The sequence below is a fragment of the Candidatus Tisiphia endosymbiont of Oplodontha viridula genome (assembly GCF_964264865.1).
Classification (GTDB): domain Bacteria; phylum Pseudomonadota; class Alphaproteobacteria; order Rickettsiales; family Rickettsiaceae; genus Tisiphia.
The window spans coordinates 115,343-1,038,088 of the sequence record NZ_OZ183486.1; the positions used below are offsets into that span (position 1 = coordinate 115,343).

821 protein-coding genes, 19 tRNA genes, 1 rRNA gene, 1 other RNA gene and 32 pseudogenes (1 of these 874 running past the window's edge) are annotated in these 922,746 nt (G+C 32.9%); 365 read left to right on the plus strand and 509 right to left on the minus strand.

From position 1 onward, the window contains the following. The 4 genes from bamA to recN form a co-directional block, all read left to right on the plus strand. Positions 1 to 1,279, plus strand: partial view of an outer membrane protein assembly factor BamA gene (gene bamA, locus ACFEL1_RS00575; RefSeq protein WP_375331116.1) — the 3' portion only. 1,037 nt of this gene lie to the left of the window's left edge; 1,279 of the gene's 2,316 nt are visible here — the last part of the coding sequence; the start codon falls outside the window, past its left edge; the stop codon is at positions 1,277 to 1,279. A gap of 224 nt (positions 1,280 to 1,503) precedes the next feature. After that, positions 1,504 to 2,283 (plus strand): outer membrane protein assembly factor BamD, encoded by a 780-nt coding sequence (locus tag ACFEL1_RS00580; RefSeq protein ID WP_375331117.1) that lies wholly within the window; start codon positions 1,504 to 1,506, stop codon positions 2,281 to 2,283. 233 nt (positions 2,284 to 2,516) lie between these two features. Next, positions 2,517 to 3,584 carry a hypothetical protein gene (locus ACFEL1_RS00585; RefSeq protein WP_375331118.1) on the plus strand — a complete coding sequence of 356 codons (1,068 nt, stop codon included), beginning with the start codon at positions 2,517 to 2,519 and terminating at the stop codon, positions 3,582 to 3,584. Between the two features lie 74 nt (positions 3,585 to 3,658). Continuing rightward, positions 3,659 to 5,371: a DNA repair protein RecN gene (recN, locus tag ACFEL1_RS00590; RefSeq protein WP_375331119.1), complete on the plus strand. Its 1,713-nt coding sequence runs from the start codon at positions 3,659 to 3,661 to the stop codon at positions 5,369 to 5,371. An 11-nt stretch (positions 5,372 to 5,382) separates the two neighbouring features. Here recN and rplS read toward each other — a convergent pair whose 3' ends face one another. After that, a complete protein-coding gene (gene rplS / locus ACFEL1_RS00595) occupies positions 5,383 to 5,808 on the minus strand; it encodes a 50S ribosomal protein L19 (protein ID WP_341747533.1) in 426 nt (141 codons plus the stop codon). Next, a complete protein-coding gene (gene trmD, locus ACFEL1_RS00600; RefSeq protein WP_375331120.1) occupies positions 5,808 to 6,524 on the minus strand; it encodes a tRNA (guanosine(37)-N1)-methyltransferase TrmD in 717 nt (238 codons plus the stop codon). The genes rplS and trmD overlap by 1 nt, the downstream gene beginning before the upstream one ends. A gap of 130 nt (positions 6,525 to 6,654) precedes the next feature. On the opposite strand from trmD, the gene ACFEL1_RS00605 reads away from it, so the two are divergent. From ACFEL1_RS00605 to obgE, 4 genes and pseudogenes are all read left to right on the plus strand, one after another. Further along, positions 6,655 to 6,731: transfer RNA gene (locus ACFEL1_RS00605), tRNA-Pro, on the plus strand. Between the two features lie 27 nt (positions 6,732 to 6,758). Next, positions 6,759 to 7,129, plus strand: a pseudogene (locus ACFEL1_RS00610) (transposase); the annotation flags it as partial. A 191-nt stretch (positions 7,130 to 7,320) separates the two neighbouring features. Beyond that, positions 7,321 to 7,608 carry a hypothetical protein gene (locus ACFEL1_RS00615; protein WP_341763351.1) on the plus strand — a complete coding sequence of 96 codons (288 nt, stop codon included), beginning with the start codon at positions 7,321 to 7,323 and terminating at the stop codon, positions 7,606 to 7,608. A gap of 247 nt (positions 7,609 to 7,855) precedes the next feature. Further along, positions 7,856 to 8,863: a GTPase ObgE gene (gene obgE, locus ACFEL1_RS00620; protein ID WP_375331121.1), complete on the plus strand. Its 1,008-nt coding sequence runs from the start codon at positions 7,856 to 7,858 to the stop codon at positions 8,861 to 8,863. Between the two features lie 34 nt (positions 8,864 to 8,897). Here obgE and fdxA read toward each other — a convergent pair whose 3' ends face one another. From fdxA to ACFEL1_RS00680, 12 genes are all read right to left on the minus strand, one after another. Continuing rightward, complete coding sequence (gene fdxA, locus ACFEL1_RS00625) at positions 8,898 to 9,218, minus strand: ferredoxin FdxA (RefSeq protein ID WP_341763349.1); 321 nt, start codon at positions 9,216 to 9,218, stop codon at positions 8,898 to 8,900. Next, on the minus strand, positions 9,215 to 9,916 hold the full coding sequence (locus tag ACFEL1_RS00630; RefSeq protein ID WP_342278501.1) for a heme ABC transporter permease: 702 nt from the start codon (positions 9,914 to 9,916) through the stop codon (positions 9,215 to 9,217). The genes fdxA and ACFEL1_RS00630 overlap by 4 nt, the downstream gene beginning before the upstream one ends. Beyond that, positions 9,901 to 10,911 carry a metal ABC transporter solute-binding protein, Zn/Mn family gene (locus ACFEL1_RS00635; RefSeq protein WP_375331122.1) on the minus strand — a complete coding sequence of 337 codons (1,011 nt, stop codon included), beginning with the start codon at positions 10,909 to 10,911 and terminating at the stop codon, positions 9,901 to 9,903. Before ACFEL1_RS00635 ends, ACFEL1_RS00630 begins: the two co-directional genes overlap by 16 nt. Beyond that, complete coding sequence (locus ACFEL1_RS00640; RefSeq protein ID WP_342278502.1) at positions 10,895 to 12,091, minus strand: CCA tRNA nucleotidyltransferase; 1,197 nt, start codon at positions 12,089 to 12,091, stop codon at positions 10,895 to 10,897. The genes ACFEL1_RS00635 and ACFEL1_RS00640 overlap by 17 nt, the downstream gene beginning before the upstream one ends. Before the next feature lie 273 nt (positions 12,092 to 12,364). Further along, complete coding sequence (locus ACFEL1_RS00645; RefSeq protein WP_375331123.1) at positions 12,365 to 13,357, minus strand: Fic family protein; 993 nt, start codon at positions 13,355 to 13,357, stop codon at positions 12,365 to 12,367. Between the two features lie 216 nt (positions 13,358 to 13,573). After that, complete coding sequence (gene ftsY / locus ACFEL1_RS00650) at positions 13,574 to 14,485, minus strand: signal recognition particle-docking protein FtsY (RefSeq protein ID WP_375331124.1); 912 nt, start codon at positions 14,483 to 14,485, stop codon at positions 13,574 to 13,576. Beyond that, positions 14,482 to 15,432 (minus strand): L-threonylcarbamoyladenylate synthase, encoded by a 951-nt coding sequence (locus ACFEL1_RS00655; RefSeq protein ID WP_375331125.1) that lies wholly within the window; start codon positions 15,430 to 15,432, stop codon positions 14,482 to 14,484. Before ACFEL1_RS00655 ends, ftsY begins: the two co-directional genes overlap by 4 nt. Beyond that, positions 15,429 to 17,594: a glycine--tRNA ligase subunit beta gene (gene glyS / locus ACFEL1_RS00660; protein ID WP_375331126.1), complete on the minus strand. Its 2,166-nt coding sequence runs from the start codon at positions 17,592 to 17,594 to the stop codon at positions 15,429 to 15,431. The genes ACFEL1_RS00655 and glyS overlap by 4 nt, the downstream gene beginning before the upstream one ends. 259 nt (positions 17,595 to 17,853) lie before the next feature. Beyond that, positions 17,854 to 18,735: a glycine--tRNA ligase subunit alpha gene (locus ACFEL1_RS00665; protein ID WP_341763341.1), complete on the minus strand. Its 882-nt coding sequence runs from the start codon at positions 18,733 to 18,735 to the stop codon at positions 17,854 to 17,856. A gap of 114 nt (positions 18,736 to 18,849) precedes the next feature. Then, positions 18,850 to 19,311 carry a DNA polymerase III subunit chi gene (locus ACFEL1_RS00670; protein WP_342278507.1) on the minus strand — a complete coding sequence of 154 codons (462 nt, stop codon included), beginning with the start codon at positions 19,309 to 19,311 and terminating at the stop codon, positions 18,850 to 18,852. A 258-nt stretch (positions 19,312 to 19,569) separates the two neighbouring features. Further along, complete coding sequence (gene prmC / locus ACFEL1_RS00675; protein WP_375331127.1) at positions 19,570 to 20,409, minus strand: peptide chain release factor N(5)-glutamine methyltransferase; 840 nt, start codon at positions 20,407 to 20,409, stop codon at positions 19,570 to 19,572. Continuing rightward, a complete protein-coding gene (locus ACFEL1_RS00680; protein ID WP_375331128.1) occupies positions 20,375 to 21,349 on the minus strand; it encodes an RluA family pseudouridine synthase in 975 nt (324 codons plus the stop codon). Before ACFEL1_RS00680 ends, prmC begins: the two co-directional genes overlap by 35 nt. 30 nt (positions 21,350 to 21,379) lie before the next feature. Here ACFEL1_RS00680 and ACFEL1_RS00685 point away from each other — a divergent pair, with 30 nt between their 5' ends. Then, positions 21,380 to 22,288 carry a uracil-DNA glycosylase family protein gene (locus ACFEL1_RS00685; protein WP_375331129.1) on the plus strand — a complete coding sequence of 303 codons (909 nt, stop codon included), beginning with the start codon at positions 21,380 to 21,382 and terminating at the stop codon, positions 22,286 to 22,288. Between the two features lie 275 nt (positions 22,289 to 22,563). Here the strand turns inward: ACFEL1_RS00685 and ACFEL1_RS00690 are convergent, their stop codons facing one another. From ACFEL1_RS00690 to ACFEL1_RS00720, 7 genes are all read right to left on the minus strand, one after another. Next, complete coding sequence (locus ACFEL1_RS00690; RefSeq protein WP_375331130.1) at positions 22,564 to 23,205, minus strand: hypothetical protein; 642 nt, start codon at positions 23,203 to 23,205, stop codon at positions 22,564 to 22,566. A 219-nt stretch (positions 23,206 to 23,424) separates the two neighbouring features. Next, positions 23,425 to 24,093 (minus strand): glutathione S-transferase family protein, encoded by a 669-nt coding sequence (locus tag ACFEL1_RS00695; RefSeq protein WP_375331131.1) that lies wholly within the window; start codon positions 24,091 to 24,093, stop codon positions 23,425 to 23,427. Positions 24,094 to 24,102: 9 nt separating this feature from the next. Continuing rightward, on the minus strand, positions 24,103 to 25,200 hold the full coding sequence (ychF, locus tag ACFEL1_RS00700) for a redox-regulated ATPase YchF (RefSeq protein ID WP_375331132.1): 1,098 nt from the start codon (positions 25,198 to 25,200) through the stop codon (positions 24,103 to 24,105). Continuing rightward, on the minus strand, positions 25,197 to 25,622 hold the full coding sequence (locus ACFEL1_RS00705) for a GNAT family N-acetyltransferase (RefSeq protein ID WP_375331133.1): 426 nt from the start codon (positions 25,620 to 25,622) through the stop codon (positions 25,197 to 25,199). Before ACFEL1_RS00705 ends, ychF begins: the two co-directional genes overlap by 4 nt. A gap of 81 nt (positions 25,623 to 25,703) precedes the next feature. Further along, positions 25,704 to 26,129, minus strand: a complete 426-nt coding sequence (locus ACFEL1_RS00710) for a GNAT family N-acetyltransferase (protein WP_375331134.1) — start codon at positions 26,127 to 26,129, stop codon at positions 25,704 to 25,706. 2 nt (positions 26,130 to 26,131) lie between these two features. Next, positions 26,132 to 26,713: an aminoacyl-tRNA hydrolase gene (gene pth / locus ACFEL1_RS00715; RefSeq protein ID WP_375331135.1), complete on the minus strand. Its 582-nt coding sequence runs from the start codon at positions 26,711 to 26,713 to the stop codon at positions 26,132 to 26,134. A 409-nt stretch (positions 26,714 to 27,122) separates the two neighbouring features. After that, positions 27,123 to 27,737 carry a 50S ribosomal protein L25/general stress protein Ctc gene (locus ACFEL1_RS00720; protein WP_341763331.1) on the minus strand — a complete coding sequence of 205 codons (615 nt, stop codon included), beginning with the start codon at positions 27,735 to 27,737 and terminating at the stop codon, positions 27,123 to 27,125. A 280-nt stretch (positions 27,738 to 28,017) separates the two neighbouring features. Between ACFEL1_RS00720 and ACFEL1_RS00725 the strand changes: the two genes are divergently transcribed. The 8 genes from ACFEL1_RS00725 to ACFEL1_RS00760 all read left to right on the plus strand — a co-directional run bounded on the left by ACFEL1_RS00725 (position 28,018) and on the right by ACFEL1_RS00760 (position 37,455). Then, positions 28,018 to 30,396 carry a WH2 domain-containing protein gene (locus ACFEL1_RS00725; protein WP_375331136.1) on the plus strand — a complete coding sequence of 793 codons (2,379 nt, stop codon included), beginning with the start codon at positions 28,018 to 28,020 and terminating at the stop codon, positions 30,394 to 30,396. 486 nt (positions 30,397 to 30,882) lie between these two features. Further along, on the plus strand, positions 30,883 to 31,773 hold the full coding sequence (locus ACFEL1_RS00730) for a HEPN domain-containing protein (RefSeq protein WP_375331137.1): 891 nt from the start codon (positions 30,883 to 30,885) through the stop codon (positions 31,771 to 31,773). Positions 31,774 to 32,156: 383 nt separating this feature from the next. Beyond that, positions 32,157 to 32,747, plus strand: coding sequence for a signal peptidase II (gene lspA / locus ACFEL1_RS00735; protein WP_342279207.1), 591 nt, complete (start codon positions 32,157 to 32,159; stop codon positions 32,745 to 32,747). An 11-nt stretch (positions 32,748 to 32,758) separates the two neighbouring features. Beyond that, a complete protein-coding gene (locus ACFEL1_RS00740; protein WP_375331138.1) occupies positions 32,759 to 33,241 on the plus strand; it encodes a hypothetical protein in 483 nt (160 codons plus the stop codon). 97 nt (positions 33,242 to 33,338) lie between these two features. After that, complete coding sequence (gene nuoD, locus ACFEL1_RS00745) at positions 33,339 to 34,514, plus strand: NADH dehydrogenase (quinone) subunit D (protein WP_375331139.1); 1,176 nt, start codon at positions 33,339 to 33,341, stop codon at positions 34,512 to 34,514. Next, complete coding sequence (nuoE, locus tag ACFEL1_RS00750) at positions 34,511 to 35,008, plus strand: NADH-quinone oxidoreductase subunit NuoE (RefSeq protein ID WP_342278518.1); 498 nt, start codon at positions 34,511 to 34,513, stop codon at positions 35,006 to 35,008. The genes nuoD and nuoE overlap by 4 nt, the downstream gene beginning before the upstream one ends. 426 nt (positions 35,009 to 35,434) lie before the next feature. Then, positions 35,435 to 35,695 (plus strand): hypothetical protein, encoded by a 261-nt coding sequence (locus tag ACFEL1_RS00755; protein WP_375331140.1) that lies wholly within the window; start codon positions 35,435 to 35,437, stop codon positions 35,693 to 35,695. A 494-nt stretch (positions 35,696 to 36,189) separates the two neighbouring features. Continuing rightward, positions 36,190 to 37,455, plus strand: coding sequence for an MFS transporter (locus ACFEL1_RS00760; RefSeq protein WP_375331141.1), 1,266 nt, complete (start codon positions 36,190 to 36,192; stop codon positions 37,453 to 37,455). On the opposite strand, the gene ACFEL1_RS00765 is transcribed toward ACFEL1_RS00760, so the two are convergent. The 4 genes from ACFEL1_RS00765 to ubiE all read right to left on the minus strand — a co-directional run bounded on the left by ACFEL1_RS00765 (position 37,367) and on the right by ubiE (position 40,920). Then, complete coding sequence (locus ACFEL1_RS00765) at positions 37,367 to 38,101, minus strand: HD domain-containing protein (RefSeq protein ID WP_341763326.1); 735 nt, start codon at positions 38,099 to 38,101, stop codon at positions 37,367 to 37,369. The two genes, ACFEL1_RS00760 and ACFEL1_RS00765, sit on opposite strands and share 89 nt — an antisense overlap. 123 nt (positions 38,102 to 38,224) lie before the next feature. Continuing rightward, complete coding sequence (locus ACFEL1_RS00770; protein ID WP_342278522.1) at positions 38,225 to 38,884, minus strand: hypothetical protein; 660 nt, start codon at positions 38,882 to 38,884, stop codon at positions 38,225 to 38,227. A 47-nt stretch (positions 38,885 to 38,931) separates the two neighbouring features. After that, positions 38,932 to 40,041: a hypothetical protein gene (locus tag ACFEL1_RS00775; RefSeq protein ID WP_375331142.1), complete on the minus strand. Its 1,110-nt coding sequence runs from the start codon at positions 40,039 to 40,041 to the stop codon at positions 38,932 to 38,934. A 114-nt stretch (positions 40,042 to 40,155) separates the two neighbouring features. Next, positions 40,156 to 40,920, minus strand: coding sequence for a bifunctional demethylmenaquinone methyltransferase/2-methoxy-6-polyprenyl-1,4-benzoquinol methylase UbiE (gene ubiE / locus ACFEL1_RS00780; RefSeq protein WP_375331143.1), 765 nt, complete (start codon positions 40,918 to 40,920; stop codon positions 40,156 to 40,158). Between the two features lie 77 nt (positions 40,921 to 40,997). Between ubiE and mutM the strand changes: the two genes are divergently transcribed. The 5 genes from mutM to ACFEL1_RS00805 all read left to right on the plus strand — a co-directional run bounded on the left by mutM (position 40,998) and on the right by ACFEL1_RS00805 (position 44,439). Then, positions 40,998 to 41,816, plus strand: coding sequence for a bifunctional DNA-formamidopyrimidine glycosylase/DNA-(apurinic or apyrimidinic site) lyase (mutM, locus tag ACFEL1_RS00785; RefSeq protein WP_341763322.1), 819 nt, complete (start codon positions 40,998 to 41,000; stop codon positions 41,814 to 41,816). Positions 41,817 to 42,155: 339 nt separating this feature from the next. Then, positions 42,156 to 42,764, plus strand: coding sequence for an IS110 family transposase (locus tag ACFEL1_RS00790; RefSeq protein WP_375331144.1), 609 nt, complete (start codon positions 42,156 to 42,158; stop codon positions 42,762 to 42,764). A 160-nt stretch (positions 42,765 to 42,924) separates the two neighbouring features. Continuing rightward, positions 42,925 to 43,095: a hypothetical protein gene (locus ACFEL1_RS00795; protein WP_341762807.1), complete on the plus strand. Its 171-nt coding sequence runs from the start codon at positions 42,925 to 42,927 to the stop codon at positions 43,093 to 43,095. Positions 43,096 to 43,367: 272 nt separating this feature from the next. Next, positions 43,368 to 43,787 carry a hypothetical protein gene (locus ACFEL1_RS00800; RefSeq protein WP_375331145.1) on the plus strand — a complete coding sequence of 140 codons (420 nt, stop codon included), beginning with the start codon at positions 43,368 to 43,370 and terminating at the stop codon, positions 43,785 to 43,787. After that, positions 43,756 to 44,439: an SGNH/GDSL hydrolase family protein gene (locus tag ACFEL1_RS00805; protein ID WP_375331146.1), complete on the plus strand. Its 684-nt coding sequence runs from the start codon at positions 43,756 to 43,758 to the stop codon at positions 44,437 to 44,439. Before ACFEL1_RS00800 ends, ACFEL1_RS00805 begins: the two co-directional genes overlap by 32 nt. 338 nt (positions 44,440 to 44,777) lie before the next feature. Here the strand turns inward: ACFEL1_RS00805 and ACFEL1_RS00810 are convergent, their stop codons facing one another. Next, a complete protein-coding gene (locus ACFEL1_RS00810) occupies positions 44,778 to 45,563 on the minus strand; it encodes a metal ABC transporter permease (RefSeq protein ID WP_341763320.1) in 786 nt (261 codons plus the stop codon). 96 nt (positions 45,564 to 45,659) lie between these two features. Here ACFEL1_RS00810 and ubiG point away from each other — a divergent pair, with 96 nt between their 5' ends. From ubiG to ACFEL1_RS00830, 4 genes are all read left to right on the plus strand, one after another. Next, positions 45,660 to 46,418, plus strand: a complete 759-nt coding sequence (gene ubiG / locus ACFEL1_RS00815; protein ID WP_342278530.1) for a bifunctional 2-polyprenyl-6-hydroxyphenol methylase/3-demethylubiquinol 3-O-methyltransferase UbiG — start codon at positions 45,660 to 45,662, stop codon at positions 46,416 to 46,418. A gap of 282 nt (positions 46,419 to 46,700) precedes the next feature. Continuing rightward, positions 46,701 to 48,107 carry a glutamate--tRNA ligase gene (gene gltX, locus ACFEL1_RS00820; protein ID WP_375331147.1) on the plus strand — a complete coding sequence of 469 codons (1,407 nt, stop codon included), beginning with the start codon at positions 46,701 to 46,703 and terminating at the stop codon, positions 48,105 to 48,107. After that, positions 48,089 to 48,685, plus strand: coding sequence for a DUF6314 family protein (locus tag ACFEL1_RS00825; protein WP_342278532.1), 597 nt, complete (start codon positions 48,089 to 48,091; stop codon positions 48,683 to 48,685). Before gltX (ACFEL1_RS00820) ends, ACFEL1_RS00825 begins: the two co-directional genes overlap by 19 nt. A gap of 347 nt (positions 48,686 to 49,032) precedes the next feature. Beyond that, positions 49,033 to 49,977, plus strand: coding sequence for an IS110 family transposase (locus ACFEL1_RS00830; RefSeq protein ID WP_375331148.1), 945 nt, complete (start codon positions 49,033 to 49,035; stop codon positions 49,975 to 49,977). A gap of 183 nt (positions 49,978 to 50,160) precedes the next feature. Here ACFEL1_RS00830 and ACFEL1_RS00835 read toward each other — a convergent pair whose 3' ends face one another. The 3 genes from ACFEL1_RS00835 to ACFEL1_RS00845 form a co-directional block, all read right to left on the minus strand. Continuing rightward, positions 50,161 to 50,895: a Bax inhibitor-1/YccA family protein gene (locus ACFEL1_RS00835; RefSeq protein WP_375331149.1), complete on the minus strand. Its 735-nt coding sequence runs from the start codon at positions 50,893 to 50,895 to the stop codon at positions 50,161 to 50,163. Positions 50,896 to 51,023: 128 nt separating this feature from the next. Next, positions 51,024 to 51,251 (minus strand): hypothetical protein, encoded by a 228-nt coding sequence (locus ACFEL1_RS00840; RefSeq protein ID WP_342278533.1) that lies wholly within the window; start codon positions 51,249 to 51,251, stop codon positions 51,024 to 51,026. Positions 51,252 to 51,323: 72 nt separating this feature from the next. Continuing rightward, the gene (locus ACFEL1_RS00845) at positions 51,324 to 52,838 is read right to left on the minus strand and encodes a hypothetical protein (RefSeq protein ID WP_375331150.1); all 1,515 of its coding nucleotides are present in this window, start codon (positions 52,836 to 52,838) and stop codon (positions 51,324 to 51,326) included. A 406-nt stretch (positions 52,839 to 53,244) separates the two neighbouring features. Between ACFEL1_RS00845 and ACFEL1_RS00855 the strand changes: the two genes are divergently transcribed. The 4 genes from ACFEL1_RS00855 to ACFEL1_RS00870 all read left to right on the plus strand — a co-directional run bounded on the left by ACFEL1_RS00855 (position 53,245) and on the right by ACFEL1_RS00870 (position 55,606). Then, positions 53,245 to 53,329 (plus strand) — tRNA-Leu (locus ACFEL1_RS00855). Between the two features lie 252 nt (positions 53,330 to 53,581). Next, the gene (tolQ, locus tag ACFEL1_RS00860) at positions 53,582 to 54,307 is read left to right on the plus strand and encodes a protein TolQ (RefSeq protein ID WP_341760935.1); all 726 of its coding nucleotides are present in this window, start codon (positions 53,582 to 53,584) and stop codon (positions 54,305 to 54,307) included. Further along, on the plus strand, positions 54,307 to 54,741 hold the full coding sequence (gene tolR / locus ACFEL1_RS00865; protein WP_375331151.1) for a protein TolR: 435 nt from the start codon (positions 54,307 to 54,309) through the stop codon (positions 54,739 to 54,741). The genes tolQ and tolR overlap by 1 nt, the downstream gene beginning before the upstream one ends. After that, on the plus strand, positions 54,731 to 55,606 hold the full coding sequence (locus tag ACFEL1_RS00870) for an energy transducer TonB (protein ID WP_375331152.1): 876 nt from the start codon (positions 54,731 to 54,733) through the stop codon (positions 55,604 to 55,606). Before tolR ends, ACFEL1_RS00870 begins: the two co-directional genes overlap by 11 nt. Before the next feature lie 265 nt (positions 55,607 to 55,871). On the opposite strand, the gene ACFEL1_RS00875 is transcribed toward ACFEL1_RS00870, so the two are convergent. Continuing rightward, on the minus strand, positions 55,872 to 56,396 hold the full coding sequence (locus tag ACFEL1_RS00875) for a disulfide bond formation protein B (protein WP_341763314.1): 525 nt from the start codon (positions 56,394 to 56,396) through the stop codon (positions 55,872 to 55,874). 80 nt (positions 56,397 to 56,476) lie between these two features. Between ACFEL1_RS00875 and ACFEL1_RS00880 the strand changes: the two genes are divergently transcribed. After that, positions 56,477 to 58,066: a lysine--tRNA ligase gene (locus ACFEL1_RS00880; protein WP_375331153.1), complete on the plus strand. Its 1,590-nt coding sequence runs from the start codon at positions 56,477 to 56,479 to the stop codon at positions 58,064 to 58,066. A 266-nt stretch (positions 58,067 to 58,332) separates the two neighbouring features. Here the strand turns inward: ACFEL1_RS00880 and ACFEL1_RS00885 are convergent, their stop codons facing one another. Next, entirely contained in the window at positions 58,333 to 59,289 is a 957-nt protein-coding gene (locus ACFEL1_RS00885; protein ID WP_375331154.1) for an IS110 family transposase, read from the minus strand. 327 nt (positions 59,290 to 59,616) lie between these two features. Here ACFEL1_RS00885 and ACFEL1_RS00890 point away from each other — a divergent pair, with 327 nt between their 5' ends. Both ACFEL1_RS00890 and ACFEL1_RS00895 read left to right on the plus strand, forming a co-directional pair. Further along, positions 59,617 to 60,360 carry a hypothetical protein gene (locus ACFEL1_RS00890; RefSeq protein ID WP_375331155.1) on the plus strand — a complete coding sequence of 248 codons (744 nt, stop codon included), beginning with the start codon at positions 59,617 to 59,619 and terminating at the stop codon, positions 60,358 to 60,360. Continuing rightward, on the plus strand, positions 60,353 to 60,715 hold the full coding sequence (locus ACFEL1_RS00895; RefSeq protein WP_341761694.1) for a hypothetical protein: 363 nt from the start codon (positions 60,353 to 60,355) through the stop codon (positions 60,713 to 60,715). Before ACFEL1_RS00890 ends, ACFEL1_RS00895 begins: the two co-directional genes overlap by 8 nt. Here ACFEL1_RS00895 and ACFEL1_RS00900 read toward each other — a convergent pair. The 4 genes and pseudogenes from ACFEL1_RS00900 to ACFEL1_RS00915 all read right to left on the minus strand — a co-directional run bounded on the left by ACFEL1_RS00900 (position 60,689) and on the right by ACFEL1_RS00915 (position 62,014). Beyond that, on the minus strand, positions 60,689 to 60,943 hold the full coding sequence (locus ACFEL1_RS00900; RefSeq protein WP_375331156.1) for a hypothetical protein: 255 nt from the start codon (positions 60,941 to 60,943) through the stop codon (positions 60,689 to 60,691). The genes ACFEL1_RS00895 and ACFEL1_RS00900 overlap by 27 nt on opposite strands. 33 nt (positions 60,944 to 60,976) lie before the next feature. Further along, positions 60,977 to 61,051 (minus strand): annotated as a pseudogene (locus tag ACFEL1_RS00905) (hypothetical protein); the annotation flags it as partial. Continuing rightward, positions 61,041 to 61,802: a hypothetical protein gene (locus ACFEL1_RS00910; protein ID WP_375331157.1), complete on the minus strand. Its 762-nt coding sequence runs from the start codon at positions 61,800 to 61,802 to the stop codon at positions 61,041 to 61,043. The pseudogene ACFEL1_RS00905 and the gene ACFEL1_RS00910, both read right to left, overlap by 11 nt. Positions 61,803 to 61,855: 53 nt before the next feature. Then, the gene (locus ACFEL1_RS00915) at positions 61,856 to 62,014 is read right to left on the minus strand and encodes a hypothetical protein (protein WP_375331158.1); all 159 of its coding nucleotides are present in this window, start codon (positions 62,012 to 62,014) and stop codon (positions 61,856 to 61,858) included. A 47-nt stretch (positions 62,015 to 62,061) separates the two neighbouring features. Between ACFEL1_RS00915 and ACFEL1_RS00920 the strand changes: the two genes are divergently transcribed. The 3 genes from ACFEL1_RS00920 (at position 62,062) to ACFEL1_RS00930 (ending at position 63,673) form a co-directional block, all read left to right on the plus strand. Next, positions 62,062 to 63,123, plus strand: coding sequence for a zinc-dependent alcohol dehydrogenase family protein (locus ACFEL1_RS00920; RefSeq protein ID WP_375331159.1), 1,062 nt, complete (start codon positions 62,062 to 62,064; stop codon positions 63,121 to 63,123). 5 nt (positions 63,124 to 63,128) lie between these two features. Then, positions 63,129 to 63,287, plus strand: coding sequence for a hypothetical protein (locus tag ACFEL1_RS00925; protein ID WP_375331160.1), 159 nt, complete (start codon positions 63,129 to 63,131; stop codon positions 63,285 to 63,287). A gap of 107 nt (positions 63,288 to 63,394) precedes the next feature. Continuing rightward, positions 63,395 to 63,673, plus strand: coding sequence for a hypothetical protein (locus ACFEL1_RS00930; RefSeq protein ID WP_375331161.1), 279 nt, complete (start codon positions 63,395 to 63,397; stop codon positions 63,671 to 63,673). 26 nt (positions 63,674 to 63,699) lie between these two features. Here the strand turns inward: ACFEL1_RS00930 and ACFEL1_RS00935 are convergent, their stop codons facing one another. The 3 genes and pseudogenes from ACFEL1_RS00935 to ACFEL1_RS00945 all read right to left on the minus strand — a co-directional run. Further along, positions 63,700 to 64,209: a GNAT family N-acetyltransferase gene (locus tag ACFEL1_RS00935; RefSeq protein ID WP_375331162.1), complete on the minus strand. Its 510-nt coding sequence runs from the start codon at positions 64,207 to 64,209 to the stop codon at positions 63,700 to 63,702. 3 nt (positions 64,210 to 64,212) lie between these two features. Continuing rightward, positions 64,213 to 64,509: a DUF1778 domain-containing protein gene (locus ACFEL1_RS00940; RefSeq protein WP_375331163.1), complete on the minus strand. Its 297-nt coding sequence runs from the start codon at positions 64,507 to 64,509 to the stop codon at positions 64,213 to 64,215. 81 nt (positions 64,510 to 64,590) lie between these two features. Next, a pseudogene (locus ACFEL1_RS00945) lies at positions 64,591 to 64,731 on the minus strand (transposase); the annotation flags it as partial. 201 nt (positions 64,732 to 64,932) lie between these two features. Between ACFEL1_RS00945 and ACFEL1_RS00950 the strand changes: the two are divergent. The 7 genes from ACFEL1_RS00950 (at position 64,933) to ACFEL1_RS00980 (ending at position 72,697) form a co-directional block, all read left to right on the plus strand. Continuing rightward, positions 64,933 to 65,301, plus strand: coding sequence for a hypothetical protein (locus ACFEL1_RS00950; RefSeq protein ID WP_410521692.1), 369 nt, complete (start codon positions 64,933 to 64,935; stop codon positions 65,299 to 65,301). Between the two features lie 879 nt (positions 65,302 to 66,180). Beyond that, entirely contained in the window at positions 66,181 to 67,278 is a 1,098-nt protein-coding gene (locus tag ACFEL1_RS00955) for a recombinase family protein (RefSeq protein ID WP_375331164.1), read from the plus strand. After that, positions 67,241 to 67,573, plus strand: coding sequence for a hypothetical protein (locus ACFEL1_RS00960; RefSeq protein WP_375331165.1), 333 nt, complete (start codon positions 67,241 to 67,243; stop codon positions 67,571 to 67,573). Before ACFEL1_RS00955 ends, ACFEL1_RS00960 begins: the two co-directional genes overlap by 38 nt. 122 nt (positions 67,574 to 67,695) lie before the next feature. Then, the gene (locus ACFEL1_RS00965) at positions 67,696 to 68,613 is read left to right on the plus strand and encodes an IS1634 family transposase (protein ID WP_375331166.1); all 918 of its coding nucleotides are present in this window, start codon (positions 67,696 to 67,698) and stop codon (positions 68,611 to 68,613) included. Between the two features lie 105 nt (positions 68,614 to 68,718). Then, a complete protein-coding gene (locus ACFEL1_RS00970; protein ID WP_375331167.1) occupies positions 68,719 to 70,326 on the plus strand; it encodes an IS1634 family transposase in 1,608 nt (535 codons plus the stop codon). Positions 70,327 to 70,425: 99 nt separating this feature from the next. Next, the gene (locus ACFEL1_RS00975) at positions 70,426 to 71,487 is read left to right on the plus strand and encodes an IS110 family transposase (RefSeq protein WP_375331168.1); all 1,062 of its coding nucleotides are present in this window, start codon (positions 70,426 to 70,428) and stop codon (positions 71,485 to 71,487) included. 418 nt (positions 71,488 to 71,905) lie between these two features. Continuing rightward, entirely contained in the window at positions 71,906 to 72,697 is a 792-nt protein-coding gene (locus ACFEL1_RS00980) for a hypothetical protein (protein ID WP_375331169.1), read from the plus strand. 55 nt (positions 72,698 to 72,752) lie between these two features. Here the strand turns inward: ACFEL1_RS00980 and ACFEL1_RS00985 are convergent, their stop codons facing one another. From ACFEL1_RS00985 to ACFEL1_RS01010, 6 genes are all read right to left on the minus strand, one after another. Beyond that, a complete protein-coding gene (locus ACFEL1_RS00985; RefSeq protein ID WP_375331170.1) occupies positions 72,753 to 73,709 on the minus strand; it encodes an IS1634 family transposase in 957 nt (318 codons plus the stop codon). Between the two features lie 301 nt (positions 73,710 to 74,010). Beyond that, on the minus strand, positions 74,011 to 75,630 hold the full coding sequence (gene ltrA / locus ACFEL1_RS00990; RefSeq protein WP_410521693.1) for a group II intron reverse transcriptase/maturase: 1,620 nt from the start codon (positions 75,628 to 75,630) through the stop codon (positions 74,011 to 74,013). 6 nt (positions 75,631 to 75,636) lie between these two features. Further along, positions 75,637 to 75,801, minus strand: coding sequence for a hypothetical protein (locus ACFEL1_RS00995; RefSeq protein WP_375330763.1), 165 nt, complete (start codon positions 75,799 to 75,801; stop codon positions 75,637 to 75,639). A gap of 453 nt (positions 75,802 to 76,254) precedes the next feature. Continuing rightward, a complete protein-coding gene (locus ACFEL1_RS01000; protein ID WP_375331172.1) occupies positions 76,255 to 77,265 on the minus strand; it encodes a PD-(D/E)XK nuclease domain-containing protein in 1,011 nt (336 codons plus the stop codon). A 23-nt stretch (positions 77,266 to 77,288) separates the two neighbouring features. Then, a complete protein-coding gene (locus ACFEL1_RS01005; protein WP_375331173.1) occupies positions 77,289 to 78,128 on the minus strand; it encodes an AAA family ATPase in 840 nt (279 codons plus the stop codon). Positions 78,129 to 78,450: 322 nt separating this feature from the next. Further along, a complete protein-coding gene (locus ACFEL1_RS01010; RefSeq protein ID WP_375331174.1) occupies positions 78,451 to 80,979 on the minus strand; it encodes a hypothetical protein in 2,529 nt (842 codons plus the stop codon). A gap of 581 nt (positions 80,980 to 81,560) precedes the next feature. Here ACFEL1_RS01010 and ACFEL1_RS01015 point away from each other — a divergent pair. From ACFEL1_RS01015 to ACFEL1_RS01050, 8 genes are all read left to right on the plus strand, one after another. After that, positions 81,561 to 84,455 (plus strand): hypothetical protein, encoded by a 2,895-nt coding sequence (locus ACFEL1_RS01015; protein WP_375331175.1) that lies wholly within the window; start codon positions 81,561 to 81,563, stop codon positions 84,453 to 84,455. A 330-nt stretch (positions 84,456 to 84,785) separates the two neighbouring features. Further along, the gene (locus ACFEL1_RS01020; protein WP_375331176.1) at positions 84,786 to 85,010 is read left to right on the plus strand and encodes a hypothetical protein; all 225 of its coding nucleotides are present in this window, start codon (positions 84,786 to 84,788) and stop codon (positions 85,008 to 85,010) included. Positions 85,011 to 85,277: 267 nt separating this feature from the next. Then, the gene (locus ACFEL1_RS01025; protein ID WP_375331177.1) at positions 85,278 to 86,003 is read left to right on the plus strand and encodes a hypothetical protein; all 726 of its coding nucleotides are present in this window, start codon (positions 85,278 to 85,280) and stop codon (positions 86,001 to 86,003) included. A 398-nt stretch (positions 86,004 to 86,401) separates the two neighbouring features. Next, on the plus strand, positions 86,402 to 87,292 hold the full coding sequence (locus ACFEL1_RS01030) for a hypothetical protein (RefSeq protein ID WP_375331178.1): 891 nt from the start codon (positions 86,402 to 86,404) through the stop codon (positions 87,290 to 87,292). Then, positions 87,279 to 87,620 carry a hypothetical protein gene (locus ACFEL1_RS01035; protein ID WP_375331179.1) on the plus strand — a complete coding sequence of 114 codons (342 nt, stop codon included), beginning with the start codon at positions 87,279 to 87,281 and terminating at the stop codon, positions 87,618 to 87,620. Before ACFEL1_RS01030 ends, ACFEL1_RS01035 begins: the two co-directional genes overlap by 14 nt. A 683-nt stretch (positions 87,621 to 88,303) precedes the next feature. Continuing rightward, positions 88,304 to 95,773: a MobA/MobL family protein gene (locus ACFEL1_RS01040; protein WP_375331180.1), complete on the plus strand. Its 7,470-nt coding sequence runs from the start codon at positions 88,304 to 88,306 to the stop codon at positions 95,771 to 95,773. 430 nt (positions 95,774 to 96,203) lie between these two features. Beyond that, a complete protein-coding gene (locus ACFEL1_RS01045) occupies positions 96,204 to 98,432 on the plus strand; it encodes a tetratricopeptide repeat protein (RefSeq protein WP_375331181.1) in 2,229 nt (742 codons plus the stop codon). A gap of 283 nt (positions 98,433 to 98,715) precedes the next feature. Continuing rightward, a complete protein-coding gene (locus ACFEL1_RS01050; protein WP_375331515.1) occupies positions 98,716 to 99,102 on the plus strand; it encodes a helix-turn-helix domain-containing protein in 387 nt (128 codons plus the stop codon). Positions 99,103 to 99,242: 140 nt separating this feature from the next. On the opposite strand, the gene ACFEL1_RS01055 is transcribed toward ACFEL1_RS01050, so the two are convergent. The 6 genes from ACFEL1_RS01055 to ACFEL1_RS01080 all read right to left on the minus strand — a co-directional run bounded on the left by ACFEL1_RS01055 (position 99,243) and on the right by ACFEL1_RS01080 (position 104,405). Beyond that, complete coding sequence (locus tag ACFEL1_RS01055) at positions 99,243 to 99,764, minus strand: pyrimidine dimer DNA glycosylase/endonuclease V (RefSeq protein WP_375331182.1); 522 nt, start codon at positions 99,762 to 99,764, stop codon at positions 99,243 to 99,245. Between the two features lie 85 nt (positions 99,765 to 99,849). Beyond that, positions 99,850 to 100,458 (minus strand): hypothetical protein, encoded by a 609-nt coding sequence (locus ACFEL1_RS01060; protein ID WP_375331183.1) that lies wholly within the window; start codon positions 100,456 to 100,458, stop codon positions 99,850 to 99,852. Continuing rightward, complete coding sequence (locus ACFEL1_RS01065; protein ID WP_375331184.1) at positions 100,455 to 102,476, minus strand: type IV secretion system DNA-binding domain-containing protein; 2,022 nt, start codon at positions 102,474 to 102,476, stop codon at positions 100,455 to 100,457. The genes ACFEL1_RS01060 and ACFEL1_RS01065 overlap by 4 nt, the downstream gene beginning before the upstream one ends. A gap of 152 nt (positions 102,477 to 102,628) precedes the next feature. Continuing rightward, complete coding sequence (locus ACFEL1_RS01070) at positions 102,629 to 103,210, minus strand: mobile mystery protein B (protein ID WP_375331185.1); 582 nt, start codon at positions 103,208 to 103,210, stop codon at positions 102,629 to 102,631. Beyond that, complete coding sequence (locus ACFEL1_RS01075) at positions 103,207 to 103,659, minus strand: mobile mystery protein A (protein ID WP_375331186.1); 453 nt, start codon at positions 103,657 to 103,659, stop codon at positions 103,207 to 103,209. The genes ACFEL1_RS01070 and ACFEL1_RS01075 overlap by 4 nt, the downstream gene beginning before the upstream one ends. A gap of 185 nt (positions 103,660 to 103,844) precedes the next feature. Continuing rightward, positions 103,845 to 104,405, minus strand: coding sequence for a lytic transglycosylase domain-containing protein (locus ACFEL1_RS01080; RefSeq protein WP_375331187.1), 561 nt, complete (start codon positions 104,403 to 104,405; stop codon positions 103,845 to 103,847). On the opposite strand from ACFEL1_RS01080, the gene ACFEL1_RS01085 reads away from it, so the two are divergent. After that, positions 104,392 to 104,970 (plus strand): hypothetical protein, encoded by a 579-nt coding sequence (locus tag ACFEL1_RS01085; protein ID WP_375331188.1) that lies wholly within the window; start codon positions 104,392 to 104,394, stop codon positions 104,968 to 104,970. The genes ACFEL1_RS01080 and ACFEL1_RS01085 overlap by 14 nt on opposite strands. Positions 104,971 to 104,974: 4 nt before the next feature. Here ACFEL1_RS01085 and ACFEL1_RS01090 read toward each other — a convergent pair whose 3' ends face one another. The 4 genes from ACFEL1_RS01090 to traF all read right to left on the minus strand — a co-directional run bounded on the left by ACFEL1_RS01090 (position 104,975) and on the right by traF (position 110,126). Further along, on the minus strand, positions 104,975 to 106,780 hold the full coding sequence (locus ACFEL1_RS01090; protein WP_375331189.1) for a hypothetical protein: 1,806 nt from the start codon (positions 106,778 to 106,780) through the stop codon (positions 104,975 to 104,977). 18 nt (positions 106,781 to 106,798) lie between these two features. Further along, positions 106,799 to 107,860 (minus strand): conjugal transfer protein TraG N-terminal domain-containing protein, encoded by a 1,062-nt coding sequence (locus tag ACFEL1_RS01095; RefSeq protein WP_375331190.1) that lies wholly within the window; start codon positions 107,858 to 107,860, stop codon positions 106,799 to 106,801. 44 nt (positions 107,861 to 107,904) lie between these two features. Beyond that, positions 107,905 to 109,332, minus strand: coding sequence for a conjugal transfer protein TraH (locus tag ACFEL1_RS01100; protein ID WP_375331191.1), 1,428 nt, complete (start codon positions 109,330 to 109,332; stop codon positions 107,905 to 107,907). A gap of 203 nt (positions 109,333 to 109,535) precedes the next feature. Next, a complete protein-coding gene (gene traF, locus ACFEL1_RS01105) occupies positions 109,536 to 110,126 on the minus strand; it encodes a conjugal transfer protein TraF (protein ID WP_375331192.1) in 591 nt (196 codons plus the stop codon). Between the two features lie 15 nt (positions 110,127 to 110,141). Here traF and ACFEL1_RS01110 point away from each other — a divergent pair, with 15 nt between their 5' ends. Continuing rightward, entirely contained in the window at positions 110,142 to 110,303 is a 162-nt protein-coding gene (locus ACFEL1_RS01110; RefSeq protein ID WP_375330734.1) for a hypothetical protein, read from the plus strand. Between the two features lie 132 nt (positions 110,304 to 110,435). Here the strand turns inward: ACFEL1_RS01110 and ACFEL1_RS01115 are convergent, their stop codons facing one another. The 18 genes from ACFEL1_RS01115 to ACFEL1_RS01200 form a co-directional block, all read right to left on the minus strand. After that, positions 110,436 to 110,660, minus strand: coding sequence for a hypothetical protein (locus tag ACFEL1_RS01115; RefSeq protein WP_375331193.1), 225 nt, complete (start codon positions 110,658 to 110,660; stop codon positions 110,436 to 110,438). Between the two features lie 16 nt (positions 110,661 to 110,676). Next, positions 110,677 to 111,687: a RhuM family protein gene (gene rhuM, locus ACFEL1_RS01120; protein ID WP_375331194.1), complete on the minus strand. Its 1,011-nt coding sequence runs from the start codon at positions 111,685 to 111,687 to the stop codon at positions 110,677 to 110,679. A gap of 66 nt (positions 111,688 to 111,753) precedes the next feature. Beyond that, positions 111,754 to 111,891, minus strand: coding sequence for a hypothetical protein (locus tag ACFEL1_RS01125; RefSeq protein WP_375331195.1), 138 nt, complete (start codon positions 111,889 to 111,891; stop codon positions 111,754 to 111,756). A gap of 36 nt (positions 111,892 to 111,927) precedes the next feature. After that, on the minus strand, positions 111,928 to 112,329 hold the full coding sequence (locus tag ACFEL1_RS01130; protein ID WP_375331196.1) for a hypothetical protein: 402 nt from the start codon (positions 112,327 to 112,329) through the stop codon (positions 111,928 to 111,930). Between the two features lie 23 nt (positions 112,330 to 112,352). Further along, entirely contained in the window at positions 112,353 to 113,027 is a 675-nt protein-coding gene (trbC, locus tag ACFEL1_RS01135; RefSeq protein WP_375331197.1) for a type-F conjugative transfer system pilin assembly protein TrbC, read from the minus strand. Beyond that, positions 112,997 to 113,983, minus strand: coding sequence for a conjugal transfer pilus assembly protein TraU (traU, locus tag ACFEL1_RS01140; protein WP_375331198.1), 987 nt, complete (start codon positions 113,981 to 113,983; stop codon positions 112,997 to 112,999). Before traU ends, trbC begins: the two co-directional genes overlap by 31 nt. A gap of 116 nt (positions 113,984 to 114,099) precedes the next feature. After that, on the minus strand, positions 114,100 to 114,516 hold the full coding sequence (locus tag ACFEL1_RS01145; protein ID WP_375331199.1) for a type II toxin-antitoxin system VapC family toxin: 417 nt from the start codon (positions 114,514 to 114,516) through the stop codon (positions 114,100 to 114,102). Beyond that, on the minus strand, positions 114,513 to 114,779 hold the full coding sequence (locus tag ACFEL1_RS01150; protein ID WP_375331200.1) for a type II toxin-antitoxin system prevent-host-death family antitoxin: 267 nt from the start codon (positions 114,777 to 114,779) through the stop codon (positions 114,513 to 114,515). The genes ACFEL1_RS01145 and ACFEL1_RS01150 overlap by 4 nt, the downstream gene beginning before the upstream one ends. Before the next feature lie 53 nt (positions 114,780 to 114,832). After that, positions 114,833 to 115,447, minus strand: a complete 615-nt coding sequence (gene traW / locus ACFEL1_RS01155; protein WP_375331201.1) for a type-F conjugative transfer system protein TraW — start codon at positions 115,445 to 115,447, stop codon at positions 114,833 to 114,835. Then, positions 115,448 to 115,666, minus strand: coding sequence for a conjugal transfer protein TraD (locus ACFEL1_RS01160; RefSeq protein WP_341751215.1), 219 nt, complete (start codon positions 115,664 to 115,666; stop codon positions 115,448 to 115,450). Between the two features lie 97 nt (positions 115,667 to 115,763). After that, positions 115,764 to 116,273, minus strand: coding sequence for a hypothetical protein (locus ACFEL1_RS01165; protein ID WP_375331202.1), 510 nt, complete (start codon positions 116,271 to 116,273; stop codon positions 115,764 to 115,766). A 17-nt stretch (positions 116,274 to 116,290) separates the two neighbouring features. Further along, on the minus strand, positions 116,291 to 119,032 hold the full coding sequence (locus ACFEL1_RS01170; protein ID WP_375331203.1) for a TraC family protein: 2,742 nt from the start codon (positions 119,030 to 119,032) through the stop codon (positions 116,291 to 116,293). Between the two features lie 17 nt (positions 119,033 to 119,049). Then, on the minus strand, positions 119,050 to 119,367 hold the full coding sequence (locus ACFEL1_RS01175) for a hypothetical protein (RefSeq protein WP_341761819.1): 318 nt from the start codon (positions 119,365 to 119,367) through the stop codon (positions 119,050 to 119,052). Then, positions 119,367 to 120,710, minus strand: a complete 1,344-nt coding sequence (locus tag ACFEL1_RS01180; RefSeq protein ID WP_375331204.1) for a TraB/VirB10 family protein — start codon at positions 120,708 to 120,710, stop codon at positions 119,367 to 119,369. The genes ACFEL1_RS01175 and ACFEL1_RS01180 overlap by 1 nt, the downstream gene beginning before the upstream one ends. 1 nt (position 120,711) lies before the next feature. Beyond that, complete coding sequence (locus ACFEL1_RS01185; RefSeq protein WP_375331205.1) at positions 120,712 to 121,452, minus strand: type-F conjugative transfer system secretin TraK; 741 nt, start codon at positions 121,450 to 121,452, stop codon at positions 120,712 to 120,714. Positions 121,453 to 121,479: 27 nt separating this feature from the next. Further along, positions 121,480 to 122,085 carry a TraE/TraK family type IV conjugative transfer system protein gene (locus tag ACFEL1_RS01190; protein ID WP_341762966.1) on the minus strand — a complete coding sequence of 202 codons (606 nt, stop codon included), beginning with the start codon at positions 122,083 to 122,085 and terminating at the stop codon, positions 121,480 to 121,482. A gap of 46 nt (positions 122,086 to 122,131) precedes the next feature. Then, positions 122,132 to 122,416, minus strand: a complete 285-nt coding sequence (locus ACFEL1_RS01195) for a hypothetical protein (RefSeq protein ID WP_341762967.1) — start codon at positions 122,414 to 122,416, stop codon at positions 122,132 to 122,134. A 50-nt stretch (positions 122,417 to 122,466) separates the two neighbouring features. After that, positions 122,467 to 122,820 carry a hypothetical protein gene (locus ACFEL1_RS01200; protein WP_375331206.1) on the minus strand — a complete coding sequence of 118 codons (354 nt, stop codon included), beginning with the start codon at positions 122,818 to 122,820 and terminating at the stop codon, positions 122,467 to 122,469. A gap of 262 nt (positions 122,821 to 123,082) precedes the next feature. On the opposite strand from ACFEL1_RS01200, the pseudogene ACFEL1_RS01205 reads away from it, so the two are divergent. Next, positions 123,083 to 123,202 (plus strand): annotated as a pseudogene (locus ACFEL1_RS01205) (IS5/IS1182 family transposase); the annotation flags it as partial. Between the two features lie 27 nt (positions 123,203 to 123,229). Here ACFEL1_RS01205 and ACFEL1_RS01210 read toward each other — a convergent pair. The 5 genes from ACFEL1_RS01210 to ACFEL1_RS01230 all read right to left on the minus strand — a co-directional run bounded on the left by ACFEL1_RS01210 (position 123,230) and on the right by ACFEL1_RS01230 (position 127,769). Next, the gene (locus ACFEL1_RS01210) at positions 123,230 to 123,874 is read right to left on the minus strand and encodes an HD domain-containing protein (protein ID WP_375331207.1); all 645 of its coding nucleotides are present in this window, start codon (positions 123,872 to 123,874) and stop codon (positions 123,230 to 123,232) included. Positions 123,875 to 124,196: 322 nt separating this feature from the next. Continuing rightward, positions 124,197 to 124,745 (minus strand): hypothetical protein, encoded by a 549-nt coding sequence (locus ACFEL1_RS01215; RefSeq protein ID WP_375331208.1) that lies wholly within the window; start codon positions 124,743 to 124,745, stop codon positions 124,197 to 124,199. Between the two features lie 79 nt (positions 124,746 to 124,824). Further along, positions 124,825 to 125,322 (minus strand): IS630 family transposase, encoded by a 498-nt coding sequence (locus ACFEL1_RS01220; protein ID WP_375331209.1) that lies wholly within the window; start codon positions 125,320 to 125,322, stop codon positions 124,825 to 124,827. Positions 125,323 to 125,342: 20 nt separating this feature from the next. Next, the gene (locus ACFEL1_RS01225; RefSeq protein WP_375330797.1) at positions 125,343 to 125,828 is read right to left on the minus strand and encodes a helix-turn-helix domain-containing protein; all 486 of its coding nucleotides are present in this window, start codon (positions 125,826 to 125,828) and stop codon (positions 125,343 to 125,345) included. Positions 125,829 to 125,972: 144 nt separating this feature from the next. After that, positions 125,973 to 127,769, minus strand: a complete 1,797-nt coding sequence (locus ACFEL1_RS01230; protein WP_375331210.1) for a Sca4 family protein — start codon at positions 127,767 to 127,769, stop codon at positions 125,973 to 125,975. 650 nt (positions 127,770 to 128,419) lie between these two features. On the opposite strand from ACFEL1_RS01230, the gene ACFEL1_RS01235 reads away from it, so the two are divergent. The 3 genes from ACFEL1_RS01235 (at position 128,420) to ACFEL1_RS01245 (ending at position 130,107) form a co-directional block, all read left to right on the plus strand. Beyond that, positions 128,420 to 128,959 (plus strand): helix-turn-helix domain-containing protein, encoded by a 540-nt coding sequence (locus ACFEL1_RS01235; RefSeq protein ID WP_375331211.1) that lies wholly within the window; start codon positions 128,420 to 128,422, stop codon positions 128,957 to 128,959. A 147-nt stretch (positions 128,960 to 129,106) separates the two neighbouring features. Continuing rightward, the gene (locus ACFEL1_RS01240; protein WP_375331212.1) at positions 129,107 to 129,985 is read left to right on the plus strand and encodes an Rpn family recombination-promoting nuclease/putative transposase; all 879 of its coding nucleotides are present in this window, start codon (positions 129,107 to 129,109) and stop codon (positions 129,983 to 129,985) included. Continuing rightward, the gene (locus tag ACFEL1_RS01245) at positions 129,982 to 130,107 is read left to right on the plus strand and encodes a hypothetical protein (protein ID WP_342278585.1); all 126 of its coding nucleotides are present in this window, start codon (positions 129,982 to 129,984) and stop codon (positions 130,105 to 130,107) included. The genes ACFEL1_RS01240 and ACFEL1_RS01245 overlap by 4 nt, the downstream gene beginning before the upstream one ends. A 164-nt stretch (positions 130,108 to 130,271) precedes the next feature. Here the strand turns inward: ACFEL1_RS01245 and ACFEL1_RS01250 are convergent, their stop codons facing one another. Next, a complete protein-coding gene (locus ACFEL1_RS01250) occupies positions 130,272 to 131,942 on the minus strand; it encodes an IS1634 family transposase (RefSeq protein WP_375331213.1) in 1,671 nt (556 codons plus the stop codon). Between the two features lie 125 nt (positions 131,943 to 132,067). Between ACFEL1_RS01250 and ACFEL1_RS01255 the strand changes: the two genes are divergently transcribed. After that, positions 132,068 to 132,493: a helix-turn-helix domain-containing protein gene (locus ACFEL1_RS01255; protein WP_342278583.1), complete on the plus strand. Its 426-nt coding sequence runs from the start codon at positions 132,068 to 132,070 to the stop codon at positions 132,491 to 132,493. A gap of 98 nt (positions 132,494 to 132,591) precedes the next feature. On the opposite strand, the gene ACFEL1_RS01260 is transcribed toward ACFEL1_RS01255, so the two are convergent. From ACFEL1_RS01260 to ACFEL1_RS01285, 6 genes are all read right to left on the minus strand, one after another. After that, complete coding sequence (locus ACFEL1_RS01260; protein WP_375331214.1) at positions 132,592 to 134,832, minus strand: tetratricopeptide repeat protein; 2,241 nt, start codon at positions 134,830 to 134,832, stop codon at positions 132,592 to 132,594. Beyond that, complete coding sequence (locus ACFEL1_RS01265) at positions 134,825 to 136,171, minus strand: hypothetical protein (protein WP_375331215.1); 1,347 nt, start codon at positions 136,169 to 136,171, stop codon at positions 134,825 to 134,827. The genes ACFEL1_RS01260 and ACFEL1_RS01265 overlap by 8 nt, the downstream gene beginning before the upstream one ends. 133 nt (positions 136,172 to 136,304) lie before the next feature. Beyond that, positions 136,305 to 136,529 carry a hypothetical protein gene (locus ACFEL1_RS01270; RefSeq protein WP_341762356.1) on the minus strand — a complete coding sequence of 75 codons (225 nt, stop codon included), beginning with the start codon at positions 136,527 to 136,529 and terminating at the stop codon, positions 136,305 to 136,307. Positions 136,530 to 136,565: 36 nt separating this feature from the next. After that, on the minus strand, positions 136,566 to 137,177 hold the full coding sequence (locus ACFEL1_RS01275; RefSeq protein WP_375331216.1) for a helix-turn-helix domain-containing protein: 612 nt from the start codon (positions 137,175 to 137,177) through the stop codon (positions 136,566 to 136,568). 196 nt (positions 137,178 to 137,373) lie between these two features. After that, complete coding sequence (locus ACFEL1_RS01280; protein ID WP_375331217.1) at positions 137,374 to 138,099, minus strand: hypothetical protein; 726 nt, start codon at positions 138,097 to 138,099, stop codon at positions 137,374 to 137,376. Positions 138,100 to 138,194: 95 nt separating this feature from the next. Then, positions 138,195 to 140,147, minus strand: coding sequence for an ankyrin repeat domain-containing protein (locus tag ACFEL1_RS01285; RefSeq protein ID WP_375331218.1), 1,953 nt, complete (start codon positions 140,145 to 140,147; stop codon positions 138,195 to 138,197). Between the two features lie 226 nt (positions 140,148 to 140,373). On the opposite strand from ACFEL1_RS01285, the gene ACFEL1_RS01290 reads away from it, so the two are divergent. The 3 genes from ACFEL1_RS01290 to ACFEL1_RS01300 are packed head-to-tail and all read left to right on the plus strand — an operon-like array spanning position 140,374 to position 141,174. Next, complete coding sequence (locus tag ACFEL1_RS01290; protein ID WP_375331219.1) at positions 140,374 to 140,631, plus strand: AbrB/MazE/SpoVT family DNA-binding domain-containing protein; 258 nt, start codon at positions 140,374 to 140,376, stop codon at positions 140,629 to 140,631. Then, positions 140,618 to 140,998, plus strand: coding sequence for a PIN domain-containing protein (locus ACFEL1_RS01295; RefSeq protein WP_341762359.1), 381 nt, complete (start codon positions 140,618 to 140,620; stop codon positions 140,996 to 140,998). The genes ACFEL1_RS01290 and ACFEL1_RS01295 overlap by 14 nt, the downstream gene beginning before the upstream one ends. Before the next feature lie 29 nt (positions 140,999 to 141,027). Further along, a complete protein-coding gene (locus tag ACFEL1_RS01300; RefSeq protein ID WP_410521694.1) occupies positions 141,028 to 141,174 on the plus strand; it encodes a helix-turn-helix domain-containing protein in 147 nt (48 codons plus the stop codon). Between the two features lie 80 nt (positions 141,175 to 141,254). Here ACFEL1_RS01300 and ACFEL1_RS01305 read toward each other — a convergent pair whose 3' ends face one another. Next, entirely contained in the window at positions 141,255 to 141,776 is a 522-nt protein-coding gene (locus ACFEL1_RS01305; protein ID WP_341762361.1) for a helix-turn-helix domain-containing protein, read from the minus strand. A gap of 378 nt (positions 141,777 to 142,154) precedes the next feature. Here ACFEL1_RS01305 and ACFEL1_RS01310 point away from each other — a divergent pair, with 378 nt between their 5' ends. Then, positions 142,155 to 142,451, plus strand: coding sequence for a hypothetical protein (locus ACFEL1_RS01310; RefSeq protein WP_341762362.1), 297 nt, complete (start codon positions 142,155 to 142,157; stop codon positions 142,449 to 142,451). Between the two features lie 42 nt (positions 142,452 to 142,493). On the opposite strand, the gene ACFEL1_RS01315 is transcribed toward ACFEL1_RS01310, so the two are convergent. Next, the gene (locus ACFEL1_RS01315; RefSeq protein WP_375331220.1) at positions 142,494 to 142,670 is read right to left on the minus strand and encodes a hypothetical protein; all 177 of its coding nucleotides are present in this window, start codon (positions 142,668 to 142,670) and stop codon (positions 142,494 to 142,496) included. Positions 142,671 to 142,869: 199 nt separating this feature from the next. On the opposite strand from ACFEL1_RS01315, the pseudogene ACFEL1_RS01320 reads away from it, so the two are divergent. The 4 genes and pseudogenes from ACFEL1_RS01320 to ACFEL1_RS01335 form a co-directional block, all read left to right on the plus strand. Continuing rightward, positions 142,870 to 143,031, plus strand: a pseudogene (locus tag ACFEL1_RS01320) (ATP-binding protein); the annotation flags it as partial. A 405-nt stretch (positions 143,032 to 143,436) separates the two neighbouring features. Continuing rightward, positions 143,437 to 143,715, plus strand: coding sequence for a type II toxin-antitoxin system RelE/ParE family toxin (locus ACFEL1_RS01325; protein WP_341760887.1), 279 nt, complete (start codon positions 143,437 to 143,439; stop codon positions 143,713 to 143,715). 20 nt (positions 143,716 to 143,735) lie between these two features. After that, a complete protein-coding gene (locus ACFEL1_RS01330) occupies positions 143,736 to 144,038 on the plus strand; it encodes a HigA family addiction module antitoxin (protein WP_341762363.1) in 303 nt (100 codons plus the stop codon). Positions 144,039 to 144,297: 259 nt separating this feature from the next. Beyond that, on the plus strand, positions 144,298 to 145,086 hold the full coding sequence (locus tag ACFEL1_RS01335; RefSeq protein WP_341762364.1) for a 2-phosphosulfolactate phosphatase: 789 nt from the start codon (positions 144,298 to 144,300) through the stop codon (positions 145,084 to 145,086). Here the strand turns inward: ACFEL1_RS01335 and ACFEL1_RS01340 are convergent. From ACFEL1_RS01340 to ACFEL1_RS01380, 9 genes are all read right to left on the minus strand, one after another. Next, entirely contained in the window at positions 145,069 to 145,773 is a 705-nt protein-coding gene (locus tag ACFEL1_RS01340) for a hypothetical protein (RefSeq protein ID WP_341757692.1), read from the minus strand. The genes ACFEL1_RS01335 and ACFEL1_RS01340 overlap by 18 nt on opposite strands. Next, complete coding sequence (locus ACFEL1_RS01345; RefSeq protein WP_341760883.1) at positions 145,770 to 146,693, minus strand: radical SAM protein; 924 nt, start codon at positions 146,691 to 146,693, stop codon at positions 145,770 to 145,772. Before ACFEL1_RS01345 ends, ACFEL1_RS01340 begins: the two co-directional genes overlap by 4 nt. Before the next feature lie 78 nt (positions 146,694 to 146,771). Then, entirely contained in the window at positions 146,772 to 148,415 is a 1,644-nt protein-coding gene (locus ACFEL1_RS01350) for a glycosyltransferase (protein ID WP_341760882.1), read from the minus strand. Positions 148,416 to 148,533: 118 nt separating this feature from the next. Continuing rightward, on the minus strand, positions 148,534 to 149,640 hold the full coding sequence (locus ACFEL1_RS01355) for a glycosyltransferase family 4 protein (protein WP_341751241.1): 1,107 nt from the start codon (positions 149,638 to 149,640) through the stop codon (positions 148,534 to 148,536). Further along, on the minus strand, positions 149,628 to 150,728 hold the full coding sequence (wecB, locus tag ACFEL1_RS01360) for a non-hydrolyzing UDP-N-acetylglucosamine 2-epimerase (RefSeq protein ID WP_341762365.1): 1,101 nt from the start codon (positions 150,726 to 150,728) through the stop codon (positions 149,628 to 149,630). The genes ACFEL1_RS01355 and wecB overlap by 13 nt, the downstream gene beginning before the upstream one ends. Before the next feature lie 8 nt (positions 150,729 to 150,736). After that, positions 150,737 to 151,912, minus strand: a complete 1,176-nt coding sequence (locus ACFEL1_RS01365) for a nucleotide sugar dehydrogenase (RefSeq protein WP_341760880.1) — start codon at positions 151,910 to 151,912, stop codon at positions 150,737 to 150,739. 801 nt (positions 151,913 to 152,713) lie between these two features. Then, positions 152,714 to 153,555 (minus strand): IS5 family transposase gene (locus tag ACFEL1_RS01370; protein ID WP_375331221.1). Its coding sequence is split into 2 segments (ribosomal slippage): positions 152,714 to 153,183 and positions 153,183 to 153,555, totalling 843 coding nucleotides; the frame shifts between segments, so codons are not numbered across the junction. A gap of 131 nt (positions 153,556 to 153,686) precedes the next feature. Continuing rightward, positions 153,687 to 161,174 carry a DnaJ domain-containing protein gene (locus tag ACFEL1_RS01375; protein WP_375331222.1) on the minus strand — a complete coding sequence of 2,496 codons (7,488 nt, stop codon included), beginning with the start codon at positions 161,172 to 161,174 and terminating at the stop codon, positions 153,687 to 153,689. Positions 161,175 to 161,249: 75 nt separating this feature from the next. Further along, the gene (locus ACFEL1_RS01380) at positions 161,250 to 163,832 is read right to left on the minus strand and encodes a hypothetical protein (RefSeq protein ID WP_375331223.1); all 2,583 of its coding nucleotides are present in this window, start codon (positions 163,830 to 163,832) and stop codon (positions 161,250 to 161,252) included. A 209-nt stretch (positions 163,833 to 164,041) separates the two neighbouring features. On the opposite strand from ACFEL1_RS01380, the gene ACFEL1_RS01385 reads away from it, so the two are divergent. After that, positions 164,042 to 167,413, plus strand: a complete 3,372-nt coding sequence (locus ACFEL1_RS01385) for a tetratricopeptide repeat protein (RefSeq protein ID WP_375331224.1) — start codon at positions 164,042 to 164,044, stop codon at positions 167,411 to 167,413. Positions 167,414 to 167,635: 222 nt separating this feature from the next. Here ACFEL1_RS01385 and ACFEL1_RS01390 read toward each other — a convergent pair whose 3' ends face one another. Continuing rightward, the gene (locus tag ACFEL1_RS01390; RefSeq protein WP_341760874.1) at positions 167,636 to 167,914 is read right to left on the minus strand and encodes a hypothetical protein; all 279 of its coding nucleotides are present in this window, start codon (positions 167,912 to 167,914) and stop codon (positions 167,636 to 167,638) included. Positions 167,915 to 168,104: 190 nt separating this feature from the next. Between ACFEL1_RS01390 and ACFEL1_RS01395 the strand changes: the two genes are divergently transcribed. Further along, complete coding sequence (locus tag ACFEL1_RS01395; protein WP_375331225.1) at positions 168,105 to 168,440, plus strand: hypothetical protein; 336 nt, start codon at positions 168,105 to 168,107, stop codon at positions 168,438 to 168,440. Between the two features lie 275 nt (positions 168,441 to 168,715). Here ACFEL1_RS01395 and ACFEL1_RS01400 read toward each other — a convergent pair whose 3' ends face one another. Beyond that, positions 168,716 to 169,000, minus strand: a complete 285-nt coding sequence (locus ACFEL1_RS01400; RefSeq protein ID WP_375331226.1) for a hypothetical protein — start codon at positions 168,998 to 169,000, stop codon at positions 168,716 to 168,718. Positions 169,001 to 169,444: 444 nt separating this feature from the next. Between ACFEL1_RS01400 and ACFEL1_RS01405 the strand changes: the two genes are divergently transcribed. The 3 genes from ACFEL1_RS01405 to ACFEL1_RS01415 all read left to right on the plus strand — a co-directional run bounded on the left by ACFEL1_RS01405 (position 169,445) and on the right by ACFEL1_RS01415 (position 172,370). Next, complete coding sequence (locus tag ACFEL1_RS01405) at positions 169,445 to 170,467, plus strand: hypothetical protein (protein ID WP_341760872.1); 1,023 nt, start codon at positions 169,445 to 169,447, stop codon at positions 170,465 to 170,467. Positions 170,468 to 170,762: 295 nt separating this feature from the next. After that, complete coding sequence (locus tag ACFEL1_RS01410; protein ID WP_341760870.1) at positions 170,763 to 171,116, plus strand: helix-turn-helix domain-containing protein; 354 nt, start codon at positions 170,763 to 170,765, stop codon at positions 171,114 to 171,116. Between the two features lie 63 nt (positions 171,117 to 171,179). Beyond that, positions 171,180 to 172,370 carry an IS1634 family transposase gene (locus ACFEL1_RS01415; protein ID WP_342278560.1) on the plus strand — a complete coding sequence of 397 codons (1,191 nt, stop codon included), beginning with the start codon at positions 171,180 to 171,182 and terminating at the stop codon, positions 172,368 to 172,370. Positions 172,371 to 172,945: 575 nt separating this feature from the next. Here the strand turns inward: ACFEL1_RS01415 and ACFEL1_RS01420 are convergent. Next, positions 172,946 to 173,254 carry an HU family DNA-binding protein gene (locus ACFEL1_RS01420; protein WP_341751282.1) on the minus strand — a complete coding sequence of 103 codons (309 nt, stop codon included), beginning with the start codon at positions 173,252 to 173,254 and terminating at the stop codon, positions 172,946 to 172,948. A gap of 191 nt (positions 173,255 to 173,445) precedes the next feature. Here ACFEL1_RS01420 and ACFEL1_RS01425 point away from each other — a divergent pair, with 191 nt between their 5' ends. The 3 genes from ACFEL1_RS01425 (at position 173,446) to ACFEL1_RS01435 (ending at position 174,408) form a co-directional block, all read left to right on the plus strand. Next, positions 173,446 to 173,667 (plus strand): protein-L-isoaspartate O-methyltransferase family protein, encoded by a 222-nt coding sequence (locus ACFEL1_RS01425; protein WP_341762374.1) that lies wholly within the window; start codon positions 173,446 to 173,448, stop codon positions 173,665 to 173,667. Positions 173,668 to 173,916: 249 nt separating this feature from the next. Next, on the plus strand, positions 173,917 to 174,168 hold the full coding sequence (locus ACFEL1_RS01430; RefSeq protein WP_341762375.1) for a ribbon-helix-helix domain-containing protein: 252 nt from the start codon (positions 173,917 to 173,919) through the stop codon (positions 174,166 to 174,168). Positions 174,169 to 174,258: 90 nt separating this feature from the next. Then, positions 174,259 to 174,408: a type II toxin-antitoxin system RelE family toxin gene (locus tag ACFEL1_RS01435; RefSeq protein WP_375331227.1), complete on the plus strand. Its 150-nt coding sequence runs from the start codon at positions 174,259 to 174,261 to the stop codon at positions 174,406 to 174,408. Positions 174,409 to 174,457: 49 nt separating this feature from the next. Here ACFEL1_RS01435 and ACFEL1_RS01440 read toward each other — a convergent pair whose 3' ends face one another. The 4 genes from ACFEL1_RS01440 to ACFEL1_RS01455 all read right to left on the minus strand — a co-directional run bounded on the left by ACFEL1_RS01440 (position 174,458) and on the right by ACFEL1_RS01455 (position 177,462). After that, complete coding sequence (locus ACFEL1_RS01440) at positions 174,458 to 174,691, minus strand: helix-turn-helix transcriptional regulator (protein WP_341751283.1); 234 nt, start codon at positions 174,689 to 174,691, stop codon at positions 174,458 to 174,460. Between the two features lie 16 nt (positions 174,692 to 174,707). After that, complete coding sequence (locus ACFEL1_RS01445) at positions 174,708 to 175,532, minus strand: hypothetical protein (RefSeq protein ID WP_341762377.1); 825 nt, start codon at positions 175,530 to 175,532, stop codon at positions 174,708 to 174,710. A gap of 414 nt (positions 175,533 to 175,946) precedes the next feature. Next, positions 175,947 to 176,699 carry a DUF1376 domain-containing protein gene (locus ACFEL1_RS01450; RefSeq protein WP_375331228.1) on the minus strand — a complete coding sequence of 251 codons (753 nt, stop codon included), beginning with the start codon at positions 176,697 to 176,699 and terminating at the stop codon, positions 175,947 to 175,949. A gap of 520 nt (positions 176,700 to 177,219) precedes the next feature. Further along, positions 177,220 to 177,462 carry a hypothetical protein gene (locus ACFEL1_RS01455; protein ID WP_375331229.1) on the minus strand — a complete coding sequence of 81 codons (243 nt, stop codon included), beginning with the start codon at positions 177,460 to 177,462 and terminating at the stop codon, positions 177,220 to 177,222. Positions 177,463 to 177,738: 276 nt separating this feature from the next. On the opposite strand from ACFEL1_RS01455, the gene ACFEL1_RS01460 reads away from it, so the two are divergent. Together ACFEL1_RS01460 and ACFEL1_RS01465 are read left to right on the plus strand one after the other, a co-directional pair. Beyond that, complete coding sequence (locus ACFEL1_RS01460; RefSeq protein WP_341762380.1) at positions 177,739 to 177,960, plus strand: hypothetical protein; 222 nt, start codon at positions 177,739 to 177,741, stop codon at positions 177,958 to 177,960. Positions 177,961 to 178,126: 166 nt separating this feature from the next. Continuing rightward, complete coding sequence (locus ACFEL1_RS01465; protein WP_375331230.1) at positions 178,127 to 179,482, plus strand: recombinase family protein; 1,356 nt, start codon at positions 178,127 to 178,129, stop codon at positions 179,480 to 179,482. Positions 179,483 to 179,810: 328 nt separating this feature from the next. Here ACFEL1_RS01465 and ACFEL1_RS01470 read toward each other — a convergent pair whose 3' ends face one another. Both ACFEL1_RS01470 and ACFEL1_RS01475 read right to left on the minus strand, forming a co-directional pair. Next, complete coding sequence (locus tag ACFEL1_RS01470; protein WP_375331231.1) at positions 179,811 to 181,655, minus strand: AAA family ATPase; 1,845 nt, start codon at positions 181,653 to 181,655, stop codon at positions 179,811 to 179,813. Positions 181,656 to 181,978: 323 nt separating this feature from the next. Continuing rightward, positions 181,979 to 182,113, minus strand: a complete 135-nt coding sequence (locus ACFEL1_RS01475; RefSeq protein WP_375331232.1) for a hypothetical protein — start codon at positions 182,111 to 182,113, stop codon at positions 181,979 to 181,981. A gap of 185 nt (positions 182,114 to 182,298) precedes the next feature. On the opposite strand from ACFEL1_RS01475, the gene ACFEL1_RS01480 reads away from it, so the two are divergent. After that, the gene (locus tag ACFEL1_RS01480; RefSeq protein WP_375330716.1) at positions 182,299 to 183,906 is read left to right on the plus strand and encodes an IS1634 family transposase; all 1,608 of its coding nucleotides are present in this window, start codon (positions 182,299 to 182,301) and stop codon (positions 183,904 to 183,906) included. A 99-nt stretch (positions 183,907 to 184,005) separates the two neighbouring features. Beyond that, a complete protein-coding gene (locus ACFEL1_RS01485) occupies positions 184,006 to 185,067 on the plus strand; it encodes an IS110 family transposase (protein WP_375331233.1) in 1,062 nt (353 codons plus the stop codon). A gap of 393 nt (positions 185,068 to 185,460) precedes the next feature. Here ACFEL1_RS01485 and ACFEL1_RS01490 read toward each other — a convergent pair whose 3' ends face one another. Together ACFEL1_RS01490 and ACFEL1_RS01495 are read right to left on the minus strand one after the other, a co-directional pair. Then, positions 185,461 to 187,995 (minus strand): hypothetical protein, encoded by a 2,535-nt coding sequence (locus tag ACFEL1_RS01490; protein ID WP_375331234.1) that lies wholly within the window; start codon positions 187,993 to 187,995, stop codon positions 185,461 to 185,463. Positions 187,996 to 188,544: 549 nt separating this feature from the next. Continuing rightward, a complete protein-coding gene (locus ACFEL1_RS01495) occupies positions 188,545 to 188,775 on the minus strand; it encodes a hypothetical protein (RefSeq protein WP_375331235.1) in 231 nt (76 codons plus the stop codon). Between the two features lie 466 nt (positions 188,776 to 189,241). Between ACFEL1_RS01495 and ACFEL1_RS01500 the strand changes: the two genes are divergently transcribed. From ACFEL1_RS01500 to ACFEL1_RS01515, 4 genes are all read left to right on the plus strand, one after another. Continuing rightward, positions 189,242 to 189,748, plus strand: coding sequence for a hypothetical protein (locus ACFEL1_RS01500; RefSeq protein WP_375331236.1), 507 nt, complete (start codon positions 189,242 to 189,244; stop codon positions 189,746 to 189,748). 16 nt (positions 189,749 to 189,764) lie between these two features. Next, entirely contained in the window at positions 189,765 to 190,379 is a 615-nt protein-coding gene (locus tag ACFEL1_RS01505; protein WP_375331237.1) for a hypothetical protein, read from the plus strand. A 259-nt stretch (positions 190,380 to 190,638) separates the two neighbouring features. Further along, a complete protein-coding gene (locus ACFEL1_RS01510) occupies positions 190,639 to 190,917 on the plus strand; it encodes a type II toxin-antitoxin system RelE/ParE family toxin (RefSeq protein WP_342278420.1) in 279 nt (92 codons plus the stop codon). Between the two features lie 12 nt (positions 190,918 to 190,929). Continuing rightward, positions 190,930 to 191,220: a HigA family addiction module antitoxin gene (locus ACFEL1_RS01515; protein WP_341757470.1), complete on the plus strand. Its 291-nt coding sequence runs from the start codon at positions 190,930 to 190,932 to the stop codon at positions 191,218 to 191,220. 151 nt (positions 191,221 to 191,371) lie between these two features. Here ACFEL1_RS01515 and ACFEL1_RS01520 read toward each other — a convergent pair whose 3' ends face one another. The 11 genes from ACFEL1_RS01520 to ACFEL1_RS01570 all read right to left on the minus strand — a co-directional run bounded on the left by ACFEL1_RS01520 (position 191,372) and on the right by ACFEL1_RS01570 (position 200,345). Next, positions 191,372 to 191,767 carry a D-Ala-D-Ala carboxypeptidase family metallohydrolase gene (locus ACFEL1_RS01520; RefSeq protein WP_342278421.1) on the minus strand — a complete coding sequence of 132 codons (396 nt, stop codon included), beginning with the start codon at positions 191,765 to 191,767 and terminating at the stop codon, positions 191,372 to 191,374. Positions 191,768 to 191,778: 11 nt separating this feature from the next. Then, positions 191,779 to 192,069 (minus strand): hypothetical protein, encoded by a 291-nt coding sequence (locus ACFEL1_RS01525; RefSeq protein WP_342278422.1) that lies wholly within the window; start codon positions 192,067 to 192,069, stop codon positions 191,779 to 191,781. Positions 192,070 to 192,076: 7 nt separating this feature from the next. Next, on the minus strand, positions 192,077 to 192,280 hold the full coding sequence (locus ACFEL1_RS01530; protein WP_342278423.1) for a hypothetical protein: 204 nt from the start codon (positions 192,278 to 192,280) through the stop codon (positions 192,077 to 192,079). A 12-nt stretch (positions 192,281 to 192,292) separates the two neighbouring features. Then, on the minus strand, positions 192,293 to 192,517 hold the full coding sequence (locus ACFEL1_RS01535; protein ID WP_342278424.1) for a palindromic element RPE1 domain-containing protein: 225 nt from the start codon (positions 192,515 to 192,517) through the stop codon (positions 192,293 to 192,295). After that, complete coding sequence (locus ACFEL1_RS01540; protein ID WP_342278425.1) at positions 192,502 to 192,837, minus strand: DUF2793 domain-containing protein; 336 nt, start codon at positions 192,835 to 192,837, stop codon at positions 192,502 to 192,504. Before ACFEL1_RS01540 ends, ACFEL1_RS01535 begins: the two co-directional genes overlap by 16 nt. 8 nt (positions 192,838 to 192,845) lie before the next feature. After that, complete coding sequence (locus ACFEL1_RS01545; RefSeq protein ID WP_375331238.1) at positions 192,846 to 196,628, minus strand: glycoside hydrolase TIM-barrel-like domain-containing protein; 3,783 nt, start codon at positions 196,626 to 196,628, stop codon at positions 192,846 to 192,848. Further along, on the minus strand, positions 196,625 to 197,086 hold the full coding sequence (locus ACFEL1_RS01550; RefSeq protein ID WP_342278613.1) for an NlpC/P60 family protein: 462 nt from the start codon (positions 197,084 to 197,086) through the stop codon (positions 196,625 to 196,627). Before ACFEL1_RS01550 ends, ACFEL1_RS01545 begins: the two co-directional genes overlap by 4 nt. Before the next feature lie 6 nt (positions 197,087 to 197,092). Next, a complete protein-coding gene (locus ACFEL1_RS01555; RefSeq protein WP_375331239.1) occupies positions 197,093 to 197,950 on the minus strand; it encodes a DUF2163 domain-containing protein in 858 nt (285 codons plus the stop codon). Next, the gene (locus ACFEL1_RS01560) at positions 197,947 to 198,555 is read right to left on the minus strand and encodes a DUF2460 domain-containing protein (protein ID WP_342278611.1); all 609 of its coding nucleotides are present in this window, start codon (positions 198,553 to 198,555) and stop codon (positions 197,947 to 197,949) included. Before ACFEL1_RS01560 ends, ACFEL1_RS01555 begins: the two co-directional genes overlap by 4 nt. Before the next feature lie 55 nt (positions 198,556 to 198,610). Next, positions 198,611 to 198,865: a type II toxin-antitoxin system Phd/YefM family antitoxin gene (locus ACFEL1_RS01565; RefSeq protein WP_341761051.1), complete on the minus strand. Its 255-nt coding sequence runs from the start codon at positions 198,863 to 198,865 to the stop codon at positions 198,611 to 198,613. Between the two features lie 70 nt (positions 198,866 to 198,935). Then, the gene (locus ACFEL1_RS01570; protein WP_375331240.1) at positions 198,936 to 200,345 is read right to left on the minus strand and encodes a hypothetical protein; all 1,410 of its coding nucleotides are present in this window, start codon (positions 200,343 to 200,345) and stop codon (positions 198,936 to 198,938) included. 92 nt (positions 200,346 to 200,437) lie between these two features. Between ACFEL1_RS01570 and ACFEL1_RS01575 the strand changes: the two genes are divergently transcribed. Beyond that, on the plus strand, positions 200,438 to 200,923 hold the full coding sequence (locus ACFEL1_RS01575) for a helix-turn-helix domain-containing protein (protein ID WP_375330797.1): 486 nt from the start codon (positions 200,438 to 200,440) through the stop codon (positions 200,921 to 200,923). A 20-nt stretch (positions 200,924 to 200,943) separates the two neighbouring features. Then, positions 200,944 to 201,441: an IS630 family transposase gene (locus tag ACFEL1_RS01580; protein WP_375331209.1), complete on the plus strand. Its 498-nt coding sequence runs from the start codon at positions 200,944 to 200,946 to the stop codon at positions 201,439 to 201,441. 9 nt (positions 201,442 to 201,450) lie between these two features. On the opposite strand, the gene ACFEL1_RS01585 is transcribed toward ACFEL1_RS01580, so the two are convergent. The 12 genes and pseudogenes from ACFEL1_RS01585 to ACFEL1_RS01640 all read right to left on the minus strand — a co-directional run bounded on the left by ACFEL1_RS01585 (position 201,451) and on the right by ACFEL1_RS01640 (position 208,485). After that, positions 201,451 to 201,792 carry a hypothetical protein gene (locus ACFEL1_RS01585; protein WP_375331241.1) on the minus strand — a complete coding sequence of 114 codons (342 nt, stop codon included), beginning with the start codon at positions 201,790 to 201,792 and terminating at the stop codon, positions 201,451 to 201,453. After that, complete coding sequence (locus tag ACFEL1_RS01590; RefSeq protein WP_375331242.1) at positions 201,793 to 201,924, minus strand: hypothetical protein; 132 nt, start codon at positions 201,922 to 201,924, stop codon at positions 201,793 to 201,795. It abuts the gene before it with no gap. A gap of 23 nt (positions 201,925 to 201,947) precedes the next feature. Then, on the minus strand, positions 201,948 to 202,289 hold the full coding sequence (locus ACFEL1_RS01595) for a hypothetical protein (protein WP_342278606.1): 342 nt from the start codon (positions 202,287 to 202,289) through the stop codon (positions 201,948 to 201,950). A gap of 38 nt (positions 202,290 to 202,327) precedes the next feature. Beyond that, positions 202,328 to 202,717 carry a phage tail tube protein gene (locus ACFEL1_RS01600; RefSeq protein ID WP_342278605.1) on the minus strand — a complete coding sequence of 130 codons (390 nt, stop codon included), beginning with the start codon at positions 202,715 to 202,717 and terminating at the stop codon, positions 202,328 to 202,330. Positions 202,718 to 202,738: 21 nt separating this feature from the next. Beyond that, positions 202,739 to 203,182: a hypothetical protein gene (locus ACFEL1_RS01605; RefSeq protein WP_375331243.1), complete on the minus strand. Its 444-nt coding sequence runs from the start codon at positions 203,180 to 203,182 to the stop codon at positions 202,739 to 202,741. 1 nt (position 203,183) lies between these two features. Further along, on the minus strand, positions 203,184 to 203,492 hold the full coding sequence (locus ACFEL1_RS01610; protein WP_342278603.1) for a hypothetical protein: 309 nt from the start codon (positions 203,490 to 203,492) through the stop codon (positions 203,184 to 203,186). A 21-nt stretch (positions 203,493 to 203,513) separates the two neighbouring features. Next, on the minus strand, positions 203,514 to 204,140 hold the full coding sequence (locus tag ACFEL1_RS01615; RefSeq protein WP_410521695.1) for a phage major capsid protein: 627 nt from the start codon (positions 204,138 to 204,140) through the stop codon (positions 203,514 to 203,516). Positions 204,141 to 204,148: 8 nt separating this feature from the next. After that, positions 204,149 to 204,646, minus strand: coding sequence for an IS630 family transposase (locus ACFEL1_RS01620; protein ID WP_375330791.1), 498 nt, complete (start codon positions 204,644 to 204,646; stop codon positions 204,149 to 204,151). A 20-nt stretch (positions 204,647 to 204,666) separates the two neighbouring features. Beyond that, positions 204,667 to 205,152, minus strand: coding sequence for a helix-turn-helix domain-containing protein (locus ACFEL1_RS01625; RefSeq protein WP_375330797.1), 486 nt, complete (start codon positions 205,150 to 205,152; stop codon positions 204,667 to 204,669). Between the two features lie 84 nt (positions 205,153 to 205,236). Beyond that, positions 205,237 to 206,484: an HK97 family phage prohead protease gene (locus ACFEL1_RS01630; RefSeq protein WP_375331245.1), complete on the minus strand. Its 1,248-nt coding sequence runs from the start codon at positions 206,482 to 206,484 to the stop codon at positions 205,237 to 205,239. Then, positions 206,474 to 207,940 (minus strand): annotated as a pseudogene (locus ACFEL1_RS01635) (phage portal protein). The gene ACFEL1_RS01630 and the pseudogene ACFEL1_RS01635 overlap by 11 nt, the downstream one beginning before the upstream one ends. Further along, a complete protein-coding gene (locus ACFEL1_RS01640; RefSeq protein ID WP_375331246.1) occupies positions 207,937 to 208,485 on the minus strand; it encodes a hypothetical protein in 549 nt (182 codons plus the stop codon). The pseudogene ACFEL1_RS01635 and the gene ACFEL1_RS01640 overlap by 4 nt, the downstream one beginning before the upstream one ends. 347 nt (positions 208,486 to 208,832) lie before the next feature. Between ACFEL1_RS01640 and ACFEL1_RS01645 the strand changes: the two genes are divergently transcribed. Beyond that, a complete protein-coding gene (locus ACFEL1_RS01645; protein WP_341763221.1) occupies positions 208,833 to 209,324 on the plus strand; it encodes a hypothetical protein in 492 nt (163 codons plus the stop codon). 17 nt (positions 209,325 to 209,341) lie between these two features. Here ACFEL1_RS01645 and ACFEL1_RS01650 read toward each other — a convergent pair whose 3' ends face one another. From ACFEL1_RS01650 to ACFEL1_RS01695, 10 genes are all read right to left on the minus strand, one after another. Continuing rightward, complete coding sequence (locus ACFEL1_RS01650; protein WP_375331247.1) at positions 209,342 to 211,189, minus strand: phage terminase large subunit family protein; 1,848 nt, start codon at positions 211,187 to 211,189, stop codon at positions 209,342 to 209,344. A 33-nt stretch (positions 211,190 to 211,222) separates the two neighbouring features. Continuing rightward, positions 211,223 to 211,687: a hypothetical protein gene (locus ACFEL1_RS01655; RefSeq protein ID WP_375331248.1), complete on the minus strand. Its 465-nt coding sequence runs from the start codon at positions 211,685 to 211,687 to the stop codon at positions 211,223 to 211,225. A 42-nt stretch (positions 211,688 to 211,729) separates the two neighbouring features. Further along, positions 211,730 to 212,107, minus strand: coding sequence for a type II toxin-antitoxin system VapC family toxin (locus tag ACFEL1_RS01660; RefSeq protein ID WP_341760855.1), 378 nt, complete (start codon positions 212,105 to 212,107; stop codon positions 211,730 to 211,732). Next, positions 212,107 to 212,343, minus strand: a complete 237-nt coding sequence (locus tag ACFEL1_RS01665) for a type II toxin-antitoxin system prevent-host-death family antitoxin (RefSeq protein ID WP_341760854.1) — start codon at positions 212,341 to 212,343, stop codon at positions 212,107 to 212,109. The genes ACFEL1_RS01660 and ACFEL1_RS01665 overlap by 1 nt, the downstream gene beginning before the upstream one ends. Before the next feature lie 314 nt (positions 212,344 to 212,657). Beyond that, positions 212,658 to 213,242 carry a hypothetical protein gene (locus ACFEL1_RS01670; RefSeq protein ID WP_375331249.1) on the minus strand — a complete coding sequence of 195 codons (585 nt, stop codon included), beginning with the start codon at positions 213,240 to 213,242 and terminating at the stop codon, positions 212,658 to 212,660. A 20-nt stretch (positions 213,243 to 213,262) separates the two neighbouring features. After that, on the minus strand, positions 213,263 to 213,706 hold the full coding sequence (locus ACFEL1_RS01675; protein WP_375331250.1) for a hypothetical protein: 444 nt from the start codon (positions 213,704 to 213,706) through the stop codon (positions 213,263 to 213,265). 395 nt (positions 213,707 to 214,101) lie between these two features. Next, positions 214,102 to 214,590 (minus strand): DUF6456 domain-containing protein, encoded by a 489-nt coding sequence (locus ACFEL1_RS01680; protein ID WP_375331251.1) that lies wholly within the window; start codon positions 214,588 to 214,590, stop codon positions 214,102 to 214,104. 769 nt (positions 214,591 to 215,359) lie between these two features. Further along, the gene (locus tag ACFEL1_RS01685; protein WP_375331252.1) at positions 215,360 to 216,520 is read right to left on the minus strand and encodes an AAA family ATPase; all 1,161 of its coding nucleotides are present in this window, start codon (positions 216,518 to 216,520) and stop codon (positions 215,360 to 215,362) included. A gap of 29 nt (positions 216,521 to 216,549) precedes the next feature. Beyond that, positions 216,550 to 217,599 (minus strand): hypothetical protein, encoded by a 1,050-nt coding sequence (locus ACFEL1_RS01690; protein ID WP_375331253.1) that lies wholly within the window; start codon positions 217,597 to 217,599, stop codon positions 216,550 to 216,552. Positions 217,600 to 217,607: 8 nt separating this feature from the next. Continuing rightward, the gene (locus tag ACFEL1_RS01695; protein ID WP_375331254.1) at positions 217,608 to 217,736 is read right to left on the minus strand and encodes a hypothetical protein; all 129 of its coding nucleotides are present in this window, start codon (positions 217,734 to 217,736) and stop codon (positions 217,608 to 217,610) included. 86 nt (positions 217,737 to 217,822) lie between these two features. Between ACFEL1_RS01695 and ACFEL1_RS01700 the strand changes: the two genes are divergently transcribed. Together ACFEL1_RS01700 and ACFEL1_RS01705 are read left to right on the plus strand one after the other, a co-directional pair. Then, complete coding sequence (locus ACFEL1_RS01700) at positions 217,823 to 217,984, plus strand: hypothetical protein (protein ID WP_341761540.1); 162 nt, start codon at positions 217,823 to 217,825, stop codon at positions 217,982 to 217,984. Between the two features lie 145 nt (positions 217,985 to 218,129). Further along, entirely contained in the window at positions 218,130 to 219,191 is a 1,062-nt protein-coding gene (locus ACFEL1_RS01705) for an IS110 family transposase (protein ID WP_375330705.1), read from the plus strand. 403 nt (positions 219,192 to 219,594) lie between these two features. Here the strand turns inward: ACFEL1_RS01705 and ACFEL1_RS01710 are convergent, their stop codons facing one another. From ACFEL1_RS01710 to ACFEL1_RS01725, 4 genes and pseudogenes are all read right to left on the minus strand, one after another. After that, on the minus strand, positions 219,595 to 220,191 hold the full coding sequence (locus tag ACFEL1_RS01710; RefSeq protein WP_375331255.1) for a hypothetical protein: 597 nt from the start codon (positions 220,189 to 220,191) through the stop codon (positions 219,595 to 219,597). A 2-nt stretch (positions 220,192 to 220,193) separates the two neighbouring features. Then, positions 220,194 to 220,730, minus strand: coding sequence for a hypothetical protein (locus ACFEL1_RS01715; protein WP_375331256.1), 537 nt, complete (start codon positions 220,728 to 220,730; stop codon positions 220,194 to 220,196). Positions 220,731 to 220,732: 2 nt separating this feature from the next. Next, positions 220,733 to 221,552, minus strand: a pseudogene (locus tag ACFEL1_RS01720) (ATP-binding protein). After that, positions 221,549 to 222,022, minus strand: a complete 474-nt coding sequence (locus ACFEL1_RS01725) for a hypothetical protein (protein ID WP_375331257.1) — start codon at positions 222,020 to 222,022, stop codon at positions 221,549 to 221,551. Before ACFEL1_RS01725 ends, ACFEL1_RS01720 begins: the two are co-directional and overlap by 4 nt. 324 nt (positions 222,023 to 222,346) lie before the next feature. Here ACFEL1_RS01725 and ACFEL1_RS01730 point away from each other — a divergent pair, with 324 nt between their 5' ends. The 4 genes from ACFEL1_RS01730 to ACFEL1_RS01745 all read left to right on the plus strand — a co-directional run bounded on the left by ACFEL1_RS01730 (position 222,347) and on the right by ACFEL1_RS01745 (position 224,847). After that, positions 222,347 to 222,586: a hypothetical protein gene (locus tag ACFEL1_RS01730; RefSeq protein WP_375331258.1), complete on the plus strand. Its 240-nt coding sequence runs from the start codon at positions 222,347 to 222,349 to the stop codon at positions 222,584 to 222,586. Then, on the plus strand, positions 222,579 to 222,890 hold the full coding sequence (locus ACFEL1_RS01735) for a hypothetical protein (protein WP_375331259.1): 312 nt from the start codon (positions 222,579 to 222,581) through the stop codon (positions 222,888 to 222,890). The genes ACFEL1_RS01730 and ACFEL1_RS01735 overlap by 8 nt, the downstream gene beginning before the upstream one ends. Further along, positions 222,887 to 223,138: a hypothetical protein gene (locus tag ACFEL1_RS01740; RefSeq protein WP_375331260.1), complete on the plus strand. Its 252-nt coding sequence runs from the start codon at positions 222,887 to 222,889 to the stop codon at positions 223,136 to 223,138. Before ACFEL1_RS01735 ends, ACFEL1_RS01740 begins: the two co-directional genes overlap by 4 nt. Positions 223,139 to 223,260: 122 nt before the next feature. Continuing rightward, a complete protein-coding gene (locus ACFEL1_RS01745) occupies positions 223,261 to 224,847 on the plus strand; it encodes a recombinase family protein (RefSeq protein ID WP_375331261.1) in 1,587 nt (528 codons plus the stop codon). Here ACFEL1_RS01745 and ACFEL1_RS01750 read toward each other — a convergent pair. From ACFEL1_RS01750 to ACFEL1_RS01775, 6 genes are all read right to left on the minus strand, one after another. Next, positions 224,844 to 226,649 carry an AAA family ATPase gene (locus tag ACFEL1_RS01750; protein WP_375331262.1) on the minus strand — a complete coding sequence of 602 codons (1,806 nt, stop codon included), beginning with the start codon at positions 226,647 to 226,649 and terminating at the stop codon, positions 224,844 to 224,846. The genes ACFEL1_RS01745 and ACFEL1_RS01750 overlap by 4 nt on opposite strands. Positions 226,650 to 226,680: 31 nt before the next feature. After that, positions 226,681 to 228,924 carry a 2OG-Fe(II) oxygenase gene (locus ACFEL1_RS01755; protein ID WP_375331263.1) on the minus strand — a complete coding sequence of 748 codons (2,244 nt, stop codon included), beginning with the start codon at positions 228,922 to 228,924 and terminating at the stop codon, positions 226,681 to 226,683. A 2-nt stretch (positions 228,925 to 228,926) separates the two neighbouring features. Beyond that, positions 228,927 to 229,496: a hypothetical protein gene (locus ACFEL1_RS01760; RefSeq protein ID WP_375331264.1), complete on the minus strand. Its 570-nt coding sequence runs from the start codon at positions 229,494 to 229,496 to the stop codon at positions 228,927 to 228,929. Positions 229,497 to 229,809: 313 nt separating this feature from the next. Continuing rightward, positions 229,810 to 230,910, minus strand: coding sequence for a Fic family protein (locus tag ACFEL1_RS01765; RefSeq protein WP_375331265.1), 1,101 nt, complete (start codon positions 230,908 to 230,910; stop codon positions 229,810 to 229,812). 292 nt (positions 230,911 to 231,202) lie between these two features. Beyond that, positions 231,203 to 231,700 (minus strand): IS630 family transposase, encoded by a 498-nt coding sequence (locus tag ACFEL1_RS01770; RefSeq protein WP_375331209.1) that lies wholly within the window; start codon positions 231,698 to 231,700, stop codon positions 231,203 to 231,205. A gap of 20 nt (positions 231,701 to 231,720) precedes the next feature. Beyond that, the gene (locus ACFEL1_RS01775; RefSeq protein WP_375330797.1) at positions 231,721 to 232,206 is read right to left on the minus strand and encodes a helix-turn-helix domain-containing protein; all 486 of its coding nucleotides are present in this window, start codon (positions 232,204 to 232,206) and stop codon (positions 231,721 to 231,723) included. 336 nt (positions 232,207 to 232,542) lie between these two features. Here ACFEL1_RS01775 and ACFEL1_RS01780 point away from each other — a divergent pair, with 336 nt between their 5' ends. Continuing rightward, positions 232,543 to 233,259, plus strand: coding sequence for an HD domain-containing protein (locus ACFEL1_RS01780; RefSeq protein ID WP_375331266.1), 717 nt, complete (start codon positions 232,543 to 232,545; stop codon positions 233,257 to 233,259). On the opposite strand, the gene ACFEL1_RS01785 is transcribed toward ACFEL1_RS01780, so the two are convergent. The 4 genes from ACFEL1_RS01785 to ACFEL1_RS01800 all read right to left on the minus strand — a co-directional run bounded on the left by ACFEL1_RS01785 (position 233,235) and on the right by ACFEL1_RS01800 (position 240,316). Beyond that, positions 233,235 to 234,545 carry an MFS transporter gene (locus ACFEL1_RS01785; RefSeq protein WP_375331267.1) on the minus strand — a complete coding sequence of 437 codons (1,311 nt, stop codon included), beginning with the start codon at positions 234,543 to 234,545 and terminating at the stop codon, positions 233,235 to 233,237. The two genes, ACFEL1_RS01780 and ACFEL1_RS01785, sit on opposite strands and share 25 nt — an antisense overlap. An 88-nt stretch (positions 234,546 to 234,633) precedes the next feature. Further along, positions 234,634 to 236,784 (minus strand): type I secretion system permease/ATPase, encoded by a 2,151-nt coding sequence (locus ACFEL1_RS01790; protein WP_375331268.1) that lies wholly within the window; start codon positions 236,782 to 236,784, stop codon positions 234,634 to 234,636. Continuing rightward, positions 236,781 to 238,259: an HlyD family type I secretion periplasmic adaptor subunit gene (locus tag ACFEL1_RS01795; RefSeq protein WP_375331269.1), complete on the minus strand. Its 1,479-nt coding sequence runs from the start codon at positions 238,257 to 238,259 to the stop codon at positions 236,781 to 236,783. Before ACFEL1_RS01795 ends, ACFEL1_RS01790 begins: the two co-directional genes overlap by 4 nt. Beyond that, positions 238,220 to 240,316 carry a peptidase domain-containing ABC transporter gene (locus tag ACFEL1_RS01800; RefSeq protein ID WP_375331270.1) on the minus strand — a complete coding sequence of 699 codons (2,097 nt, stop codon included), beginning with the start codon at positions 240,314 to 240,316 and terminating at the stop codon, positions 238,220 to 238,222. The genes ACFEL1_RS01795 and ACFEL1_RS01800 overlap by 40 nt, the downstream gene beginning before the upstream one ends. Before the next feature lie 300 nt (positions 240,317 to 240,616). Between ACFEL1_RS01800 and ACFEL1_RS01805 the strand changes: the two genes are divergently transcribed. The 6 genes from ACFEL1_RS01805 to ACFEL1_RS01830 all read left to right on the plus strand — a co-directional run bounded on the left by ACFEL1_RS01805 (position 240,617) and on the right by ACFEL1_RS01830 (position 245,854). Next, positions 240,617 to 241,375, plus strand: a complete 759-nt coding sequence (locus tag ACFEL1_RS01805; protein ID WP_375331271.1) for an ester cyclase — start codon at positions 240,617 to 240,619, stop codon at positions 241,373 to 241,375. 201 nt (positions 241,376 to 241,576) lie between these two features. Next, positions 241,577 to 242,371 carry a hypothetical protein gene (locus ACFEL1_RS01810; protein ID WP_375331272.1) on the plus strand — a complete coding sequence of 265 codons (795 nt, stop codon included), beginning with the start codon at positions 241,577 to 241,579 and terminating at the stop codon, positions 242,369 to 242,371. A 27-nt stretch (positions 242,372 to 242,398) separates the two neighbouring features. Beyond that, positions 242,399 to 244,186, plus strand: a complete 1,788-nt coding sequence (locus ACFEL1_RS01815; RefSeq protein ID WP_375331273.1) for a hypothetical protein — start codon at positions 242,399 to 242,401, stop codon at positions 244,184 to 244,186. Positions 244,187 to 244,351: 165 nt separating this feature from the next. Then, positions 244,352 to 244,837 (plus strand): helix-turn-helix domain-containing protein, encoded by a 486-nt coding sequence (locus tag ACFEL1_RS01820; protein ID WP_375330732.1) that lies wholly within the window; start codon positions 244,352 to 244,354, stop codon positions 244,835 to 244,837. A gap of 20 nt (positions 244,838 to 244,857) precedes the next feature. After that, positions 244,858 to 245,355 (plus strand): IS630 family transposase, encoded by a 498-nt coding sequence (locus ACFEL1_RS01825; RefSeq protein ID WP_375330791.1) that lies wholly within the window; start codon positions 244,858 to 244,860, stop codon positions 245,353 to 245,355. Between the two features lie 37 nt (positions 245,356 to 245,392). Further along, the gene (locus tag ACFEL1_RS01830; RefSeq protein ID WP_375331274.1) at positions 245,393 to 245,854 is read left to right on the plus strand and encodes a hypothetical protein; all 462 of its coding nucleotides are present in this window, start codon (positions 245,393 to 245,395) and stop codon (positions 245,852 to 245,854) included. On the opposite strand, the gene ACFEL1_RS01835 is transcribed toward ACFEL1_RS01830, so the two are convergent. Together ACFEL1_RS01835 and ACFEL1_RS01840 are read right to left on the minus strand one after the other, a co-directional pair. Continuing rightward, positions 245,851 to 246,348 (minus strand): IS630 family transposase, encoded by a 498-nt coding sequence (locus tag ACFEL1_RS01835; protein WP_375330791.1) that lies wholly within the window; start codon positions 246,346 to 246,348, stop codon positions 245,851 to 245,853. The genes ACFEL1_RS01830 and ACFEL1_RS01835 overlap by 4 nt on opposite strands. Before the next feature lie 20 nt (positions 246,349 to 246,368). Further along, on the minus strand, positions 246,369 to 246,854 hold the full coding sequence (locus tag ACFEL1_RS01840; RefSeq protein ID WP_375330732.1) for a helix-turn-helix domain-containing protein: 486 nt from the start codon (positions 246,852 to 246,854) through the stop codon (positions 246,369 to 246,371). 383 nt (positions 246,855 to 247,237) lie between these two features. On the opposite strand from ACFEL1_RS01840, the gene ACFEL1_RS01845 reads away from it, so the two are divergent. The 5 genes from ACFEL1_RS01845 to ACFEL1_RS01865 all read left to right on the plus strand — a co-directional run bounded on the left by ACFEL1_RS01845 (position 247,238) and on the right by ACFEL1_RS01865 (position 262,920). Then, a complete protein-coding gene (locus ACFEL1_RS01845) occupies positions 247,238 to 259,477 on the plus strand; it encodes an RHS repeat-associated core domain-containing protein (RefSeq protein WP_375331275.1) in 12,240 nt (4,079 codons plus the stop codon). Positions 259,478 to 259,515: 38 nt separating this feature from the next. Then, complete coding sequence (locus ACFEL1_RS01850; protein ID WP_410521696.1) at positions 259,516 to 259,749, plus strand: transposase domain-containing protein; 234 nt, start codon at positions 259,516 to 259,518, stop codon at positions 259,747 to 259,749. A 445-nt stretch (positions 259,750 to 260,194) separates the two neighbouring features. Then, positions 260,195 to 260,572, plus strand: coding sequence for a hypothetical protein (locus ACFEL1_RS01855; RefSeq protein ID WP_375331277.1), 378 nt, complete (start codon positions 260,195 to 260,197; stop codon positions 260,570 to 260,572). A 568-nt stretch (positions 260,573 to 261,140) separates the two neighbouring features. Next, positions 261,141 to 261,728, plus strand: a complete 588-nt coding sequence (locus ACFEL1_RS01860; protein WP_375331278.1) for a reverse transcriptase N-terminal domain-containing protein — start codon at positions 261,141 to 261,143, stop codon at positions 261,726 to 261,728. Positions 261,729 to 261,837: 109 nt separating this feature from the next. After that, entirely contained in the window at positions 261,838 to 262,920 is a 1,083-nt protein-coding gene (locus tag ACFEL1_RS01865; RefSeq protein WP_375331279.1) for an IS481 family transposase, read from the plus strand. A 182-nt stretch (positions 262,921 to 263,102) separates the two neighbouring features. Here ACFEL1_RS01865 and ACFEL1_RS01870 read toward each other — a convergent pair whose 3' ends face one another. After that, complete coding sequence (locus ACFEL1_RS01870; RefSeq protein ID WP_375331280.1) at positions 263,103 to 263,411, minus strand: transposase; 309 nt, start codon at positions 263,409 to 263,411, stop codon at positions 263,103 to 263,105. Between the two features lie 311 nt (positions 263,412 to 263,722). Next, on the minus strand, positions 263,723 to 264,715 hold the full coding sequence (locus tag ACFEL1_RS01875; protein WP_375331281.1) for a hypothetical protein: 993 nt from the start codon (positions 264,713 to 264,715) through the stop codon (positions 263,723 to 263,725). A 460-nt stretch (positions 264,716 to 265,175) separates the two neighbouring features. Between ACFEL1_RS01875 and ACFEL1_RS01880 the strand changes: the two genes are divergently transcribed. From ACFEL1_RS01880 to ACFEL1_RS01900, 5 genes are all read left to right on the plus strand, one after another. Next, positions 265,176 to 266,006 carry a hypothetical protein gene (locus ACFEL1_RS01880; RefSeq protein ID WP_375331282.1) on the plus strand — a complete coding sequence of 277 codons (831 nt, stop codon included), beginning with the start codon at positions 265,176 to 265,178 and terminating at the stop codon, positions 266,004 to 266,006. Positions 266,007 to 266,069: 63 nt separating this feature from the next. Beyond that, a complete protein-coding gene (locus ACFEL1_RS01885) occupies positions 266,070 to 267,131 on the plus strand; it encodes a zinc-dependent alcohol dehydrogenase family protein (RefSeq protein ID WP_375331283.1) in 1,062 nt (353 codons plus the stop codon). A gap of 270 nt (positions 267,132 to 267,401) precedes the next feature. Beyond that, positions 267,402 to 268,289 (plus strand): HEPN domain-containing protein, encoded by an 888-nt coding sequence (locus ACFEL1_RS01890; protein WP_375331284.1) that lies wholly within the window; start codon positions 267,402 to 267,404, stop codon positions 268,287 to 268,289. A 292-nt stretch (positions 268,290 to 268,581) separates the two neighbouring features. Beyond that, positions 268,582 to 268,710: a hypothetical protein gene (locus ACFEL1_RS01895; protein WP_375331285.1), complete on the plus strand. Its 129-nt coding sequence runs from the start codon at positions 268,582 to 268,584 to the stop codon at positions 268,708 to 268,710. A 269-nt stretch (positions 268,711 to 268,979) separates the two neighbouring features. Continuing rightward, positions 268,980 to 271,214 (plus strand): tetratricopeptide repeat protein, encoded by a 2,235-nt coding sequence (locus ACFEL1_RS01900; RefSeq protein ID WP_375331286.1) that lies wholly within the window; start codon positions 268,980 to 268,982, stop codon positions 271,212 to 271,214. 170 nt (positions 271,215 to 271,384) lie between these two features. On the opposite strand, the gene ACFEL1_RS01905 is transcribed toward ACFEL1_RS01900, so the two are convergent. Beyond that, positions 271,385 to 271,600: a hypothetical protein gene (locus ACFEL1_RS01905; protein WP_375331287.1), complete on the minus strand. Its 216-nt coding sequence runs from the start codon at positions 271,598 to 271,600 to the stop codon at positions 271,385 to 271,387. A 481-nt stretch (positions 271,601 to 272,081) separates the two neighbouring features. On the opposite strand from ACFEL1_RS01905, the gene ACFEL1_RS01910 reads away from it, so the two are divergent. After that, positions 272,082 to 273,659 carry a recombinase family protein gene (locus ACFEL1_RS01910; RefSeq protein WP_375331288.1) on the plus strand — a complete coding sequence of 526 codons (1,578 nt, stop codon included), beginning with the start codon at positions 272,082 to 272,084 and terminating at the stop codon, positions 273,657 to 273,659. On the opposite strand, the gene ACFEL1_RS01915 is transcribed toward ACFEL1_RS01910, so the two are convergent. From ACFEL1_RS01915 to ACFEL1_RS01940, 6 genes are all read right to left on the minus strand, one after another. Next, positions 273,656 to 273,793, minus strand: a complete 138-nt coding sequence (locus ACFEL1_RS01915) for a hypothetical protein (RefSeq protein ID WP_342169807.1) — start codon at positions 273,791 to 273,793, stop codon at positions 273,656 to 273,658. The genes ACFEL1_RS01910 and ACFEL1_RS01915 overlap by 4 nt on opposite strands. A 9-nt stretch (positions 273,794 to 273,802) precedes the next feature. Next, positions 273,803 to 275,476, minus strand: coding sequence for an AAA family ATPase (locus ACFEL1_RS01920; protein ID WP_375331289.1), 1,674 nt, complete (start codon positions 275,474 to 275,476; stop codon positions 273,803 to 273,805). A 176-nt stretch (positions 275,477 to 275,652) separates the two neighbouring features. After that, entirely contained in the window at positions 275,653 to 278,574 is a 2,922-nt protein-coding gene (locus tag ACFEL1_RS01925; protein WP_375331290.1) for a helicase-related protein, read from the minus strand. Positions 278,575 to 279,088: 514 nt separating this feature from the next. Next, positions 279,089 to 279,625, minus strand: coding sequence for a hypothetical protein (locus ACFEL1_RS01930; protein ID WP_375331291.1), 537 nt, complete (start codon positions 279,623 to 279,625; stop codon positions 279,089 to 279,091). Between the two features lie 69 nt (positions 279,626 to 279,694). Beyond that, a complete protein-coding gene (locus ACFEL1_RS01935) occupies positions 279,695 to 281,749 on the minus strand; it encodes a hypothetical protein (RefSeq protein WP_341788001.1) in 2,055 nt (684 codons plus the stop codon). A 54-nt stretch (positions 281,750 to 281,803) separates the two neighbouring features. Further along, complete coding sequence (locus tag ACFEL1_RS01940; protein ID WP_375331292.1) at positions 281,804 to 284,035, minus strand: hypothetical protein; 2,232 nt, start codon at positions 284,033 to 284,035, stop codon at positions 281,804 to 281,806. Positions 284,036 to 285,148: 1,113 nt separating this feature from the next. On the opposite strand from ACFEL1_RS01940, the gene ACFEL1_RS01945 reads away from it, so the two are divergent. From ACFEL1_RS01945 to ACFEL1_RS01965, 5 genes are all read left to right on the plus strand, one after another. Continuing rightward, complete coding sequence (locus ACFEL1_RS01945) at positions 285,149 to 286,078, plus strand: Rpn family recombination-promoting nuclease/putative transposase (RefSeq protein ID WP_375331293.1); 930 nt, start codon at positions 285,149 to 285,151, stop codon at positions 286,076 to 286,078. Next, a complete protein-coding gene (locus tag ACFEL1_RS01950; protein WP_375331294.1) occupies positions 286,075 to 286,515 on the plus strand; it encodes a hypothetical protein in 441 nt (146 codons plus the stop codon). Before ACFEL1_RS01945 ends, ACFEL1_RS01950 begins: the two co-directional genes overlap by 4 nt. Positions 286,516 to 287,120: 605 nt before the next feature. Continuing rightward, positions 287,121 to 287,936, plus strand: a complete 816-nt coding sequence (locus ACFEL1_RS01955) for a hypothetical protein (protein ID WP_375331295.1) — start codon at positions 287,121 to 287,123, stop codon at positions 287,934 to 287,936. Between the two features lie 192 nt (positions 287,937 to 288,128). Beyond that, positions 288,129 to 288,413: a hypothetical protein gene (locus ACFEL1_RS01960; RefSeq protein ID WP_375331296.1), complete on the plus strand. Its 285-nt coding sequence runs from the start codon at positions 288,129 to 288,131 to the stop codon at positions 288,411 to 288,413. 29 nt (positions 288,414 to 288,442) lie between these two features. Further along, a complete protein-coding gene (locus tag ACFEL1_RS01965) occupies positions 288,443 to 289,015 on the plus strand; it encodes a HEPN domain-containing protein (protein WP_375331297.1) in 573 nt (190 codons plus the stop codon). 115 nt (positions 289,016 to 289,130) lie between these two features. On the opposite strand, the gene ACFEL1_RS01970 is transcribed toward ACFEL1_RS01965, so the two are convergent. Then, on the minus strand, positions 289,131 to 289,349 hold the full coding sequence (locus ACFEL1_RS01970; RefSeq protein ID WP_375331298.1) for a type II toxin-antitoxin system RelE family toxin: 219 nt from the start codon (positions 289,347 to 289,349) through the stop codon (positions 289,131 to 289,133). Positions 289,350 to 290,022: 673 nt separating this feature from the next. On the opposite strand from ACFEL1_RS01970, the gene ACFEL1_RS01975 reads away from it, so the two are divergent. Continuing rightward, positions 290,023 to 291,147, plus strand: a complete 1,125-nt coding sequence (locus ACFEL1_RS01975) for a recombinase family protein (RefSeq protein ID WP_375331299.1) — start codon at positions 290,023 to 290,025, stop codon at positions 291,145 to 291,147. 63 nt (positions 291,148 to 291,210) lie between these two features. Beyond that, positions 291,211 to 291,558 carry a hypothetical protein gene (locus tag ACFEL1_RS01980; protein WP_375331300.1) on the plus strand — a complete coding sequence of 116 codons (348 nt, stop codon included), beginning with the start codon at positions 291,211 to 291,213 and terminating at the stop codon, positions 291,556 to 291,558. Here the strand turns inward: ACFEL1_RS01980 and ACFEL1_RS01985 are convergent. Further along, positions 291,520 to 291,610: transfer RNA gene (locus ACFEL1_RS01985), tRNA-Ser, on the minus strand. The genes ACFEL1_RS01980 and ACFEL1_RS01985 overlap by 39 nt on opposite strands. Positions 291,611 to 291,756: 146 nt before the next feature. Beyond that, a complete protein-coding gene (locus ACFEL1_RS01990; RefSeq protein WP_375331516.1) occupies positions 291,757 to 291,996 on the minus strand; it encodes a transposase in 240 nt (79 codons plus the stop codon). A gap of 90 nt (positions 291,997 to 292,086) precedes the next feature. On the opposite strand from ACFEL1_RS01990, the pseudogene ACFEL1_RS01995 reads away from it, so the two are divergent. Both ACFEL1_RS01995 and ACFEL1_RS02000 read left to right on the plus strand, forming a co-directional pair. Continuing rightward, positions 292,087 to 292,726 (plus strand): annotated as a pseudogene (locus tag ACFEL1_RS01995) (IS5 family transposase); the annotation flags it as partial. A gap of 225 nt (positions 292,727 to 292,951) precedes the next feature. Next, positions 292,952 to 294,034 (plus strand): annotated as a pseudogene (locus ACFEL1_RS02000) (IS481 family transposase). Positions 294,035 to 294,047: 13 nt separating this feature from the next. On the opposite strand, the gene ACFEL1_RS02005 reads toward ACFEL1_RS02000, so the two are convergent. After that, positions 294,048 to 295,022: a transposase gene (locus ACFEL1_RS02005; RefSeq protein WP_375331301.1), complete on the minus strand. Its 975-nt coding sequence runs from the start codon at positions 295,020 to 295,022 to the stop codon at positions 294,048 to 294,050. 130 nt (positions 295,023 to 295,152) lie between these two features. Between ACFEL1_RS02005 and ACFEL1_RS02010 the strand changes: the two are divergent. The 3 genes and pseudogenes from ACFEL1_RS02010 to ACFEL1_RS02020 form a co-directional block, all read left to right on the plus strand. Further along, positions 295,153 to 295,320, plus strand: a pseudogene (locus ACFEL1_RS02010) (transposase); the annotation flags it as partial. 257 nt (positions 295,321 to 295,577) lie between these two features. After that, positions 295,578 to 296,939 (plus strand): ankyrin repeat domain-containing protein, encoded by a 1,362-nt coding sequence (locus ACFEL1_RS02015; protein ID WP_375331302.1) that lies wholly within the window; start codon positions 295,578 to 295,580, stop codon positions 296,937 to 296,939. A gap of 118 nt (positions 296,940 to 297,057) precedes the next feature. Beyond that, positions 297,058 to 297,634: pseudogene (locus ACFEL1_RS02020) on the plus strand (DDE-type integrase/transposase/recombinase); the annotation flags it as partial. A 364-nt stretch (positions 297,635 to 297,998) separates the two neighbouring features. Here ACFEL1_RS02020 and ACFEL1_RS02030 read toward each other — a convergent pair. Beyond that, entirely contained in the window at positions 297,999 to 299,726 is a 1,728-nt protein-coding gene (locus tag ACFEL1_RS02030; protein ID WP_375331303.1) for a M24 family metallopeptidase, read from the minus strand. Positions 299,727 to 299,750: 24 nt separating this feature from the next. After that, positions 299,751 to 300,422: a helix-turn-helix domain-containing protein gene (locus tag ACFEL1_RS02035; protein ID WP_375331304.1), complete on the minus strand. Its 672-nt coding sequence runs from the start codon at positions 300,420 to 300,422 to the stop codon at positions 299,751 to 299,753. 386 nt (positions 300,423 to 300,808) lie between these two features. Between ACFEL1_RS02035 and ACFEL1_RS02040 the strand changes: the two genes are divergently transcribed. Continuing rightward, positions 300,809 to 301,036, plus strand: a complete 228-nt coding sequence (locus ACFEL1_RS02040) for a hypothetical protein (protein ID WP_341761095.1) — start codon at positions 300,809 to 300,811, stop codon at positions 301,034 to 301,036. Positions 301,037 to 301,217: 181 nt separating this feature from the next. Here ACFEL1_RS02040 and ACFEL1_RS02045 read toward each other — a convergent pair whose 3' ends face one another. From ACFEL1_RS02045 to ACFEL1_RS02075, 7 genes are all read right to left on the minus strand, one after another. Next, positions 301,218 to 302,150, minus strand: a complete 933-nt coding sequence (locus tag ACFEL1_RS02045) for a lipid A biosynthesis lauroyl acyltransferase (RefSeq protein WP_375331305.1) — start codon at positions 302,148 to 302,150, stop codon at positions 301,218 to 301,220. Continuing rightward, positions 302,134 to 303,243 (minus strand): tetraacyldisaccharide 4'-kinase, encoded by a 1,110-nt coding sequence (gene lpxK, locus ACFEL1_RS02050; protein WP_375331306.1) that lies wholly within the window; start codon positions 303,241 to 303,243, stop codon positions 302,134 to 302,136. Before lpxK ends, ACFEL1_RS02045 begins: the two co-directional genes overlap by 17 nt. Before the next feature lie 4 nt (positions 303,244 to 303,247). Next, positions 303,248 to 303,565 (minus strand): DMT family transporter, encoded by a 318-nt coding sequence (locus tag ACFEL1_RS02055; protein ID WP_341747281.1) that lies wholly within the window; start codon positions 303,563 to 303,565, stop codon positions 303,248 to 303,250. A 4-nt stretch (positions 303,566 to 303,569) separates the two neighbouring features. Beyond that, the gene (locus tag ACFEL1_RS02060; RefSeq protein WP_375331307.1) at positions 303,570 to 304,595 is read right to left on the minus strand and encodes an RP853 family protein; all 1,026 of its coding nucleotides are present in this window, start codon (positions 304,593 to 304,595) and stop codon (positions 303,570 to 303,572) included. Between the two features lie 14 nt (positions 304,596 to 304,609). After that, the gene (locus tag ACFEL1_RS02065; RefSeq protein ID WP_375331308.1) at positions 304,610 to 306,100 is read right to left on the minus strand and encodes a hypothetical protein; all 1,491 of its coding nucleotides are present in this window, start codon (positions 306,098 to 306,100) and stop codon (positions 304,610 to 304,612) included. A 66-nt stretch (positions 306,101 to 306,166) separates the two neighbouring features. Continuing rightward, positions 306,167 to 306,808, minus strand: coding sequence for a hypothetical protein (locus ACFEL1_RS02070; RefSeq protein WP_341762392.1), 642 nt, complete (start codon positions 306,806 to 306,808; stop codon positions 306,167 to 306,169). 3 nt (positions 306,809 to 306,811) lie between these two features. Then, the gene (locus ACFEL1_RS02075; protein ID WP_375331309.1) at positions 306,812 to 308,350 is read right to left on the minus strand and encodes a hypothetical protein; all 1,539 of its coding nucleotides are present in this window, start codon (positions 308,348 to 308,350) and stop codon (positions 306,812 to 306,814) included. 445 nt (positions 308,351 to 308,795) lie between these two features. On the opposite strand from ACFEL1_RS02075, the gene ACFEL1_RS02080 reads away from it, so the two are divergent. The 3 genes from ACFEL1_RS02080 (at position 308,796) to pal (ending at position 313,271) form a co-directional block, all read left to right on the plus strand. After that, positions 308,796 to 309,512 (plus strand): hypothetical protein, encoded by a 717-nt coding sequence (locus ACFEL1_RS02080; RefSeq protein ID WP_375331310.1) that lies wholly within the window; start codon positions 308,796 to 308,798, stop codon positions 309,510 to 309,512. Between the two features lie 217 nt (positions 309,513 to 309,729). Then, the gene (gene alaS, locus ACFEL1_RS02085; protein WP_375331311.1) at positions 309,730 to 312,372 is read left to right on the plus strand and encodes an alanine--tRNA ligase; all 2,643 of its coding nucleotides are present in this window, start codon (positions 309,730 to 309,732) and stop codon (positions 312,370 to 312,372) included. A 434-nt stretch (positions 312,373 to 312,806) separates the two neighbouring features. After that, on the plus strand, positions 312,807 to 313,271 hold the full coding sequence (gene pal / locus ACFEL1_RS02090) for a peptidoglycan-associated lipoprotein Pal (protein ID WP_375331312.1): 465 nt from the start codon (positions 312,807 to 312,809) through the stop codon (positions 313,269 to 313,271). Positions 313,272 to 313,720: 449 nt separating this feature from the next. Here the strand turns inward: pal and ACFEL1_RS02095 are convergent, their stop codons facing one another. The 9 genes from ACFEL1_RS02095 to ACFEL1_RS02135 form a co-directional block, all read right to left on the minus strand. Continuing rightward, positions 313,721 to 314,818 carry a glycoside hydrolase family 3 N-terminal domain-containing protein gene (locus ACFEL1_RS02095; RefSeq protein WP_375331313.1) on the minus strand — a complete coding sequence of 366 codons (1,098 nt, stop codon included), beginning with the start codon at positions 314,816 to 314,818 and terminating at the stop codon, positions 313,721 to 313,723. 9 nt (positions 314,819 to 314,827) lie between these two features. Beyond that, a complete protein-coding gene (locus ACFEL1_RS02100; protein ID WP_375331314.1) occupies positions 314,828 to 316,318 on the minus strand; it encodes a replicative DNA helicase in 1,491 nt (496 codons plus the stop codon). A 10-nt stretch (positions 316,319 to 316,328) separates the two neighbouring features. After that, a complete protein-coding gene (gene trxB, locus ACFEL1_RS02105; RefSeq protein WP_375331315.1) occupies positions 316,329 to 317,258 on the minus strand; it encodes a thioredoxin-disulfide reductase in 930 nt (309 codons plus the stop codon). A gap of 14 nt (positions 317,259 to 317,272) precedes the next feature. Further along, positions 317,273 to 318,151, minus strand: coding sequence for an alpha/beta fold hydrolase (locus ACFEL1_RS02110; RefSeq protein WP_375331316.1), 879 nt, complete (start codon positions 318,149 to 318,151; stop codon positions 317,273 to 317,275). A gap of 132 nt (positions 318,152 to 318,283) precedes the next feature. Further along, positions 318,284 to 319,213: an AEC family transporter gene (locus tag ACFEL1_RS02115; protein WP_341747269.1), complete on the minus strand. Its 930-nt coding sequence runs from the start codon at positions 319,211 to 319,213 to the stop codon at positions 318,284 to 318,286. 91 nt (positions 319,214 to 319,304) lie between these two features. Then, positions 319,305 to 320,165, minus strand: coding sequence for a ribonuclease D (locus ACFEL1_RS02120; protein ID WP_375331518.1), 861 nt, complete (start codon positions 320,163 to 320,165; stop codon positions 319,305 to 319,307). A gap of 598 nt (positions 320,166 to 320,763) precedes the next feature. After that, complete coding sequence (gene radA / locus ACFEL1_RS02125; protein WP_375331317.1) at positions 320,764 to 322,101, minus strand: DNA repair protein RadA; 1,338 nt, start codon at positions 322,099 to 322,101, stop codon at positions 320,764 to 320,766. A 308-nt stretch (positions 322,102 to 322,409) separates the two neighbouring features. Further along, on the minus strand, positions 322,410 to 325,802 hold the full coding sequence (mfd, locus tag ACFEL1_RS02130) for a transcription-repair coupling factor (RefSeq protein ID WP_375331318.1): 3,393 nt from the start codon (positions 325,800 to 325,802) through the stop codon (positions 322,410 to 322,412). A gap of 12 nt (positions 325,803 to 325,814) precedes the next feature. Continuing rightward, complete coding sequence (locus ACFEL1_RS02135; protein ID WP_341762402.1) at positions 325,815 to 326,111, minus strand: succinate dehydrogenase assembly factor 2; 297 nt, start codon at positions 326,109 to 326,111, stop codon at positions 325,815 to 325,817. Between the two features lie 135 nt (positions 326,112 to 326,246). On the opposite strand from ACFEL1_RS02135, the gene ACFEL1_RS02140 reads away from it, so the two are divergent. The 5 genes from ACFEL1_RS02140 to ACFEL1_RS02160 all read left to right on the plus strand — a co-directional run bounded on the left by ACFEL1_RS02140 (position 326,247) and on the right by ACFEL1_RS02160 (position 331,483). After that, entirely contained in the window at positions 326,247 to 326,630 is a 384-nt protein-coding gene (locus ACFEL1_RS02140; protein ID WP_375331519.1) for a rhodanese-like domain-containing protein, read from the plus strand. Then, positions 326,615 to 328,024: a chromosomal replication initiator protein DnaA gene (gene dnaA / locus ACFEL1_RS02145; protein ID WP_375331319.1), complete on the plus strand. Its 1,410-nt coding sequence runs from the start codon at positions 326,615 to 326,617 to the stop codon at positions 328,022 to 328,024. The genes ACFEL1_RS02140 and dnaA overlap by 16 nt, the downstream gene beginning before the upstream one ends. Positions 328,025 to 328,182: 158 nt before the next feature. Then, positions 328,183 to 329,445 carry an ATP-dependent Clp protease ATP-binding subunit ClpX gene (gene clpX, locus ACFEL1_RS02150; protein WP_375331320.1) on the plus strand — a complete coding sequence of 421 codons (1,263 nt, stop codon included), beginning with the start codon at positions 328,183 to 328,185 and terminating at the stop codon, positions 329,443 to 329,445. An 851-nt stretch (positions 329,446 to 330,296) separates the two neighbouring features. Continuing rightward, positions 330,297 to 330,944: a heme exporter protein CcmB gene (locus ACFEL1_RS02155; RefSeq protein ID WP_341762406.1), complete on the plus strand. Its 648-nt coding sequence runs from the start codon at positions 330,297 to 330,299 to the stop codon at positions 330,942 to 330,944. Positions 330,945 to 331,051: 107 nt separating this feature from the next. Further along, positions 331,052 to 331,483, plus strand: a complete 432-nt coding sequence (locus ACFEL1_RS02160) for a DUF2670 domain-containing protein (RefSeq protein WP_341762407.1) — start codon at positions 331,052 to 331,054, stop codon at positions 331,481 to 331,483. A 525-nt stretch (positions 331,484 to 332,008) separates the two neighbouring features. On the opposite strand, the gene ACFEL1_RS02165 is transcribed toward ACFEL1_RS02160, so the two are convergent. The 5 genes from ACFEL1_RS02165 to ACFEL1_RS02185 form a co-directional block, all read right to left on the minus strand. After that, positions 332,009 to 332,203 (minus strand): hypothetical protein, encoded by a 195-nt coding sequence (locus tag ACFEL1_RS02165; RefSeq protein ID WP_375331321.1) that lies wholly within the window; start codon positions 332,201 to 332,203, stop codon positions 332,009 to 332,011. 279 nt (positions 332,204 to 332,482) lie between these two features. Then, entirely contained in the window at positions 332,483 to 333,886 is a 1,404-nt protein-coding gene (lpdA, locus tag ACFEL1_RS02170; RefSeq protein WP_375331322.1) for a dihydrolipoyl dehydrogenase, read from the minus strand. Positions 333,887 to 333,943: 57 nt separating this feature from the next. After that, the gene (locus ACFEL1_RS02175; protein ID WP_375331323.1) at positions 333,944 to 334,915 is read right to left on the minus strand and encodes a Fic family protein; all 972 of its coding nucleotides are present in this window, start codon (positions 334,913 to 334,915) and stop codon (positions 333,944 to 333,946) included. A 78-nt stretch (positions 334,916 to 334,993) separates the two neighbouring features. Then, positions 334,994 to 335,254, minus strand: coding sequence for a type II toxin-antitoxin system RelE family toxin (locus ACFEL1_RS02180; RefSeq protein ID WP_367363691.1), 261 nt, complete (start codon positions 335,252 to 335,254; stop codon positions 334,994 to 334,996). After that, on the minus strand, positions 335,244 to 335,468 hold the full coding sequence (locus tag ACFEL1_RS02185) for a DUF6290 family protein (protein ID WP_375331324.1): 225 nt from the start codon (positions 335,466 to 335,468) through the stop codon (positions 335,244 to 335,246). The genes ACFEL1_RS02180 and ACFEL1_RS02185 overlap by 11 nt, the downstream gene beginning before the upstream one ends. 83 nt (positions 335,469 to 335,551) lie before the next feature. Between ACFEL1_RS02185 and ACFEL1_RS02190 the strand changes: the two genes are divergently transcribed. Beyond that, the gene (locus tag ACFEL1_RS02190) at positions 335,552 to 336,241 is read left to right on the plus strand and encodes a M48 family metallopeptidase (protein ID WP_375331325.1); all 690 of its coding nucleotides are present in this window, start codon (positions 335,552 to 335,554) and stop codon (positions 336,239 to 336,241) included. Between the two features lie 34 nt (positions 336,242 to 336,275). Here ACFEL1_RS02190 and ACFEL1_RS02195 read toward each other — a convergent pair whose 3' ends face one another. From ACFEL1_RS02195 to ACFEL1_RS02210, 4 genes are all read right to left on the minus strand, one after another. After that, entirely contained in the window at positions 336,276 to 337,592 is a 1,317-nt protein-coding gene (locus ACFEL1_RS02195) for a palindromic element RPE1 domain-containing protein (RefSeq protein ID WP_375331326.1), read from the minus strand. Positions 337,593 to 337,714: 122 nt separating this feature from the next. Continuing rightward, complete coding sequence (rpe, locus tag ACFEL1_RS02200; RefSeq protein WP_375331327.1) at positions 337,715 to 338,365, minus strand: ribulose-phosphate 3-epimerase; 651 nt, start codon at positions 338,363 to 338,365, stop codon at positions 337,715 to 337,717. Then, complete coding sequence (locus tag ACFEL1_RS02205; protein ID WP_341762415.1) at positions 338,352 to 338,564, minus strand: hypothetical protein; 213 nt, start codon at positions 338,562 to 338,564, stop codon at positions 338,352 to 338,354. The genes rpe and ACFEL1_RS02205 overlap by 14 nt, the downstream gene beginning before the upstream one ends. A 195-nt stretch (positions 338,565 to 338,759) precedes the next feature. Further along, positions 338,760 to 339,179 carry a carboxymuconolactone decarboxylase family protein gene (locus tag ACFEL1_RS02210; RefSeq protein ID WP_375331328.1) on the minus strand — a complete coding sequence of 140 codons (420 nt, stop codon included), beginning with the start codon at positions 339,177 to 339,179 and terminating at the stop codon, positions 338,760 to 338,762. A 203-nt stretch (positions 339,180 to 339,382) separates the two neighbouring features. Here ACFEL1_RS02210 and ACFEL1_RS02215 point away from each other — a divergent pair, with 203 nt between their 5' ends. The 3 genes from ACFEL1_RS02215 to ACFEL1_RS02225 are packed head-to-tail and all read left to right on the plus strand — an operon-like array spanning position 339,383 to position 344,852. Then, on the plus strand, positions 339,383 to 340,927 hold the full coding sequence (locus ACFEL1_RS02215) for an acyl-CoA carboxylase subunit beta (RefSeq protein ID WP_375331329.1): 1,545 nt from the start codon (positions 339,383 to 339,385) through the stop codon (positions 340,925 to 340,927). Between the two features lie 21 nt (positions 340,928 to 340,948). Then, a complete protein-coding gene (locus ACFEL1_RS02220) occupies positions 340,949 to 342,946 on the plus strand; it encodes an acetyl-CoA carboxylase biotin carboxylase subunit (RefSeq protein WP_375331330.1) in 1,998 nt (665 codons plus the stop codon). Between the two features lie 58 nt (positions 342,947 to 343,004). Further along, a complete protein-coding gene (locus tag ACFEL1_RS02225; protein ID WP_375331331.1) occupies positions 343,005 to 344,852 on the plus strand; it encodes a sensor histidine kinase NtrY-like in 1,848 nt (615 codons plus the stop codon). Positions 344,853 to 345,106: 254 nt separating this feature from the next. Here ACFEL1_RS02225 and ACFEL1_RS02230 read toward each other — a convergent pair whose 3' ends face one another. Together ACFEL1_RS02230 and ACFEL1_RS02235 are read right to left on the minus strand one after the other, a co-directional pair. Beyond that, positions 345,107 to 345,604 carry an IS630 family transposase gene (locus ACFEL1_RS02230; RefSeq protein ID WP_375330791.1) on the minus strand — a complete coding sequence of 166 codons (498 nt, stop codon included), beginning with the start codon at positions 345,602 to 345,604 and terminating at the stop codon, positions 345,107 to 345,109. A 20-nt stretch (positions 345,605 to 345,624) separates the two neighbouring features. Then, a complete protein-coding gene (locus ACFEL1_RS02235) occupies positions 345,625 to 346,110 on the minus strand; it encodes a helix-turn-helix domain-containing protein (RefSeq protein ID WP_375330732.1) in 486 nt (161 codons plus the stop codon). Between the two features lie 171 nt (positions 346,111 to 346,281). On the opposite strand from ACFEL1_RS02235, the gene ACFEL1_RS02240 reads away from it, so the two are divergent. After that, complete coding sequence (locus ACFEL1_RS02240) at positions 346,282 to 349,278, plus strand: hypothetical protein (RefSeq protein ID WP_375331332.1); 2,997 nt, start codon at positions 346,282 to 346,284, stop codon at positions 349,276 to 349,278. Then, on the plus strand, positions 349,247 to 350,263 hold the full coding sequence (locus tag ACFEL1_RS02245) for an autotransporter outer membrane beta-barrel domain-containing protein (protein ID WP_375331333.1): 1,017 nt from the start codon (positions 349,247 to 349,249) through the stop codon (positions 350,261 to 350,263). The genes ACFEL1_RS02240 and ACFEL1_RS02245 overlap by 32 nt, the downstream gene beginning before the upstream one ends. Before the next feature lie 37 nt (positions 350,264 to 350,300). On the opposite strand, the gene ACFEL1_RS02250 is transcribed toward ACFEL1_RS02245, so the two are convergent. The 3 genes from ACFEL1_RS02250 to rpsU all read right to left on the minus strand — a co-directional run bounded on the left by ACFEL1_RS02250 (position 350,301) and on the right by rpsU (position 356,469). After that, complete coding sequence (locus ACFEL1_RS02250) at positions 350,301 to 354,230, minus strand: hypothetical protein (RefSeq protein ID WP_375331334.1); 3,930 nt, start codon at positions 354,228 to 354,230, stop codon at positions 350,301 to 350,303. Between the two features lie 359 nt (positions 354,231 to 354,589). Then, positions 354,590 to 355,795: a hypothetical protein gene (locus ACFEL1_RS02255; RefSeq protein WP_375331335.1), complete on the minus strand. Its 1,206-nt coding sequence runs from the start codon at positions 355,793 to 355,795 to the stop codon at positions 354,590 to 354,592. 473 nt (positions 355,796 to 356,268) lie between these two features. Further along, positions 356,269 to 356,469, minus strand: a complete 201-nt coding sequence (rpsU, locus tag ACFEL1_RS02260; RefSeq protein ID WP_341748434.1) for a 30S ribosomal protein S21 — start codon at positions 356,467 to 356,469, stop codon at positions 356,269 to 356,271. 110 nt (positions 356,470 to 356,579) lie between these two features. Between rpsU and ACFEL1_RS02265 the strand changes: the two genes are divergently transcribed. Then, a complete protein-coding gene (locus ACFEL1_RS02265; protein ID WP_375331336.1) occupies positions 356,580 to 357,335 on the plus strand; it encodes a COQ9 family protein in 756 nt (251 codons plus the stop codon). Positions 357,336 to 357,351: 16 nt separating this feature from the next. After that, positions 357,352 to 360,534, plus strand: coding sequence for an isoleucine--tRNA ligase (ileS, locus tag ACFEL1_RS02270; protein WP_375331337.1), 3,183 nt, complete (start codon positions 357,352 to 357,354; stop codon positions 360,532 to 360,534). 249 nt (positions 360,535 to 360,783) lie between these two features. On the opposite strand, the gene ACFEL1_RS02275 is transcribed toward ileS, so the two are convergent. From ACFEL1_RS02275 to ACFEL1_RS02305, 7 genes are all read right to left on the minus strand, one after another. Then, complete coding sequence (locus ACFEL1_RS02275; protein WP_375331338.1) at positions 360,784 to 363,015, minus strand: tetratricopeptide repeat protein; 2,232 nt, start codon at positions 363,013 to 363,015, stop codon at positions 360,784 to 360,786. A gap of 135 nt (positions 363,016 to 363,150) precedes the next feature. Further along, positions 363,151 to 364,905 carry a PHA/PHB synthase family protein gene (locus ACFEL1_RS02280; RefSeq protein WP_375331339.1) on the minus strand — a complete coding sequence of 585 codons (1,755 nt, stop codon included), beginning with the start codon at positions 364,903 to 364,905 and terminating at the stop codon, positions 363,151 to 363,153. Positions 364,906 to 365,264: 359 nt separating this feature from the next. Further along, positions 365,265 to 366,755 carry a UbiD family decarboxylase gene (locus ACFEL1_RS02285; RefSeq protein ID WP_375331340.1) on the minus strand — a complete coding sequence of 497 codons (1,491 nt, stop codon included), beginning with the start codon at positions 366,753 to 366,755 and terminating at the stop codon, positions 365,265 to 365,267. After that, positions 366,752 to 367,834 (minus strand): LptF/LptG family permease, encoded by a 1,083-nt coding sequence (locus ACFEL1_RS02290; RefSeq protein WP_375331341.1) that lies wholly within the window; start codon positions 367,832 to 367,834, stop codon positions 366,752 to 366,754. Before ACFEL1_RS02290 ends, ACFEL1_RS02285 begins: the two co-directional genes overlap by 4 nt. A 115-nt stretch (positions 367,835 to 367,949) precedes the next feature. Beyond that, a complete protein-coding gene (tgt, locus tag ACFEL1_RS02295) occupies positions 367,950 to 369,035 on the minus strand; it encodes a tRNA guanosine(34) transglycosylase Tgt (RefSeq protein WP_341760811.1) in 1,086 nt (361 codons plus the stop codon). Between the two features lie 2 nt (positions 369,036 to 369,037). Next, positions 369,038 to 370,222, minus strand: a complete 1,185-nt coding sequence (locus tag ACFEL1_RS02300) for an acetyl-CoA C-acetyltransferase (protein WP_375331342.1) — start codon at positions 370,220 to 370,222, stop codon at positions 369,038 to 369,040. Continuing rightward, positions 370,219 to 371,220, minus strand: a complete 1,002-nt coding sequence (locus tag ACFEL1_RS02305; RefSeq protein ID WP_375331343.1) for an alpha/beta fold hydrolase — start codon at positions 371,218 to 371,220, stop codon at positions 370,219 to 370,221. The genes ACFEL1_RS02300 and ACFEL1_RS02305 overlap by 4 nt, the downstream gene beginning before the upstream one ends. Positions 371,221 to 371,408: 188 nt before the next feature. Between ACFEL1_RS02305 and ACFEL1_RS02310 the strand changes: the two genes are divergently transcribed. From ACFEL1_RS02310 to ACFEL1_RS02340, 7 genes are all read left to right on the plus strand, one after another. Beyond that, the gene (locus ACFEL1_RS02310; RefSeq protein ID WP_375331344.1) at positions 371,409 to 372,908 is read left to right on the plus strand and encodes an Npt1/Npt2 family nucleotide transporter; all 1,500 of its coding nucleotides are present in this window, start codon (positions 371,409 to 371,411) and stop codon (positions 372,906 to 372,908) included. Between the two features lie 252 nt (positions 372,909 to 373,160). Further along, on the plus strand, positions 373,161 to 373,412 hold the full coding sequence (locus ACFEL1_RS02315; protein WP_341760806.1) for a CopG family antitoxin: 252 nt from the start codon (positions 373,161 to 373,163) through the stop codon (positions 373,410 to 373,412). A gap of 17 nt (positions 373,413 to 373,429) precedes the next feature. Continuing rightward, positions 373,430 to 373,702, plus strand: coding sequence for a hypothetical protein (locus ACFEL1_RS02320; RefSeq protein WP_375331345.1), 273 nt, complete (start codon positions 373,430 to 373,432; stop codon positions 373,700 to 373,702). Positions 373,703 to 373,869: 167 nt separating this feature from the next. Then, positions 373,870 to 374,031, plus strand: coding sequence for a hypothetical protein (locus ACFEL1_RS02325; RefSeq protein WP_375330734.1), 162 nt, complete (start codon positions 373,870 to 373,872; stop codon positions 374,029 to 374,031). A 609-nt stretch (positions 374,032 to 374,640) separates the two neighbouring features. Next, positions 374,641 to 376,152, plus strand: a complete 1,512-nt coding sequence (locus ACFEL1_RS02330; protein ID WP_375331346.1) for a leucyl aminopeptidase — start codon at positions 374,641 to 374,643, stop codon at positions 376,150 to 376,152. Beyond that, positions 376,142 to 376,951: a division plane positioning ATPase MipZ gene (locus tag ACFEL1_RS02335; protein ID WP_375331347.1), complete on the plus strand. Its 810-nt coding sequence runs from the start codon at positions 376,142 to 376,144 to the stop codon at positions 376,949 to 376,951. The genes ACFEL1_RS02330 and ACFEL1_RS02335 overlap by 11 nt, the downstream gene beginning before the upstream one ends. Before the next feature lie 86 nt (positions 376,952 to 377,037). After that, complete coding sequence (locus ACFEL1_RS02340; RefSeq protein ID WP_375331348.1) at positions 377,038 to 379,263, plus strand: Sca4 family protein; 2,226 nt, start codon at positions 377,038 to 377,040, stop codon at positions 379,261 to 379,263. Here the strand turns inward: ACFEL1_RS02340 and ACFEL1_RS02345 are convergent. From ACFEL1_RS02345 to ACFEL1_RS02355, 3 genes and pseudogenes are all read right to left on the minus strand, one after another. Further along, positions 379,260 to 379,415, minus strand: a pseudogene (locus ACFEL1_RS02345) (AmpG family muropeptide MFS transporter); the annotation flags it as partial. The gene ACFEL1_RS02340 and the pseudogene ACFEL1_RS02345 sit on opposite strands and share 4 nt — an antisense overlap. Before the next feature lie 86 nt (positions 379,416 to 379,501). Next, positions 379,502 to 381,172: an IS1634 family transposase gene (locus ACFEL1_RS02350; protein WP_375331349.1), complete on the minus strand. Its 1,671-nt coding sequence runs from the start codon at positions 381,170 to 381,172 to the stop codon at positions 379,502 to 379,504. 217 nt (positions 381,173 to 381,389) lie between these two features. After that, positions 381,390 to 382,634 (minus strand): AmpG family muropeptide MFS transporter, encoded by a 1,245-nt coding sequence (locus ACFEL1_RS02355; RefSeq protein WP_341762435.1) that lies wholly within the window; start codon positions 382,632 to 382,634, stop codon positions 381,390 to 381,392. 463 nt (positions 382,635 to 383,097) lie between these two features. Between ACFEL1_RS02355 and ykgO the strand changes: the two genes are divergently transcribed. After that, the gene (gene ykgO / locus ACFEL1_RS02360) at positions 383,098 to 383,223 is read left to right on the plus strand and encodes a type B 50S ribosomal protein L36 (protein ID WP_094648811.1); all 126 of its coding nucleotides are present in this window, start codon (positions 383,098 to 383,100) and stop codon (positions 383,221 to 383,223) included. Between the two features lie 181 nt (positions 383,224 to 383,404). On the opposite strand, the gene ACFEL1_RS02365 is transcribed toward ykgO, so the two are convergent. Together ACFEL1_RS02365 and rph are read right to left on the minus strand one after the other, a co-directional pair. Then, positions 383,405 to 384,004 carry a hypothetical protein gene (locus ACFEL1_RS02365; RefSeq protein ID WP_375331350.1) on the minus strand — a complete coding sequence of 200 codons (600 nt, stop codon included), beginning with the start codon at positions 384,002 to 384,004 and terminating at the stop codon, positions 383,405 to 383,407. 88 nt (positions 384,005 to 384,092) lie between these two features. Further along, positions 384,093 to 384,818: a ribonuclease PH gene (gene rph / locus ACFEL1_RS02370; RefSeq protein WP_375331351.1), complete on the minus strand. Its 726-nt coding sequence runs from the start codon at positions 384,816 to 384,818 to the stop codon at positions 384,093 to 384,095. Positions 384,819 to 384,910: 92 nt separating this feature from the next. Between rph and grpE the strand changes: the two genes are divergently transcribed. From grpE to ACFEL1_RS02410, 7 genes are all read left to right on the plus strand, one after another. Next, positions 384,911 to 385,492 (plus strand): nucleotide exchange factor GrpE, encoded by a 582-nt coding sequence (grpE, locus tag ACFEL1_RS02375; RefSeq protein ID WP_375331352.1) that lies wholly within the window; start codon positions 384,911 to 384,913, stop codon positions 385,490 to 385,492. A 346-nt stretch (positions 385,493 to 385,838) separates the two neighbouring features. Beyond that, a complete protein-coding gene (locus ACFEL1_RS02380; RefSeq protein WP_375331520.1) occupies positions 385,839 to 386,888 on the plus strand; it encodes an AI-2E family transporter in 1,050 nt (349 codons plus the stop codon). A gap of 156 nt (positions 386,889 to 387,044) precedes the next feature. Beyond that, entirely contained in the window at positions 387,045 to 387,707 is a 663-nt protein-coding gene (locus ACFEL1_RS02390; protein ID WP_375331353.1) for an HdaA/DnaA family protein, read from the plus strand. A gap of 147 nt (positions 387,708 to 387,854) precedes the next feature. Continuing rightward, complete coding sequence (locus ACFEL1_RS02395; RefSeq protein WP_375331354.1) at positions 387,855 to 389,273, plus strand: sigma-54-dependent transcriptional regulator; 1,419 nt, start codon at positions 387,855 to 387,857, stop codon at positions 389,271 to 389,273. Beyond that, on the plus strand, positions 389,257 to 389,835 hold the full coding sequence (locus tag ACFEL1_RS02400; protein WP_341761337.1) for a biotin transporter BioY: 579 nt from the start codon (positions 389,257 to 389,259) through the stop codon (positions 389,833 to 389,835). Before ACFEL1_RS02395 ends, ACFEL1_RS02400 begins: the two co-directional genes overlap by 17 nt. A gap of 149 nt (positions 389,836 to 389,984) precedes the next feature. Further along, positions 389,985 to 391,832, plus strand: coding sequence for a pentapeptide repeat-containing protein (locus ACFEL1_RS02405; protein WP_375331355.1), 1,848 nt, complete (start codon positions 389,985 to 389,987; stop codon positions 391,830 to 391,832). 295 nt (positions 391,833 to 392,127) lie between these two features. Next, positions 392,128 to 393,255, plus strand: a complete 1,128-nt coding sequence (locus ACFEL1_RS02410; RefSeq protein ID WP_375331356.1) for a patatin-like phospholipase family protein — start codon at positions 392,128 to 392,130, stop codon at positions 393,253 to 393,255. 136 nt (positions 393,256 to 393,391) lie between these two features. Here the strand turns inward: ACFEL1_RS02410 and ACFEL1_RS02415 are convergent, their stop codons facing one another. From ACFEL1_RS02415 to ACFEL1_RS02460, 10 genes and pseudogenes are all read right to left on the minus strand, one after another. Then, a complete protein-coding gene (locus ACFEL1_RS02415) occupies positions 393,392 to 394,372 on the minus strand; it encodes a pyruvate dehydrogenase complex E1 component subunit beta (protein ID WP_375331357.1) in 981 nt (326 codons plus the stop codon). Positions 394,373 to 394,380: 8 nt separating this feature from the next. Next, positions 394,381 to 395,361, minus strand: a complete 981-nt coding sequence (gene pdhA / locus ACFEL1_RS02420) for a pyruvate dehydrogenase (acetyl-transferring) E1 component subunit alpha (protein ID WP_375331358.1) — start codon at positions 395,359 to 395,361, stop codon at positions 394,381 to 394,383. Between the two features lie 67 nt (positions 395,362 to 395,428). Next, positions 395,429 to 396,043 (minus strand): annotated as a pseudogene (locus tag ACFEL1_RS02425) (septal ring lytic transglycosylase RlpA family protein); the annotation flags it as partial. A 72-nt stretch (positions 396,044 to 396,115) separates the two neighbouring features. Beyond that, positions 396,116 to 396,718 carry a BON domain-containing protein gene (locus tag ACFEL1_RS02430; protein ID WP_341762445.1) on the minus strand — a complete coding sequence of 201 codons (603 nt, stop codon included), beginning with the start codon at positions 396,716 to 396,718 and terminating at the stop codon, positions 396,116 to 396,118. Positions 396,719 to 397,491: 773 nt separating this feature from the next. Next, a complete protein-coding gene (locus tag ACFEL1_RS02435) occupies positions 397,492 to 398,019 on the minus strand; it encodes a GNAT family N-acetyltransferase (protein ID WP_341762446.1) in 528 nt (175 codons plus the stop codon). Between the two features lie 3 nt (positions 398,020 to 398,022). Further along, positions 398,023 to 398,574 carry a GNAT family N-acetyltransferase gene (locus ACFEL1_RS02440; RefSeq protein WP_375331359.1) on the minus strand — a complete coding sequence of 184 codons (552 nt, stop codon included), beginning with the start codon at positions 398,572 to 398,574 and terminating at the stop codon, positions 398,023 to 398,025. Positions 398,575 to 398,599: 25 nt separating this feature from the next. Further along, positions 398,600 to 399,238 (minus strand): class I SAM-dependent methyltransferase, encoded by a 639-nt coding sequence (locus ACFEL1_RS02445; RefSeq protein ID WP_375331360.1) that lies wholly within the window; start codon positions 399,236 to 399,238, stop codon positions 398,600 to 398,602. Beyond that, a pseudogene (locus ACFEL1_RS02450) lies at positions 399,235 to 399,585 on the minus strand (GNAT family N-acetyltransferase); the annotation flags it as partial. The gene ACFEL1_RS02445 and the pseudogene ACFEL1_RS02450, both read right to left, overlap by 4 nt. Before the next feature lie 257 nt (positions 399,586 to 399,842). Further along, positions 399,843 to 400,400, minus strand: a complete 558-nt coding sequence (locus ACFEL1_RS02455; RefSeq protein ID WP_342278410.1) for a histidine phosphatase family protein — start codon at positions 400,398 to 400,400, stop codon at positions 399,843 to 399,845. Further along, a complete protein-coding gene (locus ACFEL1_RS02460; RefSeq protein ID WP_375331361.1) occupies positions 400,397 to 401,014 on the minus strand; it encodes a chloramphenicol phosphotransferase CPT family protein in 618 nt (205 codons plus the stop codon). The genes ACFEL1_RS02455 and ACFEL1_RS02460 overlap by 4 nt, the downstream gene beginning before the upstream one ends. A gap of 244 nt (positions 401,015 to 401,258) precedes the next feature. On the opposite strand from ACFEL1_RS02460, the gene ACFEL1_RS02465 reads away from it, so the two are divergent. Continuing rightward, the gene (locus ACFEL1_RS02465; protein WP_375331362.1) at positions 401,259 to 402,605 is read left to right on the plus strand and encodes a YhcG family protein; all 1,347 of its coding nucleotides are present in this window, start codon (positions 401,259 to 401,261) and stop codon (positions 402,603 to 402,605) included. Between the two features lie 80 nt (positions 402,606 to 402,685). On the opposite strand, the gene ACFEL1_RS02470 is transcribed toward ACFEL1_RS02465, so the two are convergent. Further along, positions 402,686 to 403,513, minus strand: a complete 828-nt coding sequence (locus tag ACFEL1_RS02470) for a YgfZ/GcvT domain-containing protein (protein ID WP_375331363.1) — start codon at positions 403,511 to 403,513, stop codon at positions 402,686 to 402,688. 133 nt (positions 403,514 to 403,646) lie between these two features. On the opposite strand from ACFEL1_RS02470, the gene ACFEL1_RS02475 reads away from it, so the two are divergent. Further along, entirely contained in the window at positions 403,647 to 404,450 is an 804-nt protein-coding gene (locus tag ACFEL1_RS02475; protein WP_341762453.1) for an RMD1 family protein, read from the plus strand. 522 nt (positions 404,451 to 404,972) lie between these two features. On the opposite strand, the gene der is transcribed toward ACFEL1_RS02475, so the two are convergent. Beyond that, positions 404,973 to 406,322 carry a ribosome biogenesis GTPase Der gene (gene der, locus ACFEL1_RS02480; RefSeq protein ID WP_375331522.1) on the minus strand — a complete coding sequence of 450 codons (1,350 nt, stop codon included), beginning with the start codon at positions 406,320 to 406,322 and terminating at the stop codon, positions 404,973 to 404,975. A gap of 132 nt (positions 406,323 to 406,454) precedes the next feature. Between der and phaZ the strand changes: the two genes are divergently transcribed. Continuing rightward, positions 406,455 to 407,699, plus strand: coding sequence for a polyhydroxyalkanoate depolymerase (gene phaZ, locus ACFEL1_RS02485; RefSeq protein ID WP_342278406.1), 1,245 nt, complete (start codon positions 406,455 to 406,457; stop codon positions 407,697 to 407,699). Positions 407,700 to 407,751: 52 nt separating this feature from the next. Here phaZ and ACFEL1_RS02490 read toward each other — a convergent pair whose 3' ends face one another. After that, positions 407,752 to 408,303 carry a helix-turn-helix domain-containing protein gene (locus tag ACFEL1_RS02490; RefSeq protein WP_342278405.1) on the minus strand — a complete coding sequence of 184 codons (552 nt, stop codon included), beginning with the start codon at positions 408,301 to 408,303 and terminating at the stop codon, positions 407,752 to 407,754. Between the two features lie 650 nt (positions 408,304 to 408,953). On the opposite strand from ACFEL1_RS02490, the gene ACFEL1_RS02495 reads away from it, so the two are divergent. After that, positions 408,954 to 409,304, plus strand: a complete 351-nt coding sequence (locus ACFEL1_RS02495) for a hypothetical protein (protein ID WP_342278404.1) — start codon at positions 408,954 to 408,956, stop codon at positions 409,302 to 409,304. 58 nt (positions 409,305 to 409,362) lie between these two features. Here ACFEL1_RS02495 and ACFEL1_RS02500 read toward each other — a convergent pair whose 3' ends face one another. The 5 genes from ACFEL1_RS02500 to ACFEL1_RS02520 all read right to left on the minus strand — a co-directional run bounded on the left by ACFEL1_RS02500 (position 409,363) and on the right by ACFEL1_RS02520 (position 413,846). Further along, the gene (locus ACFEL1_RS02500; RefSeq protein WP_341754920.1) at positions 409,363 to 409,965 is read right to left on the minus strand and encodes an ATP-dependent Clp protease proteolytic subunit; all 603 of its coding nucleotides are present in this window, start codon (positions 409,963 to 409,965) and stop codon (positions 409,363 to 409,365) included. Between the two features lie 312 nt (positions 409,966 to 410,277). Then, complete coding sequence (locus ACFEL1_RS02505; protein ID WP_341748025.1) at positions 410,278 to 411,249, minus strand: SPFH domain-containing protein; 972 nt, start codon at positions 411,247 to 411,249, stop codon at positions 410,278 to 410,280. 85 nt (positions 411,250 to 411,334) lie between these two features. Then, positions 411,335 to 412,348, minus strand: a complete 1,014-nt coding sequence (locus ACFEL1_RS02510) for an efflux RND transporter periplasmic adaptor subunit (protein ID WP_375331364.1) — start codon at positions 412,346 to 412,348, stop codon at positions 411,335 to 411,337. After that, complete coding sequence (locus tag ACFEL1_RS02515) at positions 412,324 to 413,085, minus strand: DUF2608 domain-containing protein (protein ID WP_341762459.1); 762 nt, start codon at positions 413,083 to 413,085, stop codon at positions 412,324 to 412,326. The genes ACFEL1_RS02510 and ACFEL1_RS02515 overlap by 25 nt, the downstream gene beginning before the upstream one ends. After that, entirely contained in the window at positions 413,082 to 413,846 is a 765-nt protein-coding gene (locus ACFEL1_RS02520) for an alpha/beta hydrolase (protein WP_342278402.1), read from the minus strand. The genes ACFEL1_RS02515 and ACFEL1_RS02520 overlap by 4 nt, the downstream gene beginning before the upstream one ends. 24 nt (positions 413,847 to 413,870) lie before the next feature. Here ACFEL1_RS02520 and ACFEL1_RS02525 point away from each other — a divergent pair, with 24 nt between their 5' ends. The 3 genes from ACFEL1_RS02525 (at position 413,871) to acpS (ending at position 415,997) form a co-directional block, all read left to right on the plus strand. Next, positions 413,871 to 415,058, plus strand: a complete 1,188-nt coding sequence (locus ACFEL1_RS02525; RefSeq protein ID WP_375331365.1) for a glycosyltransferase family 4 protein — start codon at positions 413,871 to 413,873, stop codon at positions 415,056 to 415,058. Between the two features lie 166 nt (positions 415,059 to 415,224). Next, complete coding sequence (rpoZ, locus tag ACFEL1_RS02530) at positions 415,225 to 415,617, plus strand: DNA-directed RNA polymerase subunit omega (protein ID WP_341762462.1); 393 nt, start codon at positions 415,225 to 415,227, stop codon at positions 415,615 to 415,617. Continuing rightward, positions 415,614 to 415,997, plus strand: coding sequence for a holo-ACP synthase (acpS, locus tag ACFEL1_RS02535; protein ID WP_341762463.1), 384 nt, complete (start codon positions 415,614 to 415,616; stop codon positions 415,995 to 415,997). The genes rpoZ and acpS overlap by 4 nt, the downstream gene beginning before the upstream one ends. Here the strand turns inward: acpS and sucD are convergent. The 6 genes from sucD to ctrA all read right to left on the minus strand — a co-directional run bounded on the left by sucD (position 415,994) and on the right by ctrA (position 421,080). Beyond that, positions 415,994 to 416,872 carry a succinate--CoA ligase subunit alpha gene (gene sucD, locus ACFEL1_RS02540; RefSeq protein ID WP_375331366.1) on the minus strand — a complete coding sequence of 293 codons (879 nt, stop codon included), beginning with the start codon at positions 416,870 to 416,872 and terminating at the stop codon, positions 415,994 to 415,996. The genes acpS and sucD overlap by 4 nt on opposite strands. A gap of 28 nt (positions 416,873 to 416,900) precedes the next feature. Continuing rightward, the gene (gene sucC, locus ACFEL1_RS02545) at positions 416,901 to 418,061 is read right to left on the minus strand and encodes an ADP-forming succinate--CoA ligase subunit beta (protein WP_375331367.1); all 1,161 of its coding nucleotides are present in this window, start codon (positions 418,059 to 418,061) and stop codon (positions 416,901 to 416,903) included. A gap of 178 nt (positions 418,062 to 418,239) precedes the next feature. Then, entirely contained in the window at positions 418,240 to 419,073 is an 834-nt protein-coding gene (locus ACFEL1_RS02550; protein WP_375331368.1) for a DMT family transporter, read from the minus strand. Between the two features lie 109 nt (positions 419,074 to 419,182). Then, on the minus strand, positions 419,183 to 419,857 hold the full coding sequence (locus ACFEL1_RS02555) for a DUF5394 family protein (protein ID WP_375331369.1): 675 nt from the start codon (positions 419,855 to 419,857) through the stop codon (positions 419,183 to 419,185). A gap of 24 nt (positions 419,858 to 419,881) precedes the next feature. Then, positions 419,882 to 420,232 carry a hypothetical protein gene (locus ACFEL1_RS02560; RefSeq protein WP_342278395.1) on the minus strand — a complete coding sequence of 117 codons (351 nt, stop codon included), beginning with the start codon at positions 420,230 to 420,232 and terminating at the stop codon, positions 419,882 to 419,884. 89 nt (positions 420,233 to 420,321) lie between these two features. Further along, positions 420,322 to 421,080, minus strand: a complete 759-nt coding sequence (ctrA, locus tag ACFEL1_RS02565) for a response regulator transcription factor CtrA (RefSeq protein WP_375331370.1) — start codon at positions 421,078 to 421,080, stop codon at positions 420,322 to 420,324. 590 nt (positions 421,081 to 421,670) lie between these two features. Here ctrA and ACFEL1_RS08360 point away from each other — a divergent pair. Continuing rightward, positions 421,671 to 422,456, plus strand: coding sequence for an IS110 family transposase (locus ACFEL1_RS08360; RefSeq protein WP_410521690.1), 786 nt, complete (start codon positions 421,671 to 421,673; stop codon positions 422,454 to 422,456). 75 nt (positions 422,457 to 422,531) lie between these two features. After that, positions 422,532 to 422,753, plus strand: a pseudogene (locus ACFEL1_RS02580) (hypothetical protein); the annotation flags it as partial. Positions 422,754 to 422,901: 148 nt separating this feature from the next. Here ACFEL1_RS02580 and ACFEL1_RS02585 read toward each other — a convergent pair. Then, positions 422,902 to 424,671: an ABC transporter ATP-binding protein gene (locus ACFEL1_RS02585; protein ID WP_375331371.1), complete on the minus strand. Its 1,770-nt coding sequence runs from the start codon at positions 424,669 to 424,671 to the stop codon at positions 422,902 to 422,904. A gap of 125 nt (positions 424,672 to 424,796) precedes the next feature. Here ACFEL1_RS02585 and ACFEL1_RS02590 point away from each other — a divergent pair, with 125 nt between their 5' ends. The 4 genes from ACFEL1_RS02590 (at position 424,797) to secB (ending at position 427,123) form a co-directional block, all read left to right on the plus strand. After that, positions 424,797 to 425,054, plus strand: coding sequence for a DUF2671 domain-containing protein (locus ACFEL1_RS02590; RefSeq protein ID WP_341761368.1), 258 nt, complete (start codon positions 424,797 to 424,799; stop codon positions 425,052 to 425,054). 112 nt (positions 425,055 to 425,166) lie between these two features. Continuing rightward, complete coding sequence (locus ACFEL1_RS02595; protein WP_375331372.1) at positions 425,167 to 425,673, plus strand: copper chaperone PCu(A)C; 507 nt, start codon at positions 425,167 to 425,169, stop codon at positions 425,671 to 425,673. A gap of 402 nt (positions 425,674 to 426,075) precedes the next feature. Continuing rightward, complete coding sequence (gene dcd / locus ACFEL1_RS02600; RefSeq protein ID WP_341761370.1) at positions 426,076 to 426,642, plus strand: dCTP deaminase; 567 nt, start codon at positions 426,076 to 426,078, stop codon at positions 426,640 to 426,642. Positions 426,643 to 426,673: 31 nt separating this feature from the next. Next, on the plus strand, positions 426,674 to 427,123 hold the full coding sequence (gene secB / locus ACFEL1_RS02605) for a protein-export chaperone SecB (RefSeq protein WP_341747230.1): 450 nt from the start codon (positions 426,674 to 426,676) through the stop codon (positions 427,121 to 427,123). Positions 427,124 to 427,405: 282 nt separating this feature from the next. Here the strand turns inward: secB and ACFEL1_RS02615 are convergent, their stop codons facing one another. From ACFEL1_RS02615 to ACFEL1_RS02635, 4 genes and pseudogenes are all read right to left on the minus strand, one after another. After that, positions 427,406 to 427,591: a hypothetical protein gene (locus tag ACFEL1_RS02615; protein ID WP_375331373.1), complete on the minus strand. Its 186-nt coding sequence runs from the start codon at positions 427,589 to 427,591 to the stop codon at positions 427,406 to 427,408. 125 nt (positions 427,592 to 427,716) lie between these two features. Then, complete coding sequence (locus ACFEL1_RS08365) at positions 427,717 to 428,502, minus strand: IS110 family transposase (RefSeq protein WP_410521328.1); 786 nt, start codon at positions 428,500 to 428,502, stop codon at positions 427,717 to 427,719. 422 nt (positions 428,503 to 428,924) lie between these two features. Further along, positions 428,925 to 430,484: pseudogene (locus ACFEL1_RS02630) on the minus strand (methyltransferase regulatory domain-containing protein); the annotation flags it as partial. A gap of 143 nt (positions 430,485 to 430,627) precedes the next feature. Continuing rightward, positions 430,628 to 431,359 (minus strand): outer membrane protein, encoded by a 732-nt coding sequence (locus ACFEL1_RS02635; protein ID WP_375331374.1) that lies wholly within the window; start codon positions 431,357 to 431,359, stop codon positions 430,628 to 430,630. A 189-nt stretch (positions 431,360 to 431,548) separates the two neighbouring features. Here ACFEL1_RS02635 and ACFEL1_RS02640 point away from each other — a divergent pair, with 189 nt between their 5' ends. Further along, positions 431,549 to 432,253 carry an HD domain-containing protein gene (locus ACFEL1_RS02640; RefSeq protein ID WP_342278387.1) on the plus strand — a complete coding sequence of 235 codons (705 nt, stop codon included), beginning with the start codon at positions 431,549 to 431,551 and terminating at the stop codon, positions 432,251 to 432,253. Here the strand turns inward: ACFEL1_RS02640 and ACFEL1_RS02645 are convergent. From ACFEL1_RS02645 to ACFEL1_RS02680, 7 genes and pseudogenes are all read right to left on the minus strand, one after another. Next, positions 432,156 to 433,530 (minus strand): annotated as a pseudogene (locus ACFEL1_RS02645) (MFS transporter). The gene ACFEL1_RS02640 and the pseudogene ACFEL1_RS02645 overlap by 98 nt on opposite strands. Positions 433,531 to 433,685: 155 nt before the next feature. Further along, on the minus strand, positions 433,686 to 434,975 hold the full coding sequence (gene hisS / locus ACFEL1_RS02650; protein ID WP_375331375.1) for a histidine--tRNA ligase: 1,290 nt from the start codon (positions 434,973 to 434,975) through the stop codon (positions 433,686 to 433,688). A 5-nt stretch (positions 434,976 to 434,980) separates the two neighbouring features. Further along, the gene (locus ACFEL1_RS02655) at positions 434,981 to 436,375 is read right to left on the minus strand and encodes an amino acid permease (RefSeq protein ID WP_342278384.1); all 1,395 of its coding nucleotides are present in this window, start codon (positions 436,373 to 436,375) and stop codon (positions 434,981 to 434,983) included. A 376-nt stretch (positions 436,376 to 436,751) separates the two neighbouring features. After that, positions 436,752 to 437,849, minus strand: a complete 1,098-nt coding sequence (gene mnmA, locus ACFEL1_RS02660) for a tRNA 2-thiouridine(34) synthase MnmA (RefSeq protein WP_375331376.1) — start codon at positions 437,847 to 437,849, stop codon at positions 436,752 to 436,754. 455 nt (positions 437,850 to 438,304) lie between these two features. Next, on the minus strand, positions 438,305 to 439,936 hold the full coding sequence (locus tag ACFEL1_RS02665) for an ABC transporter permease (RefSeq protein WP_375331377.1): 1,632 nt from the start codon (positions 439,934 to 439,936) through the stop codon (positions 438,305 to 438,307). 518 nt (positions 439,937 to 440,454) lie between these two features. After that, positions 440,455 to 440,730, minus strand: a complete 276-nt coding sequence (locus ACFEL1_RS02675; protein ID WP_342278381.1) for an AbrB/MazE/SpoVT family DNA-binding domain-containing protein — start codon at positions 440,728 to 440,730, stop codon at positions 440,455 to 440,457. A 98-nt stretch (positions 440,731 to 440,828) separates the two neighbouring features. After that, complete coding sequence (locus ACFEL1_RS02680; protein ID WP_375331378.1) at positions 440,829 to 442,103, minus strand: penicillin-binding protein activator; 1,275 nt, start codon at positions 442,101 to 442,103, stop codon at positions 440,829 to 440,831. A gap of 24 nt (positions 442,104 to 442,127) precedes the next feature. Here ACFEL1_RS02680 and rsmI point away from each other — a divergent pair, with 24 nt between their 5' ends. From rsmI to ACFEL1_RS08370, 3 genes are all read left to right on the plus strand, one after another. Further along, positions 442,128 to 442,979, plus strand: a complete 852-nt coding sequence (gene rsmI / locus ACFEL1_RS02685; protein ID WP_375331379.1) for a 16S rRNA (cytidine(1402)-2'-O)-methyltransferase — start codon at positions 442,128 to 442,130, stop codon at positions 442,977 to 442,979. Between the two features lie 354 nt (positions 442,980 to 443,333). Next, positions 443,334 to 443,612: a CopG family ribbon-helix-helix protein gene (locus tag ACFEL1_RS02690; RefSeq protein WP_342278378.1), complete on the plus strand. Its 279-nt coding sequence runs from the start codon at positions 443,334 to 443,336 to the stop codon at positions 443,610 to 443,612. Then, positions 443,612 to 444,049, plus strand: a complete 438-nt coding sequence (locus ACFEL1_RS08370) for a type II toxin-antitoxin system RelE/ParE family toxin (RefSeq protein ID WP_410521691.1) — start codon at positions 443,612 to 443,614, stop codon at positions 444,047 to 444,049. The genes ACFEL1_RS02690 and ACFEL1_RS08370 overlap by 1 nt, the downstream gene beginning before the upstream one ends. Positions 444,050 to 444,579: 530 nt before the next feature. On the opposite strand, the gene ACFEL1_RS02705 is transcribed toward ACFEL1_RS08370, so the two are convergent. From ACFEL1_RS02705 to ACFEL1_RS02715, 3 genes are all read right to left on the minus strand, one after another. Then, the gene (locus tag ACFEL1_RS02705) at positions 444,580 to 445,050 is read right to left on the minus strand and encodes a hypothetical protein (RefSeq protein WP_375331381.1); all 471 of its coding nucleotides are present in this window, start codon (positions 445,048 to 445,050) and stop codon (positions 444,580 to 444,582) included. Between the two features lie 2 nt (positions 445,051 to 445,052). Beyond that, on the minus strand, positions 445,053 to 445,307 hold the full coding sequence (locus tag ACFEL1_RS02710; protein ID WP_375331382.1) for a hypothetical protein: 255 nt from the start codon (positions 445,305 to 445,307) through the stop codon (positions 445,053 to 445,055). Positions 445,308 to 445,368: 61 nt separating this feature from the next. Beyond that, positions 445,369 to 446,067 carry a M15 family metallopeptidase gene (locus ACFEL1_RS02715; RefSeq protein ID WP_375331383.1) on the minus strand — a complete coding sequence of 233 codons (699 nt, stop codon included), beginning with the start codon at positions 446,065 to 446,067 and terminating at the stop codon, positions 445,369 to 445,371. A gap of 325 nt (positions 446,068 to 446,392) precedes the next feature. On the opposite strand from ACFEL1_RS02715, the gene ACFEL1_RS02720 reads away from it, so the two are divergent. The 7 genes and pseudogenes from ACFEL1_RS02720 to ACFEL1_RS02750 all read left to right on the plus strand — a co-directional run bounded on the left by ACFEL1_RS02720 (position 446,393) and on the right by ACFEL1_RS02750 (position 452,341). Beyond that, positions 446,393 to 447,028, plus strand: a complete 636-nt coding sequence (locus tag ACFEL1_RS02720) for an epoxyqueuosine reductase QueH (RefSeq protein WP_342278374.1) — start codon at positions 446,393 to 446,395, stop codon at positions 447,026 to 447,028. A 569-nt stretch (positions 447,029 to 447,597) separates the two neighbouring features. Further along, a complete protein-coding gene (locus tag ACFEL1_RS02725; protein ID WP_341762493.1) occupies positions 447,598 to 448,533 on the plus strand; it encodes a TAXI family TRAP transporter solute-binding subunit in 936 nt (311 codons plus the stop codon). A 30-nt stretch (positions 448,534 to 448,563) separates the two neighbouring features. Then, the gene (locus tag ACFEL1_RS02730) at positions 448,564 to 448,992 is read left to right on the plus strand and encodes a universal stress protein (protein ID WP_341747208.1); all 429 of its coding nucleotides are present in this window, start codon (positions 448,564 to 448,566) and stop codon (positions 448,990 to 448,992) included. Between the two features lie 65 nt (positions 448,993 to 449,057). Continuing rightward, the gene (gene dapE / locus ACFEL1_RS02735; RefSeq protein WP_375331526.1) at positions 449,058 to 450,212 is read left to right on the plus strand and encodes a succinyl-diaminopimelate desuccinylase; all 1,155 of its coding nucleotides are present in this window, start codon (positions 449,058 to 449,060) and stop codon (positions 450,210 to 450,212) included. Positions 450,213 to 450,259: 47 nt separating this feature from the next. After that, positions 450,260 to 450,344 (plus strand) — tRNA-Leu (locus ACFEL1_RS02740). Positions 450,345 to 450,437: 93 nt separating this feature from the next. Beyond that, positions 450,438 to 451,771 (plus strand): annotated as a pseudogene (gene tig / locus ACFEL1_RS02745) (trigger factor). A gap of 171 nt (positions 451,772 to 451,942) precedes the next feature. Beyond that, complete coding sequence (locus tag ACFEL1_RS02750; RefSeq protein WP_341761387.1) at positions 451,943 to 452,341, plus strand: DUF2660 domain-containing protein; 399 nt, start codon at positions 451,943 to 451,945, stop codon at positions 452,339 to 452,341. A 252-nt stretch (positions 452,342 to 452,593) separates the two neighbouring features. Here ACFEL1_RS02750 and ACFEL1_RS02755 read toward each other — a convergent pair whose 3' ends face one another. The 6 genes from ACFEL1_RS02755 to ACFEL1_RS02780 all read right to left on the minus strand — a co-directional run bounded on the left by ACFEL1_RS02755 (position 452,594) and on the right by ACFEL1_RS02780 (position 459,649). Continuing rightward, positions 452,594 to 453,808 carry a DEAD/DEAH box helicase gene (locus tag ACFEL1_RS02755; protein WP_341761388.1) on the minus strand — a complete coding sequence of 405 codons (1,215 nt, stop codon included), beginning with the start codon at positions 453,806 to 453,808 and terminating at the stop codon, positions 452,594 to 452,596. A 432-nt stretch (positions 453,809 to 454,240) separates the two neighbouring features. Next, positions 454,241 to 454,450: a cold-shock protein gene (locus tag ACFEL1_RS02760; protein ID WP_341751689.1), complete on the minus strand. Its 210-nt coding sequence runs from the start codon at positions 454,448 to 454,450 to the stop codon at positions 454,241 to 454,243. A gap of 239 nt (positions 454,451 to 454,689) precedes the next feature. Further along, positions 454,690 to 455,394, minus strand: a complete 705-nt coding sequence (locus ACFEL1_RS02765) for a TraX family protein (protein ID WP_342278370.1) — start codon at positions 455,392 to 455,394, stop codon at positions 454,690 to 454,692. 363 nt (positions 455,395 to 455,757) lie between these two features. Continuing rightward, entirely contained in the window at positions 455,758 to 457,281 is a 1,524-nt protein-coding gene (gene murJ, locus ACFEL1_RS02770; protein ID WP_342278369.1) for a murein biosynthesis integral membrane protein MurJ, read from the minus strand. 195 nt (positions 457,282 to 457,476) lie between these two features. Then, the gene (gene ppa / locus ACFEL1_RS02775; protein ID WP_341761391.1) at positions 457,477 to 458,019 is read right to left on the minus strand and encodes an inorganic diphosphatase; all 543 of its coding nucleotides are present in this window, start codon (positions 458,017 to 458,019) and stop codon (positions 457,477 to 457,479) included. A 4-nt stretch (positions 458,020 to 458,023) separates the two neighbouring features. Next, complete coding sequence (locus tag ACFEL1_RS02780; protein ID WP_375331384.1) at positions 458,024 to 459,649, minus strand: methyltransferase regulatory domain-containing protein; 1,626 nt, start codon at positions 459,647 to 459,649, stop codon at positions 458,024 to 458,026. A gap of 614 nt (positions 459,650 to 460,263) precedes the next feature. Between ACFEL1_RS02780 and ACFEL1_RS02785 the strand changes: the two genes are divergently transcribed. From ACFEL1_RS02785 to ACFEL1_RS02795, 3 genes are all read left to right on the plus strand, one after another. Beyond that, positions 460,264 to 460,338, plus strand: a tRNA-Gly gene (locus ACFEL1_RS02785). A 54-nt stretch (positions 460,339 to 460,392) separates the two neighbouring features. Further along, positions 460,393 to 460,920, plus strand: coding sequence for a c-type cytochrome (locus ACFEL1_RS02790; protein WP_375331385.1), 528 nt, complete (start codon positions 460,393 to 460,395; stop codon positions 460,918 to 460,920). Between the two features lie 124 nt (positions 460,921 to 461,044). Continuing rightward, complete coding sequence (locus ACFEL1_RS02795) at positions 461,045 to 461,518, plus strand: NfeD family protein (RefSeq protein ID WP_375331386.1); 474 nt, start codon at positions 461,045 to 461,047, stop codon at positions 461,516 to 461,518. A 376-nt stretch (positions 461,519 to 461,894) separates the two neighbouring features. Here the strand turns inward: ACFEL1_RS02795 and ACFEL1_RS02800 are convergent, their stop codons facing one another. Further along, on the minus strand, positions 461,895 to 462,896 hold the full coding sequence (locus ACFEL1_RS02800; protein ID WP_341761395.1) for a serine/threonine dehydratase: 1,002 nt from the start codon (positions 462,894 to 462,896) through the stop codon (positions 461,895 to 461,897). An 89-nt stretch (positions 462,897 to 462,985) separates the two neighbouring features. Between ACFEL1_RS02800 and lon the strand changes: the two genes are divergently transcribed. The 4 genes from lon to ACFEL1_RS02820 all read left to right on the plus strand — a co-directional run bounded on the left by lon (position 462,986) and on the right by ACFEL1_RS02820 (position 469,240). Further along, positions 462,986 to 465,325, plus strand: a complete 2,340-nt coding sequence (gene lon, locus ACFEL1_RS02805) for an endopeptidase La (RefSeq protein WP_375331387.1) — start codon at positions 462,986 to 462,988, stop codon at positions 465,323 to 465,325. A 69-nt stretch (positions 465,326 to 465,394) separates the two neighbouring features. Continuing rightward, positions 465,395 to 465,946, plus strand: coding sequence for a cytochrome b (locus ACFEL1_RS02810; protein WP_375331388.1), 552 nt, complete (start codon positions 465,395 to 465,397; stop codon positions 465,944 to 465,946). A gap of 368 nt (positions 465,947 to 466,314) precedes the next feature. After that, positions 466,315 to 467,283 carry an LD-carboxypeptidase gene (locus tag ACFEL1_RS02815; protein WP_375331527.1) on the plus strand — a complete coding sequence of 323 codons (969 nt, stop codon included), beginning with the start codon at positions 466,315 to 466,317 and terminating at the stop codon, positions 467,281 to 467,283. A 286-nt stretch (positions 467,284 to 467,569) separates the two neighbouring features. Then, the gene (locus tag ACFEL1_RS02820) at positions 467,570 to 469,240 is read left to right on the plus strand and encodes an IS1634 family transposase (protein WP_375331389.1); all 1,671 of its coding nucleotides are present in this window, start codon (positions 467,570 to 467,572) and stop codon (positions 469,238 to 469,240) included. A gap of 399 nt (positions 469,241 to 469,639) precedes the next feature. On the opposite strand, the gene hemC is transcribed toward ACFEL1_RS02820, so the two are convergent. From hemC to secA, 3 genes and pseudogenes are all read right to left on the minus strand, one after another. Continuing rightward, on the minus strand, positions 469,640 to 470,542 hold the full coding sequence (gene hemC, locus ACFEL1_RS02825; RefSeq protein WP_375331390.1) for a hydroxymethylbilane synthase: 903 nt from the start codon (positions 470,540 to 470,542) through the stop codon (positions 469,640 to 469,642). A gap of 156 nt (positions 470,543 to 470,698) precedes the next feature. Continuing rightward, positions 470,699 to 471,667 (minus strand): annotated as a pseudogene (locus ACFEL1_RS02835) (aminoglycoside phosphotransferase family protein). After that, a complete protein-coding gene (gene secA / locus ACFEL1_RS02840) occupies positions 471,606 to 474,338 on the minus strand; it encodes a preprotein translocase subunit SecA (protein ID WP_375331391.1) in 2,733 nt (910 codons plus the stop codon). The pseudogene ACFEL1_RS02835 and the gene secA overlap by 62 nt, the downstream one beginning before the upstream one ends. Positions 474,339 to 474,484: 146 nt before the next feature. Between secA and ACFEL1_RS02845 the strand changes: the two genes are divergently transcribed. After that, positions 474,485 to 475,330, plus strand: a complete 846-nt coding sequence (locus tag ACFEL1_RS02845; RefSeq protein WP_341761402.1) for a peptidylprolyl isomerase — start codon at positions 474,485 to 474,487, stop codon at positions 475,328 to 475,330. A 227-nt stretch (positions 475,331 to 475,557) separates the two neighbouring features. Here ACFEL1_RS02845 and ACFEL1_RS02850 read toward each other — a convergent pair whose 3' ends face one another. Both ACFEL1_RS02850 and ACFEL1_RS02855 read right to left on the minus strand, forming a co-directional pair. Next, a complete protein-coding gene (locus tag ACFEL1_RS02850; RefSeq protein WP_341761403.1) occupies positions 475,558 to 476,028 on the minus strand; it encodes a hypothetical protein in 471 nt (156 codons plus the stop codon). Between the two features lie 125 nt (positions 476,029 to 476,153). After that, positions 476,154 to 476,729, minus strand: a complete 576-nt coding sequence (locus ACFEL1_RS02855; RefSeq protein WP_375331392.1) for a disulfide bond formation protein B — start codon at positions 476,727 to 476,729, stop codon at positions 476,154 to 476,156. 367 nt (positions 476,730 to 477,096) lie between these two features. On the opposite strand from ACFEL1_RS02855, the gene ACFEL1_RS02860 reads away from it, so the two are divergent. Both ACFEL1_RS02860 and ACFEL1_RS02865 read left to right on the plus strand, forming a co-directional pair. Beyond that, positions 477,097 to 479,244: a Sca4 family protein gene (locus tag ACFEL1_RS02860; RefSeq protein ID WP_375331393.1), complete on the plus strand. Its 2,148-nt coding sequence runs from the start codon at positions 477,097 to 477,099 to the stop codon at positions 479,242 to 479,244. Positions 479,245 to 479,669: 425 nt separating this feature from the next. Next, positions 479,670 to 480,014: a hypothetical protein gene (locus ACFEL1_RS02865; protein WP_375331394.1), complete on the plus strand. Its 345-nt coding sequence runs from the start codon at positions 479,670 to 479,672 to the stop codon at positions 480,012 to 480,014. Between the two features lie 151 nt (positions 480,015 to 480,165). Here ACFEL1_RS02865 and gltX (ACFEL1_RS02870) read toward each other — a convergent pair whose 3' ends face one another. The 9 genes and pseudogenes from gltX (ACFEL1_RS02870) to ACFEL1_RS02910 form a co-directional block, all read right to left on the minus strand. Next, a complete protein-coding gene (gene gltX / locus ACFEL1_RS02870) occupies positions 480,166 to 481,518 on the minus strand; it encodes a glutamate--tRNA ligase (protein WP_375331395.1) in 1,353 nt (450 codons plus the stop codon). Between the two features lie 20 nt (positions 481,519 to 481,538). Further along, positions 481,539 to 483,950 carry a type I DNA topoisomerase gene (gene topA / locus ACFEL1_RS02875; protein WP_375331396.1) on the minus strand — a complete coding sequence of 804 codons (2,412 nt, stop codon included), beginning with the start codon at positions 483,948 to 483,950 and terminating at the stop codon, positions 481,539 to 481,541. A gap of 2 nt (positions 483,951 to 483,952) precedes the next feature. Next, positions 483,953 to 485,152 (minus strand): DNA-processing protein DprA, encoded by a 1,200-nt coding sequence (gene dprA / locus ACFEL1_RS02880; RefSeq protein ID WP_375331397.1) that lies wholly within the window; start codon positions 485,150 to 485,152, stop codon positions 483,953 to 483,955. 285 nt (positions 485,153 to 485,437) lie between these two features. Then, positions 485,438 to 486,040, minus strand: coding sequence for a peroxiredoxin (locus ACFEL1_RS02885; protein ID WP_375331398.1), 603 nt, complete (start codon positions 486,038 to 486,040; stop codon positions 485,438 to 485,440). 578 nt (positions 486,041 to 486,618) lie between these two features. Then, on the minus strand, positions 486,619 to 488,895 hold the full coding sequence (locus ACFEL1_RS02890; protein WP_375331399.1) for an ATP-binding cassette domain-containing protein: 2,277 nt from the start codon (positions 488,893 to 488,895) through the stop codon (positions 486,619 to 486,621). A 440-nt stretch (positions 488,896 to 489,335) separates the two neighbouring features. Further along, positions 489,336 to 489,494 (minus strand): annotated as a pseudogene (locus tag ACFEL1_RS02895) (IS6 family transposase); the annotation flags it as partial. Between the two features lie 219 nt (positions 489,495 to 489,713). Then, positions 489,714 to 490,004: pseudogene (locus tag ACFEL1_RS02900) on the minus strand (transposase); the annotation flags it as partial. An 814-nt stretch (positions 490,005 to 490,818) separates the two neighbouring features. Then, positions 490,819 to 495,570, minus strand: a complete 4,752-nt coding sequence (locus tag ACFEL1_RS02905; RefSeq protein WP_375331400.1) for an autotransporter domain-containing protein — start codon at positions 495,568 to 495,570, stop codon at positions 490,819 to 490,821. A 1,390-nt stretch (positions 495,571 to 496,960) separates the two neighbouring features. Beyond that, a complete protein-coding gene (locus ACFEL1_RS02910; protein ID WP_375331401.1) occupies positions 496,961 to 498,778 on the minus strand; it encodes an AAA family ATPase in 1,818 nt (605 codons plus the stop codon). Positions 498,779 to 499,179: 401 nt separating this feature from the next. Between ACFEL1_RS02910 and ACFEL1_RS02915 the strand changes: the two genes are divergently transcribed. Next, positions 499,180 to 500,451, plus strand: coding sequence for an HlyC/CorC family transporter (locus ACFEL1_RS02915; protein WP_342278344.1), 1,272 nt, complete (start codon positions 499,180 to 499,182; stop codon positions 500,449 to 500,451). A 9-nt stretch (positions 500,452 to 500,460) separates the two neighbouring features. Here the strand turns inward: ACFEL1_RS02915 and ACFEL1_RS02920 are convergent, their stop codons facing one another. After that, the gene (locus tag ACFEL1_RS02920) at positions 500,461 to 500,604 is read right to left on the minus strand and encodes a hypothetical protein (RefSeq protein ID WP_375331584.1); all 144 of its coding nucleotides are present in this window, start codon (positions 500,602 to 500,604) and stop codon (positions 500,461 to 500,463) included. Between ACFEL1_RS02920 and ACFEL1_RS02925 the strand changes: the two genes are divergently transcribed. The 3 genes from ACFEL1_RS02925 (at position 500,558) to ACFEL1_RS02940 (ending at position 504,100) form a co-directional block, all read left to right on the plus strand. After that, positions 500,558 to 502,408, plus strand: a complete 1,851-nt coding sequence (locus ACFEL1_RS02925) for a heme lyase CcmF/NrfE family subunit (RefSeq protein WP_375331528.1) — start codon at positions 500,558 to 500,560, stop codon at positions 502,406 to 502,408. The genes ACFEL1_RS02920 and ACFEL1_RS02925 overlap by 47 nt on opposite strands. 147 nt (positions 502,409 to 502,555) lie before the next feature. Next, positions 502,556 to 503,083 (plus strand): histidine phosphatase family protein, encoded by a 528-nt coding sequence (locus ACFEL1_RS02935; protein WP_342278343.1) that lies wholly within the window; start codon positions 502,556 to 502,558, stop codon positions 503,081 to 503,083. Positions 503,084 to 503,209: 126 nt separating this feature from the next. Next, a complete protein-coding gene (locus tag ACFEL1_RS02940) occupies positions 503,210 to 504,100 on the plus strand; it encodes a HEPN domain-containing protein (protein ID WP_342278342.1) in 891 nt (296 codons plus the stop codon). Between the two features lie 210 nt (positions 504,101 to 504,310). Here the strand turns inward: ACFEL1_RS02940 and prfB are convergent. Next, a protein-coding gene (gene prfB, locus ACFEL1_RS02945; RefSeq protein ID WP_375331402.1) for a peptide chain release factor 2 occupies positions 504,311 to 505,421 on the minus strand; the annotation gives its coding sequence in 2 pieces (ribosomal slippage) (positions 504,311 to 505,351 and positions 505,353 to 505,421; 1,110 coding nt in all). Between the two features lie 83 nt (positions 505,422 to 505,504). Between prfB and lepA the strand changes: the two genes are divergently transcribed. The 6 genes and pseudogenes from lepA (at position 505,505) to recO (ending at position 511,325) form a co-directional block, all read left to right on the plus strand. Further along, positions 505,505 to 507,307, plus strand: coding sequence for a translation elongation factor 4 (gene lepA / locus ACFEL1_RS02950; RefSeq protein ID WP_341761419.1), 1,803 nt, complete (start codon positions 505,505 to 505,507; stop codon positions 507,305 to 507,307). Between the two features lie 236 nt (positions 507,308 to 507,543). Continuing rightward, positions 507,544 to 508,152: pseudogene (locus ACFEL1_RS02955) on the plus strand (IS110 family transposase); the annotation flags it as partial. Between the two features lie 61 nt (positions 508,153 to 508,213). Next, positions 508,214 to 509,002, plus strand: a complete 789-nt coding sequence (lepB, locus tag ACFEL1_RS02960) for a signal peptidase I (protein WP_375331403.1) — start codon at positions 508,214 to 508,216, stop codon at positions 509,000 to 509,002. A gap of 1 nt (position 509,003) precedes the next feature. Continuing rightward, positions 509,004 to 509,714 (plus strand): ribonuclease III, encoded by a 711-nt coding sequence (rnc, locus tag ACFEL1_RS02965; RefSeq protein WP_341761424.1) that lies wholly within the window; start codon positions 509,004 to 509,006, stop codon positions 509,712 to 509,714. 10 nt (positions 509,715 to 509,724) lie between these two features. Beyond that, entirely contained in the window at positions 509,725 to 510,624 is a 900-nt protein-coding gene (gene era, locus ACFEL1_RS02970; RefSeq protein ID WP_375331404.1) for a GTPase Era, read from the plus strand. Beyond that, the gene (gene recO / locus ACFEL1_RS02975) at positions 510,621 to 511,325 is read left to right on the plus strand and encodes a DNA repair protein RecO (protein WP_375331405.1); all 705 of its coding nucleotides are present in this window, start codon (positions 510,621 to 510,623) and stop codon (positions 511,323 to 511,325) included. The genes era and recO overlap by 4 nt, the downstream gene beginning before the upstream one ends. Before the next feature lie 40 nt (positions 511,326 to 511,365). On the opposite strand, the gene rpoD is transcribed toward recO, so the two are convergent. The 3 genes from rpoD to ACFEL1_RS02990 are packed head-to-tail and all read right to left on the minus strand — an operon-like array spanning position 511,366 to position 515,701. Beyond that, positions 511,366 to 513,294 (minus strand): RNA polymerase sigma factor RpoD, encoded by a 1,929-nt coding sequence (gene rpoD / locus ACFEL1_RS02980; protein WP_341761427.1) that lies wholly within the window; start codon positions 513,292 to 513,294, stop codon positions 511,366 to 511,368. A 17-nt stretch (positions 513,295 to 513,311) separates the two neighbouring features. Further along, the gene (dnaG, locus tag ACFEL1_RS02985; protein WP_375331406.1) at positions 513,312 to 515,084 is read right to left on the minus strand and encodes a DNA primase; all 1,773 of its coding nucleotides are present in this window, start codon (positions 515,082 to 515,084) and stop codon (positions 513,312 to 513,314) included. Next, positions 515,081 to 515,701, minus strand: a complete 621-nt coding sequence (locus ACFEL1_RS02990; protein ID WP_341761429.1) for a diacylglycerol/polyprenol kinase family protein — start codon at positions 515,699 to 515,701, stop codon at positions 515,081 to 515,083. Before ACFEL1_RS02990 ends, dnaG begins: the two co-directional genes overlap by 4 nt. Positions 515,702 to 515,777: 76 nt before the next feature. On the opposite strand from ACFEL1_RS02990, the gene greA reads away from it, so the two are divergent. The 3 genes from greA to ACFEL1_RS03005 all read left to right on the plus strand — a co-directional run bounded on the left by greA (position 515,778) and on the right by ACFEL1_RS03005 (position 517,552). After that, complete coding sequence (greA, locus tag ACFEL1_RS02995) at positions 515,778 to 516,269, plus strand: transcription elongation factor GreA (protein ID WP_341752303.1); 492 nt, start codon at positions 515,778 to 515,780, stop codon at positions 516,267 to 516,269. A 76-nt stretch (positions 516,270 to 516,345) separates the two neighbouring features. Further along, positions 516,346 to 516,492 carry a hypothetical protein gene (locus ACFEL1_RS03000; RefSeq protein WP_342278334.1) on the plus strand — a complete coding sequence of 49 codons (147 nt, stop codon included), beginning with the start codon at positions 516,346 to 516,348 and terminating at the stop codon, positions 516,490 to 516,492. Further along, a complete protein-coding gene (locus ACFEL1_RS03005) occupies positions 516,485 to 517,552 on the plus strand; it encodes a transposase (protein WP_375331407.1) in 1,068 nt (355 codons plus the stop codon). Before ACFEL1_RS03000 ends, ACFEL1_RS03005 begins: the two co-directional genes overlap by 8 nt. 74 nt (positions 517,553 to 517,626) lie before the next feature. Here the strand turns inward: ACFEL1_RS03005 and ACFEL1_RS03010 are convergent, their stop codons facing one another. Genes ACFEL1_RS03010 through ACFEL1_RS03020 form a run of 3 tightly spaced genes read right to left on the minus strand, consistent with a single transcriptional unit; the run spans position 517,627 to position 522,350 of the window. Then, entirely contained in the window at positions 517,627 to 519,447 is a 1,821-nt protein-coding gene (locus ACFEL1_RS03010; protein ID WP_375331408.1) for an AAA family ATPase, read from the minus strand. Between the two features lie 33 nt (positions 519,448 to 519,480). Further along, positions 519,481 to 519,714: a hypothetical protein gene (locus tag ACFEL1_RS03015; RefSeq protein ID WP_341761433.1), complete on the minus strand. Its 234-nt coding sequence runs from the start codon at positions 519,712 to 519,714 to the stop codon at positions 519,481 to 519,483. Beyond that, positions 519,714 to 522,350, minus strand: a complete 2,637-nt coding sequence (locus ACFEL1_RS03020; protein WP_375331409.1) for a hypothetical protein — start codon at positions 522,348 to 522,350, stop codon at positions 519,714 to 519,716. Before ACFEL1_RS03020 ends, ACFEL1_RS03015 begins: the two co-directional genes overlap by 1 nt. Positions 522,351 to 522,815: 465 nt before the next feature. Between ACFEL1_RS03020 and ACFEL1_RS03025 the strand changes: the two genes are divergently transcribed. From ACFEL1_RS03025 to ACFEL1_RS03035, 3 genes are all read left to right on the plus strand, one after another. Further along, positions 522,816 to 523,052 (plus strand): hypothetical protein, encoded by a 237-nt coding sequence (locus ACFEL1_RS03025; RefSeq protein WP_375331410.1) that lies wholly within the window; start codon positions 522,816 to 522,818, stop codon positions 523,050 to 523,052. A 272-nt stretch (positions 523,053 to 523,324) separates the two neighbouring features. Further along, positions 523,325 to 523,687, plus strand: coding sequence for a hypothetical protein (locus ACFEL1_RS03030; RefSeq protein WP_375331411.1), 363 nt, complete (start codon positions 523,325 to 523,327; stop codon positions 523,685 to 523,687). Positions 523,688 to 523,919: 232 nt separating this feature from the next. Further along, positions 523,920 to 524,807, plus strand: coding sequence for a HEPN domain-containing protein (locus ACFEL1_RS03035; protein WP_375331412.1), 888 nt, complete (start codon positions 523,920 to 523,922; stop codon positions 524,805 to 524,807). A gap of 79 nt (positions 524,808 to 524,886) precedes the next feature. Here ACFEL1_RS03035 and ACFEL1_RS03040 read toward each other — a convergent pair whose 3' ends face one another. Then, positions 524,887 to 525,066, minus strand: coding sequence for a type II toxin-antitoxin system RelE family toxin (locus ACFEL1_RS03040; protein WP_375331530.1), 180 nt, complete (start codon positions 525,064 to 525,066; stop codon positions 524,887 to 524,889). A gap of 35 nt (positions 525,067 to 525,101) precedes the next feature. Here ACFEL1_RS03040 and ACFEL1_RS03045 point away from each other — a divergent pair, with 35 nt between their 5' ends. Both ACFEL1_RS03045 and ACFEL1_RS03050 read left to right on the plus strand, forming a co-directional pair. Further along, the gene (locus tag ACFEL1_RS03045; RefSeq protein ID WP_375331413.1) at positions 525,102 to 525,227 is read left to right on the plus strand and encodes a hypothetical protein; all 126 of its coding nucleotides are present in this window, start codon (positions 525,102 to 525,104) and stop codon (positions 525,225 to 525,227) included. 269 nt (positions 525,228 to 525,496) lie between these two features. Further along, complete coding sequence (locus tag ACFEL1_RS03050) at positions 525,497 to 527,731, plus strand: tetratricopeptide repeat protein (RefSeq protein WP_375331414.1); 2,235 nt, start codon at positions 525,497 to 525,499, stop codon at positions 527,729 to 527,731. Between the two features lie 170 nt (positions 527,732 to 527,901). Here ACFEL1_RS03050 and ACFEL1_RS03055 read toward each other — a convergent pair whose 3' ends face one another. Beyond that, complete coding sequence (locus ACFEL1_RS03055) at positions 527,902 to 528,117, minus strand: hypothetical protein (protein ID WP_375331415.1); 216 nt, start codon at positions 528,115 to 528,117, stop codon at positions 527,902 to 527,904. Positions 528,118 to 528,596: 479 nt separating this feature from the next. Between ACFEL1_RS03055 and ACFEL1_RS03060 the strand changes: the two genes are divergently transcribed. After that, a complete protein-coding gene (locus ACFEL1_RS03060; RefSeq protein WP_341761440.1) occupies positions 528,597 to 529,067 on the plus strand; it encodes a recombinase family protein in 471 nt (156 codons plus the stop codon). 83 nt (positions 529,068 to 529,150) lie between these two features. Here ACFEL1_RS03060 and ACFEL1_RS03065 read toward each other — a convergent pair. Continuing rightward, positions 529,151 to 529,240 (minus strand) — tRNA-Ser (locus ACFEL1_RS03065). A gap of 217 nt (positions 529,241 to 529,457) precedes the next feature. Between ACFEL1_RS03065 and ACFEL1_RS03070 the strand changes: the two genes are divergently transcribed. After that, positions 529,458 to 529,871 carry a helix-turn-helix domain-containing protein gene (locus tag ACFEL1_RS03070; RefSeq protein ID WP_375331416.1) on the plus strand — a complete coding sequence of 138 codons (414 nt, stop codon included), beginning with the start codon at positions 529,458 to 529,460 and terminating at the stop codon, positions 529,869 to 529,871. Here the strand turns inward: ACFEL1_RS03070 and ACFEL1_RS03075 are convergent. The 5 genes from ACFEL1_RS03075 to ACFEL1_RS03095 all read right to left on the minus strand — a co-directional run bounded on the left by ACFEL1_RS03075 (position 529,868) and on the right by ACFEL1_RS03095 (position 538,679). After that, the gene (locus ACFEL1_RS03075; RefSeq protein ID WP_375331417.1) at positions 529,868 to 532,105 is read right to left on the minus strand and encodes a tetratricopeptide repeat protein; all 2,238 of its coding nucleotides are present in this window, start codon (positions 532,103 to 532,105) and stop codon (positions 529,868 to 529,870) included. The genes ACFEL1_RS03070 and ACFEL1_RS03075 overlap by 4 nt on opposite strands. Then, on the minus strand, positions 532,098 to 533,531 hold the full coding sequence (locus ACFEL1_RS03080) for a hypothetical protein (protein WP_341762527.1): 1,434 nt from the start codon (positions 533,529 to 533,531) through the stop codon (positions 532,098 to 532,100). The genes ACFEL1_RS03075 and ACFEL1_RS03080 overlap by 8 nt, the downstream gene beginning before the upstream one ends. A 255-nt stretch (positions 533,532 to 533,786) precedes the next feature. Beyond that, a complete protein-coding gene (gene pgsA / locus ACFEL1_RS03085) occupies positions 533,787 to 534,335 on the minus strand; it encodes a CDP-diacylglycerol--glycerol-3-phosphate 3-phosphatidyltransferase (protein WP_341761443.1) in 549 nt (182 codons plus the stop codon). A 103-nt stretch (positions 534,336 to 534,438) separates the two neighbouring features. Continuing rightward, on the minus strand, positions 534,439 to 535,806 hold the full coding sequence (locus tag ACFEL1_RS03090) for an ankyrin repeat domain-containing protein (RefSeq protein WP_375331418.1): 1,368 nt from the start codon (positions 535,804 to 535,806) through the stop codon (positions 534,439 to 534,441). 257 nt (positions 535,807 to 536,063) lie between these two features. Beyond that, positions 536,064 to 538,679, minus strand: a complete 2,616-nt coding sequence (locus ACFEL1_RS03095; protein WP_375331419.1) for an AsmA family protein — start codon at positions 538,677 to 538,679, stop codon at positions 536,064 to 536,066. Between the two features lie 243 nt (positions 538,680 to 538,922). Between ACFEL1_RS03095 and ACFEL1_RS03100 the strand changes: the two genes are divergently transcribed. Further along, a complete protein-coding gene (locus ACFEL1_RS03100) occupies positions 538,923 to 540,614 on the plus strand; it encodes an ABC transporter ATP-binding protein (RefSeq protein ID WP_410521697.1) in 1,692 nt (563 codons plus the stop codon). Between the two features lie 29 nt (positions 540,615 to 540,643). Here ACFEL1_RS03100 and ACFEL1_RS03105 read toward each other — a convergent pair whose 3' ends face one another. Both ACFEL1_RS03105 and ACFEL1_RS03110 read right to left on the minus strand, forming a co-directional pair. After that, positions 540,644 to 541,321 (minus strand): hypothetical protein, encoded by a 678-nt coding sequence (locus tag ACFEL1_RS03105; RefSeq protein ID WP_375331421.1) that lies wholly within the window; start codon positions 541,319 to 541,321, stop codon positions 540,644 to 540,646. 311 nt (positions 541,322 to 541,632) lie between these two features. Then, the gene (locus tag ACFEL1_RS03110) at positions 541,633 to 542,553 is read right to left on the minus strand and encodes a murein hydrolase activator EnvC family protein (RefSeq protein ID WP_375331422.1); all 921 of its coding nucleotides are present in this window, start codon (positions 542,551 to 542,553) and stop codon (positions 541,633 to 541,635) included. Between the two features lie 91 nt (positions 542,554 to 542,644). Between ACFEL1_RS03110 and rpiB the strand changes: the two genes are divergently transcribed. Next, entirely contained in the window at positions 542,645 to 543,079 is a 435-nt protein-coding gene (gene rpiB / locus ACFEL1_RS03115; RefSeq protein WP_375331423.1) for a ribose 5-phosphate isomerase B, read from the plus strand. Here the strand turns inward: rpiB and ACFEL1_RS03120 are convergent. The 3 genes from ACFEL1_RS03120 to ACFEL1_RS03130 form a co-directional block, all read right to left on the minus strand. Beyond that, on the minus strand, positions 543,076 to 544,674 hold the full coding sequence (locus tag ACFEL1_RS03120; RefSeq protein WP_375331424.1) for a palindromic element RPE1 domain-containing protein: 1,599 nt from the start codon (positions 544,672 to 544,674) through the stop codon (positions 543,076 to 543,078). The two genes, rpiB and ACFEL1_RS03120, sit on opposite strands and share 4 nt — an antisense overlap. Positions 544,675 to 545,054: 380 nt before the next feature. Then, positions 545,055 to 545,594, minus strand: a complete 540-nt coding sequence (locus ACFEL1_RS03125) for a DUF2497 domain-containing protein (RefSeq protein WP_342278312.1) — start codon at positions 545,592 to 545,594, stop codon at positions 545,055 to 545,057. Next, entirely contained in the window at positions 545,594 to 546,943 is a 1,350-nt protein-coding gene (locus ACFEL1_RS03130) for a TolC family outer membrane protein (protein WP_375331425.1), read from the minus strand. Before ACFEL1_RS03130 ends, ACFEL1_RS03125 begins: the two co-directional genes overlap by 1 nt. 261 nt (positions 546,944 to 547,204) lie before the next feature. Here ACFEL1_RS03130 and ACFEL1_RS03135 point away from each other — a divergent pair, with 261 nt between their 5' ends. From ACFEL1_RS03135 to ACFEL1_RS03145, 3 genes are all read left to right on the plus strand, one after another. Then, positions 547,205 to 548,458 carry a hypothetical protein gene (locus tag ACFEL1_RS03135; protein ID WP_375331426.1) on the plus strand — a complete coding sequence of 418 codons (1,254 nt, stop codon included), beginning with the start codon at positions 547,205 to 547,207 and terminating at the stop codon, positions 548,456 to 548,458. Between the two features lie 288 nt (positions 548,459 to 548,746). Beyond that, positions 548,747 to 551,173 carry a DNA topoisomerase (ATP-hydrolyzing) subunit B gene (gene gyrB, locus ACFEL1_RS03140; RefSeq protein ID WP_375331427.1) on the plus strand — a complete coding sequence of 809 codons (2,427 nt, stop codon included), beginning with the start codon at positions 548,747 to 548,749 and terminating at the stop codon, positions 551,171 to 551,173. A 308-nt stretch (positions 551,174 to 551,481) separates the two neighbouring features. Beyond that, on the plus strand, positions 551,482 to 552,309 hold the full coding sequence (locus ACFEL1_RS03145) for a DUF2608 domain-containing protein (protein ID WP_375331428.1): 828 nt from the start codon (positions 551,482 to 551,484) through the stop codon (positions 552,307 to 552,309). A 192-nt stretch (positions 552,310 to 552,501) separates the two neighbouring features. On the opposite strand, the gene ACFEL1_RS03150 is transcribed toward ACFEL1_RS03145, so the two are convergent. After that, positions 552,502 to 553,326 carry a DUF2608 domain-containing protein gene (locus ACFEL1_RS03150; protein ID WP_375331429.1) on the minus strand — a complete coding sequence of 275 codons (825 nt, stop codon included), beginning with the start codon at positions 553,324 to 553,326 and terminating at the stop codon, positions 552,502 to 552,504. A 149-nt stretch (positions 553,327 to 553,475) separates the two neighbouring features. On the opposite strand from ACFEL1_RS03150, the gene ACFEL1_RS03155 reads away from it, so the two are divergent. Continuing rightward, positions 553,476 to 555,725 (plus strand): tetratricopeptide repeat protein, encoded by a 2,250-nt coding sequence (locus ACFEL1_RS03155; RefSeq protein ID WP_375331430.1) that lies wholly within the window; start codon positions 553,476 to 553,478, stop codon positions 555,723 to 555,725. A gap of 192 nt (positions 555,726 to 555,917) precedes the next feature. Here the strand turns inward: ACFEL1_RS03155 and ACFEL1_RS03160 are convergent, their stop codons facing one another. Further along, a complete protein-coding gene (locus tag ACFEL1_RS03160; protein ID WP_342278304.1) occupies positions 555,918 to 556,472 on the minus strand; it encodes a helix-turn-helix domain-containing protein in 555 nt (184 codons plus the stop codon). Between the two features lie 296 nt (positions 556,473 to 556,768). Here ACFEL1_RS03160 and ACFEL1_RS03165 point away from each other — a divergent pair. Continuing rightward, positions 556,769 to 557,610 (plus strand): IS5 family transposase gene (locus ACFEL1_RS03165; RefSeq protein ID WP_342278303.1). Its coding sequence is split into 2 segments (ribosomal slippage): positions 556,769 to 557,141 and positions 557,141 to 557,610, totalling 843 coding nucleotides; the frame shifts between segments, so codons are not numbered across the junction. 25 nt (positions 557,611 to 557,635) lie between these two features. On the opposite strand, the gene ACFEL1_RS03170 is transcribed toward ACFEL1_RS03165, so the two are convergent. The 5 genes from ACFEL1_RS03170 to ACFEL1_RS03190 form a co-directional block, all read right to left on the minus strand. After that, on the minus strand, positions 557,636 to 558,295 hold the full coding sequence (locus ACFEL1_RS03170) for a 7-carboxy-7-deazaguanine synthase QueE (protein WP_342279188.1): 660 nt from the start codon (positions 558,293 to 558,295) through the stop codon (positions 557,636 to 557,638). A 165-nt stretch (positions 558,296 to 558,460) separates the two neighbouring features. Beyond that, positions 558,461 to 559,297: a rod shape-determining protein MreC gene (gene mreC, locus ACFEL1_RS03175; RefSeq protein WP_375331431.1), complete on the minus strand. Its 837-nt coding sequence runs from the start codon at positions 559,295 to 559,297 to the stop codon at positions 558,461 to 558,463. Positions 559,298 to 559,300: 3 nt separating this feature from the next. Next, a complete protein-coding gene (locus ACFEL1_RS03180; RefSeq protein ID WP_341751642.1) occupies positions 559,301 to 560,341 on the minus strand; it encodes a rod shape-determining protein in 1,041 nt (346 codons plus the stop codon). Positions 560,342 to 560,375: 34 nt separating this feature from the next. Then, the gene (locus tag ACFEL1_RS03185; protein ID WP_375331432.1) at positions 560,376 to 561,464 is read right to left on the minus strand and encodes an LptF/LptG family permease; all 1,089 of its coding nucleotides are present in this window, start codon (positions 561,462 to 561,464) and stop codon (positions 560,376 to 560,378) included. 1,187 nt (positions 561,465 to 562,651) lie between these two features. Beyond that, positions 562,652 to 563,245 carry an ankyrin repeat domain-containing protein gene (locus tag ACFEL1_RS03190; protein WP_342278300.1) on the minus strand — a complete coding sequence of 198 codons (594 nt, stop codon included), beginning with the start codon at positions 563,243 to 563,245 and terminating at the stop codon, positions 562,652 to 562,654. Positions 563,246 to 563,268: 23 nt separating this feature from the next. Between ACFEL1_RS03190 and ACFEL1_RS03195 the strand changes: the two genes are divergently transcribed. From ACFEL1_RS03195 to pheT, 4 genes are all read left to right on the plus strand, one after another. Further along, a complete protein-coding gene (locus ACFEL1_RS03195) occupies positions 563,269 to 563,415 on the plus strand; it encodes a hypothetical protein (RefSeq protein WP_341761463.1) in 147 nt (48 codons plus the stop codon). After that, positions 563,409 to 563,573, plus strand: a complete 165-nt coding sequence (locus ACFEL1_RS03200) for a palindromic element RPE1 domain-containing protein (protein WP_342278299.1) — start codon at positions 563,409 to 563,411, stop codon at positions 563,571 to 563,573. The genes ACFEL1_RS03195 and ACFEL1_RS03200 overlap by 7 nt, the downstream gene beginning before the upstream one ends. Positions 563,574 to 563,691: 118 nt before the next feature. Continuing rightward, entirely contained in the window at positions 563,692 to 564,741 is a 1,050-nt protein-coding gene (gene pheS, locus ACFEL1_RS03205) for a phenylalanine--tRNA ligase subunit alpha (protein WP_342278298.1), read from the plus strand. After that, positions 564,738 to 567,131, plus strand: coding sequence for a phenylalanine--tRNA ligase subunit beta (gene pheT, locus ACFEL1_RS03210; protein WP_375331433.1), 2,394 nt, complete (start codon positions 564,738 to 564,740; stop codon positions 567,129 to 567,131). The genes pheS and pheT overlap by 4 nt, the downstream gene beginning before the upstream one ends. A gap of 85 nt (positions 567,132 to 567,216) precedes the next feature. Here the strand turns inward: pheT and ACFEL1_RS03215 are convergent, their stop codons facing one another. Further along, positions 567,217 to 567,510: a hypothetical protein gene (locus ACFEL1_RS03215; protein WP_341761466.1), complete on the minus strand. Its 294-nt coding sequence runs from the start codon at positions 567,508 to 567,510 to the stop codon at positions 567,217 to 567,219. Positions 567,511 to 567,671: 161 nt separating this feature from the next. Between ACFEL1_RS03215 and ACFEL1_RS03220 the strand changes: the two genes are divergently transcribed. The 4 genes from ACFEL1_RS03220 (at position 567,672) to ACFEL1_RS03235 (ending at position 571,162) form a co-directional block, all read left to right on the plus strand. Further along, positions 567,672 to 567,833 (plus strand): hypothetical protein, encoded by a 162-nt coding sequence (locus tag ACFEL1_RS03220; RefSeq protein ID WP_341761148.1) that lies wholly within the window; start codon positions 567,672 to 567,674, stop codon positions 567,831 to 567,833. Between the two features lie 145 nt (positions 567,834 to 567,978). Next, positions 567,979 to 569,037, plus strand: a complete 1,059-nt coding sequence (locus tag ACFEL1_RS03225) for an IS110 family transposase (RefSeq protein WP_375331434.1) — start codon at positions 567,979 to 567,981, stop codon at positions 569,035 to 569,037. A gap of 620 nt (positions 569,038 to 569,657) precedes the next feature. Further along, the gene (locus ACFEL1_RS03230) at positions 569,658 to 570,350 is read left to right on the plus strand and encodes a recombinase family protein (protein WP_342278296.1); all 693 of its coding nucleotides are present in this window, start codon (positions 569,658 to 569,660) and stop codon (positions 570,348 to 570,350) included. Beyond that, on the plus strand, positions 570,350 to 571,162 hold the full coding sequence (locus tag ACFEL1_RS03235; RefSeq protein WP_375331435.1) for a hypothetical protein: 813 nt from the start codon (positions 570,350 to 570,352) through the stop codon (positions 571,160 to 571,162). The genes ACFEL1_RS03230 and ACFEL1_RS03235 overlap by 1 nt, the downstream gene beginning before the upstream one ends. Here ACFEL1_RS03235 and ACFEL1_RS03240 read toward each other — a convergent pair. The 3 genes from ACFEL1_RS03240 to ACFEL1_RS03250 form a co-directional block, all read right to left on the minus strand. Continuing rightward, a tRNA-Arg gene (locus ACFEL1_RS03240) sits at positions 571,133 to 571,209 on the minus strand. The two genes, ACFEL1_RS03235 and ACFEL1_RS03240, sit on opposite strands and share 30 nt — an antisense overlap. Positions 571,210 to 571,831: 622 nt before the next feature. After that, a complete protein-coding gene (lpxB, locus tag ACFEL1_RS03245) occupies positions 571,832 to 572,995 on the minus strand; it encodes a lipid-A-disaccharide synthase (RefSeq protein ID WP_341761468.1) in 1,164 nt (387 codons plus the stop codon). Further along, positions 572,988 to 574,562, minus strand: a complete 1,575-nt coding sequence (locus ACFEL1_RS03250; protein ID WP_341763048.1) for a phosphoethanolamine transferase — start codon at positions 574,560 to 574,562, stop codon at positions 572,988 to 572,990. The genes lpxB and ACFEL1_RS03250 overlap by 8 nt, the downstream gene beginning before the upstream one ends. A gap of 39 nt (positions 574,563 to 574,601) precedes the next feature. Here ACFEL1_RS03250 and ruvX point away from each other — a divergent pair, with 39 nt between their 5' ends. Further along, the gene (gene ruvX, locus ACFEL1_RS03255) at positions 574,602 to 575,075 is read left to right on the plus strand and encodes a Holliday junction resolvase RuvX (protein ID WP_342278292.1); all 474 of its coding nucleotides are present in this window, start codon (positions 574,602 to 574,604) and stop codon (positions 575,073 to 575,075) included. A gap of 246 nt (positions 575,076 to 575,321) precedes the next feature. Here the strand turns inward: ruvX and ACFEL1_RS03260 are convergent. The 4 genes from ACFEL1_RS03260 to ACFEL1_RS03275 form a co-directional block, all read right to left on the minus strand. Further along, positions 575,322 to 575,398, minus strand: a tRNA-Met gene (locus ACFEL1_RS03260). 263 nt (positions 575,399 to 575,661) lie between these two features. Then, positions 575,662 to 575,889: a 50S ribosomal protein L31 gene (rpmE, locus tag ACFEL1_RS03265; RefSeq protein WP_341748295.1), complete on the minus strand. Its 228-nt coding sequence runs from the start codon at positions 575,887 to 575,889 to the stop codon at positions 575,662 to 575,664. Next, positions 575,886 to 576,179, minus strand: a complete 294-nt coding sequence (gene rpmB / locus ACFEL1_RS03270; RefSeq protein WP_341761471.1) for a 50S ribosomal protein L28 — start codon at positions 576,177 to 576,179, stop codon at positions 575,886 to 575,888. Before rpmB ends, rpmE begins: the two co-directional genes overlap by 4 nt. 546 nt (positions 576,180 to 576,725) lie before the next feature. Further along, a complete protein-coding gene (locus tag ACFEL1_RS03275; protein ID WP_375331436.1) occupies positions 576,726 to 577,787 on the minus strand; it encodes an IS110 family transposase in 1,062 nt (353 codons plus the stop codon). Positions 577,788 to 578,321: 534 nt separating this feature from the next. On the opposite strand from ACFEL1_RS03275, the gene ACFEL1_RS03280 reads away from it, so the two are divergent. The 5 genes from ACFEL1_RS03280 (at position 578,322) to ACFEL1_RS03300 (ending at position 583,507) form a co-directional block, all read left to right on the plus strand. Then, on the plus strand, positions 578,322 to 579,584 hold the full coding sequence (locus ACFEL1_RS03280) for a hypothetical protein (RefSeq protein WP_375331437.1): 1,263 nt from the start codon (positions 578,322 to 578,324) through the stop codon (positions 579,582 to 579,584). Between the two features lie 203 nt (positions 579,585 to 579,787). After that, on the plus strand, positions 579,788 to 580,414 hold the full coding sequence (locus tag ACFEL1_RS03285) for a superoxide dismutase (RefSeq protein ID WP_342278289.1): 627 nt from the start codon (positions 579,788 to 579,790) through the stop codon (positions 580,412 to 580,414). Between the two features lie 46 nt (positions 580,415 to 580,460). Next, a complete protein-coding gene (locus ACFEL1_RS03290) occupies positions 580,461 to 580,808 on the plus strand; it encodes a hypothetical protein (protein ID WP_341761476.1) in 348 nt (115 codons plus the stop codon). Positions 580,809 to 581,041: 233 nt separating this feature from the next. Continuing rightward, positions 581,042 to 582,346 (plus strand): IS1634 family transposase, encoded by a 1,305-nt coding sequence (locus ACFEL1_RS03295; protein WP_375331438.1) that lies wholly within the window; start codon positions 581,042 to 581,044, stop codon positions 582,344 to 582,346. Positions 582,347 to 582,445: 99 nt separating this feature from the next. Further along, positions 582,446 to 583,507, plus strand: a complete 1,062-nt coding sequence (locus ACFEL1_RS03300) for an IS110 family transposase (RefSeq protein ID WP_375331439.1) — start codon at positions 582,446 to 582,448, stop codon at positions 583,505 to 583,507. A 331-nt stretch (positions 583,508 to 583,838) separates the two neighbouring features. On the opposite strand, the gene ACFEL1_RS03305 is transcribed toward ACFEL1_RS03300, so the two are convergent. The 3 genes from ACFEL1_RS03305 to ACFEL1_RS03315 all read right to left on the minus strand — a co-directional run bounded on the left by ACFEL1_RS03305 (position 583,839) and on the right by ACFEL1_RS03315 (position 585,337). Further along, on the minus strand, positions 583,839 to 584,840 hold the full coding sequence (locus ACFEL1_RS03305; RefSeq protein ID WP_375331440.1) for a hypothetical protein: 1,002 nt from the start codon (positions 584,838 to 584,840) through the stop codon (positions 583,839 to 583,841). A 138-nt stretch (positions 584,841 to 584,978) separates the two neighbouring features. Further along, a tRNA-Ala gene (locus ACFEL1_RS03310) sits at positions 584,979 to 585,053 on the minus strand. 80 nt (positions 585,054 to 585,133) lie between these two features. Continuing rightward, positions 585,134 to 585,337, minus strand: coding sequence for a hypothetical protein (locus ACFEL1_RS03315; protein WP_341748342.1), 204 nt, complete (start codon positions 585,335 to 585,337; stop codon positions 585,134 to 585,136). A 153-nt stretch (positions 585,338 to 585,490) separates the two neighbouring features. On the opposite strand from ACFEL1_RS03315, the gene ACFEL1_RS03320 reads away from it, so the two are divergent. The 13 genes from ACFEL1_RS03320 to ACFEL1_RS03380 all read left to right on the plus strand — a co-directional run bounded on the left by ACFEL1_RS03320 (position 585,491) and on the right by ACFEL1_RS03380 (position 598,611). Next, the gene (locus tag ACFEL1_RS03320; RefSeq protein ID WP_342278265.1) at positions 585,491 to 585,997 is read left to right on the plus strand and encodes a DNA-3-methyladenine glycosylase; all 507 of its coding nucleotides are present in this window, start codon (positions 585,491 to 585,493) and stop codon (positions 585,995 to 585,997) included. 66 nt (positions 585,998 to 586,063) lie between these two features. Next, positions 586,064 to 586,672, plus strand: coding sequence for a ribonuclease HI (locus ACFEL1_RS03325; protein WP_342278266.1), 609 nt, complete (start codon positions 586,064 to 586,066; stop codon positions 586,670 to 586,672). Beyond that, positions 586,660 to 587,001 carry a complex I NDUFA12 subunit family protein gene (locus ACFEL1_RS03330; protein ID WP_342278267.1) on the plus strand — a complete coding sequence of 114 codons (342 nt, stop codon included), beginning with the start codon at positions 586,660 to 586,662 and terminating at the stop codon, positions 586,999 to 587,001. Before ACFEL1_RS03325 ends, ACFEL1_RS03330 begins: the two co-directional genes overlap by 13 nt. Beyond that, positions 587,001 to 587,456, plus strand: coding sequence for an outer membrane lipid asymmetry maintenance protein MlaD (gene mlaD / locus ACFEL1_RS03335; protein ID WP_375331441.1), 456 nt, complete (start codon positions 587,001 to 587,003; stop codon positions 587,454 to 587,456). Before ACFEL1_RS03330 ends, mlaD begins: the two co-directional genes overlap by 1 nt. Positions 587,457 to 588,095: 639 nt before the next feature. Continuing rightward, positions 588,096 to 588,815, plus strand: a complete 720-nt coding sequence (locus ACFEL1_RS03340; RefSeq protein ID WP_341763040.1) for a virB8 family protein — start codon at positions 588,096 to 588,098, stop codon at positions 588,813 to 588,815. Next, entirely contained in the window at positions 588,802 to 589,254 is a 453-nt protein-coding gene (locus tag ACFEL1_RS03345; protein WP_341751373.1) for a TrbG/VirB9 family P-type conjugative transfer protein, read from the plus strand. Before ACFEL1_RS03340 ends, ACFEL1_RS03345 begins: the two co-directional genes overlap by 14 nt. A gap of 69 nt (positions 589,255 to 589,323) precedes the next feature. Then, positions 589,324 to 590,793, plus strand: a complete 1,470-nt coding sequence (locus tag ACFEL1_RS03350) for a TrbI/VirB10 family protein (RefSeq protein ID WP_375331442.1) — start codon at positions 589,324 to 589,326, stop codon at positions 590,791 to 590,793. Beyond that, positions 590,790 to 591,782, plus strand: a complete 993-nt coding sequence (gene virB11, locus ACFEL1_RS03355) for a P-type DNA transfer ATPase VirB11 (RefSeq protein WP_375331443.1) — start codon at positions 590,790 to 590,792, stop codon at positions 591,780 to 591,782. The genes ACFEL1_RS03350 and virB11 overlap by 4 nt, the downstream gene beginning before the upstream one ends. Positions 591,783 to 591,784: 2 nt before the next feature. Continuing rightward, positions 591,785 to 593,554 carry a type IV secretory system conjugative DNA transfer family protein gene (locus ACFEL1_RS03360; protein WP_375331444.1) on the plus strand — a complete coding sequence of 590 codons (1,770 nt, stop codon included), beginning with the start codon at positions 591,785 to 591,787 and terminating at the stop codon, positions 593,552 to 593,554. Positions 593,555 to 593,584: 30 nt separating this feature from the next. Beyond that, positions 593,585 to 595,027, plus strand: coding sequence for a Ppx/GppA family phosphatase (locus tag ACFEL1_RS03365; RefSeq protein WP_341761489.1), 1,443 nt, complete (start codon positions 593,585 to 593,587; stop codon positions 595,025 to 595,027). A gap of 137 nt (positions 595,028 to 595,164) precedes the next feature. Next, positions 595,165 to 595,569: a preprotein translocase subunit YajC gene (yajC, locus tag ACFEL1_RS03370; RefSeq protein WP_375331445.1), complete on the plus strand. Its 405-nt coding sequence runs from the start codon at positions 595,165 to 595,167 to the stop codon at positions 595,567 to 595,569. A gap of 3 nt (positions 595,570 to 595,572) precedes the next feature. Then, positions 595,573 to 597,126, plus strand: coding sequence for a protein translocase subunit SecD (secD, locus tag ACFEL1_RS03375; RefSeq protein WP_341748331.1), 1,554 nt, complete (start codon positions 595,573 to 595,575; stop codon positions 597,124 to 597,126). Between the two features lie 21 nt (positions 597,127 to 597,147). Beyond that, positions 597,148 to 598,611: a hypothetical protein gene (locus ACFEL1_RS03380; RefSeq protein ID WP_375331446.1), complete on the plus strand. Its 1,464-nt coding sequence runs from the start codon at positions 597,148 to 597,150 to the stop codon at positions 598,609 to 598,611. Positions 598,612 to 599,699: 1,088 nt separating this feature from the next. On the opposite strand, the gene ACFEL1_RS03390 is transcribed toward ACFEL1_RS03380, so the two are convergent. The 5 genes from ACFEL1_RS03390 to ACFEL1_RS03410 form a co-directional block, all read right to left on the minus strand. Further along, positions 599,700 to 599,776, minus strand: a tRNA-Arg gene (locus ACFEL1_RS03390). 58 nt (positions 599,777 to 599,834) lie between these two features. Continuing rightward, on the minus strand, positions 599,835 to 600,680 hold the full coding sequence (locus tag ACFEL1_RS03395) for a M23 family metallopeptidase (RefSeq protein WP_375331447.1): 846 nt from the start codon (positions 600,678 to 600,680) through the stop codon (positions 599,835 to 599,837). Continuing rightward, complete coding sequence (locus tag ACFEL1_RS03400; protein ID WP_375331532.1) at positions 600,681 to 601,958, minus strand: APC family permease; 1,278 nt, start codon at positions 601,956 to 601,958, stop codon at positions 600,681 to 600,683. Between the two features lie 329 nt (positions 601,959 to 602,287). Then, positions 602,288 to 602,362, minus strand: a tRNA-Glu gene (locus ACFEL1_RS03405). 274 nt (positions 602,363 to 602,636) lie between these two features. Then, positions 602,637 to 603,098, minus strand: a complete 462-nt coding sequence (locus ACFEL1_RS03410) for an outer membrane protein assembly factor BamE (RefSeq protein ID WP_375331448.1) — start codon at positions 603,096 to 603,098, stop codon at positions 602,637 to 602,639. Positions 603,099 to 603,206: 108 nt separating this feature from the next. On the opposite strand from ACFEL1_RS03410, the gene rpmF reads away from it, so the two are divergent. The 4 genes from rpmF (at position 603,207) to ACFEL1_RS03430 (ending at position 605,268) form a co-directional block, all read left to right on the plus strand. Further along, positions 603,207 to 603,407, plus strand: coding sequence for a 50S ribosomal protein L32 (rpmF, locus tag ACFEL1_RS03415; protein ID WP_375331449.1), 201 nt, complete (start codon positions 603,207 to 603,209; stop codon positions 603,405 to 603,407). 6 nt (positions 603,408 to 603,413) lie between these two features. Beyond that, positions 603,414 to 604,367, plus strand: a complete 954-nt coding sequence (locus ACFEL1_RS03420; RefSeq protein WP_342278276.1) for a beta-ketoacyl-ACP synthase III — start codon at positions 603,414 to 603,416, stop codon at positions 604,365 to 604,367. Continuing rightward, positions 604,361 to 604,648: an HU family DNA-binding protein gene (locus ACFEL1_RS03425; protein WP_341762560.1), complete on the plus strand. Its 288-nt coding sequence runs from the start codon at positions 604,361 to 604,363 to the stop codon at positions 604,646 to 604,648. Before ACFEL1_RS03420 ends, ACFEL1_RS03425 begins: the two co-directional genes overlap by 7 nt. A 317-nt stretch (positions 604,649 to 604,965) precedes the next feature. Then, on the plus strand, positions 604,966 to 605,268 hold the full coding sequence (locus ACFEL1_RS03430) for a MerR family transcriptional regulator (RefSeq protein ID WP_342278277.1): 303 nt from the start codon (positions 604,966 to 604,968) through the stop codon (positions 605,266 to 605,268). A gap of 534 nt (positions 605,269 to 605,802) precedes the next feature. On the opposite strand, the gene ACFEL1_RS03440 is transcribed toward ACFEL1_RS03430, so the two are convergent. The 9 genes from ACFEL1_RS03440 to mnmE all read right to left on the minus strand — a co-directional run bounded on the left by ACFEL1_RS03440 (position 605,803) and on the right by mnmE (position 612,393). Then, on the minus strand, positions 605,803 to 605,961 hold the full coding sequence (locus tag ACFEL1_RS03440) for a hypothetical protein (protein WP_341762562.1): 159 nt from the start codon (positions 605,959 to 605,961) through the stop codon (positions 605,803 to 605,805). 134 nt (positions 605,962 to 606,095) lie between these two features. Then, positions 606,096 to 607,841: an ABC transporter ATP-binding protein gene (locus ACFEL1_RS03445; RefSeq protein WP_375331534.1), complete on the minus strand. Its 1,746-nt coding sequence runs from the start codon at positions 607,839 to 607,841 to the stop codon at positions 606,096 to 606,098. A 23-nt stretch (positions 607,842 to 607,864) separates the two neighbouring features. Further along, positions 607,865 to 607,939 (minus strand) — tRNA-Thr (locus tag ACFEL1_RS03450). Between the two features lie 425 nt (positions 607,940 to 608,364). Beyond that, entirely contained in the window at positions 608,365 to 608,700 is a 336-nt protein-coding gene (gene rpsP / locus ACFEL1_RS03455; RefSeq protein ID WP_342278279.1) for a 30S ribosomal protein S16, read from the minus strand. Positions 608,701 to 608,714: 14 nt separating this feature from the next. Then, positions 608,715 to 608,885 (minus strand): 50S ribosomal protein L33, encoded by a 171-nt coding sequence (rpmG, locus tag ACFEL1_RS03460; protein ID WP_341747615.1) that lies wholly within the window; start codon positions 608,883 to 608,885, stop codon positions 608,715 to 608,717. Positions 608,886 to 609,017: 132 nt separating this feature from the next. After that, positions 609,018 to 609,308 (minus strand): SemiSWEET family sugar transporter, encoded by a 291-nt coding sequence (locus tag ACFEL1_RS03465; RefSeq protein WP_341762564.1) that lies wholly within the window; start codon positions 609,306 to 609,308, stop codon positions 609,018 to 609,020. A gap of 232 nt (positions 609,309 to 609,540) precedes the next feature. Beyond that, positions 609,541 to 609,960 carry an RNA polymerase-binding protein DksA gene (dksA, locus tag ACFEL1_RS03470; protein WP_375331450.1) on the minus strand — a complete coding sequence of 140 codons (420 nt, stop codon included), beginning with the start codon at positions 609,958 to 609,960 and terminating at the stop codon, positions 609,541 to 609,543. 63 nt (positions 609,961 to 610,023) lie between these two features. Continuing rightward, positions 610,024 to 610,968 (minus strand): tyrosine recombinase XerC, encoded by a 945-nt coding sequence (locus ACFEL1_RS03475; RefSeq protein ID WP_342278280.1) that lies wholly within the window; start codon positions 610,966 to 610,968, stop codon positions 610,024 to 610,026. Positions 610,969 to 610,971: 3 nt separating this feature from the next. Next, positions 610,972 to 612,393, minus strand: a complete 1,422-nt coding sequence (gene mnmE, locus ACFEL1_RS03480) for a tRNA uridine-5-carboxymethylaminomethyl(34) synthesis GTPase MnmE (RefSeq protein ID WP_342278281.1) — start codon at positions 612,391 to 612,393, stop codon at positions 610,972 to 610,974. A 207-nt stretch (positions 612,394 to 612,600) separates the two neighbouring features. On the opposite strand from mnmE, the pseudogene ACFEL1_RS08375 reads away from it, so the two are divergent. The 6 genes and pseudogenes from ACFEL1_RS08375 to ACFEL1_RS03510 form a co-directional block, all read left to right on the plus strand. Then, positions 612,601 to 614,055: pseudogene (locus tag ACFEL1_RS08375) on the plus strand (glutamate dehydrogenase); the annotation flags it as partial. A gap of 201 nt (positions 614,056 to 614,256) precedes the next feature. Next, positions 614,257 to 617,658 (plus strand): annotated as a pseudogene (locus ACFEL1_RS03485) (NAD-glutamate dehydrogenase domain-containing protein); the annotation flags it as partial. A gap of 6 nt (positions 617,659 to 617,664) precedes the next feature. Then, positions 617,665 to 618,018, plus strand: a complete 354-nt coding sequence (locus tag ACFEL1_RS03490) for a helix-turn-helix domain-containing protein (RefSeq protein ID WP_342278283.1) — start codon at positions 617,665 to 617,667, stop codon at positions 618,016 to 618,018. After that, the gene (locus tag ACFEL1_RS03495; RefSeq protein WP_341762569.1) at positions 618,015 to 618,224 is read left to right on the plus strand and encodes a hypothetical protein; all 210 of its coding nucleotides are present in this window, start codon (positions 618,015 to 618,017) and stop codon (positions 618,222 to 618,224) included. The genes ACFEL1_RS03490 and ACFEL1_RS03495 overlap by 4 nt, the downstream gene beginning before the upstream one ends. Before the next feature lie 7 nt (positions 618,225 to 618,231). Then, positions 618,232 to 618,549 (plus strand): cell division protein ZapA, encoded by a 318-nt coding sequence (locus ACFEL1_RS03500; RefSeq protein ID WP_342278284.1) that lies wholly within the window; start codon positions 618,232 to 618,234, stop codon positions 618,547 to 618,549. Between the two features lie 358 nt (positions 618,550 to 618,907). Further along, positions 618,908 to 621,133 (plus strand): DNA translocase FtsK, encoded by a 2,226-nt coding sequence (locus ACFEL1_RS03510; protein WP_375331452.1) that lies wholly within the window; start codon positions 618,908 to 618,910, stop codon positions 621,131 to 621,133. Between the two features lie 2 nt (positions 621,134 to 621,135). Here the strand turns inward: ACFEL1_RS03510 and ACFEL1_RS03515 are convergent, their stop codons facing one another. Further along, entirely contained in the window at positions 621,136 to 621,921 is a 786-nt protein-coding gene (locus ACFEL1_RS03515) for an ATP-binding protein (RefSeq protein WP_410521698.1), read from the minus strand. Then, positions 621,904 to 622,308: pseudogene (locus ACFEL1_RS03520) on the minus strand (AAA family ATPase); the annotation flags it as partial. The pseudogene ACFEL1_RS03520 and the gene ACFEL1_RS03515, both read right to left, overlap by 18 nt. Before the next feature lie 1,234 nt (positions 622,309 to 623,542). Here ACFEL1_RS03520 and ACFEL1_RS03530 point away from each other — a divergent pair. Next, positions 623,543 to 624,064 carry a helix-turn-helix domain-containing protein gene (locus ACFEL1_RS03530; RefSeq protein WP_341762573.1) on the plus strand — a complete coding sequence of 174 codons (522 nt, stop codon included), beginning with the start codon at positions 623,543 to 623,545 and terminating at the stop codon, positions 624,062 to 624,064. A 191-nt stretch (positions 624,065 to 624,255) separates the two neighbouring features. Here ACFEL1_RS03530 and ACFEL1_RS03535 read toward each other — a convergent pair whose 3' ends face one another. Then, a complete protein-coding gene (locus tag ACFEL1_RS03535) occupies positions 624,256 to 624,669 on the minus strand; it encodes a helix-turn-helix domain-containing protein (RefSeq protein WP_375331453.1) in 414 nt (137 codons plus the stop codon). A gap of 658 nt (positions 624,670 to 625,327) precedes the next feature. Then, positions 625,328 to 625,969 (minus strand): ankyrin repeat domain-containing protein, encoded by a 642-nt coding sequence (locus tag ACFEL1_RS03540; RefSeq protein ID WP_375331454.1) that lies wholly within the window; start codon positions 625,967 to 625,969, stop codon positions 625,328 to 625,330. Positions 625,970 to 626,517: 548 nt separating this feature from the next. Here ACFEL1_RS03540 and ACFEL1_RS03545 point away from each other — a divergent pair. Further along, a complete protein-coding gene (locus ACFEL1_RS03545) occupies positions 626,518 to 627,867 on the plus strand; it encodes a cytochrome ubiquinol oxidase subunit I (RefSeq protein WP_375331455.1) in 1,350 nt (449 codons plus the stop codon). 295 nt (positions 627,868 to 628,162) lie between these two features. Next, positions 628,163 to 629,182: a cytochrome d ubiquinol oxidase subunit II gene (gene cydB, locus ACFEL1_RS03550; RefSeq protein ID WP_375331456.1), complete on the plus strand. Its 1,020-nt coding sequence runs from the start codon at positions 628,163 to 628,165 to the stop codon at positions 629,180 to 629,182. 142 nt (positions 629,183 to 629,324) lie between these two features. Here cydB and ACFEL1_RS03555 read toward each other — a convergent pair whose 3' ends face one another. The 36 genes from ACFEL1_RS03555 to ACFEL1_RS03735 form a co-directional block, all read right to left on the minus strand. Continuing rightward, entirely contained in the window at positions 629,325 to 632,333 is a 3,009-nt protein-coding gene (locus ACFEL1_RS03555; protein ID WP_375331457.1) for an efflux RND transporter permease subunit, read from the minus strand. Between the two features lie 15 nt (positions 632,334 to 632,348). After that, on the minus strand, positions 632,349 to 639,800 hold the full coding sequence (locus ACFEL1_RS03560) for a hypothetical protein (protein ID WP_375331458.1): 7,452 nt from the start codon (positions 639,798 to 639,800) through the stop codon (positions 632,349 to 632,351). A gap of 121 nt (positions 639,801 to 639,921) precedes the next feature. Next, a complete protein-coding gene (locus ACFEL1_RS03565; protein WP_375331459.1) occupies positions 639,922 to 640,962 on the minus strand; it encodes an efflux RND transporter periplasmic adaptor subunit in 1,041 nt (346 codons plus the stop codon). 745 nt (positions 640,963 to 641,707) lie between these two features. Then, complete coding sequence (locus tag ACFEL1_RS03575) at positions 641,708 to 642,514, minus strand: glycosyltransferase family 2 protein (RefSeq protein ID WP_375331460.1); 807 nt, start codon at positions 642,512 to 642,514, stop codon at positions 641,708 to 641,710. Between the two features lie 32 nt (positions 642,515 to 642,546). After that, positions 642,547 to 642,762 (minus strand): palindromic element RPE1 domain-containing protein, encoded by a 216-nt coding sequence (locus ACFEL1_RS03580; RefSeq protein ID WP_342278257.1) that lies wholly within the window; start codon positions 642,760 to 642,762, stop codon positions 642,547 to 642,549. A gap of 341 nt (positions 642,763 to 643,103) precedes the next feature. Continuing rightward, on the minus strand, positions 643,104 to 643,367 hold the full coding sequence (gene rpsT, locus ACFEL1_RS03585; protein ID WP_375331461.1) for a 30S ribosomal protein S20: 264 nt from the start codon (positions 643,365 to 643,367) through the stop codon (positions 643,104 to 643,106). 24 nt (positions 643,368 to 643,391) lie between these two features. Then, positions 643,392 to 643,811, minus strand: coding sequence for a 50S ribosomal protein L17 (rplQ, locus tag ACFEL1_RS03590; RefSeq protein ID WP_375331462.1), 420 nt, complete (start codon positions 643,809 to 643,811; stop codon positions 643,392 to 643,394). A gap of 269 nt (positions 643,812 to 644,080) precedes the next feature. Beyond that, positions 644,081 to 645,100, minus strand: a complete 1,020-nt coding sequence (locus ACFEL1_RS03595; protein WP_341761523.1) for a DNA-directed RNA polymerase subunit alpha — start codon at positions 645,098 to 645,100, stop codon at positions 644,081 to 644,083. 15 nt (positions 645,101 to 645,115) lie between these two features. Then, positions 645,116 to 645,502, minus strand: a complete 387-nt coding sequence (rpsK, locus tag ACFEL1_RS03600; protein ID WP_375331538.1) for a 30S ribosomal protein S11 — start codon at positions 645,500 to 645,502, stop codon at positions 645,116 to 645,118. A gap of 12 nt (positions 645,503 to 645,514) precedes the next feature. Beyond that, on the minus strand, positions 645,515 to 645,892 hold the full coding sequence (gene rpsM / locus ACFEL1_RS03605; RefSeq protein ID WP_341761524.1) for a 30S ribosomal protein S13: 378 nt from the start codon (positions 645,890 to 645,892) through the stop codon (positions 645,515 to 645,517). A 61-nt stretch (positions 645,893 to 645,953) separates the two neighbouring features. Beyond that, the gene (locus tag ACFEL1_RS03610) at positions 645,954 to 646,592 is read right to left on the minus strand and encodes an adenylate kinase (protein ID WP_341762257.1); all 639 of its coding nucleotides are present in this window, start codon (positions 646,590 to 646,592) and stop codon (positions 645,954 to 645,956) included. A 96-nt stretch (positions 646,593 to 646,688) separates the two neighbouring features. After that, positions 646,689 to 647,990: a preprotein translocase subunit SecY gene (gene secY / locus ACFEL1_RS03615; RefSeq protein WP_342278255.1), complete on the minus strand. Its 1,302-nt coding sequence runs from the start codon at positions 647,988 to 647,990 to the stop codon at positions 646,689 to 646,691. A 3-nt stretch (positions 647,991 to 647,993) separates the two neighbouring features. After that, on the minus strand, positions 647,994 to 648,449 hold the full coding sequence (gene rplO / locus ACFEL1_RS03620; protein WP_341761526.1) for a 50S ribosomal protein L15: 456 nt from the start codon (positions 648,447 to 648,449) through the stop codon (positions 647,994 to 647,996). Between the two features lie 10 nt (positions 648,450 to 648,459). Then, the gene (gene rpmD, locus ACFEL1_RS03625; RefSeq protein ID WP_341761527.1) at positions 648,460 to 648,669 is read right to left on the minus strand and encodes a 50S ribosomal protein L30; all 210 of its coding nucleotides are present in this window, start codon (positions 648,667 to 648,669) and stop codon (positions 648,460 to 648,462) included. 235 nt (positions 648,670 to 648,904) lie between these two features. Further along, the gene (rpsE, locus tag ACFEL1_RS03630; RefSeq protein WP_342278254.1) at positions 648,905 to 649,459 is read right to left on the minus strand and encodes a 30S ribosomal protein S5; all 555 of its coding nucleotides are present in this window, start codon (positions 649,457 to 649,459) and stop codon (positions 648,905 to 648,907) included. 15 nt (positions 649,460 to 649,474) lie between these two features. Continuing rightward, on the minus strand, positions 649,475 to 649,831 hold the full coding sequence (rplR, locus tag ACFEL1_RS03635) for a 50S ribosomal protein L18 (protein WP_341751354.1): 357 nt from the start codon (positions 649,829 to 649,831) through the stop codon (positions 649,475 to 649,477). Positions 649,832 to 649,847: 16 nt separating this feature from the next. Continuing rightward, complete coding sequence (gene rplF / locus ACFEL1_RS03640; RefSeq protein ID WP_341748187.1) at positions 649,848 to 650,381, minus strand: 50S ribosomal protein L6; 534 nt, start codon at positions 650,379 to 650,381, stop codon at positions 649,848 to 649,850. Positions 650,382 to 650,390: 9 nt separating this feature from the next. After that, positions 650,391 to 650,789 (minus strand): 30S ribosomal protein S8, encoded by a 399-nt coding sequence (gene rpsH, locus ACFEL1_RS03645; protein WP_341748186.1) that lies wholly within the window; start codon positions 650,787 to 650,789, stop codon positions 650,391 to 650,393. Between the two features lie 272 nt (positions 650,790 to 651,061). Continuing rightward, complete coding sequence (rpsN, locus tag ACFEL1_RS03650) at positions 651,062 to 651,367, minus strand: 30S ribosomal protein S14 (protein ID WP_341748185.1); 306 nt, start codon at positions 651,365 to 651,367, stop codon at positions 651,062 to 651,064. An 18-nt stretch (positions 651,368 to 651,385) separates the two neighbouring features. Further along, positions 651,386 to 651,925 (minus strand): 50S ribosomal protein L5, encoded by a 540-nt coding sequence (gene rplE / locus ACFEL1_RS03655; protein ID WP_375331539.1) that lies wholly within the window; start codon positions 651,923 to 651,925, stop codon positions 651,386 to 651,388. Positions 651,926 to 651,927: 2 nt separating this feature from the next. After that, a complete protein-coding gene (rplX, locus tag ACFEL1_RS03660; RefSeq protein WP_341754669.1) occupies positions 651,928 to 652,260 on the minus strand; it encodes a 50S ribosomal protein L24 in 333 nt (110 codons plus the stop codon). Further along, a complete protein-coding gene (gene rplN, locus ACFEL1_RS03665; protein ID WP_341748182.1) occupies positions 652,260 to 652,628 on the minus strand; it encodes a 50S ribosomal protein L14 in 369 nt (122 codons plus the stop codon). Before rplN ends, rplX begins: the two co-directional genes overlap by 1 nt. A gap of 102 nt (positions 652,629 to 652,730) precedes the next feature. Then, entirely contained in the window at positions 652,731 to 652,976 is a 246-nt protein-coding gene (rpsQ, locus tag ACFEL1_RS03670) for a 30S ribosomal protein S17 (RefSeq protein WP_341761530.1), read from the minus strand. A 4-nt stretch (positions 652,977 to 652,980) separates the two neighbouring features. Further along, positions 652,981 to 653,193, minus strand: a complete 213-nt coding sequence (rpmC, locus tag ACFEL1_RS03675) for a 50S ribosomal protein L29 (RefSeq protein WP_341761531.1) — start codon at positions 653,191 to 653,193, stop codon at positions 652,981 to 652,983. Then, positions 653,186 to 653,596 (minus strand): 50S ribosomal protein L16, encoded by a 411-nt coding sequence (gene rplP / locus ACFEL1_RS03680; RefSeq protein WP_341761532.1) that lies wholly within the window; start codon positions 653,594 to 653,596, stop codon positions 653,186 to 653,188. Before rplP ends, rpmC begins: the two co-directional genes overlap by 8 nt. A 15-nt stretch (positions 653,597 to 653,611) precedes the next feature. After that, positions 653,612 to 654,271, minus strand: coding sequence for a 30S ribosomal protein S3 (gene rpsC, locus ACFEL1_RS03685; RefSeq protein ID WP_341762587.1), 660 nt, complete (start codon positions 654,269 to 654,271; stop codon positions 653,612 to 653,614). 3 nt (positions 654,272 to 654,274) lie between these two features. After that, positions 654,275 to 654,634, minus strand: coding sequence for a 50S ribosomal protein L22 (rplV, locus tag ACFEL1_RS03690; protein ID WP_375331463.1), 360 nt, complete (start codon positions 654,632 to 654,634; stop codon positions 654,275 to 654,277). Positions 654,635 to 654,636: 2 nt separating this feature from the next. Then, a complete protein-coding gene (gene rpsS / locus ACFEL1_RS03695; RefSeq protein WP_341748176.1) occupies positions 654,637 to 654,915 on the minus strand; it encodes a 30S ribosomal protein S19 in 279 nt (92 codons plus the stop codon). A gap of 13 nt (positions 654,916 to 654,928) precedes the next feature. Beyond that, a complete protein-coding gene (gene rplB, locus ACFEL1_RS03700) occupies positions 654,929 to 655,750 on the minus strand; it encodes a 50S ribosomal protein L2 (protein ID WP_341762588.1) in 822 nt (273 codons plus the stop codon). Beyond that, the gene (rplW, locus tag ACFEL1_RS03705; RefSeq protein WP_375331464.1) at positions 655,751 to 656,050 is read right to left on the minus strand and encodes a 50S ribosomal protein L23; all 300 of its coding nucleotides are present in this window, start codon (positions 656,048 to 656,050) and stop codon (positions 655,751 to 655,753) included. Then, positions 656,047 to 656,670, minus strand: a complete 624-nt coding sequence (rplD, locus tag ACFEL1_RS03710; RefSeq protein ID WP_341748173.1) for a 50S ribosomal protein L4 — start codon at positions 656,668 to 656,670, stop codon at positions 656,047 to 656,049. The genes rplW and rplD overlap by 4 nt, the downstream gene beginning before the upstream one ends. Positions 656,671 to 656,675: 5 nt before the next feature. Further along, positions 656,676 to 657,326: a 50S ribosomal protein L3 gene (gene rplC / locus ACFEL1_RS03715; protein WP_341761536.1), complete on the minus strand. Its 651-nt coding sequence runs from the start codon at positions 657,324 to 657,326 to the stop codon at positions 656,676 to 656,678. Then, positions 657,326 to 657,649: a 30S ribosomal protein S10 gene (gene rpsJ, locus ACFEL1_RS03720; protein WP_341748171.1), complete on the minus strand. Its 324-nt coding sequence runs from the start codon at positions 657,647 to 657,649 to the stop codon at positions 657,326 to 657,328. The genes rplC and rpsJ overlap by 1 nt, the downstream gene beginning before the upstream one ends. A gap of 131 nt (positions 657,650 to 657,780) precedes the next feature. Further along, entirely contained in the window at positions 657,781 to 658,965 is a 1,185-nt protein-coding gene (gene tuf / locus ACFEL1_RS03725) for an elongation factor Tu (protein WP_375331465.1), read from the minus strand. A gap of 84 nt (positions 658,966 to 659,049) precedes the next feature. Next, positions 659,050 to 659,123: transfer RNA gene (locus ACFEL1_RS03730), tRNA-Gly, on the minus strand. 20 nt (positions 659,124 to 659,143) lie between these two features. Then, a tRNA-Tyr gene (locus ACFEL1_RS03735) sits at positions 659,144 to 659,229 on the minus strand. A 449-nt stretch (positions 659,230 to 659,678) separates the two neighbouring features. Here ACFEL1_RS03735 and rlmB point away from each other — a divergent pair. From rlmB to ACFEL1_RS03750, 3 genes are all read left to right on the plus strand, one after another. After that, positions 659,679 to 660,413, plus strand: a complete 735-nt coding sequence (rlmB, locus tag ACFEL1_RS03740) for a 23S rRNA (guanosine(2251)-2'-O)-methyltransferase RlmB (RefSeq protein ID WP_341762591.1) — start codon at positions 659,679 to 659,681, stop codon at positions 660,411 to 660,413. Positions 660,414 to 660,540: 127 nt separating this feature from the next. Continuing rightward, positions 660,541 to 661,095, plus strand: a complete 555-nt coding sequence (locus ACFEL1_RS03745; protein ID WP_342278251.1) for a hypothetical protein — start codon at positions 660,541 to 660,543, stop codon at positions 661,093 to 661,095. After that, the gene (locus tag ACFEL1_RS03750; RefSeq protein WP_375331466.1) at positions 661,061 to 662,107 is read left to right on the plus strand and encodes a hypothetical protein; all 1,047 of its coding nucleotides are present in this window, start codon (positions 661,061 to 661,063) and stop codon (positions 662,105 to 662,107) included. Before ACFEL1_RS03745 ends, ACFEL1_RS03750 begins: the two co-directional genes overlap by 35 nt. Before the next feature lie 278 nt (positions 662,108 to 662,385). Here ACFEL1_RS03750 and ACFEL1_RS03755 read toward each other — a convergent pair whose 3' ends face one another. From ACFEL1_RS03755 to ACFEL1_RS03770, 4 genes are all read right to left on the minus strand, one after another. Then, a complete protein-coding gene (locus ACFEL1_RS03755; RefSeq protein WP_341761540.1) occupies positions 662,386 to 662,547 on the minus strand; it encodes a hypothetical protein in 162 nt (53 codons plus the stop codon). Positions 662,548 to 662,848: 301 nt separating this feature from the next. Continuing rightward, positions 662,849 to 664,351: ribosomal RNA gene (locus ACFEL1_RS03760) — 16S ribosomal RNA — on the minus strand. 214 nt (positions 664,352 to 664,565) lie between these two features. Next, entirely contained in the window at positions 664,566 to 665,714 is a 1,149-nt protein-coding gene (locus ACFEL1_RS03765) for an FAD-dependent monooxygenase (RefSeq protein WP_342278248.1), read from the minus strand. Continuing rightward, positions 665,714 to 665,974 carry a monovalent cation/H+ antiporter complex subunit F gene (locus ACFEL1_RS03770; RefSeq protein ID WP_341762595.1) on the minus strand — a complete coding sequence of 87 codons (261 nt, stop codon included), beginning with the start codon at positions 665,972 to 665,974 and terminating at the stop codon, positions 665,714 to 665,716. The genes ACFEL1_RS03765 and ACFEL1_RS03770 overlap by 1 nt, the downstream gene beginning before the upstream one ends. A gap of 372 nt (positions 665,975 to 666,346) precedes the next feature. On the opposite strand from ACFEL1_RS03770, the gene ACFEL1_RS03775 reads away from it, so the two are divergent. The 6 genes from ACFEL1_RS03775 to ACFEL1_RS03805 all read left to right on the plus strand — a co-directional run bounded on the left by ACFEL1_RS03775 (position 666,347) and on the right by ACFEL1_RS03805 (position 671,493). Further along, positions 666,347 to 667,348: an NAD(P)/FAD-dependent oxidoreductase gene (locus ACFEL1_RS03775; protein WP_375331467.1), complete on the plus strand. Its 1,002-nt coding sequence runs from the start codon at positions 666,347 to 666,349 to the stop codon at positions 667,346 to 667,348. Continuing rightward, positions 667,348 to 668,232, plus strand: a complete 885-nt coding sequence (locus ACFEL1_RS03780; protein ID WP_342278246.1) for a bifunctional 5,10-methylenetetrahydrofolate dehydrogenase/5,10-methenyltetrahydrofolate cyclohydrolase — start codon at positions 667,348 to 667,350, stop codon at positions 668,230 to 668,232. Before ACFEL1_RS03775 ends, ACFEL1_RS03780 begins: the two co-directional genes overlap by 1 nt. A 262-nt stretch (positions 668,233 to 668,494) precedes the next feature. Then, a complete protein-coding gene (locus ACFEL1_RS03790; protein WP_410521323.1) occupies positions 668,495 to 669,298 on the plus strand; it encodes an outer-membrane lipoprotein carrier protein LolA in 804 nt (267 codons plus the stop codon). 36 nt (positions 669,299 to 669,334) lie between these two features. After that, an RNA gene (gene ffs / locus ACFEL1_RS03795) (signal recognition particle sRNA small type) lies at positions 669,335 to 669,430 on the plus strand. A gap of 29 nt (positions 669,431 to 669,459) precedes the next feature. Next, positions 669,460 to 671,157 (plus strand): DNA polymerase III subunit gamma/tau, encoded by a 1,698-nt coding sequence (gene dnaX / locus ACFEL1_RS03800; protein WP_375331468.1) that lies wholly within the window; start codon positions 669,460 to 669,462, stop codon positions 671,155 to 671,157. Between the two features lie 12 nt (positions 671,158 to 671,169). Continuing rightward, on the plus strand, positions 671,170 to 671,493 hold the full coding sequence (locus tag ACFEL1_RS03805; RefSeq protein WP_341761546.1) for a YbaB/EbfC family nucleoid-associated protein: 324 nt from the start codon (positions 671,170 to 671,172) through the stop codon (positions 671,491 to 671,493). A 142-nt stretch (positions 671,494 to 671,635) separates the two neighbouring features. On the opposite strand, the gene ACFEL1_RS03810 is transcribed toward ACFEL1_RS03805, so the two are convergent. Continuing rightward, the gene (locus tag ACFEL1_RS03810) at positions 671,636 to 672,202 is read right to left on the minus strand and encodes a cell cycle transcriptional regulator TrcR (protein WP_341761547.1); all 567 of its coding nucleotides are present in this window, start codon (positions 672,200 to 672,202) and stop codon (positions 671,636 to 671,638) included. Positions 672,203 to 672,300: 98 nt separating this feature from the next. Then, positions 672,301 to 673,017 carry an OmpW family outer membrane protein gene (locus tag ACFEL1_RS03815; RefSeq protein ID WP_375331469.1) on the minus strand — a complete coding sequence of 239 codons (717 nt, stop codon included), beginning with the start codon at positions 673,015 to 673,017 and terminating at the stop codon, positions 672,301 to 672,303. 178 nt (positions 673,018 to 673,195) lie between these two features. Between ACFEL1_RS03815 and ACFEL1_RS03820 the strand changes: the two genes are divergently transcribed. The 7 genes from ACFEL1_RS03820 (at position 673,196) to tyrS (ending at position 679,276) form a co-directional block, all read left to right on the plus strand. Next, the gene (locus ACFEL1_RS03820) at positions 673,196 to 674,083 is read left to right on the plus strand and encodes a DMT family transporter (RefSeq protein ID WP_341762598.1); all 888 of its coding nucleotides are present in this window, start codon (positions 673,196 to 673,198) and stop codon (positions 674,081 to 674,083) included. Positions 674,084 to 674,287: 204 nt separating this feature from the next. Then, positions 674,288 to 674,533, plus strand: a complete 246-nt coding sequence (locus ACFEL1_RS03825) for a type II toxin-antitoxin system Phd/YefM family antitoxin (protein WP_375331470.1) — start codon at positions 674,288 to 674,290, stop codon at positions 674,531 to 674,533. After that, positions 674,533 to 674,823, plus strand: coding sequence for a type II toxin-antitoxin system YoeB family toxin (locus tag ACFEL1_RS03830; RefSeq protein WP_375331471.1), 291 nt, complete (start codon positions 674,533 to 674,535; stop codon positions 674,821 to 674,823). Before ACFEL1_RS03825 ends, ACFEL1_RS03830 begins: the two co-directional genes overlap by 1 nt. A 295-nt stretch (positions 674,824 to 675,118) precedes the next feature. Then, positions 675,119 to 676,369: an MFS transporter gene (locus ACFEL1_RS03835; RefSeq protein WP_375331472.1), complete on the plus strand. Its 1,251-nt coding sequence runs from the start codon at positions 675,119 to 675,121 to the stop codon at positions 676,367 to 676,369. 389 nt (positions 676,370 to 676,758) lie between these two features. Continuing rightward, complete coding sequence (locus ACFEL1_RS03840) at positions 676,759 to 676,995, plus strand: DUF2312 domain-containing protein (RefSeq protein WP_341751598.1); 237 nt, start codon at positions 676,759 to 676,761, stop codon at positions 676,993 to 676,995. A gap of 16 nt (positions 676,996 to 677,011) precedes the next feature. Beyond that, positions 677,012 to 677,917, plus strand: a complete 906-nt coding sequence (secF, locus tag ACFEL1_RS03845) for a protein translocase subunit SecF (RefSeq protein WP_375331473.1) — start codon at positions 677,012 to 677,014, stop codon at positions 677,915 to 677,917. A gap of 123 nt (positions 677,918 to 678,040) precedes the next feature. Continuing rightward, on the plus strand, positions 678,041 to 679,276 hold the full coding sequence (tyrS, locus tag ACFEL1_RS03850; protein ID WP_375331474.1) for a tyrosine--tRNA ligase: 1,236 nt from the start codon (positions 678,041 to 678,043) through the stop codon (positions 679,274 to 679,276). A 340-nt stretch (positions 679,277 to 679,616) separates the two neighbouring features. Here tyrS and lptB read toward each other — a convergent pair whose 3' ends face one another. From lptB to ACFEL1_RS03905, 11 genes are all read right to left on the minus strand, one after another. Beyond that, entirely contained in the window at positions 679,617 to 680,354 is a 738-nt protein-coding gene (lptB, locus tag ACFEL1_RS03855) for an LPS export ABC transporter ATP-binding protein (RefSeq protein ID WP_375331475.1), read from the minus strand. A 23-nt stretch (positions 680,355 to 680,377) separates the two neighbouring features. Then, entirely contained in the window at positions 680,378 to 680,749 is a 372-nt protein-coding gene (locus ACFEL1_RS03860) for an LptA/OstA family protein (RefSeq protein WP_375331476.1), read from the minus strand. A gap of 76 nt (positions 680,750 to 680,825) precedes the next feature. Further along, entirely contained in the window at positions 680,826 to 681,488 is a 663-nt protein-coding gene (lptC, locus tag ACFEL1_RS03865; RefSeq protein ID WP_375331477.1) for an LPS export ABC transporter periplasmic protein LptC, read from the minus strand. Continuing rightward, positions 681,488 to 682,444, minus strand: coding sequence for an SIS domain-containing protein (locus tag ACFEL1_RS03870; RefSeq protein WP_375331478.1), 957 nt, complete (start codon positions 682,442 to 682,444; stop codon positions 681,488 to 681,490). The genes lptC and ACFEL1_RS03870 overlap by 1 nt, the downstream gene beginning before the upstream one ends. A 63-nt stretch (positions 682,445 to 682,507) precedes the next feature. Then, positions 682,508 to 683,116, minus strand: a complete 609-nt coding sequence (locus ACFEL1_RS03875) for an outer membrane protein (RefSeq protein ID WP_375331479.1) — start codon at positions 683,114 to 683,116, stop codon at positions 682,508 to 682,510. A 150-nt stretch (positions 683,117 to 683,266) separates the two neighbouring features. Continuing rightward, positions 683,267 to 683,971, minus strand: coding sequence for an outer membrane beta-barrel protein (locus ACFEL1_RS03880; protein WP_375331480.1), 705 nt, complete (start codon positions 683,969 to 683,971; stop codon positions 683,267 to 683,269). Positions 683,972 to 684,297: 326 nt separating this feature from the next. Continuing rightward, positions 684,298 to 684,603 (minus strand): RNHCP domain-containing protein, encoded by a 306-nt coding sequence (locus tag ACFEL1_RS03885; RefSeq protein ID WP_341761560.1) that lies wholly within the window; start codon positions 684,601 to 684,603, stop codon positions 684,298 to 684,300. 312 nt (positions 684,604 to 684,915) lie between these two features. Then, positions 684,916 to 685,695 carry an exodeoxyribonuclease III gene (gene xth / locus ACFEL1_RS03890; protein ID WP_341761691.1) on the minus strand — a complete coding sequence of 260 codons (780 nt, stop codon included), beginning with the start codon at positions 685,693 to 685,695 and terminating at the stop codon, positions 684,916 to 684,918. Positions 685,696 to 685,899: 204 nt separating this feature from the next. Beyond that, a complete protein-coding gene (locus tag ACFEL1_RS03895; protein ID WP_375331481.1) occupies positions 685,900 to 686,061 on the minus strand; it encodes a transposase in 162 nt (53 codons plus the stop codon). 362 nt (positions 686,062 to 686,423) lie between these two features. Beyond that, entirely contained in the window at positions 686,424 to 686,891 is a 468-nt protein-coding gene (locus ACFEL1_RS03900) for a DUF2269 family protein (RefSeq protein ID WP_375331482.1), read from the minus strand. Further along, on the minus strand, positions 686,891 to 688,183 hold the full coding sequence (locus tag ACFEL1_RS03905; protein ID WP_341762613.1) for an NAD(P)H-binding protein: 1,293 nt from the start codon (positions 688,181 to 688,183) through the stop codon (positions 686,891 to 686,893). The genes ACFEL1_RS03900 and ACFEL1_RS03905 overlap by 1 nt, the downstream gene beginning before the upstream one ends. 545 nt (positions 688,184 to 688,728) lie before the next feature. On the opposite strand from ACFEL1_RS03905, the gene ACFEL1_RS03910 reads away from it, so the two are divergent. Then, a complete protein-coding gene (locus ACFEL1_RS03910) occupies positions 688,729 to 689,403 on the plus strand; it encodes a bifunctional (p)ppGpp synthetase/guanosine-3',5'-bis(diphosphate) 3'-pyrophosphohydrolase (RefSeq protein ID WP_375331483.1) in 675 nt (224 codons plus the stop codon). A gap of 373 nt (positions 689,404 to 689,776) precedes the next feature. Here the strand turns inward: ACFEL1_RS03910 and gmk are convergent, their stop codons facing one another. Together gmk and ACFEL1_RS03925 are read right to left on the minus strand one after the other, a co-directional pair. Beyond that, positions 689,777 to 690,406, minus strand: coding sequence for a guanylate kinase (gene gmk, locus ACFEL1_RS03920; protein ID WP_375331485.1), 630 nt, complete (start codon positions 690,404 to 690,406; stop codon positions 689,777 to 689,779). Beyond that, on the minus strand, positions 690,384 to 690,584 hold the full coding sequence (locus ACFEL1_RS03925; RefSeq protein WP_375331486.1) for a DUF465 domain-containing protein: 201 nt from the start codon (positions 690,582 to 690,584) through the stop codon (positions 690,384 to 690,386). Before ACFEL1_RS03925 ends, gmk begins: the two co-directional genes overlap by 23 nt. Positions 690,585 to 690,673: 89 nt before the next feature. Here ACFEL1_RS03925 and ACFEL1_RS03930 point away from each other — a divergent pair, with 89 nt between their 5' ends. Next, positions 690,674 to 691,261 (plus strand): UbiX family flavin prenyltransferase, encoded by a 588-nt coding sequence (locus tag ACFEL1_RS03930; protein ID WP_342279177.1) that lies wholly within the window; start codon positions 690,674 to 690,676, stop codon positions 691,259 to 691,261. 59 nt (positions 691,262 to 691,320) lie between these two features. Next, the gene (locus tag ACFEL1_RS03935) at positions 691,321 to 691,926 is read left to right on the plus strand and encodes a carbonic anhydrase (protein ID WP_375331487.1); all 606 of its coding nucleotides are present in this window, start codon (positions 691,321 to 691,323) and stop codon (positions 691,924 to 691,926) included. A gap of 347 nt (positions 691,927 to 692,273) precedes the next feature. Here ACFEL1_RS03935 and groL read toward each other — a convergent pair whose 3' ends face one another. Continuing rightward, a complete protein-coding gene (groL, locus tag ACFEL1_RS03945; RefSeq protein ID WP_375331488.1) occupies positions 692,274 to 693,929 on the minus strand; it encodes a chaperonin GroEL in 1,656 nt (551 codons plus the stop codon). Positions 693,930 to 693,959: 30 nt separating this feature from the next. After that, positions 693,960 to 694,247 (minus strand): co-chaperone GroES, encoded by a 288-nt coding sequence (locus ACFEL1_RS03950; RefSeq protein WP_341762618.1) that lies wholly within the window; start codon positions 694,245 to 694,247, stop codon positions 693,960 to 693,962. Positions 694,248 to 694,897: 650 nt separating this feature from the next. Here ACFEL1_RS03950 and ACFEL1_RS03955 point away from each other — a divergent pair. Then, entirely contained in the window at positions 694,898 to 695,341 is a 444-nt protein-coding gene (locus ACFEL1_RS03955) for a hypothetical protein (protein ID WP_375331489.1), read from the plus strand. Positions 695,342 to 695,930: 589 nt separating this feature from the next. On the opposite strand, the gene ACFEL1_RS03965 is transcribed toward ACFEL1_RS03955, so the two are convergent. Then, positions 695,931 to 696,773, minus strand: coding sequence for a hypothetical protein (locus ACFEL1_RS03965; protein ID WP_375331490.1), 843 nt, complete (start codon positions 696,771 to 696,773; stop codon positions 695,931 to 695,933). Positions 696,774 to 697,194: 421 nt separating this feature from the next. Next, positions 697,195 to 698,883, minus strand: coding sequence for a peptidylprolyl isomerase (locus ACFEL1_RS03970; RefSeq protein WP_375331491.1), 1,689 nt, complete (start codon positions 698,881 to 698,883; stop codon positions 697,195 to 697,197). A 90-nt stretch (positions 698,884 to 698,973) separates the two neighbouring features. On the opposite strand from ACFEL1_RS03970, the gene ACFEL1_RS03975 reads away from it, so the two are divergent. The 4 genes from ACFEL1_RS03975 (at position 698,974) to ACFEL1_RS03990 (ending at position 702,292) form a co-directional block, all read left to right on the plus strand. Continuing rightward, entirely contained in the window at positions 698,974 to 699,714 is a 741-nt protein-coding gene (locus ACFEL1_RS03975; protein WP_375331492.1) for a triose-phosphate isomerase family protein, read from the plus strand. Further along, on the plus strand, positions 699,711 to 700,016 hold the full coding sequence (gene secG, locus ACFEL1_RS03980; protein ID WP_341755495.1) for a preprotein translocase subunit SecG: 306 nt from the start codon (positions 699,711 to 699,713) through the stop codon (positions 700,014 to 700,016). The genes ACFEL1_RS03975 and secG overlap by 4 nt, the downstream gene beginning before the upstream one ends. A 17-nt stretch (positions 700,017 to 700,033) precedes the next feature. After that, positions 700,034 to 700,867, plus strand: coding sequence for a 3-deoxy-8-phosphooctulonate synthase (kdsA, locus tag ACFEL1_RS03985; protein ID WP_342278226.1), 834 nt, complete (start codon positions 700,034 to 700,036; stop codon positions 700,865 to 700,867). Positions 700,868 to 701,551: 684 nt separating this feature from the next. Beyond that, positions 701,552 to 702,292: an HD domain-containing protein gene (locus tag ACFEL1_RS03990; RefSeq protein WP_375331493.1), complete on the plus strand. Its 741-nt coding sequence runs from the start codon at positions 701,552 to 701,554 to the stop codon at positions 702,290 to 702,292. Here ACFEL1_RS03990 and ACFEL1_RS03995 read toward each other — a convergent pair. Next, on the minus strand, positions 702,183 to 703,529 hold the full coding sequence (locus ACFEL1_RS03995; protein WP_375331494.1) for an MFS transporter: 1,347 nt from the start codon (positions 703,527 to 703,529) through the stop codon (positions 702,183 to 702,185). The genes ACFEL1_RS03990 and ACFEL1_RS03995 overlap by 110 nt on opposite strands. A 58-nt stretch (positions 703,530 to 703,587) precedes the next feature. Next, positions 703,588 to 704,397 carry a class I SAM-dependent methyltransferase gene (locus tag ACFEL1_RS04000; RefSeq protein ID WP_375331495.1) on the minus strand — a complete coding sequence of 270 codons (810 nt, stop codon included), beginning with the start codon at positions 704,395 to 704,397 and terminating at the stop codon, positions 703,588 to 703,590. Between the two features lie 237 nt (positions 704,398 to 704,634). Here ACFEL1_RS04000 and ffh point away from each other — a divergent pair, with 237 nt between their 5' ends. Together ffh and ACFEL1_RS04010 are read left to right on the plus strand one after the other, a co-directional pair. Beyond that, complete coding sequence (ffh, locus tag ACFEL1_RS04005; protein ID WP_375331496.1) at positions 704,635 to 705,987, plus strand: signal recognition particle protein; 1,353 nt, start codon at positions 704,635 to 704,637, stop codon at positions 705,985 to 705,987. 29 nt (positions 705,988 to 706,016) lie between these two features. Beyond that, a complete protein-coding gene (locus tag ACFEL1_RS04010; protein ID WP_341762628.1) occupies positions 706,017 to 707,081 on the plus strand; it encodes a hypothetical protein in 1,065 nt (354 codons plus the stop codon). Positions 707,082 to 707,086: 5 nt separating this feature from the next. On the opposite strand, the gene ACFEL1_RS04015 is transcribed toward ACFEL1_RS04010, so the two are convergent. From ACFEL1_RS04015 to rpmI, 4 genes are all read right to left on the minus strand, one after another. Beyond that, positions 707,087 to 707,839 carry a hypothetical protein gene (locus ACFEL1_RS04015; protein ID WP_341762629.1) on the minus strand — a complete coding sequence of 251 codons (753 nt, stop codon included), beginning with the start codon at positions 707,837 to 707,839 and terminating at the stop codon, positions 707,087 to 707,089. Positions 707,840 to 707,855: 16 nt separating this feature from the next. Further along, positions 707,856 to 708,407: a hypothetical protein gene (locus ACFEL1_RS04020; protein ID WP_341761670.1), complete on the minus strand. Its 552-nt coding sequence runs from the start codon at positions 708,405 to 708,407 to the stop codon at positions 707,856 to 707,858. 578 nt (positions 708,408 to 708,985) lie between these two features. After that, on the minus strand, positions 708,986 to 709,342 hold the full coding sequence (rplT, locus tag ACFEL1_RS04025; protein WP_341747957.1) for a 50S ribosomal protein L20: 357 nt from the start codon (positions 709,340 to 709,342) through the stop codon (positions 708,986 to 708,988). A gap of 27 nt (positions 709,343 to 709,369) precedes the next feature. Then, positions 709,370 to 709,573 (minus strand): 50S ribosomal protein L35, encoded by a 204-nt coding sequence (gene rpmI / locus ACFEL1_RS04030; protein ID WP_341747956.1) that lies wholly within the window; start codon positions 709,571 to 709,573, stop codon positions 709,370 to 709,372. 528 nt (positions 709,574 to 710,101) lie between these two features. On the opposite strand from rpmI, the gene ACFEL1_RS04035 reads away from it, so the two are divergent. From ACFEL1_RS04035 to ACFEL1_RS04060, 6 genes are all read left to right on the plus strand, one after another. Further along, entirely contained in the window at positions 710,102 to 711,343 is a 1,242-nt protein-coding gene (locus ACFEL1_RS04035) for an MFS transporter (protein ID WP_342279175.1), read from the plus strand. 87 nt (positions 711,344 to 711,430) lie between these two features. Beyond that, positions 711,431 to 711,931 (plus strand): Fe-S protein assembly co-chaperone HscB, encoded by a 501-nt coding sequence (gene hscB / locus ACFEL1_RS04040; protein WP_375331497.1) that lies wholly within the window; start codon positions 711,431 to 711,433, stop codon positions 711,929 to 711,931. Then, positions 711,922 to 713,727 carry a Fe-S protein assembly chaperone HscA gene (gene hscA / locus ACFEL1_RS04045; RefSeq protein ID WP_375331498.1) on the plus strand — a complete coding sequence of 602 codons (1,806 nt, stop codon included), beginning with the start codon at positions 711,922 to 711,924 and terminating at the stop codon, positions 713,725 to 713,727. The genes hscB and hscA overlap by 10 nt, the downstream gene beginning before the upstream one ends. Before the next feature lie 28 nt (positions 713,728 to 713,755). Next, the gene (locus tag ACFEL1_RS04050) at positions 713,756 to 714,088 is read left to right on the plus strand and encodes a ferredoxin family 2Fe-2S iron-sulfur cluster binding protein (RefSeq protein ID WP_341751628.1); all 333 of its coding nucleotides are present in this window, start codon (positions 713,756 to 713,758) and stop codon (positions 714,086 to 714,088) included. Positions 714,089 to 714,101: 13 nt separating this feature from the next. Beyond that, positions 714,102 to 715,172 carry a hypothetical protein gene (locus tag ACFEL1_RS04055; RefSeq protein WP_342278213.1) on the plus strand — a complete coding sequence of 357 codons (1,071 nt, stop codon included), beginning with the start codon at positions 714,102 to 714,104 and terminating at the stop codon, positions 715,170 to 715,172. Between the two features lie 560 nt (positions 715,173 to 715,732). Next, on the plus strand, positions 715,733 to 716,305 hold the full coding sequence (locus ACFEL1_RS04060; protein WP_375331499.1) for a malonic semialdehyde reductase: 573 nt from the start codon (positions 715,733 to 715,735) through the stop codon (positions 716,303 to 716,305). Positions 716,306 to 716,969: 664 nt separating this feature from the next. Here ACFEL1_RS04060 and ACFEL1_RS04065 read toward each other — a convergent pair. The 3 genes from ACFEL1_RS04065 to ACFEL1_RS04080 form a co-directional block, all read right to left on the minus strand. Beyond that, a complete protein-coding gene (locus ACFEL1_RS04065; protein ID WP_375331500.1) occupies positions 716,970 to 719,219 on the minus strand; it encodes a hypothetical protein in 2,250 nt (749 codons plus the stop codon). A 394-nt stretch (positions 719,220 to 719,613) separates the two neighbouring features. After that, on the minus strand, positions 719,614 to 719,736 hold the full coding sequence (locus ACFEL1_RS04075) for a hypothetical protein (RefSeq protein ID WP_341761661.1): 123 nt from the start codon (positions 719,734 to 719,736) through the stop codon (positions 719,614 to 719,616). After that, on the minus strand, positions 719,729 to 720,421 hold the full coding sequence (locus tag ACFEL1_RS04080; RefSeq protein ID WP_342279009.1) for a CvpA family protein: 693 nt from the start codon (positions 720,419 to 720,421) through the stop codon (positions 719,729 to 719,731). Before ACFEL1_RS04080 ends, ACFEL1_RS04075 begins: the two co-directional genes overlap by 8 nt. A 183-nt stretch (positions 720,422 to 720,604) precedes the next feature. On the opposite strand from ACFEL1_RS04080, the gene ACFEL1_RS04085 reads away from it, so the two are divergent. From ACFEL1_RS04085 to fabF, 4 genes are all read left to right on the plus strand, one after another. Next, positions 720,605 to 721,177, plus strand: coding sequence for a YqgE/AlgH family protein (locus tag ACFEL1_RS04085; protein ID WP_341761659.1), 573 nt, complete (start codon positions 720,605 to 720,607; stop codon positions 721,175 to 721,177). Positions 721,178 to 721,241: 64 nt separating this feature from the next. Then, positions 721,242 to 722,150, plus strand: coding sequence for a TerC/Alx family metal homeostasis membrane protein (locus ACFEL1_RS04090; RefSeq protein ID WP_375331501.1), 909 nt, complete (start codon positions 721,242 to 721,244; stop codon positions 722,148 to 722,150). Positions 722,151 to 722,353: 203 nt separating this feature from the next. Next, on the plus strand, positions 722,354 to 722,623 hold the full coding sequence (gene acpP / locus ACFEL1_RS04095; RefSeq protein WP_341761657.1) for an acyl carrier protein: 270 nt from the start codon (positions 722,354 to 722,356) through the stop codon (positions 722,621 to 722,623). Positions 722,624 to 722,640: 17 nt separating this feature from the next. Then, a complete protein-coding gene (fabF, locus tag ACFEL1_RS04100; RefSeq protein WP_375331502.1) occupies positions 722,641 to 723,900 on the plus strand; it encodes a beta-ketoacyl-ACP synthase II in 1,260 nt (419 codons plus the stop codon). A 3-nt stretch (positions 723,901 to 723,903) separates the two neighbouring features. Here fabF and ACFEL1_RS04105 read toward each other — a convergent pair whose 3' ends face one another. The 7 genes from ACFEL1_RS04105 to rpsF all read right to left on the minus strand — a co-directional run bounded on the left by ACFEL1_RS04105 (position 723,904) and on the right by rpsF (position 728,419). Continuing rightward, positions 723,904 to 724,515, minus strand: coding sequence for an HD domain-containing protein (locus tag ACFEL1_RS04105; RefSeq protein ID WP_342279012.1), 612 nt, complete (start codon positions 724,513 to 724,515; stop codon positions 723,904 to 723,906). A gap of 650 nt (positions 724,516 to 725,165) precedes the next feature. After that, complete coding sequence (locus ACFEL1_RS04110) at positions 725,166 to 726,227, minus strand: IS110 family transposase (protein ID WP_375331503.1); 1,062 nt, start codon at positions 726,225 to 726,227, stop codon at positions 725,166 to 725,168. 92 nt (positions 726,228 to 726,319) lie between these two features. Then, a complete protein-coding gene (locus ACFEL1_RS04115) occupies positions 726,320 to 726,769 on the minus strand; it encodes a hypothetical protein (protein ID WP_375331504.1) in 450 nt (149 codons plus the stop codon). Beyond that, positions 726,732 to 727,046 carry a hypothetical protein gene (locus tag ACFEL1_RS04120; RefSeq protein WP_375331505.1) on the minus strand — a complete coding sequence of 105 codons (315 nt, stop codon included), beginning with the start codon at positions 727,044 to 727,046 and terminating at the stop codon, positions 726,732 to 726,734. The genes ACFEL1_RS04115 and ACFEL1_RS04120 overlap by 38 nt, the downstream gene beginning before the upstream one ends. 124 nt (positions 727,047 to 727,170) lie before the next feature. Next, positions 727,171 to 727,725: a 50S ribosomal protein L9 gene (rplI, locus tag ACFEL1_RS04125; RefSeq protein WP_375331506.1), complete on the minus strand. Its 555-nt coding sequence runs from the start codon at positions 727,723 to 727,725 to the stop codon at positions 727,171 to 727,173. 13 nt (positions 727,726 to 727,738) lie between these two features. Then, positions 727,739 to 728,023 (minus strand): 30S ribosomal protein S18, encoded by a 285-nt coding sequence (gene rpsR, locus ACFEL1_RS04130; protein WP_341762193.1) that lies wholly within the window; start codon positions 728,021 to 728,023, stop codon positions 727,739 to 727,741. A 27-nt stretch (positions 728,024 to 728,050) separates the two neighbouring features. Then, positions 728,051 to 728,419, minus strand: coding sequence for a 30S ribosomal protein S6 (gene rpsF / locus ACFEL1_RS04135; RefSeq protein ID WP_341748149.1), 369 nt, complete (start codon positions 728,417 to 728,419; stop codon positions 728,051 to 728,053). A 471-nt stretch (positions 728,420 to 728,890) separates the two neighbouring features. Between rpsF and ACFEL1_RS04140 the strand changes: the two genes are divergently transcribed. Then, on the plus strand, positions 728,891 to 729,595 hold the full coding sequence (locus tag ACFEL1_RS04140) for a winged helix-turn-helix domain-containing protein (RefSeq protein WP_375331507.1): 705 nt from the start codon (positions 728,891 to 728,893) through the stop codon (positions 729,593 to 729,595). Between the two features lie 67 nt (positions 729,596 to 729,662). On the opposite strand, the gene ACFEL1_RS04145 is transcribed toward ACFEL1_RS04140, so the two are convergent. The 6 genes from ACFEL1_RS04145 to ACFEL1_RS04170 all read right to left on the minus strand — a co-directional run bounded on the left by ACFEL1_RS04145 (position 729,663) and on the right by ACFEL1_RS04170 (position 734,985). Next, positions 729,663 to 730,151, minus strand: a complete 489-nt coding sequence (locus ACFEL1_RS04145; protein ID WP_375331508.1) for an IS110 family transposase — start codon at positions 730,149 to 730,151, stop codon at positions 729,663 to 729,665. A 22-nt stretch (positions 730,152 to 730,173) separates the two neighbouring features. Next, positions 730,174 to 730,638 (minus strand): dUTP diphosphatase, encoded by a 465-nt coding sequence (gene dut, locus ACFEL1_RS04150; protein ID WP_375331509.1) that lies wholly within the window; start codon positions 730,636 to 730,638, stop codon positions 730,174 to 730,176. A 42-nt stretch (positions 730,639 to 730,680) separates the two neighbouring features. Further along, positions 730,681 to 731,118 (minus strand): hypothetical protein, encoded by a 438-nt coding sequence (locus ACFEL1_RS04155; protein WP_375331510.1) that lies wholly within the window; start codon positions 731,116 to 731,118, stop codon positions 730,681 to 730,683. Positions 731,119 to 731,283: 165 nt separating this feature from the next. After that, complete coding sequence (locus ACFEL1_RS04160) at positions 731,284 to 732,072, minus strand: SPOR domain-containing protein (protein WP_375331511.1); 789 nt, start codon at positions 732,070 to 732,072, stop codon at positions 731,284 to 731,286. A 24-nt stretch (positions 732,073 to 732,096) separates the two neighbouring features. Further along, positions 732,097 to 733,830, minus strand: a complete 1,734-nt coding sequence (gene argS / locus ACFEL1_RS04165; RefSeq protein WP_375331512.1) for an arginine--tRNA ligase — start codon at positions 733,828 to 733,830, stop codon at positions 732,097 to 732,099. A 3-nt stretch (positions 733,831 to 733,833) separates the two neighbouring features. Further along, positions 733,834 to 734,985: a deoxyguanosinetriphosphate triphosphohydrolase gene (locus tag ACFEL1_RS04170; RefSeq protein WP_341761873.1), complete on the minus strand. Its 1,152-nt coding sequence runs from the start codon at positions 734,983 to 734,985 to the stop codon at positions 733,834 to 733,836. 215 nt (positions 734,986 to 735,200) lie between these two features. On the opposite strand from ACFEL1_RS04170, the gene ACFEL1_RS04175 reads away from it, so the two are divergent. Then, positions 735,201 to 735,533, plus strand: coding sequence for a HesB/IscA family protein (locus ACFEL1_RS04175; protein WP_341761872.1), 333 nt, complete (start codon positions 735,201 to 735,203; stop codon positions 735,531 to 735,533). 67 nt (positions 735,534 to 735,600) lie between these two features. On the opposite strand, the pseudogene ACFEL1_RS04180 reads toward ACFEL1_RS04175, so the two are convergent. Both ACFEL1_RS04180 and dusB read right to left on the minus strand, forming a co-directional pair. Further along, positions 735,601 to 735,783 (minus strand): annotated as a pseudogene (locus ACFEL1_RS04180) (transposase); the annotation flags it as partial. A gap of 688 nt (positions 735,784 to 736,471) precedes the next feature. Continuing rightward, complete coding sequence (dusB, locus tag ACFEL1_RS04185) at positions 736,472 to 737,443, minus strand: tRNA dihydrouridine synthase DusB (RefSeq protein ID WP_341761871.1); 972 nt, start codon at positions 737,441 to 737,443, stop codon at positions 736,472 to 736,474. A gap of 177 nt (positions 737,444 to 737,620) precedes the next feature. On the opposite strand from dusB, the gene ybeY reads away from it, so the two are divergent. The 6 genes from ybeY (at position 737,621) to ACFEL1_RS04215 (ending at position 743,589) form a co-directional block, all read left to right on the plus strand. Then, complete coding sequence (ybeY, locus tag ACFEL1_RS04190; protein WP_342279158.1) at positions 737,621 to 738,118, plus strand: rRNA maturation RNase YbeY; 498 nt, start codon at positions 737,621 to 737,623, stop codon at positions 738,116 to 738,118. Between the two features lie 3 nt (positions 738,119 to 738,121). Further along, positions 738,122 to 739,057 (plus strand): hemolysin family protein, encoded by a 936-nt coding sequence (locus ACFEL1_RS04195; protein WP_375331542.1) that lies wholly within the window; start codon positions 738,122 to 738,124, stop codon positions 739,055 to 739,057. Continuing rightward, positions 739,054 to 740,688 (plus strand): ABC-F family ATP-binding cassette domain-containing protein, encoded by a 1,635-nt coding sequence (locus ACFEL1_RS04200; RefSeq protein ID WP_342278995.1) that lies wholly within the window; start codon positions 739,054 to 739,056, stop codon positions 740,686 to 740,688. Before ACFEL1_RS04195 ends, ACFEL1_RS04200 begins: the two co-directional genes overlap by 4 nt. A 260-nt stretch (positions 740,689 to 740,948) precedes the next feature. Then, positions 740,949 to 741,278: a ribosome silencing factor gene (gene rsfS / locus ACFEL1_RS04205; protein WP_342278996.1), complete on the plus strand. Its 330-nt coding sequence runs from the start codon at positions 740,949 to 740,951 to the stop codon at positions 741,276 to 741,278. Positions 741,279 to 741,361: 83 nt separating this feature from the next. Continuing rightward, complete coding sequence (locus tag ACFEL1_RS04210; protein WP_341761868.1) at positions 741,362 to 743,089, plus strand: cation:proton antiporter; 1,728 nt, start codon at positions 741,362 to 741,364, stop codon at positions 743,087 to 743,089. An 8-nt stretch (positions 743,090 to 743,097) separates the two neighbouring features. Continuing rightward, entirely contained in the window at positions 743,098 to 743,589 is a 492-nt protein-coding gene (locus tag ACFEL1_RS04215) for an SH3 domain-containing protein (protein WP_341761867.1), read from the plus strand. A 339-nt stretch (positions 743,590 to 743,928) separates the two neighbouring features. Here ACFEL1_RS04215 and ACFEL1_RS04220 read toward each other — a convergent pair whose 3' ends face one another. From ACFEL1_RS04220 to ACFEL1_RS04230, 3 genes are all read right to left on the minus strand, one after another. Further along, positions 743,929 to 744,132 (minus strand): palindromic element RPE1 domain-containing protein, encoded by a 204-nt coding sequence (locus ACFEL1_RS04220; RefSeq protein ID WP_342278999.1) that lies wholly within the window; start codon positions 744,130 to 744,132, stop codon positions 743,929 to 743,931. A gap of 65 nt (positions 744,133 to 744,197) precedes the next feature. Next, positions 744,198 to 745,124, minus strand: a complete 927-nt coding sequence (locus tag ACFEL1_RS04225; protein WP_341761865.1) for a hypothetical protein — start codon at positions 745,122 to 745,124, stop codon at positions 744,198 to 744,200. Beyond that, on the minus strand, positions 745,103 to 745,333 hold the full coding sequence (locus ACFEL1_RS04230) for a hypothetical protein (protein WP_375331513.1): 231 nt from the start codon (positions 745,331 to 745,333) through the stop codon (positions 745,103 to 745,105). Before ACFEL1_RS04230 ends, ACFEL1_RS04225 begins: the two co-directional genes overlap by 22 nt. 218 nt (positions 745,334 to 745,551) lie before the next feature. Between ACFEL1_RS04230 and ACFEL1_RS04235 the strand changes: the two genes are divergently transcribed. The 3 genes from ACFEL1_RS04235 to ACFEL1_RS04245 all read left to right on the plus strand — a co-directional run bounded on the left by ACFEL1_RS04235 (position 745,552) and on the right by ACFEL1_RS04245 (position 748,187). Next, positions 745,552 to 745,839, plus strand: a complete 288-nt coding sequence (locus ACFEL1_RS04235) for a hypothetical protein (protein ID WP_341761864.1) — start codon at positions 745,552 to 745,554, stop codon at positions 745,837 to 745,839. 132 nt (positions 745,840 to 745,971) lie between these two features. After that, complete coding sequence (locus ACFEL1_RS04240; protein ID WP_375331514.1) at positions 745,972 to 747,657, plus strand: hypothetical protein; 1,686 nt, start codon at positions 745,972 to 745,974, stop codon at positions 747,655 to 747,657. Continuing rightward, the gene (locus ACFEL1_RS04245) at positions 747,657 to 748,187 is read left to right on the plus strand and encodes a hypothetical protein (protein ID WP_375330634.1); all 531 of its coding nucleotides are present in this window, start codon (positions 747,657 to 747,659) and stop codon (positions 748,185 to 748,187) included. The genes ACFEL1_RS04240 and ACFEL1_RS04245 overlap by 1 nt, the downstream gene beginning before the upstream one ends. 657 nt (positions 748,188 to 748,844) lie before the next feature. Here the strand turns inward: ACFEL1_RS04245 and ACFEL1_RS04250 are convergent. From ACFEL1_RS04250 to ACFEL1_RS04285, 8 genes are all read right to left on the minus strand, one after another. Then, positions 748,845 to 749,135 (minus strand): hypothetical protein, encoded by a 291-nt coding sequence (locus ACFEL1_RS04250; protein WP_342279002.1) that lies wholly within the window; start codon positions 749,133 to 749,135, stop codon positions 748,845 to 748,847. Between the two features lie 154 nt (positions 749,136 to 749,289). Beyond that, positions 749,290 to 750,801, minus strand: a complete 1,512-nt coding sequence (locus tag ACFEL1_RS04255) for an NADH-quinone oxidoreductase subunit M (protein ID WP_375330635.1) — start codon at positions 750,799 to 750,801, stop codon at positions 749,290 to 749,292. A 300-nt stretch (positions 750,802 to 751,101) separates the two neighbouring features. Next, a complete protein-coding gene (gatA, locus tag ACFEL1_RS04260; protein WP_375330636.1) occupies positions 751,102 to 752,589 on the minus strand; it encodes an Asp-tRNA(Asn)/Glu-tRNA(Gln) amidotransferase subunit GatA in 1,488 nt (495 codons plus the stop codon). 3 nt (positions 752,590 to 752,592) lie between these two features. Then, the gene (gene gatC / locus ACFEL1_RS04265) at positions 752,593 to 752,895 is read right to left on the minus strand and encodes an Asp-tRNA(Asn)/Glu-tRNA(Gln) amidotransferase subunit GatC (protein ID WP_341751542.1); all 303 of its coding nucleotides are present in this window, start codon (positions 752,893 to 752,895) and stop codon (positions 752,593 to 752,595) included. Positions 752,896 to 753,028: 133 nt separating this feature from the next. Continuing rightward, complete coding sequence (frr, locus tag ACFEL1_RS04270; RefSeq protein ID WP_341762670.1) at positions 753,029 to 753,589, minus strand: ribosome recycling factor; 561 nt, start codon at positions 753,587 to 753,589, stop codon at positions 753,029 to 753,031. 3 nt (positions 753,590 to 753,592) lie between these two features. Beyond that, positions 753,593 to 754,312, minus strand: a complete 720-nt coding sequence (gene pyrH / locus ACFEL1_RS04275) for a UMP kinase (protein WP_341751544.1) — start codon at positions 754,310 to 754,312, stop codon at positions 753,593 to 753,595. A gap of 174 nt (positions 754,313 to 754,486) precedes the next feature. Continuing rightward, positions 754,487 to 754,954 carry a type II toxin-antitoxin system RatA family toxin gene (locus tag ACFEL1_RS04280; protein WP_375330637.1) on the minus strand — a complete coding sequence of 156 codons (468 nt, stop codon included), beginning with the start codon at positions 754,952 to 754,954 and terminating at the stop codon, positions 754,487 to 754,489. Positions 754,955 to 754,961: 7 nt separating this feature from the next. Further along, positions 754,962 to 755,366, minus strand: coding sequence for a DUF1674 domain-containing protein (locus ACFEL1_RS04285; protein WP_375330638.1), 405 nt, complete (start codon positions 755,364 to 755,366; stop codon positions 754,962 to 754,964). A 16-nt stretch (positions 755,367 to 755,382) separates the two neighbouring features. Here ACFEL1_RS04285 and ACFEL1_RS04290 point away from each other — a divergent pair, with 16 nt between their 5' ends. Further along, complete coding sequence (locus ACFEL1_RS04290; RefSeq protein WP_375330639.1) at positions 755,383 to 756,156, plus strand: 16S rRNA (uracil(1498)-N(3))-methyltransferase; 774 nt, start codon at positions 755,383 to 755,385, stop codon at positions 756,154 to 756,156. Between the two features lie 43 nt (positions 756,157 to 756,199). Here ACFEL1_RS04290 and ACFEL1_RS04295 read toward each other — a convergent pair whose 3' ends face one another. The 5 genes and pseudogenes from ACFEL1_RS04295 to ACFEL1_RS04315 all read right to left on the minus strand — a co-directional run bounded on the left by ACFEL1_RS04295 (position 756,200) and on the right by ACFEL1_RS04315 (position 765,622). Further along, positions 756,200 to 759,715 (minus strand): hypothetical protein, encoded by a 3,516-nt coding sequence (locus tag ACFEL1_RS04295; protein WP_375330640.1) that lies wholly within the window; start codon positions 759,713 to 759,715, stop codon positions 756,200 to 756,202. Positions 759,716 to 759,731: 16 nt separating this feature from the next. Then, positions 759,732 to 762,170: a VirB4 family type IV secretion/conjugal transfer ATPase gene (locus tag ACFEL1_RS04300; RefSeq protein ID WP_375331543.1), complete on the minus strand. Its 2,439-nt coding sequence runs from the start codon at positions 762,168 to 762,170 to the stop codon at positions 759,732 to 759,734. A gap of 41 nt (positions 762,171 to 762,211) precedes the next feature. Next, on the minus strand, positions 762,212 to 763,495 hold the full coding sequence (serS, locus tag ACFEL1_RS04305) for a serine--tRNA ligase (protein ID WP_342278197.1): 1,284 nt from the start codon (positions 763,493 to 763,495) through the stop codon (positions 762,212 to 762,214). Continuing rightward, positions 763,473 to 764,227 (minus strand): annotated as a pseudogene (gene tatC, locus ACFEL1_RS04310) (twin-arginine translocase subunit TatC). The gene serS and the pseudogene tatC overlap by 23 nt, the downstream one beginning before the upstream one ends. 636 nt (positions 764,228 to 764,863) lie before the next feature. Further along, positions 764,864 to 765,622 carry a hypothetical protein gene (locus ACFEL1_RS04315; RefSeq protein ID WP_342278198.1) on the minus strand — a complete coding sequence of 253 codons (759 nt, stop codon included), beginning with the start codon at positions 765,620 to 765,622 and terminating at the stop codon, positions 764,864 to 764,866. A 202-nt stretch (positions 765,623 to 765,824) separates the two neighbouring features. On the opposite strand from ACFEL1_RS04315, the gene ACFEL1_RS04320 reads away from it, so the two are divergent. The 4 genes from ACFEL1_RS04320 (at position 765,825) to typA (ending at position 770,450) form a co-directional block, all read left to right on the plus strand. Continuing rightward, the gene (locus ACFEL1_RS04320) at positions 765,825 to 766,067 is read left to right on the plus strand and encodes a type II toxin-antitoxin system Phd/YefM family antitoxin (RefSeq protein WP_342278199.1); all 243 of its coding nucleotides are present in this window, start codon (positions 765,825 to 765,827) and stop codon (positions 766,065 to 766,067) included. Next, positions 766,064 to 766,483 carry a type II toxin-antitoxin system VapC family toxin gene (locus tag ACFEL1_RS04325; RefSeq protein WP_342278200.1) on the plus strand — a complete coding sequence of 140 codons (420 nt, stop codon included), beginning with the start codon at positions 766,064 to 766,066 and terminating at the stop codon, positions 766,481 to 766,483. The genes ACFEL1_RS04320 and ACFEL1_RS04325 overlap by 4 nt, the downstream gene beginning before the upstream one ends. A gap of 208 nt (positions 766,484 to 766,691) precedes the next feature. Continuing rightward, on the plus strand, positions 766,692 to 768,038 hold the full coding sequence (locus ACFEL1_RS04330) for an MFS transporter (protein WP_375330641.1): 1,347 nt from the start codon (positions 766,692 to 766,694) through the stop codon (positions 768,036 to 768,038). 591 nt (positions 768,039 to 768,629) lie between these two features. Next, a complete protein-coding gene (typA, locus tag ACFEL1_RS04335) occupies positions 768,630 to 770,450 on the plus strand; it encodes a translational GTPase TypA (protein ID WP_342278202.1) in 1,821 nt (606 codons plus the stop codon). 9 nt (positions 770,451 to 770,459) lie between these two features. Here typA and rimM read toward each other — a convergent pair whose 3' ends face one another. The 8 genes from rimM to iscX form a co-directional block, all read right to left on the minus strand. Next, the gene (rimM, locus tag ACFEL1_RS04340) at positions 770,460 to 770,951 is read right to left on the minus strand and encodes a ribosome maturation factor RimM (protein ID WP_341761628.1); all 492 of its coding nucleotides are present in this window, start codon (positions 770,949 to 770,951) and stop codon (positions 770,460 to 770,462) included. Between the two features lie 3 nt (positions 770,952 to 770,954). Next, positions 770,955 to 772,307 carry an MFS transporter gene (locus tag ACFEL1_RS04345; RefSeq protein WP_375330642.1) on the minus strand — a complete coding sequence of 451 codons (1,353 nt, stop codon included), beginning with the start codon at positions 772,305 to 772,307 and terminating at the stop codon, positions 770,955 to 770,957. Between the two features lie 57 nt (positions 772,308 to 772,364). Further along, a complete protein-coding gene (elbB, locus tag ACFEL1_RS04350; RefSeq protein ID WP_375330643.1) occupies positions 772,365 to 773,021 on the minus strand; it encodes an isoprenoid biosynthesis glyoxalase ElbB in 657 nt (218 codons plus the stop codon). A gap of 7 nt (positions 773,022 to 773,028) precedes the next feature. Continuing rightward, on the minus strand, positions 773,029 to 773,973 hold the full coding sequence (locus tag ACFEL1_RS04355; RefSeq protein ID WP_375330644.1) for a D-alanyl-D-alanine carboxypeptidase family protein: 945 nt from the start codon (positions 773,971 to 773,973) through the stop codon (positions 773,029 to 773,031). A gap of 4 nt (positions 773,974 to 773,977) precedes the next feature. Continuing rightward, positions 773,978 to 775,222, minus strand: coding sequence for an AmpG family muropeptide MFS transporter (locus ACFEL1_RS04360; protein WP_342278206.1), 1,245 nt, complete (start codon positions 775,220 to 775,222; stop codon positions 773,978 to 773,980). Next, on the minus strand, positions 775,223 to 777,838 hold the full coding sequence (locus ACFEL1_RS04365) for an AsmA-like C-terminal region-containing protein (protein ID WP_375330645.1): 2,616 nt from the start codon (positions 777,836 to 777,838) through the stop codon (positions 775,223 to 775,225). A gap of 293 nt (positions 777,839 to 778,131) precedes the next feature. Further along, a tRNA-Val gene (locus ACFEL1_RS04370) sits at positions 778,132 to 778,207 on the minus strand. A 224-nt stretch (positions 778,208 to 778,431) separates the two neighbouring features. Then, on the minus strand, positions 778,432 to 778,641 hold the full coding sequence (iscX, locus tag ACFEL1_RS04375; RefSeq protein WP_341747867.1) for a Fe-S cluster assembly protein IscX: 210 nt from the start codon (positions 778,639 to 778,641) through the stop codon (positions 778,432 to 778,434). Positions 778,642 to 778,861: 220 nt separating this feature from the next. On the opposite strand from iscX, the gene ACFEL1_RS04380 reads away from it, so the two are divergent. After that, positions 778,862 to 780,661: a Ulp1 family isopeptidase gene (locus tag ACFEL1_RS04380; RefSeq protein ID WP_375330646.1), complete on the plus strand. Its 1,800-nt coding sequence runs from the start codon at positions 778,862 to 778,864 to the stop codon at positions 780,659 to 780,661. Between the two features lie 658 nt (positions 780,662 to 781,319). Here the strand turns inward: ACFEL1_RS04380 and ACFEL1_RS04385 are convergent. From ACFEL1_RS04385 to ACFEL1_RS04415, 7 genes and pseudogenes are all read right to left on the minus strand, one after another. After that, positions 781,320 to 782,380: pseudogene (locus ACFEL1_RS04385) on the minus strand (IS110 family transposase). Positions 782,381 to 782,479: 99 nt separating this feature from the next. Continuing rightward, positions 782,480 to 784,102 (minus strand): IS1634 family transposase, encoded by a 1,623-nt coding sequence (locus ACFEL1_RS04390; protein ID WP_375330647.1) that lies wholly within the window; start codon positions 784,100 to 784,102, stop codon positions 782,480 to 782,482. Between the two features lie 183 nt (positions 784,103 to 784,285). Continuing rightward, entirely contained in the window at positions 784,286 to 784,867 is a 582-nt protein-coding gene (locus tag ACFEL1_RS04395; protein WP_341761619.1) for an integrase core domain-containing protein, read from the minus strand. A gap of 26 nt (positions 784,868 to 784,893) precedes the next feature. Then, on the minus strand, positions 784,894 to 785,082 hold the full coding sequence (locus ACFEL1_RS04400; RefSeq protein ID WP_341762652.1) for a helix-turn-helix domain-containing protein: 189 nt from the start codon (positions 785,080 to 785,082) through the stop codon (positions 784,894 to 784,896). Positions 785,083 to 785,240: 158 nt separating this feature from the next. Continuing rightward, the gene (locus tag ACFEL1_RS04405) at positions 785,241 to 786,005 is read right to left on the minus strand and encodes a CDP-alcohol phosphatidyltransferase family protein (protein ID WP_341761617.1); all 765 of its coding nucleotides are present in this window, start codon (positions 786,003 to 786,005) and stop codon (positions 785,241 to 785,243) included. A 37-nt stretch (positions 786,006 to 786,042) separates the two neighbouring features. Continuing rightward, a complete protein-coding gene (locus ACFEL1_RS04410) occupies positions 786,043 to 786,738 on the minus strand; it encodes a phosphatidylserine decarboxylase (protein ID WP_341751576.1) in 696 nt (231 codons plus the stop codon). 152 nt (positions 786,739 to 786,890) lie between these two features. Beyond that, positions 786,891 to 787,361, minus strand: a complete 471-nt coding sequence (locus ACFEL1_RS04415) for an RT0821/Lpp0805 family surface protein (protein ID WP_341761616.1) — start codon at positions 787,359 to 787,361, stop codon at positions 786,891 to 786,893. A gap of 114 nt (positions 787,362 to 787,475) precedes the next feature. On the opposite strand from ACFEL1_RS04415, the gene ACFEL1_RS04420 reads away from it, so the two are divergent. The 3 genes from ACFEL1_RS04420 (at position 787,476) to ACFEL1_RS04430 (ending at position 790,454) form a co-directional block, all read left to right on the plus strand. Continuing rightward, positions 787,476 to 788,384, plus strand: a complete 909-nt coding sequence (locus ACFEL1_RS04420) for a cation diffusion facilitator family transporter (RefSeq protein ID WP_375330648.1) — start codon at positions 787,476 to 787,478, stop codon at positions 788,382 to 788,384. Between the two features lie 10 nt (positions 788,385 to 788,394). Beyond that, positions 788,395 to 788,838 carry a nucleoside deaminase gene (locus ACFEL1_RS04425; protein WP_342279159.1) on the plus strand — a complete coding sequence of 148 codons (444 nt, stop codon included), beginning with the start codon at positions 788,395 to 788,397 and terminating at the stop codon, positions 788,836 to 788,838. Positions 788,839 to 789,218: 380 nt separating this feature from the next. Continuing rightward, a complete protein-coding gene (locus ACFEL1_RS04430; RefSeq protein ID WP_375330649.1) occupies positions 789,219 to 790,454 on the plus strand; it encodes a multidrug effflux MFS transporter in 1,236 nt (411 codons plus the stop codon). Between the two features lie 271 nt (positions 790,455 to 790,725). Here the strand turns inward: ACFEL1_RS04430 and tsaD are convergent, their stop codons facing one another. Together tsaD and gatB are read right to left on the minus strand one after the other, a co-directional pair. Beyond that, entirely contained in the window at positions 790,726 to 791,760 is a 1,035-nt protein-coding gene (tsaD, locus tag ACFEL1_RS04435) for a tRNA (adenosine(37)-N6)-threonylcarbamoyltransferase complex transferase subunit TsaD (protein ID WP_375331544.1), read from the minus strand. After that, positions 791,757 to 793,205, minus strand: a complete 1,449-nt coding sequence (gatB, locus tag ACFEL1_RS04440) for an Asp-tRNA(Asn)/Glu-tRNA(Gln) amidotransferase subunit GatB (RefSeq protein ID WP_375330650.1) — start codon at positions 793,203 to 793,205, stop codon at positions 791,757 to 791,759. Before gatB ends, tsaD begins: the two co-directional genes overlap by 4 nt. Before the next feature lie 284 nt (positions 793,206 to 793,489). On the opposite strand from gatB, the gene infA reads away from it, so the two are divergent. The 3 genes from infA to ACFEL1_RS04455 all read left to right on the plus strand — a co-directional run bounded on the left by infA (position 793,490) and on the right by ACFEL1_RS04455 (position 795,335). Continuing rightward, a complete protein-coding gene (infA, locus tag ACFEL1_RS04445; protein WP_341748261.1) occupies positions 793,490 to 793,705 on the plus strand; it encodes a translation initiation factor IF-1 in 216 nt (71 codons plus the stop codon). A gap of 15 nt (positions 793,706 to 793,720) precedes the next feature. Then, a complete protein-coding gene (locus ACFEL1_RS04450) occupies positions 793,721 to 794,353 on the plus strand; it encodes a Maf family protein (RefSeq protein ID WP_342279147.1) in 633 nt (210 codons plus the stop codon). Positions 794,354 to 795,140: 787 nt separating this feature from the next. Next, on the plus strand, positions 795,141 to 795,335 hold the full coding sequence (locus tag ACFEL1_RS04455; RefSeq protein WP_375330651.1) for a palindromic element RPE1 domain-containing protein: 195 nt from the start codon (positions 795,141 to 795,143) through the stop codon (positions 795,333 to 795,335). A gap of 54 nt (positions 795,336 to 795,389) precedes the next feature. Here the strand turns inward: ACFEL1_RS04455 and mraY are convergent, their stop codons facing one another. From mraY to cysS, 6 genes are all read right to left on the minus strand, one after another. Further along, entirely contained in the window at positions 795,390 to 796,475 is a 1,086-nt protein-coding gene (mraY, locus tag ACFEL1_RS04460) for a phospho-N-acetylmuramoyl-pentapeptide-transferase (RefSeq protein ID WP_341761607.1), read from the minus strand. After that, a complete protein-coding gene (locus ACFEL1_RS04465; protein WP_375330652.1) occupies positions 796,472 to 797,842 on the minus strand; it encodes a UDP-N-acetylmuramoyl-tripeptide--D-alanyl-D-alanine ligase in 1,371 nt (456 codons plus the stop codon). The genes mraY and ACFEL1_RS04465 overlap by 4 nt, the downstream gene beginning before the upstream one ends. A 27-nt stretch (positions 797,843 to 797,869) precedes the next feature. Then, positions 797,870 to 798,787, minus strand: a complete 918-nt coding sequence (gene tsf / locus ACFEL1_RS04470) for a translation elongation factor Ts (protein ID WP_375330653.1) — start codon at positions 798,785 to 798,787, stop codon at positions 797,870 to 797,872. A 390-nt stretch (positions 798,788 to 799,177) separates the two neighbouring features. Then, complete coding sequence (gene rpsB / locus ACFEL1_RS04475) at positions 799,178 to 800,065, minus strand: 30S ribosomal protein S2 (RefSeq protein ID WP_342279142.1); 888 nt, start codon at positions 800,063 to 800,065, stop codon at positions 799,178 to 799,180. A 190-nt stretch (positions 800,066 to 800,255) separates the two neighbouring features. After that, positions 800,256 to 801,329: a hypothetical protein gene (locus tag ACFEL1_RS04480; protein WP_375330654.1), complete on the minus strand. Its 1,074-nt coding sequence runs from the start codon at positions 801,327 to 801,329 to the stop codon at positions 800,256 to 800,258. A gap of 143 nt (positions 801,330 to 801,472) precedes the next feature. Next, a complete protein-coding gene (cysS, locus tag ACFEL1_RS04485; protein WP_375330655.1) occupies positions 801,473 to 802,855 on the minus strand; it encodes a cysteine--tRNA ligase in 1,383 nt (460 codons plus the stop codon). A 67-nt stretch (positions 802,856 to 802,922) separates the two neighbouring features. Here cysS and rodA point away from each other — a divergent pair, with 67 nt between their 5' ends. The 5 genes and pseudogenes from rodA to ACFEL1_RS04515 all read left to right on the plus strand — a co-directional run. Then, positions 802,923 to 804,026, plus strand: coding sequence for a rod shape-determining protein RodA (gene rodA / locus ACFEL1_RS04490; RefSeq protein ID WP_375331545.1), 1,104 nt, complete (start codon positions 802,923 to 802,925; stop codon positions 804,024 to 804,026). A gap of 230 nt (positions 804,027 to 804,256) precedes the next feature. Then, positions 804,257 to 804,331 (plus strand) — tRNA-Asn (locus tag ACFEL1_RS04500). A gap of 100 nt (positions 804,332 to 804,431) precedes the next feature. Beyond that, a complete protein-coding gene (locus ACFEL1_RS04505; RefSeq protein WP_375330657.1) occupies positions 804,432 to 806,183 on the plus strand; it encodes an ABC transporter ATP-binding protein in 1,752 nt (583 codons plus the stop codon). 123 nt (positions 806,184 to 806,306) lie between these two features. Beyond that, positions 806,307 to 806,435: pseudogene (locus tag ACFEL1_RS08380) on the plus strand (2-oxoglutarate dehydrogenase E1 subunit family protein); the annotation flags it as partial. A gap of 522 nt (positions 806,436 to 806,957) precedes the next feature. Next, positions 806,958 to 809,264: pseudogene (locus ACFEL1_RS04515) on the plus strand (2-oxoglutarate dehydrogenase E1 component); the annotation flags it as partial. A gap of 527 nt (positions 809,265 to 809,791) precedes the next feature. Here ACFEL1_RS04515 and ubiA read toward each other — a convergent pair. Together ubiA and ACFEL1_RS04535 are read right to left on the minus strand one after the other, a co-directional pair. After that, positions 809,792 to 810,649, minus strand: coding sequence for a 4-hydroxybenzoate octaprenyltransferase (ubiA, locus tag ACFEL1_RS04530; protein WP_341763445.1), 858 nt, complete (start codon positions 810,647 to 810,649; stop codon positions 809,792 to 809,794). A gap of 194 nt (positions 810,650 to 810,843) precedes the next feature. Continuing rightward, complete coding sequence (locus ACFEL1_RS04535; protein WP_375330658.1) at positions 810,844 to 811,068, minus strand: palindromic element RPE1 domain-containing protein; 225 nt, start codon at positions 811,066 to 811,068, stop codon at positions 810,844 to 810,846. A gap of 69 nt (positions 811,069 to 811,137) precedes the next feature. Here ACFEL1_RS04535 and ACFEL1_RS04540 point away from each other — a divergent pair, with 69 nt between their 5' ends. The 5 genes from ACFEL1_RS04540 to ACFEL1_RS04560 all read left to right on the plus strand — a co-directional run bounded on the left by ACFEL1_RS04540 (position 811,138) and on the right by ACFEL1_RS04560 (position 816,403). Then, complete coding sequence (locus ACFEL1_RS04540; RefSeq protein ID WP_375330659.1) at positions 811,138 to 813,627, plus strand: valine--tRNA ligase; 2,490 nt, start codon at positions 811,138 to 811,140, stop codon at positions 813,625 to 813,627. Positions 813,628 to 813,710: 83 nt separating this feature from the next. Beyond that, positions 813,711 to 814,262 (plus strand): hypothetical protein, encoded by a 552-nt coding sequence (locus ACFEL1_RS04545; protein ID WP_375330660.1) that lies wholly within the window; start codon positions 813,711 to 813,713, stop codon positions 814,260 to 814,262. A 228-nt stretch (positions 814,263 to 814,490) separates the two neighbouring features. Then, on the plus strand, positions 814,491 to 815,204 hold the full coding sequence (locus ACFEL1_RS04550; protein WP_375330661.1) for a patatin-like phospholipase family protein: 714 nt from the start codon (positions 814,491 to 814,493) through the stop codon (positions 815,202 to 815,204). A gap of 78 nt (positions 815,205 to 815,282) precedes the next feature. Further along, a complete protein-coding gene (locus ACFEL1_RS04555; protein ID WP_375330662.1) occupies positions 815,283 to 816,047 on the plus strand; it encodes a hypothetical protein in 765 nt (254 codons plus the stop codon). Between the two features lie 104 nt (positions 816,048 to 816,151). Then, entirely contained in the window at positions 816,152 to 816,403 is a 252-nt protein-coding gene (locus ACFEL1_RS04560) for a BolA/IbaG family iron-sulfur metabolism protein (RefSeq protein ID WP_341761597.1), read from the plus strand. A gap of 31 nt (positions 816,404 to 816,434) precedes the next feature. On the opposite strand, the gene ACFEL1_RS04565 is transcribed toward ACFEL1_RS04560, so the two are convergent. From ACFEL1_RS04565 to ACFEL1_RS04590, 6 genes are all read right to left on the minus strand, one after another. Then, entirely contained in the window at positions 816,435 to 817,925 is a 1,491-nt protein-coding gene (locus tag ACFEL1_RS04565; RefSeq protein WP_342279134.1) for a sensor histidine kinase, read from the minus strand. Positions 817,926 to 818,383: 458 nt separating this feature from the next. Then, positions 818,384 to 819,763, minus strand: coding sequence for a S41 family peptidase (locus ACFEL1_RS04570; protein WP_375330663.1), 1,380 nt, complete (start codon positions 819,761 to 819,763; stop codon positions 818,384 to 818,386). Between the two features lie 42 nt (positions 819,764 to 819,805). Further along, entirely contained in the window at positions 819,806 to 821,788 is a 1,983-nt protein-coding gene (parE, locus tag ACFEL1_RS04575) for a DNA topoisomerase IV subunit B (RefSeq protein ID WP_342279132.1), read from the minus strand. Positions 821,789 to 822,104: 316 nt separating this feature from the next. Continuing rightward, positions 822,105 to 822,281, minus strand: a complete 177-nt coding sequence (locus tag ACFEL1_RS04580) for an HIG1 domain-containing protein (RefSeq protein WP_341762705.1) — start codon at positions 822,279 to 822,281, stop codon at positions 822,105 to 822,107. A gap of 61 nt (positions 822,282 to 822,342) precedes the next feature. Then, complete coding sequence (locus ACFEL1_RS04585) at positions 822,343 to 824,622, minus strand: NADP-dependent malic enzyme (RefSeq protein ID WP_342279131.1); 2,280 nt, start codon at positions 824,620 to 824,622, stop codon at positions 822,343 to 822,345. A 294-nt stretch (positions 824,623 to 824,916) separates the two neighbouring features. Continuing rightward, the gene (locus tag ACFEL1_RS04590; RefSeq protein ID WP_341747908.1) at positions 824,917 to 825,846 is read right to left on the minus strand and encodes an AEC family transporter; all 930 of its coding nucleotides are present in this window, start codon (positions 825,844 to 825,846) and stop codon (positions 824,917 to 824,919) included. Between the two features lie 718 nt (positions 825,847 to 826,564). Here ACFEL1_RS04590 and yidC point away from each other — a divergent pair. From yidC to ACFEL1_RS04650, 12 genes are all read left to right on the plus strand, one after another. Then, entirely contained in the window at positions 826,565 to 828,253 is a 1,689-nt protein-coding gene (yidC, locus tag ACFEL1_RS04595; RefSeq protein WP_375330664.1) for a membrane protein insertase YidC, read from the plus strand. Continuing rightward, on the plus strand, positions 828,243 to 828,851 hold the full coding sequence (yihA, locus tag ACFEL1_RS04600; RefSeq protein ID WP_341761591.1) for a ribosome biogenesis GTP-binding protein YihA/YsxC: 609 nt from the start codon (positions 828,243 to 828,245) through the stop codon (positions 828,849 to 828,851). Before yidC ends, yihA begins: the two co-directional genes overlap by 11 nt. Next, entirely contained in the window at positions 828,805 to 829,731 is a 927-nt protein-coding gene (locus tag ACFEL1_RS04605; RefSeq protein ID WP_375330665.1) for an acetylglutamate kinase, read from the plus strand. The genes yihA and ACFEL1_RS04605 overlap by 47 nt, the downstream gene beginning before the upstream one ends. Before the next feature lie 246 nt (positions 829,732 to 829,977). Continuing rightward, entirely contained in the window at positions 829,978 to 830,265 is a 288-nt protein-coding gene (locus tag ACFEL1_RS04610) for a VirB3 family type IV secretion system protein (RefSeq protein ID WP_341753466.1), read from the plus strand. Between the two features lie 32 nt (positions 830,266 to 830,297). After that, positions 830,298 to 832,712, plus strand: a complete 2,415-nt coding sequence (locus ACFEL1_RS04615; RefSeq protein WP_341762164.1) for a VirB4 family type IV secretion/conjugal transfer ATPase — start codon at positions 830,298 to 830,300, stop codon at positions 832,710 to 832,712. 7 nt (positions 832,713 to 832,719) lie between these two features. Then, positions 832,720 to 835,674: a type IV secretion system protein gene (locus ACFEL1_RS04620; RefSeq protein WP_375330666.1), complete on the plus strand. Its 2,955-nt coding sequence runs from the start codon at positions 832,720 to 832,722 to the stop codon at positions 835,672 to 835,674. Then, complete coding sequence (locus ACFEL1_RS04625; RefSeq protein WP_375330667.1) at positions 835,661 to 838,006, plus strand: type IV secretion system protein; 2,346 nt, start codon at positions 835,661 to 835,663, stop codon at positions 838,004 to 838,006. The genes ACFEL1_RS04620 and ACFEL1_RS04625 overlap by 14 nt, the downstream gene beginning before the upstream one ends. A gap of 15 nt (positions 838,007 to 838,021) precedes the next feature. Further along, entirely contained in the window at positions 838,022 to 840,958 is a 2,937-nt protein-coding gene (locus ACFEL1_RS04630) for a type IV secretion system protein (RefSeq protein WP_375330668.1), read from the plus strand. A gap of 23 nt (positions 840,959 to 840,981) precedes the next feature. Then, positions 840,982 to 843,696, plus strand: a complete 2,715-nt coding sequence (locus ACFEL1_RS04635; RefSeq protein WP_341762712.1) for a type IV secretion system protein — start codon at positions 840,982 to 840,984, stop codon at positions 843,694 to 843,696. A gap of 337 nt (positions 843,697 to 844,033) precedes the next feature. Beyond that, positions 844,034 to 847,240, plus strand: a complete 3,207-nt coding sequence (locus tag ACFEL1_RS04640; RefSeq protein ID WP_375330669.1) for a type IV secretion system protein — start codon at positions 844,034 to 844,036, stop codon at positions 847,238 to 847,240. 258 nt (positions 847,241 to 847,498) lie between these two features. After that, positions 847,499 to 848,416, plus strand: coding sequence for a hypothetical protein (locus tag ACFEL1_RS04645; protein WP_375330670.1), 918 nt, complete (start codon positions 847,499 to 847,501; stop codon positions 848,414 to 848,416). After that, complete coding sequence (locus ACFEL1_RS04650) at positions 848,401 to 850,200, plus strand: glycosyltransferase family 2 protein (RefSeq protein ID WP_375330671.1); 1,800 nt, start codon at positions 848,401 to 848,403, stop codon at positions 850,198 to 850,200. Before ACFEL1_RS04645 ends, ACFEL1_RS04650 begins: the two co-directional genes overlap by 16 nt. Before the next feature lie 165 nt (positions 850,201 to 850,365). Here the strand turns inward: ACFEL1_RS04650 and nuoH are convergent, their stop codons facing one another. From nuoH to hemW, 10 genes are all read right to left on the minus strand, one after another. Then, positions 850,366 to 851,397, minus strand: coding sequence for an NADH-quinone oxidoreductase subunit NuoH (nuoH, locus tag ACFEL1_RS04655; RefSeq protein ID WP_342279121.1), 1,032 nt, complete (start codon positions 851,395 to 851,397; stop codon positions 850,366 to 850,368). Continuing rightward, entirely contained in the window at positions 851,394 to 853,454 is a 2,061-nt protein-coding gene (nuoG, locus tag ACFEL1_RS04660) for an NADH-quinone oxidoreductase subunit NuoG (protein ID WP_375330672.1), read from the minus strand. The genes nuoH and nuoG overlap by 4 nt, the downstream gene beginning before the upstream one ends. A 199-nt stretch (positions 853,455 to 853,653) precedes the next feature. Further along, positions 853,654 to 854,004 carry a TrbC/VirB2 family protein gene (locus tag ACFEL1_RS04665; RefSeq protein ID WP_341761580.1) on the minus strand — a complete coding sequence of 117 codons (351 nt, stop codon included), beginning with the start codon at positions 854,002 to 854,004 and terminating at the stop codon, positions 853,654 to 853,656. A 244-nt stretch (positions 854,005 to 854,248) separates the two neighbouring features. After that, positions 854,249 to 855,574: an MFS transporter gene (locus ACFEL1_RS04670; protein WP_341761579.1), complete on the minus strand. Its 1,326-nt coding sequence runs from the start codon at positions 855,572 to 855,574 to the stop codon at positions 854,249 to 854,251. A gap of 306 nt (positions 855,575 to 855,880) precedes the next feature. Beyond that, complete coding sequence (locus tag ACFEL1_RS04675; protein ID WP_375330673.1) at positions 855,881 to 856,372, minus strand: ATP F0F1 synthase subunit B; 492 nt, start codon at positions 856,370 to 856,372, stop codon at positions 855,881 to 855,883. Continuing rightward, positions 856,372 to 856,851: an ATP F0F1 synthase subunit B' gene (locus ACFEL1_RS04680; RefSeq protein WP_342279118.1), complete on the minus strand. Its 480-nt coding sequence runs from the start codon at positions 856,849 to 856,851 to the stop codon at positions 856,372 to 856,374. The genes ACFEL1_RS04675 and ACFEL1_RS04680 overlap by 1 nt, the downstream gene beginning before the upstream one ends. 6 nt (positions 856,852 to 856,857) lie before the next feature. After that, a complete protein-coding gene (locus ACFEL1_RS04685; RefSeq protein WP_341748043.1) occupies positions 856,858 to 857,082 on the minus strand; it encodes a F0F1 ATP synthase subunit C in 225 nt (74 codons plus the stop codon). Positions 857,083 to 857,172: 90 nt separating this feature from the next. Further along, positions 857,173 to 857,901: a F0F1 ATP synthase subunit A gene (locus ACFEL1_RS04690; protein WP_375330674.1), complete on the minus strand. Its 729-nt coding sequence runs from the start codon at positions 857,899 to 857,901 to the stop codon at positions 857,173 to 857,175. After that, complete coding sequence (locus tag ACFEL1_RS04695) at positions 857,901 to 858,182, minus strand: AtpZ/AtpI family protein (protein ID WP_342279117.1); 282 nt, start codon at positions 858,180 to 858,182, stop codon at positions 857,901 to 857,903. Before ACFEL1_RS04695 ends, ACFEL1_RS04690 begins: the two co-directional genes overlap by 1 nt. Positions 858,183 to 858,453: 271 nt before the next feature. Next, positions 858,454 to 859,650 carry a radical SAM family heme chaperone HemW gene (hemW, locus tag ACFEL1_RS04700; RefSeq protein WP_375330675.1) on the minus strand — a complete coding sequence of 399 codons (1,197 nt, stop codon included), beginning with the start codon at positions 859,648 to 859,650 and terminating at the stop codon, positions 858,454 to 858,456. 12 nt (positions 859,651 to 859,662) lie between these two features. Between hemW and ACFEL1_RS04705 the strand changes: the two genes are divergently transcribed. After that, positions 859,663 to 859,824, plus strand: a complete 162-nt coding sequence (locus ACFEL1_RS04705) for a palindromic element RPE1 domain-containing protein (RefSeq protein WP_342279115.1) — start codon at positions 859,663 to 859,665, stop codon at positions 859,822 to 859,824. 152 nt (positions 859,825 to 859,976) lie between these two features. Then, positions 859,977 to 860,141, plus strand: coding sequence for a palindromic element RPE1 domain-containing protein (locus tag ACFEL1_RS04710; protein ID WP_341761753.1), 165 nt, complete (start codon positions 859,977 to 859,979; stop codon positions 860,139 to 860,141). Here the strand turns inward: ACFEL1_RS04710 and ACFEL1_RS04715 are convergent. The 6 genes from ACFEL1_RS04715 to ACFEL1_RS04740 form a co-directional block, all read right to left on the minus strand. Then, positions 860,113 to 860,448: a nucleotidyltransferase family protein gene (locus ACFEL1_RS04715; RefSeq protein ID WP_375330676.1), complete on the minus strand. Its 336-nt coding sequence runs from the start codon at positions 860,446 to 860,448 to the stop codon at positions 860,113 to 860,115. The genes ACFEL1_RS04710 and ACFEL1_RS04715 overlap by 29 nt on opposite strands. After that, positions 860,429 to 860,899 carry a nucleotidyltransferase substrate binding protein gene (locus ACFEL1_RS04720; RefSeq protein ID WP_342279113.1) on the minus strand — a complete coding sequence of 157 codons (471 nt, stop codon included), beginning with the start codon at positions 860,897 to 860,899 and terminating at the stop codon, positions 860,429 to 860,431. The genes ACFEL1_RS04715 and ACFEL1_RS04720 overlap by 20 nt, the downstream gene beginning before the upstream one ends. 325 nt (positions 860,900 to 861,224) lie before the next feature. Next, entirely contained in the window at positions 861,225 to 862,469 is a 1,245-nt protein-coding gene (hemA, locus tag ACFEL1_RS04725) for a 5-aminolevulinate synthase (RefSeq protein ID WP_375330677.1), read from the minus strand. 354 nt (positions 862,470 to 862,823) lie between these two features. Beyond that, positions 862,824 to 864,977, minus strand: a complete 2,154-nt coding sequence (gene mutL, locus ACFEL1_RS04730; protein WP_375330678.1) for a DNA mismatch repair endonuclease MutL — start codon at positions 864,975 to 864,977, stop codon at positions 862,824 to 862,826. Then, a complete protein-coding gene (locus ACFEL1_RS04735) occupies positions 864,952 to 865,125 on the minus strand; it encodes a zinc-finger domain-containing protein (protein ID WP_341748418.1) in 174 nt (57 codons plus the stop codon). Before ACFEL1_RS04735 ends, mutL begins: the two co-directional genes overlap by 26 nt. Before the next feature lie 98 nt (positions 865,126 to 865,223). After that, the gene (locus ACFEL1_RS04740; protein ID WP_342279110.1) at positions 865,224 to 865,895 is read right to left on the minus strand and encodes a phosphatase PAP2 family protein; all 672 of its coding nucleotides are present in this window, start codon (positions 865,893 to 865,895) and stop codon (positions 865,224 to 865,226) included. Positions 865,896 to 865,967: 72 nt separating this feature from the next. On the opposite strand from ACFEL1_RS04740, the gene ACFEL1_RS04745 reads away from it, so the two are divergent. From ACFEL1_RS04745 to ACFEL1_RS04755, 3 genes are all read left to right on the plus strand, one after another. Continuing rightward, positions 865,968 to 866,672: an MBL fold metallo-hydrolase gene (locus tag ACFEL1_RS04745; RefSeq protein WP_375331547.1), complete on the plus strand. Its 705-nt coding sequence runs from the start codon at positions 865,968 to 865,970 to the stop codon at positions 866,670 to 866,672. 93 nt (positions 866,673 to 866,765) lie between these two features. Next, on the plus strand, positions 866,766 to 867,488 hold the full coding sequence (locus ACFEL1_RS04750; RefSeq protein WP_375330679.1) for an amino acid ABC transporter ATP-binding protein: 723 nt from the start codon (positions 866,766 to 866,768) through the stop codon (positions 867,486 to 867,488). Continuing rightward, positions 867,485 to 868,189, plus strand: a complete 705-nt coding sequence (locus tag ACFEL1_RS04755) for a TIGR02281 family clan AA aspartic protease (protein ID WP_341761744.1) — start codon at positions 867,485 to 867,487, stop codon at positions 868,187 to 868,189. The genes ACFEL1_RS04750 and ACFEL1_RS04755 overlap by 4 nt, the downstream gene beginning before the upstream one ends. Before the next feature lie 93 nt (positions 868,190 to 868,282). On the opposite strand, the pseudogene ACFEL1_RS08385 reads toward ACFEL1_RS04755, so the two are convergent. From ACFEL1_RS08385 to uvrB, 11 genes and pseudogenes are all read right to left on the minus strand, one after another. After that, positions 868,283 to 868,372, minus strand: a pseudogene (locus tag ACFEL1_RS08385) (type II toxin-antitoxin system YafQ family toxin); the annotation flags it as partial. Positions 868,373 to 868,384: 12 nt separating this feature from the next. Beyond that, positions 868,385 to 868,582, minus strand: coding sequence for a hypothetical protein (locus ACFEL1_RS04765; RefSeq protein ID WP_375330680.1), 198 nt, complete (start codon positions 868,580 to 868,582; stop codon positions 868,385 to 868,387). After that, on the minus strand, positions 868,572 to 868,886 hold the full coding sequence (locus tag ACFEL1_RS04770) for a hypothetical protein (protein WP_375330681.1): 315 nt from the start codon (positions 868,884 to 868,886) through the stop codon (positions 868,572 to 868,574). The genes ACFEL1_RS04765 and ACFEL1_RS04770 overlap by 11 nt, the downstream gene beginning before the upstream one ends. A 350-nt stretch (positions 868,887 to 869,236) precedes the next feature. Next, the gene (locus ACFEL1_RS04775; protein ID WP_375330682.1) at positions 869,237 to 870,040 is read right to left on the minus strand and encodes a DsbA family protein; all 804 of its coding nucleotides are present in this window, start codon (positions 870,038 to 870,040) and stop codon (positions 869,237 to 869,239) included. Between the two features lie 913 nt (positions 870,041 to 870,953). Continuing rightward, positions 870,954 to 873,914: pseudogene (locus ACFEL1_RS04785) on the minus strand (acyl-[ACP]--phospholipid O-acyltransferase); the annotation flags it as partial. A 258-nt stretch (positions 873,915 to 874,172) separates the two neighbouring features. After that, positions 874,173 to 874,316 carry a hypothetical protein gene (locus tag ACFEL1_RS04790; RefSeq protein ID WP_342279106.1) on the minus strand — a complete coding sequence of 48 codons (144 nt, stop codon included), beginning with the start codon at positions 874,314 to 874,316 and terminating at the stop codon, positions 874,173 to 874,175. Positions 874,317 to 874,363: 47 nt separating this feature from the next. After that, positions 874,364 to 874,744 carry a hypothetical protein gene (locus ACFEL1_RS04795; protein WP_341762580.1) on the minus strand — a complete coding sequence of 127 codons (381 nt, stop codon included), beginning with the start codon at positions 874,742 to 874,744 and terminating at the stop codon, positions 874,364 to 874,366. Between the two features lie 135 nt (positions 874,745 to 874,879). After that, on the minus strand, positions 874,880 to 875,140 hold the full coding sequence (locus ACFEL1_RS04800) for a HigA family addiction module antitoxin (protein WP_341762794.1): 261 nt from the start codon (positions 875,138 to 875,140) through the stop codon (positions 874,880 to 874,882). Positions 875,141 to 875,225: 85 nt separating this feature from the next. Next, a complete protein-coding gene (locus ACFEL1_RS04805) occupies positions 875,226 to 875,426 on the minus strand; it encodes a type II toxin-antitoxin system RelE/ParE family toxin (protein WP_341762793.1) in 201 nt (66 codons plus the stop codon). A 32-nt stretch (positions 875,427 to 875,458) separates the two neighbouring features. Continuing rightward, positions 875,459 to 877,744, minus strand: coding sequence for an N-6 DNA methylase (locus ACFEL1_RS04810; protein ID WP_375330683.1), 2,286 nt, complete (start codon positions 877,742 to 877,744; stop codon positions 875,459 to 875,461). 345 nt (positions 877,745 to 878,089) lie between these two features. Continuing rightward, positions 878,090 to 880,078: an excinuclease ABC subunit UvrB gene (gene uvrB, locus ACFEL1_RS04815; RefSeq protein ID WP_375331548.1), complete on the minus strand. Its 1,989-nt coding sequence runs from the start codon at positions 880,076 to 880,078 to the stop codon at positions 878,090 to 878,092. Positions 880,079 to 880,153: 75 nt separating this feature from the next. Here uvrB and grxC point away from each other — a divergent pair, with 75 nt between their 5' ends. From grxC to ACFEL1_RS04830, 3 genes are all read left to right on the plus strand, one after another. After that, positions 880,154 to 880,426, plus strand: a complete 273-nt coding sequence (gene grxC, locus ACFEL1_RS04820) for a glutaredoxin 3 (RefSeq protein WP_341762791.1) — start codon at positions 880,154 to 880,156, stop codon at positions 880,424 to 880,426. 116 nt (positions 880,427 to 880,542) lie between these two features. Next, positions 880,543 to 880,619: transfer RNA gene (locus ACFEL1_RS04825), tRNA-His, on the plus strand. A gap of 127 nt (positions 880,620 to 880,746) precedes the next feature. Beyond that, positions 880,747 to 880,823 (plus strand) — tRNA-Arg (locus ACFEL1_RS04830). A gap of 27 nt (positions 880,824 to 880,850) precedes the next feature. Here ACFEL1_RS04830 and hemF read toward each other — a convergent pair. Together hemF and ACFEL1_RS04840 are read right to left on the minus strand one after the other, a co-directional pair. Further along, entirely contained in the window at positions 880,851 to 881,684 is an 834-nt protein-coding gene (gene hemF / locus ACFEL1_RS04835) for an oxygen-dependent coproporphyrinogen oxidase (RefSeq protein ID WP_342279102.1), read from the minus strand. Between the two features lie 44 nt (positions 881,685 to 881,728). Continuing rightward, positions 881,729 to 883,009: an MFS transporter gene (locus ACFEL1_RS04840; RefSeq protein ID WP_342279101.1), complete on the minus strand. Its 1,281-nt coding sequence runs from the start codon at positions 883,007 to 883,009 to the stop codon at positions 881,729 to 881,731. 261 nt (positions 883,010 to 883,270) lie between these two features. Between ACFEL1_RS04840 and ACFEL1_RS04845 the strand changes: the two genes are divergently transcribed. Further along, positions 883,271 to 884,824, plus strand: a complete 1,554-nt coding sequence (locus ACFEL1_RS04845; RefSeq protein WP_375330684.1) for a patatin-like phospholipase family protein — start codon at positions 883,271 to 883,273, stop codon at positions 884,822 to 884,824. A 130-nt stretch (positions 884,825 to 884,954) separates the two neighbouring features. Next, entirely contained in the window at positions 884,955 to 885,809 is an 855-nt protein-coding gene (locus tag ACFEL1_RS04850; RefSeq protein ID WP_375330685.1) for a cytochrome c oxidase subunit 3, read from the plus strand. Positions 885,810 to 885,830: 21 nt separating this feature from the next. On the opposite strand, the gene bcp is transcribed toward ACFEL1_RS04850, so the two are convergent. Genes bcp through ACFEL1_RS04865 form a run of 3 tightly spaced genes read right to left on the minus strand, consistent with a single transcriptional unit; the run spans position 885,831 to position 887,930 of the window. Beyond that, positions 885,831 to 886,298 carry a thioredoxin-dependent thiol peroxidase gene (bcp, locus tag ACFEL1_RS04855; RefSeq protein WP_375330686.1) on the minus strand — a complete coding sequence of 156 codons (468 nt, stop codon included), beginning with the start codon at positions 886,296 to 886,298 and terminating at the stop codon, positions 885,831 to 885,833. Between the two features lie 28 nt (positions 886,299 to 886,326). Then, positions 886,327 to 887,052, minus strand: a complete 726-nt coding sequence (locus ACFEL1_RS04860; RefSeq protein ID WP_342279097.1) for an SURF1 family protein — start codon at positions 887,050 to 887,052, stop codon at positions 886,327 to 886,329. Continuing rightward, entirely contained in the window at positions 887,052 to 887,930 is an 879-nt protein-coding gene (locus tag ACFEL1_RS04865) for a glutamine synthetase (protein WP_375330687.1), read from the minus strand. Before ACFEL1_RS04865 ends, ACFEL1_RS04860 begins: the two co-directional genes overlap by 1 nt. Between ACFEL1_RS04865 and pgeF the strand changes: the two genes are divergently transcribed. The 5 genes from pgeF to ACFEL1_RS04890 all read left to right on the plus strand — a co-directional run bounded on the left by pgeF (position 887,931) and on the right by ACFEL1_RS04890 (position 891,399). Then, positions 887,931 to 888,665 carry a peptidoglycan editing factor PgeF gene (gene pgeF / locus ACFEL1_RS04870; protein ID WP_341761730.1) on the plus strand — a complete coding sequence of 245 codons (735 nt, stop codon included), beginning with the start codon at positions 887,931 to 887,933 and terminating at the stop codon, positions 888,663 to 888,665. A gap of 13 nt (positions 888,666 to 888,678) precedes the next feature. Further along, positions 888,679 to 889,842, plus strand: coding sequence for a DNA polymerase III subunit beta (gene dnaN, locus ACFEL1_RS04875; protein WP_341762782.1), 1,164 nt, complete (start codon positions 888,679 to 888,681; stop codon positions 889,840 to 889,842). 133 nt (positions 889,843 to 889,975) lie between these two features. Further along, positions 889,976 to 890,061: transfer RNA gene (locus tag ACFEL1_RS04880), tRNA-Leu, on the plus strand. 43 nt (positions 890,062 to 890,104) lie between these two features. Next, on the plus strand, positions 890,105 to 890,668 hold the full coding sequence (locus ACFEL1_RS04885) for a NifU family protein (RefSeq protein WP_342279094.1): 564 nt from the start codon (positions 890,105 to 890,107) through the stop codon (positions 890,666 to 890,668). A gap of 5 nt (positions 890,669 to 890,673) precedes the next feature. Further along, a complete protein-coding gene (locus tag ACFEL1_RS04890; protein WP_375330688.1) occupies positions 890,674 to 891,399 on the plus strand; it encodes an SDR family oxidoreductase in 726 nt (241 codons plus the stop codon). A gap of 224 nt (positions 891,400 to 891,623) precedes the next feature. On the opposite strand, the gene ACFEL1_RS04895 is transcribed toward ACFEL1_RS04890, so the two are convergent. The 10 genes from ACFEL1_RS04895 to ACFEL1_RS04940 all read right to left on the minus strand — a co-directional run bounded on the left by ACFEL1_RS04895 (position 891,624) and on the right by ACFEL1_RS04940 (position 901,297). Further along, positions 891,624 to 892,319, minus strand: a complete 696-nt coding sequence (locus ACFEL1_RS04895) for a metal ABC transporter ATP-binding protein (protein ID WP_341762183.1) — start codon at positions 892,317 to 892,319, stop codon at positions 891,624 to 891,626. 244 nt (positions 892,320 to 892,563) lie between these two features. After that, on the minus strand, positions 892,564 to 892,899 hold the full coding sequence (locus ACFEL1_RS04900; protein WP_341751470.1) for a DUF2610 domain-containing protein: 336 nt from the start codon (positions 892,897 to 892,899) through the stop codon (positions 892,564 to 892,566). Positions 892,900 to 893,024: 125 nt separating this feature from the next. Further along, entirely contained in the window at positions 893,025 to 893,783 is a 759-nt protein-coding gene (locus ACFEL1_RS04905; RefSeq protein ID WP_341761726.1) for an inositol monophosphatase family protein, read from the minus strand. Between the two features lie 6 nt (positions 893,784 to 893,789). Further along, the gene (gene efp / locus ACFEL1_RS04910) at positions 893,790 to 894,356 is read right to left on the minus strand and encodes an elongation factor P (protein ID WP_341761725.1); all 567 of its coding nucleotides are present in this window, start codon (positions 894,354 to 894,356) and stop codon (positions 893,790 to 893,792) included. Positions 894,357 to 894,449: 93 nt separating this feature from the next. After that, positions 894,450 to 894,974, minus strand: a complete 525-nt coding sequence (locus ACFEL1_RS04915; protein ID WP_342279090.1) for a methylated-DNA--[protein]-cysteine S-methyltransferase — start codon at positions 894,972 to 894,974, stop codon at positions 894,450 to 894,452. Position 894,975: 1 nt separating this feature from the next. Next, entirely contained in the window at positions 894,976 to 898,269 is a 3,294-nt protein-coding gene (locus tag ACFEL1_RS04920; RefSeq protein ID WP_375330689.1) for an FAD-dependent oxidoreductase, read from the minus strand. 25 nt (positions 898,270 to 898,294) lie between these two features. Continuing rightward, positions 898,295 to 899,071: an ABC transporter permease gene (locus ACFEL1_RS04925; protein ID WP_342279089.1), complete on the minus strand. Its 777-nt coding sequence runs from the start codon at positions 899,069 to 899,071 to the stop codon at positions 898,295 to 898,297. Continuing rightward, the gene (locus ACFEL1_RS04930; RefSeq protein ID WP_342279088.1) at positions 899,071 to 899,808 is read right to left on the minus strand and encodes an ABC transporter ATP-binding protein; all 738 of its coding nucleotides are present in this window, start codon (positions 899,806 to 899,808) and stop codon (positions 899,071 to 899,073) included. The genes ACFEL1_RS04925 and ACFEL1_RS04930 overlap by 1 nt, the downstream gene beginning before the upstream one ends. Before the next feature lie 16 nt (positions 899,809 to 899,824). After that, positions 899,825 to 900,148, minus strand: coding sequence for a thioredoxin (gene trxA, locus ACFEL1_RS04935; protein ID WP_342279087.1), 324 nt, complete (start codon positions 900,146 to 900,148; stop codon positions 899,825 to 899,827). Positions 900,149 to 900,463: 315 nt separating this feature from the next. After that, positions 900,464 to 901,297 carry a pyruvate, water dikinase regulatory protein gene (locus ACFEL1_RS04940; RefSeq protein ID WP_375330690.1) on the minus strand — a complete coding sequence of 278 codons (834 nt, stop codon included), beginning with the start codon at positions 901,295 to 901,297 and terminating at the stop codon, positions 900,464 to 900,466. A gap of 392 nt (positions 901,298 to 901,689) precedes the next feature. Here ACFEL1_RS04940 and hemE point away from each other — a divergent pair, with 392 nt between their 5' ends. The 4 genes from hemE to ACFEL1_RS04960 all read left to right on the plus strand — a co-directional run bounded on the left by hemE (position 901,690) and on the right by ACFEL1_RS04960 (position 905,805). Beyond that, complete coding sequence (gene hemE, locus ACFEL1_RS04945) at positions 901,690 to 902,709, plus strand: uroporphyrinogen decarboxylase (protein ID WP_342279085.1); 1,020 nt, start codon at positions 901,690 to 901,692, stop codon at positions 902,707 to 902,709. Further along, entirely contained in the window at positions 902,687 to 903,775 is a 1,089-nt protein-coding gene (gene hemH / locus ACFEL1_RS04950) for a ferrochelatase (RefSeq protein ID WP_375330691.1), read from the plus strand. The genes hemE and hemH overlap by 23 nt, the downstream gene beginning before the upstream one ends. 17 nt (positions 903,776 to 903,792) lie before the next feature. Then, positions 903,793 to 904,230: a protoporphyrinogen oxidase HemJ gene (hemJ, locus tag ACFEL1_RS04955; RefSeq protein ID WP_341761717.1), complete on the plus strand. Its 438-nt coding sequence runs from the start codon at positions 903,793 to 903,795 to the stop codon at positions 904,228 to 904,230. A 186-nt stretch (positions 904,231 to 904,416) separates the two neighbouring features. Then, positions 904,417 to 905,805, plus strand: a complete 1,389-nt coding sequence (locus ACFEL1_RS04960; protein WP_375330692.1) for an MFS transporter — start codon at positions 904,417 to 904,419, stop codon at positions 905,803 to 905,805. On the opposite strand, the gene ACFEL1_RS04965 is transcribed toward ACFEL1_RS04960, so the two are convergent. Then, positions 905,732 to 906,445, minus strand: coding sequence for an HD domain-containing protein (locus ACFEL1_RS04965; protein WP_375330693.1), 714 nt, complete (start codon positions 906,443 to 906,445; stop codon positions 905,732 to 905,734). The genes ACFEL1_RS04960 and ACFEL1_RS04965 overlap by 74 nt on opposite strands. Positions 906,446 to 906,630: 185 nt before the next feature. Here ACFEL1_RS04965 and ACFEL1_RS04970 point away from each other — a divergent pair, with 185 nt between their 5' ends. Next, entirely contained in the window at positions 906,631 to 908,583 is a 1,953-nt protein-coding gene (locus ACFEL1_RS04970; RefSeq protein WP_375330694.1) for a primosomal protein N', read from the plus strand. Between the two features lie 275 nt (positions 908,584 to 908,858). On the opposite strand, the gene ACFEL1_RS04975 is transcribed toward ACFEL1_RS04970, so the two are convergent. Continuing rightward, positions 908,859 to 910,346 carry a carboxypeptidase M32 gene (locus tag ACFEL1_RS04975; RefSeq protein ID WP_375330695.1) on the minus strand — a complete coding sequence of 496 codons (1,488 nt, stop codon included), beginning with the start codon at positions 910,344 to 910,346 and terminating at the stop codon, positions 908,859 to 908,861. A gap of 111 nt (positions 910,347 to 910,457) precedes the next feature. Beyond that, positions 910,458 to 910,835 (minus strand): hypothetical protein, encoded by a 378-nt coding sequence (locus ACFEL1_RS04980; protein ID WP_341761712.1) that lies wholly within the window; start codon positions 910,833 to 910,835, stop codon positions 910,458 to 910,460. 492 nt (positions 910,836 to 911,327) lie between these two features. Between ACFEL1_RS04980 and ACFEL1_RS04985 the strand changes: the two genes are divergently transcribed. The 6 genes from ACFEL1_RS04985 to metG all read left to right on the plus strand — a co-directional run bounded on the left by ACFEL1_RS04985 (position 911,328) and on the right by metG (position 915,194). Further along, the gene (locus ACFEL1_RS04985; protein ID WP_341761711.1) at positions 911,328 to 911,594 is read left to right on the plus strand and encodes a type II toxin-antitoxin system Phd/YefM family antitoxin; all 267 of its coding nucleotides are present in this window, start codon (positions 911,328 to 911,330) and stop codon (positions 911,592 to 911,594) included. Beyond that, positions 911,575 to 911,829 (plus strand): Txe/YoeB family addiction module toxin, encoded by a 255-nt coding sequence (locus ACFEL1_RS04990; RefSeq protein ID WP_341761710.1) that lies wholly within the window; start codon positions 911,575 to 911,577, stop codon positions 911,827 to 911,829. Before ACFEL1_RS04985 ends, ACFEL1_RS04990 begins: the two co-directional genes overlap by 20 nt. 143 nt (positions 911,830 to 911,972) lie before the next feature. Continuing rightward, the gene (locus tag ACFEL1_RS04995; RefSeq protein WP_375330696.1) at positions 911,973 to 912,740 is read left to right on the plus strand and encodes an SIMPL domain-containing protein; all 768 of its coding nucleotides are present in this window, start codon (positions 911,973 to 911,975) and stop codon (positions 912,738 to 912,740) included. Positions 912,741 to 912,865: 125 nt separating this feature from the next. Beyond that, positions 912,866 to 913,090, plus strand: a complete 225-nt coding sequence (locus ACFEL1_RS05000) for an AbrB/MazE/SpoVT family DNA-binding domain-containing protein (RefSeq protein ID WP_342279075.1) — start codon at positions 912,866 to 912,868, stop codon at positions 913,088 to 913,090. Next, positions 913,090 to 913,485: a type II toxin-antitoxin system VapC family toxin gene (locus ACFEL1_RS05005; protein WP_410521699.1), complete on the plus strand. Its 396-nt coding sequence runs from the start codon at positions 913,090 to 913,092 to the stop codon at positions 913,483 to 913,485. Before ACFEL1_RS05000 ends, ACFEL1_RS05005 begins: the two co-directional genes overlap by 1 nt. Positions 913,486 to 913,655: 170 nt before the next feature. Continuing rightward, on the plus strand, positions 913,656 to 915,194 hold the full coding sequence (metG, locus tag ACFEL1_RS05010) for a methionine--tRNA ligase (protein WP_375330697.1): 1,539 nt from the start codon (positions 913,656 to 913,658) through the stop codon (positions 915,192 to 915,194). A 15-nt stretch (positions 915,195 to 915,209) separates the two neighbouring features. Here the strand turns inward: metG and ACFEL1_RS05015 are convergent, their stop codons facing one another. The 5 genes from ACFEL1_RS05015 to ACFEL1_RS05035 form a co-directional block, all read right to left on the minus strand. After that, on the minus strand, positions 915,210 to 915,530 hold the full coding sequence (locus tag ACFEL1_RS05015) for a DciA family protein (RefSeq protein ID WP_375331550.1): 321 nt from the start codon (positions 915,528 to 915,530) through the stop codon (positions 915,210 to 915,212). Further along, the gene (locus ACFEL1_RS05020; RefSeq protein WP_342279073.1) at positions 915,511 to 916,530 is read right to left on the minus strand and encodes a UDP-phosphate alpha-N-acetylglucosaminyltransferase; all 1,020 of its coding nucleotides are present in this window, start codon (positions 916,528 to 916,530) and stop codon (positions 915,511 to 915,513) included. The genes ACFEL1_RS05015 and ACFEL1_RS05020 overlap by 20 nt, the downstream gene beginning before the upstream one ends. Then, positions 916,527 to 917,207 (minus strand): RadC family protein, encoded by a 681-nt coding sequence (gene radC, locus ACFEL1_RS05025; RefSeq protein ID WP_342279072.1) that lies wholly within the window; start codon positions 917,205 to 917,207, stop codon positions 916,527 to 916,529. Before radC ends, ACFEL1_RS05020 begins: the two co-directional genes overlap by 4 nt. 8 nt (positions 917,208 to 917,215) lie before the next feature. Next, positions 917,216 to 918,010: a type I methionyl aminopeptidase gene (gene map / locus ACFEL1_RS05030; RefSeq protein ID WP_375330698.1), complete on the minus strand. Its 795-nt coding sequence runs from the start codon at positions 918,008 to 918,010 to the stop codon at positions 917,216 to 917,218. A gap of 280 nt (positions 918,011 to 918,290) precedes the next feature. Further along, complete coding sequence (locus ACFEL1_RS05035) at positions 918,291 to 918,851, minus strand: cytochrome c oxidase assembly protein (RefSeq protein ID WP_341748108.1); 561 nt, start codon at positions 918,849 to 918,851, stop codon at positions 918,291 to 918,293. 136 nt (positions 918,852 to 918,987) lie between these two features. Between ACFEL1_RS05035 and rpoH the strand changes: the two genes are divergently transcribed. From rpoH to ACFEL1_RS05055, 4 genes are all read left to right on the plus strand, one after another. Further along, positions 918,988 to 919,872, plus strand: a complete 885-nt coding sequence (gene rpoH, locus ACFEL1_RS05040; RefSeq protein WP_375330699.1) for an RNA polymerase sigma factor RpoH — start codon at positions 918,988 to 918,990, stop codon at positions 919,870 to 919,872. A gap of 67 nt (positions 919,873 to 919,939) precedes the next feature. Further along, on the plus strand, positions 919,940 to 920,692 hold the full coding sequence (gene ybgF / locus ACFEL1_RS05045; protein ID WP_375330700.1) for a tol-pal system protein YbgF: 753 nt from the start codon (positions 919,940 to 919,942) through the stop codon (positions 920,690 to 920,692). A 28-nt stretch (positions 920,693 to 920,720) separates the two neighbouring features. Then, on the plus strand, positions 920,721 to 921,374 hold the full coding sequence (locus ACFEL1_RS05050; protein WP_375330701.1) for a DUF2659 family protein: 654 nt from the start codon (positions 920,721 to 920,723) through the stop codon (positions 921,372 to 921,374). A gap of 70 nt (positions 921,375 to 921,444) precedes the next feature. Beyond that, positions 921,445 to 922,686, plus strand: coding sequence for a PQQ-binding-like beta-propeller repeat protein (locus tag ACFEL1_RS05055; RefSeq protein WP_375331551.1), 1,242 nt, complete (start codon positions 921,445 to 921,447; stop codon positions 922,684 to 922,686). The last annotated feature ends 60 nt before the right edge of the window (positions 922,687 to 922,746 follow it).

Genomic DNA, 922,746 nt, shown 5'->3' on the forward strand with positions numbered 1-922,746 from the left:
GGCAGAAAAAGTATTTATTAATCAAATTAATATTACGAATAATCTAAAAACTGAAGATAAAGTTATTAGACGAGAATTTAAAATTTCTGAAGGAGATATATTTAACCGTTCTTATATAGAAAAAGGTCATCAGAATCTACGCAATTTGGATTATTTTGAAAAAGTACTTATTAGCGTTACACCAACAACACGAAAAGACAAATATGATATTAATATTGACGTTGAGGAAAAATCAACATCTTCAATTAGTTTTGATGCTGGCTATAACACAGCAGGAGGACCATTTGGACGTATATCATTTTTGGAACGTAATTTAATTGGTACTGGAAAAGTGTTAAATGCTGGAGTACAAGTAGGAAAAAAGAGTATTAGTTACTATGGTGGCATAACCGAACCTCATTTTCTTGATAAAGATGTATCGCTAGGTTTTAATGTTTTCAATAATTATAGCGGTCGTGGGACTTCATTTCTTTCACAAGGAGATCAAAATTATACGTTAAAATCTATAGGACTCAAACCTTCTCTTGGTTATGATATTGCGGAAGACTTAAGTCATGAAATTGACTATACTCTTAAGAGAGATGTATTAAGCTCTCTAGGCAATTCAAGTTCTATATTCTTAACTGAACAGATGGGAAAATTCATCACATCAGCCATCGGACATACTATCACTTATGATCAGCTTGATAGTAGGATTATTCCTAAAAATGGTTATGTTATTAGTGGCACTCAGGAATTTGCTGGTGTTGGGGGTAATAATAAATATTTAAAACATGAACTAGACGGTAAATATTTTAAATCTTTTATCAATAATAAATTCACTTTAAAACTTTCAAGTAGTGTCGGTGGTATTATGGGTGTAGGAGGTAAAACTGTAAGAATTTCTGATCGGTTTAATTTGGGTGATTATAGCCTTAGAGGATTTGCTGCTAGTGGAATAGGTCCTAGAGAAAAAACAACAAATGAAGGTCTTGGCGGAGAAAAATATTATACATTTTCAACAGAACTCAACTTTCCGACTGGTTTGCCAGAAGATTTTAATTTAACTGGAGCTGTTTTTATGGATGCTGGTAGTCTTTGGGGTGTAGGATTAAATTCTAAAAGTATTTATAAATCTGATAGTTTTTATAATGATAAGTCACTTCGTGCTTCTGTTGGGGTAGGTTTTATATGGGTCACTCGCTTTGCCCCTATCAGAATGGATTGGGCTTGGCCAATTAAAAAGAGACCTTATGATGAAAAGCAAATTTTTCATCTAAAGTTTTCTACCCATTTTTAATATTGTAACCTGAGTTCTAAAATTAATGAAAAAGAAGTTGAAATGTTGCCAAAAGCCCCAGCTTTGGTAGAAGTTAACTCAAAATTAGTAAGAATTGCAAAAAATTTTATACGACAACAACACAAGGTCAAAAACAATAATTTTCAAAATAATCTTGTATAATCCTCGGTGTTTCGTGTATAAATTAAGTTTTAAAATAAGTTCTAAAAATTTGTAAGCTCTATATGAAATTAGCAAAATTATTATTTTATACCATCACTACCTGCTTAGCTTTATCTAGCTGTAAAACTAAGAAGATAGATGAAGATTTAATTGTTCCAGCTCCTGAATTATACAATGATGGTCTTGTGTTATTGGAAAAACAAAAATATTTGAAAGCTGCCGAAGAATTTTCTAGAATTTTTTATCAAGACCCTGGTAATAAAATGACTCCTCAAGCTGAGTTAATGCAAGCCTATTCTTTATTTTTAGCATGTCAGTATGAGGAAACGGTAGATGTAGTTGATACTTTTATTAAGCTTCATCCAATGCATGAAGATATTGCATATGCGTATTACCTAAAGGCATTATCGTATTATATGCAAATCTCAAATGTACAGCTTGATCAATCAAGAACCTTTTTAGCTAAAGAAAGTTTTGAAGATGTTATAAAACTTTTCCCTAAAACAAAATATTCAATTGATGCATCTTTAAAAATTGATTTAGTAAATGATCATTTAGCCGGTAAGGAAATGGACGTAGGTCGTTATTATCTCAGTAGAAATAACCCGATAGCTGCTATCAATAGATTTCAGCTTATTGTGGATAATTACCAAACTACATCACATATACCAGAAGCACTTTATCGTTTAGTGGAAAGTTATTTAATGCTGGGACTTAGCGTTGAAGCGAAGAAATATGCTGCAGTACTTGGTCACAACTACCCAAACAGTAACTGGTATAAATATTGTCAACCGTTTATTAACAACTTTCCAAAGGGACCAAATAAAACGCCATCTCAATAATAGAATTTTTTTACAATTCTACTTTTGCTGGTAAATTTTACGTCGCTCTTGGACTCAAGTCCGTAATGCATATTTCATGCCACTTACGGTTTTTTGCTTTTCTTGCCTCTTCTACAAATTCTCTAGCATAAGTACCTTATTTAGGCTCTATATATCTTATGGGATTGTTGCAACAGTTTCATTATATAGAATAAAGCCTTTATCATTTATTATTTAACAATCTAGGTATTTTTATGAAGAAAAAAGCTTACTTTTTATTTTTTTTCTATATTTCATTTTGTTTCTCTGCTTATGCTAAGAAAGAATTATATACTATATGGCAGGATACTGTAGTAGTTAACGATCCACTGATAGAGAAAATAATTGACAGTAAAGCAATGCAAAGATTAAAATTAATTGATCAATCTGGGCCCGCACCTTATATAGGGTTACTTCCATATTTTAGTAGATATGATCATAGTATAGGGGTATTTGTATTACTTCAAAAAGCACAAGTATCAAAAATTGAGCAAATAGCTGGGCTATTACATGATACTTCCCACACTGTTTTTTCTCATTTAGGAGACAATTTATTTTATCATGAGCAGCAAGAAAAGTCCTATCAAGATACGATTCATTTATGTTTTTTACGTTCTATGAAAATAGATGAAATTATAAGTAGATATAATATTACGATAAAAGATCTTGATCCAGATGATCCAAAATATACGGCTCTTGAAAGACCACTACCTGATCTTTGTGCTGATAGAATACAATATAATATTCATACAGCAGTAATACTTAATAAAATATCTAAATTAGAAGCAAAGGAAATAGTAGATGATCTGAAATTCCATAATGGAGTTTGGTTTTTTACTAATAAAAATACTGCCAAGAAATTTGCAATGATTCCTTTATATTTAATTAAAGAATTATGGGGAGCCCCATTTAATACTGTAGTTTATGATTATTTTCATAAAATCTTAAAACGTGCTATAGAAATAAAACTAGTTTCTAAAGATGAGTTACATTTTAGCGTAGATCAAAATGTAATGCAAAAAATAGAAAATAGTAATGATAAAATTATAAAAAATTTATTAAATAAATGCAAAGAAGATGCAGAATCTTTTAGACTAGCTAAATATGGTAATGGTCAAATAAATATAAAACCAAAATTCAGAGGTATTGATCCTTTAATTCTTGATAACAACCAATATAAAAAATTATCTCAATTAGATGAAGACTTTTCAAAAAAATTTAAAGAAGTGCAAAATTGGTGTAAAAATGGTTATGGAATTAACCTTCCTAATTCAGAGGATTAAATTTATTAAACGGCATTGAATCTAGCCTAGATGCCTAAATCACCAACAGAACTAGAGTTATGCAAGAGGTTCTAATGTTACAAAGTCTTTCGGTGAAGAATTTTATTTTGATAGACGAACTGGAGATAGAGTTTGAGAAAGGACTATGTGTGATTACCGGTGAAACTGGAGCTGGTAAGTCTATTTTGCTAGATGCAATTTTGTTCTCTTTAGGTAACAAATTCTCTGATAATGTAATAAAACATGGATGCGATTATTGTACGGTTGCTACAACATTTACTCTCAATAATGATTTAAAAAAGCTTTTGGAACAATTTAATATTGAGTGTGACCAAGAATTACTGATAAAACGTATCCAAAAATCTGGTAACCGCAAAAAATTTCTTATAAATGATCAAGCGGTGACAGTAAATACCTTGCAACAAGTAGCAGATTATTTATTTGAACTTCATGGACAAAATAGCCCTACTACCCTTCTTACCCCCTCCTCCCATATTAATATTTTAGACGATTATGGAAACCTTCTAGGTTTAAGAGCTGAATTATCCAAGCATTTCAATATTTTACAAGCAACTACTAAAGAAATCAATAAAGTCACAAAAGATAAAGATACTATAGAACGAGAGATAGATTATTTAAATTTTGTAACCAAGGAATTAAAAACTCTTGACTATCAAGTGGGAGAAGAAGAAAAACTTACCACTATAAGACATAGTTTACAAAATCGTGATAAAGAAATACAAACAACTCAAGATATATTATCACATCTTGAAACTCCTGAAATTAATAAGGTCATTGCTAATGTTCAACGTTTAATAGCCCGTAACTTACAGGGAAATGAGGAATTTGCCTCTATTTCATTAAATTTGGATGATTGTTATAATAGTCTAGAAGAAGCACGTATAAAATTACAAAACATTATTAATAACTTCGATACAAATGAATTTAACTTAGATGAAGTGGAAGAAAGACTGTTTAAAATCCGTGACATAGCACGAAAATATAATATCTCTTGCGATAAAATACCTGAATTTGTTGACAATTCTAACCAACAATTAAATGCCCTGAAGGATAAAATTAATAATGTTAAAATCCTAGATACTAATAAGCTAGCTGACCATAAAAAATATTTTGAACTAGCTGAAGCTTTATCGCATCAGCGTTCTAAAATAGCCAGAAACCTAGAGTTAGCTATGCAAAAAGAGCTTGAACAACTTAAAATGGAAAAGGCAATTTTTAAAGTAGAAATAGTATCTAAGGATAATATTGCAAACCAAACTGACAATAAACATTTTTTGGAAGACAGGGATACTTCTCAAGTAATATTATCTAAGGTATCAGATAATGGTATCGATAATGTGCGTTTCGTTGCTTCAACTAACCCTGGTATGCAACTTGCTCCTATTGATAAAATTGCTTCTAGTGGTGAATTATCAAGATTTATGTTAGCACTAAAAATTTGTCTTTTTGATAAACTACTTAAGGACACTATTATTTTTGATGAAATAGATACAGGAATTGGTGGTATCGTAGCCGATAAAGTAGGAGAAAAACTAAAAAAGCTTAGCTCTATTGCCCAAGTTATCGCAATTACTCACCAACCGCAAGTAGCAGGTAAGGCAGATCAGCATATTATCGTTAACAAGCTACAATTGAATGAAAGCACTAAAATTACTGTAAAAAATCTAAATCTTCAAGAGAGGCAAGCTGAACTTGCTCGCATGATCTCAGGCAAATCTATTACCGATGCAAGCTTGAAGGCAGCTAAAGAGCTTCTACATCCTTAGCCCCCTTCCCCTTAAGCAACCACCTTTTTCTTAATCACTTTATTAGGATTTACTTGAAGTTTTTCTTTAATTCTAGCTGCTTTACCACTTAGATTTCTTAAGTAATATAGTTTAGCACGACGTACTACACCATATTTAACAACTTCAATCGAATGTACAATTGGTGAGAAAATCATAAATCGTCTTTCCACACCTTCACCATGACTGACCTTACGAACTACAAAAGAAGATGCAACACCACTATTCCTTCTAGCAATTACTACGCCTTCATACATTTGAAATCTTTCTAGTAATTTTTCCTTACCATCTTTCTCAACTGTTCGGTCAATTATCTTTACAGTAACCTTTACAGTATCTCCTGCTTTAAAGTCAGGAATCTTTTTATTTTCCGTTAGTTTCAGAATTTGCTGTTGTTCAAACTCTTCAATAATATTCATTACCTTAAACTCCTATAAATATTTAATAAATCCGGCCTACGTTTTTTAGTAATCTCTAAAGATTGCTTGCTTTTCCAATCTTTAATTAATTGATGATTACCAGACAACAAAATACTCGGAACTTCTCTATTTTTCCATTTTGCCGGTCTCGTATACAGAGGACATTCAAGCAATCCAGCAAACTCTCCATTTTTCTCAAAAGATTCTGATTGCAATGTGTCTTGATTCAGTAATACATTCGGAAGTAATCTAATCAAGCAATCAAGAATAGCAAGAGCTGCCACCTCACCACCAGATAAAATATAATCCCCTATACTAATTTCCGTTACATTATACTCTTCAATTATACGTTCGTCAACCCCTTCAAAGCGACCACATAAAATTATTATTTGCTTTTCTTGTATAATTTCACGAGCAATATTTTGGTTAAATAGCTTTCCTCTTGGTGAGGGATAATATATTTTGGCATTAGGATTTGAAGACAAAACATGATCTATACAACTACCCACCACATCTGGACGCATTATCAGTCCGTTACCACCACCATAAGGCTCATCATCAACATTTTTATGCCTAGTTAATCCAAAATCTTTTATATTAACCACATTATAAGACCAAATACCCTTTTCTAAGGCTTGCCCTGCAAGGGAATATTGCAAAAATCCAGGGAACATTTCTGGAAATATGGTTAATATTGATGCATGTAATGAAGACATGTAATAAATAATTAAATAAATATGATGAAATTTTAAAATAAAAAAATTGATTTGACTTATATTATAGTTTATATAATTAGGCAATATGAATCCACTAACACTTTATTGTTAATCTTCATCATTTATTTTTCGGAGCATGGCGCAGCCTGGTAGCGCATCTGGTTTGGGACCAGAGGGTCGGGAGTTCAAATCTCTCTGCTCCGACCACAAATTTCATTGTATTTAACATTTAATACCTCCTTTACTATTAAACAAATGTGGGCTGATATGGGGTATCAGTCTAAAGATTTAAAGGGTCTCATTAGGAAAAGTATAACATAGATTTAGAAATTGTTAAACGACCAGCGTGCAGATTTTGGATACCAGAAAGTACACCATTAGAACTATTGCCAACAAGAGAAGTTGGGTTTAAAGTACAGCCAAGGCGATGGGTTGTTGAGAGAACCTTTGCTTGGATAAATAGAAATAGAAGGCTCTCCAAGGAATATGATTTTCTTACTGATTCTAGTGAAAATATAATTTTTTTGGCTATGAGTCGATTACTTCTTCGTAGGATATTTACTAATTCACATTACCATAGTACACAAACATTTAATAAAATATAGGCAGAAGGTCAGGAAATTAAGAGTTTTGCAGAGAATATAGATTTACAGCATGGGAGAATAGAAAGAAGAAAAATCGAGATAATTGATATGCCATTTGGATATTTAAATGGCATATCAATTAAATATGCAAAATTACCCGAAAAAGAGAAAAGAAGCACAAGGCTAATAGCTGTGAGACAGAGAATGTATTAATGATTACTAGCTTAGAGAAAAAGTTTAGTATAGAAGAATTGTTAAAATTTAACAGAAGTCATTGGTCATGCGAAAATAATTTAAACTGGATAAAAGATAAGGTTTTTGAAGAAAACAAGTCAACTATTAGTACTGGAGAAGCTCCGTTAATAATGTCATTATTGAGGACAATAACTCTTTCTATAATAGCTCTATTTTCAAACAAAATTACTGAAACTAGAGAAAACTTTAACAATTATAGACATAACTTAAAGTTGGAATTTTTAAACTGCCCTGATTGGATATAGACAAAGGAGTGTTTTACATGATAACAATATTATGGTATACTGATGCCAAAGTGTACTCATACCATTTCCGAAAACTAATCATCACGTCGTCGTACTTCATGATCTCCGCTCCTCACGTACTAGTTGTACGCGAAGGTAGCCGACACTCGTACTCCGAGTAGCAATTTAGTTTTGAGAAATGGTATTAGTCACCAAATTTTCATCAATTGACTATAAATATCAAGTTTATAACTTACAATAATATATTATGAATTTTATCGATGAAGCTAAAATATGCTTAAAAGCCGGTAATGGTGGTGATGGGGCGATTAGTTTTCATCGAGAAAAATATATTGATATGGGTGGACCTGATGGTGGCGATGGTGGTCGTGGTGGTAGCATTATTTTTAAGTGCAATTCTCATCTTAATACTTTAGTAAATTTTAGGCATAAACTGCATTTTAAAGCAGAAAATGGTGAGAATGGTAAAGGCTCAAACCGTAGTGGGAAGTCTAAACCTGCTTTACTTTTAGAAGTACCAGTAGGAACACAAATATTCTCAGAACATGGCGATGTTCTACTATATGATTTCACTTCCGATGAACAAACTTTTGAAATTCTTAAGGGAGGCAAAGGCGGGCTTGGTAATAGCCATTTTAAGTCATCTACCAATCAAGCTCCGCGACGTAGGACTGAAGGTGTTGTTGGAGAAGAGATGTGGGTAAATTTACAACTCAAACTACTTTCAGATGTTGGTCTTATAGGTCTACCTAATGCAGGGAAATCAACTTTCCTTGCAGCCACGACATCAGCAAAACCTAAAATTGCTGATTATCCATTTACCACACTAAGCCCTAATCTTGGTGTGGTTTATGTAGATGATGAAGAATTTGTGATAGCTGATATCCCAGGTTTAATAGAAGGGGCTCACTTAGGACATGGACTAGGTGATAAGTTCCTAAAACATATTGAGAGATGTAATTTATTGATTCATTTGATATCAGCAACAAGTGATAATTTGATTGCTGATTATAGAACTATTAGGAACGAGCTTGAATCATATTCGAGCTTATTAAAAAATAAGTTTGAAATAATTTGTTTGAATAAGTGCGATGTTTTGTTAGAAGAAGAAATTAAAGACAAAATTACAGAATTGCAAAAAATTACTAGTGAGGAAATTTTTATAGTGTCTAGCTATACAAGAACTGGATTAAATAGGGTAATTAAAAAAGCTCTTGAAAACGTAAAAAACACAAATCACCCCAATTTAGGATAAGAATTAACTAATTCTTATCCCAAATTGAGGTAAATTAAATCCCTCCCATATATTTTTCAAACTTATTTTCCTCGTCTTGATATTTATCTGCATCCGCTAGAGCTGGTTTTTTAATAGTAATATTAGGCCACATGCTTGAGAAAAATTTAGCTCTCTCTATCCAATCAATCAGCTGTTCTGACTCTGGCTTAATAGCTTTAACCGGACACTCAAGCTCGCACACTCCACAATCAATACATTCATCGGGATTAATCACCAACATTAACTCCCCTTCATAGAAACAATCAACAGGACATACTTCTACACAATCGGTATATTTACATTTTATGCACTCATCGGTAACAACATAAGTCATGAATTATCATATTCCTTGAATTTGGCTATTAAAACACAAGATCTCAAACCTAAAACTAATAAAAAATATAGTATACTAGTTATAAACATTAGCACTAAGGGCAATAACATAGAATTATGAATTGTCGGACTGCCTAGCCGTAAAACACTTGCTGGCTGGTGTAAACTATACCAAATATTTACCGAAAATTTTACTATGGGGATATTGATAAAACCAATCAATGCAATCACCGAAGCTGGTTTTTCAGCACGCCTTATATTATCACCACTATTAACAACTACTATATAACTTAAATATAGTAAGAATAATACTAACATTGAGGTAAGTCTAGCATCCCAAACCCACCAAGTCCCCCAAATAGGCTTTCCCCATAACGAACCTGTAACCATGCTAATCAGGCAAAAAACTGCACCAATAGGGCTACTGGCCACTGCCATTAAAAAGGACATTTTAGTCTTCCACACTAGATTACACAAGCTACAAATAGCCATAAATGTATAAATCCCTAGTGCCATCCAAGAAGCTGGCACATGAACATACATAATCCTGACCATCTCACCCTGCTGGTAATCTTGTGGTGAGACTATCAAAGCTTGGTATAATCCCAGTCCCATTAGTATCAACATGGAAACTAGCAATAATGGTATAATGGTTTGTATTAACTTACTAAAAAAATAAGGGTTTAGTAATTTAAACATTTAGCTACTTGGTTAATTATTTTTAAATATTGATTATAGTATAAATCATCGTTAATGTCAGTTATTCTCCAATTCTCGCTTTCAACTTCTACTATCTCTGCTTTAAAATTTTTATAAATTCGAACATCTTGATCGAGACTTAATAATAAACATTTACTGTTGGACATAGCTAATAAATGCTCAAGATTACTAATATATTTAAGGCTTTTTTGATCAGAATTATATAATTTTGCAACGCTGATTCGTTCAAATTTTCGGCTATTATCAAAAAAATATTCTAGACTATCACTAAGTAAAATAACATCTGTCAAAGGTCCTAATTTTTCATTTTTGATTTTCGTAAGTCTCTCTATTTGTTTTTTTGCCTTATCAAGATTTTGGTAAATATCTGAACTAATCTCAGGAAATCGTCCCGCTAATATCTTAGATAATTGTTCTAATACTACTTTTACATTATCTAAATCAAGCCAAATATGCCAATTACTATATGAGTCATTACTAATAATTTTTAGCCCCGTAAAATTACTAATTTTAATAACATTTTTACTATGACCATTCATTAACTTCCCAGCAAAACCATCAAATTGCTCATCTATATAAAATACAATATCTGCATCTTTGACTTTTTTAAGGTCACTAGGTTTTAAATTATAATGGTGCGGGCAATCATCATTATTGGCAATAGCTACAATCTCTGCTTGATCTTTAACTAGCATAGCTATAATAGCTGCTAGCGGAGTTATACTAGTAACAATATATCTCTTTCGAAACTCTACTTCTGCTGGTAATTTGTACGTCGAGCCTAGACTCAAATCCTCACGTACGCTTGCCGTACTGCTTGCGGTTTTGCGTTCCGTGACTCCTTCAAATTCCTCAGCACAAGCGAGTTTCGAAAGAGATATAATATTCATTTTATCTATACTGGCAAAAGCTGCATAATTAAATAATGTTATAATCATAGCAATAAAAATGCTAGCACTAATAGTAATTTTCATTATTTTCCAATAATTTAAATAATTGATTCTTATTAAGCGTAAAATCACTTTCTATCCAAGCTTTTTCTAATTTGTCTAGCAATATGCCAATAGCTTTACCATGAATATTTAATTTTTGCAAGTCATGACCCTTTATAGGAAATATTGGACGGGGAATGGAGCTATATCTATCTAGAAATTTCTTGGCTACCGTTCTATCTAGTTTGCCTAATGATACTAGAACACTTATATACTGTAAATAATCATCATTTTTCCACCAAATTTCTCTTAATACAAATTCGTTTATTTCTCTATTAATAACTTTAAGTATCGTAGTGATTTTTACGGCGATTTGTCGGGAAAATTTTAAATTTAGTAAATCACTTAGTGATAAGTTCTTTATGTGATAAAATAAGAGTGAATACCTAGTGTAAGGCTCTAAAAAACCAAAATTAATTGCTTCTGACAAAAATCTTTTATCAAACTGGCTAACTGGCAATATTATTTGCAATATGCCATTATCAAACATTTGCTGCAAAATATCAGGACTATTATCTGAGATAATCAATTTGTCCATTTCCCATTTTATCCGTTCTTTTGATAGTAATTTTAGATTTTCCTTCAATTTAATACAAGCATTTAGCCCATCTAGATCCAGCTGTGCAGCATAATAGCAGGAAAACCGAAAAAACCGTAAAATACGCAAAAAATCTTCTTGGATTCGTTCAAATGCCTGTCCTATAAATATTACTTTCGATTGTCGCAAATCATCTATTCCACTAAAATAATCATAAATTTTATGTTCAAATGGGCAATAACTAAGGGCATTAATAGTAAAATCTCTTCTAGCAGCATCCTCCATAAAATCATCAGTAAAGATAACTTCTGCACTCCTACCATCACATTTTATATCTTTTCTAAGTGTAGTAATCTCAAATTTTTCATTCTTGAATAAAGCTGTAACTGTACCATGTTTTATGCCAGTTGGTATGACCGTAATGTTGGCTTTTGATAAAATATCTGTTACTTGTTTTGGTAATAAATTTGTTGCTATATCAACGTCATAGTTAACTACACCAATAATAGCATCCCGAACAGCCCCCCCAACAATTCTAGCCACTCCTCCATTTAGTTTTAGTATTGACAGAATCTCTTTGTAATAACATGACTGAATAGATAATTCTTTTGTTACAACGTGCATTATAGAAACACCTTATTTTTATTTTGTGTCATTATTTACAAGCTTCAGTTTTGGATTAAAATTAAAAATTTTAATCCAAAAGTGGCTAGAATATCAGAAAAGTGCATTCTTGAAGCGGCTGGTACGAATGCATTTTAATCTATTATCGCTAATAATCTTATTTTTATACCAATAAAAATAAGATTATTAGCAAATGAAATATTTAACAATCAGGCGTCAAACCGCTTTAAGCCTGATTGTTTACATTCTCATTCCAATTTCGGATTAATGAAATTAATCCGAAATTGAGGTTACAAGCATATCCTTGATTTCATTCAGTGTTAGCTTTTGTTTCTTTAATCGTTGAATTTCTATACATTGTTCAATCATTTCAGGTGAGTAAAGCTGATAGCGTGATTTAGTAACATCAGCAATTTCAAGCAAACCTTCCTTAGTCCAAAAACGAATTGTTGACACAGTCTCATTGACAGCTTTTGCAAGCTTACCAATTCTTAATAATTTCTCTGATAATACTATATCTGAAGAGTTTACAGAGTTTGCTGCTTTAAGATAAATATCAAGAGAACGATTGACTGCATTAAAGATAATCTTTTCATAGGCTTCTTTTGAACCACCAAGTTGTGCAGTTTCTAGAGATGTTATATAAGGTAACCTCTCTTGTAGTCTAATAATAGCCGGTGGATAACCTGCCATTATTAGAATTAAATTCATCAATAATCGTGCAGTTCGACCATTCCCGTCTGAGAAAGGATGAATAGTTACTAGTCGATAATGTGCTTCTCCTGCAAGTGCTGCAGGATGCATATCTTTAGATGAGTTTAGCCATGCAATAAAATCTACCATCAAGTTTGGTACTTTTACTGGATTTGGCATTATTACCCTTGAACCTGAAATACGTACTGCTACTCGTCTATAACATCCAGCATTATAATCATCGATACCCTTTAGGATAAGAGCATGAATTGATAAAATATCGTTTTCAGTAATTTCACAAGTTTTCTTTTGCTGTATTTCATGGATTAAGTCCAAAGCTTGTGCATGATTTTTTGCCTCAAGATGTTCTACTAACGATTTTCCACCAACTGTTAAGCCTTTTTCAATTACCACAGCAGTTTCCAAACGCGAAAGAGTATTCCCTTCAATAGCATTGCTGGTATAAGTCAACTCTACCTTAAACCACTGCTCCAAGTTTTTAACCAATTCTGGAGTTAATGGTCTGATTCTATCCAGTTGCTTTTTTTTGTTGTTTAGTAGGTCATATTTCATATAGCAAAATATAAAGTATCACTTAATGCTTTTCAACAATTATTTTTCTATAATCGTCATTGCAAGGCTCTTTAGATGCCACAACTGTTGAAAGTTAAAAAACTGTGAACACTCACAAAAAAACCGTCATTGCGAGCGAACGTACGTGAGCGTGGCAATCCATGAATCTTGTCATATAATTGACCTATGGTCTCCTCGCAATGACACTTCCCCTAATTAATTTCCTACTAAACTACTGGCAAATAAAACCGGATCAAACGATTTTAAATCATCTATTTTCTCTCCTATCCCTATAAAATATACCGGTAAGGTGAATTGCTGTACAACACCAACTATTACGCCAGCTTTTGCTGTACCGTCTAATTTAGTAACTATAAGACCTTTTATGTTAGCAATAGCCGAAAATTGTTCGACTTGGTTATATACATTTTGCCCAGTGGTAGCATCAATTACCAATATACTATGGTGAGGTGCTGTATCATCAATCTTCTTGATCACTCGAACAATTTTTCCAAGCTCTTCCATCAGATTTTTTTGGTTATGTAATCTGCCAGCTGTATCAATAAATAATATATCCACATCGTTGTTTATTGAGTACTGCATAGAAGTGTAAGCAACACTAGCAGGATCAGCTGATTCTTTTCCTGTAATAAACATAGAACCACTTCTATCAGCCCAACTAGATAATTGGCTAACAGCACCAGCTCTAAATGTATCACAAGCTGCAATAGCCACTTTTTTACCTTGCCCACTATAAATGGCGGCAAGCTTTCCTATCGTAGTAGTTTTACCTGAACCATTAACCCCGCAAACTAGTATGACATTAAGCTTTTTATCGTACAATTCAAAATTTTTACTAGTTTTTATCAATAATTGCCCGATAATATTGGCAAGTTGTTCTTTGATTACTAGACTAGTTACTTCTTTATCAAATTTGATAGCTCTTAGTTTATTGACAAGTTCTATTGCCACAGAGGCAGTTATATCTGCAGATATTAATAACTCCTCTAATTCATTTAAAGTTTGCTCATCTAGCTTTTTCTTATACAATATTTGATCAATGCCCGAAGATATTTTATCCGAGCTATTGATTAATGCCTGTTTTAATTTAGTAAATATAGAAGTCATTTTATAGCCGCCCTTTTAAGCCTATCATTAATTGCAACGCCGATACCAATTTCTGGGATGGAGGCAACGGCAATTGCTAATCCATTTAATTCCGCATAATTGTCCAATATTCTAAGGTTGGCAAATAGGTTACTAGCTGCTTCAATTAAATCACCAGTTAAACTTAAGTTAAGCAAAAATTTGCCCTCAAGCTTACTATTAGCAAAATTCAGCCCTACCTCATTAGCTTCTAAACTCTCTGCATTCAACCTTACTCTAACTTTTGGAGAGTAGTGTTTATTCATCATACCTGGAGCTTTAATTTGCATCAAGCTAGGTGTTTTATCTAATTTCTTACCTAGAACTTCCTCTATTGCTTCCTTCGTTATAAAGCCATCTCGCAAAATAGTTAAATTATTAGTAGTAGTGTCCACTATGGTGGACTCTATACCATACTGACACTTACAATCATTCAAATTATCGCCTAAAATAAAAACATCTTTCTCATCTGAAAAATGTTCTTTTACATGTTCTAAAGCCGTGCTACTAATATAACCTGATGGGTTAGCACTAGGTGCTGCTATAGCCGTACCAGATTTTCTTATTAGCTCCAAAGCAATATTATGTGATGGTATACGGAGTGCAACCGAGGTCAGTCCAGCTAATACTGACCTCGTTATATTTGCACCGCTTTTTAATGGTACAACAATAGATAAAGGTCCTGGCCAAAAGATATTACTTAACTTAAGAGCATCTGCATTAAATTCCCCTATAGTTTTAGCTTGCCTCATAGTTGCCACATGGACAATCAGAGGATTTATACTTGGACGCTTTTTTATCTTAAAAATCTTTTGACAAGCTTGTTCGTTACTAGCATCTGCACCAAGTCCATATACTGTTTCTGTTGGAAAAGCTACTACATTACCAAGTTGTATGAATTTGGCAGCCTGCTTTAATGTATCAGTCATAAGAAACTAAATTTTGCTAATTTATCAAATAATTGTGTAACCATTCTGAGCAACAATAAACGATTATTGGCAATGTTATGATTTTGATCTTTGACCATAACATTATCAAAGAACTCATTGACAGGGTTTAATATTTCTAGTAATAGACTAAGAGTCTTAGTAAAATCTTTTTCTACAATATAACTATCAATTTGCTTAGAAATAACTCCTAATGATAAAAATAATTCTTGTTCATATTTGGAAATAAAAGCATCTTGGTTAACCTCTCCTTCTATATTACTACCTTCTAGTATATTGTTTGCTCTTTTGTAAATAGTTAATAAATTCTCACCATCAGCCTTAGTCAGAAAGTCCTGTAAGGAGGCAAGCTTTATTTCACTAACAACTAGGTCTTCTTCAATATCAAAATCAAGCACAGCATTAATTAACGATAGATCATAGTGATTTTTAAAATAATATTTGGCTCTTTCTTCTAAAAAATCTAGAATTATCTGCCTAGTTTTACTTAGTCCACTATCATTCCCTCCTCCCTTTACGTCTTCAAACATAGTTTGATATAAGTGAACTACATAAGCAACTAATTGCTTAATATTTATACTCAGTTTATTACCTAAAATTATCCTAATAATACCTAGTGCTTGCCGCCTAAGTGAGTAGGGGTCTCTTGAACCACTTGGCTCTTTTCCTATTAATATCAAACCTACTAAACTATCCAATTTATCAGCAATAGCCAATATTGCCGCATCTCCTACTGGTAAACTATCCGATGGACCTTGGGGTTTATAATGATCCCTGATTGCTGCTGCGATTTCTTCCCCTAGCCGATCTTCTTTAGCATAATAATATCCCATAATTCCTTGCAACTCAGGAAATTCTCCAACCATTTCACTAGTGAGATCACTTTTACAAAGTCTAGCTGCTAGTTGCAAATCCTTATTTCCTAGTATACTCTTCTGCTTTGAAGAATTGGTTTCGCAAAACTGCGGGGTATTCGCGTACTCACGTACTTCATGTACGCTCCGTTCGCTCACCCCTTGTTTTACGTTCCAATTCTCCAAATCATTTGAGTATATGATATAATTACAAGTATCAGCAATCCTTTCAGTTTTTTGTTTTACACTACCAAGCTTGGCATGAAATGTTATCCTTTCAAGTTTTGGCAATTTTGATTGTAAACTATTAGATAAATCCTGCTGATAAAAATACAAGGCATCAGAGAGTCTAGCAGATAATACTTTCTCGTTGCCACTTACTATGATATTTTGATCATTAGGCATATTACTGACGAAAAGAAAATAAGGGGCAAAATTACCAGTCTCATCAAAAGTACTAAAATATTTTTGATGGTTACGCATTGAGCTAACCAGCACCTCACTAGGTAACTTCAAAAAATGAGTGGGTATTTTACCCACCATAACAACTGGCAATTCTACTAATCCTGTTACTTCTTCTAATAATTTTTCATCCTCTTTTATCACTAAATTAAGTGACTTTGCTATTATTAATAATTGGCTTTTAATTATCTCCTTGCGACCCTCTTGATCAATAATGACATTACTTTCCCGCAGCTTAATCTGGTACTCAGAAAAACTGTCTATAGTAATCGATTCAGGACTGATAAATCTATGCCCAAAGGTAATATTATTAGCCGTCAAATGACCATATTTAATTGCTAATATTTCTCCATCAAATATACATAAAATATTCCTAATAGGTCTAATCCAACTTATATCATAATTCCCCCAATACATAGATTTTGGCCAAATATACTTACTAATTGCTTTAGGAATCATATCTTCCAATAGCACTCGTATATCGGTTTCTTTAGTATTTTTTACTATTATATAATATGATTGCCCTTGCACTAATAGTGTAGACAAATTTTTTTGCTCAATATTATTTGAGCGACAAAATCCTTCTATAACCTGCGATGTACTCGAAACTTTTGGTCCTCTTATGGTAATTTCTTTTGGCGGTATAGATTTCGGTAAATTGGTAATATACACGGCAATTCGCCTAGGTCCAATAAATACCTGAACATCCCCTGTTATCCTACTATCTTGCAAGATTGTAGTAAATATGGTTTTATAGCTTTCCGCTGCATTTTTCTGCATTAAAGCTGGTATTTCTTCACTAAACAGTTCTAACAATAACTCACTCATATTAACTCTTCTTCTCTTCTAATTACACGAATTCGGGATAAGAATTTGTCAATTCTTATCCCAAATTCGGTAAAATTATCGAAACAATCAGATTTGAGACGGCTCTGCATCTGATTGTTAAATTAATATTTTGCTAAAAACATGATTTTAAAAGATTAAAATCATGTTTTTAGCTTTAGAAAGGTTTAAAATGCATTCGCAAAACCGCTTTAAGAATGCATTTTTCTTTATATTAAAGCCAATTAGGGATAAGAATTAACTAATTCTTATCCCTAATTGAGGTTAATTCTAACCACTTATTACAGCATAGCTTCGCCAAATTTCGTACCCTGAGTATGTAAGATGCTCTCTCTGTTACGCTAATTACCCCCCGAGCATTTAACAGGTTAAAAAGATGGCTAGCTTGAATACAATAATCATAAGCTGGCAACGGCAAATCTGCAGCAATTAAATCATTACATTGTTTTTCACTATCAATAAAATGTTGAGATAATATTGCTATGTCAGCCAATTCTAAATTAAACTTTGAAAATTGTTTTTCAGCTTCAAAATCTACTTCACCATATGTTAAAGCCTTCTCTCCAGTTTGACCATTCCAGTCAAGATTTTTGACCTCATCGACCCCTTGTATATAGAGTGCTAGACGTTCTAAACCATAGGTAATTTCACCAGCAACCGGGCGACACTCGATACCACCAATTTGTTGCATATAAGTAAATTGCGATACTTCCATACCATCACACCATACTTCCCAACCAAGTCCAGTCGCCCCAAGAGTAGGAGATTCCCAATCATCTTTAACAAACCTAATATCATGTTTTTTCAAATCTATACCAAGACATTCAAGGCTCTTTAAATATAGCTCTTGTATATCATCAGGAGATGGTTTTAGTATAACTTGCAATTGATAATAATGCTGCATTCTATTGGGATGCTGAGCGTATCTACTATCATTAGGTCGCCTAGATGGCTGAACATAAGCTACAAACCAAGGCTTTTTGCCAAGACTTCGTAGTACAGTGGCAGGATGAAAAGTACCAGCTCCAACATGCGAATCATATGGTTGTAAAATCGCACAACCATATGATGCCCAATAATTCTGCAAGGTTAATATAATTTGCTGAAATGATAATTTTTGCATATTTATAAATTTGCTTGTTTATTTTTTAGACGAACACTCCCTATTTTACAATTAGAGAACTTCCTGCACCGAAGCTGTTTAAGTTAACAAAACTTGTACACTTGGTAAAAATGGTTAAATCTTACTCCATGTTCCTACTGGACTCTGTTTATAACAGTCAATCACCGGTGTCGCAATAGTTAGTTCATTTATTGCTTTAACTATTAGACTTAAATTATCCAAACCATCATATATTATAATTATTCTTTGAAAATGTGCAACATACTGTTTGTTATTAAGAATTTCTTCAATATCAAATGGGGCAATGATTATTAAAATGCTAGCTTGGTTAGGATTTTCTAACTGATGAGTAATATAAACTGGTTGTTTTTCTGGTAATGGATCAAGTTTACTGCCATGCGGAATAAATTGTTTCCTAGAATATGTCCATATCATCTTGTTTAGTGATTCTTGTACCTCAAGATCTGGAGTTAAAACTACAATCCTTAAATTACTATGATAAGATTTTTCTACTAAAAGGCAGGTTGTCTTATGAAGTAATCCTTCAGCAGTATGGTAAAGACTAAATTGTTGCATGATAATTCTCTTAAATTTAAAACTTATACTCGATAATCAAGTTTTTTAGAATTATTAAAAAATACGTCTATTAGCGAGAAGCCGCGAAAAAGCGGCGACGCGGCAATCCAGTATACGCGAAGCGTTACTCTAAAAAAACAGCTTCGTTGTTTACCTGGATCGCCACGGCATCTAAAGAGCCTTGCTATGACGGTTAAGGAAAAACTTGATTATCGAGTAATAGACGTATATGTCATTGCGAACGATGTTACATCGAATTTAGGCTATTAGTAGCCCTCTATCTCTACCTTCCAAATCCTTATAAACTTGCTTAACCGTATAACCATAACTAACAAAAATTTCTGTAACAGCTGCCAATTGATTAAAACCAATCTCTAAAAATAATTTACCATTTTGTTTTAAAAATCCCTTGGCTTCTTTAGCGATTATGTAATATGAGGCCAATCCATTATCTTCGGCAAATAAGGCTAAGTGGGGTTCATATTGCAGGGTCTCAGGAGACATATAAATAGTATCATCAAAAGAAATATATGGTGGATTACTTACGATAATATCAAATTTTTGCTTTTCCAAATTTTCAAACCAGTTACTATTAATTATTTTAAATCTATCAGAAACTTTATGTTTTATAGCATTTTGACGAGCTATAGCAATTGCTTCGTTACTTATATCAGTTGCAATTACATTGCTATTTGGCATTTCTAGTAACAAGCTCAAAGCTATACAACCACTACCTGTGCCAAGTTCCAATATTGCTAGCTCTGCATTTGTTTTTATATCGCTTAAAATTGCATCTACAAGTACCTCAGTATCTTGCCTAGGAATAAGCACTTTATTATCTATGATAAATTGGTAACCATAAAACTCTTTATACCCTATAATGTAGGCTATTGGTTCTAATAATATACGTCTATTAACTAAATTTTTAAAAATAATTTGTTTTGCCTCGGTCAATCTTTCTTCTGATCTTGCTAATAAATATTCAATAGATTTACCAGTTACATGCTGCATCAATATGCGTGATTCTAGGTTTGCTGATTTAATACCTACTGTTTGTAATTTGCTAGTAGCATAAATTAATAATTCTTTTATATTCATCTTGTATAATTATCTCCATAATATCCTGCGGCAAAGGTGATTGAAATTCCAACAATTTACCACTCACTGGGTGGGAAAAACTTATATACCAAGAATGTAATGCTTGCCTCTTGAAATTTACTAGTTTTTGTGGTACTATGCTATAATTATGGCTAACTTTCCTGCTATTCTTACCATAAGTTTGGTCTCCTACCACAGAATGTTTTAAATGACTCAGCTGCACTCTGATTTGATGAGTTCGACCAGTAGTAAGTTTACATTCTAACATACTGATTAGACCATTAAAAAATATTTCTTCTGTTTTATAATGAGTAATTGCCTCTTTACCACCAAATTTCAAAATAGTCATTTTTTGCCGTAAGATACGGCTTCTTCCGATATTATTTCTTATAACTCCTTCTTGTGGATTGATAATACCCCAAACTAATGCTTTATATTTGCGTATAAGATTACGACTTTCTATCTGACTGGCAAGATGTTGATGGGCAAAATTATTTTTGGCAACAACCATCAGACCTGATGTATCTTTATCTAAACGATGAACTATACCAGGTCTTTCTAACCCTCCTATGCTAGATAAAGATTTTGCATGGTGTAACAAAGCATTTACCAAAGTATCATGATGGTTTCCACTACCAGGATGTACTGTCATACCAGCTGCTTTATTGATCACCATTAAATCTTCATCTTCATAGAAAATATCAAGCTTAATATCAGCTTCCTGCATTGTTAAAGGCTCAGTATCTTTAAAAACTACTAAAATAAGATCATTCTCCTTGACCTTAAAGTCGGAATCAGAAATAATCAAACCATTAACTTGTACTTGCAAGCCATTTATGAGCTTCTGAATTTGGCTTCTAGATGTTTTACTGATAAGACCTACCAAAGCCTTATCAAGTCTAAACCCATCTAAATTTTTTGGTACGTTATATTCTTCCATCTACTACAAAATATTTTTTAAATGAATAAAATGACGCATTTTACAAAAAAAATCAACCAACTAAAATGGTTGCAAGCAATTGGTATAGATTATTATTTTTCACAATCAACTATTAATCAGCAAGAAATACCCTGCACTCCTCGTCATTCCCGCAATTCTTCATGTCATATATGGATTGCTTCGTCGGCTACGCCTCCTCGCAATGACGACAGTACTTTTATCCACACGTCATTGCGAGAAGGCACTTTAGTGGCGACGAAGCAATCCATTTCTAATCATTCCCGCACAGGCAGGAATCCATATCCTGCACAGAAACAGGATGACAGTATTTCCTTGTCTAGAACTTTGGCTGACTCAGCTAACAGCCTAGAAGAACTAAAAAAACTACTAATGAATTTTAACGGTTGTGGTTTAAAGAAATTAGCCAATAAAACCGTATTTGCTGATGGGAATCCACAAAGTTCTATAATGTTTATTGGGGAAGCACCGGGTAGTAACGAAGATGCACAAGGGATACCATTTTGCGGGGAAAGTGGTAAGTTACTCGATAATGTATTAGCCTCTATCAATATTTCAAGAGAACATAACGCTTATATTACTAACACTGTATTTTGGCGGCCACCAGCTAACCGCCAACCGACGCAAGAAGAAATAGATATTTGTAGACCTTTTGTTGAGAAACATATTGCTTTAATAAACCCAAAACTAATTGTTTTAGTGGGAAATGTTGCAGCAACTAGCTTACTTGGCAAAAATGCTGGTATAAGTAAAATCAGACAAGAATATTATTTATACACAAATCAGTATCTTAGCAAACCAATTCAAACCACTTCTATCTTCCATCCTGCCTATTTGCTTAGACAACCAATGCAGAAAAAAACCACTTGGTATGATTTACTAAAAATCCATGAATATATCAATACAAATATCGGGATATAGAGCTAACTAGACTAGCATTACTCTCAATTCACAAACGTCTATTAGCGAGGAAACCGTAGCACAACTGTTGAAAGTTAAAAATCGTCATCGCGAGGCGTCGACAGACGCCGTGGCGATCTCATGAGGCAAGCTCTCCTTCACAAGATTGCCACGAAGCCGCTATAAGCGGCTTCTCGCAATGACGGTTTAGGGCTTGCAAAGCTCATCACAATGACGGTTTAAGCCTTACAACAGCACTTCGCTAATAGACGATTTTTTAACTTTCAACAGTTGTGCTAAACACCCCTAGTTGCTTGTTTCACTCCTTTTCCTACAATGCTATCTTTTATTGCTACACCTAGATTAACAACACTTTTGGCAAGTTCTCCAGTAACTATCGCATTGTTTAAAGTACCTTTAGCTATAGTACCAACCGCATGACATGCAGATTTTATCACATTCCCTACTGCATTTAAAATTGGATTGTTTTTAACCGCATTAGTTGGTCTTTCAAATATTTTTTCAACTTTCTTTAATTGTTCTTTGGCGAAATCTTTTAAGCGACCGGTAAAAGTTAATGAATCTCCCAAGCTGTCTAGGGGTTTTTTATGATCTACACTATCAGCAAATGTCCTCAGTTTCTCAAATGAACTCATAAATTTCTCAAAAACCTCTCCAGCTTTTTCAAATTCTAATTTCTCTACCCCAGAAAGAGCCTTACTAGTAGTACCAGCAAAAAGCCCACGGGCTTTTTCAAGATTCTTTTGTACATCCTCTAGTTGTTGCAAAGCTAGAAAAGTGTTAGGCATTTCTCCTATATGACTCTTTAAATCTTCTTCAGGCAAACGTTCTTGGACTGCTTCTGCTTTTTGAGCTATAGCTTCCTTATAAGACGGTAGAGAACCCACTTTTGGATTATTATCGTCATCTTTACTCATAATATCCTCTATTTTAATTATATACTGCTCGTAAATGAAGAGTTGATAGACGATAGAATCAAAATCATGATAGTAGCAGGAGTCAAAAGGTCGAGGTGCGAGGCGTACATATTAGTACGTGGCTACCTACGATACCTGAAGACAACAACGCAATTCTTGATTTTCATCGAGTATACTATTCACCTAGAAGCTATCATAAAAATAACTATATCGCAACCACTAAAAATCTAAATCAGCATAACAGGTGGGTGGAGTAAAACCTGGTATTTGGTCGTGTAATAGGAAGCGGAAGCTAGGTCTAGATTTTATGATTGCATACCAATGACGAATAGACAGACATTTGTCCCAATTAATTTCGCCAAAATAATCTAGAACTGATATATGACAGGCAGCAGCTATATCTGCACAACTTAAAGAATTTGATGCAATAAAGCTACGCTTTTCAAATAAATTTGACATATAGCTTAAATGATGTGATAGATTATTTTTTGCTGCCCTAAGAAAATCGGTTCTAGGACCACCTAATTGGCAGAAGGACCTTACTATTTTTTCATCGATAATAATTTTTGTTACTTCGCGGTAAAATTTTTCATTAAACCAACTGAGCAACCTACGAATTTCACATCTAATATCAATATCTTCATCGATAAAATTAAAATTTGGATATTTTTCATGTAAATACTCAGTGATGGGATAAATTCCTGCTATAATTAGAGTGGACGCCTCTTGTAAGACAGGTGTTGCCCCCGCCTGATTTAAAGACAAAAATTCCTTATCCCGAAGCCAATAATCCTCCTTAACCATAGTAAACTGCACATCTAGCTCTTTTAAATACACCCGAACTTGACGTGATAACGGACAAATAGGATAATGGTATAATTTTCTCATATCCCTTATTTAAACATTAAATCTAAAATGCACTACATCTCCATCCTGCATTTTATACTCCTTGCCCTCTAAACGCATTTTACCCATTTCTTTAGCTTTCACTTCACCATTAAAATTTATATAATCCTCATAACTAATAACCTCAGCCCGGATAAAACCTTTCTCAAAATCAGTATGAATAATACCGGCTGCTTGAGGGGCTAGCGTACCATTACGAAAAGTCCAGCCATGTGTTTCTTTTGGACCTACAGTAAAAAAGCTTCTTAGGTCTAATAAGTTATACATTTCTTTGATAATTTTACTTAGACCCGTTTCCACAAGACCCATACTATTTAAGAATTCAGATTTCTCTTCGTCATTTTCTAAAATTGCAATATCCGCTTCAATTTTTGATGAAATAATAACATGTTTTGCACCTTCTTCCCCAGCTTTTTTGGCTACAAGTTCCGTAAATTTATTACCAGTAACCGCATCTTCTTCCAGTACATTGCAAGCATACAAAACCGGCTTAGAAGTTAATAATTGTAATTGATCTAAAGCCTCTTTACTATAAGTTCCAATCATGCTACGCACCGGTTTACCTACCGCTAGAGTTGCTTGAATTTCTTTTAATAACTCTATTTGGTCTTTTAAAGTTTTATCACCTGTTTTTAAACGTTTCTCAACATTTATTAAGCGTTTCTCCACCGACTCAATATCTGCTAAAATTAATTCTGTCTCTATTATTTCAGCATCATATATTGGATCAATTTTATTATGTACGTGAGTAACATCTATATCCTCAAAACAACGTAGTACGTGCAAAATAGCATCAACTTCTCGTATGTGAGATAAGAATTTATTACCCAGCCCCTCCCCTTTACTAGCACCTTTTACCAAACCTGCAATATCGACAACTTCTATGTAAGTAGGAATAATTTTACTAGAACCAGCAATAATGGATAGCTCATTTAGCCTAACATCTGGTACTGATACTATAGCAGAATTTGGTTCTATAGTACAAAAAGGATAATTAGCCGCTTCTGCTGCAATACTTGAAGTTAAGGCATTAAATAGGGTTGATTTTCCTACATTTGGCAAGCCAACAATACCACATTTTAATGTCATAAATCTTTCTTTAAAAAATACAATTCTGAATCTTTATCATAGCCACTTCTTACAAACTCTAATTTAAACCCTAATTTTTCATAAAATGGTCTAGCCTGCCAATCGGTAGTAGACAAATTCATAAATCTACAATTACGCTCTCGTGCTAGATTTTCTGCCTTGGACATTAGTAAAGTACCGTAATTCTGACCTCGAAAATCTTCAGAAACCCATAACGTACCAACGTATAAACAACCATAAAAAAGTACACCTTTTATACCAGCAACAAAGTTTTTATCATTATCAAAACACGAGAAGGAAAATGATTGGACAGCATCAAGACCCTTCTTGTTTTTAGCAAGTTCATCTAATCCATCCTGCATTATCTTCGAATATTGTGCATCCATGTCATCTGCATAGACACAAGTTAATTGTTGTGTCATAAAACTATCCCCCTTTTAAACTCTTCCACTTTGCCAAAAATGACATCGTTGGCAAGGTAGTATCATATCGAATTCAGATTATTACAAATCTTTCTTTAAAAAATATAATTCTGAATCTTTATCATATCCCCTTCTTGTAAACTCTAATTTAAACCCTAATTTCTCATAAAATGGTCTAGCTTGCCAATCGGTAGTACATAAACTCATAAATCTACAATTACGCTCTCGTGCTAGATTTTCTGCCTTGGACATTAGTAAAATACCGTAATTCTGACCTCGAAAATCTCCAGAAACCCATAACGTATCAACGTATAAACAACCATAAATAAGTACACCTTTTATACCAGCAACAAAGTTTTTATCATTATCAAAACACGAGAAGGAAAATGATTGGACAGCATCAAGACCCTTCTTGTTTTTGGCAAGTTCATCTAATCCATCCTGCATTATCTTCGAATATTGTGCATCCATGTCATCTGCATAAACACAAGTTAATTGTTGTTTCATATTTAAACGATGCTCCTTTTAAACTCTTCCATTTCACCTGAAAGCAATAAACGGAAATTATTAATTATTACCTCAATGGAATTAACAATAATTTTATATTCCTCTTTAGAAAAAGAAGCTAAAACGTAATCCGACACATCATCATACGCCGCTGGTCTTCCTACCCCTATTCTTATACGATGATAATCATTTCCTATACACTGATCCAATGATTTTAAACCATTATGCCCACCACTACCACCAGTCAATTTATATTTTATTCTACCAGTTTCTAAATCTATATCATCATGCACTACAAAAATATTTTGTAATTTGACATTATAGTAAGAACATATTGCTTGTACTGCTTTTCCAGACAGATTCATATAAGTCAGAGGCTTTGCTAATAGTAATTTATGTCCGCCTATTATCCCTTGTGCAAGTTCTGCATGAAATTTAGCTTTGGTATTCCAAGAAAATTTATAGTATTCTGATAAACGTTCCACAGCTGTAAAGCCAACATTATGGCGAGTATTTTGGTACTCTTTGCCTATATTGCCCAAACCTACAACAACTATATACCCTTTGTCTTCAGATTTAAGCATATTATAATATCATTAGAGAGCGATTTGCACTTATATTTAATCTCATGTAAGACATCGGTTTAATAGCCTAGAGTATCCCTGTACCGATGTCATCCATGCGAAGGCACATAGGCGTCATATATGGACGAAGTCCATGCCATCAACTTAAGAGCGTAGTGATTGAAAATGTATAAATAAATTAAACTCAATGTCATTGCGAGGAGCTGTGCAAAGCACAGCGACGCGGCAATCTAGGATACGCGAAGCGTTACTCTAAAAAAACAGCTTCGCTGTTTACCTAGATCGCCACGGCATCTACAGAGCCTTGCTATGACGGTTTAGGGCTTACAAAGCTCATCGCAATGACGATTTTTTAACTTTCAACAGTTGTGGGTGACAAGACATAGTACCCTTGTAGCTTCAAAAACAACTACTTTGTCGGCTTCACTTCCTCAGTTACAGCTTCTTCATCTTCTGACTTACTACCCTTACGACCAATTATAGTAGCCATAATAAAATCATTTTTACTAGCTAGCTGGACTCCTTCAGGGAGTTTAATGCTTTTTGCTTTTAAAGACTGACCGATATGCATGTTGGTAACATCAATATTAATATTTTTAGGTATATTATTGACATCACATAAAAGAGTTATAGTTCTTTTTATTATATTAAAGAATCCTCCTCTTTTAACTCCCAAAGCTCTTTCTTTACCCTCATAGACTACCGGTACTTCCATTCTTTGGGTCTTTTCCTCTAAATGTACAAAGTCAACATGCCTTACTATGTCAGTAATAGGATGCAATTCTACAGCCTTTGGTAACACTTTATGCGTTTTACTACCCACTTTAATTTGAATAACTGTAGAGATAAAACTAGGTTTTCTATAATGCTTAGTTATCTCTTTTTCTTCGATAGAAACGGCTAGCACTTCTTTACCTGCTCCATAAACCATGGCTGGAACCATACCTTTCCTACGTAGTTCTCTTGCGACTCCCGTACCAAATTTCTCTCGCATTTCTGCTGCAAGTTCTAATAGTTCACTCATCTTTCTCTCCTAAGAGCTTTTAAAACATAGATGATAGTATTAAATGCTAAAAAATTCAAGTATTAATTTGACAAGCTGCTTTAAAGCTGCTTACATAATGCCACAGGGTAATTTCAAAGTTGTAATCAATGCAAAAAAGATGTCATTCCTGCCCGCGTAGGCGGAAATCCATAATCATTTAATAGCCTTTCAGGCTATTTTGTAGATTCCGCTAGCTACGCGGGAATGACATCTTTTTTGCTTACCCTAGATTTAGTAGAGTTAATAAGGAGGTATTTACATGTCGAAAGATAAAGATCAACAAATAGAAAGCGTGTTATCACAGGAAAAAGGTAAATTACTGGATACAATAAATTCTGTAGAGAATCTTTTAAAGGCTAATAAACAACTAGACGATAGTAGACATCTACAACAGAAAGTAGAAGATTTAAAGAAAGAATACCCTTCTTTACCTTGGTTTGAAAGGTTTGTACATACTGTTGCACAAGTAAAATATCTGTTTATAAAAAATGATGAGGAAATTGCTGAAGAAAAGAGAAGAACCAATAGAGCTGTACTCAAAGATGTTGACAATACATTAAGAGATGTAGGTAAAAAAAACTTATCTTTACAGAGAATTATAGATACAGAGTTACAAGCAGGATTTGATAAGATCATAACCAAAAAACTATCAGAGGAACAACTAAAACGGGTACAACGATTAACAGAATCCTTAGTAAATTTGGGTATATCTCATGAAAATTTTAGCCAAATTGTATCACAAGTTTATAATACTGATGAAGCGAAGGCACTACATCAAGAAAGAATAAGACTGGTACACGTACAACAAGATCTAGTTAAGTTGGTAAAGGCTAATGATAATATTAAAGAACTTCTTTCAATAAAGCAAGAATTAGCAGAATTGCGGGAAGAATTACCATCAACATGGCTAGACGGTCTTAAAAAAATTACTGCAAAAATCAAGCATATTTTTGTAAATACTCCAGAACAAATTTTAAAAGATAACATAACCCACAATAATGAAATATTAAAAAAGGTTGATCAGGGATTAGAGATCGCTGGTAAAAACATAGAAGATTCAACAGTAGCTAGAAAAAATAGGTTGCAGAAAGAATTAGAAAAGCTTAAAGGAAGAGATCCAATAAACCTTAGGTTAAACAAAGTAGAAGCTTTAAGCAGTGAGCTTGAGTCCACTTTTACAGCTGCAGTTACTGCTTCACAGCCATTGTCTACAAGCCAAGATTTGGCTCAATCTCAAGCCCTGTCATCATCAATGCCTGAACGGATACCTACACGCCAAGCACCACCTCCGCCACTTATGGGTACTACGTCGATGCCAGATCTAGCTATTCATCAAGCAGCGGAAAACACTATAACAAGATCTCTTTCATCTTCATCCCTTCCCCATACATCATTGCAGGATTCACAAAATATTCAGCATAGAGAGGAAACTAAACGGAAAGCACATACAGCTGGTAAAGGTAAAGCACCATCTCCTCCACCGTTGCAAAATCAAGAGGTTCAGCAAGCAACAGAATTTGCTATACCTCCAGCTCCTCCGTTGCCGGATCAACTGCGTCCAGCACCACCGACTCCTACACATTCTGTGCCGTTGCAGAACCAAGATGTTCAGCAAGCAGTGGGAACTATACCAGTACCACCACCGTTGCCACCTACAACTAATATACCTCTAGCTCCTCCGATAGAAGCTTTACATGCCACTCAACGAGCAGCAGGAAATGCTATGGCAGTACCTACTCCACCACCGCCTCCACCGTTACCACCTGTAAGTAATATACCTCCACCTCCTCCATTGCCACAAGCTACTCAGCAAACAAAGGGAAGTGTGCCACCGCCGCCCCCTCTACCGCCAGCTCCACCACCAGCTGTAAAACCTACGGCAGGTCAATATCAGAAGCAAGCAGCAGTAGCAACACCGAAAGGACAAGGGGAAGAGAGGGGAGACTTATTTGCTCAAATTAAGACGGGGATACAACTTAAAAAGGTAACAGCCTCAACAACGAAAGGACAAGGGGAAGGAGGGGGAAACTTCTTAGATGAAATTAAGCTGGTAGGCAAGATTAGGGAAGAAAAAAAGCTATATGAATCAGGGGAAGTGCTAGAAGAACTAGAGAAAAAACAAAAAACACCCCCTACTCGATCTTCTAGCCCAATGGGGGAGAACTTTGATAAGGCTATGGAAGAGAGGCGTAAGGCACTTGCTGATGATGATGATGATGAACCTGCACATGCTGATCTTGTGAAGCTTATTGAAGAGAAGATTGTTGATGAGAATACTCTTAAAACTCTTATTAAGAAGGCTGGTGTTAAAAATAATCAGGAGCTAATTGAACTTATTAATGATAACGACATTTGGGATGATGACGATAGGGAGAAAAAACGAGACGAAGTCATCGAACAGCTAGAGAAGATTAAGGAAAATCTTGATAGAGGAGAATTGGCTGAGTTACTGTCTAACCCTGTTGCTAACGTTGATACGACAAAAGGACAATTCCCTCCAAAGTTACAGTCAGCAGCAAAAGCTATTGGAGAAAATCTCCCCATGACCCCAAAAGATGGATACAAAACCCTTCCTCCTACTCCATCCCCCAAACTAGTTGTTGGTATCAAAAAAGAGCCTAGTTCTAGGGAAGTGTAGCGATTTATGCAAATTTGGGATGACATCTAGGCTGCCTCATGTCTTGTATACTACTCCCGCGAATTCGGGATAAGAATTAACTAATTCTTATCCCAAATTCGGTGAAATTATAGATTGCTTCGTCGACCTACGGTCTCCTCGCTAATAGACGTATATGTCTATTAGCGAGCGAACGTACGTGAGCGTGGCAATCCATTTTGCTAAAAACATGATTTTAATCTTTTAAAATCATGTTTTTAGCTTTAGAAAGGTTTAAAATGCATTCGCAAAACCGCTTTAAGAATGCATCTTTCCTTATATTAAAGCCAATTCGGGATAAGAATTAGTTAATTCTTATCCCGAATGCTGGGGTTTATTGTTACTGATTATGATACAGATAACAACTATTGATTATAATCATAAATTATTTTTATAATTTATGATTAAATTGTTGTTGATTATTTAAATATTTGGTATATAGTTGTTCTAGGATAAAAAAATAGCTTTATGAAAACTACCTTACCTGACCGCTCACTAGTGATTAAAGAAAAGCTAGATAATATTATTAAAGAAATCTTATATGTAGGCAAATCAAAAATAGCAATGATTATCTTATTTGGCTCTTATGCTAGAGGAGATTGGGTAGAGGATATAGAGAAGTTAGGAGATATTAGTTATTATAAGTATCAAAGTGATTTTGATCTTTTGTTGATTTTAAAGAATGGAGAATATGCTGGCTATCCAGCTATCAAACTACTCTATAAGATAGAGAACAGGCTAGGTAAAAAATTCTCATTAGATGAAAAACCACCAATTACTCTGATACTTGAACCTATTAGGTTGGTAAATAAGCAACTGGAAAAAGGTCAGTATTTCTTTAGTGATATCAAGAAAGAGGGAATTCTTTTATATGATAGTGGTGAATTTATACTGTCTGAAGCTAAGGAACTATCATGGCAGGAACGCAGGCCAATAGCTGAGAAAGATTTTAAATATTGGTTTAAAAAAGCTAAGGACTTTCTGTCGCTCGCTCATTTGTGTTTGGATATAGAACAATTGAATAATGCAGCCTTTATGCTTCACCAAGCTACCGAGAGCTTTTATAATGCTATCCTGTTAGTTTTTACTGGTTACAAGGCCAAGTCACATGATATACTGGGACTTGGCGATAGGGCTAGAAATCATCATTACGATCTCTATAAGATATTTCCACATGAGACTCAGGAGCAAAAAGATTGCTTTACGTTACTGCGAAATGCTTATGTTGACGCAAGGTATGATCAAGATTATACAATTAGTAAAGAACAATTACTTTACCTTATTAACCGGGTAGAGGAATTAAAGATAGTGACTGAAAAGATATGTCTAGAAAGGATTAATAAAGAAGACTTAATGTGATTATTTTTCCTGAGGTATTTTTTCAATAAAAACTTTATCAAATAGGAATATATACTCTTCTGTTTTGAAGAATTGGATTTGAAAATGAATGGTGAGCATGCTAGACCACAACTGTCGAAAGTTCAACAAACGTCATTGCGAGGAGACCGTAGGTCGACGAAGCAATCCATATGACAAGCTTCATGGATTGCCGCGCTCACGTACGTTCGCTTGCAATGACGGTTTAGGGCTAACAACGCTCATCGCAATGACGTTTATTGAACTTTCGACAGTTGTGCATGCTAGGCGTACATGTAGTATAGTTACGCATGCGAATCCATGATATTTTCAAAAAACAATTCTTCAAAGAAGAGTATAATCAAAAATTAAATTCTAATATGCGTATACCATCAATATTTAAGAAAATATTACTAATTATTCGCCAAAGTAGTCGTATAATTGTTAAATTAGTAATTATAGATCAACTAGTAAAATGGTATTTTATAAATTATCTAAGAGGTAAAGTTGGTCTAACACTAGAAGTAACCAGCTTTTTAGATATGGTTTATGTTTGGAATTATGGAATTAGTTTTGGGATACTTCGAAATTATTATCAGTATAGTAATATGCTTTTTATAGTTGTTAACTCTGCCCTTATAGCATATTTGTGGTATATCTTATTAAAATGTAAGACTATGCCAAGCTTTGTTGGTTGTAGTTTTTTCATTGGTGGTGCTATTGGTAATTTGATCGACCGTTTTGTTCATGGGGCGGTATTTGATTTTATTTATTTTCACTATAAAGATTTTAGTTTTCCGGTATTTAATCTAGCAGATAGTTTCATTTCATTAGGTGCAATATTCTTATTGCATGATTATTATAAGACCAAGAAAATTGTTGAACAACAACAAGATGTTGAATATAATCACGCTCGATTGCAAGCTGAAGCGGATAGGATTCGTGAACTTGATTTTAAGAAAAATATAAATTTATAAAGAGGATTGATATGTACCCAAATGATTTGAAGCATGGGGATAATAAACAAGGGGTGAACGAACTAGGCATACATGAAGTACGTGAGCACGCGAATTCCCCGATAATATTTACAGAAACCAATTCTTTAAAGCAAAAGAGTATACAAGATGAATTTCAAGAGTTGGCTAGGCGTAGTCAAACCATTGTTCCTACGCGAAATTCCATCGTGCCACAACGCCAACACTTGAAAGGCGAAGGGTATATGCGTATAATTTTTTTGTTATTTACTACCTTAGTAACACTGTCTGCCTGCAATAAAAAAGTAAAAGAAACAATAGGTATAGTGACACCTGGTCCTGATGAGTATAGGGTACAACGCAATAAAACCTTAGAAGTTCCCCCTCACTATGAATTGCCTTCTATCGAAAAAAAAGATACAAAGAGCCACAAAGTTTATTCTCCAAAAAATCTCAATGATGGAGAGCAAGCTTTAATAGAGGACATGGAAAAATAATACTATTATTTTAATATTATATAATTTTTTTACTTAGTGGACAAAAATTTTGGTATATACTCGATTAAAATTAACAATTGCCGGGGTCTAAAACAAGGTGGGTGATAATAATAAAAGTGTTGTATTAAATTTTGGTCCACAACATCCAGCTACCCATGGGGTATTAAGATTAATTTTAGAAATGGATGGTGAAGTTATCAATAAAGCAGACCCGCATATTGGATTGCTGCATCGTGGTACTGAAAAATTAATTGAGCATAAAACATACCTACAAGCTATACCATATTTTGATAGGTTAGATTACGTATCGCCAATGTGCCAAGAACACGCTTTTGCTTTAGCAGTTGAAGGATTGCTTGGCTGCAATGTGCCAAGACGAGCGGGGTTTATTCGAGTGATGTTTTCTGAGCTTACTCGTATCCTTAACCACATACTGAATATAACAACACAAGCCCTAGATGTTGGTGCTACTACCCCTCTATTATGGTTATTTGAGGAACGCGAAAAAATTATGGAATTTTATGAGCGTGTCTCCGGCTCTAGAATGCATGCAAATTATTTTAGACCTGGTGGTGTTGCTCAAGACTTACCAAATGGTATACTAGAAGATATAAATATTTTTGTTCAGCAATTCTCAAAAAAATTAGAAGACGTCGAGACTCTGTTAAATGACAATAGAATTTGGAAACAACGCTTAGTAGATATCGGAGTAGTAAGTCAAAAAGAAGCTATGGATTGGGGGTTTTCTGGTCCAATGCTTAGAGGCTCAGGCATCGCATGGGATCTTAGAAAAGCTACCCCGTATGATGTATATGATGAGCTAGATTTTGATATACCAATTGGCAAATCTGGTGATTGTTATGATAGGTATTTGGTTCGTATTGAAGAAATGTACCAATCACTTAAAATTATACAGCAATGTCTTGAAAAAATGCCAAAGGGTGCTATTAAAACTGATGATCCTAGAATTGCACCACCCTCAAGAGAAAAAATGAAAGAATCAATGGAAGCCATGATTAATCATTTTAAACTTTACACTGAAGGATATGATGTGCCAAAAGGCGAAATATATAAATTTGTTGAAGCACCAAAAGGCGAGTTTGGTGTGTATTTATACTCTGATGGAACAAACAGACCTTATAGATGTCGGATTAAAGCCCCTGGGTTTGCCCATCTCCAAGGTATAGATTTCATGTCAAAAGGACATTTGATGGCAGATGTGGTAACTATTATTGCCAGTCTTGATATTGTTTTTGGAGAAATTGATCGATGAATGATGAACCACTAAATTTCAGTTTTAATGATGAGAACTTAAAAAAAGCCCAAAATATCATTAAGAAATATCCTGAAAACAAACAAAAGAGTGCTATTCTGCCATTACTTGACCTTGCACAACGCCAAATGAATGGTTGGTTACCAAGAGGCTGCATAGAGTATGTAGCAAATTTTCTAAATTTACCTTTCATCCGAGCATATGAAGTTGCAACATTTTATACCATGTTTAATCTAAAGCCAGTAGGACGATATCATATACAAATTTGTGGGACTACTCCTTGTTGGCTAAGGGGTAGCGATAAAATTGTAACTATTTGTAAAAAAAAACTTGGTATTAACTTTGGTGAACTAACAAGTGATAAAAAATTTAGCCTTACAGAAGTTGAATGTTTGGGAGCTTGTGTCAATGCACCAGTTGTACAAATTAATGATGATTTCTTTGAGGACTTAGATGAAAAAAAAATGGCTGATTTAATTGATAGCCTCACCTGACTTCTGCTGGTAATTTATTCGTGCTACCTCTGCTCCTCACATACATTTGAGTACGCTGTGGGTCAAGATTCCGTGGCTTCTTTAAATCCTTGCGCATAAGCAAGTTTGCCAAAGATATCTAGTGTTGTAGATATTAATTTGAAGAATTGTTTTTTGAAAATATCATGGATTCGCATGCGTAATTATACTATATGTATACCTAGCATGCTTACCATTCATTTTCAAATCCAATTCTTCAAATCATTTGAGTATATCAAAAAAAATAATATCGAAAATTGAAATAATGAATTCTTGAACAATATCACTACTGGTTTAAACTTTCACTCTTTAAAGATAATTATTTATTACAATAGAAATTAAATTGTTGACATCTAAACTACTTAGCATAGCATAAGAAATATGATATATAATTAAAGAGGTGTATTTATGCTACGCAATGTGATTCTGAAGGAGCTAATGAAATTGGATGTTTTAGGTACATTACAGCAACTAGTAGAATCAGCCAAATTACATCTTAAACAGGGCGATAAGAATAGCTGTATGACTGAGCTTGATAAACTAGAAGAGTATCTAGAAAATTTTCAAGATATTAGTATGATGCAATCAATGTTTGAAAAACATGCAATAGAACAAGGGCTAGAAAATGATGATATCCTAGAGATTGATAAACATAAACGAGATTTATAGCGGTAGATATATCTATAATAAGTATAATCTCAATTCTTATATCGAATTCAAGGGCAAATATACTCGAAGATTTGAAGAATAGGGACAATAAAAACAGTGGGTGAGCGACCAAGTGTAGATCAACTTACGTGAATACGCAAATTCCTCGCAAGTATTTGCGAAGCCAATTCTTTAAATCATTCGATCCACATAACAACAATGTTAGTATTTTATTTTAATAATTTACTAACATGTCATGCACTTTTGACAGCCAATATCTCTTTAACCTCAGATGGTTAGCAATATCTCTTTTTCCCTTCTAATTTGTTTATAGAACCGTGATATTGTTACAACCAAGACTTATTATTTCAATTTTCTGCATTATTTTTTCTTGCTATTAATTAACCAAATCTTCAGTATTTATAAATACTAATAAATATATTTAAAGTGAATAAATGATAGGATACCAGCAAGAATAAAGAAGCCTAACGAAAGAACAAAAAGAAGCGGTAGGATTGCTTTCAATTGGGACATTCCTAGAATATTTTGATCTGATGCTTTATGTACATATGGCGGTATTGTTGAATGAATTGTTTTTTCAATCTTCTAACTCCTTGACAGCTTCTTTGAATACTGCCTTAGCTTTTTGTTCTACTTACGTTTTAAGACCATTAGGAGCTTTAATATTTGGTTGGATAGGGGATAATATTGGTCGTAAGGTTACCGTAGTCGTAACAACTACTATGATGTCTATTTCTTGTGTTGTAATGGCTACTCTTCCAACGTATGCAGAAATTGGTATTACCGCTTCTATACTGGTTACTATATGCCGTATGGTTCAAGGTATGTCTTCAATGGGTGAAGTAATAGGAGCTGAAATATACGTTACTGAAATAACAAAACCACCAGTACAATATCCTGCTGTATCTATGATCACTATATTTTCTAGTTTAGGAGGGTTTGCTGCCTTAGGAGTTGCATCTCTTGCTATTAAACAAAATTTTAATTGGCGTTATGCTTTTTGGGCTGGAGCAGGAATTGCATTAGTAGGTTCTATTGCTAGAACTAAACTTAGAGAAACACCTGATTTTGCAAATGCAAAAAGTAGAGTAAAAAATATTATTAAAAAAGCTGGGTTTAACCATGACTCAATAGAGTCCAATCCAATTGTACAAGAAAAGGTTAAAATAAAATCTTCCATTTCTTTGTTTTTAATTCAATGTGCATGGCCAGTATGTTTTTATTTTATTTACTTTCATTGTAGCAATATTCTTAAAAGTTCTTTTGGTTATAGTGGTGAACAAATAGTAGATCATAATTTCATTATCTCTATAGTACAAGTTTTGAGCTTTATAATATGGACTTATTTAAGTTGTTACATATATCCATTAATTCTTCTGAAAGTTAAATTAATAATATTTTCTATTATCGTCTTAATATTTCCTTATTTATTAAATAATTTAAATTCTCCATCTGATTTACTTATACTTCAACTAGTAACTATTATGTTTTCACTTTCATACTCTTCTGCTATGCCTATTTTCTATAAACATTTCCCAGTATTTAAGCGTTTTACTTATGCAAGTTTCTTATATGCCTTGTCTCGGGCTTTTATATATGTGATAACATCATTCGGACTTGTTTATTTAACAAATTATTTTGGAAATTATGGTATATTAATTGTAATAGTTCCTACAATTTTAGGTTTTGCATTTGGGTTAAATCATTTTGGAAACCTAGAGAAAGAAGTAGGGAATTATCCTCAAAAAGATCTAAATTAAGTAAGTTATTACTGATTAAAGCCGTTAAACATAATCTCTCTAACTCCTCTGTTATTTTATTGACTCCAAGGTATATAGAAAGAGGTATGAAGTGAGCCAAAGTCTCTTCTACTATCTTTTTAATTTTCTCGAGAGACTTAGCACTAATAGTTCTCAAATTATGTAATCTATCAAATAATTTGATATGTAATACATCCTTTTTATATTGAGAGAATAGTAAGTTTACAGTCTCTACTGCACTAATTTTTCTATCTATTTTAATTCTTGTCAAGTCTTGCACTTGACTAGCCACTTGCCTACCAAAAATATAGGCAATCATCTTTTCGGTAAGTGTTGTATCTTCAATGGTGTCGTGTAGTAATGCAGTAACAATCATGTCTGTTCTGAAATATTGTGGAAGCTCTAGGGCTGTGTACTGGGCAACCATATAAGCCACTTCAATCGGATGCGAGTAATACGGTTCACCGGACTGCCTCATTTGACTGCCATGATATTTTTTAGCATAGTAGATGCCTTTTTTGACTTCATACATGTTTATTGGTTGCTTTACTTTTTCATTGAGCGAAATTAATTCATTAAGCAACCTCTCAGCATATGCACAAGACTGGTATCTTGAATTATACCAATAATTATTAACATATTCCATAATAAACCATAATATTTTAGTTCTAAAGTTATTTTAAACTAAAATTTTGACTATTTAAAGCATTTAATATTTTTTATTTTTAAAAAGGTGCGTATTTTTTAATCCTGTTGTAAAATTACATATTTATGATATAATGCAACCAATTCTAGATGAAGATTTAGTAGCCTTTCTAGGTACATGGTTCATAGTAGTTGTGATTGGTTTATTCTGATTTGACAGATTCTTTGTTAATTCTAATGCTTTGGACTTTAAATCTTTTTCTTTAGAAGTAGTTTTAGCACTTTTCTCAATAAAACAACTCTGTAGTGACTTGCCGGATGGTAGTTTGATGGCGTGGTTGAACTTAGTTAGTTGCTCATTAAATACTTTTACATCCACTCCCTCAACTGGCAACTGATCACGAGTTTGTTTTACTAATTTTACTAGTGCATCGATTTTAGGTTGCATAGATTTAGCAATTATTGGTTTATTTTCAGGTTTGACCTTATCAGCACAGTCCTGAGGTGTAAGTTGTAATGCTGCACCATACATGAGATCTCTCATATAAGGATCTTTCTCTACACCAACACCTTGTCTAAAACATTTAAACAAGGAGAGAGGAGCTTTTTCACTACCTAAAGTTAATGCAAACCAAAATTCCATAGCAGCCATTTTCCAACTTGCATCTATTTTGCTTTGTGGTGCATCCTGATCTTCCATGTCAGCAGCTAATCCATAATAATACTCTCCCCAACGGTGATGATGTTCAGACGTGAGTTTATTTTGTGATGGTGATTTTGCCATAATACTACCTATTATTTATCTTTAAATATTTTAATTCTGCTATAATATTACCAATCTCTTCCACCTATACCTTTGCTAGGATCTTTAGTCTTTGGGGTATTAAGATTTATAGAATTCATTCTTTGTAATTGAGTGTCCTTATTTTCTTTAGCACTTAATATTCCCATATGTTTCTCTAACTTATAATCAGAAATTATTTGTTTTGTATCTAACTCTTGTTGAGATGCTAGAACGGCTAGGTTTTCTGACGATAATGCACTTCTAGCTTTCGAAGGTAGCAAAGTAATAAAAGTTTGGGGCTGTTTTTCCGTTGGAGTTAACTTTTTAGCCATTTCCTCTGGAGTAACATCGTATATCTTATGAAATACTTCTTCCCAAAATTGTGCTGTATTTTCGTTACATCTATTGTTCTCAGCTAACTCTTTATTAAGACAAATATTGTAAGCATGTTGTTTTATTCCTTGCTTGTATGCTTTGTACTGATCTATTTTCTTATTAACTAAATTACGGTAACCTTCATGATGTTTTTTCTGATTAGCCAACAAGACTCTTTCCGGGTGATCCTCTGATAAATGCTTAACTTGTTCCTCACATTCCTCAATTTTCTTTATTTCATTAGAATGATGTTCTCGTTCTATTTTAGCTAGCTTTTTAGTTAGCCGCATGTGTTTACTACGAGCGTTTTCTTCTTTTATTTGTTCAGGTGTTTTACTAAATTTCTGCTTTTCTTCCTCAGTAAGTTCTCGACCTGCTTTTATAGCTTCAAAGATTTCGTGTAAACTTTCATTATCTTTCCTTTGCCTATTAAGAGAATCCTCATAAAAAGAATCAAAAGCTTTATAAATGCCTTGAACTTTATACTCTCTATCAATTCTTTCTTGTTCTTTTGCTAATCTTATGCCTTCATTGAAATCCACAACTTGGATTTGCTCAGTTGTTTCATAATAAAGAGTTTTACTTACTGCAGTTGCTATTAATTCCAGTATTCCAATATCTATCCCTAACTGACTAGCCATTAAAGCTAAACTACCAGAGTCAGCTATAATCAAAGCTAACTGCGTCCTTGAAGTGGCATTACGTACCCTCCCCTCAAGTTTTTCATACTCTTTTTTAATGAAATCCCTCTTAGAAGCATCATTATCTAAATCATTGGTCATTTTATATTTCACCATGTTATGGTTTGGTTAACTACTTATATTATTAAAACTAATACTAAATTATTAGTCAAGCATTCTTAAATTGTAACTATTATTAATTTTCTACTATTGTTTTTATTTATAAGCACTATGAATAGCAGCAACACCTAAAGTAAGATTCTTATAACTAACATCAGTAAAGCCGACATCCTTTAGCATAATTGCAAAGCTCTCCTGATCTGGGAATACATTAATACTTTCCACCAAATATTGATAAGCTGATTCATTGTTTGCTATAATTTTACCAATCTTAGGAATAATATTAAACGAATAAAATTGGTATAATTGCTTCAGACAATCGTATTCCATTTTAGAAAATTCTAAACATAAAAATTTACCCCCAGGCTTTAGTACTCGATATGCTTCTTTTAGGGCATTGTCAATTTTTGCCACATTCCTAATACCAAATGCTATAGTATAATAATCAAAACTATTATCAGGAAAAGGTAAGCTTTCTGCACCAGCAACGACATACTCTAATCCCTGTAATATATTACTATCAATAGCTTTGTGACGTGCTACCTCCAGCATATCATGATTTATATCACACATCGTCAGCTGCACTAATACATTTTTTACCGATGCTCGCTTTATTATTTTAAAAGCTATGTCACCTGTACCACTTGCCACATCCAATATATTTGATTTTAAATTGGGGATTTGCCTAACAAATTCATCTTTCCACAAACGATGTACTCCCAAACTCATTAAGTCATTCATTACATCATATTTATTAGCAACACTAGAAAAGATACCTTTAACTAAATCTCTTTTTTGATCAAAGCTCACTTTTGAGAAGCCAAAATTTACTTGATCAGATTGGTTATCATTATTTTGCATATTATTACTTAGTGCTAAGTTGCTTATGTGTTATATTATGTTATATTATGAATTATTAATAGTATTAAAATGTAAAAATGCCAGAACTTCCTGAGGTTGAAACATTAAAACGTTGCCTAGAACAGCGAATAGTAGGGGCTACCATCAATAAACTCGATAAGAGACGAGATGATATACGCTATAAATTAAGCGATCAGTTAGAGTCAAATGTAGAGTCAGCAAGAATTGTAGCTTTAAGGCGTAGGGCAAAATATTTGCTAATAGATTTGGATAATTATTATTCCATTATTGTACATCTTGGCATGACTGGTAGGCTGACCTTACAACCTAGTGATTATAGGCTACAAACGCATGATCACGTGGTTATATCTTTGACAAGTTGCGAGAAATTAGTTTTTAATGATCCACGACGTTTCGGGATGATTTATAGTACGCCAACAAACCTCGCCCAAGAAAAATTTTTACTAAATTTAGGTGTAGAACCTTTGTCAAATGATATGTCTGATGAGTATCTAAAAACAAAATTATTGAATCGCTCTGTTCCGATAAAAAATTTATTAATGGATAATCGGATTATTGTCGGTGTTGGTAATATATATGCTTCTGAAAGCCTTTTTATTGCTAAAATACACCCAAGCAGACTGGGTAGTAGTTTGTCAAACAAGGAAATAACTAATTTGGTATTAGCCATTAAAAATGTTTTAACAAAGGCAATATCAGCAGGAGGTACTACTCTCAAAGATTTTGTTAGCGGTGATAGTAAACCTGGTTACTTTCAACAAGAATTACAGGTCTATGCACGAGAAAATCAAAAATGCCTAAACTGCGAGGGAATAATAAGAAAAATAAAACAATCCGGCAGAACTAGTTTCTATTGTTCTATTTGCCAAGAATGAGAGCTATACCACTCGTAAATGAAGAGTTGATACAGGGCAGTTTAGAAGTTCCAACTAATGATAGAAAAGTTTGTTTTTTAAAATGCATAAATGTCTATTAGCGAGGAGCCGTAAAGCGGCGACGTGGCAATCCAAAAGTTGCAGTGGCAAAAAATAAAACAGCAAGCTTATATCTTAAAAACATGTTATAAGTAGTTGTAAGAGGGTGACTTGAAGCAATCTAGACTGAAATAGTCGTGAACAGAATAAGTACCCTCTATCGTTAAGTTTGCTTTGAACAAATTGCAGAAGGTACTGCAGTACAGTAGCCTTGCACAATAAGATGAAGGAGATTATACTATGAAAAAAATAATAGGTCTAGATGTAAGTAAAAAATGGCTTGATGTATGTATATATATTTCAAACAGTAAACCGAAATATCATCGTTTTGCAAATGATAATTTAGGTCATGAAGAGCTTATAAAATTAACAAAAGAGCAAAAAATTGAGCTAATAGTTTGCGAACCCACAGGAGGCTACGAGGATGAAATTTGCCAAAAATTATATAGTAATGAGCAACGGATTCATAAGGTAAATACCTATAGTTTTAATTCATTTAGTAAGTCAGTAAATTTTTGTAAAACGGACAAGCAAGATGCTTTTAAATTAGCGTATTACGGTGATAAGATGCAACTTACAGCAAATTATATACATCAAATTGAATCAGAAAATTTGAAGAGATATCAGCAAAGACGGGAAGATTTAGTATTGATGCTTAGTAATGAAAAAAAGAGGTTGCATAATAGTGTCGATGGTATTGACAAAGAAAGCATAGAAACATTGATGGGATGCTTACAAAAGGAAATATCTAAAATTGATGATAAATTAAATGAGATAATAGATGGATCAGAAGATCTACAAGAAAAAACAAAAATATTAGAAACTGTACCTGGCATTGGAAATGTCTAGCTAGTAAATTAATTAGTTTTTTACCTGAGTTGGGAAATAAAAATTATAGCGGCAACGAATTATCAGCTATGGTTGGAATAGCGCCATATGCTCGAGATAGTGGTAATAAACACGAAGATTCATTAGAGAAGGCAGAAAGATACCACGAGATGCACTATATATGGCAGTACTAACAGGTAAAAATGGCTTTCAATATTTAAAAGCTTTATATGACAGACTTATTAATAATTTTAAACCTAAAAAAGTTGCGACAGTAGCTTGTATGCGTAAATTACTGGAAGTTTGCCATAAGCTTATTCAACAAAAACGTGTATTTGTTGTTAATCAATAATATTTTTTATTTATATAAAATACAGATAAAAAATATTTAATTTTTTTAAAAAGATAATTGCTGTTTATTTGGATCGCCACGCCACTTTGTGGCTCGTGATGACAACTATTTATTTCTATAATTTAGTATTTTATATCATTAGTTGGGACTTTTAAACTGCCCTGAAAATCATAGAACAATAATTTTTTTTGTGCATGGTCGGAAAATATGTTAGACTAATAAATTAGTTAACCAGTGAATCAATTTATAAGTGGTTATAATGTAATATTAACATGAATAAAGAGGCATTTATGTATAAAAATTTTTATGTTGTAGGAGATAGTTTATCTGATAATGGAGCATTTGTTGGATCTTTGAATAGTATATTAAATGTAATAAAGGAAGAATTTCATTTTCTCAAGTGGGTTGACAAGATTTATTTTGCCCCTCCATTTTATCAATCCCGATCTTTTAGCAATGGTCCAATGGCAGTAGAATATGTAGCTGATAAGTTAGGAACAACAATGAAACCAGGGTGGAGTTTTAATATTACTCCAGCATTAAAACATTGGATCTTAGAGAAAAAATCTATAGAATTGGGTAGACCATTTGACGATTTAATAAAGCAAGGGGGAATAAAAGCTACAAATTATGATTTTAGTGAACAAATTGGTACTAATTATGCTGTTTCCAATGCTAGATGCTGTGCCTGATTTTTTATTATTTAATTACTTTCAGTTAAAAAACCAAGTCCGTACTTTAGTTAGACACCATCCCGATATTAGCACAGAAGATTTACTATTTGTTATGATTGGTGGCAATGATATTATGGCTGCTCTTTTTAATAAGAATCCGACTGCATTAGTTGATGAAAGTATAACAGAAATATGCAATGCTATTGAATTTTTAGCTACAAACAGTAGTCTACAATACATAGTAATAGCTAACGTTCTAGATATTGGCTTAATCCCAAGGTTTGTTAACACAGATTTACAAAAGCTAGCTACTAATTTATCACAAGATTTTAATCAAAAGTTAGTAGAGGCAATTAAAGACTTCAATAGGAAATTTCCTAAGATTAAAATAAAATTATTTGATATTGAAAGTATATTTAAGAGCTTAATTAGTGATTATGTAAAGAAAGGATACAATACTGAGCAGACTTGTGTTACAGATATTGCTGATCATCAAAATTTTATAGATTTGCTAGAATTATTATTGAAAGGTCGATTAGATGCTGCATATAACTGTGGCTGTAATGAAGAAAAAATTCTACAATATTTATTTTTTGATTTTTTTCATCCAACTAAGCTTCCACATCAAACTGTAGGAGATAGGTTATATAATTTTATTGTCTCAAGATGATTTTGTTATACTGCTCGTAAATGAAGGGTTGATAGACGATAGTATAACTTCAAGAAGAGCTAGGCAGTAGCAAAGTCGCACGGCGTAGCGTACATGAGTAGCAGAGCAGATTCGATCTTTGGTCACGGGAATCTTAATTCTTGAAGTTCTACCTAATTGTCATCGCGAGCCACAAAGTGGCGTGGCGATCCAAATAAACAGCTTACTGTTTTATTTTTTGCCACTGCAACTTTTGGATTGCCACGTCGCCGCTTTGCGGCTCCTCGCTAATAGACATTTATGCATTTTAAAAAACAAACCTTTCTATCATTAGTTGGGACTTTATAAATTACCCTGGACTATAATCTAAAAAATCCTGTTTTATTTGCCCGTGAAATTATATAGAATACACAATAAACTATGGTGTTTATTACCGTAATTATTGGGGTAATTGGTATGTCAAGATATAATGACACTACTAAGCCAAGGAAGTCTACAATTAAAGCTACGATAACTGAATTGATAATCATTTGTGCTGGATTACTAGAAATCATCCTAGCGGTCATAGCTGGAATCAGCAAAATACTAGTAACGAGTAATGCCCCAACAATCTTAATAGTCGAGAATACTGATAAAGATAACAGTAACAAAAATGCCAATTCAATCGTTCTTACTTTCACCCCCTTAATTTGTGCAATATCTCTATTAATGACAATTAGAATAATCTGGTTATAGAAATACCAAACGAAAGAAATAACGAATATAAGTATAATTGATAAGGTTAATATATCATTTAAAGAGGCAGATAAAATATCGCCAAATAATAGGTTAGTGATCTTAATCTGTAGTGGGTACATATAACCTACTACTAAGGCTAAAGATAACATAAAACTTGATATTAACATTACCACGCTACTACCACCTGACCTATGTTTTAACGTAAACACCAAGATAGCAAATATAATGGCAACAACTAGTCCTGAATAAACAACAGGCAAATGGACAAGGATACTAATACTTCCAGCAAGTAAACTTGCGTGCGAAAGACCATCACCAAAATAAATATATTTTTTCCATAAGCTTATACAACCAAGAGGAGCAAAAATTAGACTGATTAGAATTATAGTTAATATTATTATAGTCATTTTATACGATTTTTGGTAGATAATTTGAGAATAGCACTTAGCGCTTCATGATTTTTGTGGTATATTAGGAATGGATTCTATAACCAGTGAAGAAATATGTCTACAAAATCTTCTATTAATCAAATAGAACTAGAAAAGTTTAGTAAAATTTCTAGCAGGTGGTGGGAGGAAGATGGAGAATTTAAAATTCTTCATCAAATAAATCCTATTCGCCTTGGTTACATAATAGATAAGATAAAAGAGCATTTTAATATAGATGATGATGTAGTACTACCTTCAAAATTAGATATTTTAGACGTAGGATGTGGCGGGGGATTAATTACCTCTGCTCTCTATAAACTAAATGGCACAGTCACTGGCATAGATGCACTACAAAGTAATATAGATATTGCGATGAAGCATGCTGAAGAAGAAAATTTGAATATACAATATCTTAAATCAACTGCTGAGGAATTAGTATACTCAAATAGCAAACAGTATGATGTGGTACTATGTTTAGAAGTCATGGAACATATAGACAATCCTAGTGATTTTGTAAAAAACCTAGCTAGTTTAGTAAAACCAAATGGCATGATTATAATTTCAACAATTAACCGTACTGTCAAAGCTTATATGTTAGCTATTTTGATGGCAGAATACGTGCTTAGCTGGATACCAAAAAAAACCCATGACCATAGTAAATTTCTTAAACCATCTGAAATTTATTCTATGTTTAGTAAAAATAACATAGAGCTTAAAGAGCTTAAGGGCTTAACCTATAATATCGTCAATAGAAGTTGGCAGTTGAGTGATGATATAGAGGTAAATTATTTTGCTTATTTAACTAGACCTCTTGCAGAACTCGCTCTGAATTAACTTTAAACCTCAATTTCGGATTAATTTCATTAATCCGAAATTGGAATGAGAATGTAAACAATCAGGTTTAAAGCGGTTTGATGCCTGATTGTTAAATATTTCATTTGCTAATAATCTTATTTTTATATCAATAAAAATAAGATTATTAGCGATAATAGATTAAAATGCATTCGTAGCAGCCGCTTCAAGAATGCATTTTTCTGAAGAACTTAAATTATTCTAGCCAGTTTTGGATTAAAATTTTTAATTTTAATCCAAAACTGAGGTTATAAAGGAAATACTATGACTACAATTACTAGATTCGCCCCCTCCCCTACTGGCTTCTTGCATATTGGTGGGGCAAGGACAGCATTGTTTAATTATTTATTTGCCAAACACCATAATGGCAAATTTTTACTGCGAATTGAAGATACTGATAAAACAAGATCAACCGAAGATGCAGTAGATGCTATATTTTCCGGTTTGAAATGGCTTGGTTTAGACTGGGACGGTGAAGTGGTTTTTCAGTCTAAAAGAAATGATTTATACAAAAAAGCAGCTCTGAAATTACTAGATGAAGGAAAAGCTTATTATTGTTTTACGCCTCAAGAAGAAATAGATCGACAGCGAGATAATGCTATAGCTAATAAACAACATTTTTTATTTCAAAGCCCTTGGCGAGATGCTGATCCTTCTAACTTTTCAAAAGGTTACCAATCCACAGAACCAGTGATTAGGCTGAAAGCTCCAAGAACTGGCTATACAACTATCCATGATGCTTTACAAGGGGATGTTACTATTGAAAACTCCCACCTAGATGATATGGTGCTGTTACGTAGTGATGGAAGTAGCACCTATATGTTGGCGGTAGTAGTGGACGACCACGATATGCAGATTACCCATATTATCAGGGGGGATGACCATTTAACTAACGCTGCTCGCCAAATCCTACTTTATCAAGCCTTTGGTTGGCATGTACCACATATGGTACATATACCGTTAATACATGGTGATGACGGGGCAAAATTATCTAAAAGACATGGAGCTCTTGGAATAAAAGCATACCAAGATATGGGATATTTACCCGAGAGCTTGTGTAATTATTTACTAAGGTTAGGATGGAGTCACAAAGATGATGAGATTATTTCAAGACAACAAGCTATAGAATGGTTTGACCTTGAAGGACTTGGCAAATCACCTGCTCGTCTTGATTTTGCCAAAATGGATAATTTAAACGCTCATTATCTACGTCAGCTTGATACTACGCTATTAACAAAAATGATTTGTGAGAGTTTGCAAAAAACTTATAAAATTACCACGAAAGAAACGGACTATATTAAGCAAGCAATGCCAAACTTGAAGATAAGAAGCACAAATTTAGTCGAATTAGCTAAACTAGCCAAGATTTACTTGATTAACGTTCCTATTATCTACTCTGAGGAAGCCAAAGAGATAATCAAGAATTGTGATAAAAATTTGCTAGAGCAAGTTATTGAGGAATTAGAGAATTTACAAAATTTTGATAAAGAGTCAATTCAAATAAAATTTAAAGAAATAGCCAAGAATAATAATATTAAACTTGCAGATATCATGCAATCCATTAGATCTCTAATAACAGGCATGACTGCTTCCCCAAGTATTTTTGAAATTATCGCCATAATTGGTAAAGAAAATGCTATTGCTAGGTTGAAATGTACTCAAATGATTTAATAGATTTAAATGATCCTATGAATGAGAACAATAAACAAGCGATGAGCAGGCTAGGCGTACATGAAGTGCGTGAGTACGCGAATTCCCAGCAAGCATTTGCGAGAACTAATTTAGAGAATCACTTAAATATATTTCACAACCTAGTTGGAACATATGCTATTACAAGAATTTTAGGCAATTATGGTACAGCTAAAGGAATCGCTTACTTTATAGAAGATAAAGAACATATATATTTACCTCATTCACGTATATTATATAGAGAGGAGCTTGATGTTGAATATTATGGTAATACCAATAGGGTGAAAGCTTTTAAGGAGTATCTATACTCTCTAGAGCAAAACAAAATTGTTAAATATTTTGTTAATGAAAATAACAATGCTTTATTTTACCAATTACATTTTATCTCTAATACTCCTTTTCAGGATAAAGTTCAGGCTAAAGGTACACATCAATGCAACTTGGATTTTTATCAAGCTAATTACACATTCTTGAATAAGAATTCTTTTGAACTGAGTTATAAAGTTTTAGGTCCTAACAAAAACTATACGATAAAAACTAGTTTTACTAGAATATCCTGAATTCGATATAACATTGCCGTACCTTCGATGCCCCCACCCCACAACTGTTGAAAGTTAAAAAATCGTCATTGCGAAGCAGCACTGTTGTAAGGCTTAAATCGTCATTGCGAGAAGCCGCTGCAAGCGGCGACGCGGCAATCCAAAAGTTGCAGTGGCAAAAAATAAAACAGCAAGCTTATATCTTAAAAACATGTTATAAGTAGTTGTAAGAGGGTGACTTGAAGCAAGCTAGACTGAAATAGTCGTGAACAGAATAAGTACCCTCTATCGTTAAGTTTGCTTTGAACAAATTGCAGAAGGTACTGCAGTACAGTAGCCTTGCACAATAAGATGAAGGAGATTATACTATGAAAAAAATAATAGGTCTAGATGTAAGTAAAAAATGGCTTGATGTATGTATATATATTTCAAACAGTAAACCGGAATATCATCGTTTTGCAAATGATAATTTAGGTCATGAAGAGCTTATAAAATTAACAAAAGAGCAAAAAATTGAGCTAATAGTGTGCGAACCCACAGGAGGCTACGAGGATGAAATTTGCCAAAAATTATATAGTAATGAGCAACGGATTCATAAGGTAAATACCTATAGTTTTAATTCATTTAGTAAGTCAGTAAATTTTTGTAAAACGGACAAGCAAGATGCTTTTAAATTAGCGTATTACGGTGATAAGATGCAACTTACAGCAAATTATATACATCAAATTGAATCAGAAAATTTGAAGAGATATCAGCAAAGACGGGAAGATTTAGTATTGATGCTTAGTAATGAAAAAAAGAGGTTGCATAATAGTGTCGATGGTATTGACAAAGAAAGCATAGAAACATTGATGGGATGCTTACAAAAGGAAATATCTAAAATTGATGATAAATTAAATGAGATAATAGATGGATCAGAAGAACTACAAGAAAAAACAAAAATATTAGAAACTGTACCTGGCATTGGCAAATATCTAGCTAGTAAATTAATTAGTTTTTTACCTGAGTTGGGAAATAAAAATTATAGCGGCAACGAATTATCAGCTATGGTTGGAATAATGCCATATGCTCGAGATAGTGGTAATAAACAAGGTCGAAGATTCATTAGAGGAGGCAGAAAGATACCACGAGATGCACTATATATGGCAGTACTAACAGGTAAAAATGGCTTTCAATATTTAAAAGCTTTATATGACAGACTTATTAATAATTTTAAACCTAAACAAGTTGCGACAGTAGCTTGTATGCGTAAATTACTGGAAGTTTGCCATAAGCTTATTCAACAAAAACGTGTATTTGTTGTTAATCAATAATATTTTTTATTTATATAAAATACAGATAAAAAATATTTAATTTTTTTAAAAAGATAATTGCTGTTTATTTGGATCGCCACGCCACTTTGTGGCTCGCGATGACAACTATTTATTTCTATAATTTAGTATTTTCTATCATTAGTTGGGATTTTTAAACTGCCCTGAGTAACTACAACTGTAATACTAGTTTCTTCTATCACCAAAGAATCTTAGAAGATGTAAGAACAAATTAATAAAGTCTAAATACAAATTAAAAGCGGCCATTATGGACATTTTTTGTCCTAACTCTCCACCTCCAGACATAAAATACATAGACTTAATTTTTTGAGTATCCCATGCAATAATACCCATAAATATACCAACCCCAATGAGAGACGTTGCAAAATATATAGCTGAGCTTTGTAAAAACATGTTGACTAGCGACACAATGATAAGACCAAATAACCCCATGATAAGAAATGAACCCATTGATGTCAAATCCCTATTGGTAGTATACCCATAAAGGCTCATTGCACCAAAAACAGATGAACAAATAAAGAAAGTTCGAGCAATTGACTCTCCTGTATAGATAAACCCAAGAGATGCCAAAGACATACCAGTTAAAGCAGCATAAACCCAAAACAATACTTTAGTAGTATCTAGACTCATCCTACCAAATCCCATAAAAAAGTACAAAGCAATTCCCACGGGAGAAATCATTACCAACGTTCCCAAACCGGTATAGCCCATGAACTGTCCATTTGCTTCAACTTGAAATAAAAGCCTAGTTAATGGCTCAAATGATATAGTAGCAAAAGCCATTACTCCAGTTAGCACAAGAGCTAAAGCCATATAATTATAGACTTTCAGCATGTATTCTCTCAGTCCGACATCATATGTTTTCTGAGTAGCAGTAAAAGTCTTTGTGTAATCAATCATAAGAAACCCCATGAATCATGTTATTATTTATACTATAATAGTATAAGCTTCATACCTTTTCTTTTCAAGAAGAAAATTGTGAAATATTTATTTAAATTTTATAATTTAGTTTCCTAGATTAATATTTATTATTCACTAACACTATCAGAATTATTAGCATTACCAGCAAGTTTCAGCTCATGTATCTTGCCATCCGCTGCATTCATTTCGTTCCAAATAGAAATATTATAAATTTTAGTACTTTCAGCATTATTATTAGTACTTCTATTTTTAGGTAAATTATCTTCATTATCTTCCAAGTCAGCTAGATAACCCTTGTCTATATCATCTTTTATCTTTTTAGTTTTTTTGGGCATACAATACTCTTATGTCAAATGTAAGATTTATAAAATTAAAAGTAGATATCGATCCTATGAGTTTTTATTAAGTTATCTTTTAAAACCACTAGATTGCCCATGTTTTTTGCCTGTATTGGGTGTATTGGGTGTAGCATTACTTTGAGATGGGGAAGCCATATGTGGAAACATAGTTTTTCCCAGCTTTTTTGCCTCTGCTTGCATTTTTGGGTTATCTTTATGTTCTAGTGTAGCTTTTTTAGGAGTAACGGACGATAATCTAGCTGTTGTTGGTACATCTTGATCATGAACAATTGTCCTAGTTAGTAGGGGGTCATCATTACCTAAAATTGTCATCGTTAGTGGGTCAAAATGATCTCCAGTTATTGTACGCATTTCTGCCCCTTCTTCTAGACTAGGAGTAAGTGTGTCTACGAGATTATACTCTCGTAGATTTCTTTCCTGCATTCTCTGTGCTAGATTAGGCGAATTTGGAATATCATTAAGCTGTGCATACGCTCCTTTCACGCCTTCATTACCTGCTACTGATGTCAAAAATGATTCTGTTACATTCTGAGCAGTAGCATTCTCTAATGACAGAGCGTCTACTCCTACTGTTGTGTTGAACCATTTCTCATCTAGTGGAGGTAGCTCGCCTTGTTGCACTGCTTTTGATTCTTTTGCTGATTTATGATTGGAAAGAAAAGTTTTTAGATCAGGATTATAAACCTGGTCTTGCATTGGCTTTCCGTTTGCATCAAGAGTATTCAGGTCAAATAAGTAAGGTTTATTAGAGTTTGTCACTAAGTCCTTAAAAAGATCTTTCCACTTGGGATGTGGTACAATACATTCCCAAACTAGTTTATTAAATTCTTTCTGACTTTCTTTATCAAAACCATTGGAATCTCTAATTTTAATTATAGTATCAAATAATTTTTGAGCATACACTTCTATCTCATTTGAATCTTTCTCCTTTGTATCCTTATCCACACAGTTAATTGAGTGTACGTTGTCGCTGTATTGTAACGCTCTTGCAAAACGTGCAACAGCTTCTTCTGGAATATAAGCAGAAGCTAAAGAAATATTAGTAGTGTTTCGATTAAGAAGAGATGATGGTAAATGTAACAGACCGTCTGTTCCAATTTTGTTACTATCTAAATTTATATCAATAATAGTAGAATTATTAGCAAGAAGTGTTGCAACTTTTTTAGCTCCTTCATTTCCTAGATCATTATTCGATAGATCAAGATCAGTAACAGTTTTATTATGATCAAAAGCGGATGACAAAGCTCTCATGCCCTCACTTCCAATTTGGTTATTACTTAAATCTAGATGCCTAAGCTCAGTACTATTCTGAATAATGCCTGCAACTACCTTGGCTCCGTTATCTCCCAAATTGTTACTAGATAAATCAAGCTCGGAAATTGGATTTTCTATAATAGCCTCTAATATCTCTTTGTCCAATTGAACCTTACTATTAGATAAATCAAGAGCATCGACATTCTTTTTTCTTAGCTGTGTCATTAATTTTGCTTTTTCTTTAGGATTTGTAAGGTCTATGTTCTTGTAACTAACAGAAACTGGTTTTGGTTTGAATATATTTTTCATAAGAAACTTTAATTAATTAAAATTAACTATAATTCACTATGCTTCTTATCACTTTGTCAAGATTAAAGTAACAAATACGACAAGGATAATTTAGGTTGTGTGAACATTTCTATCTAATGGTCTTATAGATCGTTATTTCCGTTCTCGAATTCATAACGGAATTTAATCCAAGGCAATTTAGTTATTTACATGATACAAAGATATTGCTATTTTGTCTACAAAACTTAAAAAAATATGATTTAATTTTTAGGGATTTAATAGACTTCCTGCAAAATTCGCTTTTGCTGAGGAATTTGTAGGAGACACGGAACCTCGACCCACAGCGTACTCAAATGTACGTGAGGATTTGAGTACCGGATCGACGTACAAATTACCAGCAAAAGTAGAATTCTGCAGGAAGTCTAATGCCTCTGTGGTGGAATGGTAGACACGGTAGACTCAAAATCTACAGCTCAAAAGGCGTGCTGGTTCAAGTCCGGCCAGAGGTACCATCGTATAATACCATTTCCCAAAACTAAATTGCTACTCGGAGTACGAGTGTCGAGTACCGGAGCGGAGATCATGAAGTACGATGACGTGATGATTAGTTTTCAGAAATGGTATAACTTCAAGAAGAGCTAGCTGTGCGTACATGAGTAACGAAGCAGCTGAAATTTTTAGGTCGCGGAAACCTTAATTCTTGAAGGTCTAGCTGAGTATATATACAGAAACAATATTTAGGCAATGAAGGTTAGTTACATCCAATGAGTACACATAACAATATTAATGACGTTGTAGAAATTACAGCACAAAGTGGTTCATCAATTTTCTCTATGATATCATCCACTGATATTATAGGAAAATCTGTTATGATAATTTTGGTAATTGCTTCAATTTGGGCATGGACAATAATTATAGATAAAATAGTTCATTTAGTTCAAATAAGAAAGAGAATTGCAGCTTTTGAAGCTACTTTTTGGTCTGGAGCAGTTTTAGATCAGTTATATGAAACTATTAAAAGAACAATGAATAATCCTCTTGCCGCAGTTTTTGTAGCAGCTATGAACGAATGTAAACGCCAAAATCCTAACAACCTCACTGATGCACTTAAAATTAGCCATAAAGAGCGAATAATACAATCTATGTACTTGATAAGGAATCGTGAACTTGAAAGATTAGAGCAAAATTTAGGTTTTTTGGCAACTGTTGCTTCTAGTACACCATTTATAGGGTTATTTGGTACTGTTTGGGGGATTATGCATAGTTTTCAATCTATTGCAGCATCAAAAAATACCTCACTTGCTATCGTAGCTCCTGGCATTGCAGAAGCTCTACTTGCCACGGCAATAGGTCTATTTGCAGCAATTCCGGCGGTAATTTTTTATAACTACCTTTCTTCACAAATAATTAAGATTAATAACAAAATTGATGATTTCATTAATGAGCTTAGTTCTATACTATCAAGAGCCATAGATGAAGGAAAAATGTAATGGCTATACAATTACCAAATTCAAACAATCAAAGATCTAGACGTAATTTAGTCAGTGAGATCAACGTTACACCACTCGTTGACGTCATGTTAGTGCTATTGATCATCTTTATGATAACCTCTCCAATGCTAGTGTCCGGTATTAATGTTGATTTACCAGAAACAACTTCTAGCCCACTGTCAGGACAAGATGAACCGTTAGTGATTAGTATTAACAATAAAGGAGAATTATATTTATTGGAATCTAAAATAGAGAGACAAAATTTAGCTACTAAGCTAACTAATATTACAAAAGAAAAAAAAGATATTAGAATCTTTGTAAGAGGCGACAAAAATGTGCCATATGGCAAGGTAGTTAGCGTTGTATCTGAAATCCATGCAGCAGGCTTTTCTAAGGTAGCACTAGTTTCAAATATTAAATATAATGAAAAATAATAATATAAATAATAATATTTTTTCTATTTCTTTTATTTGCTCCGCAGTACTTCATTTACTAATAATATATTTCTTCTTATTTGGTCTTCCATCATTATTTAAAAAATCTCCTGAAGAACAAGTAATAGTTTTTGAAATGTTACCAATTAATAGTAAATCTAATGTACCCAATAAGATAAAACAGTCTGAAAAAGCTATAGAAAATCAAGATACAAAAAAAGTAGAACAAAGCAAACCTAATGATACAGAAGAGCAGAAACCTTTAGAGAAACTTCTAGAAGAAAAGAAACCTCTTGAAGACAAGCTTTCTATCGAGGAAAAGAAGGTTATAGATACAAAACCTATAGAAGAGAAGAAACCTATAGAAGATAAAAAGCCTGTAGAAACAAAGAAGCCACTCGAGAAAAAAAAGAAAATTCCTAATAAAAGTGACTTAGATTCTTTGCTTAAAAATTTAGAACAATCATCTGAAGGGTCGAGTGCAAAATCAAATAAACAAGCTAGGTCCAAAGAAAATAAAGAAACCCAAGAATCAAAAGGTCCTTACGATGAAACATTGCCTCTTTCCATCAGTGAAATATCTTTAATTAAACAACAAATAGAGAGAGTATGGAGCAAACCTATTGGGATACAAAACCTTGAGCAGCTACGGGTAACTTTGTATATAGCTTTAAATCAAGATGGTAGTGTCAAAGAAGTAAAAGTTAAAGAAACAATATGCCCAAACATAACAAAAATAGCTTGTGACGCTCTATCTGACAGTGCAATGAGGGCAGTATGGCAAGCAAGTCCTATTAATAATCTAGACCCTAAGCGTTACAATAGCTGGAAAGAATTTAATTTTCTTTTTGATCCAAGTATGTAAAATATTATAGTACATTTTTTGTGTAATCGTCATCGCGAGGCACCTTTAGGTGCCGTGGCGATCTAGTGAAGTGAAGCGTAATATTGCATAAAGATTGCCACGTCGCTGCTGTCGCAGCTCCTCGCAATGACGATTGTGGTGTCTATAGGTGCATCGCGATGACGATTACACAAAAAATGTAGGGTATTATGGTAAAATATTTGCATAATTATTATATTTTTCAAGATTTATACTTAGTGCTAGTCAAATTTCCTCTATATTAGTATTAATTTTCGGATTTGGGATTAGGATAAAACCAAATAAAGAGTACGGTAAATAATAAAGATAGGTTTAGTAGTAAATTCCATTCTGTCATAGATATATCAAATAATTTAACTGCCGGTTTTGTACAAGTTGCAATAGGTTGGCTATAAAATATTTCTTTAATATCTTGGATGGATAAGTGCTTTGGAATATGGATTAAAGTTGAACAAAGACTACTTGGTTCAAATATCCCTCTTTCCACTCCACTATGATAGCCTGCTAATATGCAAGCACCTAATAAGTTTAGAACGATAAAAAATAAAGTATATTTGCTTATTTTCTTGATAAGAATCGCTACAACTGAAATCTTGATTATAAATAAATATGGAAATCTTTGATAAATACACAAAGGACAAGGTGAAAAATGTAATATATATTCGACAAAATAAGCCAAAGATAAGGCAAAGATGCACGTACACACTAGGGTTATATGTAAAACTCTAAAACTATCTTTGCGAAGAAAATGTACAATAGAAGAAACTAGCATAAGTAAATATTATTTTTTTAAGTCGCTATTGTCTAGGAATATTACCAAAAACTCAAGAGATAATTTATAAGGATATGTAGATGTCAGAATTAGAAATTTTAGAAAATGTTTTAGAAAATGCCGTTAAATCAAACGCTTGGCCTTTTTTAGAAGCAAAAAAAATATTAGATCAACTGGGTAGCAAAACTCCAGCTAAAGGTTATGTATTATTTGAAACTGGTTATGGACCGTCAGGGATACCACATATAGGTACATTTGCAGAAGTTGCTAGATCTATAATGGTGCAAGAAGCATTTAAACAACTATCCAATATCCCAACTAAGATTATCTGTTTTTCTGATGATATGGATGGTTTGCGTAAAGTCCCAAATAATATCCCAAATCCTGATATGGTAGCATCACATATTGGCAAACCTTTAACATCTATTCCCGATCCTTTTGGTGAATGTGAAAGTTATGGACATTATATGAACGCTAAGCTTCGCTCATTTTTAGATAGGTTTGGCTTTAAATATGAATTTTTTAGTAGTACAGAATGTTATAAATCCGGTTTATTTGATCAGATGATGCTTAAAGTCATAGACAAATATGATGAAATAATGGCTCTAATGTTACCAACTTTTCGAGAAGAACGACAGGCAACTTATTCACCTTTTATGCCAATTTGTCCAAAAACCGGTATTGTACTACAAGTACCTATTGCAAAGATCGATCGCTTAGCCGCTACTATTACCTATAAAGACGATGAAGGAAAGTTTGTGGAAGTTCCTGTGACAAAGGGACATTGTAAGCTACAATGGAAACCTGATTTTGGTATGCGCTGGACCGGTTTGCAAGTTAACTATGAAATGTATGGCAAGGAGCATATGCCTAATGCTGGGTTATATTCTGGGATTTGTCGAATCTTAGAGGGAATCCCACCAGTACAATTTTTTTATGAATTATTTCTTAATGAAAGCGGAGAGAAAATCTCTAAATCTACAGGCAATGGCATTACTGTTGATCAATGGCTGCAATATGCACCGGTGGAAAGTATGTCGTTATTTATGTACCAAAATCCAACAAGAGCCAAACGTTTACATTTTGATGTGATACCTAAAAATGTTGATGAATATATTACCTTCAATAAAAAATATCATTTAGAACTAGATCAAGTAAAGCGTTTTGCGAATCCAGTACATCATATTCATCACGGGAATGTGCCTAATATCGAAACTTTTGGCATTAGTTTTAGCTTATTGCTAAACCTTGCATCGGTTTGCAATCCTGAAGATAAATCGGTACTTTGGGGATTTATCAGTAAGTACGCCCCGAGTGCAACGAAACAAAATGCCCCATACCTTGATCATTTGACAGATTTTGCCACTCGTTATTATAATGACTTTATTAAAGCTAATAAGTGCTATTTAGTTCCTAATGATCAGCAAAAAATTATCTTACAAGAAATTATTGCTATGTTAAATGTTTTGCCGGGAGATATTACTTCCGAGCAAATCCAAGAAAAAATTTATGATATTGGTAATAAGCATGGTTATAATAATTTAAGAGATTATTTTAAAGAATTATATCAAATATTACTTGGGCAAACTGAAGGACCAAGGCTGGGGTCTTTTATTAAACTTTTTGGTATTAAGGACACTATAAATTTGATTCAACAGAAACTAATTTAATCTTAAGTATTGATGTAAGACTCGATAATCAAGTTTTTTAGAATTATTAAAAGATACGTCTATTAGCGAGGAGTCTCGAAAAAGCGGCGACGCGGCAATCTTTTGAAGTAATGCTTGTCCCTACTTCATAACAAGATTGCCGCGTTGGCGATTCCATCGCCTCCTCGCAATGACGGTTGGAAGCCATATTAATAGTGGTTATACAAAAAATGTAGATACCGTCTTGAGTGTCAACAATTTTTTAGGAATTTTATAAAAATTTATTATTAAATAATATTTTCATTAAAAACTGTCTCATTTTTCAATACACCATAAATAATATGTAACAACTTACGCATAGCAGCTACAACTGTAACCATTTTAGATTTTCCTGCACTACTTAAACGTTGGCTAAAATCTTTTATAATTGGATTAAATCTCATAGAAACTACAGCAGGCATATAAAAAGCTTTCCGTAAATCTGCATCTCCTGTCTTAGATATTCTACTAACTCCACGTACGGAAGAACCAAATTGTCTTGGTTTAGGGTTAAGACCAACAAAAGCAACAATTTGTTTTGCAGAATCAAAAGCTTCTATGTTACCTAAAAAAGCTAGTACTATAGCTATTGTTTTGTCTCCTACTCCAGGAATTGATTCAAGAAGCTTACTTTTATCACTTAAGTCTTTATGTTGTTCAATATGTCTACTAATTGCTTGCTCTACTTCTTTGATCTGTTTATCTAAAAAATCAATATGAACTTGGATATTTGCTTTAACAAGATCACTGACACTTTCCAACCTATTAGTTTCTTGATTCTTATGAGCAATTAGAGCATCTAAACGATTTACCCATTGTTGTAATTCTCTGATATAAACCGCTGTTGGTTGCCAAAAATCAGGTTGCATAACTTTACAAAATTGGGCAATTAACTGACAATCTGCTTTGTCAGTTTTAACTCTAGATAACGTACTGGTTGCAAAACCTTTGATTCGTGCTGGATTAACTATACTCACCTTGAAGTTATTATCATAAAGATATTGTGCTAATTTTTCTCCATAACAACCTGTGGCTTCCATACAAGCATGCACGGTATCAATTTTATTGGTTAATAACCATTGTTTTAATGTACCAAATCCTTGTAAATTATTGTCAAATTTTTCAGTTTTTGTTTTATTATTATGAAGTAATGCTACATCAAATGTTGCTTTAGAGATATCTATACCTAAAATTGTACTATTCATTAGTTACCTTTTATATTAATAGTTAATAGAATACTCAAGGATCAACCTTGTGAATACAGGCTCTATTGAATACAAAGTTTCATGGCCTAAGAATACCGTCCGATCTCTTATGAGTATTTAGAAAGCTAGTTACTTATCTACAATGCAGGATCTTTGTCCTAAGGGTACTATCTGTATACTAGCTTTCTTACTTAAGTTTTCTTAAGTATCTTATAGTTATTCACTAAAGACAATATTTAAGATACAAGGGTACTATGTAGGTGAGGCTGGAGAATAATTCTCATCATGCTTAGTTAATAACTCACGACTCATCTTCTAGACGAAAAAGTGCTTAAAACACCTAAAGAATCAGGTTTGCAGTGGTTTTGGCATGAAGTTTGTAGTCATGTAAATGATATTTTTTATTTGACAATGCTAGAATTTAGAGATATAATCTCTTTCATGTATATTACAACTGTTCCAAATAGAAATTCTCGTCCTGCAATATTGCTTCGTACCTCTTATCGCGAAGACGGAAAAGTATTAAATAAAACCATAGCTAATCTAACTAATTGGGATGAGTTACGTATTGAAGCTTTTAAGAAGATGCTTAAAGGTGAATTTGATGGTTTAGATGGAGTGCCTGAAGTTGGCGAAAGTTTTGGGACTATTTTTCTACTAAAAAGAATTGCTGATGAAATTGGTATTACTAAGGCTCTTGGTACTAGAAGCAAAGAAGCTTTATTGAGTCTATTTTTGGTTTTAGCACGCTTTGCTCACCAAGGGTCTAGACTTTCCAGCGTGAAATGGGCGAAATCGCATGCGATATCTGATGTATTATCTGTCGATTCATTTGATGAAAACCATTTATATCAGGCTCTAGAATGGTTAGAAGAGAACCAAGAAAAGATCGAATTAAAATTATTTAAAACTTATCAAAAGAAAAATAATAAGCCGCCTGTTATGCTTTTATATGACGTCACTTCCAGCTATTTCGAAGGAACAGAGAATGAACTTGCGGAATATGGGTACAATCGGGATAAAAAGAAGGGTAAAAAGCAAATAGTGATTGGTCTATTAACTGATGAGTAAAGAATTGGTTGATAAAGCTTACCATAATTTACATGAAGTAGAATCGAATTTTAGCAGTATGAAGACAGGATTACTCGAAGTAAGACCGATCTTTTTAAGGAAAAGCAACAGAACGAAGGGACATGTATTTGTTTGTATGTTGGCATTAAAAATATGGCACTATATGAAAAATAAGTTGAAACAGGGTTGTGGAGTAACTAAGGATGGTAAATATAATGTGACCATTGAGGAAGCATTAAGAGAGCTGGATAAAGTATGTTTTTTATATTACACAATCAAGGGTTGCAAAGTTGCAAGATTACCAAAATTAAGCGAGTTTCAACAAAATTTACTCAGTACAGGACAAAGAGATTAACAAGGTGATAATCGAAGTAAAGTATGGTGTTATGGGCTTAATAAATTTTGTTATAACTTCCATCATTTCTTCAATATTCAAAAATATTCTCTGCAAGTAATCTAAGCCATACCTGAATAAGGAGATAGACTTTCTACCGTGTTTTTTAAGCTTTATGGGTCTGATAGAATTTTGCCATTGACCCACAACATAAGCAAAAGTAAATGCTATAGCAAGTAAACCAAGCAATTTACTAATTCTATCTAAATGTATTATATGGGTGTTTTCAAAGTTAAATCCTCGTGTTTTAAGGCAAGCAAAAAGATTTTCTATTTCCCATCTTTTTTTATATATTATTTAGTGCTATATTAGGGTTATCATTGGTAGCTATGATTACTAATTCTCCTTGATCATTACGCAATGCCGCTACAGATACTTTAGGTTCTTTATAATTCTTACCCAAATATCTTTTTCCTTTAAACAACATATATTCACCATTCTGTAACCTCTTAATTAAATGATTAGCAGTAACTAATTCATCTTCTGCTCTACCAATGGTAAGATTGGCTTTGATTCTAATATAAAATGGTATCATTTTATCAGCTAAAAACTTTAGCCATAAATCACCAATAAACTCCCGTTCCCCAAGCAATGCTGACATCTTCTCTATGCCAAATACAGTAATAAACCTTTCCATTAATTGCTGACGTTCAACGTTATTAGAAGTTCCTGCTTTTGGCAACATATCCCACATAATTAGTATAGCAATGCCTTTATGGCAAATAGATAATACTAAAATATTGATGTCAAGCTTACCAAATTTCCAATTTGTCCGATCAAGCACTAATAACCATTGTTCAGCATCAATTCCAGCCAACCTAACCAGTAACTTGGCTAAGGATGTGTATGATAATTCACATTTGGCAAAAAATCTCTGTAATTTCTTATAGCGTGATTCTTGCTTGTCTCCTTTTATCGTTAAGGCAAGTTGTGTAAGATTTACATCTCTCACTTGCAGTAATCCTAATATTATTTGTTCTATTAATTTTATACTTGCAAAACTATTAAAAAAGTAGTCTCCTATTAATTGTGATAACGCTGTAATCATTCTCTTGCCTCTTAAGTCTTTAACAACCTAAGTAATAGAGCTTTGTCTACGCATTATCTACTATTTTTTATTCTCTCCTTAATCTCTTTGTCCTGTACTGAGATAAAATACAGATAAAAAATATTTAATTTTTTTAAAAAGATAATTGCTGTTAACTGAGACTCTAGAAAGCCACAACAAAAAACAGGGGGTATAATTTTAAAAATATTCATCTTTTAAAATTTAGAGATTAAATAGAAAATAGAGTAAGAAATTGACTATGAAGAATTTTAACCTACCCCAAACCTATAAAGCAGTCATGTATAATTTGTTTGGTAATCCGTCTGAGGTATTAAAAATTGTTAGATTAGAAATACCAACACTTCAGGATAATGAAATATTAGTTCAAATGCATGCATGTGCTATTAATCCTTCGGACTTACTAACTATTAGAGGAAGATATCCTGACAGAGTAGAGTTCCCTAAAATAGCTGGTTTTGAAGGAGTTGGAACTGTTTGTGTTGCTAGTAATGCTAATAATAATCACCTAATTAGTAAAAGGGTACTGGCGTTAAAAGGAAAAGGTACTTGGCAAGAATATAACATTATTCCAGCTCAAGAAGCTATTTTAATACCTGATGAAATTGATAATCGAACAGCAGCACAATTATATATTAACCCTCTTACTTGCTGGTTAATGTTAGTTGATAAATTAAAAATTGATAAAAGTAACACTCTTGTAATAAATGCTGGAAATTCAATTTGTGGACATATTATTGCTGGTTTTTCTAAAAGCTTGGGTTTTGATTTGATTTCAATTGTAAGGAGTGTTGAGAATAAAGTTAAACTGGAACAACTTGGTTTGAAGAAAGTGATTAACTCAAACGAAGAAGATATCACTAAGGCTATTTTAAAATTTACAAATAACAAAGGGGTTGATTATGCTTTAGATGCAATTGGTGGTGATGCAGGAGCAACACTGTTAAAAGCAGTTAATCCTGGTGGTAAATTTTTGCAATATGGTTTAATGTCTGGGCAACAACTTCCAGCCTCTTTCTTTACTGACGCAATGGAGAAAAATGTACAATTTGAATTTTATCATTTACGAGATTGGGTGTATAGTGAACCAGTAAGCTATAGACAGCAAATATTTAAACAAATGATAGAGAGTTTTATTATGGCAGATATAAAAATGCCTATAGATACTGAGTACAATATAGATCAAATTGCAGAAGCTGTTACTATGGCAGAATCCGAGGGAAGAAATGGTAAAATCCTACTTAATTTTGAGCTTAATACAAGTAGCGATACCGCAGAAAAATGCATGTACTATTGTTGGTGAGAACTATGAAGTATATGATTCTTAAGGGAGTTTGGGCTTGTGTAATTCATAGACCTTGTTACAAAATAGTAAATAATATTGATGCAATTAAAAAGGCATCTATTGCACCAAAAAAGATCATGTTTTGCTTGCAACAATATTACGGTACTCAAATGAAATCTTAAATGTTATAGAAAAGATTTCTTGTATATAGGTGAATTTGCAAAATTCTTTTTGCAATATCTATGCCGATTGTAGTAATCTACATTATAGATAGCTGCATTACAAATATATGAAAACTGTTTTACCTGAACGATCCCTGATAATTCAAGAAAGACTTGATAATATCGTCAAAGAAATTCTCGCTGTATCAAAGCATAAGATTGCGATGATTATTTTATTTGGCTCTTATGCTAGAGGAGATTGGGTACAAGATGAGTATAAAAAAGGTCACATTACCTATAGCTATCAAAGTGATCTCGTAAAGAAATTTAATTTTCTATCCCATACACCGCATACTAAGCCTGTTTTATGGCACAATTTTGATCCTATCCATCTTGAAGATAAGTAGCTATAACTATAAATACCCGTATTACCTCAACTAAAAATCTTTGTTATAACAGTCATTGGTAAAAACAATTTATTAGGAGTATCTATAAACTGAATGAATCCATAATTTTTGTAAAAACTTGCTGCTTTGGAATCTTTAGCATCAGCTATAGCGGCAAAAGCCGCTATTTCTGATTTGAATACTTTATAAAGACTATCCATTAATAAATATTCACCTATTTTTTTACCTTGATAATTTCTATCTATAGCAAATCTTCCAATAAGTACTGCTGGAAGATATGGATAATGTGGTAGCTTTTTTATATAATTTTTGTCTAACTTAGTGATATCAATGTAACTTGAAGATAATGTATAATAACCAATTACTTTTTTATCGTTATCATCATTAGACACACATACAAATACTGAAGCTAAATGTCTTTTGATATCTTGGATAGCATAATTAGTTAAATACTTGTTTAAATACTCTACCCCACAATCAAAGTTGAGTAGAGTGTATGATCTATCAAAAGAGGTAACATAAAACTGATTTTTCATGTGCTAGCTGGTAATAGATAATTTAAACCTTCCTGCTGCAGTTTTTAGCTTATCATTGGGTTCAATATTGTTGATAATTTCTTGGGCAAATAACGTCATATCTTTTAAAGTTAGATTAATCAGAACATGCTCTTTGATGATAGATTCCGCTTCTTTTTTGCTACTAGAGACAATGAAATTAGTTAAATTTGTCCCTTGAATTTCTGCTGCCTTAATAAATAATTGTTTTAGCTCAGGGGCAATTCTTGCTTCTAATCTTACATATTCTTGTTTAACAGTTTTAGAATTATTTTTTGCCATATAGCCCTATCAATATGATAATTAGATGGTACGGCAAAACGCCGTATTAGTCAAGAGTTATTTTTTAATTTGTCAATAACATTAAAAAATAATTACAGGGTAAAAGTAAGGATTTAAATCTAGTGAATACGGTGGTAAGAAAATAATGGTACAATCAACTGATTCTATCAACTCCTTTGTCTTTTAGGACTTGTGGAAACTAGCATTATCCATAACTACAACCTATCCTGCCTTCAACTATTTAATTAAAAACACATAATTATAACCAAAGTCAATAAAAAACTTTCATTGACTTTAGTCTAGTATCTTCTAAAATTACTAATAGAATAATTGCAAAGTTATTCTAATATGGGACTTTGTTATCCACTCTTTTTTCTTTTGATGAGGTAAATATATGAAATTTATTAAAGTTATCAAAAAACTATAAGTAGAAAAAATGTTGAGAAAATAAATTTGGGGAATAACAACATAGGAGATGAAGGAGCTAAATATATAGCACAAGTCTTACAACACAATAACACTGTCACTACAATATATTTAGATGATGACAACATAGGAGATGAATTACTAAAAGGTATAAATAAACTGTTAAAGAAAAACAAATTACAAGCCACAGAAGCATTAAAGATCGACCAAACAATAGACTCTAGTTTTCATGATCATCTAGACAGTATAAAATGTTTGTTAAAAAGCAAGGATGTTAGCTCAACAACTAAGCTAGAAATGATACAAGAAATTCACCAGTTATATAATGAAGAATCATTGCCTTTACTTGGTATTAGTGAGTTGTAGTTGTGTAGGTTGGATTTTGGGGTTCAAGACACAAATCCACAACTATCGAAAGTTCGAAGGTATAGCGGGTTTTAGAGGATTTGCATAAGTAAAAAAGTAGATATAATCAAGTATTAGTTAAAAGATACACCGACTATAGTAAAATACATTGAATTAGGTGACAAAAACATAGAAATAGCTTCGAATAATTTACTAGTTTCTTATATCTTGGAATCCAAAGCACAAATCCCCGCCGATAAACTAGGATGATAGTGTAACTTGGTAATATGTAAATTGTAACGAACTATTGACCCGCCAAACCAAACTAAAAAATTAAATGAATTATAGTTTTTTGATCAGATTTTAACCATTATTAAAATATTTTTTCGTCTAAAGACACTAATAATCGTTTAGCTGCCATAAGATCACTACAATTTATTTGTTATGACTCAATTGTATCATATCTGATACAGAATATCAATAAGGGGATCGATGTAAACAGTGGTATTCGGTTAAGTTTTTAACTTATCTATTATTTTAAAGCAAACCCATATAAATAAAAAAGCCCATATTTAGACTTGGAGAGTAATAATCAAAAGTACTCCAAAAATACGCAAGAATACTAAAATGCGTTGTGCGAGGCTTAAAATAGCTAAATAGGGGTATCTATGACAAAGCACTTGATAAAGTTACTCCTGATACGAGTTAAAACAATTATTTTTACAATAACCTAAAATTATTAATGCTAAAAAAATGTTACACTTGGCTCTAATACTGGGGTTACTTGGATAATTTAATGCAAACTCAACTTGACTTATCCAGTATTTGATCTATCTCTGAATGCATAATACTTATTAATTTAAACTCTAATTTATTATTACTATTATCAAAGGGAAAAATATGACAAACTCAGCACAAAAAGCCATAATTTTAGTTCGTGTTTCAACAAAAGAACAAGAAGAAGGACACTCTATCGAAGCACAAAAACACAGATTGTTGGAATATTGCCAACGCAAAAACCTAGAAATTATCCAAATCTTTGAAATTATCGAATCTTCCAGCAGAGGTGATCGCAAACAATTTAAAGAGATGATCAAATTTGCTAAAAGCCATAGAGAAACAATTGCTATAGTTGCTGATAAAGTAGATCGAGTACAAAGAAGAATCTCAGAAATTTCATTATTGGAAGAACCAATAAAAGCTGGTAAAATAGAATTACACTTTAGAACAGAAGGTTATGTAATAAACAAAGATTCTCAATCCCATGCAAGGCTAATGTGGGGGATGAACGTATTAATGGCACAATCTTACGTTGATAGTTTAAGTGATAACGTTAAAAGGAGTCTAGATCATAAATTACGTAAAGGACAATGGATAGGTCCAGCACCCCTTGGGTATCTAAATAGCAGAGACGCAAGTGGCAATAGTATAATAATTCTTGATCAGTCTAGAGCTTTTATTATCACAAAACTATTTGAAGAATATGCGAGCGGGATCTATACTCTTAGGTCTATGGTAAACATGGCTAAAGAATTAGGCTTAAGAAGTAAAAAGAATTGTCACCTAAATAAAACTGTTATACATCGTTTAATACAACAACCATTTTATTACGGTGAAATGAGAGTAAAAGGAGAGATGTGGTCACATGGTTATCAACCTATTATAACAAGAGAGATTTTTATGGCATGTAAAGATGTACGTTTAGGCTGGAAGAAGAAGCCATTCAAATATGGTGGGAAAGATTTTCTCTTTAGAGGATTAATCACCTGTGCTGTAACTGGCAAAATGGTAACATCTGAAATTCATAGTAAAACATATCCAAACGGTAAAGTGGATGAATGGATATATTTAGCTACTTGGGATCCACAGAACTTAGACAAGAAAATATATATAAGGGAAGATGAGGTTTTAAAGCAAATAGAAGAGGTTTTTAAAAGAATAGGTATAAGAAGACCCGGAAATGCTAAAAGAGACCCTTGCATACCTAAGAAACACTAATGAGCTAAAAAAAACTGAGCATGACCAAGCAACCTCTATGTTAAAGAAAGAACATACCGAAAATGAGAATAGATTAAATTCATTAATAGATTTGCGACTCAATGGAGAACTTAGCACAGAAGAATTTCAAAGAAAAAAACAACAATTAAAAGATCGTCAATATGAAATTGATCGTTTACTAAAAACTTATGATGAAGCAGACGATAAATTTACTGATACCGCTACAACGCTAATAACTCTAGCATCTCCTGACTTCCGCAGATTTTTTGATATTAGTTGTTATAAGTGGCATTAGTAAGGAGGTGAAGTGGTACTCTCGTTCTGTTGTGCCTAGTAGATATTTTATTATTGACTTTAACTGCGATGTTGTTTATTATTTAATTAATTGAATATAGCCCCATATTTTATAGCCCTAATATGTACATACGTCGTAAAAAAAGTCCTAATAGTCCAAGGCAATCTATTCAAATAGTGGAAGGTTATCGTGATAGTAAAGGTAACGTCAAACAGCGTATAGTACGTCATTTAGGAGTCTTCGTAGATGAAGTAGAAGAAGCTAAATTAGTTGCCCTAGCACAAGATTTGATTGCCAAGATTAAAGCTGAGAGAGAAGCTGCAACTGGGCAGGGGAATTTGTTTACTGATGATACTAACAAGGTTAAAAGAGGTCGTCCAACTAACAAGCAGTTAAAAGATATTCTACCTGTTAATGAAGTAAAACTAAATGAGGTTGTAGAAGTCAAGCGAGTTGTTGAAGGAGTGCATCAAATAGGAGGGCATGTTTATGATCAAATGCATTTTAACCAGTTACTAGCAAGGAAACGTGACGCTGGGATGCTAAAGGATTTAGTGTTAGCCCGCATGGTAAGGCCAGATAGTAAAAAAGGGATAGTTGAGTATTTAAGCGATCAATTTGACCAGCATCATGATCTAGATGCTACTTATTGGATGATGGACAAATTACATGAGCAAATACCTAAAATTAAAGAATTATGCTTTAAAAACACCCTAACCCTGATTCCTAATAAAGAGATTAGCCTAGTATTTTTTGATGTTACTACACTATACTTTGAATCAGTAGAAATAGATGAGCTAAGAGCCTTTGGCTATAGTAAAGATCATCGCTTTAATACTACCCAACTAGTTCTTGCCCTAGCAACTAATGAGGATGGATTACCACTTGGCTATGAGCTGTTTAGTGGTAATACCGCAGAAGTTAGCACCTTAATTAAATCAATTAACAGCTGGCAAGCGTATCTTAAAGTTAAAGATGTCTGTTTTATTGCTGATCGTGCAATGTTTAGTAACTTATCTTCGAGAGGGAGAAGTGTTTGAAGAGGTAGGAAAGTAAGGTTTACAAGAATCCTGCGATAAATTTGTAGTCATGTAAATGATATTTTTTATTTAACAATGCTGGAATTTAGAGATATAATCTCTTTCATGTATATTACAACTGTTCCAAATAGAAATTCTCGTCCTGCAATATTGCTTCGTACCTCTTATCGCGAAGACAGGAAAGTATTAAATAAAACCCTAGCTAACTTAACTAACTGGGATGATTTACGCATTGAGGCTTTTAAGAAGATGCTGAAAGGTGAATTTGATGGTTTAGATGGTGTTCCTGAGGTTGGTGAAAGTTTTGGGACTATTTTTCTACTAAAAAGAATTGCTGATGAAATTGGTATTACTAAGGCTCTTGGTACTAGAAGCAAAGAAGCTTTATTGAGTCTATTTTTGGTTTTAGCACGCTTTGCTCACCAAGGGTCTAGACTTTCCAGCGTGAAATGGGCGAAATCGCATGCGATATCTGATGTATTATCTGTCGATTCATTTGATGAAAACCATTTATATCAGGCTCTAGAATGGTTAGAAGAGAACCAAGAAAAGATCGAATTAAAATTATTTAAAACTTATCAAAAGAAAAATAACAAGCCGCCTGTTATGCTTTTATATGACGTCACTTCCAGCTATTTCGAAGGAACAGAGAATGAACTTGCGGAATATGGGTACAATCGGGATAAAAAGAAGGGTAAAAAGCAAATAGTGATTGGTCTATTAACTGATGATCATGGCGAACCTTTGGCTGTTAGAGTTTTTAAGGGTAATAGTGCTGATCCTTCTACCATTTATGAGCAGATTGAGCTAGTAAAATCTAATTTTGGTATTAAGAATATAGTCTTTGTTGGTGATAAAGGAATGATTAAGGGGACAGGCAAAGAAGCCCTGACCAAAGAAGGGTGGGACTATATTACAACCTTAAGTAAAGTTGAGATTGAAAGCTTAGAGAAAAGCGGAGTTTTGCAATATAGTTTTTTTGAAGAACAGCTATGCGAAGTAACCAGTAATGGTAAAAGATATATTTTAAGGAAAAATGGTTCTATAGCCCGAAAAGTTGAGTTTGATAGGAATACCCGAGTTGAAAAATTGGTTGCAAAGATTGAAGAGCGTAATATATATGTATCAACCCATAAGAAAGCAAAGCCAGAACTTGGTTTAAATAATATTCAAAAAATTGCCAAAGAATGGCGGATAGATAAATTTATCAACCTAAAATTAGATGGCAACCAAATAGTGGTTGAAATTGATCAAGATAAGAAAAAAGAGTTGTTTACTCTTGATGGTTGTTATGCGATTGAAACACAGATTGAAATTAAACTGATGAGTAAAGAATTGGTTGATAAAGCTTACCATAATTTACATGAAGTAGAATCGAATTTTAGCAGTATGAAGACAGGATTACTCGAAGTAAGACCGATCTTTTTAAGGAAAAGCAACAGAACGAAGGGACATGTATTTGTTTGTATGTTGGCATTAAAAATATGGCACTATATGAAAAATAAGTTGAAACAAGGTTGCGGCGTAACCAAGGATGGTAAATATAATGTGACCATTGAGGAAGCATTAAGAGAGCTGGATAAAGTATGTTTTTTATATTACACAATCAAGGGTTGCAAAGTTATAAGATTACCAAAATTAAGCGAGTTTCAACAAAATTTATTCAATTTATTTGATTTAACGATGCCCCAAATGACAAAATCTGCAAAATGATAAAATAATGGTATGGACCTCCTGATATACAGAATGAAAAGCAGTTGCTAATCTTCTAAAGTTAATATTAAATATTAAAATAACAATCAGGAGGCTAAGATGGAAGTTACCACAATTGGTATAGATATTGCAAAAAGAATTTTCCAAATTCATGGTGTAGATAAAAATGGTAAGACGGTATTAAAGAAAAAATTAATGAGAGATCAAGTTTTAACATTTATGGCTAATTTACCAAAATGTTTGGTAGGGATGGAAGCTTGCGGCGGAGCTAGTTACTGGGCAAGAGAAATAACTAAATTGGGGCATATAGTAAAACTAATGGCTCCACAATTTGTCAAACCGTATGTTAAAACTAATAAAAACGATCAAGCTGACGCTGAAGCTATATGTGAAGCAGTAACAAGACCAAATATGAGGTTTGTACCAATTAAAACTGTAGAACAACAAGATATTTTGTCAATTCATCGGGTAAGAAAGAGATTGGTAAAAAACCGTACGGCACTTGCGAATGAAATTAGAGGATTATTACATGAATTTGGTTTTATTATTCCTCAAGGGATCAATAAGGTTGTAACAAAATTAACTGAGATTTTAGATGAAGGAAATTTGAGTCAGCTAGGTTACCAAACATTTAGTGAACTGAAAGAGGAATTTTTGGATAATGACAAAAAAATAAAAGAGATAGAAAAAAGATTAAAAATAATAGCTAGCAACTTAACTCAATATCAACGATTAACAGCTATACCTGGTCTTGGTTTAATTACTGCTACTGCTTTAATAGCATCAATAGGTAATGCTACAAGTTTTGAGAATGGTAGGCAATTATCGGCATGGCTTGGATTAGTGCCAAGGCAGCATTCCAGTGGAGGGAAAGATAAGTTGCTTGGAATTAGCAAGCGAGGTGATGTTTACTTGCGTACTCTATTGATCCAAGGAGCTAGAGCTGTACTAACTGCCAAGATAAGATTTACATCGGAAGAACAAAAATCTAAAAAAGATTTTAGCAAATTTACGCAGTGGATGTTTAATTTATCTGAGCGAAATGGACATAATAAAACAGTAGTTGCTGTAGCTAATAAACTGGCAAGAGTGGTGTTTGCAGTACTAAGGTCAGGGGATGATTATGTAGAGAGTAAAGTTTGTAGCACAGAGCTATTATAATTAACATAAAATAAAATAAATAGTGGTTTATTAATTAATAGGTAAACAAAGAATATGTAAGAGATTCCAACCCGGAATATGCGTGAGATAATAATATTGATGGTAAATAAGACAAACCTTAGCTTACAAAAAAACTGATGACTACAATGGCTCTTTGAAGCCGATAAAATGATAAGTATATAGTAAATTTGTAAGCCAGCGAATTCCATCAGGGCTGTAGGATAAATTACACATAATTTATTAACTATAAGCCGGATACATGTATGCATTTGCATTTTTGCTATTAGATGTTATTTTTTTCTTGCATTTTACAGGAGGTTCATACATGTAGTCAGTAACGAGAATTTAATTCTACACTCCACTCGTCGCATAATACTCACGTTCTATAGCATAATTTCTGCTCATATTTATCTCGAAGATGAGTAGTAAAGCTAACTTGCAAGCTCTCGATGAAGGTGGTTATCGTTATATTGTGGCAGCAAAGCTTAAAACACTCAAGAAAGAAAAGAAAGAAGAAATATTATCAGAGGAAAACTATAAGCCTACTGTTATAGGCAATGATCTTACTTGGATTGCCGATCTAGAGCATGATGGTAAACGTCTAATTACCAGTTATAAATCTAAAAGGGCTATTAATGATGCACAGGAGCGACAAAAAATTTTAGATAAAATTAATAAGACTATTGGTGAGTCTGGTAGTACTAAAAAACTTATATCTAATAGTGGAGTAAAAAAATATACTTCTAGTGAAAATGGCAAGAGCTATATTGACGCAGAGAAGATAGAGCAGGATGCGTTGTGGGATGGCATACATGGGGTAATCACCAATGACCAAACTATAACTCCACATGAAGCAATAGCAAAATATGCTAGATTATGGGTAATTGAAGAGCAATTTAGAATCAATAAACATAATTTACAAATGCGTCCAATTTTTCACTGGACTAAACAAAGGATAGAAGCACACATAGCGATGTGTTATATGAGTTTTGCAGTGCTTAAGACTATAGAATACAAGGTTGCTCTGACCCAAAAGATCAGTGTAACTAACATCGTTGAATTATTAATATCAGTACAGGCTTCAATCTTAAGACATACAAAGACTGGTGATCTTTATAGACTACCAAGTGCAATAAAAAACGAAGCTAGAAAAATCTATAAAACCTTTAACATCAAGCGTTCAGACCATGCTGAAATATATTTAAAATAACAAAATAATGTTGTGCCTAAATTTTAAAAATCCTAGCACTATGAGCCTTCTAAGCTTATGCCTTATTAAAAAATGCGGAAGTCGGGCGATAACCACCTTCATCGAGAGCTTGCAAGTTAGCTTTACTAAACATTGCACGCTCAGCAATAAAACAGACATCTTTAACTTTAAGATACGCTTGCCAGCTGTTAATTGATTTAATTAAGGTGCTAACTTCTGCGGTATTACCACTAAACAGCTCATAGCCAAGTGGTAATCCATCCTCATTAGTTGCTAGGGCAAGAACTAGTTGGGTAGTATTAAAGCGATGATCTTTACTATAGCCAAAGGCTCTTAGCTCATCTATTTCTACTGATTCAAAGTATAGTGTAGTAACATCAAAAAATACTAGGCTAATCTCTTTATTAGGAATCAGGGTTAGGGTGTTTTTAAAGCATAATTCTTTAATTTTAGGTATTTGCTCATGTAATTTGTCCATCATCCGATAAGTAGCATCTAGATCATGATGCTGGTCAAATTGATCGCTTAAATACTCAACTATCCCTTTTTTACTATTTGGTCTTACCATACGGGCTAACACTAAATCCTTCAGCATCCCAGCGTCACGTTTCCTTGCTAGTAACTGGTTAAAATGCATTTGATCATAAACATGCCCCCCTATTTGATGCACTCCTTCAACAACTCGCTTGACTTCTACAACCTCATTTAGTTTTACTTCATTAACAGGTAGAATATCTTTTAACTGCTTGTTAGTTGGACGACCTCTTTTAACCTTGTTAGTATCATCAGTAAACAAATTCCCCTGCCCAGTTGCAGCTTCTCTCTCAGCTTTAATCTTGGCAATCAAATCTTGTGCTAGGGCAACTAATTTAGCTTCTTCTACTTCATCTACGAAGACTCCTAAATGACGTACTATACGCTGTTTGACGTTACCTTTACTATCACGATAACCTTCTACTATTTGGATAGATTGCCTTGGACTATTAGGACTTTTTTTACGACGTATGTACATATTAGGGCTATAAAATATGGGGCTATATTCAATTAATTAAATAATAAACAACATCGCAGTTAAAGTCAATAATAAAATATCTACTAGGCACAACAAAACGAGAGTACCACTTCACCTCCTTACTAATGCCACTTATAACAACTAATATCAAAAAATCTGCGGAAGTCAGGGGTAATAGAGAAAATGTTGCCATTTTCTCTGTCCCCTAAGAACCGTACATGACAGTTTCCCGTCATACGGCTCAAGCCTCTTTAAGCCCAATTTCTTTAGAACCAGCTTCAACATCTGTGCATAAAGAATTTTATTTGAATCTCGGATTATGAACTTGTTTATGACAATTAATGTGAAGCATCATTAAATTAGAATTCCTATTATCTCCACCTTTAGACTTTGGAATGATATGATGTATATCCCAGTCAGTTTCTAGAGTTATTACTTGCTTACAATTCGGACATTTACCTTCTTGCTTATTCCATAATTTTTGCAATGTCTGGTCTCCTGCTAAAGAGTTATACATTTTATGTCCTAATCTTTTCTCAAAATAACCATCCCATTCTTTATCATATGGATTAGCTTCAGATAAAATCTTTACATGTCGCTTAATAGGAAGTTTAGCTGGGTCAACTAACTTATAGATTACTGGTTTTTCACCTGATTTTGGTTTGACACCTTCACAAGCAAACCTCCAAGTATCGCCATTTATAAGTTTAAAATATTTATGTTTAACCCAACTACTACTCTTATTTGGATGCCTACGTTTAGCCCATCGCCATAAAATCTTAAATATCTCATGCCTTAATTTACTAAAACTCTCTTTAGCAACTATATGTCTATGGTACAATGTCCAACCTCTGATAATGGGATTGAGCATAGTAATCAATAGAACTTGTTTAATCATCTTGTTATCTTTAGCCACTTTTCTTATTTTTCTTATGACAGTTTGTAAGCTAGTTTTAGATGGCTTAGTAAGGAATTTGCCATTATATTTGCGTACATTCTGCCCCAAAAAATCAAAGCCTTGATCAATATGAGTAATTCTAGTTTTAGCTTTTGATAGTTCAAGTCCTCGCTCTTGCAAGAATTGTTCAACTATCGGCAAAACAAGATTTTCTAATTGCTCTTTAGATCTGCCTGTGATAACAAAATCATCTGCGTATCTTATATAGTTAATCTTATGAGTTGGCTTTCTTGAGGATATTTTTATCGGAAACTTTTTAGCTAATAATTTACCTAACCCATCCAGTGCCATGTTTGCAAGTAATGGCGATGCTATGCCCCCTTGCGGAGTGCCAGTTTCAGTAGGATAGATATTACCAGCTTCCATATATCCAGCTTTTAGCCACTTCTTTAATATAGTTTTGTCCATTGGGATGTTATCAAGAAGCCATTGATGACTAATATTATCAAAGCACCCCTTAATATCAGCTTCCAATATCCATTGAGCAGATTTTCCTGTAGATAGTACAATATAACATTGATGTATTGCATCTGCAGTTGAGCGCTCCGGTCTAAAACCATAAGAATGCCTATCGGCTGTTATCTCCGCAACTGGTTCTAACGCCAACTTATATAAAGCTTGCATGGCTCTATCTTTCATAGTAGGTATACTTAAAGGTCTACGTTGTCCATTTGCTTTAGGTATATAAATCCTTCTAAGAGAAGCTGGGTTATAACCATGTTGCCTCAAGTTAGTAATTGCTTGAGATTTAAGTTCTAGAGTGTTCCAGATTTCTCCGTCTACCCCAGCAGTTCTTTTTCCTCGATTCTCAATCACTCTTCTCACAGCAATAGCTTTCCCGCTAAAAGAGTGGGTTAGTAAGCGTTGTAAGGCTTTAACCTTACCCCATCTACCTTCCTTCGTTGCCTTTACGATACGCATTTGATGACTTTTAACAACTTTATTGCATTGACACCAATTAATATTGTGTCAATTCCTATCATTATCAGTAGACGCACTAGCTGTAATTTGACTTACAACCACCATTTGCTTTCCTCCTTTAAAAGTTTCATCAAATTCTCTCGTAATAAGAGACCACAACGGAAGTCTGCCCGCTTTCGCGTGGAATAATGTTTCAATCCCTATCTGCTTCATTACAAAACAGCATTTGCTTTCTCCGTCTTTCCTCTACCTGCACCTCTATCAGCTCCTCTTACGATTCACCTTCCCTAAAGGGAAGAGATACAGGCTTACTGTGTTTTGCTTATGTAACAGTAAATGGGTTAGGTTCTACCTGTCTGCCGGTGATCGTTTAGTCTACGTATTGCGATTTTGTAACACAATAACCAAATCACTTCCCCTTTTGGGCAGAGCCTGTCAGCATCTTTGGCTCTTTGATGGTCACGACATTTATCAGTAGTTCATATACATTAACCATACCACTTAAGCCTAGCCTCTAACCGCTTGATGCTAGCAGTCTAGTTATTCCCTCACGGTTTTAACTCTCTTACGAGCCAAGTACATTGTCCTGATAGCTTCAAACAGTGAATCACTTCAATGCTTGTATCAGTAGGCTACTGTTGGTAGAACAACAGGTTAAATCTATTTTCATAGTTCAACAATTTCATAAGCAACCTCACATCGCCCGCAAAAAGCTATAGAAATTTTGAGTATTTGCTTAACATATTGATATTGCCTTATTTTTACATCATATTGTTTATCTATAATCTGATTCAATCCTATTTTAGCTACTGAGGCTAAATCTTCTATATTTTTAGCTATCTTATACTCAATAATAATTGCTTTATCTCCTTTACCAGCTTTTGGGATCATGATCACATCAGCTCTGCCACTTCCTGACTCCTGTTCACTTGCTATTATGTAACTAGGTGCTAACATATTAATTAAACCAAGCATAAAGCCGCTATAAAATAATTCTGCCTTTTTCTCTCCTGTTTGATGAAAACTAGTAGAATTTAGCAACAATTCTTGTAAACGCTCTTTAAATTCCTCTACTTTACCTGTTGACAATAAACTAATAAACGAATAATATCTAGAGCTATCAATTTTTAATTGATCAGTAACCCATTGCAGCACTCTTGTTTCATAGATATATTTTAGTTCATAATTAGGGATAGATAGCTCATAGATATTTTTTTCTGATATTTTGGCAGTAGGATTTAAATAACCGCTGAACAGTAATAAACTGAGCAATCCTACTGGTTTATTGATATCAGCAAAACTTATTTGTTTGGTAATAGGTGAGATAATAATTTTTCCAGCAGCTAAGCTCTGTAAATCTTCTTGCATTTCGTCTGACAATAATGCTTTATCAACAAGACCTGTGCCTCCACTATCTAGCCAATAATAATCAAGCTTACCTTTGTGTGCTAAACATTGCATTAGTGACCACGGATTGTAAATGACCTCTCCACCAAATGTATAACCATTATACCAATCCTTAATTTGTTCAGTATTAGTGTCGAGCGGTACTTTTGTAAGCAAATCATCTACCTCTGCTTGAGTGAAGCCATAGAACTTAGAGAAATCATCATCAAGTAAGGTATATTCACTAACATTATTTAAATCAGAAAATAAATTAGCTTTAGCAATTCTCAATATGCCAGTTATTACTCCTTTTTCTACATGCCAGTTATTACTCCTTTTTCTACATAAGGGTTGCTCTTTAAGCCGCTGCCAAACATCCCACGGAATATCTTTAGTACATCATCAAACTCTTTTAATTTATCGCCAAATTCAATGTACGAACTATTAATTGGTGTATCATATTCATCGATTAATATATAAGCTTTTTGGTTAAAATGTTTGTAAAGTATTTCACTTAAAAACCTTAAACTATACTTTAAATCTTCTTTCGTCAACTCTTCTGTAAAATATCGTTCTAATTTTGCTTTTTGTACACTATCTAATAGTCCTATATCTTGAGTTAGATAATGTTTTAAATAATAATGATTGGCAAATAGTTGTATAACCTGATTCCGTATACTGCTTTCAATTTCTTGGTAACTGCTGCCCTTAACATCCTTGAAATTTATAGAAATAACCGGATAATTACCTTGTTGAACCATAGCGTATTCATTACTATTAATCTTTAAAGGTTTTAGAGTCCTTTTACCTTTAATACCTAAATCTACTATGCCTCCAGTAAAGAGTTTATGATTTACTCTCTTTTCTTGTGCTAAAGGCTTGCCGTCCTGATCCACTTCTATTTCAAAAAACTTCTTGAGCATGTCCATATTAAGGCTTTTACCCCAACGTCTTGGTCGAGTGATTAGGATAACCTTACCGCTATCTTCTAATAATTCTTTGATCATTAGACTTTTATCAACAAATACATCACTATTAACTACTAAGTCATAGAATTCATCCGTACCTACTAGCATTTTAGGCAGCTTATTACTCTCCTTAACAGTGTCAGCCCCCTTGAGATGTGTGTTAGTGTTTGAAAGTTCAACTATCATATTATTCAATTATATTTATATTCTGATACCAAAGTTTTTAGTTAAATTTTAATAAATTATTTTACCGATTAAGTTTTAATAAAATGTGGTAATATGCTGTTTCGATAAAAATATGATATAGTATAGATAAGTTTGATTCAATATAGAATTACATCTCGTGACAACATCGTCTAATTATCATAATTGTGTCCATTTAAAAAAATATTGGATAACTAATTAAGGTCTTTTTCTAAACTAGGGTTTTAACAAATATTAATTAAAAAACCCAACGGACTTGGTAAAACGTATAATTGCAGAAAAACTGCTTTGCAATCTTTTAGCATTACAAATCACATTCTGAACCTGAGTCGCCAAGTAATTTGCTGGTAAATGCTGCATCTACTAAGTCATAATTGTAAAAATCATGCTCATCTGCTCTAGTGATAAAATCCTGCCCCTGAGCAGCAACATTAGCCATAATATTACCAATTTTCTTAAGAGCTGCAGCCTTAAAATTTTCATCCTGACTTAGGCTGAATGCGTGGTGATAATATGTTTTAGCTTTCTCAAATAAACCTATAGACTCAAAATACTCAGCTTGCTTTAGCTTTATATCGGGATTGTCTTGATCTTGTTTTAGCCATGCTTTAAAACATGCTTCTATCCTAAATTCATTATTAACTACTTTATAGCAATCAATTGCTTTAGCATATTCACCTTTGTTAAAAAATAGCTGACCAAGTTTCTCATATATTTTTGGTAGATGACTATTCGCCTCTATAGCTTTTACATAGTAATCCAATGCCCCATTTTCACCATTCTGCTCAGCGATACTAGCTACACAACTATAGGCTATAGCCTTAAGATTCTTGCAGGCAGGAGAATCCTGATAATCCTCTAGATACTTTATAGCTTTATGATAATAAACTTGGTCAAGTTTTTCCTCATCAATATGCAAACTGCTAACTTGGTACTCAAGATTTTCTGCTACCTTATTATGGCAAGCCGTTATTAACTCTGCTGCAATCTTTGCATGATCAGGTAACTCAACTCCACAGACACTGGCAAAGAATTTTACATATTCATATTGCTGCTGTAAGCAATAACCATAGCCTTGTATTTGATGCTGAAGCTGAACATTACCCGGTTCAGCATATTCAGCAAAAATCTCCAATGCTTGTTGCAAGATTATTATGGCATCTAGTATGCTTCCCATTTGCTTACAGTTAAGTATTTTCTGTAACTTTGATAATAAGTCCAGCTCTGAAAAATATTCATCTTTATTATGCCTTGGTAGTAGGTTATTGTAATGAATTGATGATGGAATCCAATCTTTGACAAGATGATAATTCTCAGAAAATGCATTGAGTGAATTAGCATCTGAACATTTAGTTGCATTACTAATAGCCTTAACTATCACCTCTAATAGTTGATTAAAATTATTACTGGCAGTATTTAACAGATGAGATGAACAGTCCTGAGCTTTCTTAGAAATAGTTATATTGACCATATCACCTTTAGCGTCAGAATATTTGGATGACGTGTTTATTGCCGCAAGTAAGTCAGGTACAGCTAACTCACCTTCTTCATTTGGTCTATGGAATAGATGTATTGAACCATCGTCTTTAAGCTTATTAATCAGTGCTTTGTGTTCATCTTTTGCTCCTTGATTATCTCTTAATATTTTATCTATAGAGTTTTTGATATGCTGAATATTTTTGTGTGGTGATACATGGGTAACTACTAAAGATATGCTACCCTCTATAGACCCAATATCCTTAAAACTTTTTATAAAATTAGATAATGTTTCAAGGAAATCATTACCTCTTTTACTCTTTAAATCTGATTCAGCTATTACCAACACAAATTTTAGCTGATCTGTAGTCTCAAAGAGCCTTTTAATATAGAAGCTGTTAGCAATTTCCTGAACAGGATCAGTATCATTAAAGCCAGGGCAATCCCAAATGATTAGGTCTTTAGCAAAACATTTATTAGGAATCTTAGTCTCGGAAGCCAGTTTATGACCAATGACAATATCATCAAGTGGCTGTATCGCGTCAATAACAAATTCTTCAGTTTCATTATCAAAAATCGCCTGCAACTTGCTGCCAGTAAGCACGTGAGCAAGTGTACTCTTGCCACTTCCGGTATCACCAAGCAGCAATATCCCTTGCTTGCCATTTTCCTGCAGGCGGTCGTTACCATCTCGGATTAGATTCGATACTTGCTTGATAGTAGCCTGATCATCATTAGCAAACTGATTATCCCCCTCTGCTACCTCAAATAATTTCACAACCTGTATCTCTGGGACATATTCTTTTACTTTTGCCTCTTCTATGGCTTTTAATTTAGCTGCTTCTTCTATTGCCTTAGCTTCCTCTTGCTCTCTAAGCTTTGCCTCTTGCTCAAGTCTCTCAGCTTCTTGTCTAGCTTTTTCATCTGCCTCTGCTTGTTGTTGCTGTTTTAGTATCTTAGCGGCTTTTTTAGTAGGATCTCTATTAATCTGTAATTCTGTTTCTATCTCCCTTGCTACAACATTTCCTATTTGGTTATGATCAAGGCAAAGATGAGTAATATAGGGATTAATCTTTAAGGCTTCTGCTAGACCTTCCGCTCCTGCCTCTCCTATCTTGTTATAATGAAGGGTAAGAGTAGTAATAGATTTATTATCCTTTAAGGCTTCAGCTAGTGTCTGCACTCCAGCATCTCCTATCTGGTTATTATAAAGCTCAAGAGTAGTAATAGATTTATTATTCTTTAAGGCTTCGGCTAGCTCCTTTACTTCTTCATCTCCTATCTGTTTATAACTAAGGTCAAGGGTAGTAATAGAGTTATTTCTTATTTGTTGTATAATAGCTTTGTCTAATGGCATTTTTTCCTCTCTTTTATTTTGGTCAAAAGTGATAAGTACTTAGTAGTTATCAATAAAGTACTGTTATTCGATCTGTATCGCCGACGTTAAATTTGACAACAATTTTTCGCATATAATCCCCTGTAGTATCTGTATTGTAGGGGAGTTATTATATCATAAAACATCACAATTTACATCATATTTTATTCCCACCAAATTTTATATTCCCACAAATTTTTTATAAATATACTTTACATATTAAAATATGTCATATATTTTATATAAAGCATATAACTTTAATAATAGAATAGGACTGTGTAAGTCTAAAAAAATATCATTGAGAGAAGATGAGGCAATCCTGTTTTGTGTCATTACCTGCGAAAGCAGATATCTAGATTCCCGCCGTTGCTAAGAATGACAACTTACAATTGCTTCGTTGTCACAAAGCGGCTTCTTGCTAATAGACGGAGTAATATTAGTTGGGTTAGCTATATGACATAAAAGGCTATGCTAATGTCGGCGATACAGATCGAATAACAGTACTTTATTGATAACTACTAAGTACTTATCACTTTTGACCAAAATATTAAAGAGAGGAAAAAATGCCCTTAGAAGAAATTATTATACGACAAATAACTACTAACTCTATTACTAGTCTTAGCCTTCAGAATAAACAAATAGGAGATGCTGAAGCACAGACACTAGCCGAAGCCTTAAAGATTAATCAATCTATTACTTCTCTTAGCCTTGGTTATAACTCGATAGGAGATACTGGAGTAAAATATATAGCAGAAGCATTAAAGTTTAATCAATCTATTACTTCTCTTAATTTATGTAATAATCAGCAAATAGGAGATATTGGAGCAAAGGATATAGCAGAAACATTAAAGATTAATCAATCTATTACTAACTTCACCATTTGGTGTGATCAGATAGGAGATGCTGGAGTGAAAGATATAGCAGAAGCATTAAAGTCTAATCAATCTATTACTGTTTTTTACTTTTGGAGTTACAAAATGAGAGATGCTGGGGCGAGGTATCTAGCAGAAGCATTAACATTTAATCACACTATTACTAGTTTTTCCATGGGGCAAGTGAGCGATGCTGGTGCAATGAATTTAATAGAAGCCTTAAAGATTAATCACACTATTACTCATGTTGATACTTCTTACTTAGGAGCTAATATAGTGAGTGCTATAAATAATGCTCTACAGATTAATAAAAACTTTAATGCAAGCGAAGAAGAAACTAAGAAACTAAAATACCAACAACAAGCAGTGGCAGCTGAAAAAATTAGACAAGAGGCTGAGAGAGTAAAACAGCTAGAAGAAAACCTCAAAGCAGCTGAAGCGAACCTTGAAGCAATAGTTAAAGCAAAGCAGGCTAAGCGTGAGCCTAAAAAGACCAAACAAGAAGCTGAGAGACTTGAGCAAGAGGCAAAGCTTAGAGAGCAAGAGGAAGCTAAGGCACTAAGAGAAGCAGCTAAATTAAAAGCCATAGAGGAGGCAAAAGTGAAAGAATATATACCAGATATACCGGTTGTAAAATTATTTGAAGTAGTAGGAGCAGGCGAAGATAATCAGTTTGATAATGATGATCAGGCTACTATCAAGCAAGTATCGAACCTAATCCGAGATGGTAACGACCGCCTGCAGGAACATGGTAATAAGGGGATATTGCTGCTTGGTAATACCGGAGCTGGCAAGAGTACACTTGCTCATTTGCTTAGTGGCAAGAAGCTGCAGGCAATTATGGATGATGAAATTAACGAGCTGGTTATTGATGCAATGCAGCCACTTCCCGATATTATCATTGGTCATAAACTGGCTTCCGAGACTAAGATTCCTAATAAATGTCTTGCTAAAGATGCTAAAGATCTAATCATTTGGGATTGCCCTGGCTTTAATGACACTGATCCTGTTCAAGAAATTGCTAACAGTTTCTATATTAAAAGACTCTTTGAAACTACAGAACAGCTAAAATTTGTGTTGGTAATAACTGAGTCAGATTTAAGGAGTAAGAGAGGCAATGATTTCCTTGAAATACTATCTAATTTTATGAAAAGTTTTAAGGATGTTGGCTCTATAGCAGGTAGCATATCTTTAGTAGTTACCCAAGTATCGCAAGACAAGAATATTCAGCATATCAGAAAATCTATAGAGAAAATATTAACAGATAATCAAAGGGCAACAGATGAACACCGAGTACTGATTAATAAGCTCAAAGATTGCTCGATACATCTATTCCATAGACCAAATGCAGAAGGTGAGTTAGCTGTACCTGATTTACTTGCGGCAATAGATTCATCATCCGAATATTCTGACGCTAAAGGTGATATGGTCAATATAGTTATTTCTAAGAAAGCTATGGAGTGTTCATCTCATCTGTTAAATACTGCCAGTAATAATTTTAATCAACTATTAGAGGTGATAGTTAAATCTATTGGTAATGCAACTAAATGCTCAGATGCTAATTCACTCAATGCATTTTCTGAGAACTATCATCTTGTCAAAGATTGGATACCATCATCAATTCGTTACAACAACCTCCTGCCAAAGCATGATAAAGATGAATATTTTCTAGAACTGGACTTATTATCAAAGTTGCAAAAAGTACTTAGTGATAAAATAGTAAGCATACCAAATGCCATAATGATCTTGCAGCAAGCATTGGAGATTTTTGCTGAATATGCTGAACCGGGTAATGTTCATCTTCAGCATCAGATACAAAGCTATGGTTATTGTTTACAGCAGCAATATGAATATGTGAAATTCTTTGCTAGTGTCTGTAAAGCTGAATTACCTGATCATGCCAAAATTGCAGAGTTAATAACGGCTTGCCATACTAAGGTAGCAGAAAATCTTGAGTACCAAGTTAGCAATTTGCCTATTGATGAAGACAAACTTGACCAAGTTTATTATCATAAAGCTATAAAGTATCTAGAGGATTATCCGGACTCTCCTGCCTGCAAGAATCTTAAGGCTATAGCCTATAGTTGCTTAGCTAATATCGTTGAGCAGAATGCTGAAGAAGGAGCATTGGCTTACTATGTAAAAGCTATCGAAGCCAATAGCCATTTACCAAAGATATATGAAAAACTTGGTCAGCTATTTTTTAATAAAGGTGAATATGCTAAGGCGATTAACTGCTATAAAGTAATTAATAATGCGGTTAGGATAAAAGAATGTTTTAAAGCATGGCTAAAACAAGATGCAGAGAATCCTGATATAATGCTAAAGCAGGCTGAGTATTTTGAATCTGTAGGGTTATTTGAGCAAGCTAAAAAATATTATTTCAACGCATCTAGCATAAGTCAGGATGATAATTTTAAAGCTGCGGCTTACAATAAAATTAGTAATATTATGGTTAATGCTGCTGCTCAAGGGCAAGATTTTGCCACCAAAGCACAGGAACACAATTTTTACAATTATGAGCTGGTAAATGAAGAATTTACCAACAATTTACTTGGCGACTCAGGTTTAGAATGTGATTTGTAATGCTAAAAGATTGCAAAGCAGTTTTGCTGCAATTATACGTTTTACCAAGTCCGTTGGGTTTTTTAATTAATATCTATTAAATTGAAACTATAAAATTCAATTTAGTAATTCACCTTACGCAGGAAAAAGAAAAGCTGGATAAAAATAATGCTGTAAATATAGTTAGTTGTATCAAATAAAGATTAATTAAATTATAGCCTTTTGCAAGCTTGAGATACTTCAATTAAAAACTTGTATGAATCATTTTGCACTTAAGTATAAATTAACGAGCAAATCAGGCTACCATGCTGGAACTACAAAAATTATGCAAATTATTACCAACTGCGTAAGGTGAGTAAATATAATAACCTAATTGAGGAAATAGCTGATGATGGAACAAAAATGTTTTTTTATTTAATTTATTCTGACGCTTATTTTAGCAATGGAGATTACAATAAAGCCTTGAATTATTGCAACAAGGTAAGACAACAAGCAGAAAAACTACATCTTGAACAAGAACTAAATCACATTCATCATAAGGAAAAAATCATTAAAACTTTATTACAGAAAAATTAACTAAATTTTATTATAACTATTTTTCTCCTAACTATAACAATAATTTTACCCACTGTCTCCGTTTTACCGCTGATCTATCAAATTTCAAAAAAAAATACCTTAGGTGCTAAAACTTCTCTGGACTCTATCAGTGATGAGGGTAATATATTAGTAGTGACCCACGTGGTGTGGTGTCAATCACCGAGGTTAGAAGCAAAGAATCGGAAAATTTTTAGAATCTAACCTCAGTGTCTACTTTTCGAAACCCAAAAAATAGGAGTTAATTCTATGTTGAGTGATATTGAAAATCAACAAAATAATAATAAACAAGTTAAATTAACAAGTGATATTTCTTTTGCACTAAAACAAGCTAAGAAAAAACTACAAGCTGATGAAAAATTAACCTACCTAAATCTTAGCAACCATAATATTGGTAGTAGTGGTGGTATCAAGCTACTTAGCAAAGCTTTAGAAAATAATAAAACGCTAACCCACATAAATCTTCGTAATAGTAATATTGACGATGAGGGAGCAAAGATAGTTGCGAAGTTTTTGCAAAACAACAATATAGTAACCAAAATAGATTTAAGCAACAACAATATTAGCTGTGAAGGAGTAAGTCACCTTGTCCCAGTGTTAAAGATTAATAATACTTTGGACGAAATGAACCTTGCACATAATGATATTAACGATCAAGGAGCAGACATACTAGCCAAATTTTTAGCAAATAATAGGACTCTCAAGCGAATACATCTCGATAATAATCATATTGGTCCTAATGGGGGTTTTAAACTTTGTAAAGCTTTAGAACTTAATAGGACTCTAACCGAAATAACGCTTAATGGCACTTTGTTGTATCATAATGAGGCAGAGGAGCTTGTAAAAAGTTTAAAGAATAAAAAGATTGTCAGCAAAATAATGTTAAGTTTTTATGACCACGAAAAATATGATATGAATTCTAATTATCATAAACTATTAGAGTTATTAACCGAGACTTATAACTACATAGAATAAATATAAACTAGATATAGATTCCACTACTTTTTCAGTTAGTCTTGTATTGTTATTTTCCTGAAGACTAACTGAAAATTTGATTTCTTGGTATTATTAACGTCATTGCCAATTCTACTTACTTAACAAAGTTCAGATAAAAAATCTAAAATAATTAGCCCCTAACTATAACAATAATTTTACCCACTGTCTCCGTTTTACCGCAGACTTATCGAATTTTATAAAAAAACACCATAGGTGCTAAAACTTCTCTAGACTCTATTAGTGATGAGGGTAATATATTAGTAGTGACCCACGTGGTGTGGTGTTCAAGCACTGAGGTTAGAGCAAAGAATAGCAAATTTTTAAAATCTAACCCCCGTGCCACTATTTTCTAAAAGAAAAAAACAGGAGCTAATTGTATGGTGACCAATATTAAAAATCAACAAAAAAATAACAAACAAATTAAATTAACAAGTGATATTTCTTTTGCACTAAAACAAGCTGATGAAAAATTAACTTACTTAAATCTTAGCAACCATAATATTGGTAGTAGTGGTGGTATCAAGCTACTGAGCAAAGCTTTAGAAAATAATAAAACGCTAACCCACATAAATCTTCGTAATAGTAATATTGACGATGAGGAAGTCAATATAGTTGCGAAGTTTTTGCAAAACAACAACACAGTAACCCGAGTGGATTTAAGCAACAACAAAATTGGTGATATAGGTATGCATAGGCTTGCTGAAGGTCTAGAAAACAATAATACTGTAAGTCACATAGATCTGTGCCACAACGAGATTACTAGTAGGGGGGCTATTCGATTTGCCAAAGTTCTAAAAATAAATAAAAATTTATGTCAAATACAGCTAGCAGCAAATCATATTGCCCAAAATGGAGGATTTAGGCTTGCGGAAAGTTTGGAGAACAATAATAATATAACGGCAATAAACCTTAGTGAGAATCATATTGGAAATTGGGGAGCTGAGGAACTTGCTAGAGTTCTAAGACATAATAACTCTGTAAAATACCTAGATCTTAGAGATATTGATATTGGGGATTGTGGGATAGAGTCGTTAAGTAGTATGTTACGGTATAACGATACTATAACCCATATTAACCTTGCTGGAAACTATATTTGGTCAAAAGGAGCTGAGATACTTAGTAAAGATTTAGAGTATAATGAGACTGTAACCAACATAAATCTTGGTGAAAGCAATATTGGCTATAAAGGAGTAAAGTACCTTGTTAAAGCGTTAGAGTATAATAATACTTTGGATGAAATAGACCTTGAACATAATGATATTGGCTGAATTTTTAGCAAATAATAGAACCCTTAAGCGATTACATATTAATGGTAATAATATTGGTAATGAGGGGGCTTTACAACTTTTCAAGGCTTTAGAAATTAATAGGACTCTAAGAGAAATAACACTAGGTCACAATATTTTTAGTCGTAAAGTAGCAAAGAAACTTGTAAAAATTCTAAATAATAAAAATATTGTCAGCAAAATAATGGTGAGTTTTGGCGGCAATGAAAATTATGATGTTAATCTTAATAATATTGATCCTAAACTAGAGTTATTAATTGAAAATCTAGAGAACAACTATATAGAAACTGATGGTATAACTATAAACTAGAAAAAATTCCACCACTTTTTCAGTTAGTCTTGTATTGTTATTTTCCTGAAGACTAACTGAAATCTAAATTTATTGGTTTTATTACCGATCTTACTTACCTTAGCAAATTTCAGATAAGAAATCTAAAATAACTAACTCAAAAAGAATATTGTACGAGTTCAATCTACCTATGTCAAACAGTTTTATATTATTACAAAAATATTAAATATTCTCAATATATCTGTAATAAGTATCTTTATTAAAGTTCCTAACTCATTTTCACGCTTGCAGTTATTATTACAAAAAGCTTATTTTTAATAAAGTAATTTGCAATACGTTTAACTTACTACCAGTTCAATAAAATTATAGCTACTTTTTCTTAAATTTATACAGTTCGTTTATTTTACAATCAATTAATATTTTCTACCTATAACTATTTTTTAGATAAACCATTTTCTTTTTTTTACCTCTCTTTTCTTCACCCCCCTACCCTACCTAAACAACCCACTTAAGGAGCATTCTGCTGCCTATATAAAGCTTGCCAATAAAATAAACTAGGTAGTTACAAGTTAGGTTTTAGCATTTGCTTTTGGAATCCCTCTACCCGCACTTGGGCAAACTAGGTAAACCTAGTTTGCCTGCGCTCAAAGATTCATTGGTGATTGCTATTACCCAAAAACTTACAGCTTATAGCGGTAATAGCAATGGCAATATATCACTGTAATAAATCAGAAGTACGAAGAAGCAAAGGACAAAATGCAGTTGCAGCAAGTAGCTATATTTCAAGAAGTAAATTGCAGTTTTTTACAACTGACCGTAAAACAGAAGAAAAACGTACTGTTACCTATAATTTTAGCAGCAAGAAAGGACTTGTTCATAGCGTAATTTTAGCTCCGGAGGGTTCTCCTAGTTGGGTGTATGATAGACAAGAATTATGGAATAGAGCAGAAAGTAGTGAAACAAGAGAAAATGCTGAGACCGCTAGAAAGCTGACCATAGCCTTACCAAAAGAATTAACTCAACAACAGAATACTGAACTTACCGAACACTTTGCTTCTGAGTGCCTAGTTAGCCATGGCATGATAGCAGATATAAACATTCATTATGACAATCCAAATAATCCTCATGCCCACATTCAGATGACTACTAGAAAACTACTACGTTTAGAAAATGGCGAAGTAATTTTTGGTGAGAAAGGACGTGATTGGGGAAGAAGAAATTTTTTATATTATTATCGGGAAAATGTAGCCTATTTCATCAATCAATATTTAGAAAAATATGGTCATTTAGCTAAGGTATCACATTTATCGCATAAAGCAAGAGGAATTGATTTAATACCGACTATCCATGAAGGAACAGCACATTATATACAAGACTCAAAATTAAGGTTAATAAATGAACAAATACTAAAAGAAAATGCTGCCAAGATTAGAGAAGATATAGAATTAGTTTTTCAGAAATTATCAATTAACAAGCCAGTTTTTACTAAGGAAGAAATTGCTATAGCATTAGCCGATACGTTAGCTATAGATTTGGAGTTAGGTCAAGCAGAAAAACAAATGGGAAATAGTGCAGATGGTAGTATTGATAAGCAAAAATTTCAGCAAAATTTAAGAGAGCTAAGCAAGCAATTAGTACAAGAGAATATTCAGGAAGATATTGCTATAGATACAACTATTGTAACAGAGCCTAGTAGTAAGCAAGATAGCGGCGTACCTAGTACGGAAGATACTATTAATATTGCTACTATTAGTAGCGTTGACAATAGCAGTGATAATAGTGTTACTGATAATAATAGTCCAGTATTATCAGATATAGAACTATTGAATCAAGAATATTCTACTGAATTTATGTTGCTCTATAGTAAATTGCTGGCGTCTGATAAGATTAGTTTAATAAATCCTAGTGATTTAAAAGGTCGTACCTTATACGCATTAACCAAAAGGGTAGAGTTAGAGCAAAGATTTATTGGGATAGTAGAGGAGTTACAGCATAGTGAGAAACATAATCTGTCTATTGATGATAGAGCAATAGATAAGCTTTCTATAGGGAAGAAATTAATTGCCACTATTCGGCAAGTTGGTATTGCTGTGCAGGAAATAGTAAACAACAAAACAGGGCTAAAGATAGAGTTAATTGATAAACAATGCGAGCCTTTAACAAATGAGCAACGTAAGGCAGTAAGAGAAATTGTCAATGGTAAAGATATAAGCGTATTAGAAGGATATCCTGGAACTGGTAAGACTTTTGTCATGCGGGAGATAGTAGGTCAATATAACAAGGCGGGTTACAGGGTAATAGGAACAGCCCCAAGTAGTACTGCTGCACAAGTTCTAGCAAGTAGTACGGGTATTGAATCAAAGAATACAGCACTACTGCGTAAAGAATGGCAAGAAGCTAAGGGGCAAACGTTTGAGTTAATGCTGCGTTCTGATTATTATAAGGAAATAGAATATCAACCTCAAGGCAGAATAGAGACTAGTTTGAGTTTGTATCAAAATATTAGTAGAGAGTTAGATGATAAGACCATATTAATCATAGATGAAGCTAGTATGGTCGAGTTGGCAAATATGGACTATTTATTAAGTACAGTATTAAAGTCAGGGTCAAAAGCGATAATAGTGGGTGATAATAATCAGTTTGCTGCAGTTGGTATGGCTGGGGCTTTTAAGAAGATTTGTACTGTTGCAAAGGTAAGTACATTAACTGAAGTGATGCGTCATAAACACCAAGACGACTGGACTATGAGACTACAAAGGCAAGCTACCAAGCTAATGGGTCTTTATAAGATAGAAAAAGCATTAGAGATTTATCAAGGGCTTGGAGTATTTAATATTTATGACAATGTACAAGTAACTAAAGAAGCGTTAGTAACAGATTATATTAATGAGTATTTAGAGCAAGCCAAGAATTTAGCTAGAGATGATTTAGTATCGATTAGGTCGATAGTAATAGGTGCTTATACTAATGTGGCTGTGAATTATTTTAACATACAAGTTAGAGAGAAGTTAAAACAGGCTGGTATTTTAAAGGGACTGAGTGGTAATTTTAAATCTGGCTATGAGATGATAGAATTGTTGCGAGGTGAGCAAATAGTTTTTACCAGTAACAAGGCAGAATACAAGGGGTTTAATGGAGTGCTAAATGGCGAGGTAGCAACAGTTATAGATTTTAATAATCCCAATAAGTTTGGTCATGGCTGCGTGCAGTTGCTAGTACATAAAGCTGATGGCAGTAAGAAGATAGTCAAGATTGATACATCTGACCCACTATATCCTGTTCAATTTCAATATGGTTATGCAGTTACTGGATATAAGCTAGAAGGTGAGACAGTGGACTATATGAAAATATACCATGAAGCTATTATGGGTTATGAAGCATTTAATGTGTTGATGAGTAGGTTTAGATATGAGGTAAAACTGTATGGAGCTAGAGATGTATTAGAAGATATAGTTTATAGAAGAGTGCAAGAGGATGCGGCAAAAGGACGGGAACGGTTTAGTATAGAATCATATACCTATAAGGTATCAGGTGGAAAAGATTCAAAGTTAGTTAGGGAAGAAATACCTACTTGGTATATTGGTTTAATGTTAGGGGTCAGTAGAAGAGTAGATAATAATTTAGCAATTGATTGTAAGCTTGATAATTTAACCCCTAATCAACAAGTAATTAAGAATTATTTAGACTCTAGACGAGAAGTATTTGATTTACGTGGTAAGATGCAAGAATGGCGAGAGCGTCAAGAAATGCCTATTAAACTAGTTGGACTATGTGTGCTATTTAAGCAAAGTGCTAATGTCGAGATACAGAATGTTAGAGAAATTATTATAGACCCGTATGATTTAATGTTTAATAGAGAGGTTGATGAAAAGATTGATAGTAAAGATATTAGTAGTAAAAAAATATTATGGGCAACATTATCAAAAGAGAAGCGTAATCAGCTTATTTGGCAATATCTGTCAGAGTATGATAGGGAGGAACTAGAAACTATCTATAAGGAACTACAAGAAGCAAAGGCAAAGTTGCAAGAACATGCTAAAATTATTTGTGATAATTATCATGGTAGTGTCAGTATTAAAGACGCAGGAGGTAGCGATGTTAAGGATCAAGTAAGGATGGGTGATAGACTTATCCAGCTTAATTTAAATTATCAGACAATCCAAAAACATGCCGGCTATTCAACTTATAAATACTTCTTGAACAACATCAATCAAGGAGCAACATTAATTACAAATAATCATTGGGGACAAATGATGGAGATTTGTCATGGTTTGCATTCCAACCAAAATGATAGTACCGACTCCTTAAATAATACAAACTTAATAAATATCTTTACCACTAATTTGGCTAATCTCAATGAATTTATTACTGAAACCAAGCTGTTACTAACAGAGAGAACTGAACTATTAGAAAAGACTAGTATAGAGCATCAAGAGATAAAAAAAGAACTAGCAGAAATAATTACTTATCGGGAAAAATTATTCCCTGAATTCTTAAGTCGTATATATAAAACTCCTGTATCAAAAATACTGCAGAAATGGCAAGATTTGTTAGTAGAATGCCGGTATGAGCAATTAGCAGATACCATTTCTAAAGTAAAGAAAAATCCTAAATTACTGGGTAATTTTAGAGGTATTGGCTTTGGTAACATTTTGGGTATTAGCCAGCGTCGGAAAGATGCTATTAACAATTTTGAGGTCATAGCTAAAAGGTTCAGAAATTATGAGCAAGGTGCAATTAAAGCACAAGAACTACAAAATAAACTAACAGCAGGAAACTATCTGAAGTTACTTGAGAGCTTATCAGCAGAAATAACGTCGTTAACTGATGGTTTGCCTAATAAATATGAACAGAGCTTTTTGGATCAGCTTTACCTTTTACAAAAGGAGGGAAAACTAACTATAGAAAATTTGGCAGCACTAGCAAAAGAAGATGATCTACAAGGGCTTATTTATGAATATTATAACTATATTAATGATGCAGAACTAGCTAAATTAGCCATATCCATCTCGGCTGATATTCAAGGTGAAGATCAGAAAGAAATAACTAGCAACAAAATAGAGGAAGTAAGAGACGGTAAAGTTAGACTAGAAACTAACAAATATGATAGCATTAATGCAGCTAGGAATGAGAGATTAGACTTCAATGAAGTTATCCAAAGTTTGAGTGAATATAATTATCGTAATATTTTTGAAAGCTATGCTAGAAGGATTAATAGTGATGGCAAAAATTTTAAAAGGAGTGGTGCTGAGATTAGCCTTGGCAGTTTGAGTATGAATTTAAGGAAAGGATTATGGATTCGTCATAGTACTGGAGAGGGAGGCAATATATTTTCTTTTGTTCAGAAGGCTCTTAACTGCAGCAAATTAGAAGCATTAGAGCAAGTAGCCTCGATATCTAGTATTAGGGCTAGAGCAAATAATTATCATAATGATAACTACAGCAGCAATAAGCAACTACAAGAAAGTGATGGATATGAAAAGATAGTGACACAACCAATCAATGAATGGTATGCACAGCCTTACGTCCCTGAATCTGCACCTAAATTCGATCCTAATATTCACTTGGCTGGTATACTGAAAAGTAATACTATTGCAGGCATCTATTATTACAGAAATGATAAGAGCCAGCTAATAGGTTTAACGGTTAGACTGATAAGTAACCAAGATGGAACGAAGCAAGTACTACCAGTGAGCTATTGCCAAAATGAATCATTAAATAAAGAAGCTTGGCGGTTAAAGGGTTTTAGTGATAATGGTTATAAACCGATCTATCATATAGAGAAAATAACAGATGAGCAGAAGAGTAAATTAAATACTACTATATTAATAGTGGAAGGTGAGAGAACCTGTGATAAAGCCCAAGAATTACTGCCCGAATATATTGTACTATCTTGGTTGGGTGGTAGTAATTCGGCAGATAAAGCAAATTGGCAGCAATTGCGAGGTAGAAGAGTAGTTATTTGGCCTGATCATGATCAAGCCGGCATCAAAGCGGCTAGAACAATATGCCACATGATTAATGAGGCTAATGGTCATATTGGCAATGTAACTATCATTGACCCAAGTCAACTAGAGTTTAATGGTACTATCCATACCGACATCTTACTAGAGAAATGGGATTTGGCTGACCAATTACCAGTAGGTTGCAATATAGACAATATCAGGGAAGCTATTATAAATTGTCAGCAGCAAAATAGTTTCTTATCTTATAGTTACTCTATGGCTGCAAGACTACAACAATTACTACCACAGAAAGCACTAGCGATAGGGGAAAGAATATTGTGGCAAGCTAGAAGTAGCGGTACTATCCTAGCCATAGAACACATAAGACAAGAAGCTGCAAAAGAAGTCAGCTGGCAAGAGAAGCTTACCTCATCAGAAGCTAACTATTACATGAAATATGCTGAAACTACCAAAAAAGATGGGAGTAAACATGAGTTTTTAGGATTACAAGATAGCTTATACCGAGATACACTAGTTGCTATAGCCATGAATAGCAAAATCAAAGATAAAGAGTGTCTAGAATTACCGAAATTAATAGCAGAACTGCAACATGAATACGAGCAAAAACAAAGAACTTTAAGTTATGACAGTAGTGGTCATAGTTTCGGTGATGACGATCATTATCAATCTCACATTGCAAGTTTAGAATCTTATGGTGCTGATAGGGTAGAACTATATCATATTATGGTCAGGGATGTAAGCTTGCTACATCAAGAACAATTAAGTGGGATAAAGGGTAAAATAATTAAAGCTCACCAAAGAGCTATAGAGCAAACAGTATATCAGCAAATTAAAACTTATCAAATAAGGCAAGCGAGAAATCAAATAAGTAATAAATTAGATTACGATGATAAAGTAAAAATATCTAGTAAAATATATGATAGTCTTTGTAGTAGTAAATGGTGGCAAAGTTTAGTAGTAAAAGATCTAACCTACGTACAAAAACTACAGCAAAAAGTTCAAACAAAACTGGCTAAGAATAATAGTTATGAGAGAAGAATAGATGAGATAGTAGAGAAACATAAAGGACAAAACCCTGAATTAGTAAATAAATGGACTTCAAAGTTAGAAGAACTAAAAACATATAGTGCAGATAGTTTAAGTGACATTATTAAGATAGGGGAGGAAAAAGGCATAGAACAAGCATTTAAAGAAACTGTTGGCATTAATGATAATAAAAATAGAGAGTTAAAAATAGTACTTGAAGTGTATAAGGATAGGATAGATGAAATACAAAAATTTAATGATAAGTTCAATGTAGAGAATCTAAAGCATCAAATAAAGCCATTAAAATATAACGATATGGTAAAGGTGGTAGATAAAATACGGGTCGATAGTTTTAGAGATTGGATAATTCCACAATTTAATAGAATAGAGAAGGAACGGCAAGAATTACAACAAGTTAATGGATTACTGAATAGCCTCGAGCAAGAGAGGGACTTAAGTTTAAAGATGGGTAAGGACTATCAAAGTTTAACTTATCGTATATCAGAAGAAATGGAAGAAGAGAGCATCAATGATAAAAGGAGAGTGTACGATAGTCAGCCTGATCTATTAGAGAATATTAAAAGGGATAGTTTATATATAGCAAAGCATAATATATGGGAAGAAGAATTATTAATTAAGGAATTAAAGCGAGATATTTCAGAGCTAAAAGATAGAGTAGCACCATTAATGTTTAAATTTAGTCAACAACATTGTAAGAAGCAAATTGAACAAGATATAAAAATAATAAAAGAACAGGGGATATTAATTAAAGAAAATAAACAACAATTTAAGACCATACAAAGTTATTTAAATGACTTAATGAATAATCAGGAAATAAAGCCTTATATAAGAGGGGCTGATTTTGAAATAATGCTAGTGGAAGGAATAAAAGATACAAAGCAAGTAGCTGTGCTAACAAGGCAATTATATAAAGAACGCCAAGCACATGTACTAAAAGAATTGAGTCCTGAAATACAAGAGCTTAAAGAACACGGGATGATAAAAATTAACAATAATACTTATGATGCAAAATCTTATTTAGAATATAGGATGAATGATAAGCTAATTGCTCCTTATTTGAAGAATACAGAAATAGAAAAAAGATTAACAGAGATATATAGACAAAAACAACAGCTAGATCAGCAAAAACAATCAGAGCTAACACGGGAAAAAATAATATAATGAAGATGTAAATAACTCCTACTTCAAGAGTTGTAAACACAACTCTTGAAGTAGGAGAAGTATACTACATTAACCTGAGTTCGATGCAAGACATTGGTTTAATAGTTTCAATGTCGTCCCTACTAGGGTTCATGTCATTCCTGCGTAGGCAGGAATCTAAAGAAATAGACCAAGAGGGTTTGTTAGACTTCTTTAGACCCCTGCTTTCGCAGGGGGGACATCACCCTTAACAGGGATAATGCTGAATCTAGTATTAACCTGTTTCATCGAACTCAGGTTACATTACTAAAAGATAAGACGTTTTATTATCTTATTTGAAGCATTGAAAATGTTTACTAAATCGATGTCTTGGGGGATGCTATCGCATCTGTTGTAAATGGTAGAAAAATTAGGTATAGTCAAATAAAAGATATATGCAGAAGTTCAGTGTATGAAAAAATTTTTAACATTATCTATATTACTAATTATTTATAGTAATAGTTTTGCTCAAGAACAAGTATCTAATTTAATTACCCCTGTTAGTTATTTTGTCAATCATGAGCAACAACTTAAAATCCTTGATGAGCATTTAAATAAATATAGACAAGCAAGTATAGTTGGTACTAGTGGTATAGGTAAAACTCAACTGATTAGGATGTATGTTTATGAAAATAAAAATAATTATGATTTAATTTGGTTTTTTGATTGTAACTTAGACCTTAATGAACAGTTTGTTAAATTAGCCCAACAACTCAATATAGTCAAACAAACTAATATATCTGAAGAAGTTGCTTTAGCAAAAAAAGAAGTAATATCATATTTAACTACTACTAATAAATGGTTATTAGTGTTTGATAATTTAAAAGTTGGTGAAAATAAGAAAGTACAAGATTTAATTGATTGGGAGCATAATGGTAATGTGGTATTCTCTTCCCAAGATATAGAACTTTTGCCTTATGTGATAGAAATGAGTTTATTTGATAAAAAGACTACTATAGCTTTAGTTAGTGATTTATTGGATAATAAAGATGAACATACTATAGAATTTTTAATCAAATCTTTTGAGGGGTATCCAATACTTATTGTTCAAAGTGTCCAGTTACTTAATAAAATCAAAGGATTAGATCAAGAGGAGTATAAAAAGAAAATCTATCAATCAACTGATAAAATAGCAACAAATATTAATATGGTTATTAAGGAGCTAAAACCTAGTGTGGTAGAGTTACTTAACAAAATAGCCTTATTAAACAATCAAAGTTTTTCAAAACAATTACTTACTGCCATCACTGATGATCCGGATACAATTAATGACGATATATATCAATTATCCAAATTCATGCTAATTAGCAATATTGACTCTAACGAAGATAACCCTGTTTTTGAGATGCATGATATAATTAGTAATAAAATAATGGAACTAAATGGTGATAATAATAAAATATATTTAGAAAATATTATTGCTAAGCTTCCCAAATCAAAAACTACACATTTACAATACGCTTGGATGACGGCAAATACTATACTCGATAATTTAACTATTCTTTTAAATAATTCTGAAAAATACAATATAGATTTATATGCAATGCTTGATTTGAGATTTATATTATCTACTGTATATATAAATTCTCATAATTTCTATAAAGCAAAACAAATGGTCGATTGGTTTGAACAGAAAGATAAGAATAAAGAATTTAAACTGCATAATATGTCTGAATATCAAAAATATCGTTATGTTAAGTATTTGAATGCCATAGCGGTATATAATGCTTTACTGACAAATTATGAAGAGACTATTTCGTATAGTACTAGAGCATTAAATATTTTAGATAAACTTAATGAGGATGATAGTTTTTTAAAATTTACTCTTATCTCAAACATAGCAGGATCTCAGGCATCTTTAGGTAATATTGAAATTACTGAACAATACATAAGGCAAATGGATCAACTAGGAGTGAATGAGTCGAGTATATCGACTATGTGTAATTTAAAAGGCTATTTATCTTTTTTGCAAGGTAAATATCATGAAGCTTTAGATTATTATAATAAAAATATTGAATTTCATATAAAAAATGGGACACCTCCTAATAGCTCATATCTTACTAGTAGTTATTTAAGTAAAGCAGTAATACTCAATTTTCTTGGTAGATATCAAGAAGCTTATGATCAAATTAGACAATTATATGACATACATAAATCTATACAAAAAGGGAGCTATGTGTTTAGCCGTATTTATACACAAATGGCAAAAAGTGAGCTAGGTCTAGGAAAGATAGATAAAGCATTCAAGCATATTAATAAAGCTATGGCAATATTTTCAACAAATGAATATAAAAAAGCTGAGACAGTAAATTATTTGCAAGATTTAAATTTAGCAAAAAGCTATGTAGTACAAGGGGACATTTTGTTTGCTCAAAATAATATTAAACAAGCAATCGAATCCTACAAGCAAGCCTTTACAATATATCATTACTTATATAAAGACAAAAGTAAAAATATTGCCCAAGTAAGTCATTTGTATAATCATGGGGCAAAAGCCGCCTGTAAAAGCAAAGATTTATATAATTATAAATTTTTTGGCAAGCCACAAATTAATGAGTTTGGCATACACCATCCTAACACAGTTGATATGTTTGAATATTGCAAACAATATAATATGGATTTATGGAGCAAAAATCATTAAGGATATCTAAGCTGTGATTTATATAGGACTAAGGATTAGATTTTAAACAACTTACTAAAGATGGGTTGCTATTTTTAGCCTTACCCCAATTACGATTATAAATTTGGAAAAATTGTGACAAACAACAAATTAGTTATATATTAAAGAAAAAAAATAAGGTTACTTTTTATAATAATAAATTAAGTTATTGACACGTTAAGTAACTTATCGTAGCATAACCTAGAAAACTTGAAGAGTATAATGAAGACTTTTAAGATATGATACCATCAATGTTAAAAAAATGATATTAAGAAAAAATGGTTGTTTACAAAAGATCGATCAACTTATTGGAGAAAAGATTTATTCTCTAAGACTTGCTAAAGGATTGTCACGACAACAACTGGCGGATATAGTAGAAGTAACGGGACAGCAGTTACAAAAATACGAAAGAGGCATTAATAGAATATCAATAGGTAGATTAGTTCTTATTGCTAAAGCATTAGATAAAAATATAGAGTATTTTTATAAAGATTTAGAAGATGCTAATACTGTACAGCCAGTATTTTTTGAAAATCAGCATATGTACACAGAGGTTTCAAAGAATTTTATGAAAATTCGTAGTTCAGAGCAGCAGCAAGCGGTTAATGCATTGATACGTTCTTTAATTACTAAAGAAGTTGAAACATCATAAATTTATAATTAGTGATAGTGCTTGAAAAACAAGATATGGAAGAGGTGATAACAATAAACAGACACAAGATTTACAACAACTAAGTATTTTTATAAAATTAGGCAGTGTAAAGGCGAAAATGGTTAGCTGCGTAACATCAGTTAATAATTTTGAATATATTTCTGAGTATACCACTTTGGAATAGAACGATTTGTCCATTTTGGTTTTATTATATCGTTATTCCATTTTACAGTTAAGTATTGCTGATATGCTTTAAAAGTATTAGAGTGATTAGAAAAATCAATTTGTAAATAGTCTGATTTAGTGCAATTGACGAATGGTGTCATATTATTATCGTCGATTAAATGCGGAGAATATTTAAGTAAGTTGCTGATTAATTGTTGAGTTTTATGTTTCTTATGATAACGATGTGTATATTCATGACAAAGAGCTATAAGATGTTCAGAAAGCCAAAACCAGTTATTTCTATTTGAAGATGCCCAAATAGTACAAGGGTGTTTTAAATGGGTAGGTTTATAAATATCAGGATATACAATTTGACTATTGCAGAAAATAGCAGTACTAAGTAATTGAGCAGACTCAACTATCATTTTTAGGACTCGTTTATTATCAAGTGCCTGTGCTGATAATATTGGACAAATATTAGTAACAAAAATGTTCATATATATAATAATGTGAATTATATGTACTCAATTTCTTTAATTTGATCTACCGTTTTCATATCGAATTTGGTCTTTATTTGCATATTTAATCCTTGATTATTTTTGCTTTATTACAGAATTTACCTTGTATATCAAATATTTGTACTACTCCTTCTGTATGAATGTTGTGAGCTTTATCAACTAAATATTTTTGCTGTGGTGGAAACCATTGTAATACAAAATAAAGGACAGTGGTTGTAGTAATAGTTGATAAGCTAAGACTAATCGCTACCACAGAGAAAAAATTCTTGCTACGATTAATCCTAAGAAACTCAATATCATCTTTAATTTTGTTGAGATTTTGACTACAGCTATTAATTGCTATAGTCATTTCATCTATTTTAAGTTGGTTGTGACTTTGAATTTCCTCAGCAACTTTAGGGGCTATAGCTATTATGCTTTTATCTAACTTTTCTGGTATTTTGCTTAAGATATAGCACTCCTCACTAAGCTTAGAAAGATTTTTTTTAAAATCTTCCAACTGAATATTAATATTATTACTATATTGCTTAGTGGAATCACTAAAAGATGCTAAAATATCTTGAACCTCCCGTTTAATATATGGCAGTTCTTTAACTAGTTCCATGCACGTAGTAAAGTGCTTGTCTACTTTGTCATAAACTGTAGTAAAGTCAGTAGTTATTTTTTTACTCATTTTTTACCATGAATATTCGTTAATGTATTATACTCGTTAGTTATAGCAACATATTCTTGCCTAGCTTCTTGCCACCAAGGTTGATCCTTGCGTGGATATTGTGGTACTACTTGCTCAACATCTGTTATACTTGCTTGGTCATTTGAAATATCAGAAACACTAGCTTCCTGAACATTATAACTATCAATGGAATTATTATAATGCTCAGGAAACTTGCTTGCAGCAACAAAATATGGGTGTTTTTTAGGAACATCCACAGCTAAAGGCACTTTAATTCTAGCTATTCTAGCTTTTGGCTCAGGTAGTCCAACAAAACACTCTAAATCTGCTAAAGTAGCAAGATCATCGGTAGTGATTAAAGCTTTATGTTTAGTATTTTCACTATAGCTAATACCATCTCGAAACTCATGAGCTCCATAAGAAGTATTTTTTTGACTAGTAGCATATTCCAGTTGCCCAAATATCTCAGTGATAATTTTAGCTGTAGCTGGCTCATCACTTCTAAAGAGAAACTTAGTAGCAAATTGACCAAAGATACTACTACCTTGCAACATACCAAAATTATCGAATATTTGATTAATTGATTGAGTAGCACAAAGAACGCACCCACCATATTTTCGTGATTCTGATATTAAAGTAGGAAAGCTAGGCAAATTACCTAAAGAAGCTAGTTCATCGATAATAAACCACATATGTCTTTTCTCATTGATCCCTATGCCAATTAGACATGAAATTGCTAGTTCGAATAAACAGCTAGTTAGCGGCATTGTAACGTTTCGCATATCTGGTCTGTTACTCAAGAATAACCAAGCGGGATTGCCTTGTACCACTTCAGTAAAATATTTGGTCAGGGAAAACTTTTTCTCAGAGTCAAATAAGAGATTTAGAGGAGCAGTACTAGTTGCCAACACTGATAAAATAGAACTAGCAGTAGTCTTATTACTGGCTGTTAAATATCTAGCGGCTACTGTATTAGCTAACTTTTTCTCAAGTGATTGCCTAGAAGATAGCTGTAACATTTTCTGCAGTTCAGTAATTGATTTATTGCCTTCTTTTATTAAGGATTGAACACAAGCACAAAAAATAGCTGCACTACTATTATTCCAAAATGGATCAAAGCCGCTACTAGTCTTCTTGTTAAACTTAAACAGTACTTTAGCAAATTTATCTAACTTTGGATCAATATATTCTGCTTGTTCATGATCATTACTATTATTAGAACTAGTATCAGTCCAAAAATCCCAACTGTGAGATCTAGCATCTAATGGATTAAAGATAATATCTCCTCTATCCGGGTTATAATATCTTTCTATCATCTCCCCTGTTTGATCAACAACCAATGCTGGTTGTTGAAAGTTCCTGATTTGCGGAATTAAATTATTAAACAAATTAGTCTTACCAGAACCAGTAGTGCCAGTAGCTATAATATGCCTAGTTTCACTATCTTTAACAAGTCGCATGCTACCTACAATGAATTTACTTGCTTTATTAGCTTTATTTAAATAGTTAGTTATTTCTTTTGCTGACTTGATAGTACTACCGCTAATTTGTTTTTCTAGTGATACCGACTTACCAAATTTTGCCCACAGCAGAAAGATGCTAACAAAAATAGCAAACATCAAACCAAGGCAGAGTAGTAACTTAGCTTTGATAAAATTAACCAGCTGATAATAATTCTTACTAAATTTAGAGGAAGTCAAGATCAGTTGTGGATCAATATTACTCCTATATAAACCAGCATGATTATAGGCATTAATTAGGGTAACATATTCTTTGCCTTTAGGATTGATCATTACCTTAATAGGACGCACGCTATTATCAAAGTTACTGGCTAGTAAGGCTTTCTGATAAGTTACAGCAGCAGATAAATCATACAGTTTTAGCTTAGGGTAAGCTAAAACTATGGTAATTATCACACTTACAATACACGAAATAGCAATAGAGTGATTAAATACCTGCAAAAACATCCTAATCTTATGCAAGAATATCTGACCACCACCTATAAAATTACTTAGCATACAATTTGACTAAATTTAAAGTAATAAGTTTATAAAATATATCTTATTTTAAAGACCAACCATTGGTATGTATATTCTATTAATTTATTATCTATTATAATACATTTTCGATTAACCACTAAGTTCATGATGCTACTTTTCTTGAATATTGTTTAACTATCAGCAAATATTATTAATTTACTATAATCATTATTATCAGCAGCTCTTAGAGCTTCTAAATATTGTTTTCTAGTAGCATTATCACAAATTAAATTGCTTCTACCCCAACTAAATCTATGCTCATTATGACTTACTAATATAAGGTCAGCGAAGAGCCTAGAAAACCTTCCATTACCGTTTGGGAATGGGTGGATAAATACCAGCCTATGGTGAAATCTTATTGCAGTTTCTCGTAAATGGTAAATTTTATGTGTTAACTGGTAAATAGTATCATCAAATAATAATTTGAGTTCCTGCCCTATATAAATACTATTTACTCCTATATTGGTTTGAGTTTTTCTAAACTTACCTGCCCAACTCCAAGTGTTATCAAACATTTTATTATGTAATTTTTGTGCAAAACTTATTGATAAAATATCTTGCCTTTTCCTCTGTAATACCCATTCCTCTGCTTTTAAAATATTATATTGCTCCCATTCATTTAGCTCACTTTGAGTGGTTAAATGTTTTGGTAATAAATTATTAATTTCATCTTGGTTTAAAGGAGTAGCACCTTCAGCGTAAATAAATCTCATTGCCAAATAGTTTTTATATTATTTTTCATTAATTCTTCTTTTAGAATTTCAATTTGCTCTTGCTGTTTTTTATCAATTACTTTTTGATCTTCCAATATCATCGAATGTGATATTTCCTTTAGCCTATCTATAGCCGTTCTTTCTGCTTGCTCTTCTATAATATTTAGTAAGTTTTTTTCTGGAACTATAGCATAAACTAACTTGCAACCTAGTTGACTTGCGACTTTTTCTAAAGTTGCAAGGGTTGTCTTCATCAATACCTCATCATTTTCTATACGTAAGATTCTTTGTTTGCTAACCCCACACCGACGAGCTAGCTGCTGACTTGTCATACCTATTGCAGTTCTTATGGTTTTTAACCATCCGTTACTTGGTATTATCATATTTTGTAATGGGCTTAATTGATTCATTAGCTGTTTGCAGGTTAATTTTCTTAAAGACCAATTCATAATTACAAACTCATAAGTAAACTTATATATTACTATAATATCATATAAAAACAATATACATATTGTTTTTATATGGATTCAGTACTACTAATAATCTACAAATGCAAATTATTAGTAGTAATAATAATTAAGAAAATACTACTACAAATAAACTAATGTAAATTTATAGTACCGTCTTATACCAATTAGCTCCCCAGCCAAGACAATAGTACCTTTCTTGAATATTGCTTATGATGATATGGCTTGGCAGAATGATAAAGTCTTACGGCCTTTTGCCAATCACCATGTTGCAGATATAAATCAGTTAGTAGTTTGGCTGCATACTTAACATTATTTTTAGGAGTAAGCATTTCATCAAGACTAGAAAATTGTCTTTTATGCCAGTACCAATTGATCTGCATTACGCCAATATCAATATTTGTATGTCCTTTTCTCAGATAAGAACGTATATTTTTAGACGCTTCCGCCTTAGATTTGGCAATGAAAGCTTTACCACCTAAATTTACTGCATAAACTTTCATTTCAGACTCTACTTCAGCAATAGCTTTCAATAAACCGCTTGGAATGTTATGTTCTTTTTCAACTGTGCTAATTAATCCCGCTAAATCTTGTGCAAACACCATATTTTGTGAAAAACCAACTATTATAATAACCAAAATCTTGATTATTTCTTTACTTAAAATATCAAACCATGATATTATTGATTTAGGTGTGCTAAACTTGAGGCTTGTTATGAATTGGATCAAATCACGGCTAAATAAAGATAATTTTTGGAATTTAATGTTTTGGTGGGGTATGAGCTTGGGTTTGTTTTTAAGTGTGCTTTTAGATGAGTATAAATATGTTAGTAATGCTTTATTTTGGATAACTATACTATTAGTTCCATATTTGGTAGCCAAATATAGTAAGGTAGAATATACAGAAGATAAAATATTTCTAAATAGTGAAGGGCAAAATTTAATGAATAGGTTACCTAAACAATTATTTTGGGTAATCGTTTTGATGTTTGTTGTTACTGTATGGGTTGGCTCAATACTTGATACATACTGGGAAAAGGCAAGTGATTTTATTGCATTTCCTTTGCTATTTTCTATATTCATTTTGATTCCTACTTTATATTTCATATGTAAAAATTGTCCCATTTCTATTTTATTTAACAAAAATGCTTGGCAACAAGAAATTATTGGTATGAAAGCAGGGACATATAATGCTAATGTTCATTCTGCTTCTACCTTTAGTTCCAATAACATATATTACACAGGCATTGAACATCGTAATCTACCGGGTAATATGTATTATCATAGAAAATAATCTTCTACTTAGAATCTTTTGGTGTACCTTGCCTTGCACTTTGATAAGCTCCTTTATTAAAGTGCCAGCCTTTTGGAGTTCCTTTCGCTGGTCCTCCTATAGTTTCACCAGCATTTACTTTATTCAAGAACCATGCTGCTCCTCTTGCAGTTTTCCCTTGCCCAATCCTATCTTTCTCATACTTATCAACTTCTGCCTGTAAATCTTTTCGCTCAAGTTCATTAACTTGTCGGATATTATTATATTGTTCAGTATTTTTACCTGTTACTTCTTCAAACTTATTTTTAAATTTTCCCTCTTTGCCTTTAATATTTGCCATAAATTCTTCATTATTAGTATTAATACCGCTTTTTATTGCTATTTCTTTAACTTGCGATTCAGGATTTCTATTAATTCGCTTATCATGTTCATTGCTAAAATCATTTAATGCTTTTTTTGCATGTTGACCCGATACTTGGTGCTTACCACTATTTATTTCAGGTATTAAATTTTGCAAATTTTCAGTGACCATTTTATTCCATACTTTCATTACGTCAGGATGCTGCTTGTCTACTAGCTTCCTAACGGAGTTTGCATCCATACCAAACTCTATTACGCAGCGGTCTAACACTTCTTGATACATATCCTTGTTAACTGTTGCTGATTCTGATTCAAGTCTGCTTTTTGTTTTGTACCAATTATCTACTGTTTCTTGACGCATTGATACTTGTTCTTCTAATCTTTGTTGCTCTTCATAACTGTTCCTTACTGCATCACTATAATGTTTCTCAGCACTATTATCTTTTCCCCATACTTCACTTGATGCTGCTTTGACTATATTGTTGTAATCTTCATGAGTATTATTTTGTGTTGATGTATCACTATCCTCCATAAAAGACTGATCACTTACATTTCTAGCAGTGAGTGAACCTTCTACACTACCAAAGATACCAATACCAGTAAGTCCTTTTAGCGGAGTAGACGCAGTCATAGATGCTTTTAACGCTGCATCTGTTGCTTGTTGCCAACTATATCCATATTGTTCTTTAAGAGTTCTGACTTTGTTTACTGCCCGCTGAAGTGACTTGCCTTGCTCTCCCATTGTATCATAATTAAAGCTTTCCCCACTATGTTCACGCTGTGCTAAGTTGGAAACAAAATCGGCTGTTTTGCTCAAGGTGTTACTCTTTGCATCTGATAGTGCCCTTTGATCTGACTTCAATAAACTTTCAGACGTGTGTATGCCTTGAGTTACATGATTTTGGGCTGTTTGTTCTAGATTAAATTTGGTGATACCAACCGAAGTGTTAATACCTTGACCACCACTATAAATTACGCTACCATCAGGATTATTGCGAGCTATACTACCATCAGCTTGTTGCCAGCTATTGCCACCTTCAACATATTGCATATTATAGTCCGTCTTATATCCTGACTTCATATAGTGTTGGCTATTTCCTTCTGAAACATTATCAATACTTCTGTTACCACTTGCTATCTCTGCTCCTATACTACCCGATGTTGCTTGCAGTCCACCAATAATTGATCCAGCTAAGTGACCAAGACTGCTAACGCCCGATTGCATAATAGCAAATGCCAAAAATGGTATTACCATTTGCAAACCTGCTGCTACTGTTACTATTGTATCAACGTGATTTAGGATTGTGCTGCTACTACTGAAACTTAACATTAAACTTGAGCCAGTTTTTAAATTACTATAAGTACCCATGATCATATTAATAATAGCATTTAATGACGGCCATAATTGTAGTGAAGCAACTAAAGTCAGATAAGAAGTATATTTTGCTATGCCACCACTAAAGATTAACATTGGTACTAAAAACATAAACTAGGCATAGACTATGCATTTTATTACTACTAGTAACATTGGTAAATACAATGTCGCCATATCACTTGATAATAACCAACCACTTTCTTGGCTGGTTCGAGAACGTGCTACTGCATAGTTACTTGCGGTATAATCAGATATACTGTTAATCATCATTTGCTGCCTTAGTATGTCACCTGCTTTTTGACCACCTCCATAAAGACTACTAATATTTTTCTCGAGAATATTTGATAGGATGCTTGATGAACTGCTTGATGATCTAGCTGAAGGGACATAATCTGATCCACCTCTTGCTTTAGCAAATTCTGTATTGGCATTTTTTGATACTACCCTTTTGATCTCTCCATCAAAATAATTCTCAAAGAGATTTGCTGCATCTTGGCAAGTAACATTACGCAGATTCTTACCGTCTCTAATGTAAAGACGGGTCAATGTGCCAGCCTTGCTACTCACTAATTTCCAAATATCAGGAGTATCTATTAATTGTTTAGGAGTAAACTGATAACCTATCATTGCTGGTAGTACAACACATTGCTTGATAAAAGAACGCATATTTTCTACAAACTCTGGGTCTTTAATACGAACCTGACGTAATTCCTTTTTTAGTCTTGCACCAAATAACATACCATAATTATAATAAGAAAATATAGGTGACGTAGAATTAACAAGAGCTTCTATCGGTGCATATACTTGTTCAAAACCAATAGTGACCAAATGACCAAATTCTTCTAATATGCCAACTGGCAGGGCAAAAGCTATAGGAATATTATCAACCTTACCTATTATTTTACTTACATGATCTTTAATAATCATTTCTGTTTTAGGCAGTAATAATGCGTTAATTAGTACAATCATACCAAGTACTTTAAGTACATATGCCCGCCACACCATAGAATTATTACTATACGACATTTTTACTGCATAATAACATCCGGTAATTATACATAAACTATTGACTATATCTGTATAAAACTCACTATTGCGTAGCATTGCAAGGCCATTTAATATATAATACAAAGCATCGTAATAACCGTAAGTATGAATTGTTAAATCAAGTTCCATATTTCTTTACCTATTTACCTTATTATCCTTTTCCTACCTAGCTTTTATCCATCCATTTGATTAGTGGACATAAACTCCTGAAATTTCATTTCAAAGTATTTTTCCTCTTGTAACATTCTCATCTTGGTTTGCTCAATAATATTATAACGCCTAAAGGCATTTTCTCTGTTACTTATCAAAAAGCTAATAGTGTTATTGACTTCCTGCTCAAAGTTGGTAAATACTCCTATATCTGCAAGCTGCAAGTAAGAAAGCTCTGATACTGCTTCAGAAGTTTGTTGTAATAATTTAGTAAGGTAGTTGGTTACTACGTCATAGCATAAGCTTTCAACAAATTCAGCTATCCGTACTGTTAAGTAAGCATTATCAGTATTAGTAGCAAGTTCTCTCTGAATCTTGTTAGTTAGTGGAATGGATGATAAAGCAATTAGATTTTCTTCATCCTCAGTAAAATTACCGTTATTATTCTTTATTTTCTTAACCATAGAAAATAGCATCTGATCAATGCTACCATATAGTGTATCTTTATCGGATAACCTAGTTTTGGCTTTTTGGGGGAGTAAGCATAAGTTTGTTTCATCACACTTATACAACTCTACATCTACATTACCACTACGAACTCCAATAAACTCTCCTATTAATTCCTTATTAACCAATGATTTTTTATGAGTTATTGAACGACGTCCTTCAGCATCTTTTTTGCCAATAATAGTCCCTGATATGCTCATGAGTAATTCTTTAAAAGTAGTAGCGTCTCCTGAGCTACTTATTTTCTTATCAAGAGCCTTCCATACCAAATTAAAATTATCACCAAGTAAACTCTCAAGTTCTTTATTGCTTTTGGTTGGATCACCAGTATCATGTTTTGCCTTGTCTCTAATATCTGCCATATCACTTCCTCTGCCTGTCATTACCAAGTCACTTTGGCGGGTAAGTTCTGCTCCTTTATCCATTTTACTTGCTAGACCATTACTGATCTGAGTAGCCATGTCACAAGAATTAATATTGAATTGGTTGATATTTCTTTGCATTTGCTCTAAGTAAGTCATAATATTCTCACATTGCGGACAGATGGTTTTAATTGCCATAATTGCCGCATAGCCGCCAACATTTTGTACCATTTCTTTAAGGAATCGTTCCATAGCAGCACTTTTCAAGAACGATAACGCTCCACCTCTAAGATCTAACTGTGCTCCACAAGGCAATCCTCCAAGCTTACAACTAGGAGCTTGAAAATTAAAAAGCTGTAAATCTTCTATAGGTGGCGACTTAATTAGCACTGATCCGCCAATTATATGACCTGCTAATTGATCTTGTACGATCGCTGATCTAGTTACATTACTCATAGTACCACTTGGCATAACGCTTTTAATTAACTTCTCTATGCCTGCATAACTATTGCTGCTCACTAGTAAGCATATTGCTAATAAGCAATGAATAGATAATCTCCGTATTAACTTTCTAATCATCATTTTCTGCTACCTTAGTTTTTTCTTCAGTTATAGTTAACCCGTTAATGTTCTAGATAGTTTTTCTGTCATTGCGAGGAGCTACTTTAGTAGCGACGAAGCAATCCATAAAAGTAACCAAAAATGGATTGCTTCGTTCGGGCTTCGCACCTCCTCGCAATGACGTTTAGGAACTTATAATAATATCAATAACCTATTCGGGTTAGCTATATTCCCTCCGTTCCTTCCATCTTATTTAAATACTCACTTGCCAGTAACCCAGCTTCCTCAAGCTCTGACATCGATGCTGTACCTCTAATGAGTTCGAAATGAATCTTACTATCATTTGTAACAGCTACAATTGTTGGAGTTCTTTGTAAGTTTAGTTTCCCAGCAAGTTCCTGATTTTGGTAAGTCTTAAAAAATTTGCTTTTGCTACCATCTAGACTAACTGCTTCTACTTTAAATCCATATTTTTTAGCAAAGTCATTTAGTACTGGCTCTAGAGCTATGCAATAAGGACAATTTGACGAAAAGAATACAAAGAGTTCTATCTGAGTAGCAAGTAGCTTAAGCTTGCTAGCTAGCTCTTGTTGATCAATATCTTCTTTTATTCTTCTACCATATAGATTAATTGGATTCTCAATTAAATTGATAGTCTCAGGATACAGGAAATTCACCATCCTAAAGGTATGAGCAAGTTTTAAACTATTATCTAACATCGAGGCTTCCTTTTCTTTATATCTTCTTACATGTTCGATATTTTCTGGGTATCTAATCATCATAAACTTTAGCTCCTCTAACTCTTTGCTACTCATCTTCGAGACGAAAAAGTGCTTGAAACGTCTAAAGAATCAGGTTCGCAGTGGTTTTGGTATGAAGTTTGTAGTCATGTAAACATCACTTTTCTACTTGACATACTAAAAATTAGTCAACATAATGCTTCTTATGTGTATTACCATTGTTTTGTTTCAAATAAAAACTCTTGTCATTAAAGTACACTTTTATCAGTATTTCTTTATTATAAAATTCCACAGGTGAAAAAATGTAGTCAGTAACGAGAATTTAATTCTACACTCCACTCGTCGCATAATACTCACGTTCTATAGCATAATTTCTGCTCATATTTATCTCGAAGATGAGTTGCTAAATTGTTCCACTTCCTGCCTTGCTTTGGCGTATTCTTGTTCTCTTTGTTGCTCTATGACTAATGTCTCTTGTTGCTTCTCTAATTCTTTTGCCAACTCCCTCTCCTCAAACCATAACCAACCACGATATCTCTGTTCAAAGAAACCTTGGGCATAGCTAGTAGACAAATAGGATATTAATGATAAAAACAATATTAATCTCATAACTTGCTATACTCATTTAATCATTGCTAATTAAATTAATTATTAACTTGATCATTAACTCTTTTTGTTTAGGATCACTTTCAGCAATAAGTAGTGCTAAAGCAGTTAAACTATTTGGGTTAATCTTTCTTAGATCACAATTAAATTTTTTTAAATATAATAGAAATAACAAACTGCCAATCCTCTTATTACCGTCACTAAATGGATGATCCTTAATAATAAAATAAATCAAATGAGCTGCTTTCTCTTCTAAAGAACCATATAAACTAACTCCACCAAAGCTTTGTTCTAAATTAGCTAAAATACTTTGAAGTCCATTTTCTTTCTCAAAACCAAATAGTTGACTTGTTAAACCTTGCTTTATTAATTCTTGTCTTAAAGACTCTACAGCCAATAGTGCTTCCTGATAGGAAATCATTACCGTATCTGAGTTATGGAGATTCTTAGGAATATCTAAACTTTTTTCGTCATACTTAATAAGAATATCCCAAGTTTTAGAGTATGTAGTAATTAAGTTTAATAATTCTCGTCCTTCATCAGTCACAAGATTTTGCTTTACTAAAGTAGTTGATAATAGTGCCATTGTTTGTTTTAACTGCTCCAGTTTCTCATCAATCATTTGTTGTTGATTGATACTATAGCCATTAATTAGGTATTCCTTTAACACACTAGATGCCCATTTTCTAAACTGCACCCCCGATTTGGAATTAACTCGGTAACCTACTGATAAAATTGCATCCAAATTATAATATTCAATTTGATATATCTTACCATCAGCAGCAGTTGTTGCATTTTTTGCAACAACTGCTAATTCTTCTAATTCACCTTCTTTAAATATATTTTTTAGGTGTCTTGAGATTACTGATTTATCTCGCTGAAAAACCTCAGCTATTTGATTTAAAGATAACCAAACCGTTTCATTGTATATCTGAACATTTACGGTCACTTTTCCATCTTTGCTTTGATAAATAGCTATTTTATTCCCTTGCTTCGTCTTAATTTGGCTTTCTTGTCCTATATTAGTCATATTTTGTTCCTGATTTACTGTTAACTCTTTGTTAAATTATTATTCTACTAAACTTTTTAATCACCACTAATAGTTCCCATTAATTAAATCTTGTTCTAGAATTTTTATCCTTTGTAATAACTGATCTTTAGTAGGACAATTCTGACAAGAACTATGTCCAGTATTTGACTGTCTCTTCAGCTCAGCTAACTCTTGTTCTTTCACTTTCCTTTGTGAAGTTTTTGCTTCATCTTGTTTCTTCTATTCTGCTTGCCTTATAGCCTCTGCTTTACGTTCCTCTTCTGTTCCTATATTCCAACCAGCTTGATTATTTGCCTGGATAAACGGGTCTTTAGCTGCTTCCCTCCGTCCTTTGTTACTTAAATCTCCTGCTTCTATACTACTTAACCTATCTGCTTTCGACTCCGCTTTATCATGACCTACTAAATCACCTACCCCTTGACTATTCTCTACTCCTCTAGCAAAGCCTGCTTTACTATCTTCTATTTGTCTACTCCAACTTTGATAATTGTCTATATTCTTTTCAAACAATGGATCTACCTCATTAATATTGGTCTTATTTACTGGATCTAAATACTGTGCTTCTGCACAAGCAATAGTTACCATTAAAATTATTAGAACTATCTGCCTCATCCTTCTCATCTTTATATCCTTACACCTGCTTTTTATCTTTGTAACAACTCTTGTGCTTCTTGTGATAAATCACCATTAATCGCAAATTTCTCTAAAGCTACTTTTATACCTATACTGCCAGTAATCTTATCGTAGGTAACTTTGCAAGATTGTGCTGCCAAGCAATCTTCTTCCTTAACCAGTAAAATAGCTGGCACAACATTAATACCAAACTGATCAAAAGCTTCGTCATCTATTTGCATACTGCCTACTTCACCATTTTCTGATATTGACATAACTAGTTTGCTAAGTTCTTTAAAACTACCATTGGGTAATCCCTTAAATACCAATGTTCCACCATATTTTACTGCTTGCTGATGATAGGTCTTCAGTAAATTACTTGGCATTCCGCTACTTATAAATATCTTAAGCACTGCTGGATTAATAAGTTCTTTGTCTATTAATTCTTTATCACTGCAATTTCGTCCTTGCTTTAAACAATGCTGCTTATCTAACTCACACAGCTTTTGTAAAATAGCTTCTCTTGTTAGTATTTGTCCTGCATGTCCTAATTTTTTAGCCCAATCTTGCTGCTGATCAGTTGCCTCAATATTTTTTATGTTATTTAGCAATTCACTATTAGTGTTGCTGATGTTTTGTGCTATAGTTAAGTGACTACTGTTAAATAGTAATGTAACTAAAAAGCACAGCAATTCGCCTTTCGCCATACTAAATACCCCCAATCTTGTCCGTCATACGGATATTCTTTAAATGTTGAATACATCATGTCACTTAAACCTAATGGCCAACAACCAATGCTATCTGATGTTGACTTTGGATTTACCATTTGTAGTTTATACTGGCTCTTCTTAATCTTTAATGCCTTAGACTTACGGCACAATTTACCTCCACCTGCCAACCGAGTGTTTTCATCAGTTGATGTCTCCTCCGCAAGCCCTATTCGGTGCATCTTGGCAATTATTCGAATAGCTAATAAACTACTTGATTGTACTCCACCAACATGATCAGCATTTGCTCCACTAAATGGGTACATATTACCTAAGCAACCAGCACACCAAAACATACTATCTAGTGGCATCCTAGCTGTGCTACTTGCACAATCCAAACCACAAGCTGCTTGGGCTATAGGGTTGGCAAATAAAAAAGCTTCAGGATTTAACAGGTTCTGCAATTTTTCATCATTCCAAGTAACGTCAAACTCACTCATATAAGCCACGTCAAAGGTACTCTGCTCTAAACAAATAAAATCAGTAATAAGTTCAAGCCAATAAATTAGTGGATAAATATAATAATGAACGTGATAGAAACTATCGTGAACATGCCTGCCATCATAGCTTCTATTAAAACTACTAGTCCTTTTGCTATCAGAACCAAGAGAGATACCACCAAGGTTAGTCATACAATAAGGAGTTCTTGTAACATCAATAAGTCTTACTGGTTCCCAAAATCCTATTGCTATCTCTGGTACAGGAATATTTGCTTTAATACATAGACAAACTGGTGATGTGGGATTTTTGGTATCTCTTTTTTTAGGCGTTACACCACTACCAATATTAATTAAGTTGCCTATGCTTATTGGCAATATGCAACTCCAACAAATATCAGTAATTGGATTGACAAAATGCCCCTGACATGTAATACTTGCAGATACTGAAAATGGCATAAAAATAGCCACTAACAGTAGGATACTTAACCGTGTCTTTGTGCCTTGAGCTGGGTCGCCAAACTTTTTGCTCAAGACCGTATTATTGATATTTGTCAATGTTTTTACCTCTTACATTATTCAAATTCCTCAAAAGGATTTAGTAATTTTACTGCAAATTTAGTAAAATGCTTGGTATTACGAGTAACTAAAACCATATCATGAACTATTGCTTGGGCAGCAATTAGGCTATCCACCTGATTTGTAGAATCAATAGCAAGTAATTCACCCCAACATTTACATACATTATTATCTATACCAATGGTTCTAGCGGTATATTTTTTAATTAAAATATCTTGCCACCTTTCTAAACTTAATGAGGCTATTAAATCTGTTTGTCTCTTTTTAGCAATCCCTTTTTGAATCTCACCAATTGTTAAGTAACTTATATATAATGATTCTATAGGTACTTGATATAACCAAGATATTACTTGGCTATTTGGACTTTTCTTACGAAACTCTGACAATATATTAGTATCAAGTAAATATCTCATATATCAATATCTTCCCTAGCTTTACTTGGTTTTCTTTCAAATAAATCCTCTTCATCATCATTATCAACTTTTGGTATGGATAATAAAAATTCTTTAAATGACATAGGGGGATTTATTTTATCACCCATATAATCTTCCACTGAGATAATATAGACTGCTTTATGTCTCTTCTTATCATTTACTAATTGAGGTTGCCCGTTTTCAGCTAGTTCAATAATTTCTTCAAAATATTCCTTTGCCTCTTGTAATTGCCATTTTTGCATAAATTACCTCTAATGTTGTTTATTTGTATATTATAACTGTTTTTTTACGACCACTAATCAATTTCTACTTCTTTTATTCTTAAAACTTTTCCTTCCTGCTGAATTATTGCTGGTACTTGCTTAATTTTAAATTTTGTTGTTAAAACTCCTGCTTGATCAAAATATACTTCTCTATCAAGTTCTTTCTGTAAATCAAGTGGTCTACCAGCTACTAATATCAATTTGTCTTCTGCCTTTATTACTGAGCTGCTTTGTTGCTGCTTAAACCACTCGACTTGCTCTTTATCTCTGCTATCAATAAATATCAACTTCTTGTCCAAGTTTATATGATCTAGCGGATTAACTTTTGTACCTAGCTTGTGAAGTAGCTTGCCATTTGGCAAAATAATATCCTCTTTTATTATATAGCTTGGATCATAAGTAAAATCTTGTGCTTTTTGAGTACGTTTGATATTGGTAACTGCTACTGGCTGCTCTATTCGAGTTTTAGCGATTTCTAACATCTTGCTTTTCTCCTGTTCTATATCAACTAATTTTAGTTTTCTTTCGATCATTGCTAAAAATCCTTCTTCTTTAACCTCAAAAATTGTTCCATATATGCCAAAATCCTTAGCAATAGTTATTTGTGGTAGTAGAATTACTAAAATCATTGTTAGTATTAGTTTCATTTATATTTTCTTTAAATCTTTCCCTATTTCTCTCCATTGCTCAAGCATCTCTGGTTTGCTAACGAGTAGCATTTTACTGACTAGCAACATACCATACAGAGCTTGGTCATCTTGTGGATGCAAGTAATCTAATCCTGCTTTTATTATCAGTCCACCCAGCATAATCTTTTTTCTAGCATCTTGTTTGCGTTCTAAATAATTAGTACTTTGATTATTCATACTATACCTGTAATTATTATATGTATTCATATTGTCTCTGTTTGCTTTGTTATAAAACGGATACTGCATTTTTTTGTACATTTAAATTCTCTATCTATTATTTGTTATTATTTAATTGCTCTAGATCATTCTGATTTAGGTTACTGATTAGTTTTGCTAAATTCTCTATTACATTCTGATGTACTTGCCTGCTTATTGATATCACTCCTTCTCCTGTAATAAATTCATCAGCTGCAAATATTACTTTAGTTCTTTTATCTTTATATTTTTGGGTTTCCTCGTTTATTAGTTCTATTGCCTGATTAATTTGACCAAAAAATAAATTGCTTTCTTTTGGTTGTTGTTTCTCTTTTTGTTGGTTTATTTTTGCTTCTTCTAATTCCTTACTTACCCTTTCTTTTTCTAGCTTTAATATTTCTTTTTGTGATACATACATAATCTTGCATTGATTACCAATATCACCAAATAACAAAAACCCAAGCCAACCAATTCCAACTCCAAGTAGGATAGACACTAGTAAAACAGCAATTTGTTTCTTGCTAAATTCGTTATCACTACTTATATTTATGTTCTTATTCATCTCCATACACTTACTTGTATTTTTCATCTTCTTTTTTCGTATTATTACTTATCCATTTTTTCTATAGTTGGCAGAATAGCTAGCTCACCATATTTTTTTGCCAAGGCTTTTACTGCTTCATCTTTACTAAGACCACTGCGTCTTGCTTCTAATAAATATTTAAAATCAGCTGCTTCTGTTGAGTATAATACTTGCGAGTATGGATCTAGACTAAGACGTCCAACAACTTTTAAGCCAGTAGATATCAGCAGCATCTCAGCATATTTACTTGGTATCAAACTAATAGACTCAATCAACGGCACAATATCTTTAAAGGCTTCTGAAGTACTAAATGAGTTTAGTCCTTTCTCATCTTGCTTTAATATTACCGTCCAAGCACTATTTTCTAAAATGCTCCTACGCTCATCACTTTTTTGAAAATCAGTAAAATTTTGTACACAAATCACTAATGAACCCCCATATTTTCTAACAGTTCTACCAAAGCTTTCTAAGAACTTGGCTGAATAATCTAAAATCATCCAAGCTTCATCAACAATAAGTAAAAATTGCTTCGACCTATCACCACATAAGAACTGCATAGTTACTTGCATCAATACTACCTGTAATATTACCGCCAGTAATATTGGATCATTCTTGACCTCCTCAAACTCAAAAATGGTTAGTATTTCTTTAAATGATGCAGCTTTACCTTGCTCAAAAAATTTACCATGTACTCCTTTTTCACTATAAGGGTATAAAGTTTCAGCAAGAGCTTTTGCTGTAGTTGCCCCCTCTAATTCTTCTAATACTTTAGTAAGTTTGGTAATATCTAGCGTAGTACCATGTTTTTCTATACCCTCATTTATTGCTCGTTCAATGATAGCTTCTTTATGAGCATCCTTGCTAACACCACACATAGCACCAATAATGCTTTTTGCGTATATGATACTATCCTTAGTGACAAAATGATTGCCTATCTGTAATATCTCTATTCTTTGATCTAGGTCTAGGTTTTGGTCTTGATCCTTAGCAGTAAGCATTTCAATTTGTTCTAAGGACAAACCAGTAACTGATCCTATTTCCACTAAATTATAATTTCTAGCAAGCATAGAAAGAGCCTTAGCATGTTTTGTTCCACTACCTGCTATTTGAGCAAAAGGATTTAAAGAAATATTACTATGCTGATTAAATCTAATTGTTTCCCCACCGATTAACTCACAGATATTTTGATAACTACCACCTATATCTAAGATAAATACTGAAGCGTTTTGTGCTAGCATTGAAGTAGCTAGTTCTTGCAAAAATACTGACTTACCTGAACCAGATGGTGCCATAACAGCTACATTGTAATTACCGCTATTGATTCTTACAAATGGATTCCAATTAAATAACTCACCTCTGCGTCCTATTAATAGAACTCCACTTTGGTTTATTCCTTTCCACTCACCATGGATCGGCAACTTGGCTATCACTTCTTTAGCCTGAGCAATTTTAACTAGCTGGAAATGCTGTAAAAACTTCCAACTAAGTGCCTGATGCATTGGTAACTGAGATAACATTGCTGGTAATTGGAGATGCTTATTAACTTGTAATTGGAAGTCGTGTGCATTATATAGGCTAATTAAAAATTCCTCCGCTATTTCTATTTCTGACTGAGGTGCAGTAATCATTATTTGCAGTGATTCTGTCAAAAACTGCTCACCATTTTTAGCTTTAGCAATTATCTCCCGCCACTCTAAAGCTTCTTTCTTCAAGTTAGTATCATGCCTTGCATACCATTGTTCAGAAGCATGTATGCTCCTATGTCCTCTTGCTAGAATTTTTGAGCTTTGTGTTTTACTTACATTATTTGCCACTGTGTAACTAATTATTAGTCTTGCTGGTAAACTATGATCACTGGCTGAACCAAGTAAATTAATCATCTCCAGTAATGACCACTGCTCTGGTAGCATACTTGGGTAAAAACATTTAGAGACTAACTTGTTAGAAGCTAGGTTATTAGATGTTAATTTGTTTGGTTTTAATCCATTATCATTATAAATACTATCTAGATGAATTAGGCAGTCTTCTTTAACAATGGTTCTTGAAAGTGGTGTTAAGATTTGATTAGCTAAAGGGTTTATTGGATCATATTTACGGCTTAATCTTTCTTGCATTTGCATTTGTGCCATATCGCCTGCTACAAACATTAAATTTTGTGCATCACATATACGGGGAGATAATTTTATTGCTTGCAGCTTTTTTACTAATTTGCTTTGGAACACTACTACTTCTTCAATAGATTTTACACTATTATTACCTTCACTTTTTTTGCTAAAAGAAACATATATCCGAAAATCTTTAGCCATCCTTCCATCTGAACTTGTAAAATCTTTAGCACACTTACTAATAAATTCTCTACGGAATTCTGTTAATTGCTGTAACATCTGATTAGGATTACTTCTAGCATTACTCCATAATTTTAGTTTTTGCTCTATATTATGACTAGCAATCAGTAAAAATTGTAAATAGCAATTTACTGGTAATTCATTGTTAAAAAATAAGCTTAAGTTTTTTTCCAAATTAATATCTGTTCCAACTATCGGAGCTATTTCTAGCATGAAGCCTATTACATTATTTTCATTAAAGAAGATATTACATTTAGGATCAAAATATCGATAACTTAGATATCCTGCTAAAGATTTTGCTCCTTTAGTATTTTGTTCGGTATGTTCTTTCAACAGTTGTGTACTGTCGTAATTTACTTCGGCAGGACTAGTCAAACCACAAATATTGCCTATATTTTGTAAGAAATTAGCTATGTTCATATAATCATCTCATTGTCTTATTTGATATATAACAAGTTGCCATCTTTAAGTATTTTCTGATTAGTTTCTTGTTGCAACTTTATTTTATGAACCTTATTAGCTTTAATGTCAGGTTTGTCCAAGTGTCTAGCATAGCAATTTTTTCCTTGACACTTTGCCCTTTCCTTTAATTCTACTTCGACAATTTCTCCGCTATTAATTTTTTGATCAACTATGCTCAAAGGCACACAATTAAAACCACTTGCGTCTTTACAACTAAACGATGAACCATATCCACCACAGGCAGATAAACTAAATAATGTAATAATCAGTAAAATCTTTGATATTCCTTGCATTACTGTTCTCCGTATTGTTTATTTGTTGGTTTTTTGGTTCTTTCCTTGGTTATCTTTTTATGGGTGGTTAATTCTCCGACAAAAAAGCCTTTCATGAAGACAACATCTACCTTTACTCCACTAGGTATAGTAAGAACAGGCGACATGTTTTCTGCCATTCTTAAGTAATAGTCAGCTATTTTCTCAGCAGCATTCGATGTTCCTGATAAAATACCATCTGTTACCATATCCTTAAAACCTTTCTTTTGGCTAGCAATTGCTCCAAGGCTAGTGATAGTCATACTATCTAGACCTTTACTACTTTGGCTAAGCCCGCTAATAACTCCACCTATTAGGGCATTTTTTATATGCTTACTGCTCGTAGCTACTACTTTCCCCTTAATGCCATTCATACCATCTGGTCCATGCACTATTCCAGCTATGTTACTGGTAATTACTAACTCTGTGATTGGATCAATACAAACCATTTTCTCCAAGCGGATAATTACTCTTTCGCTGGATAAGTCACCATAACTACTACCTAAAATACGGCAGGTAGTAATATCAAGATTAAAGTTCTTGGGTAAGTTGCCTCTTTCTGTTAATCTAATTACTATTGGAGTAGCATGTTCATTTGGGGTATTTAATGCGGTAGATACTGCAAGACCACCAAGTAAATAGCCACTAACATAAGAAGTTTCAGGGATATAAATCTTAGCATCTTTTGGTTTATCAAATTCTATTTCACCATTTAAGTCTATAACACCAATATTTACATCACTGCCAAAATCCTTACCTTTTGTATTTTGCTCTGCTTCTTGGTGAATTTGACGCATTCTTTTTAATTCTTCTGTGCTACTGATCAGCTCATTTTTAGCAAAATTCAGTTGAATCTGCATTTTAGTTAGTTCTAATTTTATCTCTTCTTGTAGCTTTTGTTCTTTTTCTTTAAAGTTTGTTTCTGCTAACTGTAAGCGTTCATCAAATTTACGCCTATTATCGTTTAACAAATCTTCAAAGTGGTTGTGCCACATTTTCTCCGGGTCTAACGCTTCACTTGCTACTTCTAATTTAGGTTTAGTATTATCATTAATAACTGCTTTGTGCTTAATTTTTCCTTGCATTATGTTGATTAGAACAAGTACAGCAATGATGCTCCCACCCAAAAGCAGTAACAAGAAATTATACTGTTTACGTCTAATCTCCTTATTATTAGTTGTATCTAACGACTGTTTTTGACTGTCAGCTATAAATGAACTATCCACTGGAACTGTATCTGAAGCCTTAAGCTGCATATTCTCTACTATTTTGCTTTTCCCTAATAAAAAAGAGAGTCTTTCTTTAAGCTTTGCAAATATTGTCATATCAGTCCCTATCTTGCTCCTTTGCTACTATCCAAACAAATCCTTTATCTTTAGGAAGAAGTATGGTTTTGTCGATAGTGGTAGCTAAACAAAAATCAAATAGATTACTAAAATCTACTTCTTTAAGATGAACTAAGCCTTGAGCTTTCCTGTTGATTGCTACTAATCTTGCTCCAATAAGCTTACCAAAACGATAAATCCTATCTTGCTCTATGGAAAGTCCTATGTTATGTAAGCGGTCAATTTTTCTTTTTACATGAGTAACGTAATATTTACCTTCCTTGTCAGCAATCATGTTCCTTATCATTCCAGCAATTTCTTGTTCTTGGGTGTTTACTGAGCATTTATTGTTAACAGCTGAATTATTTAGAAAACCATTGGATGGCTTATTATAAAAACTATCCATGGAAATCTTGATAATTTGCCCTTCCATGTCTTCTACTTTAAGTATTAAATCAGCAACATTCCCAGAAAAGTTGACTAAGGCTAGCTCCAAAGTCTGAGCAGTTGGAATTTTCGGTAATAAAAATATGTTTTGTGCCTTGCTATCCACTATTATTTTATACTTGCTTTCATCACCAATAATTTGTGCTATGCCTATTTTGCCAAACTCTATTCTATTAACGTTACTTGCACTTATTTTAGCCTTGATTTTATTGCCAGCTATATATTCAAATTCTTGTGCTGCAAGTGCTGCATTACTCGTTAGTATCATGGCAATTATTAGTATTATTTTGATCATTATTTATTCTCTTATTTTTCTTATCCTTTATTTTTTATCTTTATCATTTTCTTTGTTATGTTGTGCCGTTTCTTGACCTTCTTTGATTCTTACAAATTCTTTAAGTCTTAGCTGTCTACCTGCCCATTCATAAGATAATTGATAAGAAGCAGGACTAACCTCAAAGCCCTTATCACCAAACCTTGAGGTTAGCATGCCAGCAGCTATTACCTGCAAATTCTTACTATCAACTTCCAAGCTTTTGATGGAAAAGTAGGTTGATAAGGCAAATTTTTTGTACTTCTCTTTGCTATCTGCAAAATAACTTTGAATATTTCTCATATAGGTAGCATCACTTTGCGAAATATATTTAAATATGATACCTGCTTTATAGTCTATTATTTCTGGATTTAAATCTAGTAACAATGGTAAGTACATTAAACTTGTTTCTTCCAAATATCCTTTGGAGACTCCATTATTACTAATCCATACTTCTTGGCTAAGACTTGGCATCAATATTACTTTCTCATTGTTTGTCAATAATTTAACTGATAGTCCTAAAGCAGTTAGGCAAAGCAGCAACGTCAGTATTAAAAACAAATTTCGCTGTCTTGCTACTTGCTCGATGTTACCTATTGCTATTATCTTCTCCATTTTTATCTCGGCTTATTCATATCTATTTACATTTAAGTTAGTATTACTACATAAGCAGCCTTATATGAGACTCTGGTAAATTAGCTGATATAATCAGCCTAGTCAGTGGTAGATGCCAATAGAGCCAACGCTGGATTATTCCAAGCCACCATTGATGCATAAACCAACCACCTATAGCAAAACCAATAGCACCACCAGCAAAAGACCATAGCACGCCTTTAAAACATAAAATGATTAACCCAAAGCTAATGCCTCCTACTATTGAACCAATAGATATGTTCCAAAATCTAACGTGTTTGTTTAAGCAATTATTAAATCGTACTCTTTCCATAATTGAATCTCACAAGTAAAAAACCAATATTGTTACAATTTACACTTGATTTAAGCCATAGCAGCAAGTATGCCCATACAAATAGCACTGCTACCTATAAAAACTGTACCGCCACGAAATACCCGAACACGACAATCACCTTCAGACATAATGGCTGTGGTAATACCACCAATACCAGCTCCATAAACCCAGTAATCTGCGGCAAATTTTACCAGTGGTTCAGTTACACCTTTACCAAATTTACCTAAATCTACTGCTAAACTTTCTGATGTAATAAGGGTAAGTAAAATGCCAATTATTCCATAACTAAGATATAAGAAACTCTTATTCCAGTTGTCATCTAGACAATTTTGTTTGCTAGTTATTTTCTGACTTGTGCCTAGTATTTTCTTTGAATAGACCATAATTCTCCTCTTTTGTTATTTCTTGTTACTTTCCCCGTTGTAGAGGCATAACTAAACTTAAAATGATAAATTACGTGATTCTCTTTAAAATAAATAGGTGTCATTATCACCCATATTTTTGAAGACTACACAGTTAGAAAACAATACCCTTCAACTGCCAAGCATTGGTGTTTGATGTTGTCGTATTTTTAAAGATAGTAGACTCTTTCGAAACTAGACTTTAAGGAAGAGAGGTGTTATAAGTATCTGATTTGGAGTAATAATGAAATTCGATCAGGTTAAAGATTTGGAGGATGAACAGTTTCGTCGATTAACAGGAGTAAAGAAGGTGACATTCTCAAGGATGGTAGATATTTTGAGGCAAAGAGACAATTTGACTAAACTCTTAATAAAAAATAAATAAATTGTATTAATTATCCTCTAATATTTTGATAGCTAATGTGTATAGTTCTTGTTCTATCCATTCTACACGAGCTAGTTTTGCCAACGGTATAAAGTTCTTTAAAGTATCAAAAGCGATTCTTTTCTGTTTTGCTTTTGACTTAATGTAATGAAGAGTTTGCATATTATGTAACCTATCAGCAAGCTTGATATACCATGCATCTATATCTTCTGACTCACGTAATTTCTGCAAGGCATGTTCTCCTTCAATTTTTACTTTTTTTATTACAATATCATCAAGCTTCGTCAGTTTGTCAACTAATTCTGCTATTTTTGTGCCAAATGAAAACTGTATCTGACTAATAGTCAGTTCTGTATCTTCTACAATATCATGCAATAAGGACGCTGCTATTATTTCAGTTTTACATGAAATTCCGGATGCTATTAATGCAACCTGTATTGGATGATGGTAAAACGGCTCTCCAGAGTGTCGTTTCTGATCTGCCTGATGTTTGATAACGTATTTTAATGCTCTTGTTACAACAGGGACATCTATTATGGTACTGTGCCTTTCACTACATACTTTAATTTTATCTAAAAACTCCGTTATCAAAGATTCTTGTAGTTGCTGGCTATGAGGATTTAACAGGATAATGACTTTTTCATCGGTCATAAACGACTCCCTATTGAATGTTTACTCTGAAGCTTGCTTAGTTATTACTCCGTCATTGCGAGACCACGTAGTGGTCGAAGCAATTGTAAGTAATTAACCTAAGTTCAATGTAAGGCATCGGGTTAATAGCTCCGATGTCCCTGCGTAGGTAGCGGGATCTTAAAAAATAGCCAAGAAAACTATTTAGACTTTTCTAGACCCCTACTTTTGCAGGGGTGACATCAAACCTGTTACATCGCATTCAGGTTAATTAGAAATTGCTTCGTAGTGCTTACGCACTTCTCGCAATGACGATATCATTCTTGATCATGTAATGCCCCTGCTATTGAACTTCTTCTGTAGTTTCAGATAAACAATAATATGCTGGTTCAACAAAATTACTCCAGTATTTTATTCCGGCTGTTCCAGAGTCTTGGATAGTTTGATAATAGGAATGACCTGATAATTCCTCAACAAAATAAGCAAATGCTTTACCTCTAGACATCATCTCATCACATAATATTTCTCTACCTTCTATCCCTAATTTATGTTGGATGATTTCTACTAAACATTCTTTGGCTACATTTTGTATTTGAGATGATATTGATATTTTTTCCGTTAGTTTAATTGAGTCCTGATCTCCCAACTCAGCTCCTATGCTCAGAGTTAAATCAGCAAGGAACTCATCTTTAACAGTACCATAACCTTTTCTTAAATATTCTGACAAATATGAAGCAACCTCTTGTTTCCCTGCCACTAAATGTAAATATAAATCCCAAGCGGTATTTTTTTGGCTATTATTAAATATTTCTTGGAATTCTGAAAGTTCAATATTTTTGACTGTCTCCAACATAGACATGTCTGAGTCATAATTTTTTAAAACTTTGGTCAAATCAATTTGATAATGATTATCTAAATAAGTGTCTATTTTTTCTTGCTCCCGCCTTGATGTATTATACTAATTCCCTAATTTAATTTAGCAAATAATTCATACAACAAATCGATTTAATTAGTGAGGCATTTAAATTTTTAAGGCAGGAACATACTACTATTTCTAGTTGTTCGATTGTGTCATATACTTTATTCTTTATAGTATTAGACTTTAAATATTGCCACAATTTCTCTGTCGGATTCAATTCAGGAGAATATGGGGGTAAATAAAGAATTTCTATATTTATTGCAATAATTAGCTCTTTAGCTTTGTGCCATCCAGCACAATCCATAACAATAATCGCTTTTTGTTCTCCTATCTGTTTAGACATCTCTGCCAAAAATATATTTAAACAAACGGTATTGACATTTGGCATCATTAAAGTAAAATCATCACCTGTGATTGGGTTAACCGCACTATAAACATAGAAATTTTGAAAGCCCATTTTGGCTTTAACTTGAGTTCTGCTACCTTTACGAAACCAACCATAACCTAATTTAGAATGAGTCCCAAAACGTGATTCATCAAAGAAATACAAGTAACTGCTAGGGTTATTTGTTATTGTTTCTTGAAGTTTTTTTTAAACCCTTCATGAGTTTCTTTATTCTGTTTGTAATGCACTGGTCTTGGGGTAATGTATGCAAATTTAAGTTTCTGTAATACTCTATGTACAGCCGATTTACTAGCATCAATCTCCAAATTTTCTTTAAGTTTTATGATGATATTTTTTATTGTCATGTTACAATCGTCTTGTAACCATTTATTTATTGCTTCACAACAATTTTTTGTTAATTTACTTTTTCGTCCTCTACCTTGTTTATATTCAAGGCTTTTATCATTACCTTGAGCAAAGCTTTTTACCCAGTTCCTAAGCGTATTGGTTGTTATATTAAATACCTTACATACTATACCAACACCATTTTCTTTAGCAGCAATTATAGCCATAAGTCTAATAGCAACTCTATTATCTCGGTTCATGCTTGCAAGCTGCTCAATAGCACGTTGGTATAACTCTTCTGTTATTAATCTTTGATGACATCCCATTATATTCCTTTCCTTAATTTATTCATAAACTTGGAATATTATAACATAATCTCATCTTTTTTCTACTATTTATACTAATTTAAATTAGGGAATTGGTATTAGACATCCGTACTCTACTATATAAAAATTGCTTGCCTGGCATAGTTACCTCCCTTTAGTGTTATTTAATTGTAGTTTTGATCTATTTAATGGTGGTGGTGTATTAGATGGAGAATATCTACTTATAAATCTTCCTATCATACGATCTACTTTTTTAGTTGTCTCAGTTTCCATTTTTAAAGACTCATCTCTTTCTTTGCTTTTTAGTAGCGGTTTACTGGTGTTAATTGACTCTTGTGCTTCTAGCTTTAGTTTTACAAAAATATTCAATTTTTCTTTATCAGGATTAGATTCTGGTAATGCATCAGCCGATAGTTGTATTTTCTTCAGTTTTTCATAAAAAGATTTATCAGCTGCTTCTATCTTGGTCATTACTTTGTCTACATCTTTCTCTCCTTGTCGTCGTATTTTATTAAGTTCAGCTAATTGTTTCTCTACCGGAGTTAAGCCTAATTTCTTATAACCACCACATATTTTTACAAGGTTCTCTAACTCTTCTAATGCCGTACTACTTGCATCTGCTGTTTTTTCTTTGTGATATACTACTGCATGAATATCATAATGTCTTGCTACTAACTTACCTGCTAGATCAGGACATAGCTCAGCAACTTTGTATAATGCTTTTCTTTCTTTTTCTCGTGAGCTAGTTAATGGTTGTAATTCATTTAAGATTACTTGATATTTGCTAATTGCCTGCTCAGGAGACATATCGTGGATACACTGAGAATCTTCTGACATTTTTTCAAATAATTGTCGATTAGCAACATTATCACTCTTTGCTGCTAACTGTAGTTCCCGTGATATCGATTCTGCTTGTCGTTTTGCTAACTCATGATGCTCAGTTGTTTTCTCTAATGTTTCTTCGGCTAATTTTTGTTTATCATGATGATATTGCTTTTTTTCTTGTTGCACTGGTAAATCACTATTGACAGTATTAGCAATAACTATCCTATCCTGAGCAGTAGTGATATTTTGAGAGAGGTCAATTTCTTGCCCTTTATTCTTCTCCAAAGCTAACATCATTTCTCGATATTTACCTTGGGTTACTGGCAAACTATAGACATGTCCTAGATGTTCTATATAGCCTATTGCCTCATCTCCTTCACCATTAAATCTTACTGGCTTTGGGCTGCTGATCTCTGACAATTTACCTCGACTATCATAATGAGCAGTAAAATATACTGCTCGGTCTAAGGAAATATTTCGACCATTTTCATCTTTTACAGCTAATGACAAATGCATAGGACCGCTTTTATTTTCCAATTCTGTTGGTAAATCTATGGTTCGATAGCTATTGATTTGTTTAAAAGTGCCATCTGACAAAAAGACTAGAGTATTAATTTTATGAGTTATTTCCTTGATAGTAGCTAACTCATCACCTAAATCATTTCTTACTATTTGGCTTCTGATATTGTCTTGCCTATCACCATCTTGCCAACTTATTGTATGAAATCGATCAGCAAAATTATGGTGAACTTTCTTATATCCTGCTATCTCTGTTCTTTCTAGCTCAGCTTTAACTTTACTATTTAGAAATGCTTGATTAATTATTGCACTATTATTAACATTTCTGAGATATTTGACAAATTCCTGATCGTCATGGTAATGTACTGTTACATCAAGATTCGCAGCGATATAATCTTTTAAGATATTCCGCTGTTTTTTCAGGATTTCTTGCCTTATGGCTTCAGTGATAGGATCTAATTCTTCTTTTATACCAAAGAAGCTGCTACTACTGACTGAATTAGTTAAAGTAACTAAGTCTTGTGCTTCTTCTGTTGGTTCTATAACTTCAGTAATATTCTCTTCAAGAATATTACTGAGTTGTGGGTTATCTTTCATAATCCTGCTCTATTAATGACGTATGTGTTTATAACTCGTCATCAATGGACTTTGTCCATATATGACGTTAGTATTGGGCTAGCTATACTACGGTATTGCTGATACTTACGTTATAAAACTGCAAAAATAATAGAGTTTGACTAGTGGAAGGAATTTGTGTATGATCATAGTTAACACCTCAATTAATGTGTTGTAATTTAATAGCAGTGCTATTGGATTAATTTTGCTAGTAAGTACTTTTAGCGTCTGAAACTTTTCAGTACTTACCAGTTAACTGTAATATTCAATATAGTACTTGAACTTTATCTAAGGATAGAGCTTAAGTATTATATTGGGTTTTTTAGTTTGAGATTTATAGCTAACCCGATTAGCATTACTCCGTCATTGCGAGACCACGTAGTGGTCGTGGCAATCTAGAAAAATTAAATTAGATTGCTTCGTCGCTACTAAAGTAGCTTCTCGCAATGACGTCAAACTAATCGGATAGCTAATCCAAAATGTGTATTTTGGTTTTAAAAAAATAGTCAGTAGTTACTGACCTCTTTTTTTTGGTCTCATCCTATTTTTGGGAGTTTATTATAGTTATTTTGAGTTGTCAAGAAAATAAACTATCGTAATTGATTTATTGGAGATATTAAATTATTTAAAGTATGGCTCTTGTTCATCAAATACAAATATTTTTAACAAATAAATTAAAAGATAATAATTTAAAACGTAAAACTTTTGCACAAGAGAGTAATATTTTATATCAAACCGTATGTAATATCATCAATTCTATAGGGGCTAATCCTGAGTTGGAAACTATATTGAAAATTGCTAATTATTTTAAATGTTCTATGAACGAAGTAATTGGTAGAAATGAATATGTTTCTATAAATCAAAAAAATTGTAACTTTCAAATAATTAGTTCAGAAGACATAAATACTAATTTAAGACACTTTCTTAATAAAAAACTTAAAGAGAGAAATATTAATCCATATCAATTAGGTATAACTATGGGTTTTAGTCAATATGTTATCCCCAAATTTTTAAAAGAAAGTAATTCTCTTAGTAGTGCAGTCACCGTAGCCCTAGCCGATTATTTTCAAGTGTCACTAGATGAAATGGTTGGTAGAATTGTTTCTACTAAAGATACTGACAAATCTTCTGAACAAAGCTTTAGTAGTGATCCTGATCTGAATAATTCATAGCAATTACTTTCCTATAGTGAATACCAAACGGCTAAAAGACACTTGGTAATTCACATTTTACGATTTTTTTTACATTATATTACTTAGTGCTTTATAATTTCTGTGCTATACTAGTGTTATAATTGATGACTACTAATAGCAACATATATGGATAAAATAACTCCTCGAGTTGATTTGGCATTTAAGAAAATCTTTGGCGTAGAAGAGAATAAGGACTTGCTGATATCCTTGATTAATTCAATTGTATCTAAGGAAGATCAAGTGGCAGAACTAACGCTACTTAATCCATATAATCCAAAGAACTTTAAGAATGATAAACTCTCAATATTAGACGTGAAAGCCAAATCCGTTGATGGCAAAAGGTTCAATATTGAAATTCAAATTAGCGACGAAGCTGATTATGATAAGCGAGCTTTATATTATTGGGCTAAATTATATACTGAACAATTAAAGGTAGCTCAGGACTATTCTACCCTAAGCAAAGCCATTGGTATTCATATTCTAAACTTTACTTCTATTCCGAATGTAACTAAATATCACAATGTTTTCCATATAGTAGAAAAAGATAGTGGCTTGTTATATTTCAAAGACCTCGAATTACATACTATTGAGCTTAATAAGTTTACTGATAATTCTTATGAGGAATTACCTGATATACTGAAAAAAGTAAAAAACTCTCTAGACATGTGGACAGCTTTTCTAACAAGACATGACCTACTTAACAAAGATAATTTACCTAAAGAATTAGACAATGTTGCCTTAAAAAAAGCTCTAACAGTGCTAGATGTTATGAACTTTACTGACGAAGAAAGAGAGGCCTATGAAGACCATCTTAAATGGCTGCGTATCGAAGCTAACACTCTAAAAAAACAACTGGAAAAAGGTAGAGAGGAAGGTAGAGAGGAAGGTAGAGAGGAAGAAAGAATATCTATGGCAAAAGAAATGCTATTAAACAATGAGCCGATGGAAAAAATTATTAAATACACTAAGTTAAGTAAATCTCAAATAGAAAATCTAAAATCATGACTTACGATCCTCAAACTGTTACTGCTCTAAAATTATTGGCAGAAAATGCCACGTGTGAATATATTGCCAAAGTTACTGGTTTAAGTATTGAAGAAATCCAAAAACTAAAATCTTCTAGATAATTCCATCTATATCGCTTACCAATGATAAGATATATTATGTATAATAGACCCATATTAAGATTAAAGACAAATATAACTCCCGACTTCCGCATTTTTTAATAAGGCATAAGCTTAGAAGGGTCATAGTGCTGGGGTTTTTAAATTTTAGGCACAACATTATTTTGTTATTTTAAATATATTGCAGCATGGTCTGAACGTTTGATGTTAAAGGTTTTATAGATTTTTCTAGCTTCGTTTTTTATTGCACTTGGTAGTCTATAAAGATCACCAGTCTTTGTATGTCTTGAGATTGAAGCCTGTACTGATATTAATAATTCAACGATGTTAGTGACACTGATCTTTTGGGTCAGAGCAACCTTGTATTCTATAGTTTTAAGCACTGCAAAACTCATATAACACACAGCTATGTGTGCTTCTATCCTTTGTTTAGTCCAGTGAAAAATTGGACGCATTTGTAAATTATGTTTATTGATTCTAAATTGCTCTTCAATTACCCATAATCTAGCATATTTTGCTATTGCTTCATGTGGAGTTATAGTCTGGTCATTGGTGATTACCCCATGCATGCCATCCCACAACGCATCCTGCTCTATCTTCTCTGCGTCAATATAGCTCTTGCCATTTTCACTAGAAGTATATTTTTTTACTCCACTATTAGATATAAGTTTTTTAGTACTACCAGACTCACCAATAGTCTTATTAATTTTATCTAAAATTTTTTGTCGCTCCTGTGCATCATTAATAGCCCTTTTAGATTTATAACTGGTAATTAGACGTTTACCATCATGCTCTAGATCGGCAATCCAAGTAAGATCATTGCCTATAACAGTAGGCTTATAGTTTTCCTCTGATAATATTTCTTCTTTCTTTTCTTTCTTGAGTGTTTTAAGCTTTGCTGCCACAATATAACGATAACCACCTTCATCGAGAGCTTGCAAGTTAGCTTTACTAAACATTGCACGATCAGCAATAAAACAGACATCTTTAACTTTAAGATACGCTTGCCAGCTGTTAATTGATTTAATTAAGGTGCTAACTTCTGCGGTATTACCACTAAACAGCTCATAGCCAAGTGGTAATCCATCCTCATTAGTTGCTAGGGCAAGAACTAGTTGGGTAGTATTAAAGCGATGATCTTTACTATAGCCAAAGGCTCTTAGCTCATCTATTTCTACTGATTCAAAGTATAGTGTAGTAACATCAAAAAATACTAGGCTAATCTCTTTATTAGGAATCAGGGTTAGGGTGTTTTTAAAGCATAATTCTTTAATTTTAGGTATTTGCTCATGTAATTTGTCCATCATCCAATAAGTAGCATCTAGATCATGATGCTGGTCAAATTGATCGCTTAAATACTCAACTATCCCTTTTTTACTATTTGGTCTTACCATACGGGCTAACACTAAATCCTTCAGCATCCCAGCGTCACGTTTCCTTGCTAGTAACTGGTTAAAATGCATTTGATCATAAACATGCCCCCCTATTTGATACACTCCTTCAACAACTCGCTTGACTTCTACAACCTCATTTAGTTTTACTTCATTAACAGGTAGAATATCTTTTAACTGCTTGTTAGTTGGACGACCTCTTTTAACCTTGTTAGTATCATCAGTAAACAAATTCCCCTGCCCAGTTGCAGCTTCTCTCTCAGCTTTAATCTTGGCAATCAAATCTTGTGCTAGGGCAACTAATTTAGCTTCTTCTACTTCATCTACAAAGACTCCTAAATGACGTACTATACGCTGTTTGACGTTACCTTTACTATCACGATAACCTTCTACTATTTGGATAGATTGCCTTGGACTATTAGGACTTTTTTTACGACGTATGTACATATTAGGGCTATAAAATATGGGGCTATATTCAATTAATTAAATAATAAACAACATCGCAGTTAAAGTCAATAATAAAATATCTACTAGGCACAACAGAACGAGAGTACCACTTCACCTCCTTACTAATGCCACTTATAACAACTAATATCAAAAAATCTGCGGAAGTCAGGAAGAACATCAGTCCTACTGATATAGAAAAGAAAACTGGATTAAGCAGAAATACAATATATGGAATAGTAGCAGGTAATTCTAAAAATCCTACGGCTCATAATCTACAATTAATAGCAAAAGGGTTAGATGTATCATTAGAATCAATACTTATTGATGAAAAAGCAATACCACTTGAGTTACTAAGTCATGCTCAAATAAACGTCTTTTTTGAAGCAACTGAAGTGACAATTAAAACTATACTTGAAAAAAATATAAACTTTTCACTTACAAACCTTATAAATTTAATAAAAGAAGTATATCACTACTCTCTAAAAAAACAGCCTGAGCCTATTAATAAATCATTTGTTGATTGGTTAATAGATAAATACTACGAACCATAAATATTCTATTACAGATGCTTGCGTTATTATACAAAGCTAAGGTTAACTTGACCATTGTCTTATAAATTAGATACATCAAATTGAAATGCTAATGCACTTCACCTCTCTAAATTCATACCATACTGTTTACAATATTCAAACATAGCGATAGTGTTAGGGTGATCTACTCCAAATTCTTCAACTTGTGATTTACCAAAATCCTTATAAATACGAAAATCTTGTTTTTTACATGCAGCTTTAGCACCTTGAAGGTACAAGTAACTTGTATAAGCAACATTCTTTCTTCTATCCTTATATAGATAAAAATATATACCATAAGCTTGTCTATAAGATGTTATAGCTTCCTCCAACTTATTTAAAGCAAATAAAATATCACCTTGAACTACATAACTAGCTGCTAAATCAGGATCAATGAGATAGGTAGTATTTTTAGGATTTCTTTTCTCATCAGCAAGAAAAATTATTATAGCTTTTTTTGCGTGTTCTAAGGCTTTATTGATTTCTCCTAATCCAAGTTCAGATCTTGCCATTTGAGTAAAAATGCGACCAAATACTTCACAATGCTCTTTTGTTACTAGTTTATGAGTATCATATAACTGTTGTATTTGTACATAGGCTTCTTGATATCTACCAAGTGAGTTTAATATTTCAGCTTTTAATATGTAATTATTAGAAAAATACAACACATCATTGAGTCGAGTACCACTTCTAGAGATTTGCATTATCTCTTTATCACATTCCTCTAACGCTTGTTGCTCATTACCAATATAATGATATAACTTTGATTTCATTATACGCGTTACTTGCCCTAAACCTATAAAATTAGTATTCTTTTCTATTGCATTAATCTCACTTTGAGCTTCGTTAATTTGACCTAATGAAATACGAGTACTTGCTATATTGTAAAGAACGTTACACTTAATAGCTTGATAACCTTCTACTTTTTCTAACACTTGATTAGCTCTTAAGGAGTATTCTAAAGCTTTATACCAATTCGCCAGTCTAATTTTATAATACCCTCCGATCACTCCTAGATATCTAGCATAAAATAATTTTTCTTCATTATTCATTAACCATAATTTCAATATCTCTTTTTTATCTAATTCATCAAACCAATTAAATAATTTTTCTGCCTCATAAAACTGAAACATATTAATATAATTTATAAATAATTGTAAATTGAGTGGCAGTAACTTGTATATGCTAAGATTATAACTTTGCTGATAGTCTGTAATGATTTTCAAATTTTCATTTATTGTTTTACCACTACGAAAAGTATGTTCCGGAGGCTGTTTACCATTATTAGGTATAGCTTTAGTGATTTTATCAATAATATATTCTAAATAAACTTTATTATCCTGATAACCATTAATCTTTATTGTTTTCTGAGCTATAACATCATGCATCTCAAAAACAGGATTATCTTGATCTGAGTCAATATTAGAAATTAATACAAATTTTGATAACTGGAAAATATCGTCATCTATGGTATTTGGATGATCGGTAATAATAACAAGTAATTGCTTGGAAAAAGCTTGATTATTTATTAAAGCTATTTTTTTAAGTAATTGAACAGCTGAAGGTGTTAACTCTTGCATTGCTAATTCGATATTCAGCTTGATCTTGTCAGCCGATTGGTAAATCTTTTTCTTATATTCTTCTCTACCTAAACCCTTAACTTGATTTAACAATTGAGTTTCTTGAACTATTAGTATTGGATACCCATTAAAAGCTTCTACTAAAAACTTAATATCTTTCTTATCTGGATTATTTAATAAATTAGTTGTTAAAGTAATAGCATCACTATTAACAAATAAAGTCATCTCTATGGTATTTGGTAATATCTTACCATCTTGAGAGCAAAATATAATATTGCCATTATGTTCCCAATCGATTAAATCTTGAATTTTTTTATTTTCTCCAATTTTTAAATTATCAAAAACTAATAACCATTTATCTTGAGTTACTAAATAATCCATTACATCTCTCTTAGCTAGATCAGCATCTTCTGATATATTAGCTTGTAGATTCTTATTAAGCTGTTTAGCTAATTTAGTAAATTCTATATTAATATCTTGATTACAATCAAAAAACCAAATGATGTTGTAAGTGGTCTTATTGTCATAAGCGTATGTTCTAACAAGTTGTGTTTTACCTATGCCACTAGTACCAATAATACTAGCTTGTCGGTATTTATTTAGATTATCTTTAAGTTCTTCTAGCTGTCTAACATGATTAACAAAATAACTTACTGGTATTACAAGATTAGATATTCGTTCTACTGCTAGAGATGTACTATGCATGATTAATAATATTGTTAATGTTAAATATTTATTCATTTTTTTCTTTCTTAAAAGAGGTAATGTGAACTATATTATCATTTTTCTTGTCTACAATTCGTGTACTTTTTTGAAATTTCTCTGCTATTTCTATCACGTTTATCTTATCATAACTAACTTTACAATAAAAATCATTCGACCTTAGCATATTAAATATTTGATTTATATTTAATAAAAATGGATTTGCATGAGTTTTAAAGAAATTACTAGACATATTCAATAATTCTTCTTCATTCTTAATAGGGATACCATCATATTCTAGATTCAACTTGAATTTTGTATCTTTTTGGTTCAAAGACAAGTTAATTTGGCGTTTAACCACAGGAAATTGTTTTTTTAATAAAAATAGTATGTAATTAATTAAACTATATATTATCTGATATAAAGCTGCCTGAGATACAAACTTTATTACTTCTAATGAGCTTGATATTTTAATTGATATATTTTCATCTTCTTTCTTAAATCTATTTGTAAAAAACTCGATTAGTTTACTAGTACTTACTTCCTCTACCATATGGTTTTGATATAATACTATAGAACACGGCATACGATTACTAATATTCTGCACTCCGTAATTTTTAATCATTTCGTCATAATTACTATGTTGTTCATTCATAAATACTAACTTATTTGCTGCTTGAGAGAATAAGCAATTGATTTCTAAGTCTTTTTGTTTTGCAAACTCAATATCCCATATCTTTTTCATTAAAGATGTTTCACGATCTGACAGTTCTTTTTTATGTTCTGCCTTTAGTTGTTTTAAATAAACACTATTTTCATTTTTATAATAAGATTTATATTCTTTTTTACAATGACTGAGCATTGTTTTATATAAAAGATATAATAGTAAGAAATTAACTAATATAAATAAAGATAATAAATAAAATGGTTTCTTAATCTTATGCTCTGTTTTATTCCAAAATGCTTTGTCAATTAAAATACTTATATTAAGTTGCGTATGATCGTTAATGCGATAAGCCTTTGTAATTGTATATTTTGACTTATTGGTATTTGCACAAAGCATGTCATTGTTTAATTTAATCTTATAATAAATGAACTTAGGAATAAATTTATCTAGTAATGTACTAAATTTAAATTTGTTATAACTGATACATTTATTATAACAAATTTGGATGTAGTTATTTGTATCTATTGTAACAGTACTTTTTTCAAGATTTGTAGGAACTTTTAATGCTAAATAATTTAGATGGTTTAAAGTAAGTTCTAATATTCTATTATAATACTCTTGTAAAATATGAAACTTTTCTTGGCTAGCTTGTTTTTGATAATACTGATGTATGTATATACTAAATATAGTGTACATTATAAAGATTAACAAAAATATTCCGTATATAATTTTTGTTAATCTATTTAAGCAATGCAATGATTGTTCACGCATAATTTATAATTAATATTAATTAATGCATTTTGTTGTACCTACATAATAAGCAGAAAACCTTGCTTATAGCCAGCTAAAATATGCAACTTGACACCATAGTAATGTAGTTTTTAGTTGCACAATAACCATTAGCTGTGGCAATTTCTAGAGCTACTTTTGCATTAAATCTTCTTCCACGATGTGCTAAAATTACCGGCATAGAATTGATCAATTGGCATGTTTTTTGACTTTCATGTACTGGAATTTGTTCATGCAAAATCTCAGTAATTACAATAAATGCATCAGCCAATTTATTCAACCTCTGAACAAAGACTGTATAGCTTGGTATACTCAATTAACCTGAAGAGTTGCAGAAATGGTTAACGGTAATAGTTTGGAAATTATCGTTTATGAAGGTACGTAACCTATCTTTATAATCACCAATGTTGCTAAAAAATTTGTTTATTGCTTCCGAAAATTGTTCAAAATTATGATAAATTAGTAAACTGTAGTTTAACTTAAATAATTCTTGCTTGTCAAAATCCAGCTTAGCCGGTACTATTTTCAGCTTCTTGTAAACAAAACCCAATTTGTATAGTAATTTTGTTACTCCCGTTATCGTATATGTTACCCCATATTTGTTCTCAATGTGATGCATGATATCTTTAGCATAAACATAATTATTTGCTTCTAGGTGACTCGCTAATTCTTCCCTCTCACCATCACTTAATTTGCTTGTGCTACCTCCATTGTTGCTATCAAGCTTATTGGCTTTTTGATAATCAACAATATATTTTCTTATCGATTCGTGGCTCAAGAGTAGTACCTTAGCAATCTCTACATTACTATACCCATCGTCATACATCAAAACTGCCTTAATACGATCACGTATGCGTCCGTCTCGTTCTGTCTTATGACGTTCCTTCAACTTTTCTCTTTGTTCTTCTGTCAATACATTCTTACTCATAATCTCCTAAACTCTACAATATCTCTCCTATCTTTGCAACCCTTCATTTACGAGCAGTATACATATCCTCGCCGATAAACTGATATATTCTCAAAGTCTTTTATGATACGAGTTTCAGAGTATTTTTTGGTTATTAATTAAACCTTCTAAAAGTTCTCATTTTTGTTTCCATTCAATCCATGTACTATTTTTCATCTCAATCTGCATAATATTTGTTATATCCAGATAATTCAACTGTCCCTTCTTCTTCACTAATGCTTACATGTTCTATCTCTCTAGTGATATGTTGAAGTGAATAGGATGTTTCTGTTTTCTTAGTCTCCTGAGGAATATTAGGAATATAAGATATCTCGCATTCAGTAGTTTCCAAAGGACCTGCGTTTATTGCTGCTGTTACTTCTTGATGTCCTCCCCAATTATCAAAATCAATTAAAAACTTACCTTGCTTTGTGTATACATGCTTGGTATATAATCGATCATCACCGGTAATTTTGAGTTCGTAGGTTGTAGAGAGAAATTTTATCCCATTACTACCCTGCTCCCTGCCAGTGAAACCTTTTAATAAAGCATCAGTAAATTTAGTTAATAACTCCTCTTTTTCTAATTTCTTAACTAATTTGCGATTAATTACTGCATAAAAATTTTCTTTACCTGTTACAGGATAAACATCTTCTTGATCAGAACTGTAAACAACTCCTGTGTGTGTATTCCACACGCATGGTGGTTCTTTTACTGTTGCCTCTATTGGCTTTTGTAATAACCCCTTCTTTTTTTGTTGAAAATAAGCATGTATTGCTTTGGGATATAAGGTATTAACAAGTTCATTTAATTCATCAGGATTTTCGGTTGATTCAATGGCAACAATTTCCTCTGTAAAACTAGTTTTTTCTGTGGCAACAGATGGAGTTTGTTCTGTTGTCAAACTACCTATTTTTTGTAGTTTTTCTAGCAATAACCGTAATTTTGTAGCTTCTTTGGTTGCCTCATCTAACCTTGGAGACTGTATGCCAGTTTGTTTTATGTCCCAAACAAGAGGTGAATTAAATACTCAGACGCTTTAGTAAAATCATTCTTTTCTATAGCTATATACAAGGCAAAATCTTTAGCATAAGAGAACAATCTAGAAGCTATATCGCCTGACTTAGCATGGGTTTCTAGAAAATCCCAACAATCTTTAGATTGTTGTTGACAGTCATTTGCTTCATAAAAAATAAACTCTAAATATTTTAGAGGAAGCATAGTATGATTTGATAAGATATCACTATATTGCTCGTACATAGTTGTAAGATGCTCTAACCCTTCTCTCCAAGAGTTGGAGTATTTGCAAAGCTCTAATATTTTAAATAAGTATGTTGGTATGATATATCGTTCTGTATGGGTACTAAGTTCTTGGTAACAATTAATGGCTTTAATAGGTTGTTCTTGGGAAAATTTTTCAGCCCAAGTTTCTACACATAGAACATATTTTAAGTTTTCAGGCTTTCCAAGTTTTGGAAATGTAAAACCATGTTTTTCGCATAATTTTGCAATAGTAGAATCTGTTTGATCTACAAATTCCAACATGATAGTGTATAATTTTCTAAGTTCTGCATCTTCTGTACTTTGTGCATGTTCCTTTAATTCATCAATAATATGACCATCATGTTGGAAATAGGACTTCCGTTTTATTGAGTATAGTGTTTTAAGATCAGGATCGGTTATTTTGTTTATTTGCTCTAAGGATTTCTCAACATTATGGCAAATAATGTAATAGTTTAATAATTCTTTCACTGTATCCTGATCACCTGCTATTAATTCTTCTGCCTTAATAAAATATTGAATAGATATTTCTTTATCAAAATATTTCCACACTTTCCCAAGATTATAAAAAATATTATACAATAATTCCTGCAAAGAGTTATCTTGAGCTTTTGTACAACGATTTATATTATCATAAGCTAGTTCAGCACATCTTCTAGCATTGTAATAATCTGCATTGTCTAAATACTCTACACATATTGTATTATATAACATAGCTAGCACAACAAATGCTTCCCAATATTTTGCTTTCTCTATTATATAGTCCTTTAGTTCAGCACTATTATTATTCTCTTTATAACATTCATATACTGCTGCTAATGTACGTAATGTTTTTTCGATAGGTACACTCACCGGCAGTTCTTTGGCAGGTGATACATTTGCTGAAGGTTTGGTTAATGGGTTTAGAAACTCTTCTAAACTATCAATAGTAGTTAGAATATATTCCTCTCTGTTTTTGTCCAATAACATGGCTTTATAAAAACTTACTATTCCTTTGTATAAATTTAAATATTCAAGTGATTCAATTGACGGTAACTTAGGGGGAGGAAATTCATTCTTTTGTTTTATTACATCTTCGCGAAGCTTTTTATAATTATATCCACGCTTATCTTTGATTGTAGTATCAGCTCTTAGGTCTTCTAATTTCTTTGCCATCGCACGATGTTTATACAATGCTGTCAAGTGAAGTGCAGTATAACCGTTACTATCTTGAATATTTAGGTTAGCTTGATGATTATGGAGCAAATTGACAAAAGGTTTTTTGTCATAAATTACCGCGTAATGTAAGGCAGTTTGCTTCGTTATATCTTGATGGTTAGAATCAAAGTTACGATTGAGCAAGAAATTACCAATTTCTACACTCCCATAACAAGCCGCTAGAGTAAGTAAAGTGCCTCCAGTATCCGGAAATGTTTGTTTACTTAAATCAATCTCTAAACCATCAATTACTAATTCTACTAAGTTGAGATTTTTATCATTGTAGACTACGTAAGTTAATGCATCAAATAATGCTTTTTTGTCTATATGAGACTTTATTGGTGTAAGTTCACATAATAATTTAATAGCCTCAACATCCTCAGCCCAAATAGCATACATAAAAATCTCCTGTAACGCTTTTGGATTTTCTTTGAATCTAGTAACCTCTTCTTCTTTTATTGTAATTTTTGCCATAATTCAATTTCTCCGTGTTATAGATTCATTTTGTAATATATTTTTATAAAAAGCTGGGTACATTTTTTAGCAAAATTTAGCTTTGCCCCTGCTTTTGAATGGTCTCAATTAGTCCGCCTTGGCTCACATGGTGAACTTGGTTTATAATTTTTAACATGTTGACAATCTAAAGTAAGTTATGTTAACTTACTTTAGATACATTTTATTCATTTAAGTGTTTATATTTATGAGTGCGAGAGCAATTTTATCTTCAAAAGGTCAATTAGTAATCCCTAAGACATTAAGAACAAAGTTAGGGTTACATTCTGGCTCAGAACTACTAATTAATATAAAAAACAATGATAGCTTAGAAATTTTTTCTGTAAAGAAAAGTATTACCAGCTTTTTTGGTATGGGTAAAAGTAAATCTCAAGAGAAACCGATGTCTATTGAAGACATAGATGATGCAATTAGTAAAGCGATAGCTGAAAATGATAGGAGTTGACACCAATGTACTAGTTAGAGCTTACTTACAGGATGATCCGGAGCAGGCAAAAGAAGCTCAAGAGTTTCTTTTAAAAATTACTCAGGAAAACTCATTGTTTATTTCTTCTTACGCTATTTTAGAATTTGCATGGGTTTTGAAAGTAAAAGGATTCTCTAGGGATGAGATATATCAAGCAATAATAACACTAACTGATTCAACAGGTATCGTTATAGGTCAAAGGGAAGTAGTACTAGAAGCTCTAGAAAAATATGTAACTGGCAAAGCTGATTTTGGAGATTATATGATTTTAGTAGAAGGTAAAAAAAACAAAAGTCACAAAATAAAAACCTTTGATAAAAAGCTTCAAAAAGAATTAAGTTATTAGAATCATATTAACTGACTTTCACTTTCAAAATTCAAAGCAAGGTAGCAGAAAAAATGAATACTACCCAGTCTGTAATTGCTCGTTTAGAAAGTGGCAAGCATTTTCCAAGTCTACAAACAATTTATAGATATGCTATTGCAGTAGATAAGCCAATTGATTTGCATGTGCAACCATAATAGTAATTAAAATCAGTTCCTTTACTTCTGATACTGGGATTCTAAGCGTGAACCTTAGATTTTTAATTTTTAACATAACTTTAGTGGCTATTAATATCTTTAGGAATTTTATTAAGAGACTCAATGGAAATTCTGCCAATCATTTCATCTATTGACAGCTGAAAATAATTGGCTAGTGCTACCATAACAGGACTACCAAGAGTTTTTTGCTCTCTTTTATCGTCTAGAAAATTAAAAATAGTATTTTGGCTACATCCTATACGAATAGCTAATTGAAAGGCACTGAGTCCAGTTTCTTGAATTTTATCTTTAATTAGTTTTTTGAGATTAGTATTAATTTCATCTTCTGTTAGTTTCTTATAGTTGTTAGTAAAAACAGTATAATACTTTTTATCTCTGCCAATCACTTCATCTAAGTGACAATTAAAGTAATTAGCCAATTTTAATAGAGTTTTCAGGCTGGGATTACGGAAATTACCACCAATAATTTTGTTTGTTGTAGTTGGATTTATCCCACTTTGAGATATAAAATCTTTTCTTTTAAGTTTTTTTTCCTGAAATTTTATCCTTAAAAAATTTTGTAAGTTAATACTAAGTGACATTCTATAAAAAAAATAAGATGAATTAAAAAATAAATACTGCTAAGCAGTATTTATTATTGACGCTCCTAAAACCTTATATTAAACTCAATTAAGCAAAAAGCGAAGAATAAGCGTAACAAGTATAAAAGTTTATCTCTGCTTAGAGTGCTAATGTCCTGTACTAAATCTTCATATTTCAAAGTTTGACCACCGAAAAATATCTGAAGACTTAGTACAAACTGATTAACACAAAATGTGTTAATCAGTCTCAACCATAGTTAACAAGGTTAAACAATATGATAAATAAACTTACCCGTTAAATCAACTTCATTCTTTATAGAAACTTCTTATACTTTCACTTTGTGTTTTATTTTAACAAAGATTATAGAGGTAATTAATATGTTGTACCAAATAATTACGATATCACTTATCCTTATTGAAGGATTATCTATATTAGTTTCTTTGAAATTCCTGAAACATATCTACCTTAGTCTTAGTACTAATAATACCTCTATTGTCTTTAATGATGAAAAAAAAGAGGTTTTATCCTTATTTGAAAAGCTACAAGAATTGATAAACCTTAGTATTAAAAGAGAAGAACATATGTTACATACAACTTTTCATTTAGAGCAAATAGAAATGTACGTAAAAATGGTTTTGAGTAAGCTTGAAACACTAGAAAGAGAGCGTTCTTAAAAACATTAATTAAAAAATATGTAATACTAGGTTCTTATATCTTTAAATTATGATATAAGAACCTAGTGTATTTTTATTAATTATAGCTATTGGTTTTAGAAAATTTTTATCCTGTTTTATTTTTTGATTCACCCCTTGCTTAGTATAGTTCCATCTTTTAGCTAAGTCTATTATTCCCAATAACTTCATAAGTTTTTGTATTCGATTTGTACACATCATTATTTAAACGCACCCATTGACGAAAGTCAATGTATAAGCACGCAGTTAGCAAAAACTAAATGAACTGACTATATCTATTATTTCACCACCTTATATAAATCTTTACCATCTTTTTTATTATAAAGGGGTTTAAGAAGGGGGCATACCGCCCCCTCATACTACCCCCTATTCTACACCTAGGTAGGGGTGGGTTACTCGGCTATTTGCTAAATTATATGAGCAGTCTTCGCTTATCATCACTAGCCATTTGAGATTTGAAGAATGGGGTGATATATTTGGTAATGCTAAAGCAACAAAAGTAATTATCGATAGACTGACACATCATTATCACATCATAGAAACCGGTAATAAAAGTTTTAGAGGTGGAAAAGATGTAAATTAGCAAAAACTATAATTGAAAATCACTAATTGAGTGTAACTAAATATTATCTAAATTTTAATTTAGATTCGATTAGAATTTAAATTAAAAAGTGCTTAAATTAACTAATTTTTAATGCGGTTAGGGGGGGCAATAGTTCATTACAATAGGGGGGCAAAACCTGATTACAATTTACAAGAAATCCAAGAAGCTTTAAGAGTTGGCAAAACCAAAGCTTCTATCTGTAGAAACTTTGGCATTAAACGTTCTACTTTGTATGATACTTTAAATCGCCTAACCACAAATAATTAAGATACGAATGCTAACGTGTACCGGCATGAAAATTAATGTAAATGTTACTGATAGTAAATGTTATAATGCTTGAAGTTAAACTGATAATGTTATAAAATGATTGTAAGTTTTAAATGTAAACATACTGAGAAATTACATAATAGAGAACTAGTTAAACGTTTTGAGGCTTTTGGCGAGCAGGCACGCAAAAAATTATATATGTTGCATACAACCATTAATTTAGAAGATTTACGTGTTCCGCCTTCAAATCGTCTAGAAGCTCTTAAAGGTGTACGTAAAACCCAATATAGTATTCGTATCAATAAGCAATGGCGTGTGTGTTTTGTTTGGTATGACGGAAATGCTTACGATGTAGAAATTGTTGATTATCACTAATTTATTAAGAGGTATTAGCTATGACAAAGAAATTATCCCTTATTTCACCTGGTCAAATTCTTCTTGAAGAATTTATAGAGCCTATGGGAATAAGTCAAAGCCAACTAGCTCGTGATATTGGTGTACCTGTTAGCCGTATAAATAATATAATTAAACACCATCGTTCTATCACAGCTGATACTGCTCTAAGGCTTGGGAAATACTTTAATGTGAATCCTCGCTGGTGGATGAACATGCAGAATCAATACGATTTGGAATTTGCCGAAGATAACGATTGGAAGACCACAGAACAAAAAATACGTACTTTATCTGTAGCAAGTTAAACATTCATTCTAAAAATCTAATCATAGAGCAAGTTGTGATTAGGTCAAATTGCTTTTATATGTCTGACAATACTAAGATTTACCAATTTAAAGTACATCTTAAAGATATAAGTCCAATGATTTGATGTAGATTTCTAATTCAAATTTAGCTTTGCCTCTGCTTTTGAATGGTCTTGAATAGACTTATTAGTGTTAAGATACATGCAAGTACAACATATATAATTAGGATTTAAAAACTAAATAAAATTAAATTTTTCTTATGAAACAATATCATTACTTAGTGATTATTATATTATTTATATTTAGTGGTTGTACACAAAAAAAAAAGATGACCTCACTATGTGACTCAGGTTGCCAAAAAATATATATAATAGCACCAACACAATTAAGGTTTAATAAAAAGCACCAAATTCAGGTGGTAGTAATTATTGATGTATTTCGTGCTTTTACTACAGCGGCTTATGTCCTAGACCGTAATCCAACAATATATATGCTGGCAAAAGAAAGTACTATCATTTCTCGTTTGGCAACAAATTTCAATAACCCTTTATTAATTGGGAAATCAGAAAAAGGAGTAGATCTCATTTATGATATTCCAAATTCTCCAACAAGAGTTAGAGCTGTTACTATAGCTGGTAGAAGTGTATTACATAGGACAGAAGCAGGGGCTTGGGGAGTTCTTCTTGCTAAGGAAGCAGATATAATACTTGCCGCAGGTTTTGTTAATGCAGGTGCAACTGCCGAATATATTAAAACACTATCAAATGCAAAAGTTATAATAATTCCTATGGGACATGAGGGTACAACTCCTTCCCTAGAAGATAATGTTTGTGCTGAATATATTAAAGATCTCATTAATGGAAAAAAGACAAATTTGACTAAATTTTTGTCTATACTTCGAGAAAGTTCAGGCAAATACTTTTTTTCTCAAGACCAGTGGCAATATCCTAAAGAAGATTTTTTTCGGTGTCTTAAAATAGACCACTTCAATTTTATAATCAAGGCAACTATTATGGATAATTATGCAATCCTAACTCGTGGTAATTAACGTTCTTAAAGGTAAGGTTTCCGGTACTATTCCTAATAGTTCAATAATTAGATTTCTAATCCCATATCCTTGCCACTTAAGCTTATTAAGGGTAGATTTAGTCATATTTTTCCATTCTTCCCGACTTACTGATTGTTTAATATCATACATGTAAGCAAAATAGGGAGTATTTATAGCAAAATGCATAGGGTGAATAGTAATAACTTTTGTTGCTTGATTCAAAACAATATTCCGCAACCTTTCATCCAGTTGCATTGGGTGATTACGCCACAAATATCCACCATCTTCCAAAGAAATAGGGACTTCAAGAAAACCAAACCGATCTTTAAAAGGAGTAATTATTTCTAGATCCGTACATACATTTGATGATATTAACATACCTGCCTCAAACATAGCTTGCTTAGATAAATTACATGTGGCAAACCGATGACAACGGAAAGCTGCCAAATTATGAGGCAAATCCATAACGTGCTTTACTACCTCTGAAATTGTAGTACCATGTGATGAATTTGTACCAAAATACGGATGGAGTCCTATTTCAATTTTATTTATAACGGCTTCTACTATAGATGAATTATGGGTACTAAAAATAGTAGGAGTAATCTTTTTATCTTCTAAAAAAGCTAAGATTCCTTCTATAGCAGGTTCACATGCCCAATCAAGGTCAACAGTTACTATAACACTCATAAGCACATCTCATGAAATTTACGAAAACGTTCTTCGTTAATATCATGCTTTGCAAATAATTCTGACATTGAACCATAAGAACGCAAGTCTTCGGTACGTTTACTAGTTGACCATGTATCATCATCTCTCATATATTGTGCATTACCATAAGACAAGATATTAAATAATGAAGCATCCATTTCTTTATTATCCTTAAAATGCAAACTTATTCTTCTTCCTGATAAGGCTTCCATACTACTATCCTTAAACTGTTCATACATTTTAGTTGAGATTGCATGGGCATTATCTTTTTCAGGGTTGTCGTATGACATATACTGATAAAATTTCCAGCATGATAAGTTACCACCTGCACTTTTTAGAGAATTAAGAATATCTTTAACTTGACTCGGTAATGTTAAATAATTTTTAGTACTAATAACACTGTGAAACTTTAATTCAATACCAGCCTTTGAAATTAAGCTACATTTATTCATAATATTTTTATAATACTCCTTATATCCACCAAAATTTCTACCAATTTCTGTCAAAAAACTATCTTCAGTACTATCAATCGTAACAGCAACAATATCGACTACTCCCTGCATTTCATTAACAACATTTTCATCTAAGTAAGTACCATTGGTATAAAGCTCTATAGTTAAGTTTTTAGCTGGATCTTCTGAACGAAATTTTCGAATATGACGAAGTAACTCAATGAACTCCTTTGGTGGATGTTTACCAAAAATAATTACTTCTCCACCTGATAATGTAAGACGGCGAAAGTTAAGTTTGTGATACAAATGGCTCACTAATTCTTTCTTGGCTTCTAGATTAAGTTCTGCCTTGAGCTGATGCGGTGCATCTTCAAGTACACAATAACTGCATCTTAAATTACAACGATTTGTTATCATCCAATAGCCTTTGTAATATGAATCACTCATACATTCCTCCGTTTTTATTAAGCTACTAATTTTTTTGATACCTTAATAGAGTTCTTGTGTAATTAAGCGATCGTTTAATTACACAAGAACTCTATTAATAGTTTTAACAAACTTTCCACCAAAGTAAGTTAAAAATTCTTTATCGTATTCACTATCTCCAAATGCTTCAACTGTTCCAGACCAACTAATATGATTTAAAAGTCTATGAATTGCACGTAATTTTGAGGACTGCCAATTAGCTACAAAAGCTATTTCTTGATAAATTTCAACATGCAAATCAAAAATATCTAGTAATAAACTTATTGGCATAGACATTTGCACAACTTGTTTTGACACAGTTATCTTCCTTGCTTTTGGAACTAAGGATTGTAACTTTTTAATATCTTTCAAATCAATTGGGGTAATAAATAGTATATTACCTTCACCGTCAGCAATTACAGCACCGCTATAGGCTATAATCCAATCTACTTTTAGATTGTTCTGTCTAATCTCTTTAAGCAAATCATTAAGTGAACGTGCACTACATATAATTTTTGTTGAAAATTGCTGGAATTTTGACATGCATTTTTTTGTTCTTTCATAATCATTTTTATGAAAAAGTGTACCGTCAAAATCACTTATAGCTACAGCTTTTTTATTATGAATTTTTGCTACAAGTAACCTCTCAAGTATTTTATCACTATAAAGTTTACCAATTTCAAGCGACATTTCTGATAGTTTAGGTAGATTATTAAGCACTTCTTCAATAGCATCTAGTGCTTCATTATTATTACTTACGAACTTAGCATAAGGTAAATCTGATAAGAATTCAGCGGCAGCATTATTTTGTATTCTTGCTATATTCGGTATACCAGAAGCAAGAGTTTCAAAGATTGAGCGACCAAAGGTTTCACAAGCTGAGGTAGAGATATGAATGTGTGAATCTTCAATAGCCGATGCAAGTTTAGCTGGAGGTATATAGCCGGTTAATTCTATAATGTTATCAAGTCCCAATTTTTTAATTTTATTCTTAACCGCATTATAATATTCCTGATTTTGAACTGGGCCAATGATACGGAGTGTTGCCTCAGAGAATCTGTTTTTCACTTTAGCAAATAAATCTATTAATCCAAGAGTATTTTTTTGAGGCTTGATGCTACCTAAACTACAAAATACCGGTAGTTTATTAAAAAAACGAATTTTAGGTATAAGTAAACTTGTATCTACACCTCTTGGAACTACTTGAATCTTTCGTTTCGAAACTGCATAAAATTCTATTAATTGCTTTTTTTCCAAGTAACTTGGTGTTAAGACATTTTGAGTATTAGCTAGAGTCAAAAACTCCATTTCTGTATATTTGGATGGTACGTTTTCGCCAGATGCTTGGTAAGAAGGCGTCAAAAACATAGGGAATGTCCATGTTTTTATCTCTTCCCGTAATTTAATATCAATAAACCCAAATTGCATTGATATATGGATAAAAATTATATGAGTAAATTGCTGTTCAACAGATTTTACTTTTTTTGCAATAAACTCAGCATTAGCAAGCCTTTTTTCAAACCGATTATCCAAATTCACAGGATAATCAAAACTCCAAGTTGCTGACGAATTGGTTTGTCCACCAAATTGCATTATGCTTAAGCAATTTTTAAAACCTCGTTTTAGGGTATCTACCAACCTAGCTCCACCATCACGTTGAGTTTTATCAGGACTAAATTTTTCTGTAACTAATAATATTTTCATGTTTAGATACACCTTTACTTTTAGGATTTGGTAACAAAAGATTTACTTTATTCTGTATGTAAATACTTACAAAAATCATTGATTAAACAAAATATGTTGGTAAAAGAAATTTTTATATCTAAACCCTTATCGGGTTAGATATATCCTTAAATAATTCTTCATAACCTTTAAAAATTTTTAACCAACAAAATTTATCGTCCAAAGGCTTTCTAACTTGAGGATATTTTAAAATCTGTTCAACCTGATTAACTATTTGTTGAAAATCATTGAAGTTAACCAGTAATCCACGATCGGCTGTAATAACCTCTGGCAAAGCACCACTGTTACCAGCTATTATAAAAGTTCCTGCTGTTAAAGCCTCTAAAATAGAACGTCCCATTCCTTCTGAATGAATATATGAACCACCGGGAACTTCTGTTACTTTATCACAACTTAATTGCATGTAAATATCTGCATTGATAATCTCTTCACATATTTTTTCATTTTCGAGTACTCCAAGAAATTCTACAACTGAACTCAGATCATTCTTATCTACTAGTCCTTTTATTTGTTCAAGTAAAGGACCTTCCCCGGCTAACCTCAACTTAAAGCTATAGCCTCTTAACACTAACTCATGAACCAAAGATATCATTAATGAATGATTTTTATATGGAACAAAACGAGCGGCACAGAAGATAGTAAAAGGTTTATTATCTAAAATCCTTGCTGCCTTTAATGCAGATATATTTACTCCACCTACAAAACGTTTAAAAGGACATTTTATACCAATTTTACTTAAACGATTTTCCGTGTAAGTAGAATTGGTTATTAATAAATCTACAGTATCATTTAAAATATCAACCCAATATGATCGCCGCATAATATATTCTGACATTTTTCCACTAATCAAAGAAGCTTTCAAAATTTCATTACCACCTGTACGGTATATAAATTTAGTTTTTGGAAATATATTACGAAGTTGTTTAAGATCTTCTATCCATCGCCCACTATTAAAAAATATAATAACTGGATTAAATACATTATCTAATTTATTTAAATTTATTGGTTTAGTTTCTTTGTTTAATATAATACAATCTTGCCCTTCAGCATTTTTTGTAATTATACTCAAAATAGGAAACCTAGAATGAGTAGTGAAATATTCTGTAAAATATTTGGCATGCATTTCCATGCCACCGATTAATGGAGGAAGACGATCAGCAAAAAATAGAATACCTAACTTTTGCATATAGTTTCTTTTTTAAATTCTTGTTCCAAGATATTAACTATCTTCTCTGCTGCGTAACCATCCCCATAAGGAAAATGCACTCTTGACATTGCAGCCAGCAAATTCGGATTTTTTAATAAATTATTGCAATTCTTTATAATATTAACTGATTTTGTTCCTACTAATATACCTGTATTAGCTTCAATTACTTCTAATCTTTCAGTTGTATCTCTAATAATGAGTACAGGCTTTCCAATAAATGTTACTTCTTCTTGTATCCCTCCAGAATCAGTTATTACAAAAAGACATTCTTTTAGCAATTTAATAAATAGAACATGATCTATTGGTGAAACTAAATCAATATTATCTATATCTGATAATAACTTCTTCACAGCCTTACTTATAGAAGGATTAGGATGTAAACAAAATATTATTTTTATATCTAAAAACCGTTTAGAAATATTATGTAAAGCATTACAAACTTCCTTTAGCACTTCACCATGATTTTCTCTTCTATGAATTGTAACTAAGATAAATTTTGATTTATAATCTGTTTCCAATCTATATAATTTGTTATTAACAAGTCTTACTGCATCTATGGATGTATTACCTACTACCCAAATTTTATCAACTTGTACCCCTTCTTTGATAAGATTGATTTTTGCTTGATTGGTTGGCGTAAAAAAATAAGTACTAAGTTTATCTATAAAACATCTATGTACTTCCTCAGGCCATGGTGAATATATATTACCTGTCCTCAAACCTGCTTCAATATGTGCTAATGGTATACGCAAATAGAAACTAGCAAGGGCTGCTACAAAAGCTGTTGTAGTATCTCCTTGAACAATAATTAAATTTGGTCTTGATTTTTCTAATATATTACTAAATTGTGATAACATATGCACTGTGCTTTGGCAAAGAGAACCATTACTTTCTATAGGTTCAAATTGATAACTGACTTTAATGTTCATATCTAAAAGCAAAGAATCAAGTAAAGATGTATGTTGTCCAGTTATACATATCTCATTCTTAAAATACTTATTATCCTTAAAAGCTGTAATAACAGGGGCAAGTTTTATCGCCTCAGGTCGTGTCCCTATTACTGTCATTACTGTTTTCATTTTATAAATACTCCGGTAAAATCAAGAAAAATTTTTTCATGAAACAAATGGTTAGATATATCCAAAAATTCATTGTGAGCAACTAACACAACCACCATATCTGCTTTTATTAGTAAATAATTTATTGATTTTATATTTTTAACATATGGATCAAAAGCAATAACATCAAATTCTTGTTTAAGAGTCTCAGTTATTATGATAGCCGGTGATTGTCTAGTGTCAGGTACATTAGGTTTATAAGTTAGACCTAAACAAGCTATGGTTCTAACATTATTTTCTTTTGCTACTTTATTTATTTTCTGAATTACCCAATTAGTTTTATTGATATTAACTTCCCTTGCTTTTAGTGTTAATTGGGCAAATCTAGGTGCTGCATTTGCTAAAAAGTACGGGTCTATAGCTATACAATGACCACCCACACCTGGACTTGGTTGTAAAATATTTACACGAGGATGCTTGTTCGCTAACCAAATCAATTCATTTATGTTTATATTAATATGATCAGCAATCATAGATAACTCATTAGCATAAGCAATGTTAATATCACGATAGGTATTTTCTGCAAGCTTAACTGCTTCTGCTGTTTTTGAATCAGTAACTTCTATCCCACCATGAATAAATGATCTATAAAAATCAGATGCTCGTATCCCAGATTGTCTGTCTATTCCCCCTACAACCCTATCATTATGTATTAATTCATTAAGAATATTACTAGGTAATATTCTTTCTGGACAATAAGCTACAAATATATTAGCACAAACAGCTCGAAGTTGTTTAGCCATTATCTCGGTTGTTCCTATCGGACATGTTGATTCAATAATAACCAAATTATCAGTTCTAAGATAAGGTGTAATAGATTCAATTGCTGCATTTACATAAGAGATATCTGGTTTGTTTTCTAAATTTAAAGGAGTTTGTACAGTAATTATATAAATATCGGAATGTTCAATCTTTGTAGATATTTTGATATTCCCATCATGCATTCCTTTTATAAATAAATCTTTTACTTTTGCTTCAAAAGTAATATGATTAGTTGTATTTATTCTCAATATTACCTTTTCATCAATATCTACCCCGAGAACTGAATAACCTGAATTTGCTAAAACACAAGCAATAGGAAAACCTATATATCCTAACCCTATAATACAAACTTTTTTATCCATTTTACTCATAATTTTGGCTTAAACTGTCATTTGCAAAATTATTTTACACTATTTATGCAACATTAAATTGCACTTATTAAACTCTCTAGGTTCTATGAACAAAATGTATGATAATATTCGTTTTCCAAAGACAAAAGGACTACCAAGAATGAGTACTGGTATAAGATACTTTTCTTTTTGAAAACTTTATATTACACCGTCAAGTTAAATGATAAGTAGTTTATATTAAAATTAATTAATAATTTTACTAGTGATAATAAGAAAAATAATATAGAAAATTGTAAGAATAAGTTTTTAGTTGTAACAATATCACACTACTTGTATAAGTAGGCGTTCTGACATAGAACCCCAGATTTTTTTGATTACGAGCAGAATTGAAATTACTAATTGACAGTCATGAGAATAAGATATAGTCTTCATAATCCTAGGTTAATATCTTAGCTTAGCCTTTGTATGCCTTCTCCCACGATGGAAGATTTAGTTGTTTGACAAGTTTATATTTACTTTTTATCTCTGCTGTTGGTCGTTGCAGCACAAATCAATAAATGGTTATTTACTAGCATTTAATTTACAAAGCAAGTAGATTGCCAAATGTATTAATAAGTTAATTCGATATCTTTCATTATTTCACCTATATTTATAGAATTACCTTTATTGTAAAACGTATATTGACCGAGAAAATGAATATGATGATGCCAAGTAACTGGCGATATTTTCTTTAGTATTGTCAAAAATTTTTTATTATTGGCAAGGTTTCCATATTTATCTAGCACTCTAGATAAAATAACGGAGTTAGAGCTTGTCCGCAAACTAAGTAATAGAAGTAATCCTACGAAGAAGTAATCGACTCATAGCCAAAAAAATTATATTTTCACTAGAATCAGTAAGAAAATCATACTCCTTGGAGAGCCTTCTATTTCTATTTATCCAAGCAAAGCTTCTCTCAACAACCCATCGCCTTGGCTGTACTTTAAACCCAACTTCCCTTGTTGGCAATAGTTCTAGTGGTGTATTTTTTGGTATCCAAAATCTGCACACTGGTCGTTTAACAATTTCTAAATCTATGTTATACTTTTCCTTAATGAGATCCTTTAAATCTTTAGACTGATACCCCATATCAGACCACATTTGTTTAATAGTAGTGTACTCTTTTTGCATGTTACTGAGTAGCACTGTAGCTCCGTATCGATCATTCTCATTCGCAGAACCGACATAACAACCTAACACAAAGCCTTGTGTATCGGTAATAATATGCCTCTTTCTGACCTTAATTTTCTTAGCTCCATCATAACCTTTAGCTCCCCTTTTTCTGTTGTCTTGACAGACTGACTATCTATTATGCAAGCACTAGGATACTCATTTCTACCTAATTTTCTTCTAACATCCTTGATAAGTTCATGGTTCATACGTTCAAATACACCTTGCTTCTTCCATCTTCTAAATTGTTCATATACTGTCTTCCAAATTGGAAAGTCATGCGGCATATATCTCCACTGACACCCAGTACGTAATACATAAAAAATTGCATTCAAAATCTCTCTTTTGCTATGTTTTAAAGGTCTACCTCCCTTTACATACGATACTTGAAACAACCCCTCTATCCTTAACCATTCTTCATCTGTTAAATCTGTTGGATAATTTTTTCTGCTCATTCTTTTATACTTCTTACTAATAATACTTTGTTCACTTCATCATACCTTAATTTTAGTTTGCGGACAAGCTCTTAGACAAAATTTATTGGAATTAAAAAATACAACTACAAATTAAATGATTGACTTATTCGTCACGACAGCTCCATTAGTAATAAATCTTCTAGTAATAATGAATGTCCTAAAACTGTACATTCTTGTGGTAAGCGATCACCATGGGTTAAATAACTGAGTAAATTCTCGATTACTTCTGGTCCGCAATTATTATATTTTTGTGGTTCTAGCTCTGTTTCTACCAAATTGACCCTATAACCGGGGTATGTGGTTGACATTTGGTGAGTTAATTGCACTTTCAATAAACTTGGTATAGTGTTTTGTTCTGAATCCATGTAAATAATGTTGATATCACTAGCAGTCTTTTCTATTACAATCCCTACCCAGTGTTTACCATATAAATTTAGTGGTACTAATAATCTATCTTTAGTTGCCTTTAAATTAGAGATAATTTCATTAATTAATTTTTCCCCTTCATCCTCAAAACCTTCCCATACATAATTTGGACTGATTATTTTATATTTATCCAAGTTAGCACTTTCAAGCCTGAGTTGTAATAATGCTTCCATAGCTACTTTGCTATATTCATTCCAGTAATTCAAGTAATCGTAATCATTTAAACCATTACCAGTTGCATTACTTTGATCTTCCCTCGCTAGAAAGCCTTCTAGATTTAAATCATAAATTATTTGCCAATATTGTTCTTCATTAATCAGGCGTCCTCTAGGTATTCCAACAATATTTGGAGCATTTGGAACATCTGTATTTTTTATATAGTTAAGCATCTCTACGATTGATGATGCGTAATAATCTCGAACTACTCCTTTAGTTCCTTTAGGAGTATTTAATACATCGTTGCAATCTACTTTTAGAGCCTCCCAAAATTTTCCCTGTATCAAATACTTCTTAAGCATATCTCTATATGGTTCTGATCCAGTTGAGGAAGCTGCACCAAGAGAGCCTGCTTCATTACGATGGTGTACTAGCTCCATTGCTATAGCTGGCATATGTTGTGATTTAATTTCCGAATATGGGGTGTCTTGGTATGAAGCTTGTGGTGGCACGTGATTAATTTCAGTATGTCCTTGCCGTATACCACCAAACTCTTTGTTCAATTGTCCATAAGAACCACCAAAAATGGAAAATTCTAGGTCTAGTCCATTTTCAAGGCGATCAGCATTTGTTGCTCCTCCCATTAACCAAATAGACTGACCTTTTTCATACAGATATTGTGGAACTCCATGATCAATTGACTCTAGAAATGCCATAACTTTCCTAAAAACTTTATGTTTAAAGCTATTCTTTGCTTTATCAGCTATTTTAATTAATTCACCACTACTATAATTGCTTTCCAACGAACCAAGATGATCTAGTTGAACAGCTAGGGAATCAAATAAACAATTATTCGCACCAGTTGACTGTATCTTAGTCTTATCCTCTACTTTATGTGGTGTATAATGAGCATCCTTATAATCAAGCTCTACCACTTTATTGCCTGATCCGTTACTGTGCTTTTCACCAATAACCACTGGTTTACAATTAGGTTTATCCTTAAAATGTACAGTGATAGTTACTTTCAAGGCTTTACTTATTGCATTCAAATCAAAATAATTACCTTGTCGATGTGTACTGACATCAGCTTCATTTGTTATTTGCTTAAGAGGCCATAACATTTCGTACATGTCACATGCTTTGTTAAAGTCAGTAGTACTGTCTTTATCACGACGAAGGTTTATGATTACTTTTTGGTAAGTTTTCTTTAGCTCCGCTTCACTATTCCCAAAGACCTTGTTAAAATGATTAACTTCTAAGAAATCATATGCTTCCCTAATGTGTTGAAATCTTATACTAGCTTCCTCATTTGGATTCTTGTCAGGATGATTTCTAAGTGCATTTGTTTTATAAGCTTTACGTATCTCTACCCAAGAAGCTCCTTCATCAAGTCCTAATAATTTTAGGGCTTCTTGGCATTTATTTTTATGTGCATCACTTTCCTCACTTTTCCTCTGCCGGTTTTGTTCACTATCAATTGAATCACTAGCTTTACTCTTACTTGCTGATGAAAAAACCTCTTGGCTTACTTTACTTAAAGTCGGTTCTACTACACAAGTATGAGCAAATTTACCACTAAGATGGATAATTAAACTGTATATTTTTTCTGTTACTTGCTTGCTAAGTTGCTCTATTAGTAGATCAACATTGTCGTTCTTTAGGATATTACTCCTCTGCTCTTGCAACTTTTTATCCATTCGATAGTTTAATTTCTTACAGAAATCTTGCGGATACTGATTGATTCTATCTGCTGTAACTATACTATCAATTACCAAAGAAGTTGCTTTTATTTTCCAATTATTCCCGTGCCTTGCTACTCCAAGTGCTATTTCCTTTGCTATCTCCGCTGCTATTTGTCCGTTGCTACCGGTAATTATTTCTGAGGCTAACTCGAATATCTTAATTTGTTCTACTAACTGTATCTTCATTCTATCTATTTTCTGAGATAATGTACCACTAATTTTTTTTTGAATTTGTGGTTTTAAGCTAGTGAGTAACTCCTCTAACCCCTTTGTTACTATTTTTTCCATTATTACAGATCCGGCAACATCCATAATAGTTTCCTTTCCTATACTCTTTGTTACTACAGAAAGCTTTTCAAGTCGGGATAATTCACCAAGTTGTTGTGCTTTTAATGATTTTTCAAGCTTTATTTTTGTTAAGGATTTCTCTAGCATTTTTTCTATATCGTCTATTTTATCAGCGACTTTATTGCATATAGTCTTCATAGTTTTACTATTCTTAAATGCTTTGGATAAACCTCTACAAGCTTTTATTGAGTTATTTAATATCTTCATAGAACTTGCTACCGCCCCAATACCCATGGTTGCTATACTTATTCCATAACTAATTAGTTTTCCCTTAATATATTCGGCTTCATTAAATTCTGTTTCGCCGCTGCTGATTAGCTCCATTACAATATCGCATATCCCTTCAGAAATCAGTACCCCAGCAGCTGGACCTGTTACTATTAGCAAGGGCGGGAATACTAACCCAGCTGCTAAAGCTGCTAAACCTGAACCAATTTGGGCTTGTGCCCTTGTAATTACATTATCAGGAACATCATGTACTTCTCTTGTTGAATAGATTGCGTTTAGCCCTACAAAATTTAATTCTGAGATTTCAGCTTCAGTAATTGCCTGCTTCAGTTGTTGATCTGCATTATCATTAGTATCTAAGGTTTTTAAGTAATCAGGAATCTTTTTATGGATGGTTACCCCATCTTTAAATTCCTCTTTAATTTGATATAGTAGACCTCCAATTACCTTACCATCTTTGTCTAGGCACTCTATGATATTGCGGTAAGTATTTAGACATACCATTCTTGACTCTAAATGCTTTAAGAAAATATTTTCTTTGTCATGTACTTCAGGTACTATTAATATATTTTGAAAATCTTGAATTTGACTCTCGTCAGTTTGAGGATTAGCAAAGAAATATTTCTGAATATAGCTAACCTCTAGGTCTAGAGCCTCTTTTGCTTTTTCTAAAGCCGATATGGCTTTGGTTTTGTATGTTTCATCTTTTTCAACATTTATAGAAATTACCTTTGCTAGAGCTTTTTTAAATCTTTCCATCATTTGCCCACCACGTTCCATGGCAATTTCAAAAAGTTTGATGTAAGCCGAGTGTAATATCTCAGGAGTTTTAGTTAATGCAATGGCGTGATTTAAAGCATTCTCTGCGTCCTGCAATTGTTCATTTAATAAGAAAGCGTCTGCCTGTCTTATGCTATAATAAGGATTATGTAAAATCTTCCCACCCATTATAGATTTAGTATTGGGAAGTGAGATAAAAGCTTCAAACTCTTCTTTAGCTTTTGTTTCTGTTAGCTCTTTGCCTTTAAAGTTCTTTGCCTCAAGCCAAAAAGCCCAAAATTCTTTAATATCTTCTAATACATAATGAAAGCCTAATATACCTTGATTCTTACCCTGCAAATCTTGATATTTTTCTGAAAATTGACTAAATAATAAATCTTGGAAATTTAACTCTAATATTTTACTTTCTTGAAGCTCCTTTATTCTCTCCCGTTCTTTCTGATTTCTCGCTTCTTTTATGTTTTTAAAAGTAAAATCACTATCATTTAGTCGTTCAATATCAATACCTAAATTTTTCACCTCGCTTACTTTGATTATTAATTGTGCAGTACCTTTCTTACCCTGACGTGCAGTTCTACCAAAAGCCTGATCTTCTACTCTTTGGTTGCACGGAAGGAAAACAACGCACACATGCAACCCACCGTTTTCTTCCAACTCTTTAGTAGTTTGAAAATCTGTTCCTCTGCCCGCTATGTTAGTAGCAACAATTATAGTACCAGCTTTCAGCTCTTTTGGGATAATGTCACTATCATCTCCATAAGGCTTGATAGAGAAAATTGTTTTTGTTAATTTCTGTAGAACCTTTAATGCTTTCTCTATATTTTTTAAATCTTCAATCGTCTCACAAATAATTAAACAAGCCCTGCCACCTTCGATCTTTTCTAAAGCATCTAAAGCAACAACAGTAACAAAGTGATCATCTGCTACGACTATACCACCTAATTCATTAAACTTTTTTGCTTTGTATGTAGGGATTTTGGCGTAATCTACATTATAGATAGATGATAATAATTCTTGCTCTGCTATTGAACCTAAAGTACCTGTAAGACCAAATATTTTATTGCCGTATTTTTTGATATATCCAAGATTAGAGATAAAACTACTAGTTAGGCTTTCACTGGTAAGATGTAAATTATGCTTCAATTGTACAAATTGGTGTAACCCATGCGACCACACTGTATTTTTTAGTGTGACTCCAGTATTTGCATAATCAACTGGGATTATAACGTTCTCATCTTCCTTTTCCTTGATAATATATTGTCTATTTTCATGACAACCATATTTTGCATAAATAGCGTTATCAATCCACTGCTCTAATTTTGCTTTTTTATAAACCTGAAGATGCTCAGGTATTAGAGTATCTATTTGGCTAAAATCACTTGCCTTTATTTGAGCTTTAATTGTTTCTCTTGCGGATTTTGTTAATTCATGTTGGAAGCTTATATATTCTGTTTCCTTGTCTTTTTCAGATTTACTGCTTACTTGTAACTCTTGTGCCTTTTCTCTTAGTTTTTTATCAATTTCTTTTTCTAAACTTTTCTCTGCTTTGAGTAACTCTTGCCATATTTTAATATAAACATATCTTAAACTTTCCATACTAGGGAAAGGAGTTGACAATTTCGCAATACTGCCAGCATTATCTATAATCATGCTATCTACTTCATCTAGAATAACAGTAGCAAATTCTCTACCTGCACGGATACCCAAGCCCAAAAAAGTGTCTTTGAGATAATCAAATTGAAAATTACCTATACTACCGTATAAAACATTTGCTTTATAACATTCCTTATTTTCATCAGTATTATTATGGGCAACGCTTATACCAAAAGCGTTGTAGAAATTTTCTCTCTGTTCTACCCCCTCTCCTGCAAGAACATGGTTGCTGGTAATAATATCTACAGTTTCTCCTTGAAGTACTTTAATAACTGCCAATAATGATACTATAGTAGTTTTACCTTCACCTGTATGAATTTGACATAATTTCCCTTGGTTATTTTTTGTTTGTAAAAATACCAAAATAGATAATATTTGAGTGTCTCTTAAACGATGTCCGTCAGTGGTGATTAATTCATTAACTCTATCCATTATGGCTATAGCTTCGTATATATCAATAGCAGTGAGCTTTACCTTTTTTGAATCAGCCCAACTCCTAATATCTGTTAGACTCTTACTATTCCATAACAGAGAAGAACTTTTTACTTGGTTAAATTGTTCTCTTAATTTGTCTTTTAATGTTTGACTTTCTAACGAATTATCACCATCTTCTCCTAAGACTATTTCGCTTAATAATTGTTCTAAATCCTTAACGTTTGGCTCTGTAGACTTATTATTAGTACTAAGTGGAGGCTCTGTTCTTTTTTCTAGATGATTAGTTTCTTCAGCATTAGCATTATCTATTTGTAAACTACCATTATTTTGCTGCGAACTATTTTCTTGTCGAACCTTTATTAAATCAAAAAATGGTTTTACTTTGTCATAGTCTAAATTTAGTTTTTGGCAAGTATCTTTAAGTAGGTTTTCTAATTCCTCGTTTACTTTATATCTTGCTAACAAATCAAATATTTGAGTAAATTTCCTTAGCTCTTCAGAGTATTGTGATTCTATTATATCGTTAGCTTTGCGTATAAACAGACTAGCTATCGACTTAGTAGTATTTGCTGCAAGTGTCGAGCTTTTATCTACCACTAATTCTTGTAGGGTATCAATAGTTTCTATTGTTTTTTCTTTGACACTACTCGCGACATTTACCATCACCTCACTAACTTTATTTACTCCTTTTTGTACTGTGTCTTCCACTGCTCCTTGTATTTTATTAGTGACTTGATGTGCAACAAATCTTCCCCCTACTTTAATTGGTTCTGCTAACAGAGTTGGTAAGTAATCTGCTATTACAACTACACCTGCTTCAATTATCCCATTTGTAACCGGTGTTACCAAAGGCAGTATTACCTTAGATACCTCTGTTGGTAATGTTCTTTTTAATTTATCCACATCCTCTGCAGTTTTAATCCCTTCTGGCAGTATGGTTTTAACGTACTCCATTAATTTTGGTAAATTTTCTAATGCTTCTTTACGCAGTTGCTTTAACCTTGCTCTTGCTTCTTCTCGGGCTTTCTCTAGCACTTCTTTTTGCAGATGATCTACTATTTCAGAGCATACTTCTTTTGGTTGCTTTTCAAAGTACTGTTGTAAAGCTTGACCATAAGAATTAATCTTGTCAAAAGCTTCGTAGGGTATTTTTTCTACAAAGTTCTTTATCGCTACCTTAAACGCCACATTTTCTGATAACTCTAGGATATATTTATTTATAGTAACTCGTATGTATTGACCTAGTTCTGATTTAAAATATTCTTTAACTTGTTGTACTTGTCTATGTTGACAAAATTGTGTAGTCTCAAAGTGTTCGATAAAGTCTAATTGGTTACCTTTTATGGAAGACATTATTATTTCCATATTCTTTAAAGACATAGGACCACAACTAGTGGAATCTTGTTGTTCTTTGTTCGCGTGTACTTTCAGTCTTGTACCTAGCCCAAACTTTTTAAATAAAACATCATGAATATCGCCGGGAATTTCTCTGCCAAAAGAATCTTTATATAAAATGGTGGTAGACTGCCCAATATGCATAATGCACAAAGTAACCCAGTGATTAGCCTCTTTGTTATATATAATAAATCTAGGCTCTGAATCAGCTTCTTCGTACTTTTCAAGAAATTTACCTAATTGATCTATACTACCTGCAACTTCACATTGTTTTACAAAATCATATCCGTATTTCCGAGTAAGATGTTCCATGACTTTTGCAATATCTTCCTGACTGTACCACTTATCTGAATTAAGGTTAGTTAATATTTCTGACGTTATTTCTATGCCAAGCTCAGTATTGCGATTAATTCTTTTTGCTTCAGACCTTTTCATTTTTACTTCCATTTTCTATGTAAAAAATCAGTATTTAGCTTATGTGATTCCCTCTATTATCAATTAACTTGTATACTAATAATCAACATCAACTACTCCCATCACAGTAACAACATGCTCGTAAGATGTGAGTGGATTATCTGATAAATTATTGGGATTATGAGTATCGGGATTAGGTATGTATTCTTCTAGATTTCCATAATGTTGTTGCTGACCTATTTCTTCAATTTTTGTATTACATATTGTGATAGATTCTTTAACTAAGTCTATACAATCTTGAAATCTTGCGTCATGCTTAAGACCATTTTGAAACTTTTGCATAGCAGTTGTATACTTCTTTAAAGCTTGTTCGTATTTTCCTTGATCTCTTAGGTTATTAGCTTCATATTGTAATTTAACTCCTTCATTAAAGTTAGAATTACCTTCTATCTTTAAACTAATCATATGAAAGTTTCGTGTATATTCAGTATTGTCAGGTACAAGTTTATGTGCTTGTTTGAACTTAACTTTTGTTTCCTTAAACTTTTCTTTCGCTTCTGCAAGATATTGCTCTACTGTTTCTTCAATTTCTTCCAAGCTAGCTGTTTCTTCTGCTGTCCAAGCATCGTTCCATAATTTTTTACCTTGTTCATTAAGAACTGTAGCCTTGTTCTTTTGATAAATCTCATTGTTTGGTTGTAGTACTATAGCTTCATTAAATTTTATAAGGGCTTCTTCATAATTTTGAGCATTAGAATCTACCTTGGCCAACTCATTCAAGGCAAAAGCTTTTTGTTCTTTTGCTTGTTTATAGTTTAGGTCTATATGTAATGCCTTATCTGCAGCTTCTATGGCTTCATCATATTTAGTTAGTTTGATAAGAGTCGCAGCCTTGTTTTTGTGATAAATCTTATTGTTTGGTTGTAGTGCTGTAGCTTTATTAAACTTTACAAGAGCCTCTTCATATTGACCTTCTCTATGATGTTTTGTCGCTTCCACGTTTAACTTCTTTGCTTTCTCCGCATCACATGAATTGGAATAGCACCTTACACCTTGATTAACTCCATAACTTAAAGCAGCCGTTGCTGACGCAGCAAGCACAGGTACTGCTACTATTGCTATAGTTGAACCTACGATAGCTCCTACAGGCACTGCTATCGCTGCAGAAATCGTCCTAGTTGCTATGCTGCTACCAAGACCTTTAGCTACATTTGTAAACGTTATATCAATACTTCCGTGCTTATAATAGTTTACAGCCTGCTGAGTGCCATAGCTTAATACCCCTAATGCTGTTGGTGAGTTATCTATAAATGGTATAGACCTAGCCACTGCCATTGCTGCCATTGGTATGCTTGTACTAGCTGTATCTATTACATTATTAAAGGTAGAGCTTTGTGGATTATTTGCAGTCTTACAGAAAGCAGAGGTTGCTATTCCTACCCCTCCTACCACCACAGCTCCGACTAATGGTGGTAAGGTCGTCCCTACTGTGTCTATTCCTCCTATCTTTACTATTTCAGTAGCAATGGCTTGACTTACTGAGCCTCCCAATGCTCCTCCAATATTTCCACCAATTGCTGCTCCGGCGATACTACCAAAACATTTTCCTGTCTTCTCACCAGCCCCTTGATATCCAAAACTTTTCCCTATTTTTCCTCCTACTGCTTTTCCTATATAATTGCCTATCTCTCCACCAGTAGACCCACCGTATATTCCTCCTACTGTTTCTCCCCATTCATGGGCTGTTTTAGTTATTGCTTCTTCCTTCTCCTTAACTTCAGCCTCTTCTTTGGCTTTTCGTTGTTTGTCCTGTTCCTCTTTAGCTTTTTGTTGTTTGTCCTGCTCCTCTTTGACTTTTTGTTGTTTGTCCTGTTCCTCTTTGACTTTTTGTTGTTTGTCCTGTTCCTCTTTGGCTTTTTGTTGTTTGTCCTGTTCCTCTTTGACTTTTTGTTGTTTGTCCTGTTCCTCTTTGGCTTTTTGTTGTTTGTCCTGTTCTTCTTTGGCTTTTTGTTGTTTGTCCTGTTCCTCTTTGGCTTTTCGTTGTTTGTCCTGTTCCTCTTTGGCTTTTTGTTGTTTGTCCTGTTCCTCTTTGGCTTTTCGTTGTTTGTCCTGTTCCTCTTTGGCTTTTCGTTGTTTGTCCTGTTCCTCTTTGACTTTTTGTTGTTTGTCCTGTTCTTCTTTGGCTTTTTGTTGTTTGTCCTGTTCCTCTTTGACTTTTTGTTGTTTGTCCTGTTCCTCTTTGGCTTTTTGTTGTTTGTCCTGTTCCTCTTTGGCTTTTTGTTGTTTGTCCTGTTCTTCTTTGGCTTTTTGTTGTTTGTCCTGTTCCTCTTTGGCTTTTTGTTTATTAGCTTCTTGCTGCTTTCTTTCTTCTGCTTCTTTTGCTTTTTGCTGTTCTGCTATATACTGATTCCGAAGTTTCTGTGCTTCTACTTCTCTTATTTCATTATCATTAGAATCAATATATTTTTTATCATGACGTACAAGTTTATGAAATATATTAGCAGAACCTACGCTAGCTGCTGCATAGTCTCCTTGCCTTTCCATAACGTCATATTCGATTACGGTAAAACCACGTTCTTCATATTTATTATAATTAGCTAAATATTCTCGATGATCTTCCCACCTATTACCCTTAAGTCTTGCTGTTATAACTTCTGGGGAATAATGTTCTTTTGCCATATATTTCTCCTACAATTTTAATTTTTTAAAGTATTTTCTTTCACTTTGTTAGGAAAATTAGATTATTTGCAATTTATCAAACTGTAATCAGTAAAATACCCTTAATTTTTCCCCTTAAGTACAAAATGAGTAGGTTTAAAAGTACCTAGGAATCAAATTATAAGTCTGCTAAACTGTAGGAGAGTTCTGAACTAGACTTGGTATTTAAGGTGAGCTATATCGATAGGGAAGAGATATTCTCAAAAAAGTTAAATGAAATAGGTGGCATAAAATTTACACCTAGAGAAATAGATATTATAGCTTGTATAATTCATAATAGAGGTGATAAGAAAATAGCGACTTTATTAGTAATTTCGCCTAGAACTGTAGAGACTCATATTCGCAGCATAATGCAAAAGCTAGGCAATAACTCACGTGAATACATCATTGATCTTGTGAGAAAATCTAGGAAATTACAATGTATAACTAAATATTATTTGCACTTATTAGCTCAGAATTTGTTTGAAAGACAATTGCAAAAAATAAGAAAGATTATAAATAGGCAAGATTGTAGTTGCCTACTTCATTATACAAAAATCAATAAAAATGAAGAAGATTTACTAAAGAGGTTAAAAGAACACTTAAAAACAGCTAATATAACTCTGATAAATAGGGAAGATAAAGACCAAGCTACTACAGGAGTTACTCATAACTTGTGTATCTTCGAAAAAGAACTAGTAAATGACAACAAGTTAAATGCCAGTATTGTTTTAATAGTTGATAAAAATTTAAACCCTTTAGATATTAATGCTGTTGAATATATAGATTTTAGACAAGAAGAAGATTATTACCTTTCTACCCTGAGATTAATAAAGAAAATTTTAAATAAAACTGACTTAGATCAAATTATTAAGGAGTTTAAAGCAGAATATCAAAATATGCTGAATTCTCATTTAGAAGAGGAAGATTTAAAAGATAAAATTATACCTACATCTCAATCTATCGTACTTAAAGAAAAGTTATTAAGCAGAAAATTTATTATTTTATTGATGTGTATTAGTTGTTTTTCTATTTTAGTAGTATGGATTATTTCTAATAATTTTTTTGTTTCAGATAAAATAATAACTCAAAATATAAGATCAGATTTTATTATTCCCCACAAGAGTACGCTTTTAGAACGTTCTTCTATAATTGCAGAAATTAAGGAGAAATTAAACGACAAAGACAATATGCAAACCGTTGTCCTAATTGGAACAGGTGGGGCAGGAAAAACAACTTTGGCTCGTTTGTATGCAAGTAAACAAAATGCTAATGTTACTTGGGAAATAAATGCAGAAACCAAAGATAGTATTATGAATTCTTTTGAGAATCTAGGTTATGCTTTATCTCAAACTGCAGAACAGAAGCAAGAGTTAAAGATCATACAAGAAATACAGGACTTTGATAAAAAACAAGCTAGGCTTGTGTTATTTATTAGAAATAAACTCAAAATACATCCTAATTGGTTACTAATTTACGATAATGTAGAAACTTTCTCAGATATTAAAGACTATTTCCCTTATGATCAAAAAGCTTGGGGATCAGGACAAATTATCATCACAACACGTAATAGCACTATTGCAAATAACAGTTACGTTAGTGGAGGACAAGTAATTTTCCTAGAAGAACTAAGTCATTCAGAACAATTTGATCTTTTTACTAAGATTTTGAATTCAGAAGACAGATACAATTACTCTACTTCAGAACAAGAGAGAACATTACAGTTTTTACAAAACATCCCACCTCTTCCTTTAGATGTAACAACAGCAGCTTACTATATTAAGGAAATAGGCATTACATATGAGGAGTACTTGAACCGTAAAGAACAGTGTAGTGAGGAATTTGCTGTTACTCAAGGAGAGATTATAAAAGAAAAAAGTAGCTACATTAAAAACCGTTATGGTATTATAACATTATCGTTAAAACATCTTATGGAACAAGAACCTAGTTTTAGCTCTCTTTTATTACTGATAAGTATGGTGGATTCACAAAATATTCCAAGAAGTTTATTAGATTCTTATAAAGGTAAAATCTCTGTTGATAATTTTCTGCATAATCTAAGTAAATATACAATTATTAATAAGAATTGTTATAAAAACAACACTAACTCTACATTTTCCCTTCATCGTAGTACGCAAGCTATCATTTTACATTACCTCACTAAGGTATTAAATTTAAACAAAAACTCCCAACTAATTAAATCGATAGCTACAACTTTAGAAACATATATAGATCGAATATTAGAAGTTGAGGATATTATTATTATAAAACAACTTTTTCCTCATCTTACTTCATTTTTAGAAAAAAATTTGGTTAATGAACTTACTAAATCTCATTTAACAAGTAAGCTTGGACATATCTATTGGTCTACATATCTTAATGGTGCAAAGGCAGTAGACAGCCTTAAACAAGCCTTAAGATTTTATAAAAGTTATTATAAGACTCCTAATCCTAGAAAAGCATATACTTTGGGACAGCTGGGAATAGCATATAAAATGCTTGGTAATAGAAAAAAAGAACAAGAGTACCTTGAAAAAAGCCTTGCACTATACCAACGCTATTATGGTGAGGAAAAACATATTGAAATAGCTTGGTTATTGGTAAATTTAGCATCTTTTTATAGAAAAGTAGATTACCAAAAGACTCAAGAGTATTTTGAGAGGGGGCTTGCTATTTATAAAGATTATTATGGAGAAAATGATATAAAAACATCATGGGTACTTGGAAATTTAGGGCGTTTCTATAGAAGTTTTGGCAATTATAAGAAGGCTAAAGATTTACTTGAACAAACTATTACTATTCAACAAAATAATGAAGCAAAGAATCAGATAGAATATGCTTGGTTGGTTATTAATTTAGGTATTGTTCACCAAAACTTAGGAAACAATGAAAAGGCAAAAAAATTAATCAAAAAAGGGTTATCATTTTACAAGGAAACCTTAGAAGATGAACATATAGAATTAGCTTGGTCACGGATACATCTAGCTATAGTTTATGGTAACCTTGGTAACTGGTCAAGAGCAAAGCAGCTCATACAAAAGAGCCTTGGATATTATATACAACATTATGGCAAGGATCATGATGAAATAGCTTGGGCATTAGAAAAGTTAGGAGTTACCTATCGAGAACTGGGGGATTTTATAAGTGCTAATAATATATTCAACCAAAGTCTTATTCTTTGTAAAAAATACTATGGTATTAATTCCGCTCAAGTTGCTTTTCTGTTATATAATATAGGAAAAACAAAGATTCTTGAAGGTGATCTGACAATAGCTGAGGAATATTTAAATCAATCTTTGGCAATACTACAAAATAAAAGGCATCCCAAGGCATATAGAGTATTGGAAAGCTTAATAGACCTATATAAAAAAAGGACAATTTATGAAGAGCAGCAAGGCGATATTAAGCAAAGTCAAATTTATTACACTAAAGCTAAATACCTAATTAACAAGCTCCTTAGTATTCTAAAAGATAATTTTCCTGAAGATTCCTCGTACATTAAAAAAATTAATTTAGAACATGGAGAGCATTCAAAAGCAGGGGCAAAACTAAATTTGAATTAGAAAACTACGCCAAATCATTGGAGTTATATCTTTAAGATGTACTTTGAATTGGTAAATCTTAGTATTATCAGACATATAAAAGCAATTTATCAGTTACATCAAATAGGGTAAAATATGTTTCAGGTGTTATAGATTCATATTGTAATATATTTTTATAAAAAGCTAGGCATATTTTTTAGCAAAATTTAGTTCTGCCCCTGCTTTTGAATGGTCTCCATTTTTCTACCATTTACAACAGATGCGACAGAACCCCACTTTTCCTTGAGGAATATAATTTCTCATAAACTTATAATAATCGTCAATATTGATATTGTCTTCTTGCAGAAATCTATATACCGCTTTTATTTTTGAATCTAATAATTTATCTCCTTCTATTCCTTCTGCCATATTTTTATATTTGCTTCCTCGACACAATATTAATGATTTTATTATGCCCTTGAACGTATTTAGTCTTGAATCTTTCATCTCAAAATGATTATATAGTAATTCAGCTAGTAACATAGAGTACCACTGATTTTTTTCTATTCAATCTAAAATACTCTACTTACTAGCTCTTGCAACCCCTTCATCTCTTTTGTCCAGTAGTGTGACTAAGATGTACGTGAGGATTCGAAAATTAACGCGACGCCAAAATGATCAAAAAAGATTATCTTGCAATAGTTCCATTAACTAATATTATAGAGAGTATTTTATGTCAAAGGATAGTTCAAAAAACACAACTACTACTACAAATAGTACTACTACTTCAAGCAGCATAACCACTTCAAACAGTACAACCACTTCATCTGATTCATCATCTAGTAACCGACACGCAGACTCTTATTATTGTGATCCTAAACGACCTTGGTTAAATGATACTATTGGTAAAAGAGGCGGTCCTGCACCTTATTTTGATCGCCCTGATTCTACTAATTTATACTATAATCCTGATGATTTTTTACAGAGCAGTAATATGAATTCTAGAAATGAACAAGATGCTAATGTTGATACATTGGGAAAAACACCAATAGAAGATGTTACTCCTTAATCAGGTTCTGTCGTATCTGTTGTAAATGGTAGAAAAATTAGGTATAGCCAAAAAAAAGATATAGCTATGCCATTTCATATTTCTAACAAACTGGTTCTAAAGAAGGTTTTATTCTTACCATAGCTCACCACCAACAGTTTGTATAAAATGTAATCAACTTTTGCCCCTTTTTGAGTAAAAATTGTAATGTAAGTTGACCCCTAACCTAATCATGCTAAAACCTAGTTAAGATATAACTTCTAGAGTTTTAATTTTCAATTCTTATGGGGTCAGTTTTAATTACAAACGGATATTATCATGTCCAAATTATAATATTTCGTGTCATATTTCTTACCATCTGATGCAGTATGTGCAAAAATTGCACATACTGTGTTATTAAGCTCCTCTTCTGCTAAGATTTTATTAATATGTTTAGTAATTACTGTTCTATCTTTATCAAAAAGTTCTGCTATCTGTTGTTGAGTAAGCCATACCGTGTCATCATATATTTGTACGTCAACTTTGGTTTCACCATTTTCAGTTTGATAAATAACTAACTGATTATTTTGCATTTTATTCATAGATATTCCTAATTATTTTAAATGCATTTACAAAAATGTTTATTTCTAACCAACGCGGTTTTTCTAAAAAACAAATATGGGGTCAAATTACAGAAACGGGGTAAAAGCGAACTAGCAGCATGAAATTTGCCCAAAATAACTTCTTTTTATAAAACATATCATAGCATAAATTATAACGTCCCATCTATGCATTCCTTGAGATATATACCTTGGAACAACTAAAGCTAGGCATATTTTTTAGCAAAATTTAGCTTTGCCCCTGCTTTTGAATGGTCTCCTATTTTAGCAAAATAATACGTTTTCAAAAAGAAAAGTATTTTATATCTAACTTGTGTAATGGTTGATATTAGTTTACAATCTAATCTGCTATTACAATTATAAGAAATAGAGAGAAGTTTACCATGCGTGTGTTTATAGTAAAAAATTATAAGTAGTTTTAAGAAGATGACAAAAAAACAGAATATTCAAGAAGTTTCGGTTAAAAGTACTAAGGATCAGATCTTAGCAGCCTATAATGAGGTGGTAACAAAATTAACTGAAAAACAGGTTGCGAGTCCTCAAGAACATAAAAAGCAGGAAGAGAAACAACAAATAGTAACCAAAGCAATCAATAATTCATCGGATGATATATTAGCTGACTTAAGTACTTTAAAATCAAAGACTATTAAAAAAATTGATAATTTATCAGAACAATTGTTGGATGAGTTTCAAAAATTAGCCAATTTGCGTGAGGCTATTATTTTAGAACAAACGCATCTACAGGAACTATATCAAATTCATGAAACAGCAAATACTTTATCAGCTTTATTGCAAGCTCAATCTGAACAAAAAGAGTGTTTTGAGCTAGAAATGCAGCAAATAAAACAGAATTTTCAACAGGAAATGGCTAGTGAAAAATCTCATTGGCAACAACAACGTACAATTCTCGAGCAAGATTACAAGGAACAGAAAGATATTCTTGCAAAAACTAGAAAGCGTGAGGAAGAAGAATATAGTTATGCTTTGGAATTAAAGCGTCGCAAAGAAACTGATGAATATAATAACAAAAGAGCCATTATGGAAAAGGAATTATCTGACTTAAAAGATAATTTACTAAGACGAGAAGCTGATTTAGTAGCAAAAGAGCAGGACTATGATGTTTTAAAAGTGCAAGTGGAAGAAATGCCAAACAAAATAAAAGAGGCTATGGCAAATGCCGAAGAATTGTTACGTACACAATTATTACAACAATATGAGTTTGATAGCCAATTGAAGCAGAAAGAATATGATGGCATATTAAAACTAAACGAGCAGAGTATTGGTTATCTTGAAGAGAAAATCAAGAAACAGGAAACATATATAAAAGAACTGACTGAGAAAGCAGATAATGCAACTAAGCAGGTACAATCAATTGCTTGCCGTGCCTTAGATACTTCGGGTCAACGCTTTGTGACTTTGGGTACAAGTAAGACTGAAGAAAAAAGTTGATATTTGTAACAACAACAAATGCTCCAAATACTATAGTAGCACCAAGGATGATCCTAACTGGCACTGATGACTTTAGGCAGTTATTGCAGAGCAAGGTGGAGCAAGACAGGTGTGTGGTATCCAAAGCACAAATTCCCGCCGATAAACTAGGATGCTCTATGTACCTTATATGTGTGATTTATAGACCTTGTTGCAACAGAGATGTAAGATAAAATAGTATCTAATTATTAAAAAACTTGATTACTACAGCTTGTTATAATAGGAATTAAGTTAGAGACTTATAAGGTCATTTGTAATGGATGCTAAGATTAAGTTGCGTTTGAGTTGGATTAAGTTATATAAACAGTTAGAGCATGCAGGAAAGGTATGCGAACATTATGGTATTTCACGCTTTACATTACGCAAGTGGTACAAACGCTATGAAGTATTAGGTAAAAATGGTTTGTGTGATATTAGTAGTAAGCCCAAAAACTTTCCTTTTCAAAAAAGAAGTGAAGTTGATGAAAATCTTATACTTAAGTTAAGGAAAGAAAGGAATCTAGGATCACGACGCATTCATAGTGAATTAAAGCGTTTATATGGTATCTCATTTTCTACAGCTACTATACATAAAGTGCTTAAAAAACATAATGTAGCTCCGTTGAATTAAAAACGTCATTATCGTAAACAGATTAAACGTTATAGTTCCAAGATTCTAGGAGAAAGGGTGCAAATGGACGTTTGTAAAATTGACAGGCATCATGATCTAGATGCTACTTATCGGATGATGGACAAATTACATGAGCAAATACCTAAAATTAAAGAATTATGCTTTAAAAACACCCTAACCTTGATTCCTAATAAAGAGATTAGCCTAGTATTTTTTGATGTTACTACACTATACTTTGAATCAGTAGAAATAGATGAGCTAAGAGCCTTTGGCTATAGTAAAGATCATCGCTTTAATACTACCCAACTAGTTCTTGCCCTAGCAACTAATGAGGATGGATTACCACTCGGCTATGAGCTGTTTAGTGGTAATACCGCAGAAGTTAGCACCTTAATTAAATCAATTAACAGCTGGCAAGCGTATCTTAAAGTTAAAGATGTCTGTTTTATTGCTGATCGTGCAATGTTTAGTAAAGCTAACTTGCAAGCTCTCGATGAAGGTGGTTATCGTTATATTGTGGCAGCAAAGCTTAAAACACTCAAGAAAGAAAAGAAAGAAGAAATATTATCAGAGGAAAACTATAAGCCTACTGTTATAGGCAATGATCTTACTTGGATTGCCGATCTAGAGCATGATGGTAAACGTCTAATTACCAGTTATAAATCTAAAAGGGCTATTAATGATGCACAGGAGCGACAAAAAATTTTAGATAAAATTAATAAGACTATTGGTGAGTCTGGTAGTACTAAAAAACTTATATCTAATAGTGGAGTAAAAAAATATACTTCTAGTGAAAATGGCAAGAGCTATATTGACGCAGAGAAGATAGAGCAGGATGCGTTGTGGGATGGCATGCATGGGGTAATCACCAATGACCAGACTATAACTCCACATGAAGCAATAGCAAAATATGCTAGATTATGGGTAATTGAAGAGCAATTTAGAATCAATAAACATAATTTACAAATGCGTCCAATTTTTCACTGGACTAAACAAAGGATAGAAGCACACATAGCTGTGTGTTATATGAGTTTTGCAGTGCTTAAAACTATAGAATACAAGGTTGCTCTGACCCAAAAGATCAGTGTAACTAACATCGTTGAATTATTAATATCAGTACAGGCTTCAATCTTAAGACATACAAAGACTGGTGATCTTTATAGACTACCAAGTGCAATAAAAAACGAAGCTAGAAAAATCTATAAAACCTTTAACATCAAACGTTCAGACCATGCTGCAATATATTTAAAATAACAAAATAATGTTGTGCCTAAATTTTAAAAATCCCAGCACTATAAGCCTTCTAAGCTTATGCCTTATTAAAAAATGCGGAAGTCGGGAAGAAATGATTACATTTTTTCATCAACTTGATAGCATGAATCTCTCGTTTGAAAGTATTGAAGACAATTTAATAATTGATAGAAGTAAGTAGCACATTACATTTAACGCAATTCATTTCTACCAAAATTTTAAATTTCAAATAGAACAATTTGAAGATGAGTGATTAACAGGACTTAGAATAAGACAAAATAATTTGGCTCAATTTAGGCAATAGAAATAAATTTACATAACAACTTTAATAGTTGCAAATAAAGTTAGCCAAGCTGATTTATAGAATCATTTAATCTTAGTCACAAATTGTCCTTGATTGCTGGAATTCGTGTTTATTATTGCAAGCCGATACACTTAGCTTTTGCAGGCAATTCTCTAAAAAGCAAATCTATTGATTAGAAGTATATTTTATTATAATTTACTTCTTTTGGTATCGGCATCTTAATGATGATATCTTAAATCCCAATATAATGCAAATCAAACAATTTCATTATTCATTATTTCTTTATGCTTGTTGGTTTTGAGATTTTATGGCTATTACAAGCAGATTTTAGTTTTTCTCCAGCAGAGAATTTAGGTTGCACATAAGCTGCAATATTAATTGTTTCACCAGTTCTTGGGTTTTTTCCAGCTCTAGCTGCAACTTTACTAGAGTAAAACTTACCAAAACCTACTAGCATTATTTCTTTACCTTCGGCAAGTATAGAAGTCACTGATTTAGTAAAGATATTAATAACCTTTTCAGCTTCACTTTTAGTACAACCTTCTCTATTTGCTATATACTCAATTAGTTCTATTTTGTGCATGGAAACCTCCTTGAGATTATAATCTAGTGTGATTACTCTCACTAAAAACTTAATAATAGTTGAAATCTAGAATTTTTAATACCTTAAATCAATAAATTTTTGTTATTTGACTGTAAGTTACCTAATTGAATGGCGTAATTTTAGCCATTAATGATAGAATAATGACTTAAACAAGTATTTGGTTTAGCACAATGAATCAAGATAGATTGTACTTTAAAAGATTACAAATGCTAGAAACTCAAATAAAAAGGCGAGGCATTCAAGATGAACAAGTGTTGCGTGCTATGCACATTATTCCTAGACACTTTTTTGTTCCTGAAACTCTTAAGGATTACGCCTATGAAGATGAACCTTTGAAAATAGGATATGGTCAAACTATTTCTCAACCATACATAACGCGAGTTGCCAATTAATTGTTAAGCACAAAGCTGAATTTCATCAAGCCTTTGAAGGTAACTTATAGCATTAAAAGGCTCAAAATTAGTTATATTTTAAAATATAGCTAATTATAACGAACATTTTAACTACGACTTCTAGTTGTAAGCTGTTTTAAATAAGGGTTTACCTATATAATTAATTGGCAACTCGCGTTTGTTTAGTAGTCTTGACAACTACATATGAATATATTAGAATACAATGTATTCACAATACATGACATTATTATGACCACAATTACTACACGTATTCCAAATGATTTAAATAACTCTTTATCTTTGATAGCTAAATCAATGGAAAGATCAAAAAGCTATATTGTTCATAAAGCAATTGAAAGCTACATTAAAGAACAACTAGAAGATATAGAGGATGCAGAAGATGCTTTAGCTAGGATGAAAAGTCCAAACAGAAAATTTTATACTTCTGAAGAAATGAAACAAAGATTAGAAGAAAGATATCGTACAAAGCATGCTTTATAAAACTAAATAGGAGGAAAAAGAAGATGCAGATTTATCAAATATTTCTCCTGATATCGCTTTAAAAATATACAATATAAGTGGAAAACATCGATGCCACAAAAATTAGGAAAGCCGTTAATTGGTAAATACAAAGGTCTTTATCGATATAGATACGGTAACTACAGAATACTTTATGAAATTGATTTAGAAAATAGTTTGGTCATTATAAATAAAATAGGACATAGAAGTAATATTTATTAGTTTAGAATTTCTATATTGATTTATATTATTAGTAAAGGTAGTAGGCTACTTATAACAGTTGGTAAGAAAATAAAAAGTCTAATAATTGCCGGTGGTGATAGATGCCAATTTTATTTTTAGCATTTGTTATATGTTTTTCTGCAGTTCTATACGATATGCCTAGTCTAGCTGCTATGTGCTTTTTAGGAAAGCCAAGAGCTGCAAGTGTAAGACATTCCATAGCTCTTTGAGTAAGAATGAAAGACTTGCCTAAATATTTTACGTTAATTTTAGTTGTTTGCATAATAGGGTTATTTTAGTTAGTTGCTTAAAACCCTTTCAGGAAATAATTCTGCCAAGCTATTGGGGCTAAAAATTTTTACGTATAAGTTATTGTTGTGTAAGTTTTGGCAGTATGAATTACTGCATCTTATACTACCTAGAACTAGGTTAACATAAAGACTTACAAGACTAATAAACTGTTCAAAAGATTCAAAGTGGCTAAGGTAATAGCTAATAATTTCTGGACTATTAGTTGATGGCAAAAAATAAAACCCTTCAATTTTATCTTTTGTTCTTTGGTAAATGACAAAACTGTTACATGCTTGCTGACTGTAGAATTGTATTAGAGATTGGTAGCTGAGATTTTTATTTTGGATATTGTGGCTATTGTCAATATTTTTGGTGCAAAAATTTCGGGTACAAAAACCCATAGTTGTGCCATTGCTTAAAAATTGGCGATAGCCAAATTCTTGAATCTGTAAGTTAAACGTATCAGTTAATTGGTCAATCAGTTTTGCTTGTAATACATTTTTTACTAAACCAGTAAACACAACTTCATTGATTAAACACTGGTGCATTAGCCACTCACTCATTGAATATTTAATCATTTTTTTACCATTTTGTTTATGCTTACTCTCACTATTTTTGTAAATTTCGTTAGACTTCTCGCATAATACTACTTCTGTTGGTGATTTAGACAATGAGTCTAGACTCAAATCCGTAACAGAGTTTGAGTGTGCTGCGGGTTGAGGCTCTAGGTCTCCTTCAAATCCTTGCACAGAAGCGAATTCTGCAAGAAGTCTATTAACTGGCTCCATTGAAGTAAGCTGAGTTTGAGATTTTTTTAAGGTAGTTTTGTCCATAATTTTTTCTCTAATTGCCTTTATTAATCACAGTATGACAAGGTTTTTTTTATAAAACAATAGGCTCTTATATTTTAACGGTCTTGATAATGACCAATATAACGTTTGGTTAAGATTATTATTGTGCATCTTTACTACCGTTAGATGATTTTTCACTTGAAGTTGGTAAGGTCATATTTTCCTAGTTTCTAGTTTTTTTAATAGCTATGCGTAATTGCTATCTTGGTTCTTTACTTCACCTTTTCCTCTATCTTCTCACCTTAATAAACCATCGATAGCAATTACTATTGCGATAGTATGAAAGATTTTTACCTTGTGCAATAGGATGTTCATGGCATGCAACGATAATTTGTCTTATAAAGCTAAAGGGAAAGCAAAAAATAGCTGGAATTAGTTCATGTTATGATACAAGGTTTAAAAACATCGTTGTATTTCAGAAGTGAAGTAAGCAAAAGATTTTGGACGTTCTAGATTTTGCTTGCTAACACGCTGGAGTATTAGGGCAATTTTTTGATAGATAGAATCGATACTAATACCAGCTTTTATCCATTCAACTAGCAAAAATTGATCCTTGGGGAAAAGCATACTATGCTCACTAAAGAGTAATTGCAGTTTATTATATAATTCGTGATAAACGGTTAATTGTTTTGAGTTATCCACAGACCTATCTATATCATCTAATCTTAAATCAATATCTTTCTTTTTAGACGCACGTGCGTAGCATTGCAATTGCATATGCTGTGGCATTGCAGTTGCATATGCTGTAGCATCATTTAATTTACAATTTTTGCTTCCTATTGATGTAATATTTTCAATTATTTTATCATCGATATTGCAATTCTGTTTACCCCATCTCTTCCGAGCTTTCAGAGAATTTTTTTGTGATATTAAAATAGTTTTTTGGTATTCTTTTTTGAGTTCAGTATGGGTAAATGTTTTGTCAGAAAAAATAAAAAAATTTTGTAAAATTTTTTTGTAATTTTGCCATTTTTTTGGTGTAATACGTAAATAATGAGCAATTTTTGTATCATCATGTGGTAGTTTTCCACCACTTATCCACATATGTTCCAATAGACGAATATAAACACCATATTCATCATGTTTTAGTAACTCTGCATCCTTAATAATAGCCGATGGGTAAAAGGGTTTATGGTAAAATTCTGTCATAATTAATGTCCTTGTTAATTAATATAAATTAGTAAAATATCGAGGCTAAAAAGACAGTTCATTCTATGAAACCAAAAAAAATCTTTAAAAAATTGGAAAAAAGTTCTAATTTTCTTTAGATTTTCTGAAAATTTTCTACTAGATTTTACAGTTTTTGTAGTTTTTAAAAACTTATCCACGCATTTTCCACAAAATTATCCACAATATTTGCGAATAATTTTAATACTACTAATAGTTGTTTAGTAGCATTTTATAATTAATAATTTTATAAAAATTACTTATGTAAAAAGATAATGCTAAATTATTAAGAGAATATTAGGTAACGATTAAAACTTAAAATAACCATGAGAAATTGGACAATCAAATATCCTGTAAACAGATATATGAGTTATTTTACTGTCTTATATAACCAGCTCTTCATAGTTATTTAATGTGCTTTAAACATCAGAAATATGGAAATTATTATCTGATACATAAGAGTTATTGATTGGATTTTGATATGTTAATTACGCTTGATATACTAATCATCACGAAAAGAATTAGCATGTAATGTTTCTTTCTCAAATAATTTATCAGAAAGCCTATGGAAATCATTAGCTAAAACTGCCCCCAAAGTTGCAATATAAATTTTAACAATGACATCATGCTTTGGCATAACATCTTCATGGATATATTTATGTACTTGACTTCTATTCTTACCTATTTTCTTAGCAAATATATGAATTTGCATTTGTTGCAGCTCTAACCACTTTTCTAATCTCATATAGCCTTAAAATAATTAACCCGTAAATTGTAGATATCTTCATTTAAAAAATCATCGTTTGCTAAATACTCCAAAAGATTTAGTAATTAGTTCATTACAGGAACTAATTACTAAATCTTTTACAAAACTATATCGCTTATAAAGCTAAAGTTAAAGGCAACTGGTTTTAGAAAACAAGTTGTTTTCTGTTACATATCATGAACTCGTAGTTGTGTAATGTAAAATTATGTTGGATGCTAAGATAAAATTATAAAAATAAGAAGAGCTGAAAATATTATGCCTATAAAAGAATGTAATGAACGTACCAAAGAAGAAATCTATGCTAGCATAGTCTTTAGGATAAAAGTAATGTACCATAACAAAATCACTGACTCAGAAGCTCATGAAGCTGCGAGAAACTTAATTGACTTCTGTCAAGAAATTATCGATTATAAGATGAAAAAGCAAAGGACTGAGCAAAGTAAGGTCAACAAGACAATTATTTCTACAATAACCTAAAATTATCAATGACAAAAAAATGTTACACTTGGCTCTAATACTGGGGTTACTTGGATAATTTAATGCAAACTCAACTTGACTTGTCCAGTATTTAATCTATCTCTGAATGCATAATACTTATTAATTTAAACTCTAATTTATTATTACTATTATCAAAGGGAAAAATATGACAAACTCAGCACAAAAAGCCATAATTTTAGTTCGTGTTTCAACAAAAGAACAAGAAGAAGGACACTCTATCGAAGCACAAAAACACAGATTGTTGGAATATTGCCAACGCAAAAACCTAGAAATTATCCAAATCTTTGAAATTATCGAATCTTCCAGCAGAGGTGATCGCAAACAATTTAAAGAGATGATCAAATTTGCTAAAAGCCATAGAGAAACAATTGCTATAGTTGCTGATAAAGTAGATCGAGTACAAAGAAGAATCTCAGAAATTTCATTATTGGAAGAACCAATAAAAGCTGGTAAAATAGAATTACACTTTAGAACAGAAGGTTATGTAATAAACAAAGATTCTCAATCCCATGCAAGGCTAATGTGGGGGATGAACGTATTAATGGCACAATCTTACGTTGATAGTTTAAGTGATAACGTTAAAAGGAGTCTAGATCATAAATTACGTAAAGGACAATGGATAGGTCCAGCACCCCTTGGGTATCTAAATAGCAGAGACGCAAGTGGCAATAGTATAATAATTCTTGATCAGTCTAGAGCTTTTATTATCACAAAACTATTTGAAGAATATGCGAGCGGGATCTATACTCTTAGGTCTATGGTAAACATGGCTAAAGAATTAGGCTTAAGAAGTAAAAAGAATTGTCACCTAAATAAAACTGTTATACATCGTTTAATACAACAACCATTTTATTACGGTGAAATGAGAGTAAAAGGAGAGATGTGGTCACATGGTTATCAACCTATTATAACAAGAGAGATTTTTATGGCATGTAAAGATGTACGTTTAGGCTGGAAGAAGAAGCCATTCAAATATGGTGGGAAAGATTTTCTCTTTAGAGGATTAATCACCTGTGCTGTAACTGGCAAAATGGTAACATCTGAAATTCATAGTAAAACATATCCAAACGGTAAAGTGGATGAATGGATATATTTAGCTACTTGGGATCCACAGAACTTAGACAAGAAAATATATATAAGGGAAGATGAGGTTTTAAAGCAAATAGAAGAGGTTTTTAAAAGAATAGGTATAAGGGACCCGGAAATGCTAAAAGAGACCCTTGCATACCTAAGAAACACTAATGAGCTAAAAAAAACTGAGCATGACCAAGCAACCTCTATGTTAAAGAAAGAACATACCGAAAATGAGAATAGATTAAATTCATTAATAGATTTGCGACTCAATGGAGAACTTAGCACAGAAGAATTTCAAAGAAAAAAACAACAATTAAAAGATCGTCAATATGAAATTGATCGTTTACTAAAAACTTATGATGAAGCAGACGATAAATTTACTGATACCGCTACAACGCTAATAACTCTAGCATCGCAAGGCCTATGAAACTTTTAAAGGTTCTGAAAGCCCTCAAAAACGCAAAATGATAAATTTCGTATTTCAGAACCTTAAACGTCAGGGGCAAAAAACTTGAGACCTCTCTACGTTTCCCGTTCGATATTTTTGAAAAAACGACGACTTGTACCACAGTGGCGGGCTGCATGGTGTACGTTGCGAACTTTTTACCAATTTAGGTTAGAATTTTTGCAAATCCCTTTAAAGCCTAATTATAACAAAGCTCTAGCCTTAACAGGACTTTTATAGTTAGCCCCAAATAACCTAAAGAGTAAATTTTAGTCATAGGGGTAAAGAATTTATGTATGCAATATTTTTCTTAATCAATTTGGTATTTTAGCACTACTTTTTTGCCACAAAAGGCTATAGAGATTTTTACAATCTTCTTGACATGTTTGTGTCCTTTTACTTTAGCATCATATTGTTTATCTATAATTTGCTTTAAGCCTGTTTTTGCAATGGATTCTAAATTTTCAGCAGGTTTAGCTATTTTATATTCAATAATTAGTGCGTTATCTCTAAGTCCAGCTATAGGGATTAATATATGATCACATCTACCATATCCAGTTTCCTTATTTGATTCTATCATATATTGACTGACTAGGGGAGCAAGCAACCCTCCTATTAAATTATGGTAGTCCTTTTCCTCCGTTAAATCATGATAACTAGTTGATCTTAACAAATACTCTTGTAATCTTTCTCCAAACTCACTGATTTGCTCAGTAATCAATAAACCAATAAAATTATCATATTCATTCATTTTTATGGTTAATTTTTTAGTGAGCCATTTTATTACCCTTTCTACATAGATGTTGCGTACTTCCTTATTAGGAATGGTTAAACAATATCTAGGGTCTTCTTTATTGTCATTAGCAAGAGTTGCGTTCAGATAACCAGTGAATAATAATAAGCTGTAAAATATATTTTGATTATCTTCAATTTCTTCTAAAGAAATTTGCTTATACAACTTCCCTACTATACCTTCTCCCTCTAACAGCTTGGTTAGATCTTCTTGTATTTCATCTGATACAAAAACTTTATCGATAATGCTAGTCCCACCACTATCTAGCCAATAGTGATCAAGCTCGCCCTCCCGTGCAAGACATTGCATAATTGACCATGGATTGTAGATGATCTCTCCACCAAAGGTGTAACCATTATACCAATTTTGAATTTCCTCAGGATTTGTTTTGGTTGGGACAACGGTTAATAGCTCATCAACTTCTGCTTGAGTGAAACCATAAAACTTAGCAAATTTTTTATCAAGTAAGGTATATTCAGTAACATTATTTAAATCAGAAAATAAATTAGCTTTAGCAATACGCAAGATGCCAGTTATTACTCCTTTCTCTAAGTAGGGATTCGTTTTCAAACTGCTACCAAGTATTCCTCTAAATAGCTTAAGAATTTGGTCAAACTCTTTTGTTTTATGTCCAAGTTCTAAATATGCATTATTAATTGGTGTATCATATTCATCTATTAATATGTATACTTTTTGATTAAAATGTTTAAACAATAGTTCGCTTAAGAAGCCTAAACTATCTTTAAGATCGTCTTTATTAAATTCTCCTGTAAAATATCGTTTTAGTTGTTCCTTTTGTACATCATCCAGTAAATTCTTATTTTTTGCTATATAATGTTTTAAATAACGATGTTTTACAAATAACTTAATAACTTGATTTCTTATCCCGTTCTCAATGTCTTGGTAACTGCTGCCCTTAACATCCTTGAAACTTATAGAAATAACCGGATATTGACCTTGGCGTTTCATGCTACTTGCTATGTCTGCAATTTTTAAGGACTTTAACTCTTTAGTTTCATCAAAACCTAAATCTACTGTACCTCCAAGGAATAATTTGTTATTTATCTTTTGTTCTAGTGGTAAAGGCTTGCCGTCCTGATCCACTTCTATTTCAAAAAACTTCTTGAGCATATCCATATTAAGGCTTTTACCCCAACGTCTTGGTCGAGCGATTAGGATAACCTTACCGCTATCTTCTAATAATTCTTTGATCATTAGACTTTTATCAACAAATACATCACTATTAACTACTAAGTCATAGAATTCATCCGTACCTACTAGCATTTTAGGCAGCTTATTACTCTCCTTAACAGTGTCAGCTCCCTTGAGATGTGTGTTAGTGTCTGAAAGTTCAACTATCATATTATTCAATTATATTTATGTTTTTGGTATTAAAATTTTTAGTTAAATTTTAATAAATTATTTTACCGATTAAGTTTTAATAAAATGTGGTAATATGCTGTTTCGATAAAAATATGATATAGTATAGATAAGTTTGATTCAATATAGAATTACATCTCGTGACAACATCATCTAATTATCATAATTGTGTTCATTTAAAAAAATATTGGATAACTAATTAAGGTCTTTTTCTAAACTAGGGTTTTAACAAATATTAATTAAAAAACCCAACGGACTTGGTAAAACGTATAATTGCAGCAAAACTGCTTTGTAATCTTTTAGCATTACAAAGCACATTCTGAACCTGAGTCGCCAAGTAAATTGTTGGTAAATTCTTCATTTACCAAGTCATAATTGTAAAAATTGTGTTCCTGTGCTTTGGTGGCAAAATCTTGCCCTTGAGCAGCAGCATTAACCATAATATTACTAATTTTATTGTAAGCCGCAGCCTTAAAATTTTCATCCTTACTTCTTATCTTCGAGAGAGAGAAGTGTTTGAAGAGGTAGGAAAGTAAGGTTTACAAGAATCCTGCGATAAATTTGTAGTCATGTAAATGATATTTTTTATTTGACAATGCTGGAATTTAGAGATATAATCTCTTTCATGTATATTACAACTGTTCCAAATAGAAATTCTCGTCCTGCAATATTGCTTCGTACCTCTTATCGCGAAGACGGGAAAGTATTAAATAAAACCCTAGCTAACTTAACTAACTGGGATGATTTACGCATTGAGGCTTTTAAGAAGATGCTGAAAGGTGAATTTGATGGTTTAGATGGTGTTCCTGAGGTTGGTGAAAGTTTTGGGACTATTTTTCTACTAAAAAGAATTGCTGATGAAATTGGTATTACTAAGGCTCTTGGTACTAGAAGCAAAGAAGCTTTATTGAGTCTATTTTTGGTTTTAGCACGCTTTGCTCACCAAGGGTCTAGACTTTCCAGCGTGAAATGGGCGAAATCGCATGCGATATCTGATGTATTATCTGTCGATTCATTTGATGAAAACCATTTATATCAGGCTCTAGAATGGTTAGAAGAGAACCAAGAAAAGATCGAATTAAAATTATTTAAAACTTATCAAAAGAAAAATAACAAGCCGCCTGTTATGCTTTTATATGACGTCACTTCCAGCTATTTCGAAGGAACAGAGAATGAACTTGCGGAATATGGGTACAATCGGGATAAAAAGAAGGGTAAAAAGCAAATAGTGATTGGTCTATTAACTGATGATCATGGCGAACCTTTGGCTGTTAGAGTTTTTAAGGGTAATAGTGCTGATCCTTCTACCATTTATGAGCAGATTGAGCTAGTAAAATCTAATTTTGGTATTAAGAATATAGTCTTTGTTGGTGATAAAGGAATGATTAAGGGGACAGGCAAAGAAGCCCTGACCAAAGAAGGGTGGGACTATATTACAACCTTAAGTAAAGTTGAGATTGAAAGCTTAGAGAAAAGCGGAGTTTTGCAATATAGTTTTTTTGAAGAACAGCTATGCGAAGTAACCAGTAATGGTAAAAGATATATTTTAAGGAAAAATGGTTCTATAGCCCGAAAAGTTGAGTTTGATAGGAATACCCGAGTTGAAAAATTGGTTGCAAAGATTGAAGAGCGTAATATATATGTATCAACCCATAAGAAAGCAAAGCCAGAACTTGGTTTAAATAATATTCAAAAAATTGCCAAAGAATGGCGGATAGATAAATTTATCAACCTAAAATTAGATGGCAACCAAATAGTGGTTGAAATTGATCAAGATAAGAAAAAAGAGTTGTTTGCTCTTGATGGTTGTTATGCGATTGAAACACAGATTGAAATTAAACTGATGAGTAAAGAATTGGTTGATAAAGCTTACCATAATTTACATGAAGTAGAATCGAATTTTAGCAGTATGAAGACAGGATTACTCGAAGTAAGACCGATCTTTTTAAGGAAAAGCAACAGAACGAAGGGACATGTATTTGTTTGTATGTTGGCATTAAAAATATGGCACTATATGAAAAATAAGTTGAAACAAGGTTGCGGCGTAACCAAGGATGGTAAATATAATGTGACCATTGAGGAAGCATTAAGAGAGCTGGATAAAGTATGTTTTTTATATTACACAATCAAGGGTTGCAAAGTTATAAGATTACCAAAATTAAGCGAGTTTCAACAAAATTTATTCAATTTATTTGATTTAACGATGCCCCAAATGACAAAATCTGCAAAATGATAAAATAATGGTATGGACCTCCTGATATACAGAATGAAAAGCAGTTGCTAATCTTCTAAAGTTAATATTAAATATTAAAATAACAATCAGGAGGCTAAGATGGAAGTTACCACAATTGGTATAGATATTGCAAAAAGAATTTTCCAAATTCATGGTGTAGATAAAAATGGTAAGACGGTATTAAAGAAAAAATTAATGAGAGATCAAGTTTTAACATTTATGGCTAATTTACCAAAATGTTTGGTAGGGATGGAAGCTTGCGGCGGAGCTAGTTACTGGGCAAGAGAAATAACTAAATTGGGGCATATAGTAAAACTAATGGCTCCACAATTTGTCAAACCGTATGTTAAAACTAATAAAAACGATCAAGCTGACGCTGAAGCTATATGTGAAGCAGTAACAAGACCAAATATGAGGTTTGTACCAATTAAAACTGTAGAACAACAAGATATTTTGTCAATTCATCGGGTAAGAGAGAGATTGGTAAAAAACCGTACGGCACTTGCGAATGAAATTAGAGGATTATTACATGAATTTGGTTTTATTATTCCTCAAGGGATCAATAAGGTTGTAACAAAATTAACTGAGATTTTAGATGAAGGAAATTTGAGTCAGCTAGGTTACCAAACATTTAGTGAACTGAAAGAGGAATTTTTGGATAATGACAAAAAAATAAAAGAGATAGAAAAAAGATTAAAAATAATAGCTAGCAACTTAACTCAATATCAACGATTAACAGCTATACCTGGTCTTGGTTTAATTACTGCTACTGCTTTAATAGCATCAATAGGTAATGCTACAAGTTTTGAGAATGGTAGGCAATTATCGGCATGGCTTGGATTAGTGCCAAGGCAGCATTCCAGTGGAGGGAAAGATAAGTTGCTTGGAATTAGCAAGCGAGGTGATGTTTACTTGCGTACTCTATTGATCCAAGGAGCTAGAGCTGTACTAAATGCCAAGATAAGATTTACATCGGAAGAACAAAAATCTAAAAAAGATTTTAGCAAATTTACGCAGTGGATGTTTAATTTATCTGAGCGAAATGGACATAATAAAACAGTAGTTGCTGTAGCTAATAAACTGGCAAGAGTGGTGTTTGCAGTACTAAGGTCAGGGGATGATTATGTAGAGAGTAAAGTTTGTAGCACAAAGCTATTATAATTAACATAAAATAAATAGTGGTTTATTAATTAATAGGTAAACAAAGAATATGTAAGAGATTCCAACCCGGAATATGCGTGAGATAATAATATTGATGGTAAATAAGACAAACCTTAGCTTACAAAAAAACTGATGACTACAATGGCTCTTTGAAGCCGATAAAATGATAAGTATATAGTAAATTTGTAAGCCAGCGAATTCCATCAGGGCTGTAGGATAAATTACACATAATTTATTAACTATAAGCCGGATACATGTATGCATTTGCATTTTTGCTATTAGATGTTATTTTTTTCTTGCATTTTACAGGAGGTTCATACATGTAGTCAATTTAATTCTACACTCCACTCGTCGCATAATACTCACGTTCTATAGCATAATTTCTGCTCATATTTATCTCGAAGATGAGTTACTTAGGCTGAATGCGTGGTGATAATATTTTTTGGCTTGCTCAAATAAACCTATAGATTCAAAATACTCAGCCTGCTTTAGCATTATATCAGGATTCTCTGCATCTTGTTTTAGCCATGCTTTAAAACATTCTTTTATCCTAACCGCATTATTAATTACTTTATAGCAGTCAATCGCTTTAGCATATTCACCTTTGTTAAAAAATAGCTGACCAAGTTTCTCATATATTGTTGGTAGATGACTATTTGCCTCTATAGCTTTTACATAGTAAGCCAATGCCCCATTTTCACCATTCTGCTCAACTATATTAGCTAAGCAACTATAGGCTATAGCCTTAAGATTCTTGCAGGCAGGAGAGTCCGGATAATCCTCTAGATACTTTATAGCTTTATGATAATAAACTTGGTCAAGCCTATCTTCATCAATAGGCAAATTGCTAACTTGGTACTCAAGATTTTCTGTTACTTTAGCATGGCAAGCCGTTATTAACTCTGCAATCTTGGCATGATCAGGTAATTCAGATTTACAGACACTAGCAAAGAATTTCACATATTCATATTGCTGCTGTAAACAATAACCATAGCTTTGTATCTGATGCTGAAGCTGAATATTACCCGGTTCAGCATATTCAGCAAAAATCTCTAATGCTTGCTGCAAGATTATTATGGCATGTGGTATGCTTACAATTTGATCATAGTTAAGTACTTTCTGTAACTTTGATAATAACTCCAGCTCTAGAAAATATTCATCTTTATTATGCCTTGGCAGTAGGTTATTGTAATGAATTGATGATGGAATCCAATCTTTGACAAGATGATAGTTCTCAGAAAATGCATTGAGTGAATTAGCATCTGAGCATTTAGTTGCATTACCAATAGCTTTAACTATTACCTCTAATAGTTGATTAAAATTATTACTAGCAGTATTTAACAGATGAGATGAACACTCCTGAGCTTTCTTAGAAATAGTTATATTGACCATATCACCTTTAGCATCAGAATATTCGGATGATGTGTTTATTGCCGCAAGTAAGTCAGGTACAACTAACTCACCTTCGTCAGTTGGTTTATAGAATAGATGTATTGAGCCATTATCTTTGAGCTTATTAATCAGTGCCTTATGCCCCTCTGTTGCCCCTTGATTATCTTTTAATATTTTATCTATAGAGTTTTTAATATGCTGAATATTTTTGTTTGGTGGTACATGAGTAAATACTAAAGATATGCTGCCCTTTATAAATTCAATATTATTAAAACTTTTTATAAAATTAGATAACGTTTCAAGGAAATCACTACCTCTATTACTCCTTAAATATGATTCATCTACCACCAACACAAATTTTAGCTGTTCTGTAGTTTCAAAGAGCCTTTTAATATAGAAGCTGTTAGCAATTTCCTGAACAGGATCAGTGTCATTAAAGCCAGGGCAATCCCAAATGATTAGGTTTTTATCTTTAGCAAAACATTTATTAGGAATCTTAGTCTCGGAAGCCATTTTATGACCAATGACAATATCATTAAATGGTTGCTTTGCTTCAATAACCATCTCGTTAGTTTCATCATCAAAAATCGCCTGTAGCTCCCTGCCACTAAACACATGAGCGAGTGTAGTCTTGCCAGCTCCGGTATTACCAAGCAGCAATATCCCATTCTTACCATGTTCCTGCAGGCGGTCATTACCATCTCGGATTAAATTCGATACTTGCTTGATAGTAGCCTGATCATCATTATCAAACTGATTATCCCCATCTGTTACCTCAAATAATTTCACAACAGCTATCTCTGGGACATATTCTTTTACTTTTGCCTCCTCTAGGGCTTTTAATTTAGCTGCTTCTTCTATTGCCTTAGCTTCCTCTTGCTCTCTAAGCTTTGCCTCTTGCGCAAGTCTCTCAGCTTCTTGTCTAGCTTTTTCATCTGCCTCTGCTTGTTGTTGCTGTTTTAGTATCTTAGCGGCTTTTTTAGTAGGATCACTATTAATCTGTAATTCTGTTTCTATCTCCTTTGCTACAACATTTCCTATCTTGTTTCCTCCAAGGTAAAGAGCAATAATATAGGGATTAATCTTTAAGGCTTCTGCTAGAGCTTTCGCTCCTGCATCTCCTATTTGGTTATTTTGAAGGTTAAGAGTAGTAATAGATTTATGATCCTTTAAGCCTTCTGCTAGCGATTTCGCTCCTGCATCTCCTATCTGGTTTTGTATAAGATGAAGATCAGTAATAGATTTAAGATCCTTTAAGGCTTCTGCTAGACCTTTTGCTCCTGCCTCTCCTATCTGGTTATTACCAAGGTTAAGAGAAGCAATAGAGTGATTAATCTTTAAGGCTTCTGCTAGTGTCTGCACTCCAGCATCTCCTATTTGGTTACCATAAAGGGAAATAGTAGTAATAGATTTATTATCCTTTAAGGCTTCGGCTAGCTCCTTTACTTCAGCATCTCCTATCTGTTTATTATAAAGGTAAAGATAAGTAATAGAGTTATTTCTTATTTGTTGTATAATAGTGTTGTCTAATGGCATTTTTTCCTCTCTTTTATTTAGGTCAAAAGTGATAAGTACTTAGTAGTTATCAATAAAGTACTGTTATTCGATCTGTATCGCCGACATTAGCATAGTCTTTTATGTCATATAACTAATCCGACTAATATTACTCCATCTATTAGCAAGAAGCCGCTTTGTGACAATGAAGCAGTTGTAAGTTGTTATTCTTAGCAACGGCGGGAATTTAGATACCTGCTTTCGCAGGTATGACACAAAACAGGATTGCCTCATCTTCTCTCAATGATATTTTTTTAGACTTACACAGCCCTATTCTATTATTAAAGTTATACGCTTTATATAAAATATATGATATATTTTGATATGTAAAGTATATTTATAAAAAATTTGTGGGAATATAAAATTTGGCGGGAATAAAATATGATGTAAATTGTGATTTTTTATGATATAATAACTTCCCTACAATATAGCTACCTTGGAACTTAGGTAGCCGAGTTGGTAGAGATAATCTGAAAAACCTAATAAACCGGATTCCTAGTAATGTTAGAGAGCTAAAATACATCATCTATGTTAATAGTCAGGACAACCTAAGAATAGTAAAGATTTAAGCCTAACCTCGCTCGCAGTTATTATATGCAATTTCGCTTCCTCTACCTGATTCGGTATAAAAATCTTCTCGCCCAAGTGAAATTTAGCGATATCCGGTAAATGATCACTATTACTTGCGTAAACATTTTGCATGATTTTTTTAAGATTTTCGATATCTTTTGACTTGTTAAATTTGACAACAACTCTTCGCATATAATCCCCTGTAGTATCTGTATTGCAGGGGAGTTATTATATCATAAAAAATCACAATTTACATCATATTTTATTCCCGCCAAATTTTATATTCCCACAAATTTTTTATAAATATACTTTACATATCAAAATATATCATATATTTTATATAAAGCGTATAACTTTAATAATAGAATAGGGCTGTGTAAGTCTAAAAAAATATCATTGAGAGAAGATGAGGCAATCCTGTTTTGTGTCATACCTGCGAAAACAGGTATCTAGATTCCCGCCGTTGCTAAGAATGACAACTTACAATTGCTTCGTTGTCACAAAGCGGCTTCTTGCTAATAGATGGAGTAATATTAGTCGGATTAGTTATATGACATAAAAGACTATGCTAATGTCGGCGATACAGATCGAATAACAGTACTTTAGTGATAACTACTAAGTACTTATCACTTTTGACCTAAATAAAAGAGAGGAAAAAATGCCATTAGACAAAACTATTATACAACAAATAAGAAATAACTCTATTACTACTCTTAACCTTAGTTATAAACAGATAAGAGATAAAGAATCAAAGGAACTAGCAGCAGCCTTAAAGGATAATAAATCTATTACTCATCTTTACCTTCAAAATAACCAAATAGGAAATGTAGGAGTGAAAGGTCTAGCAGAAGCCTTAAAGATTAATCCCTATATTACTACTCTTTCCCTTCATTCTAACAAGATAGGAGATGTTGTAGCAAAGGAGATAGCAGAAGCCTTAAAGATTAATCAAGGTCTTGCTTATAAAACCAAACAAGAGGCTGAAAAGCTAAAACGGCAACAACAAGCAGAGGCAGATGAAAAAGCTAGACAAGAAGCTGAGAGACTTGCGCAAGAGGCAAAGCTTAGAGAGCAAGAGAAAGCTAAGGCAATAGAAGAAGCAGCTAAATTAAAAGCTCTAGAGGAGGCAAAAGTAAAAGAATATATACCAGATATACCGGCTTGAGTACCAAGTTAGCGGTTTGCATATTGATGAAGATAGACTTGACCAAGTTTATTATCACAAAGCTATAAAGTATCTAGAGGATTATCCAAACTATCCTGCCTGTAAGAATCTTAAGGCTATAGCCTATAGTTGCTTAGCTAATATCGTTGAGCAGAATGGTGAAAATGGGGCATTGGCTTACTATGTAAAAGCTATAGAGGCGAACAGTCATCTACCAAAAATATATGAGAAACTTGGTCAGCTATTTTTTAACAAAGGTGAATATGCTAAAGCGATTGACTGCTATAAAGTAGTTAATAATGAATTTAGTATAGAAGAATGTTTTAAAGCATGGTTAAAACAAGATAAAAGAAACCCTGATATAAAACTAAATCAAGCTGAGTATTTTGAATCTATAGGTTTATTTGAGCAAGCCAAAAAATATTATCACCACGCATTCAGCCTAAGTAAGGATGAAAATTTTAAGGCTGCGGCTTACAATAAAATTAGTAATATTATGGTTAATGCTGCTGCTCAAGGGCAAGATTTTGCCACCAAAGCACAGGAACACAATTTTTACAATTATGACTTGGTAAATGAAGAATTTACCAACAATTTACTTGGCGACTCAGGTTCAGAATGTGATTTGTAATGCTAAAAGATTGCAAAGCAGTTTTGCTGCAAATATACGTTTTACCAAGTCCGTTGGGTTTTTTAATTAATATCTATTAAATTGAAACTATAAAATTCAATTGGTAACTACTTTGTTTGTTCGTCTAAGTTATAAATTTAGTTTTATTTGCAATTGAACCGCCTTGCTTTTTATTCATATCCTAGTTTAGGATAGATAATTAGCTTGATAACTATAACGTTATATGTTACAATCATAATAAGGTAATATTATTTATGATATGATCAAAACTTTCAGCCATAAGGGTCTAAACAATTTCTTTAATAATGGCGATACTACAAAAATACAAAGTGATCATATAAAAAAACTCAGGCTGTTACTGGCTAACTTAAATGCTGCAACTAAGGTAGAAAACATGAATTTACCAAGACTCGGACTGCACAAGCTGCAAGGTAATATGAAAGACTTTTGGTCAGTTAAAATTAATGGTAACTGGCGTCTGATATTTCGTTTTAGTAATGGAGATGCCTATGACGTTGATTATTTGGATTATCATTAAAGCGAGGTATATATGTTCAATCCCCCACACCCGGGTAGTATATTAAAAGAATTATATTTAGAACCTTTAAATTTAACTGTCACTGAGGCATCTCTATCGCTTGGAGTTACCCGTAAAACTTTATCATTTCTAATCAATGAAAAATCTAGCATTAGTTCTTCTATGGCTATTCGTTTATCTACAGCATTTCCAAACACAAGCCCTGAATACTGGCTTAATCTTCAGCAACAGTATGATATATGGAATGCCAAAAAAAATATTGATGTTTCCCATGTTAAAATATTACTTCACATGTCTGCTTAAATTAGATTTATAACTTTTTTGTAAATTGTAATGTGTGTACTAGGTTCTGTTAATATTTTGATACATTCACTTATAATACAAGAAACGTCTGAGTAATCCCATCAATTCTTAAGAGCAAAAGAATATAATAATTACTTGAACTGTGTGTAATTTAATAAAGAAAAATTGTTTGTTTCAGGTTTGTATAATCAATCCGTCTATCCAAATGGGTGAAGTTTTTGTTGATGCCGATGGACCAGCCTAGCTGCCAAGCAAGTGAGATAAGGTTTCCTTTAATGGTGTTGTCTGAAGTAGCTACATCAATAGCACAGCAGCCGGTAAAGCCATAACGTGGATAGTCGTAGATGTGGAAAGAATTTGGTACACCGCCGATTTTGCGGTTGTATTCTTTAGAACGACAGGTTGAGATAAGCTGCATGGGACAGTTAAATTTGCTACGCAAGGCAACTAATTTTTCAGCAAAACCTGCAGCTAAAATGATTTGACCAGTTTGCCTGCAGGCTAGCTCTTGGTGAGTAAAGTATGGTAGGTAGTATTTGCTGTTCATACTATTATTATTTATTTAAGCAATATTATCTTTACGCCTTCCCACAAGGTTACAGCTGCTGTCCCTATGGTTACTGAAATTACAGCCCGTATCAGCATGTGACTTGATTCTTCTGAGCGTTTGCGAAGTTTCCTTAAAAAATGAAAATCACATTGTACTTCTTGTTGGTTGTCCATATCTGCACCAAAGGACTTTAATGCACTTATCACGCCTTTCTCTATGGCTTTTTCAAGATGTACCTCTATACTTAATAATATTTCTCTTCTTAAGACTTCGCATATGCGTTTTTCTGTGAATCTCATGAGAATATTATTTTTGACGTTTGTTTTTTCTACCGCCTATAGGAGTGTTAGTAAGAAACCGTAAGACAATATTGACAAGGGATACAATTGTGATAGTAATTGCAGTTTGATGCTCTTTTGGTACTTCAATACCATGCTCACTAGCAAGCCAACTTGCCACTATTGCTACTATATTGAAGGTAATAGTTTTAAAACCTTGTAGTATGTTCATAATAATTTCTCATTAGTTGTTATTATATCTCTTTCGAAACTCTACTTCTGCTGGTAATTTATTCGTGCTACCGGTACTCTGCTCCTCACGTACATCATCGTCCGCTGCGGTTCGCAGTGAAGTGGCTTCTTTAAATTCCTCAGCATAAGCAAGTTTCAAAAGAGATATGTTGTTTAGATTAGAATTTTGGTTAAGGGTTAGATTTAGATTGAGAATTTGGACTATGATTTTATCCAACTATTTCCATCGAAGCGGTATTTGCTGCCATTACTATCAAGTGTTACTTCCAGCCATTTAGGAGCAGTAACAAACTTCCAACCAATCTCCAACTTTTGGGCTATTTTATTTGCATGGCTGATAAACTCACCTTGAGGATGTTGACTAACTATGTAGAGCTGTCCAGTCATTGCATCTTGAGGTGGCATAGCTACTTGAGTAGCTTCTACCACTGGATTAATGAGGATATCGAGTAAAGTTAGTGCTTCGTTATGAGTAATCTCCTTTTGTGCCTGCCCACTATGGATATAGGGTAGCTTTAACCTAGAAGTGTAAGACATAGTAATTTTTAGAGCAACGTTAAAGTTGTCCCATAGCCTCTGCCGATTTGGCTGGAGAGTTGGTAAATGCTGGCGTTTAAGTTTACCGGTATCTCTGATGCATAGGCAAAATCAGCTGTTTGTGCTTGTTTGCTGTATATAACATTTGGGCTTGAGGCTTCAAGGGTTCTAATAACATTATTACCACTTTTAATATCAACCTGATATTTTTCAAACTCTTCGCCAAGTGGTACATCAACATAATCACGCCAATCACTATCTATTCTACTCCGTCTAATCCAACTGATAATAATGTTACCTTGCTTATCTTTTTCAGACTTGGTATGTACTGGTGCAAGAGGTTTAAGATTTCTAGCCATAAACCTGCTCTCTATAGTATTAGTTTCACCAAATGAATTACCGACTGACACGGGTTTGTAGAGTAACTTCCGACCAATTAAGTGATGATTTAGATTGACTGCCATAACTGCTGAATTTAGAAGAACAAATTTATCTGCAACTTGGTGTTTATTAATAGCCCATTCTGTTCCTTGTCTACCTCTCAACAATTTTGTTAACTTATATTTATGGTCACCAATTAATTCAGCATTTTGGAATTGTACTAACTCATCACCTATCAAGGCAGCATTTGATCCATTTAGTAACGCAAGTTCGCTGACGCTTGATAATGATCCATAAAGCAATTGTACAATTATTTCGTTATGACAATCAAAAATTACTGTATATCCAAAAGACAGCTGATTAGTTACCACGCCCATAACTGATGGTACAGTGGTAGTTGCTAGCAATTTGTAATCGTAACCATCATCCCTACTGTTATATATAGCTGTTCCTTGCCAGTTGCTACCATCAGGCACTATGGCTATGCGTAGAATTGGTTGGGTTGACTTGGCATCAGTTGGCAGCGTAGGCGTCTCTATTAGCTCCATGATGGTTGCAGCTACTGGTTTTGGTAATTCATAATTTGACGTAAGATAATTTGTGTCGCTATGAAAGTCATACATAGCCATATTAAAGCTAGTAGCAAAAATCTTCATCAACCCTGAACGCTGCATATCGGTTTTAACAATCCTTAACTGATGCTGCACTTGATTGTCGTCTGCTGTACAGATAACATTGATAATATCTGTTGGTTCTAAAAAGCCATATTGGGGAAGCAGAGTTAGTTGGTAACTAATTCGCTCCTGCCAAGCATTGTATAGGGTAATGTCAGCGATTTGTTTGGCTGATTGTTCATCTAACACTATTGGTAATGAAAAATTTACTTGTTCTGTGATTTGAACTGCCTGCCGTTGTAATTGGACAGTGACTAAATCATAATTTTGTTGGCAGTCGATATGAGTAACACTTACTTTTTGTGGTAGCTCTAATTCCTGAGTAATGCTTATTTCTATAGTAGTTTTGCTATCTGTACCTACCGTAACTAAATTATCTTCTTCTATATCTATATTACTCATAGACTCAAGTCTTAGCATAAACTTAAGAATGCCATCACTTTCTACTACATCAAAAAAATAGGCACTTTGCAATTGTTCTATTGCTTCTCTTGCCGTTATATGCTGATTGATAATATAGCCATAAACATCTTGAGTCAGTCTAGATACATCATAATCAGTAGGCTTTAATCCAACACTTGCTAAAATTTCAGCAACAATAGCCCCAAGGCTTGAACCTCCCAGCTTACCGTTAATCCAGTGACCAGTTGACCATAATATTCCATCTTGCCATATGTTTTTAAAGTCAGGCCAAAAAGGGAAAGGTCTTGCGTCATAAGTCCAAACAAATCTTTTTGGTATCAGTTGCTCACAGCCTTCTTTACTATTACGTTCTGCTAGATAATCTAGTGTGGCATTTAGTGCATGACGTTGAGCTAAAAAATTTACTCTACCTTTAGAATTTCTAGGAAAGTACGATTCAACAGAAGTCGGGTCATAAAATACATTAGGCTGATTACTGCAAGCATCTACTGACGGAAAACCAAATTCAGTAAACCATATAGGCTTCATCTTCGGTTGCCAATTAGTAGCTCTACCATTCGGGTTATGATGTACAGTTGTCCACCAATGTTGTAAATTTTTCCAAGCATATTTATCAGGGGTTTGTGGTGATTCAGCGGCAAAATAATATTTTTGCTTCCTTTGCCAGTCCCAATAATAATCCCATCCTTCACCACTTTCCCAGCCTTTTTTAATAAGCTCTTCGGTAATCTGAGAATGTGGCAAATCTTCAGTAAGCGGAAAATAGGCATCAATACCGACAAAATCAATGTTTGGACTAGCCCAAAGTGGATCAAGATTAAACCAACCACCATTTGTATGATGGTATTCTGTCCAATCAGCAGCATATGTTACTAGAGTATTACCTAATTTTGCTTTTACCATAGAAGCTAGCTGAATAAATTGCTCAACTGCTGGGTATGATCCAGTTCTATCGGTAAAGGAGGTTAGGCTAACCATTTCAGAGCCAATAATGAATGCATCAACTTGTCCAACCATAAGGTCTGCATAATGCATAATAAAACTATTATATCCTGAGACCGGGTTATTAAACCAGTTATCAATTTCACTGACGCTGGTAGCTGTTATCCTCCCTCTCCAAGGCTTCGCCTTTGGCTCAAGTTCATCTACAAAGATCATGGGATAAAACGTTACTTTATATCCACACTTCTTAAGATGTTGACAAATAGCTACTACGCTATCATCAGAAGGAGTACCACCATAGGTTGGAGTAAATTCATTGATGTAAAGCACTACTTCAGCCTGTGACCTAGCAACTCCTGCTACTTGCCAATCATTTGGTAACATTTTTGTGCTATCACCATAATATTCTACTTTAGGTACAATGCGACAATCAACAGCTCTGCTAGAGGTTGCAAACCAAGTTACTACTAATGCCACCCACTCAAGGTTCGGTAAAGTCCTTGCCATTTGCTCCAGTGCTACAAACATATTAGGTTTGTTTGCATAATTATGCATGTTAAGATAGTGTTTGTTCTTTAGTGGCGTCCAGCTATTGCCAATATTCATACCATCTTGTTTAGTATAAAGCTGATCAGCATAAACAAATTCCCCAGCTCCCGGGATTAATACTACCTCTTTAATTTTATCCTCTACTGCTGGCTTAAACTTAACTAAACGTTTAACCTCAAAGGTAAAATTCGGAATGCGATTGCCAAACTGCTCAAGAGGAAAATCCTCTATTGCCACGTAGCATAAACCTCTATAGGCTGGATATGTTTGAGCAGATTTGTACTTACCAATAATATCATCGGGCATTTGTTCTTCAGTACCAAGATGAATGTTAAATTTCCCCTGATCACTTCTTAAGATATCTTCAGTAAGCAACTTGCTATCAGCCCAAATTCTGATAATTTCATTAACTTCACCTTCACATATGCTAATTGCTAGGCTAACAAAATAGCTATAAGTGATAGTACTTTGAGTAGTAATAACTGTTTGCCTACCTCCGCCACCTTTACCACCACTGTTTTGGCATTCAGAATGCTCATGCTCAGTTGCCACTTCTTTAATATCAGTAGCCCAAATAATATTGCCAGCAAGCCTCATTGAGCCGTATATTTTAGGTATTACTTCACCGTAACTTGATAGCTGCACTCTTAGGTCACTAAGCCTTGACCCTTCTTGGGTAGGTAATTTAATACTTTGCTTTTTTCTTGGTAAAAAAAGATTATTGGCTGCCATACCCAAATTAGCACCCATAATCGCTCCAACAGATCCACCAATGAAAAAGCCGCCTACCGCTCCTGCTACTGGTAATATGGCATTGGTCATTGGTAGCTAAACCTATAAGCTGCAACTAGCATTCTTTGCCATGCAGCTGATAAATAATGTTCAACTACTTGACCTGAACCTGAATAACAATGAATAATGCCTATACCTCCACTAAAATAGTTGCTGGCTATACCAACATGTTGGGGATGCCTAAATAGCTTAAACAATAGCACATCACCTAGTTTTATTTGGTTGGTATCAATGTTTTTTAAATGTAAATCTAGAAACTGCTTTAATCTTACCCCATCAGGGTGAGGAGAATAGCTAGTTTCATCAAATTCTGCTAATAGTTTGCCATCTGCCCCAACTAGCCTTAGTTCCATAGCAACTCCCATAATCAGCCCAATGCAATCAACACCGCCATTGCTGGCATAACTTCTCTTCAGTCTGCCTTGGTGATGATACTTAGTGCCAAGCCATGTCCTTGCTTCTGTTACTATATCTTTACCGCTGATCATTATTACTTAGTTACATTTACGTGTTCCAGCAGTACTCATCAGTCTATCTATGCCGGGCAAATCAGGTTCACCACGGAAATTGACAATGTTTTGAAATTTCTCTATGCATGTTTTACTATTTTTATCACAACCAACAATAATAGCAAATTTATCAGATACACTAATAGCAAAAGGCATTGGTAGAGCTAATATTATCTTTGTATCAACAAAATCTTTTACTTCCATCTTTAGTCCATGATTATTACCGCTATACCAAATAACGTAACCTCCAGTAAACCAGCCATTGGGCTGATTAAGGCTTTGGGCAAAAAAGCTTTGCTGGTCAATCACCTTCGATACTGTTTCTTCCACAGTAAATCCTGGCTGTTGCAAGTTAAACTTGCATTTTGTATCACCAAGATTAGCTCGACAATGAGGCAGATAAGTTTCACACATTGTTTGTGATAAGAATTGTGTAAGCCCTCTTATTTCAGCACAAAACATGTTACTGTTTAAAGTTACTTCCCCTAATACTCCCCGCTTTTGTATTAGCTTACCACTATTTGGCTCTTGATAATTCACTAAAAATATTTCAACTTCAGCAAAATCATATTTACCAGCAAGTAAATCGCTAGCATTTATTTTAGGGGTAAAAATTTGCCCTGATAAGTCAAGATTATCTACTGCCATGTTACTGCTACTCTCAACATTGGTTGGAGTAAAACTAGCAATAGAGTCATATTGCAAATCATCAATTAGTAAATTTTGGTCATAATCAGTAAATCCTAAAATTATTTTATCCAGTCTAGTAATTTTCCAGCAAGTAGCAAGACTTGTCACCTCGGATTTTAAGTGATGAGTTAATGTTGGCGGTAAATTTCTCATATTCTAATTTCAATGAGAGGAATATTACCCCAAGAGCCTATGTTAAAGCTATCCATCGATAAATCAAGGTGATCCGTGTCAAACCTAACTGGTACGTCAAATTCAAAATCTGCCTTTATTTCTTCATCTCTTCTTGGAGGTTGAGCAAAGACAATTGAGCCAGTGGTAAAATCAATGTCAATTTCTTCTGTTTGCACTACACAAGAATCAAGATAAATCTTGCAAAAACTATTTTTTACTGGTTTAGTTATAATTCTAGCATAAATATATCCACCACTAATATAATTTTTAACTAATTGGAATTTTTTTGTTTGACCGTCCCCTTTGCCTAATAACTGATTTATACCTTGATAATCAGACCAGTCTTTATAACGAAAACCTATAGCTCTGCCACGTCTTGCCCGAAAAAAACTTATTAGCTCTTGCCACTGGGCTTGCGTCTTGATACCACTACCAATATCATATCTGCTTCTTGCCATTTGCCAGTTAATATTGCGTTGCTCATGACCACTAAATGTTGTAACGATGTTAGTTGAGAATATTGACCCACCCTTAGAACCATAAGATATCTCAGGCGGAAATTGCACCTCAGCAAAGACTATCATAAATGATTAAATTAGCTTGTTAATCAGAGAGTTAAGATTATTATATATATATCTTCTAAATATCTTCATTTTTCTTAAAGTCAGCTAGAGATATAGTGCCATGTTGCTTGGCTTCTTCTAGGGATTTTCTTGCATCCTCTACATCTAATTTATCTTCAAGAGCTTCAAGCAAATTTAAATCTTCCATAGGTATTACGGCAACAAGGTTTTTTCCTCGCCTTGTAAAAATGATTCTTTCTTTCCCATAAGCACTACGATTCAGTACTTCAGAAAAATGTTCTCTTGCTTCTACAGTGGTAATAAAATTCATAGTAGGATTGTACCCTTTTAAATCTACTACTCAAATGTACGTTACGTACAAATTTTTGTCAAGTTATATGTCACAGATTTCTAGAACTCCTTGCTATCTGCCTTGCCATATCAGCGGCAATTTGACTTCTGCTTTGGTTAAATGAGCTAATATCCGGGGTTTGAATATTCATGTTAACTACAATATTGTTGTTGCTAGCACCCGATGCCTCCAGTTTGCTAAAGGGTACAATGCTACCAACACTATTGGGAATAAACAACTCAGGCTCACCACCATCACCAACCACATGTGCTTTACCGGGCTTTACCGTACCACCATTTGCAAACAAACCTCCAAAAATGGAGCTTATCCCACCCAAACTTCCTCCGTCGCCAAACATTTCACCAAATGTACCTCCGCTAGCCGAGGAGAAAGCCTGTTTAAGCGTCATCTTTAATATATCAACTTGCAACTGTTTAAAAAAATCACTAAAAGTATCTTTTAAACTTTTTACCTGATCACCTACACCAAAGGCAGCCTTGGCAAAATTATTAATTAAACTATCTGCTGCATCTTTGGAACGATCTTTAATCAAATTAAATGCATCTTCGGATTCATTTGCCATATTACCAAGTAATTGTTTATTTTGTTCCATAGCTCTGTTATAAGTATCTTGGTCAATTAAACCTTGCTTAAGCAGTTTATTTAGTTTCTCCATTTCCATGTTATATTTTTCCAGCGGTGTCCTAGTTTGTTCAAATATCCGTTTTGCTTCGTTTTGCAATTCGTTCCTTTGACTCATTACCTCAAGTGACGCTTTGGGGATGGTTATTGCTGCTAATGTTTTGGTTTCCTCTAAAGTCTGATTAAATTCTTTAGTTACTTCAGTTGATTTGTTAAACCATTTAGTTAAGGTAACAAGTCCAGCTACCACAGTTGATATTGCCACTGCTACTAAACCTAATGGATTTGCTATAAGAGCTGCCGTAAAAGCCCTAACAGCAGTAGCAGCAGTAATAAACCACACTGCTAATCTCAAAGCTAGCAAAGTAGATATTGCGGTAATTATAAAAGTTATGGCTGGGTGTCCCTCCCTAATAGCTGCAAAAAATCCTATCAGTAACGGTAATATAGGCACTAATACTGAGGTTATTAAATTGGTCATTATTGCCTGTAATTTTGATAGTTCTGTGTTGAACTTAGCCATTGCCTCACATTCTTCCTGTGACAATGATAGCCCTAGATTCCTTGCTTCTTCTCTAAGCCTTCTTATACCATCTTCACCTTGCTGAAGTATTGGTAGCAGGGCAGCTCCAGCAGAACCAAACAACTTTATTGCTAGCTGTGTTCTATCTGAAGCATCTCTGACTCTTAGCAAGTTTTCAGCAATTTGTCCAATCTGCTCATTGGGTGCTACTTGATTCAATTCTTTAGCTGATAAACCCAGTAACCTCAAAGCATCTTTTGCCTCTCCGGAGTTTCTTGCTGCATCTGATACCAATTCCCTAATTTAAATTAGTATAAATAGTAGAAAAAAGATGAGATTATGTTATAATATTCCAAGTTTATGAATAAATTAAGGAAAGGAATATAATGGGATGTCATCAAAGATTAATAACAGAAGAGTTATACCAACGTGCTATTGAGCAGCTTGCAAGCATGAACCGAGATAATAGAGTTGCTATTAGACTTATGGCTATAATTGCTGCTAAAGAAAATGGTGTTGGTATAGTATGTAAGGTATTTAATATAACAACCAATACGCTTAGGAACTGGGTAAAAAGCTTTGCTCAAGGTAATGATAAAAGCCTTGAATATAAACAAGGTAGAGGACGAAAAAGTAAATTAACAAAAAATTGTTGTGAAGCAATAAATAAATGGTTACAAGACGATTGTAACATGACAATAAAAAATATCATCATAAAACTTAAAGAAAATTTGGAGATTGATGCTAGTAAATCGGCTGTACATAGAGTATTACAGAAACTTAAATTTGCATACATTACCCCAAGACCAGTGCATTACAAACAGAATAAAGAAACTCATGAAGGGTTTAAAAAAAACTTCAAGAAACAATAACAAATAACCCTAGCAGTTACTTGTATTTCTTTGATGAATCACGTTTTGGGACTCATTCTAAATTAGGTTATGGTTGGTTTCGTAAAGGTAGCAGAACTCAAGTTAAAGCCAAAATGGGCTTTCAAAATTTCTATGTTTATAGTGCGGTTAACCCAATCACAGGTGATGATTTTACTTTAATGATGCCAAATGTCAATACCGTTTGTTTAAATATATTTTTGGCAGAGATGTCTAAACAGATAGGAGAACAAAAAGCGATTATTGTTATGGATTGTGCTGGATGGCACAAAGCTAAAGAGCTAATTATTGCAATAAATATAGAAATTCTTTATTTACCCCCATATTCTCCTGAATTGAATCCGACAGAGAAATTGTGGCAATATTTAAAGTCTAATACTATAAAGAATAAAGTATATGACACAATCGAACAACTAGAAATAGTAGTATGTTCCTGCCTTAAAAATTTAAATGCCTCACTAATTAAATCGATTTGTTGTATGAATTATTTGCTAAATTAAATTAGGGAATTAGTATGACACCCTCATTGCCATTTGCTCAAGACCTGAAGTAAGGGTACTAAACTCCACCCCGCATCTCTCTGCAGCATATTTTAACTCTGATAAACTATGGGTGCTAATATCTAGCTTATTAGCAAGTTTACCAATCTCCTCACCGCTATCGATAATTTTCTTTAAAGTTGCTACACTAAATGCCGCAGTTATTGCCGTACCGATTCTACCAAAGCCTAGTTTAATTCTGCTAAGCTGATCTTGCAGTTTCTTGAAATTCTGCTTGATTCTGCCAAATGCTTCTTTGGTTTTATCAACTCCTCTAAAAGTTACTCTGACTTCTTTATTGTTAGAACTCATTTATTTTGTTAATTTGTTATATTGGTGCTGTTTTTTAATTTTAAAATATGCCAGCCAATGATGCCACTCATCTATTGTCATTTGTTCGATTTCAGCTATGGTTTTTCCTAAATGCTCAGCTAAAGCAAACATGTTAAGTAATGCTGGCTGGCTAGTTAGTTTTTTTCTGTTACCTCAGTATCATTGCTCTCCATGATCGAGGTTGCGACACGAATTAACACATCAGGATCACAGTTTCTCATTAAATTTGGTTTATCTGCTCTGCTGAACAAACAATTACCTTCAGTATCTTTAGCCTTCATAATCAATGCTTCAACCATTAAGCCCAAATCATCTTCTTTAGCCATTTTATATAGACGGTTCTTCTGTGCTAAGGTCAAAGGAGAACAGTGAATATATAACGGATTCTCATCATCTCCCCATTCTGCTACCTCAATTACCTTGATCTCCTTAGCATCAAAATGGGCTTTAATCCTGTCAATAATTTTTTCAGTCATTATTGTCTTCTCCTACTTTCTATTAGTATTGTTAAATTTTACTGTTTTACTTCTAATAATTTACCATTGCCCTGAAAGGTAAAGGAACTTTCAACTAACCCATCAAAAGAAGCTTGCCGAGAAATGCCAGTAACAATTGCTATGCCCGTAAAATATATCTTTTCTTCATTTTCGCCTTTTGGGTAAAGACTTAGCTGTACACTCACTCCAATGGTAAGCTTTCCTTGACCTTCAGTATCAGCTTCATCCCAAAAGGCCTCTATCGAACCTGACCAACTCTTAATAGTAGCCTGAGACTTACGCCACTCAGTGCCAATAGTGCTGGCATCTACCGTATCGCATACCTCTTCCAGCGACCATGATTTAACTTCGGCTACCTGTGTTGTACCAATTCTAACTATTCCTTCTGATCCTGCATGTGTTGACATATTGGTTTCTCATTATTGGATTTATATTATTATATTCGGTGAAGTCTCTTTAGTTTGGTAGCTTACTGCAAATACTAGGCTTGCTACTGCTACTGGTTGATCGCCATCTGAATTTAGGCTAATATCGGTTGATTCCAAACGGCAATCTTTGCAAAGCTTCTTTAGTTCAGGATTATTTAACACTAAACTTTCCACTTCAGCTGTCATATTATCAACTATGATATTAACCGAAGTAGTAGCCTTGGCATAACATTCTACCGTTATTCGTGCCGTCCTGTTCTGACATCTTGGTGGACTGATAGTGCTGGTTACTATTTCTTCTTGGCTAGAAAATATGATAATCCCCGGCAAACTGCTGTCATTCATGCTATATAAACGACTATCGTAAACTTTATCTTTTGCTGCCGTTTTTCCTTTAAGGATATCCACAAAAGTTTGCCTTATGCTGGTTCTAGCATGCAGCATATCAGCTTTGTCGCTCTAATCCCAGCACTACCCAACCAGTATCATCTAGTTTGATTTCAACAATTTTGTACTTTGTTTGCCGGATAGTTAGTATATCTCCATCATTGATTTTTCTTGCCTCTTCTTCACAGCATTCAAAGCTTGGATTGAATCCGACAAAGCCACTTGTTCCAATATCTATAGGGTAGTAGTTGCTAACAAATATCCCTTTGAGTTGGTAAGCTAGTCCATCTTTTGGCGTTACTGTTGCCTCTACTGCAAACCCTTGTTCTGTATCTAAAAACTCAGCAAAATCTTCTTGAAATGCCATTTTATGTTACTATAATATTAATTATTGTCTAGTTAGCACTGCAAAACTCTCAGCGTGTCTAACTGCAATGTCTACATCTTGCATGACTCTTATTCTAATGCCACCGCTAGTTCCTAAAGTGTAAGGGTCTACTAATACATCCAGCACTCCCCATTGTCCAATAATTAGATCAGCAAAATTGCCAAATAATATAGTATCAGCTGGTATTTGGTTGGTTGTTCCAACTCTATAGCCGTTAAGGTAACCAAAACCTAGCTCACTACTACTTTCCCAAACAAATTGGGCAGTTCCTTCAGCTTTTTCTGTTTGCTTTAAAATTCCTCGTATGTTGGCATTGCATAAATAGCCAAGCGTGCCAATATCAGCATTCCCTGCAGCAATTAGGCTTTCAAGGTCTACGATATTACCCCAGCTTATTGGATTATCGTCATCAAAAGTAACATTACCAATGCCAGTTGTGTTAAGAATACCTAATGGCTCAGCCCCGATGCCCCTACCACTTATCGCAGCCCGATCAATTTCAAGAGCAATAACGGTAGCAAGATCACTGCGTACTAGATTTTCTATATCAGGACTAGATTGTAGCACTAATTTGCGGGTAAAATCAGTATATGCCGCAATGCTTTTAGGTGAGAGTGTTATACTAATTCCCTAATTTAATTTAGCAAATAATTCATACAACAAATCGATTTAATTAGTGAGGCATTTAAATTTTTAAGGCAGGAACATACTACTATTTCTAGTTGTTCGATTGTGTCATATACTTTATTCTTTATAGTATTAGACTTTAAATATTGCCACAATTTCTCTGTCGGATTCAATTCAGGAGAATATGGGGGTAAATAAAGAATTTCTATATTTGTTGCAATAATTAGCTCTTTAGCTTTGTGCCATCCAGCACAATCCATAACAATAATCGCTTTTTGTTCTCCTATCTGTTTAGACATCTCTGCCAAAAATATATTTAAACAAACGGTATTGACATTTGGCATCATTAAAGTAAAATCATCACCTGTGATTGGGTTAACCGCACTATAAACATAGAAATTTTGAAAGCCCATTTTGGCTTTAACTTGAGTTCTGCTACCTTTACGAAACCAACCATAACCTAATTTAGAATGAGTCCCAAAACGTGATTCATCAAAGAAATACAAGTAACTGCTAGGGTTATTTGTTATTGTTTCTTGAAGTTTTTTTTAAACCCTTCATGAGTTTCTTTATTCTGTTTGTAATGCACTGGTCTTGGGGTAATGTATGCAAATTTAAGTTTCTGTAATACTCTATGTACAGCCGATTTACTAGCATCAATCTCCAAATTTTCTTTAAGTTTTATGATGATATTTTTTATTGTCATGTTACAATCGTCTTGTAACCATTTATTTATTGCTTCACAACAATTTTTTGTTAATTTACTTTTTCGTCCTCTACCTTGTTTATATTCAAGGCTTTTATCATTACCTTGAGCAAAGCTTTTTACCCAGTTCCTAAGCGTATTGGTTGTTATATTAAATACCTTACATACTATACCAACACCATTTTCTTTAGCAGCAATTATAGCCATAAGTCTAATAGCAACTCTATTATCTCGGTTCATGCTTGCAAGCTGCTCAATAGCACGTTGGTATAACTCTTCTGTTATTAATCTTTGATGACATCCCATTATATTCCTTTCCTTAATTTATTCATAAACTTGGAATATTATAACATAATCTCATCTTTTTTCTACTATTTATACTAATTTAAATTAGGGAATTGGTATTACTTGGGCAAAGGCTTGCTCGCTATGCTCAGGACTTCTCCCTTCTGATACCCAAAAAGTAGTAGCTCCACCAGTTTGTTTTGGTATTGCTACATCGCCATGCAAGCCACTCATTACTTTAGCTCCCATTTGCTTAACAAGCATTTTGTTACGCAGCAGTTCAATAAAATTGTTGCTTAGGTAATCGGTACTAACTAAGTAACCACCGGCAACATTTGATAATTTTTCCAGCGTTCTGCCTACATAACTTCTTTGCTCTATTTGTTCTAAATTGACATCAAGAGGTACAAAAAAGCTAGAAGGCTCTCGATTAATTTTTTTAGCAACTGCCATTGATGCTTCTTTTTCCAGCTCAGCATCACTCCAATTGCCTGTCACTGTTGCTCTAATGGCTTTTAAAATAGAGAAGCTTCTTGCTTCCTTTGTACTCATTCCGATAACAGCTGATTTTGGTGAAGTAGTGTTGATAATTGGATTATTACTCAATGTTTCGAGAACCTTCTGCCTAAAAGCATCAATGCTTTTGCCCTCACGAATAAATTCTATCGCCATATCGTGCATATTATGTTTATCACCGATAGTTAATATCTCACTAAGTCTAGTAGCTTCATTCTGCCTAATGTCTTTGGTAATTTGTTCGGTATTAACGGTAATCGATGGTTGACTATTTTCTATTACTTCATTTTGCATGTTTTCCCTCATATTAATCATATTATTAGCAATTATTTCTAGTTGGTTTCGACCAATACCCACTGTATGATCAGCTGGTATTGATACTAATGATACTTCTAGGGGTTTCCATTTGTTGATCCGATAAATGTTAGGATTATCCCCTTTTGACTCTTGCTCAAGTATTATGCCATTTGGTAAATAACAATAGCCTACTGATATATTACTTTTAATGCCATCTAGCACGTCTTGGTAAGCTGCTTCAGCTAAAGTACTTTTACCAAACCTTATTTTGCCCCTAGCTTTACCATCACTAGTTATTTCAGCAGCTTCAACAATACCAATTTGCTTAGTTGGGTCATGGTCAAGAAGTAGGGGAGCGTGACCAGAATTTAACCAATCTAGCTTGACGCTTTCAGGTTTGTGGTCAAGTATCTCAAGACCAAAAAATCTCTCTACTGGTTCTTCACTTGAAAAAGACAGTTCAAAACTGCGATCTTCTCTAAGTAGATGATCTAAAACCGTGTGTCGGTATAGTATTTCACTTTTACATTTAATCGTCATTAGATTCTTCAGTGCTAATTGTTTGCTGTTCATTGTCTTTGTTGGTAGTTGTTAATGTTAAATCTAAGCCATATTTTTTAGCTAATTGTTGTTCAAATACTATCTGCTGAAATAATTCATCTATATCCATACCTTGATCTGCTGCTATTTGACTCCTAGTTTTAGTTTTCTCAGCGACTGCAATTTGATTGGCATGGCTTTCTTTAAGTGGATCAACCCAAGCCCATCCTCTAGCTCGCCATATTGGTTTGTTGTATTGATCAAATTCCGATAGCGGTATTTTAATTCGACCAGTAGTAATGGTCATTAATAACCAGTTCTCAAATACCGAGTTACAAAAATGCTCTATCACCCAATTTTGCAGCATACGCCAAGTATCACGATCCTCTAGGCTACCATGCCTAATTGACGAAAAGTTTACATTCTCAAGATCATTGGCAAGGGTCGCATAAGAAATATCCAATCCGCTAGCAATTCCCCGGAGTATTGACTTCTCAAAATCAGCAAAGCTGCTTGTTGGATGATTAGGGTCAAATAGCCGCACATCCATACCAGCAGGCAGTTGTTCAAATGTCCCGGGATCAGCTTCCATTATCTTGCCACCAAAACTATCATCTTGACCAAGATAACCACTACCATCTTGAGAAATAAAAAACCCCATTTTTGATGCACCAACTCTAGCTGCTACCAGCTCTGCTTCTTCATAAGCTCCCAGCATCCGCAGACGTAACATGGCACTGTGCATCCATGGCACACCTCTACTTTGCGAAGGTCTTTCTAAAATATAGCCATGAATAATCTCATTAGCAGTAATTCTTTGGTATTGCTTATTATTGTCATATTTTTTAAAGATTTCACCGGGATGGGAGGTAAGTAGATAATAGGCTACAGGTTTATTCCATTTATTAAATTCAATTCCCATGCGAATATATCCACCATCCGGTAGAGCTTCATTTAACTCCTAGTCCAAATGATCAGCTTCAATAAACTGCAGAGCAAAACCAAACTCATTATCAAAGCCTTTGACTAAACGAATAATAACCTCTCCATCACGAGCCACTGATTCTAGAAATAATTTTTGACAATCTATCCAAGATAATCTGCCATCTACCGTACAAATACCTTTTTTGCTCCAATTATCAAATTGTTCTAGGATATAATTATTTTTATCTTGCAGAAAATTTTCACTATTACTAGAGGCACGTAGTTGTAACCGTATGCCATTAGCACCTATAACATTAGTAGAAGTTCTTTTTAAAAAACGCCGAGCATAATCGTTATTTATACAAAGTTCTCGTGATCGGCTGCGTAGTATTTTGAGGTCTCTATATAACTCTGCATCTGCTGATAGATTCCCAGTAATCCAATCATTAGTAAAGCGATTAATGCTAGCGGCTGCGTATTTACGCTTTTCCTTAATAACCGATTTACCTTTGAAGAAATCAAATAGCTTCATGGGTTATTGAATCTAACCTTAATCAGGTTACCTGAGCTAAGCCCATTCTTTATCCTTTCTTCTTGCAAATTCCTAGCATATTCAGCTTTGTAAATATCACGCCATTTTAGTAATTCTGCTGGACTTAACCGTGACAGGCTACGACCGCTGATCGAATATGACAATTGATCTCGGCTTGCCTTGCCAACAATGGTAGCTTCTAGAGCATCCAAAACCTTCTTAACATGCGGGCGACCATCATAAGTTGCAAGTAGTGCTAAATTAGGTTTAATTTCTAAATTACCTTTAGCAATCATATAACGCAAATTCTCTTTATGTACCGTCGCTTGCCACCAATAATTACCAGCTGTATAAGTAGCTGTTGTTTCAGAATCTAGCAACACAAGGTAATAATCTGCTTCAGCAATAGCAGCAACGTTAAAACCAGTGGTATAATTACGAAAGCTGTAAGACAAATTCCATCCTTCATTAGCAGAATATTTGTTTAAATATCGTTGCCACTCAACAGTGTCACCTGCAGTAAATGATGTTGGTTCAGAAATCACCGTAAAATATAATTAAAAAAACTTATTGTTGACTTTTGCTAACTATAGTTTAAAACTAAGAGTGAAATAACTGCAAAGTTATTTTGGAGTGTAACAACCTCCATTCAGCAGCGGTAGACATCAGCCCGTAAAAATGATGTTCCTCGATTATTACGATCGGGGTGATGATAGCTATGTTCAGGGCTTGGGGTGTAAATCTCAAGCCTAAAAGCTATTGTGCTGTCTGCTGACGGTGTTGTTACCCCCCGATCGCCAAGATATGTATAACCTATAAATTTTTTCTTTTATCATTTTATCTTTGGCGATCAAAACTCTTAATTATTAAAACATTAGAGAAGGGGTCGCATATGAACAACCAACAAGCCATTATCTTATTATATTCATCACATGCCCGTTTTGAACTCATAAGGCAATCTTTGATCAATTTTTGTAAGGAAAATAATTTTACAATAATAAAAATTATCGACGCACCCAATAAATACGATGACAGCATACTTCGCGAATTAATTTATACAGTAAGCAAACAAAATAATTATAATAGTCCTATCAATCTAATCATCGATGACAGTATATTTGGTAATATTTGTTATTTCGTAACTTGGGTGGTAATTACTACTTTATTAGAAGCTAAGCTGATTAATAGGCTTTATATTCAAGAAAATATATTGCATACTGCCAATACTGAAAAAGATAAATTTGATAATTTTTTAGCAACTAACATAATAACTGAGCATTATTTATTAAAATTCTGCTTCTCATATTTTAACGTTATAATGCATGCTGCTAAAGCAACAATAGATTTCGATGATGAAGAATTACATAAAGGCGGCAATGCATAATATTTCAGGATTTAAAATTACCAATTTTTGACAAAGCTAGTTGTTTTTCTGATTGGCTTGATAAAGTTTAAACTCAGCTTTTCCTCAGCTTCTTTAACTTCTACTTTTGCTGTTTGTTCAAGCATTTTATTTGCTAAAAGTTCTAAATTTGGGTTTAGTATGTACAAGGCTGCTAAGGCATAAACCCTACAATCAAGTGCCTCATTACGTTTACCAGCTGGCTTCTCCCATTTGCGAGTTGGAAAGCCTTTATTATAATAAGTAACGATTTTCTCTGCCGTTAGCTGTTTAAAATATTCCGCGTCATAATTTATTGGGAAATGACAATATCCCGGTCCTAGTTCAGTAATCTTTAACCGGCTGTAGATCATTTCTTTGGCTGTATCAGTGCCAATAGAAAACAACTTAACCCGCATTCTATTGGCAATCGATGGTCTGCTAACCAAGGCTTTACCTGCTATTGATGAACCCTTTATGGCAAATATCCTACGTAACTGTCTTTTCTTACAGTATGCATAAACTGCTTGGGTGTGATGACCGCCTGAATCAACACAAACTGAGGCAATCCTAAGGTTAATGCCACTTTGGTGTTTAATGTTCTGCTCTAGGATGTTATCAAGATCGTCCCATATCTCACTCCTAGCAGGATCACCATAGATTACTCTATAATCAAGCGACCAGCTTTCTTCTTTTACACCCCAACCAACTATTTCCACTTCAAGTCGATCATTTTGTACGTCCACGCCAGCAGTAATAATAACAACCCCGCTAGGTACAACATTGCCCCAATTTTCTTTTCTCGATAATAGTGAAGTTTCATCTACCTTGTCCCCTCCTTCCTCCCAAGTTTCACCAAGACTAGTATTAACCCAAGTCTTTAAGGTTTCAGGCATCATTTTAGCTTTCAGGAATTCTGCCGTCATTCTAGACCAAGTTACCCAAGGCGAATATATCTCGCTTAGATGAAAACCAGCAATATTGTTACTTTCTCCTTTAGCTTCAGATATCCACTTGCCACGCTGCAACATCGACATTTTATCATTATCGTGCAGAATGCAGCCATTTACCTCACAAACATAATGTGCTTCTTCAGGTTTGTCTTTAGGCCATCGTACTTGAGACCATTTTAAGGTTTGGTACTCACCGCATAATTTACATGGAACATAATAACGTCTTTGATCGCTTTGCAGATAAGCTAGTTCTATTCTGCTAAAATATTTGATAGTTGGGGTGGAAGTTAAAATAATTTTTCTATTCCAAAAAGTTGTAGCTCTTTTTTTGGCTAAATTAACTGGGTCTCCTTCTGAACCACTACTAGCAGGATAACGATCTACCTCATCACATAGCACAATCCTGACTGGCCTGCTTGCCAGTGAAGAGGGTGAATTACTACCAGCCATGGTAATGTGTCCACCCGGAAAACGCTTGTATAAAATCTTATTGCCGGAATCTCTACTTTTTGGTTCTTTGACTAAGTTCTTAAATACCTCACTATCACGCAGCATAGGAGTTAAACGATCCGTTGACCAGCTTTCTGCCAGCTTTTCAGTAGGTTGCACTATTAGCATTGGTGCTGGGTCTTGATGAATATGATAGCCAACAATATTATTGATCACTTCAGTTTTACCAACTTGTGCTGATGACATTACTACGATCATCTCTATCTTTGGATCATTTACTGCATCCATGATTTCGCGTTGATATGGCGTTTTACTAGTATGCCAGCTGCCCGGCTCAGCCGAGGACTCACTTGACAGCTTACGATAATTATCCGCCCACTGGCTTACGCTTAACTTTGGTGGTGGTGCTACTAGTTTGGCTATTTTCTTGGTAATCTGACTCCAAATTATTTGGCTTGTTGGCATAATGGGATTGTTGTAAGATGAAGATTTTTTGAATCAGTTCACAACAGTCCCATAATTGCTAAGTTCCAAAAGTGCCTTATGTATCTCCGTCTCTAAGCAATGCACAATGGCCGCAAAATCATTATCAAGTACTATTATTTGCCGAGCTATATTGTTTGGAAGACTTAGCATCCTAGCTCTAAAGGCAATGATCAAATTAGACCAATGAAGTTCCACCTCACTGCTAGCTAAGTATTTGCCTTCCAGTATCTGTACTTCTAATTCTGCTTTATCAGCTTGAGCCTTGAGTAAGCGTAGTTTTTGGGCGTTTAAATTATCAGAGGTATTTTTGCCAACTGGTCTTGACTCAAGATATCGTGCATAAGACTTTATGCAGTCAGCTAAATCATACTTACCAGCTACTGGGGTAGGTAGTATAGCTTCCTTAACCAATTGTTGCACTCTACGTTCACTTAATTGCAAAGCTTTGGCAATGTCTGATACTTTATGGTTATTCATTAAACTTAGTTTATTTCAAAATAACAATTCTTAAAATCATACTTATGCAATAATAATAGGAACTGAATATTGAGTTATTTTATTATCTCTAGTAATTATAGTTAAACCTTCTATAATAGCCTGAGATATAAGGAGTCTATCAAAAGGGTCATCATGATAATTTTCTAACTTTTCTACAAAAATTGTATGATTGATATTTATAGGCAAAGGATCAAAACCGCTCTCTAATATTACTTGTTCAAGGTTATTGGGAGCTTCTAGTTTGCCAAGAGCTTTTTTAATAGTAATTTCCCAACTATTTACTGAACTGACAAAAATTAGGTTATTAGGGTTACTAATAATTTTTCTAGATTCTACTGTTAAGGTTGGGTTGTCTTCTAACCACCACAATAAAGTATGAGTATCAAGTAAATAACTCACTACTCTTTCCCCATAAAACTTGCCAATAAGTTTTGTGGCAATTGATCAAAATCTTTAGCAATTTTTATTTTTCCTTTCCACACTCCGGCTTTACGTGGAATTGATAAAGCATTATATTTTATTATTTTAACTGTTGGTCTGCCTGCTTTGCAAATAATTACTTCTTCTCCTTCTTGAACTTTTTTAATTAAGTCAGAAAAATGAATTTTCGCTTCATGTATACTTGCTATTTGCATTCCTTTTCTCTAATTCTTCTTAAAAATTAAGATTAAACTAAATTTTATTATATGTATAGACAATGTTTAAAAATAGATATATGGCTTACAAGTTTATACTTAATTTCGTTTTTTTCTACAGCTCATTAAATGTAAGAGTCTTATATTTAAAGGGTTACAGAGCTTTTGTTAAATTAAAAGAAACGAAATATACCAAAAATTTTTATCGCTAGGCAAGGGTCGGGGTGGTCAGTCACCCAGGTTCGACAAGCCTAGAAAGTACCTTGTTTCGTTTCGTTTTTTCCATACTATTTGTTAAATTGCTTCTGCCTCCTTTATTTTGCTGTGTCTAAGGCAAAGTTAAAAGAAGTCGTAAACACCTTATCAAAGCGGCTATTAAAAGTATTAACTGCTGTAGCCTTAAACCCAAACCTTGGGTTAACTTTAGCTTCATGGGTTAGACCATATAACCTTTCCAATCTTTGACTACTAACTCTACGATAAATAGATTTGCCAAGTTTAAATATACTTCTATTCCCCTGTTGATCTCTCAAAGCTTTTGAACTTCTTTGCTTTTTTGGTACATTACTGGTTGGTACAGCAATCATACTGCCACGATATGGCACTTTAATTCCACCTTCTTCCTGAATGTAGGCAAAATGAGCCTTAGTGTACACAGCAGATATTAAGGCATATTTACTAGCAAATGCCACCTTGATACCAGTTCTTTGGTGTTTGTCCCACCATTTTTTGCTGTTATTGAATATAATTGGTACTCTTTTGCAGATTTGTTCTTGCACAAGCAATGCTATTTTGTTCAAAGTCAAGTTAACTGCAAATGGTAGCTGTTTCTTCTCGATATTATCCATATAACGGGCTATCTTGTTTATATCACTTCTCACATCAATAGTAAAACTCATAACTGCAACCTTTCTAATTTTTAAGCTACTGGACGATATTTAGAACCGTGCAATATTGCAGCAACACCCATTAAAACCCCCTCTCCAAGGTCACCTGTTACTTTAATTGCTGGTCTTACAAACCTTTTATCACCAATATAACCTGCCATAAAAGCAGTAGTATCATCAGGTCTAGTTTTAAGGTAAGCAAAAGTGCCAGTATTTTCCCCAAGCACAGCTCCTATAATCTCTGTATCAAGACAATCAGTAAAGTTAACATTGTCGTTTGAATGTTGCAACCTGATTTGTACATGCCTGTCATCATTCGGATTCACGTTAGCCGCTCCTACCATTACCGTAAAAATACCACTTTCAAAACCTGATACATCCACCGCCTCTACATCAAGTTTATCTGCATTAATTGCTACTGGTGCTAACAATTGCTGCAGTTTGCTATTGGTTTTTTCTTCTCTCGTTACTGCCATTTATTCCTCTTTTCCCCTTACGCCAAATTACCAAACCTACTATCCCATTATTGCCTTTTATTATACCCTAAGGTTTACTAACTTGCAATAGTTTTTAATTAAAAGTTATTATAAGTTACTACTCACCCCTAGAGTTATGCTGCTTTCAAGGCAAAAAATTTTACTTTAAGTTACATTTTACCAAAATTCTTGCCATCTTTTTTGTTTCCTCTTATCTTGTTACTGCCATTTATTCCTCTTTTTGTCCTTACACCAAGCTACCAAACCTACTATCCCATTATTGCCTTTTATTATACTCTAAGGTTTACTAGATTGCAATAGTTTTTAATTAAAAGTTACTATAAATTACTACTCACCCTTAGAGATATACTGCTTTCAAGGCAAAAAATGTTACTTTAAGTTACACTTTTGCTAGAATTCTTTAGCCCCTCTTGCCGATAAGCTTCAATCAAATCATCTAGTGCCTCACGTAATCTAGTGCTGCCTGCACCTTTAGGCCACTGTGGCATTTGCTTTAGCTCAAATTGCCGCAACGGCATCTCCAGTAAGCAAAAATGCTCAACTATCTCCTGTGACTTCCTACCAAGCTTAACAAATATTCGTTGATGAACTCGAGTCGCCTGTACTTGCCTCTCAAATCCCAGCATTTTGCTAAAGTCTTTGTTTGCTTCAATTTGGATTATACCTCTACCACCAACCATGATTGCCCTTTGGAAATTACAAGCTAGGCGATCAGCTGCCCTAAACTGCTCATGGTTGATCCCATGCCTCTTACCTTCTGCTACTCCATTTGCCTCATCCTCCAGCCAACAACGATAAAATCTAGCTATTGGTCTTTTGTCGAATTTGTTTAATTCTGTTCTTTCAGTTTTATGATGTTTCATGTTTGTTACCTTGTAAAAATTATTGCAGATCCACTTTGCCAGCAGAAGCAAAAATATATATCTACGGCAGACTTTTTATAAGTCTGCTATATATATTTATATATATACAAAATCCTGCTTTTTTGACCTACCTTGAAAGCCTTGCAGTATAAGGTCTTGCGGGTAGTCCAAAAACGCATTTTTATTTAAAAGCATACTGCTTTTTTGGCTTGCCTTGTATCCCAGTTTCTAAAAGGGTTTGCGGGTAATCAAAAAGAGCAGTGCTTCTTTACTGCACTTTTAATATCCCCTGAAAGCCTTGTAATATAAGGGTTTACAGGTAGTCAAAAAGAGCCGTACTTTTTTGTTGTATCTTTAAATTTCTGCATCTTTGCTACACTTTTAAAATTCTATATAAGCCAGTCTTCTAAAAAGTTTTGCAGATATTCCAAAAAAGCAGTGCGTTTTTACTGCATCTTTACTGCACTTTTAACATCCCATGAAAGCCTTGTAGTATAAGGATTTACAGGTAATCCAAAAGAGCAGTATTTTTTGCTGCGTCTTGAAATTTCTGCATCTTTGCTGCACTTTTAAAATTCTCTACAAACCAGTCTTTTAAAAAGTTTTGCAGTATTTCCAAAAGAGCAGCACGTTTTTACTGCACTTTTAATATCCCCTGAAAGCCTTGCAATATAAGGCTTTACGAGCAGTCCAAAAAAGCAGTACTTTTTTGCTGCATCTTTGCTACACTTTTGTTTTTTCTAGCAATTGTTTGTTCCGTATTTTTTCTTCATTTAATCCTCATGCTTTCTTCTAAATCTATGTGCCAAATTTTAGGATTAAGTACCTCATCTTTTTTACCATCACCGTCACGTTTATAATGTGTGGGTAGTATCGCTTTATAGTTTCTTGATATTTCACCAGTGTTGGCATCTATATATTCACCTAAATACATTTTCATCCCTTCAGTACACATAAAACCAAAATTTGCTTTCCCTTCTTTGACAATTTTTAATCCATAATCTTTTGGATTATCAAAAAACTTAATAAGTCCTTTAGTAGCAGCTGCAGAACAATCATCACAAATAGCTCTTTTATTTCCTAAATCATTAGTATTACGAAACTTTTCACCAAATTGCTTCATTAAATAAAACTTGCCTTTGATAGCTTCAGACTCAAGCAAATTGAGGATCACCATAACCCTTCTCTGTCGTTCTCTATCAAATAACAAACCACTTTTTTTAAATGCTATTCTTTTATTATTTGCAATAGATTCTTCTACCCATCGTCCATTTTTCTTACAAATGCTTTTAGTTGGTATCTCCTTACCATTACGTAACTCAAAGATTAGGTGGCGGTCGTTGCTTTCAAGATCAGGCTTATACAGCAAAGCACCAGCGGTGTAATAACCACGCAAACTACTAGCACCGCTAAAGGTTTGAAATGGATCATCATCAAACTGAGTTTTAGTGATTTTTTTAGTGTGATGCACTAGTATAATACCAGCATCTAGATTTACTTGGTCTCTTAATAACTCAATCCTCTTTTGCAGAAAAAATAACATCGCATCATTGTCATTTTCAGTAGCTCCATTTCTGCCACCATCAAAAACATTACGAATAGGATCAATTGCGATAATGTCTAGTTTATCGGAAAATACCTGCTTAATGTGTTCAGCCAGTGCCTCTATCGTTTTTTTATCCAAACTCAACTTTGAATTTGGAGTAATGTATAAATTATCTTTAGCTAGATTAATTACTTCTTCTGATAATTGCATATTTTGCAGTCGCTCACGCAAATAATGATAACCAATTTCTGCCTGAAAATAAAAAATCCTCAGTGGTCTTGGTGGTACAAAGCCAATAAATTCCCGACCAGCTGCCATATGCACGAGTAGTGACAATAAAAAGTCGCTTTTTCCAACTTTAGGTGAACCACCAAACACAAGCATGCCACCTAATGTTAAAATACGTGGGGCAATTAGGTCTTCAGGTAGGCTACTTTTGTCCCCAAAAGAGACTCAAATGAAAAGCTTTTAATTATAGGCAATTTGCTATTTTCTTTACAGTTTACCTTTTTCGGTTCGCCGTATTTTTGCAAATGCAACTTCCAAAGACCATTAACCGTCTGTTTGATTTTTTCGAGAGACCAAGAAGGAATTACATTAGATAGGTTATAGCTATGAATTTCCTCAATAGCCTCATCCTTGCTAATTAGCCCATCATGACAACGTCGTAGCCAATAGCCAATTACCCGACTTAAATGGTTAAACCTAGTATGCTCACCATTACCTCCTTCATGGACTTTATTGGTTAGTAAACTATTAAAAGGCAATGTATTATTATTTGATGGTTTTAAAGCGTTAACAGCAATATTATTATTTAATGTAGGAAAATAGTTAGCACGTGTTATTAGCTCTTCTATTTCATATTCTACTGGATTATACGACCTAATCTTAACTAGATGATGCTTACCCCCTTTATGATAGATTGAACCAGCGACCCTAATTGGTTGATGAGCTGACTTAAAGTGAGTATCACCACCGAAAAATAGGGCAATTTGGTATCTAAGTTTTAGAAGCTTTTGCAAATCATCACCTGTTACTGCCCTAGTTAATTGCCAGTAAATATGTAGCTTGGCATGACCTGAATCAGTAATACCTCCAGATTCAACAACCATCGTTGGCTCACCTAAAGCTGCAGTTAAATCAGTTAGTTTACGTTCAGTGTCGCCTTCATCAATATCAATAAGCAGTACTTGCATTTGGATGACATCAATACTACCAGCTACTCCAACTTTGGCAACAGTGCCGGGGACAACATAAAAAGCAGAGCTTCGTTGATTAGCTAACTTTACAAAATTAGCAGCATGCTCTACCACCTCATCATCAGCCTTTATCCACGTGTTACTTGGTGGTCGGCTGTTGTTATTGCCTTTTTCAGCAAAAGACCTCAATGGTATAAAACCTTCTAAATAGCCGAATACTACATAAAAGTAAGTTTTTATATAATCTCTTGATGGTTGAACCATAGTTCTCTTTATGAACCCCAACATTTATCTTGGTAATGGCACATTTTACACTCGAAATAATCCTTGCTGGTAAAAGCCCTTGGCAGTAATTCATCAGCTTCTATAGCCTTGATAATATTTACTGCCTTATCACTCATTTTTTGGGAAGTTCCCCGTCAAATGGTATCAATTCGTGGTAAATTTCTGCATTATCTTTGTTAACACTCATCTTCGAGACGAAAAAGTGCTTGAAACGTCTAAAGAATCAGGTTCGCAGTGGTTTTGGCATGAAGTTTGTAGTCATGTAAACATCACTTTTCTACTTGACATACTAAAAATTAGTCAACATAATGCTTCTTATGTGTATTACCATTGTTTTGTTTCAAATAAAAACTCTTGTCATTAAAGTACACTTTTATCAGTATTTCTTTATTATAAAATTCCACAGGTGAAAAAATAATGGTATGGACCTCCTGATATACAGAATGAAAAGCAGTTGCTAATCTTCTAAAGTTAATATTAAATATTAAAATAACAATCAGGAGGCTAAGATGGAAGTTACCACAATTGGTATAGATATTGCAAAAAGAATTTTCCAAATTCATGGTGTAGATAAAAATGGTAAGACGGTATTAAAGAAAAAATTAATGAGAGATCAAGTTTTAACATTTATGGCTAATTTACCAAAATGTTTGGTAGGGATGGAAGCTTGCGGCGGAGCTAGTTACTGGGCAAGAGAAATAACTAAATTGGGGCATATAGTAAAACTAATGGCTCCACAATTTGTCAAACCGTATGTTAAAACTAATAAAAACGATCAAGCTGACGCTGAAGCTATATGTGAAGCAGTAACAAGACCAAATATGAGGTTTGTACCAATTAAAACTGTAGAACAACAAGATATTTTGTCAATTCATCGGGTAAGAGAGAGATTGGTAAAAAACCGTACGGCACTTGCGAATGAAATTAGAGGATTATTACATGAATTTGGTTTTATTATTCCTCAAGGGATCAATAAGGTTGTAACAAAATTAACTGAGATTTTAGATGAAGGAAATTTGAGTCAGCTAGGTTACCAAACATTTAGTGAACTGAAAGAGGAATTTTTGGATAATGACAAAAAAATAAAAGAGATAGAAAAAAGATTAAAAATAATAGCTAGCAACTTAACTCAATATCAACGATTAACAGCTATACCTGGTCTTGGTTTAATTACTGCTACTGCTTTAATAGCATCAATAGGTAATGCTACAAGTTTTGAGAATGGTAGGCAATTATCGGCATGGTTTGGATTAGTGCCAAGGCAGCATTCCAGTGGAGGGAAAGATAAGTTGCTTGGAATTAGCAAGCGAGGTGATGTTTACTTGCGTACTCTATTGATCCAAGGAGCTAGAGCTGTACTAAATGCCAAGATAAGATTTACATCGGAAGAACAAAAATCTAAAAAAGATTTTAGCAAATTTACGCAGTGGATGTTTAATTTATCTGAGCGAAATGGACATAATAAAACAGTAGTTGCTGTAGCTAATAAACTGGCAAGAGTGGTGTTTGCAGTACTAAGGTCAGGGGATGATTATGTAGAGAGTAAAGTTTGTAGCACAGAGCTATTATAATTAACATAAAATAAAATAAATAGTGGTTTATTAATTAATAGGTAAACAAAGAATATGTAAGAGATTCCAACCCGGAATATGCGTGAGATAATAATATTGATGGTAAATAAGACAAACCTTAGCTTACAAAGAAACTGATGACTACAATGGCTCTTTGAAGCCGATAAAATGATAAGTATATAGTTTGTAAGCCAGCGAATTCCATCAGGGCTGTAGGATAAATTACACATAATTTATTAACTATAAGCCGGATACATGTATGCATTTGCATTTTTGCTATTAGATGTTATTTTTTTCTTGCATTTTACAGGAGGTCCATACATGTAGTCAGTAACGAGAATTTAATTCTACACTCCACTCGTCGCATAATACTCACGTTCTATAGCATAATTTCTGCTCATATTTATCTCGAAGATGAGTTAACAGCTGTAAACAAGCATGGATTCTTTGAAATACTAGGAATAGTCTCTGTCATATAAGCTTGGTACAAAGCAATCTGAGCAGCATAGAGCGGCTTAGACAAGGTTAACCCTTTTTTTACAGTTTCCTTCCACGCTCTATTGTTCATTGATTTTGCTTCCCATAAGGCAGGACAGGTAATATTGATTCCGCTAGGAGCAGTTTTAATAATCCCATCGATATGCCCAGCTATTCGAGTATCAGCTGCCATAAAACCAAATTGATTACCGTTGTCATCAACAGTAATCAGCTCAAATCCAGCTAGACGTAGCCATCTTGCCGCTAGTTCTTCAAACAAATGCCCAGCTTCAAAGATGCGAAGTGTTTGACCGCTAAAGCCTGAAGCTGCATTATTCCCAGCACTTAGATATTCATACTGCAACGCTCTACTACAAGGATGACCAAGGCTAGAAGCACCTAAATACTTACGTTTTGCCAACGTTTTTCTTTCTAATGTTAAGGCTTGGTTCAGCAATAGATTCAACTGCTCATTAATGCTACTATTAACAGTTGTATTGATTGGCCTATTAAAATCCAGCATCATCAGCCCCAACTTGGTATATTACTAAGACCCATTACAGCAGCATAATCCTTATGCTCTAGACCAATGGCACATTTGATCACGTTTCTATTATTACCCTCCTGATCTTGTTCAACATCTATTTTAACCACAAACTCCAGTCCATTAAGGTCAGCAAAACTGTCAATTTTTCTAGCAGTTTGTGCAGCTTCATAATTATCCTTATCACTAAACCCCTTAGCTGAATTTAAGATAGAGCGGATAAAACTGCGACCCATAGCACCCCAACGATTATTATTCTTCTCACTGTAAAGACCAATTAGCTGCCATATTTTGTAACCTATATATTTTTCATCTAATTTCCCTTGTAAAATTGTAAATGCACAGTTCAGGTAAACAGCCCCACTTGCTAAATTCTGAGTAGCATAACCCGAAGTCCAACCTTGTTCTAGGTCATCATAACCGCCCATCTTAATTCGTAAAGCAACCTTAGCTATAGTCCCAGCTGGGATTAGTTCAAAATTAAACTGTTCAATATTATTAAAATCGTAAAAGCTCATAATTATTTTCCTCCTGTTGTTATTCTTGTTGCTGATTTAATTTTTTCCATTAATTTGCCAAGGTCAGCTGGTTCGATCATTGCTAATTTGCCTGATCGGTCTTTGGCGGGATAACCATATAGATTGTTGGTATGGTTAATAAAAGCCCGGTAAGTTGAGTTATCTTGTGCTTTAAACTCTGCCATAGTAATGACCTGATCAACTATACCCGGTAGCTCATGCCGTTTTGCTACCATCTATTTGCAGAGCAAAATTTTTGCGGTTTAAATCATCAAATTTTTCTTCTAAAATTCCAACAAACCAAATATTCTTACTTCTGCTATGCTGTAAAGTAGTAAGCCAGCTAATCATTTCTTGTCCATGCAGCCCATAGGCTGAACGCATATCTTCTTTGCCGGTTTTATCGCTAATTACCTGTGGTTGCCCCTTACACCATTGCAAACACAATCGACCTGCAACAGTAATGGAATCAATGAAGATAGTCTGATATTTATCCAACATTGCAGCTTCCCCAAAGCGTTTGCAAACATCTTGATAATGAGCATTACTGTAAACAAAACCATCACGAACTGCTGGATTAGCACCACCAATAAATACTGCAAGGTCTCGACATTCTTGCCAAGTGCGAGGTCTAATAGTATCTCCTTGCCAACCTTCTACTGCTAAATCACCTGCCTCTAGATCAAGGAATAAAGTGTTATCTTTTGGCAATGTCCAAAGTAAACTGGTTTTACCTACTCCGTAACCACCAAAAATACAGCCCTTAACACCTCTTGTTTCAGCTAAACGTTCATCGGCACTGATAATAGGCAGCTTGCTCATAATACTACCTCCTGAGCCAGTCTGTTTAGTTTATAGATCGGCTTACTCAACTTTAAAGTTCGAGCAGGTTCAAAAATGTTCTTAATTGTGCTAGACCAACTGTTATACTTAGCCTCTAGTACATTGTAGTAGGTCTCAACGAAATCATTTAAATTACCCCCGTTAATTAAAATATCAGTAGCAATTTTTGCCAACTTTTGCTGATCCCATTCAACCTTCTTAACAACATCACAACTAATCTTAAAGCCATTATCCTCGAGATGTATAACGCCCGTATCTTTCTCAAGACGTAGCCTTTTAGCTCTAATATGTTCCCCATACTTTAAGCTAATGGCATACAAAAGCCATTCTCTAGTTTTTTTTGCTTGCTCAAGTTGCTCTAATACTTGCTGCAATAACTGGTACAAATCTTGTATTTGGTATTTTGCTAGCGAGCCAATTGGTATGTGTAAAACATTATCTTTATTCATCATTAATCTCCTATTTGAAATATAAAATGGTCTTAATAGGATTCCTTGAAAATTCAATTTTTGCAACCTTAAGTTATTAAAAATAATTTGTTTAAACCGGATATCTAGCATAGATCAAGCAAAAAGCTCTTTAATTTAGTTATTTAAAATAACATTTTTCCACAGATTTATAATTTTAAATTACAGTATCCATAATTAGAAATCAGTCCATGACTCAGTACGTTTCTAAAACTCGTATGCAGAACTTTTTATTTAACAAGAAATACTTTTTTATACATAACAATTAGCTAGGTTTTATAACCTACAATTAAAATTAAGAAGATTATGAAACTTTCAACTTGGATGTCAGTAAATAAAATAAAGCCTACTGCAGCTGCTCGCTTATTTGAAACAACTCATGCCCATATTTACAGATATCTTTATGAAGCAGCTATTCCAAGAGAAAAAATTATGTTGAAGATTTTTATAACTACTCGAGGAGCTGTAACACCAAACGATTTTTACGGAACTACGGATGAATTTCTTGAACAAGAATTATTAAAAGAATTAAAACAAGATGACTAATGACATTAAACACAGTCTTCAAACTATCCTAGCACTTGACCTTGGCACGACCCTAGGCTGGGCAATACGATATCCAACAGGTCGTATTACCTTTGATACAATCACTTTCAAGCTAAAGCGATTTGAAGGAGGAGGCATGCCACATTTACGCTTTAAGCAATTTACAGGTAAAGGCAATGCTTCAAAACAGGAAGTAATTAAGGCAGTTAAACGCAAAGGTTTTACTACAGAAGACCATAATGAAGCTGATAGCTTAGCATTGCTGGATTTAATTTTATCGAAATATAATGAAGAAGAATTATGATAAACAGATTACCAAACGCTGATTTAGGTGATAAAAAGCCTCATAAAAATATTAAAGCTAGAAAATCAAGAGAAGAAATTTTTAACTGTTTAGCTAACTGTATTCGTAATGCTCATGATGAAGATATAAGTGAGGAGGAGTCAAGGAAATTAGCAAGAAACTTTATAAATTTTTGCCAAAAATTTGTAGAGATTCAAGTTAGGTTAGAAAAGGAGAAAGAACTAAAAAATTACTTAAATCAAAATTGACCTTCTAATTTTTTTTTTAAAGATAATAAGTTATTTGTAAATTAAAGATTGAAAAGTTAGTTTTAAATGCTAATATTAATGGACATAAATAAATATAAAAAATTCTGTGGAGGAATCTATTAATGATTGATCGTTATAAAGCTACAAAAGCAATTATCTTATCACGTGTTTCATCAAAAGATCAACAAGAAGGTTATTCTCTTGAGGTACAAACTGATAGATTGGAAAAATATTGTGAGCGTAAGGGGTTATTTATTTTAGACCGCTTTAAGCTTGTTGAATCATCGACCAAAGGTGATCGTAAACATTTTATGGAAATTATCAAATTTATAAAAAAGCAACGTGAGCCTATTGCTTTTGTAGCTGATAAAGTTGATCGTATTCAAAGAAGCCAAAAAGAAACACCTATTTTAGATGATCTAATAAGGCAAGGCAAGTTAGAACTACATTTTAACAGTGAGGGTTATGTAATCCATCAGCATTCCAGCGCACATGAATTAATGATGTGGGGTATGAGTGTTGTATTTGCCAAATCTCATACTGATCTGCTTAGCGAGAATGTTAGGAAAAGTTTTAAACAAAAAATAGAAGTACATGGAGAGTGGTATGGTCCAGCTCCTATTGGCTATGTAAATAAACGGGATGAAAGGGGGAGAGGACTAATAGTGGTAGACCCAGTGAGTGGTTCAATAATAAAAAAAATCTTTGAAACTTATGCTACAGGAGTTTATACTTTGTCTGAAATGGTAACCAAGGCTAGAGAGTGGGGTTTAAGGAGTAAAAAGGGTTTTCATTTTACTAAATCACCTTTGCACCGACTTTTACAAAATCCATTTTATTACGGAGAAATGAGGATTAAAGAAGAATTATGGCCTCATAAGTATGAACCACTTACCACAAGAGAGATTTTTATGACATGCGAAACAGTAAGAAATGGTTGGAATAAAACACCTTTTCAATATAGAGGTAAAGAATTTTTATTTAGGGGTATTCTCAAATGTGCTGTTACTGATAAACTAATTACTGCTGATACTAAAACCAAAAGATACAAGAATGGTAAAGTATCAGAATGGACTTATTTACGTACTTGGAATCCACAAAATCCTGAAAAGATGATTTGGGTCAGAGAAGATCAAATAGTGCTGCAGCTTGAAGAAGTACTGAAAAGCTTAAAAATTAAAGATACTGAAATATTAAAACAGACGATGGAATATCTTATGAATGTTAATCACGGAAAGGCACATGAATTTAATCGTGAAGTTGGTGCATTAAAGCAAGAACATACCCAAATTCAAAATAAACTTGACTCGATTGTAGACTTAGTTACAGAAGGGGTTTTAACTAGGGAAGAATTTTTGCGTAAGAAAACACAATTAAGAGATAGGCAATATGAATTAAGTGAATTGATTAAAAGTTATGACAAGGTAGATGACAAATTATCAAAAAAGCTTGTAGACCTGATAAGTATTACTACAAACGCTTATGAAACTTTTAGGGATTCGACGATAGCTGAAAAACGGGAATTACTAAATTTTATGTTTGCGAACCTAAATCTTAATGGTCAGAAACTAGAGTACGCTCTAGCTTTTCCCTTCACAGAACTAGCAAAATTAACCAATTGTCCCATTTGGCGGGGCGTAGTGGACAATTTCAGAACCACGATAGACGTAAAATTATTAGTTATTCAAGCCATTACACTCTATTATTAGGGTTCATCAACTTGGTATTGTAACTCCATATTCTTACCGCAAAACGCTATAGAAATTTTGAGTATTTGCTTAACATATTGATACTGCCTTATTTTTACATCATATTGTTTATCTATAATCTGCTTTAAGCCCATTTTAGCTACTGAGGCTAAATCTTTTTTATTTTTAGCTATTTTATACTCAATAATAATTGCCTTATCTCCTTTACTAGCTTTTGGGATCATGATAATATCAGCCCTCCCACTTCCTGACTCCTGTTCACTTGCTATTATGTAGCTAGGTGATAACATGTTAATAAGCCCTAACATAAAGCCACTATAAAATAATTCTGCTTTTCTCTCTCCTGTCTGATGGAAACTGGTAGAGTTTTGTAGCAATTCTTGTAACCGTTCTTTAAATTTCTCTACTTTACCTGCTGGTAACAAGCTAACAAACGAGTAATATCTAGAACTATCGATTTTTAGTTGGTTTGTTACCCATTGTAGTACTCTTGTTTCATAGATATATTTTACTTCATAATTAGGGATAGATAGCTCATAAACATTTTTTTCTGGTATTTTGGCAGTAGGATTTAAATAACCACTAAATAACAATAAACTAAGTAATCCTACTGGTTTGTTAATGTCAGCAAAAATTATTTGTTTGGTAATAGGTGAGATAATACTTTTCCCGGCAGCTAAGCTCTGTAAATCTTCCTGCATCTCATCTGACAATAATGCCTTATCAACTAGCCCCGTACCCCCACTATCTAGCCAGTAATGATCAAGCTTACCTTTGCGTGCTAAACATTGCATGATTGACCATGGATTGTAAATGACCTCTCCACCAAAGGTGTAACCATTATACCAATTTTTTATTTCTTCATGATTAGTTGTAGTTGGAACGATGGTTAGTAATTCATCAATTTCTGTTTGGGTAAAGCCATAAAACTTAGAAAACTCATCATCTAGCAAGCTATATTCACTAACATTATTAAGATCTGAGAACAAATTAGCCTTAGCAATACGTAATATGCCAGTTATTACTCCTTTTTCTACACAAGTATTACCTTTTAGACTGCTGCCAAACATGCCACGAAATAATTCAAGTACTTGTTCAAACTCTTCAGGCTTGTGACCAAATTTAAGGTAGGAATTGTTAATGGGTGTATCGTATTCATCGATCAATATATAAACTTTTTGTCCAAAATGTTTAGACAATAGTCCACTTAAGAAGCCTAAACTATCCTTAAGATCTTCCTTATCAAATTTGCCTGCAAAGTACCGTTCTAATATTTCTTTTTGGGCGTTATCTAATAGTGCTATATCCTGAGTAAGGTAACGCCTTAAGTAGTAATGACTCGCAAATAGCTTAATAACTTGTTTTCTTATACCGCTCTCTATCTCTTGGTAACTGCTGCCCTTAACATCCTTGAAATTTATAGAAATAACTGGATATTGACCTTGGCGTTTTATGCTACTTGCTATACTGGCAATTTTTAAGGGCATTAACTCTTTAGTTTCATCAAAGCCTAAATCTACTGTACCCCCAAGGAATAGTTTGTTATTTATCTTCAGTGCTAATGGATTTCCCTGTTCATCTATTTCAATTTCCAAGAACCTCCTGATCATATCCATGTTCAAACTCTTACCCCAACGTCTTGGTCTAGTGATTAATATAACATCACCACTATCTTCTATTATGTCCTTAACAAGTAGACTCTTATCAACAAAGATATCAGTGTTTAATAATAATTTTTTGAAATCATCAGTACCAACTAGCATTCTTGGCTGATAATCATTCTTAAGGCTTTCTTCTTTCATATTTTTTATCTACATATAGCAAGTTTATAATTTAATTTTTAATATTAGTTTGAAGCTTTTGCTGATAAAATTTTAATTCATCAAATCTTTTTTTTGCATTTTTGTGTAATAGCTCGGTTTTTACCATAATCAGCTTATGTGGTGAACCTTTTCTTTCAACAGATAAATTAACAGGTAAGTCTAAACCATTAAACATATTGGTAATATGATCACGAATAGCTGCTAGAATAGGCCATATTTTTGTTATCTCAGTTTTGGAGTGCAAAAAATTCGTGGCTATTTTACAATGCTCACATTTACACGGTAATTTAGCGTCAATAGACCAATCATCTTCAGGACGCATCCCTAAAGCTAGTTGGTTATCTATAATTTGAACTAGATGATCTTTGAGCAGTTTGTAATGGGCAAAATATTCAGTAGGAACTGTACCTTGAAGTTTAAAAAACAACTCAGCCAAGCTAGTCTCTGGATATAATTCTAGGCTAGATATTAAATGTTCAATAACTTTATCTAGCACTGAAATATTATTAATTGCTGCACATGCTGCAAGGGTTTGATAAAACATGGCAATCCTCTTAGGCAAAGATTCCTTAAGTTTTACAGGTTTCTGCCATTTATACGCTTCTTGGTCGCTATCAATAAGGGTATTACTTTGAGTATCCAATAATAGCTCTACAATTGAAGCTGCACCGTCATAATATAAGAAATTTTGTACAAAAGAATGGATTTCTTTTATAAAGCAATCTTTACTATCTCTTTCATGATTTTTCCAATTATTCAAAAGATCGATACACCAGTTGATGCCATATTGAATTTGCAATTTAACAAGCAATTTTATGATATCAGAATTTAATATCTCCCATTTAAAATGAGATAAAATTGATAGTGCAGTGTCCTTATCTTTAATGTAAAGAGCAATATTTGCCAATATCTCAAAATCATTTTTATCTTTTTTATAGAATGTTCGATATAGATATTTTCCAGCTTTTGCTATAATTTCCATAACTTCTTTTTCATTGTCTAGACTACTGGTAAGTACATATAACTCATCTATAGCATTATCATAATTCAGCATGAAATTCATCGGAATTTGACTTGATTCAGACCATAATACAATAGCAGCACGTCTATACCAATAATCCATGGTATTACCATAATTTCCCATATAGCCTTCATATTCCGTGTTATACGGCTCAAGAGACTCCGTTTCTTTTGTCCAACAAATCTCATCTTCATCAATATCACATTCACTAAATGGTAATTTTTTATTATTTGAATCTATCCAATAAGACAAAGTTACTTCATCATCAATAAGTTCATCAATTGTTGAATTGCGATCATCTCCATCTGTAGTCCAAGATTGTCGAATTTCAACTAAAGCAAGATGAGGGATTAAGCTTAACTCTTGTGCTACTCCATAAAGTGCAGAAGCATTTGCACGATCAGCCCCTTTGAGCATACTCCATCGCAAACTATGTTCTGTGTAACTATGGTTTAGAAAATACACAAGCCTCTGCGGTTGTTTGTTTTGCGGCTGTTTGTTCACTTCTATATCAAAATAATCTTTAATAGCATCTGTTAATTGCTGATTTACATTTTTGATGTTGCAAATTTCTTCTGATTTTAACACCAGATTGTAAGTCAGAGCAATGCGATATCCCTGCTTAATTTTTTCAACCTTGTGTTTACAATCTGCATAAAAACCTATGCATTTAGCATTACTTTGATCAATATTTTCGGAAGAGAAAATCTTCTTTTTTTTACCATGCTCAATGATCAAATCTCCACCAATATGCGGTGATGGTAATACAACTACCAAACTTGCAACCATATTCTCCAATTTTTCAGAATCTTGATGCATATCAAAAAACTGCCCTGGCTGATAAATTAACATATTATGCAAATGTGCAGTTAAAACACTATTCCCGCTAAGCCCTAAGCTATCACGTATTTTGCTTAGCATAGCTGTTAAAGACTGTTCATTGATACTGATATGTAATTTATCAGATTTGATTTCATAACTATTGCGAATATTCTCATCCAATATTGTTTGCTCACGTAAACCAAATTGGGCCTTAGAGGAGATATTTATCAATTTTTGAATATATGTCTGACTAACAGGAAGAGTCATTAGCCCTAACCCATCAACTTCTATATTAATATCTCTAGGTGCTAATTCATCGGTGACACAAAATTGTACGTTATCTTTACCTTTATCTTGCAAATCATCTGTTGTAAGTGCATTAGCAATTCTTTCTAATATACTATTTTCCATATTTACTCTTTTATAATTGTTTCCTCGTAAACACTATTTAACATCTCCGATATCGCATCATAATATCCCCATCCCATATGTTCTGCTTTTTTAACGACTACATGTAATCTTTGAATAAAATAGCCCATTTCTGTTTCATCAAATTGCTGCATTATTTTAATAGTGTTCTCAAAAACTGATTCTAGGCTAATATAATATTGCTCATACATATCACCAAATTCACACAGGAAATCAGTACCACATTCAACGTAATATACCATTAAATCAATAAGCCCAACTTTATCACTTGTTGCTTTCTTATAATCACTAAGTATTTTTTTAGCTTCTTTGAGACTAATTTGTTGACTATCTTTCCATGGCTCATTGGGAGCTAAGTGCTTTTTTATTTTTGCTTTATAGCGTTCTAATGCACTGTTGTCTGGTAAAAACCTAGTTTCCAAGAAATCCTTATTTGATTTTGATAAAGAATATAATTCTGCAATTAATCCTATAATATCACCATCAGAACATCCATTTAAAGTTTTTCTAATTTCCAGCCAATTACTGGTTTTTTCTTTATTTTTTGCATTCATAAATAGTCAACTCATTACTTACTACCTAGATATAAACTTTTTTCAAAAGCTAATCTGAGTATATTTCGATTTGATCATCACTAACTCTTTAGAAAAATTATAACATAACTACATTACAGCACTAATGATTTATCAGCAGTTTAATTGTTATTTTTTATATTTAGTAACATATTTTAACGCGAGTTGCCAATTAATTGTTAACCACAAAGCTGAATTTCATCAAGCTTTTGAAGGTTCTAAATGTTACTACACGTGTTTTGCCTGGTGATAATTCTAATCCTCTTTCTTGTAACCAAGTTATTAGTGTATTGCTTCACAACAAATTACCTAATAAAACGTCATATGGTTTCGCTAATCTATATTTTCGTGCTTTATTAGAGTAATCGACAATTTCTAGGAAACCAGCGTTGACCCACTTTTTACAAAGTGTAGTATTGGTACGAGGTTGAAACCCAAATAATTCACCAATTTGATTGCTTGTGATAACTTCATAGTTTTGAAATAATTCTAATGCTTTACGTTGTTTTGGGTCCAAGGTTCTTATTAAAGTAGAATGATCTTTTTCACCTTTATTTTGAGCAACAATCATTTGAGTGACAACTTTTTCAAAAGCAAAAGTCATTCCTTCAATAAAATATTCAATCCAAGAGGTAATATCACTTTCAGCACGACCAAAGTAATAATTATGTGAAGGACCTATACTGATAGCACGATAATAAGCAAACAAATTCTTGGCATAATATTCTTCTAAAGAGTAAAGTCCCTTTAGATCGTATCCTCCCAAATGTAAAATTAGTGTGGTTAGTAACCTTGCAGTACGACCATTACCATCATAATAGGGATGGATAGTTGCAAATTGGTAGTGTGTAATAGCTGCAATAATTGGGCATGGTAAATCATTGCTTTCTTTGATCCAAGTGACTAAATATTTCATCAAAGTAGGAACATCCTTAGATTCAGGCGGCATATAAACAATAGTACTTGTTTGCCCATCTTTAATAACATTCTGTCCATCTCGGTAAGGAGTTGGGATTACTCTTGTTCTGCCATCACTCATGACTAAGGCATGGAGTGTTTGTATGACCTTCTCGGTAACCGGATGATTTTTAGCAACATATTGTTCAAGTTGTGCAAGTGCTGCATAATATCCTTTAACTTCGTGTTCATCACGCTCACGTCCAGGGAAATGTCCTTTCAATGTCAGTACTTCCTTAATTTGTTCAGGATCTAAACGGTTACCTTCAATCATAGTTGAATAATAGGTCGTATATAATTTGGCAGTTTCCCTTAATAAGGATAAAACTCTTAGATTAATGGGGAGTAAGGAAACTTTTTGTTTTGCTGCTTCAATACGCATTAAATCCTTTGCAATACTTGGAATTATTATATACACGGGATTGAATTTTGTCGGCATAATAAACGCTCTATATCGGCTTAATTGTATAATACATTATGCTGACAAAATTCTGATAAATCAAGAAAAATATGCGGGTAACTCTTGATTCAAGTTTGGGAAAATGATTTATCAATTAGTTGATCAGCATAATATGGAATCACATATTGTCTAAATCTCTGCAAATAGTAGTGTAAGTCAAAATATCGTGGCAGTTCATAATTACTGCATTAATTTTATATTAAGTAATTCTTACTGATGTGGTAAACTTTCTCACTTATTAATCTTAATTCTATAATACTAATTCCCTAATTTAATTTAGCAAATAATTCATACAACAAATCGATTTAATTAGTGAGGCATTTAAATTTTTAAGGCAGGAACATACTACTATTTCTAGTTGTTCGATTGTGTCATATACTTTATTCTTTATAGTATTAGACTTTAAATATTGCCACAATTTCTCTGTCGGATTCAATTCAGGAGAATATGGGGGTAAATAAAGAATTTCTATATTTATTGCAATAATTAGCTCTTTAGCTTTGTGCCATCCAGCACAATCCATAACAATAATCGCTTTTTGTTCTCCTATCTGTTTAGACATCTCTGCCAAAAATATATTTAAACAAACGGTATTGACATTTGGCATCATTAAAGTAAAATCATCACCTGTGATTGGGTTAACCGCACTATAAACATAGAAATTTTGAAAGCCCATTTTGGCTTTAACTTGAGTTCTGCTACCTTTACGAAACCAACCATAACCTAATTTAGAATGAGTCCCAAAACGTGATTCATCAAAGAAATACAAGTAACTGCTAGGGTTATTTGTTATTGTTTCTTGAAGTTTTTTTTAAACCCTTCATGAGTTTCTTTATTCTGTTTGTAATGCACTGGTCTTGGGGTAATGTATGCAAATTTAAGTTTCTGTAATACTCTATGTACAGCCGATTTACTAGCATCAATCTCCAAATTTTCTTTAAGTTTTATGATGATATTTTTTATTGTCATGTTACAATCGTCTTGTAACCATTTATTTATTGCTTCACAACAATTTTTTGTTAATTTACTTTTTCGTCCTCTACCTTGTTTATATTCAAGGCTTTTATCATTACCTTGAGCAAAGCTTTTTACCCAGTTCCTAAGCGTATTGGTTGTTATATTAAATACCTTACATACTATACCAACACCATTTTCTTTAGCAGCAATTATAGCCATAAGTCTAATAGCAACTCTATTATCTCGGTTCATGCTTGCAAGCTGCTCAATAGCACGTTGGTATAACTCTTCTGTTATTAATCTTTGATGACATCCCATTATATTCCTTTCCTTAATTTATTCATAAACTTGGAATATTATAACATAATCTCATCTTTTTTCTACTATTTATACTAATTTAAATTAGGGAATTGGTATAAGTTATAACAATAACAGCAAACCACGTGTGTATAGCAAGCTATATGGGTAATAGGTATAGTTAAATAAGTTGCAAGCATTAAGCAAATTTGAACATGGTAATTGATTGCGGTAATGACTTACAGCAAAAGCTTCTTGATCTATTAAAACAGCTTAAAATATAAAAGAAATTTTAAATTTCTTGCTTTTTATAATTTATCAGGAGTGGCTACTAATACCAAATTAAAAGAGGTTCAAATGAAAGATTTATATCAAGGTGATATTTCACCATTATCATCATATATTATAGATTTTGAAATGTGTATTTATGCGACAAAGTTAATAGATAAAGTAATGTATTTAAATAGCATAGTAAAAGTACCACCAGTGAATATAAAAGAAATAAAGAAAGCTATATACTACGCTAGGAAGTACCATGGTGATCAGATGCGTCAGTCAGGGGAGCCATTTTACTCACATCCGATAGAAGTAGCCTATATGGTGTCAGATTATTTATTTAGAACAGATATACTAGTTACTAGCATATTACATGACACATTAGAAGATACTGAACTTACCAAGGAGAAAATTGCAAAGGAATTTGGAGAGAGAATAGCAAATCAGGTACAAGACTTAACAAGAATTAAAGAAGATGGCATAAAGATTAGTTCTGCAGAAATGGTAAAAATATTATACAAAGAGAAGAAACATGAAGTATCATTAATAAAGTTATTTGATAGATTGCATAATATGCAGACAGTTAATGCTAAATCTCCTGAGAAAATTAAAAAAATTGTAAAGGAAACTATAGAACACTTTCTAACTTTGTCTACGTATTTAGAATTATTTGATGTAAGATGTAATATTATAGGATTAAGTATACAAAATTTAAAAATTGACAATTCATTATTACAGGAGTTGAATCATCCTTTTTCTGTAATTAAAAAATTTTATGATCGTTCTTCTGATGTATGAAAGTGATAAAATCCCCATAAGTAGCCTAGTACAGCAGGAATTATAATAATTAATAATCCTGTATGATTAAAAAATTTAGTACAGTAAATAAATCCAAAAGAAGTGATTAAATACATAACTGCACGTGATATAGCAAAAGTTAAACTAGCACAAGTAAAACGTTTAAAAATTGAAAATTTTTTAAAAAAAATTGCTGATGCTGGTAAAGTGCCAAAAGCAAATGTGACCATAAACCCTTGTATAATTAATAACTGAAAGGCTGTACTAATACTTGATATAATTAATGGAAATAGGCAAATAAAAACACCAAATATTATTATTTGCATCTTAAGAATTTTTAAAGGATATATATTATAGCTTAAGTATGTCCATAATACTACTGCTAATAAATCAATAATTGATACAATAAAGTTTTGGTGAATAATTTGTATTGCAGTAAAATTAAAGGAAGTTTTTAGAACATTTCCACAATAAATAAAAGTAAGATAAAACCATATTGGAGGTAGGCATTCCATTAAAAAATATGCTACACACGTACATTTATTAAGTTTTTCATTGTAAATATAATTATCTGTGAGAGTGTTGTTGTCTATAGAAATTATATTGTATACCTTCTTGACATAACGTTTTGCATCATCAAACTCTGGAGTTTCACGTAATCTTGTTCTAGCTACGGTACTAACTATTGCAATAATAGTACCGACAAGAAAGATATAGCGCCAGTTGATTGAGAAAGCAAGAACTAAAGATACAAAACCTAAAGCACATGTTGTTCCTAAATTAGAGGAAACTGTCATTGATGACACAATAGGATATCGAACAGGTGGTTTAGTAAATTCCGTCAAATAAATTTTTGCTCCTACTACTTCACCCATAGAAGAAATACCTTGTATTATACGACACAGTGTTACTATTACAGTAGCAGTAAAACCAATTTGGTCATAACTGGGAATAATAGCCATTACAAAACAAGATATTCCCATCATCAAAGTGGTGATTACTACAGTAACTTTACGACCTATATTATCTCCGATCCAACCAAAAATAAATGCTCCTAATGGTCTAAAAACAAAAGTAGAACAAAAAGCACAAGCAGAATAAATAGCTTGAGTGTGAGGGGCAGCTTTTGGAAAAAACAATTCATTCAATAGTACTGCCATATGAACATAGAGCATGAGATCAAAATACTCTAAGAAAGTACCGATAGCAAGTAATCCTATTGCTTCTTTTTGTTGTTTTGTTAGAGAGGAAAATGTTCCCTCATCATATCTGACATATTCTGGCATATAGTTTTTCTCCCAACTTTGTCAAAATTGACTTGATTAGTAATTAATTTTTTCATGTTCCCTTGATCTCCTAAGCATTATGTATCGGTTAGCAATCCATTATAGGTGGATAAGTCGAACACGTTTGTCGAGTCCAAAGACGAAAATACATACCTTGATTGGCTAGAAGCTCTGAATGAGTACCACATTCAACAATTATACCTTGATCTAATACGAGAATACGGTCTGCATACCTAATAGTATTTAACCGATGAGCAACACTGATGACTGTACGATTATAACAAATACTGTCTAGATTAGCCATAATTGCTGCTTCAGATTCGTAATCAAGAGCAGAAGTCGCTTCATCTAGAATTAGAATCCTTGGATCTACTAATAAAGCTCTAGCTAAGGCTATTCTCTGACGCTGCCCACCAGATAGACCACTACCTTTTTCGCCTATAATGGTTTGATAGCCTTGCGGTAGGGATTTGATAAAACTATCAGCTCCAGCTAATTTTGCGGCTTGTATTACCTTATCTTCACTTGTTTCAGGGTAGCATAATTTTATGTTATCATATAATGTTCCAGCAAATAACATATTATCTTGTAAAACTATACTCATATTACAACGCAAGGCAGTTGGATCAGCAATAGCTATGTCCATACCATCTACTAAGATTCGTCCGTGCTGTGGAATATATAGACGTTGTAATAATCTAGTTAAGGTGCTTTTGCCTGATCCAGATGGTCCGGTAATACCTATAAATTCTCCAGCTTGTACCGTAAAAGACAGGTTTTTTAATACTTCTGGAGTATCCACTTGATAGCGAAAACGTACATACTGAAACTCTATTTTACCATTTAATTTTGGTACAGAAGCAATACCTTTATTACCTGCTTCTGATTCAGTATCTAAAATATCTCCTATACGCCGTAATGCTATTATAGTATGTTGAAAATCCTGCCATACTTGAGCTAACCGTAAGATTGGTTGTGTTACGTGTCCAGCAAGCATATTAAAAGCTACCAATTCTCCAACAGTTAATTTACCTACAAGTACAATCTTTACTCCTATCCATAATAATAATGCAGATGTTAGTTTTTGTACCAAGTTAATACCTTGACTGGCAGTAATAGCAACTTTTTTGGCTGAAAATGTAGCACGTAATTGACTAGCTAGTATTTGTTGCCAACGTTTTAGGAAATTTGGTTCAGTAGCAGTAGTTTTTAAAACTTCTACACCAGTTATGGTTTCAGTCAAGTAGGCGGTAGCTAGGCTACTTGCATCATACTCTTTAGTAACTCGGTAACGTAGTATTGGACCAACAATGAACCAAAATATTGCGTATAATGTTAGGGATCCTAATACTAGCCAAGTTAACGTGCTAGAATAGTTAAACATTACTGCTATAAACATCAAGATAAAAATAATGTCTAGCACTAACATTAATGCTGAGCCAGTTAAAAATTGACGAATTTGCTCCATCTCTCGTATACGAGCAACGATTTGTCCAGTTTGTCGCTGACAAAAATAATTTAATGGTAACGTCAATAAATGACGATATAGTCTAGCTGATAGTTCAGTATTAACCTTGCTAGATAAGTTAGTAAATATTTTACTGCGTAAATGACTATATAATGGTTCAGCTATTGCTAGTAGCAGCATTGCAATAGCTAATATATGCAAACTAGAGATACCTCGACTAACTAATACTTGATCTATAACATTTTGAAACAGCATTGGACTTACTAAAGAAATCAATTGTAACATTAAAGATAACAGTAATACGTCACGTAATTGATCTATATGTTTTAATACTGAAGGTAAAAACCAGTACATACTAAATTTAGTGTCAGTAACTTTCACTTCGTTTTCTGCTAGTAATATTATTTCTATGTTACATGTATTACTAGAAGATTGAGGTAACGACTCCTGATAAAGTTGATGAGAAGCTAAATCATAGCGTAACCAGTAGCCATCTGCTTCTACTTGTTCAATAATACTCCATTGCTCATCATAACACACTAATAATGGTAATGGCAAGCTGGCAATGTTTATGTTAACTTTTTGATACCATTTAGCTCGTAGTCCAACAAGTCTTGCTGCCTTGCATACTTCTAATGCTGTTAATTGCCTACAATCTACTCCAAGCTTATGAGCCAATGATTCTTCAGTTACTACTATTTGGAAATGTTGGGCAGCCCTTACTATTGCTGCTATACCGTATGTACCTTTAGTCATCTCTTGGTTATTCATGGTTCCCTCCACGCTTCTGACTTATATTCCTGAATTGGCCCCAGTAAATAATTAATGATTCGGCGTTTACCTATTTTAATTTCAGCAGTAATAGTCATACCTGGAGTTAAAGCTACTGGTTTATTACCTATTGCAATATGATTTTGTGCTAGTTCAATTTGAGCAGGAAAAACTAATTCAGGATTAGAATACTCGTTTCGTTTAACGGAATCACGAGACAAACTTAACACTTTGACCTTAATAGTACCATAACGACTATAAGGAAATGTTTCAATTTTAACTGTTACTGATTGTCCAGGACGAATAAAACCTATATATTTATTAGCAATATCAATTTCTGCTTGTTGAGGAGAATCATGGGGAGCAATTACCATTAATGTCTGAGCTCCTTGTACAATGCCGCCAATAGTATGCACGGCAACTTGCTGTATTATCCCATCTAATGGTGCTCGCAAGATTTGCAACCGGCTACGTTCTTGAGCTTTAGCTAGTTCTTGTTCTGCTATTAATAAGGTAGATTCTGCTTTATTTAAGTTATCAAACCATTCCCGATGCTTTTGTGCTATATAACTAGCTTTAGTTTTTTGAAGTGTATCAGCACGAGCTTCTAATATTCTTAGTTCTTTTTGCTTAGTAGAGATTGATAAGCCAATTTCTAAAGCTTCTTTTTCTCTGGCAAGTAACTCAGACTGTGCTATGAACTTATAACTTGCTAGCTTACGACTTGGTGTTAAGCGTTGTTCTATATTATGTTTTAGTTTTTGTAAATGTTCTATACTGGCATGATTAGCTATTTGTTCAGATTGATTAGTTACTAGCTCTGTGTCAAATTTGCTCAACATTGCTTGATGCTCTTGCCAGATACTGGCTAAATGTGCTTTAGCTCTTGTGGATATTGATTCTTCAAGATTATTTGGTATTACTAGGCTTTGTAATGGGTCGTTACTTAGTAATGCTTGATAGCGTGCTAGCTCTAATTGTTGAAAAGATCGTTGTTCTTGGCAACGGCGGATTTCTTGCTCTGATCCCACGACATTTAGGATTACTAGCTTATCTCCAGCTTTAACAGCTTGTCCATCTTTTACTAAAATTTCAACTACTTCACTTAATTCATAAGATTGAATGAATTGAGAACGGCTAGGAGAGATAAGTCGACCATGTGCAGTAGCATGAATGTCTAATTGTCCTAAGCAAGCCCAAATTAATGATAATAATACTAATATACTAATAGTAATAGCTGTGATTCTAGCGGTAGGTGAAGGTGGACGCTCCATTAATTCAAGGTAAGATGGAAGAAATTCATATTGATCGCTACTATCCTGAGATTCTTGAAAAATAGTAGATAGTTTAGTATATAGTCGTTGTAATAATCTTCTCATTATTGTATATAGATGTAGTATTACTTGTGTGCATCGAGATAAGTACATCATAATTTTTACTTCCCCTTCATCTGCAAATCTTGTTGTAAGTGCCACAAGCGTTTATATTTACCGTCTAAGGTTAATAATATATCATGATTGCCTTGTTCAATAATTTTGCCCTGATGCAATACTACAATTGAATCACAATGACGCACCGTAGATAATCGATGAGCAATAGTAATAACTGTACGACCACTAGCTATTTTAGCCATATTAGCTTGAATTAAAGCTTGGGATTCATCATCTAAGCTACTGGTTGCTTCATCAAAAATTAATATTTTTGGCTCTACCAATAAAGCACGAGCAATAGCAATGCGTTGTCTTTGTCCTCCTGATAAAGAATTGCCTCCTTCGGCCACTATCGTGTCATAACTCATGGGTAAACGCAGTATAAATTCATGAGCACCTGCAAGCTCAGCAACCTTTACTACTGCTTCTAAAGAAGCTTGAGGAAAAGATAGAGCAATATTATCACGCACCGTACTGTTAAATAAAAAATTCTCTTGCAACACTACTGCCATTTGCTGTCGTAAATTACGGATATCTAAAGTATTCAGTAGTTCTCCATCAACTAATACTTGTCCTTGTTCTGGTAAGTAGAGTTGTAATAATAAACGAGCAAGGGTACTTTTACCTGAACCTGATTCACCTACTATACCAATGTGCGTACCCGTTTTGATACGCAATGAAATACCTCGCAGTATAAGTGGTGAGCCTGGTTGATAGCGAAAAGTCACTTGCTCTAAAGTGATATCACCTGTTAATTTTGGTTGTTTACCTACTATTTCTTGTTCAATTGGTAAATTCAGGATATCTCCGAGCTTATCTACCGCTACTTGGGCTCGAACGAACTGACCCCATAATTCAACTAATTTAGCTAACGGAGCAGCAAAATGCTGAGACAACATGTTAAAAGCAATTAATTGCCCAAGAGTAATTTCAAGATTAATAACAGCTATCGCTCCATACCATAAAGTTAATATGCTAGTTAACTTGCCAAGTCCTTGTACTAAATTATTAGATAGAGAGGATAATATTTGTGTACGATAGTTTGCATTGACTAAGTCTCTAGTTTGATGTTCCCAGCGCCTAGATAAACGTGGTTCAACTGCTAAGCTTTTCACTGTCTCAGCTCCAGCAATAGTTTCAGTTAAAAAAGCAGTATTAATAGCATTATATTGAAATTGGGTTTCTAACCTAGACTGCAGTGGCTTGGTAACTCGCCAAGCCACTAAAGCGTAGAAAGGAATAGAGGTAACTACTATGATAGTTAGTGTAGGAGATAATAGCCACATTACCAATAAAAATACTGGCATAAAGCTAATATCAATTAGCAGGGTGAATAAAGTTCCACTTAAAAATTCTCGAATACTATCTAGCTCACGGATACGAGCTACTAACGAACCAACTGGTCGATTTGTAAAATAAAGCAAAGGTAAACCTAGTAGATGCTTTACTAGTTTGACTCCAAGTAAAATATCTATTCTATTAGCTGTATGAGAATATTGATATTCCCGTAATCCTCCCAATAATGACTCAAAAATACTAGTAATAACTAAAGCAAAGATAAGTACATCTAGAGTATTGTAGCTCCTGTAGGCTAGCACTTTATCCATTACTATTTGAAAGAATAAAGGTAATATTAAGGCTAGTAGTTGTAATATCAGTGAGAATAACAAAATTTCAGCTAACATACGTCGGTGTTGCCAAAAAGCTGGAATAAACCAAGTTATATTAAATTTCAATGCTGGAGAAGATAGGGCAATAACTCTATTACTCCAACAATCACGTAGTTGCTCCTTAGACCATAATTCGGTGTGGGCTTTGAATGGATGTTGTACTAGACCGTGATCATTATCCATTTTAGCTAATATTCGATACTCACCATCATTCGATAGAAAGGATAGCGGTAATTTGGTAGCTGTTAATTTATCATATGCTAGCTTCTTTTGTTGCAGTTTTACCCCATGAGTTTTACTAAGCTCTTTTAAACCAAAGTCAATATTTTGGTAAGATGATAAGGATCTATTATCGTCTTCCGTAACCTTAATCCCTACTAATTGTAATAACAATTGGCTACAAGCTACAGCACTTTGTACATCTTTTTTCATAAATATCTAAATTATTAAATAACTACAAAAACATACCATCCTAATTTTTAAAGGTTTTAAAACATTTTTGTGATATGCAAAGAGATAATTGACAATGAAAATCAATAATATTCTAGTGCTTCGCTCTAGTATTTTACTCATTTCACTTTCTTATTTTATTAAACATTAAGTTAATAAACATAAAGATTCGCTGCATCAGTAAGAATTACTTATATAGTTCTTTTTAATAGTAGGTTTTCTTTAAAAATATTAATCTGTTAATTAACAGGAGTTAATTGTTTTATAGGTAAATCAATATGAGTGCTAGCAATTATAGGTATGAGGAATAGTAAGTTAAAGCAAATCCTAGACTTTGAGCAGTGTTTTTGGGGCATTAAGGAAATAAAGGAAGCAAAAGGTATATATTCAGAACTTTTTGATAACAATTTACTTGCTGAAAGTTCCCTGAAAGGGAGAATGGTAGGACATAGTTCTGTACAAGATGTTTATTTACAATGGCTTGAGGCCTTTCCTAATATTGAATTCTATACTATAAATTCTTGTGAAATTGATAATGTAGTTTTTCGGCAGTGGCAATGTACTGGTACACATACAGGAATTTTACAAAATATTGCTCCAACGGGTAAAAAAATTCAATGTACTGGAAAGAGTATATACCAATTTAATGAACATGTAATAATTAACTATACTTGTTATTTAAACATTATAGATCTATACAGTCAGTTAGGCTATTGTTTACAACCAGTAGAATATGATAGGCAGAATAATTATCACTTGTTAATTACTAAACTAACTGAGCTGACACAGCATAATAATATCAAATTAACAGCTAGAGAATTAGAAATATTAAGTTACTGGTTATTTGGACATAGTTTAAAATCTATAGGAGCAGTATTTAATATTTCTCCAAGAACTGCTGAAGCTCATATTGAACACATAAAATATAAGCTTTTATGTAACTCTAAATATGATCTACAAAATTTAATACATTCTAAAAAAATATACCATCTGTTTCAATATCTTTACTTACTTATTGCTAAAAGAATAAGTAAACAATAAGTTAACGTTCGCAATAATCTTTACTAGCAAAAATATTTTATATTAAGTAATTTTTACTGATGCAGTAAACTTTCTTATTCATTAATCTTAATTCTGTAAGTTAAATAACAATAACAGCAAACCACTTATATAGCAAGCTATATTCGTACCTTTTATAACTTATAAGGAGTGGTTGCTAATATCAAATTAAGAGAGGTTAAAATGAAAGGTTTATATCAAGGTGATATTTCACCATTATCATCATCTATTACTGGTTTTGCTGATTCACTGTATACTAAAGCATCTTCATCAATGAGTTCATTATGGCAATGTGGTATTGGTGGGACAGTGGGTAATTTGATTCAAAGCACCGAAAATGGTATTTCTAATTGCTTTTGGCAAGGTATTAGTAATCTTCCGAGGAATTATTTTGTTAAAGACATCACGGAAGTTAATTATTATGACAAGAACTTTTGGGAAGGGGTTTTTAATGACCAACTGGAGTTAATAGAAGAGCGTCTATTATCTGAAATAGAAGAAGATCTATCCTATACATCAGCTAGTCAATTATCAACCAGTCCAAAACTTGCAAGGGTAGATAAATTAAAGGAACAAATGGCTGCTGGGCTATCAAAGAGCCAAGCTTCGCTAGAAGAGCAGTTAATCCAATTACAAGGTTTGGTTGGTAAATATACAGTTTCTCCTGTACACTATGAACAAAGCTTAGATAATTTACAACAAGTAATTAGTGATAATAGCCAGTACAAGGCAATTATTGAGAAAATTAAAGAATCATTTAGATCAGAATTAAAAGTGCAACCTGAATTTCTAACAGAATGTTTACAAGGTGAGGTATTGCATTGTTTTCAAGAAGGTGATGGAGAATTATTAACAGCGCAATCTGTAAAAGATATATTAAATTACTACAAACCTTTAATGCAGCATAAAACTTATATGCAGCAACAACATTGGTTGCAGCAATGTTATGAAGCTCAAGCATTTTTACTACCACCATAAATTATACAACAGAGTAGAAATGATTTATTGCCGGTAGCTGCAGAGTTACCATCTAGTAGCACTGCACAAGATAATGTGACTCAGCAAGGAACTATCAGCAGGTTAGGCAAGTTTATTTGGGAGAATGCCGGCAAGTTAATTACTTTAGGATTAGCTGCTCAGGTAGCAGCAGGTCAAGCCTTAGCAGTAAATACAACCCAAAGAGCCTTGATGCTAGAAGATGATCTAAACTCTTTAGCTGAATTACCTCTTGTACCAGCACTAAATTCTATTAACCATCTTTTTCCCCTTAATAGAACAGGAAATCCTTTACAAAAAACATCTAAAGCAATGATAGGTTGGCAGCCAGTTTTAGAGGAAGAAACTAACTTAACAAAGTTAGAAAATATAACATATCCAGTAAATCCAACAATCAATAGTTCTAGGCACAAGCGTACAGTAGATGATCCCTTTGCTCCTATTACCCCTTATTCACATACAATAACAGAGCTAACTGCAATCAGAAATGCATTAGGAGAAATTGATAAAACGTTATCACCAACAGGAAGCCCGCCAACAAATTACTCCACCCGTGAAACTCTAGACGGATTAATATCTAATATAAAAGCTCGGTTTAGTAATATAGAAAAACAAGTTAACTCATTGTTAAAAGAAGTGAAAGATCTTAGTACGCCTGGAACTATGACTGAAAATACAATAAATTGTGAAAGAGAACGAAACCTTACGATTGCAGAGTTAAAGAATCTAACAAGCAACCATAGAACAAATCTCTCAGATGCCATAAAAGACTGTGATAGGAGAAAAAACCCGATTGAAACAGATATAAGGAATTTACAAGATCAACTGGACGGACTTCAAGAAGAAATAGATGAACAACCAACCAGATATTACGGACGTGTCTTGATGCAATGCCCACCTAGCGGATGCACCAAGGTACGATCATCCAAGAAAGTACTAAACTTAACTGTACCACAAATGGCAGAGCTGACTGAGATTGCAAAGAAGTTACGGAATCTTGTTAAACAGTTATTACCATCGTCTAACGATACAAATAATAATATCCCTAACGAATTTTACAACCTAATTTCTTGTGTAAAGAATTATATTAACCATATAAGAGTACAAGTTGAATTACTGAAATCAAGAATTAACACTTCGGTTGACGCTAGAGAAATAGCTTGTGAAACAGAAGTGGCAAAGCTTAGAAATAATAAAGTGAATAGAGAAAAAAATTATGACCAAATTCTATCAAAATTGAGAACGGAATGTAATAACAACGTACAAGGTCTTGAAGCTAAAAAACCCGATCTTAAGAAAAAAATAAAAAAGGCAAGAATAGAAGCTTGTATTTTTCATATTCAAAACGATAACGCTACAAAAGCTTTTGAGAGATTTAAGGAGTTAAATGATTCTACCAAGCTTGTTGATATAATAAACGAGGCTTATAAAGGAGACAATGAAAATTTTGAAAAAGTTATAAAATTTATATATGAACTCCCTTTTATAACGGCTAGTACAGCTTATAAAACTTTAGAAGAAAGTCCTAGTTTAAATAATCTAAGTTATGACAACAAAATAAAGTTTACTTATAAGATTATGGAAAGTATGAAAAAGCCTGATTTTGCTAGTGCTTCTTGGGATATTAGAAATAAATTTACAGAGTTAAGAGATAAATTCAAGGATGACTTAATTAATGAATGGGCTCCTATGATACGCAATGGCAATTATACACTAGCTGAGCAATTTGTTAATGGAAACAAGGGTATCTTCCAAGACTATCTCCACTCATCAGAAGTACCTATAATCATACTGTAGGAAATACCGATGAAATACTAAAATTCATAAGTAATCTTCCTTGGCGAACACATTTTGGTATAGGTTATACCAATTCCCTAATTTAAATTAGTATAAATAGTAGAAAAAAGATGAGATTATGTTATAATATTCCAAGTTTATGAATAAATTAAGGAAAGGAATATAATGGGATGTCATCAAAGATTAATAACAGAAGAGTTATACCAACGTGCTATTGAGCAGCTTGCAAGCATGAACCGAGATAATAGAGTTGCTATTAGACTTATGGCTATAATTGCTGCTAAAGAAAATGGTGTTGGTATAGTATGTAAGGTATTTAATATAACAACCAATACGCTTAGGAACTGGGTAAAAAGCTTTGCTCAAGGTAATGATAAAAGCCTTGAATATAAACAAGGTAGAGGACGAAAAAGTAAATTAACAAAAAATTGTTGTGAAGCAATAAATAAATGGTTACAAGACGATTGTAACATGACAATAAAAAATATCATCATAAAACTTAAAGAAAATTTGGAGATTGATTCTAGTAAATCGGCTGTACATAGAGTATTACAGAAACTTAAATTTGCATACATTACCCCAAGACCAGTGCATTACAAACAGAATAAAGAAACTCATGAAGGGTTTAAAAAAAACTTCAAGAAACAATAACAAATAACCCTAGCAGTTACTTGTATTTCTTTGATGAATCACGTTTTGGGACTCATTCTAAATTAGGTTATGGTTGGTTTCGTAAAGGTAGCAGAACTCAAGTTAAAGCCAAAATGGGCTTTCAAAATTTCTATGTTTATAGTGCGGTTAACCCAATCACAGGTGATGATTTTACTTTAATGATGCCAAATGTCAATACCGTTTGTTTAAATATATTTTTGGCAGAGATGTCTAAACAGATAGGAGAACAAAAAGCGATTATTGTTATGGATTGTGCTGGATGGCACAAAGCTAAAGAGCTAATTATTGCAACAAATATAGAAATTCTTTATTTACCCCCATATTCTCCTGAATTGAATCCGACAGAGAAATTGTGGCAATATTTAAAGTCTAATACTATAAAGAATAAAGTATATGACACAATCGAACAACTAGAAATAGTAGTATGTTCCTGCCTTAAAAATTTAAATGCCTCACTAATTAAATCGATTTGTTGTATGAATTATTTGCTAAATTAAATTAGGGAATTAGTATTATACCGAGCTATATAATGAAATGCTAAGACATGACCATTTAAATAATTACCAATTAGTTATGTTGGCTTACCGAGTAAAAAAAGCAATAGAAACAGGAGATAGTAGTTATGGTGGTAATGATATGTTTATAGATATAAAAAATAAGCTTCTAGGTAACATAAGACGGTTATTATGGAACTCTGGGGTGCAAATGGAAAGCAGACAGCATCCAGGGTATGTATTGGACTTATCTACTGATGGTAGTAATTCAGACTTAATTTATGGTTGGCCTAACCATCATGGTAATAACCAAAAATGGAGAGTTAATGTAATAGATAATGGTCGTTATTTCCAATTTACGAGCGATTGGAATAGAAGAGCATTAGGGGCTCTTGAAGGGACTAGAGAGGTTGAGAACCCAAGGAAGAAAGGGTTTTGTTTTTCGTGGTATGCATGTCATCAAAAGAGACAGCAACCTAGTTATACTAATTCCCTAATTTAATTTAGCAAATAATTCATACAACAAATCGATTTAATTAGTGAGGCATTTAAATTTTTAAGGCAGGAACATACTACTATTTCTAGTTGTTCGATTGTGTCATATACTTTATTCTTTATAGTATTAGACTTTAAATATTGCCACAATTTCTCTGTCGGATTCAATTCAGGAGAATATGGGGGTAAATAAAGAATTTCTATATTTGTTGCAATAATTAGCTCTTTAGCTTTGTGCCATCCAGCACAATCCATAACAATAATCGCTTTTTGTTCTCCTATCTGTTTAGACATCTCTGCCAAAAATATATTTAAACAAACGGTATTGACATTTGGCATCATTAAAGTAAAATCATCACCTGTGATTGGGTTAACCGCACTATAAACATAGAAATTTTGAAAGCCCATTTTGGCTTTAACTTGAGTTCTGCTACCTTTACGAAACCAACCATAACCTAATTTAGAATGAGTCCCAAAACGTGATTCATCAAAGAAATACAAGTAACTGCTAGGGTTATTTGTTATTGTTTCTTGAAGTTTTTTTTAAACCCTTCATGAGTTTCTTTATTCTGTTTGTAATGCACTGGTCTTGGGGTAATGTATGCAAATTTAAGTTTCTGTAATACTCTATGTACAGCCGATTTACTAGAATCAATCTCCAAATTTTCTTTAAGTTTTATGATGATATTTTTTATTGTCATGTTACAATCGTCTTGTAACCATTTATTTATTGCTTCACAACAATTTTTTGTTAATTTACTTTTTCGTCCTCTACCTTGTTTATATTCAAGGCTTTTATCATTACCTTGAGCAAAGCTTTTTACCCAGTTCCTAAGCGTATTGGTTGTTATATTAAATACCTTACATACTATACCAACACCATTTTCTTTAGCAGCAATTATAGCCATAAGTCTAATAGCAACTCTATTATCTCGGTTCATGCTTGCAAGCTGCTCAATAGCACGTTGGTATAACTCTTCTGTTATTAATCTTTGATGACATCCCATTATATTCCTTTCCTTAATTTATTCATAAACTTGGAATATTATAACATAATCTCATCTTTTTTCTACTATTTATACTAATTTAAATTAGGGAATTGGTATTATATTACTATTGATGATAATGAAAAGATCCGAGGTGTTGAATCCAATACAAATGCATGGTTACAACAGTGGCAGGTGATTCCGGTTGATAATGGGAATTATGTTTACTTTAAAAATAGACAAACTGGTCGTATATTGGATTCTAATAATGATGAAAGCTGTTCTAGTAGCACAGGGCGTTGTACTAAAGTATATGCATATGAACGCTTGCATAATTATGGTCATCACCATTGGAAAATTCTTTAGTTAGTTAACTAACTTTAACAATGAGGGAAATAACTTGTATGTATAATCTTATTTTTTCTAATCAAACCAACTTGTTAGTAGGATTTAATCTAGAGCAGTTTTATGGCATTTATCCTATTCGGGCAAATGCTAGTAGCAGAGTAATGATCTGCATGCGATATGGCAGTGAACTTATTGGCTACGAGTATCTGCCAAACACTACTAGCTGGCATTATAATTGGCGTACAGTTGTCTTTGATAGGGAAGGAGATTATCCTATCACCCAATATCCTTGGCTGGTGACCAGCATATTGGGTACTGGTAGTGATCAAATAATACTGCGTAACCAACAAGGAATGCGTTTTTATCAACTAGACACTCAAGGAGCAACACCATTTTTACGTTTACTTGCAGCAGATGGTATATTTCATGATGTGAGCGGGTGGAATGAACCAAATAGTACAATATTATGGGGTCGTTTTTATCCAAATACGGCTCTACTTGGAGTAATGAGTCGCAATCAACAGAGAGACATTAAATTTTATGCAGCAAGAAAAGATCGTATTCTTGCCAATCATACTGATCCTTTATGGGAATTACAAAGAAATTTAACTCTTACTCCAGCCTGGCATTTTCCCAATACCAGCTTATCATTAACAAAATTACGCCATCATGGTCAGGAAGCATTTGTGTTACGTACTAATACTGGCTTAGAGTTTTATCAATTTAACGGTAGCTATTTTCTGCAACAAGTTGCAAATACCTCTCATCTAAAACGACCTGAGCAAAGGCAAATACTACTAGAGCAGCTGTTATTTGGCAATTTAACTAATCAACCATATCAAGATATTGTCCATTTAAATGACAGTGGTTTATTTGTCTACCAATATAATAGTACTCAACAAGATTATTTGCCTGTCCATTACAGCTCTGAATTTAGTGAAAGCTACGGCTGGTTGCCTCAATATAGTAATACGGTTCAATTGCTAGATCTCAACAAAGATGGAAGTGATGATTTGCTATTTACTGGCTTACATGGACTAACCGCTCTAACATTTAATTCAACTACCCCTACTTGGCAACAATTGTTAGATTCTAGCAACTTGAGTGGTACACAACGTTATGCGACTGTAATTGGGACATTACCAGCAGTACCACCAACAATATTACATCCATTGTTATTTATTCAAGACATTGAGGGAAAAGTGCAATCAGCTCAGGTAATTCAGAGCAGTAATATTATGCATAGCCAGCAAAGAAGTAATCAAACAGCAATGCCTAATACAAATTTAACTGATACTATACCATTTGCTGAACGTCCAATACCATTGCATAGCAATACTTTAACTATTGAGCAAACTCATCGTAAAACTTTGACTGAAAAACCTATTTTGCGGTGGGCAGAACAGTGGGGGAATAATTTTTTGCAGGATGCAGTAGATGCAAGTAGTGGACAAGTACGTTTTAGATTACCATTAGTTGATATTCCTAGTTCAATAGGATTAGGATTGCAATTGGCTATTTCATACCATAGTCAGGTAACAACAGAAAGGCTACTTGGTGTAGGCTGGTCAATATCATTGGGGCAAGATTATATATTAGTTGATCACCAGGGAAGCATTTATCCTGAATATGCTAAGTATTACTTAGTAATGCAGGGACGCCCACAACTTCTAGAACCGATTTCTAGTGAAGGGCAGATACGTCGTTTCCAATTAGCTGAACAACCCGAAGTAGACATAGAATACCACCAACAAGAACAACGCTGGATCTTAAATGATAAAGTAGAGCAAGCTATTTATGGTAAAGCAAACCATTCTGTAGCTGCAGATGCTTTACAATGGAGTTTGGCATGGCCTAATTGGCGTGGCACTGGTCGTGATCAGAGTCAGTTGCAACCATTGGTAATTGCTTGGTATTTAAATGCCCGTTTGGCTAAACATAATGATCAGGCTCTCTATTATCACTATGAGATAGATAATGCTGCTTTGTCTAATAGTGGTAAAAAATATAGTTCTGCAGTGCGGCTTAAAACCATTAGTGATGCTAAACAGATGCAGTTGGTTTTAGACTACGCCCCTAAAACAGAAGATGAATATACTTCTCCTAACCCTATTGATGCTCAAGGTAATATTAACTTTCCAGTAGAACTTAGCCAGAGTCATTACCTTCATGGGTATAGTCTTATTACTGATTCTTATCAACAAAAGTTGCGATTTATTTATCAATTAGATCATAAACAACGGTTATTAACCACAATTGAGCAGCAATTATTACCACAAAGTGAAACTATACTGCAGTTTGATTACCAGTATCTATTAGGTAAATCAGTCATTAAAAACTGTAAGTTGTCTAGTGGATCAATGGTTGGTTTTAGCTATGCCACGACTACTACTCCTTCGCTCGCTTATGCTGCTACTTTGCGTTATAAAGCTGGGAAACAAACCCAAATAGCCTATGGATCAGACTATGCAGTTATGGCCTATCACGATCATATTTCAAGAATTGGTGATATTAGCTTCCGAATCATGAATCGGGAGTTAACTAAGGCTATTTTTGAAAGTGTAATTGATGCTAGGTTACCTGCTTCAACAACACAATCACCTAACTCAAATTATGTGCTGCAGGCTTATAATAACTCATTTGTTGTATTTTTAGAAAATAACCAAAATCGAGAATTATATCTAGTTAATCGCCAAGAGCAAACTTGGTCTAGACCTACTGGACATAGTTTCAGTAAAGAAACCCTAATTTGTTTTGATGAAACAATGATAGTGGTAGCAGAACCCAATTCTTATCAACTAAGATTATTAGAGGCTGCCAATAACCAAGCTAGTTGGAATACAACTATGCTTAATATTCCAAGACCTATTATCCAACTAGCTATTCACCATCGGTCAATAGTTACTTATGATGGTGGGCAGCTAAGATTGCTTTATCGTAATCCGCAAGCCAATTGGGCTTCCTATCATATAGCTGATATAACAAGTACAAGACAAATCCTAGCACGTTTTGATTTAGCAGATGATACACGGCAACAATTACTAGCATCGTTAAATCAACATGGGTTACAAATTTTTAATAATTTCATCTCATTAAGTGTATTAGAAGAACATAATAGCTCCTTACTCTCTAATGTTTATCTATTTTTACTGGATGCCCAACACCGAATTAACCAAAGGCAAAAAATTGAGGTACATAGAGAAAATATCTTACAATTGACTCACAACCATGAATATGATGGTAGTACTTACCGTTTAGCTTATGAATTAAAAGATGGATATTTTAAGTTAAAGGTTAATGGAATTTCAGGAAAAATTGTTGAAGATATTAAAAAAATTAGAAATAGGAATAGAAAAGAAGATGCTATGGAGGAACGACTAAAACAGCTCAATCAACACGAAAATTTTCAAGAATTTTTTAAAAACAATTTCTTACTCAATTTAAAGCCCTATGTTTCAATTCAATTCAATTCGCAAGGTGTTCATCATGACAATGATGCGTGGCGTATTACTGGTACTGGTTGGCAACGTGAAACTTTAGCACCTACCCAAATTCCTTTAGATAAGCATTTTATTTTGGAATCAGCTAATAATGACCTGTCATTATTTAAACTATATGCCCAAGATAATCGTAAACGTAAGCACGGCAAGCCTCTTAAAGAGTTGCACCTTCATACTCCAGGACAGCTAGTTAATAGATACCCTGCTTATTTGGCCTACCAGACAACAGCAGATTCAATAAAAATATTAACTTTTAAAGATAATGGACGAACATTAGGAAAAGAACAAACATTTAGTAACGAGCAGCTAATATTAAAAAGTGATTGGCAAAATTTAATAACAACAACTCGTGAATCAACACTAGAAAAATGTTTAGTACGCCCTGTATCTACTTTAATATCACCTGATCCTCAGCTATTCATTAATCAATTAAAATTAACTGCTGATGGAATCAATCAAATAACGGGATATCAGCGTTATTATAATAGAACTTACAGTAATGGGTTAGTTCATTCTCAAACTGTAATCTCCATTCCAGCAGCAAATAAAAGTGTTTCAGGTTGGTATGAGGAGACACAATCTTACCATGTTAACAGCCGTAACGTAACAACAAGCCAGAAATGGTTTGATGCTAGCGGTCAGCTAGTTTTGCCACTTCCTAAGAAAGAGAATTCTACGGAAGAATCTACTGCAACCAATAAATCTTCTGAAGAAAATCCCTCATTATTATGGGATCGTAGCAAGCAATTGCTAATCAGTGATTTCTCTCCCTATAGTTTAGATGATGAAATGACTGCTTATTATGGGTTTGAATCGTATGAAAATAATCAGATAGGTACACTAATTGCCAATAGCAGTATAGCCAAGAAAACTTGGCAGATTGTTGGAGCACAAGTAGTTGAAAAAAATTTTGCATTTACTGGAGAGAATTATTTAAGACTAAATCAAACCCTAGATGCAAATTCTGATTTCCTAGAAGGAACATTCCAGCCACGTTATCAAGCAACTACCTATGTTGCTAGCTGTTGGTTACGTCCTAGTACACCATTGACATTAAATGCTCCTGCACCATATCTTAAAGCTATTCTCAGCACTACCAGTGGACATGAAATCGTTGGATTGCTAGCTGAAGTTAAACGGCAGTTAGGTGATTGGTTTTACCTTGAATTGTTGGTAGATTTTCAGTTAGTCAAAGAAATTTATCAAAGTTACTTCGATCATGCTCATAGGATAGCATCAGTTAATAATACTTCAGCCCCTATTTTGCTAGAGCCTGAAGCTTCTAATTTTACGGTCACCCTTCGAGTAGAATCTCAACCTCAACAAATAGTTGATTTAGATCATATTCGTTTTTTTCCTATTACTCATGAGTTTCAAGCAACATTGTACCATCCATCAACTGGAAAATCTATGGCAGTTATTCAAGCAGATGGTTTAGTGACTAGAACTATCTACAATCGCCTAAATCAAAAAGTAGCTAGCTTGGATGAGGATGGACAGTTAGAAAGCTTTACTTCTACTAGTCAAACAGGTCGTTTAGTACCTACACCACAAAGAGGTATGATTAACCATAATAAGCCAAGTCGTTTAAATTTTCAACCAGAAAGTGGGTTTTATGAAACCTTTGATACATATTCTTTGCGTAGCCGTTGGAATCTAGATAACCCAAATGCTTGGTATATCGCTCCTGGGCAGTTATGGCATAGACAAGGTCAAAAGCAGAGTCGTATTAAAGCAAATTCACTATTATTTGATAAAGCTGCTGCACTGCGGTGCTATATTGCTCTACAAGGCTCACAGGCTTCTTTATCTTGGGTTTGGCAAGAAATAGGTAGTTTCCAATTGACCCGTCAACTAGGTAATATTACTAGTCTAATTCTACCTACTGGTAGTTCTATTGTGCCATTGCCTCTAGCAGGAGAGGTGATAGTAATGCTTGAGCAAAACCACGCATGGCTTTGGTTAGAGGGAGTATTATTGTTTGATCAAACATTACCAGTGACAGGAACAAATACTGATAGGTTAAATCCTTGGGCTTCTTTTGCATTAGAAGCAAAAGATCAAGTATTGATTGAGGATTGCTTGGTGATGAATCGTCCTCAGCTACAAATAGAATACCATAATGACTTAGGTGAAAAAACTCAAGTCATTCAGTTAGAGGATGCAAGGACTGCTCAAGTTACTCAAACAATATATGACGCTTTAGGTCGCGCAGCTATTACTACCAAAACAACTCGAGTTCACCGTAGCCCAAATCAGCCATTACTGGCTTACCGTCCTAATTTTGTTAGTAAGGTTGATCCTGTTGATCAAGGATCAGTCTGGCCTACTGGACACCTGCATGGCGAGGTTGATCGGTTAAATCCTGATGATCAAGGGTTTGCCTATACACGCACTGAATATGCTCGTAATCCACTGAATGAGAAACAAATTTTAGGTTTACCTGGTCGAGATTTCTCAATTACTGGTAAATATAAAACTCGGTTCAGTCGAAATGCAGAGATTGCTTTTCTTAGTAACCGTTTTCCAGCTGATCAAGGCTATTATCAAAAAGAAAAACACATACAGAATGGTAGTAAACATGTCTCTATTTTCAATCTACAGCATAATCAGGTTGGTCTCTATGTACAAGTGCTAGGCTATGACCATCTGTTGAGTACCTATGAATATGATACTAAAAATCGCTTGGTAAAAATCTTACCTCCACTTTATCATGAAAAGGTAAATACTTTCAGCATGTTAACGCCTTGTAAGGTTGGTGAACAGCACCTGTCTATAGAGGAAAAGCGATGGCAGCAAGCTTTAGCAACTAGATTTAGCTATGATGAACTTGGTCATTTAATAAGTAAAACTACCCCTGATAGCGGTAGAGTAGAATATCTATATAACTTTGCTGGTCAGATGCGTTTTATGGCATCTTTGGATACTAGCAATCAAACCAGCCAGATAGTGTATTTTGACTATGATTCACTTGGTCAGCTTAGTCGTACCGGCTATTTAAATCAAACGTTATCTATTTCTGATTTACAACAGTACTTACAACAACAAACTATACCAAGTAATGCACAGGAATATCAACGAGTCGATTACGCTGATGATCATCCTGATCCATTATTACGTGGACGTGTAAAACGATATATTACTTATAATAAGAACATCACAGCCAATGACACCCCAGTGATTGAAGAGTTGCAATTTGATACAAAGCAACAGATAATAGCAAAAAGCACTCTGCTTATATCAGAACAGGTTGAAGCTGATCAACTGATAGAACTTAAAAAACAATATGTAGATGGTAGAGTATACACACTGGAATATCCAGTAACCGTTAATGGTCAACCATTACGTTTAGTACACCGCTATAATAGGTTAGGTCAACTAACTGGTTTAGGTACGCCTAATAATCCTACCTATTATGCCAATTTTACCTACTATGCAAGTAACCAACTAGCCAGTGAACAATATCAGCCTAATACATTATATAATTTCACTCGTAACTACCACTATAATTCTCCTGGCTTTCTTGAACAATTATCAGACCCATTTCTAACTGAAAAAGTTACCTATACAGAAAAAGGTTATGGTCATGCAGGATATGGCGATGGTATGGTAATGCAAACAGTATTTAACGCTAGTTGGCCAGTAAATGCTGATGGGCGATGGTTTCAAATCAAAGAAGATGCAATCGCTGATAGTTCCGAACCAATATGTATCCGTGCTTTAAAACGTACAGGTTATCTGAGTAGCACTGGTAAACCAGTGAAATTATATATTCCAAAAATAGAAACTGCATTACCGCTAATTTGCAAGGGAAAAACTGGTGAACGTTTAGCTGAGTTAGTAGCTGAGAAGCAGATTCCACATTATTATGGTCACCGTTATGCTTATGGTAATCATCAAGAACTAGTTAAAGCGAAATATTTCACTAATGAAGATGAAGCTTCTATAGGACCATTACAACCGAATAGTTTTGCTAAAGCAATTCCTAGCTTAACTACAGAGCAATCGCAAGATATTTGGCAGTTATTAACGAATGCTGGTTATATAATTACTGATCAACAACGTGCAGATTCATCTACTGCAATTGGTAAACGCGGAGAGTCAGTTTTCCGTGATGTAGATTTATTGGCTGATTTAGCAGCGTTACGTATTGATCACAAAATTGATATGTCATCAATTAAACTACTAATTATATCATATATTAGCCAAAGACAAACCTTGTTATTAGATAAATTTATAGAAGTATTTTTAACTTGGATGGGACATAGTGACCAGCAATCAGCTGACTTACTAATTGCTCAAGATAGAAAGATAGCCAAAGATATTTATCAGATGTTAGTTGCTAAGAATTATCTGCCAACACCAACTATTAATATCTCATCTGCTTTAAATAAGAATTTTACCACTATTCTAGGTAATTACTCTACCTTTACACCAAATATCGTACGAGTACTCTCACAACACTTTGCTTATGCACTAGGTGAAACTGCCTTTGATGTAGAGTCATATAAAATTGATGCTAATGGTAATCACCATCTCTTTTATACTGGCTTTCATCGAACTGAACTTACTTATAGTCCTACTAATAATCAAGTTCAAAATATTACCATAGCTGGACCATCTTTATTAGAACTAAAACAAAGTTTTCCTATGCAGCATGATGCGGGGGGTAATGTAATTCAAGCCTTACATAAGGGTATTGAGCATATCGAGTACCACCCTACTTCTCAGCGTACTACTAAGATACAGCTTACCGACGGGCGTACCTTACGTTTTTACTATGATGCACAGGGGGAAAGAGTATTAAAACAAGTGCTGACTGCTAAAGGGCTACTTAGCCACGAAACCTATTACTTACGCGATGAACAAGGTAGAGTGCTAGTTGATCGGCATACTAACTATCTACCTAAACCCCTTCATACTCAACAGATCGTTACTGCTTATTTGTATGGACCACGTGGACTGCTTGGGTTCATTCGTAATGATAAATTTTATAGTGTTACTACTGATCATGAAGGCTCGATTCGATTAGTAATTAGAAAAGGACAAGTAGTAGCAGCATATGATTACTTACCATACGGTCAAATGATGCGTTCTTATGGTAATGATCCTGGAGTCCATATTATGTACCGCTATACTGGTCAAGAATGGGATCAAGAAACTGGACTCTATAATTATCATGCACGATTATATGATCCTAGTATCGGTCGGTTCTACCAACCAGATCCAAAGGCACAATATTTTAGTCCTTATATGTATGCAGGTAATTCACCTATTTCATTAGTAGATCCTGATGGTGAACTTGTTCTGGAGCTTATAATTATTACTACGGCTATTATAGGTGCTTATCTAGGAGGAGCTGCAGCTAATAATCGGTGGAATCCTGCGGATTGGGATTGGGAAGATTCAGGAACTTGGTTAGGTATGATTGGTGGAAGGATAGGAGGAGCATTATTACCAGTTGGTATTATTGCTACAGGGCCTGCTGCTATTGGACTTGTAGCAGGAGGTATGTATCTAGGTGGTGCTTCTAACCAAGGTTGGGATCTCACAAAGTGGCAGTGGGACAGGCCAGATATCTGGAATGCTATGTTTCAGGGAGCTGGTACTCTTACTGGAATAAGAGGGGGAATGAAAGGGGTACATAATTTTGCTAATAAAATATTTGGTGCTACTGGCAAAAAAGCATTTCTTTTTGCTAGTTATTCTGCAGGTGGGAGTATGGCTTATTATGCTGGGGTTAGGGCTAATAATGGAGAATCCGCCTTTTGGAAGTGGGATCTTAGCAATCCAGCTACTTTGTCTGCTTTAGTGGATGGATTTGATACTGGTATGGGTTGGCCACAAAGTTTTGGAGAGATAGGACGTGGCTTAGGTAAACTCACTACCAAGTCTCAGAAGCTCAGTAAGCTAGGTAAACTAACTTCGTCAACAACACATCCACTAAAATCTATCCTTAAAAATCCAAAACATCCGTTATATAAAGTAGCAGGTGGCATAGTAATGGTCTATTATATGGGAAGTAGTGCAAATGGTGAACTAGATATTACTCGCTGGAGTGCATCTGAATTTTCTACTTATGAAGGAGTGTTAAATGGAATTTTCTTCGGCAAAGATGCATCTTCGATGTTGAAATTAGCACGTAGCTCTAAACTTAAACAACAACCTAACACATTACCTTCTGTTCCTAAAAATACAGAAAATACTGGCACAAAGTTGTGGCATCGTCTTGTGGACAATATCCAAGGATTCCGCAGGGAAATAGCGTATAAGCATTTAATAGAAGAAGCTTTTGCCCAAGATAAATTAACGCATTCTAAGTTGTTCCCACAATTAGATAATTCACCTAATTTGAAGACAGAGGCTGAAAACTTTTTTAAGCGTGGGTTAGAAAAGTGGAAAAACGGAGAAAGTAATCCGCCAGAAGCGTTAAAACAATTAATCAAAAAGCAAGTACATCAAAACGTTGAAACTTCATTACCTAGCAAACTACGTAAATGGCAAGCAGATGATGAGCAGTTATCTCAAAAAAAACGGACAATATTTCCTGATAGAGATGCAGAATTTTTAGGTTGTCGTAGAGCAAAGCGTAAAAGGCGTAGTCCAAAATTAAACTTTGGTGAAAATTGTGTAGTTGCTTCTGATACCGATAATAAAACTCCTAATCCCAAAAAACAAAAGCTAATATTACCACAATCACCAGTGACGGATATTAAATTAAAGCCTAGCACTGATAACGGTTACTCTTTCGAGTTGAAATTCAAAGTAGATGGTATAGAACGTAAATTGACCTGCACGCTTGACGAAATGTTAGATAAACTTAAAGGTCAGGTAGGAGCTAACGATAACATCTATACACCTATTAATAGAGAATATACAGTAGATCTGAATTCTGATGATACTCTGTTTACTGACGTAGGTATTACTATCAAGCGTCACGATGGAAACGAGCCGATATATAACATTATTTATGAGGGCACAATTAAACAGAAAAAAGAAAAAATCACAACTTATATATTTGAGCAAAATAATCGAGAACATCGTAGAGCACTAGCAGAATTAGTAGCTTATAATAAGTATACCGAAAACATGACTACAGATCAAAAGAAAAAAGTCCAGTATCTTATTAAAGACGAACAAGGTGTGATAAAAGTAACTAATATCTTTGGAAATGATGTAGCGTTTGCACCTGTTAAAAGTGGTACAGGTACAGAAAATGATCCTTATACTTTTACTAACAACTTGCCATATCAAGATGTACAGGTTCTACTAGCAAGAAGGAAAGAGATAGAAGAGAAATGGGCATCTGTCCAGAATGACAAGAGTGCTACAGGGTATGAAACAGCAAAGGATGATAAAGCAAAACTTAACATGATAGATATTTTTCATAGGAATATCAATATAGCAGAACGTGGTAGAAATAATTTAGCAGGTATATTAGTGATGATTGGTGGAAATAGGGGTTTGCAATCTCTCCATGAGAAGGATAAGAAGGATAAGAAGACTAAGGTGGTGCTGGTTAAAGGACATGAGATAGGTGGCGTAAAAGCTATGCTTGCTCTTGAAGACAGGATACTTACAAAAGATAAGAATAAGAGAAAAGTGCATGATGGGTACTCTACAAAAGTTAGAAATCACGATGATGGTGAGACAGTTGGTCAGATTTTTGTTAACCAACTTACTAAATTTATGGAGCAAAAATTTAAAGATCATCATATCTCAATAAAAGAGGCAAAAACATTGCCTGAATTAATAAGCAAAATCTTAAAAGCAGAAAGGCTAACTGGCAGACATTCTGAGCAACAAGACCATGGTGCAAGAAAAAAGAGAGCATTGATGCCATATCTAGAGGTAGATCAATTAGAATCACCTGACAATGAGCAATCAGAAAAACTTACTTTAAATATCCGAGAAGAACATAATACAGTCGCAGCTTCAGGAGCTAATCGTCTACAGTTTTGGCCTATTAACCTAGCTAAAAAGGTAGGAGCAAAAATTTTCTCTTTATTACCTACTAGCTGGACATCTAACACGCAAGCACTACCTCCTTCTGAAGTTCCTAATTGTTTTTCACAATCACAGCCATTAATTACTCAACAAATACCTACTACAAAAAATGGTCAAACAATACTAGAAATGGGAGATTACCTGGTTAATAATATTGATATGACAGGCAATCTCACCTGGGCAATATTATTGGCAAGGAAATGGACAGGATATAGACCAGCAGTAGCTAATCTGCCTTCAGACGATGGTAAAGCAAGTATTGCATTAGATATAAGAGCAAATAATTTAGTACATGAATTCATTGATACGGTATTAAGCCATGCACTAGCCTGTGGAATTATAACCCCAGTGCGTCGTATTATCAGTGATAATAGTATTATACAGTCAGCGATTCAAATAGTGCGGAAAAAACTTGATTCAAATCAATTAGAAGTCATTCCACAGTTATTATGTAAACAAGTAGTACAACAACATATTGCTAAAATAGCATTTGCCTCAACACAGAAACAGGCTGATAAATTATTGGCTAGAGTAAATAAAGATTTGCCTGCATTACAGCAGCAACTCATTCAACAAGAACAAAAATGGTTATCACTTAATAAATGCTTAGCAGGAAGAGAAAATCCACTTTCTCAACCAACAAACTATCTACAAAACGCTAATATCAATATGTTAACTCAAGCACTAGCTAGTATGAAGTCAGAAGATGAACTCTCTTCACGTTCACATCATCCATTAATGCCTACAGTTAGAGGAATAAATGCTACTGTGTCTTTTTCTGAGATGTAAATTGGGATCAGTTTGGTTATATTAACATAATTTACGTCATTAATACCGCAGAGCGTGCAATGAGATCAATTGCCATAGGGCGAAAGAACTGGCTTTTTGCTGGATCAGACAGTGGTGGTCATACTGCCACTATTATCTATTCCATTATCGAAACTGCTAAATTAAATAACATCAATCCTTGTAAATACATGCAAAAAGTGCTTGCAACAACTCAGGATTATAAAGCCCATAAGATTGCAGACTTCTTCCCTTGGAATATTATACTAGAATAAATAATAATTCTAGACCACCTTTACAGACGGTTACCTTATCTCAGCAATGGACATTTCAATAAAGCCTTGAATTATTGCAACAAGGCAAAACAACAAGCAGAAAAACTACATCTTGAACAAGAACTAAATCACATTCATCATAAGAAAAAAACTATTAAAATTTTGTTACAGAAAAGTTAATTAAATTTTACTATAACTATTTAGCCTCGAACTATAACAATAATTTCAGCCACTGTCTCCGTTTTACCACTGATCTATCGAATTTCAAAAAAATACCCTAGGTGCTAAAACTTCTCTGGACTCTACTAGTGATTAGGGTAATATATTAGTAGTGACCCACGTGGTGTGGTGTCAATCACCGAGGCTAGAAACAAAGAATCACAAAATTTTTAAATCTAACCTCAGTGTCTATTTTCTAAAAGAGCAAAAAATAGGAGTTAATTGTATGGCGAGCAATATTAAAAATCAACAAAAAAATAATAAACAATATAAATTAACAAGTGATATTTCTTTTGAACTAGAATACGCTAAGCAAAAACTACAAGCTGATGAAAAATTGACCTATCTAAATCTTAGCAACCATGATATTGGTAGTAGTATCAAGCTACTTAGCGAAGCTTTAGAAAATAATAAAACGCTAACCCACATAAATCTTCGTAATAGTAATATTGACGATGAGGGAGCAAAGATAGTTGCGAAGTTTTTGCAAAACAACAATATAGTAACCAAAATAGATTTAAGCAACAACAATATTAGCTGTGAAGGAGTAAGTCACCTTGTCCCAGCGTTAAAGATTAATAACTGCGACACGAGGCTATGTTAAGGAGTTGTCCTCCGCTTCAGAGAGGACCATTCGTACCACCGGATGATGCTAGGGGTCTGAATAAAGCAGCGACCCTGACAAAGTAACGAAACATAAGCAATTATGTGGGGACTGAATCGCGAGAAGATGTTCCTCCTGATAACGACATATTGGGTGAGTGCAAGCAAGCCGGTATGGTGAAGGCAACTGAATCTGTGATAAAGATCGTAACTATAAACAAGTGAAAGTCGTTGATACACTTGAACCAAAATGGTAATGGAAATCGGAGCAATGCATTTATTATGCATTCTCGTGGTCATTATATTTCCCGGTCGAAAGCAGACACCTAACCCGGCATACTTCTAACATGGAACGTGGAAACCCTGTACGATTCCTAAAGAGCAATCTTTAGGAATGCATCTCGTGAGGGATACTGATAATCGTGCAGGTTTGGGATGCTGGAAAAAGCTAATGCTGCTTTGTAATGAGGCAGATACTGGTCAAATGATCAGACACGAAAGTGTGCCTACGTCCAGCTGGTTCTAGATAGCAAGAAAATTTGGAGAATCGAAATAATGAAGAAACGCAAATGACAGAAATAGCAATATTTACTGATGCCTCTTCAGCTCTTACAGCTAAAACATGGGATGATCTCTCATGGCAGAAGATTGATAAGCAAGTAACTCGACTACAAATGCGTATTGCTAAGGCAGAACGAGAAGGGAAGAAAGGTAGGGTGAAAGCCTTGCAAAGAATCCTGACTTGCTCATTTTATGCTAAATGTTTAGCGGTAAAAAGAGTTGTACTCAATAAAGGTGGCAAAACACCTGGTGTTGATGGTATTATTTGGAAAACATCAAAACAGAAAATACAAGCTGCTCTATCACTTAAGCGACATGGATATAAACCATTACCGTCAAGGAGGATATATGTGTCTAAGAAGCAACAAGGAAAATTTAGACCAATTTCGATCCCAACTATGAGAGATAAAGCAATGCAAGCCCTGTGGCACATAGCTTTACTACCAATAGCAGAAGAAAGAGCGGACTTAAATTCCTACGGCTTCAGACCGAAAAGATCCACGAAAGATGCAAGTGAACAATGCTTTACTGTACTATCTAGAAAGCGATCTGCTGAATGGATTTTTGAGGGGGACATACATGCCTGCTTTGATTAGGTGTAAAAGTAAAGACTTGATCTGACAGTTTGGAGTTGTTGGGTACGAAAATATGGAATAAAATCGTACCCAGCAAATTTTAACAACCTCTTATTAAGGAGACTGTCAGATGACAACATATCAAGAAAAAATCATAAAGCCAAGAATTGGTTTATTACAATTAGCAGAACAACTAGGAAACGTATCGCAGGCTTGTAAAGTAATGGGCTATAGCAGAGATACATTTTACCGCTATAAGGAACTGCATGAGCAAGGTGGAGCAGAATCTTTGTTTGAGATGACTAGAAAGAAGCCATGTTTGAAGAATCGTGTTCCAGCTAATATCGAGGATGCAGTAGTTAATATAGCTGTTGAATTTCCTGCTTATGGTCAGGAACGTACTGCTAATGAATTACGTAGGAGAGGTATCATTATCTCTGGAGGTGGAGTAAGGTCTGTTTGGCTACGTCATGATCTAGAGAATTTCAAAAAACGTCTAAAAGCATTGGATGCTAAAGTTGCAAATGATGGTATTATTTTGAGTGATGCACAACTTGCTGCACTTGAGAAAATCAAGAATAAACGTGAAGCAACTGGTGAGATTGAAACCATGCATCCTGGTTACCTTGGCTCTCAAGATACCTATTATGTTGGAAACATTAAAGGCATAGGACGTATCTACCAACAAACCTTTGTAGACACTTACTCTAGGGTAGCCATTTGTAAGCTTTATACCGAGAAAACAGCTATTACTACAGCAGACCATTTGAATGATAGGGTTATTCCATTTTTTGAAAAGTATAATATCCCTTTGCTTCGAATACTTACAGATAGAGGCACGGAATATTGTGGTAAACCTGAGAATCATGCTTATCAACTATATCTTGGTATTGAGAATATAGATCATTCTAGAACTAAAGCATATAGCCCTCAAACTAATGGTATATGTGAGCGTTTTCACAAAACTATGCAGGAAGAGTGCTATCACATTCTATTCCGTAAAAAGCTCTATAATACATTAGATGAGTTACAAGCTGATATAGATACTTGGCTTACAAATTATAATAACGAAAGACCTCATTCAGGTAAACATTGCTTTGGTAAAACACCAATGCAAACTTTTAGAGATTCACTTTATATTGCTAAAGATAAAAATATTAGTAATATAGAGAGAATATCAGACAACTTGGCTATTACTTATCAAGCTGCCTGATTATTACTTATTGTCAGATTAAGTCGTAACTAGTACAGTATTAGTCGAGTTAGGCAAATTCATACAGTTATTACAAACTCGGAGAATCAGTATTAAAAGAAACTAAAAGAGGTGGTAGGAAGCAAGTCCTCAAATTATTAAGTCTATCACTAGTTGGAACTGGATTATTAATCCTATTAATTCTATATTGAAAGATAATTAGTATCAGTTATAAGAGTAAGCAAATTACCTTTGTATTTATCAATATTAGCAAAAAATCTATCTATAGCTTCTGAGAATTGAGCAAAATTATGGTAAAATTTATTATTTGTTACAATTCTATGCATAAATTTCCATAATCGTTCAATCGGATTAAGATTAGGGCTATAGGGAGGTGAAAATACTAATTCTATTTTGCTATTTACTAGATACTCCTTTACTTTCTTTGACTTATGATACCCAGCATTATCACAAATAAAATATATCTTCTCTTTATATTTACAACAAGTCATAAAATATTTAGATGCTATTATTGCCAATAATAAAGTGATACTTGATGCTTTAAGTGGTAAATTTTAATAAAATTATTTACCCTTATTTTTTAAAGATTGTAGCTATTTGAGGTAATGAAATAAAAAATTTGAATGTGTAGTGACTTGATATTTCTGATTAATGTCGCCACACATTAAATCTTAATTAGCTAAATTAGGTGTTTAATTTAATAATAATTCTATTGTCTCCAGTTTAGCATTATTATAACAAATTTTACCAAAAAATCATTGATAGAGGAAAACCTCTATACTTTTGGGAGTTAGCTAGTTTATCATTTTTTAAAGCCATTGCCACCCATCTTACTTGCCCACAACAATAGGGACGAAGCTAGCAGCAATGTTAATAAGAACAGATTACCAAATATCACCTCGAGTCCAAATTTTACAATAACTTCAATTAATCCGCCTTTACCTGCAACAATTATATATTCATTAATTTCTCGCTGCTTTTTCCTCTCTAAAATATCCTCTACTAATTGAACGGTAAAATTATGGTCATACTTTAAACCTGATTCACCATATTTTTGCTCAAACTCTTCCTTGGTTAATTTGTTATTGTAAGTTTCGAAATATTTAGCAATATCCCGTAACTCAGGTTCAATAATATGTTTTGGGTTAAAAGCTCGCCATAGACTTGAACTATCTGCATAAGCTTGTCGGCAAGCTGCCCGCCAGACATCTAGTTTACTGCTGCCTAACAAATCAAGGACACTATTAGTTCTAAAACTCGGTATTAAGATAGAATAGTAAAGTGATTGATTATTTGCGTAGTAACGTGATTGGTCATTTGAGTATACTTCCTCATTTTGAAGCTTTATTTCTTGAGGATAAGTTTTTCTGAATACTTTCTCTCTTAATAACTCCTTTTTTAATCCAAGACTTTGTTCTTTGGTATTAGGATACTCATTTAATGATTGATTCAATTCTTGAAATGGACGCATTACTATGTGTAATTTTTGATGAACATTTGCTGAATCTTGGATTGGAGAATATAACTCTAGCATCGATCCCATAGTGAGTTTTAATGATGGGCTTTTATTCTCATATGCCCCTAACTCAATTGTAAAGTATGAATCATTGCTAGATTGATTTATATTTAAAATAATAGTTATATTAGTACTTGTATTAGGACTCATCACTTTTGGTAGTAATATAGATTTACCAGTTTTGGCACTCGGTAGGTTACTACCCTCAGCCTTACAGGTACTAATTAATATTAATTGTGCTAATAAAATATTTAATAATGATATTATCCTTGAGTTCATTGTAATTTCCTCATTGATGAATTAAGACTTTATAAATAACCTAGGGAAGTTTTAGGCTATCTGTGATAGTATCTCTTATTTCATCAAGATTTTTAATCACTTTTTATAAGTAATTCTTAGTTAGTCCAGCAATGCTAAATTGAATTGATATCAAAGGAATATGTTGGTAAATACAGAGAGTACATCCCATTCTTTCAATACTTCCTTGATTTTAATAGCCAAATTATGTGCTTATTTAATAATTTTAGTCACTGTCTCTAGTTCAACACTATTATAATAAATTTTATAAGAAAATCACTAATTGTGAGCAAAAAGGTGTACTTCTCGGATTAATAAAGATATGTGTGAAGATGATACTACGTGGTGTGGTGTTAAGCACCGAGGTTAGAAGCAATAATCACAAAATTTTTAAATCTAACCTCAGTGTCTATTTTCCTAACGAACAATAGGGGTTAATTGTATGACGAGCGATGTCAGAAATCAACAACAAAATGATTCACAACAAAATAATTTAACAAATGAAAAAATAAATAATATCACTAACATTGCTGCACAAATACTTAGAGAAGTTTTGCAGAGCAATAATATAACTTATATAGAACTTATCGACGTTCGTATAGGTTTAGAAGGAATTGAAATAGTTGGCAAAATTTTAGAACATAATAAGCTTATAACCGCAATACGTCTTTGCGACAACGATATTGACCTTGAGGGACTAAGTCTGCTTATCGAACTGTTAGAGAATAATCATAGTTTGATTAATATAGATATTGAATATAATAATATCGGGGTTCAAGGACTAATTATACTAGATGAATTTCTAGAAAATAATAAAACCATAAAGCAAATAAGTCTTATAGGCAATGATATTGGTGATGAGGGAGCAGATATACTGGCAGGAGTTCTAACAAATAATGAAATTGTAAAGCAAGTGGATATTGGTAGCAATAATATTACTGATAAAGGAGCAATCATATTAGCAAGACTCCTAAAAAATAATAACACTATAAAGAAAATATGTCTCAATAATAATATTATTGGTGATGTTGGGATTGTCCAGCTTGTTAAAGCTTTGGAAACTAATAGAACCATCAGCCAAATAAACCTCAGCTATAATAATATTACTGACAATGGAGCAATAGCACTGATAGGACTTCTAGAGTCTAATAATAAAATTACAAGCAAAATAATAATAGATTTCACAGATTTTGAGAATGCAAATATTAGTTATCAAGTAGAAGAGCTGTTAACTGAGACTCTAGAAAGCCACAACAAAAAACAGGGGGTATAATTTTAAAAATATTCATCTTTTAAAATTTAGAGATTAAATAGAAAATAGAGTGAGAAATTGACTATGAAGAATTTTAACCTACCCCAAGCCTATAAAGCAGTCATGTATAATTTGTTTGGTAATCCGTCTGAGGTATTAAAAACTGTTAGATTAGAAATACCAACACTTCAGGATAATGAAATATTAGTTCAAATGCATGCATGTGCTATTAATCCTTCGGACTTACTAACTATTAGAGGAAGATATCCTGACAGAGTAGAGTTCCCTAAAATAGCTGGTTTTGAAGGAGTTGGAACTGTTTGTGTTGCTGGTAATGCTAATAATAATCACCTAATTGGTAAAAGGATACTGGCATTAAAAGGAAAAGGTACTTGGCAAGAATATAACATTATTCCAGCTCAAGAAGCTGTTTTAATACCTGATGAAATTGATAATCGAACAGCAGCACAATTATATATTAACCCTCTTACTTGCTGGTTAATATTAGTTGATAAATTAAAAATTGATAAAAGTGACACTCTTGTAATAAATGCTGGAAATTCAATTTGTGGACATATTATTGCTGGTTTTTCTAAAAGCTTGGGTTTTGATTTGATTTCAATTGTAAGGAGTGTTGAGAATAAAGTTAAACTGGAACAACTTGGTTTGAAGAAAGTGATTAACTCAAACGAAGAAGATATTACTAAGGCTATTTTAAAATTTACAAATAACAAAGGGGTTGATTATGCTTTAGATGCAATTGGTGGTGATGCAGGAGCAACACTGTTAAAAGCAGTTAATCCTGGTGGTAAATTTTTGCAATATGGTTTAATGTCTGGGCAACAACTTCCAGCCTTTTTCTTTACTGACGCAATGGAGAAAAATGTACAATTTGAATTTTATCATTTACGAGATTGGGTGTATAGTGAACCAGTAAGCTATAGACAGCAAATATTTAAACAAATGATAGAGAGTTTTGTTATGGCAGATATAAAAATGCCTATAGATACTGAGTACAATATAGATCAAATTGTAGAAGCTGTTACTATTGCAGAATCCGAGGGAAGAAATGGTAAAATCCTACTTAATTTTGAGCTTAATACAAGTAGCGATACCGCAGAAAAATGCATGTACTATTGTTGGTGAGAACTATGAAGTATATGATTCATAAGGGAGTTTGGACTTGTGTAATTCATAGACCTTGTTACAAATAGTAAATAATATTGATGCAATTAAAAAGGTATCTATTACACTAGAAAAGAGCATGTTTTGCTTGCAACAATATCACGGTACTCAAATGAAATCTTAAATGTTATAGAAAAGATTTCTTGTATATAGGTGAATTTGCAAAATTCTTTTTGCAATATCTATGCCGATTGTAGTAATCTACATTATAGATAGCTGCATTACAAATATATGAAAACTGTTTTACCTGAACGCTCCCTGATAATTCAAGAAAGACTTGATAATATCGTCAAAGAAATTCTCGCTGTATCAAAGCATAAGATTGCGATGATTATTTTATTTGGCTCTTACGCTAGAGGTGATTGGGTACAAGATGAGTATAAAAAAGGTCATATTACCTATAGCTATCAAAGTGATCTCGATATTATGTTAGTCATGAAGAAAGGCAAACATGCCGGTCTTGCCGGGTTAGCAATAGAAGATAAAATAGAAAAAAGGTTAGAAAAAAAATCATTAAGAAGTCCTTTTGAGTTATGGGTAACTTTGGTGCTAGAATCAATTAAGACGGTAAATACTCAGCTTGAAAAAGGGCATTATTTCTTTTCTGATATAAAAAAAGAAGGAATTCTCTTATATGATAGCGGTGAATTTCAGCTGGCGGAAGCTAAAAACTTACCCTGGGGAGAAAGAAGACAAATAGCTAAAGAAGATTATGAATACTGGTTTGAAAGAGGTGTAGAGTGTATAGATGCAAGTAATATATTTTTACAAAGAAATAGCTTTAATAAGTGTGCTTTTGAGTTACACCAAGCTACTGAGTGTTTTTATAATGCTATCCTGTTAGTCTTTTCTAGCTATAAACCTAAACTACACGATATAAGAAAATTAGGTAGTATAGCCGGAAATTACAATGAAGAATTATGGCAGATATTTCCTCATTCTAGCGTTGAGCAAAGGCAATGTTTTAGATTACTTGAACAGGCTTATGTTGAGGCTCGCTATAACAAAGATTATAGAATAACTAAAGAACAGCTACTTTACCTTATTGATAGAGTTAAAAAATTAAAAACAGTGACGGAAAAAATTTGCTTGGAAAGGATTAATAAAGAGGTAATTTAAGCTCCTTAATATAGACAAAGTAAGTCTATAAACACAATGACCTGTAAGTTTGAGGATATTGGGGTATAGTAGTTTTGTTGTTATGAATTATTATAACAATCTTTGCGGTGTTGAATTACTAGTATATTGCTGTATCTACTATTTGATAAATCGCTCTATAATCACCAATTCTGAGGGAGCGGCAACCTTTGAAGCTATGTTTTAAAGGTTTACCAAATTTTATCGGATCAGATAATAGCTTTTTTTCAATGGTTATCTTTTAACTCCGATATTAATAAGTTTTACTGAGTGGATGTTTAATTTATCTGAGAGAAACGGTTATGATAAAACAGTTATCGCGGTAGCTAATAAGCTAGCAAGGGTGGTATTTGCAGTACTCAGTTCAGGTAATGATTATACCGAGAGTAAAGTTTGTAGTTAAAAAACTGCTCCAAATAATTGATGAAATGACATTATAGGTAATAAAAGTTTAACAAATTCCAATCCGGAATATGCGAAAAATGATAATATTGATGGTAAATAAGACGAACCTTAGCTTACGAAAAAACTGAATGTAGCAATGGCTCTTTAGAAGTCGATGGTATGATAAGTATAAGTTTGTAAGCCAGCGAATTCCATCAGGGCTATAGGGTAAATTGCTTGATTTCTTGTCTATAAGCCGGATAATTTATTTTTCAACAGTCTCATTATATGAAAAAATTTTTAACATTATTCATATTACTAATTATTTATAGTAATACTTTTGCTCAAGAACAAGTATTTAATTTAATCACCCCTATTAGTTATTTTGTCAATCATGAGCAACAACTTAAAATCCTTGATGAATATTTAAGTAAATATAGACAAGCAAGTATAGTTGGTACTAGTGGTATAGGTAAAACTCAACTGATTAGGATGTATGGTTATGGGAATAAAAATAATTACGATATAATTTGGTTTTTTGATTGTAACTTAGACCTTAATGAACAATTTGTAAAATTAGCCAAGCAACTTAATATGGTTAAACAAACTAATATATCTGAAAAAGTTGCTTTGGCAAAAAAAGCAGTAATATCATATTTAACCCCTACTAATAAATGGTTATTAGTGTTTGATAATTTAAAAGTTAATGAAAATAAGCAAGTGCAAGATTTAGTTGAATGGGAACATAATGGTCATGTCGTGTTTTGTTCGCAAGATAATGAAAAGTTACCTAATATTATAGCAATGCCCATACTTGATGAGTCTACTACTATAGCTTTAGCTAATAACTTATTGGATAATAAAGATAAAAACAGTATCGAATTTTTAACGCAATCTTTTAGTGGTTATCCAATATTGATAGTGCAAGGAACTCAATTACTTAACAAAATTAAAGGTTTAGATAAAGAGGAATATAAAAAGAAAATCTATCAATCAACTGATAAAATAACAACAAATATTAAAATGGCTATTCAAGAATTAAAACCTAGTGCAGTAAGTTTACTTAATAAAATAGCTTTACTCAATAATCAAAGTTTCTCAAAACAGCTGCTTACCATCATTACTGATAATACAAATACTTTAGATGATGATATATATCAATTATCTAAATTTATGCTAATCAGTAATATTGATCCTAACAAGGATAATCCTATTTTTGAAATGCATGATATAATCAGCAATAAAATAATGGAATTAAATGGTGATAATAATAAAATATATTTAGAAAATATTATTAACAAATTACCTAAATTTAAAGGTCCTTATTCAGGATATTTGTGGAAAAGCACCAAAACTATACCAGAAAACTTAGAAATCCTTCTAAATAATTCTGAAAAATATAATATTAATCTATCCGCAATACTTATCTTAAGGGTGGAGTTATTTGCTCTACACGCAAACACCTACCCCAACAAAGTCAAACAAATGTTTGATTGGTTTTATCAAAAAGAGAAAAATAAGGAATTTAAATTATGGCAAGTGCCTGAATCTCAAAAATGTTATTATGCTAGGTACTTAGGAATAGTGGGAGCGTATTATAAAACAATATTAATGGATTTTAACACAGCAATTTCTTATTTTACCAAAGCATTAAATATTCTAGATAAGCTTGATAATGAAGCTGATTATTACGCTATTAAATTAAATCTTCTCTCTAATCTAGCTATGACTTATATATTCTTAGGTGAAATAAAAATAACTGAAGAACTTTTAAAAAAGATAGAAAAGCTAGTAAAATCAAGAGTAATACAAGAAGATGAAATATATACACTATATATTATAAAAGCTTCATTCTTTGAGATGCAAGGTCACTATCAAGAAGCTTTAGAGTGTGTAGATAAAGTTATTGAAATATTTATAAAAAATGGTCATAATATTAATGACTCATACGCTTTTACAATTTATATGTATAGAGCATATATGTTGAATTTTTTGGGTAGATATCAAGAAGCTTATACTCAGGTTCAATCATTATATAACTCAATACACAATGAGTATGAAGATGGAGATATTTATGCAATAATGGCAAGAAGTGCATTAGGTTTAGGTAAAGTAGATCAAGCTTATGAATATATTAGTAATTCTATCCTCCTGTTCTTAGCAGAAGACAAGAAAAATGCAGAGAACACAAATTATTCTAAAAATCGTTATTTAGCAGATGCTTATGTAGTACAAGGTGATATTTTATTTGCTCAAGATAAACTGAATCAAGCTATAGAATCTTATAAAAAAGCTTTTGTTATATATCATTATTTATATGGAGATAGAAGTCAAAATGTTGCCCAAATGAGTTATTTGTATAATCATGGAGCAAAAGCTGCCTGTAAAAGCAAAGATTTATATAATTACAAATTTTTTGGCAAGCCACAAATTAAGGAATTTGGCATACACCACCCTAATACAGTTGATATGTTTGAATATTGCAAACAATATAACATGGATTTGTGGGTCAAGAACAATTAAGCATTAAGGTTCTTCTAGGAAACAAATCAATCAATCTGCTAAATTTTCACATTTTTAGCAAAGTATATCCTAGATTTTTTGCTTGTTCTTCTAAATTAAAGATTTAACTGGTGTAGAAAGCTTAGGGATATCTTTGTGTATAACTTGATTTGAATAGAGAAGATTATACATTATTTCCAAGTGTCCGTATGACTAATCCATTCCTCAGTATTACCTATCCTTTCATCTGCTAATTTAGCTAATATTTTATCCTCTTGAAGTTCCAAACTAGTTATAATAAGATCTTTTGCTACTTTAGATAAGGACTCATTGTTGATTTTAGCAAGACCTGCAATTTCATCAAATATTTTCTCGTCTAAAGACACTAATAATCGTTTAGCTGCCATAAGATCACTACAATTTATTTGTTATGACTCAATTGTATCATATCTGATACAGAATATCAATAAGGGGATCGATGTAAACAGTGGCATTCGGTTAAGTTTTTAACTTATCTATTTTAAAGCAAACCCATATAAATAAAAAAGCCCATATTTAGACTTAGAGCGTAATAATTCAAGACCAAGTTGGGGGTAGTACCATAATGATACTAAAAAGCCGTGTAATAGCCTTAAAATAGTTAAATAGGGGTATCTATGATAAACCACTTGATAAAGTTACTCCTGCTACGAGTTAAAACAATTATTTTTACAATAACCAAAAATTATCAATGACAAAAAAATGTTACACTTGGCTCTAATACTGGGGTTACTTGGATAATTTAATGCAAACTCAACTTGACTTGTCCAGTATTTGTTCTATCTCTGAATGCATAATACTTATTAATTTAAACTTTAATTTATTATTACTATTATCAAAGGAAAAAATATGCCAGACAAAGCAACAAAATCAATAATTTTAGTTCGTGTTTCAACAAGGGAGCAAGAAGAAGGGTATTCAATTGAAGCTCAAAAATATAGATTAGTAGAATATTGCCAACGTAAAAATCTTGAAGTTATCGAAACTTTTGAAATTATCGAATCTTCAAGCAGAGGTGATCGCAAACAATTTAAAGAGATGATCAAATTTGCTAAAAGCCATAGAGAAACAATTGCTATAGTTGCTGATAAAGTAGATCGAGTACAAAGAAGAATCTCAGAAATTTCATTACTAGAAGAACCAATAAAAGCTGGTAAGATAGAATTGCATTTTAGAACAGAAGGTTACATAATAGATAAAGATTCTCAGTCTCATGCAAGGTTAATGTGGGGAATGAATGTATTGATGGCACAATCTTACGTTGATAGTTTAAGTGATAACGTTAAAAGAAGCCTAGATCATAAATTGCGTAAAGGACAATGGATAGGTCCAGCCCCCCTTGGTTATCTAAATAGCAGGGACGCAAGTGGCAATAGCATAATAATTCTTGATCAGTCTAGAGCTTTTATTATCAAAAAACTATTTGAAGAATATGCGAGCGGGGTCTATACTCTTAGGTCTATGGTAAACATGGCTAAAGAATTAGGCTTAAGAAGTAAAAAGAATTGTCACCTAAATAAAACTGTTATACATCGTTTAATACAACAACCATTTTATTACGGTGAGATGAGAGTAAAAGGAGAGATGTGGTCACATGGTTACCAAGCAATTATAACAAAAGAGACTTTTATGGCATGTAAAGATGTACGTTTAGGGTGGAAAAAGAAGCCTTTTAAATATGGTGGTAAGGATTTTCTTTTTAGAGGATTAATCACCTGTGCAGTAACTGGCAAAATGGTAACATCTGAAATTCATAGTAAAACATATCCAAACGGTAAAGTGGATGAATGGACATATTTAGCTACCTGGGATCCACAGAACTTAGACAAGAAAATATATATAAGGGAAGATGAGGTTTTAAAGCAAATAGAAGAGGTTTTTAAAAGAATAGGTATAAGAGACCCGGAAATGCTAAAAGAGACCCTTGCATACCTAAGAAACACTAATGAGCTAAAAAAAGCTGAACATGACCAAGCAACAGCTTCATTAAAGAAAGAACATACCGAAAATGAAAATAGATTAAATTCATTAATAGATTTGCGACTCAATGGAGAACTTAGTACAGAAGAATTTCAAAGAAAAAAACAACAATTAAAAGATCGCCAATATGAAATTGCTCGTTTAATTAAAGTTTATGAGGAAGCAGACGATAAATTTACTGATACCGCTACAACGCTAATAACTCTAGCATCTGAAGCCTATGAAACTTTTAAAGGTTCTGAAATGCCCCAAAAACGCAAAATGATAAATTTCGTATTTCAGAACCTTAAACTGAGGGGCAAAAAACTTGAGACCTCTCTACGTTTCCCGTTCGATATTTTTGAAAAAACGACAACTTGTACCGAATGGCGGGGCGTAGTGGACAATTTCAGAACCACGATAGACATAAAATTACTGATTATTCAAACGCTTACAGTCTATTACTAAAGCTCTGTAACCTGATATTGTAAATCCATATTTTTACCACAAAAAGCTAGAGAAAGTTTAATGATCTTTTTGACGTGAGAATGTTCTTTAACCTTTACATCATATTGCTTATCTATAATCTGTTTTAATCCCATTTGGACTACCTAGGCTAAATCTTCTGTATTTTTGGCAATCTTGTACTCAATAATGATGGCATTATCTTCCCTGCCAGCTTTAGGAATCATAATAATATCAGCTCTGCCACTACCTGACTCCTGTTCACTGGTTATGATGTAGCTAGAAGATAACATGTTAACAAGTCCTAGCATAAAACCACTATAAAATAACTCGGCTTTTTTATTTCCTGTTTGATGGAAACTGGTAGAATTTTGTAACAAATCTTGCAATCGTTCTTCAAATTCCTCTAAGCGGTAGGCAGGTAATAAACTAGCAAGAGGAAAATACAGAGAAGTATCAACTTGTAACTTATTACTAACCCATTGTAATAATCTGCTTTCATATATAAATTTTACTTCTTCATTAGGCACAGATAATTCGTAAATATTTTTTGCCGACTCTATAACAGTTGGATTTAAGTAACCGCTAAATAGCAATAGGCTGAATAATCCTGATCGTGAGTTAATATCATTGAAACTTATTTGTTTAGTAATCGAGGAAACAATAATTTTACCGCTAGCAAGTTGTTGCAAGTCTTCTTGCATTTCATCTGACAATAATGCCTTATCAACTAAACCAGTCCCACCACTATCTAACCAGTAATGATCAAGCTCGCCATTACGAGCAAGACATTGCATAATTGACCACGGATTATATATAACCTCGTCACCAAATGTATAACCATTATACCAATTCTTAATTTCTTCAGGATTGGTTTTAGTGGGGACAACAGTTAATAATGCATCAACTTCTGTTTGTGTAAAGCCATAAAATTTAGCAAATTTTTTATCAAGTAAAGTATATTCACTAACATTATTCAAATCAGAAAACAAATTAGCTTTAGCAACTCGTAATATGCCAGTTATTACTCCTTTTTCTACACAAGTATTACCTTTTAGGCTGCTGCCAAACATGCCACGAAATAATTCAAGAACTTGTTCAAACTCTTTTGATTTATCACTAAATTTAATATAGGCACTATTAATCGGTGTATCATACTCATCAATCAATATATAAACTTTTTGATTAAAATGTTTATATAATAGTTCGCTTAAAAAGCCTAGACTATCTTTAAGATATTCTTTATCAAATTTTCCTGTAAAATATCGGTTTAATTTTTCCTTTTGTACGTCATCCAGTAAATTTGTATCTTTTGCTATATAATGCTTTAAATAACGATGTTTTCCAAATAACTTAGTAACTTGATTCTTTATTCCGCTCTCAACGTCTTGGTAATTGCTACCCTTTACATCTTTAAAACTTATAGAAATAACTGGAAATTGACCTTGACGTTTCATGCTCCTTACTACATCCGCAATTTTTAAAGGCTGTAATTCTTTGTTTTCATCAAAGCCTAAATCTACTATACCGCCAGTAAAGAGTTTATGATTTACCCTCTTTTCTTGAGGTAAAGGCTTACCTCTCTCATCCACCTCTATTTCAAAGAACTTCTTGATCATATCCATGTTCAAGCTTTTACCCCAAAGTCTTGGTCGAGTTATAAGTATTACGCTGCCACTATCTTCAATAATCTCTTTAACTAGTAAACTTTTATCAACAAAAATATCACTATTGAACAATAGACTTTTAAAATCATCGTCTCCGACTCTCATTTTAGGTATTACTATATTTTCAGATGTTAATTCGCTTTCTTTATTCATTATATTATTCCAAATAGTTTCATTCTATGAGATTTAGTTGGGCAGTAATTATTCTCCTTGCCAATAAAGATCAACACACTGCTAATATTTAAGGCTAGTATTAAAATGATGTTAAAATTTTATCTAGAATTTATAGACTGTGGATTATTATAAAGTGTAATTAACTGAAATACAATTTATATAACCCAATCACAACCAATCAATCCAACATCTTGTGCTTGCTCACGTTCTTGTCCTTGCATTTGATCCAAATCTTGGGTTTGATACGCAGTATAGGGTACTACTTCACTGTCTTTTTCATCTTTTAAATTCGTATATTCTTGTTTTGTCTTTGTCTGATCAAATTTTACCTTATCTAAGAACTCTTGAATTATTGCAATTTGTTGATTATGTAGCTCTTCATATAAACTTATCACAGACGGCAGGCTTTCTTGTACAATAAGTTCTTGATATGACTTAATTGTATATTGCATAATTTTCTCAATAAAGGTTACTGGTTCTTCGGCTATTAAACTAATAGCTTCATTGATTATTCTGCCATTTAGATAAAATAATTGATTGCAAGATAATGACGATTCTCTATGATTTATTAATTCACTTGTTAAATTAGATATTCCTTCTGCTATTAAGATATAACCAACTTGTTTCATGATAAGAGATAAAAAAGGAAACTCTTCTGCAGTTTTAAGTAAAGATAAACCATTATATACTTGTTTCGTTATATTCTCAATAGTTTCGTCAGTTAGTTCTTGTACGGTATTCAACCCATATATATTACCTAAACCGATATGCTCTAATTCCGCTATTTCAACACTAGTAATCACTTCTTTGTTAGAGTCAATTTTCTGAAAATATTTAGATTCGGAGCTTCTACTCTTAATTATCAAGTCCCCTGTTGCACTGCTAAGCTTCTTGATAAGCTCATCTATATTGTCTTGCTGAATCTTTAAACATACTAATTTAGAGTATAAATGTTTTAATAACAAGTTCCTTTGTAGTAACTCTTCTTGATAAGATTTTTTATTTCCACTATGAGTAGTCTCCTCTTTTATTGCTTCTCTTGCCATTGGCACAATAGCTCCTTCTTGTTCAAGAAATAACATTTTAGCTAATTGCTCCATTTGTTCAACCTGATCTATTTGTTTTTGTTGATTATGACAATATTTTGTAAGCAACCATATTATATTATATGGTATCTTATCGCCTAAAGGGTCATCATATAATATGCTAATATGATCATTATCTTTTAATATATAGATTGTTATAATGTCATCTATATCCTCTGTGTTTTGATCATTATTGTTCTTGTTATAGTAGTGCATACAAATAGGTTTATTATTGATATCGTTTTGATATTTATTTAGAAGTTCTGCTAGCTCTATTATACCATGTATCTTATGAACAACTTCTTGATCATATTCTTTTGACTTAAGGTGGAAATAGTCTGTATCTGTAGCTCTATAGACTATTGAAGCTTTTAGGCTAGTGTGGTTTAACATATCTTGATTACTATCCTTAGAAGATTCAGGTAATAATATTAGATCAAAATCATTATTGATTTTAAAAAATTCTCTTAGATAATTAATTTCTTTCTCTAAAGGTTTTTTTGCCCTTTCAAGGCACTCTCTAGCGATATCTTTATAATTTGCAGGGTGTATTGATGATTCTGGCTCTTTAATAATGAATGTTCCTTGAGATATAGCAGTAAATATTGAGGTGAACTTTTTTATTAGATGCCAGCTACGTTCTATCTCCACTTCAAAGAGTATTATATCAGCACTAGGTAATATTTCTGTGCTACCGCTTAGAAAAATAGCCTGTTTTAATGCATCTTCAGCTTTAGATAATTTATTATTGCGTAAATTATTTTTCTGTACTAAATACTCGGCTTGTTTTATCCTATGATAAGGATTGTGAATGATTCTCTCTGCTTCTGCTATACTACCATTAGTTTCTATTCCATCTTGATAGACCTTTTGCCCCTTTATCAAGATTTTTGCTTCTTCTGTGAATTTTACAAATACTTGCTCTGCTATAGCTTTGAGAGAAGAATGTTGTTCTGACTTTAGCTTTTTTTCTTGAGTAATTGTTTCTAATTCAGGTAAATTGTTGGCTTTAAGCTCTTGTCGTTCCAACCAAAAAGCCCAATATTCTTTTAGGTCTTCTAGTAAAAAATGAAATCCTTCAATATGTTTATTCTTTTCTCGTAACTCTTGATACAAATTAGAAAAACAATGAAATAATTTATCCTGAAGATCAAGTTCTACTACTTTATCTAAAATATTCTGCACTCTTAATTTTTCTACTTCATTTCTAAACTCTTTTACTTCATGAATCTTAATATCTTCCAGTGGTTTTGTTATACCTAAACTTCTAATCTCACTTTCTCTAATAATTAATTGTCCACTGCCGGTGCTACCTTGTCTAGCTGTTCGACCAAATGCTTGATCTTCTACTCTTTGGTTAGATGGCAGAAAAGTAATGCAAACATGTAATCCACCATATTGATTCAGCTCTTCGACTGTCTCTAAATCTGTTCCTCTACCAGCTATATTGGTCGCTATAATTACATCTCTAGAACTTACCCTATCCTTGGTAATTTTTGCGTCATCTTCATCAACATAAGTTTTAATTGTATTAATAGCATTTTTATCTAAGCTTTTAAATAATTCTAAGCTTTGTTTTATTATTTTAACATCTTGAATAGTTTCACAAATAACCAGCACTGCTCTACTTAGATTAATTTGTTCTAATATTCCAAGTATAATGCTATCAAGCCAATTACTATCTTTAATTATTATTCCAGTTAATTCTGTAAATTTTTTTTCTTTATAAGTAGGAATTTCCGTATGATCTACATTATATATTTCAGATAACAAAGACTCCTCAGCATTTGAGCCTAAAGTACCTGTCATACCAAATATTTTACTACCATATTTCTTAATATCAACATTCGCTGACAACCATTCCTCTAAACTAAACCAATTTATTAATGATCTTAATTTATATAATTTATTATTGTGGTTTAATTCTTCGGTCAGTTTGTAACCAAAAAGCTGTCCTTGTCTTTGCAACTTTGTTATATTTTCTATCGGCATTAATCAGATAATCCTTAAGTTTTTTGCCAATATTATAGCTTTTTCTTATGGATTCTCTATATATTTTTATCTGCTAAGCATATTATATATTATCCTTCTAGACTTTTGACGGGGAGACTATCTATTCACGACCCCCGGCAGAAAATCAATCACTAGTGTATTTTTCTTTAAAAAATACACCTTGGAGGTGTAAAAATCACAGTCTTATGTTTTAAAAAATTGTATTAAATTACTTTAATAGTTAAATTTCTGCCGGGGTCGTGAATAGATACTAACATTTGCTACCCGAATCATACAAATTCAATAGTTTGGTTTATTAGGTAATTTTAAATGTTTCCATTGTAAGCCTTGGATTATTATAGGTTCTGCCTATTTATTACTAAAATACTATTTTGTCTAATCTAACCGAATACCAATGTATCAAGGTAACTAACTGCTTTGAGCCAACACATTTATGTAAATCTCCAACCATATCAGAGTTATAAAGAGATCATTTCTAACCTCTTTATTATGATTAATGATGATCAATAGTATCGCTGGTAGCTCCCATTGTACTAACTGGAGCTTCTTCATAATGTACAATTTGAAGAGCAGTATCTATTGTTTTAATTTGGCTAACATCATACTTTATATCCTTTAGTGTTTGATATTTAGTATTGAGTAACTCACCAAGCTTTTGATGCATAGTTTTATCCTGATCCAAGTATTTTTTAGATTCTATTATAGCACCTGCAAGGACTCGACATTCATTGGCTTTTAATTTAGGATAATTTGGATGATCTTTACATTCTTTATCAAACTTTTCATTATCTATTGCGTTAATAAGTGTAGATAACCTATCAAATTTGTCTCGTTCAATATATTCAGAAATTAGTAATTTTTCTGCTTCATAAAAAGCAATTTTCCTAGGAGCATCAACATTGGGATTCTCGTTTATTAAACTTTCTTCTACCCATTCTGTTACAGATTTCATATCGTCATCTTGAATTTTTGTAACTAAAAATTCAGTATACCCTGCTTGCAAAGTCCTGTGTGAAACATTTTTATACATATAACATTATCCTCTATTAAATTATTATAACTAAATCTCATTCTAGTAATTATATCACTTTTGTATTAGTTAGACATCATAAATTGCATCTATAGGTTTTGATACATCACCTAATAATACATCTTCAAAATACCTAGAACATTCATTTTGGACATTAATCATCCATGCATCATCCAATTGTATCATTCCCTCTGCTTCATACTTTACTTTTACTAACTCACAAAAAGCTTGTAGTATTGGAGTTCCTTTACATTGTGATTCATTAAATATACATTCAACTTTTAACGCATCAAACGGTAAAAGAGAAATAATAACATGATTAACAACCTTGTCTTTTAGTATCCCTTTAGTTTTTTCATTACTCATTTCCGAACGAAATACTGCATCATCATTATAACCTCTTGCACCATTAACCTCTAACTTTCGATATTGAATACCATCCTGAACAGAATATTCAGCTTGCCTCTGTCCACCAGCTGAAGTATAAACTTTTATTATGTCTGTATCATCATGTTGTTTGGGTGCTAATACTTTGTTTTCTAATGGTTTAAAATCAAACACAGAATATAGATGTTTTGCTACATGATATTGAAAAATATCTACTAAATTTTTTTCAATGTCAATATCTTCATTATATTTGTCTTTACACTTAAGATTTTGGTCATTTACCTTAAAATTATATTTCTCGTTATATTCTTTTTGATATTCTAAATCTTTTTTTTCTGTCTTACGTGATACTTCTGATAATTTATGATGCATTAATAAGTTTATAATCTTTAATACTTCTACTACCTTTCTTACTATGGAACCTTCATTATCAACAATTCTAATACATGAGTCATATTGTAATGTATTTCCCTGAGTTATCTCATTATGAGATATTACTTCATATTTCTGTTGTTCTAACTTTAATTTTGCAGCTTGTTTTGCATCCTCTGGAGTGTTATATACACGAATTTCCTCTTTCAAAGAATTTCCCTCTTCAGGAAAAGCAGCATATTTCTCCTGATTAAATAAAGTTAATATTATCCTTGCAATTCCTTCACAAACTATGGTTATAGTGTTAGCATTTTGTGAATCTAATATTCCTTCAGTGAGATATTTTATACCATAAGTAATATATTTTTCAAATTTAGTACTAAAATCTGCTTCAGCTTTATCTTTTTCAGCTTGCGAGAAATCATCACATTTCTTGAATTGTTCTATAAGTGCATCATTGTATATTAAGTGATATTCATTACTGGTAGTAGATAATTTAAATGCTTCAGATCCCTCATCTTGTAATGTACTATTAGAACTTAGTTTAGAATATTGAGCATTTGTTAAGCAGATACCTTTTTTATTTTTGAGTAGCGGTTTAGTAGCTTCTACTAAATTGGTTACATATGATTTATAACCATCATGCCCTTCTGATATATCAATTTTTGTTTTAATAGCTGCTGCTATAAAAGCATATGGTGTCACATGGCGCATTTGCTTTGTTGAACTTCCTAATACTTTTGGACGCCCCACTATTGTAGTTTGATTATCACATGGATTAGTAGGATCGTCATTAATTACAATATCTACTAATACATCTTGGCTCATATTTATTTTAAATAACTTTTCTATAAAGTTGCGAATATACCATTTTTGTTGTTTTATGACTGGAGTACTCGGTTCTACAATTCCACCCATAGAATCATCTATAATTTGCCGTACTTCTTGTATTTTGCTTGATATACTTTCTTTTAACTCATCACTGTCTATATTTTCATATTGATTATTTAATATATCAATTAATTCTTGATTATGTTGTGTATTTGTAGTTAAAAACTCTTTTTTGTCAATAAAAGCATCTGCTAGTACTTTACATTCAAATGTTCTTAATTTTTCATTAGCAGGACTATTTACTGCATCAAGTAACAGTTTTATTTTTTCTATATCATTTCTGATAATGTATTCAGTAAACACTGTCTTTTGTGCTTCAAAAAAAGCTGCTTTTATATCTTGAGTAATCCTTAGGCTTGGGGGTTGATTAAGCAAATTATTGCCAATCCAAGTTGTAATAACTTCTTTCTTATCTTCATCTAATGCATCAGATATAAACTTAATAAACCCTTCTACTGCTGCTGTAAATTTCATAATAAACCTAATCTATATTTATAATTTATTCTATGGCTATATGCATAGCACTTTTTATGAAAAATCTAAATTATCTTGCCTATAAGTATCACCTGATACACTTAAATTTTCATCTAACTTATCTATAAGTTCTATATTAAATTGACGTTCTAAGTCATTATACCATACTTGATCTAAAATATTCGGGGAGCTGTAATCAGCCTTTAGTAACTTACAAAAAGAGTTAAATATTTGCTTTATTGGTGATAACCCCTGTTGGTTAACATCCTCTTCAAGTGTAACATTAGAATTCAATGATGAGAAAGGAGCTAACATCAGAGAAATATGACTAATAACTTGTTGTGTTAATGGTTCTTTTGCTGGTATAGCGGTAGCTGATTTTTGAATGGAATATTGTTCACTTAATTGTTCGCTATTAGAAGTGTAAACTTTAACTATTCCTGTCCTATCACCCTTTTGTTTAGGTGCAAACATTTTTTCTGTTCCTAACGATCTAAAGTTAAATATTAGATATAAATGTTTTGCTGCATGACAATGAAAAATTTGATTACAATTATTTTCAGTAAGTGGATCCTCATAATCAGTGTAATTATCTAAACTATTATCCTTATATGTAAATGTGTTAATTTTAAAATTATACTTATTATACTTATTTAACAATAAGCTTATTTTATCTGACTCTATACTACTTACATTAAGTACAATACCCTTTATTAAGGAGTCTATTATATCTAATGCTTCTACTGTGTTTTGTACTATTTGTTCTTTAACATCTATAATTCTAATATGTGGTTCTTTCTTATTACCTTGGTATTTAAATTTATTCCCTTCAATTCTATCAACAATTTCTTTATGAGATACAACTTCATAAGGTACTGTATCATCCAGTTTTGCTCCTTTCATGTGTTGGTATAGGCGTATCTCCTTAAATAACATATTATCCTTTGTAGAAAAATATACTCCTTCCTGTTGACTAAGTGTAGTTAATATAAACTTTGCTATAAGTTCACAAGTTGTTTCAAGAATGTAATAATCATCAAGTATCATTTTTTGAAAACCACTGAGTACATATTTAATATATCTCTGAAATTCAGTAGTATAATCTCTTTTTGATTCATCAACATTGTACTCTGACAAATTTATCTCATGACTCTCCAATTGCTCAATTAAGTCTTCATTAGTAATTAGATATTTTATTTTTTTCGTACTATCTCTCTTTGTAGTAATAACCTTGATATTAAAAAAGTCTTCTTGCCTATTTAGTTTTTGACTATCATATTGTTCTTGTGTCAGACATCTACCTTGTATTTGGTCTGATATGGCTAATATATACTTTATAAAATTGTCTACTGTATAATTTTTACCTATTGATACATCTAACACTTTAATTCCAAGAGCCTGTTTTAAAAACAACAATGGAGTTACATAATGCATTTGTTCAATCGAACTACCAATAATCTTGGAACGACATACTGTTACATGGTGATTACCATCCTTATCATTAATTACAATATCTGCAAATATTTCTTTACTTATTTCCACTCCAAATAGCTTACTTGAAAGTTCCTTAACATGAAATTTTTGCATCGCTTCTTCATTTGCATTAAAATATTCTCTTGTAGGAGCATACTGCTGATTTTGAATATTAGATGTGTAATATTCAGCATGTGAAAAATGCATGCCCTCGTGAAATATAATAGCCTCTTCTTTTGTCCCCCAAAGTTCAAGATTTGCTTGATACTGTCCTAATAGTTCCTTGTCTAGGGGATAAACTAAACTATATATTTTGCCATGATTATCTTTACGATAAAATGTAATTTTAATATTTGCTAAAGATGCCAGAATAGGAATTTCTTCAGTAAAGACATAATAATTATTACTACTAATAGCGCCTAAATAGTATTGATATAGATTTTCATTTTCACAAAATGAATTTACAATAGATTGTTGAGATTGAACATCTGTTCCAGCATTATCACTCCTTTCTCTTGTTTGATCAGCTAACTCTTTAATTTGCTCTGATCTATTAGTTAGATATTCTGGGTTGTTTATGAAAGCAGTAAATATTGTCTTTAACTGATCTTTCAGTTTATTTGGCATTTTTGGATCTTGTAAAGAATTAAATTGACTCAAGAAATTATGCCATTCTTTCCTCATTGTATCAGCGTGCTTGGTTTCATAAGGATTAGGGCTATCTTTATCACCAAATACTGCATGGAAAAAGCAATTACCGTCACCTTTTGTTTGATGCCACTTAACTTTTACCGCATTATGTACGTTTGACATGTAACCCCACTCCTATAATTTCAGATCAATCTTTAGTCTTACCTAGGAGTCTGTCGGAGAATAGAAATATTTTGCAGAAAATAAAAAAATTGACCGTACTCCCCTACGGCTTATTTTTCAAATTTGATCATTAATTAGGGTAAATTCGCTATTCTCCGAAAGACTCCTAGGTAACAGAATAAAATGTCAGCTACCTTCATTAATTGATATTATTATATAAATATAAAAATTCTTTAATGGTTTATTCTACTAATTCCTAAATCTTAATGCAACAACTTATTTTATATATTTTTAACCACAATACCATATATAGCTTTTCAGCTGTTAGTCTATAAGAATTTTCTTTGACATATTCAAATATTATAAGTTTTGATTTTTACATTTACGGACAGAGTGTTAAAACCCCTTGCTGTCATTATCTTCCATCCACCTATCACTCTACCCAACCTTCTGCCTAAGGCCTGCCAAGGAGAGATGTTGCTGTCTATATGAGGTTTAGCAAACAAAATAAGCTTGAAGTTTACGAATGAGGTTATAGCGGTTACAGCTCAAATTCCGATAGGCGCACTTGGGCAAACTAGGTAAACCTAGTTTGCCTGTGCTCAAAGATTCGGTTTTTGTCATGCTATTATCCCAAAATAAAAGTAATGGCAATATATCATTTTGTAGCAAATCAGAAATACAAAAATTACAAGGGTTTTGTAAGAGTCGTAAGTTTTATAGGAAATATTTTGGCATATTTGTTGGGATGAATTACAAAAAGTACTGCCAAATTACATTTCGTGGCACACCAATATTCAGGCTAACTCCTCATTACCATCTTCTCCACTAAAAAGCTTGCAATTAAAATCAATTTATTGCAAGCTTTTTAGTGGAGAAGATGGTAAAATAGTACTAGAAGACTTAGCTCAATTAAGTGGTGTGTATCGCAGCAATTTTATTCGGCAAGAAAGTGATTACATTGCCTTTCTAGAAGGACATCGGGCGTTGTTCCTATATATATGCTCGTAAGCTTCAGAAGATGATGGAGTTAATAATATTGATGGTGCTAAAAATACTAATGAATCAGATAAGTAATAGCGATATTTAGTAACAATTAAGAGGTTATGTTATATGTTTTTATCAAAGTTTCTTGATCCTAAAAATGATTTTTGTTTTCGTAAAATCTTTGGTACTGAAAAGAACAAAGATATACTTGTACATTTTTTAAACGATGTTCTTAAGTGTAAAGAAAATGAGCAAATAATTGAGGTGACATTTTTACCAACTATCCAAGACCCTGATATTGCTATTTACAGAAAGTCTATTGTTGATGTGTTATGTAAAGATCAACACGGTAATCAATTCATAGTAGAGATGCAGGTAAGTAAGCATCCAGGATTTGAAAAAAGAGCCCAATATTATGCAGCTAAAGCATATTCTCAGCAAAGAATTGAGGAAGATGAGAAACACAAGAAACTGGCAGTATACGCTAAATTAAAAGGAGTAATATTTTTAGCGATAGCGAATTTTGTAATGTTTGAAGATAAAAAACATTGGAAATCAGAACATCGTCTTTTAGATACAGAGAGCTATGCTCATGATTTAAAAGATTTTTACTTTGTTTTTTTAGAGCTTGAAAAATTTAAAAAAACTATAGATGAGCTAAAGACTATTGAAGAGAAGTGGATGTATTTTTTTAAGCATGCAGGAGATAGTAAATTAACATTAACAGAAATAGAGCATTTAATAGGTAAGGATGAAATTATTAGAAGAGCATTTGAGGCAGTAGACCAAGCTAGCTGGTCAGAGGCAGAACTTAACACCTATGAGCAAATGACCAAAGCTCGTCTTGATAATTTAGCGGTAGAACAGCAACAAATTGAAGATGCTGAAGCTAGAGGTAAAGCTGAAGGTATTAAAGAAAATGCTATAGCCATGGCAAAAGAAATGTTAATTAATAATGAGCCAATAGAAAAAATAGTTAAATATACAAAACTAACTATTGAAAAAATAGAACAGTTAAAAAAAGAAATAGAAGTGTTAAAAAGAATAAGCAAATGAGCAAAGAATTAATTGCCAATAACTATGAAACTAGCCATACTACTTCTAGTAATGATTGGCTAGCTAACATACCTGAGGAAATACGTAAAGCTGAGTCACTGGGCAAGTTCAAAGATGTCTCATTTTTGGCACAGAGCTATTTAGAAGCAGAGAAGAGCTTGAACCAGCGAGTTGCCGTGCCAAAGGATGACAGCTCTGATGAAGAGTGGCATAAATTTTATTGTCGACTTGGACTGCCTGAAGATAAGAGATATACTGATAAACGATCCAAGGAAGATGAGGAATATTTAACTCGTTATGAAGACATGTTTTACCAAAGCGGATTATCTAAAAGGCAATGTTTTACCGGTTTTTCTTGTACCCCAAAGGAATGCAGATTGCCCATGAGGAGACTTAAGTTCAGGAATCTATTTATGGACATGATATTAGCTATTTAAGGGATATTTAGCTATTATAATATCTGTTAATACTAATCTAATATTTTCAAAAAACAATTCGTTTAATCATTAGAATAATATCCTTTTTTATACCCATATTTTGTTAGGAAAGGATATTATCATTGGAAGCAGAGCTACTTTAGCAACGGCAAAATAATCAGTGAGCTTTAATTTATAATGATACAATCTAGGTTTTTCTTTGGTCTGTTGGTCTTCCTCGCAATGAAACTGGATCAACTTTTGCTTCTCTAGACTGATACCTAAGGGCTTTTCTTGATAAAATATTTGTGGGTAAAAGTAAGAGTAATATCTTGGTAAATAATATGTAAATAGCCTAATTAAGTGCTTATTTATCAGCTATTTAGCCACCAACTATCATAATAATTTTAGTCACTGTCTCCAGTTCAACACTACTATAATAAATTTTATAAAAAATCACTAATAGTGAGAAAAACCGCTGTACTTCTGGGATTAATGAGGATATCTGTGAAGATGACACTATGTGGTGTGGTGTTAAGCACCGAGGTTAGAAGCAATAATCGTCAAATTTTTAAATCTAACCTCAGTGTCTATCTTCCGAAAAACAAAAAATAGGAGTTAATTTTATGACTAACGATGTTAAATATCAACCACAAAATAATTTAACAAATGAAAAAATAAATAATATCACTAATATTGCTGCACAAATACTTAGAGAAGTTTTGCAGAGCAATAATATAACTTATATAGAACTTATCGACGTTCGTATAGGTTTAGAAGGAATTGAAATAGTTGGCAAAATTTTAGAACATAATAAGCTTATAACCGCAATACGTCTTTGCGACAACGATATTGACCTTGAGGGACTAAGTTTGCTTATCGAACTGTTAGAGAATAATTATAGTTTGATTAATATAGATATTGAATATAATAATATCGGGATTCAAGGACTAATCATACTAAATGAATTTCTAGAAAATAATAAAACCATAAAGCAAATAAGTCTTAGAGGCAATGATATTGGTGATGAGGGAGCAGATATACTGGCAGGGCTTCTAACAAATGATGAAATCATAAAGCAAGTGGATATTGGTAGCAATAATATTAGTGATAAAGGAGCAATCATACTAGCAAGACTTCTAAAAAATAATAACACTATAAATAAAATATCTCTTAATAATAATGATATTGGTGATGTTGGGATTGTCCAGCTTGTTAAAGCTTTGGAAACTAATAGAACCATCAGCCAAATAGACCTTAGCTATAACAATATTACTGACAATGGAGCAATAACACTGGTGGGACTTCTAGAGTCTAATAATAAAATTACAAGCAAAATAACAATAGATTTCACAGATTTTGACAATGAAAATATTAGTTATCAAGTAGAAGAGCTGTTAATTGAGACTCTAGAAAGCCACAACAAAAAACAGGGGGTATAATTTTAAGAATATTCATCTTTTTAAAAATAGTAAATAATATTGATGCAATTAAAAAGGTATCTATTACACCAAGAAATATCATGTTTTGCTTGCAACAATATCACGGTATTCAAATGAAATATTAAATATTCTTTTTGCAATATCTATGCCAATTGTAGTAATCTACATTATAGATAACTGCACTATAAATATATGAATACTGTTTTACCTGAACGCTCCCTGATAATTCAAGAAAGGCTTGATAATATCGTCAAAGAAATTCTCACTGTATCAAAGCACAAGATTGCGATGATTATTTTATTTGGCTCTTACGCTAGAGGAGATTGGGTACAAGATGAGTATAAAAAAGGTCACATTACCTACAGCTATCAAAGTGATCTCGATATTATGTTGGTGATGAAGAAAGGCAAACATGCCGGTCTTGCCGGGTTAGCAATAGAAGATAAAATAGAAAAAAGGTTGAAAAAAAATCATTAAGAAGTCCTTTTGAGTTATGGGTAACTTTGGTGCTAGAATCAATCAAGACGGTAAATAGTCAGTTAGAGAAGGGGCATTATTTCTTTTCCGATATAAAAAAAGAAGGAATTCTCTTATATGATAGCGGCGAATTTCAGCTGGCGGAAGCTAAAAACTTACCTTGGGGAAAAAGAAGACAAATAGCTAAAGAAGATTATGAGTATTGGTTTGTAAAGGGTATAGAGTGCATAATTGATGTTTGTAATATCTTACAAAGAAATAACCTTAATAAGTGTGCTTTTGAGTTACACCAAGCTACCGAAAGTTTTTATAATGCTATCCTGTTAGTTTTTTTTGGCTATAAACCTAAACTACACGATATAAGAAAATTAGGTAGTATAGCCGGAAATTACAATGAAGAATTATGGCAGATATTTCCTCATTCTAGCGTTGAGCAAAGGCAATGTTTTAGATTACTTGAACAGGCTTATGTTGAGGCTCGCTATAACAAAGATTATAGAATAACTAAAGAACAGCTACTTTACCTTATTGATAGAGTTAAAAAATTAAAAACAGTGACGGAAAAAATTTGCTTGGAAAGGATTAATAAAGAGATAATTTAAACCCCTTAAATAGACAAAGTAAGTCTATAAACGCAATGACCTATAAGTTTGAGGGTATGGGGGTACAGTAGTTTTGTTGTTATGAATTATTATAACAATCTTTGCGGTGTTGAAACTAGTATATTGCTGTATCTACTATTTGATAAATCACTCCATAATCACCAATTCTAAGGGAGCGGCAACCTTTGAAGCTATGTTTTAAAGGTTTACCAAATTTTATCGGATCAGATAATAGCTTTTTTTCAATGGTTATCTTTATTAAAGATTTAACTGGTGTAGAAAGCTTAGGGATATCTTTGTGTATAACTTGATTTAAATAGAGAAGATTATACATTATTTCCAAGTGTCCATATGACTAATTCATTCCCTAGTATTACCTATCCTTTCATCTGCTAATTTAGCTAATATTTTATCCTCTTGAAGTTCCAAACTAGTTATAATAAGATCTTTTGCTACTTTAAATAAGGACTCATTGTTGATTTTAGCAAAACCTGCAATTTCATCAAATATTTTCTCGTCTCTAAAGACACTAATAATCGTTTAGCTGCCATAAGATCACTACAAATTTATTTATTATGACTCAATTGTATCATATCTAATACAGAATATCAATAATGGGATCGATGTAAACAGTGGCATTCGGTTAAGTTTTTAACTTACCTATTTTAAAGCAAACCCATATAAATAAAAAAGCCCATATTTAAACTTAGAGCAATAATTCAAGACCAAGTTCCTGTTGTACCATAATGATACTAAAAAGCCGTGTAATAGCCTTAAAATAATAAATAGGGGTATCTATGATAAACCACTTGATAAAGTTACTCCTGCTATGAGTTAAAACAATTATTTTTACAATAACCAAAAATTATTAATGCTAAAAAAATGTGACACTTGGCTCTAATACTGAGGTTACTTGGATAATTTAATGCAAACTCAACTTGACTCGTCCAGTATTTAATCTATCTCTGAACGTATAATACTTTTATCATTTTATCAAAGGGGAAAATATGACAGACTCAGCACAAAAAGACATAATTTTAGTTCGTGTTTCAACAAGGGAGCAAGAAGAAGGGTATTCAATTGAAGCTCAAAAATATAGATTAGTAGAATATTGCCAACGTAAAAATCTTGAAGTTATCGAAACTTTTGAAATTATCGAATCTTCAAGCAGAGGTGATCGCAAACAATTTAAAGAGATGATCAAGTTTGCTAAAAGCCATAGAGAAACAATTGCTATAGTTGCTGATAAAGTAGATCGAGTACAAAGAAGAATCTCAGAAATTTCATTACTAGAAGAACCTATAAAAGCTGGTAAGATAGAATTACATTTTAGAACAGAAGGTTACATAATAGATAAAGATTCTCAGTCTCATGCAAAGCTAATGTGGGGAATGAATGTATTGATGGCACAATCTTACGTTGATAGTTTAAGTGATAACGTTAAAAGAAGCCTAGATCATAAATTGCGTAAAGGAGAATGGATAGGACCAGCCCCTCTTGGTTACCTAAATAGTCGAGATGAAAGAGGAAACAGTATAGTAATTCTCGATCCTTTAAGAGGTCCTATCATAAAAAAACTCTTTGAAGAATATGCAACAGGAATGTATACTCTTAGGTCTATGGTAAATATGGCTAAAGAATTAGGCTTAATAAGTAAAAAGAATTGTCACCTAAATAAAACTGTTATACATCGTTTAATACAACAACCATTTTATTACGGTGAAATGAGAGTAAAAGGAGAGATGTGGTCACATGGTTACCAAGCAATTATAACAAAAGAGACTTTTATGGCATGTAAAGATGTACGTTTAGGGTGGAAGAAGAAGCCTTTTAAATATGGTGGTAAGGATTTTCTTTTTAGAGGATTAATCACCTGTGCAGTAACTGGTAAAGTTGTAACAGCTGAAACTCACAGCAAAACATATTCAGATGGCAAAGTGGACGAATGGACTTATTTAGGGACATGGGATTCAAAGAATCCAAACAAGAAGATTTATGTAAGAGAAGATGAGGTTTTAAAGCAGGTAGAAGAGGTTTTTAAAAGAATAGGTATAAGAGACCCAGAAATGTTAAAAGAGACTCTAGCCTATTTAAAAAACACAAATGAGCTAAAGAAAGATGAGCATGGGTAAGCAACAGCTGCTTTAAAGAAAGAACATACCGAAAATGAGAATAGATTAAATTCATTAATAGATTTGCGACTCAATGGAGAACTTAGCACAGAAGAATTTCAAAGAAAAAAACAACAATTAAAAGATCGCCAATATGAAATTGATCGTTTACTGAAAACTTATGATGAAGCAGACGATAAATTTACTGATACCGCTACAACGCTAATAACTCTAGCATCTGAAGCCTATGAAACTTTTAAAGGTTCTGAAATGCCCCAAAAACGCAAAATGATAAATTTCGTATTTCAGAACCTCAAACTGAGGGGCAAAAAACTTGAGACCTCTCTACGTTTCCCGTTCGATATTTTTGAAAAAACGACAACTTGTACCGAATGGCGGAGAGAGAGGGATTCGAACCCTCGATACGGTTAACCCGTATAACGGTTTAGCAAACCGTCGCCTTCAGCCTCTCGGCCACCTCTCCAAATCATAACATGATTATATTATGAGTCACTTATAGCATTGAATCGTTTATATTTCTATAATTATTTTATATAAGTTCAATAGGGTAATTTAAAAGTCACAATCAATAGTTGATGCACATGTGTATACTAGGCTTCTGATACTGTCTTAAGAGCCAAGGACTAAAATAGGATTAAAGATAGAATTATTTTTAATTACTCCAAAGACAATATGTAATAATTTACGCATAATAGCAACAATAATAACCTTAGTAGGTTTACCCTTACTAGATAGCTTTTGGGTAAATTGTTTAAATATAGGGTTATGATTTTTAGCTACTATAGCAGGAAAGTATAGTGCTTTACGTAGTTTAGCTGAACCAATCTTTGATATAGCACTTTTCCAAATACTCTATGTTTAGGTGTAAGAGCTTGTCCGCAAACTAAAATTAAGGTATGATGAAGTGAACAAAGTATTATTAGTAAGAAGTATAAAAGAATAAGCAGAAAAAATTATCCAACAGATTTAACAGATGAAGAATGGTTAAGGATAGAGGGGTTGTTTCAAGTATCGTATGTAAAGGGAGGTAGACCTTTAAAACATAGCAAAAGAGAGATTTTGAATGCAATTTTTTATGTATTACGTACTGGGTGTCAGTGGAGATATATGCCGCATGACTTTCCAATTTGGAAGACAGTATATGAACAATTTAGAAGATGAAGAAGCAAGGTGTATTTGAACGTATGAACCATGAACTTATCAAGGATGTTAGACGAAAATTAGGTAGAAATGAGTATCCTAGTGCTTGCATAATAGATAGTCAGTCTGTCAAGACAACAGAAAAAGTGGAGCTAAAGGTTATGATGGAGCTAAGAAAATTAAGGGCAGAAAGAGGCATATTATTACCGATACACAAGGCTTTGTGTTAGGTTGTTATGTCGGTTCTGCGAATGAGAATGATCGATACGGAGCTACAGTGCTACTCAGTAACATGCAAAAAGAGTACACTACTATTAAACAAATGTGGGCTGATATGGGGTATCAGTCTAAAGATTTAAAGGGTCTCATTAAGGAAAAGTATAACATAGATTTAGAAATTGTTAAACGACCAGTGTGCAGATTTTGGATACCAAAAAATCACACTACTGGACAAAAAGGTTAGGTTGGTTGCACAAAGTGTAACTTAAACAATTTTATGATTAAGGAATCAAAAAATTGCTTAGAACGACTATAAACTTGTTTAATTGATCTTATATGTAAAAGTAAAGACTTGATCTGACAGTTTGGAGTTGTTGGGTACGAAAATATGGAATAAAATCATACCCAGCAAATTTTAACAACCTCTTATTAAGGAGACTGTCAGATGACAACATATCAAGAAAAAATTATAAAACCAAGAATTGGTTTATTACAATTAGCAGAACAACTAGGAAACGTATAGCAAGCTTGTAAAGTAATGGGCTATAGCAGAGATACATTTTACCGCTATAAGGAACTGCATGAGCAAGGTGGAGCAGAATCTTTGTTTGAGATGACTAGAAAGAAGCCATGTTTGAAGAATCGTGTTCCATCTAATATCGAGGATGCAGTAGTTAATATAGCTGTTGAATTTCCTGCTTATGGTCAGGAACGTACTGCTAATGAATTACGTAGGAGAGGTATCGTTATCTCTGGAGGTGGAGTAAGGTCTGTTTGGCTACGTCATGATCTAGAGAATTTCAAAAAACGTCTAAAAGCATTGGATGCTAAAGTTGCAAATGATGGTATTATTTTGAGTGATGCACAACTTGCTGCACTTGAGAAAATCAAGAATAAACGTGAAGCAACTGGTGAGATTGAAACCATGCATCCTAGTTACCTTGGCTCTCAAGATACCTATTATGTTGGAAACATTAAAGGCATAGGACGTATCTACCAACAAACCTTTGTAGACACTTATTCTAGGGTAGCTATTTGTAAGCTTTATACCGAGAAAACAGCTATTACTACAGCAGACCATTTGAATGATAGGGTTATTCCATTTTTTGAAAAGTATAATATCCCTTTGCTTCGAATACTTACAGATAGAGGCACGGAATATTGTGGTAAACCTGAGAATCATGCTTATCAACTATATCTTGGTATTGAGAATATAGATCATTCTAGAACTAAAGCATATAGCCCTCAAACTAATGGTATATGTGAGCGTTTTCACAAAACTATGCAGGAAGAGTGCTATCACATTCTATTTCGTAAAAAGCTCTATAATACATTAGATGAGTTACAAGCTGATATAGATACTTGGCTTACAAATTATAATAACGAAAGGTCTCATTCAGGTAAACATTGTTTTGGTAAAACACCAATGCAAACTTTTAGAGATTCACTTTATATTGCTAAAGATAAAAATATTAGTAATATAGAGAGAATATCAGACAACTTGGCTATTACTTATCAAGCTGCCTGATTATTACTTATTGTCAGATTAAGTCGTAACTAGTACATCTTATACCTAACTGTAGTACAGAATAACTCCTACATCCTAGCGTTTTCTTCATTTTTATCGGTTGCTCTTGCTCTCCAATTGCTCCTATTTTTATTGCCATTGCATATGCTATAAATAAACATTTTATAAAATTCTCTAATCGTACTTTACTCTTTATATGCGTATCTTCCATTCTAAAACCATTACTTTTACACCCTTTAAAGCCTGCCTCGATATCCCATCTCTTCCGATATATTTCAGATCCGTTTGACATGTTCTTACTATACACTATCGATAGATATTCTCCGCTTGCTAATTTGATATGATCAAATTTCACTGGGACAGAATAAAACCTTGTAGAAAAATTTCTTATCTTTATTTCTTTCATGCTATCGATCCTAATCCATTGACCTTCTTTATTAACTATTCTATTTGTCCTTCTCACCCTTAATGCATAATTAATATTTTTATTGTGAAGATAGGTAATTAATTTCTCATTATCAAATTCCCTATCTCCTAATATTCCCTCTATCTTTTCCTTACCAAATTCCTCTATAAATTTCGATATTACTGCAATTTGATCGTCTGCCGTACATGCTCCTTTATAAGGAATTATTTTATATATTAATGGCATAGCAATTTTATTATATGATACCGACAATACTAATATATTTCTTATCTCCTGTCCTAATTCCCAAGTGGTTCTATCTATTGATAAAACCACTTTCCCTTGAGGAATATAATTTTTCATAAACTTATAATAATCATCAATATTGATATTGTCTTCTTGAAGAAATCTATATACCGCTTTTATTTTTGAATCTAATAATTTATCTCCTTCTATTTCTTCTGCCATATTTTTATATTTGCTTCCTCGACACAACATTAATGATTTTATTATGCCCTTGAACGTGTTTAGTCTTGTATCTTTCATCTCAAAATGATTATATAGTAATTCGGCTAGTAACATAGAGTACCACAGATTTTTTTGTGTTCAATCTAAAATACTCTATTTACTAGCTCTTGCAACCACCCCATCTCTTTTGTCCAGTAGTGTGACCAAAAAATACACCACTAGAACTATTGCCAAAAGGGAAGTTGGGTTTAAAGTACAGCCAAGGCGATGGGTTGTTGAGAGAACCTTTGCTTGGATAAATAGAAATAGAAGGCTCTCCAAGGAATATGATTTTCTTACTGATTCTAGTGAAAATATAATTTTTTTGGCTATGAGTCGATTACTTCTTCGTAGGATTACTTCTATTACTTAGTTTGCGGACAAGCTCTAAAATCTAAGATTATAATTAACAGGTCATTATTTTTTATTAAAAATACTTTACATATTAAAATAATTATATTATTCTATATAAAATAATATTAGTTCGCTACTTTCGTGTATACCAGTTGAATTTCAAGAGTTGGCTAGAAGTGCAAGTGGTAAGCGAGCGTGCTAGGCGTACATATAAGGAATTTCTAATCTAGGCTGGAAAGGTACGGGAATAATTTTATATTTAAAGATGAGGCTATTTTGACAAAACAACGTATACAAGAGCTTCTACATCAACAGGAGGAAGCTCAGCACAGTGTTAATAAGGAATCATATTATTATACTGAAACAATATCAACAAATCATACAGTGACAAGGTTTAACCAAGGGCGATATGATCAAGATATGGCGGCAACGAATGCTAGAATTAATGACTTAGAAATAGAAATTAATAGTTTAAGACAACAGGAAGCTGCTGAGGAACAGGCAAGGCAACAAGCAGTGGCAGTTGAACAGGCAAGACAACGAGCAATTGCTGAAGAAAAGGCAAGATTAGAGGCTATTGAAAGAGAAGAGATAAAGGCTCTTACAATAGAACTGAATCAAGTACAAGGGAAAATTGATACAGAAAAGTCAGTTGCTTCTACTTTCGCTGTTAAACAGCAAGAGGCTGCAAATAGATGTACCCAAACACAGTTAGTCAATAAGGAGATAGCAAATAGGCTGAGCGGGCAGGAGAAAGCTATTTTTGAGAAGTTACAATCAGCTGATGGTAAGCAGCGAGCATTTTTTCTTTTTGAATTGTGGGGTAAGCCGGACAGCGAGACAATGATTAGTATAATAAAATCTCTAGGAGTTGATGCTGATGAGTTAGCATATTATGCCATTAAGAAAACACATAATGAGTTATTTGAATTAGCTCTATATTATGGGGCTAATTGTTGTAATTACTCGGTTGAAGGCAAAACCTTATTACAACAATTAGTACATAATGGTAATGAAAGCTTTATTAAAAAGGTTCTGGCAACAGGACAGGATTTAGCTAGTACGGTAGTGGAGGCAATAGGTCAAAATGATATTGTTACCATAAGTAAATTATCATCTTATGATAGTAGCCTTCTATCACAAAAATTTGCTGGTTATACACTGCTACAAATTGCCATATCTGCTCAGAAAACAGAAATAGTGCAGAAGATTTTACAACTAGGTAGTAGCAGTGCAGAAGTTTTAACTAATAACGGTGAATCTGCTCTGAAAATTGCTGTAAGAAGCGGTAATGATGAGATTATCAAAATGGTAGCCCAGCATGCCAATCTGCAAATAGAAATAGCTCAGCTTGGTTCTAAAGTTGATCAAGTCTTTAAAGCAATGATATTAGAACATCAGGATATTGCAACGGTAATTAAACTACTGAAAGGTGAGGAAATATCATTGCAGCAATATCTGATTGTTCAGCGTAGTAAGGATGAGGAGAAGATTGCTGCTGAACAAGCTAGAAAAGCACAGGAGGATCGTTTAGTTGAAGAGACATATCTAGAACAAGTACAAGATATAGAACGTTACCAAGAAGACACAACACTAGTGACTTTGCAAGGATTAGTTCTAGATAATCCTCTCCATTAATATGTATGATTCATAGAGATTGTTTCAATTTTAGGATGTGCTAAAATAATGGTATGAACCTACCCTATATACAGAATGAGAAGCGCGTAAACAAGCTAAAAGATACAATTGTAATCTTCCTAGAAAAAGGGTACAGATGGACGTGTGCAAAATCGCTAACAATTTATACCAATATACCGCTATAGATTGATTGTACTAGATATAAGGTTTTGGCTTTATATAAAAGACGTACTGCAACAAATACTTTAGATTTTTTAGAACAAGTTATGGAGCGTATGCCATTTCCCATACAACGTATTCAAACTGATAGAGGACAAGAATTTTTTGCTTATAAAGTCTAGGAACGTTTAAAAGAATATGCTATTAAATTTCGTCCTATTAAACCAGCTTTTCCTCATTTAAACGGCAAAGTAGAACGCACTCAACGAACAGACTTAGATGAGTTCTATTCGAGTATTGATCTTAAAAGCCCTGATCTTATTGAGGAATTAGGATATTGGGAACATTATTACAATTGGAACAGACCACATAGCTCTTTAGGCGGTAAAACTCCAAATGGAAAATATATAGAATTGATTTATCAAACTCCACTCTATGAAGAAGTTAGTGAAAAATATGATCATTCTAAAGAGGAGATTTTAATCCATGGGTACAATAAGAATTTAGCAACAAAAATGTTGAAACGATGTCTGTGAATCCCACAAATCAGCTTATTCATAGTTAGTAATGATAAGTGCCTTGGTCACTATTAAATATTTTTGGAGCTTTGTATTTATTAAGGGCATCTTTTAATAGACTTCTTTCGAAACTCTACTTCTGCTGGTGATTTGGACAATGATGCGGTACTCGAATCCGTAACGGAATTAGAGTACGCTGCGGTTCGAGGTGAAGCGTCTCCTTCAAATCCCTCAGCATAAGCAAGTTTCGAAAGAAGTCTAATACATCAGTTACCAAAGTCACATCCATTGAATTTGATAATTTATAACTCAATATGGCTTTACTATGCCAATCTATAATAGCAGCTAAATACATAAAACCACCATTAGTTCTGACATAAGATTAAATCTCAACTACTCCACTTAACCATTTCTGTCCTCTAATTGAAAGCAGGGGATAAACTTGTTGTTTAATTTTTTGATAGTATTGTTCTATATAATTTATCTCATCTGCGTTTAGCATTCTACGATCTATTAAATCTTTTGCATAAGGAACAAGGGTGAGAGTGTCAAACTCTAGAAAATTTTCATCCTGTAAAGTATTTTTGACATACATCAGATTTTCTATTCTAATGCCAAATTCGTTCGTTTTATAATAACCTGGCTCATTGGATACAATCATACTAGGTTCTAGAATAACATTACTGCGTAAACTAATATTTTGTGGTCCTTCATGAACACTTAAGAAGCTACCAACACCATGACCTGTACTATGTGGATAATCTTGTCCATCTCTCCATAAAAACTGCCGAGCTAGAACATCTAAATTAGCTCCAGTAATAAGATTAACTGGAAACTTAATCATCGACAAAGCAATATGCCCCTTAAGAACTTGAGTGTAAAGTAATTTTTGTTCTTTGGTAGGATACCCACCTATAGCAAGAGTCCTAGTTACATCAGTAGTACAACCGTTATATTGACCACCAGAATCAATTAATAATATGCCTTTACCTAAGATTTTCTTTGCTCCCGTGCTTGTTGCTCGGTAATGAATTATAGCACTATTTTCCTTAAAGCCACATATAGTCGGGAAGCTATCCATAACATATTGATCTTGCTTAAATCTAAACCCTGTTAATATTGTTCCTAAATCATATTCAGTTTGATCTTGTAAATTTGGTAGTTCGAATAAATATGCAAAGAATTCGCATAGTGCCACCGCATCCTTAATATGGGAATTAATTGCATGGTTAATTTCAATATCGTTTTTACGGGCTTTAGCTAATTGACAAGGATCATTAATTTTTTCTATTATCTTAGTGCTTAGCAAATCTATGATATAATTGGAAGTGAAGTTTTCGTCAATTAGGACTTTATTAGCTTGACTCAATATATCAGCAAATTGTGCTGAAGGTAAGATAGTTATATGAGGACGAGCAAGTATAATATCTTGGTCTACCCTATTTGGATTAATAAATAAATATAGTTGGTTCTTAGTGATTAGGACTATACCAAGCATCAATGGTGAATATGGAATGTCACTTGCTCTGAGATTTAATAACCAGCATATTGAATCTGCTGCAGTAACAATCATGGTATCTGCAGAATATTTAGTGAGTAGATTACGGCACATGGTAATTTTATCACTATACGATTGACCAGCAAACTTATCATCATAAATATATATTTTTGATGATGGTTCAACTGGCCTATTACGCCAAATTTGATCTACTAAATTATTAGATACTTTATGTAAACGAGTCTTTATTTTAGCAAATATTTTTAACTTAACATTAGTGAAGAGTTTCGCATCATATCCTAATATACCATCATTACCTAAATAATCATCCCAAGGAAAATAGGGTAAATCTTTAATATCGAAAATCTCAAAAATTTTTGGATCTAGTTCACGCTTACTTTGTTCTAGATAACGACCATCTGTAAAAAATATAACATTATTTTTGCAGATCACCACAATACCATTTGACCCACTAAAGTTAGTCATATATTGCAGTCGTTTAGCACTTTCATGAACATACTCGCTAAAATATTGATCATTAGACGGTACTATATAGGCATCTATTTTATACTTAGCGAAAAGACCCCTAATATTGCTAATACGTTCTTGCATTAAATTATCATCGATAAAAAAGATTTATCTTCCTCTGCTGCTATTAGGCGATTTCTTAATTAAAGAACTCACATGGCTGGGAGTAACATTATCTGTAGTCAGAGCCTTAGGTGATATATCACCTGCAATGGATTTCCCAATCAGTTGAGCAGCTTTTAGAACTTCAGGATTCAATGTTTTTAAGTTACCTAAAGATATGTCTACCTGCTTCTCTCTTCCAAGCTGCGAAGTTCTACCTAACATTCCATCAATAGGAGCTTTAAAATAATCAGCAATAGCTATAACCGCTTCGGTACTTAGCATTTTTTGGTTATTATCATCTTCTCTTAAAAAAGGACGAACGCTGTCTTCACTACGACCAATTTTTGATCCTAATTCGTATTGAGTCATTTGGTTTTTGTTCATCTTCTCGGTGATAAAGCTCTTCAAATTAGCACTTAATGCTTCTGGAGATAGTTGCATATATTCTTGTTTTTCTTGAGGCTCAAACTCCTTTCTACCTAGCACTTCATCAATAGAGCAGTCAAAATAATTTGCAAGTTTGATTATGTTTTTTATTTCAGGACGTCGATTACCCAACATCCCCCTCATAGTAGTTGTAGGAATGCCTGCAAGTTCAGCAAGATCACTTGCCTTTAGTTGTTTTTCTTCCATTTTATTCCCAAGGAATTCTTGTATATTTTCAATCCAGCCCATTGTAAATATTTTTTTTATAAAATTGATCCGTGAAAAACGGTTTTTTCTTGACAACAAAAAATTGTCACAGTAAAGTTGTTTATCTTACTAAATGAACCAAGGAATTATTTAGTAAGATAAACTTTAAAAACTAAAACTATTCAGTACATAAATTCAACTACTACAAATATAGGTAAGTTGAATAAAAACGAAATAATACTAAATAGTTAGTTAAGCACAAAACCTCAATCATAAAAGGAAATGCCTTATGAATATATACAATATTTGCTCAGTAATCAAATTTATTCTTGCTTATTTAGCAACTTTCTTTTTAAAAATGCAACCTCAACTACCCTATCTAATAATGAATAGGAATATTTTACCTACAATCATAGTAAGAGGGTTTTATGCAAAATGATTTTAATGATAAAGATATAAAACAACTATATAGCAAGATTATGACTATATCAGGTTACATAGTTGCCATGAGATCAGAGTGTATAAGAGAAGCTAAAAAAACTGAGGATGCTCTAAAAATCCTAATCAAGCGTACATATGACATTAGAGGTGGGCTTTGGATATGTTTGATTACTATATGGTTTTTAGCCATACTTTTTTTGCAAAAAAACTTTTAGCCAGTACTTATTAAATTTATAAACTTAAAATTGGAAGAAGGAAAGCTAGACTTTATGTTACATTCACCGTTTGACACGTCTTATCTTCGAGATAAATATGAGAAAAAATTATGCTATAGAACTGGATTATCATACGGCGTGTTGGATGAAAATTTACATTTTCGTTACTGGCTACATGTTATTATTTGCAGATTTTGTCATTTGGGGCATAGTTATTCTTCTTCCATCTATTATGAAACCAAAACCATTGACCTGGATTTTCTTTAACCCAATTACCTAAAATTTGATTAATGGCAAACATTATATTATAACAATCTGTTTTACTATTATTAGTTTTTTGTAATTGTATTGGTGGATGGATAATAGCTTTAAAATAACTACTATTACTAGTGCGAACCACTTGTAATGGTATAATCGGGTAGCCGAATTGTAAGGCAATTTTAGCAATTGCATGAGCAGTCATGGCCGGTTGGTCTAAAAATGGTACTTCAATGCCATTATTCATTTTTTGATCTACAAGCATGCCAATTGCATATCCTGATTTGATTGCAGATATGAGATCTCTTGCACCCTTTTCTCCTTTTGGAATTAGCTTTATATCACTAGTTTTACGCGTATCATTAATTAGCTTATCAATATAAGGATTATTTAATTTACGATAGATAATAGCAAATTTAGGATAAAATTTATTTATAATTTTAAGTGCAAAATCCCAATTAGCAAAATGCCCTGTAAATAATAAAAACGGTTGGTGTGATTTCTGAAATTCTATTATATTATCAAGTCCGATTATTTCTACCCTTCTAGATAATTCTTCCTCTGACATATTATTAACATATGGAAATTCTCCTATAAAACTACCAAAATTATCCCATACTTGATTAATGGTTGCTTGAGTCTCCATGCTTAGACCATTTGTCTGATTCTTGCCAAAAATATTTTGAATATTTTCTTTTGCAATTTTATTGACTGGCAATAGAGGTCCTATTTTCCTTGCTATACACCGACAAATTTGTACAGATTTGTCGATACCAAATATTCCTAGTATCTTTAGTACTATTAAAACGAAAAAATACTCAAGCAAATATTTAATATTTTTAAAGAATTTTTTCATATATTAAATCTGCTAATAATTTTTGATTATTTAGTAATAAATGTACATCACAACATATTACTGACAAGTCAGTATCACATATTTTTACGTAATCTTTTCTAGTTGTTATTAGAAGAGAATTAGATTTTTCTGATTGTTCTTTTAAATAGTCTAAATCTTCTTCACTATATTGATGATGATCCGGAAAAATTTTATTACCTACTAACTGCAATCCATAATTTTCTAATGTAGAAAAAAACCGTTCAGGATTACCTATACCACTAAAGGCAAAATAGCTCTTTGTTTTATCTATGTCTATAGTTGGAACTATTTGGGCTTGAAAAAAGGGAAGCTCCTTATGTAAGAAAAAAGGAGCAACATTAGACCTCTTTTGAAACTCTACTTCTGCTGGTGATTTGTACGTGATACCGGTACTCTGCTCCTCACGTACATTAGAGTACGCTGCGGGTCGAGATTCCGCGTCTCCTTCACACCCTTGCGCATAAGCGAGTTTCAAAAGAGGTCTATTACTCGAACCAACGAGAATAACTATATCAGCTTTTTCAATAGCTTGTTTAGGATACTCACGCAAAGGACCGGCTGGAATTAACAATTCGTTGCCAAATAACCTGTCAGCATCAACTGACAAAATAACAATATCCTTATAAAAATTAGGATTCTGCATTGCATCATCTACTATAATCACCTTTGGTTTAATCCTTTTTATAAAAGGTAGTATATATTGAATTTTCTTGCTAGCTATGACTTTACCATATTTTAATAGCATTACTGCTTCATCCCCGACATCTAGTACTGTATGATGTGGTTCAACTAACAACGCCGTTTGCAGTTTACTGCCATAACCTTTAGTAATAATTATAAAATCAATATTAATAGCCTTCAACACTTTCGCAAGGAAGATCACTATTTGAGTTTTACCAGTACCTCCAATGCTTATATTACCGACACAAATTACTTTACAAGGAAATATTATAGGGCGTGCAATTATTTTTCTTAAATAACTAAAAAAAAGATATAACCAACTTAGTGGTAACAATAAATATGATATAATAGTTTTGGTGTGCCAAAATTTAGGATAAATAAGCCTGATCATAAGTTTAAGACAACTTAAGCCCTATCATAGAAATTATCATAGTCGTAATAAAGAAAACTCGCATGGCAGAGTATGGCTCGTTAAAACACACCATCCCTACTATTACTGTTCCTACAGCTCCGATACCAGTCCATATAAGATAAGCAGTACCAAGAGGAAGTTTATCTAGAGTTTTACTTAGACAAACAAAACTCAATATAGAAAAAATAATAAAAGCTATAATGGGTTTTACTTTGGTAAAACCCTCTGACAATTTCAGCGATATAGAGAAACCTACCTCAAATAATCCTGCAAATATAAGGAGAACCCAAGTTACTAGCATATTGTTACCTTTGTTTAATTTGTCCTGAAGATTTGCTATTTTTATTATTTTGTAAAGACTTTTTACTAGGTAAGTTAACCGATAGCTGATCTTTTATTATATCTAATTTGTTAGATTTTAGATTGACTACCGACTTTATTTGACTATCTAATTTTTGCATGGATACATTATGCTCTACTGCTCGCTGTTGAGACAAGAATTCCTTATTATTTTTCCATAAATTACTTTTTAGAGCGGTAATTTTTTCTTCTTGCATACTCATGGATTTATCCTGACTCAGAATTACCCCGCCAATTTTCTCGCCGATTTTGGGAGCATATTCTATTGCTAGAATAGAAGCTGGTACTACCATAAAAGCAAATGTAGCACCAGCTGTTGCAACACTGATAGCCCCAACTGCTAGAACAGAAATAGCAGTTATAATTTTACTAGTTGCTTGTTTAAATATTTCAATTTTCTTATTATGTTTTACTGCAACATTTACTATTCTATTAATTTCTAATCTAGCATTAGTGCTGACTTCCTTTGGGTTTTGATATTTTTTTACCGCATGCATTACCGTTGTACAAAATACTTCTGGTTCAAGCTGTATAAAATTTGTTAATTCATAACTATTCCTTGCTGCCAGTAAATCTTTTAACACTTGTTTTATTACTTTTCTCTCTTCAGAATTTGCCTTACCAAAATTTGTACTTATTAGTGTATCAATTATTATATCTTCTGATTTGTTTAGAATATTATCTCTATCTTGATATTCTACTGCATCAGGAGAGATTGCTACCGAAAATAACATTAAAACTGTTGAAAAACTATCATCCGTAATAACTTTCTGACCGAGAAAAACTCTTAATTTACCAATACAATTACTTATATGGACATCAATCTCAGGTGTTGATTTAAGTCTAATTTCGTAATCAATAGCTATTATATTAGCAAGTGTTAAACACGCATGTTTTGTTATATTATTAAATAACTCTTCACTTATTCTTTTTTTACATACAGAAATGTTTATACTGCTAAAGATGTTCATTAGTCTTTGGCTCTTTATTTTTTAACATGAGAGTGTTTTTTTACAAATGAAGCTATCGTATCCTCAAAAGAAATAAATTTTTTATTTAGTAAGTCAATTTGCTTAGTTTTTTCATCTTCTGTTAAGAAAGAATATTTAATACTATTAGACACTATTTCTTTTAGCTTATCATAAGATGGTTTATAGCGAGTGACAAATTTTAAATATTCATCTGTTAAATTATTACGTGACACCCTTGGATCATCAGTAGAAATTGCAATTGGTACTCCATACTGCATATAAAGTCTCACTGGATGATCGTTACCTTGTACTCCTAGTAACGCTTCATTACTAGTCAAATTAATTTCTACAAGTATATTTTTGTTTAATAATGTATTTATTAATTGGTAGGGGTTAGATTCGTGCATAATATCAACACCATGTCCTATACGGTTTGCCTCTGCCACATTAACCGCATCATTAATATGATAACTCAATTCTTCAGGAGTAACTTGACCTAAAGTAAGCTCTCCCGCGTGCAGCGACAATTTTACATTAGGAAATCTTTGTTTTAAGAAACGAAACATTTTCATATGCAACTTATAATCACGTAAAGCAATAGGATGAGCCTCATTACCAACAATGTTAACTCCAACAAATTTGGTATTATTTTTTACCATTAAAAACGCTGAATATAATCCAGAAAATATCAGCGATGGTTTGTTAAAACGTACTACATATGGTTGAAATCTCATACTAAAATCATCATCATCAATATCTTTGGAGTTAGATACGATTTCACGTAAATTTTGAGCGATTTCATTTTGTATAATGCTATCTTTATCTAAAACATCAACAGCCTGACTTAAAACACTATTGATAGTGGCATCATCTGTATTACTTGTTAGTTGATTAACCTTATCCAGTGCAGGATTGTCACTAATTGGGGCTAGGAACAATATAGTTTCAATATATTGGATATTTTCTGATTTAGCTCTTACCTTTAATAAGGTCAAACTACTTTTGACATCAACTGCTTCTATTGGACCTACATATCCAAAAACATTAAAAAAATGTTTTAATCCATCTTCTTGAACACAGTTATGATCGTAAAAGAATTTACCATATGACCAGCGACTTAAAAGAGTGGTATATAGATCATAATTATCTTGGAGAGCAGTAACACTAAGGCATGTTTTATTTAGTTTATTTGGTTTATTTTTTTGCGCGTGATAGCTATTTTTATCTATACAAAAACCAGCCTTATTAATAAGATCTAAATAATTTTCGGCATATATAGCTCCACTAAAATGATGATGAAGCTCCCCTCCTTTGGGTAACAAACTTAAAAACATATTAAGCTCTGCCGTATCGTTACTGGATATTAAATTATGGTAATATTTACTAGTAGCGATATAATCTTTTGTTTCTTTTGGTGAGGAGTTACTAGCCATCGTCACTTCTGCAATAAAAATAATATTTAAAATAATGATAACTCTTACTAACTTTTTTACAACAATATTCATATATTTCTCTAAGATTTATTAATAATTTTGTTATAAACAATATACAATAACTACTTAAGATTACAATTACTTATTTGCCGTTATTTCTCTTATACGCATGTTAAGTTTTGTAAATATCATATCAGGTATTCTTTCTGTTGATAGTTTATACACAACCTTAGGTTCTAATACATCTTCTTTCTTTACGTCTATAGATAGTACAATAGTATTCTCCGGCATACAAGAGTAGATTTCTTTTATAATTGTCAAGAAAGTTGCAAAATCTTTAGTGGCAAATCTTATGTAAACATCATAATTCTTTATCCTTATAGTATCCTGCTTTGTTCCCACCATTGGGTTAATACCACTTAAGAATTCTTGTTTAATTGATATAGTAATAGGCTCATTTAAGTTGTATTTTTTTGAAAAACTATCAATTGTTGTTATTAACCTTGCTCGTTCTAAACAACTTTGTCTAGCAGAAATAGATAATAATTTCGAATATCTTGCATAAGTTTCTAGTATTTTATATTTGGAATTTATTATAGAATACAACTTTAACGTTTCTTGAGCTAGAGATTCTTCTATATTTTGATTCTTGGCAATTGATTCCATATAATCTTTATTAATACTTTGCAGCAACCATAAAATAGTAGAAATACACAGACAACACATAATAAACTTAAAGAATATAACATTTTTTAGATGAACAATAAAATTTTTAAGCATCTCTTATCCTTTTTTCTTAGTAATAATGACCTCAGTAGGTATTACTACTCTATTAGGTAACTCTAATATTTGATCAGTAAATATTGTAAAATTAATATCCATATTGCTAAATATTTTACTAAAATTTGCAATTTTTTGTTTTAAGAGCTGAGTAGCATCTTCAACTAGCATATCACTAACGATAAATTTTAATAATATCTCGATTTTTATATACTGATTAGATGATAATAACGTATTATCTATATCCGACCTTTGCCATTTAATCTCCTCTAGGTGCAGATTAGGTGGTAAATTTGTTAAAAACTTTTCTAACGAATCAAATGGCGTTGGTACGGGGATTTGCAATAATGCTTCAAATACGTATAAATCAGCTAAATTAGTGGTATTTTGAATATATGGATAGGTTTGCTTAACATTATAATAATCTTGTTCAGCACTAAAATAGTGTGAATTTAAAAGATCTAATTTTCTGTAATTTGCTACGGTTTTAATTTTGATAGCACATGCAGCAAATATCAATACTATTATTATGGTGATAAATGGTTTGAAAATTAAAGCACTGACAATATTGAGTTTAGCTATGGATTCTAAATATTTGTTAGAGGCTAGAAAGCTTTTTTGTTCATTAAATAACTTGACAACCATTGCATCTGAAAATTTGCTATTATCACCTAATACACTGCTAGACTTACATATTACTGGATGTTCACCAAAACTGGATTGTTCTAATAACAACTTTAGACTTTGGTCTACTATAAAAATTATACAAACTTTAAGGGTTAAACTATCAATATAGTTTTTACAAGATATCAAACAATCTTCCACTTCTTGTTCAATTATACCTTGAATATATAAGTCTGACTTATCAGCTGGATAATCAAATGTTTGAATTGAGATTATATTACCTTGATGTTTAACAACAAGTTTAATACCGTTTGTACTTAAAATACATACAAAAATTTGTAAATATTCACTATACTTATTATTTTCAACATTTTTTACAATTTTATCTATAATTGTTTTCCATTCCAAAGCTAAAAAATAAATCCCACCAAACTTTTGTCTCTTACTTGCCAAAAGATTCTCAAGTAACTTACTTAAAGGTAGGGTATAAGGAGTAGATACCAGCAAGGTATTCCACACCTCACTATATTTGGTATTGATGTTATAGACATTGTAAGCAACTATATCATCTATAGAAAAATACTCCTCTATAAACTTTTCTACAGGATTGGTTTTTACTATTGAATGTAGTACAGGTACTATATCATGGCGTACTTCACATGCAGAACCGTTTAATAAGAAGAAAACGTAATAGTTTTTGAATTTACCAAAAAATTCTTTATAGGAGTCTAAATTATCTTGGTTTTCAGCAGGAACAAATAAAGTATCCACAACTTTATCGTGTATTAAAGCACAAAGAAATGTACCTTTATCGCCTATTAAAATAATAATATTTCTTTTATATAAAAAATATACCACCAATTTATGTAGTTTTTTTAGTAAAACTTGTAGTTTGGGTAGTTTGGATATGTTAATCATGTAACTAATACTTAGAAATATTTAAACATATACTATTATAACAGCAATTCTCTTTCCACTAAGTGGATTTAGTATTTTTTTATGATTTATCTATAAAAAAATACTAAACATTATTGAATAATTATAATATTATCCGTTCCAAACGGATAATAGCTATGTGAATGATATTAGGTGCAAAATCTTAAATTACTATTATTTTAAAATAAATTTTTATTTTTGTAATATTTTGTTGGACATTCTTAAATAATAAATATACTCTCCTTGAGTTAGGTTATTATAACGAATTATAAAGGACGATAACCTAATAAAATTCTAATGATTTTAATAATTGAAAAGTGAGCATACAAAATATAGATACACCTTAATTAGGTAAGAGTAGTATATTTTGTAGTATTACAAAATCAATTATTAGTAATATGTTGAACTAATTGAGGATTATATTATTATGTCTAAACAACAAAATTATTGGTTTACAAAACAGGATGTAGAGAATGCTTTGGTGATACTTACAGCTGTGCAAGCAAAAAACATTAAAGCTATATACACAATAGTAGATTTACCTAGTACAATACAAAAGAAACTTACTGGTAAAACTCGTATAGACGCTGAAAAGATATTGACTACACAACTCTCAGACTTAAAAAAGAGTCATGATAAAGACGAAAAAAAATTCGCTAGTATTAACAAAAACAAGCCCAAAGAACTAGATGCATTATGCGAAAAATTAGCTACGGAAAAACAAGAGTTAGAACAAGTACAAAAATGTCTAAATCTGACTCATGCCATTAATGATACAAGTGTACCTATTAAACAAATACTTACTATGAGCGACGTATCTTGTCGTGTAATAGAGAAACTGAATTTAGACAGAAAGTATACAACTATATCTGAAGTTGTACAACAATTGGAACACTTATTGTCCACATTTCCATCATCAGAAAGTGATTCTGATTATGGATCTGATCTTAGTAGATCAACTAGCGAAACACAACACACAGTGAAGTTACTAAGTGATAAAATCAATACTTACCAAAGTGGACCACAGCTATCAGAGCTAGTAATGAAGGAACTTCATCAAAAGATACAAAATCCCAACGCTGCACCTACAGATAATCATACTGATGAAGTTAACGCAGTAGGAGAACATCATGATACGCATTAAACTATAGCTAGCACGGAAAGGTTAGTTACAGTAATGGAATAGAATCAATGTCATTCCCGTCTACGCGGTAATGACATCTTTTCGAATTATCTTCATAATTTTTAAACTACCATGGCGGTTATATACTAAAGTAAGTTGTTATTTGCAGTAGACACCACACCCCCAATTCTCTATAATACTGCTATCTTCAAGAATGTTACGCTATCAGGATTTACTAATGACTAAACTTACCACTGAAGAAATTAGAAGTAAATTTATAAGTTATTTTGTTGCAAATAATCATATGCACGTTCCAGCTAGCTCCCTAATTCCTCATAATGATCCTAGTTTAATGTTTGTTAATTCCGGGATGGTACAATTTAAAAATGTTTTTACCGGTCAGGAAACTAGAAACTATCAAAGAGCCACTACTAGTCAGAAATCACTACGTGCTGGTGGTAAGCATAATGATCTTGAGAATGTTGGTTATACTGCAAGACATCATACCTTCTTTGAAATGTTAGGAAATTTTTCTTTTGGTAATTATTTTAAAGAACAAGCAATATATTATGCTTGGAATCTTTTAACCAAGGAATTTGCTATCGCCAAAGAAAAATTATATGTAACTGTTTATCATACTGATGAAGAAGCAGCAAGCTATTGGAAAAAGATTGCTAATTTAAGTGATGACCGAATTATTAAAATAGCAACCAATGATAATTTTTGGTCAATGGGAGATACCGGACCTTGTGGACCATGTTCAGAAATTTTCTATGATCATGGAGATAAGATACTAGGAGGCTTACCTGGTACAAAAGATCAAGATGGCGATCGCTATATTGAGATTTGGAATATGGTCTTTATGCAATTTGAACAATTGGATAGCAATACTAGGATTGCCTTACCTAAACAATCCGTTGATACCGGCATGGGGCTAGAACGTATTAGTGCTGTATTGCAAAATGTATATGATAATTATGACATAGATTTATTTAAGGAAATAATTGCTTATACGGAAAGTATAGTAAAAGTTAAAGTAAAAGGGGAAGCAAAATTTTCTTACCGGGTTATTGCTGATCATTTACGAGCTTGTGCCTTTCTAATTAGTGATGGTGTCATGCCGTCAAATGAAGGCAGAGGATATGTACTTAGGCGTATTATGCGTCGAAGTATGAGGCATGCACATATACTTGGTAGCAGTGAACCTTTAATGCACCGATTGCTACCAAAACTAGTAGATCTTATGGGTGCAACTTATCCTGAACTGAAGAGGGCTGAGGCTTTTACCCGTAGTATCTTGGAACAAGAAGAATTAAGATTTAAAGCAACTCTTGAACGAGGTCTTAAGCTGCTTGACGATGAAACACAGCATCTTAATAAAAATTCAGAACTTTCAGGAGAGATAGCCTTTAAATTATATGATACATATGGTTTTCCTCTCGATTTAACTGAAGACATATTAAAAGGTAAACAGATATCAGTTGATCTTGATAGCTTTAATAATAAGATGCAAGAGCAAAAAGAAAGGGCAAGAAAAGCTTGGTTAGGTTCAAATGAATCACAAATTGATCAAATATGGTTTGATATTAAAGGCGAATTTGGTAGTACTGAATTTTTGGGTTACTCTTTGGATAAGGCAGAAGGTAAGATATTAGCTCTAATTAAAGATAATAAGTTAGTCAACAATATAGAAACTAGCGAAGAGCAATTTATTCTAATTAGTAATCAAACTCCTTTTTATGGAGAATCTGGTGGACAGATGGGAGATATAGGCTTTATCAAATCAACAGGCAGCAAAATTAGAGTAATAGATACTTTAAAATATCTTGGTTCAATAATTGCTCATATATGTGTTTTACAGGAAGGAACAGCTATCCAAGTAGGAGATAATGCTGATTTTGCTATTGATGTCAAGTACCGTAAAAATTTAAGAATTCATCATTCTGCAACTCATATATTACATACAGTATTACATCAAGTGCTGGGCAAACATGTAACACAGAAAGGATCGCTGGTAGCACATGATCGTCTGCGTTTTGATATTAGCCATATGACACCACTAACAAAACAAGAAGTTATATTGATAGAAGATAAGGTAAATCAAATTATCACTGATAATTTTAAGGTTACTACAACATTAATGTCAACAGATGAAGCTATTAAGGCAGGTGCTATGGCTTTATTTGGTGAGAAATACGATTCTGAAGTAAGAGTGGTGGCAATGGGCAACTCGCTTGAGTTATGTGGTGGCACGCATGTTAATAGAACTGGTGATATTGGAATATTTAAAATTATTAGCGAAAGTAGCGTTGCAGCTGGCATTCGAAGGATAGAAGCTGTTTGTGGTGAATTTGCCATAAAATTAATTAGACAAAACGATACTGTAATTGATGACTTGTCCTCAACCTTAAAAATAGGTAAGAATGAAATTACTGATAAAGTAAATAACCTGATTGCTAGTAAAAAACAATTAGAAGATAAGTTAGTAGCTACTCAGGTCTCTATGCTTGATTTGAATATTGAGCAAATTGCCAAAGAATCAATCCGTGTATCAGGTATAAATTTTGTCTATAAACTAGTACAAAACTTGGATACTAAAGTATTACGCTTATCTGCCCAGCGAATAGTTGATAAGTCAGATAATCTAGTGATTGTATATATAGGGATGCCCGATTTGCAGGGTAAATTATCTATTACTATTGCGATTAGTAAAGAAATTAGCAATAAGGTACATGCAGGTAACTTAGCTAAAGAAGTGTCTGTATTCCTTGGCGGTAGCGGCGGTGGTGGTCAGGCGAATATAGCCCAAGCTGGTGGCACGGATGTAAGTAAAGTAGGAAAGTTACAAGACATGATAAGGGAGTTGTTATCTAAGTTCTGAATTATTAAACGTCGGCTATATACACTTCAGTTATGGATTAAAATTAAAAATTTTAATCCATAACTGGCTAGAATATCAGAAAAATGCATTCTTGAAACGGTTCTACGAATGCATTTTAATCTATTATCGCTAATAATCTTATTTTTATTGGTATAAAAATAAGATTATTAGCAAATGAAATATTTAACAATCAGGCGTCAAACCGCTTTAAGCCTGATTGTTTACACTCTCATTCCAATTTCGGATTAATTTCATTAATCCGAAATTGAGGTTATACGATATTTTTACCACATTTATCCAAGAGTTTAATGCTAAAACTATTTTAGGCTTTTAAGTGACAGTATGATAATATATAATACACAGATAAGATGTTTAACAATTTTTTCTGTTAAGCAAATATAATCAATAGCTTTATTTAAATTAAGGAGTTTGTTATGCTAATACAAAAAACTGCAATAGCTTTTTTAGCACTATTTGTGCTTTCTGGGTGTGGTAGTAAAAAGAAACCTAAAGAAGCGGAGGTAACTCCTGCTGTCGAAGAATGTTCTTTAGCTGCTGATTTCGAAAGAAATGTTGGTGATAGGGTGTTTTTTGCTTTCAATAAATCAGATATTTCAAGTAAATCAAAAGAACAGCTAAATAAACAAGCCGTTTGGTTAAAAAAACATTGTCATACTAAAGCTACTATTGAAGGACATTGTGATGAAAGAGGCACAAGAGAGTATAACTTAGCACTTGGTGAAAGAAGAGCAGAAGCTGTACGAAAATACCTAGTTGGTCTAGGAATCGATAATAACAGACTTGATACTATCTCTTACGGTAAAGAGAAACCAGCTGTTATGGGTTGTGACGAAGCAGCTTGGGCACAGAACCGTAGAGCTGTAACTGTTATAAAATAAAGTAGTTAGCATAAATTGTCGTAAGTAACCTGAATTCGACATAAAAATAATTATTATTCTAGACCCCTGTGTAGGCAGGGGTCTAAAAAAATAGCCAAGAAAATTATTTAGACTTTTCTAGCCCCCTACTTTCGCAGGGGTGACATCGTCACAACTGTCGAAAGTTCAACAAACGTCATTGCGAGGAGACCGTAGGTCGACGAAGCAATCCATATGACAAACTTCATGGATTGCCGCGCTCACGTGCGTTCGCTCGCAATGACGGTTTAGGGCTGACAACACTCATCGCAATGACGTTTGTTGAACTTTCGGCAGTTGTGGTGACATCGTAGGATCGTATCTAACCTCAATTAGCCTTTTTTAGGGTGTTTTTTGGATTCCCGCCATTGCTAAGAATGACATCGTTTTTGTCATATAACTACCTCCCACATCTTTCCAAAAGCAGAATTCTAAACCACCTGACAAACAGCAGTCATTTCTTCTATATCACCACTACAATGTAGCACTAAGTCGCAACCAGCTACAATAGTTTGCCTAGCAACTTCAGCTATACTTGCAACAAATTCTGCCTTCAGTTTTGGGAATTCTTCTACTAAATATTTTCTTAGTCCGGACTGGTCGGATTTGTCTTTAATAATTTCGTATTCAATAAGTTTTTCTAAATCTTGATCACTTATCGTAGTCGTAGAATCCTGCTTTTCAAAAATCGTCAGAGGTTTTTTAACTATTGAGTATTTAGCTCCAATTTCACCATGCAGGGCAAGCATACAAATATCATCTGAAACTAACATACCTTTAAAACCAACGTCATTTCTAATGAACTTTATAGCAGTGGGCGATAAAGTTACTGGTAGTTTGGTATCTAAAGCCTCAAATACAATGTGAGCTGTCATAGCCCATCCTGCCTTAGCATTTTTAGATAGTTGTCTAAACACTTCAAAATCTGTATTATTTAATTCAGCAAGTGAACTGGTAACACGCGGCAACTTATAATGACTATCACACGTAGCTCTGCCATGCCCTGGTATATGCTTAATAATGGCAATGCCTCCCTGCCCTTCTATCGCCTCTATTGTTTTTGTACATAAGTCAACTACTTTTACTACAGAATCTCCAAAGCTACGATCTCCAATAGCATTATCAGTATAAGGGTAACGCAAATCAGCAACTGGACAACATGGCGAGTCTATTCCATATTCTTTTAAACTCTTCATCAGGCTTGAATAATTTGCAAAAACTTTTAAGTATGCATTCTCTGCACCTTCTTGATCATATATCTTACCGAAATCACCAGCAGGAGGATATTCTATATCTATGATAGGTGACTTCAACCTTGCAACCCTGCCCCCCTCCTGATCGACAAAAATCAATATATTATAGTCATATAAGCCTCTTAAATCTTGTACTAACTTTAGTAACTGTTCTCGATCCACAATATTTCTTTTAAAGAGAATAAAGCCATATATTGAATTTTTTAAAAATAATTCCCTTTCTTGTACAGTCAAACTAGTACCAGCAATACCAAATATTAAAGGTTTCTTGAGCATTTATTATCCCTATAGTGTTTTCTGTAAATTACTAAATTTTGAATATTGACCATCATAGTGAAGTTTTATGCTACCAACACGACCATTACGATGTTTTGCTATTATAATATCGGCAATATTATATACTTGATTTAAATTACTCAACCATTCTGCATGTTTTTCTGCGTATTTTGCATCACTCGAAGGAGGCTCTTTACGAGTTAGATAATATTCTTCTCGATAAATAAACATCACTATATCCGCATCTTGTTCAATAGACCCAGATTCTCGCAAGTCAGATAACATTGGTCTCTTATCTTCTCTAAGTTCTACAGCTCTAGATAATTGTGATAAAGCAATTACTGGGATATTTAATTCTTTTGCTATAGCTTTTAATCCTTGAGTAATTTCTGAAATTTCATTTACTCTATTATCAGATTTATTTATTCCTCTAATCAACTGCAGATAATCTATAAATAATATACCAAGATTATGTTTACGCTTCATTTTTCTTGCCCTAGTACGAATAGCCGCAATGGATAAAGCTGGCGTATCATCAATAAAAAATGGTATGTCAAGAGCTATAATTTCTCTACGTAATCGATTATAATTCTCTTCTGTCACATGACCAGACCGTAAGGCTGAAGAGTCAATGTTAGTATGCATGGAAAGAATACGAGTAGCAAGCTGCTCAGATGACATTTCAAGAGAGAAAAAACCTACTGACTTATCTTTTTCTTGTTCCTTATTTTTTAACTTCATAGAATTACAAGCATTTATCGCAAGATTTATGGCAAAAGCTGTTTTCCCCATTGATGGACGTGCAGCAATGACAACTAAATCTGAGTTATGAAAACCTGATAACTCCCTATCTAAATCAATTAATCCTGTAGAAATACCTATTACATGATTAGAATTCTTCATAGCTCTGTCAATATTGGCAAGGGACTCCGAGAGAGACACAGCAATTTTAACAAAACTCTTGTCATTAACGCCTTCACTAGCAAGGTTATAGAGTTTACCCTCTGCATGCTCTATTTGTTGACTTGCATCATATTCTAAAGAGGAATCATAAGCATTATTAACTACCTCCTCCCCTATCTGAATTAAATTACGCCTTACTGCCAAATCATAGATTATTCTTCCATAATCAAGAGGATTAATTACCATCATTGACAGAGTAGCTAGCTTATTTAGATAGTCACTGCCACCTAATTGCTGAAATAATTCATCTCGTTCTAACATACTTCTAAGCGTTACCGGAGTAGCAATTAAGCCTTTTTCGGTAATAACCTCAATAGCATTATAAATCTTTTGATGTATCGGCTCAAAAAAATGATCTGATCTTAGGAATTCTGAGACAATATTTAAGTAATCATGGTTGACTAAAATTGCTCCTATCAACATTTGCTCGGCCTGAACATTTGCTGGTAAAGTTCGAGCAACAGGTAAAACTATACTTGTCTCATTTGATCCACTTAACTTATCTGCTTTATCACTCACTTTTTTACTACGAGGCATAATTTTTTATTTAATGATTTAAAAACTTTTCTACTTCTAAAGCCGCCATACATCCTGTACCAGCAGCGGTAACTGCTTGTCTAAAAATTTTATCCTGTACATCTCCAGCAGCGAAAACACCTTTAACACTGGTTTCCGTTGAATTTGGTTTAGTAATAATATAATTATCACTATCTATATCTAGTTGTCCTTTGAACAAAGCAGTATTCGGCATATGACCAATTGCTACGAATATACCAGTACAATTAATTAAACTAAGCTCACCTGTTTGAGTGTTTTCAAGCTTGGCTGAATTAACCGATTTAGGATTATCAGTACCAATGACTTCAACCAGTCTATGATTCCACATGATCGATATTTTGGGATTTCTAAATAATCTCTCTTGTAAAATCTTCTCGGCTCTAAAACTATCCCGACGATGAACAATAGTCACCTGACGTGCATGATTAGTTAAATATAATGCCTCTTCAACAGCACTATTCCCCCCACCAATAACTAATACATCCTGATTCTTGAAAAAAAAACCATCACAAGTAGCACAAGCTGAAACACCATACCCTTTGAATTGTGCTTCGGAAGGAATATTAAGCCACCTTGCTTCTGCACCGGTACATATTATAACGCCGTCCGCCCTAATTATACCAGACGAGGTGGTTACCACTAAGGGTTTTTTTGAAAAATCAACCTTTTCTACATAATCATAGATAATTTCCGCACCAACATTTTTTGCCTGTTGCGTCATTTGTTCCATTAACCATGGACCTTGAACAGGTTCTGCAAAACCTGGATAATTTTCAACATCTGTAGTAATAGTTAGCTGCCCACCTGGCTGCATACCATGCAATAATATCGGTTTTAGTGCTGCCCTAGCTGTATAGATTGCTGCACTCAGTCCAGCAGGACCTGAACCTATAATAAGTACTTTAGTAGAACGATTCATAGCAACCTAAATTTTTATATTTTCAAAGCATTTACCCAAGATTTTATATAACTAATCTGATCATCAGTCATTAATGAAGGTACATGACCAGCATAATCAACAACGAAAAGATCAAAATCTTTGGTTTCTTTCATTTTCTCAATAGTAGATTGTTGTAAAATTTCTGATTTAGCCCCGTGGATAACCAACAATTTACAAACAATCTTATTCCATATAGTCCATATATCAACATTTTTGGGCTTATTTGCATTAGCATTCATACCTTGTACTATGGCAGGATCATAATTCATTTTATATTTTCCATCTTGGGTTTTTATAAAACTATATTTGGTAAGATGATCCCAATCTTCCTCACTACTAATACCGAATTGGCTATATATTAGCTTTAAATGTTGCTTGGCACTAACTAAATCAACAAATGAGGGAGTTTGACCTGCATATTGACCGATTTTAACTAGAGAAGATGCTGGAATAAAAGGTCCTACATCATTTATAATCATTGCTTTGATAAGTTCCTTATATTTACTAGCTAGCACATAACCAATTATTCCACCCATGGAAGTACCAAGCCAAATACAGTTGTTAATACCTAATTTTCTAAAAAAAAGCACCGTATCTTTTACATATACTTGATAATTATAATGCTTTTTCGTTTTAAAAACATCACTATTCCCACGTCCTGGATAATCTATAGCAATTACTCGAAAATTATCACTTAATGCCATAGCGATTTTATCAAAATCATGAGCATTCCTAGTTAAACCATGGGTACAAATTATTACATTTTCATTATTAGGGTCACCAAACTCAAGATAAGCTATTTTATGAGCTGGAATATATTGTGAGCCTAACCAATTAATATAAGGTCCAACTTGGATAAATTTTTGTATCATTTTTTTTATATCATTGGTGCTATAACTAACCTGACTAGCATTACACCAAATTCACAGACGCTATTAGCAAGGAGCTACTTTAGTAGCGACGAAGCAATTGTAATTTCGCGTTAATCAGGTTAGTTATAATAATTAATTCAAATCGCTTAAAAATATAGTTACCATAACTGGTATATATACTACACCAAAAAGCAGGGAAAGAAATACTGTGGTAGCAACTTTTTCTGGATAAAATTTTTGTAAACTGGCTATGACAATTACGTTTGCTGCCATAGGAGCAGTTGAAAGAAGCCTTAAAGCATTGTAATAATTCTCATCATACCATCCTAAAACAAACTTATCCAAAAGAATAAATATGTTAACCCCTAGTGGATAGAATAAAAATTTTGCCATGAAAGTAGCTAAAGTAAACTTTATGTCTATTTCAAACTTTTGCAAAGCTGAAAGAGCTAAACCAACCATAACCATACCAAGTATAGAAAATGCCCCCCGCATGTTATATATAAAATCATCTAGGAAATCAGGTAAAGTAAAACCAGCAAAACTAAATAAACAACCAAGTAAAAAACCGTTTAAAATTGGTAACTTCACAACCTTCAAGATACTTTCACTACTATTAGCAAAGCTCCTAGCACAAATATAAAAGCCTACTGATGATTCAAAAATATTTATTCCTATAACTGCCATCATATAGATGCTTAAAACATAATCATCAAAGAGAGTAGCGGCTATTGGCAGCATAAAATAACCACCATTAGCGGTACCCGCAGATAATGCTATAATGTTTCGTGTATGATCAAGCCAATATCGCCCAAAAAAATAGTAGGAAAATATTGATAACGAAGTGGCAATGAAAAAAACAACTACAGTAACGCTTAATGCCGATAAAGTCAAAGTAGTACTGGCAGGAATAGCAAAAAAAACAATAGGAGATATAAAATAGAATAACAAAGAAGCTATACTATCTCTCTCAACTTTAGAATATCTTCCTGCTAAAAAACCAATTACTACACTCAGTAATACAGAAATGGTTTTAAAAAAAACTATAGTAAAAATTGCCATGTAATAAAAGCCAAAAGATATCAGATGCTGTTTTACTTAACCTTTTAGAGAATAGCAAATTTATTCCACAATTAACATAAATAAAGTACCTTTATTCACCTAATTCTTGTATAGCAAGACACAAATCTGCTAATTGAGTTCTATATTTTTGTTTACTAAGATAGCGACTATTTAATTTAAGATTTTCAAAATCTTTATTACTGGTAGGTAAATATTGACAAATCTGTACTAATTCCTCATCAGAAATAAAATGTCTCCTTGGTAAATCTATTGTACTGGCTTGTTCCTCCCGATAAGCTGCCATAATTTTCATTTTATGAATAAAAGACTCTGAATGATTATTGAATCTAACTTTTTGCCAAGCTTTTTGTACATTAATAATATAATTTTCAACATTAAGCAAAGATTTTATTTGCTCGTCATATTCGTTTTGTAAGTTATTATCTTGAATTATTTGTTGCAATACCTTGTAAATCGGTTCTAAATATTCAACATCTTTAATAGCATAATTTAACATATTAGCATTAATTGGACGCTTTAACCAATTAGACCTTTGGTAAGTTTTATCAATGTGAACTAAGCAAATTTTGCTACATATATCCGAATAACTCAAATATTTACCAAAATCACAAATACCAGCTGCAATTTGTATGTCAAAAACATTTTTAGGCAGTTTCTTAAATAAACGATAAAATATCTCAAAATCCTCTCTAGGGGCGTGAACTATTTTAAGAATTTTATCGTTCAGAAATATTTCGTTAATAGGAGAAAGATCCAAATTGCTCAAAGTGTCAATTATCACTTTATAACTACTGGCCATAATTTGAATTATGCTAAGCTGAGCAAAATAGGTATTTTTACGCAAGAACTCAGTATCAACACTTATAGTCTTACAATCTAATAACTGTCGACAGAATTCATTTAATGCTTTCTGATTATCAATAATAAGTATTTTTGAAGTATTAGTAATTAAATTGCTCCTATATAATAAATTTGGTATTTTTCTATACGCGAATTTGGGATAAGAATTTGTCAATTCTTATCCCAAATTGGGATTCTATGCTTTTTTGTGGTTAAAAGTAGCGTAACACTTTTACGTTACTTTGTCAAAGATGGAATCCTTAATTTATAACACTTATCTTAAAATAAGTGTTTCATAAGTGCTACAATTAAGACATTTCAAGAAACAGATAATCGGAACTATTAAACTGATGTCTCCCATCGAACTAAGGTAAAATAGTCAAATAAGATTCTAATAATAACCTGAATTCGATGTAACAAGTTACATCGAATTCAGTGTTATATATAGAAACAATCAGGTTTGAAGCGGCTGCCCACCTGATTGTTAAAATATAACACTCCATTCAATATGTGATTTTAATTATTAAAATCACATATTGAATGATGAAAAAAGTTAAAATGCACTCGTAGAACCGCTTCAAGAGTGCATTTTTCCTTATAACAAAGCAAGTATCGATATAAGAATTATTAATTCTTATATCGAACTGAGGTTAATAATACTATTAGAATTTCATAAGTGTGAATTTTAACTATATCAACTCTTTCAATTCTTTTATATTACTAATTGGGCAAATTAGGTTATTACTTAACTTTTCAAGTTTGGAACAAATTAATTTATTGAATCCTAATTTCGTTGCTTCTTTTATTCTCATTTCTGCTGCATTGACTTTTCTTATTTCACCAGATAAACCAATTTCTCCAAAAAAAACACTATGTTCTAGCACAGCTTTATTATTTGCTGCAGAAATTAAAGCAGCTGCAACAGCTAAGTCTGAAGCTGGTTCTGAAATTTTAAGCCCACCAGCAACAGTTAAATATACTTCCTTAGAAGTTAAGTTAAGCCCAAACCGTACATTAAGTACAGCTATTATCATTGATAATCTATTTAAATCCCATCCTACAACCGAACGTCTTGGCATTGGCATATTGGAAGGAGCAATTAATGCCTGAATTTCAATTAATAATGGTCTAGACCCTTCAATTCCAGCAAATACCGTTGTCCCGCTAACATTTTTATCCCTTTTCATCAGAAATAGCTCGGAAGGACTAGAGACTTCCATAAGACCACTAGCAGTCATCTCAAAAACACCGATTTCTCCTATTCCACCAAATCTATTTTTAATAGAACGCAAAATACGAAAATGACTATTAGGATCACCTTCAAAATATAGTACGGTATCAACAAGATGTTCGAGTAACTTAGGACCAGCTAATTGCCCATCTTTTGTCACATGACAGCTAAGTAAAATAATAATATTATTTTGTTTAGCATAGCTAACCAATTCATTAGCACAGGCTCGAATCTGCGAAATAGTGCCAGGTGGTGATGATAGTGTGCGAGTTACCATTGTCTGAATTGAATCGATTACTACCAAATCAATATTATTTTTATCAGCATCAATAGTTGAGATAATATCTTCGATATTAGTGGCAGCTAAGATAGATGTTGTCTCATTATTAAGACCTAATCTTAAGGCTCTTAGCTTTATTTGGTCAATGGATTCCTCACCAGTTATATATAAGCAATTCATTCTAATTTTATCACAAAAAGAACTTGCCACTAAGTGTAATAATAAAGTTGATTTACCAATGCCAGGATCACCACCAATTAAAATTGCCGAAGAGGAAACCAACCCGCCACCCAACACCCTATTTAATTCATTTATAGGTGTAGGAGTACGTAATGATTCCACAACAACACCATCAAGCTTTTGTATTTGTTGTTTATTGCCTAACCTAACTTGTACTTGACTAATTACCTCTTCCTCAATTGCTCCCCATAAGCCACAATCAAAACATTGTCCTGCCCATTTTGATGTACTATTACCACAATTTGTACATATATATTGCTTTTTAATTTTACTCACTTTCCTAATTTTAATTCCTAGTTAACCTAGATTCAATGTAAGACATCGGTTTAATAGCCTATTACGCGAATTCGGGATAAGAATTTGTCAATTCTTATCCTGAATTCGCATTATATGGTATTATGCATAGTACCCATTTTTCTATAATCGTCATCGCGAAGCATCTTTAGATGCCGTGGCGATCTAGGTAAACAGCGAAGCTGTTTTTTAGAGTAACGCTTCGCGTATCCTAGATTGCTACGACGCCGCTTTTCGCGGCTCCTCGCAATGACGGTTAAGGAAAAAATTGATTATCGAGTTATATGGTATTATGCCGCCAATAATTGCTCCAACAGACTATTCGCTTCCTCTATAATATCTTTTCCTACCAATGTTTTGGTAAATACTAACTTAGTATCCGGTTTTATTTTGGTTTGCTGAGGATATTTTATAACAAAATTTCTAATCTTATCAGCTATATCTGATTCTTTATAAAATTTTAAAACAAATCCTCGATCACCAGAGTCTAAATTTTCAATATTAAGCTTACTGCATTTATGCTTTATTTTTACTATATTAAGTAGATTATTAAACTCTGATGGGATAGGACCAAAACGATCAACCATTTCGTCCTTAAAATTTTCAATATCTATATCATCAATTAAATTTCCAACTCTTCTGTACAAACTTAGTTTAAGAGCAGAATCTGCAATATAATTATCGGAAATGAAAACAGGTAATCCCAAATTAATTATTGGAACAAAAGCTTTTGGCTGCTCAATAACTTCATCCTTAAGAATTGCTATTTGTTCATCTAACATCTCCTGATAAAGCTCCACTCCTACTTCTTTAATCTGTCCAGACTGCTCTTCTCCTACCAAGTTGCCAAAACCACGTAAATCCATATCATGGCTGGCAATGGTAAAACCAGAACCAAGAGTACAACTACTCTGCATTATTTCTAGACGTTTTATTGAATGTGCGGTCATTTTCTTATAATTAGCTAAGGTTAAATAGGCATAACCTCTGACTTTACTTCGTCCTATCCTACCTCTGAGCTGATATAACTGACTCAAACCAAGCATATCAGATTTATGAATAATCATTGTATTAGCTTCGGCAATATCTATACCTGACTCAATTATTGTGGTAGAAACGAGTATGTCAAACTTACCATCACAAAATTCACTCATAATCTCATCTACTTTGGCAGCTGGCATTTGGCCATGAGCAACTTTGTACTTTAGTTCAGGTACACCTTCCTGTAAGTATCTCTCTATATCCGGGATGTCCTTAATTCTAGGCACTACATAGAAACTTCTACCACCACGGAAACGTTCTCTAAGTAAAGCATCTCTAATAATCACCGGATCAAACGGCATAACTGTTGTCCGAACTTCTAGCCTATCAATCGGTGGTGTGGCAATGATACTAAGGTCTTTCAGCCCTACCATAGACATCTGCATTGTACGAGGAATTGGTGTTGCCGAAAGAGATAGAACATGCATTGTAGTTCTTAGTTTCTTTAAATGTTCCTTTTGAGCAACACCAAAATGTTGTTCTTCATCAATTATTAATAATCTTAGGTTACTAAATTCTATATTCTTACTCAGCAAGGCATGTGTACCAATTATTATATTAGCTGTACCATTTTTGATTTGTTCTTTAACAATTTTAGCCTCGCTATTGGTAACTAGACTAGATAATTGTACTATATTCAGCCCTAAATCCTTAAATCTTTTGCGAAATCTTAAATAATGCTGCTTACCTAGAATAGTAGTTGGTACGACAATGGCTACTTGAGGGGAGGCGTCACAGTTTGCATCACAGTTTGATTTAGCTACCATAAAAGTTGCCCTTATGGCCACTTCAGTTTTTCCAAAACCAACATCACCACAAATTAATCTATCCATTAAAAGACCTGAGTCAAAATCTTTTCTAATATCATTTATGGCATTTAATTGATCTTCAGTTTCGGTATATTTAAATCTCTGACAGAATTTGTCATATTCTTCATGATCAAACTCTATTGGATTAGTTACAGTTAATTTCCTCTTAGCAGCTATTGCTAATAATTGTTCGGCAATTTCTGTAATACGATTCTTGAGTTTAGCCTTACTTCTTTGCCAGCTACTGCTACCTAACTTGGCCAGCTGTGCTTCACTACTACCATATTTCTTAATTAGCTCTATATTCTCAACAGGAATATATAATTTATCATTATTCTCATATAAAATTTTTAGGAAATCATGAGCTTTGCCTTTAACATCTAGTGTTTCAACATTAAGAAATTGACCAATACCATGATCCTTATGAACAACTAACTCCCCTTCACCTAAATTATCTAATTCCATTAGAATGTTTTTAAGCTTACGTTTAGCACCTTGCTGGCGAACGTTTGCCGCACTTTTTCCTAAAATATCGTGAGCTGCAATAAACAAATATTTATCACTATAAAATCCTTGACTAAGTTGGACATATGCAAGATTTATCATACCAATTTTTGCCTGTTGTAGATTGTTTATCTCGATATATTCTCGTGAGTAGCTATTTATCAAGCTCTTCAGTCTTTCCAAATTACTTTTAGACTGACAAAAAATAATTGGTATTTTAGTATTATTGTTCTCTATAATCTCAAATAGCTTATCAAAAACTGTCTTATCCTCAATAAAACTAGTGGCAATAATTTTTTCTAATGAATATGCATAAGATGAATCTTCAGGAGTAATTAAAATATTCTTATCCTGTTCTAGTAAAGTTTGTATTTCCTGACTGGTAAAGTAAATCTGCTCCGGAGGCAATGCAGGATAGAATGTGTTTAATTTTATTTTATTAGACTCAATGCGGGATCTGTAAAGATCTGTATAATTATTCTCCTGCTCAAGAATTGATTGTAACGACAAATTATCATAAATAATAATAGGATCATCTAAATAATTAATTAAACTACTGAAAGAATTATAGAATAAAGGAGATAAATGTTCATATCCTTGAAATTTTTTTCCTTCAGTTATTGATTCATATAAAGGGCTATTCACGTAATTAACACCAAAAGCTTTTAGATAATTATCTCTAAAATTCTTTATTGTTTCTAGATTTAATATTACCTCACTGGCAGAATTAATTATTAGCTCTGTGCAGCTATTAGTAGAAATTTGACTATCAATATCAAATTCTTTTATTGACTCTATGTGATCCCAACTAAAATTAATACGATAGCCCTTAGAACCAGGTAAAATTATATCTACTATCTCTCCTCTTACTGAAAATTCGCCACTATCAATGCTACTACTACTCCTTGTAAAACCATTATGTACTAGGAATTCAGCGAGCTTACCCGCTGAAAACTTCATTTTATTATGTAATTTCAGAAAAGACTTAACTAGGAATTCCGAAGGCGGTAATTTGCTCAGTAAATTCACCGCATTAGTAACTACTAATTTTTTTTCATTATTAGTTGCTAAATAACTTAGTGTATTAGCTCTTTCTGATAAAATGTTAGACTGGGGTGAAATGCGATCATATGGTATAGTATCAAAACTAGGAAAATATAATATATTACTAGTCTTAATGCTTTGTGCAAAAAATAATAACTGTTTATGGCTATTAATTGCATCATCTTCACTAGCAAAAATAAGTAAAATATTCTTGGTTGGTTTATTTGAGAAATACTCATTAGCAAAAAAACTTTTTGCACTGAGCGGTAGAGGTTGTTGTATCATTGTTTATTAAGCTTATAGGCGGTTAATATCAAAATTAAGTATTTGTAACATCACTTTTGACTTTAAGTGAACAGGAGGAGTTGTTTTATTGGTAATCCAATCATAAATATCTATATCATTTTGATTAAGTATTAAAGCAAAATCTGTTAAACTATCTATGTCCATATTAGCAAGAAATTGTTCAGCAAATTTACCTAATATTAACCCGGTTTCTTTGCAACCACGATTTTTGCTTTGGTATAGTAATTTTTTAGTTAGGAATGCCTTTTTTAAATAGTCCATATTGATAATCTTACAAAAAAATATCATAATATGATTCAGATAGTTTGACAATTACCAAATATAAAATATAAATTGTATATGTAGTATATACTCAAATTTAATTAGTCTAAATCTTGTTCTTATTCAATAAATTTTAATATATTCAAAAAAATGCAGATGCCTATAAGTATCAAAAATATATCTTCCTTAGAAGCTTATAAGTTGCTAGGAATGGATGAGTGTACCATTGTTGTTGATGTTAGAACTACTGAAGAATGGCAAAAAATAGGTATTCCAAAGCTTGATAAAGATCAAGTGCTTTTTCTTAGCTGGCGTTTATTGCCTGATATGTCCTTAAATCATGAATTTAACAACCAGTTCATATCGAAAGTCAGGAATAAAAATAATGTATTATTCCTTTGCCGTTCAGGTGTACGATCTCATGAAGCGGCATCGTGTGCTGGTGGTTTAGGTTATCCAAACTGCTACAACATCATTGATGGTTTTGAAGGAGGAGATAATGGAGCTGGTTGGAAACAAAATAATTTACCATGGCAAGTTCTGTGAATACTAACCAAAATCAATTGACTGTAGAAAAGGAAGTAGCTCATTATAGAGATATTTGGCAGCATGTTTGTTCTGATCTTAATAAACATTATGGTGAGTCTTTGTATAAAAGTTGGTTCAGTAAGATTAACTTTCTAGAAGCTTCTACTACTACTGTTATACTTTCTACACCAACAAATTTTATCCGAGATTGGATAAAATCAAGATATGCACGTGATATATTGCAATCTTGGCAGTCCTATGACAAAGATATTAAATCAATTGAGATAGTTACTAAAGAATTACTAGAACAAAATCCAAATATACCTGAATATTTAGCAAAAATTCCATCAATAAAAGAAGGAATGGATATCAATTCCGAAGGCATTTTTTCAGCATTAGACTTACGATTTACTTTTGAAAATTTTGTAGTTGGTGGACCAAATGAGTTAGCATATGCAGCCTCTAGAGCAGTTGCTGAATCAGAGAGTGCCGTAGCTGAATCTAACCCCTTATTTTTGTATGGGGGTGTTGGTCTTGGTAAGACACACTTAATGCATGCTATTGCTTGGTATATAAGACATAATAACCCGACTCGCAAAGTAATTTACATGTCGGCAGAAAAGTTTATGTATCAATTCATCAAAGCACTTCGTAATAAAGATGTTATGTCCTTTAAAGAAGAATTTCGTTCAGTTGACGTGCTAATGATCGATGATATTCAATTTATATCTGGTAAAGATAGTACTCAAGAAGAGTTTTTTCATACTTTCAATGCTTTGATTGATAATAATCGTCAAATGGTTATATCATGTGACCGTTCACCGTCTGATTTAGATAATATTGAAGAGCGGATTAAGTCTAGGCTTGGTTGGGGATTGGTTGCAGATGTTCACAGTACTACTTATGAACTAAGATTGGGAATATTAGAATCTAAGCTTGAACAGATGAATATTCACATACCTAAAAATGTTGTAGAATTCTTGGCATCAAAAATAACGTCAAATGTTAGAGAGTTAGAGGGGGCTCTTAATAAAGTTATTGCTCATTCAACTTTAGTTGGTAGGGAGATAACTTTAGAAAATACCCAAAATATTTTACGTGACTTACTACGTTCCAATGAAAGAATTATAACGATTGAAGATATTCAAAGAAAAGTAGCTGATCGTTATAATATTAAATTTTCTGATATGTCTTCTCCTAGACGTATTCGCTCAATAGCTAGACCAAGGCAAGTAGCTATGTATTTAAGTAAAACATTAACCCCAAAAAGTCTTACTGATATCGGTAAGAAATTTGGTAAGAAAGATCATACTACAATAATGCATGCCATCAAAAAAGTAGAAGAATTATGTGAAATTGATGCAGAATTTCGAGAGGAACTTAGTCTGTTAATGAAGATACTGCAAAACTAGATTACTATGAATTTAAAGAAAAGCACGTTTCCCATAATAGAAATATTGTCTTATCCCAAATTCGCGTATCTTGAAAATATATTAGACTTACCTAAATAACTTATCTATATTAGAGGTATATAAGCTATATTAAACTCATAAATTAAAAAAGCGGAATCATGTCAGGGGAAGTTGGAAAAAAAGAATTAAACTGTTCTTTTTGTGGTAAAAATCAATATGAAGTAATAAAATTAATTGCTGGACCAACAGTATTTATTTGTAATGAATGTATTGAACTTTGCCGTGATATTATAAAAGAAGAGACTAAAGTAACTCTTAAACAAGTTGCCTCTTTAATTCCAACACCACAAAGAATTTTTTCTACTCTTAATGATTACGTAATTGGTCAAGATCAAGCAAAAAAAGTCTTATCAGTTGCGGTATATAATCACTATAAACGATTAGAATATATCGAGTCAGGTAATAATGATGTCGAATTAAATAAATCAAATATCCTAATTATTGGTTCTACTGGCTCTGGTAAAACCCTTTTGGCACAAACCTTAGCAAAAATTCTTGATGTACCTTTCACTATGGCAGATGCCACTTCTTTAACCGAAGCTGGCTATGTTGGTGAAGATGTTGAAAATATCTTGCTAAGATTATTACAAGCAGCAGACTTTAATATAGCCAAAGCCCAACGAGGCATTGTTTATATAGATGAAGTAGATAAAATCGCTAGAAAATCTGAAAACCCTTCCATAACAAGAGATGTATCGGGAGAAGGAGTTCAACAAGCATTACTTAAAATCATGGAAGGAACTATTGCTTCTGTTCCCCCCCAAGGTGGCAGAAAACACCCACAGCAAGATTTTATTCAAGTAGATACTTCCAATATTTTGTTCATATGCGGTGGAGCTTTCATGGGGATAGATAATATCATTAATGCCCGTACTGCTCAAAGTTCGATTGGTTTTGCGGCAAATGTCCAATCAAAACAAGAAAAAAAACACAGTGAAATACTCAAATCATTAGAAATTGAAGATCTAGTAAAGTTTGGGTTAATTCCAGAATTCATCGGTAGGCTTCCAGTAGTAGCAACTTTAGATGACCTAGACAAAGCATCTTTGGTGGCAATTTTAACTCAACCCAAAAATGCTGTTATCAAGCAATATCATAAATTATTTGCGTTAGACGATGTTGAACTATCAATTGATAATGATGCTTTAGAAGGAATAGCCGAGAAAGCACTGGCACGAAAAACCGGAGCTAGAGGTCTTAGATCGATAATTGAGACACTGCTACTTGACAGCATGTATAATGTTACCAATCTGAAAAAAATGCATGTACATATTTCAAAAGATGTTATAGATGGCAAAGCTACCCCCATAGTTACACCAAAAAACTACGGAAAAGCTACTAAAAAACGTATAGCGGTTTAGAATAAATAATTTATTAATTAATAATTGATATTCTTTCTACAAATAATTATAATTTCCTTTATATTTTAAAATTAATAGAGGATTATATATGATAAATAATGATGCAACAATAAATAATGATAATGATGCAATAATGATTTAAAGAATAATTAACCGGAATTGTTTACATCCTGAGCATGTAGCAGCTTTAAAAGCCGCTCTTATAAATTATTTCAGAAACAACGGTGATAATAATTTTAATGCTAACAACAGGGTAGAGGATAATGATTTAAATGTTAACAACCAAAATGTTGGCAACTTTACTACTACAGAGGTAGCTAGTCTTAATACATCTGATGCCACACTACCACTAGCAGGAGAAGCCGAACATCCTACAGAATAACTACAAATACTACCGCTTCAAGAGCTGTAAAAACAGCTCTTGAAGTTAGTTGCAATGTAATTAAAAAGGTTTTACTAATTTGTCATAAAGTAACATGATTCCCGTAGAAAAAAAATGGGGCAAATATACTCTTTACTTCCAATAATGAGGATTCATTACTAATGTGATTTTAATTATTAAAATCACATATTGAATGATGAAAAAAGTTAAAATGCACCCGCGTCAGCCGCTTCAAGAGTGCATTTTTCCTTATAACAAAGCAAGTATCGATATAAGAATTAATAATTCTTATATCGAACTGAGGTTCCCTATACGTCTATTAGCGAGGAGGCAATGGAATCGCCAACGCGGCAATCTTGTTGTGAAGTAGGGACAAGTATTACTTCAAAAGATTGCTACGACGAGGCTTTTCGCGGCTTCTCGCTAATAGACAGTTAAGGAAAAACTTGATTATCGAGTATAATGAGATATGCATAAACTAATACAGCTAATAAAATGGGAATACTTAATTCAAAATCGTATTAATAATCTTAGCAAATATCTATTTATATTTTTTTTATTTTGTATTTTCAGCACTGCTTTAATCAATGACCAAGTAGATATTAAGAAATTTGGGGTTATTTTTTCAGTAATTTTTTTACCAATAGCCCTAATTGGCTTCTCTAGTCTAATATTAAAGCAAGATGTGGAGGATGGCAGTTTAGAGCTACTATTATCCAGTTTCAGTGAGAGTGAAATTGTTACATCTAAATTATTTGCTATATTTTTTAGTTCACTTACTAGCTCTTTATTAAATATCCCAATAATTTATATTATTTTCGATCTTGATCTAATAACAGTAACCTATCTTTTTATCACTCTAACTTTGCTATTAACTTTGTCCAGTAGCCTACTAGTTTTAATTGGATCTATTCAAAGCTATTTTAGGTCAAATACTAACCTACTAGCAATATTAATCATGCCACTATTAATACCCAACATAATACTTACCGGTCTTGTTTTACAAAATCTTGAGAATATAAGTCTAATTTTTGTTATGATTGGTATCAATATGCTTCTTTTACCAACCATATTTTATCTCTCATCATATCTAATTAAGAATATTTACAACATTTAATTTATATTATACACCATACTGACCCCTGCACTAATAAAAAAATTGTTATTTTTTTATTATTCATGTAATTTAATCGTAGTTTTTTAACCATTTTTTGGTAGTTATATATGTGGCAAGCTTTAAGAAGACTAATAGCAGCTAACCCTATGGGGATGTTTTTATGGAGTATCATAGCTAAATGGTACTTTATGATAGCAGTTGCCTCTTTGATAGTATTATTTTGGGTAGCCAAGGGTCTTGAACAAATTGGATTTATAAAATATATGACCGATGCTACAATTGAAATTCTTGATACATCTAAATCAATTGCTCAAAATTGTACTACAAAATTAGGTCCCAACTTTGAGAGCTTAACCAATTTTTGGAAATGTTTAGGAGACCCACCAAAATACGAAATTAGAGAAGAAGAAACAGGGGAAAAAGTTTTAGAGGATGGATTAAATAAGTTATTGCCTAAAGATAAGACAGTACCGGAAATGCTTCCATATCGCAATCCTTATGATTCTCCTAACGACTCTACAGATAGTGATGGTAAATAAACCGATGGTAATTAACCTGAATTCGATGTAACAAGTTACATCGAATTCAGTATTATATATAGAAACAATCAGGTTTGAAGCGGCTGCCCACCTGATTGTTAAAATATAATACTCCATTCAATATGTGATTTTAATTATTAAAATCACATATTGAATGATGAAAAAAGTTAAAATGCACCCGCGTCAGCCGCTTCAAGAGTGCATTTTTCCTTATAGCAAAGCAAGTATCGATATAAGAATTATTAATTCTTATATCGAACTGAGGTTAATTAAGTAAATTATCTAAACAATCAGATTTGAGACGGCTCTGCATCTGATTCTCGATAATCAAGTTTTTCCTTAACTGTCTATTAGCGAGAAGCCACGAAAAGCGGCGTCGTAGCAATCTTGTGAAGTAATACTTGTCCCTACTTCACAAGATTGCCGCGTCGCCGCTTCCATCGCCTCTTCGCAATGACGTATCTTTTAATAATTCTAAAAAACTTGATTATCGAGTTAAACCTTTTCGAGTTAGCTATACTAAAACTAAATCAAACAATAATAAACCACATACAGCCAAGAAAACAAGCCATGTACGATTGCCCATAATACAGAGTGGTTTATATTAAATGAAATAGCCATAGCAAGTGCCGCACCAAATGACACGCCATGCTGCATAACAATGTTTATTCTCCTCCTTGGTGAATAAATTCCATAATCTTCACGGTTCATTTTACTCATTTTTTTTCCTCATATAATTCTAGAACAATTTATAACATAATTTATGCTTACCACTAAGTATATTTAAAAAAAATTATTCACTCACATTACACATGACAGTTTAAAATCGTAGGGAAAACAGTCTAGCGTCATTGCGAGAAGCCACTTTAGTGGCGACGAAGCAATCCATTTCTAGTCATTTTCCTAGATTGCTTCGTCGACCTACGGTCTTCCTCGCAATGACGTCCTGTACTTTCCAGCAACTTTAAATTGCTATGGGTTACGCGTAAGGCGAGTTCTTTAAATATGAATAGCCTTACCATAAGCCTGTAATACCGCTTCTCCCATCATTTCAGATAAAGTTGGATGTGGAAAAATGCTATTCATTAAATCAAGTTCCGTACCCTCCATAGTTTTAGTGATTACATAACCTTGAATTAGTTCTGTAACCTCTTCACCTATCAAATGAGCTCCTAATAATTCACCAGTCTTTACATCAAAAATCGTTTTAATCATTCCTTCATTATAACCATCAACCAAGGCTTTCCCATTAGCGATAGATGGGAATCTGCCAATTTTTACTTGGTAACCAGCTTTTTTCGCTTGTTCTTCAGTAAGCCCTACACTAGCAATCTGTGGTGAGGAATAAGTACAGCCTGGAATATTACGTTTTTCTATAGGATGAGTCTTAAGCCCAGCAATAGTTTCCGCAGCAATAATACCTTCATGACTTGCCTTGTGGGCAAGCCATGGTGCTGATGTTACATCACCTATTGCATAAATACCTTCTTCCGAAGTTTGCATAAACTGATTGGTAATAATATGACCTCTATTTATTTTGATATTAGTTTTTTCTAAATTAAGGTTTTCTGTGTTACCAACTATACCAACGGCTATAAGCAAAATTTCAGCTTGTATCTTGTAATTCTTTCCATCTATCTCAACTTCAACTACAACATGGTCTTGGGTATGGTCTTGGGTTTTGCTATGATTTAACAATTTGCTATTAGTATGAATTTTTATACCTTTCTTTTCAAAGGTTTTGCGTGCCATTAAAGAAATCTCCTCATCTTCACTAGGTAATATCCTATTTTGTGCTTCAATTACAGTGACATTTGTTCCTAAATCATTATAAAATGAAGCAAATTCTATACCAATTGCCCCTGATCCAACTATAATCATAGATTTTGGTAATTTATCAAGAACCATAGCCTCTTTGGAGGTAATAATTTGCTTGCCATCCGGCTCAAATCCATCTAAGATTCTAGACCTTGCACCTGTTGCAATTATTATGTCCTTTGCTTTAATCAAAATTTTTTGACCATTATTATTGATCTCTACTACCTTGCCTGTTCCTAGGCTAGCCGTGCCATCAATTATCGTAACCTTATTTTTTTTTAGCAGAGATTTAATACCAGATGTTAACTGCGTCGATATATCTCTAGAACGCTGTACTATTTTTTTTAGGTCAAAACTTGCTGCTTCACCTACTATAATACCATAATCTTTAGCATGTCTAATTTTTTGAAATAATTCAGCTGATTTAAGCAATGCTTTTGTTGGTATACAACCCCAATTTAAGCAAACTCCCCCTAAATGCTCCTTCTCAATCAACACAACTTTTTTATTTAGTTGTGCGGCCCTAATCGCAGCCACGTAACCACCTGGTCCACCACCAATAATCGCTAGATCGTAATTTTCCATTAATATATCCACTTATTCTTTCTAGATTTCTTTTATAACTTAATTTAATGAAAGAGTCTATTGTTGAAATTTATAACAAGTTTGATTTTTTATACCTTTATGAGTTAGGATACCTTCCTTAACACCAAAGATTAGATCACGACTGGCCGATGCAGAAGAAATATCCTTATGTAATAGAATATAATCTTTCCTTGAAAACCAACTATTTGGTAATTTTATTCTAGCAAATTCTAACCTAGACTTAGGAGTTTTGACTTGAGATACTACATTATTAACATATAGTTGCAGAGCTTTTAGTATCTGTGTTGCCATAAATTCAATGAACAAGGTAGACTCCCCTACTTTATCACACTCAGCTAAAACGTCATAGTACTCACTTTGTTCGTTTTTTATTAGTACATCTACCGAAATATATTTAAAAATTGCATCTGCTTTCATTAATAATAATTGTTGCCATAACCTACCTATTCGTCCATTACCATCTGAGAAAGGATGGATAAATTCTAACTCATAATGAAATACGCAAGCTTTAATTAGCCACGGAATATCCTTGTTTTCTTTTATGAACTGAAATAATTTATCCATTAATAATGGGACACGACTAGCTTTAGGAGCTATATGAGATATTTCATTGCCTTTAAATATGCCAACTCCGCTGGCTCGAAAATAGCCATTATCAACTATTAACTCTTGCATCAATAATCTATGTGCCTCTAGTAAACAATCTATTGATAATGGATTTAATTTATGTAAATTATTGTATAATTTAATGGCATTGTTAACTTCAATAATATCATTTTTAGGACCTAGCACTAGTTTTCCGTCAATTATATCGGTTATTTGGTCTAAACTTAAACTATTACCTTCAATTGCTAAAGAAGAATGGATAGTCTTTATTTGGTTACTTTTTCTAAGTTTTACTGCAGGCAAAGAAAGCTTAGCTCCGGATAGAATACCAAGCTCATATGCAATATCTTGCAGTAATGTAAGTATTTTATTACTTACTTGAAAAGGTGGGTTTTTACTCATAAAATAATAGTATCATATGATACTATTATTGGCTATAAAAATAATATTAGCTAGTATTTAGATGTGCTAATATCGGTTTTAATCATATATTTCACGTCTATGTCCTACATCAATAACCAAAATCAGCGATTCGTTATTACTAATATTGCAAATAATTCTATAATCATCAACTCTGTAACGCCAAAGACCTTTCTTCTCTCCAACAAGACTTTTGCCAAAATCATGAGGATTAATAGAGATTCTGCTTTCCAAATAGTGAATTATACGTTGTTGTATATCTTTATTTAATTTTGAAAATTGTTTTCTACTACGATCAGTAAACAGAATACTATAAGCCATTTTCCTTTTTAATTTGATTTAATGAATAAGTTTTAAACCCATCATTATAAAACTCATCTAAAGCTTGCCTGCCAATTGTAAGATCATTTTGATCGACTAAATATAACTCTACAGCTTTTCTTAGTACATAGGCTTTACTACGGTCATGCACTTTAGCAAAAGTTTCAATTTGTTCATTTAACTGATCATCTACGTCAAAAGATAAAGTATGCATGATTAAATTACTCTTAATAAATTTAATTAACTATAATTATCAATATACTATATTAATAATAATTTTTAAATTAGATTTTAAACATGAAACATCAGCAGATTACTTTAGATAAATTAGGAGCTGATATTGACATTCCAGTAAGATATAGTAATAAAGCCAAACGAATTAGCATTAGAATAAACCACAAAGGAGCTGAATTAGTTTTACCTAATAAAAATTTTAATACAGGATATAAATTTTTGTTAGAAAAAGAATCTTGGGTTAGGCAAAAACTGCAAAAATTCTTAAACACCCCCCCCTTTGATTATAACACAATAACAGTCTTTGACGAAGTATATTCGTTATTAAATATTGATGCAGATTATGAAAAAGTACAAGTCACAGATGATGTTATTCAAATATATTCTTTACCCTCACAACACAAAAGTACTTTAGTAAGGTTTTTGAAAGATATGTTGTTATTAGAAATCGCAAAACTTGCTACTCTTCTAGCGAAAGAACATAATATAAACTTTACTAAAATTAAAATTATGAATAATAAGAGCAAATGGGGAAGTTGCTCTAGTAAGGCTGTACTTGCTTTTAATTGGCGTCTTATTTTTGCTCCAAAAAAAATATTAAAATACTTAGTGGTCCATGAAATATGTCATATAATTGAAATGAATCACAGTCCTCATTTTTGGAATTTAGTAGCAAAACTTTATCCAGACTATAAGTTGGCTAAATTATGGCTTAAGGAAAATGGCAATAATCTCTATCAATATTTGCAATAATCCGTAACTTACGGTTCTTTAACTAGAATTTTCATTATTTACCTATTAATTGATCAAAATATTTAATAATTTGTGCTAAATCCTGTACACCATTATAGTTAAGATTTTTAAAATTGTTAGGATCAGGTAGATGATCGATATATTCCTCACTTAACCTTAGAAAAAACACCTGTCTATTGGAGTCGCCAGTAAAATGAAAAATTGCTATACCTATGCCTTCTAAAGTTGGCATATCACGATCATCACCTACTGTTATCACTTGTTCTTTTGTTTTATCAATTACAATAGTTGTATGCCCACTTACTCCCACGCTAGTTGCTGGTAAGTGATCTGAATTAAACTCTCTAAAAAAATAGATATCACCTATTTGTACATCTGCAGGTTGTACTGGTCTATATAACGGTATCAAACTAGCCTGCTTAGAATCTTTCCAAGGTTGAGGAATAAACCCACCCATATAGGATCTATATATACATAGCTCATCAGAGGTATCTAATGCTACAGGTACTAACGTCACTAAATCAACGAAAGACGAACAATCTTGCGGCTCAAATGTTTTGCCTTTAGGATACAAACTCTCTTCATCTCGTGAGCCACCAAATGAATAACCACTATGCACAAAACCAAAACCATTAATACCGCTTTTAATATAATGCCAGCTATAGTTTGGTGGTATAACAACGCTAGATGGTATAGCAATTACATGAGTGATCGCGGAATTAAATATATCAATTGCATTAATATTAGTTCTCTTTCGAAACTCTACTTCTGCTGGTAATTTATTCGTCGCTCCGGTACTCGAATCCTCACGTACATCTAAGTACGCTGCGGTTCTGCGTTCCGTGGCTTCTTTAAATTCCTCAGCATAAGCGAGTTTCGAAAGAGAACTATTATTTAAAGCAAAATATACATACCATATTGCACAAGAGCTAAAAGTAGTTTTAGAAGTACCATAATACCCTTGGCTTCTTAAAATAGGTAAATTATCTCCAATATTATTATTATAATCATTTGGCAATACACCATTTGCTATTTTTATGATATTGGCTTCATCATTGATAAATAACTGATTAACCCCACTTAGCACTTCTTGCATTTTGTTATATTGAATTCCCGGTGGTAAATTATCATTGTTTACAATAAGAGTATTAATACTTACAATATTCTCTAAATCATTTGCTAATTTATCCTTTACACTCTTAATTAAAGTACTGTCAGTAATAGTCTGTTTTTGTTTATCCCATAATATTTTATTTTCAGCTAGAATCTTATTTTGCTCATTACATAATGCATGTTGATAAGCTCTAGCTTTATATATTGCAATTAACGCAATTAATTTATTATTTTCCATTATACTATCTCCTAGAACTGTTTTTAGAGGTTAAGAGTTGATCATAAAACATAACTATATTATTGATCAATATATTTAATATGTTAATACATATTAATAAATGACCTTGTGGTATAAATAGCCTAATGTTTTAGCAAGTCTATTTGTTTTTGATAATCTTTTGATTGGAAAATAAAATTACCTGATACTAAAATATCAGCTCCAGCTTTTATACAGTTCTTACCGGTAACATTATTTATTCCTCCATCTACAGAAAGCATTATAGGTTTACCAAAATTTTTGATTTTTTCTGAAATAATTTTGACTTTCTCTAACTGATTCTCTATAAACTTTTGGCTAGAAAAACCGGGGTTTACGGTCATTGCTAGAATTATATCTACTTTATCAATAATATAATCTATAGAATTTGGACTTGTAGAGGGAAGTAGTGCCACCCCAGCTTTTAGCCCTAAATTTTGAATAATACTTAAAGTTCTGTCAAGATGAATAGTGGTTTCAGGATGGATAGTGATAATATCTGCTCCGCTACTAGCATAGTCTTTAATCGAATATTCTGGGTTATTAATCATTAAATGTACGTCAAATGGTAATGTAGTGTGAGGTCTTAAAGCTTTTATTATAGGAGGCCCAAATGTTAAGTTAGGTACAAAATGTCCATCCATAACGTCTATATGGATCATATCAGCACCAGCTTCTTCCAAAGAACTGATTTCTTTTTGCAAATTAGCAAAATCTGCTGATAGTAACGAAGGTGCGATCTTAATTATTTTCACTTTTGTTTTTATCCTCAATATGAACTTTTTGACTATTTTTTCTTCTTGCTATATTCTGTTTTAAAGCACTAGACAGTTTTTGAAATTTACTCTCACTAAATTTACTCCCATTATTTTGCAATTTCTGCTGCTTTTCCTTTGTTATAAAAACCTTCCTATAAACTTTTTTAAGTTTTTCACTGCATTCTATAAAATACATATCACTTATGTTATACCACCCAAAAACTATAGATATATATACTCGGTGAACTTCAAGAATTGGCGTCGTCGTGTCTAAAGATATCCGCTGCTCACATACTAATGTACGCTCCGCTGCTCGACTTTGACACTCCTAGCTCTTCTTAAAGTTGACCTTCGTCTACCAACTCTTCATTTACGAGTAGTATACCCACAGTTAAAGTGTTTTTAAGCTTATAGCTATTCTATTTAAGGCATTCATAATTGAAATACAAATAGTAATATCTACAATTTCTCTCTCAGAAAAATACTGTAATATTTCATCTTTCATTGCGTCAATTTCCTTGAAGAAACCCCGCGTTATTAATTCACACCATCTTAGAGCTATAACTTCTTTTTCACTAAATACCTCTTTACTAGAGAACCAAATTGGTAATAAATCTAACTTCTTTTGAGGCACATTATTCTTTCTAGCATCTGTAAGATGTAAATTGCAACAATAAAAGCAGCTATTTATTTGTGATACCCTCAGTTCAATTAAGGATCTTAGTCCCTTATCAAGAGGAGATTCATTAAGACTTTCATAAGATTTATATATACATGACATTGTGTTCTTAGAGATTTCGGCATAGTTCATTTTTTTCCTTTGAACTTAGTTATTTAGTAAATATTATTCCTGAACAATGTCTATATCTAAACCATTTCATCTGTCAAGTAAAGAACTGACAAATTCAGTAGTAAGTTAAATTCTATAACTATTCAAATAAATTTCTACTATCTTTTCGACATTTTATTATTATACTACAGGTTATGATTTTATAATGAACTAGTATAGCCATAATGAATCAACATATTGTAAATTCTCCTGAATCACTTGATGAAAAGCGTAATAATGCCCGTCAAGGTGGAGGGGGAGAGAGAATCGCCTTACAACATAAAAAAGGTAAGCTTACTGCAAGAGAAAGGATAGAAGTATTGCTAGATCCTGAAAGTTTTGAAGAAACAGGAATGTTTGTTGAACATAGATGCAGTAATTTTGGCATGAACAACAAAAAATTCCTAGGGGACGGTATAATAACTGGACATGGCACCATAAATGGTAGGTTGGTTTTTGTGTATAGCCAAGATTTTACGGTGTTAGGTGGATCTCTTGGAGAATATCATGCTAAAAAAATTTGCACTATACTCGATTCTGCTTTGGCAGTAGGAGCACCAGTTATTGGCATAAATGATTCGGGGGGTGCAAGAATTCAGGAAGGGGTTGACGCCCTTGGTGGTTATGGAGAATTATTTCAACGCAATGTAATTGCTTCCGGTATTATTCCACAAATCACCTTAATTATGGGCCCTTGTGCTGGTGGGGCTGTTTATTCTCCTGCCTTAACAGATTTCATATTCATGGTTAAAAATACTTCTTATATGTTTGTAACAGGACCAGACGTAGTTAAAACTGTTACAGGTGAAGAAGTAAGCCAAGAACAACTTGGCGGAGCAAAAATGCATACTACCAAGAGTGGTGTTGCTGACCTTGCTTTTAAAAATGATATAGAACTACTTCTAGAAACTAGAAGGTTTTTTAATTTTTTACCTCTATCAAATAGTAGTCCTCTACCACATCGTCGTACCGAAGACCCAGCTGATCGGGTTGATATGTCCCTAAACACCTTAGTCCCAAGCATTCCGAACAAAGCTTATGACATGAAAGAATTAATTGAGCGTATTGTTGATGAAGGAGAATTTTTTGAGCTGCAACCAGATTTTGCTAGAAATATTATAATCGGCTTTGGTTATATGGAAGGAAGACCTATAGGATTTGTTGCGAATCAACCATTACATTTAGCTGGCTGTTTAGATATTAACGCATCAAGAAAAGCAGCAAGGTTTGTTCGTTTTTGTGATGCGTTTAATATCCCAATAGTAACTCTAGTTGATGTACCAGGTTTTTTACCTGGCACTGATCAAGAGCATAACGGAATTATTAAACATGGAGCAAAATTGTTATATGCGTATGCTGAAGCGACTGTACCAAAAATTACCATAATTACTAGGAAAGCTTATGGTGGAGCTTATATAGTGATGAACTCAAAACATCTTCGTGGTGATGTAAATTACGCGTGGTTCAACTCAGAAATTGCAGTACTTGGAGCTGAAGGAGCTGCTGAAATAATATTTAAAGAAGAATGCAAAGATCCAGAATCAAAAAAACAAAAAATCCAAGAGTATAAAGATACTGTTACTTCTCCTTTCGCGGCAGCATCTAGAGGATACCTAGACGATATTATAAAGCCTCAAAATACTAGATGGCGCATATGTAAAGCACTAAACTTTCTTCAAAACAAAAAAATACAATTACCATGGAAGAAGCATGATAACTTACCACTTTAGTATACTTAAGCACGAGATTTTATGACTAAACCATTATTTGATAAAATTTTAATCGCCAATCGTGGTGAAATAGCTTTGAGAATAATGCGAACCCTAAAGAAGATGGGTATTACATCAGTTGCCGTATATTCTGAAGCAGATACACATTCAATGCATGTACAATATGCTGATGAAGCTTATTATATCGGCAATTCTCCTGCCACTGAGAGCTATTTGTCAATTAAAAATATTGTAAATGCTATTAGAGCAAGTGGTGCTTCGGCGGTGCATCCAGGATATGGCTTTTTATCAGAAAATTCAAATTTTGCAAATATCTTAAAAAGGGAAGGAGTTGCATTAATAGGTCCCAATGCTTCTGCTATTAAGAAAATGGGCGATAAAATTGAAGCAAAAAAAATCGCTATGGAAGCAGGAATCAGCCTAGTCCCTGGCTATATTGGTACTATCAGCAATATAAATCAGGCCATAGAAATTGCAGAAAAAATAGGTTTCCCTGTTATAGTTAAGGCAACAGCTGGTGGTGGTGGTCGTGGAATGAGAGTGGTAAAAAACTCTGAAGAAATGGCTAATGCCTTTGAATCAGCTAAGCTTGAGGCAGTAAATAATTTTAGCGATGGTAGATTATTCATTGAAAAATTAATTCAGTCCCCAAGGCATATTGAAATACAATTATTAGCTGATCAGTATGGTAACAGTGTTTGTCTTGGTGAGCGAGAATGTTCAATTCAACGTTATCATCAAAAAGTGATTGAAGAAGCCCCAAGCTCCTTTATTACCGAGGAAATACGGCAAAAAATGTATAAAGAGACCTTAGCTTTATCTAGCAAGGTCGGTTATTACTCAGCCGGTACAGTTGAATTTATAGTTGATTTAGATAAGAACTTTTATTTCCTTGAGATGAACACTAGGCTACAAGTTGAGCATCCAGTAACTGAACTGATCACTGGTATTGACATAGTAGAAGAGATGATAAAAATTGCTGCTGGTGAAAAATTATCATTTTCTCAAGAAGATATAAAATTAAAGGGGCATGCGTTTGAATCTAGAATTTGTGCAGAAAATCCAATGCGTGGATTTCTGTCGTCTAGTGGCAGAATTACTGAATATGCAGAACCACCAAAAAATGCTAACATACGTGTGGATACAGGTCTTGGACTTGGTGGAGAAGTCAGTATGTTTTATGATTCAATGATTGCAAAACTTTGTACTTACGGAGAGACTAGAGAACAAGCTATTGAGGTTATGCGTTCTGCTTTAAGTGCTTACATAATACAAGGTATTTCTCATAATATTAGTTTCTTAGAAGCAGTAATATCACATCCTCGTTTTATAGCAGGTGATATAAATACTGCATTTATAGAAGAAGAATATCCAGATGGTTTTTCTGGAGCAAGCTTAACTTCTGAAATCACTAAAATATTCCTAGCTACAGCCATTTTTGTTTATATTGCCGAGCAAAAACGTGCTTCGTTAATCTCTGGTCAAATAGTCGATCAAACTCACAAAATCGGTACTAGATGGGTTGTATCAATTGATGACAAACTATTTCCAGTTTTAATTAAATCAGTAGATTATGGTTATAATATAAGACAAGAAAATGATAGAATTTATATACGTAGTAACTGGAACTTAGGTAGTAGACTCTTTTCCTGTATTGTAAATGGTAGAAAAGCCAATGTAAAAATTGGCAATATCTTAACAGGTTATATGTTATCACATTCAGGCATTACTGTTAAAGCTTACGTCCGTTCCCCACGGATGTCTGAACTAGAAGCGTTGATGATTACAAAAAATATCCAAGAAGAGCAAACAGAACTGCACGCCCCGCTTGCAGGACAAATTATTGCAATTAAGGTTCAAGAAGGTAGTAAGGTAGTTATTGGTCAAGAGATTATGGTTTTAACTGCCATGAAAATGGAAAATATACTTGTTGCTGAGCGTAATGGGAAAATTGCTAAAATCCTAGTTAATGAGAAAGATCAGGTGGTTAGTGGGCAGGTGTTACTTGAATTTGCTTAGGTTTAAATTAGGTAGGGGTAGAACTTCAAATATACTCAAATGATTTTGAATAATAAAAATGTTGAATTACTTTTATCGAGATATTAAAAAATATTGTAGTAGCGGTAAATTAATATTTGTTCTAATAATTGTAGCCATTATATTGGCTTGCTCGACTTATTATGTGATTTCAATTGAGTCGAAATCTCTTGGTCCAGACCCAAGTAGAGTTATAGGACTTATATTAGTAGATCTTGCTGTATTCTTACTTTTAGGCATTTTATTAGCTCGTAAATTTTTACGAGATTTTATTGATAAAGGTGAAAGGGAGACGTCTTCGAAATTACAAAATCGTATCATTATTGCCTTTAGTTTAATTGCTACAATTCCAACCATTATTGTTTCAGTCTTTTCAGCATATTTCTTTAACTTTGGTATTCAATCTTGGTTCGATAAAAAGATTTCTGCTGTGCTTGATCAGTCGATAATAGTAGCAGAATCTTATATAGACGAACATAAACTACAGTTACGCGAAACAGCATTATCCGTCGCTGATGATTTAACTGAAATGTATTATAATTTAATACATAATCCCCTTTCATTTAATGAAGCATTAAATACTGAAGTTGAGATGCGCTCTCTTGACGAAGCTATGGTTTTACATAGACCTACTAATACTGTTATTGCTAATACATTCTTAAGTTTCGCAATTTCATTTGCTACTATTCCAGCTCATTTAATGAAAAGAGCTGAGCTAGGAGAAATTGTTGAGATAAAATCTGATCCTAAAAAGATTCGAATGCTTACAAAACTTAAAGATCATAATGATATATATTTGTTGGTAGGTAGATTGATTGATGCTAAAATTATTGATCATATTGATAAAACTAACGGTGCAGCTGAAGAATATTATCGTCTTAAAAAACATATATCCAGTATGCAGATCAAATTTTCTATAGTATTTATTTTTATTGCTTTATTACTGCTATTAGCTGCAATAAGCTGGGGGATGATTTTTGCTACAAAGATAGTAAAGCCTATTCGGAAATTAGTGATTGCTACTGAAAAGGTTAAAAATGGTGACTTAACTATTCAAGTACCAGAAGACCTTGTTAATAAAGATGAAATAAGCGTTTTATCCTCAGCTTTTAATAGGATGATTAAACAAATTGACCATCAACAAAGAGATCTAGTTATAGCTCAACGTGCACTTGCTTGGTCTGACGTAGCAAGGAAAGTAGCTCACGAGATTAAGAATCCTTTGACGCCTATTCATCTTGCCTCCGAAAGATTACTTAGGAAATTTAGTAATCAAGTTGAAGATAAGACAGAGTTCAACAAATACATACAGATGATTGTACGTCATACTGACGATATTAAGAAAATTGTCTCTGAATTTGTTAATTTTGCAAGACTACCAGCCCCAATATTTATGGATTGTGATCTAGTAATTCTTATAAAGAATATGGTTGAATCACGAAAATTAATTAATGATAAAATATTATATAAATTCATCACAACTGATCGACACATAGATTTTATCTGTGATACAACTCAAATTAATCAGATTATGGTTAATTTATTAAAAAATGCCGAAGAATCTATAGGACTTACTAGATTTCAACAAGGTGTTATTGCTGTTTCTATAACCAAGTCTAACCATCAGATTACTATTACAGTAAATGACAATGGAGTAGGATTCCAAGCAAATTTAATTGATAGGGCTACAGAAGCCTATATAACAACTAGATCTAAAGGAACTGGTTTAGGGCTAGCCATTATCAAAAAAATAGCACAAGATCATTGTGCAATACTAGAGTTAGCAAACAAGCACGAGGGGGGAGCGATTGTCAACATAACATTCAACCTTGATGAATTAAAATTAAAGATCAATAATTCGAAGTCGATAAATCACATTTTCACTTAATATTCTTTTCTTACTTTACTTTTTTCTTGGTAACTCTCTCATATTTAAAGTCATGCTTTATAACAATACACTTAATCTGCAATCGTGATTTTTATCACATATTAGTAAATTTTTCTTTAAAAATAAAATTATAAATACAGTTTTTACTTTCCCTCTCTATGACAATTGCATTAACATTAATTAATCTTTAATAAATAAATTAACTGATAGGTAATAAAATGGTTTTATTTAACAAGTTATACTAATTCCCTAATTTAATTTAGCAAATAATTCATACAACAAATCGATTTAATTAGTGAGGCATTTAAATTTTTAAGGCAGGAACATACTACTATTTCTAGTTGTTCGATTGTGTCATATACTTTATTCTTTATAGTATTAGACTTTAAATATTGCCACAATTTCTCTGTCGGATTCAATTCAGGAGAATATGGGGGTAAATAAAGAATTTCTATATTTGTTGCAATAATTAGCTCTTTAGCTTTGTGCCATCCAGCACAATCCATAACAATAATCGCTTTTTGTTCTCCTATCTGTTTAGACATCTCTGCCAAAAATATATTTAAACAAACGGTATTGACATTTGGCATCATTAAAGTAAAATCATCACCTGTGATTGGGTTAACCGCACTATAAACATAGAAATTTTGAAAGCCCATTTTGGCTTTAACTTGAGTTCTGCTACCTTTACGAAACCAACCATAACCTAATTTAGAATGAGTCCCAAAACGTGATTCATCAAAGAAATACAAGTAACTGCTAGGGTTATTTGTTATTGTTTCTTGAAGTTTTTTTTAAACCCTTCATGAGTTTCTTTATTCTGTTTGTAATGCACTGGTCTTGGGGTAATGTATGCAAATTTAAGTTTCTGTAATACTCTATGTACAGCCGATTTACTAGAATCAATCTCCAAATTTTCTTTAAGTTTTATGATGATATTTTTTATTGTCATGTTACAATCGTCTTGTAACCATTTATTTATTGCTTCACAACAATTTTTTGTTAATTTACTTTTTCGTCCTCTACCTTGTTTATATTCAAGGCTTTTATCATTACCTTGAGCAAAGCTTTTTACCCAGTTCCTAAGCGTATTGGTTGTTATATTAAATACCTTACATACTATACCAACACCATTTTCTTTAGCAGCAATTATAGCCATAAGTCTAATAGCAACTCTATTATCTCGGTTCATGCTTGCAAGCTGCTCAATAGCACGTTGGTATAACTCTTCTGTTATTAATCTTTGATGACATCCCATTATATTCCTTTCCTTAATTTATTCATAAACTTGGAATATTATAACATAATCTCATCTTTTTTCTACTATTTATACTAATTTAAATTAGGGAATTGGTATTACAAAATAATTTTCTTATTAATAGATCTAATAGATATATATTTAGTAACAAGGTGCATAATTTTTCTTTTTTTGTTTATTCTATTTTTTTTATTACAAGGGTTTGGTACATCTAATGTTTTGGCAGCAGAACTAAGAAATGAGCAAATAAATCTACCTCATTTAGACCCAACTACTAATAGAGAATACTTTGAAAATGAAATAGAGGCAACTCGGCAACTTATTGATGAAGCTCGTGGTGAGTTGAAAACACTAGAACAAGAATACAATTCACATAGAGTAACAAAAGCATTGGGTAAAAAAAACAATTATTATTCAGAAGCAGTTGATTTACTAGAAAAGGAGTCTTTAAAGTCTCTTGAGTTAATGAAAGAATATACTTTTGAGAAAGAAAAAATCTTAAACGAGATATTAGATAACAAAACGCTGAAAGGCATAAAGGAGAAAGGTTTAACCGAAATAGAGAAGCTAATAGATAGAAATTATGAAGAATATAATAAAACTCTATTAGAAGCTAAACAAAAGATTTTTGAGGAAAAGAAAGAATATAATAAAGCTCAATCAGAAGCTAAACTAAAAGCTTTGGTGGAAAAGGACAATTTTTTATTAACAATAAAAAAAGAATTAGAGGAAACCTCACATCAAGATGCTGTATACTTGAAGAATGAGAACAACAAACAAGGAGGGAGCGAATACAACGTAGTAAACACAGACCCCGAAATTTACGAAGACAATTTTTCAGATCATTCAAGTATAATTGAAATTCTAAAAAAAATAAAAATATCTCCTCAAGACCTAGGGTACGATGATAACAAAAAAGAAACTCTCTATACTAATCTTAAGGAAGTAAATCAAAAGTTAGGAGATTTAGCACAGAAGATACGTGAGACAGAACAGCAAGACTCAATACTCAACCAAGAAAAAGATAATTACGACCAACTATCAAGTTCTATTGATATAAAAAAAGATAAAATCTGCAAGTTAGAAGAAACAAAAAAATACTTTGAATCTAAGTTAGATTGTAAAGAGGCTAATTTACTTGCTTTACCAAAGAAGAAACTACAGTTTAGGAATGTGGCAGCACACATTATTTCTATTATCAAAGCACAACCTCAAACTTCTAATAGTTTGGTGTCAGTAAAATCACCTTATATATCTCTTGATGACCCACCTCCAGCTCCAAGCTTAAGTATGCAAACAGAGATATTACCATACCAAATAGATCCTTCTGTTGTTACGCCTCTAATATTAGATACCACTCAACCTAATAATGAAACGCTAACCGATAAAGCTATACCACAAGTAAACACTAAAAGTTTACACGATGAATTGCAAGAGTTTTCAACAGAAAATGACGGTAATAATCAACGTAAGGAGATTATTACTCGCAGGCATAGCATCGAAACAGAACAACCTAAACATTATCAAGATAATAAAACTATTACTCGTACGTTTAGCCTCGAACTCCCCCGACCCCAATCACTAGACGAAGGATTTTTCTCTTATCACAGCAGCACACCAAAATCTGAAGAGGAAGAGTGGAGCGACTCTGAAGATGAACCACTCATAGATACTCCCAAAAGGTTTTCACGGTCATCTTCATTAGCACCACTCGATCCACAATATTATTCAAGAAGATCATCAGATGCTTCAAATCTTGATTCTAGCGATGAAGTAGCAGTAGTAACGTTTCCCCCCCTACCAATAACTCAAGAACAATCTTCAACAACGCACACAGTAGTTGACCAAGTTGTAGTATACAATGTGGACAATAAACAAGGGGTAAGCGAAAACAACATAGAACTACATGAATATGAGAATCCATCGAAACTTTACAAAACTAAAAGGCAGAAAAGGAGTATAGCTGTACAGGATATATTTGATGAAGATAATCTTAGATTAGAAGAATTGTTTAAAGAAGAGGCTGTGCCAATAGTAGCTAATGTTCAACTTCCTGAACCTGAATATCACACAGTTGAACAGTTTGTAGATAAACCTGTATATCACACAGTTGAACAGCTTGTAGATAAGCCTGTATATCACGCAGTTGAACAGTTTGTAGATAAGCCTGTATATCACGTAGTTAAACAGCTTGTAGATAAGCCTGTATATCACGCAGTTGAACAGTTTGTAGATAAACCTGTATATCATACAGTTGAACAACTTGCAGATAATCCTGAATATCATACAGTGGAACAACTTGTAGATAAGCCTGTATATCACGTAGTTAAACAGCTTGTAGATAAGCCTGTATATCACGTAGTTAAACAGCTTGTAGATAAGCCTAAATATCATACAGTGGAACAACTCGTAGATAAGCCTGTATATCACGTAGTTAAACAGCTTGTAGATAAGCCTAAATATCACACAGTTGAACAGCTTGTAGATAAGCCTGTATATCACGCAGTTGAACAGTTTGTAGATAAACCTGAATATCATACAGTTGAACAACTTGTAGCTAATGTTCCACCTCTAGTAGCTGTTCATCAAGCCCCTACTAAAAGGCAAAAAAGGAGTATAGCTGTACATGATAATGTAGTTGTTGTTCAAAATGAAGTATTTGATGAAGATAATCTTGGGTTAGAAAAACCATTTAAAGAAGAGGCTGTGCCAATAGTAGCTAATGAGCAACTTCCCGAGGAAGAACATCATGCAATTCAACCTCTTGAGGCTGTACCTCAACCTCCTGCAAATGTAGTCCATGTAGAAAATAATCCTCCTGCAATTCAACCTCTTGAGGCTGAACATGATATATTTGATGAAGATAATCTTGGGTTAGAAGAATTGTTTAAAGAAGATGCTGTACCTATAGTAGCTAATGATCAACCTCAGGAGGCTGAACATGATGCAGATGGACAACATGTAAATGAACAACAACACGCAGATGAACATCTTGCAGCTAATGATCAACCTCCTGAGGCTGAACATCATGCAGATGGACAACATGTAGATGAACATCAGAAGGATGAACATTTTGTAACTAATGAGCAGCCTCTTGCAGCTGCACCTCAAACTCCTCTAGAAACTATAGCATTAGTTGAAAAAAAAATCTTATATCCCACCTATTAATTTTGATATCGAACAAAATATAGCAAAATATACTACATATATAGAATTTGATTACTTGGATTTAATTTCAAATGCTTTAAGTACTCGAAATCAAAATAATCTATTAACAGATAATCCTACGGTAAAAGCGGCAGGGGATAATGATTATTATATTAAAAAAGGAGGGTGGATTCAAGTTATGAGGTCTACTAGCAAACAAAAAGGAAATACTTTACCCTTTAAAAATAATCAGCAAGGCTTCGTTCTAGGTTTTGATGCACAGCCTCTTGATGAACTTATTATAGGAATCGCATATGCTAATGCAAATTCATATACTAAATTTCAAAACATCTTTAATGACAAGCAAAATATTATTTTACATGTAGCTGCAGTTTACAGCAAATATACATTATCACCAAATATGTATCTGAGTTCTTATCTTAAATATGGTAAAGCCTTTATTAAAAATCTAGGGAAAAGAGATACTATATCCATTAATAGCAAGACTAACGGTTATGTAGGACGTGCGAAGCTTGAAACTCACTATAAAGTTGATTTAGATAAATTTTTGTTCAAACCAATGGTAGGAATAATATTTGATCGTTTTCTAATCAAAAATTTTACAGAGTATAGGAAAGATTTTAATATTAATGTACCAACTAGGAAAGGAAAAAGAGTATCATTTGAAACTGGCATTGATTTCAGTAAACGCATTTTGGTAAAAAATATTTCAATTATTCCTAAGGTACACTTTAAACTAGATCAGACTATTCTACTAAATAATTCAACCGACATTATTAATTTTACTAGCATAGAACACCATACTCAAACAGTAGCTATCACAAAATCTCTAAGACCATCTCCAAAAAATGTTATGTACACTTTAGGAGGTTGTATAAATATGCAATCTGTATCAGCACTTGAATTAGGTGCTGGTTACGATTATAGTTTAAAGAAAAGTTTTACTACCCACTCTTTCTATGTTAATGGATCAGTGAAATTTTAATATAAGTTGCTAATTATTACATAATTAGCAACTCTCGTTAAAAATTTCTACTACCACCTACATTTCGGTTAGGTTTTTTATGAGCAGGTCCTTTCTTATCTAGAGAACCATCTAGAGCAGGGGTAGCATTAGCATCATGTAATAGCTGAGACGCATCCTTAAAAAGAGGGTCAGCTATTACACGATCAGGTTGCAACCCGGGAACAGCAGCTGAATTTACTCTAATATTACCTTGGGCATTTTTAACTATTCCTACATATTCTCCTTTGTTTTTAAGAACTTCTTGCTCAAGTTTCTCAAGAGTACTTTTATCTACTGGTAAAGTATAAGTTTTACCCTTACGTTTCAAATATAAAGGTGACTTATTGTCCTCAGAACAAGAAAATATTTCTGTAGGTTTGGTCAGATGCACCAACTTGCCATTCTTATAGTGAGCAGTCAAATACACAGCATCTTCTTTACTAATATTACGTCCATTTGTATCTTGTACTGCAAAAGACATATGGCACGCCCCCTGCATATCTATAGATAATGGTATATTTACCATACGAGCATTTTTAATTTCTTCTCCCTCACTAGTTTTATATTTAGCATTTTTGTCATCATGACTCACATCATAACTCAATGTTGTTTCATTTATTGTCACAACATCCTTACCGTTTTGCTGCAAACTAAAGCTCTTATCTGCTCCTTTATCTTGCCATTCAATATCTTTATACTCAGCTGCAAATTTTTTATGAATATCTGTATAGCCTCTTTGTTCAATATTTTCTATCTCTCGTAGTACTTCTGAGTCCCGCAATACTTCGGATAATCCGCCAACATTTTTTTGGGCAAATTGAGCAAAACTGCTTGTAGATTCCAAAGAAAATTTATTAACAATTGGCTGGACTTGCTCTCTTGACAATTCCTTAAAAGCTTGCAATATTTTATCATCGTCATAAACACTACCCTTAGTTTTATCCTGAACTAATACTTTATCTACAGACACGCCACTATCCATCACTGACCTATACTCTGTACCTACTGATTGATGCAACTTTTGCCTATTATCTGTTTGGCTATCAACTGCTCTAAACTCTTTAGTAATAGTCTCTGTTTCCGTACCTATTGACTGACTAACTATCTTATCTGTTTGTACAGAAGCTCCTTGTACTTCCGCCTTAATTTGTAATTTTTCCAACTGCTCTAGAAGTGCAGCATTTTGCCTTTCAAGAGCAGCTATCTTAGCATTCTTATCTTGAATATCTTTTATCCCAGCCTGCTCAACTCCTTGCATTATTTGGTTATGTTTCTCAGCATCCTTCAACCGTCCATAAAGTTCATCCATACTCCTTTTTTGTTCTTCTTTTAAGGCATTATACTCTAAATCTTTTCTTGCACTAAGTGTTTCTAGCTGATTTTTTGTATCTTCTTTTATTTTTTCTAACTGAGATTTTAAACCCGCATTCTCGTCGGTTACTTTATTTAGCTGAGTTTTAAAGTTTTTATTTTGGTCATATTGCTCATCAGAAATAGCTTTTTCCAACGTTAGTTCTTCTTGGGCTTCGGTTAATTCTTGTTGAATTTTCTTTAGCTCTGCCTGTTGTTTTTCGTATTCTGCCTCTAAATAATTATACTCTAAATCTTTCTTCCCACTAAGTACCTCTAACTGTTTTCTTTCATTTTCTATTTCTTCTAACTGAGTTTTTAAACTATTATTCTCATTGGTTAATCCACCTAGCTGAGCTTGTAATTCTTTAGCTTGCTTACTTTCTACACCATATTCTTGCTCAGCTGCCTTTAGGCTTTCTTGAACGATTATTAATTCTTGTTGCTTCTTTTCTAGCTCACTCCGACTTTCTTGCTGCTCTGATTTTAGTTGTGATAATTTCTCGTTTATTGTTTGCAATTCTGCTGCAGCTGCCTCTGATTGTTCTTTAAGCATTGCTTCATAAGCTAATCGTGCTACCTGTAAGCCGAGAGTTGCTGATTCTTTTTCTTTAGTAAGTCCTGCTATTCGACTTTCTGCCCCTTCTCTTGTTTCTTTTAACTCAGTCGTTAATTGATGCTGAACCTTGGTTAATTCCTTTACCTCAGCTTGTAGTTTTTTAGCCTGCTCACTTTCTTTTCCATGCAATTCTTCACGAGTATTAGTTAATTCTTCTTTCGTCTTTTGTAGCTCTGCCTGCTTTGCTTGCTGCTCTGATTTTAGCTTTGATAATTCCTCACCTACCTCTCGCAATTTTGTTGTATAATCTTCTTTTGCTTTACTATACTCTAAATCTTTTGCTCCACTAAGTTCTACTAACTGTTTTTTTTCATTTTTTTCTACTTGTAACTGAGCTTGTAAATTATTATTCTCACCTTGAACTGTGGTTAACTCATTTAGTTGAGTTTCTAAATCTTCAACCCGTTTACTTGTGTTTTTGGATTTTTCTTGCTCTAGCAATAAGTCTTTCTGAGATTTTTCTAATAATTGTTGTTTCTCTACTAGCTCACTCCGAGTTTTTTGCTGCTCTAATCTTAGTGGAGATAATTCCTCACCTAGTTCTTGCAATTTTGCTGCGTCTTGTACTGACTGATCTTTTAGATATTCCAGTTGTTTTTCATATGCTTGCTTTAAATTATCATTCTCTAATTCTTTTTCCCCACTAAGTACCTCTAGCTGTTCTTTTGCACTTTTCTCTACCTCTTTTAACTTAGTTTTTAAATCATTATTCTCTTGGGTTAACTCACTTATCCGAGCTTCTAACTTTACAAATTTATCTGTTTTAAGTGCTTTTTCTAGTTCATCTAATAAACTAGGATCATTCGGTGTAATAAATTGCTGCTGCCCTATTTGTTGCTCTTTCTTTTCTCTCTCCAGTTCCCTAATCCGTTCTTGGAGTTCACTTACTCGTTCTAGATTTTTTTGTATTTGCACATTTGCAGATAATCTTTCCTTATCTGCAGATAACTTTAATTGCTGTAATTGATGATCTTGATCATCTATTTTACTCTCTGCAATCTCAAGCTGTTTATTTAACTTATTAAGCTTAATTTGACGTTTTAGTGATACCTCAACATCATTAGCTCTTTCTTGTAATATAGGATACTGACTGATTGAATCTTCTTGTTGTTGTTTTGCACTGGATAGAGGGGGGTAAGATTTTTGTTCCAATTGCTTTAATTCTTCAAACAACTGCTCTTCTTTTTGCTTGCTTTGCTCAATGATTTGAGTTTTTTGCTCTATTTGATCTTGGATTGTCTTTATTTTTTCTTCTTGTAGTTTTACATTTTTATATTGCTCCTCTATTATAGGATTTTTTGCTAATATAACATCTATTTCTTTTGTTATCTCCGCTTGCCGTTCCTTAAACAATCCTTGTAGTATTGGCTGAGCATCAACTGTCAAATTACCCGCTAAATCTTTCTTTTGTAACTCCTTTTTTTGCTCGATTAAATTTTTATCTCTTTTTTCTAAATTCTGCATACTGGCATTAAGCTCTGCCATAAGTTGCGAATTTTTCTCAAGCAATTCTTCTTTGTCGTTTTTTTCAAGTAATTGAGAAAATTCCTTTCTTCGCTCGATATCTATATTATCAATATTTTTTCCATCTTCATGTAAAAACCAATCCAACTCTTGACAGAGTCTAATATTTGATTCAATGTTTTCAGATTCCTGCTCAATTCTTCCTTGCTCTAAATTTATAAATTCAGTTTGTTCTTGAACTGCTTTTTTTATTTCGTCTGCTGATTGAGCAGCTAGGTGTCCTTTTATTTTTTCCTGCTGTTTCCAAAGTTTTCCCAACAATTCTGATGCATCCTTATCTTGTTCCTGCAAATTCTCTCTTAAATCTTCTAATGCTGTTTGCTTCTCTCGGATATCTCTTTGTAGCACTTTGAGGTCTTTATTAGCTTCTTCAAATATACCATGCTCAGTTTTCATCTTTTTTTGAAGTTGTTTTATTGCGGATAAAGCTTCTTCTGATTCTGGTAATGACATTTTATTTACCCATAGTTTAAATTATCTAAATTAATATTATAAAAATTATTTGAGTATAACTATAACTTCAAAAGTTGTTAAAAACAACTTTTAGAAGTAAAATCTCTAGATTATTGGAAATTCTTTATGTTAATTTCGTGGATTTATAAGAATTATTGCTAAAGCAAGAACCCCTCAACTGTTGAAAGTTTACAAATACCTATACCACAACGTCATTGCGAGCGTAAATGAAGCAATCTAGGAAACAATCTATAATAGATAAATGATGTTACTGGATTGCTTCGTCGGCCTTACGGCCTTCTCGCAACGACGTATAAAGAAGCTGTATTTACTAACTTTCAACAGTTGTAGGGGTAACATCAGGGCAGTTTAATAACCTTTGGTATACTAACTGTACGAGTATGCCACAAAGTATATATCCCCTTAGCTATATTCTCACTAGCAGAATAATACTTAACTCGCATATTATTAGGTATATTAGGTAAATGAAGATGCATATTCTCATCAATAATTGACACTCTTCCTTCATTAAACTCGTTTTTTATATGTCTTTTATGGGTTTCGTTCATTGTGGAGTTATAATACACCGTAACAGTTTTAGCAGGTAACATATCTACGGTTTCCGAGACCATAGAAGTAGACTCACCTGGTACTATAATCAAACTATGCTTGTTATATAAAACAGCTCCAAGAATAGCCTTATACATACTTGGTTGTCCTTTCTTAAAGTCAAATAATTTAAAGGGTACTCGATTTTCTTGTAAAACCCTTTGGAAACTTGAGGTCACCGTATCCATTATACTATCTTTTTCATGTACACTAAGTTCTTTATTGTTTTGGCAATCATATTTTCCTGTACGTGGACCATTGGATACTAATACGAAATAATTATTTTTTAATGCAAGATTACTAACATAATTGGCTAACTTCTCTGCTTCTTTATTTGTGTAGCAATGATATGTACCATTTTCCGGTACATCCCCTGCTAAAATCACTGCTAAATATTTATCAAAGGAAGAAAACATTGATTTAAATGCAGCATATTCTGATTCAATATCAGAGACCTGCATATTATGAGCCACCCCATTAGTAGTAAGTAGTATAGTGTTCACGCCAGTAAGCTTACCAGTAAGTTTAGTATTCTGCTTATCTAATGCATGACTAGGCAATGCTATTATGTCTGCACCCAAAAAATTATCACGTTTTTCTTGGACAAGTTGCTTGTGTGATAAAGTGCCATTATCTAATAGTTGGTGAGAAAGATGTACTGCGATAATATTTTTTGCCAGTTCAGGATCTGACTTTAATTTAGTTATTGATTCTATGCCGTAATAACCAACTGAAACTATAATGGCAAGATTTTTGTTACTGCTAATTTGATCCTTAACGGTTTCTAATTGAGATTTATCGTATTCCTCAACATTCAGCGTAACAGACTTGCTTTTAAAGTATTTCTCGCTTTCTCTTGCTACTCCTAGCAATTGACTACGATCCCCAACAAAAGCTTTATCGCTTATGATATACAAATTAGCACTCTTTGTTTCAGCTGCGTGAGTGTGCATCATAAAAGATGATATTATTAAAACTATAAAAAAAATGTAGCAAAAATATGGTCTAATAATCATAATATCTCAAATTTAGAATTGTGTCATCACCCAAATGTTATTGCTGAGGAGTTGCTCAACCATTATCTATTAACGAGGAGTCACTTTATTAGCAACGAAACAATCCAAGAGATTAGGCATAGGTAAGCCAATATATTGGATTGCTTCGTCGACCTACAGTCTCCTCGCAATGACGCACTAGTGTTTGGGTTAAGTCGGTGTATCAAACGATGTCATTGAGGAGACCTAAGCACAACTGTTGAAAGTTAAAAAACCGTCATTGCGAGGAGGCGTGAGCCGACGAAGCAATCCATTGCTAATCACTTTTGTGGATTGCTTCGGAAGTCTTATGCCTCCCTCGCTAATAAACGTTGGTTGTTTCTCCACAACTCTTAAGCTGCCCTGCTTCGCAGATATAATAGTTTTAAGCTCGATTAACCTTCCATTAGTTGTTTACGAGCAACTTTTCTTTTTCTTCTTTCTGTTTCTTGATCTTTACGAACACGTTTTACTGAAGGAGGTTCATAGAAACGCGACATTTTCATTGAACGGAACACAAGCTCTCTTTGCATTTTTCTTTTCAAATTTTTAATTGCTTGCTCACCATTCCCAGCATGAACGTTTACTAGTATCACTTTTAATTACCCCCTATTTAGCATAAATTAGACTATTGAATGATAGTAACATTATCTATATACTAAGCTTATATGTCAAGATTAAAAGATGCATTTAACGACTATTTTTTATGACTACTTACGAAAAATATCATAGTTTGAAAGTACAATTTGTACAAGTTCTAGCAAAACTGCTAATCTTTGATGAGTGGAATAATAAATTATTGGCAGATGCGGAAAAGGAATGTGGTTTTGTTAAGGGGTATTGTCATATAATTTTTCCAAATGGTCTAAGGGAAATAGTTGATTTTTTTGAAAGCTGGCAAGACCAAAAAATGCTTGAGTTATTATCTCAGCAAGAAACCCCAGCTAAAATAAGGGATAAAATTGATTTAGCCTTAAAAGTTAGAATAAAAAATTGTACACCTAAACTTGTATACTCAAATGATTTGGAGAATGGGGACAATAAACAAGGGGTGAGCGGACTAGGCGTACATGAAGTACGTGAGTACGCGAATACCCCGCAGTTTTGCGAAACCAATTCTTCAAAGCAGAAGAGTATACATTTGAAGAATCGTACTTATTTTACCACACCATCAAACACTCTATTTGCTACAAAAATAGCCTTTCGTACCTGCGATTTAATTTGGCGTTATGCAGGAGATACATCTATAGATCATAATTATTATACTAAGAGAAGTTTGTTATTTAGCGTTTATATAAGTTCAATACTCTATTACATTCAAGACGAGTCAGAAAATAATATAGATACCGATAAATATATTACCAAGTCTTTATCTAGTATCATAACTATGTTCTCTAAATGTAAGAATATTTTTAAATTACCAAATCCCGTCGATATACCAATTATTCGACTATTTTTATAATAATCAAGATTACAACATGACTAATAAATACTACCCAGATATCCAATCTAATGTCGATTTTCCAACGATTGAAAAAAAGATTTTAGCTTATTGGCAGAAGAATAATATTTTCCAAAAAACGATAGATGCTAGACCATCAATAAATAATGGACAAAATAACGAATTCATCTTTTATGATGGTCCACCCTTTGCTAATGGTCTACCACATTATGGTCATCTGCTAACTGGCTTTATCAAAGATGTTTATGCACGCTATCAAACTAGTAAAGGCAAAAGAGTCGAGCGACGCTTTGGGTGGGATTGTCATGGACTCCCTGCTGAAATGCAAGCAGAGAAAGAATTAAGTATTTCTGGGAGAACGGCCATTATCAATTTTGGTATTGATAAATTTAACGAACATTGTAGATCATCGGTCATGAAATATGCTAATCAGTGGCAGGAATATGTTAATCGACAAGCACGATGGGTGGATTTTACCAATTCCTATAAAACCATGGATAAAGCTTTTATGGAATCTGTGCTGTGGGCTTTCAAAGAATTATATAACAAAGGACTTCTATATGAATCAATGAGAGTAATGCCTTATTCTTGGGCATGTGAAACGCCTTTATCTAATTTTGAAACAAGGCTAGATAATGCATATAGAGAACGAACTGATAAGGCAGTTACGGTAAGTTTTGTACTTGAGGATAAATTACCAAATTCTGTACAATATAACGAGTACAGAATGCTGGCATGGACTACGACGCCATGGACTTTGCCAGCTAATTTAGCATTAGCTATTGGATCTGATATTGAATATGCTTTAGTACCAAATGGTCAGGTTTGTTATATTTTGGCTAAATTTGCTTTGGCTAAATATAAAAAAGAGTTAGGACTTAGTGATGAAAAAAATTATGATATAATTGAAGGTAAGTACCTATTAAATCTCACTTACAAGCCATTATTCGATTATTTTGCCAATCATCCAAGTAGCTTTAAAGTACTTTCCGGAGATTTTGTTGTTGAGGGAGACGGTACTGGTATCGTTCATATGGCTCCTGGTTTTGGTGAAGAGGATCAGATTCTTTGTGCAGCCCATGGTATAGAACTAGTTTGTCCGGTAGATAGTAGCGGAAAATACACCAAAGAAATTTTTGACTTGGCTGGTATGCAAGTATTTGATGCTAATGACCAAATTATTATTAAGCTAAAAAATCAGGGTAATTGGCTTAAAACCGAACAATATATTCATAATTATCCCCATTGCTGGCGTACTGACACCCCTCTTATATACAAAGCCGTTCCTTCTTGGTATGTAAAAGTTACCGAATTTAAAGACAGAATGACCCTATTAAATCAACAAATTAACTGGATACCCTTGCATGTCAAGGATAATTTATTTGGCAAATGGCTAGAAAATGCTAGGGATTGGTCAATTAGCCGCAATAGATTTTGGGGTACACCGCTACCTGTATGGAAATCAGATAATCCGGCTTATCCTAGGATTGATGTGTATGGATCAATAGAGGAGTTAGAAAAAGATTTTGGGGTTACAGTTACCGATTTACATAGGCCTTTTATTGATCAACTAACTAGAAAAAATCCGGATGATCCAACCGGTAAATCAATGATGGTTAGAGTAGAAGATGTCTTTGATTGCTGGTTTGAAAGCGGCTCTATGCCTTATGGGCAAGTACATTATCCATTTGAAAATAAAGAGTGGTTTGAAAAGCATTTTCCTGCCGATTTTATAGTAGAATATTCAGCACAAACACGCGGTTGGTTCTATACTTTAATGGTACTGTCAACAGCCCTTTTTGACCAACCACCTTTTTTAAATTGTATTTGCCATGGGGTTATATTAGACAGCACCGGGCAAAAATTATCAAAGCGTCTTAATAATTATGCTGATCCGCTAGAATTATTTGATAAATATGGTTCTGATGCTCTAAGAGTTACCATGCTCTCTTCCAATGTAGTCAAAGGTCAGGAACTACTGATCGATAAAGACGGTAAAATGGTTTATGAGAGCTTACGTTTATTTATCAAACCCATTTGGAATGCTTACCATTTCTTTACTCTGTATGCTAATAGCGATCAGATAAAAGCGGAAAACCACTTTAATTCTCAAAATGTGCTAGATCGTTATATCTTATCAAAACTAAAAATATCAGTAGAAAAAATCCAGTATGGGCTAGATAATTTTGATACTCAAATAGCTTATAATAATGTTGGCAATTTTTTTGAAGTATTAAATAATTGGTATATTAGAAGAAGTAGAAATCGTTTTTGGAAAAGTGAAAAAGATCAAGATAAAAAAAATGCTTATAATACCTTGTATAGTTGTCTTGAAATAATGTCTATTGCTCAATCCAGTTTACTACCATTAATTTCTGAGGAAATTTATTTAGGACTTACAAGGCTAGAAAACCAAGGCGGCAGTGTTCATTTAGCGGATTTTCCTGAACTTGATATGATAGAAGTTGACTATGATTTGGTCAGCATCATGGATCAAGTATTAGATATTTGTAGTAATGCTTTATTCATTAGAAGTAACGAAAATATCCGGGTTCGGCAACCACTGAGCAGTTTAACAATCATTAGTAAAAATAATGAATTACTAGTAAAATTTGAAGAATTAATTAAAGATGAGATTAATGTTAAAAGGGTAATTTATAAAGATGATGTAGAGAATCATGCTGATTACAAATTATCGATTAACTTTCCTAATTTAGGGAAACGTCTACCTCATAAAGTCAAAGATATCATAATAGCTTCTAAAAAGCATCAGTGGCAACTGATGAATGAGCATCTAGTAATAGCGGGAGAAACATTAAATCAAGATGAGTTCTCTCTAGTTTTAGAACCTAAAAATGTTAAAGGTACAAGACATGCAACTAAATCTTTAGCTAATAATCATGGACTAATATTACTGGATTTAGAAATAACAAAAGAACTATACGAAGAAGGTATTGCAAGAGATTTAGTACGCTTTATTCAACAAGCGAGAAAAGATGCCAATTTTGCCATGAATGATAGAATCTTCCTGGAAATCATAGGCAAACCGGATTTTATGCAAATAGTTGAACAACATAGTACATTCATTCTTGAGCAAACCTTAAGTGAATTTGCTAGCGATTTCACGCCAGAATATATGACTAATGTTGAATTAAATTCAGACATAATAACTATAAGGGTAGCAAGAGTGTCTAAGTAACCTCAAGTATCGATGTAAGACAGGTTCAATAGCCTCAATATCCTCCCGGTAAGAGTTTATGTCATCAACTATGATTTTTAAAGAATTAAGTTGGTTAGAGAGTTAGCAAATAAATCTCTAGGCTTAACATTCGCAATAAACCACAACTTGATAGAAATTTAAATAAATATATGTTTAAATTTCTATCAAGTCTTTGCTAATTTTAAATAATAATCATTAACAATGACTGTTGGTTAACACAACTAATGCTTAATGATTCTTGATCCACAAATCCATGTTATATTGTTTGCAATATTCAAACATATCAACTGTGTTAGGATGGTGTATGCCAAACTCCTTAATTTGTGGCTTGCCAAAGAATTTATAATTATATAAATCTTTGCTTTTACAGGCAGCTTTTGCTCCATGATTATACAAATCACTTACTTGAACAATATTTTTACTTCTATCTCCATATAAATAATGGTATATAACAAACGCTTTTTTATAAGATTCTATAGATCGCTTAAGGTCATCTTGAGCAAAAAAAATATCACCTTGTACTACATAAGTAGCTGCTAAATCAGAATTTTTAGAATAATTTATGTTCTCCGAATTGTTGTTTTCTTCTGCTAACAATATAGCCTTATTAATGTATTCAGAAGCTTTATATACTTTACCTAAACCTAATTTACTTTTTGCCATTTCTGTATAAATACATGAAAATTTAATATCAGAATCATACCCTATGAGCTTCTTATGTGTGTTATATAATTGTTGAGCTTGAGCATAAGCTTCTTGATATCTACCAAGACAATTCAGTACCATTGCTCTATAAATATAAGTTCTACTAAGGTATAAGTCATTAGCACGGAATCCATTTTTTATAAGAAGCTCAATACTTTGATCTCTATATTCTAAAGCTTTGTTATATTTTCCTTGTGCATAAAACAAGCAAGCCTTTAAAAAATATATTGTAAATATATGTTCTACTTCTTGAGTTGCTAATTTTTCAATCTTTATAAGTAATTCTTCAGCCAATTTTATCTCACCTATGTCTATATACGTTATACATATTTGATGAATTAAATTAAATTTTAGAGCATCATTGCCTTCATCATTATCAAGTGTATATAAAACTTCTAATGATTTAGTAAAATAAGAAATCGCTGTTTCAAAATTTCTTATTAACCTATTATAGATTCCTATTGCCCCTAAATATCTACTGTAATAAAATTTGTAATTCTCAGGCATTTGCCATAATTTAATTTGTTGATTTTTTTGATTAAACCAATCAACCATTTGATGGATTTTGCTATTATCACCAACGTTTACATATAAAGACAATAACTCACTTCTTAATTTAAGTATTGTATATATGTTAGTATTATATCCTTCAGAATTTTTAAGAATAATTTCTAAGTTTTCTGCTATAGTCTGAGCGGTTCTCCACAAATATCCTGAGAGAGCTCTTGTAGGTTTAGGTAATTTGGCAATAATATTTTCTAAATATATTTTATTATTATCACCATTTAGTTCCATTATTTTATTGCTAACTATGTCATGCATTTCAAAAATAGGGTTATTCTCACTAAAATTAATATTGCTAATTAGCATAAACTTAGATAATTGATATATATCATCATCAATGGTATCTTTATTATCAGTAATGACAGTAAGAAGTTGCTTTGAAAAAGCTTGGTTATTTAGTAAAGCTATTTTATTCAGTAAATTTACTGCACTAGGACTTAATTGTTGAATAACCATATTAATATTTGTTGCTATTTTATCAGTTGATTGATAGATTTTCTTTTTATACTCCTCTTTATCTAAACCTTTAATTTTGTTAAGTAATTGAGCTCCTTGCACTATCAATATTGGATAACCACTAAAAGATTGCGTTAAAAATTTGATATTATTGTTATCCTTATTATCCAATAAGTTATTAGCTAAAGCTACAATAGTAGGCTTATCAAGTATGGGCATTGCTATAATATTATGTAACTTTTCACTATCTTGCGAACAAAACACTATATTACCATTATGTTCCCAATCAATAAAATCTTGTACTTTTGTATTTTCATTAACTTTTAGATTATCAAACACCAATAACCACTTATTAGTAGAAGTTAAATATGATATTACTTCTTTTTTTGCTAAAGCAACTTCTTCAGATATATTAGTTTGTTTGATAGTATTGAGTTGTTTGGCTAATTTAACAAATTGCTCATTAAAATCAAGGTTACAATCAAAAAACCAAATTAGATCATAATTATTTTTATTCTCATAACCATACATCCTAATCAGTTGAGTTTTACCTATACCACTAGTACCAACTATACTTGCTTGTCTATATTTACTTAAATATTCATCTAGGATTTTAAGTTGTTGCTCATGATTGACAAAATAACTAACTGGGGTGATTAAATTAGTTATTTGTTCTTTTGCCAAAGTTCTAGTATTAATGATTAATAATATGATTAATAGTAAAAATTTTTTCATATAATGAAACTGTTGAAAAATAAATTATGTCCTAACGGTACATATAAAACATATTATACGAATAACTATCAAGAATAAGCAAAAATAATTCAACTTAAGTTCAAATATTATATAATGGACTGAAAAAATTAGAGGTTATATTCTTTTATGAACATATTTACCAGGGGCAAGTTCGATGGATTTTAAACTATCATAATCTAGCGATTTTATTAACTCACCACTATTATCTTCTAACCAAGTAAGCCAGTAAGGCCACCATGATCCTTGATGCTCGTCAGCATTAATAAACCATGATTCACTACTAAAGGTTAAGTCTTGATTAGTTTTATAATTATATTTAGACATTGCAGGAGGATTAACCACACCTGCAACATGTCCAGAACTTGCAAGACAAAAGGTTTTGTTACCTTTTAATAGTTTTAATCCTTCATATACCGATCGCCACGGAGCTATATGATCCTCATTTGCAGCAAGGAAAAAAGAGTTACAGTCAATCTTGCTCAAATCAATTGGCGTACCAAATAATGATAAGTTACTCGGTTCTTTCAATAAATTATTTAGATACATATTACGTAAGTAATAGCTATACATATTAGTTGGTAAATTCGTTGGATCAGCATTCCAATATAATAAGTCAAATGGCATTGGAGTTTGACCAAGCAGATAGTTATTAACAAAAAACGACCATACTAAATCATTAGCTCTTAGCAAACTAAAGCTATTCGACAAATAACGACCATCAAAATATCCTTTAGAATTCATTTCTTGTTCGATCATGGCAATCGATGACTCATTGACAAAAATACTTACTTCCCCAGGATTTTTAAAGTCTAAAAGGGTAGTAATAAAGCTGACACTATTAATATAATTTAAATTATTTGCCTTCAGATAAGCAACAGCAGTCGCAAGAAAAGTTCCACCAATACAATAACCAATAGCATTAATATGGTTATATCCAAACTGCATTATATATTCACAAGCTTCTAAAACTCCTTCTTTTACATAGTCCTCAAAACTTTTATCAGCTAGAGTTTCATCGGGATTAACCCAAGAAACAATATATACTTGAAAATTATGTTCGACAAGAAACGCTACCATTGAATTATGTTCAGATAGATCAAGTATATAGTATTTATTAATACAGGGTGGAATTATAAGCAATGGTATTGCCCGTGTTTTTTGCTTAGGTTCATAACATATTAACTGTATTAATTGATTCTGAAAAACAATTTTTCCTTTAGTAGTAGCTATATTTTTGCCAAGTAAAAAAGCATTATTATCGGTAGTTTTTATATTGAATATATCACTAGAATTTCTTATATCTGCAAGAAAGTTTTCTAAGCCTTGAACAAGATTTTGACCACCTGTTTCCAAAATTTTACTAAGAACTATCGGGTTGCCAAAAGCAAAATTTGACGGAGAGAAGGCATTAATAAATTGATGCGTCATAAATGCCAAATGTTGTTTAAGGTCAGGTGCTAGTTCATATTGTTCGATATTATCCTGTAACCATTCTGAAGACATTAAATAGAATTGCTTAACAAAATCAAAATACGCATTATCCTGCCAAGCTAAATCCTTAAACCTTCTATCTTTACTATTTGGTGAAAAAAGAGGAGTGGTTGATTTCCCTACAAATTTCTCTACTGAATTTATAACAAGATTCTGAAATTTCTCAACGTACTGAATATTTAGCTGCCAAAATTTTTCAGGATTTTTTATAAATTGTTCACTTAAGCTTGATAATATAACTTTATTTTTATCCATATCAATAAGAGATGCAGGGATCATATTCCCCCTACCCTGCATAAGACAAAGTATTATCTCTTGGTATTTATCACTAACTTTTTTTATATTTTTGATTATTTCATCACTAGAAATATTATCCATTATATCCAATTCCAATTCTTCAAGTCATTTGAGTATATAATATATACTATAAATTTCTAACACTAAGTGTTTTAAGAAAAAATTATTGGCTTATAGCTAAACCGAAAAAATTTTAGCCAAAAACCGTCATTGCGAGGAGACCGTAGGTCGACGAAGCAATTGTAAGTTAAAAGTATGATCTAGATTGCCACGCTCACGTACGTTCGCTCGCTAATAGACGGTTTAAGCCTTACAACAACACTTCACAATAACGGTTTTTTAACTTTCAACAGTTGTGCCTGGATTGCCGCGTCGCCGCTTTTTCGCGACTTCTCGTAATGACGATTTTTTGGCTAAAACCTTTCCAGTTTAGCTATATTTCAAGTTTTTGCGGATATACCAAGCATATCCCAAATTTTATCAATCTTTTCCACAACTTCGCTAGTCATTTCTATTTTCTTACCCCAAACTCTATTAGTTTCTGGAGCTATTTTATTAGTTGCATCTATTCCCATTTTACTACCAAGGCTAGACACAGGTGAGGCAAAGTCAAGATAATCTATTGGTGAATTATCGATAAAAGTAGTATCCCTAGAAGGATCTACCCTAGTCGATATTGCCCAAACCACTTCCTTCCAGTCACGAATATCTATATCATCATCTACCACAATAATAAATTTTGTATACATGAATTGTCTTAAAAATGACCAAATCCCCATCATTATTCTTTTTGCATGACCTGCATAAGCCTTACGAATAGATACCACAGCAACTCTGTAAGAACAACCTTCAGGTGGCAACCAAAAATCAACAATCTCTGGAAATTGCTGTTGAATTATCGGAATAAACATTGCATTTAATGCTTCACCAAGTATAGATGGCTCATCTGGGGGTTTACCAGTATAAGTACTTAAATATATAGGTTGCTTTTTCATAGTAATAGTCTTAACATTAAATACTGGAAAATATTCAACGTCATTATAGTAACCTGTATGATCGCCAAATGGTCCTTCTAGTAGATATTCCTCAAAACTTACATGCCCTTCAATCACAATTTCACTATGAGCTGGCACTTTCATATCTATACTGACGCAATTTACCAGTTCAATTGACTTACCTCTTAATAATCCAGCAAAATTATACTCAGACATATTATCGGGTAGCGGCATAACAGCAGCCATAGTTACAGCAGGACTTGCCCCAATAACCACTGCAGCAGGAAAAGGATCAATCTTTGCTGATTGCCAACGCTTATGTTGTTGTGCTCCACCTCGCATTTTAAGCCAGCGCATAATAAGTTTGTTACGCTCTACTACTTGCATTCGGTATATACCAAGGTTAAAATTATCTATTTTTTCTAAGCTAGGTCCTTTTGTAACAACTATTGACCAAGTAAGTAGTGGTGAAATATCAAGAGGCCAGCAGGTTTGTATAGGCAATATATTAACATCAGGATCATTAATTATCACTTCTTGACAAGGAGCTTTTGACAACATCTTGGGTGACATGGCTAATATTCTTTTGGCGAGTGGCCACATAGCAAAGGTTTCTTTAAAGGAAGAAGGCAGTTCTGGTGCTTTAAGAAAAGCTAGCAATTCACCAAATTTCTTCAACTCTTCTGTATTTTTTAAACCAAGTCCTAAGGCAATCCGCCGCGTGCTGGCATATAAATTGGTTAAAACTGGCATATCAGACTTAGTCCCATCATCTCTAATAACATTTTCAAACAAAAGAGCAGGACCATCTTTTATTAAAACTCTTCTACTGATTTCTGTTATTTCAAGGTTAGATGATACAGGATAAGATATACGATTTAAGAGACCATTTTGCTCTAAAATTTTTAGGAATTGTGGTAAATCTTGAAAACTCATATAATTTTACGAAAATATAAATACAGGCTTAAAATAATAGCGATAATAATGTTAGCATAACAAGCAAAGATAAAATTTAAATCTTTAGAAGCAAGATTTTGTAATACAAAGTGCAAATATGTAATAATTATTGCAGAAAGTGCCGTAATTAAAATCTGCTTTAGACTAGATTTTTTATTATAAGGCTGTCTTAAAAAAACCGACAATGTTAGAAAAACAAGTACAAAATTATACATTGGCCAAATCAACCTTTGGTGTCCCTCAGCAACTAATTTAATCTTCCTCTGCTTCGATAGATTATTGCTGGGTTTTAATAATTCATGAATATAATATTCATTGATTTCTCGACTATACTCTTCCTTTACCAATCTTTTAGCATCATTACTGACTAATTCTACTGTTAGAACATCAAATGATAAATTAGTTAAATTACCATTATAGTCATATACCTGCCTAACCCCATCTTTTAGCTGAACAAACGAAGAGTTATTATATATTTTAAATATCCCCGATCTAGAAAATAAAATTGCATGATTATCATGTTTACGATTATCAAAAAGGATTAAATCTTTCATAGTACCATCAGCCAATCTTTTATCAAAATAAACTGTGATATCTTTAGAAATTGTATTAAATGTCTTCTCATCTAGTAGAGTGGATGCATAATTATTTCTCAGGAAGTTAAGATCTGATTTAAGCTTTGCATAAGATAACGGCAATAAACTAGTCGAAATATAATAAGCAAATAACGTAACTGTCAAGGCTACAATCAATGCTGGACTAGCTAGTTGTATATTACTTAATCCCAAATTTTGTAGAATAATTATCTGACGCCTCTCACTTAAAGCATTATAAGTATAAATGATAGTGATAATAGTTGCAAAAGGTAGCAAAATAAATAACAAAGATGGAATAACTAAAATAATTAAATTTAAGAAATCCTGAGCTTTTATTCCTTTATCAATTAAGTATAAAAACTTTAATATCTGAGTAATCCATACAAGGCTAGTGATCGAGAAAATAATTATCACCAAGGATGGTACAATATTTTTTATTATATAACGTTTATATATTAACATTCTGTAATCAATCTATTGTCTTTCAAATATAACTATTTGGCTATTTTATACTATTTATTTACAGCTGCTAATTGATATTTTCTTATAAAGATATACTTGAAATTGTCTTTTATAACTAATTTTCAAAATCAAAGTCTTTCCCTTGTTGAATATATTGCCTTATTCTTGACATTAATTCTTGGAAATACACCAAATTATGCCACGTCATAAGTACCGCCCCTAGAATCTCTTTTACCTTTACCAAATGATGTAAGTAAGCTTTATTATAATTTTTACATGCTGGGCATGGACAATCATATTCTAGCGGTTCATGATCACTACTATACTTACTATTGCGAATATTTACTATACCATATTTAGTAAAAGCTTGACCATTCCGACCCGAACGGGTTGGAATAACACAATCAAACATATCTATTCCCCTTGCAACCGCACCAATAATATCAGCTGGTTTACCAACTCCCATAAGATATCTTGGCTTATATTTAGGTAACAAATCCGGAGCATAGTCTAACACATTGAACATTAGTTCTTGCCCCTCACCTACTGCTAGACCTCCGATAGCATACCCTTCAAAATCTAATTCTACCAAATTCTGTGCTGACTGAACACGTAACTCCTGATATATACTCCCCTGTACAATACCAAATTGACCATAACCTTCTCTTTGAACGAAGGCTTTTCTTGACCTCTCTCCCCATCTAGATGTCAATTCCATAGATGATTTTGCTTGCTCAAATGTTGCAGGATATGGGGTACATTCATCAAACGCCATAGTAATAGTGCTATCAAGAAGATATTGTATCTCAGTTGCACGTTCGGGAGTTAACATATGCTTACTACCATCAATATGAGAGTTAAAAATTACACCTTCTTCGGTAATTTTACGTAATTTCGATAGAGACATGACCTGAAAACCACCTGAGTCAGTAAGTACAGGCTTTGACCAGTTCATGAATTTACGCAAGCCCCCAAGCTGGGCAATTCTTTCAGCAGTTGGTTGCAGCATTAAGTGATAAGTATTACCAAGTACTATATCAGCTCCGGTAGACTCCACTGCTTCGGGTAACATGGCTTTTACTGTACCTTTCGTACCGACTGGCATAAAAGCTGGGGTACGTATCTGACCGTGCCTAGTAGTAATAACACCAGTTCTTGCTTTTTTATGTTGAAATTTTAAGTCAAATGAAAATTTTTGCATTATTAATTTACCTTTTCAATACACATAGCTATCCCCATCCCTCCACCTATACAAAGTGTTGCTAGCCCTTTTTTCGCGTTAATTTTTTGCATTTGATTAATTAATGTTATCAAGATTCTTGCCCCACTTGCTCCTATTGGATGACCAAGAGCAATAGCCCCTCCGTTCATATTGACTTTATTAATATCCCAATTCATCTGTTGATTTACATAAATAGCTTGAGCGGCAAAAGCTTCATTAGCTTCTATTATGTCCAAATCTTCTACTTTCCAACCAGCTTTATCCAAAGCCTTCTTCGATGCTGGTATTGGACCTGTTCCCATAATATTTGGATCTACCCCTACTTCAGCATATGATACAATTCTCACAAGAGGTTTTAGATTATATCTCTTTAATGCTTCTTCAGATACTACCATTAAACAAGCTGCACCATCATTAATAGAAGAAGCATTACCAGCTGTTACAGTACCTTCTTTGTCAAAAGCTGGACGTAGTTTAGCTAGAACTTCTAATTTAATATCAGCTCTAATTCCCTCATCTTGATCAAACACTAATGTAGCTTTTTGCATCTTAACTTCTACTGGTAAGATCTCGTCTTTAAAACGACCTTCTGCTTGTGCTTCACGTGCTTTTTGGTGTGATTTTAGTGCAAACTCATCTTGCATTTCTCTAGTAATATTAAATCTTTTAGATATATTTTCAGCGGTAATCCCCATTAAATTATTAGAAAATACATCGGTCAAACCGTCATACTGCATCAAATCTACCATTTGTGTGCTACCTAACTTATGACCAGCACGAATATACGATCCATGTAAACCCAAAGACATATTTTCTTGCCCGCCAGCTATCACAATCTCATTATCACCTGCAATAATGCTACTTGCCGCTAAACATACCGTTTTTAACCCAGATCCACATACTTTATTAACTGTGAGGCCTGTAACTTCTTTAGGTAATCCAGCTTGGATTAGAGCTTGCCTAGCAGGATTTTGTCCTACGCCACCAGTGATTACCTGCCCCATTATTACTTCATTAATAATGGCTGGATCTAGTTTACTATCTTTTAAAATTGATTCTATAATGATAGCTGCAAGTTTGGTTGCTGGAATTGATCCTAGGCTTCCTAGCAGAGATCCTATTACCGTTCTTTTTGCATGAGTTATATAAACTGCCTTTTTACTCATCGAATATACTCCTTAAATAAGGTATCTAAATTATTATTAATCAAATAGCTAATATGACCACTTGGTACTTCGAAGATCATAGATTCTCTAAATAATTTGTGTAAGGATAACATAGATGATTTTGGTACTATTTTGTCATTACTTGCAATTATTTGATATACTGGTTTATTTATTAATGTCGGATCAATGATGATATTATTGACTTTCCATTGAAGTTTTGCAAGCATATTATTGCCTACTACATCATCCATAATTTGTATATATGTATTTCTAGACAAAGCAGTTCCAGACATCAACCAATTTTCTACTCTAAAAGATAAATCTCTTATTTTTGGTACAGTTATGGTAAAAAATTTATCAAGTTTTGTACTGAAATAATTTGGCATTAATAGGAAAAAAAGAATCTGAATATGTAGTTTGGGAATCATTGGCAAATTTCGTACATAATAATCTAGACCAAGATATTGGTATATATTCCTTGCTGTAGCAAAATGGGAGAAATCCCAAGGGGTTGAAAGTAATGTTAATGTTCTTATCATGTTTGGTACTATTATAGTGGCTGCCATTCCTATAATACCACCGATGCAGTGTCCCACTAAGTCTATTTGATAATTTTTTTGTCTTAAATTGCTAATAATTTTGCTAATAATTTCAACTACCCTCTTTACGTAGTCTTCTAACAAATAATCAGCTTCATCAACTTCAAACCAATCAACTAGAAACACCTCACCACAATGTCTTAAGTTACCAACAAAGCTTTTTGATTTAGCTAAGAAAAGAATTTCCGGGGAGTTAAAGATCGAAGGAATAACTAAAAATATTCTTTTATTACTAATAATACAATCTTTCGATGCCAGTGTTTTATAATATAAAATTTGATAATATTTTGTTTTAGTTATTTTTTTACCCAAGGAACAATACTTATTACCCAATAAATATTTTGATGAATAATCACTATATTGATCAAAATATTTTTGATATTTGTCATTGTCCAACATATTTTTTTATACACTAATAATTACTAGGAAGAACCAATTTAAAGACCAATATTAAATATCTTGACATAGGGAGGCTAATAATATATAAGTTCCTAACTTTCTTTGGTTTTCATAATAGCCTTAAGCCATTATAGAGAAACTCTTGAACATGTCCTCAAGTTTTTTTTTTGTCTTAGGGAATCCTTATTATGACTAGTATACAGTCAAACTTATTTAAAAGCAAATTCAGAACTATATTTTGGCCTATCCATAATCATGAACTTGGAAAATTCATACCTATGTGCGGTCTGATGTTTTGTGTCCTATTCAATCAAAACATATTAAGAATTTTAAAAGATAGTATTTTAATTTCAGAGATTAGTGCTGAAGTAGTAAGTTTTACTAAAGTTTATTGTGTAACACCTGCAGCAACTTTATTCGTTATAATCTATGCTAAGATGCTTAATCATTTTAGTTTTGAAAAGATTTTTTGCTATTTAATCACTTTCTTTGTTGGATTCTTCATTCTTTTTGCTTTCATTATTTATCCAAATGTCGATATTTTCCATATTAATCCAAATTCGCTAGAACAAGTTATGGGGGCTTATCCTCATCTTAAATGGTATATAGCTTTAATTGGTAATTGGAGTTATATGGTTTTCTATACATTATCTGAACTTTGGCCAAATATCTTTTATGTTTTACTTTTTTGGCAGTTTGCTAATGAACTTACTACAACAGAAGAAGCAAAAAGGTTTTACACGCTTTTCTCATTATTTGGCAATTCTTCTTTAATATTTGTGGGCTTTTTGATGATGAACTTATCATCTGAGAACAGTATTGCTAAATATTGCTTAACCGTATCGGACAACAAAACTACACTTATAAAAATATCAACAAGTCTCGTGGTAGTTTCTGCTGTTATATCATGTTTACTTGTAAAATTTATTACTAAAAATGTTTTTACAAATCCAACATTTTATGCAAATGCTAAAAGTGGTAGATCCACTAAAGAAGGAATGGGTTTAATTGAAAGTTTTAAATATATAACAAGATCAAAATATTTATGGTTAATGCTAATTTGCTCTGCTGCCTTTGGTTTATCAATGAATTTGGTAGAAGCAGTATGGAAAGCAAAAATTAAGGAACTATACCCCACTGTTAATAGTTATGCAGAATTCAATAGTCTTTACATTCTTTGGACTGGAGTTGCTATTATGGTAATGACTATAATAGGCAATAATATAATGCGTAGCCATGGCTGGTTTGTTGCTGCAGTAATTCCACCAATTGTCATGATGATTACTGGTATATTGTTTTTTATCTTAATCGTATTTGACCACCAAGTATTATCGATATTTGATAGTAGCATTCTCATGACACCCTTAGCTCTTGCGGTGTCAATTGGTGCTTTACAAAACATTCTAGTGAAAGGTAGTAAATATTCAATTTGGGATACCTCAAGAGAAATGTTATATATTCCTCTTGACCAAGAGCTAAAGACAAAAGGTAAGGCAGCTGTAGACGTCATTAGCTCGAAGGTTGGTAAATCTTCGAGCGGGTTAATACAGTCAATTATTTTCACATTAATACCAACAGCCACTTTTAGCTCTATATCACCATTTTTAATGGTGGTATTTACCATTGTTTGTATTATATGGATTCACTCGGTAAGAAAAATATACTTTGAGTATAAGAAAATTGCCTAGCCCACTCACTATGCATACTCAGGTAGAACTTCAAGAATTGGCGTTCCCGCGACCAAAGATCGAAGCTGCTCCGTTACTCATGTACGCCTAGCAGCTCGACTTTGTTACTGCCTAGCTCTTCTTGAAGTATACTATAGTCTACCAACTCTTCATTTACGAGCAGTACACTATTGTTCGCTTATCGAATTCGCGTATAATGTATTGACATAGTATGTACTATTTATTATTATATTAAATAAAATATATGAAACTATGAGCTACAAATTAGATAAATATGAGCAGGAGATAGAGATTAATTTTGAAAAACAACCTAGTATTAAAAATCAAAATGATATTAAACTATTTCAAAATGCAGCTAAAACACACCTAAAGAGAAAGTATCCTATTACTATAAGAGTAGCTGAGCAGGATATTGAAGCTATAAAAATTAAGGCTTCAAAACTTGGGTTAGCATATCAAACATATATTAATATGTTAATTCATAAAGAAGCCACAAAATTGTAGTTATTAGGTAGTTTAAGTTGATTAAATTCAGATATAATTATGAAAAGAATTCAAAATTGTTGCTTGAAAGGGGAATAGGTTTTGAAGAAATAATTCAAACTATAGCAGATGGGAATCTATTAGATATAACTAAACATCATAATCAAGAACAATATCCTGATCAGCAAATTCTATATGTAAGGATACTAACTGAAATATATGCTGTACCTTATATAAAAGAAGATGATAACACTATTTTCCTGAAAACACTATTTCCAAGTAGAAAAGCAAGAAAGAAATTTTTAGGTTAAGGGTTATAGGTAAAATTATATTCAGACAAAATTAAATACTAATTTAAAAGAAACTAATTAACCTTATTAGTTTGATGTAAGACATCGGTTTAATAGCCTAGGTGTCATCAACCACAACTGTCGAAAATTAAAAAATCGTCATCGCGACTCATCTTCGAGACGAAAAAGTGCTTGAAACGTCTAAAGAATCAGGTTCGCAGTGGTTTTGGTATGAAGTTTGTAGTCATGTAAACATCACTTTTCTACTTGACATACTAAAAATTAGTCAACATAATGCTTCTTATGTGTATTACCATTGTTTTGTTTCAAATAAAAACTCTTGTCATTAAAGTACACTTTTATCAGTATTTCTTTATTATAAAATTCCACAGGTGAAAAAATGTAGTCAGTAACGAGAATTTAATTCTACACTCCACTCGTCGCATAATACTCACGTTCTATAGCATAATTTCTGCTCATATTTATCTCGAAGATGAGTCGCGATGAGCTTTGTAAGCCCTAAACCGTCATCGCGAGGCGTCGACAGACGCCGTGGCGATCTAGGTAAACAGCGAAGCTGTTTTATAGAGTAACGCTTCGCGTATTCTAGATTGCCGCGTCGCTGTGCTTTGCACAGCTCCTCGCAATGACTCCTATGCACGATGACGATTTTTTAACTTTCAACAATTGCGGGGTTTATTGATAAAAATACGTTGCAACTTATACATTAATTTATTAACTAGAAATAAATTATAATATTTATTTTTATATACTCTAGCACAAAAAAATAATCGAAATTAATCACTTTTCTACTTAGTGGGAGATAATTTTGGAATATAATATTTAAAGACTTAAAGAATTACTTTATTAATTAGTGGGTTTTTTATATACTTCCATTATTCAGATTATTACGCTTACAAAAAGAATATATAAAATTAGCCTCTCAAAAATAGGAATTTATGCTCAATAACATTAACTTTATAAGTAAAGAATTATCAAATAATCAAGCAACTGTAGTTTTTATTAACGAACAACTGAAATTAGACAATGAGTTATTGCTACTTGACCAACAACATCATGGTTTAATTTCTAAAACTATTCAGAATAAATTAGTATTTGCTGGAAAATTTGGACAAATTAAAATTGTTAATTCTATCGGTAAGGATGGAGAGATAAGATATTTAATTATAGTTGGCATTGGTGATGAAACAAAACTAAAGCCCTCTTGTATTGAGGAGATCGGGGGAAAAATTTTATCCAGTAGTACTTGCTGTAAAATTAGAACTATTGGTATAAAAATCTCTCATCATATTGGACAATATGAGCCAGCTGTTGTGGCGATGCTTATAGCTAGCGGCTGTTTGCTTACTTCATATAAATTTGATAAATACAAAACTAAACAAAGCGAAATAGAAAAATTCGTCGTAGAATCTCTTGAAATTTCTACAAACAACAACTCTAAAGCAGAAGAATTATTTAATGATAAGAGATTATTAGCCAAAGCGGTATTTTTTGCTAGAGATATAGTTAATGAACCAGCCAATATCAAAACTCCTTTATCTTACTCGGAAAAGATATTAGAGCATCTTGAACCATTAGGAGTTGAAATTACCATTATCGGTGAAAGAGAAATGAAAAACCTTGGTATGGGGGCTTTGCTTGGTGTTGGACAAGGTTCACAGAATGAATCTAAACTGGTAGTAATGCAGTATAATGGTTTGGATGATGATACGCCTCCCGTAGCTTTTGTTGGTAAAGGAGTTACTTTTGATAGTGGTGGTATTTCACTTAAACCAGCAGCAAATATGGGAGACATGAAATATGATATGGCTGGCTCAGCAGCAGTAGTTGGAGCAATCATGGCTTTGGCTAGCCGCACAGCAAAAGTTAACGTTGTTGGCGTAGTCGGTCTTGTAGAAAACATGCCTTCAGGTAACGCTCAAAGACCAGGAGATGTGGTAACCACTATGTCCAAACAAACAGTAGTGGTGGATAATACTGATGCAGAAGGCAGGTTAGTCTTGGCTGATGCAATTTGGTATACTCAAGAAAAGTTCAAACCTCAATGTGTAATTGATCTTGCTACCCTTACCGGAGCTATTGTTGTAGCTCTTGGCAAAACTTACGGTGGATGCTTTTCCAATAATGATGAGCTAGCTGATAAACTAATAGAGGTTGGTAATAAAGTTAATGAGAAATTATGGCGTATGCCTCTACATAAAGATTTTGATGAAATGATTAAATCTGACATTGCCGATCTTGCAAATATTGGTAACGTCCCTGGAGCAGCTGGCAGCTCTACAGCAGCTCAGTTCATCGGACATTTTATTAAGGAAAATGTAGCTTGGGCTCATCTTGATATTGCTGGTGTTGCCTATAATAAAACAAGTAATCCTCTTGGTCCTAAAGGAGCAGTAGGTTACGGCGTAAGGCTTCTTAACCAATTTATCCAAGACAGTTATGAAAAATAATCAACCAAATCGCATATTTGTAATTGGTAATGAAAAAGGTGGAGCGGGTAAAACTACCTGCTCCATGCATCTTATTACTGCCTTACTTTATAATGGTCATACGGTAGCTAGTATTGATACTGATGCACGTCAGGGTTCTTTAACAAATTATTTAAAGAATAGGGCTGACTATAATCTAAAAAATCCGGATAAAACGGTTGCTATTCCTCAGCATGTTCATTTAACTGAAAGTCAAGAACAAGTCATTAAACTTAAAGAAAAGGACGAAAAAACTAGGTTTGAACAAATATTTGAACAGGCAAAAAAAGCAGATTATGTAGTAATCGATACACCAGGAAGCTACTCCTTTTTATCAAGACTAGCTCACTCTTATGCTGATACTATAATTACACCAATTAATGATAGTTTCCTTGATTTTGATGTACTAGGTAAAGTTAATGCTAACAATTTGTCAATTATTACTCCGTCAATCTATAGCCAAATGGTTTGGGAACAAAAAATGCAGAAGGCTAACCGTAATGGCGAAACAATTAATTGGATTGTAATGCGTAATAGATTAAGTAACTTAGATGCAGTAAACAAAAGGAATGTTGCTACTTCTCTTGAACAATTAGCAAAAAGAATTAGCTTTAAAATTGCCCCAGGCTTTAGTGAAAGAGTAATTTTTCGGGAATTATTTTTACAAGGGTTAACATTACTCGACTTAACAACAGCTAATCATGGCAAAACACTTAGTATATCTCACGTAGCTGCTCGACAAGAATTACGAAATTTTTTAAACTTTCTTGAAATTATTTGAGTGTATAATCAATATAACCATTAGTTCGATATCAAAATAAATATTTTTATATCGAACTAACGGTAAAAAAAATCCAAGAGGATAATATGGCAGTACCATTGATATCACAATTTATCGGCTGGAAATACTTGGCAAAGAAATCACTTGGAGCTAATGATGGTGGAGAATTAGGAGGCATATACAAAAGTTCCGATGACCTTCTATCCATGATTAAAAGCGAAGGGGATTCTCGAAAAAATATATCAGAGTTTTTGGGCTCGCAAATTTTTCAAGCAACAAATCCAAATTATGGAGCTAAAGTCTCTCTCACTGTACCTGATCATCTTACCGAAAAAGTACATCAGGAAGGAGGCCTTCAAAGTGATGGCTCTGAGGTATATGTACGGTCTGAATTTTTTAAGAATTATAGTGGTGACATGTATGTAGATATGGATGAACACATGTCTACGAAAACTAAACCAAGTGGTTGGCTTCGAAAAGATGGGGGAAGACCGATTTTCATGGGGACAAGAGAATTATTATCTAATACTTTAAGCAAAGCTTTTGAAGAACTTCATTATAGTTCTTTTGATAAAATAGCTCCAACTAGCTTATTAATAGGTGACTTTGATATTCATACAGGTAACATAGGAGTTATAAGATACCCAGAAGATTCTACCATTCCTCCCAAACTAGTTCGTATAGATTTTGCTGGAAGTCTTGACAAATTAGAGGATAACATACATCCATATTCTTGGTCTAGACATCTACCATTACTAGGCCCAACTAACCATTTTAGGGAATTCCCAAGTAAATTAAGTCATAATGATTCATTTGTAAAAGGTTTACTTGATACTGCACAAGTCGATTTAAATAAGACTATCGATGACAGTTTTGCAGAATTATCAAAATATTATAGTGACAAAGCACTAGCAAATTGGGCAAAAATGGCAATGAGTCAAAAATTTAAGAATATCCCCCTAGAAAACATAAAGGTTGCCGATATTAAAGATGCCTTTAAGGAAACTATGCAAAAAAGACAACAATCATTAAAAGAGTATGGATTGCAAATTAAATTGGGTCTTTTAGTAACAAAAGGAAAAATTAACACACCAAAATTACGAGAATTAGTCCAAGAACATCCCGATTATTTTAACAATATAATCAACCAAACCAAAAAATTAAAATTAAGAAAAGAAACTAAAATAGAGTATATTTTAGGCTATAAAGCCCGAGAAATATTATTAATTAAAGAAATAGCAAAAATATTACAAGAAGAAAAACAGCTACTGACCAAAAAAATAAGCGATCTCGAACCATCTATGCAAAGTTCTAGAAAAGCACTAGACGTTATGCATACTAGCAAAACAACAACCACTAATGTTCAATCCTCAACCTCCAAAGTGGATTCTATAACATTAGCCTTTAGACAAGAAATTATTGCCAAACAACAGGCAATATTACAAAAAGTCCTTGCTGAAGCAAATATTAAGACGGATAAAGGAGTTGCAGTTGCAGGGCTTGCTACTAATTCTCAGGAGTTTAAAGAGTTTGTAGAAAATAACAACGAATTAATACAAAAGGCTTGGGATGCCCCCAATGTAAAAGCAAATATAGCACAAGCCATGCATGATGAAGTACAAAGTTATGCTAAAGTCCTTCAGGCTAATCATTTTAAACCTTTAACTTGGAACGAACAAGAAACAGTAACAAACACAACCTCTACTAGGTCAAGGGTTATTAAAGTCAAAGATGAAGAATTATTTAAATTAATAGAAAATAATATAAAGACCTCTACGAAAGTAATGTTAGAAGATGGCGTAACAGAGAGAGAGATTAGTAATTATCGAAATATTAATCTACCATTAACAATCAAGCCATCTAATACAACTGTCCATCTTTCGTTTCCGGTACAAAACGAGAAAGGTGAAAATATTGCAAGCTCGAAAGCACTTTATTTTACTACTCACTATAACGAGCAAGGAAAACTAGTGGAAATAACCAACCCATTATCACTAAAGTTTGCTGGGGATGGTAAAGATGCTATAGGATATATACAAAGAGGGAATAATATCTACACTATCCCTGTAACCAAATGTCAATATGAAGCAATGGTACAAGAAGTAGCAAAAAATAAAGAATATAATATAAATATGTCACAAGCTATTATTCTCCCTAAGGCAAACGACTCTATAGGTGAATTAACGCAGATTCAGAGTAGCTTAAAACGTCATGTGAACAACACTCCACCTGAAACAGAAACAGTAGTATCAAAAACACAAAAGACATTATCCCGACACCAACAACGTGATAGAACTCATGGTTACATTTAATACTTCATTTTTGCTTTTAGTAATGAACTGATTTTTAGTAGCAGAAGTAGAGAAGGAATTGTGATTATAATAATAAATGTAAAAAAGCTTTTCCATCCGAATTGTACGACAATATATCCTGAAAGAGCTGGAAAAATCGATCTTGAAAATCCCCCGACTTCCGCATTTTTTAATAAGGCATAAGCTTAGAAGGGTCATAGTGCTGGGGTTTTTAAATTTTAGGCACAACATTATTTTGTTATTTTAAATATATTGCAGCATGGTCTGAACGTTTGATGTTAAAGGTTTTATAGATTTTTCTAGCTTCGTTTTTTATTGCACTTGGTAGTCTATAAAGATCACCAGTCTTTGTATGTCTTGAGATTGAAGCCTGTACTGATATTAATAATTCAACGATGTTAGTGACACTGATCTTTTGGGTCAGAGCAACCTTGTATTCTATAGTTTTAAGCACTGCAAAACTCATATAACACACAGCTATGTGTGCTTCTATCCTTTGTTTAGTCCAGTGAAAAATTGGACGCATTTGTAAATTATGTTTATTGATTCTAAATTGCTCTTCAATTACCCATAATCTAGCATATTTTGCTATTGCTTCATGTGGAGTTATAGTCTGGTCATTGGTGATTACCCCATGCATGCCATCCCACAACGCATCCTGCTCTATCTTCTCTGCGTCAATATAGCTCTTGCCATTTTCACTAGAAGTATATTTTTTTACTCCACTATTAGATATAAGTTTTTTAGTACTACCAGACTCACCAATAGTCTTATTAATTTTATCTAAAATTTTTTGTCGCTCCTGTGCATCATTAATAGCCCTTTTAGATTTATAACTGGTAATTAGACGTTTACCATCATGCTCTAGATCGGCAATCCAAGTAAGATCATTGCCTATAACAGTAGGCTTATAGTTTTCCTCTGATAATATTTCTTCTTTCTTTTCTTTCTTGAGTGTTTTAAGCTTTGCTGCCACAATATAACGATAACCACCTTCATCGAGAGCTTGCAAGTTAGCTTTACTAAACATTGCACGATCAGCAATAAAACAGACATCTTTAACTTTAAGATACGCTTGCCAGCTGTTAATTGATTTAATTAAGGTGCTAACTTCTGCGGTATTACCACTAAACAGCTCATAGCCAAGTGGTAATCCATCCTCATTAGTTGCTAGGGCAAGAACTAGTTGGGTAGTATTAAAGCGATGATCTTTACTATAGCCAAAGGCTCTTAGCTCATCTATTTCTACTGATTCAAAGTATAGTGTAGTAACATCAAAAAATACTAGGCTAATCTCTTTATTAGGAATCAGGGTTAGGGTGTTTTTAAAGCATAATTCTTTAATTTTAGGTATTTGCTCATGTAATTTGTCCATCATCCAATAAGTAGCATCTAGATCATGATGCTGGTCAAATTGATCGCTTAAATACTCAACTATCCCTTTTTTACTATTTGGTCTTACCATACGGGCTAACACTAAATCCTTCAGCATCCCAGCGTCACGTTTCCTTGCTAGTAACTGGTTAAAATGCATTTGATCATAAACATGCCCCCCTATTTGATGCACTCCTTCAACAACTCGCTTGACTTCTACAACCTCATTTAGTTTTACTTCATTAACAGGTAGAATATCTTTTAACTGCTTGTTAGTTGGACGACCTCTTTTAACCTTGTTAGTATCATCAGTAAACAAATTCCCCTGCCCAGTTGCAGCTTCTCTCTCAGCTTTAATCTTGGCAATCAAATCTTGTGCTAGGGCAACTAATTTAGCTTCTTCTACTTCATCTACGAAGACTCCTAAATGACGTACTATACGCTGTTTGACGTTACCTTTACTATCACGATAACCTTCTACTATTTGGATAGATTGCCTTGGACTATTAGGACTTTTTTTACGACGTATGTACATATTAGGGCTATAAAATATGGGGCTATATTCAATTAATTAAATAATAAACAACATCGCAGTTAAAGTCAATAACAAAATATCTACTAGGCACAACAGAGCGAGAATACCACTTCACCTCCTTACTAATGCCACTTATAACAACTAATATCAAAAAATCTGCGGAAGTCAGGAAGACATTATCCCGACACCAACAACGTGATAGAACTCATGGTTACATTTAATACTTCATTTTTGCTTTTAGTAATGAACTGATTTTTAGTAGCAGAAGTAGAGAAGGAATTGTGATTATAATAATAAATGTAAAAAAGCTTTTCCATCCGAATTGTACGACAATATATCCTGAAAGAGCTGGAAAAATCGATCTTGAAAATCCCATCATAGAAGAGAAAAATGAATATTGAGTGGCACGAAATTTGCCTGTGCATATTGAAGCTATAAAAGCAATGTAAGCTGTCATAGCCATCCCACAAGTTATACCTTCACAGGCTGCGGTAATAAAGAATAATGGTAAATTCTTGCCATAAATCTCATGCACAATTAATAAGGTGTGTGCAATTGCATGAATTACGCCAAATATCAGCAGGCTATCTAAGATATTCTTTTTTTTCATCACTAAGCTGGCTATTAGTCCGCCAATTATTGTAGATATTATGCCAAAAAATTTCCCTGCACTAGCTATTTCAAATTCGTTATAACCAAGATGTATTAAGAAGGGGTTCATCATCATAGTAATAAAATCATCTGGTAATCTATATAAAATAAGGAAAATTATTATTAAAAAGACTAAGGAGAAAGACCCTACAGGTCTTAAGATATTTTGTACAAAGTTTGAAATATTTATTTTATGATTTGGATAAGTTTTTGAGGCTAAGTCGTGTTTTAACCGCAAGATGCTCACAACTAAAATAGCAGAACAAACAAGTACAGAAATGGCAAAAATTTTATATATATTATTCCATCCTAAATAGCTTGATAGATAGATAGCTCCGGAACTTGAAATTAGCATACCGATACGCCAACCAAAAATATAAATTCCAGAAGCTGCTCCTTGAGATTCTTTTGCAATAATTTCGGTTCTGAAAGCCCCTAGTATACTATCTTTAGCTGAACTTAAAAATGATATTATCAAACCTACTAATGCAAACAATATTAGACTGTGGTGAGGATTCATGGTACTTAAAAGAAAAATAGCAAATGCCAACAAAATCTGGATCAGACAAATCCAAGATAATCTGTGACCAAGTAGTTTACTTAACCAACCTAACTGTATCGTATCAAAAATAGGAGCCCATAAAAAACTGATAGAATAAGGTATTGAGATAATAGCAAACATACCAATAGATTGTAAGTCAATATTTTCTTTGGCAAGCCAATAGTTTAAGGTATTACATGTAATCATTAAGGTAAATCCGCTAGTTAGACCAAACAACCAAATAACGAATAATTTTAAAGGAGTTAACATAAAATTAATATTGGAAAAAAGTTAGAATATAGTAATAATTTTTTTTATACAAGCTAGATTTCTCTACATCTATGCTAAGGCAGTTTAAAAATCACACTTTAAGGTTGAAAATCATGTAAACACAACTGCAGATGTCATTGCGAGAAGGCTTCCTAAAGCCGACGAAGCAATTGTAAGTTAAAAGTATGATATCCATAACGTGGTTTGTTTATAGATTATTTTTCTAGATTGCTTCGCTATGCTCGCAATGACGTTTGTGATGTTGAATTTATACTTACTCAAGAATTATTTGAGTTTTTTACAATTTTAGGATGCGACTTTTAAATTACTCTAAAGAAGTTTTTAGGTTGACTGAATTGATAAAAAATATTATTATTGCTTTTTTAAACTTAAGCTAGCGAAAGTTTTAAGGTTGATTTATCACTTTTTAGGTTTTTGCAAGTAATACCAAGGATAGTTTTATATGAAAGTTGTAAGCTCGTTAAAATCTTTAAAGAAAAGAGATAAAGATTGTCAGGTTGTAAAAAGAAAAGGTAAAATCCTTGTAATAAACAAGAAAATAAAAAGATTTAAAGCTAAGCAAGGCTAAACATAGTACCCTACATTTTTTGTGTAATCGTCATCGCGATGCACCTATAGACACCACAATCGTCATTGCGAGGAGCTGCAACAGCAGCGACGTGGCAATCTTTATGCAGTATTACGCCTCACTTTTCACTAGGTTATACAAAAAATGTAGGGTACTATAGTATTAACTACGAACGATGATATTAACGTCCAATATGTTGAGTTGTTTTCTTTGTATCTTCTATTCTTTGTACAAATTTAGACGTTGCAATAGGAGTGTTATTTTGTGTTTTTTCCTTAACTTCTTTAGTATTAAGTGTAATAGGTTTGCTGTCTACGTGTTCTGAAAGGCCGTATTGTCCAACATTTTTGCCGGTTAATACATAAGTCACGTAATCTATCATATGTTTTACAAAATTGCTAAGCCCCCCTATAGAATGAGCTTCTAATTGAAACCATGTTTTCCCGTCTTTCGTTTTTCCAACTAGAAATTCCCTAAATATTTCTCCAGCTTGTACTGATGCATCTGACTCAGCTTTGTTACCTCTATGATGTGAAGAGATTCGTTCTCTAACTAATCCCAAATCTTTTAAGGTATCATACATATCTCCATTGTCTTCAACCATTATATGAGCTCCTTTTAGAAAATCACCCGCATGCTGCAATACAACTTTTTCCATTATATCTATTATTACACCAGCTTTTTCAAGGCTACCCTTTGGATCTATAGAATCTTCAGGTGTTTTGATTATATTATCTATAAGTTTTTCTTTACTGTCTGCTGGATCTATATCAAGACCCAAAACACGATCAACTAAAAGACTTGTAAATCTTCAATACTTAATTCTGAATATGCAGTAAATATAGTCATAAACATTCCATGTAAAAATATTAAATTGAGCTATTTAATAATATTTGGTTTTGTAACTTGAATAGATCAGAGGCGGCAGACCTCGCCAATTTTAGCATATCATAAAATTGCTCTTCGGAAAAGGGTTTTTTTTCTGCTGTGCTTTGAATTTCTATTATATTTCCATTGCCTGAGAAAACAAAATTGGCATCTACTTCCGCGTTACTATCCTCTAAATAATCAAGATCGACTATGGGCTGCCCTTTATATATACCGCATGAAATAGCGGCTACTTGGCTAATTAAAGGATTAGTTTTAAGTATTTTTCTAGCAATTAACGATCTAATCGCTAAATGAAGTGCAATATAGCTACCAGTAATTGCCGCTGTTCTAGTTCCACCATCGGCATTAATTACATCACAATCAATGATAATTTGTTTTTCTCCTAAGGCTTTTAGATCAATTGCGGCACGCATCGATCTACCAATTAATCTTTGAATTTCTTGCGTCCTACCTGACTGCTTTCCTTGCGTCGATTCACGCTTTATACGCTGGTGGGTTGAATTTGGTAACATACCATATTCGGCAGTTATCCAGCCCTGATTTTGCCCGCGTAGAAATGGCGGTAAACTTGCCTCATAGGTTGCACTACATATTACATGGGTATTGCCACACTTAATAAGGCACGAACCACCAGCATTAAGTAAAACTGATGGTTCAATTGAAATATTGCGTAATTGATTATTCTTTCTATTAAAAGCTCTCATAGATTATTACTTAATTAAAATTGACTTGAAAATACAAAGATTTACACTATATGTTAAGAAAATAGATTTTTGCAAGAAAAAAGGCTGTAAATATGGAAAAACAACAGGAGAAGAATAATGATAACCAAGAAATTAAAGTTGATAATGATGCTCAGCTAGTAAATGAAATAGAGGAAGATACTACAGATACCCTGATTTTGCAAAATAGTTTGCAAGAGATTGCTAGCTTGAAAAGTCAAATTGAAATTTTACAGGATAAACTGTTAAGGACAATAGCTGAATCTGACAATACTAGGAAACGTTTAGAAAAATTAATTGAAGAAGCAAAAGACTATGCCATTTTTTCTTTTGCTAAAGATCTGCTCAGTGTTAATGATAATCTTTCTAGAGCTTTGGAGCATAAACCACAAAATACGGAAGGTGATCTAGCTAGTATTATTACCGGGGTAGAAATGACTAAAAATGAGTTGACTAGCATACTAAAAAAGCACGGTTTAGAATCAATAGAACCATTATTAGGAGAAAAGTTTGATTACAATATACATCATGCGATTTCACAAGTAGTATCAAATGAATATGATCAAGATAGTATTATAGGTATTATGCAATCAGGCTACAAGATAAAAGATAGGTTAATTAGACCTGCTATAGTGCAAGTATCGAAAAAAATATGAAGGTTTCTATCTAAGATATTGCCAGCGTAAATCAACCTCAGTTTGATGTAAGACATCGGTTTAATAGCCTAGGGTGTCATCCCACAACTGTTGAAAGTTTACAAATACCTATACCACAGCGTCATTGCGAGCGTAAGCGAAGCAATCCAAGAAACAATCTAATAGATAAATGATGTTACTGGATTGCTTCGTCGACCTACGGTCTCCTCGCTAATAGACGTTTTATAGACGTATATGTCATTGCGAAGCGTTGTTGTCTATAATTTCACCGAATTTAGAATAAGAATTGACAAATTCTTATCCCGAATTCGCGTACTTTGGGATAATTTATAAAAGAAGAGGAATCATCTTGGATAAAGTTATTTTTTGGGTTATTGTTATTGGGACTGTTATAGTAACTTTGACTTTAATCTCTGATATATTGATGCCATTTCTTATAGCTGGGGTAATATCATATATATTACATCCTATAATTGATAATTTCTCATTACGATATAAACTATCTAGAACTATAATAGTTTCTGTAATTTCTTTGCTGTTTTTCAGTATTTTTACTATAGTGGTTGTGGTAGTGTTGCCTATCATATATCAACAAACAACTCTACTTATTAGTAAGATTCCTGCTTATAAAGATTACTTACAAACTGAATTAATACCGGTTATTACGGCAAAAGTTTATTCAATAGATCCAAATATTGCCGATAAGATAAAAGATTCTATTAGTAATTTTGTTAATGGCATATTTTTGTTTATCACAGGTCTTGCTAATAATATTTGGCATGTGACAAAGATAACAATCAATTTATTTATGTTAATTTTATTAATACCGCTTATATTGTTTTATTTTTTACGGGATTGGCTAACAATGGCAAAGAATATAGACCTCTTGCTACCTTTAAAAGGTAAAAAGAAAATTCAAGAAATATTATCAGCAATTAATTGTTCCTTATCTGCTTATATAAGAGGGCAACTAAATGTTTGTTTGTTATTATCAGTTTACTATGGAATCTCTTTATCGATTCTTGGCGTAGATCTAGGTGTATTATTAGGGATTTTATCTGGTTTCTCAATAATTATACCATTCGTTGGAGTTTTTATATCCTTTTCTCTTACCATGATTATTAGTTATTTTGCTTTTGGTATGGTCAATAAATTATTTTATATAATAATTATCTATTTGATTGGTCTAATAGTTGAGGGGTATATTTTATCACCGAAAATCATAGGTGATAAGATAGGATTACATCCTCTTTGGATAATATTTGCGGTTCTAGCACTGGGTAACCTATTTGGCTTTATTGGTATATTTTTTGCTGTGCCAATTGCTAGTATAATAAAAGTTTTGTTTTTAGCCGCTATCGATTTTTATAAATCCAGTAAGTTTTATAAGACTTAAACATTAGATTTCCTGCAGAATTCGCTTTTGCTGAGGAATTTGTAGGAGACACGGAACCTCGACCCGCAGCGTACTCAAATGTACGTGAGGATTCGAGTACCGGATCGACGCACAAATTACCAGCAAAAGTAGAATTATGCAGGAAGTCTATTAATTATGCCAAACTCCCAACAATATATATTACCATTATTTAGTAATGATCTATATGCTCTAGATAATTTTATTAATTCACTTTCTAATCAAGTCGCGTACAATTCAATCAAAAACTGGTCTGTATCTTGGGGAAGTAAACCGTATGAGTTTACAGTTTTGATTTACGGACCACCATCCTCTGGTAAGACCTATCTTAGTAAAATATGGCAAAATTTGTCGAATGCATTTTTTATAAAAAAAGATTTAGATATACTTAGTGCAGAAGATATAATGCAGTATAATGCTTTTATTATGGAAGATATAGAATTTTGGAATGAAAGGAAAGTTCTCCATTGTTTTAATTTAATAAGTGAGTGTCGTAAATATTTGTTGATGACTACAGGAAGTTTAGCTAGTAATTTTGCGTTACAGGATTTATCCTCAAGAATTAATGCTGTTGTAAGATTAGAAATAAACCAGCCTGATGATGAATTAATGACCAAGTTAATCTTTAAGTATTTTTCTGATCAATCGCTTAATGTATCTGACTGTGTAATTGAATATTTATTAATTAATTTGCCGAGGCAATTTGATCAAATGATAAAATTATTAGGGGTAATAACGCATTTTGCATTAGTTCATAAGCGAGCTATTACTGTTCCTCTTATAAAACGAGTTCTTAAATAGTATCGTCTTATCTAGAATTGGCGTGCCTTGGTGTGGGCTTAATATGTATAATTTTGATTATGTGGTAAAAATGTTATAAAAATTAGTTGATTTCTTTTATGTAAGCTATTAACGTATAATTTCAATAATTAGTTTTAGGAAAAATCAATGTCTATAGATGTTCTTGTTGTTGATGATGAAGCAGATATTAGAGATTTAGTCTCAGATATTTTAAAAGAAGAAGGATTTACTACCAAGACTGCTGCTAATAGTATTCAAACTTTTAAAATACTCCAAGAAAGAACCCCCTCGGCAATTATTCTAGATATTTGGCTTCAGGGTAGCGAACTTGATGGGCTTGGGATTTTGGAAATAGTAAAAAAACGCTATCCACTAATGCCTGTGATAGTTATTAGTGGACATGGTACTATTGAAACTGCCGTAAACGCTATCAAAATGGGTGCATATGACTATCTAGAAAAGCCATTTAGTCATGATAAGTTAGTAATTTTATTAAAAAGAGCCTGTGAAGCAGCTAAGTTAAAGCGTGAAAATCTTGATCTGAAATCAAAGGTTATTGATAAAACTGAGCTTATAGGTAACTCTCACATTACAACTAAGCTTAAGTCTGATATTGAAAAAGCTGCTTTAGCTACTAGTAGAGTATTGATTCAAGGTAAGATTGGTAGTGGTAAAGAACTAGCTGCTCGGTTAATTCATAAAAAATCAAAAAGGGCTAATGCTCCTTTCGTAATCTTTAGTCCAGTATGCATGAATCCTGACCGGATCCATCAAGAATTATTTGAAGGAATAGAGAACCAAGGCGTTATACGTCCTTCGATATTAGAAATAGTAAATAATGGTACTTTATACATAGATGAAATTAGTGGTTTGCCAGTTTCGGTACAAGTAAAATTGCTTAAATTTGTGCAAGATCAAATGTTTCATAAGGTAGGGGGAAGCAAAGCAATAAAATTAGATATAAGGATTATTGCTGCAACTTCTAAGGTTATACAAGAAGAAATAAGTAAAGGTGAACTATTGGAAGATTTATATCATCGCCTAAATGTTATTTCCTTAAAAATACCATCTTTATATGATAGAAAAGATGACATGTCTGTATTAGTCAAATATTTTGTTAAGCAACTTGCTAAGTTTTCTGGTTTAAAAGCACGTGAATTTTCTGATGAAACTATTGCAGCTCTGCAAGTTTATAATTGGCCAAGTAATATAAGGCAATTACGCAATGTGATAGAATGGACTTTAATTATGAATCCACTATCTTCAAATAATAATGAAGTAATAAAACCATCTATGATACCACCAGAAATTCTAGTTAATAGTGCTAGTTCTGCAAAGCAGGAAGATAATGTTGATATGATGACCATGCCACTTCGAGAGGCAAGAGAGATTTTTGAAAGGCAATATTTAGCTGCTCAAATGTATAGGTTTAATAATAATATTTCTAAGACCTCATCCTTTGTAGGTATGGAACGTTCGGCTTTACATCGTAAATTGAAATTGCTCAATTTACATATTCCTAATAATAAATTTAATGAGGAGGAAATTTATGACAGTTACGAATAAGAAAACTCTAGCAAATTTTATAGCTAATAAGCATGCTGTAGTTGTTATTAAAGTGATGATGGGAGTAATAGCTCTCTTTGCTGGAGCTCAGATTATTATTCCTACCCAGCCAGTACCAGTATCTATGCAAACTGTGGTACTTAGTATTATTGCTTTTACTTATAGCCCACAACTGAGTTTTGCTACAGTTTTAACTTATCTTACAGCCGGAATAGTAGGACTGCCAATGTTTACAAAATTATCCAGTGGTTTATATTTTCTTCTTGGTACAACAGGTGGTTACCTGATAGGATATTTAATTGCAACCCCTGTGATGAGTATACTTAAAAGTAGGTTGTCTGAAAAATTTACTAAGAGATTTTTAGCAGGGTTTTTTAGCTGTCTTATTGGTCACGTTATAATTTACTTTTTGGGAGTTAGCTGGTTGGCAACAATTATAGGAATTAAACAAGCTATTTATAGTGGGTTTATAGTATTTATACCAACTGGTTTAGTGAAGATATTAATATTTTCTTCTTTATATCATTATATAACAGGTGTAAACAGAAAGAATGCTCTTTAAGTTTATATATAGTGAAAGCAGTTTTATTTATGGTACAAATAAGAACGTCATTGCGAGGAGCCACTTTAGTGGCGACGAAGCAATCCAAGAAAACTTATAGCACAATAAATAATTTGGATTGCTTCGTCGCCGCATTGCGGCTTCTCGCAATGACGGTTATCTTGCCTAAGTTGATATATATATACTCAAATCATTTGAGTATACCGCGTAGGCAGGAATCTGTAATATCGCATGGCGGCATAAAATTCTTTATTCTAGCTTTACTTTTATTCCTTAGCGGATGTTCGGATTCTCCGAGAGATGCAGATGGTTTGTTATCTAATAGTCAAAGTCTTGTTATTAGGAATTATATAATAGAGCAGAATAAAAATAAGGTACGAGTAAATATTAAAAGTAAATTTGGTTCAAATTTAAGGGGTTTAAAATTATTAGGTGTTAAACTGATAGATGAAGATCTTTCTAGTGTTGATTTAAGTTTCTGTGAAATATCACGTGTGGACTTCTCAGGAGCAAATTTTGAGAATGCAGTTCTAACGAAATCTGTAATTCAAGAAAGTGATCTCTCTAATACTAGATTAAAAAATATATCAGCTTATGGCTCAGATTTTCAAGCATCTATATTTGAAAATGCCCATTTGGAAAATAATAATTTTATTCAATCAAATTTTGAGGACACTGATTTTATCAAAGCTAATTTAGAAAATGTTAATTTTGAAAATGCCAATCTTATTAAAGTTGTATTTGATGATAGTATTATAAGTAAATCTAATTTTCAGAAAAGCAATTTAGGAAAAAGTAGTTTTAAAAAGGCAGTTATATCAAACTCTATTTTTTATGGTACAGATTTGCGGCAAATATTAGCTAATTACGCTAGTATCACTGATTGTTATTGTGAATCTGTAGATCTAACAGGGGTGGATTTTACTGGAGCGATTATTAATAATTCAGATTTTACTCATGGTATTATTAATCAGGCTCAATTAAAAAATATAAAGCTTACTAACTCGTTATTCTCTTTTTCTTCTTTTCAGTCTGCGAATTTTACCAATGCAATTATTGAAAGTTGTAATTTTGAAAATACCAATTTTAATAATGCACAATTGCAGCAAGTGCAAATTCAAAAGAGTATTATGGATAATACTCACTTTAATAACACTAGCATAAAGAACCTATCAATAAAGAATTGCAGTAGCATTTTGCTTAAGTTAAATAAAATTAATATTGTTAATAGCGATATTGAGAATAGTAATCTTACTGGTATATTACTGAATAATAGCTATGTCAAACAAGCAACTGTTATTAATTCTGATTTGACTAATAGTGAGTTAATAAACTCTAATTTCTCTAGTACTCAATTTAATAAGGTGAATTTTACTAAAGTGCTTATGCAAAATACTGTTTTAAATAGTACCAAATTTGTTGATAGTCATCTTTATCAAATGGCTATCATAAATTCAGATTTGTCAAAAGTGACCTTTGATAATTCATCAATTATAAATTCTCAACTAAATAATGTGAGCTATAAAGATGATAATTTTGTTAATTCAGATTTTAATAGAAATATTGTATTAAATAGTCCAGACTTTGATAAGCTTAAGTCAGCAAATATTATATATTCTGTAAAAGATTTAGAGCAGGTAAAAGACTTATCAAATATGAATTTACAAGATTTAAATTTACTAGATCTTGTATTTAATCAAACTATTTTTTCAGGTTCTGTTCTTAAAAGGGTAGATTTATCTAATTCTAAGCTTCAGAGTTGTATATTACAAAATACTGACTTAACTATGGCAAATCTAAATAACACAGATTTTAGTAAATCATCGCTTATCGGTAGCAAATTAGAATCTGCCAAACTTTATAATACAAATTTTAATGATACTGATTTAACAAATGTTAATTTCATTAAAGCCTTTGTTAGTAAAATATCTTTAGTTAATGCAAAGCTGGATGGAACTAAAGGCCTTGATGGTCAGGGCAGTAAAAATATAGAATAATATAACCTACGCGAATTTAGGATAAGAATTTGTCAATTCTTATCCTAAATTCGACGAAATTATCGAAACAATCAGATTTGAGACGGCTCTGCATCTGATTGTTAAATTAATATTTTGCTAAAAACATGATTTTAATCTTTTAAAATCATGTTTTTAGCTTTAGAAAGGTTTAAAATGCATTCGCGTTAGCCGCTTTAAGAATGCATTTTTCCTTATATTAAAGCTAATTTGTGATAAGAATTAACTAATTCTTATCACAAATTGGGGTAAATTAATTAAATATTCTTAGGTTATTATGAAAAATGTCATAGTATTTTTACTTATATTAGTAGTATTTACTGCTTGTACTCCTAGAAAACAGATGCAATATAGCAAAAAAGACTCTCCTTTAATTTCTGCCAACTTATGTCCTTTAGTAACAAAAAATATATCTATTCTTAAAAATAAGAAGAAAGCTGTTAGAATACTATCAATAGATGGCGGTGGGGTTAAGGGTATTATACCAGCACGTATTGTTGCAGAGTTTGAAAATCGAAGTGGTAAACCTGCCAGTGAGTTATTCGACCTTATGGTAGGTACTTCTACAGGTGGACTTGTGGTGTTAGCTCTCGCTACACCTAATGAATCAGGACAGCCAAAATATAAAGCTTCTGACATTTTAGATCTATATATGCAAAAGTCTAAAGATATTTTTTACGCTTCCATGTTTAGAAAAATATATACTGGTTTTGGTCTTTGGGGACCAAAATACGATCGGAGTCAATATGACAAGATATTAATAGGGCTTTTTGGTAATACTAGGATGAGCCAACTAATAAACCCTACGGCTGTTACTTCCTATAATTTGGATACTGATTTACCACAGGTGTGGACTAGAAAGCAGGCACTTAAAGACCCTAATAATGATTTTCTGATAAGTGATATTGCAGTAGCTAGCAGTGCTGCCCCTATATTCTTTGCACCAAAGCTTCTAACTAATGCGTATAATAACAGCAGTTATCAAGTAGATGGGGGTATGTTTGCCAGTAATCCTGAGTTGATAGCTGCTAATTTAGCTTATGAGCTAGATGATACACTAACTCAAAAAGATATCGTACTTATATCACTTGGTACAGGATTGACAAAACTAGGCATAGTGTCGAAAGATTTATGTAAATCAGGGGTTATTGGTTGGGTACTAAAAGCTAATTTGATTAGCGGAATGATGAAAGCTCAAGGTTTGTATAATTCTGAATTAGGGGAAATTTATGGTAATTCCTGCCGCCTACAATTTGAGCTTGATAAGAAGACAAGTGCTATGGATAATGCTTCTAAGGTCAATCTGCTTGCGTTATTAAAGTTAACTGAAGATTACATTAATGCTAACTCTGATCTTATCGACCAAATTATTAGTATATTACTAAATACATCACCAAACTATTAAATGGCAGAGTGATACCATTCCTAGCTAAAAGCGGGAATCCAAAAAATAGCCTGCAAAGGCTATTAGATATTATGGATTTCCGCTATTCGGGAATGACATCGGTAGTGGTTAAACTGACGACCTTAATTCTTGAAGTTTACCTAGTATAACACACTTTCTTCACAGCACTAATAACATCTTCTATAGTTGGCAGTGCTAATTTCTCTAGATTAATAGCATATGGTAGAGGAACATCCTTACCTGAGATAATCTCTATAGGAGCATCTAGATAATCAAATGCTTGGTTCATTACCATACTAGCTATAGTTGCACCAACACCTGCAAAAAACCAGCCTTCTTCTATAACAACCAACCGATTAGTTTTTTTAACCGACTCTAATATAGTTTCTATATCTAAGGGCTTGATAGTTCTTAGGTCGATTACCTCACAATTAATACCACTATCATACAAGCTATTTGCTGCATCTAAGGCCAACTTAACTTGCAAAGAAAATGTTACTATTGTGACATCATCACCTTCAATAAGTTTCTTAGCCTGACCAAATGGAATTGGTTCTATTATTTCTGGGACTTCAAAACTATGACCATAGAGAATTTCATTTTCTAGGAAAATAACCGGGTTATCGTCACGAATAGCAGTCATTAGAAGCCCTTTGTGATCTTCTGCACTATAGGGAGCTACTACCTTAAGCCCCGGAATATGACTATAACAAGCTGTATAATTGTGACTATGTTGGGCAGCGACTCGACTTGCTGCCCCATTTGGTCCACGAAATACTATTGGACATTTAATAGTTCCACTAGACATATAATGAGTTTTAGCTGCAGAGTTAACTATTTGATCCATTGCTTGCATGGCAAAATTAAATGTCATGAATTCAACAATGGGACGAAGCCCAGCAAATGCCGCTCCAATAGCCACGCCAGTAAAGCCATGTTCTGTTATTGGCGTATCAATTACCCTTTTTGAACCAAACTGCTCTAATAACCCTTGGGTTATCTTATACGCTCCTTGGTACTGAGCAACTTCTTCTCCCATAATAAAGATACTATCATCTCTTAACATTTCTTCTTGCATTGCTGCGCGTAAGGCTTCCCGTACCGTCGTTTGTAACATGTTTCTACTCATTCAACGTAAATATTCGTATATAGCTCTTTTTCATCCGGTAAGGCTGATCTTTCTGAGAACTCAACTGCTTCTGCAATGACCTCTTTAACCTCTTTCTCAATTTCTTTTAACTGCTCTTCACTAGCATATTTATTAGCCAAAATTATATTTTTCACTTGTGATAATGGGTCTTGTTCTTTATAGTTTTCCACTTCTTCCTTACTACGGTATTTACCTGGATCAGACATTGAATGTCCTCTGTAACGATAAGCATCCATTTCTAATATTATTGGTCCACCATCATTTCTAACAAACTCCGCAGCCTGCCGAACATAATCATAAACTGACTCTAACGACATACCATTTAGTCTAAATCCCGTAATACCACATGACTCCCCTTTCTTGTACAGGTCAGTCATAAAGGTAGAACGAGCTACTGAAGTACCCATTGAATATTGATTATTTTCAATAATATAAACTACAGGTAAGTGCCATAACGCCGCTAAATTAAAAGCTTCATATACTTGACCTTGATTAACTGCCCCATCTCCCAAGAAAGTAAAACATACATTATTAGTATTTCGATATTTCTCAGCAAAAGCTAGACCAGTACCTATAGGCACTTGAGCCCCTACAATACCATGTCCACCGTAAAATTTGTTTTCTACGTCAAACAGATGCATTGAACCACCCTTGCCTTTCGAGCAACCAGTCTCTTTACCCATCAGCTCTGCTAATACGTATTTTGCTTCAGTCCCTGCTGAAATAATATGAGCATGATCCCTATAACTGGTAATAGTACTATCACCGACCTGTTTTACTAAATCCACACCAGCAATTATTGCTTCTTGCCCAATATATAAGTGACAAAACCCACCTATTAGACCCATACCATAAAACTGCCCACATTTTTCTTCGAACCTTCTAAGCAACAACATCTTCCTGTAAGACTCAAGATACTGAGGACTATTTAATTTATATTTCCCAAAAACAATCATGTATACTCCTATAAAAGCTTTAAGAATTGGTTTCCCAATTTGGGCATACACTATAATACAAAAATCATCAAGGGTTAACTGCTAATTTATGTTTTAGATTTACTAATTTAATATGACAATTAACGCTACATTTAGGATTGGCTACTTTCTTTTTTGCAATACAATTTTCCTTAGGCTTTAAAGCAATATTATTCAAAAATTCTTTACTCTCCTTATGCATATATTGTACTCTAACCTTTGCTATACCTTGTTTTTTAAATCCTAAAATTTCAGCAGATTTTTCCGAAACATCTATAATACGGTTCTTTTTAAAAGGACCGCGATCATTAACCATAAGAATAAGAGATTTATTATTACTTAAGTTAGTCACTTTAACCAAACTAGGTAATGGCAAACTAGGATGGGCTGCACTTAGCATATGTTTATTATATGTATCACCATTTGCTGTTTTTTTTCCATGAAATTTATGCTTAGAACCATACCAAGATGCTATACCTACTTGGTTGCAATTAATATCTTCCTTAGGTTTATAAGTCTTACCTTTGATAGTATATTTATTGCCTATCTTATAGTGTCCCTTATAATGAACATTTTTAGGATCTTCCTGCGATAATTTACGATATAGACTAGGCTTAGTAGAACAAGAGCTAAGCCCTATACAATAAACTAGCAACAAAAGAATATATCTAAGTTTCACTTTCATTTATATCATATTTAACCTGAACTTGATATGACAAGTTATATCGAATTGAGATTATTTATTATCATTTTCTTCAGTTTCTTTTATTTTAACATGACAGACAACCCTTGCCACACCATTAATCTGGGAAGCAATAGAAGTAACTTTTTCTAATTCTTCCTCAGACCTTGCTATACCAAATATATATACTATATCATTCACTGTAACAATGGTATAATTTACCCATTTTATATCTCGGTTAACAAAAGTTCTAGCCTTGATCTGACTAGTAATCATAGCATCTTTAGTATATTGCACTAAGTCAAAATGATCACTTTTTTTATCTATTATTAGTTCGTTAATAACTTCACGAACTCCTTTTTCACCCCACACAATTTCTACAGCTTTTAATGCATCTTCTTTTTTGTCTATGATTCCAGTCAGTAGTACCCTACCCTGATTTACCTCAACCTTAATCTTAGTATATAATTCCCTGAAATTATTTTTTATAAAAGAAGCTTTGATTTTTGTAGCTATTTTTACGTCATCAATTGTCTCCGCAATTGATTGATCTTTTGCAACTGCAAGAGTAGAGGTAGTTGCTGCAGTAAAAACAGCTGGCAGACAACCTGTAAGCATGAAAGATAAGATTATAATAATAAAGTTAATTCTATACATAACCCTCCTTAAATCTACTAATTTAACCTCAAATATCGATGTAAGACATCGGTTTAATAGCCTATTGTGTCATTCCCATAACTGTTGAAAGTTTACAAACACCTATACCACAGCGTCTATTAGCGAGCGTAAGCGAAGCAATCTAGGAAACAATCTATAGATAAATGATGTTACTGGATTGCTTCGTCGGCCTTACAGCCTCCTCGCAATGACGGTTTTTTTAACTTTCAACAGTTGTGGTGTTATTCCCACGTAGTTACGTGAATTTGGGATAAGAATTTGTCAATTCTTATCCCAAATTCGGTGAAATTATCGAAACAATCAGATTTGAGACGGCTCTGCATCTGATTGTTAAATTAATATTTTGCTAGAAACATGATTTTAAAAGATTAAAATCATGTTTCTAGCTTTAGAAAGGTTTAAAATGCATTCGCAAAACCGCTTTAAGAATGCATTTTTCCTTATATTAAAGTCAGTAATATTCGTGCCTTAAGATAACCTTGAGTTAAAATAAAGGCTTTAAATAGTTCATTATAATAAAATTCATAATAAACACAACTGATTTCCATTGTTTTAAGTTAGATTTGGGGAGTATACCCATAATGATTTGAAGAATGGAAACAACAAACAAGAGGCGGGCGAACGCAAGTATTACCATTTAATACGTGAATCCATGATATTAAAAAAATAATTATTTAAAGCAGCAGAGTATTACGAAAAAACTCACAAGACTGATCAAACTACAGCTAAAGTAACATGATTCATTCCTGTAATCACATAATTCTTCCCACATACCATTCAGAAGCTACAGTTAAGCCCATGCTTTTAAGGAAATTACGTTTGGGTTCGTCATATGCACCACAAACGACAAGAAACTGAGTAGCATTTTTAGTTTTTGCGAGTTCCTTGATTTCCTTAATCAATTTCTGACCAATAAAATTCCAATCGTGTTTACTTTCCACACAGAAATCATCGATCATAAGCGTTAGTCCACCCGGGTTATAGACTTTTGGTGCTAACATTAATCTACCGATGATGAAACCTAATACTTTTTCTTTGTAAACTGCAGCCAACATAATGTGATCGTCTAACCTCAATAATTCTTTGAACCATTGCTTTTGAGATTCCTCGGATTCAGGACCAGCATATTTCCAGAACTGTGGTTGAGCTTTTTCATAAGCACGACGCTTTTTATATGACAGAGCGACAAATGATGAAATGTCAGTAGTTTCAGCAAGCCGGATTAAAATATTTTCCTGAAACTTTACTGTATTCTTTATTTTGGTATTAATTTGTACCATTGATTACAATCGCTTTACTAAAAAATGTGTTTTGCGTCCAGCAAATACCCCCTCTCCTTCCATAATAAAATCATCGATATATTTAAATCCCACCTTTTCATAAACATGTCTAGCCCTTGGATTTGTGACATCTGGATCGATAAAAAAAGTATCAGCTTGGCTATCATAACTACTTCTAATAAAATCAATAAATACTTCTAAAGTCTTTGCCCCTAATCCTTTGCCAAAATAAGCTATATTACCAATGGTATAATCCATGCTATAGGTGTGACCATGTTTTGAAAGATAAGCTTTTTTCAGTAGTGGTATAGAATATTCCTGCTTTTCTTGTAGTGTCATGACCAAGCAATAAGGTTCGTTATAGATACACCCAATCCAATATGTGTATAGACCATCTGCGTAGCTTGAAGGCTTTATACGACCGTTGATGAAATTTAAAATATCATCTTTATGTTCTTGGCTATTATCCCAAAACTCCTGAACATGGGGTTCTTTTAACCAGTTAAAAATAGTTTCTTTATGACTTAAGTTAGCTTTTTCAAAATGAATATTCATAACATGTCCTGTAACAAGGTTTATCTTATTTTTTCTTGGCTATAACTTCATAATAATGATCAATTTTCCTATCCTCTTTTGGTGTAATCTTCACTTCTTTAAAACTAATAATGTTAAACTCTTTAAAAAGATCAATTGTTTGCTCTTTTGTATGAAAAGTCATATTTTTCTTATCCTCCTTCCAAAAAGCTACAATTTCGGGATCAAAAGTGTTCCCAACAAAATAACCACCTGAATCAATCTTATTTACAATATTACTCCAAAATTTTTTAAAATATTCAGGTTTACAAAACGGTACAGAAAAGCTAGCAACTATGATGTCTACATTTGGTAATTCTTGAGAATCTAACTCTTCAAAAGAAGATATTAAAGTTTTAAAATGATCTTTATATTTAACAATTTCTGGATATTTAATAAGCATAAAATCAAAAGCCATTTTTTGCTTGTCTATTGCAATAACATTGAAACCTTTTTCTAATAACAAAAATGTTTCATGTCCTACTCCTGCCCCTAAATCAATGGCTGTACCTCGCATTTTTTGATTATCTAGTAATTCAACTTTTTTAAAGAATTCAACAACAAACTCTCTTGCTGGTTTATGAAATTTTTCTTTGTAATAAGCCTCCCATGCATTTGGCTTTAAAAGAGATTTTGATTCACTCATTCAATTTCTTTCCTTAAATATAGTTTTGCCATCAGACCATCATTCTGATAACCAAGGCTTTTATAAAACTCATGACTTCCATCCTTGGCACGCCTAAGACCAGAGGTTAAATCAACGATGCTTGGACTAGACTGTTGTGCAACATTCTCTACAAAATCCATCAATCTTTTTCCAATAGCTTGACCTCGGTAACATTCATCAACCACAACTCCTTCAATATGAAATCTTGTTTTATCTGATATAAAAAGTTGAGATTTAGACCATGCAACCCACCCCACAATTTGGGATTCTAAACATGCTACAGCAACGCCATAACCATCGTTTTTTGTGAATCTTTGAAATCTTGCTTTTAATTCCTCCTCTGATACCTTATATACTCAAATGATTTGAAGAATTGGATTTGAAAATGAATGGTGAGCATGCTAGGCGTACATATAGTATAGTTACGCATGCGAATCCATGATATTTTCAAAAAACAATTCTTCAAAGCAGAAGAGTATACCCAAGTTGTTCCATGAGAGGTAACATGCAAGAGATGTCCTCCATTGCACAGTAACGAATTTTGATATTACTTATAAATCTCCTCCTCACAACTAACCTGAGGTTAACTTAGTTCACATATAGACCATGATTGACTCTGTCCGATTGGTGGACTGTGAAAAATAGCAGAACAATTTTTAAGATGTATAATTGGCCATCCTAAAAGTCTTTGGATAGCATAATAAACTCCACTATGTGCAACAATTAAAACTGGTTCTTGAAAGCTGAGTGCAATATTAATACCACGCAAAACTCTCTTGTCAAAATCATTTACATATTCTGCTCCTTGGTGAGGATTGCCATCTAGCCATCTCTTCAGAATATTATTATCAATGGGTTGACCTTCATATTCACCCCAATAACATTCTGCTAACTCCGGGACAATTGTAATATCAACCTTTAGCTTTTCATTGACGATCTCAGCAGTCCTGTATGCTCTTATAAGCGGGCTTGTGACAATATGCTTTATATCCTTTTTTCCAAGAATATGAGAAGCTTCCCGTGCTTGGTTTTCTCCAGTTTGATTGAGAGGAATATCCTGTGAACCCATGTAAACATGCTGTCTATTCCAATCTGTTTCACCATGACGTAAAAAATAAAAAGGTTTTAAGGGAAGCGTCATAACTGTAATCTCTCATGCATAGTCATAAAACCTTGTGGCATAGGATTCTCCTCTACAAAATCTAGAATTTGCTTGGCAATCTCAAAAGGTGACTTGCTCGTGGTATCAACTGTTAAATCATATTCTCGCAGGCTACCTGCGTGGACTCTATCTATTTGGTCATTCGATAAACCTATAGCACGATCACAGCGTAAAATTTCTCGTTCTTGCATCACTGAAAGATCACAAAAAACTCCGACAAAATAGACAATATAGCCATTCAAGCTTTTTATATAAGATTTGAGGCAAGCATCTTCAAATAAGACTTCATCAATGATAAGGTTATTATTACGACTTGCAAGTAGATTGGCAAAATCCGGCATGAGACCAAAGAGCTGCTCACCCTTTGGCTTAGTTTCAACACGCATGGTTGGACCACGATCATTTATCCCCGGAACAAAGGTAAAATATCTAGCATCAGGTTTATCATCAGATGAGCATGGTAATGGTGTCATACTAATAAAAGTATCTATACCAAAAGTAAGCCAAGAATCCTTACTTAAATACTGTATTGCTCTTGCGATAGATGTTTTACCAGCAGAGCCACATCCATTTAAAAATATAATTTTACTCATATGGTATCTTGCTGTTCTTTCTCATTGCTACTAATACTGTGTCCTCCTAGGGTTAACTATATATAATAAATATAACAGATTTTTATGCTCCACTAATAGCAATTTTCATTATTTTTGCAAGGTTGCTTATTTTTTTTCATTCCTCAATACATTACTCTTGCTCACATTTTTTTTTAAGAGTTATCATTATCCTGAATTAATGGTATAGTGATTACGTTAGGGAATCAATAAATTAAGAACCACCGTGGATAAAAATATTATAACTACAGAATATAAAGAGTTTTTAGAACAGTTAAAAGACCGTGTAACTATAAGTCGTTATAAGGCAGCTTTGTCAGTTAACAAGGAGCTAATAATCTTATACCATCATATTGGTAGCGAGATTTTACAGAAACAACGTAATCAAGATTGGGGTACAAAAATTATTCATAATTTAAGTAAAGATATGTTAAAAGCATTTCCAAATATGAAAGGCTTTAGTGTTACCAATTTACATAATATGCGTCGATTTGCTGAACTATATACGGACTATACAATTCTCCAGCAAGTTGCTGGAGAATTGCCATGGTATCATCATGTTATTTTAATGGAAAGAGTAAAAGAGCAGGAAGCAAGGATCTTTTATATGCAGCAAGCCGTGCAGTATGGTTGGTCACGTGCCGTAATGATACATCAGATTGACATGAATCTTTATAAACATCACGGGAAAGCCATCACCAACTTTAAAGAAAAGTTACCATCTCCAACATCAGATTTAGCTAACCAAATTCTAAAGGATCCCTACTCCTTTGATTTCTTAAGTATAGGTCAGGATGCACATGAAAGAGAGATAGAAAAGAGCCTAATAGCACACATTGAAAAGTTTCTTATGGAATTAGGTAGCGGATTTTCTTTTATAGGACGTCAATATCATTTAAAAGTTAGTAAAAAAGATTATTACCTAGATTTGCTCTTCTATCACTTAAATCTTCGGTGTTTCATAGCAATCGAAATTAAAGCAGTTGAATTTGAACCAGAGCATGCCGGCAAAATGAATTTCTATTTATCTATAATTGACGATCAAATAAAACACCCAACAGATAACCCATCCATTGGTTTGATATTATGTAAGACCAAAGATCAAGTACTTGCTGAATATGCACTGCGGGACATGACTAAGCCGATCGGTCTTGCTGAATATAAGTTGACTGAAAGCTTGCCAGAAAATATTAAGACTGCCCTACCAACCATTGAAGAGTTGGAAGATGAATTGTCCAAGGATTTTACTAATGAGCCTTTTAAGCAGAAAACTAGTGAATATCAAGAAACCTTGGATAAATTACTATCTACAATTAACTTGCTAGAACAAAAAATAAAATCATTTAGTACAGGATTAGAAGAGTTAGAGAACAATATAAAAATAAGTGTTTGTTATGAAAAATGGGTTTTAGTACAACAACAATTACCTAAATCGAGCAAGATACAACAAAGTGCTATCCAAATAGTCAAAACAGTAGACCAAATGATGACCAATCTAAAAGCAGCTGAGAAATTTTTTCATAAGACATTGAAGAAATTAAAATTATCAGCTAATAAATTACTAAAATCTTAATTTAAGCAAAATTTTAGAAAATTATCACTCAGATATATCTATAGCTAACTTTATTAAGTTCTCGATATTGTCATAAGTTCCTAAATAGTCATATATGAACGCCAAGGTGGAACGCACAAAGAAACAATTTGGTTTTTTACAGTAATAACTGTGTTTTGTAATGAATGATAGTCGTCCACTCTAATTAAAGCTATGGCATTATTCTTATAGCTTGAACATATCACTCCAATTTTTGTATTATTTGCCATAATTTCATCATCTTTTGCTATATCTGAACTGCCTGTATTAATGGAATCTATGTTAACGGATAATTTAAATATTTTTTTCCTTACTACTCCTTGGTATTTTGTTCTTGAAATAACTTCCTGTCCAATATAGCAACCTTTGGTATAACTTACAGCGTTTAATTCCTCACAGCCATATTCAACCGGAATGGATCTGTTAAAAATTAGATCCTCATACCCATCGACTATGGCAAAATTATATTTATCTTGCAGGTATAGTCCTGCTGTTCCTGCAGTTATTGGTACATCTTTACTAACAATAGAACGGAAACCGAGTTGATCATAACGAGGGTCTTTGTATCCATTAAATTCCAGCTGTTGTTTTGAGTAAATAACCTGATAGATGTTAGTTAAGTCATTCACTTCAATTTTAGCACGTAATTTATACCGCACTAAGTGATTTTTAAATAAATCAGACTGATTAACATTTATATCAATAAAAAGTCTTGTTGCTGATAGTTTTAATACAAAAAAATCAAATAAATACCTTCCTTGATTATTTAGAGCATAACTATAACAATAATTATTATTTTTTATATCATTAGTTGTCAAATTATGCAAAAAATTCATTGCATCATCACCAGCAACTTCAATAATTGCTCTATTTGTTAATATTTCATGCATAATTACCAACTATGATATTTTAATTGACTTTATAACTTTTATAACTACTATATTATACTGATGCAACAGTTGTTTGCTATAAATTATTTATTATATGAGATGTGCTTCCTACTGTACGACTTCTGAATATAAGATGAATGACTTAGTAATAAATCTCAATAAGATTGGTCTTGAACCTAAACACTTCGATGATGTACTATATATTCAAAAAGAACAAGTAAAAAACTTAGACCCTATAGATGTTTTCTTTTTCCCATTTGGCTGTGTTACTATATGGGGAGCTGAAGAAAGCCAAGAAAAAATGATTCTAGAAGACATAGTAACTCTGCAAGCTAATCAAACTGACGAGATAATGTCTGACTTTATCTATTTTGATTATGATGAAACTACTGGTAAAACCTTTATAGATGAAGAAAAAAACCAAATCATTCTAGCAGATAAATCAACTTTTATAAAATTATCTATATCGCATGCTTTAGCTCAGTCAGTTAAGCTTAGTGTACTAGAAAAATCAGTAAGTAATTTAATTGTAAAAACAACGCCAATTCAACAAGAACTAGCTAGCACTGGCAGTGTATCACTTTCAAAAAAGGAAATATCTCAACAAATTGGCATATTATTTAACGAACGATATTCTATTAATTTACACAGCGATATACTAGATACTCCTGAATTTTTTTGGCGTCGTCCTAGTTATGAACCTTTATACTTAATGACTGCAGAGTTTCAAGATATTCAAATTCGTCAGGATATTCTTAACCATCGGCTGAACATGATCCATGAACTCTACAATATTTTGTCAAATGACTTAAACTATAAACACTCAACTAGACTTGAATGGATCATTATAATATTAATTACCATAGAAGTAGTACTATCCCTTATTCACGATAAACTCTTTTTCAAAATAATTGGTTATCTTCTGAATAAAATTTAATTGACTCTACTCACATTAGACCTATGACTTTACACTCGATAATCAAGTTTTTTAGAATTATTAAAAAATACGTCTATTAGCGAGAAGCCACGAAAAAGCGGCGACACAGCAATCCCACAACTGTTGAAAGTTAAAAAATCGTCATCGCGAGGCGTCGATAGACGCCGTGGCGATCTCATGAAGTAAGCTCTTCTTCACAAGATTGCCACATCGTCGCTTACAGCGACTCCTAGCAATGACGGTTTAGGGCTTACAAAGCTCATCGCGATGACGGTTTTTTAACTTTCAACAGTTGTGGCAGCAATCCAGGATACGCGAAGGGTTACTCTAAAAAAACAGCTTCGCTGTTTACTTGTACTGATTATCTTTCAAAATAGAATTAACATGGTATCATGGTATAATTTAGTATTAGGTCTATCATTAGTTGGAATTAAATTATTAATTCTATTTTGAAAGATAATCAGTATTGGATCACCACGGCATCTAAAGATGCCTTGCTATAACGGTTAAGGAAAAACTTGATTATCGAGTTACATATGGATTCTCAGTTTTAGTATAAGTAAATCTTATTGGCACACCGGGTAAATTAAAAGCTTCCCGCAAGTTGTTTACAAGGTATCTAGTATAACTATCCGTGATTTTCTCAGGATTATTAGAGAATAGTTTAAAAGTTGGTGGGCGAGTTTTTGTTTGGGTCATGTATTTAATTCTAACACGTCTGCCACCTTTTTGTAAAGGCAGTGGATGTTGCTCGAGTGCAAAACCTAACCAATGATTCAGTTTACTGGTAGCAATTTTTTTATTCCATAAAGCATAAATTTTTATAGCCTCATCTAGTACCATATTAATATTCTGCTTTTTTAAGGCTGATATGAATATTATCGGTACTCCTTTAACTTGCGGTAGATTGGTTTCCATCTTATAAAGAAATTCTTCCTTAAATTTATCTTTATTTTTCCCTTCAATTAAATCCCACTTATTAACTACTATGAGCAGGCTTCTGCCTTGATCTATAACATAACTGGCAATATTCAGATCTTGTTGCTCTAAATTCGTTCGTGCATCAACCATCAGAATAACAGTATTAGCAAACTTAATACTATTAATAGTATCAGAAGCTGATAATTTTTCTAAGGACTTATTAATAGCTCCCTTTTTTCTTAGACCAGCCGTATCAATTAATTTAAATTTATTATCATTATATAGCCAATCAATTTCTATAGATTCCCTTGTTATACCGGCTTCAGGCCCTGTTAACAATCTTTCATTATTAATAATACTATTAATAAACGTAGATTTTCCTGCATTTGGTCTACCGCTCACCACTATTTGTATATAGTCAGCCTTTATTGGGTCGATTAATTCTTCCTCTAGTTCCTCATCCCCTAATTTCTCAGTTATTGCATCGTGTAAATCTGCCATACCAACACCATGTTCTGCAGAAATTGGCACTACATTATCAAAACCAAGCTTGTAGTATTCTTTAGCAAAATCAAACCGTCCTTCACATTTATTGACAATCAACACAGATTTTTTATCATATCTTCTGATAAAATTAGCAAAAAACTTATCTTCCGGTAATACGCCATCCTTACCATCCACCATAAGGCATAGCAAGTCTGCTTCTAGAATGGCTTCTACAGTCTGTTGCATCATTCTATATTCTAATTTCGCACATTCTGCTTCTTCTAAACCAGGAGTATCAATTACCGTAAAATCAAATGGACCAATTTGGGCATCAGCGTATTTTCGATCACGTGTTACCCCAGGGCGGTCATGCACGATAGCCTTTTTCCTGATAGCCAAACGATTAAAGAGCGTAGACTTCCCTACATTGGGTCTACCAATAATCGCCACAATTCTTTTATGCATCACCTTTATATTATCATAATAATTCATTAGCACTAATACTCAAATCATTTGAATATTGCACTATTTGAGTATATTATTAACACTTAATTATATAAAATTAAAGTATAAATAGACTTCTAAAGGACAAATATTATGCATAATGGCAGTTCTAATAATCTTTATTATGCACTAGAAGGCTTTAAAACTATGCTTATTCCAATGCGAGCAAACATAGAAATTTTAGAACAGTGGTTTAAAAATAGTAATAATCCTATAAAAGATAGCGGCTATACTCACGTTATGTTAGCATATTTGACGCTTGCTGAGAGGATGACTAGAACATACAAGAAGCCAAAATTTAACATTAATGAATGTATTATTGATGGTACGTCTTATGTTGTTAAAGAAAAAACAGTTGCTGCTAAAACATTTTGTCAATTAAAGCATTTTAGCAAAATTGGTATTAAGCAAGAAATGCCAAAGTTATTAATAATCGCTCCACTGTCAGGACACCATGCTACCTTACTTAGGGACACTGTAACTGAAATGCTCCCCTACGCAGATGTATATATTACAGATTGGCTTGATGCAAGCACTATACCTAATCAACTTGGTAAATTTAACTTAGATGATTTTATAGACTACTTAATTGAGTTTATGACGCTTCTAGGACCAAATCTGCACACTATGGCAGTATGCCAGCCAACAGTCCCCCTTCTAGCTGCCATTAGTATAATGTCTGCAAATAATGATGTAAATATACCAAGGTCAATGATTCTGATAGGTGGACCTATTGATGCAAGGCTTAATCCTACAGATGTTGACTTGTTTGCAATCCATAAAAGCATGCAATGGTTTTGCCAAATGATGATTACATCCGTCCCCTTTAACTATCCTGGTTACGGAAGAAATGTCTATCTAGGGTTTTTACAACTTATGGGTTTTATCAGTTTAAATATTCCTCGGCATATTAATTCGCATTTGGATTTACTACAAAATTTGCTAGATGGCAACCTTGAAAAAGCTAATCATACCATAAAATTTTATGATGAATATTTAGCCACTATGGATATAACATCGGAATTCTATCTCCAAACAATACAAGAAGTATTTAAAAATTTTGCTCTTGCCAAAGATGAATTTGTCTCAAAAAATCGTAAAGTTCATTTAAAAAATATAACAAATTGTGCTTTACTAGGTATCGAAGGCGAAAATGACGATATAGCTGCAGTTGGACAAACTAAAACTGCATTAGATTTGTGTTCCGGTATTCCTATGACAATGAAAAAATATCATTTACAACAGGGAGTTGGACATTACGGCTTATTTAGTGGTAGCAAATTTAAACAGTTTATTGTACCGATAATTAGGGATTTTATATATAGTTATCAAAATTGAATTAGGTTTTGTTGCCAAAAATGACAGGGTAATTTAAAAAATCACAGGTTAGCTATAAATTATTCAGATCAGGATCACTATTAAAGTTTTGTTCAGGAAATTTAGCATTGTCAGTATCTCTAGCAGGAGAAATTCTACCAACCATTTCATCTAGCGACATTTGAAAATGATCCGCTAGGGCTACTATAATTTGACTATTTAAATTTTTTTGTTCTCGGCTTCCGTTAATAAAATTATGAATTGAATAATTAAATCCAATTTCTTTTCCTAAAATATAAAAATTTATATCTTGCTTAACAACTTTATCTTTTAAGAATTTTTTTAAGTTATTATTAATATCATCTAGTGATAAATCCTTAAATCTTCTTTTTACTTGTAATAATGGAATATATTCACTTCTGCCAACAACTTCATCTATAGAACAGTCAAAGTAGTTAGCTATTTTCAGTATAGTATGCATTTGGGGATTAGACCTTAATCCATTCATAATACTAGTAATATTATTATAAGGAATCCCACTACCCTCAGAGAAATCTCTTCTTTTCAATTTGAGTATTTCAAATTTTAATCCTAAAAATTTTTGTATTTCTTTAACAAGAGTCATATCTAAGAATTCATGGATTAAGTAAAAATAAAAAATATATCAACTGTTGACACATTTTTTCTTGACAACCCCAAATAACTATAATAAACTCCCAAAAATAGGATGAGACCAAAAAAAAAGAACTCAGTAACTACTGACTATTTTTTTAAAACCAAAATACACATTTTGGTTTAGCTATCCGATTAGTATTTAGCCATATAAATTGGCGTCATTGCGAGAAGCTACTTTAGTAGCGACGAAGCAATCCAATTTAATTTTTCTAGATTGCCACGACCACTACGTGGTCTCGCAATGACGGAGTAATGCTAATTTGGTTAGCTATAAATCTCAAACTAAAAAAGTCAATATAATACTTCAGCTCTATCCTTAAATAAAGCTCAAGTATTATATTAAATATTACAGTCTACTGGTAAGTACCGAAAAGTTTCACAGGCTCAAAAATACTTACTAGTAGAATTAATCAAATAGCATCAAATGCTATTTAAATAACAACCCTTTTATAGAGGTATCACTATGATCATATATAAATTTCTTAGCCAAATCAACCCTTATTATTTTCACAGTCCTATAGCAGCAATCAATCAGCCAAGCTTATCTAACGAAAGGCTATAGCAAACAAGCACAATCCTAGGCAACAAAGGAAGTAACATATGAATTACCAAATATTGACCTTGGCTATTTTAGCATTCAGCATAATCATCGGACAGATACTCTTAATCCTCCTCTCAATCAAATTGCTTAATAACATCAGATTAACCTATAGCGAGATCGAGGTTATTTGCAAGGATTTCTCTAACATCTACATCAAAGCACAAAATGAAATAGCAGCTCTATATCAAAAGACCACAGAGCTAGCTAACAGTACAGTTAAGAAAGAACATCACATATTGTATGCTACCTTTCAGTTAGAAGATATAAATCTGCATCTTAAAATACTACTTGATGAGTTTAAAGTATTTGCTAGATCTAATACTACGTCACAAACCAAGAAACAAAAATAATCCTGCCCCCTGCCCCTGCATTTCGGTGCGGAATCCATAATATCTAACAGCCTTTAAACTATTTTCTTACTAAGATTTTTGCTCTATCGGTGATGATTTCATCAACAAGTCCAAAAGATTTAGCTACTTCAGGATCCATGAAATTATCACGTTCCATACTTTTTTCAATAGAATCTAGTTCTTGCCCTGTATGCTTGACATATAAGTTATTGAGCATTCTTTTTAATTTCATGGTTTCTTTAGCATGAATTTCTATATCTGTAGCTTGCCCTTGGTAACCACCTGACGGTTGATGGATCATTATACGACTATGTGGCAAGGAATAACGCATATTTTTCTCACCAGCAGTAAGCAACAAAGACCCTGCGGAACAAGCCTGCCCTATACAAAGAGTAGAAATTTTAGGTTTAATATATTGCATAGTATCATAAATTGCCAAGCCAGAAGTCACAACACCACCAGGAGAGTTAATATACATAAAAATATCTTTTTCTGGATTTTCTGCCTCTAAGAATAGTAATTGTGCAACCACCACATTGGCCATATAATCTTCAATTTGACCACAAACAAAAACGATGCGTTCCTTTAATAACCTAGAATAGATATCATAGGCTCTTTCCCCTCTAGGGGTTTGTTCAATTACTATAGGCACGTACGTCATTAAATTTTCTCCTAAATTTATTGTAACCTACCCCAATTCGGGATAAGAATTAGTTAATTCTTATCCCGAATTGGCTTTAATATAAGGAAAAATGCATTCTTAAAGCGATTTTGCGAATGCATTTTAAATATTTCTAAAGCTAAAAACATGATTTTAAAAGATTAAAATCATGTTTTTAGCAAAATGGATTGCCACGCTCACGTACGTTCGCTCGCTAATAGACGATTTTTTAACTTTCAACAGTTGTAGTTGACATCCGAAGGTGCTTAGAATAATAATTATTTTTATGTCGAATTCAAGTTAAATAAGTAATTACTCACTAGCACTCGTTTGTTTCTTCATAGAAGATTCCTTAGATAATTTTTTATTGCTCACTGATTTTAGCTGATCAAAAATGCTTAAAGCTTGAGTTATAAAACTTCCCGGTTCAGAAAGATTTGCCGGAAGAATTACTGTATTACTATCTTTGGCTAACTCACCGAAAGCATTTATATATTGTTCAGCAATTTTTAAAGATACTGCGTCATTACCCCCAGACTTTTGAATAGAAGCGGCAATAACTTCAATACTTTTAGCAGTAGCCATTGCTACTAATCCTATTGCCTCAGCTTCACCTTTAGCTCTATTTACTTGGTCAGTATAGGAAGCTTCAGAATTTAATACCACTTGAGCCTTCTCACCTTCTGCATGATTTATTTTTGCTTGTCTATTGCCTTCTGAATCCAAAATTTGAGCTCGTTTCTGACGTTCTGCTGCAACTTGTAATTCCATCGCTTTAAGTATTGTTTGTGGTGGCTGAATATCTTTAATTTCATAACGCATACATTGTATCCCCCAATTCATTGCAGCTTGGTTAATAGCAGATACAATAGCGATGTTTAACGTTTCTCGTTCTTCAAAAGTCCTATCTAATGGTAATTTACCTATTTCTGAACGCATGGTGGTCTGTGCAAGCTGTGTGATAGCATAATATGGACTATTAACACCATAAGATGCAGCGACTGGATCAACAATTTTTACATATAAAACACCATCTATTAATAACGTAACATTATCATTTGAAATGGCTGTTTGAGCAGTAACATCAATAGCTTCTTCCTTCAGGGTGTGTTTATAGGCTACTCTCTGAATCACTGGTATCAAAATATTCAATCCGGGCTGCAAAACCCTATCAAATTTTCCAAACTTTTCTACAACCCATGCTTGTTGTTGTGGTACAACCTTAACCATCTGTACAATAATAAGAATTGCCACGATACTACAAACTAATAATATATATTCCATTTTAATCCTCTGTTAATTTAATCTTAGTTCGGTGACATCGTTCGCAGTTGATGCTTAACAATATAACTTGTTACATGAATTCAGGTTAATCTAACAATTTGACGACGTTACCATCATAAATCTTAGTAATCCCTTCCAATACCACCATATCTCCTTCCCTAATTTCGCTTGAGATAATCTCTGTTAAACCATTTAAACTAGTGCCAAGTTTAACATAAAGTTGTTGTACCTTATTGTCATTGAGTTTATATACAAAATACTCACCTTTATTATTACTCTGTACCGATTGATTAGGCACAGCTAAATTCCTATGTTTGTTAAGAATTAGATCTATATTTACATAGCTTCCATGCACAATATTACTATTAGAATCAACGATAATTTTAGCACTTATAGTACCATTATCTGAAACATATTGTGAGATTTCAGCAATTTTTCCATTAATTAATCCACCCTTATTATCGGTTATCACTAAATTAGTGGATTCTGATACCTGATTATAAAGCCCCTCAGGTAACTCTATTAAAATATTATTAGTAGTAGAATTTTGAGCAATAATGCTAAAAAGATAATCTCCTTGTTTTATCTTATCCCCTATTTTGGGTTTTATTATACCAATATATCCATCAAATGGAGCTATAAGAACCATATCGTTGTAACTATTCATTGCTTTAGCAAAAGCAAGCCTAGCTTCTTCTAACTCGCTGCTAGATTTTTCTAGCACATCACTACTAATATATTTTTTGGCAAATAATTCCTTGTCACGGCTATAAGAAGCCATGGCTTTTCTTAAAGAGACTTCCGCTTGTGACTTAATTGACATAGCTAAATCTTGGTCAATAATAAGTAAAACATCACCTTGATGGATCTTACCTCCTTGGGAAGTAGATACTAAATCAAGTCTACTAGAAACATTTGCATAATAATCACGGCTCATACCACTCTTGCATTGTCCTATAACGCTGAAAACATTATATAAATCAGCCATTTGTACTTTAGTAGCTTTTACCCCAATAGTTTCTTGTTCTTCAGCTATAGCATAGCAAGAAGTAATGCATATACATAAAAAAATAATTATAGTTTTAAATCTGTTATCCAACGATGTTCCTTCTCTAAAATCTCAAAACGAATTTTTTCACTTTTTTCATCTAGTTCTGTTTCCGGGATCAAAGAAGCTCCATCAAATTCAAAACCATAAAAATTAATCTGTAATTTGCTACATATTTTTGCCACTGACTCAATATTTTCTAAAATATCGTCCACAAATATTATTGTTTTAGGATAGTAGTTTTTTTTATGTAAAATATTCTCTAATACTGCACCTTTATCAACATCGGCTGTCAGAATCACCCCTTCTTTCATCATTGGTACACCACCCCCAATATGTAATTCATCAATTAATATTTCCTCTTTTATCGGAGTAGATTTCATAAAATCTATATTTATCCCTTTAAGCTCTGTAAGACGCCAATTGGTAAAATCCTCAATAACACCAAATTTCCCTGTATATAATTTGGTCAGAGCAGCAGTTGGGATTTGCATCTTCCATAATCTACCTAGTATATCAGTTATATTATAGTCCACTAAGCGAATAGTACGATTTTTTAAAATAATACTGTAAAAAAGATGCCTTTCTTCTCTCGTAAGACGGTTTTTGCTTTCAGCACGCCACTGCCGTCTATAAGGATGAGTTAAGCGATATTCATCTTGATCCATGATAAGTACGTCATCTACATCAAAAAGCACCAAGCTATCTTGATCTAACTTATCTATTACTTCCGATATTTTCAAAAAATCGGAAACTTTAGTTGTTTTAGCAAATATATGTTTATTCATAGTTCTAATGATAAGTTTATTATTTCTTCCAAAGAATTAGCTATTATAGCTAAATCTGATTCTCGTACAAGAGTATGAACTCCGTCTTTTATTAACTTCATCACTACCATATCACTAGTAATCTTTTCTACAAGGTTATTTGAGATGGTATAAGGCACGTCCTCATCTAGCATCCCGTGAATTAAATGAATAGCCCCCTTAAGTTTAATACTATTTGCATTTAGTAACAAGTGATTTCTAGCTTCGAGTATTAATTGATAACTTATTGGATATTTATCGTTGCAATTACGCCCACCAACCTCAAGGTATTTTTGTTGTTGCATTTGTGTTTTTTGCATTTCAGTTAAGTTTTGCCAAATAGTTTCTGTAAAATCTAGGGCAGGAGCAATACAAACAAGACCACAAACTTTACTAGGAAATTTTATAGCAGCAAGAATGGCTAACCAACCACCCATGCTAGAGCCTATGATAATAGCTGGTTGCACTACAAGTTTATTTAAAACTAGTTCAACCCCTGTAAGCCAAGATCCAATCGTTTCATCTAGAAATCTACCTGATGATTCTCCATGACCAAAATTATCAAATGTGATAAAATTATAATCACGTTTTTTACAGTAATTCTCAAGAAATATAGCCTTCTTACCATTCATACCCGACATCAAGCCATGTAAAAAAATTACCAATGGCATATTTTTTTTGCTACTTTTATGATGATTGTAAGTGATAAATCTTTTCTTTTCTGTATTATATATTTTATGCATTTAAATTAATTATGTAAAAGATTAATGATTTCATCAGATTCACCCAAACGATATCATAAACCCACCATTTTGCAAGTAGTTCCAGCTTTATTCTCTGGTGGAGTAGAGCGAGGAACAATTGAAGTGGCTAAAATGTTAAAAAAAGTTGATTATAATGTTATTGTAGTTTCATTTGGTGGTTCATTGGTTGAAGAATTAGTAGCGGCAGGAGTGCCACATATTTTTATGAATAGTGCTACTAAAAATCCTTTAACAATATGGAAAAACGCAAGAATTCTGTCAGAAATAATTAAGGAATATAACGTAGATATAGTGCATGCAAGATCTAGAGCTCCAGCTTGGAGTTGTTATATGGCCGCAAAGGCTACAGGCGCTAAATTCTTAACAACATTCCACGGAGTCTACAACATATTCCACGGAGTCTACAACATCTCGAATCCTTTCAAACATTTTTATAATAGCGTCATGGTCAAAGGCGAAAAGATCATAGCTGTGTCTAATTTTGTAAAACATCATATATTAATTAATTATCAAATCCTAGAAGATCAAATTGTTGTAATATATCGAGGGGTAGATTATAATTATTTTGATCCAAAGAATGTTACAGAAGAAAAGTTACTAAAACATAAAAAGAAATATGGTATATCTAACAATACTCCTATAATATTGTTACCATCAAGAATGACCAGTTGGAAGGGGCATCTTACCCTTGTTGAAGCACTTGGCAAATTAAAACATCTAGATTTCTACTGTCTAATGGTTGGAGATTTATCCAAACATCCCAATTTTACCAATCGAGTAAAATCTCTTATAAACTTGTTGAAGCTACAAAGTAAAATTCAAATTTTTGGTAATGAATCTGATATGCTCAGCCTTTACGGTGTTTCAGATATAGTAATATCTACTTCAATTGAACCAGAAGCATTTGGTAGAACTATAACTGAAGGACAATCAATGGAAAAGCTAGTAATTGCTACAAATATAGGTGGAGCTATTGAAACAATATTAGATAAAAAAACTGGATTTCATGTCAAACCAAACGATGCTGTTGATTTAGCAGAAAAAATCGAACATTGCTTATCTATACTTAAAACCAATGAAGGTAAAAAAATACAACAAGCAGCAAGAAAAGCAGTAATCGATAATTTTTCCCTTGATTTAATGCTTAGTAAAACCTTAGATCTATATAAAAAAATGCTCAAAAAAACATAATATTTTCCCCAGTTCTTTGTAGTGTCCTTACATCTTCCCACCTGCATCTATGATTTTTAAACTACCCTAGAGAAGCAATGAAAATTCTATTCTTGAAATCTACTAATTATACTTTATACTGATCCGTTATTGTATATATATCTTATAAAATTAAAAAGAGAGTATTATGGCTAGGATAACGATTGAAGATTGTGTTGGAAAAATTCACGATAGATTTAAGCTTGTAGCTTTAGCTGCTCAAAGAGCAAATGATATAAATTCTGGTAGTAAAATGACTATTAATAACGTGAAAGGCGATAAGGCAACTGTACTGGCATTACGTGAAATAGCTGCTGGTCATATAACGATTCCAGCCCTAAAGGCACAATTATTAAAACGTCTTCGAACAAAAAGCAGAATCGATCCTATTGATGAAGAAAATACTGATGCTTCCCTTGATACTGCTGTAGAAGAGTTTGATTATTTACCAAGCGGCTCAGATCTTTGTGTTACTGAAGACTACTCTGACTTAGATGATCAAATATTTGATGATAATGTTAGTAATGATGAACAAAAATGATTATTGGTGTTGGTACAGATATAGTACAAATTCCAAGAATAGAACGTATCTTAAAGCTATATGACCAGCGTTTTGTAAACATAATTCTTTCTAAAACGGAAATACAAAAGCTAAATTCTCTAAGCAAAGACCAATATGGTTGCTTTTTGGCAAAAAGGTTTGCTGCGAAAGAGGCAGTTAGCAAAGCCCTTGGTATCGGAATGGGGCGTGGTTTACGATTTAAAGACATATCTGTACTAAATGATGCCTTAGGAAAGCCCTTTGTCCAAATTTGTCACCCTGAGAATCCAAACAAATTTGGACAAATCAAAATTCACTTGTCCATTTCAGACGATTACCCAATTTCTGTAGCTTTTGCAGTTATTACCTCTAAGGTTTAGAGCTTTTCTAATAGTTCAAACATAGTTTTACCAATATCAGCTGGTGATCTAGTGATAGTAACACCTGCACTTTGCAATGCCTCCAACTTATCTTCAGCTGAACCCTGTCCATTAGAAATAATTGCACCAGCATGCCCCATTCTTTTACCTTCAGGAGCAGTAACACCAGCAATGAAAGTAACTATTGGTTTTTTAATCTTTGAGCTTTTTATTAATTCAGCAGCCTTTTCCTCAGCATCCCCTCCTATTTCACCAATCATAATAATCGATTCTGTTTCATCATCTTGCAAAAACATTTCAATACAATCAACAAAATCGGTGCCATTAACTGGATCTCCACCAATACCAATACAGGTAGATTGACCAAGACCAACAGCTGTAGTCTGTGCTACTGCTTCATAAGTCAAAGTACCGGACCGGGAGATAATTCCCACCCTACCCCTCTTATGAATATAACCAGGCATTATGCCGATTTTACATTTATCAGGAGTAATAATGCCAGGACAATTTGGCCCAATTAATCTAGTTTTTGATCCTATTAATGCTCTTTTGACCTTTATCATATCAAGTATCGGTATTCCCTCTGTAATACACACTACCAAACTAATTCCTGCATCTATAGCTTCCAAAATTGAATCAGCAGCAAAAGGTGGTGGAACATAAATAACACTGGCAGTAGCCTTAGTTTTTGCAACTGCCTCATGTACTGTATTATATACAGGTAGATCTAGATGAGTATTTCCACCTTTTCCAGGAGTTACCCCTCCTACCATTTTAGTACCATAACTGATTGCCTGTTCAGAATGAAAAGTCCCTTGAGAGCCAGTAAAACCTTGGCAAATTACTTTTGTATTTTTATCAACTAATATTGACATATATGCATTTTCCGTATTTTTATATGAATTATTTTACTGCATCGACGATCTTAACAGCAGCATCACCTAAATCATTTGCAGCAATTATTTTTAAACCAGAATTTGCTAAAATATTTTTACCTAATTCAAAATTGGTCCCAGCTAAACGTACAACCAGTGGAACTGTAATGCCAATCTCTTTCACTGCAGCAATAATGCCTTCGGCTATTATATCACAACGCATTATACCACCAAAAATATTAACTAAAACCCCTTGTACATGTGAATCTGATAAAATTATTTTTAGTGCTTCCTTTACTTTCTCACGATCAGCCCCACCACCAACATCTAAAAAGTTTGCCGGTTCAGCACCATAAAGCTTGATAATATCCATTGTAGCCATAGCTAGCCCAGCCCCATTCACCATACAACCAATAGTACCATCCATCTTAACATAACTAAGACCAAGGCTAGCTGCTTTTATTTCAAGAGCATCTTCTTCATCATCATCCCGCATATTTAAAATATCAGGATGTTTAAATAATCCATTATCATCAAAGTTAATCTTGGCATCAAGTGCCAATAAACTACCATCAGCTTTTGTTATTAATGGATTAATTTCAATTTGGTTAGCATCAGTTGCTATAAAAGCTTGATAGGTTGATTCAACAATTTTCATCATTTGTTTTGCCTGCTCATTCTTAAAACCAAGCTTGTATGCCATTCTACGACAATGAAATGGCTGTATGCCTGTTGCAGGATCAACTGATACTTTAATAATTTTCTCTGGAGTATTATGAGCAACTTCTTCTATATCTACCCCACCTTCAGTAGAAGCTATAAAAGTTACCTTGCTATTACTACGATCAAAAACGGCACTAAAATAATATTCTTTTAAAATATCACACCCAGATTCAACATAGAGATAGCGAACCTTTTGCCCAATAGCTGACGTCTGATGAGTTACTAAGTTAATGCCAAACATTGCGTGTGCTGCTTTCTTTGCCTCTTCTTTAGTTCTTACAACTTTTACACCCCCAGCTTTTCCCCTACCACCTGCGTGGATTTGGGCTTTAACCACATATATTTCTGCTTCTAAACCATCAATTAGCCTATCGATATCTTCTTTTTGCAATATTACAACTCCTGTAGAAGTAGGTATACCATATTGCCTCAAAATCATCTTTGCTTGGTATTCATGAATATTCATTTTTATAATTCTTTAAATAATTTAATCCTAGGCTCTTATACTACAAATGTTGCCAATTTGTAAAGCTTCATTTACTACTTATTAGACGTTAATAGTCTTGGGGATATCTAAAATTCACCAATGTTATCCCTGCAAAAGCATAAACTAATAGATACATTCATCTTACTCTACTTTTTGCTTACGATTTTTGTCTCCTAGATATATATACTCCACTTGAGATTATTATTGCTCCAATAATTGAAAAACTATCTGGTATTTCCCACCATATAACTACACTTAAAATTAAAGAAAATACAACGCTGCTATAAGCTAGTATACTCATTTCAGTAGCTAAACCAATTTCTAATCCCTTATTTAATAATATTTGGTGTAACAGCATCAACAGAGCGTTGATTAATAGCAATATCCAATCCTTTGAAGAAACTTGTGTTATATTAAAATCCACTAAAAATGGTAACATAATAAGAGAGGAAATCCCAAAATAATACACTAATACTCTATCTGAGGTCTCTGTTTTTAGTAAGTTGTGTAATGATATAATAGTTAATGCCATAAATATTCCGCTCAGTAATCCAAAAATGGCTCCTGAATTTATAATTTCTACTGATGGCTTCAGTATTAATAAACAGCCAATAAAGCCAATTATTGCTAAAAATAATAGATCATTTTTGATAGATTTATCAATAAAAATACCCGTTATTAGTAGTACCCAAATGGGAGACAGATTTGTAAGTGTACTAACATTGAAAAGAGACAAGTAATTTACTGCTGAAAACATGCAATACCAATATGCTGTCCCCAATAATCCCCTTGTAATTAATGCACAATATCGCTGTGATACTATTAATTGACCACGAGACCTAATAACTTTTGGTAAAAAAAAGATAACACAAAGAAAGAATTGTAAAAATACAACTAGAGAAATAGGTATACTACTATTAAGAGATTTTACTATACTAGCTTTAATTGCTCCAAGTCCAAATGAACTTAAGATATATAATGTTGCTTTCATAGTGGTTCTACTTCATCACTCCTATTGAATTGACAACTGGGGTTATACAAATAATCCTACTTCAATTGGAGCGTAAAACAATCCATAATAGGTAACATCAATAACTTAATCAATAAATTGTCCTGCCACTACCTTTAAAATTCTGATGAGCCTTATCTAATTTTTTGATAAATTCTAGAGAATAAGATTTAAGATCATTTTTCGATCCACCTTCATATTTTTTAGCTAGATCTATTCCCCCTCTAATCATATTATAAGCAAAATTTTCTTCCTTTGTTTCTCCAGCTATTCTTTTAGGGTTCATGAACTTATAAACTTGGTATAAAGCAAAATTTTTTACTAAACGTTTTGCTTCCAATCTAGATTGATTACTTATGCCTTGTAGCTTATCTTTTGATTTTATCAAACCTCGGTTAGCTTCTTTTACCAATTGTGAATGTTGTTGCATTAAGTAACTACTTACTTCAGCAACATTCTTACTAACAAGGTTCTCATCAATTTTAACACCTAATTTTCCTAATTTCTTGTGTGCAAGTTTACCTAAATATTTTTTTATTAATAGGATGATCTGTGTCTGTAATTTTGTTAGATCCATTGTTTGCTCGTTAAGACAAGCCAATATTTGTTCTATTTCCTGTTCGAAAGCATCGTTGTTACTTAACTCATTGAAAATTTCCATCGCCTCATCAGATCCAAGTTCATCATCAGTGATGCCTACTAATGCATCCTTAATTTGGTCTGCCAATTTTCTAGAGTCCTTTGGTTTTTTATCATTTGTTTCCATTTATTAGTCCCCTGTTTATGAAGTCTATTCTTGAGTAGTAAAATGTCCTCTATAAGTTCGGTGCAACGTGACTCCCCGATGTCTTTCAATTATACTTCGGCACAGTAAGACTGAGTCAATAGATTTTTGTTTTTTAGTAAATTTATGTTCTTTTTCAAGACATAACTCACTTATATTAATATTTTGCCAAACAAGTCCATCAAAAATTTTTGCTTTAATATAACCACTTGACTTTAAGTTATCATAATCTCCTTTGTTAAGACTCAATGCATCATCATTTAATAAAAGCTTAACATCCCCAACATTTGGGGCTGGTATAGGATCAACATATTTAATATAGACTTTACCAGTTAATTCTATCTTGCTAGGTATCATAATGCTCTATCTTATTAAATTAAGCTTCTGTTATACTGCCCGTAAATGGAGAGTTGATAGACGAATATCAAAATCATGATCCTTTTATATCACGACTCTTTGTTATCTTCCATCTCTGATTCTGATGGTTCAATAACTTCTCCCTGAAAATGATTCAATAGTGTTTCTTGTTCATCATATTCTTTCAACATATAACCACGTCCCCATACTGTATCAATGTAGTTTGTACCACCAGCAGCATCAGCTAATTTCTTACGTAATTTGCATACAAATACGTCTATAATTTTAATCTCCGGCTCATCAACACTACTATAAAGATGGTCTAAGAACATCTCCTTATTCAGTACTGTTCCCCTACGTAAGACTAATAATTCTAAAATAGCATATTCCTTATTCGTTAAATGAACCCTTGTTCCATCAACTTCTACAATTCTAGTATCAAGATGAATACTTACCTTGTCAAACCTAACCACTGACTCAGAATGTCCTTTAGAACGACGAACAATTGCATAAATACGGGCAATTAACTCTTCGCGGTTAAATGGTTTTGTGATATAATCATCTGCCCCACACGTAAGTCCTTTAATTTTTTGATCAACTGTAGTAATACCTGATAAAATCAGTATAGGTGTTTTTACTTTAGCAGAACGTAATCTCAGTAGGACTTCAAACCCACTAATATCTGGCAGCATCAGGTCTAAAATAATTAAATCATAATTATAAATTTTAGCTATTTCTATTCCTTCTGTACCAAACTCCACCACCTCACAAATAATTCCTTCTGAAGCTAACGTTAATTCAATAGAACTAGCTATATCACTATTATCTTCTACTAACAGTACCCTCATGATATTTCTCCCATTAACTTTTCTATAATTATTAATTTATTATTCTTTATTACACATCTATGTTCTCATTTTATCTCTATAAGAGCAAGTAATTTTATCAAAATAATATCCAAGTAACGCGAATTTGGGATAAGAATCTGTCAATTCTTATCCCAAATTCGGTGAAATTATCGAAACAATCAGATTTGAGACGGCTCTGCATCTGATTGTTTCGATAATTTTATGGTTAACTTACCTTACACATAACCCCCATGGCAATTTAAAAGTCATAGGAAAAACAGCCTAGCACCTATTAGCGAAGAGCTGCTTTGCGACGACGAAGCAATTGTAAGTTAAAAGTATGATATAATAGATATTGAAGTCAATGTAAATAATGATTTATACTGACTTATAAGGGGGTATTACAGCGATAGTCATTAATAATATAAATGACTATCGCTGTGCAGGCGTGAGCGACCGTGAAGCAATTGGTTTTAAGATCGTATAGATCCTGGTACTCTAGCCCAAATCCCCGAGACGTTTGAATAGTTGATTGGGATGCCTTTGCACGCCCGCTTACAATCGTAAACATTAAAAGCCTTCGAGGTATTATGCTATTATACAATAATTTTATCGGTCTTGATATAGGAAAATTCAATTTTGTTGTTGCTATTCATGGAAAAAAAGAAACTAAAGAATATAATAACAACTCTAATGGAATAGCTGATTTTATCAAGGATTACAAAAAAGAGATTAGTTCTGCATTGTGTGTTTTAGAAACTACTGGTGGATATGAAATGGAACTATTACTAACGCTTTGCAATCAGGGTTTTGCTGTACGTAGAGCCAATACTCGTAAAGTTAAAAACTTTATTAGGTCTTTTGGTAATGCAGCTAAAACTGACAGTCTTGACGCTAAAGCTCTAGCACTTTATGGTTTTGAACGATCAGAAAGATTAGAGCTATTTAAAGTACAATCTAAGCAAGCTTTAAACTTGTATGAATTAGTAGGACGTAGGAACGATCTTAAACAAATGTTGATTGCAGAAAAAAATAGGTTTCAGTCCCCGAGAGCTGATTTAATCAAGTCTAGTTGTGTTAAAATGATCGAAGTACTAGAAGAGCAAATTGCATCTATTACTAAAGAAATAGATGACTTAATAGCAAAAGATAAGCTCTTGCAAGCTAAGAAAGAGACTCTGCAAACTATTAGTGGTATAGGCACAGTAGTATCTAATGAGCTTATAGCTTTGTTACCTGAACTTGGTACATTAGACTTCTTTCGAAACTCTACTTCTGCTGGTGATTTGTACGTCGATGCGGTACTCGAATCCTCACGTACATTAGAGTACGCTGCGGTTCTGCGTTCCGCGTCTCCTTCAAATCCCTCAGCATAAGCGAGTTTCGAAAGAAGTCTATTGAACCACAAACAAATAGCATCATTAAATATCTAATGATAGCGGTAGATATAGCGGATTACAGGACATGGTCGAAATTTTGTTAGACCTATGTTGTTTGTAGCTGCTATGGCTGCTAGAAATTCTAACTCTGAACTGAAGGTATTTTATGAAAAATTGATCAATAGAGGAAAAAAGAAAATGGTGGCGATGGTAGCATTAATGCGTAAAATCATTGTGATTGCAAACGCTAAGTTACGTGATTTAACTAGCTCTGCACAAGCAATAAAAATTTAAACCAAATTTATTTAAATTTTTATTGCGAACATAGTTGATCTAATGAATGTGGATTGCTACTACACTCACGTGGTCTCGCTAATAGACGTCTTGTACTTTTCTACAATTTTTAAATGCTATACGTAAGGTGAAATAATCAGCAATTTCTTTAAATTATTAAGCCTTTTACTTGTGATTTCCATAGTTTTTTGTACAATTTACTGTTTTTTAGTAATTCCTCATGTTGTCCATCTTCAACTATGCTACCTTCATTAAAAACCAAAATTCTATCCATATTCAACAAAGTTGATAATCTATGAGCTATAACTAATACAGTTTTATTTTGCATTAAGTAATATAGAGAATCTTGTATCAACTCCTCAGTCTTACTATCTAGACTACTTGTTGCTTCATCAAGAATTAATATTGGAGCATTCTTTAATATTGCCCGTGCTATTATTATTCTCTGCCTCTGACCACCTGACAAGTTATTACCCCTTTCACCACATAAGCTTTGGTATCCTTCTGTTAGGCTCTCAATAAATTCATGTATATGAGCTAGTTTTGCTGCCTCTATTATCTCTTCTAAGCTAGCATCTTTTTTTCCATATCTAATATTATCCATGACTGTCCTATGAAATAGGATTGGTTCTTGCGGTATTATACTAATATTTTCTCGTAAAGAGTCTTGAGTTACATATCTAATATTTTGCCCATCAATTAGAATTTCTCCTTGGTCTATATCGTGCAACCGTGTAATAAGATTAATAAAAGTTGTTTTTCCTGAACCAGAAAACCCTACTAATCCGACCCTTTGTTGACTCAAAATTGTAACGGATTTATTCTCAAATAAATTATTATTATGATAATATTTAAAACTAACATTTTTAAATATTATCTCACCTTTTGTAACCTTTAGAAGATGGGCATTCTCAATATCTTCTATAATATGAGGTTTCATTAATGATACACTTTGATTAAAAGAACCAAACTCTTCGAACATATCTCCTACTTCCTGCGTTAGATCCCAAATTTCACTACTAACCGTTATAGATAAAGTAAGTATCAACACGCAATCTCCTATAGTTATTTGCATTTGACTACGAAGTTGAGCTAGATAATAAACCATTATAAAAATCATTATAGAACAAGCTATGCCTAGTACAATACGTAGCTTAAACATAAAGAGTTGCATAATTTGTTCATTAACTACAGCATCATCTATCCTTACTTCTAGATTCTGACGTTCAAATTTATGAGAAGTAAACATCCGTATTGCACCAATATTTGCAATTGCATCAACAATACTGCCAGCAACTATTGATTTGCTTCGTGCATAATTTACTGAATATTTGTTTATTGTACTTGAACAGATAACGCTAGTCCCTACAAAAACACAAATATGTATAAGGAATATAGTAGCAAATATTTGATGTACCCAGTACATTGTTCCAAGAGCAAAAACAATTATAGCTAGTTTGTATAGAATTTTCTCTCCAAATGAAGACAAAACCATTTCAAAAGATCTAGCCCCTTCAGTAATACGATTGGTAATATGACCAGTAAGGTTTTCTTGAAAAAATCTATGATTATGATACTGAGTGTAATTATACATTTCGTCTAATATCTGAGCTTTGATATATGGCATGGTTTTTAGATAAATATAATCATAAATTCGCCACATAGTATTTACACATACCCACCAAAATGCATATATTATTGCCCAAAACAACATGGAGGAAGGTAGGTCTTTAACTGTTTCATTAGAAAAAGACTCAATCAAATTTATAATTCTTTGTAGCAACACACTATCAATAGCTGGTATCATTCCCCGTATTATGCATAACAACCCTAAAATAGTTAGTTTAATTCTTCTTTTCTTTAAAAAATAGAAAAATAACCTTATTGCAGACTTTGAAAAATCAAAACCTTCTAACACAGCACACACCTCATTACAAAAAAAACTAATTAGACTAAATAACCTAAACTAATCTAACAACAAACTCTTGCCACCTTATTACTAAACTGTTATAAAAACGTACAGAATATCTGAAGTTGTTTAGAATGAAAGAAAAAAACGTACCTATTTTGAATACCCCAACTAAGAACACTACAAGCTCATTAGATACTGATAATAATCCCTTTTTTAATGTTAGGTATATTTGTCAATCAGCGACTCTAATTACCGAATCTATACAAAAAGGCTTTGATGTTGCCCAGTTACCTAATGGAGATATTACAGTTACAGAAATTAAAACAGTAAATGTTCACTATCATTGGGATTCTTTTAAACAAAGATTTGTTAAAGTAAGCCAAAGTTAGCATTATACACTATAAATATATTATTTTTTTGCAAAATATACTTAGTGTATGTATAATATGTTATATAATTAAGTGAATCGATTGTGTAATTAATTTAATTTATGGTAATAATATGCTACTTAATAACATAGTAACCTTCATTGCTGTTACTTTATATTTTAGTCTATCAATATGTTTTGCAACTACCACACCAAGTAATAACAATCCAGCAGCATCATTAGAAGCATCAGCTCCTACTGCATTAACTGCACCTGTTACAATACTAAATGCTTGGGCAAGACCTTCTGCCACTGCTAGCAAAAATAATAATTCTGCAATATATTTTGAGATTTTTAATGACTCTGACCTCGATTACAATTTGGTAAATGTTTCTTCAGATATAGCTAACAAGGTTGAATTACATAAAAGTTTTGTTGATGAAAAAGGGGTTAGTAAAATGGTAAAACTCGATAAGCTAGTCATCCCAGCTAAAAGTAGTGCTATTTTACAACCGGGTGGTATGCATATTATGCTCTTGGATCTAAAAACTATACTAAAAGTTGGTGATAACTTTGATTTATTCTTATATTTCGATAATGGGCTTCAGAAAGTTGTTCAAGTAGAAGTAAAAACAAAGTAGTTAGTCGTTCTTATAATGTAATGGATATTTGCCTTATATGCCAGCTATCGTTAACTCTAGTATCGGTAATAGTCTAGATGTCATCCTACGCTGGTAAAGCCTTCCTTCCTTGTTTGTTGTTCCCATTCTTTAGATCATCCGAGTATACTCTTCTGCTCCTACGAATTGTTTTTTTGAAAATGTCATGGATTCGCATGCTCACCATTCATTTTCAAATTCAATTCTTCAAATCATTTGAGTATATACGCGAATCTCCTACAGTTTTGCGAAACTAATTATTTAAAGCAGAAGAATATATAAATATTTTAATGAGGCTGCCCTGCTAATTAAAGTTTTAGTACTTTTAATTTTTAACTATATCATTTATATTCGGTAATTTAAACATAGTATGTGTAATTATATATGACCATTATGTCTGATAATTGGATAAGAAAAATGTGTATAGAACACGATATGATTGCACCTTTTACTGATACGCAGGTTAGATTGAATAATTCAGAGAGAATTATTTCTTATGGTTTGTCTTCATACGGTTATGATGCAAGAGTCTCGAAGGAATTTAAAATATTTACTAATATTAATTCGGCAATAGTTGATCCAAAAAATTTTGATGAATATAGTTTAGTAGACAGAGAGGTTGATGTTTGTGTTATTCCACCAAACAGTTTTGCCTTAGCAAGAACAATTGAGTATTTTAAAATTCCAAGAGATGTGCTAGTTATTTGTGTTGGCAAATCAACCTATGCAAGATGTGGTATAATTGTTAACGTAACGCCGTTAGAACCGGAATGGGAAGGGCATGTAACATTAGAGTTTTCCAATACTACCCCACTGCCAGCAAGAATTTATGCTAATGAAGGAGCATGTCAATTTTTGTTTTTAAAAGGTGATCAAACTTGTAATATATCTTATGCCGATCGTTATGGGAAATATATGAAACAAAAAGGTGTTACCCTTCCAATAACTTAAAATTTAAAATGTAAAAAAGGACTATATTATTATGAAAGATACTAACCAAAAAGAAATGCCTCATATCGCTGTTAATGCACAATACATAAAGGATTTGTCTTTTGAAAATCCAGACGCTCCGAGATCTTTAGTATCTTTGGAACGTAATCCACAAATTGACTTATTCCTAGACCTCAATATTTCTAATTTACCTGAAGAGAATTTTTATGAGGTAGAATTAAGTATAGAAGCTAAAGCAATGAGTGAAAAGCATAGACTATTTATAGTGGACTTAAAATATGCAGGGGTTTTTAATTTAATTAATATAGAGGAAGATCAACACCAAATAATACTAGCAATTCATTGTCCAGCAATGATTTTCCCATTTGCTAGAAAAATTATTGCTGATGTCACTCAGGATGGTGGTTTCCAACCATTGATGATTGACCCGATTGATTTTGGTGCTTTATATCATAAAAAAATGCAAGAAAATGATAATTAACCATTCACCTTACGTATAGCATTTAAAAATTAGACTTCTTTCGAAACTCGCTTATGCTGAGGGATTTGAAGGAGACGCGGAACGCAGAACCGCAGCGTACTCTAATGTACGTGAGGATTCGAGTACCGCATCGACGTACAAATCACCAGCAGAAGTAGAGTTTCGAAAGAAGTCTATTGTAGAAAAGTACAAGACGTCTATTAGCGAGACCACGTGAGTGTAGTGGCAATCCACATTCATTAGATCAACTATGTTCGCAATAAAAATTTAAATAAATTTGGTTTAAATTTTTATTGCTTGTGCAGAGCTAGTTAAATCACGTAACTTAGCATTTGCAATCACAATGATTTTACGCATTAATGCTACCATCGCCACCATTTTCTTTTTTCCTCTATTGATCAATTTTTCATAAAATACCTTCAGTTCAGAGTTAGAATTTCTAGCAGCCATAGCAGCTACAAACAACATAGGTCTAACAAAATTTCGACTATGTCCTGTAATCTGCTATATCTACCGCTATCATTAGATATTGGTGCAACACCTACTAATGATGCTATTTGTTTGTGGTTCAATAGACTTCTTTCGAAACTCGCTTATGCTGAGGGATTTGAAGGAGACGCGGAACGCAGAACCGCAGCGTACTCTAATGTACGTGAGGATTCGAGTACCGCATCGACGTACAAATCACCAGCAGAAGTAGAGTTTCGAAAGAAGTCTAATGTACCAAGTTCAGGTAACAAAGCTATAAGCTCATTAGATACTACTGTGCCTATACCACTAATAGTTTGCAGAGTCTCTTTCTTAGCCTGCAAGAGTTTATCTTTTGCTATTAAGTCATCTATTTCTTTAGTAATAGATGCAATTTGTTCTTCTAGTACTTCGATCATTTTAACGCAACTAGACTTGATTAAATCAGCTCTCGGGGACTGAAACCTATTTTTTTCTGCAATCAACATTTGTTTAAGATCGTTCCTACGTCCTACTAATTCATACAAGTTTAAAGCTTGCTTAGATTGTACTTTAAATAGCTCTAATCTTTCTGATCGTTCAAAACCATAAAGTGCCAAAGCTTTAGCGTCAAGACTGTCAGTTTTAGCTGCATTACCAAAAGACCTAATAAAGTTTTTAACTTTACGAGTATTGGCTCTATGTACAGCAAAACCCTGATTGCAAAGCGTTAGTAATAGTTCCATTTCATATCCACCAGTAGTTTCTAAAACACACAATGCAGAACTAATCTCTTTTTTGTAATCCTTGATAAAATCAGCTATTCCATTAGAGTTGTTATTATATTCTTTAGTTTCTTTTTTTCCATGAATAGCAACAACAAAATTGAATTTTCCTATATCAAGACCGATAAAATTATTATATAATAGCATAATACCTCGAAGACTTTTAATGTTTACGATTGTAAGCGGGCGTGCAAAGGCATCCCAATCAACTATTCAAACGTCTCGGGGATTTGGGCTAGAGTACCAGGATCTATACGATCTTAAAACCAATTGCTTCACGGTCGCTCACGCCTGCACAGCGATAGTCATTTAGTATTATTAATGACTATCGCTGTAATACCCCCTTATAAGTCAGTATAAATCATTATTTACATTGACTTCAATATCTATTATATCATACTTTTAACTTACAATTGCTTCGTGACCTTACGGTCTTCTCGCTAATAGACGTGTAGAGAAGGTGTATTTACTAATATTAAAGCCCATTCAGGATAAGAATTAACTAATTCTTATCCCAAATTGGGGTACGACGCAATTCTTGATTTTCTGTTTTAGAGTATATCTTATCTTTAAATCAGCAGAGCATTAGTCACGAATCTAGTTAGTGTAGGTTGCAAGAATGTTTCTAATTCTTTACTGACTTCATCAATATTCTCTATTTTTTTACCGTCACGGCTTAATGTCATCTCACCAGAATTAACATGCTGCATGACAGATTCAATTATTTGCTTATTATCATGCTTACCGTCCATATATTGCAGAGCAAATTTTTCAAAAAGGTTAATAGCTACCACCTCATGTCTTTGGTTTGTCACCCACATATTGGGTGTATGAGCTACCTGATATGCAATAAGCTTTGATGTTTTAGGTTTATTAATATCTACTTCTTTTCGAGTTACCTGTAACGTTATATTAATATATCCTTGCAATACTAATTTCATGGCATTAGCTAAGAACTCAGCCTTTATTTCATTCAATTTTGTTCCATGTAATTTTTTATTGCTACTCACGGCAATTTTATCAAAACTCATTGGGTTATTGATATTCTCAGAGAAAGTATAGAGTATTGCTTTCATATAAGGAGAAGATGTTGATAAACTACTATCCTTATTACCATTATAAAAAAACTTCTCTGTTTCAAGTGAATTAAGATCTATATCAACAAGAGGCTTTTCTGGTACTATATTAAATGTCATATTAAATTTATTAATATCCTCATTATTGATAGATCTATTTAATTTAACACTATTATGGCAAAGTAAGGTTGATCTAAATCGACGATTGGTAATGAAATCCATATATTGTTCGGTTCTAACAATATCATTTATTGCTTGTAATTTCTCCACCACTTTTGCCGGCATATTTCCTAAATACATGCTAGCTATACTACAATCAGACAGATATTGTAGATTATTTTTTTTAGCCTCATCCATAAATTCATGAAAATAATATTGTACATTATCTTCTTCTAGATGGTCATGACGCAAATAATGATCATTTTGTTTGGCAAGCAAACTGGCTTCAGATTTTAACACTTGAGCATAAGGAGAGTCGGAAGTTTCTAAGCTATCCTTAACAAATTCAAGTAACAATCTAGATTGAGCAATTTTATCTTGAATGTTATTAAATGTATTTGAGTGATAAAGCATCATATCTCTTATGGTACGAACCATATTCCAACCAGGTAGTGTATTATAACTAATATACGCGATTCCATTCTCTGATAAATTTTTACTACTTACTTCAAAAATCTTATCCTGAACAAATTTTGGTACCCAAGAGATTACTCCATGAGTAATTATGTAATCAAATTTACCAAATGATTCATCAATATCTGTAATAGAACAATGTCGGAATTCTATATTTTTAAGAGCTAATCCTTCTTTATGTTTATTAGCCTCATCTATTTGCACTTTAGATAGATCAACTCCAACAAAATGTGCTTTAGGATAATTAACAGCATGAGGTATTAAATTCCCGCCTGCAGCACATCCTAGCTCTAGAACTCGTGCAGTTTCAATTGCTGTTGGTTTCATCCCAAATAAAACAGCAAGCGTCCGTAGGTGATATGGATTGGTTAAGGCGTACGGATAACTTTCGTAAGGCACTTCATCGTATGTATTATGAGGTGCTGAAGGTGAGTTCTAAATTAGTGGTCATATATTCTCCATAACGTAAAACAAAACACGGATAACACCGTATTTTGTTGTCAATTCTTTAAATTTTTACTAGTATACACTAAAAAATTCAATACACTAATAGTCTTCTTGCATTAAATTGGTAACTTATAAGTAAATCCTATACCAAATTCTCCAACCCCTATGGTTTTTTTAATAGGAGTGGCTGGTATAAATTGCTGGGTTTTCATATCCAAAGTAGCATAGTTAATCTTTATTGAATGAGCAGCTTGTAATTTTACTGCTGCATCAATGCTAAAATTGCTAGATAACTCCTTAGAAAATCCAAGACCCACTTGCCAAGCAAAACAATTACTACGAGTTGTTTTAATTCTAAAATACTCTACATTCATTAAATCCCAATGAGAAGAAGCAGAGCTAACTTTTACCCGTGCCACCCCAGCACCTAATATAACAAAAGGAGTTATTTCCTGCACTTTATCGAGATCATATACTAAATTAATCATATATATATTGGAAATTACCTTAGTGATCCCTGGAGTTTGTGGTATAATTAGAGAGGGAGCTAGTTCTTTTTGTGGTAAAACATAATGTAGTCGGTATTTTGGTTGGTGTGTTACCGAAAGCTCAATTGCCATTTGCGGATAGAAGCTATAACCAATCTTACCACTATACATCTTAGACCTTTTTAAAGTAAAACCAGTGCCGGAATTATGGCGAAATTTTTTCACCACCGGCTCTACTATTCCAGCTTCCGTCCCAATATAAAAAAATCTCTGATCAGCATTAATCTCTTCTGCCTGAGCATTGGCAAAAAATAATGAATATATATAAATCGTAGATAATATTTTCGGTAATTTATTCATTATAATTTTATACTTATTGAAAGCGTGGATTATATAATTATCTATAGGCAGGTCAATATAAAAATTTTTATTAGTAATTTTGGAAATTGGTATAAATATTTATCTTTTTCAAAAAAATACAATAAACTCCTAGTAATATTCTAATTTTTAGTTTAACTTGTATAGTGATTTAAAATATTATGGTTTTTTATGGAAGATAGTAATTATTGGGACAACTCAAAGTATGCACCTTGTCAATATGCTACTAGGTTACTGGACAAATTACGTAAGATGAATGAGGAAGTAAATAGACCAATAGATATTGATGAGGTTATAAAGGCTATTTATTATGCCAAGAAATATCATGGCAGCCAAATGAGGCAGTCAGGCGAGCCTTATTACTCTCACCCAATAGAGGTGGCGTATATGATCTCTGATTATCTTTTCCGCACTGACATTATTGTTACCAGCATATTACACGACACCATCGAAGACACTACACTTACCGAAAAAATGATTGCCTATATTTTTGGAGAGCAGGTTGCTAGTCAAGTAGAAGACTTAAGCAGGAACAAGCCTCACGGGAAGATTAGCTCGGCGGAAATTATGGAATCGTTATATAGACAAAAAAAATATGATGTAGCATTGATTAAATTATTTGATAGAAAGCATAACTTACAGACTCTAGGAGCTAAATCGCTAGAGAAAATGAAAAAAATCATCAAGGAAACTATGGAAGAGTTTATAATTGTTGCTATGCATTTAAAAATACCAGCAATACCACAAAATTTAGTTGCATTATGTTATCAAAATTTATCTATACCACAGTGCGTCCAACATAATCTATATCAGACTTTTGTGGATAATTCCCAGCTTCTTTCTCCAATTTTTCAAAATGATATAGACCAACTATAAACCCTATAGTTGTTGGAAGTAATATTATTAATAATCCCCAATTACCTAAATATTCTACCAAATAAACAGCCCCAAAAGAAGTAATAACATACATTAAGGCACGTGATAAAGCAAATATAAAACTAACGGAGGTAAAGCGTTTAAAGATAGGAAAATGCTTATAAGTAATTGCTGCGACAGGGGCAATAACAAAGAACATAGTAAATGATTGGATTAAAAATAAGTCAAAAGGATTTCTAATATTATTCAATAAATATGGGAGAAACAATATGAAAATGAAACATATATGTTATTACTTTAAGGATTTTTAAAGGATAAATAATATAGCTTAAATATGCCAGCAAGCATATACCTAATAATTGTATTATAGAGACGGTAAAATTTTGATGAATAATTTGCTCAGCACTATAACCAAAGGAATTTTTAAGGATATTACCACAATAAATATAAGTAAAGTAAAAGCAAAATGGTCGTGTACAATTCATCATAAACAAAGTCAACAATGTTTTTGGGTTAGATTTTTCATTATAAATTGGATGACTTTCCACATGTTTTTTATCTATGCTCACCTTATTTGAAACATTATCTAAAATTCTTTTTAAATAACGTTTAGCATCGACAAATTCTGGGGTTTCCCTAAGATTCGTCCTAGCTACAACACCCACTAAGGCAATTCCAGCCCCAACCCAAAAAGCAATACGCCAATTAAAGCCATTTCTAGTAACCAAATAGGCAATAGCTAAAGCAAACATTCCGCCTAAGCTACTGGAAATTCCAATTAACGAAACAGCTGGATATTGCACAGGAGGTTTCGTTATTTCAGTAACATAGAGTTCTGCTCCTATTACTTCCCCCATAGAAGATATGCCCTGAATGATACGACATATAGTAACTAACCAAGCAGCAGTGACGCCAATTTGTGCATAAGTGGGTAAATTAGCCATAACAATGCAAGAAATAGCCATCGTAGAAGTTGTTATGATAACAGTGGATTTACGGCCTATATTATCGCCTATCCAGCCAAATAACAAGGCTCCAACTGGTCGAGCAACAAATGTAGAACAAAAAGCGATGGCAGAAAGAAGAGAAGTAGTGTGAGGATCATATTTCGGAAAAAAAAGCTCATTAAGAAGTACAGCCATATGAACATAAAGCATCAGGTCAAAATACTCTAAGAACGTGCCAATTGAGAGTAATCCAATAGCTTCTTTTTGTTGTTTAGTTAGACTGGTCTGAGTATATATAACCCTACCATCTGCTCGTACAAATTTGCTCATATATAATTATAATTTGTTTACATTAACTAATAATTCACCTTACATATAGCATTTAAAAATTGCAAGACGTCTATTAGCGAGACCACGTGAGTGTCGTGGCAATCCACATTCTTAGATTGCTTCGTCGCTGCGACGCAGCTCCTCGCTAATAGACGCTAGGCTGTTTTTCCTATGACTTTTAAATTGCCATGGGGGTTATGCGTAAGGTGAGTTAATAATTCTATAATTTGTTCAAATTGCAATAGATATTCTTGTTGTTTATCAAGATCTTTTAATTTTAAATTATTACTCATTTGTTCATTATCACCAACAAAAATAGCATATTTAGCCTTTTGTAGATTAGCTCGTATTATTCTTTTAGCTATTTTGCCGTTATTATCTAAGGTAACAGAAATATTTTTTTGACGCAATTGATTTGTTAAAATTAAGCAATATTCTAAATTATTGTCGCTAATGGGAAAGACAAATACTGGTCTAGGTTTAGATATGTGGTACTCTCTCATTAGGCTAAGGCGTTCAATTCCAGCAGCAAAGCCAATGGCTTTTACTTCAGGACCTCCCATAAGTTTGCTTAAGCCATCATAACGACCACCAGCAAGAACTGTCGACTGACTAGCAAGGTTGCTAGTAGTAAACTCAAAAGCTGTATGACAATAATAGTCAAGTCCCCTTACTAGTCTTGGATTAATGATATATTTTATATTGAGTAAATCTAAGTATTTTAGTAAATCGTCAAAATATTTTGTAGCATCACTGCTATAATATTGAGATATTAGTGGACTATTTGCAACTATTTTTTTATCATTCTCATCTTTCGAATCTAATATACGCATTGGATTCTTGATAAGCCGCTTTTGGCTATCTTCTGATAATTCTGACTTATAATCATTGAAATATTCTACCAACTGTTGTTGGTAAACAGCACGAGTTGCAGTACAACCCAGTGAGTTTATTTCTAAAGTTGTATCTTTATCTATCTCTAAAGTCCGAAGAATATCTAATGCAAGCTTGATAGTTTCGGCATCCGTACTAGATCCTTCTCCCCCAATATACTCAAAATTTATTTGATGGAACTGCCTTTGTCTTCCAGCTTGTGGTCGGTCGTAACGAAACACTGGACCGCTTGAAAAAAATTTAATAGGTAATGTTTGTTGCAAGTTATTAGAGATAAAAGCCCTGATAATGCCAGCCGTAAACTCTGGTCTAAGAGAGATATGATTACCACTTTTATCAAGAAAACTATATATTTCCTTACTTATTACATCAGAAGTCTCTCCAAGTGTACGATCAAAGACTTTAGTATATTCAATTATAGGTGTACTTATGGCTTGATAACCATAAAGCCCACCTATATGTTTGGCTGTGTTTATTATGTAATCGTGAATTAGGTAATCCTCAGGTAGTAGGTCTTTCATACCACGTAAAGATTGTAATTTATCACTCATACAAATTAGACCTCTCGTTTTATGAAAAATGACCTAAAAATATATAGGACAAACATTGCCACAAACCAGTATATTAGTACTTTCCCCGCAGTCATTAAATTAAACTCACCATCAACTATTTGTATAACTAGTAAGTATAGACAAGCTACTAAAACAAATGGGATAATGATAAAAGCAGCAGGACATTTAAACGGTCTTGTTGCATCCGGCATTTTTATTCTAAACAACATAACTATTATAGCAACTGCCGTGTAATCTATTAAAGCTCCCATAGATGATAGCTGTATAAGGATTTCCGTTGGACAAAATCCCCCTAATATAGCAGCAAGGGCAGAAAATAGTAAGATAGTAATATAAGGACTATCATATTTAGTATGTAGTTTGGCAAAACTTTTAGGTAGTAACCCATCTCGGGCAATTACATAAAAGATACGAGACGTACCATAAATATTCATCATTAGTACTGTAGTCATACCAGCAACAGCACCAGTAGCAACAATTGCCGAACCAACATTACTGTTATTTAGGCTTAGTGCATAAGCAAGTGGTTGATCATTATTAAGTTGATCAAAAGAGGCTATGCTAGTAGCCAATCCAGCTATTATAACATATACTATTGTTGAAATTACCAGTGACCCAATAATGCCAATCATTAAATCACGGTTGGGGTTTTTACATTCTTCAGCTGTAGCAGCTATCGTACCAAAACCTGTCATAGCAAAAAATAGAATAGATGCTCCAACTAGCATATTACTAAAGCCGAAAGGTAAAAAATTCTGCCAATTCGTAGCATTAAAATGTGGTGCAGCATATATGATAAAAGCAAATATAGCTGCCATTTTTACAAATACCAATAGAGCATTTAGCTTTTTACTATCTTTTGTTCCTAAATATAAAATAAAAGAGATAAATACTACGATAAGAAAAGCTGGTAAATTTATTATACCACCATTGGCAGGTACAGCAGTTAAAGCCTTAGGTAAATATATTCCGCCTGCTGACAATATTGCCTGAGCATATCCGGACCAACCGGCCGCAACAGTACCAGCAGCAAAACCAAGTTCTAGTATAATAACACTACCAATTAACCAAGCAAATACTTCTCCAAAAGCTACGTAAGCATAAGTATACACACTACCAGAAGTAGGTAACATTGTAGCAAGTTCTGTATAAGCAAGAGCAACGAAAATACAGGTTACACCTGCAATAGCATATGATAACGTAACAGCCGGTCCAGAATATTTGGCAGCAACTATACCAGTAGTGACAAATACACCTGTGCCTATTATAGCACCAAGCCCTAGTAGTACTAAGTCAAATGCTCCTAGAGTTTTATTAAGACCACTAGTCTTACCTAGTTCTTTTATTGATTCAAAACTTTTTCTTGTTAAAAAGCTCATTAATTCCTCCGATTTTAATAATAGAAAACCCTAGAAGGGTGTATTAATCTAATACTATACTACTATCGTATCACTAGACTATCAGTAGTAAAAACGATGTCACCCCACAACTGTCGAAAGTTCAACAAACGTCATTGCGAGGAGACCGTAGGTCAACGAAGCAATCCATATGACAAGCTTCATGGATTGCTGCACTCACGTACGTTCGCTCGCAATGACGGTTTAGGGCTAACAACGCTCATCGCAATGACGTTTGTTGAATTTTCGACAGTTGTGGACATCACCCCTAATGGCGATGATTACTTGAGCCTACTATTAATTTATTACATCAATAGTTGAGGTTATTTTATAAAAATAGACTTTTTTGAAATTGGATCTATACAATCTCTCTAGTAATCCATCCCCCTCCAAGGACTCGATCATTATCATATATGACACAAGCTTGACCAGGAGTTACAGATTTTTCTGCATACATTAACTTTACTCTAATTTCTGTATTACTTATTTTACTAATCTTGGCAAAGGTAGCAGGTCGAGTCGAACGAATCTTAACTTTTACATCAATTTCTTCTTGTTCGGTCATTTTTTTACCAAGCCAATTAACATCCTTAATAGTAAATTCGGTTGAGTCTAAAGCCGAATCTGGACCAACATATACAATCTTTGTAGTAGGATCAATTCTTACTACATAAAGTGGTGTCTGAAAGGCTATGCCAAGACCACGACGTTGACCTACAGTATAATTTATTATACCATTATGTGTCCCAAGTTCAAAGCCATCTACATGAATTATTTTACCTTGCTCATTAGCATTTTTTCGTATACCACTAATTACCTTCCTATAGTCGCCATCCGGTACAAAACAAATATCTTGACTATCAGGTTTATCGGCAACGCTTAGATTAAATTTGCTAGCAAAATCTCTTGTTTGCTCTTTGCTCAATCCTCCCAAAGGAAAAGATAGATAATTTAATTGTTCCAAAGTAGTTGCAAACAAAAAATAACTTTGGTCTTTTCCAGCATCAATACCAGTATGTAATTCTGCCCCACCTATACCTTCGATTTTTCGAACGTAATGACCAGTAGCAAGACAGTCAGCCCCTAAATCTTTTGCTACTTTTAGCAGATCTTTAAATTTAACCGACTGATTGCATTTTATGCAGGGCAGAGGCGTTTCACCTTTTATATAACTATCAGCAAAGTCATCAATTACTGATTCTTTAAATCTAGACTCATAGTCTAAGATATAATGCGGAATGTTCAACTTATCTGCTACCATTCTTGCATCGTAAATGTCCTGCCCAGCACAACAGGCATTTTTTTTCTTGGTAGCTATACCGTGATCATATAATTGTAAAGTTATACCAATGACTTTATGACCTTGTTCATGGAGCATAGCAGCCACTACTGAGCTATCAACCCCACCAGACATTGCAACTACTATCGTAGATGGATTGTTTATTCTATTATTCATTGTATTGCTAGCCTAGCTAACCTGAATTCGATGTAACTTAGTTACATCGAATTCAGGGATACATATAGAAACAATCAGGTTTGAAGCGGTTCTGCACCTGATTATTAAATATTAATTTGCTAATAATCTTATTTTTATACAATATAAAAATAAGATTATTAGCGGTAATAGATTAAAATGCATTCGTAAAAGCCGCTTCAAGAATGCATTTTTTCTTATAACAAGCCAATTCTATAAAGAATTAATAATCCTTATATCGAATTGAGGCTAGCTAAACGAAACATTACATTATAATCACTTTACAGCTAAATGCAATAGACTTTTTTAAGAATTTTCGGATATTCTAGATTCATAGAATTATAGCTGAAATCTTTTAATAGAATACTCATTTAACGGTTGCCAAAATAAACGATTAAACAATACCACAAATAGAGCCATAACTCCCATACCTAAGACTATTTTTTAAAGTCAGCCTTTATTGTCATTTCAGCTATATAACTTCCAATACCGCTTGCTGCTATTTTCCGATCGCCAAAATTAATAATTTCTGCCACAATACTAGCATTCCATGCCCCACCTGATGCAGTTATTGCTCCTGTTATAAAATATGGGGTAATTGCTGGTAACATGACTTTGAACCACCAATTCCAACCACTGACTTTAAAAATTCTTGTGGCATCTTTAAGATCATTGGGAATAGTAGATGCTCCTACTATAACATTAAATAATATATACCATTGAGCTCCCATAATCATCAGAGGACTAAGCCAAATATTAGGGTTTAAATCGTAACGAGTAATAATTATAAAGACAATAGGAAATAATAAGTTTGCTGGAAAAGCTGCAAAAAATTGTGCTAGTGGTTGTACAATAGCTGTTACTTTAGGATTTAGTCCAACATATATACCAATCGGTACCCATATAATTGCCGCAAGAATTATAAGTACTACCACACGTAACATAGTAATTGATGCTAAAACAAATACGTTCAATAGTTCAGACCAACCAATATCGTAATGCAAGAAATGATATATGTAATAGACCGAAAAACATGCTATGCCGCCCAGTACAGTATACCATAAATAATCGCTCCACGAAGTATTATTGGAAAAATTATTTGATGAACTTGAATTTATTTCGCTATAACGATTAAGTATGGGGAGATAAAGTATAAATTTTGCAATATAAGCAATAGGGGAGAATAATTTGTGAATAATCAAACTTCTTTGAAATAAATTGAATGCCCAAGAATGTGGCACGTTATTACCTGCATTCATTTCATAACGAAATCTATCAGACCATGCCACTAGAGGTCTAAGTAGCAATTGATCATATGATATAATCACCAGTGACATTGACATAATTGCTGAGCTAATTGCATAAAGATCTTTCTGTGTAATTGCTAAAGCAATATATGATCCTATTCCAGGCAAGGTTATATGGGTATTGCCAACTGTGATAACCTCTGAAGCTACTACGAAAAACCATCCACTAGATATTGATACTACAATATTCCAAACTAATCCTGGCACTGCATATGGAACGCTGACCTGCCAAAATTGCCTCCATTTTGACATTCTAAAAATATATGCTGCATCATGCAATTCTTGTGGGATATTCTTAAGCGAATAATAAAAACTAAATGTCATGTTCCAAACTTGCGATGTAAAAATGGCAAATATCGCTGCACATTCAGCTCCCATAATACTTGACGGGAAAAGAGCTAAAAAAACTGTAACTGTAAAAGAAATATATCCAAGAATAGGAAGAGATTGAAGAATATCTAGTAACGGAATTAATATTTGTTCACATTTCTTGCTTTTAACAGCTAGGCTGGCATAAATAAAAGTAAAAATTAATGAGACAATTACTGCAATTAGCATCCTCAAAAGCGTTCTGAGAGAATACTGAAAAAGATTACTATATTCTAGAGTTACTGGTTGCTGCTCTAATACAGTTATTGGTGCTGCCATCTGCTTTAAACCCCAAGCAATAAAGATAAGGATGCTAGCGATTATCAAAAATGTTAACAAATTGAAGATAAAATTGGACTGAGTTTTTTTTGAATATTTTATAGACTGTATCATTAAATTTAACCTTAACTTAAGCATCTTCTACGTCATTCCTGCGAAAGTAGCAATATCTAAAAAAATAACCAAGAAAGATATTATATATTTTTAGACTCTGCACCGAAGTTTACTATAGTAAATTCAGGAGGATTGGGTAGCAAGAGCGATATGCTTGTTCTTCACAAAAATCTATAATTTTGATACCGGAAAGCTTTATCAGGTTTCTACAGTCGTCTTCTGTTAAATTTTGTACTTCAATACAGTATTTGTATACTTCCGCAATATTTACACTTGAGATTATTGCATATTTCATATGCTGCCTTATGGATTCATATCCAAGTTCTTTTGCAAATAGCATTAGACTTCTTTCGAAACTCTACTTCTGCTGGTGATTTGTACGTCGATGCGGTACTCGAATCCTCACGTACATTAGAGTACGCTGCGGGTCGAGGTTCCGCGTCTCCTTCACACCCTTGCGCATAAGCGAGTTTCGAAAGAAGTCTATTATAAGAGCAGAGGAATCAAACACTATTTTATTAGCCATTTTTTATACTTCTATTTTCTTCTATTTGGTATTCTTCATGCTTTCTATTTATAAAATCATCTACCACTGAATCTTTTCTATTATTTTGGTTTTTTGTAAAGATTGCATGCATCTCATCTATTATTTGGTTAGCATTAATTATCTTTACCTCATTTTCATAAACTTCTAGATTAACTTTATCACCCGGTTGTATATTAAGCCTTTCTCTTATTTCTGATGGAATCAATATTCTGCCATGTTGATCCATGTTTGTTATTAATTTTTCCATATTTTATATCAAATACTTGTGTAAGTTATTTTATCATTTATTACTATATGTCATTTAGATAAATTACGCAATAAATTGATAGATTTACCCCGTCTAAGTCATAATTTGTTATCGCTTTTTGCTATGGTACTATACAGACCATCTTCTTTCTTAATTATATCATACTCTCTTTGAGCTATTGAATCGATGAAGTAGACATTACCTGATATACCAGTATATGGGGTTTTGCCATTAATAGCTGCTAAAAATCGTTCTTCGGTAAAGTTGGTATCTATATATTTTGATGTTATCCTTCCTAGATCATAAGCTACAGCATGCATGAAAGACAAATGATTAATACCTATATTTTTAGCCCTTTCTATTATATTACTATTGACAATATTCAATGAACCGGTGAAGATAATACTTATAGGTTCAGAACGATCGATATCAATTCTGTTATCACCTATTATAATTGCTTTCTTATCTAAATTATGCTTATGAATACTATCAAAAAGCAAATCTAAATTTTTACTATCATCTGACAGATAAATTACAGGTTTAGTTGCCGTATCCTCCATTTCATTTAAATTATCAACACTATTTGAGACAGTTAAAACCGCCTTTTCTATTGATTCCGGTATATTAGCATAAAATTCACTCCGCACTAAGGTAGAATTTTTTTGAATTAGTATATTTTGGATAAGTTGGTTTATAGTTTGTGCATGACTACCTGAAGGTAAAAGTGCAATGAAATTTTTATAATCATGATCGGCAAAGTAATTAATTATTTTTATGAGTTGCTTTGACGGAGCATGACCGAATACAAAAAGTTTTTTGTCTGCCAATACAGGATTATTAGACATGGTAATGATAATAACATCATGTGCTTTAGCTTTATTGGCAATTAGAGAAGTAAGATTTGAATATAATGGTCCGAGAATAATTTTTGTTTTACGTAGCAGTATTTTATCCATTGCAGCAAGTACCTGCTTTTCATTAGAACCATCATAAGAAGTAACATGAACATAAGTTTTTAAGCCATCTTCTAGACCCATTTTAATTAATTGGTTGTATTGCTTACCTAATGTAGAATGTTCTCCTGTTAGGGGCATTAAAATAGCCACTTCTAGAGTTTCCTGAGCAATTTCTTTTGCCCTAGGAACAACAACCTCCTTATTAGATTGGCAAGAAAATAAAGAGACAAGACATATAAATGATAAGGTGACCTTTAAAAATTTTTGTGCATAAGTCAATCTAGTTGGTGATTTTGTCGTCGAAACTCGCCTTAGTTCCTCACGTACATTTGAGTACGTGCCTCGACTCGGCTTCGTTTCTCCTAAAAATCTCGAAAGCTTCTTTGACTTATGCAGGAAGTCTTTTATATTGCTCATAATGCTTACTTATAGGATTAAATTATGATCTTCAAACCAGGACTGTACATTGTCTCAACACCTATTGGTAACCTAGATGATATAACACTCCGGGCTTTAGAAACGTTAAAAAATTCCACAATTATACTGTGTGAGGATACTAGAATATCAAGAAAATTACTAGCAAAACATAATATAAAGACTAAGTTACAAGTATATAATGATCATAGTGATTATCAAGAAAGAGAATTTATCCGCACATTAATTGATAATGGAGCAATAGTTAGTCTAATATCTGATGCTGGAACACCGTTAATTGCTGATCCTGGTTATAAACTAGTAAGAGATTTAAGGAAACTTAATTATCACATAGATGTAGTGCCGGGCGTTTCGGCATTAACTACCTCTATAACCATTTTTGGATTACCATCAGATCGCTTTTTATTTGCTGGATTCTTACCAAAAACTATTGAAGGTAAAAAGAAGATTTTTACAGAATTATCTAATATAAAAGCAACTTTGATTTTTTTTGAAACTGCTAGCAGAATAGAACAATCGCTACATACAGCTTTTACTGTTTTTGGTAATAGGGAGGTATGTGTAGCACGAGAACTTACTAAATTTTATCAAGAAGTAAAGTCTGGGTTAATAGAAGATGTAATAAATTTCTATAACTCGAACATTATTAAGGGGGAAATAGTACTGCTAATTTCTGGTGCTGCTGAACCTAATAAAGCTCTTCTTGCAGATGACTTAAAAAAATTTATAGATTTATACTTATCTAAAGGATGGAGTGCAAAAAGTGTCACAGATATAGCTAATGAAAATTTTGGAAGAAGCTACAGCAAAAAAGAAATATATTCTATAGTTAACAAAATCAAGAATTTAAGTGATTAATATATACAGGGCAATTTAAAAGTCACAATCATTAGTTGCTATAGATAGAAATCTAACCACTATCGATGTCATCCCTGCGAAGGTAGGTATCTATATTACTTAATAGTCTTTCAGGCTTATTTTTTTAGATTCCCGCCTACGCGGGAATGACATCGAGTGCATATTAAGCACTTTTTCCTTTATCTATTAGGCTTGCAGCCCGACTTTTAAATTACCCTGTACACTTCTCCTAATTCGAGAGTTGCAAACACAAATTAAGTAGTGTATAGTATTACTTATAAATACTTAGCGGAAGTTCGATGTAACTTGTTACATCGAACTTTCGGTTACTTAATACTATAAAGGAGACTGAGTATGAAAAGAGCTGATGATAATATTGTAGTAAGCGTGAAACTTGCACCGCAAATTAAGAAGAGGTTGCAAGTGCTTGGTAAAATTAAGCGACGTTCAGCACACTGGCTGATGAAGGAAGCAATTACTAATTATCTCAAATCAGAGGAACATGAAGAACAATTAAAACAAGAGACGATACAGCGTTGGCAAGAAGCAGGGGAAGGTAAATTTTTAGGAAATGACAAAATAACTGAGTGGCTTGATAGATGGGGAAGTGATAAAGAAGAGGAAAGACCTTAATGGAAAGATTAGTATGGTTGGAATCAGCAATTGCAGATTTGGTACGACTGAGAAAATTCATTGATAGAAATAATCCTAATGCTGCAAAGAGAGCAGCAGAAACAATAGACCTTTTGCATAATTCTACTTCTGCTGGTAATTTGTGCGTCGGTGCGGTACTCGAATCCTCACGTACGTTTGAGTACGCTGCGGTTCTGCGTTCCGACCCTCCTACAAATTCCCTAGCAGAAGCGAATTCTGCAAGAGGTCTAATAAAGAAAGCAGTTATCACACTTATAGAATTTCCTTTGACAGGTAAACCGGTGACTAATCTAATAGATTATAGGGATTTATATATTCGATTTGGCTTATCAGGTTATATACTACGATATCGAATATATGATGATACCATCTACGTAGTCCATATTAGACATGATAGGGAAATGGAATTTAAATGATTTGAGCATACTTCTCCTACTTCGAAAGTTGCAAACCATTAGTACCTTACATTTTTCTATAATCGTCATAGCAAGGCTCTTTAGATGCCGTGGCAATCTAGGTAAACAGCGAAGCTGTTTTTTTAGAGTAACGCTTCGCGTATCCTAGATTGCCGCGTCGCCGCTTTTTCGCATAGGCGTCAACTTAAGAGCGTAATGATTGAACATGTATAAACAAATTAAACACAGCCGTCATCGCGAGGCATCGTTAGATGCCGTGGCGATCCAAATAAACAGCGAAGCTGTTTTTTAGAGTAACGCTTCGCGTATCTTAGATTGCCGCGTCGCCGCTTGCAGCGGCTTCTCGCAATGACGTTTAGGTTTGATTTACTTATACATGCTCAATTATTACGCTCTTAAGTTGACACCTATGCACTTTTTCGCGACTCCTCGCAATGACGTTTATTGAACTTTCGACAGCTGTGGGTGACATCCGAAGGGGCAGGGATGACACCTAGGCTATTAACCCGATGTCTTACATCAAGCTGAGGTTAATTGCAGTCCTCGTTAAAGGGTAGATTTTCACCCGTTAAATCGCAGCTAGCAACATTAGACATTTCATGTGAACTGCCAGCTGCTACATCATTAGGGGGATTGTCGTTTGTATAAGAATCATTAATTGTTAGGCTCTCTATCAGTGCTTCTAGATACTCTTTAAGTTCAGGGTTAGGTAAATCTTCATTTAGCAGGGGATTTTCATTTAAAACTTCATCTTTAGACTTTTGTGATAGTGTAGCTATAGTTTCTAAGAGTTTTTTATTATCGTTACTCCAACTACCAAGAGTACTCTCCTGACAGCTAGCAGCACTAGATGCCTCTAGTGGTTTTATAGATATAGCTTCTGTTGATACATTTGAGACTTCATCCGATTTTTTTGAATCATCCTTGGACACCTCGCAACTAACAGCACTAGACGTTTCTTCCTGTTGTTGAGAAGAGTTCTCTTGTGGTTTATTAAGCAAATCTAATCTATGATTCCAGGGATAAAATTTAGGGCAAAATTGCCAAATGGATCTTTGGCTAGTTGCTTCTCTAATACTTTTGCTGAAGTCATACCCGGTTGCATATTCTTTAGATAACCTCCAAGGACTTTTGGGTTAGGCCAAGATAATGTTGTTTCTGGGATTCCACTGAGAAGTTCATCTTCAGAAATTCCTAATCTACAAGCTGTCTTTTGTAAGAGTTCTTTATTAGCTTCTATATTTTTATCTTTACTCATTTTAATTCCTCCTTAAATAATTATTACTTTTTTTTAAGTTATTATACTTAATGCAAGAAGTTTATTCAACATCAAAATCAAAATATTTATCTTTATAAGGTTCGTCTTGTAAGGTATAATGCCACCACTCAACCGAATATTCCTTAAAATTATGTTTTTTCATTTTTTCACGTAGATAATTACGATTTTGTAAGTAAAGTTCATCAATTAGTTTACTATCATGGGAGGATACTAGATCCATAAGATCTACAGAGCTATACATGTCAACCGTATTATCATCAAAATAAGGGATTAGACGACCATCTTTTAGAGGTCTTTTTATCATTTTAGGGTTTGGATTTAATTGTTTTCCAAGTTCGATAATAGTTAAATCTACAGTACTTCCACGACTATGAGGTGATCGTTTAGCAACATAACCTAATTGAAAAATTTCAGCCTTATTAATGTATGGATAATAAGAGTCTTTCATTTTTTGATCAGCAACATCTTCTCCCCAGCTGATGAAATGTTGTACAGCTTTATTAGGTCTATAAGCATCATAAATTACCAAAGAGTAGTTATCATTTTTTATATCTTGCTGAAGATTTTTTAAGGCAATAGCCGCTTCTTTAGTTAGTACAGCTCTATTAGCTTTATAGCCATCGATCTGCTTTCCTATAAAATTTCTAGTATCATAATACATCATCTGTTGAATTATAGTAGGATCTATTTGATCCAAATACACAAAACCTTCCGGTAAATTGGTCGTTTTATTTAACATAATATATCTCTCAATTAAACCAATATTCAATATTTAGTAACAAAATTATTGTTAATAAAAAATAATAATTTATTATACTTTTTTCTACAATACAATATCTTAATGCTAACCCGACTAACATTTATCCATTTGTTTCAACGGAAAGGATGTAATCCCCCCTTCGGTCAGGAATCTATAATATTTCAGGGTTTTCTGAACACTATTTTAGATCACCGCCTACGCGGGGATGACAACATTGCCCTAGATCAACTATGGATAAATACTAATCGAGTTAGCTATATTGTATGTTATTTTAAAATTTTATAAAGAAAATTAACAGATAATTATGAATGAAATTCTAGAAGTACCAAATGGTGAAAGTAAAGTACTACTACACTCCTGCTGTGCTCCATGTTCAGGAGAGCTGATGGAAAAAATGTTAATGTCCGGTATTAATTTAACTATTTTTTTCTATAACCCTAATATTCATCCTAAAAAAGAGTATGAAATTCGTAAAAATGAAAATATCCGTTTTGCTGAAAAAATGGGTATCAGTTTCATTGACGCAGATTATGACGTGCAGAATTGGTTTGCGAGAAGCAAAGGTATGGAATATGAACCAGAAAGAGGTAAACGCTGTTCTATGTGTTTTGATATGCGTTTTGAACGGACAGCTCTTTATGCCTATGAGAATGATTTTAAAGTTATTACCAGCTCTCTTGGTCTTTCCCGCTGGAAAGATATGGATCAAATTAATGAATCAGGGATCAAGGCTGCTTCTCATTACGATGGAATAACTTACTGGACTTATAATTGGCGTAAAAATGGAGGTAGCAGTAGAATGTACGAAATAGCTAAACGTGAAAATTTTTATAAGCAAGAATATTGTGGCTGCATCTACTCACTTAGGGACACCAATAATTGGCGTAAGTTAAATAATCGTAGTGAAATTGAAATTGGAGAAGCATATTATAAGGAATAACTAAGTGTGCAAGTTTTAGTAAGTATAATAGTCCTTAAAGGTTGATGTCATTCCCGTGTAGGTGCATAGGCGTCAACTTAAGAGCGTAATGATTGAACATGTATAAACAAATTAAACACAGCCGTCATAGCAAGGCTCGTTAGATGCCGTGGCGATCTAGATAAACAGCGAAGCTGTTTTTTAGAGTAACGCTTCGCGTATCTTAGATTGCCGCGTCGCCGCTTGCAGCAGCTTCTCGCAATGACGTTTAGGTTTGATTTACTTATACATGCTCAATCATTACGCTCTTAAGTTGACACCTATGTGCTTCGGTGCGGAATCTAAGAATACAAAACATCTTAGACTTAAAGATTTTTAAGATCTCCGCCTTCGCGGGGATGACACCGAGGTTACTTAAGTTAATAAAATTTGCACACTTGGTAAGGAATAAGGATTTTTTTACACATGAATTGTAACAATTATCTTGATTATCAATAATAGTAAAGGTACTTTGGATAGGGAAAATGATTTATTAAATTTTAAGTCTTAAGGTATTAGTGGTCAATTATTTTTAGTGTATAGTGTTATTTATGAATAATTTCAGAGTTTTATTGGTAGTTTTTTGCCTATTTTTTACTAGTAATTGTGTTTTTGCTTCACAGAAAACAGTGAGAATTGGGTCTGGTTCTATTTTGAAGGGTTATTACTCTATCGGATTGGATCTGTGTAAAACCTTTACTTTAGCTGATAAAAGTGTGAATTGTGAAGTAGTACCTACTAGTGGAGGGGTTGAAAATTTAGCTTTGCTAAAAGAAGGTAAGATAGATTTAGCTTTAGTGCAATCTAATGTAGCACTTGAGGCTTTTGAAGGTACTGGGTATTACTCTAATACAGAAAAAATGCAAGAAATGCGTCAGGTACTTAATCTATATGATGAGTTTTTTACTGTTGTTGTAAAAAATCGGGATGAGATAAAGACTTTTGCAGATATTGAGGGTAAGAGAATATCAAATGGCTTGCCATTCTCTAGTAATACTATTACCTACAATGCTATAAGGAAGTTATATAATTTTACTAAAGAACCAATAGATGTTGATGAAATTAATTATGAAGAGTCAATAAAAGAATTTTGTAGCGGTAAAATTGATGTGATAATGATGACGGTAGGTCATCCTAATGCCTTGGTGGGATTTATTGCTAATAGCTGTAAAGTTGATTTTGTACCTATTGAAGATAATAAAATTGCACAATTAATCGCCACTAATAAAGCTTTTCATAAGGCATTACTGGATAAAACATTATATCCTGGGATCACTCTCGATCAGAATACAGTAGCAGTAACAGCAATTTTAGTTACTAATAGCAATATGGATGCTAAACTATTGGATAAATTTATCGGAATGTTTCACAAAAACGTAAAACATTTTAAACATTCTAATTATATGTTATATAATATAGATATTAAGCATTTTGCTGATACCAATAATTTTGTTTTGCCAAAACATTCAGTAGTAAGAAATAGATAATAATATAAATGCACCGGAGTAGTGTTAATTGTGTTTAAAAATATAATAATACCAATAGATTTGTCGGATAAACAATCAGTTAAGGTGATATTACCAAAGGCTTTAAGTTTTGCTACTATTTTTAGTGCCAAATTACATTTTCTTTATATCATCTCGGATTTCGGTATGAAAATGGTTGAGGATTATTTGCCTAAAAGTTGGGCAAAAGATCAAAAAGAAAAATATCGGGTACAAGTAACAGAATTAATTAGACAATATGTGCCGGAGGAGATCGAAGTTGAATTGCATATTGGTCGAGGGGCAGTATATGATGAAATAATACAATATGCCAATGAAGTGAAAGCTGACTTAATCATTATTTCAGCAGTAAGACCACAACTCAGAGATTATATGTTAGGTCCCAATGCGTCCAAGATTGTGCGGCACTCGGGTGTGTCTGTTTTGGTTGTCAGAGAATAAAACATTGGCTAGATATGAGAGAGGAATTTTTAGGAAGAACTATAAGTTGATGACTATTGGAGGTTATCTTGATAAAATTTCTTGAAGACTTAATTAGTTTTCAATCAGTAACTCCTGAGAGTAGTGGTTGTATTGAATATATTAATGAATTATTAGAAAAAAATGGTTTTAAGACTGAAATCAAAATATTTGGAGAGGATAATTATAAAGTAACCAATCTTTATGCTGTTTATGGTAATGCAAGACCTAATATTTGTTTTGCTGGACATGTTGATGTCGTGCCAACAGGTGATAAGGCATTATGGCTTAACGACCCTTTTATAGCAACTACCGTAGGTGATAAGATTTATGGTAGGGGAGTTGTTGACATGAAGGGAGCGATAGCATGTTTCCTAGCTGCTAGCTTAGATTTTATTAAGTTAAATCCAACTCCGCATGGTTCAATTAGTTTTCTAATTACTAGCGATGAGGAAGGAAACGCCAAATATGGCACTGTGGAAATGTTAAAATATTTGCATAAGGGTGGTAATAATTTGATCGATCTTGCTATTGTAGGTGAACCAACAAATGAGCGTCAAATAGGTGATACCATAAAAATTGGTCGGCGAGGAAGTATTAACTTTAACCTAGTTCTATATGGTACAATGGGGCATGTGGCATATCCATTACAAGCCAGTAATCCGATTACTCCTTTAGTTCAGATACTCAATGAGTTGGTTAATTATCGACTGGATGAAGGAAGTGAATTTTTTCAACAGTCGAATCTAGAAGTTACGTCTATTGATGTAGGTAATGATGTTACTAATGTAATTCCTTCAAAAATTACAACAAAGTTTAATATTCGTTTTAATGATCTTCATTCATCATCGAGCATAACAGATTTGATAGATCAGATAATTAATAAATATTGTGCGAAATATAACTTTAAATATGAATTAAGTAGTGTAACTTCAGCTAATTGTTTTATCCAAGAACCAGTAGGGTTAATTGCCGATTTTGTTCGGGTAGTATCTAATACAACAGGAGTATATACAAAATTATCTACTAGTGGTGGTACTTCTGATGCGAGGTTTATCCAAAATTATTGTCCTGTTGTGGAATTTGGTTTACAATCTAATACAGCTCATAAAATTAATGAATACACAGAAATTAACGATTTACAAAGTCTGTATCATGTGTATTATAATTCTCTGATAAAACTCCTAGCTGAACCTATTTAATTAAGTTGTTAAAACAATCTATGTTAAGTAGTCAGGGGTACAGCTATGCGGGTGTGACGAAATTGGGAGACGTACTAGATTTAGGTTCTAGCGCCGCAAGGCTTGGGGGTTCAAGTCCCTCCATCCGCACCACAAAATAATAATACAAAAACTGGAGAGCTTTATTTAATTTAGTAGCTCTTCAAGTTTTCGTAAGGTTTTAATATTGCTAATGAGTTTTTTAGTATGCAAGTCACAGAACTTAAAAATGAAGGTCTAGATTTTGAAGTTAAAGTAGTCCTTCCTTCTTCTAAAATTGCCAATGAAGTACAAAAAGAATTAGCTAGTTTAGCAAAAAAAGTTAAGCTTGATGGATTTCGTGTTGGTAAAGTGCCAATCAGCATTGTTAATAAAAAATATAAGCAATCTGTTAGGTCTGATGTGGTAAACCATGAAATTAATCATGCAGTACAGCATGTTATTAAAGATCATAAACTAAAAACAGTAGGTGATCCACAGTTAGAAAATTTACGTAATGAAGAGAATGAGGATATAGAATTTACTCTAAAATTTGAGCTATTACCTGATATTGAATTGCCAGATTTTAAAAAAATAAAAATTATTTATCCAAAGTTAGTAATTAAAGAAGATGATGTTAATAAGCAAATAGATAAGCTTGCATCTATATCAAAAATTTATAATAAAGAAAGTAAAGGGAAAGTAAAAGAAGGGCAGGAAGTTACTATTGATGCGATTGGTTATGTCAATAATGAGGCTTTTAAAGGTGGTAAGGTTACAGATTATAAACTAGTAATTGGTAGTGGAACTTTTATTGAGGGCTTTGAAGATCAGCTTATTGGAAGTAAGACTGGGGACGAGGTAGAAATCAACGTTAAATTTCCTGAAGATTACCATATGAAGCAAGTCGCAGGTCAACCGGCTAAGTTTATTGTACAAGTAAAGGCTGTACATTCTGCTGATGAGCTAGTTGTTGATGATGAGTTTGCTAAGAAATTTAATTGTGAAACACTAGAAGAGTTACGTGATAATATTTCTAAAAGCATAGAAAATGAATATAGTGAGCCTATACGCACTTTAATGAAAATGAGCTTATTTGATCAATTAGAAAAGCTATTAATGTTTAATGTTCCTAAATCTTTAATAGACCAAGAGATAAGTATTCTGAAATCTCAAACTGAGAAGAGCAATAGTGACTCAGATTCGATATTTAAAGATAAATCAGAAGCAGAAATTAGTGAGTATTATAATAAGCTAGTCTTACGTCGTGTTAGAATAGGTCTAATGTTATCCGAATATATGAAAATTAAGAATTTGCATATCGAACAGAAAGATCTTGTAAGTGCTATTATGGCTCAAGCAAGGAAGTTTCCAGGTCAAGAAACAGCAATATTTGATTTTTATAAAAAAAATCCTAATGCTCTTGAGCGCTTAAAAGGTCCGTTATTAGAAGAAAAAACAGTACAACATATTTTTGACAATGAAGTGATTTTAGAGAAAAAAATTATACGAAAGAAAAGCTTGAAGAATTTTTAGCACAAGAAGAAGATCGTGTGGTATAGAGTCAAGTAGCAGGGCATTATCATACCATTTCTGAAAACTAATCATCACGGTCGTACTTCATGATCTCCGCTCCTCACGTACTAGTTGTATGCGAAGGTACTCGACACTCGTACTCCGAGTAGCAATTTAGTTTTGGGAAATGGTATCAGTAAGATATATTTGAGGGTTTTATGCAAAATACTAATTTGATAATCGCTGTAATAGGTCTATTTCTAGTGTTTGTTACATTCTTTATTTATAAAAAGAGCAAGAAAACACCGGTTAGAACGCTTGTTGATGATCCTAATAATGCAGAACCATTTAATAAAGAAAATAATAAAAAGAACCTCTCACTCAATGATAGAGTTGAGCTATCTTGGAAGTTTTTATATGAAATTACAGAATTAATTATTAGTAAATTCTCTAAAAAGGATGTAGAGTTAGTAAATAAACTTGGTCATATCCTGCTAGATAATGGAATGAGATATGAGCATGTAGTAGATCTTGGTATCAAACAACAGGTTATATCAAGGGTTGCAAGCATTGAACAACAAGCATATTCCCAATCTCAGAAAACTTTGAGTAAATAAGTATACTCAAGTGATCTGAAGAATTGGTTTTGATAATTGAGAGGTATTAGCCATAGTACCCTACATTTTTTATATAACCACTATTACAATAGCTGCATCTATTAGTGAGGAGTCGCGAAAAAGCGGTAACGCAGCAACCTAGGATACGCGAAGCGTTACTCTAAAAAAACAGCTTCGCTGTTTACCTAGATCGCCACGGCATCTAAAGAGCCTTGCTATGACGATTATAGAAAAATGTAGGGTACTATGATATTAGAATGCTTTATTATTTCTAGCAGAACCAGCATAAGGTTTTCTATCATTGTTATTACGAGGAAAATAACTTTTTTTGCCATTATGACCATTAAATGGTTTCCTGCGATTCTTACTTTCCCTCATATCTGCTCTTGAAGTAGTTTCACCTTGATTTATTAGGCGGTCAATAGCTTTCCATCTGATATTATCTTCTGGCGAAATGAATGATAATGCACAACCTGAGAGACCAGCTCTACCAGTTCTACCTATTCTATGCAAATAATCTTCTGGAGCCATTGGTAAGTCATAATTGATAACATGCTGTGTATGAGGTATATCTAAGCCACGAGCTGCAACATCTGTTGCCACCATGATCCTATGACGAGAAGAGCGAAATGATGAAATTACACGATCACGTCTACCTTGTGTTAAATCACCATGTATAGCTTCAGCTTTATGATCTTCAAATTTCAACATTTTTGCAAGCTGATCAGCACCACGCTTAGTTTTTACAAAAATAATTATAGAACCATCACGTTCATTTAATTGCTTTATAAGCTCAGGAAATTTCTCTTTATCAGAAACACGCAAAGTTTCTTGTTTTATTTGAGATGCAGCCTTAGTAGTTGATCCAACAGTAATACGATGAGGATTAACCACGTATTTTTGCGATAATGCAATAATATGTTTTGGCATAGTAGCTGAAAACATTAAAACCTGGCGTTTTGCAGGTATATATTTATTTATTTCTTCTAATTGTTCTTTCATACCCATATCAAGCATTCTGTCCATTTCATCAAGTACTACCAGTTGGATAGTATTTAATTTTAAAGTACCACGAAGTAAATGATCTATGATACGACCTGGTGTGCCAATTATAACTTTAGGATTTACTTTTAGTTGTGTAAATTGTTTATGCATTGGTTCACCGCCTATCAAAACCGCACTAGGAAGTTTTATTTGAGTAGTTACCTTAGTTAAAGTATCACGCACTTGAGTAGCTAATTCCCGAGTTGGAACAAGTACCAAAGACATTGATTTAGTCTGTATAAAAGAATTGATTATTGGTAGCAAATAGGCAAGGGTCTTACCCGAACCAGTTTGACTAGAAGCTAGAACATCATTACCTTGCATAGCAACCGGTATGGCCTTTCTTTGAATTTCCGTTGGAGAGGTTATGTTCATGCGTTCAAGTGATATAATCACTTCATTTGGTAAATTAAAACTTTTCATTATATAAGTCCAATATTATTTATCTTAAATTAAAAATGCTCAAATGCTTTACCCCAATTCGGGATAAGAATTAACTAATTCTTATCCCGAATTGTGGTACATCGAAGGTGTAGGGATGATACCTTAGGCTATTAAACCGATGTATTACATCTAATTCAGGTTAGTCAAAGCATTTGAGTAAACATATATTCTATACTTTAAAAGAATAAGTGTATGATTAAGTTCTTACGTTATAATGTGAGTTGTCAATTAATTGTATAGTAAAAAACTGTTGTATTATGTTCCAACAAAATTATAACTTTAACTTACAGTGAAACACTGAATTACAAAAAATAATCCATGAAGTGTATAAAAAGATGATACTACCCAAAATTCACTAGTTTAATAACCACTCATAAATTTTGAGTAGTTGCTTGTAGTTTTAAATAAATATTATTTTATTTGTAGATTAACAGCAGAAATTTTCCCCTTATTATCTTCTAGATCAAAGCCAACACTTTGACCTTCATTAAGATTACGGATACCGGCACGCTCTACAGCCGAGATGTGAACAAAAACGTCACTCCCCCCATCGTCTGGCTGGATGAAACCGAAACCTTTGGTTGTATTAAACCATTTAACCTTACCTACTTTAGTAGCCATAAAAACCTTTTAGTATAGAGTTACTTATTTGAACTTAATTCGCAACTCTTCCGTAGAAATTAAACCAAATAAATCGATAGATACAAGGTTTTCATGCTATTAAAGAGTTAATTATTAAACTCAACAAACATGTTACTCTTTTTCTTAATAATTGTCAACAAGGGATAAGACAATTATGTGTAGATTCTATATTTTTCTTTGAAACATAGACATTTTAGCACAGTTTATTAACTGATTTATCAATTCTGTAAGTAGAATTTAAAAAATAGAAATTGTAAAATTGCTAGATGTATAGCATAGATATATAAAGCATTATGGCTTATAATTCGCAAATTTATAGCAATTTTTTGTTCAAAATTTCTTGCAACCATAAATATATATTGTAAAACTCCAAATATAACTACTATAAGTACATAGATATACGACAAGGGAAAAACAGCAATGGTATGCAGTACAGTCAAAATCATAGATATTGCAACGGCAATCCTAAGATTACCTAGATCATGTTTAGCTATATAGCCAAGTAACATGATAGCTAAACCTATGGTACCATAATCAACCAAGAACCAAGTGCAGAACCAAAGAGTCCCAAGGAAGACAACATGACAATAACCCTTATAGAAAAAATTATTTAGGCTATTTTGAAAACAATAAAGATAGCACTGACCTAGAAAAATAGGAATAAGTATGTTAGTTGTGGTGAACTGCTTAAATAATATAGTAGTAAAAATATGTAGTAGAACTCCGACTACAAGAATTTTAATTTTTGGTTTTTTATGAAAATTATAGCCAACAAAAAAGCAGAAAATAGGCATACTAATACGACCAATAACCCGCATTATCTCGTATTCAGGGAAAAAGTATAACCCTAAATGATCTATTACCATGGTTATTATGGCTATAGTTTTCAAAAAATCTTGATAATTAGATTCAGTTTTCATCATTAATATACTACTATGATTTCAAGAGTTGATAGACACCCCAATTCAGGATAAGAATTAGTTAATCTTATCCCGAATTGGCTTTAATATTAGTAAATACACCTTCTCTACACGTCTATTAGTGAGAAGACCGTAAGGTCGACGAAGCAATCCAGTAACATCATTTATCTATAGATTGTTTCCTAGATTGCTTCGCTTACGCTCGCAATGACGCTATGGTATAGGTGTTTGTAAACTTTCAACAGTTATGGTGCAAGCACCTTCTCGCAATGACGTTTTATTTCTGATTCAGCTAAACATCGCCAAAGTAAGGAAAAATGTATTCTTAAAGCGGCTTTGCGAATGCATTTTAAACCTTTCTATATATTATTTTGGATAAAGTCTAAAATAATAAATCATTAGAAAAAACGTCATCGTTCCAGATAAAATTGTGGCTGCCAGCATAAAAGTTTTTACTAATAACAATTCAGAATAATAATATTCAGAACAATAGTGCTTAATCACCCAAATTACTAGTACCATTATTACGCAGCTGAATAAAATCTTGCCACAAAAAAAGTATAATTTTGAATCAATGAAAGAATGACCATACTTCTTTGTATATATATATAACAACCAAACATTATACCAAGCGGTAATAGAGCAGCCAAGAGCGATACCAAGATGACCATATGGTTTCATCAGAACGATATTTAATATAGTATTCACAGTAAGAGAATATAATGTTATTTTTAAAGGAGTTTTCGTATCACTATTAGCATAAAATATAGGCATCAAAATTTTGGCAAGTATAAAAGCTGGTAAACCAAGGGCAAAACCGGAAATAGCTTCAGCAGTTTTAATTGTATCAGCATAAGTAAAAGCTCCACGCTCATATATTACATGAATGATTGATTCTGATAAAGCGATAATACCGAACGCAGCTGGCAAAGATAATAAAAGTCCAACTTTAATAGCATTATTTTGAATCCTTGCTGCTTTTTCTAAATCATTCATTTGGTATGTTTTTGATAATTCTGGTAATAATATAGTACCAAAAGTTACCCCTATTATAGATAAAGGAAATTGGTATATTCTATCTGCATAGGATAATATTGAAATTGTTCCTTCGATGAAGCTAGCTATTGATTGCGAGATAAATAAGTTAAGTTGCTGAAATCCAGAGCTAATAGTCGCTGGACCCATACCAAACAAAAACTTTTTTACATCTTTATTACATGGGTCAAAAACTAGTGGGAATGATAAACCAACCCTAATTACACAAAAAAACATAAAGATAATTTGTAATAACCCAGCAATCAACAAAGATAAACTAATCGATATAGGAGTAGATATATGTTCTTGTAATATTACTGTTGTAATTATAACAGTAATACTTAAAATGATCGGAGAAAAAGCAAAAGCTGCAAATCTTTTTACTGAATTTAAAATTCCCCCTAGTAAAGCACTTACCGAGATAAAAATTAAATATGGCATGGTAATGCGACACAAAATAATTGTCAAATTAAACTTGTCTAGATCTTCATGAAAACCAGGAGCAATAATGAACATTAATGATGGCATGAAAATCTGCATTAACACTACCACACTCACTAAAGTAATAAGTAAAATAGTAAAGATAATGCCAGTGAAATGGCGTGCTGCTTCTCGAGATTCTATGAGTTTTGTATTAAAAATAGGTACAAAAACGACTGAAAGCGCCCCTTCCCCAAAAATACGCCTAAATAGGTTGGGTAATTTAAAAGCAACATTAACACTATCAGCAATATTACCAGCACCAAATAATGAAGCAATGAATAATTCGCGAGCCAAACCAAATATACGGGAGATTAAAGTAAAGACAGATACTATAATTCCAGAACGAAATAATGTATATCCTTCGCCTTTCATTTAAGCCGCCTCGATGTTATGTAAGCACTGTTCTTCACCTTATCGTTTTCGGTCATAAAGCAAATGCCAATTATTGATTTTCTATCTTATACCATTTCCCAAAACTAAATTGCTACTCGGAGTACGAGTGTCGGCTACCTTCGCGTACAACTAGTACGTGAGGAGCGGAGATCATGAAGTACGACGACGTGATGATTAGTTTTCGGAAATGGTATTAGTAGATACCCTTAATATACCTTCATTAATCAACTCCTTAGCTTTTTGAGCATTTTCCCAGCCAGTTACCTTCACCCACTTACCTTTCTCTAGATCTTTATAATGTTCAAAAAAATGTACTATACGTTGTTTCAACATCGGGCAAAGATCATCTAAATCTTTTATTGAATCAAAAGTAATATCTAGTTTAGAGCTAGGCACAGCAATAATTTTTTCATCCAATCCAGATTCATCTTCCATCATTAAAACACCAATAGGGCGTGACCTAATCACAGAGCTAGGTATGACAGGATAATGTGATACAACCAATACATCTACTGGGTCTCCATCCTCTGATAAGGTATGCGGGATAAACCCATAATTACATGGGTAAAACATAGCAGTTTGCATAAACCTATCAACAAATATTGCTCCTGATTCCTTATCCATCTCATATTTTATAGGACTATCTTGCATTGGAATCTCGATAATCACATTTATCTCTTCATGACCGACTTTGGTCTTAATTTTATCAACTAACATCACTTTACCCAATTAATAAATAATTTCTTTTGCATTTTTGCAAGCAAACATCTACATAATGACTAATAAATGGCTTTAAAAGGTTTTCGTCGCTTATCTTACCATTTTCATTAGATGCCACTAATACTCCAAAAGCAAATTTTTCAAATATTTTTTCTTCAATCTGCTGAATAGAGTTGTGTCCATCTAATAGCTCAATAATATATTTTTCATGCAATTGCAATGGAACAACAGCATTAACTCGATTTGTCACAAACAAATTAGTTGAGTCTAATTTTTGAGCTTGATATCTTGCTAAATCACTTACTTTTGGTTTTGCCGAGATTTCATATACTGACTGAGGTTTTGTTGCAAATATTTGTACGTACCCTTGTAACATTAGTTTTATAATTACAGGATCTAATTCTGCTCTAATATCTTTAAGCTGTAATTTTTCTAATTTTTTCATAGCCAATTTACAAATTTTATCCAAAGTCAAAGGATTACCAATATTATCAGCATAAACATAGAAAACTGCCTTTATTATAGGAGAAGACGTTGAAATATTAGGGGATTCTGAATTATTATTATAATGAAATCCTAAACTTTCTACTGTATTACTCATATCCACTTCATTTTCAGGTATTACTGGTATAATATTAGCAGTAGTATAAAAATCACTTAACTTACTTGGTTCAATTTTCCTATCTATAGTGACATTATTGTGGCATAACAAAGTAGTCCTAAATTTACGATTAGTGATAAAATCCATATATTGTTCGGTTCTAACAATATCATTTATCGCTTGTAATTGTTCTGCAGCCTTGGCAGATAAATTACCGACAAACATCGCAGAAAGTGCAGAATCTCCAAGGTAATTTAAATTATGTTTTCTAGCTGTACTTATGAATTCATGGAAATAAAAAGCTGTATTTTCTTCTCCAAGATATTCATGTAGTAAATATGAATCATTTGTAGTTTTAAGAAGTTTAGTTTCGTGTTGTAAGAATTTAGAATAAGAATTATCTGAACCTTCTAAAGAATCATTAACAAAATCTAATAATAATCTAGCTTGTTGTATTTTACTATGGTTGTCAGTAAAGGTGCTACTGTGAAACATCATCATATCTCTGATAGTTTTTTGCATATTCCAGCCTGGCAGAGTATTATAACTAATAAAGGCAATACCGTTGGGGTTTAATAATTTATTGCAAATTTCAAAAATCTTGTCCTTAACTATAGTAGGCACCCACGAGATTACTCCATGGCAAATTATATAATCGAACTTACCAACTGACTCATCAAGATTTAGTATAGATAATTGTTTTAGTTCAATATTTTTAAGACCTAAACTCTTAATTATTTCCATGCCATTAACAATTTGGACTTTTGACAAATCAATTCCTAAAGAATAAGATTTTGGGTAACTTTCAGCAAAATCAATCATATTGCCACCTTCAGCACAACCAATATCAAGTATCCTAGCAGTATCTATAGCAGGAGGTTTCATGTTAAATAATAGACCAATAGTTCTTAAATGTTCCGGTCTTGTATAAGTAAAAGGAAAACTTTCATAAGGAAAATCATCATAATTAATATTATTTGTTTGCTTTTCTAACAAACTGTTATTAGGATTATTTTTTTGCCCCATATATTTGCTCCATGATAAAAGTAATAATTTCTAGTGGATTTAGTTATTTTAAGCAAGGATTTTCTACATTTCTGTAGGGTAATCTAATTAACCTCAAGTATCGATGTAAAAAATTAATAGTAGGCTCAAGTAATCATTGCCATTAGGGATGATTTCACCCCACGACTGTTGAAAGTTAAAAAACTGTCTATTAGCGAGGAGACCGTAGGTCGACGAAACAATCTATATGACAAGCTTCATGGATTGCCGCACTCACGTACGTTTGCTCGCAATGACGATTTTTTTAACTTTCAACAGTTATGGAATGACACAATAGGCTATTAAAATGTCTTACATCGAATTAAAGGTTAATTAAAAGCATCTACGATTAAAATTAAATTTCTTTTTATGTTATTTCTTCTTGATCTTTTTACAGTATTTCCTTATATTCATGACTTGTTTTTATATACTGCTCGTAAATGAAGAGTTGATAGACGAAGATCAAAATCATGATAGTAGCAGGAGTCAAAGGGTCGAGGTGCTAGGCGTACATTTAGTACGTGAGTACCGAAGAACCCTGAAGACGACAACGCAATTCTTGATTTTCATCGAGTATATAAGTGAGCCTTTTAAAAGCGGGTGTAGCTCAGGGGTAGAGCGCTACCTTGCCAAGGTCGAAGTCGAGGGTTCGAATCCCTTCACCCGCTCCAGTATAAAAATGGTTCTAAGATAATACATATTCTCTCTACGGAGACGACCTAAATATGTCTGGAATAGAATTAAATAAAATTGCTGCTTCTATTTTGTTAGCCAGTTTAATTGCAATGATGGTAGGGTTTATAACAAATATTTTGTATAAGCCTGTTTTACATCCTGAATCTCGAGGTTATAGTGTAGAAGTAACAGAAGATTCTCATAGTGACCTTGACGCTAAGGTTGCCGTAGAAGCACCAGTGAATATAGAAGAATTGATGAAAACTGCTAATGCTGAAGCAGGAAGGGAGATAGCAAAAAAATGCCTAATGTGCCATTCTCTTGATAAGAGTAAAGCTAATAAGGTTGGACCACATCTATGGAATATCTTTGGGGCAGAAAAAGCTAAAGCAGAGAATTATAAATATTCAAGTGCTTTATCCAGTAAAGGGGGAATTTGGGATGAAGAAAGTTTATTTCATTTTTTGCATAAACCTAGTCAATATATACCTGGTACAAAGATGACTTTTGCTGGTTTAAATAAACCTCAAGATATAGCTAATGTTATAATGTTTTTAAAGACATTTGTTCATGACTAAATTCTCCCTCGGTGTCATTCCGCCTACGTGAGAAGATGCTGAGGACTTATTCTACCCAAAAACTTGAAGAATTGATAAACCAATTCTTCAAGTTTTTGCAGTATATATTAGTTGAAGGTATCCTATGATCCTATCTGAAATTTCAATAGTAGAATGGTGGTTGATCGCTGGCGTTATTTGTATAATTATAGAATTTGCTAACATTCCAAATGTTGGTTTTTTATTTTTGGGTCTAGGTGGAGTATCTACTGCAATAATATTAAACAATTACCCGGGTCTTTTAAAATACCAGTATATAATTTTTGGCTTTGCTTCTTTTATGTGGCTGATTACCTTATGGTATCCGCTAAAATTTTATGTTTACAAGAAATATGATAAGTACGAATATTCTGATATGGTTGGTAAGGAAGTAGTGGTATACAGCAATAAACTTCTAGTAGGGGAAACAGGACAGGTATTGTGGTCAGGAACTATTATGAATGCTAAACTCAGCAAAGATACTATCAAATCAGTACATAAAGGAGATCTACTTCGCATAGTGCAAGTTGATGGTAATGTGCTTATATGTACTGCAAAAAATGGGAGTGTTACGAACTGATTTTGTTTGGTAATTTTGTTGTCAAAATGTGTTGTCAAAATTTGCTTTTGCTCTGTAACAATCGTCTGTGTATGCGAAGCACAACTGTTGAAAGTTAAAAAATCGTCATTGCGAGGCGTCTACTTAAGAGCGTAATGATTGAATATGTATAAACAAATTAAACACAGCCGTCATAGCAAGGCTCGTCAGATGCCGTGGCGATCTAGATAAACAGCGAAGCTGTTTTTTAGAGTAACGCTTCGCGTATCATGGATTGCCGCGTCGCCGCTTGCAGCGGCTTCTCGCAATGACGGTTTAGGGCTTGCAAAGCTTATTGCGATGACGATTTTTTAACTTTCAACAGTTGTGCTTTTTGCCCCAATTCGTGTAAACTAGGTTACATTAATGGGCTTGGTAAATTAGATAGATAGTTCCCCTTCCAAAGCTCCTGATAAAGAGCAGGATCAATGTTTCCACCTGATATAAGTACTAAAACTCTCTTAGGTTTTGATTGTCTCTTTAACCAATCAACTACTCCAACCATATTTAAAGCACATGATGGTTCACAAGCAATTTTTAGTAAATGCGTTAACCAAGCGGTCCAGTAATATATAGAATATTCATCAGCAAGAAAGAAATCATCAAGTTTATTTAGATAATTAAATGTACGTGGTGAAACTGCTAAAGTACGCAAGCCATCTGCTATAGTATGTGGTGAATTAGCAAATCTGTATATTGAACCTTGCTGAATAGATAAAAAAGCATCATTCGCATTAACCGGCTCTGAACCTATAAGCAAGCTGGATGGAGACAGTAATTTTTTTGCTAAATATGATCCAGAAAGTAATCCACCTCCTCCACAAGAAGCAAAAATAGCATCTGGGCTAAACCCCAGTTGTTGCAAGGCTTCATAACACATAGTACCAGCTCCAGCTATACTCGAATCACTATCAGAAGGATGCAAATAGTAGAAATCATTTTCTATGTCACCTTTTGCCCTATCTTCTGCCACTTGCCTAGTATCGGTCAGTATAACCTCTGCTCCGTAATATCTTGCTGCTTGTTGCTTAATTGGAGAAGTATCTTTGGGCAAATAAATTCTTGCATTCAGATTAAGAATTTTTGCTACCCAAGCAAGACCAATTCCATGATTACCTGTACTATATGCAACAATTTTATCTAGTAAACGATTTCGTTCTTGTAACTCTAATAAATGGTTTAATACCCCTCTAACCTTGAATGCTCCAGTTTTTTGCAACGATTCTATTTTAAAGAAAATTTTATGCCCCAGCATTTCATTTAAAGTTTCAGACTGGACTATTGGAGTCAAATGAAGATATTGTTTTACCCTATTACTTGCTATTGATATTATATTTGGAGATTGAGGTGATAAATGCATATACAAAATAAATGTAGCTTGAAATCCCAGCACGGCAACATTATATAGTTAACAATCCCTTTAGTATATAAATTTTTCAAGGTTTTAGTATGACAAATAAAGAAAAATTACCCCTACTCGCATTAAAAGACATGGTGATATTTCCCGGCATGGTTGCTCCCATATTTGTCGGTAGGACAAAGTCTCTAAAAGCCTTACTGAATACTAAATCTACAGATACTAATAGATATATATTATTGGTGTTACAAAAACAACAAGATCAAGACACTCCAGATATTCAAGATCTTCATTCTACAGGAGTAATTGCTAAAATTATACAAACAGTAAGGTTACAAAATAATGCAAAAATTCTTGTTGAAGCAATGCAGAAGGTTAAACTTCATAACATAACTAATAAAGAAATGTTTGAAGCTGAATATAGCATACTACAAGATGAAGAGGTAATTGATGTGGAAGCTTTAAAAGTTTCTACGTCAATTGTCATTGAGTTATTTATGAAATATACCAAGAATCATAAAAAAATTAATCCAGAAATAATAGAAACAATAGCTGATGAACTAACCAAAGATCCGACAAATTTTAGTTATATTACTAATGTGCTAGCCTCTTATCTGACTGCACCATTACTAATAAAACAAACTTTATTAGAAGAAACAAAACCTCAAACACGAATTAAAACTATAATAGATACATTGACATCTAGTATGGCTCAAATGGAAGCAGAACAAGCTTTACAACTACGAGTAAAAAAACAAATTGAAAAAACTCAGCGTGATTATTACTTGCACGAACAAATGAAAGCTATACAAAAAGAACTCGAGCAGGATAAATCTGACTTCTCTGATATAGAAAAAAAGATTAAGACCTTAAAACTTTCAAAAGAAGCAAAAGAAAAAGCCGAATCAGAACTGAAAAAGCTAAAGCTTATGAATCAAATGTCAGGTGAATCCTCAGTTGTTCGTAACTATCTTGATACAATATTAGCTATGCCATGGGGAAAATTTGATAATAGTAAAACTGATATAAATAAAACTAGAGAAATTTTGGATCGGGATCATTTTGGTCTTGAGAAAGTCAAGGATCGCATCATTGAATATTTAGCAGTATTACAACGCTCTAAAAAAATTAAAGGACCTATACTATGCTTAATTGGTCCTCCAGGAGTGGGAAAAACATCACTGGTCAAGTCAATTGCTGAAGCAATGGGTAGGAAATATACTAAATTTGCTCTTGGCGGCATTAGAGATGAATCGGAAATTAGAGGTCATAGAAAAACATATCTTGGTTCTATGCCAGGAAAAATCATAAACTTAATTAAAAAAGTTAAAACTAATAACCCTGTTATGTTATTAGATGAAATTGATAAAATGGGTTCTGATTTCCGAGGTGATCCAGCATCTGCTTTACTTGAAGTTTTGGATCCTGAACAAAACAGCCATTTCGTTGATCATTATTTAGAAGTAGAATATGATTTATCAGAAGTAATGTTTATTGCAACAGCCAATTCTTATAATTTGCCAAGAGCTTTACTAGATCGTATGGAGATCATTAATGTTTCTGGTTATGTTGAAGAAGAAAAATCACAAATTGCTAAAAATTATTTAATACCAAAGCAATTGAAACTACATCAAATGAAGAAAAATGAGCTAACTATTGATGATGGAGCAATTTTAGAGTTAATCAGATATTATACCAAAGAATCAGGGGTAAGATCGCTTGAAAGAGAAATTAGCTCTGTTACAAGAAAAATATTGCAAAGGATTCTGAGTAACAAAGAAGTAAAAAGCATATCAATATCATCTGAAAATCTTGAAGAATATTTAGGTGCTAGAAAACATAATTTTGGTTTAGCTGAGAAAGAAGACCAAATAGGCAGTACCACGGGGCTTGCTTATACAGAAGTTGGCGGAGAACTATTAACCATTGAAGCATTGTCATTCCCTGGAAAGGGAGATATTAAAACTACAGGCAAGCTTGGGGATGTAATGAAAGAATCCGCTCAAGCAGCTTATAGTTGTTTCCGCTCTAGAGCTAATAATTTTGGACTGAAGTACGAAGATTACAAAGACCTTGATATCCATTTACATGTACCGGCTGGTGCAATTCCAAAAAATGGGCCATCTGCTGGATGTGCAATATTTACCACTATTGTTTCACTTATGACCAAAATACCAGTCAAAAGAACTGTGGCAATGACTGGAGAAATTACCCTAAGGGGTACAGTGTTACCAATTGGAGGACTAAAAGAAAAATTATTGGCTGCTAGCCGAGGTGGTATACAAACAGTATTAATACCTGAAGAGAACATCAAGGACTTAAAGGATATTCCACCGAATATAAAGAATAGCTTGGAAATTTTATCAGTGTCAAATATAGATCAAGTACTAAAATTAGCTTTAGTGAATAATAATTTTACAGTTGCTAACTAAAAAAATATTAACATTAAGATAGAAACTTGAATATACTTAAAATTATTTATCTATGTTGTAGGTTTGAATATGACTATTAAAAACACTGAAGATTCCTATGGTTTAGTTACACAACTTCTACATTGGATAGTTGGAGTTATGATAGTGTCAATGATTATAGTTGGTTTTTCTATGCAAAACATAGAAGATCCTGGTGTAAAACAGCAAATTTACACCTCCCACAAGGCTATAGGCGTGATGGTATTATTACTAGTATCCATAAGATTACTATGGCGTTTAATTAATATCAGAGTAATCTTACCAAGTGATTTACCAAAATGGCAAAAAAATGCCGCTACCTTAAATATCAATATACTCTATCTTTTAATGTTTATAATGCCAATCAGTGGTGTGTTAATGACCATTCTATCAGGTCGTAACATTGACATATATGGACTGTTTACTATCACTTCATTCATTCAGAATGCATTATTTGCCAAAATATTTTACAAAATGCATGAATTTTCAGCATTTATTCTCTGTGCTTTAATTGCTCTGCATACTTTAGCTGCCTTTTATCACCATTTTGTAAGAAAAGATGATGTATTGAAGAGAATGTGGTTTAACAACAGAAATAATTGAAAATATAAAGAATTAGGCAACTTTTGGAATTGCTGCATATAACTATGTATAGTCCTCTATAATATAAAAGTATTGTGGATAAGTTTGTGAATAAAAAATGAATAATCATTTTGTAAAATCCATGTTCAACTTAATTTTACATCTTATTAACAAACAAATATATTTCCATAATTGCTTAAAGTATTGATTAAATCTTATTAATATCTTAATTGTAAATAGAAAAAATATTGATGCCATTGACTAATTTTTACTTAGTGCATAACTTTTATCGTGTATAATCAAATTAATTAATGATAAAATTCAGACTATAACAGAAAACCATCCATATCATAAATTTTTCAAATAAGGTTATTATGTTACCAATTCGTATAATCCTCCTACCAGTTGTTTTTATGTTATTATCAGCATTTTCGAATCTAGACTTTAACAAAAATAATAAGGAATTTATTAGCTTATTGAAAGATACAAAAATTGCTGTTGTTGCTCCTGCCTCAGGGGTAAGCAGTGAATTATTATCTAATTTAAAAAATATTACTTCATTAAAACTAGATATTCCAAATAGTTGCTTTGGAGGAAAAAGCTTATTCCATTCTGCCGATGATAAAACAAGGTTATCGTGTTTAGAAAACGCATTACTGGATCAATCAAATGACGTAGTATGGACACTTCGCGGGGGATATGGTTCAGCAAAATTGATTCCTGACTTACAACGCATGAAAAAACCTATAAAGGAAAAGTTTTTTATAGGGTTTAGTGATATGACGGCTTTACATATTTTCTTTTCTCAAGAATGGGGATGGAAGACAATTCATGGTAACGGAATCATTGAAATATTTAATCCAACAAGAGATCATCAGAATTTTATAAAAATAGCAAAAATAATTTCTAGTAAAGAAATTCTAGCTAAAATTAAAGGGTTATCAGCAATCAACCCTGTTGCAAAATCTAGCAAAATTGTTACAGGTAATCTTACTGGTGGTAATTTAACCATTGTACAAACATCTATCGGTACATCATGGCAAATAAAAACAGCAGATAAGATTCTTTTTTTGGAAGATGTTGACATAAAACCATATCAGCTAGATCGTATTTTATATCATTTAAAACAAGCAAGGCTGCTAGATCATGTAAATGCTATAATATTTGGGACTTGTGGAGGTGATGGTAAGAATATCATTACTGTTCTTACTGATTTTGCAGCAACCTTAAAAATTCCAGTATTTAAGACTAATAGGTTTGGTCACGAGCAAATTAATGATCCAATTATTTACAATACTAGTACAAAAATTATTCCTTCTAATGATAACCAGTTCGAATTAATAATGAAATGCTATTAAGAATAATTCTAAGTTAACCCAAGAAACCCCAATTAGGGATAAGAATTAGTTAATTCTTATCCCTAATTCGCGTAAGAAGGTTTTAGCTATAGTCAATTGAAGAGAATTGAGTAGCACCTGACTTCCGCAGATTTTTTGATATTAGTTGTTATAAGTGGCATTAGTAAGGAGGTGAAGTGGTATTCTCGTTCTGTTGTGCCTAGTAGATATTTTATTATTGACTTTAACTGCGATGTTGTTTATTATTTAATTAATTGAATATAGCCCCATATTTTATAGCCCTAATATGTACATACGTCGTAAAAAAAGTCCTAATAGTCCAAGGCAATCTATCCAAATAGTAGAAGGTTATCGTGATAGTAAAGGTAACGTCAAACAGCGTATAGTACGTCATTTAGGAGTCTTCGTAGATGAAGTAGAAGAAGCTAAATTAGTTGCCCTAGCACAAGATTTGATTGCCAAGATTAAAGCTGAGAGAGAAGCTGCAACTGGGCAGGGGAATTTGTTTACTGATGATACTAACAAGGTTAAAAGAGGTCGTCCAACTAACAAGCAGTTAAAAGATATTCTACCTGTTAATGAAGTAAAACTAAATGAGGTTGTAGAAGTCAAGCGAGTTGTTGAAGGAGTGCATCAAATAGGAGGGCATGTTTATGATCAAATGCATTTTAACCAGTTACTAGCAAGGAAACGTGACGCTGGGATGCTGAAGGATTTAGTGTTAGCCCGCATGGTAAGGCCAGATAGTAAAAAAGGGATAGTTGAGTATTTAAGCGATCAATTTGACCAGCATCATGATCTAGATGCTACTTATTGGATGATAGACAAATTACATGAGCAAATACCTAAAATTAAAGAATTATGCTTTAAAAACACCCTAACCCTGATTCCTAATAAAGAGATTAGCCTAGTATTTTTTGATGTTACTACACTATACTTTGAATCAGTAGAAATAGATGAGCTAAGAGCCTTTGGCTATAGTAAAGATCATCGCTTTAATACTACCCAACTAGTTCTTGCCCTAGCAACTAATGAGGATGGATTACCACTTGGCTATGAGCTGTTTAGTGGTAATACCGCAGAAGTTAGCACCTTAATTAAATCAATTAACAGCTGGCAAGCGTATCTTAAAGTTAAAGATGTCTGTTTTATTGCTGATCGTGCAATGTTTAGTAAAGCTAACTTGCAAGCTCTCGATGAAGGTGGTTATCGTTATATTGTGGCAGCAAAGCTTAAAACACTCAAGAAAGAAAAGAAAGAAGAAATATTATCAGAGGAAAACTATAAGCCTACTGTTATAGGCAATGATCTTACTTGGATTGCCGATCTAGAGCATGATGGTAAACGTCTAATTACCAGTTATAAATCTAAAAGGGCTATTAATGATGCACAGGAGCGACAAAAAATTTTAGATAAAATTAATAAGACTATTGGTGAGTTTGGTAGTACTAAAAAACTTATATCTAATAGTGGAGTAAAAAAATATACTTCTAGTGAAAATGGCAAGAGCTATATTGACGCAGAGAAGATAGAGCAGGATGCGTTGTGGGATGGCATGCATGGGGTAATCACCAATGACCAGACTATAACTCCACATGAAGCAATAGCAAAATATGCTAGATTATGGGTAATTGAAGAGCAATTTAGAATCAATAAACATAATTTACAAATGCGTCCAATTTTTCACTGGACTAAACAAAGGATAGAAGCACACATAGCTGTGTGTTATATGAGTTTTGCAGTGCTTAAAACTATAGAATACAAGGTTGCTCTGACCCAAAAGATCAGTGTCACTAACATCGTTGAATTATTAATATCAGTACAGGCTTCAATCTCAAGACATACAAAGACTGGTGATCTTTATAGACTACCAAGTGCAATAAAAAACGAAGCTAGAAAAATCTATAAAACCTTTAACATCAAACGTTCAGACCATGCTGCAATATATTTAAAATAACAAAATAATGTTGTGCCTAAAATTTAAAAACCCCAGCACTATGACCCTTCTAAGCTTATGCCTTATTAAAAAATGCGGAAGTCGGGAAGAAACCCCAATTAGGGATAAGAATTAGTTAATTCTTATCCCTAATTCGCGTAAGAAGGTTTTAGCTATAGTCAATTGAAGAGAATTGAGTAGCAGGAGCGATGGAGCGACACCTATATATACTCGATGAAAATCAAGAATTGCGTTGTCGTCTTCAGGGATCGTAGGTAGCCACGTACTAATGTAGTACGCCTAGCACCTCGACCCTTTGACTCCTGCTACTATCATGATTTTGATCTTCGTATATCGACTCTTCATTTACGAGCAGTATATAATAGGCGAGGGATCGAAGACGACGTTACCAAATTCTCCTCAATTCACTATAGCTAACATCAAAGTTTTTGCAGCCTGTATGCCAGAATTTTTGCAATCTTTTGGATTAGAAATGTCACTATGAAAAACTATTTTACTACCGTCAAAATCAGAAAGCATAAACTCTGTAAGAATATCATTACCTATATACGTTGAATAAGCAGCTATAGGAGTTTTACAATCTGCATCTAAATATTCCAAAAATGCCCTTCCAGCTTGCATTAGTTCCCATGTTTCAAAATGGTTAATTTTATTACATATTTCTTGCATTTTATTATCATTTTTTCTTATCTCTATCGCTATAACACCCTGTCCTACAGAGGGCAACATTTCCTTTGTCTCTATTAAGTGGCAATATTGTGTATCAAATAGTCCTAATCTTTTTAAACCACTATAAGCTAAAATAGTTGCATCAACATCACCTTGCATTAATTTTTTTATTCTTGAATCAACATTTCCTCTAAAAGTAACAATTTTTAAATCAGGTCTTTTTCTTTGTATTAGGACTTTTCTACGCACTGAAGATGTACCTACCTTACTAGCAAAAGGCAGTTCTTCTATTGATTTATAATCTAAGCAGACAAATACATCCCGTGCATCTTCGCTCTCAAGTACAGCACATATCATCAATTCTGACGGTAGTTTGCAAGGTACGTCTTTTAAGGAATGTACAGCTAAGTCAATTTTGCCATTTATAAGAGCATTTTCTATTTCTTTTAAAAATAAAGCTTTGCCACCTATATCATACAGATTTTTATCCTTAATCAAATCACCAGAGGTAATTATTGGGACTATTTCACAATTTATGTTTGGGTAATGAATTTTAATTTGGTCGACTACTAAATTTGTCTGTACTAGAGCCAAAGGGCTTCTTCTTGTACCTATTTTTATTACTTTCTTCATAGAATAGAACTTAGCTATTTTCTCAAATGCAGATATTTTTATTACCGTTAATCTACGAAACTCATCATCTCCAAAATCTTATAATTACATATATTCTATGATAGGGCTAATATAGAAATTACTTCTATGTTCTATTTTTGCTATTCATAACATTGTTTAGTTATGATTGTAATCTGTAAGTACTTCATCAATAACACGCCATGATTGTGTGACTTCTGCAGTATTTGTACCCGGGAGACCTGCTGCGATAATTAAGGTCTTCCATAATGTCCATGCACGACCACGAGTCCAAGTGCCGGCGTCTAAAGGAAGCATTGTTCGAAAGATTTCCCGACTTTTTCCTTGAAACAACGTCCAAGTAATCACCAAATCACAAGCTGGGTCGCCGATCCCTAGCCCTCCAAAATCAATGACAGCACTTAACTTTCCTTCTTGCACTAGCAGGTTGCCGGTGCTGAGGTCACCATGAATCCATATTGGTGAAGCTTGCCAAGTAGTAGTAAGAGCTTCTTCCCAAATTTTAGTAGCAGTGTTAACATCGATCTTGTTACTTAATGCAGAAATTGCTTGTCGTGTCTCAGTGTCGTAGATCGTTAGAGATCCACCACGATAGAAGTTATGTAAGCCTGGTAGAGGTCCGTCCGTGGGATCAATGCTTTGCAGAGCGATGAGAAATTGTGCAAGACTAGTTGCGAAGTCACCTAGGTCGGCTATGTGTGCAGATGTAGCAGTTTCGCCCTCAATCCAGCGGTAAATGGACCATCACCATGGATAGCCCTCACCAGCTTCTCCCATTGCTACAGGCAGTGGAATTGAAAGTGGCAGCAAAGATGCCAATCTAGGCAACCACTTTTGCTCTTTTTCTACCTGTATTGTATAGCTCTCGCTACTAGGCATGCGTACAAGCATGTGCTTACCCAAGCGAAATGTTCTGTTGTCCCAACCACTAAGTTCGACCGGCTGAACAGGCAAATCTCTAAATTGTGGAAACTGGGTGGCTACTAAGCAACTCACAAGTTGGCTGTCTATCATTAGTTGTTTGCCTATCATTAAATTGCCCTGCTTATTCATTACTTCCGTGACAATATTTATATTTCTTGCTAGAACCACAGGGACATAACTCATTTCTAGCCACTTTTCCCCAACTTGATGGGTCTGATTGTACTCTATCCTGTGGATTGACTTGAGTTTTGATGGTTTTAAGTTGAGTTTCAATACTAACACCAGCATTATATTTATGAAAAGCTGGGTCCTCCCTAGTTTCTCGCATTGTCTTTTGAAGTTTTTTATTTTCCAAAGACATTGACTCTTTTTTAATATGGCTAGTATCCATATGGAGATGACAAACTCTTTGGATAAATAATTCCTTTAAATTATCGAGCATTTGTTCAAATAAATTAAAAGCTTCTCTTTTATACTCGTTAAGAGGATCTTTTTGGGCATAAGCCCTTAGTGATATACCTTGTCGTAAATGATCTAAATTATGTAGGTGATCTTTCCATACTTGATCTAAAGTTGTTAGTAAAATATACTTAATTGCGTCATTCATCAAGTTAACGCTATATGCTTCATATTTTGCTTGGTACAAGTCATTTACCATTTGTACAACGTTAGATACCACCTGTACTTCGGTAACATCAGCTTTTGTTATAGATTCATGCTGTAGTTTTATAGCAAAAATACGCTGCAACTCTCCTATTAGAGCATTTATATCCCAGTCTTCTCTATAAGAACTAGGCGGAATAAAAGTTAATACCACTTTTTCCACTAGTTCTTTTGTCATGTTGGTTAAAAAATCATGTGCATCTTTTGACTTAATGATGTCACTGCGCTGTTCATAAACTATCTTACGTTGATCATTCATAACATCATCAAAACGTAATAAATTTTTACGTATTTCGTAATTATGTCCTTCAACTTTCTGTTGAGCTTTTTCAAGTGAACGACTAATCATAGGGTGATGGATTGCTTCACCATCTTTTAAACCTAACGTTCTTAAAACTCCGGAAATACGGTCTGAGGCAAAAATACGCATCAGATCATCTTCTAAAGACAAGAAAAATTTTGTATTGCCTGGATCGCCTTGTCTACCAGCTCTTCCTCGTAACTGGTTATCTATCCTGCGACTCTCATGCCTTTCAGTACCTATAACAAATAATCCTCCAGCCTCTATTACACGCTGCTTCTCTTCAGCTATCTGCTCTTTTATTTTTACTATTTCTAATTCATATTGCTCTTTTGGTAGGTTCTTTAGAGATAGTTGTTCTATTAGCATTTCTGGGTTACCGCCAAGCATAATATCTGTACCACGACCTGCCATATTTGTGGCAATAGTCACAGCCTTAAATCGTCCAGCTTGAGCTATAATAAATGCTTCCTGCTGATGAAATTTTGCATTTAAAACATTATGATTTATTTTATTTTTGGTAAGTAAGTTAGAAATTTCTTCAGATTTCTCTATACTAACCGTTCCAACCAAGACAGGTTGAACACGATCATAACATTCTTTTATTAATTTTAGGATAGCTTCATATTTATCTTGTTTACTGCCATAAATCTCGTCATCATAATCAACTCTAGTAATTGGATTATGGGTAGGAACAGCAAGAACATCAAGATTGTATATGTCTTTTAGCTCTGCAGCTTCGGTCATTGCTGTACCAGTCATACCTGATAATTTGGGATAATTCCTAAAATAGTTTTGGAAAGTAATAGAAGCTAAAGTTTGATTCTCATTTTGAATTTGTACATGCTCTTTTGCCTCTAGTGACTGGTGTAACCCTTCGGAATACCGTCTACCTTCCATAACGCGTCCAGTAAATTCATCAATAATCATAACTTTTCCATCGCGTACTAAATAATCAACATCACGATTGAAGAGGATATGAGCTCTTAATGATTGATTGATATAATGAACCAAACTTAAATTTTCAAAATCATAAAGGCTTGAATCTTTTTCAATAAGACTATTAGCTACAAGCATTGATTCTACATGAGTTATACCATTCTCAGTAAGATTAACTGTCCGTAATTTCTCATCTTTTTCGTAATCTTCATCTTTAAACTGACGAACTAATTTATCAATTGTGCTGTATAAATCCGAGCGATCGTCTACTGGACCTGATATAATTAGCGGAGTTCTTGCTTCATCAATTAAAATTGAGTCAACTTCATCAATAATAGCGAATTTAAAAGGACGAAGTACCTTAGAATCTTCACTATATTTCATGTTATCTCTGAGGAAATCAAATCCAAGCTCGTTATTAGTTGCATAAGTAATATCTGCTCTATAAGCGTTACGTCTATCATCATCACTGATACCAGCAGTGATACAACCAACAGATAACCCTAGAAAATTATGAATTCTTCCCATCCACTCAGAATCACGTTTTACTAAATAATCATTTACCGTAACAACATGTACCCCTTCACCAGTAAGAGCATTCAAATATGCGGGTAATGTGGCAACTAAAGTTTTTCCTTCTCCTGTACGCATTTCAGTAATCATACCACGGTGCAATATCAATCCACCAATTAACTGAACATCAAAATGCCTCATCCCATAGAGTCTTTTTGAAGCTTCCCGTACAACAGCAAAAGCTTCATAAGTTAAGTCATCTAATGACTCACCATCTTTTAATCTTTGCCTAAATTGCTCTGTTTTATTTCTCAAATCATCATCAGAAAGTTTTTGTATTGAAGGCTCGAGCAAATTAATTTTTTCAATTTCTAAAGATAGTTTTTTTATACTTCTATCATTTGCTGTGCCGAATAATTTTTTAAGTAAAGAAAGCATTTATATCCTAGATTTAAATAGTAAATATCCTGTAAAATATGATATTTTATGATATTTATCAAACAAATTGTAAATAGCTGTTGACGTAGAAGGGTTATCCTTATAAAATCCAGCTATCATAAACAATATATAATAATGGATAACAAATGAAAAGAACAACTATAATTTTTTTAGCTGCGAGTTTACTTGCGAGTAGTGCTTTTGCTGATGAAGATAAAATTGTTGCTACCTACAAAGGTGGTGAAGTAAAAGAATCACAGGTTATGCAACAATTCCAACCTTCTTTAGATACCCAACCAAGTGCTAAAGGAAAAAAGTTTACTGATTTCGATGCGAATATACAGGAAATGTTAGTAAAGGGCTATATCGATGCAAAATTGCTTGAGCAAGAAGCCAAGAATTCTAATATTGAATCTTCAAAAGAATTCCAATCTAAGTTGAATGTCGTAAAAAACCAATTGGTTCAGCAAGAATTGATGGAGCGTTATGTAAAATCTCATGTTGATGAGAAAATGATTAATGCTGAATATGATAAATTAGTTGCTAGCCTAAAAGGAAAAGAGGAAGTAAAAGTAAGTCATATTTTGGTTGCAACTGAAAAAGAAGCAATAAATGTACAAAATAGACTTAAAAAAGGGGAAAAATTTGCTAAGCTTGCTAAGGATTTCTCAAAAGATGAAGGGTCTAAAGCAAATGGTGGAGAAATAGGCTATATTACTTCTGGACAGCTAGTACCTGAATTTGAAGATAAAGCATTATCAATGAAAGTAAATGAAATCTCTTCTCCAGTTAAAACCCAATTTGGTTGGCATATAATTACTGTACTTGATAAAAGACCTGCACAAATACCTTCTAAGGAGGAAGCTACTGCTAGTATAACCAATCAACTTAGTAGAGATGCTATATTAAAGTATGTTGCTGATCTTGAAAGTAAAGCTGATATCAAAATAATGTTACCAAAGTCACAAATAACAAATGAGACTAAAAAATAATCTAACACTTTAATTTGATGTAAGATATTGGTTTAGTAGCCTATTGTGTCATCCCTGCTAGGGTTAATGTCATTCCCGCGAAGGCGGGAATCTAGATCCCGCACTGAAGCAGGGGTGACAGCACTTCTATTATTATAGCTAGAATCTCCTTGGGTTAACTATAAAGATAGCTCCGGACACTAATGAACCCACGCAGGAATCAATCCGCCTTGGTAATATTTTACTCCTCAACGTGTCTTTGACGGTCCCTCGAATGCTTTGCTAATCGCTTTACCTAGAGCTTCTACTGATTTGCTAAAGTTATCATATGCTTTTCCACGTTCTTTTGCAGATTTACCAATAGATCCTATTAAAGCAATAGTAGATTTTAAAAAATCACCGAATTGAGTGATCACTTTTGGGGTTTTCATGTCTTTCATAAAATTATCTTTGAGATTATGTAAGTCATCAACTATTTCAGCAAGATTTTGTGGACTTGGCTTAACCCCTATTTTTCCTTCTATCTTCCGCAAAGTTTTTGCACTTTCTGGGCTTACTTGAGCAACTTTAGAGTTAATTTTTTTAAATCCATCTCGGAGTTTGTCCATTATCTCATCATCAGTTGGTACAGCATCAACAAATTGTTCTACCTTTTGCTCTACCTTATCTGCTAATTTTGCTGCCCCTTTTTTTACTTTTTCTACAAAGCTTTTTGACATTGTATCCTCCATTTATTGGTTATTATTAAAAATTTTCATGATGTTCTATTATAATAATATAATTAAACTTCTTGAATAGTTATCTTTTTTAAACATAGATCTAATAAATTAAAATTACTTAACTACTAACCAAATAATTGCTGTAAATTTTTCCATTCTAAGTAAGTTGTAGGATCGCTAGGACATATGCCAAAACCACATTCAAAATAAGTTGCAAACACATTAACAAGAGTGATAATTATCAAACTAATCTCAATTAATGTAGGTACAAAACTAAGATAAAATTGTAGTATACTAAATTTACTTAGAATAAGGCTAATTATAGGAATTATAGACATTAATAGGATTAAAGAAAAAGAAATTATTGCTGACCATGTATAAAAATGTAACCCAAGGAAAGTATTATTATATCCTAAATCATGGGATAAAATATGCAGCAAAACCTGCCTAAGCCCTACCATCAGCGTGTAAATACTAGAGATGAATATAATCATATAATATTTCCAAGAAGGATTATATATTATGCTAAGTAGTGCTCCAAGTCCGATAGCAATAAAACCGAATCTTTGTAATAAACATAAAGGGCAGGGTAGTTCATAATAAAAAAATTGGAAAATAAAGGCTACGATATTTGTTACTATACATAAAATAGCAATAGCAATATATATAATTATTGTAGGTCGGCTTGAAACTGGGTTCATAACAAATTAAAAAGAGATATTTAAGTGGTCAGTAGCATGTAAGTAAAAATAGATATTAGCTATTAAAAGATTAATATAAAATAATGGTATGATAAAATTATAGCTCTTTTGGGTATTTCTATGCCTATTAATTGTAAAAACATAAAACATTAAAATAAATATCAATATCATAATTACCATTACTACTGCCTGTTAAAGCCTAGTTTGCCTCTAGGCAAAGAAAATGTCAAGATATAATTACGTATATACTTAGTGCTAATATTATTTATGATATAATTAAAGTGATGGACTCTACTTTTTTAGTTGCTTTAAATAAGAATATTATCTAGCATCAATATAATTAGAATTTAAGAATAAGGTGATAAAAATGAGTGAAGATGAGAAACCTGAAAATGAAGATTTGTTTAAGTATTATAACGATCTAATGGAAGAAATAGATAAAGCTGGAGAAAAAGTAGGTATTCAGGCAAAAACTGATTCAGTTAAACATGAGGTCGTTGATCCTCTATTTAACCATCTACTTGAAATTCCAAATAAAGTTTTGAAAGATGGTTACACCAATCCAGACGATATAGTAAATAATGTATTAGACGGTTTGGCTAAAGCAATCAAGACTACTGCTGATGAATTTAAAAAGATAAAAAACAAGACTAAAGATTTAACTGAACAAGATAAGTTAACAGTTAATAAATTTGTAGTGTTTGATATACTAGCTGACAAACTGAAACAATCCATGCAGAGTAAAAAAACTTTTGGTGCTTTAGAAAAATATGAAGATAAGTTGCAGGCAATCATTGCTTCTACTAAAATAGAAGAACCTGCTAAAGAAGAACTTGCTCAGGACGTCTTTGTGTTGCAAGAACCGGCTGAAGAAAATCTTAGAGAATTAGAAGACCCTTCTTTTGACGCTATCCGCACCCCTTTTTTTTCTGCTGCCGATCGAGATGTTGACCCTATAACCCAAGCAATTAGAAATCAAATCTTAACCAAGCAGAGGGAGCTAATAGTTGAAGCTCTAGTAAAGAATAATATAGCAAAACTAGAAGAAATTGGAGATATAACTAAATTTCGTGCGTACTGTGAGAATGAAGAAAACAAAGAGAAAATCAGTGAAGTTCTGAGAGGAGTTGAGTTAAAAAGAGCTTTGGAACAAGTCGAAATTGCCGGCTACAAGAATGTTCATACTCAGTTTGCAGATAGATTTAGTACTATGGAATGGAAGGATGGAGTTGGAGCAAGTGGTAATGGTATTACTACTAGAACGCAGATAGTACGAGATGTAAATGATCGCGAGATTGCTACATTAACAGAAGCAACACATCAAATAAATCCTCCTCAAACAGTACAAAAAAGTGATGGTACTACAGTAGAAATTACAAATTATAGGACTATAGATTTTCCGATAGAACTTGAGGATGGCGGTCCAATGCATTTATCGTTAGCGGTAAAGGATCAGCATGGCAGAAATATTGCTGCAAGTAAGGCTGTATATTTTACTGCTCACTATGATGATGATGGTAAGCTAATCGAGGTCAGCTCACCACGTCCAGTTAAGTTTAATGGAACTAGTCCTGATGCAGTTGGGTATATAGAACATGCTGGACAGGTCTATACCTTACCAGTAACGCAAGAAAAATATAAAGCAATGATGCAAGAAGTAGCCAAAAACAAGGGACATGGCGTGGATATTTCACAATCTATCGATACACTATCTGTGGACCGTATTATAACTTCCCCTCAGAAGACTGAGGAGTTGGGTAGAACAAAAGAGGCTGTGGTTTCTCTTGCTGACACGACCCAAAAGGAAGAAGTAAATGCAAGGGGTAATATTCTAGATAAGCCTCTTGATGCCCTAGATCCCACACCTGTTCTAAAACCAGAAAAAGTAAATCCAAGGGGTAATATTATAGATGAACCTAAGCCCACTCTTCAGAATGCCCCCGTTCTAACACCAAAAGTAGTTGATAATGTTCGTACAGCTAGCAGATTAGTTGGGTCAAAGTCTGTTAAGGAAAGTGCAAAAGAGCTAGCACAATCCCTTAGGAAGAACCTAGCAACACAGGTAATTCCATCTCGAAAAACCAATGTTGAGATTACTGCACAAGCAGAAGAGATATATAAAAATTTGCAAAAAAATGCACTTGAAAAGCAGAAACAATATATCAATGAAGAATTAAAAAAATTATCAACTCCTCAAGAACAGATAAAACTATTAATGGAATTAGCAAAGGTTGAAGCGGATGGAAGGGGAGAAAGAGTTAAAGAAATTGGTTCTGGAGGAGAGAAAGAAGCAAATGTAGGTGCGGTTAGATTGAGAACAGAAGAGAGAATAACAAGTATAAATGGATCTCCTAAAACAGGATACAAACGGCAAGGAGAACATGTTAATGTTAAAGATGATGTAAATTTACAAACATTCCTAAAGAATAGAATTGTTGAAATTAATCAAGAAGAATCCAAAAAGCTAGCTCCTGCTTTTAAAACTCGGAAGGTAGGAAGTCATGGTTTATCCTAATTTACTTTAACTTAAGTTTTATGTAAGCAGCAAACAAAATGCTACGCATTATGTAAAAACACAAACTATTAGAACAGTTTGTTAGAAGACATCGGTTTAATAGCCTATTGTGTCCCGATAGCGAACATTCTTTCTGTAGATTTAACGTAAGTAAGCGGGTTAACATGCAATTTACAGAAAAAATGTTACGCTATCAAACTATATAATTATTAACATTAACAAGGAGATAAATATGCAGCGATTTTCTTTTTTTATACCTTTTATATTGTGTACCACTTTATCTGCATTTGCTAGCAATCCAGCAATGGAAAAAATAAAAAACGATCCAGTGGCATGTTAACAAATTAGATAATTCTTCTAGTCAAATAAAAAGTCAAAAATCTTCATTAGTTAAATCAGATATACAAGATGACCAATGCCATAGTATGGGCGATGCTGGTTGGTATTTTGCTCCTGGTGATACATGCAGTTTTAAGTGGAAGAATCGCATAAGTTATACAGGTCAAGTGTGGAGATGCACAAGCTTTGGAGATAATCACACCAATATAATTCTTGCTAACTTTGACATAACTTATGAGATTGGTACTAAACCCCCACAAATTACAGGAACAGGATGTAATGTAACTGAAGTATCTTCAGGTCATATTCAAGTTAGGAATTGTCAAGATATGACTTTCATAGCATGTGGCTCTAGTATGAACGCAACTATAACTAATAATACTAATGGAGTTATTATTGGAGTTTGTAAAGCTGATATCTGTCCGAACTAGTAGGTGTGAAGGTTTCTATCTAATGGTCTTATCGATCGTTATTTTCGTTCTAGAATCCGTAACACGCGAATTTTGGATAAGAATTAACTAATTCTTATCCAAAATTGGGGTTAATAGCCTTTCAGGCTATTTTTTTAGATCAACACAAAAATCAACTTAATCTTTTTATAATTTCCTCTCTGCGAAGTAAGGGTAATATTACTGACATTTCCGGTCCGGATGCCATTCCCGTTATGCTAAGCCTTAGAGGTAAGAATACATCCTTGCCCTTTTTACCAGTAACGACCATAATTTTTTTAGTCCATATGCTCCAGCTGTCGAGGGTGATTGGGTCGTCTGGTAATAATATAGCTGCCTGTTTTAAAAAATCTTTATCTAAGCCTTCAACTTTAGATGGGGAGTAACAAATATTCCACCAATCTTTTATTTCATATAATTTTTGCAAATTAGCTCTCACTGCCAACCAAAACTGTTCAGTTACTTGCTCAGCCTTAATCTCTCTTAAACGATCTTTTACTTCATCAAAACTAAGGCTAATTAGTAATTTATGATTCAGACGTTCTAATTCCTCCGGCAAATAAGTTGTTGGACTTTTAGAAAAATTATTAATGTCAAATTCTTTTATTAGCTGATCTAAATTCTTAAACGATGCAATACTTGATGACGAACCAATTAAACTAAAAAAACTATTAATTGCCATTGGTTCTAATCCGATTTCATCCCTTAGAGCAGTGATCTCAAACCCTCCGATTCTTTTAGATATTTTTTCATCTCGGCTAATAACTAGACCAAGATGAGCAAAATTCGGTATACTCTTTTGATGTGAGTATAGCTCTCCCTGTAGGGCTTCAAACATTTGTAGCTGAATCGCCGTATTAGTTACATGATCTTCGCCCCTAATAATATGGGTAATCGAATAATCAATATCATCAATAACTGAACAAAGCATATAAGTCATACTATTATCTTCTCTGATAACTATCGGATCACCAAGATTTTTCCCATCATATTTAACTTCACCCTTAATCATATCTTGCCATATAATTGGAGTATGCGATACCAAGAATCGATAATGCGGCTTTCTTCCTTGACTAATATAATCATTTATTTGTTGTTGAGTCAAGTTCAAAGCTGCCCGGTCATAGATAGGGGGGAGTCCTATTGATAATTGTAATTTACGTTTCAGTTCCAGCTCTTCTTGAGTCTCAAAACAAGGATATAATCTATTTTTTTGCAATAATAATGTCTTTACAGCTTCATATTTAGCAAGTCTATTAGATTGGCAAAAAGTTTGATCCCAGTTAAGCCCTAGAAATTTCAAATCCTGTTCAATAGCATTTTTATATTGCTGTTTACTACGCTCAAAATCAGTATCATCAAACCTTAAAATGAATAGGCCATTATGCTTTCTAGTATATAACCAATTTATCAGAGCTGTTCTACTATTACCTATATGTAGCATACCTGTTGGTGATGGTGCGAATCTTGTGATAACCCTTCCCATAATTTTATCTTAACCGCTTATTATACTTTTTTCTTTTTTGTTGTTTTTTTTGCTGTAGCTTTCTTTTTAGAAGTTTTTTTTGCAACTATCACCTGTTTGCCATTATCTTTCTCTTGTTTATTCTTTAACTTATTGTTACTAGTTTCAATTATTTCTACAGCTATCTCTGTTGTTATGGTAAAAGGATCGTATCTTTTTGGTATTGAAATAAACCTATCAAGATATTTAAGATACGGACCATATCTACCTATACCAAGTATAATCTCTTGTTGAGATTCAGGATGCAAACATAATTTAACCGGTAACTCAAGCAACCTCATAGCTAAAGCAAGAGTAACATCATTTTGGGCAATAGAAGGTGGCAATGATGCACGCTTTGGTTTTTCACCCTTGGCAACTTGCTCACTAGTCTGTACATATAAACCATAAGGACCTTTCTTTAGAAAAACATCAAAACCATCCTTATTTACTCCTAATAGTTTGTTCTCTTCCATAGTAGCAACATCATCACTATTTTTAGAGGTAATTTGTTTTTTGAAAGTACATTCTGGGTAATTACTACAAGCTAAGAATGCTCCAAACTTACCAAGCTTCAGACCTAATTGACCTGTAGAGCAGGATGGGCAAATTCTTGAATTGTTACTTTCTGACTTTTCTCCAAATAAGTGATAATCTAAGGCTTCTTCAACATAAGTAATTATATCAGATATTTTTTTTCCACTAACTACTTCTACATTATTATTAAACCCATCCCAGAATTTTTTTAGTAAAGACTTCCATTCTATTTTACCTTCTGCCACCTCATCTAAATCATTTTCAAGATCAGCTGTAAAATCATATTCCACATATTTCTTAAAAAAACCTGTCAAAAATATTGTAACTAAACGCCCTAATTCCTCTGGGAAGAATCGTTTTTTCTCAACAACTACATATTTTCTATCTTGCAACACTGATATAATCGAAGCATAAGTAGACGGGCGACCAATACCAAGTTCCTCAAGCCTCTTTACTAAACTAGCTTCAGAATATCTTGGTGGCGGATCAGTGAAATGTTGTGCTGGATTTACTGAATCTGTAATTAATTTCTCTCCTTCTTTTAGCGGTGGTAGAAGTCTATTTTCTTCTTCTGTTTCATCATCTAGACCTTCTCGATAGATTTTATAAAAACCATCAAACGCAATAATTGAGCCATTTGCTCTGCATGTAAATTCTTTATCTTCTGTATCAAGCTGAGCTACTACCAAATCAATAATAACATTTTCCATTTGGCAAGCTACCGTTCTCTTCCAAATTAGGTCATAAAGTTTGTAAAAGTCTTTATCTAGTTTATCCTTTAACTTTTCTGGTAGCAGGGTAATATCAGTTGGTCTAATCGCTTCGTGAGCTTCTTGGGCATTTTTAGCTTTAGATTTATAAACTCGCTGGCTAGCTGGCAAATATTTATCCCCAAAATTCTTATCTATCAACTGACGTATTTGTTCAACAGCTTCACTAGCAAGAGTTGTCCCGTCCGTTCTCATATAAGTGATCAAACCTATAGTTTCATTACCTATATCCATACCTTCGTAAAGTTTTTGGGCAATTTGCATAGTCTTTTTAGCAGTAAACCCTAATTTTCTTGCAGCTTCTTGCTGCAGCGAAGAGGTAATAAAAGGCGGTTGCGGTTGACGTTTTTGCTGTTTTTTTTCTATAGAGGCAACATGAAAACTCTTTAGTTTTATTTTCTCGACTAGATCATTGGCAGCTGGTTCATTAGTAATTGAGAATTTCTCTAATTTTTTACCATTAACATGAGTTAATCTCGCTAAAAACGGTTCATTATTACTATTAAGAACATTAAGACTAATATCCCAATATTCTTGCGATTTAAAACGTTCAATTTCATCTTCTCGTTCGCAAATAAGTCTCAGTGCTACAGACTGCACTCTTCCGGCTGATCTACATCCTGGCAATTTACGCCATAATATCGGCGATAAAGTAAATCCTACCAAATAGTCTAAAGCCCTCCTTGCTTGCTGAGCATTAACCAAATCAATATCAATCTTTCTTGGGTTTTCAATTGCATGTAAAATAGCTTTTTTTGTAACTTCATCAAATGCTACTCTTTTAAAGAAATCACTAGATTTAACCAAGTTTTTTTCTTTTATTATTTCTGCAACATGCCAAGCAATTGATTCTCCTTCTCGGTCTCGATCTGTTGCTAGATAAACCATTTCAGCCTTGGCAGCATCTTTAGTTATTGCTTCAACATATTTTTCTGCTTTATCTGATATAATATATTTCATAGCAAAATCTTCATCTGGCAGAACTGAACCATTTTTAGATGGTAAATCTCTAATATGCCCAAACGAAGCAATAACTTTAAAACCATTATCTAGATATTTATTTATCGTTTTCGCCTTTGCTGGCGATTCTACTATTACTAATTTCATATTTATTTATAAATTAAAGATATCTTGTTGCCAGGATATCTAGTTATTTTTCCAGCCAGTTCTAGCTCCAGTATTATCATATATATAACCTGCAAAGGTAGCTGCGTTTGATGCAAACAATCAAAATCTATAGGAGTTGAAGATAAAAGCTCCTTAACTTTCATACGCATATCGTTGGTAATTGGATTAGCATATTTTACATCTAATGCTTTAAACTGGTTATTCTCAGCTGAATCATTCGCCACATCCTTAGATTTGCTGACAACCTTAGAAAAATGTGGTAGATTAGTTACTATATCTTGGGTAGATTCCACCATATATGCTCCTTCCTTGATAAGTTTATTAGTACCCTGACACCTAGGATCTAGTGGAAATCCCGGCACTGCAAATACTTCTCTATTCTGTTCTAAAGCAAACCTTGCTGTTATTAATGATCCAGATTTTAGGCTTGCCTCAATTACTACCGTTCCAAGAGATATACCAGAAATCAATCGATTGCGCTGTGGAAAATGTTGTCCAAGAGGTTTTGAACCTATTGGTAATTCAGCAATTATTAACCCCTCTTGCTGAATTTGTTCGAATAATTTAACATTTTCTAGGGGATAGACATGATCAATTCCTCCAGCTATAACTCCTATTGTTTTAGAGATATTAACTTGATGCACTGCCGTATCAATACCTCTTGCAAGTCCAGAAACCATTATATAATCTGCGTCTGTCAATTCCTTAGCGATTTTAGCTGCAAAAGCACGACCATTTACTGAAGCATTTCTTGCTCCAACAATTGCTAAACATCTTTCATGTGATAATAACCCGATATTGCCCTTATAACTTAGTATAGGCGGGCAATCAAAAATCTCTAACAATAACCTTGAATATTCTAAAGACTTATAGGTAATAATTTTGGCGTTATTCTTTTCCAAAAGCTCAAGTTCTTTACTTGCCTCACTTTGTGAAAATACCTTTACTGGTTTAGAGCGTCCACCTCGCAGTGAGAATTCTTGTATATTTTCAATTGCAGTACTACTACTACCAAATAGCTTTATTAAACTCCAAAAAGTCCTTGGACCAACATTTTCACTCCTAATTAGTCTTAGAATATCAATAGTTTCTTTTGTATAAGATACTCGGTTAGTATCTAAAAATAGCTCCTTAAGCATCAAATCTCTTTCTTTGGCTTTAAGCTTACTTTGACACCCCAATTAGGGATAAGAATTAACTAATTCTTATCCCTAATTCGCGTTTTGACATAAATTATCCCTTGGATGATATTTGCAGTATATAGCAAAATTTTTTCCCACTAAGTAAAAAAATAAAAAAACAATTAATTTCTAACTAGGGAAGTTTAAAAATTACAACTAGCGGTAGAAACCTGCATAAACCTATGCGTGTCATATATGGCAATCTCGATGTCATCTCTAGCTACGGTATATTGGTGTTCGTAGCTAGCAATGACATCTACTGATCCGGCAAACCTACTCTATATACTATAATTTTTCTGCATTGGAAGCTAAGTAATCTGCTACTCCTTTATGTGATGGGGTAATACCTTCATCACCTTTATGCCACCCAGCTGGACATACTTCACCATGCTTTGCATTATAGTCTAGGGCATCTATCAGTCTTATTACTTCATCAATATTTCTACCAATTGGCAAATCATTAACTGACAAATGGCGTACTATGAATTCTTCATCAATAACAAAAGTACCACGCAGTGATATTCCATCATCATGAAGTACATTATAACTATGTGAGGCATTTTTATTAAGATCTGCCACCATAGGAATTTGGATATTGCCAACACCACCTTTATTGTAAGGAGTATTCTTCCAAGCCAAATGAGAAAAATGCGAGTCAACGCTTATTGCTATTAACTTTGTATTTCTTTCAGTAAATTCTCCTAATCTATTATTAAAGGCTATAATTTCTGATGGACAAACAAAAGTAAAATCTAGGGGATAAAAAAACAATACAACTTTATGACTCTTAGCATAATTTTTAAGATTAAATTCAGATTCTATACTATTATCAGGCATAATAGCTTTAGCTGTAAAATCCGGTGCAGCTTTTCCAACGAATACTTGCATTTTAAATTCCTTCAGTTTCAAGTGATTAAAAATATTTCTTATGATAACCTCAAATATCGATGTAACAAATTAATACTAGACTCTGTATCAACCCTAACAGGGATGACACCCACAACTGTCGAAAGTTAAAAAACCGTCATTGCGAAATGCTGTTGTAAGGCTTAAACCGTCATTGCGAGAAGCCGCTGCAAGCGGCGACGTGGCAATCTTGTGAAGGAGGTCTTGACTATCATGAAGATTGCCACAGTGCCTAACGGCACTTCGCAATGACGATTTTTTAACTTTCAACAGTTATGGGATAACACCCTAGGCTATTAAACCGATGTCTTACATCGAACTCAAGTTATGATACACAAAATAATAATGTATTACAATACCAAATCTTAAATGAATTAGCAGAGTAATTTAAAAATTGCAATCAATAGTTGAGTGTATGCCATAATCGGAAATGGTACGAGAACTATAAGTCATGTAATAAATAATCACTCACCTTACGCATAACTCCCATGGCAATTTAAAAGTCATAGGAAAAACAGCCTAGCGTCATTACGAGAAGCCACTTTGTGGCGATGAAGCAATTATAAGTTGGAATCCAAATGAGTTTTCAAGCTCTGTCCTGTTATTGATGATTTACTCTCACACACTTCTTGTACCGTACCTCTAGCAACAACTGTACCACCTGCAGTTCCACCTCTTGGACCAAAATCAATTATAGTATCAGCTCTACACATGACATCAAGATTATGCTCAATGACTGCTACAGTATGCCCTGTAGATACCAGCTCTCTTAAGATATTAAGCAGTAGTCCTACCTCCTCACAATGTAACCCTGTTGTAGGTTCATCCAATAAAAACAAAGTCTTTTGCTTACTAGCTTTCGATAATTCAGAGGCAAGTTTAATTCTTTGTGCTTCACCACCAGATAACGTTGAAGTGGATTGACCTAACTTTAAGTGCTCCAAACCAACTCGCTGCATTAACTTCAGGACTTCGAGAATTTTCTTCTGCTTATCAAAGACAGGGATCGCATCACTTACTGTCAGGTCTAGGATTTCAGCGATATTATATTCCGCAAACTTCACTGCAAGCAGATCATCATTAAACCGCATACCAGCACAAGAGGGGCAATCCATCTCCACTCCAGGCATGAAAGACATATCAACCTGTACTACACCAGCTCCATTACAGTTCTCACAACGCTCATCTGATGCATTGAATGAAAATGCGTTGGCACCAAAGTCGCGTTTCTTTGATTCTGGCAAAGAAGCAAACAAATCCCTTATTGAATCAAAAAGATTTGTGTAGGTTGCTACATTGGAACGAGATGATTTTGAGCCTATAGTAGATTGATTGACTGTCACTACTCGCTTAACATTTTCTAATCCCTCGACAGAAGTATGTTTCCCAGGTAATTCTTTCGCTTTATTAAAATGATTTCTCGTTACCTTATCTAAGATGCCAAATAAAAAGGTTGATTTTCCAGAACCGGATACACCCGTTAGCACAACCAATTGTTGTGTTGGTATAGAAACATCAATATTCTTAAGGTTGTTTTCACTCGCACCACGAATAGTAATTGCTTTCCCATCACCCTGAGTTGGAGGATCAAGTTTGATAGCTGCCTTCCTAGCTAAGTGCTTACCAGTAATAGATTTTTCGCAAGCCATAACTTCAGTAGGCGTGCCAAAACCCACAATTTCTCCACCTTGAGTTCCTCTTCCAAGACCTACATCTATTATATAATCTGCACTTTTAATAACATCGAGATCGTGCTCAATGACCACTACAGTATTGTCATTTTCTTGTATCCTTCGCAGTGTTTTTAATAGCTTAGCTGTATCATGGGGATGTAAGCCAGTTGTTGGTTCATCTAGAATATACAAAACGCCAGTCAGCGAGCTACTACCAAGAGCATCAGCTAATCTAAGTCTCTGTGCCTCTCCTGCAGACAATGAGGGAAGTGTCCTATCTAAAGTAAGATAGTGCAAACCAACTTCGATTAAGTTTGATGCACGCTCTTGCAATCCGTTTGAAAAAGCGGTATATGCTTGCAATTCATCCTTCGGAAGGATCCTTTCCAGCGTCTCTAACCACTTAAGTAGTTCGCTTAGGCTGAGAGCATTAACTTCTGTAATAGTTTTGCCGCCCACGGTTACCTCCCTCCCAAGTTTCCCTAAGCGGGCATTGTTACAGGATGGACACGCACTTCTTACCATAAATTTTGTGACACTATCTGGTGCCTTACTAGGATTTTTCTTATACTGAGTCATTAAATGAGGAACGATGCCTTCAAATTTACCCTCACCAACTTTTTTAGGTGCTTTGAGTCCCTTATGGCTCTTAACAAAATCTGGATATGTGATTCCGTACAGTAAAAAATTATGCAATTCCTCAGAGTAAGACTTTATGGGTAGATCTTGGTCAAAAGGAAAATTATAATATTTGCTAGCAGCTTCAATTACCTTCGTATAATGAGTTGCAACACCTGACTCCCAATACCTAACCCCTCCGTTAATGATAGTTTTTTCTCCATCAAGTAAACTGGATATATCAACGTCGAGAGTTTCACCTATTCCTTTACATGACTCACAGATTCCAGAAACTGCATTAGGGGAAAAATGTGACATTTGCAGTATTTCTAATTGCTCCTTACAATTAGGGCAACCAAAATAACTTTTTTTACTTTTTTTAGTCGATGAATAAGCGGTATTTCTTTCTTCAGTTTCAACAGTTGTCAGTTTATGCTTACCTTGTAATGGTTGCTTAACTTCAGCGTCGCAGCCGCTACACTGCTGATAACCAATAGTAGCAAATAGATTTCTTAGGAGTGTTAAAATGCCTGTTTTTGTCCCCACCAACGAACGGGAATTAAAATCCGTTTTTCGCTGAGAAATGGTTATTGCCGGAGATAAGCCCAAGACGGTATCCACTCTTGGTTTTGGAATGTGATCAGTAACCAAGCCATATCCACCCAAAAGTTGTCTGACGCATTCGCTTGCTAAAACATCAACAGCAATGGAAGACTTACCTGAACCTGACAGACCGGTGAACGCAACTAAGCGTGTTTTTGGTATCTCAAAGCAAACACCTTTTAAATTATGTGCATGTGCACCATGCACAATAATCCGACCGTGCTGCGGTGTGACAGGTAAATGACATTTACTCGAGGAACATACAAAATTGTGCATACATGAACTCCTATCATTTTGTTTAGAAGGTGGCATTTTATCAGGTTCTGTCGCATTTATAAATCATGGTCTAGCAAAAATCGTAAAACCTCGGATTTGGGACATTATTATGCCATGAGTATAACAAAATTTTCAAAAGTAGAAAAATTATTATTAGCTCCAGTAATTTGTCTTTTTTGAATCATACGAATATTTTCTATACCAGTGATAGTAATCGCAGCAGAACGAAAACTTTTAAAACCAAGTTTCTTGATAAAGCGGTGGTCAAAGCATTCTTTCGTAAAGTATTTAAATATAATGGTCGTCCTGATAAAGTAGTACAGTATCTAACATTATGGGTTGACTTTAATCAACTTCTTTCTACTATCAATACTTCATTATTGCCTGTTTTAGCTCTTAATTGGCATTTGAGAAAGAAAGGAATGAAGGCAGTTATCAGACCTCCAAACCATTCATTATCAGTTAAATTAGAGCTTGTCCGCAAACTAAGTAATAGAAGTAAATATCCTACGAAGAAGTAATCGACTCATAGCCAAAAAAATTATATTTTCACTAGAATCAGTAAGAAAATCATATTCCTTGGAGAGCCTTCTATTTCTATTTATCCAAGCAAAGCTTCTCTCAACAACCCATCGCCTTGGCTGTACTTTAAACCCAACTTCTCTTGTTGACAATAGTTCTGATGGTGTACTTTTTGGTATCCAAAATCTGCACGCTGGTCGTTTAACAATTTCTAAATCTATGTTATACTTTTCCTTAATGAGACCCTTTAAATCTACTTAAAGTTTTTTTACTAATGTCCACACTAATATAAGTTGTTGCCATATAGAGCCTCATGATTTATATTAATAATAGGATATGCTACAGCAAGGTTTAAAAACCTTATGACATCCGTTCGTAGTCTTTATCCAAACAGGATGGGTCTTTGCTCAGGTACGAAGTCTTTAAAATTCAAAGCTTCAATTCGAGATACAGTTTACCCATCCTACACCATATATAACTGATCATGTTATATTTATCATGGCTTTTTTATTGTATGAGTTCGATATGAGACATGGATTTAACATTCTCGATGTTTCGGCACAACTGTTGAAAGTTAAAAAATCGTCTAAGCACCGTTAGGCGCTGTGGCAATCTTCATGATAGTCAAGACCTCCTTCACAAGATTGCCACGTCGCCGCTTGCAGCGACTCCTCGCAATGACGGTTTAAGCCTTACAACAACACTTCGCTAATAGACAATTTTTTAACTTCCAACAGTTGTGATACTCACTCCACCGCTCCTGCTATCCAATCCTCCTGAATTGACTATATCTTAGTTTTTGCTTCTGCACTAAAATTTCTACTTTGTTTCTTTGTCATTCGTTTATCCTAAGTATAATTTTTTATTCTATCTTATTACGAAACAAAACTACATGCTTTTTTATCTAAATTTTTTAGCCCATTATATAAGGAGAGAAAGCAAATTCTGACGACAAACTTATCAGGAAGAATCAGTTCGTAGGCACTCTTATTAAACAAAAAGGGCTTTCTTTTTTAAAAGAAAACCCTTTTGTTTGAAGTAATAGATAAGTAAACTTAAAAGATTAGTTTAGAAGTTTACACGAACTTTTAAAGTACCTTGGTGACCAACATATTTACTAGCTAAATATGCATCGTAACCAGCTCCATACTCCATATTACCAGCTTTAGCAGTAACGCCTAAACCAAGGTTAAACAATGTTTTTGCCTCTTTGTCAGATCTAGTAGCAAACGAACTAGTCATACCATCTAATTTAGCATTAACTTTCCCTGAACTACCAAATAACTTTTGCGAAACAAAAGCATGTGCTTCAGGCATCACTGTAATACCGCTAGTATCTACAGAAACTGCAAATCTAGTACCAAGCACAGCTTCAACTTTATTGTTAGTCTTCTTAGCAACGACCTTATTTACGTTGTCTGTACCAGTTTCCTTATAACCTTCATCGCTAGATCCTGTATAACGAATTCCAGCCATCGGTATTAATGACATTGAGTCAGACATTTTAGCATTGTAACCAAATAATACTTGACCACCGTAAGACAGAGAATCATAACTAGCTTTAGCAATTTGCTGACCACTAGCATTACGAGAAGTAGGAACTTTTCTAGGATCGCTATTCTTAATTTTATTTGAACCAAGAGAAACCAAACCTTGTACAAAGAAATTTTTATCAAGTTGTTGTGATCCATAAATAGAGAGCATCACCGTATTAATGTTTGTTTTTTCTCCAATTTTATAATCTTTGTATTTCATATCAGTTCTAACAATACTAACAGCAGCACCGATCATTAGATTTTCGTTTGCTAAAGCATCGAAACCAAGGATTCCACCAGCAGATTTCGTTTTATAACCAACAACACTACCTTCACCCTTCTGAACAGCTTGATTATAGTATGGCATAGCCCATGCACCCATTGATTCACCAGCTACATCATCAGAGCCACTAGCTACAGGTTTTTGTTGATCATCAACTTGGGCAAGTCTTGCTCCCACTAAATTAGCAATCCCAGCATTAGTATGTTCGACAGCATCAGTTACTAGTGCATTCTCAGCATTTGTAATTCTTTTTAGTGCTTCACCACGTACTTTTGGGTCTTGTGATAACGTACCAATATCAGTCATAGCAGCTAATGCCTCACGACCAAGCAAAGCAGCATTTTCCTGATCTTTATCATCACCACCAGCAGCTTTCATATCAGCTGGAGCTACAGTTGCAGCATCATTTAAACGCAACAAGTAAACATCTTTATCATCTTTAGTAGAAACAACCCACTTTGCATATGCTTGATTTGTTGATTTTGCTACTGTTAGAGGACCAAATCGTACATCATTACCTAGAATTAGATTTTTACCATTGCTAATCAACTTGTACTCTTGATCCGCTCCTAATTGAGCTTCATCCTTAACGATTATAGCATGAACTGGTACACTAGCAGCCACCTCTATAGGAGCATTAACTTCTATAGAACCAAGTTTTCCATCTGCAGTTAAGGTAGTTGCAATAGAAGTTTTAGGACCCCATGTAGAATTTACGTCATTTCGGTTATCTTGGAAGATTAACTTACTAGAGTTCAAATTAATATTGGCATTAACATGTGAAGTACCACTAATTATGTTGTTATCCTCAATTACGATATTTTCAGTGCCGAAGTTAACTACTTCTGCATACATAGCAGCATTCTTCAAGCCTACTTTTTTATTGCCATTAAATGTTATAGTCTTAAAACGAGCATTTTCTGTACCAAGCTTAGTACCAATAATAGTAGCATTATCTGTGAAGTTAATATTATTACCTACTCCCTTACTGGTTACAGCAGCTGTCAAAATAACACCATCTTTAAACTCAGCTACAGAACCACCATCAACACTACCAACTTGTAGTCCACCAGCTACTGTTCCACCAGCTGTGTACTTCAATTTGTCATTAATAATAGCATTACTGACATAAGTATCACCAAAGTTTTCGGTATTTACTTCAAAAGTTGCAGCTTTTAAGTTGAGTCCGCTAGAACCTAAACCATAAACCTTATCAGAACCAGCCTTAAAGTTAACAGCACCTTGATTATCAGTTTTAGTTGTTACACCAGCAAAGAAGTCTGTAGTAGTAACATTTAAGGTATTATCTTCAGCAAATTGTAGATTAACCAAATGATCCTTATCACCAATATGGTTAGGTTTACTAATAGTGTGATCAATAGCTGATAATATAACTGTAGGTCTAGCGTCTTTAGAACTCAAAGTACTATCAACATTTATATCTTTAAGTTCCATCTTTGGAGCTAAAGTTAAGCTTGCAGCAGTTGCAAACTTAATATTGCTAAATTTTAGACCGTTATCACCTACTAATTCAACATCACCACCATGCAATTCTAAGGTAGATATAGCGTTAATAGCACCAGCATTAGCAGCTGCTGTAGTAGTGAATTTTACACCAGTACCAACACCAGCAGCATTAACAAATTTCAGCGTTCCCTTACCAGCAACATTACCAACAACTGCTTTAGCAGTATAATTACCATCTACAACTAATGTAGATCCGTCACCTGCTAATTCTATATTTCCGCTGAAAAAGCCTTGACCCGATGTAATTGCCTTAACACCAGCATTTACTTTGAGACCTTTAAATTGCCTGTTTGATGTTCCTATGTCGCCTTTTAGAGCAGCATCCCCAGCAAAAATTAGATTACTTCCATTAGCTCCATCGGAAGCAGTTATACTATTAGCAGTAATATCATTACCTTTATGAAGAGTAAGAGTCTTATTGTCTTCTGTAAACTTGATTTCCTTTACTCTCCCATCCTTAGAGGTTGTTGTATTATATAAGGCAACATTCTTACTAATTTCAAATGTAGCTTCCCCTGCATTTGTCAAAGCTCCAAAGGCATACCTAGCACCCTCAACATTCATCTTAACTGTTGACGCGTTACCACCAAAATCAATTTCAGCAATATTAACCCATTTATTGGGAGCTATGTTAAAGTTAGGTTTTTGTCCGTTCAGTGATAATTTATTTAGAGCCTTAGAATTATCAAGAGCAAGATCCCCACCAATAGTGCCAACAATATTTAAAGTACCATCTTTTTTCATTTCAGTTGCATCAATAGTACCACCACCATTAGCACTTATTGTAGATGTAATGGTTACATCACCTGCTTTATTAGTTAATTTCAATGTTCCACCATCAGTATTACTAAAGATACTAGCAGCATTAATCGTAGCACCAGCAACTTTTACTGTGCTATCCTTAGGGATGATAATATTACGAACTGCTCCAGCACCAGCAGCACCAATGTTACCAATAATTTCAGCATTACCCAAAAACGTTAAATCTGAAGCAGCACCAGCAGCAGCAACACTTTCATTAATATTACCGGTCAGTTTATAATCCTTAGCAAATGTAAAATGTGTACCAGCAAAAATGCCTCTTAGTTCAGTGACAGTATGCTGTCCTGACAATGTCAAAGTACCAGCTTGTGTATTTTCAATTGCAACTAATTTGTTTATTATATCAGCTTTTAATACACCCTCACCTTGAAAAATTATTGTTCCAACTTGAGCTGCACCATTGTTTACGTCAGCATGAAAGTTTCCTTCAAGTGTTTTACCAGCTGCCACAGTAATTGTACTATTAGCTATATTATGGAAATCTGTTGTACCAAGATTACTATTCTTGGATAGAACTACAGCTGAAGCTGCTATTATATTTGTAACACCCTTATCTCCTACATCAACTTTACCTTGTAAATTGATAGTCCCACCGCCTAATTCAAGCTCTTTAGTATATACTCCTCCTGTAATTATTGCAGCATTACCAGCATTAGCAGTAACTATAAATTTCCTAGCTCTATGCCCCTTATCTATACCAACTACGGCACTACCTGCACCTCCCTGATGAGAAAGAGATGAATTTCTTCCATCATTATTGAAGTGAATTACACCATGTCCATCTTGAGTACCACCAAGAGAGCCATCTACAACTGTAAAGTTAACAGCAGCAGCATTCTTAGAAGTAAGTAACAATATACCATTACCCTGATCACCAAACTTGATTCTATCACCTGCTCCTGGTTGTAAGTACAACGTATTAGCAACAGCACCACCAGCAGTTGCAGTAGAGTTGAATTCAACAGTACTGTTATCAGAGATGTTAATTGTGTGGGCTGTAGCAACTTCTGATTGGTTAAATGTTGTCTTAGCATTAACATTGTTAATATTCAATGTTGCATTTGCACCGTTAAGAACTTTAAAATCCGCAAATACGATGTCAGCAGGATTAGTAGGACTAATATTCAAGGTAGCACCAGCAACTGCAAAATCGACCTTACCTAAAGCAGTATAAGTGTTAGCAGCAGCAGCAAAAACATGACCATCAGCAATAACTACTGCTGTACCGTTTAAGGTAAGAGTATGAGCAGTCTCGAAATTAAACCTTACCAAACCACCACCACCAGCAATATTAACGATAGAACCAACAGTGAGATCTGCATTGATCTTTACAATAGGAACATTCTTGCCATTAGTATCAATTGCCTTAATTATCCGAGGTGCATTAACATTAACTGTATGACCATCACCACCAAATTTAATTGATTGACCATCAACCGGACCGTCAGCATCAGCATTACCAACAACACCAGTCTTCCACTTAACATCAGCAGCAAGAGCATCGACAGGGGCATCGGCATCCTGAGTAATCCTAGTAAGAGAACCAGCAGCAACACCAAATGCCGTATTACTTCCACCGACTATAACTGAAGCAATAGAAGCAGTCGCTAGCAAGTTTTTCAAAAAACTGCTTTTTTTACTTTTATTATTCATAATTTTTTCCTATTTAAGTTAATTCATTTTCTAAATACAGTTTCTTGGAGCAATTAGTTTCAAAAGTTATTTCTGCTCGATGTCATTCCCGTGCAGGTAGAGAACTTTAAAAAAACAGCCTAGCAGACTATATTAAACTTTTCTAGTCCCATACTTTCGCAAGGGTAACCATCGAATGCACAGGGATGACCCTACGCAATCATAATACCTTAAAACCTTTTTAGAAATATCTAAACACGCAGCTACTATATATGTAAAAATAATTAATTACAAGCTACTTGACTATTTTTTTTATAAATTTCTATCAACTGTGTTATATTTGAAACAGCTATAGAAATTTGTTATACATGATAGTTTGACTTACTTGACTCCCAAACTTTCTTCCAAGCACCAAACAAACCGCTGTGCATTTGTGATAACATAAACAAACTGTTGTGGTGATCTATCAATCTTAAGGTATAGGCTAAAATAAATCCTTCTTTAAACCAGTTTGTTAGAAGACGCGAATTCGGGATAAGAATTTGTCAATTCTTATCCCGAATTGGGGTAGAAGGCACAACTGTTGAAAGTTAAAAAATCGTCATCGCGAGGCGTCGATAGACGCCGTGGCGATCTCATGAAGTAAGCTCTTCTTCACAAGATTGCCACGTCGTCGCTTACAGCGACTCCTCGCAATGACGGTTTAGGGCTTACAAAGCTCATCGTGATGACGGTTTTTTAACTTTCAACAGTTGTGGGGTAGAAGGTAATCTCAAGGCTAAAGAAGCTATATATTTTATGGATAGCGTTCATCCTCAGTATCAAACAAAAGCCCGTTATGGTTGGATCAGAATTCTGTTAGGAGAAGTATACTCGATGAAAATCAAGAATTGCGTTGTCGTCTTCAGGGATCTTCGGTGCTCACGTACTAATGTACGCTCCGCTCCTCGACCCTTTGACTCCTAGCACTTCATGATTTTGATCTTCGTCTATCAACTCTTCATTTACGAGCAGTATATACTCAATTAACCTGAAGAGTTGGCAAAATGATAAATTTCGTATTTCAGAACCTTAAACGTCAGAGGCAAAAAACTTGAACCTTACTTACATTTCCCTTTCGATATTTTTGAAAAAACGACAACTTGTACCACAGTGACGGGGCGTAGTGCACAACTGTCGAAAGTTCAACAAACGTCATTGCGAGGAGACCGTAGGTCGACGAAGCAATCCATATGACAAGCTTCATGGATTGCCGCGCTCACATACGTTCGCTCGCAATGACGGTTTAGGGCTGACAAAGCTCATTGCAATGACGTTTGTTGAACTTTCGACAGTTGTGGGGCGTAGTGGACAATTTCAGAACCACGATAGACATAAAATTATTAGTTATTCAAGCCATTACACTCTATTATTAGGGTTCATTAACTTGGTATTGTAATTCCATATTCTTTCCGCAAAAAGCCATCGAAAGTTTAATGATTTTTTTGACGTGAGAATGTTCTTTTATCTTAGTGTCATATTGTTTATCTATAATCTGTTTTAATCCCATTTGGGCTACCAAGGCTAAATCTTCTGCATTTTTAGCTATCTTATACTCAATAATAATTGCCTTATCTCCTTTACCAGCTTTGGGGATCATGATTACATCAGGGCGTCCATCACCTGATTCTTGCTCACTTGATATTATATAGCTCGGTGCTAACATGTTAACAATCCCTAGCATAAAGCCACTATAAAATAATTCGGCCTTTTTCTCTCCCACTTGATGAAAACTAGTAGCGTTAAGCAGCAACTCCTGCATTTTGTGTTTAAACTCCTCTATTTTGCCATCTATTAACAAGCTAATAAATGAGTAGTACCTAGAACTATCAATGTTTATTTGTTTACTAACCCATTGAAATACTCTTTTTTCGTAAATATATTTTACTTCATAATTAGGAATAGATAGTTCATAAATATCCCTTTCTGGCATCTTAGCATGTGGATTTAAATAGCCACTAAATAACAATAAACTAAACAACCCTTCCGGCTGACCAATGTCCATGAAACTAATATGTTTGGTAATGCTAGAGGTGATAGCTCCACCAGCGGCTAATGTTTGAATATCCTGCTGCATCTCATCCGATAACAAGATGTGGTCGATCCACCCAGTTCCGCCACTATCTAGCCAGTAATGATCAAGCTTACCTTTGCGTGCTAAACATTGCATTATTGACCACGGATTGTAAATGACCTCTCCACCAAATGTATAACCATTATACCAATTTTTAATTTTTTCTGGACTAGTATCAAGTGGTACTTTAGTTAATAACTCTTCTACTTCTGCTTCAGTGAATCCGTAAACTTTGGCAAATGGTTCATCTAACAAACTATATTCACTAACATTATTTAGCCCAGAAAACAATTCAGCTTTGGCAATCCGTAAAATTCCCGTAATCACTCCCCTTTCAACTGGCAATTCTTGATCGCCAGTTTCCTTTTTAAAGGTAGACTTCATGATGCCACGAAAAATTTCTAACACTTTCTGAAATTCTGCCTCATTAGTGCCAAACCAGCGGTAAGCACTATTAATTGGCGTATCATATTCATCGATCAATACCCAAGGCTTTCTATTATAATGTTTGTAAAGCAAATGGCTTAAAATAGCCAAACTATTTTTGATATTGTCTAGAGTTACCTCGCCAAATAAATATTGGTTGAAATCAGCTATCTCACTTGTTTTCAGTTTGTTACTATCACTTAAATAGCTATGAGCCTGAAATAATTTCCGTAACTGGCTTTTTACACCTTGTTCAATATCGTAATAGTTTGAACCTTCTATGCTTTTAAAGGTGATGAATATAACGGGGAATTGACCTTGACGCTTCATAGCATTTGTTATACTAGCAATTTTTAATACTTTCAGTTCTTTAGTCTCACCAAAGCCTAAATCTATTTCTCCACCTGTAAATAATTTATAATTTACTCGCTCTTCTAGCGGCAAAGGATTCCCCCTATTATCTAGCTCCATTTCTAGAAAGCGTCTGACCATATCCATATTAATACTTTTCCCCCAACGCCTTGGTCGAGTAATTAGAGTCACTGCTCCATTATCCTCTAACAATTCTTTGATCATTAGGCTTTTGTCAACAAATACATCACTGTTTAATAATAATGTTTTAAAGTCATCAGTACCAACAAACATCTTTGGGTGATAATTACCATTATTCTTCGTTTTTTCATCGCGCATTGCTTTTACTGTTTTCTACTAACTATATAATACATTATACACCTTTTTTATTGTACACTAATAGATATTAGTAACATTTTTGCTAATCATACTATTTTTTATCAATATTAAGTCAAACCTTAACTTTTGTATTCTAGTCGAAATTAATTATATATGCCTCTTCTACACCTAATAAGTTAAAATGTACTCGTAGAACCGCTTCAAGAGTACATTTTTCCTTATAACAAAGCCAGTTCGATATAAGAATTATTAATTCTTATATCGAACTGAGGTTAGATTTAGGTTATTTACAGTTGCGACTTTTAAATTACCATGAGGCAAGAGCATACTAAAAAAGTATTAGGGGAATTGCACAGTTGCCAATATAATTAGATTTACGCTAATAATTTACACAAGGATCAATGACTATTTTTTTGACAATCATTATTGTTCTAATGATAGGATGTGCCGCACTGCTTTCAGCTACTGAAACAGCCATCACCGCGTCTTCTCCGGGGAAAATACAAAAATTTAAGGCAAAAGGTGTTAAACGTAACACTGTATTACAAGTTCTAAAGAATAAAGAAAAAGTAATTGGCACATTATTGATTGGTAATACTCTGCTTAATACTGTTTGCACTACCATTGCTACCAGTATATTTATCGACTGGCTAGGTGATGGCGGCACTGTCGCAGCTTCAGCAGTTATGGCTTTCGTGATAATTGTTTTCGGCGAAATAATACCTAAAGCTATTGCTGTAGCAAAAGCAGAACAGTTAGCATTATTCACTTCTCCAGCAATTATATTTTTCCTAAAGCTTTTGAAACCAATTAATTCTATTTTTGAAGTTATAGTTAAGCTGTTCTGTTTTATTTTCCGTATTAATCTACAACAAAATATCTCGGGAGCAGAAGAAGTCAGAGGAGTTATTGAACATTATCATCAAGAAGGTAATGTTTATAAATCTGACCGTGACATGTTAGGGGGTATATTAGATATTAGGAAAATGACAGTATCTGAAATTATGATACATAGAAGTAACATAGTAGCCATTAATATAGATTTGCCTAAAGAGGAGATAGTGAAGCGAGCATTATTATCCAGCCCCCATACAAGAATACCATTATGGAAGGATACTCAGGACAATATAATTGGCGTACTGCACATGAGAGATCTACTCCGGGCTCTTTATGAAAAGAATAACGATGCAAAAAAAATTAATATCAAAGAATTAGTAAATCAGCCTTGGTTCATACCTGACAATGCCTTGGTAACTCATCAACTTCATGCTTTTAGGGAAAGAAAGAGCCATTTTGCCTGTGTTGTTGACGAATATGGTGATCTACAAGGTATTATTACTCTAGAAGATATTCTAGAAGAGATTGTTGGTCCTATTATCGATGAGCATGATTATCCTATTAACACAATTGTAAAAAAATCTGATGTGGAGTTTATTATTGATGGATCTGTAACCATAAGAGATGTAAATAGAGAATTAAATTGGAGTCTACCTGATGATGACGCAAATACCATAGCTGGCTTAATTATCCATAAACTTGAGCGTATTCCCAATCAAGGAGAATCTATCAAGATATTTAATTTAAGTATCACCATTAACAAAAAAATAGGTAACAGACTTGATAGCATAAAAGTCATTATTCTACCAAATAAAGAATCTGAAAGTGATAAGTAGTCTTGGCAATTATTTACAAATATCTGCAATCTTATTCAGCATACTAACAGTTGTTAGTTCTTTATATTTATATCGTTCTGCTACTTTTTTTTTCCACCTTAGTTTCCTGTCAACATTATTATCTTTCTTACTATTAGTATATGGATTTATCATATCAGATTTTTCTGTGCAGAATGTCTTTCTGAATTCTAGTACATTAAAACCTCTTGGATTTAAAATTGCTGCTAGCTGGGCAAGCCATGAAGGTTCTATACTGCTGTGGCTATGTTTGTTGCAGATTATAGGTTTTATTTACATCGCTCTATTCAATAGCCGTCCAAATCAAGTATATCACATAATTATACTAGCACTAATACAAATATTATTTGGTAGTTTTATTTATTTTACCTCTAACCCATTTGACAGCCTATCATTCCGTCCCGCCCAAGGTCTTGGTTTAAACCCTATGCTGCAAGATATTGCACTAATAATACATCCACCTATATTATATTTAGGTTACGTCTGTTACGTTGTACCTTTCACATCTGCTTGCGTAATCCTACTTACGTCTAGTTTAGACTTTGTTAATCTCAGAGCAATTAAAATATTTACCAATTTAGGAATGCTATTTTCAACCTTAGGAATAGCCTTAGGATCATGGTGGGCTTATAGAGAACTTGGCTGGGGAGGGTTTTGGTTTTTTGATCCAGTAGAGAATATTTCCCTGTTCCCATGGCTATCTGCTATTGCTCTACATCATTCAGTCTTGGTAACGATAAAATCTGGACAAATGAAGAATTGGACTATAACCTTATCAATCATCACTTTCTTACTTGTAGTATTTGGTACGTTTTTGGTACGTTCAAGCGTAATCACCTCAATTCACTCTTTTGCATCATCACCTAAGCGAGCAATCTACATGCTAGCAATATTTGCTATCCTCGCTACATCAAGTTTAGTTTTACTCATTCTAAAAGGTCAAAATATCGGTATCCTTCTTCCGACAAAATTAGACAAACCTAGACTTATTATTTGGGGTAGTAGCTTTTTCTTAATAGCCTTAGTAGTATTACTATGTGCCACCATTTACCCCATAGTTTATTCTTTATTATACCAAGAATCTATTACCATTAGCGAAAGATTTTTTATCAATAATTTTATAATCTTTATTATTCCAACGCTTTTACTAGCTGGTATTGCTCAAACAAATAATATAAGAACAAAAAACCTACTAGACTTCTTGCATAAATCAAAAAAACTTTCGGGGTTTTTAGGAAAAACGAAGCCAAACACCGCAGCACACATAGACGATTGTTACGGAGCAAGGCAAGTTTCTACGACAAAATCACCAACTAGATTGATTTATCCAAGAAGTCTACTTATCCTAGCTTCTTCTTTAGTAATAACTTTTACTAGCTCGTATCAAATTCAGTATGGTTTTATTTCAGCATGTACCATGACATTTTCTCTTTTTCTAATAATACAAAATTGTTATTACATACTAGCAAAAAGTAATTTTTTTAGAAAAAAGCTAAAAGCTATTGCCATGATCTTAGGACATCTAGGTTTTGGATTACTTGTTTTTACTATTACTGTTAATTCATTATTACAGAGCGAAGTAGATTTTATAGGAAAAGTTGGAGACAAGGTAGTATCAGGAAATTTTGAAGTTACGCTCAGAGATATCAGAGTATCATCAGCTCAAAATTATTATCGTCAAATTGCTGAATTTTGGATTCAGGATAAACAGAATAATATCACTATATTAAAGCCTGAAAATAGATTATATATAATAGAAAAGCAGTTATCGCAAGAAAGTAATATATATTCTTATTTAACTTATGATCTTTACGCGGTTCTAAGTAAAATTGATGATGATGTAATTCACGCAAAAATATATTACAAACCAATGATGAGTTTTATTTGGCTATCTATTATACTTATGGCTGGAGGATTCTTAATTAGACCTCTTGCATAATTCTACTTCTGCTGGTTAATTTGTGCGTGCTACCAGTACTCTGCTCCTCACGTACGCTTAAGTATGCTGCGGTTCGCAGTGAAGTGGTTTCTGCAAATTCCCTAGCAGAAGAGAATTCTGCAAGAGGTCTATTGGATTATTGAAAAAATGACAATTTTCTTCTTAATAAGGCATGGTGAAACCGATTGGGCATTAAACGAAAGGTATAAATTAAAAGGTGCAAGTAGAGATTTACCTTGTTTGACAGAAAATGGCACAAGAGAAGCTAACGAAGTATCTAAAGACCATAGATTAAAAAAAGCAGAAATAATTTTATCTTCTCCTTATACTAGAGCCCTTCAAACTTCTGCAATTATATCAAAAAATATTAACCTAGATATTATTGTTGAATTTGATTTAAGAGAATGGCAACCAGATTTAAATTTTATGATAAAAAATCAATACGAATTAAAAAGTACAATTGAGGATTATGAAAGAAATAATGGGGTATATCCAGCTGGTATTAGTAAAAGATGGGAATCAAAAGAGTTATTAAGTAATAGAGCAAATAACGTATTAAGAAGGTACTTAAATTATAAATATGTAATAGTTGTAACTCATAAACAAGTAATAAAAACTTGGATAAACACTATCAAAATAGATCACTGCTTTATTAATGAGTTAAATATGGTTTAAGTTAATAAAAGAAGTGTTGCTAACTTTCATAGCAACTTTGAGAAAATAAATCAATTTATGGTTCAATTATTATTGACTATTTAATACATTTAGTATATGATTGATTTGGAATAAAAAAGCAGTTTTATGAAAACTACCTTACCTGACCGCTCACTAGTGATTAAAGAAAAGCTAGATAATATTGTTAAAGAAATCCTATATGTAGGCAAATCAAAAATAGCGATGATTATCTTATTTGGCTCTTATGCTAGAGGAGATTGGGTAGAGGATATAGAGAAGGTAGGGGATATTAGTTATTATAAGTATCAAAGTGATTTTGATCTTTTGTTGATTTTAAAGAATGGAGAATATGCTGGCTATCCAGCTATCAACCTACTCTATAAGATAGAGAACAGGCTAAGTAAAAAATTCTCATTAGATGAAAAACCACCAATTACTCTGATACTTGAACCTATTAGGTTGGTAAATAGGCAACTGGAAAAAGGTCAGTATTTCTTTAGTGATATCAAGAAAGAGGGAATTCTTTTATATGATAGTAGTGAATTTATACTGTCTGAAGCTAAGGAACTATCATGGCAGGAACGCAGACCAATAGCTGAGAAAGATTTTAAATATTGGTTTAGGAAAGGTATAGAATGCATAATTGACGTCCATAATATCTTACAAAGAAATAATTTTAATAAGTGTGCTTTTGAACTCCATCAAGCTACAGAGAGCTTTTATAATGCTATCCTGTTAGTTTTTACTGGTTACAAGACCAAGTCACATGATATACTAGGACTTGGCGATAGAGCTAGAAGTCATCATTACGATCTCTATAAGATATTTCCACATGAGACTCCTGAGCAAGAAGAGTGCTTTACGTTACTGCGAAATGCTTATGTTGATGCAAGATATGATCAAGATTATACAATTAGTAAAGAACAATTACTTTACCTTATTAACCGGGTAGAGGAATTAAAGATAGTGACTGAAAAGATATGTCTAGAAAGGATTAATAAAGAAGAATTAATGTGATTATTTTTCCTGAGGTATTTTTTCAATAAAAACTTTATCAAATTAGGAATATATACTCTTCTGTTTTGAAGAATTGGATTTGAAAATGAATGGTGAGCAAGCGTTATAGTATGTGAACATGCGAATCCATGATATTTTCAAAAAACAATTCTTCAAAGCAGAAGAGTATAGATAATTTATGTAAAAAACTAACTATATAACTAGTATAGTCTAATGACTAATATTACCAACACTCATTGATAGGCTGGCTGAAACGAATTTCTCTAAATCCCCATCAAGTATACCCTTAGTATCAGAAGTTTCATGGTTGGTACGTAAATCCTTAACCATCTGATAAGGCTGTAATACATAAGATCTTATTTGATGTCCCCAACCATTTTCAGTCTTGGATGCATTTTGTTCATTAATATCATCGGTACGTTTTTTTAACTCTGACTCATAAAGCCTTGCTTTAAGCATTTTCATAGCTTGTGCTTTATTTTTATGCTGCGATCTATCATTTTGGCACTGTGTTACGATATTAGTCGGTAAGTGGGTAATCCTTACTGCAGAATCGGTAGTGTTTACATGTTGCCCCCCAGCCCCGGAAGACCTATAAGTATCAATTCTAAGATCTTTTTCATCTATTATAATGGAAATATCATCATCAATTTCTGGATATACCCAACTGCTAGCAAAACTAGTCATCCTTTTACCTGCGGCATTAAAAGGTGATATCCTAACTAGCCTATGTACACCAGATTCTGTTCTAAACCAACCATATGCTTGGTAGCCATTAATTTTGATAGTACATGATTTTATTCCAGCTTCTTCGCCATTAATAAGATGAATAATTTCGCTTTTAAAACCCAGCCTTTCTGCGAAGCGTAAATACATACGCATCATAATTGATGCCCAGTCGTGGCTTTCTGTTCCTCCAGCTCCGGCGTTGATTTCTAGAAAGCAATTATTACTGTCAAATTCTCCAGAAAATAAACATTCAGTCTCAAATTTTCCGGCAATAATAGATAGTTTCCCTAAATCTTCTTGAACTTGCTGCAAAACTTGTTGATCATTTTCAGTAAATGCCAAATCCTCAAGTTCTAAACATTCCATAAAATTAGACTGAAGTTGTTTAAACGAGTTAAGCTTGATCTCTAGAAGTCTTTTTTCTTTTAGAATACTCGAGGCCTTCTCTTGATTATTCCATATATCCGGATCTTCTGATATATTTTCTAGCTCTAAAAGCCTTTTGCTTGCATTATCGAAATCAAAGCGACCTCCTGAGCAGTTCTAAAGACTGTTCGATTTTTTTTACATAATGTTCAATTTCAGCACGCATTGTTAATTTTCCTACTATAAAATGGAATTTTATTATATAAAGATAAAACTTCTTTCTAATTTTAACATTATACCAAATATACCATGAATAATCAAAACTTTATCAGAAATTTCTCAATCATCGCTCATATTGATCATGGTAAGTCTACTCTAGCAGATAGATTAATTGAATATTGTGGGGGGCTGGCAGCTCGGGAGATGAGTCATCAAGTACTTGACTCAATGGACATAGAAAAAGAACGTGGTATCACTATCAAAGCACAGACTGTTAGATTAACTTACAAAGCAAAAGATGGTAATACATACTATCTAAACCTAATGGATACTCCTGGTCATGTGGATTTCTCTTATGAGGTGAGTAGATCGTTAGCTGCTTGTGAAGGTTCTTTGTTAGTAGTGGATAGTAGCCAAGGTGTTGAAGCACAAACTCTAGCAAATGTTTATCAAGCGATCGATAATAATCATGAAATTATTCCAGTTCTAAATAAAATTGATCTACCAGCTGCTGATCCTGATAAAGTTAAGCAACAGATAGAGGACGTAATTGGCATAGATGCAGGCGATGCATTGTTGATTTCTGCAAAAAGTGGTATAGGAATAGAGGAGATACTTGAAGCAATTGTTAATAGGCTGCCATGTCCAAAAACTAATCAAACAGATATTCTAAAGGCATTATTGGTTGATAGCTGGTACGATTCTTACCTAGGGGTAGTAATTTTAGTTAGAGTTATCGATGGAGTTTTACGCAAGAATATGCGTATTAAAATGATGGCTACCAATTCTACTTATAATGTTGAAAATGTTGGGTATTTTACTCCTAGAAAACATATATCAGATATTTTATACCCAGGAGAAATAGGCTTCTTTACTGCTTCAATAAAACAAGTTGCTGATTGTAAGGTTGGGGACACAATAACTGACGAGAAAAGACCTTGTCAGGAATCTCTGCCTGGTTTTAAGCCGCATTTACCGGTAGTGTTTTGTGGTTTATACCCTTCAGATGCTTCACAATTTGAGCATTTAAAAGATTCTTTAGCTAAATTAAAACTTAACGATGCTAGCTTTGAATTTGAAGTAGAGAGTTCAACAGCCTTAGGTTTTGGCTTTCGCTGTGGGTTTTTAGGGTTACTACATCTTGAAATAGTACAAGAAAGATTGGAACGCGAATTTGACCTTGATATGATAACCACCGCTCCTAGTGTGATTTATAAGATTAATATGCGTGGTGGAAATCAATTAGAAATACATAACCCAGCTGATTTGCCACCTGTGCAAAATATCGACTCAATGTTAGAGCCTTGGGTTAAGGCAACAATATTAGTACCAGATGAGTTTTTAGGTAATGTGTTATCTTTATGTACCGATAAAAGAGGGGTGCAAATTGAATTAACTTATGTAGCCGGTAGGGCTATGGTAATTTATCGATTACCGTTAAATGAGATAGTATTTGATTTTTATGATAAGTTAAAAAGTTATACAAAAGGCTATGCTAGCTTTGATTGGGAAATAGATGTTTATCAGGAGAGCGATTTGGTAAAATTATCTATTTTAGTTAATAGCGAGCCAGTTGATGCTTTATCTACTATAGTACATCGTTCAAGGTCAGAATATCGAGGTCGAGAATTGTGTAAACGCCTCAGTGATCTAATCCCAAGGCAATTATTTCAAATTGCTATTCAAGCTGCTATTGGTAGTAGAATAATTGCTAGAGAAACTGTCAAAGCAATGCGTAAAGATGTCTTATCTAAATGCTACGGCGGTGATATAACTCGTAAGCGTAAATTACTGGAAAAACAAAAAGCTGGCAAAAAACGTATGCGTAATATTGGTAATGTTGAGATACCTCAATCTGCTTTTATAGCTGCTCTTAAAATAGGAGATGAGTGATTTAGATTACTTCGCTTATGCTCGCTAATAGACGCTGTGGTATAAGTATTTGTAAACTTTCAACAGTTGTGACCAAAGTGGCTTCTCGCTAATAAACTCTAGGCTATTTTCCCTATGACTTTTAAATGCCATGCGTAAGGTAATGGTATGGATCTCCTGATATAAAGAATGAAAAGCAGTGGCTAATCTTCTAGAGTTAATATTCAATATATTAAAACAACAAACAGGAGGCTAAGATGGAAGTTACCACAATTGGTATAGATATTGCAAAAAGAATTTTTCAAATTCATGGTGTAGATAAAAATGGTAAGACGGTATTAAAGAAAAAATTGATGAGAGATCAGGTTTTAACATTTATGGCTAATACGCCAAAATGTTTGGTAGGAATGGAAGCTTACGGTGGAGCTAGTTACTGGGCAAGAGAAATAACTAAATTGGGACATATAGTAAAACTAATGACTCCACAATTTGTCAAACCGTATGTTAAAACTAATAAAAACGATCAAGCTGATACTGAAGCTATATGTGAAGCTGTGACAAGACCTAATATGAGGTTTGTACCAATTAAAACTATAGAACAACAAGATATTTTGTCAATTCATCTGGTAAGAGAGAGATTGGTAAAAAACCGTACGGCACTTGCGAATGAAACTAGAGGATTATTACATGAATTTGGTTTTATTATTCCTCAAGGGATCAATAAGGTTGTGATAAAATTAACTGAGATTTTAGATGAAGGAAATTTAAGTCAGCTAGGTTACCAAATATTTAGTGAACTGAAAGAGGAATTTTTGGATAATGATAAAAGAATAACAGAGAGAGAAAAGAGATTAAAAATAATAGCTGGATTTAAACATAGTAATAAGGTATTGTAGGCTGAATTTAGTTCGTTATTAAATAATAATTATGCAAACAACAGCTGCGATTACCAACAAAAAAACACAAATTAAAGAATATACTTCTTTTATCTTTACAATATTTTTGGCACTGATGATAAGATTTTTTATCATGGAACTTTTTTTTGTGCCAACAGGTTCAATGAAAGCAACAGTGCTAGAGAATGATTATATTTTTTCAACAAAATATTCTTATGGATATAGTAATTATTCTTTTCCTTTTAGTCCCAATATTTTGAATGGGAGAATATGGGCGTCACAGCCACAAAGAGGAGATATAATAGTTTTTCGCCCACCAAATAATATGGATATTCGATTTATAAAAAGACTAATTGGTCTACCTGGAGATAAAGTACAATTAATCAATGATGTAGTGTATATAAATGATAAAGCCATAGAACGCACTGAAATTGGTACATATATAAGTGAAGAAGGAAAAAATTATATAAAATATAAGGAAATATTACCTAATGGTGTAAGTTATTTTTCTTATAAATTAAAACAAAATAATCATTCATTAATAAATAAATATGGTAATACGGAAAGCTTTTATGTACCTGAAGGTAAGTATTTCTTTCTTGGAGATAACAGAGATGAATCGAATGATAGTAGGATAGATCTAGGATTTGTACCGTTTAAAAATTTTATAGCCAAAGGACAATTTATTATTTTTTCTACAAAAGAAGAATTATGGCAAAGTGATATTGGGATAATTAATCAAATACTCCGTGTTGGTACTTGGCTGACATCTATTAGATTTAACAGAATATTTACATCCCTTTATACAGATAAAATATAAAATGATAACAAGTAAAGAATCAGCTCTTTCTGCTCCGGAAAAGCTTGAACAAGATATAGGATATAATTTTAATAATAAAGATATTTTACTTGAAGCGTTAAGTCATCCTTCCCTTAAGCAACATACCCTAAAGCATGGAATTCAAAAAAACTATGAACGTTTAGAATTACTTGGTGATGCAATAATTAATTTTATCATTACTGAAATTTTATTTAAAAATTTCTCTACTTATGATGAGGGGAAATTAGCAAAAATTAGAGCATATCTAGTCTGTAAAGAATCACTTTGCAAAGTAGCTGCAAAAATCAATTTGTCAGACTATATTATTATGACCCATGGCGAAGAAGTATTAGGGGGAAGACAAAATCCTAATAATATTGAGAATACTATGGAAGCATTAATTGCTGCCATTTATCTTGATAGTAATATTGATACGACCCAAAAAATAGTATATGATTTGTGGTATGAGTTTATATCTATTACTGATTTAGCTGATTATGACCCTAAAACTACTCTTCAGGAATTAGCACAAAGAAAGGGAATTGAAAGACCCGTGTATGAAGTGATAAAAAGAGAAGGATCACCACACGCATCTATCTTCACTGTATTAGTAAAAATGGAAGCCTACCAACAAACTGGTACTGGTCATTCAGTTAAAGAAGCAGAAAAAGTTGCTGCTCGTAAATTAATGAACTACCTCAACAAGTTGTAAGGTTTAATCCGTGGGAATATCTCAAAAGACAATTTCTCTATGTATAATCGGCAAACCAAATGCTGGTAAATCATCATTATTAAACAAACTTATTGGACAAAAAATCTCCATAGTAACGAATAAAGTTCAAACGACTCGCTCCATTATAACTGGAATAGTTACTATAAAAGATACGCAGCTGATAATACTAGATACTCCAGGTATATTTGAGCCAAAGAAACAACTGGAAAAAGCAATGGTACGGTGTGCATGGTCAAGTTTACATGGTGTAGATTTAGTTTTATTAATAATAGATAGTACGAAACCTATAGACCAATTTACTTTACAAATACTAAAAAAATTACAAAATCTTAAAATAAATTTAATGTTTTTATTAAATAAGATCGATATTCCTTCTAAATACCTAGAAGAAATAGAAAATATTATAAGGTCTCAGTTCATAGATGCTAATATATTTAAAATATCCGTTTTAAACGGCGAGAATATCAATAACTTACTAAGTTACATACAAAGCCAAGCAGAGCTGTCGCCTTGGCTATACGAAGAAGATGATGTTACTAACCTACCTATGCGGTTTTTAGCAGCTGAGATAACTAGGGAACAATTATTCTTGAATCTCCACCAAGAATTACCTTATAATTTAACTGTTCAAACTGAAATGTGGCAGGAGAATAATGATAACTCTATCAAAATTCATCAGGTAATAGTGGTTTCAAAGAATTCTTATAAGACTATTATTTTAGGAAAAAATGGTTGTAAAATTAAAGAAATAGGATCTAAGGCAAGAATAGAGATGCAGCTAGCTTTTGATTGTAAAATTCACCTTTTCCTTTTTGTGAAAGTACGTGAGCTTTGGGAAAATGATCCACACTCATATAGCCATATGAGATTGCAACAGGCTCAAATATGAATTTTAAAGATATAGGTATAATAATTGCCAAAAAACCACTAAAAGAAAATACGGCTATTATTACAGTTTTTACTGAAAATCATGGCTTATATTCCGGTGTAATACGAGAAACATCTAAAAAATTTGGCTCTGTAAATCAACAAGGTAATATTGTTGATTTTTTTTGGCAAGCTAGATTACACGAGCATCTAGGAATGGCTAAATGCGAATTAATAAAATCTTACGCTGGTCTTTTAATAACTAATAAAATTAAGCTTTACGCTTTTAATTCAATTATTAGCCTTATTAAGATGGCATTTCATGAAAGAGAAAATCACAATAAATTTTTTCCAATTTTTGTAGAATATTTAAGTAGTCTAGCAAATAATTTTATTTTTGAGGAATATATTAAATTTGAATTAGCCATACTTCAAGAATCAGGCTATGGTCTTGATCTGCATAAATGTGCGGTAACAGGTAGTAGGGAGAATCTAGGTTATGTCTCGCCAAAATCTGGAAGAGCTGTATGCTTATCAGAGGGGTTACCATATCAAGACAGGCTTCTAATCTTACCACAATTCCTAACCTCCACTAATAGCCAAATTACTAATAATGATAAAAAACAAGCTTTTAATTTAACTACATATTTTTTTCACCGGTATTTCTTTCACAACCAACAACAACTACATGCACGAGAGAATTTCATAGAATATATTATTTGATTCGCAACACTCACATTGTAAAAATAAAACCTATAGAAAATCATCCTCCAAAAGCAGAATCTGAAGAATTGTTTTGCTTTCTAGATCCCCCCCGGAAACTACTAAGTTTTTTAGATCTAGTCGGATGCTTCAATTTGCGTAGTGCTTTGGACTCTATTTGCCTAATACGTTCCCTAGTAACGTTGAATTGTTGTCCAACTTCTTCTAGTGTATGATCAGTACTCATTCCTATACCAAATCTCATTCTTAGAACTCTTTCTTCACGAGGAGTAAGAGTTGCTAAAACTCTAGTTGTGACCTCTCGTAAATTCGATTGAATTGCTGCGTCAAGCGGTAATACAGCATTTTTGTCTTCAATAAAGTCTCCAAGATAACTACCATCATCATCGCCTATTGGATTTTCTAAGCTAATTGGCTCTTTAGCTATTTTCATTACTTTTCGTACTTTATCAACTGGCATAGAAAGGCGAGCGGCAATTTCTGCCGGAGTCGGTTCATAACCTAGCTCGTTAAGCATCTGCCTAGAGGTACGAATAATTTTATTGATCGTTTCAATCATATGCACGGGAATACGTATGGTTCTAGCTTGATCAGCTATAGCTCTAGTAATAGCTTGCCTAATCCACCAAGTAGCATAAGTAGAAAATTTATATCCCCTACGATAGTCAAATTTATCAACAGCCTTCATTAACCCAATATTTCCTTCCTGAATTAAATCTAGAAACTGTAATCCACGATTTGCATATTTTTTAGCAATTGAGATAACTAGACGCAGATTAGCCTCTATCATAGCTTTTTTTGCCCTAAGGACTTGTCTTTCACCCTTTTGTATTGTATGCACTAACTTTTTAAATTCAATAATTGGCAAACCAATAGTCATTTCCATGGTTTTTAATTCACTAATCATTTGATCAATAGCATCAGATTCTTTAGCAAGGAAATTCTTCCAATTAGATTGCCTATTTTTTTGCATTTGCCTTTTCCAGCTTTCATCAATTACTGCTCCCATATATTCATTTAGGAAGTTCTGACGACTTATGCCATATTTCTCAGCTAATTTAAGGAAGCTCCCTTCTTTAGTTACTAATTCTCTATTTAGACTATATATTCTATTAAGAATTTCTTCTGTCCTTTTAGAGTGAAAATGGATACTAGAAATTTCAATAATTAGTAATTGTAGATTCTTGGTATATTTTTTGTTATCATGCAATCCTTTAGGCTGAGGATAACGTGTGTAATGTTTTTTTGCTTCAATTAACAACTCTTCAGAAAGTTTAGAAACTTTTTCCATACGCTTGATAACACTAGGTAATAACTGTAACTCAATAGTAGCTATTGATAAATTACTAGCTTCTTCATGTTCTTCATGATCTGATTCTATATAATTATTTTGATTCTCTTCAGAATTACTATCATCCCCGTTGAGCATATTAGCTTCTAGATCAATCAAATCTCGGAGTAGTATTTTTTCATTAACTAAATCTTCATGCCATTTTATAAAGAATTTCATCGATATTGGATTTTCACAAAGTGACTTAACCATTATCTCTTTGCCTTCTTCAATATCTTGGGCTACTTCTATTTCAGTCTCACGAGAAAAAAGTCCAACTCCTCCCATATCTCGTAAATATAACCTTACTGGATCATCGGTCGTACCTAAATTTTCTTCTTCACTTTCGTCTTCAGGCTCACGATCAACATTATTAGATAGTTTAAATTCATCATCTACATTAATATCAAGTTTGATCTCGTCATCATCACCTTCTATAATATCAACTCCAGCCTCAGAAAACTTTGATATTACCTTTTCTAAATCGTTTACTGATATATTATTAGTCATTGGAATGACTTTATTTAGATCATAATAAGTGACTGCAGTGCCTTTTTCTTTAGCTGTTTTAACTAGGTTATCAACTGCAGTACCAACTGCAGTACCTTTTACATCTATTTTCTCTTTTGCTTCTGTCATAATTTATAAACCTTGGGTCAATTAGTAAAAGATTCGTTTAGATTATAAATCTCTTTAGAGATTTTCAAAATTTCTTCTCGATATAATATAGCTTTTTTTAGCTCTTCATCTGAGCCATTTTGAATAATTGAGGTATATTCTTGTTTTAATAGCACTAGGTGATGTTTTTTATGCAACCATTGCCAAAGTAAGTCAGAATCGATATCATCCTTATTAAATGACAAATCTAGAAATAGATTATTGGATTTTGACAATACTGAAAAAGTGTCATAAAATCCAGTTTTTTCTGCCAAACCAATAATATTTTCCTGATCTAATATATCGTTGCTAATAATTTCTGCAAAATACCAATCACGAAAAGCTTCAAGCATTTTATTTTGGAAATTTAACGTTAATAAGAAATCCTTTATTTCTTGCTTTTTGGTCATTTCAGGAAATTTAACCAATATTATACAAAAAGTTTGTTCTAATATTTCGATTTCTGAATAGTTAGGAGTGGTAGATGTAATATTTGAACTTGTTATAGTTACTTTATTTTGCCGTTTAATTAAATTTTGCCATATCTGATCTTTAAAATATCGATAATAATTATTGCTAAGTAGTTTATCCTTTATTTGTTTGCAATAATCTCCAAGATTTTTTTCCAAAATAGCTTTGTCTTCTGGAGTTGAGAAAATCTTACCTTCATATTCAGAACGCCAAATCATTTCAGATAGATTAATTCTTTTATCAAAAATTTGTGTAAAACTTCCTACACCATCTTTATTTATAATATCATCAGGGTCACTTCCGCTAGGTAACATCACAAAGGAAATTTTCTTATTGCCATTTATCAGAGGTAGTACTAGATTAATTACCCGATGGGTGGCTTTTATTCCTGCTATATCACCATCTAAACAAAGTACTATTTCATCTCCGGCACGCCATAATTTTTGTAGGTGATTCTCTGTAACCGAAGTACCAAGACTTGCCATTGCTTCTTTAAAACCAGCTTGGTGCAAGGCAATAACATCCAAGTACCCTTCAACTAAGATTGAATGATTTTTCTTATAGGCAACACTAATCGCATTATTCTCCCCATATAATGTTTCATTTTTTTGAAATAATATGGTTTCCGGAGAATTTAAATATTTAGGTAACCCCTCACCAAGCACTCGCCCCCCAAAACCAACTACTTTATTATAAACATTTTTAATCGGAAAGATTATCCGATTATAAAATATCTCATATATTGTACCATCATCTCGCTTGCCCACTAAGCCTGCTTTTTGAAGTTTTGTCAAAGATATTGATTTTTTTTTAAAAAATTTCTGTAATGCTTTAGCTGGAGGAGCAAAACCGATGGAGAATTCCTTAATTGCTTCTTTACTAATACCGCGGTCATGTAAGTAGCTACATACTTCTTGTGACAATTGTGATGTAAAAAATCTTTCAGCCATCTCTAAGATATCAAATAGTTCATCCGATTCTTCATAGAGTTTCTGTTGTGCTGCTGTTAATTTAGGCAATTCAATGCCATAATCATTAGCAAGTTTAATGGCTGCTTCCTTATAAGATAAACCGCTAAAGTTGGAAACAAACTTTATAACATCCCCGTGAACAGCACAGCCAAAGCAATAATAAAACTTCTTGGCGTCGTTTACAGTGAATGATGGAGATTTTTCAACATGGAAAGGACATAATCCCAAGTAATTTCCAGATTTCTTAGTTAAGACTACTTTTTGTCTAACAACATCTGATAAATTAATCCGAGTTCTAAGAAGTTCATAAAATTCTAATGGAATTCTCATAAACTTAAAATAAAGGTGAATATGATTGTAGAGAAACAGTAGCTAAGAGGTATTAATAAATTATCGTTTATTGATACCTCTTTTGAGTAGAATTCACTAATAGTAGCAACTATAGAACTAATTATGATAACAGTAAAACTAGTGTGATAGCCGATGAAAAAATACACTAATATGCTAATAAAAATTGCAGAAATTAGAAAGGCAATGGAACCTTCCAATGATTTGCCATTTTTTAGAGGCGTACCTATTTTTGTACCCACTAACGCAGCAAGACAATCAGCTATTATCAATATAAGCCAAGATGAAATCGCTAAACCTTTTGAAAATAAAAGAGCAGTTAAGAAAAACCCAACCACCATAAAACTGCTACCACTTAGTCTGAATAAACCACTCTGTTCTTCAGGTCTCATAAACTTTCCAAGAAATTTATCTGTAAATTTCTTAACATATAAATTATAATGCCTTGTAATATCTATATATAATACACATATTATAAGTAGAAATAATAGTGTAGTAACAACTAATTTAGATGAAAATAAATAAAAAAGTGGTATAATCAAGCTGTATAAATGGAAAGTTTTACGTTGTATTTCAAAATTAAAGAGTTTAGTTTGCATAATAACCTAAAAGGTCTATTTGACAAAGTTTGACACAACAAATATACTAGAAAACTTAACTTAGACAAGACATATTATTATGGCAGATTTTCCTATTACACATAAAGGGTTTGATAGTTTAGAAAAAGAAATTAAACATCTTAAACACATAGAACGACCAAAAGTAATTGAAGCTATAGCAACAGCTAGAGATTTTGGAGATTTATCTGAGAATGCAGAATACCATGCAGCACGGGAAAAACAAAGTTTTATTGAAGGTCGCATTGTGGATCTTGAAGATAAAATAGCAAGAGCTAAAATTATTGATACCTCAAAACTCTCCGGTGATACCATAAAATTTGGGGCGTTAGTTAAGTTGATCGATGATGAAACAGAGGAAATAGTTATATATCATATTGTTGGAGAGTATGAAGCAGATATAACCAAAAAGAGGGTATCCATAGTATCGCCAATTGCTAAGGCTCTCATCGGTAAAGGGGTTGGAGATATAGTAGAAGTAACTACTCCTAAAGGTTCAAAATCTTATGAGGTTTTAGAAGTATCCTATCAAGAATTAGTAGATATTTAAGATAATAACTATTAGTGCTAGCTTATTTATATGTTATAACCTGAATTAGATGTAACTTGTTACATCTAATTCAGTATTGTATATAGAAACAATCAGGTTTGAAGTGGTTCTACTCGATAGTCAAGAATTAACCGAGATTTTAGATGAAGGAAATTTGAGTCAGCTAGGTTACCAAACACTTAGTGAACTGAAAGAAGAGTTTTTAGTTATGGTTTTTGACTAACATATTAGATTTATCTGCAGAGGAGATTGCTGAATCCTATAAGAAACGCTGGTCTATAGAAGTTTTTTTTAGATTTATCAAACAAAATTTACAATTTAAGAATTTTGTCAGTAATAATATGAATGGAATGCAGGTATATTTATATTGCATTTTAATAGCAGCAATTTTGTTTATAATTTTTAAAATTAGTAATAAACTAACAAGATTTAAGATGGTGTTATTAAAGTTTACTTTGCTCATTGAGAAGGAACTTATTAAAGATATTGTACTTTTTTATGGCGGTAATCCAAACTTGGTGGAGCTGAAAATATTATCCCATTCGAACTTTCGACAGTTGTGGGTCTATATTCTTAGGTCTATGGTAAACATGGCTAAAGAATTAGGCTTAAGAAGTAAAAAGAATTGTCACCTAAATAAAACTGTTATACATCGTTTAATACAACAACCATTTTATTACGGTGAAATGAGAGTAAAAGGAGAGATGTGGTCACATGGTTACCAAGCAATTATAACAAAAGAGACCCTATCATACTTAAAAAATACTAATGAGCTAAAAAAAGCTGAACATGACCAAACAACAGCTTCATTAAAGAAAGAACATACCGAAAATGAAAATAGATTAAATTCATTAATAGATTTACGACTCAATGGAGAACTTAGCACAGAAGAATTTCAAAGAAAAAAACAACAATTAAAAGATCGCCAATATGAAATTGATCGTTTACTAAAAACTTATGATGAAGCAGACGATAAATTTACTGATACCGCTACAACGCTAATAACTCTAGCATCTGAGGCCTATGAAACTTTTAAAGGTTCTGAAATGCCTCAAAAACGCAAAATGATAAATTTCGTATTTCAGAACCTCAAACTAAGGGGCAAAAAACTTGAGACCTCTCTACGTTTCCCGTTCGATATTTTTGAAAAAACAAACACTTGTACCAAATGGCGGGCTGCATGGTGTACGTTGCGAACTTTTTACCAGTTTAGGTTAGAACTTTTGCAAATCCCTTTAAAGGCTAATTATAACAAAGCTCTGCCTTTAACAAGGCTTTTATAGTTAGCCCCAAATAACCTAACTAAAGAGTAAATTTTAATCATAGGGGTAAAGAATTTATGTATGTAATATTTTTCTTAATCAATTTGGTATTCTAGTACTACTTTTTTGCCACAAAAGGTCATAGAGATTTTAATGATCTTTTTGACATGTTTGTGTTCTCTTATCTTAGTGTCATATTGTTTATCTATAATTTGCTTTAAGCCCATTTTGGCTACTGAAAGCAAATCTTCTGCATTTTTAGCAATCTTATACTCAATAATAATTGCTTTATCTTCTCTACCAGCTTTGGGGATCATGATAATATCAGCTCTACCACTTCCTGACTCCTGTTCACTTGCTATTATATAACTAGGTGATAACATGTTAATAAGTCCTAGCATAAAGCCACTATAAAATAATTCTGCCTTTTTCTCTCCTGTTTGATGAAAACTTGTAGAATTTAGCAACAATTCTTGTAAACGCTCTTTAAATTCCTCTACTTTACCTGCTGGTAATAAGTTAATAAAAGAGTAATATCTAGAACTATCAATTTTTAACTGATCAGTTACCCATTGTAGCATCCGTGCCTTATATATGTGCCTTACTTCCCGATTTGGTGCTGACAATTCATAAATATTTTCTTCTGAATTTTGAACCGTAGGATTTAAATAACCGCTGAACAGTAATAAACTGAGCAATCCTACTGGTTTGTTAATATCAGCAAAGCTTATTTGTTTGGTAATAGGTGAGATAATACTTTTTCCAGCAGCTAAGCTCTGTAAATCTTCCTGCATTTCGTCTGACAATAATGCTTTATCCACAAGACCTGTGCCTCCACTATCTAGCCAATAATGATCGAGCTTACCTTTGTGTGCTAAACATTGCATGATTGACCATGGATTGTAAATGACCTCTCCACCAAAGGTGTAACCATTATACCAATTTTTAATTTCTTCAGGATTCGTTTCAGTTGGAACGATGGTTAGTAACTTATCAACTTCTGCTTGGGTGAAGCCATAGAACTTAGAAAAATCATCATCAAGTAATGTATATTCAGTAACATTATTCAAATCTGAGAACAAATTAGCCTTAGCTATTCGTAATATCCCAGTAATTACTCCTTTTTCTACACAAGTATTACCTTTTAGGCTGGTGCCAAACATTCCTCTAAACACCTTAAGAATTCGTTCAAATTCTTTTGCTTTGTGACCAAATTCTAAATATGCACTATTAATTGGTGTATCATATTCATCTATTAATATGTATACTTTTTGTTTAAAATGCTTATATAAAATCTGACTTAAAAACTTCAAGCTGTTTTTTAAATAGCCTATATTAATATCACCACTTAGATAATTTCTTAGTATTATTTTTTGTGGAATACTGAGAAATGTATTATCTTCTTGAAGATATTGTTCTAAATAATGAAATTTTTCAAATAGTTCTATTATTTGATCTATAATACTACTAATAATTTCATTATAATCGCTCCCCTTCACTTCTTTAAAATTTATGTATATTACTGGAAATTGACCTTGGTAGTCAGAGATAATGTCTGAATACTGTGTTATCTGAAGTGGTTTAAGTAGTCTTTTTTTACCACTAGCTACTCCTAAATCAATTTCACCACCGATAAATAATTTATTATTTACTCTCTTTTCTTGAGCTAAAGGCTTACCTCTCTCGTCCACTTCAATTTCCAAGAACTTGCAAAGCATGTCCATATTAAGGCTTTTACCCCAACGTCTTGGCCGAGTGATTAGGATAACCTTACCGCTATCTTCTAATAACTCTTTGATCATTAAACTTTTATCAACGAATATATCGCTATTAATGAGCAGATCATAGAAGTCATCACTACCCACTAACATCTTTGGTTGATAATTAATATTATTTTTACTCTTTTTTTCTGTCATTGTTTTTACGATTTTCTACTAACTATAATACCATTATACACCTGTTTTATTATCCACTAATAGATTATTAGTAAAATTTTTGCTAATAATACTATTTTTTATCAATATTGAAATCAAACCTTCTTGATCTCTTGGTACTTCTACTGTCAACTTACGATTATCATCATCAATTACTGTCTTCTCATAGCTACCATTACGAATTAAAAAACCCAACGGACTTGGTAAAACGTATAATTGCAGCAAAACTGCTTTGCAATCTTTTAGCATTACAAGTCACATTCTAAACCTGAGTCGCCAAGTAATTTGCTGGTAAATTCTTCATTTACCAGCTCATAATTGTAAAAATTGTGTTCCTGTGCTTTGGTGGCAAAATCTTGCCCTTGAGCAGCAGCATTAACCATAATATTACTAATTTTATTGTAAGCCGCAGCTTTAAAATTATCATCCTGACTTATGCTAGATGCGTTGAAATAATATTTTTTAGCTTGCTCAAATAACCCTACAGATTCAAAATACTCAGCCTGCTTTAGCATTATATCAGGATTCTCTGCATCTTGTTTTAGCCATGCTTTAAAACATTCTTTTATCCTAACCGCATTATTAATTACTTTATAGCAGTTAATCGCCTTAGCATATTCACCTTTATTAAAAAATAGCTGACCAAGTTTTTCATATATCTTTGGTAAATGGCTATTGGCTTCGATAGCTTTTACATAGTAAGCCAATGCTCCTTCTTCAGCATTCTGCTCAACGATATTAGCTAAGCAACTATAGGCTATAGCCTTAAGATTCTTGCAGGCAGGAGAGTCCGGATAATCCTCTAGATACTTTATAGCTTTATGATAATAAACTTGGTCAAGTTTGTCTTCATCAATAGGCAAATTGCTAACTTGGTACTCAAGATTTTCTGCTACCTTAGTATGGCAAGCCGTTATTAACTCTGCAATCTTGTCATGTTCAGGTAATTCAGCTTTACAGACACTAGCAAAGAATTTCACATATTCATATTGCTGCTGTAAGCAATAACCATAGCTTTGTATCTGATGCTGAAGCTGAACATTACCCGGTTCAGCATATTCAGCAAAAATCTCCAATGCTTGCTGCAAGATCATTATGGCATTTGGTATACTTACTATTTGCTCACAGTTAAGTACTTTTTGTAACTTTAATAATAAGTCCAGCTCTAGAAAATATTCATCTTTATCATGCTTTGGCAAGAGGTTGTTGTAATGAATTGATGATGGTATCCAATCTTTGACAAGATGATAGTTCTCAGAAAATGCATTGAGTGGATTAACATCTGAGCATTTAGTTGCATTACCAATAGCCTTAACTATCACCTCTAATAGTTGATTAAAATTATTACTGGCAGTGTTTAACAGATGAGATGAACACTCCACAGCTTTTTTAGAAATAGTGATATTGACCATATCACCTTTAGCGTCAGAATATTTAGATGATTCGTCTATTGCTGTAAGTAAGTCAGGTACAGCTAACTTACCTTCGTCAGTTGGTTCATAGAATAGATGTATTGAGCAATTCTCTTTGAGTTTATTAATCAGTGCTTTACACTTTTCTTTTGCTCCTGGAATACCGTTTAATATTTGATTATCTCTTAATATTGCATCTATAAACTCTTTGATATTCTGAATATTTTTATTTGGTGATACATGGGTAACTACTAAAGATATGCTATCCTCTATAGATTCAATATCCTTAAAACTTTTAATAAAATTATATAGTGTTTCAAGGAAAATACTGCCTCTCTTACTCCTTAAATCTGATTCATCTACCACCAATACAAATTTTAGCTGATCTGTAGTCTCAAACAGCCTTTTAATATAAAAGTTGTTGGCAATTTCTTGGACAGGGTCAGTATCATTAAAGCCAGGACAGTCCCAAATGGTTAGGTCTTTAAAGAGACATTTATTAGGAATCTTAGTCTCGGAAGCCAGTTTATGACCAATGACAATATCATCAAGTGGCTGCATCGCATCAATAACCAGCTCGTTAGTTTCATCATTCTTAATTGCCTGCAGTTTTCTGCCAGTAAACACGTGAGCGAGTGTACTCTTGCCAGCCCCAGTATCACCAAGTAGCAATATCCCCTTCTTACCATGTTCCTGCAGGCAGTCATTACCATCTCGGATTAAATTCGATACTTGCTTGATAGTAGCCTGATCATCATTATCAAACTGATTATCCCCATCTGCTACCTCAAATAATTTCACAACCTGTATCTCCGGGACATATTCTTTTACTTTTGCCTCCTCTATGGCTTTTAATTTAGCTGCTTCTTCTATTGCCTTAGCTTCTTCTTGCTCTCTAAGCTTTGCCTCTTGCTCAAGTCTCTCAGCTTCTTGTCTAGCTTTTTCAGCTACCTCTGCTTGTTGTTGCTGTTTTAGCTTTTCAGCCTCTTGTTTGGCTTTATCAGCAAGACCTTGATTAATCTTTAAGGCTTCTGCTATCTCCTTTGCTACAACATCTCCTATTTGGTTATTTCGAAGGTTAAGAGTAGTAATAGATTTATTATCCTTTACGGCTTCTGCTAGACCTTTCGCCCCTGCATCTCCTATTTGATTATTTCGAAGGTTAAGAGTAGTAATAGATTTATTATCCTTTACGGCTTCTGCTAGACCTTTCGCCCCTGCATCTCCTATTTGGTTATTCCGAAGGTTAAGAGTAGTAATAGATTTATTATCCTTTAGGGCTTCTGCTAGCGATTTCGCTCCTGCATCTCCTATCTGGTTATTATGAAGGTAAAGAGTAGTAATAGATTTATTATTCTTTAAGGTTTCTGCTAGCTCCTTTGCTTCTTCATCTCCTATCTGTTTATGATTAAGCCTAAGAATAGTAATAGAGTTACTTCTTATTTGTTGTATAATAGTTTTGTCTAATGGCATTTTTGCCTCTCTTTTATTTAGGTTAAAAGTGATAAGTACTTAGTAGTTATCACTAAAGTACTGTTATTCGATCTGTATCGCCGACATTAGCATAGTCTTTTATGTCATATGCTAACCCAACTAATATTACTCCGTCTATTAGCAAGAAGCCGCTTTGTGACAATGAAGCAATTGTAAGTTGTCATTCTTAGCAACGGCGGGAATCTAGATATCTGTTTTCGCAGGTATGACACAAAACAGGATTGCCTCATCTTCTCTCAATGATGTTTTTTTAGACTTACACAGTCCTATTCTATTATTAAAGTTATATGCTTTATATAAAATATATGATATATTTTGATATGTAAAGTGTATTTATAAAAAATTTGTGGGAATATAAAATTTGGCGGGAATAAAATATGATGTAAATTGTGATTTTTTATGATATAATAACTCCCCTACAATACAGATACTACAGGGGATTATATGCGAATAATTGTTGTCAAATTTAACAAGTCAAAAGATATCGAAAATCTTAAAAAAATCATGCAAAATGTTTACGCAAGTAATAGTGATCATTTACCGGATATCGCTAAATTTCACTTAGGCAATAAGATTTTTATACCGAATCAGGTAGAGGAAGCGAAATTGCATATAATAACTGCGAGCGAGGTTAGGCTTTGGCTTAAATCTTTACTATTCTTAGGTTGTCCTGACTATTAACATAGATGATGTATTTTAGCTCTCTAACATTACTAGGAATCCGGTTTATTAGGTTTTTCAGATTATCTCTACCAACTCGGCTACCTAAGTTCCAAGGTAGCTATATTGTAGGGAAGTTATTATATCATAAAAAATCACAATTTACATCATATTTTATTCCCGCCAAATTTTATATTCCCACAAATTTTTTATAATATGCTGAACCGGGTAATGTTCAGCTTCAGCATCAGATACAAGGCTATGGTTATTGCTTACAGCAGCAATATGAATATGTGAAATTCTTTGCCAGTGTCTGTAAATCTGAATTACCTGATCATGCCAAGATTGTAGAGTTAATAACGGCTTGCCATACTAAGGTAGCAGAAAATCTTGAGTACCAAGTTAGTAGTTTGAATATTGTCCAGCTTGTTAAGGCTTTGGAAACTAATAGAACCATCAGCCAAATAAACCTTAGCTATAACAATATTACTGACAATGGAGCAATAACACTGGTGGGACTTCTAGAGTCTAATAATAAAATTACAAGCAAAATAATAATAGATTTCACAGATTTTGAAAATGCAAATATTAGTTATCAAGTAGAAGAGCTGTTAATTGAAACTCTAGAAAGCCATAACAAAAAACAGGGGGTATAATTTTAAAAATATTCATCTTTTAAAAAATAGTAAATAATATTGATGCAATTAAAAAGGTATCTATTGCACCAAGAAATATCATGTTTTGCTTGCAACAATATCACGGTACTCAAATGAAATCTTAAATATTATAGAAAAGATTTCTTGTATATAGGTGAATTTGCAAAATTCTTTTTGCAATATTTATGCCGATTGTAGTAATCTACATTATAGATAGCTGCATTACAAATATATGAAAACTGTTTTACCTGAACGCTCCCTGATAATTCAAGAAAGACTTGATAATATCGTCAAAGAAATTCTCGCTGTATCAAAGCACAAGATTGCGATGATTATTTTATTTGGCTCTTATGCTAGAGGCGATTGGGTACAAGATGAGTATAAAAAAGGTCACATTACCTATAGCTATCAAAGTGATCTCGATATTATGTTGGTGATGAAGAAAGGCAAACATGCCGGTCTTGCCGGGTTAGCAATAGAAGATAAAATAGAAAAAAGGTTAGAAAAAAAATCATTAAGAAGTCCTTTTGAGTTATGGGTAACTTTGGTGATAGAATCAATCAAGACGGTAAATAGTCAGTTGGAAAAGGGGCATTATTTCTTTTCCGATATAAAAAAAGAAGGTATTCTTTTATATGATAGTGGTGAATTTCAGCTGGCGGAAGCCAAAAATTTACCATGGCAAGAACAAAGACAAATAGCTAAAGAAGATTATGAATACTGGTTTGCAAGAGGCAAAGGTTTTTTTCTTGCTTGTAAATATCAACTAACAAGAAAAGATTTTGCTTTGTCTGCTTTTGAGTTACACCAAACTACCGAAAGTTTTTATAATGCTATCCTGTTAGTTTTTTCTGGCTATAAACCTAAACTACACGATATAAGAAAATTAGGTAGTATAGCCGGAAATTACAATGAAGAATTATGGCAGATATTTCCTCATTCTAGCGTTGAGCAAAGGCAATGTTTTAGATTACTTGAACAGGCTTATGTTGAGGCTCGCTATAACAAAGATTATAGAATAACTAAAGAACAGCTACTTTACCTTATTGATAGAGTTAAAAAATTAAAAACAGTGACGGAAAAAATTTGCTTGGAAAGGATTAATAAAGAGATAATTTAAGCCCCTTAAATAGACAAAGTAAGTCTATAAACGCGATAACCTGTAAGTTTGAGGATATTGGGGTATAGTAGTTTTGTTGTTATGAATTATTATAACAATCTTTGCGGTGTTGAATTACTAGTATATTAATTGCTGTATCTACTATTTGATAAATCACTCTATAATCACCAATTCTGAGGGAGCGGCAACCTTTGAAGCTATGTTTTAAAGGTTTACCAAATTTTATCGGATCAGATAATAGCTTTTTTTCAATGGTTATCTTTTACCCCGATATTAATAAGTTTTACTGAGTGGATGTTTAATTTATCTGAGAAAAACGGTTATAAAACAGTTATCGCGGTATCTAATAAGCTAGAAAGGGTAGTATTTGCAGTACTCAGTTCAGGTAATGATTATACCGAGAGTAAAGTTTGTAGTTAAAAAACTGCTCCAAATAATTGATGAAATGACATTATAGGTAATAAAAGTTTAACAAATTCCAATCCGGAATATGCGAAAAATGATAATATTGATGGTAAATAAGACGAACCTTAGCTTACGAAAAAACTGAATGTAGCAATGGCTCTTTAGAAGTCGATGGTATGATAAGTATAAGTTTGTAAGCCAGCGAATTCCATCAGGGCTATAGGGTAAATTGCTTGATTTCTTGTCTATAAGCCGGATAATTTATTTTTCAACAGTTTCATTATATGAAAAATTTTCTAATATCAATCATATTATTAATCATTAATACTAGAACTTTTGCTCAAGAACAAGTATCTAATTTAATCACTCCAGTTAGTTATTTTGTCAATCATGAGCAACAACTTAAAATTCTTGATGAATATTTAAATAAATATAGACAAGCAAGTATAGTGGGTACTAGCGGTATAGGTAAAACTCAATTAATTAGAATGTATGCTTATGAGAATAAAAATAATTATGATCTAATTTGGTTTTTTGATTGTAACTTAGATATTAATGAACAATTTGTAAAATTAGCCAAGCAACTTAATATGGTTAAACAAACTAATATATCTGAAAAAGTTGCTTTGGCAAAAAAAGCAGTAATATCATATTTAACCCCTACTAATAAATGGTTATTAGTGTTTGATAATTTAAAAGTTAATGAAAATAAGCAAGTGCAAGATTTAGTTGAATGGGAACATAATGGTCATGTCGTGTTTTGTTCGCAAGATAATGAAAAGTTACCTAATATTATAGCAATGCCCATACTTGATAGACCTACTATTATAGTTTTAGCTAATAACTTATTGGATAATAAAGATAACAATAGCGTTGAATTTTTAACGCAATCTTTTAGTGGTTATCCAATATTGATAGTGCAAGGAACTCAATTACTTAACAAAATTAAAGGTTTAGATAAAGAGGAATATAAAAAGAAAATTTATCAATCGACTGATAAAATAGCAACGAATATTAATATGGCTATTCAAGAATTAACACCAAGTGCAATAAAGTTGCTGAATAAAATAGCCTTACTGAACAATCAAAGTTTTTCAAAACAATTACTTACTGCTATCACTGATAATCCGGATACCCTTAATGACGATATATATCAATTATCCAAATTCATGCTAATTAGCAATATTGACCCTAACGAAGATAACCCTGTTTTTGAGATGCATGATGTAGTTAGCAATAAAATAATGGAATTAAATGGCAATAAATATAATAAAATATATTTAGAAGATATTATTACTAAGCTTCCCAAATCAAAAACTATACATTTACAATACGCCTGGATGATGGCAAATACTATACTCGAGAATTTAGCTATTCTTTTAAATAATTCTGAAAAATACAATATAGATTTATATGCAATGCTTGATTTGAGATGTGTATTATCTGCTGTATATGTAAATTCTCATAATTTCTATAAAGCAAAACAAATGGTCGATTGGTTTGAACAGAAAGATAAGAATAAAGAATTTAAACTGCATAAAATGTCTGAATATCAAAAATATCGTTATGTTAAGTACTTGAATGTCATATCAGTATATAATATTTTACTAACAAATGATGAAGAGACTATTTCGTATAGTACTAGAGCATTAAATATTTTGGAAACACTTAATGAGGATGATAGTTTTTTAAAATTTGCTCTTATCTCAAATATAGTAGGATCTCAGGCATCTTTAGGCAATATTGAAATTACTGAACAATACATAAAAAAAATGGATCAACTACGAGTAGTTAATGAATTGGGTATGAATATTATGTATAGTTTAAAAGGCTATTTATATTTTCTGCAAGGTAAATACCATGAAGCTTTACATTATTATAATAAAAATATTGAAATTTACATAAAAAATGGGACACCTCCTAATAGCTCATATCTTACTAGTAGTTATTTTAGTAAAGTAGTAACATTAAATTGCCTTGGTAGATATCAAGAAGCTTATGATCAAATTAGACAATTATATGACATACATAAATCCATACAAAAAGGGAGCTATGTGTTTAGCCGTATTTATACACAAATGGCAAGAAGTGAGTTAGGCCTAGGTAAAATAGATGAAGCATCTAAACACATTAATAAAGCTATAGCAATATTTTTAAGAAATGAATATAAAAAAACTGAAGCAGTAAATTATTCGGAAGATCTTAATTTAGCAGCTAGTTATGTAGTACAAGGGGATGTTCTGCTTGCTCAAAATAATATTAAACAAGCAATCGAATCCTACAAACAAGTATTTACCATATATCATTACTTATATAAAGAGAAAAGTAAAAATATTGCTCAAGTAAGTGAATTATATAACAAAGGAGCAAAAGCAGCTTGTAGAAGCAAAGATTTATATAACTATAAATTTTTTGGCAAGCCACAAATTAAGGAGTTTGGCATACACCATCCTAACACAGTTGATATGTTTGAATATTGCAAACAATATAATATGGATTTGTGGGTCAAGAACAATTAAGCATTAAGGTTCTTCTAGGAAACAAATCAATTAATCTGCTAAATTTTCACATTTTTAGCAAAGTATATCCTAGATTTTTTGCTTGTTTTTCTAAATTAAAGATTTAACTGGTGTAGAAAGCTTAGGGATATCTTTGTATATAACTTGATCTGAATAGAGAAGATTATACATTATTTCCAAGTGTCCGTATGACTAATCCATTCCTTAGTATTACCTATCCTTTCATCTGCTAATTTAGCTAATATTTTGTCCTCTTGAAGTTCTAGACTAGTTATAATAAGACCTTTTGCTACTTTAGATAAGGACTCATTGTTGATTTTAGCAAGACCTGCAATTTCATCAAATATTTTCTCGTCTAAAGACACTAATAATCGTTTAGCTGCCATAAGATCATTATAAATTTATTTATTATGACTCAATTGTATCATATCTGATACAGAATATCAATAATGGGATCGATGTAAACAGCAGCATTCGGTTAAGTTTTTAACTTATCTATTATTTTAAAGCAAACCCATATAAAAAAAGCCCATATTTAGACTTGGAGAGTAATAATCAAAAGTACTCCAAAAAAATACGCAAGAATACTAAAATGCGTTGTGCGAGGCTTAAAATAGCTAAATAGGGGTATCTATGATAAAGCACTTGATAAAGTTACTCCTGATACGAGTTAAAACAATTATTTTTACAATAACCTAAAATTATTAATGCTAAAAAAATGTTACACTTGGCTCTAATACTGGGGTTACTTGGATAATTTAATGCAAACTCAACTTGACTTATCCAGTATTTGATCTATCTCTGAATGCATAATACTTATTAATTTAAACTCTAATTTATTATTACTATTATCAAAGGGAAAAATATGACAGACTCAGCACAAAAAGCCATAATTTTAGTTCGTGTTTCAACAAAAGAACAAGAAGAAGGACACTCTATCGAAGCACAAAAACACAGATTGTTGGAATATTGCCAACGTAAAAACCTAGAAATTATCCAAATCTTTGAAATTATCGAATCTTCCAGCAGAGGTGATCGTAAACAATTTAAGGAAATGATCAAATTTGCTAAAAGTCACAGAGATACTATTGCTATTGTTGCTGATAAAGTAGATCGTGTTCAAAGGAGAATCTCAGAAATTTCATTATTGGAAGAACCAATAAAAGCTGGTAAAATAGAATTACACTTTAGAACAGAAGGTTATGTAATAAACAAAGATTCTCAATCCCATGCAAGGCTAATGTGGGGGATGAACGTATTAATGGCACAATCTTACGTTGATAGTTTAAGTGATAACGTTAAAAGGAGTCTAGATCATAAATTACGTATTTCATAACCTCAAACTAAGAGGCAAAAAACTTGAGACCTCTCTACGTTTCCCTTTCGATATTTTTAAAAAAACGATGACTTGTACCACAGTGGCGGATAGGGTGGGATTCGAACCCACGGTACGGTTGCCCGCACGCTAGTTTTCAAGACTAGATCCTTAAACCACTCGGACACCTATCCAAGGTAATACATATCAGATAGATTGAAAAAATTCAAGTATAAATGTTTATAAGAGGGGTCAGGGTAATTTAAATTTTTTAGTAGATCATTAAAAATTAGTGTTACAAACTCCCATGATCTAAATAAATTAATTATAATTAATTATTTTAGTTATTTACTTTTTGATGGTTATACCTTATTATCTAGAAATATTAATTTTATATATAGAATCTTATCTATGGCAAATTTACAAACCAAACTTAGCTCATTAATGGTGCAAAAAAATATAAATGCTGTAGAGATAGAGAAAAAAACTGGATTAAGTAGAAATACTGTTTATAGCATTTTGTATGGTAGTTCAAAAAACCCTAGTGCTAATAATTTACAATTAATTGCAAAAGCCTTAGATATTAGCCTAGAAGCTCTTGTTGTTGATAACGAAATAAGCCATGAAGTGCTAACTACTGATCAAATGAAAATTTTTAGTAAAGCCACTAGTGCAACAATTAATATGTTAATTGAAAGAAACTTAAATTTTTCATTTACAAATCTTACAGTTCTAATAAAAGAAGTATATGAATATGCACTGAAAAAACAGTCTGTTGATAATACATTTATAGATTGGATGATTGATAAATATCACAAACCTTAATCTTGCTTTACCCATAAATCCATGTCATATTGTTTACAATATTCAAACATGGCGATAGTATTAGGGTGATTTATTCCAAATTCCTTAATTTGTGGTTTACCAAAGAATTTATAATTATATAAATCTTTGTTTTTACAAGCTGCTTTTGCTCCTTTGTTATATAACTCACTTACTTGAACAACATTTTTACTTTTATCCCCATAGAAATAGTGGTATATAGCATAAGCTTTTTTATAAGATTCTATACTTTCTTTAATGTTACCTTGAGCAAGTAAAATATCACCTTGTACTACATAACCTGCTGCTAAATCTGGATCTTCCAAATGATCTACATTCTTAGGATTTCTACGTTCATCTGCTAACAATATTGTTATAGCTTTATTAATATGATCTAAAGCAATATCTATTTTATTTAATCCCAGTTCACTTTTGACCATTTGTATATAAATATAACCTAATGCCTCTTGGTTTACAGATTTATGCATATTATATACTTGTTGAGTTTGAACATAAGCTTCTTGATATTTGCCAATAGAGCTTAATATTGCTGCCCTAAGTAAATAATCTCTAGTAAAACCTAGATCATTAGGATCTAACGTCTTCCATACCTCGATGCCTTTATTGACGTATTCTAAAGCTTCATTATATTTACCTTGAATAAAAAATATTCTAGCTTTCACATGATATAATATAAATATATCTCCTCCCTCTATCCTATGTTTAAATAGCTTCTCCATTTCATTAATAATTTCTTCAGCAGTTTTTATATTACCTAAATATACATGAGTTAGAGCAATGTTTAAGCTACAGTTAAATTTAGAATAAATATAATCATAATCATCACCTAGGGTATCTAAAACTTTAAGTGCTTTAGTTAAATAAGAAATAGTTTTTTGATAATTTATCGATGTTACTCTATTGTAAAGTCCTACTCCTACTAAATATCTAGCGTAACAAAATTTCTGATAGGTAGACATTTGCCAAAATTTAAACTGTTCGTCTTGTTCTTTTTGCTCAAACCAGTTAACCATTTGCTTTGATTTGTATAGATTCCAAGCATTCATATATGAGGCAAACAATTGCAATCTTAAGTTAAGCATTAAATATATGTTAATATTATATTTTTCAGCATTTTGAAAAATAATCTCTAAATTTTCGGATATAGTATTAGTAGCTCTCCATACATGGGCAGAATGCACTCCTTTGAGTTTAGGTAATTTTAGAATAATATCCTCTAAACATATTCTATTGTTTTTATCTCCATTCATCTCCATTATTTTGTTGCTAACTACATCATTCATTTCAAAAATAGGATTATCCTGATTAGAATCAATATTGCTAATCAACATAAACTTAGATAATTGGTATATATCATCATCGAGAGTATCTTTGTTATCAGTAATTATAGTAAGTAATTGTTTTGAGAAACTTTGGTTATTTATCAAAGCTATTTTATTAAGTAACTTTACCGCACTAGGCTTTAATTCCTTTATAGCCATGCTGATATTTGTTGCTATTTTATCAGTTGATTGATAAATTTTCTTTTTATACTCTTCTTTATCTAGGCCTTTAATTTTATTTAGTAATTGGATTCCTTGAACTATAAGTATTGGATAACCACTAAAAGATTGCGTTAAAAATTCGATACTATTTTTATCTTTATTATCCAATAAAGTATTAGCCAAAGTTACGATAGTAGGTTTATCAAACAAGGTCATTAATATAACATTAGGTAATATTTCGTTATTTTGAGAACAAAACACCACATTACCATTATGTTCCCAATCAATAAAGTCTTGCACTTTTTTATTTTCATTAACTTTTAAATTATCAAACACCAATAACCATTTACTAGTAGAAGTTAAATATGACATTACTTCTTTTTTGGCTAGAGTTACTGCTTCAGATATATTAGTTTGTTTGACCATATTGAGTTGTTGGGCTAATTTAACAAATTGTTCATTAAGGTCTAGGTTACAATCAAACAACCAAATTAGATCATAATTATTTTTATTCTCATAAGTATACATCCTAATTAACTGAGTTTTACCTATACCACTAGTACCAACTATACTTGCTTGTCTATATTTACCTAAATGTTTCTCAAGCATTTTAATTTGTTGCTCATGATTGACAAAATAACTAACTGGAGTGATCAAATTAGATATTTGTGTATAGGCAAATGAATTATTGACTATAAATAACACCATAAGTGGCAATAAATATTTATTCATTTTTTTTCCTCGTTAAAGAAGCTAGTAGAATCACATTATTTTCTGTTTTTATTGGTTGTTGGTTACTTTTATTTTCCTGTCTTATGCTTGAATCATTTGGATAGATTTCTATAATATTGCTTTGGTTATAACTTATTTTATAGTTGAATCCATCAGCTCTTAATATATTAAATATTTGACTTAAATTAAGTAAAAAAGGGTTAGCATGCGTTTTGAAAAAATGATTTGATGTTTTGAGTAGCTCTTCTGCTGTCATTATAGGATAACCGTCATATTCAAAACGTAGCTCTATTTTTTGTTTTATATTATCGATAGTTAACCTAATATTGTGTTTGGTAGTAGAAGATTGTTTTTTTAACAAAAAAAATAGATAGTTAATAACACTATAAATGATTTGGTACAACGCTGCATTAGAAGCAAAATATAATATTTTTGCTTTGCTTAAAATTTCAATCGATATATTTTCGTCTTCCTGATTAAATCTATCAGTAAATAAGTCAACTAATTTACTGGCATTAATTTCTTCTATTTTATTTTCTTGATACAGAAGTATAGAGCAAGGTACTTTATCACCAAAGTTTTTTAACCTATAATCCTTGATCATATCTTCTTGATTGTTAGAACTCTTATCAAGCAAGGATATTTGATTAGCTTCCTGAGCAAATAAACAATTAATTTCTAAATCTTTTTGTTTATTGAAATCATTATTCCAAATTTTCCTCATTAAAGAGGTTTCGCAATTTTTTAATTCCTGCTGATAATTAAACTTAAGCTGTTCTAATTCTGTAGCATGTTTGTCTTGATAATGTAATGCATACGATTTATTGAAACTCTTAAATAAGCTTTTAAAGAGAAAATATAACAATAGAAGATTAGCAGTAATAAACGCTGTTAATATCCAAAATGGTCTTTTAATATCTGCTTTTACTTTATGCCAATATGTACTATTAATTGCCAAACTAATATTAAGTTGGTTAGAAGCGTTGATAGGATATATTTTATCTATTTGATAATTTTGAGTTTTGATATTTGAATAAAGAAATTTTTTATTGAGTTCTATCTTGTAATAAATGAATTCCGGAACATGCTTATTCAATAATGCTCCAAAATTAAAAAGATTATAGTTTATACATTTTTCTGCCTCATTACATATCTCAAGTTCACTACCATTACTATTGATTGTAACATTTTTTTCCTGAATATTGCTAGATAAATGATACGCTAGAGAAGAGATTTTATTCATACTTACTGCTAGTATTTTATTATACTGGTTTTGTAAAATTTGTGTTTTTTCCATTTCAACTTTAGCATTATAATATTTATACAATGAAGCTATGATTGTACTATAAACTATAAAAATTAAGATAAATATCTGGAATAAATTTTGCTTTAATTTATCTAAATATGGTGAATTTTGCTCCTTCATAACCCAATAAACTAATAGTTAGAGATTACACAGCTATTCTTTTGTTCGAAACGTAAGTTGGCTGCTTATAATAGTTGCGTAATGTATCTAAAACATCTAGGATTAATACCTATCATTTAATTATATATCATACTTTTTATGCTACACTAAGTTACTATTATATCAATAATTTTATTTTTTTATTATAATAAATAATTGCTTTTAGATGGTAAAATTTAAATCAATAGTGATATTTTGGCTTAGGGACTAATTTGCTCAAAAATATTTACTACAAGCCTTCAAATATGAATATCCGGTTACTACAGTTAAAAGTGCGGCAATCCATAAAGCTATTTGACCTATTAAATCCATATAAATTATACCTGAACCTTTAGAACCAAGAATTAACGCTGACAAAGCAAACATTTGGGTAAATGTTTTAATCTTAGCTAATCTAGACACAGGAATACTTACTTGAATTAAAGCTAGAAATTCACGTAGTCCAGCCACTAAAAATTCACGAGCTAAAATTAATAAGCACGGTATCTCTCCCGCTGCTCCTTTTTTTACCAACATTATAATTACACAACCTACTAATAATTTATCAGCTATTGGATCAAACATTTTACCAAACCCTGATACTAAATCAAATTTTCTAGCAAGATAACCGTCAAAAAAATCAGTAATACTAGCTATAATAAATAATAACGCTGCAATTCTATGAGCTAGTTTAGAGTTATCTAGATAAAAAGTCATTACAATAATTGGAATAACCACAATACGAGCTATCGTCAGATAATTTGGTATATTTTTGTCAATAGTCATTTATTATATATTTTTACTTCTTGAGAAAATGACAACGACGGATTATGACCTAAATCCAAGAAAATAGGAACAAATTTTTATAGAATAACTTAAAAGAACTAACCTAGCTTGCCAAAAAAACGCTGGTATCATTACTATCAATACCTAATGCTTTCCTCTCCTCTTCTGCTAAACCCATTGCAGCCAAATCTAACTCCTGTGTAATAGTACTACACTCAGGCTCTTTAGGAAGAGATGATAAATAAGATGTTTCGTCAGTTTCAATAATTTCTTCGTTTTTAAGATCATTATTCTGCAAACGTGCAAAATCCCAATTTTTTAATAATTCTGAAAAATAAGAATGGGGTTCATATCCAACTTGAAGCATTGTGTCTTTAAGACCTTGATCTTTTGAGTTCGATTCATGCTTTACTAATGATTGTAAAATGGTAGAAGGTGGATTTTGGGATTTAAGTTGTAGTATTATTTTATAGAAATCTTCAAAATTCGTATCTATAATTGTATTTATTTTTTCTAAGGCATTTGTTTCAGAGGCGGTACATAACCCCCAAGCTTCCGCTTTATCTATTATATATTTTTGTAATTTATTACTATCTTTACAATCTTTATATTTATAGTACTCATATAATTTAGCTAATGCCCATAAGCTTTCATAAGCAAAGTCTATTGTATTATGAGATATTGGTAATTCATTAAGGAAGGTTTTTATACTATTGATAGCCCTCACAAAGCATTCTCCTTGATTTCCATCCGATAAAATACCCTTATAAAAATTTGCCATTCCTTCATAGAATTTTATGTTTTCTTTTTCTTCAGGTGGTTGTAAGTTTGGCATCGTAACTTTTGCACTTCCCTTTGTCAATGCCTTATAGAGTTCCAAATAATTATAGCCTCTTTTATTTGCTACATTTTGCTTTGCTTCTACATCTTTTAATGTTGTTAATATTGAATAATCCTTATGAAAAATTGATAAGTGAAGTGGGGTATTGCCATCCTGATCTTGAACATTTAAGTCTATCTTAGGATGTTTAACGAGTAGAATAACAGTTCCTAGACTATTAACAGTTATTGCATGATGTAATGGAGTGTGTCCATAAAAATCTTGATTATTAGGATCAAATCCTTTTTTAAGTAGAAAACTTACAATTTTTGCAGCTCCGTAGCAAGCAGCTTCATTAAGTAAAGTTGCACCTCTTTGATCTCTTTGTTGGCTTAAACTAATGTCGAATTTGTTAATTATTAATTTTACTATCTTTTCATGTTTATCATTCGTGACTAAATACATTAATTCTTTAAATAAGTCTTCTAGTTTAATTTTAACAAAAGAATTGAAATCAGGACACCTACTATTTAACAATTCAAGTGTTTTTTTGTCCCTAGCTCTAATAGCATATATAAGAGCATGTTCCAAAAATGATTTATTTGATATGTAGCTATTTCTCTCTTTTCCTGTTATTTTAATTTTTGCCATAAAAACACTTTAATTAACAACCTCTATCAGTTATAAAATAATATAGCATAAATATTTAGTGCCACTAATAACAAAAGATATTATTCTCAGAAAATTATTTGAGTATATGTAGAGCTAACTAGGGCTAACATTACGCCAAATCCACAGACGTCATTGCGAGCTTACTTTTGCCCACATCTTTTTAAAGCCGTATACTTATAGCTCTATTAGTGAGGAGGGTGTAACAGATGAGGCGATGGTAAATCTAAAAAATGTCATTATTTAAATAATCCTTTTAATCCCTTTTCAATGGTAGACTTTACTTTGTTGGTAGGCTGCTCTCCATTAGTAGAAGATCCCCTATCTTGATCATTTTGCACTTCTTCTCCTGTGGGCTTTTTATCTTTGCCTACTCCAATAATATCTTTTAGTATGTCTTCAGGTTTTTTACCTTTCTTAACATCGTTAACCACGCTATTTACTAAATTCTTCACAAGATATTGCTGTAGTGCTTTAGTATCAAGTTTATGTTGTGGATTATTAAGATAGCCATAAAAACGAACTTTGAATGGTGGCATTAATTTTATATCGACAGTAATAATGCTATTCGTATCAAATGTATAGGCAGGAAGGTTAATATTGCCAGTAACTGCTACCTTTGACGAGGGGGCATCTAATGTGCCATGTGTTATATTAACTATGCCTTCTGTTATTTCAGTATCTACAGCAAGTTTTTGAAATTTTGTTTCACCACTTGCAAAGAAACCATCGAGCATTTTTAAAATAGTTTGAAGGTCTTTAATGTTTTTAAGGCTATCTAATACTTTTTGTAGATCAAATCCACTAACTTTACCATTGGACGCTGTTAATGTTGTTTTACCAAATAAGTTACTTACATATTGCAATTGGCTCTGACCTTTTGTTTTTAGATCGAGTACACAATTAACAACCCCTTGCGTAACTTTAATTTTACCTCCTTGTGGTACTATATTTTTTAACTCGGCATCCTTAATACTAGCTTTAAAGCTAACAGGTTGATTAATTTGAGAAGAAATTTTGCCAGTAGCGATTAAAGTGCCACCATATAAATTGCCATTTAAAGATTTTATATCCAGCACACCATTTGCTAATAACATAGTAGTTTTTATACTATCAAAAATCAGACTCCCTTTAATAATTTTTTGTATAGTTAAGGTTAAATCTCCATCAAACTTGTTTAAAAATGACAAATCTATCGTATCTTTAGACCAAGGCACAGAGTTGTCTACATTTTGCACCGAGTTAGTAGATCCACTATTAGGAGGTGCATCACTTAAATCATCTAAATTTAAGGAAGCTATTTTTATATCTGATAGAATCTTTGGTTTAGCAGATGTCAAATTTATATTTACTGCCCCACTAAAATTTACAGGGTTCTTTTTTAATGCAACAGTAAATTTATTTATGTTGATTTTTATAATTTCTGTCATATCTCCTTCGACTTGTGTTGAAAGAGAATAGCTACCAAGTATTTTATTAGGCGAACTAGTGGTTAATTGCCCTATAGTTTGACCTAAATTATCACCAAAACTCTCAATAGTAATAGAAGGTTTAATAACCTTATCTAAAGAGATAGTTCCTTTGACATTATTAGTAGTTTTTGCCAACATTATCATGCTATTAGTTTTAAGTAAATTTTGCTGTTTAATAGTCTCACCCTTTAGCAAAACATCGCCAAGATTAACAGATAAAGTTTTTCCAAACAAACTAGCAATGGTTGGTATATCACTAATTTTTAAATTATAAGAAATAACTAGGTCTTTATCCCAATCCTTAATACCTATATTGCCTGTTATATTAGCTTTATCGACAATTAGATTAATATTATTTAGCAATAAATTTTGATCTAAATATGCAAAGCCTGTGGCAAAAGAGAATGGCTTATCCAATAATTTAACGCTTAAATCTCCCTTATTATCTTCAAAATAAAAATTAGCATTACTTGTAGCTGATAGCTTACCTGCCGTAAAGTCAATACTACTTATTTTAAATGATTTCTTATCACTATTGATGTTAAAGGTTAGTTTGTGATCTAAATCGTGTAGGATAGGTATATCAGGAAAAATACTTTGCAGATTCTTAGCAGCTCCTTCCAGTTTGAGCTGTCCAACAAAAGTCATATTGTCGTAAGCAAAGTCACCTGAGAGATTAACTTTTTCTTGCAGAACATTTAAATTCACTGTTAAAGCTATACTACCATGCTTCTCCTCTATATTACCTTTGATATCATAATGCTTGCCGGAAGAATAGAACTGACAGGCTAAATCAGATGGACCATGGAGGTCTTTGATTTCTAATCTATCAATATCTATTGTTGTTGGAGTAACATTATTACCTTTAGCCTTATCAGCAAAATTAACATAATTTAGCTTAGCATCAACAATTTTAATTAAGTTTATATCTAACGAAAATTCTGCATTTTTATCATGCATTTTATCAGTTGAACTGTTACTAACATTGCTTTGTATTTTAGGAAATTCCCAAGAAGCTACACCATTTCGCATCCGTTCTAAATTAAGTACTGGTTTATTAATTTCAATCTTTGAGATTTCTATATTTCCTCTAAATAGCGATAATATAGAAAGAGAAGCAGATACTTCCTTAACTTCCAATAGAGAAGGATAATGAGCATTAGGTAGAGAAGCAAGCTTTATATCTCTAACTGTAATAGTAGGAGTTGGTAATAAAGATAGGGTGATCTTACCATTGACTTGTAGCTCTCGACCAGTTATTTCTTTGACTTTATCAGTTGCTAGGCCTTTATATGATTCTAAGGAAATAAATAAAGGAATTATTAGCAATATAACGATTATTAAAATAAATAACCCAGCTGAATATTTGAGAAATTTTTGCACTACAATTCCCTTTTAATTATGTAAAGAATTCATTATAGCAGGTTATAACTTTTCCACTAATTAAAAAAAATATTAAAGATAGTACTTAGTGGAGATATTATAACCTGCTATGATAAAGTGCATTTTTGCATAATTAGAAATAAATATTTTATGGTCTCTACTAAACAACAAAACTATGAACTAAAATCATACTTATACGCCTTGGCTTACAAATACCGGGTGTACCTAGCTAGCCTTACGCTTATGTCCATTGGTGCTTCACTGTTTAATATGTTCGTTAACTATCAAATTAAAGAAATTATTGATACTATTGCCAAAGATCCAAAAATAGATGTTACCCTACTTCTTTGGTTGTTTGTATTATATAAAATGATGAATCACGGTACGTTTTTTATCGTTAGGCTTTTTGATATTAAATACAAGCCAGCGATGCTTGCAGAAATCATCGAAAGCACTTATGGCAAAACTATCAGACACTCTTTACATTGGTTTGATTCTCATTTATCAGGAGAAATTGCCAGTAAAATCACTGATTTTCAAGACGGTATTATAACCATAATTACTGTTCTCAATCGTTCTTTGGTACAGCTTGTAACTATTGTAAGTGGCATAATATTTTTGTTCATGATGAATTATAAAATAGCAGGGGTTGTAATTGCTTTTCTTATTGTGTATGTACCAATAATGTCAGTTTTATTAAAAAAACAAGGACAACTGCAAGAAGAATATGTTAAGGCACGACAAGAAGCAGTAGGCATTATCAATGACTCTGTTGCCAATATTTTTGGTATTAAAATTATTGGCAATGTTTGGACAGAGCTGAAATTAAAACTCCTTCCTGCCATTGATAAATGGAAAGGCTGGGATAGAAAAACTAGGCAGTATGATGCTTATTATGTAGATTTGATCGATTCCATATTACTTACTATACTAGCAGCAGCCCAAATATGGCTGTTGGCATATTTATACAAAACTGAACAAATCACAGCTGGTGAATTTGCAGTTACTATAGCGATTACTTTTAACATTGAGTGGGCGATTGATCAGTTATTAGACAGTATAATATTTTCCATAAATCCTAAGATTGCTGCCATCAAATCTTCATTTAACTTTATTCATACTATCTCAGATGTTACTGATGCAGAAAATGCTAAGTTGCTTCCTCGTGTCAAAGGTGATATTAAATATCAAGACGTAACCTTCCGTTATAGTAGTGGAAGTACTATATTTGACAATCTTACATTGCACATCAAACCTGGAGAAAGGATCGGTATAGTTGGCACATCAGGTGCTGGAAAAACTACTTTAATTAAATGCTTGCTTAGATATTTCAATTTACAAAGCGGATATATTTTTGTAGATGGATATGATATTTCACAAGTAACGGAGGAGTCGCTAAGAAGCAATATCTCAGTAATCCCTCAAGATATTACGATGTTTCATCGTTCTATTCTAGAGAATCTGCAGCTAGCTAAATATGATGCTACTTTACAAGAGATTGAAGAAGCTTGTAAAAAAGCTAAAATACATGATGATATTGAGAGAATGCCTAATGGTTACCATTCAATAGTTGGTGAACGAGGTGTAAAGGTAAGTGGCGGACAACGGCAACGTATTGCAATCGCTAGGGCTATTTTAAAAAATGCACCCATCCTTATTTTAGATGAAGCAACATCGGCACTTGACTCACCAACTGAAGCCTTAATTCAAAAATCTATAAATGAAGTTTTGGAAACTACTAATGCTACAACTATTGTCATTGCTCACCGTTTATCAACACTTCTGCATATGGATCGTATTTTAGTATTCGAGCGTGGCAAAATTGTAGAAGATGGCACTCATACTATGTTAATTACTAAAGGAGGAATCTATAAAACTCTGTGGGATGCACAAATTGGAGGATTCTTGCCAGATGATAAAAATAAGAAAGCATGAAAATATAGAGTAACAAGTATATACTCAAATCATTTGGATATGTAAAACTTTTGTGTTTCAAGGGAACAAATACTATTTGGAATAATTTTATGCCAAATAGTATCTGCAGGTTTTGTGGTAGAAATACAAAATATACCTGAAATAAATGCCCGATAACCGTAGGCATTATCAGGTAATATTGATATACTTTTTGGCATTAGAACCATCGTTTTTTTAAATCCTAATGCATTGTTTGTATTTGGAATTAATAAATTTGATTTTACAGGAATTTCTTTCAATAACACCCCAGAAGGGAAAGGAGTTCTTAGTAGTAATGTACCAACATGTGGTATTTGTCCTTTTATTTTTAAATCATAATTTTCATCAGAATCATTAACTAATTGTGTAATAAGATGTGTATAAGGGAAATCTTTTTCTTTACACTCTTTAAAGTCTTCAACATATATTGTACCAATAATATTTTTCTCTTCTTTCCCATGAGTAGCAATTACATTTGCAACTAACATATAGAGTCGTTCTACTAGTTTTTCTTCATCTGCTTCTCCTAATTGTATTAATTTTTTCCTAGCAATCTCCCTAGACCACATCAAGTCAGGAATGTCATCTATAGAGTCAGGAAAACCTGTACTTTGCATGTCATACTTATATACAAAGAACCAAAAAGCCTCTGCAGCAAGTTGTTCTATCAACATAGTGTTAATAATCATATTATTTCTCTATATTTGTTTATCAGAACCTTTTTACTTATGTTATAGACTTAACATAGATAGTGCAAGAAGAAAATATCAATAGTAGAAAAAACAAATACAGCTACGTATTTGACTCATAGTTAATAAATCAACTTAATTTGTCCTATAGTTCCTAATATAATTCGCTCCTTCTAGGAAACAAATCACTCAATCCTGTTTCTTCCATTATGAACTTGATCGTAGAACGTATCAAGTGTGAGTTCCTAAGAAACTTATTATTAATCAATTCTTAAAAACATAACAATTGTTATTGTATTCCTTCCTATTCATTATTTTTTATAGTCTACATATTTCAGCGGATCAACAGCTATCTTTCCCTCGCGAATAGCAAAATGTAGCTGAGGATATTTAGCATCTCCAGTACTCCCTACATGTCCTATTATCTTGCCTTGTGAAATTCTTGCTCCTTTTTGAACAAGTAGGTCTTGCAAATGAGCATAAGCAACATAAAGGTCGCTATTATCTAACTTTATTATTAATAAGTTACCAAACTTTGTATCATTACCTGCAAACACTACTTGACCTGTTGCAATAGATTCTACAGCAGTTCCTTCGTCTGCAGCAATATTAATTCCTTTGCTTTTTCCTTTAGATGTTTGTTCACCAAATTTGATAATAATTTTACCTTCAATTGGTTTGATAAATTTTGCTGTATTAGTTTGAACAGTATTTTTCGTTTTTTTTACAAGACTTTCTTGATTTTTTTTATTTAATAACTCAGTACTAATCCTTATTGTGATAATTTGGGATTCATTAAGATGATATGGTGCAGATATGTTATTTAGCTCAGCTAATTCTTCAACCTGCTGACCATAATCATTTGCTATTGATACTAATGTTTCTCCTTGTTGCACCTCGTGGTAGATTAGCTTACTATCATTTGGTTTCACTTTTGGAACTATTATTACGTCGTCTCGATTTTCAGTTTCTATGGCATTACGATCTTTTAAGAAACCAGTTGGAGCGTCAAAATCTTTTTCTTTCTCATCAATTTCTCTACTTATTATTTCATCTTCATCGCTTTCTAATATGTTCTTATTTTCGGAATATGCTGTAGTTGGTGAATTGATGGTTGTAGACTTTTTGGTAAAATCCTTTCCATGATTATACTCAATAGGGGCTGGAGGTTGTGTGCTACATCCAGAAATCAAAAAGACTATAAAATAGACAAAAACTATATTACTCTTCATAACTTACCAAAAAATTTGCAATTTTATTATGCAATAAACTAACTTTAATATAGAATCAAGTCTAGTATTTTTTTATCAAAATTAAGTAATTATGAAAACTTACGATCTTATAATAGCCAGTGATCACTCCGGATTTCTACTCAAGAGTAAAATTATCAGTTATTTACACGATAAAAATATATCTATTCTTGATTGTGGTACTTACAATCAAGAAATAGTGGATTATCCAGATTATTCTAAAAAAGTTGTTGATGGGATTTTAGAAAATGTAGCTCCTTTGGGAATTTTAATTTGTGGAACTGGCATAGGTATGTCAATTGCCACAAATCGTACGTCTGAAATAAGGGCAGCTTTATGTTTTGACTTATTTATGGCAGAAAGATCAAGGGCGCATAATGATGCTAATATAATAGTGTTAGGAGCTAAAATACCCAATGAGGAACTAGCTTGTAAAATGATCGATAAATTTTTAACGACTAAATTTGAAGGTGGAAGACATAGTGCTAGATTAGCAAAAATAAACTAATTTGCTGTTGCTTTCATTATCAAACAGCCCACATTATTATTTTGTTCATCAGAGATGTCCAATGCCGTTCTACAATGATAATTAGTAGCCTTAATGTTTATACCACGCATAATTAACAATTTTGCTATATAGTAATTATTAGTTTCTGCAGCTTCATGTAAAAGAGTATAATTATCATTCCCCCTTCTTTGGATGATTGGATAATTATCCAAAAGAACCCTAAGAACAAATAAATTATTTTTTCTAACTGCCTCAAATGCTCTATCCGTTGCATCACTTACTATAGTAGTATGGAAATCACTATCATAATTATCAATAGACTTCTTTCGAAACTCTACTTCTGCTGGTGATTTGTACGTCGATGCGGTACTCGAATCCTCACGTACATTAGAGTACGCTGCGGGTCGAGGTTCCGCGTCTCCTTCAAATCCCTCAGCATAAGCGAGTTTCGAAAGAAATCTAATAAAATTATCTATCATCTTTCTTTGCTGCTTTCTATTGTCACTATCATAAATTTTCTTAAACATTTGAATAAATGAATACATATCCATTTGCTCTAATCTTGCCTCTTCTGTAAGCTCTCCCAATACTACATCATCATTTGGTAAAAGTAACATTTGTGCTTCATCTTGTACAAATTCAGTTATTTTAGGCGATGTTTCTTTGATGGTGCTAGCTTTATCTTTTGTGATTGCAGATTGATGAGGTTGATACTTATTTACTTCTTGCACTTCTTTGATTACATTCCTATCTCTCTCTATGGTATCTTTTTCTAGGGCAGTTTTACTAGAGTCATCTAGTTGCTTATCCTTTTTTACAAATACTGGGATAAGAGTTTGAGGCTTAGTCACTTTAGATTCAGTATTTTCCTTAGGTGATACTATTGGTACGATAGGAGCAGTTACTTGCGGTGAAGCAGGCTTTTTTTCTTGCGAAGAAGGCAATATATCTAGATTAGGAGCAACCACTTCTTTATTATCTTCATTACTTGACTGCTGCAATATTACTGGATCTTTCTCTTTATCAGGTATAGTTACAGAAGGTACAGTAGCTTGTGACTCAGACTTATTACTACTCGGAATATCTATTTGAGGTTTAGACTGAGCAGATGAATCAAGTGGCTTAATAGGCACAGCATCTTTAACCTCAGTTGTTGGAAGAGTAGGAGAATCTTTGTTGGTATTACTGTCATTCTTACTAGGCGTATCTAAATCAATTTTTTGGTACAGATGTTTATCTAATTGATCCAATTCTTTTGTATTTTCTAAGGTTGGTAATTTATTATTCCCTAAATCAATGAAGGAATCTGTTTCACCTTCTTCATTATTAGTATCTTGTGGTGTGGATGCTGGTTTGCTTGATCCTGATACTTCATTATCAATTTTCTTAGAATGCATAAATTGCTGTATTTTTCCCAGCAAAGAATCTGCCTCTTCTTTCTGTTGATTCATTTTATCACTTTCTAATTGTGGCAATGCTGGGGGAAAAGGTGGTGGAGCAGCATCAGCCTTATCCATAAACAAAAAGATAGTTATTAGGACTATAAAAAATTTGTTACCTAAGATAATCTCCTTACTCTCCATGTTACAGTACATTTATAATTATTCTCACGTTAAATTTATTATACTAGGTTCTTATATCTTTAAATCATGATATAAGAACCTAAGTAATCAAAAACGATAAATAGCCTAAGTAACATCCCCACAACTGTTGAAAGTTAAAAGATCGTCTATTAGCGAGGAGACCGTAGGTCGACGAAGCAATCTATATGACAAGCTTTATGGATTGCCACGCTCACGTACGTTCGCTCGCAATGACGATCTTTTAACTTTCAACAGTTATGTTGGCAATGCCTACGCGGGAATAACACCGAAGGTGTATTAAGAACTCTATCCCCTATTTATCAAAGCTTATAGCCCGACTTTTAAATTACCCTGTTAAAATAAGACTAACACAAATGATATCCTCCACTAAGTCATTTTTTATCATTTGGTATTAATTTTTGAATTTCTTTTTCTACCAATTGTTTTACTAATAAAGGTAAGTTTTTATTTAACCATTGACTCAATTGTGGTCGTAACATTTCAATAATTATATCCTCTAATGTTTTGACCGTAGGGTTCGAAGCATTTGTACTAATCTCCTGAGCTGTTTTCGAGAAATGCTGGAAAATCTTAGTAGTTTCTGCTGCAGATTTATCGGATACCAAGGATGTCTGCAATAGTTCCTCTTCTAGTTCACTATGCCTATTATTTTCTAACTTATTTGCCTCATCCCCTACTATATTTGTCAATTCTAGTATTTCATCATCGTTAGATTGATTACTATAGTCAATTGAGGAGAAGTCGGTAGCGTCGTCTTCGATCGCTCGCCTATTGCATATAGGCGTCGCTCCATCTCTCTTGCTACCCAATCCTGCTGAATTGACTATACCACGACTATCAATCATTCCTTTAATTGATTTCAATATCTCTTCAACTGACATATCTTGTTTTTTTTTATGATCTTTACTCATTAAAAACCTATAATAAGTTTCTTCTTGAGTCCTTTAAACTCATCTTCAGGAATAAAATATTTAACTTTCAATTTTAAGCTTTTTGCTGTCAATTCCCCAATTAAAGATTTCATTTGGTAAGCTGCTAAAATAGAGTCTCTGTGTGCATCAACTTTTGACACCCTAGCACTATGTAATTTTTCTTCAGCAGTTAAAACGTCTAAGATTGTTTTAGAACCAACAATTTCTTCTTGTATTGTCCCATCGTAAGCTATTTGAGCAGCTTCTACACCTTGTGATGTGGCAATAATTTTAGACTTTGCTGCTTCAAATCCTTCCCAACTACCAATAGCACTTGCCCTAATTTGTTTTATTGTATCATCAAGTTGAATAGCTGCACTCCTAGTACTATTTTTAGCTTTCCTAATTCTTGAATATTCGCTACCCCCGTGAGAATAAATAGGTATATTAACTGATAATGCAGATGTAGTACTTCTATTATTGGTATTAGATAGGCTTTCTGGAGTGTAATGGGTTTTACCAGATTGAACTTTAAAGCTTACCTTGGGTAAAAGTTCAGCTTTTGCTGCCAGTTCACTAGCTTTATGACTTTTAACACTATGTCTTGTACTATCTATGTTAGGATTAACATTTATCGCTCTTTGCATTAAATCCTCTAATGAAGTAGGTAAGTTATCAGGTATAGGAGGCATATCAATATCACTTGCTTCTATACCGAACATTCGAATAAAGCTTGCTTTTGTTGCTTGATAATTAGCATATGCTGTTAACTTCTCAGTTTCAGCTTTTGCAAGACCAGCTTTGGCACTAGCTAAATCTATTGATGTTGCCTCACCTAATTTTAGTTTTTCTTCAATGGTTTCTAATTGCTGTTTGTTAGCTTTTACACTAATTTCAGAAATCTCATATTTTTCTTTTGTTTCATAACAATCGAGATAAGTTTTTATTAGGTTAAGAAGAATTTTTTGTTCTTCTGCATAATATTTAGCACGTGATGCCCTAAAAGCTGATTGGGCGGCTTTCAAAGTTGCAACACTACTCCCACCACTAAATATAGGCTGCTCTATTACTAAAGCTCCCTGTTGTGATTTCAGCTCTTTTTTAGTAGAAGTAGCATATTGACTATTCGGTTTATTCGTATTAATAGCAGAATCAATATTATAAGACGCACTGGGCATAAAACCTGAAAAAGCTGCAGAGAACTGTTCAATTTCATTTAAAAAAATCTGCCTATTGATTTGTAACTCACCATTATTATTATACGCACTAGTTAGAGCATCAGATAAGTTAACAGCATAAACTGAATAGTTTAGTAAAATGATAACGGCGAAGTATAGGAATTTATGCATAATTGGTTTTCTAAAAATATGTTTATGTTAAAAAATTTTGCTAGCTTATGCAAGAAGTTAAAGGTATTCTTGATCTAAAACTTGATTTGTTGTGATAAAGCTAGCACGTATAGCTAAAAAATATTTAATCAGATCAAATCAAGTAGCTATAACATATCAAAAACTAACTGTCAGAGCAATATAACAGTTTTAAAGTGTAGTTTTTATTTGTATTATTTTGAGTAATAATTTAAAAATTTTAATATAATTCAATTATCTATTATGCCTAACATATACTCTTTCCTTTCAAAAGTCGCTTTACCCACTATCTTATCAAATGCTTCTATTGCTAGTGCTATAGAACAGTTAAAGTTTGATTCTATGAAAACACTCAAAACGTTTCCTAGGAACTTAAGAGCTATTAAAAAAAGAGTTGACTGTATATATAACATATTTCTAGATTCAGAAGATCAACAAAGGGAACGAGAAATAGCTGAATCATTCAGAGAAACAGTAGGTAATTCTTTAGATGAATTAGAAAAGTACATTGATGAACAGCAACAGGTAAAGGAAGAGATATTATTCTTTGAAGATGCTTTCATTGAGCTAATAATAAAAGTTCTTGAAAGTATTTTGGAGTTTCAAAATAAACTAGATAACTTGTATCCTGGAGCGTCAAAAGATATAGTTGATTATTTAGGTAATTTATTAGTTGGTATAATAGCTGTACAAATGCCTGTAGTTGGTTTAATACTCAAGGGAAGTGGCTTATTAGACTCAGTAAAATCTTTTCTCAGTACTGAAAATCTAACTAAGACAGTAGAGAATTGGCAAGAAAAACTAGAAATAGTTAGAGAAAAACGAACCGAAATAGAAAAAAGTACAAACCTTAAAGAAAAATATTCCAAAGCTACGCAGATTGTTGAAATCACAGAAATAGCAGGGGTGTCACCTGTAGCTGTAGCAGAATTAGGGCTAGATATTGACTCTTTGAAGAAAATTAATAAATTGGTTGTACAAGATCCAAAAGAAAAAAAATCTTTTAAAAAACTTATTGACTTATCTGAAGAAATCCCTCATACTAAGGATGATATAATGGGAGGTGTTGACCTTCTACGTAAAGGTATGACTAAAATCCTTGGAAATATACCTAATCAAGGAAAATATCTAAAAAAATCAATTGAAACCGAATTATCTCACATAAAAGAAAACCTTATTGCTGCATTAGATCCCAATAAAAGCATTCTTGAGAAGTTAGGATATTGCCAAAAAGCAGCCAAAAATATATTGATTATTAAGTCAAAAATACAAGAAACAGTCAAATTAATACCTGACAGGGAAAAAATCACCACATCTTTTGCGAATTTAGTTAAGGATAAGACAAAAAATATTCTACCAGCATATTTTTTGAAAAACCTTACATCGTTAAGAACCCCGCTAGAATCGTTACCTGAACTGCTACAAGTAGGAAATGCTATGAAAGTAGTCCTTGAAAATAGTAGTAGTAAAAACCAAGGTGTAGTACGAAAAAGGTAACATTTTTAACAAACTACACGCGAATTAGGGATAAGAATTAACTAATTCTTATCCAAAATTGGGGTAAACTACTTGAAAACTATACACTTGCTGTAATTTTGGTGTATAGTTATTCTTTATCTTTCATTTTATGTATACTCGGTGAACTTCAAGAATTGGCGTCGTCGTGTCTAAAGATCTTCGCTGCTCACGTACTAATGTACGCTCCGCTGCTCGACTTTGACACTCCTAGCTCTTCTTGAAGTTGACCTTCGTCTACCCAACTCTTCATTTACGAGCAGTTATAATATGTCAACTAATCAACAACAATCAATAGCAGAATTAGAATATGGAGCTGACTCCATCAAAGTTTTAAAAGGTCTTGAGGCAGTAAAAAAAAGACCCGGTATGTATATTGGTGATACTGACGATGGTTCAGGATTACATCATATGATTTATGAGGTTGTTGATAACGCAATCGATGAAGCTTTAGCTGGTTATTGTAACTTAATTGAAATAATACTAAATGCAAACGGATCTGTAACAGTGCGTGATAATGGACGTGGGATACCTGTTGATATTCATGAAGAAGGTATATCAGCAGCCGAGGTTATTATGACTCAACTGCATGCTGGAGGCAAGTTTGATCAGAATTCTTATAAAATATCTGGTGGATTACATGGTGTTGGTGTATCTGTGGTAAATGCTCTGTCAGAATGGTTAGAACTTAAAATTTGGCGGGCTAATAAGGAGTATTTTATAAAATTCAGAGATGGTGCTACTGAAGTACCATTGTTACTGAAAGGAGATTCATCAGAGAAGAATGGTACTGAAATTACTTTTCTTCCATCTGTTACAACTTTTAGTACGATTGAATTTAATTTTGCTACTGTAGAGCATAGGCTTAGAGAACTAGCCTTTTTAAATTCCGGTGTAAGGATATTATTAAAGGATCATCGTTTTTCTGAACAACAGGAAGTAGAATTCTGCTTCACTGGTGGTGTAGAAGCTTATGTCAAGTATGTTGATAGAGCCAAAACCTCATTACATAAATGTATAGCACTCAATACCAATAACCAAGCAACAGGGATTACTTTCGAACTAGCTATGAATTGGAATGATTCATATCATGAAAATATTTTATGTTTTACCAATAATATAAGGCAGCGTGATGGTGGTACGCACCTTATTGCCTTTAAAGCCGCTCTTACTAGAGTTGTCACAACTTATATTGAGAATACTCAGCTTAACAAAAAAAATAAAGTAAATTTCACTGGTGATGATACGAGAGAAGGTCTCTCATGTATTTTATCAGTAAAAGTACCAGACCCTAAGTTTTCTTCACAAACTAAAGATAAATTAGTTAGTTCTGAAGTTCGACCTATCGTAGAAAGTGCCGTATATACTAAGATTTTGGAATGGTTTGAAGAACATCCTAGTGACGCAAAAATAATTATTAATAAAATTATTGAAGCTGCAACTGCTAGAGAAGCAGCAAAAAGAGCAAGGGAATTAACTCGTCGGAAATCGGCTCTCGAAATTTCTAACTTACCTGGAAAACTTGCTGATTGTCAAGAGAAAGACCCTGCTCTTTCAGAGTTATTTATTGTGGAAGGAGATTCTGCCGGTGGTACAGCAAAGCAGGGTAGAGATAGGAAATTTCAAGCAATTTTACCACTGCGAGGTAAAATCTTAAACGTTGAAAGAGCTAGATTTGATAAAATGTTAAACTCTGAGCAAGTAGGGACTCTAATAACAGCTCTTGGCACTGCTATTGGTAATGAAGAGTTTTCTTTGGAGAAGTTAAGATATCATAAAATAATTATTATGACTGATGCTGATGTTGATGGTTCGCACATCAGAACCTTATTACTTACTTTCTTTTACCGGCATATGCGTCAATTAATTGATAAAGGATATCTATATATAGCTCAGCCGCCTTTATATAAAGTAAAAAAAGGTAATAACGAACTTTATTTAAAAAATGAACAAGCTCTGCAAGATTATTTAGTCAAATCTACTATTAGTGATGCAACAATTATGTTGTATAATGGAGCAGAGATCATTGGTAATGATCTTGAGGGGGTAATAAAGGCGGTTATTAGGTTCACTACGTTACTTGACCAAGTAAGCAAAAAATTTAATAGGCAAATTGCAGAATGTCTAGCTATAAAAGGTTTATTAGGTAATCAAATATTTGATGAAAATAAAACGAATGAAATAAATCAGGCTTTAAATATTTTAAATCTTGGTGATATCACACCTGATAAGACAGACTGGCAGTTTATAGTTAACGCAAATAATATAGAATTTTTTCGTTTTGTTCGGGGGGTAAAAGAAAGTAAAATTTTATCAAAAGAACAGCTTGAGTCTTTTGAATTTATTCAGCTAGCTAAAGCATTTACCCCACTTGTAAATTTATTTATTGGACAAGCAAAGTTGTTGATCAAAAATCAGGAATTTATGATTACGTTACCTAGTATCTTGCTGAATTATATATTAGAACATGGTAAAAAAGGTATATCTATTCAACGTTTTAAAGGTCTTGGAGAGATGAATTCTGATCAGTTAGGAGAGACAACATTAGATCCACAAAAAAGAACTTTACTGCAAGTTAAAGTACATGAACAAGATAGTGCCGAGGTGATTTTTTCAACATTAATGGGAGATATTGTTGAACCTAGAAGACAATTCATTCAAGCAAATGCTTTGAATGTAGTTAATTTAGATGTTTAAAACTCATAGGCACTCCCTTAAAGGTTAACTAAGTTTTTATAGCAAGAAGTAGAAATGTATTGGGATACCATTCATCCAAATGGTGACTAAAAATAGACATCATCAAGATAGGTTGTGTAACGATGAAAAATTACTTGAACCAAATTAAATTGGGTATACTCTTCTGCTTTAAAGAATTGGCTTTTGCAAATACTTGCGGAGAATTCGCGTACAAACAATGGTTTACTACGCCTAGTCCGCTCGCCTCTTGTTTTACGCTCCAATTCTTCAAATTATTTGAGTATATCAAGATTGCATTCATGGTGTTCATGGGCTTTTTTGCTTTTGAAGCAAATGCTCAAATTGTACAAGCATCTTCGGTTAACGAGATTAAAACATATACTTCTCAATTTGATGGCGAAAACACTCTTATTTTATTTGACCTCGATTATGTGCTGTTTGTCCCACGGGATAGCGTGTTGAGATATGTGGGCGAAAAAGACAATTATCGCTCAAAACACCTCAAAGCCATCTTTAAAGATTTCCAAGGAAAAGAGATTGCACTTAATGGGCGTAAAGTACCGATGGCTGAGTATTTAACTAGTCAGATTTTGTCTTCTATTAAGGTTGAATTGCTTTCTCCAGACATGCCAAATTTTGTTAACGAACTTGATGCTCAAAAAATGACTATTGTTGGGTTTACGGCCAACAGCAGTGGGAACTATGGTATCGTTCAGAATGAAGCACAACTTCATTTATCACGCTTAAAGTCTCTTGGATATCATTTTAAAGATAATGGTGATTTATTAAAGGAGGACTTTCCTAAATGTATCTCTCGTGTTATATTCACGAACAAAACAGATAAAGGGAAAGTGCTTTTAGGTTTCTTGGAGCAATTAAATAAAAATTACAAAAATATCATTTTTGTCGATGACCACTTAAAAAATCTAATTTCAGTGCAAAATGTACTTAAAGATAAATATCCTCAAATTAATTATCTAGGTATTCATTATACTGAACTCAAAGATAAAAATGAGGTATTAAATCAGGATATAGCAGATAAACAGTTTCAAGTATTATCCCAAGAGCATATATGGCTGAGTGACGATGAGGCACAAGCTCGACTGAAGATGAGATCCATCCGAAATTCTGATTAAAAGGGATCAAATTTCAATTCTAGTTAACCACCTCTCTCTTACTCAAGGCATTTTGTACAATATTTATGTCCTCTGATAGTGATTTTTTGTCCGAAAATTACACTTTTTTGCTCCTACTTAGAAATGTTCACAAAGGCTAATTTTACAATTCACATTTAACCTAATTTTTCTTTACATTATTCAACTTTGGCTTTATTTATTCCTCATTTGTAATAAAACTGAGGCTTGTTTATCACTTAACCAAATAGATTGAGTTTTAAGAAAATTTTGCTGCAAAGTAGAAATATTGTTTGTAAATTTTTGTTTTACAAATTTATCATAGCTATATTCTACTAGCACTATTTTACCAATCTGATTTTTTAGGTGTTTTTCAATAGAATCTAAATTTTGAGGTTTATCGTCTATCACCACTATCTTGCTATAGGCAGTATGTTGTTGATCAAGGTATGCCTTGAGAACTAATCCCTTTTCATATCCTCTTGCAAAAATAACTCCCTCAATGGTTTTTGGCTGGGGTCTTTTTTGTTTATCAATTTTTATTTGACCGTGATATCTTTTATTAAACAATAATCCTTTATCTTTAAGCATATCAACACGATCTTGTTCCTGATCAAAATATGGATTATTTGGTCCCATTGATGTTAAGGCAATAACGTTGTAACCATTGAACTTTAGAAACCAAAAGTGTTTCATTAAGCTTGGTTCAATTAGCTTATATTCCATCTGAGCAGCAATAAGTGCATATATATTTTTTCTCTGAGCTAGACCTTGTGATTTTTCAATGTCATCAAGAAATTTATGACGTACTTCACGATTATTATGGCTTAAATAGCTGTCCTTAGGACAAAGAATAACTCCATCAATATCAAATACAATTAGCACATCTTTACCTTTTATTGTGTCATTTTTAATTTGATCAACTAAATTATCAAAAGAATGTAGCTTTATTCTTTCAATACTTGCAAATGCTTCTATTACGATAAATTGCAAAATTAGAATTATTAAAATTTTTCTCATAAAAATTCTCTATTCATATTTTTAATGATGATTATTATTAATATTCAAACTTAAGTTGAGTTATTTTTGCTTATTCTTTATAATTATTCGTAATAATATGTTTTATACGTACCGTTAGGGCATAATTTATTTTTCAACAGTTTCATTATATGAAAAATTTTCTAATATCAATCATATTATTAATCATTAATACTAGAACTTTTGCTCAAGAACAAGTATCTAATTTAATCACTCCAGTTAGTTATTTTGTCAATCATGAGCAACAACTTAGAATTCTTGATGAATATTTAAATAAATATAGACAAGCAAGTATAGTGGGTACTAGCGGTATAGGTAAAACTCAACTGATTAGGATGTATGGTTATGAGAATAAAAATAATTATGATCTTATTTGGTTTTTTGATTGTAACCTTGATTTTGATGAACAATTTGTGAAATTAGCCAAACAACTCAATATGGTTAAACGAACTAATATATCTGAAGAAGTTACTTTAACAAAAAAAGAAATAATATCATATTTAACTACTACTAAATGGTTATTGGTGTTTGATAATTTAAAAGTTAATGAAAATAAAAAAGTACAAGATTTAATCGATTGGGAACATAATGGTCATGTAGTGTTTTGCTCGCAAGATAATGAAAAGTTACATAACATTATAGCCATGCCACTACTCGATCACCCTACTATTGTAGCTTTAGCTAATAACTTATTAGACAATAAAAATAACAATAATATCGAATTTTTAACACAATCTTTTAGTGGTTATCCAATATTGATAGTGCAAGGAACTCAATTACTTAACAAAATTAAAGGTCTAGATAAAGAAGAATATAAAAAGAAAATTTATCAATCAACTGATAAAATAGCAACGAATATTAGTATGGCTGTTCAACAATTACCCTTTAGTGCAGCAAAGTTACTTAATAAAATAGCTTTACTAAATAACCAAGCTTTTTCAAAACAGCTGCTTACCATCATTACTGATAATAAAGATACCCTTGATGATGATATATATCAATTATCCAAGTTTATGCTAATTAGTAATATTAATGCTAGCGAGAATAACCCTATTTTTGAAATGCATGACATAGTCAGCAATAAAATAATGGAACTAAATGGCAATAATAATAAAATATATTTAGAAAATATTATTGCTAAGCTACCTAAGGCGAAAGGAACTCACTCAGGATATTTGTGGAGAAGTGCTCAAACTGTACTAGAAAACCTAGAAATTATTCTCACAAATTCTGAGAAATATAATATTAACATATATGCAATACTTACCTTAAGAAGTGAATTATTGTCTCTATATATAAACATTTACAATAATAATAAAGCACAACAAATGGTTGATTGGTTTAGTTGGAAAGATAAAAACAAAAAATTTAAATTGTGGCAAATGTCTGAATATCAAAAATTTTATTACGCTAGATATTTAGGAGCAATAGGAGTGTATAATAAAATAATATTAAGAAATTTTGAAACAGCGATTTCTTATCTTATTAAATCATTAAAGATTTTAGGTAAACTTGATGATGATGAATCTAGTTATTCTCTCAAATTTAATTTTATATCTCATATATCTGGATCTTATATGTTTTTAGGAGAGATAAAACTTGCTGAAGAATTTCTTAAAAAGATAGAAAAATTAGTAAAACAAAGAACAATACAAGAAGCTGATCTATCTATAATATATTCTTTAAAAAGTGCATTATTTAATATGCAAGGCAAATATAAGGAAGCTTTAGAGGGTGAAGATAAAATTATCGAACTATTTATAAAAAATGGATCGCATATTAATGACCCATACTTTACTGGAGCTTATATGCCTAGAACAAAGATATTGAATTCCCTTGGTAGATATCAAGAAGCTTATGCTCAAGCTCAACAGTTATATTATATACATAAGCCCATAAAGAATGAAGATAATGAAATATTTGCAGATATTTATATAGAAATGGCAAGAAGTGAATTAGGTTTAGGTAAAATAGATAAAGCTTCTGAATACATTAATAAAGCTATTCCCATATTTTTAGCAGATGAAAACAACAATCCGGAAAAAACAAATTATTCTAAAAATCCTAGCTTAGCAGCTAGTTATGTAGTACAAGGTGATAGTTTGTTTGCTCAAGATCAGCTTAAGCAAGCTATAGAATCTTATAAAAAAGCGTTTGTTATATATCATTATTTATATGGAGATAGAAGTAAAAATGTTGCTCAAGTAAGTGAATTATATAACAAAGGGGCAAAAGCCGCCTGTAAATCAAAAGATATATATAATTATAAATTTTTTGGTAAACCGCAAATTAAGGAGTTTGGCATACACCACCCTAATACAATTGATATGTTTGAATATTGCAAACAATATAACATGGATTTGTGGGCCAAAAATCATTAAGGGGATCTAAGCTGTATGATTTATATAGGCCTAGGACTAAGGATCAGGTTTTAAACAACTTACTAAGGATGGGTTGCTATTTTTAGCCTTACCCCAATTATGATTGTAAAGTTATATCTTATTTCCTGTAACTTCACTAAATGTTTAGTTTTAGGGTATGATGGTTAGTAATATGTATTAAAAAAGCAATTGCTATAAATTATTCATATCAGGATCACTATTAGAGCTTTGTTCAGAAGATTTACCATTATCAGTATTTTTAGTAGGCACAATTCTACCAACCATTTCATCTAGTGATACTTGGAAATAATCGGCTAGAGCTATGGTAATTGCACTACCTAAGGTTTTTTGAGAAGAGTTATCTTTTATCAAATCAGAAATAATATGCTCATTAAATCCAAGATATCTAGCTAATTTATAGAAATTTAAATTTAGTTTTTTTAGTTTTGCAGTAAGAAAATTTTTTAGATTAATACTGATGCTTTCTGAATCACTCATTTGAAATTTACAATTTCCTATGTTTAAAGAAGAGTTCATATTTCTGCCAACAACTTCATCCATAGAACATTCAAAGTAGTTTGCAATAGTGATAATAGTTTTGAGTGTAGGACGATAATATCCAGCTTTATTAATATTACCTAATGTTGAAGAAGGGAGACCACTATCTCTTACAAAGTCTTTTCTTTTTAAATTTTTATCTTTAAGTTTTATTTTTAAAAAGTTTTTTATGTTTTCAGGAACATTCATATACAATCAATTCCGGTGGATTCTCAGTAAGAGCAAAGAAATATGTAAATAAACATCAATATGGGAGCGAATAATATATGGAACAAATTAAGCTTATATTAGATTTTAGGTATTATGGTATGTATGGAATACTAATTTGTATTCCTTATATGTGTATTCTTAAAATTTTATATATATCAGATGTCAATACACTTATCCTCACTTTATTAATTCTAGTACCTTTTAGAGCTTGTCCTCAAACTAAAATTAAGGTATAATGAAGTGAACAAAGTATTATTAGTAAGAAGTATAGAAGAATGAGCAGAAAAAATTATCCAACAGATTTAACAGATGAAGAATGGTTAAGGATAGAGGGTTTGTTTCAAGTATCGTATGTAAAGGGAGGTAGACCTTTAAAACATAGCAAAAGAGAGATTTTGAATGCAATTTTTTATGTATTACGTACTGGGTGTCAGTGGAGATATATGCCGCATGACTTTCCAATTTGGAAGACAGTATATGAACAATTTAGAAGATGGAAGAAGCAAGGTGTATTTGAACGTATGAACCATGAACTTATCAAGGATGTTAGAAGAAAATTAGGTAGAAATGAGTATCCTAGTGCTTGCATAATAGATAGTCAGTCTGTCAAGACAACAGAAAAAGTGGAGCTAAAGGTTATGATGGAGCTAAGAAAATTAAGGGCAGAAAGAGGCATATTATTACCGATACACAAGGCTTTGTGTTAGGTTGTTATGTCGGTTCTGCGAATGAGAATGATCGATACGGAGCTACAGTGCTACTCAGTAACATGCAAAAAGAGTACACTACTATTAAACAAATGTGGGCTGATATGGGGTATCAGTCTAAAGATTTAAAGGGTCTCATTAAGGAAAAGTATAACATAGATTTAGAAATTGTTAAACGCCCAGTGTGCAGATTTTGGATACCAAAAAATACACCACTAGAACTATTGCCAACAAGGGAAGTTGGGTTTAAAGTACAGCCAAGGCGATGGGTTGTTGAGAGAAGCTTTGCTTGGATAAATAGAAATAGAAGGCTCTCCAAGGAATATGATTTTCTTACTGATTCTAGTGAAAATATAATTTTTTTGACTATGAGTCGATTACTTCTTCGTAGAATTACTTCTATTACTTAGTTTGCGGACAAGCTCTAATATATAATCACTCAATACCCAAAATCTTATGAGTTTGTAAGGAAAGGCGATGACCATACTTAATGGCCAAATCAATAGCTAACCGTTCATTTTCTTTATTTAGCAACAGATTATTTTGATCCATAGGCTGAATAAATACTGGTATATTATACTTGCTTTGTCCTACTTCTGGTATGTTAGAGTATTTGGGTATATTTTTAGCCACCAAAAATTTTAGGGCATTAATATGAGATAGTAAGTCATCTCTCAATAGTGCATAACCATTTTTCCCAGCTTTTGGTGAACAAACTATATGGACTTTATCTGGAAGATTACGATATAATGTGCCATTAGTTTCAATTTGCACCATATAGTCCAAATCTACTAATTTATAGCACAATAATTCTATAGGTTGACGAAAAGGCTCACCACCAGTTATAACCACTAATTTGATATTAATCGTAAGTTTTTCAACTTCTTCGATAATATTGTTAATGGTTAACATATTAAAATCTTCAAAGTCTGTATCACAGAAATTACAAGCAAGATTGCATCCACCAAGCCTAATAAAAACAGCAGGCATACCTATAAAAGGACCTTCTCCCTGAATAGTCTTAAAAATACTCTTAATTTCTAGACTAGTTCCATCATTAAATATGGCTGGTCTTTTAGGATTTTGTCCAAACATAATATACTCAGGTAGAATAAGGTCGTTGTGTCTAAAGATTTCAGCTGCTCCGTTACTCATGTACGCCTAGCTACTCGACTTTGCTACTGCCTAGCTCTTCTTGAAATTGACCTCTTCGTCTATCAACTCTTGAAATCATAGCAGTATAAAAGCCGATTATTAGATTCATTGAGGAAACAATATACTGACAAACTCAGTTTTTGATAAGTCAACTACAGGCTTTACAAGAACCTTTTCTGCATTTGCTTTTTTTACGTAACCTACCGTTATGCCGTAAGGATAAATATTACCATAACCAGATGTTATAACTTTTTCGCCTTTTTGGACAAGATGAGTTTTTGGTAAATAGAGTATTTTGCTACCATTACCATAACCGCTCATGATGCCTTTTTCTTTTGAAGATACGGTAGTGATCGGGATTCGAGAGTTTACATCATTAACTAAAATTATTTTAGAGTAATTGTTGCTTACTTGTATTACTCGCCCAACTAATCCTTCACTGTTGGTAACTATCTGATCAACTTCCACACCATGTCTCACTCCAGCTGACACTAAAGCAGTTTTACTGAAGGGGTTTAATGAAACACTTAGTAATTTAGCACTGACATAGTTATATTGTTCTTCTTCTACAACTGATAGTAGTTTTTTTAGTTCTTTATTCTCAGATTGGATCAAATATATATTACTATGTAACTTTCTTAGTCTTGCCACTTCTAATTGTAGTTCGATATTTTCTCTTGCTAAGTCTCGTAAATAAATAAAATTTTGGGTTATTAAATTAATTTGCTTAAATATGTTTTCATGAATTAGCAATCCACAAAAAATAACATGTCCAACGACTTCAAGAGAAATAGAAGAAAATCTTTTTGGAGCAGCAATAAATAAGTAAAGTGAGGCGATAACAAAAAATAAAACGAAAACACGTCTCAAAGTAACAAGTATAAATCTAGCAAACTCTACTATTTTACTAGAACGCTTTATTCTGTTTGCAAGTAATGCCATTGGTTAATCTTGTTTAAATAACACATGCTTAAATTTTTGAAAATCTTCTAGTACTTTTCCCGTACCAAGAGCTACGCATGATAGTGCTTGATCAGCAATAATTACCGGCAGTTTAGTTGCTTCTTTTAGGACATGATCTAAGTTTCGGAGTAATGCCCCACCACCAGTCATAACAATTCCCGTATCTACAATATCGGATGAAAGCTCTGGAGGAGTGCATTCCAACGCCACTTTTACTGCTTCTACAATTTGACTAATTGGTTCAATTAGACTGTCAGCAATTTGTCTTTCGTTTAGTAGCATTTCTTTAGGGATACCATGGATTAAATCCCGTCCTTTAATTTCCATTACTCTTGGTTCTAAACTATCATCTACGTAAGCAGCCCCAATCTGCTTTTTGATTTTTTCTGCTGTAGCTTCACCGATTAGTAAATTATAATGCCTTCTAATATAAGAAATAATAGACTCATCCATTTTATCGCCACCTACCCGTACTGATCTAGCATACACAATACCACCTAATGATAGGACTGCTACTTCTGTTGTTCCTCCGCCTACATCAACAATCATTGAACCAGTTGCTTCTGTTACTGGTAAGCCAGCACCAATTGCTGCTGCCATAGGTTCTTCTATAAGGTATACATCTCTACCTCCTGCACTCTCTGCTGCTTCTTGAATAGCTCTACGCTCAACTGGTGTAGAACCTGAGGGTACACAAATTATAATCATTGGACCAGTAAATGATCTACGATTATGTACTGTTCTGATGAAATATTTTATCATTTCTTCAGCTCCCTTAAAGTCGGCTATAACACCATCTTTTAGTGGTCTTTTTGCTTCAATGTCTGTTGGGGTACGTCCTAACATATTTTTTGCTTCCTGACCAAATGCGTATGGCTTAAATGCTCCGTCCACTTTAATCAATGCAACTACAGAAGGTTCGTTAAGTACGATTCCTTTGCCTTTGACATACACTAAAGTATTAGCCGTACCAAGATCTATGGCCATATCACATACAAATTTCCTGAAAAAGTTTGTTAACATTTTTATTTCTCCAAAATCAAATCATTTTAACGCATCAGGTTTCTTTAGAATGCATAATAACAAAATTACTGAAAAATAATATACATATATTTGGCAATAAAATAGCTAAGAAAGGGGGGGTTGCATTATATGCGAGTATTTTAAACAAAATCTCTAATAGGAAATAAATAATAAAACCTAGAAATAAGCCAATTACTAAGATTTTTTCTTGAGAATTATCACGTTGCTTGAGACTAAAAAAGCAGGCTGCTAAAATCACTGTGGTAGCCATAATTATAGGCTTAAATAACTGTTTATAGAAATAAACTTGATAGTTAGTTATTGGTAAACCAAATTCTACTAAATGTTTAATTATATCTGGTAAATCCCAAATAGCAATCATCTCAGGATTTATAAAACTATTTAGTAAGTTACTTATTGATAAATTTGTTGAAACGGTAAAATGCTCATATTGTTTGACATTATAGTTATCCGAAATTTTTACAGAAGTTAGTTTTAAATTATTATCAACTAAAATAGCATATTCCCCATCAATTCTTTTTAAGAAATTATTTTTGTCATCTAAAAATAATATAATAATCTTATTTAACTTATTGTTCACTACATCAATAGACCCAGCCTGAATAATTCTTTTATTGCCTTGATAATTCTCAATAAATAGTAAACCAGATTTTGATATTATAAAATTATTAGATGTCTTTTTACTTAATTTTGCTTCTAAAGATTCATATTTTTGTAAACCAAATGTACCAATAGGGTTACATATAGTTATTAGTATTATACCAAAAATCACCGCTGCAAAAACTGGAACAGCAATAACCCTCCAAATATGTATACCATTGCATAAAATAGTTATTAGTTCATTATGTTTAGTTAGTCTTTTTAGAAAAAATAACATCGCAATGAAGCTAAGAAGAGAAGCTACTTCATTAACTAAATAAGGTATTTTATATAATACAAGTTTCCAAAAAAAATGTGTTGGAATATATACAGCTTTAAATTTTTGCAAAAGGTCAAAGATATTTGAAAGAATTAAAACCCCGATAATCAGAAGCAATATACCGATGAAATAGCCACAATATAGCCTGAGTAGGTAAATTGAAAGAGTTTTAAAATTAATCATTTAAAAATAAAAATTGGTGACCGTATAATAGGCTCAAGTAATCATCGCCATTAGGGATGATGTCATCCCTTGTGCAAGGGTCTAAAACTATATAACATACTTTCTATGCTATTTTCTTAGACCTCTACCTAGCAGGGGTAACATCCGAAGGTACAGGGATGACCACCCTCATAGACGTCAACTTAAGAGCGTAATGATTGAACAGGTATAAACAAATTAAACACAGCCGTCATCACGAGGCATCGTTAGATGCCGTGGCGATCTAGATAAACAGCGAAGCTGTTTTTTAGAGTAACGCTTCGCGTATCTTAGATTGCCGCGTCGCCGCTTGCAGCGGCTTCTCGCAATGACGTTTAGGTTTGATTTACTTATACATGCTCAATCATTACGCTCTTAAGTTGACGCTTATGTGACCACCCTAGGCTATTAAACCGATGTCTTACATCGAATTGAGGTCAATATACTCGATGAAAATCAAGAATTGCGTCGTCATTATCCAAGATTCTAGCGGTGTTCACGTACTATATGTACACCTAACAATTAGCCTTAAGTTTTTATTGACATTTACGAGTAAGTGTTAATCAATGTTTTATTGCTAAATAACATTAATTAATTTAAATAATTTTAATATTATTTAAATTAAAGTATTATATTTGATCTATTACAATAACCTATATGGTTAGATTTTTTTAGGATAACTATAGTAATCACTTTACTCAAATCCCTTGACTTCTCCTGTTTTTCTTGTCAATAAAAACTTAAGGCTAATTGTTAGATGTACACCTAGCACCTCAACTTGGTAATTCCCGCTACTATCATGATTTTGATTCTATCGTCTATCAACTCTTCATTTACTAGCAGTATATTACATTTGATACAAAAGTTCAATGTGATTTTTATTATAAAAATAACGAGCATTTTTATCTAATCATCTAGCTGTATAAACTACGAAATAATTATAAGATTATTATTTTCTAAAGTTAAATTCATAAGTATTGTGGGAGTAATTAGGGTCAAATAAAGTGAGCCGAAGGAAAATATAGAACCAATTATAATGTGAGCCAAGAAATTTTGAGAGTCAATTAAATCGAGCTAGACTGTATTTTTAATAAAGTCATTTAATTTGAGTTACTTGTTACCTATAAAAGCGAGCTGCTACAACTAGTCATATAGTTTTTTATCTCCATTTAAACCTCAGGAATAGGAAATGTTACATCTCCTGTAATATTGAGTGAGTATTGCAAAGTATTACTCTCTTGCGGTACTGCATTAATCTCATCGATAATTGTTTTAGGAATGTCCAGACTGTTAACATTTCCATACAAATTAATTACAGCAAGCTTGCCTATGATTGTTAAAGGTGCAACGGGATCTGAAAGTAATTTGCATCCAATATCATTACCACGAGCTTTAGTAATATAGCACGGGGTAATATTTTCTTTATTAGGTATAAGAGCAGATTTTTGGTCGTGTCTGTACAGTAGAGCCAATTCATTATTTTTATTTAAACCTGCCGCATAATGATAAACAGTATTACCATTTGTATCTTGATACTTTAAGTCATAATAACACTTTTGGAGTAATAGCTCTAAAATCTCATATGAACCATATATAACAGCCACTTGCAAAAAGGATTGGCCAGCCGTATCAAGCCCCGATTGATTCGTATCAATCGATCCTTTAGAATTAATAAATTTTTCAAGAGCATTGAGGTTTTTATTACGAATTAAGCTAACAAAGCTTTCGTTTTCAGATTCTGATAATCGTTGTGTGTCAGGCATAAATATAATATTAAGTTAGTTCTATGAATTATATAGGAATATTAATAAAAAATCAAGGGTTTTATCACATTTGTAAATCGTGGTCTAGCGAGAATCGTAAAACCTTAAATTTTGGACATTATGATGCCATGAGCATAACAAAATTCTCAAAAGTAGCACCAAAATGCTAAGCATTAGACTTCTTTCGAAACTCGCTTATGCTGAGGGATTTGAAGGAGACGCGGAACGCAGAACCGCAGCGTACTCTAATGTACGTGAGGATTCGAGTACCGCATCGACGTACAAATCACCAGCAGAAGTAGAGTTTCGAAAGAAGTCTATTATGTAATAACATAAACAAGAGGCAACCCTGCAATAACATGTTATTGACATTTGCTTCTAATTAATCTAGAGATATAATAAAATTTAGTCTAATATTTATGGCTCGATATTATTATTAACTTGTTATGAATCATCTAAACCAAATATTAAAATCTGCACAAAGCAGAATAGAATCAACTCAAGCTCTATCAGAGTTGCAACAAATTAGGGTGGAGTTTCTTGGGAAACAAAGCTTACTTAATCAAGAAATGAGAAAGCTTGGTAGTCTTGAGCAAAATGATCGCAAAAAGTTAGGCGAGGCAGTTAATCTGCTTAAAGAACAGATTAGTAATTTGCTAGAAGCAAAACAAGCAGCCTTGGAGGAAATTGAATTAAATAAACGATTTGCTGAAGAGAAGACAGATTTAACAATTCCAACCCGGCAGTATAAGAAGGGGAGCATACACCCCATTACCCAAGCTACCGAAGAATTAATTCAAATATTTGCAAAATTTGGGTTAACAATTGAGTATGGTTCAACTATTGAAAATGATTGGTATAATTTTACTGCCCTAAATTTTTATGAAGATCACCCCGCAAGGCAGATGCACGATACTTTCTATCTAAAGGCAAAAGAGGCAGAACATCCCCTATTGTTACGTACTCATACTTCACCGATACAAATCAGGACGATGCAAAATGGTAAACCGCCTTTTAGGTTTATTGCTCCTGGTAGAACTTATAGGTCTGATTCCGATATGACACATACACCAATGTTCCATCAGATTGAGGGTTTAGTGATCGATGAAAATATCAATATGGGACATTTAAAATATGTTATCACTGAATTTATCAAAGATTTCTTTGAACAAACAAATATTGACATACGTTTTAGACCAAGTTTTTTCCCGTTTACTGAGCCATCAGCAGAAGTGGATATTAAGATGCAGGGTAGCAATAAATGGCTTGAGGTACTTGGTTGTGGTATGGTTCATCCAAATGTTCTTAAAAATGTTAATATAGATAGTGATCTCTATCAAGGCTTTGCCTTTGGTCTAGGTGTTGAGCGTTTTGCTATGTTAAAATACGGTATCAAGGATCTCAGACAATTTTTTGAAGGAGATATAAGATGGTTAAAACACTATAACTTCTCTGCTTTTGACTTGCCAAGTCTAGCTGGAGGATTAACAAGATGAAATTTACTTTATCTTGGTTAAAAAAATTCCTAGATACCGAGAGATCTGTTGAGGAAATTGCTGAATGTTTAACTATGCTTGGCCTTGAAGTAGAAGAAATAATAGACAGAAGGACGGAACTAAAGGATTTTGAAGTAGCTCATATACTAGCTACTAAACCTCACCCATCGGCGGACAAGCTAAAAATATGTGACGTTCAAACTAGCGAAGGTATTTTACAGATAGTTTGCGGAGCAAGTAATGCTAGGGAAAATATTAAAGTAGTACTGGCAAAAATAGGTTGTGAAATCCCTAATGGTAAATTTAAAATTAAAGAGTCGGTAATACGAGGGGAAAAAAGTTGCGGAATGTTATGTTCTGAAGCAGAACTATTAGTGGGTACTAATTCTGATGGTATAATAGAACTGATGCCCGATGCTAAGATAGGAGAGCCATTTATACAATATTATGGGTATGATGACCCAGTTTTTGACATTAACGTTACCCCAAATCGTGGTGATGCTCTTGGCGTCTATGGTATAGCTAGAGACCTAGCTAGCAAGGGTATTGGTACGCTTAAAGAATTAGAAGTACCATCAATTGCCGGAGAATTTAAATCTATTTTGGCTTTAGAGATAGAAAATAAAGAAGCATGTCCATTATTCTGCTTTCGGGAAATAAGAAATTTACAAAACAAGACAAGCCCTGATTGGTTAAAGCAATTATTGCAAAATATTGGGCTAAAACCGGTTTCAGCCCTAGTGGACGTCACTAACTATATATCGTATAGTTTCGGGCAACCAATGCATGCTTACGATAGAAGTAAATTATCAGATAAGCTGCAAATTACACTACTTAAAGAAAAAACTAAATTTCTAGCTTTGAATGGCAAAGAATATGATTTAGATGAAGGATCTTTGGTAATTCAAGATGATAGGCAAGTACTTACTCTTGCTGGTATTATAGGAGGTGATAGTAGCAAAAGTGAGCTTGAGACACAAAATGTCTTGCTAGAAGCGGCGTGTTTTTCTGCTAAATATATTACTAAAACTGGTAGATCTCTACAGATTGATACTGATTCTAGATATCGTTTTGAACGTAATATTGATCAAGCATTTACCTTAAAAGCCTTAAATATTGCAAGTAAAATGATTTTATCTATTTGTGGGGGTAAAATTTCTGATATAGTGTATAATGGGGATATCTCCTTTGTTCAAAGATTCGTGGAATTCCCTGTAGATTGTCTAGCTAAAATAACTGGTCTGAGCTTAAATAAGACAGAGATTTGTAATATTTTAGAGAAACTTGGCTTTGATATAGTAGATATAGGTGACACTCTAAAACTTACCATACCTTCTTGGCGGTATGACATAGCAATCAAAGAAGATATTGTTGAAGAAATTGTTCGTATTTATGGTTATGACAAGTTAGACTCGATTAAATTACCAGAAATGCAACTAACAAGGATTATACCTAAAGAGCAAAGAAGAATTTCTGATATTAAAAGAATTTTAGCCACTTGCGGGTATGATGAAGTCGTAACAAACTCATTCATGGATAGTAACGTCGCAAAATTATTTGCTCCAATATTTGCTCCAATAAAAGAGGAATTATTTTTACTAAATCCTATTAGTGTAGATAATAATTATATGCGACCTAACCTCATTGCAAATTTACTTAAATTAGTTCAAAAAAATTTAGCAAGATCAATTAGAGAAATTGCCTTGATGGAAATAGGACCAATCTTTAACTCTTGTAAATCTGATGGTGAGTTAGTTTTTGCTTCTGCAGTAAGATGTGGACAATATCATGTGAAAGATTGTCATTCTGAAGCTCGCTTAGTAGATGTTTTTGATATTAAATCTGACCTAGAAAATGTTTTAAATTATACTGGCTTATCGATTGATAAGAGCCAATTTTGTCCAACTGAGTTACCGTATTACCATCCGACAAAATCAAGTATTATAAAACTTGGTAAAAATGCCATAGCATATTTTGGACAAATTCATCCATCTATATTAAAGCATTTTGATATTGATTGCGAGATATTTGCCTTTGAAATAAATATTGCCAATATACCATTTGCTAAAGCAAAGTTTGCTAAAAGAGATGAGTTTATTGTTTCCGACTACCAGCCAACTTTTAGAGATTATGCTTTTGTAGTTGATCTAGAACAGCCGGTTGGCGAGATGATGACTTATATAAAGAATTCTAATAAAAAAATAATAAAATCAGTTGATATATTTGATATTTATTCAGGAGATAAACTACCATCAGGTAAGAAATCAATGGCAATTAAAGTACAATTCCAAGCAGATGATCGTACACTAAATGAAGCAGACCTAAATTTATTAAGTCAAGAAATTGTTACAATTGTTTATGAGAAATTCCAAGGTAAGTTGAGAGAATAAACTTCTACTTTCAGACTAAATATATATCCAAAAAATGCTAAAGTAACCTAAACATCCGTAATGGAAGTCAATAAAAAATAGTAACTTAACATAAATTTTCATTGTAAGAAGAATTATTTTTGACAATAGAGTGCATAAAAGCTAGTAATTTGCACATAACAACAACAAGAGCAACTTTTGCTGCTTTATGTTTAGCAATTAAGTGGTCATAAAAATTGCGTAAGTGCTTATTACATTTCTTAAAAGCCTCAATGCGTAAATCATCCCAGTTAGTTAAGTTAGCTAGGGTTTTATTTAATACTTTCCCGTCTTCGCGATAAGAGGTACGAAGCAATATTGCAGGACGAGAATTTCTATTTAGGACAGTTGTAATATACATGAATAAGATTCATACCCTTCTTATTCTAGCCATGTCAAGTAAAAAATATCATTTACATGACTACAAATTTATCGCAGAATTCTTGTAAACCTTACTTTCCTGCCTCTTCAAGCACTTCTCCCTCTCGAAGATAAGACGCGACTCATCTTCGAGACGAAAAAGTGCTTAAAACGTCTAAAGAATCAGGTTTGCAGTGGTTTTGGCATGAAGTTTGTAGTCATGTAAACATCACTTTTCTACTTGACATACTAAAAATTAGTCAACATAATGCTTCTTATGTGTATTACCATTGTTTTGTTTCAAATAAAAACTCTTGTCATTAAAGTACACTTTTATCAGTATTTCTTTATTATAAAATTCCACAGGTGAAAAAATAATGGTATGGACCTCCTGATATACAGAATGAAAAGCAGTTGCTAATCTTCTAAAGTTAATATTAAATATTAAAATAACAATCAGGAGGCTAAGATGGAAGTTACCACAATTGGTATAGATATTGCAAAAAGAATTTTCCAAATTCATGGTGTAGATAAAAATGGTAAGACGGTATTAAAGAAAAAATTAATGAGAGATCAAGTTTTAACATTTATGGCTAATTTACCAAAATGTTTGCTAGGGATGGAAGCTTGCGGCGGAGCTAGTTACTGGGCAAGAGAAATAACTAAATTGGGGCATACAGTAAAACTAATGGCAGCACAATTTGTCAAACCGTATGTTAAAACTAATAAAAATGATCAAGCTGATGCAGAAGCTATATGTGAAGCGGTAACAAGACCAAATATGAGGTTTGTACCAATTAGAACTGTAGAACAACAAGATATTTTATCAATTCATCGAGTAAGAGAGAGATTGGTAAAAAATCGTACTGCCCTTGCTAATGAAATTAGGGGTCTACTACATGAATTTGGTTTTATTATTCCTCAAGGGATCAATAAGGTTATGACAAAATTAACCGAGATTTTAGATGAAGGAAATTTAAGCCAGCTGGGTTATCAAACATTTAGTGAACTGAAAGAGGAATTTTTGGATAATGACAAAAAAATAAAAGAGATAGAAAAAAGATTAAAAATAATAGCTAGCAACTTAACTCAATATCAACGATTAACAGCTATACCTGGTCTTGGTTTAATTACTGCTACTGCTTTAATAGCATCAATAGGTAATGCTACAAGTTTTGAGAATGGTAGGCAATTATCGGCATGGTTTGGATTAGTGCCAAGGCAGCATTCCAGTGGAGGGAAAGACAAGTTGCTTGGAATTAGCAAGCGAGGTGATGTTTACTTGCGTACATTGATCCAAGGAGCTAGAGCTGTACTAAATGCCAAGATAAGATTTACATCGGAAGAACAAAAATCTAAAAAAGATTTTAGCAAATTTACGCAGTGGATGTTTAATTTATCTGAGCGAAATGGACATAATAAAACAGTAGTTGCTGTAGCTAATAAACTGGCAAGAGTGGTGTTTGCAGTACTAAGGTCAGGGGATGATTATGTAGAGAGTAAAGTTTGTAGCACAGAGCTATTATAATTAACATAAAATAAAATAAATAGTGGTTTATTAATTAATAGGTAAACAAAGAATATGTAAGAGATTCCAACCCGGAATATGCGTGAGATAATAATATTGATGGTAAATAAGACAAACCTTAGCTTACAAAAAAACTGATGACTACAATGGCTCTTTGAAGCCGATAAAATGATAAGTATATAGTAAATTTGTAAGCCAGCGAATTCCATCAGGGCTGTAGGATAAATTACACATAATTTATTAACTATAAGCCGGATACATGTATGCATTTGCATTTTTGCTATTAGATGTTATTTTTTTCTTGCATTTTACAGGAGGTCCATACATGTAGTCAGTAACAAAAATTTAATTTTCTGTCCCACACACCGCATGACAATCTACTTCTATAGCATAATTTCTGCTCATATTTATCTCGAAGATGAGTCGCGATAAGAGGTACGAAGCAATATTGCAGGACAAGAATTTCTATTTGGAACAGTTGTAATATACATGAAAGAGATTATATCTCTAAATTCCAGCATTGTCAAATAAAAAATATCATTTACATGACTATAAATCTTATAGCAAAATCCTTATAAACCTCATTCTTTAGGTGTTTTAAGCACTTTTTCGTCTAGAAGATGAGTCGCGTTTCAACAAAAGAACAAGAAGAAGGCTATTCTATTGAAGCGCAAAAATACCGATTACAAGAATATTGTATGCGTAAAGGTTTAGAAATTCTAAGAATATTTGAATTCTCTGAATCATCAACAGTAGGTAATCGTAAAAAGTTTATGGAGGCTATAGATTTTGCTAAAAAACAAAAAGAGGTTATAGCAGTAGTTGCAGATAAAGTTGATCGATTACAACGTAGTTATAAAGAAACACCTATACTAAATGATCTAATTGAAAGAGCAAAAATCGAACTACATTTTTACACAGAAAATTGTATAATACATAAATATTCTACGTCACAAGAAAAGATGATGTGGAATATTTTTGTATTAATGGCTCAAGCCTTTGTTGATAGTCTTAGAGATAATGTCAACCGCAGTATAGACCAAAAATTACGTTTAGGGGAATGGATCAGTACTGCCCCTATTGGTTACTTGCATATCAAAGGACACGGTACAGGACATAACAAAGGAAAAATAATCATTGATCCTGATCGTGGTCCTTTAATTAAAAAAATATTTGAAACATATGCTACAGGCAGTCATACTCTACCTGAAATACTAAAGAATGAGGATTACGTAATTCTAGAGGTAATCAAGATTATTTATGCCACTCTCATCTTTATTCTATTATTACAAATCTATTTTATTACGGAGTAATGCGAGTCCTAAAAACTAAAAAAGAATACCAACATATATATCCTCCTCTAATTAGTAAAGAATTATTTGATACTTGCCAAAGGGTACGTGTTAACTGGAATAAAAAACCGTTTAAATATAGAGAAAAAGAATATATATTTAGAGGATTGATAAAATGTGCTGTTACTGGTCGTGTGATCACTGCTGATACTAAGCAGAAGACTTATCCTAATGGTAGTACAGCAGAGTGGATATATTTACTAGGATGGCATCCTGATAACCCTAATAAAAGGATATACGTGAAAGAAGAAATAATACTACAGGAAGTAGAAAAAGTATTAGCAACACTCCATCTAGATCCTAATTTGCTAGCTGAAGTAATTGCTTATATTAAAAGCTCAGCAAAAATAGAGCAAGGTTTTCATAAAATGCGTATAGGAGAGTTACATGCTGAGCATACTAAGATCAAAACTCGTATGGATAGGTTAACTGATTTATTTTTAGACGGTGATATTAGCAAGGAAGATCATGAAGGAAAACGTCAGCAATTAATACAAAAACGTGAAGATATCGTGAGAGAAATAGAAAGCCATAACAATGCTGATGATAAATTTTCAGAACGCCTAGTTAACCTAGTAGAACTGGCTTCTGGAGCGTTAGAAACATTTAAAGGTTCGAATATTGAGAAAAAACGCAAATTGTTAAATCTTGTATTTTCGAACCTAGAGCTGAATGGCTGTAAGCTAGATTATACCTTGCGTCCACCGTTTGACGCATTCGTAAAATGCACTAAAATCGAAGAATGGCGCACCCTAGAGGATTCGAACCTCTGACCTACGGATTAGAAATCCGTTGCTCTATCCAGCTGAGCTAAGGGTGCGTATACTCAAATGATTTGGAGAATTGGGACAATAAACAAGGGATGAGCGAACGCAAGCAGTACATAAAATACGTGAGTACGCGAAATCCCTGCAAGTATTTGCAAAAGCCAATTCTTCTGCAAAAGCCAATTCTTCAAAGCAGAAGAGTATATATATATACTTCTATGATTTCAAGAGTTAATAGACGATAGTATAACTTCAAGAAGAGCTAGGCAGTAGCAAAGTCGAGCGGCGTAGCGTACATGAGTAACGGGGCAGCTGAAATCTTTAGGTCGCGAGACCTTAATTCTTGAAGTTCTACCTGAGTATATACAAAGATGTTTATTTTATATCAGCTAAGGTGATCTTTTTCAAGTGCAAAAAATAATAACTTTTCTTCTAACATAACTGGTTCTTGTATCTAATAGTCAACTTCATCGTTATTTTTATTCTCTAGTTCTTACAAACTTGATATTTATTATATATATACTACTCGTAAATGAAGAGTTGATAGACGATAGAATCAAAATCATGATAGTAGCGGGAATTACCAAGTCGAGGTGCTAGGCGTACTATAGTACGTGAGTACCGCAGATCTTGGATAATGACGACGCAATTCTTGATTTTCTATCTGAGTATATATCAGTTTAAACATTCTGACTTTATAATATATGCTGCTACACTTGAAGGAGAGCTAGGGCTTTTAAAACCTAATTCTATTAAAATCTTCCTGCTTTCTTTCACTTGCTGCGCTGCTTTTTTCCTGTCAACTAATAGTGATGTAAGCTTATCTGCTATATTTGATTTAGTACAGTTAAACTGGATAAATTCTGGTAATATCTCTTTATTAGCAATAATATTAATCAAAGAAATATAAGGTATTTTTATTAGTAACTTTATTAATAGAAAGCTTAAGATATTTAATTTATAAGCAACAATCATTGGAGTATTACAAGCGGCAATTTCTAAGGTATTAGTGCCAGATTTTGCTAGAGCAAGGGTAGCTACAGCAAAAATCTTAAGTCTATCACTCGAGAAATGGTAGTTAAATGCTGCATCTGATAAAAATGGTTCAATTAAAGATTTATGACTAGGCTCAGCCGTGACAAATATCACTTCAAGATTAGGGAATTTTTTTGCTAGTAGATTGATTGCCGCCGTGAATACCGGAGCATGTCTTGTTATTTCACCTTTGCGGCTACCACAAGTGACACATAACACTTCTGAATGAACAGGTATTTGTAATTCTCGCTTTAATAGCTCTTTATCTTTATCATCATAAAAATACTGCTCTAATATTGGATGACCAATATACCGGCAATCTAGACCTACCTTCTGAAAGTATGGTGGTTCGAATGGCAGTAAAGCCAACAAATAATCGTAAATTTTAGCGTATTTCATAGCCCGGGAAGGTTTGTATGCCCAAACGGAGGGTGCGACAATATGAATAATCTTTAAATTGGGCCGGACTGCTCGAATCTTCTTTGCCACTCTATAAGTAAAGCCTGGCGAGTCTATGGTAATTAACAAATCTGGGGCATGCTGAATTATATCAGCAATAGTATGCTTGATTAGCTTAGTGATCTTAAAAATATGTGGTATAATTTCGACGAAACCCATAAGATTTATTTGACTAATCGGGAAAAGGCTATGCTCTAACCCCGCTTCTTCCATCTTGCTTCCCCCTACACCAACGAACTCTAATTGTATCTCCTCCAGCTTATAGAGATCTTTTAGGCTTTGTATCAAATGACTCCCTATAAAATCTCCTGAAATTTCACCAGCAATTAGATAAATTTTAGCCATTTGACCGTTGCTTACTACATAGGCTTAAATTTTTGTCAATCACAGCAGAATGAATGCCAACACAATTAAGGATCGAATGAAATACATAGTCATGACTAATTTCAGTGCCTAAATGATTGGCTATAGAACTTACCAAATCAGGATGTTTTTCTTTAAATTCATTCGATACCCAAACTAGAAAAGGTACTGTGGTCTGTTCTGGGATCATAGGTCCACCGTGACCGTAATAACCATGTTCTCCCAAAGATTCTGCATGATCAGAAACATACATTAGGATAGCGTTACTATTTTTTAATAGACCTATTACATTATACAAAAAAAAATCTGTATATAAAATGGTATTATCGTAATCATTAATCAACCCTTCAATATCACAACTGCTCTGATCTACCTTAGTAATGGAATTACACTTAGGAGTAAATTTTTGAAATTCTTGAGGATATCTAGCAGAATATTTCCAATGACTACCAGCTGTGTGGATAACTAAAACATTTTTAGTAGTAGAATTTACAATATTATTTTCAATATGAGGTAACATTTCTCCATCGTGATCAAGCCTCTTTAATAAAATAGAACCACTGGGTATTATAGCAAATCTAACTTCATCATAAATTGTAACGGGGTTTTTACTTCTTAAGTATCCTACTATACTCTGAGTGCCAATCCAATTAGTGTTAAAACCAAGCATGGTAAAAATTGATAAAAAACTCGTTTCTTCTGTACTTTTGTCTAAGCTACTCGCAGGATGGCGAGATAGAAGAGATGGGACAGAAAGATGTGTGTGATTGGAAGCAGACTGTGCTTTAAATGAAAAAAGATTTTCAACAGAACTTAAATATGGCGTAGTGTTCCTGTGATAACCATTAATACCAAAATGATCAAATCGTGCTGATTCTCCTATTACAAGTACTACTGTAATATTTTGATCCGATTGATCAATGAAAGAAAACTTCTTACTTATATCATCACGCATTGCACTTTTTTTGCTATTTAAAGATAAATATGTATTATGTAAATATTGGATAGGAAAATAACCCTTTAGCAAATTAAACTGCGGCATAATAATATTATTAATGGTAATTAAAAGACAAATTGCCGATAGTAATTTTGTAACAAATAGTTTACTATCTAAAATAGAGAAATGCTTCATCGTATAAATACAAGTAGCTAGGCTAAAAATTAGCCAAACAATTAGCCTAATACTAGCTATCTCATATACTTCATTGAAGTCAGTAGAGAAAAAGCTACCCATCATCTCTTTTGTAGGAGAAATTTTGAAAAGATATAGATAATAGCTGGCAATTGCTCCCGTTATAAATAAAAATATTGCTCCTATTATAAAAACAAGTCGATGGATAGTTAAACCAAAAAAAATGATAAAGCAAGTAAAGCAAATATAAATAGAGTCCTTACTCAACTCCAATATTGCTTTAAAAAAAGCGACTTTGTAGTAGCTGAACTTGTAAACAATAACTGCTGAATTAAAAAGTAGAAAATAAATAAAAGAGAACACCAAAGATAGTTTGATTAGGTTACTATCTAAATGTTTTTGGATTAGTTTTAACATATAAATAACGTACTTTTGTATGATTGTAACTTAGGTATCATGATAACATCAACACTGCAAGAGTTTTTTCAACTTTTACAAGTTAATAAACCAATTATATCTGTTGATTATGGGACACGCAAAACAGGCATCGCTATCTCAAATCAAGAACATACCCTCGCTATGCCTATAAAAACTATATATGAGATAACAGAAGAAAATAAGATCAAATCAATATTAGACTTGATCTCAACCTATTCTAGCTGTGGTGTTGTCGTAGGACTGCCGATTAGTATGAATGGTCAGGCTAGTGATCAAACTGCGATTGTATTAAAATTTAGCAAAAAGCTTAGTTTAGCCATAAATCTTCCTATATATCTACAAGATGAAAGACTTACTTCCCTTGCTGCCAATAGTTTATTAAAATCGCTAGGAATCAAAAGACGAGAACGTAACCAAAAAGATGATTCAATTGCAGCAAGTATGATTTTAGAAACTACTTTAGATTCTATTAAGAAACTCCACAGAAGATAAGTAGTGTATTCTAGTGTAATAAAAATACATAGGCGTCATATACTGCTCGTAAATGAAGAGTTGATAAACGATAGAATCTAAATCATGATAGTAGCAGGAATTACCAAATCGAGGTGTTAGGCGTACATATTAGTACGTGAGTACCGCTAGAATCTTGGATAATGACGACACAATTCTTGATTTTCATCGAGTATATATGGGACACTACAAGAACAAACTCAGATAGACTAAAACTCGTACCATAATTGGTTGCGGGGGTTGGATTTGAACCAACGACCTTCAGGTTATGAGCCTGACGAGCTACCAAACTGCTCCACCCCACGATAATGGAAGTACCTGTGAATTGATTCTTTTTGGTAATTTTATTGTCAAAATTTGCTTCCGTTCCTTACGTATATTTGCGTACTGCTTGCGGTATACTCTTCTACATTTTTCCTAAAAATTATTCAATTCGTAGACACTCCTATAATATACGCACACACCTACTATGACGTCACCCTAAATTTATTTCAGAACCTAAACTACTTAGTTTTAACAAATCCTCCACCCCGTTCAGGTTGACATCTACCTTGAGTAAAAAGCCTAGCTATACCTTTTTACCAAAACTAAGCCCAGCAAACTTTTTATTAAAGTCACTGATATTTTTATTAGATTGGTTAACAACATTTCCAGATTCTTTAGTCCATGCTGGATGTTTCCTATAATCCACATCCATCAAAATCTCTTCTGCATGACCACCGGAATTTGTTTCAAAAACATCTTTACTAATAATAATTTTGAATTTTTTATATTTTGGGTGTATTCCAGTTTTCATAATGAAGCACCAACTTTTTTCTCAACTATCTTTCTTTTAATTATCTGTGCTTTATCTGAAAGTACATCACATGATATTTTAAGCATATATGCATCAAAACCACCTACTTTCTCAACAGAACGCATACATTTGGCATTTACCGAGAGCTTATATTCTTGCTTCGTCAGATCACTTGCAAACCTTACCACCCTTAGGTTAGGTTCAAATCGTCTTCTAGTTTTTCTTTGTGAGTGTGATACTTTATTACCATATAAAACACCTACTCCACTAAGCTCACATCTACGAGACATCGTGATCTCCCTTCCCATAATTTATAACACAGGATTATACTATATAATAAGGTCTTATGTCAATATGTATATTAACATTATGCAAATTTTATGCAAAAATCGTTAACACTTTTGAAGTAGCGACTCATCTTCGAGATAAATATGAGCAGAAATTATGCTATAGAACGTGAGTATTATGCGACGAGTGGAGTGTAGAATTAAATTCTCGTTACTGACTACATGTATGGACCTCCTGTAAAATGCAAGAAAAAAATAACATCTAATAGCAAAAATGCAAATGCATACATGTATCCGGCTTATAGTTAATAAATTATGTGTAATTTATCCTACAGCCCTGATGGAATTCGCTGGCTTACAAATTTACTATATACTTATCATTTTATCGGCTTCAAAGAGCCATTGTAGTCATCAGTTTCTTTGTAAGCTAAGGTTTGTCTTATTTACCATCAATATTATTATCTCACGCATATTCCGGGTTGGAATCTCTTACATATTCTTTGTTTACCTATTAATTAATAAACCACTATTTATTTTATTTTATGTTAATTATAATAGCTTTGTGCTACAAACTTTACTCTCTACATAATCATCCCCTGACCTTAGTACTGCAAACACCACTCTTGCCAGTTTATTAGCTACAGCAACTACTGTTTTATTATGTCCATTTCGCTCAGGTAAATTAAACATCCACTGCGTAAATTTGCTAAAATCTTTTTTAGATTTTTGTTCTTCCAATGTAAATCTTATCTTGGCATTTAGTACAGCTCTAGCTCCTTGGATCAATAGAGTACGCAAGTAAACATCACCTCGCTTGCTAATTCCAAGCAACTTATCTTTCCCTCCACTGGAATGCTGCCTTGGCACTAATCCAAACCATGCCGATAATTGCCTACCATTCTCAAAACTTGTAGCATTACCTATTGATGCTATTAAAGCAGTAGCAGTAATTAAACCAAGACCAGGTATAGCTGTTAATCGTTGATATTGAGTTAAGTTGCTAGCTATTATTTTTAATCTTTTTTCTATCTCTTTTATTTTTTTGTCATTATCCAAAAATTCCTCTTTCAGTTCACTAAATGTTTGATAACCCAGCTGGCTTAAATTTCCTTCATCTAAAATCTCGGTTAATTTTGTCATAACCTTATTGATCCCTTGAGGAATAATAAAACCAAATTCATGTAGTAGACCCCTAATTTCATTAGCAAGGGCAGTACGATTTTTTACCAATCTCTCTCTTACTCGATGAATTGATAAAATATCTTGTTGTTCTACAGTTCTAATTGGTACAAACCTCATATTTGGTCTTGTTACCGCTTCACATATAGCTTCTGCATCAGCTTGATCATTTTTATTAGTTTTAACATACGGTTTGACAAATTGTGCTGCCATTAGTTTTACTGTATGCCCCAATTTAGTTATTTCTCTTGCCCAGTAACTAGCTCCGCCGCAAGCTTCCATCCCTACCAAACATTTTGGTAAATTAGCCATAAATGTTAAAACTTGATCTCTCATTAATTTTTTCTTTAATACCGTCTTACCATTTTTATCTACACCATGAATTTGGAAAATTCTTTTTGCAATATCTATACCAATTGTGGTAACTTCCATCTTAGCCTCCTGATTGTTATTTTAATATTTAATATTAACTTTAGAAGATTAGCAACTGCTTTTCATTCTGTATATCAGGAGGTCCATACCATTATTTTTTCACCTGTGGAATTTTATAATAAAGAAATACTGATAAAAGTGTACTTTAATGACAAGAGTTTTTATTTGAAACAAAACAATGGTAATACACATAAGAAGCATTATGTTAAGTAATTTTTAGTATGTCAAGTAGAAAAGTGATGTTTACATGACTACAAACTTCATTCCAAAACCACTGCGAACCTGATTCTTTAGACGTTTTAAGCACTTTTTTGTCTCGAAGATGAGTCGCTAATAGACGATTTTTAACTTTCAACAGTTGTGACTAGCAGGGGGGTGACATCGAAAGGGAATCAATGGTTCAGCCCTAATGGGGATTATACTGATTTTATTACATCGAAATTTGTGTTTTTTTTACTTAGAGTCCTTGACTTCGTTAAATTAATAACGTTATATTGTATACTTAAGAAATGTTAATTAAGTAGGAGTAGTTGTATGACAAGTGGTAAAGAAAACTTAAGGTTTGCCAATGAATCTGTGAATAAGCTAGCTGAGGCTGCAATTGCAGCCTATGTTAGCTTACCACCATCTTCTCCTGATAAGAAAAATTTAGAAGATGTTGCTGAGATTATAACTAGTACGATAAATGTTGCGGATGGAAGTAACTTACAGAAAAATCTAGAAGCGTTAACCAAAAAGGTTGAAAACAGTAAAAATCGTTCCCCAATTGTTATTAAAGCAAGGGAATGGACTCGTTCTCTTATTAAGTTTTTAAAATTTTCATTTAGTAAACAACATAAAGAAGAGTTAAAACAAGTAGAATCAGATTTTATTAAAGAGCTTGAACTTATAAAAAGTTACTATAAGGCTATTCCCCCTGTGCAGGAACAAATATCTACAAGCATTCCAGTAAAAGAAACCGGGGTTTTGCCCCCATCTTTGGTAGAAACTCAGCAGAAACCTCATGTAACGACGGCTACCACAGCACCGGTAGTAGTACATGAAACTGCACACTTTACTATCTCAGTGCAGGCAACAGTTACTCCTCCTAACGATCCAGTTACGCCACCACCACCTCCTCCTCCGCCTTCACCTCTTCATTCTAATGTAGTGCTGCAACAGATATCTCAAGCTGATTTGTTGGCGGCTATAACAAAAGGTAACTTTAAGTTAAACAAAGTAGAAGACCGAACATTAAATGAATTACCTGCAGACCAAGCAGATGATCCCTTTATGAATGAGTTGCAGAAAAAGTTGGCAGTACGTCGAGGATTTATTGAGGGGCAAGGCGATAAGAAGGTATCTCCAACATATGCTAAAGACGCTGCTGAATTTGAAAGGCTGGGAAGAGAAGAAGAAGCACGCCAAAAAAGACAAGAGGAGATAGATGCTCCAAGGATAGCAGCAGCACTAAGGGAAGAGGCGGGAAAGAAGTTAGCAGCTGAAAAGATACTATCTCCTCCTAAGGTTCAATCTAAGCTTGGAGAGATTCCACCACCACCTCCTCAGCCACTTTCTCCGCCTAGTACAAACTCGCTACCTAATATTAGAAAATTAGAAACAGCTGTAGAAGAATCCCCAACAACCAAGCCACAGACTGAGCAAAAGAGACCGGGATTTGCTGTCGGTTCAGCAGATATCACAAATGCACTAGCAGGGTTAAGAAAAGCAGTTATTTCTCCTCAAAAAGAAACAGAAGCACCTACACAAAATTTGGGAGTAAAACTTAAACAAAAAACAGATGCACATACTAGGTAACCGACAAAACAGTGCAATTCAGCTCAATAGGCTTCGATGTCATTCCTAGCTAAAAGCGGGAATTCAAAAAATAGCCTGCAAAAGTTATATGGTTATGATATACTAAACCTCAATTTCGGATTAATTTCATTAATCCGAAATTGGAATGACAACGAGAGTGCTTAATAAAAAAGTAAGTATTTTATACTAAAATTGAGGAAATTATGATATATTGCAAACAATCTAACCAAACATCTTATCCTTTTGTCTTGCCGGAATTACCTTATGGTAAAAGTGATTTTGTTCCGCATTTTTCCCCTGAAACTTTTGACTACCACCATGGGAAACACCACCAAACATATGTAACTAACCTGAATAATCTTTTACAAGATAATCAGGAATTGCAGAAAAAAAGTTTGGAAGAATTAATAATTTCTACAAGCATAAAACCAACTGAAGCAGCCATATTTAATAATGCAGCACAAATATGGAATCATACTTTCTTTTGGCATTCTATTAAGCCTTCAGGTGGAGGAAAGCCTACTAGTAAGATATTGGAACAGATAAATAAAGATTTTGGCAGTTACGAGAATTTTGCTACTGAATTTAAGCAAGCAGCAGTAAGCCAATTTGGTAGCGGCTGGGCGTGGTTAGTCTCTAATAATGGGAAATTACAAATAGTAAAAACGAGTAATGGTGAAACTCCTATTACTAAATCTATGAAACCTCTGCTTACCTGTGATGTTTGGGAGCATGCATACTATATAGATTATCGTAATAAGCGTCTAGACTATGTCTCAGTTTATATAGAACATATGATTAATTGGCAATTTGCTGAAAGTCATCTTTGAAACTTAATTTTAGAAAAAATACAATCAATAATTAAGGTAATTAGTTATGAAAAGAAAGCATACTGATATAGAAAAATCATTAGTAAACGTAAAGGAATATCAAGACCTTTGTTCCTGTGCAGATTCACAACACTACAGCAAACTAGAAAAGCATGATAAGAGATATCTTAAAACAGCACTAAGAGAAGTACAAGATTCATTAGACATAAAGAAAAAGAAAGAACTCTGCAACAATTATGATCCAAACTACTACGGTGTCGTAGGCGTATTAAAGGTTATTAAAGTAGCCCAAAAACATAAAATAGAACTACCAAATAGATTAACATTCTGTAACTCTATGAATAAAAAAGCAAGTTGCTCAGAAGATGAAGCTAAAAATGGCTTTGTTGCATAAATAGGATTTGAGATAAATTACTCACCAAATTGTAAAAAATGGTATCAGGATTCTCTACAAGACTGTTAGGAGCAGTTAATATTTGTGTCATATTCCCTCCCCTTGAAAATCAGTTAGAGAGAAAATTTGTCTAATATTTTTGTGACTATAAATTGGTTGTAAAGTTGCATAAAATGACTACATGTATGAACCTCCTGTAAAATGCAAGAAAAAAATAACATCTAATAGCAAAAATGCAAATGCATACATGTATCCGGCTTATAGTTAATAAATTATGTGTAATTTATCCTGCGATATCTGATGTATTATCTGTCGATTCATTTGATGAAAACCATTTATATCAGGCTCTAGAATGGTTAGAAGAGAACCAAGAAAAGATCGAATTAAAATTATTTAAAACTTATCAAAAGAAAAATAACAAGCCGCCTGTTATGCTTTTATATGACGTCACTTCCAGCTATTTCGAAGGAACAGAGAATGAACTTGCGGAATATGGGTACAATCGGGATAAAAAGAAGGGTAAAAAGCAAATAGTGATTGGTCTATTAACTGATGATCATGGCGAACCTTTGGCTGTTAGAGTTTTTAAGGGTAATAGTGCTGATCCTTCTAACATTTATGAGCAGATTGAGCTAGTAAAATCTAATTTTGGTATTAAGAATATCGTCTTTGTTGGTGATAAAGGAATGATTAAGAGGACAGGCAAAGAAGCCCTGAGCAAAGAAGGATGGGACTATATTACAACCTTAAGTAAAGTTGAGATTGAAAGCTTAAAGAAAAGCGGAGTTTTGCAATATAGTTTTTTTGAAGAACAGCTATGCGAAGTAACCAATAATGGCAAAAGATATATTTTAAGGAAGAATGGTTCTATAGCCCGAAAAGTTGAGTTTGATAGGAATAACCGAGTTGAAAAATTGGTTGCAAAGATTGAAGAGCGTAATATATATGTATCAACCCATAAGAAAGCAAAGCTAGAACTTGGTTTAAATAATATTCAAAAAATTGCCAAAGAATGGCGGATAGATAAATTTATCAACCTAAAATTAGACGGCAACCAAATAGTGGTTGAAATTGATCAAGATAAGAAAAAAGAGTTGTTTGCTCTTGATGGTTGTTATGCGATTGAAACACAGATTGAAATTAAACTGATGAGTAAAGAATTGGTTGATAAAGCTTACCATAATTTACATGAAGTAGAATCGAATTTTAGCAGTATGAAGACAGGATTACTCGAAGTAAGACCGATCTTTTTAAGGAAAAGCAACAGAACGAAGGGACATGTATTTGTTTGCATGTTGGCATTAAAAATATGGCACTATATGAAAAATAAGTTGAAACAAGGTTGTGGCGTAACCAAGGATGGTAAATATAATGTGACCATTGAGGAAGCATTAAGAGAGCTGGATAAAGTATGTTTTTTATATTACACAATCAAGGGTTGCAAAGTTGCAAGATTACCAAAATTAAGCGAGTTTCAACAAAATTTATTCAATTTATTTGATTTAACGATGCCCCAAATGACAAAATCTGCAAAATGATAAAATAATGGTATGGACCTCCTGATATACAGAATGAAAAGCAGTTGCTAATCTTCTAAAGTTAATATTAAATATTAAAATAACAATCAGGAGGCTAAGATGGAAGTTACCACAATTGGTATAGATATTGCAAAAAGAATTTTCCAAATTCATGGTGTAGATAAAAATGGTAAGACGGTATTAAAGAAAAAATTAATGAGAGATCAAGTTTTAACATTTATGGCTAATTTACCAAAATGTTTGCTAGGGATGGAAGCTTGCGGCGGAGCTAGTTACTGGGCAAGAGAAATAACTAAATTGGGGCATACAGTAAAACTAATGGCAGCACAATTTGTCAAACCGTATGTTAAAACTAATAAAAATGATCAAGCTGATGCAGAAGCTATATGTGAAGCGGTAACAAGACCAAATATGAGGTTTGTACCAATTAGAACTGTAGAACAACAAGATATTTTATCAATTCATCGAGTAAGAGAGAGATTGGTAAAAAATCGTACTGCCCTTGCTAATGAAATTAGGGGTCTACTACATGAATTTGGTTTTATTATTCCTCAAGGGATCAATAAGGTTATGACAAAATTAACCGAGATTTTAGATGAAGGAAATTTAAGCCAGCTGGGTTATCAAACATTTAGTGAACTGAAAGAGGAATTTTTGGATAATGACAAAAAAATAAAAGAGATAGAAAAAAGATTAAAAATAATAGCTAGCAACTTAACTCAATATCAACGATTAACAGCTATACCTGGTCTTGGTTTAATTACTGCTACTGCTTTAATAGCATCAATAGGTAATGCTACAAGTTTTGAGAATGGTAGGCAATTATCGGCATGGTTTGGATTAGTGCCAAGGCAGCATTCCAGTGGAGGGAAAGATAAGTTGCTTGGAATTAGCAAGCGAGGTGATGTTTACTTGCGTACTCTATTGATCCAAGGAGCTAGAGCTGTACTAAATGCCAAGATAAGATTTACATCGGAAGAACAAAAATCTAAAAAAGATTTTAGCAAATTTACGCAGTGGATGTTTAATTTATCTGAGCGAAATGGACATAATAAAACAGTAGTTGCTGTAGCTAATAAACTGGCAAGAGTGGTGTTTGCAGTACTAAGGTCAGGGGATGATTATGTAGAGAGTAAAGTTTGTAGCACAGAGCTATTATAATTAACATAAAATAAAATAAATAGTGGTTTATTAATTAATAGGTAAACAAAGAATATGTAAGAGATTCCAACCCGGAATATGCGTGAGATAATAATATTGATGGTAAATAAGACAAACCTTAGCTTACAAAAAAACTGATGACTACAATGGCTCTTTGAAGCCGATAAAATGATAAGTATATAGTAAATTTGTAAGCCAGCGAATTCCATCAGGGCTGTAGGATAAATTACACATAATTTATTAACTATAAGCCGGATACATGTATGCATTTGCATTTTTGCTATTAGATGTTATTTTTTTCTTGCATTTTACAGGAGATTCATACATGTAGTCAGTAACAAAAATTTAATTTTCTGTCCCACACGCCGTATACTAACCTCGTTTTATGGCACAATTTTAATCCTATCCATCTCGAAGATAAGTCGCTATTTCCTGAAGATTCCCCTGTTGAATCGGAATCTGAATCGCAGTCTGACTCGTCATCAGTTGGAGCTGCCTCAGAGGAATTGCAGGGTAACGTTTCATTTACTGAGTTTACCGTTGTCTCCATAGGTAAATTAAAACTTTTTTCTTCAGTTGACTCAAGCTTTGGTAAACTTTTTTTACCTGAACTTACCGTTATCTCCGGCGATGAATCAAAGCTTTGCTCCGTAGTTGACTCAACTTCTGACAAACTTTGTTCACCTCTTTTTGCCGTTACCTCAAGCGGAAAATTAATGTTTTGTTCCTCAGTTGATTCAGGCTCTGACACGGTTTGTCCACAGACTTGCCCACAATTTTTTTGATTTTTTCCATATCTAGATATTATAGATATATTATAGATAGATGCGTTTTTTTGAAAATTTTTTACAGTTGGGTGGTAATTTTTTTCAGGTTGAGCTGAAATTTTTTGATGGCTAGATTGAATATTTGTACGATTAACGTGATAAGAAGTATCATTAGCTTTACGAAAATTTATAAATTTCTTAAGAAGTTTGATAGATAAAATATTACGGCATTTTAGGTTATGTTTGACCGTAGTAATCAAAGTGTGATAAATGAACCCACTTGTTTGTAATTCTATTAGACATTGTTTAACCCGTCTTTGACAAACTCCTAGCTCTTTCTCGAAAAAATGATAGCCTTCTTGTAATTCTTGTGTATTGTTATAGCTATCAGTTTTCGTGCAAGAAACTATCAACGATAAAAGTTGACGAGAAGTTTTACTTAATTGTTTACCACAATTATTGGTAAGGCTTCTCCATTCAGGTGGGACAAAATTACCGACTATATTATAGAAAATAGTGTCAGGATTTTCAATTAAGTTGTCGGAAAAAATTAACGATTCTGTCATATTTCCTCCCCGTGAAAAACGGTTAAAAATAGACTATTTTGTAGGTCAAATTTCAGGAAATTTGTCTGAGAAGTTACATATGAATTACATATGGAATTTTTAGCAAAAGTTAGAAAACCTTGGAAGTGGCATAAGTATTGGTGGAGACGAAGGGAATCGAACCCCCGACCCTCTGCGTGCAAGGCAGATGCTCTACCCCTGAGCTACATCCCCAAACCATATTAATGATAGGTAGCTTATATACCTTTTTACATGTAAGGTCAACAAACTTGTTTGAAAACTTAATATTTAGGCTAAATTTTTGTTCTGTCCCAAGGTAATGCCTTGCCATCAGATCCAAGTACCAAATCTCCTGATACATCATATTCTGCTGCCAAAAAAGAAGATTTACCGGATATAAGTTTTACAGGTCTAATTTTTTGTCCATTATGAAAATACTCCTTTGCCTGTTCTCTAGAGGTTGGGTTATTTTTAGACGCTGTTTTAGCTTTTGACATATATGTAATAATCTCAAATATTTTTCTATAATATACAAACCTAAGTACAAAATATCTTACCTTTAATATTTGTCAAGAAAAAGCTGTGAAATGATGTAATAGTGAATTATAGTGTATCAATACAATTATATCATATTTTATTAAACCACTAAGATGTTTAAAATACTTCCAAAAACATTTTATGAAAGAGATACGCTTATTGTCTCACAAGAGTTACTTGGAAAGGTTTTGTGCTTTGGTAATATAGAAGCACGAATTATTGAAACAGAAGCTTATGTTGGAGAAGATGATCCTGCTTGTCATGCAGCAAAGGGTATAACGCCCCGTACAAAGATTATGTATGGTTCTGCAGGTTATGCATATGTATATTTGATTTATGGTATGTATTATTGTTTAAATATAGTAACAGAAAAACAGGGATTTCCAGCTGCTGTATTAATTAGGGGGGTGTATCAATATAGTCCTTTACAAGTTTTACTTGATGGACCTGGTAAATTATGTCGTACTCTTGGAATTAATAAAACCCAAAATGGTCAAGATGTAACTAGTAATAAGTCTTTTTGTATTATTGATGTAGGTAGTACTCCTAAATTTATTAGTACTCCTAGAATTGGTATTAGCAAAGGTACAGACAGACTTTGGCGTTATTTAGAGGTATAATTTGGTGTGTGCCATCGAAGACGTAGGGGTGGACAATGTTTTACATCGAACTCAGGTTAAATTATAATGAATCTACAAGACCCAAATATTTCAAAGAGTCAAGCTACTTTGCCTAAGGTTACCATATACACTGATGGAGCTTGTTCAGGTAATCCTGGACCAAGTGGCTGGGGGGCATTATTACAGTTTCATGGAGATAGTGTAGAGCTAGACCCAAATGCTTTAAAAAATTGGTATAACAAAAAAAAGTTAAACGAGTTAGATATATGTGAGAACTCTACGAAGTTTCATGATAGCTTTTCTTTAAAGCAGAAGAGTATATTTGGTCATGAACTATATACCACTAATAATCGCATGGAAATGACAGCAGTAATTGAAGCATTAAAAGTTCTTAAAAAATCATGCTATGTAGAACTTTACACAGATAGTAAGTATTTACAGCTTGGAATAACACAGTGGATTAACACATGGATAAAAAATAACTGGCATAAAAACAACAATGATCCCGTCAAGAATGTTGATTTATGGAAAAAATTGTACGAAGAGTTAAGTAAACACTATATTATTTGGAATTGGGTTAAAGGTCACAATAATAATGAAGGTAATGAAATGGCTGATAGGCTAGCTGTGCAAGGAAAAGAAACTGCTATAAAAATACTTAAATGTCATTCATAGATAATTTTTTTATATCTATTTTCTCTAAGGAAATTGGAAAAGATCAATTTGGTAACAAATATTATCAAAGTAAAAAGCAGAATTATTTAGGTCAAGCTAGAAGACAAGTGGTTTATAAAGGTAAAGTGGAAGCATCGAAAGTTCCTCCTATGTGGCATGCTTGGTTGCATTATATGACTAATGAAGTACCAAATAACAATAATAAATTTGACTGGCAACAAAATTATCTCCCTAATATCACTGGCACTAGCTTATCTCATAACCTAATAAGAAATAGTACAACTGAAGCTAAATATAGTAGCTGGAAACCTTTAGATAAATCAAAATAATGAAACAGAATGTTATAGAAACTTTAGTTGGCTTTATAGTAATACTAGTTGCTTTAGCCTTTTTTGTTTTTGCTTATAAAATTGGTAACTCATCAAAAGTTGAATTTGGGTATATAGTTAAGGCAAATTTTCAGAATGCGGAAGGGATAGTTCAAGGCAGTAGCGTGATGTTAGCTGGTATAAAAATCGGATCAGTAACTAACATAACTCTAGATAAAACTAGCTTTTTTGCTTTATTAACCCTTAGCATCAATAATGATATAAAGTTACCTAAAGACACTAGTATAGCAATAGTCACAAGTGGAATACTTGGTAGTAGATACATATCCGTAACTCCCGGTTCATCTGAAGAAAATTTGGCTGGAGGTGATCAGATAAAATACACCCAGTCAGCAGTTAATATTGAATCCTTAATAGGTAAATTAATTTATTCCTTTGGTAGTGGCCGTAAGTAATCTACGCGAATTAGGGATAAGAATTTGTCAATTCTTATCCCTAATTCGGTGAAATTATAGATTGCTTCGTCGACCTACGGTCACAACTGTTGAAAGTTTACAAATACCTATACCACAGCGTCTATTAGCGAGCGTAAGCGAAGCAATCTAGGAAACAATCTATAGATAAATGATGTTACTGGATTGCTTCGTCGGCCTTACAGCCTCCTCGCTAATAGACGTATAGGGAAGCTGTATTTACTAACTTTCAACAGTTGTGAACCTACGGTCTCCTCGCTAATAGACGTTTTATAGACGTATATGTCTATTAGCGAGCGAACGTATGTGAGCATGGCAATCCATTTTGCTAAAAACATGATTTTAATACATGATTTTAAAAGATTAAAATCATGCTTTTAGTTTTAGAAAGCTTTAAAATGCATTCGCAAAACCGCTTTAAGAATGCATTTTTAAGTAATATTTTTGAATTATGACAAATAACCTATTAGTGTAGCTCGAAATTAGTGTATACTGCAAAAATATTGAGAATTGATGAATTATATTGTCAATGTTTTTGTTATGAAATAAGTTATGATTATAATGTTTGAATTAATTTATTCACTAACTTGTCTTAGGTTTTACAAGTAGTGGGGATGTACAATGTTTAAGTTAGCTAATATATTAAATATACTAAAATCACCTTCTGATGCAGTAGAGGATCAAAGCGTTCAGTCTAACAACTTTGTTAAAGCTACTAGGAATTGGTATGAGGAAAGATCTGATAGGTTAATTGTACAACGTAATATCTTGTTGGTATTATCTATATTACTAATAATACTTATAATGGCATCTATAGCAGCGGTAACTATAGTGGTAAATTCAAGAGAGTTTAGCCCTTTTGTTATCCAAATTGATGATAGTACGGGGATGGCAACGATTGTAAATCCAATATCTTCGGAGATACTAAACGGTGACGAGGCACTTTCAAGGTATTTTATTAAAAAATACCTCATAGCTAGAGAAACATATAATCCTGTTGATTTTGATACTGAAGCAAGGAAAAGCGTTAGATTATTATCTTCAAGTCCAGTATATTATAACTATCTAGGATATATACAAAATAAAGATGTAAATCCAGTTTTAATATATGGTCAAAACAACACAACTTTTTTGGTAATTAAATCTTGGTCAGGAGTAGAAAAAAATAAATATATGGTTAGGTTCTCTATTAATGAAACAACAGGCAATAAAACGGTTTTCAATAAAATAGCTGTGGTAAGTTACGCATATATTCCAATGGAATTAACAGATGCAGATCGAGATATTAACCCAGTAGGTTTTCAAGTTAATGATTATAGGGTAGATGATGATAATAGCTAGACTTCTTTTCGTAGCGGCAATATTATTACATTCGGTTATTGCCAACGCTTGTGCAGGTAATATGCATATAGATAATGATGTAGATGATCTAGCCATAACTACTGATAACAGAATTAAAACTTATATACATAATCCTAATGAAGTTTATTTATTAGTTCTGCATTTTGGTTTTCAGTCAAGTATAGAATTTGCCAAAAATGAGGAGATACAAAATATTGTTCTAGGAGAATCCTATGCTTGGAAAATGACCCCGTTGGCAAATAGATTATTCATTAAGCCATTGGAAAAAAACATTAGAACAAATATGACTATCATAACTAATAAAAGGACTTACCAATTCGATGTTGTATCCAAAGAATTGGAAGAAGGTCGTGAAAAAGACTTGGTATATGTAGTTAGGTTTTATTATCCTAAAAAAAGGTTTAGTACTTCACAATAATACCTCAATTCGGGATAAGAATTAATTAATTCTTATTCCAAATTCGCGTAATAATGATATTAATTTACTATGGCAAAGCAAAATAATACCTCTTCTCAAATCAGTACACAGAGTGCAGAGGAACAAGACATACCAGAAGTTCAAAATGAGCTATCAAAAGTTGCCACTAATCCTAAGCAAAGCATTCTGATTCTACTTGTCATTTCTGCTGTCTTTATATTTATTTTTTTTAAACTTTTTATTGCTGATAATAAACCAGCTGAGGTGGTAGCTCCATCAGCACCTACTGATATTACTAAACCGACACAAGATAATTCTAAAAATCTACCAGAGATTCCAAAATTACCAGAAGCACCTAAACTCGAAACACCTGTGGAGCCTCCACCACCTCCTCCCCCTCCCCCTAAAGCTGCTGATGTGCCAAAGCTTCCTTTACCTACTACTTCAGTAGATAATAATAATGCTGACAAAAGTGCTGATAAAGCTTCTCTTCCTTCCGTTGTATCATCACCCCTTCCTGGAGGAATAGCTGAAAGTGACGAGGAAAAGAAACGCCGTGAAGCAAAGAGAAAATCTTCTATAGTATTAATTGCAGGAGTTCCAGAGAAAAAAACACCAAGTCAAATTGCCGAAGAAGCAAATTTTCAAGATCGTGGAGATATGGCATTTGTTCTTGGTCGTGGTAAGATAATTGAAGCGGTACTAGAGACTGCTATTAATACTGACTTAGGTGGGGAAGTAAGGGCAATAATTAGCAGAGATGTATTTTCTGAAAGGGAAAAGATTATTTTAATTCCTAAAGGATCAAAGATTTTTGGTGCTTATACAACTGGTATTGATGAAGCGTATGGTCGAATTGCAATAATATGGAATCGTATTGATCTATCAAACGGTTATACCATTACCTTAGATGCTATAGCTGTTGATAATCTTGGAAGGAAAGGTGAGCAAGGAAGAGTAGATAATAAATATAAAGAACGATTAACCAATGCTGTATTATTATCGGCATTTAATATTGGACTTGCCAATGCCCTTGACAAAGTGGTAGCTCCCCCAGTTAATTCACAAGCTGCTGCCGCTAATGCTGCTGTTGCTGCTAATATACAAAGTTTAGCACAAAGTATTAATAATGGTCCTAGTACTGAGGATGTTAAAATTTCACAGATATGTTCTAGTGTCATGAACGCCATTCCCGACAAGACCTCAGCAGCCTATATTTCCATGATGCAGGCTTGCAATACTGCACAAAATCCGACTGGATCACAGCCTGGTCAAAGGATTGTTGCATTAATGACTGCAGTAACTAATGCAGCAGCTAGTTTGCTAACTAGCACTGCAACTGCTAGCACTCCAACCCAGGCACAAACAGCTTCAAAAAAAGCTTTTACTGATATCAGTGATACTATGAAAGGTATGATTCAGCAACATGAATTTAGACCAACTATTACCATAGATCAAGGTACGGTAATTAAAATTTATGTCAATAAAGATTATAAATTTCCTCAATCTGTACTGAGAAAATCAAGATTGATAAAATGAGTGATAATTTTGCTGCATTAGAGACTTTTCTATTACCATTTAAAGAACTGTTCGCAGAAGATGGTGTCAATGAGATCATGGTAAATAAACCAGGAGAAGTATGGGTTGAGAAGAAAGGAGATTTGTTTTGTAAATCAGTACCTGAACTTGATTTTGAACATCTTATATCGCTTGGTAGGCTTGTAGCTCAGTCAACTGATCAGACAATTTCTGAGGAGAAACCTTTACTCTCTGCATCCCTACCAAATGGCTATCGTATCCAAATAGTATTTCCTCCTGCTTGTGAACCAGGTCATGTCGGATATGCTATCAGGAAAGGTAGTACAATGAACCTTACACTAGATCAATATGCCAAGCTGGGAGCTTTTGATTCAACATCTACTGGAGAATTAATTGACGAGAATGCAAAAATCTTAAATAATTATTTAAAAGAAAATAAAATAAAAGAATTTATTCGACATGCTGTAATTTCTAAAAAAAATATTATTATTAGTGGTGGTACATCAACTGGTAAAACAACCTTTACTAACGCTGCTTTAGCAGAAATTCCGAATAGCGAGCGATTAATTACTGTTGAAGATGCTAGGGAGGTAATCTTAGCAAATCACCCTAATAAATTACATCTCCTTGCTTCAAAAGGGGGGCAAGGTCGTGCAAAAGTTACTACTCAGGATTTGATTGAAGCATGTTTACGTCTAAGACCTGACAGAATTATTGTAGGTGAACTTAGAGGAGCTGAGGCATTTAGTTTCTTACGAGCAATTAATACAGGCCATCCTGGCTCTATATCTACTTTACATGCTGATGCACCAGCAATGGCTATAGAACAACTTAAGCTAATGGTTATGCAAGCTAGTTTAGGCATGCCACTAGAAGAAGTGAAAAAATATATATTAGCGGTCGTCGATATTGTGATACAATTAAAACGTGGTAGTGGTGGGAAGAGATATGTCTCAGAAATATACTATAGTAAGAATAGGCAAGACTAATGATGGGATTGGAGAAAATAGTAAACATTATCCGTAACCTCTTAGGTCATTTTATAATACACCCTTTGGTAGTATTTTGTACGATATGGATTAGTGGAGTGCTAGTTGCATTTACTACTAACGAGATTAGAGCTATAAATGTTGACTTAACAGCCATAGATATAGCTTATAAGTGGACTTATTGGCTAATTAGTGTATGGTCGCAATTAACTTTTCAAGCATATAACTACTTAAAAGTTAAGTTAATATTATCCCTTACTATACCGACAATTACAGTTATCATATTTTACTGGAAAAATTTTAAAAGAATAAAGAATTTACAATTTTTTATTCAACCGGAAAAAGTTTATGGAGATGCTAGTTGGGCTACTGAAGCTGATGTAGATAAAGCCGGTCTACGTTCAAAGCATGGTATGTTGCTTGGCACCAATAGCGGAGGATATTTTGTTGCTGATGGATTTCAGCACGCTTTGCTTTTTGCCCCAACCGGTTCAGGTAAGGGTGTAGGATTTGTAATTCCTAATTTATTATTTTGGGAACACTCTATTATAGTACATGACATTAAGCTAGAAAATCATGGTCTTACAAGTGGCTGGCGACAGAAACAAGGACAACGAGTATTTGTTTGGGAACCTTCCAATCCTGATGGGATAACTCATTGTTACAATCCTATAGACTGGGTAAGTACCAAACCAGGTCAAATGGTGGATGACGTACAAAAAATCTCAAATCTGATTATGCCTGAAAAAGATTTTTGGAATAATGAAGCACGCAGTTTATTTCTTGGTGTGGTACTATACTTAATTGCTGATCCGACAAAAACTAAATCCTTTGGCGAAGTGGTCAGGACAATGCGTAGTGATGACGTGGTGTACAACTTGGCAGTAGTTCTAGATACTTTAGGCAAGGTAATACATCCTGTGGCCTATATGAATATTGCTGCATTTCTACAAAAAGCAGATAAAGAGCGTTCAGGTGTTATCTCTACAATGAACTCTTCTTTAGAATTATGGGCAAACCCGCTAATCGACTCAGCTACTGCATCATCTGACTTTAATATACTTGAGTTTAAGAAGATTAAAACAACAGTTTATGTTGGTTTAACTCCTGATAATATACAGCGTTTACAAAAATTGATGCAGGTTTTTTACCAACAAGCTACGGAATTTTTAAGCCGCAAAATGCCTGATTTAAAAGAAGAACCTTATGGGGTTATGTTCCTGCTTGATGAATTCCCTACTTTAGGCAAAATGGATACATTTAAGGCTGGTATCGCATTCTTCAGGGGATATAGAGTTCGCCTATTCTTGATTATACAAGATACTCAACAGCTCAAAGGAACTTATGAGGATGCTGGAATGAACTCGTTCTTGTCAAATGCTACATATCGTATTACTTTTGCAGCTAATAACTATGAAACAGCTAACCTGATATCACAGCTAGTGGGTAATAAAACAGTTGAACAACGATCTTATAGTAAACCACTATTTTTTGATCTTAATATTTCAACAAGAACGCAGAATGTATCACAAGTTTCCAGGGCTCTGCTTTTACCTCAAGAAGTAATTCAATTACCAAAAGATGAACAAATCGTTTTAATTGAATCTTTTCCACCTATTAAATCTTTAAAAATTAAGTATTATGAGGATAAGTTCTTTACAAATAGGTTATTACCGCCTACATTTGTTCCAACTCAAAAACCTTATGATCCTAATAAAAATAATGTAGATGAGGAACAAGACAATACAGATTCTACTACTAAAGAAGATTAATTTTTTAAGTAAGAAATAAGATAAAACTCTATGCGTTCAGCCATTATTGATATTGGCTATAATGCCATAAGAGCTGTAGTTTATGAATGTGATAGACTTGGAGCTCCAGAAATTTTCAATGATAAATTTAAAAGTGATATTATCAATTTACTTAATCTAGATGACCTAGAAGTAAAGCATCAAGTATATCTGTCACTACAATATTTTGTACATATTTTTGATAGGTTATCAGTAACAGATGTTAAATGCGTTGCTACTGCTGTACTTAGAGGGCATCCAAGAGCTGAAGAATTTAGAGAAATAGTTAAAAGAAAATTTAATATTAATATTGAAATTATTTCTGGTAATCGCGAGGCCTATCTTACAGCTGCTGGATTAATTTCTGGTATCAATGATGCTTGTGGCATAGCAGCAGACCTAGGTGGAGGTAGCCTTGAACTTGCCCAAATCAAAGACAAAAAAGTGGGAATCTTAAAGTCTCTACCTTTAGGCACTAGCTTAATCACTAATAATCATTTTGACGATATTAATATAATTAGCCAAATGATCAACAAAGAATTTGGAGAGGTATACTCAAATCATTCGGGTATACAACAATGTCAACAAGGGTATCATTGTCCAAACTTATACTTAATAGGAGGAGCTTTAAGGCTAATTGGACGTTCTTACATGGAGTTTGTTCATTATCCTCTTAAGAACTTACATAACCTTGAAATAAATCGTAGAGAATTTGAACTATATCTCGAAAAATTGGCTCATGCTCATAGTATGAGAACACAATATAAATCAAGAATTCATTCTAACGCAATTTTGGTGGCAAAATCTATGCTGAATGTCTTTTTACCTGAAAAGGTAATAATTTCAAATTATGGTTTAAAAGAAGGTGTTAGATTTGCTTGTCTCCCTAAAGAAGAACAGGAGAAAGATATTATTTATGAAAGAATCAAGACATTAGTAAATTTTGATGAAACTACTTATAATATCAAAAATTATACAGAAGTCATTAAGCCTATCTTAATTCAACCAGATACAACAACAATTAGTATAATTACTTTGGTCATAATGCTTGCACAATATAATAAAAATATCGATAAAACTCTTCGCTCTAATTTTATTGTTGAATTTATTTTAGCTTCAGATATTCCTTTTAGTCATCGTCAAAGGTTGATGCTGAGTATTGCTCTTGCACTTACCTATACAACAAGAAGTGATACATATATTAATAGATTAGCAAAAAGAATGATTAATTCATACGATTATTGTAACAGTCATATAATAGGTAATTTTATAAAAATTGCTAGGGAAATTGATGGACCAAGATTTCAGTCACCATCTTTTTCTCTTGAGTTAAAAGATAATAGATATATTGAAATTTCTACACTAAATATTTTACCAAAAGCGGTGTTTGAAAAAGTGTGCGAACGTCTGAAAGCTATAGGTTTCGCCCGAAAAATATTTATTGAAATAAAATGATAACAGTCTTATATTGCAAGTGTACAAGCTTTTTTAGAGTACGCGAGTCCCTCATTGTCAAAAAACAATTCTTCAAAGCAGAAGAGTATACAATAAATTAATACAACTACTTTTACATAATACGTCAGGAGATATATATGTTTATAGAAAATGCCTACGCAGATAACAACGATACAATATCAATAACAGAAACTGAAGAAGTAGCTCCAGTAGCTGAACCATCATCTACTCAATCAATATTAACAAGCCTTGTACCGATGGTATTAATCTTCGTTGTATTCTATTTTTTTCTAATTAGACCACAAGATAAACGTCGTCGTGAGAAAGAGGCTGTAGTTGGTAGCGTTAAGAAAGGAGAAGAGGTGGTAACTAATAGTGGAATCTTCGGAGTGGTAAGTAAGATTAACGATGCTGACAACACGGTAGATCTTGAAATAGCTGAAAATATACGAATCAAAATTCTGAAATCTTCAATACTTGATATTACAAGTCGTCACAAAACAGAAGTTACTGCCAAAGGTAAAAAAAATAAAGGGAAATAAGCTGTGTATAATATTCCTAAATGGAAAATATTCCTTTCTATTTTATGTACAATAGCAGCCTTTATTTGTGCTTTACCTAATTTTACAACTATAGATTCTAAAATACTGCCAAACCATAAGGTGAATCTTGGTCTTGATTTGAGAGGTGGTGCTCATCTATTGCTAGATGTAGATTTTGATAGTTACTTAAATGATGTAATGGACAGTTTAGCTGACCATTTACGAAAATATTTACGGGAAGATAAAATAGGTTATAAAAATCTTGTTGTTAAGAACAAGGCGGTGCAGTTTGAATTGAGAAACCTAGAAGATTATAAACAGGTCAAAAAGATATTAGGTAAAGTCGACCGAGAAATTACTGTGGAAAATGATAATACTAATATTAAGCTTAGCTATAGTGATTCGAAGCTTGCTGAATTAAGGTATCAAGTTATTGCCCAATCAATTGAAATAATCAGAATGAGAGTGGATAGCACCGGCACAACAGAACCTAACATACAAAGGCAAGGTGATAAACATATATTACTGCAAGTACCAGGTGAGGAAAATCCACAACAACTCAAAAATATTCTTGGCAAAACTGCAAAACTAACCTTTCATTTAGTAGATGAAACTGCCAACATACAACAAGCATTAAATGGACATTTACCCTTTGGTTCAATTTTAGTGAAAGGGGAAAATGAAAATAAGCAAGAATATTACGTAGTTGTTAAGAAAAAAGCTATTGTTAGTGGTGACCAGCTAACAACCGCCCAAGCTTCTTTCAATCAAAATTCCCAACCTGCTGTTGCTTTTTCTTTTAATAATCTTGGTAGTAAATTATTTGCAGAAATAACCAAGAATAATTCTGGCAAGAGGCTTGCTATCGTGCTTGATAACAAATTATTAAGTGCACCAGTAATTAATGAACCAATTCTTGGAGGAAGCGGTATAATTTCAGGTAATTTTACTGTTGAATCAGCAAATGAATTAGCGTTATTACTTAGAGCTGGTTCGCTGCCAGCCCCTTTAAAAATAATAGAGGAAAGAACCGTAGGACCAAATCTTGGAGCAGATTCAATAGAGGCAGGCAAGAAAGCAGGTATGATTGGTTTTGTTAGTGTGGTAATATTCATGATTTGGTCTTACGGAATTCTTGGCATTTTTGCCAATATAGCATTAAGCCTAGCTTTACTTTATATTTTAGCGTTATTGTCACTTTTTCAAGCTACATTAACTCTGCCAGGAATTGCTGGTATAATCCTAACGATTGGTATGGCAGTTGATGCCAATGTACTCATTTATGAAAGGATAAGGGAAGAACTTAAAAAAGGTGCATCTAATCTATATGCCATAAGGATGGGATTTGAATCAGCTTTTGCTACAATCCTTGATTCAAATGTTACAACTTTGATTGCAGCATTTTTACTTTTTATATTTGGAGCTGGAGGTATAAAAGGTTTCGCAGTAACACTAACTATTGGTATAATATCATCTATGTTCTCTGCGATTATTATTACTAAGTTGTTGATTGATACTTGGATTAAGTATCAAAAGCCCAAAAATCTAGGGTTATAATTAAACGAAGAAAATTATATTATGCTTCAAGCCTTAAAAAGAATGCTACTATCTGTAACAGTTGCCCTAACTACCAGCGTAACATACGGGGATTATAAACATTCATCAGAACTTTCAGGATTCGAATTAGCTGCTAGCAAATTAGGTTTTACCTCACCAACCCAGCAAGAAGCTTTGTTAAAGATTTTTTATCTAGCTGGATATTTTGAACCACAAAAATTATGGCACGATCTAGTATGTTTTGACAAGACTAATGCAGACAAAATATTTCGTTTGATTCAGGGCAGTTTGGCTAAAGCTGGTGCTAATCAAAACGCTCCTAGTAAATTCAATGCTAAATCATTGCGTAAAAATTTATTTAAATCTATTAATGAGATAAATGTACGAAATATTGAAGATTGGTTACTATTTGTTGCTCAGGATGCGTTTGATCTTAATCTTGGTCAGGAACGGAATGAACTGACCACTAAAGATTGGATGACTAAATATAAGTCTCAATATATTGTAGATGCTAGACAATTGGGACTTATTAATGAAATAAAACCTCACTATCAAGAATATGATGAAGCTTGGATTGCCGGGGCAGCTAGAATTAGGTTATTGACACGTATAATCTATTATAATAAATTAACAGAACAAATTAAAGTTAACGGATTAGTACTAGTATTAACAGGAGCAAGACCCTTATGGGCTAATCTCGATGGCATTAACCCCAAAACATACACTGAATTGCTAGAAGCATGGCAAGGAAAGGCAGATATTAATAGATTGGATACTGTACAATTAGTTGGAAATGATTCAGCTTGTATTGAGGAAGGTGAAAGATATATCGAGTCTCTTGCTAAAGATTACGCTATTAAGTTAAATAAAGCTCAGCCATTTATTCAATATAAAACACAAGAAGAATGTCCATTAGGTCTTTTTCCTAGAAGATTCTATCCTAATTATGCAAGCAGCAATGAGAGAAAACTCACAGAAGACCTGATGAGTAGTGACCTAGTAAACAAGTTCCTTAATAAGGATCAAGTTAAACGTACTGAAATAATCAATACTAAAGTAGGCAAGAATAACGAAAGACCTGATACAGCCACTACTGCTCATGATGCAGCAGTTAATTTTGCTGAAAGAATTTTAAGTAGAAAATTTGGTAGACAAAAAGACTTTGTTATTTTATTTGTCAGTAATAATCCTCATATTGAACGCCAAACAATTGTTACTCAAAGAGAAGTTGATAAAGTATTACAACAATATGGATTAGATAAACAGGGTTATCATATTAAAATTGCAGGAATAGGTGCTAGTGCCGTACCGGATATTCCAATTATTCATTCTGAACTGGGTAAGTTGATAACGGCAAAATGGATAAATAAAAATCTACTAAGCACTGATAAATTTGGGCATTCTATTGATCAATTAATGTTCCAAACTCGTAAATGCCCTGATCCTAAATCAATACCTCCAATACCAAAAATTAAAGAAATATAATATAGGACTAATTGAAGGCATAATTGGATATTTGATTAATTGGGAGTGCCTACGAATTGAATAATTTTTCAGTAAAAAATAGATATCTTTGGCAAACTAGCTTATGCTGAGGAATTTAAAGAAGCCACAAAACCTCGACATGCAGTGGACTATGATGTACGTGAGGAGCAAAGTACCGGTAGCACGAATAAATTACCAGCAGAAGTAGAGTTTGCCAAAGATATCTAATGTAGCTGAGTACTGCAAACAGTACGCAAATATATGTGAGGAACGGAAGCAAATTTTGACGACAAAATTACTAAAAAGAATCAATTACAGGCATGCCCTAGTGGACAATTGTAGAACCCAAACCGAAGTAAGAAATGTGATAAACCAGCATTCTTATCGTGCATTTGTATAGATGTATCAATTTAATTAATCTTTAGGAGGATATTGCCTGAATAATTTTAGAGTTTAGATTGCAATATGCTTTTGACTCCTTTTGAAAAAAAATTATTGACTCTAATGTGACTAGAATCCTAACCTAATCACACTAAAAGCTAATTAAGATAAGGTTTTTGAAGAAGATAAGTCAACTATTAGTACTGGAAAAGTTCCGTCAATAATGTCATTATTGACGACAATAAGCAACACTCCATTTAGAGCCTGAATTACTCAAGGAAGTAATATCTTGTATAAAAAGCTCAGCCAGTATCAAACAAGATTATCATAAAAGTCGTATATCTAAGTTACAATCTGAACATACAAAGATGAAAACTCGTATGGATAGGTTAACTGATTTATTTTTAGACGGTGATATTAGCAAGGAAGATCATGAAGAAAAACGTCAGCAATTAATGCAAAAACGTAAAGATATTATTAGAGAAATAGAGAACCATACAAATGCTGATGATAAATTTTCAGAACTCTTGATTAACCTAGTAGAACTGGCTTCTAGAGCGTTCGTAGCCTTCAAAAGTTCTACTATTGAGAGAAAACGTAAATTAATAAATTTAGTGTTTGGTAACCTAGAATTAAAAGACGGAAAGCTAGACTTTATGCTACGTTCACCATTTGACGCATTCGTAAAATGCACTAAAATCGGAGAATGGCGAAACCGGGGGGATTCGAACCTCCGACCTAGCGATTAGGAATCGCTCGCTCTATCCTGCTGAGCTACGGCTTCTTTTTTACTGTTTTTGAAGATTAATCATTAGACAATGAGGTCTATTATAGCAAAATTTTCAACAGTTACAAGCGTGTGACACAAAATCAAAAGGATTGACATGTTTATTATTAAGCCAAATTTCAAAATGTAAATGTTCCCCCGTACTATTGCCACTATTCCCTTGAAGCCCAATCATTTGACCTTTTATAACCATATCTCCTTCTTTTACATGTATTTTTCTCAAGTGAGCATATTTAGTGATAAATTTATTTGAATGTTTTATTTCTATTAAATTTCCATAAGCACGTTCTCGCCTTATGGTAGTAATTATTCCATCAGCAGAGGCATAAATAGGAGAGCTACTATAGCTTTTTAAGTCTGTCCCACAGTGGAATTTTTTTTGTTTTTTCCTAGGGTGTTTGCGTACACCGTAATGACTGGTAATCTTTACGTTATTATATTGTGGTAACATTATAGGAATAGTAGTAGTTAGCTTATTTAATTGTGCTAGCTCATTAATATTATGGGAACTATTTTTATTACTAGCTTTTTGAACAAGTCGTAATTCTTCTTGGGATAAGAACTTATACTTACAATTTAATTTTAGTAGCAAGTCCTTAATCTTGGTTGACCTGATCATTGCTTGGTTATTAATATTCTCAGTACAGCTGGCTTTAAATTTTTGTAAAAAAACCTTATTATATTGGCTATCATTAATAATAAGACCAAAATCTTTTGCATAGATGCAGTTATTTTTACTTAGTGCTGCTAAATTATATTGTATAATTAAAGTGCCGTGATTTAGTTTATGATCTTTTTGTAATTGTTGAGCGGTAACAGTTAAAAGCGTCTTGTTGGTAGATGAGGAGCTACATCCTTGTAATAATAGTATAGTTAACAACAATATACACAATTTAAGCATTTATTGCCTTTTATACCAAAGAAAATAAACCGGTATTCCGCTTAATATAAATGAGATAGCTGGTATTATGACCTTTAATGGTGTCTCACAAATAATCCACAGGCAAAAAGCAATTGATCCGAAGGCAATTAACCATTTATATAGTGAAGATTCTTCTAACTTTGCTAGCAGTAATTTTAAAAAAGCTACACTACAGGCTAGATATACAAATAAAAAAGAGATAACTGAAAAACTAATTATTGCGGTAACTTGTTCTGACAAATCTTCATTTGTTGTACTAATCAATAATAATAATATTCCAATACAACTTACAAACAAACTCCAAATTGGCGCTCCATTTTTATTTTTCTTAGCAAAAAAAGATGGCATTAAACCGTCTTGTGCTAATCCTAAAGCAATTTGTCCGCTGATTAATACCCAAGCATTTAACGTTCCAATGCAAATAATTGAAGCAAGCAAAGAAATAAGTAGATGCCACTGACCGCTAAAAATTATTTGAGTAGCATCTACATAAGGGGCGTTAGAATATATCAAATCTTCTCGTGGAATTAAACCAATTATTCCAATACTATTAATAAGGTATAAAATAGCCACACAAAGTGTACCCATTACTATTGCTCTTGGTATTGTTTTTGATGGGTTAATTACTGAACCAGCCTGAGCAGTTGCTGACTCTACACCAATAAATCCCCAAAATGTCAGTAACGTTACTTCACCAAGAATTTGAGAAAAAGTTAAATTAGTTATTCTCTTATCCATAACAAAATTATTACTATCAAACTGATATAATGCTACAACTGGTATTATTATTAATGGAATAAATTTTAACATTGCTAGTATAAATTCAGCACGCCCCGCTACTCCTATACCTTTAAAGTTTAGTAACATAACAGCAAATAACAATAATATTTGCAGAATTAAGCATATAAAACTATTACGCACACCAATTAAAGGTGTTAAATATGTAACAGCTGAAATAACTACTACAGCTGTACTAACCCATGAAATAATCCAATAAGTCCAGCCAGTAAAGAATGCTACATCATTGCCAAATGCCTGCTTTAAATAAACATGAGGTCCACCTGTTTGTGGAAATCGTGCACAAAGTATACCAAATAAAAGTGCTATTATTATGGCACCACAGGAAGATACTATCCATCCAACTAAACTAAAAATACCAAATGGGGCTAAACCTGCCGGCAATATCAAAATAGCAGTGCCAAGTTGGCTACCAATAACTAAACCCAAAACTGACCAAAAACCAAGCTTTTGTGACATGTAATCTTGTGACATATAATCCTTAAGATGTAATAATCATAAACTTTACATAAAAAAATAAAAACTTGAAAACTGATCTATCAATTTTCAAGTTTTTGCAAGCAATATATTATATTCGACAATTATATTGTTGTTTCTTACGATCGCATATAGCTTTGCCAGCGTAGATCATGAGTAGGTCATTCCTAGCTAAAAGCAGGAATCCAAAAAATAGCCTGCAAAGGCTATTAGATATTATAGATTTCCGCCATTGCTAAAAATGACATACTAGTGATCCACGTTGGCAAAGTCTACGCAAGGATGACATCATTTTTACCACATCAAGATACTGGTGACCCCTACGGGACTCGAACCCGTGTTTTCACCGTGAAAGGGTAACGTCCTAACCACTAGACGAAGGGGCCATAAACTTTTTGGCATAGCTAACTAGAGAAGGTTTTAGCCATAGTAATGGGGATAGCCTTAATGTCATTCCCACGTAGGTAGTGGAATCTAAAAAAATAGCTTAAAAGACTATTAGATATTATATATCCCGCTACCTACGCAGGAATGACATACTTTTAACTAAGATATCAACATGCAACTAAAACATTCTCGGGTTAGCTATAGCCTATCTATATTCTCAGAATCAGAGCGTTCTAGTTTATACAGTATCTATGAAATATTGCAAGTATGATTTTATCGTTTTTTCTTATTTTTTCCGTCGGTAGTTTTATTGAACCTACCAATATTTTTTACAAACTTTTGTAGCCCATTTAATTCTGTACCATAAGTTTTCGTATATTCTTTAATTAACATTATATCATCTTTATGTGAGTCATTAAGTAGTAGAACTTCTTCAATTATATCATTTTTATTAAAAGTAATTCTTACTATTCTTTGTTCAATCACTTTTGGTTTAAACCATGCTCTCCTAGCTAAAGAACGTTGAACATAATACCAAGTATTAGGTGTATAGTCAGGTATAATTGTTGGTGTGCCAATTAAATCTTTTACCTCGGATTTACTAAGCCTCCTCTCCTCAAGCGTAGGTAATAAATTATCATCCACATACTGCCCTCTTGATTCTATAGTTTGACAACTACATAATGTAAAGAATATTGATGAAACAAGAAAAGTCCGAATTATAAAAAATTTCATAAAATTTATGTTTGAAATACCTAGATTTTGCAATGGAAGTATAATATACTGCTTCATCGATTTGACAAACACTTTTTCACAGATTAAGTATAATTTTTAAGAGGCTATATGGCAGTTCCAAAGAAGAAAACATCAAAATCAAGACGTAATATGAGACGCTCTCATCTTGCACTTGGTAAGATTAATGTAGTAGTAGATTCTCAAACAGGAGAATCTAAACTTCCTCATCATATATCTTTAGCTGATGGCACATATAATGGTCGTCAAGTTATTGTGAAGAAAGAAGAAAAAGATGAAGAAGTAGCATAAACCAGTATGGCTTGTAAAATTCTTGGGTGCGGTGCATATTTGCCGGAACGTATTGTTAGCAATGCAGAATTATCGTTATCGGTTGATACCAACGATGAATGGATTCGCTCAAGGACGGGTATATTACAAAGGCACATTGCCGGGAACGATGAATATACGTCACATTTAGCTCTTAAAGCCAGTCATAATGCTCTAGATGATGCTGGGTTAAAGGCATCATCTATAGATTTGATAATTACCTGCAGCACTACTCCAGATAATAGTTTTCCTTCTATAGCTTCTAAGTTACAAGGTTATCTTGGGCTTAATAATGTACCTTCATTTGATCTCCAAGCGGTATGTTCGGGTTTTGTATATGGTTTACATGTTGCTGACTCTTTGATTAAATCTAGAAAATATAGGACAATATTACTGGTCGGTGCTGAAAAAATGTCGTCTCTACTAGATTGGAGCGATAGAACTACTTGCGTCTTATTCGGTGATGGTGCTGGTACTGTAATTCTGCAATATAGTGAGGATAGTTCTGGTATAATAGATAGTAATATTTACTCGGATGGTCGTTATTTTGATATTCTTTACACTGATGGTGGTGTAAGTACAGATGGCAAAAGCGGTAAAATAAAAATGAAAGGACGAGAAGTTTTTAGGCATGCAGTAGAAAAAATGAGCAAATCAGCTGAAGACATATTACATAATAATAATTTTACCATAGATGATGTTAACTATTTTATTCCACATCAGGCAAATATAAGGATTATAGATGCAATTATAGAGAGACTAAAAATTAATCCAAGTAAAGTAGTAAAAACGGTTGCAGAACATGCCAATTGTTCTGCTGCTTCAATCCCTTTAGCCCTCGCTTCTCTTAAATCTTATGCTAATATCAAAAAAGGTGATATACTCCTTTTTACAGCTATCGGTGCTGGAATAACTTGGGGATCGGTTTTAATCAGATGGTAACAACTAAGACTATTACTAGAGAAAAAATTGCTCACATATTAAAATCTAATCTAGGGCTATCAAGTATTATATGCGAGGAAATAGTCGATCAAATATTTAAGAATATTCAGCTAATGGCAAGCAATCAAAGATTGACGTTAACAGGTTTTGGAAGCTTTTGTACTAGCACAAAAAAACCTAGGCCTGGCATAAATTTTCATACAAAAGAGACAGTGATAATTCCAGCAAAAGAGGTAATGCGTTTTATACCAGCTAAAAAGTTAAAATTATTAATTAACTAAGACATCGGTTTAATAGCCTATTGTGTCACCCCTGCCCCTTCGGATATCACCCACAACTGTTGGAAGTTAAAATCGTCATTGCGAGACGCCACAGGCGTCGTGGCGATCTCATGATAGTCAAGCTCTCCTTCACAAGATTGCCACGAAGCTGCTGTAAGCGGCTTCTCGCTAATAGACGGTTTAGGGCTTGCCTCATCGCAATGACGATTTTAACTTTCAACAGTTATGCGGATGCCACCCCTGCGTAGGTAAGGGGTTAAAAAAATAGCAGAAGAGTATACCAGCAGAAGTAGAATTATGCAAGAGGTCTATTAAAAATGCAGAATAAAAAATATTACTCCATTGGTGAAGTAACAAAACTTCTAAATATTCACTCTCACCAGCTAAGATATCTAGAGCGGCTACTACCAAATCTAACTATACATAAGATACGTAACAGACGATATTATACAAGACAAGATATTGAATATTTGAGAGTCCATATGACAATCAAGAATATACAGATAGAATCGCAGCCTATTATCTCAAAACTATCCCATAATCAAATAAATAAAATTGATTGCCTGATCAAAAATTTTTATGACTTATCGTTGACTATCCAGCGAATTATTTCTAGATAAAAATTAATAATTCTTACATCGGTTTAATAGCCTATTGTGTCATCCCATAACTGTTGAAAGTTAAAAAAATCGTCTATTAGCGAAGCACTATTGTAAGGCTTAAAACGTCATTAGACTTCTTTCGAAACTCGCTTATGCGCAAGGGTGTGAAGGAGACGCGGAACCTCGACCCGCAGCGTACTCTAATGTACGTGAGGATTCGAGTACCGCATCGACGTACAAATCACCAGCAGAAGTAGAGTTTCGAAAGAAGTCTATTGTGAGCGAACGTACGTGAGCGTGGATCCCCATGAAGCTTGTCATATAGATGCTTCCTCGACCTACGGTCTCCTCGCTAATAGACGATTTTTTTTAACTTTCAACAGTTGTGGCAGCAATACGCGAGGATGACATCGCTTTGACGTTAGTAACCTCAATTTTGGATTAATAAAATTAATCCAAAACTGAGGTTTGAAAAGACTGAATACGATTAATAATCATATTACAAAAAAGCTGGCATAGAAAAACTCCACACCAGCCTTAGAAAACAGGGATTTATTTCTTCACTTCTTCTTTCTTCGTTTCTTTCTTGTTCATGTTGTTTTCATCCACGTTCACTTCGTCTTGCTGCGGGTCTTTTTTCTCAGGAGTCGCTGCAGCAAAAGCAGAAATAGAGAAAGCTAAAGTTAGAATAATAGTTAACAAATTTTTCATAATAAACCTCATTTTTTGTATTGGTGATTCTAGCTTAAACTCCGTAATATTCAAGTCAAATAATAAGTAGAATTACCCTTTATTATAAAATATATTATTAATGTAATAACTCTGTGTCATTTTGGTTCACATTTTTACAAGTTTATTGACTGTTCTTTGCAAATTATTTTATAAGTTTCACATTTCTCAAGCAGTTTAGCGTGAGTATCCCTTGCAATTAACCTTCCATGATCAATTACCAAAATTTCGTCAGCCTGCTCTATACTTGAAATACGATGAGCGATAGATAATATCGTTTTATCTTTCATTATTTTTTGTAATCTATCTAGTAATTTTTGTTCACTCTCGCTATCTAAAGCACTCATTGCTTCATCTAGAAGTAAAATCTCCGGGTTATATAGAATTGCCCTACTAATAGCTATTCGTTGTTTCTGTCCTCCAGATAATTTAATGCCCTTCTCACCAATTTCAGTATCTAGTCCTTCTTGAAGATTTTGAACAAAATCCATTATTCCGGTATTATTAGCTGCTTTTATTATTTCTTCTTCACTAGCATCCGGTTTAGCAAAAACGATATTTGACCTAATCGTACCAGAGAAAATACTTGAATCCTGTGGCACATAGGCAATCATACGCCTTATCTGCTGGTCATTAGTCTTTGATATATCTTGCTTGGCAATTCTAATAATCCCTTTTTTAGGAAAATAAAATTTTAACATTAACTGCATCATGGTACTTTTACCAGCACCTGATCTGCCAACTATACCAATAAATTTACCTCTATCTATTTTAAATGACAGATCATCTATAACTAAACTATCTAATCTTGATGGATATATAAAGCTTACATTTTCAAACTCTATAATCCTAGAAGTCTTATTATCTTGATAATCACATATTTGGATATTGGTGTGTTGATTTTTAGAAGAATAATCTATAAGAGCAAAAACCCTTTCTGAAGCTACAAGAGATGAGTGTACCTCACTTAGAAGCTCAAAAATACCCCCGCTGCTCATACCGGCGATTATAGCGTAATAAATAAATGATATCATCTGACCTGATGATAAATCGCCATGTACTATATCTCTGCTACCTACCCATATAACTATAGTGATAGAGAATAGTATAACTGAAATAGCTATCGCGAAAAATATAGAACGGATTTTTAAGCGATCTGCCGTATGCTTTAAATAATCAGAAATTTGCCTATTGAAATCAGCTATTTTATTTGCCTGCTGATTAAAAGCTTGTATCGTGCAAATATTTGATACAGTTTCTTCTAAATTAACTGCAATATTGGCTTGCGACTTAAGAGCATTTTTTGATAAATTTCTTACATATTTGCCAAATTTTATTAGTGGTAACAATAATAATGGTATAATGGTAATGACAATCACAGAGAGTTTAGGACTCTGAAAGAACATCAATATAATTCCACCAATTAGCATTATTGAGTTACGAACAAAGAAAGAGAGAAAATTGATAATCAACTTGGAGATAAGTTCTATATCTATAGTCAGGCGGGAGATGATATCACCAATTTTTAGCTCTTCAAAACAAGCAATATCAAAATTAATTATATTACTGTAAGCTTCTTGCCTAATTGTACTCACGATTTTTTCAGCAATATTATTAATGAAATAAGAACGGAAAAAACTACCTACACTAAAAATTACTATTAAAATAGTAATATATAATATCGATTGATCAATTGACTGCAGATAATGTGTTTTTAGACCATTATCAATTAACTGTCTAAAACTACTACCTATTGCTAGCAACGAAATTGACACACATAATAAGGCCAACATAACAATTGCTAGATCTAATTTATAGAGCTTTAAGTAACTGATAAATCTATAAGAAATTGTCTTATGTATTGCAAACATAATTATTAAATAGCTGGTGCCGGATGTCGGATTTGAACTGACGACCTACCGCTTACAAGGCGGTTGCTCTACCACTGAGCTAATCCGGCAAATAAGAAAAAGCTCTAAAGTCAAGCACCTATTACTCGATAATCAAGTTTTTTTCTGAAGGCTACAATTCATGGTAGTTTATGTCATCCGAGCTACGGCAGGGTTCTCAAAAACCTTTAAGTCTAAGGTGTTTTTGTATTTTTAGATTCCGCTACCTACGCGGGAATGACATATTTTCGACTTCTTTTCATGACTTTTAAACTGCCATGAATTATATAACTTAATAAAAACTTGATTATCGAGTTATATGTACACCATAACTGTTGAAAGTTTAAAAATCGTCTATTAGCGAGGAGACCGTAGGTCGACGAAGCAATCTATATGACAAGCTTCATGGATTGCCACGCTCACGTACGTTCGCTCGCAATGACGGTTTTTTAACTTTCAACAGTTATACCTTACGGGGAGCATGTTTTTATCCACCCTAAGCTTTTTTTGACTCTTTCTTAGGAGATTTTATTTTACGATTCTTAATTTTAACTTCCATTTTCTTTTTGATTGATGCCGGAAGTAATATACCAGCTTCTTCAATAAACCTAGCAACACGATCTGTAGGCTGAGCACCCGTACTTAACCAATATTCTATACGATCAGATTTTAGAACCACACGATTTGCATCACCTCTGACAAGCATTGGGTCATAAGTACCTACTTTCTCCAAAAAATCACCATCCCTAGGAGCTGTTGCATTAGCTACAACTACTCTATAATGAGGACGCTTCTTTGCCCCACCTCTTGCCAAACGAATTTTTGTTGCCATATACCTCTATTTCACTATTTAATCTTTTCTTCTTTAAAAGGAACATGCTTCCTGACTACAGGATCATACTTCTTAAATGATAACTTCTCAGTTTGAGTTTTAGGGTTGCGTTTCTTTACCAAAAAATACCCTGTACCAGCTGTACTAACAAGTCTTACCAAAACATTCTTATTTTTTTTAGCCACAACTATCAGACCTTTTTGTATTATTTATAAAATAAACTGCTGGTCATAATAAAAGTAAGCTGGCAAATAGTCAAGAGTAAAATAGCTTTTGGTTTAATTGTTTGTAGTCCTTAATTTATCCCAAGACCGAATTCAAGAAGCATAAAGCAATATACCAATCACCACCATTATCATTCCTACTAATCCAACTATTTGAGCAACAATGATTGTAGTGTTATGGTGGATTATACCATAAATTAACCAACTCAAAGTAACAATAATTATCACAAGAAAACCATCAAGAGATAAGTCATCTGCACTCTTAGTAGTAAAAATTTTATAGGCCTGAGTATAAAATAAATATTGACCCATTGTACCAGCAAATATCATATATCTATCAAAAAAAATAACTAGTTTATTTTTTGTTTTCTCTGTATATGCCATATATGCACCTATTTAACTATTAGAACCTAAATAACCTCAGTTTTGGATTAAAATTAAAAATTTTAATCCAAAACTGGCTAAAATATCAGAAAAATGCATTCTTGAAACGCTTCTACGAATGCATTGTAATCTATTATCGCTAATAATCTTATTTTTATTGGTATAAAAATAAGATTATTAGCAAATGAAATCATTCCAATTTCTGATTAATGAAATTAATCCGAAATTGAGGTTAAATATCTATATGCTGTTTCTCATAACTCTCATGTCGCTCTTGTGCTTCAATACACAAAGTTGCAACTGGTCTTGCTTCTAGACGTTTTAAGCCAATTGGCTCTCCAGTTTCTTCACAATAACCATATTCATTTTTTTCTATCCTTACCAAAGCTTCTTCGATTTTATCAAGAAGCTTACGATACCTATCTCTTGTCCTAAGTTCAATTGCTGTATCCGTTTCAATTGACGCACGATCATTTAAATCCGGCTCATTCCAATTTTCTTCCTTGAGATGGGTTAAGGTTTCTCGTGATTCCTCTAGTAAAGAACTTTTCCACTCAAGGAGTTTTTGTCTAAAATATTCTAACTGTTGAGGATTCATATATTCTTCATCATTGGAAGGTTTATACTTTTTTAGTAAAATAATTTTAGACATACAGGCTTCTCATATTCAAACATGGGATAATATAACCTATAATTAAAAAGCATGGCAAGAAGATTATAATACTTCCCCTTTAGATTTTGATATTGGGTGAGCATTATTATAAATATTTTCCAAATGTTTTAGACTAATTTTAGTATAACGCTGGGTAGTTGACAAACTTTTATGCCCAAGTAATTCCTGAATAGACCTTAACTCTGCTCCATTCTCAAGTAAGTGCGTGGCAAAACTATGTCTAAAGGAATGAGCTGATAAATGTTCTGATAATCCATAGAAGCGACGTAATTTTATCAGTTCACGATTAAATACTGGAGCTTGTAATTTTTTACCCATTTTACCTCGAAATATCGGGTCTTTTTCATCTATACTATAAGGTAATTTACTCAAATATTGTTCTATTAGATCTCTAGCAACTGGCGTCCATGGTATTATCCGTTCTTTTCTGCCCTTCCCTGTTATTTTTATAAAATCTAAGTTTTGTAAATGAGATGTAGTCATAGATAATGCTTCGGATATTCTAAGACCAGCAGCATAAATAAGCACTAAAAGGGCTTTATTTCTTAACTCCACCCATTCTAAATCAGCAAAATCATCAATATGTTCAATGGATAATTGAGCATCTGACTGCGATAAAGATTTCGGTAATATTTTAGCTTTCCTAGGGTTTTTGACGGAGAAAATTGCATGGCAAGTGATATTAGCAGTCTTCTCTAGATATTTATAAAAATTCTTTATAGCAGATAAACTTCTAGAATTAGAAGCTGTTAGGTAATTATCTTGTTGCCTTTTAGAAAGCCAGCTCCGTACTAATCTTATGTCAACTTGCCTTATAGAACTAATGGTTATGATTTCAGAATTATAGTGAGTCATAAAATTCAGAAAATGTTCTAAATCATTCTTATAAGAAATTATGGTATGTTCTGAACAATTTTTTTGTAATTTCAGATATTTTTGCCATTTATCTATTAGCTCCAATACTTCTTGTGCTTTTTTCTGAATCATTGATCATTTACCTATACAAAAATTACTAAATATCTCTCCTAACACTTCTTCAACACTAATCTTACCAGTAACATTACTTAAACTTCTGATAGCCATTCTAACATCTTCTGTGGCTAGCACTAAGTCATTTTCAATATTAAAATTTTCTAAATATTCCAACGCTTTTTCTATACAATCTCGTTGACGTTGTCTAGTAATATGCGGCGATTCGGTTAAACCTGCTATATTATGAGCAATATTTTCGATTTCCTTTAATAAAATATCCAGTCCTATTTTTTCTTTTATAGAGATTTTTAAATAATTCTTGTTTAATGGCAGCAATCTATCTTTCATGATATCATTCCCGCATAGGCGGGAATCTATATCCCGCACTGAAGCAGGTTGACAATGCCCCAAACTTTTATCCAAAAGATCAATTTTATTGACCAACATTATGGTATTATCATCTATTAAATCTATAATATCAACCATCTCCTCAAAATATGAGGGTGAGTTGCTTAACTTTATAGCATCAAGCATAATTATTTTGATATCAGCCATTTTTGCTGACTCAATTGCACGTTTGATACCTTCTAGCTCTATTAGATCATTACTAGACCTTATACCAGCCGTATCTTGTAATATAATTGGGTATCCTCCTATATCTAGATGCCCCTCAATTATATCACGAGTTGTGCCTTCAATGTTTGATACAATAGCAACGTCTCTTTGCATCAAAAAATTAAGTAAACTAGATTTACCAACATTAGGAGTTCCTAAAATAGTCAATTTAATCCCAGTTCGTAGTAACTCCCCTCGTCTATTATCGTTAAGGTGTTTTATTATAGCATATTTAAGATCAGCACTAATAGTCATAACCCTATTTAATATTTCTTGTGGAATATCTTCATCAGGGAAATCGATATAAGCTTCAAGTAAGCCAATAATGGTAAGTAAAGTTTGTCTCCATCCATTATAAAGTTCTTCAAGTTCTCCACCAACTTGCTTAAGTGCCTGCCTATGTTGCCAAACAGTTTCAGCTTCAATTAAATCGGCAATACCTTCTGCAGCAGTTAAATCAAATTTGCCATTTAAAAACGCCCTACGGGTGAATTCCCCAGGCTCTGCAATCCTTAAACCATCTATGGTTAACAATGCTTCACTTAGCATAACAGCAATTGCTATGCTGCCATGTGTGTATATCTCCACTACATCTTCTCCAGTGAAGCTAGCTGGAGCTTGAAAATATGCTACAACTGCATCATCAATTAATTCTTGATTTTTAGGATTTATGAGCTTTTTACAGTACATAATTCTCGGAACAAACTCTATATTATTATTCTTAAGCAGGTGTTTTAAGGCAAATAGGCTTTTAGGCCCAGAGATACGAAAGACTGCAACACCAGCTTTTCCTAGTTTAGAGCTTTGAGCAAAAATAGTTTCCACGATGGCAGTGATCCTCTTGCTTAAGTAATTTATTTAATTATACTATACTCAAATGATTTGAAGAATTGGATTTGAAAATGAATGGTGAGCAAGCGGAGTGTACATATTAGTACATGAGCATGCGAATCCATGATATTTTCAAAAAACAATTCTTCAAAGCAGAAGAGTATATCTCTATTGCAACAATTATAAAGTTTGGTAACAACTATGACAATAGAAAAGACATCTTTAGCTTTGAGTAAGCTTACTTGTCAAGTGCCTAATTATAAATCAGAAATTTTATCACTAAGTACAACAAAAAGTGGGAATCCACTTTATAGCACCCCTCTTTATAGTAAGTTTGTACAAAAATTTCTAGTTTATATCCCTGTAGACTATAGATTTAGAGATAGACAAGAATTATTTGGTGAGTTTATAAATAATGCCTTTCAGTTCTTTCAAGAAAAACAGCCTGATAAAAGAAAGTTGCAGATTGTCAGTACAGTAATTGAAAATGATCCTGCAATTAATATTCTGCTACTGAATGATGACAAATCATTTATAGTTGATTCGATCATTTGTTTATTAACAAGCCTAAGTTTAAAAGCTAAATTTTTACTTCATCCTATTATAGCTTGTGTAAGGAACAATGATGGTCACTTACAAGAAATATTGGATATAAAGAAAGATAGAGTGGAATCTTTAGTCCATATCACTATTCTAGGGAGTTTTGATCAAAAAGATATTAGCTCTTTGGAAATGGCTTTAAATGAAGTTCTAGATCAGATAGATACTACTTATAATGTATGGTCTAAAATCTTAAACAGAGTGACGTTAATTTCAAACGATATCCAAAATAATCAGCAATTATATAATGACAATCATTTAGATTATCATGAATCTACAAATTTCTTAGATTGGTTAAAAGATGATAATTTTACTTTCCTAGGTATGATTAACTTTGATCTCACCTCTAAAGACTTCTCATCAGAAGATGGGGTCAAAAAGATATGGCAAGATAGTGGTGAGGTTATTGATATTATCGAACGCTCAGCAAATTCATTACATGAAAATAAACTAATTATTTTAGGTAAAATTAATATCTTATCAAAGGTACATAGAAGTAACTTAGTAGATTATATTTTAATTAAGAAAATTGATCAGGATAAAAAATATCACTCAGGTAGTATAATTTTTGGCTTATATAGCTCTGCAATGTATTATCAATTAGTTACTGATATTCCTATACTGAGACAAAAACTAAAATTTGTTGTAGATAAAGCCGCTTTCCCGATTGGTGGATATAATACCAAGAAACTTAAAAATATAATTCAATCTCTGCCTAAAGAAGCTTTGATACAGATTGATGAAGGTGATTTATACTGTATGTGCTTACATGTACTTTCAGGGATAACGAGTAAAAAACTTAAATTATTTATTCAACAAGATTGGTCTGGTTCGTTTATTAATATCATAATATTTCTACCAAGAGATCGTTTGACACTAGAAGTACATAGTAGCATAAATTATTATTTATCAAATATACTTAGTGGTCTAATACTTTCAGATTATACTGCAGAAGTGGTAGAAAATTTTTCATATTTATTTGTTACGTTGGAGGTACAGGGTAAAAAGAATATTGATTTTGATGTTGAACTAATAGAGCAAGAATTAGATAAACTCTCCACTCGTTGGAGTGAAGATTTCTACCAAGAGTTATGTGAAAAATTTGGTGAATACCAAGGTGGGGTAAATTTTAAGCTTTTTGACCCAATTTTTCCTATCGACTATAGAGAAAAATTTAATGGACAAACAGCTTTAATAGATATTGAGTATTTAAAAGAGGCTAGTATTTATCACAAACCGATATTTAATTTAATTGTTATAAATAATACAGAGTTCCAGCTAAAAATTTACAGCCCGACTCCTAAATTAGCTCTCTCAGACTTACTACCATCTATAGAAAATTTAGGATTCAAAGCTATAGATGAACAAAGCTTTGCCATAAAAGGAGCAGGAGATATAGTCAATTCAGGAGGATTTGGTGCTAGGAGCGATGGAGCGACGCCTATATGTAATAGGCGAGCGACGAGTGACGACGTCACCAACTTCTCATCAATTGACTATATTGAAGAAAGTTGGATATATGAGTTCACTCTCGAAGCATTGATAACTATTAAAAGTGATATTGATTTACTTAAAGCAAACGTAGAAGAGGCTCTAGATAAGATATATCTTGGACTTTTGGCTAATGATTCTTTGAGCAAATTAATAGTATTATCGGGTTTTAATTGGTGGCAAGTTAAATTGGTTAAAGCATTAACTAGATATTTACATCAAACTGGCTTTATCTATGGCAAGGGCTATGTTCAGTTGACCTTAATAAAGCATTTTTTATATACTAAAATGTTAGTTGATTTGTTTGATGCTAAATTTAATCCAGCAAATTTCTCAGATATATACTCAAATGATTTGGAGAATGGGGACAACAAACAAGGGGTGAGCGAACTAGGCGTACATGAAGTACGTGAGTACGCGAATACCCCGCAAGTATTTGCAAAAACCAATTCTTCAAAGCAGAAGAGTATACGTTCAAAAACTATAAAAGATAGTATCTTTAACTATCTTAATACAATTACTAGCAGTAGTGAGGACAAGGTTTTAAGACAGATGTTTGATATTATTGAAGCTATTATAAGAACTAACTGTTATCAGCCTAGCTCTAATGACTTAAAAAATTCAGCTAACAAGCATAATACAGTCAGTAAAAATTATTTTTCTTTTAAATTTGACTCGCAAAAAGTTCCTCACCTGCCTTTGCCAGTACCATTTGCCGAAATATTTGTTTACGATAATGATTTTGAAGCTATCCATTTACGAGGAGGCGTCGTCGCTCGCGGAGGTATTAGATGGTCTGATAGAGGTGAGGATTATAGGGTAGAAGTATTAGGACTAATGAAAGCACAAATGACCAAAAATTCAGTTATTGTACCTGTTGGCTCAAAAGGTGGATTTTTCGTTAATTTCACTGATGATAATATGACTCGCCAAGAATATATGGCAAGAGTGGTGCAGTGTTATAAAAATTTTCTCCGTGGATTACTTGATATCACTGACAATATAATTGATGGTAAAGTTATTCAGCCAAAAAATACTATTATCTACGACCAAGAAGATCCATATCTAGTGGTTGCAGCCGATAAAGGTACGGCAACGTTCTCGGATTATGCAAATAGTGTGTCGGCTGAATATAATTTTTGGTTAGGCGACGCTTTTGCTTCCGGTGGATCAGTAGGTTATGATCATAAGAAAATGGCTATTACCTCAAAGGGAGCTTGGATTTCTGTAGCAAGCCATTTCCATGCTATGGGTATTGATGTACAAAAAGACCCTATTACTGTTGTTGGTATTGGCGATATGTCTGGGGATGTTTTTGGTAATGGCATGCTTAGGTCTAATACCATAAAACTTGTTGCGGCATTTAATCATAAACATATATTTATTGATCCACAACCTGATCCAATTATTAGTTTCAATGAACGTATGCGACTATTCAATTTACCTACATCAAATTGGTCTGACTATAATCAACAATTAATTTCAAAAGGTGGCGGAATTTTTGAGAGAAGCAGTAAGTCTATATCATTATCCCTAGAAGCCAAGTTATTGCTAAAACTAGACATTAGCGAATCATCTCCTGAAGATATGATTAGAGCTATCCTACAAGCAGAAGTTGATTTGCTTTGGAATGGCGGTATAGGAACCTATATAAAAGCTTCAACGGAAAATCACCTAGAGATAGGCGATAAGGCAAATGATAATCTTAGAGTCAATGGTAAAGATATCAGAGCTAAAGTAATAGGAGAAGGTGGAAATATTGGTGTATCACAACAAGGTAGAATAGAGTATAGCAAGCTAGGTGGGAGAATAAATACTGATTTCATTGATAATTCAGCTGGCGTTGATTGTTCGGATCATGAGGTAAATATCAAAATTGCTCTTAATCAAGCTATGTCCTCTAAGAAGATTAGTTTAGAAGAACGTAATAAGTTCTTATTTACTATGACAAAACACGTCGAAGAACTGGTTCTAGTTGATAACTATAAGCAAAATCAGGCACTTGATATAATGCAATTATCTAGTACTTCAACTATCGGAATATTTAGCCAATTTATTGATACTTTAGAAGAAGAAAAATTAATTAATAGAACTGTTGAGTTCTTACCAACTCAGGAAGAACTCAGTAAAAGGACAGTTAATAAGGAAAGTATGACCCGCCCCGAGCTTTGTGTATTACTTTCTTATAGTAAACGCTCAGTCTATCATGATTTAATAACAGCAACATTTTCAAAAGATAAGTATTTTGAATCTTATCTGATTAATTATTTTCCAAAACTAATGCAAGAAAAGTTCCGTGAGGAAATTTTAGCTCATCCGCTTAAACATGAAATTATTCGAACCGTTGTAACAAATAAAATTGTCAATCAATTAGGCGGACCATCACTTAATCTTATAAAACGTGAAACTCAGGCTGCTCTTTGTGATATAGTTCGTTCGTATACTATTATCTGTGAAATTTTTGATTTAGATAATCTATGGACTATAATAGAATCTCTAGCAAGTAATATAGATCATAAAGTTAAAATTGACATGTTCACTGAGCTTGCTAAAATTATGCGTAGAGGTATCTCTTGGTTTCTAAAGCATAAAAAACATCCTATCAATATTAGCAATACCATTGATGAATTTTATGAACCAGCTAGAATGCTTAGTAAAGTGTTTGGTAATCTTCTTTTAGGAGAAGCAAAAAATAAATTCGATAATAAAGTTAAGCAATATACTTTATCAGGAGTGACAGATGAAATAGCTCATAGGATTGCAACTCTTGACAGCCTAGTGTCTGTCTTTGATATAATATATATTGCAAAAAAGACAAAAGCTAAAAATAATGATGTTGCTAATTTATATTTCACTACTGGTAATAAATTTAGTATTGATTGGCTTCGTAAATCTTGTGATAAACAACTAAATGATTCCTACTGGAATAGATTATCAATTCAATCATTAAAAGATGACTTATATGATAAACAAAGACAATTATTGACTAAAATAATTAACAACTCTAAATTAAATATTGATTTAGAGTTATGGATTGATAATAATATAGATGCCGCATGTATTTTTTTAGATTTTGTAAAAGGAATTAGATTGCAAGAAACTATTGACTTAAATATTTTAATTTTAGCAAACAAGAAATTTGAAACTTTTTTGCGTAAGCTTGAGTAATGCGTTATGTCGTCATCCCTAAAACAAGCGAGAATAGAATCTGGTAAAACTCTTGAAGAAATATCTAGCTATTTGAAGATTAGGAAGCAATATTTGGTAGCTCTTGAAGAGGAGGATTTTAGTTCGATGCCAGCGGAAGTTTATGTAAAAGGTTATCTTAAATTATACTCAAACTATTTAGGGATAGATGTAAATCTCAGTGAAAAAGACAAGCAGGAATCTTCAAAAGATATTGACCTCAGAAATAGGTCAGATCCAATGATATTGGACTATAAATGGAAAAAACAACTAATTATTATTTCTGTTTTAATATTAATAATAATTCCAATAATTTATCACTTAATATTATCATCTGAATGAAAATAACTAATGATTTATTACTTAAGTTAATGCAAGAAGTGGATCAAGGTCTTGAAGGTCTCTTGTCAAAGATCGCTAGGCAACATGAAGAAATCAATAAACTGCAGGATGAAAATAAACAGCTCAGGGATAATTATGCAAAAATACTTGAGCAAATAGCCGTATATATTGCTGAACTTGAAGCAATAAAACATAAAAATACATAAAATAAAGATGTCTATAGTAACAATACTACTTGGTAACAAAACTTTCCAACTCGCATGTAGTGAAGGATCAAGAGAAGAATTATGCAATCTTGCAGCCAGATTGAATGAAAATATTGCTCAGATAAAAAAAGTTAACCCATCAGCATCATTTGAACTATTATTAGTTATGTCTGCATTGAGTTTACAGGAACAAGTACAAAACTTGACTAACAAAATTGCTAAAATTGATGGTGCTAATATACCTCCCGAAGAAGAAAAATTTGCAGAAACGTTAAGTACTATAGCAGAATATTTAGAAGACCTTGCGAGAAAGATTGGAAAGTGATATTATATAATCCCGTGTATGAAACATCAATAGACCTATTTCGAAACTTGCTTATGCGCAAGGGTGTGAAGGAGACGCGGAATCTCGACCCGCAGCGTACTCTGATGTACGTGAGGAGCAGAGTACCGGTATCACGTACAAATCACTAGCAGAAGTAGAGTTTCAAAAGAGGTCTAATGTTTATAATGGGCTGCCTGGTTCGTGAGCTTAACGTATTGCCCCGGGACTATAATTTTTATTATTAGGAAACCGTCCCTGTCTGAATCTATTATACAGATATATGGATTCCACCTTACATACAGGTTCTTTGAGGATTTTAGGCAACGACCAAAGTGGTTCATTTTTTTAGGCAACTTTTGTGCTATATTACATAAACAAAATTTTTACTAATCATAGAGTGCAGTCTGCTTTATTAATGTTGGTGGGTTGTTCTACTGCTCTATTACTAGTGACTTATAATCCAAATGATCCTTCCTTTAATTCTGTCACAGACAAATATCCTAGCAATTTATTAGGTCATTTCGGTGCTTATTTGGCAGATATTTTTTACCAATTTTTTGGTATAGCGTCCTTTATTTTACCAATTTGTTGTATTTTTTGGTCTCTGAGTGTATGGCGTTTAAAGAAAAAATGGGCTACCGTCAGGATAATTGTGATGCTGCTGTCAATTATATCATTATCGATAGTCTGCACTAATATAAAAATTAATTATTTACCGGCAGGTGCAGGTGGGACAACAGGTACTATTATTTATCCAATAATCAAGCAATTGGACAGTAGAGCCGATTATGCTTTAATTATTACTACATTTATTTTATTATTTTTATTGACTGAAATAAAATTTTCAGTTTTTGGGATCGTTATAATTAAATTATTTAAACTAATACCTTATAAAAAATTTATACTTTTACCTACAATATCGACAAATACCAAGTCAACGAAACAAGTTTTGATAAAAAAGATACCTTTTATTAATCAAGAAGAAGCAACGTATGCTCATAAAATAGATGCATTACAAGAAAAAAATAATGACATACACTCCCATTTTTCAAAACAACAATCTCCATTCAAAAAAGAAAATGGCGAATTACCATACTTGCCCCCTATCGAATTATTAAAACAAGCTGACAACCAAAATATCAAAGTAGAAACTTCATCAGAACTACAACATAATGCCCAAGCATTATTAACTGTTCTAGGTGATTTTGGGGTTAAAGGTCAGGTAATTAATATTAGCCAAGGTCCAGTGGTAACGTTATATGAATTTGAGCCAGCTGCAGGTACTAAATCTTCTAGGATTATCGGTTTATCAGATGACATTGCTAGATCTTTATCGGCAATATCAACTAGGATAGCCGTAATACCGGGTAGAAACGTTTTAGGTATTGAATTACCAAATAAACAACGAGCATTCTTTTGTCTAAGAGAATTAATCGAAACACCGGAATATCAAGATAGCAGTATTATGCTACCATTGATTTTAGGAAAGGATCTAGCTGGTAAACCTTTTGTTGCAGATTTAGCAAAAATGCCCCATCTGTTAGTTGCTGGTACGACAGGTTCCGGTAAATCAGTGGCAATTAACGCTATGATAATTTCCCTACTTTACCGCTATACCCCGGAAGAATGCCGTTTAATAATGATCGATCCCAAAATGCTTGAATTATCTACCTATGATGGCATACCACATCTTCTAACTCCAGTGGTTACTGAGCCAAGCAAAGCAGTGGTAGCCCTCAAATGGGCGGTAAAAGAGATGGAAAATCGTTATAGGGCAATGTCAAATATTGGGGTAAGAAATATAGCAGGTTATAATGCTAAAATTTCAGAAGCTACATCGGCAGGTAAAATATTAGAACGTACTATTCAAACAGGATTTGATCCGGAAACTGGTAAGCCTATCTATGAAACAATTGAAATGAATATGGAGAAATTACCATTCATTGTAGTAATTGTTGATGAAATGGCTGATTTAATGTTGGTAGCTGGCAAAGACATTGAATTGTCAATACAGCGTCTAGCTCAAATGGCAAGAGCAGCAGGTATTCATATCATCATGGCAACTCAAAGACCTTCTGTTGATGTTATTACTGGGGTAATCAAAGCTAATTTCCCAAGTCGTATCAGTTTTAAAGTAACTTCTAAGATTGATAGTAGAACTATTCTTGGTGAACAAGGCTCTGAGCAGTTACTAGGTATGGGAGATATGCTTTATATGGGTAATTCTTCAAAGATTACTAGGGTGCATGGTCCATTTGTTGATGATAAAGAAGTAGAGAAGGTTACCCAATATTTAAGATCCACGGGAGTGCCTGAATATATTTCAGCAGTGACCCAACAACTAGATGATGATGAAATAAATGGCGAGAGTCTAGGAGATGATTCAAGCAGTGATGAAACTTTATATAAAAGAGCAGTACAAATCGTACAATTAGAACGAAAAGTATCAATTAGCTATATACAAAGATGTTTACGAATTGGCTATAATAGAGCGGCTACTCTTGTTGAAAAAATGGAACAAAATGGGGTAATATCTCCTCCTAACCATACTGGTAAGAGAGAAATATTATTGCCAGAAAATTAAGTTCACTGCCATATATTATTTCCCCATAACATATCTAGAAACTCTCTTATAGGCCAAATAGTAATTTCTTTATTTTCTAATATGATTACACGTTTTGTTTTTTCTAAGCTAATAACATGTAATTTAAAATTATGTTCTTTTGCAAATTCTAAAAGTCCTTTTAAATGATTTTTTTGTATAGAAGAGGAAATTTTAACTTCAAATGCATTATCCTGTACGATAAAATCAACCTCGTAACCTTCCTTCGTACGCCAATAACATAACTGATCTCTTTTATCATTTAGATATTTATATGCTATAAATTCTAGAAACACATAATGTTCAAAAGCTTTACCAGCTTCAAATCCTATCATTTCTTGATACTCATATTTTCTTAAATAATTAACAAGAGCAGTATCAAAAAGATAGAATTTAGGTGTTTCTGTAATAATTTGTCGTTTAGTACGTGACCTATAAGGATATAAATGATACCCAAGATACATATCCTCTAATATTTCAAAATATGTTTTAACAGTTTTTGCATCTACTGCACAATCCCGAGCAATATTACTATAATTGATCATTTCACCATTAGAAATTCCTATAATTTCTAAAAATCTAGCAAAAGCCTCTCTTTTCCTCAGACTTGCCTCAAACTGGACTTCCGGTAAAATATAATCATATAAATACGAAGCTAAATATTTATGAATATTCTGCGAAGCTATATAATGGTCTGGAATAAGCCCATGATTACATATTTTATGCCAATTCAGTTCTTTTAGTTCAGGATAACATAGTGGTAAAAACATATATCTCCAAGCTCTACCTCCAAGTAAATTAGCTCCAGTTGATTTTAATCGCCTTGCACTTGATCCACAAAGAATAAATTGTAGAGAATTATTTGCCAAAAACTTATTTGATTCTATTAAATGATGCACTTCATCAAGAAGCAAAGGTACTTTTTGTACTTCATCGATAATGATAGTAGATACTTTATTTTGTGCGTTTATTTCTTCTCTTAAACGTTCCGGATGTTGGAAATAAATTTGATATATATCTGCTTGCAGTAAGTCTATATAAAGAGCGTTTGGAAAGCATTTTTTTAAATATGTTGATTTGCCAGTTTTACGAGCCCCCCATAAAAAACAAGATTGCTTCTCAGGTAATTTTAAATTTAAAAATCTCTTGATAATCATGAATATATTCCTAATAAATCTGATATTTAGAAGATTATATTCCTAATATATCTCTTTGTCTCTTATTTTTATATATATTGAGTTAGGGTATACTCAAATGATTTGAAGAATTGGATTTGAAAATAGACTTCTTTCGAAACTCGCTTATGCGCAAGGGTGTGAAGGAGACGCGAAACCTCGACCCGCAGAGTACTCTAATGTACGTGAGGATTCGAGTACAGACGTCGCGTACAAATCACCAGCAGAAGTAGAGTTTCGAAAGAAGTCTAATGAATGGTGAGCATGCTAGGCGTACATATAGTATAGTTACGCATGCGAATCCATGATATTTTCAAAAAACAATTTTTCAAAGCAGAAGAGTATATATACTTGAATGAATCTTGAACATACAAGGATTATTATAAGAATTATTTTTTCTCCTTGGTCTGTGACGTAGTATTAGTAAGCTCTCTAAATTCATTAAGTAGCATTTCTATGCATATATGCATCTCTTCTAAACGAAACGTCATATGTAATATACCTTGCTCTTTCTTAGTAGTTTAGAGTAATTAACTCTATTATTTCTTTATGCAATAGTGCTATTTCATCTTTTGCCTTGATGTAGGTATTGGGGAAGTCTTTACTGATGCTAATAATATTGTTATAGCTTAGCTGGATATTACTAAACCACCTGACAGATAACAGAATTAACAATATCTGCCCTATGATTATGCTGAATAATAGAATGACTAATAGTGGGTAATACATATTCTACTTCCATTGTATTGTTCTAAGATTGATATCATTTACATTATAGAATTATGGTATTACTAGGATTGTAAAAATAAATGAGGTTGAAATAAGTTGATTTGGGGTTGATTTGGCTAAGAAATTTGTATATGATCACAGTAATACCTCAATAAAAAGGTTATTATTTAAATAGCAGTTGATGCTATTTGATTAATGCTACTAGTAAGTACTTAGAAATTTTGCGAACTTGAAAGTACTTACCAGTTAACTATAATATTCAATATAATACTTGAGCTTTATTTAAGAGTAGAGCTTAAGTATTATATTGGTTTTTTAGTTTGAGATTTAGAAAAGTATATTCTTTGCTTTAAAAAATTAATCAATAATCATTGATCTCTTTTTTAATAATCTCATTCTATTTTGCTAGTTTATTATAGTTATTTTGAGGTGTCAAGAAAAAATATTTCTATGGTGGGAGTATTTAAATTTTAATTGTTCTGAGTATATGGCTCTTGTTCACCAAATACAAGAATTCCTCAAAAAAAAGTTTGATGAATTAAAATTAACAAGAAAAGATTTTGCTGAACAAAGTGGCATTCCTTATTCTACTGTAACTAATATTATGCAATGTCTGAAAGCTAACCCAACTATTAGTAATATATTGAAAATTGCTGACTACTTTAAGTGTTCTATGGATGAAGTTGTAGGAAGAAATGAATATATTTCTTTACCTAATATAGAAAGTCTAGAATTTTATAAAATTACATCAAGTGACATCACTTCTAATATAAAGAAGTTTTTGATTGATAAGGTAAAGAAACAAAATTTAAACTTATATAAATTAGGCATGACTATAGGTTTTAGTAATAACTCTTTACATAGTTTTGTTAATAGTAATAGGGAACAAAAAACTTTAAATAGTCAAATTGTAGTAGCCCTAGCAGATTATTTTGAAATATCACTAGATGAAATGGTTGGTAGAATTGCCCCTACTAAAGATACTGACAATGGTAAATCTTCTGATTGAATTTTTAGTTGCTGCTGACAGGCATACTCAAATGATTTGAAAATGAATGGTGAGAAGGCGTAGCGTATATATAGTATAGTTACGCATGCGAATCAATGATATTCTCAAAAAACAATTCGTAGGATCAGAAGAGTACACTATAAATTTATTCATCTGACAATTATCTTGTAACCGTGTCTATAACCACACAATTAAGGTTTATGATATTTATCAATTATCCAATCTATAAATATATTATCAACAGACTGCTTCTTCAAAGCATACTCATATACTTCTTTTATTAGAACTGTAAGGTTTCTCAATGAGAAACTTAAGTTTCTTTCAATTAATATATTAATTGTTGCACTAGTAGCTTTGCTAAAAATTTTTATCTGATCAACAGTTAGTATCTCGAGGTTTATTTCATTATCAATAACAAGAGCTTCCAAGTTAATGTCTAAGGCTTTTGCAATTAATTGTAAATTATTAGCACTAGGATTTTTTGAACTACCATACAAAATGCTATAGACAGTATTTCTACTTAGTCCAGTTTTCCTCTCTATATCTATAGCATTTATGTTTTTTTGAGCCATTAACGAATTAAGTCTAGCCTGTAAATTTGCCATAAGTAATACTTTGTATATAAAATTAATATTTTTAAAATATAAGGTATAATAATCAAAAAGTAAATACCAATTACATTATTTTGTGTTAATTCTAATTGTTTCTGCTGCTCTAGCTGTTGTTTTTGTCTATATATAACCTCAAGTATCGATGTAATAAATTAATAGTAGGTTCAGTATGCCATTAGGGGTGACATCCATAACTGTTAAAAGTTAAAAAACCGTCTATTAGCGAAGCGCTGTTGTAAGGCTTAAACCGTCATTGCGAGAAGCCGCTGCAAGCTGCGACGTGGCAATCTCGTGAAGGAGACCTTGACTATCATGAAGATTGCCACAGCACCTAACGGCACTTCGCTAATAGACGGTTTTTTAACTTTCAACAGTTGTAGGGGCTAGGCGTACATTTAGTACGTGGCTACCTACGATCCCTGAAGACGACAACGCAATTCTTGATTTTCATCGAGTATACTACTATGATTTCAAGAGTTGGGTAGACGATAGTATAACTTCAAGAAGAGCTAGGCAGTAGCAAAGTCGAGCGGCGTAGCGTACATGAGTAACGGAGCAGCACAGACCTTTGACACGACGCCGACAATTCTTGAAGTTCTACCTGAGTATATATATGTTTCATCCATTTTCCAGTTGCTACCCACTTACTTCATTAAGAATCAAAAGATAGTCCATCATCTACCCCTGACAATGGAACAGACACTGCACCAATACCACGATCAAGTACAGTTTGGTATATAGTAGTACATTTATTATTAAATGAATAATCCGTAGTGTCATGACTTGTTGCTTCATATAAGGATTCTACAATATCACTTATCTTTTTTAAATGAGCATCAGATGATAAACCCATTGATTTGTTCAATAATTCCCGAAAATCATTTATATCTTTCTGTATATTCTTATCTAGCTGTGCCTTAAACAAATATGGTTTTTTAATTCTAGCACCATATGCTTCTAATAGATGAACATTTGGATAATTACCATTTATAGAAGCAATGTCTAATGGTGTATTAGTGTCCTTATTAGCTATATTTGGATCTGCTGCCATTTCTAATAACATTTCAGTGATCTTAGTACTATTAGGATTGTTTTTATGTTCTGTTGCATAATGTAGTACAGTATTACCGTCTTTATCTTGATTATTTACATTACCTTTTGTAACTAAATGATTTACTAATTTTACATTACCTGTCTTTACAGCTGTAAATAAAGGATTTTTATCAAATAAAGTAGTTAAACCACCATAGCGTACTTTAGCAACAACTTGCTTACACACTGTTCCAAACGTCATATTTATTCCTCCAGTTAGTTTTTATATCACAAATATCCGTTTGAAACGGATATTTGTGGTCATATTACAGTAAAATTCCATTACATGCAAGCAATATTTAAAAAATTTTTAAGTTGAATAAATAGAATCAAAGGTTTATATACTCGAATGTGACTCCGAATTGGCTTTAATATAAGGAAAAATGCATTCTTAAAACGGCTAACGCGAATGCATTTTAAACCTTTCTAAAGCTAAAAACATGATTTTAGCACAATATTAATTTAACAATCAGATGCAGAGCCGTCTCAAATCTGATTGTTTCCATAATTTCACCGAATCTAGGATAAGAATTGATAAATTCTTATCCCGAATTCGCATAAAATGAGGTTAACTTAACGTGACAATCTAGTGCGAATAGTGTATGGTAGCATTTGAAAATAAAACTGACTATAGTATTTTTTATCAAAGAAGTCTCTTATCACCTCAATTTCGGATTAATTTCATTAATCCGAAATTGGAATGAGAGTATAAACAATCAGACTTAAAGCGGTTTGACACAAAGTAACAATATGGAATTCGATCCTAATCTACTATCTCGTATACAATTTGCCTTTACCATAAGTTTTCATATAATTTTTCCGTCCTTTACCATTGGCCTTGCTAGCTGGCTTGCTGTCGTAGAAGGGTTATGGATTAAAACTGGCAATAATATTTATCAAGAAATATATAAATTTTGGATTAAGATTTTTGCTATTACTTTTGGTATGGGAGTGGTATCAGGCGTTGTTATGTCTTATCAATTTGGTACTAATTGGTCAGGTTTCTCTGATAAGGTAGGTAATGTACTTGGACCACTTTTAGGTTTTGAAGTGCTTACTGCATTCTTTTTGGAATCATCTTTCCTTGGAATTATGCTATTTGGCTGGAATAGAGTCAGTAAAAATATGCATTTCGCTGCCACTTTAATCGTGGCAGTTGGTACAATTATCTCTGCTTTTTGGATTCTTGCAGCTAATAGCTGGATGCAAACTCCTACTGGTTATGAAGTACGAGCAGATAATATTTTATACCCGGTAAGTTGGTTGAAAATTATTTTTAATCCTTCATTTCCATATCGTTTTTGTCATATGATTGTAGCAGCATATTTAACTACAGCTTTTGCAGTTGGTGGTGTTGCTGCCTGCTATCTTTTACATAAAAAATTTGTTAACCATGCTAGAATCATGTTTGGCATGGCAATGTTAATGGCAGTAGCTGTTGCCCCCATACAACTTCTTATTGGTGATCAACATGGGTTAAATACTCTAAAACATCAGCCGACAAAAGTTGCTGCTATAGAAGGTATATGGGACACAGAGAAAGGAGCAGGCCTTAGACTCTTTGGCTGGCCTTTATCAGAAGAAGAGACGACAAAATATACTATAGAAATACCAAAAGTTGCTAGCTTATTACTGACACACAGCTTAGATGGAGAAGTAAAAGGTTTAAAAGAATGGCCAAAAGAAAATCGACCTCCTGTATTAATAGTATTTTTTTCCTTCCGAGTAATGGTAGGAATCGGTATATTAATGGTAATTACTGGGGTTATTGCATTAGTGTTATACTTACGTAAAAGATTATTTGATACAAAATGGTTTCAATATTGGTGCATGTTGATGACTCCATCTGGTTTTATAGCAATATTAGCAGGTTGGTTTGTTACAGAAGTTGGTAGGCAACCTTATGTAGTATATAATATACTCAGAACATCTGAAGTATCTTCACCAGTATTAGGTCAATATATCTTTGCCTCACTAATTGCTTTTGTTATAGTGTATGCTTTTATATTTGGCGGAGGCATTTATTATATTATAACTTTAATAAAAAAAGGACCTAGTACTACAACTATAGTATATACCCCCATTCGGGATAAGAATTAGTTAATTCTTATCCCGAATGGGCTTTAATATAAGGAAAAATGCATTCTTAAAGCGGTTTTGCGAATACATTTCAAACCTTTCTAAAGCTAAAAACATGATTTTAAAAGATTAAAATCATGTTTTTAGCAAAATGGATTGCCACACTCACGTACGTTCGCTCGCAATGACATATACGCCTATAAAACGTCATTGCGAGTAGACCATAGGTCGACGAAGCAATCTATAATTTCACTGAATTTGGGATAAGAATTGACAAATTCTTATCCCGAATTAGCGTAGTAAGGATATATCAACCATGCTTAATTTTGCTCCCTATATAGATTTACCTTTGGTTTGGGGTGGAATAATTGCCACAGCAATCTTTCTTTATGTATTATTAGATGGTTTTGATCTAGGCATTGGTATATTATTCCCATTTGCTCCTACTCAAGATTGCCGCAATAAAATGATGAACTCTGTAGTACCATTTTGGGACGGTAATGAAACTTGGTTAGTTTTAGGTGGTGGGGGGTTATTTGCCGCATTCCCACTAGCTTATTCAGTTTTAATGTCAGCCTTCTATATACCAATTACCGTAATGCTTTTGGGATTAATCTTCCGCGGAGTAGCTTTTGAATTTAGATTTAAAGCCTCTCTAAAATATTGTTTCATATGGGATTACTCTTTCCATTTTGGCTCTATCATCGCTGCATTATTTCAGGGAATTATGCTAGGAGCTTTTATACAAGGAATTAAAATTGATGGCAGGATATTTGTTGGCAATGCTTTTGATTGGCTAACACCTTTTTCTATCATGACAGGTATTGCTCTAGTATTTGGTTACGCTCTTCTTGGGGCTACTTGGCTGATAATGAAAACTGACAAAAATACCCAAATATGGGCTCGTAAATCCGCATCATACGTGTTAATATATGTTATGTTATTTATGGGTTTAGTAAGTTTATGGATACCGTTTTTAAATGAGCGAATTCGTATATTTTGGTTTAGTATGCCTAATTTTATATATCTCTCATTAATCCCCGTTTTAACTATTTTTACATTATTTAGGTTACTTTCAACTCTTTATAAGAATAAAGAATTTCAGCCTTTTTGTTACTCAGTTTTACTTTTTATTCTAGGCTATTTGGGGCTTATCTTAAGTATTTGGCCTTTTATAGTACCATATCAAATATCTCTGTGGCAAGCGGCAGCGGCAGCAGAATCACAATCTCTAATGTTGGTAGGGGCGGCAACACTTTTACCAATAATATTGGGTTATACAACTTATTGTTATTATATATTCCGTGGAAAATCGACTCATCACCCTATGTATTAGTAAGTTGAGAAAAATTTTTATTTCTCAAAAATCCAAACAATGGTTTTGGTTTGTAATATTATACTTAGTGGGGTTAATATTTGTGCTATCATTATCCTGTATAATTAAAGCTATCTTTTATATATTAAACTAATAGCTTTTACTACTGCTCCCTAGCTCTTCTAACTTTCGACAGTTGATGAAAACCAACATAAAGCAAAGGTGTTACATAAAGTGTTAATATCGACCCAACAACAATCCCTGTTACCAAAACTATAGCCATTTGAAAACGACTATTGGCATAGTTGCCATTATCAAAGAAAAGTGACAACAAACCAATACTCATAGCTAAAGAAGTAATTAAAATTGCCCTGATTCTTGATGTTGCCGCTGTTACTATTGTTTTTAGAGTTCTTTGTCCCTTCTGATGCATTGCACTACATAACAACACACTATGCTTAGTCATTAATCCTGCTAGTGTGATAAGTGATATTTGCGTATATATATTTAATCCCCCTTGAGAAAAATATAAGCTTAATAATGCTACACTTAAAGCGGCTGGAATTCCCCCAACTAAAATAAACAGTGATAGAATTGAGTCGTTAAAACGTGCAAACATTAATAAGTAGAGTCCAAGTACAGATAGTAAAATTAGTACTGTAAATGATGATGTTGAATCAATAAGTATTTGCGTTTGCTCACTATAGCTAATATCACTATCATTTGGTAACTTGCTGTTTAACTGATTAATAAAATGAACTGCATCCTGCAATTTAATACCATGTTTAGCAGTGGCAATTACTTCAATGGAATATTGCTCATTATAACGCATAATTTGATTAACGGTATTCACCCTATTAATATCACATATATCCTTAAGCTGAATAAGGTTTTCTCCATTTTTCTGTGTTGTAATGAACATATTTTGTATATTACTTAGTGTTTTGCCAAATTTAGGATCTGATTTAGCGATGACATCATAGCTATTATCATAGTGCTTAAAGCTCCCTATCTTCCTAGCATTAAACAGAATGTCTAACGTACTTGATATATCTTTCTGACTTAAACCATATTTAAATAACTTATCTTGATTACACCAAATTTTATAATCTTGTACAGGTGAAGCCTCAATAGCTATAACATTAGTAAATAAATCTTTTGAGTTAGTCTGTATAAAATGAACAGCCTGCCAAGCATTCTCCATGGATGATTGGTTATTGACATAAAAGCTTAACTCAACATTACCCTTTGCTGAACCAGCATTTTTCCCCTGAGCAAATTTCACTGAAATATCTCCACCCACTGCTATTTTTGCTAGTTTAGCTTCAATGTCATGCAATGTTTGTACCGCTTTAGCTTTATCTTTTAATATCAACCAAATCGTTGAACGTGGTGATTCTTCAATGCTCAGAGTATATTTTATATTATCATTATCTTTGATTATTTTAGTAATTTTCTCCATATAGTGATGGATGTAACTTAAATTGGTATTAACCATAAAGGTGTTAGTAAGTATGAGCATATCTTTTTTTTCAAATGGCTCAATTTCTATTTTCATATTGTTAACTGCAACATATGTACCAGCCGCTACAACAATAGTTACCAAGGATAAAAATACTTTGGCATGGCGTATAATAAAAAACAAAGAATTCGTATATTTATAGGTAATCATATCCAGCATCTTATTAACAATTTGAACAAATTTGCTTTCATGCGTATTATTTGCTAGTTTTAAAAACAATATGGGTGTTAAGGTAAATGCAACGATAAAGGACATCACTAAACAAGCAATTACTGACAAAGCAAATTCCTGCAAAATTTTTCCTACTTCTCCTTTAATAAACAAAATAGGGACATATATTACTACTAGCGTAAACATCAATATTAAAACAGATAAAAAAAGACTATAAATTGCTTGCAATATACTAGTTAAAGCATCTTTATTCTTCCGATAATAATGTTCAGCATTTTCAATCACTACAATAGAGTCGTCAACTACTAACCCTATAGCCAGTACCATCGCCAACATTGTTATGGCATTGAGTGTAAAACCACATAAGTACAGCATAACAAAACAAGCTGCAAGCGAGACTGGAATTGCACAAATTGCGATAATTGAATATCGCAATGATCCCATTAGCAGTAAAACAATTACTGATACCAACAAGACTGATTCAAGCAAAGTTTTTCTTACTTCTTGAAATGCTTGTAAAATATCTTGGCTATCATCGATAATAACCTGAAAGATAAATTGTGGATTGGCTTTTTCATAATGTTCTAGGAAATGTTTGACACTCTTTGATACGTCGATTGGATTTGCATCCGACTTAGCAAAAATACCTAATAAAACAATTTTATCCATGCCAAAATAAGCAAGGCTAAGTAGCTCTTTATCTGATATTGTAATGCTGGCAATATTTTTTAATTTTATAGCAACATTATTACTTTCTAAATTGATTTCGCCAAAATCACTCAACTTACTAATTGCTGTATCAAAAGAAATATACTCCGTTTTATATTGATTTGATAATTTACCACCAGAGAAATCGCTGTTTTGTAGTGTTAACGAAGCAAGAATACTATCTAACGGGATATAATATTTTGCAATCTTTTCAGGATCAATATCGATATTAATCACTTTTTCAGTCACACCAAAACTAGATGTATTGGCTACACCATCAACATATTTAAGCTTTTTTTTGATCAACTCAATATCATCAGCAGTAGCTGATACATTGTTCTTAGAACTCACCGCAATATACATCATTGGTAAAACAGAAAAGCTTTCAGTAGATATTATAGGCTCTTTAGCCCCCTCTGGCAGGAGAGCCTTATTTTTTAATATCAAATCTCTAACTTGATTAATTGCTTGTTCTATAGGAACTTTCTTGGCAATACTGAGAGTTATTTTACTCTCTCCTAAATGACTAATAGCAATAATTGACTTAAGACCATCAATATGTGAAAAAACTTCCTCAAAAGGTTTGGTAGTATATTTCTCTATCAGGTCCGGCTTTACATTCGGGTTAACGATAGAAATGTAAATATTTGAAACAGGAATGTTTGGTAAAAGTTGAATTTTCAGCTGCAAATATGAGTATATACCAAATAGCACAACCACAATATTTATCACAATAAAGAAGCTACTATGTTCCAACAATTTTTTTATCATAAAAATTTTTTCATATTAATGCCTAATATTCTTAGTAGGACTCTGCACCCCTATTTGCCTCGGTAGTGAGTTCAGGATTTTGGGTGGCGTGGCATTGTTTGGTATTCTAGTTACAGCTGGGATTACAATTTTAGGTTTAGTTACAGCAGTATCTTTTTTTACTATTTCTGGATCGATTACCTTAGTTGTAGGCCGCTTTGAGGCTGCAAGTTGAGGACCATTCTGTCCTCGTTCTATTAATACGTTACTAGCTCCAGTTCTTACTGTTTTTACTGGACTAGCTACCTTAGCTGGGTATTCTCCTTTTTGGATTACAACTGGAGTTTTGTCCTGTTTTACTCCTGATATCCTACCAACTCCTACTGTTTGCACTGAATTGACTACTTTAGTTGTAGGATTCTTTGGGGTTACAACTTCACTCTTGATCTGTTTTTTTTCTGATATATTAGTCTCAATAGGTTTATTGTCTGATAGATCGGGTGATTTTGTTAAATCATTTAAACTATGAGATCTCTTAATACTATTATCTGCTACAGCTTTGTTTGTACTGTTAGGATTACGAAGCAGTTGTTTATTTGTCTCCTTTAACGTCGCAATCTCTTGTTGTAGTTCAGCTAATTCTTGATATGCTGGTTTTGCATTTGCTGAACGCCTATGTACCGTAGTTGCTGGCACACTTGCTGTAATACCGTCTTCTGCCCGTTTAAGCTTTAGTTTGGCAGTTTTTATTGCGGTCTCTCTTGCTGTAATATCATCTTCTGCCCGTTTAAGCTTTGGTTTGGCAGTTTTTATTGCGGTCTCTCTTGCTGTAATATCATCTTCTGCCCGTTTAAGCTTTGGTTTGGCAGTTTTTATTGCGGTCTCTCTTGCTGTAATATCATCTTCTGCCCGTTTAAGCTTTGGTTTGGCAGTTTTTATTGCGGTCTCTCTTGCTGTAATATCATCTTCTGCCCGTTTAAGCTTTGGTTTGGCAGTTTTTATTGCGGTCTCTCTTGCTGTAATATCATCTTCTGCCCGTTTAAGCTTTGGTTTGGCAGTTTTTATTGCGGTCTCTCTTGCTGTAATATCATCTTCTGCCCGTTTAAGCTTTGGTTTGGCAGTTTTTATTGCGGTCTCTCTTGCTGTAATATCATCTTCTGCCCGTTTAAGCTTTAATATAGTATCTTTTACTTTCCTCTCTCTTTCTGCAATATCTTTGTCTTGTTGTTTAACCTGTTTTAGATTATCTGATAATTTATCCGCTCTTTGCTGTTGATTGTTTCTCCCTCCCACTTGGCTTGATTGTCCTTTAAGTGCAGTAAGATGGTACGTGGTTTCCACCAATTGCATCTTACCTTTCTTGGATTTTTCCTGAGCTAATTTCAATTGATCATGTAGCGCTTTTAATTCTCCACCATTTGCTTTAGTCAAAGCAATTTTCTCTTCTAACTCTTGAACCATTTGCTCGTTTTTTTTAGTCAAATCTTCTAGTGCTTTAACTTCTTCCTCTTTTTTTTCTAGTTCTTGAGCTACTTGCTTGTTTTCTTCTATCAATTCTTCTAATTGTTCTCTATAAGCTTTAACTACCTGATTTTTTTCTTCAAGTACATCTGCTAGCTCTTCAACTTCATTCTCTTTCTCTACCAACTCTTTAGCTACTCGTACGGTTTCCTCAGTCAAATCTTCTATTTGTTCTTTATAATCTTCAGTCAAAGCTTTTAGATCTTCAACTATCTGTCCCTCTTCTTTAAGTACATCTTCTAGGTCTTGAATTTCCTGCCTTGTTTCTGCTAGCTCTTTAATTACCTTCTCATTTGCTTTAGCTATCTGATCTTTTTCTTCAGTCAAAGCTATTATTTTTGCTTCATGCTCTTGCTCTTTTTCTTTCTGAGCTTCAACCACTGTAGCTAACTTAGCCTGCTCTGCTAATGCTTCATCCTTTGCCTGTTTTTCTTTAAGCAAAGCTGCATTCAAATCTGCTATTTGTTCATGATCTTTAATTGCCTGCTCGTTTGCTGTAGTCAAAGCTTCTGCATTTTTTTCAGCAGTTGCTAACTTTTCTTCCAACTGTTCCTTTTCTTGAACAAACTTATCACTTTCTTCCTTGAATTCATTCTCCTTTTCTACTAATTCTTTCTTAGCTAATTCTAATGCCTGTTGTTTCTTTGCTATCTCAACCTGTGCCAACCTTTCTGATTCTTCTGCTTTAGCAAATTTAGCGTCAATAGCATCTTTTTCATTATTAGCAACTTTTAAACTATTCTCCAACTGCTCCTTAACTTTAGCCACTTCATCTTTTTGTTCCATCAAAGTTGCTATTTCCTGCTCTTTTACTTGCTGAGCCTCAGTCAAAGCTACAATTCTTTCATCCAACTGCTTCTTATCTTCCTCAAATTGTTTCTGAGCTTCCGTCAAAACTGCTAGCTCTTTAACGACCTTATCATTTGCTTCTTTAAATTCTGCTACCTTTTTAGCTGCATCATTTAATTTATCCTCTGCATCTTTTAACTTTAGCAGTGATTGGTTTTGAGCTTCCTGCAACTCTTGTGCATTCTTTTTAGAATTTGCTAAGCTTTTTTCTAAATTCTCCTTATCCTGAGCTAACTTTTTATTTTCTTCTTCAAATTTGCTCTTTTCTGCTGCTAATTCTTTCTGAGCTGACTCTAATGCCAGCTCGTTTGCTTTATGAGCTGCAGTTAAATCTGCTACTTCTTGCTCTTTTATTTTAGCTAGAGCAACTTGTTCTGCCTGAGCTTGAGTCAAATCTGCTATTTCTTTGTTTTTTTTTGCTAGCTCTTTAACTGCATTCTCATTTGTTTTAGTCAGATCTTGCTGAACTTGAGTCAAATCTGCTATTTGCTGATCTTTTTCTGCCTGAGCTTTAACCGCTACAGCTAACTGATCCTGTAGTACTTTTAATTCGTCATCTTTTTCTTTATGAGCTGCGGTTAAATCTGCTAAATCTTTATCAGCCTTCTCTTTTGCCTGTTTTTCTTCAACCAATGTTGTAGCTAAATCTGCTACTTCTTGCTCTTTTTCTACTATCTCTTTAGCTATCTTCTCTCTTTCTTGATCCAATGCTACAATTCTATCCTCTTTTTCTACCTGAGCTTGAGTCAAATCTGTTACTTTCTGCTGTTGGGCTTCCAAATCTTTAGCTACCACATTTTTTTCTGCAGTCAAATCTGCAATTTGCTGATCTTTTTCCTGTTTCTCTTTAGTCAAATCTTCTGCATTTTTTCTAGCATCTACTAAGTTCTGTTCCAGCTGTTTCTTAGCATCCTCTAAGTCTGTCATCTTTTTTTGTAGATTCTTACTTTCTTGCTCAAATTTGTTCTTATCTTCCACTAATTTTTGCTGAGCGTCAGCTAAAGCTGCAATTTGCCGTTCTTTTTCTATCTGAACTTGATTCAAATCTATAACTTTCTGCTGTTGTTCTTTCAAATCTTGAGCTACCTGCTCTTTTTCTTGTTTTAAAGTTGCTAAACTCTGTTCCATCTTCTTCTTATCTTCTTGCAGAATCTCAAATTCTTTCCCCCTATCTTCCTTAGCTTGATTCAAAGCTGCAATTTTTTCTTCTAGAGCTTTCTGACCTTTATCCGCCTGCTCTTTTTCTTGCTTCAAAGCTATAATTTGTTCTTTCTGAACTTCTAAATCTTTAACTGCCTTCTCGTTTGCTTGATTCAAAGCCGCAATTTGTTTTTTATGAGCTTCAACCTCTCCATCCAACTTAGCCTTGTCTTTTAATGCCTCATCTTTTGCGTTAGTTATATCTGATATTTGTGCTTTATATTCCTGTTGATTCTTTGCTAACGTATCTTGCTGAGCAGCCGCAAGTGCTTCAGCCAACTTACCTTTCTCGTCTAATGCTTTATCGTTTGCTGCAGTCAAATCTTCTGCTTTTCTTTCAGCATTTACTAAATTCTGTTCCAACTGTTTCTTACCATCCTCTAAATCTGTTATATTTTTTTGTAGCTTCTTACTTTCTTCCTCAAACCTGCTCTTCTCTATTTCTAATTCTTGTTGCTTATTTACTATCTCAACCTGTGCAGCTTCGTGAGCTTGCTCCAATTCAGCAAACTTATCCTCTGCCTCCTTTGCTTGTTGAGTCAAAGCTGCTATCTTGACGTCTAAATCCTCATTATCCTGATTAGCATTTGCTAATTCTGTTTTCAACTGTTCCTTTTCTTGAGCAAACTTCTCACTTTCTTGCTCAAATTTGTTCTTCTCTATTTCTAATTCTTTCTGAGCTAATTCTAATGCCTGCTCGTTTGCTTTATGAGCTTCAACCACTTCATCTAACTTCTCTTGTACCTTTTGTAATTTCGCATTTTGCTCCTGTTTTTCTTTAGTTAAAACCGCCATTCTTTCTTCCTGAGCTTTAATAGCTTGATCTTTTTCTGCCTGAGCTTTAACCGCTTCAGCTAACTGAACCTGTGCTACTTTAAGTTCTTCCTCTTTTACTTTATGAGCTGCGGTTAAATCTGCTAAATCTTTATCAGCCTTCTCTTTTGCCTGTTTTTCTTCAGCCAATGTTGCAGTCAACTCCTCAATTTGTTTTTCATGAACTTTAACCTCTTCATCCAACTTAGCCTTGTCTTTTAATGCCTCATCTTTTGCTTGATTCAAAGCTACCATTTTTTCTGCCTGAGCTTTAACATCTTCAACCAACTTAGCCTGTTCTGCTAATGCATCATCCTTTTCTTTAGCCAACTTATCCTTCTCTACTAATGCATCATCCTTTGCTTTAGTCAAATCTTCTATTTGCTTATCTTTTCCTGTCTGAGCTTGAGTCAAAGCTGTTACTTTCTGCTGTTGTTCTTTTAGATCCTCAGCTGCCTGCTCTCTTGCCTTTTGAGTTTCAGTCAAAGTGGCATTCAAAGCAACAGTTTCTTTAGTCAAAGCTTCTGCCTTATTTCTAGCATCTACTAAATCCACCCCCAAGCCATCCTTATCTTTACCTAAGGTTGTTATCTGCTCTTGCAAATTCTCATTTTCCTTCTCCTTTTCTACTAATTCTTGCTGAGCTAATTCTAATGCCTGTTGATTCTTTGTTATCTCAACCTGTGCCAACCTTTCTAATTCTTCTGCTTTATCAAATTTAGCTTGAATAGCATCTTTTTCATTATTAGCAACTTTTAAACTATTCTCCAACTGCTTCTTAACTTTAGCCACTTCATCTTTTTGTTCCATCAAAGTTGCTATCTCATTTTCTGCCTTTGCAAACCTCTCACTTTCTTCCTTAAATTTATTCTCCTTTTCTACTAATTCTTTTTGAACTGACTCTAATGCCTGTTGTTTCTTTGCTATCTCAGCCTGTGCCAACCTTTCTGATTCTTGTGCTTTAGCAAATTCATCTTGAATAGCATATTTTTCATTATTAGCAACTTGTAAACTATTCTCCAACTGCTCCTTAACTTTAGCCACTTTATCTTTTTGTTCCATCAAAGTTGCTATCTCATTTTCTGCCTTTGCAAACCTCTCCACCACTAACTTATTCTCTTTCTCTAAGTTTTGTTTGTCTAATGCGTGAGCTGCTATCGTTTCAGTCAACTCATCCTTTATCCCTTTTAATTCGTTATCTTTTTCCTGTTGTACTTTAGTCAAATCTGCTAGATCTTTAGCGACCTTATCATTTGCTTCTTTTAATTTTTGCTCTTTTGCTTTATGATCTTCAACCTCTGCATCTAACTTAGCTTGTACCTTTTGTAATTCCGTATCTTGCTGCTGTTTCTCTTTAGTTAAAGCTGCCATTTGTGCTGCAAATTCCTGCTCTTTCTTTGCTTGAGCTTCAGTCAAATTTTTTAGCTCTTTAGCTATCTTCTCTCTTTCTTGATTCAAACCTAGCAGTTCCTGTTGATTCTTTGCTAACGTATCTTGCTGAGCCGCAAGTACTTCAGCTAACTTACCCTTCTCGTCTAATGCTTTATCGTTTGCTGTAATCAAATCTTCTGCATTTTTTCTAGCATCTGCTAAGCTTTTCCCTAACTTATCCTTATCCTGAGCTAACTTTTTACTTGCTTCTTCAAATTTGCTCTTTTCTATTTCTAATTCTTTCTGAGCTAATTCTAATGCCTGCTCGTTTGCTTTAGTCAAAGCTAATGCTTCATCCTTTTCTTTAGTCAACTTAACTTGCTCTGCTAATGCATCATCCTTTTCTTTCGCCAACTTAGCCTGCTTTGCTAATGCTTCATCCTTTGCTTTAGCCAACTTATCCTTCTCTGCTAATGCATCATCCTTTGCTTTAGTCAAATCTTCTATTTGCTTATCTTTTCCTGTCTGAGCTTGAGTCAAAGCTGTTACTTTCTGCTGTTGTTCTTTTAGATCTTCAGCTGCCTTCTCACTTGCCTTTTGAGTTTCAGTCAAAGTGGCATTCAAAGCAACAGTTTCTTTAGTCAAAGCTGCTGCCTTATTTCTAGCATCTACTAAATCCACCCCCAAGCCATCCTTATCTTTACCTAAGGTTGTTATCTGCTTTTGCAAATTCTCATTTTCCTTCTCCTTTTCTACTAATTCTTGCTGAACTCGTTCATGATCTTTTTTATCTTTATCCAACTTAGCTTGTAAATCTGTATTCAACTTATTATATTCTAAATTCTGTGCTGCACTAAGTGTTGTCAGCTGATTTTTTGTATTTTTTTCTGTCTCTTCTAACTGAGTCTTTAACTCTTCCTTAACAACCCCTTTCTCTAACTGCAAATCACCCTGTAAAGCAGCCACATTTTTTTGAGCTTCTTGATTTTGCAGCTGATTTAATGAATTATCTTTTATCTCTGGTTGTTTAGGTAATTGTGATTGTAATTGCTCTAGTTCTTCAAATGCTAATTTTTTCTCCATATAAGCATTATTCAAATCATTTAATTTTGCTTCAGCTTTTTCAATATCACTCTGCAATAGTTCAAATTTCAAAATATTTTCACGTGTTTCCAGCGGTTCACCATCTGAGTCCAATTGATTAATTTGACTATTCGATTGCTTCTTATCACCTAACATTATTTCTTGTTGGTTCGAATTTCCAGTTATATCACTTTGTGATGGATTAGTTTGTGATTGATTAGTTTTCTGCACAGAATCAGCAGTATTTGGAACTTTTACAATATCAAGATTTTTGTCATCATTTACAGATAGTTTAGAATTTATTTGAGAACTTGCATTATCTTGAGTATTACGATTATTACTACCAATATACTGTTCTGGAGCAACATTATTGCTTCCTGTAGTTCTTTGCCCTGTATTTGATGAAGAATTTGAGTTATTTGAAGTACCACTACCATTAATATTTTGAGATTCCTCCAGTTCTTGCTCTTTTTGCTTCAACTCTTCCTGAAGCTTAAGTTCCTTCTTCCTCAGATCCTGTATAGCACCTGCTTGAATTTTGTTTAATTGCTTAAGTTTAGCTGTGTTATCATCATTATTCTCAAGAGCACTAACAGAACTACAGAATAACAGTATCATAAAAAAGTATAGTTTTTGAATTTTTTTATTCATTTAATTTAGTTCTCCGATAATGAAAGAAAGTATTAATATATTGTAAATTAAATTGAAATATCCTCGATTTACCAAACTATTATTATAATTTGTCAAGTTTCGATTCCGGTACGTCAATAAGTTATGGTCTATTTCGTATTGTTGAGTGAGTTGTCTCATCTTCAATCAAAACCTTGGCTTCGTCATGCAATCCCTTCTTGCCTGAAATAACCACTTGGTCATTGGGTTTGATGCCACTAACTACCTCTACACTTTGGCTATCACTATCACCTATTTCAATCCTTACTTTTTTAGCTGTATTATTCTCAATAACATAGACATAGTAATAAGAGTCAAAAAAAACAGCTGAGTTTGGCAATTTTATCCGTTGCTTGTTGCCATTGAAAATAACATTTACGTTAACAAATAAGCCCGGCATGATTGAATTATCATCATTTGGAATAAATGCCTCAATATAGACTGAGTGATTCTTATCTTGGGCAATTTCTGAAGTTTTAAAATCACTTAGTTTAAGGGCTAAGTTTAAAGCGGGAATATAGATGTTGACATAACTTCCTCCCGAACTTTTAAATTTTTGATAGTCGCTTTCATCAAGACCAAACGCAACCTTGATAATATGAATATCATAAAGAACGACTATTTTATCCTTTTGTGTAACAAGCTCCCCCACAGTAACAAGTTTTCGTTCAACAATTCCACTTAATGGTGCAACAACATAATGATTGGTTTTTTCATCAAGTAATGTATAATATTTTTGTTTAGCATCAAGGTATTCTATGTTATGGTTCACATACTCTGTATATCTAATGAGGTTCTTATCCAATAACTGCTTCATCGCATTAGCTTTTTTCTCTTTAAGACGATACTCTTCATTTGCTAGTTCAATCAGATAGTCAATTTGCGTGGTATCTAATACCGCTAAAATATCACCTTTTTTAACATAGCTACCTATAGGCAAGTCAAGTTCTTTAATTCTTCCTGTTGTATTGACTTTAACTGCATGTGTTTCATAGGCTAAGGTTTTACCTGTTGTAACCAATATATCATTTGTCTCCTCTGAATATTGAGCCTTAACCACTTCTACAGGAATTACGACAGCTTGATTGTCCACTTGCTGTGTTGGGGCTTGTCTACTGACTACTTTTTTGATAGAAACTATCACTACAACAATCGATACTGCAACAAATAATAGTCCATATATATAGGATCTTCGACTTATTAATATCTTCCCTAGGGTCATTTGAATTTTACCATATTTTTGATTAGATTGCTAATCTTCTCTTTAATCTATTCATTTTCAACCTCGATTATACTCAAATCATTTGAGTATAATTTCTGATAACAAAAGAACCGTAACAAACGGTTTTATTGTTTTCTAGTCACATATACAGTAAAATTTTATTTTATGCAAGTAATTATTTTAAAATTTTTTAATTTTGTTTACAGAAAGTAGTAGTATAGCTAACATGGAAATGTTTTAACCATAACTAGCGTATAGCCTTATATACATTAGACTTCCTGCAGAATTCGCTTTTGTTGAGGAATTTGTAGGAGACACGGAACCTCGACCCGCAGCGTACTCTAATGTACATGAGGAGCAGAGTACCGGTATCACGCACAAATTACCAGCAAAAGTAGAATTATGCAGGAAGTCTATTACAGCTAATCTAGAAATGTTTGAGTCATAGTAATAGAATTGATGTCACCCCCTGCAAAAACAAGGGTCTACAATCTATAAACACCCCCTCAGAACATTTCTTTCCCGTACCGAGGCTGGGATGACATCGATAGCAGCTAAATATATATTTATATCACCCACTGGTAACGACTTTTAAACTGCCCTGTATTTATGTCTATATGCTGAGCTTGCTACTAAACCTTACAAAAATTGTAGGCTATTATGTAATCTACGCTTCTATGTTGTTATCGTCTTTTTTATTATTTAACAACTCTCTTGCTTTAGCAAGTCTTATAAACCGTGCAAAAGCAAAAATCATAGAGTCAACAAAACCATCAAGACCAAACACCCAATATCGTCTTATAAAAAATGATTTAAAAAAATAAAACATAGTTTCTGTAACAATTCTTGTTTTTGATGGACTCCTACCTAGTTTAACTAAGTTTTCTGCTTGCTCAGAGGAATAGCAATTTGCTTTAGCTACCAGTTGTTCAATTGACGTGCCAAGCCTGCGATAAATTATACCATTTAAATCATAGATTTTGTTTTGTAAACTAATATTTAGATTAAATAACACCGAATCATGGGTAGTAATATTATTATCAGAAAAACTACTATATTTACGATTATACAATCTGATGCATTTATTATAAGGAGCAAAGCAGCGAATCTTATCATCATTACGGTGCAATGTGACAATTTTAGTGCGATAGGCTAAATAGTTATCTTGATTATTTGAAGCGAATATAAACTCTATTTCATCCTGTAATTCTTTTGACAATTCTTCATCAGCATCAATATTTAATATCCAATCATTCTGACATAAATTTTTACCAAAAGTCTTTTGTTTAACATATCCATTCCATCCGTTAGAAATCACTTTGACTCCTAAATTTCTAGCAATTTGTACTGTATCATCAGTACTCCCACTATCAACAACAACAACCTCCTCGACAATGTCCTTAACACTGTTGATAGCTCTTGCAATCCTAGTAGCTTCGTTTTTTGTGATAATAAAGGCTGAAATATTTAGCATATCCCTCTCAACTAGATACTTGCATACATTTTCTATCTAGCTTCTGTAAAGGTTTCATTTCTATAGTCTATATGTTCATTAGACTTCTTTCGAAACTCTACTTCTGCTGGTGATTTGTACGTCGATGCGGTACTCGAATCCTCACGTACATTAGAGTACGCTGCAGGTCGAGGTTCCGCGTCTCCTTCAAATCCCTCAGCATAAGCGAGTTTCGAAAGAAGTCTATTATTTTTAGGAAGTACCCACAAATTGAATAATTATTGAGGAATTTCTGAGTAAAAAAATAGCCAAGTAACCACAAGCAGTACATATATGTCCATGAGGAACGAAAGCAAATTTTGACAACAAAACTACCAAAAGGAATCAATTCGTGAACACTTCTTTTTGTTCTCGAATCCTCGCTTGCATACCTACTATTACCTACATCTTTTAAAAGTCGTATATTTGAACCTACTGACGTCATATACGACGTCCCACAAATCTAGAGATGTGGGTAATAGTAATAAGGCAGGGATAATACACCCTAGGCTATTAAACTGTCTTTCATCAAACTGAGGTTACACAGAAGGCATACACAAGAAGCTAGAAGCTAATTCATATTTTTAATTTTTTGAGATAATCTACTGATTTTACGTGAGGCTGTATTTAATTTGATAATGTTTTTTGTTACACCTTTCATTATTTCAGATTGTGCAACAGCCAAAGCTAATTTAGCTGATTCTTTCGAGCCATGCGTTACTTCTTGCAAAACTTTTTTTATGTAAGTTTTAATTCTACTTGACCTATTCTTATTTATTAAAGTTTTTTTTATTGTTTGTCTTATTGCCTTTTTTGCTGATGAATGATTAGCCATATTTATTATTTTCCTACAGATTCATTAGTTTTGTTCTTCATGGTTATGACTTTCTGCTTTTGGGGTCATACAGCCTTTACTATTTACATCTCTATCAACAAACTCAATATAAGCTACTGATGCCATATCCCCATAACGAAAACCAGCTTTTATTATCCTAGTATAACCACCTGGACGTTCACTATATCTTTTGCCTAAAACACTAATAAGTTTTTCAGTAGCAACTTTATCTTTGATTTTAGCAAGCACCATTCTTCTAGTCGCTAAATCAGATTTTTTGGCCTTAGTTACCAGCACTTCAATATATGGTCTAAGCTCTTTAGCCTTAGGTAAAGTTGTTTTTATTTGCTCATTCATCACAAGTGCAGCGACCATATTAGCAAACATCGCCTGTCTATGACTACTTGTTCTATTAAGCTTTCTACCCTTAATTTTATGTCGCATGTTGTTACCTTTTATTAACCTCAATTCGATATAAGAATTGTTAATTCTTATATCGAATTGGCTTGTTATAAGGAAAAATGCATTCTTGAAGCGATTCTACGAATGCATTTTAATCTATTACCGCTAATAATCTTATTTTTATATCGTATAAAAATAAAATTATTAGCAAATTAATACTTAACAATCAGGTAAAGAATCGCTTCAAACCTGATTGTTTCTATATGTATCCCTGAATTAGATATAACTTGTTACATCTAATTCAGGTTTTATTAATATGGATCTTCATAACGCTTAGATAGCTCCTGAATATTTTCTGGAGGCCATCCTGGTATGTCCATACCAAATTTTAAACCAAAGCCTGATAATATATCCTTAATCTCATTAAGAGACTTTCTACCAAAGTTTTGAGTTCTAAGCATTTCTGTTTCTGTTTTGATAACAAGATCGCCTATATAAATTATATTTTCATTCTTTAAACAATTCTGAGATCTAACAGATAATTCTAATTCCTCAACTTTCTTCAACAACGCTGGATTAAATGCTAATTCTTCTAACTTATCCTGTTTATCTTCTGTTTGTTCTTCAAATGTAATAAATAATTGCAACTGATCTTGCAAAATTCTAGCAGCAAGTGCTATAGACATCTCCGGAGAAATACTACCATTAGTTTCAACGGTCATAATCAATTTGTCATAATCTGTAACTTGACCAACACGTGTATTATCAACTTTATAGGTAACCTTTCTTACAGGACTGAATAACGCATCTATTGGGATAACGCCAATAGCTAATTCCAAACCAACGCTGCTTGCAGCGGGAACATACCCTTTTCCCGTCTCACACACTAATTCCATTTCAAGCTGAGCCCCTTTTGCCAAAGTACAAATCACATGATTAGGAGTTAGTACCTCCACATCATGCCCTGTTCCAATCATCCCAGCAGTTACAACGCAAGGACCAGTAGCACTTAATCTGACAATCTTTCTTTCTGAAGAATGCATCTTAATGACCACAGACTTAAGATTCAAAACTACATCAACTAAATCTTCCTTAACCCCAGGTATAGCAGAAAATTCATGCACCACCCCTAGTATCTTTATTGATGTTATTGCAGCACCCTGAAGAGATGAGAGTAGAATTCTCCTCATAGCATTACCTATTGTTAAACCAAAGCCTCTCTCTAAAGGTTCAACCACAATTTTTACTATATTACTACTCTTATCAGGACTGTCATAAACTATCTTAGAAGGTTTTATTAATGCACTCCAGTTTTTATTTAATGATAACATTATTTACCTATGCCCCTATACTCTTCTTCTTTTTGGTGCTCTAACACCGTTATGTGCAACAAACGAAACATCTAAAACTGACGTAACTATAAAATTTTGACTAAATACCGCACGCATAGCCGATTCCCTTTGAGCCCCTGCACCTTGCACTCTAATTGAAACAGTTTTCAGACCGTGTTCTTTTGCAACTTCTGAGGCTTTATCAACAGTTATTTGAGCAGCATAAGGCGTAGCTTTTCTAGCCCCCTTAAAACCATGTGTACCTGCTGTTGAAAAAGCTATAGCATTACCTTGTACATCCGTAAAAGTAACAATAGTATTATTAAAAGTTGTCTTTATATGAACAACGCCAAGAGTAATATTTTTTCTTTTTTTCTTGACCTTAGTATTAGCCTGACTCATCATTATACCATATTACTTTGTAACTTTTTTCTTACCGGCAATCGCAACAGCTTTACCTTTTCTTGTTCGAGCATTAGAATGAGTATTCTGACCTCGAACAGGCAACTTTCTTATATGTCTAAGACCTTGGTAACTTCTAATATCCTTTTTCTTCTTGATATTAAGATTCACTTCTCTTCTTAAATCACCTTCTACTTTATATTCTTTTTCAATAATATTACGTAAAATAATAAGTTCTTGATCTGTTAAGTCTTTGACCCTTTTACTTGCAGATATTCCAGTTTTTTGACAAATCTCTTCTGCAGCAGAAAAACCAAGCCCATAAATATATGTTAAGCTCACTACTAATCTTTTGTTTGCTGGAATATTAACACTCGCTATTCTTGCCACAAATAATCTCCAAAATTTCGATAATAACCAAAAGGGAATAATATAAAAATATCCCTTAAAGTCAAATCATTTTTAACACTTTATATAAAACAAGTTCTACTTCTTCTTTATCCTTATTTGCATCAACAACATAGAATTCACTATTATCTCTATAATAGTTAAGTAACGGATAAGTTTCTATTTTATATTCTTCTATTCTTTGCTTAATAGTCTGTTCATCATCATCTTGTCTGTGCATAAACTTATCTGACCCACAAACATCACAGACATTATCAACCTTAGGTTTAATGAAATAACTATTATAAATTTGTCCACAATTTTCACAATTAAACCTACCTAGAATCCTCTTGATAATCACTTGATCGTCTATGTTGAAAAACACAACTTTAATCTTTTGATTAGCAAACATTCTTAAAAAATTAGCTTGCTCTAAATTACGAGGATAACCATCTAGAACATAACCGTTTTTATATATATCCTGAGTTAAAAACTCCTTAACTACATTATTCACCAATTTAGGAGGGACAAGTTTTCCTTGTGCCATATACTCTTTAATTAACAAACCATCCTTGTTATTAACCTTTACCATTTGTCTGAATATATCGCCAGTAGACACATGAGGTAAATTTAACTTTCTTGCCAATAACTGCCCTTGAGTTCCCTTCCCTGAACCAGGAGACCCTATAAGCACTATAATCATTTGAAACTCTTCTTTAAACATAACATAATATATACCCTCCACTAAGTTAAAATGTATAATTTTTTGCTTTAAAGAATTGTTTTTTTATAATATCAGTTAGTTTTTTAACTTCATTTTTTTAATTAATCCCTCATACTTACTGCTAAATAAATGAGTTTGAATTTGTACAAATGTATCTAGAACAACATTAACAACAATTAAAAAACTTGTACCCCCTAAGGCAAAAGATACGGCGTATTTATTCATTAACATTTCAGGAACTATACATATAAAACTAAGATATATACCACCTATTACAGTTAACCTAGTTAACAAATAATCAAAATATTCCGCAGTATTCTTACCAGGTCTTTTGCCAGGAATATATGCCCCATACTTTCTTAAATTATTTGCTGTTTCTTCTGAATTAAAAACTACTGCTGTATAAAAAAAACTAAAAAACATTATCAACGCAACATACAACAAAATATATAAAGGCTTCCCATGCCCTAGATGGAAAGTTAATAAACTCATAATTTCTGAATTATTGCCAGAAAAATTAGCTATTGTCACAGGAAACAACAAAATCGAACTAGCAAATATTGGCGGAATTACCCCGGAAGTATTAAGTTTAAGAGGCATATGAGTCGAATCACCACCATAAATTTTATTGCCAACTTGTCTCTTTGGATATTGTACCAAAACTTTTCTCTGTGCCTTCTCAAAGAAAATTATTATAGCTATAATTACAATAACTCCTAAACAAATAGCCATAACTACTATCGGAGACAAACCACCACTTCTTGATAACTCAAACATGCTTATAATAGCACTTGGTACCCCCGACACTATACCTATAAATATAATCAAGGACGATCCATTACCAATACCTCTACCAGTAATCTGTTCACCAAGCCACATTAAGAACATAGTACCTACAACTAAAGTAATAACGGTAGTAACCTTGAAAAAAAGCCCCGGTATAATAACTACTGGACCTACATTAGTTACAACATGTTCCAAACTTACTGCAACACCATATGCCTGAAAAGAAGCTAATAAAACAGTTAAATACCTAGATAATTGATTGATTTTCCTTTTACCAACCTCACCTTCTTTTTTTAAATTCTCTAAAGGCTTGTAGGCTATTGACATTAATTGAATGATAATTGAAGCAGTTATATATGGCATAATTGCTAAAGCAAAAATAGACATTCTACCTAAGGAACCCCCAGATAGCATATTAAACATACCAAGTATACCAGATTGATTTTGCTCAGCCACACTGCTTAACGCAACCGAATCAATACCCGCTATAGGAATAAATGACCCAAATCTACATACTATAAGAGCCAAAATAGTAAAAATAATCCTATTAGCTAAGTCTTTATTAGATTTTTGTGTGGAATTTAAACTCATAAATTACAATATTTGACCACCAACTTGTTCTATTAACTTCTTAGCAGAAGCAGAATAAGCATCTAATTGAAATGATAAGGGACTATTAAATTCACCACTTCTAACAGATAGTAATTTAACCAATAATTTAGTATTCTTAATTAACCCGACTTCAACTAATCTCTCTTTTGTTACAACTTCTGTTGAGTTCAAACGATTTTCTGCTATTAAAAATTCTATATCAGCAATATTTACTACACTATATTTCTTAGAACTAGGACAGTTAAAGCCTCTCTTTGGCAATCTTTTAATCATAGGCATCTGCCCCCCTTCAAAACCCTTGATAGCTACACCAGATCTAGATTTCTGCCCCTTAACACCTCTGCCACATGTTTTACCTTTACCACTGCCAATACCGCGACCTACTCTTTTTTTATCTCTCTTGGCACCAAAATTGTTAGATAACTCATTTAATTTCATTTTCTAAACTCTAATTTATATTTTCTACTTTTAACAAATGTCGTACCTTCTTGATCATCCCTCTAACAGAGTTTGTATCTTTCAAAATAACAGATTTATGCATTTTATTTAGACCCAAACCTACCAAGGTTTCTTCCTGATCATATTTACGACCTATACTACTACCAATTTGGGTAACTTTAACCTTTGCCTCATTCACTTTTTCTTGATTACTACTCATAAATTCCTACAACCCAATTATTACTTTACTTTAAATATAAAGACTCACTATAGCCCATTGCTTCCAAACCCCATTCACACGCAAATTCGGGATAAGAATTAACTAATTCTTATCCCGAATTTGGGTTAATAGCCTTTGCAGGTTATTTTTTAGATTCTGCTACCTACGCGAGAATGACATCGAAACTTCTTAAGTTGACACCCATGAGTCTACGCTGAAAGGGCTATTACACTACTTAAACTTGCACACTTGCTTCTGATATTATTTGTTGCCCTTTTGTAGATTTAGTTGATACCTCATTTATTCTTTTTCCTCTCCTTTCAGCAATATTCTTTGGAGAAGAGAGTTGAGATAACGCATCAAAAGTTGCAGCAATCATCGCATATACATTACTAGAACCCAAAGATTTGGCAACAATATCATGAACTCCTAAAGAATCAAAAATTGCTCTCATAGCACCACCAGCGATAACACCAGTACCTGCCTTGGCTCTTCTTAAAATGACTTTAGCTGCTCCGCTTTTACCAATGACATCATGATGAATAGTCCTATTTTGATAAAGAGGAATTTTAATCATATCTTTCCTTGCTTCTTGAGTAGCCTTAGCTCTAGCTTCTGTTACCTCTTTCGCCTTACCATGACCATAACCAACCTTACCGGCTTTATCACCAGCAACAATACAAGCAGAAAAAGAGAATTTTCTACCCCCCTTTACTACTTTAGTAACTCTGTTTACATCCACCAAAGTTTCTGTTAGTGCTTCACCCGTATTTTTTTTAGCTTTAGCCATTTCTTAAACCTAAAATTAAAATTTCATTTTTTTTCTTGCTGCATCAGCTAAAGCCTTAACAACACCATGATATTTATAACCACCCTTATCGAATACAACTTCTTGTACCCCTTTAAGCGATGCTCTTTCGCCTATTAAATCACCTACTTTCGTGGCTGTACCAATATTACAGTTGGATTTTTTTAACTGTCTAATTTCTTTATCTAAAGTCGAAGCAGATGCAATAGTTATTGATTGTTTGTCATCTATGACTTGTGCATATATGTGCTTTCCGGACTTAAAAATAGACAGCCTGAGTCTGTTTGATACCTTTGATATCTTAGACCTCACTCTAGCCTTTCTTATATCAAACTTTAACTTTGAACTACGCATATTTAACTCTTAAATTTTAATTTTTCTTACCTTCTTTCCTCTGAACATATTGACCTTTGCGTTTAATACCTTTACCTTTATATGGTTCAGGTGGTCTCTGCTTTATAATAATTGATATAAACTGACCTAATTTTTCTTTATCAACACTTTCCAATATAATCTGATTTTGTTTAGGAGCGGTAACTTTAATATTTTGAGGTATTTCTACTTTAGTATTATGACTTTTAGCAAGCATTAAGTTTAAATATTTATCCTTCACCAAAGCCTTATAACCGACGCCATTGACTTCAAGCTCTTCTGTAAAACCTTCTTTAACACCTTTTATCATACTATTTATTATACTTCGTGCCGTACCCCACATAGATCTAGCACTTTTAGTTTCTGCTAATGGTTTTACAAAAAGCTGATTATCTTGCAATAAAATTGCTATATTTCCTGCGAAAGTTTTTGTTAATTCTCCCTTGGGACCAACAACATTAACTTTCAACCCATCAAGTTCAACTTTCACCCCTTCAGGCACAGGGACTGGCAATTTTCCAATACGTGACATCTTTATACCTTAAAACACTTTACAAATTACTTCACCGCCAATTTTTTGGCTATGTGCTTCTCTATCTGATAAAACTCCTCTAGAAGTAGAAAGAATATAAATACCCATATTGTTATAATATCCTTTTAGTTTATCAATAGAAGAATAAATCCTCTTACCTGGTTTTGAAACTCTACTTATTTCACATATAGCAGGTTTTCCATTAACAGAATATTTTAGATCCACTTCAATATGACTTATATTACCATCCTTGACAACTACATACTCTTTTATATAACCTTCTTTTTTTAAAACGTCCAAAATAGCACATTTTATTTTTGAACAAGGTAGAGATATATTCATCAATTTACTTTTTTGACCATTTCTAATTCTAGTCAACATATCCGCTATATTATCTGTCATTGACATACGATAAACCTACTATTTTAACTTCAGTTCGATATAAGAATTATTAATTTTTATATCTAATTGGCTTGTTATAAGGAAAAGTGTACCCTTGAAGCGGTTCTACGAGTACATTTCAACTTTTTTCATCATTCAATGGGTGATTTTAATTATTAAAAGCACCTATTGAATAGAATATTACATTTTAACAATCAGGTACTGAACCGCTTCAAACCTGATTGTTTCTACTTAACCCTTGAATTCGATATAATAAGTTATATCGAATTCAAGATATTTTACCAACTTGCTTTAATCAAACCAGGAACTAATCCCTTACTACCAAGATCTCTCAGCTTATTTCGTGATAGACCAAATTTACTATACACTCCTCTTGGACGTCCAGTAAGCTCACACCGATTTCGGACTCTATTCATAGCTGAGTTTCTAGGTAACTTAGCTAAAACCATCACTAGCGAAAATCTTTCTTCCAAAGATAAAGTTTTATCGTAAATCTTGTCCTTTAATTTAGCACGCTTGTTATATAAACTTTGTGCCATCTTTCTTCTTCTATTATTCTTTTTTATAGAACTTACTTTAGCCATCTATTTTTCTTCTAAAAATTAATTATAAAAAGGCAAATTAAAGCCAGAAAGTAATAATTTACCTTCTTCATTATTCATAGCACTTGTAACAATCGTGATATCCATACCACGAATTACATCTATCTTGTCGTAATTAATCTCTGGAAAAACAATCTGTTCTTTTATACCAAAAGTAAAATTACCTCTACCATCAAAACTTTTACTGGAGAAACCTCTAAATTCTTTAATACGCGGTAGAGCAACGATTACTAATCTCTCTAAAAAATCATACATTCTATCTTTGCGCAGAGTAACTTTACAACCAACTTTCATACCTTCACGAAGCTTAAAAGTAGCAATAGATTTTTTGGCCTCAGTCACTAAAGGCTTTTGTCCTGAAATTAGAGTTAGATCATTGACAGCATTATTAATTACCTTAGAATCTGCAACCGTTTCACCAACACCCATATTAACAACAATTTTTACAACCTTAGGCATTTGATGTTTATTCTTGTACGCAAACTCTTTCTGTAAGTTTGGTACAATCTCTTTAGTGTATAAATCTTTAAACCTGAGCAACATTACTTACCTTCCTTACTACTAATAATTTCACCAGACTTCTTAGCTACTCTTACTTTAGAACCATCTTCTAGAAATTTAAAAGCAACTTTTGTATGGTTACCTGTTTTAGGATCTATGTGAGCAACATTGGATATATGTATGGATAATTCCTTTGACACTATGCCACCTTCACTTGTTTTACTCGCCTTAACATGCTTGCGAACAATATTTATACCCGAAACAATAGCTCTATTTTGCTCAGGCAAAACCTTTAAGACCTTACCCTTTTTTCCCTTATTTTTTCCGGTGATAACAATAACTTCATCACCTTTTTTAATTTTTAGCTTAATCATTACAACACCTCTTCTGCAAGTGACATAATCTTAACGAATTTTTTTGCCCTTAATTCTCTAGTTACAGGACCGAAAACTCTTGTACCTATTGGTTCTCCTTGCTTATTTAAAAGTACTGCTGCATTAGAATCAAATTTAATTGTACTACCATCTGCCCTTCTAACACCCTTTTTTGTTCTAACAATTAGAGCCCTATGTACGTCACCTTTTTTTACTTTTCCGCTTGGTAAAGCTTCTTTTATAGATACCACAATGACATCCCCAAGATTTGCTATCATGTGATGTGAACCACCAAGCACTTTAATACACATAATTTTTTTAGCACCAGAGTTATCCGCAACATCTAAGATGCTCTGCATCTGAATCATAACTTACTTCCACTTGAGAATTTAATAACGCAACACAATAAACAATCTAAACAACAAAGTCAAAGGATAAAACTCACCATTCTGTAACAACTAAACCTATTATTAAAGAGATACCTCTACATCCCCTAACACTACCCAAGACTTAGTTTTAGATATAGGGCGACTTTCAACTATACTAACCTTATCACCATCCTTATAAGTATTTTCTGAATCATGAGCAGCATATTTTTTAGAAACTTTCACAATTTTTTTGTATATAGGATGCTTAAACCTACGCTCTACTTTAACTGTAATAGTCTTATCAGTTTTTGAACTTACAACAACACCCTGTAGCACTCTTTTCGGCATTTCCCTATTCTCCAGTTTTTGATCTTATAGTTAACTCTGTATTAATACGAGCTATTGTTTTTTTTACAAAAGAAAACCTGCTAGTATTTTGTAATTCACCTAATGTTCTCTGAAACCGTAGATTAAAAAACTCTTTTTTAAACAAAATTCTCTTTTTGTGAAGCTCTTCCGTAGTCTGCCCAACCAATTCCTTTGCTGATACCCCTAAATTATTCATAACGCCTCACTATCTTTGTTCTTACAGGCAATTTTGCACTAGCAAGCTCAAGTGCTTTCGTCGCTACATCATCTGTAACCCCTTCCACTTCAAACATAATTCTTCCAGGTGATACTCTCACTGCAAAAAATTCAGTAGAACCTTTTCCTTTACCCATTCTAACTTCCGCAGGCTTCTTTGACACAGGCAAATCAGGAAAAATTTTAATCCATAATCTCCCCTGCCTTTTCATACAACGAACTGCAGCCTTTCTTGCTGCCTCTATTTGTCTTGCGGTAACCCTTAAACCATCTAATGATTTCAAGCCAAAAGAACCGAAAGCTAGCATAGTACCAGCCTTTGCTTTTGAGGAAACTCTCCCCTTATGTGCTTTTCTAAATTTTTGTTTTTTTGGAGCTAACATTATTTTACTTCAAAATTAATTATGTTTCTTTCTACTTTCCACATGATCACCCCTATAGACCCAAACCTTTATACCTATAACTCCATAAGTTGTCATAGCTTCAGCAGTCGCATAGTCAATATCAGCTCTCAAAGTATGTAAAGGTACTCTACCTTCTCTATACCACTCTGTTCTCGCTATTTCAGCTCCAGCTAAACGTCCAGAACAAGCAACCTTTATACCTAACCCTCCTTGCTTAAAGCAGGCTTGGATAGCGGTTTTCATAGCTTTTCTAAAAGACACTCTTTTTTCAAGCTGCATAGCAATCGTTTGAGCAATAATGTTAGAGTCTATATTAGGCTTCTTTACTTCATGTATGTTAATATATATTTCTTCTAAACCCGTAATTTTTTGGACAGATTTTTTTAATTTATCAATGTCGTTACCACTTTTACCTATAATAACTCCAGGCTTTTTAGCAAAAATATTAATTATAACATTCTTATTAGAAGGCCTCTCTATTAATACTCTACTAACTTGTGCTTGCACATAGTTTTTATTAACTAGATTTCTAACCTCTAAATCTTGGATAAGAAGGACTTTATAGTGCTTCTTATCAGCATATAACACCGAGTCCCAACCTTTAATTAATGTCGGACCAACTCTAAAGCCATGCGGATTAACTTTTTGCCCCATATCTTATTTCCCCTCAACTTCAGTAACTGTAATATATAAATTACTAAAAAATTTATTAATCCTTGTTGCTCTTCCTTTAGCTCTTGGCATAATTCTTTTCATCACCAACGCCTTACCTACAGTTGCAGAAGTAATAAACAAAGTATCAATATCTAAACCTAAATTATTTTCAGCATTAGCAACAGCAGACTGCAAACATTTTTTTACATCTTGAGCAATTCTTCTAGGGGAAAAGGTAAGCTGAATTAGAGCCTCAGACACTTTCATATTCCTAATAGAAGTTGCAACCAAATTCAATTTCCTCGGACTCACTCTAAGAGACTTAGCAATTGCTGTAGTAGAGCCTTTATTCACCTTCACCATATCTATTTTCTCTTAACTTTTTTATCTGTGCCATGACCATGAAAAGTCCTAGTTGGAGAAAATTCACCTAATTTTTTACCAACCATTTCTTCACTTACAGTAACAGGTATAAATTTATTTCCATTATGTACAGCAAATGTTATTCCAACAAAAAATGGTAAAATTGTTGACCTTCTAGACCAAGTCTGGATCATTTCTGATTTACCAGATTCAATCAATTTTTGTACTTTTTTTATCAGATAACCATCTACAAAAGGTCCTTTCCAAACTGAACGAGCCATAATTACTACCTAATTACTTTCTTCTCTTAATAATAAATTTTGATGTAAGCTTATTCTTACGTGTTTTCTTACCCTTAGTTGGGAAACCCCATGGAGTCACTGGATGACGACCACCAGAAGTTTTTCCCTCTCCCCCCCCATGTGGGTGATCGACTGGATTCATTGCAACACCACGAACATGTGGTCTCCAACCTAGCCATCTATTTCTTCCGGCCTTACCTAAATTGGTATTTTTTTGATCAGGGTTTGAAACAACACCTATGGTAGCTTTACAATCTAACGGTATCAATCTAAATTCTCCAGATCGAAGCTTGATCTGTGCATAACCCGAATCCTTACCTACTAAATTAACAGAAGTACCAGCAGATCTTGCAATTTGACCACCTTTACCAACTTTCATTTCTACATTATGTAAAGTAGTACCAACAGGAATAGATTTCAAAGATAAACAATTTCCTACTTTTATGTCAGCTTCATCACTTGATACTATTCTATCTCCTATAATAAGCTTTTGTGGTGCTAAAATATAAGAATACTCACCATCATCGAATTTAATTAAAGCAATGAAGGAAGTTCTGTTAGGATCATATTCTATTCTTTCAACAGTAGCAAATACATCCTGTTTATTTCTTTTAAAATCAATTATACGATAAAGTCTTTTATGCCCTCCTCCTCTATGCCAAGCAGTGGTTCTACCCAAATTATTTCTACCACCAGTCTTAGATAAACCTTTAGTTAAAGCTTTATGAGGCTTACCCTTCCAAAGATCAGATTTATCAACCTGTACTAATTCTCTAAGGGATGGAGTAACTGGATTAAACGTTTTTAAAGCCATTTATTTAATACCCCCTGTAAAATCAATAGTATAATCTTTTTCTAACGTCACAATTGCTTTCTTTTTATCTGATTGTCTGCCGTTAATACCCTTAAATCTTTTTCTCTTACCTTTTACATTCATTATGTTAACTTTTTTAACCTTAACCTGAAAAATTTTTTCAACCGCCATCTTGATAGAAGCTTTCTCAGCACTACCAGCAACATGAAAAGTAAACTTATTTTGTTGCTCAGATAAAATATTGGTCTTCTCAGTGATCACAGGATTCCTAATAAGATCATAATGTTTATAAGACTTCACTTTAACCTCTTTTCTAAAGCATCTACAGCTTCTTGTGATAACAAAACATAATCATGGCGTATTATATCATAAACATTTGCACCAATTTGCGGTACTGAAATAGTATTTGGAATATTTTGTACTGCCAAAGAAAAATTGATATCAACCTCATCACCACTAACAATAAAATAACTTTTACCATGAAAATTATTTAATAATTTTATAAGATTAGAAGTTTTGGATTCATGTAATTTTAAAGAATCTACTATTAGCAGTTTTCCTTCAGCTAATTTTTCTGACAAAGCATGTTTTAAACCAAGTTTTCTAACTTTTTTTGGCAATTTTGTAGCATGACTCCTTGTTACTGGACCATGAGAAACTCCACCACCTCTCATTTGGACAGATCTTAAAGATCCTTGCCTTGCATTACCCGTACCTTTTTGCTTAAAAGGTTTCTTTGTAGTACCAGATACTTGCGACACTGTCTTTGTTTGATGTGTACCAGCCATAGCTTTAGCTCTCTGCCAATCAACAACAAGCTTGATAATATCTTCCCTAACAAAATCTACGGCAAAAACTTCGTTATCTAAATCAATCTCACCAACAGCTTCATTTTCAAGATTTAATAATTTGGCTTTCATATAGTTTATCCTATAGCTGTAATGGTTTTCTTAATAGCATCCTTAATGTAGACATAAGATCCTTTTGAACCGGGAATATTTCCACTAACTATGATTATGCTTTTTTCCATATCAGTATCGACTACTTTCAAATTTTGAATAGTAACTCTTGTACTTCCCATATGACCAGCCATTTTCTTATTCTTAAATACTTTACCAGGATCTTGTCTACCACCAGTAGAACCATGCGAACGGTGAGACACAGATACACCATGTGAAGCTTCAAGTCCTCTAAAATTATGCCTTTTCATACTACCAGCAAAACCTTTACCAATAGTAGTACCTACAACATCTATAAACTGACCAATAACAAAATGATCCACATGCAATGCAAAACCTACATCAAGGAAACAAGTTTTAGAAATTCTAAATTCCTTCAATTTTTCCTTTGGCGTAACTTGAGCATTAGCAAATACCTGCTTCATTGGTTTTGTTACTTTAGATAATTTTTTATCTTTTACCCCAATAACCAAAGCATTATAGCCATCCCTTTCTAGGGTCTTTTGTCCCACTACTTGGCAATCTTCAACTTGTAGAAAAGTAACGGTAGCTCTCTCACCCTTTTCATTAAAAATTGAACTCATACCAATTTTTTTAGCAATTAAACCGGTTCTCATTACTCAACACTCTCTAACTTAATCTCAACATCAACACCAGCAGGCAAATCAACTTTTTTTAAAGCATCAACAGTCTGAGGAGTTGGATAACTTATTATCAAAAGTCTTTTCTGAATTCTAATCTCAAATTGCTCCCTTGATTTTTTATTGACATGCGGAGACCTATTAACGGTAAATCTCTCAATTGTCCTTGGCAACGGAATTGGACCAATTATATCAGCACCGGTTCTTTTAACAGCCCCTACTATTTCTCTAGTACCTTGCTCAAGCGAGCGGTGATCAAACGACTTTAAACGAATTTTGATTTTTTGATTATTTTTCATTAACTAAACCTTTTTATAAACAGCTAGACCAGTCAAAGCACATTCTTTAATAGATTTACTCTAATTAAACATATTTTGCCTAACCCTAAAAAAATAGTCATCCTGAACTTTTTCAGGATGACTATTTCTTATTATTTTATAATCTTTGATACTACACCGGCTCCTACTGTCCTACCACCTTCACGTATAGCAAAACGTACGCCCTCTTCCATAGCTATTGGAGCGATCAATGCAATTTTCAGATTCGCATTATCACCAGGCATCACCATTGTTTTACCATCTTTCAAAGTGATTTCTCCAGTTACATCAGTCGTTCTAAAATAAAACTGTGGTCGATATTTATCTGTAAATGCTGTATGACGACCACCTTCTTTTGTGGTAAGTACATAAACTTCAGCTTCAAACTCAGTATGCGGAGTTATACTTCCAAGCTTAGCTAACACTTGACCTCTGCATACATCTTCCCTTTTAGTTCCACGCAGTAATATACCAACATTATCACCGGCTTCACCTTGATCTAATAGCTTCTTAAACATTTCCACACCAGTACAAGTAGTTTTTTGAGTATCTCTTATACCGACAATCTCTACCTCTTCACCAACTTTTACTATACCTTTTTCGATTCTACCAGTAACAACCGTACCTCTTCCAGAAATAGAAAATACATCTTCTATTGACATTAAGAAAGGTTTATCTGTATCTCTCTCAGGTTGAGGTATATATTCATCAATAGCATTCATCAACTCTTTAATCGCAGCTTCACCTTCAGGTTTTCCTTCTAGAGCCTGTAAAGCTGAACCTCTGATAACTGGTATATCATCTCCAGGAAAATCATACATTGATAAAAGTTCTCTGACTTCCATTTCTACTAAGTCAAGCAATTCTGGATCATCAACCATATCAACTTTATTCAAAAATACAACTATTGCAGGTACGCCAACTTGTTTAGCAAGCAATATATGTTCCCTTGTTTGAGGCATTGGACCATCAGCAGCAGATACTACCAATATAGCAGCATCCATTTGAGCTGCACCACTTATCATATTCTTTATATAATCTGCGTGACCAGGACAATCAATGTGAGCATAATGCCTTTTTTTAGTTCTATATTCAACGTGAGCAGTAGCAATAGTTATACCCCTTTCCCTCTCTTCAGGAGCTTTATCAATGTCATCATAATTAGTAGCCTGTGCTCCACCTTCTTTTGATAACACTAAAGTTATTGCAGCTGTTAAAGAAGTCTTACCATGATCTACGTGTCCTATAGTACCTATATTACAATGGGGTAGATCCCTTTCAAATTTTACCTTTGCCATAATTCATTCTCCACAATTTAAGATTTAATACAATTTAACATAAAAATACAAATTTATCCAATTTCCAATTATCACCAATACTCTTGGAGCGGGTGATGGGAATCGAACCCACGTGACCAGCTTGGAAGGCTGGAGCTCTACCATTGAGCTACACCCGCGTATCTACCTAACCAACTTGTGGTGGAGGAAGAAGGATTCGAACCTTCGTACGCTCACGCGGGCAGATTTACAGTCTGCTGCCATTGACCACTCGGCCATTCCTCCAAAGAATTTACGCAAGTATTAAATGGTCTAATTAAACGTAAAGCATATATATAACTTAGTATAAGTACCAACAAATCTTCTTTGCTCTTTTCCAAGGACATTTGAACTTCGGGCTACAAGCCTTTATAAATAAGGATATAACCCTTAAACAACATCAGTATCATTCCTGCGTAATCGCATGGGTGTTAACTTAAGAAGCCTCTATATCCTTCCCGCGGCAGCAATCCAAAAAACAGCCTAAAGGCTGTTAGGTATCATGGATTCGCCTACGCGGGAAGGACATCTTTTTTGTTATAAAGCTGAAACTCAAATGACCCCGGCTCTTTCTCTTGAACTATCCTAAATAAGCTAATATTAAACTTACATTACTTCAGAACGTTTATCAGTTGTAACTTTCTATAATAAATAGTAGTTTGTGTCAAGAATAAATTACTCTAGGTTCTAATAAGATGAGAAATAAAGCTAAAATTTCTAAAGATTTGCACTATATATACGGCAAACATCCAGTATTTGCAGCATTAAGCAACCCCAAACGTTATATTCAAAATGTTTTATGTACAGAAGATATTTTCAATTTGCACAAAAATTTAATCTCTAACCACCCGTATGAGATTACCAACATAGATTACTTAACCCGTCTTTTTGGTTCAAATCATAATCATCAGGGAATAGCCGCTAACGTTAAAAGTATCTTCTCTAATCGTATTGAAGATATTGACATAACTATTCCTAATTGTAAAGTTGCTATTTTGGATCAAATAACCGATCCACAAAATATTGGTGCTATTATTCGTAGTGCAGCTTCTTTTGACATCACGACCATAATATTACCTCTAGATAATGCACCTGATGAAAATGCTACCATAGCAAAAACAGCTTCTGGAGCTTTAGAGCTAGTACAAATGGTTAAAGTCACTAATTTAAGGTGGTCAATAGAATATCTAAAAAAACATGGGTTTTGGATTATTGGTCTTGATGGCAATGCAAAACAATCTTTAAGTACAAAAATATTTTCAGATAAAATGGCAATAGTACTTGGTTCTGAAGATAAAGGAATCAGACGTCTAGTTAAAGAAGCATGTGATCACTTAGTTAAAATACCCATTTCAAGTAAAGTAGAAAGCTTAAATGTCTCAAATGCTGCTGCAATAGCGTTTTATTTGATTTCATTAGAGGCAAAATAAATAAAGCTTAATTATATAACATGAATTTTTAGCAAAATTATACTAGAAAATTAAGTAATTTTGTATATAATGACCAACCATAATCCGTTTTAAACGGATTAGAAATTTAATGATGAGTAGGAATTATATGCCAAATTTAGAATATGACAATAACCAAATATTAAAATTATTAGAAAAAGCTAAAAACAGCATAGGAACTAGCACCTTAACTATTGACAACAATATATTGAGAGCCATTGGTTTTAAAGGAATCCAGTATATTTTACAAAATAAAGTGCAATTTTCAGGAATGCTTGATAACGTCGATTCTATTAAGATTGACTATCTTAATAAAGATGATTTTGATAACTTTGAAGAGTTTATTTTATCAACCCCTCCGCTACAATATATACAAATAGATTGCCATAATTGCCATGATAATCACATTACATCTTTAAGCATAACATCTAGAGTAGAAATTAAATTTAGTGCAAACGATACTTTAATTAAAAATTTTTATAGCCAAGTTAAGGACTGTGATGCTAATAATCTAAGCAATGATGACTTAGCTAAGTTTGTAAAGAATGCTTGTAATACCTGTAATGAAGCGAAATCTACAAATGACAAATCAATGCAGTATCTTCATGCTTTAAAAATACTCATGAATTTTGATTTTACTGCAATTGATCAACGATCATTCTAATCTTAAAGATAAATTAAAATCTATATATGAATCACAAGAGGTAAAATCAGAAATTTACCATTTACAACAAGAAGATCTTCATTTCTATATGGTGAAAGTTACAGAAAAAAATTGTGATATGTGGAACGAATATGCTGTGAATCAGAGGCAAAATAGCAAAAACTATTATACTACACATACAGGTATACAAAAGGCAGACATTGGTATTACAGGATTTTTGCCTAGTTTACGTTATCATGACCAGTATCTTACAGAAACATATGTTGCTTTTGTTGCAAATAAAATTTGGCAAGATCACAATAAAATTGACCAAGAATCAATTGAAATGTTTGTGAGTATGATGACATCTAAAAATGCTCATTTTACTGGACATGTAGGGATTGCAAGAGCCGCTTCTTATAACGGGGAATTTCATAAAAATCTATCAACAAATTTGCATAGTTTTATTGCTAAAGCTACATTGGAGCATCATCTAGATAAAGAGTATATGATAACTGTTCCAGCCTCACATATGAGAACAATATTAATTAAATCATTTGAAGATAATAGTAAGATTTTTATAGGAGATAATAATATACAATATAGCGAAGAGCCTTTAGAATCATTGATAAACACCCATGAAGCAATGGTTATTGCTGGATATAATAAAAGTAATCGTATGAGCCTTGAGTACAATCTACATTTACTATCAATTCATTTACTAAAGCAACAAGCATTATTGGAACAAGAAAACACCAAGATGCCTTTAGAAGTTAAAGAAGGTAATGGTTATAAAAAATATGAGTCATTTAAACTTTCAGCACAAAATGGTATTATATTAAATGACTTAACTGCCAAGGATATGGAAGGGGAATACGCATGGTTTTTTAAAAGCCCATACCTTTTTCACAACTCTTCTACCCAAGAACCAACAATAACATGCGACCTCAAAACTCTCGCAGATTTTTTACCGGCATCTACAGAGCTGGAATATCAATCATCTGTAGAACTTATTGGTGATACAGCATGTTGATTACCCTGTATACTCGATAATCAAGTTTTTTAGAATTATTAAAAAATATGTCTATTAGCAAGAAGCCGCGAAAAAGCGGCGACGCGGCAATCTAGGATACGCCTAGAAAAAACAGCTTCGCTGTTTACTTCTCATCTTCGAGATAAATATGAGCAGAAATTATGCTATAGAACGTGAGTATTATGCGACGAGTGGAGTGTAGAATTAAATTCTCGTTACTGACTACATTTTTTCACCTGTGGAATTTTATAATAAAGAAATACTGATAAAAGTGTACTTTAATGACAAGAGTTTTTATTTGAAACAAAACAATGGTAATACACATAAGAAGCATTATGTTGACTAATTTTTAGTATGTCAAGTAGAAAAGTGATGTTTACATGACTACAAACTTCATGCCAAAACCACTGCGAACCTGATTCTTTAGACGTTTCAAGCACTTTTTCGTCTCGAAGATGAGTTACTTGGATCGCCACGGCATCTAAAGAGCCTTGCTATGACGATTATAGAAAAATGTAGGGTACTATGCATCCCAGCCTTCGCTGTCACCCATAACTGTTGAAATTCATCAAGTATATATATTGGGAAATATTTATTTTGCTAGGCTTGGTGAATACAAAAGAATACTTAAAGAAAAAGCTGTTTTTAAAATTTGATAAACAATCAGTTAAAGGTAGTGACAGCGAAAGTCGGACTTGAGCAAATATTACAAAAGTAATAACATGCTATAATTAAGTCTTTAAAGGAGGTAATCCAGCCGCAGGTTCCCCTACGGCTACCTTGTTACGACTTCACCCCAGTCGCTAATTTTACCGTGGTTGGCTGCCTCTTACGTTAGCTCACCACCTTCAGGTAAAACCAACTCCCATGGCGTGACGGGCAGTGTGTACAAGGCCCGAGAACGTATTCACCGCGGCATGCTGATCCGCGATTACTAGCGATTCCAACTTCATGCTCTCGAGTTGCAGAGAGCAATCCGAACTGAGATATCTTTTAGGGATTTGCTCCACGTCACCGTCTTGCTTCCCTCTGTAGATACCATTGTAGCACGCGTGTAGCCCAACCCGTAAGGGCCATGATGACTTGACATCGTCCCCACCTTCCTCCGGCTTATCACCGGCAGTTTCCTTATAGTTCCCGGCATTACCCGCTGGCAAATAAGAATGAGGGTTGCGCTCGTTGCGGGACTTAACCCAACATCTCACGACACGAGCTGACGACAGCCATGCAACACCTGTGTGTGGTCCAGCCGAACTGAAGGGATACATCTCTGCTTCCCGCGACCACCATGTCAAGGGTTGGTAAGGTTTTTCGCGTAACATCGAATTAAACCGCATGCTCCACCGCTTGTGCGAGCCCCCGTCAATTCCTTTGAGTTTTAATCTTGCGACCGTACTCCCCAGGCGGAGTGCTTAATGCGTTAGCTACGAAACCGAAAGAAATTCTCCCGATATCTAGCACTCATCGTTTACGGCGTGGACTACCAGGGTATCTAATCCTGTTTGCTCCCCACGCTTTCGTGCATCAGCGTCAGTTGTAGCCTAGATGACCGCCTTCGCCACCGGTGTTCCTCCTAATATCTAAGAATTTCACCTCTACACTAGGAATTCCATCATCCCCTACTACACTCTAGATTAGTAGTTTTGAAAGCAGTTCCGAGGTTAAGCCTCGGGCTTTCACTTCCAACTTACTAAACCGCCTACGCACTCTTTACGCCCAGTAATTCCGAACAACGCTAGCCCCCTCCGTCTTACCGCGGCTGCTGGCACGGAGTTAGCCGGGGCTTTCTTGGTCAGGTACCGTCATTATCTTCCCTGCTGAAAAGGGCTTTACAACCCTAAGGCCTTCGTCACCCACTCGGTATTGCTGGATCAGGCTTTCGCCCATTGTCCAATATTCCCCACTGCTGCCTCCCGTAGGAGTCTGGGCCGTGTCTCAGTCCCAGTGTGGCTGATCATCCTCTCAGACCAGCTACAGATCGTTGGCTTGGTAGGCCATTACCCTACCAACTACCTAATCTGACGCGGGCTCATCCATCAGCGATAAATCTTTCCTCCGAAGAGAATATACGGTATTAGCATTTATTTCTAAGTGTTATTCCGTACTGATGGGTAGATTCCCACGTGTTACTCACCCGTTTGCTACTAACTAATTCAGAGCAAACCCTAAATTAATCCGTTCAACTTGCATGTGTTAAGCATACCGAAAGCGTTCGTTCTGAGCCAGGATCAAACTCTCAAGTTTGATTCTGTCTACTTTTTATTCAAAAAATTGACAGGTTTAATTTATCACTTTTAGTGATAAGTACATTTTGCTGTCACTACCTATATCTGATTATTTACTTTTAAAAACAGCTACGAATAATTAATGTTCGTCTTTTCGTAGGAGTAGTTATATGCAAAATCTACCATCCTGTCAACTGGTATTTTGAACTTTTTTTATAATTTCCTTATTCATTTTATCTACGACCCATGGCATACTCTACTAACAAATTTTTAATAGGCTGTATATTATCAATAGTTTTAAGCCCCAAACGTCTTAGATACCACAAGGTTTTTGAATGGTTTGAGAAAATACTATTTAAGCTTTCAGTAATCATATACATATGAAAATTATCATTTTGTCTTAATTTTTGATATCGTTCTAGCATTCCTGTACTTATACCACTACTAGCCACTAATTGAGTTAAAGTTTCAATATCCTTTATTCCTTGATTCAAAGCCTGACCAGCTAAAGGATGAATTGTATGGGCACTATCTGCCACAACTGCTATTTTATTATAAAAATATTTACTAGCTATACGAGCCTTTAAAGGAAAAGAGCTAATAGTACTATCTAAAGCAATAGACCCTAAAGAATTCCCACAATTTTTACTTGCTAAATACTCAAATTCTTCCTTTGGTAAGCTCATCAATAATGCAGCCTGCTCTTGCCCTGTAGTCCATATTATAGATGAGGCCTTTTGGTCCTTGAGAGGTAAAATAGCAAAAGGACCAGATGGCATAAAATGTTCAATAGCACAATTTTCGTGATCTTTCTCATGCTTAATATCAAATGTCAAGGCGATTTGGTTATAGGTTCTCTCTATTTTATTAAAAAAATAATATTGACGAACTTTAGAATTACGTCCATCACAAACAATCAATAAGTCACTATTCATAGTCTTATTGTCATCTAGATATATGGTTGAATGATCAGGTTTACTATCAACTTTTTTATAATCACACTGATCAATTACCTTAATCAGAGGGTTTTTTCTAACATTTGCTAGCAATATTTTCTTAAATTCACTATTTTTTACTATATAACCTAATGCATCATTTCCCTTAATATTTGACATACATAGCATCTCTGGTGCTTTATTATCAACAACATAGACGTCCAACATTTTGCTAGCTATCTTCTCAATCTCAAACCATACATTAAGGCCTCTTAGAAACTGTACAGAAGCAGGGGTTAAGGCGGTCGTTCTGATATCAGTACAAAAATTATCAGAATTTATCGATTGATACTCAAGGATGGTAGTCTTAATATCCTCTTTCGCAAACGATAATGCCGTAAGCATACCACTGAAACCACAACCCAATATTACTATTTCTTTTTCCATCACATCACATTATTAGATTGATTGATAAAATACTTTAAATATGCTCCACTTGCTATAAAACTTAAGAGAAAGTAAATTATAGCAATGTCTAGATAACAATTATTCATTTTAAATGAACCAAGAAAACAAATGAATAAGGTTATTATACTAGTTAAACTATTTAGCACTAAGAGTTTGACAAAAATATTTACATTTTTAATTAATAAATAGATCATTAAACCAATGAACAAAATATTGATAACTAAATAAAAATTTATCATGATACAAAATTAATTTAAACTGATTAGTTGATTATTTATCCATTCTAACATAAAATCCCGGTATCGTTAAACCCCAATTCGTGATAAGAATTAGTTAATTCTTATCACGAATTGGCTTTAATATAAGGAAAAATGCATTCTTAAAGCGGCTAACGCGAATGCATTTTAAACCTTTCTAGAGCTAAAAACATGATTTTAATTTTTTAAAATCATGTTTTTAGCAAAATATTAATTTAACAATCAGATGCAGAGCCGTCTCAAATCTGATTGTTTCGATAATTTCACCGAATTTGGGATAAGAATTGACAAATTCTTATCCCAAATTCGCGTGTTAAGAGTTTGACTATTTTTTATTTATAAAAATTTTATTTTATGCACAACACTGATATTATAATAATTGGTGCAGGTCCAGTTGGTCTATTTGCTATTTTTCAAGCTGGGATGCTTGGTATGCGTTGCCATGTTATTGACTCCCAAGAGATAATAGGAGGCCAATGCAGCCAACTTTACCCGGAAAAACCTATATATGACATACCAGCATATCCTAAAATTATGGCAGAAGAGTTGATAGCACAATTGGCATTGCAAGTACAACCGTTTGATCCGGTTTATCATCTAAATCAGCAAGTAGTACAGTTGAAAAAAGAAGAGGGGCAATTCCAAATTACCACTTCTAAAGACATCATAATTACTGCTAAAGTTATTATTATAGCTGCTGGATGCGGTTCTTTTGGACCTAATAGACCTCCATTACCTAATATAGAAGCATTTGAGGGAAAATCAGTATTTTATTTTATCAATAACCGCAATAGTTTTGCCAACAAAGAAATTGTAATAGCTGGTGGAGGGGATTCGGCTGTAGACTGGGCAATATCACTCTCTGAAATTGCTAAAAAAATATATTTAGTGCATAGGCGTGAGAAATTTCGGGCGGCGAATGAAAGTATAAGGCAACTCAAAGAACTAGCAAATAGTGGTAAAATTGAGTTGGTAATTAATTATCAACTGAACCATTTAGTAGGAAAAGACGGCAAACTAGAAGCAGTCAACGTCAAAGATTTTGAGGGAAATATTTGTACTTTACCCGCGAATATTTTATTACCATTCTTCGGACTTGCCCAAGAATTGGGTCCCATAAAAAATTGGGGATTAAATCTCAAAACTAATCATATAGTTGTAGAACCTTCATATTTCGAAACAAATATTTCGGGCATTTATGCAATTGGCGATATTGCTAGTTATCCGGCAAAATTAAAATTAATTCTTACTGGTTTTGCCGAAGCAGCTAGCAGCTTACATCACGCCTATGGCAGGGTATTTGAGGGTAAGGCCTTACACTTCGAATATTCAACTACCAAAGGAGTGCATAAATAGTGAATGAACGTAGTAATATAATCAATGGTAAATATGTTGCAGAACAAATATTATCTAAGTTAAGGGCAGAGATTAATTTAATCAAGGAACAACACAAGTTAGTACCAACCCTTGCTATTATACTAGTGGGTGATAACCCAGCTAGTAGTATATATGTAAGAAATAAGATCAAAGCAGCAGGAGCAATTGGTATGAACGCCTTGCAAATAAATTTGCCCAATGAAATTGATATTGACCATATGCTGCATGAAATCAGTATGCTCAACAATGATTCAAATATTTCTGGAATTATCGTACAACTTCCTCTACCTGAACATATCAATAAAAATTTAATCTTATCTGCCATCAATCCTAGCAAAGATGTCGATGGTTTCCATCCTATAAATGTTGGTTATCTACATAGTAACTCAGGCAATGGCTTTATACCTTGCACGGCTCTTGGTTGCATTGATTTACTTAAACAAGTTGAACCAAATTTAGCTGGAAAAAATGCTGTAGTTATAGGGCGTTCTAATATTGTAGGTAAACCATTATCAGCTTTATTACTTAGAGAAGATTGTACTGTGACTATATGCCATTCAAGAACTCAAAATTTAAGTTCTATAACTTCCCGTACTGATATAGTAATATCTGCTATTGGATCTCCTTTAACACTAACAAAAGAATATTTCAGTCCTAACTCTATAGTTATTGATGTTGGTATTAGTAAACTTCCTAATAGCGACAAGATGGTAGGAGACATTGATTTTACCAATGTTGTTGATAAAGTGAGATATATAACCCCAGTTCCAGGCGGTGTTGGACCAATGACTGTCGCTTATTTGTTAAAGAATACACTTAAAGCAGCGAAACAAAATATAACACATATTAACTCCAATTCGTGATAAGAATTAGTCAATTCTTATCACGAATTGGCTTTAATATAAGGAAAGATGCATTCTTAAAGCGGCTAACGCGAATGCATTTTAAACCTTTCCAAAGCTAGAAACATGATTTTAATCTTTTAAAATCATGTTTCTAGCAAAATATTAATTTAACAATCAGATGCAGAGCCGTCTCAAATCTGATTGTTTCGATAATTTCACCGAATTTGGGATAAGAATTGACTAATTCTTATCCCGAATTCGCGTATATTAGGTATAAAAGATGAGCTGGCTTTGTAAAGGTATTATTGTCATTTATTGGTTTCTAACCATAGCCTATGCTGAAATAGACCTCTTGCATAACTCTACTTCTACTGGTAATTTGGGCATCGGGACTAGACTCGAATCCTCACGTACACTAGAGTACGCTACGATTCTGCGTTCCGATCCTCCTACAAATTCCCTAGTAGAAGCGAATTCTGCTAGAGCTCTAATATTAGAGAATAAACCTCTTGATAACAAAGCTACTGATCAACTCAAAATATATTTACGTGAAATAAAATCCATGGCTGTGGACTTTAGCCAAGAGGATTCAGCAGGGAATAAAGCTGAAGGTAAGTTATTAATAAATAAGCCTTCTAAGTTTCGATGTAATTATTACCCACCATTCCCTTTGGTGGTTATTGGTAATGCTAATTATGTTTCTGTGTATGACTATGATATGAAACATGTAAGTCGTATTAAGGCAGAAGAGAATGTATTTAATTTTTTATTAGAAGATAGTATAGATTTTGATAAATATTTCAAAATTGAGTCAGTAATAGATCAAGATAATATGTTTAAAATTACTATTTATCATACTTTATCAGAACGACATAGTCAGATTACCTTTGATAAAAAAACTAAACAAATAAAAAAGCTAGAAATACTTGAAGATGAAAATGTTATTACCATAATATTTAATCATATTGCAAAAGTACAAAAATTTGATGATGATTTATTTAAGCTTAAGAATCCAGACATATTCGGAACACCAAGTAGACTGACAAAAAGCGATATAGAAAAAAAATACAATTTAGCTACTTAAATAACTTGCCTCTAGATGATAAAAGAACTATTTTATCATGTGCTAGTAGTGGGCATTGGTGCTGTTCAGGTGGTCAGGTTCGAAAGGAAGCAGCCAAAATAGTCTCTAGTGGGTCATTACTAGCATACTCTTCTGTTTTCAAGAATTGGATTTGAAATCATTTGAGTAGATCATATTTTTGTGAATATACCATAGTGACAAAAACAACTGACCAATATATTAATTTTGCTAGAAAATATCGCCCTACTAATTTCTCTGAGCTATACGGACAAGAAGTTTTAACAAAGATTTTAAGCTATACTATTCTAAAAAATCGTATATCTCAAGGTTATCTTCTTACTGGTATTAGGGGTGTTGGCAAAACTACTTCAGCACGTATTATCGCTAAAACTATTAATTGTACCAATCTGATAGTTGAAGGTGATAGTATTAAACCTTGTGAGAGTTGTCAGAATTGTAGTAGTTTTAATAAAAATAACCATCCCGATATAATTGAAATTGATGCTGCTAGCAAGACAAGTGTTGATGATATCCGTAAAATAATAGAAAGTAGTGAATATAAGCCGCTAATCGCTAGGTACAGTATCTTCATAATTGATGAAGTTCATATGCTATCTAAAGGTGCATTCAACGCTCTACTTAAAATCCTTGAAGAACCACCAGCACATGTAATATTTATATTTGCTACTACTGAACCACAAAAAATTCCATTAACCGTAATTTCTAGATGTCAGCGATATGATTTAAGGAGGCTAACATTTGATGAAATTTTTCAATTGCTTCAGTTCATCGCTAAAAAAGAACAGTTAAACGTTGAGATAGAGGCTATGAGAATAATTGCGTCTAGATCCGATGGTTCAGCTAGAGATGCAGTTTCAGTACTAGACCAAGCAACTAGTTTGGCAGCAGGATATCTGATCACTCCTGAAATCGTTTATCAAATACTTGGTTTAGTGGATACAGCTAGTATAGTTAAGTTTTTTGAATATATTATTCAAAAAGATGCTGCTAAATCGATTGATTTAGTAAACAATCTCTATATGTCTTCAGCAAATTTAGAAACTTTTGTAGCATTAGTTGCTGATTTTACTGCCTATCTTAATAAAATAAAGATATTATACTCAAATGATTTGGAGAATGGGGACAATAAACAAGGGGTGAGCGAACTAGGCGTACATGAAGTACGTGAGTACGCGAATACCCCGCAAGTATTTGCAAAAACCAATTCTTCAAAGCAGAATAGTATACCTAATTATCAAAATCCTATATATGTATCTTTTAATGATAATGTTACAAATATTTTAACAAAAATTACTCTTCCTCAATTATCTATTATTTGGCAAATATATAGTAAAGGAATTATAGAGATGAGAACTTCACATAATCAATTGATAGAAGCTGAAATGCTGGTGATAAAATCTATTTACTCCCAGATGTTGCCATCGCTAGAAGAATTAGCGGAATATAATGATGGGGAACAACTAGAACAGCCGGTATTACAACAATCAACTCAGAATTATCAAATTACCGCTCTTCTTATCGATTTTCTTGAGTTTTTACATTTACATAATGAGATGGAAGTTTATTACAGATTACTAAACCAAGTGGAGTTAAAATCTTTTGTTCTTCAAACTATAGAAATTGCTGGAAGCGATCTCAATACAAAAATAAAAGAACAAATTGCTAATTTATTATTTGCTTGGTCAGGAAAAACTTGGAATGTTATCATTACAAAACAGTTAAAAATAATCACTCTTAAAGAACAATTGCTAAATAAAGTAAAATCAAGTCAAGATTGGAAAATTTTAACACAACACTTTCCAAATGTTACAATTTCAGATATTTTGTTAGAAAATTAAAAGGTACATAGTATGACAAATTTTAATCAATTTTTAAAACAAGCTCAGTCAATGCAGAAAAAAATGCAAGCAATGCAGGAAAAAATGGCAAATGCTGAATATTTTGGAAAAGCAGGTGGTGGGTTAGTAAATATTACCGTTAGTGGTCGTGGTGAGGTTCGAAAGGTCTCCATTGATTCCTCTTTGCTTAAAGAGACAGAGAAGGAATTATTGGAAGATTTAATTGTTGCTGCTTTCAACGATGCTAAAAGCAAGGTCGATGAAGATTCACAAAACTCTATGTCTGATGCTTTAGGTAATATTGGTTTGCCACCTGGACTAAAGATGCCATTTTAAATCCTCCCAACTTCCGCATGGAGGATTTGTTGCATGAACCATGAGTAGGTCATTCCCGCATAGGCGGGAATCTATAACATCTCATAGCCTTTGCAGGCATGTCTATAGCAACTACCGTTCGCGGCTTTTAAATTGCCCTGACTTATTCTTTAGCAGTTTTTTCTTGCTTAGATAAAAGCTGTGCTTGCTCAATACTCTTGTCTAATTCCACTTGACTACAAATTCCAAGTAAAACTGGATCACGTGGGCGAATGTTTTTCATGTTCCAGTGACTACGATCACGGATAGCTTCTATGGTTGACTTAGTAGTACCAATGAGTTTTATAATTTGATTATCTAAAATTTCTGGACAATTTTTAAGTAACCAATATATCGCGTCTGGTTTATCCTGACGTCTAGCAATAGGAGTATATCTAGATTGTTGTTTTTTCTTTGTACTTACCAAATCATAGGCACTACTCACAAAAAGTCTTAAACTACTACTTGGATCTTTCGTGCAACGCATTATTTCTTCTTGAGTTAATTGTCCTCCAGCAATAGGATCTAGCCCCATAATACCTTGGGACACTTCACCATCAGCAATGCCTTTAATTTCAAACTCATGAATCCCACAAAAATCAGCTATCTGCTTAAACGTTAAAGCAGTATTATCAATCAACCAAATAGCAGTTGCTCTAGGCAGTATGGGTAATTTTTGTTGTGAACTCATAGTAAAAAACTAATAATATAATATTGATATGTCTAGAAAAGATATAGTCTCTTCTAACTAATAAGTCAACTTTCAATTTCTCGCTTAATTAGGTCAGGCTAAAACCTAAAACCAATACCTACTGCAATCATTAACGGATTAAATCTTACTTTAGATGATATAGGTTGTTTTATTAAACTATTTTTATAATCAACTTTGGTCTTAAGAAAATACTGCCTTACATCTAAGTTAATCAATGTATCATCCTTAGCATATAAGTCAACCCCGATCTGTAATACAGCACCGTGACCATTTTTGACTGTACATCCTTTAGATTTACTGAACATATAAGCTCCATGATAACCAACGCCAACATAAGGTCTAATAGCACCAAAGGGAGCTATATGATATTGTCCCGTGACAGTCAGGGGAATCATATAAAGATCTTTTCTCTTACCAACATCTGCTGGATTACCACCATAATTATAAGCCACATTTTTTAAACTATTATTTTTAGTACGTAATACATTAAAACCTAAAGATAACTCTGCAGCAACATTACTAGCAAAGAATATTGATGTAGAAGCATCAAAACCGTAACCATTTTCAACAAAATTACCAATCGATACTGGGCTTGCGGCGGTAGCCTTAGGAAAGCCTTTTTGCTTTGCACTAGATTTTATCCCCCCCCCTCTTATTTTAAAAACAAGATTACCTTCATTTTCATAATAATCGACATCATAGTCATTATTAGTTAAATCAGAATTAGCAAAGCTAGAGATACTTACACAACTTACCAACAGCAATATTCCAAATTTTTTCGTGACTTTTATCATAACTATAAACCTTTGCTTGCTTTAAATATATTGCTGTATTATATATATTCTTTCTTATTTGGAAATCAAATTGATAATAAGATTTTTAAACTTGTTCAACATTAGTGACACTATAACACTAAATATAGAAAACACTAATACAAAAAATATAAAAAAATAACGAATTAAGGTCTATACAATGAATAATAAATTAAAAACTTATTTTGTTGGTATTAGTTGGTTTATATTAAGCTTGGTAAGTAGTGCAACTAATGACATAACAGCAAAATATCTTGGACTTAGGCTACATAGTTTTGAGGTGACTAGTTTTCGCTTTTTCTTTAGTGCTTTAATTCTTGTCCCTTTTATTTTATATTATGGGAAACAGACTCTTAAAACTAATCGTCCTTTTATACATATTGCAAGAGGGGTTTTATTGTTTTTTGCAATGACGTGTTGGATTTATGGTCTCAGTATTGCCCCCGTGACTACTGCTACAGTTATTGGTTTTGCTACACCTTTATTTACTCTAGTTCTAGCAGTTTTTTTCTTAAATGAGAATATTATTTGGCAAAGATGGGCAGCAACTTTATTTGGTTTTATTGGTATTGTTATTACCCTGAAACCTCATGCTAGTGACTTTAATCCACAGATATTAATTTTTGTCTTAGCTTCTGTAGCTTTTGCAATGTTAGATATTATCAATAAGAAATTTGTAGTAAAAGAATCAATGATTAGTATGCTATTTTATTCTGCTCTAGTAACATCTTTAGTATCAATACCACCATCAATAATGTATTGGCAAACACCTACCAGTTCAGAATTTATTTTGTTATTTACCTTAGGAGCTGGGGGTAGTTTAATCTTATTTTTCTTATTAAAGGCTTTCTCTCTAGTTGATGCCACTGCCACCGCCCCTTATAGATATTTAGAGTTAATAATTTCAGCATCAGCTGGATATCTTGTGTTTAATGAAATACCTGAAAACAGTACTTTATACGGAGCATTGATAATAATACCTGCAACATTGTTTATAATATATTCTGAGAAAGGAAATATAACACAAAATGATAAAGCTACTGCATGAAGAAGTACTAGCAATGCTTGTTTTCTTCAAACATTTTGTTGAAATGATATTGAATGTACAATATCATGTACTAGTTATGTGCATATACTCAAATGATTTGGAGAATTGGATTTGCAAATAAGGGGCGAACAGAGCGTACACGAGTCCTTGATATTTTCAAAAAATAATCCTTCAAAGCAAGTATACTTATAAGGGAGACAAATTATGAACGTACAGACAATATCGGTAGCAAGGGCTAATTTATTTAGGCTTGTACAAGAAACAAACGAAACACATAAGCCAGTATATTTAAAAGGTAAGGATTATGATGCAGTGCTACTATCTAAAGAAGATTACGAATCTTTGCAAGCAACATTAGAATTATATTCTATACCTGGATTAGTTAAGGAAATACTAAAAGCTCGGCAAGAACCTTTAGATGAGAGCTTAAATGAAGATGATATGAATTAATGTCATTGTACAATTTGAAATTTACTAAAAAATCATTCAAAGATTTCCAAAAGTTAAAGTCAGAAAAGCTTGATAATAAGGCTAGAAAACTATGGACTGAATTAAAAAATAATCCAAGACCTATCAGCAGTGAAAAACTCGTAGGCAACTTAAAAGGTTGCTATTCTCTAAGAATTAATATCAAACATAGACTGATATACGAAATTTTTGAAGATGAAAAGACTGTACTAATAATCAGCTTACGCGAATTTGGGATAAGAATTTGTCAATTCTTATCCCAAATTCGGTGAAATTATCGAAACAATCAGATTTAAGGCGGCTCTGCATCTGATTGTTAAATTAATATTTTGCTAAAAACATGATTTTAATCTTTTAAAATCATGTTTTTAGCTTTAGAAAGGTTTAAAATGCATTCGTAAAACCGCTTTAAGAATGCATTTTTCCTTATATTAAGCCAATTCGTGATAAGAATTAGTTAATTCTTATCACGAATTGGGGTAGCTTGAGTGGGCATTATGAGTAAGCCATCATATATGTTGCTAATAAACATTCTAACCCTTGATCACCAATGAAATAATAAAAAATATGAATAAACGTAAGTTGGTTTTTGCAAGCGGTGTAGCCAATGCATTTGAGTGGTATGATTACGCACTATTTGGTTACTTTGCTCCTATAATAGGAGCAAAGTTCTTTCCTGGATCAAGTCCTAGCTCGTCTTTATTGCACGCTTTTTTGGTATTTGCTATCGGTTATTTAATGAGACCAATAGGTGGGGTATTTTTTGGGGTATTGGGAGATCGTTTTGGTAGAAAAACTGCTTTAAGTACATCTATATTTTGTATGTCTCTGCCAACGGCACTAATTGGCATATTACCAACTTATGACAATATAGGTGTTACCGCAACTATATTAATGATTCTACTTCGGATGCTGCAAGGTTTATCAATGGGCGGAGTACTTACTGGCTCAATTGCATTTGCTATTGAACATACAGGTAAGATACATCGTGGCTTTACTGGCAGTATACCAATGTCCAGTATTTGTATTGGTCTATTATTTGGATCACTTATTTCGCAGCTTATACAAAGCCTTTTATCAGGACAACAATTTAATGATTGGGGGTGGAGAATACCATTTTTATTAGGAATTTTTATTTTATTTGCTGGACTTTATATAAAAAAATATACCAGTGAAACCCCTAGTTTTCAAAGTATAAAAGAAAATGGTGGGATTTTAAAATCTCCTATGAAAAAAGTTATCTCTGTATATTGGATTGATATGTTAATATCAATCTTCATCAATTCTACAGGTTCAGTAATATTCTATCTACAAGCTACTTATCTAATGTCATTTTTGAGGATAAATCGTGGTTTTACCGATGACCAAGTTAGCAATCTAGCTAATTATTGTTATATAATCATGGCTATTATTGCTTTATGTTCTGGCTATTTATCTGATGTAATTGGTCGAAAGAAAATTTTTGTGATTAATTTACTGGTAATTATTTTAGTTATCCCTTTTTTGATGAATGTAATTGAAACTGGAGAATTTTATTTTATAATTATATCTCAAATCGTATTATCAATTTTAGCTGCTTGTTATATTGGTCCTGAACCTGCACTGCAAGCTGAATTTTATCCAACCAATATCAGAAATACTGCTTTATCATTGTCTTATAATACAGCAACCAGTATTTTTGGTGGTACAACACCTTTAATACTAGAATATCTTGTACAAAAAACTGGTACTATTACTTCATCTATTTATTATGTAATTGCTTGTGCTATTTCAAGCCTAATAGCTCTTTGTTTTTATAAGGATCGTTCAAGAGGGTAACAACTAATACACGAATTTGGGATAAGAATTAGTCAATTCTTATCCCAAATTCGGTAAAATTATCGAAACAATCAGATTTGAGACGGCTCTGCATCTGATTGTTAAATTAATATTTTGCTAAAAACATGATTTTAATCTTTTAAAATCATGTTTTTAGCTTTAGAAAGGTTTAAAATGCATTCACAAAACCGCTTTAAGAATGCATTTTTCCTTATATTAAAGCCAATTCGGGATAAGAATTAGTTAATTCTTATCCCGAATGGGGGTAACTAATCTAAAGATTTTTCTAGTATTTATAGCAAAATTATCTATAAACTACTTAGTGGCTTGATAAAAATAATATATACTAGCCATATTACAATTTTTGATAAACAATAAACTTTAATTTTATGACAGAAGTGATAGCTAAAGAACAATTAGAACAATATATAAATCAAATAGAAGGGCTTGAACAAGAAAAAGCTGAATTATCTGAAGCAATAAAAGATATATTTGATGCAGCCAGCTCTAGTGGCTTTGATACCAAGGCCATGAAGTCGGTGTTAAAACTAAAAAAACTTGATAGAAATAAGCTAGCTGAACAAGATGCGATCTTAGAATTGTATAGACAAGCTCTCGGTATATAAATTAAAGAATTCAATAATGCAATTATATCCATTAAGGCTTTTACCTGATAAAATCAACTTTGATTTTATCAGATTTAAAAAAGTAAGTTATACGATATCCATTATTTTATCTCTTGTAAGTATTATTTGGATAGGGATTTACAAATTTAATTTTGGTATTGATTTTGCTGGTGGGATTGTTATAGAAGTGCGGCTTGATCAAGACCCTGATTTAACCAAAATGCGTGAAGTGCTTAATAACCTTAAGATTGGTGAAGTAATATTGCAAAATTTTGGTAATCAGCATGATTTGTCAATACGAGTTGGCAGCAATAGTGAAGATACTTTAATGCAAAATATTGAGCTTATCAAATCAACTTTAAAAAACCAATTTCCTTATAAATTTGAGTATCGTAAAGTAGATTTTGTTGGTCCACAAGTTGGTACTCAACTGATAAAATCAGGAATAACAGCACTAATTCTTTCGTTTCTTGCCATAATGGTTTACACTTGGGTTAGATTTGAGTGGTATTTTGGACTTGGTATACTTGTAGCTTTGTTACATGACGCCATACTAAGCTTAGGTTTTATGAGTGTAATGAGGCTAGACTTCAATTTAAGCTCCATAGCTGCTATTCTTACCATAATAGGTTATTCTGTGAATGATTCAGTAGTTATCTATGATAGAATCAGAGAAAATTTACGCAAATCACATAAGAAAGTAATGCCACAAATTATTAATCTGAGTATTAATGAAACTCTGTCTAGGACTATTCTAACAGTTGTTACAACCTTACTCGCAAACCTAGCTTTGGTAATATTTGGTGGGGAAGCTATTTATAGTTTTAGTGTATTAGTATTTTTTGGTATAATAGTTGGTACATATTCATCTATTTTTATATCTGCTCCTATATTGACCTACTTCAAAAACTTGAAGAATTGATAAATCAATTTTCAAGTTTTTAGATAAAATTTTTGGATAAAAGTTGAGTGGCAGAATTGAAGTAGAGGCCTTCAATTCTGCTACAAAATAATAATAAATATTAAAAAAAAATTAGTTAAAAAAATGTTTATTAAAAATTTTGATAGTAAAGGTTTTCTATATCAATGTACTGATTTAGAAAAACTAACAGAGCTAATGAAAAACAGTAAAATATCTGCTTATATTGGTTTTGATTGTACAGCACAATCTTTACATGTAGGTAGTCTGATGCAAATTATGATACTGCGTTTATTGCAACAATATGGTCATAAACCAATAGTACTCCTAGGAGGGGCAACTAGTAAAATTGGTGATCCTACTGGTAAAGATGAGGCAAGGAAATCTTTAACAAAAGAAGAAATTGCCCAAAATGCTGAAGGTATAAAAAAATCATTATCAAAATTTATTAAATTTGGTACTGGGGAAAATGATGCAATATTAGTTGATAATTCAAATTGGCTAGAATCGTTAAATTACTTAGATTTTCTTCGCAATTTTGGTAGTTTTTTTTCTGTGAATCGTATGTTATCTATGGACTCTGTAAAATTACGTTTAGAGAGAGAGCAACATATGAGTTTCTTAGAATTTAATTATATGTTGCTACAAGCCTACGATTTTTATCATTTAAATAAACTATATGGTTGTTCTTTACAAATAGGTGGTAGTGACCAGTGGGGTAATATAGTAATGGGCGTTGATTTTACAAGGAAACTAACAGGTAATGAAGTCTTTGGTATGACTACGCCCTTATTAACAACTGCTTCTGGCAACAAAATGGGCAAGTCTGTTGGTGGAGCTGTGTGGCTAAATGAGGATATGTTAAGCCCATACGATTATTATCAATATTGGCGGAATTGTGAAGATCAAGATGTGGTCAAGTTCGCAAAATTATATAGTGAGTTAGGAGAAGATGCCATGCAAGAGTTTATCTTACTTAGTGCATCTGATATTAATAGTGCCAAAAAGCAATTAGCCTTTAATTTAACTAAACTTTGTCATGGTAAAGAGGCAGCTATGACAGCTTTAGAAACAGCTACCAAGCTTTTTGAACAAGGAGAAATTGATTGCAATTTACCAACTATTTATCTAGAACAGGGGAGGTTAGCTCTAGGTATTCCAGCATATGAATTACTTTATGAAGCAGGTTTTGCTAAATCAAAATCCGAAGGACGTCGGTTGATTAGAGGGGCTGGAGCAAAAATCAATAATCAATTAATCCAAGACGAAAACACGGTTATTGACTTGACCTTTATGCAGGACAACCAAGTTATTAAGATCTCCGTAGGTAAGAAAAAATATGTGTTGATCAGGTTGACATAATAGTAAGCTAAAAAATATCTACTTCTGCTGGTAATTTTTTCATGTATAGATATCCTGTAAAATGACTCCTGTTTAAATTGAACTTAATTTATTTTTGAAGCTGTTCTTTCTGAACTTTGACTTCGTTCTAAAATAATGAAGTATACTGCTCGTAAATGAAGAGTTGATAGACGATAGAATCAAAATCATGATAGTAGCAGGAATTACCAAGTCGAGGTGTAACCGTTCACGAGTATTTAAGTTTTGAAAGAAAATAGTTGAAAATAGGTATAAGATTTTGTAAGTTATAGGATAGATAATTTAAAGTGTATGGTTACCTACAATTACAGTATGTCTATTATTACAAACAAAAAGATTGCCCTAGATATACTTCCTTTACTTGATAGCTTGTGGCTATTTCTTGTGGAGTTCCTTCTAATAGGACTTTTCCTTCGTAAATAACATAGGCTCTGTCAACTATATTAAGAGTATCTCTAACATTGTGATCGGTAATTAGGATGCCGATATTGCGGTTACGTAAGTGAACAATCAAATTTTTAAGATCCTCAATTGCTAACGGATCAATGCCTGCAAGTGGTTCGTCAAGCATAATAAATTTGGGATCTAGTGCTATTGTTCTTGCGATTTCTAGCCTACGTCTTTCTCCGCCGGATAGTCCTATTGCTGGCATGTCTTTTAGATGAAGAATAGAAAATTCTTTAAGCAAATCTAATGTTTTTTGTTCGATAATTTCTTGGTCATTTTCTAAAACCTCTAGCATTAATCTAATATTATCTCCTACAGATAGCCCACGGAAAATTGATGGTTCTTGAGGAAGATAGCTAAAGCCAAACCTAGCTCTTAAATAAATTGGTAAATGAGTAATATCATGATCATTATAAAATAATGCTCCACTATCTGGTTTGGTAAGTCCTATAATAATACTAAAACAGGTAGTTTTACCTGCACCGTTTGGACCAAAAAGACCAACTATTTCTCCTGTTTTTAATTGAAGAGATACGTCGTTTAGGATCACTCTCTTATTATAAGATTTTGAAATACTACTTACTTGTAATTTCTCTATTATTAAACGCGGCATACTTTAAAAAATTTCTTACATAACTAATTTTTTGATTTGGTATAATCTATATTATTGAGTTCCGTATAATATACTAGTTTGTCAGTTTTTATAATACCATCCTTATTCTGTACTATTACATCACCAAGCAGTACTAGTTCTTTTCTTTCTACAAAATATTTTGCAGAAGTAGCAGTTAGTAACTCTTGACCATTATTCCTCTTAGCAGTCAATCTTGACGGTATGGAAATGTAATCAATAGTTTTTTTATTATCAACTGTTTTATAAAAAATTTCTAAATTAGTTGTTTTTACCATCATATCATCAAACCACAAAATCACCTCTCCTGTAAAACAAGCTTGATTCTTAGTTTGATCAATTACTAAATTGTCAGAATGAATATATAATCTATCCATACTCGAATGTTTTGAGTATTTCCCATAGGCTACGGATGAACTTATGATTAGAAAAAACAATACATAGCAAATTATGCTAAAAATCCGATACATCAATAACCGTCGATACATTACCTTTGAAATTTATAATATCATTATCATGTGTAGCACTAAAATTATTAGAAGTAATTTTACAATTTTTATAAGATAATACCACTCCTGTGTTACTATATGTTTCTTTATTTAGTAGATTCATTTGGGCTTCTTGTGCTTTTAATGTGCTTTCTCCTAAAAAAAACTGTACATCATTTTTTAATTTTAACATATGACTATTCTCATTTAATATACCATTTTTTGCACTGATCACTAAGTCTTTGTTGTCATTTATTTTATATGTAGCATTAATTTCTTCTAGTTTATATTGATTACCTAAAGTCCTAACTGCTTGCGCAGCCTGAATTTGGTAAGGATTTAAGTTTTTATTGAACCCCTTAAAAATTGAATTTGAAATTTTTATTTCATAATCTTTATCATTTGGATTAAAAGCACTATTGCCACTATTGTCCTCAGTTGATTTTGAATTATTACTGATAGGATTTAAATTTATATAAATAAAATATAAGGTTAATACTATTCCTAAACAAGATAAGATCTTTGATAGACTAATTGAACGTCTATAAGATGAAATGATAGCACTACTACCTTTATCTATGAAGGGAATCTTAACCATAATATTGCCAACATTATCATGAACATTCATCAGCTGATTCCTGCCCTAAGTAAGTCATGTATATGAACAATACCAATCACTATATTATTTTCAGTTACTGGTATGCTAGTAATCGATTTACTATTCATTAGACCTAAAGCCTCTCCCGCTAATTTCGAAGGAGAAATGTGTTTTGGGTTAGAAGTCATTACATCGCTTGCATACTTCATATCTATTTTATCATTAATATGTCTACGCAAATCTCCATCTGTTATAATACCAACCAAACTCAAATCTTTATCTACCACTATAGCACATCCAAGACTCTTTTGATTCATAACCAATATAGTATCGGTAAATGAGGTATCAGCATATACTAAAGGCAACTGATCTTTCACCCGCATTAAGCTCTCTACCTTTATAAGATTCGCTCCAATCTTTCCTCCAGGATGATACAGCCGAAAATCATCTTCAGAAAAGCCTCGTGCTTCATGTACAGAAGTGGTAAGTGCATCTCCAAGAGATAACATCATTACTGAAGAAGTTGTTGGAGCGGCAATATAAGATGCTTCATTGATTCTTGGTATTAATAATAGGAAATCGCTATTGATTGCTATAGTAGAGTTGGCATTCATAGTCATGGCAATTATTTTTATAGAAAATCTCTTACAATATTTCATTATATCAAATAATTCTTTTGTCTCCCCTGAATTAGACAGCATGAATACTACATCATTGTCAGTTACCATACCAAGATCACCGTGGCTAGCCTCAGCTGGGTGCAGATAAAAAGCAGCCGTACCGGTAGAAGCAAAACTTGCTGCTATTTTATGAGCTATATAACCACTCTTTCCTATGCCGGTTAAAATAACCCTACCTTTACAGTTAATTATATAATCTACTATATTGTTAAAATCACTAGGAATATTATTAGATAATTCAACTAATGCAGCAGATTCTTTTAATATAACCCTTTTGGCAACATCACAATGGTATGGTATTTTCATATAGTGTCCGAATTGTTCAATGATGTTGTCGTAGCTAGAGGAATGACAGAATATTAGAACATATTACACATCAAGCCTGACGCCGAGTGATACATTATGACCTTTATATGCTAATGATTTAATATGATTTTTTATTTCTTTTGTGCTACCAAAATCTTTCCAACTGTAAGCTGCTTCAACTTTTACTCCTGGGGCTAACTTTGTAGCAGCTCCAAGAGTAAGCTGGTAGACTAGGTTATTTTTTTTACCACTAGAAACTGATACACCATTATTCTTAGTAATTTGGTTTTTTAGTTGACCAACTCCAGCACCAGCACCAACAAAAAATTCACAAATACTTATATCAACAATATCCACATAACCATTAAGCATTAAAGTAGCAATTTGAGGCTTAATTTTTGAGTCTGTACCGGCAAAAGAATGCTTAGATTGATGATTAGCAATCCAAGCAAGCATGAGATCAGCTCTAACATTATTTAGAATATAATAACCCAAACCTCCGCCAAGAAACATAGCGGTATTTTGCTTTAATTTTTTATCATTTAACTTAATATTAGCCATTTTATTCGCCCCAACCTCTGCTTTCAAATAAAATTGATTTTCAATAGCCAAAGAGGAAACAGAGAATAAAAGTGAAATAGCTATAATCGTTACTAAGAGTAAATGTTTCATAATTCTATTTTTTAATTTACAGTTTACTATAAATTAAACTAATCCGCTAGCTTATTTTCAAGATCACCCTACAAATAACAAAAGAAGAGGGTTACTAAAAGCCCTCTTCTTTTGTAGAACAAAAATAATAAATCTATAAATTATTTACTATTAGATATCAAATCTTAAGCCAGCCATTAAATTGTGACCTCTGTAAGCGGTTTTAGATATTTTGCCAGTCTCCTTCTTATCTTTATTCTTAGAATTTGTTTTCCCATAATCTCTCCAGCTATAGGCAAGCTCGACATTTACACCATCAGCCACATTAGCAGAAGCACCAACAGTCAACTGATAAGCAAAATTATTAGCGGGTTTCCTAGTTGCAGAAAATTCCCCTAGCTTTTTATTGTCTTTAGTGATTTCCACAGTTACTTTTTCTTTTATTTGAGCCATACCAACACCTGCTCCAGCAAAGAATTTAGCAAAACCTGCATCATACAAATCAACATAACCATTGAGCAATAATGACATCACTTGTCCTTTAGCTGTTGCTTTAGCTGTTGCTTTATAAGCTACGTCAGTCGAAGTGTGAGAACCAGTAAATTCTGGACTGACTAGGAAATCAAGTGTCAATTCTGCTCTAACATTATCCATGGCATAATAACCAGCACCAAGACCCAAAATCGCGTTAGTTTTAGATTTTAATTTCAAGCTATCTTCTTTCTTTGTTTCAGCATCATCCCATCTCCCTTTCGTATTATTCAACTTAGTCGCACCACCTTCGGCTTTAATATAAAATTGTCCTACATCTGCAAAAGATGTAGCAGAAGTTAAAAGAGCCGTACTTGTAGCAGCGATTAAAAACAACTTTTTCATAATATTTCTCCTTAAATTATATAGACAAGAATCCCCTTATTAGATTCTCAAATAAGGCCCGTGAAACACAAATCTCTCCAAATCCCACTTAGACCACCTAGTTCGGTATATATAGCATACTATTTCCCTTAGGGCAAACTAAAAACTATTATGAGCATTAATCAATAGTGTTATAGAGATACTTTGTGGCAATAAAAACACAATAGACTGATCTATAGTTAACCCGCAAATGTTTGAGCTATAGTAATGGTGATAGAATTTATGCCATTGCCCTGATATTACGCGAATTAGGGATAAGAATTTGTCAATTCTTATCCCTAATTTATTCAGGCATAACTGAAAACATCTAGCAAATTCTCTACGCTATCTGTGTTCGCAAGCTTGTTATTTTTATATTCTCCACATTTAAGACATTTATGGGTTAGAATTATGCCCTTTTTACTATCGAGTTTATAGGAAACTGGCTGCATTAGTCCGTTACATCTAGAGGCTCTATCCCCAGGGTTAATATCCACATGCTTGCTGTAGAAACATGTTGAACAATGGTTAGTATAACCATTTCCTTGTACCGATTCACTACATATCTCACAAATAAAATCTTCTTTATTTCTGTAAAACCTTTTTGTAACCATTCTTTAACTTTTTTTAATTTTTTTTGGCAACACATGCTATTTTTTTAGACCCCCTACCTACGCAGGGAACACCCCACAACTGTTGAAAGTTAGTAAATACAGCTTCCCTATACGTCTATTAGCGAGGAGGCTGTAAGACCGACGAAGCAATCCAGTAACATCATTTATCTATAGATTGTTTCCTAGATTGCTTCGCTTACGCTCGCTAATAGACGCTGTGGTATAGGTATTTGTAAACTTTCAACAGTTGTGCTTTAAACACGACGACGCCAATTCTTGAAGTTCTACCTGAGTATACATCGATATTTGAGGTTAACTAATGATAGCAACAACGGGTATATGATCAGAAGGCTTAATTTTTGTTCGTAAATTATAATGCATGTAACAATCATTTAGATAATCTGCAACATTGCTTGATGCAAGTATCATATCAATACGCATACCTTTATTTTGTTCGAAGCAACCTGCTCTATAATCCCACCAAGAGAATTCTTGCTTAGTAGGATTTGATAATCTATATAAATCCTCAAAACTAGAATTTAAAATAATTCTCAGTCGTTGTTTTTCTTCACTAGTAAAACAAGTAGTATTTTGCAACTCTTTTGCGGAGTATACGTCAATATCAAAAGGAGCAATATTAAAATCTCCTCCAACTATCACCTTAGTATCAAGAGATCTCTTGGATTCGAAGTAATTAATTAAATTGTCATAAAATTCTAATTTCATTTTAAATTTATCACTACCTACCAATGAACCGTTAGGTGCATATAATGAAGTGATACTACAAAAACCTATAGGAGTTTGTAGAGATATTTCTATAATCCGTGCTTGATTAGTACAATTAATACCCGGAAAGTCTTTTACCACTTCATCAGCTGGAAACTTTGATAAGATAGCCACACCATTATAGGATTTCTGACCATACACATAGAAATTATACGCTAGATCTGATAGTTCATCAAAAGGAAACTTATCAGTCTCACACTTGATTTCTTGTAACAAAACAATGTCTGGATCTACTTCTGTTAAAAAGTCCCGTAAATGTTGTAGTCTTATTCTTATAGAATTAATATTCCAAGTAGCTATTTTCATTTCTAATTCTTATCCCAAATTGGCTTTAATATTAGTAAATACACCTTCTCTACACGTCATTGCGAGCGAATGTACGTGAGCGTGGCAATCCATGAAGCTTGTCATATGGATCAACTATGTTCGCAATAAAAATTTAAATAAATTTGGTTTAAATTTTTATTGCTTGTGCAGAGCTAGTTAAATCACGTAACTTAGCGTTTGCAATCACAATGATGCAGAACTAATCTCTTTTTTGTAATCCTTGATAAAATCAGCTATTCCATTAGAGTTGTTATTATATTCTTTAGTTTCTTTTTTTCCATGAATAGCAACAACAAAATTGAATTTTCCTATATCAAGACCGATAAAATTATTATATAATAGCATAATACCTCGAAGACTTTTAATGTTTACGATTGTAAGCGGGCGTGCAAAGGCATCCCAATCAACTATTCAAACGTCTCGGGGATTTGGGCTAGAGTACCAATATCCATTCGGTCTTAAAACCAATTGCTTCACGGTCGCTCACGCCTGCACAGCGATAGTCATTTATATTATTAATGACTATCGCTGCAACACCCCCTTATAAGTCAGTATAAATCATTATTTACATTGACTTCAATATCTATTATATCATACTTTTAACTTACAATTGCTTCGTCGACCTACGGCCTCCTCGCAATGACATGATTTAACAATCAGATGCAGAGCAGCCTCAAATCTGATTGTTTCGATAATTTCACCGAATTTTACATCGGCTTAAAAACCATTAAAAAGAAAATAATAACTAGGCTGATAAATGCTGGCCAGCCAAGATAAAACCATAAATTAAATAATTTATAATACTGTGCTGGTAATTGCTCATTATTTTTTAATGTTCTGACTGCAATATTCCGTAATTGTATTTGAATCCATACTACTGGTAGCCAACATGCTCCTGTAATAGCGTATCCTAAATAAGTTAAAATAAGCCATAAATCAAAGAAATCATATCCAACTATATTGATTAATATTATGCCGCTAATTGGTTGAATAATAGCACTAGTGGTAGTAAAGAGAAAATCGGCAATAACCGTAGTACGTGCTGCATAAACTTTGGCTGCTAAATCCCCGGTTTTATTCGCCCACCACATAAAAAAAGCAATACCAATACCTGTACCAAACAAAATAGTAGAGCTAATGATGTGAATAGTTTTGACGACAGAATACCAATCCATTATTTATCCTTTTCTATAGCAAGTAGGACAAGAGTAAGAAGTATTATGGGAATATTTTTAGTAAGTGACCCCAAGGGGTCTAGCCATAAATCAGGCTTAAGAAAGGTTAGAAAAAATGTATAAGCTAGCATTAATAAAATCTGTAGTATACATACTCCTATAATTCTTGGCTTGATCATCATCAGAGTTCCAAGAATTATATCAGCAAGACAGCTTGAATATAACATAACTTGTGCAATTTGCTTGCTAAATCCTAACTCTGTTATTATTTTCAGACCTCGTTCTGAAGTAAAAACTCCCGTAATGACGCCTGTCATAATCCAAAATAAACCTAAAATGATTTTTAATAGTGGTTTCAACAAAAAAAGTCTTGCATGCCATAGTGATTGGACAGTAAGAGGTTCAGTGGCTAATCCTTGCTCAAAACTTCTTGGAACGACAGAAGTAAAATTGATAAAGTCTTTCTTATCTGCAATATTCGGCTGTAATAACATATTATATGAAGTGCTATTAAGTGGTCCTATACTAAAAAAGTCTCCTAACTTAGCTGCAATTCTAATGAATATTAAAGGAATCTTTATTAGCCTGGCAGTGTCTAGACCAAGCCAGCTCCTAAAATTAATCAATATATCTTTTACTGTAACTATTTCTGGACCAACTATTTTTAATACTCTACAAATTTTTCCTTCTCTTTTAGTACAATTAACAACCACTTTAGTTAAGTCATCCATATGTATTGGTTGGAATTGTTGTGATCCATCTCCTATTAAAGGAATAAACCAAGGTAAAGCTGCAAGAGATCTAAATAATGAAGTGCCTCCATAACAACCACTTGTATACACAAGCGATGGTTGTAAAATCACCCAATCAATATTTTTTAAAGTTTTTAAATAATTGTCAATTTTTTTCTTTGTTATAGCATAGTCAGTAGTTTTCTCATTATCTATACCAAGAGCTGAAATATGAATAATTCTTTTTACTTTAGCTAAAATACATGCATCAAATAAAGCTTTTGGACCAAAGAAATGAACATTCTCTATTTTGTTGTTATTAGTTGAAGTTAACACTCCGGATACATTAATGACTACATCAATATTTTGTAAATTGTTAAGCCACTTTTGTTGATCAGTATCATTGTTAAAATCACAAGCTAAAATTTCTAGGTTAGGGAATTTTCTTTTAGTAGCTTTTATATCTCTAACTGCACAAACTACATCATGATTATCTTTTAATAACTCAGCGGTGATATATGAACCAATAAAACCATTAGCACCTACTACTAAAACTTTCACCCTATCCTCTCTATAACATAGCAAATTCAAATCAACTGATTGTATAAACCTCAATTTCGGATTAATTTCATTAATCCGAAATTGGAATGAGAAAGTAAACAATCAGGCTTAAAGCGGTTTGACGCCTGATTGTTAAATATTTCATTTGCTAATAATCTTATTTTTATATAAATAAAAATAAGATTATTAGCGATAATAGATTAAAATGCATTCGTAGAAGCGCTTCAAGAATGCATTTTTCTGATATTATAGCCAGTTTTGGATTAAAATTTTTAATTTTAATCCAAAACTGAGGTTATAATAACATAAAATAACTAAACACTAAGTACATTAATCTCAATTCGATATAAAAATTATTTAACAAATTATATCATTTGGAAGCTCTTTCTTATTTATAAATTAATAATTTGATCTTGACAGGGTAATAGTTTTTATTAATATTACAGGTATATTCGATGCTTTTGAAGAATTGCCTTCGTAAATACTTGCGAATTCTTGATAGTAAAGTATATATAATAATCTAAATCAATAATTAAAGTAACAGTATGCATTTTATGTTATACGAGGATATTGATAATTTACACAATATCACTGATATTATTAGTACTAAATTGCAAGAGAATTTTATAGTAGCGAAGATATCTTGCAGATTAAAAGACCCTTATTCTATCGTAAAGAAGTTGGTAAGAAAAGGTATTGGTTTTTATCAATTAACTGACCTCATTGCTTTTAGAATTATAGTTGATACGCTAGAAGACTGTTATAAAGTACTGGATATTATTAATGATATATATCCTAGTAACCATGAAAAATATAAAGACTATATTGTTAATCCCAAAGATAACGGCTATAGTTCCTTGCATATTGTGACTACTATTGGTACATCTAGACGTAATGTGGAAATACAAGTACGGACTAGTCAAATGCATGATATAGCAGAGTTTGGCATCGCTAATCATGGTGAATATAAAGAAGCACAAGAAGCAAGGATAAAAAAATTATTTTCTCCAGAATTACTTAATATAATTGTTCTTCACATCGGACTAAATAATTTATATAAACTTTTTGAACAATTTAATTGGACTATATCTGAACTGGTTGCTTACGAACAAGAAATTAAAAATTTTTGGGATAATTTTCAAGATAACTTGCAAACAATACAAGAACAATTTATAAAAGAAATAAATAATGTAGAACCGTTAGAGAGAAATTTTGTCTAATTAATCCAAGGTTGGCGGTTGGCTATAGTCAATTCAGGAGGATTTGGTGCTAGGAGCGATGGAGCGACGCCTATATGTAATAGGCGAGCGACGAGTGACGACGTCACCAACTTCTCATCAATTGACTATAACTCTATAAATATTTGTGGGTAATAGTAAACTCTACTGTCTAGAATAACGTCCATAACTGTCGAAAGTTAAGAAATCGTCATTGCGATGAGCTTTGTAAGCCCTAAACCGTCTATTAGCGAGGAGTCGCTGTAAGCGACGACGTGGCAATCTTGTGAAGAAGAGTTTACTTCATAAGATCGCCACGGCATCTGTCAACGCCTCGCGATGACGATTTTTAACTTTCAACAGTTATGGGATAACATCAGAGTTGGTCATGCCAATCATTATAAAACTTGCCTAAATCAAGTCTTATTCTTTTCGATCGCTCAGCAGTGATTATAGAATATATTGTTTCAAGAGTGGTATCAAAATCATCGTTAATAACCACGTAATCATATTGTTTGGCATAATACACTTCTTTAGTAGCCAATTTCATACGCAACTTTATTGATTCTTTACTATCTTGCCCTCTATTTTTAATTCGTTGTTGCAAAATACTAGGACTCGGTGGCAAAATAAAAATTGTAATTACATTTGGCAAGGTTTTTTTTATTAGCTTTGTACCTTGCCAATCTATATCAAACAAAACATCTAACCCTTGACTTAGTAAGTCTTCTACAACTTTTTTAGGTGTTCCATAATAATTATTGTAAATATTTGCATATTCAAGAAATGCATCTTGCTCAATTAATTTATTAAATTCCTCTTTGGTCTTGAAATAGTAACTTACTCCATCAACTTCATCTGTTCTTGGCCTTCTAGTAGTTGCAGAAACGGACAATCTAAGATTACTATCAATTTTTAAAACTGCTCTAGCTAAGCTAGATTTACCAGTAGCCGAGGGCGAAGACAAAATAATAGCTAATCCTTTACTTCTGAGAGATAGTAGCATTCTTGGTGAAACCTTTATATAGCAATAGAATTTTATCTTTTAATATTAATTTTTGTTTCTTTAACTGCCTGATTTTAGTATTATCTTGCAAATGCAAAAATCCGGTATTTATTAGTCTTTCTAAATCATTATGTTTTTTTTGTAAACTTTGTATGTGGCTCATGAGACTAATTTGCAAACTCCATAATCAGTTAAAAGCTTGGTTTTTTGTAAACCAAGCATCATCTTAATATAAGCAAACACACTTTGAAAGGAAAAAATATAGCTATGACTAGCGATAATAAAAAAAAATTGCTTGTGGCAATCTCTGGAGCTTCTGGAGCAATATATGGTATAAGGTTACTTGAGATTCTAAGGCAGATAAATATTGAGAGTCATCTAATTATTTCAAAATCTGCTCATCTTACCATATTACATGAGACGAATTATTCCATAGAACAAGTAAAATATCTAGCAGATTACTGTTACAATCTTTCTGATATTGGTGCTAGGGTTGCTTGCGGTGCTTTTAGGACATTTGGCATGATAATAGCCCCATGTAGCATGAGAACTCTTGCATCAATTGCTGGCAGTATTGAGAATAATTTAATCAGTAGAGCAGCAGGGGTTACACTAAAAGAACGAAGAAAACTGGTGTTGATGATAAGAGAGACTCCTTTACATCTAGGTCATTTAGAAAATATGTTAAAAGTAACGAATTATGGTGGGATAATTGCACCTCCAGTACCTGCTTTTTATAGTTTACCTAAAACCTTGGATGACATGATAAATTATTCAATTTCGCGGGTTCTTGATATTTTTGATATTAATACTGATTTAATAAAACGTTGGGATGGTATGCCTACAAAAATTTAAAATCTATTAGTGCTTGAAAAATATCTGCTATAATTGCAGTGACGTCTTGAGGGTCATATATGCAACAAAGTTTTGAAAAAATACTAAAAGGCTATCAGCTATTTAGAAAAAAATATGCTTATGGTAATAAATCTATTATGCAGAGTCTATCCCGGGATGGTCAACAACCAAAGATTATGGTGGTTGCTTGTTGTGATGCACGAGTAGATCCGGCATTAATAGTACAATGTGATCCAGGGGATTTATTTGTTGTACGTAATGTAGCAAATATTGTGCCTCCTTACGAAAAAGATGGATCTCATCATGGCACAAGTGCTGCCTTAGAGTTTGGAATATGCTTTTTGAAAGTTGAACACTTAATTATATTAGGACATAGCCAATGTGGAGGAATTCAAGAATTATTAAATAGTGACGATAGAGTGCAAAATGATTTTATAACCAACTGGGTCTCTCTGATAAAAACACCTAATTTTAGACATCATAATGCTGATGATTATACAAAATTAGCACTTAAACAATCACATCAAAATTGTATGACGTTTCCATGGATTAATGAACTAGTGACCAAGAAAGAGCTAACTATTCATTTATGGTTTTTTGATATAAAAACTGGGCAAATTTTTACTTATTCTGATAAGCAACAAACATATCTACCCCTTGCTTAGGTTCTTGAGCATACTCAGGTATACTCAGGTAGAACTTCAAGAATTAAGCTTTCCGCAACCTAAAGATCGAATGCAGTCATGTATCCGGCTTATAGCAAAGTAAATTTTATTAGACTTCTTTCGAAACTCTACTTCTGCTGGTGATTTGTACGTCGATGCGGTACTCGAATCCTCACGTACATTAGAGTACGCTGCGGTTCGAGGTGAAGCGTCTCCTTCACACCCTTGCGCATAAGCGAGTTTCGAAAGAAGTCTAATGCATTTTTCCTTGTATTAAAGCCAATTCAGGATAAGAATTAACTAATTCTTATCCCGAATTGGGGTTTATTCGTATGAAGAAATGAGCGTTAGAAGTCCATACCGCCCATGCCGCCCATACCACCACCCATGCCACCACGTGGCATAGCAGGTTCATCTTTATCAGTTGGTTCATCAATAATAAATGCTTCAGTAGTAATAATTAAAGAAGCAACTGATGCTGCATCTTGCAAAGCTGTACGTACAACTTTTGTTGGATCGATAATACCAGCCTTAATCATATCAACATAAGTCATATCTTGAGCATTGAAGCCAAAATGTTTGTCTTTACTATCATTAAGTTTTCCAACTACAATAGCTCCTTCCACACCAGCATTTTCTGCAATTTGTTTTACTGGAGCTTGCAATGCCTTCTTAACTATGTTAATACCAGCCTGTTGATCTTCGTTAGTATTTTTTAACGATTCTAAAGCTTTTGCTGCATAGAAAAGAGTGACCCCACCCCCTGCAACAACACCTTCTTCTACTGCAGCTCTAGTAGCATGTAGGGCATCCTCGACACGATCTTTCCTTTCTTTTACTTCAACTTCGGTAGTACCACCAACTTTTAAGACAGCTACACCACCAGCAAGTTTAGCCAAACGCTCTTGTAATTTTTCTTTATCGTACTCTGAAGTAGATTCATCAATTTGTTTACGAATTTGTGAACAACGAGTAGCGATATCCGCCTTACTACCAACACCATCAATTATGACAGTATTTTCTTTAGAGATGGTAACTTTTTTAGCAGTACCCAACATTTTGATATTAACATTCTCAAGCTTCATACCAAGATCTTCGCTGATAAGCTGACCATTGGTTAAAATAGATATATCTTCCATCATGAGTTTTTTTCTATCTCCAAAGCCAGGAGCTTTAACTGCCGCAACTTTTAACCCACCACGTAATTTATTTACTACTAGAGTAGCCAGTGCTTCTCCTTCTACATCTTCAGCGATTATAAGTAAAGGACGTCCTGATTGCATTACCGCTTCAAGTACTGGTAACATTTGTTGTAAATTTGATAATTTCTTTTCAAATAGTAAGATAAAAGGATTTTCCAATTCTGCTACCATCTTTTCAGAATTAGTAACAAAATATGGTGATAGATAACCTCTATCAAACATCATACCTTCAACTACATCTACTTCGAAACTAAAATTCTTGGCTTCTTCGACGGTAATTACTCCCTCTTTGCCTACTTTTTCCATAGCCATGGCAATTTTTTCACCAATTTCTTTATCACCATTTGATGAAATAGTACCAACTTGAGCAATCTCCTCTTGGCTACTGATCTTTTTACTTGCTTTCCTAATTTCTTCAACTACTAGGTTAACCGCTAAGTCTATACCGCGTTTTATATCCATAGGATTAAAACCGGCTGCTACGGCTTTATTGCCTTCTCTTGCTATTGCTTGAGTTAGCACAGTTGCGGTAGTTGTTCCATCACCAGCAACATCAGATGTTTTGCTAGCCACAGATTTCACTAATTGAGCTCCCAAATTCTGAGCTTTGTCTTTTAGTTCAATGGCTTTTGCAACAGTTACACCGTCTTTGGTTAGCCTTGGTGCCCCGAATGATTGTTCAATTGCAACATTTCTACCTTTTGGACCTAATGTTACTTTTACGGTATCAGCTAAAATATCAATACCTTTTAGCATTTGTTCACGTGCATGTAAGCCGTGTTTTATTAATTTTGCTGCCATATATATATTCTCCTTACAATAAATAAATTATTAACCAATTATGCCCATGACATCACTTTCTTTCATAATGACCAAATCTAAACCATCAACTTTTACTTCAGTGCCAGCCCATTTGCCATAAAGTACTTTATCTCCTACTTTTATTTCTAATGGATGGACAGTACCATTCTCACTTTTTGTTCCCTTACCTACAGCTACTACTTCACCTTGTATTGGTTTTTCCTTTGCTGTATCAGGAATAATAATTCCTCCACTTGTTTTTTCTTCTTGTTGAATTGGTTTTACCGCAATTCTATCGTGCAATGGTCTAAAAGACATTCTTACCTCCATAGATTTAATACTTAATAATGTGTATTCTATATATGCTTGATTTTATAACAGTTCAAGGGGTAAAAAGAAAAATTTTTAAGAATAATCGCTGTGAGCAAATTGTGTGTAATACTCGATAATCAAGTTTTTCCTTAACCGTCATAGCAAGGCTCTTTAGATGCCGTGGCGATCTAGGTAAACAGCGAAGCTGTTTTTTTAGAGTAACGCTTCGCGTATACTGGATTGCCGCGTCGCCGCTTTTTCGCGGCTTCTCGCTAATAGACGTATTTTTTAATAATTCTAAAAAACTTGATTACCGAGTAATACCTTTTTTATCCTCGCATAAGTTTTTCTATTATTGACTTTATAGGAGTATAGTTTAAAATTAAAAGTGAAGTAACTGCAAAGTTACTTTGGGGTGTAGTAACCTCTTATAGCATCGGAACACATCTGCCGAATAAAGGTGTAATCCTCGATTGTTATGGTCGGGGAGATGTTAGCTATGTTCAGGGTTTAAGGTGTAAACCTTAAACCTAAAGGCTAGCGTAGCTGTTATGCTATACAGTTTACTAACTCCCCGATCGCCAAAGTAATCTCTCAAGGTTCTTTGGTGGTTAAAACTTGATAACTTTAAGTTTAATCATAAAGGGGATACTGCTATGACATATACAACAACTTTACCTTCTGAAGCAATCATCTTTTTTGATCCAGTTTATGAGCATCCTAAGGATCTAAAACTTAGAGATGATGTCATTACTACCAGCCAACAAGAAGGACTAACAGTAGTAAAAATTATCGAATCTAAAGGACCTTATGACCACAGTACTTTTGGCAAATTAATCCGCCAAGTAATGAGCTGCAATAATAAGCCTGTCACCATCCTAATTAACGAAAATCTACGGCATACAACAATTAACACTCTACTTTGGTCTGTACTTGGTACTTTGTCATCTGCCGGCCTAATTACCGTTACTACTTACGAAAAATCCTATAAAAAAGTACTCTTGAAAAAAGTAAATATAGAGGATGATTATTTTTTATACGTGGCTGCTACTTATTGTAAAAACCATTATAAATTTGCTAATGAACTATTAAATATTTAATACAGATGAATAATAGACCTCTTTCGAAACTCTACTTCTGCTGGTGATTTGTACGTCGATGCGGTACTCGAATCCTCACGTACATCTGAGTACGCTGCGGTTCTGTGTTCCGCGTCTCCTTCAAATCCCTCAGCATAAGCGAGTTTCGAAAGAGGTCTAATATACTACTCGTAAATGAAGAATTGATATACGATAGAATCAAAATCCTGATAGTAGCAAGAGTCAAAGGGTCTAGGTGCTAGGCGTACATATAGTACGTGGCTACCTACGAATACGTCTATAAAAGGCGTCTATAAAACGTCATTGCGAGGAGCGTTGTTAGCCCTAAACCGTCATTGCGAGGAGGCATAAGCCGACGAAGCAAATGCTAAGTTACGTGATTTAACTAGCTCTGCAGAAGCAATAAAAATTTAAACCAAATTTATTTAAATTTTTATTGCGAACATAGTTGATCCATATGACAAACTTCATGGATTGCCACGCTCACGTACGTTCGCTCGCTAATAGACGGTTTAAACCTTACAACAATGCTTCCCTAATAGACGGTTTTTTAACTTTCAACAATTGTGGTATAACCACAAAGCTGAGCTTAATTATAATGATCTGCAATACCTAAAAGGTGGTTATTCTCATCAGATTCTATTGACACATCATGCACTGCTTCACTATATGAAGGTGGTATTGAAGCTGGTATTGGAGGAGGTGGGGCAGCAGGTTTACGAGGTTTCAGATGAGAGTACATTGTATGGGATGTAGTCGTAATATCTGAATGTAGTTGCGGGTATAAATGTACACTAGGTTGTACAGAATCTGCTGCTGGATGGTTGTTATTAGTAACATACATATTATTACAGTTACTTGATCCTTCAAGAACAGTTGATAGGGGTAGTGCTGGAGCACTTGGTTCACGCTCACATTCAGCTTGATGTGCATCTAGTATTACTTTATATTCTTCCTGTTTAACTTCTAAATATTTATCCAAATTTTCAAAAAAAGTATTTTCTGTTATCCATATTCTACTTATCCATGGTGCACCCTTCTTAATTATATAGCTCAACCCAGCAATCTTCAGTGCTTCTTTAAAATCATGTTGGTCAATACATTTAAGTAACTTTCTAGCTTGAATTATTTCGTATATTTGGTCACTGCGTTCTTTAAACTTTTTACAATCAACTGTATTATACTTTGATAAGATAGATTGTTGACTATGCAGATCTTTTAAACTAGTTTTTAATCCCTGACTAGCTACTGATCTATCTTCCGTATTTTCTACAAAATTACAACATTTTTCCAAATCAGCAGCCTGCAATATCTCATGAACAGTACTATCAGTAGCAAATAACTTTTTAGCTCGTTCTGTCTTATCAATTTTATTCTCAAGTAATTGTTTTGCGGTAGAAAGCCTTGCTAATAGCGTACGATCTTTTGACATAATAAACACATATTAAGATTATATTAATATGACATAATATAATCTTAATATATATTAATATGCAAGATTTAGTAACAATATAGTTAAAATTAGTTATATAAATTGTCATATTTATATCATAATAACTCACCTTATGCGTAACCCCCATGGCAATTTAAAAGTCATAGAAAAAACAGCCTAGCGCTATTAGCGAGAAGCCACTTTGTGGCGACGAAGCAATCCACAAAAAATATAATAAGTAATTTGGATTGCCGCGTCGCCACAAAGTGGCTCCTCGCAATGACGTTTAACTAAAAGTTGTATACATCTTACTAATTTTGTGTGCATCACCTAGCACTACGTGGTCTCGCTAATAGACTCTTGTACTTTTCTGCAATTTTTAAATGCTATACGTAAGGTGAATGATAACATACAATATAAATCACATACTCTTTTGTTTCATTTTATTTTTCTTAATGGCATAGCTAATCAGCTCATCAATAACATTGTTTCTTATGGCTACTGCAATATCTACTTCATTTTTTTTCTGAATTTCTTGCCTTTTCGTCTTATCAATTCTTTTTGATTTTACATAAGCAAAATATGCCTTATCTTTTGACTGAAAAACTGGAGTATTGGAATCAATGTTAGCATTAAAAATTGCTGATAGTAATTCTGCTGGTAATTGCTGATTATTGTGAACTTCATACCTAGAAAAAGTTGCAGCTTGGTTGGTAGTAATGTCTAGAGGTTTTTTACTTTTACTAGGTTTATATTCTTTAGCAAGACTCTCTATGTTTCCTAAATTTATCTTTCTAATATATTGCTTATACCATAGTTCATATACTTGATCCTTGACTGCCGAGAATTCTTGTAGTTTACTTGGCTGAATAGATTTAATCTCAACCAATATAAAAGCTCCTTGATCAGTTATCTCCATTGGATATGATAATTCTCCTTCTGCAAGATCAAAAATACTGTCAGCATTTTGGCCAAGATCAACATACCATTCGCCTTTCAAATGTTGGCGTTGTGGCACGATGGGACTTCGCGTAGGAACAACGGTTTGACTACGCCTAGTCCGCTCACCACTCGCAGGCTTAACCAAATCTTGAAATTCATCTTGTATATTATTAGTTAAATCCTTATAGCTTACAGAATCCAAATTTTGTATTGGTAATTCATATTTTCCAGCAATTTCTGTTAAACTTGAACCAGCTGCTACATCATCCTCTAAATTTTTTGCTAACAGTAGCTTCAGCTCTTCTATTTTTTGTTGTTGCAATAATTCATTAACCTGTTTTCGTACCTCGCTAAATTTTTTATTAGCAAATTCTTCTTGGTTATCCTGATAAAACTTCAATAATTCTTCATCGCTATTATGAATTTGCTTACCTAACACTTCACTTGATATTTTTACATAAGACAAGCTACGTTTTTCCGGTATTTCAAATAACTCTTGATTTTGCTTGTATAGTTCTTCTAACTCGACCGAAGTTGCATAAGTCATAAACGCACCTTTAGGCTGAGCTTTTAGGTCAATTTGTACAAGGTCGACCTCTCTTGTTTCAGCCATATAGTCTACGATATTTTTGACCATTATTTTTGGTGTTTGAAATGATTCTATAAAAATACTAATTAGAGTATTCTTTAAGGTGTGTTCTTTTACGTCAGATACATAGTCCTCCTCATTAATATAAGAATTTTTTAAAAAACCTTTAAAGACTGCTATGTCAAATAGACCTTGCTCATTCTTAAAATTAGCAGATTCTTTAATAAACTGAATCACAGTATCATCAGTTATATCTAGATTATAATAGTGTACTAAATAGTTCATAATGCGATTATTGATAAGTTTTTTAACAATAAAATTATCAATATTCAACTGCTTTATATCTTCTTCACTAAGATGTGTTCCAGTTTGTTTTTGAATAACACGAATTTGTTCGGCTTTTGCTTTTAGAAAATCTTCTTCGCTAATAGTTTTTGCATCAGAAAATGTAATCAAATCAAAATTATTGGTAGTCTGTAATACATCTTTAATTCCCCATCCAACAAATGCAAAGGCAATCATTCCAAGTAAAACACGCATTACAAAACTATCAGCAGCGTTTCTAATATTATTTAACATAAATTATAAATTTTTCTCTTCAAGTTTTTGTAGTATACTAAAATAGTATAGTACAATAGTTCTGTACACTAATATCTGCAAGCGATTTTTATGAAAAAACTTATTATTGCTAACTGGAAAATGCATATAAGTTTAGATGATGCATTTAAATTTTGTGCTAGGCTGACAGAGCAGCAACATAACAACAAATTTATTATAGCTCCTCCTGCTCCCTATCTTGCTTATTTATCTGATAAATTCAAATCTATAGAGTTTTGTGGACAAAATGTCAGTCAATTCGAAGGACAAGGAAGTTATACTGGAGAATATTCAAGCCTACTACTGAAACTAAGTGGTATTAATTACGCTATTGTTGGTCATAGTGAACGTAGAAGTCTCTTTCAAGAATCCAATGAATTAATCAAACAAAAAGCAGAGAATTGCTTAAACGCCAAGATTAGCCCTATTATTTGTATCGGAGAAGACCTAGCTACACGAAGAAATAATAATTATAAAAATTTTTTATTAAAACAATTAGTGGAATCCCTGCCAAATGATACAATAGGGGAGGGGATAGATGTGATAATAGCGTATGAGCCGATTTGGACTATAGGAACAGGCATTATTCCTAACCAAGAAGAATTAATAGAAATATTTGATGTCCTCAATTATTTTCTTCAGCAAAGCCAAGTTGCAAATAATGTTAGCTTAGTGTATGGTGGATCTGTAAATTTAGGTAATATAGAAAAAATATTAAGTGTACAGAATATTGATGGGGTTATGATTGGCAAATCTTCACTTGATTATCAAATTTTAGTTCAAATATTAAATTATAGGTTTTTTAAAAAATGATGAATATATTACTTTTTGTTCATATTGTAATAGCAATACTGCTAATTATCGTAATTCTGATGCAAAAGACTGGCAATGATGGGTTAAGTGGTATGAGCGGTGGTAGTGGTAATATGGGTGTTGTAACAGGCAGAACTGTAGCTAATTTCTTGACTAAAACCACGGTAGTGCTTGCCACCTTGTTTATAATTAATGCTATTATTCTTGCCAATCTGTCTTCTAAGAAAAACCTTGGGATAATTAAGAAAATTGAGCAAGTTGACGATAAACAAGAAGAGTCTAGCTTGCCAATTGCCAAGTAAAATTTAAGGACTAAGTTATGCAAAAAATAATTGATTTACATAATATCAAAATTGGTAATACCCTACCATTTGTGTTTATTGCTGGACCTTGTCAAATAGAAAATCTAGATCATGCATTATTTATGGCTGACAAGCTTGTGACCCTTACTGCTAAACTTAACATACCCTTTATCTATAAATCGTCATTCGATAAAGCCAATAGAACTTCAATAAATGGTATCCGGGGTAGCGGTCTTGAGAAAGGGCTGGAAATTTTATCTAAAGTAAAAACAGCCTTTAACTGCCCTATTCTTACTGACGTTCATACAGAGAATCAGTGTGCTAAAGTTGCTGAAATTATTGATATAATTCAAATCCCTGCCTTCTTATGTAGACAAACAGATTTGCTGCATGCTGCAGCTATGACTAATAAGGTTGTTAATGTTAAAAAAGGTCAGTTTCTTGCCCCTTGGGATATGAAGAATGTGTATGCTAAACTTGAAGCGTTTGGTGCAAAGAATATCATGCTTACCGAACGGGGTGCATGTTTTGGTTACAACACATTAGTATCGGATATGCGTAGTTTGCCAATTATGGCAGAAACTAAGACCCCTGTAATTTTTGACGCGACCCATTCAGTTCAGCAACCAGGTGGCATAGGCAACAGTAGTGGTGGCGAAAGAAAATATGTTGAAATATTAGCAAGGGCAGCTGTTAGCGTTGGAGTAGCAGGCATTTTTATGGAAGTTCACCAAGACCCAGATAATGCCCCAAGTGACGGACCTTGTATGATCAAGCTGGATGATTTAGAACCTATATTGGTTAGGTTAAAGAGCTATGATGAGCTAACTAAAGCAATATTTAAGATATAACATAACCTCAAGTATTTATGTAAGACATCGGTTTAATAGCCTAGGGTGTCCCTGCACCCATAGTATACTCAAATGATTTGAAGAATTGGATTTGAAAATGAATGGTGAGCAAGCGGAGCGTACATATAGTACGTGAGCATGCGAATCCATGATATTTTCAAAAAACAATTTTTCAAAGCAGAAGAGTATACCTACATTTTTCTATAATCGTCATAGCAAGGCTCTTTAGATGCTCTAGGTAAACAGCGAAGCTGTTTTTTTAGAGTAACGCTTCGCGTATCCTGGCACAACTGTTGAAAGTTAAAAAACCGTCATCGCGATAAGCTTTGTAAGCCCTAAACCGTCATTGCGAGGAGTCGCTGTAAGCGACGACGTGGCAATCTTGTGAAGAAGAGCTTACTTCATGAGATCGCCACGGCGTCTATCGACGCCTCGCGATGACGATTTTTTAACTTTCAACAGTTGTGCGTATCCTAGATTGCCGCGTCGCCGCTTTTTCGCGACTCCTCGCTAATAGACGCTCGGAAGACCTCTTAACAGCAGCATAAAAAATGGTACTATGCTGTAATTTATACAACAAGATTAGAAGATATTGCATCTTTTTAAAAATAAAAAATAGTAAATGCTTTAAACAGTCGAAATTTTAGTTTAAAATGACTTTAGAATTAAAATATTGTGGTTCTTATGGAAGATATTAACTATTGGGATAATTCAAGATACCAGTCTTGTGCATATGCTGAAAGGTTGCTTAATGAATTAATTTTGCTAAATACAAAAGTAAAGCAACCAATAGACATTGATGAAGTCAAAAAAGGCATCTACTATGCTAAAAAATATCATGGCAGTCAAATGAGACAATCCGGCGAGCCATATTACTCGCATCCAATAGAGGTGGCTTATATGTTTGCCCAGTACACAGCCCTAGAAATTCCACGATTGTTTAGGACTGACATGATAGTTACCGCATTACTACACGACACTATCGAGGATACAACACTTACCGAAAAGATGATTGCCTATATTTTTGGCAGTCAAGTGGCTAGTCAAGTGCAAGACTTGACTAGGGTTAAACCTAGTGGCAAGATTAGCTCGGCGGAAACATTAGATTTATTAATTCAACAAAAAAAATATAATGTAGCATTGATTAAAATTTTTGATCGGATTCATAATTTAGAAACTGTTGGTGTAAAATCTCCTGAAAAAATTAAGAATATTATAGAAGAGACGGTAATACATTTTGTAACTTTAGCTATGCATTTAAAAATACCAACAGTAACAAAACAAATTATTGAACTATGCTATCAACACTTATCTATTAAGCAACCTCTTTCACTAGGAGAGAAGATGATTTTTGAGGATAATTTCCAACCTCTTTTTCCAACTTTTCAAAATGACGTAGACCAAAAGCGAAACCCAAAGCAGTAGGCAACATAATAATTAATAATCCCCAATGACTAAAATATTCTATTAAATAAACGAATCCAAAAGAAGTAATTACGTGCATTAAGGCACGAGATATTGCAAATGATAAACTAACAAAAGTAAATCTCTTAAACACAGGAAAATGTTTAAAAAAGATTGGCATAGCTGGAGAATAATCCGTACGAAATAAGATAAAAAATGACTGTATCAAGAATAATTCCAGTGGAGTTTTAATGTTAAACATTAAGTAAGGACAAACCAAAATAAATCCCCCAAATACAATCAATCTTATTTTGACAATCTTTAATGGGTAAATCTTATAACTTAAGTAGACTAACAATACCGTACTAGCAAAATGTACTATAGAAACCATAAAATTGTGATGTATAACCTCTTCACTACTATAACCAAAAGAATTTTTTAAAATATTACCACAATAAAAGTAAAGAAAATAAAAACATACTGGCCACGTACAATCGACTAAAAATAAAGAAAGTACGGATATTTTATTAACTTTTTCTGTATAGATAGAATTATTATTTAATTTTTTTCTGTCTATATTAGTTTGTTCTAATAGTTTTCTTAATTGTTTTTTAGCATCCGCAAAGTCAGGCGATTCTCTTAAGGCTGTCCTAGCCACTGCCCCAATGAGTGCAATACCAGCCCCAATCACAAAAGCATACCGCCAGTTAAAAGCATAAGAAGTAACAAGTGATGCTATGGCTAAAGCTCCCATTCCTCCTGTTGCAGATAAACAACCAATTAACGCTACTGCTAGATATTGAACTGGAGGTTGTGTTGATTCAGTCATATAAAGTTCTGCTCCTATTATTTCTCCCATAGAAGATACACCCTGAATTATGCGACATATTGTAACTATCCAAGTAGCGGTGATACCTATTTGAGCATAAGTGGGAAGCATTGCCATTGTAATGCAAGATAAAGCCATAATTATAGTTGTAATGATAACTGTTGACTTACGTCCTATTGTATCCCCAATATAACCAAAAATTAATGCTCCAACAGGTCGAAAAACAAAGGTGGAGCAAAAAGCTGTAGCTGAATAAAGAGCAGTAGTATGAGGATCGGCTTTTGGAAAAAACAACTCATTTAGTAATACAGCCATATGCACATAAAGCATCAGGTCAAAATATTCTAAGAATGTCCCTATCGAAAGCAATCCTACCGCTTCTTTTTGTTCTCTAGTTAAGCTTCTTTGTTCTTGCTGATATTTTAACATTATTTGCCTCGCATTTGCGTTCAGTGAAATATATTTATGAGGGAGTAAATTATACTACTCATTGGAGTTTTCTCCCCCAAGATTGAAACACCCCACCTGCACTTTGTATAACCGTCTTATCTTGAATAATCTGATCCATTTCTTTTAGCATCTTTTCTATTTCTAAATTATTGATCAACTTATGCTTAATAAAATGTTCTTTTTCTTCTAACAGAGATAATTTTAATAATAATTTTTCTTCAGCCCCATTAAAAACTGGTTGATGAAAATCAAATTTTACATCTGTTAATTGAAGACTACACAAAATATTAAATAGCTTTATACCATAAGAATAATCTACACTAAGTCTTTTTTCAATTTTATGTAATAATTCTTTATATTGTTCTATTGAACGAGCATATGGATAATTAAATATGGCTTTATAATCATGCTCTTCACATGCAATAGTTCCGCCTAGCTTTAATAAACTTAACATATTATTTAAGGCTTTTTGAGGATGTGTTAGATGTATGAGTACAAACCTACAATATACGAGATCATATTGCTCATTACCCTGATAATCTTGTATATCTGCAACTTGATATTCAACAATATCGATGTTTTTACTACTTAACTTACTTTTAGTAAGCTCTATCTGTTTCTGGCTTATATCTAGGCATAATAGTTTGCCATCTTGTCCAATTTTCTGATATATTACATCAATAGACTCCCCCGATCCACAACCAATAATCGCTACTTTCATACTAGGGCGAAGTTCTAACCTGTCTAATAGAATATTAGTATATTTACCATATATTTTATTCAGAATACTAAGCCTATAATCCGTTTCATTGCCAGTTGCCAAAATATAGCTATTCTTTTTTACCATTATATTTTATATATCTATTTTTTAGTAAATATATTGCTGATTTGGTTTATTGATAGCAAGAGAAAATAATATAGAAAATTGAAATAATAAATTCTTGGTTGTAACAATATCACTAGTTCTAAATAGAATCTGAAAATTTTATTTCACAAATTAATTACTATTTTTTTTGCTAATATGCTTAGTGATTATTAGTAAATATGCTACAATGCGGTGAATTCAAGTAATTTATTACATTTTATGTTTCAAACATTAACTCAAAATCTAACGAAAATTTTTGATCGTATCAAAAGAAGTGGTACTTTATCGGAGTCCCAAATAAACGATACTATGCGTGATATTAGGATTGCCCTTCTTGAAGCAGATGTTGCACTACCGGTAGTTAAGGATTTTATTGCTGAAGTAACATTAAAAGCTACAGGGCAGGAAGTCATAAAATCAGTAGCCCCAGGGCAGATGATAGTAAAGATTGTCCATAATGAGTTAATCAATATATTATCCTCGTCTCTAGATGAAAGTAGTTTACAGCTTAAATCTGAACCGCCGGTAAATATTTTAATGGTTGGTCTACAAGGCAGTGGAAAAACTACAGCAAGTGCCAAATTAGCACTTAGGCTAAAAAATCAAAATAAAAAGGTACTTTTAGTCTCTCTTGATATTTATAGACCAAGTGCTCAGGAACAGTTAACTATCCTTGGTAAATCTATAGGGGTAGATTGTTTAACTATTGTCCCCAACCATACTCCTATAGATATTACGAAAAGAGCTTTACACGAGTCAAAATTATCTGCCTATGACGTCGTTATTTATGATACAGCAGGTAGGTCGCAAATCGATGATGAAATGATGAAAGAAGCATCAAATATAAAAAATTTAATATATCCAAAAGAGATAATTTTGGTGGTTGATGCAATGACTGGGCAAGATTCGGTGCTTATAGCCAGCAATTTTGATCAAAAATTAGGGATTACCGGCGTAATTTTATCCTGCATTGATGGCGATGCCAAAGGTGGGGCGGCTCTAAGCATTAAACATGTTACCAAGAAACCTATTAAGTTCTTAAGCGCTGGCGAGAAATTGACAACTCTAGAATTATTTGACCCAGAACGCATAGCTTCAAGAATATTAGATATGGGAGATATCATCTCCTTCGTTGAAAAAGCAGCAAGCATAATAGACAATCAAGAGACAGAAAGAGCGACTGCTAGACTTAAAAAGGGTAAATTTGATTTGGAAGATTATCTAACGCAAATGAGGAGTATAAAGAAACTAGGTGGATTCAGCAGTATGATGAGTATGTTGCCTGGTATTAATAAAATTATCGATAAAGTCGATCAATCGAAATTAAGTGGCAAATTAATAGACCACCAAGAAGCAATAATTTTATCTATGACCCAAAAAGAACGAAAAAACCCAGATTTGCTAAATGCCTCACGTCGAAAACGTATCGCTGAAGGCTCTGGAACATCAGTCCAAAAAGTGAATAGTCTATTGAAGCAATTTAAACAAATAAGTGGTTTCATGAAAAAGGCAAGCAATATGAATCCCAAAAGCCTAATGCGTAGTGGTATAGGCAACTTATTTAAATTATGATAATCTGAATTAGCAGGACTGGAGATTAAATGCTTAGCAAGGTATATAACGATCTTATTTTACAGATTAAAGCTAATAAATATGATTTTCTAAGGTTTGATCTGATTAAGCAAGATGCCATAAAGGATCTCGCAGCTCAGCTTGCTTTAAAATATGATATTGTGGTAGTTATAGGTTTTGGTGCGTCTTCTCTAAATGTTAGAGCATTATTAAGTATAAAGGCAGTAGCTACTAAAAGGCTAATATATCTTGATAGTTTAGATCAGTTGGAAATTGATGAGAAACTTGCATTAGTTGATTTAAGTAAAGCCGTCTTTTTCTCATTGAGTAAATCTGGGAACACAAATGAAACCTATTTATTAACTAAGTATGTTTTAGAAGTTTTACACGTTCCCCCTCAAAATATTTATGTAATAGTACCGTTTAGTAATAATTTATTACGTAATTTAGCAGAGTCTTTTGGTACAAATTGTCTAGAACATGATAACATTCGTAGTGGAAGATTTGGCGTAATTTCTAATGCATCTTTGCTCCCAACCGCAGTTGCAGGAGTTGATGTACATAAAGTCGTACTAGCTGCTTCAAAAAAAATATCAGATATTATTCTTGATGGATTTAATATTTGTGAGATAGCGGAGTATTATCTTAATCAATATTCTTTAAATAGACATATGTTAGTTATGTTTAATTATTGTTATCAATTAGATGGTCTATGTAGATGGCAACAACAGATTATAGCTGAATCACTTGGTAAGAATGGTTTTGGTATAACTCCTATAATAGCAAAAGGAACATTTGATCAACACAGTCAATTGCAGCTTTATTTAGAAGGTCCGGATGATAAATTTTATCAAGTTATTACTAACAAAGCAAGCTCAGATATTGAAATAGCTCTAGCTGCTCATGCTAATAATATATATAATGCATTAGGTCAAGTCAAACGACCAGTGATGCTAGAGAATTTTGTACATATCGATGAACAGGTAATTGTAGATCAAATTATTCACGTAATGTTGAGTACTATCCTAATTGCAAATCACCTAAAAATCGATCCATTCAACCAGCCATCTGTGGATGAATATAAGAAGGTATAACAAACCTATTTCGCATCAGGAAGATCTGCAAGTGCTGAATTAAACAATATAGAAAGATTTTTCTTATCCACTTTGTCATTATCAGAAAAACTAGCAATAGTGGTGTCAATCATATCACTAGACAGTCCTACCGAGTGTGTCCATAGTACCCTACCAGTTGGTACATCAAGAATAGCTAATCTAACTCGCGAAAATTCTGATGGGTCTAAATTGACTCTACCAGTTATACATCCCTTCAAAATCTCTGTACAAAAATCCTTAGTTACTGCACCAGATGTTTTACTCTCCGCATAGAAATTCATTACAACTAGTAAATCAGCTCCAGCTTTCTCACCAAGATCAACTGCAGAAGAAATTTTTTCATCAATAGAATATGCCGCATCCTCTTTCCAAGCTCCACTAGCATAGAGTATATTTAGAGTTTCATCAAAATTATCCTTAATGTCAACGACGTATTTTGACAGTTTGTTAGTACCAATTTCTGTTCTAGAGAAAAGTTTAATATTATACCCTTTGTCCTGCATTTTGGTTATGAATGTATCTACAATATTTTCTTCAAGGCGATCCTCATAACTATAAACTCTCGTTTTTTTGTTAAAAGCATCAATTTGATTTACTTCAACTATTGGTGGTAAAAGCAAAACAATTTTGGACTTAGTTAGTGATTGCGAATAATCAGGTGCAGATCTAACAAAAGTCGTCTTAGTACAAGCCGATGTAGAAAAAAACAGTAAAATTATAAAGAAAATTCTGACCATTAACTATGTATTTTTATTAATTTTTATATGTAGCTGGAATGAGTCTAGATCTCTTCTCAGAAAGAATAACTAGAACATCTTGCCCCTCATTTATCACAGGATTAGTTTTATCTTCTCTAGCCTGCACAATGGTGATAATACCTGTTGCACGTACAGCTGCTATAGCATTTCTTAGAAGTCTGCTACCTTCGTAATAATCGTCTTTCAAATTCGATCTATTAACCTGTACGATATATTCTGTACCTTTTGATGCCCCCAAAGCAGATTGCATTATTGCACCAGTAACACCTCCAACAATAGCACCACCAACAATTATAGCCGCGTTATTAGTTCCGCTAGCAGCAACCGCCCCACCAGCGACAGCACCAGTTAGACCACCAACTGCATTATCACCAAGTCTTTCATCCTCCGTGATTTTGATATCTCTTTTGGCAAGAAGCTTTCCTTCCAATACAATATTTAATGTTGAATCACTAGTATATGTATTTGCCGCAAGATTCCGACCACAACTAGAAATAGTAGAAGCAATTATAAGAATCAAAAAAGTATATAAAAGTTTTTTAATCATAAAATTATTATTTTTATATTGCTAATAAAATTTAAGAATGAATTAATAAGTAAGATTATACTAAATGTACAAAGATACATGCAATAAATTACTATCTCCAGTTGCCAATTAAACTGAATAATTTTTGAGGAATTTTTAGGAAAAATGTAGCTGAATACCGCAAGCAGTACGCAGATGTATGTGAGAAACGGAAGCAAATTTTGACGACAAAATTACCACAAAGAATCCGTTCACAACACTATCATTACTTTGATGACAAAACTACTTCTAAGTTGTATTTCTAAATTGCACGCAACAATAGACCTCTTACAGAATCCTCTTCTGCGGAATTTGCAGGAGAGCCGAAACCTTAACCCGCAAGCAGTATAACAAATATACGTGAGGATTTGAGTCTAATCCCAACGCCCAAATTACCAGCAAAAGTAGAATGATCCAAGAGGTTTAATACCATTTCCCAAAATTAAATTGCTACTCGGAGTACGAGTGTCGGCTACCTTCGCGTACAACTAGTATGTGAGGAGCGGAGATCATGAAGTACGACGACGTGATGATTAATTTTCGGAAATGGTATAATAAGTCTATTGCAGATGAGTCTTTACCTGCACCACTATATCTGCAAAACCTTGTGGGTTGTTAACTGCCAATTCAGCTAGCACCTTGCGATCGATATCTATGGCAGCTTTTTTCAGCCCACCCATAAACTGTGAATATACTAAATCATGCTCGCGTACTGCTGCATTGATTCTTTGTATCCAAAGCCCTCTAAAATCACGCTTACGATTTCTACGATCTCTATAAGCATATTGTAGAGCTTTTTCAACTTTTTCAATTGCTACCCTAAAGCAATTATTCGATCTTCCCCTATAACCTTTAGCAAGTTTGAGAATTTTTTTATGACGATTTTTTGAAACTTTTCCTGATTTTACTCGTGACATATCTCACCTATTTCCTTATTTAAATTATTAAATTCCATATGGAAGAAAGAATTTTTTCAAGTTCTTTGCATCTTGATCGCAGAGAATTGTTGTTCCTCTAAGGTTACGAAGCTGAGATTTTGTACGACGTCGCATAAAGTGCTTTTTTCCAGCTTGAGTGGCACAGACTTTGCCAGTAGCAGTAAGCTTAAAGCGCTTTTTTACCGCTGATTTTGTTTTTAATTTAGGCATTATAATTCCTTTATTTGGTATTTTAAGATCAGTCTAGCAAAAACTAGGCATACCAAAGCCACGTTGCTAATAGACGTAAGTATAATATTTTTAAGCATTATTGCAAGTCAATTTTGCAAATATTTTGGCAGGGCAGTTTAAAAGTCCTAACTAATGATAGAAAAGTTTGTTTTTTAAAATGCATAAATGTCTATTAGCGAGGAGCCACAAAGCGGCGACGTGGCAATCCAAAAGTTGCAGTGGCAAAAAATAAAACAGCGAGCTGTTTATTTGGATCGCCACGCCACTTTGTGGCTCGCGATGACAACTATTTATTTCTATAATTTAGTATTTTCTATCATTAGTTGGGATTTTTAAACTGCCCTGCATGAGGTTAGCATATTAACTATATGAAATTATTAAAAAAGCTGTATTACTAAATAAATATACGTAATACACGAATTCGGGATAAGAATTAACTAATTCTTATCCCGAATTGGGGTGTAATGTCTAGATAATTGTTTGAAAAGATGGATATCACTCCTGAATATGCTAACTAATCATACACGTTCTTATTTTATTTGCTTATTCTTGCTAGGAATAGTTGCAGGGGTAAATTTTTCTTTAGTATCATTTACTATTCATTACCAATTATCACAGGCGGGATATTCAACTGATATTATTGGTGCAATGTTTCTAACATCTATTCCATATTGCTTAAAACCAATATGGGCACCGTTTATTGATAAATATTCTATACCTGTTATATGTCGAAAATTTGGTCAACGTCGTGGATGGACACTAGTTACCCAAGCATGTTTATTAGTCACTATTAGTGGGTTTTTAATTATAGATCCCCCTGTTAACATAATTATTACCGCAATTTTAATTTTTATTATTTCCTGTTGTGCAGCAACTCAAGATGTTGTCTTAGATGCATACCGTATAGAACGGACTACAAAAAAAGAAGATCTCTCAATTGCCACAACTTTTAATTCAACTGGTTTTCGCATAGGAATACTTATTAATAGTACAGGGGCGTTGTATTTATCTTGCCTCTTTAATTGGTACTTTGTATATCTATGTATCTTTCTTATAACAATGGCTGCACCTATAATAACCTTATATATGCAAGAACCTATTACAAAAAAAACTCAACACATCTCTACTGATTTAATTTCACCTGCACAATATTTTCAAGTCATTGGTGATAGCTTACTATTGTTAAAACGAAATCATCCTAACTGGATGTTCATTATACTGTTTGTCTTTCTATATAAAGCAAGCGACTCAATTCCTATGGCAATGAGTTCGCCAGTGTTTATTGACTTGTCTTTTACCTCTCAAGAAATTGCTTCTATTTCAAAAGCATATGGATTCATGCTAATGATCTCTGGAGGAGTCATTAGCGGCATTTTAACTGCAAAAATAGGAATATCCCGAAGCATCCTAATATGTGGTAGTCTACAATTACTGTCACCCTTAATGTTTGTGTTCTTATCTATGGTAGGTCATGATATGCTTATATTTACTATAACAATTACTGTACAGAATTTTTGTTGCGGGCTTGGTAATACAGCGATTCTTATTTATTTTTCTAGTTTATGTAGTAGCGAATTGATAGCCACACAATACTCAATTATATCTTCTTTTGGCTCCTTCGTCCGGATTATTTTATCCTTTTTATCTGGTATTTGTGCAAATTATATGGACTGGCCTCAACTTTTTTTATTGACTACGTTATTTAGCATGTTATTTGTACCAGCCTTTTTAAGGATACGTAAGATTTAATAGATTTGATACTTTACTATGCTATACTGTCTATGATTTCAAGAGTTGACAAATTCTTATCCCAAATTCGCGTTACTAGAAGTGATTATGAGCAGTTATTTTGAGTTATTAGATGTAGAACGAAAATATAATATTGACTTAAATATATTGGATCGCCAATATTTTGCTGCACAGTCAAAATATCATCCAGATAGAGCTAAAACTAACAATGCGAGGCAAGAAAATTTGGCTATCTCTATTGATATAAATAAAGCTTATTCAATTCTTAAAGATGATTTAGCACGAGCTGAGTATCTTCTACTTTTAAACAATATAGTCTTGGATGAAATAACGGTTAGGCAAGGTATCTCAAAGGAACAATTAAATGTTGTGTGGAGTGAATTAGAACTTGTTGAAACTACTCAAGAATTAACTAAGTTAGAGCATATGCTAAATAACAAAATCCTTGAAAAAGAACAACTTATTGAATCTCTAACTATTGCATTTCAAGATCAAAATATGCAAGACGCTCTTGATATTACCATAAAATTTAAATACCTTAAAAATTTAATTAATAATATTCAACTAAAAATCAAGTCATGCAAATAATAGAAATTAGCGAAGCTGGCTCTTCTAACCAACATGATAAGGATATAGCAGTTGGTATTGATTTTGGTACAACCAACTCATTGATTGCTTTATCAAATAAACAAATAATACAAATTATCATAGATGATCATGGTCGAGGACTTATACCATCAGTTATAGCATTTCATGGTAAAGACTTTATTGTTGGCAATGATAATATAATTGACAATTTTCGTTCTATTAAAAGACTTTTTGGTAAAAAACTATCTGATATACGCAACAACCCTGTTCTTTTTACTCTAGTGAAAGACTATATTGATTTAGATAGTGAAATTTTACGAATAAGGTTTGCTGGAAAATTACTGACGATTCCAGAAATTGCCGGACAAATCTTTTTGTATTTAAAGAAACAGGCTACTCAAAAATTAAATTCGGAAATCAAAAAAGCTGTAATAACCGTGCCAGCACATTTTAACGATGCTGCTAGAGGAGAAGTAATGCTAGCTGCAAAAATTGCAGGGTTTAGGGTATTACGGTTAATTGCAGAACCAACAGCAGCAGCTTATGCATATGGTTTAAATAAAGATAGTAGAGGGTGTTATTTAGTGTATGACCTAGGAGGTGGTACTTTTGACGTATCAATTCTAAATATGCAAACGGGCGTATTTCAGGTCATTGCCACTGGTGGAGATAATATTTTAGGTGGTGATGATATTGACCACTTAGTGATGAGGCATTTTTGTGATAAATATAAATTACTAGAATCTAGCGAGTTAATAAAATTAGCAAAAAAAGCTAAAGAAACACTTAGTGGTCAAAATAAATGTGCTATGATATACGAGGAGGCGACGCTATTGGAGTTAGATCTAGAGAATTTTGAGCAGTTAATATTACCATTGGTAGAACGTACAATAGATATTACCAAAGATACGCTAGAACATGCAGGAAATCCTAATATTTCAGGTATCATCCTTGTTGGTGGTTCAACTCGCATACCCTTAATTAGTAGAAGTTTAGCACAAACGTTTAATACTATTATTTTCTCGGATATTAACCCAGATAAAGCGGTAGTATGGGGAGCAGCCCTGCAAGCAGAGAACCTAACTTCGGCAAATGTTAATTCCTTATTAATCGATGTAGTTCCTTTGTCACTCGGTATAGAATTAAATGGTGGTATTACTGAGAAAATCATTCTTCGTAATAGCCCCATACCGATATCGGTTACTAAGGAGTTCACCACTTATGTAGATAACCAAACTTCTATGAAGCTGCATGTGGTACAGGGAGAGAGAGAAATGGTAGAAGATTGTAGGTCACTGGCAAAATTTGAACTAAAATTACCAATGATGAAAGCAGGAGGAGTGAGAGCAGAAGTAACATTTTCTATTGATGCAGATGGCATCTTGTCAGTGTCAGCTCTAGAAAGAAATAGTGGTATATCACATGCTGTTTCGTTAAAACCAAGTTATGGTTTAAACGAAAGTGAAATTACCGAAATTCTAGAAAATGCTTATCAAAATGCTGCTAGTGATCATAATAAGAAATTATTGCAAGAAACAATTATTCATACAAAATCTTTGATTTATAATATAGAAAATGCTATTAGAGAAACGCCGAATATTCTTGCAAAGAATGAAATGGAAAAAATTGATACTGCAATTAACACTCTGAAAGAAGCAATAGATTCAAATGATCGTGATTACATTATAGAATGTAGCAAAACTTTCGAGACTATAACAGAGCATTTCTTTTATGAAAGATTAAATAGTGCTACTTTAGACTTACTGAAAGGTAAGCATATTGATAAAATAAGATGATTGTTTTAAAAAAGAGGAATGATAATTAATGCCTAAAGTAATTTTTATTATAGACAAAGATGGTACGGAAAAAATAGTGGATGCCCCTCTCGGATTGTCTATTTTGGAAATTGCTCATCAAAACGACATTGATCTTGAAGGTGCATGCGAAGGATCACTAGCATGTGCCACTTGCCATGTTATTGTAGATGAGGAATTTTACCACAAATTAAAAAATCCTTCTGAAGCAGAAGAAGATATGCTTGACTTAGCGTTTGGTCTTACCCATACTTCAAGACTTGGTTGTCAGATTATTGTTAGTGAAGAACTTGACGGTATAAGGGTTCGCTTGCCATCTGCTACCCGTAATATTAACTTATAATTGAGTATATAGAGTGATACGTAAAATTTTGTTTTTTATTTGTTTAATTTACACCATAATATGGTTTGGCATTGCTTATACTATCAAAAGCAATATAGTAAATACTATAAAGAATTCAGAGACAGATAATACTAAAATATCTTATAGCCAAATCAAAGTTTCTGGCTTTCCTATTCGCTTTCAAATTCGTTTAGTCGAGCCAAAAATAAAATTTATCGATCATGTTAATTCTAAAGAAATATCTACTGAGGAAATGACATTTTTGTTTGATTTTAGTTTTAAAAAGGCTAGATTGATTTTAGGAGAACAAGGGATAAAACAACAAGAGAATTTTGATGGTAAATTAATAGAGTATAGTGTTCAGTCCAAGGAATATATTACAGCACTAGTTAAATTTAATAAACCTATATATAAATTATCCCATGGAGATAGTTTTAAATCTATCGTAAAGTTTCTGCAAGTTAACAATAAATTATTATCCTTCATTCAGGAAGATAAGGAAATTTTTAATATTGCTGATTTAGTTTTCCTAATCAATAAGGCAAAATCTCAGAACGGTGAAAATATAGCTCTACAATTACGTTTGTTGTACTCTGCGGGGGAAGATTTTTTTAATTTCAAAACAGCACAGCTTGATTTAGCTACACTGATCAATATTGCTACTAACCAAGGTAAAGATACAAATTCTATCAGAAATTTAAATATCGATCGTTTAGTTTTTTCTTGTGATGATAATGCCCAAGTAGATTTGGTAGGGTTCTTACAATTTTCTGATAGTAAGTTACCAAAAGGTAAATTATCTTTTGAATTAACTAATTACCATGATATCATCGATAAATTGATTCCTAACAATTTGTTATTACCTAAAAAAATGGTCAAAACTATCATTGAGAAAGCTGTTGATTCTTCTTTATCTGGAGTAGTTAAGACAGATGATAATGAATTAGCAACTTATGAAAAGGTGAAATTTGATATTGAGTTTTCTGATAATGGTATACATATAGGTTCAATTAATTTGCTTGAGTTTAAACTAGAGGATAGTAAAGTAGATGAGGCTATAGAAGAGAACAACACTGAAAGTTAACAAGAGTTCGATATAACTCGATAATCAAGTTTTTATTGAGTTATATAATTCATGGCAGTTTAAAAATCATGAAAAGAAGTCGAGAAGATGTCATCCCCGCGTAAGCTTTGCCTACGTGGATCACTAATGTCATTCTAGCAATGGTGCATAGGCGTCAACTTAAGAGCGTAATAATTGAACATGTATAAACAAATTAAACACAGCCGTCATAGCAAGACTCGTTAGATGCCGTGGCGATCCAAATAAACAGCGAAGCTGTTTTTTAGAGTAACGCTTCGCGTATCTTAGATTGCCGCGTCGCCGCTTGCAGCGGCTTCTCGCAATGACGTTTAGGTTTGATTTACTTATACATGCTCAATCATTACGCTCTTAAGTTGACACCTATGAGCAATGGCGGGAATCTAAAGAAACAGACAGAAAAGGTGCTTTAGACATTCTAGATTTCGCTACCTGTGCGGGAATGACATAAACTACCATGAATTGTAGCCTTCAGAAAAAAACTTGATTATCGAGTATAACTTGTTATATCGAATTAATGGTAAATTTAAGGGGGTATTACTATGAAAAATGTTAAGGAAGTATTTTCAGATAGAACCTGTTACAAATTTTTGGATAAGCCAGTTGATAGAGCATTACTTGAAGAAATTTATAATATAGCAAAACTTGGTCCTACTTCAGCTAATTGCTGCCCTTTGAGAATTGTTTTTGTTCAGAGTTCAGCTGAAAAAGATAAATTGTACAGATGCTTAGTTCCAAGTAACGTTGAAAAAGTTAAGTCAGCACCTGTTACAGCCATTTTTGCTTTTGATACTAAGTTTTATGAATTAATGCCCAAGTTATTTCCTCATGATGCAAGTATAAAAGATTATTTTGCTTCTTTTGAGCAGATTGCCCTAGATACCGCAATTCGCAACTCATCATTGCAAGCAGCTTACTTGATGATTGTTGCGAGAAGTAAGGGATTAGCTTGTGGTCCTATGTCGGGGTTTAATAAAGACGCTATAAATAGTACTTTCTTTAGCAATTCAACTTATCAAGTAAATTTCATATGTAATATTGGTTACAAAGATGGTGATGCCCCTTTCCCACGGCTACCAAGACTCGATTTCAATGAGTGCTGTAAGATTACCTGAGCATCCGTAATGGAAGTCAATAAAAAAATAGTAACTTAACATACATTTAGCTACTATCGATGTTATTCCTACGTAGGTAGGAAGGCTTTATTGCGTGGATCAAAAACACCAACGTTAATATGGTACTTACAGAACCAAAAACGATGTCACCCCTACCCTTACAATTAACCTTAAGTTTTTATTGACAGGAAAAACAGGAGAAGTCAAGGGATTTGAGTAAAGTGATTACTATAGTTATCCTAAAAAAATCTAACCATATAGGTTATTGTAATATATCAAATATAATACTTTAAGCTGAACAATATTAAGATTATTTAAGTTAATCAATGTTATTTAGCAATAAAACATTGACTAACACTTACTCGTAAATGTCAATAAAAACTTAGGGCTAATTGTCAGCCCCTACCTACGCAGGGGTAACATTCACAACTGTTGAAAGTTAAAAATCGTCATCGCGAGGCGTCGATACACCGTGGCGATCTCATGAAGTAAGCTCTTCTTCACAAGATTGCCACGTCGTCGCTTACAGCGACTCCTCGCAATGACGGTTTAGGGCTTACAAAGCTCATCGCGATGACGATTTTTTAACTTTCAACAGTTATGGGGTGACACCGGGCTATTAAACCTATGTCTCACATCGAATTGAGGTTAAATTACCCTAGTTTTAGATATCCATGTCATCGTTAACTGTTATACCTGTTAAAGATGATGTATCTTCATTATTGTTTAAACGATTGTCTAGTTCTAATAATAATTCAGGTAATGCTAATGCTTCATGGTCAAAACGGCTTACATTTCCACCACAAAACTTCTTGATAACCCATCCAACAGTACCTCCAACAGCACCTATAGTAGTTACAGCAAAAGATATCAGACCTAAGATTTCTCCTATTGACATTGTGCTACTAGCAGGATTATTAGGATTTGATTCCTTAGGAGTATGCTTTTCTGTAGTAGAATCAGCAACTACACCAGCAGCAATTGGTTCTGATTTCTCAGTAAGATTTTTCTTAGGAGTAGTAAGTTCTTCCTTAAGAGTAGTAGTTTTTTGAGGATTAGACCATACTGTAGCAGAATCAGTAGTAGGATTTCCAGCAGAGGAAGCAGTAGACTTTGTCGTAGTAGTACTAGACCCATCCGTAGTAGGAACAGTAGTCTCTTGCTCAGTAGTAGTCGAACCTTCAGTAGAGGAAGTAGTAACCCTCTTTGTAGTAGTACTAGACTTCTCCATAATAGGAGTAGTAGTCCCTTGCTCAGTAATATCTTCAGTGGAGGAAGCAATAGACTCATCCGTAGTAGAAGCAGTAGACTTCACAGTAGTAACAGTAGACTCTGTCGTAGTAGTAGACTCCTCAGGAATAGCAGTAGTAAGCTCTTCCTCAATAGTAGTAGTGTCTTGCTTAGTAGTACTAAACTCCTTCGTAGCAGGAACAGTAGACTTCACAGTAGTAACAGTAGACTCTGTCGTAACAGGAACAGTAGACTTCACGGTAGTAACAGCAGACTCTGTCGTAGTAGGAACAGTAGACTTCACGGTAGTAACAACAGACTTTGTCGTAGTAGGAACAGTAGACTTCATGGTAGTAACAGCAGACTCTGTCGTAGTAGTAGACTCCTCAGGAGTAGCAGTAGTAAGCTCTTCCTCAATAGTAGTAGTGTCTTGCTCAGTAGTACTAAACTCCTCCGTAGTAGGAACAGTAGACTGCTCTGTAGTAGAAGCAATAGACTTTTCCTTAGGAAGAGGCTTATTAGTAGTACGAATATCACGCTTCTCTCGCTTGCCGGATATATCTTTGGAAGACTCTTCCTCAGTAGTACTAGACTCCATTGTAGAAGTGTAGGACTCTTTAATAATATGTTTATTGCATTCTAGTACCTTTAAGAGTTCTTTTAAGAGTTTTTTGGATGCCTTACCTTCTATACCTCTGTTTCCCATTAGACCTACTTCAATAATCTTAGTACCTGTAAGTTCTAGTATAAGATCATTTACCCCTTTATCAGTTATCTTGTTATTTGCTAGATTTACTACTTTAACCTTAGTATTGCCTTCTTTAAGTGATTTTATAATATCTATTGCTCTTTCATCACCTATTCTATTATGTGCTAGATTTAATGTAGTAACTTCAGTACCTGTAAGCATTGTTCCAAAGTCTATTGCTCCTGTAGTTCCTATCTTATTATGTACTAGACTTAATACTTTAACCTTACTCCCTTTAAGAATTTTTCCAATCTCTTGTGCTTTTTGGGGATCAACCCCAACATCCCATAGATATAATTCAGTAATATTACTATTTTCGAGTTGTTGTTTGAGCATTTCTGTATTTAGATCATAGCTGAAAGTTAACTTACTACCATTACCATGTAGTATAATATTACCATTAGCATCATGTAGTATAAGACCATCACCTACTGCACGTTTTCCCCTAATAAGAGATTGGTCATCATTATGTTTTGTAGAGCCTTTTGATTTGTTATGGTTTTGGCTAGTTGAAGTAGTTGCAGGAGTAGTATCAAAAAGAACAGGCGTCTTACTTACCTCAGTGGGACTTGTTACTCTATTCAATAAGCTATTTTGATTATCTGCCGAGATAGCTTTCTTGGACGAAACGGTAATACTAGAAGAAATGGCAGAAAGGGCGGTAAGAGCAGTCAAAAAAGCTTGTGTAGTAGGAGTATGTGCTTTACCTCCATCAATAGGCTCTATAATATTCTGCCTTGAAAGATTAGGTTCATAATCCAATATGGCAGGAATATTAGGTAAGTCATCTGTGTTTAGTCTATTATTTCCTTGTATGTTGTTCCCATTATTCAGCTTTTTATTAAATAAGTATGCTTCAATATCTTGTTCCTTCAGAAACTTCCCTTGACTCTTCCGATGCTGATTAACCCAATCTCCATTATTAATACGTCCCATATTTTTTCTCTCCAGTTATATTACAGATTATTAAAAATTTATTTACTATAAGATAGTATTAGAATAATATCTGTTAACTAATGTCAAGCAAATAATAACAAACTTTAATATTTAAGAACTTTTTTGTAAAATAACTTAGTCTAGATAGCATTAATGTAACCTGAGTCCGATGTAAGACATCGGTTTAATAGCCTCGATGTCACCCCTAATAGAGATAATAGACTTCTTTCAAAACTCGCTTATGCTGAGGGATTTGAAGGAGACGCGGAATCTCGACCCGCAGCGTACTCTAATGTACGTGAGGATTCGAGTACCGCATCGACGTACAAATCACCAGCAGAAGTAGAGTTTCGAAAGAAGTCTAATACTGATAACTTGTTACATCGAACTTAGGTTAAATTACCTTATATTCGACAACAAATTTTTGCTCTTGAACAAACTCATGATTAGCTATATCTTGAAAATATCTACCAATAATATAACTCTTTTTACTATAGTTATTCAATAGCCTAGTCATGATTCTCCACTTTTTTTGATAATACTTCATCAAGTTCTTGCATAAGATCTTCAGGGAGTTGCTTTACTTTATTGGGAGATTCTTGAGATTGTGATTTTTCTAACACATTTGTAGTATCAATAATCTTTGATTTTTTAGGTAATTTAATGGATTCCAAACTATCTTGTGGTAAAGTTCTTATAAGATTTTTACTTAAATTATCTAGATACGATGTAGTCACAGATTCCTTAAGCCATTTTGGATATTTATCAATAGTAGTATTTTGTATAACGTCTTTTAGGGTTTCTGCTTGTAAGTAACTGTCAGAAAAGAAAATTGTTAGGACTAGGAAGATACATAAACAAATAATCATACCTCTAAACATGCCTGCGGCTAAGCCTATAGATCTGTCAATGACCCCACCACTTATAATAGAGATCATCAAAAGAAATTTACGGGTTACAAAAGAGCATATGATTAGAGAGATAATATAGGAAATAATCCCAGAGGTAACTACCAATGCAATGTGGTTATTAAAATATCGAGTAATAATGGAAATAGTATATGGAGATAGGTAATAGGCAAAAAGAATTGAGACTATAAAGCCAAGTAAGCTAATAGTAAGCTTTATTATTCCTCCATATGCCCCGAGCATCGATGAAGTAGTAATAATTGCCAGTATTATTATGTCAAACCAAGTAAACATTAGACTTTTTCAAAAATTACTTTAAGTTTAGAACAGAAGTTGAGTATATTTACTATCATGTTCAAAATTTTTATTAAACCTCTCAGATAAAGTTTCAAAAGAGGTCTATTGAATAGCCGTAATTTAACATTATATGTATCTAAAAGCTAGTATGTTAATAAATTTTAAAATACAATAAACATTATGAGTGTAAACGATAAGATTTTTGATAATTTATCTGGTAAGGTTCTGATCGCTACTCCTTACATGCTTGAGGGTATATTTAATAAATCACTTATTTATATGCTGTCTCATACAGCAGAAGGAGCAATGGGTTTAATTTTCAATAATTTAGTGAATCATATAGAGATAAAATCGTTTTTTAAAATATCTGATGATCAAATAGATAGTAACATTATGATGCCTATATATCTAGGAGGACCAGTTGAGCATGAACGCGGATTCTTCCTACATTCTGATGATTATAACGAAAATCTACTATTGAAGTTTCAGAATCATTTAGCAGTTAGCTCTAATCCTAAAATCCCTCATGATATTGCTTCTGGTCATGGCCCTAAAAATAGTTTATTTATTATTGGATACACTGCTTGGAAAGCAGGGCAGCTTGAAACAGAGATTAAGGAGAATTTGTGGATAATAACAAAGTGTGATAAAGAATTTATTTTTTCTGATCATCCAGAGAATAAGTGGCACAATGCTTTACACAATCTCGGTATCAAAGAATCCCACTTTACTTCACGAATGGCTAATGCTTAACATCAGATCATAAAAACTTGAGAATTAATTCTTCAAGTTATTATAGTAGTTTATGGAGGGAATCTTGACTTGGGTTGTTTTTTGTACAGTGATTGCAGGTTTACTAATCTACGATCTTGGTTTTGCAAACCAAGAAAATAAAGTGATGAGCTTCCGCCAAACTATTTATTTTAGCCTTTTTTATTTAATTATAGCATGCCTCTTCGGTATTTTCATTTTTTTTGATATGGGAGGAGAAAAAGCCCGGGAATACTACACTTGCTTTTTTATAGAGAAAGCTATGTCATTGGATAATATTTTTATTATATTGATGGTTTTTCAGTTTTTCTCTATTCCTTTAATATATCAGCATCGGATATTATTCTTGGGAATTCTAGGTGTCATTGTTTTTAGAGCCATAATTATATATCTAGGTGTCATTGTTATCTCGAAATTCTCTTGGTTATTATATATTTTTGCAGCTATTCTTATAGTTACAGGCATCAAAACTTTTTATATAGCAAAAAAAAGTTTTAAAGTAGAGGAATCGTATATTTATAGAATTCTACAAAAATACTTTAATCTTACTCCTAAAATTTCCGGTTACAAATTTTTTATTAAAACTAACAATAGGTTAAGTATTACGCCTCTTCTTGCATCATTAATAATTATAGAAATCATGGATATTGTCTTTGCCATTGATAGTATACCAGCAATATTTGCTATCACTAAGGATCCTTACATAATTTATACTTCTAATATTTTTGCCATATTAGGTTTACGTGCCTTATTCTTATGTTTAGCTAATATTGTTGAGCAATTTAGTTATATAAAATATTCGCTAGCATTAATATTAATATTTATTGGCATAAAAATATTCGCTGAACATTTTATTGAGATTCCATCTTACGCTGCACTGGCTATGACTATTACTCTTCTGTTGCTTGGTATTATTGCTTCTATTATCAGAAAAGGAGTGTATACTAAACTGTAAACTATTAGTAATATTTCAATTTAAGAACTAAAGAAATTTTACACTGGCATAAAATATTTTTTTGTGCTAGAAGTTTGGAATTATTGTATCGTCTTATTCAAAGCTTACTTATGTATAGATTATGTTTATTCCATACAAGTCATTATAAGTGGCTAGAGTTTAAGTGTTTTACTAAATTTAATTTATGTTATGAGGTTCTAATTATGAGTGAAAATATAAATATTACACAAAATGTTGTTGAGCAAGATATTGTCGAACAGGAGGTTATTGAAATCGTCGCTAACACATTAAAAGTAAAGAAGGATTTAATCACTCCTGAATCTAGATTCGTTGAGGATCTTAAATCAGATAGTTTAGATACAGTTGAATTAATGATGGCAATAGAAGCAAAGTATAAATGTGATATACCAGATGAAGATGCAAGTAAAATTTTAACTGTCTCTGATGTTGTACAGTACATAATAAAAAAATAACTAATTAATAAATAATCATGTCGACTAGAAGAGTTGTTATAACCGGTATTGGGCTTGTCACACCACTAGGAATTGATGTAAAGACCTCTTGGGAAGGTATTATAAAGGGTCGCAGTGGTATCAAGTCAATCACAAAATTTGATACTTCTAACCTTGCCTGTAAAATAGCGGGTACAGTGGATCACTCAACAGATAATGGCTTTAACCCAGAAAAATTTATTGACCCTCGCAATGTCCATAAGATGGATTTATTCATTCAATATGGTATAGGAGCAGCTACTGAGGCAATCGAGGATAGCGGGTGGAAAGTAAAAGATGCATTATCTGGAGATAGGACCGGCTTAATACTTGGTTCAGGAATAGGTGGACTTGGGATGATCGAAGAAACATCCGTAAAGTTTCATAAAGAAAATAATGGCAAAGTTAGTCCATTTTTTATCCCCTCCTCATTAATTAACCTCCTTTCAGGTCATGTTTCCATTAAATACGGATTTACCGGACCAAATCAGGCTGTCGTTACAGCTTGTTCTACTGGCTCTCATGCTATAGGGGATGCTATGCGTATGATTCAATACGGTAATGTAGATGTTATGGTTGCTGGTGGGGCTGAAGCACCGGTCACTCCGGTTGGAGTGGCTGGATTCGTTGCCGCAAGGGCATTATCTACTAAATATAATTCTACGCCTGAAATTGCATCAAGACCATGGGATCAAGATCGTGATGGATTTGTAATGGGAGAAGGAGCAGGTGTTGTAGTACTTGAAGAATATGAGCATGCTTGTGCTAGAAACGCTAAGATTTATGCTGAAATTATTGGATATGGTTCTACTGGCGATGCTTATCATATGACCTCACCTCATCCCGATGGAAGAGGTGCTTATAGATCTATGTCTGATGCTCTTAAAGATGCAAAAATTGATGCAAGTCTTATTGATTATATCAATGCCCACGGCACTTCTACCCAAGTTGGTGATGCTATAGAGTTAACGGCTGTTCAAAAATTATTTTTGGATGCTAACCCAAATGTTCTTATGTCGTCAACCAAATCATCTATTGGTCATTTGCTTGGGGCAGCTGGTAGCGTGGAATTAATATATTCAATTCTTGCTATGCGAGACCAAGTTGCTCCACCAACTCTAAATTTGCATAAACCGATAGCAGAAGCAAAAATAGATTTAGTTGCTTTAGAAGCTAGAAATACAAAAATTAGTTATGTACTTTCTAATTCATTCGGATTTGGAGGAACTAATGCTAGTTTAATTATTAGGAAAGTATAGGATTTACTTTTGGTTTGTATCATTTTCAAAAGTTGGAGTAGGAAGCTGGTATTTATGTTGGATAATTGTTGTAAGCTCTAAGGGGGATTCAGTAATTGGTAAATGTTTGTAACATAAAGTAGTTAATATATTTTCTAGTTGTTTTGTTCCACAACACATGCTAATACTTATAAAATTTTTAAAAGTTTCTTCTATTATCTTCTTAATCTTTTCTGGAGATTTTATACCAACAGTTTCTAAATTGTGAATTCTGTCAAATATTTTAATCATTATGATATCATATCTCTTTTGCTGCCATAATAATTCCATGATTTCTGCCGAGCTAATCTTTCTGTCACACTTAACTCTAGTTAGTTTTTCTACCTGATCAGCAATTAGATCACTAAAGATATAGGCAATCTTGCTTTTGGTAAGTTTAGTATCCTCAATGGTATCATGCAATATAGCGGTTACAGTTAAATCGGTTCTAAAGTACTGCTTATCATTTTGTGCTGCGTACTCTGCAAGCATATACGCCACTTCTATTGGATGTGAGTAATAGGGTTCTCCTGTTTGTTTTTTCTGCTCTCCATGATACTCTTTGGCGTAATAGATGGCTTTTTTAACAATGTTCATATCTATTGGTTAATCTACTTTACTATTCAGCTGAAAGAGTTTAGCAAGTAAGCTATCAGCATAATCACATGATTCAAACTTTAGCCAACTATTATTAATGCCTTCCATAAAAATCCTCAATATTTTGATATCCTAACTTATAGGTTAAACTAAAACTTAAGGTATTTGCAAAGATTTATTACTTTTTAGGTAATGAAAATAAATATTTCTTAACTTTGTTGTATAAATAGCTACTTATCTTCGAGATGGATAGGATCAAAATTGTGCCATAAAACGAGGTTAGTATACGGCGTGTGGGACAGAAAATTAAATTTTTGTTACTGACTACATGTATGAACCTCCTGTAAAATGCAAGAAAAAAATAACATCTAATAGCAAAAATGCAAATGCATACATGTATCCGGCTTATAGTTAATAAATTATGTGTAATTTATCCTACAGCCCTGATGGAATTCGCTGGCTTACAAATTTACTATATACTTATCATTTTATCGGCTTCAAAGAGCCATTGTAGTCATCAGTTTTTTTGTAAGCTAAGGTTTGTCTTATTTACCATCAATATTATTATCTCACGCATATTCCGGGTTGGAATCTCTTACATATTCTTTGTTTACCTATTAATTAATAAACCACTATTTATTTTATGTTAATTATAATAGCTTTGTGCTACAAACTTTACTCTCTACATAATCATCCCCTGACCTTAGTACTGCAAACACCACTCTTGCCAGTTTATTAGCTACAGCAACTACTGTTTTATTATGTCCATTTCGCTCAGATAAATTAAACATCCACTGCGTAAATTTGCTAAAATCTTTTTTAGATTTTTGTTCTTCCGATGTAAATCTTATCTTGGCATTTAGTACAGCTCTAGCTCCTTGGATCAATAGAGTACGCAAGTAAACATCACCTCGCTTGCTAATTCCAAGCAACTTATCTTTCCCTCCACTGGAATGCTGCCTTGGCACTAATCCAAACCATGCCGATAATTGCCTACCATTCTCAAAACTTGTAGCATTACCTATTGATGCTATTAAAGCAGTAGCAGTAATTAAACCAAGACCAGGTATAGCTGTTAATCGTTGATATTGAGTTAAGTTGCTAGCTATTATTTTTAATCTTTTTTCTATCTCTTTTATTTTTTTGTCATTATCCAAAAATTCCTCTTTCAGTTCACTAAATGTTTGATAACCCAGCTGGCTTAAATTTCCTTCATCTAAAATCTCGGTTAATTTTGTCATAACCTTATTGATCCCTTGAGGAATAATAAAACCAAATTCATGTAGTAGACCCCTAATTTCATTAGCAAGGGCAGTAAGATTTTTTACCAATCTCTCTCTTACTCGATGAATTGATAAAATATCTTGTTGTTCTACAGTTCTAATTGGTACAAACCTCATATTTGGTCTTGTTACCGCTTCACATATAGCTTCTGCATCAGCTTGATCATTTTTATTAGTTTTAACATACGGTTTGACAAATTGTGCTGCCATTAGTTTTACTGTATGCCCCAATTTAGTTATTTCTCTTGCCCAGTAACTAGCTCCGCCGCAAGCTTCCATCCCTAGCAAACATTTTGGTAAATTAGCCATAAATGTTAAAACTTGATCTCTCATTAATTTTTTCTTTAATACCGTCTTACCATTTTTATCTACACCATGAATTTGGAAAATTCTTTTTGCAATATCTATACCAATTGTGGTAACTTCCATCTTAGCCTCCTGATTGTTATTTTAATATTAACTTTAGAAGATTAGCAACTGCTTTTCATTCTGTATATCAGGAGGTCCATACCATTATTTTATCATTTTGCAGATTTTGTCATTTGGGGCATCGTTAAATCAAATAAATTGAATAAATTTTGTTGAAACTCGCTTAATTTTGGTAATCTTGCAACTTTGCAACCCTTGATTGTGTAATATAAAAAACATACTTTATCCAGCTCTCTTAATGCTTCCTCAATGGTCACATTATATTTACCATCCTTGGTTACGCCACAACCTTGTTTCAACTTATTTTTCATATAGTGCCATATTTTTAATGCCAACATGCAAACAAATACATGTCCCTTCGTTCTGTTGCTTTTCCTTAAAAAGATCGGTCTTACTTCGAGTAATCCTGTCTTCATACTGCTAAAATTCGATTCTACTTCATGTAAATTATGGTAAGCTTTATCAACCAATTCTTTACTCATCAGTTTAATTTCAATCTGTGTTTCAATCGCATAACAACTCTTTTTTCTTATCTTGATCAATTTCAACCACTATTTGGTTGCCGTCTAATTTTAGGTTGATAAATTTATCTATCCGCCATTCTTTGGCAATTTTTTGAATATTATTTAAACCGGTTTTTGGCTTTGCTTTCTTATGCGTTGATACATATATATTACGTTCTTCCACCTTGCTAACTAGTTTTTCAACTCGGTTATTCCTATCAAACTCAACTTTTCGGGCTATAGAACCATTTTTTCTTAAAATATATCTTTTACCATTACTGGTATAGAAAATATTCATATGATTCAAAAAAGACAAATTACTGGAGCTAATAATAATTTTTCTACTTTTGAGAATTTTGTTATGCTCATGGCATCATAATGTCCAAAATCTAAGGTTTTACAATTTTCGTTAGAACACGATTTACAAATGCGACAAAACCTTATATCTGCTCCACATCGTTAGGAGTAGAGGTTTCTTGTTGATCAGAACTTTCAAGGGGGTCAATAGTATCTTGCTTATTGTTCCTTGAGTAATCTTGTGCTTCAGATTCTGACCTTGCAACAATTACCGTTATATTTGTACTAAGCTCAGCGTGCAACCTAACCTCTACCACGAATACACCTGTTGACTTTATCGGTTTCTCAAGAACTATACTTAAATGTGATATTAAGTGCAAAGAAGCCTTAGACAAACTTTCAGCAATTTCTTTATTATTCACTGAACCAAACAACCGACCATCATCAGCAGACTGCTTAATAAATATTAATTCCTTACCACTTATAACATTATTAATAGCTTCTGCCTCAGATCTTATTTTTAGCTCCTTCGTTTCAAGATCATGTTTTTGGGCTTCTATGAACTGTTTATTAGGTTCTGTTGCCCTAATTGCTAATTTTTTGGGGATAAGATAATTACGAGCAAACCCCTTTTTTACCTTAAGAATCTCTGCAATCTTTCCAAGTTTTCTTACAGGTTTAATCAAAATAACTTCCATCTTATTCCTCTGCTCAAATTTGAAATACAAAAGGCAACAACGCTAGGATTCTAGCAATTTTTATAGCATTCTTCAGTTTTCTTTGCTTTTTGGCACATACATTGGTAATCCTACTAGGCAACATTCTACCACCTTCTGATACAAATTTTATTAACAAATCAGGGTTCTTGTAATCAATTACTGGAGCATTTGGAATAGAAAGAGGACATCCCTTACGTTTTCTAAAAAACACTCTTTTATTATTTCTATCAGCCATTCTAGTCATTGACTGAGAGTCAACAGCATCATTCTCAAACATTTTAATCTTTTCCAATTTTATTACTATTTAGTCTTTATTAATTGTTACATCAACTATTTCTTCATGATCTGAACCTTTACTTCTTAGAATCGGCGAAGGTTCAGCACTTATTGAATCAACATTGATATTAACAAACCTAATAATATTTTCACTTAGCTTCATTTTCCTTTCCAGTTCATTTATTACCGAAAAATCAGTTTTAAGCCCCATAAAAACATAATGTCCTTTTTTATTATTACCAATTTTATAGGCTAAACTTCTTAAACCCCAATATTCAGTTTTAATAACTTCACCGTTACTATCTTTAACAATTTTAGTAAAGTCATCGGTAATTTTATCTACATCAGCAGACGAAATATCTTGGCGTATGATAAAAACTGATTCGTAAAAAGCCATATATAAGAATCTCCAGCTACAAAATAAAGCCATTTATAACAATAAAAAACATTTAATTCAAGTGTTATCTTTATTATAGAGCATAATTAATAAATCACTAATACCTTTTGATTGCAAAAATATAACCGTTTTACACGGATTGTAAATAAATAATTAAATTAGTAGACTTATATTAATAAATTTAGTAGAAATTTATTAATTAATTCGATAATATTGCACTTTAAAAAGTCAAATTAATATCATTACAATAAATTCACAATAATGTAACATTAGACTCTTGCATAACTGAATTATACTCTTTTTACTTTAAAAATTGACTCAGCAAAAACTTTGAGGATTCGCGTACTTCACATTACTTACATGTACGTTTAGCATGCTTATACCTTGTTTTATGCTCCAATCCCTCAATCATTTGGGTATACAAAGAAGAATTTAGTCATGCCTAAAGTCTTCATTTAATTAGTATTTAAAATGTTCGATAAATTACCACCTAGAATTCTTATTATAGAATCAACTAAAAGCATTAACGTTTCTTTATCTAATGTCATAGAGAGAGCATGGTTTAATCTTGTTAAGGCTAACACAATAGAAAAAGCTATAGCCTACTCTATTGCAAATCACCCTGATATAATTATTGTTGATTCAATGGTACAAGATAAAGTTGCTACAGAAATAGCAACTAAACTAAGAGAAATTAATGGTTTAGAGAAAGTACCAATAATTTTTTTGCTACATTCCGGAGAATCTCCGTCTAATTATACTTTGGAAGATAATAACTTTGTTGTTTCTCTTACTAAACCATTCACTTCAGATCAGCTAATGATTTCAATAAGATCATTACTCCGACGATCTAATTTAATTCTACAAGATAAAGTTATAAAATATAAGGAAGTAAGTATGGATCTTACTACCTATAAAGTAACTAATAACGGCAGGATAATTCGTTTAGGACCAACAGAATTTAAGATTTTACAACTTTTTATCAAAGCACCTAAAGTAATATTTTCCCGTCAAGATATTGTAGACAAAGTGTGGGGCAGAGATACAGCTATTGACCTACGTACTATTGATGTACATATAAATAGAATAAGAACATCTCTAAAAAATAAAGAATCTGAGGTATTTATAAAAACGATCCGTGCTATAGGATATTGCCTTGATTTGCCAAATTCTTAGAATTAAAGTAAAAAATTATCTATTTAACCTGAGCATCCGTAATGGAAGTCAATAAAAAAATAGTAACTTAACATAAATTTTCATTCCAGGAAGAATTATTTTTTACAATAGAGTGCATAAAAGCTAGTAATTTGCGCATAACAGCAACAAGAGCAACTTTTGCTGGTTTATGTTTAGCAATTAAGTGGTCATAAAAATTGCGTAGGTGCTTATTACATCGTAAGGCAGCTACTGCAGCCATATAAAGAACTCTTCGAAATAATTGTTCTCTTCTTTTTAATAAAGCATGTAACTGTTGTTGGCTATTACTATCATAAGTAACCTTCACTGGTAAAGCAAAGCACGTTGCATAATCATGCAACAATTTACTATCGATATTATCAGTTTTAGCAAGCCATCCTTTAGCTTTAGCATAACTACGCACTTTATTAGGGTGTACTGTAGCAAAAGGCAATTTATTTACTTTTAAAAATTCTCTTAAATTATGTTCATATCCACCAGTAGGTTCAAAGACAACAATTAACTCAGATAAGACAACTTGGCTATTACTTATCAAGCTGCCTGATTATTACTTATTGTCAGATTAAGTCGTAACTAGTACAGAATTTCCCAGTCGAACCAAATCCACCAGAACCTCTAGAGGTTTCATCTAACGAATCAACCTCATCCCATAAGATCTGCTCATACCTAGCAATAACCATTTGAGCAATTTTCATACCACGCTCAATTACAAAATCTTCTTTAGGATGATGATTAATTAAAATTACCTTTATCTCACCACGATAATCAGCATCAATTGTACCAGGTGAATTCAGCACGGTAACACCATGTTTTAGTGCTAAACCTGATCTTGGTCTGATTTGAGCTTCTAAATGACTAGGTAATGCTATACAAATTCCAGTGGGGACTAACTTTACTTCTTGTAATTTTATAGTTATTGGTTCAATATTTGCTGCTATTAAATCCATACCAGCACTATGCTCAGTAGCATAACTAGGCAAAAGATCTGCAGAATGTTCTAATTTTTTAATTTTAATGTTCATAAATATAATATTTTTTGGTATGATATTGATCAGCTTGATTACTTAGACTCCAACTTTACTTAACCCTCTTACCATTGGCATCATAAATTTCGATCTTTTCAAGCTTCTCTGCCTCTTTATACGGATAAGTAACCCTAGCTGTAATATAACCTCGGTTATTAGATATAGCCCCTTCAACTGGAGTACCACTTCCCATACTCCAAGAGTTACAACATCAAGTACTCCATGCCCAGCAGCTCTTAAATAATTCAAACCAGATTTTCTTGCCATAGCCCTATATGTTTCCATATATTTTCCATTTTCTTCTTGATGACGATCAACGATTTCCATACCATGAGATAGAAAACAACCTTTCGTTTGGCATTTAGTTATATCTGATACTGAAATACCTTCATTAGAAGCAGCTTTATAGACAGAGCAACTAGATAAAATTAGCATTATAATAAAAAGAAAAATATTAACTACATACTTACTAAACATTCATTACCCTAAAAAAATCAATAAACAGAACACCAACTCATCTTACAGTTATAGCACTGAACTATTTATATTTCTACAATTATTCTATATTGCATGGTTAATATCAGTTACTTCTTCACTCATATATTTATTATTTTATTTTAACTTTTCTATTTCTTTAATACATCAACGGTTAGTGATTATACAACCTTGCTGATTGTCAGATAGTTTATTACAAATCACTTTAGCTTGGCTTATACTTTGGTAATTACCTACTAATATTAAATAGAAGAAATTTCCTTTATCAGATTGCACCTTCTTGATAGTTATTACTGTATTATTAAGAATTTTTGCATATTTTTTTTTGATTCTTTCTCCTTCTTGGTTAGCTTCTGATTCAGATTTTACCGAGGCTAGTTGAATTTTATAACCACCTTGATTCGACTTATTTAACTGTGTTTCATCAATTTTGCGATGTGATTCAGTAACTTTTATGACATTTAAACCAGCTTTATTATTAGATTGTTGCTCTATTAAATTCTCTTTTTGCACCAAGTCATTTTTTATTATATTAGGCAAAATTGTTTCCGTTTCTTCTTCATCTTTACTTAGTTTGTGTTTTTCATACTTAGCTTGATCAGTTTCTACTATACTAAATAAAATCGTGTCTATCGAGTCAAGTTCTTCATCACTTTCTGCTAGTTTTTGTTTAGCGATATTTAATGGCTTTTCCGGTTCAGGTTGTAATATTACAGGTTTATTGGTCTTTTTTTGTTGTAAACTCTCATAAATTATATTATTCGCATTTGGTATCACTATCCCCCCACTATCTTGTGGTTTAATTTTTGTAGGTGATGGATCAGGGTAAATTGTTACTACTTGGCCACTATTTCGGCTGTAATTAGTATAAACTAAATAGGTAATACCACTAATTATTGAGAAAATAATTAGTAAGAGTAAAGTGCGGTTAGTCATCAACTTATAAATTACAATACTTCATTACATTTTATTCATAGGCGTTACCCCTATAACATCAAAACCAACTTTTATAATCTTTTGAATAGACTTTGCTAAAGCAAGCCGAGCAGTGGTTAACTCTATATTATCTTCAATTAAAAACCGATAATCATTATTTTCTTTGCCAAAATTCCATAAAGCATGGAATTTTGAAGCTAAATTAATCAGATAAAAAGCTACTCTGTGGGGTTCAAAATATTTTGCCGAAATCTCTAAAACTTTTGACCATGAAGCAAGAAGTTTAATTATTTCTATTTCCTCTTCGCTGGAAAGTAACGACAAGTCATACTCATTCTCTAAGAATTTACCATATGCTTTTGGCATGGATTCTTTAGCTTTTTCCAGTATAGATATTGTCCTAACATGAGCATATTGTACGTAAAATACAGGATTATCTTTTGATTGTTCTTTTACTTTTACTAGGTCGAAGTCAAGAGCAATATCATTTTTACGGGTTAGCATTATAAATCTTATTATATCTTTACCTACCTCATTTGTTACATCTCGCACACTAGTAAAATTACCGCTACGTTTTGACATTTTTATAGCGATACCGTTTTCAACAAAATTTACTAACTGGCAAATCTTAACATCAACTTTAACTTTTTCTCCACCAAGGGCTTTAACTATTGCCTCAATTCTTTTTACGTAACCACAATGATCTGCACCTAGAATATAAACTAGATGATCAAAACCACGATCTATTTTATCCTTAGCATAAGCTAAATCAGAGGCAAAATATGACCAACTACCGTCAGATTTTTCTATTGGTCTATCTTGATTATCACCAAAAGCCGTAGATTTAAACAATTTCTGAGTTCTTGAATCCCAAGATTCATCTATTTTACCTTTAGGGGGGGGCAACTGCCCCTCATATATTAGTCCCATTTTAGTAAGCATTTGTACAACTTCATCAATCTTACCACTATCATGCAGTGACTTTTCCGAGAAGAATACCTCGTGTTCAATATCTAGCTCCTTTAAATCCTGCTTAATTATAGCTAACATTTCTTCTATTGCAAAATCCTTAACGAGTTCATGACGTTGCCTATCGACCATTGTTAATAATTTATTACCAAATTTTTCCACCAAATTTTGTCCAATATCTGCCAAATATTCTCCAGGATAAAGCCCTTCTGGTATTACGATCTCTTCTTTTGTTAATGCTTGTTTATAGCGTAAAATAACTGAATTAGCTAAGTCATCCACTTGAGAGCCGGCATCATTAAGGTAATATTCTTTGGTAACAATATAGCCAGTACTATCTAGAACTTTGGCTAAAGCATCACCATAAACAGCACCTCTAGCATGACCAATATGCATAGGACCAGTTGGATTTGCAGATACATATTCAATATTAACCTTTTGATTATTACCAAAATTAATCTTAAAAAAATTCTCCTTATCCAACAATATGTCATTGATAGAGTTATGCCACATATCTGCTTTGATAGTAAAGTTAATAAATCCTGGACCAGCAACTTCTATAGATGCAATATATGGAAGAGGCGTTAATATTTCCTTAAATCTAATAGCTAGTTCCTTAGGTTTAATATTTTGTTTTGCAGCGATAATCATAGCTATATTACTTGAAAGATCACCATTGAGATTATCTTTAGGAATTTCTATAGCCGCCAATTTTAACACATCTTCATTATCGCATATTTGTCTAGCTGCACTAATGATATCGTCACGTAATTTATTAAATATATTCATAAATCAAATATTGTTAGAATTAAAGGAATAAAGAGCCTGATATTCTTGAATAGCAAAGCGGTCAGTCATGCCAGCTATATAATCTGCTACTATATCAGCCTTAGATTTTATATCCCCTGGTATAATTAATTCTTTCCAACTAAATGGTAATAAATCAACATTATCCATATATACTCTAAATAACTCTTGTACAATTTTCTGACATTTTAAAGTTATAGAGGTCAGTTTATTATACCTATATACTTTATCATACAAGAATTGTTTAATTTCCATTATACGCTCTTTTGCTTTGTCAGTAAAATTAACAAGCTGATAATCAAGATGGCGTATATCATCGGTTGTGATTATTTTCTGTTTTTGTAAATTATTATTTGTTTGTAGCAGTAAATCAGCAATTAAATCGCTGATCAACTTACGCACTACTTCATAAATGAGTCGAGATGTTGTTATATTTTCAAATTGGGACTTAATTTCAAAAGCATATTGATCAATAAATTTAATTTCCGTTAGATGATTAAAGTCAATAATCTTGGCACCAATACTATCTTCTAAATCATGGGAAATATAACTAATATCATCAGCTAACGAAGCAATTTGGGCTTCAGCTGAAGAATAATGAGTTAAATCAAGGTTATGTTGTAAATCATACTCTACTATATATTTAGGTATATTATTTATTAAAGGACCATTATGTTTCACAATTCCTTCTAGCACTTCCCATGTCAAATTTAATCCATCATAAGCCGCATATCTTTTCTCTACTTTAGTAAGAATCTTTAATGAATGAGCATTATGGGAAAATCCACCATAATCTTCCATACATTTATTTAGTGCTATCTCCCCTGCATGACCGAAAGGAGTATGCCCAAGATCATGAGCAAGACCTATAGTCTCTGCTAAATCACTTGATAAATTAAGGGTTCTAGCAATAGAACGTGCAACCGTAGAAACTTCAATCGAATGAGTAAGGCGATTCCGATAATGATCCCCCTCGTGATTAATAAAAACCTGAGTTTTATATTGTAAACGTCTGAAAGCCTTTGAATGAATTATGCGATCCCGATCTCGTTCAAATTCATTTCTATAAGATGTAGGATATTCATTAAACAATCTCCCCCTAGTCTTGGCTGGATCTACTGCATATGAAGCAAGCATATATTAACTCCTATTTAATTTGAATTCGATGTAACAAGTTACATCGAATGATGAAAAAAGTTAAAATGCACTCGCGTCAGCCGCTTCAAGAGTGCATTTTTCCTTATAACAAAGCCAGTATAGAATTACCTAGCAAGCTTTTCAAGGTTTTTAAATGAAACTCTTGCAAAATTAGGTTTTTAGGATTATTCTAATGGTCTTTATAATATAAGATTATGTCAATAAAAGTTACTGATAATGCTTTTAAAAGAGTAGATGAGCTAATAAAACTAGAAAGTAATCCAAGTTTGGTTCTTAGAGTAGTTGTTGATGGTGGAGGCTGTTCTGGATTTGTTTATAAATACGCTCTCGTTCCAAGCAATGATATAACAAAAGATGACTGTACTATAGAAAAAGATAATATTAAAGTAGTTATCGATGAAATATCTCAGCAGCTTATGGTTGATTGTATAATAGATTTTATCGAAGAATTAGGTAGTTCCTATTTTGAAATTAGAAACCCCCTTGCAAAAAATAAGTGTGGGTGTGGTAATTCATTCTCTGTATAACTGTATATACTCAATTAACCTGAAGAGTTGGCAAAATGATTAAAAGTTATAGTCTGAAATTGGTCAGTTATAAGAGTAAGCAAATTACCTTTGATTTATCAATATTAGCAAAAAATCTATCTATAGCTTCTGAGAATTGAGCAAAATTATGGTAAAATTTATTATTTGTTACAATTCTATGCATAAATTTCCATAATCGTTCAATCGGATTAAGATTAGGGCTATAGGGAGGTAAAAATACTAATGCTATTTTGCTACTTGTGTGACTTATAGACCTTGTTACAAGCTAATTGTCAGATAAAATTACGACTTATCTTTTAGTACTTAACCTGAATTCGATGTAACAAGTTACATCGAATTCAGTGTTATATATAGAAACAATCAGGTTTGAAACGGCTGCCCACCCGATTGTTAAAATATAACACTCCATTCAATATGTGATTTTAATTATTAAAATCACATATTGAATGATGAAAAAAGTTAAAATGCACTCGTAGAACCGCTTCAAGAGTGCATTTTTCCTTATAACAAAGCCAGTTCGATATAAGAATTATTAATTCTTATATCGAACTGAGGTTACTTAATATATTTTTTTGTTTAATAGCAGATTTAAATTCTTGGTCATATTTGTAATCCTGTATAGCAAAAGTTTCTTTTGAAGAATCATAACTTTTATGTACTCCTTCTATAGAAGGAATAGTATGTCCGAGTTCTTTATATTTCTCCCGTGGAGTTCTACCATAACTGTCGAAAGTTAGTAAATATAGCTTCCCTATACATCATTGCGAGGAGTTGCGAAAAAGCGGCGACGCGGCAATCCAAGATACGCGAAGCGTTACTCTAAAAAAACAGCCTAGCTGTTTACCTAGATCGCTACGGCATCTAAAGAGCCTTGCTATAACGATTATAGAAAAATTTAGGGTACTATGGTCACGATGTTAAAAGAATTTTCCATAAAATTCCATGATCTTTTCTTTAACCTGAATTGGATCAGTCATCATATTAACCCCTCCTCTAAATTCAGCTGAGTTTGCTAAACCACTACTATACCAACCTATATGTTTTCTAGCTAGCTGAACAGCTGTATCATTTCCATAATACTCTAACATAGCATCATAATGACTCAGTATTATTTCTAGCTGCTCTGCTATTGAAGGTGGCGGGAGTTCTTCTCCGGTTTTAAGATAATGTGCTATTTGAGAAATAAACCATGGTCTACCATATACTCCCCGACCAACCATTATGCCATCAGCACCTGATTTTTGTAAGCATTCCTTGGCTTTAGACAAAGAAGTAATATCTCCATTAGCGATAACTGGAATCCTCACCACATCTTTAACTTGCCTTATAAACTCCCAATCTGCTTGACCTGAATAAAACTGGCATCTTGTTCTGCCATGAATGGTGATCATTTGCACTCCAACATCATAGGCTATTTTTGCTAAATTTGGAGCATTCTTAGTTTGCTCATCCCAACCAGTTCGCATTTTTAAAGTTACTGGGATTTTGACAGATTTTACCGTAGTTTCTAAAATTTTTGCAGCTAATTTCTCATCTCTCATTAAAGCTGAGCCAGAATATCCTCCTACTACTTTCTTAGCTGGACAACCAAAGTTTAAATCAATAATCTTTGCCCCCATATCCTCATTCATTTTAGCTGATTCTGCTATTATATCAGGTTCGCACCCAGCAATCTGTACACATGAACCAGTAGCATCGTCCCCAATAATCGCACATCTTTGCAAAGATTGTCTTGTTTCAATAATCATCGCTCTACTTGCCACCATTTCAGAAACGACAAGTCCTGCACCAAATTTTTTCACTAACTTTCTAAATGGTAGATCAGTAACACCAGACATTGGAGCTAATATCACCGGATGAGGTAGCTGAATATTGCCTATTTTTATCATAAATATATTTTCATTACTTTAAGTAGCTTTTAATTATAGAATAATTATTATAAATTATCATAAGATACCACAAACTAATGCTATCACTAAGAAAAATTTTTAGTATTATCTGCAGGATATTGTTATATAATATTATTGAGCATTATTGTTGAGTATTTTCAGCCAAGAAATTATGTCATGAAAATCAATGTAGAGATTATTCGAGCTTGTCAAGATTGGAAAAATCAAAAATTTATTAATAAACTATTAGTGAAGAAGGTTGTTGGTGCTATACTGAGTAAATATAAGAATTTTAAGAGAGTTGCAGAGTTTGAGTTAGCAATATTACTGACTAATAATAATGAAATGTTGAATTTGAATAGCCAATTTCGTGGCAAAGCAAAAGCTACAAATGTACTATCATTTCCTGATATAGAATTAGACTTTCGGCATTTACTTGAATTTACTCCTAATGTACATTATATGTATTTGGGGGACATAGCTTTTGGCTATGAAATAATTCAAAACGAAGCTATAAGTCAAAATAAAGCCTTTGGAGACCATTTTGTCCATCTTTTGGTACATAGTATTTTACATTTACTTGGATTCAATCACCAAGATGACGAGGAAGCAGATATTATGGAAAATTTAGAAATAGAAATATTAAAGGGTTTTGCTATTGCCTCTCCATATTAGGTTCTGTCCACTTCTTCGAAAAAAGAAAACCTTACATCTATTCATTCTAAAAGGGCTATGCTGAAAAATCCTTCAAAAATTATTACTCTTAAATCTTTTTTCTCTCGGCTGTTTTCTAAAGAGAAGCTAGAGGATAATTTTTATGATGCAATTAAAAAGCTAAAATCTAACAGTAAAAAAATGACGTTAGAAGAAAAAAAGATTTTTATGAATCTTCTGAAATTTGGTCATAAAACTGTAGAAGATGTAATGATCCCTAGATCTGATATTAAGGCAGTAAAATTAACTGCCAGTATAGATGAGTTAAGCCAAATGCTTAATAGCAGAATACCTAATACTAGAACATTAGTTTATGATGAAACTCTGGATAATATAGTTGGCTTTATTCATATAAAAGATTTGTTCAAGATACTTGTTACTAAGCAACTTATTACAAATCAAGAATTGCAGCTAAAAAAAATAATTCGTAAACCTATCATCTCTGCTCATTCAATGAAATTGATAGATTTACTAGCAAAAATGCGAAGAGATCGTGTACAGATATCGATAGTTGTGGATGAGTATGGTGGAACTGACGGTATTGTAACCATGGAAGATATTATGGAGGAGATAGTTGGCAGAATAAATGATGAGCATGATAAGAAATCAGATAATGATAGTTTCAGAATTATCAATAATAATACTATTTTATCAAATGCTCGAGTGAAAGTTGAGGATCTTGAATCAGCTCTAGGTGTGAAACTAAAACTCCAAAATGATGAATTCGATACAATTGGTGGTCTAGTCTTAGCAAAAGTAGGTAATGTCCCTTTGGTTGGTACTAAAATTGATATTGAGCAGCAGGTTGAACTTGAAGTGATTGATGCAAGCCCAAGATCACTTAAGCAAGTTAAGCTGCGGTTAAAAAATGGTACAATATTACATGATAATACCTTATGATTATTACAACTAATTTGGCCATGAGCTATGGTGCAAAAATATTATTTACCGACGTAAATGTTCATATCAAAAATGGTAATAGATATGGGCTTGTTGGGGCAAATGGTGCTGGTAAATCCACGTTCTTTAAGATTTTGCTTCAAGAGGAAGAGGCTAGTATCGGAGAATTTACCTATGTCAAAAATGCACGTATAGGATGTTTAAAGCAGGATCAATTTCTTTATGAAAATACCTCAATTATTAATACCGTTATTGCCGGTAGAAGTGAATTATGGCAAGCACTGCAAGAAAAAGAAAAATTATTAGCAATTGATCAATGTGATGAGGAAATCGGTTATCGATTAGGTGAGTTGGAACAAATTATAGCTGACAATGATGGATATATATCAGAAATTTTTGCAGTTGAGTTACTGCTTGGTTTAGGAATACAAGAAAAATATCATCTTCAGCCTTTATCCGTTCTATCCGGCGGCTATAAACTTAGGGTACTCTTAGCCCAAAGTTTATTCAATAATCCTGATATATTGTTACTTGATGAGCCAACAAACCATCTTGATATAGTCTCAATTTATTGGCTAGAAAATTATCTAAAACAGAAATTCAAAGGTGCTTTGGTATTTATTTCACACGATCTTGTTTTTCTTAATAATATTTCTACACATATTCTTGATATAGATTATGGTACTATCAAGATTTATACTGGTAATTATGATATTTTTGTTCGTGATAAACAGTTGGTTACCGAACAAAAGCTTAAAGAATTTTCTCATTTAGAGAAAAAAATTGCTACTATGCAGAGTTTCGTTGACCGGTTTAGAGCGTTGGCTACTAGGGCTAGGCAAGCTGCATCACGAGAAAAACAAATAGAAAAAATGGAATTACCTGACATCCAAGAAAGTTCGCGTGTTAGTCCATATTTTAATTTTAAGCAAAAAAGACCATCTGGAAAATTAGTGTTAAAAGTTCAGGGTATTTCTAAAAGCTACGAGGATAAAAAAATATTAAATAATGTGAATTTTACTGTCTCACGTGGAGAAAAAATTATTATTATTGGTCCAAATGGTATTGGTAAATCCACTTTGCTTAAGATTCTTATTAATAAAATTTCTGCTGATTTAGGAAGTTATGAATGGGGTTACGAAACACAAGTTTCTTATTTTGCTCAGGATCATCATGAATTACTAAATGAAAGTATGAGTGTTATTGATTGGTTATCCGACCAAATACCTACTGAAAGTGATAATGTGCTACGTAATGTACTAGGTCAATTATTATTCCGTAAAGATGAAGTAAGTAAGAATATTCTAAATTTAAGTGGAGGGGAAGGAGCACGTTTATTACTAGCAAAAATTATATTGGAAGAAAGTAATATATTGATATTAGATGAGCCAACTAACCACTTAGATATTGAATCTAAGGATATGTTAAAAAAAGCTCTAATTAACTATCAAGGAACTCTAATATTAGTAACTCATGATCGAGATTTTGCTAGCAATATAGCCACAAGGGTTATTGCTCTATCCCACCGAACTATCACTGATTTTAAAGGTAAATATCAGGAATATTTGCATAAATATGGTAATGATTATTTGGATAGTAGTTGGGTGTTGGCAAATAAGAGAGTGAAATAGTATAGTAAACTCAGGTTACTTTAGCAATTGCCTTTAATATAAGGAAAAATGCATTCTTAAAGCGGCTAACGCGAATGCATTTTAAACCTTTCTAAAGCTAAAAACATGATTTTAAAAGGTTAAAATCATGTTTTTAGCAAAATATTAATTTAACAATCAGATGCAGAGCCGTCTCAAATCTGATTGTTTCCATAATTTCACCGAATTTGGGATAAGAATTGATAAATTCTTATCCCAAATTCGCGTAATTGGAGATAATTATGATAGAAAATACTGAACTATTGAAAGAGTTTGTGGTTAAATGTTTAGAAGAAAAAAAAGCAGAAGATATAATAGTAATAGATATAAGACAAAAAACTACATTAGCTGAATATATTATTTTTGCAAGCGGGCGTTCAACTAAAAATGTTGGAGCAATTGCTGAATATTTAGCTTTAGAGTTAAAACATCAAGCTAATATCGATACTAATATTGAAGGACTTAGAACATCTGAATGGGTATTAATAGATGCTGGAAATATATTAGTTAATATTTTCTATCCAGAAACTAGAGAATATTTTAAGTTGGAAGAGATGTGGAGCAAAAAATAAATTAAAAATATTAGATTTTTTACTGAAAACTACTTAGTGTATTTAAAAAATAATGTATTAATACTTCTAGGGAAAAGGTGTAAATGGAAGAGCATATTCTTATCAATATTATAATTTTAATAGGAACAGCTGTATTTGTTGTAGCAATACTGAAACGCCTTAATCTAAGCCCAGTTTTGGGTTATTTAATTGCAGGAGCGGTAATTGGAGACCATGGATTTAAGATTGTAACATATGATCAAACAAAATTACTAGGAGAATTAGGAGTAGTTTTTTTACTTTTTGCTATAGGTTTAGAATTATCTTTTGAAAGATTAAAGGTAATGAGGCGGTATGTATTTGGTCTTGGCTCACTACAAGTGTTAACTACAGCTATAGTAATTGCTGCCGCTGTTGTACTAATCAGCGGTAATAGTAGTGCTGCAATTATTATTGGAGGTGGTCTTGCTTTATCCTCAACTGCCCTTGTTATGCAAGTTATTGAGGAAAGCCGTAGCCAATCAACTCAACTAGGTCGTATATCCCTAGCTATCTTGTTATTACAAGATTTAGCAGTTGTGCCATTGCTAGTTATGGTACCACTATTTGCTAGCAATAGTAAAGATTCGTTAGCGATAGCTCTAGGAACAGCTTTACTTAAGGCTATCATAGCACTACTTGCAATATTTGTTGCAGGTAGAGTGTTACTAAGACCTTTATTTGGGTTAATTTCATCGGACAATGGCGATATAAACGAGCTACCAATTTCCATGACTCTATTGGTAGTTCTATCTGCAGCTTGGGCCACGCAATATTTTGGTTTATCACTTGCTTTAGGAGCTTTTGTTGCAGGTGTTTTGGTTGCAGAAACAGAATTTCGGTTGCAAGCTGAAGAAAGTATATACCCTTTCAAAAGCTTATTGCTAGGACTATTTTTTATGAGCGTTGGAATGAATATTGACGCTCAAGAAATATACGCTCAAATATCAACTATACTAACTTGTTCTATTGCCTTGATTGTAGTAAAAGCACTAATTATTGCCGCCTCTTGCATTTTATTTGGTTTTAATAAAGGAGTAGCCTTGCATGCAGGTTTATTATTATCACAAGGTGGAGAATTTGCTTTTATCTTATTCGGTCTTGGTAAAGAAACTCAGGTTATTAGAGAGAGTACGGCTAATGTTCTGTTATTAGTGGTGACATGTACTATGGCATTAACTCCATTACTGGCAATTTTAGGAAGAAAACTTGCTGAAAGACTTGATAAACAACTTGGCAAGACTCCAATACAAATTATAGAACTTGGAGCAAGAGATTTAACAAATCATATAATAATTGCCGGTTTTGGTAGCGTTGGTAGAATGGTAGCATTAGTACTGGAAGCTGAAGGAATCAATTATATAGCACTAGATGTTAATGACGAGATTGTAAAAGCAGAAACAGCTAATGGCTTTCCAGTTTTTAAAGGAGATGTATCACAGATTGATACGCTAAAAGCTGTGGGAGCAGAAAGGATTTTAACTCTAGTACTTACAATGAATAATAGTGTTACTATCAAAAAATCTCTTCGAACAATTTCAAGTCATTTTCCAGATCTTGAAGTTATTGTAAGATTAAAGAATCTAGAAAAGGCTAGAGAATTTTATGATGCTGGAGCAACAACAATCATACCAGAAAATTATGAGACGGGGTTACAGCTTGGTGGAACAATTTTAAAATTTATTGGTCTTAGTGAATATGAAATAAATCGTATCAAAGGGCAATTTAGATCAGGTAATTATGTAATAGCTAAACGAGATGATGCTTTGCGTGAATTAGAAGAGAATGATTAAAAATAACCATGGCAATCAAGTTACTAAAGCAACAGTCATATATTTTGATTATAATCTTGACCATTACACCTTTACTAACGACAGCTGATAATCAGAAATTGCCGATACCTAGATTTGCCTCAATAAAGGCTAATGAGGTAAATGCTAGAGTTGGTCCTTCGATAAAGACACCTATAGAATGGGTATTTGTTAAAAAAGGTGAACCAATAGAAATTATTGCAGAATATGAACAATGGAGGCAAATTCGTGATATAAAAGGAGAAGGAGGCTGGGTACATTCAAGTGTATTGTCCGGTAAAAGATCGGTGATTGTGGTAAGTTCCAAGTTAGTAGCTCTGACTCGAGCAGCTAATGATCAACATAAAATTGTTGCAAAAGTAAGTAATTATGTCCGTTGCCTACTTAATAAATGCAAACAAGATTATTGTCAGGTGTGCTGCAAGAATTATACTGGATGGCTACCTAAAACAGTATTGTGGGGAGTATATAAGGATGAATAATATATACTCTTGCCTCTACTGCAAATCCTTGCTCTGTGTCTTATATCTTAATTAGGTTTTAGTGTGACTAGGTTAGGACTCTAGTCACATTACAATTTTTTTCAAAAGGGGTCAAAAGCATATTGCAATCTACACTTTAAAATTATTCAGGCAAGATTCTCCCAAAGATTATTAAATTGATACATCTATACAAATGTATGATAAGGATTGGTTTATAACAATTCTTATGTCACTTTTGGTTCTAAAATCATCCACTAGGCTGAGCCATTCAAGACTAGTAGTAATTTTTTCGGATATATCAAACGGGAGTATTCTAGTAAGCTACTTTATCTCTTGAAATCATAGCAGTATAATAGACTTCTTTCGAAACTCTACTTCTGCTGGTGATTTGTACGTCGATGCGGTACTCGAATCCTCACGTACATTAGAGTACGATGCGGTTCTGCGTTCCGCGTCTCCTTCAAATCCCTCAGCATAAGCGAGTTTCGAAAGAAGTCTATTATACCATTTCCAAAAACTAATCATCATGTCGTTGTACTTCATAATCTCCGCTCCTCACGTACTAGTTATACGTTCCGGTGTTCGACACTCGTACTCCGAGTAGCAATTTAGTTTTGGGAAATGGTATTACTCAAACATAGTTCTTTTTGTAAATTTTTCCATAAAAACTGATCTGATTGAACTAATTTAATCAATTTATCTAGGGCTACTTTATCTTCATTACCATTTCCATGGATTAGTACTATGTCACCATCTTTAACTGTCTCATGTTCAGGAAGCCTATGTATCCACGCACTTGCACCTAATTGTATTAGCCCATAAGAAGTTAATATATCTAATATTTCTTGACTGGCTACTAACCCAGGAAATCTAAAAAATAGAGATGGTAATTCGCCCATTTCAATTAACAAGTGTTCGGTTTGTAATATTTCATTTTCTATATCAGTATTTGGCAGTAATAAAAAATTGTCTGTAAAATCTTTATCAGGGTAGAAAATATGACTAAAACTATGATTAACCCACGTGATTTTTATATTTTGGGTTGGAAGAGTTTGTAACCACATAAAATCTTCTAGATGAGTTGCTATCCATAAACCACTTACAGCTATTAATAGGTTTATTTCTTGACTTCTTTTAGCAGTTTTTAAAATTGCATCAAATAAATTATGTTCTAACATTTTTATTGATGGACACATATCTATGGATAAAAAACATCCTTTGACTCCTGGAATATTCTTGAGACCTTGATTCTCTCTACTATCTTTTATATTATTAAAATAATACAATGATCTATAGTATACAGAAGATTCAAGTTCCTTTAATGAGAAATATCTTCCATCTTGATCACTCTTACGGTAAGCACATAAGTTCTGAGCGACTATCTTAATTTCTAGAGTATTAATATTAACTATTACAAAATAGTCCTCATTACTCCTTTTAAATGACCGAATTACAATAAATGACTGATTATTAAATATGCATGGTATATGAGATGTTTTTTTGTAATTAAAGATTAACTTATTTGTTTGTTGCATAAACCTCTTTTTCTTATTACATATTGGAAATTAGGTACAAACTTATAACACCCAAACCTCACTGTTTCATGACTTAGTATAATCCCATGATAGACTATATGTTCCTGAATATCACGATAACTGTTATTGAACCTATGATATAACCATACTGCATGACTGATAATACTAACTGGAAAACGATATCTCTTTGGAGGTTTATTGATGTACATAAATATAAGTAATAGATTACGTGATTATTATGAAACCATTCTATAAATATATACTATCTATTATACAATCCAAATTATTTTTTAGCTTAACTTGACGATGCCATTATGAATGTTTACAAAAATTTTCAAATAACTGCTTGCATAAAGTGAGAATGTAGTATATGTTGCTGCAGCAATAAAAACCGTATTAAACGGTTTATAGTAAAAATAGAGTATATATGCTAAAATCTGTAGAAACAAACAACATAAATCTAACAAATTATCTAATGACAAAAGATAATGTAAATATAAAGAATGCTAATACACCATTGAGCCTAAATACCATAAATATCCATAACAAATATATAAAAGTTAAAATAACAACAGTAGATTTATTGTTCTCAACACAAAAGCAGAATAGAGGTATTCTAAATATTCTATTAACTAATCAACAAGTATATATATCATACATAATAAAAAACAAGACAAACTCCTTATTTAAAACAGTAAGTGATAGCCTTCCTTAATAACTCTTTTAAAACAAGAGGTAAAGGTACGGAAGAATCGTGACCAATATCCCGAAGTTTTATCAAACAAATTCTTCAAAGAAAATAATATACACAATCTAAATTATTAACACATTAAACTTGAGGTTTTACATGAATTTATCTAATCTTCTTATTTGGCTCTCTCCTTTGGTGAGTGGTATTAACTCTGTTTATGGTTTCAGAAATACTAATGAAATAGATGCAAATGGCACATCATTCGTAACTTACGATAATAATGATATTTTAGACTCATTTAACACTAAAACACCTTTTGATTTACTTGAGCAAGAAAAAATTGATCCGTATTTTACAGAAAAACTAGAATCTAAAACAGTACCTATAGAGAAACATTTTGTCCCAAAATTATTTAGAACCATGGATGCAAAAATATCTGACGATAACACTCCATATTTTCAGATAAAGCATCCTTTAAACATGAGCTTAACTCTCAAAGGCTTTACTGCTGATCAGATATTAAAGGTTAAGGCCAGTATTCGTGAATCTATTGCAATATTTGACAGCACAATTGGAATAATACCATCTGAAATGGAACACAAATGTACTCTTACCAAGTGGGATGCTCCTCATGGATACATAGCGGGACAGTATATGCCTGGAGGTAACGATCCAGAAAATCCCAATATTATACGATGTGCAATGACAGCTATAATAGGAACACCAGAAGAGTATGATGGTAGTGTTGTGGTACATGAAGTAGCTCATGCCATTCAATATTATAACACTGATGGTAAAGGGATAAGGACGTTATTATCTGAAGGAATTGCAGCATTTGTTCAACGTAATAATGACAATTCTAAACATTTGATTAATTCAGCTCGCTCTCTTTTTGATAACAAGGCATTGCAAAATTATAATGACGATCAAGTTCTAGAGAACTCTATTGGACGATATACAATAGGACCCGTTATAATAAAGTATTATCAAGAATATACACCAAGAACAATAAGAAACTTTTTGGAATGTCGGAAAAATAAAGAAGAACCACAATGTGTAGCTACACACTTAAAACCATACTTTGATGTATCAAAGTTCAAAAAATGGCTAAGTGATAGTGCAGATCCTGCAGCAGCACAGGATACACCCTTTGTTATTATATGCAACCCTAACAGTTCAAAATATGAAATATCATCTTGCGATTCAGGTACAGTGAAATGGGCTGAGGAAGAATTTAATAACCATACCGCAATGTATCAGAGAGTCCAAGGTTGCTTCCCTCATAAACAAAAACATATACCTTCAGATAGTGATATTATAGTCTATTATGATAACTACAAAATATCCTATAATATTAAGGCAGGAGCATCGCTTACTACAATCCAGCAGAGTTCTGCTACAACATATAATTGTGGTACCCATTGGGGAGATTGGCTCTTAGAACTAATAGATAGAATGGAAGATGCTATAAGTGATGACAAGAGTTGTGTCTCAATACAACAAGAGATAGGTCAGACTATAATTAAGAATATGCAGAGATGTCATGCTACTAATAGTGTACAGCCTACTACAACTGTACAGCCTACAAGTGTAGCATCTACTACAACTCCTTATCATATAGATAAAATATTACTAATAAAATGTGATTCTTCTGACTCAGTATGTGTAGTATTTCATTGCAATACACTTAATGGTCTGAATATAGTAGATTCTTATATTAGAGATCATTGTCGATCAATGCCAGTTACAACTCATAATCATCAGGATAATAATATTGCAGTTACTATAGTCAAAGATGACAACGCTATTCAAAGTGTATTGACGGCTGGGGTGATTGGTTAATGCAACAAATTCAAGGTTCTACTATACAGAGCCTGTTTGCTAATAGAGATATTCCTCATGGTTGTAGAAGTACAACAACTACTACTCCATCTACTCATACTGAAGATAATAACACTGAAGAATCAACAAGCTCTTCTATACCATTAGCTATAGTTGGAACAGGAATAGCAGTAACCACACTAATAGCAATCACAATATATGCTATAAAAAAAATTAAGAGTGGTGGTAGTTCAATTGGTCAGCAAGAAAACTCAATTGTTGAGATGACTATGTCAGCACTTGGTAAAATATTTTCACATCACAATGATGAACCTCTTTCTGCAATACCTGATCAGCCAAAAGCGATACATATAATAACAAAGCAAGATATTAAATCACCTAATCTAAATACGACGACACTCTCGCCAACAATAACTCTTATTAATATATTTGGTACTGAGAATTCAGCAGCAGAGCCATTATTAGGAATAGACGAGCATATATATTATGAGATACCATTTGAATCACCGTTATTAGGTCAGCAGGCATAGTCAAGTTAAGTTGAGAAATAATGAAGAACTTGTCAATGTAAATATAGAAAAAATAGCTTCCATGGGGAACATACTCTTCTGCTTTGAAGAATTGGTTTTTGCAAATATACTGTTCGTAAATGAAGAGTTGGTAGACGAAGGTCAACTTCAAGAAGAGCTAGGAGTGTCAAAGTCGAGCAGCGGAGCGTACATTAGTACGTGAGCAGCGGAGATCTTTAGACACGACGACGCCAATTCTTGAAGTTCATCGAGTATACTTGCGGGGTATAGTCAATTCGATATAAGAATTGTTAATTTTTATATCGCATTGAGATAAATCCAATTCTCCAAATCATTCGAGTATACACGTAATAAAACCTTGATTGCAAAGGCAGCCCTATAGTACCATACATTTTTTATATAACCACTATTAAAATGGCTACTGATCGTCTATTAGCGAGGAGACGCTGAAAGCGGCGACGCGGCAATCTAGGATACGCGAAGCGTTACTCTAAAAAAACAGCTTCGCTGTTTACCTAGATCGCTACGGCATCTAAAGAGCCTTGCTATGACGATTATAGAAAAATGTAGGGTACTATGAGGCAGCCCCTACACCACATGGAATGTTGAACTAGGATATAATACTCCTATACTAAGCAAAGCATGTGAACTTAGGGTTTACTTGGTTTTTGTTGGGGTATTTTGATCAGTCTGTCGATCTAGCTGTTGATTTGACTGTTCTTGTTTCAAAAGCTTACTTTTCTCCTCTATTGAGTTAAGAAAGAAATAAGTAAACGTTAGAAACCCGACCAAAAGCGGGATAACGACAAATATAATTGCCTTTAATTTTCTAGCCGATTCTTCACGATCCAAGCGGCTTTCTCTTTCTTCTTCTGTTTCTTCAATCTTTTCTGTTTCAACATTTAATTCGTTAGTAATAATTTCTGAATTTAAATTGTCTTTTAACATTTGTATAACCTATTAATTCTATAGTTAAGAAAGATTTTAATAAACCCTAGCATAGTTGTTTGAGTCTTACAAGTAATAATATAAAATTAATTTATAAATATCTAAAAAAATCGTTAAATCATTAAAATAATAATAATTAAGTTAATTTAAGTAATTATTTTACAACACAAGGTATTTGTGATAAAATTTTATGAGTTGATAAATCCAGTATGTTCATAATTGTATTTGGTAACAAACCTAAATAAATTATTGCTACACAAAGCGGCATAATTGCAAGTATCTCATAAAGATATAGATCTTTAAAACTTATAACCTGATTATTAGTAATTTGTCCTAGCATTACTTCCTTATAAAGTTTTAGCATATAAACAGCTCCAAGAATAATGCCAACACTACTTATAATAGCTGCTACTACATTAGCTTGATAAATACCTACCAAACTTAAAAATTCTCCTATAAAACCGCTAGTGCCTGGTAAACCTATAGAGCCAAGCATGGCAATCATGAAAAAGGTGGCGAGTATTGGCATTTTATTTGCCACTCCACCATATTTGTCTATCTCCTTAGTATGCAATCTATCATACAAAGTACCAATTATCAAAAACAAAGCAGATGCCACAGTGCCATGACTAATCATTTGATATATGGCTCCCTTAATCCCAGCTTCTGTTAAGCTAAAAATTCCTCCAGTCACATAGCCCATATGAGCTATCGATGAATAAGCTATCATCTTTTTCATGTCTCTTTGAGTCAGTGCTACTAGTGAACCATATATTACAGCAAAAATACTCAGCACTAATACATAAAATACAAATTCTTTTGATATATTTGGAAACATTGGTAATGATACACGTAAAAACCCATATGCTCCAAGTTTTAACAATATACCAGCCAAAATGACAGATCCAGCAGTTGGTGCTTGTACGTGTGCATCAGGAAGCCACGTATGGAACGGCAGCATAGGAACTTTCACTGCGAAGGCTATAAAGATTGCCCACCATAAAACCCTCTGCACCGGTAATGTTAATGAAGGTACTAATTCGTTTAGATTAAGCATATTAAAACTATGAACTTGGCTATAAATATATATGAGTGACAATAAGAAAAATACCGACCCCAAAAAAGTATAGAGGAAGAATTTTACGGCAGCATAAACTTTATTTTCACCTCCCCAAATTCCTATAATTATATACATAGGGATCAATATTACTTCAAAAAATAAGTAAAATAATAGTAAATTCATTGAGCAGAAAGCCCCAATGCAAAAAGACTCAATTAATAAAAAACAAAATAAGAATTCTTTGATATATTTTTTGACGGTAAATAAGCTAGCTATAATACAGATAAGGGTTAAAAAGCTTGTCAGAACAACAAAAAATATTGAAATTCCGTCAACTCCAATGTGGAATTCAAGACCTATAGATTGAATCCAACTATAACATTCTACAAATTGATAAAGTTTTGATGTATTATCAAATTGAACTAATAAATAAATAGTAGATATTAGGGTTAGGATAGAGCTTAAAACTGCGACATACATCGCATAAACTTGTTTATTTTGGGCTTGCTTATTTACTGACTTACTTTGGTTGATAAATAGCAGAATATATAATGCACTTACTAAAGGCAAAAAAATACTTATTGATAAGATCGGTAACCCGGACATTTTAAGCTCTAATAATCAAATTACGCGAATTTGGAATAAGAATTTGTCAATTCTTATCCCAAATTCGGTGAAATTATCGAAACAATCAGATTTGAGACGGCTCTGCATCTGATTGTTAAACTAATATTTTGCTAAAAACATGATTTTAAAAGATTAAAATCATGTTTTTAGCTTTAGAAAGGTTTAAAATGCATTCGCGTTAGCCGCTTTAAGAATGCATTTTTCCTTATATTAAAGCCAATTAGGGATAAAAATTAACTAATTCTTATCCCTAATTGGGGTAAATTAACTCCGATAACTTTAGCGTTTATTAGAATATACAAAACTAATATCTCTTGAACCACGCTCAATTGCTGCTGCTACCTTTAGAGTATTATATTCATCAAGGGCTTTTCCTATTACTTGCATGCCAAGAGGCAACCCCCTAGAAGATAATGCAGCAGGTACAGAGCAACAAGGAAGACCGGCAAGACTAGCTGGAATAGTAAATAAATCGTTTAAATACATTGTCATAGGATTATCTTGTTTCTCACCTAAGTTAAAAGCTTCGGATGGTGCAGATGGCAAAATTATTGCTTCAACTTGTGCAAAAGCTTTCTTGAAATCATCTGAAATCAAGCGTCTTATTTTTTGGGCTTTTAAGTAATAAGCATCCATAAAAGCAGATGAAAGTAAATAAGTACCAATCATAATACGTCTTTTAACTTCAGCACCAAAGCCAGCAGTCCTTGTTTTTTCATACATTTCCTCAATGGATATTCCCTCATTTCCTACCCTAATTCCATATCTTATACCATCATATCTAGATAAATTAGATGAGGTTTCAGCAGGTGCTATAACGTAATATGCAGCTAGAGCATATTTAGAATAGGGTAATGAAATATCAATAATTTCTGCCCCATCATTTTTTAGAATATCAATAGTATGCTGCCACATCTTAATAATATCCGGTTGTATACCATCTTGTTTCATAATATCAAATGGTACACCTATTTTCATGTTTTTTGCACTACTATTACATGCTGATCTTAGCTCTAGTACCTCAGAGTTTATAGAAGTAGAATCATTTTCATCAAAACCAATCATGGCTTGTAGCATTAAAGCAGTATCTTCAACAGTTCTTGTAAGTACTCCAGCTTGGTCAAGCGAACTGGCAAAAGCAATCATACCATATCTAGAACAGCGACCATATGTTGGTTTGAAGCCAACAAGCCCAGTATAACTAGCGGGCTGGCGAACAGAACCTCCTGTATCACTTCCAAGAGCTGCCATAGCTAAAAAGCTACTGACAGCAGCTGACGAGCCTCCAGAAGATCCACCAGGGACTACCGGAGTTGTAGGTGCATCTACCGCTTTCCAAGGACTAATAACGTTACCAAAATAGCTAGTAATATTAGCCGATCCCATGGCAAACTCATCCATATTAGCCTTACCAAGCATTATTGTGCCATGATCTCGAACATTTTTACTTACAGTAGATTCATATGTTGGGACAAAGTTGCTGAGTATTTTTGAGGCGGCAGTAGTCAGTACTCCTTTTGTACAAAAAAGATCTTTTACAGCAATAGGAATTCCTTCTAAGGGTCTTGCTATTCCATTATGATAATTTTGATCAGCAATTTTAGATTGCTCTAAAGCAATATCTGTAGTTTCAGTAATATAAGCATTTAACTCTTTATGTTTGTCCATTTCTTTAATATGTGCTTTAGTCAGCTCAACACACGAAAATTCTTTATTTTTTAAGGCTTTAAGGGCTTGTGTGATGGTTAATTTTATAATTTCTGACATATTTTACTCTACTACTTTTGGGACAACAAAACATTTTACTTCTTTGGCAAGTTCTGCCTTATCATTAGGCACATTAGCAAATAATTCATCAGAAATGTCACCATACAATACTTGGTCTTTTCGCATTCTTTGGTGCATATCACAAACAGAAGTAAGTGGTTCAACGTTACTACAGTCTACATCGTTTAAAATGTTGATCATATTCATCATCTCAGTTAATTGATGGGCAAAACTGCTTATCTCTTTTTGGGTAAAATTAAACCTAGCAAGTTTTGCTATTTTTTGTACTTCTTCATTTGTAATCATTATATACCTTCAAATATTATAGTCATTATAGCATGAAATATGTCTGCACTAATAGTTTATGGCTATTTTATGAAAAAATATACCTAAGTCATTTAGGTGGCATCTCTTTAAGGAATGACACCTATTTTTAGACTTAAATAGTCAGTATTTCTTGTTCTTTTTGTTTAACATGCAAGTCTACTTTATTACTATACTCATCAGTTAATTTTTGGATTTCTTCTGATAGGTTATGTTGTTCATCTTCAGTTATGATACTGTTTTTTTCTAACTTTTTTAAATCTTCATTACCATCCCTTCTTATATTACGCAAGGCAATTTTAGTATTCTCTCCATATTTGTGAGCAAACTTAACAAGCTCTTTGCGGCGTTCTTCAGTAAGTAGCGGTATTGTGATTCTTATTAGCTGTCCATCTGATGAGGGGTTTAGACCCAAATTTGTATCCATAATAGCTTTTTCTACAAATTTTACTATAGATTTATCCCACACCTGTACAGTAATAGTCCGTGCATCTGGAGTTGAGAGACTTGCTACTTGCGACAATGGTACTTTATCTCCATATGCTTCAACCAATACAGGGTCAAGTAAGTTAACTGAAGCTCGACTAGTCCTGAGTCCCTTAAGTTCGTGATCTAATACCCTTATCGAACTATCCATTTTTGATTGTAATTCTTTACGTATAGTTGCTTTATCCATACTTTACTCACCTTCTTGAATTTTTGTATATTCACCTTTTCCTTGCAGTACTTTTGCAAAATTACCTTTCTCTTTAATAGAAAATACCTTAATTGGCAAGTTGTTTTCTCTAGCCACAGCAATAGCAGCAATATCCATAACTTGTAAATTATCTTTTAAAAGATTAGTATAACTTATAGTAGAATATTTCACTGCATTAAGGTTCTTTGTCGGATCTGCATTATATACACCATTAACCTTAGTACCTTTTAGTAATAAATCACAGCTCATTTCAATTGCTCTTAAAACAGCTGCACTATCAGTAGTACAAAATGGATTACCAGTACCGCCGGCAAAAATTACTACTCTACCTTTTTCTATATGTTTTTTTGCTTTACGACGTATATAAGGCTCACAAACGCTCATCATAGGGATTGCAGAAAGGACTCTAGTATGAACACCCAAACTTTCCATAATATTTTGTAGAGTAAGTGCGTTTATTACCGTACCAAGCATGCCAATATAATCACCAGCAGCTCTTTCCATGCCAAATAAGACATCAGTGCCACGATAAATATTGCCACCGCCAACGACCACACATACTTCTATTCCAAGATCAATTGCTTCCTTTATATCTTCAGCAATTCCTAGGATTATAGAGTATTCATGACCAAATTGTTTGTTGCCCATTAAGGCTTCGCCAGAAACTTTTAATAGGACTCGTTTATATTGCAAAGAGGACATAAATTAAACTCTTGGTTTTATAAATTTTCTATGTAAACCCTAAATACACTCTCGATGTACCCCAATTCGGGATAAGAATTTGTCAATTCTTATCCCGAATTCGCATGATGTCATTCCCGCGAAGGCAGAAATCTATAGTATTTAATAGCCTTTTAGGCTATTTTGATCCCTATTTCAAGAGTAGTTTGCTAAGTTTATTTTAGTTAACATAGTATCTGCCCTTTTTTCAAATGCATCAACCATTTTTTCAGTAGCATCAGTAAAAAATATATTAACTAACTGGTCAACTATTGCAAATTTCATCTTAAAATCAATAAAGAACTCTATCTTACTACCAGTATCTTCTTTAGAAAATTGCCATAAGTTTTTTAAATATTTAAATGGTCCAGAAACTGCTTCTACTTCAATAGAATAGCTTTGTTTCGTTAAATCATTTGAGTATATAATTTTTGATTGATATTTGTCTGTGAAACCTTTCAACTGAATTACTAATTCAGCTATAATTTGATTCTCGCTCTCCGAGATAATTCTAGCAGCCTTACACCATGGCAAAAATTCAGGATATGACTTTACATCAAGAACTAAGTAATATAATTCTTGTGCATTATATGGTAGAACTTTGATTTGATGAAAACTTGGCATAAATTTTTTAAAAATCAGTTACCCTACCTTTATGCTGCCAATCTCCGTGGATAGTGGGTTCTTGACCCTTGAAACCACCTATTTCCTTTGGCTTTTCTTTTTTATCTTCTAATAGACTTCCTGCATAAGTCAATCTAGTTGGTAATTTTGTCGTCGAAACTGGTCTTGCTCCGTAACAATCGTCTATTGTATACCCTTCGCCTTTCAAGTGTTGGCGTTGTGGCACGATGGGACTTCGCGTAGGAATAACGGTTTGACTACGCTCCGTTCGCTCGCCACTTGTACGCCTAGCCAACTCTTGAAATTCATCTGGTATACTGCTTACGGTATACGGCTTCGTTTCTTCTAAAAATCCCGGGGCTATCTTTGACTTATGCAGAAAGTCTATTATAGTATCTTTTTTGTTATCCATAAATGTACCTAAAATTATGAAATTTTCTCGTCTTCACAGAATATATACCAATATCAAACTAATTGAAAACTATTCGTTAAATCTTGCAGAAGATCATAGTCACTACCTTAAAACAGTATTACGACTAAAGGTTGGCGATCATTTTAGAATTTTTAACGGCACAGATGGTGAGTTTATAGCACAAATTACTGGTATGACAAAAAATAATTTACATGTTGGACTTACTAATATTTTAAGAAAAGCAACAGTTGAACCTGAACTTACTTTAGGAATATCCATTATTAAAAGTGATAGAATGTTGGATGCCATAGATATGGCTGTACAGCTTGGGGTAACAAAAATTATTCCACTAATAGCAGAAAGATCTCAATTTCGCACTGTTAATACTCAAAGATTGATGAAATGTATTATCGAATCTACAGAGCAGTCCGAACGTTTAATACCCTGCATTCTTATGCCAGTAGTATCACTTAGTCTTTTCCTAGAACAAACTCTAGGTAGTTCTATAATATATGCCAATGAAAATGAAGATGAAGATGAAAATAATACTTTATTAAAAATCATGCCTATATACTCATCAGATATTTCGGCAAATCTTTCAGTTGTTGTTGGTCCAGAAGGTGGTTTTTCACAAAATGAACTCCAAATTCTTTCATTAAGACCCAATACTTTATCAATAAGTCTAGGGTCAAATATCCTCCGAACTGAAACGGCCGTAGCAACATGTCTAGCACAAATTAAATTACTCACAGCTAGTTGCGTTGCAACTAAACCAATCCTCCTAAATTGACTAATAGTAATGGTGATAGCCTGATGTCTTTATCAAACTCAGGTTATTTCAGTTGATATTTAATAGTAACATTTAAAGTTCCTCCACCAACTATTCCCACACAAGTATTAATATTATTTTTACCATTTTGTAAATGTGGCATAAGATTAAGTTGTGCTAGGTCATTAGCTCTACCTATGTCGGATGCTTTTACAAAATTGCCATTTTTAGAAATGTAAACATTACAGTGAGTACGGTCAGCATTGTAATTTCTACATTCCATAGAGTTAAAGTTATCAGGGTCAGTATGAATAAGCTGATTATTAACTTTAATCATTATGTAATCGTCATAATATGAGCCAGTACCACCTATGGTGAAAGAGCTTAGCATGTTAGTATTTGGTATATCAAACTCATAATTTACGCAATAAAATGTATTAACAGCATGTGCTGCAGAATCGTATGAACCACCAAGTACAAAAGTTCCAACCTTAGTGGCATTATCATAACTATTTTTAACAGGAAAATCTTTTTTATCGCTTGCATATTTAAAATTAAGACCAGTATTCTCTTTACATCCTACACCATCCGGTAAGCCTTCAAAGGCCACTGTTTTAGTATCGATATTTGATAGACAATAACGTTGTAGTGGTTTATTCGGATCAATTAGTACCCAACCAGGTTTACAAGTACCTAGTGCCAAATCACCTATTTTTGTGTCAGGATCACCTATTTCTGTACTAGACCATGTTGCGTTACCACTGGCATTAGTCGGGGTGGTAATTGCTTGACATTTAGGGGCAGGAACTGAAGTACAAAAACCTAATTCTTGTGGGGTTTTATCTCGGATTGCAGCAGTCTTTTCAATAGAAGTACCATCCTGATAAACAAGAGTACCATTCTTCTTATTGACAAAAATACCATTTTCATTGACAATAACATCATCCTTATCTACAGGGATCCCATCTTTATCGACAAAAGCACCATTCTTATCAATAAGAACACCATCCTTATTAAAAGTAGCAGTGTAATACTTTCCATCAGTGTTTATTGTAGGGCCTAGTGACGGGGAAGGATCGATTCTATTATTACTATCTACAGACACTTTACATACTTCAACATCTGGCTTACGATTATTTTTATAACAATACGCAGAGTTAGCACATTTATAAATCGTAATACCCTTTGTCTTAAGATCATCTATAGTCTCCGCAGAATTACAACCAGTATGAGTATCCTGACAGATTTGCAGGCCTAGGTATTGCATACTTTTTGTCTTAAATTTTGAGCAATCAACTGTATCTGATTCAAGTAGTTTTGCTAGTACACAGTTAGTATTATTTACTCCCGGAACACATTTGTCTATATCTTTTAATTGTAAACAGCCATGCGTTGCACCTTGAATATATTTACCATTTATATATTCAAGACCCTTTAAATATACCACACCTGTAGTAGGAATTCCTTTAACATCATAAGGGGTCTTGTCGTCTTTATAGTTACCATATATAGTTAAAGGATTCATAGATTTTTTGCCAGAAAATGGCATAGCAGTATATATAGTTGGGGGGGTATTAGAAATATATGCCATGAAGGAAGTAAAATTAAATCCTGCTAAATTTATTATTTCTTCTGTCTTATTGGCTATTGGTATTGGATTACTAGCAGATAACGGTGTAATAACAGTACTAGTTGAATCAACAATATTCCCTTTATCGTCTGACACTCGTATTGACGCAATAAATTGAGGGTTATAATAGCTATTATTATGGCAAGTAATTCTAGGAAATCCTTCACACTGGTAGGTTAGGATTTGGTAACCATCTGTTACCCTGTCTTCACAACCAACCAAGCTATCTCCTTCTGCTACACAAATAGATTTTGGATCACGACTAAGATGAGGGTTTAAGGTAGTATTTCTAGTAATTGAAGCAACAAAAGACCTGTCATCAACATTATCTCTGAGCTTAAAGGTTTTCTTGAGCGGTAGTAAACTTGTACCATCTTGACCTTGTATACTAGGAAATGCAAGATTAACATCAATAAACTCGCCAATATTTATGCCCCATATTTCTTGACAAGTAATCTTACCATTTGCTCCTTCGCTATCACAATCAGGTAAATCATCAACATAGTAACTACTTGGTGTAGAGATATCACCTACTTTTTGTGCGTAGACTATCCTAAATCCATCTTCGCAACCATTCTCAGTAATACTACATTTAAAGTCAATTTTCGTGTTAACGCAAAGTTTTGTATCACCAGCTGAGCATTTTTTTATTGCATCGCGTTGAGCGGTAGCAATATGAATTCCTTTAGCTGAAGAAAATGGATCAAGATTGTTTATTCTTACACATTTATCGGTTTTTTGAGGATCTTCATTTTTACAAAGAGGCACAAGATTGTCTAAACTAACACGTACGACATTATGAATAAGATTATTTCTTAATTTAGATACTACGCATGGTGCATCTGAAGATTGAACAAATAAACCATTTTTCTTTTTACTGCATACAAGCTTTGTAGTGGGAGTAATAATGAATTGTTCTAATTTAGGGCAATATGGTGGTGGAAAAGGACCAAATGGTAATTCAACGCAACCAAATTGGTAGTCATCAACAGAACGATTTAGTGCACCAAGTGCTTCTACTATTTTTTTTGCCACCTCATACATCCATTGTTGTTCAAAAATATATCCTATCCATTTAACTATTTCTTTTATAACATCAAGACCTGGTGTATTGTCAGAAGCAATCATGTCTAATAACTTACCTAATAGTACTGATATACTCATACTAGACTTAATGTCTATTAAAAACTTTAGAATTTTTGCAAAAGGGTGTAACTCATCTGTTTTATGAAGAGGTTGTCTTATTGGATTCCAGTCCATCGGATCTAAGTGAACTCCGGTAGCTGAAACAAGATTTACCAAGCCAGGATCACTATATGCGCATAGCTTTGGTCTATTAAACGGTTTTCCGTCATCTCCAACAATCGGTTTTCCATCATCTCCAATAATCGGTTTATCATCTTCTGTAGAGCCAACATCATTCAAATGTTTTCCAGGTGTATAACCAGGGTCTGCTGGCGTTCCTTTACTATTCAAGGCTGTTGGTGCAACTGCAGGAACAGCAACCCTAGCACAAATTCTGAGTAAGGGTAGGGCATAAGCCCCAGGCCATATTACACATTCACCATCCCAATTCAAAGTAGTGGATTGATTCCAGCATGCAAATGCATTACAACTTTGAGTTCTTATACGAATCTTTGGTGCAAAATAGGAACTTTCTGTGGTATGTTCTGCACAGTGATGAAGATAAAATCCAATAAAATTCTCAGGAGGGTTAAATTGAATCAAGCAATTATCTGTATCACGTCCATCCCGCTTATTCCATGGTGGGCACATAGGATTTGGCTCTATTCCTTTTCTTGCGCTAGTTCCGTTCCATATTTCATCTATCGTGTCATAACCACAATTGCAAGGGTTACTGAGACATTGTGCAACTCCATCCCAAAATGATGCATAACTCTTGCTAGAGTAAATCAACAAAAAAAATGCTAGATAATATTTTTTTAGCACCAAACTCCTCTTACAACTAAATATGATTTAATGCTATATACAAAGGATTAATCCAATTATCAGGATGTCCTGGATATTGTTGTAATATTTCTTGATATATTTTCAATTCCTCGGTTCTACAGGATAGAATCTTGATAATGCCAATTAAACTTCCTATACTTAACTCCAAAGCAATAGATTGATTATTTTGATTTATTAAGAACATTCTAGAAGCAATTGTAAATTTCGATAATTTATTTATTTCTGATTCATTTAATCCTAAAATTTGTTCTAAATACTGTAATTTTATTTCTGATGGTAAAATTATTTTAGTGTCTGTTAAATCCAACCAATTCTGTAGCACCTTTGTTTTTATCGACTGTAGATAACTAAAATTAAAATTACTAACCATTATTCCATTATTACTCAGCAATCTATCAGAAATCATTTGTGATATGTTATCAAAATTTTCCGGTCTATACAAGGAATCTAGATTATCTATTACTAATATTTTTGGACTCTTCCCTATAATAGTTAAGTGATAATTAAAAGCATATATTAATCCTACACATAAACTATTATGCTTAGTCAAATTCATTGAAAAATCTTCTAGAAGTTTTCTATCTGTTGGATAAAAACGTTCTGTAAAAGACTTCTCAGAGAAAGGGTACAAATTAAATCCGATTATGCCACCTTCAGATAAAGGGAATTTATCACTATCAAATATACCATCATATAATCCTCCTTTTGTATAATCAGTCAACCTTAGTTTAATTAAATCTCCACCTTCTATAGAAAAGTCCATTGTTTTTAAAATGGAGGAAAAATTACGATCTTTATTATCTAAAGTCCAAATTTTATCAGCGAAGTTTTCTAGAAAAGCTAATTCTGCTTTGGTTAGAGGGTAAAAAGAATGATTACAAATTATCTTAAGAAATTCGGTAACGAAATGCCTTGACTCTAGAGTATCATCTAGTAGAAATGGATTTATTAGGTTCTTCTCCTTTTCAAACCACTGCCCTTCAATTGATTCAACAAAAATCTTTGAATTATTATTATTGGAAAGATATAATATTGTTGGCTTGTATTTAGTGGCTTCAGAAATTAAAAAATTTGTTAGTACAGTCTTACCAGTATTAGCTGTGCCAAAAATACAAGTATTCCCTCTATTATTACTTTTAGCATGAAAATTCATAAAGTAAGGAGTTCCTTTTTCTGTTCTAAGCAAAGTCACCGCTTTACCCCATATGTTATTTTGGCTTCCGGTCGGGAAATTATGTAATGAGGCCAAAGCGGCGGTATTTTCTATAATTGTGGGAGCGAGCCTCCTAACATAGGAAAAGTTCCCTGGGAGTTGTGCCCAAAATGTCTGCTCTAAGTTTATATCTTCTCGCACATGGACAATGCCAATTTTAGCAAGTTCCTTAGATGCTTGGGCAATTGATTGATCCAATTTTTCCAAGTCTGACCCTATAATAGCAATAGAAATTTGTTGTTTACAAAATTGGTTCGGGATTGAAGCATCAAGGTTCATTATTTTATCTATTCCTGTAATTTCAGCAAGTTTAGTATCCTTACTAACTTGTAAAATATATGCCTGTTGTTCAAATGTTTTAGATACTTCTTTTTTATCAACGAAGTAAAATATTTCTGTTGCTATTAATTCTACAGGTAATTGTAGGAATCCATCAAGTGCAGCTGATGATACTTCTTGATATTCCTTTATTGAAATAATGGATGCAAACTTTTTATCATGCCTACTTATTACTTCAATCTTATCGTTACCAACTGCATATTGATTAGAGGATAAAGCATTAGATAGATTTGCAATCGGTACTAGGCAATATTCTTCGTTGAAATGGATTATTCTACGATATAAAAACATCAGATCAGAGTAAGATTCTTCCCCTTCAAATCTTATTCCTAACTTTACTGCACCGAAATCTTGTAAATCCAAAAGTATTGTATCAACAGTGCTATTTAGTATTTCAAAAACACTACTTAAGTACTTATTTTGGAGACTGACAACTTTATCAAAAAACAAAGATGTTATTAAAGAGTTGAGATTTTTAACTTTAATTTCAGCAGAATCATAAATTATTGAGATATATAAGGTGTTAACAAATTTATCATCCCAGTAATTCTTTTTTTGCCATAAATTGTGAATATTAGCTGGTAACAATTTATTGTAAGGAGTTGGGTCATCTAAGTTTGTCTTACGTCGTACAGTATGTATCCAAAATGCAAAATTTTTATTACGAACATTTTTCTTAATCGCATTACGCACTACTTCTCGTAAATTGAATAACTTAGTGCTAATATTTTCTGCATTGATACCATTTATTTGGATAGTTTGGAGTAGTTCACCATTCTTAGTTAACAAAGTATTCTCATTATAATGACAAGCAATTGGAATGAAATCCTCTGCAGAATTATTATATAAATCCTTATCAACTTTTCTTGAGTTGCTAGCTATTTTGAACACCAATGATACCTATCAAATACATGTTATTTATACTACTTAGTGGTATGAATTCGCTCCAACCCACCCATATAACTCACCAAAACATCTGGAACTGTTATTGAACCATCTGCATTTTGGTAATTTTCTAGAATTGCGATTATTGTCCTACCAATTGGTAAACCAGAACCATTCAAAGTATGGACAAAAGTGGTTTCGTTGCTACCAAATTCTTTATATCTAGCTTTCATCCTTCTAGCCTGAAAATCTCCACAATTAGAACAACTTGAAATCTCACGGTATAGATTTTGACCAGGCAACCATACTTCCAAATCATAGGTTTTCTTGGCAGTAAATCCCATATCTCCAGTACAAAGCAACATAACTCTATATGGTAGATCAAGTTTTTTTAGAATGGTTTCAGCTGCATTAGTTATATATTCATGTTCACGCTGAGATTCTTCTGCAGTAGTTATTGTAACCAACTCAACTTTACCAAACTGGTGCATACGTATCATACCTCTAGTATCTCTACCACTACTTCCAGATTCTGATCTGTAACAGGGTGTGTAAGCAACATAACGTATAGGCAATTCTTCCCTAGCTATTATGGTATCGGCTACCATATTAACGAGAGGTACTTCGCCTGTTGGAATTAACCTGTAATTATTCACCGTTTCAAACGACTCTTCTGCAAATTTTGGCAATTGACCACTATTATACATAGCAGCTGGTCGCACCAAAGATGGAGGAGATAGTTCAGTAAAATCAAATTCTTGAGTATGTGTATCAATCATAAAATTAATCAATGCACGTTCTAGCTTTGCTAAATCTCCCTTTAGAGTCACAAACCTACTACCAGACATTTTAGCAGTACGGACAAAATCCATCATACCTAAACTTTCACCAAGTTCAAAATGCTGCTTAGGTAATGGAGGAGATGGTTTTGTTGTAATGTCTCCTACTGTTTTAAGCAGTTTATTCATACTGCCATCAGTGCCATATGGTACATCAGGATCAGGAAGGTTTGGCAATACCTCCAACATATCGTTTAACTGGTGATTACTATTTAATTTTAAATTCAGTTCTTCCAGTTTCTCATTTATGTGATCCACATCACGCTTTATTTCTTCAAATTCTTTACTAAATTTGTTAGGCATGTTGCCTAGATCCCTAGATTTTTTCCTTCTTGCATGCTGAAATTGCTGAATAAGATTAGTTAGCTGGCGCTTGCTTTCATCTAGTTTAGTAATTTTATCGGACATTGGGGAAATTCCCCTTTTGATAAGTAGATCATCAAATTCCTGCTTATTCTCCCTAATCCACTTTATATCTAACATTTAACTTCCTCGATTTTCTACAAATTTACACATAATAATTGAAGTTTCATATAATAAAAGCATTGGTATTGCAAGGGCAAATTGGCTAAGCACATCCGGTGGAGTTAAAATACCAGCAATAATAAAAATAATTACTATAGACGATCTTCTTTTGTCCACTAAGTCTTTTGCTGTTAATATTTTTAATAAATTTAATATTAACATAATAATTGGTAATTGGAAAGCTATACCAAACGCAATAATTAACTGAATTACTAAGTTTAAATATTCACTAATTCTAGCTTCTAGAATTAGTGGAATAATAGCGTTATTATCTTCAAAGCTTAGAAAAAATTGCCATGCACGCGGCATAACAAAATAAAATACAAAGATGCTCCCACACCAAAACAAAACAGGCGACATAAAAAGAATAAAAGCAGCATATTTCTTCTCACCTGAGTATAACCCAGGTCTTATAAATAAAAAACATTCTATAGCGATAATTGGCATAATCATGACAAAAGAAACAAAAGCTGCAAGTTTTATATAAGTAAAGAATGCTTCAGTAAGACCAGTATAGATCACTTTCCTTATATCAGCATGATCTAATTCTGCAAGTGGCTCTAATAAAATGTTATATATATCGCTACTAAAACAATAACAAATAATAAAACCAATAATGAATGCAGCAAATACTCGTAAGAACCTAGCCTTTAGCTCTAAAAAATGCTCTTTAAAAGTATATGACTTCATAAATTAACCAAATGTACAAGTTTAAGTAGGTATATAACCTTAGTTTGATGTAAGACATCGGTTTAATAGCCCAAGATGCCATATATGGACGTTCCTGCTTTCGTGAGGAGGTATTACTAACGTGGATAGTCAAAATAGGTTGTTATGAACCTAGAAATTGAATAGAATGATAAAAAACTCATCAAAAGTATAATCATAGTACCCTACATTTTCCTACAATCGTCATCGCGAGGCATCTTTAGATGCCGTGGCGATCCAGGTAAACAGCGAAGCTGTTTTTTCTAGTACGTTGCGTATCCTAGATTGCCGCGTCGCCGCTTTTTCGCAACTCCTCGCTAATAGACGATCAGCAGCCATTTTAATAGTGGTTATATAAAAAATGTAGGGTACTATGGTATATAATATACTCTAGAATAGAAAACCAAAAATTGCGTCGTCATTATCCAAGACTCTAGCGGTATACTCAAATGATCCTACGAGTAGTATACCATCTATAAAAAAGGTTCGTAACTGGAATGATTATAACAAAGCTTTAAGAAAAATGGGAGAAATAATCCTTAGTTTTAATGAAAATTATATTAGGAATCCTAGAAGTTTTGCTATTGTCTTTATCTTCAAAGCAAAATAGTATAATCCCTATAATATGTCATAAAAGTTTATTAGGGAAGGTTCTTCACCCAACAGTTCTAATGTACTCTCTGTTAACTGATCAAAGTTAGTCTGTATTTGATTTTCTTTTTGTTCTTGTGCTGCAACTATCTCAGAAGCCTCATTTAAATACCCAATACCCTCTTCTTCGGTAACATGTATCCCCTGCATACCATTTTCCTTTGCAATATCTACATTATTTTTATCATCATCTATTAAAACAACCTTCTTATTCTCAGAAACACCAAAATGACTCTTGGCTTCCTCTATATGCTCCTGTTTGCCTTCATAGCCATTTCTACGAGGATGCGACACTACATAAATTTTTTCCAATAGAGTAGACCTATATTCTGAAGCAAGTTGCTTAAGAGCGTATTCGATCCACTCAGGATATGAGCCAAAAGATACAATAGCTATATGGCATCCTATAGTTAATGCTTTTTGCAACAAGTCTACTAATAGCTCTTTATTTTTCCAATTTTTTGTTTCATCTGCTAGAAATTGATCTACACAATCCTGATAATTGAAAGTAGTACTAAGAGCATTGTGTAGGGAGCCTTTTACTATTGTTCCATCCCAATCAATACATAATAACATCTTATCAGATTGAGTTTCTTTCTCCAAAAAACCCTTTTGCTGTTTAACTTCTAGTTGTTCAGCATCTGGAGTATTCATTACCTGTTTATCTTTTGCTATGTTAAAATCTAAAGGGGGAAGGCTTAATCTTGCCTGTTTTATTTTTAACATCTGTTGTTCTCTTATATTTATTTTTTATTCTTCTTGAACCCAAAAACTCAGAACCTAATAAATTAATTTTAAAATTTTTGCAAGCAAATTATTAAGATTATTTAAGTAAAATGAAATAGATTCATCGCTGTTATTAGCGTATTGTATTGCTTATTAAAATATGATAAACTAGTTAAGTTAACTGGTTTATTAAAGAGGATTCATGAGAATAGTTGGTATGTTTAAAACAAAAACTCACTTAACGGAGCTAATAAAAGAAGTAGAAGCAGGTGAAGAATTATGCATAACAAACAGAGGGAAAGAGGTAGCTTTTGTTATATCTGTAGCTAAATATTATTCCCAAAGATTTGATGATCTATTTAAAAAACTTGCTGAACTTAAAAAACGTAGTCCTCTTGGCTCTACAGATGATGTTATTAAAATGAAAAATCTTGGTAGAAAATGAATTTAGTAGTAGATTGTTCATTCATCATGTCATCGATTTTACCGGATGAGCAGCAGCTTAAGGTCGATAACATTTACCATCATATTTCTAACAAAGTATATAATATATTTGCCCCTGCTGTCTTTTTTTTAGAATGTAACAATGTGCTTATATCATCCTTAAAAAAACAACGTATTACTAAAAGTAATTATGAAGAGTATTTACACCTCTTAAATACTCTTCCTATTAATATTGATAAATTTTGCTCTAGCCCTGAATCTCTACATATAATAGCAAGGATTGCAACTAAATATGGTCTAACGTCTTATGATGCTTCTTACCTTGAATTATCCCTACGCCTTGAAGCAAGCATTGCTACTCTAGATAGTAATTTGGCTAATAGCTGTAAGATAGCAAATATAGAATCTATAATTTAAAATACCAATTACTTCAAATATGCACTTATAGTTAATTCAGTTGAATTATGTCAAAGAAATCTCCACTCGAACTTTTAGGTTGTATTAAGTACTAGTATATTGTTACACTAATAGTTTAATTATTTTAGCCTACTATATCATTTTTTCTTGCTATTAATTAACCAAATCATCAATATTTATAGTACTATTAAAATTATAAGGTAAATAAATGATAGGATATCAGCAAGAACAAAGAAGCCTAACTAAAGAGCAAAAATCAGTTGTTGGGTTGCTTTCGATTGGGACTTTTTTAGAATATTTTGATCTGATGCTTTATGTACATATGGCGGTATTGTTAAATGAGTTATTTTTTCCCAAAGATGACCCTCATACTACAGCAATTTACTCTGCTACAGCTTTCTGTTCTAGCTTTGTTTTTCGACCTGTTGGAGCATTAATTTTTGGTTATATAGGTGATAATATAGGGCGTAAGACTACTGTTATCATAACGACTTTTATCATGGCTTTATCATGTGTTACCATGGCTAATCTACCTACTTATGCCCAAATAGGTATTACAGCTTCTTGGTTGGTTACAATATGCCGTATAATACAAGGAATATCCTCTATGGGAGAGGCAGTAGGAGCAAAACTTTATTTAACTGAATCTATAAATCCACCAATCCAATATCCAGCTGTTTCATCAGTTGCGATTTTTGGTACTTTAGGAGAAGTTGCTGCTTTAGGCATAGCATCTTTAGTGACCTCCTATGGATTTAATTGGCGTATAGCATTTTGGATGGGAGCGGTCGTAGCACTGGTTGGTACAATAGCTCGAAGGAGTCTTAGAGAAACGCCGGAATTTGCTGACGCCAAGCGTCAACTAAAAAGAATTTTTGAGCAGCCTTCAAATGTTGGCAGCATAGATCTTAAAAAACTAGAAAATAATCCAATATGGCAGGAAAAAGCTAATAAAATAACAATAATAGCGTTGTTTCTAATAGAATGCATGTGTCCTGTATGTTTTTATTTTGCTTATGTGCATTGTGGTAATCTTTTAAAAACTTCTTTTGGCTATAGTGCTGAACAGGTCATTCATCAAAATTTTATTCTCTCAATATTTTCCTTCTTAAGCACCTTGGTATTAACATATTTAAGTTATAAAATATATCCGTTAAAAATTGTAAAAACTTTGTTATTAACATTTTGTCTATTTGCTTTAGCTTGCCCTTATTTATTAAATAATCTTAATAGCTCATTTGATGTATTTTTAATGCAATTATTCGTTATGTTATTTGTACCTACCGGTCCTAGTCTAGGACAGCCAATATATTATAAACATTTTCCTGTCTTTAAACGTTTTAGCTGTGTTAGTCTTACCTTTGCCATATCTCGTGCCTTAATGTATGTAGTTACCCCTTTTTCAATTGTTTACTTAACTGAATATTGGCATCATTGGGGGATAATGATTATATTGCTTCCAGTTTGCATAGGTTTTGCATTTGGGATATTTCATTTTGAAAAGTTGGAGAAAAAGACTGGGAATTATCCACAAAAGCCCCGTGTAGACACATAGGCGTCAACTTAAGAGCGTAATGATTGAGCATGTATAAACAAATTAAACACAGCCGTCATAGCAAGGCTCGTTAGATGCCGTGGCGATCTAAATAAACAGCGAAGCTATTTTTTAGAGTAATGCTTCGCGTATCTTAGATTGCCGCGTCGCCGCTTGCAGCGGCTTCTCGCAATGACGTTTAGGTTTGATTTACTTATACCTGCTCAATCATTACGCTCTTAAGTTGACGCCTATGCGCCACTTTGTGGCTCGCGATGACAACTATTTATTTCTATAATTTAGTATTTTCTATCATTAGTTGGGACTTTTAAACTGCCCTGCGTGTAGAGGTATAGATAAATGTTGACAACATAATGTAATAATTTGTTTTGTTACTGTTGGTATTTTTAAATGCATAGCTAAAGTTAAAAAATGTATTACAGTTTCTTCTACTATTTTTTTAATTTTTTCAGGTGATTTAGTTCCTAGAGTTTCTAACGATGAGCAACGTTGTTGCTAATTCAACTGAATTCACTATAACACAAGAACTCTATTCCAATTTGATATATTTTGCTCTATAATGCACATCTAAAAATATATTAAAGGTTTTTGATGTTTGCTATTCGCAATATTGCCATTATCGCCCACGTTGATCATGGTAAAACTACTCTAGTTGATAATATGCTTAAACAAAGTGGGACTTTCCGAGAAAACCAAGCAGTAGCAGAACGTGCTATGGATTCAAATGACCTTGAACGCGAACGTGGTATAACTATTTTAGCCAAATGTACCTCCCTTATGTGGGAAAATATCCGTATCAATATAGTTGATACTCCTGGTCACGCTGATTTTGGTGGTGAGGTAGAACGCATTCTTACTATGGTAGATGGAGTTGTATTACTAGTTGATTCTTCTGAAGGTACAATGCCCCAGACAAAATTTGTGCTGTCAAAAGCTCTAAAACTTGGTTTGAAACCAATTGTTGTTATCAATAAAATCGACCGTCCTGATAGAAGAGTAAGTGAAGTAGTTGATGAAGTATTTGAATTATTTATGGCATTAGAGGCAACTAATGAACAACTAGATTTCCCAATTATCTATGCTTCGGGACGTAGCGGTTGGGCATCGCTCCATCTAGAAGATCAGCAAAAAGATCTTTCTCCTCTTTTTGATTTGATAGTATCTCATGTACCTGCTCCTGTTGCTGATAGCAGCCTGCCTTTTTCTATGCTTGTTACTACTAGAGAATATAACTCATATTTTGGTCGTGTATTTACCGGTTTAGTGCAGAGCGGTACGGTTAAGATCAACCAAAATGTTAAAGTACTTAATCGTGATAATATGGTAATTGAAAATGCTAGAATAAGTAAAATACTGTCATTCCGAGGATTGGAACGCGTAGCTGTCGATGTAGCATATGCAGGGGATATCATTGCTATTGCTGGAATTCAGAACGCTACGGTAGCTGATACTATCTGTGACCCTGAAATAATGATAGCACTCCCTTCCTTACCTATAGATCCACCAACATTATCTATGACCTTTGGAGTAAATGACTCTCCTCTTGCTGGACGGGAAGGATCAAAGCTTACATCAAGAGTTTTAGGTGATAGATTGATGAGAGAGATCGAAAGTAATGTGGCAATACATGTCAGTCAAACGGAAGAAAAAGATGCTTTTCAAGTTGCAGGTCGTGGTGAGTTACAATTAGGAATATTAATTGAAACTATGCGACGTGAAGGTTTTGAACTATCAATCAGCAGACCACGTGTATTATTCAAAGAGGATGAACAGGGAAAAAGATTAGAACCAATTGAAGAAATCCAAGTTGATGTTGATGATGATTTTGTTGGAGTTGTTGTTAAATCCTTAGCAATACGTAAAGCAGAAATGACTGATATGCGTCCATCTGGTGGCGGTAAAACTAGAGTCACATTTTTAGGACCATCACGCGGTCTTATTGGTTACCACGGTCAGTTTCTAACCGAAACTCGAGGTACAGGTGTTATGAACCGTGTTTTTCATAGTTATGGTCCGTATAAAGGGCTTATTGAAGGAAGACGTAATGGAGTGTTAATTTCTAATGGGGATGGTGAATCTGTTGCCTATGCTCTATGGAATCTTGAAGAGCGTGGAAAAATGTTTATAAACCCTAATGAACTAGTATACCAGGGAATGATTATAGGCGAACATAATCGGGATAATGACCTAGAGGTAAATCCTCTGAAAGCCAAACAATTATCAAATGTCAGAGCTTCTGGCAAAGATGAAGCTATGCGTCTTATCCCACCAGTCATTATGACATTAGAGCAATCTATCAGCTATATCCAAAATGATGAAAGAGTAGAAGTTACTCCTAAATCAATCCGGCTTCGTAAGGCAGTATTAAACCCTAATGACCGAAAGAGATCAGAACGACGTAATGAGGACTAATTGCTATAGTTAAATCTTTGCTAAAATAGCATGCTCTTTCGTCACTACTGGGAAAAATTGCTTATTAAAAGGAAATAATTCTACTTTTTTATTGCTGACAAACTCGATTTCAATGATATCGCCTGCTTTAAAATTAAAAACATTTGTAATTTTTCCTATAGCCACCAAATTGGTATCTAGTACCAGTAAGCCTCTTAAGTCTTCAATATAAAATTCATCTTCACTTAATGAAGGGAAATCGTGCCTATGACAAAAAAGCTTACATCCCTTTAATCCTTCAGCTAATGTCCTATTATTAATTTTGTTAAATCTACATATTATATCACCTTTAGAATTTTGACTAATGAGTTTAAGGATAATTTTTTTTCCTAATTCATCCACCAAATTCATTTTAATGATATTAGTATTTGGCATAGTAAAAGATTTGACGTAAACATTACCCTGCACTCCGTGTACTGATGATACTACACCAACAAAAATTAAATCTTTTTTAATAGACACCACCTAATTCATTAAGAGAAACCATTTTTTCTTTTTCGGATAGTTTCCAGCTGCTTTCTCTAATTTTTCAAAATGCAATATGCCAAAGCTATATCCTATCATGACTGGAATTATAATAATCAGCAATCCATAATTACCTAAATATTTTGTTAAATAAATAAGCCCAAAAGATGTGATAATATACATAATAGTATTAGATATAGCATATAAAAAACTAACATATGTGAAGCGTTTAAAAACAGGGAAATATATAAATAAAATTGAATGGGCTGGTGTTAAACCAGGTATAATCAATATAATAAATGCTTGGAACAGGAAAATATCAAAAGGTGTTTTAGCATGATTCAATAAGTATAGGCAAACTAGAATAAGAACCCAAAAAATTACTATTCTAATTTTTAAAATCATTAGGGGGTACACGTAATAACCTAAATATATCAATGATAAATTCCCTAACATTTCTACTATTGAAACAAAGAAATTTTGATAAATAACTTGTTCAACCGTATAACTAAAATTATTTCTAAGAATCTCTCCGCAATGAATAAATGCTAAATAAAAACATACTGGCCAAGCACAGTATATTAAAAACAAAGATAAAGCTGTTACTTTATTAACTTTTTCTATCCAAATAGGATTCTTTTCCAATATACTAGAATTCTCATTAATATCTGCAAAAATCATTTTCATTCGTCGTTTTGCGTCAGCAAATTCTAGTGTTTCTCGTAGAGTTGTTCTAGCTACTGAACCAATTAACGCAACCAATGCACCAAACCCAAAAGCATAACGCCAATTGAAGTTGCAAGAGGTAGAAATAAATGCTACGCCCAAAGCAAAGGTCCCCCCTAATACAGCAAAAAAACTTATTAATGCTACAGACATATATTGTTGTGGACGTTTTATAGTTTCAGTCAAATATAATTCTGCCCCTATTCTTTCTCCCATGGAACTCATACCTTGCACAATACGACATATTGACACAATCACAGCAGCAGTAATACCTATTTCAGCATAAGTTGGCAAACTAGCAATAATAATACAAGACAATGCCATCATAAAAGTGGTAATAATAACAGTTACTTTACGTCCTATAGTATCACCAATCCATCCAAAAATTAACGCCCCAATAGGTCTTAATAAATATGTGGTACAAAGAGCAAAGGCTGAAAGTAATTGTGCTGCATAGGGATCATATTTCGGGAAAAAAAGCTCATTAAGAATTACCGCCATATGTATATAGAGCATCAGATCAAAATACTCTAGAAATGTACCGATTGAAAGTAATCCGACAGCCTCTTTTTGTTCTCTAGTTAGACGAGTTTGAGACACCTCATCTGCTTGTATTAATCTATTCATATTGGCTTATATCTTCCTTATTTAATACCAATTGTCTTTTATGAAATAGCTTACATTTCAGATATTAGTACACATTTGCAGCACTTTAATTACTAAACCCTTAATACCTTTATGTATTTGTGTTAAAGGAGCATTTAACATAAAAGCAGGAGTAGTAACCAATCTATTATCTTCGTCCACGATTATATCTTGAACATTACAAGTTTCTTCTGTTGCTCCTAGCTTATTTATCAGATCATTTGATTCTCCAAGGGTAACCTTAATTTTTGTATGATTTCTTAAGACTATAGCAAGTAAAGCAGGAGCAATACATATAGCTCCAATTGGTTTTGATAAATTATAAAAGTCTAATATTATTTCCTGTAAGTCTTTTGGTACTGTAGCATTTTCATTTTTAAGTCCTATATCAGACAAATTTAGTGCAGCACCAAACCCACCCGGTAATATTAAAGCATCAAAATCTTCAGCACGTATTTGATTTAATGGTTGGATTTTACCACGAGCAATGCGTGCTGATTCAACCAATATATTACGTTCCTCTAACATTTTTTCTTGAGTTAGATGGTTAATCACATAATATTGATTTTTATTAGGAGCAAAAATTTTTACATTTACATTATGCTTATCAAGTTCCAATAATGTAAAAACTGTTTCAAAGATTTCAGCCCCATCTAAATATCCACAACCTGAAATAATTACAGCAACATTTTTCATAATATTTCTATAGTTTTTTTCTGTTTCTTACTTTAAGATTTGTAGCAACTTTAGTTGATTTTGTTTTCTTACCATATGTTCTTGATGGTACTGTTGTCTTGACTATCAATTTATCAACCATAGTCTTATTATTTCTAGGCTGGTCAAAATGGGTATCTAATAGTTTTACCATTTGCATATTTCTAGACTCAGCAGATTTACCACCAGTAACAATAGCAACCAAAGATTTATTTTGCCTAGTTGCTGCAGTAATCAAGTTATAGCCGGCTGGAATGGTATAACCAGTTTTCAACCCTTCAACTCCTTCATAAGTTTCATTTACTTTATTATGTCCTCGTACAATATTGCCTCTAAAAACAAAGTTGTTTCTAGAGAAGAAAGCATAATATTTAGGGAAATCTCGCTTAATAGCTATAGATAGTTTAGCAAGATCTCTAGCCGTAGTTTTCTGACAAGGATGATGCCATCCAGAAGCGTTTTTAAAATAAGTATCTTTCATACCAAGTTGTCTAGCACGAATATTCATCAAACGAGCAAAATTTTCTTCAGTACCTTTAATATTTTCAGCTACTACCATAGCTGCATCGTTTGCTGATCTAATAATTAGACCTAAAATAGCTTCTCTTACAGTAATAGTTTCTTTTTCTTTAAGCCCTAATTTGCAGGGCAACATTTTCTCTGCGTTTTTTGAAACATATAATCTTTGATTCATTGATAACCTGCCAAATTCTACCGCTTCAAATAACAAATACAAGGTCATTAATTTTGTCAATGAAGCTGGATATATTCTAGTAGTAGAATTTTTATCGTGCAGTATCCTACCAGTATTGTAATCTACGACAAGACTTGTTTGAGTTGGCGAAGACACAAGTTTTTTTGCAGCATAAACAGGACGTAGGTTTGTACTGAATGTTATTACACAAGTAAAAAATAGCAATAATCGTATTAACATAATTTTACGTTTTAGAAATCTTTTTATTAAGATAGAACAATATTATAAGTCCTGGCAAGGCTAGAATTATTGTTAAGATAAAAAAATTATCCCAACCCAACATTTTTACTAGACTACCACCATAAACGGTGACTGTGTTATTAAATAAACTAGCACTACTGCTGAGCAAAGCATATTGCGATGCAGAATATTGTTTGTTACACAATATGCTAACATACCCAACAAGAGCAGTAGTCCCCATAGCTCCAGCAAAATTTTCTATAGTAATAGCAATGAAGAGAGCTTCAGAACTTACTGGTTGATGATTTAACCAAATAAATGCGAAATGCGTGATACTTTGTATAATTCCCGTTATAATCAGTCCTCTAAAATTTCCAAGTTGGTATACAACTATTCCACCAGCAAAAGACCCAGCAAGTGTAGCTAGTACCCCATAAAATTTAGTAATCAGTGCTATCTGTCCCTTTGTATAACCAAGTTCCATATAAAATGGCATACATACTACACCAAGCATAGCATCGCCTAATTTAAAGAATATTACTGCTAGTAAAATAGTAACGGCATATTTCCTAACAAGGAAGTCCTTAAAAGGGTTAATTACTATTTTTGTTAGTGACAATAAAGATAAAATATCAACACTTTCTCGTAATAATGTAGGTTCATTGACAGTAATTATAAAAATTGTTGCTACAACAAAAATTATACTCATAGCCACAAATGTAGCTGACCAATCACTTGTGGCTTCAGCAAAATACAAAGCCCCAGCTCCAGTAATCAGCATGCCAAGTCTATAGCCTAATACTGCCGTAGCACTCGCTATAGCTTGGGTTTCCTGATCAAATTTATCTATCCTAAGTGCATCAACACTAATATCAAATGTTGCTGACAAGAAACCAAGGCAGATAGTAAGAAAATATAGTAAAGTTAATGATTCATTAGGTAAAATTGTACTCATAGTGAATAGTACTAAAGATATTAGTATAGTACAAAGTATCAGCCAACTTTTTCTATGACCAAATTTCTTTAATAATGGTATATTAAAATAATCTACCAAAGGAGACCAAAAAACTTTTAGCGAATAGGATAGTCTTGCAACGGCAAAAGTGGTAATAATTGCAATATCAATATTAGAATCTTTAAGCCAAGCAACTAAGCTAGTGAATAATATAGCTAGTGGCATGCCACTAATTGCCCCAAGAACCAATATTTCGAATAGCCTATAATCTTTTAGAATTCTTAATAATAACATTTATTCTCCTTTAATTGTGGATTTTCTTCTGTTCTCTAAAGCCTTTCTTAGTTCAGTCTCATCTGACGTTTTTATGGGATCTAATATAGTGCCTGAGGTTTTTATTGTAAAATTTATAGGAGTATTTTGATTACTAGAATTATTTATATTAGGATTTAAGTCTACTATATAGAAAGATAATATTGAAGATAATACCATATCCAAATTATATATATTTATAGCTAATGATGCAACTCCGCTAGCATATTTTGTATTAAATACTAAGTCTTTCATTGTAACTATTCCATTTTTTAACTGAAGATTACCACGCAAACTATTCAATTCAGTTTGCCCCTGATACATAGATTTTGCTAAATCATCTTTTAAATACTTTAGACTATAGTCTTTATTATTAATTTTTTCTATCAATGAATCAACAGAGAAGTTACTAATCTTGGCATTTTTTACTACAAATTCTGATTGAGTGTTAAGCTCATACAATAATTCTTTTAAACTATTGCCATGAGTAGCAACTGTTCCATTTATGCTCATTCCACCGTAATTGTCTAGTAATCCTCTTGGCAAAACATTAGATAATTGAGCTAAATCAATAGAATTAAGTGCATAAACAAAGTTCAGAGTATATGGATTTAATAAAATATTACCTTCTGCTTTTAATTTACCAGAAAGTAGATTTGCTTCAAGGTTATCGATCTTAAATAAAGCATTATTATTTGCTAAAGCAAGTTTAACATTTTGTAATACTAGATCATTCTGAATTATTTTTGATAATGCACAATTTAATTTTAACTCTATTTTTTCTACGTCAAATTCATTCAATAAGTTATTTCGCAGATTAAGTAAAGATTTAGGGGTTAAAAAGTTAACATTAAGAGAGCCATCATTTATTGTAACTGTTAATTGCGGTTTAATGTTACTTGCTAACAAACTAGCACTAAGATTGATGTAATCACTATTGCTTCTTATATCAAGATTACTAATTCCAATATTACTTGGTGAGACATTTGCTAAAATATATGCTTTGCCAAATGAATTATTTCCTATAAGCAGATCATTTATAGTAATATCAAAATTACCTAAATAATCAGCTGTCCTAATTGGAATATATTTAGTTAAGTATGAGTCATCTTTCATATTCTCTGACAAACTTTTAGCAAATTTGATCATTGGTGAGATTATCGGGTAATCGTCTCTATTTAAATCAATCGAGGAAAAGTCAAGGGTTGCTATAAAATGCGGCATAGAACCAATAAATCTAGCAGTAATATTACCTGTAACTTTAGTGTTGTCAGTTTTTAACATAAGGTTTTGTAAATAGACATCTATTAAAGTTAGTTTTAAATCTGAAGATAAAATAAAAGCTGTAGGTTTTTTACTAGCTGCCTGTTTGTAACCTAAAGTATTTAACACAGAGTTAAGGTCATTATGTTGCAAGTAAATTGTGCCATCAAATATACTTCGTACTGAGTTTTGGGTTACATTACCTATCAATTGAAAATTTCCTCCGGATTTTATTGTACTAGAAAAATCATTGACCACTAATACCCCTTTATCTAAATTAAATGAAAGTTTAGTATTATTTAATATCTCATCGTTACCTAATATTATTTGGTCAACTAAAACATTCGTCATGATTGATTTATTATCAAAGATAAGTCTTAATCCAAAAACTGAATCACTAAATTGGTTAATATTGTTTGAAGAAGTGATAAGTGATTTTACGTCTATTTTAGGGAAATATAATTTTATTATACTAGTAACATTGTCACTTCTGCTCAAATATACCCCTCCATTACCTACAAGCGAATTAGAGTCTATGGTTACATTTTCTAGCTTGAGCAGTTGTCCAGTAGGTAAGATATCAAATTTTATATTTACCTTTTCATTCTGATTAAATCTTCTAAATAAAGAATCTAAATCTGGCACTAGAATATGTAATATATCAGCTAAATTTTGTATTAAATATTCTGCTTTGCCATTTATTAGTTTAGAGTCTATATAGGTTTCTAGCAAGTGAAAATTATAATCATCATTAGAGATAGTAAGATCGAAATTTATTTGGTTGGTCTTTTTTTCAAAAAACCCAAATAATTTTCCTACATATCCTCCATCCCCTTTGAATGAAGTGCTATTAGCAATAGAGTTATTTTTAAATAAAGAGCAATTATTTAAAGTAAGAATAGGTTGGTTATTTTTATTTAGAATACTCAGATTTTTAACATTAAAATTTATATCCATTATATCATTTGTTATAAATGCACTAACTAGCCTATCATGGTTTATAATGTCAAAATCTTGTTCATCTGAATATATTGTGGCACTATATACGGTTACAGCACTAATTCTTGGTCTGAAAATTAATAATGACCATGGGATAAAGTGAATTTCTATATTTTCTAATTCTAATTTCCCTTCCTCTTTTATGTGATCAATAATCAAATAAGGTATGGGAAATTTAATTATTTTAATTTTTTTTAGATTCTGAGGAGAAATTTTTAATTCATTAACAAGACTATTACTAGCGGAACTATAATCAACAAAGTTCACCGCAACTACTATAGTACATACTAACAACGAAATAGCAATAACAGTAAATATAATTACTTTTCTTATCATAAAATTATTATCTTCCAAGAACCAATATTACTAGGTATATATCAAAAACGTTAAAAATAAAAACTATATAATAAATATCTAACACGACGGGGGTAACAAACTAAGGGGTAAGGGGACTAGGTGTATATTTTAACACTTTTGTAACATTTCCTCCCTCAAAACACTCGTTAAAGAGAGAAATTTTTTATACTCGTATTCCGGCAACTTTAGTGAAAAAACGGCATGCGACGGGAATACAGACTTTTTATTGCAATTTATTGCAATGATAAAAACCCTGAAATCCGAGAGATATATGGTGGGCGATGAGAGACTTGAACTCCCGACCGTCCCGGTGTAAACGGGATGCTCTACCAACTGAGCTAACCGCCCCTTCTTTCAATTTAACGCAGATAATGCCCTATCTCCCCAAAAAAATCAAGTTATTTCTGTAAATTATTTAGATTCTATAGCTAACCTAAAGTAAGGTCTATCTATTAGAGTATCTTAGATAGACCTTACTTTAGATTAGCTATAGATGAACTACATGAGGTACAAGTACGTACATTCTTCGCAAGTATTTGTGATAGCTCTTCTTCAAAGCAGAAGAGTATATATTAATCTTCAAAATTACTATCTTTAATCTCTTTCCAAGCCTCGAGAATTTCTTTTAACACTTCTTTATTTGTTTCAATTTCGTGGTCATCAAAATCACTCAATGATTTTATTAAGTCCTCAAGATCTTTTAGTGTTAATTCAGATATATCCTCATCGGAATAATTTTTTTCTAAACTTATAGCAATTTCGTCAACATCATGCCAATGCATTATTTTTACCTAATTATTTCCATAGGCAATTACTATTACCATCTAACCATCCCTCTACCAATTAAATAATATATTAGTGCAGGCTTATATATAGTATATTATTAAAGGGGGTGAGATTATTATGCAACTATATCTGTAAATTAGATATATAATTGATTTGTATAGACTTGTTTTTTCGTTTAAGATGATAGTCATTAGATATGATGACTTTGGAGTATGTATGGCAAAAACAGATAAAAAAGAAAATAAGGTAAGGTTATTTAATATTAATGGTCATGTAGGTCAAGATACTCAGCAAAATATTATAGTGGCTAATTCTGACTTAAACATACCAACTAGGGAACTTAAATATAACATTCAAAATGGCAAACTAAATAAGGATAATATAATAAGTGAAATATTGTATGAAGTTAAACAAGGAGAAACGCCTATACTTAATATTCAATATAATTCAAACATGGAAAAACCTATAGTTGTTACAGATGATTTAGCAGCATTAAAAAAATCAGGTATTCAAACTTGTTTTACCTTTGGTAATTATAATGCACATAATCAAACTTTGCCATATTATAACTACTGGTCACCTCTTCTTGCACAGGTCAATCACGTGTTTTTTGCAAATGCTAACGACCGAGCTAATGCGGTAACTCACAGACATGTAGAGCAAAAAAGAACTTCTTACATTCCCTATATCCCAGTTACAAATTTAATAGAGTCGGAAATTCTAAAAAGGTCTCCTAACATATTAATGTCAGGGAAATTGCCTAATAAAGAAAGATTGACTGAGGTTATGCTTGCTACAAAAGAACTAGGCAAAAATACTAGAGTTATAGTAGCCAGCAATCCTTCATCTGTAGATGATGTGGCTAATATTATTGCGACCAAATTTGGTATCAACGACCCAAACCAACAATTAGGTATTAAGCTGGAAGTTGAGGAAATTTTAAAAGATAAAATTGGTGGGGCTAAAAAACTAGAGCATTACGTGTCACAATTATCTCAACAATTCAAGAAAGATCTTAATACAGCAGAAATAAACCCTATTGATATATATTTTGATCTATCTGATCCATTGAGACTTCAGAATATTGCCAAACAGGCTAAATATACTATAACTCAAGGAGGCTCGGTCGAAAATTTGACTAATGGTTGTATCCCATTAGCTCAAGGTCATGGGAAAAGGGCTGATATTGTTGCTGAAGTTAAACAAAGGGAAACTGTTCTTGGAATCAACAGCTTAACTATTAAGGATATGCAAGAGAATTTAAATGAGTATAAACAAGAAAATGCTAAAAGAATTACTAATACCCTTCAGCAAGTAGCAGATGAAAGGGGGGTATCAGCTAGACAAAATAAGGTAGAACATGCATTGCCTGAGGGTAGCAAATTAACTAAACTAGATTATTTATATGACGAAGATGATATTAGCAATGTATTAAAAGCGTCTGTAGATCAAACAAAGGTTTCTATTATTACTCATGCTTCTATAGAAGAAGAAAGTTTATTAAAGGAAACTCTTGATCAAGCTGTATATAGTGATTTAATAGCAAATAACAAGGAAGCGGTTATTATACCCCTTAATACTGGACACGAACATTGGGTTAGTTTAGCAATCACTAAAGACAAGGAGGGGGGTATAGTGTTTACCTATAATGATCCTATGGGAACAAATATAGATCCAAGAGTGGATTTAGTAAATATGATTAAAGAAGTTTGTCCTAGTGCTAAAATAGTAGATTTACACACTAAGCAACAACAAAATGGTAAAGATTGTGGAGCTTTCGTTGTGGATAATTTAATTAAAATGGCAAAAGGTGAGGCAATTCTTACCGCTGAAGAATCTAAAAACATAGGAACAACATTACGCCAAGCTCATGCAAAAACAATGGACCTTGAGGAAGTCAAGCAAAAAGTTAATACCATTAGAGAATCAATAAATACCTATCCATCTCGTCCTACTACATCTCCTCCTGCTATTAGGAACAATAGCCGTCCTAGAGAAGTTTGTCCTATCAGATAGTATTAAAGTTTTGGGGTCATACCCCATCAGGATAAGAATTAGTTAATTCTTATCACGAATTGGCTTTAATATAAGGAAAAATGCATTCTTAAAGTGCTTTTGCGAATGCATTTTAAACCTTTCTAAAGCTAAAAACATGATTTTAATCTTTTAAAATCATGTTTTTAGCAAAATGGATTGCCACGCTCACATACGTTCGCTCGCTAATAGACATATACGTCTATAAAACGTCATTGCGACTCATCTTCGAGATAAATATGAGCAGAAATTATGCTATAGAACATGAGTATTATGCGACGAGTGGAGTGTAGAATTAAATTCTCGTTACTGACTACATGTATGGACCTCCTGTAAAATGCAAGAAAAAAATAACATCTAATAGCAAAAATGCAAATGCATACATGTATCCGGCTTATAGTTAATAAATTATGTGTAATTTATCCTACAGCCCTGATGGAATTCGCTGGCTTACAAACTATATACTTATCATTTTATCGGCTTCAAAGAGCCATTGTAGTCATCAGTTTCTTTGTAAGCTAAGGTTTGTCTTATTTACCATCAATATTATTATCTCACGCATATTCCGGGTTGGAATCTCTTACATATTCTTTGTTTACCTATTAATTAATAAACCACTATTTATTTTATTTTATGTTAATTATAATAGCTCTGTGCTACAAACTTTACTCTCTACATAATCATCCCCTGACCTTAGTACTGCAAACACCACTCTTGCCAGTTTATTAGCTACAGCAACTACTGTTTTATTATGTCCATTTCGCTCAGATAAATTAAACATCCACTGCGTAAATTTGCTAAAATCTTTTTTAGATTTTTGTTCTTCCGATGTAAATCTTATCTTGGCATTTAGTACAGCTCTAGCTCCTTGGATCAATAGAGTACGCAAGTAAACATCACCTCGCTTGCTAATTCCAAGCAACTTATCTTTCCCTCCACTGGAATGCTGCCTTGGCACTAATCCAAACCATGCCGATAATTGCCTACCATTCTCAAAACTTGTACATTACCTATTGATGCTATTAAAGCAGTAGCAGTAATTAAACCAAGACCAGGTATAGCTGTTAATCGTTGATATTGAGTTAAGTTGCTAGCTATTATTTTTAATCTTTTTTCTATCTCTTTTATTTTTTTGTCATTATCCAAAAATTCCTCTTTCAGTTCACTAAATGTTTGGTAACCTAGCTGACTCAAATTTCCTTCATCTAAAATCTCAGTTAATTTTGTTACAACCTTATTGATCCCTTGAGGAATAATAAAACCAAATTCATGTAATAATCCTCTAATTTCATTCGCAAGTGCCGTACGGTTTTTTACCAATCTCTCTCTTACCCGATGAATTGACAAAATATCTTGTTGTTCTACAGTTCTAATTGGTACAAACCTCATATTTGGTCTTGTTACCGCTTCACATATAGCTTCTGAATCAGCTTGATCATTTTTATTAGTTTTAACATACGGTTTGACAAATTGTGCTGCCATTAGTTTTACTGTATGCCCCAATTTAGTTATTTCTCTTGCCCAGTAACTAGCTCCGCCGCAAGCTTCCATCCCTAGCAAACATTTTGGTAAATTAGCCATAAATGTTAAAACTTGATCTCTCATTAATTTTTTCTTTAATACCGTCTTACCATTTTTATCTACACCATGAATTTGGAAAATTCTTTTTGCAATATCTATACCAATTGTGGTAACTTCCATCTTAGCCTCCTGATTGTTATTTTAATATTTAATATTAACTTTAGAAGATTAGCAACTGCTTTTCATTCTGTATATCAGGAGGTCCATACCATTATTTTATCATTTTGCAGATTTTGTCATTTGGGGCATCGTTAAATCAAATAAATTGAATAAATTTTGTTGAAACTCGCTTAATTTTGGTAATCTTGCAACTTTGCAACCCTTGATTGTGTAATATAAAAAACATACTTTATCCAGCTCTCTTAATGCTTCCTCAATGGTCACATTATATTTACCATCCTTGGTTACGCCACAACCTTGTTTCAACTTATTTTTCATATAGTGCCATATTTTTAATGCCAACATACAAACAAATACATGTCCCTTCGTTCTGTTGCTTTTCCTTAAAAAGATCGGTCTTACCTCGAGTAATCCTGTCTTCATACTGCTAAAATTCAATTCTACTTCATGTAAATTATGGTAAGCTTTATCAACCAATTCTTTACTCATCAGTTTAATTTCAATCTGTGTTTCAATCGCATAACAACCATCAAGAGCAAACAACTCTTTTTTCTTATCTTGATCAATTTCAACCACTATTTGGTTGCCATCTAATTTTAGGTTGATAAATTTATCTATCCGCCATTCTTTGGCAATTTTTTGAATATTATTTAAACCAAGTTCTAGCTTTGCTTTCTTATGGGTTGATACATATATATTACGCTCTTCAATCTTTGCAACCAATTTTTCAACTCGGTTATTCCTATCAAACTCAACTTTTCGGGCTATAGAACCATTCTTCCTTAAAATATATCTTTTGCCATTATTGGTTACTTCGCATAGCTGTTCTTCAAAAAAACTATATTGCAAAACTCCGCTTTTCTTTAAGCTTTCAATCTCAACTTTACTTAAGGTTGTAATATAGTCCCATCCTTCTTTGCTCAGGGCTTCTTTGCTCAGGGCTTCTTTGCCTGTCCTCTTAATCATTCCTTTATCACCAACAAAGACGATATTCTTAATACCAAAATTAGATTTTACTAGCTCAATCTGCTCATAAATGGTAGAAGGATCAGCACTATTACCCTTAAAAACTCTAACAGCCAAAGGTTCGCCATGATCATCAGTTAATAGACCAATCACTATTTGCTTTTTACCCTTCTTTTTATCCCGATTGTACCCATATTCCGCAAGTTCATTCTCTGTTCCTTCGAAATAGCTGGAAGTGACGTCATATAAAAGCATAACAGGCGGCTTGTTATTTTTCTTTTGATAAGTTTTAAATAATTTTAATTCGATCTTTTCTTGGTTCTCTTCTAACCATTCTAGAGCCTGATATAAATGGTTTCCATCAAATGAATCGACAGATAATACATCAGATATCGCATGCGATTTCGCCCATTTCACGCTGGAAAGTCTAGACCCTTGGTGAGCAAAGCGTGCTAAAACCAAAAATAGACTCAATAAAGCTTCTTTGCTTCTAGTACCAAGAGCCTTAGTAATACCAATTTCATCAGCAATTCTTTTTAGTAGAAAAATAGTCCCAAAACTTTCACCAACCTCAGGAACACCATCTAAACCATCAAATTCACCTTTAAGCATCTTCTTAAAAGCCTCAATGCGTAAATCATCCCAGTTAGTTAAGTTAGCTAGGGTTTTATTTAATACTTTCCCGTCTTCGCGATAAGAGGTACGAAGCAATATTGCAGGACGAGAATTTCTATTTGGAACAGTTGTAATATACATGAAAGAGATTATATCTCTAAATTCCAGCATTGTCAAATAAAAAATATCATTTACATGACTACAAATCTTATAGCAAAATCCTTATAAACCTTACTTTCCTACCTCTTCAAACACTTCTCCCTCTCGAAGATAAGTTGCGAGGAGGCTGTAAGGCCGACGAAACAATCCAGTAACATCATTTATCTATAGATTGTTTCGCTTACGCTTGCAATGACGCTGTGGTATAGGTATTTGTAAACTTTCAACAGTTGTGGGAGTTTTACCATGCAGAACACTATGCGATCGATGCTTATTATAATACTCTTCCCAAATCATAAGCTTACTCTGAAGCTCTTGATTCTTAGGATCAGTGCTACTATAAAATTCGTCTAAATCTGTTCTTTGCGATCTTTCTACCTTACCATTCAAGTGAGGAGATAATGGTTGGATAGGGCGAAACTTGATCTTCTTCTGCAAATATTCTTGTACCACATAAGCAAAAAATTCCTGACCTCTATCAGTTTGCAGACGTTGTATAGGAAAAGGCATACGTTCTATAACCTGTTCCAAGAAAGTTACAGTATTTGTAGCAGTACGCCGATTATATAAAGCCAATACCTTATACCTAGTGTAATCGTCTATGGCAGTATATTGGTATAAATTATTAGCGATTTTACAAACGTCCATTTGCACCCTTTCTCTTGGAATCTTAGAACTATAACGTTTAATCTGTTTACGATAATGACGTTTTAAATTCAACGGAGCTACATTATGTTTTTTAAGCATTTTTTTTCATCAACTTCACTTCTTTTTTAAAAAGGAAAGTTTTTGGGCTTACTACTAATATCACACAAACCATTTTTACCTAATACTTCATAGCGTTTGTACCACTTGCGTAATGTAAAGCGTGAAATACCATAATGTTCGCATACTTTTCCTGCATGCTCTAACTGTTTATATAACTTAATCCAACTCAAACGCAACTTAATCTTAGCATCCATTACAAATGACCTTATAAGTCCCTAACTTAATTCCTATTATAATTCGATAGACCAATTCTCTAGAGCATTCTAGTATACTATATTTATACTCATAGACTGTAAAAAGTAAGTCCTTTTCCTTGACTAACTTACTTGTCCCTAGTTATTATGCAACAAATCTAATAGAATTTCCTGCTAATAAAATAGCACACTGGTATAGATAACATATATATAAAGGCAATGGATGGTAACAAATACCATGGATATATAATAAGACTTATAATGATAACAGCAAATACCATCATCGCTAATGATAAATATTCGTGTTTTATATTAATATTTTTTGTTGAAAATGTTGGTAGGCTGCTGGCAAGTAAAAAAGCAATTACAACAATATATAAATTTATCATAATAGTATGTTTACGGATATTGATACCTAAAACGCTACTTACTTCAAAATCCAAAATCATTGGCATTAGAGCAAGTAAAGCTCCACAAGGTGCAGGCACGCCTGTAAAAAAATATTCTATTTTCTTATTATGTATCTCCTGAAAAATAGCAGTATTAAACCTTGCAAGCCTTAAGGCCATGCATACCATAAACAATAATATAGAACCCCATGAAAATACTTTATATTCATATTGTTGGAAAGACCATAAATATACAAGATAAGCTGGGACTACTCCAAAATTAGCAAAATCACATAATGAATCCAGTTCAGCACCAAAAGGACTGGTAGCATTTAGCATTCTTGCTATCCTACCATCAATTCCATCTATTATAGCTGCAACTAAAGTACAATATACAGCCTTTTCCCATCTACCATCTAATCCAAATTTAATAGCACTAACACCAACCACAAGACCCAATAAAGTGATAAAATTAGGAAGCAATTTTATAAACGGGATTGGTTTTGTTATTTTAACTTTGTGTATTTTAAGCAATTTATACCTGTATACTTATATTAAAGCAGTAAGAATATTACCTTTTTTCAAACTTAAGTTCAGATGTTTTCTTGATCCTAAAATCAGCAATAATAGTTTCTCCACCAACTGAAGTCTGACCCTCAGTGACACAAAGTGCAGTTTTAAGCGGCAGATAGACATCAGCTCTACTACCAAAGCGGATGATACCATACCTATCGCCAACCCTAACCTCAGTATCTTCTTCTAAATCACATAATATTCTTCTTGCTATTAATCCTGCTATTTGAACAAACGCAATTTTATGACCACTATTTGTTTCCATTAAAACAGACTGACGTTCGTTATATATACTTGCCTTATCAAGAGAGGCATTGAAAAATTTTCCTGGATTATAATGTAGGGATAAAATCTTTCCATTAGCTGGAATACGATTTACATGAACATTAAAAATATTCAAAAAAATGCTAACTCTAATCATTTCCTGATTACCAAGACCAAGTTCTAGCGGAGGAATTGCTTCAGTTATTTTTTGCACTGTTCCGTCTGCTGGACTGACTACTAGATCGTCACTAATAGGGGTAAATCGATCCGGATTCCTAAAAAAATATATACACCAAATCGTTATAACTAATCCTACATATCCAAAACTATTATGAACAGTAGAAAGTAAAAAAGTCACAACTGCAAAGCTTACGATAAATATGTAGCCTTCACGATGAATAATCTTCGAAAAATCACTATATTGCTTCATTCTCACTCTCTAATTTTGTTACGTTATCCCATTAATAAGGGGAATTTAAAAGTTGGGGGGCTTACAATAGAAACAATCAGGCTTAGTGCTAGCCTGATTATTATATTCTAAACGGGGTATAAAGGTCAACTGATGATAAATTTTGATAGAGCTTAACGCACAATTTCCCATTGACCATCTGGTCTACGACAAGCTTTCCCATAAGCTTTTTCTTGCTTACCACCCACAACAACTACCTGAGTATATTCACGGCAATACTGACCACTATCGTCTTTGAAAGCTTTGCTTGGTGTTACATACCCGTAATTACCACTATCTGGGTTACGCCACTCTACACTCTGACCACTAGGAGTAGCCTCTAATGCTTTCTGAGAACTTAGCTCTGCCAATTTCCTATCATGTTCATCCATAGTTTGACCAATTTGACCACCAATAAGTGCACCAGCTAAAACACCTATACCAGTTGCGGCAAGACGACCAGTCCCTTTACCAAATTGTGATCCTAAAAGTCCGCCAGCTACACCGCCAATTAGCGTTCCACCACCTTGTTTATTCATACCAGAACAGCCGTGTAACATTGTTGCTGCTAAAATAATTGCTATAATTTTGCATGTTAAATTCATAAAAACCATATGTTTAAGAGTTACGTTATTTGACACACCCTAGGGTTAGTATATACTATACACTAATATATACTAACACTAATACATTTTATACTATAAAATCGAAAATTTTATATGACTAATTCAGAACATCAAATTTTAATCAAGTCCTCATCTTATTTGTCTTTTAGTATAGCTGTATTCATTTTATTTATTAAATCTTATGCATGGCTGGTAACTGATTCTCAATCTATTCTAGCGTCTTTAATTGATACTATGCTTGATATTTCATCATCTCTTATTAATTTGATTGCTATTCGTTTTTCACTGCAGCCACCTGATTATCACCATAGATTTGGTCATGAAAAAATCCAAGATTTAGCAATTTTTTCACAAGCAGTATTCTTTGTTGTTTCGGGTTTATTTATGGGTTTTTCTTCTTTAAGGTCTCTTATTGATGGATCAGTTCCAAGCAATATAGAATCTGGCATTAGTATACTATATTTGTGCATTATCCTAACTGTTATTTTGGTGGCTTATCAAACTTATGTGATAAAAAAAACTAGTTCTGAAATAATCAAAGTAGATAAATTACATTATTTTACAGATTTACTAACAAATGTTGGCGTAATTGTTTCTATAAAATTAAGTACTCATTTTTGGTTTATAGATTCATTATTTGGCATTGGTATTGCAATATATATAATATATGCCTCTTATGCTTTATTCAGAAAAGCTTTTAAAAATCTTATTGATGAAGAAATGCCTGAAGAAGATAGAAAAAAAATTCTCTCAATAATTACTAGATTTAAAGAAGTAAAAGGTATACACGAAATGAAGACTAGATATGCTGCAAGTAAGCCGTTTATACAATGTCACATAGAAATGGACGGAGATATGTCATTGTATAGTTCTCATTATATTAGTGATAAAATTTATATTGCATTGTTATTAGAGTTTCCAGGTGCAGAAATAATTATTCACCTAGATCCACATGGTTATGAGGAAAAAGTGAATTACCGTGAAAACATCAACCAAATTTAACAATTTCTTCATGGAGGAGGCTTTAAAGCAGGCACAACTTGCTTTTAATGAAAATGAAATTCCGGTAGGTGCTATTATAGTTAATAGAATAAGTAACAAAGTTATTTCAAAGGCTCATAATATTGTTGAACAAACAAAGAATCCGCTACTCCATGCTGAAATTGTCGCGATAAATCAATCTTGTCAAATTCTATCTAGTAAGAATCTATCAGACTGTGATATGTATGTTACTTTAGAACCATGTACAATGTGTGCTGCTGCAATATCTTTCGCTAGAATAGGCAGATTATTTTATGCAGCAAACGACCCAAAACAGGGAGGAGTTGAGAATAGTGGGCGTTTCTTTAACAGTAAATCTTGTTTTTACCATCCTGAAATATATAGTGGTTTCTCAGCAAAAATTTCTGAGAATTTAATGAAGGAATTTTTTAAAAAAGTCAGATCACTGGAATAGACAGGGTATACTTAAATGATTTGGAGGATTGGATTTGAAAATGAATGGTGAGCAAGCGGAGTGTACATATAGTACCATAACTGTTGAAAGTTAGTAAATACAGCTTCCTTATACGTCTATTAGCGAGGAGGCTGTAAAGCCGACTAAGCAATCCAGTAACATCATTTATCTATAGATTGTTTCGCTTACGCTCGCTAATAGACGCTGTGGTATAGGTATTTGTAAACTTTCGACAGTTGTGGGGTGACATCCGACACCCTAGGCTATTAAACCAATGTCTTACATCAATATTTGAGGTCATTTAGCATCCAAAAATTTTGTGTAATGTTCCAAAATTTTAATGTATAAAGGACAATATCTGCAACTAATGGGAGTTATTAATGAAACTAGATAAAATTGATAATATCATAGTAGCACCACTATATATTATTATATTAATGGTTATAATACCAACGTTAAGTGAGACGATTTATGCTCCTTCCCTTCCTGACTTAGCCAAGGATTTGAAAATTAGTGCTAATTTAGCAGAATATACACTTACTATTTTTTTGTTTGGCTTTGCTGTTGGTGTTTTAATATGGGGTAATTTATCTGATTTTTATGGGCGTAAGCCTTGCGTACTTACAGGATTTTTGATTTATGCTTTATCGTGCTTCATTTGTTATTTATCAGATAATATTAATATGCTACTTGCTGCAAGATTTATGCAAGCTTTTGGTGCTAGTGTTGGTTCAGTATTAGGGCAAGCTATAGCTAGAGATATAATAAAACCAGCAGAGCGTGGTAAAATATTCTCAACGATAGCTATTGCCATAGCATTTGCTCCTGCTATAGGAGCAATTATAGGTGGTTTTGTAATAAAATTACATCATTGGTCGGCAGTATTTCTTGTTCTGATAGTAATTGCAATATTTATCATGGTATTAATATCAGTCAGACTTCCAGAAACTAACCTAAATCTTAGAACTGAACGTTTGGTTATTCCACTTTATAAAAAATGTTTTGGTAAAATGATCAAAGATACAAGATTGCTTGGTTTAGCATTTTTAATTGGGTCAGTGAATGGTATTTTATTTGGCTATTTTACTGAAGCACCTTTTTATTTTATCTCAGGACTAAATATTTCAACTTCATCATTTTGTATGCTGGCATTTTTTATATGTATTCCCTTAGCTTTAGGTGGGTTTATATCCAAAAAGATGCATAACCTGCAAAGAACCTCTGATAATATTATTTTTGCAGCTATTAAGGTTATGTGTTTAGGATCTCTACTATTCTTTTTATCTAGTTATTTTAATCTAATTAATAAAGAGGAGGTGACAGGGTCTTTAGTACAAACTTTAATATGGCTAGGTGTGATTATTACTGGTATCACTATGATAGCTCCAAATTGCTTAAGTCAAGCTTTAGAAAATTATGGCAAATTTGCTGGCACAGCAGCTTCGCTTTTTGGTTTTATATATTATGTAATTGCCACAAGTTTTACAGCATTAATGGGATATATGCATAACGGATCATTGACACAATTACCATTATTCATGCTGATCACTTCAATTAGTATGATGTTAGTGTTTCATATTGTTATTAATAAGCAGCAAATGGCGAAGAATAATTAATAGATTACCCTCAGTTCGATATAAGAATTATTAATTCTTATATCGAACTGGCTTTGTTATAAGGAAAAATGCACTCTTGAAGCGGTTCTGCGGGTGCATTTTAACTTTTTTCATCATTCAATATGTGATTTTAATTATTAAAATCACATATTGAATGGAGTATTATATTTTAACAATCAGGTGTAGAACCGCTTCAAACCTGATTGTTTCTATATATAATACTGAATTCGATGTAACTTGTTACATCGAATTCAGGTTAGATTACCCATTTTTATAAATCCTCTAAGCTCCATTTAGCTCTAGGACAGAAATCGAGTCGGTTAGTAAGATTGTTTTGTAGACGTTCTAGCCCAGCATAAGCGATCATAGCAGCATTATCAGTGCATAAATGTGTTGGGGGTAGTAAAAGTGCATATCCTTGGGTTGCAGCTTGATACTTAAGTATAGACCTCAAATAATCATTAGCAGCAACCCCACCGGCAAGCACGCAAGTTTTTTGTGGCAATAGCGACTTACCTATAAATTCTTCATACATTCTAAAGCTATTAAGCATTTTTACTGACAAGATTTCTCCAACCACATATTGAAAGCTGGCTGCTATATCATTAATTTCTTGATCACCTATAGGTTCTAATTTGGATATTAATATGCGTACTGCAGTCTTCAAACCTGAAAACGACATATTACAGCCAGTTTGATGAATAATAGGTTTTGGTAAAATATATTTAGACGAATCGCCAAATTTTGCTCTTCTCTCAATTTCTACGCCTCCAGGGAAAGGTAAACCCAACATTTTAGCTACTTTATCAAAACACTCTCCAACCGAATCATCTATAGTTTGTCCTAAAATTTTATATTTGCCAAGGGAGGAAGTGGCAACAAATTGACAATGTCCACCGGAAACTAATAGAAGTAAGTAAGGATATTCAGCCTTATTGGTTAATCTAGCAGTAAGTAAATGTCCTTCTAAGTGGTTAACTGCAATAAAAGGCTTCTTTAAGACACTAGCAATGGACCTAGCAAACATTGATCCAACTATTACTCCTCCTATCAAGCCAGGACCGGAAGTGGCTGCGATTCCATCTATATCAGATAACTCAAGATGGCTTTCATCTAAAACATATCTAACTGCTTTTTCTAAATTCTGCAAATGTGATCTAGCGGCAATTTCCGGTACTACCCCTTGGAATAGCTTATGCTCTTGATGTTGGGAAATAACAATATTTGATAAAATTTCTTTATCTGAGCTGACTATTGCCACGCCAGTATCATCACAACTTGACTCAATACCCAATATTTTAATTATTGTAATCTCTCCTTTAATAAATCATTCACTAGGCTAGGATTGGCCTTGCCTTCAGTTTTTTTCATTACTTGTCCTACGAAAAAGCCAAATAACTTATCCTTACCGCTTTTATAAGCAGCAACAGAATCAGGATTCTCCGACAATATTTCGTCAATTATAGCAGATAGTATACCACTATCTGACATTTGCACTAAGCCCTTTTCTTTAATAATTTTTTCCGGTTGCTCACCAGTTTCAAACATAGTTTCGAAAACTACTTTGGCAATTTTTCCCGAAATCACCCCATCTTCTATTAGCTTGACCATTTGGGCAAGCATTTTTGGGGTAATTTTACACTCATTTAAGCTAATAGAATTTTTATTAAGCTGACCAAACAACTCACTAATAATCCAATTAGCAAGTATCTTAGGACTGCATAAGGTCACTGCTGCTTCGAAATAATATGCTACCTGTTCATCAGCCGCAAGAACCTCAGCGTCATATGTGTTTAAACTATATTCTGCAATATATCTTTTAATTTTTGCATCCGGAAGTTCCGGTAGCTCCCGAGCTAATTGCTCTATCAGCTCCTCAGATAAAACTATTGGTAATAGATCTGGATCAGGAAAATATCTATAGTCATGAGATTCTTCTTTTAAACGCATTGTCCTAGTTTCACCAATATCAGCATCAAATAATCTAGTCTCCTGTATTATTGTCTGACCATTTTCGATTAAATTTACTTGCCTATTTGCTTCAAACTCTATTGCCCGCATAATATTACGAATCGAATTTATGTTCTTAATCTCACACCTTGTTCCAAGTGGATTCTTAGGCAGCCTTACTGAAACATTAGCATCGCAACGTAACGAGCCTTTTTCCATGTCACCATCACAACTTCCTATATATCTCAACAAAGTCCTGAGTTTACGAATAAATTCAGCCATTTCCTCCGGTGAGCTAAGGTCTGGTTCAGTAACAATTTCCATTAATCCTACACCAGCCCGGTTTAAATCAATGAAGCTACAATACGGAGATTGATCATGGATAGATTTGCCCGCATCTTGTTCTAAATGCAAACGATTAATTCTAATTTTCTTGGTTGCTCCCTGCTGAGTTACTATGTCTAAATAACCATCTTGGACAATTGGATTATAGAATTGCGAGATTTGATACCCTTGCGGTAGGTCAGGGTAAAAGTAATTCTTACGATCAAATCTTGAATTAAGATTAATTTTTGCCTTAAGTCCGAGACCGGTCTTAATTGCTTGATGGACACAATATTCATTTAATACTGGTAACATTCCAGGCATTGCTGCATCAATCAACGATACTTGTGAATTGGGAGGAGCAGCAAATTCGGCAGAACTAGCAGAGAAAAGCTTGGATTTTGAAGAAATTTGAGCATGTATCTCCACACCTATAACATATTCCCATTTACCTGTATTACCAATAATATAAGCCATTTAAAATCTCTTTAGTTTACTATTAAAATGTGAAAAATTCTTAAGATTAAATCTTTATCATATTTTCAATAAAAATTGTAGTTTTTTATAAATCTTTATTTTCTACATCTTTTTTCATGAGGTGATCCTGATATTACTTGCAAATTTTTTATATTAATGTAGATTCTTTAATATTGGTGTATAAGCGTTTGAATAATTATAATTTTATGTCAAGCGTGGTTCTGAAATTGTCCACTATGGCAAGCCATTTTAGAAATTAAAAATTATAATTTAGTTAAGTTGTAATGAGCAAAGAAGAGCTAATTAATTTTGAAGGCGTTGTCCTTGAGCTTTTGCCTAACGCAACTTTTAGAGTGAAGTTGGAAAATGGTCATTTTATTATCGCCCATACTTCTGGTAGGATGCGTAAGAATCGTATTAGGATACTTGTCGGAGATAAAATCACAGTGGAAATGACGCCTTATGATCTAACAAAAGGTCGTGTTATCCACCGTCATTAGAGTCTTTCATATTTTATGTCAAATATAGAATCCACTTTTTTAGAACAGCAGAATATACCTATAGTTCTAGCCTCACAATCACCTGCAAGGCTTGAATTACTAAAAAGAATAAAGGTATTTCCTACACAAATTATTCCCGCTAATATAAATGAAACAGAGTACTTACGAGAGTTACCAAACCAATTGGTAACAAGATTAGCACAGGAAAAAGCCGAGGTTGTTGCCAAAAAAATAAGTGGTGAAGCTATAATTATAGCAGCTGATACTGTTGTGGTTCACGGTAGAAAAATACTACCCAAGGCTTTAACAAGTGAAGATGTTAGATATTGCCTTAATATTTTATCTGGAAAGCGTCATAGGGTTTATACAGGTATCTGTATAATAAAAAAGACTCTCGAACAAGTGCTACTGCGACAAAAATTAGTGCAAACCATAGTCAAGTTTAAAAGATTGAGCCAGCAAGAGATAGAATTTTACTGTAGCCTAGATGAAGGAATCAATAAAGCAGGCGGCTGCGGAATTCATGGATATGCCGAAGCCTTTGTTCCTAGCATATATGGATCTTACTCAAATATTATGGGATTACCACTACTGGAAACCATGCATATGCTTACTTCTTTAGGTTTTAAAAATATACCTCTTAAATAACCTGAGCATCCGTAATAGAAGTCAATAAAAAAATAGTAACTTAACATAAATTTTCATTCCAAGAAGAATTATCTTTTTCAATATTGGCAGTATGCAATATATTTTCTTGAATATAAAGCCTATTAATCAGCTTAGCTTCTAATAAAGTAGTAATTACCACCCAAGTTACGAAATAAATATACTGTCATCGATGATTAGATTGATAGAACTATTATAATTGTTTTGTTTGCTTACTGTATAAATTAATTCGCGAAGTATACTGTCATCGTATTTATTTGGTGCGTCGATAATGTTTATTATTGTAAAATTATTTTCCTTACAAAAATTGCCTTATTAGTTCAAAACGGGCATGTGATGAATATAATAAGATAATGTCTTGTTGGTTGTTCATATGCGCCCCCTTCTCTAAGGTTTTAATAATTAAGAGTTTTGATCGCCAAAGATAAAATGATAAAAAAAAGTTTTATAGGTTATATATATCTTGGCGATCGGGGAGTTCGAAAAACCTTTAAGAGACAGTTATGATAGCCTTTAGGCTTGAAGTTTACACCCCAAGCCTTGAACATAGCTAGCATCTCCCCGACCATGGCAAATCGAAGAGCATCATTTTATCGGTTGATGCTTACCGCTCTTAAATGGAGGTTTCGACACCCCAAAGTAACTTTGCAGTTACTTCATTTTTAATTTTAAATTATCACTTAGCTAAAATCAACAATAAGTTTTTTTAATTTCGAATTATATCTTACGGTAATTTCTGAACCAACATCATTTACTGCAGGTGAAACTGTTGAGTGGCAACGATATTAGACTTCTTTCGAAACTCGCTTATGCTGAGGGATTTGAAGGAGACGCGGAACGCAGAACCGCAGCGTACTCTAATGTACGTGAGGATTCGAGTACCGCATCGACGTACAAATCACCAGCAGAAGTAGAGTTTCGAAAGAAGTCTAATATATATAGTAAATTGATGAGAAGTAGGTAGTGCCGTCTTCGATCGCTCCTGCTACCCAATCCTCCTGAATTGACTATAGCTTTTCTATCGCAGTTTTAGTGAAGATAAACCAATTAGAGCAAATATTATGGCTATAATCCAAAAGCGTATCACAACTTTTGATTCTGGCCAGCCATGTTTCTCAAAATGATGGTGCAGCGGAGCCATTTTGAAAATTCTTTTACCATTAGTAGCTTTAAAATAATATACTTGAATAATTACTGATAAAGTTTCAATAACAAATAATCCGCCGATAATTGCTAGTACAATTTCATGTTTGGTTATAACGCTAATAACACCAAGAACGCCACCAAGACTTAGGCTTCCAGTATCTCCCATAAAAATTTCTGCTGGCTGTGCATTAAACCATAAGAATCCTAGGCTAGCACCAACAATTGAAGCACAGAAGATAGTTAATTCAGAAATATTTGGTATATACATAATTTGTAGATAATTTGCATAGAAACTATTACCAACCAAGTAAATAATTAAGGTAAAAGAACCTGCAGTAATAGCAATAGGTACTATGGCAAGACCATCAAGACCATCTGTTAGATTCACCGCATTTGATGCACCAACTATAACAAACATGCTAAATGGTATATAAAACAAACCTAAATCAATCAATAAATTTTTAAAAAATGGAATAGTGAGCAGATTGTTTCCCTGACTATTGGAATCTCTTAATAGTAAACAGGCAATTAGACAAATAGTGAACTGAAATAATAATTTCTTCTTTCCGCTAACGCCTCTATAGTGGTGTTTTGTTACTTTAGCATAATCATCCATAAAACCAAGTACACCAAAACTAACAAAGACAAATAACACTATCCATATATATTTATTAGTAAGGTCAGAGAATAATAGAGTGGAAAAACAAACGGTGAGGATAATCATTATCCCCCCCATAGTTGGTGTTCCTACTTTTGCTTTGTGCGTTTCTGGTCCGTCGTCACGAATTGGTTGACCATATTTTTGTAAATTTTGTAAAAATCTAATTAATCTAGGCCCTATTAAAAAAGAAAGGGTCAAACTAAATAATATGGCAAGTCCAATACGAAAAGTAACATAGTGGAATAAATTTGCTATATGTAATTTATGTATATAGGGGGCAAGAAGGTTGTATATCATTGTAGCAATTCAAAAGATTGTGTAATTTTACTAAGTTTGATACTGTTAGATCCTTTTAGTAAGAGTAATTCATCGCCTTTAAGTAATTCATTTAAGTTTTCTATCAACAAATCAACATTATCAAAATGCATTTTTTCTATGTCATTTGGCAAAGAATCGTATATATGTTTGGTAAGATTACCTACTAAAAAAACCCTCTTAGTACTAGAATCAAGAATTGCTGGTATTAAGTCTTTATGGAATTTTATCGAATTTTCTCCCAATTCTAGCATATCACCTAGTATAGCAACTTTTTTCTGTCCACTAAGCTGTTTTAGATATAATAAAGCAGCTTTTACTGATGCTGGATTAGCATTATAATAATCACAGATAATTTGATAGTTCTGACCATTATATTTAGCGTTGACTAGTTTACCACGTCCTTCAGTTAATGATATTTTGCTTAATTGTGTTGCTGCAGCATTAATATCTAAGTTCAGTATTGCTGCTACCTGAAGAGCAGCAGTATAATTTCTAGCATAATGTTCCGGTACAAAAGGAAATTTAATATCTATTTTAGTGTTACAGATAGAATAATGTAGACGTACTTCTTGTCCAATATGCTCATATGATATTAATCTATAATCTGTGCCTTCGGACTTACCAAAACTATATATATTATTAATCGATAATTGTTTAAGATTTTGTAAAATTCGGTCATAATATTGATGGTCTGAATTTACAACAGCTATGCCATTTCTTGGCATTCCTTCAAAAATTTCACATTTGGCATCAACCAAACTAAGCATAGATTCAAAAAATTCAAGATGGGCTTCCGCTATTGTGGTGATTACTGATATGTTAGGTCGTACCATTTTTGTCAGCTCTCTTATTTCTCCTGAATGATTCATACCCATTTCAAAAACAGCATATTCTATATCATCAGGCATCGAAGCAAGATTTATAGGCACGCCAAGGTGGTTGTTAAAATTTCCTCTGCTAGCAAAAGTAGGTCCAAAATAACTTAATATAGTTTTGATTGCTTCCTTAGTACCCGTTTTACCAATACTACCGGTAACACCAATAAACCTTGCTTTAGATTTTTTACGTTTATACTCAGCCATGTGGTGTAGAGCAGTTAAGGTATCAGAGACCATAATTACTTTATTATCAGGTAATCCTTTTATTTCCTTACTAATAATTACTGCATTTGCTCCTTGTTCTAGAGCGTGTAAGGCATAATTATGTCCATCATTATTACCTTGCAGAGCAATGAATAAATCGCCGTTTGCAACGGAATTAGAGTTAAATTGAATCTGCCTCCCCTGAATATCAGGATGTACTTCAATATTCAACGCACTACTTAAGTCTTTTGCTGACCAAATCATTATTTTCTCAAATATAATCAGTTTTTCCTAGCTTTGCATGACAGCTGCAACTTCGTCCGCAAAATTTTTATCTTCTTGCTTTATGCCTGCACCTAGTTCATATCTTATAAACTGTGTAATTTTAATCGAAGTTCCTAATTCTTTTGCAGTGTTATTTATAACTTCAGAAACTGTTAATTTATCATCAAATAAAAAGTTTTGTTCAAGCAGAACAACTTCTGCTAGGAACTTACGTATTCTACCTTCAACCATTTTTTCAATGATATTGTCCGGTTTACCGGAAGCTTTTGATTGTTCAAAAAATATATTTTTTTCACGTTCAATTAATGTTTGATCCAAACTTGATGCATCAAGGCTATAAGGATTACTTGCCGCTATATGGGTAGCAATTTTCTGTCCAAATTCTAGGAGCTTAGCTTTATCTTTGGTAGTTGATTGTAAACCAACAATGACAGAAATCTTACCTAGACCATCAGCAACAGTATTATGTACATAAGATGCAACCACACCTTCTGATACCCGTAAGACATCCATACGACGTAGATTTAAATTTTCACCAATTGTAGCAATATTGTCTAATATTTCTTCTTCAACTGATCTACCTGTTGATGTTTTTGCTAATTTTAGTGATGGTAAATTATCTTGTGTCAAAGCTAGTTCAGCAATATTCCTAACCAATTGCTGAAACTTATCGTTTCTTGCAACAAAATCTGTTTCCGAATTTACTTCTATAATAGCCCCAACATTATCTTTAATGCTTATTGCTGTTAGTCCTTCAGCAGCAATTCTATCGGCTTTTTTTGCTGCAGCTGATAATCCTTTTTTTCTTAACCAGTCAATAGCTGCTTCAAAATCTCCCTTTGTTTCAAGCAAGGCCTTCTTGCAGTCCATCATTCCTGCAACAGTTTTCTCTCTTAATTGTTTTACAAGTACAGCATTTATCATTTTACTTTCCTTTATTTAAGGTTTATAGTTATTTTTATTGGAAAAACTATTTAGTCTTTTCTAGACCCCTGCTTTCGCAGGGGTAACATCAAAGAGGAATCAGGGGTAGCATCAACCCCATAACTGTTGAAAGTTAAAAAATCGTCTATTAGCGAGAAGTAGCTGTAAGGCTTAAATCGTCATTGCGAGCGAACGTACGTGAGCGTGGCAATCCATGAAGTTTGTCATATAGATTGCTTCGTCGACCTGCGGTCTCCTCGCAATGACGCCTATGCACAATGACGGTTTTTTAACTTTCAACAGTTATGCACCTTGACCCTTTGACTCCTGCTACTATCATGATTTTGATTCTATCGTCTATCAACTCTTCATTTACGAGCAGTATACTAGTTATTTTGTTGTTGTAGCAACTTCTGCAAGCTCTAAAGCTGTCTCAAACTCTGACTCTAGTGCTTCTTGATTATTTAGGTCTAGAGTTTTAGAAAATTTCTTGGTTGATTTTAACTTAGTAACACCTTTTATATTTGTACCTTTTTCTTCATGAGTAGCTATGCTTCCTAAATCAACACCAGATGCAGCTAAAGCCTCTTCTATACCGGCAAGTACGGCATCAGCAAACAAGGTGCAATAAAGTCTTATAGATCTTATTGCATCATCATTACCGGGAACAGGGTGGTCTATATTATCTGGATTGGAGTTAGTGTCAACAATAGCAATTATTGGAATACCTAATTTTACTGCTTCTTGGATTGCTAAATGCTCCTTATTAGTATCAATTACCACAAGCAAATTGGGTCTTGTTCCAATATGTCTAATACCCCCTAAGGATTTAAGTAATTTATCCTTTTTACGGGTCATTTCCAGTATTTCTTTCTTAGTATAACCGGAATATTCCTCTTCATTCCCCAGAACTTTCTCAAGATTATCCAGCTTTTTTATTGAGCCAGAAATTGTCCCCCAGTTAGTTAACATACCACCAAGCCATCTGTGGTTAACGTAATATTGCCCACATTTCTCTGCATATTCAGCTACTATATCACTGGCTTGAACTTTAGTACTGACAAATAATATTTTACCATTTTTCTTGACAGTTTCATAAATTATACCCAAAGCTCTCTGCATTAAGGCAGCAGTTTGTTGTAAGTCAATTACGTGGATATCATCTCTGACACCATAAATGTAAGATGCCATTTTTGGATTCCAACGTGAGGTTTTATGACCAAAATGCACCCCAGCATCAAGTAAATCTCTGACATTAACAGTTTGTAGTTTAGACATTATTAAATCTCCTTAAAATGTTAGTTATGTACCTAATTATAGGTACTCCTCCGTAAGAGTTGATACCAAAGAAATTGGACTAACAACTAGGCTCTTACGTGTGAATTTTGCTTAAATACAATAAGCAAAGTGATTATATATTTTGATCAACATATTTGCAATAGATAGTTGATTGTAATTATAGAAGTAACTACATAAAACTTTCAGAATTTTCTCCTGCTACCTCAACTTGAGAATCAGAAGCATAAATATCATCAACTGCTATAGCGGATGAACCGTCATTACTAATTTGATTTACTGTAGTTACACTGTTACTGTTATTATTTTCTTTGGCTTGTGTAAAATGTGCAAACATACATGCTCCTACAATCGTTCCAAAAAGTGATGGATGTTGCTGGGCAATATCTGCAAACTTTAATCCTTCTAATTTTATATTATTAACTTCCTCTTCTCTAATAATATTTACTTTAATTAACTCTTGTACAAAAGGATTAGAGGTAATAGATTTTTGTAATTCTTTTAAATAGTTAGAAAAATCTATTTTTATCGTTCTCACATCATTAGCTATAAAGATATCAGGCACGTGCAGTTTTTCTTTAACATTAGCAGCATAAGAAAGTAAGTTCTTTGCCATAACACTCAAACCACATGACATAAAAAAGTTATCTAATATTTTCGAATTGGTAGTATAATCAGCCTGCCAAGTCACATCATCACTTGATAAAAAACTACAAGTAGTATTTTTAAATTTTACTGGCTTATCTAATAAGTGAGTACCGTAGCAAGATACAGATGTGAGTTCGGTAGAATCTACTTCCTGCGTTAACCTTGATATTTGATCTATAATTAAAGAAGCAGGTAACATTTTCGGTGATCCCATTGCTCCTTCAGGATCATAACTTAGACCAAGGTGATATAGACCTTCTTTAATAATACCATGCATTTGCAAAATTATATTAAGTTTTTTTATATTATATTTTTCTATATAAGGCTTTGTGATCTCATATATCTTACCTAAATCATTCCATCCATACCAATCATGACCAAAAACTAGTGTATGTCCTGCGGATTGTAAGGATTCTTTGCTAATAGGGGAGTGCAGAGCATTAAATACACTCAATCCTGGACCTATTAATTTTACATTTAGAGTGTCTACTCCAAGCATTTCATAAAATGTATGTTGATTTAATGATTCATAGTCGTCACAGAGTCCATTTTTAATGTTACGTAGAACCTCATCTACATAACTTACTGTCCTTTTCATAATCCTCCTTTAATTTCTTTTATATTAAGTAGCTGAAATTCAAACCGGTAAAAACGATTTTAACTAGTCATATAAACATTTTTGATTTTAAGTCAAGAAAATATAAAAAAACATTCCTTAATAGTTAGTAAATGTATTCTTAATCAAACTTTTCTCCAACTAGTTGATCCATCTAGTTTATCTTCTAGAATTATGCCATCTTTTGATAAATTTTGACGAATTTGGTCGGCTAATAACCAATTTTTTTGTAATTTGGCTTGCCTACGTTGCTCAATATGCTGGAGAATCGATTCATCGTTTATTTCACAGTAAAACCACCTACTAGCTGGTTGAGTCATTAGACCTATAAAATTGCTGCATGAAAGTAAGTAAGAGGCATATAAGTACTTATCATCTTCTTTGTTACTCGCAAAGACCAGTTTAGCATAATCGTTTATTATTTTAATTGCTAGAGGTGTATTTATATCATCAAATAAGTGAGATAAAAATTCTTCTGGAATGTTCTGAACATCAAGTTTGTTAATGTCCAAATTTTCTATCGCTCTATACCAATAATTCATTGTTTTTGTAGCATCTTCTAGAGCTTTATTGTTGTAATCTAATGGTTTACGGTAGTGGCTACTCAGTAACAATAATCTAACTACGCTACCAAGGATTTTTTTATCTATCAAATCTTTTACAGTAATAAAATTATTGAGTGATTTACTCATTTTCTCACCATTACAGGTCAGAAATCCATTATGCACCCAATATTTAGCAAAGTGAGAGTTTGGGAAAGCACATGTACTTTGTGCTATCTCATTAGTATGATGAGGAAAAATTAAGTCTGCCCCTCCACCATGAATGTCAAAATTTTCTCCGAGATATTTATAGCTCATCGCTGAACATTCTATATGCCAGCCTGGTCTACCTCTTCCCCAAGGACTATCGAAATTTGCCAATATTTCTTCATCTTTACTGGCTGGTTTCCATAATACAAAATCATGTGGTTGCTTTTTTGATGGATTATTTTCAATACGCACCCCCTCTAGCATTTCATCAAGATTACGATTTGATAATTTTGTATAATTTGGGGCGGTAGAAATATCGAAATAAACATGATTATCTGCGATATAAGCGTGGTTTAGGTCAAGTAATTTTTGAATAATCACAATCATGTCATCAATATGCATGGTGGCTTTTGGCTCAATATTTGGAGTTTTGCAACCTAGATATTGCATATTAGCATGAAATTCTTCGGTAATTCTAACTGTTAAGTCAGAAATCGTTATTTTGAGTTCTTTGACTCTATTTATTATCTTATCATCAACATCGGTAATATTACGCACATATTTTATATGATTTTGACCAAATATTTTGCTTAGTGAGCGGTATAAAATATCGTATACTACTACGGACCTAGCGTTACCAATATGGGGATGATCGTAGACAGTTGGACCGCAAACATACATTTTTACTAAATTACTATCTAGCGGTATGAAAACTTCTTTCTTGTGAGTAAGTGTGTTATGTAATAATAATTTCATGTTTTTTAATCGTAATCAATAATGTTATTTTACAGCTAATTTTTATGGATATCTACCTAGAATGTCAATTCAAAGAAATTATTTTGAAAAACTAAAAAAACTACCAATTACTTTAATTATGCTTATTAGTGTGATTTGTAGCATTGGTTTTGTTGTACTATATTCCGCTTCAGACAGTAATATTCACCCTTGGGCGTATAAGCAGATGATGCATTTTTTCCTGTTTTTACCAGTTGTGATTATTATTGCAACCATTGATATAAAATATATATTTAAATTTTCATATATATTTTATATTGCTATTATTATCTTATTAGTTAGTGTTGAGCTTTTTGGATCTATTTCTATGGGAGCAAAGCGTTGGATAGATTTAGGAGTTATCCGTGTGCAGCCTTCTGAACCAACAAAATTAGCAGTAGTGTTAATGTTAGCTAGGTATTTTCATCAACTAAAGATTGAGGATTTTGCTAGATTTTACAAGATATTATTGCCTATAATAGGTGTGATAGTACCAGTTATACTGATAATAAAAGAACCGGATCTAGGTACTGGGGTGATTAATATCATCATTGCTAGTATTATTTTTTTTGCTGCTGGTTTTAGAGTGAGAAATTTTGTGATAATTGGTATTATAGTCCTTACTTGCATACCAGTTATGTGGCAAGTGATGCATGATTATCAAAGAAAACGAATCATGGTTTTTTTTGATCCTGAGAAAGATCCTCTTGGAGCTGGATATAACATTATTCAATCAAAAATCGCTATTGGTTCTGGTGGATTGTGGGGCAAGGGGCTAGCTAAAGGTAGCCAAAGCCATCTAGATTTTTTACCAGAGCATCAAACCGATTTTATCTTTGCTACTTTTGCTGAAGAATTTGGTTTTGTTGGTAGTTTGTTTCTGTTAATTCTTTATTCTGCAATTATAATAATTTCATTAATGATTGCTGTGAATTGTAGAGCTATATTTAGTAAACTGATGGTAATAGGCATAACATCAATCCTATTTAGTCATGTATTTATAAATATAGCTATGGTGATGGGATTATTGCCAGTGGTAGGTGTGCCTTTGCCTTTTATATCTTACGGCGGTACAATGATGGTATCAATGCTTATTGGGTTTGGATTAGTAATGAATGCTCAGGTACACCAGCATAGTAATGTTTTTAAATAGACCTCTTGCATAATTCTACTTCTGTTGGTAATTTGTACGTGATACCGGTACTGTACTCCTCACGTACATTTGAGTATGCTGCGGGTTGAGGTTTCAAGTCGCCTTTAAATTCCTCAGCATAAGCGCATTTTGCAAGAGGTTTATTTATTTTTTATAGATAAAATAAGAAAATACTAGACCCTAGTCAAAAGATTTGTTATAAGAAACCTAGTCTATATAAAGGCAAATGTTCCTCGGTAGCTCAGTGGTAGAGCAAACGGCTGTTAACCGTTCGGTCGCTGGTTCGAGTCCGGCCCGGGGAGCCATTCTTCGATTTCAGTGCATTTTGTGAACATATCAAACGGTGGACGTAGCATAAAGTCTAGCTTTCCGTCTTTGTACTAGTACAAATAAATTTATACAAAAATGTTAACTCCATTTTCCTTTCTTTGGTCAGTTATAAAACCATATAAGTATTTATATTTTATCATGATGATTGCACCATGTGCAAATGGTGTATATCCAATTATATATAATTATGCTATAAAGCTATTAATTGATTTGTTTACTCAAAATCAAAATATTACTTTTGAACAAAGTTGGAAACCAATAACGATATTTATAAGCTCCCAAATTATCCTTGATGGTGCATGGCGGATGCATAATTTTGCTCAATTAAAATGTATGCCATATATTTTACAAAATATATTAAATAAAGTTTGCACACATTGCTTTAAATTATCATATACTTTTTTTCAACATAACCTTTCCGGTTCAATTGTTGCGAAAGTAAAAGGAATTGGTGATAACTATTTTAAAATGCATCAAGCACTTGAATTTCAGCTAAGTAAACCATTGTTTATTACGTTATTTTCTGGTATTGCATTAGGTCTGACCAATATAAAAATACTTTTTTTTGTTCTAGCATTTAGCTTTATATATGCACCAATGGCATTTAAATTTTTTACCAAGCTTGCCAAAATGGAGCAGGAAAAGCAAGATTCATGGTATTATTTATTTGGAACTGTAGCAGATTGTATTACTAACATTTTTACAGTTTTTGCTTTTGCTACTCAGCAGCGTGAGTTACACAAAATACAGCACTATTATGATAATATACATAACCCATTAATTATCAAATATTATAGATACGATTTAATTATATCTATAATATTGTGTTTATTTTATTGGGTATTTTTAATCTCACTATTTTGTTATGTCATTTATATGAAAAATAATAATGAGATTTCAATTGGTGATATTGCTTTTGTTATGTCACTTACTTTTTTATTTACTGAAAATAGTTGGCAAACTACAATGGAAATAAAAGATTTCCTAGAGGATGTTGCTGCTTTTCGCTCTGCTTTTACAATTATGCAAATCCCACAAAATACAATTGATACTCCTTCTGTAACTAACTTAACGATTACCAAAGGTGATATTGTATTTCAGAATTTATCTTTTGGTTATAACAACACTAATTGTGTATTTAAGGATTTAAATCTTAATATCAAAGCTGGTCAAAAAATTGGAATTGTTGGACATTCTGGTGGTGGGAAATCAACATTAATATCTTTATTACTCAAAAATTTTCAAATAACAACCGGGGATATTATTATTGATAATCAAAGTATCTATAATGTATCTTGTGAGAGTCTACGTAGTCAAATATCTCTAATTCCACAAGATATTATGCTCTTTCATCGTTCTATTGGAGAAAATATTGGGTATGCTAAAGAAAATACAACGCAAGCTGAGATAGAAAGTGCAGCACTGGCAGCCAATCTTCATGAGTTTATTGAAACCCTACCTGAGAAATATAATACCCTTGTGGGCGAAAGAGGAATTAAACTAAGTGGAGGTCAACGTCAACGTATAGCAATTGCCAGAGCTATTCTTAAAAATGCCCCAATTTTAATTTTGGATGAAGCGACTTCTTCACTTGACAGTCAAACCGAACTAGAAATTCAAAAATCTATAAACACACTACTTGAAAAAAATAATGCAACTGTAATTGCCATAGCTCATCGTCTGTCAACAATAAGACATTTAGATAGAATTGTTGTGATAGAAAACGGCCAAATTGTTGAAGATGGAAATTTTGTAGAACTACTTGCAATGCCAAATGGTAGATTCAAAGAACTTTGGGAGCATCAAGTAAACGGTATGGTAATTTAGGTTTGTACTTCAAAAGCGACAAATGATTTGGAAAATTGGAAATGATACTTACAAGACCAAAAACGATGTCATTCCCCACGGAGAATGCTATCTAGGTTTTTTACTAATCAGGAATAGGAGTTTATGGATAAAAATTTAAAACAAACTAGTTTTTTATTTGGTAGTAATGCTGTTTTTATAGAAGAGCTATATCAGCTATATTTATCAGATCATAAAGCAGTTGATGAAAGCTGGCAAGACTATTTCCAAAATATTGAGAATAATAATAGTTACCAAGTTAATAAAACTATTGCTCATGTTATTACTTCACCTCAAGAAAAACCTCCGCCGTATGTTACGGAATTTTCTGCTACAGCTAACAAGCTCAGAACAAAAGCAATGATTGCCCGCTACCGTAATTATGGACATTATTTAGTCAAGCTAGATCCCTTGAATCTTGAGGTTCTTAAGACTAAAAATGAGTTGAGACTTAATATAGAAGATTTTGGTTTTACCACAGATCAGTTGAATAATATTATAGAAATTGATGATGAATTTTTTGGAATAAAAGCATGTTCACTTAAGGAATTGGTTAATTTGCTTGATCACACTTATACTAAAGATATTGCCGTAGAATTTGCTCATGTGACCAATGAAGATGAGAAAACTTGGTTTTTTGAACAAATAGAAAGTAATGTTCAAGCTTTTAATAGACTTCCTGCAGAATTCGCTTTTGCTGAGGAATTTGTAGGAGACACGGAACCTCGACCCGCAGCGTACTCAAATGTACGTGAGGAACAGAGTACCGGTATCACGCACAAATTACCAGCAAAAGTAGAATTATGCAGGAAGTCTAATATATTGGAACAAGATAAGAAGGATATACTAAAAGATTTAGTAGAAATTGAAGGATTTGAACAATATCTACATACCAAATTTCCTGGAGCAAAACGCTTTTCAGTAGAAGGTGGAGAGGCAGCCGTAGTGGCTATAGATAAAGCCATAGATATGTCTACTGTCCATGGACTAGAAGATGTAGTAATAGGCATGGCTCACCGAGGAAGACTTAGCACACTGGCTAAGGTAATGACTAAACCTTATAAAGCTATTTTGTCCGGATTTATAACAGGTAGTATCTTGCCGACTGATTTAGGTATTTCAGGTGATGTGAAGTATCATATTGGCTATTCATCAGATCAGATAAGAGAGGGGTTTAAGGTGCATCTTTCTATGGCAGATAATCCATCGCATTTAGAAGCAGTGAATCCAGTGGTAGCTGGTAAAGTACGAGCAAAACAGGATAGCATCCAAGATACTAATCGTAAGAAAGTAATGGGTATTTTGGTTCATGGCGATAGTGCTTTTTGTGGTCAAGGTGTAGTAGCTGAGAGTTTATTTATGTCGGATCTAAAGCCTTATAATGTTGGCGGGATTATTCACTTTGTCATTAATAATCAGCTTGGATTTACAGCGAATAGTTATGACACTAGGCCAGGTAGATATTCTACTGAGTTTGCTAAGATAATTAATAGTCCAATTCTACATGTAAATGGTGATGATATTGAAGCAGTGATCAAGGCTACCAATATTGCAGTGAATTACCGATATAAATTTGCTAGAGACATAGTCGTTGAGATCATTTGTTATCGTAAATATGGTCATAATGAAGGTGATGAACCTATGTATACTCAAGCTGTTATGTATAATGTAATAAAAAATAAGCAATCCCCGGCAACTATTTTTGCAAATAAACTAGTAGCAGGTGGAATAATTGACCAAAATTATTTTCCTACATTAAAAGAACAATTTAAACTGAAATTAGATCAAGAATATGAACAAGCCAAAAATTATCAGCCGCAAGCTCAGTTTTTGGAAGGTTTATGGTCTAGTTATACTAGGTCAAATGCTCAAATGCTCTCTACTGGTGTTAACAAAGACACCTTAAAAGAACTTGGTATAAAGCTTTGTCAGATACCAAAAGATTTTCCTTTAAATCCCAAACTTGTAAAATTATTTGAATTAAGAGAAAATACTTTAAAGCAAGATAAACCTATTGACTGGGCAACTGCAGAACAGTTAGCCTTTGCCAGTTTATTAAATTCAGGTACTAGAATACGCTTTACTGGTCAAGATTGTGGGCGTGGCACTTTCTCTCACCGTCATGCAGTGTTACATAGTCAGGTGGATGATAGAACTTATACACCATTAAATAATTTATCGCAAAACCAAGGAAATTTTGAAATTGCTGACAGTAATTTATCTGAATATGCAGTTTTAGGTTTTGAGTATGGTTATTCATTAGTTAATCCAAAAGATTTAGTAATTTGGGAAGCTCAATTTGGCGATTTTGCTAACGGAGCTCAAATAATTTTCGACCAATTCATTTCCAGTAGTGAAAGCAAATGGCTCAGGATGAGCGGTATAGTAGTGCTACTACCACATGGATCTGAAGGACAAGGTCCAGAGCATAGCTCTGCAAGACTCGAGAGGTTCTTGCAGCTTGCTGCTGAAAATAATATGCAAGTTACATATCCTACGACGCCAGCTTCATTTTTTCATTTATTACGTCGTCAAATATACAGTAATATTCGTAAACCACTAATAGTAATGTCACCAAAATCTTTATTAAGACATAAAATGGTTGTATCACCTCTCTCCCAGCTTGATGAGAATACGAGCTTTATACCTGTGCTAGACGAAATTAATGATGCTATAAATGCCAAGGAAGTAAAACGAATTATATTATGTAGTGGTAAAGTCTACTATGATTTATTAGAAAAAAGAGAAGAAAAGAATATTTTAGATATAGTGATTATTAGACTAGAACAGTTATATCCGTTTGAAACGGATATAATCGTTAAAATATTAGGTAAATATAATAAAGCTAAAGAGTTTATTTGGTGTCAAGAAGAACCTAAAAATATGGGGACGTGGAATTTTGTTAAAGATCACTTAAATGAGAGCCTAAAAAATGCATCAATTAATAATCAATTTGTATATGTTGGTAGGAATGAGTCTGCTTCACCAGCAGTTGGCTCACCGATCATACATAATGAGCAACAGAAAAAATTGCTTGAAGAAGCCTTGATAATTAAGGGATAGAGCAGTACCCTACATTTTTCTATAATCGTCATAGCAAGGCTCTTGAGATGCCGTGGCGATCTAGATAAACAGCGAAGCTGTTTTTTTAGAGTAACGCTTCGCGTATCCTGGATTGCCACGTCGCCGCTTTCAGCAGCTCCTCGCTAATAGACGATCAGCAGCCATTTTAATAGTGGTTATATAAAAAATAGACTTCTTTCGAAACTCGCTTATGCTGAGGGATTTGAAGGAGACGCGGAACCTCGACCCGCAGCGTACTCTAATGTACGTGAGGATTCGAGTACCGCATCGACGTACAAATCACCAGCAGAAGTAGAGTTTCGAAAGAAGTCTAATGTAGGACACTATGGGGATAGAGTTAAGTTGGAAACGTTAGTATAAAGACTTCCTGCAGAATTCGCTTCTGCTGAGGAATTTGTAGGAGACACAGAACCTCGACCCGCAGCGTACTCAAATGTACGTGAGGAGCAGAGTACCGGTATCACGCACAAATTACCAGCAGTAGAATTATGCGAGAAGTCTATTATTTAATTATTCAAATCTAATGCACCTAAAGCCAAGATTAAACCAACGTAATTATTATTTTTAAACCTAGTAAGACAATTTTGTGGGTCTGAGATTTCTAATGTTACTACCTGCCAAATCAGCATTATATAAGCACAGAGAATAGCTATATAGTTAGGTCGATGGGTTGCTATAATGTTAGCAAATATGAATAATAATATGAAGATGGTATAGTAAACATATAAATGTAATTTATAATTTCTCTTTTCTAAAAAAAGTGGCATTGACTTGATCTTAATCTTCTTATCGTCCTTTATATCCATAAAACCATAAATAGTGTCATAACCAATAATCCAAAAACAGCAGGCAATATACATAATACCCGATTCTATTGATATTTTATCAATTACAGCACTACTGCCAATCAATACTCCATTAAATGTTAGTCCTAGAAATACTTGCGGAAAGTTTATCATTCTTTTCATTAGCGGATATAAAACAATCATGATAAAGCTAAGAAACCCTAGGCAAATCGCTGTTTTATTTAATGATAATAAAATTGTCAAGGAACAGACTGATAATATAGTTAACAAAATCATCGCTTCATTTACATTTAATGATCCATTAGCTAGTGGTCTATCCTTTGTTCTTAAAACATGCTTATCAAAATCTTTATCAAAAATATCGTTAAGAACGCAACCAGCTCCCCTAGTAATGATACTTCCGATAAAAAACAATGATAATAATTTTACTAAATTATAAATTGCAATATTAGTAAGAAGTACCCCAAAGCATGTTGAGAAAAATAGTAACAGATAGCCAGTAGGACTTTGCAGTCTCATTAATTTAAGGCTCAGAAAAAATTTATTTGGCATTGCTATAGTTATGATATATTTTGAATTAATTTAACTAGGTCTGTGAACATTTCCATCTAATGGTCTTATCGATCGTTATTTTCGTTCTCGAATTCGTAACGGAATTTAGTACTGCTTTCGGTTCTTGCTTAGCGAAAATGCCTATAAATCTACTCAACATAGAAATATTCAAAAAATCTAATATAAAATACTTAGTGGGGTCAAATATTATGATATATTCTAACCATTAATTCGATAAATGCACTAGACCTTTTGCATAATTCTACTTCTGCTGGTAATTTGTGCGTCGGGACTAGACTCGAATCCTCACGTACGTTTGAGTACGCTGCGGTTCGAGATTCCGGTCCTCCTACAAATTCCCTAGCAGAAGCGAATTCTGCAAGAGGTCTACTTTTGAAGTGGCTGACACGAGTATATTTTAACAATCAACCCCAATTCGGGATAAGAATTAGTTAATTCTTATCCCGAATTCGCGTAACTAGGATAGTCTTATTATGATAGAATTTCTAAAAAATTATAGCTTTATTGAAAGCGAAAGAAAATGGCAAAAATTTTGGCAGGAACAAAAAATTTATCTTTGGGATAAAAATGATACGAGAGAAAATAGTTTTATAGTAGATACGCCACCACCAACAGTCTCAGGACATTTGCATATAGGACATGTTTACAGTTATACTCAGGCTGATTTTATTGTCCGTTTCCAACGGATGCTGGGTAAAAATATTTTTTATCCAATCGGTTTTGATGATAATGGTTTACCTACCGAACGTTTAGTTGAAAAACAAAAACAACTCAGAGCAGCCAGTATGGCAAGAGATGAATTTATTGAGATATGTAAGGAAGTTGTTATTTCTGAGGAAGAGAAATTCCGCTCATTATTTAATCAAATGGCTTTATCTGTTGATTGGACTTTGGAATACCAAACAATTAATCCATTATCACAAAAAATATCACAAATGTCATTTTTAGACTTAGTCGACAAAGGCGAAATTTACCGTAATAATCAACCAATGTTGTGGGATCCAGTTGATCAAACGGCTTTATCTCAAGCTGACATCGAAGACCAAGAAAAAACTTCAATGATGAATGATATAATTTTTCATACCAGCAAGGGTGAGAAGATTATTATTGCTACCACTAGACCAGAAATGCTACCAGCTTGTGTTGCAGTATTTTACAATCCAAATGATGATAGATACCAACAACTGAAAGACCAATTTGCCATAACACCGCTATTTGATGTTAAAGTACCTATTCTAGCGGATGATTTAGTTCAAATAGATAAAGGAAGTGGACTTGTGATGTGCTGTACTTTTGGTGACACAACCGATATAACTTGGTGGAGAACTCACAATTTACCCATGAAAATTATTATAGATAAAAAAGGTATCATAAATATCCCGGCTGAATTATCAAATTCACATCAGTTAAATGGTTTAAAAATAAAAGACGCTAGAAGTAAAATTATAGAAATCTTAAAAGAGCAAGACCTATTAGTTAGACAAATAGAAATTACTCAAACAGTAAAATGTGCTGAACGTTCAGGCTCACCGCTAGAGATACTTACGCTACCTCAGTGGTTTGTTCGCACGATAAAACATAAAGATGTTCTAATGCAACGTGCATGTGAGTTGAATTGGCATCCAAAAACTATGAAAATTAAGCTTGAGAACTGGATAAATAGCATATCATGGGATTGGTGTATAAGTCGTCAACGCTATTTTGGTGTGCCGTTCCCTGTTTGGTATTCTAAAAGAATTGGCGAAATAGGCAAACCCCTATTTCCAGATATCAAACAACTGCCAGTAGACCCTCTTCGAGACCTACCAATTGGCTATTCTAGAGAAGAAGTAGAACCGGATTACGATGTTATGGATACTTGGGCTACCAGTGCAGTATCACCACAATTAAGTAGTCATGGTATCTCTGAAAAGTTTAACGTAGATATCGAGCGTCATAAAAAATTATTTCCTGCTGACCTACATCCGCAAGCTCATGAAATCATTAGGACATGGGCCTTTTATACAATACTTAAAGCCCAATTACATGAGAATACCCTACCTTGGAAAAACATTATGATTAGCGGGTGGTGTCTAGCGTTTGATCGTAGCAAAATGTCAAAATCTAAAGGCAATGTTATTGTACCACAAAAATTGCTTGAGCAATACGGTGCTGATGTAACACGTTATTGGACTTCTAAATCTAAGCTTGGGGCAGACACTGTTTACTCTGAAGACGTAATGAAAAATGGCAAGAGGCTTGTTAATAAATTATGGAACGCTGCTAAATTTGCTGCTATTCACTTCGATAAATTAGACTCACTAGATAAAAATGCTGAAATATCTGATATAGAAAGCAAGATTTGTCATAAGTTTGACCAGTGGTTAATAGTTAAACTAGTTGAGTTAGTAAGCAAAGTTGAATCAGATATGCAAAATTATGAGTATGCCAATGCTGTGGATTTGATAGAAAAGTTTTTTTGGTCAGTATTTTGTGATAATTACCTCGAAATCACCAAAACCCGAGCTTATAATATGGATGGTTCAGATAATAAAGGGCAGTATAGTGCCATAATAACCTTATATCATTCTATAAAAATCTTACTTAAATTATTAGCTCCTTTCCTTCCACATATAACAGAAGAAATTTGGCAAATTTTGTATAGTACAAAATCTATACATACAAGGGGCAACTGGTCTCAAATCAAAAATTTATCTTTTCCGGTAGATCAGATTCAGCCTGATAGACTTATTGAAATACTAGACTTGGTTAGGAAAGCTAAAGCAGAAAAGAATTTGTCAGTCAAAGCTGATATTGAGATACTAGAAATTATAGGAGAAAAACTTTCTGATGACCTAATAATAGATCTCAAAAACGTTACGTCTGCTCGCACCATAGAATTTGTTGAGCAATTTTCATCAACAAATCAAGTATTAAAGAATGGCGATGTTGTAATTAATGTAATATATACTCAAATGCTTTGAAAAATTGATAAATCAATTTCTAAGTTTTTAGAGTTTAACACAAATAAAATTAGTATAGTTAGCTTTTAGTGAGATTAAACAAAATGACTACCATTATCTACCTAATAGGAAAACCAAGGACTGGCAAGTATACTATAGCAAAGGAAATAGCAAAAGCTGGCTACAGCATATGTGACAACCAGCATATCAATAATCCTATTTTCTCACTTCTAAATTATGATGGGTTGACTCCCATTCCAGAATTTGCTTGGGATACAATTAAACATATACGAGATGGTATTTTTAATTTTCTAAGCCAAGAAACTTATAATAACTATGTTCTTACTAATTGTCTCTATGAGATTGATGGTGATCATAAGCTTTTTAATCAAGTACAACAGCTAGCATCGAACCGTAAGTCAACATTTATTCCTGTAAAATTATTGATTTCAGAAAAAGAAAATATTATGAGAATTCAACAACTAGATAGGCTGCTTCGTTACAAATCAATCGATATACAAGATGTTTATCCAAAATATCCTTTGATTCAAATTTCTCATCCTAATTTATTTGAGCTTGATGTTACACTCCTTCCTGCTAGTGAGGCTGCAAAGAAAATTTTGCAGCATGTTAGGTTATACGCGAATTCGGGATAAGAATTTGTCAATTCTTATCCCGAATTGGGGTGTTATATACTCAAATACTTTGAAAAATTGATAAATCAATTTACAAGTTTGGTGTGTAATATTTTAGCCTTCCCTACGATATTATATAATTTATTTTTTGCTTTTATTTATTACGATACAAAATTTTATTTGTTACAATATAAATTTTATGATAACCTAAATATCAGGAAACTTTAAAAGGTTACGGAGGCATAGTTTATGACTACAAATCAAACAGGACAAAACAAAGTTCTTTGCCTTTCAGGTGGTGGGGTAAAAGGAATAGCTGAGTTAGTTGTACTAGCGAAAATAGAAGAAATAACCCAGCAACCTATATCTAAATTATTTAATATTATTTCTGGCACTAGTGTTGGAGGATTAATTGCAGCCTTATTAACAATTCCTAAAGAAGAAGGATCAACAGAACCTCGTTATTCAGCTAAAGAAGCTTTAGAATTATTTGAAAACACTGCTCCTGAAATCTTCCCTCAAAGCTGGTTTAACTGGGGAATAATAAAACACAAATATAGTCAAGAACCTTTGAAGAAAATGCTAGAAAAGCATTTAGGGGATAATAGATTGGATGATAGCCTATGCCGTCTTATTATACCAGTTGCTGATTTGAATGAAGGAAAGAATAGTATGAAGATTTTTGATAGTCATGATCAACATAGTCCACATGTTAGAACAAAGGACGTGCTTCTTGCAACTACAGCAGCACCAACCTATTTTAAAGCTGTTGTTAATAAAGAGGCCGTAAAAGATTATGATTATGCTGCGGGTAAGCCTTATGCTTTTGCCGATGGTGGTCTTGGTGCTAATCGTCCAGCTGCTACAGTGCTACAGGTGCTTAAAGAAGGGCTTAGTTATCATGAACAAGCAGACATTATGGAACGCACTATGATTTGTTCTATCAATTTTGGAAAAGGTTAGCAAACCAAAGCCCAAATACCATCATCTAATTTTGATGGAGCATTAGGGTGGTTGCTTAACGGCTTAATTGATACACTTATGAAAAACGACGAGGAAGCTGACGTAAATGAGGTTAGGTTAGATCTAACAGGTGAAGGACAAAATACAGAGATATGGCTGCCTATCCCAAAAGAATGTAAAAGCTTAGACGATTCTAGCCAAAATAATATAACAAAGTTAAAGCTAGTCGCTGAGCAATATTTAGAAAATAATTCCAAGTTAATACAAGATCTGTGTGATAGGTTAAAAGCTGATTGGAATGATAATCTTGAGCAATCTGAAATCTCAAATGCACTGGTAAGTTCTGAGGTTAATGATGAAGGGTATGAAAGTAATGCTAATAACTCAAATTTTGATATAGTAACAACTGCTGTAGAACCTGAAGTCTTAAATGCAATGGTAAGTAATGAATTAGAATCTAGTAGTACTATAGTGACTAATGGAGAAACATATCCTGCTGTAATTAGTGAGAAATTTACAACAACACTTCAATGGATTAAAGAATTATATGCAAAGGATTCCAAACGTGCATTAGAATATTTAGAATATGTTAATAATGTATCTCCTGAAGAGTTAGATATTACTACAATTGCATCACTACCTGAAGAAGTACAGAAAACCGTTCAATGGATTGTAGGGTTAGATACAGAGAGTCGTTCAGAGCTATTAGAAAATATTAAGTCATTAATAATTAGTACCTCTCATGATTATAAGTATAATATTTCTTGTGTTCAAGAAGTGACTAAACTTGAGGGACAGGATACACTATACGAGCATGCTGACGACTTAGTTGACTGTTATTAGAAAGTAAAAAATGCATTACTTTGCCAGTCAGATCGACTTTTAAATTTCTCTGATTGCAGACTTTAAGCTTTTGTTGTATGTTACATAAAAAACTCTAAAGAACAATGGCAATATCTATTAAAGAACTTGAAGAAATTATACGTTATAGTTTTCCAAATGCCAAAATAAAAATTGTTGATTTAGCTGGAGATCAGAATCACTATTCCTTAGAAATACAAGATGATGCTTTTCTTGGAATTAGTCTAATTAATCAGCATAAGATGGTAAAAAAAGCTTTAGCAGAAATACTGAATAATAATAAATTACATGCTATCACCATAAAAACTACCAGTTCTCCATTAAATATAGTCAAATAATCATACACCTGCATTCCCAACATTGGGGTAGTTATTGTTCTATACTACTATCATAAGCAAAAGTTAGTGTTACAGTTGTGCCTATGCCTATTTTACTTTGTATATCAAATTTACCTCTCATTAGTTCAACCAACTTTCGAGTGAGTGGTAAACCAAGACCAGTACCTTGATATTTTCTGCCAACGGCACTATCAATTTGACCAAATGTTGAGAGTACTTTTGGAATATCTTTCTCATCAATTCCTATACCAGTATCTATAACTTGCACATAAACTAGTCCTTGAGATTCATTTTTTTCAGCATGAATTGTTATAGAACCTAATGCGTTGGTGAATTTTATAGAATTAGATAAAAGGTTAAAAAATACTTGTTTAAGCCTTTTGGGATCTGCTTTTATAATAATATGATCTTTTGGTAGTTTTTCAATTAATGCTACATTCGCTTGGTCAGCTCTTGGTTGCATTATCCTTATAGTAGAAGTAATTAATTTATTTAGGTCTAACTCTACAGAATCAACTAATAGCTTGTCAGCAGATGCTTTTGACAAGTCTAATATATCGGTTATTATACCTAGTAAATGCTTGCCTGCGTTATGAATATCTTTTACATAAGCATCATGTTCCTTATTGTAAGGTGTAGACATCATAATTTCTGAAAAACCTATAATAGCATTTAGAGGGGTACGCAGCTCATGACTAACATTGGCAAAAAATTTAGTATGAGCAGAACTTTCATTTCTAACCTTAGTTACTGCTTCCTCTAATGCTTTATTAGCCTCAAATTGTCGGTCTATAATTTTTTGTGCATAATTTGTGTTACTCATAACTATAACTAAAAATATTACCAAAATGATAACAAAAGTTAATAATACTTTTCTTTCAAGCTCTATAATACTTGACCATAAACTAGTAATATTGGTATGTATCTCTAATACACCATCAACAGGATAGTTCAATGGATCACGGTTTATTATTGGGATATAACTTGTTATACAAGATGCTTTCTTTACCTCCCCTGATATATGTAACATGGCTCTAGGAATTAATAGATGAGTTGTTATCCCTTTAAAAGCTTTGTTAAAGGCTTGTTCTATACTCAATTCTTTTAAAAAATATCTATCAATTTTGGTAATAATTTTTTGATACAGAGTGTCTTCAGGAAAATTCATGTGACTTGTTACTTGAATTGGCGAACTAGTTATAATTTTATTACCTTGTAGATCATACAAAGAAATATATGCATTAAGATTAACAAAAATATCAACTGAAGTAGTTGCAAACTTAATAAAATCTGTATCTTGTAATAAATTTATATAACCAAATTCATGTATCTTATCTACAGCAGTTCTATTCCTATCCCAAACATTTTTTGTATAAACATCAGCTATTTTAATATTTGTTTCTCCGACTTGCTTTAAAATCATTTCTTCAATAATGAAGTAACGATAGTAAATCATATTTACAATAATGTTTATAAATAAGCCAATGGATGACAGTCTAATAATATATTTATTTTGAATCATTAGGTTTGCACATATATTACTTACACATATAGACACAGGACAATATTAAAGTCATAACTAATAGCTGATATTTCCTTTGTAACCTTATCACGCGAATTCGCATAGGCATCAACTTAAGAATCTAGCATGTCATTGCGAGGAGACCATAAGGTCGACGAAGCAATCTATATGACAAGTTTCATGGATTGCCACGCTCACGTACGTTCGCTCGCTAATAGACGGTTTAAGCCTTACAACAACGCTTCGCTAATAGACGATTTTTTAACTTTCAACAGTTATGCCCAATTACCCTACCCATTGTATACTGCTCGTAAATGAAGAGTTGGTAGACGATAGTATAACTTCAAGAAGAGCTAGGAGTATCAAAGTCGAGCTGCTAGGCGTACATTAGTACGTGAGCAGCTTCGATCTTTGGTCGCGGGAACGCCAATTCTTGAAGTTCTACCTGAGTATACCCTTTATTCTTTCAATTCATTACTACTTTTATTAGTCAAGATTAATCCCATAATTAAATCATAAGCTCTAGCAAATTGATAATCTTTTTTATAAAGATCAGATAATTGTTCTAGAGTATTTTTTGGTTTGGTATTTTTTGTAATATCATTTGTTTTCTTAATAAGTTCTTTATTTTTATCTGTAGTATCTACTTTTTTATCATCGTTTTTATTATTATCGTTTTTTAGATAATTCTTTAGAGAAGATTCAGAAAATCTCACATCTGTTGATTTTGTTTCAGGATACTCAACTTTTGCCATCTCAACCACTATGTCAGGTTCAATACCCTCTGCTTGAATTGAACGACCACTAGGAGTGTAATATTTAGCTGTTGTAAGCTTTATAGCAGCTCTAGGACTAATTGTAGCAAAGCTTTGTACGGACCCTTTACCAAAAGATTTTGTTCCAAGTATTACTGCTCTTTTATGGTCTTGCAATGCACCAGCTACGATTTCTGCAGCTGAAGCAGATCCAACATTAATAAGAGCAACAATAGGGACAGATGGTGCTTTTTCTGCAAATTTATTACTAGTCAATACTGAGTTACTATTTTTGCTTCTGCCTTTGGTAGTAACGATTACCCCAGAATCAATAAAATATTCGCTAACCGCAACAGCCTGATCTAACAGACCACCACCATTATTACGTAGGTCTAAGATAATACCTTTTAGACCATTTTTACTTTCATTTTTTAAAGTTTTTATAGATTTTTTTAATTCTGAAATAGTATGTTCATTAAAACTCCCTATCCTTACGTAAGCGATATTATTTCTTTCTAAATGGGCTTTTACTGGTGTAATTGTAACTATTTCTCTAGTAAGTTCAATTTCCTTTGGCTTACTTTCACCTTCCGTGATTACCAATAATTTTACCTTTGCCCCTGGTTCTCCACGCATCTCTCTGACCGCTTTATTAAATCCTAAATTTGATACAAACTCATCATTAACCCCCACAATATAGTCTCCAGCTTTTATACCTGCCCTATAAGCGGGTAGATCATCAATAGGGGAAATGACTTTGATAGCACTATTGTCATATTGCACTTCAACACCAATACCTCCAAATTCTCCTTTAGTGTGGTCAAGAAAATATTCTAGATCCTCATCAGTAATGTAGTTAGAATGAGGATCTAGCGAAGTTAACATGCCATCTATAGCTGCATCAGTCATTTTTTGTTTTTCAGGTTCTTGGACATAGTCTCTATTAACACGTTCAAAGATATCTTGGAATTGTTTTAAATAAGCTGAATCTGGTAATTCTTTCTTCTTTACTTCTTCAGCAAATGTTATATTAGAAAAAATGATAGAACTTGATAATAATATTGTAATTAAACGTAAGAACATAGTACTCCTGTAATTTATAAGTAGTTGGTAGATGATGCAATTTTAAATATCTAGATTATTTATAATAGTATCCATTTTAATTAAAGCCTGATCATAAATAAACTGGAAACGTTTTTCTGGTTTCTTGCCCATAAGATTGTCTACCATCTTAGCAATATTATCAAAATCATCTATAGTAACTTTTAAAAGTGACCTATTTTTTGGATTCATTGTTGTTTCTTTTAACTGAGCTGGCATCATTTCCCCCAGTCCCTTAAATCTACCAATGTCTATTTTAGCTTTACTATTTTTTAATAATCTAGCAGTTAAATCAGTCTTTTGTTGATCATTTACTGCATAGTAAGTTTTATTAGACTGTGTTAGTCGATAAAGTGGTGGTTTTGCAATATATAAATGACCCGATGATACTAGCTTTGGCATACGAAGGTAAAAAAACGTCATTAACAGTGAGGCGATGTGAGCTCCGTCAACATCAGCATCTGTCATAATTATTATTTTTTCATAACGTAAATTTTCTTCTCGGTAATTTTTAAGACTACCGCATGCTAGTGCTACTTCTAGATCTTGAATTTCTTGATTATTAGTAATCTTTTCTAGAGTTGCATTGGCAACATTTAGGATTTTGCCCCGAAGGGGCAAAATAGCTTGTGTTTCTCGATCTCTTGCCTGCTTAGCTGATCCTCCAGCTGAATCTCCCTCAACCAAAAATAGCTCCGTCCCATTAGGAGACGTTCTTGTACAATCGGCTAATTTACCTGGTAGTCGCAATTTTTGTGTAGCAGTTTTACGTAAGGTATTTTTTTCATTACGCTTATTTATTCGGAATTCAGCAATATTGACTATATGCTCAACTAATTGGTTTGCGGCTACTTTATTACTGCTCAACCAATGATCAAAATGATCCTTAATAATGTTTTCTACTATTTTATTAACCCCTAGTGAAACCAATTTTTCTTTTGTTTGTCCTTGAAATATTGGATCTTGGATAAATATAGAGAGAACAATAGAAGAAGTCTCAAGAATATCTTCAATAGTAAGTATAGTTGTTTTTTTATTACCTATCATTTCGCCGTATATTTTTAAGCCGCGAAGTAATGCATTACGCAAACCTTGTTCATGAGTTCCGCCAAGGGGGGTGGGAATAGTGTTACAATATGATTGTATGAAGGGTTGGTATTCATTTTTATGCCACGCAATTGCCCATTCCACTTTTACGTGATCTTGGTCCCAGTCAATATTACCACAAAAAATCTCTCCACTAACTAAATCGTCATGATTTATTTTTGATATTAAATAATCCTTCAAACCATTTGGAAAATGGATCAGAGCTGTTGTCGGTACATCACTTTTAGTCTCAATCTCACATTGCCACTCTATCGTTACTCCCCTGTACAAATAGGCTTTTGATTTAGCTAATTCGTATATTTTTTTAGGAGAAAAACATGATTTTTCACCAAAAATCTCTAGGTCAGGATGAAAATTTATAGATGTTCCCTTTAATTTTTTTGCAACATCTTCACTTTCTAAATCATTCAATTTATGCCCTTTAGAATAAGATTGCTTGAATAATTTACCCTGCTTGTACACTTTAACTTCTAAATAGTCTGATAAAGCATTAACAACAGAAATACCAACTCCGTGTAATCCACCTGCTGTTTGGTATACATTATTCGCAAATTTACCTCCCGAGTGGAGCTGAGTTAGAATCACCTCCAAAGCAGATTTTTCAGGAAATTTGGGGTGATTATCGACAGGAATTCCTCTACCATTATCAGAAATAGTGATACTGTTATCCACATGCATTTCTATGGTTATAATGTTAGCAAAACCAGCAACAGCTTCATCCATAGCATTATCCAGTACTTCCGAAACAAGATGATGCATAGCATTTTCGTCTGTTCCGCCAATATACATACCAGGACGCTTGCGTACGGGTTCAAGCCCTTCTAATACTTCGATATCTTTTGCAGTATATGAATTATTAATTTTAGGCTTTTTATCATTAAAACTAAATAGATCAGACATATTATGGTATTAACTTACAAGTTTTTCCAAATCATTCGAGTATACTCAGGTAGAACTTCAAGAATTAAGGTCGTCGTGTCAAAGGCACAACTGTTGAAAGTTTACAAATACCTATACCACAGCGTCATTGCGAGGAGACCGTAGGTCGACGAAGCAATCTATATGACAAGCTTTATGGATTGCCATGCTCACGTACGTTCGCTCGCAATGACGGTTTAAGCCTTACAACAGCACTTCGCGATGACGATTTTTTAACTTTCAACAGTTGTGCCCTGAAGACGACAACGCAATTCTTGATTTTCATCGAGTATATATACTATTTTGAAAGATAGAGGAAAGCAAGCAAACATACAGCAACTGCCTGAAATATAACCCGTAGCGACATTAATTTTGAGCTAAATCTTTTATCAAATTTTCCACCAATAGCCATAGATACAATCCCTATCACTAAGACTAATGTAGTCAAGCTTAAAGCAATTAATGTATATATCATTAAAATTCCTCGAAAGAGTTATTATAACCTATTAACAAATAATATAAAATCCGAAAATTAATTATCTTTCGTTCAAGAGATTTATTGCATCTATACAGGCAAATGTGGCAATTTTTGTTATCTCACTTGCCGATGATCCCATTTGTACTATTTGTACCGGATATTCAAAACCATTAATTATTGGTCCTATAAAAACACCTCCAGCTAATTCTTGCAGCAGTTGTGTTGATATTGCAGCCGAATGTAGACCGGGCATAATTAATACATTAGCAGAACCTGATAGCCTACAAAACTTATATGAATTACGATTAGGGTTTAGAGCAACATTAGCTGACATTTCACCATCATATTCAAAATCTAGACTCATACTATCTAAAATTCTAACAGCTTCCCGTACTCTATTTGCCTTTTCCCTCATTGGATTACCAAAAGTTGAGAAAGAAAGTAGTGCAACCTTTGGCGTCATTCCCATATTTTTTGCTATATTAGCAGTCTGCAAGGTTATTTCTACAATGTCCTGCTCATTTGGCAGTTCAGCCACACTATTATCAGCAATAATTATATTATGCTCCTTGGCAATCAGAATGGAATAGCCTAAAATTCTGTTATTTTCTTTGGCTTCCATTACCTTCATAATATCCTCTAAGCTACTATAATAGCTCTTTGTAACACCAGTAACCATACAATCAGCATCGCCACAAACTACCATGATAGCCGAGAATATATTTCTATCACTTTTAACTAGTCTAGCACAGTCACGGTATAAGTAACCTTTACGCTGTAACCGGCTATAAAGAGTATCTATATATTTATCAAGATTTTGGTTAATAGCAGCATTCATTATGGTAATACCATCTAAATCATAATTCATACCTATTCTATTTAAAACAGCAGATATTTTATCATATCTACCAACTAGGATAGGATGAGCATGCGAAGCATCCCGCATGCTCATAGCAGCTATGATTACCTCTTCCTCCTCACCTTCAGCAAAAACTATTCTTTGAGGTGTTGACTGTTGAATTCTCTCAAATAATAGATTCATGTAATGAGAGGTAGGATTTAACCTACTTTCCAGCTCCTTTGCATAATTCTTAACATCAAATTCGGTAATTTTAGCAACCCCGCTATCTATAGCAGCTTTAGCTACCGCTACTGGAACAGTGGTAATTAATCTTGGATCAAATGGTACAGGAATTATGTAATCTGAACCAAAAACCATTTTTTTACCAGGATATGCTTTATAAACTTCATTCGGAACAGCTTGTCTTGCTAATTCAGCTAAAGAAGTTGCTGCAGCTATTTTCATTTCCTGATTAATAGTAGTAGCTCTAACATCTAAAGCTCCACGGAAAATATATGGAAATCCCATAACATTATTAATCTGATTATTATAATCAGAGCGTCCGGTAGCAATAATCGCATCGCTTCTAACTAGCTGTATATCCTCCGGAGTAATCTCTGGGTCTGGATTAGCCATGGCAAAAATGATAGGATTTGCAGCCATGCTAGCTACCATTTCTTTCGATACTGTTCCTTTAACGGATAAACCAAGGAATACATCGGCTGACTTCATAGCATCACTCAGAGTCCTGAGATCGGTCTCGACTGCATATAATTCTTTCCATTTGTTCATGCCTTCTTGCCGACCTTGGTAAACTACCCCAATTTTATCACATAGTATAACATTTTTTTTGTCCACACTAAGAGCAATTAGTAATTCAATGCAAGCAATTGCCGCTGCCCCTGCACCACTTATGACAATTTTTAGACTATCAAGTGAACGATTGGTAAGATAAGCTGCATTAATTAAACCTGCAGCAGCAATAATAGCCGTACCATGCTGATCATCATGAAAAACCGGTATCTGCATACAGCTTTTTAATTTTTCTTCAATTATAAAACATTCAGGAGATTTAATATCTTCTAAATTAATACCTCCAAAACTGTAATTAAGATATTTTACTGCATTAACAAACTCATCAGGGTCAGTCGTATCTATTTCAAGATCAATAGAATCAATATCAGCAAAGTTCTTGAATAAAACGGCTTTTCCTTCCATTACGGGTTTCGACGCAGCTGCCCCTATACTACCAAGACCAAGAACTGCCGTACCGTTAGTTATTACAGCAACTAAGTTGCCTCTAGCAGTATATTTATAAATATCATCTATATTTTTCGCAATTTCAAGACACGGAGCTGCTACCCCTGGCGAATAAGCCAAAGCCAAGTCATGTGCAGTATCCAAAGGCTTAGTTGCCGCAATAGCAATTTTGCCTGGCTTACCTTTTTGATGATATTCTAAGGCTTTGAGATAATTTATTTTATTCATTTCACCCATGATGTTATTCCTTCTTAATTACTGCAAGTGTTTATTAACCTCATTTTTGGATTAAAATTAAAAATTTTAATCCAAAAATGGCTAGAATATCAGAAAAATGCATTCTTGAAGCGGCTGGTACGAATGCATTTTAATCTATTATCGCTAATAATCTTATTTTTATTGATATAAAAATAAGATTATTAGCAAATGAAATATTTAACAATCAGGCGTGATAGCTGCTTTAAGCCTAATTGTTTACATTCTCATTCCAATTTCGGATTAATGAAATTAATCCGAAATTGAGTTTATTAGTTATATCATCCACATAAGAACTGACAATGATACTATTGAAAAAAGTGTTGTGAACGTAATAATTGATGCCATAGATTCCGGATCACCACCAAGCTGACGTGATAAAACATAAGCCGTGCTAGCACACGGCAGGCAGCTATACAGGACACCAACTGATTTAGCAGTACCAGTTATTGACATTAGTGACAACACAATTATTGTGACAACAGGAAAAGCCACTAACTTAACAAAACTAGTAAGCAATACATTTTGTAAAATAGCACCACGCATAAAAAATTTGAGACTTGCCCCAACATTTAGCATACCTATAGCTAAAGCAGAGTTGGACAGGCTAGATAAGGTTTTTTTTATACCAAGATGTAATTCTAAACCAGAATAATTAAAAAGAAATCCAATTATACTAGCTATAATCAAGGGATTTTGTACTATCAATTTAAGTATCAATATAAAGCTAGCTTTAGGCGACTTAGCTACTGAACTATCAGGGATATAACGTGCAAAAATCATTACTGATATGATATTAGTAAAAATGATCATATAGGATGAAATCACAGATACTATAGCAAGTCCCTCCTGACCCAAAAGAGGACTACTAACACCAAAAAAGATATAACTATTAAAACGTATTGCACCTTGAAAAGTTGAAGTAAACTGAACCTTGTCAAAATTGGTTTTCTTCTGATAAATAATTAAAGCCAAAGAAATAATAGAGGTGGAGATGATTAATGCAAATACCAGTTTTATTATAGACGATGCATTTAAATCGGCTGCAGATATATTATTAAAAAGCATAATAGGGAAAAGAAAAAAATATGATAATTTCTCTAATCCTCGCCAAAATTCTTCAGAAGTCAACCATTTCCTTTTGATAATACTACCAAACAAGGGAATCAACAAAACAGGTAATGTACTAGAGAAGATTTCGTTCATCAGTTTACAATTATCCCAATTACCAATTGCTAGACAATTAGCAATTGGCTGTAAATATATGTTATACCCCAATTCAGGATAAGAATTAGCTAATTCTTATCCCGAATTCGTGTGTTACTCGATAATCAAGTTTTTCCTTAACCGTCATAGCAAGGCTCTTTAGATGCCGTGGCGATCCAAGTAAACAGCGAAGCTGTTTTTTTAGAGTAACGCTTCGCGTATCCTGGATTGCCGCGTCGCCGCCTTCAGCGGCTTCTCGCAATGACGTATTTTTTAATAATTCTAAAAAACTTGATTATCGCGTGTTACGATTAAAATTTTACTTCGCATAATATCAGAGTTTGATTGCAAATCAAGACGTATACTTATCCTGATTTGAGTATACATCAAATTTCTTGATTATTTTGCTTAAATCTTATAGAACTCATAGGGAAGTCTAATGAAGGTTCTAAGATGAGGGAGCTATTTTTATTGTATGTACCTAAATTAATTATATATAAAATACTTAGTGGAATCAAATATTCTGATATACTCTAGAATAGAAAATCAAGAATTGCGTTGTCGTCTTCAGGGTTCGTAGGTAGCCAGTACTAAATGTACGCTCCGACCATCGACCCTTCGACTCCTGCTACTATCATGATTTTGATTCTATCGTCTATCAACTCTTCATTTACGAGTAGTATATATTCTAGTAAACTTAAATTATTTTTAGACCGTGATGAATCATAACATAGTTAACTTGGCAGCTGCCATTGTCTTGTCCCTTGGTATTATTTTTGGATGGCAATATTTTTACGATAAACCAAGATTACAAAAATTAGAACAGCAAAATAAAATATATAATAAGCAAGTTCAAGAGTTAAAGAAAAAGAATGTTCAAGTAGAAGCATCTAAAGAAGCTGAATCCTTTGTTGCTACCAAGAGAATTCAGATAAACTCAGAATTACTTTCCGGATCGATTGCTTTAAAAGGGTTAAGGTTTGATGATTTGGTTTTATTGAAGTATAAGCAAGATCTATCAGAAGACAGTAAGCCTGTTGTATTATTTGCTCATTCTCAGTCAGAAGAAGCCTATTTTGCAGAAATAGGTTGGTTTGATAAAACTGGTAGTGCTATTCTTCCTAACAGTGAAACTCTTTGGCAAGCTGATAGTGATGAGCTTACTCCTACAAAACCTGTGAATTTATCATGGATCAACAAAGATGGGGTTAAATTCTTGGTTACTATTAGCATGGATAGTAATTACTTGTTCACCATAGATCAGACTACGGTGAATGATAGTAAGCAGCCAATATCAGTGCAGTATTATGGACTAATTAACCGTAAATATACTGGCAAAGAGAAAGTGGCTAATATCCTGCATCAAGGACCAATTGGTGCTATTGATGGTAGGCTTAAAGAACATTCCTTTGATGACTTAAAAGATAAAAAGACTGAAAAATTTCCGCAAGGTGTTGTTGATTGGATTGGCATAACAGATAAATATTGGCTAGCTTCCTTAATTCCGGATAAAATTAGTAAGTATAGTTCTAATTTCAATTGTGTAATAAAAAACGGTATTGAAAAATATCAGGTTGACTTCATCTCACCAACTCAAACCATAGAAGTAGGAAACAAATTTACTATATCACAAAAATTATTTGCCGGAGCAAAGAAAGTTGATTTATTAGATAAATACGAAAAGCAATATAATATTACGCTATTTGACCGTGCAATTGACTTTGGTTGGTTTTATATAATCACTAAACCACTCTTTAACGTTATGAACTTTTTTTATCACTATGTTGGTAACTTCGGTATTAGTATCTTGATCGTAACTGTTATCATAAAACTGCTAATGTTTACTCTAGCTAATAAATCATATCGTTCGATGAAAAAGACCAAAAATCTTCAGCCTGAAGTCGAGAGAATTAGGGCTTTATATGCTGATGATAAAATGAGGCTTAACCAAGAAGTTATGGCATTGTATAAAAGGGAAAAGGTTAACCCCATAGCTGGTTGTCTCCCCCTTATTGTACAAATCCCAGTATTTTTCTCGATTTATAAAGTGTTAAATGTAACTATTGAGATGCGTCAAGCACCATTTTTTGGTTGGATAAAAGATTTATCTGCTCCGGATCCAACAACAATTTTCAACTTGTTTGGATTACTGCCATTTATTTGTCCAAGCTTCCTGATGATTGGTGTATGGCCTATTCTCATGGCTCTGACTGCGTTCTTACAGCAAAGGATGAACCCAGAGCCAGCTGATCCAGTTCAAGCTCAAGTAATGAAATTTATGCCACTGGTTTTTTTAGTAATGTGTAGTAGTTTTCCAGCTGGAGTAGTGATTTATTGGTCTTGGAGTAATATTTTATCAATAATTCAGCAATATTACATCAATAAGTTAGACAATAATGTCGGTTGATAAGGTTACAAAACTTTTCCGTCAAGAAGTAAAATTCATAGCTGGTGTGGCAAAAATAAGTCAGTTTCCTAGCATGTTTTTGCCAGAAATTGCATTTGTTGGCAAATCAAATGTTGGCAAGTCAAGTTTGATTAATAGTATATGCAATAATTCAAGTCTTGCTAGGGTGTCTAATACTCCTGGTCGTACTAGGCAAATAAATTTTTTCTCCCTTGCCGATAAACTTATGTTAGTTGATCTTCCTGGATATGGCTTTGCAGAAGTGCCAATATACATCAGGCAGCAGTGGGAAACCTTAATAGCATATTATCTCAGAACGAGTTTAAACCTCAAATTAGTAAATTTATTGATTGATGCTAGAAGAGGAGTGAAGCAAAATGATATGGAAATTGCTAAATTGTTACTTTCTTGCAATAAAGATTTTCAAATTGTTTTCACAAAGTCAGATAAGATAACACATAGAGAAAACCTAACGACGATAACACAGAATTTTCTTGCAACTTTAGGCTACTCCTGTAATGTAATTTATACAAGTAGCAGGAGTAAAGAAGGTGCAAAAGAATTGCAGTTTAATTTGGCAAAATGCATTAAATTATAAAGAAAAGGAAGGTAAAGGTTTTGCCCGTGTCAAAGATACTAGCCTAATTAAAGACATAATAAGACGTAGTAGTGAAGTTAGAGATCAAGTCATGGTATTTAAGCTACCGTCATTAATTATTGATGATGACAAATTGTTAACGAATTTTGCAGAGGTAATACAGTTACTTGACAGTTGTGGCATTAAAATCTTTATAGTTCATGATCATACTAATTTGGTAAATGATACGCTAAAACTGTTTGGCTGTGATGAAAAATTTATCAATAATATTAAGGTAGCCGATTATAAGAGCTCGCAGATTATGGAAATGGTTCTGTCTGGCTATATTAATAAGCGTATAGTTTCAAAGCTCTGTAGTTTAGGTTGTTATGCTATTGGTATTTCCTGCAAAGATGCTAATCTTATTCAAGCTAAGAAATCAAAATTATCATATAGGAGAGACAGTAATCAAGCTGTAATAGATATTGGATTTGTCAGTGAACCAGTTATAATAAACCCTGAGATTTTAATAAATTTTGAAGATAGCAATATTATTCCTGTTATAACACCAGTAGCTAGTGATGAAAAAGGCAATACTCATCTGCTGGATGTAAATCTGACGACCTCGATAATTGCTTCCTCATTAGATGCAGATCATTTAGTATTATTATGTGATGGGGTAGAATTTGCCGGAGAGAAGTATATACGAATACGAGATGTTAATGTATTGAAAGAGATGCTGAATAATACTGTTGATCCTGAAAAAGTTAGCTTGCTTGAAGCAGCTTTAAGTGCTATTCAAAACAGTAACAATTATGTACATTTTCTCAATTCGGCTTTCCCTGAGTCTATATTGTTAAGTATGTTTACAAGTAAAGAAAGTGAGTTGCCAATTATATAAAAAGATGTGGGCAGTAATATATGTTACCTTAGATAGGCGATACATACAAAATCAGCAAGATATATGCTCCTAGCTTAAACGTCATTGCGAGGAGCCACTTTGGTGGCGACGAAGCAATCCAATAAATGTGGATTGCCACGACCACTACGTGGTCTCGCAATGACGTCTTGTACTTTTCTGCAATTTTTAAATTGCCATGGGGATTATACGTAAGGTGGGTTAATTAGAGTTAAAGAGAGGTAATTTATGTCAGGCAGTTTAGTATCAGACCCTTTATTTGTTGGTTTAACAAGACCCGCAATGATATTTGGTGTGAGTATAAAATTTGCAGCACTTAATATGATTATATCTATGTCATTATTTATTCAAAGTAATAGTATCATGAATTTGCTTGTTGCTTTTGTGATTCATATGATAGGGTATGTAATATGTTTTAAAGAACCAAGATTTATAGAATTGCTTTTAAATAAATCTTCTAGATGTAGTCAGTGTCCTAATAAATCATTCTATGGAGCGAATTCATACGGTATCTAGGTTTTATGAGCAAAGTATAAAATGACAAAATGATAAAACTATCTGTAACAAAAACAGCCAAAGAGTCGAGATCTAGGAAAGAAAAACCTACTTCTCATTTTATTCCTTATAAATGCCATTGGGATAGTAATACTATTTTAACTAAAAATAATGAATTATTACAAGTAGTAAAAATAGGTGGTTTTTCCTTTGAAACAGCCGATGATGAAGATTTAGATATTAAAAAAAATATCAGGAATTCGTTACTTAAAAATATGTCATCAGGCAATATTGTGATGTATTTCCACACGATCAGGAGACGTAAACCAGTGGTTTTTGATGGGTTTGAATATACCTCTGACCCTACCATAAGAGTACCTAATGATTTCACAACTTATTTATCAAATGAATGGCGTAAGAAACATGCAGGTTCTAGGTCGTTTTTTAATGAATTATATGTTAGTATTCTTTATAGACCAGATAAAGCTGGAGTTGCTATAATCGAATATTTCATTAAAAAGCTGATGCAAAAGTCTGATAAATCAGCTTGGGAAAATGACATGCGAGATATGCAGGATAGTTTGCGAGAAATGTCCTCAAGGGTAGTTAATACATTCCATAGTTATTCGGCGAGGTTACTTGGCGTACGCAAGTCAAATAGTGGCTATTGTTGTGATATTATGGAATTCTTGGGTACTTTGGTAAATTGTGGATCTTCAATGCAAATGGCCGTTCCAAGAAATTCAATAGACCAATATCTTCCAACCCATAGATTGTTTTTTGGTTCTAGATCTATAGAAGCACGTGGTCCAAAGGGTAGAAGATACGCCGGTATATTAAGTATTCTAGAGTATGGACCATCTACATCAGCTGGAATTTTTGACGGATTTTTACAAATGCCTTTTGAGTTTGTAATGACCCAAAGTTTTGTTTTTGCTAATAGGACAGTGGCGATTGGCAAAATGCAACTACAACAAAATAGAATGATTCAAGCAGGGGATAAAGCTGTATCACAAATTGCTGAAATCTCTCGAGCACTTGATATGGCTACCAGTGGTGATATTGGTTTTGGAGAACATCATTTTTCGCTTCTATGCTCTGATAGTAATTTAAAATCCCTTGAGGATACCCTATCTATGGCTTCTGTTGAACTCTCCAATTCTGGAATTCAACCTGTTAGAGAAAGAATTAATATGGAACCAAGTTATTGGGGGCAGCTTCCTGGAAATATGGATTATATAGTAAGGGGTTCGACTATAAATACTTTAAACATGGCTAGTTTTGCATCTATGCACAATTATCCATTAGGTAAGGTTTTTAATAATCACTGGGGAGAATATGTAACTGTACTAGATACTACCTCGGGAACACCTTTTTATTTCAGTTTTCATGTTAGAGATGTTGGGCATACTCTGATCATTGGCCCAACTGGTGCTGGTAAAACAGTATTAATGAATTTTTTATGTGCACAAGCACAAAAATTTAAACCTAGAATGTTTTTCTTTGATAAAGACCACGGTGCTGAAATATTTATTAGATCACTTAATGGGATTTATACTACAATTGATCCAGGAGGAGAATGTAACTTTAATCCTTTACAGCTTGATGATACTGGGGAGAATAGAACATTTATATTAGAATGGCTTAAAGTATTAGTTACTTCTAATGGAGAGCAGTTATCATCAGAAGATAATAAGATTTTATCACAAGCAGTAAGTGGTAATTTTAAGCTAGAGAAAAAAGATAGAAGATTAAAAAATGTTGTAGCATTTTTGGGCATAGATGGTCCTAATAGCTTAGCAGGCAGGATTGCTATGTGGGTTGGTAAAGGCTCTCATGCTAGAATATTTGATAATGAGGCAGATAATATTGATTTGCAGCAAGCTCGAGTATTTGGCTTTGATATGACTGAACTGTTAAAAGATCCAGTTAGTCTTGCTCCTGTGCTACTATATATTTTCCATAGAATTAGTATTTCTTTAGATGGTCAAAGAACTATGATAGTTCTTGATGAAGCGTGGGCTTTGATTGATAATCCAGTATTTGCTCCCAAAATTAAAGACTGGCTAAAGGTTTTGCGTAAGTTAAATACTTTTGTAATTTTTGCTACCCAAAGTGTTGAAGATGCAGCTAAAAGCAGGATTAGTGATACCTTGATCCAACAAACTGCAACACAAATATTCTTACCAAACCTTAAGGCAACTGATATTTACCGTAGTGCTTTTATGCTTAGTCAACGTGAATATATTTTGATAAAAACTACAGATCCAACATCGCGTTATTTCTTAATAAAACAGGGGGTAGATGCAGTTGTTGCAAAAATAAGTTTAGATGGTATGACTGATATTATCAATGTTCTTTCTGGTCGGGTTGAAACAGTGTTATTGTTAGATCGGATTAGAGAGAAATATGGTAATGATCCTGAAAAATGGTTACCGATATTTTATGAGGAAGTAAAATCACTTTAGTTAATTTATGCATTATAATTTTATAAAAAATTTACTTAGTGGAGCAAAAATATTTGCTAGAATAGTAGTGCTATGCAGTCTACTAAATTTTACTATTATCCATAATAGTTATGCAGAAGAACCAAAACAAAAAGATACTTTAGATACTATAATTGATATTCTCTCAAATTTGACCTGTGAAACTCAAGGTATCGGTGATTTATTACGTACGGAATTTTCTCACACTTGTATACCGGCATCATTTTTTACCTTTGCTGTTTCTAATATAATCTCGCCAGGATTATATGCAAATACCATGCTACGTCTTAAAATAAATGACCATGAATTATTTGATGGAGATTACCCTGGAGGACAATGTGCAAGAAATAATAAAATTGATCCAAAGACCCCTAAATTAACCTTTGCACTTTGTAATAATGTTAAGCTAGCAGCTGTTAGAGTGAAGGCGATAGCCCTTTCTGCTCTTGCTATTGCCAAAGCCGTATTAACCGGTTCTGATCCGTGGAAAGATATTATGGACGCATGGAAGAGCAATAAAGCATCATTTCATACTATTTATAAGGACAAAGAAGATGGTTACAAAGATGCAATGATAGACTTGGTCATATCACCTATACCTATACCAGCTATTATATTTAAAGTAGTAAAAATAAAAGATACCATGTGTGTGGCTGCGCCTAGTATATTAGCAGATTGGGTACCAGTTGGCTGTAAGTATATTAGAGAACCTTACCCTGAATCGATTTATGCGACTTTTATGAGTCTTGATGGTGGAACTCAGAAAGATACTAATACCGCTACTGACCCAATGGCAATAGTTGATTGTGGTTTATCATCTTCTAGTTGTTACCAAAGAGCTTATAATAATTCTAAAACAGCCATTGTTATCTCTTCACCATTAATAGAATGTATTAAAGAAATGACAGCAAGATTACTGGTTAGTAAAGATGTTTGTACATTTGATGATATTAATAAAGTAATTAATTCAAGCAAAAGAGAAAGTAGCATATTATTTCAATTTCAACGTAATATGCACCGAACTGTTACCGCTTTATTGACTATATATGTAATTTTCTTTGGTTTTAAAATTATACTTTCTAGTGATGTTCCTCCTAAAAATGAAATAATTAATTTTGTATTAAAGATGTTGTTTGTGACCTATTTCTCTGTAGGTATAAACATTACTCCTGGTAGTAATTCTGACTATAATCGACTAGATGGTATGGTGCAATGGGCTTTTCCTTTATTATTAGGAGGAATAGATACACTTGCTGGTTGGGTTATGAATGCTTCTCCATCAGAGTTGTGTAAATTTGATGCTAAAGATTACGATAAAAATCTTTCTTATATGGCATTATGGGATTCATTAGACTGTCATGTAAGCCATTATTTAGGATTAGATATCCTATCAACCTTACTGGTAGAAAATCAATATAAAAATCATGATTTCAAGAGTTTTGACTTTTTTAGTTTCTCAGCCCCACCTTATGTATATTTACTGATTCCTGCTATTATTTCAGGTAACATGACTCTAGTATCTCTAGCACTGTCCTATCCTTTATTAGTGATTTCTGTTGGAGCGTTTATGGTGAATGCTACAGTGATGTGCATGATATCTATAGTAATATTAGGTGTTTTAGCTCCTCTTTTTGTGCCAATGTTTTTATTTGAATATACTCGTGGTTACTTTGAATCATGGGTAAAGTTATTAATATCATTTTTGCTACAACCTATGGTAGTGGTAACCTTTCTGATTATGATGTTTTCAGTTTATGATTTCGGTTTTTATGGTCACTGTAAATATACAAGTAAAACTATACAAAATAGTATAGAAAGTGGGGGAGATGGAAAAAGAAAGGTAAAAATATTTTATGTTAACACTAATTGGGATCAATATAAGAAAGATGAAAGTAAAGGTATAGATGATGCTAAAAGCTGTCAAAATAGCCTAGGTTATATGCTTAATAATCCACTGTCAACAGTTTTTAATTTTGCTAAAGATAACCTCAACGAGATGGTCAAAAAAAAACCAGGTAGTGGCAGTACAAGCGATTATTTATCTGAATACCCGTTTTTGCAGGGTATTATTATGGGACCTGGTATGTTCTTTGTATCACCCAAATTAGTTTTTGAGAAAATTAAGGATATTGCTCTAGCTTTAATTACTGCTTGTTTTACTTTGTACTTAATGTATCACTTTAGTAGCCAATTAGCAGAGTTTGCAGCTGATATGACTGAAGGTGTACCTCTTAGTGGTGTTGCCATACATCCACAGGCAATATACAAAGCTGGTATGGCTGCTCTTGGAGCTGCTGGTAAAATGCAGGCGGCTGATAAAGTAGCTAGAGGTGCTGGAGGCGCTACTAAGGATATGGGTGGTGGAGGTGGATCAGCCGGAGATACTGAAGCTACTGGTGGTGAATCAGCAGGAGATAGTTTAGACACTAGCGGTTCATCTAGAGATACTGTATCAACAGCAGGAGGTGGTGGTGGACTTCCTCTCTCTCCAGCCCGTCATATAGCAGAATCTACTGCAGCTGGTGTATCTGAATCGAGTTCTTCAGATGCAGGAGGTTCTTCAAAGGAATCAAGGGTTAATTTGCAGACTATTGACGAACCTATTCTACCTCCAACTAATAAAATAGTAGAAACAGAGGATTTTGTTAATAGATCACCACAGATAGCTACAACAAATACACAAGAATTAGGAAGGACAGTAGAGAAAGCAAGTCCTGCTAAGGAATTACCAAAAGAGCAAAAGACCCATGAGTTACTTTCTAAAACTTTGGGAGGACTTGAAGATTCTACGGTGCAAGCTGGAAAGGCTGGTGACATTCAACAAGAAATAAAAAATCGTGAGGAAAAAGCTAGGAAGGAGAGCGATCTTAAAACTAAACCAGCTAAGAAAACTACAACTGCTAGAACTAATGTAAAAAAAGATGGCTCTAATGAAAATTCATAAAGTCACCAACTGTACAAGTTTAAGTAGGTATAATAGTCCTCGATGTCATTCCAGCGTAGGCGGGAATGATATTAAGGGAAACAGGAATAGACCTCTTTCGAAACTCGCTTATGCGCAAGGGTGTGAAGGAGACGCTTCACCTCGAACCGCAGCGTACTCTAATGTACGTGAGGATTCGAGTACAGACGTCGCGTACAAATCGCCAGCAGAAGTAGAGTTTCGAAAGAGGTCTAATGATATAAAAGGAAGCAGGAATAACACATTAGGGCTGTTATACCTACTTAAAACTTGCCCACTTGGTAAAGTCATAAAAATTTTTATACAATGTTGTTTGGTACTTTTTTCAAGCAAAGTTTTTGCTGGTTTTGGAGATCCATGTCCATCAGCTACATTTGCAGTAGATGATTATCTAAGACAAAACACAGCTTACGGGCATCTTCTATATAGTATTGATATAACCGGTACTCCTAATGGGTGTGATGCAACTGACCCACAATTTAAATTCTGTCTCAAAAATAAAGATGGTAGTCCTCTAGAATGTAAAGTTATTACTCTTAATTTAAATGATTCTAAGCGTCTTAGTGAGTTAAGCACTGATAATAATCCTGATTTAGGTGGAAATACTTTATTAAAAGATATTATTTTAACAGTAAAAATTGTCGATAAAAGATTGTGCCTAGTCATGTCTACCTCAAAAGGACAACTTCCACTAGCTTGTAAAAATACTACCACACCAGCTCCGGTAGCACCACCAGACGAACAATGCCGGAATATAGGTAAAACTTGTTATATGGGTACTACAAGGAGTCAGTCATTACTTAATTTTTCTGGCTTAGCTGTAGATTGTGTAAAGGAAACTCTTGATAAAGTTTTTTTTCGTTATAGTAGCTGTGATCCAAAAAATGATCAGATTAGTTTGACTGCCCTTAATCCTTTCTCAACCTTCCAAGAATCTTTGAAAATATCTATTAGGGCGGCGTTAATATTATATGTTATGTTTTTTGCTGTTAATATGATTTTAAACAAAGAATATGGTAATTTAGATAAAATAGCATCTTTTGTTATGAAGCTAATAGTTGTCACTTATTTTGCTACAGGTCTTGGACCAGCGTATTTTAAGGGTGGAAAGGAAACTACCGAAAATGGTATGCTGCAGTATGGTTTACCATTACTTACGGAGCTTACTCCACAATTTGCCCAAATAGTTTTTAATGCTGGTGGCTCTCGAGGATTATGTGAATACGATACTAGTAAATATAAAGATGGGTATAAGTTTTATGCACTTTGGGATGCTGTTGATTGCAGGATAGGTTATTATTTGGGTATGGGGCTATATTACAACACAGAATCCGTTTTAAACGGTATTCCTAATGATGTGCCGGGTGGAACTAAAGGTACTGCTGTAAACTTTAAAAAACCTGGAAATGAAGCTCCGGATGCATTGAGAAAAGTGGGAGGATTCAGATTTTTTACTGTAATGTTTGGTTTATTCTTATCTGGACAAATAATAATAGTAGCATCTGGAATAATATTTTCCGTAATATTTGTTTCAATAATTTTATATTTTATAACACACTATTTAGTATGTCTAGTTACCATATATGTCATGACCTATATTTCTCCTATATTTATTCCTATGGCTTTATTTACTAGAACCAAAGCGTATTTTGATGCATGGCTAAAAATTTGTATATCTTGTGCAGTGCAGCCTGCAGTGGTAGCTGGTTTTATTGCCTTATTACTTACTATGTATGATTCGGCAATATACAAGAATTGTGAGTTTATGAGGCATGACTATACGTATAGCAGTGATGCTCAGTTTAGTACTTTTGAGTTTAGATTACCAAATACTAATACTGAGGATTGTAAAAATAGTGCTGGATATAAATTATTACGATATTATTCAGGGGAAGGTTGGGAGAAGCATCTTTTAATTCTTTTTCCAATTAAATCAATTGTTATAGATGTCGTATCACTCATGGTAGAGTTACTTTATGTATTAGTCTTCTCAATTATTTTTTATTATTTTTCAAAATCAATTGGTCAGTTTGCTGCCGAGCTTACTGGTGGTCCTATCATGGATTCTGTAACAGCTAGTCCTACTAAGATAGTTGATATGGTTAAAAAAGGGGCAGAGTTTATTGCCGATGCTGCAAAAAGCTCCGGTGGAAAACCACCGCAGAAAAATCCTTTAGAAAAACCAAGGAAAGGAGGAGAAGAAGCAAAAGATTCAGGTGGGGGTGATAGTGGTGGCAAAGCTGAAGGTATGGCAGGTTCTAGTGGTGGCGGTAGTGAAGGTGGTATGAGTTCTGGAGGTGGTGGCGGTGGTTAACTTGGATATTATTGTATGAAAGGAAATTTATCAAAACTCATAATGGTATTAGGCATAGTGGCTCTAGTGGTTAGCATTGTTATGGTATTACTTGCGATGATAGGGTCAGTAAAAATTACCAATGGTTGCCTCCTTAGATATGATCAAGATGCAGAGGGAGGTAGTACTGATCGTATTACTAATACAATCATGCTTAACGCAACAGCAAACTATACTGTTATTACCACAACAAAACCAGATGGTTCAATTGAAACTAAGTATGATCCTAAACATTATGGAGAATGGTTAAATACTAATCTAGCTGTTACAGATAAGCAGGATGTTAAGTTTAAAATAGAGGGCAACATAAGTCTTTGTAGAGCTTATATTCCAAAAAATAATATTCAACAATCTTCAGATCTAGATACCAATAATAACATGGTTGCCATCCCTAGGATTGAAGAAACTAATGCAGAACCACTATCTTTAATTTTTGATGCTAAAACTGATGAATGGCGAAATATAGCTGAATTGTTTATTAATGATCAGGTTATAGTATCAATTTTACCGGATCACAAAAAATTGCCGAATTTGCCAAATAATATGGCTAGTGTAAAAAATATCTTTAAGCTTGTTAAGCAAGATGGTGAATTTAAAAATTTTATAGAGACAGCAGATTGCTCAGAAGGCAAGAGAAAATACAGCCCATTATGTGGTAGATATTCAATATATTCTGGGGAATATGTCACTGGTTGCAAATGGCCGGCAAATTGTAATAATCCGAATGATTGTGTTAATATTAATCCACACGAGGTGTGTTGGAGTAAGCCATATGACTGGGAATTGCCCTCGACTATTTGTACCATAGATCCATTGCATGTAGGAAGTTATTGGAAAACAATATGTGATAAGGGTCCTTTTTGGGCTAATGTGATGGGGGTGGCACCAGAACCTTATAAGGAGGATGGTTTTTTTACGTCTCCTTGGAGTGACGATACTAATAAGTTATTTACTAATTTTCATCCTGAATGTTCTTACAATTCTAGTAGCTTATCTCGTAGATGTCCTGACGTTGATCATAGCATTAAAGATAAAGCTTACATAGAAGGAGAATATCAAAATAAAAGATATTTTTGGTACTCCGCCGATGGTCCAACAGGTTTATTATATAGAATGGATAATAGTGAGACCCCAACTAATGCTAAATCTTTAGGGACAGGCTATAAATTTGCTAAAATAATTGCTGGAAACAAAGATTATGATCCAATAAATAGTAGTCAAGATGCTAATATTAAATATCAAATCATTTATAACAAGACTCTAGCTGGTGTATCAAAGAGCTATTTACAATATCGTTTATGGTCAAAAGATGACAAATATACCAATAATACTGGTGGCTATGTCTTAAACATTAAGCAGACCAAATGTCGAAGAACTAATGGTGAGAGTTTTGATGATGTTGTGGCTGATCGTGGTAAAATACAATATTTAGTAGTACCATATGACGAAAATCCTAACACATCTAGTAAATCCTATACAGCCAATAATATTAGTATGGATGATGCAGAAGGTAATGCGAAGATTACTACAAGTGGCAATGGATATCTATGGATGAGAATTCTCAATAAAAAAGAGGATTATAAAGAAAGTTATGGTAGATACCAAGTACAATTCTTTACCTCAGAAAAAGTTGGTAGTTTTACTTTAAATATTTTAACCCCTTTATTTGAGTTATTAAAAGGCAAAATCAAGAATGCAGCTGTGATGATTTTTAAGAACATGACTTGCTATGGTGGGGGAGTTACTACTTGTACTAACTTTTTTAACTATATAAAAGCCGTACTAATTCTTTACGTTATGTCATACGGAGCAATGTTTTTATTAGGTATGGTCAAAATCAACCAACAAGATTTGGTAATTAGGATAGCAAAAATCGCTATAGTTAGTGGGTTAATGAATGAAAGTACTTTTGAATTTTTCAATAATTATATATTTGATTTTGTAACTAATTTTTCAGATGGAATCATCTCCAATATGAGTGGCTATAGCATGTTTTCATCGACGAATAAAATAACAAATCCTTTCATGTTCTTAGATGCATTAATGAGTAAAATATTGTTCAGTAAAACTTTTGCTGGTCAAGTGCTTTCTTTAATCTCTATGGGTCTTAGTGGATTGATTTATTTTGTTATAGTATTTATTGCTACAATGATAGTAATCATCACCGCTCTTCGAGCCGTGGCAGTTTATATTATGGCATTTATGGCAATCGCTATATTAATTGGTGTAGCTCCATTGTTTCTTACGTTTATGCTATTTGATTTCACTAGATATTTATTTGATAATTGGGTGAGGTTTACTTTTAGATATATGATAGAGCCAGTAATTTTAATGGCAGGAATTATTATACTTACTCAGCTATTTACAATTTACTTGGATTTTGCAACTGGTTATAGTGTGTGTTGGAAATGTGCTTTACCTATAAAAGTTCCATTCCCTGCTATCCCAGGTCTTCCTGCGATTTTCTCTAACTTAGAGATTTTTTGTATCAATTGGTTTGTACCTTGGGGAATGGATCATCGTTCTGGCATGATGGGTTTGAATATGCAACATTATATTGCATTAATTATAATTGCTTATGGAATGTATGGTTATGTTGAATTTTCTGGAAAAATGGTGGCAAAGTTGACTAGTACCGCTGGACCTTCTGCAACATCTATGGGGCATGCAATGTCATCGGCAATGGAACAAGGAGCTTTAAAAAAGGTTGGTTTAGATCAGGCATCTAGAGATACAATTAAGAAAGAAGCTGCCGGTAGATTAAAAGATAGGAATAAAGCAATCGATAAAGGGAATAAAGCTAGGTCAAAAAGTGATAAGGATAGTGATGGTAATAATAAGGATCAGAATCCAAGAAGTGGTGTTGAAAGTGATAGTGGTAATGAAAGTGTTTCTAATGCGAATCCAAAGTAATAACTGAAAATGAAGTGAATAGGATGAGAAATTTCAGGTATCTAATTTTGTTGGTAGATTTTCTACTTAAAGGGCAACTGTTTATTGCCTTAGTAGTCCTATTAGCCTGTAATCCTGTCAAAGCTGATGATAATGAGAAAGATGCTAAATTTGATTGGATGAGTTCGAGTTTAAGTGGACTTGCAGCTCTATTTTCAGCATGTCTAGAAGTACCAAAATTCAATAGTTTTCAAGAAGGTAGCATTTCTTTAGACCTTACAAAACCAAATGAATGGAATTCTACTGGTAACTATGTCAAAAAAGATAAAGCCATTAAGTTTGACTGGAGTACTAGTGGAGCTGTAAGTAGTCCAAGAAGATACCGAGTGATGTACCGTATAGATCCAAGGTTCAATAGACCACAAATATTTATTAAAACTTTTAATTACTTAACTAAAAAATATGAAGCTACTAATTTTCCTAAATTTAAGGCAACTGATCCAACTAAAGATTATATAAGTTTGGCATTTAGCAAAATGCAGAATTATGTAGACTATTTTAATTTTGCTGAAAATCGTCAGAAGATTCGGGTAGAAAAAGGTGATGTAATAAATATAACTCTCACAGGAGCAGGAGATTTTTTTAGTGTAGCTACTGACGAAGATTTTTTAAAGTCAGAGCTTGACAATAATATATTAGGAGTCCCGTCACTTTATACAAATAGCAACCTTGATAATAAAATACTATATTCAACTGCAGAAAAATTGTGTGATTCTATTGACCCCTCATCAAGGGATAAAGTGTGTCAGGATACTGGAGCAAATACGAAATACAAGGTGTTAGATAAGTTAGCATTAGTTGGTAAACCGTTAACCCAAGGCTCTATACAACAGATTATTATAACTTGTCCTGATTTTGCTAATGATAAAGATAACTCTCCAGTGTGCTTCTATGATCAAGGGAGAGGGATGAGGATACTAGTAAATAACCAGATTATAAAGAGAGAAGCGGAAAGTTTTGTATATTCTAAATTTCTAAAAAAGAGTTTCTTATATTATAAATCTGATATTGCTGGAGATTTAGATTTTTTAACTGATTGGTCAATCCAAGGCATGTTTACCTCCCTAGACAAACCTTTAATGAGTGATTGGACTACATTTTCTGATCTTGACAAACTTAATTCTTATATTAATGACTCTACTGTTGTAGACTTAAGTAGTAGTTTTTTACATTTTGGACGCTACATTATGATGGTAGAAGTAGGTAATGGTGATAAGAGTATTAGTGATGCACAACAAAAAGACATAGAAGTTGAATATATTATAATGAAAGATGGCGGTACACCACTTGCATCGCTAGTGGGTACACAAATCAACCAAGATTTTGCAACTGATGCTGACAAAGATGGCTATTTATGGGTTAGAGTAAAGAATCCTAATAAAGAGGTAATGGGAAAAATTAAGATAAATTATGCTAATTATATGGGGAGTACTTGGTTCTCAGATATTGTATATAACGGAGCAGTTAAACCTATTACCAAGGAGTTTCATAAATTTACTATGAATTTTTATACTAAACTAACTAAAAATGTAACATTACACCGAATCATAAAAGCTGCATTGATTCTTTATGTAATGATATATGCTTTAACCTTTTTAGCGGGTGCTATTCAAATAACTGCCAAAGATTTATTAACGAGGATTATAAAAATAACTTTGATAGTTATCCTAATAGGAGATGATAGTTGGAACTTTTTCAATAATTACTTATTTAATGCCTTTATTAAGGGTACTGACTATCTAATGACCAATGTAGTAGGGCTTACTAGTTCTACAGCTAACATTTTTGGTTTTATTGATCCAATATTTGATAAATATACCAATGGCAGATTTTGGGGGCTTTTATTTATACAATTACTCCAAATCCATAATGGTCTTACCCTTGTTGCTATCATGACTATTTATTCTCTGACGCTTTATTTTAGAGCCATTTTGGAAGTTATCATAGGTTACGTTATAGCCTATATTGGTCTTGCGATTATGATATCTTTAGCACCATTATTCATAATTTTGGTACTATTTGAGAAGACAAAAAGCATTTTCGATAACTGGTTATCTACTTTATTTAGTTATATGATGCAACCAACCATATTATTAATATTTTTTCTATTAATAGATCAGGTGATGTCTGAACAACTTTTAAAGATTGTGGTAAGAGCATGTTGGGATAGTACGTTCATCCCAATAGAGATAGGGTTAGATCTAACGCATATGAACATACCGATTAATTTCTCGTTTAAATTACCATTTTTACCTGGGATACCTTTCTTCGCACCGGATGTTACGGAAATTAATAATGCACAGGATTTATTAAATTCTACTGGTACATTCTTGGTAATATTTACCAGTAGCTTGTTATTCTATGCTTATTGCCTAATGTGTTATGGACTTGTCGATTATGTGACTATAGTAGTTGCTCAATTGACCAACGTAACACCTGCAAGACAAGAGGGTGATTTCCAAAGGCCTGATAATCCTACAAAATCTATTATGCAGGATATGGAATCTGTGGCAAGACCAGTCAAGGATTTAGCTTTTGCTCCAGCTAGGATATTTAAGGATAAGGTTATAGATCAAAATTATAAAGCTAGGAAAAGTGATCCTGACGGCAAGAAAGAATATACTGGCAAAATATTTGCCTCAAGAAATGATTCAGACACTGGTGGTGAAGCAGATGGTGGATCTAATAAAAAGGAATAATTACTATTTAACCTGAATTCGATGTAACAAGTTACATCGAATTCAGTATTATATATAGAAACAATCAGGTTTGAAGCGGCTGCCCACCTGATTGTTAAAATATAATACTCCATTCAATATGTGATTTTAATTATTAAAATCACATATTACCCCAATTCGGGATAAGAATTAGTTAATTCTTATCCCGAATTCGCGTATATTGAATGATGAAAAAAGTTAAAATGCACCCACGTCAGCCGCTTCAAGAGTGCATTTTTCCTTATAACAAAGCCAGTTCGATATAAGAATTAATAATTCTTATATCGAACTGAGGTTATTTAAGCCTAGGTTTCTATAAATGAAGAATATTTTTGCTATTTTATTAATTTCTATGTTGTGCCTTTCAGGGTGTACTGGCGATAGGTGCATTGATGCAGATGATTTTGGCTTTATAAAATTTGTAATTTCTTCAAGATATAAAAAAGAAAAGTTAAGCGGGCAACAAGATAATCAAACAGCTCCTTGGATCAATACTGGATATAATGTAAATGGTCAACCACTCACTATATTGGTAAAAACTTGGGATTATTCTAAAGGAGATAAAAACAACTCTACAGAATTATCAGCTTGGAGTGCGTGGTATGGTCAAGAAAAAAATACCAATACTTTATCCGAATTTTGTAAGAGACTACAAGTATGCAAATTTATAGATGACAGGATGTGTACTAAGAGTAAGGATGCCAAAATTAGTAACGCACCATGTTTATTTAAAAATGGTGTAGGGCTATACATGTTAATTGCTGAGCGTGATACAAATCCTAATCTCTCTTTGGATACACAGCGTACACCAAAAGGCATTACCGCCCACCTTGGTGAACCTCTTGCTGGTTATGAACTTTATGATCTTAATAAAAGAGGGGAATTAGTAAAAGCTGGAGGAATAAGTTATCAATATGAAGGTAAAGGTGAAGTTAGCCCATTATATTTTAAGATTTTAGATAAATTTTATGATGATAATAATGGTCAGTATCGTGTAGTTATTAAATCTGGGGTCACTGACACTAGACCTGACCCTATTGAATTTTTAACGAATTTAATAAAAGCTGAGTTATTTGGTGATGATGAGAATCATGGGCTAGTTAGGTCAATTTACGAGGGTATTATTAAAACACCAGGATATCGTGTATCTGTTTCAGCTCTGTTAACTTTGTATATTATGTTTACAGGATTTTCTTTCCTAATTGGTAATGTTAATCTCACACATACTGAATTAATAATTAGAGTAGTAAAAGTTAGTATAGTATCTACGTTACTTAGTTCAACTAGTAGCTGGCAATTTTTCCATGATTACTTATTCGTGTTTTTTATGGAAGGGGTAGAAGAAATATTACGAATAATTAAAGAAACAGCGGCTACCGGACCTAGATCTTGGAGTATTATAGGTTTAATGATAGCCCCGCAAACTATGGCAAAATTATTTTCATTACTATTTGTCGATCCTTTAGGGTTTATATATATAATTTTATTCTTGATAGCCCTTTATTTTATCTTCATGATGGTATTTAAGGCTACTATTATATATCTTACAGCACTGATAACTGTTGGGATGATTATCATAATGGCGCCAATATTCATTTGCTTTATGTTATTTGGTATCACGCGTTCATTGTTTGAAAACTGGTTAAGACAGCTGATTTCCTATGCACTACAACCAATTATATTATTTACTGGTATTGCTTTTATTTCAATGATTATCAGAACAGAAATATATTCTTCACTTGGTTTTGGAGTATGTAAGTATGACTTCCCAAATTTAGGACCGATAAATGAACTGTTTGGTAGTATAAATGAAGATCTAGACACTAGTCTTGGAGACTCAATATTTTATTGGTGGTTTCCATCTCCAATGAAAGCTGGCAAATTTTCTAAAACAAAAGCTAATATATTAGTGCCTGTTGATCATCGCATCGATGATGGCTCGCCTGATGGCAAACTATGTTTAGCTTATCAATGTATCGAGGAAAGATATGTTGAATTACCATTTTTAGATCTAGTCAACGATGTAAGAAGAATTGATAATTTTTTCAGTGGTCACTTTGTTCAGCTGGATGGATTATTGTTAATTTTTGTATGTGTTTATTTACTAAGTAAATTTAATGATATAGCTGTTTCAAGTGCTAAATTCTTATCTAGCACCTCAGGTAATCTAACAAATTTACAAGCAATTGGACAAGCCGCTTTTGCCCCTATTCAACAGCAAATAGAAAGACCTGCAAATTATGTTGTAAAGGCTGCTAAGAAAAGGGTGAATCAACACATTATCGAAAAAGCTAGTATGTTTTTTGCCGAAGGGTTTGAAGACAAAATGATGAAGGGTGTAGCACGAGAAGCACTGAAATCACCAAAATCTAGTGTTTTAGATGAAGTAAAAAGAACTTATGGTATAGATTATGCAGATGTTAATGTTCATGCTCTAGATGATTACCAAAAGGGTATTAGTGAAGTTATTAAAGTAATCAAACCGGATGGAACGGACAAAGAATTTAAGGGTAATAGTTATGCCGAACTTCGTGATTATTTAGCGGATCTTAAATTTGGAGAAGGTAAAAAACTTGACAAAGATCAGCAGAAAGAGCTTGATGATTTAATGAAAACTAAAGATGGTAAAACTTTACGAGAATTAGCGAGTGATGCAAAGTTTACCAAAGATTTCCAGCAAGCTTATGTGGATACACATCAAGCAATGTCAGCAAGGGGAATAGGGTTATTTGGTAAAAATATAGCACCTCTCAAAAGTTGGCAAGAGATGAATAGGCATGTTGATGAAAAGAGAGAGCTACGTGATAAGAAGCGTAAAAATATAGGAGAGAGAATATATGCTGGTTATGAAGGATTAAAACGAGAGGCACTTACTGCTATTGTTGGTAAAGATTTACGGGATGCTTTTGAGGGTAACTTAACTGGGGCAGAGTGGGAAGATTTTAATTATAATGATTCAAGACTTAGAACACATAGTGAATCACTTAAGGATCAGCAAAGATCTTTGGAACATCAAGAACTTCTAACTAAAATCAATAAAGAAACCATTGCTGTTCAGGAAGATATTTCATCTCCTGAATATCTAGCCAAGCTTGAATTACAGGGTAGAACAGCAGATATTGCATATTATGCAGAACTATCTAACAAAAAACTTGCCTTTGAGATATATGATGCTTTAGCTAAAGGTGAAGGTGATGACGGGGAGAATCCCGTGTTGATGGGCGAGCGATTCATGCGAGAAAAAGCAACGGATACTCAAACTCGTAATATGATTGACAGTGCTTATAGAATTGAGCAGACACTAATAGATAACGATAAATATGCACGCAGACAAGAACATTATGAAATTATGCGTGAGAAAGCTGAAGCTAATGGGGATAATCAATCTTTAGAGTATAGTAAAGCAGTACTAAAGAAAATAGAAGAAAGAAAAGAACTTATTAAGAAAGAAGTTATATCTCACATTGATGGAATTAATCAATATCGCTTAGGTGCTAGAATGCCTAAATATGAAAAAAATGATTAACAATAGTCTATTACCCCTTACCAATCACTACTATGTCACCCCGCAGGGGTTAAATATATAAACACCTCCTCCTTTAGGAGATTTTTTTAGATCCCCGCCGTAGCTCCATAGTTTTGACGTTAGCACTACAATTGTAGCATTAAGTATAGCATATATTTTTTAGGTACTAATAGACTTTTGAAAATTTATTAAAATATCTATTTATTAAATTTATAATAGTTGTATTTTAGTAAATTTAAACTATTAATTGTTATTTGGGTGAAAACAACAACCATATTTATACTCCTGTTTATAATTTCTGTAACAAATAAGATTTATGCATCAGCTTGGTTAATTGACTCAGGCAAGTACAAATATACGGTTACTGCTAGCAATATTGATAAAAATTCTAAAAACATTAAACAAGTAAGAGCCAATCTTTTTCTACAAATTCAGTGTAAATTGGCATATTTAAAAGATCGTATTAAGTTGGTTAATAATTCATCGGCTCTTTATAATAAGTTATTTAGGCAAATTCAATTTTTAGAGCGTAGATCTAGAGAAATATCCTCATACCAAGACGAATTAATGCGAATCTTTGCTATCGAATATGGAATTAATAAAAACCAAAATTTGGGAATTCAATTACTTTATAAAGAAAATAAATTCCAGGGAAGTAATGACATGAACTACCTGTCTAATGATAAAGAAATTGGTATATTTTATAAAATTAAGCTCTTTCAGAACACTAATAAGATAGTTTCAGTTCAGCCAAGAATATACATGACCAAAGATGGTTGCCAACAGCAATTTTCTTATGAATTATTATTGCTATCAGCATTTTCCAAAAAAATTCGTACAGTTTCGGTATTTGCTGAAAGTGTTTTTAGTTTTGGGCAAGCCCTAAATAACTCATATACAAGAAGAAGTCATTATAGTTTTTCAATATCTGAAGGTATTGAATTTCAAAATGGCATTATGTTAGTAGACTTTACCAAATATTATACTAGGAGAAATTACGGTTCTATTTATAATAGAACTTTATATAAGCAATTTTCAGTTGCAAAAAGGATTAAATTTGGTAATCTAAAGAAGAATAGCCTAACAACACAAATAGGGTATTTTTGTGATAAAAGCCTAATTAATAAACATTATAAAATATCAGGAGTAATATTTTCAATATGGATGGATGTATAAAAAATATTAATAGAGAATTTTTAGATATTCTACTAAAAGAACAACTACTTACGGATTTACAAATATCTCATGTTAAGTTCAAATTAATTGAGAGTACTGGTGAGAATGATTTTTTTAATGTGATAATTGCAGAAGGAATTATTAATAATGAGATGGTTATAGATATTTTGTATAAAAATAAATTATTGCCTCTATTGAATGTGCAAGAAACACAGGTTAAGATTTGTGATTATGCAAAAATTGATCAATATGTAGAAAATGGTTATTTCATTTATGAAAACGATAAAAGCAATAAAGTGCTTGCTATAAATGACCTAGCTTATTTAAGGAAGTTATCAACAATACATTATAATGTACAGATTAATTTGGTCAAAAAGAATGACTTCTATCAGCTACTTGAACAAAATTTTAGCCATTTGAATATAATCAAATCCAAATATTTTCTTGAATTTATCTCAGTATACATGGTAGCAAAAAATATCAATTACACTAAGTCAATTATCATATTTTTTGTGATATATTTTGGAATATTATTTAATTTTAAACATATTTTTCATGTGATTAACATTATTTGCTATTTTTCACAAAATATTTTAAAAATTATGTTATTTAACCAAGCTGTAATTGTACAAAATACAGCGTTTAAAAGTAGTGATATCTCCATTTTAAAAAATGATTCTCTACCTATTTACACTATTTTACTTCCATTATATAAAGAATCAGGCAAGCTAAAGTCAATTATTAGTTATGTCGCTAATATTAATTATCCTAAACATAAATTAGATGTCAAAATCATTATTGAAGCAGATGATTATTTGATGATCAAGGAAAATATCCTATATGAATTACCTTCTTATATACATTTGCTTAAAGTACCTTTTAGTTTACCTAGGACTAAACCTAAAGCCCTTAATTATGCCATGCAATATTGCAGAGGAAAGTATGTAGTAATATATGATGCAGAAGATAGACCTGATACTGATCAACTCCTTAAAGCAGTAATAGCCTTTGATGAATTACCGAAAGAATATGTTTGTTTGCAGGCTAAACTTAACTTCTATAATGAGAATGAAAATTTACTCACTAAACTTTTTAGCATAGAATATTGTTTATGGTTTAAATATCTTCTGAAAGGTTTAAGCTTGATGGACTTACCAGTAACTCTTGGAGGAACTAGCAATCATTTTAAGGTTGACGCCTTACAAAAAATAGGGTTTTGGGACGCTTATAATGTTACTGAGGATGCTGATTTAGGAATTAGATTATATTCTTTTGGTTATAAAGTTCATATGATAGATTCTTATACTTTAGAGGAATCACCTATAGATATTATAAGTTGGATAAATCAAAGATCTCGTTGGATAAAAGGATTTATCCAAACATTTTTGGTATTTCTTGCCCAAAAAGACAAATATAAAAGGTTTAAATTTTATCAAATAACTACTATTTTCATTTTTATTGGTTTTTCTTCTTATGGTTTTTGTTGTTTGCCATTTCTAATGCTAACTATTAAAATTAATACATTCGCCATAATTAATTATTTATGGATAATTAACAGTTTTTTTGCTTTTTCATACCTTTACGGAAGTGCTTTTTTTATTTTACTGATTAAAAAAGGAAAAATAACTAATTTTCGAATATTAGATATTGCTGCCTTGTTTGTGTGGCCTCTGTATTTTCTACTACATACGATAGCAAGTTATAAGGCGATTTGGGAGATTATTTTCATGCCCTTCAAATGGGATAAAACTCAGCATGGGATTAGTACTCTAGACCTTGAATAAATCATGGTATACTCAGATAGAAAATCAATAATTGCGTTGTCGTTGTCCAAGACCTGCGGTACTCACGTACTAATGTACGCTGCGTTCCTCGGCTTGAACACTCCTAGCACTTGTTGATTTTGACTCTATCGTCTACCAACTCTTCATTTACGAGCAGTATATACTTTAAAGCAGAAGAGTATGGTTTGGTAAATTACTGGTGAACATTAGAACGCTTGATACTAACACCACCCAAAATAAAGTAAAAGGTAAAAATACTTTCCAACCTAAACGCATTAATTGGTCGTAACGATATCTAGGTAATGTTGCTCTTATCCATAAAAAACAAAATAATAAAACCCCGGTTTTTAGTACAAACCACATAAAACCTGGCACAAAATTTAAGACTTTAATGCCAAAAGGTGGCAAATAGCCACCTAAGAAAAATGTGGTGGTCATACCGCTAGCTAAAATCATATTAGCGTACTCACCAAGAAAAAATAATGCAAATCCCATGGAAGAATATTCAACATTATAACCAGCAACTAGCTCAGACTCAGCTTCTGATAAATCAAAAGGCAATCTATTCGTTTCTACAAGTACTGATATGAAGAATATTACTGCCATAGGTAACAGCATCAAATCAACCCACCAAGGAAATAATCTTTGTCTTTCTATGATTTCTGAAAGATTAAGAGTACCTGTTGTTAAAAGTACAGTAACAATCACCAACCCTATAGATACTTCGTATGAAATCATCTGAGCCGACGAGCGAACAGCCCCAAGGAAAGCATATTTCGAATTACTTGCCCAGCCCGCTATGATTATACCATAAACAGCTAACGATGAGATGGCCATAATATACAAAACACCAACATTTATGTCGGCTAGTACAAGTTTCTTATCAAAAGGTATTACCGCCCAACCAATTAAACTAAGTACGAGGGTAATCATAGGTGCTAGGGTGAATAATATTTTATCAGCTTGGTTTGGTATAATTGTTTCTTTAAATAATAGTTTTACTGCATCGGCAATTGGTTGCAATAACCCAAAAGGTCCTACTACATTTGGACCTTTTCGGAGTTGCATTAGCCCTATTACTCTTCGCTCAGCATAGGTAAGGTAAGCTACGCACAGCAAAAGAGGAATAGTGATAGATAAAACTTTCAAAGCCACAATAATTAACGGCAATAGATATTGTTGAAAGAACGATATCATGCAACTTTGTCCCTTTCTTGCTTTGACTCTACACATTTTGCCATAGTAACAGATGCTCTACTAATCGAGTCTGTCATATAGTAATTTATAGGTTTAGTCACTATATCAGATTTAAGTAAATTATCGAGGGAGGTAAATTTTATAAAATCACAGCTCGTTATCTCAGAAATATTGGCAAATACCGGGAATTCTGCAGCCAACCTAGTTCTTATTTCATCTAAATTATTCATGCCAAGATTTAGCCCTAAACTATTAGCTAAATTCTTTATAATAACCCAATCTTCTTTTGCTTGTCCTACTGGATGAGTTGCGGCTTTACCATATTGAGGTCTTCCTTCAAAATTTACGTAAGTGGCATCTTTTTCTGTATAGCTACTAGCAGGAAAGATTACATCTGCTACATTTGCTCCATTATCACCGTGATGTCCTTGATATACTACAAAAGATGATTTTATTTTGTTCATATCAATTTCATCACTGCCTAGTAAATATACAAACTTAATCTCACCCCTTTCTGCCTTTTGTAAAATTTCAAAAACTCCATTACCACCGTTTTTAGGACTAAAGCCTATATCTAAACTACCGACCATTGACGCATGATTATGCAATATATTAAAACCATTCCAATCATCTCTAACTATCTTATATTTATCAACCATTTGGTGAATGAGTGCCAAAATAGCATAACCATCATCCCGAGAATATACACCATCACCAATAATTATAACTGGATTTTTTGCATGTTCTAATTCCTTAGCAAACTGATGTTCCTCTGATATTATTGCCTTAATTATGTCAGGGCTAGCCCCTAATTCATTTATATAATAAGTTTGGTTAGTAATATTGCCAATTCGAGCTACTTTTAGCTTTCCCTCTCTTTGCAATATGCCAATACGAGCATTCAGGACAGGAGCTACTTGTCTAATATTTGCACCAATTAACAAAGCTAGATCAGCTTCTTTAAGTCTAGAAATTGTTGTGTTAAATAGATAGTTCCCCCTACTAGATTGGTCTATTTTATAATTAAACTGGTTACTGTCAAAATTGTTACATCCAAGTTTCTGTAATAATGTTTTCAATAAAAACATTGATTCGGTGCATACTAGCGTTCCAGCTATTGCTGCAATCTGATCACCGACTTGATCACCAGCAAGAGACTCTAATTTTTGTGCTACTAATGCAATAGCATCATTCCAAGAGGCTTCGACTAATTTACCGTTTTTCCTGATATATGGAGAATCTAACCTTTGATATTTCAAACCATCATAAGCAAATCTTGCTTTATCTGATATCCATTCTTCGTTGATATCGTCATTAATCCTTGGTAATATCCTCATTACTTCAGATCCCCTACTATCAACCCTTATATTACAACCTTGTGCATCCAATACATCTATTGATTCAGTCTTTGTTAGTTCCCAACTACGAGCTTTAAAAGAATAAGGCTTAGAATTTAATGCTCCGACTGGGCAAATATCTATAATATTGCCTGATAACTCCGATTCAAGACTACGTTCAAGATACGAGGTTACTTCCATATGCTCCCCCCTGTAAAGAGTTCCTATTTCCTCAACTCCAGCAATATCAGTGGCAAATCTTATACATCTAGTACATTGTATGCATCTAGTCATATGGGTCTTAATCAAAGGTCCCATATACTTATCTTTGACCGTTCTTTTATTCTCCAAAAATCTAGAACTTGCTTTACCATATTTAAAGGCTTGATCCTGTAAATCACACTCACCTCCTTGATCACAAATAGGACAATCTAGGGGGTGATTAATCAATAGAAATTCCATCACTCCTTCACGAGCCTTTTTAACACCTATGGTATTAGTGTGGATAACCATACCTGAGGAGGCAGGCATAGCACAAGAAGCAATGGGCTTGGGAGATTTTTCCATCTCCACCAAGCACATACGGCAGTTACCGGCAATCTTTAAACGTTCATGAAAACAGAAATGTGGGATTTCTATACCAAGCTTACTGCAGGCACGAAATACGGTTGTGCCTTCCTCTACTTCAACTTCAGTACCATCTATAGTAAGTTTTATCATTATATAATGTAGTTTTATATTACGTCGAAATTATACCACATTATATGTTACTCACTAATCTAAATTTTCCAATTTTACAAGAATTTTGCAAAATTAACTAACAAAAAAGATGCTATCCCTATGAAAGCAGAGATCTGTATATCATAACTTTTGAGGCTATTTTTTAGATCTCCGCACTAAGATGAAGCTAAGAGACGACTTAAGTTCCCGTACATGCTGTAGTAGCATCAGCAGTACTAGCTACCATGTTTATAATTTCGGGAGCCTTAAACAATATTATAACACCAGTCACAATAACCAATGCAACTTCCCATTTTAATTGACCTCTAAGAGTTTGAATCCCTAGAACAACTATACCAATAATTGCTATACCACGAGCTGTATTACCACGAAATGTTTTGATCATCTTACACAACACATCACCTACTGGATCAGTAGAAGCAAAAGCATCCGATGCTGTAGTAATTAGAGCAATGCTACAAAGGATAAACAGCAAACGCCACACAAAACCACTATCAAACTGTTCAGAATAGGACCTACAAATATTCATATTTTACCTCGTTAACGAATTATTTTAGACATGTGGATGATTCTATACTGTACATTTTTACAGTTCAAGGATTAATATAGGGTGATCGTAATCTAATTGGATAATTGCTGGAAAAGAAAGGTTTACGTGGTGTTTTAGTCACAATTTTTGCAAGTTTAATTAATACTCCCGATGTTATCTCTGCACTTTCGGATGTCATCAACTATGATTTTAAACCGATGTCTTACATTAAATTGAGGTTACACTATGTAGTTCTCTTTTGTGGGTAACTTCCAGAGTCTTTTTCTAACTTCTCAAAATGCAATAGCCCGTAGGCAAAAGCTATAATTGTAGGAATCATAATAATCAATATCCCCCAATTGCCAAAATAGTCAATAATATAAATGAAACCAAAAGAAGTAATAACGTACATCAAAGCACGAGATACAGAAAATATCACGCTAACACAGGTAAAACGTTTAAATATAGGAAAGCTTTTATAAAAAATTGGAGCAGCAGAGGTATGACAGTACTTAAATAAAATAATGACTATCTGAATGAGAAATAGCTCAAACGGAAAATGAAGATTATTTAGCCAATATGGACAAAATAAAATAACAATAGAATATATAATAAGTATAATTTTTGCGGTTAATAATGGATATACTCTGTAACTTACATAAGATAATATTGATAAGATTAAGAACTCTAATACAGAGACAATAAAATTATGATGAATAACCTCAATTGATGTATAACCAAAATCAGTCTTGAGAATAGTACCACAATGCAGATAGATAAAATAAAAACATACCGGTGTAGAACATTCTAATAAAAGGAACGCTATTATTGTTTTTTTATTAATTTTTTCATTAACGACTGGATCATTATATAATGCTTTTATATCAATATTAGCTTTCTCATATTTCTTTTTTAGTATAAGTTTTGCATTAGCAAATTCAGGTGTTTCCCGCAATGTTGTTTTAGCAGCAAAACCAATCAATGCCACTATTGCACCTATCCAAAATGCTAGACGCCAGTTAAAACCATAGGAAGTAACAAGTGAGGCAATTCCTAAAGCACCCATACTTCCTAAGACAGCAGATAGACCTACCAATGTCACACTTACATACTGGATTGGTGGGTTAATTGTTTCGGTTAAATAAAGTCCTGCCCCTACTATCTCCCCCATAGATGTCATGCCTTGAACAATACGGCAAATTGTTATTATCCAAGTAGCAGCTACTCCTATTTGAGCATAGGTAGGAAGATTAGCCATGACAAAACATGATACAGCCATCATAAAAGTTGTAATTATAACAGTAGATTTGCGTCCTATATTATCACCCAACCAACCAAATATTAAGGCACCAACCGGCCGAAAAACAAAGGTAGTACAAAAGGCAAAAGACATCATTAAAGAAGTGAAGTGAGAATCAGCAGGTTCAAAAAACAACTCATTAAGAAATGCTGCCATATGAACATATAACATCAAGTCAAAATATTCTAAAAATGTACCAATTGAAAGTAAGCCCACTGCTTCTTTCTGTTCTCTAGTTAGACTTCTCTGTTCATGCGGATACTTTATCATTTATTTTTCTCCTTTAATGTTAAAATGAGCTTATATATTCTGCTACTTTAAAGAATTGGAGTCTACTTAACCTCAAGTATCAATGTAATAAATTAATAGTAGGCTTAAGTAATCATCGCCATTAGGGGGCACCTTTGTCATTATGTCACTCCTACTCGCCATTATGTCATCCAAACGAAAGCTGGGATATAAAACCATATAACATACCTTTTATGCTATTTTTTAGACCTCTGCCTACGCACAGGTGTGACATTCGAAGGCAAGGATGGACTATTAAACAGATGTCTTACATCGAATTTAGGTACATTATATAAATTTTTTAGATACTGGATTTTCCATGAGTCTCTTAGCTATCTCACTATCTGATATGGAATCGTTTTTTGTAGATTGCATATATATAGCTACTAATTCTAGCATTTTATCACAAAACTCAGATTGTAGCATTTGAGAAGCTTCTAGCTTTTGCCTATTCATTAAATCTATAGTCTCAAGTTTTTTGCTTTCTAGAAACTTATCAAATTCTTCGTTTTGCTGCTTAATTATATTATTGGCAGTTTCTTTGCCATCTTTGATCATTTTTTCTCTTAAAACTTCAATCTGTTGTATTTGGACTGCAGCATTTTCAAATAACAACGTCATATCTTTGTTAAGTTTTTGGGCTTCTAAGACTTGGTCTTTGATAGCTGTAATTTTGTCATCTAACGATTTTAAAATTATATTTTTTATCGGTCTATAGACTAAATACACAAAAATTAGGAAACAGATGGCTAGCCAAAATTTTTCGTCAAACAATTGCATTATTTTATCTTTTTGTAAGATTCTTTTAGTAATTCTAAATCAACTTCTTGATTAGTAATTTTTTGAATTAACAATTTTGCTAAATCGATGCATGAGTCATTTTCATCAATCCAAAATAATTTATTAGTTGTTTCTATATCATGACGATTATTGGCAATTTGTGCTTTCAACTCATTATGGAGTTGAATTTTTTTTGATAGCAGAGATGCTTCCATTGCATCCCTAGCTTCTTTTTTAATATTTTCCACTATATTTGATATCTCTGCTAGCGTACTTGTATATTGCTTGTGCAAGCTATCAGCTTTTTCCCCAAGACTTTCTGCACTAGCAATATTGCTATCTATATAAGCTTGCCTGTTCTCAAGAATCTTTTCAGTTAGTGGTGCAATGAACTTATGAACTAGAAGGTATAAGGTACTAAAAACAACCCCCAGCCAAAAGATTTGTGAACAATAAAAGGTAACATCAAATTGAGGCATAGTTATTTAAGAAAATATTAATAAAATTGCAATTACGAACGAGAATAAGCCCATAGCTTCCGTAAGTCCAGCTCCAATGAATGCCATTCTTTGTAATTGATCAGTAGCTGAAGGGTTACGGGCAATTGAAGACAGCAATGCACTGAATATACTACCTACGCCAATAGCAGCACCTGACATACCAATAGCCATTAATCCTACACCAATAAATTTTAGAGATGTTCCGTCCATATATAAGCTCCTAAATATAAAAAATTCTAGGTTCTTGCGTATGACTTCATTTTTATCTATAAGACCATAAAAATGAAGCCTTCGCAAAACCTAATGTGAATTTACAGCATCATTCAAGTATACACAAGAAAGAATTGTAAATATATAAGCTTGAAGTATTGCTATAAAAATTTCAAATCCAATAAGGATCACAATTAGTGGAATTGGCAAAAATTTAAAGAAAATCATTAATGAAACTATAAATCCTGCCATCACCTTTAGTAATATATGTCCTGCTACCATATTAGCAGCTAACCTTAAAGATAAGCTTATAGGTTTTGCTAGATAGGCAAATAATTCTATCAAAATCATAAGCGGAGCTAGCCAAGATGGCGTACCTTTAGGCAAAAATATTGATAAAAAATGTATACCGTGATTAATAAAACCGATAATTGTAACCATAAAAAATATCATAATTGCTAAGGCAAATGTTACTATAATATGGCTAGTAACAGTGAATCCGTAAGGAAGCATGCCGAGCAAGTTACATAACAAAATAAACATAAACAAAGTGAAAATGAACGGTATAAACTTACGCCCCTTTTCTCCAACATTTTGATTGAGCATCACTGTAATTATATCATAAATTATTTCAGCACTAAGCTGTAATCTAGATGGTATAATTTTTTTACCTTTTAAGGCTAAATAAAAATAGGAGAGGCTTACAACTCCAGCAAGTAACATAAACAAACTAGAGTTAGTAAAACTAATATCGAAACCAAATAAATTAATTTCTACTAGTTTCTTTATTGCAAATTGATCTAAGGGACTATGGGACATTATTTCTTATTTAGTTTTTGCCAAATTATTTTAAAACCTGCAAGCATACCTATCAACAAAAATATTATAATACAAAATGGTTTAGAATTAAACAATTTATCTAATGTAAAACCAACAATAAACCCCAGCATCACACTAGAAAACAAATCTAACGCTATAGCCAACGCATCAATTTCTTTTTTTGGATTAAGTTTAGGGTGAAAATGATTATTTGTTTGATTATTTGCTTTAAGTGTCTTAATCCTTTTCTGTATCTTATCTAACTCTTTTTGTTCCAACATATACATTAATACAAAGAAGTCTATTTAAACCTCAATTTCGGATTAATTTCATTAATCCGAAATTGGAATGAGAAAATAAACAATCAGGCTTAAAGCGGCTATCACGCCTGATTGTTAAATATTTCATTTGCTAATAATCTTATTTTTATTGGTATAAAAATAAGATTATTAGCGATAATAGATTAAAATGCATTCGTAGAATCGATTCAAGAATGCATTTTTCTGAAGAACTTAAATTATTCTAGCCAGTTTTGGATTAAAATTAAAAATTTTAATCCAAAACTGAGGTTTTAAATAACCTTGGTACTATATAGCTATGTAACATTAGACCTTTGTTTGTAAGATTAATATGACCTTTATCACCTAATCCCTCATCCCACCTAAGTAAACCTAGCTCTTTATAGTATGTTGCCTTTCCCATATCTAAAATCTCAAATAATTGTTTACCAGTTCTTTTCTGTATACTATCAATAGTTATACCCTTTTCAAGACGTAGTCCCATCATCAACATTTCTTCAATTATTTCTTGCATAGAAAGTTTATTAATCTGCTGAATACCACATCCTAAACTATCTACAGCTTGTAACCATTTTTCTGGTTTATGCCACATCATGATACTATAGAGATTAGATGTAAAATTACTATCACACATGTTAACTCTGCTGTGGCTACCCGGACCTATACCTAAATAATTGTCATATTGCCAATATGTCAAGTTATGCTTACATTCATGACCTAATATAGCATAATTTGATATTTCATATCTAAGATATCCTTGAGACTTTAAATAGCAGTTAGTCCACTCATAATGGTCAGCTGCTTGATCTGAGTTTGGTATAGTCAGATTTCCCTCGTTAAACAATTTATAAAATAACGTGCCCTTTTCGATTACCAGTTGATACAGTGAGATATGACCTGAGGCAAGTTTCATGGCATTGGTAAGTTCATCTTGCCAACTTTCTAGAGTTTGGTTACTTCTTGCATAAATTAGGTCAAAAGATATTCTAGGGAAAAGATGGCGAGCTGTTTCAATAGCTTTGATTGCTTGCCCTACATCATGTTGTCGTCCTAAACTCTTTAAGTCATCTTCCACTAGAGACTGGACGCCAATTGACACGCGGTTTATTCCAGCTGATCTAAAGTCCCTAAATTTTTCAGTCTCAAATGAAGTGGGATTTGCTTCTAAAGTAATTTCTGTTTGCTCATCTATTATTGCTAAATTTGCTATTTTTTTAATTATTCCTTCAACAACAAATGGCTTCATTAAAGATGGAGTTCCACCTCCAAAGAAAATAGATTTTATATATTTATGACCTATAATATCCTTCAAATGATCAAGCTCTAGTTCATAACATTTCAACCATGTATCATGATCTACTTTATCTACAACATGAGAATTAAAATCACAATATGGACATTTTGACAAGCAAAACGGCCAGTGTATATATATCGATAAAGGATTTTTCATGTTTATGCTTATTTGAACATTAGACTTCTTTCGAAACTCGCTTATGCTGAGGGATTTGAAGGAGACGCGGAACGCAGAACCGCAGCGTACTCTAATGTACGTGAGGATTCGAGTACCGCATCGACGTACAAATCACCAGCAGAAGTAGAGTTTCGAAAGAAGTCTATTACTTAAGCTCATCTTTTACTATAGTCAATTGATGAGAAGTCGGTAGCGTCGTCTTCGTTCGCTCGCCTATTACATATAGGCGTCGCTCCATCGCTCCTGCTACCCAATCCTCCTGAATTGACTATATCACTACTTCCAACCCCTTTATTAGACCTCTTTTGAAACTCGCTTATGCGCAAGGGTGTGAAGGAGACGCGGAACCTCGACCCGCAGCGTACTCTAATGTACGTGAGGAGCAGAGTACCGGTATCACGTACAAATCACCAGCAGAAGTAGAGTTTCAAAAGAGGTCTATTAGATCTCTTCAAATTGGTCATGCGTAAACAATAGTAGCATGTTAGCATCGATATGTTCTTTGAGAGGTGGATAGGTGATCAGATCATAAGATTGTACATCTACTTTAACCGGTAAGTTACTGTCATTAAGTAAAGTAAATATACGATCAAGGGTTTTTTCATCAAGCGAACCATAAATAACTATATCAATATCAGAATTAGGACGATAAGAACCAGTAGCACGCGAACCAAACAAACCAACACTCTCAATTTGTTTTGAGAAGGGCAACAAAATATTACGCAGTATGTTTAACTGTTCCTTACTTAATCCATGATTAGATATATTTACTTTCATCTACCATCTCTTCTTCTGTAAATTTCAGCATCACCAAATACATCTTAAAATACATGATCTCCAATTCAGGATAATAATCCTTTTCAATATTTATAATAATCTGTTCAAACTGTTTGAAATCGTAGGTATGTGACATCTTATTACGGGAATCTAAAGCATTCATCCATACTTCACCATTCTTAATTAAATTAGCGGCAATAGCTGCCTTAAGTACGGTAGCTGGGGTAATGGTTGATAGTATCACCCCCTTATATTCTAGATAGTCTTTAAGTACGTTCCATGTCAATTCCCACGTATATTCAAAACGCTGTACTACTCCTTCCATCTCTAACTGACTTATCTTGCGTTCTCGCATTATGTACATAGCCTCACGTAGCAGAGCAAAAGCACGTTTAAAAGTATCAAAACGATATAGCCAGCGAGGAGTCTTTATACTAGTAAATGTGGTCATGTTAGTTCATTTCTTAATAATTTTCATTATACATTATTTTCTTTAGGTTGTGTGAACATTTCTATGTAATGAGTAAATTTATAGGCATTTTCGCTCGCAGAACCGCAGCGTACTAAATGTACGTGAGGATTCGAGAACGAAAATAACGACGAAATTGACCATTAGATAGAAATGTTCACACAACCTAGAAATCGATTGAAGAAAATGTATTAGTAAGAAGAATTATTATTGCTACACCTGCTATTAAAATCATAGTTGATGACATAGTGATGGCATCTTTGGTAGTTAATGCTACTATGTACATTAACTACTGATTGCAATTATGCTACGCTGCAGGGTGTAAAGGTAATTTTATTATAGAGTAAGAATTGATTGATGGTGATATATCGAGGGTACTAAGAATTTCAACAAGGGCTGTGGTGAGGTCATGAATCATTTGGTCGGTATGGTTAGGTGTTGGGATGATTCTTAAACGTTCTGTGCCACGTGGTACTGTTGGGAAGTTAATATGCTGAACATAAATATTATATTTATCCAACAACATTTCAGAGGCTTGTTTGGCTTTAATTGGATCACCAATAATTATTGGTATAATATGACTATCATTTTTTAAATAATTTACTTTAGCTTTATCAAAAGATTTTTTTACCTTGGCTATTACCTTTTGGTAAGTTTCCCTCTCCATATTAGAATTTTTTAAATGACGAATACTGGCAGTTGCTGCTGAAGCAATAACTGGAGGTAGAGAGGTGGTGAATATAAAACCTAGTGCAGTAAGCCTTATAGAATCGATAATTTGACGATTGGCTACAACATAACCACCAATAGTGCCATAAGCCTTACCAAGCGTTCCTTGAATCATATCAATTTTATCAGCACAACCCTGAAGATCGGCAACGCCAGCACCATGTTTGCCGTACAGACCAACTGTATGTACTTCATCAATAAAGGTTAAAGCATTATATTTTTTAGCTAAATTCACTATTTTTTCTATTGGTGAAAATAATCCGTCCATAGAATAAGCTGATTCAAAAACAATAATTTTTGGTCTATTAATATCCACTGTTTTGAGTAATTCTTCAAGATGCTGAACATCAATGTGCCGATAAATATGTTTTTCAGCTTTTGAATTACAGATACCAGAAATAATAGAAGCGTGATTTAACTCATCTGAGAAAAAAACTATATTAGGCATTATTTTTGCCAGTGTTGCAAGGCTAGTATCATTGGCAACATAACCGGAAGTGAAAACTAGAGCTAATTCTTTATTATGTAGGATTGCTAGTTCCTTCTCTAATTCTATTATGCTGCTATTATTGCCACCTATATTTCTTGTACCACCAGAACCAATTCCATATTTGGATATAGCATCTAACGCAGCTTTGGTAACATCTGGATGCTTACTCATACCAAGATAATCATTAATACACCACATTACAATTTCTTTATTACCATACCAAGCAGATGGAAAGTTATTTGCCTGTCTTTGAACAGGAACAAATTCACGATATCTTCCTTCTTGTTTAATTCTAGTTATATGGTGATCGAATATATTATTATAGTTAGACATTACATTATTTTTTTATACAGTTTAAAACCTACCTAACCTCAGTTCGATATAAGAATTATTAATTCTTATATCGATACTTGCTTTGCTATAAGGAAAAATGCACTCTTGAAGCGGCTGACGCGGGTGCATTTTAACTTTTTTCATCATTCAATATGTGATTTTAATTATTAAAATCACATATTGAATGGAGTATTATATTTTAACAATCAGGTGGGCAGCCGCTTCAAACCTGATTGTTTCTATATATAATACTGAATTCGATGTAACTTGTTACACCGAATTCAAGTTACCTAACCTACGCGAATTTGGGATAAGAATTGACAAATTCTTATCACGAATTCGCGTAACCTCAGGTTACCTACGTCCAAATAATCGCTCAATATCTTTGAGTTTGAGTTCGATGTAAGTTGGTCTACCATGATTACACTGACCAGAAAATGGGGTTTTTTCCATTTGTCTTAATAATTCATTCATTTCTTCAGAAGATAATTTACGACCTGCTCTGATAGCATAATGACATGCATAGGTTTCTGTAACATGTTCAATCAATTGAATCAAGGAAATATTTTCACCAAGATCAGATAAATTATCTGCCAAGTCTTGGGTAAGCTGGTTTATATCGGTATTTCCAAGTAAGCTTGGAGTCTCTGATACAATGATGGACCGCTCGCCAAATTTTTCTAGGCTTAAACCTAATTTAGAAAGATCATCCTTTTTATTATACAATAAATCAGCTCTTTTGACATCCGGTAATTCTACTATCTCAGGCATGAGTAATCTTTGCTTAATTAAGCCATTGTTACTTATCATTTGCTTAATTTTCTCGTATCCCAAACGCTCATGTGCTGCATGTTGATCTACGATAATAATACTATCTGCTGTTTGTGATATTATATAAGTGCCGTGCATTTGAGCTTTTGCTGCTCCGAGTGCAACATTAGACTTTTTGCATAACTCTACTTCTGCTGGTAATTTAGGCAATGGTGCTAGACTCGAATCCGTAACGGAATTTGCCGTACTGCTTGAAGGGTGAGGTTTCAATCCTCCTGCAGATTCCCTAGTAGAAGTGAATTTTGCAAGAGGTTTATTATTACAATCTAGGTCTAGGATATCATCCTCTAACACTTCTACTTTAGCATGTGGGTCTGTCTTTATTAATTGTTGCTGAACATTAGAACTATCATTGTGCCTAGGAATGGTTAAATTTTGAGACTTATAAGTACTGATATTATCAGATATACTCAAACTATTTGGATATATACTCTTCTGCTTTGAAGAATTGGTTTCGCAAAACTGCGGGGTATTCGCGTACTCACGTACTTCATGTACGCTCCGTTCGCTCACCCCTTGTTTTACGTTCCAATTCTCCAAATCATTTGAGTATACTTTGTTAGAAGAAGAGGTAGGGTTCTTTTGAAATGCCTTATTTGTTTTAACAAAATTATTATTAGTAGTAGTATTTCGAAAAAGACCTAAGGCAGTTGTGGCAATATTTGTTGACACCATATGACTTCTAGTAGCAAGGGCATCTTTGATAGAGCTTATCAGTAATCCCCGTATGGTACTTGGATCATGAAACCTTACTTCTGTTTTGGCAGGATGTACATTAACGTCAACCATGTGGGGATCTATCTGTAGAAACAAAACTGAAACTGGATGTCTATCCCGAGCTAAATAATCCTGATAAGCTAGTCTTAGAGCGATTTGTAGTAATTTATCCTTAACGGGTCTATTATTAACAAATAAAAACTGATCCTCAGCAGAAGCTCTATTAAAGGTAGGAAGGCTGGTAAAGCCATATACTGATATTTCTGGTCTTTGTAGATTAATATGGACAGAATTTTCAATAAAATCATAACCCAATATATCAATTATTCTTTGCTTTAACAGATCATCAAAATTTCCATCTTGACCTTTTACTTTTATGATATTTTTGCCATCATGAGATAAATTAATACTGATTTTAGGATGAGCTAATGCAATTTTCTTGATTACATCAACCGAAGCTGCCAATTCAGTTTTATCAGATCTTAAGAACTTTAGTCTTGCAGGGGTGGCAAAGAATAAATCACGTATTTCAATCTTAGTACCCTCGTTATGAATGGTAGGTTTAATCTCTTTATTATGCCCACCACTAGATTGTATATGATAAGCCCTATCAGCCCCACGTGCCTTTGAAGTAATCAACATCTTACTTACAGAACATATTGAAGGTAATGCCTCTCCGCGAAAGCCAAAAGTGTGAATATTTTGTAAATCTGACTCATCAAGTTTAGAAGTAGTATGACGTTCTACGGCAATTTTTAGATCTTCCTCAGACATGCCTATTCCGTCATCAGAAATAATAATAAGATTTTTCCCTGCTTGCTGTAAGCTTATATCTATCTTAGTGCTAGCTGCATCAATAGCATTCTCAACTAGTTCTTTTACCACCGAAGCTGGTCGTTCAATTACTTCCCCAGCAGCGATGCGGTTTATAGTACTATCTGACAGGAGTTTTATCTTCATTACTTACTAACACAAATGTTTTACTACAATAAGGACACACAATAGATCCTTTGGTTGAATCAATCTCCAAATAAATTCTCGGATGATCAAAAGGTGGTTCTTTGCCAAAACATGATACGGATGTAGAGATAGTCTCAATAATTTCCATATTTTGCATAAATTTGAAGCTATAATAAGAGTTTTTTTAGTATCTTACTACTATAAAACATAAGTGAAATTTATTCAAAATAAAAATCATTAATTATATTAGTGGTCTAGAAAATAATGATATAATAGAGAAAGAATCCTTTCACCAAACCATTTTATTAAATTGTTGGTAAAAATTTTAAAAATCATTTTACTAACTATTATAATCACTATGGTGATAAAGAAACTATAAATAATATCAGCTGGGTAATGCATAGCAAGAGTAATACGTGAGACTGCCACTAATAAAACAATCAAAAAGGCTATAATTTTTTGCCCCATTGTTATATATGGCCAAATACAGTAGGATACCATTAATGCTAATCCGAAGTGACTGCTTGGAAAGCTGGATAAACATCTTTCAACTTCAACATTAGCAATTGTTACAAAACTATTAAGAGGCAATGAGCAAAATGGTCTAGGTATATTAACTGAAAACTTAAATAGAGCATAAGTACAACCAAATATAGCATAAATTATACCAATCATTACCATTTTATTATATATAGACCAAAATTTGATCTGACGCTGATTAAAATCTTGAATCTTTTTTAACTGGATATAGAAATATCCACAATATATAAAATAAACGATAGCAAAGTTGGTAATATTAAAACAATAAGAGATAATTTGTAGAATATAAGCTATTATGCTAAAATGGTTAGTAATTCTATTGATCCACAAGAATATCTCTTGATTAAGACCATGGAAATTATATAAAAGTTCAAACATTTTCAATTTCAATTTTGTTTGGTTTAGTATATGCTACAAATAACAGTGCTAGGATGTGGCTCATCACTTGGTATGCCGATAATTAATTGTGATTGCAATATATGCACTTCTACTTCAAGTTACAATAAAAGAACTAGATCATCAATATACATCGATGATGGTAATAGTCAAATTCTTGTTGATTTTGGTTTTGACATCAAAAATCAACTAATGCGAGAAAAGATTAAAAAATTGGACGGTGCTATATTAACCCATTATCATGCAGATCATGTTAACGGTATTGATGATTTACGTATATTTCCATTTTTCCAAAAGACACCACTAGAAATTTTTTCTGACAGTAGCACAGCATTGAAAACTGAGAATCGTCACCAACATTTATTTGCTCCGGACAAACTGATTGCAAGACCGGTAGATTTTTTTGCAAAATTTAAAATTAATACCATAGATGTACAATTCTTCAGACAACATCATGGTTCTATAGATAGTTTAGGTATTAGAATGGATGATTTTGTATATTCTAGTGATGTGCTAGCTTTTCCGGCAGAATCTAAGCCATTCTTAAAAAATATCAATGTTTGGATATTAGACTGTATGGCGTATGAATCTAATGATTGCCATGCAGGATTAGATAAAATTTTACAATGGAACGATGAATATAAACCCCAACAAATATTATTAACGAATATGAATCATTTTATTGATTACCATGAGATATCAAAAATATTGCCAAGTAATATAAAACCTCTATATGATGGTTACAAATTTATAGTTTAACAAACCTGAGTTACCCTAATTCGGGATAAAAATTAGTTAATTCTTATCCCGAATTCACGTAGGTCTATCAACTTTTCAAATTATTAGGAGTATATGATAATACTCGATAAGGTTTCAAGAAACTATGGCAAAACCTATGCTGTTAAAGATATTAGTCTTGAGTTCAAGAAAAAAGAAACTATAGCGATTATAGGTTCTTCTGGTAGTGGTAAATCTACTTTATTGCGAATTATCAATGCTTTAGAAGTTCCTACCAGTGGGCATGTGTTAATCGATGACAAAAAATTGACGCAAAAAAATAAAAGGAAGCTTTGTCTTAAAATTGGCATGGTTTTTCAAGCGTTTAATCTTTTTCCGCACTTAAATGTCCAAGATAATTTAATATATGCTCCTGTTAATATTTTAGGAATGAAGCAAATGGCTGTCATTGCTAAGGCAGAGAAATTATTAGAACAATTTGGTTTAAGACAAAGAATTACCGCCTTTCCTGTCAATTTATCTGGGGGACAAAAACAAAGAGTGGCGATTTGCCGAGCCTTGATGATGAATCCAGAAATAATGTTATTTGACGAGCCTACTTCAGCTTTAGATCCTGAAAATATTAAAGATATTATTGAAATTATATCTTTATTTAAAAGTCAAATAACCATGATTGTAGTTACTCATCATATTAAATTTGCCAAAGCCATAGCCGATAGGATAATTTTTATGGATCACGGACAAGTTTTAGCTGATCAGCCGGCAGTAGAGTTTTTTAAAAAACCCAAATCTCATAGAGCAAGATTATTTTTAGAGAATATAGGTGATTTAATGTGAGTAATAAAAGTCTTATAAAGTTAATAATTATTCTCTGCATTAGTATTGTCATTACTTTCTGTGTACGTAAACTAGTAGCTGCACAATTTGCTGCTTTTTCTTGGGATAACCAAAAAAGTATAACTTGTTTTATAATGATTTTGGTGATTATCAGTATAGTTTATAATTCCTTTAGTCAAAAAGGTATAAGGATACTCTCTATTCAATTATTAACTTGGGGTGGAATTTTCTTAATTATAATTACTGGTTATGCTTTCAAGTTTGAGTTAAATTACGCCGCTCAAAGAGTCATATCCGTACTAATACCATCATATAATTGGGTCAATAAACAAGGAGAATTAGTAATTAGTCGTAGTAACGATGGGCATTTCTACGTTAACGCCGTGGTAAACGGAATAAAAATTAAATTTATGATTGATACCGGAGCAAGTGATGTTGCTCTTACTATTAGTGATGCTAAAATGCTAGGATTTGACTTATCAAAACTAAATTACACTAGAACTTACTCTACAGCTAATGGTACGAGTAGGGCTGCTCCCGTGAGATTAAATAGTGTTGAGATTGGTAGAGGAGCTTTTTTTAGAAATGTTGAAGCTCACATAGGTACTGGCGGTCTTGACGTATCGTTACTCGGTATGTCGTTATTAGAGCGTTTTAAAGGTTTCAGAATAGATCGAGATATGTTGATTTTGAGTTATTAGGTGTATACTCTTCTAGGAAACAACTAGCTAACATATTGATTTTCAAGCATTTTTGCTTCTTCCATTATGAACTTGATCGTTTGGTATTAAGTATTAGCTCTTAAATAAATCGCTATGACTACCTGTATTTTCTAATATTAAGGTTTTATTATTTAACTCAAAAACTAATAGCCAATCAGGCTCTAAATGACATTCTCAAAGGGCTGAATAATTGTTAGATAACTTATGCAAACGGTATTTATTTGGCAACAATAGATGATATTCAACATCTTGATTAAGCCCTTTCTCTATTAAATCAATAAACTTATCTAATTTTTTTCTATCTTTACCCCGTTTGAGCATTAACTTAAATTCTTTGTCAAACTTATTGGTAGAAAGTATTCTAAAGGTCACTATTTGCCTTCTTATTCTCTTTGGCTACCTCTTGTTCTACTTCCTCTTGTAATCTATCAATATGTCTAAAAAATTCTTCCTTCGAATCATAAGAGTTTAAATTAATACCTTGATGTGATTCTTCTATAGTTTGTATTGTTTCATCATTCAATACATTTTTGGATACATAAGGCTTATACTCTAATTCAATTTGTTTGTTTAATGTTTGTATTACAAAATCCTTTATACTAATGCCCTTCCAAGTGGTAAGCATCTTTAGCTTAAGGTGGAATTCATCCGAAACATCTAAGCTTAATCTAGACATAAATTTTCTTTAATTTGTGTGAATGTTGTAATGAACATTATAACTTTATATTATGCTGTTATCAACCTAAATATGAACTGCCAAACGGTTTCTAAGAAATAACTATCTAACATATTGATTTTCGAGCATTTTTGCTTCTTCCATTATGAACTTGATAGCACTATATCAAGTGTCAGCTTCTTCTAACAAACTGCTTCTAATAGTTTGTTTTTACATAATGTGTAGCATTTTGTTTGGTGCTACTTTGAAGAATTGCGTTGTCGATATCGTTTTTGGTCTTGTAGTACCATTACTTACATTGGTATTTTTAGGCAAAGTCTCCATGCACCGTAGCTCGGATAACAGCGAAACTACTTATTTTGACTTCGTATATCAGCAACTATCGTCTGCAATTGGTCTATATCTACCATTCCTGCTATTAATTTACCATTAATAATATAAGCAGGTACTCCCTGTATTTTTAAACCCTTTGCTAACTTAACATTTTTGTCGATGAGATTTTTTATTTCATCTTTATTGATTTCTTCCGCAATTACTTCAGGATTTAGATCATTTACTAGTAACAATTTTTCTACAGATTCTTTGGTAATAGATTTTAAGTCCATTAAACCATCATGAATATCTTGAAACTTACTCGGAGTGGTTTTATAAACAGCTAAAGCAATAGTTGCAGCATAATTAGATGCATCACCAAGAATCGGGAATGGTTTTAAAACGACTTTAACCCCCGTATCTAATTTGATTAACTGGTTAATAAAGTTATGACCTTTTCTACAATAACTACAGTTATAATCATAAAAAGTAGCGATGACTACATCTCCATTCGGGTTACCAAGTACAGGAGATGTAAGAGAATCTTCTATTTCAGATTTATTATCTTTTATATATTCGCCAGTTTTTATTTCCATTTCTTGCATTTTACGCTGCTGAAGACCTTCTATTGCCTGAATGATTATTTCGGGATTATTTAACAAATATTCTTTTATAATTTGTTCAGTTTTTTCCACTTCTTCTTTTTTGTCTAACACTTGCTGATCAAGAGTGTTAATCGAAACCGTAGTAGAAGCACTAGGAGTCTTCATAGTTTTATAAGCAAATAATGCTAGAAGAACAACAACAATAATTAATAATACTTTACCAACAACATTATGCATAATATTTTTCTATTAAATAGATTAGTTTGTTATAAATGGTTTATTAGTCCAAGTTATATAGTAGACTTCCTGCAGAATTCGCTTTTGCTGAGGAATTTGTAGGAGACACGGAACCTCGACCCGCAGCGTACTCAAATGTACGTGAGGATTCGAGTACCGGATCGACGCACAAATTACCAGCAAAAGTAGAATTATGCAGGAAGTCTACTATATTGGCGTCCATATATGACACTCATGTACCTTATTTCAGCATTTTAGTTACTTTTCTATAATTTTCAAGCATTTTAGTTATTTGCCGATAATTTACTTTACCTATTGGTAGAATTGGTATTTCTTTAACAGGGATAATAACTGGTATATTCTTTTGGTTTGAGTCTATTGAATTTTTATGCATTATTTCTATGAATTTTTCACTATTTATGGTCTGACTTGTGGTCAATAGAAAAATCTGTTTGTCTTTATTATCATCATCAGGGCAAATAGCAACATGCTTACTATCAACATCGATCATATTAGCTAAATCCTCTATTAATATCAGTGACATTACTTCTTCTATTGTAACAAATTGCTGAATATGACCTAATAAGGTAAGATATCCATCTTCATCAATTTTTACTATATCTCCAGTATCATACCATCCCAAACCCAACTCCTCTGATGATGTAGGGTGGATAATTCCAGGATTATTAGAGTGCATATAGCCAAGCATAATATTTGGTCCTTTGATGAATAGTTGTCCTATCCCCTCTATTCCAATAGACCTATTAGATCTCTTTTGAAACTCTACTTCTGCTGGTAATTTATTCGTGCTCCCGGTACTCTGCTCTTCAAATACATTTGAGTACGCTACGGTTCGAAGTTCCGTGGTTTCTTTAAATTCCTCAGCAGAAGCAAATTCTGCAAGAGGTCTATTGTGAATTGGTCTAATATAATATTCTATTTTAGGCATCAAACGCCCTACACTTCCAGCACGATAATGCATTGGGGTATTACAAGATATTATTGGAGATGTTTCTGACGTACCATATCCTTCAAAAATTCTTATACCAAACTTATCAAGCCATAATTCCCTTGTGTCTTTTCTCAGTTTCTCACTACTGGCAAATACGTATCTTATAGAATAAAAATCGTAAGGATGAGCATAGACAGCATAACCATACAAAAATATATCCGTACCAAACATAATTGTCGCTCCGATATCGTATATTACCTCAGGAATACTCCTATAATGCAGAGAAGACGAGTAAAGAAACACTGGTATAGCATTGAGTGTCATCATTATTGTTCCAGATAAACCAAAACAGTGAAAAAGCGGTAAAGCCATAAAGGCAAAATCATCAGGACTAAAATGTACCTTAGCTAGAAGTTGGCATCTATTAGCCTGCAAGTTCCTATGTGATAATACTACAGCTTTAGCTGTTGCTGAAATACCCGAAGTAAATACTACAACTGATGGATCATTATCATCATAACTGCTACATATGTTGTTGTAATAACTTTGTGGGAAGAAGCTGGCAATAATAGCCTTAATTTTTAAATATAAACCAATTCTTTGTGTTAAATCTTCAAGGTAAATAATTTTTATATTGTCTGCTAAGATTTTTGCCACCACTTCCTGTAATCCAGCTTTTTCAACAAACTGTTTTGAAGTATATACCATTTTAACTGACGTTGTTTTACATGAAGCCACTATATTGCTCACCTCACTCATATAGTCAATCATAACTGGTCGACGGCAGCAGGCTTGCATAGCATAAAAAGTAACCATAGTTTCAACCATATTAGGTAGCATAAGACCTACATAGTCAGCCACTTCCGTATCCTGTTTTATTAAATTTGCTAAAGTAAAAGATCCCAATATTAATTGGCGATAGGTAACAGATTTATCATCAATATCTTGTATTATTTTTTTGTTAAAACCGTAAGCTTTTGCTGTCTCAATTAGAGACTGAAATATAGTATTTTGATAATCAGAGCTTTCAAACATCATATCAGCCATGATATCATAAAGAGCCTGACCTATATATTTACGCTTTTCCCTATTATCTATATTTGGCTTAGAAGGAAATTTTACTGGTGGTAGAATAGTGATAGTAATCTTAGGAAATATCCGTGTTTTTAGTATATTTTTAAGTTTGGAAAAATGAGTAAATTGTGTACCATCTATTCTTACAGGTAGAATTGTCGCATCAGATTTCTCAGCAATCATGCTAGGTCCTTCATATATCTTCATTAAGGAACCAGTAATACTTATTCTTCCTTCGGGAAATATAGCAATTTTTTTATCTTTTTGCACCTCTCTAATCAAAGTTTTTATAGCCATTGCATTAGTGGGATCAACCGGCAGTGTTTTTGCCATTTTTAGAAATGGTCTTACCCACAATGCTTTAGCTATAGTTGTATTAATGGCAAAAGTCATTTCTTCAGGTAGATAAGTTGCAAGTAAGGCAGGATCAATATATGAAATATGATTAGCTATAATTACTGATCTTTTGCCAGCTTTATAAAAATTTTCAATGCCTTTAACTTCCACTCTGTACATACAATCAAAAAGAAATTTTAAAATAGCTCGGTTAACAGCAAAAGGTACTATTTTTACTTCAGGAATTAATTGATAAATATAATAAGCTACCACTATGTTAAGCAGGCTAATAAATAGTATAACGGATGGTATCGAATATTCCCAATAGAATAATAAAGAAAGTATTACAGTAGACCCAGCCATAAATAAAGCATTAACAAAATTATTTATAGCAATTATTCTACTGCGATGAGCTGAGGAGCTAAAATATTGTAATACTGCAAAAAGTGGAACAATATATAACCCCGCAATGGCAGATATAAAAAATAAGTCTATAATAATCCGCCAATTATGCTTTTTAGATAAAAAGACAAATATACTCTTTAATTGTTCCGGTTCATAATGCACTGCACTAATTCGACTGGCAAAAAATAAATCAATACCAAATATACTGATACCAATCGCTGAGACAAAAACATATTTCGTGGTAATCTCATTGCCAAAAATCTTACTACACCAAAAAGAGCCAACCCCTACTCCAATTGAAAATGTTTCAAGGAATAAATTAGCAACATTTTCATCTGCTCCAAAAGTATTTTTAGCAAGAGATGGAATTTGAGCAAGTATTGCTGCACTGATAAACCAAAACCAAGATATACCGAGAATTGCCAAATATACTTGCTTTTTAGCTTGGGCATATTTAATCATTTCTATACTTTCACGAAATAAATTTAAATTTATTTTAATTTCACAGTTAGAGTTATTCGATTTTGGCATAAAATAACTAGCAATAACGCCAACTATAGCAATTATTATCAGAATAGTGATTATTAAATTGCCACTTATGGTGTAGTATCCTCCAATAATAGTACCAACTAAAATAGAAATAAATGTTCCTGCCTCAACGAATCCATTAGCTCCCAATAACTCATTTCGGTATAAATGGTCTGGTAGAACACTATACTTGATTGGTCCAAAAAATGTCGAATGTATACCCATAAGAAATATAGATAAAAAAAGTATTACTAAACTATTATCAAAAAATCCATAAGTAGCAAAAAGCACTATGGATAGTTCAAATAATTTAATGATTTTAACTAAAGTTGATCGCTCGTACCTATCAGCCACTTGCCCTGCAATACTTGCAAATATTACAAAAGGTAATACAAAAACGGTATTAGCCGCTAGCACAAGCAATTGGGTTGATTCTACCAATTGACTAGATAGTTTATAGGTAATTAATATAATTAACGCATTTTTTAGTAGACTGTCATTTAGACAACCACAACATTGTACTATGAAGATAGGCAAAAAACGCGTATCTCTAAATAAATATAACCGATTTGATTGCATGTTTTCTCCAAAGACATATTTAGTTGCGGTATAGTATGTAATTTGTTACTCGATAATCAAGTTTTTTCTAAGTCATAACAATTGGCTTATTGCAAGGCAAATTTTTGTGTTAGTTTTTATAATACTGAAACTCTTAGGTTAATAAGGTTATAAAATTTATTTTATAAGTAGTATTAACAGCACTAAAGTATAGGTTTTTTCCTCTGCAAAATATAATTTTTTTAACAATTTTAAAAAACTTGATTATCGAGTGTTACTTTATGTCAAATAATCTGAATCTTTATTATTATTAACATTATGTCTTTTCCCCATGGCAGCTAAAGGATGAATAGAAGCAAGGTGGTCAAATATTCTCTCCTTATACCATTTCTGAAAACTAATCATCACGTCGTCGTACTTCATAATCTCCGCTCCTCACGTATTAGTTGTCACACTACTGGACAAAAAGGTTAAGTTGGTTGCACAAAGTGTAACTTAAACAATTTTATGATTAAGGAATCAAAAAATTGCTTAGAACGACTATAAGCTTGTTTAATTGATCTTATACCTAACTGTAGTACAGAATAACTCCTACATCCTAGCGTTTTCTTCATTTTTATCGGTTGCTCTTGCTCTCCAATTGCTCCTATTTTTATTGCCATTGCATATGCTATAAATAAACATTTTATAAAATTCTCTAATCGCACTTTACTCTTTATATGCGTATCTTCCATTCTAAAACCATTACTTTTGCACCCTTTAAAGGCAGCTTCGATATCCCATCTCTTGAACGTATTTAGTCTTGAATCTTTCATCTCAAAATGATTATATAGTAATTCGGCTAGTAACATAGAGTACCACAGATTTTTTTGTGTTCAATCTAAAATACTCTATTTACTAGCTCTTGCAACCACCCCATCTCTTTTGTCCAGTAGTGTGATTAGTTGTACGCTCCGATACTCGACACTCGTACTCCGAGTAGCAATTTAGTTTTGAGAAATGGTATTAGTTATTGCCTCATCATATCTTGCTTGCACTCTAATCCAAAAACTATCTGATAAACCAAAATATTTTGCTAGTAATAGAGCGGTTTCAGTGCTAATATTTCTTTGTTTATTGAGGATATCTGTTATTCTATTAATGGGTACTTCAATATCTTTAGCTAATCTATAAGCTGCAATACCGAAAGGTTCTAAGAATTCAGTCTTAAGTATTTCCCCAGAATGTATAGGATTAATCTTATGCATGTAAGTTACATTTTATTTATGATAATCAATTATTTCTACTTCGTAAGCATCACCATTGTTCCAAGCAAAGCATATTCTCCATTTATCATTTATATTTATTAGCCTTGTCACCTTGCAATTTCTCTAATCTATTTGCAGTGGGTATAATCAAATCGTCTAAGATATTTGCTGCATCAATCATTGCAAGCTTAATAAGAGCTTTTTGGGATATTTCAAAGAATTTCTTATCATACTTATATTCTTCAAATAGTATATTTGTCTTTTTACACTTAAAACTTTTCGCCATCATTCCCTGACTAACATAAAATTATATTTAATTCATAAATGAGGTAAAATTTTATGTATAGATTCTTTAAGATTATTTTTAATTTTCTGAAATTCTTCCGTGATATTATTTAGTTTACTTATTTTTTCTAAAAATTCTTTCATTTCATTTTTTTTAAGTAATGGTATGTGTATATTACAAAGCTGTTCATAAGTTAAGTTTGCTCTAACAGCTCCATATTTTGTATCGTATTTGCCAATAATGGCTAAATAATATTTTGACTTTAAAATATGTAATAAATATTCGGATGGTAGAGTATCTTGGAATTTTTTTAAAACTCTAAAGACAATATAAATACCACTTACATAACCACCGCTTAAATCCTCAAAGACTAAACCTAAAGAACCAACATTAATCCTATGCGGATTATATACCAAATCTCCAGCTTGAACCTGCTTGTATTTTTGGTTTATGTCCTCACCTTTTAAAATTTCATTGTCAAAAACACCAATACTATTACTTACACCTAAAATTCTAAAATCTGTAATTGGCTGTAAAGACGGCTCTGTTTTTTCTGTTATCTCCTCAATATAATTACCAAGTTTTATAATCTCGCCTTTTAAATTAGCAAAAATATCAAAATAATCATAAATCCATAAACTATAACCATTTTTGGCGATTTCAGTTGATGCTATTATAGCAGACTCAATTTCCGAAACAGTCTTTTTATTATTGAAAGCATCAAGTGCAGCTGGCAAATCATTGTCCTTAATTGGCTTCTTTCTTGAACCAAGTTCATGACCGACCGCATTAACTGCAAAAAAGAATGTGTTTGATATCTTTCTGTTTTTCTCGAAATATACAATGCTTGTTTTTGTTGGTGTGTAAGGTTCAAAAAGCTTTCTTGGCAATGAAACAATAGAAACATTTGATGAGTTATTAAAAATATACTCTCTTACCTTTCCAACATCGCCCCCATCTGAAAGAAAATTTTCTTTTACAAGTAAACAACCTCTACCACCTAGTTTTAAAGCTTCAAAGCAATGCAAAGCACAAATAGCGTCCCCATTATTTGATTGAATGGGATACAAATACCCAAACCTTGTTTGTTGCGAATATGGTGGATTTGTAATTACAATATCATATTTTTGATTTACATAATCAGAAATGGTGTCTTGTTTTTTGATATTACTATGTCCGTCTCCGAACAAAATCATATTCATTTTTGCAATTCTTGCATTTACAGTAATCTCAGAACCATAAATTGTTTTTTTTCTTAGAATATTTTGCATCTCATCGTTAAACGAAGTTCTGATTTTTAAATATCTAAACGCTTCAATTAAAAACCCTCCTGTACCACAAAAAGGGTCATAAATGGTTTCGCCAATTTTAGGATTAACCATACTTATCATTGTTCTTACAATGTTTCTAGGTGTAAAATATTCGCCTAAATCTTTAATTTTGATGCCTTGGTAAGCATTTTTTAAAAAATACTCAAAAGCATCACCATTCACATCACTATCTGAAGCTGTAAGGTTAAGTTTTGAAAGCTCACAAATAATTTCTTCAAAAATATCAGGTGAACTAATAGGAAATGCTTCGTTAAAAATATCACCATATTTCTCGTTAATCTTAATCCAAACAACATCTTTTACATATTGATACAATTCTTTTCCTTTTCTCTTAGTAAATGAACTCCATCTAAGATACTCATCTAATGTATTCTCTTCACTTCCACACATCTTTAGAACAGAAATTTCATCAAGAATTTTTAAAAACAAAATATCAGAAAATGCCCCAAATCTATCAAGACCAGCTTGTAATCCATCCTCTCTTAGTAAATTAGCTGCACTTTTAAATACCTTAATAAGTTCGTCTCTTGAATGCTGAATAAAATTTACCGCAGATAGTATTTCAGAACCCTCATTAACAAATCTGAGTGCCGTATGGTGATTTATAAATTGCCTTACATCTTCCCCATCAATTTTAAGATTACGTCCATTATACAAATATTGTGTTTCAATATAACTACCATTATAAGCAAATATAAGTGGCGTATTTAGTGGTTTAGCATACAAATTCAATGCTTGGTTCATTGCTAATTGTATACTTTCATTCGGTTTTTTTGCCTCAATTATTATTATTGGTTCGTTACTTCCTTCCTTGTATAGTACAAAGTCAGGTATTTTACCGTTAAGTAATTCTTTTTGCTTTGTAAGTTTCACTCTTTGCTGAAAGACGTTACATTTTGGGTCTTTCTCATCGACAATCCAACCAAGATTATCAAGTTGGACTAAGATATCATGCATTACAGATGCTTCTAATCTTTTAGTATACATATAGAATATTCCAATTTTACAAAACAGCTTGTTTTACCAACAAATTAAACATATCGTAATTATCTCTGTTATTATATCTAAAACAGAACTCATCAACGTATTTTTGCGAGTGTTGTGATGATACACGGTAATAAATAACCTGAATGCGGTATAACAAGTTATTCCAAATTCGGTTATATCTATAAATATAACAGATTTTTATGATCCACTAATAGCTGTTTTCATTATTTTTGCGGTATTGCTTATTTTTTTCATCCCCTAACCAGTACATTACTATTACTCATTCTTTAAAAGGCTTATTCTTATCCCAAACTAATGGTTAATTGGAACAGAAAGTACTTTAAATTAAGTTAGCTCTAAGGCTGCTTCTTCTAGTACATTAATTTGATCTCGTATTTTTGCCGCCTGTTCAAATTCTAAATTACTAGCCTTTTCATACATTTCCTTCTTTAATCTATCGATATGAGCTTTCAATTTCACTGGATTGTCTAATAATATATGAGTTTGTTTTTTATTATCTAACTTACTATCCAATTTGTCTAATTCGATTAGTGCATGGATATGGTGATTAATTGTCTGCGGTACTATACCATGTTGCTCATTATATTCCTCCTGAATTTTCCTTCTCCTATATGTCTCACTTACTGCCTTATCAATAGACTTGGTGTTGCGATCTGCATAGAGTATTACCCTTCCTTGACTATTCCTTGCAGCCCTGCCGATAGTTTGAATTAATGAGACTTCAGAACGCAAAAAACCTTCTTTATCAGCATCGAGTATTGCAACAAGTCCACATTCTGGAATATCTAAACCTTCCCGCAATAAATTAATACCAACAATAATATCTATAGTACCTTGGCGTAAATCTCTTATGATTTCCATACGTTCAAGAGTATGAACATTAGAGTGCAAATATGATACTTTATACCCTAATTCTTGTAGATAATTTGTTAAATCTTCTGACATTTTTTTAGTTAATGTTGTCACTAAAACGCGGAATCCTTTATTTATCGTATATTGAATCTCGCTTATCAAATCTTCAACTTGGTTAGTCGCTGGTTTTATAATACATTCTGGGTCTAGTAGTCCCGTTGGTCTGATAATTTGCTCGACCATAATCCCTGCTGTTTCTTCCAATTCAAAAGACCCAGGTGTTGCTGAGACAAAAACCGTCTGAGGTCTAAAATCTTGCCATTCTTCAAATTTTAATGGTCTGTTATCTAAGGCTGATGGAAGGCGAAACCCGTGTTCTACTAATACTTCTTTCCTTGCCCTATCGCCATTATACATTGCTCTAATTTGCGGGACAGATACGTGACTTTCATCGACAAATAGTAAAGCATCTTTGGGCAAATATTCAAATAAGGTTGGCGGAGGCTGCCCATTTGCTTTACCAGTTAGGAATCGAGAGTAATTCTCAATGCCTTTACAGCTGCCAGTTTCCATCATCATTTCCATATCATATTGGGTACGCTGATTTAATCTTTGAGCCTCTACTAATTTATCATGTGCTTTAAGAAATTCTAAGCGTCGTTGTAATTCTTCCTCAATTTGCGATATAGCATTTTGTACTACTTCTTTAGGTGTTACAAAGTGGGACTTAGCATAAATCACAGCTTGATCCAATTTAGCTAATTTTTCACCTGTAAGCGGATCAAATTCGCTTATATATTCAAGTTCATTGCCAAAAAATGACAATCGCCAAGCTTTATCGTTATAATGTACTGGAAATATGTCAATATTATCACCTTTTACCCTAAACGTACCACGTTCAAACCCCACATCATTACGCTCATATTGTAAATTTACTAAGTCATTAAGCAATTTATCTCTAGCATAAATTTCCCCAGACTTAAGGCTTATTGTCATCTGATAATAAAGATTTGGTGAACCAAGACCATAAATACAAGAAACTGAGGATACAACAATTACATCCCGACGTTCCAGCAGTGACCTAGTGGCAGAGTGTCTTAATAAATCTATTTGTTCATTTATCGAAGAATCTTTTTCTATATAAGTATCGGTTCTTGCAATATATGCTTCAGGTTGGAAATAATCATAATATGATACAAAATATTCAACGGCATTATTGGGAAAAATTGCCTTCATTTCTGAATAAATTTGGGCAGCTAATGTTTTATTATGTACCATAATAAGTGATGGTCTACCGGTTCTCTCAATAATATTTGCCATAGTGAAGGTTTTACCAGAACCAGTAATACCAAAGAGTATTTGTGAACGCATTCTAGATTCAAGACCTTTAACGATTTCATTAATTGCTTTTGGCTGATCGCCAGCTGGACTATATTTAGATACTATTGAAAACTTATTTATCATTAACTTGTAACTTGCTAAAAGTTTATTATATGTGGATAATAGTCTTATAACTATAAAAATAGGATAACAATTATGCACAAAATGATTCTATACACTGTCATAATTTATACATTAACATATTGTCCTTATTGCACTAAGGCAAAAAAACTACTTAATCGAAAAAATATATCTTACAAAGAAATAATCGTAGACAATTATAATGACAAGCAAAGATTAGAGTTGCAAGCTAAAGCTAATGGACAACGTACATTACCACAAATATTTATTAATGATAAGCATATTGGTGGCTGTGACGCTCTTCATAAACTTGAAGAAGAAGGTAAGTTAGATGAATTAGTAAAATAATATCATATAATTATGACAGCAAAAATTCTAAAAATAAATGTATTAAGTCATGGTAATTTGGCTCGAATATACTTGACTTACGGGTAATAATAATTTACTTTAACGCAGGTTACATGGCGGATGTAGCTCAGTTGGTTAGAGCATCAGATTGTGGATCTGAGGGTCGCGGGTTCAAGTCCCGTCATTCGCCCCATATTCGTTAGGTTAAAAATTCTTCTCTCAGATAAAGCCATAGGGTAATTTAAAAGTCACGATCAGTAGTTGCTATTAGCGAAAAAGATCTATTGTATTTTCATGTTTGAGAAGCAGCAATAAATTAAGCATTCGTAGCTCAGCTGGATAGAGCGTTGCCCTCCGAAGGCAGAGGTCGTTGGTTCGAATCCAATCGAATGCACCAATTACTTAAAATCTAGGGATTACAAGGCTACCAGCGTACTTCTGGGGGCAGAGACATTAATATTGCTTCAACGTTGCCATCTGTCATTAAGCCAAACATTGTCCCACGATCATATAATAAGTTAAATTCAACATATCTACCACGACGCACCAATTGATAATCCTTTTGTTCATTAGTCCAAGGCAGTAGCATCTTTGTTCTAACAATTTCAGGATATACTGTTAAAAATGCTTGTCCTACGTCCTTAGTAAAAGAAAAATCATTATTAAAATTTCCAGTATTTAAATAATCATAAAATATACCGCCTACTCCCCTTGGCTCATTTCTATGTTTTAAGTAAAAATACTCATCACATTGTTTTGTAAATTTAGGATAATAATTTGGATCATGTTTATCACAAGCATGTTTAAAAGCATTATGAAATTTTGTTGTCTCATTTTCATTAGGGTAAAATGGCGTTAGGTCTCCACCACCGCCAAACCAATGATTAGCAGTTTCAATATAGCGGGTGTTGAAATGTACCGCTGGTATCAATGGAGAAGTAAGGTGAGCCACGATAGAAATACCAGTAGCAAAGAATTGCCTACTATTTTCCGTACCCGGTATATTTTTACTAAATTCTAGAGATAATTCCCCAAAAACTGTAGAAATATTAACACCAACTTTTTCAAATAAGTTACCACGCATTACAGACATTACGCCACCACCACCATTTTTTCTGTCCCATGGTGATCGTATGAATCTCGTAGGAGCTAAACCTTTCGCCTTACTATATTCAAGTTCAATTTTCTCGAATTCAGTACATACTTGATCACGTAAATTTGTAAACCATGTTATTGCTTTTTCTTTGTTGCTGGTCATAGTAATTTATACCATCACTATAGTGGGAGTGTTAAAACAACTTATTATCTCTTTCTAGTTTTGAAAGAATTCCTGCTAAGTAAACATCTTATTTCATTTCTCATAAAATAAATGATAACTAAAAATATACTAGAAGTAGTCATAATATAAAAGGCAGGGGCATAAAACAAGCCTGTTTTTTCAACAAGCCAACGAGAAATAAGAGGAGAAGTACCACCAAATATAGTAATACCCAAATTATAACTAAAGGATACCCCTGAAAATTTTTGTTCAGGAGTAAATAAAGATATAATAAAGCTATAGGCTGCCCCAGCTATTGCCCCACTAAGAATACCTAAGATAGTTAGTGCTAGAATTTGTTGCCACATGAACAGTAATGACATAGATAACAAAATAGGTAAAGCTAATATCAAGATTGCTAAGCTTACTAAAGCTAAAGTCTTAAATTTTCCAATAATATCAGTTAATCCACCAAATAATGGCATAGATACCATCGATATAAAATTTGCATATAACATATAAGTAAGAGCAATTGTATTATCAAGGTGCATAACATCATGGTAATACACAATGATATAGGTTTTTACTAAATAGACGACGCTACTAGCAACTGCACCTGTACAAAAGGTTAAAAACATCGCTTTCCAAGCTGTCTTAACTACGTTGATAAAAGGTGCTTTTAAAGTTTTCTTTTGTTCAGCTAACATTTTGAAAATTGGAGTCTCTGATACACGAAGACGCAAATAGAAACCGACAAGCCCCATAGCTCCACCTAGTAAAAATGCAAAACGCCAAGCAAAATCAAAATGATAAAAATATTGTTCAATAATAATTCCTACAAGGGTGGCTATTAACGTACCAGCCATATTTGAGCCATGTACTAAACCAGCAGTAAAACCTGGTCGTAAATTTTGATGATGTTCTAGAATAAAAATAGCAGCTCCAGCCCCTTCACCACTAATACATAAGCCTTGAAAAAGACGCATTATGATTAATATTATCGGTGCATAAACTCCTATGTCATGATAAGAAGGAATTAGTCCCATAGTAAATGTTGGTATAGTCATACCAAGCATGGAAATAATTAAGGCTATACGCCTTCCATATTTATCGCCAACATAACCAAAAAATATACCACCAATTGGTCTAGTAATGAATCCTAGTGCAAATACCCCGAGAGCCAACAATATTTGTAAAAATTTTGAGCTTGAAGGAAAAAATGTATGACCAATTACTAATGAAAATACTGAATATACTGTGAAATCGTAATATTCCAGTATATTGCCTGAAATTGCTGATAAAAAAACGGATTTAGGTTTGCTCATCTATATCTTATCAATCAAATTTAATTAAATCGGATTATAGACTACTTAACCAACTTATAAAGTGTAAAATAATTTTATTTTTTGCAACAAGCTATATATATTACAGGAAAGTTAATTATTATTTAATATATAGTGATTATTATACAATACAGGTAGATAATAATTAGTAGTTTATATCATCTATAGCTTGATCTTTTTGACAAGCTCTTCCACTATGTATGTTGTATAAATATTTTTTATTAACTTTAATGAGTTATAATTATGGGCGACATAGGTGGAACAAAATTAGGTAAAATAGATAAAATACAAGAAAATAGGATTCTCTCTATCTCAGGTGGTGGAATTAAGGGGGTTGCTGAGTTGGTTGTACTTGCAGCGATTGAGGAATATACAGGCAAACCTATATCTAAATTATTCAATATTATTGCTGGCACTAGCGTTGGGGGATTAATTGCAACTTTATTGACCATCCCTAAAGAAGAGGGATCAACAGAACCGCTTTTTTCAGCAAAACAAGCTTTAGAGCTATGTGAAAATACTGCTGCTGATATTTTTCCACAAAAATGGTATTTTAATGGACCAATCGGTAGGATATTCAGCCATAAATATAGTCAAAAACCTCTTAAAGCAATGTTAGAAAAATATTTGGATAATAGTACATTGGATGAGGCTATAAGTCGCGTTATTATACCTGTTTTTGACGTAGGTGGCAAAAATGATCCTAATAAAGTTTTTGATAGTCATGCCCCTAACAGCCTACTAAAAAAAGAGGTAGTTCTTGCTACTACGGCAGCTCCTACTTATTTTAAACCTGTTGTTAGTAAAGAGGGTGTAGGTGGTTTTGGCTATGATGCTGGAGTACCTTATGCTTTTGTCGATGGAGGCTTAAGTGCTAATCGTCCGGCAGCATCAGCTCTAGGAGTACTGAAAGAAGGGCTAACTATTGAAAAACAAGTAGAAATGTTAAAACATACGACGATTTGTGCTATCAATTTTGAACAAACTAATAAAGAAATGGAGATACCATCAAAAAAATTGGATGGTTGCATAGGTTGGGGAACTAAAGGCAACATAGTAAGCAAAATTACTAAAGCTACCGAAAGTAGTGCTACAAATGAAGTTAAAAAAGATTTACCAAAAGCTGGTCAATTTACAGAGATATTAATTCCTATACCAAAAGAATGTAAGAAATTGGATAATGTTGAGCCAGATAATATAGCTAAATTAAAAGAAATTGGTAGGCAATATGTAGAAAATAACAAAGAATTACTTGAGAATCTCTGTAAAACATTGGTTGAGAGTGTCAATAGAGAAGAGAGCTTAAAAGCAGCAAACATTGACGAATCTAATGTTTCTAGTGTGTTAGTAGCGAGTGATAATACTGATGATGAAGGACAAGATAATAATGCTTCCAGTACTGTTAGTAATCGTGTAATATCGAATGAATGTGATAAACAACAATTATTGATTAAAGATTTAAATGATAGTCAATATGAAACTCTACAAAAAGGCTTGAGTACTTTAACTCCTAGGGAATCTCAGCTTTTGGAAATGTTCTTACAAGTATTAGATAATACACAAATTGAAGCTCTATCCGGTCGGATTAGCTCAATCATCAACGGTAATCATACAGATGAGATACCTGAGTTAACTAATTCTCAAAATATGCTTCTTAGCTCTTTTAGTAAGATGTTTATACCTGATAATGATTATGCTTCGCTTTCGAATACTTGTGGTCAAGAAGCTTTAGCTCAAGAAGTACCGTGTGATGGAAGAGGCTCAGATTTTTCACACGCTCCTCCTGAAGTGTATTAATTGTAATTACCCCAATTCAGGATAAGAATTAACTAATTCTTATCCCGAATTCGCGTCTGTTGAGTATATTCTTGATATTTACAGAAGATAGCATAAAATAACCAAGCAGTGAATTGCTTATGAGTTTGTTATGTTACATATATCTATTAAAAACAATGATGTTGTTTCTTTAGAAGAAAAACAACATCTATTTCATCTCGTTGATCCGAGTCCTTGGCCAATCCTGACTTCATTTGCCTTATTGCTTTTAGCTAGCGGTAGCATAATGTTTATGCATGCATATAGATTTGGTGAATATGTTTTTGGAGCTGGTATTCTTTCAGTGATTTTTTGTTTATATTCATGGTGGAGTGATGTAATTAAAGAGGGATTAATTGGAAAACATCATACGCAGCCAGTAAGAATCGGCTTAAGGATAGGTATGGCACTATTTATTTTGTCAGAAATAATGTTTTTTGCTGTATTTTTTGGATCATTTTTTAAAGCAAACCTTTTCCCTGTAGGACTGCTAGATGGTGTATGGGTGGTAAAGCCTGGTGTATGGCCTCCTGCTGGTATTCAAACATTTGATCCTTTTGACATTCCTTTTATTAACACATTGATTCTTTTGTTGTCCGGTACAACAGTAACTTGGGCACATTATGCTCTTGAGGAAAATAACCAAAAGGATTGTATGACCGCTCTTAGCTTTACCATAATACTTGGTGTATTTTTTAGTTTAATGCAAGCTTATGAATATCATCATGCAGCTTTTGGTTTTAAAGATGGAATCTATCCTTCTAATTTTTACTTAGCAACAGGTTTTCACGGAGTTCACGTAATAATTGGCACTATATTTCTAAGTGTTTGTTATTATAGAGTGCGGCGAGGTGACTTTGTGAAAGGTAATGGTCATTTGGGTTTTGAATTTGCAGCTTGGTACTGGCATTTTGTCGATGTAGTATGGTTGTTTTTGTTCACTTTTGTATATGCTCTTAGAAGATAGACTGTTAAAATATAGATATGTTTATATTATTTTCTTTACCTGATTTAATACGTCTTCAGCATGTCCAGCTACTTGTACTTTTGACCAAATGTAAGCTATCTTGCCTTTTTTATCTATTAAGAAAGTAGCTCTATCAACTCCCATATATTTTTTACCAAACATTGATTTTTCTACCCAAACTCCATATTTTTCACAAGTATCAGAATTAGAATCTGATGCAAGATCAAAATCCAAACAATATTTTTTCTTGAATTTATCGTGAGAATTTAAGTCGTCCTTTGATACACCAATAATGACAGCATTCATTTTTTCAAATTCTAGTTTTAATTTATTAAAGTCACCGGCCTCGATAGTACAACCTGGTGTATCATCTTTAGGATAAAAATATAATACAACAACCTTTCCTGTTAAATCTGACAAATTGATTTTACTATTATCACCTATTGGCATAGTAAAATTTGGTGCAATATCGCCTATTTTTAATGTCATAACTACTCCTTTATATTTATTTTATTAACTAATTTCTTTTAGACAAATTACAAATCATAAAAATTACTGCTAACGAAATCGCTAATGCAAACCAAGTTATAGCATATTCTAAATGATTATTTCTGACATTCAACAAATTTTCAATCGACAAACTTTTAAGAATATCAGATCGATTGTTATTACCCTCCATAACTAAATAAAAATCTTCTAATTTTAAGCCAAGAACATCAGAGGCTTGAGTTAAATCCAAGGTAAACCAAACATTGTTTTTAACATCATTATCCAGTACAAACAGCTTTGTTTTTTCACCGGGAAGAATTACACCTGTAATTTCCATAGAGTTATCTATTATATTATCAATATTTTTTTTATGCCTCCCAGCAAACCACCCTAGTACAACCAAGATTATCTTGTTATCATCAGTTTGAAATGGGGTAACTAAATAATAACCATCTTTTTCAGTGGACATTGATCTGCGTCCATAAAGATGTAAATTCTTACCCACTAGAAAATAGCCGTTCGCCCTTATTTTAGCATATAATTTATTTCCACTAAGTGTTTTTATATCAATTGGCGGATTATTAAGATTATTTTTCATTGAACTTAAAAACAGTTCTTTTTCCTGTAATCTAGCAATTTGCCAAAACCCAAGTGATAAGAGAATTACAAATGCTAATATAGTAAGTAATAAAGGTAATAATTGAACTTGGCACTTACCGATTTTTAAAGTACTTTTTTTTAAAGTTTGTAACACTATAATTTCTTCATTATTTCTAGTAGTGATTCTAGAGTAGCTAGTTCTCTTTGTCTATTATCATTTAGGTATATAAAAAACTCCAAATTAAATAGCTTTAATGCTTCTGTTAATGATTTGGGGAATGACACTAAATTATATTGTTGATCAAAAGCATTGCCATATATTTTGTTGATATTATTTATTTTATCAGGAAATTTTAAACCTAGAAATATAGAGTTTAAAATAGTAAAAATTGCTAAATAAGGATCAGTTAGTGGATTTGCTATTCTATGTTCTAGTCTTTTAGGAGAGAGGTCAGGGATACGCAGTGCAACAGTTCTATTATTATTACCAAAAGATACATTAGTTGGTGCCATAAAATTCTTATCCAAACGAAGGTAGTCATCTTCATTTGGCATGAATATCAAGAAAGTGTCAAGCATATAATGACAGATACTTTGACCTATTAGATCAATATTAAGTATACTCTTCTCCAAATCATTTGGGGATATAAAATTTACATGAAAATGCATACTACTACCATAATCGCTTGCAAATGGTTTGGCAGAAAAATTTACATTACCCCGTAATTTTTCTGCAATAATTTGTATTTTAGACTTAGTGCTACTAATTTTTTCTATATACTCAATTATGTTAGTGGAAGGCGGCAAATCTACCTCAAATTGATTAGCTCCTTTTTCTTTCTTAACTGCTATTCCAAGTAGAGTCTGAAATTCGAGAGGATCAATATTTTTGCTTAAATAAAATTCTATTTCTACTCCGATGCAAGCTATTAGCGAGTAGTCTGTTTGAAATTTCTTAATGATTTTTTGTAAAGCATTGTTCTTTTGCAAATGATCTGATAGTGTATGGATAAATTGCTGTAGGGTGGTCATGTGGATGAGTTTATAAAGAATAAAGTTTATTATAAAATTTTTGATGGAAGCTTCAAGCAATCTAGTCATATTTATAGTAAAAAAAATAAGTTGGGTGATTCTAGTATCTTAGAAAGTGTCGAGAATAATCGGCTAACAGTAGTTAAATATTATGATGCCGAGAATATTGTTATCCTACAGCAAGTGCATGGTAACAAAGTTATTGATGCTGATAGTGATGTTAAGACTGATCCCGAAGGTGATGGAGCAGTTACTACCAAAAAAAATCTAGTACTAACAGTACAAACTGCTGATTGCGTTCCTATTCTACTTAGTAGCGAAGATGGTAAGGTTATAGGGGCAGCTCATTGTGGTTGGCGTGGTGCTAAAGCTGGTATCACTAATAATTTGGTAAAACTAATGCATGAGAAAGGAGCAAAAAATATTAAAGCTATTATTTGCCCTAGTATTCAACAATATTCTTATGAGGTAGACCAAGAATTTTACGATAATTTTATAAAGCAGCGGGCTGAGAACTCAAAGTTTTTTAGTGCCTCCTTGAGAACAAAGCATTATATGTTCGATTTACCAGCTTATGTAGAACTTCAACTGCAAGAAGCTGGTATTAAAGATATAACAAAGATGCTAGAAGATACATATACTAACCCTGAGAAATATCCAAGTTATCGACGTTCCTGCCATACTGGAGAATTATATAACCGTACCATATTATCCACCATTGTAATTAAAGGATAAATACTAAATAAATATGAATAATAATAACTTAAAAATAATAGTTGAGACAAAAACATTAACTCATGCTTTGGCTTTTGCCAATTCTGTGGTAGAAAAACGTAACGTAATTGCTGAGCTTAGTCATGTTAAATTATCATCTAAGGATGGTAAGCTAGAGCTAATAACTACTAACATGGAAATATATTTAAGCCAAAAAGTAGCAGCTCAAGTAATAAGTGAAGGCGAAATAATGGTATCTACTAAAACATTAAATGACATAATAAGAAAGATATCTGATAATGATGTAACGCTCAGTGTCTCAAATGAAACAGATCAACTTGAAATTCTAGGAAAGAATTGTGCTTTTAACCTACTAACCCTACATGCTAACCAGTTCCCTGCATTAGATGATATTAATGTTGAAGCTACTTTAAAAATACCTTGTAGTGATTTTGTTAAAATGATCGACGGTACTTTGTTTTCGGTATCCGTTGATGAAACTCGTTATAATCTTAATGGTGTTTATTTCTGTGTAAAAGATGAAGAATGTTATATGGCTAGCACCGATGGGCATAGATTATCAGTGTCAGTAGTAAAAATAGCCAATAATGCTAGCGAGTTTGGAGTTATTTTACCTAAAAAGACTCTTGAGGAAATTGTTAAGATATTGAAAGACCCTAAGAATATTCAACTGGAAACTGAAATTTTTCTAAGTGTTAATAGGATTAAATTTGTTTGTAATGATATTATAATGGTATCAAAACTAATTGATGGAACTTTTCCGGATTATCAAGCTTTTATCCCAGCAGAGAACAACTATAAACTTACTATTAATACCAAGTTGCTAGCTGATGCTATAGATAGAGTAGCGACAATAACTATAGACAAATTTCAAGCAATAAAATTGATTTTATCAAAAGACTTGCTTGAAATTACCGCTTCTGGAGAAGCAAGAGGCGTGGCTAAAGAATGCATACCATGTTCTCTAGATGAAAGTAATTTATGCATTTTTGATCATGAAGATACTCTGTCTATAGGTTTTAATCCTAAATATCTTACTGATGCACTAAGTGCTGTGTTAAGTGCTACTAAAGCAAACCAAGTTGAGCTACACTTTTTAAATGCATCATCACCAATGTTATTGAAAACTCTTCAGAATCCTAAAGATGTTTTTGTGATTATGCCAGTTAAGGTTTAATATTCACCTTAATTCAATGTATACTCGATAAAAATCAAGAAGAAATGAAGTTTTTATAGTAAAAATACTTGCTTTTTAACGTTTTTTTTATTAGTCTGTGCAATCTTCATAGAGTCTAAAATAACCTGACCTTGCCCGCGTGATGGAATGGTAGACATAACGGACTTAAAATCCGTGGGGTGCAAACCCTTGCCAGTTCAAGTCTGGCCGCGGGTACCATTCATTTTTATCAAGACCATTCTTTTTATCGAGGAAAAAGTATATGTTTATTCAAACTGAAATTACTCCTAATCCTAATGCGATAAAATTTTTCCCTAACATACCTGTTAGCCCTAACGAGCCGGTTCATTTTAGTAATCTTGATGAGGCAAAAGGTAAAAGCAGGCTAGTAGTTCAATTATTTAGTATAAATAACGTAAAATCTGTATTTTTTGGTAGTGATTTTATTACTATTACTAAAGAAGAAGAAAGTGATTGGCTAGTTTTAAAACCTGAAATTTTGATGGTTATTATGGATCATTTTACTGCTGGTTTTACTGTCTTTGATGGGGAAAATGGTCAATCTGCCATAAATAATTCTGACGAGATGTCTGAAATCGAACAACAGATTGTAGAAATTATTGAAACACGTGTACGTCCTTCGGTCGCCATGGATGGAGGTGATATAATATATCGAGGATTTGAAAATGGAGTGGTAAAATTAGAACTTCGTGGAGCTTGCCAAGGTTGTCCTAGTTCGGCTATTACTTTAAAAAATGGTATTGAATCAATGCTTAAACATTTTATCCCCGAGGTAGAATCTGTTGAAGCTGTAGATGAGTTATAGATATTATGTCAAGGTTAGCAGTAGTTACAGGGGGAACAAGGGGGATAGGCAAGGCTATTGCTATAGCATTAAAGGATAGAGGCTTTACCGTTGTAGCAAATTTCTATAGTGATTACCAAGCTGCTAAAGATTTTAATGAAAATTATTCTATTAAAACTAAGCAATGGAATACAGCAAATTATGCTGAATGTTTTAGGTCAATAGAGGAGCTTGAAAATGAATTTGGTTGTTCGGTAAGTGTTTTGGTAAATAATGCTGGTATTACTAGGGATGCGATGATGCATAAAATGATCGAGGAAGAGTGGCAAGAAGTGATTAACGTTAATCTTAGCTCATGCTTTAATATGTGCCGTGCAGTAATTAACCAAATGCGAAATCAAAATTACGGACGAATTATTAATATTAGTTCGATTAATGCTCAGGCAGGACAAATAGGGCAAACTAATTATTCTGCTGCTAAAGCTGGAATTATAGGATTTACTAAGGCGTTAGCTAGGGAATCAGCTTCTAAAAATATAACGGTAAATTGTATAGCTCCTGGGTATATTAAAACAGCAATGGTTGAAAAGATACCAGCTAATGTACTAGAGCAAATAATAGCAGCTGTGCCAATGAAAAGGTTGGGTAGACCGGAAGAAATTGCTAGAGCCGTAGAGTATCTAGCAGATGAGCAAGCTGGTTTTATTACTGGGGAAACGTTGTCAATTAATGGTGGGTATAACATGTCATGAGGTATATACTCCACAACTGTTAAAAGTTAAAAAATCGTCATTGTGATGAGCGTTGTTAGCCCTAAACCGTCATTGCGAGCGAACATACGTGAGCGCGGCAATCCATGAAGCTTGTCATATGGATTGCTTCGTCGACCTACGGTCTCCTCGCAATGACGTTTATTGAAACTTTCAACAGTTGTGTCCTGAAGACGACAACGCAATTCTTGATTTTCATCGAGCATCTAATGTTTATGGTCATGATGATGGATATAAAAGCCAATTGATGACAAGGTGTTTAGAAAGTCTTGGTTCTGTGCTAAATCGTTAGGCTTACCGCTACAACATATATGTCCATTCAAACATATAACTTGGTCAGAATTTTTCATCACAGTAAATAAGTCATGTGATATCATAAAAATTGTAATATTTAGACGTTTTTTTATTTGATTAATAATCCGATAAAATTCTTGCTGACTAGTAACATCTAATGATTGAGTTGGTTCATCTAAAATAATTAGATCAGGATTGTTGAGTAAGGTAGCAGTTAGAATTAGCTTCTGAAATTGACCACCAGAAAGTTCTGAAATATCATGATGTTTATAATTATCAAAATCAATAAAATTACTCCATTCTTGCCAATCATTGCGAGTAGCATTTGAGGCTAATAAATACAAAAAATTTTCAGCTGTAATTGGTAAGTCTGAAGCAAAATCTAGTCTCTGCGGTACATAGCCAATTTTTAGATGGGGGTGAATTGTTATATTACCAGATGAGGCACTGTCTAATCCCAAGATTAATCTAGCTATTGTTGTTTTTCCAGCACCATTTGGACCGATTAAAGTCGTAACCTCACCTTTTTTAACGGTAAAATTAATATTATTAAGAGGTAACTTTTTGCCAAATTGTTTAGATACATTACTGAATTTTATTAATGTAATATCTTCTGATATAGACACAACCACCTGATCAAAATTATTATTGTGTGCCAATTATGAAGTTCGATATAACAAGTTATATACTGCTCGTAAATGGAGAGTTGGTAGACGATAGTATAACTTCAAGAAGAGCTAGGCAGTAGCAAAGTTGAGCGGCGTAGCGTACATTAGTACGTGAGCAGCGGAGATCATGAAGTACGACGACGTGATGATTAGTTTTCGGAAATGGTATTACATCGAACTCAGGTTAACTAGCAGTCTCACCGTTAACATCATTATTACTATCTTGGTCGTCATTATCACTTTCCGATTCTTCACTTTTTTCAGATTTATCATCCTCTTCTTGCGCAGAACCAAGAGCATACACACACAATTCTTCCAGCAGAACATTATTCTTATTAGCCAGTTCTTGCAGTTTAGTTATCGCATCCATGACCTCAGCTGGTATTTTCCCACCACGTTGCTTTGATAACCAGTCATCCTGAAAATGCAGGGGATGATGCCCCGGCTCAGGTTGCCCTACATATATGGTAAACGGTGCCATTTGTCCACCAAAATCACAATTAACACTAAACTTTTTCATAACATAACATTAAATTATTAGAATAATATTAGGGATTTCAAGATTTAATCCTAAAAAACTTATCCCTAATAAAATTGTATATGATACAACAAAAAAATAAAAGTAAAAAATTTTGGCAACAAAAATTAACTACTCAATGACGTTTTTTCAAGTAATAGATGTTTAAATTTCTCGGAAAGTTCATAATTAGTAGCAACAAACATTTTGTCATTATTTATTATTGCTCCACCTGATTCTCGGACAATTAAATCAAAGCTAGCTTTTAAAGTGTAATTTAATGATGAAAAATAAACAGCATCAATCTTACCAGCTGCAAGTAATAGCATTCCATAACAATGAGAACCAAAAACCCTAGCATTTTTCAAAAAAACTGGGTTTATGTTAAGATCGTCAGTAGAAATTAGAAAATTATCAAAACTAGAACAAGCAGAAACCCTTAATCTACCACTATTATTAGTGGTATTATTTCCTACCCATACTCCTTTTCCCTTCTCAACATAATAAATCTCATCAAGAGCTGGAAAGTTTATCACAGTACAAACCGTGGTTAAAATTTTATTAATCTTTTTTAAACACGTTATAGATACAGCAAAAAATGGTATACTTTTTTCTAAATTACTCAAACTATCAAGCGGATTTATTAAGAAAACCATCTCAGAAGCGTTATCTAATTCAAACTTATCCTCTGGAAAAAATAAAGAACTTGTATATTTTTGCAACTCATTACGTAATAAATCTTGTGTTTTAATATAAGATTTATTGCAGAAATCATAGTTTCCCTTATTAGATCTTTGAAGCATTTCCAGCTCTAAAAAATCTCTCTTCAAAAACTTAACAGCTTTACATGATGCAGTAATAAGTAAGTTAGTTATAGGTTGTTGCATAAGATATTACTTTGCTCTCTCAACAAAGCTTATATCTTCAATTTTTACAACTATTTTCTCCCCGGTAACTAAATAAGGCGGTACCATTACCTTTACTCCATTGGTTAAAATCGCTGGTTTATAAGAAGACGTTACCGTAGAGCCTTTAATTACAGGATCAGTTTGCATAATTTCAGCAATAACGGTTTGCGGTAATTCAGCATTTAAAGCTTTTTCTTCATAAAACTGTACCTTGAGTACCATATTATCCTCAAGAAATGGCAAACATTCGCCAAGAATTGCCTTATTAATTAAAATCTGCTCAAATGTCTCATTATCCATTAACACGAGATTATCATCTTCAAAATATAGGAATTGTAAATCCTTATTCTCAAGCTGTGCTTTTTCAACGTAATCGGATGAATTAAAACGCTCATTAAGTTTTGTACCAGTTTTTAAATTTTTCATCTCTACTTGCACATAAGCCCCACCTTTACCAGGTTTGGTATGTTCAGGTGTTTTGCTCACAACCCATAAATCATTATTATACACTATAATGTTACCAGCCCTAATAGCATTTGCTGAAATTTTCATATTATTATCACTTATCTAAAATAATTCTTTTGTATATTTGTTTAAGCTGGTTATTCATACCTAGGTCTATTTTATCATTTTTATCGATAAAGGTCAAAGTATAATGTACATATCCTTATAGCCTTCTTCTAATTCTAAAAGTTTTTTCTTGAGTTCAAGCCCTCCAGCGTAACCAGTTAGTCTACCATCAGTACCTATAACCCTATGACATGGCACTATAATTGACAAAGTGTTGCGTGCCACAGTGTTTGCTACTACACGTACAGATTTAGGAGCAAATATTAAATTTGCAATATCTTTGTAACTCATCACTCTAGCATATGGGATGGCAGAGATGGTAGACCATACTTTCTCCTGAAAATTAGTCCCCGTGAAACGGTAAGGTACGGTAAATTCTTTTCTAGTACCATTTATGTATTCTGTTAGCTCTTGGTAAGTTTGATCGAATATACTGCAATTTTGCTGTTCATGATAGCTACTATCTAAAATTGGCATATGTTTTTGCCCTACAAAATATAAACCTGTTAAAAAATCCCCGTCTGATACCAATAATATATTCAAATCATTTGAGTATATTAGAGCAATTGGTAAGTCTATATATCTATATATTTTTGTCATTTTAATTTTTTTCTTGGAGAGAGTTTTGTTCTAAACGACTTTTACACCCTGTGAAGTCAACTATTTTTGCATCTTGATCTTGGCAGGAACAAGTAAAAATATATTTCCTTTCATCTGTAACTTTCTGAATGCATTGTCCGCAAATACCTTTCATCATACACTGCATAGGAGAATTAAGACTTACTATTAGTTGAGTTTTGTTACCAAAAGAATTATCTTTTATATCGCTTATAGCTTCCATCATTTCTGTACTACCCGCAGCTATTATCCTATCTATGCTAAAATTTTTCCAAAGGTAACAATGCCCCATTATAGCATACACCAAATCGCCCTTAACACTAATATCTTCCGCCCTATTTTTTGATAAAATACCTTCTTCACAACACCAAACTACTATATCTGCTGCTTCTTCTATTCTTTCTTGATAGAACCTATCTTGTAAATTTTTATAACCAGCAAAATATATAATTTTACAATTATTATTTTTAAGAGCCTTAGCTATTGAGCATAAAACTGCATTTCCAACTCCTCCACCAACAAGCACTACATTGCTATCCTTTAATATCTCAGTTGGCTTACCACTAGGTCCCATTAGTACTACTAGTTCATTTTGCGATAAATATCTACATAATTTACTTGATTTACCATTTTGCCAAATTATCAAATGAATTAACCCTTTTTCTGAATCAACATAAGCTCCAGTGACAGCCAATGGTTCGATAATTTTTGAAATATCACTAGAATAATTTTGTAAACGGAAAAATTGTCCCGGTTGAAAATTTTGAGCAGCGAGAGGAGAATGTATTACCAGCTCTACTATCTTATAAGATAAAATATCAATCCGTTTGATACGGCTAGTTAGCAAATAATCTAGTTTAGCGAAGAAATCTAGATTATTACCAAAAAAACTTGGTTTATTTTTGATAAGTTTTTTTCCAATAAACTTGTACCCCTCTTTACTACTTGCTAAGGCTTTAACCACACTTCCAGAGTACTGAGGATTACAATCACCAAAATATGTTAGACTTCCTGCATAAGTCAATCTAGTTGGTAATTTTGTAGTCGAAACTCGCCTGTGCTCCTCACGTACGCCTGTGTACGCTACGGTGCTCGGCTTCGTTTCTCCTGAAAATTCCTCAACTATTTTTGACTTATCTAGGAAGTCTGTTATACTCGAATGATTTTCCAAATAACTATTATATTTATGCGTACCTATTGCCATAAGTACAGTCCTTACCTTAAATTTTTTCCTTATACCTAAATTATCAAATTCTATTGATTCAGCGTAAGTATACTGATCAACATCAATGCCTAAAGGTATCATATCTTCAGCAAAATTTACACCTGCAGCCATAGCATACATAACTTCCTCAGGATTTAACTTGTAGGCAGGAGAATCCTTTAATTTTCCTCTATAACAAATTGTTACTCCACCTAGTTCATCTAAGATTTTCTTTATAGATTCTTTATTTTGTGCTTGCCTAAATAATTTTGCATGCAAGATAAATTCTTCGGCTATTAATCTGTCCTCATCTGTCCAATTTTGTTCTGTATGATTTTTCCCATTCTCTTCAACTGACAATTCATACTTTTTTAGAAATTTTTCTACTTGTAACTTATAATAATTTAAACTCTCAGTTGCTGCATCAATAGAGGTCAGTCCCCCACCAATGATAATAATAGGCATCCTAATAAGCAAATTAGTATTAGATTGTTCTAAAAAAGCTCCTCCTGATTGTAAGGTCATTAGAAAGTCGGAGGCTGTTTTTACACCTTTTGCAAGAAAATTTTTCATTTGGGCGATTTTAGGCTTACCAGCTCCAACACACAAGGCAACATGGTCAAATCCTAAATGAAATACCTGCTCCATAGTTATATTACTATCTAAACTTACACCACCAAAAAGCTTAAAATGACTGTTTCTCTCCAGTATCAGACGTAATATAGTTAAATTATTTTTATCCCACCTTGCAGTAATACCATACTCGGCTACTCCTCCAAAACCTTCAGGTATTTTTTCTGATAAGTTTTTTTTATAATCAGACCAATATTTAATAGGCTTGTTAATATCAAAAGGTAATGGGATGATTTTTAAGCCATCTATAGCTACTACAGTATGTCCGTCTCGTAATAAATAATGGCTTAAACTAAACCCAGCTGGTCCTTGACCCACTACTAAAACTTTGTAATTAGTTGGAGGCTTCGGCATCAGAGCAAAAATGTTAAGTGGATTCCAATTGGTAAGTAATAAATATATTTCCACCCCGTAAGGTAGAAGCAAAGTAGTTTCCAAAATATTAGATTCAACAAGAGGAATATCTACAGGTTCTTGCTTTTGATAAATGCAAGCATTGGAACAATCATTACAAATCCTATGACCGGTAGCAGCTACCATTGGATTATCAATGACAATAATAGCAAGAGCAGCTAAATTAAATCCCTTGGACTTTACATAATTCATCTCAGAGATTTTCTGCTTCAGCGGACAGCCCGACTTTGATGGCGTAATCGGTAGTATATTTGCAGAATCATTCGAGTATAACCCTTTAGAACACGAGTCTTTTCCCTGTTTATGACAGTAGATACAATAGTGAGTAGCATTTAAGACTGTATCTAGATTAGATATCGGATTTAAACCATCAAACCCTACTCTTACATGTTTTTTATATTTAGCTACCTTATTAAAATCTATTAAATTATTTTTATCTATTTTATTTGGTAAAGAAAATAATATATTTTCAGATTCATTAAATCTCCTTTGAAAATCTACTCCTGCAAGAGGTCTATTATAAACCATAAAGGCAGCATATTTTGCTGCTATATCTAACTCAAAAGCATATTTTTCATCATCTAATTGCCATTTTATTACTTGACGAGCAAACTTGTCTTGGGTAAACTCCTCTCCTAAAAGTTTTTCTAAAAAAATTGATACACTATCAAAATCAATCTCTTTTAGTTTTTCAGGAGGATATTTTTTTACTGCAATACGCTGGATGAATTTTCTCTTACACTCATAAATTACATCAAACTCTTTATGACTAAATCTTAGATTGGCTATTTCTTGTTCAATACCAAATAACTTAGCTAGAAAATCATCAAAAACAGGCGAAATTTCTAATAAAAAATCTGAGTAATATTTTTGATCAACTTGATCGGGATTGACCCTTAACAATAAAATAATTTCATAAAGAGAATAACTATGGCTACGCAGAAAATTTAGAAAAATTTCATCTAATTTTTTTAAGCCTTCTAATTTATTTAAATCTATAAAATCTAAACCAAAAGCAAGTGTCATATAGCTAAAACCTTCTTTAGATTAGCTATATATAATATATGACATTTTTAGAAAAAAATCTGTAGCCAAGATAACTGAAAAATGAAACAATAACGGCTACAATAAAAGATTTTATAATCATAAATACATCTGGCAACACTCCTTCTATTACTAAGAATTGAACTGGTCTTATGACAAGAAAAATGGGGTTAATTTCAAAAAATATTTTCTTTGATTCTGGTACCATAGAATATGGGTACACTATTGGTATAGTCCAATATGCAACATTCAAAATCAAATTTAATAGCTGTGGAACATCACGTATATAAGGAGTTAAAAATGCAAATGCGATAGAACTACTAATCACAGAAATAACCAACGGTAATACAAGAATTGGTACAAAAAGTATATATATACTAAATCTTTCGGGGTATAAAATGATAAAAGCTATATACATAGCTGTAAACGAATAAATTAGGGTATAAACTTGTGTTAAACTATCCGATATAGGAAAGATAGTTCTAGAAATTACTACCTTTTTTATAATACCACTACGATTAATTAATGAATTTGATGACATATTTAAGCTGCTAACAATAAATGTCCATAACGGTAAACCACCGACTAGGTTCATAATCATTGCTTCTCTTGGTAGCTTAAGTAAAAATCCAAAAAAATATGAAATGATCATTATATGCACAAAAGGCTGAACTAAACCCCATAACGAACCTAAAAAAGAATCTTTATTTTGACGAGATATAGAAGCTTGGGTTAATAATACCACTGACAACCAGTATTTCTTGGAAAAAAAATACTTTATCATTAATAATTCCCACTATTATAAATTTTTAGTATTTCATTTGGATTGCCGTCTGCGATAATACTACCTTCTTTTAATAATACACATCTATTACAATTCTCCTTAATAATATTTTCTTGATGACTTACTAATATTAAAATAGGTATATTTTGTAACTTATTTTTCATAAAATTAGTCGACTTCTCAATAAAATGACTATCACCAGCAGCAAACACCTCATCTAACAAAAGAATATCTGAATCTTGAAAAGCCGATACAGAAAAAGCTAATCTTGATAACATACCAGAGCTATAATTTTTTACCGGCAAATCTATTTTACTCCCTAGCTCAGAAAAATCTATAATTTCTTGTTCCAGTTCTTTACTGTACTTACCTAACATATTATTGTAAATCATAAGCATTTTGATATTTTCTCTGCCAGTTTGCTCTAATTCAAAACCTACTCCCATCTCAATAATGGCGGCAAAGTTACCATGAACTTTAATTTTTCCAAACTTTAATGGGTAAATTCCAGCAATTACTTTAAGCAAAGAACTCTTACCTGAACCATTGCTACCAATAAAGGCAATTTTTTCGCCTCTTTGACAGGAAAGATTTATATTATTTAAGATAGGAATTGACGAAGGAAAAAGTTTACCTCCTTTAATAAAAAAGTGTCTTAAACTTTCTACTCTTTGTTGGTTATTGATTCCTTCTACACAACCATCAGATATCTCTATAAATACTAGTTTAGACGTCATACATTAAAAATATGAGTTATATTTTTACTGAAGAGTTAATCCATTCTTCAATAATATTTTTGGGGAATACTCCAGTCTTAGTAGCTAGTTGTTTCCCATCTTTAAACAAAATCATTGTAGGTATACTACGAATACCTAAACTTGAAGGTATATTGGGATTTTGATCTATGTCCATTTTAACGATTTTTATTTTGCCCACTAATTCCTTACTTAATTCTTCAATAATAGGTGTTAACATTTTACATGGTCCGCACCATCCAGCCCAAAAATCAACTAATACAGGTGTGGTGGACTCTAAAACTTCTTTGTTAAAAGAATCATCTGTTATATTACTTGCCATAATCTCTTATTTTTAATCTTGTTTTAACAATTAACCTGAGTTTGTTGTAAGGCTTAAACCGTCATTGCGAGCGTAAGCGAAGCAATCTAGGAAACAATCTATAGATAAATGATGTTACTGGATTGCTTCGTCGGCTTTACAGCCTCCTCGCAATGACGGTTTAACCCTTACAACAGCACTTCGCTAATAGACGGTTTTTTTAACTTTCAACAGTTATGGACATCGTCTTTAGCCAAAACCTTCTCGGGTTAACTATATAATCATACTAAGTAAAATTCTTATTGTAAATGACTGCTTTAAGTTTACTTAAAAATGTTAGTATCTAAAATTGTTAAGAACATATTTCTTACGATCATAATAAAGTTTCATAGCTACAGCAGCGGTTTCTTCTACAGATCTTCTTGAAACATCAATTATTGGCCATCCTTGTTGCTCGCAAATTTGTTTTACTTGCATACATTCTTCTTGGACTATTTTAAAATCTGTATAATTAGTATTATCGCTCATCTGTAGTGAATGCATTCTAGTTTCTCTTATTTCAATTAGCCGAGTTGGGTTAATAATCAAACCAATTACAAGCTGTTTTGTAATGCTACCTAACAAGTCTAAAAACGGATAACCATGAATATAAGGCACATTTGCTGTTTTAAATCCATTATATGCTAGATATACGGAAGTTGGAGTTTTTGATGTCCTAGAAGGACCAATCAGAATAATATCAGCTTCGTCTAATTCACTAGTCATCTGACCATCATCATGTCTAAGAGTATAATCAATAGCATGAATCTTATCAAAATAACCTTCATCAAATTTATAATCATAAACTAAACTTTCTTCTGTTTCCACACCTAAAAAAACTGAAATTTCTTTTACAATTCTACCTACAACAGAGATACAAGGAATTTTTAAATCATAACAAAATTTAGTTAAATTTCTTCTTAGTTCATAATCTAAGATAGTGTATAATACAATGCTTGGTTTCATCTTGATCTTTTTCAAAACCTCATTTAATGATTCTGCACTTCTTAACATTGGCCAATGATACAATTTTGACTCAATTTTGCTAAATTGTGACAAAGCACTATTAGCTGCATGTTTAACTGTTTGCACTGAAGAATCTGAAACTAAGTGAATAATCAGCTTACTCATAGTTTATTAGTCTTTGTGGATAATTTTTTATTCATATTTTAATCTCTATATTAAAAGTAATCAATAACTACTCATATATATCCCGTATATAGAGGTTAATAACCTCTATAATTTAAAGAATAATTTTGTGGATAATTTTGTGTGTAAAATGCTAGATATCTAATGTCCTTCACGTTTTCTCATTCTACACACATAAACCACTATGAATTATCCACTAAAAAAATAATCCTATGAATAATGTGAGTAATAATTATAATCAATAAACCTTACTAGTAATTTAGCAATAAAAAAATGTGTATAATTATGTGTATATATAATTAATCTACATATTAACAATGTCTATATCAACTAAAAAAATATTATATATAATATAGATTATTATGGATTATTTCATGAATCAGCTTTTACAAACTTTTAAGAAAAAAAATAATCTTGTACCTATTTGGTTAATGCGTCAAGCTGGTAGATATTTACCTGAATATCAAAAAATAAGAAAAACTGTTAGTGGTTTCTTAGATATATGCTATAATGTTGATAAGGCTGTAGAGGTGACTTTACAACCAATAAGGAGGTATGGCTTTGATGCTGCTATAATTTTTTCTGACATTTTGGTTTTACCTGATGCACTTGGCTGGGATGTAAAATTTGAAGAAAATATAGGACCAATATTACGTAAATTTCAATCAAAAGAAGATTTTAAATATCTTGAAGGAAATTCTAATGGAAAACTAAATGTAATTTATGAAATAATCGATAAAACTAAAGAAAATTTGCCAGTTGATACTGCATTGATAGGTTTTGCCGGTAGTCCATGGACGGTAATGACTTATATGCTTGAAGGAAGAGGCAAACAAAGTTTTGAAACAAGTAAAAAATTTATTTATGAAAATAATAACCTAGCACAAGAACTTCTAGACTTTATTACTGAAAAAACTATTATTCATTTAATAGGACAAATAAAAGCTGGGGCAGATTTAGTACAATTATTCGATTCATGGGCAGGGATATTAGAAGAAGCAGAATATGATCAGTTTGTAGTGCAACCAACAAAAAAAATAGTAGTAGCTTTAAAAAAACAGTTTCCATATTTACCGATTATAGGTTTTCCAAGAGGTTCTGGGATTTTATATGAAAAATATATTAGTAATACTGGAGTGGATGCTATTGGAGTAGATCAGTTTGTACCAGCTAGTGCCATGAAATTATGGAGTGAGAAAATTGTTGTACAAGGTAATTTAGACCCATTTATATTGCTTACTAATAAAGAAATTATCGCAGAAAAAGTAAGTAAAATAATTGCAAACTTTAAAGAAAAAAATTTTGTATTTAATCTTGGACATGGTGTTTTACCAAATACACCAGTTGAAAATGTTGAGTTTTTAGTTAATTATGTTAGAGAATTTAAATACTAAAATATCTCAAAAAAAAATAGCCATCGTACTTTTTAATCTTGGTGGACCAAATAGCTTAAGCTCAGTTAAACGATTTCTATTTAACTTATTTTATGATAAAGCAATTATTAACCTACCAAATCCCCTAAGGTTTATTCTTGCTAAGATAATATCAATTACTAGAAATAGAAAATCTCAGGAAATATATTCTCTAGTAGGTAATAATTCACCTATTTTACAAGAAACAGAATCTCAAAAAGATGCTATTACAGAGAAGTTAAAACAAACTCTGAAAGAGGATTTTAGGATTTTTATAGCAATGCGTTATTCTTATCCTGATTCCGAAGAAGCAGTAAGAAAAATAAATGAGTATAACCCTTCAGAAATAATATTGTTACCATTATACCCACATTTTTCTAGCACCACTACTGGATCTTCGATTAAAGATTTTATATCTTCTCTTTATAAAAATAAAAGTGAATATTCCCAAAATATTAAAACTATTTGTTGTTATCCTATCGATGACGAATTTATTAAAGCTCATTTATCATTAATAAAGCAATCATTTAAAAAATTGAAAAACAAAAAAAATTTTCGTATATTATTTTCAGCTCATGGTCTGCCTGTAAAAATAATAAAAGCAGGAGATCCATATCAGTGGCAGATTGAAAAGACTGTAGAAAGTTTGGTGTCTAAGCTTAGTATAGATAATTTAGATTATAAAATAACTTATCAAAGTCGTGTTGGTTCAGTGGAATGGCTTAAACCTAATACGGAGGATGAAATTGAGATAGCAGGCAAAGAAGATAAATCTCTTATAATAGTCCCAATAGCATTTGTATCAGAACATGTTGAAACGCTGGTAGAATTGGACATTGAATATAGAAAGATTGCTGGTAAGTACAAAATAGAATATATTAGGACTCCTGCTCTTGGAATAAATAAATTGTTCATCAATAGCATAACTAAAATGGTATCAAATTTAGTTAATTATGGTTTCGATACAAAAAATTTGATATGTAGTTCAATTAATAAAAGAGTATGTCCTTATAATTTTACTATGTGTCCTTGTAATTTAAAAAACTAAGTAATGGGGTAAAATTAATGGCTAGTTATTATTTATGGTTTAAAGCATTCCATCTTGTATCAGCAATTTCTTGGATGATAGGTTTACTATACCTACCAAGATTATATGTCTACCACACTAAAGTTGTAGTAGGTAGTGAAACTGACAAGATGTTTCAATTAATGGAAAAAAGGTTACTTAGAATAATTATGAATCCGGCTATGATCAGCACTTATACTTTAGGTATAATAAATAGTTACATATATGGGCTAGTAGCTTTAGGAACATGGTTTTACGTAAAAATGACAGCAGTTCTAGGTATCACTATTTTTCATGGTTTATTAGCTAGATGGAGGAAGAATTTTGTTGAAGGCAAAAATAATCATTCTGAAAGATTTTATCGTATCATTAATGAAGTACCAGCACTGTTGATGATAGTGGCTGTTGTTATGGTTATTGTTAAACCATTTGATTAATATATTTTTCTACTTTATTATTTATATTACTGATTTCTAATCGTGACGCATATAACAATTATTGAAGTAAGTAATTAACCTATGGGTGATGTCACCCTAGGCTATTAAACCAATGTCTTACATCGAAATGAGGTTAATTATTATAGTTAACTATAGATAACATAACAGTGAAGTTTAAACAACTATATGAGCAAAATTATCCAAGCAGATAATAAGATTATGCAAAAACAGACTAGTTTAACTAAAGAACAAAAAGAGGTTGTTGGATTACTTTCAATAGGGACATTTCTCGAGTATTTTGACTTAATGCTTTATGTGCATATGGCGGTATTACTTAATGAGTTGTTTTTTCCAAAAACTGACCCGCATACGGCTACTCTTCTTTCAGCCGCTGCTTTTTGTTCTACTTACTTGCTTAGACCATTTGGTGCATTAATATTTGGTTGGATAGGCGATAATGTAGGAAGAAAAGCATCTGTAGTCATTACAACTTTTTTAATGGCAATATCTTGTTTTGTCATGGCTAATTTGCCAACTTTTGCTCAAATAGGGATTACTGCAGCTTGGCTGGTGACAATATGTCGTATTGTGCAAGGTATGACTTCTATGGGGGAAATCACAGGAGCCCAATTATACCTAACAGAGTATCTACAACCACTAGGACGATATGTTTCTGTAGCTATGATGAATTTCTGTGCTGCTTTAGGTACATTTGGTGCTTTAGGTATAGCCTTTATTGTAACTTCTTATAATGTTAATTGGCGACTGGCTTTTTGGTTTGGTGCAGGTGTGGCATTAGTTGGTATGATTGCTAGGGCAACGCTGCGAGAAACGCCTGAATTTGCCGACGCTAAACGTCGATTAAACAGAACTTTCCAACAGTTGAAAGGTATAGGATCTAACATTGACGTTGAACATGTAATGCAAGATACTCTCAATATTCAAGAAAAAATTAATTGGAAAACAACAATAAGTTTACTGTTAGTAGATTGTATGTGGTCAGTGATGTTTTACTTGGCTTATATGCATGGTGCTAATATTTTAAAATATTCTTTTAATTACACATCTGAGCAAATTATCAATAATAATTTCATTATTTCGGCTGTGATGGTGGTTAATGTTTCTCTAGTGGTATATTTAAGCAATAAAATATATCCACTAATGATTTTAAAAATAAAATTAATTTTATCTTCTATTACTTTACTTGCGACTCCATTTTTATTAAATGGAGCAACAACTGGCTTTGATATACTGATAGTTCAATCTTTATTACTATTCTTTGCATGTGATGCATCACCGGCTAATGCAATATTCTTCAAATATTTTCCAGTTTTTAAGCGTTTTACTTATGCTAGTGTGATATATGCTATATCAAGAGCTTTAATATATGCTATCACTTCTGTTAGTCTTGTTTATTTAACAGATTATTTTGGTCATTGGGGGTTGTTTATTATTATAATTCCAACGATTGCAGGTTTTGCATATGGATTATCACATTTTATTAAACTCGAGAAAGATGCTGGAAATCTTTCTGAAAAGAAAACTTATCTAGACTCTGTAGCAAATATTGCTTAGATGATATAGTAGGTAAATATTGGTAACATAGCTCTATTAGTTTTTTTTCTAAACCAATTGTTTCTAAGTGTATAGCTAGACGTATAAATTCTTCTATAGTTTCCTCAATAATCTTCCTAGCTTTTTCAGGTGATTTAATTCCTATAGTTTGTAAGTTGTGAATTCGGTCGAAAATTTTAATAAATGCTACATCATATTTTTTTTGTTGATATAATAAATTTAAAATCTCTTTGGAGCTAATCTTGCCGTAAGGCTTAACCCTAGTTAAAGCTTCCACTTGACTAGCTACTATACTTCCAAAAATATATTCAATCATCTTTTCTGTCAGTTTTGTATCCTCGATAGTATCATGCAGTATACTGGTAACAATCATGTCAGTTCTGAAATAGCTTGGAATTTCTGATGCTGCATATTCCGCTACCATATACGCTACTTCAATCGGATGTGAGTAATAGGGTTCGCTAGACTGCCTCATTTGGCTGCCGTGATATTTTTTGGCGTAATAAATAGCCTTTCTAACCTCATCAATATCTATTGACCGGTTTACTTCCTCATTTATCTTACGTAATTTGTTCAGTAACCTAGTAGCATATTGACAAGGTGCATACTTTGAGTTGTCCCAATAGTTAATATCTTCCATAAAAAACTATAATATTTTAAATCACTATACAAGTTAAACTAAAAATTAGAATATTACTAGGAATTTATTATATTTTTTTTGAAAAAGATCAATATTTTTGCATTTTGTTGTTGTTTATCTATTAGTGCTTCTGATAATTAGTATATAGTATATGGTATACTCAAATGACCTGAAAATGAATTTCAATGCAAGTTGCCAAAATATTATTACCATTAGCTAAGCTTTTCCCGTTGGATTATTTAATTCCAAATGAATTAAAATTAGCTATAGGAGATTTAGTAGTTGTCCCATTTAGAAATAAAGAATTAACGGGTATAGTTTGGCAATTAGATACTGAAGTTTCAGAGGGAACTATTAAAATCAAATCTATTAAACAGAAAGTGCCACTTGAATTTAGGTTTAATCAGGAAATATTAGATTTAATTAAATGGGCTGCTAATTATTATATGACTTCACTTGGTTCAGTTGCTAAGTTGGCTTTGCCGATCGATATTGCCCAGCAACCTATAAAAATAAAGCATCAAGAATTAAACAAAGATTTTATTTTGCCAACTCTTTCAATAGAGCAACAAGAAGCACTTTCTCTATTAAGTCAATCAGATAAACCATCAATTATTAAGGGAGTAACCGGATCAGGTAAAACAGAAATTTACTTTCATCTATTGGCTGATTATTTGAAGCAAGGTAACCAAATATTGATAATGTTACCAGAAATTGCTTTAAGTCAGCAAATTATAAATCGTTTTATAGCACGCTTTGGCTTTCAGCCAGTAATATGGAATTCTGCGGTTACTAAAGCTCAGAAAAAGATGATTTTAAGAGGTTTGCTCAACAATGAAATTAAAGTTATAATTGGTGCTAGAAGTAGTCTATTTCTACCGTATAGTAATCTTGGATTAATTATTATTGATGAAGAGCATGATAGTTCTTATAAGCAAGATGATGGTATATTATATAATGCTCGCGATGTGGCGGTATTGCGGGGAAGCTTATCCAAAATAAAAGTAGTATTATGCTCGGCTACTCCGTCTATTGAAACACTTTATAACGTAAGTACCAATAAGTATCAATTAATTGAATTGTCAAATCGTTATCAGGAGGCTACTTTGCCAGAAATTCAAATAATTGATATGAAAAAGGAGAAATTATCAAAAAATTCTTATTTATCTAAGGAGTTAATAGCATTAATTGGTAAAAAGCTAGCAAGCAAAGAGCAGGTGTTATTATTTTTGAATCGTAGGGGTTATGCCCCTGTGATGCTATGTAAACTTTGTGGTTATCGTTTTACTTGTAATTCTTGCTCTGCTTGGTTAGTGGTACATAAATCTAGCAAAAAACTTGAATGTCACCATTGTGGTTATCAAAGTAGGATTCACATTTTTTGTCCTGATTGTCGGGAAGAAGAGTCTTTAACTGTTTGTGGTCCTGGGATTGAAAGAATTGAAGAAGAAACTAGGCATCTTTTTCCCGATAGTAAAATTGCGGTAATTAGCAAAGATTATGCCCAAAAACCTGAAAAGATCCGCGAATTACTATATAAAATGGAGCATTCTGAGGTTGATATTCTAATTGGTACTCAGATGATTACTAAAGGTTATCACTTTCCCAACCTTACTTTAGTAGGTGTTGTTGATGCTGATCTTGGGGCTATTAGTAGTGGAGACTTGCGGTCAAGTGAACGCAATTATCAACTACTTCACCAAGTAGGAGGTAGGGCAGGAAGAGAAGATAAAAAAGGTCTAGTATTAATGCAAACTTATTACCCAGATAATGCTATATTTAGTTATATAAAAAATGGAGGAGATCAGTTTTTACAATATGAACTTGAAACAAGGCAAGCAGAGAATATGCCTCCTTTCACCAAAATGGCATCAATAATTTTGTCTGGGAAAAATGAGCATAAAGTACTTGAAATATCCAAAACTCTAGTTGCAATTGCACCAAAAAGTTCAGCTAGAATACTCGGACCATCTAGTGCATTAATGTTTAAATTAGCAGGAAAGTTTCGCTACCGTATTCTAATCATAGTGGATAAGAAATTTAATTTACAAAAATTTTTACAAACATGGTTAAGTTTAATCAAAATCCCTTCTTTTTGTCATTTGAAAGTGGATATAGATCCTAAGAGTTTTTATTGATATTACTTTCACGGTTATCCAAGTAAAAGCTTTAGCTTAGTACTACATTTGTAGTTATTCACAATGTCGTCATCCCCGTGAAGGTGTGTTGGTGTCCGGTTTAAGTCGGTGATGTCATCCTAGACCAGTGAGAGCCTTCGGTGCGAATGACGGATTCGGGGTCTAAAAATGTTGAATAGTCTTCTTGGCTATTTTTTTAGACCCCTGCTTCCGCAGGGGTGGCGATAATACTGAGCCTAATATTAACTTGTTACAGATATTTGAGGTTAAATAAGTTATAAATATTTTTGTTGGAGATATTTTAAAAATATTTCCGATTGAATGCGATCTTCACCCGTAGCGTCTTTAATTAATTCACTGGTATTTTTTAATGAGCCATAGCTTCTAATATTATTATCTAAGAATTGGTTTACACCATTGAATTCTCCTCTTGTTATTTCCTTTTTTATATTGTGATTAACTTCCTGTGCTTTTTTCATGACCATTGAAGCAATAATTGCTCCATTAGTATAGGATGGAAAATAACCAAAACTGCCCATTGGCCAATGTATATCTTGTAAGCATCCGTCTTTATCGTTCTGTGGAGTAATGCCTAAATATTCCTGCATCTTATTATTCCAACAATGTGGTAGATCATCTAAAGATAAATCTCCGCTAATTAGTAATCTTTCTAGTTCAAACCTAACTATTACATGCATTGGATAAGTCACTTCATCTGCTTCTACTCTAATAAAACCTAGTTTGACTCTTGTCATTAATTTGTAAAGATTTTCTGCAGAATATTCTAGTCCTTTAAATCCAAATTCATCCTTAAGTAGCTTTGATAGATATTGACAAAATTCCTCTGACCTACCTACTTGCATTTCCATAAATAAAGATTGACTTTCATGGACAGCCATACCTTTCGCCTTACCTACTGGTTGGTTTTTATATTTGCTGGGCAAGCCCTGTTCATATAAACCATGACCAGTTTCATGCATAATCCCCATAATCCCTGAAATAAAATTATGCTCATTATATCTATTAGTTAACCTAACATCATCAGGAGTACCCCTACAAAATGGATGGGTTGATTCATCTAACCTACCTTTAGTGAGGTTAAAACCCATTATTTCCATAAGCTTTTTAGCAATTAATTTTTGTTGTGCTTCACTAATACTATTAGTGATAGGTAGAACATTTTCTTTACTTTGTTTTTCTACTATTTGACTAATTAATTCTAGTATAGTTTTTTTTAGATTATTAAACACTACTTTAACTTCATCAAGTGTGCGTTCAGGATCATATGTGTCAAGTAAAGCATCGTATACAGAACAGTTTAGTGCATTGGCTTTAGATTTAGCCATTTTTTGTACGCAATCTAATACTGTTTGTAGGTAAGGTTTAAGTGATAGATAATCATTATTTTTTCTAGCATCTCGCCAAATTAACTCACATTTTGCACTAGCAGTAACATACATTTTCCATAAATCATCATCTATACATGTAGATTCTGTAATTCGTCTTTTTGTTTCTCTTAAATTAGCTAACTGCCAAACATCAAGAGTGTTCACGTTTTCAGAGACAGATTCTATTAGTTCAGCTAATTTTTTCGATTGTAACCTAGAGTGGGCTATGGAAGATAGTAGTGCTATTTCGTTTGTTCTACTATCAATTGATCCATGCGGAATATTTACTGCGATATCCCAATAAAGTATGTTAATCACGTTATTAATTTGAAAAATTTGCTCTAACTCTTGCTCTAATAATGTATAATGTTTCATATAATTCCCCCTACTTCAAAAGTTGCTTTAAACCTCAGTTTTGGATTAAAAAATACTGCTTTACAGCCTTATGCTACATTTTTACGTAAATGTTGCTAATATCCTTTAACTCTAATGACACGGTTTTGTTGAGAAGCCCTTATGACCTCTACCTCGTTGGCATCTTTGTTTAGTTGTCTTACTACTTAATGTCCATATATCATTATTTAAAGAAAAAACAAATACAGTTTGTATTGCCGCAATAGAGTCATCCAGCAAACCTGACTGTTCAATAGTAATAATAACAGATGTAGGCGATTCAACACTTGATAGTTTTTGACTAATCAGAGTGTTTGTCAATTCTAAACTCCTATTTAGACCCATTTCATTTATAGCTAACTGTAAAGGGGAAATGTACTCCTTAGTATTATTTTCTTCGCCATTAGCATTAGAAATAAATAGAATTAAAAATAAGATTATTTGTATATAGTGTTTAAGATGCAGTACCATAAGTATTTTTTGATGAGTTATAAATTAATATAATAATAAAGAAAAAACTAATTCTTTATATCTGCTAATTTAGCAAACATTTTTTCCTCTTGAAGTTCTAAACATAGCAATAATAAGGTTTTTTGCTATATTAGATGATGATTTATTATTGACTTTAGCAAGATTTGTAATTTCATTAAAAATTCTTCATCTAAAGATACCAATAATCGTTTAGCAGGCATACAAAACCTAGAATTTCTGTAAATTTACAATATCATATCTGATACAGAACATCAATATTATTTGATTTGAATTTATGTTATTAAAAAAACGAGCATTATATCAATTAACTTTGTTATACTTATAAAGTATGTTATATAATAAACATATTCGATGGTTAAACTATAGTAAAATAGGTTAAGACAAAATCTATTGAAAATTTTTCTTTTTAATATTGATCTAACGTAGAGTATGTAATAATATTATGTACATGTACTTAAATATGTCAATATAATGGAAGCAATATCTTATACACAAGCACGTAATAAGCTGTCTAGCATTATGGATAAAGTTTGTACAAATCATCACTCTTTAATCATTACTAGACAAAAACAAAAATCTGTAGTGATAATGTCCCTTGATGACTATAATGCTTTAGAAGAAACTTGCTACTTATTAAAGAGTCCTAAAAATTCAGAAAGACTCAACCGTGCAATTAATGACCTTAACGAAAATATTAATTTTAAAAATATCACTATAAATGAAAGTATTATTTCATAATGATGCTTGGGAGGATTATCTTTATTTTCAGAAAAATGATATAAAAATTTTAGAAAAAATTAACCAGTTAATCAAGGATATATCTCGTTCACCTTTCTCGGGTATTGGCAAACCTGAACCTTTAAAATTTAGTTTATTTGGATATTGGTCAAGAAGAATAAATCAGGAGCATAGGTTAGTATATACCACTAAAGATAACACTATTTATATAGTGCAATGTAAATATCACTATTAAGAGAGGATTCAAAATCAGGGGCAAAAGTTAAATTTTGCTAAAAATATGCCTAGCTTTGGTTATATTATTAATACAATTTTTTGAAATAAGATGGAGTGTTTTGGATAATCTCAAAAAACAAAACTATTCTAGGGGTAGGTATTATGTATAAAAGTCTTCTTACTATTGCTATAGCGTTAATATCATTTACTTTACCAGCAATTGCTATGCAGTCTAAAGATTTACCAACAAATCATGATGGTTCGTATCTTAATATATCTGTTACTGAACAAATGGATGTAAAAGAAGATTTACTTATATCTAGTATGCGAATAGAAAAAGAAGGAGTTGATCTAAAATATATACAGGATGAGATTAACCTAATGATGTCTAAAGCAGTAAAAATGGCTAAAGAAGTTGAAGATATTACTGTATCAACAGAACAATATTATGTTTACCAATATAACCAAGACCAAAATATTGATAATAAAAAAGATAAAGTAAAGAAAAAAATGTGGCGTGGTACTCAGGTATTATCACTGAAAAGCAAATCATCTGAGGCTTTATTGACATTAATTGGAAAATTACAGAATGAAGGGCTATTAATACAAAGTTTAAATTATACTCTTTCTAATGAAAAAAGAGAAGTCATTCGAGATTCTATGATAGAAGCTGCTATTGCAAAACTAAAGCAACGAGCTATACGTGTAGCTAAAGCTCTTGGTAAAGAATACGATGGATTCACTATGATAAATGTTGATCCTGAAGCAAGGAGAATGCCAGTGCCTAGATTGATGATGGGATCACCTGTAAATGCTGATGATAGTGTGGTTAATATGCCAGTTGCAGAACCAAGCACAAGTGAGGTAACTATAACTGTTTCAGCTACTGCTTTGCTTAAATACGGCTCAGTGTTAGGGAATAAGCGATAAAGTACCACTTATATTTCTGATAGAAAATTTCTTAAATAGCACTAGCCTATACAATTAGCGTTAAGGTAGCTGCGATGAGCCGACACTTATATCTTATAGCGCAACGAAAGCACGAGGTAATAATTATGAAAGTATCTAGTAAAGGGCAAATAACTATACCTATAGATATTAGAAGTAAATTTGGTTTCTTGCCAGATACAGAAATCACTTTTATAGAAAAAGAAGACGGCGTTCTATTAAAAAAATATCAAAATCAAAATAATAGAGGTAATAAATTAATATTGCATATGTTTGGAAAAAGCACAGTAAAAATGTCTACTGATACCATAATGAAATTAACTAGATCATAATCTTAGTTGACAGTAATATATTATTAGATATTATCACCTGTGATGCTAGGTGGTATAATTGGTCTTCTAACCAATTGTTAAAATTATCGCAATTTCATGAATTAGCAATTAATGATTATATATATACAGAAGTTTCAATAGGATTTGAAAGAATTGAAGAACTTGAAGAAGTAATCGGCAATAATTTTAAAGTTCTTCCTATCCCTAAAGAAGCCCTATTTTTAGCAGGAAAAGTTTTTATACAATATAAAAAAGCAAATAGTGGCAAGAAAAACTCCGTATTACCAAATTTCTTTATCGGAGTACATGCGTTTGTATTAAATATTCCTCTTCTTACAAGAGATGTAGCACGTTACAAAACATATTTTTCTAAACTCCATCTTATTCACCCTTAGGTCAAAAGATTTACATTCTTATTCTAATGTATACTTGTGACTGCTTGATTTCGAGATGACACTGGCTTGCTTTCATCGGCAACAAGCGGCTCAAATTAACTATTTTTATAGTATACATATTTAGCAAGAATAACTATAACAAATATAGGTTTATCCATTATAAATTCATTATGAAAAATACATATTATATTACCACCCCTATTTATTATGTTAATGATATACCTCATATAGGGCATGCTTATACAAGCGTTGCGTCTGACGTAATAGCAAGATTTATGCGTTTATCAGGTAAAGAGGTAATGTTTCTGACCGGTACTGATGAACATGGTCAAAAGGTAGAAAAATCTGCTATTGCCCAAAATGTTGAACCACAAATATTTACCGATACAGTATCTGAAACTTTTCGTATATTAATGCACTCAATGAACATTTCTAATGATGATTTTATTAGAACTACAGAAGCTAGGCATAAACAAGCAGTAAGTAGTATATGGCAAAAATTGCTGGATAGTGGCAATATTTACCTTGATAGCTATAAGGGCTGGTATTCGACGCGTGATGAGGCTTTTTATGATGAATCAGAATTAACAGAAGATGGGCTAGCTCCGACTAAAGCTCCTGTTGAATGGCTTGAAGAACCAAGTTACTTTTTTGCCCTATCAAAATGGCAAGATAAATTATTAGATTTTTACGATGCCAACCCTGATTTTATCAGACCAAGTACTAGACGTAATGAAGTTATTAGTTTTGTCAAATCCGGATTGCATGATTTATCCATATCGCGTTCTAGTTTTAAGTGGGGAATTAAAGTACCAAATGATGAAAAGCACGTAATATATGTATGGCTTGATGCACTAACCAACTATATTTCAGCTTTAGGATATCCAAATGATACAAGCCAGTATAACAAATTTTGGCCAGCTGATGTTCATATAGTTGGTAAAGATATATTACGCTTTCATGCCGTATACTGGCCAGCATTTTTGATGGCAGCTAGCTTGTCGCTACCAAAATGTGTTATGGCACATGGATGGTGGACTAATGAAGGGCAAAAAATCTCTAAATCTATAGGGAATGTAATTGATCCATTGCAATTAATAAAAGAGTTTGGTTTAGATCCAGTTAGGTATTATTTAATGAGAGAGGTAATATTTGGCTCAGATGGTAATTATTCTCGTAGTAGCTTAATCAATAGAGTGAATAGTGAGCTATCTAATAAAATTGGTAATTTATTGCAAAGAACTCTAGCCTTTGTTTATAATAACAATGAGGCAAAAATTCCGTCAATTAGCAAGGAATCTATCGATAGCATTTATGAGTCATTTTTAATGAAGCTATCCCACCAAATTATATCAGAAAATTCACTGTTCACTAAGACTTTTGCTATTAATTCTGTGTTAGAAAATATTATTACTTTAACCGAAGAAGCCAATATTTATATAGATCGAGAAGCCCCTTGGCAGTTAAAAAAAACTGATCCTATAAGAATGAATGAGGTGTTATATACGCTACTTGAGACACTAAGATATATTGCTGTAATGTTACAGCCATTTATTCCTGATTCGGCTAATAAAATGCTTGATCAGCTTGGTGTACCAAAAAGTCAGAGAATGTTTAAACATTTAACAAAGGAGTTTATTTTAATTCCAAGTAGTAACATTAGCCAGCCCAAACCTATATTTCCAAGATTTCAGGATAATACTCGATGAAAATAGAAGTCTATTCTAATTATTTCTTGTAGCATATATTGTAGTTCTTAAACTATGTATGGCCTTAAAACCTAGATAAACGGAAATACGCTCAATAATTATCTGTTGGTGAAATGATATTTCTAAGGCGATGCTCGAATTTTCCACTTGTACATGTAAAATATTTATTCTCTGTCCTTTCTCTTTAGGGCTAGATATTTTTAATGAGCTAGTTTTGCTACTAAATTTTGGTCCAACAATCTTGCTCCAATTAATCATAATTTCTGCAAGCAATGGGTGCTGTTTACCAAAGATTCGTCTAATAATTATGTTGATGTCATGGCTGAGTGGTTTCATGGGCAAAATTAATTATTGTAACCATTACTACTAATATAGCAAAGATAATTGATAATAAAGGAAAATACAGAGAAATAATTGATAATACCATAAGTAATATATTGCATATTATAATTCTACTCACTACTTCCTTATGACTTTTACCATTTCTGACTGCTTTTTGAAAAAAATGCTTTAAATGAGGTTGCCAAATTTTCTCCTTATTAACTAGTCTAATTAGTATGGTTAATCCTCCATCTGCTAGGTAATATAAGCTAGCAATAGATGAAGCAACAAACAAATGGACACTAGATGCTGAAATAAGTAGCAAACATAAACCTAATAAAAATCCTAAGCTTATACTACCTACGTCCCCTAGAAAGATTTTAGCAGGATGCCAGTTAAATATCAAAAAACCTATGGAACATGCTAAGATAATGATGTTAAGCACAATTATAAAATTTATATTTATTATTATATCAGATTTTAGATAACAAAGTATCAATATAGTGATCGATAAATGAATAGATTCAGCACCACTAATACCATCTATTCCATCAAGAAAATTATAAATATTTAAAAAGACAATCAATCCTATTATAGATAGTACAAAATCAATATATAAAGGCAATTCGTGATGAAACAATACTACTGGAGATAAAAATAAAAAAATAGCTATTGTAGAACAAATTATGTGAAAAATTAGCCTTACAAATATTGGAATAGAAATAAGATCATCTAAAAATGAAATGGTAGAAATGATCAGCAATAAAGGTACAATTTTAATTGAGTTTATCAGAGTTTTTGTTGAAAAATATTCATAGGCGATAAGAGCAATTATTACCACTATAACTATCGCAAGCCCACCTCCTCTTGGTGTGATTCTACTATGTACTCTACGTGGATCTGGTATATCCACCACTCCAAAAGATGGAAGACTAGAAATCAGTAACCAAGTAAGAAAGCTTGTTGCTATAAAAGATAATAAAAACAAAAAACTATAATTAATAAAGTTACTCATAACAGCATATTAGATTTAAAACTGAAATATTCATTTGCTGTAATAATTACGTGGTCATGAACCGATATGTTCATATTAGCACAAGTTTCTACTATTTTGTGTGTTAGTTCAATATCAGTATTTGAAGGCTTACTAACACCACTTGGATGATTATGTACCAATATAATTGCACCAGCTTCATTAAATAAAGCTCTTTTAATTATTTCTCTTGGATATATTGTTGCCTGATCTATAGTGCCTTGGCTTAAAACTTCATCAGCAATTAGGACATTCTTTTTATTTAAAAATAAGATACGAAATTGTTCTGTTTTCATGCTACCCATCGTTGCTTTTAGATAGTCTATTAGAACGTTCCAAGAACTAATTACATTTTGATTTATTACTTTTTGTTTTAGCATTCTGTTAGTTAGTTCACGCATAATGACAAAATTTACATATAAATTATCATTAGTTCCTTTAATATTAAGCAATTTTTCTTTATCTGTATTTATTAAATTAGCGAGACTACCAAATTGTGTTAGTAATTCCTTTGCTAATGGTTTTACATCTTTTCTAGGTATTACAAAAAATAATATCATTTCAAGTAATTCATAATCTGCAAGATTTTCTGCAGAAACAATAATACGTTGTCTTAAGCGTTGTCTATGCCCAATATAATGGGGTATATCATCTTTCATATTTAGTTTTACAATAAGTCTGTTTTATAAGGTGGATGTATCAAATGTTTTGGTGATAAAGTAAAAATGTCAAAACCATCTTTGGTTACGCCTAAACTATGCTCAAATTGTGCTGATAATGACTTATCACTTGTTGTAACTGTCCAACCGTCTAATTTACTTAGATGAGTGGAGTGATGTCCAGCATTTACCATTGGTTCAATAGTAAAAAACATACCTTCCTCCAAGACCAAGCCAGTGCCAGCTTTGCCATAATGTAGAATAGTTGGTTCTGTATGAAATATACGCCCTATCCCGTGACCAGTATAATCTCTAACAACTGAATAATTATGTTTTTCAACATAAGTTTGTATAGCATTTCCGATATCTCCTAAATGTACTCCTGGTTTTACTAGTTCAATTCCTATCATCATAGCATCATAAGTAACCTGCACTAAGCGTTTTGCTTTAATTCCTACATCACCAACATAATACATTCTACTAGTATCACCATACCATCCATCGACAATTACAGTAACGTCGATATTTATTATATCGCCATTTTTAAGGAGTTTATCATTTGGAATACCATGGCATACTACATGATTAACAGAAGTACAAATTGATTTTGGAAACCCATTATAGTTCAAAGGTGCAGGGATTGCATTATTAGACACAATAAACTCATGGCAAAGATCATTTAAATAGATCGTACTCGCTCCTGGTTTTACGTAATCAGTAATAAAATCTAGGGTTTCTGCAGCAAGTTTGCCTGCAATATGCATTTTCTTAAAGTTTTCTTGGGAATGAATTGTTATGGTCATAAAATAATTAACTTTTTTTATTAAAATCATCTATTAAAAGCATAGATAACCTGATTGATGTTACTCCATCATTGCGAGGAGCTATTAAAGTGGCTTCTCGCAATGACGTTGGTAAAAATATTCCAGTCTATTAGCGAGACCACGTGAGTGTAGTGGCAATCCACATTTATTAGATTGCTTTGTCACATTCGGCTTTTCGCTAATAGACGTCAATTTACTACGGCTAGATGCTATCGGGTTAGCTATATAAATATATACTAAATTTCTACTTTTTAAATTATTATTTGAATTTCATTGAATCTTTTTCAATGGTTCTTACCTTATAAAAACTATAAGATAAGGTTATTGTATCCACATCATTCATTTCTTTATCTTCCTCAAAATCAGAGTCTATAAAAAATGTCACTGGCATCAACATTTTTTCTCCTGCTTTTAATAACTGTTCTTCAAAACAAAAACAATGTATTTTAACAAAGTATTTACCAGCTTTATTAGGTGTAACATTATAAATGGAAGTTCCTATTATATCATCGTTACTTAGATTTTCAGACTCATAAAAAATTAGTGTATTTTGTCCTAGGGTAACTTTAGACCTCCTTTGCTTAGGAATAAATCTCCAAGGCAATTTACTATCAACATTGGAATCAAATTCTATAGTTATGGTTCTAGTTCCTTTTTTAGGAGAATATATATTGAGTTCTTGTCTTGTGGTAGTACCACCATATCCAGTGACTTTACAAAATAAATTGTAAATTGGTATTGATGCAAAGCTTAAAAAAACCATGCTAAGTACTAAACTAACTAGGGCTAAGGCAAAATTTCTATTAGATTTTTGTAACACAATGTTGCTCTCTTTTTGTAAAAAGTCAAATTTCAATTTTTTACAAGAAGTCTATTTAAAATATTTTAAACTTATGATATTATGTACCCATTCTAGTATATCCCCTAAGTAAAGGAATCTATTTTAAAGGTATTATATGACTAACAAAATCAGTGTGCCAGTAATTTCTGCAGAATCAGGGTTTTATCAGTATTTGCAAAAGATCAATAAAGTTCCGTCACTTTCACAAGAGGAAGAATTTCTACTTGCCAAAGCCTATCTTGAGCAGAATGACCTAGAAGCTGCTCATAAGCTAGTAACTAGTCACTTGAAATTGGTAGCAAAAATTGCTGTTAGATATAGAAATTATGGACTACCTCTAAATGAGCTTGTGTCAGAAGGGAATTTAGGTCTTATGCAAGCAGTAAAGAAATATAATCCTGATTTAGGTTTTCGCTTGTCTACTTATGCTTTGTGGTGGATTAAAGCTTCAATCCATGAATATGTCCTAAGATCTTGGTCTTTGGTTAAAATGGGTACTACGGCAGCACAAAAAAAGTTATTTTTTAGCCTTAGTAAAATTAAGCATAAAATCACTAACCTATATTCAAGAGCTGTTACAGATCAAGATTTTGTTCAAATTGCTCAAGAACTTGGAGTGACTAAGAATGAAGTTAGTGAAATGAATTCTAGGTTATCTGGTTCAGACTTATCATTGAATAATTTGGTAAATAGTGGAAATGATAACAGTGATAGCGAGCTAATTGAATTTTTACCGGAAACCCGTCCAAGTCAAGAGCTAAGATTAATTAGCCAAGAGGATTCTGTTAACAAACATAATTTGCTAACACAAGCGATGAAGATATTAAATGATCGTGAATTACATATTCTCACTGAGCGTAAATTAAAAGATCCTCCAAAAACTCTTGATACTCTTAGTATTGAATATAAAATCTCTAAGGAAAGAATTAGGCAGATTGAGAACACAGCATTTGAGAAAGTGAAAAACTTTATATTGCAACAGATGCCAAAAGTTGTTTAAGTGGATTACTATAATTTTTCTAGTATACTCAGATGGTTTTACAACATATTAAATTAAATATTAATTCATGAAAGCAATTGCTATACATTTGTTGATTATTTTGATTTCTACGCAAGTATTTGCTGGAAATCAAATTACTAGAAAGAGTTTGAAATTTGATTCATCTAATGATTGTACAGAAAGATTAGATATTTTGGAAAAAGAGAATCAGCACTTACTTGGCAGAGTCGAAATAATTGAACATACTATTGCCAAATTAGAGAAAATTTTAGGCTCTACAAAACGAGAGGTAATAAATTCTGATGATACCAGTACAACAAAAAATTTATCAGATGATTCTATAGATAGCGATGTATTTGAAATACCGTCTACTAAAGAAGTACAAAAAGAAGTTGTGTCGTATGATACTGCAAAACCCATTTCGGGGATAGCAAAAGATAAGCAACTTTATGACTTAGCACTTGCCTCTTTAAAAGATAATAAATTAACCGATGCAGAAGAAAAATTTGCAAATTTTTTAAAAAATTACTCTAATAGTCCTTTGGTAGGTAATGCGTATTTTTGGTACGGAGAATCTTTTTTTAGGCGTAATATGTTTGATAAAGCGGCTATAAATTATCTAAAAGGTTACAAACAATCACCAAAAGGTTCTAAAGCTTCTGACTCATTGTTAAAATTAGCATTATCTCTTGGGGAATTGAAAAAAATACAAGAGGCATGCTCTATTCTTAATAAACTTGAAACAGAATTTCCGAGTAGACCAGCTACATCAATAAAAAGAGCTAAGGACGCAAGAACCAAATTTGCTTGTAAGCGTTAGGTTCTTATGAACAAAAAGGTAAATAATAATGACTGACATTTTAGAAGAAGTTTTAAATGATAAAAATGAAGAAAAGAAACTTTATTACTTTAAAAAACTTCTTCCTATAACTATAATCTTCGCACTAATAGTTGTATTATTTATGCTAATAAACAATTGGCTTGGCGGTAAGAAAATAAAGAATAATCAAAAGACAGGTGATATTTTAGTTAAGTCTATGTCGCTTATCAATGACAACAAAGACCTAACCATAAAGTCGTTGGATAATTTAATTGAAACAAGTAATAATAAAGTAGGAGAGCTTGCTGCTATCGAACAAGTTAGCATAAAAATACATCAAGGAGATTTTATAGAAGCTAGAACTTTATTAAAGAAAATTATTGATAACAAGAATTATACCGAATTAACAAGTGCATATGCACGTCTAGTTTGGTTAAGTTTAATGATAGACGAAACAAATTTATCTAATGTAAACACTAATGAAATCGAGGAATATTTAAATTATTTTGATGATGAGAATAAACCATTCTTTGGTACTGCCAATATTATCAAAGCAATTTGGTATATTAACAATAACTCAAAAGATTTAGCAGAAAATACCTTGAAAAAGGTAATATCACTAGAAAGTACAACTCAAGTAGTTAAAGAGCAGGCTAAAGCTTTACTTTCAAACTTACAATAAACCTCAATTAGGGATAAGAATTAGTTAATTCTTATCCCTAATTCGCGTAACAACAAAGGCTTAAATTATGATAAAACAACGATTAATTATTTTCTTACTACCTTTTATTCTAACTTCTTGCGGTCTTGGAGCTAAAAAGATTAAAAATATTGTAGAATTAACTCCTAGATTATCTGTAGAAAGTAATGAAACAATTCAAATAGATTCTACTGTAAAAACAAATATATTTAGCCCTGAACAGCTGCAAAATAAGGAATATACTGTTGCAAAATATAAAATAATATCAGAGCCAGTTTTTAATAAAGCTGTTGCCTATACCATTGATACTAAAGGTAATATTTCCGCTTTTTCTATGAAAGATAAATCTATTATGTGGTCATATAATATCAGCACTAACAAGAGTGATTATTATGTTGGTGGAGGGATATTATGCCACAATGATAAACTATATGTTACCTATGGTTCAAGATTCTTGGTAGTATTAGATAGTAGGTCAGGTCATGAAATAATCAGAAAAGAGTTGCCTGATATTACTAGAGTAAAACCGGTATTAATTAATAATCATACTATTGTAGTTCAAACAGTAACTAATCAAATATTAGCGATTAATATTGATAATTTAAATTTTGTTTGGCAACATGAAGGTGTAATAGAAACTTTGTCATCAAGTTACCATGTTAGCCCAATAGTACAAAATAATCATGTAATAGTAAATTATAATTCAGGGCAAATTCTTGCTCTAGAAGCAGGTAGCGGTCGAGTTCTATGGACTAACGATTTATCTAGTCATCAAGAAATAGGCTTGCCAAATTTTGAGGCAGCATCTATATTATGCAAACCTATTGTCAATAACTCTCACATATATATAGCTAATAGTGCTGGTAAGATAGTAAAGCTAGATATCATGACGGGTAATATTCTTTGGCAAACCAAAGCTTATGATGTGCAATCTATGTTGTTAGCGGGTAATAGTTTATTTATAACAAATAATGCTGGACAAATAGCTGCTATAAGTACTGATTTTGGTAAAGTCAAGTTTGTAGCAGATCTAAATGATGGGAAAGATATTAAAAAAGTTAAAGCCTCATCATTCCTAACCCCTATAATTGGTAAGGTAGCTGAGGCAGAAGGGTGGAATTTAAATATTATTTCCACTAAAGGTGAATTATATAGTTTCCAATCAGATGTTAATGGTAATTTAAGCACCACTCCACAGATTACTAAAATTACTAAAAATATTGAATATCATGGAAAAACCTGCTGTGGTAGTATGTATTTTGCTACTGATAAAAAAATTATGTTTGTCGATTAGTCAAGAACTATGTTAAATATATATTTACATTTATCTTGACAAAATAGTGGTTATAATGCT

What these genes read in the sequence shown, in the direction of transcription:
- ACFEL1_RS01725 (WP_375331257.1), bottom strand. Translation starts at nt 222,022, where the DNA reads ATGAATAAAGATAATGTTTTACACATACCAATTGGCTCGCTAGCAAAA.
- ACFEL1_RS03135 (WP_375331426.1), top strand. Translation starts at nt 547,205, where the DNA reads ATGCCTAACATATACTCTTTCCTTTCAAAAGTCGCTTTACCCACTATC.
- ACFEL1_RS01625 (WP_375330797.1), bottom strand. Translation starts at nt 205,152, where the DNA reads ATGGGATGTCATCAAAGATTAATAACAGAAGAGTTATACCAACGTGCT.
- hemJ (WP_341761717.1), top strand. Translation starts at nt 903,793, where the DNA reads ATGGCTAGTTATTATTTATGGTTTAAAGCATTCCATCTTGTATCAGCA.
- pheT (WP_375331433.1), top strand. Translation starts at nt 564,738, where the DNA reads ATGAAATTTACTTTATCTTGGTTAAAAAAATTCCTAGATACCGAGAGA.
- ACFEL1_RS02690 (WP_342278378.1), top strand. Translation starts at nt 443,334, where the DNA reads ATGAAAAGAGCTGATGATAATATTGTAGTAAGCGTGAAACTTGCACCG.
- rplS (WP_341747533.1), bottom strand. Translation starts at nt 5,808, where the DNA reads ATGAATATTATTGAAGAGTTTGAACAACAGCAAATTCTGAAACTAACG.
- gyrB (WP_375331427.1), top strand. Translation starts at nt 548,747, where the DNA reads ATGTCAACTAATCAACAACAATCAATAGCAGAATTAGAATATGGAGCT.
- ACFEL1_RS01715 (WP_375331256.1), bottom strand. Translation starts at nt 220,730, where the DNA reads ATGAGCTTTTACGATTTTAATAATATTGAACAGTTTAATTTTGAACTA.
- parE (WP_342279132.1), bottom strand. Translation starts at nt 821,788, where the DNA reads ATGTCTGATCTATTTAGTTTTAATGATAAAAAGCCTAAAATTAATAAT.
- lepA (WP_341761419.1), top strand. Translation starts at nt 505,505, where the DNA reads ATGAATAATCAAAACTTTATCAGAAATTTCTCAATCATCGCTCATATT.
- ACFEL1_RS01410 (WP_341760870.1), top strand. Translation starts at nt 170,763, where the DNA reads ATGGATGCTAAGATTAAGTTGCGTTTGAGTTGGATTAAGTTATATAAA.
- ACFEL1_RS01085 (WP_375331188.1), top strand. Translation starts at nt 104,392, where the DNA reads ATGAATTGGATCAAATCACGGCTAAATAAAGATAATTTTTGGAATTTA.
- ACFEL1_RS08370 (WP_410521691.1), top strand. Translation starts at nt 443,612, where the DNA reads ATGGAAAGATTAGTATGGTTGGAATCAGCAATTGCAGATTTGGTACGA.
- ACFEL1_RS04570 (WP_375330663.1), bottom strand. Translation starts at nt 819,763, where the DNA reads ATGTTCTTACGTTTAATTACAATATTATTATCAAGTTCTATCATTTTT.
- ACFEL1_RS02410 (WP_375331356.1), top strand. Translation starts at nt 392,128, where the DNA reads ATGAAAAATGTCATAGTATTTTTACTTATATTAGTAGTATTTACTGCT.
- trbC (WP_375331197.1), bottom strand. Translation starts at nt 113,027, where the DNA reads ATGGCGAAAGGCGAATTGCTGTGCTTTTTAGTTACATTACTATTTAAC.
- ACFEL1_RS01305 (WP_341762361.1), bottom strand. Translation starts at nt 141,776, where the DNA reads ATGTCACTTAGTATTAACTTACAAAATTTTTTAAGGATAAAATTTCAG.
- ACFEL1_RS03330 (WP_342278267.1), top strand. Translation starts at nt 586,660, where the DNA reads ATGTCATTCATAGATAATTTTTTTATATCTATTTTCTCTAAGGAAATT.
- ACFEL1_RS02310 (WP_375331344.1), top strand. Translation starts at nt 371,409, where the DNA reads ATGACTAGTATACAGTCAAACTTATTTAAAAGCAAATTCAGAACTATA.
- ACFEL1_RS02845 (WP_341761402.1), top strand. Translation starts at nt 474,485, where the DNA reads ATGAAAAGAACAACTATAATTTTTTTAGCTGCGAGTTTACTTGCGAGT.
- ACFEL1_RS03090 (WP_375331418.1), bottom strand. Translation starts at nt 535,806, where the DNA reads ATGGCAAAAATTAAAATAACAGGAAAAGAGAGAAATAGCTACATATCA.
- ACFEL1_RS02055 (WP_341747281.1), bottom strand. Translation starts at nt 303,565, where the DNA reads ATGCTAGTAACTTGGGTTCTCCTTATATTTGCAGGATTATTTGAGGTA.
- mlaD (WP_375331441.1), top strand. Translation starts at nt 587,001, where the DNA reads ATGAAACAGAATGTTATAGAAACTTTAGTTGGCTTTATAGTAATACTA.
- ACFEL1_RS02100 (WP_375331314.1), bottom strand. Translation starts at nt 316,318, where the DNA reads ATGCCTCGTAGTAAAAAAGTGAGTGATAAAGCAGATAAGTTAAGTGGA.
- ACFEL1_RS00965 (WP_375331166.1), top strand. Translation starts at nt 67,696, where the DNA reads ATGTACATACGTCGTAAAAAAAGTCCTAATAGTCCAAGGCAATCTATT.
- ACFEL1_RS02225 (WP_375331331.1), top strand. Translation starts at nt 343,005, where the DNA reads ATGTTGAATTACTTTTATCGAGATATTAAAAAATATTGTAGTAGCGGT.
- ACFEL1_RS01440 (WP_341751283.1), bottom strand. Translation starts at nt 174,691, where the DNA reads ATGCAAACAACTAAAATTAACGTAAAATATTTAGGCAAGTCTTTCATT.
- ACFEL1_RS00580 (WP_375331117.1), top strand. Translation starts at nt 1,504, where the DNA reads ATGAAATTAGCAAAATTATTATTTTATACCATCACTACCTGCTTAGCT.
- ACFEL1_RS01060 (WP_375331183.1), bottom strand. Translation starts at nt 100,458, where the DNA reads ATGAGTAAAAAAATAACTACTGACTTTACTACAGTTTATGACAAAGTA.
- ACFEL1_RS04020 (WP_341761670.1), bottom strand. Translation starts at nt 708,407, where the DNA reads ATGATTAAAAAACTTTTATATACTTTTTTGATTCTTATAATTGCTTCT.
- ACFEL1_RS03555 (WP_375331457.1), bottom strand. Translation starts at nt 632,333, where the DNA reads ATGATAAAAAAATTGTTGGAACATAGTAGCTTCTTTATTGTGATAAAT.
- ACFEL1_RS00680 (WP_375331128.1), bottom strand. Translation starts at nt 21,349, where the DNA reads ATGGAAGAATATAACGTACCAAAAAATTTAGATGGGTTTAGACTTGAT.
- pal (WP_375331312.1), top strand. Translation starts at nt 312,807, where the DNA reads ATGCTAATACAAAAAACTGCAATAGCTTTTTTAGCACTATTTGTGCTT.
- ACFEL1_RS02520 (WP_342278402.1), bottom strand. Translation starts at nt 413,846, where the DNA reads ATGCATAAAATATATAATACAGAAAAGAAAAGATTTATCACTTACAAT.
- ACFEL1_RS03130 (WP_375331425.1), bottom strand. Translation starts at nt 546,943, where the DNA reads ATGCATAAATTCCTATACTTCGCCGTTATCATTTTACTAAACTATTCA.
- ACFEL1_RS03080 (WP_341762527.1), bottom strand. Translation starts at nt 533,531, where the DNA reads ATGAAGGAGCAAAATTCACCATATTTAGATAAATTAAAGCAAAATTTA.
- secB (WP_341747230.1), top strand. Translation starts at nt 426,674, where the DNA reads ATGAAAGATACTAACCAAAAAGAAATGCCTCATATCGCTGTTAATGCA.
- ACFEL1_RS04620 (WP_375330666.1), top strand. Translation starts at nt 832,720, where the DNA reads ATGCATTATAATTTTATAAAAAATTTACTTAGTGGAGCAAAAATATTT.
- ACFEL1_RS04975 (WP_375330695.1), bottom strand. Translation starts at nt 910,346, where the DNA reads ATGAAACATTATACATTATTAGAGCAAGAGTTAGAGCAAATTTTTCAA.
- ACFEL1_RS00970 (WP_375331167.1), top strand. Translation starts at nt 68,719, where the DNA reads ATGTATATTACAACTGTTCCAAATAGAAATTCTCGTCCTGCAATATTG.
- ACFEL1_RS01920 (WP_375331289.1), bottom strand. Translation starts at nt 275,476, where the DNA reads ATGAATAAAGAAAGCGAATTAACATCTGAAAATATAGTAATACCTAAA.
- ACFEL1_RS01775 (WP_375330797.1), bottom strand. Translation starts at nt 232,206, where the DNA reads ATGGGATGTCATCAAAGATTAATAACAGAAGAGTTATACCAACGTGCT.
- rpmD (WP_341761527.1), bottom strand. Translation starts at nt 648,669, where the DNA reads ATGAGTAGTAATCAAGAAAAAGTGAATGAGGCAAAGGTTAAAGTTACC.
- ACFEL1_RS03145 (WP_375331428.1), top strand. Translation starts at nt 551,482, where the DNA reads ATGGGCTTTTTTGCTTTTGAAGCAAATGCTCAAATTGTACAAGCATCT.
- ACFEL1_RS01935 (WP_341788001.1), bottom strand. Translation starts at nt 281,749, where the DNA reads ATGAAATTTACAGCAGCAGTAGAAGGGTTTATTAAGTTTATATCTGAT.
- ACFEL1_RS03015 (WP_341761433.1), bottom strand. Translation starts at nt 519,714, where the DNA reads ATGCTAAAAGATTGCAAAGCAGTTTTGCTGCAATTATACGTTTTACCA.
- ACFEL1_RS02045 (WP_375331305.1), bottom strand. Translation starts at nt 302,150, where the DNA reads ATGAAAAAATTCTTTAAAAATATTAAATATTTGCTTGAGTATTTTTTC.
- ACFEL1_RS02675 (WP_342278381.1), bottom strand. Translation starts at nt 440,730, where the DNA reads ATGGAAAAATTAATAACAAACATGGATCAACATGGCAGAATATTGATT.
- rsmI (WP_375331379.1), top strand. Translation starts at nt 442,128, where the DNA reads ATGATCTTCAAACCAGGACTGTACATTGTCTCAACACCTATTGGTAAC.
- rpsT (WP_375331461.1), bottom strand. Translation starts at nt 643,367, where the DNA reads ATGGCTAATCATTCATCAGCAAAAAAGGCAATAAGACAAACAATAAAA.
- ACFEL1_RS03530 (WP_341762573.1), top strand. Translation starts at nt 623,543, where the DNA reads ATGGCTCTTGTTCACCAAATACAAGAATTCCTCAAAAAAAAGTTTGAT.
- ACFEL1_RS00720 (WP_341763331.1), bottom strand. Translation starts at nt 27,737, where the DNA reads ATGAGTGAACTATTAGAACTTGCAGCAGAAATGCGAGAGAAATTTGGT.
- ACFEL1_RS03490 (WP_342278283.1), top strand. Translation starts at nt 617,665, where the DNA reads ATGTCGTCATCCCTAAAACAAGCGAGAATAGAATCTGGTAAAACTCTT.
- ACFEL1_RS02390 (WP_375331353.1), top strand. Translation starts at nt 387,045, where the DNA reads ATGCCAAACTCCCAACAATATATATTACCATTATTTAGTAATGATCTA.
- rpmF (WP_375331449.1), top strand. Translation starts at nt 603,207, where the DNA reads ATGGCAGTTCCAAAGAAGAAAACATCAAAATCAAGACGTAATATGAGA.
- ACFEL1_RS04890 (WP_375330688.1), top strand. Translation starts at nt 890,674, where the DNA reads ATGTCAAGGTTAGCAGTAGTTACAGGGGGAACAAGGGGGATAGGCAAG.
- ACFEL1_RS01180 (WP_375331204.1), bottom strand. Translation starts at nt 120,710, where the DNA reads ATGACAATATTTGCAAAGCTTAAAGAAAGACTCTCTTTTTTATTAGGG.
- ACFEL1_RS04965 (WP_375330693.1), bottom strand. Translation starts at nt 906,445, where the DNA reads ATGGAAGATATTAACTATTGGGACAACTCAAAGTATGCACCTTGTCAA.
- gatC (WP_341751542.1), bottom strand. Translation starts at nt 752,895, where the DNA reads ATGATTACAAATGAAGAAGTACAAAAAATAGCAAAACTTGCTAGGTTT.
- ACFEL1_RS01785 (WP_375331267.1), bottom strand. Translation starts at nt 234,545, where the DNA reads ATGCCAGAATATGTCAGATATGATGAGGGAACATTTTCCTCTCTAACA.
- rplF (WP_341748187.1), bottom strand. Translation starts at nt 650,381, where the DNA reads ATGTCACGTATTGGAAAATTGCCAGTCCCTGTGCCTGAAGGGGTGAAA.
- ACFEL1_RS01960 (WP_375331296.1), top strand. Translation starts at nt 288,129, where the DNA reads ATGAATACTGTTTTACCTGAACGCTCCCTGATAATTCAAGAAAGGCTT.
- ACFEL1_RS00880 (WP_375331153.1), top strand. Translation starts at nt 56,477, where the DNA reads ATGTCAGAATTAGAAATTTTAGAAAATGTTTTAGAAAATGCCGTTAAA.
- ACFEL1_RS02910 (WP_375331401.1), bottom strand. Translation starts at nt 498,778, where the DNA reads ATGCGCGATGAAAAAACGAAGAATAATGGTAATTATCACCCAAAGATG.
- groL (WP_375331488.1), bottom strand. Translation starts at nt 693,929, where the DNA reads ATGGCAGCAAAATTAATAAAACACGGCTTACATGCACGTGAACAAATG.
- mnmA (WP_375331376.1), bottom strand. Translation starts at nt 437,849, where the DNA reads ATGAATAATAGAATAAACAATCCATCTACGATAGTAGTTGCAATGTCT.
- gatA (WP_375330636.1), bottom strand. Translation starts at nt 752,589, where the DNA reads ATGTCAGAAATTATAAAATTAACCATCACACAAGCCCTTAAAGCCTTA.
- ACFEL1_RS01495 (WP_375331235.1), bottom strand. Translation starts at nt 188,775, where the DNA reads ATGCGAAGAGTTGTTGTCAAATTTAACAAGTCAAAAGATATCGAAAAT.
- ACFEL1_RS03070 (WP_375331416.1), top strand. Translation starts at nt 529,458, where the DNA reads ATGGCAAATTTACAAACCAAACTTAGCTCATTAATGGTGCAAAAAAAT.
- ACFEL1_RS04720 (WP_342279113.1), bottom strand. Translation starts at nt 860,899, where the DNA reads ATGACCACATTTACTAGTATAAAGACTCCTCGCTGGCTATATCGTTTT.
- rplQ (WP_375331462.1), bottom strand. Translation starts at nt 643,811, where the DNA reads ATGCGACATAAAATTAAGGGTAGAAAGCTTAATAGAACAAGTAGTCAT.
- ACFEL1_RS01665 (WP_341760854.1), bottom strand. Translation starts at nt 212,343, where the DNA reads ATGCAAATAGCAAGTATACATGAAGCGAAAATTCATTTTTCTGACTTA.
- ACFEL1_RS02710 (WP_375331382.1), bottom strand. Translation starts at nt 445,307, where the DNA reads ATGAGTAAAGATAAAAATATAGAAGCTAATAAAGAACTCTTACAAAAG.
- rplR (WP_341751354.1), bottom strand. Translation starts at nt 649,831, where the DNA reads ATGCGTAGTTCAAAGTTAAAGTTTGATATAAGAAAGGCTAGAGTGAGG.
- tgt (WP_341760811.1), bottom strand. Translation starts at nt 369,035, where the DNA reads ATGCAAAAATTTTCATTTGACTTAAAATTTCAACATAAAAAAGCAAGA.
- secY (WP_342278255.1), bottom strand. Translation starts at nt 647,990, where the DNA reads ATGAGTTTAAATTCCACACAAAAATCTAATAAAGACTTAGCTAATAGG.
- dnaA (WP_375331319.1), top strand. Translation starts at nt 326,615, where the DNA reads ATGGCAAGTTCTGTGAATACTAACCAAAATCAATTGACTGTAGAAAAG.
- ACFEL1_RS04065 (WP_375331500.1), bottom strand. Translation starts at nt 719,219, where the DNA reads ATGGGACGTATTAATAATGGAGATTGGGTTAATCAGCATCGGAAGAGT.
- ACFEL1_RS04215 (WP_341761867.1), top strand. Translation starts at nt 743,098, where the DNA reads ATGGCAATCAAGTTACTAAAGCAACAGTCATATATTTTGATTATAATC.
- ACFEL1_RS03120 (WP_375331424.1), bottom strand. Translation starts at nt 544,674, where the DNA reads ATGTACTGTAACATGGAGAGTAAGGAGATTATCTTAGGTAACAAATTT.
- ACFEL1_RS05000 (WP_342279075.1), top strand. Translation starts at nt 912,866, where the DNA reads ATGAAAGTATCTAGTAAAGGGCAAATAACTATACCTATAGATATTAGA.
- ACFEL1_RS04225 (WP_341761865.1), bottom strand. Translation starts at nt 745,124, where the DNA reads ATGCAACAAACAAATAAGTTAATCTTTAATTACAAAAAAACATCTCAT.
- ACFEL1_RS03440 (WP_341762562.1), bottom strand. Translation starts at nt 605,961, where the DNA reads ATGAAAAATTTGTTAACTATTATTCTAACTTTAGCTTTCTCTATTTCT.
- ACFEL1_RS03305 (WP_375331440.1), bottom strand. Translation starts at nt 584,840, where the DNA reads ATGACAGAATCGTTAATTTTTTCCGACAACTTAATTGAAAATCCTGAC.
- ACFEL1_RS01065 (WP_375331184.1), bottom strand. Translation starts at nt 102,476, where the DNA reads ATGCTAAGTAATTTTATAGGTGGTGGTCAGATATTCTTGCATAAGATT.
- ACFEL1_RS03465 (WP_341762564.1), bottom strand. Translation starts at nt 609,308, where the DNA reads ATGGCATATACAGAGAAAACAAAAAATAAACTAGTTATTTTTTTTGAT.
- ACFEL1_RS01345 (WP_341760883.1), bottom strand. Translation starts at nt 146,693, where the DNA reads ATGAGTGATTCATATTACAAAGGCTATTGGATGATAACAAATCGTTGT.
- rpoD (WP_341761427.1), bottom strand. Translation starts at nt 513,294, where the DNA reads ATGACAGAAGCAAAAGAGAAAATAGATGTAAAAGGTACTGCAGTTGGT.
- ACFEL1_RS01500 (WP_375331236.1), top strand. Translation starts at nt 189,242, where the DNA reads ATGCCATTAGACAAAACTATTATACAACAAATAAGAAATAACTCTATT.
- ACFEL1_RS04960 (WP_375330692.1), top strand. Translation starts at nt 904,417, where the DNA reads ATGAGCAAAATTATCCAAGCAGATAATAAGATTATGCAAAAACAGACT.
- ACFEL1_RS01735 (WP_375331259.1), top strand. Translation starts at nt 222,579, where the DNA reads ATGACTAATGACATTAAACACAGTCTTCAAACTATCCTAGCACTTGAC.
- ACFEL1_RS02555 (WP_375331369.1), bottom strand. Translation starts at nt 419,857, where the DNA reads ATGGAAACAAATGATAAAAAACCAAAGGACTCTAGAAAATTGGCAGAC.
- ACFEL1_RS00845 (WP_375331150.1), bottom strand. Translation starts at nt 52,838, where the DNA reads ATGAAAAATATATTCAAACCAAAACCAGTTTCTGTTAGTTACAAGAAC.
- ACFEL1_RS02680 (WP_375331378.1), bottom strand. Translation starts at nt 442,103, where the DNA reads ATGAGCAATATAAAAGACTTCCTGCATAAGTCAAAGAAGCTTTCGAGA.
- ACFEL1_RS01395 (WP_375331225.1), top strand. Translation starts at nt 168,105, where the DNA reads ATGTCAAAGGATAGTTCAAAAAACACAACTACTACTACAAATAGTACT.
- ACFEL1_RS01425 (WP_341762374.1), top strand. Translation starts at nt 173,446, where the DNA reads ATGAATCAAGATAGATTGTACTTTAAAAGATTACAAATGCTAGAAACT.
- ACFEL1_RS03180 (WP_341751642.1), bottom strand. Translation starts at nt 560,341, where the DNA reads ATGTTAACAAACTTTTTCAGGAAATTTGTATGTGATATGGCCATAGAT.
- yajC (WP_375331445.1), top strand. Translation starts at nt 595,165, where the DNA reads ATGTTTATAGAAAATGCCTACGCAGATAACAACGATACAATATCAATA.
- pgsA (WP_341761443.1), bottom strand. Translation starts at nt 534,335, where the DNA reads ATGACTATTGACAAAAATATACCAAATTATCTGACGATAGCTCGTATT.
- ACFEL1_RS01765 (WP_375331265.1), bottom strand. Translation starts at nt 230,910, where the DNA reads ATGCCGACAAAATTCAATCCCGTGTATATAATAATTCCAAGTATTGCA.
- ACFEL1_RS03835 (WP_375331472.1), top strand. Translation starts at nt 675,119, where the DNA reads ATGAATAAACGTAAGTTGGTTTTTGCAAGCGGTGTAGCCAATGCATTT.
- ACFEL1_RS01375 (WP_375331222.1), bottom strand. Translation starts at nt 161,174, where the DNA reads ATGAAAAGGTCTGAAGCAAAAAGAATTAATCGCAATACTGAGCTTGGC.
- rpsQ (WP_341761530.1), bottom strand. Translation starts at nt 652,976, where the DNA reads ATGCCGAAAAGAGTGCTACAGGGTGTTGTTGTAAGTTCAAAAACTGAT.
- ACFEL1_RS04750 (WP_375330679.1), top strand. Translation starts at nt 866,766, where the DNA reads ATGATAATACTCGATAAGGTTTCAAGAAACTATGGCAAAACCTATGCT.
- ACFEL1_RS02940 (WP_342278342.1), top strand. Translation starts at nt 503,210, where the DNA reads ATGAAAACTACCTTACCTGACCGCTCACTAGTGATTAAAGAAAAGCTA.
- ACFEL1_RS02560 (WP_342278395.1), bottom strand. Translation starts at nt 420,232, where the DNA reads ATGATACCTAGCAAGATAGAATTAACTGGTAAAGTCTATATTAAATAT.
- argS (WP_375331512.1), bottom strand. Translation starts at nt 733,830, where the DNA reads ATGAATATATTTAATAAATTACGTGACGATATCATTAGTGCAGCTAGA.
- fabF (WP_375331502.1), top strand. Translation starts at nt 722,641, where the DNA reads ATGTCGACTAGAAGAGTTGTTATAACCGGTATTGGGCTTGTCACACCA.
- ACFEL1_RS03410 (WP_375331448.1), bottom strand. Translation starts at nt 603,098, where the DNA reads ATGAAATTTTTTATAATTCGGACTTTTCTTGTTTCATCAATATTCTTT.
- ACFEL1_RS02355 (WP_341762435.1), bottom strand. Translation starts at nt 382,634, where the DNA reads ATGTTAACTCCTTTAAAATTATTCGTTATTTGGTTGTTTGGTCTAACT.
- ACFEL1_RS02080 (WP_375331310.1), top strand. Translation starts at nt 308,796, where the DNA reads ATGTCTAAACAACAAAATTATTGGTTTACAAAACAGGATGTAGAGAAT.
- ACFEL1_RS04640 (WP_375330669.1), top strand. Translation starts at nt 844,034, where the DNA reads ATGAAGAATATTTTTGCTATTTTATTAATTTCTATGTTGTGCCTTTCA.
- rpsK (WP_375331538.1), bottom strand. Translation starts at nt 645,502, where the DNA reads ATGAGTCAGGCTAATACTAAGGTCAAGAAAAAAAGAAAAAATATTACT.
- iscX (WP_341747867.1), bottom strand. Translation starts at nt 778,641, where the DNA reads ATGCATTGGCATGATGTTGACGAAATTGCTATAAGTTTAGAAAAAAAT.
- ACFEL1_RS01480 (WP_375330716.1), top strand. Translation starts at nt 182,299, where the DNA reads ATGTATATTACAACTGTTCCAAATAGAAATTCTCGTCCTGCAATATTG.
- ACFEL1_RS01455 (WP_375331229.1), bottom strand. Translation starts at nt 177,462, where the DNA reads ATGAGATTAGAAAAGTGGTTAGAGCTGCAACAAATGCAAATTCATATA.
- hemA (WP_375330677.1), bottom strand. Translation starts at nt 862,469, where the DNA reads ATGTCTAACTATAATAATATATTCGATCACCATATAACTAGAATTAAA.
- ACFEL1_RS03535 (WP_375331453.1), bottom strand. Translation starts at nt 624,669, where the DNA reads ATGGCAAATTTACAGGCTAGACTTAATTCGTTAATGGCTCAAAAAAAC.
- dut (WP_375331509.1), bottom strand. Translation starts at nt 730,638, where the DNA reads ATGAACATTAAAATTAAAAAATTAGAACATTCTGCAGATCTTTTGCCT.
- ACFEL1_RS04685 (WP_341748043.1), bottom strand. Translation starts at nt 857,082, where the DNA reads ATGGACGGAACATCTCTAAAATTTATTGGTGTAGGATTAATGGCTATT.
- sucD (WP_375331366.1), bottom strand. Translation starts at nt 416,872, where the DNA reads ATGTCAATATTAGTTGATAAAAATACAAAAGTAATTTGCCAAGGTTTT.
- ACFEL1_RS01710 (WP_375331255.1), bottom strand. Translation starts at nt 220,191, where the DNA reads ATGCTGGATTTTAATAGGCCAATCAATACAACTGTTAATAGTAGCATT.
- ACFEL1_RS01090 (WP_375331189.1), bottom strand. Translation starts at nt 106,780, where the DNA reads ATGTTAATCTTTAGTGGTGGCATAGCAAAATATACTTCTTATCTGACT.
- ACFEL1_RS04450 (WP_342279147.1), top strand. Translation starts at nt 793,721, where the DNA reads ATGTCAAATATAGAATCCACTTTTTTAGAACAGCAGAATATACCTATA.
- ACFEL1_RS03275 (WP_375331436.1), bottom strand. Translation starts at nt 577,787, where the DNA reads ATGGAAGTTACCACAATTGGTATAGATATTGCAAAAAGAATTTTCCAA.
- rpsH (WP_341748186.1), bottom strand. Translation starts at nt 650,789, where the DNA reads ATGTCAATGACAGATAATATAGCGGATATGTTGACTAGAATTAGAAAT.
- ACFEL1_RS02655 (WP_342278384.1), bottom strand. Translation starts at nt 436,375, where the DNA reads ATGAGCTTTTTAACAAGAAAAAGTTTTGAATCAATAAAAGAACTAGGT.
- cydB (WP_375331456.1), top strand. Translation starts at nt 628,163, where the DNA reads ATGCTTAATTTTGCTCCCTATATAGATTTACCTTTGGTTTGGGGTGGA.
- ACFEL1_RS04590 (WP_341747908.1), bottom strand. Translation starts at nt 825,846, where the DNA reads ATGAACGAAATCTTCTCTAGTACATTACCTGTTTTGTTGATTCCCTTG.
- ACFEL1_RS01880 (WP_375331282.1), top strand. Translation starts at nt 265,176, where the DNA reads ATGACGAGCGATGTCAGAAATCAACAACAAAATGATTCACAACAAAAT.
- ACFEL1_RS04865 (WP_375330687.1), bottom strand. Translation starts at nt 887,930, where the DNA reads ATGACCACCCTACAGCAATTTATCCATACACTATCAGATCATTTGCAA.
- ubiE (WP_375331143.1), bottom strand. Translation starts at nt 40,920, where the DNA reads ATGCAAAATAATGATAACCAATCTGATCAAGTAAATTTTGGCTTCTCA.
- ACFEL1_RS04330 (WP_375330641.1), top strand. Translation starts at nt 766,692, where the DNA reads ATGATAGGATATCAGCAAGAACAAAGAAGCCTAACTAAAGAGCAAAAA.
- ACFEL1_RS04695 (WP_342279117.1), bottom strand. Translation starts at nt 858,182, where the DNA reads ATGTTGGAACAAAAAGAGTTAGATAAGATACAGAAAAGGATTAAGACA.
- ACFEL1_RS02350 (WP_375331349.1), bottom strand. Translation starts at nt 381,172, where the DNA reads ATGTACATACGTCGTAAAAAAAGTCCTAATAGTCCAAGGCAATCTATC.
- ACFEL1_RS01845 (WP_375331275.1), top strand. Translation starts at nt 247,238, where the DNA reads ATGTATAATCTTATTTTTTCTAATCAAACCAACTTGTTAGTAGGATTT.
- ACFEL1_RS04425 (WP_342279159.1), top strand. Translation starts at nt 788,395, where the DNA reads ATGGAGGAGGCTTTAAAGCAGGCACAACTTGCTTTTAATGAAAATGAA.
- ACFEL1_RS03295 (WP_375331438.1), top strand. Translation starts at nt 581,042, where the DNA reads ATGCAAATGCATACATGTATCCGGCTTATAGTTAATAAATTATGTGTA.
- rplV (WP_375331463.1), bottom strand. Translation starts at nt 654,634, where the DNA reads ATGGTGAAGGTGAATAAAGGCTCTACTACAGCAATTGCTAAGTCTCTT.
- ACFEL1_RS01975 (WP_375331299.1), top strand. Translation starts at nt 290,023, where the DNA reads ATGACAGACTCAGCACAAAAAGACATAATTTTAGTTCGTGTTTCAACA.
- der (WP_375331522.1), bottom strand. Translation starts at nt 406,322, where the DNA reads ATGCATAAAAGAATTGTGGCGATTATTGGTAGACCCAATGTAGGGAAG.
- ACFEL1_RS00930 (WP_375331161.1), top strand. Translation starts at nt 63,395, where the DNA reads ATGAAAACTGTTTTACCTGAACGATCCCTGATAATTCAAGAAAGACTT.
- ACFEL1_RS08360 (WP_410521690.1), top strand. Translation starts at nt 421,671, where the DNA reads ATGCTATTATACAATAATTTTATCGGTCTTGATATAGGAAAATTCAAT.
- ACFEL1_RS04940 (WP_375330690.1), bottom strand. Translation starts at nt 901,297, where the DNA reads ATGAGTAAGCTGATTATTCACTTAGTTTCAGATTCTTCAGTGCAAACA.
- ACFEL1_RS00915 (WP_375331158.1), bottom strand. Translation starts at nt 62,014, where the DNA reads ATGAATATTTTTAAAATTATACCCCCTGTTTTTTGTTGTGGCTTTCTA.
- alaS (WP_375331311.1), top strand. Translation starts at nt 309,730, where the DNA reads ATGACTAAACTTACCACTGAAGAAATTAGAAGTAAATTTATAAGTTAT.
- ACFEL1_RS01515 (WP_341757470.1), top strand. Translation starts at nt 190,930, where the DNA reads ATGTTCAATCCCCCACACCCGGGTAGTATATTAAAAGAATTATATTTA.
- rpsJ (WP_341748171.1), bottom strand. Translation starts at nt 657,649, where the DNA reads ATGAAAAATAATCAAAAAATCAAAATTCGTTTAAAGTCGTTTGATCAC.
- ACFEL1_RS01680 (WP_375331251.1), bottom strand. Translation starts at nt 214,590, where the DNA reads ATGAAACATCATAAAACTGAAAGAACAGAATTAAACAAATTCGACAAA.
- ACFEL1_RS04555 (WP_375330662.1), top strand. Translation starts at nt 815,283, where the DNA reads ATGAAAAACGACGAGGAAGCTGACGTAAATGAGGTTAGGTTAGATCTA.
- ACFEL1_RS03895 (WP_375331481.1), bottom strand. Translation starts at nt 686,061, where the DNA reads ATGCTATTATATAATAATTTTATCGGTCTTGATATAGGAAAATTCAAT.
- ACFEL1_RS01810 (WP_375331272.1), top strand. Translation starts at nt 241,577, where the DNA reads ATGAAAGGTTTATATCAAGGTGATATTTCACCATTATCATCATCTATT.
- ACFEL1_RS02515 (WP_341762459.1), bottom strand. Translation starts at nt 413,085, where the DNA reads ATGAATAAACATATATTTGCTAAAACAACTAAAGTTTCCGATTTTTTG.
- ACFEL1_RS03365 (WP_341761489.1), top strand. Translation starts at nt 593,585, where the DNA reads ATGCGTTCAGCCATTATTGATATTGGCTATAATGCCATAAGAGCTGTA.
- ACFEL1_RS01035 (WP_375331179.1), top strand. Translation starts at nt 87,279, where the DNA reads ATGATATTGGCTGAATTTTTAGCAAATAATAGAACCCTTAAGCGATTA.
- ACFEL1_RS03100 (WP_410521697.1), top strand. Translation starts at nt 538,923, where the DNA reads ATGTCCATTGGTGCTTCACTGTTTAATATGTTCGTTAACTATCAAATT.
- ACFEL1_RS03965 (WP_375331490.1), bottom strand. Translation starts at nt 696,773, where the DNA reads ATGTCAAAAGATCGTACGCTATTAGCAAGGCTTTCTACCGCAAAACAA.
- ACFEL1_RS03280 (WP_375331437.1), top strand. Translation starts at nt 578,322, where the DNA reads ATGACAAGTGGTAAAGAAAACTTAAGGTTTGCCAATGAATCTGTGAAT.
- ACFEL1_RS03190 (WP_342278300.1), bottom strand. Translation starts at nt 563,245, where the DNA reads ATGCCTGACACACAACGATTATCAGAATCTGAAAACGAAAGCTTTGTT.
- ACFEL1_RS04550 (WP_375330661.1), top strand. Translation starts at nt 814,491, where the DNA reads ATGACTACAAATCAAACAGGACAAAACAAAGTTCTTTGCCTTTCAGGT.
- ACFEL1_RS03050 (WP_375331414.1), top strand. Translation starts at nt 525,497, where the DNA reads ATGAAAAATTTTCTAATATCAATCATATTATTAATCATTAATACTAGA.
- ACFEL1_RS02435 (WP_341762446.1), bottom strand. Translation starts at nt 398,019, where the DNA reads ATGGTACAAATTAATACCAAAATAAAGAATACAGTAAAGTTTCAGGAA.
- ACFEL1_RS04740 (WP_342279110.1), bottom strand. Translation starts at nt 865,895, where the DNA reads ATGTTTGAACTTTTATATAATTTCCATGGTCTTAATCAAGAGATATTC.
- ACFEL1_RS04235 (WP_341761864.1), top strand. Translation starts at nt 745,552, where the DNA reads ATGCTAAAATCTGTAGAAACAAACAACATAAATCTAACAAATTATCTA.
- mutM (WP_341763322.1), top strand. Translation starts at nt 40,998, where the DNA reads ATGCCAGAACTTCCTGAGGTTGAAACATTAAAACGTTGCCTAGAACAG.
- ACFEL1_RS04000 (WP_375331495.1), bottom strand. Translation starts at nt 704,397, where the DNA reads ATGGTAAAAAAGAATAGCTATATTTTGGCAACTGGCAATGAAACGGAT.
- ACFEL1_RS01930 (WP_375331291.1), bottom strand. Translation starts at nt 279,625, where the DNA reads ATGTATAAAAATGTTTCACACAGGACTTTGCAAGCAGGGTATACTGAA.
- murJ (WP_342278369.1), bottom strand. Translation starts at nt 457,281, where the DNA reads ATGAAAGGCGAAGGATATACATTATTTCGTTCTGGAATTATAGTATCT.
- ACFEL1_RS02750 (WP_341761387.1), top strand. Translation starts at nt 451,943, where the DNA reads ATGCAAAATACTAATTTGATAATCGCTGTAATAGGTCTATTTCTAGTG.
- ACFEL1_RS03060 (WP_341761440.1), top strand. Translation starts at nt 528,597, where the DNA reads ATGACAGACTCAGCACAAAAAGCCATAATTTTAGTTCGTGTTTCAACA.
- ACFEL1_RS01555 (WP_375331239.1), bottom strand. Translation starts at nt 197,950, where the DNA reads ATGAGAAATTTACCGCCAACATTAACTCATCACTTAAAATCCGAGGTG.
- pyrH (WP_341751544.1), bottom strand. Translation starts at nt 754,312, where the DNA reads ATGTCCTCTTTGCAATATAAACGAGTCCTATTAAAAGTTTCTGGCGAA.
- rpsS (WP_341748176.1), bottom strand. Translation starts at nt 654,915, where the DNA reads ATGGCTCGTTCAGTTTGGAAAGGACCTTTTGTAGATGGTTATCTGATA.
- ACFEL1_RS01400 (WP_375331226.1), bottom strand. Translation starts at nt 169,000, where the DNA reads ATGAATAAAATGCAAAATAATCAGTTAGTTATTTATCAAACTGAAAAT.
- ACFEL1_RS01750 (WP_375331262.1), bottom strand. Translation starts at nt 226,649, where the DNA reads ATGAAAGAAGAAAGCCTTAAGAATGATTATCAGCCAAGAATGCTAGTT.
- ACFEL1_RS01865 (WP_375331279.1), top strand. Translation starts at nt 261,838, where the DNA reads ATGACAACATATCAAGAAAAAATCATAAAGCCAAGAATTGGTTTATTA.
- ACFEL1_RS04245 (WP_375330634.1), top strand. Translation starts at nt 747,657, where the DNA reads ATGCAACAAATTCAAGGTTCTACTATACAGAGCCTGTTTGCTAATAGA.
- ACFEL1_RS02800 (WP_341761395.1), bottom strand. Translation starts at nt 462,896, where the DNA reads ATGCATTTATCACCTCAATCTCCAAATATAATATCAATAGCAAGTAAT.
- ACFEL1_RS02595 (WP_375331372.1), top strand. Translation starts at nt 425,167, where the DNA reads ATGCTACTTAATAACATAGTAACCTTCATTGCTGTTACTTTATATTTT.
- ACFEL1_RS04010 (WP_341762628.1), top strand. Translation starts at nt 706,017, where the DNA reads ATGCTTAGCAAGGTATATAACGATCTTATTTTACAGATTAAAGCTAAT.
- lon (WP_375331387.1), top strand. Translation starts at nt 462,986, where the DNA reads ATGACAAATAAAGAAAAATTACCCCTACTCGCATTAAAAGACATGGTG.
- gmk (WP_375331485.1), bottom strand. Translation starts at nt 690,406, where the DNA reads ATGCTACTATCTCTCAGAAGTAAAGGATTAGCTATTATTTTGTCTTCG.
- ACFEL1_RS05050 (WP_375330701.1), top strand. Translation starts at nt 920,721, where the DNA reads ATGACTGACATTTTAGAAGAAGTTTTAAATGATAAAAATGAAGAAAAG.
- ACFEL1_RS00935 (WP_375331162.1), bottom strand. Translation starts at nt 64,209, where the DNA reads ATGAAAAATCAGTTTTATGTTACCTCTTTTGATAGATCATACACTCTA.
- ACFEL1_RS04410 (WP_341751576.1), bottom strand. Translation starts at nt 786,738, where the DNA reads ATGAAGCAATATAGTGATTTTTCGAAGATTATTCATCGTGAAGGCTAC.
- ACFEL1_RS03400 (WP_375331532.1), bottom strand. Translation starts at nt 601,958, where the DNA reads ATGTCACAAAAGCTTGGTTTTTGGTCAGTTTTGGGTTTAGTTATTGGT.
- ACFEL1_RS01790 (WP_375331268.1), bottom strand. Translation starts at nt 236,784, where the DNA reads ATGAATAACCAAGAGATGACTAAAGGTACATACGGTATAGCAGCAATA.
- ACFEL1_RS04745 (WP_375331547.1), top strand. Translation starts at nt 865,968, where the DNA reads ATGCCGATAATTAATTGTGATTGCAATATATGCACTTCTACTTCAAGT.
- ACFEL1_RS00980 (WP_375331169.1), top strand. Translation starts at nt 71,906, where the DNA reads ATGAGTAGTAAAGCTAACTTGCAAGCTCTCGATGAAGGTGGTTATCGT.
- ACFEL1_RS02460 (WP_375331361.1), bottom strand. Translation starts at nt 401,014, where the DNA reads ATGAGTAAAATTATATTTTTAAATGGATGTGGCTCTGCTGGTAAAACA.
- ACFEL1_RS02820 (WP_375331389.1), top strand. Translation starts at nt 467,570, where the DNA reads ATGTACATACGTCGTAAAAAAAGTCCTAATAGTCCAAGGCAATCTATC.
- ACFEL1_RS03195 (WP_341761463.1), top strand. Translation starts at nt 563,269, where the DNA reads ATGAATTATATAGGAATATTAATAAAAAATCAAGGGTTTTATCACATT.
- ACFEL1_RS03770 (WP_341762595.1), bottom strand. Translation starts at nt 665,974, where the DNA reads ATGATAAATTTTTATTTAGTTATCAATATTTTGTTCATTGGTTTAATG.
- ACFEL1_RS01350 (WP_341760882.1), bottom strand. Translation starts at nt 148,415, where the DNA reads ATGAAAATATTATTAGTTACAGAAAAATTTAGTCCTGATAAAACTCAA.
- ACFEL1_RS00835 (WP_375331149.1), bottom strand. Translation starts at nt 50,895, where the DNA reads ATGATTGATTACACAAAGACTTTTACTGCTACTCAGAAAACATATGAT.
- ACFEL1_RS02285 (WP_375331340.1), bottom strand. Translation starts at nt 366,755, where the DNA reads ATGAGTTTTCAAGATTTACCACAATTCCTAAAAATTTTAGAGCAAAAT.
- ACFEL1_RS00940 (WP_375331163.1), bottom strand. Translation starts at nt 64,509, where the DNA reads ATGGCAAAAAATAATTCTAAAACTGTTAAACAAGAATATGTAAGATTA.
- ACFEL1_RS04345 (WP_375330642.1), bottom strand. Translation starts at nt 772,307, where the DNA reads ATGAATAGATTAATACAAGCAGATGAGGTGTCTCAAACTCGTCTAACT.
- ACFEL1_RS04625 (WP_375330667.1), top strand. Translation starts at nt 835,661, where the DNA reads ATGAAAATTCATAAAGTCACCAACTGTACAAGTTTAAGTAGGTATAAT.
- dusB (WP_341761871.1), bottom strand. Translation starts at nt 737,443, where the DNA reads ATGATAAAAATAGGCAATATTCAGCTACCTCATCCGGTGATATTAGCT.
- ACFEL1_RS02095 (WP_375331313.1), bottom strand. Translation starts at nt 314,818, where the DNA reads ATGCTCAAGAAACCTTTAATATTTGGTATTGCTGGTACTAGTTTGACT.
- ACFEL1_RS04915 (WP_342279090.1), bottom strand. Translation starts at nt 894,974, where the DNA reads ATGACAAAAATATATAGATATATAGACTTACCAATTGCTCTAATATAC.
- ACFEL1_RS00640 (WP_342278502.1), bottom strand. Translation starts at nt 12,091, where the DNA reads ATGCACGTTGTAACAAAAGAATTATCTATTCAGTCATGTTATTACAAA.
- ACFEL1_RS01610 (WP_342278603.1), bottom strand. Translation starts at nt 203,492, where the DNA reads ATGGCATTTCAAGAAGATTTTGCTGAGTTTTTAGATACAGAACAAGGG.
- ACFEL1_RS01115 (WP_375331193.1), bottom strand. Translation starts at nt 110,660, where the DNA reads ATGAGATTAATATTGTTTTTATCATTAATATCCTATTTGTCTACTAGC.
- ACFEL1_RS02060 (WP_375331307.1), bottom strand. Translation starts at nt 304,595, where the DNA reads ATGAACATCTTTAGCAGTATAAACATTTCTGTATGTAAAAAAAGAATA.
- pdhA (WP_375331358.1), bottom strand. Translation starts at nt 395,361, where the DNA reads ATGATTGTTTTTGGGAAATATAAATTAAATAGTCCTCAGTATCTTGAG.
- ACFEL1_RS01150 (WP_375331200.1), bottom strand. Translation starts at nt 114,779, where the DNA reads ATGCAAAAATGGCAATTACAAGAGGCAAAGGAATATTTTGAAGAAATT.
- ACFEL1_RS04810 (WP_375330683.1), bottom strand. Translation starts at nt 877,744, where the DNA reads ATGTATACTAAAAGATTAGAAGCATCTGTAATGCATGATATCTTAGTC.
- ACFEL1_RS04795 (WP_341762580.1), bottom strand. Translation starts at nt 874,744, where the DNA reads ATGTTACTAGCCGAATTACTATATAATCATTTTGAGATGAAAGATTCA.
- ACFEL1_RS01070 (WP_375331185.1), bottom strand. Translation starts at nt 103,210, where the DNA reads ATGAGATTTATTTACGCTGAAGGTGCTACTCCTTTAAACCAAGATGAA.
- ACFEL1_RS04580 (WP_341762705.1), bottom strand. Translation starts at nt 822,281, where the DNA reads ATGATATATACATTAATTGCTTTAAGCTTGACTACATTAGTCTTAGTG.
- map (WP_375330698.1), bottom strand. Translation starts at nt 918,010, where the DNA reads ATGACCATAACAATTCATTCCCAAGAAAACTTTAAGAAAATGCATATT.
- ACFEL1_RS03880 (WP_375331480.1), bottom strand. Translation starts at nt 683,971, where the DNA reads ATGAAAAAGTTGTTTTTAATCGCTGCTACAAGTACGGCTCTTTTAACT.
- ACFEL1_RS00870 (WP_375331152.1), top strand. Translation starts at nt 54,731, where the DNA reads ATGAAAAATAATAATATAAATAATAATATTTTTTCTATTTCTTTTATT.
- ACFEL1_RS03380 (WP_375331446.1), top strand. Translation starts at nt 597,148, where the DNA reads ATGCTTCAAGCCTTAAAAAGAATGCTACTATCTGTAACAGTTGCCCTA.
- ACFEL1_RS02305 (WP_375331343.1), bottom strand. Translation starts at nt 371,220, where the DNA reads ATGTTGGACAATGACAAATATCAAAAATATTTTGATCAATATAGTGAT.
- glyS (WP_375331126.1), bottom strand. Translation starts at nt 17,594, where the DNA reads ATGAGTGAGTTATTGTTAGAACTGTTTAGTGAAGAAATACCAGCTTTA.
- ACFEL1_RS02780 (WP_375331384.1), bottom strand. Translation starts at nt 459,649, where the DNA reads ATGGGGCAAAAAAATAATCCTAATAACAGTTTGTTAGAAAAGCAAACA.
- ACFEL1_RS01235 (WP_375331211.1), top strand. Translation starts at nt 128,420, where the DNA reads ATGGCTCTTGTTCATCAAATACAAATATTTTTAACAAATAAATTAAAA.
- ileS (WP_375331337.1), top strand. Translation starts at nt 357,352, where the DNA reads ATGACTAATAAATACTACCCAGATATCCAATCTAATGTCGATTTTCCA.
- ACFEL1_RS01485 (WP_375331233.1), top strand. Translation starts at nt 184,006, where the DNA reads ATGGAAGTTACCACAATTGGTATAGATATTGCAAAAAGAATTTTCCAA.
- rplB (WP_341762588.1), bottom strand. Translation starts at nt 655,750, where the DNA reads ATGGCTTTAAAAACGTTTAATCCAGTTACTCCATCCCTTAGAGAATTA.
- lptB (WP_375331475.1), bottom strand. Translation starts at nt 680,354, where the DNA reads ATGCCGCGTTTAATAATAGAGAAATTACAAGTAAGTAGTATTTCAAAA.
- ACFEL1_RS04480 (WP_375330654.1), bottom strand. Translation starts at nt 801,329, where the DNA reads ATGAAAAGGACAGTAAGTTATGTAGATGAGGTTCTACGTAACATTAAA.
- ACFEL1_RS04360 (WP_342278206.1), bottom strand. Translation starts at nt 775,222, where the DNA reads ATGTTATTATTAAGAATTCTAAAAGATTATAGGCTATTCGAAATATTG.
- ACFEL1_RS04220 (WP_342278999.1), bottom strand. Translation starts at nt 744,132, where the DNA reads ATGAAGTACAACGACATGATGATTAGTTTTTGGAAATGGTATAATAGA.
- ACFEL1_RS01160 (WP_341751215.1), bottom strand. Translation starts at nt 115,666, where the DNA reads ATGAATAATCAAAGTACTAATTATTTAGAACGCAAACAAGATGCTAGA.
- hscA (WP_375331498.1), top strand. Translation starts at nt 711,922, where the DNA reads ATGCAAATAATAGAAATTAGCGAAGCTGGCTCTTCTAACCAACATGAT.
- ACFEL1_RS04140 (WP_375331507.1), top strand. Translation starts at nt 728,891, where the DNA reads ATGTTCGATAAATTACCACCTAGAATTCTTATTATAGAATCAACTAAA.
- ACFEL1_RS04565 (WP_342279134.1), bottom strand. Translation starts at nt 817,925, where the DNA reads ATGATTCAAAATAAATATATTATTAGACTGTCATCCATTGGCTTATTT.
- frr (WP_341762670.1), bottom strand. Translation starts at nt 753,589, where the DNA reads ATGGATAAAGCAACTATACGTAAAGAATTACAATCAAAAATGGATAGT.
- wecB (WP_341762365.1), bottom strand. Translation starts at nt 150,728, where the DNA reads ATGACAGTAATAGGGACACGACCTGAGGCGATAAAACTTGCCCCTGTT.
- ACFEL1_RS00805 (WP_375331146.1), top strand. Translation starts at nt 43,756, where the DNA reads ATGCTGTTTCCAATGCTAGATGCTGTGCCTGATTTTTTATTATTTAAT.
- ACFEL1_RS01170 (WP_375331203.1), bottom strand. Translation starts at nt 119,032, where the DNA reads ATGAACATAGCTAATTTCTTACAAAATATAGGCAATATTTGTGGTTTG.
- mraY (WP_341761607.1), bottom strand. Translation starts at nt 796,475, where the DNA reads ATGATATACAACCTTCTTGCCCCCTATATACATAAATTACATATAGCA.
- ACFEL1_RS03010 (WP_375331408.1), bottom strand. Translation starts at nt 519,447, where the DNA reads ATGACAGAAAAAAAGAGTAAAAATAATATTAATTATCAACCAAAGATG.
- ACFEL1_RS01355 (WP_341751241.1), bottom strand. Translation starts at nt 149,640, where the DNA reads ATGCAAAAGTTAGGTATTCTATTTTTTGCTGATCGTCTTCCTCCATTA.
- ACFEL1_RS02395 (WP_375331354.1), top strand. Translation starts at nt 387,855, where the DNA reads ATGTCTATAGATGTTCTTGTTGTTGATGATGAAGCAGATATTAGAGAT.
- mreC (WP_375331431.1), bottom strand. Translation starts at nt 559,297, where the DNA reads ATGGCATTACTTGCAAACAGAATAAAGCGTTCTAGTAAAATAGTAGAG.
- ACFEL1_RS00655 (WP_375331125.1), bottom strand. Translation starts at nt 15,432, where the DNA reads ATGACTGATACATTAAAGCAGGCTGCCAAATTCATACAACTTGGTAAT.
- nuoE (WP_342278518.1), top strand. Translation starts at nt 34,511, where the DNA reads ATGAATGATGAACCACTAAATTTCAGTTTTAATGATGAGAACTTAAAA.
- serS (WP_342278197.1), bottom strand. Translation starts at nt 763,495, where the DNA reads ATGTTAGATATAAAGTGGATTAGGGAGAATAAGCAGGAATTTGATGAT.
- ACFEL1_RS04430 (WP_375330649.1), top strand. Translation starts at nt 789,219, where the DNA reads ATGAAACTAGATAAAATTGATAATATCATAGTAGCACCACTATATATT.
- ACFEL1_RS01030 (WP_375331178.1), top strand. Translation starts at nt 86,402, where the DNA reads ATGGTGACCAATATTAAAAATCAACAAAAAAATAACAAACAAATTAAA.
- ACFEL1_RS02005 (WP_375331301.1), bottom strand. Translation starts at nt 295,022, where the DNA reads ATGTTACTAGCCGAATTACTATATAATCATTTTGAGATGAAAGATACA.
- ACFEL1_RS01605 (WP_375331243.1), bottom strand. Translation starts at nt 203,182, where the DNA reads ATGCTGCATGCTAGAACCAGCATAAGGCAAACTTTTGTGGATATCCTT.
- ACFEL1_RS01430 (WP_341762375.1), top strand. Translation starts at nt 173,917, where the DNA reads ATGACCACAATTACTACACGTATTCCAAATGATTTAAATAACTCTTTA.
- ACFEL1_RS01740 (WP_375331260.1), top strand. Translation starts at nt 222,887, where the DNA reads ATGATAAACAGATTACCAAACGCTGATTTAGGTGATAAAAAGCCTCAT.
- ACFEL1_RS03285 (WP_342278289.1), top strand. Translation starts at nt 579,788, where the DNA reads ATGATATATTGCAAACAATCTAACCAAACATCTTATCCTTTTGTCTTG.
- ACFEL1_RS01445 (WP_341762377.1), bottom strand. Translation starts at nt 175,532, where the DNA reads ATGGACAAAACTACCTTAAAAAAATCTCAAACTCAGCTTACTTCAATG.
- ACFEL1_RS02065 (WP_375331308.1), bottom strand. Translation starts at nt 306,100, where the DNA reads ATGAATATTGTTGTAAAAAAGTTAGTAAGAGTTATCATTATTTTAAAT.
- ACFEL1_RS00920 (WP_375331159.1), top strand. Translation starts at nt 62,062, where the DNA reads ATGAAGAATTTTAACCTACCCCAAACCTATAAAGCAGTCATGTATAAT.
- ACFEL1_RS01915 (WP_342169807.1), bottom strand. Translation starts at nt 273,793, where the DNA reads ATGGGATTAAAACAGATTATAGATAAGCAATATGATGTAAAGGTTAAA.
- ACFEL1_RS01460 (WP_341762380.1), top strand. Translation starts at nt 177,739, where the DNA reads ATGCCTATAAAAGAATGTAATGAACGTACCAAAGAAGAAATCTATGCT.
- rplO (WP_341761526.1), bottom strand. Translation starts at nt 648,449, where the DNA reads ATGAAATTAAATGAGTTATCTAACAATTTTGGTGCCAAGAGAGATAAA.
- ACFEL1_RS04925 (WP_342279089.1), bottom strand. Translation starts at nt 899,071, where the DNA reads ATGATAAAGTATTTTTTTTCCAAGAAATACTGGTTGTCAGTGGTATTA.
- rlmB (WP_341762591.1), top strand. Translation starts at nt 659,679, where the DNA reads ATGAGAAATAAAGCTAAAATTTCTAAAGATTTGCACTATATATACGGC.
- ACFEL1_RS00830 (WP_375331148.1), top strand. Translation starts at nt 49,033, where the DNA reads ATGAAAAAAATAATAGGTCTAGATGTAAGTAAAAAATGGCTTGATGTA.
- ACFEL1_RS02505 (WP_341748025.1), bottom strand. Translation starts at nt 411,249, where the DNA reads ATGGAATATATATTATTAGTTTGTAGTATCGTGGCAATTCTTATTATT.
- ACFEL1_RS02525 (WP_375331365.1), top strand. Translation starts at nt 413,871, where the DNA reads ATGATTTCATCAGATTCACCCAAACGATATCATAAACCCACCATTTTG.
- ACFEL1_RS01470 (WP_375331231.1), bottom strand. Translation starts at nt 181,655, where the DNA reads ATGATAGTTGAACTTTCAGACACTAACACACATCTCAAGGGAGCTGAC.
- rpiB (WP_375331423.1), top strand. Translation starts at nt 542,645, where the DNA reads ATGAAAACTTACGATCTTATAATAGCCAGTGATCACTCCGGATTTCTA.
- rplT (WP_341747957.1), bottom strand. Translation starts at nt 709,342, where the DNA reads ATGTCACGAGTAAAATCAGGAAAAGTTTCAAAAAATCGTCATAAAAAA.
- ubiG (WP_342278530.1), top strand. Translation starts at nt 45,660, where the DNA reads ATGTCTACAAAATCTTCTATTAATCAAATAGAACTAGAAAAGTTTAGT.
- ACFEL1_RS01900 (WP_375331286.1), top strand. Translation starts at nt 268,980, where the DNA reads ATGAAAAAATTTTTAACATTATTCATATTACTAATTATTTATAGTAAT.
- ACFEL1_RS03360 (WP_375331444.1), top strand. Translation starts at nt 591,785, where the DNA reads ATGGGATTGGAGAAAATAGTAAACATTATCCGTAACCTCTTAGGTCAT.
- ACFEL1_RS03950 (WP_341762618.1), bottom strand. Translation starts at nt 694,247, where the DNA reads ATGTCTTTTAGACCATTGCACGATAGAATTGCGGTAAAACCAATTCAA.
- ACFEL1_RS00795 (WP_341762807.1), top strand. Translation starts at nt 42,925, where the DNA reads ATGGCAGTACTAACAGGTAAAAATGGCTTTCAATATTTAAAAGCTTTA.
- ACFEL1_RS00730 (WP_375331137.1), top strand. Translation starts at nt 30,883, where the DNA reads ATGAAAACTACCTTACCTGACCGCTCACTAGTGATTAAAGAAAAGCTA.
- ACFEL1_RS01100 (WP_375331191.1), bottom strand. Translation starts at nt 109,332, where the DNA reads ATGATGATTAGAAAGTTAATACGGAGATTATCTATTCATTGCTTATTA.
- ACFEL1_RS02235 (WP_375330732.1), bottom strand. Translation starts at nt 346,110, where the DNA reads ATGGGATGTCATCAAAGATTAATAACAGAAGAGTTATACCAACGTGCT.
- ACFEL1_RS02760 (WP_341751689.1), bottom strand. Translation starts at nt 454,450, where the DNA reads ATGGCTACTAAAGTAGGTAAGGTTAAATGGTTTAATACAACCAAAGGT.
- ACFEL1_RS01240 (WP_375331212.1), top strand. Translation starts at nt 129,107, where the DNA reads ATGGATAAAATAACTCCTCGAGTTGATTTGGCATTTAAGAAAATCTTT.
- ACFEL1_RS03160 (WP_342278304.1), bottom strand. Translation starts at nt 556,472, where the DNA reads ATGAATGTTCCTGAAAACATAAAAAACTTTTTAAAAATAAAACTTAAA.
- ACFEL1_RS04800 (WP_341762794.1), bottom strand. Translation starts at nt 875,140, where the DNA reads ATGCATAAGATTAATCCTATACATTCTGGGGAAATACTTAAGACTGAA.
- ACFEL1_RS03420 (WP_342278276.1), top strand. Translation starts at nt 603,414, where the DNA reads ATGGCTTGTAAAATTCTTGGGTGCGGTGCATATTTGCCGGAACGTATT.
- ACFEL1_RS01655 (WP_375331248.1), bottom strand. Translation starts at nt 211,687, where the DNA reads ATGAATAACCATAAAGTATCAGACATTGCCAAAGCTTTGCAATTAAGT.
- ACFEL1_RS04210 (WP_341761868.1), top strand. Translation starts at nt 741,362, where the DNA reads ATGGAAGAGCATATTCTTATCAATATTATAATTTTAATAGGAACAGCT.
- ACFEL1_RS01185 (WP_375331205.1), bottom strand. Translation starts at nt 121,452, where the DNA reads ATGATCAAAATAATACTAATAATTGCCATGATACTAACGAGTAATGCA.
- ACFEL1_RS01600 (WP_342278605.1), bottom strand. Translation starts at nt 202,717, where the DNA reads ATGTCAACACATGCAGGATCAGAAGGAATAGTTAGAATTGGTACAACA.
- ACFEL1_RS02635 (WP_375331374.1), bottom strand. Translation starts at nt 431,359, where the DNA reads ATGAATAAATTACCGAAAATATTATCTACGATTTATATATATTCATTA.
- ACFEL1_RS03540 (WP_375331454.1), bottom strand. Translation starts at nt 625,969, where the DNA reads ATGACGTTTGGAACAGTGTGTAAGCAAGTTGTTGCTAAAGTACGCTAT.
- ACFEL1_RS04540 (WP_375330659.1), top strand. Translation starts at nt 811,138, where the DNA reads ATGATAGAATTTCTAAAAAATTATAGCTTTATTGAAAGCGAAAGAAAA.
- ACFEL1_RS02175 (WP_375331323.1), bottom strand. Translation starts at nt 334,915, where the DNA reads ATGAGTAAAAACCCACCTTTTCAAGTAAGTAATAAAATACTTACATTA.
- trxA (WP_342279087.1), bottom strand. Translation starts at nt 900,148, where the DNA reads ATGGCAAGTAATATAACAGATGATTCTTTTAACAAAGAAGTTTTAGAG.
- ACFEL1_RS00985 (WP_375331170.1), bottom strand. Translation starts at nt 73,709, where the DNA reads ATGTACATACGTCGTAAAAAAAGTCCTAATAGTCCAAGGCAATCTATC.
- dnaN (WP_341762782.1), top strand. Translation starts at nt 888,679, where the DNA reads ATGAATAATAATAACTTAAAAATAATAGTTGAGACAAAAACATTAACT.
- ACFEL1_RS04390 (WP_375330647.1), bottom strand. Translation starts at nt 784,102, where the DNA reads ATGTATATTACAACTGTTCCAAATAGAAATTCTCGTCCTGCAATATTG.
- bcp (WP_375330686.1), bottom strand. Translation starts at nt 886,298, where the DNA reads ATGACATTAAAAATAGGCGATATTGCACCAAATTTTACTATGCCAATA.
- rpmB (WP_341761471.1), bottom strand. Translation starts at nt 576,179, where the DNA reads ATGTCTCGTAGATGTGAGCTTAGTGGAGTAGGTGTTTTATATGGTAAT.
- ACFEL1_RS04280 (WP_375330637.1), bottom strand. Translation starts at nt 754,954, where the DNA reads ATGCCAAGTTTTCATCAAATCAAAGTTCTACCATATAATGCACAAGAA.
- ACFEL1_RS03970 (WP_375331491.1), bottom strand. Translation starts at nt 698,883, where the DNA reads ATGTTAAATAATATTAGAAACGCTGCTGATAGTTTTGTAATGCGTGTT.
- traU (WP_375331198.1), bottom strand. Translation starts at nt 113,983, where the DNA reads ATGCCATTTTCAGTATCTGCAAGTATTACATGTCAGGGGCATTTTGTC.
- ACFEL1_RS01685 (WP_375331252.1), bottom strand. Translation starts at nt 216,520, where the DNA reads ATGCTTGTGTTTGGTGGTTCACCTAAAGTTGGAAAAAGCGACTTTTTA.
- ACFEL1_RS01315 (WP_375331220.1), bottom strand. Translation starts at nt 142,670, where the DNA reads ATGATGTGTACAAATCGAATACAAAAACTTATGAAGTTATTGGGAATA.
- ACFEL1_RS01585 (WP_375331241.1), bottom strand. Translation starts at nt 201,792, where the DNA reads ATGAGTTCTAACAATAAAGAAGTCAGAGTAACTTTTAGAGGAGTTGAT.
- hemH (WP_375330691.1), top strand. Translation starts at nt 902,687, where the DNA reads ATGTTAGAGAATTTAAATACTAAAATATCTCAAAAAAAAATAGCCATC.
- ACFEL1_RS01530 (WP_342278423.1), bottom strand. Translation starts at nt 192,280, where the DNA reads ATGAACATACTACAAGGTTTTAAAACTATTACCTTCAATATAGTAGCA.
- ACFEL1_RS03595 (WP_341761523.1), bottom strand. Translation starts at nt 645,100, where the DNA reads ATGTTATCATTAAATAAAAACTGGAGTGCATTAATAAAACCTTCTAAG.
- ACFEL1_RS01755 (WP_375331263.1), bottom strand. Translation starts at nt 228,924, where the DNA reads ATGGAAAATAGTATATTAGAAAGAATTGCTAATGCACTTACAACAGAT.
- rpmI (WP_341747956.1), bottom strand. Translation starts at nt 709,573, where the DNA reads ATGCCTAAATTAAAAACAAAATCAGCGGTAAAAAAGCGCTTTAAGCTT.
- ACFEL1_RS02905 (WP_375331400.1), bottom strand. Translation starts at nt 495,570, where the DNA reads ATGAATAATAAAAGTAAAAAAAGCAGTTTTTTGAAAAACTTGCTAGCG.
- trmD (WP_375331120.1), bottom strand. Translation starts at nt 6,524, where the DNA reads ATGTCTTCATTACATGCATCAATATTAACCATATTTCCAGAAATGTTC.
- ACFEL1_RS03545 (WP_375331455.1), top strand. Translation starts at nt 626,518, where the DNA reads ATGGAATTCGATCCTAATCTACTATCTCGTATACAATTTGCCTTTACC.
- ACFEL1_RS04365 (WP_375330645.1), bottom strand. Translation starts at nt 777,838, where the DNA reads ATGATAAGAAAAGTAATTATATTTACTGTTATTGCTATTTCGTTGTTA.
- ybgF (WP_375330700.1), top strand. Translation starts at nt 919,940, where the DNA reads ATGAAAGCAATTGCTATACATTTGTTGATTATTTTGATTTCTACGCAA.
- ACFEL1_RS01650 (WP_375331247.1), bottom strand. Translation starts at nt 211,189, where the DNA reads ATGCCAACAAGCCAAATAATTTGGAGTCAGATTACCAAGAAAATAGCC.
- ACFEL1_RS02920 (WP_375331584.1), bottom strand. Translation starts at nt 500,604, where the DNA reads ATGATAAATCCATATACTAATAGTAAGAAAGATAATAATGTTGACAGG.
- ACFEL1_RS01545 (WP_375331238.1), bottom strand. Translation starts at nt 196,628, where the DNA reads ATGACCAATGCCATATTACCAGTAGCAGGAGCGGTAGGCGGCTTTTTC.
- ACFEL1_RS03035 (WP_375331412.1), top strand. Translation starts at nt 523,920, where the DNA reads ATGAAAACTGTTTTACCTGAACGCTCCCTGATAATTCAAGAAAGACTT.
- rpsE (WP_342278254.1), bottom strand. Translation starts at nt 649,459, where the DNA reads ATGGCTAAAGCTAAAAAAAATACGGGTGAAGCACTAACAGAAACTTTG.
- secG (WP_341755495.1), top strand. Translation starts at nt 699,711, where the DNA reads ATGATGAATATATTACTTTTTGTTCATATTGTAATAGCAATACTGCTA.
- ACFEL1_RS03235 (WP_375331435.1), top strand. Translation starts at nt 570,350, where the DNA reads ATGCGAGTCCTAAAAACTAAAAAAGAATACCAACATATATATCCTCCT.
- ACFEL1_RS01010 (WP_375331174.1), bottom strand. Translation starts at nt 80,979, where the DNA reads ATGCCATTAGACAAAGCTATTATACAACAAATAAGAAATAACTCTATT.
- ACFEL1_RS01565 (WP_341761051.1), bottom strand. Translation starts at nt 198,865, where the DNA reads ATGAATTTTATTACCACTGTAGAAGCAAGAGAACATTTTTCTGAAGTA.
- ACFEL1_RS03990 (WP_375331493.1), top strand. Translation starts at nt 701,552, where the DNA reads ATGGAAGATATTAACTATTGGGATAATTCAAGATACCAGTCTTGTGCA.
- lepB (WP_375331403.1), top strand. Translation starts at nt 508,214, where the DNA reads ATGCAAACAACAGCTGCGATTACCAACAAAAAAACACAAATTAAAGAA.
- ACFEL1_RS02280 (WP_375331339.1), bottom strand. Translation starts at nt 364,905, where the DNA reads ATGGATAATATTTCTAGTGATGAAATAATCAAAAATATAAAAAAAGTT.
- ACFEL1_RS02550 (WP_375331368.1), bottom strand. Translation starts at nt 419,073, where the DNA reads ATGAAAGCAACATTATATATCTTAAGTTCATTTGGACTTGGAGCAATT.
- ACFEL1_RS02720 (WP_342278374.1), top strand. Translation starts at nt 446,393, where the DNA reads ATGAATGAAATTCTAGAAGTACCAAATGGTGAAAGTAAAGTACTACTA.
- lpdA (WP_375331322.1), bottom strand. Translation starts at nt 333,886, where the DNA reads ATGGAAAATTACGATCTAGCGATTATTGGTGGTGGACCAGGTGGTTAC.
- ACFEL1_RS02500 (WP_341754920.1), bottom strand. Translation starts at nt 409,965, where the DNA reads ATGACGTACGTGCCTATAGTAATTGAACAAACCCCTAGAGGGGAAAGA.
- ACFEL1_RS03900 (WP_375331482.1), bottom strand. Translation starts at nt 686,891, where the DNA reads ATGGATTGGTATTCTGTCGTCAAAACTATTCACATCATTAGCTCTACT.
- ACFEL1_RS01245 (WP_342278585.1), top strand. Translation starts at nt 129,982, where the DNA reads ATGACTTACGATCCTCAAACTGTTACTGCTCTAAAATTATTGGCAGAA.
- ACFEL1_RS04395 (WP_341761619.1), bottom strand. Translation starts at nt 784,867, where the DNA reads ATGCTTAAAAAACATAATGTAGCTCCGTTGAATTTAAAACGTCATTAT.
- ACFEL1_RS01730 (WP_375331258.1), top strand. Translation starts at nt 222,347, where the DNA reads ATGAAACTTTCAACTTGGATGTCAGTAAATAAAATAAAGCCTACTGCA.
- ACFEL1_RS04970 (WP_375330694.1), top strand. Translation starts at nt 906,631, where the DNA reads ATGCAAGTTGCCAAAATATTATTACCATTAGCTAAGCTTTTCCCGTTG.
- ACFEL1_RS01465 (WP_375331230.1), top strand. Translation starts at nt 178,127, where the DNA reads ATGACAAACTCAGCACAAAAAGCCATAATTTTAGTTCGTGTTTCAACA.
- ACFEL1_RS03610 (WP_341762257.1), bottom strand. Translation starts at nt 646,592, where the DNA reads ATGATTATAGTGCTTATAGGGTCTCCTGGTTCAGGGAAGGGAACTCAA.
- ctrA (WP_375331370.1), bottom strand. Translation starts at nt 421,080, where the DNA reads ATGAGGGTACTGTTAGTAGAAGATAATAGTGATATAGCTAGTTCTATT.
- ACFEL1_RS04230 (WP_375331513.1), bottom strand. Translation starts at nt 745,333, where the DNA reads ATGTACATCAATAAACCTCCAAAGAGATATCGTTTTCCAGTTAGTATT.
- ACFEL1_RS02455 (WP_342278410.1), bottom strand. Translation starts at nt 400,400, where the DNA reads ATGACGCTTCCCTTAAAACCTTTTTATTTTTTACGTCATGGTGAAACA.
- kdsA (WP_342278226.1), top strand. Translation starts at nt 700,034, where the DNA reads ATGCAAAAAATAATTGATTTACATAATATCAAAATTGGTAATACCCTA.
- ACFEL1_RS00645 (WP_375331123.1), bottom strand. Translation starts at nt 13,357, where the DNA reads ATGAAATATGACCTACTAAACAACAAAAAAAAGCAACTGGATAGAATC.
- ACFEL1_RS02865 (WP_375331394.1), top strand. Translation starts at nt 479,670, where the DNA reads ATGGGCGATGCTGGTTGGTATTTTGCTCCTGGTGATACATGCAGTTTT.
- ACFEL1_RS04990 (WP_341761710.1), top strand. Translation starts at nt 911,575, where the DNA reads ATGAAAGTATTATTTCATAATGATGCTTGGGAGGATTATCTTTATTTT.
- ACFEL1_RS02165 (WP_375331321.1), bottom strand. Translation starts at nt 332,203, where the DNA reads ATGAGTAAAATGAACCGTGAAGATTATGGAATTTATTCACCAAGGAGG.
- ACFEL1_RS03150 (WP_375331429.1), bottom strand. Translation starts at nt 553,326, where the DNA reads ATGAGAAAAATTTTAATAATTCTAATTTTGCAATTTATCGTAATAGAA.
- ACFEL1_RS02495 (WP_342278404.1), top strand. Translation starts at nt 408,954, where the DNA reads ATGAATTACCAAATATTGACCTTGGCTATTTTAGCATTCAGCATAATC.
- ACFEL1_RS04250 (WP_342279002.1), bottom strand. Translation starts at nt 749,135, where the DNA reads ATGTTAAAAGACAATTTAAATTCAGAAATTATTACTAACGAATTAAAT.
- mfd (WP_375331318.1), bottom strand. Translation starts at nt 325,802, where the DNA reads ATGATACAACAACCTCTACCGCTCAGTGCAAAAAGTTTTTTTGCTAAT.
- ACFEL1_RS03745 (WP_342278251.1), top strand. Translation starts at nt 660,541, where the DNA reads ATGCCAAATTTAGAATATGACAATAACCAAATATTAAAATTATTAGAA.
- ACFEL1_RS01870 (WP_375331280.1), bottom strand. Translation starts at nt 263,411, where the DNA reads ATGACTTGTTGTAAATATAAAGAGAAGATATATTTTATTTGTGATAAT.
- ACFEL1_RS00875 (WP_341763314.1), bottom strand. Translation starts at nt 56,396, where the DNA reads ATGCTAGTTTCTTCTATTGTACATTTTCTTCGCAAAGATAGTTTTAGA.
- hemW (WP_375330675.1), bottom strand. Translation starts at nt 859,650, where the DNA reads ATGAAAAATCCTTTATCGATATATATACACTGGCCGTTTTGCTTGTCA.
- ACFEL1_RS03325 (WP_342278266.1), top strand. Translation starts at nt 586,064, where the DNA reads ATGAATCTACAAGACCCAAATATTTCAAAGAGTCAAGCTACTTTGCCT.
- ACFEL1_RS00740 (WP_375331138.1), top strand. Translation starts at nt 32,759, where the DNA reads ATGTACCCAAATGATTTGAAGCATGGGGATAATAAACAAGGGGTGAAC.
- tolQ (WP_341760935.1), top strand. Translation starts at nt 53,582, where the DNA reads ATGAGTACACATAACAATATTAATGACGTTGTAGAAATTACAGCACAA.
- ACFEL1_RS02250 (WP_375331334.1), bottom strand. Translation starts at nt 354,230, where the DNA reads ATGTCATTACCAGAATCAGAAGAAGCTTTATCCGCAATAAAACAACTT.
- ACFEL1_RS01540 (WP_342278425.1), bottom strand. Translation starts at nt 192,837, where the DNA reads ATGTCTTACACTTCTAGGTTAAAGCTACCCTATATCCATAGTGGGCAG.
- ACFEL1_RS00995 (WP_375330763.1), bottom strand. Translation starts at nt 75,801, where the DNA reads ATGAAGCAGATAGGGATTGAAACATTATTCCACGCGAAAGCGGGCAGA.
- ACFEL1_RS01325 (WP_341760887.1), top strand. Translation starts at nt 143,437, where the DNA reads ATGATTGTAAGTTTTAAATGTAAACATACTGAGAAATTACATAATAGA.
- ACFEL1_RS03935 (WP_375331487.1), top strand. Translation starts at nt 691,321, where the DNA reads ATGCAACAAAGTTTTGAAAAAATACTAAAAGGCTATCAGCTATTTAGA.
- ACFEL1_RS02430 (WP_341762445.1), bottom strand. Translation starts at nt 396,718, where the DNA reads ATGTATAGAATTAACTTTATTATTATAATCTTATCTTTCATGCTTACA.
- metG (WP_375330697.1), top strand. Translation starts at nt 913,656, where the DNA reads ATGAAAAATACATATTATATTACCACCCCTATTTATTATGTTAATGAT.
- ACFEL1_RS04085 (WP_341761659.1), top strand. Translation starts at nt 720,605, where the DNA reads ATGAGTGTAAACGATAAGATTTTTGATAATTTATCTGGTAAGGTTCTG.
- ACFEL1_RS00825 (WP_342278532.1), top strand. Translation starts at nt 48,089, where the DNA reads ATGTACTCAAATGATTTAATAGATTTAAATGATCCTATGAATGAGAAC.
- ACFEL1_RS04715 (WP_375330676.1), bottom strand. Translation starts at nt 860,448, where the DNA reads ATGAAAGTAAATATATCTAATCATGGATTAAGTAAGGAACAGTTAAAC.
- ACFEL1_RS02715 (WP_375331383.1), bottom strand. Translation starts at nt 446,067, where the DNA reads ATGTTAAATAAAACGACCAATTTACCGGAAGGTTTTGTGTATTTGGAT.
- grpE (WP_375331352.1), top strand. Translation starts at nt 384,911, where the DNA reads ATGGAAAAACAACAGGAGAAGAATAATGATAACCAAGAAATTAAAGTT.
- ACFEL1_RS02340 (WP_375331348.1), top strand. Translation starts at nt 377,038, where the DNA reads ATGGCAGTACCATTGATATCACAATTTATCGGCTGGAAATACTTGGCA.
- rsfS (WP_342278996.1), top strand. Translation starts at nt 740,949, where the DNA reads ATGATAGAAAATACTGAACTATTGAAAGAGTTTGTGGTTAAATGTTTA.
- ACFEL1_RS04900 (WP_341751470.1), bottom strand. Translation starts at nt 892,899, where the DNA reads ATGAAAAAGTTTAGTGTTAATTGTGATTTTGGTGGACAAATGGCACCG.
- obgE (WP_375331121.1), top strand. Translation starts at nt 7,856, where the DNA reads ATGAATTTTATCGATGAAGCTAAAATATGCTTAAAAGCCGGTAATGGT.
- ACFEL1_RS00885 (WP_375331154.1), bottom strand. Translation starts at nt 59,289, where the DNA reads ATGAATAGTACAATTTTAGGTATAGATATCTCTAAAGCAACATTTGAT.
- ACFEL1_RS02190 (WP_375331325.1), top strand. Translation starts at nt 335,552, where the DNA reads ATGAAACATCAGCAGATTACTTTAGATAAATTAGGAGCTGATATTGAC.
- ACFEL1_RS02115 (WP_341747269.1), bottom strand. Translation starts at nt 319,213, where the DNA reads ATGGCAATTTTTACTATAGTTTTTTTTAAAACCATTTCTGTATTACTG.
- ACFEL1_RS03320 (WP_342278265.1), top strand. Translation starts at nt 585,491, where the DNA reads ATGTTTAAAATACTTCCAAAAACATTTTATGAAAGAGATACGCTTATT.
- ACFEL1_RS01045 (WP_375331181.1), top strand. Translation starts at nt 96,204, where the DNA reads ATGAAAAAATTTTTAACATTATCTATATTACTAATTATTTATAGTAAT.
- ACFEL1_RS00725 (WP_375331136.1), top strand. Translation starts at nt 28,018, where the DNA reads ATGTCGAAAGATAAAGATCAACAAATAGAAAGCGTGTTATCACAGGAA.
- ACFEL1_RS02135 (WP_341762402.1), bottom strand. Translation starts at nt 326,111, where the DNA reads ATGATATTTTTTTGTAAGATTATCAATATGGACTATTTAAAAAAGGCA.
- ACFEL1_RS01015 (WP_375331175.1), top strand. Translation starts at nt 81,561, where the DNA reads ATGCCCTTAGAAGAAATTATTATACGACAAATAACTACTAACTCTATT.
- rpsR (WP_341762193.1), bottom strand. Translation starts at nt 728,023, where the DNA reads ATGTTTGAGAATGATGCTGTTGACTCTCAGTCAATGACTAGAATGGCT.
- rpsN (WP_341748185.1), bottom strand. Translation starts at nt 651,367, where the DNA reads ATGGCTAAAGTAAGTTCTATAAAAAAGAATAATAGAAGAAGAAAGATG.
- ACFEL1_RS01475 (WP_375331232.1), bottom strand. Translation starts at nt 182,113, where the DNA reads ATGGTTAATGCTGCTGCTCAAGGGCAAGATTTTGCCACCAAAGCACAG.
- ACFEL1_RS01630 (WP_375331245.1), bottom strand. Translation starts at nt 206,484, where the DNA reads ATGACGATTAAATGTAAAAGTGAAATACTATACCGACACACGGTTTTA.
- prmC (WP_375331127.1), bottom strand. Translation starts at nt 20,409, where the DNA reads ATGAATATAAAAGAATTATTAATTTATGCTACTAGCAAATTACAAACA.
- ACFEL1_RS03500 (WP_342278284.1), top strand. Translation starts at nt 618,232, where the DNA reads ATGTCTATAGTAACAATACTACTTGGTAACAAAACTTTCCAACTCGCA.
- ACFEL1_RS04105 (WP_342279012.1), bottom strand. Translation starts at nt 724,515, where the DNA reads ATGAACATTGTTAAAAAAGCCATCTATTACGCCAAAGAGTATCATGGA.
- pheS (WP_342278298.1), top strand. Translation starts at nt 563,692, where the DNA reads ATGAATCATCTAAACCAAATATTAAAATCTGCACAAAGCAGAATAGAA.
- ACFEL1_RS04680 (WP_342279118.1), bottom strand. Translation starts at nt 856,851, where the DNA reads ATGCCTCAATTTGATGTTACCTTTTATTGTTCACAAATCTTTTGGCTG.
- ACFEL1_RS03495 (WP_341762569.1), top strand. Translation starts at nt 618,015, where the DNA reads ATGAAAATAACTAATGATTTATTACTTAAGTTAATGCAAGAAGTGGAT.
- ACFEL1_RS02860 (WP_375331393.1), top strand. Translation starts at nt 477,097, where the DNA reads ATGAGTGAAGATGAGAAACCTGAAAATGAAGATTTGTTTAAGTATTAT.
- ACFEL1_RS02265 (WP_375331336.1), top strand. Translation starts at nt 356,580, where the DNA reads ATGACTACTTACGAAAAATATCATAGTTTGAAAGTACAATTTGTACAA.
- ACFEL1_RS02470 (WP_375331363.1), bottom strand. Translation starts at nt 403,513, where the DNA reads ATGCATGAAATATTAACAAATAGAGCAATTATTGAAGTTGCTGGTGAT.
- ACFEL1_RS04670 (WP_341761579.1), bottom strand. Translation starts at nt 855,574, where the DNA reads ATGATAAAGTATCCGCATGAACAGAGAAGTCTAACTAGAGAACAGAAA.
- ACFEL1_RS01890 (WP_375331284.1), top strand. Translation starts at nt 267,402, where the DNA reads ATGAAAACTGTTTTACCTGAACGCTCCCTGATAATTCAAGAAAGACTT.
- acpP (WP_341761657.1), top strand. Translation starts at nt 722,354, where the DNA reads ATGAGTGAAAATATAAATATTACACAAAATGTTGTTGAGCAAGATATT.
- ACFEL1_RS04015 (WP_341762629.1), bottom strand. Translation starts at nt 707,839, where the DNA reads ATGGTCAGAATTTTCTTTATAATTTTACTGTTTTTTTCTACATCGGCT.
- ACFEL1_RS01275 (WP_375331216.1), bottom strand. Translation starts at nt 137,177, where the DNA reads ATGAGTAAGAATGTATTGACAGAAGAACAAAGAGAAAAGTTGAAGGAA.
- ykgO (WP_094648811.1), top strand. Translation starts at nt 383,098, where the DNA reads ATGAAAGTTGTAAGCTCGTTAAAATCTTTAAAGAAAAGAGATAAAGAT.
- ACFEL1_RS04920 (WP_375330689.1), bottom strand. Translation starts at nt 898,269, where the DNA reads ATGACACTTGCTTTTGGTTTAGATTTTATAGATTTAAATAAATTAGAA.
- ACFEL1_RS01405 (WP_341760872.1), top strand. Translation starts at nt 169,445, where the DNA reads ATGACAAAAAAACAGAATATTCAAGAAGTTTCGGTTAAAAGTACTAAG.
- rplP (WP_341761532.1), bottom strand. Translation starts at nt 653,596, where the DNA reads ATGTTAGCTCCAAAAAAACAAAAATTTAGAAAAGCACATAAGGGGAGA.
- ACFEL1_RS00800 (WP_375331145.1), top strand. Translation starts at nt 43,368, where the DNA reads ATGAATAAAGAGGCATTTATGTATAAAAATTTTTATGTTGTAGGAGAT.
- efp (WP_341761725.1), bottom strand. Translation starts at nt 894,356, where the DNA reads ATGAAAATTTCAGCAAATGCTATTAGGGCTGGTAACATTATAGTGTAT.
- ACFEL1_RS04175 (WP_341761872.1), top strand. Translation starts at nt 735,201, where the DNA reads ATGTCAATAAAAGTTACTGATAATGCTTTTAAAAGAGTAGATGAGCTA.
- ACFEL1_RS01830 (WP_375331274.1), top strand. Translation starts at nt 245,393, where the DNA reads ATGCTAAGACATGACCATTTAAATAATTACCAATTAGTTATGTTGGCT.
- ACFEL1_RS03185 (WP_375331432.1), bottom strand. Translation starts at nt 561,464, where the DNA reads ATGATTAATTTTAAAACTCTTTCAATTTACCTACTCAGGCTATATTGT.
- fdxA (WP_341763349.1), bottom strand. Translation starts at nt 9,218, where the DNA reads ATGACTTATGTTGTTACCGATGAGTGCATAAAATGTAAATATACCGAT.
- ACFEL1_RS02275 (WP_375331338.1), bottom strand. Translation starts at nt 363,015, where the DNA reads ATGAAAAAATTTTTACTATTAATCATATTATTAATCATTAATACTAGA.
- ACFEL1_RS02335 (WP_375331347.1), top strand. Translation starts at nt 376,142, where the DNA reads ATGAAAAATAATCAACCAAATCGCATATTTGTAATTGGTAATGAAAAA.
- ACFEL1_RS04840 (WP_342279101.1), bottom strand. Translation starts at nt 883,009, where the DNA reads ATGAGCAAACCTAAATCCGTTTTTTTATCAGCAATTTCAGGCAATATA.
- ACFEL1_RS01945 (WP_375331293.1), top strand. Translation starts at nt 285,149, where the DNA reads ATGTTTTTATCAAAGTTTCTTGATCCTAAAAATGATTTTTGTTTTCGT.
- ACFEL1_RS04985 (WP_341761711.1), top strand. Translation starts at nt 911,328, where the DNA reads ATGGAAGCAATATCTTATACACAAGCACGTAATAAGCTGTCTAGCATT.
- ACFEL1_RS03170 (WP_342279188.1), bottom strand. Translation starts at nt 558,295, where the DNA reads ATGTTTGGACAAAATCCTAAAAGACCAGCCATATTTAATGATGGAACT.
- ACFEL1_RS02915 (WP_342278344.1), top strand. Translation starts at nt 499,180, where the DNA reads ATGACTATTTTTTTGACAATCATTATTGTTCTAATGATAGGATGTGCC.
- ACFEL1_RS02400 (WP_341761337.1), top strand. Translation starts at nt 389,257, where the DNA reads ATGACAGTTACGAATAAGAAAACTCTAGCAAATTTTATAGCTAATAAG.
- lpxK (WP_375331306.1), bottom strand. Translation starts at nt 303,243, where the DNA reads ATGATCAGGCTTATTTATCCTAAATTTTGGCACACCAAAACTATTATA.
- rhuM (WP_375331194.1), bottom strand. Translation starts at nt 111,687, where the DNA reads ATGACTAATATAGGACAAGAAAGCCAAATTAAGACGAAGCAAGGGAAT.
- ACFEL1_RS01335 (WP_341762364.1), top strand. Translation starts at nt 144,298, where the DNA reads ATGAAACAATATCATTACTTAGTGATTATTATATTATTTATATTTAGT.
- sucC (WP_375331367.1), bottom strand. Translation starts at nt 418,061, where the DNA reads ATGAATATTCATGAATACCAAGCAAAGATGATTTTGAGGCAATATGGT.
- ACFEL1_RS02855 (WP_375331392.1), bottom strand. Translation starts at nt 476,729, where the DNA reads ATGAACCCAGTTTCAAGCCGACCTACAATAATTATATATATTGCTATT.
- dksA (WP_375331450.1), bottom strand. Translation starts at nt 609,960, where the DNA reads ATGTCTAAAATTATTTTACTAAAAAAGTATAAACCTTCCAATGATGAA.
- ACFEL1_RS01340 (WP_341757692.1), bottom strand. Translation starts at nt 145,773, where the DNA reads ATGAGTGTTATAGTAACTGTTGACCTTGATTGGGCATGTGAACCTGCT.
- ACFEL1_RS03345 (WP_341751373.1), top strand. Translation starts at nt 588,802, where the DNA reads ATGATAATAGCTAGACTTCTTTTCGTAGCGGCAATATTATTACATTCG.
- dnaG (WP_375331406.1), bottom strand. Translation starts at nt 515,084, where the DNA reads ATGAGAATTCCATTAGAATTTTATGAACTTCTTAGAACTCGGATTAAT.
- ACFEL1_RS01295 (WP_341762359.1), top strand. Translation starts at nt 140,618, where the DNA reads ATGATAGGAGTTGACACCAATGTACTAGTTAGAGCTTACTTACAGGAT.
- ACFEL1_RS02935 (WP_342278343.1), top strand. Translation starts at nt 502,556, where the DNA reads ATGACAATTTTCTTCTTAATAAGGCATGGTGAAACCGATTGGGCATTA.
- ACFEL1_RS00685 (WP_375331129.1), top strand. Translation starts at nt 21,380, where the DNA reads ATGACGCATTTTACAAAAAAAATCAACCAACTAAAATGGTTGCAAGCA.
- ACFEL1_RS01840 (WP_375330732.1), bottom strand. Translation starts at nt 246,854, where the DNA reads ATGGGATGTCATCAAAGATTAATAACAGAAGAGTTATACCAACGTGCT.
- ACFEL1_RS01250 (WP_375331213.1), bottom strand. Translation starts at nt 131,942, where the DNA reads ATGTACATACGTCGTAAAAAAAGTCCTAATAGTCCAAGGCAATCTATC.
- ACFEL1_RS05015 (WP_375331550.1), bottom strand. Translation starts at nt 915,530, where the DNA reads ATGAAACCACTCAGCCATGACATCAACATAATTATTAGACGAATCTTT.
- ACFEL1_RS02160 (WP_341762407.1), top strand. Translation starts at nt 331,052, where the DNA reads ATGTGGCAAGCTTTAAGAAGACTAATAGCAGCTAACCCTATGGGGATG.
- ACFEL1_RS04905 (WP_341761726.1), bottom strand. Translation starts at nt 893,783, where the DNA reads ATGCAACAACCTATAACTAACTTACTTATTACTGCATCATGTAAAGCT.
- ACFEL1_RS04320 (WP_342278199.1), top strand. Translation starts at nt 765,825, where the DNA reads ATGAGAATAGTTGGTATGTTTAAAACAAAAACTCACTTAACGGAGCTA.
- ACFEL1_RS01970 (WP_375331298.1), bottom strand. Translation starts at nt 289,349, where the DNA reads ATGTATAATCTTCTCTATTTAAATCAAGTTATACACAAAGATATCCCT.
- rplN (WP_341748182.1), bottom strand. Translation starts at nt 652,628, where the DNA reads ATGATTCAGATGCAGAGCATCTTAGATGTTGCGGATAACTCTGGTGCT.
- ACFEL1_RS01285 (WP_375331218.1), bottom strand. Translation starts at nt 140,147, where the DNA reads ATGGCAAAAATTACAATAAAAGAAGAAGAGGTTACTAGATTCAAAGAA.
- ACFEL1_RS04110 (WP_375331503.1), bottom strand. Translation starts at nt 726,227, where the DNA reads ATGGAAGTTACCACAATTGGTATAGATATTGCAAAAAGAATTTTCCAA.
- traW (WP_375331201.1), bottom strand. Translation starts at nt 115,447, where the DNA reads ATGAAACTAATACTAACAATGATTTTAGTAATTCTACTACCACAAATA.
- ACFEL1_RS04420 (WP_375330648.1), top strand. Translation starts at nt 787,476, where the DNA reads ATGACTAATTCAGAACATCAAATTTTAATCAAGTCCTCATCTTATTTG.
- ACFEL1_RS03815 (WP_375331469.1), bottom strand. Translation starts at nt 673,017, where the DNA reads ATGATAAAAGTCACGAAAAAATTTGGAATATTGCTGTTGGTAAGTTGT.
- ACFEL1_RS01260 (WP_375331214.1), bottom strand. Translation starts at nt 134,832, where the DNA reads ATGAATAAATATTTAACATTAACAATATTATTAATCATGCATAGTACA.
- ACFEL1_RS01550 (WP_342278613.1), bottom strand. Translation starts at nt 197,086, where the DNA reads ATGATCAGCGGTAAAGATATAGTAACAGAAGCAAGGACATGGCTTGGC.
- ACFEL1_RS01760 (WP_375331264.1), bottom strand. Translation starts at nt 229,496, where the DNA reads ATGAATGCAAAAAATAAAGAAAAAACCAGTAATTGGCTGGAAATTAGA.
- ACFEL1_RS03200 (WP_342278299.1), top strand. Translation starts at nt 563,409, where the DNA reads ATGCTAAGCATTAGACTTCTTTCGAAACTCGCTTATGCTGAGGGATTT.
- ACFEL1_RS02300 (WP_375331342.1), bottom strand. Translation starts at nt 370,222, where the DNA reads ATGAGTAAAAAGGCAGTTTATATAACTCATGCAAAAAGAACGGTAATA.
- ACFEL1_RS02255 (WP_375331335.1), bottom strand. Translation starts at nt 355,795, where the DNA reads ATGATGCACACTCACGCAGCTGAAACAAAGAGTGCTAATTTGTATATC.
- ACFEL1_RS01255 (WP_342278583.1), top strand. Translation starts at nt 132,068, where the DNA reads ATGCCACTTATAACAACTAATATCAAAAAATCTGCGGAAGTCAGGAAG.
- acpS (WP_341762463.1), top strand. Translation starts at nt 415,614, where the DNA reads ATGATTATTGGTGTTGGTACAGATATAGTACAAATTCCAAGAATAGAA.
- ACFEL1_RS04635 (WP_341762712.1), top strand. Translation starts at nt 840,982, where the DNA reads ATGAGAAATTTCAGGTATCTAATTTTGTTGGTAGATTTTCTACTTAAA.
- ACFEL1_RS03820 (WP_341762598.1), top strand. Translation starts at nt 673,196, where the DNA reads ATGAATAATAAATTAAAAACTTATTTTGTTGGTATTAGTTGGTTTATA.
- ACFEL1_RS02475 (WP_341762453.1), top strand. Translation starts at nt 403,647, where the DNA reads ATGAATGACTTAGTAATAAATCTCAATAAGATTGGTCTTGAACCTAAA.
- pth (WP_375331135.1), bottom strand. Translation starts at nt 26,713, where the DNA reads ATGCTTAAATCTGAAGACAAAGGGTATATAGTTGTTGTAGGTTTGGGC.
- ACFEL1_RS01575 (WP_375330797.1), top strand. Translation starts at nt 200,438, where the DNA reads ATGGGATGTCATCAAAGATTAATAACAGAAGAGTTATACCAACGTGCT.
- lptC (WP_375331477.1), bottom strand. Translation starts at nt 681,488, where the DNA reads ATGAATGTTCATGATAATGTTGGCAATATTATGGTTAAGATTCCCTTC.
- rpmC (WP_341761531.1), bottom strand. Translation starts at nt 653,193, where the DNA reads ATGAATAATTTAGGGGTATCAGCAAAGGAATTGGTTGGGCAGACTACG.
- ACFEL1_RS03230 (WP_342278296.1), top strand. Translation starts at nt 569,658, where the DNA reads ATGAGTCGCGTTTCAACAAAAGAACAAGAAGAAGGCTATTCTATTGAA.
- ACFEL1_RS01130 (WP_375331196.1), bottom strand. Translation starts at nt 112,329, where the DNA reads ATGAGAAGGATGAGGCAGATAGTTCTAATAATTTTAATGGTAACTATT.
- ACFEL1_RS01075 (WP_375331186.1), bottom strand. Translation starts at nt 103,659, where the DNA reads ATGAATTGGTCTTTAAGAAAATTAACCTGCAAACAGCTAATGAATCAA.
- ACFEL1_RS00975 (WP_375331168.1), top strand. Translation starts at nt 70,426, where the DNA reads ATGGAAGTTACCACAATTGGTATAGATATTGCAAAAAGAATTTTCCAA.
- lpxB (WP_341761468.1), bottom strand. Translation starts at nt 572,995, where the DNA reads ATGGCTAAAATTTATCTAATTGCTGGTGAAATTTCAGGAGATTTTATA.
- ACFEL1_RS01595 (WP_342278606.1), bottom strand. Translation starts at nt 202,289, where the DNA reads ATGACTGAAAAAATTATTGACAGGATTAAAGCCCATTTTGATGCTAAG.
- ACFEL1_RS01365 (WP_341760880.1), bottom strand. Translation starts at nt 151,912, where the DNA reads ATGAGTAAAATGGATAAAAAAGTTTGTATTATAGGGTTAGGATATATA.
- ffh (WP_375331496.1), top strand. Translation starts at nt 704,635, where the DNA reads ATGTTTCAAACATTAACTCAAAATCTAACGAAAATTTTTGATCGTATC.
- grxC (WP_341762791.1), top strand. Translation starts at nt 880,154, where the DNA reads ATGCACAAAATGATTCTATACACTGTCATAATTTATACATTAACATAT.
- ACFEL1_RS02665 (WP_375331377.1), bottom strand. Translation starts at nt 439,936, where the DNA reads ATGATACAGTCTATAAAATATTCAAAAAAAACTCAGTCCAATTTTATC.
- ACFEL1_RS04630 (WP_375330668.1), top strand. Translation starts at nt 838,022, where the DNA reads ATGAAAGGAAATTTATCAAAACTCATAATGGTATTAGGCATAGTGGCT.
- typA (WP_342278202.1), top strand. Translation starts at nt 768,630, where the DNA reads ATGTTTGCTATTCGCAATATTGCCATTATCGCCCACGTTGATCATGGT.
- ACFEL1_RS01420 (WP_341751282.1), bottom strand. Translation starts at nt 173,254, where the DNA reads ATGCACAAAATAGAACTAATTGAGTATATAGCAAATAGAGAAGGTTGT.
- ACFEL1_RS03250 (WP_341763048.1), bottom strand. Translation starts at nt 574,562, where the DNA reads ATGTTAAAACTAATCCAAAAACATTTAGATAGTAACCTAATCAAACTA.
- ACFEL1_RS01040 (WP_375331180.1), top strand. Translation starts at nt 88,304, where the DNA reads ATGGCAATATATCACTGTAATAAATCAGAAGTACGAAGAAGCAAAGGA.
- gltX (WP_375331395.1), bottom strand. Translation starts at nt 481,518, where the DNA reads ATGGGAAGGGTTATCACAAGATTCGCACCATCACCAACAGGTATGCTA.
- gatB (WP_375330650.1), bottom strand. Translation starts at nt 793,205, where the DNA reads ATGGCTTATATTATTGGTAATACAGGTAAATGGGAATATGTTATAGGT.
- ACFEL1_RS03575 (WP_375331460.1), bottom strand. Translation starts at nt 642,514, where the DNA reads ATGCTAAATATTTCAGCCTTTATTATCACAAAAAACGAAGCTACTAGG.
- ACFEL1_RS04790 (WP_342279106.1), bottom strand. Translation starts at nt 874,316, where the DNA reads ATGAAGTACGACGACGTGATGATTAGTTTTCAGAAATGGTATAAGGAG.
- hisS (WP_375331375.1), bottom strand. Translation starts at nt 434,975, where the DNA reads ATGAGTGATAAATTACAATCTTTACGTGGTATGAAAGACCTACTACCT.
- rpsP (WP_342278279.1), bottom strand. Translation starts at nt 608,700, where the DNA reads ATGGCAACAAAAATTCGTTTGGCAAGAGGTGGGGCAAAGAAGCGTCCT.
- ACFEL1_RS01520 (WP_342278421.1), bottom strand. Translation starts at nt 191,767, where the DNA reads ATGAACAGCAAATACTACCTACCATACTTTACTCACCAAGAGCTAGCC.
- ACFEL1_RS02030 (WP_375331303.1), bottom strand. Translation starts at nt 299,726, where the DNA reads ATGCAAGAACGTATTAGCAATATTAGGGGTCTTTTCGCTAAGTATAAA.
- clpX (WP_375331320.1), top strand. Translation starts at nt 328,183, where the DNA reads ATGTCAGGGGAAGTTGGAAAAAAAGAATTAAACTGTTCTTTTTGTGGT.
- ACFEL1_RS04285 (WP_375330638.1), bottom strand. Translation starts at nt 755,366, where the DNA reads ATGGATAACAAAAAAGATACTATAATAGACTTTCTGCATAAGTCAAAG.
- ACFEL1_RS02215 (WP_375331329.1), top strand. Translation starts at nt 339,383, where the DNA reads ATGAATCAACATATTGTAAATTCTCCTGAATCACTTGATGAAAAGCGT.
- tsf (WP_375330653.1), bottom strand. Translation starts at nt 798,787, where the DNA reads ATGATAAATGCTGTACTTGTAAAACAATTAAGAGAGAAAACTGTTGCA.
- ACFEL1_RS02755 (WP_341761388.1), bottom strand. Translation starts at nt 453,808, where the DNA reads ATGAAAAGTTTTAATTTACCAAATGAAGTGATTATATCACTTGAACGC.
- ACFEL1_RS04075 (WP_341761661.1), bottom strand. Translation starts at nt 719,736, where the DNA reads ATGACTAGGCTATTGAATAACTATAGTAAAAAGAGTTATATTATTGGT.
- traF (WP_375331192.1), bottom strand. Translation starts at nt 110,126, where the DNA reads ATGAGTAGCAAAGAGTTAGAGGAGCTAAAGTTTATGATGATTAGATAC.
- ACFEL1_RS01910 (WP_375331288.1), top strand. Translation starts at nt 272,082, where the DNA reads ATGCCAGACAAAGCAACAAAATCAATAATTTTAGTTCGTGTTTCAACA.
- ACFEL1_RS01950 (WP_375331294.1), top strand. Translation starts at nt 286,075, where the DNA reads ATGAGCAAAGAATTAATTGCCAATAACTATGAAACTAGCCATACTACT.
- ACFEL1_RS03075 (WP_375331417.1), bottom strand. Translation starts at nt 532,105, where the DNA reads ATGAATAAATATTTATTGCCACTTATGGTGTTATTTATAGTCAATAAT.
- ACFEL1_RS00670 (WP_342278507.1), bottom strand. Translation starts at nt 19,311, where the DNA reads ATGCAACAATTTAGTCTTTACCATACTGCTGAAGGATTACTTCATAAG.
- ACFEL1_RS04735 (WP_341748418.1), bottom strand. Translation starts at nt 865,125, where the DNA reads ATGGAAATTATTGAGACTATCTCTACATCCGTATCATGTTTTGGCAAA.
- ACFEL1_RS00585 (WP_375331118.1), top strand. Translation starts at nt 2,517, where the DNA reads ATGAAGAAAAAAGCTTACTTTTTATTTTTTTTCTATATTTCATTTTGT.
- ACFEL1_RS01590 (WP_375331242.1), bottom strand. Translation starts at nt 201,924, where the DNA reads ATGTTTGCTTTAGCTGAGCATTTAGGAAAAACCATAGCTGAAATCGAA.
- rpsF (WP_341748149.1), bottom strand. Translation starts at nt 728,419, where the DNA reads ATGGCTTTTTACGAATCAGTTTTTATCATACGCCAAGATATTTCGTCT.
- ACFEL1_RS01165 (WP_375331202.1), bottom strand. Translation starts at nt 116,273, where the DNA reads ATGAAAAATACAAGTAAGTGTATGGAGATGAATAAGAACATAAATATA.
- ACFEL1_RS04240 (WP_375331514.1), top strand. Translation starts at nt 745,972, where the DNA reads ATGAATTTATCTAATCTTCTTATTTGGCTCTCTCCTTTGGTGAGTGGT.
- ACFEL1_RS00665 (WP_341763341.1), bottom strand. Translation starts at nt 18,735, where the DNA reads ATGCAAAAATTATCATTTCAGCAAATTATATTAACCTTGCAGAATTAT.
- ACFEL1_RS03995 (WP_375331494.1), bottom strand. Translation starts at nt 703,529, where the DNA reads ATGTTAAAATATCAGCAAGAACAAAGAAGCTTAACTAGAGAACAAAAA.
- phaZ (WP_342278406.1), top strand. Translation starts at nt 406,455, where the DNA reads ATGCATAATGGCAGTTCTAATAATCTTTATTATGCACTAGAAGGCTTT.
- ACFEL1_RS03315 (WP_341748342.1), bottom strand. Translation starts at nt 585,337, where the DNA reads ATGTCAAAAGCTAAAACAGCGTCTAAAAATAACCCAACCTCTAGAGAA.
- ACFEL1_RS05020 (WP_342279073.1), bottom strand. Translation starts at nt 916,530, where the DNA reads ATGAGTAACTTTATTAATTATAGTTTTTTGTTTTTATTATCTTTTATA.
- ACFEL1_RS01645 (WP_341763221.1), top strand. Translation starts at nt 208,833, where the DNA reads ATGAACAACCAACAAGCCATTATCTTATTATATTCATCACATGCCCGT.
- ACFEL1_RS03475 (WP_342278280.1), bottom strand. Translation starts at nt 610,968, where the DNA reads ATGATTCAGAAAAAAGCACAAGAAGTATTGGAGCTAATAGATAAATGG.
- ACFEL1_RS03425 (WP_341762560.1), top strand. Translation starts at nt 604,361, where the DNA reads ATGGTAACAACTAAGACTATTACTAGAGAAAAAATTGCTCACATATTA.
- ACFEL1_RS02110 (WP_375331316.1), bottom strand. Translation starts at nt 318,151, where the DNA reads ATGATACAAAAATTTATCCAAGTTGGACCTTATATTAATTGGTTAGGC.
- hemF (WP_342279102.1), bottom strand. Translation starts at nt 881,684, where the DNA reads ATGACCAGCAACAAAGAAAAAGCAATAACATGGTTTACAAATTTACGT.
- hemE (WP_342279085.1), top strand. Translation starts at nt 901,690, where the DNA reads ATGAATCAGCTTTTACAAACTTTTAAGAAAAAAAATAATCTTGTACCT.
- ACFEL1_RS03055 (WP_375331415.1), bottom strand. Translation starts at nt 528,117, where the DNA reads ATGGCAGCTAAACGATTATTAGTGTCTTTAGACGAGAAAATATTTGAT.
- ACFEL1_RS01225 (WP_375330797.1), bottom strand. Translation starts at nt 125,828, where the DNA reads ATGGGATGTCATCAAAGATTAATAACAGAAGAGTTATACCAACGTGCT.
- ACFEL1_RS00710 (WP_375331134.1), bottom strand. Translation starts at nt 26,129, where the DNA reads ATGAAACAACAATTAACTTGTGTTTATGCAGATGACATGGATGCACAA.
- ACFEL1_RS04290 (WP_375330639.1), top strand. Translation starts at nt 755,383, where the DNA reads ATGAAATTTTCTCGTCTTCACAGAATATATACCAATATCAAACTAATT.
- ACFEL1_RS01690 (WP_375331253.1), bottom strand. Translation starts at nt 217,599, where the DNA reads ATGGTTCAACCATCAAGAGATTATATAAAAACTTACTTTTATGTAGTA.
- ACFEL1_RS00695 (WP_375331131.1), bottom strand. Translation starts at nt 24,093, where the DNA reads ATGAGAAAATTATACCATTATCCTATTTGTCCGTTATCACGTCAAGTT.
- ACFEL1_RS04355 (WP_375330644.1), bottom strand. Translation starts at nt 773,973, where the DNA reads ATGTTAATACGATTATTGCTATTTTTTACTTGTGTAATAACATTCAGT.
- ACFEL1_RS00770 (WP_342278522.1), bottom strand. Translation starts at nt 38,884, where the DNA reads ATGGCAAAATCACCATCACAAAATAAACTCACGTCTGAACATCATCAC.
- ACFEL1_RS03105 (WP_375331421.1), bottom strand. Translation starts at nt 541,321, where the DNA reads ATGATTATTAACACTATGTTGATAGAACAACTTGCTGCAGAGGCTTTT.
- ACFEL1_RS01820 (WP_375330732.1), top strand. Translation starts at nt 244,352, where the DNA reads ATGGGATGTCATCAAAGATTAATAACAGAAGAGTTATACCAACGTGCT.
- ACFEL1_RS04315 (WP_342278198.1), bottom strand. Translation starts at nt 765,622, where the DNA reads ATGTTAAAAATAAAACAGGCAAGATTAAGCCTTCCCCCTTTAGATTTT.
- ACFEL1_RS02035 (WP_375331304.1), bottom strand. Translation starts at nt 300,422, where the DNA reads ATGGGCTGGATTGAAAATATACAAGAATTCCTTGGGAATAAAATGGAA.
- ACFEL1_RS03110 (WP_375331422.1), bottom strand. Translation starts at nt 542,553, where the DNA reads ATGAAGAGTAATATAGTTTTTGTCTATTTTATAGTCTTTTTGATTTCT.
- ACFEL1_RS03810 (WP_341761547.1), bottom strand. Translation starts at nt 672,202, where the DNA reads ATGAGTTCACAACAAAAATTACCCATACTGCCTAGAGCAACTGCTATT.
- rpsC (WP_341762587.1), bottom strand. Translation starts at nt 654,271, where the DNA reads ATGGGGCAAAAAGTTAATCCGCATGGCTTTAGAGTTGGTCCGACATTA.
- ACFEL1_RS01195 (WP_341762967.1), bottom strand. Translation starts at nt 122,416, where the DNA reads ATGGAAAGAGTACGATTTAATAATTGCTTAAACAAACACGTTAGATTT.
- ACFEL1_RS01670 (WP_375331249.1), bottom strand. Translation starts at nt 213,242, where the DNA reads ATGAGTTTTACTATTGATGTGAGAAGTGATATAAACAAGATAGCCCGT.
- ACFEL1_RS04560 (WP_341761597.1), top strand. Translation starts at nt 816,152, where the DNA reads ATGGCAATATCTATTAAAGAACTTGAAGAAATTATACGTTATAGTTTT.
- ACFEL1_RS03870 (WP_375331478.1), bottom strand. Translation starts at nt 682,444, where the DNA reads ATGAAAATACCATACCATTGTGATGTTGCCAAAAGGGTTATATTAAAA.
- ACFEL1_RS04885 (WP_342279094.1), top strand. Translation starts at nt 890,105, where the DNA reads ATGTTTATTCAAACTGAAATTACTCCTAATCCTAATGCGATAAAATTT.
- ACFEL1_RS01875 (WP_375331281.1), bottom strand. Translation starts at nt 264,715, where the DNA reads ATGAACTCAAGGATAATATCATTATTAAATATTTTATTAGCACAATTA.
- ACFEL1_RS00790 (WP_375331144.1), top strand. Translation starts at nt 42,156, where the DNA reads ATGAAAAAAATAATAGGTCTAGATGTAAGTAAAAAATGGCTTGATGTA.
- ACFEL1_RS03300 (WP_375331439.1), top strand. Translation starts at nt 582,446, where the DNA reads ATGGAAGTTACCACAATTGGTATAGATATTGCAAAAAGAATTTTCCAA.
- ACFEL1_RS00690 (WP_375331130.1), bottom strand. Translation starts at nt 23,205, where the DNA reads ATGAGTAAAGATGACGATAATAATCCAAAAGTGGGTTCTCTACCGTCT.
- mutL (WP_375330678.1), bottom strand. Translation starts at nt 864,977, where the DNA reads ATGAAGATAAAACTCCTGTCAGATAGTACTATAAACCGCATCGCTGCT.
- ACFEL1_RS02590 (WP_341761368.1), top strand. Translation starts at nt 424,797, where the DNA reads ATGAAAGAAAAAAACGTACCTATTTTGAATACCCCAACTAAGAACACT.
- radC (WP_342279072.1), bottom strand. Translation starts at nt 917,207, where the DNA reads ATGAAAGATGATATACCCCATTATATTGGGCATAGACAACGCTTAAGA.
- elbB (WP_375330643.1), bottom strand. Translation starts at nt 773,021, where the DNA reads ATGAAAAATGTTGCTGTAATTATTTCAGGTTGTGGATATTTAGATGGG.
- ACFEL1_RS02220 (WP_375331330.1), top strand. Translation starts at nt 340,949, where the DNA reads ATGACTAAACCATTATTTGATAAAATTTTAATCGCCAATCGTGGTGAA.
- ACFEL1_RS01055 (WP_375331182.1), bottom strand. Translation starts at nt 99,764, where the DNA reads ATGAACATTTTTGTTACTAATATTTGTCCAATATTATCAGCACAGGCA.
- ACFEL1_RS01175 (WP_341761819.1), bottom strand. Translation starts at nt 119,367, where the DNA reads ATGCAAGGAATATCAAAGATTTTACTGATTATTACATTATTTAGTTTA.
- ACFEL1_RS01200 (WP_375331206.1), bottom strand. Translation starts at nt 122,820, where the DNA reads ATGGTCTATTCAAAGAAAATACTAGGCACAAGTCAGAAAATAACTAGC.
- ACFEL1_RS01230 (WP_375331210.1), bottom strand. Translation starts at nt 127,769, where the DNA reads ATGAAAGATAACCCACAACTCAGTAATATTCTTGAAGAGAATATTACT.
- ychF (WP_375331132.1), bottom strand. Translation starts at nt 25,200, where the DNA reads ATGACATTAAAATGTGGTATTGTTGGCTTGCCAAATGTAGGAAAATCA.
- ACFEL1_RS03155 (WP_375331430.1), top strand. Translation starts at nt 553,476, where the DNA reads ATGAAAAATTTTCTAATATCAATCATATTATTAATCATTAATACTAGA.
- ACFEL1_RS03885 (WP_341761560.1), bottom strand. Translation starts at nt 684,603, where the DNA reads ATGGTTACAAAAAGGTTTTACAGAAATAAAGAAGATTTTATTTGTGAG.
- secA (WP_375331391.1), bottom strand. Translation starts at nt 474,338, where the DNA reads ATGCTTTCTTTACTTAAAAAATTATTCGGCACAGCAAATGATAGAAGT.
- ACFEL1_RS01855 (WP_375331277.1), top strand. Translation starts at nt 260,195, where the DNA reads ATGGCGAGCAATATTAAAAATCAACAAAAAAATAATAAACAATATAAA.
- ACFEL1_RS00615 (WP_341763351.1), top strand. Translation starts at nt 7,321, where the DNA reads ATGATTACTAGCTTAGAGAAAAAGTTTAGTATAGAAGAATTGTTAAAA.
- ACFEL1_RS02315 (WP_341760806.1), top strand. Translation starts at nt 373,161, where the DNA reads ATGAGCTACAAATTAGATAAATATGAGCAGGAGATAGAGATTAATTTT.
- ACFEL1_RS03790 (WP_410521323.1), top strand. Translation starts at nt 668,495, where the DNA reads ATGAGCTGGCTTTGTAAAGGTATTATTGTCATTTATTGGTTTCTAACC.
- dcd (WP_341761370.1), top strand. Translation starts at nt 426,076, where the DNA reads ATGACCATTATGTCTGATAATTGGATAAGAAAAATGTGTATAGAACAC.
- ACFEL1_RS02440 (WP_375331359.1), bottom strand. Translation starts at nt 398,574, where the DNA reads ATGAATATTCATTTTGAAAAAGCTAACTTAAGTCATAAAGAAACTATT.
- infA (WP_341748261.1), top strand. Translation starts at nt 793,490, where the DNA reads ATGAGCAAAGAAGAGCTAATTAATTTTGAAGGCGTTGTCCTTGAGCTT.
- ACFEL1_RS04255 (WP_375330635.1), bottom strand. Translation starts at nt 750,801, where the DNA reads ATGTCCGGGTTACCGATCTTATCAATAAGTATTTTTTTGCCTTTAGTA.
- ACFEL1_RS03840 (WP_341751598.1), top strand. Translation starts at nt 676,759, where the DNA reads ATGACAGAAGTGATAGCTAAAGAACAATTAGAACAATATATAAATCAA.
- ACFEL1_RS01510 (WP_342278420.1), top strand. Translation starts at nt 190,639, where the DNA reads ATGATCAAAACTTTCAGCCATAAGGGTCTAAACAATTTCTTTAATAAT.
- ACFEL1_RS01925 (WP_375331290.1), bottom strand. Translation starts at nt 278,574, where the DNA reads ATGCCGATAGAAAATATAACAAAGTTGCAAAGACAAGGACAGCTTTTT.
- ACFEL1_RS02810 (WP_375331388.1), top strand. Translation starts at nt 465,395, where the DNA reads ATGACTATTAAAAACACTGAAGATTCCTATGGTTTAGTTACACAACTT.
- ACFEL1_RS01005 (WP_375331173.1), bottom strand. Translation starts at nt 78,128, where the DNA reads ATGATAGTTGAACTTTCAAACACTAACACACATCTCAAGGGGGCTGAC.
- topA (WP_375331396.1), bottom strand. Translation starts at nt 483,950, where the DNA reads ATGAAATTAGTAATAGTAGAATCGCCAGCAAAGGCGAAAACGATAAAT.
- ACFEL1_RS04770 (WP_375330681.1), bottom strand. Translation starts at nt 868,886, where the DNA reads ATGTCTAGATTAAGCTTAGATGTTTCGGATGAATTCCACCTTAAGCTA.
- ACFEL1_RS00840 (WP_342278533.1), bottom strand. Translation starts at nt 51,251, where the DNA reads ATGCCCAAAAAAACTAAAAAGATAAAAGATGATATAGACAAGGGTTAT.
- rplD (WP_341748173.1), bottom strand. Translation starts at nt 656,670, where the DNA reads ATGAAAGCCAAATTATTAAATCTTGAAAATGAAGCTGTTGGTGAGATT.
- ACFEL1_RS04930 (WP_342279088.1), bottom strand. Translation starts at nt 899,808, where the DNA reads ATGACGTCTAAACTAGTATTTATAGAGATATCTGATGGTTGTGTAGAA.
- ACFEL1_RS04850 (WP_375330685.1), top strand. Translation starts at nt 884,955, where the DNA reads ATGTTACATATATCTATTAAAAACAATGATGTTGTTTCTTTAGAAGAA.
- nuoH (WP_342279121.1), bottom strand. Translation starts at nt 851,397, where the DNA reads ATGATATCGTTCTTTCAACAATATCTATTGCCGTTAATTATTGTGGCT.
- ACFEL1_RS02415 (WP_375331357.1), bottom strand. Translation starts at nt 394,372, where the DNA reads ATGTTACAAACGACGGTACGGGAAGCCTTACGCGCAGCAATGCAAGAA.
- ACFEL1_RS04675 (WP_375330673.1), bottom strand. Translation starts at nt 856,372, where the DNA reads ATGCAATTGTTTGACGAAAAATTTTGGCTAGCCATCTGTTTCCTAATT.
- ACFEL1_RS02330 (WP_375331346.1), top strand. Translation starts at nt 374,641, where the DNA reads ATGCTCAATAACATTAACTTTATAAGTAAAGAATTATCAAATAATCAA.
- ACFEL1_RS01380 (WP_375331223.1), bottom strand. Translation starts at nt 163,832, where the DNA reads ATGGCAAAAGAACATTATTCCCCAGAAGTTATAACAGCAAGACTTAAG.
- rplX (WP_341754669.1), bottom strand. Translation starts at nt 652,260, where the DNA reads ATGATTAAGCTAAAAATTAAAAAAGGTGATGAAGTTATTGTTATCACC.
- ACFEL1_RS01955 (WP_375331295.1), top strand. Translation starts at nt 287,121, where the DNA reads ATGACTAACGATGTTAAATATCAACCACAAAATAATTTAACAAATGAA.
- ACFEL1_RS04170 (WP_341761873.1), bottom strand. Translation starts at nt 734,985, where the DNA reads ATGCTTGCTTCATATGCAGTAGATCCAGCCAAGACTAGGGGGAGATTG.
- ACFEL1_RS02195 (WP_375331326.1), bottom strand. Translation starts at nt 337,592, where the DNA reads ATGGAAAATAATAAATTAATTGCGTTAATTGCAATATATAAAGCTAGA.
- ACFEL1_RS04505 (WP_375330657.1), top strand. Translation starts at nt 804,432, where the DNA reads ATGTTAACTCCATTTTCCTTTCTTTGGTCAGTTATAAAACCATATAAG.
- ACFEL1_RS04545 (WP_375330660.1), top strand. Translation starts at nt 813,711, where the DNA reads ATGACTACCATTATCTACCTAATAGGAAAACCAAGGACTGGCAAGTAT.
- ACFEL1_RS01705 (WP_375330705.1), top strand. Translation starts at nt 218,130, where the DNA reads ATGGAAGTTACCACAATTGGTATAGATATTGCAAAAAGAATTTTCCAA.
- ACFEL1_RS04690 (WP_375330674.1), bottom strand. Translation starts at nt 857,901, where the DNA reads ATGTCCCATAGTCCCTTAGATCAATTTGCAATAAAGAAACTAGTAGAA.
- secF (WP_375331473.1), top strand. Translation starts at nt 677,012, where the DNA reads ATGCAATTATATCCATTAAGGCTTTTACCTGATAAAATCAACTTTGAT.
- ppa (WP_341761391.1), bottom strand. Translation starts at nt 458,019, where the DNA reads ATGTTAGTTGATAAAATTAAGACCAAAGTCGGTCATGAAGAGATAAAT.
- ACFEL1_RS00925 (WP_375331160.1), top strand. Translation starts at nt 63,129, where the DNA reads ATGAAGTATATGATTCTTAAGGGAGTTTGGGCTTGTGTAATTCATAGA.
- ACFEL1_RS04080 (WP_342279009.1), bottom strand. Translation starts at nt 720,421, where the DNA reads ATGTTTACTTGGTTTGACATAATAATACTGGCAATTATTACTACTTCA.
- ACFEL1_RS01390 (WP_341760874.1), bottom strand. Translation starts at nt 167,914, where the DNA reads ATGTTACTAGCTGAATTACTATATAATCATTTTGAGATGAAAGATTCA.
- rplC (WP_341761536.1), bottom strand. Translation starts at nt 657,326, where the DNA reads ATGAGAACCGGTTTAATTGCTAAAAAAATTGGTATGAGTTCAATTTTT.
- ACFEL1_RS03955 (WP_375331489.1), top strand. Translation starts at nt 694,898, where the DNA reads ATGACATATACAACAACTTTACCTTCTGAAGCAATCATCTTTTTTGAT.
- ACFEL1_RS04775 (WP_375330682.1), bottom strand. Translation starts at nt 870,040, where the DNA reads ATGCATAATGTTGTTGGTAAAGTATTATTAATTATTGTTGTTGTTCTT.
- ACFEL1_RS04845 (WP_375330684.1), top strand. Translation starts at nt 883,271, where the DNA reads ATGGGCGACATAGGTGGAACAAAATTAGGTAAAATAGATAAAATACAA.
- ACFEL1_RS03395 (WP_375331447.1), bottom strand. Translation starts at nt 600,680, where the DNA reads ATGCTTAAATTGTGTATATTGTTGTTAACTATACTATTATTACAAGGA.
- rplI (WP_375331506.1), bottom strand. Translation starts at nt 727,725, where the DNA reads ATGGAAGTTATTTTGATTAAACCTGTAAGAAAACTTGGAAAGATTGCA.
- ACFEL1_RS03825 (WP_375331470.1), top strand. Translation starts at nt 674,288, where the DNA reads ATGAACGTACAGACAATATCGGTAGCAAGGGCTAATTTATTTAGGCTT.
- ACFEL1_RS02070 (WP_341762392.1), bottom strand. Translation starts at nt 306,808, where the DNA reads ATGCTTAAAAATTTTATTGTTCATCTAAAAAATGTTATATTCTTTAAG.
- ACFEL1_RS03430 (WP_342278277.1), top strand. Translation starts at nt 604,966, where the DNA reads ATGCAGAATAAAAAATATTACTCCATTGGTGAAGTAACAAAACTTCTA.
- ACFEL1_RS01695 (WP_375331254.1), bottom strand. Translation starts at nt 217,736, where the DNA reads ATGAGTGATAAGGCAGTAAATATTATCAAGGCTATAGAAGCTGATGAA.
- ACFEL1_RS00775 (WP_375331142.1), bottom strand. Translation starts at nt 40,041, where the DNA reads ATGACCAATGATTTAGATAATGATGCTTCTAAGAGGGATTTCATTAAA.
- ACFEL1_RS01435 (WP_375331227.1), top strand. Translation starts at nt 174,259, where the DNA reads ATGCCACAAAAATTAGGAAAGCCGTTAATTGGTAAATACAAAGGTCTT.
- ACFEL1_RS03560 (WP_375331458.1), bottom strand. Translation starts at nt 639,800, where the DNA reads ATGAATAAAAAAATTCAAAAACTATACTTTTTTATGATACTGTTATTC.
- gltX (WP_375331147.1), top strand. Translation starts at nt 46,701, where the DNA reads ATGACTACAATTACTAGATTCGCCCCCTCCCCTACTGGCTTCTTGCAT.
- ACFEL1_RS02490 (WP_342278405.1), bottom strand. Translation starts at nt 408,303, where the DNA reads ATGACTCTTGTTAAAGAAATACAAAAATTTTTAGGATTAAAATTTGAA.
- ACFEL1_RS02205 (WP_341762415.1), bottom strand. Translation starts at nt 338,564, where the DNA reads ATGTATTTTATAGAATGCAGTGAAAAACTTAAAAAAGTTTATAGGAAG.
- ACFEL1_RS04610 (WP_341753466.1), top strand. Translation starts at nt 829,978, where the DNA reads ATGTCAGGCAGTTTAGTATCAGACCCTTTATTTGTTGGTTTAACAAGA.
- ACFEL1_RS01860 (WP_375331278.1), top strand. Translation starts at nt 261,141, where the DNA reads ATGACAGAAATAGCAATATTTACTGATGCCTCTTCAGCTCTTACAGCT.
- ACFEL1_RS04200 (WP_342278995.1), top strand. Translation starts at nt 739,054, where the DNA reads ATGATTATTACAACTAATTTGGCCATGAGCTATGGTGCAAAAATATTA.
- ACFEL1_RS03025 (WP_375331410.1), top strand. Translation starts at nt 522,816, where the DNA reads ATGCGAATAATTGTTGTCAAATTTAACAAGTCAAAAGATATCGAAAAT.
- ACFEL1_RS00910 (WP_375331157.1), bottom strand. Translation starts at nt 61,802, where the DNA reads ATGATTACAGCGTTATCACAATTAATAGGAGACTACTTTTTTAATAGT.
- ACFEL1_RS00635 (WP_375331122.1), bottom strand. Translation starts at nt 10,911, where the DNA reads ATGAAAATTACTATTAGTGCTAGCATTTTTATTGCTATGATTATAACA.
- ACFEL1_RS02990 (WP_341761429.1), bottom strand. Translation starts at nt 515,701, where the DNA reads ATGCAAACTAAACTCTTTAATTTTGAAATACAACGTAAAACTTTCCAT.
- ACFEL1_RS01450 (WP_375331228.1), bottom strand. Translation starts at nt 176,699, where the DNA reads ATGACAGAATTTTACCATAAACCCTTTTACCCATCGGCTATTATTAAG.
- ACFEL1_RS00810 (WP_341763320.1), bottom strand. Translation starts at nt 45,563, where the DNA reads ATGACTATAATAATATTAACTATAATTCTAATCAGTCTAATTTTTGCT.
- rnc (WP_341761424.1), top strand. Translation starts at nt 509,004, where the DNA reads ATGATAACAAGTAAAGAATCAGCTCTTTCTGCTCCGGAAAAGCTTGAA.
- ACFEL1_RS02615 (WP_375331373.1), bottom strand. Translation starts at nt 427,591, where the DNA reads ATGTTGTTTGTAGCTGCTATGGCTGCTAGAAATTCTAACTCTGAACTG.
- ACFEL1_RS04060 (WP_375331499.1), top strand. Translation starts at nt 715,733, where the DNA reads ATGAAAAATGTTAAGGAAGTATTTTCAGATAGAACCTGTTACAAATTT.
- ACFEL1_RS02790 (WP_375331385.1), top strand. Translation starts at nt 460,393, where the DNA reads ATGTCTGGAATAGAATTAAATAAAATTGCTGCTTCTATTTTGTTAGCC.
- ACFEL1_RS03045 (WP_375331413.1), top strand. Translation starts at nt 525,102, where the DNA reads ATGTTTAATTTATCTGAGAAAAACGGTTATAAAACAGTTATCGCGGTA.
- yidC (WP_375330664.1), top strand. Translation starts at nt 826,565, where the DNA reads ATGAATCATAACATAGTTAACTTGGCAGCTGCCATTGTCTTGTCCCTT.
- ACFEL1_RS02180 (WP_367363691.1), bottom strand. Translation starts at nt 335,254, where the DNA reads ATGGCTTATAGTATTCTGTTTACTGATCGTAGTAGAAAACAATTTTCA.
- ACFEL1_RS03340 (WP_341763040.1), top strand. Translation starts at nt 588,096, where the DNA reads ATGTTTAAGTTAGCTAATATATTAAATATACTAAAATCACCTTCTGAT.
- ACFEL1_RS01780 (WP_375331266.1), top strand. Translation starts at nt 232,543, where the DNA reads ATGAAAGATTTATATCAAGGTGATATTTCACCATTATCATCATATATT.
- ACFEL1_RS04805 (WP_341762793.1), bottom strand. Translation starts at nt 875,426, where the DNA reads ATGGCGAAAAGTTTTAAGTGTAAAAAGACAAATATACTATTTGAAGAA.
- ruvX (WP_342278292.1), top strand. Translation starts at nt 574,602, where the DNA reads ATGATAACATCAACACTGCAAGAGTTTTTTCAACTTTTACAAGTTAAT.
- ACFEL1_RS00755 (WP_375331140.1), top strand. Translation starts at nt 35,435, where the DNA reads ATGCTACGCAATGTGATTCTGAAGGAGCTAATGAAATTGGATGTTTTA.
- ACFEL1_RS04465 (WP_375330652.1), bottom strand. Translation starts at nt 797,842, where the DNA reads ATGATTTGGTCAGCAAAAGACTTAAGTAGTGCGTTGAATATTGAAGTA.
- ACFEL1_RS02445 (WP_375331360.1), bottom strand. Translation starts at nt 399,238, where the DNA reads ATGAGTGAATCAAAATCTCTTTTAAAGCCAAATGCATGGGAGGCTTAT.
- ACFEL1_RS01210 (WP_375331207.1), bottom strand. Translation starts at nt 123,874, where the DNA reads ATGACCGATGAAAAAGTCATTATCCTGTTAAATCCTCATAGCCAGCAA.
- ACFEL1_RS02185 (WP_375331324.1), bottom strand. Translation starts at nt 335,468, where the DNA reads ATGCATACTTTATCTTTTGACGTAGATGATCAGTTAAATGAACAAATT.
- ACFEL1_RS01290 (WP_375331219.1), top strand. Translation starts at nt 140,374, where the DNA reads ATGAGTGCGAGAGCAATTTTATCTTCAAAAGGTCAATTAGTAATCCCT.
- ftsY (WP_375331124.1), bottom strand. Translation starts at nt 14,485, where the DNA reads ATGACTTCTATATTTACTAAATTAAAACAGGCATTAATCAATAGCTCG.
- ACFEL1_RS00955 (WP_375331164.1), top strand. Translation starts at nt 66,181, where the DNA reads ATGACAAACTCAGCACAAAAAGCCATAATTTTAGTTCGTGTTTCAACA.
- ACFEL1_RS01745 (WP_375331261.1), top strand. Translation starts at nt 223,261, where the DNA reads ATGATTGATCGTTATAAAGCTACAAAAGCAATTATCTTATCACGTGTT.
- ACFEL1_RS04155 (WP_375331510.1), bottom strand. Translation starts at nt 731,118, where the DNA reads ATGTTTAGTAAGTATGTAGTTAATATTTTTCTTTTTATTATAATGCTA.
- ACFEL1_RS03775 (WP_375331467.1), top strand. Translation starts at nt 666,347, where the DNA reads ATGCACAACACTGATATTATAATAATTGGTGCAGGTCCAGTTGGTCTA.
- ACFEL1_RS03975 (WP_375331492.1), top strand. Translation starts at nt 698,974, where the DNA reads ATGAAAAAACTTATTATTGCTAACTGGAAAATGCATATAAGTTTAGAT.
- nuoG (WP_375330672.1), bottom strand. Translation starts at nt 853,454, where the DNA reads ATGATAAAACTTACTATAGATGGTACTGAAGTTGAAGTAGAGGAAGGC.
- ACFEL1_RS03350 (WP_375331442.1), top strand. Translation starts at nt 589,324, where the DNA reads ATGGCAAAGCAAAATAATACCTCTTCTCAAATCAGTACACAGAGTGCA.
- ybeY (WP_342279158.1), top strand. Translation starts at nt 737,621, where the DNA reads ATGAAAATCAATGTAGAGATTATTCGAGCTTGTCAAGATTGGAAAAAT.
- ACFEL1_RS02405 (WP_375331355.1), top strand. Translation starts at nt 389,985, where the DNA reads ATGACGGTTATCTTGCCTAAGTTGATATATATATACTCAAATCATTTG.
- ACFEL1_RS02640 (WP_342278387.1), top strand. Translation starts at nt 431,549, where the DNA reads ATGGAAGATAGTAATTATTGGGACAACTCAAAGTATGCACCTTGTCAA.
- ACFEL1_RS03225 (WP_375331434.1), top strand. Translation starts at nt 567,979, where the DNA reads ATGGAAGTTACCACAATTGGTATAGATATTGCAAAAAGAATTTTCCAA.
- ACFEL1_RS00705 (WP_375331133.1), bottom strand. Translation starts at nt 25,622, where the DNA reads ATGACACAACAATTAACTTGTGTCTATGCAGATGACATGGATGCACAA.
- ACFEL1_RS01675 (WP_375331250.1), bottom strand. Translation starts at nt 213,706, where the DNA reads ATGGCAGTAACGAGAGAAGAAAAAACCAATAGCAAACTGCAGCAATTG.
- ACFEL1_RS04665 (WP_341761580.1), bottom strand. Translation starts at nt 854,004, where the DNA reads ATGAATATTTGTAGGTCCTATTCTGAACAGTTTGATAGTGGTTTTGTG.
- ACFEL1_RS04585 (WP_342279131.1), bottom strand. Translation starts at nt 824,622, where the DNA reads ATGGGTGAAATGAATAAAATAAATTATCTCAAAGCCTTAGAATATCAT.
- ACFEL1_RS02725 (WP_341762493.1), top strand. Translation starts at nt 447,598, where the DNA reads ATGAATAATTTCAGAGTTTTATTGGTAGTTTTTTGCCTATTTTTTACT.
- ACFEL1_RS03765 (WP_342278248.1), bottom strand. Translation starts at nt 665,714, where the DNA reads ATGGAAAAAGAAATAGTAATATTGGGTTGTGGTTTCAGTGGTATGCTT.
- ACFEL1_RS02795 (WP_375331386.1), top strand. Translation starts at nt 461,045, where the DNA reads ATGATCCTATCTGAAATTTCAATAGTAGAATGGTGGTTGATCGCTGGC.
- ACFEL1_RS04980 (WP_341761712.1), bottom strand. Translation starts at nt 910,835, where the DNA reads ATGGTACTGCATCTTAAACACTATATACAAATAATCTTATTTTTAATT.
- hscB (WP_375331497.1), top strand. Translation starts at nt 711,431, where the DNA reads ATGAGCAGTTATTTTGAGTTATTAGATGTAGAACGAAAATATAATATT.
- rpsB (WP_342279142.1), bottom strand. Translation starts at nt 800,065, where the DNA reads ATGTCTAAACTACAAACTGTTAATGTCAGAGATTTACTTGATGCTGGG.
- ACFEL1_RS03290 (WP_341761476.1), top strand. Translation starts at nt 580,461, where the DNA reads ATGAAAAGAAAGCATACTGATATAGAAAAATCATTAGTAAACGTAAAG.
- ACFEL1_RS02290 (WP_375331341.1), bottom strand. Translation starts at nt 367,834, where the DNA reads ATGTTAATATATAAACGTTATATAATAAAAAATATTGTACCATCCTTG.
- ACFEL1_RS04415 (WP_341761616.1), bottom strand. Translation starts at nt 787,361, where the DNA reads ATGAATTTAACATGCAAAATTATAGCAATTATTTTAGCAGCAACAATG.
- rpoH (WP_375330699.1), top strand. Translation starts at nt 918,988, where the DNA reads ATGACTAACAAAATCAGTGTGCCAGTAATTTCTGCAGAATCAGGGTTT.
- ACFEL1_RS03125 (WP_342278312.1), bottom strand. Translation starts at nt 545,594, where the DNA reads ATGAGTAAAGATCATAAAAAAAAACAAGATATGTCAGTTGAAGAGATA.
- tuf (WP_375331465.1), bottom strand. Translation starts at nt 658,965, where the DNA reads ATGGCAAAGGTAAAATTTGAAAGGGATCTACCCCATTGTAATATAGGT.
- ACFEL1_RS03860 (WP_375331476.1), bottom strand. Translation starts at nt 680,749, where the DNA reads ATGGATAGATTATATATTCATTCTGACAATTTAGTAATTGATCAAACT.
- tolR (WP_375331151.1), top strand. Translation starts at nt 54,307, where the DNA reads ATGGCTATACAATTACCAAATTCAAACAATCAAAGATCTAGACGTAAT.
- ACFEL1_RS01330 (WP_341762363.1), top strand. Translation starts at nt 143,736, where the DNA reads ATGACAAAGAAATTATCCCTTATTTCACCTGGTCAAATTCTTCTTGAA.
- ACFEL1_RS02040 (WP_341761095.1), top strand. Translation starts at nt 300,809, where the DNA reads ATGCAAAATGATTTTAATGATAAAGATATAAAACAACTATATAGCAAG.
- ACFEL1_RS01025 (WP_375331177.1), top strand. Translation starts at nt 85,278, where the DNA reads ATGTTGAGTGATATTGAAAATCAACAAAATAATAATAAACAAGTTAAA.
- cysS (WP_375330655.1), bottom strand. Translation starts at nt 802,855, where the DNA reads ATGAAATTATTATTACATAACACACTTACTCACAAGAAAGAAGTTTTC.
- ACFEL1_RS00960 (WP_375331165.1), top strand. Translation starts at nt 67,241, where the DNA reads ATGCTAAAAGAGACCCTTGCATACCTAAGAAACACTAATGAGCTAAAA.
- ACFEL1_RS02765 (WP_342278370.1), bottom strand. Translation starts at nt 455,394, where the DNA reads ATGATGAAAACTGAATCTAATTATCAAGATTTTTTGAAAACTATAGCC.
- ACFEL1_RS01905 (WP_375331287.1), bottom strand. Translation starts at nt 271,600, where the DNA reads ATGGCAGCTAAACGATTATTAGTGTCTTTAGACGAGAAAATATTTGAT.
- ACFEL1_RS04035 (WP_342279175.1), top strand. Translation starts at nt 710,102, where the DNA reads ATGCTAACTAATCATACACGTTCTTATTTTATTTGCTTATTCTTGCTA.
- ACFEL1_RS00630 (WP_342278501.1), bottom strand. Translation starts at nt 9,916, where the DNA reads ATGTTTAAATTACTAAACCCTTATTTTTTTAGTAAGTTAATACAAACC.
- ACFEL1_RS02155 (WP_341762406.1), top strand. Translation starts at nt 330,297, where the DNA reads ATGCATAAACTAATACAGCTAATAAAATGGGAATACTTAATTCAAAAT.
- ACFEL1_RS04650 (WP_375330671.1), top strand. Translation starts at nt 848,401, where the DNA reads ATGGATGGATGTATAAAAAATATTAATAGAGAATTTTTAGATATTCTA.
- ACFEL1_RS03830 (WP_375331471.1), top strand. Translation starts at nt 674,533, where the DNA reads ATGTCATTGTACAATTTGAAATTTACTAAAAAATCATTCAAAGATTTC.
- ACFEL1_RS01145 (WP_375331199.1), bottom strand. Translation starts at nt 114,516, where the DNA reads ATGAGATATTTACTTGATACTAATATATTGTCAGAGTTTCGTAAGAAA.
- ACFEL1_RS03930 (WP_342279177.1), top strand. Translation starts at nt 690,674, where the DNA reads ATGACTAGCGATAATAAAAAAAAATTGCTTGTGGCAATCTCTGGAGCT.
- virB11 (WP_375331443.1), top strand. Translation starts at nt 590,790, where the DNA reads ATGAGTGATAATTTTGCTGCATTAGAGACTTTTCTATTACCATTTAAA.
- ACFEL1_RS02210 (WP_375331328.1), bottom strand. Translation starts at nt 339,179, where the DNA reads ATGAACTATGCCGAAATCTCTAAGAACACAATGTCATGTATATATAAA.
- ACFEL1_RS01895 (WP_375331285.1), top strand. Translation starts at nt 268,582, where the DNA reads ATGTTTAATTTATCTGAGAGAAACGGTTATGATAAAACAGTTATCGCG.
- ACFEL1_RS03805 (WP_341761546.1), top strand. Translation starts at nt 671,170, where the DNA reads ATGACAAATTTTAATCAATTTTTAAAACAAGCTCAGTCAATGCAGAAA.
- ACFEL1_RS01095 (WP_375331190.1), bottom strand. Translation starts at nt 107,860, where the DNA reads ATGGAACTTGATTTAACAATTCATACTTACGGTTATTACGATGCTTTG.
- recO (WP_375331405.1), top strand. Translation starts at nt 510,621, where the DNA reads ATGAATTTTAAAGATATAGGTATAATAATTGCCAAAAAACCACTAAAA.
- ACFEL1_RS01415 (WP_342278560.1), top strand. Translation starts at nt 171,180, where the DNA reads ATGGACGTTTGTAAAATTGACAGGCATCATGATCTAGATGCTACTTAT.
- ACFEL1_RS04995 (WP_375330696.1), top strand. Translation starts at nt 911,973, where the DNA reads ATGTATAAAAGTCTTCTTACTATTGCTATAGCGTTAATATCATTTACT.
- ACFEL1_RS02885 (WP_375331398.1), bottom strand. Translation starts at nt 486,040, where the DNA reads ATGCAAGTATTCGTTGGAAAAGCTGCACCGGATTTTACAGCTAAAGCT.
- ACFEL1_RS04050 (WP_341751628.1), top strand. Translation starts at nt 713,756, where the DNA reads ATGCCTAAAGTAATTTTTATTATAGACAAAGATGGTACGGAAAAAATA.
- trxB (WP_375331315.1), bottom strand. Translation starts at nt 317,258, where the DNA reads ATGAATCGTTCTACTAAAGTACTTATTATAGGTTCAGGTCCTGCTGGA.
- recN (WP_375331119.1), top strand. Translation starts at nt 3,659, where the DNA reads ATGTTACAAAGTCTTTCGGTGAAGAATTTTATTTTGATAGACGAACTG.
- ACFEL1_RS04380 (WP_375330646.1), top strand. Translation starts at nt 778,862, where the DNA reads ATGGCAAAAACAGATAAAAAAGAAAATAAGGTAAGGTTATTTAATATT.
- rpoZ (WP_341762462.1), top strand. Translation starts at nt 415,225, where the DNA reads ATGGCTAGGATAACGATTGAAGATTGTGTTGGAAAAATTCACGATAGA.
- ACFEL1_RS02075 (WP_375331309.1), bottom strand. Translation starts at nt 308,350, where the DNA reads ATGATTAACATATCCAAACTACCCAAACTACAAGTTTTACTAAAAAAA.
- ACFEL1_RS04160 (WP_375331511.1), bottom strand. Translation starts at nt 732,072, where the DNA reads ATGACTAACCGCACTTTACTCTTACTAATTATTTTCTCAATAATTAGT.
- ACFEL1_RS01190 (WP_341762966.1), bottom strand. Translation starts at nt 122,085, where the DNA reads ATGGAGAAGATAATAGCAATAGGTAACATCGAGCAAGTAGCAAGACAG.
- ACFEL1_RS01800 (WP_375331270.1), bottom strand. Translation starts at nt 240,316, where the DNA reads ATGAAAAAAGATGTACAAAGTGCTGTAGCTTGTAGCCAATTGTTATTA.
- ACFEL1_RS04400 (WP_341762652.1), bottom strand. Translation starts at nt 785,082, where the DNA reads ATGGATGCTAAGATTAAGTTGCGTTTGAGTTGGATTAAGTTATATAAA.
- ACFEL1_RS03215 (WP_341761466.1), bottom strand. Translation starts at nt 567,510, where the DNA reads ATGTATATTACAACTGTCCTAAATAGAAATTCTCGTCCTGCAATATTG.
- ACFEL1_RS00895 (WP_341761694.1), top strand. Translation starts at nt 60,353, where the DNA reads ATGAGTAAAGAATTGGTTGATAAAGCTTACCATAATTTACATGAAGTA.
- ACFEL1_RS00765 (WP_341763326.1), bottom strand. Translation starts at nt 38,101, where the DNA reads ATGGAATATGTTAATAATTATTGGTATAATTCAAGATACCAGTCTTGT.
- ACFEL1_RS03515 (WP_410521698.1), bottom strand. Translation starts at nt 621,921, where the DNA reads ATGTTTTTACCACTATGTTATCCTGAACTAAAAGAACTGAATTGGCAT.
- rph (WP_375331351.1), bottom strand. Translation starts at nt 384,818, where the DNA reads ATGAGAGCTTTTAATAGAAAGAATAATCAATTACGCAATATTTCAATT.
- ACFEL1_RS01490 (WP_375331234.1), bottom strand. Translation starts at nt 187,995, where the DNA reads ATGCCATTAGACAACACTATTATACAACAAATAAGAAATAACTCTATT.
- ACFEL1_RS02850 (WP_341761403.1), bottom strand. Translation starts at nt 476,028, where the DNA reads ATGTCAAAAAGCTTTGTAGAAAAAGTAAAAAAAGGGGCAGCAAAATTA.
- tyrS (WP_375331474.1), top strand. Translation starts at nt 678,041, where the DNA reads ATGTTTATTAAAAATTTTGATAGTAAAGGTTTTCTATATCAATGTACT.
- ACFEL1_RS01885 (WP_375331283.1), top strand. Translation starts at nt 266,070, where the DNA reads ATGAAGAATTTTAACCTACCCCAAGCCTATAAAGCAGTCATGTATAAT.
- rpmE (WP_341748295.1), bottom strand. Translation starts at nt 575,889, where the DNA reads ATGAAAACTGGAATACACCCAAAATATAAAAAATTCAAAATTATTATT.
- ACFEL1_RS01525 (WP_342278422.1), bottom strand. Translation starts at nt 192,069, where the DNA reads ATGAGATTCACAGAAAAACGCATATGCGAAGTCTTAAGAAGAGAAATA.
- ACFEL1_RS03020 (WP_375331409.1), bottom strand. Translation starts at nt 522,350, where the DNA reads ATGCCATTAGACAAAACTATTATACAACAAATAAGAAGTAACTCTATT.
- ACFEL1_RS04325 (WP_342278200.1), top strand. Translation starts at nt 766,064, where the DNA reads ATGAATTTAGTAGTAGATTGTTCATTCATCATGTCATCGATTTTACCG.
- xth (WP_341761691.1), bottom strand. Translation starts at nt 685,695, where the DNA reads ATGAAAATAGCTACTTGGAATATTAATTCTATAAGAATAAGACTACAA.
- ACFEL1_RS08365 (WP_410521328.1), bottom strand. Translation starts at nt 428,502, where the DNA reads ATGCTATTATATAATAATTTTATCGGTCTTGATATAGGAAAATTCAAT.
- ACFEL1_RS01940 (WP_375331292.1), bottom strand. Translation starts at nt 284,035, where the DNA reads ATGTCAAACGTACATAATGCGGTAAAAGTTAAGTGGCATCAAACAAAA.
- ACFEL1_RS01310 (WP_341762362.1), top strand. Translation starts at nt 142,155, where the DNA reads ATGTTGTACCAAATAATTACGATATCACTTATCCTTATTGAAGGATTA.
- ACFEL1_RS03875 (WP_375331479.1), bottom strand. Translation starts at nt 683,116, where the DNA reads ATGAAACATTTACTCTTAGTAACGATTATAGCTATTTCACTTTTATTC.
- yihA (WP_341761591.1), top strand. Translation starts at nt 828,243, where the DNA reads ATGTCGGTTGATAAGGTTACAAAACTTTTCCGTCAAGAAGTAAAATTC.
- ACFEL1_RS01560 (WP_342278611.1), bottom strand. Translation starts at nt 198,555, where the DNA reads ATGATAGTCTTTGCTGAGGTGCAATTTCCGCCTGAGATATCTTATGGT.
- ACFEL1_RS03910 (WP_375331483.1), top strand. Translation starts at nt 688,729, where the DNA reads ATGCATTTTATGTTATACGAGGATATTGATAATTTACACAATATCACT.
- hemC (WP_375331390.1), bottom strand. Translation starts at nt 470,542, where the DNA reads ATGAAGAAAGTAATAAAAATAGGTACAAGAAGAAGCCCTTTGGCTCTA.